This window comes from Chryseobacterium sediminis, assembly GCF_008386505.1.
GTDB lineage: Bacteria > Bacteroidota > Bacteroidia > Flavobacteriales > Weeksellaceae > Chryseobacterium > Chryseobacterium sediminis.
The window spans coordinates 1-719,055 of the sequence record NZ_VUNZ01000002.1 but is presented as its reverse complement, the minus strand read 5'-3'; the positions used below and the strand labels follow the sequence as shown (position 1 = coordinate 719,055).

Annotated in this window: 655 protein-coding genes, 12 tRNA genes, 2 pseudogenes and 3 riboswitches; of the genes and pseudogenes, 348 read left to right on the top strand and 321 right to left on the bottom strand. The window is 36.1% G+C overall.

Going from position 1 to position 719,055, the window contains the following annotated elements; genetic code table 11:
• Window positions 1–898 precede the first annotated feature (898 nt).
• The gene (locus tag FW780_RS15390; protein WP_149834363.1) at window positions 899–1,945 is read right to left on the bottom strand and encodes a PA0069 family radical SAM protein; all 1,047 of its coding nucleotides are present in this window, start codon (window positions 1,943–1,945) and stop codon (window positions 899–901) included.
• Window positions 1,946–2,066: 121 nt separating this feature from the next.
• Entirely contained in the window at window positions 2,067–2,261 is a 195-nt protein-coding gene (locus tag FW780_RS15385) for a hypothetical protein (protein WP_047379954.1), read from the bottom strand.
• A 175-nt stretch (window positions 2,262–2,436) separates the two neighbouring features.
• Between FW780_RS15385 and FW780_RS15380 the strand changes: the two genes are divergently transcribed.
• Window positions 2,437–2,787, top strand: a complete 351-nt coding sequence (locus FW780_RS15380; RefSeq protein WP_149834362.1) for a hypothetical protein — start codon at window positions 2,437–2,439, stop codon at window positions 2,785–2,787.
• 93 nt (window positions 2,788–2,880) lie between these two features.
• Here FW780_RS15380 and FW780_RS15375 read toward each other — a convergent pair whose 3' ends face one another.
• Window positions 2,881–5,532 (bottom strand): AsmA family protein, encoded by a 2,652-nt coding sequence (locus FW780_RS15375; RefSeq protein WP_149834361.1) that lies wholly within the window; start codon window positions 5,530–5,532, stop codon window positions 2,881–2,883.
• A gap of 30 nt (window positions 5,533–5,562) precedes the next feature.
• Window positions 5,563–6,360 (bottom strand): DUF2797 domain-containing protein, encoded by a 798-nt coding sequence (locus FW780_RS15370; protein ID WP_149834360.1) that lies wholly within the window; start codon window positions 6,358–6,360, stop codon window positions 5,563–5,565.
• Window positions 6,361–6,449: 89 nt separating this feature from the next.
• On the opposite strand from FW780_RS15370, the gene FW780_RS15365 reads away from it, so the two are divergent.
• The 10 genes from FW780_RS15365 (at window position 6,450) to msrA (ending at window position 22,530) form a co-directional block, all read left to right on the top strand.
• On the top strand, window positions 6,450–7,478 hold the full coding sequence (locus tag FW780_RS15365; protein ID WP_149834359.1) for a GDP-mannose 4,6-dehydratase: 1,029 nt from the start codon (window positions 6,450–6,452) through the stop codon (window positions 7,476–7,478).
• A 136-nt stretch (window positions 7,479–7,614) separates the two neighbouring features.
• Complete coding sequence (locus tag FW780_RS15360; RefSeq protein ID WP_002662059.1) at window positions 7,615–7,836, top strand: DUF2795 domain-containing protein; 222 nt, start codon at window positions 7,615–7,617, stop codon at window positions 7,834–7,836.
• Window positions 7,837–7,962: 126 nt separating this feature from the next.
• Window positions 7,963–11,037, top strand: a complete 3,075-nt coding sequence (gene secA / locus FW780_RS15355; RefSeq protein WP_149834358.1) for a preprotein translocase subunit SecA — start codon at window positions 7,963–7,965, stop codon at window positions 11,035–11,037.
• A 151-nt stretch (window positions 11,038–11,188) separates the two neighbouring features.
• Window positions 11,189–13,396: a TonB-dependent siderophore receptor gene (locus FW780_RS15350; RefSeq protein ID WP_149834357.1), complete on the top strand. Its 2,208-nt coding sequence runs from the start codon at window positions 11,189–11,191 to the stop codon at window positions 13,394–13,396.
• A 35-nt stretch (window positions 13,397–13,431) separates the two neighbouring features.
• Window positions 13,432–15,591 (top strand): TonB-dependent siderophore receptor, encoded by a 2,160-nt coding sequence (locus FW780_RS15345; RefSeq protein ID WP_149834356.1) that lies wholly within the window; start codon window positions 13,432–13,434, stop codon window positions 15,589–15,591.
• Between the two features lie 40 nt (window positions 15,592–15,631).
• Window positions 15,632–16,831, top strand: a complete 1,200-nt coding sequence (locus FW780_RS15340; protein WP_149834355.1) for a PepSY-associated TM helix domain-containing protein — start codon at window positions 15,632–15,634, stop codon at window positions 16,829–16,831.
• The gene (locus FW780_RS15335) at window positions 16,831–18,945 is read left to right on the top strand and encodes a TonB-dependent receptor (RefSeq protein ID WP_149834354.1); all 2,115 of its coding nucleotides are present in this window, start codon (window positions 16,831–16,833) and stop codon (window positions 18,943–18,945) included. Before FW780_RS15340 ends, FW780_RS15335 begins: the two co-directional genes overlap by 1 nt.
• A gap of 50 nt (window positions 18,946–18,995) precedes the next feature.
• Entirely contained in the window at window positions 18,996–20,207 is a 1,212-nt protein-coding gene (locus FW780_RS15330; protein WP_149834353.1) for a PepSY-associated TM helix domain-containing protein, read from the top strand.
• Between the two features lie 79 nt (window positions 20,208–20,286).
• Window positions 20,287–21,255 (top strand): ROK family protein, encoded by a 969-nt coding sequence (locus FW780_RS15325; RefSeq protein WP_149834352.1) that lies wholly within the window; start codon window positions 20,287–20,289, stop codon window positions 21,253–21,255.
• Window positions 21,256–21,975: 720 nt separating this feature from the next.
• Window positions 21,976–22,530, top strand: coding sequence for a peptide-methionine (S)-S-oxide reductase MsrA (gene msrA / locus FW780_RS15320; RefSeq protein ID WP_149834351.1), 555 nt, complete (start codon window positions 21,976–21,978; stop codon window positions 22,528–22,530).
• A 105-nt stretch (window positions 22,531–22,635) separates the two neighbouring features.
• Here msrA and FW780_RS15315 read toward each other — a convergent pair whose 3' ends face one another.
• Both FW780_RS15315 and FW780_RS15310 read right to left on the bottom strand, forming a co-directional pair.
• A complete protein-coding gene (locus FW780_RS15315; protein ID WP_149834350.1) occupies window positions 22,636–24,396 on the bottom strand; it encodes a RagB/SusD family nutrient uptake outer membrane protein in 1,761 nt (586 codons plus the stop codon).
• A gap of 18 nt (window positions 24,397–24,414) precedes the next feature.
• On the bottom strand, window positions 24,415–27,459 hold the full coding sequence (locus tag FW780_RS15310) for a SusC/RagA family TonB-linked outer membrane protein (protein WP_149834349.1): 3,045 nt from the start codon (window positions 27,457–27,459) through the stop codon (window positions 24,415–24,417).
• A 330-nt stretch (window positions 27,460–27,789) separates the two neighbouring features.
• Here FW780_RS15310 and FW780_RS15305 point away from each other — a divergent pair, with 330 nt between their 5' ends.
• Window positions 27,790–28,866 (top strand): phosphatidylinositol-specific phospholipase C1-like protein, encoded by a 1,077-nt coding sequence (locus tag FW780_RS15305; protein WP_149834348.1) that lies wholly within the window; start codon window positions 27,790–27,792, stop codon window positions 28,864–28,866.
• 147 nt (window positions 28,867–29,013) lie between these two features.
• Here the strand turns inward: FW780_RS15305 and FW780_RS15300 are convergent, their stop codons facing one another.
• Window positions 29,014–30,801, bottom strand: a complete 1,788-nt coding sequence (locus FW780_RS15300; RefSeq protein ID WP_149834347.1) for a metallophosphoesterase family protein — start codon at window positions 30,799–30,801, stop codon at window positions 29,014–29,016.
• 75 nt (window positions 30,802–30,876) lie between these two features.
• Window positions 30,877–31,710 (bottom strand): hypothetical protein, encoded by an 834-nt coding sequence (locus FW780_RS15295; RefSeq protein ID WP_149834346.1) that lies wholly within the window; start codon window positions 31,708–31,710, stop codon window positions 30,877–30,879.
• Window positions 31,711–32,071: 361 nt separating this feature from the next.
• Here FW780_RS15295 and FW780_RS22445 point away from each other — a divergent pair, with 361 nt between their 5' ends.
• From FW780_RS22445 to FW780_RS15285, 3 genes are read left to right on the top strand one after another with little or no spacing between them, the layout of a single operon-like run.
• Window positions 32,072–32,239, top strand: a complete 168-nt coding sequence (locus tag FW780_RS22445; RefSeq protein ID WP_167510725.1) for a hypothetical protein — start codon at window positions 32,072–32,074, stop codon at window positions 32,237–32,239.
• Window positions 32,240–32,285: 46 nt separating this feature from the next.
• Window positions 32,286–33,989, top strand: coding sequence for a tetratricopeptide repeat-containing sensor histidine kinase (locus FW780_RS15290; protein WP_149834345.1), 1,704 nt, complete (start codon window positions 32,286–32,288; stop codon window positions 33,987–33,989).
• A 12-nt stretch (window positions 33,990–34,001) separates the two neighbouring features.
• A complete protein-coding gene (locus tag FW780_RS15285; protein ID WP_149834344.1) occupies window positions 34,002–34,667 on the top strand; it encodes a response regulator in 666 nt (221 codons plus the stop codon).
• 135 nt (window positions 34,668–34,802) lie between these two features.
• Here FW780_RS15285 and FW780_RS15280 read toward each other — a convergent pair whose 3' ends face one another.
• The 3 genes from FW780_RS15280 to FW780_RS15270 form a co-directional block, all read right to left on the bottom strand.
• Window positions 34,803–35,252: a GNAT family N-acetyltransferase gene (locus FW780_RS15280; RefSeq protein ID WP_149834343.1), complete on the bottom strand. Its 450-nt coding sequence runs from the start codon at window positions 35,250–35,252 to the stop codon at window positions 34,803–34,805.
• Window positions 35,245–35,868 (bottom strand): ribosome biogenesis GTP-binding protein YihA/YsxC, encoded by a 624-nt coding sequence (gene yihA / locus FW780_RS15275; RefSeq protein WP_149834342.1) that lies wholly within the window; start codon window positions 35,866–35,868, stop codon window positions 35,245–35,247. Before yihA ends, FW780_RS15280 begins: the two co-directional genes overlap by 8 nt.
• Window positions 35,869–35,936: 68 nt before the next feature.
• Window positions 35,937–36,698, bottom strand: a complete 762-nt coding sequence (locus FW780_RS15270) for an alpha/beta fold hydrolase (protein ID WP_047379978.1) — start codon at window positions 36,696–36,698, stop codon at window positions 35,937–35,939.
• 272 nt (window positions 36,699–36,970) lie between these two features.
• Between FW780_RS15270 and mraZ the strand changes: the two genes are divergently transcribed.
• The 17 genes from mraZ to FW780_RS15185 all read left to right on the top strand — a co-directional run bounded on the left by mraZ (window position 36,971) and on the right by FW780_RS15185 (window position 56,911).
• Window positions 36,971–37,429, top strand: coding sequence for a division/cell wall cluster transcriptional repressor MraZ (mraZ, locus tag FW780_RS15265; protein WP_149834341.1), 459 nt, complete (start codon window positions 36,971–36,973; stop codon window positions 37,427–37,429).
• Window positions 37,430–37,477: 48 nt separating this feature from the next.
• Window positions 37,478–38,371: a 16S rRNA (cytosine(1402)-N(4))-methyltransferase RsmH gene (gene rsmH / locus FW780_RS15260; RefSeq protein WP_047378000.1), complete on the top strand. Its 894-nt coding sequence runs from the start codon at window positions 37,478–37,480 to the stop codon at window positions 38,369–38,371.
• A 66-nt stretch (window positions 38,372–38,437) separates the two neighbouring features.
• Window positions 38,438–38,803, top strand: coding sequence for an FtsL-like putative cell division protein (locus FW780_RS15255; protein ID WP_002981890.1), 366 nt, complete (start codon window positions 38,438–38,440; stop codon window positions 38,801–38,803).
• Window positions 38,787–40,778: a penicillin-binding transpeptidase domain-containing protein gene (locus FW780_RS15250; RefSeq protein WP_149834340.1), complete on the top strand. Its 1,992-nt coding sequence runs from the start codon at window positions 38,787–38,789 to the stop codon at window positions 40,776–40,778. The genes FW780_RS15255 and FW780_RS15250 overlap by 17 nt, the downstream gene beginning before the upstream one ends.
• Before the next feature lie 43 nt (window positions 40,779–40,821).
• A complete protein-coding gene (locus FW780_RS15245) occupies window positions 40,822–42,282 on the top strand; it encodes a UDP-N-acetylmuramoyl-L-alanyl-D-glutamate--2,6-diaminopimelate ligase (RefSeq protein ID WP_149834339.1) in 1,461 nt (486 codons plus the stop codon).
• An 89-nt stretch (window positions 42,283–42,371) separates the two neighbouring features.
• The gene (mraY, locus tag FW780_RS15240) at window positions 42,372–43,613 is read left to right on the top strand and encodes a phospho-N-acetylmuramoyl-pentapeptide-transferase (RefSeq protein WP_089693495.1); all 1,242 of its coding nucleotides are present in this window, start codon (window positions 42,372–42,374) and stop codon (window positions 43,611–43,613) included.
• A gap of 60 nt (window positions 43,614–43,673) precedes the next feature.
• Complete coding sequence (gene murD / locus FW780_RS15235) at window positions 43,674–44,999, top strand: UDP-N-acetylmuramoyl-L-alanine--D-glutamate ligase (protein ID WP_149834338.1); 1,326 nt, start codon at window positions 43,674–43,676, stop codon at window positions 44,997–44,999.
• A 42-nt stretch (window positions 45,000–45,041) separates the two neighbouring features.
• A complete protein-coding gene (locus FW780_RS15230) occupies window positions 45,042–46,280 on the top strand; it encodes an FtsW/RodA/SpoVE family cell cycle protein (protein WP_149834337.1) in 1,239 nt (412 codons plus the stop codon).
• 1 nt (window position 46,281) lies between these two features.
• On the top strand, window positions 46,282–47,379 hold the full coding sequence (gene murG, locus FW780_RS15225) for an undecaprenyldiphospho-muramoylpentapeptide beta-N-acetylglucosaminyltransferase (protein ID WP_149834336.1): 1,098 nt from the start codon (window positions 46,282–46,284) through the stop codon (window positions 47,377–47,379).
• An 81-nt stretch (window positions 47,380–47,460) separates the two neighbouring features.
• Window positions 47,461–48,819 carry a UDP-N-acetylmuramate--L-alanine ligase gene (gene murC / locus FW780_RS15220; protein WP_149834388.1) on the top strand — a complete coding sequence of 453 codons (1,359 nt, stop codon included), beginning with the start codon at window positions 47,461–47,463 and terminating at the stop codon, window positions 48,817–48,819.
• Between the two features lie 199 nt (window positions 48,820–49,018).
• Window positions 49,019–49,396: a GxxExxY protein gene (locus FW780_RS15215; protein ID WP_149834335.1), complete on the top strand. Its 378-nt coding sequence runs from the start codon at window positions 49,019–49,021 to the stop codon at window positions 49,394–49,396.
• Between the two features lie 43 nt (window positions 49,397–49,439).
• The gene (locus FW780_RS15210; protein WP_174774464.1) at window positions 49,440–50,411 is read left to right on the top strand and encodes a cell division protein FtsQ/DivIB; all 972 of its coding nucleotides are present in this window, start codon (window positions 49,440–49,442) and stop codon (window positions 50,409–50,411) included.
• Window positions 50,412–50,498: 87 nt separating this feature from the next.
• Window positions 50,499–51,884, top strand: coding sequence for a cell division protein FtsA (gene ftsA, locus FW780_RS15205; RefSeq protein ID WP_149834334.1), 1,386 nt, complete (start codon window positions 50,499–50,501; stop codon window positions 51,882–51,884).
• 91 nt (window positions 51,885–51,975) lie between these two features.
• Entirely contained in the window at window positions 51,976–53,886 is a 1,911-nt protein-coding gene (gene ftsZ / locus FW780_RS15200; RefSeq protein ID WP_149834333.1) for a cell division protein FtsZ, read from the top strand.
• A 90-nt stretch (window positions 53,887–53,976) separates the two neighbouring features.
• On the top strand, window positions 53,977–54,423 hold the full coding sequence (locus FW780_RS15195) for a GatB/YqeY domain-containing protein (protein ID WP_047379989.1): 447 nt from the start codon (window positions 53,977–53,979) through the stop codon (window positions 54,421–54,423).
• Between the two features lie 456 nt (window positions 54,424–54,879).
• Complete coding sequence (locus FW780_RS15190) at window positions 54,880–55,290, top strand: BrxA/BrxB family bacilliredoxin (RefSeq protein WP_079243608.1); 411 nt, start codon at window positions 54,880–54,882, stop codon at window positions 55,288–55,290.
• 106 nt (window positions 55,291–55,396) lie between these two features.
• Window positions 55,397–56,911: a GH3 auxin-responsive promoter family protein gene (locus FW780_RS15185; RefSeq protein WP_149834332.1), complete on the top strand. Its 1,515-nt coding sequence runs from the start codon at window positions 55,397–55,399 to the stop codon at window positions 56,909–56,911.
• A 65-nt stretch (window positions 56,912–56,976) separates the two neighbouring features.
• Here the strand turns inward: FW780_RS15185 and FW780_RS15180 are convergent, their stop codons facing one another.
• The 10 genes from FW780_RS15180 to FW780_RS15135 all read right to left on the bottom strand — a co-directional run bounded on the left by FW780_RS15180 (window position 56,977) and on the right by FW780_RS15135 (window position 66,387).
• Entirely contained in the window at window positions 56,977–57,387 is a 411-nt protein-coding gene (locus tag FW780_RS15180; protein ID WP_149834331.1) for a hypothetical protein, read from the bottom strand.
• A gap of 28 nt (window positions 57,388–57,415) precedes the next feature.
• The gene (locus FW780_RS15175; protein WP_149834330.1) at window positions 57,416–57,778 is read right to left on the bottom strand and encodes a hypothetical protein; all 363 of its coding nucleotides are present in this window, start codon (window positions 57,776–57,778) and stop codon (window positions 57,416–57,418) included.
• 4 nt (window positions 57,779–57,782) lie between these two features.
• The gene (locus FW780_RS15170; RefSeq protein ID WP_167510724.1) at window positions 57,783–58,754 is read right to left on the bottom strand and encodes an endonuclease/exonuclease/phosphatase family protein; all 972 of its coding nucleotides are present in this window, start codon (window positions 58,752–58,754) and stop codon (window positions 57,783–57,785) included.
• A 73-nt stretch (window positions 58,755–58,827) separates the two neighbouring features.
• On the bottom strand, window positions 58,828–59,817 hold the full coding sequence (locus FW780_RS15165; protein WP_167510723.1) for an endonuclease/exonuclease/phosphatase family protein: 990 nt from the start codon (window positions 59,815–59,817) through the stop codon (window positions 58,828–58,830).
• Window positions 59,818–59,826: 9 nt separating this feature from the next.
• A complete protein-coding gene (locus tag FW780_RS15160) occupies window positions 59,827–60,555 on the bottom strand; it encodes a rhomboid family intramembrane serine protease (protein ID WP_149834328.1) in 729 nt (242 codons plus the stop codon).
• A 6-nt stretch (window positions 60,556–60,561) separates the two neighbouring features.
• A complete protein-coding gene (mutL, locus tag FW780_RS15155) occupies window positions 60,562–62,352 on the bottom strand; it encodes a DNA mismatch repair endonuclease MutL (RefSeq protein ID WP_149834327.1) in 1,791 nt (596 codons plus the stop codon).
• 316 nt (window positions 62,353–62,668) lie between these two features.
• Window positions 62,669–63,496 (bottom strand): YoaK family protein, encoded by an 828-nt coding sequence (locus FW780_RS15150; RefSeq protein ID WP_149834326.1) that lies wholly within the window; start codon window positions 63,494–63,496, stop codon window positions 62,669–62,671.
• Window positions 63,497–63,522: 26 nt separating this feature from the next.
• Entirely contained in the window at window positions 63,523–64,017 is a 495-nt protein-coding gene (locus FW780_RS15145; protein ID WP_149834325.1) for a hypothetical protein, read from the bottom strand.
• A gap of 246 nt (window positions 64,018–64,263) precedes the next feature.
• Window positions 64,264–65,676: a sensor histidine kinase gene (locus FW780_RS15140; RefSeq protein ID WP_149834324.1), complete on the bottom strand. Its 1,413-nt coding sequence runs from the start codon at window positions 65,674–65,676 to the stop codon at window positions 64,264–64,266.
• A gap of 3 nt (window positions 65,677–65,679) precedes the next feature.
• On the bottom strand, window positions 65,680–66,387 hold the full coding sequence (locus tag FW780_RS15135) for a response regulator transcription factor (protein ID WP_149834323.1): 708 nt from the start codon (window positions 66,385–66,387) through the stop codon (window positions 65,680–65,682).
• A gap of 422 nt (window positions 66,388–66,809) precedes the next feature.
• Between FW780_RS15135 and FW780_RS15130 the strand changes: the two genes are divergently transcribed.
• From FW780_RS15130 to FW780_RS15105, 6 genes are all read left to right on the top strand, one after another.
• A complete protein-coding gene (locus FW780_RS15130) occupies window positions 66,810–67,379 on the top strand; it encodes a helix-turn-helix domain-containing protein (RefSeq protein WP_047426317.1) in 570 nt (189 codons plus the stop codon).
• Between the two features lie 535 nt (window positions 67,380–67,914).
• Window positions 67,915–70,740, top strand: coding sequence for a TonB-dependent receptor (locus FW780_RS15125; RefSeq protein ID WP_149834322.1), 2,826 nt, complete (start codon window positions 67,915–67,917; stop codon window positions 70,738–70,740).
• Between the two features lie 9 nt (window positions 70,741–70,749).
• Window positions 70,750–72,054 (top strand): DUF5690 family protein, encoded by a 1,305-nt coding sequence (locus FW780_RS15120; RefSeq protein ID WP_149834321.1) that lies wholly within the window; start codon window positions 70,750–70,752, stop codon window positions 72,052–72,054.
• An 11-nt stretch (window positions 72,055–72,065) separates the two neighbouring features.
• Window positions 72,066–73,220 carry a TIGR03364 family FAD-dependent oxidoreductase gene (locus tag FW780_RS15115; RefSeq protein WP_149834320.1) on the top strand — a complete coding sequence of 385 codons (1,155 nt, stop codon included), beginning with the start codon at window positions 72,066–72,068 and terminating at the stop codon, window positions 73,218–73,220.
• 7 nt (window positions 73,221–73,227) lie between these two features.
• The gene (locus FW780_RS15110) at window positions 73,228–73,896 is read left to right on the top strand and encodes an HAD-IA family hydrolase (protein WP_149834319.1); all 669 of its coding nucleotides are present in this window, start codon (window positions 73,228–73,230) and stop codon (window positions 73,894–73,896) included.
• Window positions 73,897–74,402: 506 nt separating this feature from the next.
• The gene (locus FW780_RS15105) at window positions 74,403–76,256 is read left to right on the top strand and encodes a LamG-like jellyroll fold domain-containing protein (protein ID WP_149834318.1); all 1,854 of its coding nucleotides are present in this window, start codon (window positions 74,403–74,405) and stop codon (window positions 76,254–76,256) included.
• A gap of 76 nt (window positions 76,257–76,332) precedes the next feature.
• Here the strand turns inward: FW780_RS15105 and FW780_RS15100 are convergent, their stop codons facing one another.
• Genes FW780_RS15100 through FW780_RS15090 form a run of 3 tightly spaced genes read right to left on the bottom strand, consistent with a single transcriptional unit; the run spans window position 76,333 to window position 78,658 of the window.
• Window positions 76,333–76,818, bottom strand: coding sequence for a GNAT family N-acetyltransferase (locus tag FW780_RS15100; protein WP_149834317.1), 486 nt, complete (start codon window positions 76,816–76,818; stop codon window positions 76,333–76,335).
• A gap of 14 nt (window positions 76,819–76,832) precedes the next feature.
• Entirely contained in the window at window positions 76,833–78,248 is a 1,416-nt protein-coding gene (locus FW780_RS15095; protein ID WP_149834316.1) for an aminotransferase-like domain-containing protein, read from the bottom strand.
• A 41-nt stretch (window positions 78,249–78,289) separates the two neighbouring features.
• Window positions 78,290–78,658 carry a hypothetical protein gene (locus tag FW780_RS15090; RefSeq protein ID WP_149834315.1) on the bottom strand — a complete coding sequence of 123 codons (369 nt, stop codon included), beginning with the start codon at window positions 78,656–78,658 and terminating at the stop codon, window positions 78,290–78,292.
• Between the two features lie 157 nt (window positions 78,659–78,815).
• On the opposite strand from FW780_RS15090, the gene FW780_RS15085 reads away from it, so the two are divergent.
• Both FW780_RS15085 and FW780_RS15080 read left to right on the top strand, forming a co-directional pair.
• Entirely contained in the window at window positions 78,816–79,442 is a 627-nt protein-coding gene (locus FW780_RS15085) for a helix-turn-helix domain-containing protein (protein ID WP_149834385.1), read from the top strand.
• Window positions 79,443–79,647: 205 nt separating this feature from the next.
• The gene (locus tag FW780_RS15080; protein ID WP_149834314.1) at window positions 79,648–80,394 is read left to right on the top strand and encodes a ThiF family adenylyltransferase; all 747 of its coding nucleotides are present in this window, start codon (window positions 79,648–79,650) and stop codon (window positions 80,392–80,394) included.
• Between the two features lie 12 nt (window positions 80,395–80,406).
• Here the strand turns inward: FW780_RS15080 and FW780_RS15075 are convergent, their stop codons facing one another.
• Window positions 80,407–81,165 carry a response regulator transcription factor gene (locus FW780_RS15075; RefSeq protein WP_149834313.1) on the bottom strand — a complete coding sequence of 253 codons (759 nt, stop codon included), beginning with the start codon at window positions 81,163–81,165 and terminating at the stop codon, window positions 80,407–80,409.
• A gap of 125 nt (window positions 81,166–81,290) precedes the next feature.
• Here FW780_RS15075 and FW780_RS15070 point away from each other — a divergent pair, with 125 nt between their 5' ends.
• The 11 genes from FW780_RS15070 to FW780_RS15020 all read left to right on the top strand — a co-directional run bounded on the left by FW780_RS15070 (window position 81,291) and on the right by FW780_RS15020 (window position 93,997).
• Window positions 81,291–81,935 carry a hypothetical protein gene (locus FW780_RS15070; RefSeq protein ID WP_149834312.1) on the top strand — a complete coding sequence of 215 codons (645 nt, stop codon included), beginning with the start codon at window positions 81,291–81,293 and terminating at the stop codon, window positions 81,933–81,935.
• Between the two features lie 66 nt (window positions 81,936–82,001).
• Complete coding sequence (locus tag FW780_RS15065; protein ID WP_149834311.1) at window positions 82,002–84,398, top strand: outer membrane beta-barrel family protein; 2,397 nt, start codon at window positions 82,002–82,004, stop codon at window positions 84,396–84,398.
• A gap of 87 nt (window positions 84,399–84,485) precedes the next feature.
• Entirely contained in the window at window positions 84,486–84,665 is a 180-nt protein-coding gene (locus FW780_RS15060) for a class I lanthipeptide (protein WP_076595229.1), read from the top strand.
• Window positions 84,666–84,717: 52 nt separating this feature from the next.
• On the top strand, window positions 84,718–84,897 hold the full coding sequence (locus FW780_RS15055; protein ID WP_149834310.1) for a class I lanthipeptide: 180 nt from the start codon (window positions 84,718–84,720) through the stop codon (window positions 84,895–84,897).
• 48 nt (window positions 84,898–84,945) lie between these two features.
• A complete protein-coding gene (locus tag FW780_RS15050; RefSeq protein ID WP_149834309.1) occupies window positions 84,946–85,125 on the top strand; it encodes a class I lanthipeptide in 180 nt (59 codons plus the stop codon).
• Between the two features lie 58 nt (window positions 85,126–85,183).
• Window positions 85,184–85,354 carry a class I lanthipeptide gene (locus tag FW780_RS15045; protein WP_174774463.1) on the top strand — a complete coding sequence of 57 codons (171 nt, stop codon included), beginning with the start codon at window positions 85,184–85,186 and terminating at the stop codon, window positions 85,352–85,354.
• An 81-nt stretch (window positions 85,355–85,435) separates the two neighbouring features.
• A complete protein-coding gene (locus FW780_RS15040) occupies window positions 85,436–86,608 on the top strand; it encodes a lanthionine synthetase LanC family protein (protein ID WP_149834308.1) in 1,173 nt (390 codons plus the stop codon).
• Window positions 86,608–87,765, top strand: coding sequence for a lanthionine synthetase LanC family protein (locus tag FW780_RS15035; RefSeq protein WP_149834307.1), 1,158 nt, complete (start codon window positions 86,608–86,610; stop codon window positions 87,763–87,765). The genes FW780_RS15040 and FW780_RS15035 overlap by 1 nt, the downstream gene beginning before the upstream one ends.
• A 1-nt stretch (window position 87,766) precedes the next feature.
• Window positions 87,767–88,714 (top strand): LLM class flavin-dependent oxidoreductase, encoded by a 948-nt coding sequence (locus tag FW780_RS15030; RefSeq protein WP_149834306.1) that lies wholly within the window; start codon window positions 87,767–87,769, stop codon window positions 88,712–88,714.
• A complete protein-coding gene (locus FW780_RS15025; protein WP_149834305.1) occupies window positions 88,695–91,796 on the top strand; it encodes a lantibiotic dehydratase in 3,102 nt (1,033 codons plus the stop codon). The genes FW780_RS15030 and FW780_RS15025 overlap by 20 nt, the downstream gene beginning before the upstream one ends.
• Complete coding sequence (locus FW780_RS15020) at window positions 91,793–93,997, top strand: peptidase domain-containing ABC transporter (protein ID WP_149834304.1); 2,205 nt, start codon at window positions 91,793–91,795, stop codon at window positions 93,995–93,997. The genes FW780_RS15025 and FW780_RS15020 overlap by 4 nt, the downstream gene beginning before the upstream one ends.
• Before the next feature lie 124 nt (window positions 93,998–94,121).
• Here the strand turns inward: FW780_RS15020 and FW780_RS15015 are convergent, their stop codons facing one another.
• From FW780_RS15015 to FW780_RS14990, 6 genes are all read right to left on the bottom strand, one after another.
• Window positions 94,122–94,826 carry a hypothetical protein gene (locus tag FW780_RS15015; protein ID WP_149834303.1) on the bottom strand — a complete coding sequence of 235 codons (705 nt, stop codon included), beginning with the start codon at window positions 94,824–94,826 and terminating at the stop codon, window positions 94,122–94,124.
• A 172-nt stretch (window positions 94,827–94,998) separates the two neighbouring features.
• Window positions 94,999–95,082, bottom strand: a tRNA-Leu gene (locus FW780_RS15010).
• Between the two features lie 86 nt (window positions 95,083–95,168).
• A tRNA-Leu gene (locus FW780_RS15005) sits at window positions 95,169–95,250 on the bottom strand.
• A gap of 124 nt (window positions 95,251–95,374) precedes the next feature.
• Window positions 95,375–95,458: transfer RNA gene (locus FW780_RS15000), tRNA-Leu, on the bottom strand.
• 6 nt (window positions 95,459–95,464) lie between these two features.
• Window positions 95,465–95,540: transfer RNA gene (locus tag FW780_RS14995), tRNA-Gly, on the bottom strand.
• A gap of 4 nt (window positions 95,541–95,544) precedes the next feature.
• Window positions 95,545–95,626, bottom strand: a tRNA-Leu gene (locus tag FW780_RS14990).
• 178 nt (window positions 95,627–95,804) lie between these two features.
• Here FW780_RS14990 and FW780_RS14985 point away from each other — a divergent pair.
• Genes FW780_RS14985 through FW780_RS14970 form a run of 4 tightly spaced genes read left to right on the top strand, consistent with a single transcriptional unit; the run spans window position 95,805 to window position 98,678 of the window.
• Window positions 95,805–96,182 carry a DUF3127 domain-containing protein gene (locus FW780_RS14985; protein WP_149834302.1) on the top strand — a complete coding sequence of 126 codons (378 nt, stop codon included), beginning with the start codon at window positions 95,805–95,807 and terminating at the stop codon, window positions 96,180–96,182.
• Window positions 96,183–96,242: 60 nt separating this feature from the next.
• Window positions 96,243–96,896 carry a leucyl/phenylalanyl-tRNA--protein transferase gene (gene aat, locus FW780_RS14980; protein WP_149834301.1) on the top strand — a complete coding sequence of 218 codons (654 nt, stop codon included), beginning with the start codon at window positions 96,243–96,245 and terminating at the stop codon, window positions 96,894–96,896.
• On the top strand, window positions 96,883–97,761 hold the full coding sequence (locus tag FW780_RS14975; protein WP_149834300.1) for a DMT family transporter: 879 nt from the start codon (window positions 96,883–96,885) through the stop codon (window positions 97,759–97,761). Before aat ends, FW780_RS14975 begins: the two co-directional genes overlap by 14 nt.
• A 47-nt stretch (window positions 97,762–97,808) precedes the next feature.
• On the top strand, window positions 97,809–98,678 hold the full coding sequence (locus FW780_RS14970; protein ID WP_149834299.1) for a hypothetical protein: 870 nt from the start codon (window positions 97,809–97,811) through the stop codon (window positions 98,676–98,678).
• A gap of 48 nt (window positions 98,679–98,726) precedes the next feature.
• Here FW780_RS14970 and FW780_RS14965 read toward each other — a convergent pair whose 3' ends face one another.
• From FW780_RS14965 to FW780_RS14930, 8 genes are all read right to left on the bottom strand, one after another.
• Entirely contained in the window at window positions 98,727–100,109 is a 1,383-nt protein-coding gene (locus tag FW780_RS14965) for a tetratricopeptide repeat protein (RefSeq protein ID WP_149834298.1), read from the bottom strand.
• A gap of 207 nt (window positions 100,110–100,316) precedes the next feature.
• A complete protein-coding gene (locus FW780_RS14960) occupies window positions 100,317–101,288 on the bottom strand; it encodes a quinone oxidoreductase family protein (RefSeq protein WP_149834297.1) in 972 nt (323 codons plus the stop codon).
• Between the two features lie 328 nt (window positions 101,289–101,616).
• Window positions 101,617–102,198, bottom strand: coding sequence for a Crp/Fnr family transcriptional regulator (locus FW780_RS14955; protein ID WP_149834296.1), 582 nt, complete (start codon window positions 102,196–102,198; stop codon window positions 101,617–101,619).
• Between the two features lie 48 nt (window positions 102,199–102,246).
• Window positions 102,247–103,629, bottom strand: coding sequence for a phosphoglucosamine mutase (glmM, locus tag FW780_RS14950; RefSeq protein WP_149834295.1), 1,383 nt, complete (start codon window positions 103,627–103,629; stop codon window positions 102,247–102,249).
• Between the two features lie 68 nt (window positions 103,630–103,697).
• Window positions 103,698–104,714 (bottom strand): DUF4421 family protein, encoded by a 1,017-nt coding sequence (locus tag FW780_RS14945; RefSeq protein ID WP_149834294.1) that lies wholly within the window; start codon window positions 104,712–104,714, stop codon window positions 103,698–103,700.
• A 217-nt stretch (window positions 104,715–104,931) separates the two neighbouring features.
• Window positions 104,932–106,965 (bottom strand): ferrous iron transport protein B, encoded by a 2,034-nt coding sequence (feoB, locus tag FW780_RS14940; protein WP_149834293.1) that lies wholly within the window; start codon window positions 106,963–106,965, stop codon window positions 104,932–104,934.
• A complete protein-coding gene (locus FW780_RS14935; RefSeq protein WP_047421995.1) occupies window positions 106,965–107,219 on the bottom strand; it encodes a FeoA family protein in 255 nt (84 codons plus the stop codon). Before FW780_RS14935 ends, feoB begins: the two co-directional genes overlap by 1 nt.
• Window positions 107,220–107,352: 133 nt before the next feature.
• Entirely contained in the window at window positions 107,353–108,252 is a 900-nt protein-coding gene (locus FW780_RS14930) for a GLPGLI family protein (RefSeq protein ID WP_149834292.1), read from the bottom strand.
• Window positions 108,253–108,435: 183 nt separating this feature from the next.
• Between FW780_RS14930 and FW780_RS14925 the strand changes: the two genes are divergently transcribed.
• Window positions 108,436–108,933: a DinB family protein gene (locus tag FW780_RS14925; protein WP_149834291.1), complete on the top strand. Its 498-nt coding sequence runs from the start codon at window positions 108,436–108,438 to the stop codon at window positions 108,931–108,933.
• A 52-nt stretch (window positions 108,934–108,985) separates the two neighbouring features.
• On the opposite strand, the gene FW780_RS14920 is transcribed toward FW780_RS14925, so the two are convergent.
• Window positions 108,986–111,688 (bottom strand): Plug and carboxypeptidase regulatory-like domain-containing protein, encoded by a 2,703-nt coding sequence (locus FW780_RS14920; RefSeq protein ID WP_149834290.1) that lies wholly within the window; start codon window positions 111,686–111,688, stop codon window positions 108,986–108,988.
• A gap of 562 nt (window positions 111,689–112,250) precedes the next feature.
• On the opposite strand from FW780_RS14920, the gene FW780_RS14915 reads away from it, so the two are divergent.
• Window positions 112,251–113,132, top strand: a complete 882-nt coding sequence (locus FW780_RS14915) for a cupin-like domain-containing protein (RefSeq protein ID WP_149834289.1) — start codon at window positions 112,251–112,253, stop codon at window positions 113,130–113,132.
• 59 nt (window positions 113,133–113,191) lie between these two features.
• Here the strand turns inward: FW780_RS14915 and FW780_RS14910 are convergent, their stop codons facing one another.
• From FW780_RS14910 to FW780_RS14850, 12 genes are all read right to left on the bottom strand, one after another.
• Complete coding sequence (locus tag FW780_RS14910) at window positions 113,192–113,980, bottom strand: T9SS-dependent choice-of-anchor J family protein (RefSeq protein ID WP_149834288.1); 789 nt, start codon at window positions 113,978–113,980, stop codon at window positions 113,192–113,194.
• Between the two features lie 99 nt (window positions 113,981–114,079).
• The gene (locus FW780_RS14905) at window positions 114,080–115,804 is read right to left on the bottom strand and encodes a M14 family metallopeptidase (RefSeq protein WP_149834287.1); all 1,725 of its coding nucleotides are present in this window, start codon (window positions 115,802–115,804) and stop codon (window positions 114,080–114,082) included.
• A 162-nt stretch (window positions 115,805–115,966) separates the two neighbouring features.
• A complete protein-coding gene (locus tag FW780_RS14900; RefSeq protein ID WP_149834286.1) occupies window positions 115,967–116,695 on the bottom strand; it encodes a metallophosphoesterase in 729 nt (242 codons plus the stop codon).
• 1 nt (window position 116,696) lies between these two features.
• Window positions 116,697–117,239, bottom strand: coding sequence for an RNA 2'-phosphotransferase (locus tag FW780_RS14895; RefSeq protein WP_149834285.1), 543 nt, complete (start codon window positions 117,237–117,239; stop codon window positions 116,697–116,699).
• A 10-nt stretch (window positions 117,240–117,249) separates the two neighbouring features.
• Entirely contained in the window at window positions 117,250–118,191 is a 942-nt protein-coding gene (locus FW780_RS14890) for an ADP-ribosylglycohydrolase family protein (RefSeq protein ID WP_149834284.1), read from the bottom strand.
• Window positions 118,191–118,877, bottom strand: coding sequence for an SIR2 family NAD-dependent protein deacylase (locus tag FW780_RS14885; protein ID WP_149834283.1), 687 nt, complete (start codon window positions 118,875–118,877; stop codon window positions 118,191–118,193). The genes FW780_RS14890 and FW780_RS14885 overlap by 1 nt, the downstream gene beginning before the upstream one ends.
• Before the next feature lie 4 nt (window positions 118,878–118,881).
• Window positions 118,882–119,388 carry an O-acetyl-ADP-ribose deacetylase gene (locus FW780_RS14880; protein ID WP_149834282.1) on the bottom strand — a complete coding sequence of 169 codons (507 nt, stop codon included), beginning with the start codon at window positions 119,386–119,388 and terminating at the stop codon, window positions 118,882–118,884.
• The gene (locus FW780_RS14875) at window positions 119,388–120,620 is read right to left on the bottom strand and encodes a TIGR02452 family protein (RefSeq protein WP_241676918.1); all 1,233 of its coding nucleotides are present in this window, start codon (window positions 120,618–120,620) and stop codon (window positions 119,388–119,390) included. The genes FW780_RS14880 and FW780_RS14875 overlap by 1 nt, the downstream gene beginning before the upstream one ends.
• 79 nt (window positions 120,621–120,699) lie before the next feature.
• Window positions 120,700–121,023: a hypothetical protein gene (locus tag FW780_RS22585; protein WP_174774455.1), complete on the bottom strand. Its 324-nt coding sequence runs from the start codon at window positions 121,021–121,023 to the stop codon at window positions 120,700–120,702.
• Between the two features lie 74 nt (window positions 121,024–121,097).
• A complete protein-coding gene (locus FW780_RS14860) occupies window positions 121,098–121,646 on the bottom strand; it encodes a 2OG-Fe(II) oxygenase (protein WP_149834281.1) in 549 nt (182 codons plus the stop codon).
• 28 nt (window positions 121,647–121,674) lie between these two features.
• Window positions 121,675–122,217, bottom strand: a complete 543-nt coding sequence (locus tag FW780_RS14855; RefSeq protein WP_149834280.1) for an NADAR family protein — start codon at window positions 122,215–122,217, stop codon at window positions 121,675–121,677.
• 428 nt (window positions 122,218–122,645) lie between these two features.
• On the bottom strand, window positions 122,646–123,341 hold the full coding sequence (locus FW780_RS14850) for an NUDIX hydrolase (protein WP_149834279.1): 696 nt from the start codon (window positions 123,339–123,341) through the stop codon (window positions 122,646–122,648).
• Between the two features lie 123 nt (window positions 123,342–123,464).
• Here FW780_RS14850 and FW780_RS14845 point away from each other — a divergent pair, with 123 nt between their 5' ends.
• The gene (locus tag FW780_RS14845) at window positions 123,465–124,109 is read left to right on the top strand and encodes a DUF1579 domain-containing protein (protein ID WP_149834278.1); all 645 of its coding nucleotides are present in this window, start codon (window positions 123,465–123,467) and stop codon (window positions 124,107–124,109) included.
• 47 nt (window positions 124,110–124,156) lie between these two features.
• Here the strand turns inward: FW780_RS14845 and lepA are convergent, their stop codons facing one another.
• The 5 genes from lepA to FW780_RS14820 all read right to left on the bottom strand — a co-directional run bounded on the left by lepA (window position 124,157) and on the right by FW780_RS14820 (window position 128,823).
• Entirely contained in the window at window positions 124,157–125,953 is a 1,797-nt protein-coding gene (lepA, locus tag FW780_RS14840) for a translation elongation factor 4 (protein WP_047422022.1), read from the bottom strand.
• A gap of 124 nt (window positions 125,954–126,077) precedes the next feature.
• Complete coding sequence (locus FW780_RS14835; protein ID WP_149834277.1) at window positions 126,078–127,097, bottom strand: hypothetical protein; 1,020 nt, start codon at window positions 127,095–127,097, stop codon at window positions 126,078–126,080.
• A gap of 96 nt (window positions 127,098–127,193) precedes the next feature.
• Window positions 127,194–127,703 carry a hypothetical protein gene (locus FW780_RS14830; protein ID WP_149834276.1) on the bottom strand — a complete coding sequence of 170 codons (510 nt, stop codon included), beginning with the start codon at window positions 127,701–127,703 and terminating at the stop codon, window positions 127,194–127,196.
• 6 nt (window positions 127,704–127,709) lie between these two features.
• A complete protein-coding gene (locus FW780_RS14825) occupies window positions 127,710–128,252 on the bottom strand; it encodes a hypothetical protein (RefSeq protein WP_149834275.1) in 543 nt (180 codons plus the stop codon).
• 19 nt (window positions 128,253–128,271) lie between these two features.
• Entirely contained in the window at window positions 128,272–128,823 is a 552-nt protein-coding gene (locus FW780_RS14820; protein WP_047377935.1) for an RNA polymerase sigma factor, read from the bottom strand.
• 181 nt (window positions 128,824–129,004) lie between these two features.
• Here FW780_RS14820 and FW780_RS14815 point away from each other — a divergent pair, with 181 nt between their 5' ends.
• The 4 genes from FW780_RS14815 (at window position 129,005) to porW (ending at window position 133,559) form a co-directional block, all read left to right on the top strand.
• Window positions 129,005–129,754 carry a Rossmann-like and DUF2520 domain-containing protein gene (locus FW780_RS14815; protein WP_149834274.1) on the top strand — a complete coding sequence of 250 codons (750 nt, stop codon included), beginning with the start codon at window positions 129,005–129,007 and terminating at the stop codon, window positions 129,752–129,754.
• Window positions 129,744–130,262 (top strand): KdsC family phosphatase, encoded by a 519-nt coding sequence (locus tag FW780_RS14810; protein WP_047380044.1) that lies wholly within the window; start codon window positions 129,744–129,746, stop codon window positions 130,260–130,262. The genes FW780_RS14815 and FW780_RS14810 overlap by 11 nt, the downstream gene beginning before the upstream one ends.
• A gap of 8 nt (window positions 130,263–130,270) precedes the next feature.
• Window positions 130,271–130,834, top strand: a complete 564-nt coding sequence (locus FW780_RS14805) for a Maf family protein (RefSeq protein WP_149834273.1) — start codon at window positions 130,271–130,273, stop codon at window positions 130,832–130,834.
• A gap of 148 nt (window positions 130,835–130,982) precedes the next feature.
• On the top strand, window positions 130,983–133,559 hold the full coding sequence (gene porW / locus FW780_RS14800) for a type IX secretion system periplasmic lipoprotein PorW/SprE (protein WP_149834272.1): 2,577 nt from the start codon (window positions 130,983–130,985) through the stop codon (window positions 133,557–133,559).
• A 69-nt stretch (window positions 133,560–133,628) separates the two neighbouring features.
• On the opposite strand, the gene tsaB is transcribed toward porW, so the two are convergent.
• The 8 genes from tsaB to rpiB all read right to left on the bottom strand — a co-directional run bounded on the left by tsaB (window position 133,629) and on the right by rpiB (window position 140,928).
• On the bottom strand, window positions 133,629–134,303 hold the full coding sequence (tsaB, locus tag FW780_RS14795; protein ID WP_149834271.1) for a tRNA (adenosine(37)-N6)-threonylcarbamoyltransferase complex dimerization subunit type 1 TsaB: 675 nt from the start codon (window positions 134,301–134,303) through the stop codon (window positions 133,629–133,631).
• A gap of 66 nt (window positions 134,304–134,369) precedes the next feature.
• Window positions 134,370–135,119 carry an SDR family NAD(P)-dependent oxidoreductase gene (locus FW780_RS14790; RefSeq protein WP_149834270.1) on the bottom strand — a complete coding sequence of 250 codons (750 nt, stop codon included), beginning with the start codon at window positions 135,117–135,119 and terminating at the stop codon, window positions 134,370–134,372.
• Window positions 135,120–135,198: 79 nt separating this feature from the next.
• The gene (locus FW780_RS14785; RefSeq protein ID WP_149834269.1) at window positions 135,199–135,570 is read right to left on the bottom strand and encodes a YraN family protein; all 372 of its coding nucleotides are present in this window, start codon (window positions 135,568–135,570) and stop codon (window positions 135,199–135,201) included.
• Window positions 135,571–135,610: 40 nt separating this feature from the next.
• Window positions 135,611–136,540, bottom strand: coding sequence for a S66 peptidase family protein (locus FW780_RS14780; RefSeq protein ID WP_149834268.1), 930 nt, complete (start codon window positions 136,538–136,540; stop codon window positions 135,611–135,613).
• Window positions 136,537–137,223 carry a LysE family translocator gene (locus tag FW780_RS14775; protein ID WP_149834267.1) on the bottom strand — a complete coding sequence of 229 codons (687 nt, stop codon included), beginning with the start codon at window positions 137,221–137,223 and terminating at the stop codon, window positions 136,537–136,539. Before FW780_RS14775 ends, FW780_RS14780 begins: the two co-directional genes overlap by 4 nt.
• 268 nt (window positions 137,224–137,491) lie before the next feature.
• Window positions 137,492–137,722, bottom strand: a complete 231-nt coding sequence (locus FW780_RS14770; RefSeq protein WP_167510722.1) for a hypothetical protein — start codon at window positions 137,720–137,722, stop codon at window positions 137,492–137,494.
• 281 nt (window positions 137,723–138,003) lie between these two features.
• Window positions 138,004–140,157 (bottom strand): ribonuclease R, encoded by a 2,154-nt coding sequence (gene rnr / locus FW780_RS14765; protein WP_149834265.1) that lies wholly within the window; start codon window positions 140,155–140,157, stop codon window positions 138,004–138,006.
• A gap of 336 nt (window positions 140,158–140,493) precedes the next feature.
• Complete coding sequence (gene rpiB, locus FW780_RS14760) at window positions 140,494–140,928, bottom strand: ribose 5-phosphate isomerase B (RefSeq protein WP_047380053.1); 435 nt, start codon at window positions 140,926–140,928, stop codon at window positions 140,494–140,496.
• 643 nt (window positions 140,929–141,571) lie between these two features.
• On the opposite strand from rpiB, the gene FW780_RS14755 reads away from it, so the two are divergent.
• Entirely contained in the window at window positions 141,572–142,762 is a 1,191-nt protein-coding gene (locus FW780_RS14755; protein ID WP_142717580.1) for a phosphoglycerate kinase, read from the top strand.
• Window positions 142,763–144,254: 1,492 nt separating this feature from the next.
• Here the strand turns inward: FW780_RS14755 and FW780_RS14750 are convergent.
• The 6 genes from FW780_RS14750 to FW780_RS14725 all read right to left on the bottom strand — a co-directional run bounded on the left by FW780_RS14750 (window position 144,255) and on the right by FW780_RS14725 (window position 152,966).
• Window positions 144,255–145,076, bottom strand: coding sequence for a class I SAM-dependent methyltransferase (locus tag FW780_RS14750; RefSeq protein WP_149834264.1), 822 nt, complete (start codon window positions 145,074–145,076; stop codon window positions 144,255–144,257).
• Window positions 145,077–145,194: 118 nt separating this feature from the next.
• Window positions 145,195–147,057: a tRNA uridine-5-carboxymethylaminomethyl(34) synthesis enzyme MnmG gene (gene mnmG, locus FW780_RS14745; RefSeq protein ID WP_149834263.1), complete on the bottom strand. Its 1,863-nt coding sequence runs from the start codon at window positions 147,055–147,057 to the stop codon at window positions 145,195–145,197.
• Between the two features lie 147 nt (window positions 147,058–147,204).
• Entirely contained in the window at window positions 147,205–147,624 is a 420-nt protein-coding gene (gene ybeY, locus FW780_RS14740) for an rRNA maturation RNase YbeY (protein ID WP_149834262.1), read from the bottom strand.
• Between the two features lie 6 nt (window positions 147,625–147,630).
• Window positions 147,631–149,790 (bottom strand): patatin-like phospholipase family protein, encoded by a 2,160-nt coding sequence (locus FW780_RS14735; protein ID WP_149834261.1) that lies wholly within the window; start codon window positions 149,788–149,790, stop codon window positions 147,631–147,633.
• A 2-nt stretch (window positions 149,791–149,792) separates the two neighbouring features.
• The gene (locus tag FW780_RS14730; RefSeq protein WP_149834260.1) at window positions 149,793–152,240 is read right to left on the bottom strand and encodes a bifunctional UDP-N-acetylmuramoyl-tripeptide:D-alanyl-D-alanine ligase/alanine racemase; all 2,448 of its coding nucleotides are present in this window, start codon (window positions 152,238–152,240) and stop codon (window positions 149,793–149,795) included.
• Between the two features lie 138 nt (window positions 152,241–152,378).
• Window positions 152,379–152,966, bottom strand: a complete 588-nt coding sequence (locus FW780_RS14725; RefSeq protein ID WP_047380060.1) for a thymidine kinase — start codon at window positions 152,964–152,966, stop codon at window positions 152,379–152,381.
• A gap of 61 nt (window positions 152,967–153,027) precedes the next feature.
• On the opposite strand from FW780_RS14725, the gene FW780_RS14720 reads away from it, so the two are divergent.
• The 5 genes from FW780_RS14720 (at window position 153,028) to FW780_RS14700 (ending at window position 158,948) form a co-directional block, all read left to right on the top strand.
• Window positions 153,028–154,515, top strand: a complete 1,488-nt coding sequence (locus FW780_RS14720) for a hypothetical protein (protein WP_149834259.1) — start codon at window positions 153,028–153,030, stop codon at window positions 154,513–154,515.
• Window positions 154,516–154,517: 2 nt separating this feature from the next.
• Window positions 154,518–155,192, top strand: coding sequence for a 16S rRNA (cytidine(1402)-2'-O)-methyltransferase (gene rsmI / locus FW780_RS14715; RefSeq protein ID WP_047422043.1), 675 nt, complete (start codon window positions 154,518–154,520; stop codon window positions 155,190–155,192).
• A gap of 6 nt (window positions 155,193–155,198) precedes the next feature.
• A complete protein-coding gene (locus FW780_RS14710; RefSeq protein WP_149834258.1) occupies window positions 155,199–156,710 on the top strand; it encodes a WG repeat-containing protein in 1,512 nt (503 codons plus the stop codon).
• Between the two features lie 171 nt (window positions 156,711–156,881).
• The gene (fabG, locus tag FW780_RS14705) at window positions 156,882–157,625 is read left to right on the top strand and encodes a 3-oxoacyl-[acyl-carrier-protein] reductase (protein ID WP_047377912.1); all 744 of its coding nucleotides are present in this window, start codon (window positions 156,882–156,884) and stop codon (window positions 157,623–157,625) included.
• 3 nt (window positions 157,626–157,628) lie between these two features.
• A complete protein-coding gene (locus tag FW780_RS14700) occupies window positions 157,629–158,948 on the top strand; it encodes a DUF6056 family protein (protein ID WP_149834257.1) in 1,320 nt (439 codons plus the stop codon).
• Between the two features lie 49 nt (window positions 158,949–158,997).
• Here FW780_RS14700 and FW780_RS14695 read toward each other — a convergent pair whose 3' ends face one another.
• Window positions 158,998–160,038: a GMP reductase gene (locus FW780_RS14695; protein ID WP_047422046.1), complete on the bottom strand. Its 1,041-nt coding sequence runs from the start codon at window positions 160,036–160,038 to the stop codon at window positions 158,998–159,000.
• Window positions 160,039–160,099: 61 nt separating this feature from the next.
• Between FW780_RS14695 and FW780_RS14690 the strand changes: the two genes are divergently transcribed.
• The 3 genes from FW780_RS14690 to FW780_RS14680 are packed head-to-tail and all read left to right on the top strand — an operon-like array spanning window position 160,100 to window position 162,499.
• Complete coding sequence (locus FW780_RS14690) at window positions 160,100–160,855, top strand: prolipoprotein diacylglyceryl transferase (RefSeq protein WP_174774462.1); 756 nt, start codon at window positions 160,100–160,102, stop codon at window positions 160,853–160,855.
• Window positions 160,852–161,085, top strand: coding sequence for a hypothetical protein (locus FW780_RS14685; RefSeq protein WP_149834255.1), 234 nt, complete (start codon window positions 160,852–160,854; stop codon window positions 161,083–161,085). Before FW780_RS14690 ends, FW780_RS14685 begins: the two co-directional genes overlap by 4 nt.
• 10 nt (window positions 161,086–161,095) lie before the next feature.
• Window positions 161,096–162,499: a radical SAM protein gene (locus FW780_RS14680; RefSeq protein WP_149834254.1), complete on the top strand. Its 1,404-nt coding sequence runs from the start codon at window positions 161,096–161,098 to the stop codon at window positions 162,497–162,499.
• A 60-nt stretch (window positions 162,500–162,559) separates the two neighbouring features.
• Here FW780_RS14680 and surE read toward each other — a convergent pair whose 3' ends face one another.
• A complete protein-coding gene (gene surE / locus FW780_RS14675; RefSeq protein WP_149834253.1) occupies window positions 162,560–163,348 on the bottom strand; it encodes a 5'/3'-nucleotidase SurE in 789 nt (262 codons plus the stop codon).
• A 403-nt stretch (window positions 163,349–163,751) separates the two neighbouring features.
• Window positions 163,752–163,922 carry a lmo0937 family membrane protein gene (locus FW780_RS14670; protein ID WP_047380070.1) on the bottom strand — a complete coding sequence of 57 codons (171 nt, stop codon included), beginning with the start codon at window positions 163,920–163,922 and terminating at the stop codon, window positions 163,752–163,754.
• Window positions 163,923–164,267: 345 nt separating this feature from the next.
• On the opposite strand from FW780_RS14670, the gene FW780_RS14665 reads away from it, so the two are divergent.
• The gene (locus tag FW780_RS14665) at window positions 164,268–166,397 is read left to right on the top strand and encodes a carboxy terminal-processing peptidase (RefSeq protein ID WP_149834252.1); all 2,130 of its coding nucleotides are present in this window, start codon (window positions 164,268–164,270) and stop codon (window positions 166,395–166,397) included.
• A gap of 52 nt (window positions 166,398–166,449) precedes the next feature.
• Here FW780_RS14665 and FW780_RS14660 read toward each other — a convergent pair whose 3' ends face one another.
• Window positions 166,450–166,953 carry a superoxide dismutase family protein gene (locus FW780_RS14660; protein WP_047422049.1) on the bottom strand — a complete coding sequence of 168 codons (504 nt, stop codon included), beginning with the start codon at window positions 166,951–166,953 and terminating at the stop codon, window positions 166,450–166,452.
• Window positions 166,954–167,194: 241 nt separating this feature from the next.
• Between FW780_RS14660 and FW780_RS14655 the strand changes: the two genes are divergently transcribed.
• From FW780_RS14655 to FW780_RS14610, 10 genes are all read left to right on the top strand, one after another.
• A complete protein-coding gene (locus FW780_RS14655; protein WP_149834251.1) occupies window positions 167,195–167,845 on the top strand; it encodes a 4'-phosphopantetheinyl transferase family protein in 651 nt (216 codons plus the stop codon).
• 85 nt (window positions 167,846–167,930) lie between these two features.
• Entirely contained in the window at window positions 167,931–168,833 is a 903-nt protein-coding gene (locus FW780_RS14650) for an AraC family transcriptional regulator (RefSeq protein ID WP_149834250.1), read from the top strand.
• A gap of 93 nt (window positions 168,834–168,926) precedes the next feature.
• Window positions 168,927–171,155: a TonB-dependent receptor gene (locus tag FW780_RS14645; protein ID WP_149834249.1), complete on the top strand. Its 2,229-nt coding sequence runs from the start codon at window positions 168,927–168,929 to the stop codon at window positions 171,153–171,155.
• Between the two features lie 50 nt (window positions 171,156–171,205).
• Entirely contained in the window at window positions 171,206–171,865 is a 660-nt protein-coding gene (locus FW780_RS14640; RefSeq protein WP_149834248.1) for a hypothetical protein, read from the top strand.
• A 140-nt stretch (window positions 171,866–172,005) separates the two neighbouring features.
• Window positions 172,006–173,319 carry a 2TM domain-containing protein gene (locus FW780_RS14635; RefSeq protein WP_149834247.1) on the top strand — a complete coding sequence of 438 codons (1,314 nt, stop codon included), beginning with the start codon at window positions 172,006–172,008 and terminating at the stop codon, window positions 173,317–173,319.
• A gap of 4 nt (window positions 173,320–173,323) precedes the next feature.
• Entirely contained in the window at window positions 173,324–173,629 is a 306-nt protein-coding gene (locus tag FW780_RS14630; protein ID WP_149834246.1) for a 2TM domain-containing protein, read from the top strand.
• A 49-nt stretch (window positions 173,630–173,678) separates the two neighbouring features.
• On the top strand, window positions 173,679–174,248 hold the full coding sequence (locus tag FW780_RS14625) for a methyltransferase family protein (protein ID WP_149834245.1): 570 nt from the start codon (window positions 173,679–173,681) through the stop codon (window positions 174,246–174,248).
• A 126-nt stretch (window positions 174,249–174,374) separates the two neighbouring features.
• Window positions 174,375–174,671: a 2TM domain-containing protein gene (locus FW780_RS14620; protein WP_079243709.1), complete on the top strand. Its 297-nt coding sequence runs from the start codon at window positions 174,375–174,377 to the stop codon at window positions 174,669–174,671.
• A 30-nt stretch (window positions 174,672–174,701) separates the two neighbouring features.
• A complete protein-coding gene (locus FW780_RS14615) occupies window positions 174,702–174,977 on the top strand; it encodes a 2TM domain-containing protein (RefSeq protein ID WP_149834244.1) in 276 nt (91 codons plus the stop codon).
• A 61-nt stretch (window positions 174,978–175,038) separates the two neighbouring features.
• Window positions 175,039–175,782 carry a LytR/AlgR family response regulator transcription factor gene (locus tag FW780_RS14610; RefSeq protein WP_149834243.1) on the top strand — a complete coding sequence of 248 codons (744 nt, stop codon included), beginning with the start codon at window positions 175,039–175,041 and terminating at the stop codon, window positions 175,780–175,782.
• 113 nt (window positions 175,783–175,895) lie between these two features.
• On the opposite strand, the gene FW780_RS14605 is transcribed toward FW780_RS14610, so the two are convergent.
• From FW780_RS14605 to FW780_RS14595, 3 genes are all read right to left on the bottom strand, one after another.
• A complete protein-coding gene (locus tag FW780_RS14605; RefSeq protein ID WP_149834242.1) occupies window positions 175,896–177,122 on the bottom strand; it encodes a DUF6051 family protein in 1,227 nt (408 codons plus the stop codon).
• 161 nt (window positions 177,123–177,283) lie between these two features.
• Complete coding sequence (locus FW780_RS14600) at window positions 177,284–177,481, bottom strand: hypothetical protein (RefSeq protein ID WP_149834241.1); 198 nt, start codon at window positions 177,479–177,481, stop codon at window positions 177,284–177,286.
• Between the two features lie 91 nt (window positions 177,482–177,572).
• Entirely contained in the window at window positions 177,573–178,469 is an 897-nt protein-coding gene (locus FW780_RS14595; RefSeq protein ID WP_149834240.1) for a hypothetical protein, read from the bottom strand.
• A 139-nt stretch (window positions 178,470–178,608) separates the two neighbouring features.
• Here FW780_RS14595 and FW780_RS14590 point away from each other — a divergent pair, with 139 nt between their 5' ends.
• Complete coding sequence (locus tag FW780_RS14590; protein ID WP_149834239.1) at window positions 178,609–179,355, top strand: glycine-rich domain-containing protein; 747 nt, start codon at window positions 178,609–178,611, stop codon at window positions 179,353–179,355.
• A 12-nt stretch (window positions 179,356–179,367) separates the two neighbouring features.
• Window positions 179,368–179,718 (top strand): hypothetical protein, encoded by a 351-nt coding sequence (locus FW780_RS14585; protein ID WP_149834238.1) that lies wholly within the window; start codon window positions 179,368–179,370, stop codon window positions 179,716–179,718.
• 71 nt (window positions 179,719–179,789) lie between these two features.
• Here the strand turns inward: FW780_RS14585 and FW780_RS14580 are convergent, their stop codons facing one another.
• Window positions 179,790–179,990 (bottom strand): hypothetical protein, encoded by a 201-nt coding sequence (locus tag FW780_RS14580; RefSeq protein WP_149834237.1) that lies wholly within the window; start codon window positions 179,988–179,990, stop codon window positions 179,790–179,792.
• A 118-nt stretch (window positions 179,991–180,108) separates the two neighbouring features.
• Window positions 180,109–181,296: a tRNA 2-thiouridine(34) synthase MnmA gene (gene mnmA, locus FW780_RS14575; RefSeq protein WP_149834236.1), complete on the bottom strand. Its 1,188-nt coding sequence runs from the start codon at window positions 181,294–181,296 to the stop codon at window positions 180,109–180,111.
• Window positions 181,297–181,485: 189 nt separating this feature from the next.
• Here mnmA and FW780_RS14570 point away from each other — a divergent pair, with 189 nt between their 5' ends.
• Window positions 181,486–182,013: a hypothetical protein gene (locus FW780_RS14570; RefSeq protein WP_149834235.1), complete on the top strand. Its 528-nt coding sequence runs from the start codon at window positions 181,486–181,488 to the stop codon at window positions 182,011–182,013.
• Between the two features lie 105 nt (window positions 182,014–182,118).
• On the opposite strand, the gene FW780_RS14565 is transcribed toward FW780_RS14570, so the two are convergent.
• Window positions 182,119–184,656 carry an ATP-dependent Clp protease ATP-binding subunit gene (locus FW780_RS14565; protein WP_149834234.1) on the bottom strand — a complete coding sequence of 846 codons (2,538 nt, stop codon included), beginning with the start codon at window positions 184,654–184,656 and terminating at the stop codon, window positions 182,119–182,121.
• 151 nt (window positions 184,657–184,807) lie between these two features.
• Here FW780_RS14565 and FW780_RS14560 point away from each other — a divergent pair, with 151 nt between their 5' ends.
• From FW780_RS14560 to FW780_RS14545, 4 genes are read left to right on the top strand one after another with little or no spacing between them, the layout of a single operon-like run.
• Window positions 184,808–185,032, top strand: coding sequence for a uroporphyrinogen decarboxylase (locus FW780_RS14560; protein ID WP_142717441.1), 225 nt, complete (start codon window positions 184,808–184,810; stop codon window positions 185,030–185,032).
• A complete protein-coding gene (locus FW780_RS14555) occupies window positions 185,032–186,129 on the top strand; it encodes a glycosyltransferase (protein ID WP_149834233.1) in 1,098 nt (365 codons plus the stop codon). Before FW780_RS14560 ends, FW780_RS14555 begins: the two co-directional genes overlap by 1 nt.
• 45 nt (window positions 186,130–186,174) lie before the next feature.
• Window positions 186,175–186,594, top strand: coding sequence for a SufE family protein (locus tag FW780_RS14550; protein ID WP_047375924.1), 420 nt, complete (start codon window positions 186,175–186,177; stop codon window positions 186,592–186,594).
• 50 nt (window positions 186,595–186,644) lie between these two features.
• Complete coding sequence (locus FW780_RS14545; RefSeq protein ID WP_149834383.1) at window positions 186,645–187,568, top strand: glycosyltransferase family 9 protein; 924 nt, start codon at window positions 186,645–186,647, stop codon at window positions 187,566–187,568.
• On the opposite strand, the gene FW780_RS14540 is transcribed toward FW780_RS14545, so the two are convergent.
• From FW780_RS14540 to FW780_RS14520, 5 genes are all read right to left on the bottom strand, one after another.
• Window positions 187,558–188,679 carry a glycosyltransferase family protein gene (locus tag FW780_RS14540; protein WP_149834232.1) on the bottom strand — a complete coding sequence of 374 codons (1,122 nt, stop codon included), beginning with the start codon at window positions 188,677–188,679 and terminating at the stop codon, window positions 187,558–187,560. The genes FW780_RS14545 and FW780_RS14540 overlap by 11 nt on opposite strands.
• Window positions 188,680–188,795: 116 nt before the next feature.
• Window positions 188,796–188,870: transfer RNA gene (locus FW780_RS14535), tRNA-Val, on the bottom strand.
• 33 nt (window positions 188,871–188,903) lie between these two features.
• Window positions 188,904–188,978, bottom strand: a tRNA-Val gene (locus FW780_RS14530).
• 33 nt (window positions 188,979–189,011) lie between these two features.
• A tRNA-Val gene (locus tag FW780_RS14525) sits at window positions 189,012–189,086 on the bottom strand.
• 42 nt (window positions 189,087–189,128) lie between these two features.
• A complete protein-coding gene (locus FW780_RS14520) occupies window positions 189,129–190,373 on the bottom strand; it encodes a bifunctional folylpolyglutamate synthase/dihydrofolate synthase (protein WP_149834231.1) in 1,245 nt (414 codons plus the stop codon).
• 185 nt (window positions 190,374–190,558) lie between these two features.
• Between FW780_RS14520 and FW780_RS14515 the strand changes: the two genes are divergently transcribed.
• The 5 genes from FW780_RS14515 to FW780_RS14495 are packed head-to-tail and all read left to right on the top strand — an operon-like array spanning window position 190,559 to window position 194,758.
• A complete protein-coding gene (locus FW780_RS14515; protein ID WP_149834230.1) occupies window positions 190,559–191,881 on the top strand; it encodes a TolC family protein in 1,323 nt (440 codons plus the stop codon).
• A 1-nt stretch (window position 191,882) separates the two neighbouring features.
• Window positions 191,883–192,476: a SprT-like domain-containing protein gene (locus FW780_RS14510; protein ID WP_149834229.1), complete on the top strand. Its 594-nt coding sequence runs from the start codon at window positions 191,883–191,885 to the stop codon at window positions 192,474–192,476.
• A gap of 2 nt (window positions 192,477–192,478) precedes the next feature.
• A complete protein-coding gene (locus tag FW780_RS14505) occupies window positions 192,479–193,561 on the top strand; it encodes a mannose-1-phosphate guanylyltransferase (RefSeq protein ID WP_228408576.1) in 1,083 nt (360 codons plus the stop codon).
• 32 nt (window positions 193,562–193,593) lie between these two features.
• Window positions 193,594–194,256 (top strand): hypothetical protein, encoded by a 663-nt coding sequence (locus FW780_RS14500; protein ID WP_149834228.1) that lies wholly within the window; start codon window positions 193,594–193,596, stop codon window positions 194,254–194,256.
• Window positions 194,225–194,758 carry a GNAT family N-acetyltransferase gene (locus FW780_RS14495; protein ID WP_149834227.1) on the top strand — a complete coding sequence of 178 codons (534 nt, stop codon included), beginning with the start codon at window positions 194,225–194,227 and terminating at the stop codon, window positions 194,756–194,758. The genes FW780_RS14500 and FW780_RS14495 overlap by 32 nt, the downstream gene beginning before the upstream one ends.
• A 63-nt stretch (window positions 194,759–194,821) precedes the next feature.
• Here FW780_RS14495 and bcp read toward each other — a convergent pair whose 3' ends face one another.
• Window positions 194,822–195,271, bottom strand: coding sequence for a thioredoxin-dependent thiol peroxidase (bcp, locus tag FW780_RS14490; RefSeq protein WP_149834226.1), 450 nt, complete (start codon window positions 195,269–195,271; stop codon window positions 194,822–194,824).
• A gap of 33 nt (window positions 195,272–195,304) precedes the next feature.
• Here bcp and nth point away from each other — a divergent pair, with 33 nt between their 5' ends.
• The 6 genes from nth (at window position 195,305) to FW780_RS22440 (ending at window position 200,008) form a co-directional block, all read left to right on the top strand.
• Window positions 195,305–195,925, top strand: coding sequence for an endonuclease III (gene nth / locus FW780_RS14485; protein WP_149834225.1), 621 nt, complete (start codon window positions 195,305–195,307; stop codon window positions 195,923–195,925).
• A gap of 306 nt (window positions 195,926–196,231) precedes the next feature.
• Window positions 196,232–197,011, top strand: a complete 780-nt coding sequence (locus FW780_RS14480; protein WP_149834224.1) for a GLPGLI family protein — start codon at window positions 196,232–196,234, stop codon at window positions 197,009–197,011.
• A 23-nt stretch (window positions 197,012–197,034) separates the two neighbouring features.
• Complete coding sequence (locus tag FW780_RS14475; protein WP_149834223.1) at window positions 197,035–198,651, top strand: vitamin K epoxide reductase family protein; 1,617 nt, start codon at window positions 197,035–197,037, stop codon at window positions 198,649–198,651.
• Window positions 198,652–198,726: 75 nt separating this feature from the next.
• Entirely contained in the window at window positions 198,727–198,909 is a 183-nt protein-coding gene (locus FW780_RS14470; RefSeq protein ID WP_077413271.1) for a TIGR04149 family rSAM-modified RiPP, read from the top strand.
• A gap of 64 nt (window positions 198,910–198,973) precedes the next feature.
• On the top strand, window positions 198,974–199,804 hold the full coding sequence (locus FW780_RS14465; protein ID WP_149834222.1) for a DUF6625 family protein: 831 nt from the start codon (window positions 198,974–198,976) through the stop codon (window positions 199,802–199,804).
• 27 nt (window positions 199,805–199,831) lie between these two features.
• The gene (locus FW780_RS22440) at window positions 199,832–200,008 is read left to right on the top strand and encodes a hypothetical protein (protein WP_167510721.1); all 177 of its coding nucleotides are present in this window, start codon (window positions 199,832–199,834) and stop codon (window positions 200,006–200,008) included.
• 34 nt (window positions 200,009–200,042) lie between these two features.
• On the opposite strand, the gene FW780_RS14460 is transcribed toward FW780_RS22440, so the two are convergent.
• From FW780_RS14460 to FW780_RS14440, 5 genes are read right to left on the bottom strand one after another with little or no spacing between them, the layout of a single operon-like run.
• Window positions 200,043–200,678, bottom strand: coding sequence for a glycosyl transferase (locus FW780_RS14460; RefSeq protein ID WP_206669034.1), 636 nt, complete (start codon window positions 200,676–200,678; stop codon window positions 200,043–200,045).
• A 40-nt stretch (window positions 200,679–200,718) separates the two neighbouring features.
• The gene (locus tag FW780_RS14455; protein WP_149834220.1) at window positions 200,719–201,321 is read right to left on the bottom strand and encodes a hypothetical protein; all 603 of its coding nucleotides are present in this window, start codon (window positions 201,319–201,321) and stop codon (window positions 200,719–200,721) included.
• 52 nt (window positions 201,322–201,373) lie between these two features.
• Window positions 201,374–201,820 (bottom strand): DinB family protein, encoded by a 447-nt coding sequence (locus FW780_RS14450; RefSeq protein WP_149834219.1) that lies wholly within the window; start codon window positions 201,818–201,820, stop codon window positions 201,374–201,376.
• 1 nt (window position 201,821) lies between these two features.
• Window positions 201,822–202,385: a hypothetical protein gene (locus FW780_RS14445; RefSeq protein ID WP_149834218.1), complete on the bottom strand. Its 564-nt coding sequence runs from the start codon at window positions 202,383–202,385 to the stop codon at window positions 201,822–201,824.
• 6 nt (window positions 202,386–202,391) lie between these two features.
• Complete coding sequence (locus FW780_RS14440; RefSeq protein ID WP_149834217.1) at window positions 202,392–204,188, bottom strand: DUF885 domain-containing protein; 1,797 nt, start codon at window positions 204,186–204,188, stop codon at window positions 202,392–202,394.
• 169 nt (window positions 204,189–204,357) lie between these two features.
• On the opposite strand from FW780_RS14440, the gene FW780_RS14435 reads away from it, so the two are divergent.
• From FW780_RS14435 to FW780_RS14420, 4 genes are all read left to right on the top strand, one after another.
• On the top strand, window positions 204,358–204,819 hold the full coding sequence (locus tag FW780_RS14435) for a hypothetical protein (RefSeq protein WP_149834216.1): 462 nt from the start codon (window positions 204,358–204,360) through the stop codon (window positions 204,817–204,819).
• Window positions 204,820–204,989: 170 nt separating this feature from the next.
• The gene (locus FW780_RS14430; RefSeq protein WP_047422081.1) at window positions 204,990–205,694 is read left to right on the top strand and encodes a MotA/TolQ/ExbB proton channel family protein; all 705 of its coding nucleotides are present in this window, start codon (window positions 204,990–204,992) and stop codon (window positions 205,692–205,694) included.
• A gap of 9 nt (window positions 205,695–205,703) precedes the next feature.
• Window positions 205,704–206,102, top strand: a complete 399-nt coding sequence (locus tag FW780_RS14425) for an ExbD/TolR family protein (protein WP_149834215.1) — start codon at window positions 205,704–205,706, stop codon at window positions 206,100–206,102.
• Window positions 206,103–206,137: 35 nt separating this feature from the next.
• Entirely contained in the window at window positions 206,138–207,022 is an 885-nt protein-coding gene (locus tag FW780_RS14420) for an energy transducer TonB (protein WP_149834214.1), read from the top strand.
• Between the two features lie 14 nt (window positions 207,023–207,036).
• On the opposite strand, the gene FW780_RS14415 is transcribed toward FW780_RS14420, so the two are convergent.
• The 10 genes from FW780_RS14415 to FW780_RS14370 form a co-directional block, all read right to left on the bottom strand.
• Entirely contained in the window at window positions 207,037–207,429 is a 393-nt protein-coding gene (locus tag FW780_RS14415) for a hypothetical protein (protein ID WP_106917843.1), read from the bottom strand.
• Between the two features lie 69 nt (window positions 207,430–207,498).
• On the bottom strand, window positions 207,499–207,864 hold the full coding sequence (locus tag FW780_RS14410) for a four helix bundle protein (protein ID WP_149834213.1): 366 nt from the start codon (window positions 207,862–207,864) through the stop codon (window positions 207,499–207,501).
• Between the two features lie 54 nt (window positions 207,865–207,918).
• Window positions 207,919–209,322 (bottom strand): nucleoside recognition domain-containing protein, encoded by a 1,404-nt coding sequence (locus FW780_RS14405; RefSeq protein ID WP_149834212.1) that lies wholly within the window; start codon window positions 209,320–209,322, stop codon window positions 207,919–207,921.
• Between the two features lie 297 nt (window positions 209,323–209,619).
• Entirely contained in the window at window positions 209,620–210,129 is a 510-nt protein-coding gene (locus FW780_RS14400) for a DUF6973 domain-containing protein (protein ID WP_149834211.1), read from the bottom strand.
• A 54-nt stretch (window positions 210,130–210,183) separates the two neighbouring features.
• Entirely contained in the window at window positions 210,184–211,038 is an 855-nt protein-coding gene (accD, locus tag FW780_RS14395) for an acetyl-CoA carboxylase, carboxyltransferase subunit beta (RefSeq protein WP_047095043.1), read from the bottom strand.
• A gap of 90 nt (window positions 211,039–211,128) precedes the next feature.
• A complete protein-coding gene (gene fbaA / locus FW780_RS14390; protein WP_149834210.1) occupies window positions 211,129–212,199 on the bottom strand; it encodes a class II fructose-bisphosphate aldolase in 1,071 nt (356 codons plus the stop codon).
• 70 nt (window positions 212,200–212,269) lie between these two features.
• A complete protein-coding gene (locus tag FW780_RS14385; RefSeq protein ID WP_149387440.1) occupies window positions 212,270–213,136 on the bottom strand; it encodes an NAD kinase in 867 nt (288 codons plus the stop codon).
• Between the two features lies 1 nt (window position 213,137).
• The gene (locus FW780_RS14380; protein WP_149834209.1) at window positions 213,138–213,791 is read right to left on the bottom strand and encodes a CBS domain-containing protein; all 654 of its coding nucleotides are present in this window, start codon (window positions 213,789–213,791) and stop codon (window positions 213,138–213,140) included.
• Window positions 213,792–213,978: 187 nt separating this feature from the next.
• A complete protein-coding gene (locus tag FW780_RS14375) occupies window positions 213,979–214,509 on the bottom strand; it encodes an RNA methyltransferase (protein ID WP_079243737.1) in 531 nt (176 codons plus the stop codon).
• Between the two features lie 5 nt (window positions 214,510–214,514).
• Window positions 214,515–215,126: a toxin-antitoxin system YwqK family antitoxin gene (locus FW780_RS14370; RefSeq protein WP_241676916.1), complete on the bottom strand. Its 612-nt coding sequence runs from the start codon at window positions 215,124–215,126 to the stop codon at window positions 214,515–214,517.
• A gap of 64 nt (window positions 215,127–215,190) precedes the next feature.
• Here FW780_RS14370 and FW780_RS14365 point away from each other — a divergent pair, with 64 nt between their 5' ends.
• The gene (locus FW780_RS14365) at window positions 215,191–215,790 is read left to right on the top strand and encodes a hypothetical protein (protein WP_167510720.1); all 600 of its coding nucleotides are present in this window, start codon (window positions 215,191–215,193) and stop codon (window positions 215,788–215,790) included.
• 12 nt (window positions 215,791–215,802) lie between these two features.
• On the opposite strand, the gene FW780_RS14360 is transcribed toward FW780_RS14365, so the two are convergent.
• Window positions 215,803–216,681 (bottom strand): bestrophin family protein, encoded by an 879-nt coding sequence (locus FW780_RS14360; RefSeq protein ID WP_149834381.1) that lies wholly within the window; start codon window positions 216,679–216,681, stop codon window positions 215,803–215,805.
• A gap of 147 nt (window positions 216,682–216,828) precedes the next feature.
• On the opposite strand from FW780_RS14360, the gene FW780_RS14355 reads away from it, so the two are divergent.
• A complete protein-coding gene (locus tag FW780_RS14355) occupies window positions 216,829–217,704 on the top strand; it encodes a cupin-like domain-containing protein (protein WP_149834207.1) in 876 nt (291 codons plus the stop codon).
• 189 nt (window positions 217,705–217,893) lie between these two features.
• Here FW780_RS14355 and FW780_RS14350 read toward each other — a convergent pair whose 3' ends face one another.
• On the bottom strand, window positions 217,894–218,424 hold the full coding sequence (locus FW780_RS14350) for a GNAT family N-acetyltransferase (RefSeq protein ID WP_149834206.1): 531 nt from the start codon (window positions 218,422–218,424) through the stop codon (window positions 217,894–217,896).
• Window positions 218,425–218,548: 124 nt separating this feature from the next.
• Here FW780_RS14350 and mutS point away from each other — a divergent pair, with 124 nt between their 5' ends.
• Complete coding sequence (gene mutS / locus FW780_RS14345; protein ID WP_149834205.1) at window positions 218,549–221,143, top strand: DNA mismatch repair protein MutS; 2,595 nt, start codon at window positions 218,549–218,551, stop codon at window positions 221,141–221,143.
• A gap of 33 nt (window positions 221,144–221,176) precedes the next feature.
• On the opposite strand, the gene FW780_RS22435 is transcribed toward mutS, so the two are convergent.
• The 3 genes from FW780_RS22435 to FW780_RS14335 form a co-directional block, all read right to left on the bottom strand.
• Window positions 221,177–221,314 (bottom strand): hypothetical protein, encoded by a 138-nt coding sequence (locus FW780_RS22435; protein ID WP_167510719.1) that lies wholly within the window; start codon window positions 221,312–221,314, stop codon window positions 221,177–221,179.
• A 28-nt stretch (window positions 221,315–221,342) separates the two neighbouring features.
• A complete protein-coding gene (locus tag FW780_RS14340) occupies window positions 221,343–221,510 on the bottom strand; it encodes a bacteriocin (RefSeq protein ID WP_149834204.1) in 168 nt (55 codons plus the stop codon).
• Between the two features lie 181 nt (window positions 221,511–221,691).
• The gene (locus FW780_RS14335) at window positions 221,692–222,522 is read right to left on the bottom strand and encodes a hypothetical protein (protein WP_149834203.1); all 831 of its coding nucleotides are present in this window, start codon (window positions 222,520–222,522) and stop codon (window positions 221,692–221,694) included.
• A gap of 143 nt (window positions 222,523–222,665) precedes the next feature.
• On the opposite strand from FW780_RS14335, the gene FW780_RS14330 reads away from it, so the two are divergent.
• The 3 genes from FW780_RS14330 to FW780_RS14320 all read left to right on the top strand — a co-directional run bounded on the left by FW780_RS14330 (window position 222,666) and on the right by FW780_RS14320 (window position 224,292).
• On the top strand, window positions 222,666–223,154 hold the full coding sequence (locus tag FW780_RS14330; protein ID WP_149834202.1) for a TlpA family protein disulfide reductase: 489 nt from the start codon (window positions 222,666–222,668) through the stop codon (window positions 223,152–223,154).
• Between the two features lie 10 nt (window positions 223,155–223,164).
• Window positions 223,165–223,818 (top strand): thioredoxin family protein, encoded by a 654-nt coding sequence (locus FW780_RS14325; protein ID WP_149834201.1) that lies wholly within the window; start codon window positions 223,165–223,167, stop codon window positions 223,816–223,818.
• Between the two features lie 72 nt (window positions 223,819–223,890).
• Entirely contained in the window at window positions 223,891–224,292 is a 402-nt protein-coding gene (locus tag FW780_RS14320) for a ribosomal maturation YjgA family protein (RefSeq protein WP_149834200.1), read from the top strand.
• A gap of 24 nt (window positions 224,293–224,316) precedes the next feature.
• Here FW780_RS14320 and FW780_RS14315 read toward each other — a convergent pair whose 3' ends face one another.
• Genes FW780_RS14315 through FW780_RS14290 form a run of 6 tightly spaced genes read right to left on the bottom strand, consistent with a single transcriptional unit; the run spans window position 224,317 to window position 229,279 of the window.
• Window positions 224,317–225,237, bottom strand: a complete 921-nt coding sequence (locus FW780_RS14315; protein ID WP_149834199.1) for a YARHG domain-containing protein — start codon at window positions 225,235–225,237, stop codon at window positions 224,317–224,319.
• Window positions 225,234–225,872 carry a DUF2306 domain-containing protein gene (locus FW780_RS14310; RefSeq protein WP_149834198.1) on the bottom strand — a complete coding sequence of 213 codons (639 nt, stop codon included), beginning with the start codon at window positions 225,870–225,872 and terminating at the stop codon, window positions 225,234–225,236. Before FW780_RS14310 ends, FW780_RS14315 begins: the two co-directional genes overlap by 4 nt.
• Window positions 225,873–225,877: 5 nt before the next feature.
• The gene (locus tag FW780_RS14305) at window positions 225,878–226,285 is read right to left on the bottom strand and encodes a hypothetical protein (protein ID WP_149834197.1); all 408 of its coding nucleotides are present in this window, start codon (window positions 226,283–226,285) and stop codon (window positions 225,878–225,880) included.
• A gap of 31 nt (window positions 226,286–226,316) precedes the next feature.
• Entirely contained in the window at window positions 226,317–226,724 is a 408-nt protein-coding gene (locus FW780_RS14300; protein WP_149834196.1) for an energy transducer TonB, read from the bottom strand.
• An 18-nt stretch (window positions 226,725–226,742) separates the two neighbouring features.
• Window positions 226,743–228,044: an alpha/beta fold hydrolase gene (locus FW780_RS14295; protein ID WP_149834195.1), complete on the bottom strand. Its 1,302-nt coding sequence runs from the start codon at window positions 228,042–228,044 to the stop codon at window positions 226,743–226,745.
• Between the two features lie 32 nt (window positions 228,045–228,076).
• Window positions 228,077–229,279 (bottom strand): BaiN/RdsA family NAD(P)/FAD-dependent oxidoreductase, encoded by a 1,203-nt coding sequence (locus FW780_RS14290; protein ID WP_149834194.1) that lies wholly within the window; start codon window positions 229,277–229,279, stop codon window positions 228,077–228,079.
• 103 nt (window positions 229,280–229,382) lie between these two features.
• Here FW780_RS14290 and FW780_RS14285 point away from each other — a divergent pair, with 103 nt between their 5' ends.
• From FW780_RS14285 to FW780_RS14265, 5 genes are all read left to right on the top strand, one after another.
• Window positions 229,383–229,877, top strand: coding sequence for an acyl-CoA thioesterase (locus FW780_RS14285; RefSeq protein ID WP_149834193.1), 495 nt, complete (start codon window positions 229,383–229,385; stop codon window positions 229,875–229,877).
• A gap of 58 nt (window positions 229,878–229,935) precedes the next feature.
• Window positions 229,936–230,988, top strand: a complete 1,053-nt coding sequence (gene thiL / locus FW780_RS14280; protein ID WP_149834192.1) for a thiamine-phosphate kinase — start codon at window positions 229,936–229,938, stop codon at window positions 230,986–230,988.
• Window positions 230,989–231,092: 104 nt separating this feature from the next.
• A complete protein-coding gene (locus FW780_RS14275; RefSeq protein WP_167510718.1) occupies window positions 231,093–231,908 on the top strand; it encodes an AraC family transcriptional regulator in 816 nt (271 codons plus the stop codon).
• Window positions 231,909–232,073: 165 nt separating this feature from the next.
• Complete coding sequence (locus FW780_RS14270; RefSeq protein ID WP_167510717.1) at window positions 232,074–233,270, top strand: multidrug effflux MFS transporter; 1,197 nt, start codon at window positions 232,074–232,076, stop codon at window positions 233,268–233,270.
• 139 nt (window positions 233,271–233,409) lie between these two features.
• Complete coding sequence (locus FW780_RS14265; RefSeq protein ID WP_149834189.1) at window positions 233,410–234,318, top strand: DUF6268 family outer membrane beta-barrel protein; 909 nt, start codon at window positions 233,410–233,412, stop codon at window positions 234,316–234,318.
• A 56-nt stretch (window positions 234,319–234,374) separates the two neighbouring features.
• Here FW780_RS14265 and FW780_RS14260 read toward each other — a convergent pair whose 3' ends face one another.
• The 7 genes from FW780_RS14260 to pepT form a co-directional block, all read right to left on the bottom strand.
• Window positions 234,375–235,109, bottom strand: coding sequence for a LytR/AlgR family response regulator transcription factor (locus tag FW780_RS14260; RefSeq protein ID WP_149834188.1), 735 nt, complete (start codon window positions 235,107–235,109; stop codon window positions 234,375–234,377).
• The gene (locus FW780_RS14255; RefSeq protein WP_149834187.1) at window positions 235,102–236,160 is read right to left on the bottom strand and encodes a sensor histidine kinase; all 1,059 of its coding nucleotides are present in this window, start codon (window positions 236,158–236,160) and stop codon (window positions 235,102–235,104) included. The genes FW780_RS14260 and FW780_RS14255 overlap by 8 nt, the downstream gene beginning before the upstream one ends.
• Before the next feature lie 78 nt (window positions 236,161–236,238).
• A complete protein-coding gene (locus FW780_RS14250) occupies window positions 236,239–236,835 on the bottom strand; it encodes a porin family protein (protein ID WP_149834186.1) in 597 nt (198 codons plus the stop codon).
• Between the two features lie 149 nt (window positions 236,836–236,984).
• Window positions 236,985–237,227, bottom strand: coding sequence for a hypothetical protein (locus FW780_RS14245; RefSeq protein ID WP_167510716.1), 243 nt, complete (start codon window positions 237,225–237,227; stop codon window positions 236,985–236,987).
• Between the two features lie 158 nt (window positions 237,228–237,385).
• Entirely contained in the window at window positions 237,386–238,693 is a 1,308-nt protein-coding gene (locus FW780_RS14240) for a hypothetical protein (protein ID WP_149834184.1), read from the bottom strand.
• A 155-nt stretch (window positions 238,694–238,848) separates the two neighbouring features.
• Entirely contained in the window at window positions 238,849–239,415 is a 567-nt protein-coding gene (locus FW780_RS14235) for an energy transducer TonB (protein WP_149834183.1), read from the bottom strand.
• Window positions 239,416–239,421: 6 nt separating this feature from the next.
• Window positions 239,422–240,669 carry a peptidase T gene (pepT, locus tag FW780_RS14230; RefSeq protein ID WP_149834182.1) on the bottom strand — a complete coding sequence of 416 codons (1,248 nt, stop codon included), beginning with the start codon at window positions 240,667–240,669 and terminating at the stop codon, window positions 239,422–239,424.
• A 187-nt stretch (window positions 240,670–240,856) separates the two neighbouring features.
• Here pepT and FW780_RS14225 point away from each other — a divergent pair, with 187 nt between their 5' ends.
• Both FW780_RS14225 and FW780_RS14220 read left to right on the top strand, forming a co-directional pair.
• Window positions 240,857–241,705: a hydroxymethylglutaryl-CoA lyase gene (locus FW780_RS14225; protein WP_149834181.1), complete on the top strand. Its 849-nt coding sequence runs from the start codon at window positions 240,857–240,859 to the stop codon at window positions 241,703–241,705.
• A gap of 204 nt (window positions 241,706–241,909) precedes the next feature.
• The gene (locus FW780_RS14220) at window positions 241,910–242,746 is read left to right on the top strand and encodes a sulfurtransferase (protein ID WP_149834180.1); all 837 of its coding nucleotides are present in this window, start codon (window positions 241,910–241,912) and stop codon (window positions 242,744–242,746) included.
• Window positions 242,747–242,799: 53 nt separating this feature from the next.
• Here the strand turns inward: FW780_RS14220 and FW780_RS14215 are convergent, their stop codons facing one another.
• From FW780_RS14215 to FW780_RS14165, 11 genes are all read right to left on the bottom strand, one after another.
• Window positions 242,800–243,126, bottom strand: coding sequence for an SUF system Fe-S cluster assembly protein (locus tag FW780_RS14215; RefSeq protein WP_034691980.1), 327 nt, complete (start codon window positions 243,124–243,126; stop codon window positions 242,800–242,802).
• A 3-nt stretch (window positions 243,127–243,129) separates the two neighbouring features.
• Window positions 243,130–243,831, bottom strand: coding sequence for a 3'-5' exonuclease (locus FW780_RS14210; protein WP_149834179.1), 702 nt, complete (start codon window positions 243,829–243,831; stop codon window positions 243,130–243,132).
• Between the two features lie 17 nt (window positions 243,832–243,848).
• The gene (locus tag FW780_RS14205; protein ID WP_149834178.1) at window positions 243,849–244,196 is read right to left on the bottom strand and encodes a tRNA-binding protein; all 348 of its coding nucleotides are present in this window, start codon (window positions 244,194–244,196) and stop codon (window positions 243,849–243,851) included.
• Entirely contained in the window at window positions 244,193–244,702 is a 510-nt protein-coding gene (locus FW780_RS14200) for a hypothetical protein (RefSeq protein ID WP_149834177.1), read from the bottom strand. Before FW780_RS14200 ends, FW780_RS14205 begins: the two co-directional genes overlap by 4 nt.
• Before the next feature lie 192 nt (window positions 244,703–244,894).
• A complete protein-coding gene (locus FW780_RS14195; protein ID WP_149834176.1) occupies window positions 244,895–245,905 on the bottom strand; it encodes a trypsin-like serine peptidase in 1,011 nt (336 codons plus the stop codon).
• 72 nt (window positions 245,906–245,977) lie between these two features.
• A complete protein-coding gene (locus tag FW780_RS14190; protein ID WP_149834175.1) occupies window positions 245,978–246,823 on the bottom strand; it encodes a caspase family protein in 846 nt (281 codons plus the stop codon).
• 270 nt (window positions 246,824–247,093) lie between these two features.
• A complete protein-coding gene (locus tag FW780_RS14185; RefSeq protein WP_129038916.1) occupies window positions 247,094–247,738 on the bottom strand; it encodes a response regulator transcription factor in 645 nt (214 codons plus the stop codon).
• Window positions 247,735–248,505, bottom strand: a complete 771-nt coding sequence (locus FW780_RS14180) for a sensor histidine kinase (RefSeq protein WP_149834174.1) — start codon at window positions 248,503–248,505, stop codon at window positions 247,735–247,737. Before FW780_RS14180 ends, FW780_RS14185 begins: the two co-directional genes overlap by 4 nt.
• A gap of 13 nt (window positions 248,506–248,518) precedes the next feature.
• The gene (locus FW780_RS14175) at window positions 248,519–249,163 is read right to left on the bottom strand and encodes a hypothetical protein (protein ID WP_149834173.1); all 645 of its coding nucleotides are present in this window, start codon (window positions 249,161–249,163) and stop codon (window positions 248,519–248,521) included.
• Between the two features lie 11 nt (window positions 249,164–249,174).
• On the bottom strand, window positions 249,175–249,729 hold the full coding sequence (locus FW780_RS14170) for a hypothetical protein (RefSeq protein ID WP_149834172.1): 555 nt from the start codon (window positions 249,727–249,729) through the stop codon (window positions 249,175–249,177).
• A 316-nt stretch (window positions 249,730–250,045) separates the two neighbouring features.
• Entirely contained in the window at window positions 250,046–250,870 is an 825-nt protein-coding gene (locus FW780_RS14165) for a universal stress protein (RefSeq protein WP_149834171.1), read from the bottom strand.
• On the opposite strand from FW780_RS14165, the gene FW780_RS14160 reads away from it, so the two are divergent.
• From FW780_RS14160 to FW780_RS14115, 10 genes and pseudogenes are all read left to right on the top strand, one after another.
• A complete protein-coding gene (locus FW780_RS14160; protein ID WP_241676914.1) occupies window positions 250,848–252,218 on the top strand; it encodes a sensor histidine kinase in 1,371 nt (456 codons plus the stop codon). The genes FW780_RS14165 and FW780_RS14160 overlap by 23 nt on opposite strands.
• Window positions 252,215–252,979, top strand: coding sequence for a LytR/AlgR family response regulator transcription factor (locus tag FW780_RS14155; protein ID WP_149834170.1), 765 nt, complete (start codon window positions 252,215–252,217; stop codon window positions 252,977–252,979). The genes FW780_RS14160 and FW780_RS14155 overlap by 4 nt, the downstream gene beginning before the upstream one ends.
• 269 nt (window positions 252,980–253,248) lie before the next feature.
• Complete coding sequence (locus tag FW780_RS14150; RefSeq protein WP_149834169.1) at window positions 253,249–254,370, top strand: efflux RND transporter periplasmic adaptor subunit; 1,122 nt, start codon at window positions 253,249–253,251, stop codon at window positions 254,368–254,370.
• A gap of 29 nt (window positions 254,371–254,399) precedes the next feature.
• Window positions 254,400–257,561: an efflux RND transporter permease subunit gene (locus FW780_RS14145; RefSeq protein WP_149834168.1), complete on the top strand. Its 3,162-nt coding sequence runs from the start codon at window positions 254,400–254,402 to the stop codon at window positions 257,559–257,561.
• Window positions 257,548–258,963: an efflux transporter outer membrane subunit gene (locus FW780_RS14140; RefSeq protein ID WP_149834167.1), complete on the top strand. Its 1,416-nt coding sequence runs from the start codon at window positions 257,548–257,550 to the stop codon at window positions 258,961–258,963. Before FW780_RS14145 ends, FW780_RS14140 begins: the two co-directional genes overlap by 14 nt.
• A 249-nt stretch (window positions 258,964–259,212) precedes the next feature.
• Entirely contained in the window at window positions 259,213–259,794 is a 582-nt protein-coding gene (locus tag FW780_RS14135) for a DUF4840 domain-containing protein (RefSeq protein ID WP_149834166.1), read from the top strand.
• Window positions 259,795–259,897: 103 nt separating this feature from the next.
• Complete coding sequence (locus FW780_RS14130) at window positions 259,898–260,464, top strand: RNA polymerase sigma factor (protein WP_149834165.1); 567 nt, start codon at window positions 259,898–259,900, stop codon at window positions 260,462–260,464.
• Window positions 260,457–261,854: a porin family protein gene (locus FW780_RS14125; RefSeq protein WP_149834164.1), complete on the top strand. Its 1,398-nt coding sequence runs from the start codon at window positions 260,457–260,459 to the stop codon at window positions 261,852–261,854. The genes FW780_RS14130 and FW780_RS14125 overlap by 8 nt, the downstream gene beginning before the upstream one ends.
• A gap of 42 nt (window positions 261,855–261,896) precedes the next feature.
• Window positions 261,897–262,859 carry a T9SS type A sorting domain-containing protein gene (locus FW780_RS14120; protein WP_149834163.1) on the top strand — a complete coding sequence of 321 codons (963 nt, stop codon included), beginning with the start codon at window positions 261,897–261,899 and terminating at the stop codon, window positions 262,857–262,859.
• A 458-nt stretch (window positions 262,860–263,317) separates the two neighbouring features.
• A pseudogene (locus FW780_RS14115) lies at window positions 263,318–264,061 on the top strand (magnesium chelatase domain-containing protein); the annotation flags it as partial.
• A 135-nt stretch (window positions 264,062–264,196) separates the two neighbouring features.
• On the opposite strand, the gene FW780_RS14110 reads toward FW780_RS14115, so the two are convergent.
• The 5 genes from FW780_RS14110 to FW780_RS14095 all read right to left on the bottom strand — a co-directional run bounded on the left by FW780_RS14110 (window position 264,197) and on the right by FW780_RS14095 (window position 267,977).
• Window positions 264,197–265,438 (bottom strand): hypothetical protein, encoded by a 1,242-nt coding sequence (locus FW780_RS14110; RefSeq protein ID WP_149834162.1) that lies wholly within the window; start codon window positions 265,436–265,438, stop codon window positions 264,197–264,199.
• A gap of 8 nt (window positions 265,439–265,446) precedes the next feature.
• Window positions 265,447–265,620 (bottom strand): hypothetical protein, encoded by a 174-nt coding sequence (locus FW780_RS22430; protein ID WP_167510715.1) that lies wholly within the window; start codon window positions 265,618–265,620, stop codon window positions 265,447–265,449.
• Between the two features lie 184 nt (window positions 265,621–265,804).
• Complete coding sequence (locus tag FW780_RS14105; RefSeq protein ID WP_138401808.1) at window positions 265,805–266,233, bottom strand: hypothetical protein; 429 nt, start codon at window positions 266,231–266,233, stop codon at window positions 265,805–265,807.
• Window positions 266,230–267,297: a helix-turn-helix domain-containing protein gene (locus FW780_RS14100; protein ID WP_138401809.1), complete on the bottom strand. Its 1,068-nt coding sequence runs from the start codon at window positions 267,295–267,297 to the stop codon at window positions 266,230–266,232. Before FW780_RS14100 ends, FW780_RS14105 begins: the two co-directional genes overlap by 4 nt.
• 113 nt (window positions 267,298–267,410) lie before the next feature.
• Window positions 267,411–267,977, bottom strand: a complete 567-nt coding sequence (locus FW780_RS14095) for a recombinase family protein (RefSeq protein ID WP_138401810.1) — start codon at window positions 267,975–267,977, stop codon at window positions 267,411–267,413.
• Between the two features lie 194 nt (window positions 267,978–268,171).
• On the opposite strand from FW780_RS14095, the gene FW780_RS14090 reads away from it, so the two are divergent.
• Entirely contained in the window at window positions 268,172–269,020 is an 849-nt protein-coding gene (locus FW780_RS14090) for a nucleotidyl transferase AbiEii/AbiGii toxin family protein (RefSeq protein WP_138401811.1), read from the top strand.
• Here FW780_RS14090 and FW780_RS14085 read toward each other — a convergent pair.
• Entirely contained in the window at window positions 269,001–269,855 is an 855-nt protein-coding gene (locus tag FW780_RS14085) for a type IV toxin-antitoxin system AbiEi family antitoxin domain-containing protein (RefSeq protein WP_138401812.1), read from the bottom strand. The two genes, FW780_RS14090 and FW780_RS14085, sit on opposite strands and share 20 nt — an antisense overlap.
• Before the next feature lie 491 nt (window positions 269,856–270,346).
• Here FW780_RS14085 and FW780_RS14080 point away from each other — a divergent pair, with 491 nt between their 5' ends.
• The gene (locus tag FW780_RS14080; protein WP_138401813.1) at window positions 270,347–272,071 is read left to right on the top strand and encodes a hypothetical protein; all 1,725 of its coding nucleotides are present in this window, start codon (window positions 270,347–270,349) and stop codon (window positions 272,069–272,071) included.
• On the opposite strand, the gene FW780_RS14075 is transcribed toward FW780_RS14080, so the two are convergent.
• From FW780_RS14075 to FW780_RS14060, 4 genes are read right to left on the bottom strand one after another with little or no spacing between them, the layout of a single operon-like run.
• Window positions 272,049–273,032: a TniQ family protein gene (locus FW780_RS14075; protein WP_138401814.1), complete on the bottom strand. Its 984-nt coding sequence runs from the start codon at window positions 273,030–273,032 to the stop codon at window positions 272,049–272,051. The genes FW780_RS14080 and FW780_RS14075 overlap by 23 nt on opposite strands.
• On the bottom strand, window positions 273,032–273,916 hold the full coding sequence (locus tag FW780_RS14070) for a TniB family NTP-binding protein (RefSeq protein ID WP_138401815.1): 885 nt from the start codon (window positions 273,914–273,916) through the stop codon (window positions 273,032–273,034). Before FW780_RS14070 ends, FW780_RS14075 begins: the two co-directional genes overlap by 1 nt.
• Window positions 273,891–275,720 (bottom strand): Mu transposase C-terminal domain-containing protein, encoded by a 1,830-nt coding sequence (locus FW780_RS14065; protein WP_149834161.1) that lies wholly within the window; start codon window positions 275,718–275,720, stop codon window positions 273,891–273,893. The genes FW780_RS14070 and FW780_RS14065 overlap by 26 nt, the downstream gene beginning before the upstream one ends.
• Window positions 275,713–276,438 (bottom strand): hypothetical protein, encoded by a 726-nt coding sequence (locus FW780_RS14060; protein WP_149834160.1) that lies wholly within the window; start codon window positions 276,436–276,438, stop codon window positions 275,713–275,715. Before FW780_RS14060 ends, FW780_RS14065 begins: the two co-directional genes overlap by 8 nt.
• Window positions 276,439–276,466: 28 nt before the next feature.
• Between FW780_RS14060 and FW780_RS14055 the strand changes: the two are divergent.
• Together FW780_RS14055 and FW780_RS14050 are read left to right on the top strand one after the other, a co-directional pair.
• Window positions 276,467–277,144 (top strand): annotated as a pseudogene (locus FW780_RS14055) (ATP-binding protein); the annotation flags it as partial.
• Window positions 277,145–277,600: 456 nt separating this feature from the next.
• Complete coding sequence (locus FW780_RS14050) at window positions 277,601–280,708, top strand: non-ribosomal peptide synthetase family protein (RefSeq protein WP_149834158.1); 3,108 nt, start codon at window positions 277,601–277,603, stop codon at window positions 280,706–280,708.
• A gap of 116 nt (window positions 280,709–280,824) precedes the next feature.
• On the opposite strand, the gene FW780_RS14045 is transcribed toward FW780_RS14050, so the two are convergent.
• Window positions 280,825–282,051: a spondin domain-containing protein gene (locus FW780_RS14045; protein WP_149834157.1), complete on the bottom strand. Its 1,227-nt coding sequence runs from the start codon at window positions 282,049–282,051 to the stop codon at window positions 280,825–280,827.
• Window positions 282,052–282,341: 290 nt separating this feature from the next.
• On the opposite strand from FW780_RS14045, the gene FW780_RS14040 reads away from it, so the two are divergent.
• Window positions 282,342–283,073: an AAA family ATPase gene (locus tag FW780_RS14040; RefSeq protein ID WP_149834156.1), complete on the top strand. Its 732-nt coding sequence runs from the start codon at window positions 282,342–282,344 to the stop codon at window positions 283,071–283,073.
• Window positions 283,074–283,117: 44 nt separating this feature from the next.
• Here the strand turns inward: FW780_RS14040 and FW780_RS14035 are convergent, their stop codons facing one another.
• A complete protein-coding gene (locus tag FW780_RS14035) occupies window positions 283,118–283,594 on the bottom strand; it encodes a YdeI/OmpD-associated family protein (RefSeq protein WP_149834155.1) in 477 nt (158 codons plus the stop codon).
• Between the two features lie 80 nt (window positions 283,595–283,674).
• Entirely contained in the window at window positions 283,675–285,879 is a 2,205-nt protein-coding gene (locus FW780_RS14030) for a S46 family peptidase (protein ID WP_149834154.1), read from the bottom strand.
• Window positions 285,880–285,965: 86 nt separating this feature from the next.
• Here FW780_RS14030 and FW780_RS14025 point away from each other — a divergent pair, with 86 nt between their 5' ends.
• Complete coding sequence (locus FW780_RS14025) at window positions 285,966–286,400, top strand: META domain-containing protein (RefSeq protein WP_241676913.1); 435 nt, start codon at window positions 285,966–285,968, stop codon at window positions 286,398–286,400.
• A gap of 104 nt (window positions 286,401–286,504) precedes the next feature.
• Here the strand turns inward: FW780_RS14025 and FW780_RS14020 are convergent, their stop codons facing one another.
• From FW780_RS14020 to FW780_RS14005, 4 genes are all read right to left on the bottom strand, one after another.
• Window positions 286,505–286,921 carry a hypothetical protein gene (locus FW780_RS14020; protein WP_149834153.1) on the bottom strand — a complete coding sequence of 139 codons (417 nt, stop codon included), beginning with the start codon at window positions 286,919–286,921 and terminating at the stop codon, window positions 286,505–286,507.
• Window positions 286,922–286,927: 6 nt separating this feature from the next.
• Entirely contained in the window at window positions 286,928–289,450 is a 2,523-nt protein-coding gene (locus FW780_RS14015; RefSeq protein WP_149834152.1) for a beta strand repeat-containing protein, read from the bottom strand.
• Window positions 289,451–289,456: 6 nt separating this feature from the next.
• Window positions 289,457–289,930, bottom strand: a complete 474-nt coding sequence (locus tag FW780_RS14010; protein ID WP_149834151.1) for a T9SS type A sorting domain-containing protein — start codon at window positions 289,928–289,930, stop codon at window positions 289,457–289,459.
• Between the two features lie 163 nt (window positions 289,931–290,093).
• Window positions 290,094–290,801: a LytR/AlgR family response regulator transcription factor gene (locus tag FW780_RS14005; RefSeq protein ID WP_241676912.1), complete on the bottom strand. Its 708-nt coding sequence runs from the start codon at window positions 290,799–290,801 to the stop codon at window positions 290,094–290,096.
• A 193-nt stretch (window positions 290,802–290,994) separates the two neighbouring features.
• Between FW780_RS14005 and hflX the strand changes: the two genes are divergently transcribed.
• The 9 genes from hflX to FW780_RS13960 all read left to right on the top strand — a co-directional run bounded on the left by hflX (window position 290,995) and on the right by FW780_RS13960 (window position 300,479).
• Entirely contained in the window at window positions 290,995–292,221 is a 1,227-nt protein-coding gene (gene hflX / locus FW780_RS14000) for a GTPase HflX (RefSeq protein WP_149834150.1), read from the top strand.
• Window positions 292,221–292,856: a DUF4919 domain-containing protein gene (locus FW780_RS13995; protein WP_149834149.1), complete on the top strand. Its 636-nt coding sequence runs from the start codon at window positions 292,221–292,223 to the stop codon at window positions 292,854–292,856. The genes hflX and FW780_RS13995 overlap by 1 nt, the downstream gene beginning before the upstream one ends.
• Before the next feature lie 21 nt (window positions 292,857–292,877).
• The gene (locus FW780_RS13990; RefSeq protein ID WP_149834148.1) at window positions 292,878–294,164 is read left to right on the top strand and encodes a cation:proton antiporter; all 1,287 of its coding nucleotides are present in this window, start codon (window positions 292,878–292,880) and stop codon (window positions 294,162–294,164) included.
• 25 nt (window positions 294,165–294,189) lie between these two features.
• Window positions 294,190–294,906 (top strand): DNA alkylation repair protein, encoded by a 717-nt coding sequence (locus tag FW780_RS13985; protein WP_149834147.1) that lies wholly within the window; start codon window positions 294,190–294,192, stop codon window positions 294,904–294,906.
• A gap of 133 nt (window positions 294,907–295,039) precedes the next feature.
• On the top strand, window positions 295,040–295,708 hold the full coding sequence (locus FW780_RS13980) for a hypothetical protein (protein ID WP_149834146.1): 669 nt from the start codon (window positions 295,040–295,042) through the stop codon (window positions 295,706–295,708).
• Window positions 295,709–295,725: 17 nt separating this feature from the next.
• Window positions 295,726–297,735 (top strand): hypothetical protein, encoded by a 2,010-nt coding sequence (locus tag FW780_RS13975; RefSeq protein WP_149834145.1) that lies wholly within the window; start codon window positions 295,726–295,728, stop codon window positions 297,733–297,735.
• On the top strand, window positions 297,736–298,974 hold the full coding sequence (locus FW780_RS13970) for a hypothetical protein (RefSeq protein WP_149834144.1): 1,239 nt from the start codon (window positions 297,736–297,738) through the stop codon (window positions 298,972–298,974). It begins immediately after the preceding gene.
• 29 nt (window positions 298,975–299,003) lie between these two features.
• The gene (locus tag FW780_RS13965; RefSeq protein WP_047376129.1) at window positions 299,004–299,342 is read left to right on the top strand and encodes a DUF6122 family protein; all 339 of its coding nucleotides are present in this window, start codon (window positions 299,004–299,006) and stop codon (window positions 299,340–299,342) included.
• A 66-nt stretch (window positions 299,343–299,408) separates the two neighbouring features.
• Window positions 299,409–300,479: a calcium:proton antiporter gene (locus FW780_RS13960; RefSeq protein WP_149834143.1), complete on the top strand. Its 1,071-nt coding sequence runs from the start codon at window positions 299,409–299,411 to the stop codon at window positions 300,477–300,479.
• Between the two features lie 78 nt (window positions 300,480–300,557).
• Here FW780_RS13960 and FW780_RS13955 read toward each other — a convergent pair whose 3' ends face one another.
• Window positions 300,558–300,938: a group III truncated hemoglobin gene (locus FW780_RS13955; protein WP_149834142.1), complete on the bottom strand. Its 381-nt coding sequence runs from the start codon at window positions 300,936–300,938 to the stop codon at window positions 300,558–300,560.
• A gap of 145 nt (window positions 300,939–301,083) precedes the next feature.
• Here FW780_RS13955 and FW780_RS13950 point away from each other — a divergent pair, with 145 nt between their 5' ends.
• The 3 genes from FW780_RS13950 to FW780_RS13940 all read left to right on the top strand — a co-directional run bounded on the left by FW780_RS13950 (window position 301,084) and on the right by FW780_RS13940 (window position 303,076).
• Complete coding sequence (locus FW780_RS13950; protein ID WP_149834141.1) at window positions 301,084–302,055, top strand: ion channel; 972 nt, start codon at window positions 301,084–301,086, stop codon at window positions 302,053–302,055.
• Window positions 302,056–302,544 (top strand): YkgJ family cysteine cluster protein, encoded by a 489-nt coding sequence (locus FW780_RS13945; RefSeq protein WP_149834140.1) that lies wholly within the window; start codon window positions 302,056–302,058, stop codon window positions 302,542–302,544.
• 235 nt (window positions 302,545–302,779) lie between these two features.
• Window positions 302,780–303,076 (top strand): hypothetical protein, encoded by a 297-nt coding sequence (locus FW780_RS13940; protein ID WP_149834139.1) that lies wholly within the window; start codon window positions 302,780–302,782, stop codon window positions 303,074–303,076.
• A gap of 44 nt (window positions 303,077–303,120) precedes the next feature.
• Here the strand turns inward: FW780_RS13940 and FW780_RS13935 are convergent, their stop codons facing one another.
• The 4 genes from FW780_RS13935 to FW780_RS13920 form a co-directional block, all read right to left on the bottom strand.
• A complete protein-coding gene (locus tag FW780_RS13935; RefSeq protein WP_149834138.1) occupies window positions 303,121–303,489 on the bottom strand; it encodes an iron chaperone in 369 nt (122 codons plus the stop codon).
• Between the two features lie 130 nt (window positions 303,490–303,619).
• Window positions 303,620–304,978 (bottom strand): NADP-specific glutamate dehydrogenase, encoded by a 1,359-nt coding sequence (gene gdhA / locus FW780_RS13930; protein ID WP_149834137.1) that lies wholly within the window; start codon window positions 304,976–304,978, stop codon window positions 303,620–303,622.
• A gap of 190 nt (window positions 304,979–305,168) precedes the next feature.
• On the bottom strand, window positions 305,169–306,278 hold the full coding sequence (dprA, locus tag FW780_RS13925) for a DNA-processing protein DprA (RefSeq protein WP_149834136.1): 1,110 nt from the start codon (window positions 306,276–306,278) through the stop codon (window positions 305,169–305,171).
• Between the two features lie 33 nt (window positions 306,279–306,311).
• Entirely contained in the window at window positions 306,312–307,079 is a 768-nt protein-coding gene (locus FW780_RS13920) for a rhomboid family intramembrane serine protease (protein ID WP_149834135.1), read from the bottom strand.
• A gap of 248 nt (window positions 307,080–307,327) precedes the next feature.
• Between FW780_RS13920 and FW780_RS13915 the strand changes: the two genes are divergently transcribed.
• Together FW780_RS13915 and FW780_RS13910 are read left to right on the top strand one after the other, a co-directional pair.
• Entirely contained in the window at window positions 307,328–308,254 is a 927-nt protein-coding gene (locus FW780_RS13915; protein ID WP_149834134.1) for a DUF3078 domain-containing protein, read from the top strand.
• A gap of 227 nt (window positions 308,255–308,481) precedes the next feature.
• Window positions 308,482–309,405: a DUF3078 domain-containing protein gene (locus FW780_RS13910; RefSeq protein ID WP_149834133.1), complete on the top strand. Its 924-nt coding sequence runs from the start codon at window positions 308,482–308,484 to the stop codon at window positions 309,403–309,405.
• Window positions 309,406–309,480: 75 nt separating this feature from the next.
• Here FW780_RS13910 and sufD read toward each other — a convergent pair whose 3' ends face one another.
• The 5 genes from sufD to FW780_RS13885 all read right to left on the bottom strand — a co-directional run bounded on the left by sufD (window position 309,481) and on the right by FW780_RS13885 (window position 314,162).
• Window positions 309,481–310,788, bottom strand: coding sequence for a Fe-S cluster assembly protein SufD (gene sufD / locus FW780_RS13905; protein ID WP_149834377.1), 1,308 nt, complete (start codon window positions 310,786–310,788; stop codon window positions 309,481–309,483).
• Window positions 310,789–310,953: 165 nt separating this feature from the next.
• Window positions 310,954–311,697, bottom strand: a complete 744-nt coding sequence (gene sufC, locus FW780_RS13900) for a Fe-S cluster assembly ATPase SufC (protein ID WP_149834132.1) — start codon at window positions 311,695–311,697, stop codon at window positions 310,954–310,956.
• Window positions 311,698–311,931: 234 nt separating this feature from the next.
• Window positions 311,932–313,380: a Fe-S cluster assembly protein SufB gene (gene sufB, locus FW780_RS13895; protein ID WP_149834131.1), complete on the bottom strand. Its 1,449-nt coding sequence runs from the start codon at window positions 313,378–313,380 to the stop codon at window positions 311,932–311,934.
• Window positions 313,381–313,414: 34 nt separating this feature from the next.
• Window positions 313,415–313,789 carry a four helix bundle protein gene (locus FW780_RS13890; RefSeq protein WP_149834130.1) on the bottom strand — a complete coding sequence of 125 codons (375 nt, stop codon included), beginning with the start codon at window positions 313,787–313,789 and terminating at the stop codon, window positions 313,415–313,417.
• 43 nt (window positions 313,790–313,832) lie between these two features.
• A complete protein-coding gene (locus FW780_RS13885; RefSeq protein ID WP_027372006.1) occupies window positions 313,833–314,162 on the bottom strand; it encodes a HesB/IscA family protein in 330 nt (109 codons plus the stop codon).
• 213 nt (window positions 314,163–314,375) lie between these two features.
• Here FW780_RS13885 and FW780_RS22580 point away from each other — a divergent pair, with 213 nt between their 5' ends.
• Window positions 314,376–315,314 carry a GLPGLI family protein gene (locus tag FW780_RS22580; RefSeq protein WP_149834129.1) on the top strand — a complete coding sequence of 313 codons (939 nt, stop codon included), beginning with the start codon at window positions 314,376–314,378 and terminating at the stop codon, window positions 315,312–315,314.
• A gap of 11 nt (window positions 315,315–315,325) precedes the next feature.
• Window positions 315,326–316,177 (top strand): GLPGLI family protein, encoded by an 852-nt coding sequence (locus FW780_RS13875; protein WP_149834128.1) that lies wholly within the window; start codon window positions 315,326–315,328, stop codon window positions 316,175–316,177.
• Between the two features lie 58 nt (window positions 316,178–316,235).
• Here the strand turns inward: FW780_RS13875 and ypfJ are convergent, their stop codons facing one another.
• The 13 genes from ypfJ to FW780_RS13810 all read right to left on the bottom strand — a co-directional run bounded on the left by ypfJ (window position 316,236) and on the right by FW780_RS13810 (window position 332,329).
• Window positions 316,236–317,099, bottom strand: coding sequence for a KPN_02809 family neutral zinc metallopeptidase (gene ypfJ, locus FW780_RS13870; protein ID WP_149834127.1), 864 nt, complete (start codon window positions 317,097–317,099; stop codon window positions 316,236–316,238).
• Window positions 317,100–317,165: 66 nt separating this feature from the next.
• Window positions 317,166–319,244 carry an alkaline phosphatase family protein gene (locus FW780_RS13865; RefSeq protein ID WP_149834376.1) on the bottom strand — a complete coding sequence of 693 codons (2,079 nt, stop codon included), beginning with the start codon at window positions 319,242–319,244 and terminating at the stop codon, window positions 317,166–317,168.
• Window positions 319,245–319,408: 164 nt separating this feature from the next.
• Window positions 319,409–319,927 carry a 6,7-dimethyl-8-ribityllumazine synthase gene (gene ribH, locus FW780_RS13860; RefSeq protein ID WP_034734563.1) on the bottom strand — a complete coding sequence of 173 codons (519 nt, stop codon included), beginning with the start codon at window positions 319,925–319,927 and terminating at the stop codon, window positions 319,409–319,411.
• Between the two features lie 3 nt (window positions 319,928–319,930).
• A complete protein-coding gene (locus tag FW780_RS13855; RefSeq protein WP_149834126.1) occupies window positions 319,931–320,638 on the bottom strand; it encodes a tetratricopeptide repeat protein in 708 nt (235 codons plus the stop codon).
• A 193-nt stretch (window positions 320,639–320,831) separates the two neighbouring features.
• On the bottom strand, window positions 320,832–321,368 hold the full coding sequence (locus tag FW780_RS13850; RefSeq protein ID WP_149834125.1) for an adenine phosphoribosyltransferase: 537 nt from the start codon (window positions 321,366–321,368) through the stop codon (window positions 320,832–320,834).
• Window positions 321,369–321,371: 3 nt separating this feature from the next.
• A complete protein-coding gene (locus FW780_RS13845) occupies window positions 321,372–322,571 on the bottom strand; it encodes a hypothetical protein (RefSeq protein ID WP_149834124.1) in 1,200 nt (399 codons plus the stop codon).
• Window positions 322,572–322,746: 175 nt separating this feature from the next.
• On the bottom strand, window positions 322,747–323,763 hold the full coding sequence (locus FW780_RS13840; RefSeq protein ID WP_149834123.1) for a hypothetical protein: 1,017 nt from the start codon (window positions 323,761–323,763) through the stop codon (window positions 322,747–322,749).
• A 162-nt stretch (window positions 323,764–323,925) separates the two neighbouring features.
• Window positions 323,926–325,257: a hypothetical protein gene (locus FW780_RS13835; protein WP_047422176.1), complete on the bottom strand. Its 1,332-nt coding sequence runs from the start codon at window positions 325,255–325,257 to the stop codon at window positions 323,926–323,928.
• 8 nt (window positions 325,258–325,265) lie between these two features.
• A complete protein-coding gene (locus tag FW780_RS13830) occupies window positions 325,266–325,955 on the bottom strand; it encodes a c-type cytochrome (protein WP_149834122.1) in 690 nt (229 codons plus the stop codon).
• Between the two features lies 1 nt (window position 325,956).
• Window positions 325,957–326,478 carry a DUF3341 domain-containing protein gene (locus tag FW780_RS13825; RefSeq protein ID WP_047376185.1) on the bottom strand — a complete coding sequence of 174 codons (522 nt, stop codon included), beginning with the start codon at window positions 326,476–326,478 and terminating at the stop codon, window positions 325,957–325,959.
• Window positions 326,465–327,862, bottom strand: coding sequence for an NrfD/PsrC family molybdoenzyme membrane anchor subunit (gene nrfD / locus FW780_RS13820; RefSeq protein ID WP_149387537.1), 1,398 nt, complete (start codon window positions 327,860–327,862; stop codon window positions 326,465–326,467). Before nrfD ends, FW780_RS13825 begins: the two co-directional genes overlap by 14 nt.
• Window positions 327,863–327,887: 25 nt before the next feature.
• A complete protein-coding gene (locus tag FW780_RS13815) occupies window positions 327,888–330,947 on the bottom strand; it encodes a TAT-variant-translocated molybdopterin oxidoreductase (RefSeq protein WP_149834121.1) in 3,060 nt (1,019 codons plus the stop codon).
• Between the two features lie 23 nt (window positions 330,948–330,970).
• A complete protein-coding gene (locus FW780_RS13810) occupies window positions 330,971–332,329 on the bottom strand; it encodes a c-type cytochrome (protein WP_149834120.1) in 1,359 nt (452 codons plus the stop codon).
• A gap of 184 nt (window positions 332,330–332,513) precedes the next feature.
• Between FW780_RS13810 and FW780_RS13805 the strand changes: the two genes are divergently transcribed.
• A complete protein-coding gene (locus FW780_RS13805; RefSeq protein WP_149834119.1) occupies window positions 332,514–333,071 on the top strand; it encodes an SPOR domain-containing protein in 558 nt (185 codons plus the stop codon).
• A gap of 54 nt (window positions 333,072–333,125) precedes the next feature.
• Here the strand turns inward: FW780_RS13805 and FW780_RS13800 are convergent, their stop codons facing one another.
• The 6 genes from FW780_RS13800 to FW780_RS13775 all read right to left on the bottom strand — a co-directional run bounded on the left by FW780_RS13800 (window position 333,126) and on the right by FW780_RS13775 (window position 341,283).
• Window positions 333,126–334,403: a DUF6080 domain-containing protein gene (locus FW780_RS13800; protein WP_241676911.1), complete on the bottom strand. Its 1,278-nt coding sequence runs from the start codon at window positions 334,401–334,403 to the stop codon at window positions 333,126–333,128.
• 74 nt (window positions 334,404–334,477) lie between these two features.
• Entirely contained in the window at window positions 334,478–335,341 is an 864-nt protein-coding gene (locus FW780_RS13795; protein ID WP_167510713.1) for a T9SS type A sorting domain-containing protein, read from the bottom strand.
• A gap of 82 nt (window positions 335,342–335,423) precedes the next feature.
• A complete protein-coding gene (locus tag FW780_RS13790; RefSeq protein WP_149834117.1) occupies window positions 335,424–336,965 on the bottom strand; it encodes a protein adenylyltransferase SelO in 1,542 nt (513 codons plus the stop codon).
• A gap of 75 nt (window positions 336,966–337,040) precedes the next feature.
• On the bottom strand, window positions 337,041–339,419 hold the full coding sequence (locus FW780_RS13785) for a transglycosylase domain-containing protein (protein ID WP_149834116.1): 2,379 nt from the start codon (window positions 339,417–339,419) through the stop codon (window positions 337,041–337,043).
• 6 nt (window positions 339,420–339,425) lie between these two features.
• The gene (locus FW780_RS13780) at window positions 339,426–339,890 is read right to left on the bottom strand and encodes a gliding motility lipoprotein GldH (protein ID WP_149834115.1); all 465 of its coding nucleotides are present in this window, start codon (window positions 339,888–339,890) and stop codon (window positions 339,426–339,428) included.
• Entirely contained in the window at window positions 339,883–341,283 is a 1,401-nt protein-coding gene (locus FW780_RS13775) for a PSP1 domain-containing protein (protein ID WP_149834114.1), read from the bottom strand. Before FW780_RS13775 ends, FW780_RS13780 begins: the two co-directional genes overlap by 8 nt.
• 437 nt (window positions 341,284–341,720) lie before the next feature.
• Here FW780_RS13775 and FW780_RS13770 point away from each other — a divergent pair, with 437 nt between their 5' ends.
• From FW780_RS13770 to FW780_RS13750, 5 genes are all read left to right on the top strand, one after another.
• Entirely contained in the window at window positions 341,721–342,959 is a 1,239-nt protein-coding gene (locus FW780_RS13770) for an OmpP1/FadL family transporter (RefSeq protein WP_149834113.1), read from the top strand.
• Window positions 342,960–342,971: 12 nt separating this feature from the next.
• The gene (locus FW780_RS13765) at window positions 342,972–344,534 is read left to right on the top strand and encodes an SGNH/GDSL hydrolase family protein (protein ID WP_149834112.1); all 1,563 of its coding nucleotides are present in this window, start codon (window positions 342,972–342,974) and stop codon (window positions 344,532–344,534) included.
• Window positions 344,535–344,619: 85 nt separating this feature from the next.
• Window positions 344,620–345,558, top strand: a complete 939-nt coding sequence (locus FW780_RS13760; RefSeq protein WP_047376208.1) for a ribose-phosphate pyrophosphokinase — start codon at window positions 344,620–344,622, stop codon at window positions 345,556–345,558.
• 56 nt (window positions 345,559–345,614) lie between these two features.
• A complete protein-coding gene (locus tag FW780_RS13755) occupies window positions 345,615–346,256 on the top strand; it encodes a 50S ribosomal protein L25/general stress protein Ctc (RefSeq protein WP_142717310.1) in 642 nt (213 codons plus the stop codon).
• A 248-nt stretch (window positions 346,257–346,504) separates the two neighbouring features.
• Window positions 346,505–347,725 carry an aminotransferase class V-fold PLP-dependent enzyme gene (locus FW780_RS13750; RefSeq protein WP_149834111.1) on the top strand — a complete coding sequence of 407 codons (1,221 nt, stop codon included), beginning with the start codon at window positions 346,505–346,507 and terminating at the stop codon, window positions 347,723–347,725.
• Between the two features lie 51 nt (window positions 347,726–347,776).
• On the opposite strand, the gene FW780_RS13745 is transcribed toward FW780_RS13750, so the two are convergent.
• A complete protein-coding gene (locus FW780_RS13745) occupies window positions 347,777–347,902 on the bottom strand; it encodes a GNAT family acetyltransferase (RefSeq protein ID WP_149834110.1) in 126 nt (41 codons plus the stop codon).
• A gap of 150 nt (window positions 347,903–348,052) precedes the next feature.
• On the opposite strand from FW780_RS13745, the gene FW780_RS13740 reads away from it, so the two are divergent.
• Complete coding sequence (locus FW780_RS13740; RefSeq protein WP_149834109.1) at window positions 348,053–348,874, top strand: T9SS-dependent choice-of-anchor J family protein; 822 nt, start codon at window positions 348,053–348,055, stop codon at window positions 348,872–348,874.
• Between the two features lie 74 nt (window positions 348,875–348,948).
• On the opposite strand, the gene hemE is transcribed toward FW780_RS13740, so the two are convergent.
• From hemE to hemA, 4 genes are read right to left on the bottom strand one after another with little or no spacing between them, the layout of a single operon-like run.
• A complete protein-coding gene (gene hemE / locus FW780_RS13735) occupies window positions 348,949–349,980 on the bottom strand; it encodes a uroporphyrinogen decarboxylase (protein ID WP_047376227.1) in 1,032 nt (343 codons plus the stop codon).
• A gap of 47 nt (window positions 349,981–350,027) precedes the next feature.
• Window positions 350,028–350,711: a uroporphyrinogen-III synthase gene (locus FW780_RS13730; RefSeq protein WP_149834108.1), complete on the bottom strand. Its 684-nt coding sequence runs from the start codon at window positions 350,709–350,711 to the stop codon at window positions 350,028–350,030.
• Between the two features lie 51 nt (window positions 350,712–350,762).
• A complete protein-coding gene (gene hemC, locus FW780_RS13725; RefSeq protein ID WP_149834107.1) occupies window positions 350,763–351,671 on the bottom strand; it encodes a hydroxymethylbilane synthase in 909 nt (302 codons plus the stop codon).
• Window positions 351,658–352,932 carry a glutamyl-tRNA reductase gene (hemA, locus tag FW780_RS13720; protein ID WP_149834106.1) on the bottom strand — a complete coding sequence of 425 codons (1,275 nt, stop codon included), beginning with the start codon at window positions 352,930–352,932 and terminating at the stop codon, window positions 351,658–351,660. Before hemA ends, hemC begins: the two co-directional genes overlap by 14 nt.
• Window positions 352,933–353,374: 442 nt before the next feature.
• On the opposite strand from hemA, the gene FW780_RS13715 reads away from it, so the two are divergent.
• The 6 genes from FW780_RS13715 (at window position 353,375) to FW780_RS13690 (ending at window position 359,730) form a co-directional block, all read left to right on the top strand.
• Window positions 353,375–354,400 carry a rod shape-determining protein gene (locus FW780_RS13715; protein WP_002982450.1) on the top strand — a complete coding sequence of 342 codons (1,026 nt, stop codon included), beginning with the start codon at window positions 353,375–353,377 and terminating at the stop codon, window positions 354,398–354,400.
• Window positions 354,401–354,428: 28 nt separating this feature from the next.
• Window positions 354,429–355,283, top strand: a complete 855-nt coding sequence (mreC, locus tag FW780_RS13710) for a rod shape-determining protein MreC (RefSeq protein ID WP_047376236.1) — start codon at window positions 354,429–354,431, stop codon at window positions 355,281–355,283.
• A complete protein-coding gene (locus tag FW780_RS13705) occupies window positions 355,276–355,782 on the top strand; it encodes a hypothetical protein (protein WP_002982456.1) in 507 nt (168 codons plus the stop codon). Before mreC ends, FW780_RS13705 begins: the two co-directional genes overlap by 8 nt.
• On the top strand, window positions 355,779–357,824 hold the full coding sequence (locus FW780_RS13700; RefSeq protein ID WP_149834105.1) for a peptidoglycan D,D-transpeptidase FtsI family protein: 2,046 nt from the start codon (window positions 355,779–355,781) through the stop codon (window positions 357,822–357,824). Before FW780_RS13705 ends, FW780_RS13700 begins: the two co-directional genes overlap by 4 nt.
• Entirely contained in the window at window positions 357,821–359,050 is a 1,230-nt protein-coding gene (gene rodA, locus FW780_RS13695; RefSeq protein WP_149834104.1) for a rod shape-determining protein RodA, read from the top strand. Before FW780_RS13700 ends, rodA begins: the two co-directional genes overlap by 4 nt.
• 104 nt (window positions 359,051–359,154) lie before the next feature.
• Complete coding sequence (locus FW780_RS13690; protein ID WP_149834103.1) at window positions 359,155–359,730, top strand: pentapeptide repeat-containing protein; 576 nt, start codon at window positions 359,155–359,157, stop codon at window positions 359,728–359,730.
• Between the two features lie 177 nt (window positions 359,731–359,907).
• Here the strand turns inward: FW780_RS13690 and FW780_RS13685 are convergent, their stop codons facing one another.
• Together FW780_RS13685 and FW780_RS13680 are read right to left on the bottom strand one after the other, a co-directional pair.
• Entirely contained in the window at window positions 359,908–360,618 is a 711-nt protein-coding gene (locus tag FW780_RS13685) for a C40 family peptidase (RefSeq protein WP_149834102.1), read from the bottom strand.
• A 339-nt stretch (window positions 360,619–360,957) separates the two neighbouring features.
• Window positions 360,958–363,153, bottom strand: a complete 2,196-nt coding sequence (locus FW780_RS13680) for a glutamine synthetase III family protein (protein WP_149834101.1) — start codon at window positions 363,151–363,153, stop codon at window positions 360,958–360,960.
• A 304-nt stretch (window positions 363,154–363,457) separates the two neighbouring features.
• On the opposite strand from FW780_RS13680, the gene FW780_RS13675 reads away from it, so the two are divergent.
• From FW780_RS13675 to FW780_RS13655, 5 genes are all read left to right on the top strand, one after another.
• A complete protein-coding gene (locus FW780_RS13675) occupies window positions 363,458–365,149 on the top strand; it encodes a DUF6909 family protein (protein ID WP_149834100.1) in 1,692 nt (563 codons plus the stop codon).
• 193 nt (window positions 365,150–365,342) lie between these two features.
• Entirely contained in the window at window positions 365,343–365,813 is a 471-nt protein-coding gene (locus FW780_RS13670) for a DinB family protein (protein WP_149834099.1), read from the top strand.
• Between the two features lie 188 nt (window positions 365,814–366,001).
• Window positions 366,002–367,840, top strand: a complete 1,839-nt coding sequence (locus FW780_RS13665; RefSeq protein ID WP_149834098.1) for a M1 family metallopeptidase — start codon at window positions 366,002–366,004, stop codon at window positions 367,838–367,840.
• Window positions 367,841–368,101: 261 nt separating this feature from the next.
• The gene (locus FW780_RS13660) at window positions 368,102–368,860 is read left to right on the top strand and encodes a type III pantothenate kinase (protein ID WP_149834097.1); all 759 of its coding nucleotides are present in this window, start codon (window positions 368,102–368,104) and stop codon (window positions 368,858–368,860) included.
• 64 nt (window positions 368,861–368,924) lie between these two features.
• On the top strand, window positions 368,925–369,452 hold the full coding sequence (locus FW780_RS13655; protein ID WP_149834096.1) for a GNAT family N-acetyltransferase: 528 nt from the start codon (window positions 368,925–368,927) through the stop codon (window positions 369,450–369,452).
• Between the two features lie 57 nt (window positions 369,453–369,509).
• On the opposite strand, the gene FW780_RS13650 is transcribed toward FW780_RS13655, so the two are convergent.
• From FW780_RS13650 to FW780_RS13620, 7 genes are all read right to left on the bottom strand, one after another.
• Window positions 369,510–369,941: a nucleoside deaminase gene (locus tag FW780_RS13650; protein ID WP_149834095.1), complete on the bottom strand. Its 432-nt coding sequence runs from the start codon at window positions 369,939–369,941 to the stop codon at window positions 369,510–369,512.
• A gap of 5 nt (window positions 369,942–369,946) precedes the next feature.
• Window positions 369,947–370,546 (bottom strand): energy transducer TonB, encoded by a 600-nt coding sequence (locus tag FW780_RS13645; protein ID WP_149834094.1) that lies wholly within the window; start codon window positions 370,544–370,546, stop codon window positions 369,947–369,949.
• Window positions 370,546–371,163: a hypothetical protein gene (locus FW780_RS13640; RefSeq protein WP_241676910.1), complete on the bottom strand. Its 618-nt coding sequence runs from the start codon at window positions 371,161–371,163 to the stop codon at window positions 370,546–370,548. The genes FW780_RS13645 and FW780_RS13640 overlap by 1 nt, the downstream gene beginning before the upstream one ends.
• Before the next feature lie 53 nt (window positions 371,164–371,216).
• The gene (locus FW780_RS13635; protein WP_149834093.1) at window positions 371,217–372,137 is read right to left on the bottom strand and encodes a helix-turn-helix transcriptional regulator; all 921 of its coding nucleotides are present in this window, start codon (window positions 372,135–372,137) and stop codon (window positions 371,217–371,219) included.
• 102 nt (window positions 372,138–372,239) lie between these two features.
• Window positions 372,240–372,470, bottom strand: a complete 231-nt coding sequence (locus tag FW780_RS13630; RefSeq protein WP_149834092.1) for a hypothetical protein — start codon at window positions 372,468–372,470, stop codon at window positions 372,240–372,242.
• A gap of 155 nt (window positions 372,471–372,625) precedes the next feature.
• On the bottom strand, window positions 372,626–373,663 hold the full coding sequence (locus FW780_RS13625) for a patatin-like phospholipase family protein (protein ID WP_149834091.1): 1,038 nt from the start codon (window positions 373,661–373,663) through the stop codon (window positions 372,626–372,628).
• A gap of 254 nt (window positions 373,664–373,917) precedes the next feature.
• Window positions 373,918–374,418 carry a M15 family metallopeptidase gene (locus FW780_RS13620; protein WP_149834090.1) on the bottom strand — a complete coding sequence of 167 codons (501 nt, stop codon included), beginning with the start codon at window positions 374,416–374,418 and terminating at the stop codon, window positions 373,918–373,920.
• 276 nt (window positions 374,419–374,694) lie between these two features.
• Here FW780_RS13620 and FW780_RS13615 point away from each other — a divergent pair, with 276 nt between their 5' ends.
• The gene (locus FW780_RS13615) at window positions 374,695–375,966 is read left to right on the top strand and encodes a Y-family DNA polymerase (protein ID WP_149834089.1); all 1,272 of its coding nucleotides are present in this window, start codon (window positions 374,695–374,697) and stop codon (window positions 375,964–375,966) included.
• A 48-nt stretch (window positions 375,967–376,014) separates the two neighbouring features.
• The gene (locus FW780_RS13610) at window positions 376,015–376,287 is read left to right on the top strand and encodes a hypothetical protein (protein ID WP_149834088.1); all 273 of its coding nucleotides are present in this window, start codon (window positions 376,015–376,017) and stop codon (window positions 376,285–376,287) included.
• A gap of 22 nt (window positions 376,288–376,309) precedes the next feature.
• Here the strand turns inward: FW780_RS13610 and FW780_RS13605 are convergent, their stop codons facing one another.
• Both FW780_RS13605 and FW780_RS13600 read right to left on the bottom strand, forming a co-directional pair.
• On the bottom strand, window positions 376,310–376,921 hold the full coding sequence (locus FW780_RS13605) for a YdeI/OmpD-associated family protein (protein WP_149834087.1): 612 nt from the start codon (window positions 376,919–376,921) through the stop codon (window positions 376,310–376,312).
• A gap of 5 nt (window positions 376,922–376,926) precedes the next feature.
• Window positions 376,927–378,060: a serine hydrolase domain-containing protein gene (locus FW780_RS13600; protein ID WP_149834086.1), complete on the bottom strand. Its 1,134-nt coding sequence runs from the start codon at window positions 378,058–378,060 to the stop codon at window positions 376,927–376,929.
• 99 nt (window positions 378,061–378,159) lie between these two features.
• Here FW780_RS13600 and FW780_RS13595 point away from each other — a divergent pair, with 99 nt between their 5' ends.
• Window positions 378,160–379,488, top strand: a complete 1,329-nt coding sequence (locus tag FW780_RS13595) for a M48 family metalloprotease (protein ID WP_241676909.1) — start codon at window positions 378,160–378,162, stop codon at window positions 379,486–379,488.
• Between the two features lie 57 nt (window positions 379,489–379,545).
• On the opposite strand, the gene FW780_RS13590 is transcribed toward FW780_RS13595, so the two are convergent.
• The 3 genes from FW780_RS13590 to FW780_RS13580 all read right to left on the bottom strand — a co-directional run bounded on the left by FW780_RS13590 (window position 379,546) and on the right by FW780_RS13580 (window position 382,950).
• Window positions 379,546–381,075, bottom strand: coding sequence for a hypothetical protein (locus FW780_RS13590; RefSeq protein ID WP_149834084.1), 1,530 nt, complete (start codon window positions 381,073–381,075; stop codon window positions 379,546–379,548).
• A gap of 82 nt (window positions 381,076–381,157) precedes the next feature.
• Window positions 381,158–382,699 (bottom strand): glycine--tRNA ligase, encoded by a 1,542-nt coding sequence (locus FW780_RS13585; RefSeq protein ID WP_142717279.1) that lies wholly within the window; start codon window positions 382,697–382,699, stop codon window positions 381,158–381,160.
• A gap of 50 nt (window positions 382,700–382,749) precedes the next feature.
• On the bottom strand, window positions 382,750–382,950 hold the full coding sequence (locus tag FW780_RS13580) for a hypothetical protein (RefSeq protein ID WP_149834083.1): 201 nt from the start codon (window positions 382,948–382,950) through the stop codon (window positions 382,750–382,752).
• Window positions 382,951–383,109: 159 nt separating this feature from the next.
• On the opposite strand from FW780_RS13580, the gene FW780_RS13575 reads away from it, so the two are divergent.
• Entirely contained in the window at window positions 383,110–383,805 is a 696-nt protein-coding gene (locus tag FW780_RS13575; protein ID WP_149834082.1) for a pseudouridine synthase, read from the top strand.
• A gap of 313 nt (window positions 383,806–384,118) precedes the next feature.
• On the top strand, window positions 384,119–385,156 hold the full coding sequence (locus FW780_RS13570; protein ID WP_149834081.1) for a quinone-dependent dihydroorotate dehydrogenase: 1,038 nt from the start codon (window positions 384,119–384,121) through the stop codon (window positions 385,154–385,156).
• 31 nt (window positions 385,157–385,187) lie between these two features.
• Here FW780_RS13570 and FW780_RS13565 read toward each other — a convergent pair whose 3' ends face one another.
• Both FW780_RS13565 and FW780_RS13560 read right to left on the bottom strand, forming a co-directional pair.
• Window positions 385,188–386,078, bottom strand: coding sequence for a hypothetical protein (locus FW780_RS13565; RefSeq protein WP_149834080.1), 891 nt, complete (start codon window positions 386,076–386,078; stop codon window positions 385,188–385,190).
• A gap of 18 nt (window positions 386,079–386,096) precedes the next feature.
• Window positions 386,097–387,341 carry a DUF445 domain-containing protein gene (locus FW780_RS13560; protein WP_149834079.1) on the bottom strand — a complete coding sequence of 415 codons (1,245 nt, stop codon included), beginning with the start codon at window positions 387,339–387,341 and terminating at the stop codon, window positions 386,097–386,099.
• Between the two features lie 95 nt (window positions 387,342–387,436).
• On the opposite strand from FW780_RS13560, the gene msrB reads away from it, so the two are divergent.
• Complete coding sequence (gene msrB, locus FW780_RS13555) at window positions 387,437–387,964, top strand: peptide-methionine (R)-S-oxide reductase MsrB (RefSeq protein WP_149834078.1); 528 nt, start codon at window positions 387,437–387,439, stop codon at window positions 387,962–387,964.
• Between the two features lie 127 nt (window positions 387,965–388,091).
• The gene (locus FW780_RS13550; RefSeq protein ID WP_149834077.1) at window positions 388,092–388,847 is read left to right on the top strand and encodes a murein L,D-transpeptidase catalytic domain family protein; all 756 of its coding nucleotides are present in this window, start codon (window positions 388,092–388,094) and stop codon (window positions 388,845–388,847) included.
• Between the two features lie 114 nt (window positions 388,848–388,961).
• On the opposite strand, the gene fabF is transcribed toward FW780_RS13550, so the two are convergent.
• The 6 genes from fabF to FW780_RS13520 all read right to left on the bottom strand — a co-directional run bounded on the left by fabF (window position 388,962) and on the right by FW780_RS13520 (window position 394,075).
• Window positions 388,962–390,203 (bottom strand): beta-ketoacyl-ACP synthase II, encoded by a 1,242-nt coding sequence (fabF, locus tag FW780_RS13545; RefSeq protein ID WP_149834076.1) that lies wholly within the window; start codon window positions 390,201–390,203, stop codon window positions 388,962–388,964.
• Between the two features lie 2 nt (window positions 390,204–390,205).
• Window positions 390,206–390,631, bottom strand: coding sequence for a PaaI family thioesterase (locus FW780_RS13540; protein WP_149834075.1), 426 nt, complete (start codon window positions 390,629–390,631; stop codon window positions 390,206–390,208).
• A gap of 11 nt (window positions 390,632–390,642) precedes the next feature.
• The gene (locus FW780_RS13535; RefSeq protein ID WP_149834074.1) at window positions 390,643–391,911 is read right to left on the bottom strand and encodes an acetyl-CoA C-acetyltransferase; all 1,269 of its coding nucleotides are present in this window, start codon (window positions 391,909–391,911) and stop codon (window positions 390,643–390,645) included.
• A gap of 10 nt (window positions 391,912–391,921) precedes the next feature.
• A complete protein-coding gene (locus FW780_RS13530; protein WP_149834073.1) occupies window positions 391,922–392,527 on the bottom strand; it encodes a TetR/AcrR family transcriptional regulator in 606 nt (201 codons plus the stop codon).
• Window positions 392,528–392,701: 174 nt separating this feature from the next.
• A complete protein-coding gene (locus FW780_RS13525) occupies window positions 392,702–393,121 on the bottom strand; it encodes an OsmC family protein (protein WP_002982623.1) in 420 nt (139 codons plus the stop codon).
• A gap of 87 nt (window positions 393,122–393,208) precedes the next feature.
• Window positions 393,209–394,075 carry a helix-turn-helix domain-containing protein gene (locus tag FW780_RS13520; RefSeq protein ID WP_149834072.1) on the bottom strand — a complete coding sequence of 289 codons (867 nt, stop codon included), beginning with the start codon at window positions 394,073–394,075 and terminating at the stop codon, window positions 393,209–393,211.
• Window positions 394,076–394,277: 202 nt separating this feature from the next.
• Here FW780_RS13520 and FW780_RS13515 point away from each other — a divergent pair, with 202 nt between their 5' ends.
• The 12 genes from FW780_RS13515 to FW780_RS13460 all read left to right on the top strand — a co-directional run bounded on the left by FW780_RS13515 (window position 394,278) and on the right by FW780_RS13460 (window position 414,994).
• A complete protein-coding gene (locus tag FW780_RS13515; RefSeq protein WP_149834071.1) occupies window positions 394,278–395,156 on the top strand; it encodes an AraC family transcriptional regulator in 879 nt (292 codons plus the stop codon).
• A 387-nt stretch (window positions 395,157–395,543) separates the two neighbouring features.
• Window positions 395,544–398,504 (top strand): SusC/RagA family TonB-linked outer membrane protein, encoded by a 2,961-nt coding sequence (locus FW780_RS13510; RefSeq protein WP_149834070.1) that lies wholly within the window; start codon window positions 395,544–395,546, stop codon window positions 398,502–398,504.
• A gap of 18 nt (window positions 398,505–398,522) precedes the next feature.
• Window positions 398,523–400,148: a SusD/RagB family nutrient-binding outer membrane lipoprotein gene (locus FW780_RS13505; RefSeq protein ID WP_149834069.1), complete on the top strand. Its 1,626-nt coding sequence runs from the start codon at window positions 398,523–398,525 to the stop codon at window positions 400,146–400,148.
• Window positions 400,149–400,321: 173 nt separating this feature from the next.
• The gene (locus FW780_RS13500; protein WP_149834068.1) at window positions 400,322–401,620 is read left to right on the top strand and encodes an MFS transporter; all 1,299 of its coding nucleotides are present in this window, start codon (window positions 400,322–400,324) and stop codon (window positions 401,618–401,620) included.
• Window positions 401,621–401,653: 33 nt separating this feature from the next.
• A complete protein-coding gene (locus FW780_RS13495) occupies window positions 401,654–402,625 on the top strand; it encodes a glycoside hydrolase family 130 protein (RefSeq protein WP_149834067.1) in 972 nt (323 codons plus the stop codon).
• Between the two features lie 127 nt (window positions 402,626–402,752).
• Window positions 402,753–404,984 carry a GH92 family glycosyl hydrolase gene (locus tag FW780_RS13490; protein WP_167510712.1) on the top strand — a complete coding sequence of 744 codons (2,232 nt, stop codon included), beginning with the start codon at window positions 402,753–402,755 and terminating at the stop codon, window positions 404,982–404,984.
• 32 nt (window positions 404,985–405,016) lie between these two features.
• On the top strand, window positions 405,017–406,444 hold the full coding sequence (locus FW780_RS13485) for a glycoside hydrolase family 125 protein (protein WP_149834065.1): 1,428 nt from the start codon (window positions 405,017–405,019) through the stop codon (window positions 406,442–406,444).
• A 108-nt stretch (window positions 406,445–406,552) separates the two neighbouring features.
• Complete coding sequence (locus FW780_RS13480; protein ID WP_149834064.1) at window positions 406,553–408,706, top strand: endo-beta-N-acetylglucosaminidase H; 2,154 nt, start codon at window positions 406,553–406,555, stop codon at window positions 408,704–408,706.
• A 58-nt stretch (window positions 408,707–408,764) separates the two neighbouring features.
• On the top strand, window positions 408,765–411,173 hold the full coding sequence (locus FW780_RS13475; protein ID WP_149834063.1) for an endo-beta-N-acetylglucosaminidase H: 2,409 nt from the start codon (window positions 408,765–408,767) through the stop codon (window positions 411,171–411,173).
• Between the two features lie 131 nt (window positions 411,174–411,304).
• Entirely contained in the window at window positions 411,305–412,171 is an 867-nt protein-coding gene (locus FW780_RS13470; protein WP_149834062.1) for an ROK family protein, read from the top strand.
• Window positions 412,172–412,187: 16 nt separating this feature from the next.
• Entirely contained in the window at window positions 412,188–414,470 is a 2,283-nt protein-coding gene (locus FW780_RS13465; RefSeq protein ID WP_149834061.1) for a GH92 family glycosyl hydrolase, read from the top strand.
• Window positions 414,471–414,496: 26 nt separating this feature from the next.
• Window positions 414,497–414,994: a cupin domain-containing protein gene (locus FW780_RS13460; protein WP_149834060.1), complete on the top strand. Its 498-nt coding sequence runs from the start codon at window positions 414,497–414,499 to the stop codon at window positions 414,992–414,994.
• A gap of 149 nt (window positions 414,995–415,143) precedes the next feature.
• Here FW780_RS13460 and FW780_RS13455 read toward each other — a convergent pair whose 3' ends face one another.
• The 5 genes from FW780_RS13455 to FW780_RS13435 form a co-directional block, all read right to left on the bottom strand.
• Window positions 415,144–417,849 (bottom strand): TonB-dependent receptor domain-containing protein, encoded by a 2,706-nt coding sequence (locus FW780_RS13455; RefSeq protein ID WP_149834059.1) that lies wholly within the window; start codon window positions 417,847–417,849, stop codon window positions 415,144–415,146.
• A gap of 69 nt (window positions 417,850–417,918) precedes the next feature.
• Window positions 417,919–418,281, bottom strand: a complete 363-nt coding sequence (locus FW780_RS13450) for a hypothetical protein (protein WP_194304350.1) — start codon at window positions 418,279–418,281, stop codon at window positions 417,919–417,921.
• Window positions 418,282–418,300: 19 nt separating this feature from the next.
• On the bottom strand, window positions 418,301–418,945 hold the full coding sequence (locus tag FW780_RS13445; RefSeq protein WP_149834057.1) for a hypothetical protein: 645 nt from the start codon (window positions 418,943–418,945) through the stop codon (window positions 418,301–418,303).
• 72 nt (window positions 418,946–419,017) lie between these two features.
• Window positions 419,018–419,704, bottom strand: coding sequence for a response regulator transcription factor (locus FW780_RS13440; protein WP_002982671.1), 687 nt, complete (start codon window positions 419,702–419,704; stop codon window positions 419,018–419,020).
• 164 nt (window positions 419,705–419,868) lie between these two features.
• The gene (locus FW780_RS13435) at window positions 419,869–421,413 is read right to left on the bottom strand and encodes a sensor histidine kinase (RefSeq protein ID WP_149834056.1); all 1,545 of its coding nucleotides are present in this window, start codon (window positions 421,411–421,413) and stop codon (window positions 419,869–419,871) included.
• 201 nt (window positions 421,414–421,614) lie between these two features.
• Here FW780_RS13435 and FW780_RS13430 point away from each other — a divergent pair, with 201 nt between their 5' ends.
• Complete coding sequence (locus tag FW780_RS13430; protein WP_149834055.1) at window positions 421,615–422,106, top strand: SRPBCC family protein; 492 nt, start codon at window positions 421,615–421,617, stop codon at window positions 422,104–422,106.
• A gap of 118 nt (window positions 422,107–422,224) precedes the next feature.
• Here FW780_RS13430 and FW780_RS13425 read toward each other — a convergent pair whose 3' ends face one another.
• The 5 genes from FW780_RS13425 to FW780_RS13410 form a co-directional block, all read right to left on the bottom strand.
• Complete coding sequence (locus FW780_RS13425; protein ID WP_149834054.1) at window positions 422,225–422,563, bottom strand: hypothetical protein; 339 nt, start codon at window positions 422,561–422,563, stop codon at window positions 422,225–422,227.
• Between the two features lie 36 nt (window positions 422,564–422,599).
• Window positions 422,600–422,776 (bottom strand): hypothetical protein, encoded by a 177-nt coding sequence (locus FW780_RS22420; protein WP_167510711.1) that lies wholly within the window; start codon window positions 422,774–422,776, stop codon window positions 422,600–422,602.
• A 39-nt stretch (window positions 422,777–422,815) separates the two neighbouring features.
• The gene (locus FW780_RS13420; RefSeq protein WP_149834053.1) at window positions 422,816–424,858 is read right to left on the bottom strand and encodes a S9 family peptidase; all 2,043 of its coding nucleotides are present in this window, start codon (window positions 424,856–424,858) and stop codon (window positions 422,816–422,818) included.
• Window positions 424,859–425,029: 171 nt separating this feature from the next.
• Window positions 425,030–425,770: a uroporphyrinogen-III synthase gene (locus FW780_RS13415; protein ID WP_149834373.1), complete on the bottom strand. Its 741-nt coding sequence runs from the start codon at window positions 425,768–425,770 to the stop codon at window positions 425,030–425,032.
• 12 nt (window positions 425,771–425,782) lie between these two features.
• Entirely contained in the window at window positions 425,783–426,451 is a 669-nt protein-coding gene (locus FW780_RS13410; protein WP_149834052.1) for a DUF4271 domain-containing protein, read from the bottom strand.
• Between the two features lie 242 nt (window positions 426,452–426,693).
• On the opposite strand from FW780_RS13410, the gene FW780_RS13405 reads away from it, so the two are divergent.
• From FW780_RS13405 to FW780_RS13390, 4 genes are all read left to right on the top strand, one after another.
• A complete protein-coding gene (locus FW780_RS13405) occupies window positions 426,694–427,410 on the top strand; it encodes a polyprenol monophosphomannose synthase (protein WP_047422245.1) in 717 nt (238 codons plus the stop codon).
• Window positions 427,383–427,784 carry a DUF4296 domain-containing protein gene (locus FW780_RS13400; RefSeq protein WP_149834051.1) on the top strand — a complete coding sequence of 134 codons (402 nt, stop codon included), beginning with the start codon at window positions 427,383–427,385 and terminating at the stop codon, window positions 427,782–427,784. Before FW780_RS13405 ends, FW780_RS13400 begins: the two co-directional genes overlap by 28 nt.
• 66 nt (window positions 427,785–427,850) lie before the next feature.
• The gene (gene tgt, locus FW780_RS13395; protein ID WP_047380269.1) at window positions 427,851–428,981 is read left to right on the top strand and encodes a tRNA guanosine(34) transglycosylase Tgt; all 1,131 of its coding nucleotides are present in this window, start codon (window positions 427,851–427,853) and stop codon (window positions 428,979–428,981) included.
• A 6-nt stretch (window positions 428,982–428,987) separates the two neighbouring features.
• On the top strand, window positions 428,988–430,100 hold the full coding sequence (locus tag FW780_RS13390) for an LptF/LptG family permease (protein ID WP_149834050.1): 1,113 nt from the start codon (window positions 428,988–428,990) through the stop codon (window positions 430,098–430,100).
• Here the strand turns inward: FW780_RS13390 and FW780_RS13385 are convergent.
• The gene (locus tag FW780_RS13385; RefSeq protein WP_149834049.1) at window positions 430,094–430,807 is read right to left on the bottom strand and encodes a biotin--[acetyl-CoA-carboxylase] ligase; all 714 of its coding nucleotides are present in this window, start codon (window positions 430,805–430,807) and stop codon (window positions 430,094–430,096) included. The two genes, FW780_RS13390 and FW780_RS13385, sit on opposite strands and share 7 nt — an antisense overlap.
• A gap of 87 nt (window positions 430,808–430,894) precedes the next feature.
• Between FW780_RS13385 and rsfS the strand changes: the two genes are divergently transcribed.
• The 9 genes from rsfS (at window position 430,895) to FW780_RS13340 (ending at window position 439,947) form a co-directional block, all read left to right on the top strand.
• Window positions 430,895–431,260 (top strand): ribosome silencing factor, encoded by a 366-nt coding sequence (gene rsfS, locus FW780_RS13380; protein ID WP_047376360.1) that lies wholly within the window; start codon window positions 430,895–430,897, stop codon window positions 431,258–431,260.
• Between the two features lie 21 nt (window positions 431,261–431,281).
• Window positions 431,282–433,303 carry an ATP-dependent zinc metalloprotease FtsH gene (ftsH, locus tag FW780_RS13375; RefSeq protein ID WP_149834048.1) on the top strand — a complete coding sequence of 674 codons (2,022 nt, stop codon included), beginning with the start codon at window positions 431,282–431,284 and terminating at the stop codon, window positions 433,301–433,303.
• A 136-nt stretch (window positions 433,304–433,439) separates the two neighbouring features.
• Complete coding sequence (locus FW780_RS13370; RefSeq protein ID WP_047422252.1) at window positions 433,440–434,021, top strand: LUD domain-containing protein; 582 nt, start codon at window positions 433,440–433,442, stop codon at window positions 434,019–434,021.
• 24 nt (window positions 434,022–434,045) lie between these two features.
• Window positions 434,046–434,918 carry a phosphatidate cytidylyltransferase gene (locus FW780_RS13365; protein ID WP_149834047.1) on the top strand — a complete coding sequence of 291 codons (873 nt, stop codon included), beginning with the start codon at window positions 434,046–434,048 and terminating at the stop codon, window positions 434,916–434,918.
• Between the two features lie 4 nt (window positions 434,919–434,922).
• Window positions 434,923–435,579, top strand: a complete 657-nt coding sequence (locus FW780_RS13360) for a phosphatidylserine decarboxylase family protein (RefSeq protein WP_149834046.1) — start codon at window positions 434,923–434,925, stop codon at window positions 435,577–435,579.
• A gap of 428 nt (window positions 435,580–436,007) precedes the next feature.
• The gene (locus FW780_RS13355) at window positions 436,008–437,000 is read left to right on the top strand and encodes a helix-turn-helix transcriptional regulator (protein WP_149834045.1); all 993 of its coding nucleotides are present in this window, start codon (window positions 436,008–436,010) and stop codon (window positions 436,998–437,000) included.
• Window positions 437,001–437,097: 97 nt separating this feature from the next.
• On the top strand, window positions 437,098–437,511 hold the full coding sequence (locus FW780_RS13350) for a transposase (RefSeq protein WP_149834044.1): 414 nt from the start codon (window positions 437,098–437,100) through the stop codon (window positions 437,509–437,511).
• Between the two features lies 1 nt (window position 437,512).
• The gene (locus FW780_RS13345; RefSeq protein ID WP_149834043.1) at window positions 437,513–437,833 is read left to right on the top strand and encodes a helix-turn-helix domain-containing protein; all 321 of its coding nucleotides are present in this window, start codon (window positions 437,513–437,515) and stop codon (window positions 437,831–437,833) included.
• Window positions 437,834–438,135: 302 nt separating this feature from the next.
• Window positions 438,136–439,947 carry an autotransporter outer membrane beta-barrel domain-containing protein gene (locus FW780_RS13340; RefSeq protein ID WP_149834042.1) on the top strand — a complete coding sequence of 604 codons (1,812 nt, stop codon included), beginning with the start codon at window positions 438,136–438,138 and terminating at the stop codon, window positions 439,945–439,947.
• Between the two features lie 49 nt (window positions 439,948–439,996).
• Here the strand turns inward: FW780_RS13340 and FW780_RS13335 are convergent, their stop codons facing one another.
• From FW780_RS13335 to FW780_RS13320, 4 genes are all read right to left on the bottom strand, one after another.
• Window positions 439,997–440,344, bottom strand: a complete 348-nt coding sequence (locus FW780_RS13335; protein WP_149834041.1) for a DUF1801 domain-containing protein — start codon at window positions 440,342–440,344, stop codon at window positions 439,997–439,999.
• 18 nt (window positions 440,345–440,362) lie between these two features.
• The gene (locus tag FW780_RS13330) at window positions 440,363–442,201 is read right to left on the bottom strand and encodes an ABC transporter ATP-binding protein (RefSeq protein WP_149834040.1); all 1,839 of its coding nucleotides are present in this window, start codon (window positions 442,199–442,201) and stop codon (window positions 440,363–440,365) included.
• A 222-nt stretch (window positions 442,202–442,423) separates the two neighbouring features.
• Window positions 442,424–443,344 (bottom strand): M28 family peptidase, encoded by a 921-nt coding sequence (locus tag FW780_RS13325; protein WP_149834039.1) that lies wholly within the window; start codon window positions 443,342–443,344, stop codon window positions 442,424–442,426.
• A gap of 162 nt (window positions 443,345–443,506) precedes the next feature.
• On the bottom strand, window positions 443,507–443,896 hold the full coding sequence (locus FW780_RS13320) for a DUF4293 domain-containing protein (RefSeq protein ID WP_149834038.1): 390 nt from the start codon (window positions 443,894–443,896) through the stop codon (window positions 443,507–443,509).
• 143 nt (window positions 443,897–444,039) lie between these two features.
• Here FW780_RS13320 and rho point away from each other — a divergent pair, with 143 nt between their 5' ends.
• Entirely contained in the window at window positions 444,040–445,872 is a 1,833-nt protein-coding gene (gene rho, locus FW780_RS13315; protein ID WP_149834037.1) for a transcription termination factor Rho, read from the top strand.
• A 197-nt stretch (window positions 445,873–446,069) separates the two neighbouring features.
• The gene (locus tag FW780_RS13310; protein ID WP_149834036.1) at window positions 446,070–446,666 is read left to right on the top strand and encodes a superoxide dismutase; all 597 of its coding nucleotides are present in this window, start codon (window positions 446,070–446,072) and stop codon (window positions 446,664–446,666) included.
• Between the two features lie 70 nt (window positions 446,667–446,736).
• On the opposite strand, the gene FW780_RS13305 is transcribed toward FW780_RS13310, so the two are convergent.
• Window positions 446,737–447,156, bottom strand: coding sequence for a DUF6146 family protein (locus FW780_RS13305; protein ID WP_149834035.1), 420 nt, complete (start codon window positions 447,154–447,156; stop codon window positions 446,737–446,739).
• A gap of 50 nt (window positions 447,157–447,206) precedes the next feature.
• Window positions 447,207–448,397, bottom strand: coding sequence for an endonuclease/exonuclease/phosphatase family protein (locus tag FW780_RS13300; protein ID WP_149834034.1), 1,191 nt, complete (start codon window positions 448,395–448,397; stop codon window positions 447,207–447,209).
• Window positions 448,398–448,646: 249 nt separating this feature from the next.
• Between FW780_RS13300 and FW780_RS13295 the strand changes: the two genes are divergently transcribed.
• On the top strand, window positions 448,647–451,523 hold the full coding sequence (locus FW780_RS13295; protein ID WP_149834033.1) for a carboxypeptidase-like regulatory domain-containing protein: 2,877 nt from the start codon (window positions 448,647–448,649) through the stop codon (window positions 451,521–451,523).
• Window positions 451,524–451,549: 26 nt separating this feature from the next.
• Window positions 451,550–452,974 (top strand): DUF5689 domain-containing protein, encoded by a 1,425-nt coding sequence (locus FW780_RS13290; RefSeq protein WP_149834032.1) that lies wholly within the window; start codon window positions 451,550–451,552, stop codon window positions 452,972–452,974.
• A gap of 94 nt (window positions 452,975–453,068) precedes the next feature.
• Here FW780_RS13290 and FW780_RS13285 read toward each other — a convergent pair whose 3' ends face one another.
• The 6 genes from FW780_RS13285 to FW780_RS13260 all read right to left on the bottom strand — a co-directional run bounded on the left by FW780_RS13285 (window position 453,069) and on the right by FW780_RS13260 (window position 457,487).
• The gene (locus FW780_RS13285; RefSeq protein WP_149834031.1) at window positions 453,069–453,620 is read right to left on the bottom strand and encodes an inclusion body family protein; all 552 of its coding nucleotides are present in this window, start codon (window positions 453,618–453,620) and stop codon (window positions 453,069–453,071) included.
• A gap of 277 nt (window positions 453,621–453,897) precedes the next feature.
• Window positions 453,898–454,368 (bottom strand): DUF6702 family protein, encoded by a 471-nt coding sequence (locus FW780_RS13280; RefSeq protein ID WP_228408605.1) that lies wholly within the window; start codon window positions 454,366–454,368, stop codon window positions 453,898–453,900.
• Between the two features lie 58 nt (window positions 454,369–454,426).
• A complete protein-coding gene (locus FW780_RS13275; RefSeq protein WP_052186347.1) occupies window positions 454,427–455,179 on the bottom strand; it encodes an LOG family protein in 753 nt (250 codons plus the stop codon).
• A gap of 8 nt (window positions 455,180–455,187) precedes the next feature.
• The gene (locus tag FW780_RS13270) at window positions 455,188–455,901 is read right to left on the bottom strand and encodes a nucleotidyltransferase family protein (protein WP_149834030.1); all 714 of its coding nucleotides are present in this window, start codon (window positions 455,899–455,901) and stop codon (window positions 455,188–455,190) included.
• A gap of 108 nt (window positions 455,902–456,009) precedes the next feature.
• On the bottom strand, window positions 456,010–456,417 hold the full coding sequence (locus tag FW780_RS13265) for a RapZ C-terminal domain-containing protein (protein WP_149834029.1): 408 nt from the start codon (window positions 456,415–456,417) through the stop codon (window positions 456,010–456,012).
• A 44-nt stretch (window positions 456,418–456,461) separates the two neighbouring features.
• Complete coding sequence (locus FW780_RS13260) at window positions 456,462–457,487, bottom strand: aminoglycoside phosphotransferase family protein (RefSeq protein ID WP_149834028.1); 1,026 nt, start codon at window positions 457,485–457,487, stop codon at window positions 456,462–456,464.
• Between the two features lie 241 nt (window positions 457,488–457,728).
• Between FW780_RS13260 and xrtF the strand changes: the two genes are divergently transcribed.
• Together xrtF and FW780_RS13250 are read left to right on the top strand one after the other, a co-directional pair.
• Window positions 457,729–458,259 (top strand): exosortase family protein XrtF, encoded by a 531-nt coding sequence (xrtF, locus tag FW780_RS13255; protein ID WP_149834027.1) that lies wholly within the window; start codon window positions 457,729–457,731, stop codon window positions 458,257–458,259.
• On the top strand, window positions 458,246–458,686 hold the full coding sequence (locus tag FW780_RS13250) for an exosortase F system-associated membrane protein (RefSeq protein WP_149834026.1): 441 nt from the start codon (window positions 458,246–458,248) through the stop codon (window positions 458,684–458,686). The genes xrtF and FW780_RS13250 overlap by 14 nt, the downstream gene beginning before the upstream one ends.
• Before the next feature lie 13 nt (window positions 458,687–458,699).
• Here FW780_RS13250 and FW780_RS13245 read toward each other — a convergent pair whose 3' ends face one another.
• The 19 genes from FW780_RS13245 to FW780_RS13155 all read right to left on the bottom strand — a co-directional run bounded on the left by FW780_RS13245 (window position 458,700) and on the right by FW780_RS13155 (window position 484,144).
• Window positions 458,700–459,695, bottom strand: coding sequence for a cation diffusion facilitator family transporter (locus FW780_RS13245; RefSeq protein WP_149834025.1), 996 nt, complete (start codon window positions 459,693–459,695; stop codon window positions 458,700–458,702).
• 58 nt (window positions 459,696–459,753) lie between these two features.
• Window positions 459,754–460,746, bottom strand: a complete 993-nt coding sequence (locus FW780_RS13240) for an aspartate-semialdehyde dehydrogenase (RefSeq protein WP_149834024.1) — start codon at window positions 460,744–460,746, stop codon at window positions 459,754–459,756.
• Between the two features lie 67 nt (window positions 460,747–460,813).
• Complete coding sequence (locus FW780_RS13235) at window positions 460,814–461,245, bottom strand: hypothetical protein (RefSeq protein WP_089692819.1); 432 nt, start codon at window positions 461,243–461,245, stop codon at window positions 460,814–460,816.
• Window positions 461,246–461,331: 86 nt separating this feature from the next.
• Window positions 461,332–463,914 carry a TonB-dependent receptor gene (locus FW780_RS13230; RefSeq protein ID WP_149834023.1) on the bottom strand — a complete coding sequence of 861 codons (2,583 nt, stop codon included), beginning with the start codon at window positions 463,912–463,914 and terminating at the stop codon, window positions 461,332–461,334.
• A gap of 218 nt (window positions 463,915–464,132) precedes the next feature.
• Window positions 464,133–464,993, bottom strand: a complete 861-nt coding sequence (gene nadC, locus FW780_RS13225; protein WP_149834022.1) for a carboxylating nicotinate-nucleotide diphosphorylase — start codon at window positions 464,991–464,993, stop codon at window positions 464,133–464,135.
• Between the two features lie 12 nt (window positions 464,994–465,005).
• Entirely contained in the window at window positions 465,006–466,577 is a 1,572-nt protein-coding gene (gene nadB / locus FW780_RS13220; protein ID WP_149387643.1) for an L-aspartate oxidase, read from the bottom strand.
• A gap of 32 nt (window positions 466,578–466,609) precedes the next feature.
• On the bottom strand, window positions 466,610–467,236 hold the full coding sequence (locus FW780_RS13215) for an NAD(P)H-dependent oxidoreductase (RefSeq protein WP_149834021.1): 627 nt from the start codon (window positions 467,234–467,236) through the stop codon (window positions 466,610–466,612).
• A gap of 121 nt (window positions 467,237–467,357) precedes the next feature.
• Window positions 467,358–469,616, bottom strand: a complete 2,259-nt coding sequence (locus FW780_RS13210) for a T9SS type B sorting domain-containing protein (protein ID WP_149834020.1) — start codon at window positions 469,614–469,616, stop codon at window positions 467,358–467,360.
• A gap of 157 nt (window positions 469,617–469,773) precedes the next feature.
• On the bottom strand, window positions 469,774–472,032 hold the full coding sequence (locus FW780_RS13205; protein WP_149834019.1) for a T9SS type B sorting domain-containing protein: 2,259 nt from the start codon (window positions 472,030–472,032) through the stop codon (window positions 469,774–469,776).
• 164 nt (window positions 472,033–472,196) lie between these two features.
• Entirely contained in the window at window positions 472,197–472,673 is a 477-nt protein-coding gene (rnhA, locus tag FW780_RS13200) for a ribonuclease HI (RefSeq protein WP_149834018.1), read from the bottom strand.
• Between the two features lie 65 nt (window positions 472,674–472,738).
• Window positions 472,739–474,325 (bottom strand): replicative DNA helicase, encoded by a 1,587-nt coding sequence (gene dnaB, locus FW780_RS13195; protein WP_047376434.1) that lies wholly within the window; start codon window positions 474,323–474,325, stop codon window positions 472,739–472,741.
• Window positions 474,326–474,481: 156 nt separating this feature from the next.
• Window positions 474,482–476,629, bottom strand: a complete 2,148-nt coding sequence (locus tag FW780_RS13190; RefSeq protein WP_149834017.1) for a T9SS type B sorting domain-containing protein — start codon at window positions 476,627–476,629, stop codon at window positions 474,482–474,484.
• Window positions 476,630–476,730: 101 nt separating this feature from the next.
• A complete protein-coding gene (locus FW780_RS13185) occupies window positions 476,731–478,803 on the bottom strand; it encodes a T9SS type B sorting domain-containing protein (RefSeq protein ID WP_149834016.1) in 2,073 nt (690 codons plus the stop codon).
• A gap of 165 nt (window positions 478,804–478,968) precedes the next feature.
• Window positions 478,969–479,574 carry a tetratricopeptide repeat protein gene (locus tag FW780_RS13180; RefSeq protein ID WP_149834015.1) on the bottom strand — a complete coding sequence of 202 codons (606 nt, stop codon included), beginning with the start codon at window positions 479,572–479,574 and terminating at the stop codon, window positions 478,969–478,971.
• Window positions 479,575–479,877: 303 nt separating this feature from the next.
• On the bottom strand, window positions 479,878–481,113 hold the full coding sequence (locus FW780_RS13175) for an MFS transporter (RefSeq protein WP_149834014.1): 1,236 nt from the start codon (window positions 481,111–481,113) through the stop codon (window positions 479,878–479,880).
• Between the two features lie 92 nt (window positions 481,114–481,205).
• On the bottom strand, window positions 481,206–481,568 hold the full coding sequence (locus FW780_RS13170) for a hypothetical protein (protein ID WP_149834013.1): 363 nt from the start codon (window positions 481,566–481,568) through the stop codon (window positions 481,206–481,208).
• A gap of 69 nt (window positions 481,569–481,637) precedes the next feature.
• A complete protein-coding gene (locus FW780_RS13165) occupies window positions 481,638–483,137 on the bottom strand; it encodes a GH3 auxin-responsive promoter family protein (protein ID WP_149834012.1) in 1,500 nt (499 codons plus the stop codon).
• A 136-nt stretch (window positions 483,138–483,273) separates the two neighbouring features.
• Complete coding sequence (locus FW780_RS13160; RefSeq protein WP_149834011.1) at window positions 483,274–483,567, bottom strand: hypothetical protein; 294 nt, start codon at window positions 483,565–483,567, stop codon at window positions 483,274–483,276.
• A gap of 181 nt (window positions 483,568–483,748) precedes the next feature.
• The gene (locus tag FW780_RS13155; protein WP_149834010.1) at window positions 483,749–484,144 is read right to left on the bottom strand and encodes a hypothetical protein; all 396 of its coding nucleotides are present in this window, start codon (window positions 484,142–484,144) and stop codon (window positions 483,749–483,751) included.
• Between the two features lie 244 nt (window positions 484,145–484,388).
• On the opposite strand from FW780_RS13155, the gene mfd reads away from it, so the two are divergent.
• The 7 genes from mfd to pth all read left to right on the top strand — a co-directional run bounded on the left by mfd (window position 484,389) and on the right by pth (window position 493,225).
• Window positions 484,389–487,757, top strand: a complete 3,369-nt coding sequence (gene mfd / locus FW780_RS13150; protein WP_149834009.1) for a transcription-repair coupling factor — start codon at window positions 484,389–484,391, stop codon at window positions 487,755–487,757.
• Between the two features lie 371 nt (window positions 487,758–488,128).
• Window positions 488,129–488,950, top strand: a complete 822-nt coding sequence (locus FW780_RS13145; RefSeq protein WP_149834008.1) for a hypothetical protein — start codon at window positions 488,129–488,131, stop codon at window positions 488,948–488,950.
• Window positions 488,950–489,771 carry a hypothetical protein gene (locus tag FW780_RS13140; RefSeq protein WP_149834007.1) on the top strand — a complete coding sequence of 274 codons (822 nt, stop codon included), beginning with the start codon at window positions 488,950–488,952 and terminating at the stop codon, window positions 489,769–489,771. Before FW780_RS13145 ends, FW780_RS13140 begins: the two co-directional genes overlap by 1 nt.
• Window positions 489,772–489,780: 9 nt before the next feature.
• Window positions 489,781–490,518, top strand: coding sequence for a hypothetical protein (locus tag FW780_RS13135; protein ID WP_149834006.1), 738 nt, complete (start codon window positions 489,781–489,783; stop codon window positions 490,516–490,518).
• Window positions 490,519–490,670: 152 nt separating this feature from the next.
• A complete protein-coding gene (locus FW780_RS13130; RefSeq protein ID WP_149834005.1) occupies window positions 490,671–491,543 on the top strand; it encodes a hypothetical protein in 873 nt (290 codons plus the stop codon).
• Between the two features lie 99 nt (window positions 491,544–491,642).
• Window positions 491,643–492,575, top strand: a complete 933-nt coding sequence (locus tag FW780_RS13125) for a hypothetical protein (RefSeq protein ID WP_149834004.1) — start codon at window positions 491,643–491,645, stop codon at window positions 492,573–492,575.
• 86 nt (window positions 492,576–492,661) lie between these two features.
• Window positions 492,662–493,225 (top strand): aminoacyl-tRNA hydrolase, encoded by a 564-nt coding sequence (gene pth, locus FW780_RS13120; RefSeq protein ID WP_149834003.1) that lies wholly within the window; start codon window positions 492,662–492,664, stop codon window positions 493,223–493,225.
• 156 nt (window positions 493,226–493,381) lie between these two features.
• Here the strand turns inward: pth and FW780_RS13115 are convergent, their stop codons facing one another.
• The 4 genes from FW780_RS13115 to FW780_RS13100 form a co-directional block, all read right to left on the bottom strand.
• The gene (locus tag FW780_RS13115; RefSeq protein ID WP_105683229.1) at window positions 493,382–494,017 is read right to left on the bottom strand and encodes a carbonic anhydrase; all 636 of its coding nucleotides are present in this window, start codon (window positions 494,015–494,017) and stop codon (window positions 493,382–493,384) included.
• A 51-nt stretch (window positions 494,018–494,068) separates the two neighbouring features.
• Window positions 494,069–495,661, bottom strand: a complete 1,593-nt coding sequence (locus FW780_RS13110; protein WP_149834002.1) for a SulP family inorganic anion transporter — start codon at window positions 495,659–495,661, stop codon at window positions 494,069–494,071.
• Window positions 495,662–495,808: 147 nt separating this feature from the next.
• The gene (locus tag FW780_RS13105; RefSeq protein ID WP_047380370.1) at window positions 495,809–496,108 is read right to left on the bottom strand and encodes a hypothetical protein; all 300 of its coding nucleotides are present in this window, start codon (window positions 496,106–496,108) and stop codon (window positions 495,809–495,811) included.
• A 21-nt stretch (window positions 496,109–496,129) separates the two neighbouring features.
• Complete coding sequence (locus FW780_RS13100; protein WP_149834001.1) at window positions 496,130–496,798, bottom strand: carbonic anhydrase; 669 nt, start codon at window positions 496,796–496,798, stop codon at window positions 496,130–496,132.
• A 383-nt stretch (window positions 496,799–497,181) separates the two neighbouring features.
• On the opposite strand from FW780_RS13100, the gene FW780_RS13095 reads away from it, so the two are divergent.
• Window positions 497,182–498,321: a helix-turn-helix domain-containing protein gene (locus tag FW780_RS13095; RefSeq protein WP_149834000.1), complete on the top strand. Its 1,140-nt coding sequence runs from the start codon at window positions 497,182–497,184 to the stop codon at window positions 498,319–498,321.
• Window positions 498,322–498,450: 129 nt separating this feature from the next.
• Window positions 498,451–499,056 carry a DUF2306 domain-containing protein gene (locus FW780_RS13090; protein ID WP_149833999.1) on the top strand — a complete coding sequence of 202 codons (606 nt, stop codon included), beginning with the start codon at window positions 498,451–498,453 and terminating at the stop codon, window positions 499,054–499,056.
• 25 nt (window positions 499,057–499,081) lie between these two features.
• On the opposite strand, the gene FW780_RS13085 is transcribed toward FW780_RS13090, so the two are convergent.
• From FW780_RS13085 to FW780_RS13070, 4 genes are all read right to left on the bottom strand, one after another.
• Window positions 499,082–500,575: a phosphoethanolamine transferase gene (locus FW780_RS13085; RefSeq protein ID WP_149833998.1), complete on the bottom strand. Its 1,494-nt coding sequence runs from the start codon at window positions 500,573–500,575 to the stop codon at window positions 499,082–499,084.
• A 504-nt stretch (window positions 500,576–501,079) separates the two neighbouring features.
• Complete coding sequence (locus FW780_RS13080) at window positions 501,080–501,634, bottom strand: serine O-acetyltransferase (RefSeq protein WP_149833997.1); 555 nt, start codon at window positions 501,632–501,634, stop codon at window positions 501,080–501,082.
• Between the two features lie 11 nt (window positions 501,635–501,645).
• Window positions 501,646–502,794 (bottom strand): glycosyltransferase, encoded by a 1,149-nt coding sequence (locus FW780_RS13075; RefSeq protein WP_149833996.1) that lies wholly within the window; start codon window positions 502,792–502,794, stop codon window positions 501,646–501,648.
• Between the two features lie 32 nt (window positions 502,795–502,826).
• Complete coding sequence (locus tag FW780_RS13070; protein WP_227941083.1) at window positions 502,827–503,303, bottom strand: acyltransferase; 477 nt, start codon at window positions 503,301–503,303, stop codon at window positions 502,827–502,829.
• Between the two features lie 146 nt (window positions 503,304–503,449).
• Between FW780_RS13070 and FW780_RS13065 the strand changes: the two genes are divergently transcribed.
• Genes FW780_RS13065 through FW780_RS13055 form a run of 3 tightly spaced genes read left to right on the top strand, consistent with a single transcriptional unit; the run spans window position 503,450 to window position 505,440 of the window.
• Window positions 503,450–504,421, top strand: coding sequence for a 3-oxoacyl-ACP synthase III family protein (locus FW780_RS13065; RefSeq protein ID WP_149833994.1), 972 nt, complete (start codon window positions 503,450–503,452; stop codon window positions 504,419–504,421).
• Window positions 504,422–504,448: 27 nt separating this feature from the next.
• Window positions 504,449–504,682 (top strand): acyl carrier protein, encoded by a 234-nt coding sequence (locus FW780_RS13060; RefSeq protein ID WP_149833993.1) that lies wholly within the window; start codon window positions 504,449–504,451, stop codon window positions 504,680–504,682.
• Window positions 504,682–505,440 carry an SDR family NAD(P)-dependent oxidoreductase gene (locus FW780_RS13055; protein WP_149833992.1) on the top strand — a complete coding sequence of 253 codons (759 nt, stop codon included), beginning with the start codon at window positions 504,682–504,684 and terminating at the stop codon, window positions 505,438–505,440. The genes FW780_RS13060 and FW780_RS13055 overlap by 1 nt, the downstream gene beginning before the upstream one ends.
• A gap of 1 nt (window position 505,441) precedes the next feature.
• On the opposite strand, the gene FW780_RS13050 is transcribed toward FW780_RS13055, so the two are convergent.
• The 3 genes from FW780_RS13050 to FW780_RS13040 are packed head-to-tail and all read right to left on the bottom strand — an operon-like array spanning window position 505,442 to window position 507,977.
• Window positions 505,442–506,596, bottom strand: a complete 1,155-nt coding sequence (locus FW780_RS13050; RefSeq protein ID WP_149833991.1) for a glycosyltransferase — start codon at window positions 506,594–506,596, stop codon at window positions 505,442–505,444.
• On the bottom strand, window positions 506,596–507,435 hold the full coding sequence (locus FW780_RS13045) for a glycosyltransferase family 2 protein (protein ID WP_149833990.1): 840 nt from the start codon (window positions 507,433–507,435) through the stop codon (window positions 506,596–506,598). Before FW780_RS13045 ends, FW780_RS13050 begins: the two co-directional genes overlap by 1 nt.
• The gene (locus tag FW780_RS13040) at window positions 507,432–507,977 is read right to left on the bottom strand and encodes an acyltransferase (protein ID WP_149833989.1); all 546 of its coding nucleotides are present in this window, start codon (window positions 507,975–507,977) and stop codon (window positions 507,432–507,434) included. The genes FW780_RS13045 and FW780_RS13040 overlap by 4 nt, the downstream gene beginning before the upstream one ends.
• Window positions 507,978–508,144: 167 nt before the next feature.
• Between FW780_RS13040 and FW780_RS13035 the strand changes: the two genes are divergently transcribed.
• Window positions 508,145–509,179 (top strand): acyltransferase family protein, encoded by a 1,035-nt coding sequence (locus tag FW780_RS13035; protein WP_149833988.1) that lies wholly within the window; start codon window positions 508,145–508,147, stop codon window positions 509,177–509,179.
• A 47-nt stretch (window positions 509,180–509,226) separates the two neighbouring features.
• On the opposite strand, the gene FW780_RS13030 is transcribed toward FW780_RS13035, so the two are convergent.
• The 17 genes from FW780_RS13030 to FW780_RS12950 all read right to left on the bottom strand — a co-directional run bounded on the left by FW780_RS13030 (window position 509,227) and on the right by FW780_RS12950 (window position 526,369).
• Window positions 509,227–510,165, bottom strand: a complete 939-nt coding sequence (locus tag FW780_RS13030; RefSeq protein WP_149833987.1) for a glycosyltransferase family 2 protein — start codon at window positions 510,163–510,165, stop codon at window positions 509,227–509,229.
• A 10-nt stretch (window positions 510,166–510,175) separates the two neighbouring features.
• Window positions 510,176–511,174, bottom strand: coding sequence for an acyltransferase family protein (locus tag FW780_RS13025; protein WP_149833986.1), 999 nt, complete (start codon window positions 511,172–511,174; stop codon window positions 510,176–510,178).
• Window positions 511,175–511,187: 13 nt separating this feature from the next.
• A complete protein-coding gene (locus FW780_RS13020; RefSeq protein WP_149833985.1) occupies window positions 511,188–512,015 on the bottom strand; it encodes a glycosyltransferase in 828 nt (275 codons plus the stop codon).
• Between the two features lie 128 nt (window positions 512,016–512,143).
• Entirely contained in the window at window positions 512,144–513,010 is an 867-nt protein-coding gene (locus FW780_RS13015; protein WP_167510709.1) for a glycosyltransferase family 2 protein, read from the bottom strand.
• A 176-nt stretch (window positions 513,011–513,186) separates the two neighbouring features.
• Complete coding sequence (locus FW780_RS13010) at window positions 513,187–513,855, bottom strand: NAD-dependent epimerase/dehydratase family protein (RefSeq protein ID WP_149833983.1); 669 nt, start codon at window positions 513,853–513,855, stop codon at window positions 513,187–513,189.
• A gap of 58 nt (window positions 513,856–513,913) precedes the next feature.
• Entirely contained in the window at window positions 513,914–514,759 is an 846-nt protein-coding gene (locus FW780_RS13005) for a glycosyltransferase family 2 protein (RefSeq protein WP_149833982.1), read from the bottom strand.
• The gene (locus FW780_RS13000) at window positions 514,752–515,876 is read right to left on the bottom strand and encodes a glycosyltransferase WbsX family protein (RefSeq protein WP_149833981.1); all 1,125 of its coding nucleotides are present in this window, start codon (window positions 515,874–515,876) and stop codon (window positions 514,752–514,754) included. The genes FW780_RS13005 and FW780_RS13000 overlap by 8 nt, the downstream gene beginning before the upstream one ends.
• Window positions 515,877–515,878: 2 nt before the next feature.
• Window positions 515,879–516,493 (bottom strand): DapH/DapD/GlmU-related protein, encoded by a 615-nt coding sequence (locus FW780_RS12995; RefSeq protein ID WP_149833980.1) that lies wholly within the window; start codon window positions 516,491–516,493, stop codon window positions 515,879–515,881.
• 31 nt (window positions 516,494–516,524) lie between these two features.
• Window positions 516,525–517,667: a dTDP-4-amino-4,6-dideoxygalactose transaminase gene (gene rffA / locus FW780_RS12990; RefSeq protein WP_149833979.1), complete on the bottom strand. Its 1,143-nt coding sequence runs from the start codon at window positions 517,665–517,667 to the stop codon at window positions 516,525–516,527.
• 2 nt (window positions 517,668–517,669) lie between these two features.
• Window positions 517,670–518,302, bottom strand: coding sequence for a NeuD/PglB/VioB family sugar acetyltransferase (locus tag FW780_RS12985; protein WP_149833978.1), 633 nt, complete (start codon window positions 518,300–518,302; stop codon window positions 517,670–517,672).
• Entirely contained in the window at window positions 518,299–519,423 is a 1,125-nt protein-coding gene (locus tag FW780_RS12980; protein ID WP_241676907.1) for an ATP-grasp domain-containing protein, read from the bottom strand. The genes FW780_RS12985 and FW780_RS12980 overlap by 4 nt, the downstream gene beginning before the upstream one ends.
• Window positions 519,420–520,727: a glycosyltransferase gene (locus FW780_RS12975; RefSeq protein WP_149833976.1), complete on the bottom strand. Its 1,308-nt coding sequence runs from the start codon at window positions 520,725–520,727 to the stop codon at window positions 519,420–519,422. Before FW780_RS12975 ends, FW780_RS12980 begins: the two co-directional genes overlap by 4 nt.
• Before the next feature lie 3 nt (window positions 520,728–520,730).
• Window positions 520,731–521,966, bottom strand: coding sequence for an ABC transporter ATP-binding protein (locus tag FW780_RS12970; protein ID WP_149833975.1), 1,236 nt, complete (start codon window positions 521,964–521,966; stop codon window positions 520,731–520,733).
• A gap of 32 nt (window positions 521,967–521,998) precedes the next feature.
• Entirely contained in the window at window positions 521,999–522,847 is an 849-nt protein-coding gene (locus tag FW780_RS12965) for an ABC transporter permease (protein WP_149833974.1), read from the bottom strand.
• A 172-nt stretch (window positions 522,848–523,019) separates the two neighbouring features.
• The gene (gene rfbA / locus FW780_RS12960; protein ID WP_149833973.1) at window positions 523,020–523,883 is read right to left on the bottom strand and encodes a glucose-1-phosphate thymidylyltransferase RfbA; all 864 of its coding nucleotides are present in this window, start codon (window positions 523,881–523,883) and stop codon (window positions 523,020–523,022) included.
• 88 nt (window positions 523,884–523,971) lie between these two features.
• The gene (rfbB, locus tag FW780_RS12955) at window positions 523,972–525,051 is read right to left on the bottom strand and encodes a dTDP-glucose 4,6-dehydratase (protein ID WP_149833972.1); all 1,080 of its coding nucleotides are present in this window, start codon (window positions 525,049–525,051) and stop codon (window positions 523,972–523,974) included.
• 4 nt (window positions 525,052–525,055) lie between these two features.
• Window positions 525,056–526,369: a UDP-glucose dehydrogenase family protein gene (locus FW780_RS12950; protein WP_149833971.1), complete on the bottom strand. Its 1,314-nt coding sequence runs from the start codon at window positions 526,367–526,369 to the stop codon at window positions 525,056–525,058.
• A gap of 214 nt (window positions 526,370–526,583) precedes the next feature.
• On the opposite strand from FW780_RS12950, the gene rimP reads away from it, so the two are divergent.
• From rimP to infB, 3 genes are all read left to right on the top strand, one after another.
• The gene (rimP, locus tag FW780_RS12945) at window positions 526,584–527,051 is read left to right on the top strand and encodes a ribosome assembly cofactor RimP (protein WP_142717170.1); all 468 of its coding nucleotides are present in this window, start codon (window positions 526,584–526,586) and stop codon (window positions 527,049–527,051) included.
• Window positions 527,052–527,067: 16 nt separating this feature from the next.
• On the top strand, window positions 527,068–528,303 hold the full coding sequence (nusA, locus tag FW780_RS12940; protein ID WP_047097519.1) for a transcription termination factor NusA: 1,236 nt from the start codon (window positions 527,068–527,070) through the stop codon (window positions 528,301–528,303).
• A gap of 76 nt (window positions 528,304–528,379) precedes the next feature.
• Complete coding sequence (gene infB / locus FW780_RS12935) at window positions 528,380–531,361, top strand: translation initiation factor IF-2 (RefSeq protein WP_149833970.1); 2,982 nt, start codon at window positions 528,380–528,382, stop codon at window positions 531,359–531,361.
• A gap of 195 nt (window positions 531,362–531,556) precedes the next feature.
• Here infB and FW780_RS12930 read toward each other — a convergent pair whose 3' ends face one another.
• Window positions 531,557–532,225 (bottom strand): hypothetical protein, encoded by a 669-nt coding sequence (locus FW780_RS12930; RefSeq protein ID WP_149833969.1) that lies wholly within the window; start codon window positions 532,223–532,225, stop codon window positions 531,557–531,559.
• 923 nt (window positions 532,226–533,148) lie between these two features.
• Between FW780_RS12930 and FW780_RS12925 the strand changes: the two genes are divergently transcribed.
• The 9 genes from FW780_RS12925 (at window position 533,149) to pckA (ending at window position 547,581) form a co-directional block, all read left to right on the top strand.
• Window positions 533,149–536,022, top strand: a complete 2,874-nt coding sequence (locus FW780_RS12925) for a SusC/RagA family TonB-linked outer membrane protein (RefSeq protein ID WP_149833968.1) — start codon at window positions 533,149–533,151, stop codon at window positions 536,020–536,022.
• A 12-nt stretch (window positions 536,023–536,034) separates the two neighbouring features.
• Complete coding sequence (locus FW780_RS12920) at window positions 536,035–537,519, top strand: RagB/SusD family nutrient uptake outer membrane protein (protein WP_149833967.1); 1,485 nt, start codon at window positions 536,035–536,037, stop codon at window positions 537,517–537,519.
• Window positions 537,520–537,544: 25 nt separating this feature from the next.
• The gene (locus FW780_RS12915; RefSeq protein ID WP_149833966.1) at window positions 537,545–538,348 is read left to right on the top strand and encodes a DUF4843 domain-containing protein; all 804 of its coding nucleotides are present in this window, start codon (window positions 537,545–537,547) and stop codon (window positions 538,346–538,348) included.
• Between the two features lie 93 nt (window positions 538,349–538,441).
• The gene (locus FW780_RS12910; RefSeq protein WP_149833965.1) at window positions 538,442–540,379 is read left to right on the top strand and encodes a putative porin; all 1,938 of its coding nucleotides are present in this window, start codon (window positions 538,442–538,444) and stop codon (window positions 540,377–540,379) included.
• A gap of 12 nt (window positions 540,380–540,391) precedes the next feature.
• A complete protein-coding gene (gene bshC, locus FW780_RS12905; RefSeq protein WP_149833964.1) occupies window positions 540,392–541,978 on the top strand; it encodes a bacillithiol biosynthesis cysteine-adding enzyme BshC in 1,587 nt (528 codons plus the stop codon).
• A 38-nt stretch (window positions 541,979–542,016) separates the two neighbouring features.
• Entirely contained in the window at window positions 542,017–543,975 is a 1,959-nt protein-coding gene (locus FW780_RS12900) for a LysM peptidoglycan-binding domain-containing protein (protein ID WP_174774460.1), read from the top strand.
• 70 nt (window positions 543,976–544,045) lie between these two features.
• Window positions 544,046–544,921, top strand: coding sequence for an ACP S-malonyltransferase (fabD, locus tag FW780_RS12895; protein ID WP_149833963.1), 876 nt, complete (start codon window positions 544,046–544,048; stop codon window positions 544,919–544,921).
• A gap of 10 nt (window positions 544,922–544,931) precedes the next feature.
• Window positions 544,932–545,837: a GYDIA family GHMP kinase gene (locus FW780_RS12890; RefSeq protein ID WP_149833962.1), complete on the top strand. Its 906-nt coding sequence runs from the start codon at window positions 544,932–544,934 to the stop codon at window positions 545,835–545,837.
• A gap of 127 nt (window positions 545,838–545,964) precedes the next feature.
• Window positions 545,965–547,581, top strand: a complete 1,617-nt coding sequence (pckA, locus tag FW780_RS12885; RefSeq protein WP_149833961.1) for a phosphoenolpyruvate carboxykinase (ATP) — start codon at window positions 545,965–545,967, stop codon at window positions 547,579–547,581.
• 50 nt (window positions 547,582–547,631) lie between these two features.
• On the opposite strand, the gene FW780_RS12880 is transcribed toward pckA, so the two are convergent.
• Both FW780_RS12880 and aroQ read right to left on the bottom strand, forming a co-directional pair.
• Window positions 547,632–548,069: a hypothetical protein gene (locus FW780_RS12880; protein WP_149833960.1), complete on the bottom strand. Its 438-nt coding sequence runs from the start codon at window positions 548,067–548,069 to the stop codon at window positions 547,632–547,634.
• Between the two features lie 61 nt (window positions 548,070–548,130).
• Window positions 548,131–548,538 (bottom strand): type II 3-dehydroquinate dehydratase, encoded by a 408-nt coding sequence (gene aroQ / locus FW780_RS12875; RefSeq protein ID WP_149833959.1) that lies wholly within the window; start codon window positions 548,536–548,538, stop codon window positions 548,131–548,133.
• 244 nt (window positions 548,539–548,782) lie between these two features.
• Window positions 548,783–548,881, top strand: a riboswitch (SAM riboswitch).
• A gap of 83 nt (window positions 548,882–548,964) precedes the next feature.
• Between aroQ and FW780_RS12870 the strand changes: the two genes are divergently transcribed.
• Both FW780_RS12870 and FW780_RS12865 read left to right on the top strand, forming a co-directional pair.
• Window positions 548,965–551,898, top strand: coding sequence for a SusC/RagA family TonB-linked outer membrane protein (locus FW780_RS12870; protein WP_149833958.1), 2,934 nt, complete (start codon window positions 548,965–548,967; stop codon window positions 551,896–551,898).
• A 17-nt stretch (window positions 551,899–551,915) separates the two neighbouring features.
• Complete coding sequence (locus FW780_RS12865; protein ID WP_149833957.1) at window positions 551,916–553,409, top strand: RagB/SusD family nutrient uptake outer membrane protein; 1,494 nt, start codon at window positions 551,916–551,918, stop codon at window positions 553,407–553,409.
• Between the two features lie 194 nt (window positions 553,410–553,603).
• Here FW780_RS12865 and FW780_RS12860 read toward each other — a convergent pair whose 3' ends face one another.
• Genes FW780_RS12860 through FW780_RS22650 form a run of 4 tightly spaced genes read right to left on the bottom strand, consistent with a single transcriptional unit; the run spans window position 553,604 to window position 562,158 of the window.
• Window positions 553,604–554,020, bottom strand: a complete 417-nt coding sequence (locus FW780_RS12860) for a hypothetical protein (RefSeq protein WP_149833956.1) — start codon at window positions 554,018–554,020, stop codon at window positions 553,604–553,606.
• Window positions 554,021–560,809 (bottom strand): RHS repeat-associated core domain-containing protein, encoded by a 6,789-nt coding sequence (locus tag FW780_RS12855; protein WP_241676906.1) that lies wholly within the window; start codon window positions 560,807–560,809, stop codon window positions 554,021–554,023.
• A gap of 5 nt (window positions 560,810–560,814) precedes the next feature.
• A complete protein-coding gene (locus tag FW780_RS12845; RefSeq protein WP_167510708.1) occupies window positions 560,815–561,282 on the bottom strand; it encodes a hypothetical protein in 468 nt (155 codons plus the stop codon).
• A gap of 6 nt (window positions 561,283–561,288) precedes the next feature.
• Window positions 561,289–562,158, bottom strand: a complete 870-nt coding sequence (locus FW780_RS22650) for a cell wall anchor protein (RefSeq protein ID WP_241676905.1) — start codon at window positions 562,156–562,158, stop codon at window positions 561,289–561,291.
• A 363-nt stretch (window positions 562,159–562,521) separates the two neighbouring features.
• On the opposite strand from FW780_RS22650, the gene FW780_RS12835 reads away from it, so the two are divergent.
• From FW780_RS12835 to FW780_RS12740, 20 genes are all read left to right on the top strand, one after another.
• A complete protein-coding gene (locus tag FW780_RS12835; protein WP_149833955.1) occupies window positions 562,522–562,845 on the top strand; it encodes a DUF6660 family protein in 324 nt (107 codons plus the stop codon).
• 147 nt (window positions 562,846–562,992) lie between these two features.
• Window positions 562,993–567,354, top strand: a complete 4,362-nt coding sequence (locus FW780_RS12830; RefSeq protein WP_149833954.1) for a CusA/CzcA family heavy metal efflux RND transporter — start codon at window positions 562,993–562,995, stop codon at window positions 567,352–567,354.
• Between the two features lie 46 nt (window positions 567,355–567,400).
• Window positions 567,401–568,630 (top strand): efflux RND transporter periplasmic adaptor subunit, encoded by a 1,230-nt coding sequence (locus FW780_RS12825; RefSeq protein ID WP_149833953.1) that lies wholly within the window; start codon window positions 567,401–567,403, stop codon window positions 568,628–568,630.
• Between the two features lie 22 nt (window positions 568,631–568,652).
• Window positions 568,653–569,390, top strand: coding sequence for a methyltransferase family protein (locus FW780_RS12820; protein WP_149833952.1), 738 nt, complete (start codon window positions 568,653–568,655; stop codon window positions 569,388–569,390).
• Window positions 569,391–569,411: 21 nt separating this feature from the next.
• Window positions 569,412–570,293, top strand: a complete 882-nt coding sequence (locus tag FW780_RS12815; RefSeq protein WP_149833951.1) for a bestrophin family protein — start codon at window positions 569,412–569,414, stop codon at window positions 570,291–570,293.
• A gap of 16 nt (window positions 570,294–570,309) precedes the next feature.
• A complete protein-coding gene (locus FW780_RS12810) occupies window positions 570,310–571,206 on the top strand; it encodes a cation diffusion facilitator family transporter (RefSeq protein ID WP_149833950.1) in 897 nt (298 codons plus the stop codon).
• Window positions 571,207–571,223: 17 nt separating this feature from the next.
• The gene (locus tag FW780_RS12805; protein ID WP_149833949.1) at window positions 571,224–571,643 is read left to right on the top strand and encodes a Fur family transcriptional regulator; all 420 of its coding nucleotides are present in this window, start codon (window positions 571,224–571,226) and stop codon (window positions 571,641–571,643) included.
• Window positions 571,644–571,688: 45 nt separating this feature from the next.
• Window positions 571,689–573,671, top strand: coding sequence for a heavy metal translocating P-type ATPase (locus FW780_RS12800; RefSeq protein ID WP_149833948.1), 1,983 nt, complete (start codon window positions 571,689–571,691; stop codon window positions 573,669–573,671).
• Between the two features lie 613 nt (window positions 573,672–574,284).
• Entirely contained in the window at window positions 574,285–574,647 is a 363-nt protein-coding gene (locus FW780_RS12795; RefSeq protein ID WP_149833947.1) for a hypothetical protein, read from the top strand.
• 225 nt (window positions 574,648–574,872) lie between these two features.
• The gene (locus FW780_RS22575) at window positions 574,873–575,148 is read left to right on the top strand and encodes a YHS domain-containing protein (RefSeq protein WP_174774459.1); all 276 of its coding nucleotides are present in this window, start codon (window positions 574,873–574,875) and stop codon (window positions 575,146–575,148) included.
• Entirely contained in the window at window positions 575,135–575,812 is a 678-nt protein-coding gene (locus FW780_RS12785) for an SCO family protein (RefSeq protein ID WP_174774458.1), read from the top strand. Before FW780_RS22575 ends, FW780_RS12785 begins: the two co-directional genes overlap by 14 nt.
• Before the next feature lie 180 nt (window positions 575,813–575,992).
• A complete protein-coding gene (locus tag FW780_RS12780) occupies window positions 575,993–576,667 on the top strand; it encodes a superoxide dismutase (protein WP_149833946.1) in 675 nt (224 codons plus the stop codon).
• A 4-nt stretch (window positions 576,668–576,671) separates the two neighbouring features.
• Window positions 576,672–577,040 (top strand): hypothetical protein, encoded by a 369-nt coding sequence (locus FW780_RS12775; RefSeq protein ID WP_241676904.1) that lies wholly within the window; start codon window positions 576,672–576,674, stop codon window positions 577,038–577,040.
• A gap of 186 nt (window positions 577,041–577,226) precedes the next feature.
• Window positions 577,227–578,057: an MbnP family protein gene (locus FW780_RS12770; RefSeq protein ID WP_149833945.1), complete on the top strand. Its 831-nt coding sequence runs from the start codon at window positions 577,227–577,229 to the stop codon at window positions 578,055–578,057.
• Complete coding sequence (locus FW780_RS12765; RefSeq protein ID WP_167510707.1) at window positions 578,050–579,099, top strand: cytochrome-c peroxidase; 1,050 nt, start codon at window positions 578,050–578,052, stop codon at window positions 579,097–579,099. The genes FW780_RS12770 and FW780_RS12765 overlap by 8 nt, the downstream gene beginning before the upstream one ends.
• A 12-nt stretch (window positions 579,100–579,111) precedes the next feature.
• Entirely contained in the window at window positions 579,112–580,059 is a 948-nt protein-coding gene (locus FW780_RS12760) for a transporter (RefSeq protein ID WP_149833943.1), read from the top strand.
• 92 nt (window positions 580,060–580,151) lie between these two features.
• Window positions 580,152–580,336, top strand: a riboswitch (cobalamin riboswitch).
• Between the two features lie 109 nt (window positions 580,337–580,445).
• Window positions 580,446–582,479 (top strand): TonB-dependent receptor plug domain-containing protein, encoded by a 2,034-nt coding sequence (locus FW780_RS12755; RefSeq protein ID WP_149833942.1) that lies wholly within the window; start codon window positions 580,446–580,448, stop codon window positions 582,477–582,479.
• Entirely contained in the window at window positions 582,476–583,609 is a 1,134-nt protein-coding gene (locus FW780_RS12750; protein WP_149833941.1) for a YncE family protein, read from the top strand. The genes FW780_RS12755 and FW780_RS12750 overlap by 4 nt, the downstream gene beginning before the upstream one ends.
• Window positions 583,610–583,623: 14 nt before the next feature.
• Window positions 583,624–584,817, top strand: coding sequence for a cell surface protein (locus FW780_RS12745; protein WP_149833940.1), 1,194 nt, complete (start codon window positions 583,624–583,626; stop codon window positions 584,815–584,817).
• A gap of 27 nt (window positions 584,818–584,844) precedes the next feature.
• Window positions 584,845–587,103 (top strand): DUF5074 domain-containing protein, encoded by a 2,259-nt coding sequence (locus tag FW780_RS12740; protein ID WP_149833939.1) that lies wholly within the window; start codon window positions 584,845–584,847, stop codon window positions 587,101–587,103.
• Window positions 587,104–587,268: 165 nt separating this feature from the next.
• Here the strand turns inward: FW780_RS12740 and FW780_RS12735 are convergent, their stop codons facing one another.
• The 9 genes from FW780_RS12735 to FW780_RS12695 all read right to left on the bottom strand — a co-directional run bounded on the left by FW780_RS12735 (window position 587,269) and on the right by FW780_RS12695 (window position 592,207).
• The gene (locus tag FW780_RS12735; protein WP_149833938.1) at window positions 587,269–588,057 is read right to left on the bottom strand and encodes a T9SS type A sorting domain-containing protein; all 789 of its coding nucleotides are present in this window, start codon (window positions 588,055–588,057) and stop codon (window positions 587,269–587,271) included.
• A gap of 222 nt (window positions 588,058–588,279) precedes the next feature.
• Window positions 588,280–589,053, bottom strand: a complete 774-nt coding sequence (locus FW780_RS12730) for a T9SS type A sorting domain-containing protein (protein ID WP_149833937.1) — start codon at window positions 589,051–589,053, stop codon at window positions 588,280–588,282.
• 347 nt (window positions 589,054–589,400) lie between these two features.
• A tRNA-Glu gene (locus tag FW780_RS12725) sits at window positions 589,401–589,472 on the bottom strand.
• A 66-nt stretch (window positions 589,473–589,538) separates the two neighbouring features.
• Window positions 589,539–589,610 (bottom strand) — tRNA-Glu (locus FW780_RS12720).
• An 83-nt stretch (window positions 589,611–589,693) separates the two neighbouring features.
• Window positions 589,694–589,765, bottom strand: a tRNA-Glu gene (locus FW780_RS12715).
• A gap of 10 nt (window positions 589,766–589,775) precedes the next feature.
• Complete coding sequence (gene rpsT / locus FW780_RS12710; RefSeq protein WP_002983073.1) at window positions 589,776–590,030, bottom strand: 30S ribosomal protein S20; 255 nt, start codon at window positions 590,028–590,030, stop codon at window positions 589,776–589,778.
• A gap of 66 nt (window positions 590,031–590,096) precedes the next feature.
• The gene (locus FW780_RS12705; protein WP_149833936.1) at window positions 590,097–590,417 is read right to left on the bottom strand and encodes a hypothetical protein; all 321 of its coding nucleotides are present in this window, start codon (window positions 590,415–590,417) and stop codon (window positions 590,097–590,099) included.
• A 372-nt stretch (window positions 590,418–590,789) separates the two neighbouring features.
• A tRNA-Glu gene (locus FW780_RS12700) sits at window positions 590,790–590,861 on the bottom strand.
• Between the two features lie 59 nt (window positions 590,862–590,920).
• Complete coding sequence (locus FW780_RS12695) at window positions 590,921–592,207, bottom strand: N-acetylmuramoyl-L-alanine amidase family protein (protein ID WP_174774457.1); 1,287 nt, start codon at window positions 592,205–592,207, stop codon at window positions 590,921–590,923.
• A 53-nt stretch (window positions 592,208–592,260) separates the two neighbouring features.
• Here FW780_RS12695 and FW780_RS12690 point away from each other — a divergent pair, with 53 nt between their 5' ends.
• The 3 genes from FW780_RS12690 (at window position 592,261) to FW780_RS12680 (ending at window position 595,815) form a co-directional block, all read left to right on the top strand.
• A complete protein-coding gene (locus tag FW780_RS12690) occupies window positions 592,261–594,846 on the top strand; it encodes a putative LPS assembly protein LptD (RefSeq protein ID WP_149833935.1) in 2,586 nt (861 codons plus the stop codon).
• A 133-nt stretch (window positions 594,847–594,979) separates the two neighbouring features.
• Window positions 594,980–595,360 carry a RidA family protein gene (locus tag FW780_RS12685; protein WP_034694591.1) on the top strand — a complete coding sequence of 127 codons (381 nt, stop codon included), beginning with the start codon at window positions 594,980–594,982 and terminating at the stop codon, window positions 595,358–595,360.
• On the top strand, window positions 595,360–595,815 hold the full coding sequence (locus tag FW780_RS12680; RefSeq protein WP_149387729.1) for a hypothetical protein: 456 nt from the start codon (window positions 595,360–595,362) through the stop codon (window positions 595,813–595,815). Before FW780_RS12685 ends, FW780_RS12680 begins: the two co-directional genes overlap by 1 nt.
• 75 nt (window positions 595,816–595,890) lie before the next feature.
• Here the strand turns inward: FW780_RS12680 and FW780_RS12675 are convergent, their stop codons facing one another.
• Window positions 595,891–597,426 carry a trypsin-like peptidase domain-containing protein gene (locus FW780_RS12675; protein WP_149833934.1) on the bottom strand — a complete coding sequence of 512 codons (1,536 nt, stop codon included), beginning with the start codon at window positions 597,424–597,426 and terminating at the stop codon, window positions 595,891–595,893.
• A gap of 363 nt (window positions 597,427–597,789) precedes the next feature.
• Here FW780_RS12675 and trhO point away from each other — a divergent pair, with 363 nt between their 5' ends.
• Window positions 597,790–599,151, top strand: a complete 1,362-nt coding sequence (gene trhO / locus FW780_RS12670) for an oxygen-dependent tRNA uridine(34) hydroxylase TrhO (RefSeq protein ID WP_149833933.1) — start codon at window positions 597,790–597,792, stop codon at window positions 599,149–599,151.
• Window positions 599,152–599,222: 71 nt separating this feature from the next.
• Window positions 599,223–599,798 carry a 5-formyltetrahydrofolate cyclo-ligase gene (locus FW780_RS12665; RefSeq protein WP_149833932.1) on the top strand — a complete coding sequence of 192 codons (576 nt, stop codon included), beginning with the start codon at window positions 599,223–599,225 and terminating at the stop codon, window positions 599,796–599,798.
• Here the strand turns inward: FW780_RS12665 and FW780_RS12660 are convergent.
• Both FW780_RS12660 and FW780_RS12655 read right to left on the bottom strand, forming a co-directional pair.
• The gene (locus FW780_RS12660; protein WP_149833931.1) at window positions 599,747–600,328 is read right to left on the bottom strand and encodes a hypothetical protein; all 582 of its coding nucleotides are present in this window, start codon (window positions 600,326–600,328) and stop codon (window positions 599,747–599,749) included. The genes FW780_RS12665 and FW780_RS12660 overlap by 52 nt on opposite strands.
• Complete coding sequence (locus FW780_RS12655) at window positions 600,312–601,493, bottom strand: hypothetical protein (RefSeq protein WP_149833930.1); 1,182 nt, start codon at window positions 601,491–601,493, stop codon at window positions 600,312–600,314. Before FW780_RS12655 ends, FW780_RS12660 begins: the two co-directional genes overlap by 17 nt.
• A gap of 183 nt (window positions 601,494–601,676) precedes the next feature.
• Between FW780_RS12655 and FW780_RS12650 the strand changes: the two genes are divergently transcribed.
• The gene (locus tag FW780_RS12650) at window positions 601,677–602,018 is read left to right on the top strand and encodes a hypothetical protein (RefSeq protein WP_047380511.1); all 342 of its coding nucleotides are present in this window, start codon (window positions 601,677–601,679) and stop codon (window positions 602,016–602,018) included.
• Window positions 602,019–602,140: 122 nt separating this feature from the next.
• Here the strand turns inward: FW780_RS12650 and FW780_RS12645 are convergent, their stop codons facing one another.
• Window positions 602,141–602,908, bottom strand: a complete 768-nt coding sequence (locus tag FW780_RS12645) for a TrmH family RNA methyltransferase (RefSeq protein ID WP_149833929.1) — start codon at window positions 602,906–602,908, stop codon at window positions 602,141–602,143.
• A gap of 158 nt (window positions 602,909–603,066) precedes the next feature.
• The gene (rmuC, locus tag FW780_RS12640) at window positions 603,067–604,572 is read right to left on the bottom strand and encodes a DNA recombination protein RmuC (protein ID WP_149833928.1); all 1,506 of its coding nucleotides are present in this window, start codon (window positions 604,570–604,572) and stop codon (window positions 603,067–603,069) included.
• A 124-nt stretch (window positions 604,573–604,696) separates the two neighbouring features.
• Between rmuC and FW780_RS12635 the strand changes: the two genes are divergently transcribed.
• The 5 genes from FW780_RS12635 to FW780_RS12615 all read left to right on the top strand — a co-directional run bounded on the left by FW780_RS12635 (window position 604,697) and on the right by FW780_RS12615 (window position 612,491).
• Window positions 604,697–605,371, top strand: coding sequence for a response regulator transcription factor (locus FW780_RS12635; RefSeq protein ID WP_149833927.1), 675 nt, complete (start codon window positions 604,697–604,699; stop codon window positions 605,369–605,371).
• A gap of 2 nt (window positions 605,372–605,373) precedes the next feature.
• Complete coding sequence (locus FW780_RS12630; protein WP_149833926.1) at window positions 605,374–606,735, top strand: sensor histidine kinase; 1,362 nt, start codon at window positions 605,374–605,376, stop codon at window positions 606,733–606,735.
• A 264-nt stretch (window positions 606,736–606,999) separates the two neighbouring features.
• A complete protein-coding gene (locus tag FW780_RS12625; RefSeq protein ID WP_149833925.1) occupies window positions 607,000–608,274 on the top strand; it encodes a TolC family protein in 1,275 nt (424 codons plus the stop codon).
• A gap of 3 nt (window positions 608,275–608,277) precedes the next feature.
• Window positions 608,278–609,393: an efflux RND transporter periplasmic adaptor subunit gene (locus FW780_RS12620; protein ID WP_149833924.1), complete on the top strand. Its 1,116-nt coding sequence runs from the start codon at window positions 608,278–608,280 to the stop codon at window positions 609,391–609,393.
• On the top strand, window positions 609,393–612,491 hold the full coding sequence (locus FW780_RS12615; RefSeq protein WP_149833923.1) for an efflux RND transporter permease subunit: 3,099 nt from the start codon (window positions 609,393–609,395) through the stop codon (window positions 612,489–612,491). The genes FW780_RS12620 and FW780_RS12615 overlap by 1 nt, the downstream gene beginning before the upstream one ends.
• 59 nt (window positions 612,492–612,550) lie before the next feature.
• Here FW780_RS12615 and FW780_RS12610 read toward each other — a convergent pair whose 3' ends face one another.
• The 6 genes from FW780_RS12610 to FW780_RS12585 form a co-directional block, all read right to left on the bottom strand.
• Complete coding sequence (locus FW780_RS12610; RefSeq protein WP_149833922.1) at window positions 612,551–613,306, bottom strand: DUF5995 family protein; 756 nt, start codon at window positions 613,304–613,306, stop codon at window positions 612,551–612,553.
• 71 nt (window positions 613,307–613,377) lie between these two features.
• A complete protein-coding gene (locus FW780_RS12605) occupies window positions 613,378–613,611 on the bottom strand; it encodes a hypothetical protein (RefSeq protein ID WP_149833921.1) in 234 nt (77 codons plus the stop codon).
• Window positions 613,612–613,773: 162 nt separating this feature from the next.
• Window positions 613,774–614,748 (bottom strand): DUF6624 domain-containing protein, encoded by a 975-nt coding sequence (locus tag FW780_RS12600; protein ID WP_174774456.1) that lies wholly within the window; start codon window positions 614,746–614,748, stop codon window positions 613,774–613,776.
• Between the two features lie 85 nt (window positions 614,749–614,833).
• A complete protein-coding gene (locus FW780_RS12595; RefSeq protein WP_149833920.1) occupies window positions 614,834–615,304 on the bottom strand; it encodes a YciI family protein in 471 nt (156 codons plus the stop codon).
• 123 nt (window positions 615,305–615,427) lie between these two features.
• A complete protein-coding gene (gene pncB, locus FW780_RS12590) occupies window positions 615,428–616,606 on the bottom strand; it encodes a nicotinate phosphoribosyltransferase (RefSeq protein WP_149833919.1) in 1,179 nt (392 codons plus the stop codon).
• Between the two features lie 95 nt (window positions 616,607–616,701).
• Entirely contained in the window at window positions 616,702–617,178 is a 477-nt protein-coding gene (locus FW780_RS12585) for a Dps family protein (protein ID WP_079240229.1), read from the bottom strand.
• A gap of 227 nt (window positions 617,179–617,405) precedes the next feature.
• Between FW780_RS12585 and FW780_RS12580 the strand changes: the two genes are divergently transcribed.
• The 9 genes from FW780_RS12580 to FW780_RS12540 all read left to right on the top strand — a co-directional run bounded on the left by FW780_RS12580 (window position 617,406) and on the right by FW780_RS12540 (window position 627,393).
• Window positions 617,406–618,542: a hypothetical protein gene (locus FW780_RS12580; RefSeq protein ID WP_149833918.1), complete on the top strand. Its 1,137-nt coding sequence runs from the start codon at window positions 617,406–617,408 to the stop codon at window positions 618,540–618,542.
• A 229-nt stretch (window positions 618,543–618,771) separates the two neighbouring features.
• On the top strand, window positions 618,772–619,185 hold the full coding sequence (gene rpsL / locus FW780_RS12575; RefSeq protein ID WP_002983146.1) for a 30S ribosomal protein S12: 414 nt from the start codon (window positions 618,772–618,774) through the stop codon (window positions 619,183–619,185).
• Between the two features lie 23 nt (window positions 619,186–619,208).
• Window positions 619,209–619,685: a 30S ribosomal protein S7 gene (rpsG, locus tag FW780_RS12570; RefSeq protein ID WP_034694654.1), complete on the top strand. Its 477-nt coding sequence runs from the start codon at window positions 619,209–619,211 to the stop codon at window positions 619,683–619,685.
• A gap of 6 nt (window positions 619,686–619,691) precedes the next feature.
• Complete coding sequence (gene fusA, locus FW780_RS12565) at window positions 619,692–621,809, top strand: elongation factor G (protein WP_149387749.1); 2,118 nt, start codon at window positions 619,692–619,694, stop codon at window positions 621,807–621,809.
• Between the two features lie 16 nt (window positions 621,810–621,825).
• A complete protein-coding gene (gene rpsJ / locus FW780_RS12560) occupies window positions 621,826–622,131 on the top strand; it encodes a 30S ribosomal protein S10 (RefSeq protein WP_002661363.1) in 306 nt (101 codons plus the stop codon).
• Between the two features lie 315 nt (window positions 622,132–622,446).
• The gene (locus tag FW780_RS12555) at window positions 622,447–624,702 is read left to right on the top strand and encodes a TonB-dependent siderophore receptor (protein WP_149833917.1); all 2,256 of its coding nucleotides are present in this window, start codon (window positions 622,447–622,449) and stop codon (window positions 624,700–624,702) included.
• A gap of 18 nt (window positions 624,703–624,720) precedes the next feature.
• Window positions 624,721–625,338, top strand: a complete 618-nt coding sequence (locus tag FW780_RS12550; RefSeq protein ID WP_149833916.1) for a hypothetical protein — start codon at window positions 624,721–624,723, stop codon at window positions 625,336–625,338.
• 274 nt (window positions 625,339–625,612) lie between these two features.
• Window positions 625,613–626,809, top strand: a complete 1,197-nt coding sequence (locus FW780_RS12545; RefSeq protein WP_149833915.1) for a PepSY-associated TM helix domain-containing protein — start codon at window positions 625,613–625,615, stop codon at window positions 626,807–626,809.
• A 92-nt stretch (window positions 626,810–626,901) separates the two neighbouring features.
• Entirely contained in the window at window positions 626,902–627,393 is a 492-nt protein-coding gene (locus tag FW780_RS12540; RefSeq protein ID WP_149833914.1) for a low affinity iron permease family protein, read from the top strand.
• A gap of 105 nt (window positions 627,394–627,498) precedes the next feature.
• Here the strand turns inward: FW780_RS12540 and FW780_RS12535 are convergent, their stop codons facing one another.
• The 7 genes from FW780_RS12535 to FW780_RS12505 form a co-directional block, all read right to left on the bottom strand.
• Window positions 627,499–630,225, bottom strand: coding sequence for a hypothetical protein (locus tag FW780_RS12535; protein ID WP_149833913.1), 2,727 nt, complete (start codon window positions 630,223–630,225; stop codon window positions 627,499–627,501).
• A gap of 77 nt (window positions 630,226–630,302) precedes the next feature.
• The gene (locus FW780_RS12530) at window positions 630,303–631,280 is read right to left on the bottom strand and encodes a hypothetical protein (protein WP_149833912.1); all 978 of its coding nucleotides are present in this window, start codon (window positions 631,278–631,280) and stop codon (window positions 630,303–630,305) included.
• A gap of 137 nt (window positions 631,281–631,417) precedes the next feature.
• A complete protein-coding gene (locus FW780_RS12525) occupies window positions 631,418–631,840 on the bottom strand; it encodes a hypothetical protein (RefSeq protein WP_149833911.1) in 423 nt (140 codons plus the stop codon).
• 179 nt (window positions 631,841–632,019) lie between these two features.
• Window positions 632,020–632,832 (bottom strand): hypothetical protein, encoded by an 813-nt coding sequence (locus FW780_RS12520; RefSeq protein ID WP_407643678.1) that lies wholly within the window; start codon window positions 632,830–632,832, stop codon window positions 632,020–632,022.
• 5 nt (window positions 632,833–632,837) lie between these two features.
• Window positions 632,838–633,593, bottom strand: coding sequence for an MIP/aquaporin family protein (locus FW780_RS12515; RefSeq protein WP_317131562.1), 756 nt, complete (start codon window positions 633,591–633,593; stop codon window positions 632,838–632,840).
• Window positions 633,593–635,089, bottom strand: a complete 1,497-nt coding sequence (glpK, locus tag FW780_RS12510) for a glycerol kinase GlpK (protein ID WP_149833909.1) — start codon at window positions 635,087–635,089, stop codon at window positions 633,593–633,595. Before glpK ends, FW780_RS12515 begins: the two co-directional genes overlap by 1 nt.
• A gap of 10 nt (window positions 635,090–635,099) precedes the next feature.
• On the bottom strand, window positions 635,100–636,698 hold the full coding sequence (locus tag FW780_RS12505; RefSeq protein WP_149833908.1) for a glycerol-3-phosphate dehydrogenase/oxidase: 1,599 nt from the start codon (window positions 636,696–636,698) through the stop codon (window positions 635,100–635,102).
• Between the two features lie 116 nt (window positions 636,699–636,814).
• On the opposite strand from FW780_RS12505, the gene FW780_RS12500 reads away from it, so the two are divergent.
• The 29 genes from FW780_RS12500 (at window position 636,815) to rplQ (ending at window position 651,633) form a co-directional block, all read left to right on the top strand.
• Window positions 636,815–637,579, top strand: coding sequence for a DeoR/GlpR family DNA-binding transcription regulator (locus FW780_RS12500; protein ID WP_167510706.1), 765 nt, complete (start codon window positions 636,815–636,817; stop codon window positions 637,577–637,579).
• 249 nt (window positions 637,580–637,828) lie between these two features.
• Complete coding sequence (gene rplC, locus FW780_RS12495) at window positions 637,829–638,452, top strand: 50S ribosomal protein L3 (RefSeq protein WP_047422405.1); 624 nt, start codon at window positions 637,829–637,831, stop codon at window positions 638,450–638,452.
• Complete coding sequence (gene rplD / locus FW780_RS12490; protein WP_047422406.1) at window positions 638,443–639,072, top strand: 50S ribosomal protein L4; 630 nt, start codon at window positions 638,443–638,445, stop codon at window positions 639,070–639,072. Before rplC ends, rplD begins: the two co-directional genes overlap by 10 nt.
• A 3-nt stretch (window positions 639,073–639,075) precedes the next feature.
• Window positions 639,076–639,366 (top strand): 50S ribosomal protein L23, encoded by a 291-nt coding sequence (gene rplW / locus FW780_RS12485; protein WP_047376571.1) that lies wholly within the window; start codon window positions 639,076–639,078, stop codon window positions 639,364–639,366.
• 22 nt (window positions 639,367–639,388) lie between these two features.
• Window positions 639,389–640,210, top strand: coding sequence for a 50S ribosomal protein L2 (gene rplB / locus FW780_RS12480; protein ID WP_027381305.1), 822 nt, complete (start codon window positions 639,389–639,391; stop codon window positions 640,208–640,210).
• Between the two features lie 2 nt (window positions 640,211–640,212).
• Window positions 640,213–640,491 (top strand): 30S ribosomal protein S19, encoded by a 279-nt coding sequence (rpsS, locus tag FW780_RS12475; RefSeq protein ID WP_034678015.1) that lies wholly within the window; start codon window positions 640,213–640,215, stop codon window positions 640,489–640,491.
• A 2-nt stretch (window positions 640,492–640,493) separates the two neighbouring features.
• Window positions 640,494–640,892: a 50S ribosomal protein L22 gene (rplV, locus tag FW780_RS12470; protein ID WP_047096818.1), complete on the top strand. Its 399-nt coding sequence runs from the start codon at window positions 640,494–640,496 to the stop codon at window positions 640,890–640,892.
• Window positions 640,893–640,899: 7 nt separating this feature from the next.
• Window positions 640,900–641,649: a 30S ribosomal protein S3 gene (gene rpsC / locus FW780_RS12465; RefSeq protein WP_034694675.1), complete on the top strand. Its 750-nt coding sequence runs from the start codon at window positions 640,900–640,902 to the stop codon at window positions 641,647–641,649.
• Between the two features lie 98 nt (window positions 641,650–641,747).
• Window positions 641,748–642,173 (top strand): 50S ribosomal protein L16, encoded by a 426-nt coding sequence (gene rplP, locus FW780_RS12460; RefSeq protein ID WP_002983219.1) that lies wholly within the window; start codon window positions 641,748–641,750, stop codon window positions 642,171–642,173.
• Window positions 642,174–642,185: 12 nt separating this feature from the next.
• Window positions 642,186–642,371 (top strand): 50S ribosomal protein L29, encoded by a 186-nt coding sequence (rpmC, locus tag FW780_RS12455; RefSeq protein ID WP_034694678.1) that lies wholly within the window; start codon window positions 642,186–642,188, stop codon window positions 642,369–642,371.
• Between the two features lie 12 nt (window positions 642,372–642,383).
• The gene (gene rpsQ, locus FW780_RS12450; RefSeq protein WP_027371715.1) at window positions 642,384–642,638 is read left to right on the top strand and encodes a 30S ribosomal protein S17; all 255 of its coding nucleotides are present in this window, start codon (window positions 642,384–642,386) and stop codon (window positions 642,636–642,638) included.
• A gap of 2 nt (window positions 642,639–642,640) precedes the next feature.
• Window positions 642,641–643,009: a 50S ribosomal protein L14 gene (gene rplN, locus FW780_RS12445; protein ID WP_002983226.1), complete on the top strand. Its 369-nt coding sequence runs from the start codon at window positions 642,641–642,643 to the stop codon at window positions 643,007–643,009.
• A 21-nt stretch (window positions 643,010–643,030) separates the two neighbouring features.
• On the top strand, window positions 643,031–643,357 hold the full coding sequence (rplX, locus tag FW780_RS12440; protein ID WP_047376572.1) for a 50S ribosomal protein L24: 327 nt from the start codon (window positions 643,031–643,033) through the stop codon (window positions 643,355–643,357).
• An 11-nt stretch (window positions 643,358–643,368) separates the two neighbouring features.
• Window positions 643,369–643,920 carry a 50S ribosomal protein L5 gene (gene rplE, locus FW780_RS12435; protein WP_047422408.1) on the top strand — a complete coding sequence of 184 codons (552 nt, stop codon included), beginning with the start codon at window positions 643,369–643,371 and terminating at the stop codon, window positions 643,918–643,920.
• A 3-nt stretch (window positions 643,921–643,923) separates the two neighbouring features.
• Window positions 643,924–644,193, top strand: coding sequence for a 30S ribosomal protein S14 (gene rpsN, locus FW780_RS12430; RefSeq protein WP_002983233.1), 270 nt, complete (start codon window positions 643,924–643,926; stop codon window positions 644,191–644,193).
• 147 nt (window positions 644,194–644,340) lie between these two features.
• Complete coding sequence (gene rpsH / locus FW780_RS12425) at window positions 644,341–644,739, top strand: 30S ribosomal protein S8 (RefSeq protein WP_047376575.1); 399 nt, start codon at window positions 644,341–644,343, stop codon at window positions 644,737–644,739.
• A gap of 17 nt (window positions 644,740–644,756) precedes the next feature.
• Window positions 644,757–645,302, top strand: coding sequence for a 50S ribosomal protein L6 (rplF, locus tag FW780_RS12420; protein ID WP_129038319.1), 546 nt, complete (start codon window positions 644,757–644,759; stop codon window positions 645,300–645,302).
• A gap of 15 nt (window positions 645,303–645,317) precedes the next feature.
• On the top strand, window positions 645,318–645,671 hold the full coding sequence (rplR, locus tag FW780_RS12415; RefSeq protein WP_034694689.1) for a 50S ribosomal protein L18: 354 nt from the start codon (window positions 645,318–645,320) through the stop codon (window positions 645,669–645,671).
• A gap of 19 nt (window positions 645,672–645,690) precedes the next feature.
• Window positions 645,691–646,212: a 30S ribosomal protein S5 gene (gene rpsE / locus FW780_RS12410; RefSeq protein ID WP_045491132.1), complete on the top strand. Its 522-nt coding sequence runs from the start codon at window positions 645,691–645,693 to the stop codon at window positions 646,210–646,212.
• 11 nt (window positions 646,213–646,223) lie between these two features.
• Complete coding sequence (rpmD, locus tag FW780_RS12405; protein ID WP_027371710.1) at window positions 646,224–646,400, top strand: 50S ribosomal protein L30; 177 nt, start codon at window positions 646,224–646,226, stop codon at window positions 646,398–646,400.
• Between the two features lie 21 nt (window positions 646,401–646,421).
• Window positions 646,422–646,871 (top strand): 50S ribosomal protein L15, encoded by a 450-nt coding sequence (gene rplO, locus FW780_RS12400; protein ID WP_089692683.1) that lies wholly within the window; start codon window positions 646,422–646,424, stop codon window positions 646,869–646,871.
• Window positions 646,872–646,880: 9 nt separating this feature from the next.
• Window positions 646,881–648,260 carry a preprotein translocase subunit SecY gene (secY, locus tag FW780_RS12395; RefSeq protein WP_047376580.1) on the top strand — a complete coding sequence of 460 codons (1,380 nt, stop codon included), beginning with the start codon at window positions 646,881–646,883 and terminating at the stop codon, window positions 648,258–648,260.
• A 3-nt stretch (window positions 648,261–648,263) separates the two neighbouring features.
• Window positions 648,264–648,479, top strand: coding sequence for a translation initiation factor IF-1 (gene infA, locus FW780_RS12390; RefSeq protein ID WP_034684855.1), 216 nt, complete (start codon window positions 648,264–648,266; stop codon window positions 648,477–648,479).
• A gap of 63 nt (window positions 648,480–648,542) precedes the next feature.
• Window positions 648,543–648,659, top strand: a complete 117-nt coding sequence (gene rpmJ / locus FW780_RS12385; protein WP_007839480.1) for a 50S ribosomal protein L36 — start codon at window positions 648,543–648,545, stop codon at window positions 648,657–648,659.
• A gap of 9 nt (window positions 648,660–648,668) precedes the next feature.
• On the top strand, window positions 648,669–649,046 hold the full coding sequence (gene rpsM / locus FW780_RS12380) for a 30S ribosomal protein S13 (protein WP_002983260.1): 378 nt from the start codon (window positions 648,669–648,671) through the stop codon (window positions 649,044–649,046).
• 12 nt (window positions 649,047–649,058) lie between these two features.
• A complete protein-coding gene (gene rpsK, locus FW780_RS12375) occupies window positions 649,059–649,448 on the top strand; it encodes a 30S ribosomal protein S11 (RefSeq protein WP_047376581.1) in 390 nt (129 codons plus the stop codon).
• Between the two features lie 19 nt (window positions 649,449–649,467).
• Window positions 649,468–650,076 carry a 30S ribosomal protein S4 gene (gene rpsD / locus FW780_RS12370; protein ID WP_047096812.1) on the top strand — a complete coding sequence of 203 codons (609 nt, stop codon included), beginning with the start codon at window positions 649,468–649,470 and terminating at the stop codon, window positions 650,074–650,076.
• A gap of 33 nt (window positions 650,077–650,109) precedes the next feature.
• Window positions 650,110–651,105 carry a DNA-directed RNA polymerase subunit alpha gene (locus FW780_RS12365; RefSeq protein WP_047376582.1) on the top strand — a complete coding sequence of 332 codons (996 nt, stop codon included), beginning with the start codon at window positions 650,110–650,112 and terminating at the stop codon, window positions 651,103–651,105.
• Window positions 651,106–651,111: 6 nt separating this feature from the next.
• Window positions 651,112–651,633, top strand: coding sequence for a 50S ribosomal protein L17 (gene rplQ / locus FW780_RS12360; protein WP_027371704.1), 522 nt, complete (start codon window positions 651,112–651,114; stop codon window positions 651,631–651,633).
• Window positions 651,634–651,759: 126 nt separating this feature from the next.
• Here the strand turns inward: rplQ and FW780_RS12355 are convergent, their stop codons facing one another.
• On the bottom strand, window positions 651,760–652,194 hold the full coding sequence (locus tag FW780_RS12355) for a hypothetical protein (RefSeq protein ID WP_149833907.1): 435 nt from the start codon (window positions 652,192–652,194) through the stop codon (window positions 651,760–651,762).
• Window positions 652,195–652,640: 446 nt separating this feature from the next.
• Here FW780_RS12355 and FW780_RS12350 point away from each other — a divergent pair, with 446 nt between their 5' ends.
• From FW780_RS12350 to FW780_RS12305, 10 genes are all read left to right on the top strand, one after another.
• Entirely contained in the window at window positions 652,641–653,273 is a 633-nt protein-coding gene (locus tag FW780_RS12350; RefSeq protein ID WP_149833906.1) for a response regulator, read from the top strand.
• Between the two features lie 6 nt (window positions 653,274–653,279).
• Window positions 653,280–654,113, top strand: coding sequence for a hypothetical protein (locus FW780_RS12345; protein ID WP_149833905.1), 834 nt, complete (start codon window positions 653,280–653,282; stop codon window positions 654,111–654,113).
• A gap of 624 nt (window positions 654,114–654,737) precedes the next feature.
• Window positions 654,738–655,526 carry a sensor histidine kinase gene (locus tag FW780_RS12340; protein ID WP_149833904.1) on the top strand — a complete coding sequence of 263 codons (789 nt, stop codon included), beginning with the start codon at window positions 654,738–654,740 and terminating at the stop codon, window positions 655,524–655,526.
• Window positions 655,527–655,596: 70 nt separating this feature from the next.
• Window positions 655,597–655,926 carry a hypothetical protein gene (locus FW780_RS12335; protein WP_149833903.1) on the top strand — a complete coding sequence of 110 codons (330 nt, stop codon included), beginning with the start codon at window positions 655,597–655,599 and terminating at the stop codon, window positions 655,924–655,926.
• A gap of 21 nt (window positions 655,927–655,947) precedes the next feature.
• A complete protein-coding gene (locus FW780_RS12330; protein ID WP_149833902.1) occupies window positions 655,948–656,337 on the top strand; it encodes a hypothetical protein in 390 nt (129 codons plus the stop codon).
• Window positions 656,334–657,557, top strand: a complete 1,224-nt coding sequence (locus FW780_RS12325) for a hypothetical protein (RefSeq protein WP_149833901.1) — start codon at window positions 656,334–656,336, stop codon at window positions 657,555–657,557. The genes FW780_RS12330 and FW780_RS12325 overlap by 4 nt, the downstream gene beginning before the upstream one ends.
• 191 nt (window positions 657,558–657,748) lie before the next feature.
• Window positions 657,749–659,041 (top strand): phosphopyruvate hydratase, encoded by a 1,293-nt coding sequence (gene eno, locus FW780_RS12320; RefSeq protein ID WP_047422421.1) that lies wholly within the window; start codon window positions 657,749–657,751, stop codon window positions 659,039–659,041.
• An 88-nt stretch (window positions 659,042–659,129) separates the two neighbouring features.
• Window positions 659,130–660,416, top strand: coding sequence for a citrate synthase (locus tag FW780_RS12315; protein ID WP_047427632.1), 1,287 nt, complete (start codon window positions 659,130–659,132; stop codon window positions 660,414–660,416).
• A gap of 116 nt (window positions 660,417–660,532) precedes the next feature.
• Entirely contained in the window at window positions 660,533–661,594 is a 1,062-nt protein-coding gene (locus FW780_RS12310) for a helix-turn-helix domain-containing protein (protein WP_149833900.1), read from the top strand.
• 80 nt (window positions 661,595–661,674) lie between these two features.
• On the top strand, window positions 661,675–663,849 hold the full coding sequence (locus FW780_RS12305; RefSeq protein WP_149833899.1) for a TonB-dependent receptor domain-containing protein: 2,175 nt from the start codon (window positions 661,675–661,677) through the stop codon (window positions 663,847–663,849).
• A gap of 35 nt (window positions 663,850–663,884) precedes the next feature.
• Here the strand turns inward: FW780_RS12305 and FW780_RS22415 are convergent, their stop codons facing one another.
• Window positions 663,885–664,049 (bottom strand): hypothetical protein, encoded by a 165-nt coding sequence (locus tag FW780_RS22415; RefSeq protein WP_167510705.1) that lies wholly within the window; start codon window positions 664,047–664,049, stop codon window positions 663,885–663,887.
• A 290-nt stretch (window positions 664,050–664,339) separates the two neighbouring features.
• Between FW780_RS22415 and FW780_RS12300 the strand changes: the two genes are divergently transcribed.
• From FW780_RS12300 to FW780_RS12250, 11 genes are all read left to right on the top strand, one after another.
• Window positions 664,340–665,254 carry a dimethylarginine dimethylaminohydrolase family protein gene (locus FW780_RS12300; protein ID WP_034694718.1) on the top strand — a complete coding sequence of 305 codons (915 nt, stop codon included), beginning with the start codon at window positions 664,340–664,342 and terminating at the stop codon, window positions 665,252–665,254.
• A 64-nt stretch (window positions 665,255–665,318) separates the two neighbouring features.
• A complete protein-coding gene (locus tag FW780_RS12295) occupies window positions 665,319–665,726 on the top strand; it encodes a four helix bundle protein (RefSeq protein WP_149833898.1) in 408 nt (135 codons plus the stop codon).
• Window positions 665,727–665,778: 52 nt separating this feature from the next.
• Window positions 665,779–666,702, top strand: a complete 924-nt coding sequence (gene ctlX / locus FW780_RS12290; protein WP_149833897.1) for a citrulline utilization hydrolase CtlX — start codon at window positions 665,779–665,781, stop codon at window positions 666,700–666,702.
• A gap of 20 nt (window positions 666,703–666,722) precedes the next feature.
• On the top strand, window positions 666,723–667,082 hold the full coding sequence (locus tag FW780_RS12285; RefSeq protein ID WP_121486271.1) for an S-adenosylmethionine decarboxylase family protein: 360 nt from the start codon (window positions 666,723–666,725) through the stop codon (window positions 667,080–667,082).
• Between the two features lie 2 nt (window positions 667,083–667,084).
• Window positions 667,085–668,542, top strand: coding sequence for a DUF4178 domain-containing protein (locus FW780_RS12280; RefSeq protein WP_149833896.1), 1,458 nt, complete (start codon window positions 667,085–667,087; stop codon window positions 668,540–668,542).
• Window positions 668,503–668,733 (top strand): hypothetical protein, encoded by a 231-nt coding sequence (locus tag FW780_RS12275; RefSeq protein WP_241676903.1) that lies wholly within the window; start codon window positions 668,503–668,505, stop codon window positions 668,731–668,733. The genes FW780_RS12280 and FW780_RS12275 overlap by 40 nt, the downstream gene beginning before the upstream one ends.
• A gap of 12 nt (window positions 668,734–668,745) precedes the next feature.
• Window positions 668,746–668,961 carry a DUF350 domain-containing protein gene (locus FW780_RS12270; protein WP_045491052.1) on the top strand — a complete coding sequence of 72 codons (216 nt, stop codon included), beginning with the start codon at window positions 668,746–668,748 and terminating at the stop codon, window positions 668,959–668,961.
• Window positions 668,954–670,468 (top strand): polyamine aminopropyltransferase, encoded by a 1,515-nt coding sequence (locus FW780_RS12265; RefSeq protein WP_149833895.1) that lies wholly within the window; start codon window positions 668,954–668,956, stop codon window positions 670,466–670,468. Before FW780_RS12270 ends, FW780_RS12265 begins: the two co-directional genes overlap by 8 nt.
• Window positions 670,443–672,032 (top strand): NAD(P)-binding protein, encoded by a 1,590-nt coding sequence (locus tag FW780_RS12260; protein ID WP_149833894.1) that lies wholly within the window; start codon window positions 670,443–670,445, stop codon window positions 672,030–672,032. The genes FW780_RS12265 and FW780_RS12260 overlap by 26 nt, the downstream gene beginning before the upstream one ends.
• 9 nt (window positions 672,033–672,041) lie before the next feature.
• Window positions 672,042–673,067: a hypothetical protein gene (locus FW780_RS12255; RefSeq protein WP_149833893.1), complete on the top strand. Its 1,026-nt coding sequence runs from the start codon at window positions 672,042–672,044 to the stop codon at window positions 673,065–673,067.
• A 27-nt stretch (window positions 673,068–673,094) separates the two neighbouring features.
• A complete protein-coding gene (locus FW780_RS12250) occupies window positions 673,095–674,849 on the top strand; it encodes a discoidin domain-containing protein (RefSeq protein WP_149833892.1) in 1,755 nt (584 codons plus the stop codon).
• A gap of 48 nt (window positions 674,850–674,897) precedes the next feature.
• On the opposite strand, the gene FW780_RS12245 is transcribed toward FW780_RS12250, so the two are convergent.
• From FW780_RS12245 to FW780_RS12235, 3 genes are all read right to left on the bottom strand, one after another.
• On the bottom strand, window positions 674,898–675,737 hold the full coding sequence (locus FW780_RS12245) for an alpha/beta hydrolase (RefSeq protein WP_241676902.1): 840 nt from the start codon (window positions 675,735–675,737) through the stop codon (window positions 674,898–674,900).
• 102 nt (window positions 675,738–675,839) lie between these two features.
• Window positions 675,840–678,092, bottom strand: coding sequence for a TonB-dependent receptor domain-containing protein (locus FW780_RS12240; RefSeq protein ID WP_149833890.1), 2,253 nt, complete (start codon window positions 678,090–678,092; stop codon window positions 675,840–675,842).
• 44 nt (window positions 678,093–678,136) lie between these two features.
• On the bottom strand, window positions 678,137–680,398 hold the full coding sequence (locus FW780_RS12235; protein ID WP_149833889.1) for an outer membrane beta-barrel family protein: 2,262 nt from the start codon (window positions 680,396–680,398) through the stop codon (window positions 678,137–678,139).
• 322 nt (window positions 680,399–680,720) lie between these two features.
• Between FW780_RS12235 and FW780_RS12230 the strand changes: the two genes are divergently transcribed.
• The gene (locus FW780_RS12230) at window positions 680,721–682,505 is read left to right on the top strand and encodes a carboxypeptidase-like regulatory domain-containing protein (protein WP_149833888.1); all 1,785 of its coding nucleotides are present in this window, start codon (window positions 680,721–680,723) and stop codon (window positions 682,503–682,505) included.
• Window positions 682,506–682,566: 61 nt separating this feature from the next.
• Here FW780_RS12230 and FW780_RS12225 read toward each other — a convergent pair whose 3' ends face one another.
• From FW780_RS12225 to recJ, 3 genes are all read right to left on the bottom strand, one after another.
• Entirely contained in the window at window positions 682,567–682,905 is a 339-nt protein-coding gene (locus FW780_RS12225; RefSeq protein ID WP_149833887.1) for a DUF3817 domain-containing protein, read from the bottom strand.
• Between the two features lie 71 nt (window positions 682,906–682,976).
• Complete coding sequence (gene nadD / locus FW780_RS12220; protein ID WP_149833886.1) at window positions 682,977–683,561, bottom strand: nicotinate (nicotinamide) nucleotide adenylyltransferase; 585 nt, start codon at window positions 683,559–683,561, stop codon at window positions 682,977–682,979.
• A 30-nt stretch (window positions 683,562–683,591) separates the two neighbouring features.
• A complete protein-coding gene (gene recJ / locus FW780_RS12215) occupies window positions 683,592–685,304 on the bottom strand; it encodes a single-stranded-DNA-specific exonuclease RecJ (protein ID WP_149833885.1) in 1,713 nt (570 codons plus the stop codon).
• 109 nt (window positions 685,305–685,413) lie between these two features.
• Here recJ and FW780_RS12210 point away from each other — a divergent pair, with 109 nt between their 5' ends.
• Window positions 685,414–686,226, top strand: coding sequence for a M48 family metalloprotease (locus FW780_RS12210; RefSeq protein WP_149833884.1), 813 nt, complete (start codon window positions 685,414–685,416; stop codon window positions 686,224–686,226).
• Window positions 686,227–686,304: 78 nt separating this feature from the next.
• Here FW780_RS12210 and FW780_RS12205 read toward each other — a convergent pair whose 3' ends face one another.
• The gene (locus tag FW780_RS12205) at window positions 686,305–687,927 is read right to left on the bottom strand and encodes an ABC-F family ATP-binding cassette domain-containing protein (protein ID WP_149833883.1); all 1,623 of its coding nucleotides are present in this window, start codon (window positions 687,925–687,927) and stop codon (window positions 686,305–686,307) included.
• Between the two features lie 121 nt (window positions 687,928–688,048).
• On the opposite strand from FW780_RS12205, the gene smpB reads away from it, so the two are divergent.
• The 5 genes from smpB (at window position 688,049) to FW780_RS12180 (ending at window position 692,786) form a co-directional block, all read left to right on the top strand.
• Entirely contained in the window at window positions 688,049–688,507 is a 459-nt protein-coding gene (gene smpB / locus FW780_RS12200) for an SsrA-binding protein SmpB (protein WP_045501613.1), read from the top strand.
• 77 nt (window positions 688,508–688,584) lie between these two features.
• Window positions 688,585–690,096 carry an OmpA family protein gene (locus tag FW780_RS12195; RefSeq protein WP_149833882.1) on the top strand — a complete coding sequence of 504 codons (1,512 nt, stop codon included), beginning with the start codon at window positions 688,585–688,587 and terminating at the stop codon, window positions 690,094–690,096.
• A 95-nt stretch (window positions 690,097–690,191) separates the two neighbouring features.
• Entirely contained in the window at window positions 690,192–690,932 is a 741-nt protein-coding gene (locus FW780_RS12190) for a YebC/PmpR family DNA-binding transcriptional regulator (RefSeq protein ID WP_149833881.1), read from the top strand.
• Window positions 690,933–690,989: 57 nt separating this feature from the next.
• Complete coding sequence (locus tag FW780_RS12185) at window positions 690,990–691,814, top strand: UDP-2,3-diacylglucosamine diphosphatase (RefSeq protein ID WP_149833880.1); 825 nt, start codon at window positions 690,990–690,992, stop codon at window positions 691,812–691,814.
• Entirely contained in the window at window positions 691,815–692,786 is a 972-nt protein-coding gene (locus FW780_RS12180; RefSeq protein ID WP_149833879.1) for a glycosyltransferase family protein, read from the top strand.
• Here the strand turns inward: FW780_RS12180 and FW780_RS12175 are convergent.
• Window positions 692,775–693,065 carry a GNAT family N-acetyltransferase gene (locus FW780_RS12175; RefSeq protein ID WP_149833878.1) on the bottom strand — a complete coding sequence of 97 codons (291 nt, stop codon included), beginning with the start codon at window positions 693,063–693,065 and terminating at the stop codon, window positions 692,775–692,777. The genes FW780_RS12180 and FW780_RS12175 overlap by 12 nt on opposite strands.
• A 128-nt stretch (window positions 693,066–693,193) precedes the next feature.
• Window positions 693,194–693,943: an RDD family protein gene (locus tag FW780_RS12170; RefSeq protein ID WP_149833877.1), complete on the bottom strand. Its 750-nt coding sequence runs from the start codon at window positions 693,941–693,943 to the stop codon at window positions 693,194–693,196.
• A gap of 28 nt (window positions 693,944–693,971) precedes the next feature.
• Between FW780_RS12170 and FW780_RS12165 the strand changes: the two genes are divergently transcribed.
• The 8 genes from FW780_RS12165 to FW780_RS12130 all read left to right on the top strand — a co-directional run bounded on the left by FW780_RS12165 (window position 693,972) and on the right by FW780_RS12130 (window position 701,280).
• Window positions 693,972–694,955, top strand: coding sequence for a stage II sporulation protein M (locus FW780_RS12165; protein WP_149833876.1), 984 nt, complete (start codon window positions 693,972–693,974; stop codon window positions 694,953–694,955).
• Window positions 694,939–695,901, top strand: a complete 963-nt coding sequence (locus FW780_RS12160; protein ID WP_149833875.1) for a DUF4013 domain-containing protein — start codon at window positions 694,939–694,941, stop codon at window positions 695,899–695,901. Before FW780_RS12165 ends, FW780_RS12160 begins: the two co-directional genes overlap by 17 nt.
• A complete protein-coding gene (locus tag FW780_RS12155) occupies window positions 695,894–696,685 on the top strand; it encodes a DUF4129 domain-containing protein (protein WP_149833874.1) in 792 nt (263 codons plus the stop codon). Before FW780_RS12160 ends, FW780_RS12155 begins: the two co-directional genes overlap by 8 nt.
• An 11-nt stretch (window positions 696,686–696,696) precedes the next feature.
• Window positions 696,697–697,854: a hypothetical protein gene (locus FW780_RS12150; RefSeq protein WP_149833873.1), complete on the top strand. Its 1,158-nt coding sequence runs from the start codon at window positions 696,697–696,699 to the stop codon at window positions 697,852–697,854.
• A 110-nt stretch (window positions 697,855–697,964) separates the two neighbouring features.
• Window positions 697,965–698,996 (top strand): AAA family ATPase, encoded by a 1,032-nt coding sequence (locus FW780_RS12145; RefSeq protein WP_149833872.1) that lies wholly within the window; start codon window positions 697,965–697,967, stop codon window positions 698,994–698,996.
• Window positions 698,997–699,088: 92 nt separating this feature from the next.
• Complete coding sequence (locus tag FW780_RS12140) at window positions 699,089–699,442, top strand: four helix bundle protein (protein WP_149833871.1); 354 nt, start codon at window positions 699,089–699,091, stop codon at window positions 699,440–699,442.
• 68 nt (window positions 699,443–699,510) lie between these two features.
• A complete protein-coding gene (locus tag FW780_RS12135) occupies window positions 699,511–700,833 on the top strand; it encodes a DUF58 domain-containing protein (RefSeq protein ID WP_149833870.1) in 1,323 nt (440 codons plus the stop codon).
• A gap of 27 nt (window positions 700,834–700,860) precedes the next feature.
• Window positions 700,861–701,280 (top strand): OsmC family protein, encoded by a 420-nt coding sequence (locus FW780_RS12130; RefSeq protein WP_149833869.1) that lies wholly within the window; start codon window positions 700,861–700,863, stop codon window positions 701,278–701,280.
• Window positions 701,281–701,337: 57 nt separating this feature from the next.
• Here the strand turns inward: FW780_RS12130 and FW780_RS12125 are convergent, their stop codons facing one another.
• Window positions 701,338–703,953, bottom strand: a complete 2,616-nt coding sequence (locus FW780_RS12125; protein ID WP_149833868.1) for an MGH1-like glycoside hydrolase domain-containing protein — start codon at window positions 703,951–703,953, stop codon at window positions 701,338–701,340.
• Between the two features lie 188 nt (window positions 703,954–704,141).
• Window positions 704,142–704,248: riboswitch (SAM riboswitch) on the top strand.
• 66 nt (window positions 704,249–704,314) lie between these two features.
• Here FW780_RS12125 and FW780_RS12120 point away from each other — a divergent pair.
• The 7 genes from FW780_RS12120 to metF all read left to right on the top strand — a co-directional run bounded on the left by FW780_RS12120 (window position 704,315) and on the right by metF (window position 713,929).
• Complete coding sequence (locus tag FW780_RS12120) at window positions 704,315–705,259, top strand: alpha/beta fold hydrolase (RefSeq protein WP_149833867.1); 945 nt, start codon at window positions 704,315–704,317, stop codon at window positions 705,257–705,259.
• Complete coding sequence (locus tag FW780_RS12115; protein WP_149833866.1) at window positions 705,259–706,797, top strand: ACT domain-containing protein; 1,539 nt, start codon at window positions 705,259–705,261, stop codon at window positions 706,795–706,797. The genes FW780_RS12120 and FW780_RS12115 overlap by 1 nt, the downstream gene beginning before the upstream one ends.
• A 120-nt stretch (window positions 706,798–706,917) precedes the next feature.
• Window positions 706,918–708,078, top strand: coding sequence for an O-succinylhomoserine sulfhydrylase (locus FW780_RS12110; protein ID WP_149833865.1), 1,161 nt, complete (start codon window positions 706,918–706,920; stop codon window positions 708,076–708,078).
• Window positions 708,079–708,114: 36 nt separating this feature from the next.
• Window positions 708,115–709,125, top strand: a complete 1,011-nt coding sequence (locus FW780_RS12105; protein ID WP_105683385.1) for a homocysteine S-methyltransferase family protein — start codon at window positions 708,115–708,117, stop codon at window positions 709,123–709,125.
• Between the two features lie 83 nt (window positions 709,126–709,208).
• Window positions 709,209–710,300, top strand: coding sequence for a fatty acid desaturase family protein (locus tag FW780_RS12100; RefSeq protein ID WP_149833864.1), 1,092 nt, complete (start codon window positions 709,209–709,211; stop codon window positions 710,298–710,300).
• Window position 710,301: 1 nt separating this feature from the next.
• Window positions 710,302–712,962, top strand: coding sequence for a methionine synthase (gene metH, locus FW780_RS12095; protein ID WP_149833863.1), 2,661 nt, complete (start codon window positions 710,302–710,304; stop codon window positions 712,960–712,962).
• A gap of 7 nt (window positions 712,963–712,969) precedes the next feature.
• Window positions 712,970–713,929, top strand: coding sequence for a methylenetetrahydrofolate reductase [NAD(P)H] (metF, locus tag FW780_RS12090; RefSeq protein ID WP_123320601.1), 960 nt, complete (start codon window positions 712,970–712,972; stop codon window positions 713,927–713,929).
• Window positions 713,930–714,166: 237 nt separating this feature from the next.
• Here metF and FW780_RS12085 read toward each other — a convergent pair whose 3' ends face one another.
• Window positions 714,167–715,318 (bottom strand): hypothetical protein, encoded by a 1,152-nt coding sequence (locus FW780_RS12085; RefSeq protein WP_149833862.1) that lies wholly within the window; start codon window positions 715,316–715,318, stop codon window positions 714,167–714,169.
• A 101-nt stretch (window positions 715,319–715,419) separates the two neighbouring features.
• Here FW780_RS12085 and folE point away from each other — a divergent pair, with 101 nt between their 5' ends.
• The 3 genes from folE (at window position 715,420) to cysS (ending at window position 718,114) form a co-directional block, all read left to right on the top strand.
• Entirely contained in the window at window positions 715,420–716,085 is a 666-nt protein-coding gene (gene folE, locus FW780_RS12080) for a GTP cyclohydrolase I FolE (protein ID WP_034694807.1), read from the top strand.
• A 6-nt stretch (window positions 716,086–716,091) separates the two neighbouring features.
• Window positions 716,092–716,523 (top strand): DinB family protein, encoded by a 432-nt coding sequence (locus FW780_RS12075; RefSeq protein ID WP_149833861.1) that lies wholly within the window; start codon window positions 716,092–716,094, stop codon window positions 716,521–716,523.
• A gap of 124 nt (window positions 716,524–716,647) precedes the next feature.
• Window positions 716,648–718,114 carry a cysteine--tRNA ligase gene (gene cysS, locus FW780_RS12070; RefSeq protein ID WP_149833860.1) on the top strand — a complete coding sequence of 489 codons (1,467 nt, stop codon included), beginning with the start codon at window positions 716,648–716,650 and terminating at the stop codon, window positions 718,112–718,114.
• The last annotated feature ends 941 nt before the right edge of the window (window positions 718,115–719,055 follow it).

The following is a 719,055-nucleotide window of genomic DNA, read 5'->3' as shown; positions in this document are numbered from 1 at the left end:
AAGTAAAACTTTATTTCTTAATGACCAAATGTTTTTGAAGAAAATTTTAAAGTTTTTTAAGTAACCTTAACCCCTTCCCTTAACCTTAATCACTCTACTCCTGCGCTCCCTTTATTTGGGACTGCAAAGATACAAACTCTTTTTTAACCCGCAACTTTTTTTTGAAAAATTTTAAAGTTTTTTTCGTCTGCTTCTTTTTGAAGTATCTTAATGTTTTTGCCTATTCAAAGGCCCTTCTGCGCTACTGATATACTCTCGTTTTCAGTGGGGCAAAGATAACAACTTATATCAACGCAAAACAAATTTATTTAACATAAATTTTACCGTTTCGTAATATTAAGCCCTAATCCACTGGAAAGCAGAGTGAAAAATTTTAAACAATTGTTTGGAAGTTCTGTGAGAGGGGTGTTGAGTCGGAGGGTTTGAGGGCTAGAGAGGGTTGGAAAGAGAATAAGTAATGAGTAATGAAAGATACATTATAATATATATAGTACAAGGATAAGTTTTGACTAAAGCCCGTTCCTATGGAATGAGTATTTGTTTAACCACAGATGGCGCAGATTTACACAGATGATCATGTATATATAGACTGACAGGGTATTTCATTTGTGAAAACTCATAATTTATAATTCATAATTAACCTCCTCTAGCCCTGATAGGAATGGGTACCCCGCAGTAAGCGATTGGAGACCCTTCGGCTTCGCTCAGGGTGACAGCAAAGGCGCGAGGAGTAAAAATGGATAGCAGGAAATTGCTCCTGAAAAAAAACTACACTATATATTATATAATATGATAAGCTCTAGGAACAAACAACAGTAAAAAGTTTATTAATGTCAATAATGTTGAAAATAGTTTTTTATACTATAATATAAATAGATGAGATATCCGGATGTCTTAATCAATCAAATAGTCTCAATTGCTGATCACGGGTTCCTGTAAAATTAGCGGTTGAGAGTTTTGGAAATTCTTTACCGTCAAAAAACTTCCTTCTACCAATCTTAAAAGTGGTGTGAATCATTTCAGCGATGTTACCTTCCCCCCGCTGTCTTTCAAAGTATCTTTTATCTCCAAGCTTCCCGCCCCGCATAGAACGGATAAGATTTAAGACTTTCTGCGCTCTGTCCGGAAAATGGTTTTCTATCCAATTAACAAAAACAGGTTCAACGGTATCATTTAATCTCACCAGAGTATATCCGAAGCCTAAAGCTCCTGCATCTGAAATAGCTTTCAATATATTCAGCGGTTCATCACTGTTGAGCCCGGGAATGATGGGAGCAACCATCACATGTACGGGAATGTTGTTTTCGGAAAGAATTTCTACAGCTTTTAATTTATTTTTTGCAGAGCTTGTCCTAGGCTCCATCTTTCGTCTCAATTCTTCATTAATAGTGGGAATACTTAAAGAAACGGATACAAGGTTTTGCTCCGCCATGGGCTTTAAGAAATCAAGGTCTCTTAATACCATTGCATTTTTTGTCAGAATATTGACAGGATGTCTGTAATCAAGACACACCTGCAGTAGTTTTCGGGTAATTTCAAATTGTCTTTCGGCGGGTTGGTAGCAGTCTGTATTTCCGGATAGCAGAATCGGGGCTGCTTTGTAACCTCTTTTCTGAAAGAATTTCTCCAATAATTCAGGAGCATTTTTCTTTACCATAATCTTTCTTTCAAAATCAATACCGGCACTGTATCCCCAATACTCATGGGTAGGTCTTGCAAAACAATAAGAGCACCCATGTTCACATCCCTGATAAGGATTCATGGAATATTCCATCGGAAGGTCTTCGCTTTTCACCTGATTGACAATTGTTTTGGGAAAAACTTCAGTGAAGGAGGTTTTTATTGTTTCGAAATCTTCATCTTCAGGTTCATAGGTATATCTGTCGAAACGATTAATAACGTTTCGCTGAGCGCCCTGACCTTTTATGAATTTTTCGTTTTGCATTCTGTTGTAAAATTAGAATGGAATCTGCATAAAATAATGAGTTTTAACATTAAAGTTTTCCACAAAAAAATCCAACACTTTCAAAAGCGTTGGATTTAACATAATTAAATATATTTTTTTACTACTTCAGTGCGTAAAATTCCACTCCATGAGTTTCATCTTCTTGATTTTTTTCATCAAAGTGTCTGTGATAGTCCGAATAGGAATCACTATATTTTTTATCTTTTTTAGTCAATATTTTTTTTATGCTGATTAAACTTAATACTGCCAAAAGACCAACTCCTCCTGCCAGTAAAACTCCAACTTCTTTTTTCATATTTTCATTGATTTAATATTGTTACCATTGCAAAAAGCATACCTATTTTATTTTTTTAAATTATAAATTTTGTTAACATTAAACTTTATTTTTAGGAAAATTACAATCTACTATTTTTCTTATATTTAGAAATTGTAATGGTTTAATTATTGTACTTAACAAGAAAAATATTATTATGGAAAATTCAGGGAATTTTGATGCAATGACGACCTTAAGTGAAGTCATGAAAACGCTTTCTGAAAGAGGGATACAAAGAGAATTCAGAATGAATGACAAATGTGAAATGAAGTTTGAAAATTCTGATAAAGTTTATCAGCCTGCAGAATTGGTGATTTTAAAAACATATCGTTTTGAAGGAGACAGCAATCCTGATGACAACGCAGTACTTTATGTAGTAAAAGATGGTGCCGGAAACCGTGGAATGATCATAGATTCTTACGGGGCAGACAGCAATTATCCAGGTGAGGAGTTTGACAAGTTTCTAAGAGATATTCCTATTTTGGAAAGTGACGAATTCAATTTTTAAACTGAATTTATCTTATATTAATTTTTTAAACCATTAAGGTTGTTTGAATTAAAAAGATATTCACTTATATGATCATCTTAATGGTTTAAAAAATTATTCTTCTGCATTTTCTTTTTTCTTGAATATATTGTTCAGAAAACCTTTCTTTTCCTTTTTTTCTGCTTCCGGTTTGGGAGCTTCTTTTTTATTTTTGATTTCCTGCTTTATTTCTTTTACGGACTGTTTCATATCTTTGACAGAGGAAACGGCTTCTTTTACTTTCTTTTCTGTTTTTTCTACGTTTTTACCAATGAGTGTTTTCTTTAATCCCTGTTCAATTCCTTTCCAGAAGAGGTTAAAGAAAGATTTTGTAGGATCCCGCTCTACATTTTCTACAGTAACAGCCTCCGGGAAACTACCAGAATCTGATTTTAGAAAAACATTGGCAACGGCTGTCAGAAAACCTTTTTTCTCATGATTATTCTTATTGAGTACAGCAATTTTCAAATCTTTATGTTTAAGATTAAAGGTTCCGTGTAATCCGGCGGGATTTCCTTTAAAGTTAAAGAGCATTTCCTGAATAGTTCCTGCAGTAGCCGTTACATGAAGGTAAGGTCTGATAAACGGATTGATTCCACTGGCAGGAAGACCGGTAGTTTTTCCTGCAATCGTAAAATTATCATTTTTATCCGCAACATCGAAATTCCAGTTTACAGAAAGCGGCGATAAATTCATGAATGAACAATTGATTTTGATGTCTACTTTTGTAGGTTTCCCTTTTATTTTAGCAGAGTTCAGGTTTCTTACATTCATATTAAAGTTACTGAAGATCAATTTTCCGGGTCCCATACTTTCCGGAGTATCTTCTTCATAGACTAATACTGAGTTTTTCAGATCAAGATTACTGATCGTCATCGGAATTTTAACAGAACGCAGCATTTTGGAATATAAAGCTTTTACTTTTGGATCGTCTTTCGGAATTTTACTTCTGAAAATATTGGCATCTGCCGACTGGATTGTGACATGGGAAGCATTCACCATTTTATGCGGAGAAAACACATCCCAATTTCCTTCTGCTATTATTTGTCCGGCTTTTATATCATACAGATCTCTTTCAACAGGTATCATTTTGATAAACTGTGCCCTCGAAACGAGAGGTTTCATTGCAAAATTATTGATCTGAACTTTATTTTTATTAAGCTTCAAAAGCCCTAAACTCATATTATAGAACTGTGTTTTGTAAGCAAAGTTCCGGGTGGTGAGAAAATAATCTTTAACCTTAAAAGATAATCCTGGCTGATTGATTTTAGATGCTAATTCAATATTATTTACTGTGGCGTTCAAATCATGAAAAACCAAAGGTTCCTTTCCGTTATCATAGGTAATATTTGAATTTTTCAAAGACATTTTTCTTACGATAACAGACTGTATGATCCCTGGTTCAGGAGTTTTATTCTGCTGCTTCTCTCCTTTTTTGATCGTTCCATTCACGTTGTCAATGAGAATATCTTTGAGATCAAGGTTCACTTTTTTATTAAGAAATTCTAATTTATTAATATTAAAAGCAATATGATTTGTCTTTAGATCTGCAACCGTTTTTTCTGCTGAGGGAACTCCTGGTGCCAGCAGAACATCCATGATTTCTCCACTTTTAGAACTTAATGCAAGACTTCGTATGGAGATATTTTGATGATTGGAATACTGTATATCTTTTCCGGCAAGCAAAAAATCTTTGTATCCAATAGGAATTATCTGTTGTGAACTTTCTTTATTAAACATCAGCTGACTGATATCCAGATTAAGGTTTCCGACAGACAAGAGTTTATTTCCATCCGGTTTATTGATCTGAACTACGGCATTACTGAGTTTTATATTTTTTAAATCAACTTCAAAACCGGAATTTTCATTGCTTTTTTTCGCTTTTACTCCCGCATTATATACTGTAAAAACAGGATTTTGAAAGTCAGCATTATTAAGTGACACCTTATTTTTAGTCAAAACCACATCTTTGAATTCCATTTTTGGAACACTAAATTCAAATAATTGGGGCTTTTTAGGGTAAAACTTTTTAAACTGAGCAAAAGAAAGAAGCGGAGTCAGTCTGAAATTTTCAACTGACATCTGTCCGTCACTTGTATTGATGCTATTAATGGTAATGGCATACGTTTCATCGGGACGGAAAAAGAATTTCTCCCCTTTAACGCTGTACCTGTCAAAAACTATCGGAAGTTTATTTTCAACTGATTCTTCTGTCATCTGTAAATTTTCAACAAACAGATCCAGTTGCTGTACAGATAAAATTTTTTGTTTGGTATGTTTAAAAATGGCAATCTTTCCTTTATTGATCCTGATATTTTCAAACAAAAACGGACTTCTTTTCTTTCCGGTTTTACGATCGACCGGTTTTGCAAGAATGACATTTAAATTGGGGTTTGCCAGCAACAGGTCCGAAGAGCTGATTCTTTTATTAAAAACAGCATCATAAATTCCAAAACGGCTTATTTTAAGGGTATCAATCGTTCCCTGCAATCCAATAACCTCTGTATTTTGTGGATCTTTACTATTGACAGAAATTCCTGTTGCAAAGATATTTCCGGTTCCTAAATCCACATCAAGGGTTTTGTAGGAAACTTTATAGTCAGTGTTCTTTTTTATATAATTTGGAAGCTGGGTTTTAAGCCATATATTCAGTCCGAAGTTCGCGGCAAGAAGAATTCCTGCCAGGATTCCGAAACTTATCAATAGTCTTTTACCCCATTTTCTCATATTTTGTGATTTGGTTTTATTTTACATCGATCAATTTCTTATTTCAAGATCAATCACATATCCTTCATGTCCTCTTACATTGATGAAATTTCCTCCTTCAAATCCCAGATACTGTCCTTTGATACCGGTAAGTCTTCCGGTAAATTCAGGTTTTTTATCTAATGTAAACGAAGTAACCTTTTCCGGTTTTTCAAAAGGGTAATCGAACATCCATAATTCTTCTCCTTCTCTATAGAATTTCTGAAAATCTTCAGGAAAATATTCTTTAATCTTTTGTCTGAAATCCGCAAGGTCTATTTCTCCTTCAAAATCATCCTGCAACATTTTTCTCCAATTGGTTTTATCGGCTAAATGCTCTTTCAGGGCCACTTCTATCATTCCTGCTTCATAGCGGTTTTCGGTTCTTGCTATAGGTAATGCAAAAGTCGCACCCTGATCAATCCATCGTGTTGGAATCTGTGTATTTCTTGTAACTCCCACTTTTACATCTCCGGTATAAGCCAGATACACGGTGTGTGGCTGAAGCTGAATTTGTTTTTCAACCTCCAGATCTCGTTCTGCAACTCCTAAATGTGCTGTAGAAAGCTCCGGACGGATAATGGTATCACTTGCATAAGGACTTTCAAAAAAACAGTTTTTGCAGAATCCCATTCTGTAAATAGGTTTATTCTCCCCACAATTTACACATTGGAAGCCGGTATGTCTGATGCTTAACTCCTTCCCCATCAATTCATTCAAGTGAATCAGATCTCCTGAAAGATTGAGGTAGTATTGGATTGGCTTTGCATCATAGCTTGTCATCTTTAAAATTTGCCCTTGAAACTGCATATTATATTTATATTACTTTTTTAAGTAAATTTAATGATTATATTTTTCAAAAAGTAAAATTTATATTTTTGTACTAATAAAAAATACAAATGGTTTATCTTGTAACAGGCGGTAGTGGGTTCATCGGATCTCATTTAATTGAACGATTATTAAGAAATGGACATTCTGTCATAAACATTGACAATTTTGATGATTTCTATAACTATCAGGTAAAAATTAAAAATACTTTAGAGTCAATTGGTAAAATTTCGGATTTTGAATACTCAGACAAAGAGACTGATATCAACCGTTTAATTTCATTGACTCATTCTGACCAATATTCCCTCTATTGGCAGGACATCAGAGATCAGAAAGGTCTTGAAAACATCTTTAAAAATCATCCTATCGACATGGTGATTCATCTGGCTGCACTCGCTGGTGTACGCCCTTCCATTGAGCGTCCTTTAGAATATGAAGAAGTGAATGTAAGAGGAACAATGAATCTTTGGGAGCTGTGTAAGAATTTTAATATTAAAAAATTTATTTGTGCTTCCTCATCAAGTGTTTATGGAAACAATGAAAAAGTTCCTTTTGCAGAAACAGACAATGTAGACAATCCTATATCTCCCTATGCTGCCACTAAAAAAAGTGGAGAAATCATAGGACATGTTTACCACAATCTATACCATATAGATATGATACAGCTTAGGTTCTTCACGGTATATGGGCCAAGACAAAGACCAGACCTCGCCATACACAAGTTTGTAAAGCTTATTTCGGAAGATCAGGAAATTCCTTTTTATGGCGATGGAAATACAGCCAGAGACTATACTTATATAGATGATATTATTGACGGAATTACCAAGTCTATCCTTTATCTGGAAAACAATTCCGGAGTTTATGAGATTCTTAATCTCGGAGAAAACCAGGTAGTCACTTTATCAGAAATGGTTGCCACTATAGAAATGGCACTGGGAAAATCTGCCACTAAAAAAATTCTGCCAATGCAGCCGGGAGATGTCACAAAAACTAATGCTGACATTACAAAAGCAATGGATTTAATAGGGTATAAACCGGCCACAGACTTCCAAAATGGCATAAAAAAATTTGTGGAATGGTTTTTGAGAAAACGACATTAAGTAAATTGCTGACATAGCTGCCATTCAGTTTGTGACAGCCATTTATAAGAAAAAATTATAAAAAGAATTGAAAATCAAGTATAAAAAAGTTTATTATACAACCTATTTTTATACTTTTGCAAAAAATTAGAAAATTATGTACTGGACATTAGAATTAGCTTCATATTTAAGTGACGCACCTTGGCCAATGACAAAAGCAGAGCTTATTGACTACGCAATCAGAACTGGTGCACCTATGGAGGTAGTAGAAAACCTTCAGGCAATCGAAGACGAAGGAGAAATTTATGAATCTATCGAAGAAGTATGGAGTGACTATCCTACTGACGAGGATTTCCTTTGGAACGAGGACGAATATTAATAAAGCGATAAGCTTTAGGCTGCGTGCTTAGAGCTTTTTTGCCCTTTTTTATATATTAATTCACACGATAAGCGTGTCATTTAAAACGCTTAAAGCATCTTGCATTAAGCATAAAGCAAAAAATTTATGAGTTTTTTAAACAAAGTTCTTAAAGGGTTTTTGGGAGACAAAAAAGCGCAGGACCTAAAAGAAGTAAAAAAAGTTGTAACAAAAATCAAGGCTGTAGAACCTAACATCCAACAATTAACGGATGATGGTCTGAGACAAAAAACGGCTGAGTTTAAAGAGAATATAAAATCTGCAACCAGCAAGATCACAGCTCAAATAGAACAGATAAAAGAGCAGATAAAAAATTCAACCAATGTTGACGAAAAAGAAGCTCTTTTTTCAAAAATTGAGTCTCTAAAGAAAGAGTCATACGAAATTGAAGAGAAAGTTCTTGTACAGGTTCTTCCTGAAGCTTTTGCATTGATAAAAGAAACAGCAAGAAGATGGGCACAGAATGGAGAGATCCGTGTAACAGCAAGTGACTGGGATAGAGAACTGGCTGATGCAGGAAAAGATTTCGTTAGCATTCAGGGAGACACAGCTGTTTGGAAAAACTCATGGGATGCTGCCGGAACTCCAGTAGTTTGGGATATGGTCCACTATGATGTTCAGTTTATCGGAGGAGTTATTCTTCACAGTGGTAAAATTGCCGAGATGGCAACCGGTGAAGGTAAAACTTTGGTAGGAACATTACCTATTTACTTAAATTCACTTCCGGAAAGAGGAGTACACGTTGTAACCGTGAACGACTATCTTGCAAAAAGAGACTCCGCATGGATGGGTCCTCTTTACCAGTTCCACGGAATGTCTATCGATTGTATCGATAACCACCAGCCGAACTCGGACGGAAGAAGAAAAGCATATAACTCAGATATTACTTACGGAACTAACAATGAATTCGGTTTCGATTACCTGAGAGACAACATGGTGACTTCACCTTCAGAATTGGTACAAAGAGAATTGAACTTTGCTATCGTGGATGAAGTAGACTCTGTATTGGTAGATGATGCAAGAACGCCATTGATCATTTCCGGTCCGGTTCCTCAGGGGGACAGACAGGAGTTTGATGTTCTTAAACCTTCTATCGACAGAATTGTTGAAGTACAAAAGAAAACCGTTTCTGCTATTTTCAACGAAGCGAAAAAATTAATCGCTGCAGGAAATACAAAAGAAGGCGGATTTAAATTACTTCAGGCTTACAGAGGTCTTCCGAAAAACAGACAACTCATCAAATTCTTATCGGAAAGCGGAAACAGAGCATTGCTTCAGAAAGTTGAAGCACAATATATGCAGGACAACAACCGTGACATGCCGATCGTAGATAAAGATCTTTACTTCGTTATTGAAGAAAAAAACAATCAGGTAGACCTTACAGACAAAGGTGTTGAATACATGTCTCAAGGAAACTCTGATGCCAACTTCTTCGTTCTTCCTGATATTGGGACTGAAATTGCTGAAGTAGAAGCTAAAAATCTTTCTAAAGAAGAGGAATTTGAAGCTAAAGAAAGACTTTTCGCTGATTTTGCTGAAAAATCTGAGCGTGTTCACACCATGAGCCAATTATTGAAAGCCTATACATTATTTGAAAAAGATGATGAATATGTAGTAATTGATGGTGAAGTAAAAATCGTTGATGAGCAGACAGGTCGTATCATGGAGGGTCGTCGTTATTCAGACGGTCTTCACCAGGCAATTGAAGCGAAAGAAAGTGTAAAGATTGAGGCAGCTACTCAAACTTTTGCTACAATTACGCTTCAGAACTATTTCCGTATGTACAACAAACTTGCGGGGATGACTGGTACAGCTGAAACTGAGGCAGGTGAACTTTGGGAAATCTACAAACTGGATGTAGTGGTTATCCCAACAAACCGCCCAATTTTAAGAAATGACAAACAGGATTTAGTTTTCAAAACTAACAGAGAAAAATATAACGCTGTAATTGAAGAGGTAGAAAAATTAACCGAAGCAAAAAGGCCTGTACTTGTAGGTACTACTTCTGTTGAAATTTCCCAATTGCTTTCAAAAGCACTTCAGTTAAGAAAAATTCCTCACCAGGTACTGAATGCGAAGCTTCACAAGAAAGAAGCAGAGATCGTAGCAGGAGCAGGACAACCGGGAGTTGTAACCATTGCAACCAACATGGCAGGTCGTGGTACGGATATTAAGCTTTCTAAAGAAGTAAAAGATGCAGGAGGTTTAGCTATTATCGGTACTGAAAGACATGATTCAAGACGTGTTGACAGACAGCTTAGAGGTAGAGCGGGACGTCAGGGAGATCCTGGAAGTTCTCAGTTCTATGTGTCTCTTGAAGATAACCTGATGCGTTTATTCGGTTCTGAGAGAATTGCTAAAATGATGGACAGAATGGGTCATAAAGAAGGAGAAGTAATTCAGCATTCTATGATCAGCAAGTCTATTGAAAGAGCGCAGAAAAAAGTAGAAGAAAATAACTTTGGAACAAGAAAGAGACTTCTTGAATATGATGACGTAATGAATAAACAGCGTGACGTAATCTACAAGAGAAGAAAGAATGCTCTATTCGGAGATCACCTGAAGTATGATATCACCAATATGATTTTCGATGTTGCTAATTCTATCGTTGCGAAAGGCAAGGCTACCGGAAATTATAAAGATTTTGAATACGAAATCATTAAAACATTTACTATGGAATCTCCGGTTTCTCAGAGTGATTTTAATAATAAAAATGTTCAGGATCTGACGAATATCTTATTCAATGCAGCTCAGGAAGATTACAGAATGAAACTGAACCTATTGAAAGAAAAATCATTCCCAATCATTGAGAATGTTTATCAAAACCAGGGTTCAATGTTCAAAATGATCCAGGTTCCTTTCACAGACGGACACAAAACAATGACGATTGTAGCTGATCTTAAAGAAGCTTACGATACACAGTGTGAAAGTTTAGTAAACGATTTTGAAAAGAATATCACTTTATCGATCATCGATGAAAACTGGAAGCTTCACCTTCGTGAAATGGATGACTTAAGAAGATCTTCTCAGGGAGCTGTTTACGAGCAAAAAGATCCATTGGTAATCTATAAACAGGAATCTTTCCACTTATTCAGTGAAATGATCGACAAATTAAACAAAGAAATTATTTCTTTCTTATATAAAGGAGAAATTCCAGCTTAAGAAAAATTTAATAATATCATCTAAAAACCGCTCTGGCACTGGCCATAGCGGTTTTTTGTTATTCAGTATATAATAATTTCATGATAAATATCAACTTCATTATTTATTTAGAACAGTTAAAAATAATATATTTGCAGAAAATTTGACTTTCATGAAAAATGTACTGATCTGTGCTTCCGCGCTGGGAACAATGCTGGTTTCTGCCCAAAAAAAAGATTCATTAACCACTAAAAGCATTGATGAAGTAATTATCAATACATACGTCAAGAAAGACAGCGAATACTCCAATAAGATGCCATTGAAGGCAATTGAGGATCCACAGGTATATTCTTCCATTGACAAAGGGGTACTTGAAAATCAATTGTTATTCACCGTAGATGATGCTTTCAGAAATGTTGCAGGTGCCCAGAAAATGTGGAGCGCAACAAACAGAGCTGGCGATGGAGGTATCTATCTTAATTTAAGAGGTTTTGTAGCCGGAAACTCTATCAGAAATGGTATGGTTGCTCCTATTACAACTTCTATGGACGCTATTAATGTGGAGAGAATTGAAGTTTTAAAAGGACCTTCAGCCACATTATTTGGTAGTAACGTGACCTCTTACGGAGGTGTTATCAACAGAGTTACCAAAAAACCTTTTGAAACTTTTGCAGGTGCCGTTTCTCTGGCAGGAGGAAGCTATAACTACTACAGAGTACAGGCAGATGTAAATGCTCCTCTTACAAAAGATAAAAAATTATTATTCAGATTAAATACAGCTTATACCAATCAGGGAACTTTCCAGAGAACCAATGCAAAGAACTCTTTCTATGCATTCACCCCGTCCATTACTTATCGCCCTACGGATAATTTAGAGATCAATGCTGAACTGGAAATGTTTGAAACCAATTCATATCCTGAAACAGCTTTCTTCTTTTATGTTCCAAGTGCACAGCTTGGTGCAGACAGCATGGATAAACTGGAAAAGCTAGGCTATAACTATAAACAATCTTACACAGGAGAAGGTCTTAAAACTGTTGGTAAAGCAAGAAACTTTTTTGGACAGGTTAACTATAAGATTAATGAGCATATCAAGTCATCTACAAATGTAAGTACTTCATATTCTTACTCAGATGGATTTAATCCCTATTTCTACTTTGCTCCGAAAGGAATGGTAACAGGAGTTCCTACAGATACCGAATTAGGAGTTGTAAGAGCTGACCAGTCCACTAAAGACAGCAAAAGAACTTATTTCCAGGTTCAGCAGAACTTCAATTTTGATTTTAATATCGGAAGCGTACGAAACAGAACGGTAGCCGGCTTCGATTATATGAGATTGAATGACAATCAATACTTTATGTTTACCAACTTTGACTGGGTTTCTTTCACCGGTACAGATTATTCTAATATGAATGGGCAAACATTGGGAGCATTGTACGATAATCTGAGAAGCCAACCTGATTTTGAGAAAAATTATACCTATATAAGCGCTGGTAAAAAAGATACTTACAGTGGTTATATTTCCAATGTAATTACTCCTGTAACCGGTCTTAATATTCTTACTTCGGTACGATATGAAACAAATAACTACAGAGGTGGTCAGGTAGGACAAAATAAAACAGCCGAATACAAGCAGGGAGCATGGTCTCCAAAATTTGGAGTTGTTTACCAAATTCTTCCTGAAAAATTATCTGTATTCGGGAATTATCAGAACAGCTTTACTGTAAATGGATATTATACTTCAGACAAGGCTGGAAATGTAACACTTTCAACTCCTGAAAGAGCCAATCAGTTTGAAGGTGGTTTCAAAACAAATCTTATCAAAGGAAGAATTACAACAACCTTGAGCTACTATAATATTCAGGTGAAAAATACTCTTCTTAATACGGGTGAAATGACAGGAACAGGACAGGCTGTACAAAACCAGGCTGGTTTACTGAGAAGCCAGGGAGTAGAGTTAGAAGCAAATGCGTATCTGATCAAAGGGTTCTCTGTAATCGCAGGAGTAAGCTACAACGATATGAAATATACGGAAGCAGACGAAAGCGTAATCGGAAGAAGACCTGCTACTGCTTCATCTCCATGGTTGGTTAACTTCAATGCAAGTTATCAGTTCTTAGATGGAAAATTAAAAGGACTTGGATTCGGAGTTGGAGGAAACTATGCGAGCGACAACAAGATTGTGAACTCTGCAACCATGGGAACCTTCATCCTTCCAAAATATCTGGTACTGAATGCGAACGCATTTTATGATACAAAAAAATTCAGAATCGGGGTAAAAGTAGACAACTTTACCAACGAACATTACTGGAGCGGATATACAACTGCCAATGCTCAGGCACTAGCTAACGTATTAGGAAGCTTTACTTATAAATTTTAAACTGTTAGAGTAAATTATACTCCCCCTTATAAACAATGAAAAGAATAACAATAGGAGCTGCATTATTAACATCCATGTTAAGTTTTGCACAGGAAAAAAAAGACACCATCAAATCCAACGATATTGAAGAAGTAGTTGTTAGCGGAAGGTATTATCAGAAGTACAAGCTGAATGAGGTTTCGGGTTCACTGAGAATCCAGACACCCATCCTTGAACTTCCACAGAACGTACAGTCTGTGAGTTCTCAGGTTCTGGCTGACCAGATTACATTGAACATGTCTGAAGGAATTGTTCGTAATGTAAGTGGAGCAAGAAAAGTAGAACACTGGGATAATGTCTATTCCAATGTATTCATGAGAGGTGCCAGTATTGCCACTTTTATGAACGGAATGAACGTTTCCTCTACCTGGGGGCCGATTAACCCTGATGCATCTATCATTGACAGAATAGAGTTTGTAAAAGGTCCTGCCGGATTTATGGGTTCTATGGGAGATCCTGCCGGATTTTATAATGTGGTAACTAAAAAACCAACGGGAAAATTTGCCAATAGTGTTCGCTTCACAACAGGAAGTTATAACCTTTTCAGAGGAGAAGCAGATCTTGACGGTGTTCTTGTGAAAGACGGCGTTTTAGATTACCGTCTTAACTTAATGGGAAGCTCCAATAATTCATGGGTGGAAAATGATAAAACAAGCAAAATCATTGTTGCTCCTTCCATTACTTTCAGACCTACAAAGACGACTACGTTTACAGCACAGTATAATTACCAGTACTTAAAATTCAATCAACCCGGAGCTTATCTGATGTCTAATGACGGATATGCTTCATTAAATGTCCATACCAACTTTAATGACCCTAACTTCAAAAAAACGGAAGTAAAGGATCAGAGTTTATTCTTAAGCTTAGATCAGAAACTTTTCAAAGACTGGGTTTGGAGTACACAATATGCCTATATGGACCTGAACTATGACGGAGGTTCTTGGTGGGGAACTTTTGACCCAGCCAATAAAAATGTTTTAAACAGAACATTAAGCAACTGGCAGGCAAAAGGAAAAAATCACATTTTCCAGACGTATGTAAGAGGAAAGCTTAATACAGGAAATATTGTTCATAAAATTATTGCAGGGTTCGATTACGGAGATAGAAAGTATAATGCAGACTTTTCATCTTTTGCAGGTGGCCCATTCCCTATTGACATTTATAATGTTCAGTATGGAGTAGATCCTACAAAACTTCCTTCTTCTGACTTTTATACTTTAAACACATCTGCCCCATTCTATAATGATCAGGGAGTAAAATATACTTCTTATTATGCTCAGGATCAGATTGAAATGTTTGATAACAAATTGAGATTAACATTAGCAGGAAGATATACAAGTGGAAAAACCTATGCTGCTTATCCTAATCTTAGTCCAGGTACTCCTATTGTACCTGATACAGCTGGTGAGTTTACACCAAGAGTAGGAATAAGCTATTCCATTAATGAAAACTTCTCTGCTTATGGTATTTATGATAAAACCTTCGTACCACAATCCGGAACAGGAATTCATCAAACATTAATTACAGATCCTTTCAGAGGTCAGAATATTGAATTCGGATTGAAGAAAGACTGGTTCGGAGGAAGATGGAACTCTACTTTTGCCGTATACGAAATCAGAAGACAAAATATTCTTGTTGCCGGAAATTCAAATGAAAACGGTGGAGTTGCTTTTCAGGTTCCTACCGGAGAGCAAAGAGCAAGAGGTTTTGAAACTGATATCAAAGGAGAGATCATCAAAGGGTTGAACATTATCATCAACTATGCTTATACTGATGCAAAAACCGTTAAAGATACAGACCCTACAAGAATTGGAGTTCAGTCTCCCGGAAATGCAAAAAATGTACAAAATACCTGGGTAAACTATAGGTTTGAAAATGGCCTTATGAAAGGTTTTGGTATTTCTGCTGGGTATCAATATCAGGGAGGAAGACAATCTTGGTATGGAGTAAGTGCTACAAAAGATCAGAGCCTTCCGGATTATTTTGACACCAATTTCGGAGTTTCCTATACTGCTAAAAAATTCGATGTAAATCTAATGTTGAACAATGTTCTTAACAAAAAGCTTTACAGTGGTTACAGAGGTGATGCCGGCGAATATGCATGGATCTACAACGCTCCACGTAACTGGAGATTATCAATAGGATATAAATTTTAAAAATTCAAAGGTTAGCCCCTCACGGGGTTAACTTTTTGCTATGAAAAAGCATCATCATAAAAAGAAGGTTTCTCCAACAAAAAAATGGTCTGCCAAACTCCATCTGTGGTTGGGTTTGTCTGTTGGTATCATTGTATTTATAGTCTCTCTTACGGGGACTTTATATATTTTTAAGGATGAAGTACAAAACAGTCTTCGCAAGGAAGCTATTTATATAAAAAAAGAAGATACCGGAAAGAAGGCATTATCACTTAATCTGCTTCGCGAGAAAGTATCCCTGGAACTTAACGAAAAATACCCGTTAAGCTCTGTAGAAATCCCTTTAGACAAAAGCAAATCCTACCGTTTTCTTTACTATGAAAAAAGTAAAAAAGGCTGGAATTATTTTCAACAGGTTCTCATCAACAAGCAGGCATATGTAAATCAGTACACCGGAGAAATCATTGCAGTGTATGATGAAAAATATGATGTATTTAATATCCTGAAATATATCCATTGGGGACTTCTGCTCAATTCAGAATGGGGACCTTACACCGTGGGAATCCCTACCGTTCTTTTTATTATAATGCTGATTACAGGGATCATCTTATGGTGGCCTAAAAATAAAAATGCAAGAAAAGGACGCTTCTGGTTCAATTGGAAAAATATAAAAAACTGGAAACGTAAAAACTATGATCTTCACAATATATTAGGATTCTATGCATCATTCATTGCCTTAATAATGAGTGTTACAGGAATCTATTTTGCCTATCCGTATGTGAAAAATACTTTTAACCTTGCGATATCAGGTTATTGGGAAGCGCCAAAAGAAAAAGAAATTAAATCTCCGGATTCATTGATGGTAAAAAATGAAGCTGTTTTTGATCTAGCCGCAGCACAGACTGAAAAATTGTATGCAGGCTCATCCAGTTTCAGAATCAATTTAAACGGAAAGAATAAAAAAGGAAAAGAACTGAAGAACCTTCCTGTTACCATCTACGGAAAGGATGGAAGATTCAGCGAAAGAAACCTGCTGACATTCGATAAATACTCAGGAAAGCTGTTGGCCAATAAACCCCATCAAAAACTGAGCAATGCAGAGAAGTATGCCAATGCCAATTATGATGTTCACACAGGATCTTACTTCGGTCTGTTTGGAAAAATTATCTGGTTTATTGCCGGCCTCACGTGTACATCACTCCCTGTAACCGGATTTTTGGTTTGGTGGGGAAAAAGAAAGAAAAAAGGAAAGAAAATATAATGAAAAAAGCGCTTTTATCAGCTGCCTGCTTAGGAACTACTACCGTTTTTGCTCAGGTAAAAGATACTCTACAAACTAAAAATGTAGACGAGGTTGTAATGACTGCCTCCAGAAAAAAGGAAAACATAAAAGAAGTTCCAAGCTCTATCACTGTTGTAGGAGAGAAACAGATTCAGTCTCAGCTTACAGTAAATTCTGATATTACGAGTATTTTACAATATACAGTTCCCAGTTTAGGAACCAACTCCGGACAGACTTCCAATTCGGGACAGACTTTAAGAGGGCGCCAGGTTTTAGTTTTGATTGATGGAATTCCACAGTCTACTCCACTTCGTAACGGAGCAAGAGATCTAAGGACTATAGACCCTTCAGCCATCGAAAGAATCGAGGTAATCAAAGGAGCTTCGTCCATCTATGGAAACGGAGCAGACGGAGGGATCATCAATTATATTACGAAAAGAAGCAAAACAGATAAAAAAATCTCCGGAGTTTCACAGATTGGTTTTACAGGACAGCCTTACGGAGGTACTTTAGGATTAAGAGCCAGCCAGCTTTTAACAGGAAAGATCAACAAATTTGATTATACCCTTTCATTAGCCTACGAAAGAACAGGATATACCAAAGACGGAGACGGTATTCTAATAAGCCCGACTTACAGCATTGCCAAAATGGACAACTACAACGGATTGTTGAAAATAGGCTATGACATCAATGAAAATCAAAGAATTGAAGCTTCTTATATTGGCTATTCTTCAAGATCAGACCTGAATGTAGGATTAAAAACAGGAAAATACGGAATCACTCCTACCATTGGTGAAGGAATAGGAAAAGGATTGGAAACAACACCTCAGGGAACTCCGAAAAACCATAACATCAGAGTAAGTTATGACAACAAGAACCTGTTTGCAGGAACTTCTTTAAATATTAATCTTTATTATCAGGATTTTAAAACCGTTTACGGATACAGCGATACTTTCTTCAACGGCGGACAGTCTAATGTTATTTCCCAGAAAAAAGGAGCAAGAATCAATCTGGATACCCAACTATGGAATTCCCCGAACTCACAGGGAGAAATCATCTATGGAGCTGATATCCTGAATGATCAAACCGTACAAAAACTGGAAGACGGACGTTTCTGGACTCCCAATATGAGTATGACTAATATTGCCCCTTTCGTATTGGCAAAAATTGATCTTTTCAAAAAATTTACCATCAAGGGAGGTCTTCGCTATGAAAATATCAAAGTGAATGTAGATGACTTCAATACGCTTTCTACGCTTAAAAGTGACGGAACATTTACTAAGAGTATTCCTGTAGCTGGCGGAAAATTAAGCTATAATGCATTGGTAGGAAATATTGGTGTACGTTATAATATTGAACCTTATATCAACCTTTTTGGAAGCTTTTCCCAAGCCTACTCTATCAATGAATTAGGAAGAATTTTAAGAACCTCAACTTCTGAAACGATTAAAAACCTGGAAACGAAACCTATCATTGTCAACAATTATGAATTGGGAGCAACAGGACAGCTTTCCAGCTGGCTGAATTATGAACTGACATCTTATGTGAGTACCTCAAAACTAGGGGCATCATTTGTACAGAGCCCAGACAGAGCGCTGATGATCCAGAGATCACCGGAAATTGTATACGGTGTTGAAGGATTTTTACACTTCACCCCTGAAAAGTGGATCCAATTTGGAGGAAGCTACAGTTGGATGGAGGGAATTACCTCAGTAAAAGATGATGGTGATTATTCAGCAAAAATCAATAACAGCAGAATTTCTGCTCCTAAAGTATTGGCTTATGTACAGGCAAAACCTATCCCGGCATTATCAGTTGGTTTAGATATGCTCCACTCTTTCCAACAAAACAGGTTCGAGCCTAATGCTAAAACAGGATTATATGCTTACGGCGAAGGATATGTTCCTGAATATACCGTTTTTAACTTCAAATCAAGTTATGAGGTTAGCAACAACTGGAGGCTTTCATTAGGTATTGAAAACCTATTCAATAAAGTGTATCAGCCTGCTATTTCATGGTGGACTGCAAGAGACAGTGATTTCACCAATGCTCTTGGGCTGAGGGGGACTTTTATGATTGAATATAAATTTTAATTAAACTAAATAAAAAGTAAAACATATCTTTGTTTCACTTTTAACTGCATATGAAGAAAAATCATCATCATAAAAAGAAACCGGGATTCTTTAAAAAATGGTCTGCCAAGCTCCACCTTTGGTTCGGACTGGGAATAGGTTTTCTGATCTTTATTATCTCTATCACCGGAGCATTGTACGTTTTTAAGGATGAGGTTGAAAACATCACCAGAAAAGATGTGATGTACCACCACGAGCAAAATATTGAACAGAAACAGGTACTTCCTATCAGAGTAATGGAAAAGGCTGTAGCAGAACAGGTCAAAGAAAAATATCCTATTCACTGGGTAAATGTTCCTATTGACAAAAAGATGTCCTATATGTTCTTCTGGTATGAACATAATACAAATGCCTGGAATTATTTTGATGAATTTCCCATTTATAAACAAGCATATGTAAACCCATACACGGGAAAAGTACTAAGAGTTTATGATGAAAAGAATGGTTTCTTCAATATCGTAAAGATGATCCACTGGAGCTACCTCCTGAAACAGGATTGGGGAACGTATGTAGTAGGAATTCCGGTAATTATTTTTATCATTATGCTGATCTCCGGGATCATTCTGTGGTGGCCTAAGAACAAAGCAGCAAGAAAACAGCGTTTTGCCTTCAAATGGAAAAATATCAAAAGCTGGAAAAGGAAGAACTATGACCTTCATAATGTACTAGGTTTTTATGCTTCTATTTTCGCTTTAATTTTCTCTATTACAGGACTTTTCTATGCATTTTTTGTCGTTCAGGCGATGATCTATGTCATCTTTTCGGGAGGAGAAACAAAATATCCTGATTTTTCCCACATCAAGACAAAAGCTCCTATTGAGCTGAGAACCGAAGGAACACTGGATAAAATCATCAATACAGTACAGACAAAATATCCTGATTCCTATGGTTTTGCTATAGATTTAGGACATCCCCACATGGATGATCATGAACATCCCAACTTTGAAGTGTATGTGAAACACCTTTCTTATTCTTATCATAAAAGCAGTAGTCTGATCTTTGACGAAAACTCGGGAGAATTGCTGCACACTCATGATCCAAAGGACAAAAACTTTGGAGAAAAGGTAGTGAGTGCTAATTATGATATCCATGTAGGAGCTATTTTAGGTCTTCCTACAAAGATCATTGCCTTTATTGTAAGTTTGATCTGTGCCTCTCTTCCGGTTACCGGATTTATGATCTGGTGGGGCAGAAAAAAGAAAAAACCGTTAAAAACAGCTTAACATATTAAATAAAACCCAGTTAATAATCCATTAATACAATCTTTTTTATAATTTTAGCCCCTAGAATTTAATAATAGAAATGTCATTAATAGATTTATCAAAACAAGTTGCCCTTGGAGTGGACATCGGCGGAACCAATACTAAGTTCGGAATCGTAAACCACCGTGGAGAAGTTCTGGATAAAGGAAACCTGAGAACCGATGCTTATGACAAAGTTGAGGATTTCATAGACGCTTTATATGAACATGTTCGTCCAATGATGGAAAAATATGGTACGGAAGCACATTTTGACGGAATCGGAGTAGGAGCTCCTAATGCAAATTACTATAAAGGAACCATAGAATTAGCTCCCAACCTTCCATGGAAAGGGGTCATTCCTTTTGCTGAGCTTATGACAGCAAAATTTGGACTTCCTTGTACAGTAACCAATGATGCGAATGCAGCAGCGCTGGGAGAAATGCTTTTCGGAGCTGCCAGAGGAATGAAGGATTTTATCATGATTACACTGGGAACAGGAGTAGGAAGCGGAATCATTGCCAACGGAAGTTTAATCTACGGACATGACGGGTTTGCCGGAGAACTGGGACATACGATTGTAAAGCCAGGCGGAAGAAAACACTGGAGTACTGGTTCTGAAGGAAGTCTGGAGGCTTATGCTTCTGCTACAGGTATTACTATTACAGCAAAGAAAATGAGAGCTGAGTTCCCGGAATCTATGCTGAACCAGTATCCTGAAGATGAGGTTAATTCTAAAACAGTATACGAGTGTGCAATGAAAGAAGATCCAATTGCTATTGAAGTCTTCAGATATACAGGTCAGAAACTGGGTGAAGCACTGGCAAATTTTGTGATGTTCTCTTCCCCCGAAGCAATTCTTCTATTTGGAGGAGTGATCAAGGCAGGAGATTTTATTTTAAAGCCGGCTAAACTGCATATGGAAAGGAACCTTCTTCCCATCTTTAGAAATAAGGTAAAACTGGTATTCAGTGAGCTTGACGAAGCAGATGCTGCCATCCTTGGAGCAAGTGCTTTGGTTTGGGAAAAATAACTGAACACCTTTTATTAAATAATATAGAGCATCCTTTTTAGGGTGCTTTTTTTTCCGCAGATTGCACAGATTTTCACAGATGATTGCGCTTTATTTTCCTTGTGTTTATTTGTGAAAGCATTTTGGTGCTATTCGTGTTTAAAATACGAGAATATAGATGCTTCGACTAAGCTCAGCATGACATTGCTAATACTAACCTCTTTAAAATAATTTGCAGAGATAAATGCAAGAAATTACATGCTATTTTCCTTGTGTTATTTGTGAAAAGCATTGGTACTATTCGTGTTTAAAATACGAGAATATAGATGCTTCGATTAAGCTCAGCATGACATTGCTAATACTAACCTCTTTAAAATAATTTGCAGAGATAAATGCAAGAAATTACATGCTATTTTCCTTGTGTTATTTGTGAAAAGCATTGGTACTATTCGTGTTTAAAATACGAGAATATAGATGCTTCGATTAAGCTCAGCATGACATTGCTAATACTAACCTCTTTAAAATAATTTGCAGAGATAAATGCAAGAAATTACATGCTATTTTCTTTGTGTTATTTGTGAAAAGCATTGGTGTTATTCGTGTTTAAAATCATTTGTAACATCTATCATTGTAATTTAAGTTTAAGAGGCTAAAATCATGTTCAAATGGAAAAGTTTTTCCTATTTTTGATCAGTCTTTTCCGAGTCAGGAAAGGATCATAAAACAATATAATTACCAAAAATGGATAACAATAATTTAGAACAGATTACTTTCGGTGGTGGATGTTTCTGGTGTGTGGAAAGTTGTTTCAATATGCTGAAAGGAGTAAAATCTGCTATTTCAGGATATTCCGGAGGGCATAAAGATAACCCTACCTATCAGGAAGTTTGCACCGGTGAAACAGGACATGCAGAAGTAGTACAGATCACTTATGATCCGGCAGTTATTACTTACGAACAATTGATGGATGTATTTTTCTTTCTTCATGATCCAACTCAATTAAACAGACAGGGAAATGATATCGGAACTCAATACCGTTCTGTAATTTATTATAAAGATGCTGCTGAAAAGGCAAAGGCTGAAGAAGCAATCAAAGTATCTCAGGAATCAGGAAGATGGACTGGTATTTACGTAACAGAAGTTACTCAATTCGAGAAATTCTGGCCTGCGGAACAATATCATCAGGGATATTACAATGAGAACCCAACACAGCCTTATTGCAGTGCTGTAGTAGGTCCAAAAATCCAGAAATTCAAAAAGCATTACGGAGAATTGGGAATGTTAAATGAACAATAGCCTTGAGTACAATTTACAAGGAATAAAACCCGATAAAAAATAACAGAAGCGAAGAGGAGTCTCTTCGCTTCGTGTTTACGCAAAAATAATTGTTATATGAAAAAACTAATATCCTGGGTTTTGAGTGAAATCTTTTGAGGCATCAAGAGTAGCCTGAGGAATCGGGAAGATTCTTCTGTAAGGCTGGGTAGCTGCTTTGGCAGTTCCCGGCAAATCAAATTTACCAAACCTGATCATTGCTTTTCTTCTGTACATTTCCCAATACAATTCATATCCTGATTCTTTGAAAAGAGTGTCAGCATCCAGCGAAGTAAGAGCAACTCCCGGAGCATTATTCTTTAAAGCATCATTCGTTCTTGTTGTTCTTAATCTATTAACATCAGCCAACGCACCTGATACATTTCCGTTTCTGAAGAAAGCTTCCGCTCTCATCATATAAATAGTTCCCAATCTGTATAAAGGCACATCCATTCCGCTTGTTCCGTTGTTTCCGTAGCCAGGATCAAATTCAAACTTGAAGTTTCTTACCCCTCTGTTGATCTGTGCCTGTGTAAATACAGCTTCTGAAGGATTGTCAAAATTCAATTCCGGAGTAAAGTCTGCAGCAAGAGTTGTATTTTTCTCGGTGAACAATTTATAGACTTTGATTCTTCCGTCCGAGGTCAGGTCAAAATTACCGTTGGCAAGAATTTTAGGCCCATATTGCTGACCAACCTGTAATCCTCTGTTGAAATGAAACCAAGGTTTCCCTGTACCTTCCACTTTACTTGTTGAGGGTACACTTACATCCGTTCCGTCATTTCTGAACCAAGTTCCGTCTTCATATTGGTAGGTTCTCTGGAAACGCGGATCATCATGATTTCCGTTCCATGAATAATAAAACTCCGGAGTGACACAAGAGGCATTCGTACCTCTGTTATCAGGTGACGGCTTCTGAATTCTTTCCATAGACATATAGGCAAGATCATTGTCTGCATTTCTATTAGAATTCTTTTTCTGAACAATAGTAAAGATCAATTCCTTACTTGTATCATTATTGATATCAAAATTGTGGAAGTAATTGGATTCTAGGCTAAAAAAGCCACCGTTAATTAACATATCAGAGTACTTGATAACCATTTCCATATCATTCCCTCCTCCGCTTAAAGCCTGTTCCTTAAAGTTAAAAGTACCTGCCGTCTTATTCTTTAGAACAGCTCTGTTAAGATACATATCAGCCAATAATGCGTACGCAGCCTGTTTTGTAAACCTTCCTGCATGGGTATTCTGGGTTTTAATATCTGCCAGGTTTGGGATAAGACCTTCCACTTCAGTAATCAATGCATCAATGGTAGATTCTGCCTTTCTGATCTGAATAGGAGCATTTAAATTATCCGGATCTCTGTACGGAGCCTGTCCATACAAATCAATGGTTGTATACGTGTAAAATGCCAGTAATCCTTTTGCTTCTGCCAGAAATAAGGCTTTATTATTGATGTTGCTTTTGTTGATACTTCCTATAGCAAATATAGATTTCGTAATTCCTGAATTCAGCTGATTCCAGGTAGTTTTTACTACGTCATTATTTGCATCCCAGGTAAACTCGTGCATAGCTCTCCATTTTCCTCCATCTCCCCAGTCGCTTCCTCTTGTTGGCAAAATGGCTTCGTCGGTAGAATATTCCTGTAAAGCAAACACACTCCCATGGTCTACAAAAGTTCCGTCACCAAGCTGTCCGTAAGCAGCAGCAAGAGAGGCTTCAGGGTCTGCATTTTCAGTTCCCATTACCTCATCAATCACTTTTTCATCCAGATTGGTACATCCTACTAAAGACATCACAGCAATGGACAAAACGATTTTATTTAGATTTAAAAATTTAGATTTCATGATTTCTTTTAACTTAAATTAAAACTTAATAGTAGCTCCCAGAATGAAAGTTTTTGCAGACGGATAAGTCGTATAATCAATTCCTAAAGACTGATTTCCCTGCACTTGCTTGTTGGTATCAACAAGTGGATCATACCCTGAATAGCTGGTAATGGTAAATAGATTCTGTGCACTTACATACAGATTGATACTTTTCAAAAATTTCAATTGATTCATGTCAAAAGTGTATCCTAATCTTACGTTGCTTAAACGAATAAAGTCTGATTTTTCAAGATATAAAGAAGATAATTGCGGCTGATTGGCAAAGCTCGCTCCTGAATCATAATATTTTTTCAAAACGTTTCTGTCTGAAGCTAAGTTATTGATATTTAAATCCAAAGCAGTATTGTTTACCAGATATCCACCCGTTTGTCCAATAAAGGAAAATGCAAAATCAAACTTCTTGTATTTCATATAAGAATTGATCCCGAAAGTAAAATTAGGAATAGCTCCTTCAAAAATCTTTCTGTCATTCGGATCAATCTTTCCGTCTCCGTTCAGATCTTCATAAATATATTTTCCGTTGGCATCAATTCCTAAGTAATTGTACATATAGAAAGATCCTGCTTCATACCCGTTTCTGTAAATATTGGCAGTAACCCCTGAAAGCCCGGGCCCTGAAACTTCACCGGAATTAATTCCTGAAACCGGAAGATCTTTCACCACATTATTTACCGTAGCTCCGTTGATATCAAGATTCCATGTGAAATTTTCGTTTTTAATAATTTCTGATCCTAAAGAGAATTCAAAACCTTTATTAACGATTTTTCCATCAGCATTCAGCCAGACAAAATCTGTAGGACTTAACGGAGTGGAAGGAATAAATAATATTGGGTTTTTAGTCGTTTTGTTGTAATATTCCAATGAACCGTACAATTTGTTTCTGAACAAGCTGAAATCCAACCCAACATTGGTTTGTGCTACAACCTCCCATTTCAGATTGGGATTGGGTGTTCTTACCACCTGAACTCCATTGATCAGGTTTAAATTATCGTATAAATAATACCCTGCACTTTGTGATAACAGATAACTTGCTTTTGTAATTTTATTGAGAACTTCCTGATTTCCTGTTTCTCCCCAGCTCCCTCTTAGCTTCAATTCATTGATAAATGAAACATCTTTCAGGAAATTTTCCTTTGAAATAGTCCAGCCTGCCGCAACTGACGGGAAATATCCATATTTATTGTTGTCTCCGAAACGTGTGGAGCCATCCGCTCTTAATGAAGCTGTTAAGAAATATTTTTTATCAAAATTATAATTTACTCTCCCGAAGTAAGACTGCAATTCATTTTCCTGAGAAGTTCCCGGCTGTGGAATAAATACATCTCCGGAATATCCAGGATTTATTTCCGGCGAAATCCCGGCTCCCTGATTGACAAAGTTTCTTACACCAAGATAAGTAGCTGTAGCTTTAAACTTCTGATAAGAAAAACCTCCTAATATGCTAAAATTATGTCTGTTTAAACTAAAATCATACGTTAAATAATGCTCCAAAAGGATATTATAAGAATCAAGGTTGGCCTGTGAATAGATTCCTTTCGGGCTTCTGTCTGTAATGTTCGGGAACATTGTTGTGTTTCTTTCGGATAAGCTTCTGTCAACACCTAAATTAAATTTATAATTCAATCCCGGTAAAATTCTTAACGTTGCTTCAGTATTTCCTAATACTCTGAAAGTATTCGTCTTATCCTCATAAACGCTCAATAAATAAAGAGGATTGTAGTGAGCATTCATGTTGAAATTGGTATAATTTCCATTTTGATCGTATACGGAACGTGTAGGATTCGCCATTAAAGCATGGATGATAAGCTGCCCGTCAGATCCTGCATTTCCACCGTTTGGAATTCCCGTTTCTCTGATATCACTGGCGGTAAGGTTTAGCTTCACCTTTAATCTCTTGTTATCAAAGAAAGATTCTTCAGCATTTAAACGAGCTGTAGTTCTTTTAAAGCTGCTGTTCAGTACAATACCGTCCTGATCCATATGAGAAAGGGACGCAAAATAATTCCCTGTTTCTGTAGCTTTTGAGAATGATACAGAATGATTGGATGAAACTGCATTTCTGTAGATTTCGTCCTGCCAGTCTGTATTTCCTCCGTGGTCATAAGATTTATCAATGCCTGCCGCTCTGTACTCATCGGCTGTCATTAAATCTAATTTTTTAATCACCGAAGAAAAACCTAAATACGTATCATACGTAAACATCGGTTCTCCCTTCTTCCCTCTTTTTGTTGTTACCAAAACAACACCATTGGAACCTCTTGCACCATAGATTGCCGCAGCAGAAGCATCTTTTAAAACTGTAATGGATTCAATGTCACTTGTATTCAAAAAGTTAAGCGGATTCTTTGCGGTTGTATTTCCCAGTCCTACATTCGGGCTTTGGGCACTCACCGGATCGTTATTCAAAGGGATACCGTCTACAACGAATAAAGGTGTACTTCCACTTCGGATGGACCCTATTCCTCTGATGGAAACATTCACTCCTGCTCCGGGTTCTCCACTCGACTGAACGATACGGACACCCGCGATTTTTCCCTGCATCAGGTTATCCACAGAAATGTTCATTCCTTCTTTGAAATTTTCTGCTTTTAGCTGGCTTACAGCTCCTGTTAAATCAGATTTTTTCTGGGAACCATACCCTACCAGAGTTACCTCTTCAATAGAAGTTGACCCTTTTTTGGATTCCAGTTTTACAGACACTGAAGTACTGGAGATTTTCACCATCTGTTCCCCATATCCTTCATAAGAAATGGATAAGGTCTGCCCGATGCTGGCCGAAATTGAGAAGTTTCCTGATGCATCAGTAGAAACAGTGTCTCCCGTTTCTACAACAGTCACTTTTGCCCCTTCTATTGCAGAACCATTCTGATCTTTTACAGTTCCGGAAATGGTTTCGTTTGCCTGCGAAAACACAGGATAGTTTGAAGTTAAGCCTTTAGCATCAGCCTGGTGAGCCACCAGAAAAATTAATGCAATCGGGATTAGCTTTTTAAACTTAAAAAAATTAATTTTGTGGTACATATCAATAAGTAAAGTAATTGCAAGACGTTACATTGCTTATCAAAAAGCCGCTGTTGTTCCCGCAACAGTGGTTTTCTTTTCAGGCAACGGTTAGTTTTTATTTCGGCATACAAAGTAAAAGGATCTACCACAAATCTATTTTAACATAATATTATCTTAAAGTCAACAAAATATAAATATCTCAAATTGAGAGAATACAAACAACCTAAATATCAAATATTTATACTCTTCTATTTTTCCAATATTCACAGAATTTTAAAAATTACTTAACATAATATATAAATTATTACAAGTAAAGAGTGACTAATTTCGCATGTAAAATGTATCGAAATGAAAAAGGCTGTTTTTCTTGGCATCTGTTTATTTTCCTTCAACCTGTTTTGGTCACAATCTCAGCAACTCGATGAGCTAAAGATCAATGAAATTCAGGTAATAGGCTCTCACAATTCTTATAAGAAAGCCATTCTTCCTGAGGTTTACAGTTATTTATCCCAAAAAGACACTCAGAATTCTTTACCGAAGATTCAATATGAACACATTCCTATTCCTGAACAGCTGGATCTTGGGCTTAGAAATCTGGAAATTGACGTCTATGCAGACAGCAAAGGAGGAAAATATGCCCATCCGAAAATATTGGATCTGGTAAAGACGACCGAACCTTTTGATCCGGAAGGAAAAATGAAAAAACCGGGTTATAAGATGATTCATATTACAGATATTGATTATCAAACCTGGTATTATACGCTGGAAGACTGCCTGAAGGATTTAAAAAAATGGTCTGACAGACATCCTGATCACGATCCTGTTTTTATAACGCTTGAACCCAAAGATGGAAAAGCGAATCAGTTCGGAACAGAGCCGGAGCATTATACAAGTCAGCTTTTTGATGATCTGGATCACGAACTGAAAAAGTACCTGGGAAAAGAGAAAATTATTACACCTGATGATATCAGAGGTTCTTATAAAACACTGAACGAAGCTGTTTTAAGTAAAAACTGGCCAAAAGTGAAAGATGCAAAGGGAAAATTTCTGTTTGTCTTAGATAATAATGGAGAAAACAGGGACCTGTATGCAAAAGATCATCCTTCTTTGAAAGGAAGAATAATATTCACAAATTCTATCCCGGGAACTCCTGAATCCGCTGTTCTATTTATGAATGAACCGAAGAAAGACGATGTGATGATCAAAGAACTGGTGAAAAAAGGATATATTATCCGTACCAGAGCTGATGCTGATACAATGGAAGCACGCAGTGAAGATTATTCAAGGTTTGAAAAGGCAAAAGAAAGCGGAGCGCAGATCATTACAACAGATTATTACTATCCCAGCAAATTATTCAAGTCCAATTATAAGATAAGTTTTGACAACAATACTTATGAGAGAAGAAATCCTTTAACAGGCAAGTAGTCCTGTTTTGCTGTTAGATTTATAATTGAGGAGGCTGCCTGAATGGGCAGCCTTTCTTTTGTTTAAACACAAATAGTACTAATTCTTTTCACAAATGCCACAACTATCCCATTGAATACAAATGGAGGGTTTATGAAGTATTATAATTTACAGTTTTATTATTTTCTTTTTTTTCAGATCTATTTCAAAATGATCTGCCGGATCTCCGTGAGAAAGCAATGAAAGGATTTTAAAAACTGATTTTATTTGGATTATAAATAAATCGTTTGACTGGTTTTCCTGATATAACTTCTCCAATATCTGATACTGTTTCAGTCTCTCTTCAGGAATGTCTTTTTTTGCCAGCTCATCTGCTGATTGAAATTTATACAGATCCAGCAGCAAGTCATCAAAAGACCACTTTTTAAAGCTTTCAGATCTGATTCCCTGGTCTTTTAACCGGTCTTTATTTTGAATGAACAAGAGGAGGTCTCCTCCATTTAAACTTTTAGTTTTATCAATAAATTCTTTTGGCCAGTCATCAGGAATCATTCTTAAACGTACCAATTCTTTTAAATGGAAAAGCATAAAATCATGATATGATTTGGTATTTAATATATCTTTATTCCAGAGAGTTTTGGTTTTATCGTGTTGTAATGCACTATATTCCTTTTCATATAAGGGAAATAGCTCATCAAAATGCGGAACATCATTTATAACTTCGGTTTTCACTTCCATCCTATTAGGTGATTGGATGGTCAGAATTTTATACGCCGGCAGATAGGCTGCCAGTGAAGGAACCTGAACATTTACCAAAACATTCTCACCAAATTTTCTGATTCCTGTATCATTAATATGCATATGACCTGCAAAATGAATCTGTAATCCTGCTTCAGCAAACAATTTTGCCACTTCTTCCTGCGGAACACGCTCCATCTGCCATTTTTTATCTCCCAACAGATTTTTAATTTCACTGGTTGCTCCATCATTGAAATCTATCATCGGATAATGGGTAAATGCAATCAAAGTTTTATTGCTTTTCCTGGCTTCTTCAGCAAGTTTTTTTACCCATGGTATCAAATGCTGTTTATTGGTCAGTACATTATTATAGCCAATGCTTGCTCCTTTATAATTGGATGTATTTTGAGGACTTTCCTTCAGGTTTTTCGGAATATAAGTATTTCCGTCTATGGCAATCATCCACACATCTTTCACTGGTTCAACAACATAACTTAAATCCGGAACAGAAAAGCTTTTGGCCACTTCATACATTCTTTTGGAATAATCGGCAGACTGCAATCCATTTTTGTAAGAATAATTTTTAAATGAATGATGATCAAAAGGTGTACTCCAGAACAAATCTTCTTTTTTAGGATAGAAACCAAAATCTTTTAATTCATTCAAAATCTCGAGGTATCCAGATTCTGCGATATCTTTTGTGATTACTTTATCTGTTGATTTCCCAATATTTTCTTTACTATAAATCCCCAGCGGGTTTCCATTCTGTCCAAGGAAATCGTCCTTTCCTCCTTCATTGTGAAATGGCCCTACGGGATCGTGATTTCCTGTTGTCAAATAAAAATTAATACCATACTTTTCATGGTATTCTTGTAAAATTCTATGAAGCCCGCGAAGGTTATAAGCCTGCCCGTCATCCGAAAAATCACCGGGCATTGCTACTATTTTAATTCCTTTAGCAACAATATCATCCAAGGCTTTAAGAAAAGCAAAATAGTTCTCATTGAAGATTCTTGTGGAATGCAGTTGAGAATCCATGGTCCTCAGGATCGTGGGTTTTCCTGTTTTAGGATTTATAATTCCTTTAAAATTATGATCTGAGAAACTTCCATACAAATCCTGAAAATGAACATCAGAAAGAAAAGCAATCTGTACGGGTTTCTGTGCTGAAAAAAAAGTACTTATAAAAAGTAAAACGGAAAATATCTGTCTATTCATCTTAAAAATAAGACGAAATTACTGGAATGGATGAGGAATTGTTTTAACTGTATTTTAAATAATTATGAAGGAAATTTATTCTGCAGGCATAATACCAGATTTCTTTCCTGAATATTTTCTAATGATATATTCAGTTGATCTTTTTAGCTCTTTTTTATTCTCCGGATCAATTCCATCCATTGTAAAAAACTCAACTTTACCGTCAACCTTGGAATACCAGGTTTTCCCCAAAGCATTTTCTACCGTAAGAGTATCTTTTCTGGTAATACGTTTAAAATATTTAATCTGTATCATATCCTTCGGGACGATAGTCAGTAAAGGATTTCCGTCCTTACAATCAGTTGGTTTATATTCGTTTTTGTCCCAATACATGCAATTTTTTCCAATGCTAGCTACATTGAAAAAACTTAACGGTGTATTTCTGTTTGAGGATGAGCAATAGTAATTTCCAATCAGAAAACTCCCCAGGATAAACATACCAACAAGACCAAAACTATTTTGTCTGACAAATTCCGGCATTTTAAAATGCTGCTCATTGATGATATTAATATTTATTTTGGACAGCCTTTCAGATATAATTTCTTCATCCTGATCTACACTGATTTTTACCGTAGTCAGATTTTTTTTTTCATCATTTCTGATAAAGGTCCTGGAAAAGTCTGTAAAATCCTTATAGCCAATATACTGACTCATTTTATTCAGTCTTTCCTGCTCAATATTCCTCCTGCTGTTGCCTTCAACAAAGTCTTCATAATATCGTATAAATGTTTTTTCTGAAATTTCATAGAATTTCAGATGATCAATAAAACAAAGATGCAGATAAGAGGCTAAACCACTTTTTGTGGTTTTTTCTGATTCTCTTCTTGCCTGCTCAAATACTTCATTAATTAGTAGTTTTTTCTTGGACATAAACAACGTTTTCGGGCATTACAAAGTAGATGATTTTCAATCATACCGCATTACGGATTTCCGTAATAACTCCACAGTTGTTTATTGTCTATTGATGTCTATGCTTTGTCTAACAGATCTCTCATTTTTTGCTGCAAATTTGCTTTAGAAATCAACAAAAACATTAAAAAACTGATTTCAAAAAAACCAGAGAAAACAGAGATTAAACTCCGGATTGGGAAGCAGATGTTTTGCCTCCGTTTTTAAAGGTTCACTTCCCTAAAAAATTAAGAAGCGCTTCGAGATTTTAACAGTGTACAGCTCATGATAAATACTTCTTGAGAGGAAGAAATACGGTTTCAACTTCGAAAATTTTAAAGGAATGATCCAAATTATATTGATGCTATTAGGTTTAGCATTTTCAGATAATAATGCCAATACACCAACAACAGATCAAAACAGTTATCAACCTGCTACAATGAACCTTTCTCCAGAAAGCGGCAGTGATACAAGTGGTGAAACAGGGCAGATTTTACCTCCAAAAAAATAATTAAATAAAAGGGCAATGAAAATTGTCCTTTTTTTAATACCTTTAGTTGCTATCAATTATAATCATGTATGCCGGTTTTAAATTTTTAGGAATCTTTCTTTTACTCATTAGCTGTAATTTTTCCGAAAACAGGAATCCTCCGGTAAAAGCCCCGTCAGCCGAAGCGGACAAAATGTATAATGAGGCTACAGCTCTATACAATAATGATAATGAAAAGGCATTTACACTTCTTTCAAAAGCCGAAAGCATCTATAAGCTAAAGAATGATTCAGCAAGCATAGCATCCTGCTTAATAACCAAGGCCATTATACTGAATGATATCGGAGATTATCTGAGTAGTAATGAAAGAGCTATTGATGCATTGTCCTTTTTAAAACTTCCTGAAGACTCTGCTTACCTGCCCTCCATTTACAATAACCTTGCAATATCTGAAAAAAACCTCAAGCATTATGCAGAAGCGCTCACCTGGTATCATAAGGCATTGCAGGCAAGTTCAGATAATTATCAGAAAATCAGAATTAACAATAATATTGCAGATACCTATGGAAAACTGAAAAGTTATTCGCAGGGAATCCGGATCTATCAATCTCTTCTAAAGGATAAAGAGTTACTACAGCATGATATAGATTATGCAAGAATTTTAGATAATTACAATTATATCAGCTGGCTTGAAAACAATAATTATAAGGCAGAAGAAGGTTTATTATCGGCTTTCTTTCTGAGACAAAAAATCAATGACAAATCCGGGCTTATATCCAGTCATTCTCATCTTGCTGAATATTATCTAACCTTTGATAAGACTAAAGCTTTGCATCATATCAATGAAAAATATCGTTTAGCAAAAGTAATCAAAAACCCTAATGACAGATTAGAGGCGCTGGAATTTCTGGTAAAAAATGATAAAGGAATTCATTTAAAGAATTATTTCACAGAATATCAGTATCTAAATGACAGCATCCAGTTATCCAGAGATAAAGCAAAAAACAGATTTGCACTGATAGAGTTTGATGTAGAAAAAAAGAATGCAGAAAATCAACAGCTTAAAGTTATTACCGTCCAGAAGCAAAACAGAATTTTAAAGCAGAATGTTATTTTAGGAATTCTCTCCTTAAGCCTTGTCGGGGCCTCAATATTATACAAGAGAAGAAAAAAAAGGCTGAAACAGGAAAACGAATTAAGAATAAAAGAAAATCAGCTTCATCTTTCCAAAAAAGTACATGATGTGGTAGCCAATGGTATTTATCAGGTGATGACAAAGATCGAAAATCAGGAAGATTTTGATAAAGAAAAAGTACTTGATGACCTGGAGTTTGTCTACGAAAAGTCCAGAGATATTTCTTATGAGAAAACAGCCTCTGAAAATAAGCAGGAATTTAGTAAAAGGGTATCAACTCTTATTGCTTCTTTTAATAATGAAAATGTAAAAACTTACCTGGCCGGAAATGATGAAAGTATTTGGAAAACGCTGAAAGAATTTACCCGGGAAGAAATTTATCAGGTCATGCGGGAACTTTTGATAAATATGAAAAAACACAGCCATGCCACCCATGTTGCTTTCAAATTTGAAAGAAAAAATAACAGGATACAAATTCAGTATACAGACAATGGCATCGGTATTTCAGAGGGAATTACTTACAAAAATGGTTTGACAAATACGGATTCCCGTATTGAAGCTATCCATGGAGAAATTATTTTTGACACTGAAACCGAAAAAGGGTTGAAAATTTATATTTCATTTCCTGCTTCTTAAAAAAGAAAAAGAATGTTCAAAAAAATTTTAATAGCTGAAGATCACGAAAGCAGCAGTATTTCTGTACAGAAAACATTAGAAGACCTTACTATTTCCACCACAGATTATGTTTATTATTGTGATGATGCATTAGCTAAAATTCAAAAATCCATTCGTGAAAATGATCTTTATGATTTGTTAATTACAGATCTTTCTTTTGAAGAAGACCACAACATACAAAATATTAAAGACGGAAAAGAGCTGATAAAAACCATTAAAGAGCTACAGCCATCTTTGAAAATAATTGTTTTTTCAGCAGAGCATAGATCCGGAGTTATCGATAGCCTTTTCAACGAATATGGAATCAATGGTTTTGTTCGTAAAGCCCGAAATGATTCTAAAGAACTTAAAAAAGCAATTGCTTCAACCTATGTGAATGAAAATTATCTTTCTCTTGACCTTAAACAGGAAGTAAAGAAACTCAACAATTATGAGTTTTCTACCTATGACATTACTTTGGTATCTCTCTTATCTCAGGGAGTTTTACAGAAAAACATTCCTGTTTATCTTCAAAACAACGATATTAAGCCCAACAGCTTAAGCAGTGTAGAGAAAAAACTGAACAGCATGAAGGAAGATCTTCAGATCACAAGCAATGAACAACTTGTCGCTTTTTGTAAAGATTTGGGGATTATTTAACCTATTACGGTTTTCCGTAAGGATATTTTTCTTAATTAAATTACTTTTGAAGTAAGAAATGATGAAAAAAACTAATAACTCCCAATATAATTTTATACAGTTCGAAAAAAGGTATCTCGTTTGAGATACCTTTTTTTATTTTCTTATCATTTCCGTATGCGGAATATCATCTTCCAGATACTTTTTGCCCGTATCTTCAAATCCGAATCCACTGTAAAATCTTAACAGATAATCCTGTGCAGATATTTTGATTTTAGAAGTATGAAAACGGTTTTCTATTGTTTCTACGGCATATTGTATCAACTGTTTTCCCAAACTTTTCCCTCTTGCCTGCTCTGTTGTCAGAACTCTTCCGAAGGACGTTTCATCATATTTTATTCCTTTATCAAATACACGGCAGTATGCCAGCACCTGTCCATCTTCTTCTGCCCAGATATGAACTGCTTTCTGATCATAATTATCAAGATCAGGATAAGGGCAGTTCTGTTCAATAACAAAAACGTCTATACGTGCTTTCAGTACCGAATACAATTCAGGAACGGTGAACTCATCAAACGTTTTTATTTTCCAAACAATATTACTCATCGAAACTTATATTATTATTCGTTAAAAATTCATTAGTTTTCTGGATAAAATTAAGAATGTTGTCACCACCCTCTTTCTTTTCTGCTGAGGTAACGTAAAGTTCAGGAAGATCCTCCCAGGTCTTATGAAGCTCAGCTTTATAATCTTCAACGTTTTTAATAGCAACATTGGGTTTTAATTTATCAGCCTTGGTAAATACAATTGAAAAAGGGATCCCACTCTCTCCACACCATTGGATAAATTCTAAATCAATTTTCTGTGGAGTATGTCTTATATCCACTAAAACAAAAAGATTGACAAGATTTCTTCTGTTCAGAATATAATTCGTGATTAGCTTTTCAAAATCCTTTCGCTGAACCTTTGAAACCTTTGCATAGCCATAGCCCGGTAAATCGGTAAGGTACCAGTTTTCATTCACTAAAAAATGATTGATCAGCTGGGTTTTTCCTGGAGTCTGTGATGTCTTAGCCAGGTCTTTATGATTCATCATTGCGTTGATCAATGATGACTTTCCTACGTTTGATCTTCCGATAAAAGCATATTCAGGAATATTGGGTTCAGGGCATTCCTGCCATTTTCCGCTGCTCTTTACAAACTCTGCTGTCTTGATAATCATTGTTGAATGTATTTTAGAAAAATAAACCATTAAGAAAAGCTCTTAATGGTCATTTTATGATGTATTTATTAAACTTTATCTTTTATCCAGTTATACAGGATTTCATTGAACTCATCCGGTTTTTCCATCATGGCTGCATGGCCGCAATGGTCTATCCAAAATAAATCCGAATTAGGAATAAATTTGTGCATGTCTTCTGCCACTTCCGGAGGAGTTACATTATCCTGTTTTCCCCAGATAAGACACGTAGGTGTCACAATCTTCGGAAGGTCATTCAGCATATTGTGTTTGATGGCACTTCTTGCCAGCATTACTGTTTTTATTCCTTTCATTCTGTCATTCACCACCGCGAAAACTTCATCTACAAGATCCTCTGTCGCAATCTTTGGATCATAGAAAACTTCTTCCGTTTTCTTTCTGATATAAGATCGGTCATTTTTCCTTGGAAAACTGTCCCCGAAAGTTCTTTCATATAATCCGGAACTTCCCGTAAGCACAAGATTTTTTACCAAATCTGGTCTTGCTAAAGTTAAGATAAGCCCTACATGCCCTCCCATTGAGTTTCCCATAATGGTTACCGGACCTGAAATATGACTTTCTATAAACTTGATAATATATTTTGCGATAGTGGTAAGATTCGTATTGAGTACCGGCAGATCATAGATCGGCAGCTGAGGAACATATACTTTGAAGCCTCTTTCCGAAAAAAAATCTACCATTTTATCGAAATTACTCAAACCACCCATTAACCCGTGCAACAGCACTAATGGATGTCCTTCTCCCGCTTCTACATAGGAATATTTCTTTTCTTTTTTTGTACTAAATATCATAAAACGCCTTAATAAAGCCCTGCAAAAATACAAATTAAACCTCAAAAAAATTTTGATTATCCTAATTTAAGATAAAAATAATATAATATTCTCCTTTTTAACTTTTTTTTTCAAACACGCTTTATTATGGCCTAAATAACACTATTTACAACTGGCTTCATATCAGTATTTTACATTATCGAAATTCAATCTCTAATAAAACTTATTAACATTGAGTCAAAAAGTGGGAAAAAGTGGGAAATTTTGGAAATTATTATATAAATTTGTCCCAAATGAAAAATTTCATTGGGACATATGAGTGCAAAATTGACGACAAAGGCCGCTTAAAAGTTCCTTCATCTTTAATTAAACAGATGGAAAACTTCGAAGACAAGGCATTTGTAGTCAAAAGATCTGTGTTCCAACCCTGTCTGGAAGTCTATCCTATGAATGCATGGGACAAACTGATGGGCAAAATTAATAAACTGAACAGATTCATAAAAAAGAATGCTGATTTCATACGAATGTTTACGGCAGGAGTAAAGACAGTAGAATTGGATAATGCGGGAAGATTACAGATCTCTAAAGACCTGACGAATTTCGCAAATCTTCAAAAAGATATTGTGATTACCAGCGCGGGAGAGCTATTTGAAATTTGGGATAAAGAAGCCTATGAAAAGGTAATTGCCACCAATGAAACTGATTTTGCAAGTCTTGCAGAAGATGTGATGGGCTCTTTCGATGAAGAATAACTGTAGGTTATTAATTGATTATATATTAAATAAAAAACACAATTAAGCATGTATCATAACCCCGTTTTGTTGAAGCAGAGTGTTGATGATTTGGTGACGAATCCTGACGGAATATATGTGGACTGCACCTTTGGAGGCGGAGGCCACTCCAGGGAGATTTTGAGCAGACTTTCTGATAAAGGAAGATTGTTCAGTTTTGACCAGGATCTGGATGCACTTAAAAATACAATTGATGATCCTAGATTTACATTAGTTAATCAGAATTTCAGATTTCTGGAAAACTCATTACTGATGTACGGAGTTCCTCAGGTAGATGGTGTTTTGGCTGACCTGGGTGTTTCTTCACACCAGTTTGATGAAGCAGACAGAGGTTTCTCTACAAGAAGCAATGCTCCTTTGGACATGAGGATGAATGTAATGCAGAACCTTGATGCCAAAAGAGTGATCAATGAATATGAAGAAAGTGAACTTGCAGATCTTTTCTATCACTATGGAGAATTAAGAGAAGCAAGAAAACTGGCAAGAGAAATTGTTCACCACAGAAAAACAAAAAGCATAGATACTACTGAGGATTTGAAAAAGCTTTTCAGCTACATTCCGCCTCATAAGGTAAATAAATTCTATGCCCAGCTTTTTCAGGCAATAAGAATTGAAGTTAACCAGGAACTTGAAGTATTAAAGGAAATGCTAGTTCAGGCTTATAATGTGTTGAAACCGGAAGGAAGGCTGGTCGTTATTTCTTACCACTCTTTAGAAGACCGTTTGGTAAAAAGATTCCTGAAAAATGGAATGTTTGAAGGAGAACCGGCAAGAGATATCTACGGAAATTATAAAAAGGCATTTGAATTGATAAAGAGTAAAGCAATCATTCCTGATGATCAGGAGATCGAAGAAAACTCAAGAGCAAGAAGTGCCAAAATGAGAACAGGAATAAAAGTATAAATGATAAATCATAAGTGATAAGCGATATCAATTATCCTTTATCATTAATCAATTATAAACAAAGCTTTGGCAAAAAGAACAACAAATCGCCCCCAGAAAAGACTCACTTTTATAGATATTATAAAAGGAAACTTTCTGAATCGTGATGAGATCAAAATACATTATAAGTATTTCCTCCTGTTGTTTGTTCTGATGATGGCCATGATTTATACCAACCATCTCGTCAATAAAAAAATAAAAATTGTAAACGCCTTAAAAGAGGAAACAGAAGAATACAAATCAAGAAACGCTTACGCCCAGAGTAAGCTGATCAAAGTAAAAATGGAATCAGAGCTGGGGAAAGAGGTTGCCCGGGATTCATTAATGACCCTGGAAAACCACCCTCACAAATTGCTAATAAAACTGGACAGTACAGATGCAAAAGCAAAATGAATACGACAATAAACGTAAGAAAACGTTACGATGGGGCTACCTCTTTGCAGTGGTAGCTTTGTGCGTGTTTGTCATGTTTTTGGCAAGAATTGTTATTCTTCAGAATACCAATGTTCAGGAAATTAAAGACGATTACATTAATAAAAACTATCGTGAAGCTACTTTAAAGGCAGCCCGCGGTAACCTTTTTGCGTCTGACGGTTCTATTCTCGCAACTACTGTAATGCGATATGACATCTATCTTGACTTCAAGACGATGAAAGATACCGTATACTCCAATAATATCGGAGCGCTGACGGATTCATTGAGTAAAATGTTCGGAAAATCCAGAGGAGAATTCAGACAGAAATTTGACGAGCAGAAGAAAAAGAAAAACCAATACTACACTTTAGTGAAAGGGCTAGATTTTGATCAGTATGACAGAATCAGAAAGTTCCCGATCTTCAAAAGAGGTAAAAACAAGGGAGGTTTTATCGTTGACAGAAACTATAAAAGAGAACTTGCCACTTCAGAAATCGGAGCCGGAACTATTGGTATGGATAACGGAGAACTTAGATCAGGATTGGAAGGAGCTTTTTCAAAATATCTGACAGGAACGGACGGAAAAAGACTTGAGCAAAGAATCAATTCTTCACAATGGAAACCCATTGACTTCTGGAAAGTGCAGGAACCGGTAGACGGAGAAGATGTATATACAACCTTAGACCTTAGAATTCAAGACATTGCACACTCCGCACTTGAGAAACAGCTGATTAATTTTGAAGCCAAACATGGTACCGTAATTGTCATGGAAGTTGAAACCGGAAAAGTACGCGCCCTTGTCAACTTAAGAAGAACAGATTCAGGAGATTACGAAGATTCTTACAATTATGCCCTGAAAGACAATATCGAACCGGGATCTACTTTTAAAACCATTTCGCTTTTAGCAGCAATGGATGATGGATTTATTGATGAAAACACAACAGTAAATGTAGGAAACGGAGTTTGGGTATATGCAAAACAGAGAATCTCTGATGGCCACGGAGGTGGAACTTATGATATCAGTGACGTATTGGCAAAATCCAGTAACGTAGGAACGTCAAAACTGATCACAAAGTATTATGCAGAAAAGCCTCAGATCTTCCTTGACCACCTGAAACGTTGGAAATTATTCGACAAAATGGATATCGAGCTTCCGGGAATCACAAAACCAAAGATCGTAACTCCACAGAATAAAAGATGGAATGCAGCAACACTGGCTTCTATTTCTTACGGATACTCTTCCAATATCAACCTTCTGCAACTGACGACCTTTTACAACGGGGTTGCCAATGGAGGAAAAATGCTTAAGCCATTATTCATCGATAAAATAATGAAAGATGGAAAAGTGATGTACAACGCGAAGCCTGAAGTAATGGTCAACAAAATGGCATCTGAAAAAGCTATTAAAATGATGACCAGTGCTTTAACCAAAGCTGTAGAAAAAGGAACAGGACGAAGTATCTTTACTCCCAACCTGAAAATGGCAGGAAAAACAGGAACCGCAAGATTTGAATACTGGCTGCCTGGTCCAATGAAATACCGCGCATCATTTGCAGGATTTTATCCGGCTGACGCCCCAAAATATACCTGTTATGTAATGATTAGTGAACCTAATACTGCAAAAGGATTTTATGGAGGTTCCGTTTCAGCACCGGTATTTAAAGAAATTGCAGGAAAAACATTCCTGAAAACACCTCAAAACATTGAAAAAGAAATGCTTGTAGACAAAAAGGTAAACCTGAGCAAAATGGTTGAACCTAATGTTAAAGTAGCAGTAAATGATAAGCAAATGCCTAATGTGGTAGGATTAATTGGTAAAAATGTAATCCCGCAATTGGAAAACTTAGGATATCGTGTCGACTATAAAGGAGTGGGAAGAATTAAAGAACAGTTCCCTCTTGAAGGCACAACGATCAGTAAAAACCAGAGAATTTATTTGTCTCTGCAGAATTAAATAAGGATTTAAAACAAAATAGGGCAAAGCCTTATTGATAAAAATGATTATAACAGAATTAGTAAACAGAATACCAGTACTGGAAATTCACGGTGATAACAACCGTGAGGTTACTGAATTGGTAATCGACAGCAGAAAAGTTACAAAAGGCTCTCTTTACATTGCAATGAGAGGAACGGTAGTGGATGGTCACTCATTCATTGCATCTGCTATTGAAAAAGGTGCAGCAGCAATTGTTTGCGAAGAATTTCCAGAAATATTGGTTGAAAACGTAACCTATGTTCAGGTAAAAGATTCATCTAAAGCCTTAGGTCACCTTGCTTCTAATTTCTACGGAAACCCTTCTCAGAAACTAAAACTGATAGGAGTTACGGGAACTAATGGAAAAACATCTGTTTCTACCCTTCTTTTTGATGTTTTCAAAAACCTGGGCTATGAATCCGCATTGCTTTCCACTGTTGAGATCAGAATTGGCGAAGAAATTATTCCGGCTACTCATACCACTCCGGATGTGATTACAATCAACAGAATTTTATCGGAAGCAGTAGAAAAAGGATGTGAATTCGCTTTCATGGAAGTAAGCTCACATGGAATCGCTCAAAACAGAATTGAAGGATTACACTTCAAAATAGCAGGGTTCACCAATCTTACTCACGATCATTTAGATTATCATAAAACCTTTGAAGAATATTTAAAAACTAAGAAAAGATTCTTTGATCAATTAGAAGATACAGCCATTGCCATCACCAACGCGGATGACAAAAATGGAAATGTCATGCTTCAGAACACTAAGGCTAAAAAGAAGTCTTATGCATTGAAAACCATGGCAGACTATCACGGAAAGCTTTTAGAAGTAGATTTCAACGGAATGCTGTTGAACTTCAACGGAAAAGAATTCTGGACGACATTGACCGGGAAATTCAATGTATATAATTTACTGCTTGTATTCGGAATTGCTGCTGAACTAGGTTTTGGGCAGGATGAAATTCTTCAGGCTGTAAGCAAATTAAAAAGAGTTTCCGGTAGATTTGAAACTTTCAAATCCGATGGTGGAATTTTCTTTATCGTAGATTATGCACACACTCCGGATGCATTGGAAAACATTCTGGACAGCATTAACGATATCAGAACCAAAAATGAAAGATTAATCACCGTATTCGGTTGCGGAGGAGACAGAGATCACTCCAAAAGACCTGAAATGGGAAATATTGCCACAAAAAAATCTACATTGGCAATTATCACTTCAGATAATCCGAGAACAGAAGATCCTGCACAGATTATCAAAGAAATTGAAGCAGGTGTTGAACCACAAAATTTCAGCAAGTACACTTCAATTCCGGATAGAAGAGAAGCCATAAAGATGGCTATAAAATTTGCAGAACCTAAAGATATTGTTTTAGTTGCCGGAAAAGGCCACGAAAACTATCAGGAGATAAATGGTGTGAAACATCATTTTGATGACAAAGAAGTAATTAATGAGCTTTGGAAATTAATGAGTAAATAAATTTTAAATTAAAAGATTTAGAAATTCTGGAATTAAGACAATAAGAATTTCTAAATACCTTAATTTCTTAATCTTTAAATGAAATAAACATGCTATACTATCTATACGAATATCTAACCAACCATGGAATTCACGTTCCCGGATTAGGATTGTTGAAATACATTTCCTTCCGTGCCGGAATGGCTGTATTATTCTCTTTGATTATTGCTCTTGTCTACGGAAAAAGAGTAATCAATTACCTGAGAACAAAACAAATGGGAGAATTGGTACGTGACTTAGGATTAGATGGCCAGAAACAAAAAGAAGGAACTCCTACCATGGGAGGTCTCATCATCATTTTGGCAACCATCATCCCGGTATTGCTGTTTACAAGGATTACCAATGTGTATATTGTTCTGCTGCTGGTTTCCATGTTTTGGATGGGGGCAATTGGTTTCCTTGATGATTATTTAAAGAAAATCAAAAAAAACAAAGACGGATTAAGCGGTAAATTTAAAATTGTAGGACAAGTTGGTCTAGGGCTAATTGTCGGAATTACAATGTATTTCCACCCGGATATTACTGTTAAAAGAAAATATGCAGATGCTAAAGTAGTCAACAGAAACAATGTAGAACAAAACTTTATGCCTACAGAAAAAATTACTGTTTCTACCGTACCTTTTGCAAAAAATAATGAGTTCGATTATAGCGGAATTTTATTTTGGATGAATGATAAAGATGCCCATGAGTGGGCATGGATTGTCTTTATTCCCATTGTGATCTTCATTGTAACAGCTGTTTCAAACGGAGCCAATATCACGGATGGAATTGATGGTCTCGCAGCCGGAACCAGTGCCATTATACTGCTCACACTGGCGCTCTTCGCTTATCTTTCAGGAAACATCATCTTTGCAGATTACCTTAATATTATGTTCCTTCCGAATATGGGAGAAACCACCATTTTTGCCGTGGCAATGGTAGGAGCAGTGATCGGATTCTTCTGGTACAACACCTATCCGGCACAGGTTTTCATGGGAGATACCGGAAGTTTGATGCTGGGAGGAGTAATTGCTGTTTTAGCCATTATTTTAAGAAAAGAATTGCTGATTCCTGTATTATGCGGAATCTTCTTAATTGAAAACGTATCTGTAATGCTTCAGGTAGTTGTTTTCAAATACAGAAAAAGAAAATACGGGTTGGAATATGCCCAAAACAATAGACTATTCAAAATGTCACCATTACACCATCATTATCAGAAAGAAGGTTTCCACGAAAGTAAAATCGTGAACAGAATGATCATCATCGGGGTAATATTGGCGATTGTATGTCTGATCACACTAAAAATGAGATAAAATTAAAAGCTGTAGCAATAAGCTTAAAGCTTAAAGCCTATAGCATAAAGCTTTTATAATATGAAAATAGTTGTTTTAGGAGGTGGAGAAAGCGGATGCGGTGCTGCTTATTTGGCAAAAAAGAAAGGTCTGGAAGTATTTCTTTCAGATAAAGGAGCTATTAAGGATAACTATAAGCAGTTTCTTACCGATAATGAAATTGAATTTGAAGAAGGTAACCACGATGAAGAAAGGATTTTAAATGCTGACTGGATCGTAAAAAGCCCGGGAATTCCGAAAAAAGCGGAGATCATTCATAAAATTCATGAAAAAGGAATCAGACTTTCCTCTGAAATTGAATTTGCTTCTGAATTTACAGACGCAAAGATCATTGCCATTACCGGAAGCAACGGAAAAACAACAACAACTTCCCTGATCTACTACATCCTGAAAAACGACGGATTGAATGTAGGTTTAGGAGGAAATATCGGCTACAGCTTTGCCAAGCAGGTGGCAGATGAAAACCATGAATATTATGTATTGGAAGTAAGCTCTTTCCAGCTGGATGATATTCAGAATTTCAGACCTTATATTTCTTTACTGTTGAATCTGTCCCAGGATCATCTGGATCAGTACAACTACAACTATGAAGAATATGCTTTGGCAAAATTCAGAATCACTGAAAATCAGGAAAATGATAATTTCTTCATCTACAACAAAGATGATGAAATGAGCAAAAATCTTCTTGAAAAGCTTGAAATAAAAGCTAAAATGGTTCCTTTCTCAACAAAAGAGAAATTATCTGAAGGAGGTTTTGTGAATGAAGATGAAATTGTGGTAAAAATGAAAGATGAATTCTCAATGAAAGTTGACGAATTGTCTCTGTTGGGAAATCACAATGTAGCCAACAGCTTAGCGGCATCTATTGCAGGTAAGATATTAAAAATCAACAATGAAAGCATCAGACATTCACTGATGACATTCCAGGCTGTAGAACACAGACTGGAATTGGTGACTGAGATTGATCATGTAAAATACATCAATGACAGTAAAGCAACCAATGTGAATGCTACTTATTATGCTTTGGAAAGTATGAAAACACCAACCGTATGGATTGTTGGTGGATTAGATAAAGGAAATGACTATACCGAAATTGAAGATTTAGTCAAAAGAAAAGTGAAGGCCATTGTATGCCTTGGAATTGATAATAAGAAGATTATAGATTTCTTTAAAGACAAAAAAGAAGTTATTTATGATACTTCAAGCATGGAGGAAGCCGTGAGAATTTCAAAATCACTGGCTAAAAAAGGAGATACCGTTTTACTATCTCCATGTTGTGCAAGCTTTGACTTGTTCAAAAGCTATGAAGACAGAGGGCGCCAGTTTAAGGAGCAGGTATTAAAGTAAAATGTTTTTTGTACAAAGTACATTATACATCAATACAAAATTATGGACGAACAGAACACAGAAAACAGATTTGAATTTCTAAAGGGCGATAAAGTACTTTGGATGGTCATCCTTGTGATCTCCATCTTCTCTATTTTCCCTGTATACTCTGCAAGTTCAAATCTTGAATACATTGTCAATAACGGAACTACAACTGGTCACGTTATCAAGCACATGTTCTTTGTAGTCTTGGGCTTAGCAATTATGAGACTGGTAGGAACTATAAAATATGAATATATCGGAAAGCTCAGCAGTATCCTGCTCGGCCTTATGATTGTTCTGTTGATTGTCACCATGTTTACCGGGCAGACCATTGACGGAGCCAGTGCTTCCAGATGGTTGAAAATCCCGGGAACACCAATTTCATTCCAGCCTTCATCATTTGCCTTTTTAATGCTAATCATCTATCTGTGTAGATATTTAACCAAAAAGATCACAAGAGAGAGGCTCCCGATAGAGAATATCATGTATATTTTCGGACCTATTCTTCTTGTTTTCGTGTTGGTAGCAAAGGATAATGGTTCCACGGCATTAATGATTCTAATGGTTTCCGTAGTGGTTCTTGTCATAGGCCAGCTTCACTGGAAATACATTGCAGGATTTATTTCTGCCTCATTTGTAGCCATTGTTTTATTTTTATTAATAGCTCTGAATACTAATATGATTGGCGGAAACCGTGTTCACACATGGATGAGCCGTGTAGAAACATTTACCTCAAGCAAAGCAAAATCTGCCGATGTAGATGACGAGAGTGTAAAAGCAAAAAACTATCAGGTAATGCAGGCCAAAGCAGCCATCGTACATGGTGGTATTACCGGAATGGGACCAGGAAAAAGTGCATTGAAGCAAATGCTTCCACAGTCTGCCTCCGACTTTATCTTCGCGGTGATTGTAGAAGAATATGGAGTGATTGGAGCAGCTTTTCTGATCAGTTTATACCTGATTATGATGATAAGGATTGTGATGATTGCCAGTAAGATGCCGGCATTTTTCGGATCGCTGCTTGTACTCAGCCTCGGGGTAATGATTTTCATTCAGCTTTCGGTAAATATAGCCGTTGCGGTGAATCTGATCCCTGTAACAGGACAGCCACTGCCTTTGATAAGTTACGGAGGAACCTCAATGCTGGTAACCTACTTACAGTTAGGTATTATTTTAAATATAAGCTCAAGGATTCAGATTTATGACGAAGAAGGAATGGGCAAAAAACAAAGTATAGCAGAAATAAACGATATCGCTTAAAATGGACAAAAAATTAAAAATAGTATTATCTGGCGGAGGAACAGGAGGACATATCTTCCCGGCTATTGCCATTGCTGATGAGATCAGAAAGAGATTTCCTGATGCAGAATTTTTGTTCATTGGTGCCAACGGAAAAATGGAAATGGAAAAAGTTCCACAGGCCGGCTATAAAATTGAGGGAATTGATATTGCAGGAATCGACAGAGGAAATCTGTTATCCAACCTAGGATTGCCTTTCAAAATTCTGAAAAGCTTATCAAAATCTAAAAGGATTATCAAAAACTTCGCTCCTGATTTTGCAGTAGGAACTGGAGGATTTGCCAGCGGACCCGCTCTTTATGAAGCAAGCAAAATGGGAATTCCTATTTTCATACAAGAACAGAATGCACATGCGGGAGTAACCAACAAAATTTTAAGCAAGAAAGCTAAAGCCGTTTTTACAGCCTATCCAAAAGTAGAAGGCTTTCCGGCAGAGAAAATAACATTCCTGGGAAATCCTATTCGTGAAAACATCGTTTCAGGAATGCAGGACACCGCTCAGGCAAAAGAAAAAATGGGATTGAATAAAGACAAGCTTACAATTCTTTCGGTAGGAGGTTCTTTAGGCTCCAGAACTCTGAACAATGCATGGAGATCTCATTTAAAACAAATTGCAGATAAAGATTATCAGCTGATCTGGCAGACAGGAAAGCTTGATTATAAAGATATTGTCAACGAAACAAAAGATACGGACACACGTAATATTCAGATCCTTGAATTTATCAAAGATATGGAACTGGCCTATTCTGCAGCTGATATCATCGTTTCTAGAGCCGGAGCTATTGCCATTTCAGAGCTGGCTGTAGCACAAAAACCGGTGCTTTTGGTGCCTTTCCCTTTTGCAGCGGAAGACCACCAAACTAAAAATGCCATGAATCTGGTTGAAAAAAATGCAGCCAGAATGGTAAAAGACTCTGAAATGCAGGAAAAGTTCTGGAATACATTGTCAGAAATCTGCGAAAATGAAAGTGTAAGACAAGAAATGTCTGCCAATCTGAAATATTTTGCCAAGCCAAACGCCGCAAAAGAGATTGTAGACGAAATATTTAATAAACTGTAAAAAGTACCATTGTAAAATGTATTAATGATAACAAAACTCATGAATACATGATACATGAATACAACAATACAAAACAAAGGAATGAACATTTTACAAACATATCAGACTTTTTACTTCGTTGGAATCGGAGGTATCGGAATGAGTGCATTAGCGCGCTATTTCAATGCATCCGGAAAAAAAGTATTGGGCTATGACAAAACCAATACAAAACTGACTCAGAATCTGATGAATGAAGGAATTGATATTGTTTTTGAAGACGTTATTGATGAAAGGGTAACCTCTCTTCAGAAAGAGGATACATTGGTCATTTATACTCCTGCCATCAAAACACTTGGAATCTTAGATTATTTCAACCAAAATCAGTTTGAAGTTTTAAAAAGAGCCAAAGTTTTAGGATTAATTACTGAAAATACAGACTGTATTGCTATAGCAGGAACTCATGGAAAGACAACTACGTCTACCCTTGTGGCCCATTTATGCAAAGAAGCAGACCTGCCTTTCTCATGCTTTTTAGGAGGAATCTCTGAAAACTTTAAATCCAACTTTCTATACAACGGATCTACTTATTCTGTGGTAGAGGCAGATGAATATGACAGAAGCTTCCTGAACCTTTCTCCGGATTGGGCTGTGGTAACATCAACAGATGCAGACCACCTGGATATTTATGGAGATAAGAGCCATATTGAAGAAGGATTCAGACAGTTTGCAGCTTTAGTACCTCAAGATAAACAGCTCTTTGTAAGAAAAGGAGTTGAAATTGGCAGAGAACATCAAACATATGCTGTCAATGAGCCTGCTGATTACTATTCTGACAACCTGCGTATGGATCATGATAAAATTTATTTTGACTTCCATACTCCTACTGAAACAATAAAGGATTTTGTGTGGGAAATTCCGGGAATCCATAATGTGGAGAATGCTACTGCAGCACTGGCTATTCTGCATAATTTAGGCGCAGATTTTGATACGCTGAAAAAAGCTATTGCCAATTTTAAAGGAATTAAAAGAAGATACACCAAACATATTTATCAAAACGGTAAGATTTATATTGATGATTACGCCCACCACCCTACAGAGATCAATGCTGTAATGGGTTCAATCAGAACATTTTACCCCGATAAAAAAATAACAGTGGTATTCCAGCCCCACCTTTTCAGCAGAACAAGAGATTTCGCGGACGGGTTTGCAGAAAGTTTAAGCAAAGCAGATGAGCTTATTCTGCTTGATATTTACCCTGCAAGAGAACTTCAGGAGAACTTTGAAGGAATTACTTCAAGCTGGCTGCTGGACAAAGTAACATTAGATAAAAAAGAAGTATCAACATTATCCGATGCTTTTGAAAAAATAAAAGAAAAAGATTTTGATATCCTTCTTACCGTAGGCGCAGGAAATATAGATACCCTGTATGATCCTATCTGTGAATGGATAGAGAAAATTTGAATATATTAAGTATAAACGCAGTGTACGCAAAGGTAGAATAAGAATTTGTTCGCAAAGGCGTTTCACTTAGCAATAATGATAAAATAACAAATTTGATAAAAAAGGATATTATAGCCGTAGCTAAGTGAAACGCCTTCGCGAACGGATAAATAATAAGATTACTTTGCGATCATAGCGTTAAAAATAAAACACAAAATGTATGATAGAAAATGAAATTTCAGAGATTGTTTTCAATACTGGAATGAAAATACATCGTACGCTTGGAATTGGACTTTATGAAAATGTATATGAAGAATGTTTAGTGTATGAACTAAAAAACAGAGGATTAAATGTAGAAAGTCAAAAAAATATTGACATTGAATATGAAGAGTTAAAAATTTCTAAAGCGTTCAGAGTAGATTTATTAATTGAAAACAAAGTAATAATCGAAATAAAGGCAGTTCAGGAAATTAATGATTATCATTTTTTCCAGATTTTAAATTATTTAAGAATAACAGATATAAAACTTGGAATGATTTTAAACTTCCATTCAATGTTATTTAAAAATGGAGTAAAACGAGTTGTAAATAAATTATAAAGAAAATAAAACTGCTTTACGTCCTTTGGGACTAAAGAAAAATATGAAAAATAAATACAGAATATTAAAAATTGCTGTCACTGTAATCATCCTTGGATTGTTACTGAGTTTCTCGTTGAGGAGATTCAGCCACCAACAGATTACAGACAATAAGATTTCTGTAAAAATGAGTGAAAAAACTCCGGTTTATTTTGTTGATGAAAAAGACATCAGAGAGATTGTAAAAAAAGAAAACCCTTCTGGAAAAGTGGGTGATCTTAATATTCCCTCTTTAGAAAAAAGAATCAATTCTCTTCCGGCAGTCGACAGTGCCAATGTCTATCTGAACCTGAACGGAAAACTGAATCTGGATATCAAACAGAGAGTTCCTGTTTTCAGGCTTAACAAAGATGGAAAAGATTTTTATGTAGATGAAAAAGGAGTTGAATTTCCGATTTCAAGAACATATTCGCATCCATGCATGCTGGTAACCGGAAACGTACAGCCGGATGAATATGAAAAACTGGCAGAACTGGTAGGAAAGATAGATAAAGATGATTTCAGTAAAAAATATTTTATTGGGATTTCAAAAAGTAAAGAAAACTACAATCTTCTGACAAGCGAAGGAAATTATCGGGTAGAGATTGGAGACCTGGATAATATTGATTTTAAAGTAAAAGGATTTAAAACCTTCGTGGAAAAATATCTTGTATATCAGGATCCACAGAAGTACAGCATGGTTTCAGTAAAATACCAGAATCAGATTGTTACTACTTTAAACCCATATTTTAAAGAGAACGACAGTATTTTAAAAGCCGGAAAATTAGAACTGGCAAAGGGGCCTTCCCCAATGGCTGCAGCAAAAAAGACAGAAACCAAACCAAAGACAACCGAAGCCAAAAAAACAAGCTCCATCCCGGCAAAACCGAAAGAGAGTACGAAACCAAAAACACATACAAAAGAGGCGAAAAAAACAGAGAAAAAATCAACTGCTAAGGCCTTGTCCAAGCCCAAGGCAAAAGTAAAAATAGAATAAGTCCTTTCAAGGGCACTCAACACACAAATAGGAGATTATCCTTAGAGAAAAAAAGGAAAAAGTAGAAAAAATCAAATCGATATAAAAATGGAAAATCAAGAGTATTCAGTAGGTCTGGACATCGGGACAACAAAGATAGTCGCGATTGTCGGAAGAAGGAATGCACACGGGAAAATAGAAGTTCTCGGTGTAGGAAAAGCTAAAAGTCTTGGTGTTCATAAAGGTATTGTGAATAATATTTCACAGACTATTAATTCAATCAAGGCTGCAGTATCCGAAGCACAATCCAGTGCCGGTGTTCCTATCCGCAAAGTTACGGTAGGTATTGCAGGAAAACACATCCGTTCTCTGCAGCACTCCGATTATATTATGCGTGAACATCCTGATAAATTTATTACAGACGATGACATTGAAGCGTTAAAAGATCAGGTGAAAAAACTGGTTATGCTTCCTGGAGAAGAAATTATCCACGTACTTCCTCAAGAATATAAAGTGGATTCCGAAGGTGAAATTCAGGAACCCGTCGGAATGCATGGAAAGCGTTTAGAAGCCAACTTCCACGTTGTAGTAGGCCAAATGGGCAGCATCAGAAATATTGCCAGATGCGTTCGTGAAGCCGGATTAGAAATGGAAGCCCTTACTTTAGAGCCATTGGCATCTTCAGAAGCTGTTCTTACAAAAGAAGAAAAAGAAGCCGGTGTTGCGATTGTTGACATTGGTGGTGGTACAACAGATATTGCGATATTTAAAGATAATATCATCCGTCATACCTGTGTGATTCCATACGGAGGCGGAATTATTACCGAAGATATCAAAGAAGGCTGTTCCATTATAGAGAAACATGCAGAACAACTGAAAGTAAAATTCGGTTCGGCTGTTCCCGAATTAGAAAAAGACAGTACTTTTGTAACCATTCCGGGGCTTCACGGCAGACCGGACAAAGAAATTTCTTTAAAAACTTTAGCACAGATCATCAATGCAAGAGTAGAAGAAGTTTTAGAAATGGTTAATACAGAACTGAAAGCTTATGGAGCTTTTGAACAAAAGAAAAAGCTTATTGCCGGAATCGTTCTTACAGGTGGTGGTTCAAACTTAAAACATCTTCGTCAGCTGGCCAATTATACCACAGGTTTTGACAGCAGAATCGGTTTTGCGAATGAATATATCGCCAACGATAAAAATCAGTACCTGAAAGGCCCTGAATTTGCTACGTCTATCGGGTTACTGATGGAAAGTTTAAAGATCAGAGACAAAAAGCAGAATGCTGATGAAATCATAGAAGTTGTTGCAGAACAGCCAAAGCCGGAAACCGCTTCAGTACAGACAGAAACTGTTCAGCCGGTTCAGCAGGCAGCACCTGTTCAGGAGCAGCAGTCTTTTGAAAATGAAAGACAGGAGAACAGAAAGGCGAAATTGACCTTCGGGCAGTCGCTTATGGAAAAAGTAAAAAAATTCTTTGAAGAAGTAGAGTAAATTATAAATGATGAATGATAAGCGATAAACGATCTTTTCCTTATCAATTATCATCAATCAATTATCAATTATAATTATTAAAAGTATAGTTATGGAAAATATAGGTACACAAGGATTTTCATTTGATTTGCCAAAAGGAAATTCATCCATCATAAAAGTAATCGGTGTAGGGGGCGGTGGAAACAACGCTCTGAAGCACATGTACGAGAAAGGAATTCACGGGGTAGATTTCGTGATTTGTAATACAGATGCTCAGACTCTTGATAATAACCCGGTTGCTAATAAAGTTCAGTTAGGAACCACGATCACAGAAGGTCTTGGAGCGGGTGCAGACCCTGAGGTTGGAGAAAAATCTGCAATCGAAAGTATTGAAGATATTAAAGCTGCTATGGGACAAAACACCAAAATGGTGTTTATCACTGCCGGAATGGGTGGTGGTACCGGTACCGGAGCCGCTCCTGTCATTGCTAAAGTAGCAAAAGACATGGGAATTCTTACCGTAGGTATTGTTACCGTTCCTTTCAGTTTTGAGGGTAAAAGAAGACTTGATCAGGCTGAAAACGGTCTTGATAAACTAAAAAATAATGTTGATTCATTAATTGTGATCAACAATGATAAACTAAGACAGCAGTTTGGAAACCTTGGATTTAAGCAAGGATTCTCAAAAGCCGATGAAGTTTTAGCCAATGCAGCCAAAGGTATGGCAGAAGTTATTACAGGTTACTTTGATGTAAACATTGACTTTAGAGATGCTAAATCTGTACTTCAGAATTCAGGTACCGCTTTGATGTCTACAGGAACTGCTTCAGGTGAAAATAAAGCCGAAGAAGCCGTAAGAAAAGCTCTGGATTCCCCATTATTGAATGATAATAAGATTACAGGGGCTAAAAACGTTCTGTTATTGATCAGAAGTGGTGCTGAAGAAGTGACTATGGATGAGATTGGTATCATCATGGACCACATTCAGAAAGAAGCTGGAAACACAGCAGATATTATCTTCGGAGTAGGTGCTGATGAAGAACTAGGAGATGCTGTAAGCGTTCTTGTTATCGCAACAGGATTCTCTAATGAAAACAAGAAATTTGCTGGACCTACAGAGAAAATCAGAATCAGTCTTAACGACAGTTTTGATGCTCCGAAAAACTCCCCTTTCAAAACAAGAGAGGAAAGAGAATCTACACCTGATGCAGCAGATTCCGGCAGAGCCAATCATTTCAGATTAGATGATGAAGACCACAGCACACAGTTCAAGGTTACATCTATTGAAAAAAAAATGATTCTTGAAGAAGAACAGGTGAAATCTGAAATAAAATTCTCTGACAAAGAGGAAGATATAGTAAATACTCCTGAAAACAGCTGGAGAAACGAAGAGGAAGGAGAGCAGGAATACAGCTTATTTACTATTGATGAAGAGAATGAAGATCCAAATGACCTGGAAATTCAGTCTTTCTCATTTGATTTTGAAAATAAAAAAGATGAGCCACAGTCTGGAACTCCATTCGGCAGCTCTTTTACAGAAGAAAAACCTGTTGAATTCAGTTTCTTTGTAAACGAACCAGTCAGAAATGAGCCTAATACTGATTTTGGGCAGCCAAAAGCAGAGTTTAACAATCCGAGCAATGCTGCTGTAGCTGAGCCGGCTCAGAAAATTGAAACCTTCTACCAGAAACAGGAAGAACCAAAAGCTGAAACAAGAACAGCTTTTGAAAACAAAACAGAAATTGAAACTCCGAAAACAGAAGAATCAGAATTCACTTTTGTGAATAAGACGATTGACCAGGACAGAGTGATTGAAAGAAGAAATAAATTGAAAGAATTCAACTCGCGCTACCAAAGCTTTGACAGCACCAGTGAATTTGAATCAATTCCTGCTTTCAAAAGAAAAAATATTTCGATTGACGGAACCAATGCTTCAGATCAGAACATCAATACATATCTGTCTGACAACAATGGTTCTATGCAGATCAGAGAAAACAGATTTTTAAATAAAGACGTAGATTAAACGCTATAAGCAGTACGCAGTAAGCTATAAGGCAATTCCAGCCGAATCAAAAGGCTTACTGCTTATTGCCTAAAGCCTAAAGCCCAAACCATGAGTTTAGAAAATATAATAAGCGAAGCTATAAAAACAGCTATGAGAGAAAAAGACAGAGTAGCTCTGGACTCTCTTCGTGCTGTAAAATCTCAGATTCTTCTTTTACAAACAGAAGCAAGAGGCGCTGAAGTTTCCGCAGAGCAGGAAATTGCTATTCTTCAGAGAATGATCAAGCAGCGTAAAGATTCTTTTGAGCAGTTTTCTGCCCAGGGGAGACAGGATCTTGCAGAAGTAGAAGAAGCTCAAATGAAAGTAATTGAGAAGTTTTTACCTAAACAGCTTTCAGCTGAAGAGCTTGAAACAGAAATTAAAAATATTATTTCTGAAACCGGAGCTGAATCTATCAAAGATTTAGGGAAGGTAATGGGAGCTGCATCGAAAGCATTAGCTGGAAAATCAGACGGAAAAAGTATTTCCGAGATGGCTAAAAAGCTTTTGTCTTAGTTGAAAACTAACCGTTGACGGGAGATTCATTCCCCTTCAACTTATTTTCTATCAACTATTTATATTAGGATATACAACCTTTGCATATCGATTTGATTAAAGAAGCCCGGAACTCTTCAGTTCCGGGCTTCACTTTCTTTGGATATTAAAGTTTGTTAATCAGTTTTGATTCTAAACTGTAAAAAGAATTAAGATACTACCATATTTCATAGAGTATTTAAGTGATTGATTGCTTGAGGGAAAGCCTTAAATGTTTTTTTCATGGTCGTTTGTTTTTCAGAATCATTTCAAAATTAATAATAATTTTCCATTATTCCTAGTCTTAATTCACATTTTTTTGAATATTATTACAATATTAATATTTGATTAATTTTTTATGACTAATCAATTGATAGTTTTTATATATTGAACAAACGCAAAGAAATGCTTAACTTTGTACAGATAAAAACAAAATATATGTATCCAACAGATTTAGTAATGCCAATGAAGGCAGAGCTTACAGATAAAGGTTTCCAGGATTTAACAACGCCAACTCAGGTAGAAGATGCGTTGAAGCAGTCCGGAACTACATTATTAGTAATTAATTCCGTATGTGGTTGTGCTGCAGGAGCGGCAAGACCAGGAGTTGTTTACTCATTAACCGGAGATAAGAAACCTGATCATTTAACAACTGTATTCGCAGGATTTGATACTGAGGCAGTAGTAGAGGCAAGAAAACACCTTGCTCCATTCCCTCCAAGTTCTCCATGTGTAGCTCTTTTCAAAGATGGTGAATTGGTTCACATGCTGGAAAGACACCACATCGAAGGAAACCCTGCAGGTGCTATCGCAGCAAACCTTCAGGCTGCATATGACGAATATTGCTAAGAAAACAATAATCTAAATATCAAACCGTTACATATTTTGTAGCGGTTTTTTTATTTAATCCTGCAAAAAATTTTCAGAAAATTCAAATATCATTATATTTGTTGGAATGGCAACCAAAGCACTTTTCAATACCGTAGTTAACTGGTTTATCCGTCAAAGGATTGATCAGATACAGAATTTCATGGACCATCCCATTGAGACCCAGAAAGGTATACTTTTTTCTCAGCTGTTTCATGCAGAGGATACGGAATATGGTAAACTATACGGATTCAACTCTATATCAAGTTATCAGGATTTTAAAAACAAGGTTCCGATTGTTACCTACGAAGAAATGGAGCCTTATATTGAAAAAGCAAGACAGGGATACAAGGATGTAAGCTGGCCCGGGCTCATTAAACATTTTGCCAAATCATCGGGAACCACCAATGCCAAGAGCAAATTCATCCCTATTTCTGCTGAAAGCCTTGAATACTGCCACATGAAGGCAGGAAAGGACATGGTATCCATTTATGCCAATAACCATCCCGAAAATCAGCTTTTTAATTATAAAAATTTACGTTTAGGCGGAAGTTCTGAACTTTATGCTGATTTTAACACAAAATTTGGCGATTTATCTGCTATTTTAATTGATAATCTTCCGTTTTGGGTAGAAATTACGACTACTCCAAGCAAAAAAGTTTCCCTGATGGGAGAATGGGAAAGTAAGCTGAAGGCAATTACCTCTGAAGTAAAAAATGAAGATGTGGGAAGTATCCTTGGGGTACCAAGCTGGATGATGGTTCTTCTTCAAAAAGTTCTGAAGGAAACCAATATCGGAAGTATTTCAGAGCTATGGCCGAATTTGGAGGTGTTTTTTCACGGTGGAATCAGTTTTAAGCCCTACAGGGAGCAATTCAGACAGATCATCGGAAAAAACATCAATTACTACGAAATTTACAATGCTTCTGAAGGCTTCTTCGGGATACAGGACAGATCAGACAGTGATGAGATGCTGCTGATGCTGGATTATGGTATATTCTACGAATTCATTCCTATGGATCAGTTCCATTTTTCAAACCCGAAAGTGGTAAGCCTGGAAGATGTGGAAGTGGGAAAAAATTATGCAATGGTTATTACAACCAACGGCGGTCTGTGGAGATACCTTATTGGAGACACCGTTATCTTTACATCAACGAATCCGTTCAGAATTAAAATAACAGGAAGAACCAAACATTATATCAATGCTTTTGGGGAAGAACTGATGATTACCAATGTGGAATCTGCTCTTTCAAAAGCCTGTGAAGTTACGGGAGCCCAAATCACAGATTTCACAGGAGCCCCTGTTTTTATGAAAGGAAACGAAGGAGGTGCCCATGAATGGATTTTTGAATTCAGTCAGCATCCGGATGACCTGGACAGCTTTATTGATGCTTTTGATAAGCACTTAAAAACCATCAACTCTGATTATGAAGCAAAGAGATACAACAATATAACCCTTAAAAGACCTATTGTACACATCGCTAAAACCAATCTTTTCTATCATTGGCTGGAAGCTAAAGGAAAACTTGGCGGCCAGAATAAAGTACCAAGGTTGAGCAACGACAGAGAATATATTGAACCTTTGCTGGAAATGAATAAATAAAAAATACTCTCTTTACAACTAAAAAATAAATGCCGTAATTCTGTTTGAATTACGGCAATTTTATTTTATTTACTTAAATCTTCTTTTACTTTTTTCGCAGCTTCCTCTACTTTTGAAGCTCCTTTTTTCGCGGCTTCTTTGGCATCCTGTCCTACTTTATTTGCTTCAGTTTTGATATCCTGACCAGCCTTGTGAAGATCCTGTTTCGTTTTATCGGCTGTTGCATCAATTTTATCTTTAGCTTTCTGAGCAGCATCGTCGATCTTGTTTCCAGCGGCATCTACTTTTGCTTTCACATCTTCTTTTGCATCGTTGATCTTTGCAGTATCAACAGTGTTTGGGGTTTCTGTAACGGTAGTAGTGGTTGTCGTAACTGATCCGTCAGCATTTTCTACCTGTTCTGTTTTCGTTGTTGATTTTGTACATGCTACAGTGAATACTGAAATCACTGCTGCTGTAAGGATTTGTTTTTTCATATTATATATTTTTTAAATGATTTTGACTTTATTGTGTCTTAGCGTCTGGTGTTGAAGGTGTTTCTACAGGTTTCTGCTTCTTTTCTGCCTCTGCCTTTTTCTTCTCCTCTTCTTGTTTTGCTTTATTTTCTTTTTCAAGTTCTGCTTTTAGCTTATTCTCTTCTTCCTGAAGTTTTTTAGCCTGTTTTACAGAATCAAGATATTGAGGGGAAGACATTCTTATCTTGCGTGCAATATCTACTGAAACTGCCCCCGTGGAAAAAGAATCAACAGCAACAGTATCATAATTCATCTTAACTTCCTGCTCAGCAGCGAATCCCGGAGTTTCTTTCTTGGAACATGCGGTGAAGAGGATAGTGATAATAAAAATCGCAGGCAGTAAATTTTTCATGGAACTAATTTAGCAGAAATTCTGCAATTACAGGATAGTGATCCGATAATTTCACAGACTGGTCTACTTTATAGCTTAGAGGAATAATGGATTTTGAACTGAAGATATAATCAATTCTCAAAGGAACTTTATAGTCATGAAAACTGCTTGCACTCCCCTTTCCTGCCACTAAAAAGGCATCCTGAAGGTCTTTCCCCAGATTATAATATTCATAAGAATTGGGAACAGAATTGAAATCTCCAGCTAAAATAACCGGATAAGGAGATAAATCTACCATTTTTCTGATTCTTTTCACTTGGTCTTCATGAGCCTGAAATGTAGGTGTCATATGCGAAAGGAGTTGGGAAACATTTCCAAAACCTAAACCGTCAAGCTTTGTAAACATAGATTTATGAAGTCTGAAAGGCTCAAGATACACATTCACTATTCTGATTACTTTTCCATTGATATCAATATCAGCATAGAATGAATTTCCTCTTGCCTTCTCATCAATCAGTTCTGCCTGTCTTACAATTTTGTGTTTTGTTTTCAGAATGACAGAAGGATATTTTATAAGATCTCGTTTTATAGCGCGGTTGGTATCTTTTTCCTGTACAAGAATAATGTCCGCATCCTGTTCTTTAATATAATTTTTTACTTTATCCCAACCGTATTCCCCATATTTTACGTTAAATGTCAATACTTTAATATCCCGTATTGTTTTTACATTCTCTGTTTTCGGGGAAAAGTTGATCCATCGTCTGATCGGATTATAGAAAATAAGAGTACCTAATGCAAAAGCGATAGCTATTTTTTGTTTTTTAAAGATCCAAATCAGTGTAAGAATTATATGTGCCAGTATAAGATAAGGGAAACCAAGCGAGAGAAGATTCAGATTACCCAAAAGGTTAGGCGGAATCCATGCATTTCCTAAAGTGCATAACAACAAAACAGCAATAACGATATGTATAAATAGTAATATCTGATTCGACTTCATGAAAAAACGGTCTTGGTACGGTTTTCTTTCAACAAAAATCCTACCAAGCAGACAATTTTAACTCTTTTTATGATTATTTGCTCTCTGCGGAAAATTTCACGATGACAGGATAATGATCTGAAATACTTACAGAACGGTCAACTTCATAAGATATTGCCTTTAATGACTTTGAAGAAAAAACATAGTCGATTCTAATTGGAAATTTATAATCATGAAAACTGGTTGCACTGCCTTTTCCGGCCGTTAAAAATGTATCTTCAAGACCGTCTGATAAATGGTAATATTCGTAAGAATTAGGGACAGAATTGAAGTCTCCGGCAAGAACAACAGGATAAGGAGAATTTTCAATGACTTGTCTGATCAAAACTGTCTGCTCCTGATGTTTCTTAAAAGTAGGGATAAGCTTTTTTACAACATCTTTTGCTTTTTGTTCGTTGGTATCAGTGTCTCCATTAAGCCTTACCATATCTTTATCAAAGCGGAATGGATTAAGGTATACATCAATAAACCGGTATACCCTTCCATTAATCTCTATATCTGCCTGTAAACCAGGAATTCTTATATTTTCATCTTGCGGATCTATGATCTGCTGTTTAATGATTTTATGCTTGGTCAAAATCGTTAAACCTCCTCCTGGATTTACTTTTTTATATCCTTCAAATTGGTAATCATTACCAGCATCTTCCTGTAAAAGAATAACATCCGCATCCTGAGACCTTAGATAAGGTCTAATCTCTTTGTTTCCTCTACCGCCCGCTCTGGTATTGAAAGAAACTACTTTTATCTCAGCATTTCCTTTTCTATCAGAGTAGTTAACCCATCGTTTTACCGGATTAATAAATGCCAGCCCGGCTAACATAAATACAAACGCTCTTTTTTTCCAGCTGAAAACCCAGAATATCGTCAGAAGGATATAAAGGATCATAAGCACTGGGAAACCTAAGGAAAGTAAGTTAAACCATGGAAAAACCTTCGGTGGAACATATGCATTCAATAGTGTGCCCAACAGCAGAAATAAAATTCCCAGATGCAGGATGAATAGTATAAGTCGGAAAACCTTCACAATAGTATTTTAATTGAAACGGTACAAATGTTTTTTCCAAATTCTTGCCAGCAGCCACCCTACCAAAGCTCCACCTACGTGAGCAAGGTGAGCAATGCCACCTCCATTTCCGGAAACACCAAGGTATACGGAAACAACAACGATAATAGGCAGCAGGTATTTTACTTTTATAGGAACAGGAATAAACATAATTCCAATTTTAGAATCAGGATATAATGTTGCAAATGCAGCTACAACACCGAAAATAGCTCCGGAAGCACCCACCATGGGCGTGGCTACAATACCTTTGAAACTTTCCAATAATTCTTTTTGTTTAAGAATAGAATCCGCATTCCCAGCAAACTCAACACTGGCCCCAGATAGATAGGCATTTACATTAAATCCAAGCTGTTCCAACTCATGGGAAAGCTGCTGAACTTCTACAAAGTTCCATGCATTAAACAGAAAAAACGCACCAAGGCCACTAGCAAAATATAAAATCAGATATTTTTTATCGCCCAATGTCTGCTCTAAAATAGGTCCAAAGCTGAATAATGTCATCATATTAAACAAAATATGCATGATACTTCCGTGCATGAACATATGTGTAATAATCTGCCATGAATGGAAAAAAGGTGAGAACGGATAAAAACCCGCGAGATAACCAATCATTTGGTTTCCCATAAAATAAGTAACAATAAATACTATAACATTAATGATAATAATATTCCTTGTAATGGGCGGTATATTGTTAAACATAATTTTTTAAAATTTGTTTTTAAAGTCATTAAACGGAACTTCATAATAGCATCTTTTTCCATCCGGTAAAAATTCCGGGAAGCCTAGTGCTGTAAAGTCTTTGATCAACTGTTCCGCATCTTTTTTATAAATAAAGTCAAATCTTGACTTGGATTGCATTTTGTTCCATTGGTTATGGTAATACTGCAAAAATTCTTCTTCTGTCTTGTATTCCAGGATTTCAAAAAGGTTTTCCAGGAATTGCATTGCCTGTGTTTCTTTTAATCCTTCAGGAAGAGAATCTATTCGGAGTACACTTTCATGAGCAATTTTCATGTCAAACCCTAATTCCGGAAGATATTTTTTGATCGAATTGTATTTTGCCTTCTCAATTTCATTCATATGATATTCCAGGGAAAAAAGAAGAGCATGGCTGTTTGTGCTTGATTTTCTGGTGGATTTATTCCCTTCAGAAACCAATAATCTGTGCATTCTTCCGAGATCCAGCATCAATGTTACATCACCTTTATTGAAAAGCCAGTAGCCGTTCGGAAGTCTCATCAAATCTTCGTCAAAATCTTCATCTTCAAACAAATTGATCTTTGAAGGTTCAGCAGTAATATTCTGATGATACATTTCCGTAAGGTTTTGAATTTCTTCCGGATGTACTACATTTTTTTCTTCCAGAAACGGATTATAATCCTTGTCTACAATGATTTCCGGCATTTTTACAAAACCACTTCCGCCACCATTTCCTTTACTTGGAATGGGTTTATTCATCATTTCATCCAATTCAGGATCTCTGTCAAAATCAAGGCTTGGAGAGACATTATAAATCCCCAAAGATCTTTTAATGGTTGAGCGCAGCAAAGCAAAAATAAGATGTTCATCTTCAAATTTCACTTCGGTTTTCTGTGGATGAATATTAACGTCTATTTTCTCTGGATCAAGTTCCAGGAAAAGGAAAAACGAAGGAACATATCCTGGCTGCAGAAGTCCTTCAAAGGCTTCCTGTACTGCTTTATTAAAATATGGGCTTCTGAAATACCTTCCGTTCACAAAAAGAAACTGCTCTCCTCTTGCTTTCTTAGCGCCTTCAGGTTTGGCAACAAATCCATGAAGTTTACACCAGATAATATCTTCTTTGATAGGAATCAAAAGCGGCTGAAGTTTTCTTCCGAAAACATCTACAATACGCTGCATCTGACTTCCTTTTCTCAATCTGAAAACAGCTTCATCATCGTGGAAAAGGGAAAATTCCAGATTCTCATGAGCTAAGGCAACACGCTGAAACTCATCGATTACGTGTCTGAATTCAATATTATTATTTTTTAAAAACTTCCTTCTTGCAGGAACGTTATAAAAAAGATTTTTTACTAAAAAATTTGATCCGTCTGCTGTCTGAACCGGGTCCTGAAACTGGAAAACTCCACCTTCAATATAAATATTAGTCCCGATAGAGGTGTCTTTCTGTTTCGTTCTGAGTTCTACCTGTGAAACTGCTGCAATAGAAGCAAGAGCCTCACCACGAAAGCCTTTTGTGGCAATTTTAAAGATATCTTCTGTTCCCTTGATTTTGGAGGTAGCGTGTCTTTCAAATGCCATACGGGCATCTGTTTCGGACATTCCTTTTCCGTCGTCTACCACCTGAATAAGATTTTTACCGGCATCTCTGATGATCAATTCAATCTTCGTTGCATCTGCATCTATAGCATTCTCCAAAAGTTCTTTCACGATGGATGCAGGCCGTTGCACCACCTCTCCCGCTGCAATTTGGTTGGCTACATGATCCGGTAAAAGCTGAATAATATCTGACATAAAAACGTAAATCAACTTACAAAAATAGTCAATGGAAACGGGAATTAAAATACTAAAATCGTGATTTAATATTTAATTATCAACATTTTTGCCTATTTATCCCCAACTGATTTTTTTAATGTTTGTAATGAAGGGCGTTAGCGTGTTTATTAATCTAATTGGGAAATTTTCATTTTAACGCCATTGAAAAACAGGATAAAAAACAACAGGTTTATAGATTTTCAAAATATTTTTAAAGAAAAACACCCCTATTTCATAATAAAATAAGGGCATTTACAGCTAGTTTATACAAAAAATTAATAGTGTGTTTTATATTTTAATCCTCAAAGACAAGCTTTCTTTTCTTCTCTCTTTTAGGAATTCCATGGATTTTATCATATAGAAAAGCAAAGAGATTAGGTTTTTTATAAATCCTGCTATATCTATACTTTGTATTAAAGTGTCGGACATGAATTTTATAGGCATCATATCCGATGACAATCAGAAGACATATACTGATTACATAGAAAACTCTGAATTCCAGATAGTAATATGTCAACCCTGAGAATACAGCTCCCATTACATAGGCAAGCATAATACTCATCAGAAGTTTTGCTCTGCCAATGAGTTCTCCGTTTCTTCTGTATTTTTTCTGTGTAAACATAGATACCAGAATTCCTAAGTCGGTGGTTGTTCCGGTAAGGTGGGTTGTTTTCACAGAGAAGTTGGAAATACTTGCAGTAAGACCGTTTTGCAGTCCGGTAGCAAAAAGCATCAATGCTACTAAATATTCTGTTTCTTCTAATGTTTTCTGATAGTAAAACTGCCCGTATATTCCTACAAAAAGAAGACATATAATTTCCAGCGCAATGGGCATGGAATGAGCAAAATATTTACTTTTCTTATTAAAATTGATAACAATAAAGTTGGATAGAAAGCTTCCGAAGAAGAACAAAAAGATCCATCCGCCTACAACTCCTACCTGCGTCCAGTTTCCTTTGCTTATTTCTGCTGCTAAAATAGCGTAGTGTCCTGTTACATTCGATGTAAAAGAGAGAAATATCAATAGGGAAGCGATATTTATAGTACCCGCCGTAAAGGCAGTCAGCGTCCCCAACCTGATATTATCTCCCAGTGTCCTGCTGTTACTATAATTTCTTAACATTTTTTTATTTTTTAGTTGTGTTTCATTTAGACCTCTACAAAGATCTCTGCCAGTCTTCCTCTTTCCGGAAGTCTTTCTCTTACTTCAACGGTAATTTCATGAGATTGCAGTTCTTTGCATTTTTTGATGTAAGGAATCAGATCAAACTTGCCTTTTCCTTTACTTTTGATAGATGGAGAATAATAAGCCTCTTCAATATTTTCTGCCTTTACATACTGATTGAATGTTCTCTGGAAACTTCCTGTAAAAACATCACAAATGATTTTATTAACCAGGTGGGGATATTTATTACTGATAATTCCATAGGCATCACAGAATTCTGTAGGTCTGATTTTATTAAAAACCGATGTCTTGGTTGTAAATAAAAGGTCTCTGATAGAATCTCCGGAATCATATCCGGAAGTCAAAAGGATATTATATTGGTTCTGATCTTCTGATGTATCTTTCTCTTTAAGTACTTTTTTCAATATATTCAATGACTCAAGAGAGTAATCTGTCGCAATTAAAATTGTTTTAGCCATGTTCTTTATTATTTTGTATTGTGTTTATCTTTTTTGATGATACAAAACTAGAACGACCAAATTAGAAGATCTTTGGAACGGAATTAAAATGTGATTAAAGAGATTAAAATGAGATTAGAAAATTGTTAACGGGAGTTCATATAGTGTAAAATAAAAATCAAAAAGGAGTAAAACAAACAATACAAAGCACTGATTTTCAATATAAAAAAAAACCAACACCAAGTAAAAAATTTAGAATAGGGGTTTTTATTTATTTATTTCTTCTCCTTTCAGTGTGCTATAGAAATTCGGGAAGCGCATCTGTACTGTAGTTCCCTGGTTCTCGTGCGAACTTACGATCAGTTCACCATGATGCATTCTTACGATGTTTCTTGCCAATGGAAGTCCGATTCCATAACCTTCATAGTTGTTCGTATTAGAAGCCCTGAAAAATGGGTCATAGATTTTGTTCATTTCCACTTCCGGAATTCCGATACCGTTATCTTTTACAATGATGTAAACGTCTGTATTTGTGGCTCCCAGAGAGACTTTAACCTGTTGAAAATTAGAATATTTACAACCGTTACTGATAATATTGGCTACTGCAAGATGTAGCAGCTGCTCGTTCCCCTGAACCTTTAATTTTTTAGGATTATCGGGAAGCATACTGATATCGAGATAGATATTATTTCTGGAATCAATTCTTCTTAGTGTTTCAATAACATCCCAAAGCAGCTGATCTATCCGCACCTTGTCCATTTTCTGGATTTTACCGTCGAATCCGGTTTGGGCAATCATTAGCAGAGCTTTAATCTTTTTGTCCAATTTTTCGGCCTCATCCAGAATAATCCCAAGGGTTTCTTTGTATTCATCGGCTGTTCTGCTAATGGAAAGGGCAACATCTGCTTCTCCCATAATGGAGGTAAGAGGAGTTCTCAATTCATGGGAAACATTTCCAATCAGGTGATTTTGGGTTTCAAATGAGGTTTCAATACGGTTGAGCATATCGTTAAACGTATCTACAAGCTCATTCAGTTCCTTATTATCAGGATGTGATTCCAATCTTAAGTGAAGGTTTTCAGAACTTATTTCTTTTACTTTTCCTGTAATTTTTAAGATCGGTCTAAATAAGGTTTTGGACAGATAAAAGGAAAAGATCATACTAAAGAACAGAGATAACACAATACAGGTAAGCAGTGTTCTTTTTAAAAAGCCCAGATAATAAACCACATAATGATTTTTGGCAGAGGCAATAGCTATATAATCTTTATTATCATATCTGAAACTCTGACCAATGTAATAGAATTCCTGGTCATTATAATTGGACTCTCCTTCTTTGATAATATTTTTAAAGAAATAATCGGGAATATGAACTTCCTGAGATATTTTTTTGAAATTGGAATCGGTAGGAACAGCAAAAACATAATCTCTCTCCATCGGAAGCTCTTCATCATTTAAACTGTTGAGAATATAATTTTCCGGAAGGTCAAGATGATCTTTGCTTTTTTCAATCTGAACGATGGTGGCCGTCCTGATTTTCAGAAGCTCATAAAACCTCTGATGTGAAAAATTAACAATAGAAAAGTATACCAAACCACTGAACAATAAAATGATGGCTGTAAAAACCAACATTAAAAGTACCATCGTTTTGGTCTGATTTGTAATTACTTTATTAAACATTCATTATGTTTTTTTCAACACATAACCCATTCCTATTACGGTATGAATCAGTTTATTATCATCCTGACTATCCAGTTTTTTCCTTAAATAATTGACATATACGTCTACAACATTGGTTCCCAATTCATAGTTTACTCCCCACACAGCATCCAGAATTTCTGCTCTTGAAATTACTTTTTCCGGATTATTCAGGAAATACAGCAGAAGTTTATATTCTGTGGAAGTAAGTGAAATATCTTCACCTGCACGGGTTACTTTCTTGGTATAATCATTCACCATCAGATCCGAAAACTGAAAAACATGTTCATTATCAGGCTCCGGCTCAGTGATTTCTTGTGGTCCGTTATTGTTACTCCTTCTTAGCAAAGACTTCACACGCGCCACCAGTTCAATAAATTTAAAAGGTTTTACCAGATAATCATCGCCTCCACTTTCCAGTCCGAGAACAATATTTTCAGAAGTTCCCAGAGCGGTTAGAAATAAAATCGGAACACTCTGATTGGTCTTTCTTATTTCTTTACACACATCCAGACCGTTCATTTCCGGAAGCATAATGTCTAAAATTACCAGATCAAAATCGTTAGCCTGTACCAGCTGCACTCCTGTACGCCCGTCAAAAGCTACAGAAATTTCATATCCGTTTTCCTGAAGTCCTTTTTTAATAAAGGATACAACGCTGGTTTCGTCTTCGATAAGAATAATTTTTTTCATAAAAGAAATAAGGAGTTTCACAAAAATAGGGAAATTTTCTTGGGATGGGCAAACCTGGAACAGAGAAAGGATAAGGGAAGCAGGAAGATAGGAGTCTATTACAAACGATTTATGCTCCCGTTCAAGTGGATTAGATCTAACGCTAAACCAGCAAGGAAGATTCAACATAAAATTATAAAGTGGTCGCAAAGGCGTTTCACTATGCAACAATCGCATTCTTAGCTGAATGAAGTGCCCTTGCAATCGAAAATAAGATAGTATAATTAGTAAACTTGCTGGCTTTGCGTTTTTATTTTTTCCAATTTTGTCTCCCTTTACCTTTTTGTGAATTCCTCTTTTTACCATACAACCTATATAGAATAATATTACCTTTGCTTTTAATAGAAAGATGAAAAAATAATTCAGGTTAAATTGTACAGCGTATGAACGACTTTTTAATAGGTATCGGCAAGAGATTAAAGGATATTAGAAAAAAGAATAATTTAACCATCAATGATCTGGCTTTCAAAGCGAATGTGAGTAACGGTCTTGTTTCCAGAATTGAAAATGGCAGAACAATTCCTTCCCTTCCCGTTTTATTAGATCTGATTCAGTCTCTTGAGATTGATGCCAGCTATTTTTTTGAAGGGGTTGAGAAAAAATCCAACGCCAAATTCATCTATGTTCCGAAAGAAAGTCAGCAGGTTATAGAAAAAGAGGTAGAAGCTGAAGGATTCAAGTATATGCATATCTTCAGCAAAAGTCTTCATTCTTTAGGTTTTGAAGCGGTATTGTTAACTCTGGAACCCAATTCTAAAAGGGAAAAAGTAATTACTGACGCCTGGGAATTCAAGTATATTTTGAAAGGAGAAGTGAAATATGTGATTGATAATGAAGAAGTCATTTTAAAAGAAGGAGATTCTTTGTATTTCAACGGAAAATTTCCTCACGTTCCGGTAAGCATCAGTGATGAAAGTTGTGTGATGCTTGTTCTTTATTTTTATACTGCTTAACTACATTCTTTTTTAACACAAAATTCTTTATTTGACTTTTGTCATTCTGACGAAGGAAGAATCTTATCTCAGTAATAACACGAGATTCTTCACTACATTTCTTTTCGTTCAGAATGACACTTCTGAAACAGGTTTTTACAAACACCTGTACAACGGTAAGCACATTTCTAACATCTTTTCTTTAATTAAGATAACTTCTTTCACTATTTTTTAATTTCCAAACCATTACAAAAGTTTACAAATATGCAACTTTTGATTTTCTGCTTTTCTGCAAAATGAACGAAATATTAACCAAAATACGGATATTTTTCAGGGAATTCTCTTTTTATTTTATTTAATAATTAATTACTCAAAACGCTGACACAGCGATATTAACCTTCATTTTATATCATTTTCAAAGCTGGATTTCAATGGGAATTAAAGTAAGATAGACGTAACAATCACCTCAGATTTGTTAATCAATACTTAATACAAAATATTTATATATATTAAAATTATTGGCGTGATTTGCATAAAAAATTTAATATATGTAAAAATGAAAACAAAATTAGAGAAATTACTTACCCTTGTTTTTGTCTGTTTCATAGTCTTTGTTTCAGCGCAGAAACAGTTAATTATAGGAACTGTTCTTGACGACAGCCAGCCTCTCCCCGGGGCCACAGTCAAAATAAAAGGATTATCTAAAAATATAACCACAGATGTTGAAGGAAAATTCACCATCAATGATATTAAAGAAGGCCAATACACTTTACAAATCAGCTATATAGGCTATGAGTCTGCAGATATTAATGTAGATATCAAACCAGAGCAGACTGTTGATCTGGGAATCATCAAACTTTCCCAGCCCCGTAAAAATATTGATGAAGTAGTGGTTACCGGAACGCTGAAAAATACAGAAGCAAGAGCATTGAACCTGCAGAAAAATGCAATCAATATTACCAATGTCATTGCCTCAGACGGGATCGGAAAGTTACCAGACAGAAATGCAGCAGAAACCGTACAGCGTGTACAGGGTGTTTCTATTGAAAGAGATCAGGGCGAGGGAAGATTTGTTTCTCTGAGAGGACTTCCTCCATTCTGGGCTTCCACAACCATCAACGGGAACAGACTTCCCACCGCTGAAGAGGAAACGACTTCCAGAGCGACAGCATTTGACTTCTTTCCTACGGAATTAATCTCGTATGTACATGTAAACAAGTCTTTTACCCCAGATATGGAAGCTGACGGAATTGGTGGTGGTGTCAATTTTATCACCAAAACTCCACCAATGAAAACAGAATTCAAAGCAACTATTGGGAGTGGATATAATGCCAAAGCGGATAAAGGTGTTTACAACCTTGGATTTTTATATGGCGGAAGAACAAAAGATAAAAAATTCGGGTATTTATTCAATTTTGCTCATTTCATCAGAAACTGGTCTACAGATAACTTTGAAGCAAGAAGAAGTGGTGATGAAGGAGTTTTCAGACTTGAACTTCGTGATTATAACGGAGTCAGAAAAACAACGGGAATCAATACTGCTTTTGAATATGTATTATCTCCAAAAACTACTTTCTATTTAAAAGGAATGTATGGTACATTATCGGATGACGAAACTCATTACAAACACAGAATCCGATTTGATAAATTCAGCAGTGCCAACAATACAGCAAGAGTTGAGCTTCAAAACATCCACAATTTACTGATTACAGAGCTTACTTCTGTCTCTTTGGGAGCAGTTCATCATTTAAATAAAGGAAAAATAGACTGGGATTTATCTTATTATGATAACAAATTCAAGTATGGAAATATCCCTGATAAACAGAACAATTCTTACTATGTCATCAAGTATACTCAATCTGGTGTAGGCATCAATTCTGATTATATTTCAGATCATGGAAATGGTCCGAGAGCTTACTGGAAAGCAGATGGCGGAAAATTAGATTATAAAAATCCGGATGCTTTGTTTGGCTTTTACAGTGATCCGAACTTTAAAATGGATGCTTCCCAGATGAGATTTACAGATCTTGAATTTTATAAGGTTTTTGTGGAGGAAAAGGATAAAATTGTTGCGGCATTCAACCATGAGATTAATGCTTCTGATCAACTGACTCTAAAGTATGGTTTTAAATACAGGGATAAAGAGCGTAATGCAAAATTCTCAGATATTTTCTACAACTGGAGCAACGGAACAGCCCCGCTTCTGTCTGAATTTTCACAATATATCACGACACAGCCCAACGGACCGAAATATTTAAGTGAAATGAATGCCCACATCGGGAATACTTTTGGGCCGGTACTTTCTACCAATGGAATGGATCAGTTCTGGAACCAGAATCAGGGAAAATTAAAGATCAATACTGCTGATTCGGAAGCATTGGAATATAATAAAGCATTAGGAAGAAATTTTGACGTCTTTGAAAAACATGCGGATGCTTACGGAATGGCAACCTATAAACTGAATGATAAGATCATCATTTTAGGAGGAATCAGATTATCAAATACCAATACGAAAGTAAGAGGCTACAGTGTAAACAATGATATACTGACTCCTGTAGAAAATACCAAAAACTATCTAGCCGTTCTTCCAATGATTCATTTGAAATATACTCTAAACGATAAAGCCAACCTTCGTTTTGCAGCAACAAGAACTTTCTCAAGACCCAATTTTGGAGATCTTACGCCAGGGGGAACTTATATTGAAGCTGACAACGAATTCAAAGGAGGAAATCCAAATCTTAATCCTACTTATTCCTTAAATTTTGATCTGATGGGAGAGTATTATTTCTCCAACGTAGGGATTTTAAGTGGAGGCGTTTTCTATAAATCCATTACAGATCCTATTTTTCAGGATTCTTTTATCGGAAGCTATAATGGAATGAACGGGGTGCAGTTTACTGCTCCTAACAACGGAAAAGCAGCATGGTTAGGAGGGATTGAGCTGGGATTAAATAAAAGATTTGATTTCCTTCCAGGGTTTTTACAATACTTCGGGGTACAGCTGAATGCTACATTCATGACTTCTGAAATGGAAAAGCCAAGCGGAAGAACGGTAGCACTGCCTTATCAGGCAAAGGAACTGTACAATGCACAGCTTTTCTTTGAGAAAAAAGGGTTCAATGCAAGGCTGGCCTACAACTATAAAGGAAAATATGCTGTAGAGTATGCTGAGGAAGATATCAATGATTCTTATTATGGTAAATACAGCAATCTCGATTTCGGAGGGTCTTATCAGTTTACCAAATACCTGACTTTATACGCAGATGTTAACAATATTCTGAACAAACCTTTGATCTATCACTTCGGTAAAAATGAAGACCGTCCTGAACAGGTAGAATATTACGGAGTACGATTCAATCTTGGAGTAAAACTGAACTTCTAAACCATTATCATGGCAAGAACCATCAATAAAAAAATAGTAGTAACACTGAAGGCCGCTTTTGCTGCTTTTGGTGTTTACTTCTGCATGTACGGTTTCAGAAAACCTTTTACCGTAGCTTCTTTCGAGGGACTCTCCTATTTCGGAGTAGATTATAAGATTCTGATTATTATTGCGCAGGCTGTGGGTTATTTTATTTCAAAATTCATCGGAATCAAATTTATTTCTGAACTGAAACCACAAAAAAGACTTACTTATCTGTTTGTTTTTATTGCCATTGCAGAGCTTGCCCTGTTAGGATTTGCAGCCGTTCCTGCTCCTTACAACATTCTATTTATGTTCATCAATGGGATTCCGCTGGGAATGATCTGGGGAATAGTTTTCTCTTACATCGAAGGGCGCAAAACCACAGAAATCATTGGACTTTTTTTATGTTCAAGCTTTGTGGTCTCTTCAGGATTTACAAAATCTGTAGGGAAATTTTTAATGGATACTTTCTCGATTCCAGAATTCTGGATGCCGTTTTCTGCCGGACTTATTTTTATTATTCCTCTGATCCTTTTCGGGTTGCTTCTTGAAAGGATTCCCCAGCCTACAGAGGAAGATATTTTGCTTAAAAACAAAAGAGAACCGTTGAATGGCAGAGAAAGAAAAGCACTGATTCAGCAGTTTTTTGTTCCCATTGTTTGTATTATTTTTCTATACATCAGTTTAACGGTTTTAAGGGATTTCAGAGATAATTTCAACCGTGAAATCTGGGACGGACTGCATTTTAGTTTCGACAGCTCTATTTTCACCTTAACGGAAATTCCTATTGCAGTGATGGTACTTCTGGTCTTAAGTTTTATGGTCAAAGTAAAAAACAATAAAAAAGCCTTTTCTTACTATCACTATATTCTTTTTGCGGGAATTCTTACGGTAGGACTTTCTACTTATCTGTTTCAGCAGGGTTCATTATCTCCGTTTTTATGGATGACAATTTCCGGCTTTGGAATGTACATCTGCTATATTCCTTTCAATGGAATCTATTTTGACCGGATGATTGCCGCTTTTGAGATCAAAGGAAATGTAGGTTTCCTAATCTATATTGTGGATTCATTCGGGTATCTGGGAAGCGTTCTGGTTCTATTGTACAAAAACTTCGGATCAGCTCAGACCTCGTGGCTTACTTTTTATATCAATTTAAATTACATTATAACAATAACGGTTTTAGTTCTTTCGGTGATTGCTTTTCTGGCTTTCAGGAATAAATCAAAGCCGAAATCAAACTCAAACTCTAATCAATTCATCAATTTCGATACGTCGAAAATTTTATAAATTATAGTACAATGACAACAAAATTTGATTTACTCGTTGTAGGAGGTGGAATTTTAGGAACATTCCATGCTTATCATGCGCTGAAGAAAAACCTTAAGGTAGCCATACTGGAAAGAAATTCTGTTCCTCAAGGCGCCACTGTAAGGAACTTCGGACAGGTAGTACCCTCCGGAATGGATCTTAAATGGCAGAACTTCGGAAGGGAAAGTCTTTCTATATACAATGAACTTCATACCCAGGCAGACCTTACCATCAGACAAAACGGATCTGTATATATTGCTTCCAATGATGAGGAACTTCAGCTGATTGAAGAACTTTATGAAATCAACAGAAACAATGATTATGAATCTGTTTTATTATCAAAAAGCGACTGCATTAAGAAATATGATGGCCTCCGTTCGGATTATTGCAAAGGAGGTCTGTTTTTCCCTCAGGAACTTTCTGTAGATTCTGCAGATATGATTGTAAAGCTTCATAAGCTGCTGCAGGAAAAAATGGGATTGCAGATTTTCTACAATACAACCGTTTTAGAAACCAGAGAAGATGATCAGAAATGCACGGCTGTAGCCGCAGACGGGACAGAATTCAATGCTTCTAAAATCATCATCTGTGGCGGACATGAGTTTAAAACTTTATACCCTAAAGTGTTCAATGACAGCGACCTGGAAGTGAGTAAACTTCAGATGCTTCAGACCAAACCGCAGGGAATCTATTCGCTTCAGGGAAATATTCTTACCGGACTTTCTGTGAGAAGATATGAATCATTCAGTGAATGTCCTTCTTTCCAGAAAATCAAATCTTTAGAAGACCCGAACTCTTTTGAAAAGAAATACGGAGTTCATATTTTATTCAAACAGGCTCTTGACGGCTCTGTTATCATCGGAGATTCTCATGAGTATGCTGATGCTAAAAATACAGATGATCTTGGGTATGATCTTAATATGGAAATTGATGAATTCATGATTCTTGAAGCAAAGAAAATCATTGATCTTCCTACATATGAAATCCAGAGAAGATGGTTCGGAATCTATTCTCAGTGCAAAACCAAAGATATTTTTGAACACAGCCCGTCTGCCAATATTCATATTGTAACGGGTATCGGAGGAAAAGGAATGACGGGAAGCGGTGGTTTCTCCAAATTTAATATTGAAAAAATTTACGCATAAAATTTAAATGAAAAATATAGAATTATTAGTTCTGGATATGGCCGGAACAACCATTGATGAGGATAATGTAGTCTACAAAACGCTTACTAACGCTGTGAATGATTACGGCTACACCGTAAGCCTGGAAAAAGTATTATCCAGCTGTGCCGGAATGGAAAAACTGGAAGCCATTACAAGTCTTTTAAAGGAAATTAACGGGAATGAAAAAGATGCTCCCGCCATTTTTGAGAACTTCTCTGATCAGCTTAAAGAATCTTACAAAAATCTTGAGGTAAAACCCATTAACGGGACAGAAGACTTTCTGCTCAGCATGAAGTCCCAAAACAAAAAAATCGTTTTAAATACAGGGTATACTTCTGAAATCGCTCATCAGCTTCTGAATAAACTCAACTGGAAAGAAAGTATTCATTTTGATGCTTTAATTACTGCCGATGATGTTTCGGAAAGCCGCCCAAGCCCTGAGATGATCCATCTCGCAATGAAGAAATTCAATATTACTGAAGCTCATAAAGTTTTAAAGGCAGGTGATTCTGTTATTGATATTGAAGAGGGTAAAAATGCCGGTTGCGGACTAACGGTAGCTGTTCTTTCAGGGGCTCAAAGTAAATCAGAGCTTGAAAAAGCATCTCCTGATTATATTCTGAATACCATTTCTGAGGCTGAAGGTATTCTTTAACAACTTCTTTTTTAAATATTTTTTATACTTCTTAACACAAATATTTTCATGGTAACTCATTGGAAATGTTTGTGTTTTTAACCACCCCGCCAAATCTCCAATTTGGAGGTATTCACAAAAGCCAAATAATTTGGCTTTTGTCATTCTGAACGAAATGAAATGTAGTGAAGAATCCAATATTCTGGAGATCAATAAGATTCTTCCTTCGTCAGAATGACACTTTTGAAACAGATTCAAGTATCTCTGATTCAATATTCATAAAAAACGGAAATTTTCGGAATCTTTTGTGAATTTTATATTCTCAAAGCGTGTGACTTAAAATAAGCAGTGTTAATCACTTTTGTGACTTTTGTGGTTAAGCATTTCATCCTTTATTTTCAGAACTTTTTAATTATCAATTAATTAATTTACAGTTCACACATGTTTACAAATAGTAAATTAATTTTACAATAGTTAAAAATAAATTACTATTTGTAAACTTTTCATTTTCAAAAACTCTTTTTCCTATGAAAACAAAACTCTTCTCAATGGCTGTTGTAATGAGCTGCTTCCTTGGCGCTCAAACCAAAAAAGTCCTTTTTATCGGAATTGACGGATGTCGTGCAGATGTCATGATGTCTACTCCTACTCCCAACATCCAAAACCTCATCAGCCAATCAATTTATTCTATTGACGGGCTTTGCGCTGCCACCACCTGGAGCGGAAACGGATGGAGTACTATGCTTACCGGAGTATGGCACACCAAACACAATGTTCAGGACAATAACTTTACAAGCCCGAACTATGTGAATTACCCTGACTTTCTAACAAGAGCAGAAACTTACAATCCCAATCTGAGAACTATTTCTCTGGCTCACTGGGCACCCATTAACGATAAAATTATACAGAATGCTGATATAAAGACTAATCTGGCAACAGATCTTGCCGTGAAAAATGCTGCTGTAACGGCTTTGCAGAATGATAACCCTGATATTCTCTTTGTAGATTTTGACGATGTAGATCATGCCGGACATTCTTACGGATTCTCATCAAGTGTTTCCCAGTATGTTTCTTCTATTAAAACTACAGATACTTATATCGGGGAAATTGTCGCTGCCATGAAAAACAGACCTTCTTATAACAACGAAGACTGGCTGGTAGTACTGACAACAGATCATGGAGCAATAGAAAGTTCTCATGGGGGCGGAAATCTTTCTGAAAGAAATATTTTTACAGTGTATTCCAATCCGGGATTTACTCCACAGCAGATCAGCAAAACGGTGCTGGAATCCAATAAAACATTTAATCAGTTGAATTTCCCGGCGGGAACTTATGCAAAACCGGCGAACCAGAATCCTTTCAATTTTGGAGCGAATCAGGATTTTACGATTGAATTCTGGGTAAAACCTAATGCCTCTTATTCCAGTGATCCGGTAATGATCAGTAATAAAAACTGGGCCAATGGGAAAAATAAAGGATTCGTTTTCTCCGGATATTCCGGGCAGACTTTTAAAATGAATATTGGTGATGGAACCAACAGGATAGATCTTGTTGGCGGAAAAGTAGAAACCAACAAATGGAAACATATTGCTGCCAGCTTTGACAGAGACGGTCTTATAACACTTTATGAAGACGGTGTTCCGGTAACTTTTGCTAAAATGAATACTATTGGAAATATTGATTCCGGACTTCCTTTAACCCTAAACCAGGATGGAACAAATGCTTACGGAATCAATCTGGCTGCTTCGTATAAAGATGTAAGGATCTGGAAATCTGCACTTCCAAACAATGTTATTGTAAATTGGGCTAATCAGGATATTACACCTTCGCATCCTTATTATGCTCAGCTTGTGGCCAATTGGAAATGTAATGGAACTTCTGGAAATACTCTTACAGATTCAAGTCCAAATGCCAATAACATGACAATTACTGGTTCTCCAGGCTATAATGCCAATACTGTGAATAATTTTAAAGTTTATGACTATACCTCTACAACAAGAGAAACCGATCATTTCCCTACTGTATTGAACTGGCTTTGCATTCCGGTGCAGTCTTCATGGGGAATTGACGGAATCAACAGAATTCCGGTATGTTCCAAAGAAATATTAACTGCAAAAGAGACGAAGACAGCCACTGATGATTTTAAATTATACCCAAATCCAGCATCTACGTTTGTTGGGATTCAGTATTCATCTGAGGATAAAGAAATTAAAATAGAAATCATTGATAGCAAAGGATCAGTTGTTTCAGCAGTACAGTTAAAGTCTTCAAGAGGATATTATGATGAAAAAATCAATATCGGAAATCTTCCGACAGGAATGTATTTTATTAAAATCAATGGAAGTAAAAAATCACTGACCAAGACCTTCATCAAGAAATAAAAAAGTAAAGCAATTAGATTTAAATTTTGATATTAGAACAAGGATATTTCTATCCGAGTTCTAATATTTTTTTTGCTTATTTATTGAAAACCAAATCCATTCTAACATCTGCACGGTCGTACTCAGCATGACCAATAGGTGTATGTACAAACCCAAGCTTTTCATAGAGCTTAATGGCCGGAACCAATATAGAATTGGTAACCAAAAAAACTTTTTCTGCCTTTAATTCTCTCGCTTTTTCCACTAAGGTATTTCCAAGGAGATAACCTAATTTTTTGCCCTGAGCTTTAGGACTTACCGCCATCTTTGACAATTCAAAAATAAGAGGACTGTCCTCAGTTTTTACTAATGCACAAGTTCCTACGGCTTCTCCATCCAGCAAAGCAAAGGCAATATGTCCGCCTTTATTTAAAATTTCTTCTTCCGGATGATCCAGCAGCTTATAATCACCGGCTTCCATCACAAAAAAAGTTTTGATCCACTCTTCATTCAAAGCTTTGAAAGCTTCTTTATACTGAGGTTCATAGGTTACAATTTTTACTTCATTATTAGTATCATTCATCGCTATAGAGTTTATTAAATTCTGTTTTTTATCATTTGTCCCAGTTTTGCCAGGTCACTTTCCACTCTGTCTGTCCATTCCAGTGCATAATTCAGACGCATACAGTTTTGGTACTGATTATATTGTGAAAACATTCTTCCGGGGGCAAAATTTACTTTCTGGCTAACCGCTGCATCATAAAGGTCCTCTGTACAAATTCTCTTATCCAGTTCCAGCCACAACATAAATCCGCCTTTGGGTTCTGAAATCTTTGTGTTATCCGGAAAATATTCAATCACGGATTTTTGAATCTGAAGGTAATTTGCATACAGCTTTTTCCTGAACATCCTGAGATGGTGATCATAACGTCCGTGTGCCAGAAAATCTGCAATTACATCAGAGAATAAGGAAGGTCCGCTTACCGTCTGAACTATTTTCTGACGGATAATTTTCTCTTTAAATTTTCCGGGTGCCACCCATCCTACTCTAAAACCGGGTGCCAGTGTTTTGGAAACCGAGCCTACCCACATCACAATTCCTGCTTCATCATAAAACTTGCATGGCTTCGGTCTTCCTGCTCCGAAATAGATATTTCCGTAAACATCATCTTCCACCAAAGGCACATTGTACTCAGTAAGCATTCTTACCAATTCCTTTTTGTTTTCATCAGGCATCTGAAACCCTAATGGATTATTATAATTCACTACAAAACAACATGCTGAAAGCTTCGGAAGTACTTTTTTTAACTCATCCAAATCTACTCCGGTAATGGGATGCGTAGGAATTTCTACAGCCTTTAGTCCTAATAACTGAATTGCCTGAAGAATTCCAAAATACACAGGACTTTCTACCGCCACCGAATCTCCCGGCTGGGTAACCGCCATCAGACAGTTATAAACGGCATTCATCGCTCCGGAAGTAATCACCAGATCATCTTCTGTGATTTTTCCTTCCATCACCATTGACCATTTGGCAATTTCACGGCGAAGCACCTCACTTCCCTGTACAGGTTCATAATTTGTTCCGCTGTCACTCTTCCTTTTGACCACATCAATCATGCATTTCTTCATCTTGGCTACCGGAAGAAGACTTTTCCCCGGAATTCCCAACCCAAACTGTGTTATTTCTGTTCCACCCATCACTCCAAATACTTTATCGATAAGGTCCTGTGGGGTATTCTTTCCTTCCGAAACCTTCATTTGAGCAACGGAAGGCAGTGCCAGCTTTCGCTGAGAAGTCTGGCTGACATAATATCCGTACTTCGGACGTGATTCTACCAGAGAACGGCTTTCGAGTTCCATATAAGCCTGTTTTATTGTATTTAGGCTTACGTTGTATAACTTCTGAGCGCTTCTCAATGAAGGCAGTCTGTCTCCAAACTGCAGGGTTTCACTTTTGATCTGCTCTGTGACAGAGTTGGCTATTTTAAGGTACAGAACATCTTTCGGCATTGCATTACGGTTTTAAGTAAATGTACAATTTTATCACGGCTTTATTCAGGGTTCAGCCAACTGACCATTGAACTCACACTGCTCTTTAACTGTTTCGGATCCTTAAAATTTGGGGTATTATTATTTTTAAAATATCTTTCAGCACTGGAGAAGAATTTTCTCCTTTCAGCTTCTGTCATTGTATTTTTATCATAAATTCTGAAAGAAACTTCCTCCTTTTCGTTCACAATAAGGCTGGCAAAAGCAACTGTTTCGTTATCATTTTTAGCCAAAAGAAAAGGAATCCCGAAATTCTGATCTGCTCTCTTCAGATTCTGTGTTTCAAGAAAGATATTTTTCAGCACCAACATGTCTGATATATAAGCTTCAGCATATTGAAACTGTTTCTGATGTTGAGTGATTGTTTCCATATTTTCTTCTTTAGCTAAACAAAATTATGGAGTATTTAATTTTGGATACAGATACAGAACTATACAATATTATGGGTACAGATAAATATTGAATTGCAAATATTTTTATCACTTATTTATCCCACAATCTCTATATTTGCAAAAAATTTTAGACAACATGAGCTTCTTTGGAAGTAATATTAAGACAATAAGACAGGTTAAAGGACTAAGCCAAAAGGCTTTTGCAGACTTGTTTGATTTAAACAGAGGTGTAATAAGCTCTTATGAAGAAGGACGTGCAGAACCAAAAATCGAAACAATACTGAAAGTTGCCAATCACTTTAACCTTAATCTTGATAAATTTCTGACAGAAACCTTACAGGCAAGTCAATTGGGAAGTGTTTCAAACACTGATCAGCTTATGCTTTTCCCGGAACTGGCAATTCCGAATGATAAGGAGACACATGTAATAACGAAAGGCAATAGTCTCAACGCATCAATATTGCAAAAAATATTAGCATCCGTTGATTTAATCTATGAATTTACTACAGAAAAGCCTTTATTACCACAATATCAATACGGCGATATTCTATTTCTAAATAAAACAGACCTGAACGTAGATCCTGTAAATAAATTACTGGTTTACACCAATAAAAACCTACATGATATAACTGAAAGTCAAGCAACAAAAGAAACAAATCAGGAATACTATAAGATTGTGGGATATGTTTCCACAACAGATAAGAATATATTCACGGGTATTTTTGAAAGACTGGAAAACCTTGAAAATAAGTTCAAAAATTGATAGATTTTACAGTAAATGATTTATTTTAGTTTTTCCATGTAATTTTAATCACCAAGTGTTGAATAATAAAATGCAGAGATTAGCATAAATCCTATATTTTATCTATGTTTCGCATGCTTTTATTTTGATTTTCAGACTTAAAACTAAACTATTGTGTAGTCAAAATTAGGAGGCATACACCTATTTTTGTATTAAAATAGAAGCAATGGAAACAAAATATTCTCGAAACAGGTTATACGTACAGGAAGAAGAGCAGAAAGCCATTAAAAATTTCTCTATTCTCCTTGCAGGAAGTGGTATAGGCAGCAATATTGCTGAATGTGCCTTACGCTTCGGTTTTGAAAACATCACCATTGTGGATGGTGATACCATTGAGCAGTCAAATCTGAACCGGCAAAATTATACTCATCAGGATATTTCTTCCTATAAAGCAGAAACATTATACCATCGCCTGAAAAGCATTAATCCAAAGGCCAATATCCGCTACCGAAGCGAATTTATCACTCAGGATAATGTGCATGAAATCATCGGTGATCATGATATCGCTATCAATGCTCTGGATTTTTCAAGCAATATTCCCGTAGTATTTGACAGAATATGCCAGGAAAAAGGGATGCATGTTTTACATCCTTATAATCTTGGTTGGGGAGGTTTGGTTGCTGTGATAGAACCTAACGGGCTTCCACTTGACGTCCTCACTGATGATAATTTCAATGAACTTAAAATGGTAGAGTACATCGCCGGCTATCTGCGCTTTTGGAGAACTCCGAATGAGTGGCTTGAAAATATTATAGACGACTATAAGAAGGAAAAAGAAAATCTTCCTCCTCCTCAATTGGCCATAGCTTCCTGGATTGTTGCGGGAATGTGTACGCATGTGATGTTCAAAATAGCCACAGGAAAGCCTCATAAAACCTTCCCACAGTTTTACATGAATGCTATTTCCGAATAGCTACCTGTACAATTAAATCAGCTTGTAATTGGTAGCATAGGATAATGCTTCTGTAATATTACTTACTCCCATTTTATCAAACAGCTTTCTTCTGTGAAACTTCACCGTATCACCTGTAACGTAGATTTTATCAGCAATTTCATTGATGGTAAGTCCCTGAGCGTATAATCTTAATATCTCAGCTTCTCTTTCTGAGAGCTTTACTTTTTCTTCTTTTATCCACCTGTTGTCTTTCAGGTCATAATTCCAGATTTCATCCGTTCCCTGCTTTACAATAGAAATATTTCCGGATGAGTGATTATGGGACAGCGATACAATACACATAGCTTTCCACATTTTACCCTCAGAAGATAAGAAAAGAGGAGTGAGCTTATGGTTGATAAGGATGGTATTTTTACTTTCATTGACTAAATGAAAATCATAGGAAATCGTGTAGAGCTTTCTTTCGTGTACCGGCAGATTCTCATAGAATTCAAACCCTACTTCATTGATTTTAAACAACAGATCCAGGTCTTCTTTTTTCACATGTCTGAAATAGAAGGCATAGCCCATTGTTTCTACCTCTTTGGGCGTATGATCACAAAGAAATAAGGGATTATCTGATACATACTCAAAGTTCTGCTTCTGATAGTCGATGACATACAGACTCATATAAGTAATCCTGGCAAATGCTTTAATCACTTCAAGATAATCAGAGGTCTGGTTATTCTCTGACTCTGAGATCGTATCAATACTGTTTTTATTTGAAAAGAATTTTCCAATCTCTTCCATAGTTAAGTTTTTAAGGTACAGTTTTTAGGTTACTACACTTTAGTGTAGACTTTAAGGAATCTACACTAAAGTGTAGCATATCCCACTATTCAGTGTAATAATTTTACTATAAAGATAAAAAAAATATGGAACATCTTAACTTTTATTCTTTAAGTAATAAAAACTTATACGAATTAGCAGAATTTGTTGTTACCGAAAATTTTAATCATCATGAAAGTTATTCTGATACGGATCAGTTTAAGGCTGAAGTAGAAGATATATATCATGAGGAAAAGAACTTTAAAAAGTCTAAGATTTTCGTTTCCAGAGATCACGAAGATAAGATCAATGGTTCTATAAGAGTTTTTAAATGGAATCATAAGGATGTTCTTCCCCTGGAAAAACTTTTCCATATCAATCCGTCTTCTTTTATTAAAAATAAAACCACCCACATTTGGCATATCGGAAGATTTGCGATTAAGAAAGGAATTGATAAGACTGGCTTTGGAATTTTCAAAACACTAATGGCTTATGCGATCAACGAGGTTTGTCAGAATAAAAATTCTGTTGCCATTGCTGAATGTGATGCCAAGCTTCTGAAAGTCCTTAAGCTTATGGGAATAGAAGCTGTTACATTGGCTGAGCCAATACATTATCTGGGTTCTGAAACAATCCCTGTAATGCTTACTTATAACGGGCTGAAAAAATTCCTTGATAAGAACTATCATTTGATGTCAACACCGGAGGTAAGCGCCCTACACCAAAGTGTAGTATTACAACAAACCGCCTAAAACTACACTTCCGTGTAGCAGCATTCAAAACACAACATTCTACATTTGAAACATAAAATAACAATCATGACAAAGAAATACTTAATACCGTTATTATCCTTTTTAGGAATGAGCATTCACCTTAATGCTCAGAGTATATCGGGTAAAGTATCTGATGAAAAGGCAGCCAATATTTCTTATGTGGAAGTAATCTTGCTGGCAGGAAATGATAAATTCTCAACGATCACTGATGAAAATGGGCTTTTTTCTATAAAACTTCCAAAAGCCGATTCTTATAAAATGGAATTTTTCCTGAATGGAAATAAAGTATATGAAGGAAATGAAAAAATAGAAGGAGAGGTTACAAGAAATTATACTATAAAAGAAAATCAGCCGGAAAGTAAAGAAATCCAGGCAATCAGCCTGACAAAAAAGAAGAAACTGGTTGAAAGAAAAATAGACCGTCTTGTTTTCAATGTAGAAAATTCGGTTGCAGCAACGGGAGGAACGGCAATAGATGCTTTAAAAACAACTCCATTGGTTCGCATTCAGGACGAAAAGGTTTCTATCGTTGGAAAAGGGGAAGTTCTGGTCATGATAGACGACCGTATTCAGAGAATGTCTCCGGATGATTTATCAAGCTTATTAAAATCTATTCCTTCAGATAATATTCAGTCTATTGAAGTCATCACTACTCCACCGGCTAAGTATGATGCGGAAGGAGACAGCGGGCTGATCAATATTAAATTAAAAAGAGGAAAACCAAATTCATGGAATGCCAATATCGGAGGCAGTTATACTCAAAAAACATATGCAGGAGGAGGTCTTCAGGGAGCATTTAATTATAACCGCAACAGGCTGTCGTTACAGCTAACCGCCAATACTAATTCTCAGAGACTCCGCACGACATCTGACAGTAAAATTTACTATCCGGATGAGCTATGGATCCTGAATGTAAAAAATAAATCTGAAGAGAATAATCTCGGGTTAGGACTTGGGGTTGATTACAAAATATCTGATAAATGGACAACGGGAGCGAAGTATCTGGGCAGTTTTACCAGAAATACCTCATCAAACAGTCCTTTCACCTCAAGGTTTAATCCTTCAGGAGCAGTGAATTCCTACATTACATCTGATGTGGATGCCAACAATAAACCTAATATGAATTCTCTTAACTGGTACAACACCTTTAAAGTAGATTCTGCCGGCACCAAAATCACTACTGATTTTGATTATTTCCACTATAGAAAAAGTGATTACAACTTTTATGCAGGAAATGAACTAGATCCTCAGAGAAATATTCTTCCCGGAAGTTTTTTCTCTGCCACGAATACCAATGTAAACCGTATTGAAAACTATTCCGGAAAAGTGGATGTGGAAATGCCGTTGAAATGGGCTTCTTTAAGCTTCGGAGGGAAATATACCTATACGAATACGAACAATGACCTAGTTGTTCTGGATCATAAGACCGGTACTCCCGTTTTAAATACCGATCAGTCGAACATCTTTAATTATAAGGAGCATAACGAAGCATTATATGTCTCTGCAAGCAAAAAGCTGGGTGAGAAATGGGAAACTCAGGCTGGCTTGAGAATGGAAGCTACACAGACAACCGGATATTCACATAATCTGAATCAAACCAACAAAAATGATTATGTCAAATTATTCCCAACTGCGTATGTGACCTACAATCCTGATGACAAGAATTCTTTCTCGCTGAACTACAGCAGAAGAATCCGCAGACCGAATTTCGAGTATCTGAATCCGTTTATGGTCCGTACAAGCCCTTATTATTATTCCGAAGGAAATCCATTTTTAAAACCTTCAATCATTGATAATCTGGAGTTTTCGTATGTAAGAAATCAGAAGTGGGTATCCTCAGTGTATTATTCTCAGGTGTCAGACTTCAGCCAGGATCTTGCTATTCTGGATCGAAATACCAATATCACAAGAAGCACGCCTTTGAATTATGCCAACACATATCAGATCGGGGTTTCTACCTATTACAATTTTAATAAATGGTCCTGGTGGAACAGCTTTACAGGATTTAATGTGAATTACCAGAATGTAAAGTCCAAAACAGATTTCATCAGTTCAATAGACGGATACAATGCGTATTTCTATTCAAACAATGATTTCACACTGAACAAGTCTAAAACCATATTCTTCAGTGCCAACTATGGGCTTCAGCTTCCGGGACGTTATCAGATATTTCATATCTCAACCATGAATATTCTGGATGTTTCTATGAAATTCCTGCTTCTGGATAAGAAACTGACCCTTACTGTTACAGGTATGGATCTTTTAAACGGCCAGCGTCCTTTGATCACTTATGAGTCTAATGGTATAAAAACAGACTTCAGCAGCTATGGCGACACAAGAGGAGTAAGAGTGTCTTTAAGCTATAAGTTCGGAAATAAAAATCTGAAATCTGAACAACAGAGAAACTTCGGAAACGAGGACGAAAGAAACAGAATTAATTAATCAAATATATACTTGCAAGTAGGGTCCAATAAAGGTTTTATGACTTGAAAAGATAACCAGAACTAACTACACAAAAATTTTAAAATCATGCACAAAATTAAATTAACAAAAGGATTACAGATCAACAAAGAGCAAATCAGCAAATTACAGGAAGAGCAAATGAACAGCCTTAAAGGAGGAGTTAACAGCCTTCAGGCAGCAGCTCAGTCTTGCGGACAGTGTTCTTGCGGTGGAAACACAGTTGTAAAAACAAGAGCGGCTCAATAATCAGCGCACCCAATCACATTAAAATAAACAATAACAATTAAAATCAAACATCATGAACAAAATGAAATTATCTAAAGGATTACAGATCAACAAAGAACAAATCAGCAAACTTCAGGAAGAGCAAATGAATGGTCTTAAAGGAGGGGTGAACAGCCTTCAGGCGGCAGCCCAGTCTTGCGGACAGTGTTCTTGCGGTGGAAATACTATAGTACAAACAAGAATCGCTAAGTAATTCTCAAAATAAGTCGAAAATATTTATAACAATTTAAAAATCAACATCATGCACAAAATTAAATTAACAAAAGGTCTACAAATCAACAAAGAACAAATCAGCAAGCTTCAGGAGGAGCAAATGAACAGCCTTAAAGGAGGAGTTAACAGCCTTCAGGCAGCAGCTCAGTCTTGCGGACAGTGTTCATGCGGTGGAAACACAGTTGTAAAAACAAGAGTAGCATCTTAATCAACCCACACATTAAAAAATAAACAATAACAATTTAAAATCAAATATCATGAACAAAATGAAATTAACTAAGGGTCTTCAAATCAACAAAGAGCAAATCAGCAAATTACAGGAAGAGCAAATGAACAGCCTTAAAGGAGGGGTGAACAGTCTTCAGGCAGCAGCGCAGTCTTGCGGACAGTGTTCTTGTGGTGGAAACACCGTGGTACAAACAAGAATAGCGAAGTAATCTTCTCCTATAAAAGAGGGAGACTGATGAACTTCTCTCCCTCTTTTAAAAAAAATTATATAATCTCACAGCTCTCACATCATGCAAAAAGAAAAACTAATCATCTCAGAAATAGAAGAATGTATCCGTAAAAAAGAGACTTCCCTTACCGGAATAGGCCTTAATAACGGAATTCTAAGCGCTTCAATGTTCTATTATTATCATTATCTAATGACTCAGGAATCAGAATCTTTAGAATTGGTAACCCATTACATTGAAAAGTCTCTGGCTGTTTTAACAGAGGATTATAAAAGTCTTCATTTTAATGACGAAATAAGAGAGCTGGGATTATATCTTATGTTCCTGAAACAGGAAGAAGTTTTAGACAGTGAAATAGATTCTTTATTGGAAAATATAGATGAAATACTGGAAGAAATACTCATCCAGAAAACAGAGAAAGGAGATCTTGATTTAACAAGCGGCTTTCCAAGTTTTGCCAAGTATTTTGTACTGAGAAATCTTGAAGACAAAAAGCATCTGATAGATAAAACCCTGGATAAGATCATTGAGCTTACTCAAACTCACGACAGCGGAAGCTACTGGAAATTTGATCTTCGGGATAAAGAAAATCCATATGTAGAACTGGGTTTAGGACATGGAACAACAGGAGTGATCAACTATTTGTTATTCCTTTATAAAAACAAAATCTACAGTCAGGAATCTTTAGAACTTATTCACAAAGGATTATCATTCATCTGGAACTGTAAAGAAAGCGGTACAGACAATATTACCCTTTTCCCGTTCAATGCTTTTGAAGAAGTCTATATAGATTATCACAATCTGGCTTACGGTGAAATAGGAATAGGTTATACTTTTTACAACGCAGGAATTCTTTTAAAAAATAAAGAGTATTGCGACAAAGGGCTGAACATCTTACTTCATACTACAAAGTTTAAAGATACTGACCAGTCCTCCATCCTTGAACCGGGATTAATTTATGGTTCTGCCGGATTATCCGCACTGTATAAAAATCTTTATCACCTTACTGAACAGGAGGTTTTTCTGGAAGCCAAAGACTACTGGCACCAACACCTTCTTCAGTCAAAAAATAACGAAAATGAAAAATGGGCAGGTTTTAAGGCCTATTACAATGCAGAATTTGACAATATCAATATGGCCCTGGGCCAAGGCATAGCAGGAATCGGGATTACCCTGATGAACAATGTCATTAAAACCAATCACAATTACGTTTCATTCTATAATTACGATCTATAATGGAAACTCTACAATCTCAAAATATCACGACCATTCTTCATGAATACGATCAAAAACTTCTTGATTTTGATTATGGGAATTTACCTGACGGATTGCTTTATGGAAAACTGGGACTATTGCTCTATTTCTTAACACAATATCACATCTCGGGAAATGATAGCTATGTAAACAAAGTAGGCGCTATCCTTGAAGAAGTTTTTGAGAATGGCAATATGCAGAAAGAAAGCAATGTATATACACTCCCGAATCTATCCAAAGGAATGACCGGACTAGGCATTATCCTGGATTTATTAAAAAAAGACGGATTAATACAAGACGATTTTGATGATCAGATTACTGACATCGGAGAACTCATCTTCCAGCAATCCGTTACCATGCTGAAGGAAGACAATTATACTTTTTTTGATGGCCCGATAGGAAATCTCCATTACTTCAACACCATCAGAAATGAACAGTACAGCAGCGAAATTGTAGACATCCTTTATGATGAATGCATTTCCCATCCCACTCCATTTGAAAACAAACTGAATGACAGTTATGCAGATGGTATTAACTTAGGATTCAACTATGGCTATCTTTCTATTGTTAATAATCTTTTGGGCCTTCCGGTAATGACGGAAAAAGCAAGGCATATTATTAACACCTGTCTGGATTTCATTATTTCCAATTTTGATGTCCACGAAGTAGAAAACGCCAGAATATATAAACCATACAATTACAAAATAGCAGAAAACCGGCTGAAACCTTTCCACAACAACAGGCTTTGCTGGTGCAACAGTGATCTCTCCTTCTCATATCTTCTTTATAAAACAGGGGAAACACTGCAGGAAACAAGATACACAGATATGGCTCATGAACTGGGTTTAGAAACGACAAAAAGGAAGGTAATGGCCAATACAGGTGTAGAATTTATCCAGTATTGCCACGGAACTTCAGGACTTGTACAGCTGTATCACGAGATTAATGAAAAAGACTCCCATCCTGATTATAAACAAGCCAAAAGCTTCTGGATGAAAAGATCACTTGAAATTCTGGAAAACGAACTGGACCAGCCGTTCACAGAACAAGACAGCAATTTACTCTTTGGAAAAACCGGAGCATTGATTGCGCTCAATGATAAAATCGACAAAACTAAATACCTAAAATTTTTACTGTAACATGAAAACAAAAAGCATAGGATTACTAGAACTAGGATACAGAAGCGGCAAAGATTCAATCACAGCTCTTAACGATGTAGTTGATTATGCCCTTCATGCAGAGAGATTAGGATACAGCAGATTCTGGCTGGCAGAGCATCACTACTCCCACCTCAAGAATCTTGCATTTTCAAATCCGGATATTGTGATTGCCATGATCGCCGGAATGACAGAAAAAATAAGAGTAGGGTCAGCGGGAACTTCAGTTCCAAGTTATTCTCCTTATGCTGTCGCTACCAATTATAAACTGATCAATAATATATTCAACGGAAGAATAGATCTTGGCCTTTCAAAAGGGATTCCTGAAAGCGAGTACACCAAAAACCTTTTGAATCCGGACATCCTTGAAAGAGGTACAGGAGTGGTTTTCAAAGAAAATGCCAACGAGATCCACGAACTGTTTTATTCTGAAGCCGAAAAGAACGAAAAAGAAGGAATATTAATACCTCCCTACGGCGGCCTGATCCCTGATCTCTGGTATCTTTCTTCTTCTTTGAACAATCTGGACGAAGCCATCAGTTTACACGCAAATTATTGTGTTTCAGCCTTTCACGGAAGCGGAAAATTCCTTGAAAATCTTGATGATAAAAAAGAAGAGATCAACAGATACAAAGATTCTTTTGCACAGAAAAACGGATTTGTTCCTAAAACATCACTGGCACTGGCAATCAACCTTTCAGAAGTCAACGAAATAAAATCCGATGCAGATGAATCTGAATCTTTCAAAATCCTCAACCTCAACTTTGAAGAGCTTTTTGAACTGATTGAAAAACTGGACGAAAAACTTTCTGTTGATGAATTCATTTTATATGATACAGAACCGGACAGCGACAAGAAAACTGAAAACGCTGAAGTGATAAGCAACCATTACAACCTACAATCTATTCAACATGAAAACGCAGTTAGATAACATCAATATTGGTTTTATGAGGAACTCTTTGTACTCATTCAAACAATATAATAATATACCCAAAAATACAGCAGATCTTGATCATTTTATCCTTGAATTGTGGAATGATGAGGTCTTCAGAGAATCTATCTTTTTAGCATCTTATGAGCTGTATAATGAATGGGCAAGATTGTGCCAGGATGATCCTTCTTTATCTTTGGTAAAGAGAAACAGAATCAACAATTCTATTCTGAAATATTACATCAGAATAACTACCAGATCTACTCCTTTCGGAACATTTGCCTCCCATTCTGCTTTTGAACTCAGCTCAGAAAATAAAAATATTGAAGCAGGAAATATGAATGCTATCCACCGTTATACTACGCTGGATCTTTCTTTCCTTTTTCAGGTTATAGTATTAATCAACAGAGACTTTCCAGAGGTTCACGAATATGCGCTTAATGACTCTATCTATAAGTTAGGTGATTATTACCGATATATCGAAACCGCAATACAAAACGAAAAAAGAGTCTATACTTTAAGCTCATTGGAAAAAGATGAACTTCTGGATTTTCTGGTTGAAACGATGACTGCCCAATCTTACTCTTTTGACAATCTGGTTGCTCTGGTTGCAGAAAATGTGGAAGGAGTTTCCGAAGAAGATGCAAAATACTACATTTTCAGCCTTATTGATGCTCAATTCTTTAAAAGCAATTTTGATATATGCCTGAATGAGCATTCTCCCCTGTCTCAGATCATTGAATATTTAAGTTCAAAAAAAGGAATTTATCCTGAATTGGACCGCTATCTGGACATCCTGATCAAAATGGAAAGTTATATGGAATTGCTGAACTCCGGAGTAGGACAGTCTCAGGAATATTACAACGAGATATTTGCACTTGCCAACCAGTTCTCCATTTTATATGACAGAAAATATCTGATTAATTCATCTTTAAAAAGAAATCTTGACTTTTCACCCGTTACCAGAGAAGATCTTTCTAAAATCAAAAAGGGAATCAATACCTTATCTTGTTTTTGGGACAAAGGAAGTGAAACAGTAAATGAAAATTTAGAAAAATTCAAGTCTGCATTTTACGCAAGATATGAAGAAAGCCTGGTGCCATTGGTTGAAGTACTGGACAACGAAAGCGGTATCGGATACATTCAGGAGCAAAACAGTGAAAACGATTTTTCTTCCCTGCTTGATACCCTGAGCTGGCCCAATTCCAGTAATGATTCCTTTTCTATCACTTACAATAAAAAGATTCATGAGTTCTGGAGAAGAATCATCAACAAAGCCAATATCAATGGAGATACCGCTATAGACCTTAGCCAACATGACATCAACAGCCTTCAGAGTGGGGACGAGGTAAGCCTTGCAAGATCAATGGCCGTCATGATTGAAAAAGTATCTGATAAAATAGCAATCTCTTCCGTAGGCGGAACAAGCAGTGCCAATCTTATTGCCAGATTTTCTAATGAAGATGAAGAAATCCTGGCTCCGATGAACAGAATCATCAAAGAAGAACAGAATGACAATCATTTTATCTATGCAGAACTGCTTCATTTGCCAGACAACAGAGTAGGAAATATCTTACTGAGACAGGTAAAAAGAGGAAATCAGCTTTCTTATCTTACCAAGCCTTCTGCTTCGGAAAATACCATTACGCTGACGGATCTTTACATTAAAATGATTGATAAAAGAATCGTATTATTTCATAAAGAGCTGAATAAAGAAGTTAAAATTTTCCATTCTACTGCCCACAATTTTGATTATAATTCTCTTCCAGTGTATCAGTTTCTGTGTGATCTTCAGCATCAGGATGTTTCCACAGCACTGGTTTTAAATATTGGTGACACCAACTATCTGATGTATGACTATATTCCACGAATTACGCATGGTGACGATATCATCTTCACTCCGGCATTATGGAGACTATACCAAAATGAAGTATCAGGAATAAAGACCAAAAACAATACTGAAAGCATCAAAACAGTAAAAGAATATCTTTCAGACAAAAAGGTCAACCGGTATTTCTTTATTTCTCAGGGAGATAACAAATTATTGATCGATACGGAAAATGACAACCTCTTATTATTCCTGATTGATGAACTAAGATCCAAGGAAACCGTAACCCTTACCGAATGTCTTTACGATCTTGAGACTGATGAGTTCAACAATGAGATTATCATTCCAATGATCAACAGAAATTATACAGCCTTTAAAACAGAGCTGGATCAGCATCTTTTCAATGTCAATATTTCTGATAACAAGTTCATTCCGGGGAATAAATGGCTGTACTATAAAATTTATTGCGGTAACAAATTTTCAGACAAAATATTACAGGATGTATTCCCTGATCTTTTACCTCATCTCGCCGAAGAAGATCTGATCAAAAAATGGTTTTACATCCGATACAGTGACCCTGATAATCACATCAGACTGAGACTGGAAATTAACGATAATAAGCTCACTAACACCGCTCAGATCATGACCACTTTCAATGATTATTTTGATAAATATATCAGCGAAGGAATCATAAATAAAGTGGAAATGGGGACCTATGACAGAGAGTACGAAAGATATGAAGGTGAATTTATTGACACCGCAGAACATATCTTCCACTACGACAGTAAGTTGACTGTTAATCTGCTTAAAAATATTCCAAATAATGATGACCTCTGGTTGTACTCCATCAAAAGTATTGATACCTATTTCGATGTCTTCCAGCTGGATCTGGATAAGCGGTATGAGGTGATCAACAAAATTTACAATCAGTTTCAACGGGAGTTTAATGTAGACAGCAACCTTAAAAAGCAGCTGGATCTGAAATACAGAACGAACCTTAACCTCATTAGCGAGATTGTAGAATCAGATGACAATCAGTATTTCTCAGAGTTTGTTACTGCTATGACAGAAAACTGCAGAGAAATAGAAAATCTGAAGACCATTCAAAAAGAAAGATTAGTCAGCAGTTTTATTCATATGCATATCAACAGACTGATCAGATCCAGACACAGAATGCACGAACTGATTATCTACGGCATTGTAGAAAAGTATTATAAAATGAAAATCGGCAAAAGAAAATATCTAGTATCATGAAGCTAAAATTTATCCCTCAACACGACCAAATGGACTGCGGTCCTGCATGTATCGCAATGGTGGCTTCCTACTTTGGTAAGCAGATTCCGTTACACTTTTTAAAAGAAAATGCTAATCTATCCAGAGAAGGAGTTAGCTTACTCAGTATCAGTGAACTGTGTGAAGATATTGGATTTGAAACCTATCCAGCCAAACTCACATTACAGACCCTGGATGAAAATGGCAGCCTGCCTTGCATTCTTCACTGGAATAAAAACCATTTCGTAGTGCTTCTTGATGTAAAGAAAAGCCTTATTTCAGGAAAAAAACGCTATAAAATAGCTGATCCAAGCCATGGAATGATCTGGCTAAGCGAAAAAGACTTTCTTAAAAGCTGGTTGTCAGACGGAGAAACCGGGATCGCTCTTTTCGTAAGCCCTACCAACAGTTTTTATCAGCAGACTTTCCCGGAAGAAGACAAATTGAGTATTTCTTTTGCCATGAAATATTTCAAAGAACATAAAAACAAATTCCTCTTTTTGTCTGGTATGCTTCTTATCGGAAGCTGCCTGAGCCTTGTCTTCCCATTCCTTACACAAACCCTTATAGATAAAGGAGTTAACACAAAAGATGTAGATTTGATTACGATCATTCTTGTCTCTCAGGTTGTTTTATACTTAGGAAGTATTACCATAGAAATTCTCAGAAACTGGCTGATGCTTTATATCGGGACCAGAATTAGTATTTCCATTATTTCAGACTTCCTGAAGAAGATGCTTCTCCTTCCAATGGGCTTTTTTGATACCAAAATGAAGGGAGACTTTACCCAGAGAATTCAGGATAACGAAAGAATAGAAGATTTTCTTACTTCTCAGAGCCTTATGACTTTCTTCTCTATGGTTACTTTTCTTGTATTTTTTGGAGTGCTTTGGTATTATAATGTTACAATCGTGCTTATTTACTCATCTCTTACTGCATTATCACTTGTTTGGGCTCAGTATTGGCTTAAGAAAAGAGAAATCCTGGACTATTACAGATTCAGAGAAAAAGGACAGAGCCAGGAAAGTGTTTATGAAATCCTGAACGGGGTTTCTGAAATGAAGTTAAACCAATTTGAAGACTATAAAAGACAGGAGTGGGAAGGTATTCAAAATAAACTTTTCAAAACCACTTTTCGTATCTTAAAAGTAGATCAGTATCAGTTTTCAGGCTTTGAATTTCTTAATCAGTTAAAAAACATTTTTGTTACTTTCTTTGCCGCATTACAGGTTGTAAAAGGAAATATGACCATCGGAGAGCTATTGGCAATATCTTACATCATCGGACAGCTGAACTCTCCTGTGAATCAAATGATTTCCTTCTTCCGTTCTTTACAGGATGCAAAGCTGAGTCTTTCAAGATTAAATGAAGTTCAGAACCATGAAGAAGAGGAAAAAGAAGGTATGAAAGCCCTTGAACTCAGTAATACACATTCAGAAGAAGAAAGAGGAATAACTTTAAATAATGTCTCTTTCCAATATGAAGGACCAAAATCTCAGTTTGTTTTAAAAGATGTCAATCTGTTCATCCCTGAAGGTAAAGTCACCGCTATTGTAGGAGCCAGCGGAAGCGGAAAAACTACTTTAATGAAGCTGTTACTTAAGTTCTACAATCCTACACAGGGTACCATTCATTATAACGAAGACGATATTCTTACCCTATCCCCGAAAAGCATCAGAGAAAACTATGGAGTGGTAATGCAGGACGGATTTATTTTCTCAGACACCATTGAAAGAAATATTGCCACCAGCGAAGTAGAGATCAACACCAGAAAAATGGAAAATGCAGTAAGAGTAGCCAACATTTCTTCTTTCATTGATAATCTTCCATTGGGATACAGTACAAAAATAGGCGCTGCCGGCAACGGAATTTCCGGAGGACAAAAACAAAGAGTTCTTATTGCAAGAGCAGTGTATAAAAACCCTCATTTTATCCTGTTTGATGAAGCAACTTCTGCTCTGGATGCTGAAAATGAAAAGATCATTCATGATAACCTTCAGGAATTCTTCAAAGGAAAAACCGTAATCATCGTAGCACACCGTCTAAGCACCGTAAAAAATGCAGATCAGATTATTGTCCTGAAAAACGGAGCTGTAGTTGAAAAAGGAAACCATCAGGAGCTTGTCAGCAGAAAAGCAGATTATTATAGTCTTGTAAAAAATCAGCTTGAATTAGGCAACTAATCACCTCTCAATATATTTTTGACCGTTTCACAAGTTGTGGAACGGTTTTTTATTTTACTAATACGAAACCCTTTGTAGTGCATTTACAAAGGATTTCGTATTAGTCTGAATGATTGTAAATCAATTATTTAAAATCTTTATCCTCAATATTTTTATTATAGTACAAATCTACAAGGGTTGCTTCCTGATTTCCATCTTCAGAAACAAAAGTAGATTTGGTAGCATACCAAAGATCCCCGAATTTTTTATAATCACTTTGCAAAACCGTAGAGAACGTATTCTTTTCACCATTTTCCACCGTTTCTTCTTTGCTTAGAAAGAATGACTTTACATCGTAATACAGATAAGTCACTTTTCCCGTTACATAGGTTGCTTTTATTTTATAATAGATCTTATCCGGGTTTTCTTCAATAAGTTCAATCTTATACAATTTGGGATCTATATAGGCAAGTTCATTAATAATGTACTTTCTGTCTGCTTTATCTTTAAACTCAGCGGGATCAGCCAATTTTCTCTCTCCGTTGACCAGCTCATAACCAGTTTTGCCATCAAACCATGATTTGTAAACAATTCTTCCCTGATATTCAATTTCAAAACTTCCTTTATTAGGAACCATTTCTTTGGTAATCCAATACACATTTCGTCCGTCCATTACCGTTTCAGATTTGGAATAAAGCGTTTTTATACTGCTCAGAAGTTTTTTTCCTCCTTCTGCCTGGATGGCTTTTTCTATAATTTCTTTGGCTTTGCTTTCGCTGGATGTCTGTGAGAACAAGCGATGAGAAGCAGTTATCATTGTAACAGCTAAAATGGTATTTAATAATTTCATGGTTGTTTTATTTTTCTGAAGCAAATGTACCAAAAGACACCTCAAGTCTTTCTTTTTTGAGAGATTATTTTAGAAATGTTAAATAGGAGATTATACTTGAAAAAGGGAGGCCGAATTTTCAGAGCTATTCTAAAACAAAAATCCCTCCGTAATCAGATTACAGAGGGACTTGTACCCCAGACGGGACTTGAACCCGTACGTCCTTGCGGACACAGGATTTTAAGTCCTGCGTGTCTACCAGTTCCACCACCAGGGCATGGTGTGGAGCGAAAAACGGGATTCGAACCCGCGACCCCAACCTTGGCAAGGTTGTGCTCTACCAGCTGAGCTATTTTAGAATAGTGCGGATGAAGGGACTCGAACCCCCACGCCTCACGGCACCAGATCCTAAGTCTGGCGTGGCTACCAATTACACCACATCCGCTGGTTTGCTGATCTGAATTCACAGATTCAGGCTATATTTCTTACAAATATAAGATTTTTTTTTATTTAAAGAACACTCTCTATTAAAACAAAAAACCCTCCGTAAGATATTACAGAGGGTCTTGTACCCCAGACGGGACTTGAACCCGTACGTCCTTGCGGACACAGGATTTTAAGTCCTGCGTGTCTACCAGTTCCACCACCAGGGCATGGTGTGGAGCGAAAAACGGGATTCGAACCCGCGACCCCAACCTTGGCAAGGTTGTGCTCTACCAGCTGAGCTATTTTCGCATAGTGCGGATGAAGGGACTCGAACCCCCACGCCTCACGGCACCAGATCCTAAGTCTGGCGTGGCTACCAATTACACCACATCCGCTGGTTTTTTATATTGTAAATTTTAAAGAGCTTGCTTCGTTTTTGTGAGTGCAAATATAGGGCAATTTCCTTTACTACCAAACTTTTCAGGAAAAAAAATTAAAATTTCTACATTTTTTTTTCACGGCACCTTTTATTACATTTCATTTTCTTACTTTTACATCGTTAATATTTACGATATGGAATTACAAGGAACGGTAAAGAAACTTTTTGATGCTCAAACATTTGCGAGCGGGTTTCAAAAAAGAGAAATGGTTATTTTAACTCAAGAACAGTATCCACAGCCGATAAACATAGAATTTTTATCTGATAAAATCAGTTTATTAGATAACCTTAGAGAAGGAGAAAACGTAAAGGTAGGAATCAATATCAGAGGTAGAGAATGGGTTTCTCCTCAAGGTGAAACTAAATACTTCAACTCTATTACAGGGTGGAGAGTAGAGAAAGTTTCTGAAAATGCTTCAGAACCTACTCAGGCAATGTCTCAGCAGTCTGCAACTCCAGTTTCAAACGAAAATCCGTTTGCCGGAGATGATGATGATGATTTACCTTTTTAATTAAAGAATATAAGATCAAATATAAATCCTGCTTTTTGAAGTGGGATTTTTTTTCTAAGCATGGTTCGATTAGACGAAAAAGAGATTTCATTTCCTGACCCTGAGCTGTATGACGGTCATGAAGGAGTAATTGCTTTTGGAGGCGACTTGTCTGTAGAGCGCATTTGGTTTGCGTATCAGCTGGGGATCTTCCCCTGGTACAATCCCGGAGAAGAAATTCTATGGTGGTGTCCTGACCCAAGATTTGTTCTTGTTCCGGAAGAGTTAAAAGTCTCAAAATCAATGAGAAAGATTTTAAACAGAAATGTTTTTACTTTTTCAGAGAATAAGAACTTTAGGGAAGTGATCAGGAACTGTCAAAAGGCAACCAGAAAAGGCCAGTCCGGAACATGGCTGTCTGATGAGCTGATGAACACTTTTATCCAGCTTCATGAATACGGCCTTGCCAAAAGTATTGAAGTGTGGCAGGATGAAGAGCTTGTAGGTGGTTTTTACGGATTGCAGATTGGAAATGTTTTTTGTGGAGAAAGTATGTTTGCTACAGTGAGCAATGCTTCCAAAGCAGGTTTTATACATTTTGTAGAGAGCAACAAAAATAACATCGAATTAATTGATTGTCAATCTCATACAGAGCACCTCGAAAGCCTGGGTGCTAAAATGATTCCTAAAAAAGAGTTTTTAAAAATTTTACACGAAAATAATGAACGCGGATAAAGAAAAATGGGTTCTTCTGATTATTCTGAGTATTATCTGGGGATCATCCTTTATTTTGATCAAAAAATCTCTGGAGCATTTTAATCCTTTCCAGGTAGGATCTTTAAGAGTTCTTATTGCCGGAATTATTTTACTTCCGGTTGCTATTTCCAATTATAAGCTTTTTCCTAAAAAACATCTGAAATGGTTAATTCTGGCTGCTTTTACCGGAAATTTTATTCCGATGTTCCTCTTTCCCATTGCAGAAACCGAAGTGAGCAGCAGCATTGCGGGAATCATCAACTCTATGATGCCTATTTTTGTGATTATTGTAGGAGCATTGGTATGGAAGTTTGAAACAACCAAAAAACAGATTATTGGGACATTTATAAGCTTCACCGGAGTTTGTATTCTTGCATTCGGAGGGGGTGACAGCGGAGAATTAAAAATGATTCCGATTTTACTGTTATTATTGGCTACTTTATGCTATGCTCTGAGTACAACAACCGTCAAATCAAAGCTTATGGAAGTTTCTTCCACGGTTTTATCTGCTTTTGTTTTCTCATTTGTTCTATTATTTCCATCCATTATTGCATTGACAAGCACCGGATTCTTTTCGGAATTCAGTTTTTCTAAAGACAATCTGCTCGGTCTTATGTTTGTGAGCCTTTTATCTATTTTCGGAACCGGACTGGCGATGATGATGAATTATCGTTTGCTGAAAGTTTCCACTCCTCTTTTTGCATCAACGGTTACTTTAGTAATGCCTATTGTTGCTATTATATGGGGAATTTTAGATGGTGAAAAACTGACTTATTTACAGTTTATAGGAGCTGGAATTATTATTGCCGGACTTCTATTCTTAAGAACAAATCCAAAAAAATAAAATCATATTATAAATTAAATTATATTTGACCGATTTAACTTATAACTATGAAAAAAATTCTACTTTGTGGCTCAATAGCCTTATTAACACTTTCGTGTTCTTCTTCGCATGATGATGATGCTCCTTTTGACAACAGCGACCCTTCCAATCAAAATGTAATTCTTCCTACAAAGATGATTATGGATGGTATTGTAATGAAAATCAACTACAACGGAACCAAAATTATCAGCATGATTAACAACATTAATCATGGGCAAAGAATTGAGTTCACTTATACCGATGAATACGTTACCGGAATTAAAAATTACGAAAACAATGTTCTTGAAAGCACAGTTGAATACGGATATTCCAACGGTCGTATGGCCTCTGCCATTACTAAGGAATATTCTCTTACCGGTACAGTACAAAACACGGTTACTTTTACTTATACTTACACAAGTACTACAGAGATCAGTGTAAAGAAACAAACGAATTCCGGGGCTGCGGGATCTTCCACAATCAACAGTGTATTCACCTACAGCAACGGAAATATGGTAAGCAATGTAGGCTCAGGAACCGGAGTTGTAAATGGAAACACTGTTAATTACACAGAAGCTGAGACCTACACTTACACGGATAAAAACTATCCTTTCAAGAATGTAAAAGGCTTTGATAAAATCATATTCAATGGAAATGAAAGCGACGGGGTAAGCATGTTGTTTTCAAATATAAAGAATAGCTTAAGCTCCTATAAGGGACAGTTTACCAATACCCCAGCCGGCGGAGGAACAGCAACCGGAACAACTTCTCATAAATATACCACTACATTTAATACTGCAGGTTATCCTTCTGTAGAAGACAGACAATCTCTTGATATCAATGGAAACCCCACTACAAGTGCTCCTGATAAATTCATCTACGAGTACAATTATCAATAAAAAAAAACCTGCATTTCTGCAGGTTTTTCTATTATTTTTTAGATTAATCTAGTTCTTTTTCTTCACTTTAGTAGCCTTAACCTTTTTCACTTCATCTTTAATGAAAGGATATTTTTTCTGCATATCCTTAACTAAAGACGGATCAAGGTCTAATGCTTTCTGAAGTGATTCTGTTCCTTTATCCTGATCTTTCAGATTGAAAAAACAATTGCTCAACTGATAAAACAGTTCTGCTCTGTGATGCTTTTTTATGGCACTATTCAAAACAGTTACCGCATCTTCGTACTCTCCTACCAACATTAAAACTTCTGAGTAGGCATACCAGTTGTAGAACCTTGTAGGCTCAGCATCCACCAGCTTTTTAAGACAAGAAAGGCTTTCTTCAAACTTCCCTGAATCGATGAAAAGAAACGCTAATCTTTTTTGGTAATCAAGATTGTTTTCATTCAGCTGGGTAGCTTCTTTAGCATAATGCAAGGCTTCAGACATTCCTCCCATTTCTTCGTAAAGGTAGGACTGTTCCATCATGGCAAGATAAAACTGAGGGTCTTCTCTCAATGATTTCTGGAATGCATTTAAAGCTAAAATAGGCTGTTTCAATGCCTTATTGCATAATCCGATCTTATAAAAAGTAAATGCTTTCGTATATTCCAGTTCCAGCATCTCTTCATATGTATCAATCGCTTTCTGATATTGTCCCATCGCTTCATAACAGGCCGATTTATTAGCGTATACTCCTACAGAGTTTGAATTGATTGCCAATAAATAATCGTAGCCTCTTATGGCTTCATCATAATTTTTTCTGTTGAAATAGAATTGTCCGTATTCAAACCAAGCGGTTTCAGAATAAGGGAATTCGTCTAAATATTCATTAAGAAAGGCAATAGCCTCCTCGCTCTTATTCAGGTCACTGAAGCACACCATACAGTTTTCCAGCGAATATTCGTCCGTTGGATCTTCTTTTAGTGCTTTTCTGTAATGTTTAAGGGCGTTAAAAGGATCTCCAAGATTCACATATTCATCCGCAATAAAGTTGTGGAGAAAGTTTTCTTCTTCCTCTAATGTCAAAGCTTTTTTACAAATTTCAATGGATTTTCTGGGATTTCCTAAGCTCGAATAATATTTGGCGTAACAAACCAAAAAGTCTGTGTTCTCCATAGAAGCACCTTTCAGCTCGTTGATGAGTTCCTTCGCCATATTATAGTCTTCCCACTCCAAAAGGATTTCAAGTCTTTTGATCTTGATATCCAATGAATTGGGATGAAGCTTTAGTCCATAATTAACCGCCATATCAGCGTAATTAAAATCACCAAGCTCCAAATAATAAACAATAATGTCTTCCAACTCTTCTGTATCAAAGTAGAATTCGTCATTGTTTTCCATCATTTCCTCGAACTTTTTTACAAGTTCATTTCCAAAATACTCTTCCAATAGTGTCCTCTTTGTCGGCCTGATGTCTGAATTTGCTTACAAACCTCGGCAAACGTTTAGTTAATAATACATCTGAAACTGATATTCAAATATTTATGCAAAGTTGCAACTTTTTTTTGAATTTTCCAGTTCATAAATTTCTATTATAAAAATAGTAAAAAAAGAAAACCGATAAAAGGATTGTGGATAAAAAAATGGAAATTGGGGTTAAATTCTTATGACCAGACGTTTTCCGCTTTGTATCTCAGCATTCCATACGGCTTCGATATTTTTAATATCAACCTCTTCTGTTTCCATTTTAATTTTTCCTTCTACGGCCGCCTGATACATTTCCGGAATAATTTCTGAAAACAGGAGTGCAGATTCTTCCTTGGTCCAGCTCCCTAATCCGGATCCTGAAATATGAATATCAGTTCCTCTGAGAATCTGTGAAGACAGCTGAATGGTATCTCCGCTCATTCCTCCTATTGTTACCAGTTTTGTTTTATGGGAAAAAGATCCGTCTCCTTTGAATGCTGACAATATCATTTCTACAGAATGTCCCCAGATATAATCCAAAACAACATCTATAGGCGTTTGCTGATGAATTTCTTTTATTTTTTGTTTAAAGTCATCATCTGTGGATTGAAGGGAAATTACCTCATCGGCTCCCAGCTCACGCAAAGATTGTAATGATTCTTCATTTCTTCCGGTAACAATGATCTTTCGGGCTCCATATAATTTAGCTATCTGAACAGCTATTCTTCCTGTAATTCCTGTCGCTCCATTGATGAGTACTGTATTTCCAGGCTGCAACCCTGCTTTGAATTTTAAAGCCATTGCTGATCCCATGACCGCATTAGGTAGTGCTGCTGCTATAGAAAAATCAAGTTCTTCGGGAATCGGGACGGTCATTTTTTTATCGGCCACAGCTTTCTCAGCTACAGTCCCTTTCTTGCTGAAAAAATAGACTTTATTTCCGTTTTCAAGGTATCCTACTCCGTCAGAACCGATAATTTTAGGCTGATGAATTTCATTTTCTGTAGAATAATGGCTTCCGCCTGCCCGCGCTCTGTCAAGGTTTTTAATAGATGCTGCTTTTACAGATACTAAAATTTCATTTTCCTGTAGTGTTTCCGGTTCGGGAAAATCTGCGTATTGAGGGATACTTCCTTTTTCAAATACTACTGCTGCTTTCATTCTTTTAATTTTTATACAAAATTATCGAGGATGAGTGCTGTTGAGCGATAACATTTGTTATCAATTGGGAAAGGAAGCCGGAGGAAGGGAGGCTGGAAGTTTATAAAACTCGAAATAGAATTGAAACGCAGAGAGCGCTAGGTGATATACTATTATGCATTATTTGGGCGCAAGGGCACTTCGTTTAGCAAAGAACAGTTATAATCGCTAAGTGAAACGCCTTTGCGAACATTTTCAACAATACATATTATTCTTTGCGAACATTGCGTTTAAGATGAGTCAGAATTTATGCCGTTTCTTTTTAAACTTCTTGCTTCCATCTTTCAGCCTATTCCAGCCTCTCCTTTAATATTTTGCTTTTGATTCTACTGAGATGTACCGTTGTAACACCCAGATAAGAAGCAATATAATGCTGGGGAACTCTTTTAATAATCTCCGGTTTGGTTTTTGCAAGATTGATGTACCGTTGCTGGGGTGTATCTTTAATGAAGGAAAAGAAATGTTTCATATAATCAAATACCCTTTCAAAAAGAGCATCCATAAAGAGATTTCTAAGTTCGGGATTTTCGTAAACTTCTTCCAGGAAAGCCTCTACATCCGGTTTATTAATTTTATATAAAACACATGGTTCTATGGTCTCAAATGACACCATACTTGGCAAGCCTTTTTTGAAACTTTCAAGAGAAGAAAACATTGTATTTTCAAGAAAAAACTGGAATGTTACGTCTTTTCCGTCATTATTATACCAAGCTCTCACCATGCCTTTTTCAATATAATAAGCATTGTAGGAAACCTCATCTTCTTTTAAAAGCAAAGTTTTGGCAGGAACTTCCATACGCTCAAAGCTGCCTAAAAATTTTCTCCATTTTTCTTTAGGGAATGGAAATTTGTTTTTGATATGTTCAAACATGCCTGATATAAAAAAAGAACGGACTCATGGTCCGTTCTTAGTCTATTTTTAGATTAAACTTTTAATTTTAGCAATGATATCATCACCTAACTGATCAGCCTCTTCTTGAGAATGAGCTTCTGTATAAATTCTGATAATCGGCTCTGTGTTAGATTTTCTAAGGTGAACCCAATTATTTTCAAAGTCTATTTTAACGCCGTCTACGGTAGAAACATCTTCATTCTTATATTCCTGCTCCATTTTGCTTAAGATAGCATCTACATCAATCTCCGGAGTAAGTTCTATTTTCTTTTTACCCATGAAGTAACTTGGATATCCTGCTCTTAGTTCAGAAACCGTTTTGTTTTCTTTGGCCAAATGCGTTAAGAATAAGGCTACTCCTACTAAAGAGTCTCTTCCGTAGTGTAAATCAGGATAGATAATTCCTCCGTTTCCTTCCCCTCCAATCACTGCATTTTTCTCCTTCATCAAAGTAACAACGTTTACTTCTCCTACAGCACTGGCAAAGTATTCTGAGTCATGCGAACGGGCTACATCTCTCAAAGCACGGCTGGAAGAAAGGTTAGAAATAGCAGCTCCTTTTTTATGCTTCAATAAGTAATCAGCAACAGCAACCAATGTATATTCTTCGCCAAACATTTCACCTTTTTCATCAATAAGCGCTAATCTGTCTACATCCGGATCTACTACAACTCCTACGTCTGCATTTTCTTTTTTCATCAATTCGCAGATGTCTCCCAAATGTTCTTTTAACGGTTCAGGATTGTGTGGGAAATGTCCTGTGGGTTCGCAGTATAATTTGATGGTTTCACAACCTAATTTGTCCAAAAGCATAGGAATAGCAATACCTCCTGTAGAATTTACCGCATCCAGCGCTACTTTAAAGTTTTTAGCTTTGATTGCTTCTACATCTACCATTGGTAAATCAAGGATCTGCTGAATATGGATATCAAAAGCATCATCTCTTGTTTCATATTTTCCAAGGTCATCCACTTCCGCATAGTTGAAGTCTTCATTCTCTGCTAAAGCCAGTACTTCAGCTCCGTTTTCTCCAGTAATGAATTCTCCTTTTTCGTTCAATAATTTAAGTGCATTCCACTGTTTTGGATTGTGGGAAGCGGTAAGGATGATTCCTCCGTCTGCATTCAGTTCAGGAACCATTATTTCAACTGTTGGCGTTGTAGAAAGACCAAGGTCTATTACATTAATTCCCAATCCCTGCAATGTAGCTGTTACCAAAGAAGAAACCATCTGACCAGAAATTCTGGCATCTCTTCCGATGACAAGGGTAAGATCTTTTTTATTTTTATTATTCTGAAGCCAGGTTCCGAATGCGGAAGCGAACTTTACTACATCCAGCGGTGTTAAGTTATCATTTACTTTACCGCCAATGGTTCCGCGAATTCCGGAAATAGATTTTATTAATGACATGATGTTTTTACTTTTATTTTGTTCTTTCTAAATTTTCCAACGCAAAGATACTTAAAAGACCTTTCAACTTATAGAATGGGAATCTTTTTTTGGATTTTATCATAGGTCTTTTTTACAACTTTCGGTGGTGCAAAACGATACCCTATGTATAACAAGCCATACAGGTTATTATTTTCTATGGTCTGATTGTTTTTCTGATCGTAGCCATAGGTATTAAAATTCATTTTACCTCCAAATAAAAACCGGTCTGTATTATACCCGATATGAAGCCCTCCCTGCATTCTGATAGTTGCATATTGGGCAGTTTCTTTTACACCACCATAATCAGGATCTCTGTAACTGGAGAATTTCCCTCCGATACCCACAGCCAGATAAGGTGAGATATTGACATTCTTACCAATGACCCAATTATAGAAATATCCGATATTCCCCCCGATATTATATTGTGTATCTTTGCTTTTTATACCATCAATTTTATTTCTGAAAATAGTAAGGTCATAGTCAAGAAATGGCACCCAGCTTCCGCTGCTTTTATACTGCCATTCTCCCTGCGTGTAGATACTTCTTGCTGAAAAGTTTTTATTGAGAATATAGGATGTAGATCCGCCAAAGGTCTGTACCCTTAAATCAGGAAACCGAATATAAGGATCTCTTCCTTCCTGCCATCCGGGGGATAAGTCTTTCATATTTTCAACATAAAATCCGCTTACATTTTTATAATAAACATTCTGGATAAATCTTCCGGGAAAAAGCCTGAAACTAAAATCGGTATAAGAACTCTCCCCTTTCATTTCATCATCATTATTTCCTGCTAAAAATCTGGGTGCAAATGATATTGTTGCACTTATAATTCTATAATCGACTGAAAAGGATGTTTTGATTTTATTATTGATTGACAGGTCCATCTCGAACGCATCTTTACCTTCTCCTGATGAAAAAACATAGTTCTCGATATTGGTATCAAGATTCACACGGATCATTACCTGGTCTGCATAGGACTTGGTATTTGCGGTATCGGATTGTGCTTTCCCCTTAACGGCAAACAAAGAAAATAGTAAGAGTAATCCTGTTTTTAAGAAATTCAAATTAATAATTTACATTAGAAAAATGAATTTACTACATTTTTTTCAATTATCTCATGAACCTAATATTAAGAACAGCCACAGTCTTTATCACAGTTCGTTCTTTTGGAGCTGAATTTTTTAGGGGCAAAATTCTTTTTAAGTACTTTAAATAAAGAGTAGCAGGCAAATCCTACAATTAATAGGATAAGTACGTATTGAAAAATTAATGATGAGTCCATTACTTTAAAATCTGATATACTATCATCGACACAAAATATGCCAAACCTGTCATCATGACCACCTGAAAGCCGGTCCATTTCCAGCTTTTGGTTTCTCTGTAGACTACTGCAAGTGTAGAAACACACTGCATTGCAAATGCATAGAAAAGAAGAACCGAGATACCGGTTGCAAAGCTGAAGACTTTTTCTCCGTTTGGTTTTACATCTCTTCTCATTTTATCAATTACTTTCACTTCCGGAGCATCATCCTCCAAACTGTAAAGTGTAGACATTGTTCCTACAAACACTTCTCTTGCTACGAAACTGGTAAGAATTCCAACTCCCATTTTCCAGTCGTAACCCAAAGGAGCAATTACAGGTTCTATTCCTTTACCCATTTTGGCAAGGTAAGAATGGTCAAGATGAACGTCTGTAGCTACCAGTTCATTTGTTTTCTGACTTGGTCCGAAATAGCTCAGAAACCAGATGATAACACTTACAATGAAAATAATTTTTCCGGCTCCTGTAATGAAGTCCCATACTTTCCCTAAAACCATTTTAAAGTCATAACCGAAAAGTGGTTTTTTATAGGCAGGAAGGTCCATTACCAGATATGTTTTTCCTTTACTTTTTATAAATCTTTTAAGAATTGCTGCTGAGAATAAAGCAACTAAGAAACCAAGAAGATACATCCCCATCAGAACCAGCGCTTTATATTTTATTCCTAAAAATGTTCCTTCTGAGATGATCAGACCGATAATAATACTGTACACCGGAAGTCTTGCAGAGCATGTCATAAATGGTGTTACCAATATCGTCAGCAATCTTTCTTTCACATTCTCAATGTTTCTGGTGGAAATTACTGCAGGAATAGCACAGGCCGTTCCTGATACAAGTGGAACAATACTTTTTCCGTTAAGCCCGAAAGGACGAAGTAATCTGTCCATCAGAAATACAACTCTTGCCATATATCCTGAGTCTTCCAGCAGATAAAGGAAATACAGCAGGATTCCGATCTGTGGCGCAAAAACGACAATTCCTCCAATTCCCGGAACGATTCCGTTTGAAATAAGTGAATTAACAGGTCCTTCGGGAAGGTGTTCGTTTGTAAATGCAGCCAGCCATGAGAAAGTTTCTTCGATCCAGTTCATTGGATATTCCGCAAGGAAGAAAACACTTTGGAAAATAATCAGTAAGATCAGTAAAAAGACTACATAACCCCAAAATTTATGTACTAAAACTTTATCCAGTTTTTCAGTTAATAATTCTTTGAATTGAGTTTTTTTAGAAATTACATCTTCCAATATTTTGTCTACATTCTGATATCTTCTTACAGTTTCCTGAACCTGTAATCTTTTTGGAACCAGGCTTTTCGTATCTGTCTCATTCAGCTGTTCCATTACAGAACTTATTCTGCCGAGATCTGTTCCCAGTGAAAGGCTCATCCAGGCTTTATATTCATTATCGAAACCTTTGTGTGCTGCCAGTTTCTGAATAAAATCTCTATGTTCGTTCGGTGTTTCAAAAGAAACCTTATCTGTTTTTACAAATTCATTGTTGTAAACGGCTTCTCTTATTTCCTCAATCCCGATTTGCTCCTTAGCATTGGTCTGAATAATTTTAATGCCTAATGCTTCGGAAAATTTTTGAATATCAATGGTAATTCCTCTTCTTTCTGCCTGATCAATCTGATTAACAATCAAAATCATTGGAATTCCAAGGTCCTGAATCTGTTGAAACAGAAGCAACCCTCTTTTTAAACTTAATGCTTCAAGAATATAAACAACACCTGCATAGTTTTTCTGCTCGTCGATAAGATATTTGGAAAAAATAGCTTCATCTTCTGAACTCGGGTATACGCTGTAAGAACCTGGAAGATCAATAACCTCAACATCCTGGTTTTTATAGGTATAGTTCCCCGAATGGCTAGCAACGGTAACGCCGGCATAGTTCCCGGTCTTCTGCTTTTTGTTGCAAAGCGTATTAAAAACCGTTGACTTTCCTACATTAGGATTTCCGACTAAAAGTATCTGTTTTTTCTTGTTTTCCTGCATTAATTCAATTCTTCAACAATGATGTAATCTCCTTCTTCCTCACGAAGAGCAATCCGGCTTTTTTCTGCTCCAAATTCTACATACATGGGCCCATTGAACGGAGCCTGATACAAAATCCTGAAAGCGGTCTCCGGAAGAAGCCCCATTTCAATGATTTTATTGGGCATTTTAAGATGGTCATTATCATACCCCAATATCTTCCCCATTTTGTTTTTAGGGAATCCACTTAATTTATGTAATCCTTTCTCTTTCAAAGCCTAATTTTTAGTCCTGCAAATATACGCTATTTAAATTTAATCTAAATAACGTTTGGGGATAAAAGAAATCAACCCAAACACATTGCTGTATCCGGGTTGATTCAAAATATAATTTAGTTGATATGAATGCTTATTTTTTCTTCTTGTCAGAAGCTTGTTCTTTTTCTATTGGATTGTCATTGGATCCAAAGAAATCTTTCACCTGCTTTTCCAGTCTCTTCATAAAGTCTCCTACCGTTCCGTCTGTTCCAGGCATTGGTCTGCTCATATTCTCTGCAGTCATGTATGGACGGGATTCAGCGAAAGGATCTGCTTTGTAACCTTCATAAGATTTAAGAAATTTCTCTTTACTGGTAGGCGTTACCGTATTACTCATCATTCCCATCTTAGCATTGATCTTATCAGCATAAGACAACTCGTCGTAGTTTTCTATTTTTTTATTTCCGCTTAGCTGCCATGAGTAATTTTTATCGGCATCTTCAATTTTTACAATAAGACCAGGAAGTCCTTTAAATTTATATGGCCCGTCCTGAAAAGGAATATCTGAGCTGAACCACGCAGTCCATTTTCTTCCTCCAAATTCTGTGGTAGCCTTCTGAGCGTTATATTCTCCCACTTTTTGTTTTTCAGGTAAAATATTCCATTGTAATTTCGGATCATCTTCGTATGAGAACAGATTTCTGCTGATTCTATCTACATACTGCACTTTCATATCCGGATAGTTTTTGATGATTTTATAGGAAAATTTCGGCCATTTAATCAGCTTGGTCATGTCCTTAAAAGATTTAGTTTTCTCCATTTCTTCTATCTGTATTTTAATGATAGAATCCTGAGCCGGCATTGTATAATCCTGATAGATTGATTTCTTAGGTGTAATATCAAGAATGGTTATTATTTTATCCATTCTGGCCGAATCTTTCTTCGGTTTAAAAGTCAGTTCATAAAAGAACCGGTTTGCGGTTTCCTTTGATTCCTGCGCTCCTGCAAAAGCAAAAAGAGCAAAAAGAAATATGGAGAATAACTTTTTCATTGTAGCAAGTTTTATATAATTAGTACTGATCGTTGTGATTTTGTTACAGTTTTTTTCAAATTTTATTTTTCGGTAAAAAATAGTCATCCGTTTCAAATCTTTGCTAATTAAAAAATTATGATTCTCTTAAAACAGTTTCATTTTTAAAACACTTACCTTTAAGTTTCTAAAAAACAAAATATTATGGATACCTTATCTCAATTAAAATCCGAACTGGAGGGAGAATTCCAAACGACAAAAAAGTTTATTGAATTGTTTCCCGAAGGAAAAAATGATTTCGCTCCCCATGAAAAAAGTATGAAAATGATGCCTCTTGCCACCCATCTTGTAGAAGTTTTTGAATGGCCAAACACGATTTTAAATACTTCTGAGTTGGATTTTGGAAAAGGAGACTACAAACCTACCGTTCTTTCTACAAGAGAAGACCTTATGAAAAAGCTGGAAGAAGATTATCAGGCCGGTAAGAATGCATTAGAAAACAGTACAGAAGAAGATCTGAATCCCAGCTGGACGATTAAAAATGACGGCCATGAACTGGCAAGCTGGAGCAAATACGGAGCAATCCGACATGCATTAAACCAGATCACGCATCACAGGGCTCAACTGGGTGTATATTACAGACTGAACAACATTCCTTTGCCGGGAAGCTATGGGCCTTCGGCAGACCAGCAAAGCTTTTAATACATTATAATATCTCAATAAAAAACCAATCCTCTCGGATTGGTTTTTCTTATTATTTAAAGTTGAATTTTACTGTTAACATAACCTGGCTTGGGCGGAGCTGATATCTTGTATATGTAATATTCGTAGTATTAATATCATACGTTTCAAAAACTTTTTTGTTCGCAATATTCATCCATTTCAATTCAAAATCAATTTTCTTTTTAGTCCAGGTAAACTGATATGATACATCGTAAAATCCATTATGATATTTTTGACCTGCTGCATTTGTATTTACCTGATCCCAATTGAATCCAACAGTATGACTTTCCATAGGATAGAAGAAAACTCCTAAATTATGGGTAAACCCTGTTCTGGTAGCATTAGAATTTAGTTCCCCTACACTTGTTTGTTTTGTTCTGGTAAGACTTGCATTATAATCAACGCTCATCCAACTGAAATAGGTATTATTGAATTTAAGACCAAATGACTGCCCATTATTTTTATTTGTATAGGATTTATCATTCAAAAATGCATCAGATTCTGTCGTATTGTTACTATAGCTAAGGGATGCATTAGTTTTAAACTTTGGAAAATATTTTCCAACTTCTACGCTATATCCATTATTTAACACATGATTGTCCTGTTCTTTATATTTCATTATGGTATATCCAGCTCCATTGATTTCAGGATTTGAAATTAAGTTTCTCTTTGCATCAGAATATCTGTAATTAACATTGAAAAACAGATTGTTCAATGGATTTCTATATTCTATTCTTGTTCCAGCAGATTTATTGTTATTCTGAGGAATTGGATTGTTAACATCCATTGCTCTAATTCCCTCAGGAGACGTCATTAAGAACCCTGAATATGCTGTGTTTATTTCACCAAAATTATTATTAATATTAGCATTTACTGACGCTTTCCAGAATGAGGCAAATGAATATTGTGCAAAAATATTAGGCTCAAATGTTACTTTATTTACCGATTTTGAAACTAGCCTTAATGGATCTTCAGCTTTAATATTATTTGAATTCACTGGAAAATTGGCATATATCATCCATGATTCATTTTTATAATTTACTCCTAGGCTTCCGTATGGCGTGGCTGTGGTATATGTTAAATCATTACTATATGCCTCTGGTTTAGGATCAGGAGTATTAGGATTGGTAGATGGAATTGCTTTAACATTTGACAAGTCTGACATCATCCCTGTACTTTTAAAATTAAATCCAACTTCAGGAGTAAACGTCCATCCTTTAGCAGAAAAACCAATATTGGCAGAATGATTAGCTTCAAAAGTTTTAAGTCTTAAACTCTGTGTAGCAAATTCTGTATTAGCTACCGGTTCAAATCCAGGAATATCCAGATAAGATGACGGAGAAACCTCCAGAGTCTGCCTGTCTGTTTGGTAGCTTACATAAGATAAAAGATTTACCATTTTTTCTTTCCAAGGAATAATTGTACTTAGTGAGTTCTGGAATGATGTTGTTGGAGATTCAACTCCTTCATTCGCATTTCTCTGTATTCCACTTTTCAGATCTGTTCTGTCAACAATTCCTCTGTCTGCATTCCAATATTGGGAGAAACTTGTAGTGTTTTTAAAGAATCCTTTTTTTGCATTCTTTGTAAATATCAATTCTCCTTTTGCTTTATCTGTATAAAAATTATTCAGAATTTTTATACTATTTGAAGACCCTCCAAAATAATCCTTTTGACTATAGGATTCTCTTTCTACAGCATTATTGGTATAGTTTGCATTGGCTTTAAGCTCCCATTCTTTCTTCTTATCAATATTGGTAAGATAGTTCGCTGATAAATAATGAACATTATTCATCAGGTATCTTTTCACAGGAAGATTAGGGGTATCTGCATTTTCCACGTTCAGCCAGTCATTTTGTGAAGCATTGATTCTTTTTCCTTCAAATCTATTTCCAAATGCCAGAATATTCCCTTCATTTTCCACCTGCTCACCCATGTTATTGGTTTTATAATTGACTACCCACTGGCTTTTTTGTCCAAAGAACATTGGGGTCAGTTTTACGTTCCAAAGCCACGGATCTCCGAAACCGGTTCCTACCTCTCCTCTACCTGTCATGGTTACGGAGTTTTTAAGCTTGATATTAATGGCTGCCTGGTCTGAAGGGACTTTATCCTGCAGAATTTTTACCGGCTGGTGATTTTCTAATACTTCTACTTTCTGCACTGCATCTTTTGGAAGGGAATTGTTAATTGTTCCATAGCCTCCTTCCATCAGATCTTTCCCGTTGACATAGAATTTATTAATGGCATTTCCCTGATATAGAATTGTTCCGTCATTGTTTACTTCAATTCCCGGAATTTTTTTCATAACATCAGCTAGCGTTCTATCGTTTTTGTTATTGAAAGCTTTAAGATCATAAGAAATGGTATCGCCTCTGGCTGTAATCATTTTTGTTTTCAGCTGAACTTCTTTAATTTCTGTAGCTTCAGACTGCATTTTGAAATTCAAAGTCTGGTCACTGTTACTGATTTGCTTTGTGAGGGGTTTCTGATTGAATGCTTTTACCTTTAGATCTACATTGGATTCACCGGAAGTGAAGGTTACTTTGTACTCCCCTTTAGAATTGGTAATTCCATAAGCCAAAATAGCATCTTTACCTGGTTCCTCTACGGTAACACTGGCACTTGGTATTGCTACGCCGTCATCATCGGTAATCTTTCCTGACACTGTCTTCTGCGCAAAAGTAAGCACAGTAAAGAAAAGCATCAGAAATAAAGAAATATTTTTTTTCATACCTATTATTTGATCAATTAGTTAATCATTGTAGTTTTTTGTTACACTTTTATAAAGATGGCTTTTATTATTAAAAGTTAAATTCTTTATCACTACAAACATAGTTATAATTTTGTTTTTTACAAGTCTTAAAAAACTAATTATAATTTCTTTCAAATTATTAACTATAATTAACAAATTAACTCATAATTTTTCCGTGTTTTAACAGAAACATTATAGATGAAATAGATCAAAATTTATTTTTATTTACCGAATAATCTCTTTTTTAAAATCGCCAATTTTACGATTTGCTAAAAAAATCAAGATATTAAATAAATATTTCATATTAATCAATGCTAAAACCGTCCTTCAAACTTTGGTGCATTTTAGATCTTTTACGTAATATAAAGTCATTTTGGTTCTATTTTTACAACAAAAACGGAGATTTAATCAAATACTTAAAAAAATAATATTTTTAACTATTCCAAATAGTAAAATCTGATTTGAATCATAGATTAAAAAAAAATTAAAGAGGAGGATCGTTAACATTTATTTAATAATTTTGTCATATAAATTTACTAAAATGGGAATTATTTTAAAGCCTATAGATATTGTAGATGACATTTCCAAGGAGGAATTCTACGAAAAATATCTGAAGCCAAGAAGGCCCGTTGTCATCAAAAATATGGCAAAAAAGTGGCCTGCTTACCAAAAATGGACGATGGAATACATGAAGGAGGTTGTAGGAGATGTAGAGGTTCCTTTATATGACAGCTCAAAGGCAGATCCTTCTGCTCCCATCAATTCTTCTGCTGCAAAAATGAAATTTGGAGATTATATAGATCTCATTCAGCGAGAACCTACCGATCTCAGAATATTCCTTTTTGACCCTATAAAATATGCCCCCAATCTTTTGGAAGACTATATTTCGCCCAAAGAACTCATGGGAGGGTTTCTTGATAAATATCCTAATATGTTTTTCGGTGGAAAAGGATCTGAAACGTTTCTTCATTTTGATATTGATATGGCGCATATTTTCCATACTCACTTCAATGGAAGAAAACATATTCTTCTTTTCGATTATAAATGGAGAGAAAGACTTTATCAGATCCCATATGCAACCTATGCATTAGAGGATTATGATATCGAAAATCCAGACTTCACAAAGTTCCCGGCACTGGATGGTGTAGAAGGGATTGAATGTTATCTGGAACATGGTGATACTTTATTCATGCCTACAGGATGGTGGCACTGGATGAAATATCTGGACGGAAGTTTCTCTATTTCTTTAAGAGCATGGGACAAATCATGGGCAGTAAAGGCACATTCGTTATGGAATCTTACTGTACAGCGTAAATTTGACGATGTTATGAAAGCTCAGTTTAAAAATAAATACATGGACTGGAAGGAAAAGCTTGCCATTGAACGGGCAGAAATTGCTTTAAAAAGAGGTTTACCAAGATAAATAAAAAGACAAAAAGACGTTTCAATTGAAACGTCTTTTTTAATTATGTTATTGGAATACTATTTCTTAATAATTTTATAGCCTTTTTCAGTCTCTTTATCTTTGACCTTTACTATATAATTTCCTGCAGCCAATTCGCTTACATTTACTGTTCCGCTTTCTGAGTTCATCATTTCTTTTTTCACCAGCTTTCCATTAAAATCATAGATATTGATTTCAGATATCTTCGTTTTATTTTTGATGTATAAGTTGTCTTTTACCGGATTTGGATACATGGATGCCCGGTTATTCTCCGCTTTTACATCAGAAACCGATAGATTGTTTGCTGAAATCTGGAAATCATCTATCCCAATAAACCAGATATCATCGGTCGTGGAATGGAAGGCAATATAGATGGTTTGCCCTACATAAGGGGTCAGATTATAAGTATACTGATTCCATGAAGTAGGTGGTTTTACTGCAGCCGCGAGCGTATTGGTAAGTCCTGCGACGGTGGGAGTTGTTGTTGATATTTTTATATCCACCGTCTCAGCAAGCCCGGCCCCTCTGTTTCTCGCCCAGAAAGTAAGCTTATCTGATACTCCTGCAGTCACCACTATAGCTGGACTAATGACATAATCATCATGAGCAGTACTTCCGTATTCCAATCCCAAGAAATGCGTTCCTGAATGAGGAGCATTGAATGAAGAATCATAGGAATCCCATGTTTCCCAGGTTCCCGGATCTCCTCCATTAATTACCGTCCAATCGGCAGGCATTGTTGCCGAATCAAAACTTTGAGAATATTGTGCCTGCAAACCTATTGGTATAAAGCACAGCAATGTTACGAATTGATAAATTTGTTTCATAGTGTTTGTTTTTCATACTAATTTAATAAAAAATAAACAAATTGATTAACAAATCACCATAAAAAAAACAAAAACAATCCAAATTTTTATGAAAAATATCTACAACACCCTATAAACAGGATATTGTCTGAAAGTCTTTTCTTCAAAGTAAGGGGAATGTCTGTAAATCCAATCCAATTGTGCTTCTCCACTTTCGGAAAGTTTTTTGTCAGATAATTTTGCTTTTTCAAAGGCTTCTTTCAGCTTTTTATCTTTTTTCAGCAGTTCAGCAGCAGTATCTTCAAAAATATAGGCGGAATAGTATTCTTTCTGGGCTAAAATCCCATCGAAGAAATTCCAGTTAAAAAAAGAGTCTAATGCTTCAGGCTCAAGGGTTTCTATGATATATTTTACACCAGACTGATTGGTAGAAACCACATAATCTCCGGCCGAAAACGTCATATTCTTACGGGAAGAATCTACAGTAGTTTCAAAATGCAGATAATGCCCTTCATATGGGTTTTTAACCGTTTTAAAATCTTTAATTTTATAGGACTCAATGGCAAAAGTACTGTCTTTCTTAATTGGTCCCATCTCAATATTATTCCTTCTCAGTTCTTCAATAACACGGTATTGCGATTGTGGAATCACATAATATTTCGGAATGGTAATATATCCTGTTGGAACAGCAGTAGTAAAGAGCTTTATATTTTTTGTAAAAGGCTTGTTTCTGTCATAATACAATCTTGGCTTTCCTGAAACTTCACTGGGTTTGTATTTTCCTTCGTAGCCTTTAAAATCCATGGTAGAAAATTTCGTAGAATCTATTTTCCAACGGATACCGTATTGTTTTCCGGCCTGATATTGTTTTAAATTTTCAATGCGGAGCTTCTTTATAGTATGATAATCTTTATCCAAATTCTGCAGATTGACCAACATATATTTGTATGTAGCATCTACTCTTTTGTCATAAGGTTTCAGCATATGGGTTTCAGGAACAGTTCCTAAAGAATTGAATAATGAAGTATATCCTGTAGAGTACCTCGGGGAATCTTCAAATGAAGCAAATCCTACTTCGGGAACATCTCCGTGGATATTCACGTAAGGGGTACTTTCATAGCCCAGTTTTTTCATATCCTCAAGATTTTTAGCCTGATAATCGTCATAGAAATAAGTTCCCAAAGTATTTCCAAGGCGTTCTTTAAAAGTAGAAATATAGGTAAAAGTATATTGATAATCCGCTCCGTTACTGACATGGTTATCAATAAAAACATCCGGTTTTAACCATTGGTAGATTTCCTGAAAACTTCTTGCGTTTTTGGAATCTGCTTTAATAAAGTCTCTGTTCAGGTCATAATTTCTTGCATTTCCTCTGAAACCGTATTGCTCCGGACCATTCTGATTGGCTCTGGAATAGGAACCTCTATTCAGCATTCCACTGATATTATAGGCAGAAATAGCAGCAATGATAAAATTCTGTGGAGTTTTGATCTTTTTGGTTGCAAGATCTCTCATCAGCATCATAGTAGCATCTATTCCATCCGGCTCTCCCGGGTGAATCCCATTGTTGACGAAGAGAATGGCCTTATCTTTTCTTAATTTTTCAAGGTCCTTTTCCGGAAAAGGATTGTAAACGACAACATAAATTGGTTTTCCGTTATCATCTTCACCTTTTTTAAGATACTGAATGGTATTGAAATTTTTAGCCAGATCCTGATAGTAGCCATTCATTTCATCATAGGTAACGGTTTGGTTGCCATTTCCTTTTTCAAAGGGAGTCTGAAATGATTTTTGAGAAAAAAATAAGGTAGAACTCAGGGTGAATAAAAGATATTTCAGTTTCATTGAAGTCATATTTTCAGACTTTAAAATTACTCATCTTTTATGAAAGAGAAAATAATGGAAACCGTGAAAAGCAAAATTGTTTTTAAAAGAGAAACCTCACTGTTTTTTTAAAACTATGAGGTTTATTTTGCTTATCAATCATCTAACTTTGTATATACTTCATCAATTTCTCCCTTTTTCATTCGGGTATAAAGAGGGAAGCGGGTCACTTTGCCAGAATTCTTTGGAATCAATATCCATGATTGACAAAGCTCCGGTATAAGCTGCACCGGTATCCATATTCCAGACATTAGCTTTGTTGGCAGGTATTGTAATCCCAATATCAAGTGTGGGAGTATGCCCGATGAATATTTCTTTATACAGAAGCAATCTCTTAGGATACAACTCTGAATTCTTTTCCAATTTTTTATCCATTGCTACAGCAGTTTCCCAGAGAGTTCTGTCCCAACGATAATTGCTGGAATAAACTTCTTTTTCCGGGCCATGCATGGAAGCATATCCTGCATGAATAAACAGTCGGTTCTGAACATCAATATGATAGTTTTTCATCCTTTGAAAGAATTCCAGGTGAATATCCAGATTTTCTTGACGATAATTTACATAGCTTTCTACGGTACTTTTTCCACCATTGAAAAGCCATACGTCAGGACTTTGTCCTAAAGCCAGCCAATCTTCACACCAGGCATCATGATTTCCTTTGATGAATATACATTCCTGCTTTTCTGAAAGATCCAGTAAAAACTGTATAATTTGTGAAGATTCACTCCACCCATCCACATAATCTCCGAGGAAGATTAATTGATCCTCTGATGTGACTTCAGCCCGTTCAAGAACTTGTTGTAAAGCTTTAAATCCTCCGTGAATATCTCCTATTACTAATGTTCTTTTCATTTTACTTAGAAATGTATTTCGCATCTACAAAATCGGTGAGCCAAACCCCGTTTGCCGATTGATAGAAAGATAATCCATCCTGATGCATTGTTCCGGTTCTGATGGTAAGAATCACAGGTTTGCCGTGTCTCATTCCAACCTTTGTAGCGGTCTCTTTATCAGCACTTAAGTGTACATGCTGGCGGGTTCTTTTTTCTATTCCTTTTTCTAAAATAGAGGTAATATTGGCTTCTGCAGTTCCGTGATAAAGAAATTCCGGAGGCTGTTTTGTTTCCAAAGCCAGATCTATATCAATAGAATGTCCCTGACTTGCCCGGATCATGGTTTTATCTTCGTTAAAGGCAAAGCGCTTTTTGTTATTGGTTTCTACTACCTCATCCAGTTCTTCGGGAGTGAAATATATTCTTTTTTTGACTGATTTTCCTCTCAACTCTTCTATATCTGCCCAACCATTCTCATCCAGCGAAAGTCCAATGCTTTCTGGCTGATGACGTAGAATCAGGCTTAAAAATTTACTTATTTTTTTCTTTTCTATTTCGTTCATGGTTTGTGTTTTAATTCATTAATTTTTGGTGTAATTTCTCACATAATGCCTCAATATCATCCTTTCTCACCAGCTCTGCGATCCATTCTTCAGGAATATTTCCGTATCCATAATAGATTCCTGCAATTCCTCCGGTAATGGCTCCTGTAGTATCTGTGTCTTCTCCGAGGTTGACGGCTTTCAAAACTGCTTCTGAGTAGCTGTCTGTGTTTAAAAAGCACCATAAAGACGCCTCAAGGCTGTGAAGGACATATCCACCACTTTTGATTTCATCTTCGGGATATCCGGAAATATTATTTTTTAAAATCCTATTAAAAAGCTCAATTTCTTTTGGGTTAAAACCTTGTTCATCAGCATATTTCAACGCCGATATTTGTGTATAGGTATATGCTTCTGTTTTGTCCTTACCTTTTAATAATTCAATCGCAAAAAGCACATAGATGAAACATGCAAAAACAGAACGGAAATGACCATGAGTTATTGCTGAAACTTCTTTTACTGTAAGATAAAGCTTCTGAATATCATTTTCATTTTCAAGATAAAAAGCAAGGGGAAGAATCCTCATCAAAGAACCATTCCCGTTGTCTTCTTCAAAAATATTTCCTGAAAACCTCGCACTTTCCCCTTTTATTAATCTTGCCAAGGCATGTCTTGTGGTTCCTCCGATATCGAAAAGCCTTCCATGAGCAGTCCAATGCCCATATTTGTTCCATTTTACAAAGCTTTGCCCAATCTTTTCCAGATCATATCCCTTGGTAAGTTCATCAGCAAGACAAAGCGTAAGAGAGCTGTCATCACTCCAGGTTCCTTTGGGCTGATTCCAGGACATATATTCCAGCATTTTTGTTACCGGAAAACGTTTTAAGTCTTCTCTCTTTTTAAACTCTACAGGAACACCAAGAGCATCTCCTATGCAGACGCCCATGATTCCTGCTTTTACTTTGTTTTCCATCAGGCAAGATTGACCAGTTTATCAAACAAAAGTTTCATTCCCTGAGTTGCAGTTTCTTTCATTACGACTGCTCTCTGTCCGTATCCAAATCCCGTTTCATTAGGATTGATAACGATTAAAAGACAATCATCTTTGATATCATGAATCAGTCCTGCTGCCGGATATACCTGCAAAGAAGTCCCAATTACCAGTAAAATATCTGATTCTTTTACGATTTCTCTTGCCGTTTGATACAAGGGAACATCTTCTCCGAACCAAACGATAAAAGGTCTTAATTGCGCTCCATCTTCAGCTTTGTCACCGATATTAATATCTTCTTTTTGGTCATAAATCAGGTTTTTATTGTTGCATGAGCATGATTTGAACAATTCTCCGTGAATATGAAGAATATTGGTAGATCCTGCTCTTTCGTGAAGATCATCAATATTCTGGGTAATGATCTGAACATCGAAATGTTTCTCCAGTTCGGCCAATAAGTGATGTGCTTCGTTGGGTTCTACTTCATGCAGCTGACGTCTTCTCTGGTTGTAAAATTCCAGCACCAAAGCTCTGTCTTTTCTCCATCCTTCCGGACTTGCCACATCCGTTACATTATGATTTTCCCAAAGACCGTCTCCGTCTCTGAAGGTTTTTATTCCGCTTTCGGCACTAATTCCTGCGCCGCTTAATATGGTTAGTTTTTTCATTGGTTTAATCTAATAGTTTTTTGTAAATCATTTCATTTTCATCATCAAAGCAAACAAAAATAACTTTCTCAATGATATCTGACTTAAATTTTCTGACCTCATCCACAGCTATTTTCCCTGCCAGTTCTTTTGGAAATCTGTATACTCCTGTACTGATATTGGGAAAAGCAATCGTCTTTACCCCAAGGCTTTCTGCTAATTTCAACGAATTATGATAACAGTCTGCCAGAAGTTTTGATTCTTTTTCTGCATGACCATTCCAAACCGGACCAACCGTATGAATAACATACTTTGCAGAAAGATTTCCCGCAGTCGTTACAACAGCTTCTCCGGTATTACATTTACCTTGTCTGTTTCTGATTGCTCTACATTCTTCTAATATTTCCGGACCTCCTGCCCTGTGAATGGCTCCGTCTACCCCGCTTCCACCAAGTAAGGAAGAATTGGCTGCATTGACAATTACATCAGCGTGGATTTTTGTGATATCTCCTTTTATTACTTCAATTTTCATTATTGGATTTCTTCAAATGGCTTCAACATTTCTTCTTTCTTGGAAAGCACTGCAAAAACCACTCTTTTAAATTTATTCTTATATTTTCCCTGAAGATGTTTTTTAAACAATCCTGCAATTTTTTTAGGCTCGTTTCTGAACACTCCACAACCCCATGCGCCTAAAATTAAAACTTCATTTCCTTCGTGTAAAGCCAGCGAAAGCATTTTATCCATTCTGACATCCATGGCAGGGAGAATTTCACTTTCTCTTTCCGGTTCCTGATGTTTTACGACCCCTGCATTAACCGCCGGAGAAGTGATGAAATTACACAGAACGGGTTTAGGCAATAATTCTCCTTTATCCTTCCTAAAAACCGGAACTTTTGGGCTATAAATCATAGTATCTGTGTAAAAACAGGACTCCATCGCTCGGTGAACTGTGTAATAATCCCATGCCTGAAGCAGACTTTCATACAATCCGGAAGTTCTTGCCAGACTTTCTTCCTGTGCTTCCGCTCCATTGATAAATCCACCTCCGGGATTTTTTGCTGATGCAAAATTCAGACACATCAGTTTTTCCTGATTTTCTTCTTTGGCTAATTGTAAAATTGCTTTTAAAGAACTGCATTTCCATGTTTCAAATTGAGTTTCAAAACCTGTGTCTAGCATTGGGGATTCTTTCATTTCAGAAAGTTGTTCCGGAGTGAAAAGAACGGTTTCTTTTTTACTGATTTCCAGCTCGTTTTCAATATTTATTTTTTCGTTGTGTTCGTTAATATAATATTTTTTGGCAAGGATATCTAAGGTATCTTTTGCCATTCCTTTATTTGTCATAGTTAGTTTTTTAATGTTTAACATCAGGTCTTCCAATCCAGTATTTTCGGCTTTCTTAAAATCATATCCTATAAATACTTTAGTTACCTTGATATCACCTACAATTGCCTTATTAAAGCTGTTCAGTTCTTCGGAAGGAACCCATAATTCATTGTGATTCCTGGCTCCAACATTCTGTGCAGGATATTGATTTGCTACTTTTTCTGATACATCAAACTGAGTTACAAAACCAAGATAATTTCCGGCTTCGTCTCTTGTATTCCATTTTTCAGCAATTTCAGAAGCATATTCTTCATTAAGAACAGGATAAAAAATAGGTTGCCATTCCAATCTTGGAGGAAATTTTTTAAATCCGCTTTCTATAATTAATATCATTTCTTTTTCTCCTACTGGTCTGTATAATGTTATTGTTTTCATGGTCATTATTTTTCAATCATTAAATCATTCTTCTATTCTGTCATTAACTATAAAATTAATGCTTTTATCCTTCTGTTTCTTACCTCTTTAGAAATTTAAAAATCTGCTTAAATTCTTTTGAATATGGAGAGTAAGATCCATAAACCGCATCAAATTCCACATCAAGATTTTCTACTTTAAATTTCTCATCAAGCTGATCCAAACTGGTAATAACAAGATTCTTTTTAGTTGGAAATACATATGCTGCATCCAGTTTCAAGGCATAATTCAACAGGTTATCTTCCACTCTGTGTCTGTAAATCAATTCGGAATATGCTCCGACGATCTTGGCGCGGTCTTCTCTGATCTGATCATTATTTCTTTGCAATGATTCGATAAATCTTAGTTTTAATTCATCTTCCATGATCAATGTTTTATTTGTGTTAATATTACACTAATTAAGCAAGACATAGCAATGCTTCTCTTTTTTAAGAATGATTATTCCCTAGAATACATAATATCAGTTCTTAAAACAAACTTTTGCCCACTAGTCAATGTCTTTCCTTCATGTCTCAGAGGGTGATAAAAAATCAATGCTGTTCCTTTTTTCGGAGCTACAGTAAACAGGTTTTCAAATTCTGTTTCTCCTCCTTCAAAATCATCATTCAGATAGATCATAAAGGTGTAAAAACTTTTCTCTCTTTCATTTCTGATATAACTTCCGTCTCTGTGCATTTTAAATTGCTGTCCAGGTGAATATTTATAAACTCTGAACATTTCATTAAAGTTAAGAAGCTGATATCCATCTTGTTCCTGAGGTAAAAATTCGGATGCTTTTTTAAACAAATCTTCAGCCATTGTTTCATCAAAGATCATCAGTCGGTCATTATTCCTGATTCCTTTATTCATCTGCTGACGTCCAAATACATTGATCTTTGCCTCTTCAAAAACTTTTTCCTGTGAAAGACTGATATAATGATCACATTCTGTTTCGGTCAGAAAATCTTCAATCAGAAATATCTGTGGGTGTAATTCTATTTTTTCCATAGTTCCTATTTTGTGTTGGTGTAGTGTTTTAGTTTCTTAATTGATCCCTGACTTCCATTAAAGCAAACCCTAAAAGGTTTTCTCCGTTCCAAAGCAAAGGATTTTCTGCTCTGCTATCAGTTTCCAGCATTCCGATACCCCATATTCTGTCATAAGGACTTGCTTCTACAAGAACTTTATCTCCGGTTGACAAAAGAAAATCTTTAAATTTCTGATTTTGAGAGAATTTCAATAGATTTCCCTGGGTTACAATTTGATATTTATGTTCATCCCAGATTTTCGGATCAAAGTTTTTTACTTTTCGGCCTAAAGCTTTTGCCTGGTTAGGAGTAGCTGCCTTTAAAATTTCCTCTTCCGTTTCAGGATCATTAAATAATCTTGCTTTCCCAGCCATCATATAGTGTTCTGCCGTTTTATAAATAACCTCTTTTTCTTCAAATCTTCCAGGAAACCATTGGCTGAAACATGACTTGGTTGTCATATCCTTTGCCGTGTGTCCCCAGAAAAAGAGAAACTTTATCTTTTCTTTCTTCTGAAACCGTTCTGTAATATTTTGTATAGTGTATTTCATGATTGTGTTATTTATACGCAAATTTAAAAGAATTTCAGTCTTTGCACCAAATTTATTTGTGTTAATTTTACGCTAATAAACATAATTGATTGATTTTCAATTACAAAAATTCATTTCACAAAACACGAATAACACAAATTTTTATCACAAAGGACACTAATCTTTAAGATGTTTAAGCTAAAGCTAATAGAATTTGAACATAAAAAAGTTATAACACAATGTCATTCTGAACAAAACATAATGTAGTCAAGAATCTATAGAGGATAATAAAATGGATATTCTTCCTTCATCAGAATGACAAAAGACAAATCACATGACTTAGAGACAGGTGTTTTTTATTGAATCTATTTTGAGTGATTTGCTTTTTTCCGCTCTTATTTATTTGTGAGCATTAATGAATCATTTGTGAGATTGGTATTTAGATATAACTATTTAATTTCAAAATAGAAACCCTGCTCTTCAAGCTCTTTATATTTTTCTTTATTGAAAGTAAAAAGTTTTCCGGGTCTGCCACTGCCTTCTTTTTTAACATTATTGGTTTCGTTCAGCAGTCCGTAGCTCATAATTTTCTTGCGGAAATTTCTTCTGTCGATTTCCTGTCCCACAATTGTTTTATAAAGATTTTCAAGATCCGAAAAAGGAAATTCTTCATTGAGGAGATTGAAGCCAATCGGTTGGTACTGAATTTTTGTACGAAGTCTTTTTAACGCTGCCTCAATGATTGTTTTATGGTCAAATGCTACGGAAGGAAGTTTATTGATGCTGAACCATTGTGCATCTTCAGCATCAGAGTCTGCAAACAGTTCATGATAAGATGGATTCACTAGGCCCAGATAAGCCACAGAAACCACTCTGTTTCTCGGATCCCGACCCAGATTACCAAATGTATAAAGTTGTTCCAAAAAATCAGGCTTTATACCAGCTTCTTCATAGAGTTCTCTTTTTACTGCATCATCTACACTTTCTTCATCTAGAACAAGTCCTCCCGGGAGTGCCCACCCTCCTTTAAAAGGTTCAATATTTCTTTTAATCAGAAGGATCTGAAGATCTTTTTTATCAAAATATCCGAAAATAACGGCATCTACAGCCACTTTTATATCCTGTAATTTTTTTGGAGACTCCATAAATTAATTTGCGTTACGAATACACAAAATTACAATTTATCCTCAAATTAAAAAATAATTTCGGTTATAATAAAAGTTCCTATCTTTAAGTTATTATTATAACCATCTTAAAACTAAATTATTATGAAAAATGTATTAACAATTCTTTCTATTGCTTTTTTATTAACAGCATGTGAGAAAGGAAAAACCACAGCCGTCAATAACTCTGACAAAACAGATTCTACTGCGGCAAACTCAGAATGGAAACCTGTAGACTCAGCAACGTCAATGAAAAACTGGATGGCATACTCAACTCCCGGAGAAATGCAAAAGATGCTGGCAAAATCTGATGGAACATGGACAGGAGAAACCACAATGTGGATGGAAAATGGAGCAAAACCCATGGTGAGTAAATCTGAGGCTACGAACAAAATGATGTACGGCGGACGTTATCAGATTACGAATCACAAAGGCGACTTTATGGGAATGCCTTTTGAAGGAATGAGCATTGTAGGATATGATAATTCAAAGAAGAAGTTTGTCAGCACATGGATTGACAACATGGGAACCGGAATAACGCATTCAGAAGGAGATTGGAATGCATCCACAAAATCGGTAGAATTTAAAGGAAAAATGACTGATCCTTCAAGACCTGGAAAGGATTGTGATTTCAGAGAAGTTTTCACATTTGTAGATGATAATACTCAAAAACTGGAAATGTACGGCCCTGATTCCAAAACTGGAAAAGAGTACAAAACAATGGAAATAAAATATACCCGTAAAAAATAAGTCAATAAAAAACCGCTTCGATGAAGCGGTTTTTATTTTATAATGAATTAATCATTCAGTTTTAATACAGCCATGAACGCTGATTGCGGTACTTCTACTCTACCAATCTGTTTCATTTTCTTCTTACCTTCTTTCTGCTTTTCCAATAGTTTACGCTTTCTGGAAATATCTCCACCATAACATTTTGCAGTAACGTCTTTTCTCAGGGCTTTAATGGTTTCTCTGGCGATTACTTTCGTTCCTAATGCAGCCTGAACAGCGATATCAAACTGTTGTCTCGGGATCAGCTCACGAAGCTTTTCACACATTCTTTTACCAATATAATATGCATTAGAATCGTGAATCAATGAAGACAATGCATCTACCATATCACCATTGATCAGGATATCCATTTTTACAAGCTTGGAAGCTCTGAATCCGATCGGATGATAATCGAATGAAGCATAGCCCTTAGAGATTGATTTTAACCTGTCATAGAAGTCAAATACAACTTCCGCAAGAGGCATGTTGAAAATCAATTCAACTCTTTCTGATGTTAAATAACTTTGGTTAACAATTTCTCCTCTCTTTTCGATACATAAAGTCATTACTGCTCCTACGAAATCAGATTTTGTAATGATTGAAGCCTTGATGAAAGGTTCTTCTACTCTATCCATCGTTGAAGGATCCATCATTTCAGACGGGTTATTGATCAGAATCGGAACTTCTGGTTCTTTTTTAGTATATCCAAAATATGAAACGTTCGGTACTGTTGTAATTACGTTCATATTAAACTCTCTATCAAGACGTTCCTGAACAATTTCCATGTGAAGCATTCCTAAGAATCCGCAACGGAAACCAAAACCAAGAGCTGCAGAACTTTCCGGTTCAAAAACCAAAGAAGCATCATTCAGTCTTAATTTTTCAAGGGAGAATCTAAGCTCTTCAAAATCCTCAGAATCAATTGGATAAATACCAGCAAATACCATTGGTTTTACTTCCTCAAATCCGTCGATTGGGCCATCAGCCGGTTTTTCAAAAGAAGTGATGGTATCACCTACTTTTACTTCACGGGCATCTTTAATTCCTGAAACCAGATATCCTACGTCTCCACACTGAATTGTTTTCTTTGGAACCTGCTTCAGTTTCAATGTTCCTACTTCATCAGCTCCATACTCTTTGCCGGTTGCGAAGAACTTAATCTTTTCATTTTTAGAAATACTTCCGTTCACGACTTTGAAATAGGCTTCAATACCTCTGAACGGGTTGTATACCGAGTCAAAAATCAGGGCTTGAAGTGGTCCGTCAGGATTTCCTACCGGAGCAGGAATTCTTTCTACGATCTGCTCCAAAAGATGATGAACACCTTCTCCTGTTTTACCTGAAACTCTCAATACATCTTCATATTCACATCCAATAAGGTTCATGATCTCATCTGTTACTTCTTCAGGATTTGCAGACGGAAGGTCAATTTTATTTAGAATCGGAATGATTGTTAAATCATTTTCCAATGCGAGATACAGGTTACTGATGGTTTGTGCCTGAATACTCTGTGCAGCATCTACGATAAGAAGAGCCCCTTCACAGGCAGCAATAGAACGGGATACTTCATAAGAAAAGTCAACGTGTCCCGGTGTATCAATAAGGTTTAAAATATATTTTTCTCCTTTATACTCATAATCCATCTGGATGGCGTGCGATTTAATTGTAATCCCACGTTCTTTCTCCAAATCCATATCATCAAGCGTCTGAGACTGTAATTCTCTTTGGGTAACCGTATTCGTGTACTCCAATAGACGGTCTGCCAGGGTACTTTTACCGTGGTCGATATGAGCGATTATGCAAAAATTTCGTATGTTTTTCATTTAAGAATCTTGTAATTTGCAAAGATAAGAAAATGCAAGAGAATTTTTCATTCTTAATTCTTTCTTTTAACTGAAACACAGATAACAATAAGAAGAGAAGCTAAAATTTTCCCTTTTTTCAATATTATTTTGTTTTACCAAAGTCTTCCGGTAACACATAATTTCCTGTAAAAGGATCAAGATAAACTTTAGGTCCTACCGTATTCTTTCTTTTGCCTGATAAACTGACATCTACCACTGCACCAATAACGCCACCAATCAGACCACCTGCAGCAGCACCGATTGTCACCCCGGTTGTTACCGTTTCAGGAAATAATTCTGCTTTAGTCACTTCAATAAAAACACCATTCTCATCTTTGAAGATCTCAGTATAACCAACAGGAATATTTTTGTATGCTATCCCATTATGCACAAAAGCATAAAAATGTCTTATTCCTGTTTTCTCCTCTCCTTTTACTGCTTTTGTAACAACTCCTTTATCATTAGCCTGCAAAGTAAATCCGGGTTCAGGATTATGTGTAAAAAAGCTGTAATAGTCTTTGTAAACTCCTTCTTTCAATTCGTTTGCGTTCAGGATACTAAGTTTTTCTTTTAATAGAGAGGCATAGTTAGGAAGATCATTTTCTGAAATACTAAATTCCCATGGTTCTCCTTTATAAGATTCTTTAAACAGATCAGTAAAAATTAAAGTTGCTTTTCTTGCTAAACTTTGTCCTAAATAGGGTGTTGTACGTGATGAAACTGTTGCTATTGTATCTTTTCGGTCAATAAAATGATATCCATCTTCTTTCTTAATAAATGTACTCGCTCTTAATTCAAGCTTTCCGATAGAGTATTTTTCTTTTTTGTCTTCTGAAATATTCAACTTTTCCAGTAAAAAAAACATGTCATTATTCCCTCTTACCGGATTATACTTATAAAACCAATCTTGTATGTCTTTGCTGGCATTATTTTCAAAAATAATCTTCACTTCGTCTTTATGATACATGACCATTCCAACTTCCTGATTGGCTCTCTGATCTATCACCGTAAGGCTTTTAATAGAGTTTTTACTGTCTTTAATAGATTTTGAAAGATCAATCGTTTCTATTTTCTGTCCAAATAATATTATCGAAAATAATAAAAAGAAAAGTGTTTTTTTCATAAGTAAACTTTATGGTAAAAATAGGAATTTAGAGTAAATCAAACGGCTCTCACAGAAAAATCTGTAAGAGCCGTCCAACATTAAAAAAATAAACTATTATGGGTTTTGTCTAGGTCCTGAAGCATTATTGTTTCCGTGAGGTTTTCTTTCATCCATTTTATCCTTCATCATTTTCTCAGATTGAAACAGCTTCAGAACTTTTTGGCAGGGAATAACCTGCTGCATTTTTTCTGCATATTTTTTCCTGTTATCCAACAGTTTTTGTCCTACTTCAAAGCTTTGCTGCAATTTAGCTTTTGCTTCTTCATCCGTTAGAGTCTCAGGATCAAAGCTAGAATTAAACTGGCTTTTTATTTGCTTCTGGCTGTCCAGATATTCGTTATACAATTGTGTAAATTCGGCTTTATCACCCGGATCGACATTCAGATTATCCATAATCATATTGTTCCTGAATTTCTTCAGGAGTTCTTTTCTCTCTTCCGGAGAAAGATTATTGATGACTTCTTTCCTTTGCTTAGGGTCCATCTTTTTCCAGTCGTAATCAGTTCTTTGGGCATTTAATCCAAAGCCATAAATAATCAAAAACGTCAATAATATCTTTTTCATTTTCTTTTAATTATAAATATCCAAATAAACGTCCTGAGTCGAATTACTTGCTAGCTCTGCAATTTCAGAGTTAGAAAACGAGTCCAGATATTCATTCATTTGTGTTTCTACTTTTTTATTCACGGTTTTCACCGGTTTTGGTGTCTCGATTGTTTTTTCAGTTTCGTTTACACTTTTAGAAGCATAAGCATTATTACTCTTTTGATTTTCAACTGTTTGATTATTATTTTCAACAGAAGTTAAATCAGATTTTAAAGTTTCATAAGCAAGCTCACCTTCTGTTTTTGATTCTTTGGTATTGGCAGCATATGCTGTTTCAGAATTCAATCCTTTTTGAGTAGAATCATTATCCGAATTGAAAACATAAGTTGCTCCAAAAATCAAAGCCAGTGATGCCGCTGCAGCATACATCCAGTTCAGCTTAAAGACAGGTGCTTTTTTACTTGTCTTTATATCATTCAAAACGTTCTCCTGAATATTTTCAAACAAATTATCAGGAACTGTGTAAATGTTTTTACGCTCTAATTTTTCTATGTCGAACTCTTTCATCTTTGTAGGGATCAAAAAATTATCTTTCGTAATTTTCTTTAATATAATCTTCTATTTTTTGTTTGGCATAATGATAATTCGTTTTCAAAGTTCCTACTGACATATCTACAATTTTTGATATCTCTTCGTAGGGTAAATCATCATAATACCGCATCATAAATACCAGTTTCTGCTTTTCGGGCAGACTTTGTATAGCGCTCTGCAGCAAAATCTGTATTTCTTCGGCATCTCCTTCTGTATTGTCAGCTACAAGATTCTGCATGTGATACTCCGGATCTTCATCAGTTTTCTGCATCTTTTTCATTTTATTCACCTGCTGTAATGCTTCGTTAGTTGCAATTCTGTACAACCAGGTATACAACTGGCTATCATTTTTGAACTGATGAAAATTTTGATAAGCTTTAATAAAAGTTTCCTGCAAAGTATCCTGTGCAAGATCTCCGTCCACAATAATTCTTCTTATGTGCCAGTACAATCTGCTTTGATAGGCATCCATCAAGGCACGGACTCCTTTATCCTGGGTCCGTGGATTCTGCATCAACGAAATAATTTCCGCGTCCTTAATCTTCATAAGATGCCTTACATTGTTTTGGATTACAAAAATAACTGAAAGTTAAATTAATTCTTCAATTTTCAATTAAATATTTAAAATAATATGAGACACTTACACAATAAACGTGCCTATATTGAAGCACAGGATTTCTTGGCCCATCTTCCTTTCCCGAATCAGCTTAAAATCTTATATTTGTTATATGCAAATTGTAATCATCGGTTCCGGAAATGTTGCCTATCATATGGCAAAAGCTTTCACTTTGAAAAGCATTCCCCTGGCCCAGATTTTTGGCAGGAACGAAAAAGAATTAAGTAAGATTTCAGAAGAATTACACATTCCTTATTCCACAGGTCATCTGGAGGAGGCAGATCTTTATATCATCTGTGTAAGTGATCATTCTGTAGAAGAAGTTTCAAAGATCATTACCCAAAAGAACTGTTTGGTTGCCCATACCTCAGGATCGCTTCCAAAAGAAGCTTTGTCTGGTGAGTACCGGAAAGCCAGCTTCTACCCTTTACAGACTTTTTCAAAATCAAAAGAACTGGAGTATGAAAAAATTCCGTTTTTTGTAGAAGCAGAAAATGAAGAAGACCTGAAAACATTGCTTGAGCTTGCTTCACGGATTTCAGAGAAGGTAATGGAAAGCAGCCATGAAAAAAGAAAATATATTCATTTAACAGCTGTTTTCGCCTGTAATTTTGTGAATCATCTTTTTTCAAGGGCTAAAGAAATTTCGGATTCTCAGGAAATTCCGTTTGATTATTTCTTACCACTGATTGATGAAACGGTTCAGAAAATTTATGAAATTGAACCTAAGCAAGCACAGACCGGACCGGCGGTGAGAAATGATGTAAGAATTTTACAGCTGCATGAACAGTTATTAAAAGACGAAAGTCTTGAAATTTATAAAACAATGAATCATTCTATTCAGAAAATGTATGAGTTATAAAGAGAAATTAAAAGATATTAAGGCATTTGTATTTGATGTTGACGGAGTTTTCACAGACGGAAGCGTTTATCTGCTTCCCGGAGGAAATATGTGCAGGGTAATGAATGTTCTGGACGGATATGCGGTAGTGAAAGCATTAAAAAATAATTATCTGATTGGAGTGATTACCGGGGGAAATGATGAAATGGTAAAACACAGAATCAATTATCTGGGTATCCAGGATTACTATCCGAAATCTCACAACAAAATTGATGATTTTGAAGATTTTAAGAAAAAACACAATCTTAAAAATGAAGAAATCCTGACAATGGGTGATGATCTTCCGGATATTCATATCATGGAAAGTTCAGCGATTGCAGCATGCCCTGAAAATGCGGTTCCTGAAGTAAAAGGAATCTCCGATTATATTTCCCCTAAAAAAGGAGGAACCGGTGCAGTACGCGATGTGATTGAACAGGTGATGAAAGTTCAGGGAAACTGGCATGATGATAATACTCAATCTGTATAACTACCAACATGAAATTACTTTTAGCCTCTCAATCACCAAGAAGAAAAGAACTTCTTTCAAGCCTTGGTTTTGAATTTGAAGTCGTAAAAATAGACTGTGAAGAAATCCTTCCGGAACCTATAAAAATAGAAAACGCTGCTGCTTATCTGTCTGATTTAAAAGCTGATGCTTTCAGACGTCTGGAGGCAGATGAAGTCCTTCTTACCGCTGATACTGTTGTAGCTATTGATAATCAGATTCTTGGAAAGCCTAAAGATGAAGCAGATGCTTATAAAATGCTTCAGAGCCTTTCCGGAAAGACCCATCAGGTTTATACGGGAATCACCATCAAAACTGCTGATAGATCGATTACAGAAACGGATGTTGCTGATGTTACTCTTGATGAACTTTCTGATGAAGAGATCAACTATTACATTCAAAACTATAAGCCTTTCGATAAAGCGGGCAGTTATGGTATTCAGGAATGGCTGGGAATGGCTAAGATTACAAGCCTTACAGGAAGTTTTTATACGATTATGGGACTTCCTACCCATCTTGTCTACAAAATATTAAAAGAAACCTCTCTGATTTAAAAATGATAAAGGTTCCCAATATCGATTAAAGAAGAAATAAAATGTTTCCGCAAGAAATATAAATATTATTCATTATAAAATTTTATTATTTTTACAAAATCATCAAACTGCTGATAATAAAAAGCAGATTAGCGAGTTATATTGAATAATGAAAAAGAATATATTGTTCCTTTTAGTGATATGCCTTGTTGCTTCCTGTGCTACCAAAACAAAAAAGCCGGAGCAGCGATCAAAACTATTGAAAGGATTTTCCACATATTACAACACTCTTTTTAATGCGAAAGATGCGTTAAACAGTGAGTTTACCACCAGAGATAAAGGACATAAAGACAATTTTTATGCCCCTTACATTCCCATTCTTACCTACGAAGAACAGCCTTTGGGAAGTGATCTTGGCCAGTCAGAAGCTTTTGCCGAAAACTCTATGAAAATGGCTGAAGTGGCCAACAGACCTTCAGGAAGAGGCAATTCCGGAGTTCCCAATATACCGGGAGGACCTCAGGGAAATGCGCCTGAAAGACCTGATGGAGAACAAGGTAAAGGAGCTACTACCCTCGAAATTGCAGAGGCAAAAGCTTTAAAAGCGATTAACAAATATTCTGTCACCAGAAACGGTGAAGAAAAAAACAAACAGATTTTTGATGCTTATATGATTCTTGCCCAAGCGAGAATTTATAGAGGAAAATCCCTTGAAGCGCTGGATGCTCTTAATTATGTGTTCACCCACATGAAAGATGATAAAAGGATTGCCTTGGCAAGAATTTATCAGGGTCTTGCCTATAATCAAATCAAAGATTATCACAGAGCCCACGAAACTTTTGCTAAACTGAAAGGAGAAGACATTAATAAAAGCTACGCAAAACTGCTGAGCATCTATTACTCTGAATCTCTGCTTGATGCAGGTAAAAAGGAAGAGGCTGCTAAAGAGCTTGATGAAGCTTTTGAACTGAACGGCAACAGAAAACTCAAGAGTAGAATTGCTTATCTGAGAGGCCAGGTTTTGGAAAATCTGAACCAGAATGATAAAGCAAGAGAAAGCTATACCGCAGCATATAAATATGCCAATGATTTTGAATTTGAAGTAAAATCTCAGATTGCCATTGCTAAAACTTTTAATGGTAAAGGTGATTATGCAGGAGCCAAAAATTATCTGGAAGGAATCAGTAAAAAAGGGACATATGGTTCCAGAAAAAATGAATTTTATTATGCTTTAGGTTTAATGGCCAACAAAGCAGGCAAAAAAGATGAAGCTCAGCAATTCTTCAGAAAGTCACTGTTTGAAAAGGTTTCTGACCCTCAGATTCGTGGATTGGCTTATTACGAAATAGGAAAAAGCTATCTGGAGAAAAATGATTATATAGGAGCCGGAAGCTATTACGATTCTGCGCTTGCTGTGATGACTTATGAACCATCAAAGGTTTTATTAAAAGATCAGTCTGAATACATTAAAAAGATTTCCAAAAACTATTATCTAATCAAAAAGAATGACAGTATTCTTTCTCTGGCAAAAATGGATGAAGGCCAGAAAACAGACTATTTCACAAAATATATAGCAAAACTAAAGATTAAAGAGGAAAAAGAAGAGCAGGAAAGAAAACGCGCAGAAAGAAGCAAAGGATTTGATACCGGAGACTACAGCGCTAATTCTATTTTTGCCAATAGCTCTAATGCTTTTGAAGATTTCGGAGTGACTACCAAAGGATTTTATTTCGGAAATACCGGAACTGTAAGCAAAGGAACATCTACATTTAAACAAGTCTGGGGAGATCGTGCCCTTGCCGATAACTGGCGTTTTTCCAAGAAAATGGCTTCCATTGAAGATATGAAGAATGAGGCATTGGGAGTTACTTCAGCACCTAATCCAAGACGTTTTGAACCTTCTTACTATATTGAACAGATCCCAACAGATCAGGGTAAATTATCCCAGTTGAAAAAGGACAGAGATACTGCTTCATTAGGCTTGGGAATCATGTATCAGAACTATTTTACCAACACTCCCCTAGCGACAAAAACGCTGTATGATCTTGTAGATGTAAAACCGGAAGAAAAAGTAATGCTACAGGCATTATATGAAATTTTTGCCATGAATTATGAGAAGAATCCACAGGCATCCGAAAAAGCAAAACAAATTCTATTGACGGATTATCCTTACACTTCTTATGCTGAATTTGCCAGAAATCCTAAAAACAAATCGTTTGTAAAGTCAACGGAAGAGGTTGAAAATGAATATAAAAAAGCATATGCTTTATTTGAATCTGAAAAATTTGCAGAGAGTAAAGAAGTGATAGATCAGACTCTTCAAAAATTCCCTAAGGATGCGCTTGTTCCAAAATTGTACCTTCTCAATGCATTCAATGCAGGGAAATCCAGTGGAAAGGAAGTAATGATTCTGCAGCTTGAACAGATTGCCCTGAATTATTCTAAAACTCCTGAAGGGGTAAGAGCCAAAGAAATGCTGGTTTATCTGAAAAGCGATCTCAGCTTCCAGGCAACTGACAATAAAGGAAATGCTGTTCCACAACAACCAGGAGGCGCTCCTGTACAGCCTAATGCTCAAAATACCGGCGCTCCGCAAATGAACAATGGAAAAATACAAAAGCAGGAAAATATCAGTACACAAACCCTTAAGATGGATCCTGCTCCACAACAGGTAAATCCAGCCCAGCAAAATAAGAAATCAACAGAAACGAAACCAGGATCTAAGGCACCGCCAAGACCTCAATAAAATAAAAAAGCGAAGATTTTACTCTTCGCTTTTTTTATGCTTTTATTTATTTTTTGATCTTATACAATCTTACGAATTCTTTTTCTTTACCCCGTGAAAATCTTTCAGATAAAAAGGCTCAAAATAGGCCATATCTTCAAATTCTTTATTCCCTATTTTTCCCAATGTCTTCTGGATAAGATATTGTGCAGAAGGATAAACATTCTCATTAAAAATAGCATCAGGAAGATTCAGAATCTCTTTTGCCTTCTTAGCACCATCTCCTACAAACAATACTTTTTTATCTCTGAATTCTTCAAAAGAAGTTTCATCCAAAATCTTGGCTTCAGTCTCAGATAATTCTTTTCCCGTATTGCCGTCATAAACGGCCGTATACACCTCCATTCTCCTCGCATCAATCAAAGGTACTATAAAGTCATAGTTATCACCTAAAAAAGGCTCTATCATGCTTTCCATGGAATTCACAGCGATCAGAGGAACTTTTAGACCATAGCAGAATCCTTTTGCAGAAGCTGCTCCAATCCTTAACCCTGTATAAGATCCCGGGCCTTTTCCCAAAGAAACGGCTTCGATATCTTTAAGAGCAATTCCTGCTCCTTCCAACGCCCATTCTACGTAAGTATGAAGGCTTTCAGATTGTTTATAGTTTTCAGAAACTTCTTCACACACGCACAGTAGTTTTTCATTGTCTGATACCGCTACCGAACAGTTTTTTGATGATGTTTCCAGATATAGAATTTTCATTTTTTTGTTTTAAGCTAAACAGCAAAATTGCTTTTAATATTCTGCAAATTTAGTCCATTATTTTGACTATTTTCTATAAATCGTTCTCGGTTCTGCCTGCGCACTTGGGTAGATCGTCATATCTGAAATGGTAACGTGCTTTGGAGCATTCACACAGTAAGCAATGGCATCTGCAATATCTTCTGCTTTCAGCGCTTCATAACCTGCATATACCGTTGAAGCCTTCTCACTGTCCCCCTTGAATCTTACCAAAGAGAAATCTGTTTCTACAGCTCCCGGCTGAATATTGGTTACTTTGATACCAAATTCGGTAAGTTCAAGTCTCATTCCTTCTGAAATAACGTCTACTGCTTTCTTCGTTGCACAGTACACTACTCCATTTGCATAGGTCTGTCTTGCCGCTACAGAACTGATGTTTACAATATGACCTAAATTTTTAGTTTTCATATTCGGAATGATCATTTTAGAAACATAGAGTAATCCCTTCACATTCCCGTCAATCATAGAATCCCAGTCATCAGTCTTACCAGCTGAAAGAGGGTCCAGCCCATGAGCATTACCTGCGTTATTGATCAGAACATCAATATCTTTCCAATTTTCAGGAAGCGAATTAATGGCTATTTCCACTTCTTCAAGATTCCTCACATCAAACAACAAACTAAATATTTCGGTATACTGAGAAAGCTCTGTTTTTACAGTTTCCAATACTTCACTTCTTCTTCCGCAGATAATAATTCTGTTTCCTTGTTTGGCAAGAAGCTCTGCAGTGGCTTTACCTATACCGGAAGTAGCTCCGGTGATTAATACTGTCTTCATAAAATTGTTTATTAACGATATGAACGGAATTCTTTACCAAGAGTATGATATTGTTCCTTCATACATTGTCATTGATTTATTAATTTGCATCCAATGCTTCAAAAGCATCAGCTATATGATCAATCATTAAATTTCTGTTGCTATCAGGAAGAACGGAGATAATATCAAATCTTACTTCGTTCTCTTTATTAAATTCTTCCAGATAATGGTTCGCAGCAGAAACAATTGATTTAATTTTTGTTTTGGTTACAGCTTCATGGGGAAGCATAAAAGTATCCGTAGATCTTGCTTTCACTTCCACGATGATAATCAGATTATCTTTTTCCGCGACTATATCTATTTCATTTTTCTTAAAACGAAAGTTTCTGACAAGAATCCTGTAGCCGTTTTTTATTAAATGTTCAACTGCTAAATCTTCCGCTATTTTTCCAAAATCGTTATGATCAGCCATATTTTGTATTTAAGAGTCTGGAGATAGGAGAGTAGTAATCTTAAAATTCGACCTTAACTTTAGTTCCCACCTTCATTTTAATCTGACCACCGATTAGAAGCGGTCGGTTATCTTTAATATGCCCATTCGGGAAACCAAATACCACAGGGAATTTATATTTTGAAATTCTCTCTGCGATCAGTTTATAGGCAAATTCATCAAAGCTTTCTTCATAGCTTTTATTTTCCTTCTCATCACCCATATTGGTCATACCACCAATGATAAGCCCTTTGATCTTATTGAAGACTCCTGCCAGCTCCAGACTCATCATCATACGGTCCAATGCATAGAAGTTTTCTCCGATATCTTCAATAAACAAGATTTTGTCTTTAAAGTCAAAAGAATATTTTGTTCCTAAAAGGGCATAAACCAAGGCTAAATTCCCTCCGATTAATTCTCCTTCAATATTCCCTTCTTTATTGAATTGATGTGATTCAAGGTTGTATTTTGGAGTTCTTCCTTTGAGGATATCAAAGATCAGATCATAGCTTTCATCAGTAACGCCAAAACTTGATGTTTTAATGGTTTGTCCATGAATAGATGCAAAGCCTTTTTTCAACAGGTAACTTTGTATAACTGTGTTATCAGAATATCCAATATACCATTTCGGATTTTCTGTAAAGCCATTCATTTTCAGGTGCTGAATAAGGTGCTGGCATCCATAGCCTCCTCTGGAAGCCCATACAGCTCTGATTTCTGGATCATTTAAAGCCCAGTTGATATCTTTTATTCTTTCCTGTTCTGTTCCGGCATAATTATATCCGTTTGAAAATCTGGTGTAGAGATGCTCCCCGAGAACGGGTTCAAAACCTCTGTTTTTAATCATTTCTATTCCCTTTTCCATTTGAGAGGCATCTACTGCTCCTGCAGGGGAAATAACAGCTATTTTGTCGCCTTTTTTAAGGGACTTTGGAAAGATTATTTTTTTCATTTTGTTTTTTGATATTTTACTTCTTTCTTTTCTGCTTCCTCCAGTTGTCTTTCAAACTGATTGAACTTTTTGAAACTCTGCAGAAAGATAAAGAAACTGAAGATAATAAGAATACAGCCAACAACTCTTCTGATTTGGTTGGCCAGCTTTTGTGTTAATTTATCATGGAATTGCTTGGCTAGAAATATCTTGGCAAGATCTATTGAAAGGTAAGTGGCCAGTACAATCCCTATATATAAAATAAAACTGCTGGTGTCCGGATATTGATTTCTTACGGAAATTACTGTTACCAGCCAGAAAAGGATGACTCCAACATTCAAAAGATTAAAGAAAAAACCGTTGAAAAATGTTTTAATATAATTTTGGCCAATGATCCTTTCTTCGCCGGGCATATGCATTTTGGTCTTGGTAACCAGCATCACAATCCCATAAATAAAAATAAGAATTGAAGTAATCCTGTAGAAGCCAGGATGTTTGTCTATTAAAGCTACAATATCTGTACTGGCATAATACGCCGCCACAATACATAATAAATCTGCAGTGATAACTCCAAGATCCAATGATAAGGCATGTTTTGGGCCTCTGGAAAAGCTGGTTTCAATTAACAGGAAAAATATAGGTCCTATAAAAACCAAGCTCAGCATGAATCCTAATATGATTGCCGATAGTACAAGTTCTAGCATTTAATGTGTTTTAAAATGAAAAATTCATTTCGTTTTATACAAAGTTATACTTTATGATTTAATTATTCAATAAAGTTGTGATATATCAAGTGGATTTTAAGGAGAGTTTAATGTAAAGTTTTAAGAAAATAGGAGAGGAGCGGAAAAGGGAAGCACTGAACATTATCAGATCGCTAGACTTATCCTAATAATTTTTAAAAGTCAAAAAAAGGCCGTTTCTTTTTGAAACAACCTTTTCTTCTTTTTTTACTTAACGATTTCAATAATTTTATTTTTCCAGACAATTCTCATTAAAAGTAAATTGGACGTCTTTTTTAATTTTAAAACCAAAAATTCCTCGTTCAAAGGTATAAGTAATTTGATTTTTAAACATCATTCTTTTATAATCAATGAAAAGGCTTCTTGTCATATAAGAGTATTCATAGGCGTTCCCACTCAAATAGACGTAGGTGGTCTTTCCTTTCTGATGACTGCGTACACTTCCTACCTCTGAAATCATACTTTTGAAACAATAAGTTTCTCTAACAGGGTTCATTCCTGTAAGATAATTTATCAAAAAGAATCCATTGATTAACTGTGGAAATGTGACTCCAAAAAAGTATTTTTTCCCCTGTTTTTCAATATTAATAATATTCCTTTTGATTAAAATATTACATATGACTACAAGTACAATCATAGCAAGTACAAACAGATAAAAATTGATAACAGTATTAAAAATTACTGTTACCAACAATATTGCGTTTAAAATACTAAATACAATATATTTATCTACCCTTGTCATTACTTCACAATCTGGAAGTCAAGCTGCTTCTGAATCAGATTGGCTTTTACCACTTTGATCTGTACTTCATCTCCCAACTGGTATTTGTTTCCGTGTCTTATTCCGTATACTGCATGGGTTTTCGCATCAAACATATATGAATCATCTACAAGGTCTCTTAGTTTGATCAGACCTTCCGCTCCGTTTTCAGGAATTTCAACCCAGAAACCAAATTCTGCAACTCCGGAAATGACTCCTCTGAAAGTTTCTCCCAAGTGTTTTTCCATGAATTTCACCTGCATAAACTTGATAGAATCTCTTTCCGCATCTGCCGCCAGCCTTTCCATGGCACTGCAGTGTTTTGCTTTGTCTTCAAGATCTCCTCTGTTTGGAGATTTTCCTCCGTCCAGATAATGCTGAAGAAGACGATGTGCAAGCAAATCCGGGTAACGGCGGATAGGAGAGGTAAAGTGGCTATAATACTCAAAACCTAAGCCATAGTGACCAATAGGTTCAGTAGAGTATACCGCTTTGCTCATACTTCTCATCGCAAGCGTTTCAATCATATTTTCTTCTCCTTTTCCTTTTACATCATGAAGGAGTTTATTCAAAGATGCAGCTACCTTTTTGGTATTAGCCAGATCCATTTTATATCCGAAAGTAGCAACGAAATCCCTCAACGATTCCAGTTTTGCCGGATCCGGATCATCGTGAACCCTGTAAATAAATGTATTGTTGGTGATTTCACCTTTTCTGCTCAGAGACACATATTCAGATACTTTTTTATTGGCTAAAAGCATGAATTCTTCGATCAAGTGGTTGGAATCTTTACTTATTTTAAAGTAAACTCCGATGGGTTCATTATTTTCATCCAGATTGAACCTTACTTCACTTCTATCAAAGGTAATAGCTCCTTTTCTAATACGCTCATGACGCATAATCTTAGCCAGCTTATCAAGAGTATTGATTTCTTCTGCCAGATCTCCCTGTCCACTTTCAATTCTTTCCTGAGCTTCTTCATAGGTAAATCTTCTGTCTGAATGGATAACCGTGCGTCCAAACCATTGTTTCTGAATTTCAGCATTATCATTAAGCTCAAAAACTGCTGAAAAAGTATATTTATCTTCGTGTGGACGAAGAGAACAAACATCGTTACTCAAAACTTCCGGCAGCATCGGAACAACTCGGTCAACAAGATAGACGGAAGTTGCTCTCTTATACGCTTCATCATCCAGTATAGTTCCCGGAACTACATAATGAGATACATCCGCAATGTGAACACCGATTTCCCAGTTTCCGTTTTCCAGCTTTCTTATGGATAAGGCATCATCAAAATCCTTCGCATCTTTAGGGTCAATTGTAAATGTGCAGATATTACGCATATCCCAACGTTTTGCAACTTCTGTATCCGTAATACTTCTGTCTATTTTATCGGCATCAGCTTCTACTTCGGATGGAAATTCATAAGGCAGACCATATTCTGCAAGAATAGAGTGGATCTCTGTCTCATGTTCTCCCGGAGCCCCCAATACCTGAATAATTTCTCCTTCAGGGTTTTTATCTCCCGGTTTCCATTCTGTCATTTTTACAATTACCTTATCTCCGTCTTCAGCATTATTGAACTTTGATTTTGAAATAAAGATATCTGTATTAATTGATTTTTTATCACAAACAACAAAGCCGAAATCTTTATGAGCCACCTTCTGAAATGTTCCCACAAATTCTGTTCTGGTTCTTTCTAAAACCTCCAGAACGGAGCCTTCCAGTTTCTTTCCTTTATAATGATAAGTTATAATAAGAACCTTATCTCCCTGCAAAGCATCCTTCACATTTTTGGCATGAACAAAGACATCGTCTTCCAAACCTTCTACACTTACGTAAGCATTTCCGCTTTGGTTGAAATCAATAATTCCGGTAAGCGTTCCAGCAATTTTCAGGTTTACGATATATTTTCCTTTTTCTACTTCTTTGATTTTTTCAGATCCCTGAAGTTTATGCAGTGCCTGAATTACAAGTTCTCTTTGTCTTGGATTTTTGTAATCTATTCCGTCAGCGATCTGCTTATAATTATAAATTTTGGATGAATTTGCATTCATAAAACGGAGGATCAGTCTTCCGATCTCCATCATTTTTAAATCATTTTTATGACTTATATATTTTCTTTTTTTTGGCATTTTAAATTTGTTTTAATTTGTTTTGGTCCTACTTCACATAAAACCTTTTTCTAAATTTTTCCCATTCATTCCTTAGTAAAGGTTATTCAATTTCATCATTAGATTCTTTCCCTACATTATCAGAAATTATCTTTCAGTTTACTTAGAACGGGAGCTTTAGTTTTGTATAAATTTAATACAATTCTCGAGAAGAAAAGAGAAAAACCTTCTATTAAATATGTTTCAAATATAAGAAAGGCTTTGGAGAATAATAGAGTGTAATTTCTATTGGACACTGCAAATGTACGAATAAAAAATAAATAAGGCTTGTAATACGATTTACAAGCCTTAGTATATTTAGCAAACTGCAATTTTATCAACTCTGTTCTGGTGTCTTCCACCTTCAAAGTCTGTTGAAAGAAATTTATCTACAATCTCAATCGCCAGTTCCTTTGATATAAATCTCGCAGGCATTGAAATCATGTTGGCATCATTATGCTGTCTTGCCAGTGTTGCAATCTCCGGCATCCAGCAAAGAGCGCATCTTATTTTCTGATGTTTGTTCGCAGTGATCTGAACTCCGTTTCCGCTTCCACAGATCAGAATTCCAAGCTCATTTTCTCCGTTTTCCACAGAGGTTGCAGCAGGGTGTACAAAGTCCGGATAATCCACACTGTTTGTGGAAAACGTTCCAAAATCCTGAACTTCAAATTGTTCTGAAAGATAGTTCTTAACAATCTCCTTATATTCATAGCCTGCATGGTCCGCTGCGATAGCAATTTTTCTTTTCATAATACTCTTATTAAGCTTTATTAGATTCTATTTCCTTACAAAGGTAAGAATAATAACAATTCGTGTTAGTAAACCCTGAGTTAATTGTTAAAAGGTATGTTAATAACTGTGGAAAACTTTTATCAACTTTCTATTTTTAAAGATCAATTTATTTCGTAATAGAAAACTTTTCCGCAATTTTTTACCACAACTTTCCAGATGTTTTCTTCAGCTATCCCCAGATTTTTCCATAATAAAATAACTAATAATCGGTTTATATCAAAGTTACCAACATTTGTTAATAAGTATGTGAAATAGCGGGTTTACAAGCATTTATATTGTGAGTTAAATATGAATTGAATAAAAGTTGAGTGTTACCAACTTTTAACCTAAAACTTATCCCCGAAACTAACAACACTCAACAACAACTACATTATTCTTTTTTTTAAAAGAGAAAAAATTGTTGATTAATGGGTGATTGGGTTCGGGGAAAGTTTTTGAAAACTTTTATTTTAATCAATCTGTTGAAAAAGTTTAAAACCTTACATTTGTGAAACAAAAATTCAATGAAATTTATGAAATTGTCTTTGCAGGATTTACGGAAAAGCAAACCGGGGTCTAGGCACTGGAGTTTCATTTGACTCAGAAAAAAATAAATCTATTTATGAAAACAATCAATGATTTCAATTTTAAAGATAAGAAGGCTCTGGTAAGAGTGGACTTCAATGTTCCTCAGGACGATCAGCTGAAGGTGACTGACAATACGAGAATTGTTGCTGTGAAACCAACAGTGGAGAAGATCCTTAATGATGGTGGTTCTGTCATCTTAATAACACACCTTGGAAGACCTAAGGGAGAGGTTAAAGATGAATTTTCTCTTAAACATATTCTAGGCGAAGTTTCTGCTGTTCTTGGACAGGAGGTAAAGTTTGTTGATGAATGTATCGGGGAAAAAGCTGAACAGGCTGCTGCTGAACTTAAACCTGGGGAGATCTTATTGCTTGAAAATGTACGTTTTCATAATGAAGAAGAAAAAGGGGATGCAGGTTTTGCTGAGAAACTTTCTAAACTAGGAGATGCTTATGTAAATGATGCATTCGGAACTGCACATAGAGCGCATGCTTCTACAGCTGTAATTGCTCAGTATTTTCCATCAACTAAATATTTCGGTTTATTAATGGCTAATGAGCTTCAGGCTATTGATAAAGTATTAAAGAGTGGTGAAAGACCCGTTACAGCTATCCTGGGAGGTTCTAAAGTTTCAACTAAAATTACCATTATAGAAAATATTCTTCCTGCTGTGGACAATCTGATCATTGGAGGAGGAATGGCATTTACATTTATTAAGGCTCTTGGAGGAAAAATAGGTAATTCTTTAGTAGAAGAAGACAAGCTTCCTTTAGCTTTAGAGATTTTAGGGAAAGCAAAAGAACATAAAGTGAAAGTATATCTTCCTTCTGATGCTATCATCGCTGAAAGTTTTAGTAATGATGTTGAAAGAAAAGAAGCTGATATCTATGCAATCCCTGAGGGATGGATGGGACTTGATGCAGGTCATAAATCAAGAGATCAGTTTAATGATGTATTATTAAATTCAAGAACTATTCTTTGGAATGGGCCAATCGGAGTTTTTGAAATGTCAAATTTTGCTGGTGGAACAGTAGCATTAGGTGAGAGCATTGCTGAGGCAACAAGATTAGGAGCTTTCTCTTTAGTAGGAGGTGGAGACAGTGTTGCTTTCGTTAAGCAATTCGGATATGCTGATCAGGTAAGTTATGTTTCTACCGGTGGTGGCGCAATGCTTGAAAGTCTTGAAGGACTTGAGTTACCAGGTGTAGCAGCGATCAACAATTAATAAAAATTAAAAATATTTTAAAGCCTGCTAATTATATTAGCAGGCTTTTTTCTTTCTGAAATTATAAAAATTTCCTTTATTGATCGGAGTTTTCAAAGTATTTTAGATATAACCTATGGTTATATTGATTGAGGCTGAATTCGCTTTCAGTTACTTAAGTATTTAATGGATAGCAGACTCAGTTTTTCTTTTCAAAATTGGGTAAGTAGGAAATAATTTATTCTTGTTTTCATAACTAGGTTTTGGTGATAAATCAACTATGAGTTTTGATATTATTTATACTTCTTGAGAGATTATTATATCTCTTTTTTCATTAATTATCATGTTTTTTTTAACAAACATTCGACTGATAAAATGACGTAACATGGATTTAAAATTTCTGAAAGCTAAGAGTATTTTCTGATAAGAATTTCTTGATGAAGCATTAATTTTTTTAATTAGATCCGGGAGCTTAACTGAACCTATGAATTCTTTAGAAAGATGTATTTTTTGAGTTTTAAGATAAGTTTTATATAATTAAGCTTTATTTTTATTTAAATTTTTATGATTTATTTATTTCATATTTCAGTGATAGTATTGTAATTTATTGTATATCAATATTTAAACTATATTTTATAGTTGAATTATATGTTTTTTTGCTTTAAAATGTGTTTGAATATTAAAAATGATTCATTCAATACTATAAATGAAGGATACACTCAATTTTCAAAGGAATAATTTCAAATTTTTTTTAAATGGATTCACTTTATTTTTCTGGAACCAATAATTTGTTTCAATACTTCTATCAATTTCTAATGGTTGCCAATTTTTCGAAAAGTATTTTCTAAACTATAGAGTTTTTAAATTTTTTTTTTGATCAGAATTTTCAATAACATTATTTTTTTGAACTGTCAATTAGTCTACAGAAATTTATCTGAAAATTATTTTTAATTTTTATAGAGAAAATAAGATAGAGTAGGGGAGTCGTATGTTCAGTGTTTTAAATTTCCTTTTCGATATTGATCACATAGATTTTAATTTGATCAAAAAGAAAATGCTAAGAATTTTTATTTTTCTATAAAATCCGTGAAAATCGACCTCTGTAATTGCTTATAAAATCTAAAAACTAAATTTTTACGAGTATTTATATCTTAGCTTATTTTTAGTTGAAATTTGCGCCTATTTTGTAAGAATTTATTTTCTGATGGGTTATTTTTCTGATTTTTGTAGCAATCTCTGCTTGAATGCATGAAAATAAATCGGAGTTCAGGAAAAATTTTAAATACGCGAGTTAGAAAAGCACTTGATTATTTTTTACTCTATTTTTAGAACGGAGTAGGTAGGTTTTCATGGAAAATAAAAAATGTTCTTAAATTTTCAAATTTTGTTTTTGGGAATTCTAAAAATAATTTTACAAAAAAAGAAAACTCAGGAGAAAAAATCCTGAGTTTTTTGTTTTTGAAGCTTAAAATGCCGAAAATCGACCTTCAGAAATGGGTTAAAAATCCATTTTCTATCTTTTTTCGATAATATATATCAAACTTGAAAATTCGTTTGAAAAAAGGGCTTTTACGTTTGAAATCGTTCCGTAGATCATTGCTTTTATCCAAAATAAGGGTGATTTCTTGTATTTTTCGCTTAACATTGAGATATAATAGGAGTCAAGTACCAAAGGTTTGATTTTTCTCATTTTCCAATCTGACTTTTTTGAAATCAGATTTTCCATTCCATTTTTTGAAAAATGATAGATGTGTCTTGGTACATCATAAGCTGCCCAAAATTCTTTATAATGTTTTGCATCATAAGAAGTAGGGTTAGGAACAGCAATAATGAGAATTCCTTTTTCTTTTAATTTCCCGTGAAAAGTATTAAGCATTTCATTCTGATTCTCGATATGTTCAAATACGTGCCATAATGTAATAGCATCTAAACTGTTTTCTTCAATAGTATTGATATTATCCAGTATAGAAGCTTTGGTTATTTTTCCTTGTGCTGCTTTTCTTGCATCGGCATCAGGTTCAAATCCGAAAGTTTCAAAATCATTTTCTATATATTTTACAAACTCTCCGGCACCACAACCATAATCAAGAACTCTTGATCCATTTTTGATTCTGTCTACCAATACATTTTTTTTGTACTGCAAATTGAAAGACTGAAGAAATTTATAAAGCTTTTCTTTCAGACTCCCGGAATCCTGGTGATGAGAAATGTAATCTTCGCTTTCATAATATCTGGAAATATTGGATGGGATAGGGGAGGTCTTGAAAACACCTTTTGTTTCTGTCTCTTTTATTTCAAAAATTTCCTGTGAAAGAAAATGATCTTTTATTTTCATTGAAATCGTTATCTTTTATATAGTAAAAAAATTAAGATATTCAGAGCTTGGTAGAGACTCGTAAATACCTTAATTTCCGATTTATTTTTTTTAATGTTTCACGTGAAACATATCTTTTTTAACGTCCTAAATAGACAAGTAAAACGTTTATATCGGCTGGAGAAACTCCGCTTATTCTTCCTGCTTGTGCAATAGTCTTCGGGCGCACGTTAGACATTTTCTGTTTTGCCTCTGCAGAAAGGCTGGAAAGCTTTGTATAATCAAAATCTTCAGGAATTTTAATATTTTCCAGACGGTTCAGCTTGGCTACGTTCTCTTTTTCTTTCTCAATATATCCTTTATATTTTATATTGATCTCAGCCTGTTCTCTTACTTCGTCACTGTATTGGCTTGAAACTTCCTTAATGAAATCAATTTCATCCAGTTTTCCCAGTGTCATATGAGGTCTGGTAAGAATTTGTGCTGCTCTGTATGCCTGATCTACAGGATTACTCTCAATGGATTCAAGTACAGGATTAATAATACCTGGTTTTAAAGAAGTTTCACGAAGGAACTCTTCAAGTGATTGGCTTTCAGATACTTTAGCTTCCATTTTTCTTAACCTGTCTTCTTTTGCCAGTCCTAATTGATAAGCTTTTTCAGTCAGCCTGATATCAGCATTATCTTGTCTCAAAAGAAGTCTGTATTCTGCACGTGAAGTAAACATTCTGTATGGTTCTTCAGTTCCTTTGGTGATAAGATCATCTATTAAGACTCCGATATAAGCTTCGTCTCTGTTTAGAATGAAATCACCCTTTTCATGAACTTTATTGTGAGCGTTGATACCGGCGATTAATCCTTGTCCTGCCGCTTCTTCATATCCTGTGGTTCCGTTGATTTGTCCTGCGAAATATAAATTATCAACTAATTTTGTTTCCAGGGTGTGTTTTAATTGGGTAGGAGGGAAGTAGTCGTATTCAATGGCGTAACCGGGACGGAATACTTTTACGTTTTCAAATCCAGGAATTTGTTTCATTGCTTTGATCTGAACATCTTCAGGTAGAGAAGAACTGAATCCGTTTACATAGATCTCTACAGTTTTCCATCCTTCCGGTTCTACGAATAACTGGTGTCTGTTTCTTTCTGCAAAACGGTTGATTTTATCTTCAATACTCGGGCAGTATCTAGGACCTAAACTTTGAATTGTACCATTGAACATTGGGCTTCTGTCAAAACCTTCTCTCAAAATATCGTGTACAGTTTCGTTAGTATATACGATATGACAGCTTAATTGTTTTGTTAATTTTGGAGTATCAAGGTAACTGAATTTTTGAGGATTTTCGTCTCCTTTTTGTTCTTCCATTTTTGAATAATCCAAACTTCTTCCGTCTACTCTTGGTGGAGTACCCGTTTTCATTCTTCCTGCTTCAAATCCTAAAGTGACCAATTGTTCTGTAATTCCAAATGCTCTTGGTTCACCCATTCTTCCTCCTCCTAATTGTTTGTCACCAACGTGAATTAAACCATTAAGAAAAGTTCCGTTAGTAAGAACTACGGATTTTGCTTTGATCTCAATTCCTAAAGAAGTAATCACTCCGGTTACTTTATTATTTTCAACAATCAGTTGTTTTACCATATCCTGAAAGAAATCAAGATTGGGAGTATTCTCTAATGCTAAGCGCCATTCTTCGGCAAAAAGCATTCTGTCATTTTGGGTTCTCGGAGACCACATCGCAGGACCCTTTGAAAGATTCAGCATTTTGAATTGGATAGCAGATTTGTCTGCTACAATTCCGGAATATCCTCCCATTGCATCAATCTCTCTTACGATCTGTCCTTTTGCGATTCCGCCCATTGCCGGGTTGCAACTCATCTGTCCGATGGTCTGCATATTCATTGTAACAAGTAGAGTTTTTGAACCTAGGTTGGCTGCTGCCGCTGCGGCTTCACAACCTGCGTGTCCGGCACCTACTACTATTACATCATATATTTCTGAAATCATTTTTATCTCGCTTGTTTTAAGCTTTAAACCTTTTCTTTATAACCAATGTTTCACGTGAAACATTTTTGAAGAATGCACTCTAGGTAAAGTTATATTATTACTAGAATTGAGTACTTTAGGTATAGGACTTTAAGTGATTGTTTAATTTTAAAACTTTAAATCCCTGTATTTGGCTAAGTACAAATCTTCCATTCTTCGCATCTCTTTTTCTTCCTCTTCCGTCTTGTCTTTATAGCCTGCAAGGTGTAAAATACCATGGGCTAAAACCCTTCTTAATTCTTCTTCATAATCTCGGGAAAGGGTAGAGGCGTTATCAGAAATGCGCTGCAAAGATACGAAAATCTCAGCGCTTATTGTCTTACCTTTTACATAATCAAAAGTGATGATATCTGTATAATAATCATGCTGCAAATAATCCTGATTGATCTTAAGAAGATATTCGTCATCACAGAAAATGTAATTGATTTCTCCTAGCTTTTTTCCTTCTGAAAGAATAAGATCTTCCAGCCATTTTTTGTAATCTGTACTTACCGACTCTGGTAAGCTTTCGTAAAAGAACTGTATCATTTTTTTTTAAAACCAGTGTCCTAAAATAACACTGAATATACCTTTTTGGTTATTTTTAAGTGAGTGGCTGAAGTTGACTTTTATCTGCCCGAAAGGAGATTTGTAACCCGCCGTAATTCCCAGGGAGCTATAATTTACTTTAACTGCATCTTCAAACTTGATATCGTTTGATAAGTTAGCAAAGCTGAAGTTTCCACTGATAAAATAGTTTTTGTTAAATTTAAACTGGATATCGTTTGACGCTAATATCACATTGTTAGTATAAAGCTGGGCGAAATAAAATCCTCCAAAGCTTTTAAAATTCATAAGATTCTGCTCGAAAATTCCACCTAATCTAAATTGGTAATAGGCAGGAAGATTTTCGCCAATAGTAACCCCTCCAAACACATTCAGACGGTAAGTGAATTGTTTACCCAGAGGAATATTGATTTTAAGATCTGCTTTGATCTGAATAATTCTTTTTTCAACCTCAGATTTTAAAAGATCTACGACCTTTCCTTCTGCTGCGAAATAAATTCCTTTGGTAGGAAACTCCTTATCATCCTGTGTATCGGTTTTTATGAAGATGTAGGGGTTCAGAAAACGGCTGTAACGCCTGTTATCTCCATTGCTGTTTTCCGCTTTGAAGTAATCATGGCTGATACCGCCTCCAATAGCGAATTTATCTTTCCATATAGACTGTATATAAGCTTCATTTCTTAACCATTCCCATCGGTCTACAACATAATTGTCTACATTTTTTATATCGAAGCTCATTCCTGATGAATAAAGACCAAATCCAGGGATATATCCGTTATCTATAAAATAGTTCAGATAATATCTCACGCGGTCACCGACGACAACATCCAGGGAAAGGTTTGAATTTTTAAATAAAAGCCTCTTTGCTGAGTAATTCAAAAGAAGTCCTGTTTTGAAAACTTCATCATAATGCAACCCGAATTTTATAAAATGGCGGGTATCATCTTCAGTGACATACAGCTTTAAATAATTGGCATCATTCTCCTGAACGATATCGTAATTGATAAAACGGTAGTTATTTGTCGCCACCAATTTATCAACCATTTTATTGATGCTTCCATAAGTCTGTAAAGAGGGTAGGCGAAGCCCCATTTTCCCTAAAGTGTAGTTTTTACCATATATTTTGCTTCCTTCGATAGAAATGCTGTCTATCTTGTATACGTTGGAATATATAGGGTTTATACGCTGTCTGAGACGGTCAAAAGGACGTTTGGGCAATTGATCCAGTACCTGAGAATATTTAAGACCTTCTACATATCCGCTGTCCAGAATTTTCTTTTTATCATCGTAGCTTGTGGCAGACATTCCTTTCAGGTTGGGTTTGATATTGATGTCTGTATATTTATACTGTTTTCTTGTATCTTTTTTTATTCCGAAATCAATTACCTGATTCAGGATGGATATAATATTGTTTAAATCCTCTCTTTTTGAAAGATCCTGGTTAAGATCCACACCAATCACGATATCAATTCCTTTGTCCTTTAAAGGCTTTGAAGGGTAATTCACCGTCATAGCTCCATCGATATAAATACTGTCGCCAATTTTAACAGGATCCATTAAAGAAGGGAATGCGGAACTGGCCATAATAGATTGTACAAGGTCTCCTTTTTCAAAGATCTGCATATTGCCGCTTTCAAGATTGGTAGCAACACACATAAACGGAATTGGCATTTTGGAAAAGTCTTCAATATTGGAAACGTTTTTAAAAAGTTCTTTCAGAAGATAAACATTTCTCTGACCGGTACTGATAGAAGAGGGAAGTGTGATTTTTCCGTTTTTTAGCGGAATGGATAAAAGATATTTGTCTACGGATTTGTTGAAAAAAGTGGTTTCCTGCCTCGACTTCGGATCCATGATTAAAGAATAAAAATCCGTATCCATGACTATTTTTTCTATTTCTTTTCCGGAGTAGCCTGCGGCATATAAACCGCCTACAATGGCTCCCATACTTGTTCCGGAGACATAGTCTACCTTCACTCCCAATGAATCCAGTACTTTAAGAACTCCTACATGTGAAAACCCCTTGGCTCCACCACCCGCCAGTGATAGTCCTATCCTTGGGTTTTTAGGAATTTTTAAATCTTTTTTTACCTGAGAATGGATCAATAACAATTGGAATATGGAAAGCAGAATCAGGAGTTTTCTCATAGTTAATCTTTTATATAAATCCGTTTCACCCGAGGCGAAATGGAGGTTAATACTTCATAGGTTATCGTTTTGCAGTAGCCTGCGAATTCTTTTAAACTTGGTTTAGCATTGAAAACAGTTACAGTATCGCCTTCTTTAACGTTGGGGATATTATCTACATTAATCATCATCATATCCATACAGATATTTCCTACGATGGGTGCCAGAGTTTTGTTAACGCCTACATTTCCTACCTGATTTCCAATTAACCTAGGTATTCCATCCGCATATCCTACCGGAATGGTTGCAATTCTTGTAGGATGATCTGCTTTATATCTTCTGCTGTACCCTACAGATTCACCGTTTTCTACCATTGATATCTGTGAAATTACGGTTTTAAAACTTACCACAGACTGCAGCTGCTTCTGAATTTCATTATCAGGCGACTCTCCCAGCATCCCAATACCAATTCTTACCATATCAAACTGATAATTGGTATAGCTTGTTATTCCTGATGAATTCAGAATATGACGAAGAGGGGTGTATTCTAATTTTTCTATCAGGTAACTGGAATTCTTTTCAAAAACCTCCAGTTGTTTCAAAGTAAATTCTTTTTCCTCAGGCATATCAGAAGATGATAAATGACTGAACATGCTCTGAACTTTCAGATTTTTCTGGCTTAAAGTTTCGCTTAGCTGATCCAGTTCAAAATCTTTAAAACCAAGACGGTGCATTCCGGTTTCCAGTTTAATATGGATCGGATATTTTTTGTCATAACCTGATTTCTGAACGGCTTCATAGAATAATTCCAGTACTCTGAAGCTATAAATTTCCGGTTCCAGATTATACTCTATGATAGTCTGATAGCTGTGCTGCTCAGGATTCATAACAATGATAGGAGTTGTGATTCCTTTTTTACGAAGTTCAACTCCTTCATCAACATAGGCTACCCCCAGGTAATCTATATGATGATGCTGAAGAAATTCTGATACTTCATAACTTCCCAGCCCGTAAGCATTGGCTTTTACCATGGCCATCATTTTGGTTTCCGGATTCAGCAGGGATTTATGATAGTTGATATTATGAAGAATGGCATTGAGATTTACTTCCAGTACCGTATCATGTTTTCTGAGTTCAAGAATATCTTTAAGTCTTTCGATCTCAAATTTTCTAGCTCCTTTTAACAGGATTATCTGATTTTCTATTTCGGTAAGGTATTTACTTTCAATTAACTCTTTAGTATCAATGAAAGTATAAGTTTTAGCTTTAAATAATTCACTAAATTTTGATATTTCATCACCGATTAAGAAAACAGAATCAAAATGCTGTTCATTAACCAGTTCAGAAACTTCTTCGTATAATTCTTTTGCATTGGAATTTACTCCTACAATATCTGTTAAGACCAGTGATTTTTTAGATTTATTATATTCATTCAAAAACTGAAGGGCAGTCTTCAAAGAATCGAGGTCAAGATTAAAAGAATCATTGATGACAATATTGCCCTTAATTCCTTCGATCGCTTCAAGCCTCATTTCAACGGCTTTTAAAAGGTTGATTTTTTCGACGATCTTTTTATTTTCGATATTCAGTTCCTTGAGGACTGTGATAAGCGCCATAGCATTGGTTAATGTAGCTTCGTCTCTCTGATGGGCAGGAAAACTGATTTCTTCACCAAAATATTCAACAATAATGTTGTCATCTTTGGAAATATTGTTTTTGATGAAAACCTGGTTGTCTTTTTTAAAACCGTATGAAATTAATTTTTTATCAGAATAGGATTTTTTAATTTTTTGTTCAACCAAAGAATTGTCACCATTATAAATGATCACCTCAGAATTTTTAAAAAGACAGATCTTTTCATCAATGAGTTGCTCTTCGGAAGAAAAGTTGGCAGCATGAGCTGTCCCGATGTGGGTAAGAAGTCCGATCTGAGGATGGAACATATCTTCAAGCTTTTCCATCTCATGCGGTTTTGAAATTCCCACTTCAAAGATTCCCAACTGATGAGAGCTGTTGATCTGAAGAAGAGAGAGTGGAAGACCAATCTGAGAATTAAAACTCTTAGGACTTTTTACAGTAGGAAATTCATTCCAGAGACATTGATATAACCATTCTTTTAAAATAGTTTTACCATTACTTCCTGTAATTCCGATTGATTGTAAGTGAGAATTCTCAAAATGATATTTTGCTAATTTTTGAAGAAACTCAACGGAATTTTCAACAATGAGCCAGGTTATATTTTCAAACTCCTGATAATGATGTTCGGAAATAATAACATTGATCCCCCTGTCTATTGCAGACTCTATGAATTTTTCCCCGGAATTTTTAGGGGTATTGATCGCGATAAAGGCTGTATTTTTAGTAGAATAAATAATCCTGCTGTCATACGCTATATTTTTGATCATTAAATTTCCGTCTCCAATGATCTGTGCATTGGTGATCTCTGCAATGTGTTGTACTGTATAGTTCATTGGTGCCCTTTCTGCTTTATTTTCGGGCGAAACAGCAAAAAGTAATAAACTGATTCTTTCCAGATTTTACCGTAATGCTTTTCCGCTTTTTATTTTTTACTGAGTGAATCTATTTTTATGGCGGGTATATTTAATTCCTTATTTTCTTTTTAAAAGTACTTCGTCAATAAATACACGGCGGCTTACTGCTTCATAGCTTTCAGTTTCTCCCAATTCTACAAGGTTATCTCCCTGGGAAGTTCTCATAGAATAGTTGGCAAGATTACCAGTTCTCTTACAAATAGCATGCACTTTTGTAACGTACTCGGCAGTCGCCATTAAATTGGGCATTGGCCCGAACGGACGGCCCAAAAAGTCCATATCCAATCCTGCAATTACTACTCTGATCCCGCTATTGGCAAGCTGGTTGGCAACATCAACAATACTTTCATCAAAAAACTGAGCTTCATCAATAGCCACTACATCACAATTGGAAGCCAACAGAAGAATTTCATTAGGATTTTCTACTGCCGTACTGCGGATTTTATTCTGATTATGAGATACTACATCCTCTTCAGAATACCGTATATCCATTTTTGGTTTAAAAATTTCCACATTCTGTCCTGCCATTTCCGCTCTTCGCAATCTGCGGATCAGTTCCTCGGTTTTACCCGAAAACATAGAGCCACAAATCACTTCCATCCAACCACTTTGTTTGGAATGATTAATTGTATTTTCTAAAAACATTTGTTAAATTAGCCGTATATTTTTAACATCAAAAGTAAGCAATTTTAATAAGAATCTTATTATGCAGAATATCCAAGATTTAAAGGAAAAGATTTTTTTTGAATCCATGAATATCATTGATAATCTGGACAAAATAAGCAACGTAGACGAATTACTTTCCAAGCAAGATCTTGTAGATGAGCTTGCTAACAGGATTTCTTTTTTGAAACTGCTGGAAAAGAATATTGAATATTTTGTGACAGATCATCCGGCGCAGTCTCCGGAGAATCAGCACCTCTCTTTTGTATCAGGAGAAACGGAACATTATGACAAAGGAAATGAGGTAACGGAAGAGGAAGCTATTTTCAATAATGAGCTTAACGAAATTGATGAGAATGAAATTTTCTCAACCGGTTCTGAAGAAGAGGAAGCTGTTTTCAATAACCAACTGAATGAAATTGTTGAAAATGAATTCCATGAAAATATAGTAAACTTTGTGGAAGAAGTTGATGAAGAAAAAATATCTGAAATCAGTCAGGAGCAGACGTCAGATCATGAAACTCTGGAAGAAGAAGCGGTTTTCAATAATGAGCTTAACGAAATTGATGAAAATGAAATTTCAGAAGAACAGAGAGCTGTTCTGAGCTTTGTAGATGAAGAAAAAATTCTTGCGGATTCTACACCGGATTCTGATGAAGATCTCAACGAAGATCTGTTTCATCATGAAGTGACAGAGGAAGAAGCCATTTTCAACAACCAGCTGAATGAAATGGATGATCAGGAAGAGGAAGCCATTGAGACGGAATCAAAAAAAGAAACTGATTTTGCTGAAGTAAATGATGCTAAAGCTCCTGTAACAGAAATTATTCCAAGCATTTTTGATACAGAAACTCTGGAAGATGAAATACTGATTGAAGAAAACGAAGAGCAGTTTGTGGCTTCAAATGTTTCTATTGAACAGGGAGAAATGGCCACAGAAACTTCCAATGTGGAAAATATTCTGAGTGAGATAAAAAATGATCATTCAGTAGAAGAAACCAAGGAAGAAAGCATTCTTGCTGAAGTCTATGACAGAAGGAAAATCGTTGAGATTGATAAACCTGCTGCCGGAGAAACAGAAAAACATCCTTCTGATGAAAGTTTTGAAAACTTAGAAGAATATCATCAGGAGAAAAAAATAAAATTATCCAATATCAAAGGATTAAAAGCCGTTCAGTCACTTTTTGATGACGACCCTCTGGAAAGAGAATTTCATAATGAAAAGCAACCTGTGGTAGAAAAAGAAGACAACGGAAGCATTCTGAAGTCTAATATTCCTACCAATTTTATGGAAGCAGACAAACAGAAACCGGAATTTAAGCTGGATCTGAATGACAGAATTGCTTTCTCAAAAATGCTCTTTGAAGGAAGTCAGACAGATCTTAATGATACGGTATTTCAGCTAAACCAGTTCAAAACACTGGAAGAAGCCAAAGAATATCTGAGTGATCTGTATTACGAAAGAAAATGGAATAAAGTGGACGAATACGCTCAGAGACTTTGGATATTGGTAGAAAATAAATTCTTATAATTTTGAGCGGAATCTTATATTTTGTTCCCACACCGGTTGGGAATCTGGAAGATATGACTTTCAGGGCGGTTAATGTCCTTAAAGAAGTTGATTATATTTTATGCGAAGACACCAGAACTTCCGGAATACTTTTAAAACATTTTGAAATCTCAAAGCCTTTAAAATCTTATCATTTACACAATGAACATCAGGCAACGGAGAAAGTAATTACAGACCTTAAAAACGGTCAGAATATCGCTATTATTACCGATGCCGGAACACCCGGTATTTCGGATCCGGGGTATTTGCTGGCGAAAGCAGGAGCAGATAATAATATTGATATGATTTGTTTACCCGGAGCAACAGCTCTCATTCCTGCACTTGTGGTTTCAGGACTTCCCAATAACGAATTTTTATTCGCAGGTTTTTTACCACAGAAAAAAGGACGTCAAACAAAACTGAAGCAGCTTGCCGAGGAAAAAAAGACCATCGTTCTTTACGAAAGTCCTCACAAAATCAATACAACACTGGAGCAGGTAAAAGAATTCTTCGGAGAAGAAACCAAAGTAAGCCTAAGCCGTGAGATCTCTAAAAAATTTGAAGAAACAAAACGAGGAACAATCAATGAATTAATTGAATTTTCCAAGAGTAAAACTTTAAAGGGAGAGATCGTTCTTATTGTCAACAATTCTATTTAATTTTTCTTGAAAAAATTAGTCTTTGTTTTGTGTTCTGTAGTCTGTACAGCACAGACCAATCAATATATGAAAGTCATCCTGTCAAAAAAGACAGGGAAGGAGGTAAATTCCTATTCGGAAGGATATGGAACCGTGTACGATTCTGGTTCTAAAAAGCAGGGAATAGTAGATTCCTTAGGAACCATTACCTTTGAATCTCCTTACAGAGGAGGAATTTTACATATTTTTAAAAACAGATTTATTCTTTATTCTGAAGACGGAAATAATAGAAAATCAGCCATTATTGACGAAAAAGGGAAGGAATTCATTGCTTTGGATGATCAGGAGTTTAATACACCCTGGTGGAGTGAGGATTGTATCATTCTATCAAAAAAAGATGCAGAAGCCGTATATGATTATAACGGAAAGGAAATTATTCCTTATGCTGAAAAGATCCGTTTTTCAGGCAAGAACAGGTTTTTTGTTTTAAAAGATAAAAAATGGTTTCTGTATGATCTTAACGGAAAACAGCTCAGCACCCGTGAATTTAAAGAAGATTACAACTTTGAAGACGGTAAAGCATTGATTATTAATGATGACAATGAAAGTGAAATCATCGGAAATAATGGTCAGACTCTGCATAAATTCTCGAAACAGATAGTAGATATCAATGCATATCCTTTTCTGATTACTAAAAATAAAAGTACAGGAAAATATGGCTTAATAGATACAGAAGAAAATACAATTGCCGAGGAAATCTTTAACGATATTACTCCGGAATACTTTGGCAGAAAGGAATATATCTACCTTATAAAAAACGGGAAAGCAACGATATTCAGCAAGAAAGACAAGAAGCTGTATTCCCAGAGCTTTAAATATGTAAATCCTTTATTGAGTAATTTTTTCAGTGTTTATAATGATAAAGTAAAAAAATCCGGAATTATTGATCTGGAAGGGAATATCATTCTTCCACAGGAATATGATTTTATCAAAGCTTTTACCATTTCAGGGAAAGAATTTATTTACCTTAAAAAAGGAAATGAAGAACAATTCCTGAATAAAGAACTTAAGAATATTGTTGGGGAAGGCGTACAGATTCTAGGCTTTTATCCGGACAATCTTATTATTGGAAAACAGGATCGTTATTATAGGTTTTCTGTAAAGGATGGCTCAACAGCAGAATTAAAGAATATCAGTCAGATAAGAAATGAAGACGTAGAATATTTTAATCCGCTTAATCAATATTCAAAACCTTTGGTATGCAAAAATACAGGCAATTTGTATGGCATTCTGGATGGAAAAGGAACAGAAATTGTTCCCTTTATTTACGAAGATATCATAACATTTGGGAATGCCGAGAATGAAATTGTGGTAAAAAAAGAAGGAAAATTCGGAGTTTCAAACTTTCAGAATGAGCCTTTGAAGGAGATTGTTTACGATAAATATTTCTGGCAGAAAGAAGTGCTGAAGCTGGATAGAAGTAAAAAAACGGACTTTATTTATTTCACGAGATTTAAAAATAATTCTGCTCAGCTTTAATAAAAATCCAGATAATTATCAAAATAATCCAGTATTTTAACAATTTCAATGGGTTGAATAACAATTTATAATATCTTTGCAAACCGTTTAATTCCGGATAGGAATTGTAGAAATTATAAGAGTCAGCCGTCACAAGCTGAATGAGTTAAAAGAAAATAATTGTCAATAGATATGAAAATATTAGAAGGAAAAGTAGCACTAATTACCGGAGCTACAAGAGGAATCGGTAAAGGTATCGCTGAAATGTTTGCTCAGCAAGGGGCAAAAGTAGCATTTACCTACGCCGGCTCTGTAGACAAAGCAAAAGAATTAGAAGCAGCTTTAAGTTCTGTAACCCAAATTAAGGGATATCAGTCTGACGCATCAGATTATGATGCAGCTCAGAAATTGGTGGAAGATGTGATGGCAGAGTTCGGACAGATTGATATTTTAATTAACAATGCAGGAATTACAAAAGATAACCTGCTATTGAGAATGTCCAAAGAAGATTGGGATAAAGTAATCAAAGTAAACTTAGATTCAGTTTTTAACCTTACGAAAGCGGTAATCAAGCCGATGATGAAGGCAAGATCCGGATCTATCATCAATATGACTTCTGTAGTAGGAGTGAAAGGAAATGCCGGACAAGCCAACTATGCAGCTTCTAAAGCAGGTGTAATAGGATTTACAAAATCTGTAGCACTTGAATTAGGATCAAGAAATATCAGATGTAATGCTATTGCTCCAGGATTCATTGAAACGGAAATGACAGCTGTTCTGGATGAAAAAACAGTTCAGGGATGGAGAGAAGAAATTCCGATGAAGAGAGGAGGACAGCCTGCAGACATTGCGAATGCATGTGTATTCCTTGGAAGCGAAATGTCAGCTTACATTACCGGACAAACATTAAACGTTGACGGAGGAATGTTAACTTAGAAAATGAAAAAAGTACAGAATATAGTATTATTCTTGTCGATATTACTAATCATCGGTCTGGCATACATTAGTTTTTTTAATGTATATCAGACCGATGATTATTTTTGTTCTTATGCTACCAGAAAACTTGGACTGGTACAATGTTTTATAGATACCTATACACAATGGGGAGGAAGATATTTCGGATATTCCCTTAATATGTTTAATCCTGTTTTTTATGACAGCAAAACGATTCTTCCCAAAATATATCCCGTCTTTTTGATGCTGTCCTTTATTGGAGTTTCAGCATTAAACTTTAAAGAATATTTCAACTATTCTCTGAAAGAATCCCTCAAAAAAGGATTTCTTCTGTTTTTCTTTTACACAGTACTTCTGGTAAGCTTACCAGAGCATTACTTCTGGGTTACAGGGTCCAATATCTATTTCGTTCCTGTTATTTTGTCAGGTATTTTACTCTGGTTTTTCAGAAAATATGAGGATACAAAGAGGAAAATATGGTTTTATCTTTCAGCATTGCTTATTGTAATTCTGATGGGTTCCAATGAGATTCTGGCATTAATTCTTGAGGGTCTCCTGTTAGTATCTTATTATCAGAAACGTAATAAAGAAAACTTGTTTTTGGTACTTTTAGGAACCGTTTTTCTTCTTGTATGTTTTCTTGCACCAGGAAACTTCAACAGAATGGGAGAGATAGAAAGAGGAATTGTAAAATGGCTGAAAAGAATGGCTCTTTTCGGTGCTGATACAGCCTATGTAGGATTAAAAGTTATTGCAGTACTTCCATTATTTATTAAAGTTTTTGAAGAAGAGCTTAAAAAGATTACTGCTCAGATCACATTGAAAAATGCCCTTTTATTTTGGTCTGTTTCACTGCTTCCTTTGTTATTTACGAGCTATATTCTCACCTCTATTGCAAGACAGTTTGAAAGTATACTCTTTTATTTCCTTCTTACTTTTTCACTGTTAGTCTATTTTAAATTTGAAAAAATTAAAAAATTCTGGTGGGTTTCTCTTCTCATTGTTTTTCTTCCTGAACTTAAAATTTTCCCGGAAAAATATTCTTATTTTAATATTGATTTTAATGGTGAAAATATAGTCATGGAACTTCTGGAAACTGATTTGAAAGAATATGAAAGAGAGATGAATGAAAGAATAAATATTATCAAAAATTCCCCTCAAGATTCAGTTGTAGTAGATAAAATAAAAGTGGTTCCCAGAATTTTATATATTGATGAAATGGCTTCTGTAAAAGAACAGGAAACCTATGTAAATGATCAGCTGCAAAAATATTTTAATAAAAAATATATCAGAACAAAAGAATAAATAAAAGGCTTTAGAATTATTATCTAAAGCCTTTATTGTGTTTTGATTTCTAGTCTTTAAAAACCTGATTTTCCTGTTCCTGAACCCTGATAAAAGTGGTTCTCTTGGAAAGCTCTTTAAGCTTTGAAGCTCCTACATAAGTACAGGTAGATCTTACACCTCCCAGAATATCTTTTACGGTGTCTGCCACAGGACCTTTATACGCTGCCTTTACTGTTTTTCCTTCAGAAGCACGATATTCTGCCACTCCTCCCGAATGCTTATCCATTGCAGTTTTGGAACTCATTCCGTAGAAAAGACGGTATTTTTTGCCATTTTCTTCAATGATTTCTCCGCCGCTTTCATCATGACCGGCAAACATTCCGCCCAACATTACGAAATCAGCACCACCACCGAAAGCTTTAGCAACATCTCCGGGAACTTTACATCCACCATCAGCAATGATATGTCCGCCCAAACCGTGGGCAGCATCAGCACATTCAATAATAGCAGAAAGCTGAGGATATCCTACCCCTGTTTTCACTCTGGTAGTACAAACAGATCCGGGACCAATACCTACCTTTATGATATCGGCACCTACAAGAAGAAGCTCTTCTACCATTTCTCCTGTAACAACATTTCCGGCGATAATGATTTTATCCGGAAAATTAGCCCTTGCTTTCTTCACAAATCCAACGAAATGCTCAGAATAACCATTGGCTACATCTATGCAGAGAAACTCAATTTTTGGATGCTTTTCAAGGATCAGTCTTATTTTTTCTTCATCCGCTTTTCCTGTTCCTGTGCTTAAAGCAATATATTGATGAATACTTTCAGGCTGGCTCTGCAGAAACTGATCCCATTGTTCAGGAGTGTAATGTTTGTGAATAGCTGTAATAATTTTTTCTTTTGCCAGCTCTACAGCCATTTCAAAAGTTCCTACGGTATCCATATTGGCGGCAATTACCGGAACACCTGTCCATTTTTTCTGAGTATGTTTAAAGGTAAATTCTCTTTGTAAATCAACTTCTGATCTGGATTTTAAAGTAGAACGTTTAGGGCGGAACATTACATCCTTGAACCCCAGTTTTATGTCATATTCTATACGCATTTTGTAATTATTTGTCAGAATAAAGGTAGTGAATAATCTGAAATAGTGTATTTTTGAAATAATGGATTTTCCTGTAACATTTCATATTTTCAGCAAAACTATCCTTGCACATCCACTTTTTGAGGCTGGCGGAATGTTTTTGGGTATGAGATATTATTTTTATTTGAAACGTAAGTCCAAAGAAAAACTTTCTTTCAATACTTCTGCTGCGGTTTTAATAGGGGCAACTGCCGGCGCCTTGATAGGTTCCAAACTGATTGGTAATCTTGAAAACCCTTATACATTATTTGAGAATTTTACGATCAAAAAATTCTGGTCAAACAATACCATCGTCGGAGGACTGGCCTTTGGCTTATTGGGTGTGGAGCTGGCAAAGAAGATAGTACACCATAAAGAAAGCACAGGAGATCTTATTGTTTTTCCGTTGATATTTGCCATTATTATAGGCAGAATAGGGTGTTTTCTTACTGGTATTTATGAAGAAACGTATGGTATACCTACTGATTCTGTTTTTGGAATGCATTTGGGAGATCAATACCTCAGGCATCCCGTTGCTTTGTATGAAATAGTTTTTTTAATTCTTCTGTGGATAGGGCTAAAATTTATTCAAAATCATAAGAAATACCCTTCTGGTTTTATTTTTCAGCTGTTTATGATCAGTTATTTTACGTTCAGGTTTTTTTTAGATTTTATAAAACCAAGGGTAGAGATCATGGGAAATATGGGCACAATTCAAATTGTATGTATCTGCGTAATTATTTACTACATTTATAAAATCAAAAATACCAGGCCTTTATATTTAAACCATTCAAGATGAGAACTTTAACTATTTTAGAAGTCGGCAATCTGGCAGGGGTAGTCGTAATTATCGTTGGTGTGATTATTTTAGTTGCACTGGTTCTTTCCCTTATTGTTACTGTTGTGACAAAAGTTATCTACGAATGGAAAGGAGACCGGAAATTCACAAAAAAACAATTTATCCAAACAATGCTTATATCTCTTCTGGTCTGTGGATTGATCAGCGGTTATATTTGCGGAGGACTTTAAACATTTTGCTATGCCAGTAAGAAATTATACCTATTACGATTATACAATAAGCCTTTGTCCGGAATGTCTTAAAAGGGTGGGTGCCAAGATCATTATTGAGGATGAAGCTGTTTTTATGACCAAAAGATGTCCCGATCATGGTTTTTTTAAAACAAAAATAGCTTCCGATGTACATTATTATAAAAACATAAGAAACTATAATAAAGCCTCTGAAATGCCTCTGCATTTCGGAACTGATGTAGAATATGGCTGCCCTTATGATTGTGGACTATGCGTAGATCATGAACAGCATAGCTGCCTTTCTATTGTAGAAGTTACAGATCGTTGTAATCTGACTTGTCCCACATGTTATGCGATGTCCTCTCCACATTATGGAAGTCATAGAAGTCTGGAAGAAATTGAGGCTATGTTTGATGTTATCGTAAAAAATGAAGGAGAACCTGATGTAGTGCAAATAAGTGGAGGAGAGCCTACAATTCATCCGGAGTTTTTCAAAATTATGGATATTGCCAAGTCAAAACCAATCAAACATCTGATGTTGAATACCAACGGAATCAGAATTGCTAACGATCCGGGATTTGCTGAAAGATTGGCGACTTATGCTCCTGAGTTTGAAGTATACCTTCAGTTTGATTCATTTAAACCTGAAGTATTGCAGGATTTTAGAGGAAAGGACCTTACTGCAGTCAGAATGAAAGCACTGGAAAAACTTAATGAACTTAATCTTTCTACTACATTGGTTATTGTCCTTCAAAAAGGCAAAAATATTGATGAAATAGGAAAAATTATAGAATTTGCCCTGAAACAGAAATGTGTTAGAGGAATTACCTTCCAACCCGTTGAAATTGCTGGAAGAAACCGGGAAGATTCTGCTCATGAAAAGATTACTCTAACTGAGGTAAGACAGGAAATTATCAATCAGTTTTCGCTATTAAATTCTGATGATATTATTCCGGTTCCATGTAACCCGGATGCCCTGGCTATGGGATATATTTTAAAACTTCAGGAAGAGACGATTCCTTTAACGAGGTATATCAATCCTGCAGATCTTCTGAATAATGAATCGAGAAATACTATTGTTTACGAACAGGATAAGGGATTACATATGCAGCTGCTGGATATATTCAGTACCGGGATTTCTGTAGATAAAGTTCAGCCCAAGGTAAATCAGTTACTATGCTGTCTACCGGAAGTTTGTGCGCCGGATCTTGACTATGATAACCTGTTTAGAATAATCATTATGAATTTTATGGATGCACATGATTTTGATGTAAGAGCAGTGAAAAAATCGTGCGTACATATTGTCAATAAAGACCTGAAATTAATACCCTTTGAAACAATGAATCTTTTCTATAGAGATGAAAAAAAAGCTTATCTGGAAGAACTCAGGAAAGAAGATAAAGTATTATTTTGAACAGTATAAAAATAAAGCGTGAAATTAATTTCACGCTTTTATTATCTTAAATTTCCGGGTTTATTTTATCTCTTTTACATTTTCAAAAGTCATCACCTCTTCCAATGTTTTCATGTATTCATATGCCGTAAGGTCAAACTTTACCGGAACAATGGAGATATATCCGTTAGCCAATGCGGTTTCATCAGCATCTTCGGAATCATCCATATTGTTAAAATAACCAGTTAGCCAGTAATATTTTTTACCATGTGGGTTTACTCTTTCATCAAAGCTTTCTTCCCATTTCGCGTGAGCCTGTTTACACACTTTTACGCCTTTTATTTCTTCAGCCGGAAGTTTAGGGATGTTCACATTCAGTACAATACCTTTTGGCATTGGGTTTTCCAGAGTTCTTCTTACGATATTCTGAATAAATTCTTTAGCCTGGGTAAAATCAGCTTCCCAGCTGAAATCCAGTAATGAAAATCCAATCGCCGGAATTCCTTCTACACCCGCTTCTACAGCAGCTGACATCGTCCCCGAATAGATTACATTAATAGAAGAATTTGCTCCATGATTGATTCCTGAAACTACAATATCTGGTCTTCTTTTCAGAATTTTATCAAGAGCCATCTTTACACAGTCTACAGGAGTTCCGCTGCATGAAAAGTCAGTCTGCGGACCATCCAGGGTAACTTCTTCGTAGCTTAGCGTAGAATTAATGGTAATAGCGTGGCCTTTTCCACTTTGAGGAGAGTTGGGTGCTACAACAACTACTTCTCCGATTTCATTCATAAAACTGATAAGATTTCTGATACCAGGAGCTGTAATTCCATCATCATTAGTAACCAGAATAAGCGGTCTTTCCATAAATTATCTTTAATATTTTTTTATTCAAATAGAGTGAATTTGTTCATTTCAGAATTGAACAAATAGATTTTCAACACATCAAATGTAGGCAAAAATAAGACGTGATAAAACAGCTGTTTTATTATTAATTGTTGCGAAATCAGAATAGTGATTGCTGTGTTTTAATGACAAAATGAGGCTATGAACAGAGAAAAAGAAGAATTTAAACTTTAGAAAATAAATTAGAAATGAAAGAAAATTAATACTTTGATTTAATTCCAGATTCTCAAAATATTAATTCCAGTTTAATCAATGACCTCAGTACTTACAGATGCTTTTCAAACAGAATCTGATACCGTTCAGCTGAAAAGCACCTGCTAAGCCTGATGGTTGTTCAATTTAAGTAGTTGTACAAAATAATAAACTAATCTAGAGGTTTTCTGCCTGTAATAATGTTATAAAGAATAACAATAATGGCAATGACCAAGAGAATGTGAATCAAATAGCCGGTACTGATGCCCGGAACTATTCCTAACATTCCCAAAAGCCAAACAACGATGCAGATAACTGCAATTAACCATAATAAACTTCTCATGACTTTACATTTTAAAGTTATATGGTTAAATATCAGCATATTTTATGCCTTTATGGGTGAAAATTGATTTTTGTGGTATCTGTTTTTAGTTTTCAATGAAAAAATAAATAGAGGGTCTCTTTCCTGAAAATAGAAAGATAATTATGTCATATGGGAGGTAAACTGCCTGATAATCGGAAATGGCTAACACTGTTAATATTATTTGCACATCTATTTAATAAAAATGGTTAAAACTATCTGATAATTGCAAATAAGGTATTAAATTTGATCATTTGTAACAGTACCAAACTTACTGCTACTAATTATTATACTTATTTTAAAAAAATTAATAAATAAAGACAGTTTATGTGGAAAAATTTCAAACTGAATAAATTTTTACTCCTTATTCCATTAACCAGTCTAATGTTTTGTTTCAACTCGCCAAAGAATGACGATGAAAAGATGCAGACGATTATGGTGAGCGTAAAAAATACACTTTCTTATCTGCATTATAGCCCAAAATCTATCAATGATGCCTATTCGAAGGACGTTTATAAGCATTATTTTGAATTGGTAGATCCCGCGAAAAGATATTTCCTGCAATCTGATATGGATGAATTCAACAAGCATGAGACAAAGCTTGATGATTATATCAACCAGGGCGATCTTACATTCTATAAGCTTACGATTGACAGACTATACCAGAGAGTGGATGAGATCGATAAAATAACACAGGATATTTTCAGTAAGCCCATCAATCTTCAGGAAGATGAAACGCTTACCCTTGAGCCGAAACTTAAAAAAGTACCTGCCAACAAGCAGGAACAATATAATGAGTGGAAAAAATTCATTAAGTACAATATCCTTCAGGAAGTTGAGTCGATGAACAGCAAAGAAGAAGCTCAGAAAGAAAAGAAAGACTCTGTTCAGAAGTACAAGCTGAAAGATACGATCAAGTTTAAGCCTCTTACTCAGGATGAAAAGATCAAAAAAGCAACTGATGAAGTAAAAGATCTTGTAAAAGATACCTTTACCCGATTCAAAAAGAGAAAGAAAATGGATTGGTTTACCGTGTATATGAACGCCTATACAGAAGTATTCGATCCACATACCAACTATTACTCTCCAAAAGATAAAGAAGATTTTGATACTCAGTTTACAGGAAAAGTAATTGGTATCGGAGCATTAATCCAGGAGAAAAAAGGAAACCTTTATCTTGGGGCTCTTACTATTGGTGCGCCGGCCTGGAAGTCTAAACAGCTTTCAGAGGGTGATAAAATCCTGAAAGTAAGATCCAAACCGAAAGAAGATGCGGTAAATGTAGTAGGAATGCTTTCTGATGAAGCTGTACGATTAATCAGAGGTGAAAAAGGTACTCCTGTAACACTAACGGTTCAGAAAAAAGACGGAACGATCAAAGATGTAACGATGATCCGTGAAGAAGTAGCTATTGAAGATACTTTCGCAAGAAGTATTGTAGTGAATACTCCAAATGGAAAGAAATATGGTTTCATCAATCTTCCAAGTTTTAATGCTGATTTTGAAAATGCAAAAGGAAGAAATGCTTCTGATGATATTAAAAATGAGATCATTAAACTGAAAGAACAGAATATTCAGGGAATCATTCTTGACCTTAGAAATAATGGAGGAGGTTCTTTAACTGAAGTAGGGGATATTATGGGGCTTTTCATGGAAGCTGGACCTTACGTTCAGGTGAAAGACGGAAACGGAAAAATACAGACCCTTAAGAATAAAAATGAAACTCCAATCTGGACAGGTCCATTGGTGATTATGCAAAACGAGCTTTCTGCTTCGGCTTCAGAAATCCTTGCAGGAGTAATGCAGGATAACGGAAGAGCTATGATTATCGGGTCTCCGCAGTCTTTCGGAAAAGGAACCGTGCAGACTTTTGTTGACCTGAACAGATTCCTGAATACAGAAGATGATTTCGGATCTTTAAAACTGACTATCCAGAAATTCTACAGAATTACCGGAGAATCTACGCAGAGAAAAGGGATCGTTTCTGATATTCAGATGAAAGATTTCTTTACTTATGCTGAAGTAGGAGAGCGATATGATGATTATGCATTGGCTTGGGATAAAATTCCACCTACAAAATTCCAGAAACTGAACTATTTCAACATTCAGGCATTGGAAAAAGCAAGTGCAGACAGAATGGCTAAAAACAGCAATTATCAGTTGTTATTAGAATCTGCACAATGGAGAGAAAAACTTGATAAAGAAGAAAATATCACTTTGAATATCGCTAAGTTCAATGAACTGATGAAGAACAGAAAGTCTCAGATTGAAAAGTTCAAAGCTTTGACTAAATTTGAGAACGGACTTCAGTTCATTATGTATCCAAGTGAAGTTGAAAGAGAGAAAAAAGATGAAGCTTTCAAGAAAAAATCTGAAATGTGGATCAAGAATCTGAAGAAAGATCTTTACCTGCAGGAAGCAATGAATATTGTATCAGATATGGGAGCTAAATCCTAAACATAAAAAAACCGCTAATGAAAATTAGCGGTTTTTTTATTGAATAATGAGATTACTTAATTTCTACACATCCCACTCTTCCTCCGGCATTTCCGGTAGGCTGAGTATGGAAATCATCTGCTGCTGCATGTACAATAAGACCTTTTCCAATAATGTTTTTAGACTCATCTGTACAACCCAGACACCATTTGTCTGTCTTGAAAGTTAATGTTGCAGTTCCGTTCTGATCAGCAACCAGGTTTCCTATATCTCCCATATGGAAGTGTTCAGCACCCCATTTACCATGATCATTCTTAGAAGGATTCCAGTGGCCTCCCGTAGAAGTTCCGTCTGCTGCAGAGCAGTCTCCTTTTTCATGAATGTGTACCGCATGGATTCCAGGAGTAAGATTGGTGATATCCAGCTTCATGGTTACCTCATTTCCGTTCTGGGTAAATTTCGCTGTTCCTCCTGTTTGTGTTCCGCTTTTGGCATTTACAGAATACATTTTTGTTGTTCCGCATGAAGCTGCTAAAAATGCAAATCCTGCCAATAATGCTAATGTTTGTACTTTCATTTTTTAAATGATTTATAGTGATTTTACCCCTAAAATTATAAAAGATTTTCCAAAGCGCTTTATGATTCCAGTCTTTTTTTCAAAAGACATTACGCAGTACAGCCGAAATCCAACACCTTTCAGCCTCAGATTCTGCAACTTTGTCCAAAAGATTGATTGTTTTAAAAAGCAAACAGAAAAAGCTTATTTTTAACGGCAAAAGTAACTCGTCTCTAATATCAAAATAAGGAAGAAATAGAAAATGATTATTCTCTATACATTCATCAGCGAAGAAAAACACCAGTCTCTCCTTGACCGGTATCTGCCTCTTTTTTCTGAAGATAGTAAACAGGATATTCTGAGATACAGAAAATGGCAGGACACACAGCTTTCTTTATTGGGAAAGGTCCTTTTACAATACGGATTAAGAACTTATTATAACATTTCGGATGTTGAAACAGGTGTTCTTCCCAACAAAAAGCCCTATTTGAAAGGACATAATCTTCATTTTAATATCTCGCATTCTAAAGAGCTTGTTGCCTGTGCCATTGCAGAATATCCTTTGGGGCTAGATGTAGAATTTAATGATCCGAAGGTCAGTTATCATGATTTTACATTTCAGATGACAGATAAAGAGCTTCAGGAAATTCAGGATGCGGAAGATAAAATGAAAAAATTCTTCTCCTATTGGACGAGAAAAGAAGCGGTTATAAAAGCCCACGGAGTCGGAATGATGCTTCCCTTGGATTCTTTTGAAATAATAAATAATGAATGTAGTATTGAGGGTGAAAAGTTCTTTACCAAAGAGATTCTCATTCATGAAGGCTATTATAGCCATATTGCCTCTTCAGATCAGAAAATTAAAGATGTAATGCCGCTTATTAAATGCATTGAAGAGGATATTTTACTATAAAAAATGAAACAGATTTCTGAAATAGCAATAAAAGACAACTCAATTCCGCAATGGAAAAATATCTTTGTGAACTAATAACTTTGAAGTGGAAGAGTATAAAATACGGATTATAAAAACAATTCAATATATCGACAGCCATATTGATGCAGATCTGTCTTTGGAAAAAATTTCAGAACGAGGAGCGTATTCACCGTTTCATTTTCACAGAATATTTAAGCTGGTTACAGGAGAAACCCTTCAGAGCTACATTATCAGGAAGAAAATAGAAAAAAGCGCCCTTCATCTGGCGGTTCATAAAAATATGGAAATCAAAGATATCTATTGGGATCTTGGTTTCTCTAACCATTCAGTTTTTTGTAAGACATTTAAAAAATATTATGGTCTTGCTCCAACAAAATTCCGCAAATCAGCTCCTGAGAATTTTTGTAAGATTATCCAAAAACAAAGCAAGAACGGACAAGTTGATACGGTTTTCAGCCAATACATTTGCAACATTGAAAACCTGTTAAACTGGACAACTATGAATTTAAAAATCGAAGTAAAAGAAATGCCGGAAATGAATCTGGCATCCGTAATGAGCTTTGGAATAGGTAATGTAGAACCTTCTTTCAACCACTTAATAGACTGGGCAATAAAGAAACACCTTTTTCCGCGGGAGAATGTGAAAATGATTTCTGTATATCATGACAGTTGTAAGATTACCCCTCTTGATAAAGTGAGAATCCATGCCTGCATGCTTTTGGATGAAAGACTTACACAACAGGAGGGAGAAGTATTTCCCGAAACTATACAGGGCGGAAAATACATTGTAGGAAGTGGTGAAGTTACTTTGGATGACTTCGAGCAATGCTGGGTTTCCTTGTTTTTATGGATGAATGAAAACAATTTTACTACCAGAAGAACCTTTCCTTATGAAATCTACCACTCTAATTTTAAAGAACATCCGGAAGGAAAAATGATCGTTGATTTTTGCATTCCGATTCACTAATTTCCCATTCGGTAGCAAAAGAATGCCTTTCGGTAAAATTTTTTTTACAGAAAGGCATTTCTCATCCTATTTTTGACACAGAAAACAATAAAAATGAAAACTCAAGGACAAAACATACTGTTTCTTATTTTCCTGATGGCTTCCATAATGGGATATTCACAGGTGAAGATCACAGGAAAAGTTTCCTTTAAAAACAAAGGAGTAAGTGAAGTAAACGTCACTCTGAAGGATACCTATGATGGGACAACCACTGATGCCCAGGGTAATTTTTCTTTTGAAACATCAGAAAAAGGGACACATATAATAACCTTTATCCACCCGAAATATGAGAATGTGGAAAGAACAATATCTATTGAAAATCAGGATGTTTCTTTGAATGTTGACCTTAAAGAACAGATCAGCGAGATTGATGCAGTAGTAGTTTCTGCGGGGTCTATTGAAGCAAGTGATAAGAAAAGAGCAACAGCGCTGCTTTCCCCAATAGATATTTATACCACAGCAGGAGCAGACGGGCAGATTTCTTCAGCATTAACTTACCTTCCGGGAGTACAGAAAGTAGGAGGAACTGAAGGCCTTTTTATCAGAGGGGGTACAGGGACGGAATCTAAAATTTTTATGGACGGTAGTCTTATCAACAATTATTTTTCTAATTCTGTTCCGGGAATTGCAGGAAGGGATCAGTTTAATACCTCCCTTTTCAAAGGGAATATCTTTTCAAGTGGCGGATATTCTGCGTTGTATGGACAGGCTCTTTCAGGAGCTTTGATGCTGGAAAGTGTTGATCTTCCGGATCAGAGTTCTTACAGTTTAGGGATTTCACCTATTTTCCTGAGTGCCGGATTTCAGAAGCTGGGAGATAATAAAAACTATTCCTATGGAGCTACAGCTGGATATTCTATTTTAAGCCTGATGCAGAAAGTCTTTAATTTTAATACAGATTTTGTTGAAGCACCACAGGGTCTTAACGGAGATCTGAATTTTAGAATTAAAACAAAATCAGGAGGCTTTTTCAAATATTACGGGATGTTTAATTCCAATAAAATGGGAGTAAGGTCAGAAAGTCTTGAACCAGGATATGATTTCAGTCTGGTAAAGCTCAACGGTAAAAACACATTTCATAACCTGTCTTTTAAACAAAAATTTGGAAAATATCTTTTGAATGTAGGGGGTTCTTACTCTTACAACAGATCTGATCTTCATTTTTCTACAGAAACCAATGATATAGAATCAAACAGGAACCAACTTCTTACAGACGGAAATTATTTGAACTTTAAAGCAGTTGTTGAAAGAAAAATCAACAGAATCAGTGCCCTGAGAGGAGGATTTGAGTTGAATAACACGGATGAAAACCTGAATTTTGAAGCAGTACAGAAAAATTATAAAGATTTGATCTCTTCGGCTTTTCTTGAAACAGATCTGGGATTCAGTAATGCATTGTCAGCAAAAATAGGAGTAAGAGCAGAGCATTCTTCTTTTCTAGGAAAGAATAATATAGCCCCTCGTTTTGCGATTGCTTACCGTTTGGCAAAAGACTGGACAACTTCCTTAGCTTATGGTCTTTTTTATCAGAATCCGGAAAGTAAATACATCAATGGCCCTGCAAATCTTGGTTTTCAGAAGTCTCAGCATTATATTTTTCAGGTTCAGAGAGCTTCAGAAGGAAGAACATTACGTTTTGAAGCATTTTATAAAAAATATGACCAGCTGATTAAAACATTTAATGTTAATGAGCAGACTCAAACCGCATTAAACAACAATGGATATGGATATGCTAAAGGAGTGGAATTTTTCTGGAGAGACAATAAAAAAACATTTGAAAATATTGATTATTGGATCAGCTACTCTTACCTGGATTCCAAAAGAGATTTTCTTAATTATCCGGTAAGCCTGCAGCCAAGTTTTGCGGCTGAACACACCCTTTCTGCAGTGGCAAAAAGATTTATTCCGGAATGGAAGCTTGGGGTAAACTTATCGTATACCTATGCAAAAGGACGACCTTTTTATGATATAGCCTCTACGGTTGAAAATGGGGAAGCAATTAATTATACAAGAAATGAAGGAAGATTAAAAGATTATAATGCTTTGAATTTCAGCATTAATTATCTGCCCAATATCGGTAAAAAAGATGCGAAAGCTTTTCCGGTGTTCGTATTGAGTGTCAGCAATATTTTAGGATCAAAGAATGTATACGGCTATAATTTCTCTGCGGACGGATCCAGAAGTTCTGCAATCGTTCCGCCAGTCAATACTTTTGTGTTCATTGGAGCATTTATAAGCTTCGGAGTAGATAAAACAGATGATGCCATCAATAATAATTTATAAAAAACATACCTTAGGACAAACAAATAAACTAACTTTTAAAATTTGATATTATGAAAAAATACCTTTTAAGCTTTGCTTTAGCTTTTGTGAGCTTAACGGCTTTTGCTCAGGCAGATTACGACAAAATAATGACAGAAAAAATCGGAAGAATAGAAGTCTGTAAAACATCGGAAGATTTCCAGACTCTGGCTAATGATTTTCAAAGAATAGGAAGTAAGGAAAGCACAAAATGGCTTCCGGCATACTATGCAGCATTTTCTTATATCCAGAAAGGAAGAACATTGATGAGAGACGGAAAAATGCAGGAGCTGGATGCTATCGCAGATCAGGCTGAGAAACAGCTGTCTATGGCACAGAACCTTGCCGGAGCTGATAATGCAGAAATTCACCTGTTGAGAAAAATGTCCTATTCTTTGAGAATGATGGTAAATCCGGCACAACGTTACATGACAGACGGTGCCAGAGCTGCTGAAGAGCTTAACATTGCAGAAAAATTAGAGCCGGCAAATCCAAGAATTGCCCTTATCAAAGCAGAAGACGTTTACTTTACTCCTGAGCAGTACGGAGGAAGCAAAACCAAAGGACTGGAAATGTTCAAAGATGCACAGGCAAAATTTAAGACCTACAAACCTAAAACAGGTTTAGACCCTAACTGGGGAAGAGGAGAAGCCGATTATTTTCTAAGTCTTCCGACAGAAAAAGCGAAATAGTACATTTCTGTTTTACCTATAAATGAACCTTCATTCGTGAAGGTTTTTTTATACCGTTCAGAGAAGAAAATCAGCCCTTCGGTAAGAATTAATTTTTGATACCTTTAATAAAAACTAATTTTGAGTTAAGAAAACAGATCATGAAGCGTAAATACTTTAAAATATTACTTTGGACGTCATTAGGAACCACTTTGTTTTTCTTTTTGTTTTTCAATGATGAAAAGACATTGAGTACTTTTCTGATCACGCTGCTTCTTTCAACCATGTATTCTTTTGTATTGGGATTTGGAAACGGATTTATCAATGAATTTCTCAACAGAAAATTTCCCTGGTCGGAAGCAACCCGAACGAGAGCTGTTCTAAGTATTATTTCTATCATTATCGGGAACTTTATTCTGGTCTATTTCTGCAATTACATGAACTATGTGGTGATTCAGAAAACGGCGACTATACAAGAGTTTTTCTCTTCAAAGTATGGGGTAACCAATTGGTTCATGATCAATATTGCTCTTCTGATCTCTGCTTTTCTTCATGCTAAGAGCTTTATGGAAGAGCTTAAAAAGAATTCCAGAAAAGAAGTCGTAGAGCAGAAGCTTATTGCCAAATCAGCAAATGCTCAGTTTGAAAGTTTAAAAAATCAGCTGGATCCTCACTTTCTATTCAATTCTCTGAATGTTTTAAGCTCACTGATCGATGAAAATCCGCGCCAGGCTCAGAAGTTTACTGCTTCAATGTCAAAGATTTACCGTTATGTACTTGAACAGAAAGATAAAGAGCTTGTAACGGTGGAAGATGAGATAGAATTTGCCAGAACATATTGTGACCTTCTGAAAACAAGATTTGAAGACAGTGTAGATTTTACGTTTGATGTTGCCAAAGAAGATTACCAGAAATATGTGGTTCCGTTGGCTTTGCAGCTGTTGTTGGAAAATTGTATCAAACATAATTTTGCGACATCATCAAAGCCTTTGATCATCAGAATTTTTTCGGACGGAAATACGCTTTGCATTGAAAATAATCTGCAGGTAAGAGAACAGATCAAAGAAAGTTCAGGAATTGGTCTTGCGAATATCGTACAGCGTTATTCTCTGCTTACGGAGAGAAATGTATTCATAGAAAAATCTGAGGATCATTTTAAAGTAAAGCTACCGATGCTTTTAGCTAAACCGCATGTTTCCAGCATTAAATCCGAAGATGAAACTCAAGCTTACAAAAGAGCAGAAAAGAGAGTAAAAGAGATTAAAGGGTTTTATAAAAACCTGATTTCTTACTGTACAGTATGCTCCTTTTTAATATTTATCAATCTTTTTACAAGCAGCAGAAATCAGTGGTTTTGGTTTCCGGTACTGGGATGGGGAATTGGGGTTGCTTCCCATGCCTTTCAGGTGTTTGGAGTAGGAGAGTCCTGGCAGGAAAAGAAGATTCGTGAAATTATGAATAAACAAAAAAAATAAAGCGATGGAAAGATTCGACGAAAATGATATAGAATATCAACGTGCCAGAAGACAGGTAGAAAGGTTACGTGGATTTTACGGGCATGTATTCGCTTATATCGCAGTGAATGCTATGATTGTTGTGTATAACTGTATGAACTTGAAACCCGGTGAAAGTTATTTTCAGTTTAAAAACTTTTTTACAGCTACTTTCTGGGGAATAGGACTTGCAGCACACGCTGTTACGGTTTTTTTGCCCCGGATTAATTTTATCAGAAAATGGGAAGATAATAAGATTAAAGAACTGATGGATAAGCAGAAAGATCATTAAAGAAATTACTTTTTTTGCAAAAACTTTTAACTTTAAAAACTCATTAAGAATGAACACTTTATCAACTCTGTTCTACATTTCAATGGCCGCCTGGTTTCTTACCGAATTTCTTTACAAAAACAAGTTGAAATCCGGTAAAGAAGATCAAAAGAACAAAGATAAATCAACCTTGAATATTCTGTGGCTGGCCATTCCTTTTTCTATAATGAGTTCGATTTTCATATCGTATAATACTCATTTTAAGATTGTTGACGGAAGCTGGATTCTTTATCTGGGGGAACTCTTCATTCTTATCGGGATTATTTTCAGATATATGATCATCAGATCTCTTGGGAAATATTTTACAGTAGATGTTACCATTAGACAGGATCATAAAATCAAAAAAGAAGGGTTTTATAGATATCTGAGGCATCCTTCTTACGCCTTTTCTCTGCTGACCTCTCTTGGGCTAGGTTTGTATTTGAATAACTGGTTGTCATTACTCTTTGCTTTTGTACCTCCGTTTCTGGCTTTTGCCTACAGAATTAAGATCGAAGAGCAGGCTTTGGTAGAACAGTTCGGTGATGAGTATCTTGAATACAGAAAAAGCACAAAGAAACTGATCCCGTTTATCTATTAATTCCCCGTTTTTACGATTCGGATAGCATAATCTACCATTCGGTAATATAAAATTGATTTGAGCCCTTTTTCTGACCTACCTTTGATTCAAGAAAAAAACAAATTAACCTTTTAAAAACAAAACATTATGGAAATTTTACCAAATAAAGAGACGATTGCTTACAGAAAAGCATCCAGAAGAGTAAAAGAATTAAAAGAGTTTTACGGAAATCTTACTTCTTATTGTATTGTGATTCCATTTCTGGCAATACTGAACCTTATGACTGCTCCCGGATATTTATGGTTTTTATGGCCGGCGCTGGGCTGGGGAATAGGCATTGCGTTTCATGCAATAAGTGTATTTGGAATTGGAAAAAGTTGGGAAGAAAGAAAAATAAAAGAACTGATGGAGAAAGAGGAAAAAGAAAAAATAAAAAAATTCTAACAATAATCATAACTCAAAACTTATACAATCATGGATTACGAAACCGCTAGTACAAAAACGAACAACATCAGAAAATTCTATAAAAGCATTTTTATATTTGCCATCTTCGCTCTTCTTCTCATTCCTGATGATATTTTTGGCGAAAAGATTATTAATTTTCGATTATTTGACAGATATACCATCCTTGGTATCTGGGGATTTATTATTCTTATTAAAGCCGCAAAACTGTTCCTTTTTGATTCCGAATGGGAAAGAAATATGATTGAAAAAGAACTTGAGAAAGAGAAAAAGCCAATAAAATATTAATATATGCCCGCTTTTATCTAACTTTATTTCCTAATAATCTAAAAACCAAAATTAAAGCTCAATGATCAAAACTGTCATTATAGAAGATGAAAAACCTGCTTCAAGGAAATTAGAGCGTATGCTAAATAACTTTCCTGAAATTGAGATCGTTGCGAAAATAGAATCAGTAGAAGAAGGAGTGGCCTGGTTTTCTGAAAATGAACATCCACAATTGATCTTTTCTGATATTGTTTTAGGTGACGGACTGTCCTTCGATATCTTTGAAAAAATTCCAACCAAAGGATTCATCATCTATACCACGGCTTTTGATCAGTATACCCTGAAAGCATTTAAGCTGAACAGTATTGATTATCTTTTAAAACCCATTCTTGATGAAGACCTGGAAGGTGCAGTGGAGAAGTTTAAATCCTTTATTCCTGCCAACGATACGAATGGTTCTCAGGATATCAAACAGCTGATCAGAAAGGAAAAATCTACGTTATCCAGAGTTCTGGTAAAAATAGGATATAATCTTAAAATTATCCAGACTCATGAAATAAGCTGTTTTTTCAGTGAGAATAAGATTGTTTATCTTCAGACGGAAGACCGTACTTATCCATCAGATTTTACGCTTGATGAGTTGGAAGACGTTCTGGATGAGAAAAAGTTTTTCCGGGTAAACAGACAGTTTATTGTCAGTTCAGATTATATTAAAAATATTCATACTTCACCTTACTATAAAGTGGATATGGAGTTTCAGCCTGAAGAAGAAATTACGGTAAGCAGAGACCGTGTTAAAGATTTCAAAGATTGGCTGGTCAGTTGATAAAAAAGGAAGAATTTTAACTTCCTCATCATATAAAAACAAACACCATGGATCTTATATTATTGATTTTTAAACTATTCCTTTCCCTCTTTTATACCTGAAAACAGGAATAATCAGGAGTTATAAAAGTTACTGGCAGATTGTACAAACTGGTGAAAAGCTTCTGTAACTTCTTTCTTATGTTTGTGAGCAAGAGGAAACGGAACCATATGGGAATATTCATACGGGAAATCTTTGATTTCTACCTCTACATTGATGTTCCTGTAGCCTCCGCGTAAAGTATTCAATGCTTCCATTGGAGGGGCTACGCTGTCTTTTTCCAGTACATACGCCTTTATCTGGGACTGAATTTCATGAATTCTTTCTTCCCTTTCTTTTTGAAAATAATTGTAGCGGAGCATTTTTTTGAACCAGCTTTCCTGCGGATGGAGATCTTCATTCTGATAGTGTTTCAAACGGGGATCTGATTTAAAATCAGAACTCAGCAACTCTGTGAAAACGGACTGCATTTTAATAGTCGCTTGGGTATCCATGATGTATTTAGATATCGGAAACATGCGGTCGATCGTCATTCCTCCACAAAAACAGAAAACTTTAGACCGGGTAAAATAATTGTTAGGATCTGCCATTTTAATGATCATTGAAAGAAAAGATCCAATAGAATATCCAAATAAATCCAGATCAGCTTCCGGAGAAATACCTTTTATTTTACTGTTTTTAATATCTTTCACTACCTCAGTAATATCAGAGTATGTCTGTAGTCCTGACCAGAATATCCTTTGAGGATGGGCTTCCAGTCTAGAGCTTATGGCAGCATTTACATAGGAGAAATTCATGTTTTCGGGATATTTTTTCTTTCTGAAACGAACCACTTCCATCATGTGATGTCGGTCACTCCAGATAGGTTCTGCACGATCCATATGAAAGGCAATAGGAAACAGAATAATGGCTTTCCGTGTTCTTTTGGCCAATTCATATGCCCACGGCAGATATTTGTCCCATTTCTTTTCATTCAGGCCATGAAAGAAAAAGATACATCCTTTGGCGGTTTCTGTATCTGCGCTCTTCAGGATATAATAGGTAAACCTTTTATTGCATTCAATATCAAAATCTTTGAGGTCTACAGCAGGCTGACCGTAAAACAGATAGCCTTTTTCGTTGATTTCCAGTGATTGCTGATGTTTGTTGCAGTGTTGATGTTCCGAGCCATACAGCAGGTCAGAAACCTTTGATTCAAAGGGAATAGCTTCAATGGTTACATTCAATTCCTTGATTTCAACCCTGTCTTTTCCGGAATCAAAGTGATTTTTCAAAACTTCATACAATTCATAATATTCCATAGCCAGACAATTGAAGGGTTCATATTTAGGAACTATCAATTTAGAGAAATATTGCAGTAATCTGTTGATTTTTAAGGTTTAAATGTATTCTAAGCATAGGAGAAAAACAAACCCGGAATAAGATTGTTCCGGGTTTTAGATATATAAATTGATAAGGATGTTTATTGTTTTGTTTCGGTTTTTTTTCCGTATTTCTGTATGGTGAAGGCAGTAAGGACTATCATGATAACACACAAGATAAGGTCTGCTTTTTCAGGGTGAAATATTTCCTGATAGATATTATATCCTACAAGCATTGATACAAAAAAGATAAGAGCATTGTTAGCGGATGAATATTGATTTTTAATCGTTGTTTTCATAATGATGTTTTTTATTGTTATTTATCCAGTAAGTATGACAATTCAAAATACGTTACAACAATTTTCAAAATAATAATCAATAATTACATAACTATCTGTAATCAATTCTGTTAGATTCAGTGTCTTCAAGCTGTTTAATGATAGATTCTGGAATTTCATCACTGTCAATAGGGAAGCTGATGGAGTCGGAAATGAAGTTCTTTCTGTCTGCTTTTCTAAAGATTTCAAACAAGGCAATCGGCTCCTGATTGAAACTGATGCAGGTACTTATGAAGTGGATTTCGTGGAGTTTATAGTCCGGATTCTTAAGCTTTTCTTTAATGTCTTTAATTCTTGAAATAAAATGCCTTTGGCGAATAAAAGTATTGCTGTTCATGATGATAAAAACATAGTCGGAGTATGCCGTTACTTTACCAAAGTATTTATGCTGGTCGCCACCGCTTCTTTCAATAAAATATTCTCCGGTGGTTTCCGATTTATAAATTTCCATTGCAGAGCGCCATATACGGTCTTCTTTTGCCATTAAAGGATTGTCAGGAAGATTTCTGTTATAAGAATACCAAAAGCCTACTAAACGGTCTAAAAGAGTTGTATTCAGATTTACATTATTCATCTCAATTCTGAGGTCATTAAAATTGAATGATTCCGTAGTGGAATTGATGAAATCTATATAATTGGAGTAGCCCAGAACTTTGACAATGAGGCTCAGTTTTGCTAAGTTAGGCCTGCTAAGAACAGCATTTTCATTCTGTCTGAATTTTTTCAGCTTATTGATAATCAGGTGTTCATACAGGTAATTGGTTCCTAGAAGATCCGGCTCTTTTTTAATTTCTTTCTCTGTATGATCACTGATAATGAGTTCATTCAGTTCTGCACTAATGTAAGACCATTCGGTTTTAGTGACATCTTCCCAATGGTTTTTCTTTAAAAAGTGGCGGCTTAAGAAATTCATCAGCTTTTCAAGATGCAGTATATCTTCCTTTTTCATCTGTTTATTTTTTATGGTCAGATTAATTTTAGTTTTATAAGACTAATTTAAGATTTTTATCAAACCAAAAAAGACTTTTGAAGGACTTTTATATTTTAAAATCCATTGACATTTGAATAGAAAAACAAAATTTAAAACAATGGAAACAAGAATGTTATTAAAAGATGAATCCCTTTGGAACAGAATACAGGGATTTTCTCTGGATGCTCCCGGCGTTGATTTCCCTTTTTCAAAAAAACTGGCAAAAGAAGAAAGCTGGAGCCTTGATTTTGCAAAAAAAGCGATTGAAGAATATAAAAAGTTTGTCTATCTCTGTTGTATTCTCCCCAATGGGGCTTCTCCCAGCGAAATAGTGGATAAAGTATGGCATATGCACCTGATCTATACCCAAAATTATTGGGAGGAATTTTGCCCGAACATTTTAAAGAGACCACTTCATCATCATCCTTCTAAAGGAGGAAATACGGAAAGAGTGAAGCATAAGAACTGGTTTGAAGATACAATTTCAGGTTACAGGAACATATTTCAGCAGGAAGCACCCGAGGAAATATGGGGAGGGAAAAAGAAAGCATCTAAAGTAAGACGCTGGATGAGAAAGATGGCCTTTTTTGCTCCAATCTTTATTTTACTGCTGCTGTTCTCTTGTTCAGAAGGAGGTGGTTTCACCGGATTGTTGGTCACGGCAGTGGTTTTTACCATTATTTTTATTTTGGGAACAATAACCTCAATCATAGGAGATAGTGAAATCTCCGATCCTAACAGAAAGGATAAGCAAAACAGTGATGGAGGAGGTGGCGGAAGCTGTGGAGGATCAAGCTGTAGCGGAGGCGGCGGTTGTGGTGGAGGTTGTGGCGGCTGCGGAGGTTGTGGAGGTTGTGGAGGATAAAAAATAAGCAATATGAAAAAACTAATCATTCACTCAGTTCCAGCTGTAGTAAGCTTTATGTGGCTTATAACAGCATGCCAGACATTGAATCCCATTATTATTAAAGGGCCAGATTTTCTGAAATTTTATCTGATTTTGGTTCTCGGATTCTATGCTTCAGTTTTTATTTTAAATTCTTTGAGAGAATCGATTTCAAAAACTACATTCTACTTTATAGGTTTCATTTTTTTACTGGGAATTATAAAACTGATAAGAGGAATCATGCTGGGAAAACCTGTTGGATTTCTTGTTATGATTTTAATCCTGGAATGTGTTGTGGCTGTGTTTCTTACCATGAGCCATATCAACAAGAAAACGAAGTAATTGTTTCATAAAAAACAAACCCGAAACAAAACTGTTCCGGGCTTTATCATAAGGTATTGAGATTAAATCTCTTACTTTTTTTCTTTTATAGGCTTGTAGCCATATTTCCGAACCATAACGGAAGTGATCACTACTAAAATAAGGCTGACAGCGATATTCGAGTTTTCCGGATGTACAATTGACTGATAGAAATTATAGCCAAAAACAGCAGATACAATAGCGATCAGGATATTGTTTACATAAGAATACTGGTTTCTTGTCGTTGTTTTCATAGTAATTTATTGTTATTTACTCAGTAAGTAAGACAACTTAGAAAACGTTACAGAAAAATTTCAAAAAAATTCCCGAACCTTCAAATCTATAATCCCACAATCCCGAAACTCGGATTCCTTACGCAATCACACCGCTTCCGATAAGCTCATCATCAATATACCATGAAGCAAACTGTCCTTCTGCAATCGCAGACTGAAGTTCATCAAACTCAATATACAATGCATTTTCAAACTGATACAGAGTTGCCTTCTGCAAAGACTGTCTGTATCGGAATCTGGCCATTACTTCCATAGATTCTCCATTCTGAAGCTTCATATCTTCACGTACCCAGTGCAGTTCAGAATTATCTATTTTCAGTGCTTTTTTGTGGAGGCCGGGGAAGTGGCTTCCTTCTCCCACGAAAATGATATTGTTTTCCATCTCTCTGGAGATGATAAAACAGCTTTCTTTGTGTCCGCCTATTCCAAGGCCACGGCTTTGTCCGATGGTGAAAAACTGGGCTCCCTGATGTTTCCCGATTACTTTTCCGTCAGATTTTTTATAATTGATTTTTCTTGATAAAAACTCAAGTTCTTCTTCTTTAGACAAGAATTCAGGTTTTTCTTCCGAAAAAAGAGGTGAATCTTTGAAAATTTCTACGATTTCTCCTTCATTAGGTTTTAATTGCTGCTGTAAAAATTGTGGAAGGCTCACTTTCCCAATAAAGCATAATCCCTGAGAATCCTTTTTATCTGCAGTTACCAATCCGATTTCTTTTGCGATTTCTCTTACCTGAGGTTTTGTAAGTTCTCCGATAGGGAATAATGCTTTTGAAAGTTGATCCTGGCTTAGCTGGCAAAGGAAATACGACTGGTCTTTATTGTTGTCTTTTCCGGCAAGAAGGTGGAAAATTTCTTTTCCGTTTTCGTCAAAAGTAGAGTTTACTCTTGCATAATGTCCTGTTGCCACCTTATCTGCACCCAATGACATTGCGGTCTTCATAAAAACATCGAATTTTACTTCTCTGTTACACAATACATCCGGGTTGGGAGTTCTTCCTTTTTCGTATTCGGCAAACATATAATCAACAATACGTTCCTTATAAAGTTCACTCATGTCTATAACCTGAAAAGGAATTCCAAGCTTTTGTGCCACCATAAGGGCATCATTACTGTCCTCAATCCAGGGACATTCGTCTTCCAGTGTTACGGAAGCATCGTTCCAGTTTCTCATGAATAAAGCCACTACTTCATGGCCTTGCTGCTGCAGCAAATACGCTGTAACACTAGAATCTACACCTCCGGAGAGGCCTACTACTATTTTCATTGTATTTCAATTTTACGAAACTCTTAACGGGAGTTCTTAGTTTGATGTGGCAAAAATACAACTAAATAAATTCGTAAAAAAACCATAATTTTAAACATTGATAAAAACGATGTTAATCGTATTTGCATTATACCGTACTATAACAAGTGAAGGTGTATGCCATATCATCAAAACAAAATATATCTACATATGAAAAAAATTATTATTTCTATAATGCTGATCATCTCAGGCTCAGCGTTTTCCCAGGTTTCAGTGGGTGCCCAGCCACAGGAAAGCAGCAAGTGGACCTTTGGAGGAGGAATCGGATTAGGATTTGGCAGTAACAGTGCTTTTAATCTGTCTGCTTCACCAAGAGTGGGTTACAGGCTTACGGATGATCTTGAAGCAGGAGTTGTAGGAAGTGTATCGTGGCAGACTTCCGACTATTATAAATCTACCATGTTTGGAGTAGGCCCATTTGTCAATTACTATTTTGCAAGATCATTTTATGTTGGTGCCAACTATCAGCATTATTTTGTTGATTACAAGGACAAATACTACGATTATAAATACAACACAGAAGAAAATGCTTTGTATCTTGGAGGAGGGTATATGCAAAGAATAGGAAATAATTCTTTTATGCAGATTGGATTAATGTATAATGTTCTTTGGAAGGAGAACTCCAGTGTGTTTTCAAGCGGACTGATCCCGAATATAGGATTTGTGGTAGGACTTTAATCTTGTGATTTCATTAATAGAAAAGACTTTATCCAAAAAATATAAAACAAAACGGCCCGGGAAATTTCCCGGGCCGTTTCTATTAAAATTAAATTATTTATTCAATTAAGATTGAGAAGATTTCTCAGCAGCTGATTTTTTCGCTTTCTGCGTTTTTCCAATCAGTCCGTCTTTAGCCTCATTAAGGTCAAGAACTACGGTTTCTCCTTCATTCAATTGCTTGTTTACCAGCATTTCTGCCAATAAGTCTTCAATATATTTCTGGATTGCTCGTTTCAATGGTCTTGCACCGAAATCTTTATCCCATCCTTTTTCAGAAATGAAGTTTTTAGCATCTTCAGTTAAGTCAACTTTATATCCTAATTTTTCAAGTCTGCCATACAATTTGTTCAATTCAATATCAATAATTTTCTTGATATCATCCTGAACAAGAGAGTTGAAGATCACAATATCATCAATTCTGTTTAGGAATTCAGGAGCAAATGCTTTCTTAAGGGCACTTTCAATGGTGCTTCTCGCTCTTGTATCTGAGCTTGTCTTTTTAGCTGATGTTCCGAATCCTACACCATCTCCAAAGTCTTTAAGATCTCTGGTTCCGATATTGGAAGTAAGAATGATAATTGTATTTCTGAAGTCTATTTTTCTGCCTAAGCTGTCTGTAACGTGACCTTCATCTAGGATCTGTAACAGAATATTGAATACATCCGGGTGAGCTTTTTCAATCTCATCCAAAAGAACCACAGCATAAGGTTTTCTTCTTACCGCTTCAGTCAGCTGACCTCCTTCTTCATATCCTACATATCCCGGAGGCGCTCCTACCAATCTTGAAACTGCGAATTTTTCCATGTATTCACTCATGTCAATTCTGATCAAAGATTCGTCGGACTCAAAGAGTTCTCTCGCCATTACTTTAGCCAGCTCGGTTTTACCAACCCCGGTTGTTCCAAGGAAAATAAAGGTACCGATAGGACGGTTCGGATCTTTAAGACCAGCTCTGTTTCTTTGAATTGCTTTCACAACTTTTTTCACAGCATCTTCCTGACCGATTACTTTTCCATTAAGTTTTTCATCCATCTGGGCAAGTTTATCAAGCTCGTTCTTGCCAACTTTCGTTACAGGAACTCCACTCATCATAGAAACCACTTCTGCTACATTTTCTTCCGTTACGGTTTCTTTTTTCTCTTTTACATCCTTATCCCATTTTTCCTGAGCTGCATTCAGTTCCATCTGAAGACGTTCCTCCTCATCTTTAAGCTTTCTAGCCTCAAGATAATCCTGAGCTTTTACGGCTTTCTGCTTCAGTTCTTTGATATCTTCAATTTTCTTTTCAAAATCAATGATTTCGGTAGGAACTTTCATGTTTTTGATGTAAACACGAGATCCGGCCTCGTCCATTGCATCAATAGCTTTGTCTGGTAAGAAGCGGTCTGTAATATATCTCGAGGTCAAATTAACACAAGCCAAAATAGCTTCAGGAGTATATATTACATTATGATGCTCTTCATATTTATCTTTGATTTGATTCAAAATCTGAACTGTTTCATCAATAGAAGTAGGTTCCACCATTACTTTCTGGAATCTTCTTTCTAAAGCACCGTCTTTTTCAATATACTGACGGTATTCATCCAGAGTGGTTGCCCCGATGCATTGAATTTCTCCTCTTGCCAAAGCAGGTTTGAACATATTGGAAGCATCTAAACTTCCTGTAGAACTTCCTGCTCCTACAATGGTATGAAGCTCATCAATAAATAAAATGACATCTCTGTTCTTTTCCAGTTCCGTCATAATGGCCTTCATTCTTTCTTCAAACTGGCCACGGTACTTAGTTCCGGCAACTAAACTTGCCAGATCTAAAGTGATTACACGTTTTCCGTAAAGAACTCTGGACACTTTTTTCTGTTGAATTCTTAATGCTAAACCTTCAGCAATGGCAGATTTACCAACTCCCGGCTCTCCGATAAGAAGAGGGTTGTTTTTCTTTCTACGCGATAAGATCTGAGAAACTCTCTCAATTTCTTTTTCACGGCCGATTACCGGATCTAGTTTTCCATCTCTTGCCAAAGAAGTAAGGTCTCTACCAAAGTTATCCAAAGTAGGCGTTTTACTTTTCGCAGAACCTAAATTTCCTGTAGGCTTTCTCATTTGCTCAAATTCTTCTCTCTCATCATCATCGTCATAAGCACTCATCTGTGGAGACTGGCCTGAATTTTTAAGCATAGTCTGGTATTCTCTTGAAACTCCTTCATAGTCGATGTCATAAGCTCCCAGAATATTTGAAGTAGGGTCCTCATATTTATAAAGAATACCTAAAAGCAGGTGAACGGTATTAATTTCATTGCTTTTATATTGTCGGCATTCTAACTCTGCACGTTTAATGGCGTGGTCTGCCATCTTAGTGAAAGAAATATTGGTAACCTCCTCAGAAATAGGATTTAGACTTGCTGTATTTAAAGTTTCAATTTTTCTTCTGATTTGTGTTAAATCCGCATTAAGGTTTTGAAGGATTTCTTTTGCAGAGTTTTCCGTTTTTATAATACCTAAAAGTAGATGTTCTGTATTAAGAAATTCACTTTTCAGCCTTTTAGCTTCGCTTTTGCTTTGTTTGAACACTTGGCTCAAACCTTGTGAAAACTTATAATCCATAATATATCTCATTAGAACAAAGGCAACATTACCTTTTATTCATTATCTAAATTACAAATATTTTACCAAAAATCAATTAATGACTTTATGGCAGAAAAAATTTTATTATCTTATTGAAAATGATTAAGTTTGTTATCCTTAAATTTTCCCCATGAATACTGAAATTACCACCTACGTCGGCTATTCTGCATCTCTTTTTATTGTATTGAGTTTCATACTGAAAGATGTAAGAAAAATTAGAGTAGTCAACATGATCGGCTGTATTTGTTTTGTCATTTATGGTATCTTCAATGGAATGCTTTGGCCGGTTATCATTCCAAACGGGCTCATTTGTTTCATTCAGATCTATTATTTAATATTAGACAAGAAAAATTAATGAAGAAAAAAATACTAGTATCTGCCTTTAGCAGTTTGTATACCGATCAGCGAATAGAAAAGGTGTGCAAAACCCTTTTTGACAACGGATATCCCATTGAACTGATCGGAAACGACTGGGAAGGAAATGAGAAAATGGAACGCCCTTATCCTTTTTCAAGAATAAAACTGACGTCAAAAAGTTTAAAGACAGCTTATTTTGAGTTCAACTGGAAATTATACCATGAACTTAAGAAAAAAGCGGACAAAGATACTATCCTCCATGCCAATGATATTGATGCACTTCTGCCAAATTATCTCATTGCCAAGAAATTTAACATTCCATTAGTCTTTGACAGTCATGAAATTTTCACGGAAATGCCGTCGGTACAAAACCGTTTCTCACAGAAATTCTGGAGGGTGCTGGAAAGAAAGCTGGTTCCTCGTGTGAAATTTATGATGACAGAAAGTGAAAGCTATGCCGAATGGTTTCACGAAAAATATAATGTCAATCCGGTAGTTGTCAGAAATATTCCGAGAAAAATTCTTTCAGCCCCTGAAATTCCTGAAAATCATCCTAAAATTATTCTGTATCAGGGAGCGATCAACCAATCCAGAGGAATTGAAAAAATGATTGTTGCTATGCATCATATTAAAGATGCGGTTCTGAAAATCGCAGGTGACGGACCGAAGAAAAAAATATATGAAGAACTCGTCATTCAGGAAAAACTGCAGGACAAAGTTTTTTTCCTTGGTAAACTGAAACCGGAAAATCTCAGAGAAATAACAAAAACAGCAGATGTAGGATTCAGCCTCGAAGAGAATAATGGAGTAAGTTATTATTATTCACTTCCCAATAAAGTTTGTGATTATATCCAGTCCAGAGTACCACTTGTAATGATTAATTTCCCGGAAATGCAGCGTATAAAAAATCAGTTCAATGTAGGGGAGATCATTACAGATCATCAGCCTGAAACGATTGAAAAAGCAATTAATCTGGTTCTTGAAAGAGGAAGACTCTATTATCAGAGTGAACTTAACAAAGCTGCAGATGTATTTTGCTGGGAGAACGAAGAAACAAAAATTCTTCAGCTTTTTGAAAAAGCATCCCGGCTATAAAATTTTACAAAATTGGTTATCTTTGCAAAAGAAATTTGATTAAAAATGACCATTAAAGAAAAACAGCAGGAAATAATAGATGAATTCGCTTTTCTTGACGATTGGGAACAAAAGTACGAGTACATCATTGATCTTGGGAAAGAATTGAAAGGCTTGCCGGAAGAAAGAAAAACAGAAGAAAATCTGATTAAAGGCTGCCAGAGTAAAGTTTGGATTGATGCTGAATTTAAAGATGGTAAACTTTTCTTTAATGCAGATTCTGACGGTATTTTACCCAAAGGAATCGTTTCTCTTTTAGTAAGTATTTATAGTGGACATTCCACTCAGGAAATTTTAGATTCTGATTTCGATTTTATTGCAGAAATAGGACTACAGGAATTTCTTTCACCTTCAAGAGCCAACGGATTGATGGCCATGACGAAGCAGATCAAGTTTTATGCAGTTGCCTATCAACTGAAATCATAGCCGTGACAAAAATTTTAGCATATCGTTTTTCCGCATTCGGAGATGTTGCGATGACTGTTCCTGTTTTCAGAGAATTTCTGGAGCAGAACCCCGGTGTGGAAATTATTATGGTGTCCAGAAAGAATTTTGAAGCGCTGTTTGCGGGAGTTCCCAATGTGACTTTTAAAGGGATTGATCTTGATGATTATAAAGGACTCTTTGGCTTAAGGAAACTGAGCAATGAGCTGATCCGGGAATTTAATCCGGACTGTATTGCCAATCTTCACGACGTAATCCGGACCAAGGTTTTAGACAGAATATATAGAAGAAAAGGACTTAAAGTTTTCAAAATAGATAAGGGTAAAGAGGAGAAAGAACATCTTACAGATGTATGGAACCTTGAGAAAGTGCAGCTGAAGAAAACAGTAGAACGTTATGCCGATGTATTCCGTAAAATGGGATTCAGAATTGAGCTTTCACATCAGCTAAGGCCAACTTCGGAGCATCAGTCTGGGATTGGTTTTGCCCCTTTTGCTCAACATAAAGGCAAGATGCTTCCTCTGGAAAAATCCTATGAACTGGTCAGAATTCTGGCTCAGAAACATACGGTGTATTTCTTTGGTGGAGGTAAAAAAGAAACGGAAACCCTTGAAAGATGGGAGAGTGAGATTCCTAATACAAAAAATCTTGCCGGAAAATTAAACCTTACAGAAGAACTCAACCAAATTGCCGGGCTGGAACTGATGATTTCTATGGATTCTGCAAATATGCACCTGGCAAGTCTTGTAGGAACAAGATGTATTTCTATCTGGGGAGCTACTCATCCTTATGCCGGATTTTTAGGATTCGGGCAGAGTGAAGAAGATGTTGTTCAGGTAAAAGATCTTACCTGCAGACCGTGTTCTGTTTTTGGAGATAAAGAATGCTACAGAGGAGACTGGGCTTGTCTTGAGGAATTCAATATTCAGAAGGTCGTAGACAGAGTTAATTTTTAAAAATAATCTTTACCATCTCTTCGGCTTTGGCATGATCCGAATGTGTTTTTTCTAATATTTCCTTTCTCTTTTCAGAATCATTATAGTCTTTTTCTGCTGAGGTGATAATCTGTTGGCGAATTTCGGCCATATCAGCCCCATACAGGCATAAACTCTTCAAAACCGGATCGTCTGTAATATTTCCGTTAATAATAACAAAACGACTATTATAAAGAGTGTTGAAAAGCTTCACTTTGGTTCCTGAATTCTGGTAAGAAAGCAGAATGTTGGCATGGGCATCTTCCAGAAGATTGTGGAGTTTTTCTGTTGTTTGAATAGGAGTGAGGGTAATATTTTGAATCGCTGAAATTCTTCTTTTAATGTCTTCACTGGCACGGTCGGAGGCAACAACAAGCTTATACTGTGGAAGCGTTTTAAATAAATCAATAGTCTCAATCAGAGCTTTTTTGTTGTCAGCTGTGGTAAGGTCTCCATGAAAAAGAAAATAATTCCCTTTTTTATCCAGTTGCTTTACCAATTGATTGCCATGGAAAATAGGGATTAACCGTGCGTTTTTTGAATAAATTTCTACTTCATTGTATTCTTTTCCAGACAGGCAGAATACAGCATCAAACCTTTTTAAAAGTTTTTTCTCGTATCCTTTATGTTTTAAGGATTCAATTCTGTAAACAATTTTTTTAAAGATATTTTTTTCTGATAACGAAAGACCTTTATAATACTCTGTTTCGTTATTGTGATGACGAAGGTAGAGTTGATGCCCTTTACCCTTTAAAAGTTTTGAAATATATGTTGTCTGTAAGCCCTCAAATAATATAGGAGCTTTGATCTTTTCCAGGTTTTTAAGAAGGGTTTCAGAGTCCCTTATGGCTGCTGCAAAAGGTATTCCTGAGAAATAGAGGAGTGGGTTCTTTTTCTTTTCATAAAAAAAGATATTTTCTGTGCTTTCCTCAACTTCCGGATCAACCGTTGCAGGAATTTTGTCTACAAAACAATGAAGATGAATCTTTATTCCCAAATCAGATAAAGCCCTGATCTTATAATACACATCAATGATCCCGCCATAAGAAGGAGGATAAGGATAGTTGAATGATATGATATGGAGTTCCTTCACGTCAGGCAGATTCAAGTGCAGGCAAAGGTAAATAAATATTAAGAAAAAGAGGAGGTAAGCTTTATATTGCTTAGGGATAAAATAAAAAAATCTCCCAATTTCTTGAGAGATTTCTGTGGGTCCTGAGGGATTCGAACCCCCGACCCTCTGGGTGTAAACCAGATGCTCTGAACCAACTGAGCTAAGAACCCGAATTTTTTTGAAAGGTTTCGTTTCCTTTTCTGTGGGTCCTGAGGGATTCGAACCCCCGACCCTCTGGGTGTAAACCAGATGCTCTGAACCAACTGAGCTAAGAACCCGAATTTTTTTGAAAGGTTTCGTTTCCTTTTCTGTGGGTCCTGAGGGATTCGAACCCCCGACCCTCTGGGTGTAAACCAGATGCTCTGAACCAACTGAGCTAAGAACCCTCTAGACTTGTTCTCTTGTTTAGAGTGGTGCAAATATACGACTTATTCTTTAATCTCCAAATTTTTTTCTAAAAAATCTCCCACTACAAAGTTGCTTCCGCCAATAAAAATCATTTCTTCATTTGTACATCGTTCTTTTGCAGCGAGATACGCTTCCTGTACAGAATCAAAAATTTTATAAAAAATTTTCGCCTCCTCAAGCAGATTTTCATAATCTTCCGGATGTCTTCCCCTGTTGATGGATGGTTTTGAAAAATAGAACTCAGAATTTTCAGGAAGTAATTTCATCACATCATCTATTTTTTTGTCATTGACAAACCCCAAAATGACATGCTTGTGCCTGTCAATTGAATTTAATTGCGAAAAAACATACTCCAAACCTGCCTGGTTGTGTCCTGTATCACAAATTGTAAGTGGATTTTTTGAAAATTCAAACCAACGGCCAATGAATCCTGTGTTGTGATGAACATGGAGCAGTCCGTTTCTCAAGGCTTCGTCAGAAATATTTATTTCCAGTTTTCTTAGCTCTTCTATCGCAGCCAATACCACTCTGATGTTTTTTTTCTGATAATTTCCCTTCAAATCAGATTCAAGATTTGTATTAATAAGAGTGGCATCTATAAACGGTGCATTTTCTTTAATGGCTTTCTCTCGGATGATATTTTTAACTGCTTCACTCTCGTCGCCGGAAATAACAGGAATGTTGTGTTTAATAATTCCCGCTTTCTCAGTGGCTATTTCTTCAATAGTATCTCCTAATATATTCTGGTGATCCAATTGAACATTCGTAATAGCGGAGATCAGGGGTTTAATAATATTTGTAGAATCCAGTCTTCCTCCCAATCCCACTTCAATAATGGCAAAATCTACCTGTTGCTGATAAAAATATTCAAAAGCCATGATAGTGGTAAATTCAAAGAAAGAGGGACGGATATCTTCCGGAAGTGTTCTTAATTTTTGAATAAACTCAAAGACAAATTCCTTATTACAGTTTTTCCCGTTAACCTTGATACGTTCGGTAAAGTCTATCAGGTGTGGAGAATTGTACAATCCGGTTTTATAACCAGCTTCCTGGAGAACAGATGCCAGCATATTGCTTGAAGAACCTTTTCCATTGGTCCCGCCAATATGGATACATTTGATTTTATCTTGAGGATTTCCAAAGAAAGCACAAAGCTTTGTAATATTATCAAGCCCGGGTTTATAAGCCTTCTGTCCATCTATCTGATAATTGGGCATCTGTACGAAAAGCCAGTCGATAGCTTCCTGATATTGTTCATTTGTCATGGTGCAAAATTCCCAAAAGTTTTCTTAAAAAAAAATATAATTTTTCAATCTGTAACTTTTTTATATTTAATTCGTCTAATATTGAAAAATCTTAATATGAAGTCGCTGTGATTTACAAGTTACAATACTGATGAAGATGACACGATTCCATATGACCATTAAAAACAAATAAACATCTACATAATATGAAAAAAGTTTGGATCATCGTTTTTGGATTAGGTTATCTGGGTTTAAGCGCTCAGAAGAAATGGTCCTTAAAAGAATGTGTAAGCTATGCAGTGGAGCATAATCTTCAGGTTATCCAAAATCAGTATAACAAACAAAACCAGGAATACAATCTTAAAGCAGCTCAAAAAGAATATTTGCCTTCAGTAACAGGGAGTATGACGACTGGGGTGAGTTTCGGGCAAGGATCATTAGGAGCCGGAAGCTTTAGAAATGATAGATTCAATAACAGTGTTGGTCTGGGAGCCGATATCTTGCTTTATAATAATGGAAGATTAGAGAAGAATGTACGAAAAGCTCAGTTTGATGTAGAAGCAAGTCAATACGACATTGAAACCATTAAAAATGATATTTCTCTTCAGATTGCTCAACAATATCTAACCACTTTGTTGAATAAAGAGATTGTTAAAATCTCTCAGAGTGCTGTGGGAAATGCTCAGAAACAGTTTGACAGAGCTAAAATTACAACTCAGGTTGGAACCACTGCACAGACGGTTTTAGCTGAGGCTGAAGCGGCACTAGCAAGAGAGAAACAAAACCTTAAAACCGCAGAAGTAAATGTTGGACGTGCTTTGTTTGCCATCGCTCAGCTTTTACAACTGTCAGATTATAAAGGTTTTGATGTGGAAGATGTAAATATTTCAGAAAATCTTGATTTACAGCTTGCTAATGTAGATGAAGTGCTTGCAACGGCTTATGAGATACAACCTCAGATAAAAGCAGCGGAAAGCCGTATAAGATCTGCCGAAGCACAAACTGAGGTAAGCAAAACAGCATTCTGGCCTACATTAACGGCGAGTGCTGGTCTTAACACTTTCTATAACAGGCAGTTTGATCCTATACCGGGTACTGTGCAGGGAACTTTTTTTGAACAATATAAAGATCAGTTTGGGCAAAATGTAGGATTGTCCCTTAATATCCCTATCTTCAATAAAGGAAAAACAAAATTACAGGTAGAGCAGTCCAAGGTTAACGAAAGTCTTGCTAAAAATACACTGGAGCAGCAGAAACAGACCGTAAGACAGAATGTACAGAAAGCTCAGTTTGATGCAGACGCCAATTATGAAAATTACCTGGCAGCTGTAGAGGCCGAGAAAAGTTCCAAGCTGGCTCTTGATTTTGCGGACAAAAGTTATGCTGCAGGAAGAACAACCATTTATGATGTCAATGTCGCAAGAAATAATTATGCAAATGCACAGGGATCAGTAGCGCAGGCGAAATATAATTATCTTTTTAGTCTTAAACTATTGAACTTCTATGCAGGAATTCCACTAAGTTTGTAAAATGCCAATTCAATCATTAGAAAAATATTTACCTAAAAACAATACTCTTAAATATTTAAGAATCTGGTTTTCAGATTACTATATACATATAAAGGTTACTAGAAACAGAAATTCAAAGCTGGGAGATTACAGAAAGCTTCCGGATAATTCCCATGAAATTACGGTAAACTCTACACTTACCCCACAGCTTTTTTTCTTTGTACTGACCCATGAACTTGCACACCTGATTGCGTTTGAAAAATATGGACGAAAAATCTCTCCTCATGGCAGTGAATGGAAAGAAACCTTCAGAAATATGCTCCTTGAAAGCCTTGAAATTTATGATGAAGAGCTAAAGCCAATCATTATAAAATTTTCAAAATCTCCCAAAGCAAACTTCATGGCCAGCCCTGATCTGGTAAGGTATTTTCATACTGAGAAACAAGATGATACTCTTCATTTTATCGAAGAACTTCAGAAGGGTGAGTTTTTTATATACCGCAACGAAAAGTATTTATTAGAAGGTCTAGTTAAAAAAAACTATCTTTGTAAGAACCTGGCTACTGGAAGGAAGTATTCTTTCAAGCCATTAGCTAGGGTAGAAAAATGTAGCTAAGAATGTTAAAATCAGATAGATACTGTGTTATAATGGCGGGAGGAATCGGGAGCCGGTTCTGGCCAATGAGTACGCAGAAATTTCCAAAACAGTTTCAGGATATTTTAGGTACCGGGCGTACTATGATTCAGCAGACCTATGACAGAATCAGCAAGGTAATTCCTAAAGAGCAAATATTCGTGATCACGAATAAAGAGTATGTGGCTCTTTCCCATCAGCAGCTTCCGGAGATTCCTGAAGAAAATATTGTGGGTGAACCACTTATGAAGAATACGGCTGCATGTAACCTGTATATGGCCAACAAGATTGCTGAGATTAATCCGGATGCAACAATGATTGTGCTTCCGGCAGATCACCTGATCCTTAAAGAGGACGTGTTTTTGGAAAAAGTGGAGCTGGCATTTGAGGTGGCTTCAAAACATGATTATCTGGTAACATTAGGGATTACTCCAACAAGACCTGATACGGGCTATGGTTACATTCAATTTGTAGAAAAGAAGGGTTCTGACTATTTTAAGGTTAAAACATTCACAGAAAAACCTATCCTTGAAATTGCCCAAAGTTTCTTAGAAAGTGGTGATTTCCTTTGGAATGCAGGTATTTTTATATGGAACGTAAAAAGTATTCACCATGCTTTTGATCTTTATCTTCCTGAGATGATGCAGCATTTTATGGCTTGCGAATACAACTCAGAAAAGGAAAACAGCTGTATTGAAACCATTTATCCAAAAGTTCAGAAAATCTCTATCGATAATGGGATTTTAGAAAAAGCAAAGAATGTATATGTTATTCCATCAGATTTAGGATGGAGTGATTTGGGAACATGGACCTCTGTATACGAAAATACAGAAAAGGATAAAGATGGAAATGCTGTGAAATTAAAGCATTTACTTTCCTATAATTCAAAAGGAAACATTATCCGTTTAAGAAATAATAACAAGGCAGTAATTATTGACGGTCTTGAAAACTACATTGTTGTAGATACCGATAAAGCACTTCTTATCTGTCCGAGGGATAACGATCAGCTTATAAAAGACTATGTCCTAGACTTAAAGAACTTTAAGAAAGGGGATAAGTTTATGTAATATTTGGTATATTTTCTGCTGATTTTTAAATTATGATTAAAGCTGCAACCCGAATTACAATTCTTATATTTTTACTTTTGGGAGTCTTAGGATTTTCTCAGGAGAAGAAAAAATTTTCAAGCATTCCGAATATTTTACAACAGTTGAACCCAAGTAATAGGGTAGACTCATGGATATTGGTATACAACAGCTACGGAAAAGGTCAGGAAATAAAGATTTCGGGTAAGGTGGATTATGTCCCTCAGTTCTCTGGATTCAATCTTTTTCCTAACGAAGACAGCTTTTATTATATTGCTTATTCAGAAGGAGGTAAAGTAAATTACGTTACTGATGTTGAAGGCCTTAAAAAATTTGTAGATCGGATTGATAATGCCCAGGAAGCGGCTGTAGTGCTGGCTGCTGAAGGCTACATGGTAGATGAAGAGTTCAAGGATCTTGCAGGCAACTATCATGAAGACAAATCGAATTATTATCTTGATCTTGGAAAATTGACCTCAAAGGAGTGTCCTTACCAAAAAACACATTATACGGTAACTGTAAATAAATCTACAGGAGCTGTAAGCAACGTGAAGGACAATGGAACCTATATTGAGCTTTACAATAAAAAGTGTACTAATAACCCGAGACTTTTAAAAATCGAAAAAAAAGAAGAACCAAAGAAAGATGAGCCCAAAAAAACACCCAAGCGCAGATAATACTTATGAGACAGAGCGGTTAATACTTCGCCCAATGTCCCGTGAAGACAGAGACTTCGTTTTTGAACTTTATAACAGACCAAAATTTATTCAACATATCGGCAACCGTAATGTTAATAGTATTGAGGATGCTGAAAACTATATCCTGAACAGATTTGCTCCACAGATTGAAAGACTTGGATTTGGGAACTATCTTTTAGTAACTAAAGAAGGAAATGAAAAAGTAGGAGCAGTGGGAATCTTTGAAAGAGAAGGGCTTGATATTGTAGATATCGGATATTCTCTACTGGAAGAGTTTGAAGGCAAAGGATACGCTTTTGAAGCAGCTCAGAAGGTCAAATCTATTGGGATGGATGAGTTTGGACTATCAAAAATATCAGCCATTATTTCAAAAGATAATGTTTCTTCTCAGAAGCTGATCGAAAAATTGGGGCTAAGGTTTAAAAAATATGTAACTCTTCCCGGAGAAACTGAAGAATTGAACTATTACGAAACTGAATAAATAATATAAAAAGCTTTCACAAATCGCTGTGAAAGCTTTTTTAATATTGTTGTTCAAAAAAAATTATCCTTCCAGAATCTGCTCCGCTGCAGTCTTTGAAGTCACTTTTTCAATCACTCTTGTACAAATGCCATTTTCATCAAAAATAAAAGTGGTTCTTACAATTCCCATATAGGTTTTCCCAAACGTTTTTTTCTCCTGCCATACCCCGAATTTTTCAATGATATTACGGTTTTCATCCGCAATAAGATCATAAGGAAAAGCAAATTTACTGTGAAAATTCTTCTGCTTTTTTACAGAATCACCGCTTATTCCCAATAATTGGAATCCCGCCTTTTTAAGCTTAGTATGGTTATCACTCAGATTACAGGCTTCTACGGTGCAGGTTGGTGTATTTGCCTGCGGATAGAAGAAAACCACTAGTTTTTTTCCGATTAATTTTGATGAGGTTATTGTTTCTCCATCTTGGTTGAGTTCTTCAAATTCAGGTAATTTATCTCCAACTTTCAGCATAATGATTTAATTTTGTTCAAATTTAAGGGTTACATGACAAAAAAACAAAGAGCTGAGCTGGTTCAGACAGAACTGGAAAAATTATATCCTACAACACCTATTCCGTTAGACCACACGGATCCCTATACATTGATGGTTGCCGTAGCACTTTCTGCACAAACCACAGATAAAAAGGTAAATCAGGTTACACCCGACCTTTTTGCAGTAGCGGGAACGCCACAAAGAATGGCTAAGCTAGAAGAATTTGAAATCAAAGAGCTAATCAAAGAAATAGGATTATCTAATACGAAAGCCAAAAACCTGAAAAAAATGGCTGAACTTCTATTGGAAAGGCATAACGGTATTGTACCACAGACTTATGAAGAATTGGAAGCCCTTCCGGGAGTAGGACACAAAACGGCGTCAGTAGTAATGAGTCAAGGTTTTGGATTTCCCGCTTTTCCTGTGGATACACACATTCATCGTCTGATGACACAATGGAAACTTACCTCAGGAAAAAATGTTGTAGAAACAGAACGTGACGCCAAAAACTTATTTCCTGAAGAAGTATGGAATAAACTTCATCTTCAGATCATTTTTTATGGAAGAGAATATTCTCCGGCAAGAGGAAAAGGGGAGAAAGATTTTATTACGAAAATGATGTTTGAAAAATAACTTTTAACATTATTTAAGATTTTTGCAACTGTTTTTAGTTGACAATCGGGTCATATAAACACCATTTAGTGGTGTTTTTTTTTATTCCATAATTTAGTTTTTGCTGTTTTTTTTCACCGATAAAGGATATTTGTAAATTTCTTTAAAAAATACCTTTTTTTGCAGAAAAAAGGTTATCTATTTGATTTATAATATCATTTAGAGACAATAATGTTGTTTTCAAAATTTTCTTTGCTGTAAATAACTTCAGAAGCATTGTATTTCCACAAAAAGAGATATATTTGGCTCAGTACCATGAAGACCTAAATGAAAAAAGTTAATCTTTTCGTTTTTTTTATAGTTTTATTTTCCTGTGCCTGTACTGGGCAGGTTCATCGTTTTTATTATGAACTTACTTATAAACCTTCTACAAAAAATAAAACCCTTAAGAAAGATCTTTTCTATCTGGATAGTCTTGAGAGAGGATCCGTCTTCATGCGAAAGGAAAAATGCGAGTCGGACTCTCTATTGGCCGCACAGGTTTATTTGCCCATTTTATCATTGGAAACCATGAACTTTAAAGTGGTGAAAGATCTTAAAAATCCATCGGTTACTGTAAAAGATGATTTGTTCATAGGGACTATTTCTTATAAAGAGTCGGCTGACATTCAATGGAAACTTTCATCAGAGAACAGAATCATAGGAACACTTCAGACACAAAAGGCAGAGACAGACTATGGAGGAAGACATTGGATAGCCTGGTTTACTCAGGAGATTCCCGTCTTTGATGGTCCTTATATTTTTATGGGACTTCCAGGGCTTATTGTAGAACTAAGCGACACGAATAATGAATATCACTGGAAATTCATAGGAAGTAAAAAAAATGTACGGGACAAATTGTTCACCGAATCAATAATGGATGAGGCTGTGATGTCAAAAGAAGCCTACATTAAAAATAAAACCAGCTTTATCAAAGATCCACTGCCTGTTCTGATGCAAAGTATGTCTGATGTCTCTAAAAATGAGGAGATTATGAGTAAAATGAATCGTCAGGCAGAATCAATAAAAAAATATTACAGGGATAATGATAATACTATAGAGAAATAGTATAAATAACTCAAACTATAACCATGGAACTAAGAAAAGAAATTAATGCAGTTTTTTTATATCTGAAATCAATTGATATAAAGATTGATAAGAATGATTATATCTATCAGGTAGAATCTCATCCGGAAACGCCAAGTCTATTGGCTTTCAGTGATGCTCTTGGCTTTTTTGGTATTCCAAATGGGGCTTTTACAATTGGTTTTGAAGATTTTGATCATTTACCAGAAACTTTTCTTACCATATTAGATGTAGGAAACAGGCATTTGATTTTATCCTATATTGAAAAAAAGGGACAAAGTATTTTATATACTGATCAGGAAGGAATCCAAAAAAATATTCTCCTTTCTGAAATACAAAGTTTATGGACAGGAGCAGTACTGGCTGCTGAAAACAATGGGGAGGTTACAAAATCAACAAATTCTTTTTATAACAAACTGTTACCAGCATTTATTTTTTGTGCAGTATTGATGATATTGTATTTTATCGGGGGGTGGTTTTTAAGTGGTTTTGGGGCTATTATCCTGGTGGGTTTACTCTTATCTTTTGAAGCTATAAAGACAGAGTTAGGGCTGGAGTCAGGTTTTTCTGCACAATTTTGTGATGGTAGTGAGAAATCAAGTTGCAGCCAGATCATCAATTCTGAAAAAGGGAAGATTGCAGGGTTCAAATTAAGTGATCTAAGTGTTTTTCTTTTTGGAACCCAACTTTTTTCACTGCTTGTTTTCAATCAGGAGCTTATCAACAACTATTATTTTCTGATTGCCGTTTCTTTGCTGGCATGTATTCCGTTTACATTGTATTCTGTTTATTTTCAAATGAAAGTAGAAAAGAAGTGGTGCCCAATATGTTTAAGTATTATTGGGGTAATCTATACGCAGCTTGTTTATCTGGCATTTAATACGACAGGAATTCTAAATAACATGCATCTTGATCTTTCAATAGTTTTGATTTTGACTGCGGTAGTAATTGCATTTGCAGGAACGTATTTTTTAATTAAAAAAGCCTTAATAAACTACGGGAAATTAAAGAAAGACGCAGAATTTGACTCAAGATACATAAGACATTATCCTTATTTCAAAAATATTCTGACAAGTACAGAACCTCTTGTTTTAAAAGCTGAGCCTATCTTACTGGGGAATCCAAATGCTCCTGTATCCATTACTTTTATTACAAGTCCTTTATGTGGATACTGTAGAGAAGCGCATGATTTTTTGCAGAGAGTTTACCATCAATATAAAAATAAAGTCAATATAAAAATCAGGTTTAATATGACAGGAGTTGTAACAGCAGAAGTAGAAGAAATGCTGATTCAATTACTGAACATATATCAAACAAAAGGAGAACAGAAATTTATTGAGGCTCTTCATGATTGGTATAGCCACCGAGATGCAGGCAAATGGCTGAAAAAATATAGTGCTACCCTGGAAAACAGAACATTTTTATTGAATAAACTGGTTTCTGTCTCTTATGAGAATTTACAAAACAATCTGTTTTTTACGCCACATTATTTTATTAATGATTATGAGTATCCCGTAAGGCTGAATAAAAAATACATGGAAGTATTTATGCCGGATCTTATTGAAGATGAATGGAATGAGCAGTTTGATTCTGTGGAAGAAATGGAAATTCAATATAACTAAAAGAAATTATTATAATAATTATAAAAGAGGAAGCTGAAAATCTAAAGAGTAGGCAAACAATTAAAACAAATTTCTATGAAAAAATTACAAAAGTTGAGCTTAAATGCTATGAAAAACGAAATGAGCAGAAACGAAATGAGAGTAATCAAAGCAGGTTCAGGAGGTGAGCCAGGAACTTGTAACTGTAACTCACAGTACTGCTATATGAATAGTATGAGAGCTGTATGTGGTGGAGGATGGCCGGCAAAATGCTGCTAGTCAAACTAAATAACTTTTATTTTTCTGTAATTGCAATTCTGCAATTACAGAATTTTTTTAACCTATGAAGACATCAAGTTTAGTTTTAATTACCTGTTGGTATGGTAAATACCCATGGTATATGCCCTATTATCTGCATTCTTGTGCTTTTAATCCAAGTGTAGATTTTATCATTATTACGGATAATACCGAACCGGTAAAAAATGTTCCTGACAATGTTAAAATAATTTATAAAAGCCTGGATGATATCATTGATGAAACCTCAAATAAGCTCGGGTTTACAATTAATATTGATTATCCTTATAAATTGTGCGATTTTAAGCCGGCTTATGGCTTCATGTTCCCTGAATTGATAGAAGGCTATGACTTCTGGGGACACTGCGATCTTGATCTTATTTATGGAGATATAAGAGCTTTTTTTTCCAATGAATTTCTTGACAACTACGATTATATCAGTGTAAGAGATGATTATACTACCGGCTGTTTTGGACTGTACAGAAATAACGAGCTATTGAATACATTTTTCAAAAGAAGTAAAGATTATAAAAAAGTGTTTTCTATGCCGGATCATTTCTGTTTTGATGAATGCAACTTTGTCTGGGATGATCTTGCAGAAGGAATACCTATTTTTGAGATTGAAACTGAGATTGAAAGCTTTACCCATATCATGAAAAATGCCGAAAGAGACGGAATTATCAGAACCCATTTTGATTTTATTCTGATGGAAGGCTACACAGGAAGAGTAAAATTTGATAACGGAAAAATTATTTATAAAAATAAATATGAAGCCATTATGTTTCACATGTTCTGGCTTAAAAAAGTATACAACCCCGAAAAAGTACCTTCAAAAATCCCGAATATTTACAATGTAAGCCCAACCAGAATATATTGGTAATTAAATAATATAATAAAAAATAACACCATGAAAAAATTACAAAAAATGAGCATGAATGTTATGAAAAATAACATGAGCAGAAACGAAATGAGAGTTATTAAGGCTGGTTCTGGCCCAACTTCATGTAACTGCAATGCAGTGATGTGTCTAAGCAACGGAAGTATGACAGCTTATTGCGGACCTTCAGGAGTAATCTGTTGCTAAACATTTTATGCAAGGATATAAAAAAGAGAGAACCCTATATAGTTCTCTCTTTTTTATTAGCTAAAACAAATTGTTTGTATTTTTTCTGATAGAGCTGAAGGGTAATATCTGCAGTTTTAAAATAATGCTCAATATTTCCACTGATATTATTTTCTGCTGTAATGTCAGAATACCCAAAATCTTTCTGAACAGAAACAAAAGGATATAAAACCATTTTATGAGCTGTAAGCTGTGATAAAAAGTTATCTGCAGTATCTTCCGGGCCAAAATCAGCATTGAGAATTTGATCAAAAAAACGGCTGTATATCACCATGAATTGGGTACACCAGAAATGATTGATCCAAAATCTGTTTTCCGTAATAGGGACAACAAATCTAAAACCCCCTCCAATTCCTCCGGATAAGATATCGGCTCCCTGCTCATTAGATTCTATGATGTTTTCTATAAATGAATCCCTGTTATAATGTTCTGTAAAAACATGATCATCTTCTACAATGATAATGACATCATCCTCATTTTGAATAGCAATGTTTACTGTTTTTTTAATGCTTTCCCATAATCCTATATTTCCTTTCTCATGTACGCAGGCTTCTACTATGTGGCAATCAAATTCAGGTCTTCCACTAAATTCTTTTACAACGCTTTCCCTTCGATCCTCCCTGTGTTTCATATTAATAATATAAGTTGGGATCATTATATCTGAAAATTGATTATGACTCATAACTATAGTATTTTTTTATTTGAGAAAGCTCCTCCAGGAGATCTTCTGGATTTTCATTAAGGTTTTGAAAATCAATAGTATTTTCAAAGGAGTTTGTGTCTCCATCATTTTTATATAGAGAAATGAATGGATGCATAAGAAAAACATCTTCAAGATTTGATGATAGAAATACATCAAGAGGAATTTCATCATTACAATCATTTTGTAAGAAAAGAGGAAACGTTTTATTGAAAATAATAAAAAATTGGGCTCCTTTAAACCCATCAATCCAAAAAATATGATCTGTAACCTCAATAACTTTTTCAAAGCCTAAAACACCTCCAAGCAGTACATTGCCATCCAGTTTTTTTACTTTATTGATACAATTCTGAATATACTCATCCGTGTAATCTGGGCTGAAATGGTGCAGAGCAGTAGAAATGATAACAAAGTCTTCTTCATGATTTCTTTTAATCACATTTTGCAACGCAATTAAGAAGCTTTGCTGCTTATCGAGCAAAATAAATTCACTTTCAAAATGCCTTTCTTCATATTGTTTAAAATCGATGGGTGGTTTTTCTGGATGAGAAGAGAAAACAAAAATTTTCTTCATGATATAATTGGGTTTCGGGAGTTAATTAGTTTTGTAAAAATAAGGAATGACATTAAATGTCCAATAACCTTCTGTGATAATTGATCTGCCCCAAATGATAATCAAGATGAGCTATCAGATGAATCAGAAAGTAATCTGTAGTCATTGTACTTTCAAAAACAACCAACGGATATTCTTTTTTCAGGTCATCATCAGATAATTGAGAAAGAACAGTATCAATCATTGTTGCAGTGGCTTCTACTTTTTCGATAAGTTCGGTTCTTGGGATGTCTTTTAAGGAAAACTCCAGGTCGCGGTGTCTTACATATCCTGTGTTTCCAAGATGTGTTCCAATAAAATGGTTGAGGTTTCCAACCAAATGAAGGACAAGGTTACCTGCAGAATTGGCAATGTTTTTATCAATTTTCCAAAGATTTTCTTCATTTTGATAGGCTTCTATCTCTGATTTTAGTTTGTTTAAATCTCTGTTGTAAAGAGATTTCAGGCTTTCTGTGATCATATCAATTTTGTTGTATTGTCGTTTTAAAATATCCTCTGAAGTGTTTATAAACCAAGCTATCAATCTTGCATTTATAATCTATGAAGCCATAAATGCTGTCATTTTTGTTAAATCTGTTGGTGTTTAGAATGAGTTTCTGTTCTGAAACTTTTGATTTTATGTATTTTTTTTCACCTTTTAAAGTTTTAGGATCAATATCTTTTATATAAAATTGATTGTTGAAAACTTTTACCAAAACACCATTTCCAAAATATCCATTATTATTGTTTAGCAGAATATTTAAAGTATCATTCTGATATTGGGCCTTACATTTATAGTCATCAAACAGAAATGATCCTTTAAGAAGTCCATCATAATAAAATGCTTTCTGAATAATAAAAGCTGTTCTTGTTTTACTTTCAACAATTTCACTTTTATACAATTTCAGTTCAGGATACTTTGACAAAAGCTGAATGGTATCATGAGCAGGTAAGCTTTTATCAACAATGAAATTCTCAAAATGTGGCTCCTTTTGACAGCTAAAAGCAACCAATAAAATACCGATAAAAAATAAAAATAGTTTCATAAGAAACTATTTTTGTTTTTGAGCCCAAAGCTCCATTTTTCTGTTCAGAACATCCAAAGGAAGGCATCCCTGGCTTAATACTTCATCATGGAAGCTTGCCAGATTGAATTTGTTTCCAAGTTCTTTCTGATACTTTTCTCTCAGTTCACGGATTCTTAAAGATCCTATTTTGTAGCCTAAGGCTTGTCCCGGCATAGCCATGTATCTTTCTACTTCTGCAGTGGCAGATCCTTCATCATAAGAAATATTGCTTAAGAAATATTTAATGGCTTCTTCTCTTGACATTTTTCCGGTGTGAAGTCCTGTATCCACTACAAGTCGTACAGCTCTCAGCATCTGGTCACTCAGATACCCCATTTTCTGATAAGGATCAGTATATAAACCGAATTCAGGACCTAGTGTTTCACAATAATGTGCCCATCCTTCACCATACGCTCCGAACCATCCGAATCTCATAAATTTAGGAAGTTTTGTATTTTCCTGCTGAAGAGAGACCTGATAATGGTGTCCTGGAATAGCTTCATGAAGGAAAAGAGATTCCATTCCTGAAGTAACATTGAATTTCGTAGGGTCAGGCAGAGGAACATAAAATATACCCGCTCTTTTCCCGTCAGGTGTTCCCGGGATATATTCTGCACTGGCACTTGCCTCTCTGAATTTTTCCGTCTGTCTGATTTCAAACTTTGTTTTCGGGGTTACGTTAAACATCGTTTTCAGTTTCGGAGTAATCTTCGTCAGAATACCGTTGAAGGCATTTAAAACTTCTTTAGAGGTTTTATAAGGCATTGCCTTTGGATCTGTTTTCACAAAGGTGATAAACTCCTCCAGACTTCCGGTAAAACCTACCTGTTGCTTTACTTTTTCCATTTCGGCACGAAGCATAGCTACCTGCTGTTGGCCAATTTTATTGATCTCTTCAGGAGATTTCTTAGTAGTTGTCCAGCTTTTTACATAATAGCTGTAAATTTCATTACCATTGGGAAGGCTGTTGTATCCGTCTGTATCTCTCGCTTTTGGAAGGTAATCTTTTTCTAAAAACACTCCCATTTTAGTATAAGCCGGAATGATTTTTTTAGTGATAGCCTCTTTATAAAGTGCTGAAAATTTATCTTTCTGATCCTGAGTGAAGCTTTTCGGGAAATTTCTGATCGGTCCGTAGAAAATATTCTTTTCCATATCAGAAGTTGTGATTTCCTCAGCTTTCATCTGGGGAATCATTTTGGCAACCAGTTTTTTAGGAAGTACTACCTTATTGTTGATCCCCTCACGGAAGTTATCTGCTGCGGCATCCATCCATTCCGGGAATTTTTCCATTCTTTTCAGCCAGTCGCTGTAATCCTTTTCAGTTTTGAAAGGCTGGCTGCCCTGTCCGCTCCCATACAGCGGAAAAGTAAGCGGAAGACCACCGAATTGAGTGAAAGGAATATATTCCGGATGATAGGCATAGGCCTCAATTTTATCTTTTAAAGTATAATCCAGCACATCATACACTACCTTATCTTCATCAGAAAGGTTTTTGTAATCTACATGCTCCAGCTGTTTCTGTACAGAATTATAGAAAGCGATTTCTCCTGAGATAAAATCTTTATCAATATTGATAGGAAGCTGGTCATTATATCTTGTATCTCCCTGAGATGTTGCATCTAAAGGGTATAGCTTGAGATATTGCTCATAATAGTTGGAAGCAATAGAATCCAGGTTGCTGGGTGTCACTTTGGTAAGGGGAGAGTCCGATTTTTTGCATGAAGCAAGCCCAATCATCAATCCTAATCCAAGAATACCTTTTGATAAAATGTTTTTCATTTTCAGAATCTTTATGAAAACAAAAGTAAGTATTATTGGGATATTCAGACTTATGGTGTGCATTGATTTTAAAAAATTATTTTCAAAATCCTTTCAACATTGAATCAATTTTTTATCTTTGTCTAAAACGTTTAACAATCATATTATTACAGTTCTTTTTTAAGAAAAAATGAAAGGGATTTTAAAAATTTACCATCCGGAGGAGACGCTAAAATACAATATCAGAAATACTTATTGTAAGGCAGTTTACAGCAACCAACAACATTTTTTAGAGGTTGAAGTTATTACGGATGACAGTTTGGATCACGTAGATGATGATTCATTACAATACAACTTTCCGCAGCTTTCACTTGAAGTTTTTGATTTTCCTATAGAATCGGCGGAAATAGAAGGAAAAACTATCACAATCAATGACTCTGATGAAGAAACCTACACAGAGGTAGATCTTTTCGATGACGAAGAGGCCTATATCTATGACAATGAGCTTCTTTTCGAAAAAAATGAGGAAGGAGAGCTTCAGGTGATTTGGAAGGGTACCATTGATGATTTCTATACCGGATCAGATACACCGATTCCTTTTAGATTAAAATGCGAATTCAGTCAAGATGATATTGAGGTAGACGAGGATTAACGATCGTCTTCATCTTTTAATACCGAATTTCTTTTCAAAATTATTTTTGGAAAGAAATTGCTATTGGTAAATCATAACAAATTTTAAGTTGTTTTTAAGCAATTTTTAAGAGTTCAATTCATAATATTCTACTACATTTGTCGTTGAAAATTTAATAAAATTCACATTTAATGCTGTTAACGGAACTTTCTCAGATTTTATTTGCACAAATCGCTACCCCTGCAGTTGCTGCAGACAACTTAGAGTTCTCATTCTGGAAAATTATGTTCCATGGAGGAGCGTTCGCTAAAATAGTGATGGTCACGGTATTGCTGTTGGGAATATTTTCTCTGTATCTTTTTTTTGAAAGATTTTTCTTTATCAAAAGGCTTACTTCAAAAACGGATTCCAACTTCATGAACAATATTGAAGACTTTATTAAAGCTGGAAAAATAGAGGCTGCAACAGATTATTGCAAAACACAGAATTCTCCGGAAGGAAGAATTTTAGAAAAAGGAATTTCAAGATTAGGACGTCCTGTTTCTGATATCGTAAGTGCTATGGAAGCGCAGGCGCAGGTAGAGGTTGCCAATATGGAGAAAAACCTGAATCTTTTGGCTGTAGTGCCGAGTATTGCACCGATGTTAGGGCTTTTGGGTACGGTAATCGGGATGATTATTGCTTTCTTTAATTTATCCCATGCCACAGGATCTTTCTCTCCGAAAACACTTTCAGAAGGTATTTATACCGCTTTGGGACAGACCGCCGTAGGTTTGGCAGTAGCAATTCCTGCAAACTTCTGCTATAATATCCTTTTAACAAGGATTGATAAATTTGTACTGAAGGCTCAGAATATGTCAGGAGAATTTTTAGACCTTATCAACAAACCTTTATAAATTCTTAAGATGAAAATTCAGAGAAGAAATAAAGCAAACCCGGAATTCAGTTTAGCAGCGATGACAGACGTTATCCTGTTAATGCTGATTTTCTTTATGATCACATCTTCTGCTGCCAATCAGAGTGCTATTGATGTGAATCTGCCGAAAGCCGGAGCTGTTGATGATAATATACCCAACCCTGTGACAGTGAGCATCAAGCCGGACGGGTCATTCTTTGTAGATGATAATCCTGTCAATAAAGGGGAGCTGGAGAAGATTATTGTAGATAAATTATCCGGTCAGACGAATAAATCATTCACAATCAGAGCTGATGAAAACACACTGCATAAAGATGTTGTTTTTGTGATGGAAATTGCTGAAAAATATAAGTTTAACATTGCAATTGCAACAGTTAAAGATAAATAACAAATCCGGATTTCCGGAAAGAATTACCTGTTAAGATGAGAAGCTATACAGCAAACAGAAACGAAGAAAATAAAGATAGGATAAAGAGCGCCCTGCTTTCTATTCTTATCTGGGCTGCTATTTTGCTTTTTGTTTTTTTGTATAAACTAAAACCTGAACTGGACAAAGATCCTGAAGTGGTTACTACTATGTTGGTGAACTTCGGAGATAATAGAAACGGAAATGGTATTGAAGAACCAGCTGAACAACCTGGAAGTCTTGCTGCAGCTACAGAAGAAGTGACGCCTGAACCCGCAGAAACACCTGTTCCGGAAACAAAAACCATTGTAAAACCCGAACCGGCACCTGAACCAAAGAAGGTTGAGGCCAAGGAGAAAGTGATCACAGGAAACAATTCAAAAGCAACTGTTCCTAAGAAAGAGGAATCAAAAAAAGCGGTAAAAAAAGAAGCAACGAGTACCAGCGCTTCTAAAAATACTAAGAAATCCGGAGCTGCAACAGCCAATTCAAAAACAGGAAATGGTGACGGAAAAGGAAATGCTGCTATTGGAAATCTGATCAAAGGAAGAGGAACAAAAGCAGGAAGCCAGGGAACAGGTGAGGGAATAGGGAATGCAGGCGATCCTTTAGGAGGAGACGGAAACGGAGACAGTAAAGTAGGAATCGACAGAAAGCTGGTGGGATATATTCCCGGAACAATGGGAAGAGGAGGCGCACAGCCATCTCACAGCTGTACAGCAAGCGGCTCAATTACCATTGCCTATACTGTAGATAAGGCAGGAAATGTAGTATCTGCAAGAAGATCAGGAGGTGTTTCAGATCCTTGTGTATCATCCACATCAGTAGCCTGGGTAAAGAAATATGTAAAAGCAGAGAAAGCCAATACTTCTTCTACCGGAACTTATAAAATTACATTCTAAAATACAAAAGCACTTTATTCAAGTGCTTTTTTTAATTCATTTATTCTGTTGATTATGGGAAGGGCAAAAATGCCGCTGGTCTGAAGATACAGTTCATAGAACGTCTTTGCTTTATCCTGAAAATCTTTGTTGTGATCATGTCTGCTGTTAAAGTAGAATAGATTTCCCAGCATCTCATAATAATCTTTGTGATCTCTTTCCTGCCTTTCATTGACAATGGCAATTATTTCTTCCTTGGTTTTAGAAGAAACTTCAGTGAAGCTCATCTTGAAAATATCCCTCATCAAAGTATCAAAATCCAGTTCTTTCTGCATTAAACTTTCTTCGGGTTTATCAAGAATAAGTTTTTCCAGTGCTTGGGTTAATTGGCGGATGAGTCTTAGGGTAAATTCTTTATCGGTAATCATAATAGGTAATTTTGTTGCTAGTTGCTAGTTGCTAGTTGCTAGTTGCTAGTTGCTAGTTGCTAGTTTGGGTTATGTGCGCCAGTTTAATTGGACGTATTTTATAAAGTTATTGATTTTTCCTCCTAGGAGCTTGTATTGTTCTGATTTTTCTTTAAAGTCTGAGCTTAAATCCGGATAGAGACGGTTGATTTTTGACAAGTGACAAACTGTTTCGTCACAACTTGCCTGAGAGTAGGTAAGGAATCTAATAAAGTCACCTTTGTAATTGTTTCTTCCATAACCTTCTGCAATATTGGTAACAACAGAATCGGCAGATCGCCTCAATTGACTGCCCAATTCATATAATTCATAATTGGGTAGTTTGAGTGAGAGTTTATGTGTTTCAATAAACAACTCAAAAGCAATATTATAAATGTCAAGTTTTTCGTAACTCATTAATATCTTTTTAGCGATTAAAGAAACTAGCAACTGCCAACCAGCAACTTTTCATTAAGCAAAGAACAGATAGGCCAGTGCAATTGCAGTAATAACCCCCACCAAATCGGCCAAAAGCATAGCAATTACCGTATATCTTGTATTCTTGACGGCTACAGCACCAAAATAGACTGCGATCACGTAAAACGTCGTATCTGAGCTTCCCTGAAGTACAGCAGCGAGTTTCCCCTGAAAGCTGTCAGCTCCGAATGTACTCATCGTGTCCACCATCATTCCTCTGGCTCCGGAACCGGATAAAGGCTTGATTAAGGCTGTCGGAAGTCCGTCTACAAATCTTGGATCCATATTAGCCACGTTAGCCACCCATTTCATTCCGTCAATGATAACATCAAAAACACCGGAAGTTCTTAATAATGAAATCGCAATCAGCATTCCAACCAGGTAAGGGATAATCTTAACACAGGTAGTAAATCCTTCTTTTGCTCCTTCAATAAAGGCATCAAAAACGTTGATTTTCTTGTAAACGGCTCCAAGCACAATAGCAAGGAATATGAAAAGAATTAAACCATTACTTAAGACTTTACTGAAGTCATCCAGTTCATCCTTACTCAACTGTACAAGGTATACAACTAATAAAGCAATAATGGCTGAAATTCCACCCACATAAGCGATTACTACCGGACGGAGAAGATTGATTTTCTGATATAAAGAAACGATAATCATTGCTGCTAAAGTTGCTGCAAAAGTTGCAATCATACATGGCAGGAAAATATCTGTAGGCGTTTTGGATCCCATTGATGCTCTGATGGCAATAATGGATACAGGAATCAAAGTCATACCTCCGGCATGGAGACACAGAAACATAATCTGTGAATTACTGGCGGTATCTTTATTAGGATTTAAAGTCTGAAGGCTTTCCATGGCTTTGAGTCCAAAAGGAGTCGCTGCGTTATCCAGCCCCAGAAGATTGGCACTGAAATTCATCAGCATATGCCCGAATGCGGGATGGTTTTTCGGAATCTCAGGGAAAAGTTTTGAGAAAAATGGCTGAATCAGACGGCTTAGAAGGTTGATACCTCCCGCTTTTTCTGCAATACTCATGAAACCCATAAATAAAGTCATGATCCCGATAAGACCAAGGCAGATCTTCACTGCAGTTTCTGAAGTTCCAATCACTCCGTCAGCTTCCTGAACACGATAAATGTTTACATTTTGTTTTAAAGAATCTGTTTTATAGTGAATTCTGCTGTCAGCAAAATCATTATTTTTCATCAGACTATCTCTTACCATAGGAGAGAGGCTGTTCATAGGCTGTGATGCAATCTTCACTGTATCGCCTCCTTTTCCTACTACCATATCATTGAAAATGGTTTTGTAATGATCTGACGAAATGTATTTTATACTGGCAATGGCAATGGCAATAATAATGAAAGCCGACCAAATTCTGCTGAGAACCATCTGATTGATTTAATTGTTTAAACTTATCAAAAATACTTTAAACCACAAAAATAACTAAAGTCTTTTGTTATTCCGGTATGAGGGCTAATGATGGTTTGCCAGCTTTATCCAATTTTAACGCAGTGTTTGCAAAGTTTCTAAATAATGGGAAAATGAGTTTTCTCGTTCGCAAAGGCGTTAGTACTTAGCAAAGAATTTCAATTAGTGAACATTGCTGAATGAAATGCCCTTGCGAACAAAAATATACATTAAGTTTTTAGATTTTCCTTGCGATCCCTTGCGATTAAAATAAAAGGATTACTCTTCCAGATAAACAAGATATCCTTCAAAATCATCATCAAGATTTTTAAGAACCTTAGCATCATTCATTTTTTTGACCAATGCGTCTACAAAAAAGCTTTTTTCAAAAAACTGGCGGTGAATGCCCGGTAAAATTTCCATGAAATAATCCATTCCGATTTTGTTATTATGGAGATCCATTTTGGTTTCCAAAGGCTCATTCGGGAATAGTTCTTCATGCATATCCGTTATTCTTTTGCAAAAATCAAGTGCCTTTTTAGGAGAAGAGATCTTACAGCAGTACATCATAATGAAACAGCACCACAGAGCGTGTCTGAAAGCATTTCCAATCCCATTATTGGAGGCTGTTTCAGGGAACTTTTTCTGTGCGATGGTAAAAGCTTTTACAGTGGCATGAAAGCTCAGCAAGGCAAAAAGAGGATGTGGAAGGATAAGTGATAAAAGACGTATAATCTTTTTAAAACTCATACTTCTGATGGTATTGAAAAATATCTTAAAAGTCCTCATAAATAAAAATCTCTCCCTAATTAGAGAGAGATTGTATTGTTTTTGTTACAGATACTATGCTTTTACAGCTAATAAATTAACTGTTTTTGCAACAGTATCCTGAATTTCAGTTCTTTTTACGATGAAATCTACAAATCCTTTTTCCTGTAAGAATTCTGATGTCTGGAATCCTTCCGGTAAATCTCTACCGATCGTCTCACGGATTACTCTTGGTCCTGCGAAACCGATCAATGCTCCCGGCTCTGCCATGATGATATCAGCGGTCATTGCGAAAGAAGCTGTGATTCCCCCGAATGTAGGGTCACAAAGATAAGCGATGTATAAAAGTCCTGCTTCAGAAAGCTGAGCCAGCTTAGCCTGAACTTTTGCCAACTGCATCAAAGAGTAAGTGGCTTCCTGCATTCTTGCTCCTCCGGACTGACAGATAATCATATACGGAAGTTTGTGCTTGATGCAGTAATCTACTGCTCTTCTGATCTTTTCTCCCATTACAGAACCCAAAGATCCACCGATGAAAGCAAAATCCATACAAGAAACTACCATTTCAGTTCCTTTTACAGTTCCTACAGCATTTCTGATAGAATCAGTAAGCTTGGTCTTTGCTTTTACTTCTTTCAGACGGTCTTTGTAAGGTTTTGTATCTTTGAAGTTTAAGATATCAATACTTTCAACATTGGCATCCAGTTCGGTAAATTTACCACCGTCAAAAAGGATGTCAAAAAATTCCGCACTTCCTATTCTTACATGAAATCCGTCTTCAGGAGAAACATAGTTATTTCTCTTTAGTTCATCATGTTCCACAACTTTTCCGGATGGAGTCTGATGCCACAGGCCTTTGGGAACGTCCTTTTTTTCATCAGTAGAAGTGGTAATGTTTTTTGCTTTTCTTTTAAACCAGTCGAATGCCATTTTTGCTTGTATTAATGTATAAATGTAAAATGTACCAATGTAAATGTATTTCTTATGAATACTTTTTACATCGGTACAAATGTACAGTTCTTATTTTAAAGTATTTACGTTATTTAAATCTTCAAATGCTTGTGCCAATCTTGTAGAGAATGTTTCCTCACCTTTTCTTACCCAAACTCTTGGGTCATAGAATTTCTTGTTAGGTTTTTCTTCTCCTTCAGGGTTTCCGATTTGAGTTCTTAAATACTCGATATTGTTTACCATATAATCTCTAACGCCTTCTGTATATGCAAACTGAAGGTCAGTATCGATATTCATTTTGATCACTCCGTAGTCGATAGCTTCTCTGATTTCCTCTAAAGTAGATCCTGAACCACCGTGGAATACAAAGTTAATAGGTTTAGCAGCAGTTCCGAATTTCTCCTGAACATATTTCTGAGAATTGTCAAGGATTTTCGGTGTAAGAACTACGTTTCCTGGCTTGTAAACTCCGTGTACGTTGCCGAAAGCAGCAGCAATGGTAAAGTTGTCAGAAATAGCTTTTAGCTTTTCATAAGTGTAAGCTATATCTTCAGGTTGAGTATATAGTTTAGAGTTATCAACGTCTGAGTTGTCAACACCATCTTCTTCACCTCCTGTAACCCCTATTTCTACTTCAAGAGTCATCTGAAGTTTAGCCATTCTTTCAAAATACTGAGCCGAAATCTCAAGGTTTTCTTCTAAAGATTCTTCAGAAAGGTCCAGCATGTGAGAAGAATAAAGAGATTTTCCTGTCTGCTTGAAGAATTCTTCGTTAGCATCCATCAATCCGTCAATCCAAGGAAGTAATTTTTTTGCACAGTGGTCTGTGTGTAGAATTACTGTTGCTCCGTAAGCTTCCGCAAGAGTGTGAATATGTTTTGCTCCAGCGATAGATCCTAAGATTGCAGCCTTTTGTCCGTCGTTGTTTAATCCTTTTCCTGCGTTAAAAGCAGCTCCACCATTTGAAAACTGAATAATTACAGGAGAGTTCAATTTCGCTGCAGTTTCCATCACAGCGTTTACATTGCTTGATCCAATTACGTTTACTGCAGGTAATGCAAACTTGTTTTCTTTAGCATACTGAAAGATATCAGTAACTAACTGACCTGTGGCAACTCCTGCCGGAAAAATTCTGCTCATGTTTTACTTTTTATTATAAATTTATTAGGTGTTTTAATTTCGTGTAAAGGTAATCATTTTTAAGAAATTACTAATTTCTTTTATCTCTTCCCCAAAGTAGCTTCTGACGGATCGTCTCATAGAAACTTAAACTGTTGGGCTGTACCAGAAGAAGCTGGAATGCTGCCTTTTTGATGATAATTTCCTTATCGGTTTCTATATGGATCAGTCGGGAGTCCAGAGAAAGGGAATATTGAGGTACACGGCTTTCCACCCTGAATTTTATTTCTACTTTGTCATTCACCACTAAAGGTCTCACATTCAGATTGTGAGGCGCGATAGGAGTGATGACGAAATTTTCGTTGTTTGGAGAAATGATAGGTCCGCCACAGCTCAAAGAGTAAGCGGTAGAACCGGTTGGGGTTGAAATGATAACACCATCACCCCAGAATACATTCAAAAATTCATCATTAATATAAGAATCTACGGTAATCATGGATGTAGTTTCTTTTCTGGAAACCGTAACATCGTTCAGGGCATATGGGAAAAATCCTTCCAGATTGGGAGAAACCACTTCGATTACAGAACGGCGGCTCGTCTTTACATCTCCTTTTAAAATAGAATCAAGCTCTTTAAAGGCTTCTTCTTTAGTGAAAAAAGCCAAAAACCCAAGTCTTCCGGTATTTACTCCTACAACAGGAATTTCAAGATCTTCAATGAACGTTAAAGAATTTACAATTGTTCCGTCTCCACCGAAAGTGAAAAACAGATCAACTTCCTTATCGAGAAGATCCTGTTTACAGTTGAAAGTTTCAAAAATTTTTGAGAATTGAAGTGCTTCAGCCATTTCATCGTACAGAACAGATTTTACATCTCTGGCTTCAAGTTCAGAGATAAACTTGCTTAAATATAAAAAAGTATCAAGATCTTTTTTCTGAGAATATATGGCTGCCTTCATGTTATATTTCTATGAATTTTTGTAAAAAACCAAATCGGTCTTTAAACAGATCGGATTTCTCATCAGAATAGTATTTTTCAACAATTCTGTAGTCATACCGATCAAAAGTTGAGTCTATCGAGGCCAGATTTTCATTGCTGATCTTTATTGTAATTTGAACCACTTCTTCAGACATAAAGCTTATAAACCCTCCATAAAACTTGGAGTTGTTGCTTTCTACGATATTGGTAATTTCCGTCATAGAATATTTTCTGGCGGGAGTTTCTACAGTAAGAATGGCTCCTGTTTCTGAAAATAAAGGATAACGGGAAAGGTCCTGAAAAACATCTTCACAGGTAATATATCCCAGATATTTTTCATTTTTATTAATCACCGGAATTATATTGCTGCTGAAGGTATAAAACAGACGGATACTGTCCATAATATTGCTGTCCTCCAAGATCGCAAACCGTTCAATCTGGTGTTCAAGATCCTTCAAAGTTCCACCATCTTCTTCATATAAAAAGTCCATTGCAATAGCTCCGTAGAAATGGTGGGATTTTTTGATAAAAACATGGGAATATCCAAAATCCTCCAACATATTTCTGGCCGACTCTATGGAGTCAGACAGGCTAAAACATGGAAAGTCTTTTGAGATATAGTCCTTGATAAACATTGTGCTAATTTATAAAAAATTAAATGAAACTTTTTCTGAAAACGCTATTTTTTTTAATGTGAATCAAAAAAAATGACGTCAAAATTTGTTTGTAATGAAAAAAAAAGTACCTTTGTCGCCTTTCATTTTTACTTTTTATTAGATTTATTTCAAACTGCACTGTCTACTAAGGACATATGCAGTTTTTTTATTTTAACGCTTTTGCAAATTCCCACATCACAATTCCGGCGCATACACTTACATTCAGAGAATGCTTTGTTCCAAGCTGTGGAATTTCTAAAAATACATCAATATTAGGGAGAACTTCATCACTGATTCCTTCCACTTCGTTTCCTAAAATCAAGGCATATTTTTTCGATCTGTCAATCGTAAAATCAGTAATAAGCTGGCTGCCGGTAGTCTGCTCAATTCCGATGATTTCGTACCCTTTGCTCTTCAGATCAGCAATCGCTGTATTGGTTTCTGCCTCATGAGACCAGTCTACACTTTCCGTTGCTCCCAGCGCTGCTTTATGAATCTCACGGTGAGGCGGCTGCGGTGTAATTCCGCAAAGAATGATTTTTTCAATTAAAAAGGCATCTGCCGTTCTGAAAGCTGCACCTACATTGTGCATACTTCTGATATTATCTAAAATGATGACCAACGGAATTTTTTCAACCTTCTTAAATGTTTCTACATCTATTCTGTTAAGTTCTTCCAGTTTTAGTTTCTGTACCAATTGTATTATTTTGTTGAGATTAATTTTCCGTCTTGATAGACCTCTGTCTTTTCTATGCTTCCGTCTTCACGGTAATGAACCCTGTTGCCGTTTCTCTTATCGTTGGCAAGCTCAGTTTCACGCTGTAATTTTCCTGATGGATAAAACACTTTCCATTTTCCGGTGGCAAGACCATTGTCATACTGGCCGATGTCCTTTACTGATTTTCCGTCTTCATGGAAGGTTTTGCTTTCACCCTGTAATTTATTGAATTTATAATTTGAAATTTCAGTTATTTTGCCGGCTGGAGAATAAAAAGTGGCTGTAAGGCTGTTATCATAAACATTCTTTTCTCCGTTTCTGAAAGCCTCCTTGGAAGTAAGTACTCCGTTCTTATCAAAATAGGACCATTCCTTTACTTTGAATCCTTTTTTGTATTCTCCTTTAGACTGTATTTTTCCGTTATCATAATAAAAAACAGCATCTCCGTCCAGCTTCCCTTTTTCCCATTCTACTGTATTTTTTACCTGCCCGTTGTCATAGAATTCTTTACAGGAACCCTCCTGTAATCCGTTTTTATATCCACAAGGTTTCTGTGCCATCGTCATGACGGAAGTGGAAAAAAACAATAGAAACATGTACTTCATAGCCATTTTTATTTCAAAAATAGTAAAATACTTATATTTGACTCAAAAATATACTATGAAAAAATTATTCACCTTATTCATATTAATATGGGGATTTATCTATCTGGAGGCACAAAATACGTATTATCCTCAAGCTTTTTTTGATAAAAAACTGGCCAGAGATATGCTGGGATTCGGAAATTCTACAATTGAAGGCGTTGCTTCTACAAAACAAAAAAACAATTGGGGAATCAAGCCATTACTTGGAGAGAAACATTACGCACCCAAAGGAACGGTTATTATGCTTTTTCCTGTAACTCCTTATTTTGAGGAATTTTATGATATGAGAAGGAAGTATGAAAACAAAAAGACAACAGTGTATATGTCTGAAGAAGCTTTTAAATACAGAGTGGAAGCTTTAACAGATGATCACGGCAGATTTAAATTTGAAAAACTGAAACCGGGTAAATATTATCTTGAAACCATTGTCAATTTTACTGCAACAGCAAGTTATCAACAGCAGACGGGAACTTCAGATGCTTATAACGGCTATGGAGCTTATCTGTATTCTACTCCTATATACAGTACATTTTTCTACGGATATTCTGCTGCCAACAGGGAAAGCAAGTTTGTAGAAATAAAACAGGACGGCGAACTCAAAGAAATCAAGCTTTAAAAGCTTGATTTTTTATTTCCTGATCATAATCTGATGCACATTTTTTTCAATGTTCTGCGCTAATGTTTCCATAGGAATATCATTTTCGTCATTATTGAAAGGGTCTTCAATTTCTTCCGCAATAAGCTCCAGACTCATTAAAACATAATATACGAAAACGGTAAGCGGAATCATGAAAAGGCCTATGGTAATCACATAAGCAATAGGCAGTGCAAAAACGTATAGAATAATAAATTTCTTGATGAAAGAAGAGTAAGAATAGGGAATTGGAGTATTTTTGATTCTCTCACAGCCTCCGCATACATCCAAAAATCCAGAAAGCTGAGTGTCTAAATACAGCATTTCAATTTCTGAAATTTTACCTTCCTTTTTTAATACGTTCAATTTATGGGTTAGCAGGATAATCATTTCGCTGGGGCCATGATTTTTTAAAGAATTTTCAATCTCAGAATAGTCTTCATCCAAAGCGAGTCTTGTAGATTCCTTAGAAAGATGTTTGGCTAAAAAGTGAGGGAAATATTTTAAATATCTTGCAATCTGTTCAGCATCCTGACGGTTATCACTAAGGATAGTATTGATTTTTATAGCGAAATTCCTGGTGTCATTTACCAATTTTCCCCAAAGCTTTCGGCCTTCCCACCATCTGTCATACGCAGTGTTGGTCCTGAAAACCAATAAAAGCGAAAGAACGAAACCCAACAGAGAGTGAATCATGCCCACATTACTGATTCCTGATTTTGAGGTAAGGTGAAGATATTCCACTTCCAGATACTGAATTCCCCAGGAATACAATCCTATAAGAACCATACTTGGAAAAAGGATTTTCAGTGTATCACTTTTGTGTAAACTGAAAAGAATTTTAAGGAAATGTTTGGTATTGTAGACTCTCATAAATTCACTTGTTACCACAAATATAATTTTTTTCGTTTAGTTCTCGGGGATGAATACCTTTGAAGTCTAATTTTGAAAGGGCTCTTTTTTTAATTTTTGCAGGGAGCAAAAAAACACTATTTTTATTTCGCATTAAATACAAAATACATGATCCTCGAAAACGTAGATATTGTAAATGATATCAGTAAAGAAGATTTTCAGAAAAATTATTTTAAAAAGCAAAAACCTCTTTTAATCAAGAATTTTGCCAGTCGGTGGGATGCTTTCGATAAATGGAATCTGGCTTACATCCGGGAAAAAGCGGGTGATCAGGAAGTTCCGTTGTATGACAATAAACCTGCAGATGCTGCCAAAAGCTCTGATGCTCCGGTAGCTCAAATGAAAATGAAGGAGTATATTGATACCATAAAGAGTAAGCCTTCAGATCTGCGTATCTTTTTCTATATCATTACAGACAGACTTCCTGAGCTACTGAAAAACTTTACGTATCCGGATTTGGGAATGAAGTTTTTTAAAAGACTTCCAACCTTATTTTTCGGGGGTAGTGAAGCTCATGTTTTAATGCATTATGATGTGGATCTGGGTGATTTTATGCATATCCACTTTGAAGGAAAGAAAAGAATTCTTTTGTTTGATCAGAAGCAGTCTCCATTTTTATATAAAGTTCCTTTATCTGTTCATACTATTTATGATGTGGATTATGAGAATCCGGATTATGAAAAGTTTCCGGCCTTACAATATGCCAAAGGCTACGAGATTTTTATGGAACATGGTGATGCTCTCTTTATTCCAGGGGCTTTCTGGCACTTTAACAGATATCTGGAACCAGGTTTTTCACTTTCCTTAAGAGCGCTTCCCAATAAACCGAATGTCTTTGCCAATATGCTGTATCATGTTTTCATTATGAGATATACGGATAAGCTCATGAGAAAATTATTCAAAGCCAAATGGGTAAACTATAAGCAAAAATGGGCCTATAAGAAAAGTTCTGAGGCACTGGAAAAACACCTTTCTGAAAGATAAAGTATTATGGTTTAGGTAATTTTAACGCATTGAACGCAAGTTTAAAGCTTATCTGTGGGTAAGGGTTCACAAAGACGTTTCACTCAGCGAAACAAGCTTTCAATTGCTTAATGAAACGCCTTTGCGAACGAAAATAAGACGAATCAATATCAATTGTCTTTGCCTCTTAGCGTTAGATCTTGGATCAATTTATTTATTAATAAGCCCGAAGATCGTTGCATCTACGAATTTTCCTTTTTCAAAAAAGTAATCTTTCAAAGTTCCTTCTTTGCTGAAATTTAATGAAGACAGCAGCTTTTCAGAAGAAATATTGGATGGGTCAATGAACGCATCTACACGATGAAGTCTCATCGTTTCAAATCCATAGGTCAGGATAGGGAGAATTGCCTCTTTCATATAAGACTGCTTCCAGAATTTTGGATTGAGCTCATAGCCGATCTCAGCTCTGAAATGTTCCCTGTACCAGTTGTGGTAGCCACAGGTACCTATTACTTTGTTTTCAGATTTCAGTTCCAGTGCCCACCGGAAGCCTTTTCCTTTTTCAAACTCACGGTTAAAGTGCTGAATAATGCGCTGGGAGTCTTCTTCTGTTTTGAAGGTTTCCAGATCATAATATTCCATGACTTCATCCAGAGAAAAATACTCGAACAGGTCTTGGGTATCATTGAATGTGAGCTGACGTAAAATAAGTCTTTCAGTCTCTAAGACAGGAAATTCCATGAATAATGTGATTTGATGGTGAAAATACGATTAATTACTGATAAAGAAAAGTATAGAAGATTAACCCCTAAACAATTCTCTTACCCTGAATTTATTTTTTTAAATTTGGGGCTCATTTTTTACTATGGCAAAAGCAGCAAAGAAAGAAACCCCGTTAATGACGCAGTACAACACCATCAAGGGTAAATATCCTGATGCGCTTTTACTTTTCAGAGTAGGGGACTTTTATGAAACTTTTGGGCAGGATGCCGTGAAAACATCTCAGATTCTGGGAATTGTCCTTACCAAAAGAAATAATGGAGAAGGCAGTGTAGAACTTGCCGGATTTCCGCATCACTCAATAGATTCTTATCTTCCGAAACTGGTAAGAGCAGGGATGAGAGTGGCAATCTGTGATCAGCTGGAAGATCCTAAAATGGTGAAAGGAATTGTAAAAAGAGGTGTTACCGAATTGGTTACACCAGGAGTTACTTTCAATGATCAGGTTTTAAATTCCAAAAAAAATAATTTCCTGCTTTCTTTACACAAAGACAAAGAGAAATATGGAATTGCTTTGGTGGATATCTCTACCGGAGAATTTCTGGTAAGTGAAGGAAACCTGGAAAAGCTGCTTCATATTGTCAATACTTTTGATCCCAGTGAGATTATTTACCAGAGAAGTGTACAGATTCCGGAGCAGATTAAAAATAAAAGTGCCTTTAAACTGGAAGACTGGGCTTTTCAATATAATTTTGCCTACGAAAAACTAACGAATCACTTTAAAACCAATTCTTTAAAAGGATTTGGTGTAGAGAACCTTCCACTGGCTATTACGGCAGCAGGAGCTATTTTTGCCTATCTGGTAGAAGATACCCACCATAATCTGCTGGCCCATATTACAAAACTTCAGATCATTCCACAGGAAGATTATCTGATGATGGATAATTTTACTCTGAGAAACCTTGAAATTGTTTATCCAAGCAATCCACAAGGAAAATCTCTGCTGGATATCATAGATAAAACCTCTACTCCAATGGGAGGAAGGCTTTTGAGAAGAAGAATTATTCTTCCTTTGAAATCAGTAGATGAGATTATGAGAAGACTTTCTCTGATTGATTTCTTAAACGAAAATGATCCTCTGAAATACGAAATCTGCCAGCTTTTGAAGTCAATTTCTGATCTTGACCGATTAATGGGGAAACTGGCTGCAGAGAAAATTTCACCAAAAGAGCTGGGATATCTTCGTCAAAGTTTAATTAATATTCATAAAATCAAAGCGTTATTGCATCCTCATGCAGATGTACTGGCGTGGTTAGAACCTTTATTTGATCTTGAAGAATTGATTAAGTTTCTGCAGAATCATCTTAATGAAGAACTTCCGGTAAGTATTGCCAAAGGAAATATCATTAAAGAAGGTGTTTCTGAAGAACTGGACAGATTGAGAAACCTGCAGAATAAAGGACGCGGATTTCTGGACGAAATGTGCCAGAGAGAAATTGAAAGAACAGGAATTACAAGCCTTAAAATTGATTTTAATAACGTTTTCGGATACTATATTGAAGTTCGGAATACTCATAAAGATAAAGTTCCGGACGATTGGGTAAGGAAGCAGACTTTAGTGAATGCTGAAAGATATATTACCGAAGAATTAAAGGAATACGAAAGCCAGATTCTGGGTGCCGAAGAAAAAATAGGGGTTCTTGAAACTTCGCTGTACAGAAACTTATGTGCAGAAACGATGGTTTATATTGACCAGATCCAAGGGAATTCTAATATTATTGCTCAGCTTGATGTGGCTTCCGGACTATCTGAGCTGGCTGTTTCTGAGAGTTATACCAAGCCTGTTCTGAATGATGGCTATGCTATTGATTTAAAAGAAGCCAGACACCCAATCATTGAGAATGCTCTTCCTTTAGGAGAAAAATATATCCCGAATGATATCTTCCTGGATAAAGATTCCCAGCAGATCATTATGGTGACAGGACCGAACATGGCCGGTAAATCTGCAATTCTTCGTCAGACGGCTATTGTATGTCTTTTGGCTCAGATCGGAAGTTTTGTGCCTGCAAAATATGCTGAAATCGGAATGCTGGATAAGATCTTTACAAGGGTAGGAGCTACAGATAATATCTCTGCCGGTGAATCTACTTTCATGGTAGAAATGAACGAGGCTGCCAATATTTTGAACAATATTTCAGAGCGAAGTCTCATTTTGCTGGATGAAATCGGTCGTGGAACGTCCACGTATGACGGGGTTTCTATTGCATGGGCGATTGCAGAATATCTTCATCAGCATCCAACGCAATCTAAGACTTTGTTTGCCACGCACTATCATGAGCTGAATGAAATGACAATCAATTTTGAAAGGGTGAAAAACTTTCACGTTTCTATTCAGGAAAACAAAGGAAACATCATTTTCCTGAGAAAACTTATTCCGGGTGGAAGCGAACACAGTTTCGGTATTCATGTGGCAAAACTGGCGGGAATGCCTGCCAAAGTGGTCAACAGAGCCAATGAAATTCTTAAAACACTTGAAGCGAGCAGAACTCAGGGAAGTGGAGGTACTTCTGAGAGCATCAAAAGAGTGACTGAGGAAAATATGCAGCTCTCCTTCTTCCAGCTGGATGATCCTGTTCTGGAAAATATTCGTGAGGAGCTTACGAAAATAGATATTAATACATTGACACCTATTGAAGCTTTAATGAAGCTGAATGCGATAAAAAAAATGATTGGAGGTTAATCCAATCATTTTTTAATTATGTTAATTTTTTAATTAGCAGCAATAGCCGTCTTTACCTCTCGGTCCGATAATAAGGAAATGGCTTACTCCTCTTAGTTTGCATAAACCTTCAGCGCAGGCTGTTGCGCCTCCGTTGATTTCTTTTAGCTCGGCTTTTGTGAACCTTTTCATATTCACCTTGTTTAAGTTATCAACTTGGTTAACAGCAAAATCCATCCTGCATGCCCGGAACTCCATATCGATCTTCTCCGGTGTGCGGATCTGTGCAGCTTATTACTCTAGGGCAGATTGGTCTGTTAGCACCCCCACTGATTTCTTTAAGCTCATTTTTACTAAGCTTTCTTTTTTGATTTTTTGAATTTTTCATAATAATTTGAATTTGGTAAAAGCTAATTTACACTTTATTTTCATTGATTCAAAATATTGTTATTCAAATTGTTAAGTTATTTTTTGTAATGGCCTTATCAGCCCTGAGGGAGCATAGTTTCATAAAAAAAGATTGAGGGGGCTGCCTCAATCCTTTTAATGTATCTGATAAGTTCCGTGTCTTATAAATGATTGTATTCATAAGTATTAACATCAGTGGAACCTGTAGGAGTATTCCCTGTTTTCTCATAATAGCTTCGCACTTCTTTTATAGGGTAGCCACTAGCATTGTATTCAAAATTAGATTTGAAGATTGTCCATTCAGTTCCGGTTCCGTTATTGTAACTGATGATGTGATTGTAGTTTAGTGTATTGTGAGCAGATCCGCTTTCATCTTCGTTGTCAATGATTTTTAGGTATCCGGTGATATTTTTCAAAGGAGCATTTTTTGTATCATATACCACTGTTTTTAAGGTAGACGTTGCTGTCTCAGTAGTATTATTTTGAGTTCTTGAAAGAGTACCTGTCCAACTGCTCATTGAGCCATCGGCATTCAGGACAGCATTTCTTGTTTCAGTTCTTGTTGATGCTGAAGAAGAGGCAGTATATACTATTTTTACATTATTGTTTGCTTGATAAGTGTAGTTGGATTCTGAATTCCATGCTCCACCGAAATCAGTTCCGCTAATTGTTTTTTTTGATAATCTGCCGCTTCCGTCGTAGGTAAATTTCGTAGTAAGAGAGGTATTTGAACCATTTACTACAGACTGGGAAATAAGATCACCAGCATAAGTAAATGTCGTTACGCTTCCTTCAGTAAGATTTTTGATCTGAGAAATTTTTGAACCGTTATATGTAAACGTTAAAATATCTCCGTCCATCGTCATTTTCGTTACCAAAACCGGACTGTTATCGTTGTTGTTCCCGTTGTTGTTAGAAGAATCATTATCATCGTTGCTGCTGGAGCATGCTGCCAAAAAGAATATTGGCAGAAGCAAATAAGTTTTTTTCATGGTTTTAATTTTTTAAGGCTGTAAAAGTATTAAAAAATGTATCCATGATAAAAATAAATTGTTCATTTGTAAAGGATTTATGAAATAGGAAAATTTATATTTTTGTATATTGTTGAATTATAATATTTTATAGTTTTTTGAGTATGAAGAATTTAATAAAGATATTAGCTGTATTTATATTTTGTACGGTTTTTAAAGCCCAGCAGACTGAAGTTTCTGTGATAAAATATGAAGATCTAGAAAAGCGGATTCAGCAGGAAAAAGATAAGTTGTTGGTTGTCAATTTCTGGTCAACTACCTGTGGGCCATGTGTAAAAGAGCTTCCTCATTTTATGGAAGTGAATGCTGGATTCGCTGATAATCAGAAATTTAAAATGATTTTGGTTTCACTGGACAGGCTGGCAGATAAAGAAAGAGTATTGAAATTCATTAAAAATAAAAACCTTACCGCTGAGGTTCTCCTGCTGGATGATATCAAAAGAATGAATACCTGGATTCCAAAGTTTGAAAAAGACTGGGATGGAAATATTCCTGTAACGCTGTTCTATAAAAACGGAGTGAAAGTTCATTTCAATGATGGTGAAATGAGCAAAGCAGATCTTGAAAAAACAATTAAAGAAAATCTACAATAAATAATCGATTATGAAAAACCTGAAAATTTTAATGACCGCATTCATCGTTGGGCTTGGATTACTGAGCTTTACAACGACAGATCATGATAAAAACAAGACTCAGAAAGAGAATGTTTCTGCAAAAGGCTATGAAGTAGGAGATGAAGCTGCTGATTTTAAGCTTAAAAATATTGATGGTAAAATGGTTTCTTTAAGCGATTTTAAGAGTGCAAAAGGATTCATTGTTGTATTTACATGTAACCACTGCCCATACGCGAAGAAATATGAAGACAGGATTATTGAGCTGGATAAAAAATATAAAGCTCAGGGCTATCCGGTAATTGCCATTAACCCTAATGATCCTAATGTACAGCCTGAAGACGGCTACCAGCAGATGATTGAAAGAGCAAAGCAGAAAGGGTTTACTTTTCCGTATCTGGTAGATGAAGGGCAGAAAATTTATCCGCAGTACGGAGCTACAAAGACTCCTCATGTTTTTGTACTGAAGAAAGAAAACGGAAAGAATATTGTGAAATATATCGGTGCCATCGACAATAATTACGATAACCCGAATGATGTATCCGAATATTATGCTCAGGATGCCGTAAATGCTCTGATAAAAGGAGAACCGGTGAAAATGACAAAAACGGTGGCAATTGGGTGTACAATTAAAGTAAAGAAATAATATATTTGCTCATATAAAAATACAATCGGTGTTCATTGAATACCGATTTTTTATGCCTAATCCCCCTTTGAAATGAAATTACAATTCAGCCTGAAATATCTTCTTCTGACCGTTTTTATTTTTCTTGTAGAAGTTTTGATTGCCACCAAACTGAGCCATATTTTCTTCGTAAGAGCTTATCTCGGGGATATTATTGTAGTGATGCTTCTTTACACTTTCGTAAAGAGTTTTGTAAAAATAAACAATGAGAAACTGATTCTGGGGATTCTTGTTTTTTCCTTTTTGATAGAATTTGCACAGTATTTCCATATTGCGGAAAAATTAGGCTTCCGTCCTGGAAGCCTGATGTATATTGTGATCGGAAATTCTTTTTCATGGATTGATAACCTGTGCTATGCTGTAGGCTGTTTTATTCTCTATCTTATCGTAAGAATGACAAAAAGTGAAAACTTAACATCAACTCCTAATCCCTAACGCCTGCAACCTACTACCTGTTACCTATCTCCCAAAACTATCGTACTTATCTTCTGCATACTTGGTAAAGCGGTTCAGTAAAGCAACATTTTCCTTTTCCATAGGAGAAAGGTCATTGTCTACATTACTGGAAACCGGGATGTACCAGTCTGTTTGTTCAAAGAAATTTCTGTAGGTTTCTTTTTTGAAAGAGTAGCCGTGTCTTGCAAATACAGAATTTTTGATGATCTCAAGATCAAGTTTTCTTAAGTTTTTAAGGTCTTTCTCTGTCAGTTTCTGTTTAGATGCATTCAGCTTGAATATTGCTTCTGAAGCTATGCGGTTTTTAGACGTTTTATAGCTTTCTGTTTTGCCGGTCTCTTCATCCTTGTACTTTTCTGTAAATTCTTTAGGATTGGACCAGTCTACCAGATCAGAATCCTTATCCAGCATAAAATTGGGGTTGTAAACAAACTCTTTTTTAGTCAGTTTCAAGGTTTTTGAAGGAGCTTTAACGGCTGTTTTATCAAAGGCATTCCACTTTCCGGTTAAGCTGTCTCCTTTCAGTTTTACCTCAAACCTGCCGTCTGTTTTGTCATTTCCGGGTTCATCCAGTACAAAAGATGCTGCTGCCTCATTAAAAACCCCTCGGAAAGGGCGCTGATTGCCATTCACAATACTTTGCCCGTAAACGCTGTCTTTGGTGATTCTGTTAATTTTTAAAGAAATTCTTTTATAGTTGTCGACATCATATTCCGAACCATCTGTCTCGTCAACCACCTTTTCCATTCCTGCAAATTCTCCGGTATAAATTCCGTAGTATTCTTTGTGAACCTCAGGAATAATAACAGAATCTTTCTTTGCAGTCAGGGAATCTTTCCCCGATTCATTGGTCTTTCCCTCTTTTTTGCAGCTTGCCAAAGCAACTGCCAGTAAAGAAATAAGCGTGTAATTTACAATTTTCATATATGTTTTTTTGTGATTAAATATTCAATAATAAGGATATTGGGAATCCAGCCCAGCCATGCAATGATCTGATACACATCCATAGGATTGGGATGAAATAAATATACAATAATAACTTTCCACATTCTCAGAGTAATCGCAGATAATGTAAAAGCAAAACTGCGCCACATCCACTGCTTGTGTTCTTTAAACTTTTTCTGTCTTGCCAGCTGATATGCTTTATAGGTTGAAAACCACCATAAAAAGCCTAAAATAACAAATGAAATCTTTGATAAAAAACCGCCATTGGCAAAGACTCCCATATAAATTCCTGAAGGCGCTGCGAAAATCAGAATGAGAAAAATATATACTTTTCCCATATTCCGGTGGAGGTTTTTTAATCCAAAATTCTGTCTGAGAATAGCCAGGAACCCTGACAGAAGGACAAAAATACTTGTGTAAACGTGAGCATAGAAAAAGGTAAGATATTCAGGTCTGTCCACAACTTCTGTCTGCTTAATCATCAGAAAACTGACTTCAGGGTTAAAAGGAATATACTCTAAGGTAATTTTCAGCATCAGCCAAAAGAAATACCCAAACCCAACGATGAGAAAGGTTTTCAAAAAAAGAGAAATATTTCTTTTAGCAGAAAGCATTTCGATTATTCAAAATTGACAACAAAAGGAAGGTTAAACCAAATCATCACAGAATTCCCTTTGTATTCTCCGGGAGTCCATTTAGTTGTCATAGATTTCATGACTCTTTCTACTTCATGATTAAGAGATTCATTTTCTCCGGTTACAATGATAGTTTCTATATCTCCTTTAGCGTTCACCGAGAATTTTGCATTAGAGCGGGCTTTACCTTTTGATCCTTTTATTCGGTTAGAATTAATTTTTTGTGTTACCTCCCGCATAAATGCAGAAATTCCACCAGGATATTCTGCCTGCTTACTCTGTTCAGGAATATATTTATCTCTGGAATGGTCTTTGGCAGGGTGTGTTGCCGTTTCCTGTGCTAAGATGAACCCAAATCCAAAGCATAAAATAAATGCGAATATTTTTTTCATGTGTTTAGTTTATAAGGTTAGGATTAGTATTTTAGCGATTTAATGTCATTGGAATACGATATGTTGATGTAATAGGCTGTCCATTTTTGGTGGCAGGTTTCCATTTTGTCTTTAAGGTTTTTATGACGCGATCCATTTCTTTGTTTAAAGCGGGGTTATTTCCTGTTGTTGAAATAGAACTTATACTCCCGTCAGGATTGATGTCAAACTTTGTAACTGATTTGGATATACCAGATGATCCTTCGAACTTTGAAGCATCAAAAATTTGACTAATATCTTGTCTGAGAGCAATCATTCCGCCTGGGTATTCAACAGGAGTTTCTATATTGTTATTTTCAGCAGAAGTTGTAGGTTGACTTTTGGATTCTTCTTTTTGTGTTGTTTGGGAAAAGGCAAACTGAGCTCCTAAAAGTAAAATCAGTATTGATATTTTTTTCATGATTATAAAATATTCAGGTTATTTATTTTCAAAAAAATCAATGACTATTTCATTGAACAGTTCCGGTTTTTCTTCAGGAACATAATGGCTTGTATTCGGAATAATAGCCAACTGTCCATGCGGGATTGATTCTGCGATTTTTACCGTATGTTCTGTTTTTATCAAATCTTTATCACCAGCAATGATCAATGACGGACACTGAATTTTACTTAGGTCTTCATATTTCCATTGAGGATACTTCAAATCCAGATTCAGAAGATCAATAAAGATATCATTTTTGTGGTCTTTATTCTCTTTAGTAAGGCTCACGAGCATCTCTTTCATGGACTTTAAATCATCATCTTTAACTCCTTCCGGAAATATATTGGCTCCTGAGCATGCTATTTTGTCTACCATCTCCGGATATTTCATTGCCATAGACAGTGCGAGAATTCCGCCGTCACTCCAGCCCAGAATCTTTGTTTTTTTAATGTTCAGTTTCTCCAAAAACTGCTTAATATCCTCTGTCTGAATATCAAAAGTAAGTTCTTTCGTTTTGTCATAAGTAGATCTTCCTCGTTCGCGACAATCTATAATGATCACTTTATATTTTTTAGCAAACGTATCTTTTTGATTCATAAAAGCACTGATAGATTGGCCATTGCCATGAAGCATAAGTACGGGTTCACCTTCTCCATACACTTCATAATATAATTTGATACCATTGACATCCATAAATTTTCCATCAGGCATTGTGCCGATAATATCATGACCTTTGATCAACAAAGACTTGTTGCCGCTGAATGGGTTGTAATCCGATGTTCCGATTGTAAAATGCTTTACATGCGTTGCTTTCTGAGAACGGATTCCTTCAAACCAACCATTTGAAGATGTGATATCTTTTTCAAAACCTGAGTTTTCCAATGGAACTTCAATCCATTTTTTTGACTTTCCATCATTGACTTCCAACTTAAAATCGTCAAAATAAAAATCCCCGTTGTTTTGTGCAAAAGCTCCGATGTTCATGGTTTGCGCAGAAGTGTTGATGGTTCCTTTTATTTCATACGTTTTCCATTCATTGGTTACTTTAATTCCGTAATATTGATTTTCAAAAAAACCAACAGACTGATCTTTATTGTCTATTCTGCACCATAGCCCGCAATTGGATCCATTACCCTGATCTTCTTTCCTGATTTTTGCAGTCACACGGAAGTTCCAATTTTGTTTATTTTCTACATTGACAGCCTGTGTAAGGGAAGTCCAGTCAGAGATAATTGTTCTTGCCTGGTTGTATCCTAAAAAGAAGCAGAATAAAAGAAAGAAGCCGAATATTTTTTTCATGTTTTTTAGTTTTTAGTAAAAATAATACTTTTTTATAATGCATTGAGGTCCTGTGCAATCAGCCAGCCTTCACTCCAGCATGCCTGAAAATTGAAACCTCCTGTCACAGCATCTATATTTAATACTTCTCCCGCAATATAGAAATTAGGGAGTAATTTTGAAGACATGTTTTTAAAGTTAATTTCCTTTAAATCAACACCTCCGGCCGTTACAAACTCATCTTTGAAAGTTGATTTTCCGGTCACCTGAAACTTCTTCTTGCAAAGATTTTCAAGGATTTTCTGCATTTCCTTTCCGGAAATATTAGCCACCTGTTTGTTGAGGTCAACTTTTGAAATCTCTAAAATCTTTTGCCAGAATCTGTTGGTAATATCAAAGATTTTAGACTGTCCAATGGTCTTTTTAGGATTGCTTTGCTTAAAATTATGGAAGGTTTCTTCTGCTTCATCCATTTCTATCGAAATAAAATTAACTTCAATTTCAAAGTTATATTTAAGTTTTGCCAGACTTATGGCTTCCCATGCGGAAATTTTCAGAACGGCAGGTCCGGAAAGTCCCCAGTGAGTAATAAGGAGCGGTCCGCTCTCCTCGGTTTTTAGCTTCGGAATGGAAATTCCTGCATTTTCAAAGCTTGTTCCCGGAAGATCTTTCAGCAATTCATCTTTAATATTGAATGTAAAAAGGGAAGGGACAAGATCTACAATTTTATGGCCAAGATTTTCAACCATTTTTAAAGATTTTGGAGAACTTCCGGTTGTATATACGATATAATCTGCCTCAAAATCCCCCGAATTGGTCTTTACAATATATTTTTCATCCTGCTTTTCAATCTCTTTTACTGTACATTTTGTTTTTACAGAGACATTTTTCTTTTGCGCTTCATTCAGAAAAGTATTGATGATAGTCTGAGAAGAGTTGCTTTCAGGGAAAGTTCTGTTATCGTTCTCAATTTTCAACGGAACATTACGCTGGTCAAACCATTCCATGGTGTCGCCAGGCTGAAATTTACTGAAAACACTCAACAGTTCCTTGTTTCCACGGGGATAAAACTGAACAAGCTCTCTGGGATCAAAACAGGCGTGGGTTACATTACAGCGCCCGCCTCCGGAAATTTTAACCTTCTGAAGGACATCAGAGTTCTGTTCTAAAATCGTAATTGTATATTTCTTTTCGTCTAGATTGGATGCACAGAAAAAGCCTGCAGCACCGCCTCCGATAATAATGATCTGTTTCATGTATATGTAATCCTATGCGGAAGATTATTTTTTCAAAAGTACAATTTTTATAAACCATCTTATTTGAGTATTTTTGAAGATTATAATTTTAACGAGACCAAAAATGATTTTCTACCATAAATTTGAAGTGCGATGGAGCGATCTTGATGCTAATAAGCACTTAGCCAATTCATCGTATGTACAATATTGTGCGCAAGCCAGAATGGCTTTTATGACTAAAGAGAAAATGGGAGTTACCCAGCTAAGCAGATGGGGAATTGGTCCTGTTATCCTGCATGAAAGATATTCTTTCTTTAAAGAAATTTATGCAGATCAGATTGTTATTGTAAGTGTGGAAATAGACGGTTGTGCAGAAGATTCTTCTATCTACCGTTTTGTACACAAATTCTATACATCTGATGGAATGCACTGTGCCACTGCAGAAGCTACAGGAGTATGGATTGATATGATGCTTAGAAAAATGACCACTCCACCAGATGATGTAGTGGAAGCAATGAATAAGTATAAAAGCCCGGAGACGGTTGTGCTATCGAAAGAAGACTTCAAAAAATTCCCTTTCCATCCACACAATATTGACCCGGCAGAAATTAATATATAAATGATGAATGATGGTTGATCAATTATCATTTATCAATGATCACTTATAAGCAAAAATTATGTTTGAAGATAAATCACAGGAGCTGACTCCCATTTCAAAATTAGGAGAATTCGGTCTTATAAAACATTTGACTGAGCATTTTCCGCTATCCAATGAATCTTCGGAGCTTGGGGTAGGAGATGATGCGGCAGTTATTAACCCTGATAACAAAAAAGTAGTTCTTACAACAGACGTATTGGCGGAAGGAGTACATTTCAACTTAGGATATGTTCCTTTGAAGCATTTAGGATATAAAGCTGTAGTAGTAAACCTTAGTGATATTGCAGCAATGAATGCAACTCCTACACAGATATTGGTTTCCCTTGCAGTGTCAAACCGTTTTCCTGTAGAAGCTTTAGAAGAAATCTATTCCGGAATTCAGGCTGCTTGTGGAAGATACAAAGTTGATCTTATAGGAGGAGATACTACAAGTTCCAATTCTGGATTGGTAATGAGCATTACCGCTGTAGGAATTGAGAATGAAGAAAATATCGTAAAAAGAAGCGGAGCAAAACCAAATGATCTTCTTGTAGTAACCGGAGATTTAGGAGGTGCTTACATGGGCTTACAGATTCTTGAAAGAGAACATGCGGTATATCTTGCAGATCCTAATATGCAGCCGGAAATGGAAGGCTACGATTATATCCTGGAAAGACAGCTGAAACCTGAAGCAAGAACAGACGTTAAAACGATTCTGGAGGAACTGGGTATAAAACCAACTTCTATGATTGATATTTCAGATGGTCTGGCTTCCGAAATTCTACACCTTTCAGATCAGTCAAAAGTAGGATTCAGATTGTATGAAGAAAAAGTTCCTTTGGACAACCTTACGATCTCTACTGCAGATGAAATGAATTTGAATCCGGTAATGACTGCTTTAAGCGGTGGTGAAGATTATGAGCTTTTGTTCACAATTTCACCAGATGATTTTGATAAAATTAAAAATCATCCGGATTTTACTATTATAGGACATGCCGTAGAAAAAGAAGAAGGAAACTTTATGGTAGCAAGAGGATCAAACCAGCTGGTAGCACTTACGGCCCAGGGTTGGGATGCTTTTTTAAACCAATAAAACCGAAAAATTATATTTAATTTTAAATATTGTAAGAGAACCGCAGCACTTTTTTTGCTGTGGTTTTTGTTTATAGTTAATTGCTTTACAATACACTGATGATTATGTCCGAAAAAGAAATCCCGGTTCACCATCTGACTTCCGAAGAATTTCAGATGAGTACGCTGAGTGCAGCAGGCCCTGAGAATTTTCATGATGTTCACCGGCATAATTTTTTTGAAATTATCTGGTTCAGGGAGGTGTATGAAAACAGCCGTTTGGAACTGGATTTTGAAAGTTATAAACTTGAGAACAATCAAATCTGTATCATTGCACCAGGGCAGGCATTCAATATGAAACTGGAAGGAGAGGAGGGATATGCCATGGCAATAAGCAGGGAAATTTTCAACGAGGCCTGTGATATAGAATCGGTACTCACAGGAGGAGAGCTTCCCTTTTTTTTAAACCCCAAAAATGAAAAAACCTGCAGTACAATTCTATCACTGATAGAACATGAATATAAAACGTCATCAAGAACAGAACTCTTAAAAGCATATCTGAAAGCATTTTGTATCATCATCGGAGAGCAAATTCACCCTCAGGAACCTTTATTGAATGACCGTCAGCGCATTCAGGAACTGGTGGGGCTTATTGAGAAGCATTATATAGTCCAAAAAGAAACAGGTTTCTACGCTGATCAATTAAAGATAAGTACTCATCATCTTAATGATATTGTACGCCTTTTGAGAGGAACAACAGTAAAAAAAATGATTTCCCAGCGCCTTATCCTGGAAGCTAAGAGAGAACTTAGCTTTGGGGCTCTCACGGTGAAAGAAATTGCTTTTAAACTAGGTTTTAACGATGCTTCATATTTTTCAAGGTTTTTCAAGAAACATACTCATCAAAATCCTGACAATTTTAAGAATAATGAAAAAAGATAATCTTCAATATTTACTATAATAATGAGGTTAAAATAACTTTTTTTATTTGTTGTTGTATATAAATCTTCAGTTTGTCCTATAATTCCTTCAGTTCTTTTATTGAAATATAATGCTTTTTACAGCAACTTTGCAGCTGAAAACCGCCTGTGAAGGCTTATGTTATTTATGAAGAAGAATTTGAATATTGTGGTGTTTATTTTAGCACTGCTCAACACATTGGAGTCACTAAGTATAGATCTTTACCTTCCCGCCTTCCCAAGTATGGCGAAGATTTTTAATACCGATATCGGGCATATTCAGGTATCCATTTCTGTGTTTTTTGCCGGGTTTGCTTTCGGACAGTTGCTATGGGGGCCTTTATCTGATAAAAAAGGCCGAAAACCTATGTTATACTGCGGACTTTTGCTTTTTATTATAGGAGCAACAGCCATTTATTTTACATCCGATATTTATGTGCTATGGGCCATGCGTTTTCTGCAGGCATTCGGAGGAAGTGCAGGAATTGTTATTGGCAGAGCGATCATTATTGATCTTTATGATAAACAAAAATCGGTTACTATCTTTTCCCAGCAGTCTCAGATCAGTGGTATTGCTCCCATTGTGGCTCCGCTATTAGGAAGTGTATTCCTTAAGTTCTGGGGCTGGAACAGTTCGTTCGCCTTTTTATGTATCATGGGTCTGATCACATTCTTCATGGTGTATAAATATGTACCGGAAACCAATACCAGAATTAATCTTTCCGATGATGAACGTGTGGATGAAAAAGGATTAAAAGAACAGTTGAAAATGATCATTTCAAATAGAGATTTTATCAACAGTACCATGGTAGGAAGTATTGCGTTTGCATCCTTGATTATTTACATTTCAAATGCACCATTCTTATTCATGGAGATCCATGGATTTTCGAGCAGTACATTTAGTTTTATATTTGCTTTTAATTCATTGGCATTGATCACTGCAGCCTATATTACGCCTAAGCTGATTAAAAGAATAAGCAACTCAGTACTGTTATTTTCTGCTACCATTGTATTACTGGTTGTATGTTCCCTTCATATTCTCATTGCGGCAGAAAACCTTTCCGTAGCCCTGGAAATTGCAATGCTTTATCTTTCATTACTGGCTATTGGTATTTTGTTTCCTATCACGTCTGCCCATGCATTGTCTCCGTTTAAAGAAGGGAGAGGAACAGCGGCTGCATTATTGGGATTTATGCAGCTGATGGTTACATTCTTAATATCAGGACTGATTGGTCTTTTAGAAGCAGATTCTATCATTCCGATGGTGGTAACACGTTCCGCAATGGCATTAATAGCAGTTTGGTTCGGATACCGCATTTTTAACTCTCAAAAAGCAACAGTTTAGATACCTACAGTCATATAACAGAATAATATATTGAAAATTAATCCTCTTATTTGATCCTGTTGTCATACAATCCGGACACTTAATCAAGTAATTTTTGTGAAAAATAGCGAAAGGGTTCTCTTTGCATAAAATTTAAAATATGAAAAGAACCTTTTCGACGGCTTTATGTTGTTTATTGCCGTTAGGATATTGGGTAAATGCACAATCTGGACTCTCTGCGGAGCTGAAAACAGAATATATTCCGGGCTCCAGCTATATCCGCCCCGAAGACAGTACAAAGACGAATTCTAAAAGCGATTTTAAAAGAATAGATCTTAACCTGAGTATTCCGTTATCCGTAAAAAAGGATACTGATGGGAAAGTAAGATCCTGGTCTATGCTTCTGAGCGGATCTTATGCAAAGATGTCCCACAAAAATTACGAAACTCAGTTATTTCCGGATGAGATGTTGAATGCACAAATCGGAATACAGCACATGAGACCTTTAGGCAAAAAGTGGAGTATGATGATGACTGCATCCGTGGGAGTGTATACAGACCTTGAAAGAGTCAGTTTTGATGATGTGCTGGGGCAGGGAGGAATTTTGTTTATCAGACATTTTAACCCTAATCTTTCATTGGGAGGAGGGCCGGTGCTTACCACTGCTTTTGGAGTTCCTATGATTTTACCATGGATCTATTTTGATTGGAAGACTAACGGAAAAATTAAATTCAACATCAATTTCCCGCAAGGTATGGAAGCCGGTTATCTGTTTTCAGACAAATTTGCTTTAAAAGCTGTTGTAGATCTCAACGGGATGACGGCAGAGAGAAATGTAGGCGGAAAATCTATGCTTCTGGGTTATCAGCAGATTACTGCAGGACTCAGACCAGAATTGAAAATCAATGATAAACTTACGCTACGTCTCACAGGAGGAACCGCGATACTGAGAAGTTTCAGCGAAAATGATAGGAAAATCAGCAGTATTTTCAGAGACAAAAAAATTGCGGATCCAAGATTTGCAAGTACATTCTATGCTGCAGTATCACTGCGCTGGAATCTGCCATAAGAAATGCCGGAGGCGGGGAATCTGATAACCCTCAACTTCCGGCTTCTCTCTTTCTGCTATTTACTTATTAATTTCTTATATACCACCTGATTAAGTAATTCTTCTTTTCGGGTACGGGAAATGGGAAGTTCAATTTTATTAATGAAAAGCCGCCCTCCGGAGATCATATCAATATGGGTAATATTGATGAGGTAAGATTTGTGAATCCTGAAAAAATGATCTGAAGGAAGAGATTCCTCAATGGCTTTCATCGTCTGATGAATAGTAAGTGACTTATCTTTAAAATGAAGCTTGGTGTAATTCTGCATACTTTCAATGTACAGAATATCTACCCAGGAAACCTTAATAAAAGTATCAGACTGCCTCACATAGAGAAAAGGATCATCCAGAGATGTATTCTTTTTCAATTTTTCACTGATGATAAACTGTTGCTGCGCTTTATTTACCGCCTGATAAAAACGGTTAAAGGCAATGGGTTTTAAAAGATAATCCACTACCTGTAAACGGAACCCCTCCAAAGCATATTCAGAATAGGCTGTGGTAAGGATACATAACGGTGGATTTTCAAGCTGTTCCAGAAATTCCAGACCGGTAAGATAAGGCATATTGATATCAAGGAAAAGAAGATCTATTTCGTTTTCCTTTACTTTGGTGTCTGCTTCCAGTGCGGTGGCGCATGTATCTTCAACCGATAAAAAATCTATTTGACCGGCGAGTTCTTTAAGGTGGAATCTCGCCAGAGGTTCATCATCTATAATCAGGCATTTCATTTTGGGAATCGTATTACTCATGGCGGTCAGAAAGTTGTAAGGTTAAAGATATTTTGAAAACATGATGATCTGATTCAATTTTTAAATCATGAGCATCAGGATATTGCAATTTCAGGCGTTTTTTTACATTTTCAAGACCTATTCCTCCCACACCATCCTTCTTTTTATGGCTTATCATCTCTGAGTAGGAGTTTTCAATATAAAAAGAAAGCGTATTGTCTTTTTCCCTGCATGAAATCATAATGTATCCTTTGTGGCCGGGAAGCCTGCAGACATATTTAAAAGCATTTTCAATAAAAGGAACCAGAAGAAGAGGTGCTATAAACAAGTTTTTATGACTTAATTCCCAAGAAGTATTGACATCCAGTTCGTTGCCCCATCTTAATTTTTCCACTTCTACAAGGTTCTGAACATGTTCAATATCTTTATCCAGAGAGACCAGATTCTGATTACAGTGATACAGCTGATAACGCAAAATATCAGAAAATTTAAGAAGCAGATAATCTGCAAGTTTGATATCATTTCTCATCAGAATATGAATATGATTCAGAATATTAAAGACTACATGTGGATTAATCTGATCCTGGAGCAATTTGAGCTGGTTTTCCAGATGCGCCTGCTGAAGAAGAATATGATCACGTTCTATTTTCCCATGTTCCTGATAAAATTTGACCCCACAGGCAGCACCGTTAATCAGAAAAGAAGCAGGCAGCGCGAGATAAAAACCTTTCCATAGAAGAGGAGCGTGGTCTGAGAAATTGGGAGGGAGAACAGTTCTATTACTTCCTTCAATATAAGTGAATATAAGAGAATAGATAAAACTTAGAGCAAAAATAATAACCGTTGCCTGAATCAGAAATACTCCCATCTTTTTAGAACGCAGCGCTTTTGGAAGGAGCTTTGTCGTTAGGAAATGAGTGAAAAAAAATGAAGTTATGCTTAATACAAGTGTCTGAAAAACAGCGGTAATATTGTCAGATGTCGCCTGGAAATTAATCCAGATGGCAACAGCAAAGACGAGCCAGAATAGGATAACGAAAATATGCTTTCTGAAAACAACGAAATTTATCATGGTGAAGATCAGGTAAATAAATGCAAAATTAGAAACTGCAGGGAAAACAGTTTCTAACGGTAAAGATAATTTAAGTTTTTAGAACAGGAAATAACCTATTCCCAGGGAAAAACTGTGGGGTTTGGACTTAAACTCTTTACTGATGCTTGAAAGACCTGTTTCATACCTGAGATCTACCGTGAAGTTTTTATAATCTACCCCGATACCTCCTGTAATTCCGATATTAGATTTGTCAAACTTTTTAAAACCTTCCTGCAAAGCCCTGGAAGAAGATAAATTATTATTAAAGGCATAGCTGTAAACACCTCCTGCAAACGCTCTTACATTAAATTCATCAGTTTTAATAAATTTATATCCTGCCACTACAGGAATATCAATAGCGTTCCAGGAAAGTTTTGAAGAGCTTCCGTCTTGGGAGGTGTATGATGTCTTCCTTTTGTTGAATAGAGCTTCTCCTTGTATATACAGCTTTCCGAAATCCATTCTTGTCATTACTCCTGCCTGATAGCCGAATCCGTATTTCCCTTCCAGAGACGAAGATTCCGGTGATATTTTTGTAAAGTTTGCCCCTCCCTTTACCCCAATGTGAAAAGCCGGAGCCTGCTGTGCTTTAGTTTCTACAGTGCAAGAGATGCATAATAACAGTGAACTCAGAGCTAAAAATTGCTGCTTCATAATTAATTGTGTTAAAAATCTGATGCAAAACAACAATGATGAAACGCAGTATGAAATTTTATTTGATGAATGGCAGAAATGTTTTGACCAAGACCCGTTTCCGGATGAAAATAAAAACCGGAAGTATCACTACTTCCGGTTTGCTATTACTAATAAGGTTGTTCTTCACAGATAGAAGGGGGATTGCACCCTCCGCCGCCTGGGTTTCCGCCTCCGCCTACAGCGATACATTGTCCGGGATTTCCATCTTCATACATTTCACAGGCATATCCCCATGCACATTGGCAGTCGTCCTGACAATTATAAGAGTTGCCTCCCATATGACAGCCGTCTATTCCGTTGCCTAAAATTGTAGATAAGTCCTTTCTCAAAAGTTTTTTCATTGTTTTCATGATTAAGTTGGTATTAAATGTTATTGTTTAAAATTGTACATTCTTGTAAATATAATAAAATTGTCTTAATGAATTGTAAATGAATTATGTGCACGTATTTTATGAGAAGAAAAGCCACTGCAAGAGTGGCTTCCTTATGATAGATAGAATGTTGTGCATTAAAAACTGAATTCCTTCTGATACAGCATACGTTCTTTGGTAAAAAGAGGAATAGTTCCTTCATATCTTAAAGGAGCGATTCCAAAACCATAGAACATATCAGCCTGGATTTTACCTTTTACAGAAATCACTCCTTTTCTTTGAGGAACAATTGTTAAGCCTAAAGATGAAAGGGCAGAAGCTCTTCCTTTTAAACCTGAGTTGGCAATAGGAATGGTAAGAAACATCAGCCCTACAGCTCCTTTTGCTTCTAAACCACCTTCAGCAGATAAATTTCCCTCTGCAACAGTGATGGTAGGTTCTGATTTCTTTTGAAGATTAATGTTAATCTCTGGATTCTTGCTTACTAAAAAGTTAGCATTTCCCTCAAGATCCAAAAGCTGAGCCTGTACTTTTCCTGTAGCCTGTACTCCCAGAAAAGGTCCGGCAGAAAGGGTTGGGCTTAAGATCAGTCCTGTAGGTCCCAGGACGATAGGAACGATAGGGATATTCAGATAGTCTGTTGTGCTTGCGGTGTAGGCCAGGCTTCCTACAATACTGGCAGAACTCTGAAGTTTGATGTCATCCATGATGAGGTTAACATAGAAGTTGGACAAATGCCCCCATGAGAATGTGATATTATAATCAATCTTTGGCGTAAATCCTCCTTTTACATTCACACTGGATGTTCCCGCTGAAGATAAAGGAAATGAAAAGGTTTTATTGAAATTATAACGGTTGAAGGTAATTAATTTCTGGTTTTGAAGGTTTTTCGCTTCGATAGAATGTATTCTTTGGTTGATTTGCTCAGAAACCATACCTTCTACAGGAATGTAGTTAACCATTTTTCCATCGATATTAACGGGAGCTTTTCCTGATGGATCATACACACCGCTTAATGTTCCGCTGTAGATAAACTCTTCAAGTTTCGCGCTTGAAGTCTGTACTTTGAATTGGTTATTCAATTTTGAAACAGAACTTACTTTTGAAAGAATGGTGTTCACCTGATCACCTTCTATCTTAGTCCCTACAATAACAGTTCCTATAGAAATACTGTCAGTTTGCGGAGTCATACGGCTAAACGTAATTTCTCCGTCATTATGAGCAGAAATTGCATTTACTGACTCATCATTAAGAATAATAACATTCTTCTGTAAAGTCAGGTTTCCCAAAGTCTTCATAGAAGCAGACTCTATAGGTTTTTCAGTAGGAAGATCCGCCGGATCATCCTGAGAACAAGACGTTAAAATAAGCAGACAGAAAATAGATAAAAGAAAAGAAAAGTAAAGATTTCTGTTGATTTTAAAGTGGTTGGATTTCATTTTCATATAAAGTGATTTTAAGGTTTAATCAAAATTAGGTGAATTATTTAAAACTTACAAAAGAATTGTGTTAAATTAACATCAACAGCATAATGATCTTTAATTATGTTTTTATTATATGAAAAATAAAACCCGCTATCAGAATAGCGGGTTTTTGTATATTATTTTTTAAAATTCAATGCTAATGGAATAGAAACACTTGAGGAGACGGGTTTTCCCTTATCTTCTGCCGGTTTCCACTTGCCTTTATCTTTTATGCGGTAAAAAGCCGCCTCAATAAATGCATTTACATCTTCATTATTTCCTTTTACGTTAGGATCAAGAGCATTTCCTTTAGAATCAACAACAAAAGTGATTGTTGCTTTGTAGGTTTCTGAAGAAAAGTTTAAAAAGTCAAGATCAACAGCTTCATATAATAATTTTTGAAAGGCAGCTCTGCCTTTATCATATTCAGCGTCTTTAGTAACTTTTGCTTTTGCGGGAGGATCTGCAGCAATCATTTTCTTATCTTCAAGAGAGGCCTTATCTAAAGCATCTTTGTAAGCCGCTATTTTATCTTCTGTCAAAAGCCATTCTTTCTTCGTTCTTAAATCATTAGGCTTAGGATATTTGTTATACAGAGCCGTTTTCTTTCTTTCATAGCGTGAATCTGCCCTTTGAAACTCAGAAATCTGGGCATTGCTGAAAATAAAAGTGAAAATGAATGCTGATGCTAAGACCTTTTTCATGATTTATTAAGCTTTTACAATATTAATAATTACTTCAGTTGCTTTTTCCATACTTTCCAAAGCTACGTACTCATATGGTCCATGGAAGTTAATTCCTCCTGCGAAAATATTCGGGCAAGGAAGTCCCATATAAGAAAGCTGAGCGCCATCTGTACCACCTCTAATGGCTTTGATTTTAGGCTCAATACCTGCTTCGGTCATTGCTTTTGCCGCAAGATCTACAATGTGCATTTTACCTTCAAACTGCTGCTTCATATTTCTGTATTGCTCTTTGATCTCCACTTCAGCAGTTCCTTCACCATGTTTTTGGTTGAATTCTGCTACTTTTTCCTCCATGAATTTCTTTCTGGCTTCAAATTTATCTGCGTCATGATCACGGATGATGTATTGAAGTTTTGCTTCAGAAATATCAGCAGTGATATCCATTAAATGATAGAATCCGTCAAACCCTTTTGTGGTGGATGGAGTTTCATTAGCCGGAAGCATTTGAGCAAATTCAGCCGCTAAAAGAGCTGCATTAATCATTTTTCCGTAAGCATAACCCGGGTGAACGCTCAATCCGTGGATCTTTACCACAGCTCCTGCAGCATTAAAGTTTTCATATTCCAGTTCTCCAACTTCTCCGCCGTCCATTGTATACGCCCATTCTGCACCAAATTTAGCTACATCAAATTTATGTGCTCCTCTTCCAATTTCTTCGTCCGGAGTAAATCCTATAGCAATTCTTCCGTGTTTGATCTCCGGATGAGCGATAAGATATTCGGCAGCCGTTACAATCTCCGCACAACCTGCTTTATCATCAGCTCCAAGAAGAGTATTTCCGTCAGTAGTAATTAATGTCTGGCTAATATATTTTTTTAAACTTTCAAATCTTGCAGGAGATAATGTGAATCCCGTAGTCTGGTTCAAAAGAAGATCATTTCCATCATAATTTTCCCAAACCTGAGGCTTTACATTTTCTCCACTGAAGTCTGGTGAAGTATCATAGTGTGAAATAAATCCGATGGTAGGTCTGTCATCATTTTCAAGGTTAGAAGGAACATATCCCATAATATAACCATGCTCATCAATTGAAACATTTTCCAGACCGATAGTTTTCAGTTCTTCAGTGATGTAATTGGCAATATCCCACTGGCGGGGAGTAGAAGGTGTAGTTTCACTCTCTGCATCGCTGGTTGAATATATTTTTACATAACTAAGAAAACGGTTCAGTAATTTTTCTTTCCACAATGGGTTGAATTCTATTGTACTCATCAGATATCATAAATTTTAACAAAGTTAGCAAATTTGATGCTGAGAATACCTTATTTGCGATTTAATATCAGTTATTGAAATTATAAATCAGATATAAATATTTGAAAATCAAAATAGTGTTAGCTTTGTATGTACAGTATACTAAGTAGTTTAGTTTTATTATATTTGAGAAAATCAAAAAGTAACAATGTTTCTTACCGAATGTCCTAGAGATGCTATGCAGGGATGGGGAGAGTTTATCCCTACCGATAAAAAAATAGATTATATCAACTCCTTGATGGATGTTGGCTTTGATGTATTGGATTGTCTGAGTTTTGTTTCACCAAAAGCAATTCCACAGATGGCTGACTCTGATGAGGTGGCTGAAAATATAGACAAATCACGTTCAAAGACAAAAGTTTCCGCGATTATCGGTAACTATAGAGGAGCCGAAAAAGCATTGAAACACCAATCTGTTGATATTCTTGGTTTTCCGTTCTCGATTTCCGAAACTTTTCAGCACAGAAATACCAATAAAAGCCAGGAAGAAGCTTTTGATGAAATTATTAAGATGCTTGAACTGGTAAAAAGTGAAGGAAAGCAGCTGAATATCTATTTCTCCATGGCTTTTGGAAATCCATACGGAGAAATGTGGAAATGGGAAGATGTTGACCATTGGGCACAAAGATTTTCAGATATCGGATTAAAAGATATCTTATTGTCTGATACAACAGGAGTGGCAACTCCGGAAACAATTGCTCTTTTGTTTGAAAAAATACCTTCAAAATATCCTGAAATCAATTTCGGAGGACATTTTCATAACCGTTATGAAGATTCTTATTCAAAATTAAAAGCGGCTTATGATCAAGGCTGCAGAAGATTTGACAGTGCTATTAAAGGAATCGGAGGGTGTCCTATGGCAAAAGATGATCTTGTAGGAAATATGCCCACTGAGCAGGTAATCAATTTTATGAGTGTTGAAAAAGCAGAGCATAAACTGAATCTCCTGAACTTTGAAAGTTCTTACAATAAAGCGAAAGATATTTTTCATTTTTAAAAAGAAAACATCATAAGTTTCACAGATCTAGCAACTTAAATAGATCTTAAGATGGTGCAACGTTCAATTTGTCATTCCGTAGGAATCCAGATTATCTTTTTCAATAACGAAATTAAGATTCCTACGGAATGACAAAAATACAACTGAACTATTTGTCTTAATGTGTCCATAGTCATATCTAGTATTAATTCCAAAATCAACAAAATGTCTCCAATAATCTCACCATCCGAATTCAAAAATCTTCCAACAGAAAATCTTGTCATTCTTGATGCAAGAACAGGAAAGGATGTAAAGCAAAGCTACCTTGAAAAACATATTAAAGGAGCCAGATTCATTGATCTGGATAAAGATCTGGCAGAGATAGGAGAAAATGCTGCTTTTGGGGGAAGACACCCGCTTCCTTCCGTAGAAAAGTTTGCTGAAACCCTTTCGGATCTTGGGATTTCAGAAGAGGCCCATATTGTTGTCTATGACGATAAAAATGCTTCAAATGCAGCAGCAAGAGCCTGGTGGATGTTAAGATCTTTTGGTTTTGAAAAAGTGCAGGTTCTTGATGGCGGAATACAAGCGGCAGAGAAAAACGGGCTGGAGTTCTCTTCAGGAGAAGAAGTATTTGATAAAGCCTCTTTAATCAAAAAAGATCATTGGGGTCTTCCTGTTTCAAGTCTGGAAGGTGTTGAAAATGAGATTGAAAACAATTCTTCTGCTGTTATTGACGTAAGAGATGCCTATCGTTATAAAGGTGAATCTGAACCTATTGATCTGGTTGCAGGGCATATTCCCGGAGCGATTAATATTCCTTTTTCAGAAAATCTTGATGAAAACGGAAACTTTCTGAGCCCGGAAGTTTTGAAAGAAAAATATGAGAAGTTATTAAAGAATAAGCCTGAGCATCTGATCATTCACTGTGGATCTGGAGTTACTGCGTGTCATACTATTTTAGCCCTGGATTATGCAGGCTTTCCAATTCCTGATTTGTATGTAGGTTCATGGAGTGAATGGAGCAGAAGAGAAGGAAAGGAAATAGCAAAAGATATTTAAAAGCAAAAACCCCGAAAAATAATTCTTTCGGGGTTTTATATTGTTAAGAGTAATTAAAGCATTCCCAGTTCAAACTTCGCCTCTTCACTCATCATATCCTTGTTCCAGCTCGGTTCAAAAGTCAACTCTAAATCTACACTTTTTACGTTCTCTACTTCAGCCACTTTATCTTTTACTTCCTGAGGAAGTGTTTCTGCAACAGGACAGTTGGGAGTAGTAAGGGTCATTATAATTTTTACGTCAGCATCATCGGAGATCTGAACATCGTAAATGAGTCCTAATTCGTAAATATCTACCGGAATTTCGGGGTCATATACGGTTTTCAGTACACCAATGATTTCCTCACCAATGTCAGCAATTTGATCGTCTGTAAATTTCATTTTTTAATCTAGATTGATATTCCTTTTCAACAAATCTTCCTGACGCATCCGCCGGAAAATATTTGCCAAAGTTAAGACATCTTTTTCACAATAGTCTACAATTCTCTGCAAGTCTTTTTCTATGTAGTAAATTGATGAAACCATTGAGCCGTCAATATCATCTTTCGGAGTAGGAATTCCAAAGACATGAGCCAGTAATTCCAGTGATACAAAACTTTTATAATCCCCAAACTTCCACAGTTCCATAGTATCTATGTGAGGAACCTCCCAGGGTTTCTTTCCAAACATCTGAAACGGAGCAGGAGGGAGCATTCCGTTGATAAGGTATCGTCTGGCAATCCATGGGAAATCAAATTCTTTTCCATTGTGAGCGCAGAGAATCACATTGTGAAGTCTTGGGCTGTTGAAGATTTCACCAAATTCCTGAAGCATTTTCTTTTCATCATGTCCGGAAAAGCTTTTTATTTTTAGAGTCTCATTCTTTTCAAGCATTCCGATGGAGATACAGATGATTTTTCCAAACTCGGCCATAATACCGGCTCTGTCATAAAACTCTTCTGCTGAGACCTCTTCTTTTCTCTGAAATTTTGTCTTTTTGTCCCATAAATATTGCTCTGTTTCGGATAAATCATCCCAGGATCCGGCCTGAGGAACGGTCTCAATATCAAGGAATAAAACTCTTTCTAAAGGTATGTTCTGTATCATATTGTGTTTTGTTGAATTTATCCTACCTGCATCCCGTTTTTTGTAGGAAGTGAAGGGGTTAAAAGAGTGACATCACTTTTGTCTTCACCATATAATCCCAGCACAAGACATTCACTGAAGAAATTGGCAATCTGTTTTTTAGGGAAATTAACTACCGCTAAGATTTGTTTTCCAACAAGTTCCTCTTTTTCGTAAAGAGAGGTAATCTGAGCAGAAGATTTTCTGATTCCTAAATCTCCAAAGTCTATTTCCAGCTGGTAAGATGGGTTTCTTGCTTTTTCAAAATCATTTACTGAAAGAATGGTTCCGCATCTGATGTCTATTTTTTCAAAATCAGCCCAGGTGATATCTGGTTTTACTGTCATGGTAATTCGTTGATTAAATGTTCTACTTCTGTTTTCTGTTCTGCATATTTTTGCTGTAAGACTGAGCCTTCACCCATTCTTTTGTAATACTCCAGAGCTTTTCCCCCGAAGAATTTTTTATGAAAATCTGAAACCTCAGGAATTTGTGGAAAAACCTTGTGAAAAAGCATTTCATAATAGGCCTGAAATTCTCTTTCATTTTTGTCTTCAATTACCTGTCCGGGAGCTTTCTGCCTTACATGAAGCATTTCATGAGCCACCATGTTCAGAACAAGGTTCAGGTCAAAATCAAATAAATTTCTCGGGATCATCACCGTTTGCGGTCCTCCCAGATCACCTTCTGCTGTAAGAAGCATTGAAGTAGGAGAAAGCTCATCCCTGAATCCGAACCCTGCGAAATTTTCATGTTCCAGGTCAAAAGAATGGATCAGATATTTTGCTGCATCCAGAATCTGGTTGTGTTCTTTGTAGGCTTCAAGGTGTAAATTGATCTGCTCGAAATTCATCTGAGATATGTTTTAAACAAATGTATTAAAATATTGAGAATACTAAGACGGATTAGTTAAAAATGCTTCAAAATCAGAAGAGCTTTAGGATAAAAATAATGAGTAGAATTAATCATATTCTTTTAAAAATTACATAACCCTAAATAAAAAAGCCTACCCCGAAAGGCAGGCTTTGATTGAAACTAAAAAAAATTAAGGATGTTCATTTCTTGCTCTGATGACCAGATTTACTAAATCTGAGCCGCCACTTGCAAAATTATCGCTTGGGTTGTGGGCACTTTGTGTAGCCACAGCATACGGAGAGCCATCCCAATATCCCCAGAAAGGGCCTCCGCTTTGTCCAGGCCATATATCTGCCTTATGGCTCATGCTTTCGTTGTCATCAGCACTCCAGAAATCTCCATCCAGAGCGATTCCTGTTTGGTATGTTGGTCTTTGAGTTCCTGTAAGGTCTCCCGGATATCCAGCGTGAGTCCAGTAAGCACCTCCATCCCATGAGTCAGAGTAGGATTTTGAGCCTAGCCATCCTGTGCTGTTTCCGATAGGTCTGTCTAATACAATCACCACATAATCGTATTGTATTTCTGTTGAATCAATAGAAGGGCCTGCTACTTTGTACTTATAATAAGTTAATGTACCCCAGGCAGTTCCGTAAGGAGCGCTTCCGTTGTAATACATTGGAGTGAACTTCAGCCATCCGGTTGTGTTATTAGGCTGCCAGTCAACAATATGAGAACATGTAAGAAGGTGTCTTGGTCCAATCATTACACCACTTCCTGAGCCTAAAGAACTTTCAACTCTACCTACACATCTCCATGGATAGGCTGTAGAATTATATACTTTTCTTTGATCAGCTCCGAAAATTGTTCTTGCATTTTCCGGAGTCAGAAAAGAATCTCTGTCAATGAATTTTGGTTTACGGTCTCTTTTCGGTTCTAGTTTTGGATTGTATTCAAAATCAGCATGAGTAGGGTAGAAATGATCGGTTTCCAGTGATCGGATCTCAGCTGTTTTTTCATCCATAGGCATTCCTATTGTTTTCATCCCTTTCGGAAAAGTTCTACCGTTGATGGTTTCCATGGCAGGAGCCTGGCTGAATAATTTTTCAATTGCTGACGGTTTTTCAGTTGATTTTGCTTTAACAGTTCTAAGTCTTAACACTTCTTCTACTGTCATTGGGTTGTTGTTTTCAATTTTAGACATGATTATTATTTTTAATCTAGTGTATTCCTACTCTTTTATGGCTTTTCGGATTCCGCCTGTAAAGGTTATTGGTTAAGTGAATATTTTTTGTGAAAATTCTGCGGTAATGCTTTCTGTCTGGTTGATTTGGGCTGCTCCCATTGCTGCCAATGCAATAGCAACCTGTTTATCAAGTGTTTTCCTAACAATACTACCATTGGTGGCACGTAAAATCTTACAGAAATGATAGGTGAAATATCCTCTTATCTGTCCGCTGATATTACCTTCCATAGATACCTGATTGTCTTTCGCTGCAGCCCATAAAGTATGATTCATTCCGGCAACAGGGACTAATGCTTTAGTAAGTACGGTTGATTTTTTTGAACTTTTAGACACTTCCAATTCACTGGCATAGGTAAGATAGAACTCATCCTCAAGCATTGGAGGAATATAACGGGCGGTTTCGTTGAGAAGATCTGCTTCCAGTCCCAGATCCAATTTTCTGGTTCCTGTTCCGGAATAACAGCAGTCGAAGATCACTTCCATATTCACTCCGGCTTTTAGCTTGCTGAGAACGGTTTTGAAATCATCATCACGAATGACACCATTATTGGCATAATCGTGCGGGCAAATGGCTTCATCCAAACCATCCAGTTCCAGATCCGATCCGATATTGGCTACCCTGGTTCCGTGTCCCGAATAATAAAAAACAAGTGAATCTCCTTTTACGCTCGTGCTGATCATGGATTTCAGGTAGTTTAATATATTCGCTCGTGTTGCATTTTGATTGGTCAGAATTTTAATCTTTGCCGGACTAAAACCACAAATAACCAATGTATTTGCCATATCTCTTGCATCATTTACACAGCCGTTAAGATCTGGTCCTCCATATCCGATGGGTGCATAATCATTAATACCTACGATAAGTGCTTTTTTCATTGTATTAGTTTTAAAAATATTCCCTACTCTTTTTCGGCTTTTCGGGTTCTGCCTTTCTGTGTATTTTTCTATGACAAAATTCCATTATTCTGCAGGACGAAAACAGAGGAGAAAGCCGTATTTTGAAAAAGGGAAAACACCTTTTCATTTGTATATGAGTGTGTTATGAATTGAAAATCCGGCAGCTTGAAAAGCTGCCGGATACGTAAAAAGAATGTAAAGATGTTTGTTTTATAGTATTGAAATAAGATTAAAAATTAGAATATTCAATCAACACAGATCGTGTTTCAACGCAAAAAGAACAAGACCTGCTCTGTTTTTTATATCCAGTTTTACAAAAACCGAATCTCTGTAGCCGTCAATTGTTTTCGGGCTCAGACACATTTTATCGGCAATCTCCTTGTAAGTAAGTTCACTGCACGCCCATTTTATAAACTCTTTCTCTCTGTCTTTCAGCTCAGAAAGCAGGGAAGCATTTTTCATTTCCTCTGTTTTTACTTTCAATAATTTCTGGGCCACAAAATCAGTATAAAAACTGCCTTTTTCAAATACGGTGTCTATAGCCTGGAAGAGGATAGAAGGCTGCATGTCTTTCAGTAAATACCCCTTAGCTCCTGCCTTCAGCATTCTGATGAGTACTTTTTCATCATCATCCATCGTCAGGGCAATGACTTTGATGTCAGGATAATGTTCAGTAAGCCATTCTGTAGTTTCAATGCCGTTTTTATAAGGCATATTAACATCCATCAGTACTACGGCGGGTAATTCAGAAGCTTTTTCCACACCTGCAATAAATTCTTCTCCGTTGGGATGATTCATAATTACCCGATATTGAGTGTTTTCTGTGATCATATTTTCCAACGCTTTGGAAATTAAGGTATGATCATCAACGATCGCTATGGGAATAGTTTTCATAATAAATTTTTATGATAGGTTATCAAAGTTTGTGTTCCTTTATTCAGTTCTGAGTGTATAGACAGTTCGGCATGAATCAGTTTTGCTCTCAGTTCCATGTTTTTTAATCCTGAGCCATCCTGAATCATGCTTGTATCAAAGCCTCTTCCGTTATCGGAAATGCTGATGTGTAATTTTTCACAGTCATCGTCCATTTGTATGGAAACATTTTTGGCTTTGGAATGTTTCAGGATATTGTTGATACTTTCCTGGATAATTCTGAAAAGAATCAGACCATGTTTGGGAGAAATGTCAATATCCTGTTTTTGGGTAATAAATTCTATTTTTAATAATTTTAGTTTTTTGATTCTATTAACCTCTCTTTCAATGGATTCTGCCAGTCCGAAATGAATAATCTGTTCAGTAATTAATGTTTTAGACAGATTTCTTATGTCCTGTATACATTCTCCCAACAGTTCATTGAGTTCAATAAGGTCTTCTTTTTCGTTGTTTTTTAATTTGGTAATCAGCTGGTTTTGTCGCAGCCGGACTACGGAAAGTTTTTGCCCCAGATCATCGTGCAGTTCCTGTCCAATATAATTAAGGGTCTGTTCTTTCATTTCTACCTGTGAAGTGGCCAGCTCTTTTTCAAACCGAAGATCTTTCTCTTTTTGAGCGATCAGAAGGCTTGTTTTTTTCTTGATAAAAACCGCATAAATGAAGATCATTGTCAAAACAACGATGAATAAAGTAATCGTAAAGATGATGACCAAATTATTCTCTTCCATATCTGAAAAGGATTTATCTGATTTTTTCTTGTTTGTTCCCAATTAAACCCAATATGAGTATACCGTTACTGATCAGATTCAGCATAAATAAAATGAAGAAATAAATACTTTCCGAAACAGTGTTTCTGAAAAACAGGATCGGGATACTTCCGATAAAAAAGATCAGTAAAGCCACTGATATCCAGAACGGAAGGTAATTATTGATCCCTAATATTTTATCTGAATTAAAAGTTTGGTACAGGAACAAAATAATTGAAAATAACAACAGAAGAATATCTACATACAGCATATTAAAAGAAAAATGATGAAGCAGATCATCTTCTGTGTAAAACATTACAGCAATATTGAGGACAAAAAGAACCAGGATGATAGTCTGTATCTTTTTGAGCAGCGGAACATATAATAATTGGTAATAATAAAATAAGTACAAAAAGAATACAATCATTAAAAACCCAATTACATAAAATATGTCCGTAGGCAGTTTTGTCAGGTCGTAGTAGAAATAACAGAAAATATCAATCAGGGAAAACAACAGATATCCAATGATAAAAAATAAATTTTCCTTTCCGGTTTTTCTATATTTTATGACCATTAAAAGCATCACTATAATGGATAGGATCATCGATATCTGTTTCCCTGTTTCAATATTCCAGTTCATAATTTGTGTTTTTAAGGCATTGTTCCTGACAGAGTTTTTGGAGGGGGTGCCAGATTGGTCATGTTCATAGATTCTATAGAAGGAACATCTGTATTTTCCTCGGTAGAGGCTGTTCTGGCCATTGCATTGTCATTTTTTCTTTTTTGGGAGGTAGGAACTAAAAATATGGTTTGATAACCTGCATATTCCGGTTTTGCCATTCTGTTTTTAGGATGATTCATAGGGTATTTTCCCATATAGATCCTGATTCCCGGATTTTTTAATTTTTGTTTTTTTGCATTTTCTTTTACATACTTAATATATCCTTCCATGTCTTCCAGTGAAAACCAGTACCATCGGGAATCCGGTTCACCGTTTCTGGATTTCATGAGAACTTCATGATTGGTTCTGGTATATTCATCAAAAAGAACCCGGCCTTCACGGTAGCTGATCAGTTTTTTCTTATAACTGTTACTAACAGGTTCTTTAGGAGGTTCGGAGCAGCGGGTGCAGCTTAACAAACAGAGTGTTAGAATAAATGCTGCACATAGCAAACTTAAAGTCTTAGTAAAAAAGGAAGTTTTCATTTTTATGGTTTTTAATTTTATGGAACAAAATTAGCTAACGGCACAACTATAAAAAAGGGGGAAAACACTGTTTTTATCCTTTACTAAATTTACGACTTTTTGATATTCAGTTCAGTATGAATTATTGATTTGTTTTTTATTTTCAAAAAATATATTAATTATGTTTGTTAAAATAATAATATCTGTTTGAGCCTGAAACTAAGTATAAAAACAGGACCGGAAATCGCTTCCCGGTCCTGTCAAACAAGATTAAGTGTAAAATTTAGCCTTTACAGGCAAAAAGGATAATTCAAATGTGTTCAGATTTTTATTGGTCTTAATCTATGTTTAGGGGAATTGATAGTAATGGTATTTTATTTTTATAAGCCATAATAGCTGTTTTACTTCGGTGGAAAAGAGATTCAACAAGGTTGTATTTGTATGGAACCATGGTCAGAAGATCAGGTCCTGTCAATCTGATTTCTTCTTCAATAGCTTTGATAACTTCGATAGATTGAATCATTTTAAAACTGTATTTAATATCATCCAGATAATATCCGGAATTCAGATCTATATCGTGAATGACTTCAGTAAAATCCTCTAAGCTTTCACTTACATTGAATACCTCAATTTCAGCATTAAATTCATTAATGAAATAATAAATATCGTTCATTGCCGTCCAGGTCATACTTTTATGAGTATCATAGGCAAAAAGAATTTTCCTGATTCCTGTATATTCTATGTGGGCAGGCACAATTAATATCGGTTTTTTGAGTCGGTGAATAGCCCTTGTTACACTATTGCCCAAAAGCTTCTGTTCAAGAGTTTTCTCAGCCATTCCCATAACAATAAAATCACATTCATGAAGCAGCATACACTTTTCAAGTTCTTCAATAAAGTTGCCGGAAGCCAGATGATGTCCGGTTTCTATAGCATACAGAGATTGAAGTTCAGCTGCTTTATCTTCCAGCTTTTTCTGATTCTTAAGCGTTTGAGTGTAGAAGAAATCAGCCGAAGCCTGTGCATTCAAAGCATGAATGGAAACGGTTTGCAGATTAAAAAGTATAATCCTGTATTTGTTTTCTTTAGCCAAAGATGCTGCATAATGAGTGGCATTTTCAGCTTCGTGAGAAAAATCTGTGCAGACAATTATTGTTTTCATTGTTCCGGATTTAATACTGCAAAACTATAATAGACTACAATTGCCTTATCATAAAAATATTGTGACGTTGCATAAAATGATGATGAAATGTCTTTTTCAGGTGATGAACCGTCACATCCATTTGAACTCTGCTATTTTACGTTTCAGGGACGGTTTTGGCGGTCTCGTCCAAAATAGAGGATATTCGTCTAAAATCTATTTCTATATTTACATTCATAAAATCCCGGATATGAATAGGATTTCTACCATCAGGAAAAATATAGTACGGAATAAGAAGATTCTTTCTACCATGAAAAGAAGACTCGTAATCTGGGCAGTAGCAGTAGTTACTTTCTGTGTTTTTTCCTACCTTATTGACCCGTTTGACCCCGTTTGGAAAGAATATCTGTATGCTCCGCTGAGGATGATTCTGGAAGATGCCTCATGGATTGTCTTTTTTTCTATCATTATCTCAGAGGTAAGTATTTTTATAGACAGAACACTCAATAAGCTGCTTCCCTGGAGTAACAGAACCGTAAAACGTTTGCTCATTCAGTGTTTGATTCAGATCGTGGGAAGTGTAATGATTGTCATTATTATTAATGCCATTGTAGACTGTACTTCAGTAACATTACCCGAGATAGATTCCCGAAAAGAATATACACTGCTGGGACAGTGGATCGCAACTAATATTGTAATATCATTGATTATCAGTGCGTTTAATACCGTGGATTATCTATTGGAAAACTGGAAAAAAACAGCAGTAGAAGCCGCTCAGCATAAAATAAGAGCTTCCAAGCACAAACAGGCTGCTATGGCGGCAGAACTTCAGGCACTTAAGCTTCAGATAGATCCTCATTTTATTTTCAACAACTTAAGTGTACTGTCAGAACTTATTCTGGAAGATCAGCAGTTAGGTTATGAATATTCAGAGAAGTTTGCAAGAGTATACAGATACCTGCTAGTCAATTCCAAAAAAGATATCATTGCAGTAGAAGAAGAGCTGAAATTTTTAGAATCCTATATCTTTCTGATTGAAAAAAGAATTGGTGAAGGCGTTGTATTTAAAATAGATATTAAGGAAGAATACAGATCAAGGTTTACCCTTCCGCTATCTTTACAATTGTTGGTTGAAAATGCCATTAAACATAATCAGACCTCGAAGGTAACCCCCCTGGAAATTCACGTTTATACAAGTTCTGAAGGAGAATTGGTGGTTTCCAATACATTTCTGCCTCTGATCAACAAGCCGGATTCCTCCGGAGTAGGGCTCACCAATATTATAGCACGGTATGAAATCTTAGGATATCCTAAACCCGTGATTGAAAAAACTGAAGATAAATTTATTGTAAAACTTCCATTGATATGAAGATTAATAAAATTTTAATAGTTGAGGACGAAAGGCCCAATGCAGACCGATTAAAAAGACTGTTGCTGAAATTAAGACCCCATATCGAAATCCTGTCTGTAGAAGACTCGATTACCTCAACCGTACACTGGCTGGAAAATAATGTCGTTCCGGATGTCATTATGATGGATGTTCGTCTTGCGGACGGGCTCAGCTTTGAAATATTCAACAAGCATGAAGTTAAAAGTGCCGTTATATTCACCACAGCGTACGATGAATATGCAGTACAGGCATTTAAATACAACAGTGTAGACTACCTTCTGAAACCCATTGAAGAAGAAGAGCTGGATGCTGCGTTAAAACGTTATGAAACCTTTATGGAAGCAGTTCCGGTAGTGGGAACAGCTATTGAAGGGTTGTTGAATTATATCCAGCCGAAAGATTACAGAAAACGCTTTCTCATAGCCCATAGAGATGGATATAAAACCGTTCTGGCGGAAGATATCCTATACATTTATACCGAATTGGGAATCAGCAAAGCCATGTTGAATACTGGAGTGGTAGAGAATGTTCCGCAGACGCTGGAAGAGCTTGAGAAACAGTTAGATCCCAAATTCTTTTTCCGGGCCAACAGACAATTTATCATTCACATCAATTCCGTAAAACAGATTTTTAATCATTTTAATGGAAAATTAAAGCTTGAACTGAGAAAACAACCTGATATGGAAGTGATTGTCAGCCGTGAAAAAGCTTCCATTTTCAAATCCTGGATGGATTATTAATTCTATAAAAATACCAAAAAGATTGCTTTTTATAAAGCAATCTTTTTTTTCGTTTGATTAAAGACCTATTTATTTGTTTTTAGTGATTTCACTCTTATTTTATCCGGAAAAGCTTTTTTTTATCAGATTTATAATAGAAAACAACCGTTTCCCTTCATTTTTCCTATCATACGTTTCACCTGCGATTAATGACACTTCACTCAACTTCTGAATGAATATCCTTATTATATGAAGTTATTTTGCTCCTGTAAAATTTAAAAACTCATGTTATGAATTACAGAAAAGGATATCTGGCACTCTCACTTACAGCTGCAGCAATATTGTACTCGTGCGGTTCTGGAAGTGGTCAGGAAAATGCCCAGCAGATGCAGCAGGCATTGCCTACAGATTTTATCCAGGTGAAGTCAGGAGATGCAGATGTGTCTACAGGATACCCGGGAAGCATAGAAGGACAGGATAATGTAGATATTAAAGCACAGGTGACAGGCTATCTGGAAGCTGTATATATCAAAGAAGGACAGTATGTAAGTAAAGGACAGACCCTTTTCAGAATAAATCCGTCAGTATACAACGAGCAGGTAAATACCAATGAAGCAGCACTGAAATCAGCTCTGGCAGCACAGGAAACAGCAAGACTTGAAGTAGAAAAACTAAAACCTCTTGTAGAAGGAAAAGTAGTTTCTGATATGCAGTTGAAAACAGCTCAGGCAAGCTATAAAGCAGCTTCAGCACAAGTGGCACAGGCACAGTCTTCTTTAGGATCATCAAAGATCAATGCCAATTTTACCTACATCAAAGCTCCCGTGAGCGGATACATAGGCAGAATTCCGAATAGAGTAGGAAACCTCATCAGCCCATCAGATGCATCTCCACTAACAACGCTTTCAAGTATCAACAGTGTGAATGTGTACTTCTCAATGAATGAAGCTGATTTTATTGCCCACAGTAAAGCTTCTATATCAGGAAATACCGCAGAAAATGTAGAACTTATCCTTGCAGATGGCTCTACTTATTCTCTTAAAGGAAAATTGGAAAATGCCAGCGGAAATTTCGACAGAAATACAGGAAGTATTCAAATGAAAGCTGTTTTCCAGAATCCTGATAAATTATTAAGAGCCGGAGGAACTGCTAGAGTAATGATTCACAATGCCCTGAATGGTGTAGTCAAACTTCCGAAAACATCTGTGAAGGATATTCAGGACAGATTTTTTGTCTATAAACTGAATGGTAAGGATAAAGTGAAAATGACTCAGATTACCGTTTCGGGAAGTACATCTCAGGATTACTTTATCAAAGAAGGAGTAAATGCAGGAGATAAGATTGCCATCAACAGAATTGATGCCCTTACAGACGGCGCACAGGTTGTTGCGACAACAGTTCCTTTGAAATAGTTGTATAACCACTCTTAGAAAATTCAAAAATGTTAAAAAAGATAATAGACCGTCCGGTATTGGCGACGGTAATATCCCTTATCATTGTCATTTTAGGGATCATAGGATTAAACCAGCTGGCGGTGACCAGATTCCCGGATATTTCTCCACCTACCATTACGGTTTCAGGATCTTATCCGGGAGGAAACAGTGAGACAGTGATCCGTTCCGTGGTAACTCCGCTGGAAGAGCAGATCAATGGTGTGGAAGATATGGAGTATATGAAATCTAGTGCAAGTAATGACGGTACATTTTCAATCTCCATCATATTCAAACAAGGAGTGAATGCAGATCAGGCTGCCGTAAATGTACAAAACAGAGTACAGCAGGCCACTCCGATACTTCCGCAGGAGGTAGTAAGAATGGGACTTACCACATCCAAACAACAGAACAGTATGGTATTGATTTTCAATATTTATACGGAAGATAATAAACAGTATGATGAAACTTTCCTGCAGAACTATGCAAATATTAACCTTATTCCACAGGTCAAAAGGGTAAAAGGAGTAGGACAGGCCATGGTATTCGGGTTGAAGGATTATTCCATGAGAATATGGCTAAACCCTCAGAAAATGTCGTCTTACGGGCTTGAGCCGGCAGATGTTTCCAGAGCGATTGCTGACCATAGTTTGGAATCTGCTCCGGGTAAACTGGGAGAAGAATCTGATGCTGCCTTAGAATATGTAATCCGATATAAAGGGAAGAAAAACAAACCGGAGCAATATGAGAACATCATTGTTAAAAATACCGGAAGTCAGGTCATCAGACTTAAAGATGTGGCCCGTGTAGAATTCGGTGCCATTTCAAATACGGGAGATAACCTTTCCAATGGGAAAAATGCGGTTACAGTAGCTATTATGCAGACTACAGGATCCAATGCCAACCAGATTGAAATAGGCGTAAACAAGGCTCTTGATCAATTGTCAAAATCATTCCCTCCCGGTATCAAATATACAAAGGTAATGAGTACCAAAGAAAGGTTGGACGAAGCCACAGGACAGGTAAAATCTACTCTGATAGAAGCATTTATACTGGTTTTTATCGTTGTATTTATCTTCTTACAGGATTTCAGATCTACTATCATTCCGGCAGTGGCGGTTCCGGTGGCGATTATTGGCACCTTCTTCTTCCTTCTGGTTTTAGGATTTACCATCAATGTACTGACGCTTTTTGCCCTTGTACTGGCCATCGGTATTGTCGTCGATGATGCAATTGTAGTGGTGGAAGCCGTTCACAGTAATATGGAAGGAACCAATCTTTCAGGAAGAGAGGCTACCCACAAGGCAATGAGTGAGATTACAGGAGCAGTTATTTCCATTACGTTGGTAATGTCTGCAGTATTTATCCCAATCGGATTTATGTCAGGTTCAGCTGGATTATTCTATAAGCAGTTTGCCTATACATTGGCCATAGCTATTATTATCTCAGCGGTTAACGCGTTGACTTTAACTCCGGCTTTATGTGCTGTATTTTTAAAGAATAATCATGCAGGAGAAGGAGGAGAGAAACCAAAAGGATTCGGGCAGAGGTTTGCTGTGGCATTCAATGCAGGATTTAATAATATGACCAACCGTTATGCAAAAGGGGTTCGATTCTTAATTGGACGAAAATGGATTGCGGGAGGATTAATAGTAGCCGTTATTGGTGTTGCAGGATGGCTGATGTCTAGTACGCCTAAGAGTTTTGTACCAATGGAAGATGACGGATTCTTTATGTACACCTTAAGTATGCCTCCGGGAACAGCATTGACAAAAACTACGGAAGTTTCCAACAAGATCAATGAAATTTTAAAAGGAGTAGATGCTGTTCAGGAAAACACGTCCATTACAGGATACAACCTGCTTAGCAACAGTGCAGGACCAGCTTACGCCATGGGATTTGTTAAACTGAAACCTAAAAAAGAAAGAGGTGAAGTTCAGGATATTCAGGAGGTTGTAGATATGGCTAATGCAAAACTGGGAGTAATAAAAGAAGGAAGTGTGATGACTTTCAGAATGCCTCCGGTAGAAGGATATGGAATGACGAATGATGCAGAGATCGTACTTCAGGATCGTATGGGAAGAGATCCTCAGGTTCTTAAAGCCAAAGCGGATGAATTGATCGGTCAGCTGATGAAGGTGCCGGAAGTAGCATTTGCCTACACGATGTTCAGGGCAGATTATCCTCAGATGGAACTTGAAGTAAATGAAGACAAAGCAAAACAGCTGGGAGTAAGCATTTCAAACCTGTTAGGAACCGTTCAGACCTATTTCTCGGGAGATCAGTCTCAGAATTTTTCAAGATTCGGAAAATTTTACAGAGTAAATATTAAGGCTGATGGCGTTTTCAGAATGGATGAGCAGGCGTTCAATGATATTTTCGTGAAGAATGAAAAAGGAGATATGGTGCCGGTGAATACCCTGATTACTTTGAAAAAAGTATACGGTCCGGAATCCGTTCAGCGCTATAATCTTTACAACTCATTAAATATCAACGTGTCTCCAAAACCAGGAGTAAGTAACGGAGAACTGATGGGTAAACTGGAGCAAACATTAAGCAAGTTACCATCTGACTACAGCTACGAATGGACAGGGTTGAGTCTGGAAGAGAAATCTGCAGGAAATCAGACAATTGCCATCTTCGGTTTATGCTTACTTTTTGTATACCTGCTACTGGCAGCTCAGTATGAAAGTTATATCCTTCCTCTGGCAGTAATGCTTTCCATCCCAACGGGAATTGTAGGAGCATTCTTAGGAATAAAAGCAATAGGGCTGGATAACAATATTTATGTACAGGTAGGATTGATTATGCTTATTGGGTTATTAGCCAAAAACGCCATCCTTATTGTTGAATTTGCCATTCAAAGGAGAAAATCAGGACTTTCTATTCTGGATTCTGCACTAGAAGGAGCGAAGGCGAGATTACGTCCGATTATTATGACTTCATTGGCTTTTATTGTAGGAATGATTCCGTTGATGATTTCTTCAGGAGGAATGGCTTCAGGAAACAAATCAATCAGTACAAGTGCAGCGATGGGGATGCTGAGTGGAGTAGTTTTGGGAGTTTTTGTAATTCCTGTACTCTATATGTTTTTCCAGTATCTGGATGAGAAATTCTCTGCCAAAAAGAAGTACAATACGACAGAAAATCAATTGACAAATGAGAATATTTAATATAAAAAATTTCCTTATTTCAGGCGCAATGGCATCACTTCTGATGTCTTGTGCCGTAGGGAAAAAATATACAAGAACAGACCTTCAGGTTCCGGAAACGTACAAAGAATCTGTACAGGTAACAGGAGATACAGTAGTGCTTCCATGGAAAACCTTCTTCAAAGATCCTAAATTGATAGGCCTGATAGATAAGGCCCTTTCAAGAAATAACGAAGTGAATGTAGCCCTGAAGAATATTGAACAGCTTGATCTGATCTATAAACAGGCTAAGTTGGGACTGATGCCAACCTTAGATCTCAGTGCAGGAGCTAACAGAAGCTGGGCATCCAAAAATACCCTTAACGGTTCCCTTAATGAACAGTTTGTAGGGACAAAATACATGGATGATTTCAGTGCAGCACTAAGGCTTTCCTGGGAAATAGACATCTGGGGAAAAGCTAAAATGCAGAAAGAATCCGCTGCAGCAGAGTATTTTGGACAGAAAGAAAACCTGAATGCAATAAAAAGCAGAATTGTAGTTCAGGTGGCACAGGCTTATTATAACCTTATAAGCCTTGATGAACAGCTGAAAATAGCCGAACAGAATATTGAGCTAAGTGAGAATACTCTTAAAATGATGAATCTTCAGTTTACAGCAGGACAGATTAACTCATTAGCCGTCCAGCAGTCGGAAGCTCAGAAGAAAACAGCAGAACTGTTGATTCCTTTGGCAAAACAGAATATTTCTGTTCAGGAAAATGCATTGAGCATTCTTTGTGGAGAATATCCGGCGAAAATAGAAAGAGAAGGAAACCTTAAAGCAATGATTCCGGAAAATAAACTGTCAGAAGGATTACCCGCACAGCTGTTGAGTCGCAGACCGGATCTGAAAATGGCAGAATTTAACGTAATCAGCCTTAATTCAAAAACCGGATTGGCAAAAGCCGCAATGTATCCAAGTATCAGTTTAAGCCCGCAGATAGGAGTAAATTCCAATAAATTCAGCTCATGGTTTGATATTCCCGGATCTATTACCAAAACAATTGCAGCAAATCTTGCAGCTCCCATTTTTCAGAAAAAAGAACTGAAAACAGCTTACGAGACCGCATTGATTGAACAGGAAAAAGCAGCCATCAATTTTAAACAGTCTGTAATGACGGCCGTGGGAGAAGTTTCCGATGCTATGGCCAAGTCTAAAGGCTCTTCAGAAAGACTACAGCTTTTAGAACAGAGAACAGCCATTTTGGACAAAGGAATCAATGATGCCCTGAAGCTGTATAAAAGTGGGATGGCAACCTATCTTGAAGTCATTACAGCTCAGAATAATAAGCTTCAGAATGACCTGGAAGCCATTAATGTAACCCTTGAAAGGTTAAATGCAGAAGTAGACCTGTACAGATCGCTTGGTGGAGGAGTACAATAAAATGTAAATAGTAAAAGGAAGCTGTATTGTATAGCTTCCTTTTTTGTTATTTCTAAAGGTAAATACAATGTAATTTTAATATAAGGCCCGGTATTTGCAGAGAAGTGATGAAAATTTATATCCATAAAATCAATTGGTTATGAAAAATTTCATTCTTTTTTTTATAAAAACATGCAAGATTTTCGGAAAGCTGGATTTATATAAATGAGTACTCGAAAATAATTAATGTTTAACGAAAAAAGTAATGCAATGAAAAGATTGACAGTACCCCGATTTTTTATAACAGTTTTAATGGTTTTAGCAGGATTTTTTGCCTTATCCTCATGTAATGATAACGATGGACCGGATATTCCTCCTGTAAAAATGGAAGATTTAAAAGGAAACTATAAAGGTAAGCTGGTTATTGTACAGGGAAATAGTAAAAGAGAAGGAGTAAAGGAGTTCAAGGTGAAAAAAGATACCATCTCATTTGCCGAATTTCCAATTACAGAAATTGTAAAAACAGTGGTGAAAGACCCGGCAAAAGCAGAAGCAGCGATGAAGACAATTGGAAAAGTAAAGTATGACCTTAAGTATGCAGCAGTAATCAACACAGCCAATAATGTAATAGAATTGACCTTCGCTCCTAAGACTATGGAACTCCAGATTCCTGTAGATGGTGTTAATAAAAAGACCATCGTAGAATTTGTAGCAAAACAAAAAGGATATTATGTAGGATTGGACCAGACGCTGAGATATGCTATAACAGCAGAAAAAATTACAGTAGATGGTACATTGGTTACCCCTTATGAGGTGATTGATTATAATTTCCCATTCTGTATAAAGAATTAATTAATAGATAGTATCATAAATGGATTGCTCTTTGAAAAGATGCAATCTATTTTTGCCTGACAGTTTTATAATATCCCATCGGATATGGCAGCAGTAGCAGTATATGGAAGAAAGTAAAGAACAGATTTTGGTAAAGCACCTTCTGAAGAAGGAGGAAGCTGCCTGGAAAGAGCTTTTTGGAGCTTATTCCGGAAATCTGAGCTATGTGTGTTCCCGCTACCTCGCAGAAAAAGAAGATGTTCATGATGTGCTTCAAAACAGTTTTATCAAAATGTTCCGTTCGATAGAATCTTTTGAGTACAGAGGAGTTGGTTCTTTAAAAGCCTGGATGACCCGTATTACTGTCAATGAATCTTTGAAGCATATCAAACAGAAAGGAGATTTTAAATCTGCGGTGGAAGTAGATGATCTTCCGGATATTCCTAATGAAGAAGAACCGGATTTTGAAGAGATTCCGCGTGATGATATTATGATGATGATAAAATCTCTTCCGGAAGGGTACAGAACTGTTTTTAACCTGTTTGTATTTGAGAAAAAAAGCCATAAGGAGATTGCCGGACTGCTGGGAATTGCAGAAAATTCTTCTGCATCTCAGTTTCACCGCGCAAAAGGACTGCTTGTTCAGAAAATAAAAGAATTTAAAATGTCAAAAAAAGCACAATATGAATAATGAATGGCTAAATAACCTGCGAAGCAGAATGGATGACCATGAAGAGGACGTTCCGGAAGGATTGTGGGATGACATCAAAGGTGAGCTGTTCTCCGAAGACGAGAACAACAGCATTCCCGGGTTTATTCCCGAAATTCATGAAGGTGGAGCAGGCAAGAAAGAAAAAGGAAATTATACAGGACAAAAATCTTTATTCTATCGCCTTGGAGGTATTGCGGCTGCCATTGTATTGCTCTTTTTATTGACGAAACTCCTGCCGCAGAATGATACAGACAAAACCTTGTCTCAGAAACCGGCAGATGTGAAAAAAGGAAAGGAAAAGAATTCTTTGAAACCTCTGGAAACTGAAAAAGTCTCAGGCAGTGAAGTGAAATCCGATATCACATCTCTTTTAGCTGAAAATATATTGAATACACTCACTCCTGAGAAAACAGAGGCAAAGAAATATTTGAATACTGAAGAAAAAAACAGAGAAGAAAAGAATCAGAATATTCAGGACATCATCAAACTTCCGGCTGTTGCGGAATCTTCTCATCAGGAAAGCAAGATTGTTCAAAAAGTATCTCCTGCTGATGATATCGTAAAAGAACCTGCCATAGAGAAGGCCTCTGATGAGGTTTTCAAACAGGAAGAATTAAAAGAAGTATATGCTGAGAATACAAAACATACTACCAAAAAAATCCGTGACAAAAAATCCTGGATGCTGAGTATGCTTACAGGAAATGTTGCCTCCAACTCTGCAGAACAGCAATTTCCGGGATATGCCTCCATCACCGGAAAAGCAATGAATGTTGAGCAGGTGTTTACTACATCAGAACATCATGATGACCCCCTGACGGCAATATTACTTGCGAATCAGAGTCAGCAGGTAGAAGCAAGAATCAGGCATAAAGTACCAGTTACGTTCGGATTGTCTCTTTACTACAATTTAGGGAAAAGATGGGGGATTGGAACGGGACTGAATTATACGAAACTCTCTTCTGAACTGCATTCAGGGAGTGATAACAACTATATTAAAGGAGATCAGACCGTCCATTATATAGGAATTCCGGTGCAGGTCAATTATAATGTTATTCAGAAGGGGAGATTTACAGGATATGTTACAGGCGGAGCGCTTGTTGAAAAACCCATAGCAGGGAATATTACAACAACTTATGTGGTAAATGATGAAATAAAGGAATCCTCAAAAGAGCGTGTGGAACCAAAACCTTTTCAGTTTTCCGTCAACACTGCAGTAGGATTTCAGTTGAAGGTCATAGATAAAGTTGGAATTTATGCCGAGCCGGGAATAGGATATCATTTCAAGGAAGAAAATGCTCCTAATACCATTTATAAAGAGAAACCATTTCATTTTAATATGAAATTCGGGATCAGAGTGCTGTTGGATTGATGTAGAGGATTTTTAAACCAAATCACACTTAATAATCTATATATGAAAACAAAACTAATTTTTTTAGTGTTTTTATTATTCAGTATTTTGGATATAAAAGCACAGTGTACTCCAACAATTACCAGTCCAAGACTCGGACAGAAATATCCGGGAACAATCTTGTTCTGTAACGTGGAAGATGAAATAATTTCTACCACACAGGCTTATGGAAGTTATCAATGGTACAAACAGGAATGGACCTGGCAGACACCCAATAACAACCCTTGGGTAGCTATTTCGGGAGCTACATCGCAGCAGTTAACCATTAGCGGTAATGACCAGCTGAATTATTTTAAAGTTAAAGTTACAGACGGTGACTGTATTGCTGAAAGTCCTGCAGTATTTGCTGATGGATTTGTATACGGTCTTCCGGCTATGATGACAACGTATACTCCGGGAACCTATCAGGAAAATATGGGAATCGTGAACGTATGTAATGGAGCATCTGTACAGTTTGACAATATATTTCCTGTTGTATATGGCAAACATACCTGGTTCAGATGTGTGCCAAGCAGTAATCCTGCGTTGCCGGGAGATCCTTGCATCATCCCTGGAGTAGTAGGAGATACTTATGTGGCGACAAGTTCCGGAAAGTATGGGTTTTATGCCTGTACAGAATATTGCCCTGATCAATGTGAGATGCTGGATCCGTTTGCTTTTGTGGAAGTGAATTTCGGAAACTGGGAATTCTGCAGCAACCTGGGAACGGGAGAGACGAAGAGTAAAGATAATGATCTGAAAATCTATCCCAATCCTACAGCACAGCATCTTTATATCGGAAAAGAATCAGATAAAATCTATAAGGAAGTTACTATTATAGACATGTCCGGAAAGCTTGTTCTGAAGAAAAATGATCATCAATATAATCAGGCGATTGATGTAAGCCAGCTTGTACCAGGAAACTATATCATTGTTTCTAAAAGTGCAGATGGAAAAGAATATAAAAATAGATTTATAAAAAAATAGGATTACATAGTCTGAATGTGTTAAAATATTGATTGTGGGAAGGAAGATTGGATGTCAGAGGAGAGACGTTTCTTGTATTGAAGAAGAACTAGAGTAATTTATTTTAATACTTTACGCTCAATAGATAAAATTTCATCCTTGTTAATCTAATTACGTCATAATTACCCCCAAAAGGAATTCTCTCTTTGCGGCATCCGGCTTCCTGACTCACACTTGGTATTCTATCCGGAATTCAGATGAAATAATCTCTTTCGTTAGTTTTTAATAATGGTTGGATCGGTACAAATCTTTTTGTACCGATTTTTTTTTATTCGTATTATTTGCTTCTGTAGGCATAGAATTTCAGTGTCTGTTTTCGTAATATCTTTTTTATTATAGCTAGTCAACTAGAATATCATTCATATAAATATCAGATTTTCAAAATAGTATATTAATTATTTTTACTTCAAAAACACACCATGTTGATTAAAATTTATGGAAGTGCCATTCATGGAGTAGCTGCACAGACAATAACAATTGAAGTGAATGTAGATACCGGCGGGGTAGGATACCATCTGGTAGGCCTTCCCGATAATGCAATTAAAGAAAGCAGCTATAGAATCTCTGCCGCACTGAAAAATGTAGGATATAAAATTCCCGGAAAGAAAATTACCATCAATATGGCTCCCGCAGATCTCAGAAAAGAAGGTTCTGCCTATGATCTGAGTATTGCAATTGGTATTTTAACCGCTTCAGATCAGATATTAGCTGAGGAAATTAGTAATTATATTATTATGGGTGAGCTTTCTCTGGATGGAAGCCTGCAGCCGATAAAAGGAGTTCTTCCCATTGCAATTCAGGCCAGGGAAGAAGGTTTTAAAGGAATTATTCTTCCTATACAGAATGCCAGAGAAGCAGCCATTGTCAATGATCTTGAAGTGTATGGAGTCGAAAATATAAGAGAAGTAATTGATTTTTTTAATGAAGGAAAACCTCTTAAAAAGATTACTTTGGATACCCGAAAAGAATTTCATGAGAAGATCGATAATTTTCCTTTCGATTTCTCTGAAGTTAAAGGTCAGGAAACGGCTAAAAGAGCTATGGAAGTGGCAGCTGCAGGCGGACATAATATCATCCTTATTGGCCCTCCCGGAAGCGGAAAAACCATGCTGGCTAAAAGAGTTCCCAGTATTTTACCTCCATTGACTTTGAAAGAAGCTGTCAATTACAAAAGAAGATGATAAATTCTAATTCAAGATGATAAAATAACAAGAAAAAAACTGAGGTTTGTTTTTTAATTAAAGAAGATTCATTCTAAGAAAAACCCGATGTAAATTAACTATTACATCGGGTTTCTTTTAGCTTCCATACAGCATTATGTCAGAGATAATATAACGCAGTTTATCTTTTAAATCATAATCGATCTCTAGCTCTTCTGCTTTCTCACACATTTCGATTAATTTTGCAAAACTTGAAATTTCGTTATCAATTTTACGATTAAAAATATCTGAAAGTTTAGTAATGCCTTTAAGAGAGCTTCGGGGACTACTTATCTTAGATAAAATTTTTACTCTTAACTCGTCAGGATTCTTTATAGCCTTTATTTCAGTTAATTCCCTTATAAACTCGTCACTTGTATTTAATACACCTCCCATATTATTAAATATGGGAAAGACATTTTCTGGCTTTGTTGTATGAGGAACTATCTCTTTATTTGATTCTACCTCGGATTTTCTTCGATAGATGAAAAATCCTTTTTCAAGTCGACCCACACTTATTATGTTTGAAAAACTAAGTGAGCCTTGTCCTAAATCATTTGTCGAAATATTAACTGCAGTAGATATACTTCCAAATGCTCCGGCATCTTTCAAAAATTTTTCAGAAACAATTAAGTCTAATTTAGACTCATTTAAAGCTGCACTTCTTATAATATATTCGATTCCAGGATTAGCTTTCATATTTTGATGCAAAATTAGCATACTTACTACAAAAGTAAAGTCAACACCATATTCGAAATACTTATTAATTGAAGTAATACCTCTTAAATAAATCTTATTGTTGTGTTCTACAAGCCTATAACTCTTATGCTTATTTACTTTAGAATTTGTTTTAGCTTTTTCTTTGAAGAATTGTATATTATATCTGGCAAGATCTGCTTCTTTAATCTTGAAAAGATTGTTAGCATATTTTGTCATTTCATAGCTATCTAAAAAAGTATTTTTTGCATCATAAATAGCAATTGTATTTAAGTGGTTTTTTACTTCGTCAATTTCGACGTATTCCTCAAAATTGAAAATAATATCCGTGTGTACTTCGCCATCAATGGTTTCTTCAGTCTCATAAACATCAATATCCTTTACTTGTGCATAAATAGAATATCGATTATAATTTTCATTATAGTACTGAATTTTTTTAAATACAAGATCAATGTAATCAATACAAATGATTTCATCTTGTATTTTATCAATATTAAATGATTTGTATATTTCATCCCGATATGGATGTGAATCAATTAGCTCACATAGTGTACTAACTTTAAGCTTACCCGTACTTTGTTCAGGGTCAAGCACTACTGTTTTTTGAAAAAAATCTGGTTTCATAAAAATAATTACTTTTCTTTTCTTATCCCTTTAAATGGTTGAGGACTTGATGTTTTTACATCCATAAACTGACCTGTTTCAGTATTACGTTTAACCCATAATCCAGTTTTGGGATTTTGAACTTGGGAACGATCTCGTACCGCTCCTTTGCGACTTCCGTCTTTCGGTGCATTAGTTGCCATAATATTAAGTTTTAAATATTTATAATTCAGCAACTTAAAAATGAAAACGCACTGATTTTTATGAAAAATCTTGTAGAAAAGTATAATTATTTTTACCTTTGAGGTCTCAAATCAAGAAGATAAGATAATTATCCTTCAATACAAGCCTAATCATTATGATTCAGGCTTTTCTTTTATAGTTACTCTAATTTGTCATTATACTAGTCATTATATATTCTAATATATTTATTTGTTCCTTGTTTGCATTTATTGCTTTTAGAGCTTCAATAGGTTCACAAATGTTAACATCACATTGTGATGCAAATTTCCCAACATGTTTACATCTTGAAACTAATGTCAATTTGTATTTTTGAGCATAATAAACAGATGAAATATCTGTCACTGCTATATTGGGATTTAACGCATGATTCTTATTGTAGAAACTAAAAAAATCGTTTGATAGATCAAAAATTGTTAGATCTCCATTTTTTTCTAGCTCTTTTATTGCAATTACTTCAGTTGCTTCAAAATAATTCTCACTAAAATACAGTTGAGAAATTCCAAATAAGCCATCTTTTAATAATCCTACTGACCGTAATGGCATGATAAGCTCGACATCATTTAATACTATCATTTTAACGTAAATTCAGTGGTAAACGATTCTCTACTTAATGCACTAATTGTCATCCCGGACAATTGGCTTGCCATACTTTTACTAAACAGTTTTTCATTTAGTCCTTTAGCTAACAGGTAGTTAAATCGACTAACTCTTTCCGTGTCTTCGTAAGCTATATCTTTATCTTTCCAAGAATAATATAGTTCCTTCCATTCTTGATATTTCTCCCATTCAATGAACTCTAGGCTTACCATTCTTATTAAAATTGCAAATATTGAAATGCCATATCTGCTTTTAATTCTTTTTAATTCTTCTAGAGTAATACTTGATTTATCACCTATATATTCTACCAAAGCTTCATATGGTAAAAGCATTGCTCCTGCAAAATGATCGCAAAAACGCTCTATTTTTTCATATTCCTCACCTTTTCTAAACTTTAATAATAAATGGGCAAGTTCGTGAAGAAGCGTAAAACGTCTTCTTGGAATATCCGTATTTTTAATATTAATTACAATTATGGGACTATTTTTTTCCCAACAAGAGAAGCCAGCAAAACTTTCGTCTTCGGTTACTTCAAAAATTTTAACACCTAAATCTTCTAGAAAAATTACTAAATCATATATAGGTGTAGTTTCAAATTTCCATTTTTTTCTTAAAATTTTTGCTGCTTCTTCAACGTGTTTTTTTGAAGTGATTTCTTCAAAATTTTTAAGCGGGTTCTGGAATATTATTATTGAATCCGCCAATTTTTCAAGTTTACAGTAGGAGTTATATTTTTCATGTAGTTCTCCTAAAATTTTTCGCTCAAAAAATTTTTGATCAAAATTAATTTTAAAACCTTCTCTAAATTCAATATTTCTTAGGGTAAATTCTTCTGATCCATAATCTGTTCCATTTAAAATATCAACAATACTAGTACCTAGTCCCCTTGACAATTGTACTAATTGTGATGAGCGAATTTCTCTTTGCCCTTCTTCAAATTTCTGAATATATGATTTTGAAAAGTCAGAGCGAATTGCAAGGTCTTCTTGTGAAAACCCTTTTTTTATCCTTAATTCTCTTATTCTATCTCCAATGTTCATATTGAAATTTTTTACAAATATACAAAAAACACACAAAATTCAAAATAAAATATAAAAAAATAAATTTTTGTGTGTTTTTGGCTGATGACTATTTCTAAGAGTATTACAGAATACTACTTTTTATTATTGTCTATACGATAAAAAGTTGCCTTGCTTATTCCTGCTTGTTTACATGATTTGTCAATAGAAATGTTTTTGTTATCATAGAGATGTTTAGCAAATTGATACTTTTCAATACTTGTTTGGCTTGATCCTTTAGGTCTACCTAAAAGTTTTTTTCTTTTTCGCGCACCTTCCAAACCAGATTTTGTTCTTTCACTAATTAAGTTTCTTTCAAACTCAGCTACAGCTCCAAAAATTTGAATGATAAATTTCCCATTTGCAGAGGTCGTGTCAAATGCAGGTTCAGTGATGCTCTTGAAAAGAACACCTTTCTCATTAAACTTTTCAATTAGTTCAATCATATTTTTTAGTGATCGAAAAATTCGGTCCGTTTTATATACTATTATTACATCGTCTTTTCGTAGATATGAGAGCATTTCATTTAATCCAGACCTATCTTCACGAACACCACTTGCAATATCAGTAAAAATTTTTTCACATCCATTTTCTTTTAAAAGCTCAACTTGTGTAGAGATGTTTTGCTCTGAAGTTGATACTCTAGCATATCCAACTGTCATAATTAAGTTTCAAAAAAGGTTTATTTACAAAACTATTAAATTAAACGGTAAAAGAGACTATATTTAATTCAAATTTTGGAAGTATAAGGTAGTCTCATTAAAGGAACGTTTTTCGTTATAGTAGTCAATATTAATTTTAATTAATATCTTTAGTTTTTTATCATTATTTTTCAATGAAATATTCTTAAATAACCATGGATATAAACAAAATTAAAATGTTGACATTAAGAGCCTTAATGTCAGAAGAGTTTCTTATGCATTCCTTAGTTCTAAAAGGAGGGAATGCTTTACAACTGGCATATGAAATAACAAACAGAGGATCTATAGATATTGATTTTTCAGTAGAAAGAGAATTTACAGAAGAAGAAATAAAGAAAATGCCTATAGTATTAGATATGATACTTGATAGAGTATTCCGTAAAGAAAATTTAAAAGCGTTCGATATTAAATTTGAATTAAAGCCAAAGAACAATGTTATTCCGGAATGGAAAGGTTATATCATATTATTTAAGCTTATTGAGCTGGATAAATTTATTGAATTTGGGGATGATATCGATAGCATTAGGAGAAATGCTATTTCTGTTCATGATAATAGTTCCACACAATATTCAGTCGATATTAGTGCTTATGAATATGTAGAAACAGCAACAACAAAAGAGGTTGAAGGTATTCTTTTAAGAGTTTATACTTTGGAAATGATTCTCCTGGAAAAGATTAGAGCATTGTGTCAAACTATGCCTGAATATAAAGAAATTGTACCTAGTGCCAAAGAAAAACAAAGAGCTAGAGATGTATATGATATATATACTATATATAGTCAAGCAGAATTAAATTTAGAAGAAGATATTTTGAGGGAAATTTTCAAAGCGAAGCAAGTACCTTTATCATTAATTAATAAATTGGAAAGTTTAAGAGAACATAACAGGGATGACTGGAATAGAGTTATACAGACTGTTTCTGCGGATGAAGAATTAAAAGAGTATGATTTTTATTTTGACGAGCTATTAAAAATAGCCAGTCAATTTAAAGACCTTTCGGAATAAATAGCTTCCACTTGCTATTATAATCTTTGTGCAGGATATTATATGTTAAATAAAAGTCAATGTCTGAATCCATATTAAGAAATGGTTCATAGTCTTTTTCATTATATCCTGCTTTTTCCAAATAAAAGCCGATGACTTTATGATATGGATAAGTAAAATCCATTTCTACATAATAATCAAATAATTTCTGTGTATTTAATTTATCTTTAGCTTCTTCAAAAGATTGGAGAACTTGAGTAATCCCACCAGCATAGAAAGGTCTTACAGAAACATCGATTAATGTTCTTTCGATATTTGATACTAAATATTTGTTTCTAAAAGGTTCTATTCCTAAGAGATTATGGTTTTGACCATTAATGAAATTAATTGTAAACCCTTTATATTTTCTTTTATCCTGAGTTATTCTGGGAGTCTTACTAAAGGCGATGTCAACATTTTCTTGAATTAAGAATGTGTCATTTTGATGACGTAACCCTTTTCTCTCCCAAGTTAGATATACCTGCTTAGGAAGTTGTATTGTTAAGTTATGTATCGCTAATGCAGAGTAGTGGCTAAAAAAAGCAGATCTAGATCGAGTTGATGCAATATCATATTGATCAATTTTACTATCTTTTAGATAATAGAATTCAGAATTTGATTGACCTTGAAGTCTATTTTGAACTATATAATGTTCAAGAAGAAATTCTTTAATTTTTTTTCTTGAAGCACTTTTAATTCCTTTAATTTGTTTAATTGATGAAACTAATCTTTCAAATTCTTCTGTTGTAAGCACTTTATAATCATTTTCTTCTAAAGCATCTTCAATTTCAACAGTATATTTTTCGAATTTAGCCATATATTTTATTATATACTAATTGCATATATGCAATTAGTATGAGGCAAAGTTAGTTATTTTTTTTGACAAAGTCAAATTTATTTCCGTTTAAGTAATTAATTGCATATATGCAATTAATTACTTACTGCGAAGGTACGAATTTTTATTTAAAAAGTCAATAATGATATGAATAGCACTTAGGAAAAAAGAGAAAATTAGTTTTTGTAATAATAAGAATTGCATATATGCAATTCTTATGAAGCAAAGTTACATTTTTTTTTCGACAAAGTCAATGATTATGAGTGAAGAACAAAAAAAAGACATTATTTAACTCTTAAAAATTAATTTTCTCTATTATACTAATTGCATATATGCAATTAGTATGATGCAAAGTTAAAGTTTTTTTTTGACAAAGTCAATAGTATTATATGATAATATTTTTATTAAAGACAATTTTTTTGAATGGCTCAATATTTTTGATATTTTTATCATTACCTATTGTAATTCACAAGATGTTACCAAAAATTGCACAAAGACTTCCTAAAAAGCTCAGGCTTCCTGATTGGGTATATGAAGAAGCCGATAAAGTAGACTTTAAAAATAAATTTTGGTTTATTTCATGGCTTGGCAGAAGTTATTATATTAATGATGTTATTTATAGAGAGGTTTATATTACGTTATGTAATAATACTTATTTTAAGTTTCAAAAAAATTTGAAAACATTCTGTATTCCTTTTAGAGAAGAATATACAATTAGGCATAGACAAGGTAATTATTATGAATACTTAGGAGATTTTCTACAATCAGCTCATAATCATGAAAAAATTAATATTGTAAAAGATATTCTTATTAATCGAATACATAATGGAACAATACTAAATATTGAGAATACACTAGGAAACGGAAAAACATTTTATCCTTTGCTTAATTCCCGGCTTTACGGAGATGTACCATGTTATCAGGTTGATATAGAGAATTTGAAATTTATAATACCGTTTAACGTAATACAGGCTTATTTTTACTCGTTATCCTCTTTAACTCTTTATTATTTAATATATGGAGTTTTTATTCCGGGTATAGTAAAACCATATGAATTTGATGATTATGCAGTTGTTGCTTATAGGTCATCACTCATCAATAAACCAGAGGCAAGAATATTAGGCAAATTTTACTTCTTGAACAAAGGTGATATTAAAAGGTTGTATAATATAAGACGAAGCTTTTTAAAGGAATTGTTTGATAAACAGAGAAATAATAAGGATTTAAAGTCTTACATACTTTACTCATTGCCCTTTGAAAAAGATGCTATAATAAAAATGGATCTTCATTATCATCCCGTTGATAAGGATGGTGTAATTAATATGGTTTATGCTATTGACAATGTATCATTACCTTCCGGTGAAGCATTGTTTGAGGTTGAGAATTTTATCTTAGATGATCAAGATGCAGCTTTAAAAATTGAAGATGAGAATGCAAATGAAATAATTCAGGGAACAAGCGTGGGATATAATCATAATAATAATGGAGAAATTGTAGCAGATACACTTTATACAAATAATGAAGCTATTCTCGATGTTATTGTTAATGATGAAGGACCTAAATTTTTGGAATCTCCAAATATTACAGACGCTATACCAACAGTTATTAAAAATAATACAAGCTTTGAAAATAGTTTTATTAAACATATCAGAGATTATGATGAACTAACATCTAATCATAGTAATGATAGTGACACAGGTCTTGTAAATTTGATTTCTGGTATTTCTGAGAATTCTGATTACATGCGTATTATCTTATCAGCTTTTGATCTTTTAGAAAAAGATAAAGATTTTGCTTGTGATTATATTTATTTGAAAAGACAAGGTAATAGCGTTTTTTCTTATGATCCATTAAATTTTACAAAAAATGGTTCCATTGTCTTTTTTAGAATTGAATATCAATATCAACAATATTGTATTATAGCAAGTAATAACGAATCAAAGAGGATAGGAATTATAAAATATATTGGAGAAGGAGGTTTTGACTCAGAGCATGATGAAGGGTTAAAAAATGGAATAATAAAAGTAAGAAGAGACCATAAATCTAATTGGTCATTACTAAAAACATCAAAATTAAAACTCTACAATTTTATGGTTGTAGATTCGCTTAATAAAATTAAAAGAGAAACTTTCGAAGATAGTGTGGAAAGTCTTTATAATCGAATAGCTAAAGGGATTAAAGATCTAACAGGGAAATAAGCCAATAGTCTATATCTTTATTGTAAATATTAAGATATGATTTAGTCAAGTTAAGATCCTTTGGTAAATTTTTAGCTATAGTAAAATCTTTTATGAATTTATAAATAATAGGAAGAGTTTCCTTCCTTTCTTGTAAGGTCCAAAAGCCAGTTTCCTCTTTTATCGGGAGGGAATTAAAATTATATGTATTTGCTAAAAGAATATTTAATTTCTGATTAAACTTATTTTTTCTGGTACCTCTAGCTGTTCTACATAATAATATAAGCCCATTAATGAATGAAAATGAATAGTTTGTATAATAATTAAACCCCTTATCCAAAGTCGAATTTATAAAACTTTGATATTCCATTTCTAAAGGTGTAGCCTTTTGAGGGGCAAAATTAGATAAATCCATTTTACAATACCAACATAATGAAAATATAAAGGAAAGGTCCGGAATAGATTGATTTCCGCTACTATAAATAAGATGGTAAGAGATTGGCTTTTGACAATTAGGACATCTGTCAATTAATGATGATTGACATTTGGTACAAACGATGGTGGAAAATAATCGCCATTCTTTTTTATAATAAGGATTTGTAGATAAACATTTGGGGCAACACATAGTACCAAATCTTTTTCGCTTTCTATTGTTTAATCCTAAACTCAAAATATGGCTTTTTCTATTTGAATAATTATTAAAATAAACATCATTATATGAAGTGAGAAATAATCTATCAATTTCTTTGCTAGATAGTGGAGTATGATTTAATAAAAAATTGACAACGTAGTCCGGTTTAAGGTAGTCGATATCTCTTCCAAAAATTGGTGCATTATGACCAAAATTATGCTTTATAAAGGTTAATGGTTTTACGCAATGATTAATGGCTAATCGACAATACCATGAGCTAAATAGTTCGTCAGTTTCAGGATTAATATATGCAGGAAATATATTCTTTTTGAATTTTTTAATGTAAACCATCAAACAAAATATCTTTTTTTTCTGTCTTGAGGTGAAATATAATCAATATTCAGTATTATCTCTTTAGTTATTTTTTCTTCTCCACTTTTAATAGCTTCAATACTACAAAGTTCAAGTATTCTTGCAACTTCTCCAATCAGACCATCACTCATTACAAGAAGTTTCATTGTCATCGAATTTTCTGTGAGCATTGATTCCTTTTTTAATGGAATTAGAGCTTCAAAACTTGCTAAGAGACGCTTAAATTCCATATCATTAGACCACTTGGGTAAAACTCTTGGTTCAAAGCGATTTGCTAATTGATGATCACTTTGTATGACATTGAAAGCAAGCATTGTTCCTGCACATATAATGGGTATCTGTAAGTCATTTGATAAATGCTTAATAACATTTAAAAATTTTCTTTGTTTTGTTGGTGTACCTGCTAATACATGATGAATCTCATCTATTATCAATGCCTTTGTTTGCAATTCTGTTAGCATCTTTTTCACACGTAAATATCTTAAATCCAGTTTTTCAGATGTCTTATATGGTGCAAATATATGTTCTAAAATTGCATTGTAAAATCTTCTTTCATCAGGTTCTGGTGGTGCTTGAACCATGATTACTGGGTTTATTACGTTCCCAGTTTTTTCATCATAAGATGCCTCATATCTTTGGTTAAATTTATTAAGAATGGCAGTTTTTCCGTTATTAGATTCTCCTACAAGCAAAATGTTGGTCATTCTAGTGCTTTTAGGATAAATCAATAGTTCATCCATTCTATTAATAATTTTAGTTGCTTGGCTGTATCCAATCCATTTTGGAAATCTACAAGACGAGATCCTTTCGTGTTCGGTTGCCCGTTCAACAAATTCTCTAGTATTTTTTGTTAAATGCTTCATCGTCTAAATCTTCAAAGGGTTTAATTATCTCATTATCTTCAGGTATAAAACTATTCAAGTCAATTTTTGAGGTATTGCTTTCATTTCTATAGTCAAAGGATTTAGGCTCTCTTCTTTGCCTTTTTGTTTTCAAAACGGACTTATTTTCAATATTTGTCAATTCTTTGAATGCTTCAAAAATATTTTCTTCAGTAATTTCCTTATTTCTTTCTTTAACTTTTTTAAGAGAATCTCTATACTCCCATAAAGAAATAGCAGGATAAGTAGCATTTCTGAATGGAATATCAAAATATTCTTCTGTTATTGGATCTAGAAAATAAATTAAACTTATATCTCTAGGATCTCTCTTAAAAATATAACCTTTATTGTTATCTTTTTTATGGATGTATGGTCTTAAAACATCAGCATAATAATATAGATGATCAATAACTACTCCGTATTCCTGAATAGAGCGAACAACATAAGGCATAAAATCTAATCTTGTTCTTCTAATATCATTTATTCTAGGAAGGATACCCCGACCGGGTATATTTTCATTACCCATTATCCCATCTTCATATTTTTTTAATGGAGAAATTCCAAGTGATGAGTGAGTTCTTGTATGATAGATTTTTGTAATATAGGTTATTAGCCAACGTTCAAGCTCTGATAAAGTTAGAGATGAATTTTCTTCACTTTTATAATTTTTCCTTTCTTGTTCATTTGAAAATGTAGTTCCGGGAAGGTTATGTATTTCTGAAGCAAATGTACCAAGCAACCGTTCTATATGTCCTCCATAATGTGGTGTTGCAATTGGTCTGTATTTTAAAGATATTCCATAGTTATCACATGCATCCCTTAACATTTTGCCATGGAACTCTTTAGCGTTATCTAAATGTAGAGAATCCATTACTCCCCAACACGGCCAATTTGCAGAAACTCCGATTCTCTCTAGCCATAGTTCTTTAGGAAGAATTGAATTCGAAATACACATTCCAGTACCAATTGCTCCTGGTGGATCATAAGATAGATAGAGGCCAATAACCATTCTGCTATATATATCTATAGCAACTGTAATCCAAGGTCTTTTATAGGCTTTCCTCTCTAATTCATCAACTAATATTATATCTAATAGAGTATGGTCTATTTGTACGATTGATAGAGGAAAGGTTGCTTCCTCATAATTTGATTTTATAGGTTCATATTTATAACGTGCCTCCTTTATCCCTAATCTTTTTTTTATTTTTTCTTCATCTGATATTCCCTTAATCCTACTTCTAATAGTATTGTCATGAGGAGAAGGAATTCCTAAATCATGACATGCTATTTTTACTTCTCTAATGACTTTCGTTATTGATCTCCTATTCTGATTTAAATAAACTGAATTTATTTTGTCAGAAATAATTTCCTCCTGTTTATTAGTAAGCCTACTTTTGCCTTGACCTCCAGTTTTTCTCTTTCCAGCAAGAGAAGCTACAGTTTGGCCATTGTCATAAAATTTTAACCACCTGTATATTGTAGGAACACTAACATTATTTTCAAAAGCAATACGATTTATCAATGAAAGATCACCTCGATTGGAAAGTATGGGCTTTATAATATTAAAGCGGGCTTTAGCCTTTTCCCAATCTTTATCAGTAAGTATTTCCATGGGAATACAGCTTGAATCTGCGAATGGAGTTATGTCTTTTAAAGATACAGTATGGATTATATTAGAATGAATTTCAGAAATAGAAACTTTAGATGTACTTATTATTTTCGTAATAATACATTCTTTGTTATCATAAATGACCTTTTCACCCTTTGAAATATATGTTCTATTCATGTTTATCCCAAATTATAGTTTTGAGCGATAGCTTTTCCTCTTTATTAAAATTAAGTAAATTACTGTTAATTAAGTACCAAGTAACATAGAGAATTTCTGCTTTTCTTTCAAAAGTTTTTCCAACTTCTTCTAATAATTGACTGACAGTCAGTTTTTTGAATTTATCGACTATTGTAAATATTGTCTGAATATCCATATCATTAATAAACCTTCCTTTGTGGTAGTAATTACTTAAAAATTTATAATTAAAAAGAAGATTTGAGTCTATGTCTTTATAATGTAGCATGCTAAATTTGATCGTATTTTTTCGAAGTGTTTTTTCAATTTCTAAAAGCTCTGAAGCTTCTTTAGTTCCAACATTTAATATGATTAATTCTTCTTTATCATTTTTATATTTTACATAATAATCAGGAACAAATTCTTTAATTATATTTTTAAAGAAATAGTTAACCTTGAACGGCTGTTCACAATAACTTATTACATTATTATCTTTTTCTAAGATATGCATGTAATCCCTTACTAATTCATAAGTTATTTTCTTTTCAGGATTTTTCTGAATAACTAGCGACTCTGTATTTCTGAGATATTTTGTAAGATCAATCTCATGAACCTTTTTTGAACTTATTATCACCATAAATTGTAATTTTATTGGTGTAGATTCATTTTTTAAGATCTGAATTATCACTTTCTTTTGTAAAAAAGCATGATTTTTATTCAAATTTTATCATCTACTTTACAAATTTACAGGGGGAAGCTACCCGCAGCCCGGCGAGATCTCCCTTGCACATAACGGCGTTTTGTTTCTTGATGAGATGCCTGAATTTAAAAGAACGGTGCTGGAAGTGATGAGACAGCCTCTGGAAGATAGGGAAGTGACCATTTCAAGAGCCAGATTTACCGTAAATTATCCTGCGAGTTTTATGTTGGTAGCTTCTATGAACCCCAGTCCAAGCGGATTTTTTCCCGATGATCCTAACAATACCTCATCTGTGTATGAAATGCAGCGGTATATGAATAAACTTTCAGGACCGCTGTTGGACAGGATTGATATTCATATTGAAGTACAGAAAGTAGAGTTTGAACAGCTTTCTGAAAAAAGAAAAGGAGAAAAAAGCAAAGACATCAGAAGTCGCGTACTGAAAGCCAGAGATATTCAGAATAAAAGATACCAAAGCTTAAATATCAGCAGTAATGCCCAAATAGGACCTAAAGAAATTGAAGCTTTTTGTGAATTGGATGAAACATCTTTCGGACTCATCAAATTAGCGATGGAAAAACTTAATCTTTCAGCAAGAGCTTACGACAGAATTCTGAAAGTAGCCAGAACAATTGCTGACCTCGAAGAATCTGAGAGTATTCTGTCTCATCATATTTCCGAAGCCATACAATACAGAAGTCTGGACCGGGAATTTTGGAATGGTTAATTTTTATTATTTGATTGATTTTAAAATAAATACAGATGATTTTTTCATAAGTTTAATTCTATTCTCTGGAATAAACATAGGAATTATGTAACACATAGGTTAAAATATTATGTTAAGTTTGATTGCCAAATCATTAAAAATATTACATTATGAAAATAAAATTTTCAAACACAGAATAGTAATCATCTTTAACCTCAGAAGAATAGGTCAGACATATTCTTTCATCTTTTCGATTGCAATAAATAACGTTTAATCGTTGTTTACGTTCCGCTCATTGAGCAGATCGCTTCAAGTCCTGTATCATTCAGTTTTTGAAAACTATTATAAATCACATTTAGTAAATAAACTGTGGCTATCCCTTATGTCCGGTTATTGCTGCTTTTTTAGTTTAAAATCAACTTTATGGAAGGCAGAGGCTGTTGATTACAAAATTTTTAACCAAATTACATTATTACTATGTCAAACGCAATTCCCTCATTAGAAACCTTATCAAAAGGTACAACTGTATTACTGTCATCTGAAGACAGAGAAAAATTGTTAAACGGATTCAATAAAACCGGCTGGGACTATCATCATGAAGAAACATTAGAGTCCCTTTTCCGAAAACAGGCACTTCTTCATCCCGATAAAAAAGCCGTTGTTTTTCAGGATCAGGAGATCACGTACGGTGATTTGGATCAGAGAAGCAACCAGATTGCCAATTTGTTATTAAGTAAAGGAATCAAAGAAGGTAAATATGTTCCTATCTGGCTGGACCGTTCTTTAGAATGGATTGTTGCCGTTCTTGGCGTGATCAAAACAGGTGCAGCATATGTTCCTATAGACCCCGCTTATCCCGTTAAAAGAGTAGAATTTATTCTTTCAGACACCAATGCCGATATGATCATTACCAATAAAAATCTTGAAAAGCATCTATCCGAAACGGTAAGAACAAAAGTACTTGATCTGAGCAGTATGGAGAATCTTGATGACTTACCTTCTGAATATCCGGAAATAAAAATTCACCAAAACAACCTGGCATATACAATTTATACTTCAGGATCTACAGGAAAACCGAAAGGGGTAATGGTAAGTCATCAGGCTATTCAGCATCTGGTAACCTGGCATAATCATCATTTTCACGTGGATCAGAGTTCAAAACTGACTCTTGTAGCAGGATTGGCGTTTGATATATCTGTATGGGAAACCTGGTCTGCTCTTACTTCAGGTGCAACTCTTTTTATTGCAGATAATGAGGAGAGAACAGACCCTCATGCACTGGTTGATTACTACAGGAAAAATCAGATTACCCACGGTTTTGTGCCTACTGTTCTGGCTCCTCCGGTAGTTAATTGTACCCGGAATTATAATGACCTTAAATTGAAATATCTCTTTACAGGTGGTGAAAAGCTGAAACCTGTGCTTACTACAGAATTAAGCTACGAACTGATAGATTATTACGGACCTACGGAATGTACTGTATTTGCAACATTTAAAAAAGTAAAAGATATCAATGGAAAATATGTCTCTTCAATAGGGAAACCCATTGCCAACGCAAAAGCCTATATTTTAGGTGAGAATAGGGAATTGCTGCCAGTAGGAGCAGTAGGAGAATTATGCATCGGAGGAAATATTTTAGCAGATGGATATCTTAATAATAAAGAACTTACAGATTCTAAATTTATTGATAATCCATTCCGGGAAACAGAAAAATTATATCGTACAGGAGATCTGGCCAAATGGAAACCGGACGGTGATATTGAATTTCTGGGAAGAATAGATAATCAGGTGAAAATTCGTGGATTTAGGGTGGAATTGGGGGAAATAGAACGCACTCTAGTTCAACAGAAAGATATTAAAGAGGCTTTTGTTATTAGCAAGGAAACAGAGGGGAGTACTCAGTATCTGATTGCTTTTGTTGTATTAAAACCTGAAGCTGAGAAAGATGTTTCATCCGTTAGAAACGCATTGAAAGAAGAACTTCCGGGTTATATGATTCCTGCCCAAATTGTTTTTATAGATAAAATTCCGTTGACTGCAAATGGTAAAACAGATACTCAATCTTTAAAAGAACTGGCAGATAAAGAGGCAAAAGAACTCATTTCATTTGAATCGCCAACCAATGAGACAGAAAGGATTGTTGTTGATGTCTGGTCTTCAGCTCTGGAACGTTCTGTTATTAATATTACAGATAATTTCTTTGATATCGGCGGGAACTCCTTGTTGGTGGCAGCAGTTGCCGTAGCATTGCAAAGAAAGCTGGATGTAAAAGTCTATCTGCGGGATATTTATCAGTTTCCGGTATTACAGGAGCTTTCAGAAGTTCTTATTGCCAGATCCAGAGAAACAAGAGAAGCTGTTCCAGTGGAAGATGTAGAGCCTTATGTTGCCTTGCAGAAAGATGTTTACCTTGCTCCCGGAACTGTTTTTGCAGGTGGATTTGATCCTAAACAAGTAGAAAACCCTAACACGATTTTTTTAACAGGCGTAACCGGATTTGTGGGAATTCACCTTCTGCAGGAGCTTCTGGATACTACAAACGCTGAAATTTACTGTCTGGTAAGAGCGCAGGATCAATTTCACGCGATGGAAAAAATTGAGAGGTGCTTTAAACAATATCACATTCCTCAAAAAGAAGAACAGAAATCGAGAATTATTCCGGTAGTCGGAGATCTGGCGTTGCCGGCATTGGGACTGTCAGAAGAAATATTCACAAAACTGGCAAAACAAACCGATCTGATTTATCATTCCGGAAGTTCTGTAAACTTCATTGAACCTTACTCTTACATGAAAGCCCCGAATGTAGAAGGATTAAGAGAAATCATCAAATTGGCGGGGGCAGAAAGGACCAAATGCCTTGCTTTGTTATCCACCATTTCGGTGTACAGCTGGGGACATGTGTTTACAGGAAAAACAGTGATGCTGGAGTCTGATGATATTGAACAGAATTTAATGTCTGTAAGTAAAGATATTGGCTACGTAAGAAGCAAATGGGTAATGGAGGCCGTAGCAGATCTGGCCGCAAAAGAAGGTCTGCCATTGATTACTTATCGTCTTGGATATGCAATGTGTCACAGTGAAACAGGAGCAAGCGCCTCCTATCAGTGGTGGTCCGGATTGGTGAAAAACTGTATAGAATTCAAATCCTATCCTGCATTGACTGAGCTTAGAGAAGGCCTTATCACAGTAGATTATATGACAAAATCTATGGCCCATATCACAAAAAATAAAGAGGCAATAGGTAAAAAATTCAACTTGATTGCCCGCCCGGAAACCAATCTTACATTGGAAGGGTTCTTCGGACTCATGAAAAAGTATTATCCTTTTCCATTGAAAGACCTTCCTTATAAAGAATGGAGAAAACAATGGGAAGATGACAGTAAAAACCGTTTGTATCCGCTGACAAGTCTTTTCAGGGACAATATGCATGAAGGGTTATCTACGGTAGAACTTTATCAGAATACCTATATATGGGATTGTTCCAATGTTATTCAGTTTCTGGAAGGATCGGATATTCAGGAACCGGTATTTGATAAAAAAGTACTGGATTCCTATTTGAAATACCTTGGAATTCCGGTTGAATAGTATTTGATAATTGAAACAAAGCCCAAACAGATTCTGCTTGGGCTTTTATAATGTTTATTCTTGTTTTTCGGGGCATTTTACCACAACTTAAAAGGTCAGGCCTTTTACCTTGAAGATTAATTCACTGTTACTTTAATCACATTCTGGACAGCAGGAACAGGATATTGGGTTCCTACTTTGGAAATAACCATATTTTCACTTTGCGGAGTTCCTCCAAATAATGCCTGATGATTTCCGGCTCCCGGATATTGATCAATGCCCGTTCCGGAATCAAAAAGTGTGGTTTTTGAAGTAATATCTCCCTTAGTATTGGCATCAATACTTTGTTCATTAGCATAGAACCAGTCATTGGAAAAACCAAACATGGTTGCATAAGCAATTTTATCACCCGGCTCAGCATTAAAGCTTGTGGTTACTTTACTTCCCGGAGCTACAGGAGCATTCCCTGCAATATATACCCCTTTTACATTGGATAATGATTTTAAACTGTTTTGGAGCTTGGTTACATTTCCAAACTGTGCAATGTCTTTCAGCCCCATTCCGCTATCTGCTTTACCCAATTCATAAATTGGATTTTTATCACCACGATAAACAATAATTAATGTAGGAGAAAGCCCTGTCATAATTCCCGTATTGGCATTCAACTTGGTCATCATTTTGCTGATATTTCCCATTTGAGCAATATCTGTGATCTCAGGATTTGATAAAGCGTTAGGAGTGAAAAACGGAGCATTGTTCAACAGTTGAGAACCGTTGTAGTTGGAAACTGCCCATACACCGGGAGAAAAAGGAGTTTCGTTAGCCGTTCCACCAGATGTATTGGTAACTGTAAGAGTAAATTCTGAAGTTACATCATTGTAAGCAAGATTGAGCTTCATAAGCTGAGATGCATTTACATTAGGAACCTGCATGATAGGTTTACTTTCAGCCTGGCCTGTCATATTATCTTTAGTTCCGTTGTCCCATAATAGTACGCTTGAAGAAACATCTCCGGTAATCGCATTTCCGTTGGAATCAAATAGCTTAATGCCTGGCTGCTGAGAAGCAAAAAACCAGTCTTTTGAAGCTCCGTACATGGTTGCAAACATCAGAGCCTGTGTTTTTCCTGCATTGAATTTAAAAGAAACCGATTGTCCGGGCATAATGACGGGAGGAGTTCCTGTTCCCTGGAAACTTCCGCTTTGTACAAAATCTTTAGGGGTTGCAACATTTTCAACAGTGATGGTTCTCTGAAAAGACATATCCGTCATCATGTCGTCATTTGAATCACTGCATGAAGAAAGGGTAAACGCAGCGGAAATAACTGCTGCTAAAACTGTAGTTCTGAAAAAAAGTTTGTTCATAAAAGTAAATTTTTTATAGTTATAAATGATATCTATAACTATAGTCGGCTACTTTTTGACATCCTGACAAAAAATATTTGATTTTTTTAAAGGTCAGAATTTATAACGGTCGATAATGGAATAGGAAGCCAATATTTTGTATGGTGGATTAAAAATAGAAAAACTTGATCCTTCTTCTCCTTTTTAGGCGATTAAGTATATACTTATCTTGTTATATTTGTTTTTCAAAACTAATATAAACTATTGAAAGTAAGAGCGAATAGCTTTTAAAGAAAATTAAATATCCACCTATGAATGCAAGTTCCCAGCCTTTAGATAGAGATGATTTTCCTGTTAAGCAGATTTTTACAAATTTAGAGTGGGATGATCTTATTTTGGATCCTGCTGTAAATGAAAAGGTCATACAAACAAGGATTGATATCAAAAGCAGGCTGATTGATAGGGCAACATTATATGGACCTTTAGGTACAGGGAAAACGACTACTGCAGCTTTGCTAGGCAAAATTTTCCTTCAAAATGTTTATAGAATTGATGCTCCAAAACTGACACAGTATAAGGTTGGTGAAATGAAAATTTATTTAGACCAATTTTTTACTCAAGCACAAGAGAATGTCTGGATTCTTGTTCTTCATGAGCCCTACAGTTTGTTTCGGAACTCTGATGCTGAAATTTCAGAATTTCTTATTGAAAAGGTTAAAAATTATAAAGGGATAATGTTATTCATTATTAATGGAGAAAGTCAGGAAGAAAATACATTTTACAATAAAGATTACAAAACCATAGTTTTTACCAAACCCAATGTACAGGAAAGGATAATGCTTTGGAAGGAATATCTTGCTTTCGATGAAGCTCTACTGGATCCTGAATTTTTAAAAGAGATTTCCGAACGTTTTGCTGTAACAGGGGGACAGATTGTAAATGCGGTACGTAGAGCTAATTTAGCAGCTCTTAAAAGAAGTAATCCTTCTGTAATTCAGAGAAAAGATTTGATAGAAGCCATTATAAATGAACTTAAGAAATGACCATGATTTATTTTAATTGAAAAACCTTAGGACAAGGATTGAATTTAAATTCCCTTTTTCCCATCCAGAATCATCTGAATCATTTTTATCTTCCTGTTTTCTCTTGTTTCTGGCTTTTTGGCCTCTTCAATCCAGCGGATATATTCCTTTTTATGAGTGTAGCTCATGTTGTCAAACAGACCTTTTGCATCTGGGTTTTCATTAAAAACAGAAGTGATGTCATCAGCAATTTCAACCACTCTTTCTTCTTTGTCTTCAGTAAGAGAAACAGAAACCTCATCTCCGAAAGTTTTACCAAGCTGTTTTCTCACTTCCTGGGTAAGCCCTAAAATATGACAGTCTGATTTCATTTTGGCAAGGCTTCCACGATATTCAACCTTACCATCAAATAGGGTTTTAATTTTTACCTGTCCTTTTTTGTTAAACAGCTCTTCTGTGGAAAAAGGAAATTCTACAAACGCAGCATTTATCTCTCCGTTTTGCTTAATAATAGCCGTGAATTCAATATGTTGAGGATTCATGATGAAAGATTTTAATAGTCAAAAATAAAAAAACCGTGAAAGTAAATTTCACGGTTTCAAAAATAAATCAAATAAGATTATTATTTTTTTACTTTTTTAGGCATTGTTGTAGTACCTGAATTTTTAGTTTTTGTATCAGCTGGAGTGTTTTCTCCTCTTACAAGCTTCAATTCGTCAACTAATCTTCTTGCACCCGCAAACTTGTCAATTGTCCAAAGAACAAAACGAACGTCTACGTTGATTGTTTTCTGCCATTCCTTTTCAAATACGATATCACCGCTTAATGCTTCACTGTTACCATCGAAAGCAATACCGATAAGGTTTCCGTCTGCATCGATTACCGGAGAACCAGAGTTACCTCCTGTAATATCATTGTTAGAAAGGAAGTTTACAGGCATATAACCTGCTGCATCAGCATACTGTCCGAAATCTTTAAGGTTGTAAAGGTCAATCACTCTTTGAGGAAGATCAAACTCTTCATCACCTTTCTTGTATTTTCCAACAAGACCAGCCATATCTGTATAATAGTTATCAGTAATACCGAAATAGTTTCTGTCATTTCTGATAGGTAATTTATCTACAGTACCGTAAGTTAATCTCATAGTAGAGTTAGCATCCGGGTAGAATTTTTTCTCAGGCATAGCCTTCATTAGACCTGCTAAGAACAGACGGTTGTTTTTCGCAAAATTATCATCTATTTTAACAAATCTTTCAGCGCTTATCTTTTGATCTGCCATAATTCCGTTACCTGCTTTCCAAAGTGGATCAGCATCAAGTTTCAATGCATCAGGGTTCAGTAAGAAGTTCGTTGCAGAAGTCTTATTAGCGAAGATTGAAGAATAAGCTAAGTTAGAAACAGTCTTAGCATCCAATCCTAAAATAGTAGCAGAAGCAACATCAGGATTTTTAACTCTTGCCTGGTAAAGACTTGTCATTGCTGCAAGCATTTCTCCTTCCAAAGATGGGTTGAAGTTTTCATAAGCAGCTTTGATAGCAGCTTCAGTTTTAGCTTTCATTGCCAATCTTCCCTGCATATCCTGAGCAGCATAAGCTTTAAGAGCAGATCCTACCTGTAATGCAAGGGTAATATATTTTGCGTTTCTTGAAAACTGTGAAGCATAGTTTCTTTCAACATTTCTTTCAGAAACTTGCTTGTAATAGATTCCAATATCTTCCAACACACCATTGTACTGATCGTTTCCTGGCATTGCAGCCCATCTGTTGTAAGTTTCTTCGATCTTTTGTTTGTCAGAAATAGTTCCGTTTTTCTCTACTGCATCAATAGTTCCCTGTCTATTTTTCCAGTAGTTAGCTACTGAAGCATATTGAGAAGCATAGTTAAGCTGAGTTGCCTTATCCTTATCCATGTACTTTTTCATTACATCCATAGCAAGTTTAGAAGCCTCAACCCAAGCCGGGTAATCTTTAGTTACCATTTGCTGAATTCCGTAAGAAGTCAGGTAACGGTTTGTTCTTCCAGGGTAACCTAGAATCATTGAGAAATCACCAGGCTTAATTCCTTTAAGAGAAACCGGAAGGAAATGTTTAGGCTTCAATGGAGTGTTGCTTGGAGAATATTCAGCAGGGTTTCCTGCAGCATCAGCATATACTCTGAAAACAGTGAAGTCAGCAGTATGTCTTGGCCATTCCCAGTTATCAGTATCTCCTCCGAATTTTCCTAATGATGAAGGTGGGGCACCTACCAATCTGATGTCTTTATAATCCTGATATACAAAATAGTAGAATTCATTTCCGTTGAAGAAATCTCTTACCACTACAGTATATTTTCCGTTCTCAGAGTTTTCTGTCTGGATTGCCTTTGTTTCAGCATCAATAACAGCTTTTCTCTCTGCTCCGGTCATATTGTTGTTTAGTTTAGAAGTGATTCTCTGCGTAGCATCATCCATTCTCACTAAAAATCTTACATAAAGATCCTTTGCATTGAATTCGTCTTTCTGTTTCATTGCCCAGAAACCGTTCTTCAAATAATCTTTTTCTGGTGTAGAAGCCGCAGCAACAGCACCGTAACCACAGTGGTGGTTAGTAAATATAAGTCCTTTATCAGAAACAATCTCACCAGTACAGAAACCACCGAAACTTACGATAGCATCCTTTAAGCTTGAATTGTTTACTGAATAAATTTCTTCAGGCGTAAGGTGTAGACCCTCTTTTTGCATATCAACACCGTTAAGTCTTTTGATGAGCATTAGCAGCCACATCCCCTCATCCGCCCTCATCTGAGCAAAGCCCAGTAAGAAAGTGAATAGTAGAAATAGTCTTTTCATTTTATAAAATAATTTTTGTGTCGCTAATTTACTAATTTTTACGAGATTCTGTCCCGGATTGGTATGAAAATGGGATGATAATCCACATGAAAAAGATACTCTTATCAATTTTTACGGCTTTACTTTTAGGACTTGTTTTGAATTGTTCAGCAGTGCCGGATAAAAATCCTTCTCTACAAAGGCAGTGGATGCTGGTTTCCCTCGATGGTTTTTCAAAAGAACAGCTCATTGCGAATAAAGCAGAAATCAATCTGACAGCCAGTATGGTGGGCGGTAAAATTCAGGGGAATGCCTATATGGGATGTAACCAGATGTCTTTTGTATCCGAATTTAAAAAAGGAGGGAAAGTGAAAATTTCAAACGGTGTAAGTACGACGAAAGCCTGCCAGGATATGAATCTTGAAACCTCTTTTCAGAAGAAATTTGAAACCATGACAAAATATTCGGTAGAAGGACATTTTCTGACCTTAACCGATGATAATGGAAATTCAATGAAGTTTGTAGCCGCCGATTGGGATTAATTATCCATCCACACAATATAAAAGTCCGCTTTTCAGCGGACTTCTTTGTTTGAAAAATCTAGTTTGGTTATCAGCTTTTTGCGGTTATTAGCTTTTGAGGGTCATTAGTTTTTGGGAATTGTTTTTTTTATTTCTTCCAGGGTTGCTGTGTTAGGCAGCCCGGTAACTGTCGGTTTTGTGTTCCTAGAATTTATAGTATTGTGATATGCCTGTCTGTTTGGGATTGTTTTTTTTATATCTTCAAGACTTGCTGTGTTAGGGAGAAGCTTTCCTGAATTGTCTGCAGCTGCCTTGGGCTTAGTCTCCTGTTTTTTAACTTCAAGTCCATGATCGGAAGGTAGTCCGGTATTTGCCGTTTTCTTTTCGTCTCTTTCCTTGGCTTCCTGCATTTGTATTGCCTGTTGTTCTTTTGCTTGTTTTACAACCAGTGCCTGATCTTCCACCGGAACAGCCTGTTTATTTTCTTGAGCATAAATAATAGTGCTTAAAAATAATAACGGGATAATATATGCTATTTTCATGACGGTTTATTTTATGTTGACTAATACTTGAATTTTTCCGATCTCTTTTTGGTCATAATCCTGAAGTGCTTTTCCGATGACCTGTCCTATTTTCACCTTTTTAATATCCGCTTTCATGGCAACACCTGCTTTAGATGAAGTTACCAAAAGGTCTCCTCTTTTTATCTTTCCGTTCTCAAGGCAAACTTTGGTAGGAATTACCCCAATGACACCCATTGGTGCTTTATTGGAAATATCAGTATCAATATGTTCTTCCGTAAGAAGTACACCGGGTTTGGTAGCATATACTCCTGCCACAAGAGTAGAATAGGGCGTTGAAGACTTTTCAACAGTTCTGTCTGCTTTTGTGGAGATGACCAGAATATCGCCAGGTTCATACTGAGAAATGCTTCCGTTTACATCAAATACTTCTGCAACGTCAGCACCACTGTTTTGAGTTCCTCCGTTAAAAAATCCACGTCCGGCAGAATTGATTCGGGCCACATTCACTGTACCTGGATTTCCAGATTTAAATAAAGCGATAGAGCCGTTGCTGTGGGTTTCTACTGTAAGGGGCGGGTTGGTGTTGGCTGTGTTGTAATTCACAAATCTTGCTGCCCGGCCATTACCGAAATTAGGAACCCATGCATAGATAGCGTTTCCGGTTCCGTCTGCAGTAGTTTCTACACCATCTCCTGTGTTGGAGGCATTAGCGGTTATACCATTTCCGTTTCCATCTGCAATGGCAATTAAGGCTGGTCCGTTTCCGGAAGGATTACTGGCATGAAATAAACCTGCATATCCTCCTGTACCAGAAGAAACCCCATAAATCCCTGCTGTACCGAAGTTTGCAAATTGTGAATTTACTTCTCCTCTTACTGCCGCTGATGTTCCGGTAGTTCTATCTACTTTAAAATTTCCTGCAATACCGTTTCCAATTGTGGTTACTGTTACAACATCGCTGGTATTATTCTCATTAAAGATTTCAAATCGTCCGGCTCGTCCGGTAGAAAAAGAAGGAACCCATGCATAGAGAGCGTTTCCTGCCCCATCAATGTTGGTTTCAACTCCGTTCCCGTCTTTGCCTGCATTGGCAGTAATGGCATTTCCGTTCCCATCCGTCAGGGCAATCAATGAAGCTCCGTTACCTGCAGGGTTTGAGGCATAGAATAAGCCGGCACGTCCTCCGGTTCCTGAAGAAATTCCAAAAATACCTGCCGCACCAAAGTTTCCGAAAATAGTGTTTACTTCCCCTCTTACTGCTGCACCAACGCTATTGGTATTGTCAACCAGAAAAGAAGCCGCATTTCCCTGAGTGTTATCTGGAATGTTTCCGTTTCCATTCGTTTCTACCTCAAAAGTATTTCCTGTAGTATTTGTTTGGTTAAAATTTTCAAATCGTCCGGCACGGCCAGTACTGCTGTTTAGACCTACCTGTCCATAAACACCTATACCTGTTCCGGATGTATTAGTAGCAACAAATCCTCTTACCCCATATCCACCACCGTCATTACGCCCTACTACAGCTCCGGCGATATCACTGGTCGTTCTACCCACCACTGCTTCACCAGCTGCGGTGTTATCACCAACAATACCTGCAGAAGATTGAGAGGAGGTGGCACCATGTACCCCAAATCCTGCTCCGGTAGAACTTCTTACTCCGGCTCCGTTTCCGGTGGTAGTAACATTTACAACCGTACCATTTCCTACACTTGATGCACTAAGAGCAACATTATTATTCGCGTTATTGAGGATTGAAATACTCGCAGGGATTCCGTTATTACTGGTAGCATTAAGACCTGTTCCTGTATTACTGTTTGCGTATACCCCAAAACCATTTCCAGTGGCATTTCCATAAACTCCTAAGCCATTAGGGGTTGTACCATAAACACCCCATCCGCTTCCGGCCTGGCTTCCGTATACGCCTACTCCCAGTCCGCCGGTTCCGTTATTAATACCACGAACCGCTGAAGAAAATCCTCCGGGGGCTACATTGGTAACAACCCCTCTTACTGCTGCAATATTGGAGGTTGTTGTATTGTTATTACCTTCTAAAGAGGTTCCGTCTCCATCATTGGTTAATGAAAATAAAGTAGAAGCATTATTCACTGTATTCGTATAGGGAATTGCAAAACTTCCGCCTCCGCCGCCGGCAGATTTTGCATACATGGCATAAGGAACACTAAGCAGCTGGCTGGTTCCTACTATCGTATAGCTGGTTCCTCCGGCAGGGTCAGTTTCTGTTTTTAAGTAATAGCTTCCTGTAGGCCAGTCGATGGTGGCAAATGTTCCTGTAAGTACAGTGCCTGTTCCTATCTCAAGGCTTATAAGTCCGTAGGCATTGGTATTTCCGGTGAGTCTTTCTGAATAGACTGCGGCACCGGCAGGAGACCCCTGCAATATACTCACTTTTACGGCTATCCCTTGATTGACTAAGAGTTGTCCGGAACCGTTTCTCATGACAGCTTGGTAGCTCATTTTTTCCGGAGCCTGAGAAAGTCCCATAAAGAAACCCGTCAGAATCCAAAACAGTAATAATATTTTTTTCATGGCATTTTATTTTTTGATGATTTTGAATGTTTTAATATTTTCTCCGTTTTGATTGATTCTGATGATATACATCGCAGAAGGAAGTGAGGAGAAATTAAGCTCAGATTTTGATTGTGAGATCTTATCTTTTTTTACCAGCTTACCTTGGGCGTCAAATAACTGATACTCTGATCCTTTAAAATTATTTGAGGTAAAATCTAAATACAAATAATCTCTGAAAGGATTAGGGTAAAGTAAAATACCTGTGAGTTCAGAAGAAGTTTCAAGGGAAGTAAGAGTGATAATTTCGTAAGGCTGTTGAACGCCTTCGAGAACTTGTCCTGTTCCTTTTTCGAGGTAGGTCGTCTGGCCTACACTGTAAGAAACAAAACCATTAGCTGCTGAAGCATCCAGTCCGGCTGCCAAAACTGCAGACTGTGCGTGCAGTATGGGGACGGAAAAGACAGACAGAATAATACAATAAATAGATATTCTTTCCATGGATAACAGTTTTGATGATTAATAGATGTGTTTTTTTCTGGGGGAATTTGGGAAGACTAAATTACCACCTATCTCAATGAAGTGACAGGAAAATAGACCAACGGCAGAAATAATCGACCAATGGCATTTTGTGAATTATGGTAGAAGGTTTGTCTGGATATTTTTAAGGATTGAAAAAAGAAAGATTATCCTTGTAGGTGCGCCCGATAGGAAGTTTGATATGATGGGCGAGTTCTATTTCATGACAGCTTTTTCCGCGGATGAGATGACGTGGTACGGCATAGCTTCTGTGTATTCTGACAAAAGAATCAAAGAAGTTTTTTTGCAGAAGATTTCCCAGAGAATTTAAAATACAGTGATTTTTTTCAAGGGTAATGATTCTTGTATAATCTTTCAGGGCTTCCAGATACAGAATGTCTTTCATTTTAATTTGAAAAATATTTCCGCCCTCTTTTATCTTAATGCAGTTTTCTCCCACCATGGCATCATAGCATTTGCATTTCTCCTTTACTTCAAAAAAATCAAAAAGCCTTTCCATAGAATAATGAAAACGCTCTGCAGTAAGTGGTTTGGTAATAAAATCTAAAGTATTGGTCTCAAATACTCCGGCCGCCAGTTCCGGATGTGAGCTTACAAAAATACAGGCAGGTATCTTATGGGCCAGCTTCCGGAATTCAAGCCCGCACATTCCCCGTAAATTGGTTTCAGTGATGAGGAGGTCTGTAGGGAGATCAAGATAGGGAATTGCCTTTTCTGCAGAATCAAAAGAGGCCACAATCTCAATGTTTTGGTATTGTTTGATATAATGCTGAAGAACCAGTCTGTCCAGTTCATCATCATCAATAATCATACATCTAATATGGGTAATCATGATATTCCGGAGATTAGTTTTTAGTTTAAATATTTAACAATCAGAATTTTATTACATAAAGTTATTGATTTTTTATAAAACCTTCACCAGTAAACTTAAATTTATATTAAAATATGTTATTAAATAAAAATTGATTTTGTTTTTTTTCTGAAAAATATTAACTTGTAAAAATCATAAACATAGATAGAACTTAATGTTAGAAAAGAAAGAACATAACTATGAGAAAGCGGTCTTGGTAGGCGTTATTACCCAGAATCAGGACGAAGAAAAACTGACAGAGTATTTAGATGAACTTGAGTTTTTAGCTTTCACAGCCGGAGCAACCGTACAAAAGCGTTTTACCCAAAAACTGACTCAGCCGGATTCCAAAACATTTATCGGAAGCGGAAAAGCAATAGAGATAAAAGAATATGTAAAAGAAAACGAGATCGGAACCGTAATTTTCGATGATGAACTTTCTCCTTCACAGCTTAAAAATCTGGAAAGAGAGATGGAGGTTAAAATTTTGGACCGTACCAATCTTATTCTGGATATTTTTGCCCAAAGAGCCCAGACTTCTTATGCTAGAACGCAGGTAGAACTGGCACAATACCAATATCTTTTGCCACGATTAACGAGAATGTGGACCCACCTTGAGCGTCAGAAAGGGGGAATTGGAATGAGAGGTCCCGGAGAAACGGAAATTGAAACTGACCGTCGTATTATCCGTGACAGAATTACATTGCTGAAAGAAAAACTGAAGACCATTGACAAGCAGATGGCCACTCAGCGTAATAACCGTGGAAAAGTAGTTCGTGCAGCTTTGGTAGGATATACCAACGTTGGAAAATCTACTTTGATGAATTCTATTTCAAAATCTGAAGTTTTTGCAGAAAATAAACTATTTGCCACTCTGGATACCACAGTAAGAAAAGTGGTGATCGGAAATTTACCATTTCTGCTTACAGATACAGTAGGATTTATCAGAAAATTACCTACCCAGCTGGTAGAATCATTCAAATCTACTTTGGATGAGGTTCGTGAAGCTGATCTTTTGATTCATGTAGTGGATATTTCGCACGAGAGTTTTGAAGATCACATAGAATCTGTAAATCATATTTTGATGGAAATCAATGCTCATCAGAAGCCAATGATTATGATTTTCAATAAAATTGATGATTTCAGTTATGAAAAAAAGGATGAAGATGATCTTACCCCTTCAACCCGTAAAAACATCTCTTTGGAAGAGTGGAAGAAAACATGGATGGCGAAATCAAAATACCCAACTGTATTCATCTCTGCTTTAACGAAGGAAAATTTCCCGGAAATGAAGAAAATGATTTACGATGAGGTGATGAAGATTCATATTTCCAGATTTCCGTACAACGATTTCCTTTTCGAATATTTCGATAACGACGAGGAAGAAGAAAGCAACAATTAATGAAATATCACTTTTTCCTTTTATTCATCATGTTTTCGGTTTTTGGTTTCAGCCAGAAATCAAAACTTGATTTAAAAGCTGTTGAGAAAAGTCTCAAAAATTCTGATTCTCCTTATAATTACGAGAAACTTATTTTTAAATATAAAGGATATCCAAAGTCTCTGGACAGTATAGAGTCACAATATCTTTACTATGGAAGAAATTTCAGGAAAGATAAAGTAAGCACGTCAGACGACAGCTTTAAAAGCCTTGCTGAAGCCTTTAAGCAGAATAATTTTGCAGACTGTATCAAGCAGGGAAAAGCCTTGTATGATAAAGATCCTACGAATCTGGATATTTTGCTGATCCTTCTCAGAGCCTATGATTCTGTGAAGGATGGCAGCAATTTTATGCATCACCTGAATCAGTTTCGTTCGCTTACGGAAGGAATAAAAGTCTCAGGAGACGGGAAATCTGAAAAAACAGCCTATATCGTCAATTCTGTAGGAGATGAATACATTCTGCTGAATATTCTGAATATAGGACAGGATTATACAAGAAGCTCGAAACCTGCTAAGGATGGCATGTTTGATGTTTGGGAAAAAGAGGGGCAGCAGCTCTATATTAAAATACTCTATTTGGAACTCACCAATTAATCATAAAATAAGAAACACTTAGTGGAATTATATTATTCATTTTCAGCGTTAATCGTATTAGCATCAATATTCGCATATCTCAATTACAGATTTTTAAAACTTCCAAGTACCATCGGAATTATGGTGATCGCCATTGTGGTGTCTATTTTTCTGGTAATGTTTGGAGAAACAGTACTTCCGAGAACTTTCGGACATCTTCATAACCTGATGAACGGTATCGACTTTACGGAGGTTTTGATGGGAGCTATGCTTAATTTTCTACTCTTTGCAGGGGGAATCCATATTAATATTAATGACCTGAAGGAGCAGTTCAGACCTGTAGTGATATTTTCCACGGTGGGAGTTGTGATCTCTACTTTTGTAGTGGGTTTTGGGATGTTTTATTTACTGCCTTACGTTGGCGTTAAACTTCCTTTCATCTATTGTCTTGTCTTTGGAGCATTGATTTCTCCTACCGATCCGGTGGCGGTTTTGAGTGTTCTGAAACAGGCTAACGTATCCAAATCACTGGAAACAAAAGTCGCCGGAGAATCTCTTTTCAATGATGGTATGGCGGTAGTGGTCTTTACAGTAATCTTACAGCTTGCCGTTGGAAAAGAAGTGGATCTGAGTGTTGAAACCATCGGATTGCTTTTACTTAAAGAAGCAGGAGGCGGTCTTTTATTAGGGGTTCTGTTAGGATGGGTTACTTCAAGACTGATGCGTGAAGTGGATGATTATATTATCTCTGTTTTGGTAACACTTTCTGTAGTGATGGGAGGTTACCTTATTGCAAGACAAATGCATATTTCAGGGCCACTGACTATGGTTGCAGCAGGATTATTTATGGGGAACTTCAACAGAAGTTTCAAAATGAAATCGGTTACTCAGGATTATCTTATCAAATTCTGGGAACTGATTGATGAAATCCTGAATGCCGTCTTATTCCTGTTCATCGGATTTGAACTTTTGATGATTAAAGACCTTAGACACTTCATGATTCCAGGCTTAGCAGCTATTGTGGTCGTGCTGTTTGCAAGATTTATTTCCATCTGGGGGCCTACGAAGTTTACCTCTTTAAGAAAAAGTTTCAGCCCGCAGACGGTAAAAGTTCTGGTTTGGGGAGGAATCAGAGGAGGAGTTTCCATTGCACTGGCAATGTCTATTCCTAAAAGTGAATACAGTGAGATTATTTTGAGTATTACATACTGCGTTGTAGTCTTCTCGATCATTGTTCAGGGGCTTACCATTGCCAAAGTGGCCAACCCTAATAAGATTGCAAAAGAAGAGGAAGAACAGGAGAATATTGCCTTAGAAGAGAAAGCTTAAATTGCAAATAACAGTCATTCCGGATATGAGTATAATTAAAGAAATACAGGAAGCACTAACTGTTTTATCCATTCCTGAGAAAGCAGAATTCTTTCCAAGGTTTTTCAAAACCGGAAAAGGAGAATATGGTGAAGGTGATTTGTTTCTGGGTGTTAAAGTCCCGGATCAGCGTTCTGTTGCCAAAGAATATTATCCGAAAATAAATTTGGAAGAACTCAGTACATTAATCTCTTCCAAATACCATGAACATAGGTTGACAGCTCTTTTTATGCTGATTTCAAAGTTTGAAAAAACAAAAGATAAAGCGGTAAAAGAAGAAATAGTAGCATTTTATCTTAAACATCTTTCTTATGTCAACAATTGGGATCTGGTAGACTCAAGCTGTTATAAGATTTTGGGCAGGTATTCTTTTGAAAATCAGAAAGAAAATCTTCTTAGAGAACTTTCCGAATCTGAGGAAATGTGGCACAAAAGAGTAGCCGTTGTCGGGACGATGCATTATATAAAAAAAGGATCATTTGATCTTACTAAAGAATTTGTCACCAGAAACCTGAAGCATCCTCACGATCTGATGTATAAAGCAAATGGATGGCTGTTACGCGAAATGGGGAATAAGAATGAAGGAGAACTGATCAGCTATCTGAATGTGTATTACAAAGAAATGCCGAGAACCTGTCTTCGGTATGCTATTGAAAAACTGGACGAAGATCTTCGCCAGGATTATCTGAAAGGACGTGTTTAAAAAATAATATACGGAAATAGTACCGTATTTTCCCCTAAAAAAGTACCGGGAAACAGCTATTTATGCCCAAAAAACCAAAGATTATAAGGATTTAAGGCTAAAATTGAGTAATTTTGTGCTTTTAAACCCAATCATGAAAAATTTTCTCAAATTATTTCTTTTATGTATTCCTTTGCTATTCCTCACAAGCTGTTTCGATATCCTTGATAAAGTGAATGTAAAAGTCGATGGGACAGGAGAATACACCATTATTCTGAACGCTAGCAAAAGCAAAACAAGACTGGCTTCAATCTCCAAAATGGAAACGATAAACGGGAAAAAAGTTCCCAAAAAGGCTGAAATTGAAAATAAAATCAATGAAGCGGCAAAAATTTTTAAAGGAACTTCCGGAATCAGCAACGTGAAAACATCCGTGGATTTTGATAATTATATCATCAAACTGAGCTGTAATTTCAAAAAAATTGAAAACATCAATGCCGGACTGGAAAAACTGAAAGCTCAGAAAATATTGGGCAAAATGGTCCCCACACAGGTATACAGCCAAAACCTTCAAAAAAAGACATTGACTAGAAATAAAGTCAATACCTTCAAAGAAGATTATGATAAGCTGAGCAAGGCAGATAAAGAGGTTTTTAATGATGCACAATATACTTCCATTATGCAATTTGAAAACGCAGTGAAATCACAAACGAATAGCAACTATGTGCTTTCACCCAATAAAAAAGCACTCAAACTGGAGGCTGATATCCTGGACCTGATTCTTCAGAAAAAACAAATACAAAACACAATTCTTTTTCAATAAATTTCTAAACTATAGTCATGAAATCTATCTTATTAAAAACACAAAAAATTATTTTTGTACTCTTTGGTTTTACATTGGTTTTTGCCCAAAATAGTATGAAAATTCCTGCTGATGCCGTATTTTATATGGAAGTCAACGGAAAACAGCTTAATAACAAAATCAACTGGAATAAACTGAATCCTTTGTTGCATGAATTGAGCAAAAAAAACAAAGAAAATCTTTCATGGACAGATTATTCCAAGACCGGAATCAAATATGATGCTGTTCAATACCATTATGCAAGCTTCAACGACTCCATTAAGGCGTACAATACCCATTTTATCATTGATAATAAGGAGAAGTTTCAGGAATTCATTAATTCTGTCAAGAAAAAAGGACAGGAAGTTTCTAATAAAAAGAACTATTCTTATGTAGATATCAATGACGATATTTTTGTTGCCTGGAACGGAAATCGTGCGGTTCTTAGGATGATAAGCTACACCAAACCTTACAAAGATCTTTGGTCGACAGAAGCGGTTGCAGACAGTACTGCCGTTGCAGTTGTGGACTCCGCTTATGCTGATGCCGGAGATAGTGCTTATACTGATGAGCCGGAAAAACCTTTTGATTACAAAGAGGAAATCAAAAGCCTCAAAGAAGATATTAAATATTTAAAGGAAAGCATCAAAGACAACAACAACGAGATCGCAAGAATCCAGAAGGATATCAAATACCTGCAGAAACATCATCAATATCCTGAAGAGAAAGAAAGTGCTGAAAATGAAGAGGAAATGCCTGCTGATGCTTACGATGAAGAAGAGGAGGCAGCTTACAAAAAAGAACAGGACTCTATCCGCAGAGAAAACTTTAAGATCGTTAAAAAAAATGCTGAAGATCATTTTGACCAATACTTCAGTTCAAATCTGGAAATTGAAGTTCCTAAAGAAATGCTGTCATTCAGAGATGCCAATTCCGATGTTTTCGTTTATACAGATTACGGAAGAATTGTGAACGAAGGGATCTATGGCAAGATGACGAAGTTGTACAGCTATGGACAGTTCTTTAAGAATATGTACAATTCTAACTACTCTTACAATCTCTATTTTGATAAAGATAAAGTAAGACTCGTTAATAATTATCAGCACAAAAACGCTGACATTCAAAAGAATATCTCAGCAATTTATAAAGGGAAGAAAAATAAAAAGCTGCTGGAACTGATCAATGAAAAAAGCGTTGGTTACTATGCAATGAATGTGAATGGAGCCAAATGTTTTGATATGATGTACAGTCTGCTTCAGGATTCCGGAGAAAACGAGTACAAAAAGGAAATGGAGCTGATCATGGAAACGGTAAAAATTGTTTTGGATGAAGAGGCTATTACCAAAATAGCACCAGGAAACGGAATCTTTGTTTTGAATGAACTGAAATCTAAAAAAGTAGAGTACACCGATTATGAATACGATGCTGATTTCAACGAAAAAGAAGTTAAGAAAACCAAAGAGATTGCTGTCCCTAACTTCACCTTTGCTTTTGCAACAGAGAATGAAGGCTACTGGAACCGTATTTTTGATGTAATGGCTACCAATAAAAAATTGGCTAAGAGATTCTCTAAAAAAGGAAATCTTTATACTTTTAAAGAAGAAAAGGACGGAGGATATATAGATCAGTTATTCTTCACAGTAAAAGATGGTGTTGTTTATCTGATGAGTTCAGCAGATAATATTTTACCTGTAAACCAATCTGATATTTCCAGAAAATGGGCAAAAGATTCAGCTAAATATCCATTATCGGGAAGATTGGATATCCAGAAGCTTTTAACAGGTTTAGATAAAGAATTCACAAGTCCTAAAGAGAGGAGGGCACTGGATGCCATCAGAAAAAATGTAGGAGAATTGTATTATAAAACAGAGGTGAAAGGAGAAAGCATTCAGACTGAAATGAATTATAATATTAAAGATTCTTCAGAAAACAGCTTAATGTATTTCTTTGATGTATTCGATCAGGTTTTTAAAACAAAAGAAAAAGAAGAGAAGCCACAAATCTTATAGATGAATAAAAAGAAGATTATTGTCCCGTTAGTTTTATTGCTTGCTGTTGCAGTATATTTTGTGGTTTTTCATAAAAATAAAAGCCTCAGATATATTCCTGAAAATGCAGATGCAGTGGTTTTAATTGATATTAAAAAAGTAACGGGACAGTATCTCTTCAGTCTGGTAACAAATCCCTCACATTGGTCCGCAAGTCAATCAAAGGGCAAAAGTTCAGGCTCACTGAAAGATTCGGGAATCAGAATTCCGGATTTTCTACAAATCTTCCATATTAAAGACACAAAATTTTCCGAGTGGTACAGTATTTTGGAGCTGAAAGACCCACAGAAATTCATTGCTTTTTTAAAGAAACAGAATTTTGTAGATAAAGGAAACAACCGCTTTCAGAAAGATCAGCTTTTCATTATGATCAATGGAGACCATTGTGTTGCAGGAACTTCAAATCTGGCTTTTGAAAGTATTCAGAAAAAACTTCTTAAGGCTTCTTCAAATTCTGTTCGGGATGCCGATCTGTTTATTCATAATACTACAGGAAGTATTTCTTTCATTTCAGGACAGAAAATTCAAAACTTTTCTATTGAATTACATGATAACGAAATTGAAATCAAAAACAATTCAAATTCTGAAATTTCTAATGCCATCGCGTCCAAACTTCAGAACGAAAACCACTTTCTGGAGGTAGAATTAGATAAAGAAAACATCAGGAATTTTAGCCGTTTCTTCAATAAAAATATTGCAGACTCTACACAGATAGAATACTTTAAGGCAACTGCAGATCTTGAACAGATCAACGACACGATTATCAGTTATGAATATGATGATAATTTCAATGAAGTTGAAAAAAAGACCTTTCAAAAAATTACCCAGCCCAATTATATCCTTACTATTAAAAGTAATGATCCTGGAAAAACCTGGGAATATTTCCAGTCTAAAAAGTGGATCAACAGTGAAAATCAATTTACTGCAATTCCTTTCCAGCCTAATCAAGTCAGCCGAAATAATGACGATGTTGTTATAAAATCAACCCGAACACCAGTTTCATTTTCCCCTCCGATAAAAGAAAATTATATTTTAATAAAAAATAATGCGCTGCTTTATTCTTCTTTGAAAATGCTGAGTAATACTGAAAAAAGAATCATTTCAGATATAGATTATGTGTTGTATGGAAATAAGTCAAGGGATTATTGGGTAAAAATAAAAGCAAAAAACGGAGAATTACCCTTAATTTTACGATGGTAACTATAGAAACCGAATAAAATTATCTATTAATGGCTCCATCAGATATCGCATTACTCAAAACTTTTACTCATTATTTTCTGCATCTTGTTTTTCCGGTCTTTATTGCATTGATCTTTTATCGTAAAAACTGGAAGAAGGCCTATTTTATTCTCCTTGCTACTATGCTGGTAGATCTGGACCATCTTTTCGCCAATCCTATATTTGATCCGTCAAGAGGAAGTATAGGTTTTCACTTCTTACATTCTTATTATGCCATTGCGGTGTATTTTTTGCTGCTGTTCTTTAAAGGAAATATCAGAATTATAGGAATTGGGCTTCTGTTTCATATGTTTACAGATTATCAGGACTTTAACTTCTGGCCTCATTAAAATATCATTAATATTTTCTTTTGATATTGAAATTTCTATAGATTTTTTGTATTTTGTAGTCACTTTATGAGACCTAAAGAATTTTTACATTATACCTATATTTTCCCTCTTCTTGCTGTAGGGTACTACTTTTTTGGATTAATGGGAACTGGTGTTATTTATGATATCATTGCAGGTGTTTTATTGATTGGAAGTGTTTTATCGGCAGTACACCATGCAGAAGTGGTTGCTCATAAAGTAGGGGAGCCTTTCGGTACCATTATTCTGGCCCTTTGTATCACCATTATTGAAGTTGCGCTGATCATCTCGCTGATGGTGGCCGGCGGAGATCAGGCGATCACGCTGGCCAGAGATACGGTTTTTGCCGCTGTAATGCTTATTCTGAACGGAATTCTGGGAATATGTATCCTTGTAGGTGGCGTTAAATACCATGAGCAGTTCTTCGCAAGAACCTCAGCCACTACTTATCTGGTGAGTATTGTTTCAATCTTGGTACTTACCCTGGTCCTTCCCAACTTTACTTCAAGTGTTAACGGACCTTTCTACAACGAAGCACAGCTTATTTTTATATCCATTGCCTGTCTTGTCATTTACGGTGTTTTCCTGATGGTACAGACCGTTCGTCACAGAAGCTATTTTATAGTTCCGGATGAACATCCGGAAGAACATTATATTCCGTCATTAACAAAAACGCTTATCAGTTTTGGTTTCTTGGTGGTTTGCCTTGTTATTGTAGTGCTTATGGCAAAAGGATTATCTGATACAATAGAAGGAATGGTACAAAGCCTTGGAGCCCCAAAATCTTTGGTAGGGGTTATTATTGCCGCCGTTGTTCTTCTTCCTGAAGGGGTAGCCGCCATCCGTGCCGCTAGAGCGAATCAAATACAATCAAGCTTAAATCTGGCATTAGGTTCTGCACTGGCAAGTATTGGATTAACGATTCCTGCGGTGTCAGTAGTCTGCATCATGTATGATATTCCGCTGGTGCTTGGTTTGGATAAAAAAGATGTTATCCTGCTTTCTTTATCCGTATTTATAGTAATGCTTTCATTAAGCCGTGGTAAAACAAATGTTTTGTACGGAACCGTTTTATTAGTCAATCTGGCAGCATATATCTTTACGGTAATTGTGCCTTAGATGATAAGTAAAGCTAATGTAAAATAAATTCCTCGGAATTTCGCATCCCGAACCTCGTACCCCGAATCGCGTAACTCACTAAAGTCTTCTCGCCAATTCCATCTTGAAAGCCATTAGCTTTGCGATATTTTCAGACTTATAGATGGCCATATCAGCATTTTCACCTACAAAGTTTTCTTCAATAGTAGTACGCCAAAGCTCTAGCCATCGGTCAAAATGTTTCTGTTCCATAGCCTGTATCTCATTAATCGGGAAATGAACGCCCATTGGATTTCCTTTATAAGACATCTGCCCGAAAAGGATAGATTCCCAGAAAGAATACATTTTAGGAAGATGTTTATCCCAGTCAACCTTAGCAATATCATTAAAGAAGAAACTAATGGTTTCATCCTTTACTACTTTGGCATAAAATGAATTAACCAAATGTTCAATATCCTCTCTTGATTCAAGCTTTTTCATATCCCAAATTTACTGTAAAATCAAATTGAATAAGTAATGATTTGATTGATAAAATTCATGAAAACAATATTTTATCTTTGTATCTGGAAATAAGGAGAAGTTCAATGTTTGGTAATTAAACGATTCAAAAACAAATGTTATAAAAATGACAGGAGGATTCAGAAAAAAGATCCGTCAGAAAAATGCGGAAAACAGTGGTTTCGGAACTAATGCATCCGGAAGATTTATCAATAAAGACGGCCTTCCGAATGTTCAGAGAAGAGGAGTGAATGTTTTCAACAGATTGAGCTGGTATCATACCATGCTGAATCTTTCTTCATTTCGCTTTATCTCTTATTTAGTGATAGCATATATTCTAATCAACCTCCTTTTTGCAATGATTTACTATCTGATTGGTGTAGAGCATCTTACCGGAATTGATAAAAGCGATCCGTTGAATGAATTTATCGACGTTTTTTTCTTCAGTTCCCAGACGTTTACCACAGTTGGATATGGAAGAATAGCACCGGTAGGCTTTTTGGCAAGTCTTGTGGCTACTTTTGAGGCTTTTCTGGGATTGCTTACCTTTGCCATTGCAACCGGACTTTTTTACGGAAGATTTTCAAGGCCGCGGGCATATTTAAGATTTTCCGATATAGCCGTTATTGCTCCTTTTCAGGAATCTTCGGCGCTGATGTTCAGGCTGGCTCCTTATAAAAACAACGCGCTGACAGATGCGGATGTAATTGTATCTGTAGCCATTGAGGTGATAGAAAACGGGATTGCAAAAAGCAATTTTTACAGGCTTAATACCCAGATGAGTAAAATCAATACATTAGCTCTAAACTGGACTGTGGTTCATAAAATTGATGAAAACTCTCCGTTTTATGGTTTTTCTGAAGAAGATTTTAAAAATACAGATATTGAGCTTATTGTGCAGGTGAGGGCATTTGACGAAGTATTTTCAAACACAGTAGTTCAAAGGTCTTCTTATACTACAAGAGAAATTGTTTATGGGGCCAAATTTGTTCCAATGTATTATCCAAGCAAAGAAAATCTTACAACAGTGCTGGATCTGGATAAAATAAATGAATATAAAAAAGAAGATCTTCCGGATTCAACTGGAAATAAAGAATAAATGAATTTAGATTTTTATAAAAAACAAGCGATTCAAAAGCAGAAGGAGCACAAGAAATTTCTGGACGGATTAAAGAAAAAACCGCCCAAAAACCTCGATTATATTGTACAAGAAATCCATGATGAAGTTTTTGATGAAATAGACTGTTTACAATGCGCCAATTGCTGCAAAACAACCGGTCCTTTGTACACGGAAAAGGATATTGAGCGTATTGCCAAACACCTCAGAATGAAGTCTGCCGATTTTGAAGCCAAATTTCTAAGAGTAGACGAAGACAATGATAAAGTATTGCAGAATCTTCCCTGCTTTTTCCTGAACAGTGATAATACCTGTTCTATTTATGAAGTACGGCCAAAAGCCTGTCGGGAATATCCTCATACAGACCGTAAGAAGATTTACCAGATTAATAATCTAATGTTGAAAAATACAGTGATCTGTCCGGCTGCTTTTGAGTTCGTGGAAAAAATGATGAAGAATATAACGAAGTAGATTTCAAGGATGGAAGAAGGAAGAAGGGAGCGGGAAGTATTGATAATAAAACGTTTAGCTAATATTTCACTGAAATAAACATCCAGCTTCCAGCATCACTCTTCCAGCCCAACCAATCAAACTCATTTTTGCAAAATCCTCTTAAATAATTATAAAGTACGTTAAATAAGCTTATTACACATAATTTTATAAATGATGCTTCGTTTAAGTTAAACAATCATTTAAATATTACATTATGAAAAAGTTATTTTTAACGGCAGCGTTTACATTAGTCGGAGTAATCGCAGTATCAGCACAATCAACACCACAAAAGCCGGCCGATACTTCTACTAATAACCCAACGACAACTCAAACCCAACCGAATACACAGACTACAAGTCCTTCGGATCCAAAAACTCAACAGGAAAAAACACCTGCTACAATGGAAACTGCCCCTGCAACTGACCCAACTGTAAGTACAACACCTACAGATGCAACTAAACCTGCAGATGCTCCTAAGGAGGAAAAGAAAGACAAAAAGAAGAAAAAGTAAAAGTACTTTAGCAAACACTAGTCGGAATCCTGAAATCTTGTATTTCAGGATTTTTTTTGTTCAATTTCCTCTACTTTGAATTGGATAATCTTATTAACCAAATCCAACGGGAGATCACCAGAAATAGGAAACTGTACAGCTCCTTTGGAATATGTATATTTTCTTTCTTTAAAATCCGTTTCAAAATTACTGATCCCTTCAGCTCCGGGATAAAAACCAATGTGTTTTTTATATCCGGCAAAATAAACCAAAGGTTTTCCTTTATACCTGAAAGCAGGCATCTGATATCCAATATATTCTTCCAGATCAGAAACCTGTGACTGGATGGCTTGTCTCAGTTCAAGCAGTTTTTCCTGTACTTCTATCGGGAACAGAAGAATATATTCATCAATATTTTTAAAAGTGTTTTCCATGATATAAAAATAAAAAAAGCGCTGCTAAATGCAGCGCTTTCTCCTTTCACTTTTTACTTTTTTCCCATTATCCCGGGAACAGGCTATATCAAAAAAGGTCGGGAATTTTTCCCAACCTTTGTTTTTTCTGTTACACAACTCCTTGAGCCAACATTGCTTCTGCTACTTTTACGAAGCCGGCAATATTTGCACCTTTTACGTAGTTTACATAACCGTCTTCGTCTTTTCCGTAGTCTCTACAAGCTTTGTGGATACCAATCATGATTTCCTTTAATCTTGCATCAACTTCTTCAGAAGTCCAGTTAAGACGGATAGAGTTCTGAGTCATTTCTAATCCTGATGTAGCAACACCTCCAGCATTGGAAGCTTTACCAGGAGAGAATAATACTTTATTGTCTAAGAAATAGTTGATTGCATCTAGTGTAGAAGGCATGTTAGCGGCTTCAGTTACACAAATACATCCGTTTTCAACTAGTTTTCTTGCATCATCTAAATCTAATTCGTTTTGAGTTGCAGAAGGGAAAGCAACATCACACTTCACATCCCAAGGACGTTTCCCAGCATGGAATTCAGCAGATGGATATTTTTTAGCATAATCTTCAGCTCTGTTATTTCCTGAAGATCTAAGTTCTAATAAATAATCGATCTTTTCTCCGCTTATACCGTCTTTGTCATAGATATATCCATCTGGACCAGAGATTGTTACTACTTTAGCGCCTAGTTCAGTTGCTTTTTTGATAACTCCCCAAGCTACGTTTCCGAAACCTGAAACCGTTACTGTTTTACCTTGGAAATCCTGTCCGATAGTTTTAAGCATCTGCTCAGCGAAATATACTACACCGTATCCTGTAGCTTCAGGACGGATCAGTGAACCTCCGTAAGCAAGACCTTTTCCTGTAAGAACTCCGGTAAACTCGTTTCTGATTTTCTTGTACTGCCCGAATAAATATCCGATTTCTCTTGCTCCAACACCGATATCTCCTGCAGGTACGTCTGTTTCAGGACCAATGTGCTTGCACAATTCTGTCATGAAAGCCTGGCAGAAACGCATTACTTCCATATCAGATTTACCTTGTGGATCGAAATCTGAACCTCCTTTACCACCTCCCATTGGAAGAGTTGTTAAAGAGTTTTTGAATACTTGTTCAAAAGCTAAGAACTTAAGAACTGATAAGTTTACAGTAGGGTGGAAACGAATTCCTCCTTTGTATGGCCCAATAGCAGAGTTCATTTGGATTCTGAAACCTCTGTTAACCTGAATTTCTCCTTTATCATCAACCCATGGAACTCTGAAAATAATAATTCTTTCAGCTTCAGCCATTCTTTCAAGCAGCTTCATTCCGGTATATTCTTTTTTAGTAGCAATGAATGGAATTACGGTTACGGCAACTTCTTTTACAGCCTGTAAGAACTCCGGTTCGTTAGGATTTTTTGCTTCAATTTTTGCAATAAACTCTTGGATTTTCTGGTCAATATTATATTGTTCCATATATTAAGGTTGAATATTATTGTCAACAAATTTAATTTTTTTTTCAAGATTCACAACACTCTATTTCAACATTGCTAAAAATTAAATAATAATGTTCCGTAATATTATTAAATTGATAATTTATGTTTAAATTTTATTAAAAATGAAATGTTATGTATGAAATAATGCAATATTAAGAAATCATTAAATCTTAAATTGCGATGAATTGCCTCCCGGAAAACGATTTTACTTTCCCTAAAAGTTCCAATTCCAAAATTATTGGTAAGATTTTGTGAGTCGGAAGCTGAATTTTCTGCGACAAATCATCCAAAGAAATCTGAGGTTGGTTCTTAATAGATTGATGTATTAAATGTTGATTATCAGATAATTGTATTACTGTCTCGCTATAAGGAAATAACTCTTCAATTTTTTCTTTAGGACTATTAAATCCCAGCATGCTGATAAGATCTTTTATGGTAGAAATGGCTGTTGCTTTGTTATGGAAAATCAACTGATTACATCCCTGGCTGCAGATATCTGTAATTTTCCCGGGAAGGGCAAAGACATCACGATTGTAATCATTGGCAAAAGTGGCGGTGCTTACAGATCCTCCTCCAAAACCGGTTTCTACTACAATGGTTGCGGGAGACATTCCTGCTACAATTCTGTTTCTTTGTATGAAGTTTTCACGATCTGGTTTTTTGGAAGAACTGAACTCTGTGATTAACGCTCCTCCTTCCTGAATGATTTTCTCAGAAAGTTTCCTGTTTTTTGCCGGATATAAATATTGAAAGCCGTGTGCAAGAACTCCTACTGTAGGTTTGTGATAACGAATAGACTGCTCATGAACCTCTTTGTCAACTCCCAGAGCAAGTCCGCTTACTGATGTATATGTTGAAGATTGAGAGGATTCAAAAAAGTCTTCAATGAACTGCCGGCCATATGATGTCATATTTCTGGTTCCTACAATGCTTACCTTTGAAATGGAATCATCTATGTTCCCTTTTTGATAAAGAATAACAGGAGCATCATTACATTCATTAAGAAGGAAAGGTGTTTCACTAAGATGTTTCAGCCTGATCTGAATATTATTCTTTTCGCAAAAATTTAATTCTTCTTCTGCGAATTTCAAATGATTGCTATTCCCAATGTCTGAAACTGTTTTTTGTCCTATCCCTTCTATTTTTTTATATTCTTTTTTTGCTCTTTTCCATGCTTCCTGTGCGTTTCCAAAAGTACGGACGAGTTTATGAAAATGAATATTGCCAATGTGGCTGCATTCACGCAGAGCGATTGAATAAAAGTATTCTTCGGAAATCATGTGTGTTTTTTTTCAAATGTAGTGAATTAAGCGTTACTTCTTCCTTAATTCATCCAAATGATCCCAGATATCATCTCTTTTTTTATACGGAAGTTCCATAAAATCTTCCGGATGGTTTTCCTTGTATTCCTGCCACAGTTTATCATCCTTTTCACTGTAATAATTAGGAAATTCCCAAATGAACTTTTTCTTCTTTTCCCCTACATTTTTGAAGGCAAACGCAATCATACTTCCCACTATTGCTCCGGAAAGATGGGCTTGCCATGAAATTTTACTCGGTTCCTGCATATTATAAAACAGTTCTTCCGGCAGCATTCCCCATACCAAGCTTCCATAATACAATACAACAAGCATTGAAATGGTAAGAAGTTTTGTATTCCATTTAAATACCCCGCTGAAAAAAAGAAAGAAGGCAAGTACATAGACCACACCACTGGCTCCTATTGTACATGTATACATATATTCGCCAGAGAAAATGTCAATAGGAGGAAGAAGCCATACTAAAAGCCCTGTTGCCAGCCAGCCGATAATAAAAACTTTATTGGCAACTAAAGGGTAAAACTGATAGAGCAAAAACATAAGAGCAGCTATCGGAATTGAATTCCCAATAATATGATCAATATTTCCATGCAAAAGAGGAGAGGTAACAATACCTAGCAATCCTTCAGGCAAAAGTGGAATGATCGCACCAAAGCAGCTTTGAAAAAAGCCCTGCATTTGTAAGAAATACCCGAACCACATCGCGGAAAGCATCAGCAAAGGGTATATAATCGCTCTTTTGGAAATTGCATTTTTAAACATGAGGATTTTACGTCAAATCAAAAGCCAATGATAAATTTCGGAAAATTTGTCGATGAATCAATTTCTACCTGCCTGATTTTAAGACAAAAGGTTTCAAATTTATTTTTTAAACTTATTATTTTGGCATTGATTTTATAGAGATATCTTATTGTTAGGTAATTAAACTTTATGAATTGGCATTCTTTAAAGCTGAATTTACCTTTAAAAAAAATTATATTAATACTTTTGCATTGAAAATTATTTGAGTAATGAAGAAGTTTTTATTGATTCTTTCCTTTTTTATGGGGATTTATGCAAGTGCACAAGAAGAATTGAAGAAAGATTCTGTTGTGGTAGACACAGTAAAATACTGGTCAGTGATAGGAAAAAATACATTAATGATCAACCAGGCTGCCTTTTCAAACTGGGTAGGAGGTGGAGCCAACAACGTAGGATGGCTTGCCGGCATCAATTACAACCTGACGTATGAAAAAAATAACGACCTCTGGGAGAATATCATTATCCTGGGGTATGGACAGAATGATACGAAAGGATTGGGAATAAGAAAAACGCAGGATGTTATCAATGTTTCTACCAATTATGGGCGAAAATTCTCAAAAAGCTGGTATTTCTCTCTGGGAGCGGGATTACAATCACAATTTGCTGCAGGATATGAAGATGGAAACAATCCTGAGGCAAAAAAGATCTCGAATTTCATGGCTCCAGGTTACCTGAATGTTGGTATGGGTATCACTTACAGACCGAATGATGATCTTACGGTAACTTTACGCCCTACCAACGCCAGATGGACATTTGTATTAGATAAAGACCTTCAGACAGCAGGAAGCTATGGTTTGAAAAACGATGGAGATTCTTCTTTATTGCAGTTCGGTTTCCTTGGAACAGCAATTTATAAGCTGAAAATAATGGAAGATATTTACCTGACGAATACAGCCTCGGTCTTCTCGAATTATCTTGACCGTCCCGACAGATTGGTTCTTGCTTATGGTGCCCTTTTGAACCTGAAAGTAAACAAATATATTTCATCCAATGTAACCGTAGATTTGCTGTATGATCACAACCAAATCGAAAAGACACAGCTGAAACAAACCCTTGGAATAGGATTCGCTTATACGCTTGATAATGGTGTGAAACGTTCTGACCGTAAGGACAGCCAATGGTGGATTAAAAAATAGTATTGAATAATCAATTTTAATAGAAAAACACTTCAGAAATGAGGTGTTTTTTGTTTTTAAAATACTGTTGTTTTAAGTTGATTTAAGTTTGGAGTACAATGTGTGGTTGTTTAAACGGTTTGTATTCATTGTGTTATAAGCGAAAAATCAATGGTGTTAAATTCATTTTAAAGTGAATTTTATTTAGGCGTAGATTATTATTTATACATTTGTAATAAATCGACATTATGAAAAAACTTTTATTGATCAGTTCCATTTCTTTTGGAGCGATAGCTTTGGCGCAAGAAACAAAAACAGATGCTCCGGCAGCAGATACCGTTAAAGCCTGGTCTATTCAGGGACAAAATACATTAATGCTTAATCAGGCTGCCTTTTCAAACTGGGTAGGAGGAGGAGCCAACAACGTAGGATGGCTTGCCGGTGTCAATTACAACCTGACATATGAGAAAGGGAAAGATCTTTGGGAAAATATCATTATTCTCGGTTACGGACAGAATAATACCCAGGGAACAGGGGTGAGAAAAACGCAGGATATTATTAACCTTTCTACAAACTATGGTAGAAAATTTGCGGAAAGCTGGTATTTCTCAGCAGGAGCAGGCCTTCAGACTCAGTTTGCTCCGGGATATGAAGATGGAAACAATCCTGATGCTAAAAAGATTTCCAATTTCATGGCTCCGGGATATCTGAATGTGGGTGCAGGGGTTACCTACCGTCCTAATGATAATTTGACCGTAACTTTACGTCCTGCCAATGCGAGGTGGACTTTTGTTTTAGATAAGGATCTTCAAACTGCGGGAACATATGGGCTTAAAAATGATGGGGATTCATCACTTTTCCAGTTCGGTTTCCTTGGAACAGCGATCTATAAGATCAAAATCATGGAGAATATTAATCTGACTAATACAGCGTCTGTATTTTCAAATTATCTGGATCATCCGGATAGATTGGTATTGGCTTATGGAGCAGTCTTAAATATGAAAATCAATAAATATATTTCATCCAATATTACCCTGGATCTGCTGTATGACCATAATCAGATCTGGAAAACACAGCTGAAGCAGACATTGGGCGTAGGTTTGGCGTACAATTTTGATAATGGTAAGAAACGTTCAGATAATAAGGATAACCAAGGCTGGTTAAAGAAATAAACGAAACAAGATACACGTAAGAAATAAAAAAGCACTTCAAAAAGAAGTGCTTTTTCGTATCAATATATATAAGTCTTAGAATTCTATATCTACTTCTAGTTTCTCTGCCAACAGCTTTGAAATTTTCTCTTTTAGAGGTTCAATATCAATGTTCTGCATGGCATCATTTGCGAAAGCATATAAAAGTAATGCCTGAGCTTCTTTTTTAGAGATTCCTCTTGCTCTCAGATAGAATAAAGCATCTTCATTCAGCTGGCCTACCGTACACCCGTGAGAACATTTTACATCATCTGCAAAGATCTCCAACTGAGGTTTTGTATCGATGCTTGCCCCTTCACTTAGTAACACGTTATTGTTTTGCTGATAAGCGTTTGTTTTCTGAGCAATTTTATCTACAAAAACTTTACCGTTGAAAACTCCGTGAGCATTGCCATCAAAGATTCCTTTATAGTTCTGATAACTTTCACAGTTCGGGAAGTTATGGTGAACTGCCGTATGGTGGTCTACCAGCTGATCTTTCCCGATGATTGTGATTCCGTTCATGAATGAATTGATATTTGATCCATTATGAATAAAATCAAGGTTGTTTCTTACCAGTTTACCTCCGAAAGAGAAAGTATTTACAGTCGTTAAACTGTCTTTCTCCTGTCTTGCAAACGTATTGTCGATAAGATATGTAGTGTTGTTATCATTCTGAAGCTTATGCCAGTCAGCTTTTGCATTAGGATATGTAAAGATCTCCGTTACAGAGTTTGTCAATACATACGTGCTGTCAAAATTATGGTGGCTTTCAATCACTTCTACTTTTGCTCCTTCTTCTACGATCAAAAGGTTTCTTGTATTGTAGAATGTATTTTCTTCCTGGTTCTGAGAGATGTAAAAAACGTGGATTGGTTTTTCAATCACTACATTTTTAGGAACCTTCAAAAAGAAACCGTATTTGCAGTAAGCAAGGTTTAAGTTGGTAAAAGCCTGTTCTTTGGAAGCGATGCTGTTGAAGTACTTTTCAAAAACTTCTTTATGCTTCTCATCATTCAGTGCATAGTTGAATGAAAGGAACTCTACATTTTCGATAGAAACTTTTGAAAGCTCCTTATGAAGTTTACCATTTACAAAAACAATCCAATCAAAGTTTTCTTCGCCAAGGTGCAGTTCATCAAACTGCTCTTTAGTGATGTTGTGGCTCTCTTTCGGGAAGAAGTTGTAGCTTTTTTCCGTGATTTCCTTTAGATTGGTATATTTATATTCTTCGTCTTTTTTTGTCGGAAAACCAACACTTTGAAACCTTTGAAGAGCTGCTTTTCTGCTGTCATCCAGAAACCTGTGACGAAGACTCTCCAAAAATTCATTATGGTTCTCTATGATCTGTTCTTTTAATGCCATTACTGGTATATCTGTGGTTTGCACCATTTTTTCTTTTTTTTTGAACTAAAATATTGCTATTCCGAGGAACAGGGAATCCAGTTTTTAATGTTAGAGATTCTTTATTTTACTACGTTTCACGAATGACTGCGAAAATTATAATCTCTGAAATAATACATTTTCTTCTTAGTTAAGAAGCCAGTCGTAACCTTTTTCTTCAAGTTCTAACGCTAAAGATTTATCACCTGTTTTGATGATTTTTCCATCTGCTAAAACGTGAACGAAATCAGGTTGAATATAGTTAAGCAATCTCTGATAGTGTGTAATCAAAAGAACTGCATTTCCTTCATTTTTAAAGTGATTTACCCCATCTGCTACGATTCTTAAAGCGTCGATATCCAATCCGGAATCGGTCTCATCAAGAATAGCCAATTTAGGATTAAGCATCATCATTTGGAAGATCTCGTTTCTTTTCTTTTCACCTCCGGAGAATCCCTCGTTTAATGATCTTGAAAGGAAATCTTTCTTGATGCCTAGTTTTTCAGATTTTTCACGGATTAACGCAAGCATTTCTTTTGCCGGCATTTCTTCCAATCCATTTGCTTTTCTTGTTTCGTTTAAAGCAGCTTTGATAAAGTTCGTTACAGAAACTCCCGGAATTTCCACTGGATACTGGAAAGAAAGGAAAATTCCCTTGTGGGCTCTATCTTCAGGAGCATCTTCAACGATATCTTCTCCTTGGAAAAGAATCTCTCCACCAGTCACTTCGTAATCTTCTTTTCCAGCGATTACAGAAGAAAGGGTAGATTTCCCAGCTCCGTTTGGCCCCATGATAGCGTGAACTTCGCCTGGCTTTATTTCAAGATTAATACCTTTTAATATTTCTGCGCCATCTTCAATTTTGGCGTGAAGGTCTTTAATTTGTAACATTCTTGCTAACTTTTTCTTTTTATAATTGTGTGAGCTTCCCCGCTGTATATATAATAATACCATTATCTACAGTATTCTCAACAGAGGAAGAGAAGCTTTTATATATTTTATGTTTGTAATAATCTTTTGTGAAGATTACAACTTATATTTCCGTATAAACGGTTTTAATCTGATAAAAACACTGAAAACCTTGCCATTAAACAGTTCGTTTTTATCTGAAATTCTCATTGAAATTTATCCCACTGAACCTTCCAGTGAAATTTCCAATAATTTCTGTGCTTCAATAGCAAATTCCATTGGAAGCTTATTTAAAACTTCTTTACTGAAACCATTCACAATCAGGGCAATTGCTCTTTCTGTGTCAATACCTCTCTGGTTACAGTAGAAAATCTGATCTTCCCCGATTTTTGAAGTCGTTGCCTCATGCTCTAACTGCGCAGTAGGGTCTTTGATTTCAATATAAGGGAAAGTATGGGCCCCACATTCATTACCCATCAGTAGAGAGTCACATTGGGAGAAGTTTCTTGCCCCTTTTGCTGAAGGCATTACCTTCACCTGTCCTCTGTATGAGTTTTGAGATTTTCCTGCAGAAATACCTTTTGAAATAATCGTTGATTTGGTATTCTTTCCAATGTGGATCATTTTCGTTCCTGTATCCGCATACTGGTGGTTGTTGGTTACCGCAATAGAGTAGAACTCTCCGATAGATCCGTCACCTTTCAGAATACAAGAAGGATATTTCCATGTTACTGCCGAACCTGTTTCTACCTGTGTCCATGAGATTTTTGCATTTCTTTCGCAAAGTCCTCTTTTCGTTACAAAGTTGAATACCCCTCCTTTACCTTCTTCATTACCTGGATACCAGTTCTGAACAGTTGAATATTTAATCTCAGCTCCGTCTAAAGCAATTAGTTCCACTACCGCAGCGTGAAGTTGGTTTTCATCTCTTGATGGTGCTGTACACCCTTCAAGGTAAGAAACATAACTTCCCTCATCAGCTACAAGAAGTGTTCTTTCAAACTGTCCTGTTCCTGCCTGGTTGATACGGAAATAAGTAGAAAGCTCCATTGGGCATTTTACCCCTTTAGGAATATAACAGAAACTTCCGTCAGAGAATACTGCGGAATTCAATGCTGCATAGAAATTATCTCCTCTCGGAACTACTTTTCCAAGATATTTTCTTACTAAATCAGGATGGTTTTTAATGGCCTCAGAGATTGAACAGAAAATAATTCCTTTCTCTGCCAATGTATCCTGGAAAGTAGTTTTCACAGAAATTGAGTCCATTACAATATCTACGGCAACTCCTGAAAGTCTTTTTTGCTCTTCGATATTGATTCCTAATTTTGCAAATGTTTTTAACAATTCAGGATCTACTTCGTCAAGACTTGCCAGTTCTGGCTTTACTTTAGGAGCAGCATAGTAACGGATTGCTTGAAAATCTGGTTTTTCATATTTGATATTTGCCCAGTTAGGCTCTACCATTTTTTGCCAGATTTTGAAAGATTCCAATCGCCATTCGGTCATCCATTCCGGCTCTTCTTTTTTAGCAGAGATCGCACGGATGATATCCTCGTTTAAACCGATCGGGAAATCTTCATAATCAATCTTCGTTTCCCAACCGAATTCATATTTTTTATTTTCTAAATCGACTCTTAGATCGTCTTCTGTATACTTCATAATTATTAAGAGATTAAGGTATTAAGAAATTTAGATATTACTTGTTACCTGAATTGCTCCTTTCCAAATATTTAATAAAATGATAGATTTCCTTTGCTATATCCAAACATTCGGTGTTCAGTGCATTGAAAGTCTCATCATTGATTTTTTCTAAGCTATATAAAACAAACAGCATATTTCTTACCTCTGCACAACTTCCTTTTGATATCCAGAGAAATCTGATAAATTGTTTGTTACTTCCATATTCAGAGCCTTCAGCAATATTATTTGTTATTGATAAAACTGCTCTTTTTATTTGGTCTTTAAGTGAAAATTCTTTTTGTAAATTTTCGTTATCAAGAAGTTTAAAAATAGCGACTGTAAAAGAAATTGATTTTTTATAAATCGGAAAACTTTCAAAGGATACAGTCATAAATGCTTTCTAAATTTCTTAATCTTTTAATTTTAAAATTCTTTTAAAGACTAAATGATTCTCCACATCCACATGTTCTGGATGCATTCGGGTTGTTAAAAACGAACCCTTTTCCGTTCAATCCTCCTGAATACTCAAGAGTTGTTCCTGCCAAATAAAGGATGGATTTTTTATCTATAATAATTTTGATGTTATTATCTTCAAAAATCTGATCTGTGTCTGTTTTTTGGTTATCAAACTTTAAAACATACTCTAAACCAGAGCATCCGCCGCTTTTCACCCCTACTCTTATATAATCTTCAGCAGGGTTAAAACCATCTTCAGTCATCAACTGGATAGCTTTCTCCTTTGCATAGTCTGATACTTTTATCATTGTATTTATTTAGAATGATTTAATGATGCAAAAATACGAACTAATTTCCGCAATCTCAAATCGAAGATATCTATTTTAATGATTCTTATATTAATAGCGATTTTAGAAAGCATGATTTATGTTAAAATTAGATAAATTTCTTATCCTGATGTGAAGATTTTACTTATGATTTTAACCTTGAACGGCATTTTCTATCTATAAAGAAAATTGGTAATGAGACAAAGTACAGTAATTTTTTTTGTGTTGTTTTTCACTGCATTGTCTTATGGGCAGACCACAAGATATGTCTATGAAACGCTGGTAAACCCGGATTCTATCAATCTGGTAAGTATGAAAAGTGAAAGAACTTTTCTGGATGTTAAAGGTGACCGGTCCTTATTTATCAGTGAAAGTAAATTGACAAGAGACTCTCTTTTTACTGCTCTAAGATCAGAAATGAAGGAAAATAAAAAAGAGGAAAAAGATTTTTCAAAACAGGAAGGAAGAAAACATTTTGAACCTACTTTCTTTGAATATTTTATTACGAAGAGTATTCCGGATCAGAAAGTGTATTACTATGAAAAGGAAGCAGGAAAACAAATTTACTATCAGGAAGACCGACCTGTAAAATGGGAAATAACCGATGTTGTTGAGAAACAAAACGGATATTCCTCCCAAAAAGCAGTTACAGAATTTGGAGGAAGAATCTGGACAGCATGGTTCACAAAAGAAATTCCTGTGTCTGACGGACCTTATAAATTCTCTGGATTACCGGGACTGATTGTGAAACTGGAAGATGATAAAGGAGATTATAAATTTGATCTTGTTAAAAAAATTACCGTTAAAAATGCATTTGAAGAACAAATAAATTCTGATGCTAAACAAAGTACCAGAATTAATTTTCATGGTGATAAAGCAGCGCTGGAGCTGGAATTTGGTAAAAACAGAAAAACTATGGCTGGAAATATCGGAGCTGGAAATATGAATGCCGGAGGTGGAAGGCACGGCGGTGGAATGAATGGAGGAGGAATGAGAGGTGGCGGACACGGTGGTGGTGGGATGCATAGAGGTGGAATGGGTGGTGAGAGCCAAAGTTCTCCTATGCCACAAGGCTCACCGGCTGATGTTCCTTCCTTTACGAACACAGCCCAGAACCCAATTGAATTAAAATAAAGAAAATATAAATGAAAAAATTAGGTATTATCGCATTGGCACTCTTCATACAGAATGTTTCTGCACAGACTAACAGGTTTGTGTATCAGGTGACTATGAAGCCGGATGCAGAAAATAAAACAGACATCAAGACAGAAAATGCTTATCTGGATATTTCTCCGGAAAAATCTGTATTTTATTCTGAAAACAGGATCAAAAGAGACTCTGTTATGCAAAAGGCATTTCAAGGCGGAGGCGGAAGAGGAAGTATCAACAGAGATCAGATGGAAAGTCTGAGAACGAATATCAATTATTCTGTAGAAAAAGATAAGAAGAATCAAAAGATGTTTTTTAAAGACAGAATTGGCAGAGATATTTATTCATATGAAGAAGACCGACCTATGAACTGGAAAATTGCTTCAGAAACAAGAAAAATAGGAGAGTATAAAGTTCAAAAGGCTGAAACTGATTTTGGGGGAAGAAAATGGACTGCCTGGTTTACAACTGATCTTCCTTATCAGGATGGACCTTACAAGTTTGGAGGCCTTCCGGGGCTGATCGTAAAAGTAGAAGATGATAAAGGTGAATATTCCTTTGATTTAATGAAGAATTACAAAATCGCTGAATTTCCTACTTTGAACCAGTTTGGAAATACTTTAAAAGTGAAAAGAACAGATTATTTAAAACAACAGCAAAAATTTAAGACTGATCCTATGTCATTCATGAATCAAAGTGCCGGAGGTATTTCTGCTCCAATGAGAGTCGGCGGCGGTGGAAGAGGTCCTGGTGGTGGAAACCAAAATCCAGCAGACATGAGAAAAAGAATGGAAGAAAGGGTAAAAGAAGAAGCTAAGAAAAATTCTAATCCAATCGAATTGCAATAAATAAAAAATGCGGTCTCAATTTGAGACCGCATTTTTATTATATAATCTGGATGATTAACTATTTTAATAATTGGTTGAAAGTATCACCCTGTCTGATATCTCCGGTGTTGTAGCCTTTCATAAACCATTCTTTACGCTGTGCAGATGATCCGTGAGTAAAGCTTTCCTGATTGACATATCCCTGCGCTCTTTTCTGAATATTATCGTCTCCAACGGCTTCTGCAGCATCTATGGCAGATTCAATGTCTCCGGGTTCCAGGATATGTTTGCTGTCATTGGTTCTTTTTGCCCAAACTCCGGCATAAAAATCTGCCTGTAATTCTGTAGCCACAGATACTCTGTTCATTTGTTCTTCAGAATATCTTCCGCTTCTTCTTAATGCATCAACTTTTTGAGTAGTTCCTAAAAGAGTCTGTACATGGTGTCCTACTTCATGAGCAAGAACATAAGCTACTGTAAATTCAGTTACTTTCGCCCCGAATTTTTGCTGAAGCTCACCGAAAAAACTCATATCCATATAGACTTTCTGATCAGCTGGGCAATAGAATGGCCCCATGGCAGATTGAGCTGTACCACATGCTGAAGAAGTTGTATTTTCAAAAAGAACAATGCCAGGATCAGTATAGGTCATTCCATTTTCTGTGAAAATCTGATTCCAGGTTTGGCTATTCCATGCATCCATCATTTTTACCATTTCTCCGATCTGTTTTTCACCGGTGGTAAGCTCTCTTTGTTCTCCGGAATTTCCAGAAGACTGGATACTGCCGGAATTCAAAATACCGGATGGATCACCTCCCAAAAAGAATACAATGGCTGCTATAATTAAAGTTCCAAGACCTCCGCCTACGATCATACCACCACTTCCACCTCCGGAACCACGGCGGTCATCAACGTTTCCGCCTCTGTCGTCTGTCCATTTCATAGTAATAAATTTATTCGTTAATTTAAATATTTTATGCCAAACTTTAGGTTAAAAATATTTAGATATTTATCTGTTAAGTTGTTTTGTTTTTAGCCAGTAAGAAGTAGACTGATATGCTGATACGGCATCATCTACCAGTTTTTGGTCTGGATTTTTTAATAATTTCTCGTCGTAATACAGCTTAAATGCTGGAGTCAGATCACTTTTTTCCAGTTCCAAAGAATATTGTTTTACCTTTTTAACTGGGGAAATAATGGTAAGATGTCCATCTTTTATAAATCCAAGATCCTGGTATGTTGCAACATAAGCTTTAGGCTGGAACTCTTGTTTGAAGACATCCTGTCCTAAAAATTTAGATTGATAACTGAAATTTAATAATCCAAAAAGAGTAGGCATCACATCTATCTGAGACATCAGTGCATCAAACTTCTGAGGCTGAATAAATCCTTCTGAAAATACCATTGCAGGTATTCTGTATTTATCCATCGGAAGTTCCGTTTTTCCGGCACTAGAAGCACAGTGGTCCGCAATGATAACAAAAACAGTGTTTTTATACCAGTCCTGTTTTTTAGCCATATCAAAAAACAGTTTAAGAGAGTAGTCTGTATATTTTACACCGCCTTCACGGGATTTTGCTGTTCCCGGAATATCTATTCTTCCGTCAGGATAAGTAAAAGGTCTGTGGTTGGAAACGGTCATCCAGTGATTGAAAAACGGTTTCCCTGATTTTGCTTCAGCATTCATCACCTGAATCGCTTTTTTAGCCATATCTTCATCAGCAACTCCCCAAACGTTGGCAAAAGTGATTTCTTCCGGTTTAAAGTTGTTTCTGTCTACAATTCCGTAGCCATTTCCTCCAAAGAAGTCCTGCATATTATCAAAATAGCTGTATCCGCCATATAAAAATTTGACATCGTACCCTTTGGATTTGAATACATTCCCGGTGGTAAATTTATTTTTATTATCATCTCTTTTGATGATACTTTCCCCTGCAGTTGGAGGAATACACAGTGTTAAAGCTTCCAGCCCGCGTACCGTTCTGTTTCCGGTAGCATAAAGATTGGTAAACATTAGTGATTTTTCTGCAAGACTGTCAAGGAAAGGAGTAATTTTTTGTGTATTTCCATAATGTTCCATGAAGTCGGCAGAAAGACTTTCGATAGAGATCAAGACCACATTTTTCTTCATTTCAGGCTGCTCGGCAACAATATTTCTTGATAATGTCTGCTGTGGATACTGGCTCAGGAAATTCTTTTCAGCCTGCTGTTGATTGATCTGTGAATAAAACTGGAAGTAATCCAGTTCATTATGAGTAAATGCCCAGTAGAACTTTGGAAGTCCGTTGGCTTCAATTTCATCCGCAAATACATTGTCTGATCTAATTTGCATCAGAGAAGGAATAGCCAGCGCACTAAGGGCGCAAAGTACCATGAAGCTACCCAGAAGAACCATTTTTTGTTTAAAATCAGGAAGTTCCAGCAGTTCATCTTTTGTTTTCTTATAAATGAACCATGTGATGGTAAGGGTAACGATCATTATCCCGGAAAACAAAGGAACGACAGGATAACTTTCCATGATGTTTCCAATGACTTCATTAGTATAAATCAGATAATCCACCGCAATAAAGTTATAACGAACTCCGAATTCATTGTAAAAGAAGTATTCACTTACTCCATTGAAAATAATCAGAAGAACATATAATAATAATGTGATGAAGTATAAGATGTTACGAATCTTTATTCTCTGAGTAGGAAGGAAGAGCATCAATCCGAAGAAAAGGGTCTTTACTCCAACAAAGACAAGGGCTATTTCCATTATAGAACCTCCATATTGCTTGAAAATATTGTTAGGAACAAGCCATATATAAAGGAAGAATAGAACCAGCGCTCCCAAAATAATGTAGCCGTAAGGTTTTTTATATTTTGAATTGGAAAGAAAGAGAAAGTAAAGTGCGAGAATAGAACTGGCAAGAACGAATACAAAAATATCATTCACCAGGCCTATTAACAGAACTTTTATAACTTCAAAAAACCCAAAACTAGCGGTAGTAATAGGATGAAAAAAGAATACTGTTCTTATTATTAATGAAATAATAAGATAGAAAACTCCTAGATATAGGAACGGTTTTATTTTTCTTAAAAACATGTATTTACTGTCTTTATTAGTTTTCACAAAGATAGTTTTTGTATAGAACTTTTGATAGAAAAAAACAAAAACATCCCGTTTATTAGTAAGATTTATGATTTAAAATGCCAATAAAAAAGGACTATTAAAAAATAGTCCCAATATATTCTTAAGGTAATCTGCGGTTAAGAGTGTCCGAAACCGATATTTCCTTTTTTATCAGATAATTTCTTTTTGAAATCAATCATTCTTAAAGCGGTAACGGCTGCTTCTACTCCTTTATTCCCAAGATCACCACCACTTCTTGCGATAGATTGTTCTTTTGTATCATCTGTCAATACACAGAAAATAGTAGGGGTGTCCGTCATAATGTTGCAGTCTTTGATTCCCTGTGCTACTGCAGAACATACATAATCAAAATGAGGCGTTTCTCCACGGATCACACATCCGATAGAAATTACTGCATCATATTTTCTCTCTTTGCAAAGCTGCATGCTTGCATAATTAAGTTCAAAAGCTCCGGGAACCGGGAAAAGCTTAATGTTTTCAGGTTTTACCCCTTCTTTTTCAAGGATTTCCAAAGCTGCATCACGAAGATTGTACGTTACAAAATCATTCCACTCAGAAAAAACAATGCCGATAGAAAAATCTTCGGCATTAGTTATATGAAGTGGCTTGTAATCGGAAAGATTAACTGTTGCCATTTTTTAGTAATATTTAGTCATTTCAATATAAGAATCAGACATTCCGTTGTCGTAGTCCTGATATTTCTCATCAATTGCAGAGAAGTATTTTTTAGCTTCTGCATTTTTCTTTAATCCTAAAGCCACAATACCAGCTTTTCTTGTAAAATAGTATGCTGTATACGGATCATCAGAAGCTGTTGCTGCTTTGTCTAATAAAGCTAAAGCTTCATCATTTTTGTTAAGACCTGATTTTGCATCTGCCATAGCTCCGAATTTCATTGCTACTAATGTTTTGTTGTCAGATGAAAATTGGTCTAAAAGATCATAAGCTTCCTGGAATTTTCCTTCTTTGAACTTTAATAAACCTGCGTTATAAGATGAAAGTTTACCAATCTTAGTAGAAGAATATTCGTTATATGTACCTACAAAACCTGGGTTAGCTGCAGATTTTCCACCCAAAGCATCTTTGTCTTTACCTTCGGTAAGACTTTTTTGAGCAGAAAGGAAACTTTTCACAGCTTCAGCGTTCTTTGGAGCAATTACAAATTGCTTGTAAGCGAAGAATCCTAAAACTGCTAAAATTAATGCTCCAAATACAAAACCTAGAGGCTTTGAATATTTTTCAACAAATCTTTCAGTGTTTAAAGCTTCTCTGTCAAGGTCTTTAAAGAACTCAACCGTTTCTTTACCTTCTTGCTCGTTCTGAGCACTCTTTCCCAATTTTGCCATAAGTTTTTAAAAATTGAAATGCAAATTTAATTGTTTCTGAGAGATTTACAAAATACTTTATTGGTATTATTATGTAAATGTTGTGAATTTGTTGTTATTTCCCTTAAAAAAGGTTCGACTCCGCTCGGTATGACAAGCATTTTATAATGATTGACACACTAAGCGGAGTCGTAATTGATATATAATTTGAATCTTAATATCCTAAAATATGATACACTTCTGCACCAAATTTTTTAAGCTTTTCATCACCGTTTAAATCTTTTAGGCCGATAAGGAAACTAAACTGAGAAACTGTAGCTCCTTGCTTTTCAACTAGTTTTGCAGCAGCTTCTGTTGTGCCTCCGGTTGCTAAAAGATCGTCATGAATCAAAACCCTTTGTCCCGGTTTTATCTGTCCCTCGCGAGTTTCGATAATGGCACTTCCGTATTCCAGGTCATATTTTTCTGAAATAACAGGAGGAGGAAGTTTTCCTGCTTTTCTGATTAAAATGAAAGGAACTTCCAATGCAACAGCAATAGCAATCCCAAACAAATAACCACGGCTTTCAATTCCACAGACTGCATCTACTTTCCCTTTACTGAAGGCTGCAAGGTCTGCAATCACATCTTCATAAAGTTTAGGATCTAAAAAGATGGGTGAAATATCCTTAAACTGTATTCCCGGAATCGGAAAATCAGGAATATTTTCAATTGTTTCTTCTAATTTTTTGATCAGTTCTGCTGAAGCCATTTATTAATTGATTTTATAGCTGGAAATTTTCCAGTCTCCGTTTACATTTTTAAGTCCGAAAGTTACTTTTAATGAAGTTGTCTTTCCGCTTTTATCCGTTACATCATAGGTAGCATTTACGCTTGCACTGTTGGCTGTAGCACCACTTGTCGTAATATTCTTTACGCTTACATTTTTCACAGATCCGAAACCTGAAGTAGGATTTGAGAAAGACTCATAGCTTCCCCAGCTTGGATTGCTGGCTGTTTCGTAAGCGGCTTTTAAGTTCTGTGAACTTACGCTGTTCAAAAATTTACTTACTGTATTTTTAGGATCGGCAGTGGGCTGTTTTGGAGCAGCTGGTGCTGATGGAGTAGCCGTCGCAGGATCTGTAGTTGTTCCAGTGGTTGCAGTTGGATTGTTTGGATCAATAACCGCACTTGGTTGTTCCGGTACAGCTGTTGTATCAGTTTTAGGAATTGCAGGAACCTTCAGAGCTGCTGCATTCACATCAAGACCGATTTTTGACATTTTGAAAGTTTTCGCAGTTGTTTTTACAGAAACCGTGATATCGATTTTGTTATCTACCACTTTTGCTGCCGGAATAGAGGAGAACTTCAGGTTGAATCCTTTGAAGTTATTGTCCTGCATCAGGTTTTTAGCGGTAGCAAGTCTTACTCCGTTACTGAATACTTCAAGTGTGGCTTCCAGACCTGCTCCTGTAAAAGATACCGGGTTTCCTGCCGCATCTACAAGTCTCGGTACAATCTGAATGGCAGTAGGAGCGCCTGTTCCGTCATCTCCTGTAGGGTTTGTTATAAGGCTTAATGACCCTGCTTTTACATCATTAGGATCACTTTCTTTAGCTTTATCATCGCCGAAGATATTCATTTCTCCAAGTGATGGAGGGGCAGTACTGGCCCATTCTATTCCGTTTTTCTGCGCAACTTCATCTGCCAGAGACATGATCTCAGGTACTTTTTTTCCATTGATCAGCTTTCCAAGGGCTTTTAGCTCGTTTACATCACCATCAGCTTCTACGCCAAATGTTTTAAGGATATAAAGAGCCTCATTAAACTTAATCTGTTTAATGGTTGGTAAACTGGAAGTCATATCATTGATACTTGACTGCAGTGTTTTAGTATTCGTAGCATCTACATGATCTTTCTTACATGCTGTAAAAAGCAACAGACTGAAAACAAGTAGAAAAGAAAACTTTTTCATTTTTATTTGGTTTGTTGCAAATTTAATAAAACCTTTATTAATACTGGATTTTATTTTTTACTTTATGTTTTTTGCCTAATTATTATTTTTTTCTAGAAATGGATGCTGTTCTTTTAATTTTAGAATTCAATTGGAATATTTACAACATGGAAAGTAGTGCTGAACAGAGTTTCCATTATTTTTTATTGGTTTGTTCTTTTAGATCACCTTTGAAAAAACTGCTGAAAATTGTCTGCATATTGGGAAATGAAGAATCCTGCCAGTAAGATGTTTTGTAATTGCTGTTGTCTTTATCAAATTTCACTTTCTCAATATCATTGTCATTGCTGAAATTAAGTTCTGTTGGATAAAAATTGGTATAAAGAGTTATCTGATTGTAATTGGGTTCACTTTTATGTTTCAGTTTTATAAAAACAAGTTCATTGTATTCCAGGAAATCTTTAAGGGTCTTTTCTGATCCTTTTTCAAAAGACATGTTTAAAATTGTTTTTATATCGTAAAATCTGTATCCAAAGAATGAAAATTCTTTATCCTGAAGGGCAGCACCAGTCACCTCTATTTGATCTTTATGTTCGCCTTTCAACTCTTTAATGGTATTTCTTTTTGTTTTATATTCTTCCGGGTTTCCAACATTTTTAAGCTTGGGCAGCTCCAGAGAATTGCTATAGTCCCATTTTGAAGTTTCTTTTTTTTCATTTTTAGATTCTGCCAGTCTGAATACTCTGTACTGTTCTACATTGGTGCTTTTCAGCTTTTTTGATTTATTATCAAAAATGTAGGTTACAATTCCGTCTGTATAGCTATTCAGCTTATTGTTTACGGTTACATAAGCATTAAAATTTCCCCTGATGAAAATGTATTTGGCCGGCTTATTATTTTTAATGACAACTGTTTCAATTTCTTTCACCTGGTCATTGATTTTGATAATTGGCTGATCAAAATCGGAATAGGATAGAGTAGCAACCGGAAAATTATTATAGATGAGCTGAAACTTTTCCTGATCAGGTGAAAGCGATTGTTTGTCAATCTTGCCATCAATATCAGAGTAGGCTAGTATACTTCCGTCTTTGCCAAATACCGAAACTCTGGGTAAAGGATTATTATTTTTTTCAGAAACAAAAGTAATGACCTGTGCATTAGTGAATACGGAGATCAGACTGAATAAAAGGTAAACAAGGTGAATTTTTTTCATTGCAGTATTTTGTTTTTGGTGTTAATAGTAAAAACAGACTTTTTATATAGAGACGAGAAAAAAAGAAAATGGTTGCCTGAAAATTCTTATTTACATCATTGCATAAAAAAAGACTGATCGTTAAACAATCAGTCTTTTATAATTTTATTTTGTTACAAGTCCTTAGAAAGGATACTCATAAATTTCAGATTCGTGTAAGAATGGGTTTCCTGTAGGGATCAACTTCAGTTTTGATAAAGCTGAAAGTACAGTAAACATAAATAGTCCCGCTACGAATAGAACTGCTCCAAGGATTAACAAGAATACTTCAGGAGTGTTCCAGTATGGTCCTACCGTTCCCGGCATTACCATGTTGAAGTAATCTAAAAGGTGTCCTAAGATAACTACTACAGCCATTGTGGTAACTACTTTATAGTTTCTTTTGATGCTGCTACTTACTAATACCAATAGAGGTAATAAGAAGTTAACAATCAGCATTGGTAAGAATGTAGTACCATAGTGCTGGAATCTACCGAAGAAGTAGTTAACCTCTTCCGGAACGTTTGCATACCAGTAAAGCATGAACTGAGCGAACCATGTATATGTCCAAAGCATACTTGTAGCGAAAAGGAAAACTCCTAAATCGTGTAAGTGGTTGTCATTGAACTGTGGTAAGAAACCATTTTTCTTAAGATAAACACTTAATAAAATGATTACAGCAATACCACTTGAAAGGCAGCTAACCATTGAATACCAGATATACATTGTTGAATACCAGTGAGGGTCAATAGACATCAACCAGTCCCAAGCCCAAGCTGCAGAAGCAAATCCGAAGAATACGATATAACCTACTGCCCATCTGTAAAGAAACTGATATTCTACTTTAGATTTAGTTTCATCTACTTTTTTAGACTGAGCTTTCAGTTTCCAAGCAAAGAAAGAAGCACCAATCACATAGATTAAAGTTCTTATTGCATAGAAAGGAATATTTAAGAATCTTTTCTTTTCAAATAGGATCACGTCAAAATGAGCAGACTCTGGATTTGTCAATTCAGGGTCCATCCAGTGGAATAAATGACCATTGTGAGTGATGTTTAAGATCATCAGGATAACAAGGATTGCACCACCATAAGGAATATAAGAAGCAATAGCCTCCATTACTCTTGTGATGATAATAGGCCATCCTGCGTGAGCTGCGTGCTGAATACAGTAGAAGAACAGTACAGCGCAACTTACTCCAAAGAAAAAGACAGCTACAAAGTGCAGCGATGCTAATGGCTGGTTGTGAACCTGAAGTTCAGCATGCTCTAAATGAGCTGCGTGATCCTGTGGTCCAACCATTTCACTTGAGTGTGTAGGAGCATCATGACCAGAAGCATGAACAGCTTCCATCATGTGTTCTATTTTCTCAGTAGAAATTCCTTTGTTCATAAAGAAACCAATACCGAAAAGAACTAAACCTACAACAAGAAGTATTATAGAAGTTGATTTTAATTTTGGTGAAAAACTATACATTTCTTTTCTTATTTTTTAGTTTCGGTAGTCGTTTCAGTTGTTGCTGGTGCCGCCGCTGTAGCTGCTGCCGGTGCTGCTGCTCCTTTTTTGAAAGCACTCATCACATACAATGCTACTCTCCATCTGTCTCCTGCGTTTAGTTGTCCCGCATAAGACCCCATGGCATTTCTACCGTTTGTTAATACATAATGAACAGATCCTACAGTAATTTCTCTGTCAGCATAGTTTGGTACTCCAGAGAAAGCTCCACTTTGAACGATCGGTCCTTGTCCATCACCTCCTGTTCCGTGACATGCAGCACAAGTGTGATCAAACAATATTTTACCTCTTTCAAGATCTTTAGCTGCGTTGGCAGGATTCAAAGGAGATACTGTAAGTTTTTTAGATGCTTCATACCCTGCGTTGTACTCGTCAACATTCTTAGGTAATAAGCTTTCTTCAAAAACTCCATCTTTATTTTGAGGAACTGATCCTTCTACTGGAGAAAGACCTGTTGCACCGTTATTTTTAACAAAAGCAGGAATTTCATTTTCATGATCTGAATAAGCGTCCTGAGCTTTCATCAATGGATCATAAGCTACCGGAAAGTACATGTCCGGGAAATATACCAACGGAGTGTTCTCCTTTGGTCCGCAAGAGTTAAGTAAAACTGTTGTTAAACCTAAAACTGCTGTAATCTTTAATACATTCTTTTTCATTTTAAGCGTCTTTAACAGTTATTTCTTCAACTCCAGTTTCAATAAGCAACTGTTTTACAGATTCTACATCTTCAGTTACAAATTCCATCATGAATTTATCATCAGTAGTTCTCGGGTCTGGATTCTGAGCCGGAGCGCCCGGATACATTTTGTTTCTAACCAGGAAAGTTAAAGACATCATGTGAGCAGCACAGAATACCATTAATTCAAACATTGGAACTACGAATGCCGGCATGTTGTGTGCCCAGTCAAAAGCTGGTTTACCACCGATATTCTGTGGCCAGTCATGATTCATCACATACCAAGTTACAGTAGCACCGATAGTAACACCGTAAAGAGCATATAAGAATGCGGCATCAGAAATTCTAGTTTTCTTTAACCCTAAAGCCTTGTCTAGTCCGTGAACCGGAAACGGAGTATATACTTCGTTTATAGCGATTCCTTTATCGTTGAATGCCTTAACGCCGTTCATTAAATCGTCGTCGTCAGCATAAAGTCCGTATACAATTTTAGTGGTGCTCATCTCCTTCTTTTGCTTTATAAGTTTCACCTGAGATTTTCAAAATCGATTTTAATTCAGCCTGTGCAATTACAGGGAATGTTCTTGCGTATAATAAGAATAATACAGAGAAGAATCCGATAGTTCCCAAATATACACCCACATCAATGATCGTTGGCTTAAACATAGTCCATGATCCTGGTAAGTAGTCTCTTGAAAGGTTGATAACGATGATATCAAAACGCTCAAACCACATACCGATGTTGATAATCAATGCAACAATGAATGTCCAGATAATGTTCGTTCTCGCTCTTTTGAACCAGAAAGAAGCAGGAATCACAAGGTTACAGATGATCAATGACCAGAATGCCCACCAGTAAGGTCCTACAGCAGCACCTGGAGAAAGATATGTGAAATCTTCAAATCTAGATCCTGAGTACCATCCGATGAAATATTCAGTAGCATAAGCTACAGTTACCATACCACCTGTAAGAACGATTACGATGTTCATAATTTCGATATGATACATTGTAATATACTCTTCTAAGTGACAAACTTTTCTTGCAATTAGCAATAGTGTCTGTACCATTGCAAATCCTGAGAAGATCGCACCAGCTACGAAGTAAGGAGGGTAGATTGTTGAGTGCCATCCTTTAATAACTGAAGTTGCGAAGTCAAAAGATACGGTAGTGTGTACTGAGAATACAAGTGGAGTTGCCAAACCTGCAAGAACCAAAGAAAGTTCTTCAAATCTTTGCCAGTGTTTTGCCTTACCACCCCAACCGAATGCAAGGAATGTATAAATTTTCTTAGTCCAAGGGGTTTTAGCTCTATCTCTGATCATTGCAAAGTCAGGGATTAGTCCCATGAACCAGAATACAGTTGATACCGAGAAATAAGTTGAGATCGCAAATACGTCCCAAAGTAGAGGAGAGTTGAAGTTTCCCCAAAGAGAACCGAATTGGTTTGGTAAAGGGAATACCCAGTATCCAACCCAAACTCTACCCATGTGGATTACAGGGAAGATTGCTGCCTGTACAACCGCAAAGATCGTCATCGCCTCTGCAGATCTGTTTACAGACATTCTCCATCTCTGTCTAAATAATAATAATACTGCTGAGATTAGGGTTCCGGCGTGACCGATACCTACCCACCATACGAAGTTGGTAATATCCCAACCCCAGTTAATAGTTCTGTTAAGCCCCCATGCTCCAATACCTGTCCCGATAGTGTAAGCGATACAGCCGAATCCATAGAGGAATAGAACTAGTGCAGCATATAATGAGATCCACCATAATTTACCTGCTCTTTCTTCGATAGGTCGTGCGATATCTTCTGTAATATCGTGATAAGTTTTGTGACCAATAATTAGAGGTTCCCTTATCGGAGCTTCGTAATGTCCTGACATTTTTTACCTATTTATTATTTAAACTTTATTTTTCTACTCTGTTTCTTACTTTAGTGTGATAGAACACGTTTGGTTTTGTTCCGATCTCCTCTAGTAAATAATATCTTCTGTTAGAAGCATATTGCTCTCTAATTGCAGAATCTTTATCATTCATGTCTCCAAATGTCATTGCTCCCGTAGAACAAGCTTTAGAACAAGCAGTCTGGAATTCTCCATCCTTCACTCTTCTTCCCTCCTTCTTAGCCTCAAGAATAGTATTCTGAGTCATTTGGATACACATTGAACATTTCTCCATTACCCCTCTAGTTCTTACAACTACATCAGGGTTAAGTACCATTCTTCCTAAATCGTTGTTCATGTTGAAATCGAACTTGTCATTTAGGTTATAAGTAAACCAGTTGAAACGTCTTACTTTGTACGGACAGTTGTTTGCACAATATCTAGTACCGATACATCTGTTGTAAGCCATATGGTTTTGACCTTGCTTACCGTGTGAAGTAGCCGCTACCGGACATACAGTTTCACATGGAGCGTGGTTACAGTGCTGACACATTACAGGTTGGAAGATTACATCCGGGTTATCTGCAGGGTGGTTTAATGCACCTCCGTCTCCGAATGCAGTACCATATAATTCAGGTACAGCCATTCCTTCTTTCAATCCTTCGTATACTTCTACTTTTTGTCTTGAAGAATAGTAACGGTCAATTCTTAACCAATACATATCTCTTGACATTCTTACCTCTTCTTTACCTACTACAGGAACGTTGTTCTCTGCCTGACAAGCAATGATACATGCTCCACAACCGGTACAAGAGTTCAAGTCGATAGATAAGTTGAAGTGAGGACCATCTGTATCATCAAAAGCATCCCAAAGGTCGATTTTTCTCGCTGGAAGGGCTCCGCTGATTGTGTGGTATTCCAAAGGCTTATTCCATCCTTTGTGTTCATCATCAAAAGCAACGTTAATGAATTCAGCTAAAGGAACTTCCTTCGCGATCTCATAACGACCCATTAATGTATTTTGAAGCTGGATACCTGCAAATTCGTGATCTTCTCCTGTCTTCTCGATTTTTACACCTGAAAGAACAAGGTTAGAACCATCAAATAAAGGATAAGCATTTACACCTGTATCTGCAGTTGCTCCTGAGTTTTTCTTACCATAACCAAGTGCAAGACCTACGGATCCTTCAGCTTGTCCTGGCTGTACAAATACAGGAACATTTTCTATTTTTACTCCGTTTACAGTAAGGTTTACAATAGAACCATCTAACTGCATTCTTGCATTAAGATCGTTGTCAATTGCAAATTTCTCTGCATCTTTAGGAGAAATTGTAAGGTAGTTATCCCAAGACATTCTTGTAATTGGGTCAGGTAACTCTTGCAACCAAGGGTTGTTTGACTGAGTACCATCTCCCATAGAAGTCTTAGTATATAATACTAATTCTAATTCAGAAGCTTTGAAGTTTCCTAATTCAGCAACAGCCTGTGCAGCGTTTCCACCTGCGTAAGATAAAGTTGCAGCGTTTGTAGAAGCGTTGATACCGTTGTACAATGCTTTGTTGAAAGAAGTACCACCTAAAAGTGAAGCTGAACTTGCTTTTAAATAATCGTAGTAGTTGTTTGCTGCATTGTTTTTACCATTCTTCCAAACCAATAGAGATTCTTCAATCTGTCTTGATTTGTAAATTTTCTGGATCGTAGGCTGCATCAATGAATATACTCCTGTCTGTGGTTCGATATCTCCCCAAGACTCTAGCCAGTTAGCTACAGGAATTACAGCTTTCGCTGCTTTGTACATTTCATTTTTCTTATCTGCTACAGCAACTACGTAAGGAACTTTTGATAAAGATTTTTTGAAATCTTCTCCTTTTGGATGAGAGTAGATAGGGTCTACGTTGTTTGTAACTAATACACCAACTTGTCCACCGTTTACCCATCCTAAGAATTCCTGGTATCTAGCACCGTTAAATTCTTTAAGGAAGTTTGCTTTACCTGTGAAAGCTACTGAACCTAATTTTTGGTTGATTAAGTGTGCTAAAACCTGCGCTCCTTTAGAACCGTCAGCAAAAACAACAGCTTTGCTTCCTTTTGCTTTCAATTCGTTAGCAATTTCAGCAGCAGTCTTATCAGAAGTACCACCACCTACAATTGCATTGTAAACTTCAACTAAAGTTTTGTTTACTGCACTTGGTTTTAATCTGTATCTTGAGTCAGCGTTAGCACCAGTTAATGACATGTTAGATTCCACTTGAATGTGTCTCAACATGCTTGCTCCCGGTTTTCTAGCTGCTGCATAAGAAGTTTCTAAGCTTGAAGCGTTATAGTCTCCTAAGAAATCAGCCTGGAAAGCAACTACCAATTCAGAACCTTTAAGGTCATAAACAGGTAATGCTCTTTGTCCGAATACTTCCTGAGCTGCATCTAATGCTGCAGAGTAAGGGAAAGCATCATAAGTTACTAATTCAGCTGTAGGATATTTAGCTTTGAATTCAGCGAATAACTTTTTGAAAGTTGGTGAAGCAAAAGAGTGTGATAAAACCACAATCTTTTTGCCTGACGCTTTAGCTTCTTCCAAACCTTTAATAACGAAACTGTCTACTTTATCGAAAGTTTCATCTTTACCGTCTAGTTTAGGCTGCTTTACTTTATCGTTATCGTAGAGAGAAAGTACACTTGCCTGAGCTCTTGCATTAGTTTTACCTAAATCGCCACCAGCCGGGTTTGGTTCAATTTTGATTGGTCTACCTTCACGGGTTTTTACTAAAACACTAGCAAAGTCGAAACCGTCAAAATATGTTGAAGCGTAATAATTAGGGACTCCCGGAATAATATCATGCGGCTTTACCACATAAGGAATCGTTTTGATTACCGGAGCTTCGCAGGCAGCTAAAGTAACTGCTGCTGTAGAGAATCCTAATAATTTAAGGAAATCTCTTCTTGAAGTACTTGATCCGTTTTTCTCAGCATCTCCAAGGAAATCTTCTACCGGAATTTCTTCCTGAAACTCTTTAAGAGCCAGCTTACCATTTAAAGCTGGGTCTTTAAGTTCATGAATACTTCTGAATTGTATTTTGTTTGAAGCCATTTATACTTCTAATTTTTTAGTTATTAATAATGACATTTACCACACTCAAGACCTCCAATTGCATCTACAGTGATCTTACCTCCATCTTGTGGATATTGTTTTTTCAACTTGTCATGTAGATTTTTGAAGTACTCTTTATTATAACCGTTGTTCATATCAACTTCAGTCGTTCTGTGGCACTCGATACACCATCCCATAGTAAAGTCGTTAGCCATTTGAACAACATTCATTGTATCAATTTTACCGTGACAAGCTTTACATACAACATCAATTTTGTTGTTAGGATTCTTTTTGTTGAAAGAATTGATGATTGCTTGTTCTCCAGCAATTACGTGCTGAGAGTGGTTGAAGTAAACGAAGTCTGGCATGTTGTGGATTCTTGTCCATTCAACCGGTTGTGTTTTTCCTGTGTACTGTTGTTTTGCAGGATCCCAACCTGTTGCAGCGTAGATCTTCTGGATTTCTCCGTCATAGAATGCCTTATCTTTTCCTGGCTCCATGTAGTGATCTGCGTTGTATTCAGAAATTGTTCTGTGACAGTTCATACAAACGTTCATAGAAGGAATTTCAGATACTTTTCCGTATTTAGCACTAGAGTGACATAATTGACAGTCAATTTTTTGTTCTCCAGCGTGAATTTTGTGAGAGAAGTAGATAGGCTGCTCAGGTTTGTACCCTTTGTAAACCCCAATCCACATCAGCCAGTTCCATACTCCGTAAGCTGCTAAAATAGCAAGGATTGCTAATAAGCCTTTACCAATGTAGTGGAACTTCTCATACATTTCACTGAAAGAACGAACTCTTGTTTCGTTAAGTCCAGCTAAATCTTCAGATTGACCCAGTTTTACCAATTGTCTTAGTTTTGCTAAGATCCAAACCAATAAACCTGCGATCGCTAAAAGTGAAATGATTACAACGTTTGTAGTAGTTTTGTCTGCAGGAGCTGCCGCCGTAGCGTCAGTTGCAGGAGTTGCTTCCGGCTTTTTCTCTTCCGGAGCAGGAGGATTAGTCGTGAAAGCTAAAATGTCGTCAATATCCTTATCTGTAAGATTTGGAAAGACCTGCATTTCAGTCTTATTAAACTTTTCAAAAATCTCATTGGCGTATTTATCCCCAGAAGCTCTTAGAGCTTTGTTGTCTTTGATCCACTTGTGAAGCCAATCTTTGTCTACACCACCTTCTGTCTTTACTCGTTCTACAACCCCCTTTAATGGTGGTCCAACAACTTGTTTGTCCAGCGCGTGACATGCAGTACAATTCGCTTTGAAAAGTTTCTCTCCGTTTTTAGGATCGCCGTCTTGCCCGTAAAATGAAGCACTGGTTGATAGCAATAAGCCTATCGCGATCAACGTTTTTTTATAATGCTTTCTCCAACTAATCATTTAAATTATCTTATGTTAGTAAATTATTGAACATTCAATCAATTCCGCAAAAATAATATTTTTAACAGGAATTTAACGGTATATCGAAAAGGGAAAATATCATTTACGTTTAATTTGTATTGATTCTAAATAACTAGTTTGGTACAGTTTTTTAATTTGTATAAATTTGCGAAAACAAGTTTAAATGAAAAATTTGATTAAAATATTTTCGATATTATCACTATTTGGTTTTTATAGTATTGAAGCCCAGCAAGTTGTTAAAAAAGACACCCTTTCGGGTACAGAACTTGTTATGACAATGGATTCCAAAATAAATGCAGCTTTGGAAGGAATTGAAGGAAAATGTGCTAAGGTTACTCCGGCAAATTCTCCAAAAGATTCCGGGTTTAGTGATGGTGGAATTTCTACAGGGATCACTACAAAACCTCCCAAAATTTTTGTGCCAAGCAGAGAGCTTACCAATGCTGAAATTTGTAAGAAAAATCCTAGAATTTTAGGGTTTAAAATTCAGATTACCACTGTGAAAAGTAACGAAGAAGCCAATGAAGTAAAGTCTTATTTCAGAAAAAGATTCCCTAACCTTAAAGTAGAAACCGATGCTTCTTTAAGACCTAACTATAAAATTTTAGCGGGAAGTTATTTCACAAAACAAAGTGCAGCAAGCGATCTTTCGAGAATCAGAGAGTATTTCAAATCTGCAATGGCAGTACAGTACAGAATTTTTTGTGCAGAAGCAAAATAGAATTGATTCAATTCAACATAGAAACAAAAAGCTGAGAAAAATTCTCAGCTTTTTTTATTGGTAATAAGTTTCCATAAACCAGAAAAACTCTGCCATTCGGAATAAATTGTTCGCAAGTAGATAAACAAATAGTAAAATCACAGTTAATGTTAAAACCGACATTATTTTCGGAGACGATCTGTAAGCATAAAAAAGCCATCCCAACAGAAGCGGATACACAAAAACAAAATGTCCGCCATAGATAGATGAAGTATGAAGTCCGAACCTCATCACACAATGGATCACAATGTCAACGAAAAATGAAATGGCAATAATCTGAACCCATTTATTCTTGAAGTTTTTAAAATAACTCCAAATGATCAGGGATAATAATATGGTAACAAAAATGTAGGGAAAAGTAGATGAATAAAGGTCCATATAAAGCCCTTTAAAGTCGAATCCCTTCATATTATGTTTGTCTGAAATAATAAACCCCGGGAAAAGAATGTTACCTCCGAAAAAGAAGGAAAGAATCATATCCCAGGTCGGCATTGATTCTACATTAGAGAATTTTTCGTACTGCTGGTTGGTTTTGGAAAAGATATTCTGATACTTAAAATCAATTCTGTTCAGATAAAGCAGTACAAAGCAGATAGCAGCAACGGTTATCCTCAACACTGCATTTCCGAATTTTCTCCAATCCCTGAAAAGATTTTTTTCAAAAAGAAGGGGAATGAAAACTTTTACAAAATTGGTAATCGTAAGTCCGCCAATGGTAATTCCGGCAAGTGAAAGAGCAATGGCAGGTGTTTTTTCTTCCTTTCTGAGTTTTATTGCTGCATAATAATTATATAATGAGAGTAAAAACAGCGTATAAGTGAAGTTTTCCGGAGTAAAAGACAATATGATATTGGTTGAAAAAGCTCCAAAAAATAAAATGATTAAGACACTTAGCCAAAGTGGGAGACAGACAATGTTCTTTAGATATTTGAAAACCTGAACAATGTTTAAGGTAATAATAATATTGCTGAGCCAGGCCAGTGTAAGCCTGAAGTTGGCATCCATTTTTCCACCTGAAATAAATAATGAAAATTCTCTTACCCAGTTGAAAAAATAATAGGACAGAGGGTGTCTTTCAAAACTTCCTCCCGTCATAAGAATAGATTTATTATCAAAACTGAAATAAGCATCCCATGGAATTCTGTTGTCAAAAATGATCCTGTAATGAAGAGCGATGTAAGACCCTAAAATTCCATAGCAGATCATAAAAAAGAGAAAAACTGCCAGCTCGGTGTAAGTGGAAGGAAAAATAAGTTTAAAGAAATTGATGATTTTTGTTTTGATAAAAGACACGTGTCAAATTTTTTGCAAAAGTAAAATAAAAAAACCACCAAAGCTGGTGGTTATAAAAGTTTGTATAAACGTTATTATTGTTTGATTACTTTTTCAGTTTTTGAAGTTCCGTCAGAGAAGTCTACTTTTAATAAATAGATTCCTTTTGGAAGTGAAGAGATCTCTGTAGTTCCGGAATTGTTTGTACTCAAAGTTTTACCTGATGCATCAATCACTGACATGTTTTTTATTTTTTTATCAGTTTTAATGTTGATTTCACCTTTGGTAGGATTTGGATAAACAGAAATGTTATCAGCTTTTGCTTTTGAAACATCAGATGTACCAAGAGTTCCATTAGCAACAACCTGTACATCATCTACTGAAACAGCATCAGCATCAGTTGCCATATACTGGAATCTTATTTTTACATTCGCCTGTCCTATGTATGTACTAAGGCTTTTCTGTACAGTAACTGTGTTATAAAAATCAGTATCTATATTACCATCACCGTCATCAGTAAAGCCGGGTTCACTATCTTCATTCCAAAGAGTAACCCAGTTAGTTCCTCCATCTATTGATATCTGTGCCAGAAGATTTCCTTTGTTCAGGCTGATCATATAACCCCAGCCAACTTTTACTTTGAAGCTTAGGGTTGGACTTGTCGCTCCAGCTAAACTGAATGAAGGGCTTGTAAGGTATGCTGTGTTAGAGCCGGCAATCCAGTCAATAGTAGCAGAATTATTTCCGGCAATGGTAAATCTTGTTTTGAGTTCAATAGAAGATGCTGAAGTTCCGGAAAAAACAGAGCTGGTTAAATCCCATGCTCTTGATGCGTTTGTATTAGTTTTAGTCCATCCTGTTGGTGGAAATGTCGCTCCTTCGAAATTTTCCGAAAGTAGGGTCTGGGCATTGCTGTAAAAGCATGATGCCAATGCTAAAGAAAGTACAATTTTTTTCATATTAAAGATTTTTCTAAATGTAGTGAAAATATTTAATATGGTGAAAACATGATGATTATATGTGATATTTACTGTTGGAACCTTATGAACTGCATGAAAGTGTTGAGCATCCAGCGGTATCGTCATAGCCAGAAGGTCTTTTGACAGAGAACTCAGGATATATTTCCTGATAAGGGGATTCTAAAGCTTTGATGAGTTTTTCCAGCATGTCTTTTTTGCCATTGTTGATCTCTTCAATACACTCATAAAGAAGATAATTTCTCAGGATGAATTTTGGGTTTGTTTTTCTCATCATGGCCAAAGAAGCGTCTTTTGATATAGAGTTTAATTCTAATCTTGCTTCATAAGTCTTAATGAAGTTACTAAGTTTTGCCAGCATTTGGTCATTCAAAAGGATGTAAGAAACTTCTTTAAAATGTTCTTTTATGTCAGTATCCGGAGTTGTTGTTTCCAGTTGATTGAAAAACAGGGTGTAGTCTAGCTGAAGTTCCTGCATTAATCCCTGCCAATTGGTAAAGAACTCCTCATCTTCTTTTTGAAGCTGATCAAACCCGAATTTTTTGCAAAGCATCTGATCATGAGCTTCCCAGAAATACGTTCCGAAATTATTTAAGGTATCTTCTAAAAACTTTTCATCTTTAATTAAAGGGTGGAGTGCATTAGCAAGCTGCCAAAGGTTCCATTGGGCAATCTGCCCCTGTTTTCCGAATGCATATCTTCTTCCCGGAAGGTCTGTGGTATTAGGAGTGAAATTCAAATCATATTCATCCATCATAGAGTAAGGTCCATAATCGATAGTTAGTCCGAGAACAGACATGTTATCTGTATTCATAACTCCATGTACAAATCCTACTCTGAACCATTCTACCATTAAGTCTGCGGTACGGGTACAGATATTCTGAAAAAAATCTTTGTATCTCTGATCGTCTGATGGTGTGATTTCCGGAAAATAGTTTTCAATGGTAAAATCAGCAAGTTCCTGCAGGGTATTGTATTCTCTTTGAGCAGACATCAGTTCAAAATGTCCGAAACGCAGAAAGCTTTCGGCAGTTCTGATGACCACTGCGCCTTTTTCAAGTTGAGGATTTCCACTGTACATAATATCGCGCATTACATCTTCGCCCGTAAAAGCCAGACTGAGTGCCCTTGTTGTAGGAACTCCTAAATGATACATCGCTTCACTCATCAGGTATTCGCGGACAGAAGATCTCAATACGGCTCTTCCGTCAGCATGTCTGGAATAGGGGGTTGCTCCGGCGCCTTTCCATTGAATTTCTGTCTTTTTTCCTGTCTCATTTGTTACCTCGCCTGCAAGGATTGCTCTTCCGTCTCCGAGCTGTCCCGCCCAGTTTCCAAACTGATGTCCTGCATACGCGGTAGCATAAGTTTTAACATTTTCGGGAAGGTTATTTCCAACCAGAAAGTCCAGATCTTTATCTTCAAATTTTCCTAATCCTATTTCTTTGGAAAGGACTTCATTAAAAGCAATCAATTCAGGGTGATCAAAACCAGCAGGTTTGATGGTAGCAAATAATACTTTTGGGGTGTTTCTCTGCATAAGGTTGTTTGAAAAATCACCTGGGAAATTCTCGATGAAAGGCTGTCTGATACGTTCGATATTCATGCTTCAAAGGTATTAATTATAAAAGAAAAGACCTTCCAAATTATTGAAAGGTCTTGTGTATTTCTAAAAGAGAATTTATTTATTGAAATCTACTTCATCATTGGAATGAAGGTTTTCATTGATGTTGTCCTCTTTCTTTTCTGTTGGTTTTTTAGGCGTAGGATCTGCCGGTCTTGGATTTTTGATCTCATCAATCGTCTGAAGACTTCCGTCATCTCCATATCCCCCGCTTAATCCTTTAAGGTTTGAACAGCCGTCTTTCCAATCGGAAGGCTTAACAAATTTGTCATCAGGAGTAACTCCTAAACTTTTATCTGCCCATACTTTCTTCATGAAAATAGCCCAGATTGGTAATGCCATTTTTGCCCCCTGACCTTCACCGGTTCCAAAGAAGTGAGTTGCTCTGTCTTCCCATCCAACCCATGCTCCGGTTGCTAATTTTGGCGTGATTCCCATAAACCATCCGTCAGAGTTGTTCTGAGTTGTTCCTGTTTTAGCAGCAATTTCTACTGCTTTTGAAATTCCTCTTCTTCCCAGCTCTCCGGAAGCGGTTCCGTACTGTGCTACACCTTTCATCAGTTCAATCATGGTGTAAGCATACATTGGGTTCATTACCTCTTTTGGTTCTACATTTACTTCCTTGATTACTCTACCGTTGGCATCTTCAATTCTCCAGATCATTTCAGGTTTATTGTAGTTTCCATAGTTGGCAAAAGTACTGTAAGCACCAAGCATTTCATAAATCGTAATGTCTGATGAACCTAAAGCGATTGTATTGTTTCTCGGGATATCCTCTGTTACTCCCAGGTCTCTTGCGGTCTGGATAACAGCATCTACTCCTGTCATTTCAATAAGTCTTGCAGCAACAGGGTTTTGAGAGTGGGCCAATGCATCTTTTAAAGTAAGCATTCCTCCTCTTCCCGGTACATGCCATCCGTTATGATCATAAGTTCCGTTGGAAACAGCTGAACAAGGAGTCATTCCCAGTTTCATGATAGCGGTTGCATACACGAAAGGCTTGAAGGTAGATCCTACCTGTCTCTTCCCTTGCTTGATGTGATCATATTGGAAGTGCTGCCAGTCAATACCTCCTACCCATGCTTTAATCTCTCCCGTTCCTGGTACCATAGACATCAGACCTGCCTGTGCAATTTGTTTATGGTATCTGATAGAATCCCAAGGAGACATTTCAACTTCTTCTTCTCCGTTCCATGTGAACCTTGAAGTTTTGATAGGTTTCTTGAATTCCATCATAATGGAGTCTTCCGGCATTCCGTCAGCTTTTAACAGCTTGTAACGGCCGGTTCTTTTCATCGCCTGAAGCATCACATCTTTGATCTGTTTGTCATTAAGATAGTAGAAAGGTCTGTTCTTTCTGCCTCTTTGTTCAGCATCAAATCTTTTCTGAAGATCCGTTAAATGTTCTTTGATTGCTTCTTCTGCATACTTCTGCATTTTAGAATCAAGGGTAACATATATTTTTAAACCGTCTTTGTAAAGGTTAAGTTTTTTACCGGTTTCTTTTTCATGAGTTTCAAGATACTTATCAATCTCTTTTCTCAAATAGAATTTGTAATACGCCGAATATCCGTCAGTAATACTTTTAATAGGGTGGAAGTCTACTTCAATAGGAGTGTTGGCTGCTTTTTCATAGGTGGCAGCATCAATATATCCGGTTTTCTGCATCTGATCCAATACAACATTCCTTCTTTCTTTAGCCTTTTCAGGATATCTGTAAGGATTGTTTTTTCTTGGGTTTTCAAGCATTGCTACAAAGGTTGCAGCCTCAGGTAATGTAAGCTCAGAAGTCTTTTTGTTAAAATAAACTCTGGAAGCCATTTCAATACCGTTAGCATTGAACAGGAAATCAAATTTATTGAAGTAAAGAGTAACGATCTCTTCTTTGGTATATCTTTTCTCAAGGCTTACTGCAACAACCCATTCTTTTAATTTCTGGAACGCTCTTTCCACTTTATTTTGGGAAGCATTTCCTGTAAAAAGAAGTTTTGCCAGCTGTTGGGTGATGGTAGAACCTCCACCACGTCCACCACCATATGCTACGGCTCTGGCAATAGAATATAAGTCAATTCCTGAATGTTCTTTGAAACGCTCATCTTCTTTAGCCTGGAGGGCATAGATAAGGTAAGGAGGAAGATCCTTATAGACAATAGGTTGTGTTTTTTCCTTTTCAAATTTACCCAGCATAACTCCGTCTGAAGAAATGATTTCTGAAGCGACAAAGATATCAGGGTTTTCAAGTTCTTTTACATCAGGCATTTCCCCAAGGAATCCTTGAGAAACCGCAAAGAAAAGTCCCGAAATTCCCAGAACTACCGCAACGAGCCCAATCCAAATAAATGAGACCCATTTTTTCCAGGAGGTATCTTTCTTTTTTTTAGGAGGCAGGGGAAATGTTTTCCCCTTATTTCCTGCATTTTTTTTGTTTTCTTCCATTTATGGTTACGGTTTAGCCGTTTCTATTTTTACCCCAATATCCTCAATTCCCGAAAGGTTGTCATTTCTCATCGCCTGGATCAGACCGATTTCATATTTTCCTTTTCCGGGAAACTGATAATTCAATTTATACTGAAACAAAGTTTCCTTTGTATCACCAAAGCCTGTACCAAGCCATTCTCCATTTGGTTTTGCCAGCACATAATTCAACGTGTCAGTTTCCTTTTTTTTGTTTTGGAGATTGGTGAAATTCACAATAAACCTTATATTGCTGTAAGGATAACTATTGTTGTTTCTTACGACAAATATAATATTTTTAGGATTCTGCGGATCTGAAATTTCAAGATTAAATTTTTGCTCATTTTTCTTATTCCATTTGTTATCAACGGAATTCATGATGACATCTCCTCCTGAGGAAGAGTTACAGCTAAAGAAAAGGATAAGGGAAAATAATCCTAAAATTTTACGCATTATTATCTTTTTTTGGAGGATATTTCTTTTTAAATTTCTTCTTGTTCGGGTTGTTTTGTGGCTTCTTATCATCACCAGAATTACCCTCTACTTTTTCCGCAGGTGCTTTTTGCTGTGGATGTTGTTTCTGAGGTCTGGGCTGATTTCCAGATTGAGCATTAGGGTTTTCGGGTTTTTCAGATCTTTCAGGTCTGTCTTGTCTCTCCGGTCTGTTTCTTTTTTGACCTTGTGGCTGTCCTTGCTGTCCCTGTTGATGGTTGTTTGGCTTGTTCTGGTTGTTTCTGTTCCTGTTGTTACTTCTGTTTTTCTTTTCAAAACGATCCACACTGTTTTCCTGGATCAAATCAATATTTTGAGCAGAAGCTTCTGGTTGTTTCAAGTCTTCAAGAGGAAGTGTTTTTTCTCCTCTTTTATTTTTTGAAATCAGTTTTTTAACAAGATCAATATCGAAATCATACCATGCAATGGAGCTGTCTACATAAGCAAACCACATTTTCTTTTTGAAAACATCAATTTTGATACAGAACGCTTTTCCTTTCTCAGTGTCCAAAGTGGTTGAAGAAGAAGGGAAATTGCTTAATGCATCCAAATAGCTGTCAAGCTCATAGTTAAGACAACATTTAAGCTTACCACATTGCCCGGCTAATTTTTGAGGATTAATACTCAGTTGCTGATATCTTGCCACGTTGGTGTTTACAGATCTGAAATCCGTAAGCCATGTAGAACAGCAAAGTTCACGTCCGCAAGATCCAATTCCACCTACTTTTGCAGCTTCCTGTCTGAAACCGATCTGTTTCATATCGATCTTAGTACGGAATGCTCCGGCATAATCTTTAATTAACTGTCTGAAATCCACTCGGTTTTCAGCGGTGTAATAAAAGGTGATTTTTGAAGAGTCACCCTGATATTCCACATCAGTAACTTTCATTTCAAGGCCTATTCTCTGAGCAATTTTTCTTGCTTCAAGTTTTACGGCATCTTCTTTTTTTCTTGCTTCCTGCCATACCTCAAGGTCTTTTTGGTTGGCTTGTCTGTATATTTTGAGTGCCAATTCTTCAGAAAACTTTTTCTTTTTCATCTGAATCTTTACTAATTCTCCCGTAAGGCTTACAACGCCTACATCGTGTCCCGGACTTGATTCTACTGTAATTACACTACCAATATGTAAAGGAATATTATTTACATTCTTATAAAACGATTTTCTGTCATTTTTAAATCTAACTTCTACAAAATCACACCTGTTAGGTGCCGGATTGTTGATGTCAGAAAGCCAGTCAAAAACACTTAATTTATAACTATTCCCGCAGGTATTTACATTTTCACAGCCATTTGCGGTTTTTTTAGGGCCGCAAGAATGTGCAGAATCGCCGGATGTTTTACATCCACAACTCATATTACTATTATTTATAATCTGCAAATTTATGTATTTTTATCTTTATGCAATTCTAAAATACTTAAATAACCTGAATTCGGAGCAAAACATTGAAGTATTTTAAGTAAGAATGAAAGCCGTAGACCGAAAGAAGCCTGTTATAAAGGAAATAGTGGGGAAGGAGATTTTTTAACTTTAACATTTATTATCAGTTGATTCCCTGTTCTGTTTTTAGGACTAAGATATTTTTAAAGTTAAACATTTGTTTAAAGTTAAACAATGAAATGGAGATTGTTTTAAAATATTTTTAAATACTTAATAATGAAAATTTTGGCTTTTGTTTATTTAAAGGTATTATTTTAAACATAGTTTTCTTTTAGGATATTGTTTAAAATATTAGCAAATATTAACAGACGTATTCAAAATAATTTTATATTTGGCTTATATAATAATAGTCTATGAAAAAAATATTAGTATCAACTGCTTTATTGGCGGGAGTTCTATCTTACGCAGGAGGCTTCAGAGTTTCCCTGCAAGGGGTAAAACAATTGGCAATGGCGCATACTAGTGCTCATGCCGAAGACGCGAGTGTGACATTCTTTAACCCTGCGGGTATGTCATTTATCCCTTCCAAACTGAGTGTAGTGGCAGGAGGGTTTGGTGCAAGTAATAAAGTTACTTTTCAAAACTTCAATACTTTACAAAGTGCAGAAACGGATAACCCTATAGGGACTCCTTTCTATGCGGCAATTACTTATAGACCAATAGAAAAACTTACCGTAGGTCTTAGTGTTACAACGCCTTTTGGAAGTACGATAAAATGGCCAGAAAACTGGGAAGGTAAAGAATTGGTTCAGAAAATGGAGCTGAAAAGTTTCTATTTCCAGCCAATGGTCTCTGTAAAACTGGCTCCTTGGGTATCTTTTGGTGCCAGCTACATTTACGCAAGAGGAAAAGTAGATTGGGACAAAGCGGTAACTCAATTTGACGGGAAAGTTAATATTAATGATGAGAATGCAACCGGACACGGATACGGATTTGGTTTCTATTTCAGACCTGACCCAAAATTGGACGTGAGTATTGCTTACCGTTCAGCAATAGATATGAAAGCTAAAAGCGGAACAGCTACATTCCAGTTCCCATCACAATCTGTTTATAACCAGCTAAAACTAAATGCTGCAGGACAGGATGGTTTCTCAGCAACGCTGCCATTAGTTGAAGAATATACTATTGGTTTAACCTATAAAGTGACACCGAAATGGCAGGTTTCTGCAGACTTTAACTATCATGGATGGGAAAGATACAGCAAACTTACTTTAGATTTCGAGAATGCTCCTATTGGAAACAATCCATCGGATCCTACGATTCTTACCAATCCTAAAAACTTCAGAAATTCCAAAACATTCAGATTGGGAACTCAATATGCGTTCACTGATATGATCTATGGACGTTTGGGAGCGTATTATGATGAAGCACCTTATACCACTGATAACTTTATCCCGGAAACTCCTTCATATGATACTTATGTAGTAACAGGTGGGGTAGGCTTTAAGCTGAAACATTTCGGAATTGATGTTGCCGGAGGGTATGCAATGCCTCAGTACAGAAAGGTAAACAATGTTAATATAGGGCTTAACGGACAGTCAAAAGCAACTGCTTTCTACTTTGGTCTAGGTTTCTCTTATAATCCATTTTAATTTTAGAAGACTATGAAAAAAATTATAATATCGACAATTGCAGTTTCTGCACTTCTTTTTACAGTAACAAGCTGTAATACGGATTTCGATACGGATGTGAAAGATATCCAGGTGACAAAAGGAGATGCTGACTTTTCAAAATATATTTCTTTAGGAAACTCTCTTACTTCAGGATATCGTGATGGGGCGCTGTACAGCAGTGGCCAAAATGAATCTTATCCAAGCATGATTGCTGCACAGATGAAACTTGCAGGTGGAGGTGACTTTAAACAACCTTTGATGCCTAATGATATAGGAGGTTTCAATAACCTTCCTGGTTTCCCTGGAAAATTGACTCTTCAGGTTGTTAACGGATCTTTATCTCCTGTGCCAAGCGGAGCTGCTGCTCCACTAGATGTATTATCAGGTGGTGGTTCTTATAATAATATGGGAGTACCAGGTGCTAAGTCATTCCATTTAGTAGCTCCCGGATATGGTAGTCAGGCTGGGCTTCCAACAGGAACGGCTAACCCTTATTTTGTAAGGTTTGCTTCTTCTGCTACAACAAGTGTGCTGGCAGATGCTATGGCTCAGAAAGCTACGTTCTTCTCTCTTTGGATAGGAAATAATGATGTATTGTCATATGCTACCAACGGAGGAACAAATTCTCAGACTGTAGGAGGAGTTACAACATATTCAATTGCTACAGTTCAGACAGGAAATACAAATCCTACAACTTATAAATCAAATGATATCTCCGATCCAGCCCTTCTTGCCGGATCTATCAAGGCGGTTTTAGATGGTCTTAAAAGTGTAGGAACAACAAAAGGAGTTATTGCTAATATTCCTTCTGTTACTTCAGTTCCTTTCTTTACTACGGTGCCTTATAACCCTTTGACACCTGCTCTTTTAGGTTCAAATCTGACAACTCTTAATACAAGTCTATATGGTCCTTTGAAGCAGGCGCTTACTGCTTTTGGAGCTGGGGATAGAATTAATTTACTTTCCGCAACAGGTCCAAATCCTGTTTTAATTAAAGATGTGGCGCTGACGGATCTTTCAGCTCAGCTTACAGCGGCGCTTACTCCTTCTTTAGGATTGCCTACAGCTACAGCTTTTGGACAAATCTTTGGCCAGGCAAGACAAGCTACAGCGGATGATTATATTTTGCTTACTACAAGTTCTGTGATTGGAAGTACTGCTGCAGGAGTTCCTTCACCGGTAAATATTTATGGAATTTCTTATCCATTACAAAACCAACATGTATTAACAAAAACAGAAGCTGGCTATGTAAAAACAGCAACGACTGCATACAATGCTTCTATAAAAGGGCTTGCTGATTCTTATGGGCTTGCATTTGTAGATGCTAATGCAAAAATGCTTGAACTGAATTCACAGTCAGGAATCGTATTTGACGGAGTAAAATATACTGCGACATTTGTTAGAGGAGGAGCGTTCTCACTAGATGGAGTTCACCTTACAGGTCGCGGATATGGTGTCGTTGCTAACGAATTTATTAAGTCTATCAATGCGAAATATAAATCTACACTTCCACAGGTAGATCCGAACAAATATTCAGGAGTTAAATTCCCTTAATAATTGATAAAATAAAAACTTAGAAACCACAGGAGTAAATCTTGTGGTTTTTTTTTAAATTTGCAAAATCTTTTAAAAAGTAAAAATGGCCGATCAGTTAAGTTATCTATTTTGTACAAGAACCAGCAGGGACTTGGCAGAGAAAATTGCCCAGAATTATGGGAAAGAATTAGGGAAAATCAACTTTCAGGAGTTCAGCGACGGGGAATTTGAACCTGTTTTGGATGAATCTGTAAGAGGAGGAAGAGTTTTTCTAATTGGATCTACATTCCCTCCTGCAGACAATCTTTTGGAACTTCTTCTAATGATTGATGCAGCGAAAAGAGCTTCTGCAAAGAGCATTACCGTTGTAATTCCTTACTTCGGACTTGCCAGACAGGACAGAAAAGACAAACCAAGAGCGCCGATCGGTGCTAAATTAGTTGCAAACCTTCTTACAGCAGCAGGAGCAACAAGAGTAATGACAATGGATCTTCACGCGGATCAGATTCAAGGGTTCTTTGAAATTCCGGTAGATCATTTGTATGCTTCCAGTATTTTCGTAGACTATATCAGATCTTTAAATCTTGATAGTCTTACCATTGCTTCTCCGGATATGGGAGGTGCGAAAAGAGCAAAGAACTATGCAGGTCACTTAGGTGCTGAAGTAGTAATTGCTTATAAAGAAAGAAAAAAGGCAAATGTTGTAGAAGAAATGTTCCTTATTGGTGATGTTACCGGTAAAAACGTAATCCTTATCGATGATATGATTGATACTGCGGGGACACTTTGTAAAGCAGCAGATATCTTAATTGAAAAGGGAGCGAAAACAGTAAGAGCTATGGCAACTCACGGAGTGCTTTCAGGAAAGGCTTACGAGAATATTGAGAACTCAAAATTACTGGAAGTTATTGTAACTGACTCAATTCCTGTTAAAAATAATTTGTCATCTAAAATAAAAGTGCTATCTTGCGCCCCGTTATTTGCAGATGTTATGACCATGGTTCATGAGCATAAATCAATTAGTAGTAAGTTTGTTATTTAATTGATTTTGAGAAAATTGCAAATTCAAATAAGAATAATTTTTTAAATTTATTATAAATGAAATCTATTACAATTCAAGGTACAAAAAGAGAAAACGTGGGCAAAAAGTCTACAAAAGCTTTACGTGATGCTGAATTAGTTCCTTGTGTTGTTTATGGAGGTGAAGCTCCTTTAAACTTCTCTGCTGAAGAGAAAGCTTTTAAAGGATTAGTATACACTCCTGAAGCACACACGGTATCTATTGAGGTTGACGGAAAAACAATTCCAGCTGTTCTTCAGGACATTCAGTTTCACCCAATCACTGACAAAATTCTTCACATTGACTTCTACCAACTATCTGACGATAAGCCAGTAGTTATGGAGGTTCCTGTAAGAATTACTGGACGTTCAAAAGGTGTTGTAGCTGGTGGTGTTTTACGTCAGTCTTTCAGAAAACTAAAAGTAAAAGCTATCCCTGCTAACCTACCTGACGAAATCGTTGTAGATGTTACTCCATTAAGAATTGGTAACAAACTTTACATCGGTGGTATCAAAACAGAAGGATATTCTTTCATGCACCCAGACAATGCAGTAGTAGTTGCTGTTAAGATGTCTAGAAATGCAATGAAAGGAGGTGCAGCAGCAATGGATGATGAAGATGAAGAAGAAGTTGCAACTGAAGAAGGAGCAGCTCCAGCAGAAGAAACTGCAGCAGAATAAGAATTGCTTATTTAAACAATATAAAACCCGTCATTTTTTGACGGGTTTTTTTGTGCAGTGTCAAAAGAATAAGAGAATTTACAAATATGACTTTTACTTTATCGGTTATTGACTTGTTTCGCTATATGCCATCGAATATTTCTATCAACTGACAACTATCAGCTCTTAGCCTCGTGCTTTCTTTCGGAAAAAAAGCCGTAAATTTGAAGTGTTCTAAATAAGGACGTCTTAATTTAAAAAATAAATAAATGTTTGACATTCAGGAAATAAGAAGCCAGTTTTCTATATTGGACAGAGAAGTGAATGGTAAACCATTGGTTTACCTGGATAATGCAGCTACATCTCAAAAGCCAAATTCGGTTTTAGAAGTCTGTCACGCATATTATACAGAACTTAATGCCAACGTTCACAGAGGAATTCATACCCTAAGCCAGCTGGCAACGGAAGAAATGGAGCTTTCAAGAAGAAAGATTCAGAAATTCATCAATGCTGAGCATGATTTTGAAGTTATTTTTACAAAAGGAACAACAGAAGGGTTGAATCTTATTGCTTATATTTTAACACAGAAACTGCAGAAAGATGACGAAATTATTATTTCCTATCTGGAGCATCATTCTAATATTGTTCCATGGCAGATGCTTTGTGAAAGGACCGGAGCAAAACTTCGTGTAATTCCTATCGATGAAAACGGAATTCTTCAGATGGATCATTTTGACCAGTTTTTAAGCGAAAAGACAAAGGTTGTTTCTGTAAATCAGGTTTCCAATGCTTTGGGAATTGTGAATCCTATTGAAGAAATTATTGCAAAAACAAGAAAGAATACAAACGCTTATATTGTGATTGATGGCGCTCAGTCTGCTCCGCATTTTAATATTGATGTACAGAAACTGGATTGTGATTTCTTTGTATTCTCAGGCCATAAAATGTATGCTCCGATGGGAACAGGTATCCTGTACGGGAAACGTGAAATATTAGAAGCTTTGCCACCATTTCATGGCGGAGGAGAGATGATTGCAACATGTTCTTTTGAAGGAACTACTTATGCGGGACTTCCATTTAAATATGAAGCAGGAACGCCGAATGTAGGTGGGAATATCGCTTTAGGAGCAGCTGTTGATTTTATGAATAAGATAGGCCATGCTAATATTCAGAATCATGAAAATGCTTTGTTGGAATATGCCCAGAAACAGCTTTTGGAAATAGAAGGAATTAAAATCTATGGTGAAAAAGCAAAAAGAACTGGTGTTGTTTCCTTTAATCTTGAAGGGGTGGGGATTGCCTCTGATGTAGGGATGATCCTGGATAAAATGGGAATTGCTGTAAGAACAGGGCATCACTGTACACAGCCGATCATGAACTTCTTTAATATTGCAGGGACAGTAAGAGCCAGTTTTGCTGTTTATAATACTTTCGAGGAAATTGATATTCTGGTAGAAGGAGTGAAGAAAGCACAACGAATGTTGAGCTAATTTATTCTTTATCATATAAACTAAAAAGCAGCTGTAGAGCTGCTTTTTTTATTATTCCCATGGAATGCAATAACAACGGCCGTCAATAATAACCTGATAATATCCGATGGCACATTCAAGGCAGATTTCTCCTCCTGCCATAATGCTTTTCAATTTTTCTTTGTTTAGTTTTTTCATATGATGTGATTTAAAGTTTAAACATAAAGGTATAAATTATAGATAAAATTCTCATCCTTTTTAAAATAGATGTAGTGTATTTATTTTGTATGTAATTGTGTTTTGTGAAATATAATTCATTAATTTTATATAAACATCAAATATTTTATTATGAAAAAACTATTTATACTATTTTTATCCATTTGTGGTCTGTGTAATGCGCAGATTTTTTCTGAAAACTTCAACGGTAATACTTTGCCGACCGCGTGGACGGTTGAGAATCCGGATAACTCTTTTAACTGGAATGTGGGTTCACAGAATGGTTTCGCAAGTTTTCCCGATGGGGCGGCTTTTTTTGATGATGATGATGCAGGGCCAACCGGAATTAACACGAATGCCAGACTGATTTCTCCTGTAATTAACCTTACCGGAGTAGTAAACCCAAAGCTGTCGTTTAATTATGCCAATATGATTGATAATCTGGATTCTACTTTAAAAGTTGAAGTTTTCAATGGAACTTCGTGGATTCAGGTTTTTACTTTTTCAGGTGACGCAGGAGTGTGGGATCTTGATTTTAACACCTTTACATTTGTAGTAACAAGTTATGATACTGCGGCAAATATAGATCTGACACCCTATGCTAACGCGGCTTTTAAACTCAGATTTGTTTATGATGATGCCGGAGACTATTCTTACGGTGTTGTCGTAGATAATGTGATGATTACAAGTGGAGTTTTGGCAACTTCAGAGGTTTCATATGCTGATCATATAGAGGTATATCCAAATCCGGTTAAGGGAAATCTTTATATTAAACAAAACTCTCAAAATAAATTTGAAAAGATTTCTGTGGTTGATCAGTCAGGGAAGCTAGTGAAGGTATTTAGTAAAGGATCAGATTCTTATGATATATCAGATCTGCCGAAAGGAGTCTATATTATAATAATCATCAATCATGATGGGAAAATTGTTAAGAAGAAAATAATGAAGGAATAATCATTGAAAAAAGGAACAAAAAACCCTTGTAGAACATTCTATAAGGGTTTTTATATTTTCAAAAGAAATAATTTTTATAAATTCGGTTTCCAGTCAACCACTGCTCTGATGAATGCTTCGGCATTTTCTACAGGAACATTTGGTAAAATTCCGTGACCTAGATTTGCAATATATCTGTCTTTTCCAAAACGGTTGATCATTTCGTTCACCATCTTCTTGATTGTCTCAGGAGTAGAGTGAAGTCTTGCAGGATCAAAGTTACCTTGTAAAGTCATCGTGTGATTGGTTAATGTTCTTGCGAATTCCGGCTTAATAGTCCAGTCTACACCAAGAGCAGAAGCTTTAGACATAGTCATATCTTCCAGAGCAAACCAGCATCCTTTTCCAAATACAACTACATGGGTAAGCGGGCTTAAAGCTTCAACAATCTGATTGATGTACTGCCATGAGAATTCCTGATAATCCGTAGGAGAAAGCATTCCTCCCCAAGAATCAAAAACCTGTACAGCAGAAACTCCTTTTTCTACTTTTCTCTTTAAATAAGCAATTGTAGTATCAGTGATTTTTTGCAATAATAAATGAGCAGCCTCAGGCTGTTGGAAGCAGAAAGACTTTGCAATGTCAAATGCTTTACTTCCTTTTCCTTCTACACAGTAACAAAGGATTGTCCATGGAGAACCTGCAAAACCAATCAACGGAATATCATTATCCAGTTTCTGCAGCGTAAGCTCAATAGCATCAAAAACGTATCCTAAAGTGTCATTCACATCCGGAGTTTCAATATTCTGAACCTGTTCCATTGTTCTGATAGGAGTATCTAACCATGGTCCAACGGATTCTTTCATCTTGAAATCAATTCCCATAGCCTGTGGAACTACCAGGATATCAGAAAACAGAATCGCTGCATCCAGAGGAAATCTGCGAATAGGCTGTAATGTAATCTCAGCCGCAAGTTCAGGAGTCTGACATCTCGTAAAGAAATCATACTGATCTCTCAAAGCAATGAATTCCGGCAGATATCTTCCAGCCTGCCTCATCATCCAGACAGGAGGTCTTTCAACGGTTTCTCCGCGAAGTGCTTTTAAATATAGGTCGTTTTTTATCATAATCTATTGTAAACTAATATTACCGGCTATATTCGGTAACAAATATTCTAAATTCTACTTCTGATTTCTCTTCTTATCAGCTCAAAGATCGAAGTCAGTGTATTTTCTTCAGAAGTGAAAATTTCTTCCTGCGTATAATTTCTCAACTCACCGGAAGTGGTTTCGCCAATCGAAAAAAGCTTCATGCCTTCCAGAGAATTTCGCCTTGCAAAACTACGAACTCCGCTCGGACTAAAAAATACTGCAGCATGATATTTTTCATTTATTAAAGGATGAGTTTCCTCAGTATTGTATATCGTAACTTTTTTGTACTTAATGTTTTGTAAAGGAAGTTCTTTATCCAGAACATTGATGGCAAGATTGCCGCAGAAATGAAGAAACTGCTCGTGCTGGCATTTTCCGATAATAAATTTGGAAAGCGTATCAGCATTTTTCAAAACCTTAAATGTTCCGAAACCATGTTTCCTTAATTCCCTCTTCGTTTTTTCACCAACACAGTAGATCTTATTGTAATTCTTGGCTGTAAAATCCTCATTAGGCTTAAACTTGTTTTTAAAAAATGAAATGACTCCATTAACACTTGTAAAAATCAATGAGTAATTCTTCAGATCAAAAGGACTGATCATAATAGGCTTGGTCTTAATTACCTCAACACAGTCAGCCAAAGTATCCTCTCCTAATTCTTTGGATATCGTTGTCTGGTCTATATTTTTGGTAAATAAGATTTTCATGTCTGTACAGTTAAGAAGATGAAAAGAGCAGTAAAAAAACTGAATCTGAAATTAGATCTGGCTTTTGATTTCAGCCATTAATTCCTTTCCTCCGTTTTCAAGAACGACTTTTGCAAACTTTTCTCCAAAATTTTCTGTTGGAGTATAAACAAAGTTTTCATCCACAGCAATGCAGTTTTTCCCATCCAAAGAGCAAAGTGCTGCCTTGAAACGGATCTGATCACCAATGATTTCAGCAAAAGCTCCGATAGGGGCAGTACAGCCGCCTTCCAAAGTGCTTAAGAAGTTTCTTTCAATCTCTACGCAGATCTGGGTTGGATTGTGGTTGATCTTACGTACAATCTCGTTGATCTCTGGTTTGTCAGTATGTCCTGCTACAGAAATTACCCCTTGCGATGGAGCGCAAATCATTAATGGAAGCATCTCGTAATCGATCTCCATTTTCATTCTTTTGATACCAGCCAAAGAAAGAATCGTTGCATCGAAATCTCCGTCTTCCAGTTTTTGAAGTCTGGTTTGAATATTTCCGCGGATATCCGAAAAATCAGTAGTCGGATAATTTCTCAGCCAGAAAGCTCTTCTTCTCAAACTGCTGGTCGCCAGTTTAAGCTCATGGAATTCTTTATTCCTTGCAGATTCTTTTCTGATCAGAATGTCCTGTGGAAAATCTCTTTCCAGGTAAGCAATCATCTCAATATTTTGAGGCAATTGAGTAGGAACGTCTTTTAAAGAATGTACGGCAATATCAATTTCGTCATTCAATAAGGCAATATCAAGGTCTCTTGTGAAGACCCCGGTGATTCCTAAGGAATATAAAGGTTGATTGAGATTCTTATCGCCAGAAGAAACGATAGGAACAATCTCCGTTAAATAATTGTTGTTCTGAAGGTGCCTTGCAACCTCTCTAGCCTGCCAAAGTGCAAGTGCGGAATTTCTCGTTCCGATTCTAATGCTTTTCATTGAATTCGTTGTTTGGTTGTTCAACTAATATTTCGTGCATTAATTTACTAATTTCTTCGGCTTTCAAAGGATTATCAATGATGTATTTTGCAAAACGGTTGGTGATTTTCTGGATCATTTTGTCAGAAAGTTCCATGTCCGTGATGTTTATGTATTTATTCTTTTTATAAAAATTATGCATTTCATTGCGTTCCATGTTCTTTAAAACGGCTTTGAAATGATGGATATTCGGTGCTAGCTTTCTCTTTTTCTCCCATTCAATAAAGTCTTTCATCAGTTCCTTGATGATTTTTTCAGCTTTCGGGATTTCTCTTTCACGCTGCTGAATCGTTTCCTGAATCTGTTTTGAAAGCTCATCCACATCAATCAATGTTACGTTTTCATTTTCGGTAACATTTTTTTCAACGTTATGAGGAATAGAAAGATCAATGACCAGTGTTTCTTTTCCGTTCGGGAAGTGAGACTGGTTGACAATAGGATGTTTAGCTCCTGTTGCCACAATAAGAATATCAGTATTTTTTAATTCCTTGTCAAAATCAGAATAATCAACATGAGGAATATTATATTTCTGGGAAATCTTTTCAGCTTTCTCCTGAGTTCTGTTCGCGATTTTAATTTTCGGCTGAAAGACATGCTTCACCAGATTTTCAACAGTGTTCTGTCCAATCTCACCTACTCCCAATAGAAGAATGTTTTTTTCAGCAATTCTTTTCTGGTTGTTTAAAATATAATGGACTGCGGCATAAGAAACAGAAGCGGCGCCATTGGAAATTCCGGTTTCGTTTTTTATTCTTTTCGAAATCTGAATCGCTGCGTTGATAGCTCTTTCAAGATAAGGATTAGAATTTTGTCTCTCTTTTTTGAAACGGCTGTATGCTTTTTTGATCTGTCCGATAATTTCAAAATCTCCAATAATCTGACTTTCAAGACCTGCAGCAACTCTGAAAAGATGGATCAGGGCTTCCTCTTTGGTGAGAATATTGGCAAACTGAAGAAAATCCGTAAGATGAACTCCAATGGTTTTGCAATACTCTTCAGCAACTAAAAGATAATTGGGAGAAGTGGTATAAATTTCGGTCCTGTTACAGGTGGAAACCACAAATGCATCTCCAAGATCTTCCTGGTGGACCCTGGAAACAAAGTTTTTGATGTTTTCATCAAAGAATGCAAACTTTCCTCTCGTTTCTACGTCGGCTTTTTCGTAGCTTATAGAAAGCACGGCAAAATTTGACGTTCGATGAATGTTGGAATACTGTAACATAAGCAGTGCAAATTTACGCTTTTTTTAATTAATCACTCTCAGATAGTGTATATGATAATTATCGTAAAAAACTATAAGGTGGTAAAGAAGAAAAAGCAGAGTGGAAAAAAAAGAATTGCTTTCTATGAGGGAGTTTTCTTTAATTTTTACTTTGATTTATTAATTTTTTTAAGAAGCGTATAGAATTTAAATGGAATGCCGAGGTACTTGGAAAACCTGTTTGTCTGTTGTGTACATATCTTTTCACCGTTCGGCGATATGGCTTTTTTATCCTTTAAACAACCCATTAATTTTAGTTTAACTCAAAGTCTGTAAACATCTAAATTGAAAGTTAATAAAGAATTATAAATTTTAATAAAATTTTAACCAAATTAAGTTGGTGGGAAATTTCTTTAGTAGTGTTAAATTTATATCTTTGTAAACTTAAAATCAGAAGAAAAATATGAGTTTATTTGATATGTTTACGCAAGAAATTGCGATAGACCTTGGAACTGCTAATACCCTAATCATCCATAATAATAAAATTGTTATAGATCAACCTTCAATTGTTGCGATTGAACGTTCATCGGGTAAGCCGATTGCCGTCGGGGAGCAGGCCAAGCATATGCAGGGTAAAACTCACGAGGATATCAAGACAATCCGTCCTTTGAAAGATGGGGTAATTGCTGATTTCCATGCTTCTGAACATATGATCAAGGAATTTATCAAAAAAATTCCTGGAATTAAAGGTAAATTCATACAACCGGCATTACGAATTGTAATCTGTATTCCTTCTGGTATTACTGAAGTTGAAAAAAGAGCGGTAAGAGATTCTGCTCAAAAAGTAAATGCAAAAGAAGTAAGACTAATCTATGAGCCAATGGCAGCAGCAATTGGGGTTGGAATAGACGTACAGAAGCCTGAAGGAAACATGATCATCGATATAGGTGGAGGTACTACGGAAATTGCGGTAGTAGCTTTAGGAGGTATCGTATGTGATAAATCTGTGAAAATTGCAGGAGATGTATTTACCAATGATATTGCTTATTACTTAAGAACTCACCATAACCTTTATATCGGGGAGAGAACTGCTGAAAGAATCAAAATTGAAGTAGGTTCTGCAGTAGAAGATCTTGATGTAGACATCGAGGATATCCCGGTACAGGGTAGAGACCTTATTACAGGGAAACCTAAAGAAATTATGGTTGGATACAAAGAGATTGCACGTGCATTAGACAAGTCGATCATCAGAATCGAAGATGCTGTAATGGAAACACTTTCTCTTACACCACCGGAATTGGCTGCTGATATTTACAAGACTGGTATTTATCTTGCCGGAGGAGGAGCGTTATTAAGAGGTCTTGCGGACAGAATTCACAAAAAAACAGGTCTTCCAGTATTTGTTGCTGAAGATCCGTTGAGAGCTGTAGTTCGCGGAACAGGTATTGCCCTTAAGAATATGGATAAGTTCAATTTCTTAATTAAATAATTTTAACTTTTTACGACTTTATATCTGAATGGGATTTTTGCTGAGATTATTTTCGAAGAATACTCTTTTCGTCTTCTTTATATTCCTGCAAATTATTGCTCTGGTTTTGATATTCTCAAGAAATGCCATGCAGAAATCCTGGATTGCCGGGCAGACAGCTGCTTTCAATTCATGGGTTTCCGGATATATTGATGAAGGAGTTTCTTATCTGAAACTAAAACAGATCAATGAAGATCTTGTAGTTCAGAATAAAGCCCTTATGACTGAACTTTATGGAAAAGACGGATCAAAAAATCCTGTTTTCAAAAGAGTTCATGATACCATTGGAGGTGGGCAAATCTATACTTTTGTTGATGGAGAAATTGTTTTCAACAGTATCAACAGAAGAAACAACTATTTTACAATCAACCGTGGCCGTAGAGACGGAGTCTTCCCTCAGATGGGGGTAATGGCGCCAAGAGGTATTGCGGGAATTGTAATTAACTCTACAGACAGTTATGCATTAGTTCAGTCGGTCTTAAGTGTCAATAAGATCAGAATTAATGCAGCACTCAAAAACTCAGGATATTTCGGTACTTTAACGTGGAATGGTGATAACTCCAGAGTGATGCATCTTGCAGATATTCCAAAATATGTTGCATTGAAAGTAGGGGATACTGTGGTTACAGACGGTAAATCTGCAATCTTCCCTAAAGGAGTTACCATTGGTACTATTGCAGGATATTCTGTAGATAATAAAACCGGCTTTTGGGATATTTCCGTTGAGCTGAGTGAAAAAATGGGAGCGTTGAACAAAGTGTATGTAGTGAAGAATCTTAAAAAAGCAGAAGTGCAGAAGATTCAGGACACTATGCAGGCTGTAATAAAAAAAGAAAATGATTAGCAGGACTTTATTTACTGATATATTGATCATGATTTTTCTTGTGGCATTACAGATATTTGTATTGAACAGGATTACGCTTTTCGGGAAATATACTCCGGTATTGTATCCCGTATTTGTCATGTTCTATCCTTTTTTCAGGAATAAATTTCAGTTCCTGGCATTGAGCTTTTTAATAGGATTATCTATTGATGGTTTTCTTTATTCATGGGGCATCAATGCATTTGCAACAACGCTGATTGCGTATTTCAGAACGTTGATCTTCAGGACTTCTACCGATACATCTACGGACTTTTTCTCTTTTCAGTCCCTTCAATGGGCGCAGTTTTTGCTGTTTTTATTTTCCAGTATTTTCCTGCACCAGCTTTTAGTGCAGTATATAGAATTTTTTAAGTTTAGCAGATTTTTCGAAATATTGTTTAATGTGTTGGTGACTAGTGTAATTTCATTTATATTTATAGTCATTTACGCATTAATATTTAAAATCAAACAAAAAGTTTGAACACACGTTATTTTAAAATTTTTTCCATCCTTGTTGTCATCGCCCTTATTTTTGTGGCGAGGCTTGCCTATTTACAACTCTTTACAGACCGTTATGCATTAAATGCAGCGAATACCTCCATCAAAACCGAATATGTTATTCCACAGCGTGGAGTCATTTTTGACAGGAATGGTAAAATCATGGTAGGAAACCAGCCCGCTTATGAAGTCTCTTTTACACAGGCTTTAATGCGGCCGGATTTTGATACTCTCGGATTCTGTAGTCTTATGAAGATCTCCAAAGCAGATTTTATCAAAAGAATTGCTGTTATTAAAAAGGAAAAATACTATTCCAAACTGACTCCGATGACTTTTCTGAAGGACCTGAGCAGAGAAGATATAGCAAGAGTTCAGGAAATTATTTTTAAATATCCGGCTTTTAATATTGTACAAAGACCTCAGCGTCAATATGAAGTTTCCACTTCGGGGAACCTTCTGGGATACACCAGTGAAGTAAATGAGCGTGAAATAAAAAAAGATTCTGCGTACTACTTACCTGGAGATTTTATCGGAAAAACAGGAGTTGAAAAATCCTACGAAAAAGAACTTCGTGGAGTAAAAGGGGTTAAATATATCCAAAAAGATATCAGACTCCGAAACATTGGTCCTTATAAAAACGGATCTTTGGATAAAGATGTGATTACAGGTAAAGATATTACTTTAACCATTGACTATGATCTTCAGAGAACCGCTGAAGAAATGCTTGTAAATAAACACGGTGCCATTGTTGCTTTAGACCCTAATAATGGGGAAGTACTGGTTGCCGCTACAGGACCGGATATTGACCCGAATCTTTTCACAGGTCCTTATAAATCAAAAAATCTATATGCTCTGTCAAAAGATACGCTTTACGAAAATAAGCCCACTTTTGACCGTTCCTTACAGGCAGGATATCCTCCGGGATCAACATTTAAATTATTAACTGCTTTGGCAGCTATGCAGATGGGTGTAATGGATGAAAAGACTATTTTCCCTTGTGGAGGCGGATTTTTCTATAAAGGAAAAAGAATTAAAGGCCATGGTGGAGCAGATCCGCTTATTCCTTCAATTCAGGTTTCCAGTAACTGTTTTTTTACTTACGCATTTATTGCAATCATCAAAAAATATCCGGGAAATCCTTCAAAAGGTGTTGATGAATGGAAAAAGATCATGAGCAGCTTTGGAGTGGGAGAATTTTTGAATAATGATTTTGCTGTGGGTGCAAGAGGAAGAATACCTTCAGGAGATTTTTATGAAAAAAGGTTTAAAGCCATCATGAAAGCAAGCGGTTCTCAGAGAACTGATTTTAAAAACTGGGATGAGATGTCAACCGGAGCTATCTATAATGGAATGGGACAGGGAGATGTTTTGGTAACTCCTATTCAGCTTGCCAATTATGTTGGGGCGATTGCTAACAAAGGATGGTATTATACGCCACATATCGTTAAAGCAATTGACGGAAAGCCTAATCCTGATCCAAGATTTAAAGTTAAACACAAAACGTTAGTTGATCCAAAGCATTTTGAACCTGTTTTGAAAGGTATGGAAGCGGTGGTTCTGAGAGGAACGGCAAGAGGATTGAAATCCAATGACTTTACACAATTAGCCAAAACGGGAACAGCACAGGTTCCGCAAGGAAAAGATAATTCTATCTTTGTATTGATTGCCCCTGCCGAAAAACCAAAAATTGTGGTGGTTGCAGTAATGGAACATGCCGGATTCGGAGCAACGTGGGCAGGACCAGCTTGTACGGTAATTGCTGAAAAATATATTACAGGTGATCTGAAAAGAGAAAATCTTTATAAAAAAATGATCACCTCGAGTTTCATGCCGGAGTATAAAAGGCAGTGGATTGCAGATTTGAAACGTAAGGGCTTATACGTTGATCCTAAGCCGGACTCAATTAAACAAAAAAGAATAAAGGATAGTCTGGAGCTGGTAAAACAGCAAAAAGCCAAGCTGCAAAAGAAAATAGAAGAAGAAGCTAAAAAGAATAACACTGCTAAAAAAACTGTCAAGCAATGAAATGGACTGAAGGAATAGATAAACTGGGCCTTGGGCTGTATTTCCTGCTTTGTGTTTTTGCCATTGCAAATATTTACAGCGTTGACCAGAAGTTAGGGGAAAAGCAATTGATCTTTTTCTGTATTTCGCTGTTCGTGGGACTTATTATATTTTTCAGCAGAAGTAAGTTCTTTGAAAATATGGCAGGGATTATTTACATTGGCGGAGTCTTGTTGCTGATAGGATTATTTCCCTTTGGAAAAGAAATTCTGGGACAGAAGAACTGGTATAAATTTGGAAGTTTTACCATGCAACCTGTAGAATTTGCGAAGATAGGAACGGCGCTGATGCTTGCCAACTATGTTTCCGGACCTGATTTTAATCTTAAAAATAGGAAGTCTTTATTGACTACTTTAGCCATTATTGGTGTTCCTGCGGTTGTTGTTCTTGCTATTCCGGATGTAGGTTCCATGCTTGTATTTATTGCATTTTTCATTGCTTTATACAGAGAAGGACTGAGTGGCCTTTTGTTTGGAATAGGATTTCTTTTTGCCGGAGTTTTTCTGATTTCATTAGCTATACCTCCTATCTATGTTGCAGTGACAGTTCTGATAATTGCCGGTATTCTGATAGCTATGAATTATCATAGAATGTCCTGGGATGTTATTTCTATTTCAGGGATTTCAGGATCTATTCTTTTATTGTGCGGACTGGCTTTTGCATCTCCTACTATTTTAGAAAAACTGCCTAAGCACCAGAGAGAAAGAATTGATGTTCTTTATAAAGGCGAAAAGGCGTTTAGAGATACTTCAGGATACAATTTATTATATTCCAAAACAGCAATCGGATCTGGCGGGCTTTGGGGGAAAGGATACCGTGAAGGGTCAGTTACCCAGGGGAAATTTGTACCTGAACAGGAAACGGATTATATCTTTTGTACAGTGGGAGAAGAATGGGGCTTTTTAGGAAGTGCAATTCTTATTTTATGCTACATGGTTTATATCGGAAGAATATATTATCTCGCAGAAAGGCAGAAATCTACTTTTAACCGTGTCTTTGGATATTGTTTTGCCTCAATTCTTCTGATGCACTTTTCGATCAATTTAGGGATGGTTATGGGGCTTTTCCCTACGGTTGGTATTCCTCTTCCGTATTTCAGTTATGGAGGAAGTTCTCTGTTGGCGTTCTCTATGATGACTTTTATTTTCTTTAAACTTAATTATTCGGATAAAAACAGCTTGGTGTAAAGGTCTTTAAGATCAAAAAATCAACGGCTAAAAGCTGAAATTTTTATTCTTATTTAAAATCTGCCAAAGGGTGGAGTATCCTGTCATTGATAAATCATAAAAATATGAAAGAAGCTTATTTCCTGGATCAGGATTTTGAAAACACAGATTTTTCTCAACTGGAAAAAGGAGAGTATGAAAACTGTACTTTCCGAAACTGTAATTTTGAATATGCAAACTTTTCCGGATTCAGCTTTACAGACTGTGAATTTACAGAGTGTAACCTCAGCATGGTAAAGCTAGTGAAGACGGCTTTTCATGATGTGATTTTTAAAGAATGTAAAATGTTTGGGCTTCAGTTTAATGATTGTAATGCATTCGGGCTATCTTTTAGATTTGATGGATGCGCTTTAAATAATTCCGTTTTCTATCAGACCTCTATTAAGAAAACTGTTTTCAAAAATTCCAGATTAATTGAGGTCGATTTCACAGAATGTGATGCCTCAAATGCTGTCTTTAGTAATTGTGATCTCTCGGGTGCTGTTTTTGACACTTCAAAACTTGAAAAAGCTGATTTCAGAACATCGGTTAATTATTCAATAGATCCGGCCTTAAACAGGCTTAAAAAGGCCAGATTTTCACTTTCTGAAATATATGGACTATTGTATAAACTGGACATTGAAATTGATAAGAATAGCTGATATCTTAATTGTGTAATAATAAATCATACATACTAATTGAATAAAAGCGGGTTTTAGCCTGCTTTTCTCTTTGGTACATTCTATCCAATGACTTTAGGCAAAACGTATTGTAAATAGCAAATAAAAAAGCCATCAGAACTCTGATGGCTTCATTATTTAAATCAATTATTTATAAAATTAAAAATTTGCTGGTGTAGTGGGAGTCGTTGAAGCTAAGTTATTGTAAGCTTCTCCTTCTTCGTTGATTACTCTTTTAGCGAATCTGAACTTAGGTCCCCAATAAGAATCATTCAGTGAAGAAATCATTACTCCTTTTGATGTTGCTGCGTGGATAAACTTAATCTCCCCCTCTTCAGTAACACTTTCTACAATACCTACGTGAGAAATTCTTCTTCCGTGAGAAAAGAAAATCAAATCTCCTTTCTGTAGTTCTCCTTTTTCAATTCTTTCTCCTTCCTGAGCCTGAGATGCTGCTACTCTAGGTAAGCTAAGACCTGCAGCTGCCCCGAATACAGAAAGAACGAAAGCTGAACAATCTATACCGTTTCTTGTAGTACCTCCGTATCTGTAAGGAGTTCCAAGGTATGTTTCAGCTTCTTCAAGGATACCGTCAATGGTTTTATTATGTTTGATTGCTTTTGCAATCTCAGAATTCTTAACTGCTTTTTTAGCACTAGCGATAGATGCAGCCTTTTCAGCTAAGAAAGAGTCGATAAGTTTCTGCTTATCCTGCTCCATTCTTTTGTTATCTATAGAAGCTAGTTTGGCATCTGTTTTGTATTCTTTTGTGTAAGTTGCTGGTTTTGAAACCACATAATTTGTAGCACACGATTGCAATGAAACTGTAGTAACTAAAGCAACTAAATAAAACAAAACTCTTTTCTTCATATATATTTGATTATCCGTGTTAAAAAGGAATATTTATTTTCAAAAGCAATACAAAAGTAGAGATTCCGAGTAAAAGACCCCTGATATGATAATTGTCAGGATCTTATTTTAACACATTTTAACATATTGTTTACATATGTTAAAGAAAAATAAACCGCAACGGCCTATTTTTGGTAAGTATGCGGTTTTTTTTATTAAGATTCTTTAACAAACGATGTCGATTTTCTTCTATATATAAGGTTTCTTAATTTAAAGTCCTCATTTTCAAGTCTGTTAATAAAACAAAAAAATTCCCCGGTTTTCCGGGGAATTTAAACTAATATGGAACTTTACAGGACGTTATTTTGTAAACAACATTTCTCTGTATTTTGTCATCGGCCAAAGCTCATCGTCTACCATCATTTCCAATGCATCAGAAGCTTCTCTGATTGGGTCAAATAATGGCTTTACTTTATTACAATAGCTTTCTGCCTGTTTTTGGCTGTCTGATATGCTTTTTGCTGTATCTCTGGCTTTCAGAAGATCTTCAACACCAAGCTTAATTTTAGAAACATTTTCAGAAATGCTTGTAATTAAACTCATTTGTTCTTTTGCCAAAGTTTTGAACTCTTTGTCACCAAAGATTTCTTTAAGACCTTTTACGTTCTCGATTAATCTGTTCTGATAATTTAATGCAGAAGGAATAATGTGGTTTCTTGCGATATCACCTAAAACTCTTGATTCAATATCAATAACCGTAGAGTATTTCTCTAATTTAATTTCGTTTCTTGCTTCAACTTCTCTGTGGTTAAAGATTCCCATCTCTTCATATAGATCTAAGAATTTCTTATCCATTTCCTGTTTTAAAGCTTCAGGAGTTGTTTTAAGGTTGTTCAATCCTCTTTTCTTAGCTTCTTTTGCCCAGTCATCAGAATATCCGTCACCTTCAAACATAATGTTTTTACACTGTTTGATGTATTCTCTCAATACATTGAAGATTGCTTCATCCTTTTTAAGGCCTGTCTCAATTAAAGCATCAACTTCTTTCTTGAAATCATTTAATTGTTTTGCCGCAATTGTGTTCATTACTGTCATAGATTCTGCACAGTTCGCAGAAGAACCTACCGCTCTGATTTCAAATTTATTTCCTGTAAATGCAAATGGAGAAGTTCTGTTTCTATCTGTGTTATCTAATAAGATTTCAGGAATCTTTCCAACTACATTTAATTTTAATTCTGTTTTCTCTTCCGGAGATAGTTTTCCATTGGTTACTTTTTCAAGTTCTTCTAGAACACTGAAAAGCTGGCTTCCGATGAATACGGAAATAATTGCCGGTGGAGCTTCGTTGGCACCAAGTCTGTGGTCATTGCTTGCAGAAGCAATACTTGCTCTTAAAAGATCTGCATATTCATGAACCGCTTTGATCGTGTTAACAAAGAATGTTAAGAACTGAAGGTTTTTCTTCGGATTTCTTCCCGGGCTTAGAAGGTTTTCTCCTGTATCAGTTGCCAAAGACCAGTTATTGTGCTTTCCGCTTCCGTTTACTCCTGCGAATGGTTTTTCGTGGAAAAGAATGTGGAAGTGGTGTTTATGAGCTACTCTTGCCATGATATCCATCAATAAAGAGTTGTGGTCTACAGCAACGTTTACTTCCTCAAACATTGGAGCAAGCTCAAACTGGTTAGGTGCAACCTCGTTGTGTCTTGTTGTTGCAGGGATACCCAATTTCATACACTCGATTTCCAACTCTTTCATGAAGTTCATTACTCTTGTAGGAATAGAACCGAAATAGTGGTCATCTAACTGCTGTCCTTTTGCTGGAGAATGTCCAAGTAATGTCTTACCTGTTAATACAAGGTCCGGACGAGATTGGTATAATGCTGAATCTACAAGGAAATATTCCTGTTCCCAGCCTAAAGTAGGAGTTACCTTTGTTACGTTTTTGTCAAAATACTGCATTACATTAGTTGCAGCTTCGTCTACAGCATTCAACGCTCTTAAAAGTGGAGCCTTATAATCTAAAGTCTCTCCTGTATAAGAGATAAAGATGGAAGGAATACATAATGTAGTTCCCATAATGAATGCCGGAGATGTAGGATCCCAAGCTGTATACCCTCTTGCCTCAAAAGTGTTTCTGATACCTCCGTTAGGGAAAGACGATGCGTCTGGCTCCTGTTGAATAAGCATGTTTCCGCTGAATCTTTCAATAGCTCTGCCTCCTTCAATTGGAGTGAAGAAAGAATCGTGCTTTTCTGCAGTAGTACCTGTTAAAGGCTGAAACCAGTGAGTATAGTGTGTTACCCCTTTGCTCATTGCCCAGTCTTTCATTGCTACCGCTACCTGATCTGCAATATGTCTTTGGATCTTAGTTCCTTTTTTAATTGCGTCCATGATAGAACCGAATGCTTCTTTCGTTAAATATTCTCTCATGGTTTCTTCTGAGAAAACATTTTTACAGAATAGCTCTGATAATTTCGCAGGGATCTCAACAGAGTTGTCTTTTCTGAAATCCTTAAATGGAAGGGTTTCTAATGCTTTGAATCTTAAGGTTGACATAATTGGGTTGATTTTTTACAGGGCAAATTTACAAAAAAAATGAATCGAAAACATTTTGACCCTAAAATTTTTAGGGGTGTTGTGAAAATTTATGTAATTTAAACAATTGTTTGGTGTTTTTTAACAGGGTGTTTTGTGATTTACTATTTAAATCATGGTGTTCTGGGCCTGTTTTATAGGGTATGAACGTAAATATACTATATATTTTACAAATTACAACTATATGATGGGATTAAGCTACTTATTAAAAGACAGTTAAAATAAGTTGAGCGGAGATTTTGTATATTTGTGTGAAATTTATTTTATGACAAATTCTAGAGCAAGAGAAACAACGGAGGCTATTGAAAGACTATACATCTCTATGAGACACTTATTTTATAGAGGGTTTTTCAAGCCGGGAGGAGTTTCAGGAGAGAGTATCAGAAGTTTGTTAAAGACCATCAATCCGGAAATTTATGGAACCATGAATATTCCAAGTAAATTGGAGCTTGACGGGTTGATGTATGTTTTAGACAGGCTTCCGGAAGGAATTGAAGAATGTGCTTTTATTCATCTTACATCAGATGAAGGTTTTGATAAAGGAAGTTTCGAGCCTATTGTTCCAAAGAAAAGAAGAAGAAACTGTTATAGAATAGACGAACACCAGATGAATATTGAGGTTCTTTTGGGCCGTTCCGAAATTTATGACATTCTTACCCACCTTACATTCCTATTTATAGAAGCTGATAAAATCCGTAACCTGGCATTTATTCAGGATGAAAACTGGAAGCCGACACGTGCCTTTAAGATTATTGAAGAGGTTGTGAAAGGGGAAAAGAAATTCAGCAGAAAAGAAAAAGAGGTGGCACTTATTCATCTTTCTTCTTTAATAGGAAGATCTTTTGATGAAACATTAAGAGCTTACAATACTTTCGGTGATGATCATAATCCTGACCGTTTATTCAAAATCATCTACAACTTAGGAAAAGTAAGTCTTGAAGACGCTAAAAGCACCAGAGAAAGAGAAATTCATTTCAGTTCTATATTAAAGGAAAGAGTAGGGCACCATTATTTTGGGGAGAAATGGGCAAATAAAGTGAAAGAGGTTTTATTTGAAAATGATCTTCATATGAGACCTTTGCACATTATTTCTGCCAATATGCACTCTGTGAAAAATATGCTGTATGCCAATAACGCTCTTAAAAAGAAACAGCATCACGAGATCGACTATAAACTATACGAAGATATCTCCAACAAAAAAGAACTTCGCGACAAAGTATTAAAATATGCTTTGGACGAAGGAATGATTCATATCGCTGATAAAAGCGGAAGTAATATAGATGTTCAGATTATAGACCTGAGCAAAACAGATCTGAAGAATACACCATTTGCAGATTGCAAATTCGGAGGAGATGATGTTGTAATGGTCTTCGATTATGCTTTCGGAGAGCAGGCTTTTGAGGTGATGGATGAGCTTTTAAGGCCTTTTGAACATAAAGGGGAAATCTATATGATGAAAGTGAAATCCGTTTCTATCATGGGGAAAGCTGGCATTCTTACAGGAGAAAAAGGAGATATTATGATTCCTACTTCTCATATTTTTGAAGGAACTGCGGACAACTATCCATTTGAGAATACACTGAAGCTGGAAGATTTCAAAGATGATGAATTAAAAGCCTTTGAAGGTCCAATGATTACTGTTTTGGGAACTTCACTGCAAAACAGAGATATCTTATCCTATTTTATGAACACTTCATGGAAGGCGATTGGTCTTGAAATGGAAGGAGCGCATTATCAGAAAGCAATTCAGGTAGCATCCAAGATCAGACATCACATTTCACCGGATCTGTTTGTAATGTATGCTTATTACGCTTCTGATAATCCGTTGGAAACAGGAAGTACATTATCTTCAGGAGGGCTGGGTCTTACAGGAGTAAAACCAACTTATCTGATCACTTTGAGAATCCTTGAAAAGATTCTAAGAAGCGGAAAGAAAGAAGTTTCTGCTAAAAAATAATTGTAATTTAATATTATTATATCAACCTCAGATGTATTTTGCATTTGAGGTTTTTTTGTAATTAGTTAAACACGAATATCACAAATTTATTTGCACAAATTGCACTATTTTATTGTGTTTAAAATAGTGGTTTTCATTGGTGAAATTTGTGTTTAAATAAAAACCTATCTTTAGGAAACATAAATAAATATCCATGAGCTCAGTTTCACAACTTGCGAAAAGATTCAGAGAAGTTCTACTTGATGGTCTGTGGATCGCCAATACCAATTTTAAAGACCAGCTTTCAGACGTTACCTGGGAACAGGCAGTGAAGAAGATTGATTCTTTAAATACCATTGCCATGCTCACTTTTCACATTGATTATTATATTGCTGGGATTGTTAATGTTTTTGAAGGGGGTGATCTCGAGATCAAAGATAAATTCAGTTTTGATCTTCCTCCTATAGAGTCTCAGGAACAATGGGAAGAATTGCTAAATAAACTATGGATGGACTCCGAAAAATTCGCAGTATTCCTGGAACAGATGCCTGAATCTAAACTTGATGAGGTATTTGTTGACGAAAAATACGGCACTTACCGAAGAAATATCGATGGTATGATTGAGCATAGCTATTATCATCTGGGACAGATTACTTTAATGAAGAAACTTTTGAAAAACGAATAAGCTATTTGCAGAGATATTCCCAAAGGACTCCACCTTGACAAGGATCATAGCAAATAAAGCTCAAAGAAAATTTAACAAACCAGATGAAAACTTATCTAAAACCATATTAAACAAAATAAAATCTCAAAATAACTCCTATTTGAGGGTCTTGTTTAAATTACCTACCTTTAAAAAAAATAAAATTTTAAATGAGAAAATCGGCTGCAATCATTTTTGCGTTTATCATTTCACAATTTCAGGCTCAGCAAGGAGCTTATTATCAGCAGGCTGCGAAGTACAAGATGGATATTGATGTGAATGCTGAAAAATTTACCTATCAGGGAAAACAGACTTTAGAATACACCAACAATTCGCCGGATGAGCTGAATGTAGTGTATTTCCATCTATATTGGAACGCTTTCAAGCCTAATTCTATGATGGACCAAAGAGTGGCTTCCCAAGGCAAGAATGGTGACGGAAGGTTGCAGAAAGACGGTATTTCAAGACTGGCTTCCATTCCAAAAGATCAGGAAGGGGCTCAGAATATCCACTGGATTAAACAAAATGGAAAAGACCTGAAATTTGAAGTTCAGGAAACCATTATGAAAGTATATCTGGCAGAACCTATCAAACCGAATTCTACAACTACTTTTACAATGGACTGGGACTCTGTGATTCCTCAGCAGATCAGAAGAAGCGGAAGAAACAACAGAGAAGGGGTAGATATGACGATGACTCAGTGGTATCCGAAAATTGCAGAGTACGATTATGACGGTTGGGCAACTTTCGATTATTTGGGAAGAGAATTTCATGCTCCATTTTCAGACTTTGATGTTACAATTAAAATCAATAAAGATTATGTAGTAGGAGCAGGAGGTATCCTTGAAAACCCTAAAGGCGTGAAAGGATATGAAACTAAAAGTCTACTTGTAGTAGATAAAGATAATAAAGTTACATGGAAATGGACCGCAAAAAATATTCTTGATTTTGCATGGAGTGCAGACAGAGATTATTCTGTAGAAAGCTTCAATGTTCCGGAAGGGCCAAAAGTTTATCTGGTATATCAGAAAAATGATAAAACAAAAGCATGGGGTGAATCCCAGCCTTATATCACCAAATATTTCCAGATCATGAATGATCACTTTGGAAAATATGTATATCCTACATATGCGTTCATTCAGGGAGGTGACGGTGGAATGGAATACGGAATGTGTACCATGATTTTAGGGGAAGCTAAAAGCGTTAAAGATTTAATGGGCTTAATGGCTCACGAAGGATCTCACTCATGGTATCAGCAAATGCTTGCTACCAATGAATCTGTACGTCCATGGATGGATGAAGGCTTTACAAGCTATGCAGAAGGATATACCATGTATCAGCTATTCCCTGAAGATATGCCGAACCCATTTGCTAAAACAATAGATGCTTACAGAAATTTTATTAAGAAAGGAATTGAAGAGCCGGCAGTCTGGCTTGGTGATCACCATGATAATGGTACAGCTTACACGTATGCATCCTATGTAAAAGGGGAGTTATATCTTGTACAGCTTGGATATATTATGGGAGAGCAGAATCTTGCAGAAACCTTGAAGCAATATTATGATCAGTGGAGTATGAAGCATCCTTCAGACAGAGATTTCCTTCACATTGCACAGAAAGTTTCCGGGATGGATCTGAAATGGTTCCATAACTATTGGATCAATACTACAAAGACGATTGATTACGGAATAAAGGATGTAAAATATGATGCAAAATCTACAACCATTACTTTAATCAACAATGGTCAGGTTCCAATGCCGATAGATTTTGGAGTGATGACAGCGGATAAAAAAGTAGTGACTTATCAGATTCCGTTGAATATGACTCATACATGGAAAGAGAAAGATATCTACGGAGAGTTTAAAACAATGCCTTACTGGCCTTGGACTCAGAAAGAGTATACTCTTACTATTCCTTACACAAAATCTCAGTTATCTGTTTTGGGAATTGATTTCAGTCAGAGAATTGCAGACGTGAATGTGGAGAATAATTTTGTAGAGGTGAAATAATTCATAGAAAATAATGATATAAACGGCGCGGGAATAAAATTTCCGCGCCGTTTAATGTAAAGAACAGAGACTTAATAAATGTCGGTTTGTTTAAACAGACTTGTTTTGCATTTAAAAGCTTTTTAGAGAAGTATTTTTAAGATAACCTTAATTTATAAGAGATTTGAGATCGGGTTTTTATAAAAATGATTAAATTTAATCCCTCAAAATCAAGCGGGAATTTCAATTATAAATCTTGAATTTCTTCTGAAAAATATGTCAATGAATTCAATCGTAATCAACGTAGGGAACAGCAATATCAGATTTGGTCTTTTCAATGGTGATAATTGTGATATTTCGTGGGTAATCAATACAAAACCTTACAGAACTGCAGATGAACTTTATGTACAGATGCTGATGCTTTATCAAACCTATAAAATTGAGCCAACAGAAATTGATAAAGTAATTATCGGGTCAGTAGTACCTCAGCTTACCAAAGTAATGAGTTCCGGGATCAAAAAAATTCATGGGGTTTCTCCCGTGATTGTTGACCGTACAACTCCTTCAGAGGTTCAGGCAAAGTCAAAGCAGATGGGAACAGATATCTATGCAAATCTTGTGGCAGCACACAATCTGTATCCCAACAGGAAAAAAATTGTTATAGATTTCGGAACCGCTCTTACAGCCAGTTGTGTGGCAGAAACAGGAGAAACTCTGGGAGTGATTATTGCTCCGGGAATTGTTACTTCCTTAAATTCGCTGATCAACCAGACGGCACAGCTTCCGGACATTGAACTGAAAAAGCCAAAATCTGTTTTGGGCCTGGATACGGTAACATGCATGCAAAGCGGAATGGTATATGGCTTCCTTGGAATGGTAGAAGGTTTTGTGAATCGCATCAATGAAGAGGTAAATGATGAGTGTTTTGTGGTAGCAACAGGTGGTGTTTCCCACGTTTATAAGCCCCTTACGGATAAGATTCATGTGATGGACAGGCTCCATACATTGAAAGGTCTTTATTTCCTGGGGAAAGATTTATAATGAAAAATTAAGACTGACTTCAGGTCATACCCTTAGTTTTATTCTCAACTTTAACCTTAATAGCATGGAAAAATTTCCCATCATAGAAACCGAAAGACTTATTCTCTCCCAACTGGAAGAAAAGGATATTCCTTTCATCGTTGAATATCTTCAGCATAGGATTTTTTCTGATCTTACCTCTAATATTCCTTATCCATATGTGGAAAATGATGCCAGAGGCTGGCTGAAAATGTCGAAAGAAGCTTTTGATAATCAAACAGGATATACTTTTGCTATCAGAAATAAAGAAGGGCATATAATAGGTGCTATTGGGCTGCATGACAGGGATGATGATAAAGCAGAGCTGGGATACTGGATAGGAATGTCTTATTGGAATAAAGGATATGTAACAGAAGCCGCAAGAGCAATCGTAGATTTTGGTTTTAATGGTCTTGGTTTCCATAAAATATTTGCTACCCATTTTTTTCATAATCCGGCATCTGGAAGAATAATGGAGAAAATAGGAATGGAGCAGGAGGCTGTTTTAAAGCAGGAAATAAAGAAAGACGGAGAATATTTTGATATTGTGAGATATTCTATTTTTAAAAACTGATTCTAGCTTCTATAAAAATAAAAGCCAGAGAATATTAAAAATGTTCTCTGGCTTTTTTTATCTTTTACTTTTAAAAAAATCTTTAACAATAGAAGAGCATTCGGCTTCCATGATCCCTGTAATAATTTCTGTTTTCGGGTGGAGAGAAAGGTGTTTATTGATAAACCCTCTTTGTTCATCCCGCGCACCAATCACTACTTTTGAGATCTGAGACCAGGAAAGTGCCCCTGAACACATCACACATGGTTCCATGGTTACATACAATGTACAGTCTTTTAAATACTTTCCTCCAAGGAAATTTGCAGCTGAGGTGATGGCCTGCATTTCTGCATGAGCAGTAACATCATTCAGTGTCTCAGTGAGATTGTGGGCCCTTGCAATAATTCTGTTGTTGGAAACTACTACACATCCAATAGGGACTTCATCTTTTTCTAAGGCCGTTTCTGCTTCCTGCAGAGCCATTTTCATGTAATATTCGTCTGTAAACATTTTGTTTAATCAAATTTTAATGTGAAAGGAACTCTCAAACGGGCTCTTTGAGGAATTCCGTCTTTTGTAGCAGGCTGCCATTTCTTTTGGGTAAGTAAAACAGCAATTTCCGCCTCTCTGTTAAACGTTGGATTTTCCCCAAAACCTTTTGCTGTAATAATGCTGCCGTCTTTTTCTATAATGAATATTACAATACTCTGAAGAGTCCCTTTACCTTGAATACCCTGTGATTCTGCATTGAAATTATTGGCAATTTCTTTTTTGAAAGCATCCATGCCATCTGGATATTCAGGCAGGATATATCTTTCATCTTTGGGTGCTGTTAAATTACTATCGGAAATAGGATAAGCAGACTGCATATTTTGCAGTTCTTTTTCGTATTCCTGATCTCTTTTAAGCTTCAGAGAACTTATTTCATTATCTTTTTTTAAGGCTATTTTGGCACGTTTTCTTAAAGAAGCTTTTGTAAGGGCATCTTTGTAGCTGCTTTCCATATTCTGAATTTCAGCATCATATTTTTCTTTGATAATTTTAAGCCTTTCTACTTGCTGCGAGAAATAAAAATTGAAGATGAAAAGCAGGATTGCACTGCAAACTTTTTTCATTATTCAGTTATCGTTAAAGTTAAAGGAAGTTTAAAACGGTAGGTTGTAGGATCACCTTTTATCATTGCGGGAGAAAACTTTTCTGCCAGGGAATATAATGCAATTTCTGCCTGCCTGTTGAAGGTGAAATTATCGCCCTGTGCATGAACATTACTTACTGTACCATCCTTTTCCACAATAAAATCAACATCTGTTTTTATCATTTTTTCTAAGGAATAGACTCCATCAACATATAGCAGATTGGCTACCTCCTGTCTCAAAGAATTAAGTCCTCCGGGGTAATCTGCAATTTTTTCTGCGTCTGAAAATTTTTCAGATGGGATTAATTTTGGATTTTTGATGGTTTGGAGGTCTTCCAGATTTCTGACTTTCAATAAAGCTCCAATCAAAGCGTTGTTTTCAATGCTGTCCATTTTTTTCATGAAAAAGAGAAAGTCTCCTTTTATGGCTACCTTTTTATCAGCATTGGATTCAGCGTCAAACTTTTTTTTGAACTCTTTATTCAGCATATTTCTGTGCTGGTTGTAATAGCTCTTTACAAGCCGGAATTCTTCTTTCTGCTGCGCAAGAAAAAAGGTGGTGATAAAGCAGCTGATGCCAACAAATAAAGTTTTCAATAACGGTATATTTATGTAAATATAACAAAAAATATGAAATATATTTTTTATGATCAGTTTTCTAGATAACGGTTCAAAGATTCCTGCAAGTGATTGCGGATGTCATCAACTAAACCTTTAGGTTCCAGAACAGTAACTTCTTTTCCATAAGAAAGAATTTCCTGCATAAAGTCATAAGTAGGATGGAGGAAGAACTCAAAATACATTTCTTCCGGAGTTTCTTTGGTCTCTTTCTGGGATTGATGCAGAGGGAAGCTTTTGATATATTCTCCCTGATGGCGGCTGCATTTCAATACAATATTCTGTGGTTTCTGTTCCGTAAGATTCATAACTCCGAATGCATTTTTAAAATGCTCTCTGAAATTATATTTGTACTTCTCTCTAAACTGATTGTCTGCTACATCAAGATAGTTGATTCTATCAAGCCCGAAAGATTTTAAGGCTTTATCTTTTGTATCAATAGCAATAAGATACCACCGGTCTTTGGATTCTTTTAAGGCTAAAGGATGTACTTTTCTGGAGGTCATCAGTTTATTTTTGTAATTGTAATGTTCAAAACTTACAACCCTTTTATTTCGGATGGCGAAGAACAGATCATAAAAATGTTCTACGCCGGTTGGTTTACGGCTTTCAAAAAAGATAAAATCTGAAAAATCCGGATGCAGATTCAGAGCATTGCTTACCTGGAAAGATTCAAGCAGTTTTTGATTGTATTCATCCACTTCCATAATTGGACGACTCTCAATATAATATCGGTTGTCACCCTTTTTCTTGTTGTGAATAGAAAGGTTAAAAAGATCGGAAATCTCCCGGATATCTCTCTGTAGGGTACGGATAGAATAGCTCTTGATCTCGGCATCCTGAAATTCAAAAGAGTTCAAAAGATAGTCCTCCAGCTGAGAATAAGTAGCTGGAGAACTTTCTAATCTTTTAATAATTAAGGCATATCTTGTCAGATAAAAATCTTTCTTCATTTCTTTTTTTTATGCTGCAGCAGAACTGCGTTTCAGGGTAAAGTTTTATAAGACAAATATATGCGGTTAATACGACAAAACGTGTCGTGTTTTATTTTTTATCTAAAAAGCATCTTCTTCAAAATCTTCTCTGAAGAAGTTTTCAATATCATTGAGATAGTCTTCATAATCCATCTCAGCATTTTCAATATCGCTCCATTCTATGGTATAGCGGCTTTTATCAAAGAGTACTTCTATTTTATGATCTGGTGTTTCCATGTTGGGCATTCTCATGTTTTGGTTAGATTTTGAACATATTTCAGTCTGTTCAGCATAAGTGAATGTTGAATTCAAAGGCTTTTAAAAGTTTTTATGGAGGGTTATTTTGTCTCTTCTCATGCCCCAAAGGTAATAGGGCAAAACGACAGAACTTGACGTGTTAAAAAATTATTTTCTGATTTAAAATATAATCTTTAAAGCTTATATTGGATAGTTATAAGGTGCAAAGCTTATATTTTATTTTTGATGAGTTTCTGAACAATTTGGTTCAGCATTTCTCTGTTGTCATCAATATAGCTCAGTCCGGCCTGTATCAGATTTTCAATATTGGATCTTTTTACGTTATCCATTGCAGGCGAAGCGTTTTTCAGTGAAGGATTGAGACGGTAATAGTTTTTTTGATTTCTCAAACCCAGGGTCTGAAACATCTGTTCAAGCTGATAATCTACTGTTTCTGCATTGGCAGACATTAAAATATCAATAATCGGGCTTACCCAGCCAATTTTTCCTGCTTTTTCAAGTTTTTTAAAAGGATAAGGTCTGGCTTCAATTCCTGTTCCAATAGAAACAATAATCATATCATTTACACTCGGGTGGTTGGCTTTCTGATGGTTTTTTAAAACTTCTGCAAAAGGAATCTTTCTTGCTTCTGCATAGGCACAAAGAGCAGGATTATTGGCAAACATTCCTCCATCAATAAGGCTGAAAATCTGTCCATACATCGATTTGATCTGTACCGGACTAAAATAGGTTGGAGCCGCCGAAGTCGCCCTGCAAATATCTTTTACATAGAAATTATCTGTGCTGAGATTGGCTTTCCATGAGTTGAAAAGTTTTGCTCTTCTGTTCTCAATATCATAACTTGTTATTAAACATGGTTTTATTAATTCTTTTAATTCTAAATTTCCAAAAAAGTCATTTAAATTCCTTTGAAGTGATTCCTGTGGAATTTTTTCATTCAATAATCCGAATGGATTAACCAGTTTTTCCCAAAAGGAAACCTGGAAGATGTCGCCGCCCTTTTCCGCATATAATTCTAATCCTTTCTGAATAGAATATTTTGCTTTTCGGGCTTCGTCGGGACATAGAATAATACAGGCAATCAGACCTCCGGTGCTGCTGCCTGCTACCAGATCAAAATAATCTCCAAGCTTTGCTGTGGGTTTATCATAATACTGGAGCTGTTCTTCTATGTAGCGTAGAATAATGCAGGTGATGATTCCTCTTATTCCGCCTCCGTCCAAAGAAAGAATGGTTGTCTTTTTCATGTTATTTTTTTTTGTTTTTTAAAGAAACATTAGCAACTTTAGACAAGTAAAACCAATAGATTTCCGAAAAATGTCTATTGGTTTCAGCTTATTATAAGGATTGCTTTTGGTGTTTTCTTATAAAGCAAAGATAGATGGAGGAAGCGACAGAACGTGTCGTATTATAAATGGTTTTAATTTTTTTTATTAAAAAATAGAATTGTATATCAGTAAGTTAGGTTATTTGTGTTTTTAAAATTTTAAATACGTGAGAACTAAAAAATAACATAATTCTGCTGATCTCTGGGCATCTTCAAGAGTGTTCTCCAGCTGGTTTTTACAGGACCTTTTTTAGAGGGAATATTCTTTTTTTCAAAGTGAGGAAGATCTTTGAAGGTTTTCCAGTTTCCACCCCAGTCCCAGCCATGGCGGGCAAAGATTTTTACACACTCGTACCAATCCGCAACTTTGTCATTATCCCAGTCTTTTGCTGTATCCCAGCTTACCGTTTTTCTGTCAATTATCAGGCAGATGTCTACAGCGAGACCATAATTGTGAATGCTTTGTCCCGCCTTTGCATTGGTCACCTTTTTTCCCGAAGTAATTCTTCCGATCGCATATAGCTTTTCCTGCTCTTCAAAAGATCTTAACCCCTGAGTAATCCGTATCTTGGCTCTTCCGGTAAGTGCTTCATTACACTCTTGTACAATTTGCTTTGCTTCATCTCTTACCATTGGGTGAAGCTTCTGAATTCGTTCTAAGGTTACTTTATCCATATTTCTTATTTTGTTATAACACAAAAGTATAGAACGGAAGCGACGGAACTTGACGTGTTTTATTTAATTTTTATGGGAAAATTTGCATTGCTTAACCTGAGTGTTTGAAAGTTTTTGTGAGCAAAATTATAATGCTAATGCGACAAAACATGTCGTATTTAAAAATTTTATCCATTTGTTTTTCAGGTTGTTAAATATGGTGTTAATTATAGTCTAAAAGGTGATTTTATTCTTTAAAAGTTCTAATTTTGTATAGATTTTTACCATGCAATTGTCATGTATGCACTCGTAGATTGTAATAACTTTTTTGTTTCCTGTGAAAGGACTTTAGATCCTGATCTTGAAGGCAGACCCGTTGTGGTTCTTTCCAACAACGATGGGTGTGTTGTATCCAGAAGTAAAGAAGCAAAAGATCTTGGAATTCCTATGGCAGCCCCGGCATTCAAGTACAAAGAGCTTTTTCAAAAACATAATGTGAAAAGTTTTTCTGCAAAATTTGAATTGTATAATTATAAGAGCCAACAGGTTATTAACATCGCCAAATCCTATGTTCTTGATCATGAAGTCTACAGTATCGATGAACTTTTTCTTGATTTAACAGGATTTAAGTATATTGATATTTATGAATACTGTTCTAAAATCAAAAAAGAGATTGACGAGAAAGAAAATATTCCTGTAAGTATCGGAATTGCTGCTACCAAGACTTTATGCAAAGTTGCGAACAGAATTGTAAAAGAGTTTCCGGATAATTTTAACGGAGTTTATATTCTGGATACTCCTGAAAAAATTGAAAAAGCACTGAAATGGCTTAATATCGGAGACGTTTGGGGAATCGGAAGAAGGCTGGCTGTCAAAATGAATGACAGTGGTGTCTATAAGGCCTGGGATCTTCTTCAGAAACCTGAAATATGGGTTCGGAAGATTATGGGAATTCATGGAGTAAGGATGATCAATGAGCTGAAGGGCATTCGACAGCTGGAACTGGATGCTCCCTCGCCTAAAAAATCCATAGCGGTTACCCGAAGCTTTATGCAGATGCTTACGAAAAAAGAAGAAGTAAGAGAACGGGTAGAAACTTTTGGAATGTACTGCTCAGAAAGATTAAGAAAGCAGAATACCTGTTGTAAAATGATTACTGTTTTTGTACAGACTAACCGTTTTAGGAAAGATCTTCCCGAATACAGAAATGCAATGACCCGGATTTTATCCAATCCTACCAATTCATCAATCTTAATAGGAAGAGTGGTTAATGAACTTTTTGAAGCTATTTACAGAGAGGGGTTTCATTATAAAAGAGCAGGTGTGATGGTGAATGATTTTGTACCCGAAGATCAGAGACAAATTGGCCTTTTTGAAGAAGATACACAAAACCAGCATCTTCCTGTGATGAAAGCTATGGATGCTATGAACCGGAAATATGGGAAGGATAAGGTACGTCTTGGAAGCATGAGTGGTGAAAATACCTTTGGACGGGCAAAGCTGTCTCCGGAATATGAGGCTTTCCTGAAAAAAAATACATTGCCGGAAGCTAACTTCAGGTTTCATTAACACTATTCCTCCTTCAAAAATTCTGCGTATTTTCGTCTTTCTTTTTGAATGAAAAATAAAACGACTGAAATCAATAATTTAGTAAAGCAGTTGTCTCGGGAAAATTTTTTCGGATATGAGATGGTTGATTATTGGGATGGTGATACTGCAGCCCTAGGATTGCAGAAAGAAAATATTGTTGTTTATATTTCAACATTTTACAATCCTAAAAGCAATCATTATGACATCATTGTTGAAGAACTTGAGACAGGTAAAATATTGAAATCAGGAGAAAATAAATCCTACAGTGAACTTATTCATGACCTTCAATCTTTTTTCTAATAATCTTTTTCTTCATTGTGTTTTATTTTTTTTGGTATTTCCAGTTACGGCTTTTCCCTTCCGCTATCCACTCCAAAGATTGCTCCAGTCTTTTATTTCGGGTTGCTTCGGTTTTAGCTTCTATTATCCAGGAAATATATTCCTTTCTGAATGATGGTGAAGCCTTTTCAAAAATATCTGAAGCCTTTGAATGAGCCTTTAAAGCAGCCTTAAAATAATCCGGAACTTCCATTTCTGTTTTAGAAGGTGCCGCTTTCTTCATAGTAACTCCCATATCCGTAAGTTCCATTGCTTCCTTAATTGCTTTTTTCAGCTGAGGTTTGGAGGGAAGATCTCCTACCTGCATAATTTTTCCTAAACTGAACATCGAGTTTTTCTCAATATCCTGAGTGATCTCCTGCATGGTTTTCATTTCCTTTTCCAGCCAGAATCCAAAAGTGCAGTGCTGTTTGAAAGAAGCCATAGCACAAAGATTTTTCCCTTTATAAATAAAATGGGGAAAACTCCACTTCATAGTTTCTTCAGCATCAGGACAGAATTCATGAACGGTTTCACGGATGTAATGTAGGATGGGTTTTGCAAAATCCTGTGATTTTTCAATATATGCATCAATTTTTGGACTGTGTTTTTCCATAGTGTTTATTGGAATAATTGTACAATTTCGTTCACAAAGAATTTTACCTGATCAGGTCTTCCTCTGTCATTTTTAGGGTTGTTGGAGTAGCTTCCGGTTTTTACAATGACGATATTGTGTTCAGGAACCATAATAATATACTGTCCCTGTAATCCCAGAAAATAATAATGTTTGATGGGATTGTCATGGTTGATCCAAAGCCCCATTCCATAAATATTTTCAGACTTTTCTGTGGGAGTTCTCATCTGTTCAATGAAATCAGCGTTAAGAATCTGCTGATCCCCAACCTTACCATCATTCAGGAAGAGCTGTCCTAGTTTAGCAAAATCTCTTGCATTGGAATGAATGCAGCAATACGTTTTCTCCATACCATAATCGTCTGTACTCCATTTTGCATTCTGTTCCATTCCCAGAGGAATCCAGAATTTTTCTGATAAATAGCTTGCCAAAGGTTGATTCAGAGCTTTCCGAAGGGCAAAACCAAGAAGCTGTGTAGAACCGCTTTGATACTCGAATCTTGTTCCCGGTTCTTCTTTAAATTTTCTTGAGAATACAGCTTTTACAAGGCTTTTTCCATAATAAGCTTTGGCGTTGGGAAGAAACGGATTATTGTAATTTTCATCCCAGTCCAGCCCGGATTCCATTTGAGCAAGGTTTTTCAGGGTTACCTGATTTCCGAATGCTTTATTTTTAAACTCAGGATAAAAATCAGAAAACTTTTCATCAATAGCAGAGATCATTCCTTCTTCCAATGCTTTTCCCAATAACATGACAGTCACTGCTTTTGCCATCGAAAAAGAGTTGGTCTGTGAAAGCTGATTATAACCTTTCCAATATTGTTCATGAAGAATTTTTCCATTCCGTATCACCACAAAAGCTGCTGTTCTGGAATGTTTTAAGTTTTCAACTAAATGTTTAGGTAAGTCTTTTTTATTGTAATCCGGATCTTCTTCCCAGAGTTCAGGTTCTTCTGTGGCAATAGGATTGCTTGGGAAAAGATTTCCGTCATCAATATGCGCACTTGATTTTCCTTTAAGATAGGTTTTGGAAATACCATTAAATAAATAATCGTATCCCAGAAAATAAGCCGTTGCAGCACCGGCTGCCGCTCCGCCTATCATATACTTTAGTATTCTCATTTTTTCATAAATGGGTCTTTAACAAATTTAGAATAATTTGGCTATAAATATTAAAATGAATCATCAAATACGTTATTTTTGTTCTTATTGATGAAAACTATGACCAGAAAACTTATTGTATTGGGGTACTTCCTATTTTCAATCATGGGAATAGCCCAGATTTATAAACCGATAGACACTGCAGATTACATACAGCGAAAAGCATTTTTAAAGAATTTTGAAGGGAATAATGAAGCAACCGTAAAGAAGTTAAAGTCTCAATATTCCGGGAAAACGGGCTCTGAATTGTCCAAAATCTATAAAGAATTCGGAACAGACTTTCAAAAGCAGGTGAAAAATAAGGATTTTATCTTTACATCTGAATTTGAAACCAGTATACAGTCTATTATTCAACGTCTTAAAAAGAATAATCCTAAAATTCCTCAGGACCTGAAGATTCTGATCGCAAAAGACAATACGCCCAATGCTTACTGCCTTGCGGACGGAACTTTTGTCATCAATATGGGGCTTTACAGCTGGCTCAATAATGAGGAACAGATTGCTGCTGTAATTTCTCATGAGCTGGGTCATAAAATAGAAGAACATTCCCTGAAAACTTTTTTAAAAATTATCGAACAGGATAAACTGGATAAGATACTGGTGGAGAATATAAAATCAACTACCACAAGCCGAAGCCAGGGACAGAACCAGAAAGCTTTTGATATCTTTAAAAATACAGTGTATAAAAAAGGGGTGGAAAAAAGACAAAGCGAAATGCAGGCAGATTCTTTGGGGTATGTTATTTTTAAAAACAGTGATTTTAAGAAAGCTGAATTTGTAAATGCGCTTCAAAGACTGCAAGATTTTGATACTATTTCGCCAAGAGCGCTGAAGATGGAGACATATAAAAAGCTTTTTAATCTTCCAAAGCAGGCTTTTAATGAAAAATGGATGAAGAAGGAAGATTTTTCCCTGTACAATTATAATTTCTACAAAGAAAAGCTGAACAAAGATTCTCTCGCATCACATCCTGAAATCTCCATAAGAATTGAGATGCTTAAAAAAACATTTGCTGAGCTTAAAAGTCCCATTGCTCCGGAAAAACCTTCGGAGCTGTTTGTAACATTAAGGAAAACAGCAAGAATGGAAATATTACCCAATTATTTTCACTCAGAAGATTATGGGCAGGGGATTTATGCGGCCATGCAGTTTCTGCAGGATGAAGAGGAAGAAAAATATTATAAAAGCTGGTTGGGAAGATGCTTTTCCAAAATATATGAAGCTCGAAAAAACTATAATCTGAACCGGTATCTGGACCGGATAGAACCTAAAAATCAAAGCGAAAGTTATCAGCAGTTCCTGAACTTTATGTGGAACTTAAGTCTGGATGAAATAAAAAATATTGCAGACTATTATCAGACGAATGAACCGATAGCGAAAGTAAACTGATTTAAACAAGATTTTAAACAAAGAACCCTGATGACTCATCAGGGTTCTTTGTTTATACTAGTAATTTAATTTTTCCAAACGGATTTTATTGAATTTTTCTTTTTCATTATATTCACGAAGCAGAATATAGCCTTCTTTTCCCACATACGGAGTTACTGCATAATTGTCTTTTTCAGAAATTGGAATAATTTCCTGTTTGAATTTTCCGTCAATAATGGTATTGATAAATAGGTTCCATCTTTTCTGTTTTGTCACTTCATCTTTCTGATAGTCGCGGTAGAAAAATACCACGTCTTTTCCACCGTTGAGGTATTGAGAGAACAGATAATCACTGTTTACCCATTTTGATTTTTCTTTTTCAAAGACCTGTACATTTTTCACTTTGAAGTCTTTATCTGTGTAGATGTAAACAAGGTCTGTAGTTTTTGGGGCATTATATTGTCCTGCAGGTTTGTATTTTTCAGACAAGATTCCCACACTTCCATCATTCATAAAATACATGTCCTTGGTCTGAAGCATATATCCGCTTTCCACCATGCCATTCTTATTCAATTTTGGAAGGAATGCAGAGATATTCGGCTCATAATTGATTATTTTAGTATCTGCAGTAAAGTTTTTTTTGTCTACCAGCATTCTTGCAAATCCTATCGCCTCATAATCATCATAGTTTCTTCCCAGCAGAACTACTTTGTCATCAAAATTTTTGTCATTATCAAGCTTTCTGTAATTCGAGTAGAAGGATTCAATATTATCAATGGTCTCATCAGATAATCCGGTTACCGGCTTGTTGGACGCTTCTTTTCCGGTTTTCATATCAAGAACCAGAAGACTGAATGTTTTCTGCTTTTCATTCACTTTCTTCATGATGCAGTACATGTAATTCTCATCTCTTTCCAGAACAGATAAAGTAGAATAAATTTTCTTGCTTCCGTCAGTATTGTATTTATATCTCCAGACCTCCTTTTTATTTTCATCAAATCTCATAAGGCTGTTGTTATTTTCATACTTCCCGTAGTCTTTATATTCCACAGCAAAGTAACCGCCTTCTTTCAGCTCGCCTACAGCAGAAACGTAGTTGTACCCTTTATCTTTTTTCTCATCACGGTTTTCCTTGCGCTGTTCTTTCCAGCTCTTAGGTTCGTTGATCTCTTTGAAAGTGCCGTTTTCCAGATAGTCATAATATATTTTTCTGGTAATAGAGTTTGTTTTAGGGTCAATCACCATAGAAACCGGTGTAAATACTTCTCTGCTTTTTACCAGAGAATAATCCATCATTGATGGTTTTAAGATAATCTGCCCTTTAAAATCAACATATCCTAAATAAGAGGCAGCAGTGATATCTCCCTCAAACTCTTTATTGGCAACAGGGTTGAGGTTTTTGTCTAAGATTACATATTCAAATTTTTTGGTCTTATCACCAGATTTTCCGTAAGAATATAGAGAAACGTAGCCGTAAAGATTGTCTTTATCATCGAATAAAGCATTCATTCCCACGTGGTCCCCGGCGGCAAGTGTTGTAAGATCCTGGGTTTGGGAAAATGCAAATGTCTGGATCAGCCCAAACATTATGAGTGTTATTTTTTTCATGGTTAAAATTTGAGGGATAAAAATAATAAATTAACCCATATGTTGATAAAAATAAAAAAGCCCTGAAAACAGGGCTTTTAAATTATAATTGAGAAAGTAAATTTCTGAAGTTCGTTTTTTCATCAATGATTCGTCTCAACTCTGAAACAGGAACTCTTTCCTGCTGCATTGTATCTCTGTCTCTGATGGTCACAGTATGATCAGTAAGAGAGTCGTGGTCAATTGTAATACAGTATGGAGTACCGATGGCATCCTGTCTTCTGTAACGTTTTCCAATAGCATCCTTCTCTTCGTAGAACAGATTGAAGTCATACTTCAGATCATTGAAGATCTTTTCAGCATATTCTGCTAAACCATCTTTCTTCATCAAAGGAAGGATAGCCGCTTTAATTGGAGCAATAGCCGGAGGTAAAGATAAAACTGTTCTTTCTGAACCGTCTTCCAGTACTTCATCTTTTAAGCAGTGAGAGAATATAGAAAGGAATAATCTGTCTAAACCTACTGAAGTTTCCACTACATAAGGAACGTAGTTTTCGTTTCTTTCAGGATCAAAGAACTGAAGTTTTCTTCCTGAGAATTCTTCATGCGCCTTTAAATCGAAATCTGTTCTTGAGTGAATACCTTCCAGTTCTTTAAACCCGAATGGGAAGTTAAACTCAATATCAGCAGCAGCATTCGCATAGTGAGCCAATTTCTCATGATCATGGAATCTGTAATTATCATTTCCAAGACCTAAAGCTAAGTGCCAGTTCAGACGTTTCTGTTTCCACTTCTCGTAGAATTCAAGTTCTGTTCCCGGAGCAACGAAGAACTGCATTTCCATCTGTTCAAATTCACGCATTCTGAAAATAAACTGTCTTGCAACAATCTCATTTCGGAATGCCTTACCAATCTGAGCAATACCGAAAGGAAGTTTATGACGTGAAGTTTTCTGTACATTTAAGAAGTTAACGAAAATACCCTGAGCCGTTTCCGGTCTAAGGTAAAGATCCATTGCACTGTCTGCTGAAGCTCCCAGCTTCGTTCCGAACATCAGGTTGAACTGTCTTACTTCCGTCCAGTTTTTAGAACCTGTATCAGGATCTGCAATTTCAAGTTCTTCAATCAAAGCTTTTACATCAGCAAGATCTTCGTTCTCAAGAGATTTTGCCAGTCTCGAAAGAATAGCCTCTCTTTTTGCTCTGTATTCCAGAATTTTTGGATTTGTTGCAACAAACTGATCTTTATCGAAAGCCTCACCGAATCTTTTCGCTGCTTTTTCGATTTCTTTATTCTCTTTATCTTCAATTTTAGCGCAGTAGTCTTCCACCAAAACGTCTGCTCTGAAACGTTTTTTAGAATCTTTATTATCAATCAATGGATCGTTGAAAGCGTCTACGTGGCCTGATGCCTTCCATGTTGTTGGGTGCATCAAAATTGCCGAATCAATACCCACAATATTTTCGTTAAGCTGTACCATAGCTTTCCACCAGTATTGTTTGATATTATTTTTAAGTTCGGCCCCGTTCTGTCCATAATCATAAACAGCGGATAAACCATCATAGATTTCACTCGATGGGAAAATAAAACCATATTCTTTAGCGTGAGAAATCACTTTCTTGAAAACATCTTCTTGCTTTGCCATAATTTTTTAACGTCTGATATGCAAAAATAATGTTTTTTATTGGGAAAATATTAATACCTGTAAGAACCTACATTAGAGATTGTCATTAAGATGCATCCTCCTGCACCAATGACAAATAAAATACCGGCAATAACAAACAGTAATATCTTTGCTATTCTGTATTTTTTTATGGGTACAAAAATTATCGCAGCAATCGTTATAATAACAGCGATTACGATCAATTTTACAAAAAAGCCAAAATAATCCGTCATTTTTTTAAAAAATTAAAGCAATATCTTATACTAATATAAACATTTTATTTAAAGGCTAATAAAGGAGCCGGGAACCTGCTTTTCACTATATCTTTTGCTTTGCAAAAGGATGCCGTTACAATCAGGGCTAGATCAATCGAAAATTTCTACTTTTGCACCATGTTAGAAATTCTTTATCGTGACGAGCATATTATTGCCATCAATAAACCCAGTGGCCTATTAGTTCATAAATCTTTCTATGCAGGAGAAGCAGATACTTATGCTATTCAGGAGCTGAAGAAACAGATTGGACAAAAAGTGTTTCCTGTACATCGTTTGGATCGGAAAACCTCAGGGGTTCTGTTGTTTACTTTAGATAAAGATACCCTTAGAATCATGAGCGAACAGTTTTCCTCACGCGAAGTGGAAAAGAAATATCTGGCAATTCTTCGTGGTTGGGCAAAAGAAGAAGAAACGATTGATTATGATTTAATAAATGAAAACGAAGTCAAGCAAAATGCTGTTACCTACTATCGCCGTTTGCAGACTTCAGAAATAGATTTACCTTTTTTAAAACATCAGACTTCAAGGTATTGTTTGGTAGAAGCAATTCCTGAAACAGGAAGATTTCATCAGTTAAGAAAACATTTTAAACATATTCTGCATCCTATTTTAGGTTGCAGAAAACACGGCTGCAATAAACAAAATAAGCTGTGGCTTCAGACATTTGAGATTAACAAAATGACGCTTCATGCTCATCAATTGATTTTTAATCATCCTATTTCTAACGAAAGAATTACAGTAAATGCTACTATAGATGAGGAGTTCAAAAGGGTAGGGGATATTCTGAACTTTGATTTGAGTTCCTATTCTTAATGTTATTTGTGAATGTTTTTTAACGCTACGTTCACTAAGAATGTATTAAATGGAGACTTTTCGGCCGCTAAGGCACTTCGTTCAGCAAAAACTAATAGCGCACACTTCGCTTAGTGAAACACCCTTGCGAACAAAAATGTTTTCAGGATGGTTGAAGTATTTTGCGATCATAGCGTTGAAATATCTTACTCATTGGAGAGTGGACAGATTGTTTTCTATCTTATAGATACTATTTATCAGATGTTTCGATAAAATATCATACATCAATCGAGCATTAATTTTAAAATGAGTAATTTTGTAAAACTTTTTTTCAATGTACAAATCGCTCATTCGTCCGATTCTTTTTAAATTTGATCCTGAAGATGTTCATCACTTTACATTTTCAATGCTTAAGAATTTTGGATTTCTCACTAAATTATTTTTCCCAAAACCTATTGAAGACAAACGTCTGGAAAGAGAAGTTTTCGGATTAAAATTTAAAAATCCTGTGGGACTGGCTGCCGGTTTTGATAAAAATGCAGTGTTGTTCAACGAATTGGGAGACTTAGGTTTCGGATTTGTAGAAATTGGAACCGTAACACCAAGAGCCCAGGCAGGAAATCCCAGAAAAAGATTGTTTCGTCTGATAGAAGACGGCGGAATTATCAACAGAATGGGATTCAATAATGAAGGTCTTGAAGCGGCTATTGAAAAACTGAAATCCAACAAAGGAAAAATAATCATCGGTGGGAACATCGGAAAAAATACAGATACAAGCCCGGAAAACTATACCCAGGACTATCTGGACTGTTTTGAAGGTCTTCATCCTCATGTAGATTACTTTGTACTCAATGTAAGCTGCCCGAATGTAGGAAGCCACGCCAAACTTGAAGATGTAGAATATCTGAGAGAACTCATCACAGAAGTGAAGAAGATCAACCAGTCAAAATCTGTACAGAAACCTATACTACTGAAAATTGCTCCGGATCTTAATAACAATCAATTAGATGAAATCATTGAACTGATTGCTGAAACAAAGATTGATGGTATAGTAGTTTCCAATACTTCAGTGAACAGAGAAGGGTTGAAAACCTCTCCGGAAGTTTTAGAACAAATCGGAAATGGAGGATTAAGTGGAAAACCTATCCGTGAAAGAAGTACAAAAATGATCAAATATCTTTCCGATAAAAGCAACAGAGCATTCCCAATCATTGGAGTAGGAGGAATACATTCTGCAAAAGATGCGATGGAAAAATTAGATGCAGGAGCTACATTGGTTCAGCTGTACACCGGATTTATTTATGAAGGTCCGGAACTGATCAACGAAATCAATCAGGAAATTCTGAAAAGAGCGAGCAGATTACCAAGATAAAATATAAAGAGAGTTTACACAACTCTCTTTTTTATTTTGATTTTATAATGGATGCATTTTTTATATCTACAGTAAATGTATAGGCGGGAGAAGAGTAAGATTTGCTTACTTTATATTGTATAGTTCCCTTGTCCTTTGATTTTGTTTTCGTAGTATCATAAATGTTTTCCCAGCAGCTTTCAGTAAGGAATTCTTCGTAGTTTTTATAATTCCAGTCTTTTGTAAAATAAAGCACTCTGTAGCCTTTTTCACCATCACTTGCTCCACATTGTCCACAGGCATTAAAATTAGAAGGTTGCTCAAAATACAGGAGAACCCTGTTGCCGTTTTCTCCCGAAGAGTATGAAACCAGTTCATTTCCTCCGGCTTTATTAATGAAGTCAAATGTATTGATCCTTTTATTATTAGGCAGAAACAGATAATTGTTAAGGCGGTAGATCATTGCGTTACCCGTAAATAATTGTATGGGCTGAGTTTTTTTACCCAGAGAAAAAAGACCGGGAATCGGGTTGTTCTTCATGCTGACCTTTTCCAATATAATAGATTCCTGAGGGGTTAGCTTCTGTGCTATTTCATTTGTTTTTTCTACTTTTTGCAAGGATGTGATCTGATCTTTTAAAATCTTTGAATTTTGTTTCTGCTTAGGCCCAAAATTATATAAAGACAGATCACCATAATAATCATATATTCCGGTGAGGGGGATTTTCTTTTTGTATTTATCGTAATAATACCATCCGTCAACGTAATGCTGATACTGATCACAATCTACCACGCCTGTGTAGTTAAGCTGCATCGTAATCGGTATCCCTCCAATTTCACCAGTGAAAGTCTGTGAAGAATCGATTACTTTTTTTAATTCAACTTTTTGACCGAGGAAAAATGTGAGACTTAAAGAAACTAATAAAGTAAAAATTTTTTTCATGGTTGGCTGTTATAGTTTTTAGAGGAAGAAATGGGCGATGGTGTAGATAATCAGCCCGACCAGGCCGCCGACCAGTGTTCCGTTGACCCGGATAAACTGTAGGTCTTTTCCTACCTCCAGTTCCAGTTTCTCACTAAGTTCTTTTCCCTGCCAGTTTCCAACCGTTGTACTGATGAGATTCCCGAATTGATGAGTGTTTTTCAGAATATATTTATAAGCTGTCACCTGAACCCAATGATCAATTTTATTCTGAAGGTTTTCATCTGTCTTTAAGTTTTGTGCAAACTCATTCAGGTTTTTAGACAGATAGTTTTTCAATGCGGAATGTTCTTCCTGAAGTTCCTTCATCAGTGTTTTTTTGATAGAAACCCAGATGTCATTGGAATATTCATCCAGTTTATCATTTTTCAGAAGCCCGTTTTTGATAGTTTTAAATTCCTCATCCCATTTCGGATCTTCTTTCAGATCTACGGAAAACTCATGGATTTTCTGAGTGATCAACCCTCTTACTTCGTGCTGTGGATCTTCTTCTATCTCCTTAAAAAAGTCTGAAAGCCCGTCTGCAATTTTGTCTGCAATTTTATTATCTACAAAAGATGGAATGAATGAATAACTGCCTTTTTTTACACGTTCCTGGATCATTTCATCATTTTCAATGATATATTCTTTGATCTGTTTAGAAAGATTGGTAATGATTCTCTGATGGTCATTTTTTTCCAGAATATAACCTATTCCGTTTCCAACTACTTTATTAAGTTTGATATCATCTGTCATTTCAGACACCTTTTTGCTGATAAACTGACTTACCGTAGAATCATCTAGTTTATTAAGAATGTCAAGAACAATATCTGAAAGGTTTTTAATCAGAATTTCCTGGCTTTTTTCCTTTACCAGCCATTCTCCGACAAAATTGGAAACTTTAAGCTTTTGGATGTAAGGACGTATATTTTGAGGAGAAAGAAAGTTACCTACTACAAAATTCCCAAGATTGTCTCCCAGTCTCTGTTTACTGTTTTCAATCAGGTTGGTATGAGGAATCGGAAGCCCGAGAGGATGACGGAATAGTGCGGTTACAGCAAACCAGTCAGCCAAGGCACCCACCATGGCAGCTTCGGCAAAAGCTCGTACATAGCCGATCCAATGAGAGGTGTTAGACTTCTGTAAAATAGTGGTAACGATGAAAATAACAGCCATCAGAACAAATAAGCCCGTGGCAAATGCTTTATATTTTCTCAGTTGTTTTCTTTTTGCTTCGTCATTCATATTCTCAAATTTACTAAATTTGGTTATGAAACCGTTTAATCTTAATAAAAGCTTTTAAACCTCAAAACTTTTGCGGTTAAAGAATGAAATTTACGATGAAATTTTTAGTTTCAATCACCCTATTATTTTTTCTGCAGGCTTGTACTCAGAAATACGAACCTATTAAAACCTCCTCTATGGAAAATACAGAAGCAAAAAACAATCCATACTATTCCAGAACTGATACTACAAAACTTAATGTTTCCAACGATGAGTGGAAAAAACTCCTTGCTCCAGACTTGTATGCAATTGCCAGAGAAGCAGCAACAGAAAGAGCTTTTACCGGAAAATATAATGAATTTGATGAGATAGGAGAATATTACTGTGCGGTGTGCGGAAATCACCTGTTCCGTTCTACCTCCAAATTTTCCAGCAGCTGTGGCTGGCCAAGTTTCTTTGAAGCAGATAAGGAAGGTGTTTATTATGTAAGAGATCAGTCTTATGGAATGGATAGGGTTGAGGTGCTTTGCAAAAGATGTGACTCCCATCTTGGGCACGTTTTTGATGATGGTCCGAAGCCTACAGGACTGAGATACTGCATGAATTCTATAAGCCTGGAATTTGTTGCTGATGCTCAAAAATAAGGCTTTTAATTCACAGAATCAGGACGTTAAAGTTTCTTAAATAGCGTTAAACTTTTTAGAGTTATTACCCCTTGGTAATTATGTTTTTATAATTTTGCCCCACTAATTTGGATTTATACAGTATTGAATGAAAGGATTTTATAGCGTATTAGGCCTTGTTTACATGGTGACGACTTCATTCTACATTTCCCCAAGAGTAGCGGCGAAAAGTGAGAATGTAAAAACAACGAAAACTGAAAAAGTAGCTGAAACGAAATCTGAGAAGAGTACAACAGCTGTATCTTCATCAGAAGCACTATACCAATCAATTGCATTTGACCCTGAACACGAATTGAATTATGAAGTGTTCTCAAAAGCATTAACTGGTTATGAAAATTTAAAAAAAGCAGGATTGCTTACTCAAGACTCGCACTTATTAACTATCTGCGATTTTTCTATGTCTTCTAACACAAAAAGACTTTGGATCATTGACCTGGAAGGCAAAAAAGTTCTGTTCAACTCATTAGTAGCACACGGAAAAAATACCGGCGAAGAATTTGCGACGAATTTTTCTAACAGGGAAAGTTCGCTGCAGAGCAGTCTGGGATTTTATATTACGGATGCAACCTATCAGGGTGACAACGGATATTCTCTGAAGTTACTGGGAATGGATAAAGGGTTTAATGATGCAGCTTACAGAAGAGCTATTGTATTGCACGGTGCCGATTATGTAAGTGATGCATTTGCTGCCATGCACAAAAGAATCGGAAGAAGCTGGGGATGCCCGGCGGTGCCAAGAGAACTGACACAGTCTATTATCAATACAATTAAAGGTAAAAACTGTCTGTTCATCTATTATCCTGATCAGAACTATCTTTCTTCCTCTGAATGGTTGAAAGCATAAAGATAAAAAGAGCAGTCAGATTTGGCTGCTCTTTTATTTCATGAATGAATAGAAAACAATAAAAAATCCCTGTATGGCTTTTCATACAGGGATTCTCAATTATTTTAATTCAAATTAGCTGAATTTCTTAAAAATTAAAGTAGCATTATGTCCTCCGAATCCAAAAGCATTGCTTAAAGCATAGGTAATATCTTTTTCCTTTGCTTCTCCAAATACAATATTGATATCCTGCGGAATGTTTTCATCAATACTGTGAAGATTGATTGTTGGCGGAATAATTCCGTTTTGAATAGCTTTAATAGAAAGAATGGCTTCAACAGCTCCCGCAGCTCCCAACAGATGGCCTGTCATGGATTTCGTTGCACTGATATCAAGGTTTTTACTTCCTTTAAATAATTTATTAATTCCATTTAGCTCAACGAGATCTCCAAGCGGAGTAGAAGTGGCATGAGGATTAATATAATCAATATCATCTACATTGATTTCTGCTTCGTTAAGAGCCAGCTGCATCGCTTTGATAGCTCCCACTCCGTCCGGATGAGGTGCCGTCATGTGATAAGCATCCGCCGTCATGGCTGCTCCTACTAATTCTGCATAGATTTTTGCTCCTCTGGCTTTAGCATGTTCATATTCTTCAAGAATCAATGTTCCCGAACCTTCACCCATTACAAAACCGTCTCTGTCTGCATCATACGGACGACTGGCGGTTGCAAAATCATCATTTCTTGTAGACATTGCCTTCATAATGGAAAATCCACCGATAGAAGCAGGAGAAATTGCTGCCTCAGAACCACCGCTTACAATTACTTTTGCTTTTCCCAAACGGATATAGTTGAAGGCATCCATCAACGCTGTATTTCCGGTTGCGCATGCAGAAACTGTTGTATAATTAATTCCCTGCAAACCATATTTCATGGAAATCATTCCCGATGCCATATTGGCAATGAATTTTGGTACAAAAAACGGATTAAACCTTGGCGTTCCGTCACCGGCCGCAAAGTTCATGACTTCACTCTCGAAAGTCCACATCCCACCTTGTCCGGTTCCCCAGATGACACCCACATCAAATGGATCCATATTTTCCAGTTCAAGTCCGGAATCTTTGAGTGCTTCTGCGGTAGAATACATTGCATATTGTGAAAATAAATCACTTCTTTTGATTTCGTTGTGTGTTAAATGAACTTTTGGATCAAAATTTTTAACCTCACAAGCGAAATGAACTTTAAATTTTTCTGTATCAAAAAGGGTGATTTTATTAGCTCCACTCACTCCGTTGATACTGTTTTGCCAAAATTCTTCGACATTATTTCCCAAAGGCGTCACTGCGCCAAGACCTGTAATGACAACTCTCTTCATACTTAGTTATTGATTTTGAATAAATTAGAGGTTCCTCTTGCGATTAATCGCGTTTTGTCTGCATTCCATATTTCGCATTGGGCATTTACGAATTGCCTACCTCTTTTAATGATTTTAGTTTCAGCTACAATATTATCATTTTCTTTTGCAGTTGAAAAATAATCTATGATATTATTTATAGTGGTAATGAAAGAATTTTCATTTAAAGAAAACATGGTGGCGCCAATGATATCATCTACAATCGCTGCTGTAACTCCGCCGTGAAGATTTCCAATAGGATTCAGCCATTCCGGTCTTACCGTATACTGAAATTCCAGTTCGCCTTCTTCTACGGAAAGGACAATAGGGTTGAGCCATTTCATAAAAGGAGATGGCGACTGATCAAATTCTTTTCCGATGAATTGTTTTAATTGTGCTAATCTATCCATACTTTCTGTTTTTATTTCTCTAAAATCATGGTTACTCCTTGTCCACGGGCTGCGCAGATAGAGATAAATCCTTTTCCGCTGCCTTTTTCGTGAAGTAATTTTGCCAGCGTTGCGATTATTCTTCCTCCTGTTGCTGCAAAAGGGTGGGCTGCGGCTAAGCTTCCTCCTTTTACATTCAGTTTGCTTCGGTCAATCTTACCTAATGCTTTCTCCAGTCCGAATTTTTTAGCAAGCTCTTCATTTTCCCAGATTTTTATGGTCGCTAAAACCTGTGCTGCAAAGGCTTCGTGAATTTCATAATAATCAAAGTCCGAGAGATTCATGCCTGCTTTTTTTAGCATTCTCTCTGCTGCAAAAACAGGTGCAAGAAGTAAATCCTGTTTATTTTCAACATATTCTATCCCTGCCAGCTCGGAAAAACTGATATAAGCTAAAATAGGGAGGTTGTTGGCTTTTGCCCATTCTTCGCTTGCAAGTAAAACCGAAGAAGCTCCATCGGTAAAAGGTGTTGAGTTTCCGGCTGTTAAAGTTCCGTTTTGCTTATCAAAGGCAGGTTTTAGCTGTGATAGTTTTTCAATACTGCTGTCACGGCGCATATTATTATCTTTATCTAAACCAAATGCAGGAGTTATCATGTCATCAAAAAACCCTTCATCATAAGCTTTAGCCATATTCTGATGACTTTTTAAAGCCAGTTGATCCTGTTCTTCTCTTGAGATATTATAATATTTTGCTGTGATTTCTGTGTGTTCACCCATTACCATACCTGTTTTAGGTTCCTGTCCTTTGTAAGGAATAGGCATCCAGTCTTTCAATTTCGGACTTAGCAGTTGTTTTAATTTTCCGAAGGCTGATTTTTCTTTATTGGCTTTTAGTAAGGCTTTTCTTAATCTGGGTGAAGATTCAAACGGGATATTGCTCATAGCTTCTACGCCGCATGCAATGCCGCAGTCTATCTGGCCTAAAGCAATTTTATTTCCGATGTAAATGGCAGCTTCAATTCCTGTATCGCATGCCTGTTGAAGATCACAAGCAGGAGTAGCGGGATCAAGAGTTGTATTCATCACAGTTTCTCTGATGAGGTTGCTTTCAGAAATATGCTTGATAACAGCACCTCCGGCAACTTCTCCAAGTCTTTTTCCCTTAAGGTGATAACGATCTATCAATCCGTTCAGAGAAGCGAGCAGCAGATCCTGATTTCCCTGTTCTGAATAAGCGGTATTCATTCTGGCGAAAGGAATTCTGTTGTATCCTACAATTGCCACTTTTTTTGTTTCCATATCGTATAATTTATGATGGAAGAATATTGAGTTCATGATCAATCATATAGGTAATTTTGTCTAAAGCGTGGTTTAGAAAGCTTTGATCACCCATGGTTTTTGAAAGCAGGATTCCGCCTTCAATAAGCATAATGAATAGAGAAGCGAATTGCTCTGCATTTACTTTTGTATTAATTTCTCCTTTCTTTTGTCCTTCCAGAATAGCTGTTGATATTTTGGTCATCCATTGCTCAAAAGACTTTTTAACCTGATTTTTTAAAGCAGGGAAAGAATCATCTGCTTCCGTGGCAGCATTCATTATAGGACAACCTCCGTTTGAAAAAACAAACTTCCAGTTTTTTCGGTAAAAATCTACAAAAGCATGAAGTTTATCCAGAGAAGTAGGGAACTCATCACCAAAAGATCGGCTAAGAGTTTTACCCAATAATCCGGCATTGTATTTATAAACCTCGATAGCAACTTCATCTTTGTTTTCAAAATTTCCATAGATACTGCCTTTTGTAAGCCCGGTTGTCTGAGTTATGTCGGATAATGATGTGGAAATATAACCCTTGGTGTTAAAAAGAGTAGCTGTTTTCTCGATGATGTGTTGTTTTGTTTTTTCTGCCTTCGACATTTAAATGCTTATTATATGCAAATATACAAAAATATACCAATTGGTATATTTTATTTAAAAACTTACCCTGATAAAGATATTGGACTTCTTAAGTTTTAGCTAAAGCCAATAGAATTACTTTTAAAATAAAAAACGGGCTTTAGCCCGTTCCTATTGATGTTGAAATTAAGATTTTTAATTTTCTAAAGTAGCATTCAAGGTAATCTCAAAATTGAATGCTGCACTTACCGGACATCCTTCTTCAGCGATTTTAGCAAATTTCTGGAATTCTTCTTCAGAGATTCCCGGAACCTTAGCTGTTAATGTCAGTTCAGATTTTGTAATCTTTCCAATGTTTGGGTCTAAAGTGATAACAGAAGTTGTTTTTAACTCCTCAGGATTGTATCCTGCCTGTGACAACTCAGCATCCAGTTTCATGGTGAAACATCCTGCGTGGGCTGCTGCCAGTAATTCTTCAGGATTCGTACCTACACCATCTGCAAAACGGCTGTTGAAAGAATATTGAGTTTGGTTTAAAGTAGTACTCTGAGTAGTTAAATGTCCTTTTCCTTCTTTGATGGTACCGTTCCAAACGGCTGTTGCGTTACGTCTCATAATGTTTGTTTTTTGTATTTAATGTTGTTTGATTTTGATGATACAAAGGTATGTCTGCAAAACAGCAGATTCAATAGATAAAAAGACCTAAATATTGTACTTTTTTCCCGACGAGTAATTTTTTTTAAAATTTGCCGGTGTGCTTCCTGTTTTATTGGTAAAAAGCCGGTTGAAATAGGCAGGGTCTTCATATCCGAGATCGTAGGCGATTTCTTTAACAGGTTTATCGGTGTAGAATAATAATCTTTTTGCTTCTAACAAGATTCTGTTGATGATAAACTGGTTGGGAGAATCCAGATTTAAATTTTTAAACTTATGCGTTAAAGTTTTTGGTGCCATATGAAGCAGGTCTGCATACTCTGCTACATTATGTTTTTCTCTGAAATGAATTTCCAGATGTCTGCTGAAGTCTCTGAAAACATCTAGTTCAGTGCCTGGAATTCTTATCGTACTATTGTCTAAATTCTGTTGTTTCCATTTTCTTGTTGCCCGGATGATGATCTGTTTTACATACGTTCTGATCATTTCTTCAGCAGACGAATCTTTCCATTCAAGCTCATCCAGAATATTTTGAAACAGTCCTTTTATAAGAATCGTTTCGGTAGGGTCAAGTTCCACAAAAGGGATTTCAAATACATTATGAAACAGAAGACCATCGCAGGCTACTTCTTTATCATGAATCTGAATGCAATAAAAATCACGGTTGTAGAAAAGAAGTATAGACTCGTCTTTTCCTTTTTGAAGGCTCAGGTGTTGGTTGGTGAGAAAAAACAGCGAAGGTTTCTTTGTTTTGTAATGGTTAAAGTCTACTGTAAGTTCGTATCCCGATGGAATGAAGAATACTTTGATATCAGTTTTGAAATGATTCCCGTTAAAATTCTCCAGATTGTCTTCTGAGAATATTTCCAGTCCGAGTCTTTTATAGTGATCTTCAAAAATAAGCTGTTGCGGCATACTTTAACTTTAGTTTAAAGATACAAAAAAGCATGGGTTTGAGCTGCAATAAATTATTGAAACCCCAAATTCTGATGTCTTACATAAAGAATTAGGATAAAATAAATTGGAAATATATTTTTACATTGATATTATTTTATCATTTTTACAAAGATTTGTACTAAGCCCCATTATTAATTAACCCTTTTTCAAAACTGCCTGCATGAGCGAATTAGAAAATATTCTAAGAGAAATAACTCCACTATCTCCTGAGGACAGTTTTCTTGTGTTTGACAGGATCAAAGCCTCTTTTGACTTTCCCTATCACTATCATCCGGAAATTGAAATCAACTTTATCTACAAAGGGAAGGGATACCGCAGAATGGTTGGAGATCACACGGGAGAAATAGGCAATATAGAACTGGTATTGGTAGGCCCCAATCTACCGCATTGCTGGGCGAATTACAGATGCAAAAACAGAAAAACCCACGAAATTACAATACAGTTTAACCAGGATTTCTTTCAACAGTCCCTGATGGAAAAAAATATTCTGAAACCCATTAACAATCTGATGAAAGACTCTATCAGAGGGATTCTTTTTTCTTCTGAAACGGCTGAAAAACTAAAAGATTCGTTTCTCAATCTGTCAAAGATGAACAGTTTTGAATCATTCATAGAAATCATGAAAATTCTGAATGAACTGGCTGTTGCTGAAAATAAAATACTTCTTTCATCTTATAGTATTGAACTTGAGACTTTTGCTGATAATGATAAAATGAAGATTATTCACGATTTTGTTCATAAAAATTTTGAAAATAAGATCACACTGGATAAAGTAGCTTCCATGGTGAATATGAGCAATGTAACATTCAACAGGTTCATTAAAAAAAGAACAGGAAAGACTTTCATTAATTATCTGAATGAAATAAGAATCAGCTATGCAGCACGCTGGCTGATGGAAAAAAATCTTACGGTCTTTGAAATTGCTTTTGAAGCAGGTTTTAATAATATTGCGAACTTCAATAAGGTATTTAAGTCCATAAAAAAGACAACTCCTACTGAATTTAAAGAACAATTTAAAGGAGTCAAAAAAATTGAATAATCTACTCTTAAAATTCACTTTTCTGCCTGCTCAGTCACCAATAAAATAAAAATCCGGATATCTGTATCTGGGTTTATTTTTACTTAAAAATAATGATAAATCCTCTTTTTTTGATTGATTTAAAGGTAGTGTATTTTGTTGATATGTAGTGCTTTAATGGCTTTTAAATAAAATTGCTGAAAAAATAATATCGTTTTATGATAAAATAGTATTATATCAGACTGGCTACAAAATTTAGATTTGTGAATGTGAATTAAATCTTAACAAAACTTTAAATAATTTAATACATAAACGGCAAAATTTTGCTGAAAAAACAATAATTTTTTTTGTATTGAAAAATAAAGCAATGTAATTGATTCTCAATTAAATCTAACGAATCTAAACCTTATGAGAAAAGCAGTTATACCTGTTCTGTTCGTTTTTTCACTTACCGCGAATGCACAGGAGAAAAAATCGGCCGACACTACGAAGACAAACAGTATTGAGGAGGTCGTAGTCACCTCTTTGGGGATAAAAAGGCAGGCCCGCTCTTTGACGTATTCCAGTCAGCAGATTGGTGGAGATGAGCTTACAGAAGTGAAAACTCCCAATCTATTAAATTCGATCAATGGAAAGGTATCCAACGTACAGATCAACAGAACCAATGGTGTAGGAAGCTCCGTAAGGGTGATTATGAGAGGGAATAAGTCTGTAAACAATACACAGCCCCTGTATGTAATAGATGGAATTCCCATTATCAACGGAACAGGGAAATCTGCGGATATCGGACAGTATTCCAATATGCCGGATCCGGGAGATGTACTGAGTTCTATTAACCCTGATGATATTGAAAGCATCAATTTCCTGAAAGGAGCATCTGCTTCAGCATTATATGGTTCTGCAGGAGGAAACGGAGCCATTTTGATTACCACTAAAAAAGGACGTGCAGGAAAAAGTACAATTACTTACAGTTCCAGCCTTACTGTAGACAGGGCTTATAGTCTTCCAAAGCTGCAACACAGTTATTTGTCTTATGACCCATCTGTATCCGGATCACAGCCTGGACAATCTGTGGACAGTTGGGGTGCAAAGGGAGAATCTAAGGATTATCTTAAGGATTTCCTACAGACAGGAACTACATGGGTAAACAGTCTCTCTTTCCAGTCAGGAAATGAAAGATCAACCAGCTATTTCTCCATTGGTAATACAACCAATAAAGGAGTGGTTCCGATGTCTTATTTTGATCAGTATAATGTCTCTTTCAGGAATTCAAGTAAGTTTCTTGATGACAAACTGACATTAGATGCTAATTTTATTGGCTCATTACAGGAAAGTAAAAACAGACAGACTCCGGGAGCATCTTTTTCTCCTTTGACGAGTTTATATTGGTTACCTAGAGGAGTAGATTTTGATCAATACGGACCTGATAATTATTCTTATATAGATAAAACAAGATTCTTGCCGGCTCAGAACTGGTGGGAAGTAAACCCGGACGGAAGCTTCAAAGGAAATCCGGTAACACAGAATCCTTACTGGATTTTAAACCGAAATCCGGTTACAGTAAGCAATAAAAATACATATGGAGCGCTTTCCCTATCATACCAGATCAATCCTTGGTTAACAGCAAGAGTAAGAGGGAATTATAGCTGGAATATTTCAGACAGTCAGCGTGATATTGCAGCTTTTTCAGCACCAAGCTTACTGGCTAATGGTACTAATGGCAGAATGCTTAAAAATACCTACGAAAATACATCTACTTATGGCGATGTTTTATTAATTGGTAGTCCCAAAATAAGTGAAAACATCTCTTTAGATTTTACTGTAGGAGGAAGTATCAATACAACAAGAAATAAAATAGGGCAGATTGATAACGCTTATTTGGCGAATCCAAACCTTTTTACAGCGAATAATCTTCAGTGGAATATCAACAGATCGCCGGGAGATGGATATCACAATACCTATACAAATATGAAAAAGCAGGTACAATCTGTATTTGCAAGTGCTTCCGTAGGGTACAAAAATATGTTCTATGTAGATATGACCTTCAGAAATGACTGGGATTCTACTTTAGCATTAACTGGAAGAACAGGATTCGACTATGAATCTGTAGGAGCTAATGCTATATTGTCTTCTATCTTTAAACTTCCGGAAGTGATTAATTTCTGGAAAGTAAGAGGTTCTTATGCAACTGTAGGATTGGGATTACCTACCAATATTTCCAACGCAATGCTTGAATACAACAAAGGATATACGTATGGAGTAGATGCGGGAACAATTGTATATCCTAAGAGTTCTTTTGCAACAGGTGCTGGTTTTGAAGCATTGCTTCCAAGACCGGAGCTGAATAAAACATTTGAAGCAGGAACAGAGCTAAGGTTATTAAACAACAGATTAAACTTCGATATTACCTATTATAATTCTAATACAAGTAACCAGTTGCTTGAAACAACAGTCTTTTCAAACTTAGGAGGACTGGCACCGGGATCATATTATCTGAATGCAGGGAAAATCCGAAATACAGGTTTTGAATCATCTCTTTCTTATAAAATCTTTGGTTCAGAGAAATTCGGATGGACAGCTACTGTGAATGCTTCTGCAAACAAAAATAAAATTGTTGAATTGTTTCCGCCAAGTCTGAGTATTCCTGAAAATCAGCTTTTCTCATTGACAGGTGGGGGAGATTATACAAGACTTAAGCTGGGAGGTTCTTTTGGAGATCTTTACGGAATTAAATTCAAAAGAGATGATCAGGGACGTATTTTGGTGAATGAAAAAGGAGTTCCTTTAGCAGAAACTACCCCTTCTTATTTGGGTAATCCGAACCCTAAATTTATTCTTGGATTCAATAACGCATTCAATATTGGTAAATTGGGAATCTCTTTCCTTATCGATGGTAAATTTGGAGGAAAGGTACTTTCCTTAACAGAAAAAGCAAATGATATTTATGGGGTAAGCCAGTCCACAGCTGATGCAAGAGATGCAGGAGGAGTATCTATACCCAATGCAGTATATGCACCCGGAACTCCAAACGCAGGACAGGCTTATACTGGTTTGACCAATGCAAAAGATTATTATAAAGCAGTAGGAACTACAGAAGGATTTGGAAAAGGAGTTGATGAAGCTTATCTGTACAGTGCTACAACTGTACGTCTACGTCAGGCATCTGTTTCATATACATTTGATGTCAATTCAAAATATCTCAAAAATGCAACGGTAAGCTTAGTAGGAACCAATTTATTTTTCTTCTATAAAAAAGCACCGTTTGATCCTGAGCAGGTATCAGGGAATACACCTGGTGGAGTGGGAGTAGACTCATTCGGTCTGCCGGTTACCAGATCTATCGGATTATCATTAAAAGCTAACTTCTAACTTTTACAATTACGAAAAATGAAAATCAATACTATTAAAACATTGGTATTCGGAGCAGCAGTGCTGTTTTCCGCATCAGGATGTACCAATGACTTTGATCAATATAATCAGGAAAAGCTGGGAGGCCCTGAAAATTTTTATGCAGATTTTATCGCTGTTGTTAATCCTATGAAATCTATTCAAAGAGGGCTGCAGGCAGATTATCAGCTGTACCCAAACCTGAGTGCAGATATGTACAGCGGGATGTTCAGTACAGCAACACCATTTAATGGAGGGGTAAATAACCTTACTTATTCTATGATGGATGGATGGAACAACAGGATTATTGCCAGACAGCAGGATATTTTTAATTATTCTATCATTATTGATAATGCTGCTAAAAATAATTATCAAGGGGTAGATTTTACAGGAACATTTGCCGTGAAGAAAATTCTTAAAGTAATTACGGCGGCAAGAGTTTCAGACAACCATGGGCCTGTAGTCTACAGTAAATATGAAACACCGAATTCTAACGGAGTTACAGATTTTGATTCTCAGCAAGATGCCTACAATTATTTTATTGCTGACCTTAGTGCAGCTATTACAGATTTGCAGAAGGTAATTGCCATGCCGGCAACAAAGAATGTAGAAGATAAAGCTTCTCTGAAAAATGCTGACTTGGTGTATGGCGGAAATATGGCTCAGTGGGCAAAACTTGCTAATTCATTGAAGCTGAGGTTAGCGATGAGAATAAGCTATGCAGACCCTGCAAAATCTAAACAATATGCAGAAGAGGCATTAGCTTCACCTGCAGGATTGATTACTGACAATGCAGATAACGCTTTGATCAGTGTAGGACAGTCAGAATTAAGCTTCATCATTTATTCATGGGGAGACTGTCTGATCGGCGCACCTTTGATGGCTTATATGAACGGATATAATGACCCAAGACTTCCTGCATACGCTATTCCGGCATCAGATGCTAGTCTACAGGGAAAATACATAGGAATACGTCAGGGAATTGATCTGTTAAATGGTAAATCAACATACGGAGGATTCTCACAACCACAGGCAAAATCAGCCAATGGAGATTATTTTTCCGGTACTGATGGGAAAATGAAATTATTCACTGCGGCAGAAACATGGTTCCTGAAAGCTGAAGCTGCTTTGAGAGGATATGCAGGGGCAGGAGATATTCAAACGAATTATACTACCGGAGTTCAGCAGTCTTTCGGAGAATGGGGAAAAAGTGCTAATGTTGCTGCTTATCTTGCTGATACAACTTCTACAGAAGCACCTTATCTTGATCCCAAAAATGCAGACAATAACGTACTTGCTGGAAACCCACAATTAAGTACCATTACTATTGCATGGAATAACGGGGATACCAACGAAAGAAAATTAGAAAGAATTATTACCCAAAAATGGCTTTCTCTTTATCCAAACGGACCGGAAGCATGGGCAGAGCAGAGAAGAACAGGATATCCGATTCTTTTCAAGGTAAGAAAAAATGACAGCGGTGGAGCGATCAGTACGGAAGCAATGATCAGAAGAATTCCTTTCACTATTGATACCAAAACTTCATTATATAACTACCAGCAGGCTGCACAAATGCTGAATGGACCTGATACCGGAGGCACTAAGCTATGGTGGGATAAGAAATAAAAAATATTCAGAATCACTCATTAATAAAGAGACATCTCAAAATCAGATTTTTATTTGATACATTCATTGAGGCAGGAGAATAGAGTAGAATCTCCAAAAAATTTATAGTTTCGTTTTTTTAGCCTGAATGAACTTTTGAGATGTTCTCTTTTATTTAGAATTTATTTTCAAATATGGGAAAAAACAACTCCGGAACCCGTCGGATTCAGCCAATTCTCTGGATTTCCACATTATACTTTGCAATGGGTGTTCCCTTTGTAACCATTAATGCGGTTTCAGGAATCATGTATAAAGATATGGGAGTTTCGGATTCGCAGATCACATTCTGGACTGCCCTTATCTTATTCTCCTGGACGTTAAAGCCACTTTGGAGTCCGTTTCTGGAGATCTATAAAACAAAAAAATTCTTTGTTGTTTTTACCCAGTTTGCAATAGGAATTCTGTTTGCTTTGGTGGCCTTAAGTCTGCCAGTGCATGATTTTTTCAAATACAGTATTGCACTTTTTGCAGTAATAGCATTTTGTGGAGCTACCCATGATGTAGTAGCGGACGGAACGTATATTGGTTTTCTTACCAATAAAGAGCAGGCAAAATATATTGGCTGGCAGGGCGCTTTTTACAATCTGGCTAAGATTATCAGCAGTGGGGCACTCGTCTATTTTGCAGGTGTTTTAGAAAAGACAAAAGGAGTTACTCATGCCTGGATGATCATTATGGTGATCTATGCACTCCTGTTTTTTGTATTGGCTATTTACCACTATTTTATTCTTCCAAAAGAAAATAAAGAAGAACCAAAAGATGAGAAAACGGCCGGAAACGTTCGTAAAGAACTGTTGGAAGTAATTACCTCTTTCTTCACCAAAAAGAAGATCCTGTGGTGTATACTCTTCATTATTCTGTACCGTTTTGCAGAAGGATTTGCGATCAAAATAGCTCCTTTATTCTTTAAAGCTCCAAGAACTTCAGGAGGACTGGGATTATCCACTTCTGATATAGGACTTGTATATGGAACTTATGGTTCTGCAGCATTCATTTTAGGATCTGTACTGGCAGGATATTTTATCTCAGCCCGTGGATTGAAAAGATCTTTGATATGGCTGTGCAGTGCATTCAATATTCCATTTGTGGTGTATGCATTACTGGCTTATTATCAGCCGGCAGATCTTTTACCCGTAGGAATTGCCGTGGTAGTGGAATATTTCGGATACGGATTTGGTTTTGTAGGATTAATGCTCTACATGATGCAGCAGATTGCTCCCGGAAAACACAAAACGGCCCATTACGCTTTTGCAACAGGGATTATGAACCTTGGGGTAATGATTCCCGGAATGTTCAGTGGAATGATCAGTGACTGGATCGGGTATAAAATGTTCTTTATCTGGGTCTTGATTGCTACCATTCCTGCATTTTTAGCCACTTTATTCGTTCCTTTCCCTTATCCGGAAAATCAGAAAGAACAACAAATCAACTAATAATAATTAAAAATAAAAAGTAAAAAATACTTTATGACAGCTCAATCAGTAATGATCCCTTGGCAGGATCGCCCGGAAGATTGCAATGATATCATGTGGAGGTTTTCCGAAAACCCGATCATTAACAGATATGCGATACCAACATCCAACAGTATATTCAATAGTGCGGTGATTCCTTTTGAGGATGGATTTGCCGGTGTGTTCCGTTGCGATAATAAGGCAGTACAGATGAATATTTTTGCTGGTTTCAGTAAAGACGGAATCAATTGGGACATCAATCATGATCCTATTGAAATGCAGGCAGGAAATACGGATATGATTGAATCCGATTACAAATATGATCCTCGTGTAACCTTTATAGAAGACCGCTACTGGATCACATGGTGCAACGGATACAATGGTCCTACCATCGGTATTGGATATACTTTTGATTTTAAAGAATTTTTTCAGTGTGAAAATGCATTTCTTCCCTTCAACAGAAACGGAGTTTTGTTCCCTGAAAAAATCAATGGTAAATATGCCATGCTGAGCCGTCCTAGTGATAACGGACATACGCCTTTCGGTGACATTTATATCAGCTATAGTCCTGATATGAAATACTGGGGTGAACACCGTTGCGTGATGAAAGTAACTCCTTTTGAAGACAGTGCTTGGCAGTGTACAAAAATAGGAGGAGGGCCGGTTCCTATTAAAACAGAAGAAGGATGGCTGCTTTTCTATCATGGAGTGATCAATACCTGCAGAGGGTTCAGATATTCAATGGGAGCTGCTTTGCTGGACCTTGAAGATCCTACAAAAGTATTGTACAGAACGAAGCCTTATCTGTTGGCTCCGGCTGAAGTGTATGAACTGACAGGAGATGTACCGAATGTGGTTTTCCCTTGTGCAGCATTGACCGAGGGAGACAAAGTAACAGTATATTATGGTGCAGCTGATACCGTAGTTGCTATTGCCTTTGGATATATCTCAGAAATCATTGATTTTATGAAAAAGAATTCAATTTAATACAGTAATATAAAGTTTAGGAAAATAGGTTAATCATCTTAATTTTCCCTTTTTCTGGGAATTTTATAATGGTTTTCCTATTTTTAAACCAACTTTAAATAAAAAAATCTTCGATACCTCTCTTATCATGAAAAAAGAACTGCTTATCTGCTTTTTTACAACCCTGATTTCTGTAGCCAGTGCCCAGCAAAATAAAAATGATGTTTTATCCTGGGTAGATCCTTTCATAGGGACAGGAGGACATGGGCATACATTTCCGGGAGCAACTACACCATTCGGGATGATACAGTTGAGTCCGGATCAGAATACGAAAAGTGGTGACTGGGACTGGTGTTCCGGATATCACTACAGCAGTAAGACGATCATGGGATTCAGTCATAATCATCTTAGCGGAACAGGTTGGGCAGACCTTGGAGATATTCTGGTAATGCCTACCGTGGGACAGGTAAAAATGGTTCCAGGAACGGAAGAGAATCCTGAAACAGGCTACCGTTCAAAATTTACGCATGATAAAGAAATAGCGTCCCCGGGATATTATTCCGTAATGCTGGACAGCTATGGAATTAAAGCAGAACTTACTGCTTCTCCAAGAGTAGGATTTCATAAATATACTTTCCCGAAAAGTGATGAATCTAATATCATTATTGATCCTACCAATAAAATTTTCGGAAATATCTACCATACATTAGTGAGTGTAGAAGGCAATAATAAAATCAAAGGATACTGTTACAGCAACGGCTGGGGAGGTAAACGATTTGCTTACTTCGTGATGGAGTTTTCCAAACCGTTTAAGTCTTACGGCGTTTATGCTGACGGAAAAATCAAAAATGATGAAAAAATTGCCCTTGCCAAGGATGCGAAAGCTTTTGTAAGGTTTTCAACCGAAGACCAGGAAAGTATTGAAGTAAAAGTATCTTTATCTCCGGTGAGTACAGAAAATGCACAGGAAAATTTCGATACCGAAGCTAAAAATATTGACTTTGCTAAAGCGAAAGAAACAGCTCAAAAGACATGGAGAGATCTGATCGGAAGATTCCAGGTGACAGGCGGTACAGACAGCCAGAGAAAAATTTTCTATACCGGAGTTTACCATACATTCATTGCACCCAACCTTTACATGGATGTAAATGGAGACTATGTTGCCGCTCAGGAAAACATGAATACCAAATGGTTCACCAACTACAGTACCTATTCTTACTGGGACGGATTCAGAGCAACACACCCGCTGTTGACCATCATGGATCAGAAACATACAAAAGAATTTGCCAACTCTTTGATCAGCAGATATACAGACCGTAAAGATCACATGCCAATCTGGGAGCTTTGTGGATATGATAATTTCTGTATGCTAGGATATCACAGTGCTTCGGTAATCTGGGATGCTATCTCAAAAGGAGTTCCTGGTATTGATGCTGAAAAAGCGTTTGCTGCTATGAAAGATGCCTCTTTAACAGATAAAATGAGCAGCAGCGATGGTGGCGGAGGTCTTAATGATTATATCAAACTAGGATATACCCCATCAGAAAACGGAGCTTCTGTTTCTGCAACACTGGAATATTCATATGATGACTGGTGCATTCAACAGCTTGCTGAAAAACTAGGGAAGAAAGATGAATCAGAAGTGTATAAAAAGCGTTCTATGAACTTCCTGAATACTTTCAATAAAGAAAATAATCATTTCTGGCCAAGACAAAAAGACGGGAAGTTCTTAGCAGATTTCACCCTTAACGACTGGAAAAAACTTCAGCCACATTGGGTTTCCGGAAACATCTGGGCATATGATTTCTTTGTACCCCATCAGATTGATGAAATGATGAATCTGTACGGAGGGAAAAAAGGATTTGAAGAAAAACTGGATAAAACCTTTACAGAAGCGCTGCATATGGAAGGAGAACAGCATGTGGATATCTCAGGATTCATCGGGTCTTTAGGATTCGGGGATGAGCCGGGACATCATGTTCCATACCTGTACAATTATGCAGGAAGCCCTTATAAGACTCAGAAAATGGTAAAATATATCCGTGATAATATGTATGCGGCTAAACCGGATGGAATTGTGAATAACGAGGATTGCGGACAAATGTCAGCATGGTATATTTTCTCATCACTGGGATTCTATCCTGTGACACCAGGAAAACCTGTTTATGCCATTGGAGCCCCACAATTCCCAAAAGCTTCTTTAAAGCTGGAAAACGGAAAGACATTCACCGTGATTGCAGACAAAATATCTGACAAGAATATCTATGTACAGAAAATGTTCCTGAACGGAAAGGAATACAAAAGCTGGGAACTAAACCACAGCGATATCATGAACGGTGGAGAGCTGAGGTTTGTAATGGGAAGTAAGCCAGTAAAATAAGACTAATAAAAATAAACGAAACAAAAGTATCAATGGAAAGGAGAAATTTTATTAAAACAAGTGCATTGGCAGGAGCTGGATTGCTGTTTACTCAAAATGTTTTTGCTAAAAACTTAGTACTGGATGATTTTCCTGTTGTCCGTGTTCCTAAAGAAAAAAGACATTTTACCAGCGAATCCGTAGAAAATGCGATCGCTACTTTTAAAAAGAAGGTTAAAAACAAAGAACTCGGCTGGCTCTTTGAAAACAGTTTCCCCAATACATTAGATACTACTGTTTACTATACAGAAACCAGCGGAACACCGGATACATATGTGATCACTGGGGATATTGATGCTATGTGGCTTCGTGACAGTTCCGCACAGGTTTTTCCCTATCTGCAGTTCTCCCAAAAAGACGAAAAACTGCACAAACTTATTTCAGGAGTTATTCATAAGCAGACTACTTTCATCCTGAAAGACCCTTATGCAAACGCTTTTTATAACGATGATCAGAAGATCAGTAAATGGAAAGAATATGACCATACTGACATGAAACCGGGAACCCATGAAAGAAAATGGGAAATTGACTCGCTTTGTTATCCTATCCGCCTTGCGTACCACTTCTGGAAAACAACAGGAGATACAAAACCATTTGATGCCAATTGGTTAAAAGGAATACAACTTACTCTGCAGACTTTCAAAGAGCAGCAGAGAAAAAATGATCTTGGACCTTACAAATTTGAGCGTACAACAGCTTGGGCAACCGATGGAGTTCCTATGGGAGGATATGGTTATCCGACAAAACCGGTTGGTCTTATCAGCTCTATGTTCCGTCCAAGTGATGATGCTACTATCTATGGATTCCTGATCCCGTCTAACTTATTTGCAGTGGTAAGCCTACGTCAGGCCGCGGAAATGGTTTCTCAGATTAAAAATGAAAAAGCATTGGCTCAACAACTGAATAGTCTTGCTGATGAGGTAGATGCAGCCATCAAAAAATACGGAATTTATAACCATCCTGAATTTGGAAAAATCTATGCTTTTGAAGTAAACGGTTTCGGAAGCTACAACCTGATGGATGATGCGAACTGTCCAAGCTTGTTGGGATTGCCTTATCTGGATGCGGTGAAAGCTGATGACCCTGTTTATTTGAATACAAGAAAATTCGTGTGGTCAGAAAATAACCCGTTCTTCTTCAAAGGTAAACTGGCAGAAGGGATAGGAGGTCCACATATCGGACTTGACATGATCTGGCCAATGAGTATTATTATGAAAGCGCTCACTACAAAAGACAAAAGTGAGATCAAATGGTGTATCAATACTCTACAGAAAACGCACGGTGGGACAGGCTTTATGCATGAATCCTTCCATAAAGACAATGACAAAAAATTCACCAGAGAATGGTTTGCATGGGCAAATACGTTATTCGGTGAATTGTTATGGAAAACCTTTAACGAAAACCCTGAGCTACTGACATAGCCCTCCCTTTTATATAGTTTTATTCATCTGAGATACTTTCCGGAAAGAAGGTATCAGGGGAACGCTATATAAAATTCAGACACCAAAACACCTTAAAAAAATTATACAATGAAAAAAAAATCCATCCTTACCGCACTGATGGCAGTGATGCTTCAGTCAGGTTCTCTGATTAACGCACAACAGCTTAATCCTACAGGAATTTGCTATGTGGAAGTGAACAACAACAACATCCTGAATGCAGGATCGTACAAACTGCAGACATCGAACAGTTATCTGTTCAATGTGGTGAATATTTTTGCGGCTAATATTAATTATGATACCAGCCGTGGCAGAGCGTATCTGTACTCCAATAATAATGTCACGAAAGTGCTTACCAATGCAGATACCTACATCAAGCCACTCCAGCAAAAAGGGATGAAAGTAGTTCTGACTATTTTGGGAAACCACCAGGGAGCAGGGATCTGTAATTTTCCTACTCGTGAAGCGGCAAAAGATTTTGCATTACAGCTTGCCAATACAGTGAATACCTATGGTCTTGATGGAATTGATTTTGATGATGAATACTCAGAATACGGAAATAACGGAACTGGGCAGCCTAATGACAGCTCTTTTGTAATGCTTGTTCAGGAACTCAGAGCATTATTACCGAATAAGATTATTTCATTCTATTATTATGGCCCTGCAGCTTCAAGGCTTTCATGGAACGGAGCCAGAGTGGGAGACAATGTCAACTACAGCTGGAACGCTATGTACGGAACATTCTCCGCTCCCAATGTACCTCCTCTTACCAAAGCACAGATTTCTCCTGCTGCCGTATGGATGGGAAATACTTCCAATTCTACCACCACCAGTCTAGCTACCCAAACTAAAAATGGTGGATACGGAGTATTTATGTGGTATGATTTACATGGAACTAACGAAGCGACACAACTTTCAGCAGGAACTCAGACATTATACGGAGAACAAACTGTTTTAAGCACTCCTTTACAATCGTGGACACAAGGTGCAAATTGTGATGCTCCTATCGGATTGTATACAAGCAATCTTACAGGAACTTCTGCAAAACTGAACTGGTCTGCAGTAGGAACCAATACGTATGATATTGATTATAAACCAGCTTCCTCAACAACATGGACGAATGCTGTATCTGCAACCAGCTCTACTTCCGTAACGGTTTCAGGTTTAACAGCAAATACTGAATATGACTGGAGAATCAGAACAAACTGCAGTGTAAAAAGTGCTTACATGTTTGCCCCAAGATTTACAAGCACTTCAGGAACAACGCCTACAGGTTCTTATGCTCTGTCTCTGGATGGAAGCACTGAATCAGGAGCTGCCGGAAGTATGAATCTGAGCGGTTCTGCATTATCTTTTGAAGGCTGGATCAAACCTTCATCATTCAAATCAGCTTCCCCATACATTTCTTCTATCATGGGAACTGAAGCAGGTGACAGCAATTCCGCATTCTTGCGATTGGGAGATGCCAGCCTTGCCAATAATAAGCTTCAGTTTGTAGTAAGCATTAATAATGTACAGCAAAAACTTGCTTCTGTAACAGCTTTGAATGCCAATACCTGGTATCATGTGGCAGCTACTTATGATGGAGCCAATATGAAAATTTACATCAATGGAGTTCTGGATGCAACTAAAGCACAGACAGGAAGTGTGAATTCAAACGGAGCGTTCAACGTAGGATATTTGTATAACACTTCCAGAAACTTCAATGGAAAGATAGATGAGGTAAGAGTTTGGAAACGTGCATTGAGCCAGACAGAAATCAGTCAGAATATGTGTAATGTGTCCGTTCCGGCTACTTCACTGGCTGCCTATTGGAAGTTTAATGAAGGCAGCGGTTCTACGGTTCAGGATACCTCAGGAAATGGAGTGACCTTAACATTGACAGGTGTTGATGCTTCCAATTGGGGAACCGATCTGCCGTGTACTACAGGAAGTTCACTATTGGCAAGGACTGCGGGAAGCCAGAAAGCTATAAGCGCAGGGCAGGTAAACATTAAAAATCAAATAAAATTATATCCGAATCCGGTAAGCAAATCTTCATCACTTACAGTTTCTGTTCCGGATGAATACAGCAAAGGAAAATTAACGGTATATGATCTTAATGGAAGAATTGTAGACACAAAATCACTGAATTCCGGAGATAATCAATATGAATTGACCAGGCTTTCAGCAGGGAACTATATCGTTCAGTTTGAATCTCATGATGGAAGCTTAAAACAATCCGAAAAACTAATTGTAAAATAATAACCTCAGTCATTGGGCTTCGGCCCAATGATTTTTCTACTACAAAATTGATATAACTATGAGAAAAAAATCCTTTTTTATTCCCTTGATGGCCCTGATGCTTCAGTCAGCTCCGTTGCTCAAAGCACAGCAGCTTGATCCTTTAGGAGTATGCTATGTGGAAGTGAACAACAATAATATGCTGAACGCAGGTTCATATACTTTGCAAAATACCAACAGACAGCTTTTTGATGTTGCCATTATTTTTGCAGCGAATATCAACTATGATGTTTCCAAAAACCGTGCTTATATCTCAAATAATAACAACGTTACCAAAGTTCTGAATGATGTTAATACTTATGTGAAACCTTTACAGCAAAAAGGAATAAAAGTATTACTGGATCTTTTAGGAAACCACCAGGGAGCAGGAATTTCTAATTTTCCTAACCGTGAGGCGGCAAAAGATTTTGCTTTACAGGTAGCTCATACTGTTTATACTTATGGCTTAGACGGAGTAGACCTTGATGATGAATATGCAGGGTACGGAAATAACGGAACCGGACAGCCAAATAACAGTTCTTTCGTAATGCTTTTGCAGGAATTGAAAGCAGCAATGCCGGATAAGCTGATTACATTCTACTATTATGGACCAGCAACAACAAGACAAACCTATAATGGAGATCTGGCTGGAAATTATATTGATTACACCTGGAATGCGATGTACAGCACATACAATGCGCCTGTAGTTCCTCCCCTTAATAAATCTAAAATATCAGCAGCTGCTACATGGATTCAAAACTCGAATCCCAGCTCAACTTCCGCAACTACATTGGCAAGCCTAGCGACCAACACAAAAAATGATCAATATGGCGTTTTCATGTGGTACGACCTGGCAGGGACAAATGTGGCCAGCTATCTGAGTACAGGTTCCAATATTCTTTACAACGAAAATACGCTCTTAAGCGGTCAGCTATACTCATGGTCTCAGGGACAAACCTGTGATCCGCCATTGGGACTTGATGTTTCCAATGTGACAGGAACTTCAGCCAAACTGAACTGGACTTCCAACGCTTCCCAGTCTTATAATATAGATTACAAACCAGCCAATTCAACGGTATGGACAAACGTTGCCAATAATTATTCAGGAAATAATATTGTCATCAATAACCTTACGCTGAATACAGACTACGACTGGAGAATACAGTCCAACTGCTCACCGACATTAACAAGTACTTATATTTTTGCACCAAGGTTTAACTCCGGAAGTGGCTGCACTACGCCATCAGGATTAACTTCCGGAAGTTTCCTTGGTAATACTGCTCAGCTATCATGGGATGCAGGAAATGCAACTTCATATACCCTGCAGTATAAAACAGCTGCAGCCACAACATGGTCTGAAATTCCAAATATTACAACCAACTCTTATGCACTTCAAAATCTTACCCCAAATACAAACTATGTATGGAAGGTACAGGCTGGATGTGCCGGAGGAACTACAAGTACTTATTCAGGAGAAGGATCATTCAATAGTGGTTTCGCGCCTGTTACAAGTCCGGGGGCAAGATCTCTTTCTTTTAACGGAAGTACCCATTATCTGAATGCAGGCCAATTTAACCTGAGTGGAAATGCGATGACATTTGAAGGTTGGGTAAAAGTAAATGCTTTCAAAACAGGATTCCCTTATATTTCATCAGTGATGGGTGTTGAAGTAGGAGATAATAACTCGGCAATGCTAAGATTCGGGGACGGAAACCTGGCGAATAACAAACTTCAGTTTATCCTGAGCTTCGGTTCATCACAGGTGAAACTTAACACGAATACAGCATTCAATACCAATACATGGTATCATGTAGCCGCTACTTATGATGGGGCAACAATGAAGATTTATGTCAACGGAAACCTTGATGCAACCTTTGCAGTAACCGGAAACTTTACAGCAAACGGAATCCTTTATCTGGGAAGAAACTATGACAATTCCCGTACAATCAACGGTTTTCTGGATGAATTTAGAGTTTGGAAAAGAGCTTTAACACCTCAGGAAATAGTAAGTAACAGCTGTAATGTTCCTGCCAACTCTACAGATCTTGAAGCGAACTGGAAAATGGATGAAGGAAGTGGAATGGGAGCTTTAGATGCTACAGCCAATACCCATTTTGCAACGCTGATCAATATGACAGATGCCAACTGGAAAACAGATGTTGCCTGTGCTTCTAATCTTGCAGTGAAAGATGTTGAATCTGTGAAGGAGAACAGCGCAGTCTATCCGAACCCTGTGAAACGAGGAAATGACATTCATTTTGCCATTAGTGACAATTCGGCAACTGAAGTGGCATTGTACGATGCCTCCGGAAAATTATTCAAAAAACAGAATATTAATCAAAATAATAACGCAGTCAATACGCAGGATTTAATCAGTGGTACTTATATTTACAAAATCACATCCGCAAATAATAAAGTACTATCAACAGGTAAAGTAATTGTAAAGTAAGGTTCAGATAATAAGATAGTTATCGGAATTGATAATATAAAGTCTGAAATACAAAGCAGACAGACAGGTTGTGTACTCCTGTTTGTCTGTTTTTTCAGTCAGAGGGATGTTTGAATTTAAAATTAAAAATAATGCAGAATATAGTAGGAATCGATATTGGAGGGTCACACATCACATTGGCTCAGGTAGATCCGGAAAAACGTGAAATCATTTCTTCAACTTATGTAAGAGAACATGTAGATGCTTTTGAGAATAAGGAAGTTATTTTCTCTGCATGGGTTTCGGCCATTCATAAAGTGGCACATGATCTGGTAAAAGAAGACCTTTTGGTTGGTATCGCAATGCCCGGACCTTTCGATTATGAGAATGGAATATCGCTGATGCAGCAAGGGAAATTTATCGATATCTATCAGGTCAATATCAAAGAAGAGCTGGCAAAAAGACTATCTGTTTCTCAGGAGCAGATTCATTTTGTAAATGATGCCGCAGCTTTTATGGAAGGAGAAGTATTCGGAGGATGTGCCCAGGGATTCAGCAGAATTTTTGGTGTGACACTCGGTACAGGATTGGGAACTACCTTCTTCAATGGAGAATTTGCAACGGATGAAGACTTATGGGATTCTCCTTTCAGAGACTCTATCAGTGAAGATTATCTGGCAACACGATGGTTTGTAAACCGTTATAAAGAATTGACCGGAGAAGAAATTTCAGGGACCAAAGATTTGTTGGACAAACCAGCGGAAATACAAACCAGAATATTTGATGAATATGCAGATTCTTTTTCAGAATTTATTATCAAATATGTAGATTATTATAAACCGGAAGTTTTAGTTATAGGCGGAAATATTGCCAAAGCTTATCCTTATTTTGAACAAAGATTTATTCAGAATTTAACAAGGAATAATATTAACTTGCAGGTTAAAATTTCTGCTATATTTGAAGATGCCGCCATTCTTGGAGCTGCCAGCTATGCATTAAAAAAAGCGTATATAAATTAACAAACGAAAAGATACAATGAAGTTTATATTTTCTACCTGCTTCCTGTTATTACAGGCCTGGGCCTTTGGTCAGAATGGATCTCCCGTAGATTATGTGAATCCTTTAATGGGAACACAGTCCAAGCCTTCATTATCCAACGGAAATACCTATCCGGCAGTCGGACTTCCGTGGGGAATGAATATCTGGACACCGCAGACCGGTAAAATGGGCGACGGATGGGCATATACCTACGATGCAGATAAAATAAAAGGATTCAAACAAACCCACCAGCCATCTCCCTGGATGAACGATTATGGCGCATTTGCCATCATGCCGGGAGTAGGAAAAGTAAAATTTAAAGAAGACGAAAGAGCAAGCTGGTTCAGCCACAAAGCTGAGGTTACTACTCCTTATTTCTATAGTGTTTATCTTGCTGACATCAATGTTACGACAGAATTTACCCCTACGGAAAGAGCCTCTTATTTTAAATTTGATTTTCCCAAAACAGACAGCGCCTATGTTGTTGTGGATGCTTTGAACAAAGGATCTTACATCAAAATCCTGCCGAAAGAAAGAAAAATTCTCGGATACACCACAAGATATTCTACCGGGAAATATGAAAATTTTAAAAACTACTTTGTCATTCAGTTTGATAAAGATTTTGAACTCACAAAAACCTGGAAAGATGATAAATTGGTGAATGATCAGTTAGAAATTACCAGTGATCATACAGGAGCGGTAGTAGGTTTTAAGCTTAAAAATAAAGAAACGGTTTATGCAAAAGTCGCCTCTTCATTCATCAGCTTTGAACAGGCAGAACTGAACCTGAGAAGAGAAATCGGGACCAAAAATTTTGAACAGGTAAAAACCGATGCTAAAAATATCTGGAACAAGACCTTAGGGAAAATAGATGTAAAAGGAGGTACAGATCAGGAGATGAGAACCTTTTATTCCTCTTTATACAGAACCTTATTCTTTCCACAGAAATTATATGAAATTGATGCTCAGAATAAAATAAAACACTGGAGTCCTTACAACGGTAAAATTGCAGACGGAAGAATGTTTGCAGGAACCGGATTTTGGGATACCTTCCGTGCTTTATACCCTTTCCTGAATCTTGTGTATCCAAGTATCAATGTAGAAATGCAGGAAGGATTAGCAAATGCTTACAAAGAAGGAGGATTTTTACCAGAATGGAGCAGCCCAGGATATTCCGATATTATGATCGGAAATAATTCTGCATCCGTAGTGGCAGATGCTTACATTAAAGGACTTCGTGGATATGATACAGAAGCGCTTTGGCAGGCAGTAAAACACGGTGCCAATAATGAAGGTCCTATAGAAGCTGTAGGCCGTGCAGGAGTAAAATATTACAATACGTTAGGATATGTGCCTTACGATGTAAAGATCAATGAAAATGCAGCAAGAACATTGGAGTATGCTTATGACGACTTTTCAATTTATCAACTAGGAAAGGCATTAGGAAAACCTGCTTCAGAAATTGATATTTATAAGAAAAGAGCTTATAATTATAAAAATGTCTTTGACAAGGAAACAGGTTTAATGCGTGGTAAAAATAAAGACGGGAACTTCCAGAAACCTTTCAATCCTTTCAAATGGGGTGATGCATTTACTGAAGGAAACAGCTGGCATTACACATGGTCTGTTTTCCAGGATATTGACGGTCTTTCAGAATTAATGGGCGGAAAACAGAAATTTGAAGCCAAATTAGATGAGGTATTCTCATTACCGCCGGTTTTTGATGACAGCTATTATGGAGGAGTGATTCATGAGATCAGAGAAATGCAGATTATGAATATGGGACAATATGCCCACGGAAACCAGCCTATCCAGCATATGATCTATCTGTACAACTATGCGGGAGCGCCTTACAAAACACAATATTGGGCAAGACAGGTGATGAATAAACTGTACCATGCTACCCCAGACGGATATTGTGGAGATGAGGATAACGGACAAACTTCCGCATGGTATATTTTCTCAGCACTTGGGTTTTATCCGGTAACACCGGCAACAGACCAATATGTACTGGGAGCGCCATTGTTTAAAGAAGCTACAATTTATCTGGAAAATGGTAAGAAAATTGAAATAAAAGCTCCGGAAAACAATTCCGACAATTTATATGTAAAATCTTTGAATGTAAACCAACAGCCTTATTCTAAAAACTGGTTGAGCCATAAAGAATTAATGAAAGGAGCTGTTTTAGACTTTAAAATGGATAATAAGCCTAATAAAGAAAGAGGTTCACAGGAAAAAGATTTTCCGTATTCAATGCCAAAAGAAGAATCAAATAAATAATTTTTAATTTAGAAATACAAAACTGTATGAGTACAGAAAAAAAAGAAATATTCGATAGAGTAGAAAACATGCTGCAGACACAAGGTTTTACTATTGCAGCTAAAGATGATACAAGACCTTGGGGAGGTTTCTTTGTAATTGATGAAACACAGGCGCAGGATTTTGCGAACCAGTATTTTGATGGGATTGATGTAGACAACCTTAGAATAGGAGGGAAGCTAAGCCCGAAAATTCTTATCGTGGCTCCCGAAGCAAGATTAAGCTGGCAGTATCACCACAGAAGAGCAGAAATCTGGCAGGTAGTAGAAGGAACGGTAGGAATCAAAAGAAGCAATACCGATGAAGAAGGAGAATTGGGAGAATATGGTCCGAAAGATCAGGTAAAGCTTCAGCAGGGAGAAAGGCACAGATTAATCGGTCTTGCAGGTTGGGGAATCGTTGCCGAGATCTGGCAGCACACCGATGCATCCAATCCTTCAGACGAAGACGATATCGTAAGAGTACAGGATGACTTTGGAAGATAAATAAAAAAACCGCTTCATTGAAGCGGTTTTTTATTGGTAAGGAAGCTTGAGGCTGAAAGAAATAAATTATTGAAAGTGATCAGAACCTCTAAATATCTGTTATTTAAGACAAATAGAACTTCCAGCTTCATTCCTCCAGCTTCCCGCTTTTAAAATGTCACATCCAATCCCACATAAAAGTTAGCTTTCATAATAGGAGCATACACCATTCCTCCGTCAAAATAATTTCCGAAAGGATTTTTAAAATCAACAATCGCATTTTTCTGATAATAAGAAGTCAGGTTTTCACCTCCTAAGTAAGCTCTAATCTTTTTATTGAAGTTTCTTGAGATCTGAGCATTAAGAACTGCATAAGATTCCGAATAAGTTGGTAACTGGAATTCTGCCGGATTACTTGAAGTATCAGGAAGTCTCTGTTTGCCAACCCAGTTTAAAGTGGTGTCAAAGCTCCAGAATCCTCCATTATTATTTTTATTGGTTGAATATGCCAGATTCACAAACCCTCTGTGCTTAGCCATAAAAGGAACTTCTCTTCTTCCTCCGATATAATCAGCCTGCACATCATAATACTTATAAGCAAGCCTTACATCAAAGTTTTTGAAAGGTGTAAAATCCCACTGCGTCTGGAATGAATTTGCAAAAGATTTTCCTTCCAGATTATAGAATGTCAGCTGCTGTGGAGATTTGTCAAGATCCACCAACACCTGATCTTGGAAATCTGTTCTGAAGAAATCGGCAATGATACTGGATTTTCTTCCGAATAATTTGAATTCCTGTTGTAAGCTTGCACCATAATTCCATGCAATTTCAGGTTTTAAACCATAAATATTTCCTCCATTGGATAAAATATTAATCGCTCTGTTTGATGCAAAATACTGCTGGCTTTCCGCAAATACATTTGCAGTTCTGAATCCTCTTCCCGCAGAAAGTCTTAAAATAGTCTGAGGCGTAAAATCATACTTGAAATTTAATCTTGGTGTAAACTGAGTTCCTGCCAGATTATGGAAATCTACTCTGGTTCCTGCTACTAATGTATATTTTAAACCTGTTAAAGTATATTCAGCAAAGATTCCCGGTACAATTTCATTTCTTTTCAGGTCATTCAATAAATACGTTTCCTTATAACCGTCATACAAGAAACTTGCTCCGGCTTTATACTTATGATTGGTATTCCCGATAATACTTTCAAAGATTAAATTGGAATAATAAGTGTGCTGCTGTCCCGCATAATTTCTCAATCCAAAGAAACTATCCTGCTGGTGATACACATATTGGTTCATCCATCCGATGCTTTGATAAGGTTTTCCTTTAAAAACATAACCTGTTTTATTCCAAACCTGAAATCTTGAAATATCAATTCCTACCCCATAAAAAGGTTGTTTGTCCTGAGCTAATTTTTTATCAAAACCAACCTGTCCTGCTGTTCTTTCATCTCTGATAAAATTAATTCCGAAGTGAGACCCGAACCCTGACTTTTCCAGATCATTATAATTCAGCAAATAGGCCGCATTGATCTGAGTTCCTTTCGGTCTGTCCAGAAAACCGTCATCATTCATATCCGTATTCCCGAAAGTTCCGTTTCCGTGAAGAAGGAAAGTCTGTGACCATTTATCGTTAATCGGAGAAACATTGGTAATATTTACTTCAGCTCTTCCATTGAAATCGGAGAAAAGATTTAGTGAAGTTTCCGGAGTTTTTGCATTCTTTAAAAGTTCAGTATTAATCTGCCCTGTGATGCTTTCATAACCATTCGTTACAGTACTTCCTCCCTTAGTAAGCTGGATACTTTCAATCCACCTTCCCGGAATAAAATTTAAACCATAGGCAGAAGCCAGACCTCTGATTTCAGGTAACTGTTCTTTCGTTAAGCTGGTATATTTCTGATCCAGACCAAGCATTTTCAGTTGCTTTGTTCCGGTAACGGCATTGCTGAAAGAAACATCCACAGTTGCATTGGTTTCAAAACTTTCAGACAGATTACAACAAGCTGCCTTTAACAGTTCTTTTTTATCAATATTAAAAACAAGTCCTGCTTCTTTCTTGCTTAAAGCAGTCGCTGCCTTGGAACCTGTTACTACAACTCCGTCAATGCTTTTTTCATGCTGAGAGTGATCTTCTTTCGTTGATGAAGCCTCATTGTCTTTATGATCTTCATGTTTTGCTCCTTCTTCATAATGTACCTTTGGATTGGGTTCACCAAAAGTAAACTCCCTGTCATATAAACAACATCCCGGAAGCCCGTTATAAACAGCATCTGAAGCTTTGTATTTTTCATTATCATGACCTGCATCGGCAATTGCTTTTAAGATCTTATCTGCCGAGGTTTTTGACGGGTCAAAATTTAAAATAACAGTTTGCTTTTCTGCATTCCATTCTGCGGTATCAGCACCTGCACTTTTTGAAGCCTTTTCAATTCTTGCCTTACAGGAAGCACAGTTTCCCCTTACATAGAATTCGTTTTCTTTTTTATCAGAAACACTAGCATTTGTATGGTGTTCGTGATGGGCTTCCGCTTGTGATGGCTGTAGATCTCTGCTATACAGACAACATCCTGGAAGGCTATTATAAACAGTATCGGGAGCTTTGAATTTCTCATTGTCATGGCCTGCTTCAGCCACTTTTTGCAAAATATCATCTGTAGATACCTTATCTGTCTCTACAGTTAAGGTTTGAAGATCAACAGAGTAAACTGCTGTTTTTGCACCTGCTTTTTTGGCAGCACTTTCAATTCTTGTTTTGCACATCTCACAGTTCCCTTTTACTTTGAACTGATTTTTTGAAAGCGTTTGAGCAGATATAAATTGTGTAAATAGGAATAATGCACCAAGTATAAACCTGGAAATAGGTGATTTCATTTTGTTTAAAAGTTTAAATTAATTAAAAAACAGTCCATTACATAGTATAATGAACCCGTGGTATTTTAATTAACCTATCTTAGGCGGTTGCCAGATTTCCTTTAAACGGTCTGAAAGATAAGGATCTGAATATCGAAACTGAGCATTCTTATTCGCTTTGTAATAAGACAGTTCCAAACGTAGATTTTTTGAGAAAGGGGTTTCAATAAAAGTGTAGCAGGCAACACATGATGAACAGCAGTCATCATTACATGATTTTGTTTTGTCATGTTTGCTGTCTTTCTTTGAAGAATGGTTTTTACAGCAGTCCATTTTCTTGGAAGATTCTGCTTTACAGCATGTTTCCTGCATTGCCTGCGCATAGAAATTGTCCTTGGGAATTAAAAAAACTCCCAGGCAAAATACAATTGCAAGTAGGTGAAACAGCTTCATATCTGCAAAAATAAGAAATTTATGGCAAAGGATCACCAACTTTTAGAGAACAGCTGTGCCAAGGTTCTCCGTGTGCAGGGTTTAGCTTTGGTTTTTCTCCCATCGCAAGATTCTGTGCAGCTGGTGCAGGAGCCGGAGTAGTCTGAACTACATTTTGTGTTGGTTGAGGAGCTGCTGCAGGTTTACTGTTTAAAGGCTGTCCTACCGGAATATCACATCGGTGTCCGGGCTGTCCGTGTGGAGGATTCATCCCCGGAGCTGTTTTTGTCTGTTTTCCGTTGTTATCAAGGGTGATTTTTCCTGGTGATACTGCATTAGGATCAATCTGGACAATATTGCTTCCGTTCGTATTTATATTTTGTGAAGCTGTAGTTGCTGCTGCAGGTGCGCTATTCAGAGGTTGTCCAACAGGGATATCACATCGGTGGCCAGGTTGTCCGTGTGGAGGATTCATGCCTGGAGCTGTAGCCATTGGAGCAGGGCTAGAGGTAGACTGAATACCTGCCTGTTCCATCAGTGATGTCTTTGAGGCTGTATTAAGGGCTACGCTGGGTTGTCCGGCATTAGCTTCTTCTTTTAAATAAGTAGCTTTTTCATCCTTTTTACAAGATGCAGCTAATAGTGATACTGCGATCAAACCTATAAATGTATTCTTCATATCCATGGGTATGAAACAAAATTAGCAAAACATTTTCAATTGTTTTGCTAATTTTATACTTATAATTTGATTTTTGGATTAATTTTTTACCAAAAGTCTAAATCCTTCTCCGTGAACGTTGATAATTTCCAATCCTTCATCGTCTTTTAATAGCTTACGAAGTTTTGCAATATATACGTCCATACTTCTTGCGGTAAAGTAATTTTCTTTTTTCCAGATCTTTCTTAGAGCAAGATCTCTAGGCATGAAATCATTTCTGTGAATACAAAGAAGCTTCAATAGTTCATTTTCTTTAGGAGAAAGTTTGTATTCTTTATCACCTACTTTCAACTGTCTCAGCATAGAGTCAAAGAAAATATTGCTGATTTTGAACTGTTCCTGCTCCTCATTTTCCAATGTAGAACTTCTCTGTAAAATAGCCTTGATTTTGTATAAAAGAAGCTCAGTATCAAAAGGTTTTGTGATATAATCATCAGCTCCCAACTGGTATCCCTTCAAAATATCTTCTCTCATATTTCTTGCTGTAAGGAATATGATGGGTGTATTTTTATCAATCTTTTTTACATCTTCAGCTAATGAAAACCCATCTTTTTTAGGCATCATTACGTCAAATATGCAGATGTCGAATTCATTTTCTGTAAATTCTTTAAGTCCCTGCTCCCCATCAGTGGCAAGTGTTACTTCAAAATTATTGATTGTCAAGTAATCTTTAAGCACCGCCCCGAAACTCTGATCGTCCTCTACTAATAATATTCTGTTGCTCATAACTTTTAATAATTAATAATTAACATTAAGAATGAACTTCCTCACTCTATCTTCTATATTTTGATATTTGGTTTAATTTTTATAATTGATGAATGATCAATGATAGTTGATCTGAAAGAAATTATTTTATCATTTATCGCTTATCATCTATCATTTATATATTTCTATCCCATCGGCAGTTTTATCGTGAACGTACTTCCTTTTCCTTTATGAGAGTCTACGATAATCTGTCCTTTGTGCAGTTCTACAATTTTCTTCACGTAAGAAAGACCTAATCCCTGTCCTTTTACGTTATGGATATTTCCGGTTTCTTCCCTGAAGAATTTTTCGAAAATTTTGGTTTTATTCTGGGTGTCCATTCCCATTCCCTTATCAGAAATTTCAATGATATACCAGTGTCCTTCATTTCTTGTTTCCACATGTATTTCCGGTGCTTCAGGAGAATATTTATTGGCATTATCCAGTAAGTTGACCAGCATATTTGAGATATGGAATTCGTCTATTTTAAAATTATAATGGGTGGCATTGAACTTCTGCGTGAGTGTTCCATTTCTTTGCTGTACAATCAGATTGAAAGATTCTGTAGTTCTTTTGATCAGTTCCCTTACGTTGGTTTCTTTTAAAAACAATTCTACTTCATTTCTTTCAAGTTTGGACATATTAAGAACATTTTCCACCTGTTTTTTCATCCTTAAGTTCTCCTGCTTGATCAGTTCTGAATAATATTTTACCTTATCCGGATTGGTCGCAATTTTATCATTCGCCAAAGAATCTGTTGCTACGGAAATCGTTGCCAATGGTGTTTTGAACTCGTGAGACATGTTATTGATGAAGTCTGTTTTTACTTCAGCAAGCTTTTTCTGTCTCATCATATAATTGATGGAAATAATATAAATTCCAAGAATAGTAAGGAGGGAAAGAAATGTTCCTAAAAGCATTGGCCAGTTGTTCATTGCCAGAGAGTATTCTTTTTTAGGGAAAACCAATGCAAGGCTGTACAGTGTATTTTTTTTGTCTGCAAAAAGAGGAAAACTGTAGATGTTGCTGTCTTTTTTCTCCTGATAAGCTTTATTCACAATGCTGGTAAGCTTGTTGTTCCGGTCCAGAACTCCATACCCGAACTTAGCAGATATTCCTCTTATTTTAAGTTCTTTGGCAATCACGGAATCAAGCGTTTTCGGATCCACTCTTTTTGTGATAGGAAGATTGTTACCATATACTTTCACAAATTCTTTCATGGAGTAATCTCCGGTTTCAATCTCCTGATTAATGTCCGAGGTAAGAAGTTCACGATTGGTGGTATCTCTTTTTATTTTATAGGCTGCTTCATCAGTGTATAAGGTGGTCAGTTTGATAGAATCTCCTTTTTGAGAAATCGGCAGCTGAGTTTTTTCAATAATATTTTTAGAGTAGATAATCTGTCTCTGAGTGCCGGAGTCTTCTACCTGCTGAATAGTAGTTAAGGACGGCTGTTTGCTGTTCGCAAGAATATTTTTTCTGAAATCTTTATAATCCTGATTCAGATATTTATCGGCTTCAATCTCTTCAATACTTTTTGAAGTACTTTCCAAAACTGCATACACTTTGTTTGAAAAATCCTGTTCCAGTACGCCGTAATAGCCTTTCAACCAATAAAATTGGAGTGTCACAAAGACAATCAGTGAGATTGTCATAAACACTGAAATTATTGGGATGAATTTGTTATTCATTATTTAATTATATATGTTTTGGAAAAATGAATGTTAAAATTAATTGTTTTAAGACTACATAAACAAAAAACGAGCCAAATAATTGTTTTTTTTTTCTTAAAAGAGTGTTTTTTAACAATTATTTATGAATTATCATTTACTTGTCATAGGAAAAGTCCCTTTCAATAAATAAAGTGCTAACTTTATTAAAAATAAAAATATATGGAATCTAATATCATTTTCAACAAAGATTTTGATGCAGCCAGTATTTATGTCATGAAAATTTATAAGGCTGATGTTTCAACAGTATGGGATTACTTTACCCAATCCGAATTATTAGATCAATGGTGGGGACCTAAACCCTGGAGGTGTGAAACGGTAAGCCAGGACTTTAGAGAAGGAGGAATCTGGATGTACGCTATGGTAGGGCCAAATGGTGAAAAAGTGCCTATGTTTTCTCAGTCTCAATATGGAGAAATTACAGAACACAGAAGTCTTGACTGGATGAGTGCTTTCTGTGATGAAAAAGGAAATATCATGGAAGATTTTCCAAGGTCAAAATGGCTGATCGGCTTTACCGGAGTGGAAGAAGGAACCAAAGTGACTATCAATATCCACTACCATTCTCAGGAAGTTATGAAAAAAATATTGGAGATGGGATTTGAAGAAGGGTTTAAAATGGGACTCAGCCAACTTGAAGAACTCATTGGATAAATTTGAAAATGTATAAAATACAGTTATTTATAAAAAAAGAGGGTTTTCCATGGAAAAACCCTCTTTTTATTTATCGACATTTATTAATTTCCTGCTTCTTTCTTCCTGCTTCCTGCTTTTATAAAAGCTCTTCTTCCTGGAAATAATGAATGATTGCCTTTTTCATAAGCAGAGTCTGTTCATTGGGTTTTAATTCCGGAAGGTCTTCCAGTTTGTCAAACTGTGGCCATCCGTCTTCATAGTGTGTGAATTTATAGTAGCCAAAAGGCTCAAGCAGTCTGCACACAGCAATATGAATCAGATTAACCTTATCCTCTTTAGTATATTTTTGCTGGCCGCTTCCCAGCTCCTGTAGCCCTATCAAAAATAAAAGGGTTTCAATGGGCGGGTTCTTTTCAGTCTGGAAATTGTCTTCAAAGAACTGTTCTATTTTTTTCCAATATTCGGATTCGTTCATATGATTATAACTGTCATCTTATCATGACAATATCTTTTATAAATTGTTATTTTCTTTATTTTTAATGTCTTCTTCTCTTGCTTTTTTCAGAAGATCCTGTATTTTTTCTTCTTGTTTGGCTTTAAAGTCTTCTCTCTTTTCCATTCGGGTAATTTTCTGCTTTTGAATCAGGTAATAAATGATGGCAATTGAAATGAAAACTAATAATAACATATACGTTATATTTGAAAATTAATGAAGAAAAGAATACAACTATTTTTTATCAATTTTTAAAAGAAATGCATATTCTAAAGCATCTTCTTTCAGAGATTCAAATCTGCCGCTTGCTCCTCCATGTCCGGAACTCATGTCTGTTTTAAAGACTAAAATATTATCGTCTGTTTTTAATTCTCTAAGTTTTGCTGTCCATTTTGCAGGTTCCCAATATTGGACCTGAGAATCGTGGAATCCTGTGGTGATCAGCATATGTGGATAATCTTTGGCTTCTACATTATCATATGGAGAATAGTCTTTCATATAATGGTAGTATTCTTCATCAGTTGGATTTCCCCACTCATCATATTCTCCGGTAGTTAAAGGAATTGTGTCATCCAGCATGGTGGAAACAACATCTACGAAAGGAACCTGTGCTACAATGCCGTTGAATAACTGAGGCTCATAATTAACCACAGCACCTACCAACAGACCTCCGGCACTTCCTCCCATCGCGTACATGTGTCTCGATGAAGTATAATTCTCTTTGATTAAATACTTGCCTGCATCAATAAAATCAAAGAATGTATTTTTCTTGAATAACATTTTTCCGTCTTCATACCATTCTCTTCCCAGGTATTCACCACCACGGATGTGAGCAATAGCATAAATAAAGCCCCTGTCCAGAATAGACAACCTTACATTTGAAAAGCTGGCATCAACGGTATGGCCGTAACTTCCATATCCATACAGAAGAAGTGGAGTGTCAGCTGATTTTTTGGTGTCTTTATGGTATACTAAAGAAATGGGAACTTTTGTTTTTCCATCTCTGGAGTCTGCCCATATTCTTTCTGAAATATAATTTTCATGGAAAAATTTACCACCCAATACTTCCTGTTGCTTCAGAAGCTTAGTGGTTTTGTCTTTCATATTATATTCGTAAGTGGAACTTGGCTGTGTAAGAGACGTGTAACCATAACGAAGAATTTCAGTGTCAAATTCAAGGTTAATTCCAATATAGGCAGTATAGGTTGGATCGGAAAAAGGTAGATAATAAGATTCCTGCGTCTTCTCATCAATAATTTTGATCTGAAGCAAACCTCTCTCTCTTTCCTCAAGGACCAGATAATCTTTGAAAATTTCAAAGCCTTCCAGCAGAACTTCTGCACGGTGTGGAATAACATCTACCCAGTTTTCCATACTGCAGTTGTCAATCTTTGCTTTTACAATTTTGAAGTTGATGGCATCATCAGCATTGGTAATGATGTAAAATTCATCTTCATAATGCTCTACCGAATATTCAAGATCATCTATTCTGGGCTGGATTACTGTCCATTCTGCAAATACATTGTCAGAAGGGATAAAACGATGTTCGTCAGAAATAGTACTGGAACTTGCAATGAAAATATATTGTAAAGATTTTGTTTTAAATACGTTGACATCAAAAGTATCATCCTTTTCATGGAAAATCAGAACATCTTCTGCAGAATCAGTTCCTAATTGATGTCTGTATACCTGAAAAGCACGGAGACTCTTATCTTTTCTAATGTAAAAAACATGTTGGTTGTCATTTGCCCAAACTGCTTTTCCTGTTGTATTTGGAATAGTGTCCGGCAGAATTTCTCCGGTTTTTAAATTTTTAAAATTAAGTGTATAAATTCTTCTTCCTACATCATCAGAAGAAAAAGAAGCCAGCTCATTACCAGGGCTTACCGCTACACTTCCTACTTCAAAAAATTCTTTGCCTTCGGCCAGAATATTTACGTCAAGTACAATTTCCTCCTCGTTGTCAAGACTTTTGTGCTTTCTGCAGAAAATAGGATATTCCTTACCTTCTTCATACCGTACAATATACCAGTATTCATTAAAGAAATAGGGCAGAGATTCATCATCCTTTTTATAACGGGCTTTCATCTCTTCAAAAAGCTCTTCCTGAAGAGCTTCTGTATCTTTCATGATGAATTCTTCGTAGGCATTTTCTTCTTCAATGTATTTGATGACTTCAGGGTTTTCCCTTTCGTTCAGCCAAAAGTAATTATCGATCCTTTTATCGCCGTGGGTTTCTAATATTTTTTCTATTTTTTTTGCCTGTGGAGCTTTCATCCGTATATTTTAATTTTTTATTGAGTGGAGTTCATCTTTATACTTTTCATCTGAAAATAAGCAATTTATGCAGATGTTCCATTCAATGTTAATTTTCGTTCAAATTTAGGTAAAAAAAAACCATCTTTCCTTTATTGAAAAGATGGTTGATGGTATTTTTATAATTAAAGACTATTTATGAAGTGCTTTAATATACTTTTCAAGGGCCATTGTCATGGAAGGAGTTTCCTTCGTAGGGGCCATTAAATCTACTTTTAATCCAGCTTCTTCTGCAGCAGCCAACGTCGTGTTTCCGAAAACTCCGATCTTGGTTTCATCCTGCTTGAAATCAGGGAAATTTTGTTGTAGCGATTTGATTCCTTGCGGACTAAAGAAGATCAACATATCATAATCTTTAATGTTGATATCTGTAAGGTCGCTGCATACGGTACGGTACATGATTGCTCTTGTCCAGTCTGCATTAGATGCATCCATGGTTTTCACAATATCCGGACTCAAAACATCTGAAGAAGGCAACAGATATTTTTCAGTTGGGAATTTTTTGAAAAGAGGAAGCAGGTCTGAGAAATTTTTCTCCCCAAAGCTGATTTTTCTTTTTCTGTACACAATATGCTTTTGAAGGTAGTTGGCAATTGCTTCCGACTGGCAGATATATCTCATTGTATCCGGAACGGCAAAACGAAGTTCTTCCGCAAGTCTGAAGTAATGGTCAATCGCATTTTTACTGGTAAAAATAATACCGGTATACTGCGTCAGATCTATTTTCTGTGTTCTGAGCTCTTTATTGTCAACCCCTTCGACGTGGATAAATGGACGGAAATCAATCTTTATTTTTTCCTTCTTCGCTATATCCAAATATGGAGAAGACTCACTAGGCGCTGGTTGAGAAACCAATATAGACTTTATTCTCATCATTGACATTTATTAAAAAAATAACAACTTCCAAAGCAATAATAATGGTGCGATTTGGAGGGTGCAAATATACAAAAATTTATAATACCATTTTTCGGGAAGAATCTTGTTCTTGTGAAATAAATAGAAAAAAACTTTGAAAATGAATACAAAAGAAAAGAAACACAAATAATACAAAAACATTTTATTTCTGTCTATAGGGAAGTAATAATGGGCTACACAAAGAATTATTAACAAAAATGTAAGGATGAAATAAAATTTTGTGGAGGTAAAATAAAAAATAGTCCATTTTTTTCCGTCCCCTATACTTTGATAAAATAAAAAACCTAGTGTTGATTTTATTAAATAAAAAAACAATACAGCCAGCAAAGTATACCCGAATTTATTAAGCTGATACCCGAAAAGCTGAAGATCGGCAATATATTTTGGTACAATAGGAATATACTGTGAGATCAAAACAGATAAGGTGAGCGTTGTCACACACGAAGTGATAATCCAGCTGGGAAGGTTGTTGCTTGCATCAAAATACTTTTGAAGCAGAAAATCTTTGAGACTGGCATCCCTTTCTATGACGTTCATCATAAAAACATATAAAAATATACAGCCCACGAGGATAAAAATTACCCAGTCATTATTCTCAGGTATTCTTACGTGATTGATGAAGTGTTGTGATGATGGCAAAATTTAAGTTTTTATTATTTATTATTTAACTTCTAATAGCAAAATCCGGCACAGATTTTCCTGTCACCTGCTTTATGCATCCGTAGTTAAAATATTTGCTCTCATCGATTTTACGTATTGTTCAGATCTGTTGAATAAAAGTTTCTGTTTCATCCGCTTAATCCCTGAGAAATATTTTTGCAAAATTATAGATTATTTTGTATAAAATAAAAAGGTTAAATAAACTATCTTTGCAAACTGAAATGAAAAAACTCGTCATTATCCCCACATACAACGAAAAGGAAAATATTGAAAATATTATTTCCGCGGTTTTTGCATTGGAGGACGACTTTCATATCTTAGTAGTGGATGATACTTCTCCGGATGGAACAGCAGAGGTTGTAAAAGAACTACAGAAGAAGCATCCACATTATCTACATCTGTCAATAAGACATGTGAAAGACGGTTTAGGAAAGGCATATATTCATGGATTTAAATGGGCCATTGAAAATAAATATGATTATATTTTTGAAATGGATGCCGATTTTTCCCATAATCCTAATGATCTTCCAAAACTGTTTGAAGCATGTATGAATGCTGATATGGCTATCGGTTCCCGTTACTCAAAAGGAGTGAATGTGGTCAACTGGCCCATGGGAAGAGTGTTGCTTTCTTATTTTGCATCAAAATACGTAAGATTTGTATTGGGTCTTCCAATTCATGATACTACAGCCGGATTTGTCTGTTTTTCAAGAAAAGTATTGGAAGAAATAGGATTGGATAATGTAAGACTGAAAGGGTATGGGTTTCAGATAGAAATGAAATTCAGAGCATTTAAGAAAGGTTTCAGAATTGTAGAAGTTCCTATTATATTTACCAACAGAATTTTAGGAGAAAGCAAAATGAACGGCGGAATTATTCATGAAGCTGTTTTTGGAGTATTAAACTTAAAGTGGAAATCAATCATCAACAGATTATGAAACTGATGAAAAAGCTGATCTTTATTTTCGTTTTGCTGGGCATGTTTTCGTGCAGCGACTATATTGATAAGCCTAAAAACCTGATCGATAAAGACGTCATGGCGGAAATTATCGCAGATCTTGCGATCAATGATCAGGCGATATTTGTATATCCTGATAAAAATATGGAAGCCGGCACAAGAGCCGTTCTGAAGTCACATAAAGTGAAATCTGATGACTTTGTAGAAAGTTTCAAATATTATGTAATCAAAGAAGAAATGGATGGGATTGCCAATGATGCGCAGCAAATACTGCTGAAAAAAGATCCCAAAGCAGATAAATACATAAAGGATAAACTGAAACAGAACGGAGTTGTAGTGCCTTTGGTAAGGTAAAATTGCGGCCGGAGTTTCTAACCTAAAGAAATCACTGACAAGAAGGTGAATTAAAAAAGTAGAGAGATGAAATTTTTTAATATAGAAAAAACCTCTGAAGGAAAAGCAAGAGCAGGGGAAATTACCACAGATCACGGGAAGATTCAAACTCCCATTTTTATGCCTGTGGGAACTGTAGCAAGTGTGAAAACAGTTCATCAGAGAGAATTAAAAGAAGACATTAAAGCACAGATTATTCTGGGAAATACTTACCACCTTTACCTTCGTCCGGGAATGGAGACGATGCAGGATGCAGGTGGTTTACATAAATTCATGAACTGGGATCTTCCTATTCTTACCGATTCAGGAGGCTTTCAGGTATTTTCACTGGCGAGTAACAGAAAAATGACGGAAGAAGGAGCGAGATTCAAATCTCATATCGACGGAAGTTATCATATGTTCTCTCCGGAAAGATCAATGGAGATTCAAAGACAGATCGGAGCTGATATTTTTATGGCTTTTGACGAGTGTACTCCTTACCCTTGTGACTACAACCAGGCAAAATCATCTATGGAGCTTACCCACCGTTGGCTGAAAAGATGTATTGAATGGACTAATGATAATCCTGAATTATACGGATACAAGCAAAGACTTTTCCCAATTGTTCAGGGATCTACATATTCTGACCTTAGAAAAATTTCTGCAGAAGTAATTTCTGAAGCAGGAGCCGAAGGAAATGCTATCGGAGGACTTTCCGTTGGAGAGCCTGAAGAAGAAATGTACAGAATTACGGATGAAGTGACAGACATCCTTCCGAAAGAAAAACCAAGATATCTGATGGGAGTAGGTACTCCGTGGAATATCCTTGAATCTATCGGGCTGGGAATTGACATGATGGATTGTGTAATGCCAACAAGAAATGCAAGAAATGCAATGCTTTTCACATGGCAGGGGGTGATGAACCTTAAAAATGAAAAATGGAAGCGTGACTTTTCGCCTTTGGATGAATTTGGAACCAGTTTTGTAGATCGTGAATATTCAAAAGCGTATCTTCGCCACTTGTTTGTATCTAAAGAATATCTGGCAAAACAGATTGCTTCGATTCATAATCTTGCATTCTACCTTGATTTAGTAAAAGTAGCCAGAGAACATATTATTGCAGGAGATTTCTATGAATGGAAAAACTCCGTAGTGCCGGTTCTTAGACAAAGACTATAAGAGATTATGCTTAAAATTGTAGACAAATATATCATTAAAAAATACCTCGGAACATTCAGTTTCATGTTGGTGTTATTGTCTATAGTCGTACTTGTAATTGATGTTCAGCAAAAGATTCCAAGGATAGAAAATGCTAAAGCTATTGATCCGAAATTGGATCTGATGTATTTCCTGGTACATTTTTATCCCTTCTGGATTATTAATCTTGTAGTGACCTTTCTTTCTATTCTGGTATTTATTTCGGTGATTTATTTTACCTCCAGAATGGCGAATAATACTGAAATTGTAGCCATTATCAGTAGTGGAGCAAGTTTTTACCGATTTTCAAAACCTTACCTGGTTACCTCCATATTTATTGGTTTAATTGCTCTTGTGGTCTATCATATGGTTCTTCCATGGGCCAATATCAAGAAAAATGAACTGGAAGCTTATACTTATAACGCGGCCAATAAAGAAAAGATCTTAGGAACAGCTCCGGCTTCTTCACAGCTGAGTAAAACAGAATATATCTTCGTAGATTCTTGGAACAAAAGAGAAAAACGAGGGTCAAGCTTTGTCTATCAGAAATATGATAAAGACAGAAAAATGATCTATGAGCTGAAGGCAAGTGAAGTATATTGGGATAAAACAAAAAAACAGTTTGTTTTAAATAACTATCTTGAAAAAACAATCAATAAAGACAATACCGAAAAGCTTGGTAACGGGATAGAACTAAGGAAAAATTACGGACATTCACCGGAAGAACTTTTCCCTAATGAGCTTTTGGGACAAAATAAAACCACCCCCGAACTCTTAAAATTTATTGAAAGAGAAAAGGCAAGAGGAAACAGTAACCTGAACTCTTATCTGAATGAACTTCATCAAAGAACATCAATGCCTGTTTCTATCATTATTCTGACATTCCTGGCGCTTTCACTGTCATCACAAAAGAAAAGGGGAGGATTGGGAATCAACCTGGCAATAGGGATCTCATTGGCCTTTATTTTTGTGTTTTCATTTGAAGCCCTGAAAGTGGTTTCAGAAAATAAAAGTTTGTCTCCCGCTGTAGCAATGTGGCTGCCCAATATGGTGTTTCTGCCGCTTACCCTTTATCTTTACATTAAAAGAGCCAATCAGTAAAGTAATTTTACTTCCTTGTGATAAAAGGAATGCATTCCGTCTTCCAGCTCGACCCAAAGTTCACCCTTTTCGTCAGCATTTCGGATGATGCCATTTTGTCGCTCTTTTTCAATTTCAAAGACAGAAATCTGATCTTTTCTGAAAAGGTTTGCATTAAACCCATCCAGAATTTCCTGATCAGAAGGGATATTTTTCAGCTTCTCGCACAAATATTCATGAAGGTTTAAAGAAACTTCTTCCAGATCAAATGGGATGGCTGTTTGTGTCAGGAGTGATCCAGCATTAGATATTTCATCAAATTTATCCTGAAGAATGTTGATTCCGGCTCCTATGATGAAATAATTATTTTGATTAATTTTTTTCTTTTCTATTAAAATTCCAACGATTTTTTTACCTTTAAGGATGATATCATTCGGCCATTTGATTTTCACCTCTGATTCAGACAATTTGGCAAGGAAATCACGGATAACCATTGCGGTATAATAATTGAATATAAAGTCAGAACACAAGATGTTCTGAGTGTTCACTGCCAGCGTGTAAGCCAGGTTTTTTCCGGCAGTTTGAGTCCAGACATTTCCATACTGACCACGGCCTTTAGTTTGATTAAAAGTATGCAGTCCGATAAAATCTGAATTTTCATAAAGTAAAAACTTTGATATTTCGTCATTAGTAGAAGAACATTCTTTCAGATAGAAGAGTTGGCTCATTTAAGAAAACTTTAAGACATTAAGAGGGTAAAAGTAAGGTTAAAGTAAAGAAAAAACAATAAATTTGCAGATTATAGTATTTTTTTAATGAATAAAACAGCAGAAAAACAAGCGTTAATAGATAAAATCGTTGAAGCTATCCAGGATGTAAAAGGAGAAGACATTATGATCTTCGATCTTTCCAACATTGAAAACTCCGTGGCAGAAACGTTCGTGATATGTAGTGGAAACTCAAATACACAAGTAGCTGCATTGGCAGGAAGTGTTGAGAAAAAAGTAAGAAACGAACTGCAGGACAGACCTTGGCATGTAGAAGGTACTGAAAATGCAATGTGGGTGCTGGTAGATTACGTTTCAGTGGTGGTTCACATATTTCAGAAACAGGTACGTGAGTACTATGATATAGAAGAGCTTTGGGGTGACGCAGTCATTACCAAAATTGAAAATGAATAATAAAAATTTTAAAAAGTCTAAATGAATAATAAAGGATTCAACTGGTTCTTTCCAATTGCAATCATAGCTCTTTTGCTCTTCTTTGGCTCCAATTTCCTTGGAGGTGATAGCGCAAAATCTATTGATGAAGATGGTTTCTTTAGAGAAATGCAGGCGGGGAAAGTCCAGAATATAATTATATACAAAGACATAGAGAAAGCTGATGTTTTCCTAACAAAAGAAGCAAAATCGGCAATGGTTTCCAAAGCCGGAAAAGAAAATAACCCTCTTTCTGCCTTCGAGATGGCTCCTAAAGCAGATTTTTCTGTAAAATATGGAGACCTTCAACTTTTCCTTCAGAAATTTGAACAGGTGAAAGCCAGCAATCCGGTTATTAAAACAACAAAAGATTACGGAACGGGCAAAAGCGCATTAATGGATATTTTAATTCCTGCGCTGGTTTGGATTTCGATTCTTGGATTATTCTACTTCCTTCTTTTCAGAAAGATGGGCGGTGGCGGAGGTCCTGGCGGACAAATCTTCTCTATCGGTAAATCTAAAGCGAAGCTTTTTGACGAAAAAGAAAGAATTCAGGTAACATTTAAAGATGTTGCAGGATTGGAAGGAGCTAAAGAAGAAGTTCAGGAAGTTGTGGATTTCTTGAAAAACTCAGAAAAATATACAAAACTGGGAGGTAAAATTCCTAAGGGTGTCCTTTTAGTAGGGCCTCCGGGAACTGGTAAAACGTTATTGGCAAAAGCCGTTGCAGGTGAAGCTAAAGTTCCGTTCTTCTCACTTTCAGGTTCTGACTTCGTTGAAATGTTTGTGGGGGTAGGTGCTTCCAGAGTAAGAGACCTTTTTGCTCAGGCTAAAGCAAAATCTCCGGCGATTATCTTTATTGACGAGATTGATGCTATCGGACGTGCAAGAGGAAAAAATAATTTCTCTGGCGGAAATGACGAAAGAGAAAATACATTGAACCAGCTTCTTACCGAAATGGACGGTTTCGGGACAGATGTCAATGTAATTGTAATGGCGGCTACCAACAGAGCGGATATTCTTGATAAAGCATTAATGAGAGCAGGTCGTTTTGACCGTTCAATTTATGTGGATCTTCCGGAACTTCATGAAAGAAGACAGATTTTTGACGTTCACTTGAAAAAAATCAAGCTTGATGATAATGTAGACAGAGATTTCTTAGCAAAACAAACTCCTGGATTCAGTGGGGCAGATATAGCTAATGTTTGTAATGAGGCAGCATTGATCGCGGCAAGATATAACCATACATCTGTTACAAAACAGGACTTCCTGGATGCAGTAGACAGAATCATCGGTGGACTTGAAAAGAAAAATATGGCAATCAAACCATCTGAAAAGAGAAGAGTTGCTTATCATGAGGCAGGTCACGCTACAATCTCCTGGTTGGTAGAACATGCATCACCACTTCTAAAAGTTACGATTGTTCCAAGAGGACGTTCTTTAGGGGCAGCATGGTATCTTCCGGAAGAAAGACAGCTTACCACTACAGAACAGATGCTGGACGAAATGTGTGCAACATTAGGAGGTAGAGCTGCAGAGCAGGTGATTTTCAACAATATCTCCACAGGTGCGCTTTCTGATCTTGAAACAGTAACGAAGAGAGCCCAGGCAATGGTGACAATCTACGGATTAAGCCCGAACATTGGTAATATTTCTTACTATGACAGCTCAGGACAGTCTGAATATTCTTTCGGAAAACCTTACTCTGAAGAAACCGCTACTAAAATTGATGCAGAAATAAAACTGATTATCGAAAATCAGTACGAAAGAGCAGTAAGAATTCTTGAAGAAAATAAAGATAAGCTGGATGCTCTTGCAAATAAATTGTTAGAAAAAGAAGTGATCTTCCGTGAAGACTTAGAAGAAATATTCGGAAAAAGAGCATGGGATCCTGAATTGACAGAGAAACCTGTTACCAATACTATTCCTGAAAAAGATCAGCCGGTAGTAGTGGAAACACCTCAGATCAAAGAAAAAGAAGAAGAAAGCGAAATACAGGCTCCAGAAAGCCCGACACAGCTTTAAGACTCTTAAAAAATATACCTTACAAAAACCTGACAACTCCAAAATTGTCAGGTTTTTTCATATTTAAGGAGATATTTTGAACTCTATTGTAATTTATTTTCTATTTTTGTATAAAGTTGACTAAAAATAGATTAAGTTGAATTTATTCAAGAGGATTGTAAGCAAACTTACCAACCAGCCTGAAGAAGAGGACAAACAGAGCCTGGAGAAGCTTGGGGATTCGCTGAAAAATGCGGATCTTGACTATAAGTTTGCGCAATTATTTACGCATTCGGGGGGATTTTTTAATTATTGTGCAGATGAAGCGGAGGCTCTACAAACTTTAAATCAAATTATCAAAATAGAAGGTATCCACAACCTTTTCTGTTGGGATAAAGAACTTCATAACTTTTTGAACGTTGTGAAAACTTCTTACACATCAGAACTGCAGCCGTCTAATGATGCCGCATTCATCACTTGTGAATACCTGATCGCCTATGATGGCAGAATCATGCTTTCGCATAATAATATTCTTCATTATCATTCTTCAAGACTTCCCGATAGAATTATCATCATTGCTAATGTTTCTCAGATTGTAAACAACCTGAATGATGCCATGGGAAAAATAAAAAGAAACGGAAATATCAAGAACCTTACTTCCATCAGTGGAAGCCAGTCAAAAATGGACAGTTCTTCCAATTCCAATACGAAACTGTTTTTATTGCTGCTTGAAGATTAAGCAACCACTTCTAAATTTTAAATTTTGGATAAAAATCTCATTCAAAGAACCGTATCAGGTATAGTTTATGTAGCCGTCATTATTCTTTGTTCGACTCCGCTGGGAGCGCAACTGTTGAACAGTATTGCCCCAGGCCTTATCAAACAACAGTATCTTTTTTATGGCTTAATGAGTCTGTTACTGATTGTGGGAACCTGGGAATGTGTTAAAATCATGAAGTTTGGTAATGGCTATGAAAAATGGGTGGTATATCCGTTGGTCATTTTTATATTTTATATTTTTTCCAAAAGATATTTCAACCACGATTTCTTTTTTGATTTCAGGCTCAGTGAAATATTAGCACTGGCCCTTATTGGTATTGCTGTAGTTACTTTATTCAAATATCCCAACGAATTATACTTCGACAGCGGAAAACTTATTTTTACAGTTATTTACGTAGCACTCCCATTCAGTTTTGCATTGGGACTGCCAAAGTTTTCCAGCTATAGTGATACTTTCTCATTGGAGGTTCTGTTCTTGTTTATCCTCATATGGAGTAGCGATACCTTCGCTTATCTTGTTGGAAAGTTTTTTGGTAAACATAAAATGGCTCCTAAAATTTCTCCTAAAAAAACATGGGAAGGATATGCTGGAGGTGTAGTATTAACATTGGTGTTATCCTATTTTGTTGAACATTACCAGCCTGAATTGAGAGGAAACTGGATGGTTGTAGGATTTTTGGTTGCAGCCTTTGCTCCGTTAGGGGATTTGGTAGAAAGCCAATTGAAAAGAAATTTCGGTGTGAAAGACAGTGGAAACATCATTCCGGGGCACGGAGGAGTTTTAGACAGACTGGATAGTTTTATTATCTGCGTTCCTGTCGTATATTTGTACTTTATTTTAGAAAAATTTATTTAGTCTCATGAAATTACATAGAGAATCAAAAGGAACAATTACCGTTGCGACCATACTTTTTATCATTTTGGGCGCTTTAGCAATTTATTTCCTTAAAATATGGTCCCTGTTGATCATTATGCCTTTGTTGGTTATTTACAGTTTAGTTTTCTGGTTTTTCAGAGTTCCGGATCGTAATATCCTTGATCACAAAGAAAACGTGATAGCTCCCGTGGACGGAAAAGTGGTAATGATCAAAGAAGTGGATGAAGATGAATTTATAAAAGGGAAAGCTATCCAGGTTTCTATTTTTATGTCTCCGCTGAATGTTCACATCTGTAGATATCCGGTTTCGGGTGAAGTGATTTACAAAAAGTACCACCCGGGAAAATATCTGGTAGCATGGCATGAAAAGTCTTCTACAGAGAACGAAAGAACCACTGTAGCCGTACAAACTATGACCAATCATAAAGTCGTTTTCAGACAGATTGCCGGATATGTGGCCAGAAGGATTGTTTTCTACTGTAATGAAGGCGATAAAGCAAAAGCCGGGCATGAGTTCGGATTTATTAAATTCGGTTCAAGAATGGATGTGTTCCTGCCTTTGGACACCGAAATTATCTGTAAGATCGGAGATATTACAAAAGGAGGTTTGGATGTTATTGCCAAGCTGAAAGAAAATTAAAAATTTTTATCGCATATAAACTGAAAAGAGAGCCTTCATAGCTCTCTTTTTTATTTGATGATTAGAAGAGTAATGTGCTTATTTGAGTTTATCTACGCATGAGTAATATTGCGTATCAGGGAAAGAATACTTTTTTATTTGTATTAATATTTTTGCTTGTTAAAAAACACAAGCTATATATACTTTTAAATGAAGAGGAACAAATAGACATTAATTTTTATAAAATGCTTTTTTATTTGATAATTTTAATGTTGGATTTTGTAAATTGTAACTGAAAAACACAAATCATATTCTTTTATCACTAAAAATTACAGACCTATATTTTTGTTTTGTGAGTTTTTATTTAAAAGCTGTTAATATTGGGAAATTTATGCTGTCAGTAGTACAAATACCAACTTGAGCTTGTGGAAACATAAAAAAACAACAAGATGATTTATAAGTTTTTCTTTAAGATGATCAATGATGAAACGGAGAAAATGGATGATGATTTTGAAAGTAACTATCTGAATCTTATTAACCGTTATCTGCTTTTACTGTTCTTTATATTCCTGTTTTATTCCGTTTTTATTATTACATTTTTCGGGGATATGCTGATATCAACATTTCTTACTGTTATTACCTTTTTCTGGCTGTTTTTAATGGCAATAAAAGGGAAAACAAAGCGATTCAGGAATGTGCTGAAAACTTCCATCATCTTTACATTTGTATTACTCACTTTTATAGTGAATTTTTTTAATATTTATACTTTCAAAAATGCGGGAGTAGAGTATTTTTATTTTTGCCTTTTATTTGCCGTTCCATTCTTTCTGAATTATAAAAAAGATGCTTTTGCTATCTTTTTCATTACGCTCATGATCAGCATTAATTTTATTGTATGTCTGTATTTTGATTTTGATTTTTTGCCCAAAAGCAGATTTATAGAAGCAGAGGATTTTAAAACAATAAAGCTGCTGAATATTTTATTTTCTATCGCCTCTTTTCTGATGGATATCGTTTTTATTACTCAGAAAGATGCCTTGATTCATGGGTTAATTTCTGATAAAAAAGAAAAAGACTCTACCATTAAAGATCTGGTAAAAACAAATACGGAACTGATGAAACATCAGATGCTTATCAATCATCTTTCAGAAGAAAATATTGAGGAGATTTTAAGTCTGGCAGAAAGTAATTCACCAATGTTTTTTGAAAAATTCCAGGTATTTTTCCCTCATTTTGTGCCGGATGTTTTAAAAATAAATCCTAACCTTATTCATTCAGAACTGTATTTCTGTGCATTGATGAAGCTTGATTTTGATACGAAGAAAATAGCTCAGTGTACTAATAACAGTATTCGGGCTGTGGAAAGTAAAAAATACAGGATCCGGAAAAAACTGAATATATCTTCTGAGATCAATATCAACAGCTTTTTGATTAAAATTTAAACAAAATTCCGATTTTTATTACTTATACGTAGTGTTGAGTACCGGTTGATGGTATTTTTTGTTTTTCTTGTCAATATTTTTACTTAAAAATATTGTGATGAATATTAAGAACATTCATATTGGAATCCTGATCAGATCCAAGGTAGAGGAACATCAGATTTCAATAGAAAGAATCTCCAGATTTTTAGACAGAGCAGAAAGTGATATCGAAATGATGTATCAGGCAAAAAGCATTGATACGGATATTCTGTTGAAATGGTGTAAGCTTTTAAAATTTGATTTCTTTAGATTTTATACAGGTCATCTGGTTTTGTATGCTCCCCAGTCAAGAATTGATAATGTGTTTAGAGAAAAGGAAAGCGCCATCGTTTTTAGAAAAAGTATCTATACTCAGGAGGTAAAGGATTTTATACTTGAAAAAATAGAGATGGGAACAATGACGGCTAATGATGCTGTTGAAAGATATAAGATTCCCAAAACAACCTTATACAAATGGATGAAAAAACGATAATATGATACCTGACTATAAACAGATTTATACCGATATTCTTAAAGAAAAGTTTCCCGAAAAGCTGATAGATACCACCATCAGGTTTAAGCTGGAAAGATTACATTCAGCGATTGATATTCTAAAGTTTAATCAATTGATTTTTGGTGAACCGGAATATGCGGTTGGATTCAATAACCAAAGACTCCGCTCTTATGATGAAGAATCTATTTTGGAAATTCTCAGATACCAGAAAAAAAACAGACTTACCAATTTTCAGCTCGGATGTCATTTTAAAATAAGCAGAAATACGATTGCCAAATGGAAAACTGTTTTTAAAATATGAAATGATATACTATTGCGTTTCATGTGGCTTAATTGAATTATTATTTTTAATAAATAACTGATAGTGGTTTGTATGTTTGATTGGCTATAATTTTTTGAATTTATTATTGAATTAAATTAAATAACTCACCTTTTTGTTTGTATTGATATATGATTGTAATCTGTTGTGATTTTGTGAGTTTTACTACGCGTGAGTAGTATTGCGTAGAGAGAATTAATTTGTAATTGTCTGTGAGTGATAATTTTGTGACGGTTAAATGACTTAGTTAAAAATTTTAATCATTAAACAATTATAACTTTAAAATGATGGAAACAAAATTTACAATTCCCCCAATCAAAGTCTTGCTGATAGCACTGCTCTTTACCTTTGGAAAATTTTATTCACAAGCCAATAATGGAGCTGTTGGAATTAACACTACAACCCCTAATGCCAATTCTGTTTTGGATGTCATCTCAGGAAACAATAACAAAGGAATATTGATTCCACGGCTTACAGAAGCACAACGAAATGCAATTGTAATCGATCAATCCAAAGATGATGGACTGACGATTTACAATACTACAGAAGATTGTTTTAATTACTGGAGCCTTGCAGATAATGAATGGAAAAGTGTTTGCGGACAGATGGGTAAATCTGTTTTTACAATAGATTGCTCCGCTTCCAAAGCAATGGGAAGCTATGTAAAAGGAAAAGAGCTTACCAATTCAAATTACCTGAGTATTGCTGTCAATGTTACAAAAGTAGGTAACTATACTATTTCCGGAACTACAACAAACGGATATAACTTTTACGGAACAGGAGTGTTTTTAAATACAGGAACGCAAACGATCCAGATTCCGGGACAGGGAATTCCTCTGAATATCCAGACAGACAATGTCTCCCTTGAGGCGAATGGAACTGCTGTTACCTGTACTCCGGCAATCTCTATTGCGGTATTGAGTCCTGCAGGAACATATACCATGAGCTGTGGAAGTGCAACAGTAAATGGAGTATATAAAGTAGGGACTGCCCTTACGGCATCAAATACAATTACTTTACCTGTGAATGTTTCAACATTGGGAAGTTACACCATTACAACCAACACTGTTGACGGAATTTCTTTCAGTGGGTCAGGAACATTTACTGCAACAGGAAATCAGAATATAACATTAGGCGGAACAGGAACGCCGTCTTCTACATCAGTAAAGACAATGACAATTACTTCTGACAGCCAGGGAGGGGTATCCACCACATGTACTGTAAATGTGATTGTAGTTGTTCCGAAGAAAAAACTTTTAACCATTGGAACGGCTCCAAATGGTTGTGGATATAATGTGTCAGGAACTTCTCCATCCGGAATGGTAACTAAAGCTGCCGCTAATTTTGGAACTCTGGCCAACAGCATCGTAAAATATGAAGGATGGGACCAGATTATAGACGGTACAGACAGTCCAAGCGCTGCACAGCTTACAACCTGGACAACCGGTGCTAATCCTGTAGATATTATTGTCATAGGATATGCATGGGGTATGAATGCTGCAGAAGCACAGGTATTAAAGAATTATCTGGCAAAAGGAGGGGTAATTGTTGCTTATTCTGAAAGTAACAGCGGAATGCAGAACCTTTTCAGAAATGTTTTTGACGGATCAGTAAACACTGGAAGTGTAAACAGTGCTGGGGCTATCTATAAACTGCCCATGACAAACGATGAAGTATTGAACGGTCCTTTTGGAGATATCAGAGGATTGCAATGGGGAGAAGATGCTTCTTCTACAACGTATGCAACAGGGCTTCCTACCAGTGAAATTACGGTATATTCAGGAGATACAAACATCTCTACAGCTTCACCATCAGGAACCGTAGGTCGTGTAACTGCATTTAAACACAATACGTTAAACTTCATCTGGGTAGGAGATGGTGGATTCAACTCTCAATGTGGATCAGTTACTTCCCCAAATACCTCAGATACGATATGCCCGTTCTATGCAGATGCTAATTATAAGCCAATTGCCAAACCAAATTATGGCAATGGAGCAGCTGCTTATGAAATGAATGTATATAACTCAATATTCTATGCAAACGCTCTTGCCTGGGCAATTAAAAAGGCAGAATTCAGTGGAATAAACACAAAATGATAAAGTTTTTTAAAGATGACTCCGGCACGATTATTCGTGCCGGAGTTTTTTATTTTATATACTTTTTAATCTCTTCTGTAAGGCTTAATATGAATTCTACAGGAAGATCTTCTTCAGGATCAATTAAGAAGATTTTAAACTTCTTTCTGCCATCCAGAATCAGCTCCGGATAATCCAGTTTGTCACCGTGGTAAAAGCTGATATAATGTTTCCTGTATTTTTTGCTGTAATAAAAATAACACAGCATTTTCTTTTTGTACTTGATAAATGGAAGCCCAAAACTGAATGTTTCTGTAATATTTTCGGGATCTGAAGCTAAGATACGATCACGTAAAAATAAAAGAGTACTTCTTTCAGGCTCTTCGATTCTGTAGAAATACTCTTGTATAGGGTTCATTTTACTTGAATTAAAATATTAGTCAAAGTTTTGAAGTTCAACCAGTTTATTATACATTCCTTTTTTAGCAATCAGGTCATGATGTGTTCCTTGTTCTACAATATCACCTTTCTCCATCACTACAATCCAGTCTGCTTTCTGAATGGTTGAAAGACGGTGGGCGATTACCAGAGAAGTTCTGTTTTCCATCATTTTCTCCAGTGCATCCTGTACAAATCTTTCAGATTCCGTATCCAGTGCAGAGGTTGCTTCATCCAGAATCATAATTGGCGGGTTTTTCAATACTGCTCTCGCAATAGAAACTCTCTGCTTTTGACCTCCGGAAAGTTTACCACCGTCATCTCCGATATTGGAATCATATCCTTCAGGAAGCCTTGTGATAAATGCGTCTGCATTGGCAATTTTTGCGGCAGCAATCACTTCTTCTCTTGTTGCATCAGGTTTACCCATCAGGATATTATTGTAAACGGAATCATTGAATAATACAGACTCCTGAGTTACCATACCCAAAAGCTTGCGGTATTCGTCTAATTTTAAATGTTTAATATTAGTTCCGTCAATCATGATGTCTCCTTCAGAAACATCATAGAATCGTGCTAAAAGATTGGCAATTGTTGTTTTACCACTTCCACTTTGCCCGACAAGAGCAACTGTTTTTCCTTTTGGAATAGAAAGTGAGAAGTTTTTAAGAATTGTATGGTCTTTATCGTAGTAAAAACCAATATTATTAAATTCGATAGAATGATTTAATGTTGAGATGGAAACAGGATTTGCTATTTCGTCAATTTTTACATCAGCATCTAGAATTGCTAAAACTCTTTCAAGAGAAGCTTCTCCCTTCTGTACATTTGAAATTGACTGAGACAAACTTTTTACAGGAGGTAAAATCTGGAAGAAAATTCCCAGAAAAACCAAGAAATCAGCCGGTGAAATACTTTGTTCAACAATAATTTGCTTTCCTCCGTACCAAGCGATAATTAAGAAAGTAACGGAACCTAAAAATTCGCTCATCGGAGATGCCAGTTCCTTTTTTCTTCCTAATCTTATGGAGCTGTTGATCCATTTCTGCATTGACTGCATAAAACGGTTGTCCATTATTTTTTCTGCACTGAAAATCTTAATCACCTTTGTAGACTTTAATGTTTCGTCTACGATTGAGAAGATAGTTCCCATTTCATTCTGAGCTTCGTGAGAGTCTTTTTTCAGGCTTTTTCCTATTAAAGCAATCATCGTTCCCATTACAGGTAATACCAGAAGTGAGAAAAGAGTCATCTCTGTACTTAAAAAGAAAAGTGTCACCAATGTGCTGATCAACATAAATGGTGCATTGATTAATTCAACCAAACTTCCCAAAATATTACCTTCAACTTCGCCCACGTCATTTGACATACGAGACATCAGATCCCCTTTTCTGCTTTCTGTAAAAAAGGAAACAGGTAAAGAAAGAATCTTTCTGTACATCGCTCCACGAAGGTCTTGCGTAACACCTACACGATAATTGATCAGTAAAAACGAACCTAAATATCTGAAAAGGTTTCTCAGTAAAAACATAAAAGCGGTTATCACGCAAAGCCAGGCCAAAACGTTAAGCGCTCCATGCTCAGTTACTAAACTCTGAACATAATAATTGGCGTACTCTTTTGCATAAGAGAAAAAATCTAAAATCTCTCCCGAATAAACAGGCGGATGACTGTATTTTTTAGCCTCAATGGTTCCGAAAAGCATTCCCAAAACCGGTAGAATAGTCCCTAAGGAAGCAATCTGAAATACAGAGTACATAAGGTTGAAAAACAAACTTCCGTAGATGTATTTTTGGTGAGGTCTTGCGAACTTCAGTATTTTAATATATTGGTTCATTCAATGAAAAAATTGGATAGCAAAATTACGTAAAATTAAAAGATAAGACGTTCTTAATCCTGTTTTACTTTAATGGATATGTTCCAAAAAATGTCTTTTTGTTACAACTCAGGGGTAATGTACTTTATTTTTTAATAAATAATTTATGTATTAAAAGATAAAAGGTTGTGGCTGTTTAATAAAAAAACCGCTTAAACAGCGGTTCTTTATATGATGTTTTAATTACAATTTCACCTGGTCATTATACTTCGGAGTAAAATTTTTAGGATTAAGTTTATCCAGAGTTTTTCCAAAGTTATTGATGATCTGTGTCATGTTATCAAAATCTACGATGTTGATATCATCATTTTCGTGGTGGTAATGAGAGGCTTTCGTCATGTCAACGGTAGAGAATGAATGGGCAATAATTTTCTTTTTTACAAAGCTGACATTGTCTGAACGATAGAAAAGTTGCTGTTTCGCATATGGATCTGGATTGAGTTTTAATCCGTTCACTGCATTTTTATTGAAAAGTTCATCAAGATCTGAAAATCCGTCTCCCGTCATATACAATGTATTTTTTCCCCATTGAGATTCTGTAGCTACCATTTCAAAATTGAAAAGAGCAGTCATCTTATTATAAATGTGATCCAGATTTTTATCCGTTGAAATCGCTCTCGAACCAAGCATTCCTTTCTCCTCTCCATTGAATGCCATGAAAACCATTGAGAATTCTGGCTTTTTATTTTTAAAATAATCGGCAATACCTACCAGAGTCGTGATTCCGCTGGCATCATCATCTGCTCCGTTATAAATGTTGTCACCACTTTTATCACTGGTTCCAATATGATCAAAATGCCCTGAAAAGCCAAGATACTGATCTGTTTTTCCTTTTTTTATACCGCAGACATTGTATACCGTTTTCCCATTATAATCAAATGGTACCAGATAAGATTTTCCTGTGCAGTATTCTAGATTATTTTCTTTGAAGAGTTTGGCAATGTAGTTGGCTGCATTTTCATTTTCCTGAGTTCCGATTTCACGGCCCTTCATTTCATCTGAGGCGAGAGTGGAAAGAACTGTTTTTACTCTTTCTTTGGAAACTTCCTGTGCAAAAGTAAATATAGAGAATAGTGATAAAGTAAGGTATGTTAGCTTTTTCATTTAACGTCTTTTATTAAGTTATATGATCTGTCGCAGTTCTGATCAAAAAGTTGCAATGAATTTACATAAATTAATTGATGTGATGATACAGACTATATAAATAGACAAATAAAAAACAGCTCCATAAAAGAAGCTGTTCTCACTCAAAAAATCGTTGTAAGGCTATCGAAGTCTGTCTACAGATTTTACGAGCCTCTCATCTTTGCGGATGTAAACGTTTGCAATAAGCAGACATATTACCGCAATTAATGGGAAAATCGGCTCAATACCCTTCTCAGGAAACTGAATTCCTCCGGATAAGTTTAGTAACCAGTACGCCAATACACCAATCAACAAAACGTTTATAATGATGCTGATGGTATTCAGCAAAATTTGTCTTTTTCTGTTTTTGAAACTAAAAATACTTAATGCTCCAATGATTACAAGTACTATACTGCCAATATTAAGTAAAGGAATACTGTCGGAAATGACAACATCCTGTCCTGTTATAAAAAGGAAAACAGCAGCTAAAACTGCCAATAACGTCCATATAGTTTGTATTCTCTGTAGCATTGAATATTAAATTCTTGGCAAAAATAACATAAATTTTGCACAATTCAAAAATAAGTGTAGATTTGCATTATACAATGTACTTGAAAACAAAAGTCACCGGACTTACTTTTCTTACTCACAATTAATTACATTTTTACATAAATATGTTTAACATAGAAACGTTAAGGTCAAAATCCGTAACGGAACTGACTAAAATCTTAAAAGATTTGGGCGTTAAAGTTGCAAGAACCAGCAATGAAAATGACAAGATCTTTGCTATTCTTGACTTTCAGGCTTCTAACCCTAAAGTTGCAAAAGATTATTTCAACGCCACAGAAACTACCAGTATAACTACTGAAGAGGCCCCAGCAGATAAACCTGCCAAAGCCCCGGTAAGAAAAGCTGCTCCGAAAAAAACGGCAGCAAAACCAAAAGCAAATACGAAAGCTCCGGAAGAACCTAAGATAGAGGAAAAAGTAGAAGAAAAGGCACCGGCTCCTGAAGAAATAAAACAGGAAGAACCTAAAGCAGAAGTATCAGTAGCGGCCACCACAGAAGATGTATCAGCCGCAGCTCAAGCTAAAAAGAAAAGAAAAAGAGTTTCTACCAATACTGGTAACGCAGAAGTATCTCAGGAAAAAACAGAAGCTCCAAAAAACACAGAATCTCAAGAGCCTGCTCAGGCTGAAGAAAAGCCGAATAACCCTCCTCAACAACAGGCTAACAGACCTCAAAAAGGACACAATCATCCACAGAACAGTGGAAACCAACATAAAAACCAAAATCAAAACCAAAACCAACACCAGCAGCATCAAAACCAAAATCAGAACAGACATTCTGAAAAGGCAGAGGAGCAGCATGACCATAAAAAAGAATTTAATTTCGATGGATTGGTAAGTATTGAAGGTGTTTTGGAAATTTTACCGGATAACTACGGATTTTTACGTTCGTCAGATTTCAGTTATATCTCTTCTCCAGATGATGTGTATGTATCTACAGCACAGATTAGGAATTATGGTTTAAAAACCGGAGATACTGTAAAAGGAATTGTAAGACTTCCAAAAGAAGGGGAGAAATATTTTTCACTATTAAAGCCTACAGAAGTTAACGGACGTGACCTTGCATTTATCAAAGACCGTGTTGCTTTTGAATACCTTACTCCGCTTTTCCCTGAAGAAAAATTTAATTTAGCAGGAAGCAACTCCACGATTTCGACAAGAATTGTAGATTTATTTGCTCCTATCGGAAAAGGTCAGAGAGCAATGATCGTTGCACAACCTAAAACAGGTAAGACGATGTTGCTTAAAGATATTGCTAATTCTATTGCAGCTAACCACCCGGAAGTATACATGATGGTTCTTCTGATTGACGAACGTCCGGAAGAGGTTACTGATATGGAAAGAAGTGTAAATGCAGAAGTTATTGCTTCTACATTTGACGAGGCAGCTGAAAAACATGTGAAAGTAGCTAACCTTGTTCTTGCGAAAGCACAGAGAATGGTTGAGTGCGGACATGATGTTGTCATCTTACTGGATTCAATTACGAGATTAGCAAGAGCATACAACACCGTTACTCCTGCGTCAGGTAAAGTTCTTTCCGGTGGGGTAGATGCCAATGCTCTTCACAAGCCAAAAAGATTCTTTGGAGCAGCAAGAAAAATTGAAGGGGGAGGATCTCTGACAATTATTGCAACTGCACTTATTGATACAGGTTCTAAAATGGATGAAGTAATCTTTGAAGAATTTAAAGGTACTGGTAACATGGAGCTTCAGCTAGACAGAAAAATTGCTAACAGAAGAATTTATCCTGCGATCGACTTAATTTCTTCAAGCACACGTAGAGATGATCTGCTTCTTGATGAAGTAACTTCTCAGAGAATGTGGATCTTCAGAAAATACCTTTCTGAAATGAACCCTGTAGAAGCTATGGAATTTGTAAATAAGAACATCAAAGGAACTCTGAATAATGAAGAATTCCTGATGTCTATGAATAAATAAATTTAATTTAATATTGTTAAATGGAAAGCACGGACCACTTGGTTCGTGCTTTTTGTTGGTTGTAAATAAAAAAAATTAAAACTTAATTCATTCTAAATCAATGTATCAATGTTAAAGATTTATTAAAGTAATCTTCAATCCTTGATAATCCCTTAAATATTGGCTAATTTTGGAATATAACATTAAAAATAAAGATTATGTCATTTGAATTACCACAATTAGGATATGCATATGATGCATTAGAGCCAACTATTGATGCAAGAACTATGGAAATCCACCATACAAAACACCACCAGGCATACATTGACAATTTAAATAAAGCAATTGAAGGAACTGATCTAGCAGGAAAAACTATCGAAGAAATCTGCCAGACAGGAACTGATAAACCAGCAGTAAGAAACAATGGAGGAGGTCACTTCAACCACTCTTTATTCTGGGTAATTTTAACTCCAGGAGGAAGCAAAGAACCTGTAGGAAATGTAAAAGCTGCTATCGAAAACTATGGAGGTCTTGAGAAATTCAAAGCTGACTTTTCTGATGCTGCTAAAACAAGATTCGGTTCAGGATGGGCTTGGTTGGTAAAAAATGCTGACGGTTCTGTATCTGTTTCTTCTACACCAAACCAGGACAACCCATTAATGCCTGTAGCAGACGTTAAAGGAACTCCGGTTTTAGGATTGGATGTTTGGGAGCATGCTTACTATTTAAACTACCAAAACAGAAGACCTGACTATGTTTCTGCATTCTTCGATGTTGTAAACTGGGATAAAGTAGAGGAATTATTCAATAAATAATTTTCAGGCTATTATAAAAATGAAAAGGTTCAGAATTTCTGAACCTTTTTTTATTGAGTGTAGTTGTAAACTACCTTATGGCATCGCTTCCGGATAAACCGTTCAGTCTTAATTTGTATTTCCAGTTTACATACACAAAAACCTGATATAATTTATACTCAAACTTGATCCCGTAATTTTCCTGAGGATCATAATCTATCCCGGATTCTATGATATTTCTATACCTGCCGGAATTATAGTAACTGTTCCATTCGTTGACCAAAAATGTGTTTTTTGTTTTCAGATAAGATTCTGTATACTGGCTGATAGGTTTGGCAACAGCATTCAAAAAATAATCGAATTGTGTATCAATGACTGTCAGCTCCCATTCTCCGTCTTCATTTTTAGAAGGCTTCATTTCATGTTGTTCTTTATCTTTCTTTGCTTTTTCCTGAGAAAAGCAGCTGAAAGGAATCAATGCAATCATTACTAATAAAACAATATTTTTCATGATATAGGTATTTACATAAAAAAAGCACTCCAATAAGAGTGCCTAACTTTTTATGGTTCTTTCTGAAGAACTACAAATGCGGGGAAGTGGTCGCTGTAGCCTCCTGTAAACTGGTCTCCATTCCAGGATCTGAAAGGGTAACCTTTATAATTTCCTTCTTTATTGACTAAATAAGCCGGTGCGAAAATTTCTGTTTTGTATACAGAATATTCTTTAGTTACCTGATCTGAAATTACATTTTTAGAAACAATAATCTGATCAAAAAGATTTGGTGCATCCTGATAGGCAAGAGATGCCACGCCTTTCTTGTATAAAGGATACATCAGATTCAGGTATGGTGTTTCTTCACTTAGATCTTTAGGTGCAGCCTGAGCTTTCAGGTGGTTTTTTAGACTTGGGCTTACAGGGTCATCATTAAAGTCACCCATTGCAAAAAGCTTCGTAGTTGGGTCTGCAGCTCTTATGCTGTCCATCTGTTGTTTCAATAAAGCGGCGGCAGCATTTCTCTTAGGTAAGGAAATTGCTTCGCCTCCTCTTCTTGATGGCCAGTGGTTCATAAAAAATGCCACCTTTTCATTATCTAGAAACCCTGTTACAACAAGGATATCTCTCGTATATTCTCTTCTTCCGTTGTCACCGTATATTTTCAGCTCTTTTTTTAATGAATTAGTAGGGGTAAATCTTCTTTTCTGATAGATCAATGCAACGTCAATTCCTCTGTAGTCATAAGAGTTGTAATGAATGATTCCATAATCATATTTCTTTAAAGCAGGTTCGTTGATCAGATCCTGAATGACCTGTCTGTTTTCAACCTCAATTAAACCCACTACTGCAGGAGCCGTTTTTGTATACTGTGCCCCCATTTCAGAAATTACTTTGGCTTCGTTGGCCAATTTAGCTTTATAAATCTTTGTGCCGTAGTTCTTTGCGCTTTTTGGGGTAAATTCCTCAGAACCACCTTGTTCTCTTACTACTTTTTTACCAATTAAAGCACCATCGCTCCATGGTCCGTCATATTTTTCAGCTTCTAGAAGTTTGATAGAATCTATAGGAATACTTCTGTGAAAAGCGGGATTTTTAATGTCTTTGGTTCCATCAATATAATCCGCTGAACGGATAGTGTCCCAAAGGTTTTCTACGTTTAAAAAACCTACGGTAGCTACTTTTCTCAGTTTTCCTTGTTGCTGTGAAAATGCCATGATCGAAATAATGATGGCAAACAGACTCGAAAATCTCTTCATCTTCTTTGAGTTATTATTAATACTATTTAATTTACAAATTTACTTTTTTTAATTCACTACGTTTTAAATATTTGTAAATTTAAAAGCAATTATCTCAGTATCATTTACATAATGATTCTTAAAAGCTTGCAGTGTTAAGGAAAAATATTGTTAAAAAAGTTTTGAATTATAAAATTTGATTAAATTTGTGCCCCCAACTTTTAAACTGTTGAAAATTAACAAGAAAAGTATTAAAAAATAAATATACTCATGATTAAAAAACTATCATTAATCTCTTTATTTACTTTGCTGCCTGCTTCATATTATTATGCGCAGACAACAGTGTTTGCGTATCTTAAGGATGCGGAAGGAAAGCCTGTTGAGCAAGCAAATGTAGATTTAAAAGGAGCAGGAAATGATGCAACGGCAGACAAAATCGGTTATTTCCAATTTACTGACTTGATGCCAGGGCATTATCAAATTATGGTTACAAAGCCGAATTTTGAAACTAAAATTTTTGAATTTGACGTAACTACTAATGAGAAGAGAAAAGATCTTGGAGTAATTACTCTTTATTCTGCATTGAATGGTGCAGATCAGGGTTTAGCTATTGTGGAGGATTCCGGAGAAAGTGATGGTGGCGGCGCACAGCAAACGGCAACAGTAGGCTTACTGCAGTCTTCTCAGGATGTATTCAACAGAATTGCAAGTTTCGATTTAGGACCATACTGGTTCCGCCCAAGAGGAATTGATAGCAGAACAGGTGAGAATATGATCAACGGGATTTCTATGGCTGCTGCAGATAACGGAGATGTAGATTTCAGTACCTGGGGAGGATTGAACGAAATCACCCGTTATCCGGAAATTGCGGCTAATCATGCACCTTCAGAATATGCTTTCGGAGGTACTACCGGAGTATTTTATAAGAATACTAAAGCCAGCGAGTACAGAAAAGGAAGTCAGCTGACATACTCCCTGACCAATAGAAACTATACTAACAGACTATCTTACAGATTCTCTTCCGGAATGAACAAGAACGGATGGGCATTTACAGGAATGATTGCAAGAAGATGGGCACAGGAAGGGATTCAGGATGGTACTGCTTATGATGCATACAGTGGGTATCTTGGTATTGAGAAGAAATTCAGTGACAGCCATACGATGACTTTAAATGCCATCGGTTCTAAATATGAGAGAAGTTCTTCAAGTCCAAGTACTCAGGAAGTCTATGATTTCAGAGGAGTTCATTACAATTCATATTGGGGATGGCAAAACGGAGATAAAAGAAATGAGAGGGTAAAAAGAGGTTTCCAGCCGATGATTCAATTGCAGGACTTCTGGAAAATCAATAAAAACTCTCAGCTATGGACCTCTGTTTCTTACCAGTTTGGTAAAGAATACAGTTCAAGACTGGATTGGTACAGAGCTAATAACCCGTCTCCAACCTATTACCGTAATTTACCAAGCTATTGGTTAAACTATACAAATCCGTCTCCGGAACAAGCTGCTAATATCGGAATTACAAGAGACTGGTGGACCAATGATGATCAGTCGCATACTCAGATCAACTGGGATAATCTTTATAATGCCAACAGAAACGTAGAGTACAATGCTATGCTTGGGGGCAGAAGAGCTGCGTATTTTCTTGTAGATGACGTAAAAGATGATAAAGTATGGAATGTGGCTACCCACTATACTTATAATTTTAGTGATACATCCCGTTTTATTTTAAACTTATCTTATCAAAACTACAGATCTGAACAGTACAGAGAAGTAAACGATCTTTTAGGTGCTGATTTTGCCCTGAATATGGACCCGTTTGCATCCAATACTACTGCAGGAAGCGTTTGGGGTAAATTCAATACTAGAGAAAGTGATACTGATGTTGCCAAAAGAGAAGGTGACAAAATTGGGTACAGCTATATTTTCAGAAGACAGGAATTTAAAGTAAATCCTGCTTTCAAATTTTCAACAGGGAAATTTGATGTTTTTATTTCAGGATTATTCGGATATACTACGAACAGCAGAGAAGGTTTATTCCAACACTACCTATATGAATCTTCATACGGAAAAGGAGCAGACCAAAACTTCTGGAATGCAGGTGTTAAAGGTCAGGTTACCTATAAAATCAACGGTAGAAACTTCCTGGTTTATAACGGAGCTTACTTTTCACAGTCTCCATTCTTAAATGATATTTATTTTAATACAAGAGTAAGCGGTGTTACAACTCCGGGAATCAAGAACGTTGTTGTTGATGCCAACGATTTAAGTTATGTAATTTCTACTCCGATTGTTAAACTTAGATTGACAGGTTACCTTGTTAATACTCAAAATGAAACAAGTGTACAGAGATATTTCGCACAGGGAGTTAAACTAACAACTCTTACGGAAAGCGGTGATCAGACCCCTGTTCAGGATGGTGCTTTCATTACACAGGTATTGGCAGGTGCTAACAAAAGAAATATGGGTATTGAGCTTGGAGCGCAGGTGAAAGTTACTCCTACTTTGACAGCCAGCGGATTATTAAGTGTAGGACAATATACTTATACCAATAACCCTACCGTTTATTTTGCATCTGATGCTGTAGGAACGTTCAGAGAACTTGACGGAAACGGAAATATCGTATCAAGATCTTATACCAACATGGGAGAGGCTACTCTTAAAAACTACAGACAAGGAGGAACACCTCAGGAGGCATACACGTTAGGTCTTCGTTACAGCAGTCCCAAATACTGGTGGGTAGGAGCTACATGGAATTATTTCGGACATTCGTTCCTTGATCCGTCTCCGGTAACCAGAACAGAAAGATTCTATACAAACCCTAATACACCGGGAGTCCCTTATGATGACGTAACTTCGGAAGAGCTTGCAAGAATTCTGGCTCCAACAAAATTACCTTCAGCGTTCTTCTTCAATGTGAATGCAGGTAAATCCTGGATGATCGGTAAATATTATGTATTGGTGTCTGCATCTGTAAATAACATCCTTAATAACAGAAACTTTATTACAGGTGGATTTGAGCAGACGAGAAACGTTAATTATACTGACTATGCTAATGACTATGACAGCGGAAACATGGTATTCGCTCCTAAATATTGGTATAATCAGGGTAGATCTTATTTTGTTAACCTTCAATTCAGATTCTAAAAAACTAAAATTAAAAATCGAAAACAATGAAAAATATATATTTTAAAGCAGCGATCTTTACGGCCATTTCAATGCTGGCATTCTCGTCTTGTGTAAAAACCGATGATTATGAGGTGCCGGAAATCAAGTGTACTAACAAATTTGCGGCAGCTAATCACCAGTTATCTGAGATTACAACCATTGCAAAAGCAAAACCGGGTGAAGCTGATATCATTAAAGAAGATTTCATCGTAGAAGCTTACGTTTCTTCAAGTGATGAATCCGGAAATCTTTACAAAATGATGTTCCTTCAGGATAAGCCTGAAAACCCAACACAAGGTATTGAAATTGATATCGACGGAGGGAACCAGTATCTTGATTACCCAGTAGGAGCTTTAGTAAGAATCAATCTAAAAGGATTGATCGTTCAAGGTGTTAACGGAAACATTAAAGTAGGTTCTTATGATCCTAACTATCCTATCGGTAGAATCAACCCAAATAAAGTTTCTAATTACATGGCAAGAGTTTGCGACGGACAGAAGCCTGTAGTAGCTGTAATGAAACCATTAGAGTTCAACTTTATCTCTGATGCTCTTAAAAATGGTGCGCACATTAACCAGCTTGTAAAAATCAAAAACGTTCAGTTTGAAGAACCTGAATTGACAAAGAATTTTGCTGATGAATCAGCTACAGGTGACCGTTATATTACAGATAAAAAAGCAGGAAGGTTAGATCTTCGTTTCAGTAACTATTCAACTTTTGGGAAATCTCCGATCGCTCCTAAATATGAAAAAAGTGGTGATATCGTTCTTGTTTTGAGCCGTTTTACAAGTTCAAGTAATACAACGGTTTTTACAGATCAGGCTTATATAAGAGATCTTAATGATATTAACTTCCCGAACGCCAGATTTACCCCAGGTGAGCCGGAACTTCCATCTGCCAATGCAGTAAATCTTTTCCCGAGCTCTGATTTTGAAAACTGGCCATCTTTCCTGTCAAGTTTAAATAGCTTTGGACTTATGCCTTATGCATCTCAAGGCACTGGTTTGGGGTATAACGGTACAAATTCCCTTCAGATTAAAGGTACACCTGCCAATAATGACTATGTATTTACAGCGAATGCTGCATCAGGAGTACCAGCCACTCCGAAGAGAATTACAATGTATATCAAAGGGACTGCATCAGGAAAATCACTTTCTTTCAATGTATATAGAGCAACACCACTAGCTCCTAATACGTCTGCCTTCTATACATTCAATTTAGGAACATTCTCTACAGGTGCCACTTTAAGTCCGGAAAGTACGAATTCATATACAGGATCTATCAATACAAACGGACAATGGAGGCTGATTGAGCTTACCCTTACAGGTCTTAACGATCTTAACACTACTTCTGGAAAAACTATGTTTGCCCTGAAAACAGGAAAAGACGGAATATACGATCTTCAGATTGACAATATCAAAATTGAATAATACATCGGAATAGAATATATTTCTGATAAACTTAAACAACTCGGGCGGCTCATATGAGCCGCCCGAGTTGTTTTATACGAGGTTTTATTTTCGTTTACTTAACCGTAATTGTTGGATCCCAGTAAAAGTAACCGTACAAAATCTGTTTGTTACTGTCATTCGGGTCTAAAATGTAAAGTCCAAACTGTACATAGAAGTTCTCTTTTCCAGTAGATCTTACTTTTGAGTCAATACTGGCAAAGCTGATATCTGCAGAGGTGGCAGGAAGGCCGTTTAAAGAATTTACATCTGGTACAGCAGCTTGCTTTCTTCTGACAGAATTGTATACGAAATTATTAAAAACCTGATCTCCTGACCAGTATTTAATATTATAAATAATAACTGCGTCATCCGAATTCTGATAGATTGAAGTTCCTCTGAATGAAACTGTATCTCCGGCTCTTGCGCTGAAGTTTAAGTCAGCAGAACCTTGTCCGGAAATAGCGTTAGCATTGGAAACAATCATATGCTGGCTGTTATGGTCAATTCCTACAGGCTTATTTGGATCCGTACTGGGGTTTTTATAATTTGCTCGTACATAATCCGTGTCAATTACAATCAGGACATCTATTGCCTGACTCGATGATTTAAGTGTTACGTCGTCCATGATATTTGGTTTTAGTTTGGTGTTTCTTACTCATTTGGCTTTTCAGATTCTGCCCCGTTATTAAAGTGATTACGGCTTCACGTTGTGGTTGTAATTACAATACAAATGTACATTGCTGAAATTGAATTTGTTACGGTGTAAATGCTGAAATTGATGATTAAGTATTTGTACGTAATTAATCTCTTTTGCGTGATTTGTTTTTGATTTAGAAAAAAAATACCCTGAAAAGTTTTACTTTCCAGGGTACCCATTTTATAATGGTTAAATCTAATTCACGTTAAAAAGAAACCTCATTCACTTCTTTTCCTCTTTGAAAGTTCATTGTTTTCTGGCTGCCTTTGTAGGCAATGTTCACCAGATTGATCTGCTTAGGAAAAGCGCTTAAAAGGATCGTATTTTTAATCTTTAAGGTATTGATATCTGAAACGCCTCCGGTTTCAAAATATACCCATACAGTTTCTCCACTGACCTGACTTCCCGTGAAGGTTATCGTTTTAGGAGCCCCATTGACAAATACATCAAAATTATTGTTCACATATTTTTTTACCTCTGCTTCAAATCCAGCCGTGTTGGGGTTGATCTTGATTGCATCAGAGATGTGGCTTGTATTCATTTTTGTGGTAAACTTCAATGTCTTGCTTCCATCAACATAATCCACTTTGGTCATTGAAGAGAAAAAGTCTACATACATAAAACTCATTAACACAAAAAATGTTAAAATTCCTGATATATATAAAAGTTTTTTCATCTTAATTAATAGATTTACAATCATACTTGTTAGTTATAAGTCACAAATAATATGCCAATTAAAAATTTACATTCACAGAATATTTATCATAAAAGGCTTTAATATGTGCTACAGCCTCGTCAGCGGTATCTACCACACGATAAAGATCCAAATCATCTTCAGCAATCATTCCTTCTTTCAACAAAGTTGCCTTGAACCAGTCTAACAATCCTCCCCAGAATTCACTTCCAACCAGAACAATTGGAAATTTTCCTATTTTATTGGTTTGAATAAGAGTCATCGCTTCAGTAAGCTCATCCAATGTCCCAAAACCGCCCGGCATTACTACAAACCCCTGAGAATATTTTACAAACATTACTTTTCTCACGAAAAAGTAATCAAAATTCATAGAGTAGGATTTATTGATATACGGATTAAAATGCTGTTCAAAAGGAAGATCAATATTGAGTCCGATAGATTTTCCTTTAGCATTGAAGGCTCCTTTGTTTCCGGCTTCCATGACACCTGGGCCACCACCGGTAATAATTCCGAAGCCTATTTTGGTGATCTTTTCCGCAATATCTACGGCCATTTCATAATATTTGTTCTCCGGCTTCAGTCGGGCAGAACCAAATATAGAAACACATGGACCAATCTTGGCCAGTTTTTCATAACCATCCACAAATTCAGCCATGACCTTGAAGACCATCCAGCTGTCTTTGGCGATTGTTTCGTCCCAGGTTTTCTGTCTGAAACTGTTATGTAGTTTTGTTTCGTTAATGTCAAGTTCCGGATTTACTAAACTTTCATCCCTAGTTCCATCAATTTCCATTGCAAAATTTATTTAAAATGTTTTTCGGCTTCTGTTACAGATGAAGGTCTTCCGACGTCGATAAGAATACTGTTGTGTACAAAACCGTGTATATGCTCGGTCTGCATAAGGTCCAGATATTCTTCCATAACAGAAAATTTGCCTGTTCTTTTTATTTTTCCGAAGATCGTAGGATTAATACAATGAATTCCGCTAAAAGCAAGAGCTTTAAAGCCTTTGTTGAACTCTGCCAGCCTTTGTTCTCCAGTCTGTACATTCAGCCAGCCTCTCAAAACCATTTCATCATTGAAAAGGAGTTTTCTCGAGCTTTCTCTGTCGGAAACTGCTAAAGTAGCAAAATCTTTTATCTTTTTGTGGTATTCCACCAATGCATTGATGTCCAGGTCGGTGAGGATATCCGCATTCATGATTAAAAAATCTTCTCCATGATCTAGAAATTTTCTCGCAAAAATCAAGCCACCTCCTGTTTCAAGAAGTTCGTTGGTTTCATCAGAGATTTCAATCCTGCATCCGAAATTATCGTTTTTATGTAAGAAATCAACAATCTGATCTCCAAAATGATGAATGTTAATCACAAAATCCTTTATTCCGAAACTTTTCAGGTAAGTGATGTTTCTTTCCAGAAGCGGAATCTCGTTTACTTTTGCTAATGCTTTCGGATGGTGATCTGTAAACGGTTTAAGTCTGGTGCCTTTTCCTGCTGCGAAAATTAGAGCTTTCATTTTTTATAATTGATAAATGATAGTTGATGAATGATAAACTTTTACAATTAATAAATGATATTAAAATTACAGTGGTAAATTAATCATTTATCAATCATCGCTTATCATTTATGAGTTGAGTTGTGGTTGTTCATCGTGATGAAGGGTGATCTGGGTTCCTTCAGGATATTTTTCCTGGATAAATTCAGCGATTTTTATAGCGGAGTATACTGATCTGTGCTGTCCGCCTGTACATCCGAAGTTGATCTGCAGATGCTCAAATCCTCTTTCAAGGTAGTTATCGATATTGATAGAAACCAGGGATTTTACCAATTCTAAAAACTTTGGCATTTCCGTTTTTGTTTCCAGGTATTCCTGAACTCCAATGTCATTTCCGGTCTGAATTTTATATTCTTCAATTCTTCCGGGATTTAAAATTCCACGGCAGTCAAAAGCGAAGCCTCCGCCATTTCCGGAATTGTCTTTAGGAATTCCTCCTTTCTTGTATGAAAAACTGTGTATCTCGATGTGTAGCATATTCTTTTTAATTTTTTTAAACCGTTAAGGCTTATTTAGTTTTCTTAATGGTTTAAATTTATAAATTCCTCAATTTTTTGCTTTGCTCTGTCTGATGTCAGCTGCTGAATTACCTTTTTCAGTTCAGGGTAATCATTCATTTGTTCCCATGAGTCGGCAAATTGCGTAATATTTTGAATTCCTTTTTTCAAACTGGCCATAAAATGCTGTTTTCTCTGAATCAGCCCCCGGAATCCGTAGGCTCCCAAAACCTGAAGAAATCTCATCATCTGAATAGGCTTCACCGCATCTTTTAGTTGAATCCTTGTTTCAGGATTTTCAAACTGCTGAATATAAAATTCCAGCATTTCCTGTTTGAAGTCTTCAGTGAAGTTGGCTTTAGCCTGAAAAAGAAAAGAAATGACGTCGTACATTAGCGGACCTTTCATTGCAGACTGGTAATCGATGAAAGAAACTTCATTCTTTTCATTTACCATAATATTTCTTGCCTGAAAATCACGGATCATAATTCCTTTAGGCTCAATGTTTTCAATGAGTAAAGCAATCTTTTTGAATTCCTTTAAAAGGGTTGATTTGTTGTATTCAAGCTCCAGAAAATCAGCCACAAAGTTTTTAAAATAATAAAGATCATGAATCACAGGAAGTTCATCATAACTTTCATATTCAAAGGTTTTTGAAAAATCAATTTTTTCCTGTGTCTGCATCTGTAATTGGAAAAGCCTCTCCAATGTCTGCTGTACCAAAGATCTTACAGTAGCAGATTGCTGTTCTTTTGTAATGACCTCCGAAAGGGTGTATCGTCCCAAAAATTCCTGGATGTACATTTTTCTGTCATCAGAAACAGCAAGAATAGAGGGTGTATTGAGTTTTAAATTTGAAAATACCTCAGAATAGTATAGGAAACTTTCATTTTCAGGAATATTTTCATTGTACGTGATGATGTATTTTTCAGAGCCGGCAGTGGCCAGAAAATTTACCCTCGCAGAACCGCTTTGAGCTAATGTGACGAATTCGGAAGATTTTTTACCTAAATGGTTTTCAAAAAATCGTTTTGCGTTTTCAGAAGTCATAATATGGAAACAAATATACTAAATTAACATGAGTTGGGGATTATAGTTTAAAGAAGTGAAAATGTGAAGGGAAGAGGATATTATGATGAAGGTATGAAAGAAGTGTTGAATATTTATTTTACTGAGTGTTTTAAAGAAAATCTTTAAGCATTATGTCCCATAATCGAAAGATGTGGTGGGTGTTTTTTAAGTTTCTTTATTCAAATTCAGGATATTACAGGCTAATTTTTATCTTTGCAGAATGCTGAAAGACTTTAAACCTGTTTTAGGTATCTTATTGCGTTTCATTATTATTTATCTGGTACTGCTTTTTGCGTATCAGTACTACCTGAATAGTGGTAAGGACTCCGGGCTGGATTCTTTTTCAAGAATAATTGCCAATCAGGTGGCTGCTTTGCAGAACAGTATAGGTTATCCTACGGAACTTTATGATGATGTGAAGAATGAGCAGGTTTGGTTTTATGTAAAACAACGGTATGAGACGAGAATGGTGGAAGGCTGCAATGCTGTTTCTGTTATCATTCTGTTTGTCTCTTTCGTTTTTGCTTTTTATAAAGGAATGAAAACCTTTGTCTTTGTTGGGGCAGGTTTGATTATACTGTATATCATGAATCTTCTGAGAATCGTAGGATTGAATATTGTCATGACAGATCATAAGGAGTACGGTAAAATGTTCCATGATTTTATTTTTCCTGCCATTATTTATGGAACTGTCGTTGTACTTTGGCTGGTCTGGATTAAATTTTTTGCGTTAAAACATGAAAATTCTTAACTGGCTTCTGGTGATTGCAGGAATCTGCGGATTGATAGGGGTAAGGGTTCTGGAGGATACTCTTTTTTATGATCCTTTCCTTGGTTACTTCCATGAAGCGAATAAAAACATTGCATTCCCAGAATTTGAATGGGGAAAACTGATCGGCGGACATCTGTTTAGATTTGTTTTAAATCTTTTGTTTTCCTGTCTGATTATTTATGGTTTTTTTAAAAACAAACAATGGACATTACAAGGGCTTGTAATGATGGTTATCGTGTTTATGATCTCTCTGCCGATTTACCTGTATTGTATTCATGATAAATTTGAAGTAGGCTATCTTTTTTCTTTTTATATGAGGAGGTTTGTGATACAGCCTTTGATTATTCTACTGATTGTCCCGATGTTTTATTATAGAAAACAGATGATGGATAAAGAGGGCAGATAAGTGAATTTCTCTATTATACGGTATGTTTATCTACACTGGTTACATTTTCCGGAGTCCATTCTACTCGTTTGATAAAATCTTTTTCGCGGACAGGGCAGTCTTTAATCTGACAAACCGGACAAGAGATAGGTTTACAGTCATCCATATGAAAATTGAACTCAATACTGCGTTTCATGTTTTTAGCAAGGAGTTTAATTACCTTTTCCATCTCATTATGGGCATCACGAAGATCATAGTACCACGGAAGGGTAATGTGGGCATCAATATGTAAGGAAGAACCGAATTGCTGTATTTTCATATTATGTACATCAATCCATTCTATTTGTCTGTTTCCTTCAAGGATTCTAATAACCTGATTTAATATTTCAGGATCCTGCTCATCCATAATACCACTTAAAGATTTACGGACGATTTTATAGCCTACGAAGATGATATAAAGCCCAAATGATAACGCTACTGCTGAATCCAGCCAATAAATTTTAGTAAAATAAACAATCACTAAACTGACAACTACTCCTAATGTGGTAATGGTATCAGACTGAAGATGTTTACCGGATGAAATAAGAACCAGAGAATTCTCTCTTTCTCCTTTTTTTATTGAAATGTATCCTAACAAATAATTGATAATTGCAGTGGCAGCAATAATCCATATCCCAAGATCTATTTTACTCAGGGTTTTTCCTACAATAAGGCTATGAATCCCTTCATAAATAATCATAATACCGGCAATAGCGATAAGAGCCCCTTCAATACCGGAAGTCACAAATTCTACTTTTCCGTGGCCGTATGGATGGTCTTCATCTTTAGGCTTAGCGGCAAGATGGAGTGAATAAAGCCCCATGAATGCACTAATAACATTGACGATACTTTCCATGGCATCAGAAAATACAGCATCAGAATTGGTGAGTTTCCAGGCAATAATCTTTCCGATAAAAAGGATAATTCCAAACATTGCGATAAGCTTTTGGAATCCTATTTTCTCTTTGTGGGCATTTTTCTGGGTATTCATATTTGAGTTTGATAAAAAAAAGAATCTCAATTTTGAGACTCTTTTTTATTTTGTTAGTTTATACTAAGTTGTTTGCTACAAGGTATTCTGCAATTTGTACAGCGTTTGTTGCTGCTCCTTTCCTCAGGTTGTCTGCAACAATCCAGAGGTTGAGCGTTTTAGGCTGTGACAGATCTCTTCTGATCCTTCCTACGAAGACTTCATCTTTTCCTTCCGAATATAAAGGCATCGGGTAGTGGTTGTTTTTCACATCATCCATTACGATTACGCCAGGAGTTTCAGATAAGATTTTTCTTACTTCATCCAGTTCAAATTCATTTTCAAATTCAATATTTACACTTTCAGAATGTCCTCCCTGAATCGGAACTCTTACTGCTGTTGCTGTCAGGTTGAAGGTATCGTCTCCTAAAATTTTCTTAGGCTCCTTCATCAGTTTGATTTCTTCTTTGGTATAATCATCATCAGCAAATACATCACAGTGTGGCAATGCATTTTTGAAAATCTGATAAGGATATACTTTCGCGACAGAATCATCGCCGCTGATTTCACCATTTAATTGGTCTACAGCAGCTTTCCCTGTTCCTGTTACAGACTGGTAAGTAGAAACAATTACTCTTTTTAAATCATATTTTTTGTTCAAAGGTCCCAGAACCATTACCAATTGAATGGTAGAACAGTTCGGATTTGCAATGATTTTATCTTCTTTTGTCAAAACATCAGCATTGATTTCAGGAACTACTAATTTTTTATCAGGGTCCATTCTCCATGCTGAAGAATTATCAATTACTGTGATTCCTGCTTCTGCAAACAAAGGAGCAAATTCAAGAGAAGTAGAACCACCTGCAGAGAAGATTGCAATATCCGGTTTGGCAGCTATAGCGTCCTTCATGCTTACGATGGTAAATTCCTTCTGTTTATACTTCACCTTCTTGCCTACAGATCTTTCGGATGCTACCGGGATTAATTCTGTTACAGGGAAGTTTCTCTCCTCCAAAACTTTAAGCATAACTTGTCCAACCATTCCTGTTGAACCTACTACAGCTACTTTCATTGATTTAATTAAAAATTTAAGATTAAACTATTTATAAATTATAACACATATAATTTCTTTATCTTTTTTAAGCTCCAAAGACTCTTGTCCAAGGGAACGCGAATGCAAATAAACCTACTGCAATCAATCCCATAATTACTACTCCAAGAGAAATAGTATCATTAGATTTTACTTTTTTGTTAACGATTGTCATCAAAACTGCTGCAATAAGCATAGAGAATGGATGTTCAACATATTGGAATCTCAATGCTGCATTTTTCATTACTTCTCCCATGTTTAATCCTTTGCTGAAAGTGGTGATCAACATAATGATTCCTAATAAAAACTGAACGTGGAAGAAAATCATCGTGAAAAGAGTAGTCTTCTTCAAAAATTTGTTCACTTTTCCACTGAAACCAAACATGGTTGCTAAAAGTGCAATGATGAATAATGTTACCAAAAGAATTTCAAGATACCCGAAACCTTTGTGGGCATTAAGTAAAATGTTGTAAAAATCCATAATCCTATTTTTTTGTACACAAAGATAACAAAAATCCCGGCTCAAAGCCGGGATTGATATTTATAAAATCTAATATTGTGATATTATTAGAAGTTGAATGACAAGTTAGCTGCCCATGTTCTTCCGAATCCGAAAAGAACTCTGTTAGATGGGTCAATTCCTTTGTATAATGTAGACTGATAAGCCTCATATTGAGCTGCTGTAGCAAACTGATCACTTGTTTTTGTGAATACGTTTGTTGAAGCATCAGAAATATAAGTAGTATCAAATAAGTTATAAACGTTAGCACCAATAGTGAAATATTGAGCGCTGTCTCTTAGTCTGATTTTGTAAGAGAATCCTACATCAAACAGGTTGAAATCTGGTAACTTCATTACTCCTTTATCTTGTGCAGCCTGATTAGAGAATGTTGCAATATCAATTGAAGAATAAAGTTTACCTACATATCTCCAAGTTCCGAAGATGCTAAGATCTTTTACTGGTTTTACAGTAGCACCTAATGATGCAGTCATCTGAGGAATACTGTTGTTGCTTGTTCCTCCTACTTTTACTTTATCTAAGTAAAGAGTTGTTGATGTAGAAGTTCCGGCTAATGTAAGTGGGTTGTTGTTATCATCAAAAGCAGCACCTGTAGCATTTCCTTTATAATAATAATCTCCCCATGAGAACATACCTTGGAATTCTAAGAAATTTGTTGGTCTGTAAACAGCATCAAATTCAACTCCCTGGTGAATTTCAGTAATACCACTGATTTCTGCGTATCCTGTAGTTGTTGTATTGTCAGGTAGAGTAAATGTCTGGTTTGTTCTTCTTAACCATCTGTCTCCCCACTGAGTTCTGTATACGTTAACATTTGCACTGAATTTTGGAGATCTGAAACCGTATCCAACTTCTGCAGAGAAGATTTTTTCGTTAGTTAAAGTTGGGTTAACTACCTGGAAGTTACTTGGGTATACAGAGTTGAAGAATGGTTGTTTGCTATAATATCCAACATTTGCGAAAACATTGTGATTTGCATTGATGTTATAGTTAGCACCCCCTTTAATGTTATATCCAAAAAGGTTTTTGAATCCAGTTTTTGTATTAACAACCTGTCCTTGTTGTTTCGTTACACCATCTTGAATAAAGTTATCAATTCTTTGGTATCCTTGGTTAGAAACTGATCCCTGTAAGAATGCAGAGAAGTCGTTTTTAGTAAATTCAACCTGACCAAAACCACTGTACCAGATAACCTCACCGTCATTGCTATAACCAATCTGATCCTGGATAGGAGCTGTTTTTCCTCCGAAAGGATTCCAAGCTAGCTGTTGATAGTCATAAGTTTTGTTAACAATATTAGGTGCAATATTTTTGTTGTTGCTATCCTTATATCCTGAAGCTCCATATAAGTCAGAAGCTACTTGATAGTGGTATCCATAGTAATATCTGTCATCTGTACCTACTGAGAAGTTCCAGTTGTCATTAATTTTATGTTGGAAATTTGCCAAGATACCATACCAGTTGTGAGAGTTGATACTTGATCTACGGATCAAAGTACTACCTGCACCTGCAGTATTTACGTTAACAGCTTTGTTTGCAGCAAAAATAGCATCGTAGTTGAAGTGACCTTCTGTATCAAGGAAAGAAGCATCAGTGATTCCTTTTCCGCCAACTCTACCTAGTTCACCGGTTCCACCACCTCTACCGTTAGACATATATAAAACTGTACTTAACTTAGATTTCTCACTCATTGTCCAGTCCCAGTTTAACATCATAACAGGCTTAGAGTAATAGTTTGCTCTGTTAGCCAATGATACTTTATTTCCATTTGCATCAGTGTAGTAACCATAGTCAGAGTTATACTGTCTGTATGGTGTTCCATCATGATCAGGATTGTACTTGATATAATTTTGGATTGTTGGAGAGAATGTTCTCTGATTATGCCATTGAGGTGCAGAAGTTAGGGTAAACTGGAAGTTGTGTTTTTTATTTGGCTCCCATCCTAATGCAAAATAATAAGCATAAGATTCATATTGTGTATTTTCTATATAAGTGCTACCAGCCTGTCTGCTCATTAAGATGGAAGATGACCATCCATTTTCAGATTTTCCTGTGTTGTAAGCAAAAGAGGTTTTAAGATAGTCATTGTTACCAACTCCAAATCTAAGAATCCCACCTCTTTTCATATCTGCTGATTTTGTTAAGAAGTTCATAGTACCTCCTACAGAAGCAATTGCTAATTTAGAAGAGCCAAGCCCTCTTTGTACCTGCATAGTACTAGTCACGTCAGATAGTCCAGTCCAGTTTGAGAAATAAACAGTACCACCCTCCATGTCATTTACAGGCATACCGTTTACCATTACTGCGATGTTTCTGGATTCAAAACCACGCATAGTGATCTGAGAATCTCCAAATCCACCACCACCTTTTGTAGCATATACAGATGGTGTTGTGTTTAGCAATTCTACCAACTCCTGGTTTCCTTGTCTTTCAAGGATTTGAGCTGCTTTGATTGTAGATACTGCAACTGGTGTCTTTCTATCTTTAGCGATATCCGTAACACCTCTTAAGATTACCTCGTCAATATCTTTGGACTTTTGAACCGTGTCCTGAACTTGTTGAGCGTAATAAACACTAGCTGTAGATAATGTAATAACCGCAGTTAGTATCGATTTGTTGATTAATTTCATAATCGTTAGTAATAATTAGTAATAATTAGATTTAATTTTCTGCAAAATTCGCAAAATAAAATTTAACTATTATTAACTCAATGTTAATTTTTAATCAGTCTTAATAATGTTAAAGTGTTAAAAACCAGTATTATGACTAAAAATTGAATTTTTTTATGAAAAAAGTCATGTTATTAAATTTTTAACAAAGTGGGGGTGTTTTTGTTAAAAATTCAACGCTATTTCACTGCTTTGAGACTCAAATCTATATTCTCAGCAGAGTGTGTAAGGGCTCCTACGGAGATGAATGTTACTCCTGTTGAAGCAATTTCTTTAAGCATATCACGGGTAATTCCACCGGAAGCTTCAGACTCACATGAACCGTTGATCATTTTTACAGCCTGTTTCATGGTTTTTACATCCATATTATCAAGCATGATTCTGTCTACCTTTGCATTGATGGCTTCCTGAACTTCTTCAAGGTTTCTTGTTTCAACCTCTATTTTTAACTTCTTCTTGTTCTTTTTAACATAATCCTTTGCCATTGCCACTGCATTGGTGATGCTTCCATTGTAGTCGATGTGATTATCTTTCAGCATAATCATGTCATAAAGACCATATCTGTGATTGGTTCCTCCCCCTATGGCCACTGCCCATTTTTCACACATTCTGAAGTTGGGAGTTGTTTTTCTTGTATCTAAAAGTTTAGTTTTTGTACCTACTAATCTTGAGTCCCAGTCGTGGGTAAGGGTGGCAATACCACTCATTCTCTGCATACAGTTAAGAACAAACCTTTCTGTGGAAAGGATAGATCTTGCACTTCCTGTTACAATAAGTGCTATATCTCCGAATTTACAAGGAGTTCCATCTTTAATAAAGACTTCTACTTTCAGGTTTTTGTCAAAAGTCTTGAAAATGATTTCTGCCAGTTCAACACCTGCAAGAATACAGTCCTGTTTTACTAAAAGCTTAGCACTTTGTACAAGATCCTGTGGAATGGTAGATAGAGTAGAGTGGTCTCCATCCTGGATATCTTCTTCAAGAGCATTTTTTATGAATGTCTTTAATGCTTTATCTGTTACGTAGCTTGGTCTTTTCATTTTGTGATGCTTTTAGGCTAAATCTTTATTATAAAATGCTCCCTTGTTTTCGGTCATTTCCATGGATTGGGTAATGATGAGGTGGGCAACGGTTGTTAAGTTTCTTAATTCTGATAATTGTGGTGAAAGAATAGAGTAGTGGTAAATTTCATCTACAGCAGCAGCAATCTCCTGATGTTTCTGAAGTGCCATATTCAGACGTCTGTTACTTCTTACAATACCTACCAGATCGCTCATCATTTCCTGAAGCTGTTTTCTGAGATAGCTGACAATTACCATTTCGTCCATGATTTTCATTCCTTCTTCATTCCATTCCGGAACGGCTTTCAGATCATCAAAGTTGAAACTGTTTTCATTCAGAAGAGCTACTGTTTTCATGGCTGCATTGTGTCCGAAAACCAAACCTTCAAGCAATGAATTGGAAGCAAGTCTATTGGCTCCGTGAAGCCCTGAGTTGGTACATTCACCCACCGCAAAAAGATTTCTGATGGAGGACTGCCCATCTCTGTCTACTTCAATACCTCCCATTAAATAGTGGCAAGCCGGTACAACAGGGATTAATTGAGTGAAGGGATCAATTCCTTCGTCTCTGCATTTTTTATAAATATTGGGGAAATGTTCTAAGAATTTTTCATGGTTCATTTCCTTGCAGTCTAAGCCCACAAATTCGTCTCCGGTAATTTTCATTTCGGCATCGATGGCTCTTGCAACAATATCTCTTGAGGCTAATTCTTCACGTTCATCATACTTATGCATGAATTTTTCGCCTCTTTTGGTTCTTAATTTTGCTCCGTCACCACGAACGGCTTCCGAGATTAAAAACAGCATTCCGTCCATTTTGCTGTACAAAGCTGTCGGATGAAACTGGTAATACTGCATATTGGACACGTTTCCTTTTGCTCTGGCTACGAAAGCAATTCCGTCTCCTGTAGCAATTGTGGGATTGGTTGTGTTTTTATAAACATGTCCTGCGCCTCCTGTGGCTACCAATGTTATTTTAGAAGTGATTTTTTTGATGGTTTTGGATTTTTCATCCAGAATATAAGCGCCATAGCAATGAATATCCCCTTCGTTGAGTTCTTTTCCGGGAACATGGTGCTGTGTAATAATATCAATTACATAATGATGGTCGAGAATTTCAATATTCGGGCTGTTGTTAGCTGTTTCCAGCAAAGCTCGTTCGATTTCAAAACCTGTAATATCTTTATGGTGTACGATTCTGTTTTCAGTATGACCTCCTTCTCTTCCTAGAGCAAATTCACCGTTTTTCATATCGAAATTTGCACCCCATTCTACAATTTCTTTAAATCTTTTTGGAGCTTCCGTAACGACCATTTCTACGACATCGCGTTTGTTTTCACCGTCTCCGGCGCGCATAGTGTCTTCAATATGTTTGCTGAAATTATCATTTTTAGAATCTGTAACTACTGCAAGACCGCCTTGTGCATATTTGGTGTTGCTTTCATCTTCATCAGATTTTGTTACAATAATGATTTTGGCATCAGGGAGCTGTTCAGAAACTTTAATGGCATAGGAAAGTCCGGAAATGCCGGAACCGATTACTAATACATCCGCTTTTATCATATGCTTGCTTTAGGTACAATCGTTTAAAACGATTAAATAAATTTAAACAATTTTTCGTTTGGTTTCCTTACTTTTTTCATGTGCTGAAAATGGTCTTCTTCAGAACGGTAGCCTAAAGCGAGGGTAACAGTTACTTTTTCTGTTTCGGGATTGATATTCAGAATTTCTTCTATAAGATCCTGGCGGAAGCCTTCCATAGGACAGGAATCTATACTTTCAATAGCAGCGGCATACATCAGATTGGCCAATACTATGTAGGATTGTTTTTCTGCCCAGTTGAAGATTTCATCCTGTGTTTTCTGGGTGATATGCTGATTAATACTGTTTCTGAAAGGATCCAGTGTTTCAACAGGAGTATCTCTTACTTGAGAAATATGATTAAAATATCCCCGGATATAATTCTCTTCAATAATTTTCTTTGAAATGATAACGATAAGATGAGAACAGGTGGAAATCTGAGAAGGATTATAGAAAGCCGGGATTAATTTCTGCTTCATTTCCTCGCTCTCAACAATAACTATTTTATAGGGTTGAAGTCCCAGAGAGCTGGCAGACAGCTTTCCTGACTCAAGAATATTGTGAAGAGTTTCCTGAGGAATAATCTGATGATTGAATTTTTTTACAGAATATCTTCTGCTTAAAGCTTCCAAATAATTCATAGGACAAATTTAAGAATTGAATATGAATAAAGAGTCTTTAAAATGAAATATCTCCGTCCTCTTAATACAAAAAATCACCCCGGCTGGCGGGGTGATTCTTTTGATGTGATGGAAAGTGTAATTATTCTCTGTTTTTTACAACAATCCAACCTGAGAATTTTATCGGAGTACTGTTTTTATTATTTTCATTCCATGAAACAGAATACCAGTAATTTCCTGTAGGAACTTTTTTACTTCCATTAGTGGTACCTGCCCATTTGTAGCCATTGGTTTTATCGGCCTGGAACATTTTGTAACCATATCTGTCGAAAATGCCTATTTCCAGATTCTGTTTATTGGCCAGTGCAGAATAATCAACAAAATCATTAATACCGTCATCATTAGGAGTAATCACGTTGATCAGATTAGGTACCGTAATATTAACTTCAACAGGAACACAATTGTAACCGTCTCTTACATATACTTTGGCTTCACCTCTGGTAATATTGGTAAAGATGTTGGAGTCCTGCCAGTTGATATTATCCATAGAATACTGGTAAGGAGGTGTTCCGCCATTGGCATACACTGTTACAGTACTTCCTGAAATATCAACAGTGGTTACCACTGGATTGTCAGATGGATATACTGTTACTTTTTGTGTTGCAATACAGTCTCCGGTTTTAAGTTTTACCCAGTAAGTACCTACTCCTACATTCTTGATGGATTGAGTGGTAGCACCTGTACTCCATTCATAGCTTTTGAACCCTGCTCCTGCATCTAATGTTGTCGTGTTTTCAATACAAATAGTCTGGTCAAGTAAAGTTCTTGAATAAACAGCAGGTATTACTGTTAATGTAACTTTAGCAATAGAATAACATCCGTTTGCACTGAATACTTTAATATAAACAACTCCATTAGGGGCAATATACGTTGCCGGAGTGGAGATTGCATTAGTTCCGCTGATAGCATCGGCCAACGAAGGATAGTATTCTTTATTAAGTCCACCCTGAGAAACTACAGCTCCTGTAAGATTAAAGGATGCCATAGACGGGCTGGTTTCAATAAAGCAGGATTTGATTTCAACGTCATTCACCACTACTACAGGGTAAATATTCAGCGTGATTTTAGATGTGCTTACGCAACCTTGAGGAGTAGTTACTTTTACATATATTGTTGCTGCTGCAGATGCATAGGCAGAAGGATTTGTAATCTGATTCGTGCCATTGTTCAGGTCGTATAGGGTAGGATAGAATTCTTTGGTAACTCCGGCAACAGTTGTTACAGCTGCAGAATTAAGATCAAAGGTCGCTGTCCCTGCATTGTTGTTATTACATCCCGTAAGACTTGCATCGGTTGCGGCAAATGGAGTAGGATTAAGCTGAATGACCCCGTCACCATTATCACAAAGAGTGGAAGTAGGGTCTTTTACAACAACCTTGATGGTGGTGTTTCCTGAATATTGGAAACTGGCAGGATTGGCAATAGGCGTAGAACTTCCCAAAACATAATAAGTAAAGATATAGTTTCCAGGATTATTAACAAATTGAGAATTAAAAGAGGTAAGATCCACTACACCATTTCCGGTTGCGGGATTGGTACATACGAAAGGAGTTAATGTATTGCTTAAAATAGGAACTTTATCTACGAAAACTTTAACATCTTTAATAGAATGTCTTGCGCTGGCACCTCCGGTTGCTGCAGAGAAACCGAAATATCCTTGTGACATTCCTACTGCACCTCCGGAAGGAGCAAAAGACTGATCTACAATAAGTACACCGTTGATTCTTACTTTGATAATCCAGTTTGTTGGATTGGTAAGGTCTGTTTCTCCGTTTACTTCAACATGTCTGTAGGTGTCTCCTACAAATGGCTGAGTAGCAATAAGGTCTGGAGAATGGTATGTGCTTCCCGGAGTGGTATTGAATTCTATATTGTTACCAGCTGTGTTATTGGTGCCATAAAGAATATGAACTTTACTCATTTGGCCCTCGGTAGTGTTATTGAAGATATCAAAACCAACCATTAGTCCGGAAGCATTTGCCGGGATACCAAGTCCTCCTCCTGAAACAAATCCTGTAGGCGGATTGGCAAGATACCAAAAGGTAAAGCCGTCTCCTTTTCCAAACTGAGTGGTTCCATTTCCGTCAATTCTGAAATCGAATTCCACTTTCCATTTATCACAATAGCTCAGGGTAATAGGAGTGGATAGTTTTACAGCCCCGTATCTGCTGGTCTGATCGGTTGTGAGTCTTACAAAGTCTCCGCTTACTATAGCATCAGAGACAAGATCCCAGCCCGTTGTATTGACGGGGTTTCCGGTAAGTTGATATGTTTGTGAAAATACACTTCCCGGCAAGCATAATAAGAGAGTGAGTAAAAAAATGAGTATATTTTTTTTCATAGTGGATGGATTATGATGTTATTTGTTTTTTGATATAAAATTGTTTTTGTTACATTTTTAATTTGATCATAAAAGCAATATTTAGTTTCCAATTCCGGAGGTAAAGATTCTTTTAATACCGAAACTACCCCATATGAGGTAGTTTCTGATACTAAATTTATTCTCTGTTTTTAACCAATACCCAGCCGGAATATTTGGTTTCTGTATTGTCTTTATTGTTCTCGTTCCATGAGATCGTGTACCAGTAAGTTCCTGTAAGAACTTTTTTACCGGAAGCCGTTCCGTCCCATGTGAAATTTCTCATTTTTCCAGCCTCATATAATTTATTCCCATATCTGTCGTAGACAATGAATACTAGGTTTTTCTTGTAAGCAAGGGCTGAGTAGTCAATGAAGTCGTTTACGTTATCGCCGTTTGGAGTGATAGCATTAATCAGGTTAGGTACGGTAATCTGAACTTCAATAGGAGTACAATTGTAGAAGTCTTTTACATATACTCTTACTTCTCCTCTTGCCAATCCGGTGAATACATTGCTTGTTTGCCAGTTGACTCCATCCAGGGAGAATTGGTACTGAGGTTTTCCTCCAGCAACATTTACTGTTATCGTATTGTTGTCAATATCAATGCTGGAAATCACAGGATTTGCAGAAGCATTTATTTTTACAATTTGTGTAGTGATACAGTTACCTGTTTTAAGCTTCACCCAATAAACACCTACTCCTAGGTCTTTAACAGATGATGTGGTTGCTCCGGTACTCCATTCATAACCATCAAATCCAGGACCTGCATCCAAATCAGTTTTTTCACCAATACAAATGGTTTTATCTTTCAGAACGGAAGATGGTACCGGTGGTAGTACAATAAGGTTGATTTTGGCAATATTGAAACATCCGTTGGCATCTGTTACTTTTGCGTACACAGCAGTACTTGTAGATAAATACTGAAGAGAGTTCATGATCTCATTGGTTCCGTCTAAAGCATTAGCAATGGAGGTATAATATTTTTTTGTCACTCCACTAGTTAATGGGGTAACATCCGCAGTGTTCAGATTAAAAATAGCGCTGGTGATATTGTTTTCAATAAAACATGATCTTAATGTAGCTTCTTTCACAGGTGTTTCAGGATAAAATGCCAGTGTAATTTTTGCTGTACCTGTACATCCCTGAGGAGTTGTTACTTTTACATACACATCTCCCGGAGCAGACAGATAATTGCCGGGATTTAGAATTTCATTCGTATCTGCGTTGAGGTCTGCTAACGTTTTATAATATTTTTTGACAGCTCCCGGAACTCCTGTAACATTTGCTGTATTCAGATTGAAAGTGGCGGTTCCCGCTTTGTTGTTATTACATGCCGTAATGGTTTTATCCTCAGCTTTAAAGGGAGCGAGAACCAGTAAGATCTTACCATCCGGATTGTCACAGAGCAATCCTGCATTATCTTTGATAACGACAGTAACTGTTGTATTGGCATTGAATTGATAATTGGCAGGGTTAGCAATAGGAGTAGAACTTCCCAGTGGATAATACGTAAATGTATAATTTGAAGTATTATTGACGAATTGCGAATTGAAAGATGTCAGGTTTACAGACCCGAATCCGGTAGTAGGATTAGGGCAGAAAGACTGAGTAGCTGAGTTTTGTAAAATAGGAACTTTATCAGTATAAATTTTTACGTTTTTAATAGAATGTCTTGATCTTGCACCTCCAGTGGAAGCTGAAAATCCAAAATATCCTACAGTCATAGCCGCAGCCGTTCCGGAAGGGGCAAAAGACTGATTACAAATTACATTACCGTCTATTGTTATTTTTATGATCCAGTTCGTAGGTGCGGCTGGATCTACCTGTGCAGTTACTTCAACATGTTTAAAAGTTGTTCCCTGAAAAGGCTGGGTTGTATTCAGATCTGGGGAGTGGAAAGAGCTTCCTGCCACATTGAAGAACTCAACATTATTGGTGTCACTTGTGTTTTGAACTTGTCCGTAAGCAACGTGAACCTTGCTCATTGTAGCAGTAGTGGTATTGTTGTAAGTGTCAAATCCTACGACAAGGCCAACCGCATTTTGAGATACTCCAAGACCTGATCCTAATACACTGGCAACCGGCGGATTGGCAAGATACCAGAATGCAATTCCATCTCCATTGGAGGTTTGGTTAGAATCCATTCTGAAATCAAATTCCACTCTCCATTTGTCACAATATTTTAAATTGATAGGGTCATTCAGCCTGATAGAACCGGATTGGTTGTTGGTATCCGGGGTGAGCTGAATAAAATCTGTGTTTACCTGAGTAGGGGAAACCATCGTCCATCCAGTTGTCGTCACTGGGTTTCCAATAAGCTGATAAGTCTGGGCAAAGGACTTCCCGGCTATACAGAGTAAAAAAACAGATAAATACAATAATAGATTTTTATTCATGTAGATGGGACTTTTATTAAAGTGTAAAGATATTAAATCCCGCTCAAACAATATGTATTTAATGTTAATTTTGTTAAAAAATTTAATTATTTTTTAATAAAACTTGTTTCTTATGATGAAATGGTAAATATTAGGCAGGGGCTTTAGAATTGTTTTAATTAAGATTAAAATAGAGAATTACTATCAAGATTCTCGAAGTAAGTGTCAATTTCGAGATCCGAAGAATTGGCTGCTGCAACCGCTAATTTGTCGCAAAGTTCGTTTTCAAAGTGCCCTGCGTGGCCTTTTACCCAATGCATTTTAGGGGTGTGTTTATTGTACAGCTCAACGAATTTTTTCCAGAGATCAGGGTTCTTTACATTCTTCCAGCCTCGTTTGATCCATCCGGCAATCCAGTTTTGGTTGATTGCATCTGATACATACTTGCTGTCTGTGTAGACATGGATATCATTTTCTGTAGATTTCAGTTTTTCCAGTGCAGTGATGACTGCCAGGAGTTCCATTCTGTTGTTGGTGGTTTTTCTAAACCCTTTGGAAAATGTTTTCTGATAATTTTTTTCAGGAACGCGCATGAGAATTCCATATCCGCCTTTTCCCGGATTTCCGCTGCAAGCCCCGTCGGTATAAATTTCGATTCTCAAATCTGCTTTTTAAAAAATTGAATTATGGGTTGTGGGTTTAAACTGAATTTGGTTTAAACTTCAGCTTAAAACGGAAAATCGTCATCATCATCAAAGTCATTCATTGATGAGCCGGAAAGTTTTGAACTGTCCGGAAGGTCAAATGCTGCCCCTGGCTGAATAGTCGTTTTAATCTTGTCAAAGCCACTAGGTTCTCCGAAGTTAGAAGGGTATCCTCCTCCAGCTCCATCCATTGCTGCTTCAATATCACCAAATTTTGCAAAATGTTTTAAGAAAGATAGTCGGACATCTGCCGTAGCACCATTTCTGTGTTTTGCAATAATCAGTTCGGCCTGGTTTTCAGTAGAAGTCTCCTGTCCTTCCTCATCATTATCCCAAACGGTAATTTTATAATATTCCGGTCTGAAAATGAAAGATACAATATCGGCATCCTGCTCAATTGCTCCGGATTCCCTCAGGTCAGAAAGCTGAGGTCTTTTCCCCGGACGGGCTTCCACACTTCTCGAAAGCTGTGAAAGAGCAATCACCGGCACGTTAAGTTCTTTTGCAATGGCTTTTAATGAACGTGAAATCATGGAGATCTCTTGTTCACGGTTTCCAACTCCTTTTCCGCCGCTGCTTCCTGCAGTCATTAGCTGAAGATAGTCGACCATGATAATTCTTACACCATGCTGCATTACAAGTCTTCTGCATTTTGCACGGAAGTCAAATATGGAAAGGGAAGGGGTTTCGTCAATATATAAAGGAGCATTTTCCAACTCAGATACATTGGAGAATAGTCTCTGCCATTCTTCGTCATCCAAAGTTCCTTTTCTTAATTTCTCAGAAGAGATCCTTGTTTCAGAAGCAATCATTCTGGTGATCAGCTGTACAGATGCCATCTCGAGAGAGAAAAGAGCCATAGGAACTTTGTGTCCTACTGCAATATTTCTTGCCATAGAAAGAAGGAATGCTGTTTTACCCATCGCGGGACGTGCAGCAATGATGATAAGGTCAGAATTCTGCCATCCACCGGTTTCTTTATCTACATCTCTAAATCCTGAAGGAACCCCTGAAAGTCCCTCTTTGTCTTTTAAAGATTTAATTGTATCAATTGCCTGCTTTACCAATGAATTGGCAGTATCGAATCCCTTCTTAATCGTTCCGTTGGTGATTTCAAAGAAGGATTGTTCTGCTTTGTCCAAAAGTTCAAAAACATCGGTAGATTCTTTATAGGAAGAATCTATTACATTGGCAGAAACATTGATAAGGCTTCTTAAAATATATTTTTCAAGAATTACACGTACATGGTATTCAATATGGGCAGATGAGCTTACTCCCATCGTAAGATCAATGATGTAGTGATCACCGCCTGCCTGGCTTAGTTTATCCTCTTTTTTTAAATTCTGGATAATGGTCATTAAATCTACCGGTTGATTTCCTTCATAAAGCTTTAGGATGGTAGAAAAGATGACCTGATGTCTCGGATCATAAAATACTTCTGGGGTAAGAAGGTCAATGGAATGGTCAAGACCTTTTTTGTCAATCAAAAAAGTTCCGATAACAAGTCTCTCAAAATCCACTGCATTGGGAGGCATTTTTCCATCCGCAATAGACAATTCTTTTGCAAAGTTTCCGTGTGTCAGGGATGATAATGTTTCTTTCTGCGCCATGATGCAAAGATAGTTTATTTAAAAAATAATAAAAAAATAGTATTCAACAATTTATTGGCAGTCTTTCGGAAAATGCTGTAAACAGGAGATTGATCCTGTTGATAAAAAAAATCACCTCGTTTTGAGGTGATTTTTTTTGAAAAGATTGAGTATAACTTATTCTTTATTTTTTACCAATACCCATCCTGAATATTTGGTTTCTGTATTGTCTTTATTGTTTTCGTTCCATGAGATCGTGTACCAGTAAGTTCCTGTTAGAATTTTCTTACCGAAAGCAGTTCCGTCCCAAGTGAAATTTCTCATTTTATTGGCTTCATGAAGTTTGTTTCCATATCTGTCATACACAATGAAGACAAGGTTTTTCTTGTATGCCAGTGCAGAATAGTCGATAACATCATTTACGTTGTCTCCGTTTGGAGTGATAGCGTTAATAAGGTTAGGAACAGTAACTGTCACCTGAATAGGAGTACAATTGTAAGTGTCCTTTACATAAACTGTATTCTCACCTCTTGGAAGTCCTGAGAAGGTATTGGAATCCTGCCAGTTGATACCGTCTACAGAAAATTTATAAGGAGGAACTCCACCTGTAGCCGTAACAGTAATGTTATTATTTGAGATCTCTATCCCTGAAATTACCGGCTGAAGGCTTGCGTGTACGCGCACTTCCTGAAGAGTGAAACATTTTCCAGTCTGAAGTTTTACAAAATAATCTCCTACCCCTACGTTATTGATAGATTGTGTAGTTTCACCTGTACTCCATTCATAGCTGTCAAATCCAGGTCCTGCATCCAAAGTAGTTTTGGCTTCCGCACAAATCGTTTTATCTTTTAATACTGCTGATTTTACAGGAGGTAATACTACCAGTTCTATTTTAGCAATTGAATAACATTGTTTATCATTGTCTACTCTTACATATACCGTTTTACTTTCTGAAAGATAATTGAATGGCATTGTAATAGGATTGGTTTGAGCTTTGGCATCCGCTACCGATGTGTAATATTTAATGATCGTTCCTGCAGGTGTTGGTACAGGTACTCCGATATCCGCTTTAGAAAGATCAAAAGTTGAACGGGTAACATCGTTATCAATATAACAATTTTGAATTACAGCATCTTTTAATACTACTGTTGGGTAGAATAATAGCCTGATGGTAGTTGTTGCTTTACATCCGAAAGTGGAAATTACTTTTGCATATATAGTCGCTTCCGGAGAAACATAGTTGGCAGGGTCAGTAATTTCGTTGATTTCTGCATTCATATCATCAACCGTAGTATAATACTTAATGGTTGCTCCGCCTCCGCCGAATATATTGGCTGTCGTTAAATTATATTTGGCAGTACCGGCTCCATTGTTATTACAAGAATATAAAGTAGCGGTATTGGCTGAGATGCCCACATTCACAAACTTAAATTTCCCGGTTATAAAACATCCGTTGACAGGATTGGTCGGATTGGTTGGATCTTGATATACAATTCTGTAATAGTATGTTGTTACCCCATCTACAGTTGCTATTGTAAGAGGGTTTGCTCCTGTAAGAGCATCATTGGTTGTTTTGTGGTAAGTAACCTTGAAGTTGGTACTGTTGCCATTAATGATAGCTGCAGTAAGAGTTGTGAAATCAAACTGGCTAGGTAATGCGCAAACCATCACCTGGCTTGGATCATTAGGAGCTGCTCCCGGAATTCCAGGAGGAATAAATGGGTTAGGAGAAAGAGCAGGATCGTTAAATGCTGAACTTAAGCTCGCAGTACCTGACCATTCCATAGAAAAACCATTAACCGATCTACTGAAGTTATCAATAACCAAATAATAGGTTTGACCCGCTAATACATCCATGTAAGGACTCCATTTACCATTGTTCATACTGGCTGTAGTACCAGGAGGATTGGTAGGGAATACAGCAGGTGGAGCAAGAGTAAGATCAAGACCTGTGTCTCCCGGAGTACCGCTGTAGTTACATCTTATAGGCTGTATGAAAACGTGATCTGCATTCTGTAAAGAAGCACAGCCGTTTGCTGTAGGACCATAAACTGCAAAATCATAATCATCACCCTGGTCGTTAGGTTTTATTTTAAAAGCAAGTGTACCTGGTGTAGATACAGTGAAAGTGTACCAAACGGTATATCTTTCATTGGTGCTGAGACATCCTCCGTTTGCGTTAAGAATTTCTATAATATTCCCGGGGCCGGAAGGAGTATAAGAGATGTCAGAGTTACCACAGATAGGAATTGCTGAGATACAATCTGACTGTGAATATACTATTTGTGTTATTAATAAAATAAAAAGAAGTAGTATTTTTTTCATGGTTGAAACGATTTTTGTTAAACAAAATTGGGATCAATTAATTTATCATGATTTGTTAAAAGAAAAAGCCGCCAAAGCGGCTTTCTCGTATTAAATAAGTATTATTCTCTGTTTTTTACAACAATCCATCCTGAAAACTTGAACGGAGTATTTTTCTTATCATTCTCATTCCAAGTTATAGAATACCAGTACGTACCCGTCGGAATCTTCTTCCCTGCAATTGTTCCGTCCCATTTATATCCGTTGGATTTATCTCCCTGGTGTATTTTTGTTCCATATCTGTCAAAGATACTCAATACTAGATTTTGTTTGTCTGCAATTGCAGAATAATCTACAACATCGTTCACACCATCTCCGTTTGGAGTAATCATATTGATTAGGTTAGGAACCACTATTGTAACTTCAATAGGTTCGCAGTCATAAGCATCTTTTACATATACTTTATATGTTCCTCTTGCTACATTAGAGAATGTATTGGAGGTCTGCCATATGATTTTATCCATAGAATACTGGTAATCCGGTGTTCCTCCTATAACATTGATCGTTAACGTAGTGTTAGAAACATCAATGTTCGTTACCACTGGCTGATCAGCAGGATATACTGTTACCTTTTGAGTAGCAATACATTCTCCTGTTTTTAATTTTACCCAGTAGATTCCAACTCCAACATCTTTGATGGACTGAGTTGTAGCTCCCGTACTCCACTCATAACTTTTGAATCCAGGACCGGCATCTAAAGTTGTAGTGTCTTCTATACAGATGATTTTGTCTTTCAGAACACTGGAAGTTACCGGAGCGATAACTGTTAAACCAATTTTTACAACTACAAAACATCCTCTGGTGTCAGATACTCTTACGTATACCAAGCCACTAGGTGCAACATAATTTGCATTTAAAATTTCATTAGTTCCATCTATTGCATCTGTTAATGAAGGGAAATATTTCTTCGTAATACCTGCCTGCGGTGTGATTACAGCAGCATTATCAAGGTTGAATAAAGCTGTAGAAGGATTTGCTTCAATAAAACATGATCTTAATTCTGCATCTTTTGCAATAATTGCCGGATAGAACTTAAGGGTAATCTCTGCAATATCAGTACATCCGAATACAGAGGTAACTTTTACATATATTTTACCTTCTGCAGAAACAAACTGATAGATATTAGTGATCTCATTGATTGAGTTGTTCAGATCATATAAAGTATAATAATATTTTTTAGTTGCAGTAGGGTCTGCAAAAACGGCTGCCGTAGTAAGGTCATACATTGCTGTACCTGCATTGTTGTTATTACAGCTTGTTAAAGTAACGCTTGTTGCCTTGATCGTACCATCTTTAAATTTAAATTTACCAGTCTGTCTACATTTGTTAATAGGACTGTTTGGATTAGTAGGATCAGTATAGTTAATGCTATAGAAATAAACACCTACCGGGGTAACTGTTTGAGGGCCAATAAGAGGGTTGTTCCCTGTTAATGCATCATTTTGGCTTGTATGGTAACTAATGCTGAAGTTCGGGTTACCATTAAGAATTCCTGCTGATAATGAAGAGAAATCAAAAGTTGCAGGGTTTGCACACACTACTACTTCTCTTGGATCTGCAGGGTTTGCACCTGGAATTCCCGGTGGAACGAATGGGTGAGGCTGTATATTCGGATCTGTGAAAGGTGAAGATAAAGTAGCTGTCCCTCCCCATGATAATTTGAATCCGTTAGCAGTCTCTCTGTGGTTATTTACAATTAAATAATAAGTCTGACCAGGTAATACGTCAAGGTATTTCACCCATTTGTCTCCTGTAGCATCCTCACTAAGATCTGTTGCTGTCATGTTAAGACCTGTATTCCCACTTTGTCCCGAGTATGAACAACGGATTGGGGTTCCAAGGCTACCACATGATTTATTAGGACCATATACACCGAAGTCATAATCATCGGTCTGATCGTTAGGAATAATTTCAAAAGTTAAAGTTCCGGCAGTAGCTACCGTAAATGAGTACCAAACAGAATACTTTTCATCGGAAGATAAACATCCGCCAAGATCTTCTGCGATATCTCCATGCCCACCTGGAGTATATGAAATATCCGAGTTTCCGCAGACTGCCATTGCAGTAGGGCAATCTGATTGGGCAAATAAAAGATGAGAAAATATAATTGAGAAAACAAGTAATGCTTTTTTCATAAGAGTTGATTTTAAAAACAAATAGTAAAATTGTTTAATTACTAAAAAATGTAGTGTCTCATCTGATACAAAAATGGTTCTGTGAATATTTATTATTAAAGTCTTTTTGTATCAAAATAAAAACTGACCGCCCGATTTACTCAGGAGATCATACATCTTTTACTGTTAATTTGTTCCGATCAGCTGTCTTCCCCAGTTAGGTGAGTTGGACGAGGCGTTTGATGTTTCAAATTCTTTGACGGCTTTTTGGTAAAACTTAATAGCTTCCGCCTTGTTACCTTGCTTTTCAGCCATTTCAGCTTTTAAGAAAGAAAGTCTTGGATTATTCTTTACAGTGGTTTCAGCTTTTGTCATGAAACCTGTAGCTGTCTTTAATTCCTTTTGAGGATCTGCAGCTGTTTTTATCCTGATTTTCTGAAAGTGGATAAGGCCAAGAAGAACATTTATTTCTCCGTTGCTCTTCTCAGAAGCAAGGGCCTGCATAGCCAGCTTTCTGGCAGATTCATTAGACTCTCCAAGAGGGCTGTTCGGGCTGTTCTTTAAAAGGAAATTTGTTTTAAGATACAATGTTGCAGCTGCATAATAATCAGCCTGCCATTTTTCTGAAGTTTTAGCCTCTGAAAACCTAGAAAAAAGAGTATCATAGTCATTTTCTGTTTTTGCATTATTCAGCTGTAAAACAGATTGCTGTAAGGTTTGATCTGAAAAAAATTGGGCATTCATCAGCGAACCTGTGACGAAAAAACTCAAAATTAGTAAAAGTTTATACATAGGGGGATATTTTATCAAGCAAATATAAAAAATTATTAACGTTAAATTAAAGATTTTAAGATATATTTAATGAAAGTAATATATTGATTTATAATATTGTATTTTGCTATTTAAGTTAAATTATACAGACGTCGTAAAGATATTAATGATTTTACTGAATATTTGGGATTTAATCCTTTGAATAATTTTGAAAAAACACCTATAAAAGTAAAATCAGAATAGAAAACGTTCTATTCTGATTTTAAGTATTTCGGATTCTGCTTTTTTTGTATCAGATATTTAAATACACTGATAAACAATAAATTAATATTGCATCTTTCTTAATTTAGGATTGGTGCTTCCTACAAGTAAAGCAACGAGAACAGTCATGCACCCTCCAAATACTACAGAGCGTACAACACCCAGTAATTTAGCCATAACACCACTTTCAAACTGTCCCATTTCATTGCTGGACATAATGAAGATTGAATTTACACTGAGAACACGTCCTCTTATATGATCAGGAGTCTTTAGTTGTACAATGGTACCACGGATGACCACAGAAATTCCATCAAGCATTCCACTCATCACAAGGAACATGAAAGACAGCCAGTACAATTTGGATAAACCAAATCCAATAATACAAAGCCCGAATCCGGTAACAACAGCAAGAAGTATTTTTCCCTGATTCTTTCTAAGAGGAACAATGGATAAAATAGTAATGATACACATTGATCCAATATCAGATGCTGCGTTCAGCAATCCGAAACCTTCAGCCCCTGAATTTAAAATATCAGTAGCAAATACCGGGATCATAGCCACTGCACCCCCAAAAAGTACGGCAAACATATCAAGACACAAGGCTCCTAAAATCTCTTTGGTTTTAAAAATATAAGCAATCCCTTCACGCATGCTTTCCACAACATTTACTGTTTCTTTCTTATATTCTGAATGTTGTTTATGAAGCTGCCAGAAAAATAATGAAGCCACAAATATTAATGCTAAAATAGCGACTAAAGTCCACTTTACACCAATAAATCCAATAAGAATACCACCTACCGCATGTCCGCAGACAGAAGATATCAGGAAAGTAGCCTGGTTCAGCGTGACTGCATTCGGAAGATTTTCTTTCTTTACAATTTTCGGAATCATGGAAGGAACAATAGGACCTATGAACGCTCTTGCTATTCCGGTAAAAAAGATAACTCCATAAATATAATAGGTAATCTGATGACCGGTGAAGTGCATCTCCACATCAAAAAAGGCAGGAATCAACAGCAGTCCGATCAGGAAAATGTAAGCATAATTACAGATGAGAAGCAGTCTCTTTTTCTCGTTCATATCAATAACATGTCCGGCATACAGCGCGCAGCTTACAGCAGGAATTACCTCCGATAGCCCAATAAGGCCTATTGAAAATGGATCTTTTGTTAATTGATACACCCACCATCCTAATAAAGTGGCCAGCATTCTGAAAGCTAAAACAATAAAAAATCTCCCGGTGAGAAGATTTCTGAACTCAACATTTTGTAATGTTTGTAACGGGGTAAAGGAAATCATGAACAAAAATAGCCCTAAAAATTTATTTAGGACTATCCATATGACAATTTTTGAAAGATATATTAAATATATCTCAAAAGATAAAATCTATTTTAGTCAGCTCTTGAAGAACTGATTACGATTGCAGCAACACCTGCAGCCCCGATAATAGTAGCGCCGGCAGCAATTCTTGCCATTCTTCTGTCTTTTACAGCCGCTACATTTGATTTTGGAATAACTACTTCCGTACTGTCTTTCTTACCTGCTGTACCTACAAGATTATCACCAACAACGTTTCTGAATAATATGGTCTGTTTCGGAGAACCATCTCTCATAGTTACTTTGTAGATCTTTCCGGCTTCAAGATTAGAGTAGTTGTTTTTTGAAATATCTTCGCTGTATTTTGTAGTAGCACAAGATGTAATAACAAATAAAGATGTTAGTAAAGACGATTTCAACAGTACAGATGCTTTCATTATTTTCTTTTAGTTTTTCAAATTTATAATTTTTTTCTAATATACGTTTTTGGAATTGAAAAAATATGATTATTTTTTGTAAATTTCTAAGATATCTGCAATGTTTCGGTCATTAGCTAATCTCGGAGTCTTATTTTGACCTCCCAATTTCCCCTGAGATTTGGCATATTCATGAAAAGCATTCTTTTGAAGTCTGGTGATATGAAGCTTCTGTAAAATGTTCCCGGAAATAAGATCATCATAATAGGTGTTTCTTGCTCTCAATTGTAAATCCAGCTCATCTCTGAATGCGTCTAAATGCTCCGGCTCCTTTTCAAATTCGATCAGCCACTCGTGATACGGAAGTCCTTCACCTGGGTTTACCTGCGGGGCAAGATGGAATTCTGTGATCTGTGCCGGATGTTTTTCAAGAGTAGCTTTCATGGCTTCTTCCACCTCAAAAGCAATCACATGTTCCCCGAATGCCGAAGTGAAATGTTTAGTCCTCCCGCTTACCAGAACCCTGTAAGGATCTTTGCTGATAAATCTTACAACATCTCCGATAGAATAAGCCCAAAGTCCGGAATTGGTGGTAAGAATCAGGGCATAATCTTTATGAAGTTCAATCTCTTTTAACGTTAACCTTCTGGCTTCAGGCTTGCCATATTCTTCCAACGGAATAAATTCATAGAAAATTCCATGATTGGTCAATAGCAGAAGACCTTCTTTTGTATAATCATCCTGAAAAGCAAAAAAGCCTTCAGAAGCAGGAAACGTCTGGATAATATCTACTTTTCCTCCCAGCAGATCTTCCATTTTATCACGGTATGGTTCGTAATTGACACCTCCAGTCACAATAAGCTGAAGATTCGGGAAAAGCTGTTTGATTTTTTTGCCGTGTTTTTCTGTTAACTTCTCAAAATACATGATCAGCCATGGCGGAATTCCTGAGATCAGGGTCATGTTTTCACGTTCCGTTTCTTCAACGATTTTATCTACCTTGGCTTCCCAGTCTTCCATAATATTGGTTTCCCAGCTTGGAAGGCGGTTTTTCTGCAGATAATTCGGGATGTGATGTGCTACAATACCGGATAATCTTCCCGTTTTTATTCCAAAAACTTCTTCCAGTTCAGGACTTCCCTGCAGAAAGATCATTTTTCCGTTCACAAAGTCAGCATTATTCTTTTTACTGATATAATGGAATAATGCACTTTGGGCACCGGCCACCTGAAGCGGCATTCCTTCTTTAGAAATAGGAATATATTTAGATCCCGAAGTTGTTCCCGAAGTTTTGGCAAAATATTCAGGAGTTTCTGTCCATAGAATATTGGCCTGTCCTTTTTTTACCCGTTCTATATAAGGTTTAAGATCTTCATAATCTGCTACGGGAACTCTGTCCTGAAAATCTTTCACAGAACGGATGTTTTCAAAATCATGTTCCCGGCCAAAAAGTGTTTTTTGAGCCGTATTGACTAGAGAAAGTAATAAATCCTCCTGGTTTTTCTCCGCATTTTTTTTGAATTCCTCCGCTTTTTGAACATGTTTCTTTGCCCAGATCAGCGCTGCATTTTTCTTGAAGAAGTTTAACATGGGTCAAATTTATAAATAAGTAGAGAATATGGAATCATTTTTTACAAAGCTTCACATAAAAAAAACCGATGGAACAAGTTCCACCGGCTTTTCGAAATTTGATTATGAAAATAACAACTATATGTTAATGTTATGCTTATTTGTTCACCTTATACCTTTTATCAGGAGTGCCATCTTTTTTCAGGTGCTTGTTTTCTTTATATCTCTTATCGGGAGTACCGTCTTTTTTCATTTTGGCAGCTGGTTGTGCAGGCTTCGCAGCTTTTGCATCCATTGCTGGTTTTGCAGCTTTTACTTCTGCGGGTTTTGCGGCTTTCACTGTAGTTTTTACAGGTGGATGAGCCTGAGTGCTTGTAGCGGGAGCAGTCTGCTGAGCAGTTGCAAGTCCTAACCCAAGGATCAATGACATTGCAGATAATAATTTTTTCATAAGAATTACTGTTTGTTTTTGTTGAATAAAGATATACAAAAAGCAGGCTAGAAAATTGGGATTTTCAAACTTAACTAAAGTTTATTACTGCTTAAAAAAAAATTAAAACACCTCATTTACAATAAAAAAGCCTGTCTTCAGATGAAAACAGGCTTGCAATAATATATAAATAGACAGGAGGCTAGCGTGTACAGTTGGCTGTCCACGTTTTACCGTCCTTTGCGTATAGGATTTTCAACGTATTGTTGTCAATTCTGATATAAGAGGTTGCTGTAGAACCAATCATAACAAGAGTATGATCTCCTTCCTGGTTAAACTCTATTCCGTTAAGATCCGGAATGCTGTTTGAGAAAGCGAAGTTATACTTGGTGCCACTTGCAATCTTTGTTACAAAAACGCTTCCATTGTCTGTGCTGATATTGGTAGAGCTGCCATCCTTATAAGAAACACTGCCTTTGTATGTTCCTGCAAAAAACTCATTGTTTACCGGATCGTCATCCTTACTGCACGACGAAAAAGATAATGCTGTAAATACTACCAGCATCATAACTCCTAAGATTTTAATTGCTTTTTTCATAATACTTAATGTTTGGTTAGGCTTAAAATCCCAAACACTATGCCATGAGGGAATAATTGTGGTTTTTTAACGGGTTCTTAAAGGAATTTGTAAAAAATTAAGATTTTTTATGCTAAGTCATTCATTTTAAATCCGAAAGTCAGTGGTTTTTCAATGGAAGAAAAAAATATCCGTACCTTTGTATATCATAAAACGGTTTCGGAAAACTCCCGAAATCGCTTTTGTCGTTTATACCATACTATTTATGCAGTTAAAACCCATCAACGAAAAGTTTCTTCCAGATCTGATGCAGAAAGAGTTCGGGAAAGAAATTTTCACCCAGTTAGAAAACAGCCAGCATATTGCCGTAAAGGGAAGTGCAGGATCTTCGGTTTCTATTTTTGTGGCCGAGCTTTTTTTAGTTCAAAAGAAAAATATTCTTTATCTGGTAGATGATAAAGAGGATGCATTGTATGCCAATACCGAGATGGAAGATCTTTTGGGTAAAGATAAAGTGTTGTATTTTCCAGCCACTCATCTTGAGCCTTATCAGGTAGAAAAAACACAAAATGCCAATCTGGTTTTAAGAACTGAAGTTTTAAATAAAATCAATTCCGGGAGATCTCCGAAAGTTATTGTAGCCTATGCCGGAGCTTTGTCTGAAAAGGTATTGAAAAAAGAAGATTTTAAAGCCATCTCTCATCATATAAAGGTAGGAGACCAGCTGGACTTTGATTTTGTAGATGAGCTGCTCACTCATTATCATTTTCAGCAGGCTGATTTTGTTTCAGAACCGGGAGAATTTTCTGTAAGAGGGGGAATTGTAGATGTGTTTTCTTACTCATACGAAAAGCCCTATAGAATTACATTCTTTGGTAATGAAGTGGAAAGTATTAAAACTTTTGATATCGAAACCCAGCTTTCTGTAGATAAAGTAAAGGATTTTCAATTGGTTTCCAATATGAACTTTTCTGTTACAGGAAGCAGAGTGTCATTGCTGCAGTTATTACCAAATGAAAGTTTTGTAGTTTCTAAAAATGGGATGATAGGAATGCAGAAGATCAGAACTTTCTATGAAAAATCTCTGGAAAAATATGATGCTTTAAGTAAGGATATTGCCCACAGAACTCCTCAGGAGCTTTTTATTTCTGATCAGGAGTTTTTATTCGATTATAAAAAATTCAAAACAGTTGATTTTGGAGGGACAGTTATTGAAGGATTGAAGGAAATTACTGAGATTAAAATGGAACAGCTTCCGCAGCCGTCTTTCCATAAAAACTTTGAACTGCTGATTGAAGACATCGAAGAAAAACAGAATAGTGGATTTGATACCTGGATTTCCTTTTCAACAGAAAAGCAAAAAGAAAGACTGGAGTCTATTTTTGAAGAACTTGAACATGAGCTTCCTTTTAAAAGTTTTAAGTCTGAATTGCATGAAGGATTTGTAGACAATGGACACAAGCTTCTTGTTTATACAGATCACCAAATCTTTGACCGCTACCAGAGATATAAAGCCAAAAATACTTTTGCAAAATCGGAACAGCTTACTCTGAAGGACCTGATGTCTTTAAAAATAGGAGATTATATTGCTCATATTGATCATGGAATCGGTAAATTTATGGGGCTGGTAAAAGTAAATAATGATGGTAAAATTCAGGAATGCTTTAAACTGACTTATAAAAACGGAGACTTATTATATGTAAGTATTCATTCCCTGCATAAGATTTCAAAATACAACGGGCCGGACGGAAGAGAGGTTGTTTTGAGCAAACTTGGTTCTCCGACCTGGAAATCCTTGAAACAGAAAACAAAAGCTAAGGTAAAACAAATTGCTTTTGACCTTATTCAATTATATGCCCAGCGAAAAACAGCAAAGGGTTTTGCTTATACACCAGATTCTTATCTTCAGAATGAACTGGAGGCCAGCTTTATCTATGAGGATACTCCGGATCAGGAAAAAGCAACTGTAGATGTAAAGAAAGACATGGAAGCTGATACGGTGATGGACAGACTTGTATGTGGCGATGTAGGTTTCGGTAAAACGGAAGTTGCAATTCGTGCAGCATTTAAGGCCGCAACAGACGGTAAACAGGTTGCCATATTGGTTCCTACCACCATACTTGCCTTTCAGCACTATAGAAGTTTTAAAGAAAGACTTAAAGATTTTCCTGTAAATGTAGACTATGTCAACCGTTTCAGAACGGCGAAACAAAAATCAGAAACCTTAGATGCTTTAAAGAATGGAAAAGTTGATATTATCATTGGGACACACCAGTTGGTAAGCAGTTCTGTGAAGTTTAAAGATCTGGGCTTACTGATTATTGATGAAGAGCATAAGTTTGGAGTTTCAGTAAAGGATAAGTTGAAAACACTTAAAAATAATGTTGATACGCTTACCCTTACAGCTACGCCTATTCCAAGGACTTTACAGTTTTCATTAATGGCAGCAAGGGATTTATCCGTCATCAAAACACCACCGCCAAACAGACAGCCGGTAGATACACAATTGATCGGATTCAATGAAGAGATTCTTCGTGATGCCGTTTCTTATGAACTTCAGAGGGATGGGCAGGTTTATTTCATTAATAACAGGATTGAAAACCTGAAAGATATTGCCGGGCTTATTCAGAGACTGGTTCCGGATGCAAGAGTGATCACAGGACATGGACAGATGGAAGGAAAGCAGCTTGAGAAGAATGTTTTGGATTTTATGGAAGGAAAATATGATGTTCTTGTTTCCACGACCATTGTAGAAAGCGGAGTAGATGTCCCGAATGCCAATACTATTTTCATCAACGATGCCCAGCGTTTTGGAATGGCAGATCTGCATCAGATGAGAGGAAGGGTAGGACGTAGTAACAGAAAGGCATTTTGCTATCTGATCACACCTCCTTATGATATGATGACTTCCGATGCCAGAAAACGTCTGGAAGCCATTGAGCAGTTTTCCGATTTGGGAAGTGGTTTCCAGATTGCAATGAAAGACCTTGAGATCCGTGGTGCCGGTGACCTTTTGGGTGCTGAACAAAGTGGATTCATCAACGAAATGGGCTTTGAGACCTATCAGAAACTAATGCAAGAAGCGCTGGAAGAACTGAAAGATGATGCTGATTTTGAAAGTCTGTTTGAAAACGAGGAAGACAGACAAAAGCTTTTCAAATCTGTGAAAGATGTCAATATAGATACTGACCTGGAATTGATGCTGCCTGATTTCTATATTTCCAATACTGAAGAAAGATTGATGCTGTACCAGAAAATTGCAGAAATAAACAATGAAGCAGATCTTCACCAGTTTGAGCTTGAGCTGATTGACCGTTTTGGAGCGTTGCCGAAAGAAGCTGTTAATCTATTAAAAAGCGTTTCTCTGAAATGGCTTGCTGCTGATATAGGTTTTGAAAAGATTGTTATGAAAAATGGAGTGTTCTTAGGATACTTCCCGGGGAATCCTCAGGATAAATTCTACCAGACGGATAGATTCAGACATATTATTAATTATCTTACCCGAAATCCTGCGGAAGCCCAGCTTAAGGAAAAGTCGGGAAAAGAAGGTAATCAGTTGATGATGAGGAAGGAGCGTGTGAAAAATGTAGATGAGGTTAATATGTTGCTAAAAGCGATTATTGAACATAATTAAATTATAAGTTTTGTTTTTTGTAGACAAATTTGTAAAAAATGTGAAAAGCGTATAAAAATCTTAATTTTTATACGCTTTTTTGTGATTGTTATCATGTTTTTGCCGGGCAATATTCCTCGATAGGGGAATTAAGGCCTTTTTAAGGGGGTTAAAATCACTTTTTAATGATTAAAAATATCCTGTAAATCCACGTACAGTAAGGGTTTGAGACATTGATGTATTTTTTTTAAACGTAAAAAGTGGAGTTATGTAGTAATAATTCTACTTTTGTGTGTGATTAATTCTATGGTGTAATATGTTTATTTCTATAGGTTTATGGATATATAACTGGAATTTTTAGGACTTCATTGTGTACCTTTGCAGTCCTTATTATGAAAAAAATTATATATTGCTGCGCGGCTGGACTTATTTCATTCTGCGCTAACGCACAGGTGGGAATAGGTACTGCAAAACCTAAATCTGTTCTTGATGTGAATGGAAAAACCACCTTAAGAAAAGAGCTTAGAGTAGGCGGAACTTCAACTCAGGCTGGAGATGCCGGGTTAAACGGCCAGGTTTTGGTTTCTCAGGGTGAGGGTTTGCCTCCCGTGTGGAAGTCTTTGAACATTTCCTTTATGGAAGAGGGACAGTATAAGTTGATCAACTCTTATCTGTCGTCAGACCAAGCAGGTATTATATCACTTACTGATGGTACTGCTGGTGATGGTATTTACAAAAACAGTGTTGGAGATAATATTACTGATGCTACTAAAGGAATCTGGAAAAAGATTGATGGGCTAAATAATACCTTTACCATCAAAAATGGTAAAAACAGACTTACTTATCAGTTCCAGACAGGGATTGAGATAAAAGCACCTACTTCTACGACGATAGAAAGTGTAAGATTTGCCTGCGGTGTTTTCAGAAACGGAACCTTGGTAGCTGTACGTCCGGATAGAATTGCTTCCAATAATAACAGTGGGAAAAATGGCCTTCAGGACTATATTTTCACCCTTAATTATACCGAACAGAACGTTCCTGTTGGCGCTCATACAATCGAGATTGCATGCAGAAAGATTGATACTTCAAATTCTAACTCACAATTTGCCATCGGACGTAATGTACAGGCTTCCAATGGAGCTTCCAGTGCGTTTACTTTGGAATCTACAATGAAAATGGACGTTATTGAATACGTGAGCTATAAAACCAACTAATGATGAAAAAACTATTATCAACGCTGTCTTTGACCTTAGGACTTTTGGTGTCAGCTCAGGTAGGAATAAAAACAGATACTCCAAAAGCAAACCTGGATGTAAACGGAGATGTAAATTTCAGAAATAAAATTGCGGTTCTTAACACTACCGATAATTCAATTTCTCAGGGAAATAATGACCAGTTGCTGGTTTCTCAGGGAGAAGGCTTTGCCCCGATCTGGAAATCACTTCGTATTCCTGAATATGAACCCAATAAATTTTATCTGATCTACAACAACTCTTTTTCAGATAAAGTAGGGGTTTCATTTACCTCTTCGGATGATTCTTCGGTGGGTCTTGCTTCAAGAGGGGGAACTTTTACCAAAGGAAAAGATATCGGCAGTCTTACTAATTTTAAAAAAATAAATAACCTTTCACAGGTGATCAGTGTATTCAGTACCCAGAGCAAAGCTTACTTCCAGTTTGAAACGGTTGTACAGGCGGATTTTGGAGGAGCGGGTTCTACAGATACTTCAATAGATTATGCCTGCGGGATTTTTGTAGACAACAAACTGGTGAATCTGAGACAAAGAAACTTAAAAGCGATCACTACTTCATATCCTTTCCTTACCCATACTCAGATTGGTATTGTGGATAATCTTGCGAAAGGAAATCATACCGTAGATGTTGCTTGTACAAGATTGGGTTCTTATGGAGCGGCCAGCAATACCCTTACGATAGGAACTAATGTATATACTAATATTAACGGTTTTATTTCACAGTCATCTCTTAAAGTAGATGTATATGAAGTTCCAGAAGTGTTTAACACCATTATAAACTAAAAGCGGATTATGAAAAAAATATTATTTGTAACATCACTTCTGTTAACTGTTGTTGTTGCTGCTCAAGTGGGTATTAATACTCCTAATCCGACTAATATGCTGGATGTAAACGGAGATCTGAATGTTGGAAAAGAATTAAGAACAGCGGGTACAGATGTATTGAGAGGATCTGCCGGAACAACAGGTGATATCTTTCACAATAATGCAGACCTGGCTACAAATGACTGGAAGTCGATAAAAATTGCAGATGGACAAGGAAGTATGTCTGTTTTTTCAATCAATACGGTTGCTGATAAAACAGGAGTCTCTTTTGTTGCGCCAAACGGAGCGACTACTCCTTATAGCGATGGAGATGCTTTAGCGGGAAACTGGACAGTACTTCCGGGGGCAGTGGATACATTCTCTGTAACCAATATGGTGAATAAAGCTACATTTTCCTTTCAGACTACTGTTCAAAAAACAGGAACAAGCTCAGCGAGTTTTGCCTGCGGTATTTTTATAGATGATAAACTTAGAGCGGTAAGAACAGATGTTTTATTAGGAGATAGTGGTGCATACAAGATTTTTAACCTTAATGCTACTCTTGCGAATCTTACTCCCAAAAACCAATATAGTGTGAAAGTGGCTTGTATCAAAAGAGCAATCTCAGGAACAACTCTGGGAATAGGAAGAGCTGTTGATACCACTTACCTTAATAGTGATATGTCACAATCTGTTTTGACAACATCTATATTGCAGCCTTATTAATTTTTATGATAATACAATAATTTGAAATCTAAAAACGTTATGTTTTTAGATTTTTTTTGTTTATTAACTCTATTTTTTGTGAATTTGTCCATATAAATTGAAGTGTATTATCGAAAATTGAATTATATTTGGGCAAGCTAAAAAAATTCTATATGGTAAAAAACTATTTTTTAAAAATGTTTGCCGGTATTGCTTTTCTTGGGCTGCTGACAGCATGTAATACTACCTCAGATCCCACGGAATCTATCCCGAATCCGGATGATGGTCCGCCACCTAAAAAGGTTTTAGCAAAGGTTAGTGCGAATAATATTTCTCAGGAAGAATATGTTACAGCAGCAGTAACGGGAGATTTACAGACTGCGGTTTCTAAAGATGAATCTGCTTCCGGTGCTTTTTATACAGGTACAATAACGTATACGAACAAGAATATTACAAAAATTAAATATGTAAGTTCAGCAGCATCCAGTCTCGTTTATGAATTTAATATTGTTCCTGATCCTACAGGGAAAAAGATTTATAACGCCACTTCTACTACAACGGGTGCTACGCCTTCAGTGTCTGTTATAAGTGACTATACTTTTACTTATAATGCAACGACCAATAAACTTACTAAGATTCTTGAGAAGAGAAAAGAAGGCGGTATCAGTGCTTATAACAAATTTATAGACTATAGCTTTGTGTATAGCGGAGAAAATGTTATTCAGGTAGTTTGTTCCAAAGGAATATTAGATATCAATGGAAACCCGAATATGGGTACTGCAGTAGTAAGCAAGTACAGCTTTCAGAACTATGATGCTCAAAAAAGCCCTTACTCTACACTTTCAACAGTTTATTTCATCACACGAAGTCTGATAAACCCGGCTCAATTCTATAAAATCTCTCCGAATAACCCTACTTCAATGTTTATAGAATTACCTTCGCCAGCTACTCCGGTGAATACAGCTCAGAGTTATTCTTATGATAATCAAGGGTATGTAGTTGTGGAGAAAAACCAGAATGTTGCTTTTACCTATAAAAATTTATAGGAGAGAGATAATCATTAATCTTACCAGAATATAAAATAATCATATAATTTTTAGGTAAAAAAAATTATATTTGTCAAAAAAATAATCAATTACAAGGAAATGAAGCAAATTTTCTATTTTATTTTACTAATCGCAGGATTCTCCTCAATACATTCCTGCAAGGACATGCTGGATGAGGATGGAAATCCATTGCTGGATCTTAACAATACAGGAGGATTAAGCGGTCCCAGAGCATTATACAGAGAAATTACAGATAAAGATACTATCGCCGAATATCAGTACAGCGGGCTTCTTGTGACCAAAGTACTTACAGACAGTGCTTCAGTTACTAATATTATGTACAGTGGAGATAAAATCAGCCAGATTAATTTCAACGGCTTTTTGGATCTTGACGGAAACGGAAAACTTGATAAGGACAGTGTATCCTACACTCAATTATTCACTTACGCCAATAACAGTAAGCTGCAGACTATTTCTGAAAACCGTTCTATCTTCAGAAGACCTCCACCTGTAATACCGGGAGATCCTCCAGGGCCACAGACATTACTGAAAAAAGAGAAGAGCCTTTACAATATCAAATATAGCACAGCTACAGGGAAATTGGACTCTATCATTATGAAGAATGGTCCGGATGTAGCAGGAGTGCCGCTTGCTTTCACAGATTACTCTAAAACGGCTTATACATATGTAGGAGATAACGTATCTAAAGTGACAAGAAACTATGGTACAATGACAGGGGGTGCGTTCGGTGCTGTTACAGGAAAGTATAGCTATGAATATTATGCATATGATGATCAGGTAAGCCCGTTCACATTATTGCCACATGTATATAAGATTTCAAGACTATTATCTACAGTAATCAATGATAAAGAAAGTCTTATTTTATCTCCAAACAACCCTAAGAGATGGTCGGTGACAGATCTTTCGCCACCAATTCCAACTCCGATTGTAAAGAGTACCAATTACGTTTATGATCCTCAGACTTACATGACAAAAGGATATGGCGTTAATTATATCTACAAACCACAATAGAAGACTTTTTTAACAATATTAAAACTCAATCTTTCATAAGATTGAGTTTTTTATTTTTTATCCCTTAATTTTGCAAAAAATTTCTGATGAAATATTTAATCGTTGGGCTTGGTAACAAAGGCTCAGAATATGAAAATACACGACATAATATAGGGTTTAAAGTAGCGGAAAAAATAGCTGAAACTCTTGAAGTATCATTCAATACTTCCAACTTTGGCTGGCTGGCAGAAGGAAAACATAAAGGCAGAAAAGTTTTTATCCTTAAGCCTGATACCTACATGAATCTTTCCGGAAATGCAGTGAAATACTGGATGCAGAAAGAAAATATCGCTTTGGAGAATGTGTTGATTGTGACAGATGATCTTGCTCTTCCTTTCGGAACATTAAGATTGAAAGGGAAAGGTTCTGATGCAGGCCACAACGGCCTCAAAAATATTAATGAAGTATTACAGACCCAGAATTATGCAAGGCTTCGTTTCGGGATCTCTGCTGATTTCTCTGCCGGACGACAGGTAGATTATGTATTAGGAACCTGGAATGAAGAAGAAGCAGTAAAGCTTACCGAGAGAATTGAAACCTTTTCAAAAGCGAGCCTTTCTTTCGTTTTTGCTGGATTGAATAATACGATGTCTGCTTTTAACGGGAAATAATACAAAGACAGCAAGTAAGAGATTATAGAAAAGGGTAATAAGGATGAGATATTTTATTGACCTTGCTACTGTACAATTGCATGCCAAAAATAAATGCCACCGGATTCCGATGGCATTTTCTGTAAATTATAATTGAAATTTAATGAGTTTTATCTTTTATAACCAAGTTACTGCACCTGTTTCAACATCATAATTGGCACCAACAATTTTAATTTTACCTTCTGCTTCAAGGTTTTTAAGGGTTGAGCTTTGTTTACGGATGTCTTCAATAGCGCTTTTTACGTTTTGGTGGTTTAGTCTCTCCAGAAGAGAACTGTTTTTGGATGAACGCTCTTCATTTTCTTCAATAATATCATTGATGATAGGGTTGAAATGATTGATCAGGTGGTTAAGGTTATCCATTCCCAATCCTTCAATCTGTGCAGCGTCCAGACCTCCTTTCAAAGCACCGCATTTCGTATGACCTAAAACTACGATAAGCTTAGAACCTGCAACGTTACAGCCAAATTCCATAGATCCAAGAATGTCCTGATTAACAAAATTACCGGCAATTCTGATACTGAAAACGTCTCCTAATCCCTGATCAAAGATAAGCTCCGCAGAAGTACGGCTGTCTATACAGCTCAAAACTACAGCAAAAGGCCATTGTCCTTCACGGGTAGCATTCACTTGCTCAAGAAGATCTCTGTTTGCCTTAAGGTTGTTTACAAATCTTTGGTTTCCTTCTTTTAAGAATTCTAATGCTTTCTCTGGAGTGATAGTAGATTGGGTTTCGTATGTATGTGCTTTCATATTTTTATTGTTTTCAAATTTAAAGTTAAAAAAATTAATTAATTATTGGGATTACATGGCTCTTTTGTGAGTAACCAGAATATGGGAATCCTCACTTCTTTCGTAATCTCTGTATGAAGTTTTAAAGCCTAGAAGTTCTACATTGATGTCCTGTTCCTTTGCGCGGATATTGGCAAAATCCTGAATCATTTCCAGTACATCTGTTGCGATGTATGAAGTGCTTCTGGCATCAATGATAACCGTTGAGCTTGGTTTTATATTTTTAAGTGTTTTTTTGATCGCTGCCTTATTTAAAAATGAAACTTCTTCAGCTAGCTTTATGTTAATTCCATCTGCATCATCCAGCCTTTCTCTGCTCAAATAATAAGCTCTTTTCATATTCCCCTGAAGGATATAGAAAATAGAAATAGTAAGACCAATTCCGACTCCCTTTAATAAGTCTGTTGCTACAACAGCTACCACCGTTGCTACAAACGGAATAAACTGGAATTTTCCTAAATGCCAGAAATGTTTGAATGTAGCCGGCTTTGCCAATTTATATCCCACTAAAATTAATACCGCAGCCAAAGTAGCTAATGGAATTAAATTTAAAATAACAGGAATAGAAAGTACACAGATTAATAAGAATATCCCGTGAATAATAGCTGAGATTTTAGAAGTTGCTCCAGCATTAGCGTTGGCGGAACTTCTTACTACAACAGACGTCATTGGAAGACCACCGATAAATGAGCTGATAAGATTCCCGATTCCCTGAGCCTTAAGCTCAAGATTAGTATCTGTAATTCTTCTCTGTCTGTCTAATCGGTCTGATGCTTCAATACAAAGTAACGTTTCAATAGAGGCTACAATAGCAATTGTTGCACCTACGATCCATACTTTAGGATTTGTGAAACCATTAAAATCCGGAGTGGTAATCAGGTTCTTGAAATCATCAAAAGATTGCGGAACAGGTAAAGAAACCAAATGCTGGGTTTCGATAGCCAGAGAACTTCCGGACATCTTAAAGAGTTGATTTAAAAGAATACTTACAATTACCGCAACCAAAGCTCCCGGAAGCATTTTCAGCCTTTTCAGAACGTGGATTTTATCCCATGCGATAAGAATTGCTACTGAAACTAAAGTAATAACAATGACTCCAGGATGTATAGCGCCAAATAATTCTGTAAAATATCCGAAGTTTAAGCCATTATCAAAAATAGATTCATGACCTTCATAATCTTTATCAAACCCTAAAGCATGCGGAATCTGTTTTAAAATAATAATGATTCCTATGGCTGCAAGCATTCCTTCAATTACGTTGTTGGGAAAGTAATTGGAAATACTTCCGGCTCTTACAAACCCTAAAACCAATTGAATAAGTCCTGCAATAATCCCTGCACAAAGGAAAAGCTCAAATGCGCCAAGATCTGTTATAGCTGTTAAAACAATTGCCGTTAAACCCGCTGCAGGCCCGGAAACTGAGATATTAGAATTACTGATTGTTCCTACTACCAGACCACCTACGATACCGGCAATAATACCGGATAATGGGGGAGCGCCTGATGCTAAAGCAATTCCTAAACACAACGGAAGTGCTACTAAAAATACCACGAGTCCTGAAGGAAAATTCTCCTTGATTCCTCCTATTAATGATGTCTTTTTCATAATGTGAAGCTGTAAAGTATAATCGGCTTATTTGTTTGTAAATAAGTCAATTATAAAAAGTTGAGAAAAAATAATTTTTAAAGTACGTGTGTATCCGATATCAAAAAATGATATGGAAATAGTATCAAAAAAATCTAACTATAGGAGTTACGCTTCCGGAGGGGGAGAAAATATAGTAAGTAAAGGTGAAAGATGAAAAGAATCATCTATCAGTACAAAAGAAACGCCCTGAAAATCAGGTTCGGAAAACTTCAGATAGTCGAAAACGTCCAAAGGTTTCGGAATAGTCTTTTCGTAAACAATGAATGAAGACGGATGAGAATGTGGTTCTTCTTCGTTGATTATTATATTCGTTCTTGCAATATCCCAGCCCGCTACCGCAGCAATGCCTGGCAGCGCTGTAAAATTCAGAAAAAACGTTAATACAATAATACTCCAGAATTTCATTTTACATTCTTTTTAGAAAAACTACTTAGTTTTTCTGCTCATTACCCAATCTGAACCTGTAAGGTTGTAGATCTTTTGGATGTCTTTTAAGGTTTTCTCAAAATCAATCTCCAGATCAATGATCTTACCTGTTCTAAGGTCAAATACCCAGCCGTGTACAATAGGTTGTTCTTCTAAAATATACCTTTCCTGTACGCAGGCCATTTTGATTACGTTGATGCACTGCTCCTGAACATTAAGTTCTACAAGTCTGTCATAACGCTTGTCTTCGTCTTCAATAGAATCCAGCTCTACCTGATGCAATCTGTAAACATCACGGATGTTTCTCAGCCAAGGATTCAATAATCCCAGATCCTGAGGAGTCATCGCTGCTTTTACACCACCACAATTGTAATGTCCGCATACAATAATGTGTTTCACTTTCAGGTGTTCTACAGCATATTGAATAACCGCTGTGGAACTCATATCTAAAGTATTGACAACATTGGCAATGTTTCTGTGAACAAATACTTCGCCCGGCTTTGCTCCCATCAATTCTTCTGCAGTAGCTCTGCTGTCTGAACATCCGATGTAAAGGAATTCAGGATGCTGAGTTTTTGCAAGTTCCTTAAAGAAATTCGGGTCTTCAGCAACTTTGGATTCTACCCATCTTTTGTTGTTTTCGAAAATAACCTCGTACGATTGTGACATAATTTTAAATTTTTAAAAGTTTATAATTATTTATTTCGTTTAAATTATTTCCAAAATCAATAGACTAAATCAATAATTGTACAAAAATATACTTTTTGTTAAAAATTCAATCACTTTTAACAAAGTTTAATATTAAAATATGCTTAAAATCATATCTAATATTCCAATATACTTTGCTTTACAGCCATTAGGCTCTATATGGTAATCCAAACGTTTAAAAACCACGATAAAATTACGAAGTATAAATTAAAAATTGAGATTTGTGAATTAAAATATTCTTAATTTATTTGTATGATCATGTGTTGCTTCAGGAGAGTTCATTAAAAAGCTGTGATATATGTCAAAAAATGAATAATTTAACACCTTGATTAATCTATCCTTTGATGTCTGATCTCGATCTGCAATCTTTATCACCACTATTTTACTGGGCAGGAATTTTTATTGCCTTTTTTTCATCTTTTCTAATATTGGGAAAATCAAAGAAAGTGACCGCAGATTATGTGCTGGCAATATGGTTTATGATCATAGGGATACATCTTATTTTCTTTGTTTTGTTTCGTGCGGAAGGTTATTTGCGTTTTCCTGCTCTCATTGGGTTTGAAATTCCCTTTCCTTTCATGCATGGACCGATGCTGTATTTGTACGTTTTGTGTATTACTAATCAACATTTAAACAAAAAGGTCTGGCTGCTGCACTGGATTCCGGTTCTGATGATCTATATCTCTTTGTTCCAGTTTTTGCTGCTTCCTCCTCAGGAGAGAGTAGAGGTGTATGAGAATAAAGGAAAAGGATATGAAACATTGAGCCAGGTGATCAAAATTCTTATGATTTTCTCGGGAATTCTGTATGTAGGATTAAGCCTTCTTGCAGTAAGAAAATATAAGAAAGAAATTTCCAGTCAATATTCAAATACTGAGAAAATCAATCTGAATTGGGTGTATTATCTGATTGTCGGGATAGCACTGATTTGGATTGCCGTTATGATCAGGAATAATATTCTTATTTTTTCCATGGTTGTTTTGTTTATCATGGTTGCTGCTTATTTTGGAATTAGCAAAGTGGGTATTTTGGAGTATTCAGCGGTAAAAACAGAGGACACTCCGGAAAATATTACAGTTGAGAATAGTTCTGAAGCTCCAAAATATGAGAAAACCTTCGCCGGAGAAGAAGCTATACAGAATATTTATAATAAACTGACAATTCAGATGGAGAAGGAAAAATTGTATACAGATCCAGAATTGAATCTTAATTATGTTGCTAAGCTTTTGGATGTTCATCCGAATCTACTTTCCCAAACCATCAATTTTGTTGAGAACAGAAACTTTTACGATTATATCAACCGTCAGCGGATTGAAGAATTTAAGAGAATAGCCTTATTACCTGAGAGTGGAAAGCTTACGATTCTTTCATTGGCATTTGAGAGTGGATTTAATTCAAAAACCTCATTTAACCGGAATTTTAAGAAATACATGAACTGCTCACCAAGAGAGTTTCTAAAAAGCCAGAGTATTGCTATGGAATAACTTTCTTGTTGATTTTTTTAATGTAAGTTATTTTCTTTTAGTAGTTTATAAATTTGTTCCACCTTTCATTTTGGAACAGATGAAGCGTTTGAAATCCTCATTTTTACAAAAAATTTGAATCAGACCTCTATGAAAAAATTATTATTTGTAATCATGTGTGTATTAGCATTGCTTATTGGTGCTTATCCTCTTCTTTATGCTTTTGTGGAGCAGAAACATACCTTTTTAGGTTCCAAATCTCCTGAGGTACTTCATAATATCATTTGGAAAACAGCATTCTTTGCCCATATTATTTTTGGAGGCATTGCGCTTTTTATTGGCTGGCGTCAGTTTGGTGCCTCATTCAGAAATAAATATATCAAAATCCATAGAAAGCTTGGAAGTGTTTACGTAATTGCAGTAATCATAAGTTCTGTTTCAGCTATTTATATGGGCTTTTATGCCAATGGCGGAATTATTTCTGCAATAGGATTTATCAGTTTAGGATGTATCTGGCTAATGACAACTCTTATGGCAATCGGGCAGATAAGAAAAAGAAATATTGTGATGCATCAGCAATTCATGATTTACAGTTACGCATGTACTTTTGCAGCGGTAACCCTGAGATTGTGGTATCCTTTGCTAGCTAATATTACCGGTGATCCAGAGAGTTCTTATATTGCCGTTGCCTGGTTGTGCTGGGTTCCTAATCTGTTGATTGCATATTTTATCAATAAAAGAATAGCTGTGATATAGTTTTTCAGCCATCAGAGATCATATTCTATTCCGGTAGCTCTTTATACTCCAAACTTTTCATCTCTAAATTTAAATATTTATTTCCTTCATTTTTATAATGCTGGGGAGCTTCAAGACCCATGTATTTCATAATAAGAGGGTAGATGTAAGTAGTTTGGGTCTGCTTGGTTTCATGTCCTGTAATTCTATACACTGGAGGAACCTTATCACCATACCATACAAAAAACGGAACCTGGGTAGATTCTTTAGAGTCTATGTGAAGTAATTTGTCACCCTGTATTTTAAGTCCATGATCTGAAGCATAAATTACCACAGAATTGGTGTTTTTCAACGTACGGAAAATATTATTGAAGACATAATCTGTATATTTTATAGAGCTGTCATAGCAGTTTAAGTTTTCCGAATTCCAGTTGGGAGGAAGTCTGTTACATGGATTTGGATGGCTTCCCATGATGTGAAGAACCACAAATTTATCCTCTTTTTTCTGAATGGCCTTCTCCAATTCCGGGACAATTACCTCATCGTAGCCGTTTACCCATTTTTTATTTTTAGACATCGAAGCGATGGCTGTTATTCCTCTTGCGCTCGCCTGTGTGCTAAGCCAGAAAGAATTGTATCCGGCTTGGTTGGCCAAATTGATGATATTGTAGGATAGCTTGTCATAACGGTACCTGAATTCATCGGGATGAATGCTGGACAACATTAAAGGAACGCTCAGGTTGGTAATTCCTGCAGGAGAAACGGCGTTGTCAAAAATCATCATGTTTCCCGCCTGCTGATCCGTATAAGGAGTTGTTTTTTGGTGATAGCCATACAGGGACATATTTTGTTTTCTTTCAGACTCACCGATGATCAGAATTACATTTTCTATTCCGGGCTGCATTTTTTTGATGTTGAAAACAGGAACATTCTTTTTTATTTCGTTGATATCTCTCTGGATATTCAATGCGGTATTGAAATCTGATAAATGGTAATATACATTCTTTATCATTTTTCCTCCACCTTTATTGCTTACATATTTGTGTTTAAGATGATATCCAAACGGAAGAATAAGCCACAGTAATGCAATGATGATAAATTTAGCATCAAAACGGACAATATTTTTTTTAAGATAGTCCACAGAGTATAATAACATTCCCAGGAAAATAAAAAACAGAATACCCGGAAGGATAAACATGTAAGACATACTCATTGCCTCATCCGGATTAGATTCAAGAATACTGATGGCCATTCCTACATTAAATCCGGAATGATAGATAAGGAAGCACGATGCTGATATTAGAAAATTAATGCTTAATAATAAACACAGAATAACAGCAATGACAGAAGTGTATTTGTTTTTAAAAAGAAGCGCATTGAATACAAGGAAAGAGCAAAACATAATTCCATATTCAAAAATACTTCGGATGCTTTCCAGCTTCTCTGCCCCGAATAAATTATCAAAAATATAGGGGAAAGAAAGAAGAAAACCTGTGAGATAGATTAAAATAAGAAAAATCGGAATTATTTTTTTGAGCATGGTTGTATATATGTTTTCGGGGCTGTTAAGATTATTTTATATAATCTTTCTTAGAGTCTTCCGGATGAGGGTCTGCTGAATATCAGAATCATGTATTGCATGAAAAGAATTAATATCAGATAATAATTCTTAGGAGTTACAGATCAAAAAAGAAACTTTTGAAAGATAAATTGCTACAGTTGTACAGTGGAAAGTTCTTTCTGTACGTTTAGATTTTCAATGATTGTAGAAAACGTAACTATAGAGCTGATATTGCAGATAAAGAATGAGGGTATGTTTCTTTCATCAAAAATTATTTTTGTTAAATTAATAATAAGCCTGGGTTGTGTTTTTAATATTAGCGATTTTTTTCAGAACAAGTAACATTGAAGAATTGATAACAATCCGGATTATAAAACCGGAATATTGTATCGTTATTTCATAACTAAACAATGCCTTTTTTACAAATGTACTCGAAATTACCGATAAATGCAAGTAGAATTTTTACTATAAGTGCTAGAATTACTACACTTTACGGTTGATATAATCCATAGTAGCATTAGGGGTAGGGATGATTTTTGCCGGGTTTCCTATGACCACAGAATTGGATGGAACATCAAAGTTGACATAAGAATTAGGAACAATCAATACATTATTTCCAATGGTGATTGACCCTACAATAACGGCATTGGTACCTATCCAGACTTCATCACCGATAATTGGAGAACCTTCATTTTTCCCACGGTTTTGCTGGCCGATGGTTACTCCCTGTGCGATATTACAGTTCTTTCCAATAATTGTTTTCGGATTGATGACAAGACTTCCCCAGTGTCCCAGATAAAAACCTTCTCCGATCTGTGTTTCAGGATAAATCTGAAATCCATACTTGATTTGATAATGTCTCAAAACAATTCTCCAGAAAGTATTCAGAAGAGGATTTTTCTGATACTTCTGTGCCTTTCTCAAAATGTAAACAAAATGAAGATTGGGATTAATACATTTTTTCCAGATTTCAAATGTTGAAAGCCATTTTCCGCTTTCCCGGTAAAAGTCTTTCTGAATGATAGAATAATCAGCCATTGTCAATGTTTTTATACTTCATCAATTATTTTCTGAAGATGTTCTACAGATTTTTCCAGTACAAACGGCAGTTCTGTTGCTGAGATCTGTTTTTTGTATTCTTCAGTTATATTTTTATCGGTAAGAAACTTTTTCATTCCTTCATAAATTCCCTCTTCGGAATTTGCGGTAATATTCCCCAGTTTTCCGTCCTGCAGAAGATCTCTGATGCCGGAAATATCCGTTGCAGAAATAGGTTTGTTGAGAATAAGTGCTTCCGCTATGATGGTAGGGAATCCTTCATGCCTTGAGGACATAATATAGAAATCCGCCTTTTTCATATACGGGTATGGATTACTGCTAAATCCGAGCATTTTTGCCGTATCCTGAAGCCCAAGTGTGTTGAGCTGATCCTGAGTTTTGTCAAAATCATAGCCGTCACCTATGATCAAAAGCTGATGCTTCAATCCTTCATCAATCAGTTTTTTATGAACATTCAGTAATCTGTCATACCCTTTCTGAGGATATACGGTTCCTACCGTTACAAAAGTAGGAAGATCACTGTTGAAAGGGTAATCATTGATCTCAATATCTGCCTTTCTTAGCGTATCATTCTTATCAATGGGATTAAAAATCTTGATCACAGAAGCTTTTTCCGCCTCATTTTTGGCCAAATTATGCATTCCTTCCTGCAGTTTGTTGGAGATCACAAGGATTTTGTCGAATTTGAAAAACTGTCTGATGACTTCCGGAGTGTATTCTTTCAAATTGAAAATATCATTCTGTACCCAGATGATCTTTTTGGAATCTTTTTGAGGGCTGGACAGTATTTCCTGATGCATTGCATGGATGGCAGCAATCTCTACATCATATTTTTTATTTTTTAAAACAAACTTATAAAGAAGAGAAGGGAACCAAAGAAACATTTTCTGATAAAGAACCCTGTAAGCTTTCACAGGAATATCCTGCGGCCTGTTGGTCGTTATCATTTCTCCTTTTGTTAAATAGTATAAAGTCACCCATGACGGAACCTCTTTAATGTATAATCCTGAATAGAGGTTGACCAGAAGATCTACTTCATATTTATCGGAAGGAAGGTTTTTTAAAAAGTTGATTAATACTTTTTCTGCACCGCCATGACGTAATGAACCTATACGAATGAGGAGTTTTTTCTTTTTCAATTTGTTTCTTTTATGATTTTACAAGATTAAAATTATTTAATTTTTCTTGCTTTTTTATACTTGTGAGGAAGATTTTCTTTGATATAAGCGTCCAGTTTTTTTCTGTCTTTCTCCAATTCACGGGGATATTCCGGATTGTTTTTAAGGACAATATCACCATAATCTTCAATAGTACACAGAAATTGCGCTGGGTTTCCGATAAAAACAGTATTGTCAGGCATAGATTGTGACAGCACAGAGTTAGCCCCCAGAATACAGTTGTTTCCAATCTGTACATCCTGCATGATTACAGCATTGAGACCAATTGTACAATTGTTTCCTATTTTTATTCTTCCAAGAATTCTGGCATCTTCATATCCGGGAAGTTTTCTCAGCAGCGTAGTGGTTCCGCCGTGATTCACAAATCTTACGTCTCCGGCAATATTTACATTGTCGCCAATTTCTATAAGGTAAGGTTCGGTTCCAAAATACACTTTATCAGGCATGTTGAAGTTTTTTCCTACCTTCATGCCCCTATGTTTAGCCGCTTCAAGACTGGCTCTATTCAAAAAAGAATGATAGAGAGAGTCTATTTTTAATAGGATTCTGAATATAAAAATCATCACAAGTGTAAATTTGTTTTCGTTACTTTTGCAAAGAAAGAGAATTTATTAATATGATAAAAATTTCAAAAATAGAATATTATCTGCCTAAGCAGGTGTTAACTAACGAGGATCTTGAAAAACTCTTCCCCGAATGGAGTTCCGAACGCATCAAGGAAAAAGTAGGTATTTCTCAACGTCATATTTCTTCAGACAGCGAAACAGTGCTGGATATGGCTGTACAATCTTCAGAAAAAATTTTCGAAAACTATGATCGGGACAAAGTAGATTTTATTTTGTTCTGCACCCAAAGTCCGGAGTATTTTCTACCTACAACGGCCTGTATTTTGCAGGACAGACTGGGGCTTAGAAAAAATATTGGAGCTATAGACTTTAATCTTGGCTGTTCAGGGTTTGTGTATGGGTTAGCTTTTGCAAAAGGATTGATTTCTGCAGGCATTGCAAAGAGTATTCTTTTGGTTACTTCAGAAACATATACCAAACATATCCATGCTGATGATAAAGGAAACCGAAGTATATTCGGGGATGCTTCAGCTTCAACAATTGTTGAAAAAGGAGAGGGTAATGACTACCAGTTCTGTCTGGGAACAGACGGGAGCGGTGCTGAAAACCTTATCGTGAAGAAAGGGGCTTTCAAAAAGGACTTTGAATTGAATCCCGAGCATGAATTCAGCCCTGAAAATATTTATATGAATGGTCCTGAGATTTTTAATTTTACCATTGAAAATATCCCGGGATTGGTAAAAGAAACCCTTGAAGTAAACGGAATGACGATGGATGATATTGATCATTTTGTTTTTCACCAGGCCAACTCTTTTATGTTGAATTATTTAAGAAAGAAAACAAAAATACCGGCAGAAAAGTTCTATATTGACATGGAAAATACAGGAAACACTGTTTCTGCAACCATTCCTATTGCCCTTAAAAACATGATGGATAAAGGAATGCTGAAGGAAGGAGACAAAGTTTTAATGGCGGGCTTTGGAGTAGGATATTCATGGGGAGCCACTATTATGGAAATTTAAGAGAACAAACATTTAAAATTTTAGAATATGAAAACATCCGTTTTTTTAGAAAAACTACAGGAAGAATTGGAGGAAGATGAAACATTGACCACTGAAATGAATTTAAAATCTTTGGAAAGCTATGACTCTATCAGTTTACTTTCTGTTATTGCGTTTGTAGACGAAAATTTCAGTAAGAAAATTGATGCAAAGCACTTTAAAGACATCGAAACAGTTTCAGATCTGATGAATGTTATAGGAAAAGAAAATTTTGAAGATTAATGGATGCTTTCTCATTAAAAAATAAAATTATTCTCATTACAGGCGCTTCTTCCGGAATTGGGAGAAGCTGTTCTGTAGAATGCAGCAAAAGCGGTGCGGATCTGATTCTTGTGGGAAGAAACCAGGAAGAACTGATGAAAACCGTTTCTCTGCTGAATCCTGAAACAAAAGTTGAGATTATTGCCGAAGATATTACCCAATCTGACATCCTTGAAGGAATCATTGCAGATAAAGTTTCAGTTTTAGGCAAAATTTCAGGATTTATACACTGTGCCGGTATCGAAAAAACATTACCGCTAAAAAAGCACAATCCTCAGCTGTATCAGGATATATTCGCTGTGAATGTTATTGCCGGTCTTGAAATTGCCAAAATACTGTCTTTAAAGAAATATAAAGACGAGACTTCCAGTTTTGTATTTATTTCTTCCGTTGCAGGAATGGTGGGAGAACCGGGGAAAGCGGCTTATTCTGCAAGTAAGGGAGCTGTGATTTCCGGAGCCCGTTCGTTGGCAATGGAACTTTCCAGAAGTAATATCCGTGTCAATAGCATCAGCCCTGCTATGGTAAATACCCCGATTCTGGAAAAAATGTTTGAAGATATTGGTGAAGAAGCTTCATCAGAAATTATAAAAAAGCATCCGCTGGGAATAGGTGATCCTAAAGATGTAGCGAATGCTTGTATTTTTCTATTGTCCGATGCTTCAAGATGGGTCACAGGGACCAATCTTGTCATTGACGGAGGATATTCCGCACAGTAGCTTATTTTTTGTACAGCGTTTCTATAATATTTTCTACGCTGTCAAATATTTTCTTATTGTCAAACTGACTTTCAATATTTTTAAGATTTTCTCTGATATGGAGAACAAGGCTGGGATCGGTAAAAAATGTCTTCATTGCCGAATACATTTCGTCAACCTCATAACTGATGAGGTATCCCGTTTCCCGGTCTTTGATCATAAGTCCTACGTCACCCACATTCGTTGCAATAATGGGTTTCTGTAGGATTAATGCTTCAGCAATTACCAAAGGCCATGCTTCAGATTCGGAAGGAAGGATGAAATAATCTGCCTTTTTAATATACGGATAAGGATTCATCTGATTTCCGGCTAAAATAAATGTCTTTTCAACATTGTTTTTTGCGACCTGAGCTTTAAGGTTCTTCATTTCGTCACCATCACCAATCACAATGATGCTGTGATGAAATCCTTCGTTGATAAGCCTTGTATGCGCTTCAATAAGTTTATGGTATCCTTTTCTTGAATGAAGTCTTCCAATAGACGCAAAAACAGGTCCTTCAGGGAAGTTATCAAGCTTTTCTTCGGCTTTACGTTTTATTTCTTCGATAGGAATAGGATTGATAATAACGCTCTCAGCAGGATAATTAAGATCCGGATAATACTGATGCATCATATCTTTTATTTTGTGGGAACAATACACCATGTGATCAAACTGAGGGAAACTCTTTAAAATATCCGGAACCAAAGGCTGAAATTTAGGAACATTGATTTCAGAGTGAAACCATCCGATTTTTTTTGAATTCTTATGGGTGGAACTCAGAATAGCATCATAATCCCTGTAATCCATCCCGATTTCTATATCAAAAGTATCATTGATAAGCCTGTCTGCAATAGCGGGATTATTTTTCAGTTTACGAAGCTTTATTCTTCTCTTGACAAGCTGAAGTTTCTGTAAGAGAGAATTGTCGGAAAAGTCTTCTTTTCCATCGGTAAGATATATTTTTCTGATGTGTTTCGGAAGTTCATCACGCAACTTGCCCTGGTTGAGGGTAAGGCATACCGTCATTTCAAATTTGTCAGGATTGAGGTTGTTGAGAAGTCCCAACAGTACTTTTTCTACGCCTCCCATTTCCATGGAACGGTGTCTGAACAAAATTTTTATTTTTTTTTCTATCATTATCCGAAGATTGATTGTAAAGTAATTTTTATTTTTTTCTTGATACGGAAAGGAAGCTTGTGCTGATATTGCAGCAGACCAAATATTTCTTCCGCACCTGTATAATGATCCGGAATTTTTTGGCCGTTGATGGTGGTAAGTCCTCTGCGTTTCATCGTATTGAAAATCACCTGAGCAAAATACTCGTGGGATTTCTTTTTATTGTCATTCTGGGAAATACCACCCTGATGGGTTCTGTAAAGATAATTCGTGTCATTAATGAACTGAACTTTTCCCTTTTCATACATTTTGAGATACAAATCCTGATCTTCCCCGATTTTTAAATCCGGATTCATTTTTTCAGTCTGTTCATACACAGCCTTTCTGAAAGTTACAAAATGAGCAATCTGAATCGGGAAATTAAAAAAATAAGGATCACCATTCGGTACCTGCATTGCAGATCTGAACGGAGAAATAGGCTTCAGATTCTGATCACACGTCATAAACCTTGAATAGGTAAGGACTGTGTTTTTTTTAGCCTGAAAGATCTCCATACATTTTTGAATGGCTGTGGGGTTTATAGCGTCATCAGGATCTAAAAATCCACAGATTTCCCCTTCTGCCAGCTCAATCAGTTTACTTTTCGTAACGCCTACACCGGAATTTTTTTCATTTTCAAAAAATCTAAACCTTTTGTCACCTGAAATCATTTCCTGTATCATTTTTTTTTCGCTTTCAGAGGAGGCGTCATCCAGAATGATGGCTTCCCAGTCTGTATACGTCTGCTGAAGTATGCTTTCAAGACAGTCTTTGAAAAAGTGAGCATTATTGTAATGGGCTATAAGGATAGAAAACTTCATGAATGTTCCTTAAAAATTAATTCTTGACGATTGATAACGGTTGTATTGGGAGGGACATCTTTGTAAATGATACATCCTGCTCCAATAATACAGTTATCTCCTATAGTAACTCCTTTTAAGACGGTAACATTACTTCCGAGCCAGCAATTGCTTCCGATTCTGATGGGAGCTGTGGTAAACTCCGCATGTGACAGCTTAAAATCCGGATGGGTCTGATACGCATGGTTGTGATCATACAGTTTTACATTTTCTCCGAATAATGTATTATCACCTATTGAAATACTGTCCAGACAGTTGATGGAACAGAAATTATTCATGAAAAAGTTGTTTCCGATTTCTAAAGTGGCGTTCTGCTGCACAAGAACATGTACATAATTCCTGAAGCTGACCCCATTACCAATGGTCACTTTCTTTACATTTTCATGCAGAATAAAGTGATCACTGATCCCAAGCTTTATCCCCTTGAAAGAAACATGAGGGTGTTTTTTGAGGAGAGAAATCTGGCTTTTCCGTTGAAGTTTTGCTAAAATTTCATAAAGCATACCTAAATTTATTTTCACATTTGTAGCCTACAAATATAATTTGTTTTACATAATTATAATAATAAATCTTATTTTTGTGCCTTAAAATTAATACTTTATAGCAAATAAAAACAGTTCTCAGTATTGAGATGGCTGTGTTTTGATAAAGTAAAGCATTTTGCGATTCTGTGAAGATAAGTCAGATTACATTTACCAGGTTTGTTGCCGCTATGGCAATTGTTATTTCCCATTTCAATAAAGATCTGTTTTTATATAAGATAGATTACATTTCCAATCTTTTTTTGAGAGCAAATGTAGGGGTAAGTTATTTCTTTATTCTTTCAGGGTTTATCATGATCATTGCTTACCATAAAAAAGATAAGATTGATTATCTGGAGTTTTATAAAAACAGATTTGCCAGGATCTATCCGCTTTATATGTTGGGGCTTCTACTGTATTTCATGACGAGATATGAAATGTTTGATTGGTATAAGCTGGTTTTATACGGGTTGGGCATTCAGAGCTGGATACCGGGGGAAGCCATGATTCTGAATTTTCCGGGATGGTCTATCTCTGTAGAGTTTTTCTTTTACCTGCTTTTTCCGTTTTTATATAATTATTTTTACGCGAAGAAAAATAAAATGATCTGGGTATTTGCCATTGGACTTTGGCTGATTACACAGGTGTTTTCAAACCTTTATCCGGTATACGGAGCATATGAAGGTCCTCATACAAAAAGTCATGAGTTTCTTTATTATTTCCCTTTCTGGCATCTTAATGAATTTCTGATCGGAAATCTGGCGGGAATATTTTTCGTGAGAAATTATAAACAAAAAAATTACGATCGTCAGGTGATCGCAGTTTTTTTACTGATCATGGTATCTCTGATGTTTGTTCCGCTTTTTTACCACAACGGATTGATGGCGTTACTTTTTATACCTGCAATTCTTCTGATCTCAGCTAATAACGGAAGAGTAACTAAGCTCTTTTCATTAAAGCCTCTGGAATATCTTGGAGAAATAAGCTATGGTATATACATTACTCATATTCCTGTTCTTTATCTGGTAAGAGAATTTTTAAAATGGCAGGAATACAAGTTCAGTATTGATATTGTATTTGTAATTTATATTATTGTTATGTTGTTCAGTTCTGCAGTTTTTTATCAGTTTATTGAAAAACCAATGCGTGATCTTTTAAGGAAGATTCATTTCTCCAAACAATAAAAATTAAAAATATAATTTAAAACTAAGTATTTAGTTTAATGCTGTTATTAGAACAAGTCGTTTCTAAAATTAATATTATACAGCCCTGAACGTATACTTTTAAAATCCGTAAGCAGATACTTCGTTATCATTCCCCATTTTTTCAGAAGGGGAGCATTGGCAATCTGGAAACTTCTGTATACTCTTTTGATGTGAAGCTTAATATCATCAGGAATGGTATTTTCATTTTCTGCCCAATGATTGACCTCCTTCCACAATACAACTCTTGTTGAGGCTGGTTTCACTTCTCCGGAATCTACTTTAGTAATTCTGTTATTCTCATGAACTCCTCTTACGGCTACTGCCTGATCCAGAATTCCCGGATATAAATTCAGATAGTAGGAGAGTCTGAAAAGAAATTCGGTGTCCTGGTGAAGCTTTAAATGTGTTTTAAAGAAATACTCCATGTTTTTTAAAGAACTTTTACGGACAGTCAGTGCATCTATGCTGAAAAGTCCGAAAGTTCCTATCATATTAAGCTGACCCGGAAATACATCTTTTGGGGAATGTTTTTTGTAAACCGTAGTCAGTCGGTCACCAAAGACTTTATAATATTGTTCTTTTGCTTTCTCCGAGTAATAGTGAACCCCGATGGCACCATATACTCCATCTACATCTTTATTGGGGAAAAGTTCTTTTTCTGCATCAAAACGGTTGGGAAGGTAATAATCATCAGCATCCAGGAAAGCGATAAAATCTCCTTCCGCTTTTTCCAGTCCTAAATTTCTGGTAGCACCCGCTCCGTGATTACCTTTGTCAGGATGTTGATAGAGCTTTACCCTATCATGTTTTTCAGCGAGTTCCTTACAGACCTGTAATGCATTGTCCGGAGATTTGTCTTCTACTAATACCACTTCATATACCTCGTTAAACTGAAGCGCAGAATCTACAGCCTGTGAAACATATTTTTCGGCATTGTAAACGGGAATAATTACTGAAATTTTCATTTTTATCGAATTATGCTTTTAATTTAATTTTTAAATAATTGGTTACTCTTTTCTCAACAAAATAATACAGAAGTGATGCTACTATAATGACCATTATAATCTTAAAAAGAAAAAATGGATAGCTGAGATAGCCTTCAACTTTAAATCTTTTTAAAGCAATTTCTACAAAAGGATGTGACAGGTACAGCGAATAGGAAATATCTCCCAGAAAAATTAACGCTTTGTTTCCTTGAAAATGGAATACATAATCGAACGTTAAGAAAGAAAATACAAACAGGGAGATAATGGCCAGCTTGATCATATCATTATCTGTAGGGATAATACTAAGCAGTACCAAGATAAATAATACGATTCCTATAACAGAAGATAATGCTGCCCAATTCTTTGGAATTGTAAATCTGTTCAGCAAAAGTGAAAAAAGAATTCCCACAACAAAATAAAGATTTAGGGAATGACATACCATCCGCAGGTAAGGACTTTCAAAATGAATAAAATATCCTAAGATTGACGTAAGAATGAAAAAACCTGCAATGAAGTAATATCTTTTTTCTTTAAAAAATAATGAGAGTCCAAATATGAGATAAAAGAACATTTCAAAATTTAAGGACCAGCCTAAGAAAAGAACTGGAAATTCTTTCTTTGTAGGAAGGAATAATAATGAATGGATAAGCTCATAAAGCCCTGCGTCATGAAAATAGAGGAAAAAACTGCCTCCGGGTATCATCGCAGCGAAAGTCAGAAGATAATACAAGGGGACAATTCTGATCACTCTTCTTTTGTAAAATAAAGTAATCTGTTGAAAAGAATCTTTACTGAAATTTATTTTTTGAGTGGTGAAAGCCATGATAAAACCACTGATAATAAAAAATACAGGGACCCCGATACTTCCTTTTTTAAAGAGAATATCGCCAAGATTCAGCCCAGGCAGATTTATTGTTTCACGGAAATGAAAGCAACATACCAATAAGGCTGAAATCCCTCTTAATATCTGGAGGTTGTTAAGCTTCATGACTGGATGAGTCTTACTTTTTTAATACTTTTTTCAAAATAAGACCCATTACAAACGGTACTCTGGCAATATTATGCTGAAGTGTCTTGAACCCGTCTATGGTGAATTTGGTGTCTTCTGTCATTCCGTATTCTGAAAAATCTACTTCAGGAACCGCTTTATGTTTAAAGGTAATATTCATTAAGTTGTACTGATGGATAATCTGGATGTACATCTCTTTGCTGTCTTCCACAGAAAAATTAGGATAATGACGATAGCTGTTGTGAGCCCTTTCTTTTAGCATTGTTTTGAAGTTGTCTACACTTTCTGCTAAACTTACAAAAGGATTTACGGCCTCGTTATAGACATTCACTACTGCTTTACGGTCCGGAAACATGGTAAGTTGGTATCCTCTTCTTAAATCTATTACCAGGTCATGAATTGGTTTGAAATGCTCTTGTACCGTTTTTATATAATCCTGATGAAGCATGTCATCATTATCCAGTTCGCTGGTGATCACAAATTTTGTATCAGGAGTGAAGTACTGCGGAATTACTTCTACAGCTTTCGTTTTCATAACATCAAAATCTTCTACAAATACCGCTTTGAAAGTTGGGTATTCTGCTTCAATTTCTTTAATGATTTTTCTAAACTTATCAGATGTATTGGTGTCGAAAAAAGTAAGCCAGACGTAGTTTTGATTAGTCTGATTTTTATAGGAAGGAAGCACGTAAGTTCTGAATAATCTGAACCGGTCATCCAGCCATTCTTCAGTAAGCGGTTTATATCCTGAACGTGTTTCGTTCCAGCCTTTTGTAGGAACATTGAATCTTGTCATTATTACGTGTACAAATTGACTCATCTAAATAAATTTATTTAAAGTTATATAATTTTAAAAGGGTTCTGCTTTAGAAATGTTTGTCAGTACCCAACTCATTTGTGTAGTTTTTATGGAAATATAGTTGCTCAAAGTTCATTAAACTTCAAAATTTAGCCATCTACTTTTTTTCTGAAAAGCTTGTAATAAAACCTTTTGAAAGAAAGATATTTTGCTACTACTGCCAGGGGAATCATTTTTTGAAATTCACGTCTTTGCTGTATCAGCTGGGTGGTACGAACGTCTATGATATGATAAGCCAGTTTATCGTGTACCTCTTCACCGTAAAGTTTTTTTAGGGTAGGTAAGATTTTAAGGCGCTGTTTCATTATTTTGATCGGATCAGCAGACATATTATCGTTGACGTCTTTTCGGTAATGGGCAAGAGGCTCATTAATCAAAAGGGCATCAGGATGATCCTTGGTGATATAAATCCACATTACCCAGTCTTCACAGCTGGTAAGGGTAGTGTCAAAAAGAAAACCTTCCAGCAGTTTTTTGCCTATCAAAGCACAGTGTATCGGGATGGAAAATTTAAGATCCCAGTCGTAGACAATTCCGTCAAAGGTCACGAAATTTTGCTCAATATTTTTATAGCCCGGAAGATGGGTTTGGTTTCTGTAGATAGTGTACTGGCTTACAATTAATGGATATTCTTTGTTCCCGGAAAGGCTTTTTGAAAACTTTTCACGGTGTATCAGATCATCAGAATCCAAAAACTGGATATAATCTCCGGTCACGATTTCCAGGGCAGCATTCCTTGCTGAAGATAAACCTCCGTTTTCTTTATAAAGATATTTAAAACGACTGTCTTTTTTTACCCATTTATCAGCTACTTCGTCAGTATTATCAGGGGATCCGTCATTGACAATGATACATTCCCAATTTTCATAGGTCTGATCCAGTATAGACTGCAGACATTCATCTAAAAACTGAGCCTGGTTATAGCAGGGGACAATTACGGATATTTTGGGATTCATTTTCATTTTTTATTCAATAGGTTTAATGTGTTTTTAAATCTTCAGTGGTACAAAGTCACTGCTTTTTTATTGCTTATTCCTGGCTTTTATGATATCTGAAGTTTTCTGGTCGAAGGTACAAAATTATTTTTTCCGGCACAGAATGGTGTTTTTCAGAAGCCATCATATATTTTCTTTTATAAGTAAGATGAATAGAGTTTTTTTAAATATTCATCAGGAGAAAAACCCGAGAAAAAATCTTCTGTAAGGCTGTTGAATTCTATATTATAAAAGGAACCTTCATTCACCGTTTCATAATCTGCTTTTTTTGCAAGATGATTTTCCAGCTGAGACAAAATCTCCGGTAAGGAATATTGGTAAGGGTAGGCCAGATTGACAATCTCGTTGTTGAGGTTTGGTATATACTTCCCTACAAATGCCGCAATATCATCTGTACCAATCAGGATTCTTCTTGCATTGCTGTGAATAGTGAGTTTATTTTCTGATAGAATTGAGTTTTTAAGAAAGTTGATCAGTGTATTGGGATTTCCTCCACGGCCTACAGCATTTCCTACCCTGAAAATAATGAAACTTGAACACTGCTCAGCAATTATTTTTTCAATAGCAAGTTTATGTATCACATAAGGGCTGTCGGTTTTACTGGAGTCATAAATGCTGCATGTGGAAAAATAGATCAGTTTTTTGTCCGGATGCTGGCTAATAACCAATTTTAGCAGGGATATTTCTCTTTCAAATTCAGCAGGATTCTTTTCCAACGAATTGGAAACTCCTGATGCAAAAAAAACAACATCCTCTTTATCATAAAGTTTTACGGCATTTGCCAGAATTCCACTACCAATAATCATATGCTTCTTTTCTCATTAAGATGTTAATTTTAAACCTTTTTAAGCGCATCAAATAGATTTAAATTTTTTTAAAGATTTTAAAAAGTCCAAGTGTATTCCCTAATTTTGCCCATCTTGAATTTTTTACATGATTCAATTGGTTGAGTGCCTGATCATATTTCTTTTTTGGAACATAGCTCTGAAGAAAAAGATCTTCAACACTTATGTTTCTTCTTTCTGCCATTTTAATCAGTGCTACCCAGTGCCAGAACAATGCTTTTTCTGCATTTTTGGTCGTAGAGATACCACTGTCATGGATTCTGTATAAATATAAATCTTCATCAATATATTTAACAGGGGCTGTTTCGCACATTTTCATGTACCAGTCTTTATCTTCAGCAATTTTTAAAAATGGATCAATGCCTGAAGTTTTTTCGTAAATCTTCTTTTTGAAAGTAACGAAATGTGAAATCTCTGCATTAAAATTAAAGTAAGACTGATTCAGTTCTGTGATTTGTTTTGCTTTATGAACAGACAGAGGATTAAGATTTTCATCACAACGGACAAAGTTTGAATACACCAAACCTGCTTCCGGATATTCGGAATGTGTTTTTAAAACAATTTCCAGAGCATGAGGAGCCAAAGCATCATCAGGGTCTAAAAAACCGCATATTTCAGATTCAGCAAGATCTATTAATCTCCTTTTTGTAAATCCGATCCCTCTGTTTTGGTCATTCTGATATATTTTAAACCGTGAATCATTACCTATGATTTTTTTGATAACTTCAAGCGAGTCATCAATAGAGCCGTCATCCAAAATCACCGCTTCCCAATCTGTTTCAGTCTGTGCAACTAAGCTTTGGCAGCATTTTTCAAAAAAATGACCATTGTTATAATTGGCAATAAGTACACTGAATTTACTCATTTTGACTGTGTTTATTCAAGATTTTTTTTAATGCATTCAGATATCCGAAACCATATTTTCTATCCGGTTCCAGGATATTTCCTTCTGCCCATTCGTTCCAGGATTTAACAATTAGAAACTGTTCAGGATAGTCGTTTTTATCTTCAAGATATTTTGCCGCTTTTTCAACCTGCTGTTCAAATATTTCCGGAGAATTATTAGCAAGTATGATGCCTCTGTAACCGCTTCTTGGAGTATTATCCCAATTAGGAAGGATACATGGATAGGTAGTAACGTTGCTTTCTTCAAACTTTAAGTCATTGACTACCGCCTGTGCATCCTGAATTCTGACTTTAGGCTGCTCTTTTTTCTTAATTCCGATTAATCCTTTTATTCTGTTTTTATAATATTGAGAATGGGAGATGTATTCTTTTTTGTCAATATGAGGAATCCATGCTTTCTGAAAAGCATTAGAAATCTTACTGTCATATCCCATAGACTTGAAATCGAGATCATCACGAAGTTTATTGGATGCCATAACATATAAGCCATCAAATCCGTTTTCTTTAGCAAGCTCTCTGAATTTAGAAATATAGTGTGGATCTCCATCATTCAAATGGTTGGGATCATAGATAATGAAAAGAGGTTTGTTATCCACTTTTATATACCTTTCATCTTTGAAGAAAGGTAGAAGATATTCAAAATGAGCAATTAAGTCCTGTTCATCCGGATAAGTTTGCTTGGCCAGGATCTTTTCTGATAATCCGTGCCATATTCCAGACCATGTTTCATTAGCCCAGCAGAAGCAAAAAGGGAAATCAGGTTTTCCGGATTTAAGTACATCGTTTGCAACACGTTCCAACAATTGTTTACCACTGCCAAACCAGTAATGATAATAAATAAATCCATGTACTCCATAGTCTTTTGCCATCTGAGCCTGCTGTTCTCTTACTTCCGGAACGCGAAGATCATAATATCCCAAATCTCCCGGATATATAGGTTGTTCGTGTCCTTCAAATAAAGGTTGGGCTTTTCCTACATTCGTCCATTCTGTAAAACCTTTTCCCCACCATTCGTCATTTTCGGGGACGGGATGGTATTGAGGGAGATAGAATGCAAGGGGTTTTATTTTTTTCATAATCAGTTGTCTAATGTTTTTATTAATCTGGCGGGAATTCCAGCAATAACTGAGTTTTTTGGAAAACTCTTATTCACTACAGAGTTGGCTCCTATGATACAATTCTCACCAATTGTTATTCCAGGAAGAATACATACTCCTTCACCAATCCATACATTGTCTTCAATAATTACCGGACCTTTAGAATATAACGGTCTCATTCCGGGGACATCTTTCAAATCATCAATACTTATATTTCCGTGGGAATGATCAGAAATGTATATTCTGCTGGCCATGAGTACATTATTTCCAATAATAATTTTATTTATGGCACCGATATGTACATCGGAATTGCAGATAACATCATCACCAATTACTATTTCCGGTGTAAAGTTTTCTCCCTGAAAATAGTCCCAAGCTTCTAGTCGTAAATGAAATAAAGAACTGAAGTTTTTACCTATTGAAATATATTTAGGGTTTTTTATCAAGTGTTCTTCCGGCAATGCAGAATTCGGTCCAAAGCTTTTAAAACTTTTCTTAGCCCACGTATTGATTTTATTCTGAGTGTGGGTTTTATAAGCATTTGAATTCAGTACATCGAACAAAAAATTTACAATATGCTTTTTTAAAAAATTCATATTTTTAGTATTGGAGTGATGCTGTTCTTATTTATTTTATAAAAAAACTGTTGATAAGCTCTATGATGCTGTCCTGTTCTTTTGGGGAGAGTTCATAGTAAAATGGAAGTCTAAGCAGGCAATCAGTAAAATGATCCGAGTTCGGGATATCTATTTTAGGATTATTGGCCAAGAAGAAATCACTTTTATTCAAACTTAAATAATGAAAAACAGGGTGGATATCCTGAGCTTTTAAATGTTGGATCAAACTGCTTCTTTCTTCATAGCTGTTGCAGACAATGTAAAACATATGAGCATTGTTTGTTGCAAAAGCAGGCATGTCTGGTAATGTAATAAATCCTTGTTCCTGTAATGAAACCAGCCCGGTTTGATATTTATTCCATATCTCTAATCTTTTTTTCTGAATGATATCAAGGTTTTCCAGCTGAGCATATAAGAAAGCAGAGATGATCTCGGAAGGCAGAAAGGACGACCCCAGATCTACCCAACCATATTTATTGACTTCTCCTCGGAAGAAAGCACTTCTGTTTGTTCCTTTTTCCCGTATTACTTCAGCACGGTCAAAATACCGGGGATCATTAATGGCAAGCATTCCTCCTTCACCCGCAATGATATTTTTGGTTTCATGAAAAGAAAATGCTGCAAAGTGTCCTATAGACCCAAGTGCTTTTCGGGTTCCGTCTGAGAAAGTATAATAACTATCAATTGCCTGGGCTGCATCTTCAACTACAAATAGATTGTGCTTATGTGCAAGATTCATAATCTCTTCCATGTCACAGGCTACTCCTGCATAATGTACAGGAACAATAACTTTTGTTTTTTCTGTAATATGCTTTTCGATTTCTGCAGGATCAATATTAGGATTATTTGAGTAGGAATCCACAAAAACTATTTTGGCGCCGCGAAGTGCAAAGGCATTGGCTGAGGACACAAAAGTATAACTCGGAACGATTACCTCATCACCAGGTTTTACATCACACAGAATAGCGGCCATCTCCAATGCATCGGTACATGAAGTGGTCATTAGCACTTTAGGAAAATGATATTTCTGTTCAAAAAATTGCTGGCATTTCTTTGTAAACATTCCATCACCTGAAATTTTACCGCTTTTTACCGCTTCTTCGATATATGTCAGCTCGTTACCTATAATAAATGGTTTATTGAATGGGATCATATTTATTTTATAAATCTTGCAGGATTACCAACATACAATCCTGATGTATCTAAATTTTTAATCACTACTGTTCCTCCTCCCAGGTGTACTTTTTCTGAAATATTTATATTGTCGATAACAGTACTGTTTATTCCAAGGATACATAATTCCGAAATATTTACAAAACCAGCCAATGATACTGAAGGAGACAAAAAACTATGATTGCCTATTACTGTATCATGAGCAATGGAACACGAAATATTTATCAGTACATTTTCTCCAATCTCAACATTTTGATCAACCATACAGTTTGGATATACAATTGTTCCTTGCCCTATTTTTGCAGAAGCATCAATAATACTTGTAGAATGGATAAAGGTATAAAAAGGAATTTTGTTTTTAAAGTTTTCAAACACCTGCTTTTTGAACTCTAGGTGTTTATATCCTATGGCAATTATCATTTCATCAAACAAGCCTTGTTCAAATAAGCTTAGAATATCATTTCTATTGCCTAAAACCGGAAGGTTCTGAATTGTATTTTCTTTTTCCTGAAAGTCATCAAAAAAGCCGACAACTTTATCTTCTGTATCCGTATGAATATGATGTAGAATTTGTTGTCCCAAATGACTTGATCCTATGATTGCAATACGTTTCATAACAAATCAATTTTTTTATCAGACTGGTAAATTAAATATCCTGAGCGATCATTACTGGAGTGCGCCTGTTGTAATGAAGAGTTTGTAATTTCTTTTTTAATAATATATTCTTCCTCGTTATTTTCAGCAAAGAGAGGAAGTAGATTTTTTGTGTTTTCCGACAGAAAATAAACGCCGGAATATTTTTTTTGTGATATTTCAACAGGGAAATTAAACTGTCCCAATGCAATATCTAAAACGGCCTGTACGTAATCGAATCCTGTAGATAGCTGAACAAGATCCGAACCTATAAAATCTCCGCCCATCCGGCTGCCAATTTCTATAGGAAATACTTTACCCTCTTCTGTGATCATAAGTTCTACATGAGATGCTCCGTTTGTTACTTTTGTGGCTTCCAACATTGCATACGTGATATCATGTATTTTATTTTGAATATCCTGTGAAAATGAAGTGGGCTGATGGTGTGCCAGCTCTACAAAGTAAGGTTCTTTTGTAATGATTTTATCCGTAATTGTAATAATCTTGTGCTGACCATTCAGACTTATTGTTTCAACACTTACTTCTTTACCATTGATATATTCTTCTACTACACAGGTTTTAGAGAAAGAATAATTTACAGCATTTTCTATTGCTTCCCTGCATTCGTCCAGAGAGTCTGCTTTTATTACTCCTAAACTTCCGGATCTGTCAGAAGGTTTTATAATCAAAGGATAACTGAATGATTTAAAATCATCAGGATTAAATTCCGAAACTGCAATAGAGCGAGGAGACAGAATGTTATTTTCTTCAAAACATTTTCTCATCAAAGACTTGTTAGTTGTCAGTAATGAACATTCAATACTATTACCAGGAAGAGATAATGTGTGGGCAACATATGCTATGACAGGAATACAGATATCAGTAGCAATAGTAAGGATTCCATCAATATTGATCTCTTTACATTTTGCAAGAATGATTTCTTTTTCCAAAACAGAAACATCATAGAAATAATCTGCATATTCTTTGCAAATTGCTTTGCCATCATCCCAGGCAAAACAATGTACTTCATGATTGTTTTCTTTTGCTTTTTTTACTAGTGGCAGCTGAAGGTAGCTTGCTCCTAAAATGGCAATTTTTTTCATGATTCAAGAATTTTTTTGAAAATTTCTTCAGCATATTCATAGGACGAAAATTCTTCCACCTGTTTCACTGCATTTTTAGAAAAGGTATTGTAAGAATCTTTACTTAATTCAAAGATTTTTCTGATCCCTTCAGCTAATTTTTGGCTGTCCTTTAATGGAGCTTTATAACCATTGTAATCATTTATTACCATATTCATGACAACTCCCGTATCAAATCCCACAACAGGTGTGCCACAGGCAAGAGCTTCAGAAACCATCATAGGACCTGAATCTTCTATAGATGAGTTGATGAAGAGATCAGCTGCCTGATATAATAATGATAATAATCTGTAATCTTTTATATAGTCTATTTTCTTTTTTTTGAAGGTAACTCTGTCGAACTCTTCATTTACACTATTGGAAACAACCAGAAGAACTATTTTTTCTTTTTGTTCTGCAGGTAATTCCCGATCTAATATTTCCAATGCTTCCAGAAGATAAGAGAATCCTTTTCTGGGATCTTCCATATTTTGAGCTCCTGTCAAAATATAAAAGCAGTCATCAGATAATGAGAAAATGTTTTTTGCAATGGATTTATTTTTGTCATTAAGCAGCTTGGTGTCAATAAGACTGTTAATGTTATAAATTGTTTCCTGATCTTTATAAATCTTAGAGTTTTGAGCCTGTATTAACGTTAATCCTGAGCCTGCAATGATTTTGAATCCTGCTTTTTGAGCATTTTTGTATTTTCTTTCAAAATTATTTTTTGCAGTTACTTTTTCATCCTCCTTTGTAATGGCAGGACAATTCTCATCACACCCTCTGATATAGCCTTCACATCCCCACGAGAAATGACAACCTCCGGTGAAGTGATTCATGTCCACTGTAATATTGTATATTTTTGCTTTGGTAGCATTATATATATTGAGAAGATCTGTACTGTTGAGAAAATCAATAGTCATCCCAGTGAAAATAAATTCAGGGGTGAAGCCTACAGTTTTCAGCATACTTTCAACATGAATGTTTTCTGTTAATTCATCTTTACTGAAAAAAGAATATTTTCTGTCTGTACTGAGTGGTTTGAGAGGTTGTACAGGATTTAATTTATTTTTGACTTTATTGATGATTCTGGCCAGTAAACTTGGCTGTACTATTGAGGAGGAAAGATGTTTGTACGTTTTAATAAAATCTTCATTCTTTGTTTTGTGTTTTACACACATGACGACTTCATGACCCATATTTTTCATAATATGAGCTACTTTGTACATGGCTTCGTATGCACCATTTACATCACCTGTAGATAGAATCAATACTTTTTTACTCATTGTTTACATCCATATTACAGGTGGAGTGATAATTCCGTTATCGGTGTCTCCGGCAAGGAAATTTTCATGTCCTGTTTCAATGATATTAAGTTGTACTCCTCCCTTTATAATATCATATAATTCTACCGAGGGAGTATCTATAGCGACTGAAAGTACATAAGTATTAGGGATCAATTTACCACCTTCAATCTTTATTGTAAAATTATTTTCATTTTTTCCGTCAAATACTTTTCTGGTAATGAAAATTACATTTTCAAATTTATCTAAAACAGCAATGTTAACCCTGATACCTGTATTTACACTTCTATTGATGAAGCTTATATCAAGGTTAATGTCTTCATTATGTCCGAACTCTGTAGTTTCTACGGATTTATTATTGTAGGCCCTTACTTTTTGAATCTGGGCTTTTTTACTTATGTCTTCTATATATCTGAATTCAATATTAGGAGAAAGTTCATTGATAATATAGTTTTCCAATACGTCATTAATATCTCCCTGATGAGCCAATTTCCCATTTTTCATTAAGATACCAGACGTACAAAGTTGTTTTACAGCTGCCATATTATGACTTACAAAAAGGATTGTTCTACCTTCACCTTTTGTTACATCATTCATTTTTCCCAGGCATTTTTTTTGAAATTCAGCATCTCCAACTGCCAGAACTTCATCTACAATAAGAATTTCAGATTCCAGATGAGCTGCCACAGCAAAAGCCAAACGGACATACATTCCTGAAGAGTACCTTTTAACGGGAGTGTCAATATATCTCTCAACTCCGGAAAATGCCACAATCTCATCAAATTTACGTTTGATTTCTTTGCGGGTCATCCCTAAAATAGCCCCATTTAAAAATACGTTTTCCCTTCCTGTCATTTCCGGATGGAAACCTGTACCAACCTCCAATAAGGAAGCAATTCTACCATTTGTATATATTTTTCCTGTAGTGGGTTTTGTGACTTTACTCAATAGTTTAAGTAACGTAGATTTTCCGGCACCATTTCTTCCTATGATTCCTACAGCATCTCCTTTTTCGATTTCAAAATTGATGTCACGAAGAGACCATACATATTCAGAATCTCCTTTTGTTGTTCTATCGTTTGTTTCTCCAATTTTAAGATAAGGATCTTCTTTTCCTCTTACTTTATGCCAGAATCTGTTAAGATCATGAGAAAGAGTTCCTGTACCGACTTGTCCCAGACGATATTGTTTAGATATATTTTCTGCTTTTAAGGCCAGCATGTTTTTTAAATTTAAATTTTTTAAAAAAATAATTACACTGTATCCATAAAAGTTTTTTCAACTTTATTGAATACAACAATTCCTATCATCAAAAGGATAAGAATAATAAGAGTACTAATTCCCAACATAGCAGGCGAAAAGTCTCCAACACCAATCCATGCGTATTTAAAACATTCAAAAATACCGGTTAAAGGATTGTAATATGCCAATTTTTTAAAGAATCCCGGTAATGAGGAGACAGGATATATTACTGGAGTTGCATACATATATAAGCTTACTCCAAAGCCTAGCAGCATTGCTAAATCTTTATATTTTGTAGTAAGAGCAGAGAAAATCATTCCTAGTCCCAAAGAAAAAAGGGCCATCAAAAATATAAGAAACGGAGTTGCAAGAATCCAGATATTAGGGTGAGCTTCTCCTTTACTATAATAATATAACCATGCAAGTACAAATAAAAGGAATTGTACCCCAAACCGCATAAGATTAGAAATAACAATTGAAAGTGGGGTAACCAGTCTTGGGAAATACACTTTTCCGAAGATTCCGGCATTTCCTGTAAAAGTGGAAGATGTTGCCAGTAAAGAAGAAGAAAAATAATTCCAGAGAGTAACACCCGCCAGATAAAAAAGAAGAGGTGGAGCCCCGTCTGTTGGAAGCTTAGCAATTCTTCCAAAAATAACCAGATAAACAATGGTTGTTAGAATGGGATTGATAAAAAACCAGATGGGTCCTAAAATAGTTTGCTTAAAACTGGATACAAAATCTCTTTTTACAAACATATAAACAAGATCTTTGTACCTCCAGACTTCTTTTAGCTTCAAGTCAAATAGCGAATGATCTGCATCAATCGTCTCTGTCCACGTCTGTTGTGGGTCATTCATTTGTGTAAGTTTTTGCAAATTTATAATAATTATTTTTTACCCTATCGCTTAATCTGAAATTTTTCATTGTAAAAAATTAAAAATTAACAACTAATATATTGATATTTGGCGGCATGACAAAAACTATTGACTGTGAAGCCAATAGTTTAAGAGTTTTTATAAAATAAATTTATTATTTGCCAATAAGTTGTTTCAGGTATTCACCATAGCCGCTTTTGCCATATTTTGCGGCTGTTTCAAGCAGTTTCTCTTCATTAATGAATTTATTTCTGAATGCAATTTCTTCAATACATCCGATTTTAAATCCCTGTCTTTTTTCTATAACACTTACAAATTCTGAAGCATCATGAAGAGAATCAAAAGTTCCGGTATCCAGCCATGCAGTACCTCTGTCAAGAACAGCAACCTCAAGCTTTTCATTTTTTAAATAGACATTATTGATATCTGTGATTTCCAGTTCGCCTCTTGCTGAAGGTTTGATATTTTTAGCAATTTCTACTACATCATTATCATAAAAGTAAAGACCAGGTACCGCATAATTTGACTTAGGGTTTAGAGGTTTTTCTTCAATAGAAACGGCTTTTAAATCTTTATCAAATTCTACAACACCATATCTTTCTGGGTCAGCAACGTGATAGGCGAAAACAACTCCTCCATTTGGATTGGTTTTATTTTTCAGTAAAGTTCCCATTTCGGAGCCGTAGAAAATATTATCACCTAGTACCAATGCAGCAGAATCATCACCAATAAACTGATCTCCCAGAATAAATGCCTGCGCCAGACCATCGGGACTTGGCTGTACAATGTATTCTATATTACAGCCGATCTGAGAGCCATCTCCCAAAAGTTTAATGAAACCTGCCTGATCGTGTGGTGTGGTAATAATTAGAATATCCTTGATTCCAGCTAAAAGAAGGGTGGAAAGCGGATAATAGATCATTGGTTTGTCGTAAACAGGCATTAGCTGCTTACTTACTGCAATGGTTAGAGGGTAAAGTCTTGTTCCGGATCCTCCGGCTAATATTATTCCTTTCATTTGTTGGTGCGTATTACGCTTATTTCTTTTGTGTTATGAATTGTTTTATTTTGCTATTTCCGGATTATTCCTTCAATAGCGAAGACCTTTAGCTGTATTGTTTGCTGTAGTAATCCTGATAATTTCCGGAAGTTACGTTCTCCAGCCATTCTTTGTTTTCCAGGTACCAGTCAATTGTTTTTCCTAAACCTTCTTCAAAAGTTACTGATGGTTTCCATCCTAAATCTTTATTTAATTTTGTAGCATCAATAGCATAACGTTTGTCATGTCCTGGTCTGTCTTTTACAAACGTAATCAACTTCTCAGAATAGCCTTCCGGTTTTTCCAGTTTAGCATCCATTTGCCTGATCAGTTCTTTTACAAGATCAATATTCTGCCACTCGTTGAATCCTCCGATATTATAGGTCTCACCGGTTTTTGCTTCCTTAAAGATCTGATGAATTGCTTTAGCATGATCAATTACAAATAACCAGTCTCTTGTATATTTTCCGTCACCATAAATAGGAAGTGGTCTTTCGTTGATAATATTTGAGATACAAAGAGGGATAAGCTTTTCCGGGAAATGATTCGGGCCATAATTGTTTGAACAGTTGGAAACGATGAACGGCATTCCATATGTATTTCCATAAGCTCTCACCAAGTGGTCAGAAGCTGCTTTTGAGGCAGAGTACGGAGATTGAGGGTCATATGATGTCGTTTCTAAAAAGAATCCTGTTTCCCCTAAACTTCCATACACTTCATCTGTAGAAATATGGTAGAAAAGGTTAGTTCTTTTTTCATTTGGGAATCTACCATGAGTGTGGTCAGGGTTTAATGTCCAGAACTCCTTGCAAAGATTCAGAAGATTAGCTGTTCCGTTTACATTGGTGTTGATAAACGCCATTGGATCGGTAATACTTCTGTCTACGTGACTTTCTGCAGCTAAATGTACTACAGCATCGGGATTGTATTTTTCAAAAACTCTTCTAAGTTCTTCAGGTTGGGTAATGTCTGCTTTCTCGAAAACATAATTAGGCTCATTTTCTATGTCCTTTAGGTTTTCCAGATTTCCGGCGTAGGTAAGAGCATCAAGGTTGATGATTGTAGTATCCGGATTATTTTTTACAAATTCTCTTACAACATGAGAGCCAATAAATCCGGCGCCTCCTGTAATGATAATGTTTTTCATTTGTTTATTTTGTGATGGTCTTTCTTCCTATACTTTTATAATGAAATCCGTTTTGCTCAGGGATTTCCAATGGATACATATTTCTACCGTCAAAAATGACTTTGTTTTTCATTTTTTTAGCCATAAGCTCAAAATTTGGATTTTTAAACTCAGGCCATTCTGTGGCAATAAATAACGCATCAACGTCTTCCAGTGCATCATACATTCCTTTGGCATATTGTATTTTGCTGCCAAGGAGTTTCTGGACATTGCTTTCTGCAACAGCGTCATAAGCTACAATTTCTGCGCCTTTTTTAAGTAAAAGATCAATATTGTCCAGAGAAGAGGCCTCTCTGATGTCATCCGTATTGGCTTTGAAAGCAAGCCCCCACATGGCAATTTTCTTTCCTTCAATATTCCCGCCGAAATATTTCTCAATTTCAGACACTAAAATTACTTTTTGAGAGGTATTTACATTTTCAGTAGCTTCAAGAATCTGAAAATTAAAATCTTCCTGTTTTCCGGATTTTATAAGAGCCTTTACATCTTTAGGAAAACAACTTCCTCCATATCCGATTCCCGGGAATAAGAATCTATGCCCGATTCTGTCATCACTACCCATTCCCAGTCTTACCTTATCTACATCTGCACCTACTTTTTCGCAGTAGTTTGCAATTTCGTTCATAAAAGTAATCTTTACAGCTAAAAATGAATTCGCAGCATATTTGGTAAGCTCTGATGATTTCTCATCCATAAAGATAATCGGGATTCCCGTATTGGTAAAAGGCTGGTAAATTTTAGACATGATGTCTTTTGCCCTTTCTGAGCTGGCACCTACAACTACTCTTGAGGGATTCATAGAGTCTTCAACAGCAAAACCTTCTCTTAAAAATTCTGGATTTGAAACTACGTCAAAAGGGAGACTTGTTTTGGAAGAAATTGTTTCTCTTACCCTGTCTGCAGTGCCTACGGGAACAGTACTTTTATTGACAACGACTTTGTATTCCGTCATCATCTCACCAATGTTGTTGGCTACCTGAAGTACATAAGATAAATCTGCAGAACCGTCTTCTCCTGGGGGAGTTGGTAATGCCAGATAGATGACTTCACTTTTGTCTAAGGCTTCTTTAAGATCGGTAGTGAAAAATAATCTTTCAGACTGTATGTTTCTTAAAAACATTTCTTCAAGGTTCGGCTCATAGATGGGAACAATGCCGTTTTTCAAACCTTCTACTTTTTTTTCATCAATATCAACACAGTATACTGAATTGCCAAGTTCTGCCAGAGTAGTTCCTGTAACTAGTCCTACATAACCTGTTCCTACAATCGTTATATTCAAAATGTTTGTTTTTAAATTCTAAGACAAAAGTAATAAAAATCCTGTGACATATTCTTTTAATTTATTGTAAATGAATCTGGCGCTATTTGCTTGATACTTAAGATAATTTTGTGTTTTTGGAAAAAATGCTTATATTTGCAATGGATTTACGGGAAAAAATGGGAAGGCTTCGGAAGAAAGCCTTTTTTCGTACTGTAAATCAAGATAAAATTATATGGAGTTTAGAAAAAGAATTGATGAATTATTAAATGAATTCCTTGAAACCAGAAAAGATCTGTTTCTTATTGATCTTAAAATTTCTGCAGGGGATGATATTACAGTGATTTTAGACGGTGATAACGGAGTTTCACTGCAGGACTGCCTTGATGCAAGCCGCGCAATAGAATTCAATATGGATCGTGAAGAGCATGACTTCAGCCTTCAGGTGATGTCTGCCGGATTGAGCGAGCCATTATCCACACCAAGACAGTTCGGTAAAAACATTGGAAGAGAGATTGAGGTGATGCTGGAAGATTCTTCTAAAATAGAAGGAGAATTGTCAAAAGTAGATGATGAAAAGATCACACTTACTTTGCGTTACCGTAAGCCGAAAGATATCGGAAAAGGAAAAGTAGATGTAGAAGAGGAGAAAGAGATTTCTTACTCCGACATCAAGAAAGCATTAGTAGTAATTAAATTTTAAAAAGAAAAAAGAATAGATGGATAATATAGCGTTGATTGAATCCTTTGGTGATTTTAAAGACGAAAAGGGGATCAGTAAAATTGATCTTATGGCAATTATTGAAGATTCACTGAAGACTCTTTTGAGAAAAAGATTTGACTCAGATGATCATTTTGATGTGATTGTAAACCCGGATAAAGGAGATTTTCAGATATTTTTAAATAAAACAATTGTAGAGGACGAAATGTCTGAAGATGATGATTTGGAAATTGAAATTTCTGAAGCAAAGAAGATTGATCCTACCTTTGAAGTAGGTGAGGACTTTACAATGGAAATTCCTGTTGCACAGTTGGGAAGAAGAAATATTCTTACCCTTAAGCAGATCCTGGCTACAAAACTTCAGGAACACAATAATGCAATGCTGTACGAGCAGTTTAGAGATAAAATTGGAGAAATAGTTGTAGGAGAAATCCACCATATCCGTCACAAGCATGTGATTTTGCTGGATGATGAAGGAAATGAATTTATTTTACCAAAAGAAAACCAGATCCCATCCGATTTCTTTAAAAAGGGTGAGAATATCAGAGCTATTGTAGAAACAGTAGACTTTAAAGGTTCTAAACCACAGATTATTATTTCCAGAACTGCCCCTAAATTCCTTGAGAAATTATTAGAGCTGGAAATTCCTGAGATCCAGGACGGAACAATTATGCTGAAAAAAGTAGTAAGAATTCCTGGTGAAAAGGCGAAGATTGCAGTAGATGCTTATGATGACAGAATTGATCCGGTAGGTGCCTGTGTAGGTGTTAAAGGATCCAGAATTCATGGGGTTGTAAGAGAGTTGAGAAATGAAAACATCGATGTTATTCAGTGGTCTAAAAACCCTGAGATTTTGGTGAAGAGAGCTTTAGGAAATGTTACTGTCAATAAAATTGACATCAATGAGGATCAAAACTATGCACTAGTATACACTCCTGTTGAAGAGATTTCTAAAGTAATTGGAAAACAAGGACAGAATATTAGACTGGCTTCTTGGTTGTCAGGATATGAAATTGATGTATACAGAGAGTCCAGCGAGGATGACGATGTTGAATTGAGAGAATTTAATGACGACATCGAGCAGTGGATTTTGGATGAGTTTAAGAAAGTAGGACTTACAACTGCAAAATCAGTATTAGATAAAGAAACTGAAAGTCTTTTAAATATGGTAGACCTTGAAGAAGAAACAATTGAAGAGGTAAAACGTATTTTGAGAGAAGAATTTGAAGATTAAGATTTAAATAAATTTTAATAAACAGTAAAAAGGAAATACTTTAATTTTAAAAATTAAAAAACAGTAAATAATATAGATGCCAAAAATTAGATTAAATAAAGCGGTTAAGGAATTCAATATTTCGATGTCCAGATTAGTAGAGTTTTTACAATCAAAGGGTATCGAAGTTGAAAGCAATCCTAACGCTCAATTGGAAGAATCGGCATATTCTGCATTGGAGGCTGAGTTTGCTAAAGACGGCGAACAAAGAAAAGCTTCCCATGAGGTGGTGATCACTAAAGTTCCGGAAGAAAAACTGGAAATTGAAGAGAAGAAAACCCCTGAAGTGATAAGAGCTAAAGCAAATAAACCAGAAACTAGAATTTTAGGTAAAATAGATCTAGAACCTAAGAAGCCTGAAGTTGAGGAAGCTCCTGCAGCTCCTGTGGCTCCTGTTGCAACACCGGTTGAAGAAAAGAAAGAAGAAATCGTGAAAGAAGAACAGCCGGAAGTTAAAGCAGCTCCTGAAAAACAGGAATTCAAAGTTTTGGATAAAATTGATTTGTCTCAAATAGAATCTAGAAACAGACCTGTGAAAAAAGACAAACCAAAAATGGAGGAGAAAAAAGAAGAAGTTAAACCAGTGGAACCAGTAAAAGAAACTCCAAAACCTGCTGTTGTAGAGGAGAAAAAAGTGGAAACTCCAAAAACTGAATCTGAGCCTGAATCTCAGGAGCCTCAGAAAATTGAGACAGTATATCAGAAACTTGACGGTCCTAAAATCGTTGGAGAAAAGATTGACCTGACTCAGTTTGCACCAAAACCAGGTTCTGGAGCAAAAAAGAAAAGAAAGAGAATTGAAAAACCTGGTGGCCAGAATAACCAACAAGGTCAGGGGAACAATCAAAACTCAGGAAATAATAATAACCAAGGTGGACAAGGTCAAGGCCAAGGAAACCGTCCGCATAATAATGGTGGACAAGGTGGAAACCGTCAAGGTCAGGGAGGACAAGGAAACCGTCCTCAAGGGCAAGGCGGCCAGGGTCAGGGCGGAAACCGTTTTGGAAATAACCAAGGTGGTGGAAACCGTCAGGGACAAGGTGGAGGTGGCTTCAAAAAAGGCGGCCAAAACAATAGACCTGGACAAAGAGTTATGCCAGTTGAACTAACTGACGAGCAAGTTAAAAACCAGATCAAAGAAACATTAGAAAAACTTACTAATAAAGGAGGTAAATCTAAATCTGCAAAACACAGAAAAGACAAAAGAACTTTCCGTAGAGAGCAAGATGAGCGTCAGCAGGAGCTTGAAGCACAAGACAGAACTCTTAAAGTAACAGAATTCATCACTGTAGGTGAATTGGCAAGTTTGATGAACGTTTCTCCAACAGAAGTAATCTCTGCTTGTTTCTCACTAGGGGTAATGGTTACCATGAACCAAAGACTTGAAGCTGATACTTTATTATTGGTAGCAGATGAATTTGGTTATAAAATTGAATTCTCGGATGCTGACCTTGAAGAAGGCGATAGCGAAGATGAAATCGACAGCGAAGAAAGTTTAGTATCAAGAGCGCCGGTAGTTACTGTAATGGGACACGTTGACCACGGTAAAACTTCATTATTGGATTATGTTAGAAAAACTAACGTAATTGCAGGTGAATCCGGAGGTATTACGCAGCACATTGGTGCTTATAACGTGAAACTGGAAAATGGTCAGAGAATTACATTCTTAGATACTCCTGGTCACGAAGCCTTTACGGCAATGAGAGCGAGAGGTGCTCAGATCACGGATATTGCAATTATTGTAATTGCTGCCGATGATGATGTAATGCCACAAACGAAAGAAGCAATTGCTCACGCACAGGCTGCACAGGTGCCAATGATTATTGCAATCAATAAAGTTGATAAACCAAATGCAAACCCTGATAACATTCGTCAGCAGCTTTCAGGCTTAAACCCTCCGGTTTTAGTTGAAGAATGGGGAGGAAATGTTCAGGCACAGGAGATTTCAGCGAAGTTCGGTAATAATGTAGATGTATTATTGGAGAAAGTTTTATTACAAGCCGAAATGCTTGAATTAAAAGCGAATCCTGAACGTACTGCAAGCGGTGTTGTTATTGAAGCATCTCTAGATAAAGGAAGAGGATATGTTGCTACAATGTTGGTACAAACCGGAACATTAAAAGTAGGAGACTATGTAGTGGCTGGTAAAAATCATGGTAAAGTAAAAGCTTTACTTGATGAAAGAGGGAAAAACCTTGCAGAAGCAGGTCCTTCAATTCCGGCAACAATCTTAGGTTTAGATGGAGCGCCAACAGCTGGTGATAAATTCCGTGTATATGCTGACGAAAGTGAAGGTAAGGCTATTGCTAATAAGAGAGAACAGCTTCAGAGAGAACTTTCTATCAGAACGAAAAAACATACAACACTTGAAGAATTAGGTAGACGTATTGCTTTAGGAGAATTCAAAGAATTGAATATTATTCTTAAAGGTGACGTGGATGGTTCTGTAGAAGCACTTTCTGATCAGTTACAAAGATTATCAACAGAGGAAATCAGCGTGAAGATTCTTCACTCAGGTGTAGGACAGATCACGGAATCTGATATCAATTTAGCAGCAGCGTCTGATGCAATTATTATTGGATTCAACGTAAGAGCAGGTGCTAATGCAAAAGAACTTGCAGACCGTGAAGAAATTGAAATCAGAACATACTCTGTAATCTATAAAGCAATAGATGAGGTAAAAGAAGCAATGGAAGGAATGCTTTCTCCGGAAATTCAGGAGCAGGTAATTGGTAATGTTGAAATCCGTGAGGTGTTCAAGATTTCTAAAGTTGGTTCAATTGCCGGATGTATGGTTCTTACCGGAAAAGTTACAAGACAATCGAAAGTACGTCTGTTAAGAGATGGTATTGTTAAATTTGATGGCGAACTTGAAAGCTTGAAGCGTTTCAAAGACGATGTAAAAGAAGTTACAAAAGGCTACGAATGTGGTCTGAACTTGAAAGGTTATAATGACATCGAAATCGGAGATATTCTTGAAGTATACGAAGAAGTTGCTGTTAAGAAGAAATTGAAATAATATTCAGTATTAGTCCTGAGAAATTATGATCAGTACTATGAACTATAAAAAAAACCACCTCACAAATGAGGTGGTTTTTTTGTTTATTGTTTTTGTATTGATGAAATATAAAAAAATAGAATCTCTATATATAAAATCCGTATATAAATATTTATATACGGATTTTTATGATGTTTCTAAATAATTAAAATCTAATTATTGATTGATAAAAGTCATTAGTTTAACTATATCAGCATCATTAAACTTTAAATTATTAGATTTAATGTACGCATTGTACTCTTTCTCTTTTTCAGGGAAAATATCTGTTATTTTTTTTAATGATGATACTTTACTGATACTTCCTGAAGCTGTTTTTACATAATAAACAGGATCTTGTTTTACAAACATAGCCGGTTTACCAGTTTGATAGGTATTAGGAGCAGGAGCCGCATCCTTAAAAATAACCTTTTCCTTTTTATACACCGAATTTTTGCCCTTTGCTACTTCAGTAACATAACCTTTTGGGTCTGAACTGTTTTTTAAATAGATAAAAACTTGTTTAGACGGTAGTACTTCAATTCTGGAGAAATCGTCTTGTTTAGGTAAAACTTCAGTTTTTCCATTGTTCAAAAACTCTATGTCATCAGTGTAAGCGTTATACCTTACGTCAATATTTCCATATTTTTCTCCAACAGAAGCTTTTTGAAAAATAGGTGACTGATATGGTGACCCCTGTATATCTTCATACTTTACAGGACCTCCGGTTCCTGAAGCTACACTTTCAAAGACGGACTGAGTCCCTGTTACATTATTTATATTTAAAGACTGCTGAGCTTCTACAATTACAAATGGTAAAAATAAAGCGATGGTTAATATTTTTTTCATTTTTAAGTTATTTCTAATTATTTGAGATGATTATTAGTTATTCCTCGTAAAGTTAGTAAAAAAATGATGAATACTATAAGTTGCTGTTTAGATTTGTTAATTTATTTTTTACACTACATATAAATCTCATTAAAGCTAACATTTTGAAAGCTACCGATGAATTGATAATTCCATTTGTAATGCATTATCGTTTCATTTGCTATAAAATGGCCTAATCATGAATGTTAAATAAAAAAAGGCTTTTAGCTAAATTTAACTTTTTTATACAAGTTTAATACTTGAATTTTCTTTTTGAATTTGGCATTAATTATTATGATATTCATATAGAACGTTAAATTGAATGCAATTAAAGCAATACTTAAAATCTCTAAGCTGTACCAATTGCTGGATGTATGCTTTTTCAGGGATAGTAGCCGGATCTCTAAAATAAGAGAGTTGAGAAATGTTTTTGTTAAATTTTTATGGAGAACTTCAAAACCTAAAATATTTTTAAGGTATTGTTAAATATTTCACTCAATACTGATAAAAAGGTTTAAATCTGGGAGGTTGTGATAACATCGAAATTGGAGATATTATTAAAGATTATTAAGGAGAAGCTCCCAGGAAAAAACAAAATAATTATATCATAAATAGGTGAAAACCACTTTTTTATAAAGGAAACTTTTTATTTTTTACAACCATATAATTTATAATAGTTCTAAATAATAATTTTTGGATTATTAATAATTTGTTAAAATGAATTGAAAGTGTGAAAAAAATAATTTTCACATAATAAAAACTGTCTATTATTATGGAATCTTATTTTATTTGTGTAAATTTTAAATGAAATATTTAAAAAAAGCGTAGTTTAAACTGGGGTTTAATTTGTAGGTGTTAATATTTATTAACATATTTGTCCATTAAATATATTAAAATTTGTTAATATGAATGTTAAATTACGTGTACTGACAGCCGGTGTGTTATTTTTCACAGGGCAGGTAGTATTTGCTCAAAAAGACACAACTGGTTCTAAAAAGGACAAAGAACAAAAAATTGAAGAAATTGTTGTGTTAGGTTATAGCAAGACATCTACTAAAGCTAAATCTAGTGCTTCTTCAGTAACCATTGGTTCTGAAACGTTAGAAAACAGACCAAATATTTCTGTTCTTAACTCTATACAAGGTACAGCACCAGGTATTGTAGCGAACTCAGCATCTGGATCTCCGGGTTCTGGTAAGTTCAATATTATCATCAGAGGACTTAGTTCCCTAAATGGTTCTACGGATCCTTTATATGTTATAGACGGGATCATTACATCAGGGTCACAGTTTAGAAACTTAAACCCGAATGATATTGATACGTTTAGTATTCTAAAAGATGCTCAGGCAACTGCAATTTATGGAAACAGAGCAGCGAACGGGGTTGTAGTAATTACTACTAAAGGTGGTAAATTTAACTCAAAGCTTAGAATTTCATATGATGCATTAACTTCTTTCTCTGTGTTGCCAAAAACGGATTACAATATGTCTTCCGGACAACAGCTATTACAAGTTCAGAAGAATGCTGGAGGAGGAAAAGGGGCTACCATGTCTCAAAATGATATCAATAACTTCACCACTAATACAGACTGGAGAGATCTGTTCTCAAGAGTTGGTATGAGCCAGCAGCATACATTGTCTGTTAGTGCAGGTGGAGAAAACATAAGCAACTTTGTTTCCTTAGGTTATGTTGATAGCGAAGGTAACATTCGTGGAACAGATTTCAAAAGATTTACTTTAAGAAATAACCTTAATGGAAAAAGCAACGATGGGAAATTAACCTTTGGTGCAATCATTGGATTAGGATTTTCAAAAAGAAATCAGTTGGATGACGAAACCAACACTGCTATTAATGCAAACACTGTACAGAACCCACTATTCGGAACTGTACTTTCTGCACCTTACTTAGCAGCACCTACATTTAGCAATGGATTGGGATTATTCAACCAAATTGGAACGGCTAGTGGTAACGGAAATGGAGCATACATTCTTTATGATAATATCATGGGGGGTATCAGAAACCAGTTTACGGAAACCAGCTTAACGGCTAACGTAAGTGGTAACTACAAACTTACGTCAGATTTGAGTATTGGAAACAGAACAGGTGTTGATTATAAGAATTATCAAAGACAATTTGCAAGAGCAGCTAACGGTTATTTATCTTTAGTAGTAGCTGCAGGACAAGGAGCAAAATACGGTGGATTTGAACAATTTAACACTGTAAATGATTTAACTTTTAACACTACAACAAATATTACGTATAACCATTCATTTGGTGATCACACTATTACTGCTGCTGCTTATTTAGATTATATTAAAGTAAACTGGCAAAGTTATACTCAACAGCAGAACGGTCTTGATCCTCTGGTTTGGGAATTCGGTGCAGGAACCGGTTATGTTCCTTTTAACCCGGCTACACCAAACATCTACCGTCCTTCTGCAAGTGCATTGAAAGTTACTGCAGGAACGTTAGCATACTTTGGAACTTTAGACTATGACTACCAAGGAAAGTATGGAGTGTCTGGGGTTATAAGAAGAGATGGATCATACAGATTCCCTAAAGATAACAGATGGGAAACTTTCTGGTCAGTAGCAGGAAGATGGAATGTTGATAAAGAAAACTTTATGGAAGGATCTGGGTTCAATTTATTGAAAATTAGAGCTTCCCTAGGAACAACAGGTAACCAAAACTTATTTACTGTTGCTAATAATACCAACGTATTAACAGTAGGTCCTTCTTCATATTTAGATTATAATGGACCGAACCCTACTACAGCTCCGGCTTACCAAAGTTTACCTGGATATTATCTGGCAAACCTTGGAAACCAGAATCTAAAATGGGAAGAGGTAAAACAACTTGACTTAGGAGTAGATTTCAACTACAAAGGGTTAGTAGAAGGTACGTTTGACTATTATCAAAAAAGAACATCAAGATTATTTAACTCTATTCCGGTAACTTATGTTACAGGTCAAGGTTCTTTAAGAGGTAATAATGGTGTTATGGATAATAAAGGGGTTGAAGGATCTTTAAGAATTCATATCCTAAGAAAAGCGAATACAAAACTATCTGTATTTGGAAACGTGGGATATAACTCTAACAAGATTATCAGCATGGAAGCTCCTGATCTTACTGGTGATTTTGTTGATGGTATTGGAGGTCCTGCAGATCAATGGCAGCTTTATCCTTATTTAGGTGTTAACCCAAGTAACGGAGAGCAGTTGTTCTTAGATATCAACGGAAATGTAACTCAAACACCTACTGCAGGTGACAGAAGACTTACAGGAAAAAGCCCTATGCCTAAGTATACCGGTGGATTTGGATTTAACTTCCAACATGACGGGTTCTTCGTAGATGCATTATTTTCTTATCAGAAAGGAGGATATATCTATGATAACTTATATTCTTGGGTAATGAATCCTTCTTATGCTGCTTCTGGACTTAACGTTTCAGCTGACTTGTTGAACGCTTGGACTCCAAATAATACGAATGCTACAGTACCAAGTTTATCAGCTGTGAACTCAACATTAGAGGGTTCTTCTGATAGATTCCTTTTCAAGTCTGATTTTGTTAGATTGAAGAATGTAAGCGTTGGATATACTTTCAGCAAAAAGACATTAGGTAATTTACCAATTAATTCTATTAAGGTTTTTGCACAGGCTGAAAACATTTATACTTTCACAGGATGGAAAGGTTTTGATGTAGAGCCGATTACAACGTATTCACTTAACGTATATCCAAACCCTAAAACTTATTCTGTAGGGGTTAATGTAGATTTTTAAAAAAAAGAAAAAATGAATAAAATATATAAAAAAGCATTAGTGATAGCAGTATGTCTATCGTCAGTTGGTTTTACTTTAAACAGTTGTAAGGATGCTATTGATATAGAGCAGCCTGGATTACTGGATGATGCGACATTATTTACAAGTGTATCAAATCTGAATGATTATTTAGTAGGATCTGTGTATGCTAACATGGATACTAATAATGATATTTATTTCTCTGCAGTATTTACTGACGAGGTAAAACCTGGAGCAGGTAGTGGAGGTCAGGAATATGAAATACACCGTTATTTTATTGATCCTACAACGGGCTTGACTACTGGAATTTGGGCTCAGCATTATTTGGTAATTAACCGTGTAAATAGATTAATTGCAGGTGCTGCAAAAGTTACTCCAGCTGCTAGTGAAGTAGCTCAGTATAATTCAATAATTGCTCAGGCGAGAGCAATCAGAGCTTTCTGCTACCTTCAATTGGAAACTTTCTTTGCACAAGATATGAAAGATCCTAATGGATTAGGAGTTCTATTGCTAAAAGATGTTCCTGTAATTGATGTAAAGCTTCCAAGAAGCAAAAACCAGGATGTTTATGATTTTATTAATGCAGATTTAGACTATGCGAGAGGAATATTAGCTTATAATGCTCCAGCAGGTAGATTTTATGTAGATAAAGGATTTGTAAACGCGGTTACTGCAAGATTTAACCTTTACAGAGGGAATACAACTTTAGCTAAGCAATATGCTCAGGATGTAATATCTAATGCTGGATTAACATTAACTGCTGCTTCAGCATATCCAACAATGTGGAATGATACTGCAAGAGGAGAAATTATTTTTGCATTAAACAGATTAGCTACAGGAAACGGAAGCTCTATCGGAACAAGATGGAACACTAACAGCTCTAGTATTACAGGGAACCCAATGTGGGCTTTAGGTAGAAACCTATTTAATATCATTAATACAACTCCGGGTGATGTTAGAAGAACAGTATACGTTGATCCTTCATCTATAATTGATCCTAATTATTTAACAAGTACTTCTCCTAGAGATACGGATCAACTGGTAGTAGATAAATATCCAGGTAAAACAAGTGCTGCTACAAGAAATGATTTAAAGGTATTTAGATTATCGGAAATGTATTTCATCTTAGCAGAATGTGAAACAGCAGCTAGCAACTTTACTGGTGCAGCAGCATTAATTCAGCAGGTAAGAGCGAAAAGATATAACAGTGGAACAGCTCCACTTCCTGTATACGCTTCATCAACAGCTGCTTATGCTGATATCTTGAAAGAGAGAAGAGTAGATCTTGCATTAGAAGGACACAGATATATCGATTTGAAAAGATTGGCTACTGCTGCAGGTGTTACTATGGATAGAAACCAGACAGATGATGTGGTTACAGTTACAAACCTTCCTAACAATAGCTATAAGTATACATTACCTATTCCTGTTCAGGAGATTAACTTAAACCCTCAAGTGCAACAAAACCCTGGTTATTAATATTAATTAAAAGCGAATTTTAGCTATGAAAATTTTAAAATATTTAAGTATTCCGATTTTTGCATTATTGTTCTCTGCTTGTTCAGAAAGAGATGATGCAGTATATGACGGTGATAATTATGTGAGTTTTGGTGCTACAAGCTCAGAGGCAACAGTAGTAAAAGGTTCAACATCTAAGGAAGTTGCAATTGTATATACCACTCTAAGTGAAGCAAAGCAAAATACAGAAGTAAAAATTGCTGTTGATGCTGCTAATTCTACAGCAGTAGAAGGAGTAGATTTTAAGATTCTAAATAAAACAGATAACCTTGCTGAAGGGCAAAAGGTTGGAAGTTTTAAAGTACAATTATTAGAAAGTGGTGCTAAGGAAACACAAAAAGTGATTACTTTTAAACTTTCTTCTTCTGTGCCTAATGCTACCTTCAATCAAACTCATACATTGAAATATTCATTAGAGTGTCCATTTAACATGTCAGGTTTCACTGGAACATACAAGGTGGTAACTGACACTTGGGAAGATTATTCACCTGGAGACTTGATTACTGTACAGCCTGGTCCTGCTGCTAACCAATTTAAGATATTGTCAACGAACAATCCTTATATTAGCAACCCGACTACATCTTATATGCTTGTAACAGTTCAAAATAATGGTAGTATTACAGTAGCTTCTAATCAACCCTTCCTTTATGACGCGCCGACAGGTAGTATGTCACTATCGGGTACAGGAACAGTTAACTTTTGTACTGGAGGTATAAATATTTCTGCTCTTACTTTCTCAGGTCCTGCCGGGACTGCTAGTGGTCAAAAATTTGTCTTAGAGAAAAACTAAAATTTTTCTAACAAAAATATCTCAAAACCCCACATTTATTGTGGGGTTTTTTATGTCCTTTTATTTCTTATTTTTGCTGTACAATAATGAATAATGAAGTACATCCTTTTCATACTCTTCTCTTTAAGTTTTGTAGCCAAGGCTCAGGTTGTCAATAAAGCTGATACAAAGCCTCAACCTAAAAAAGAAGATACCCTTGTAATAGATTCCGGGAAGAAAGATTCCCTGAAAATTTTCAAACCTACTATTAATGATTACCAGTATCAGACTCAGTTTTCTGAAAAGAAAGTTTTTGATACGGTAATGACTTTTGATAAAACCTATATCTTTTCGCAGCAAAATAATAAAGATAACTTCGGAAGAGTGCAGACTGCCAATATAGGATCCGGCTTTAACCCTCTTGTATTTGAGGTAAATGATGAGCAGAATCTTTCCTTACTGCCTTCCAATAAATCTTATATGATTATTGGAGCAAATGATGTGAAATACTATGACGTAAAAACACCTACCGCTACATTTGTTTATCATAACGCAATGCGAAACGGGGCGGCTTTAACATCTACTTACACCCAGAATATTGGAAAAAGATTCAATTTTGCTCTGGAATATATGGGGCTCCGCTCTCAGGGTCTTTACAGGAACTCATTAGCAGCAAATAACAATACTTTATTCTCAGGTCACTATATTTCAAAAAGCGGAAACTATGAAATCTTCGCTCACTATCTTCACCAGAATGTAAACAATCAGGAAAGTGGAGGTATTACTGAGGATAATCTGTTTATGAATGGTGACAGTAATTATAGCAACAGACAAAATGCTCAGGTAAATCTGGCATCCAGCAGCTCACAGTTTTCTTACAGAAGATACTATCTGAGTCATCAGTTTACACCATTCAACTCCGGGAAATTTCCTTTTAGCATAAGACATATTATTTCTCATCAGGGGAATAAATATTATTATAACCAGACAGCTTTGGAGCCTTATTGGTATGATGCTCCTACTGAATTGGTTGATGGTTTCCCATTGACTACAAAAAAATATTCTGAAAATTTCAGCAATACGGTTAGCTTGATTTTTAATAATGAAAAATTCAAATTAGATGCTGGTGTACGTTATCAGATGATCAAATTTGGAATAAGAGATGTTGTTGCCCTTAATAATGTTCCTTTTCCTGGTGAGCTTAAAGAAAACAGAATCGGAGCTGTAGGAAATTTACAGGTAAAACTTTGGGATAAGATCCAGCTGAACTCATTCCTTGAATTTTCAAACGGAAGCCAGTTTAAAAGCTATCTTAAAACAACCAATAACCTAAAGTTTGAGCCTATTAAAGACTATTTTGTTAATGCTAAAGTAAACTTCCAAAGTGCTTATCCTTCATTTAATTACTTATTGAACACTTCGGTTTACAACAACTTCAATTATTATCTTGAAAATGCAAAGAACCAGTCTGTAATGGAAGTGGGAGGAAGCATCAATTTGAAATGGTTTAAAACAGAAATTTTTGCCAACTATTTCAGAATAGATAACTATACTTATTTTGACAGCAACGGAAATCCGAAGCAAAGTGATAATTCTGTGAATATCTCCCAAATCGGAGGTGATGCTACATTCAGCTTCAACAAATTCCATCTGAATACCAGAGTGCATTTCCAAAATACCTTAACGAATAAAGAATTGCTGCCTATGCCAAGTTTTGTTGGTAGAGCTAATTTCTTCTATCAGACACAGGCATTCAAAAAAGCTGCAGAAATTCAGGCGGGTATTAAAGTTTATTACTTCTCTAAATTTGCCTCAAGAGATTATTTTCCTGTTCTTAACGAATATATCCTTCCCAGAGCAGATTCATTTTCAATTGGAGGGCAGCCTATCGCCGATGTTTATATTAACATGAAAGTGAAAAAAATGTTCTTTTTCATAGAAGGCCAACAGATAGGAACTGTTATTTCCAATAACAAAGCATACGCATTTCCACATTATCCGGTTTATGATTTCAGATTGAACATCGGAATCGTGTGGTATTTGTTCAACTAAAAACTGTACAGGTTGAAAACAATAAATAAAATATCATTCAACGATATAGAAAGCATTCCTCAATTGGTAAAAGATTTTTTGAATCAGAAGATTGAGGGTTTTGAAAATAATACATTTTCTTTAGATCATTTTAAACAACAGATTCACTTGAAAAATGACTCTTTTTCATCAAGGAAGAGAGAAATTTTATCTCAGGTTCTGGAAGGCCAGCTCTCAAGTTTATCTCTTTCTTCAAAACAAAAAGATAATCTTGAAAATCTTAAACAATCTAATACATTTACCATTACAACAGGACATCAGCTGAACCTGTTTTCTGGACCTGTTTTCTTCGTTTATAAAATTCTTCAGACCATCAAGACATGTACCTATCTGAAAGAAAATTTCCCGGATTTTAATTTTGTTCCGGTATATTGGATGGCTTCAGAAGATCATGATTTTGCCGAAATCAATCATTTTAAAACAGAAAATAATTATTATGAGACCAATGAGAAATCAGGAGGTCCGGTAGGAAGGATTGAAATCAGCGATACCTATTTTATTTCTGAATTTGAGAAAGAATTCAAAGACTCTATTTTTGGAACTGAACTGATCTTAATGATGAAGGAAGCCTATAAATCGGGGAATACTTTGACGGAGGCTATTAAGATTCTTGTGAACCGTCTTTTTTCAGAATTCGGACTTTTGATTTTGGATGGAGACTCTAAAGAACTTAAAAACCAGATGAAGGAGATTTTTAAAGATGAACTTCTTCACTTTGGTTTACAGAAAATATCTAAGGATAAAGTAGATTTTCTGACGGAAAAATACGGGAAAGTTCAGGTAAATCCTCGTGAAATTAACCTTTTCTATCTTTCCGAAACCAGAGACAGGATAGAATTTAACGGACAGAAATATATTATCGTAGATAAAACGATTCAGTTTACAGAAGAAGAAATACTTGCTGAATTGGAAAATCATCCGGAAAAATTCAGTCCCAATGCTTTAATGCGTCCCGTATATCAGGAAAATGTACTTCCGAATCTGGCTTATATTGGAGGAAATGCTGAAATCATGTACTGGCTGGAACTTAAAGATTATTTTTCAAAAATTAATATTCCGTTTCCTATTTTGATTCCAAGAAACTCGATGTTATTCCTGAAAGAGAAAACACTAGGAAAAATTGAGAAACTGGATCTTAAAATAGAAGACTTTTTCCAGAATTTTACAGTACTTACCAATCATAAAATTTTAAAAGATAATCCGATTTTACAATTACTCGACGAGAAAGAGGAATTGTTGATTAGTAATTTTTCAGCGTTGAGAACTTCGGCAGAAACCACTGAGAAATCTTTCGGAAATATGGTGAAGGCAGAAGAAGTACGACAATTAAAATCATTCAAAAGAATGAAAAAACGTTTGCTTCATGCTGAGAAAATAAAACAGAATGAATTGCTGGAAAGACTTGAAAACCTGTTTTTAGATGTTCACCCAGCCAAAACATGGCAGGAGAGAGTTTATAATTTTAGTGTATTCTTTTCAGATTATGGATATTCGTGGCTTGAAAATTGTTTGGAAGAAATGGTGGTTCAAGATTCCAAATTAATAATTGTTGCCATTTAATTTTAAAGAAGTATTTTTGTAAATTATAATTATCGAATATGATAAAGAGGTTTTTTATTCTATCCAGTTTATGTATGGTTTTGGGAGTTTCAGCCCAGAAATCACATACGGTTGCGCAAGGTGATAATCCTTACAACATAGCCAAAAAGTATGGAATGACTGTAGATGAATTGCTGAAGCTAAACCCAAAACACAAAGATGGCAAATTGGCTATCGGAGATGTTTTAACTATAAAATCAGACAAACCGGCCACTCCGGTTGTTACAAAAACAGCTCATGCAGAGAAAGTAGCTTCAGCCACAAGTGCTTCTTCTCTAGGTAAAATTATTTTACAGCCAAAGCAAACAATCTATGGTATTACAAAACAATACAGAATTTCTGAAACCGATTTGAGAAAACTGAATCCTGACCTGGATTCTCACATGAAAATTGGAGACGAAATCACTTTACCTGCTGCCAGCATTAAAAAATATGGTGGTTCTCAACAACAGGCTGTAACGACTGAAAAACCTACTGAGAAACCTGTAGAAAAAGCAGTGACAACTGCAACACAGACAGCTGTAGAAGGAGAATCCTATGTGATTCAGTCTAAAGATAATTATTACAGAATTACAAAACAGTTTGGCATCAGCCAGCAGGATCTTTTTGCTTTAAATCCCGGATTAGAAGAAAAAGGACTTAAACCTGGTGAAACCATTAAAATAAAAACATCCAATAATAATACAAACACGGATACCGTTGCTGAGCCTGCAAATCCAAAAGCAAAAATGGATTCAGGTAACGAAAAATCAACTTCCTCTTCCAGTGTTGCTGCAGGAGACGATTATGTAACCTATACCGTTCAGCAGGGAGATACTGTATTCTCCATTGTGAATAAATTTGGTGTTTCTATCGATGAACTTATTGCTCTTAACCCGGATCTTTCTCATGGGTTGAAAACTGGAATGGTTTTAAAGATCAAAAAGCAGGATGCAGCTTATATTAAGAAAAATGGTGATGCTCTTAGTGTAATTCTAATGCTCCCATTCGGGTATAGTACAAACGAAACCCAGTACAGAACAATGGCCCTTGACTTTTTAACAGGAGCAAAACTTGCTATTGAAAGAAATGCCAGAGGAGGCCAGAAACTGGATGTCAAAATTGTAGATTCAGGAAATGAGGCATCATTCAAAAACTCTTTGACACAGATCAATCCTGACAATACAGACCTTATTATTGGGCCTTTCTTTAAATCTAATGTAATTGATGTTCTTGATTTTACTAAAAATCAGAAAATCCCGATTGTAGCACCATTTGCCAACACTCCGGAATTATATAACTACAGTAATCTTATTATCGTTGAAACAAACAATCAGACGTATGCTGATAAGATTGTAGAAGAAGTAAAAGGAATTTATTCTGACCAGAAAATATATGTAGTGGCAGATGCTAAAAAAGAAAATGCCAATTACATCAAAGCAGGGCTTGAAAAAGCGGTGAAAAACCCTAATGTTATTATTGTCAACTCTCCGGCAGATATCCAGCCTGATCAGAATATGATGACAGGGCAGTCTGCACCGGTTATTGCTATACTGGCTAATGATGATAATGCAGCAGGAGATGCTTTTGCTAACAGAATCATTGCTATTTCTAAGGAAGTGCAGGGTGTGAAGGCGTTCAGTATGTTCTATTCTCCAACTTTTGAGAAAAAAGTTGACGAACTGAGCCAAGCAAGTCTGGTATATCTGATGGACAGAAAGATCAATACAGACGGTAGTTTTGAAAAAGAAATTCTGGCTGCTTATAAAAATAAATACTGTAAAACTCCTCCAAAATACGCTATCGTAGGGTTTGATGTAGTAAACGACATGTTAACCAGAGAAAATAAAAAAGGAGAGATCTTTAAACAGATGAATAAAGTTCAGACTCAGCTAGCTACAAAATTTGAGTTTGTAAAATCAAAAGCTAACGGTGCTTATGTAAATACCGGTTATAGAGTAATCAGGTTAGTACCTTAAATGATTTATAGCTGTTTAAAAGAATATTGTTAACATTATAGTTATATTTGCATAATATTTAATTCAATACATGAAAGCACTTGTATTTCCAGGGCAGGGTTCTCAGTTCGTAGGAATGGGAAAAGAATTGTATGATTCTAGAAAAGATATTAAAGATCTGATGGAATCTGCCAATGAAATTTTAGGTTTCGACATTCTTTCCATTATGTTTAACGGGACGGATGCGGATCTTAAGAAAACAGAGGTTACCCAGCCTTCAATATTTATACATTCAGTAGCAGCATTAAAAGCCGTAAATGGTCTTGGTGCTGAAATGGTTGCAGGACACTCTTTAGGAGAGTTTTCAGCTTTGGTTGCCAACGGAGTTTTATCCTTTGATGACGGTTTGAAATTAGTTTCTGAAAGAGCGAAGGCTATGCAGGAAGCTTGTGATGCCAATCCAAGTTCTATGGCAGCTATCTTAGGATTAGACGATGCTAAGGTTGAAGAAATCTGCGCACAGATCAGCGGAATTGTTGTTCCGGCAAACTACAACTGCCCGGGACAATTAGTAATTTCAGGAGAAACGCCTGCTGTAGAAGAAGCTTGTGCAAAGCTGAAAGAAGCAGGAGCTAAAAGAGCATTGTTATTACCGGTAAACGGAGCTTTCCATTCACCATTAATGCAGCCTGCACAGGAAAGACTGGCAGCAGCTATTGAAAAAACTAAATTCAGAAAAGCAACAATTCCTGTATATCAGAATATCACTACAACAGCAGTAACAAATCCTGATGAGATCAAACAAAATCTGATCGCTCAGCTTACAGGTCCGGTAAAATGGACACAGTCTGTTCAGAATATGATTAAAGATGGTGCTTCCAATTTTGTAGAAGTAGGACCAGGAAAAACCCTTCAGGGATTAATCAAGAAAATTGACGGATCAGTAGATGCTGCTTCGGCAATCTAATTAAAAATATATGAACGCGATATTTTCACCGGGCAAGCTCATGCTTACTTCAGAATATTTCGCAATCGATGGAGCTCTTGTCTTAGCGGTACCTACCAAGCTGGGACAAGAGTTTTTCTTTGAAGAAAAAGAAGATAACAAGTCACTTATTTTCTGGGAGGCTTATCATCAAAATACACTATGGTTAAAAGCTGTCATTGATTATAAAAACTGGCAGATCTTAGAAACCAATATTGCATCAAGCGCTGAATTTATTGTCAAAACATTAAAGAATGTTCAGCAACTTTCTGATACTAAATTTAAATCTAATCTTACTTACCATTTAAAGACCAACCTTCAGTTTCCTGCAGACTACGGTCTTGGAAGCAGTTCTACTCTGATGAACAATCTTGCAGAATGGGCGGAGATTGATCCTTTTCATCTTAATTCAATTAGTCTGGGTGGGAGCGGATATGATATCGCGGTTGCAAAAGAAAAATCCGCAGTTCTTTTCCAAAGCAAACCCGAGATTAAATATGAGAAGGTAGATTTCAATCCTTCATTTAAAAATGAACTGATTTTTATTCATTTAAATCAGAAGCAGGATAGCAGAGAAGGAATCAATTTTTATAAATCAAAAAAGAAGTCTCCGGAATTGGTTAATGAATTTTCAGATATCACAAAAAAAATAATGTTATGCAATGAATTGGAAAAATTTTCCGAATTAATGATGATTCATGAGCGTAAAATTGCTGATTTCCTTGAAATATCCACAGTTAAAGAAAAGTTCTTCTCAGATTGCCCTTGTTTTGTCAAAAGTTTAGGTGCATGGGGGGGAGATTTTGTAATGAGTGCCAAATTTGGGGACTACAAGAACTATTTTTGGGAGAAAGGTTTTACAACTGTTTTTGAGTGGGAAAGTATAATTAACTTATAATCAAATCTTTACGATCCTGTTTTTTTATTTGTCATTCTGACTTATATCAGTATATTTAAACCACCTTTAACAAATAATTAATATTATTTTTGTTGAAGTCAATAAAGAAATAGAAAATATAAGTAAAATGAAAAACACTAAAATCATCCAGGATTTAGAGAAATTAGGGATTAAAGGAAACTATGAAGTAGTGTACAATCCTTCTTATGAAGAATTATACCAGGCTGAAGTTTCTTCTGAAAATCAGGGATTTGAGAAAGCTGAACTTACAGAATCTGGCGCGGTGTCAGTAAAAACAGGAATTTTCACAGGTCGTTCACCTAAAGACAGATATATTGTTCAGGATGATGTTACAAGAGATACAATTTTCTGGGACGGTAAAGTAAATTTACCTACAACAGCAGAAATTTTCGGGTCTTGTAAAGAACTAGTGCTGAACCAGCTTGCTGAATCTAAAAAGATTTATGTAGTAGATACATTCTGCGGAACAAATGCCGATACGAGACTTAAAGTAAGATTTATCGTTGAAGTTGCATGGCAGGCACATTTTGTTACTAATATGTTCATTCGTCCTTCTCACTATGAGCTTGAAAACTTTGGAGAGCCTGATTTCACAGTAATCAACGGTTCTAAAACAATAAACCCTAACTGGGAAGCTCAAGGATTGAATTCTGAAAACTTCATCATGTTCAACCTTACTGAAAAACTACAGATCATTGGAGGTACTTGGTATGGAGGTGAAATGAAGAAAGGAATGTTTGCAATGATGAACTATTACCTTCCATTAAAAGGTATGGCTTCAATGCACTGTTCTGCAAACGTTGGTGAGCAAGGTGATGTAGCTTTATTCTTTGGTCTTTCAGGAACAGGAAAAACTACTTTATCTGCAGATCCGAAAAGATACCTTATCGGTGATGACGAGCATGGTTGGGATAACAACGGAGTATTCAACTATGAAGGAGGATGCTACGCTAAAGTTATCGACTTATCAGAAGAAAAAGAACCGGATATCTTCGCTGCCATCAAAAGAGATGCTCTTCTTGAAAATGTTGTTGTAAACGATGGAGTAGCTGATTATACAGACGGATCAATTACAGAAAATACAAGGGTTTCTTATCCTATTTACCATATCAACAAGATTGTATTGCCTTCTAAAGCAGGACATGCTAAGAAGATCGTTTATCTTTCTGCAGATGCATTCGGAGTACTTCCTCCGGTTTCCATCTTGAATGAAGATCAGGCTCAATACCACTTCCTTTGCGGTTATACATCAAAACTGGCAGGAACAGAAAGAGGAATTACAGAACCTCAGCCATCTTTCTCTCCGGCATTTGGTGAAGCATTCCTTACATTACACCCAACAATGTATTCTAAAACATTGATCGGTAAAATGAAAGAACACGGTGCTAAAGCTTATTTGGTAAACACAGGTTGGAATGGTACTGGAAAGAGAATTTCTCTGAAAGATACAAGAGCAATCATTGATGCAATCATTGATGGTTCTATTGATAATGCTCCTAAAACTCAGGTTCCTATTATGAACCTTGAGATTCCTACTGAATTGCCAAATGTTTCTACAGGTATTTTAGATCCTAGAGATACTTATGAAAATGCTTCGGACTGGGAAGAAAAAGCAAAAGATCTTGCTTCAAGATATATCAAAAACTTTGAGCAATATTGTGATACTGAAGAAGGTAAGAAATTAGTTGCTTCAGGTCCTCAATTACAGGAACAAACTATCTAATAGTTACCTATAACATACAGAAAAGCCTCATCATTGATGAGGCTTTTTTATTAATATTTTTGACAGTTTTCAATCAATTCATCCTGTTCATCAAGTTTTAAGACTGTTGATTTGATTGATTCTTCAGTTAAATGTTTTATGATCATAAAATGTTTTGAAGAAAAGTAAGATTCTTCGTCCAATATCTTATCTAAATGCTTTGGAGTTGTGAAAGTCATCCAGTATTTTGCTTTGTTGGAAAAAGTAATAGTTACTTCTATGGCATCAGATTCAATATTTTCTATTGGATCATCTATGTTAATAGAAATTATTTCAGGTTCATTGTTTGCACTAAAATAAAATTGTGAATACCATTTCAGTTTTCCTTCATCATTCTGAACCTTTATATCTTCAGTACTTATTTCTTCAATAATATAAGATTTTCTTTTTGTTAATTGCCCGGAATATACCCCAATGCAAGTGCAGTAAATCTTGTCCTTTATCTTCATAAATTATTTTCTAATTATCCACATACATCTGTGAAAATCTGTGCAATCTGTGGTTTAAAACTTATTTTAAACTCAATAAAGCCAATCTATACCCATCCATTCCAAAGCCGGATAAAACGGCATCAGTATTAGCTGCTGTTACGGATTTTTGTCTGAACTCTTCTCTTTTGTAGATATTACTGATATGAACTTCTACTTTGGGTTTTTGAATATTTTTTAAACAATCAGCAATAGCATAGGAATAATGGGTGTAAGCTCCCGGATTAATCACTACTGCATCAAAATCATCTTCCTGAAGCCTGTCGATAAGTTCTCCTTCAATATTTGACTGATAATATTTTAATTCATGAGACTGAAACTCGGATTTTAAAGTTTCCAAATAGTTTTCCATAGAGACATTTCCATAGATTTCCGGCTCTCTGGTACCCAACAGATTGAGGTTAGGCCCGTTTATAATCAAAACTTTCATACTATAAAATTAAAAACTTTTTTTAATTAATGATCAAAAATTTCCGCACAGATTAGCTTTTGTTCAATTGGATTATTGATAATGATATTTATCATGTTTAATAAAATGATAATGTTTACAACTCCTTATAGTAATGGGTTTTATTAAAATCTTATGTTAATTTTTGAAAATTTATCATGAAAAAACAATAAGTCTACTTGTTTTGTAGACTAAAAGTTTTTAGCTTTGCAACCATATTTCGATCGGCTTATAAAGAAAGATGGAGGGAACTGACCCTGTGAAGTCTTGACAACCTACCCACAGGGCAAGGTGTTACATTCAGCCTTTTAAGGAAAAATAAGCATTTGGTTTATCGTATTTATCGATACCCTTTGCTGACTTTTCTGCAAAGGGTAAAATTTTAAAATATGATAAATGAAATTGATTATGATTAGCAAAAATTTATTCATTTCTAAAGCTTGGATTCCTCCGGTTGCTGCATTCTTTCTGGGAGTAACCAGTGTACATGCACAAAATTCAAAGCCGAAAAAGGATAGTCTTCATGAAAAAGAGATTGACGAAGTTGTAGTGGTGGCCTATGGAAAAGCTAAAAGAAACAGCTATACCGGTTCTGTAGCAACAATTTCCAGTGATAAAATCAATAACAGACCTGTAACCAATATTACCAAAGCATTGGAAGGGCAGGTTGCAGGTATTCAGACAACAAGTTCATCAGGACAGCCTGGAGCGGTTTCCACCATCAGAATCAGAGGGATTGGTTCTATAAGTGCTTCCAGTGACCCACTATATGTAGTAGATGGAATTCCTTTTGACGGAAATATTAACTCTATAAGCCCCAGTGATATTGAATCCATCAGTGTTTTGAAAGATGCTACAGCGAGTGCGTTGTATGGATCAAGAGGAGCAAACGGGATAATCATTATTACCACAAAATCAGGTAAAAAAGGAGAAGCAAAAGTTAATTTTAATATCAGTCAGGGATTCTCCGGAAGAGCTGTGAAAGATTACGAACAGGTAAGTACAGACCAATACTTTCAATTATATTGGGAAGCTTTGAGAAACGGATATCAGTCCGGAAAAGTGTCTTCTCAACAGGCTGCGCAGATGGCAACAGACAATCTTGTTTCTACACTTGGAATCAATCCGTATGGAACAGCATATCCAAAACCTGTAGGAACTGATGGAAAATTATTATCCGGTGCATCTCCTCTTTGGAATGACGACTGGAGAGATATTTTGCAGAGAGTTGCTTCAAGAAATCAGGTAGATCTTGATATCAGTGGCGGAAGTGAAAAAAGTAATTATTTCTTTTCACTGGGTTATCTGGATGATAAAGGAATGGCGATTGAGTCAGGATTTAAAAGGTATAATACCAGATTAAAGATCAATTCTGAAGTGAAAAAATGGCTGAATGTTGGAGTAAACTTAAGTTATACAAACAGCATTCAACAAGCGCCCACTTCTTCAGACTCCAAGGCTAGTAATATCATTAATGCCGCAAGATTTATTCCTTCATTCTATCCTTATTATGAGAGAAATGCAGACGGAACTTATATTTTAGATGCAGATGGAAACCCGATTTATGATTTTGGAAAATACAGACCTACTAATGCGCTTCAGAACCAGAATGCAGCTGCAACTTTGCCATTAGATAAAAACGAAAATAAAGAAGATAACTTTTCAGGAAAGGGTTTCATGGAGTTTACTTTCTTGCCGGAGTTGAAATTTAAAACAAGTTTCTCTGTTGATCTGGTGAATTACAACGGACATTATTATTCAAATCCATTGTTGGGACAAGGTGCTGAGATTGGAGGTTCGGTAACAAAAACAAATACCAGAACACTTTCATATACAACCAGCAATATTCTGACATACGATAAGAAATTTGGAAAACATCATGTAAATGCTTTAGCGGGACATGAATTCTATAAATACGATTATCAGACTATTTCCGGAACAAGAAGTCAGTTTTCTCTGCCTTATTATTATGAGCCTGATGCTGCTTCTTTATTGGGGAGCTTCAGTGGAAACAGTAATAAATTGAGCTTATTGAGTTTCCTTGGAAAAGTAGAATATGACTACAATAATACCTATTTCTTATCTGCATCAGGAAGAGCAGACAGTTCTTCGAGATTTGCTAAGGATAACAGATGGGGAAGGTTCTGGTCAGTAGGAGGTTCATGGAAAATTTCAAACGAAGAATTTGTCAAAAGTCTGAATGTCTTCAATCAATTGACATTGCGTGCCAGCTATGGAGGACAAGGAAATGATAAACTACTTAGACCTAATGGGCAGCCACTTTATTATGCTTATCAGGAGTTGTACAGATTTATCAGTCTTGGTGGTGAACCGGGAACAACATTGGAAAAAACAGCTACCAATAATGTAAAGTGGGAGACCAACCTTAATTTAAATGTAGGATTGGAATTCGCTGTTCTGAATAACAGAGTTAAAGGAAATATTGAATATTTCAAAAGAAAAAGTCAGGATCTTCTGTTTAACATGCCAGTGGCACCATCTCTGGGAATTAGTGATTATCCCGCCAATATTGGAACTATCCAAAATACAGGATTTGAATTTTCATTATTCACTACACCCATTAAGAATGATAATTTCCAGTGGAATGTAGATGTAAACCTAAGCACCTTAAACAATAAAGTGACCAAGTTACCTGGCGGTTCCCTTGTGGTAGGAAGTAAGTTATTAACGGTAGGAGGCTCTGTGTATGATTTCTTTATCCCAGAATGGGTCGGGGTAGATCCAAGCAATGGAAAACCATTGTGGAAAACGGTTTCTACAGATGCCAACGGAAATTCAATAGAAGGAACTACTTCAGAGTATTCAAAAGCAACAAAACTTTTACAAGGTTCTGCTTTGCCTAAACTGACAGGAGGAATCAGCACAAGCATCACTTATAAGAATTTTGATTTTTCAGGATTACTGACATTCAAAATCGGTGGGAAAATACTGGATACCGATTATACTTCTATCATGCATAACGGAAGTGCTGGCGGACGTGCATGGAGCGCTGAAATGCTGAACAGATGGACACCTGAAAATCCTAATACAGATGTTCCAGGGTTGAGTACGACAACGAATAACTGGACTTCTACGTCTTCAAGATTCCTATATTCCGGAACGTATGCAAGACTTAAAAATGTGAGTTTAGGTTATACGCTTCCTGAAGATTATTTTGAGAAAATAGGACTTAAAAAATTCAGAATTTATATTCAGGCAGAAAACCTTTTAACCTTCTATAAACATAAAGGAATGGATCCTGAACAGGCTTTGGATGGAACAACCTATTACAGGTATCCTGCAATGAGAACGATCACTTTTGGTCTTCAGGCAACCCTTTAATCTTTAAAATTGAAACAATGAAAAAATTAAAATATATATCGTTTGTGCTTATCGGGTTTTTGTCGTTGACAAGCTGTGAAAATGATTTGGATACAGCGCCAACTGATCAGGCCAACAGCGTTGAGGTTTTCAAAACAGCCGAAAGCGCTGAAACGGTAGTGAATGGTACTTGGGCAAAATTTAATAACGATGGGACTACCTATGCTAATATCGGATATTCTACAGTTTTAAGAGTTAGTGATGCGATGGGAAGTGATGTAGCGGTATTGACTAATAAATATGGCTTCGCTTCTACGTATGCTTTTACAGAAATGGTGAACAGTACGGCAAGCAGACCTTTATTTATCTGGACGATGTTGTATTCTACGATCAATAATATGAACAATGTTATTACAAGAATTGACGGAACGGAAGGTAGTCAGGAGAAAAAGAATCAGGTGAAAGGGCAGGCAAAAGCATTACGTGCTTTCTGTTATCTGAATCTTGCCAGCTTTTATCAGTTCAGTTATCTTAAAGACAAGTCAGCGTTGACAGCTCCAATTTATACTGAACCATCCACCACAACTACAGTAGGGAAGAAGAGGGCAAGTCTTGAAGAGATTTATACTTTGATTAAAAGTGATCTTACTGATGCCGATAATCTGTTGAAAACTTATACAAGGAACAATAAGGATAAGATCAATCGTGCCGTAGTAAATGGACTTTTGGCCAGAACTTATCTGAATACCGGTGAATGGAGTAAAGCTTCAGCATCTGCGAAGATTGCAAGAGAAGGATTCCCTCTGATGGCTCCGGAAAAATATAAAGATGGCTTTAATGATATCAACAATGCAGAATGGATTTGGGGACACGGGCAAACGCAGGAACAGTCTGATGCAAGTTATGCCTTCCATTATCTGGATGTGTCTTCATCAGGAAGTTATTATTACAGTTTTATGGCGGATCCTTATTTTAAAGATCTTTTTGATGCCAATGATATCAGATCTCAGTTATTTTCATGGGACGGACAAAAAGGAAGAGAAGGATTGCTGAGGTATGCTAAGTTTAAATTTAAGCCAACCCTTATTGCAGACATTGTTTACATGAGAGCTGCCGAAATGTACCTGATTGAAGCTGAAGCTGAAGCCAGAACTGGAAATACTTCTCAGGCAGTAGCGGTACTGAACCAGTTGAAATCTGCCAGAAATGCCAATATTTATAATGGTTCATTATCACAGAATGCGGTAGTAGATGCAGTTCTTATTGAAAGAAGGAAAGAATTATTCGGAGAAGGGTTCTCACTTTCAGATATTATCAGAACGCAGGGAACAGTAGTAAGAAAACCATTTGTAGATGCTGATGGTAAACCGATAAAAGTTCAGATAACTACACCGGAAGGAACCGTGAAAACAGTAGACGGTAAAGGACATTCTGTTCTCGACTTTCCGGATAAATCTGCTTTCACTCCAAATAGCAATTATTATTTATTCAGTATTCCACAAAGAGAATCTGAAAACAACCCGAACTTATAAGAGGACATACTTATAATTAGATTTGATTTTTAGCCACTGCGATTGCGGTGGTTTTTTTGATTTTAAAATAAAAGATAGTTTAAGTATAAATAAACATAAACCACCCTTATTAAAGAGTGGTTTATGTTTTTTAACAGAATGGAGATTTTATATTTAAAAGTTAAGTTTATCTATCTGTTATTAAGGGGTGTTGTTTATTTTTTTAATAACCATTGGTTGGTAATAGTTGGTTTCCATCCTTTAATTTTTCCTATCTTAACAGAGTCTTCTTTTGAAAAAACATAACAATCAAAATACATAATGCTGTCACCTTTTATAATATAGCATTGATTACTATTTGAGAGTTTTCGGAAATAAAATTGCTTTTTAATACTATTCAAAACAAAATCCGAATTTCTAATACTGATTCCATCATCTTTGGAATCAGTATGTATATTTAAATATAAGGATCCTCCTTTTATTCGAGAAATATCATATATCTTTCCTTTCATTTCCATAGGAAAATAATCGGATTTCATTTCATCAGTGAACGAATTGGAATTTAAATTATTATAAATTATAACAATAATAAATAATAATACGACAACTAAGTATTTAATATTCTTTTTCATTTATTTATAAAAATTAGTATGTGTACGTGTCCATTGAAATCCGCCTCCTAAGCCTACAGAAACATTAACACCTGACCAAGATCTTTTAGATAAATCAAACATTGATTTAAAACCCGATTTATCAGCTTCATAATTTTTTGGTGACCAAAAAGTGCTTGCTCCAACATTTTTTACATTTTTTACATCAGCCGAAACTGAAAATGAGTATCCAGTATAGTCACTAGATTTTAAGTTAGCATCGTCAAAATAATCTCCCAAAATACCATAAACACTATATTGCCCCGAAATTCCAACATTTCCTCTTTCTGCGGTAAAAGTACTCCAGCTGCCTGCGTTTACACCATCAAGGAAAAATACGAACTCAATTGATTTTCCTCCTCCCATTGCGAAAGTAAAGTCTCCTCCAATACCAATTCCTACTATGTCTATGTCTGGTAGAGCTTTATACATTTCGTTCAAATTTAACGCCCTTCCAATGGATTTATATGGAACTTTGATTGTTGCATTATATTTTTTTGTTGCATATTTAGCGATGACATTATCATCATCATCAACAAACTTAATTCCATGAAAGAAGGTCTTGTGTGCTAGAAAATTAAAAGCAGTAACCATTAATCCCTGTCCTGCGCCTACCCAAAAGTTTCCTCCTCCAAGTACAGAACCAACGCCACCACTCACAGCTCCGTTGAATAGAGCAAAACCATCACTTCTGAGTATATTATTTTCTCCTACTTTTTTTACACCCAGATCTAACAAATCATTAGATGCGCTTGCAAAGGCTCCGCTTAAAGCTCCACTCCAGAAGTTTCCGCCCTGCATATAGGAAAGCGTTCCTTGGGTTATAGCGTGGGCTCCGGCTTTTGCAATGATTAGACTTGTTTGGCTTAATGAATTTGCTATCTGTCCTCCTGCTCTAAAAAGTTCACCGACACCAAATGTTAAATAAGAGGTCATAGCAGCAAGAGTTACCGATTGATATAAACTCCCTATGTTAACTGGCCTGTTCATAATATAATCACCGGTAATGGAAGTGACAATTGCGGCGGCAAATGCAACAAGCATAGCGGCAGGAAGTGCATACTCACCATTAGGATCATTAAACATTAATGGGTTATTCATTACATATCCATATTTGTTATAACTCTGTGTATTGTAAGCGTCCTGAATATTTTCATCTGCATTTAAGAATCTCCTTAATAACGGATCATATAGTCTTCCATTCATATGAATGATTCCAACTTCCATAAAATGTTCATGAGAAGTATAACCTCTTTCGAGTAATAACCCTCCGGTGTTTACAATTTCCTGTATTTTATTTACATCAGTTATTATCTGCCCGTTGCCAATCTGAAGATGAGTTAGGTTGCCCCAAGCATCAAAGTGCCTTTGTTCCAGTTTGTTTCCGGCTTCATCACTAATGGCTAAGATACTGCCTAAATAATCCTTATGCAAGAATTTGTAGGAAGCGGATGTTTCATTATAATTCTTAACATAAATAATAGAGCTTTCGTAAGGAGATCCACCAATATAAAGAATATGTTTTTCCTTACCTGTGATATTGTCTTTTGTTACTTCGAAGCTTCCGTCTTCACTATAGAATTTAGTGAATTTTCCATTTCCGTCAGCATTAAAATTGCCTCCGTAAGTAACCCTTTGTCTCATTGCAGTTAATCCATATTGGAAGGCAACATCACCCTTCATTCCATCAATGAATACGGGATCATTATTTTCATTATAAGCGATAGTTTGAATTAAATCATTATTATAATTTTGTTCTCCTGCAGTATTTAAGGTCATTCCTGTTGGCTGGTAGATCTTAGTTGAATTTTCAAATTTGATTTTTCCTACCTGATTATTTTCTAAGATTCTTCCTTTTGCATCATAAGTATTCAGGATTGCATTTTGTGTTTTAGTTCCTGTTACAGGGTTGCTCCAATTGATAAGCCTGTTGTTGTTGTCATAGTCAAATGATTCCGGGATATAAAAATCTCCTTCTGTACTTCTAGATTCCAGCTCATTTTTAATAGGATTAAAAGTGTATGAAAGTCTTAAAATATGTGGTTTAGCTGCTGATCCATGATTTACCTGGCTTAAAGTTCCATCAGGTTCATATGTTTGATTAATCTCAGCCGCTCCCAATTGAGCCTTGAGAACATGTCCTTTTGCATCTAAATTTTTAAGTTCCCATAAAACTTTCCCTGAGTTTTTATCCTTGATCTGATATAAATCTCCATTCCAGGCACTATAAACATTTTCTATCTGGACTTTAGTTAATACTCCTGCAGAGAATAGTTGCTTTTCATAAGACGTAACCCTTAGTTTATCATCATAAGTAATTCCTTTTTGAATAAAATATCTTTCATTACTGCTTTCAGAGGATGATAAGATTCTGCCTTGTGGATCGTAAGTAATAGTCGAACTATATGTTTTTCCATTGGATGTTCCTGATTTTGAAGTTAACCTTCCTTTGTCATCATATACAAACGATATTGTTTTATTGGTAGCTTGCCCACCATCTACTGTAGAGATCTCTTTTTGGGAGATTAATTGCCCCAGATTATCATAGATGTACTCTTTTGTTCCTTTAGGGCTGGTAACCTTTTTAGGTTGTCCAAATCCATCATATTCGTATTTGTAAATACCGTTGGATGGGTCATTAAACTCTGACTTTCTTCCCCAGGTATCATATTTTGTTGTAACAATATTTTCAGCATATTGAGCTTTGATCTGTTCACTTGCTGCATTGTAGGAGAAAACTATGGATCCGCCTGGATCTGTTGTGGATGTGGTATTTCCCAAAGCATCCGTGGTTTTGTATGTAACCCTATTGTATCCATTAAGTTCGGTGGAGGTAGTTATAGTTCCTGAAACAAATGTTTCCATCTGTTTTCCAGAAAAAGAAGAAATTCCACCCCAGTTATTGAGTGTTGCCAATGCTGTGGTTTTAACTTTAGCAGGATAAAAAGAATCATTATATTCTATAACATTCCATTGCCATGGGCTCAATCCTTCGCCATAAGGTTCGCTTTCAGCTTTTTTTCTTCCCAAGACATCATATTGAGTATCCATAGAAATATAATAGCCTTGTTCAAATGCTTTTGTACTTGTTCTGTATTCCTGCCCCCATTTATTGGTGTATTTTTTTGAAATATTTCCGTCAGGGTCATACTGAATTACTATGGAATTATATTGTTGATCTTTTTTATATTCATTTGTAGTCGTTCCTCCTAAATTAGTTTTGGACTTTAAAACTTTTCCCCAACCATCATATTCATTTATTAAAGTATTTCCAAGAGGATCAGTTTGTTTTGTAACAAGTCCCCAATCATTGTAGATGATGTTGGTTTGTAGACCTAGATTATCTGTTTTCTTAGTAACAAACCTTCCTTTTTCATCATATTTATTACTGCTGGTTTGAGTTTGAGAATCCAGACTGTTGCTTGCTATTGTTTCTGTAATATTTCCAAACCCATCATAGTTATATGAATCTAACAGATATCCTGTATTATCTCTATTCCAGACTTTAAGAGTTTTTAGAAGGTTGTTTTCATAAGTATATTCTTCTTTGGTAGATTTAGTGTCTCCATAAGCTTGATTTGTATCTGTTTTGCTTTTAGGTTTACCAATACTATAATTGCTTCCCGGAGTTGTATTAGCTGGATAATATTCTAACTGTGTTGTTAAAATAGCATAGCCATCGTTAATCGTTTTTACAGATTTTTTTGGAAAATATAAATTGTCATATTCTTCTACCTTATTAACGGTTTTAATATCTCTCAGAAAATCTTTTGAAACTGTAATATATGGATTAATTGCAGTGACAATTTTAGGTTTATTGACAGGGGTTATTGTATTTGTAACGACAGTCCCGTTTAAAAGTTTGTCAATCTTATAATCGCATTGTTTGAAAGATAATAATTGATAATTATTCAGTGAAATGTCATCGGGAAATATCTTGCTCTCGTCAGTAGTTCTGATAGACCAGTCTTTATATGGAAGCCCTTCATTTAGCGGATTAATTTCAGAACCATTCCATATTTTAGTATTTACAAACAGGTCAGTGAAAAAAGTAGATCTTGCTGTTTGTCTAAAGCCTATGATTCCTCTTCCATTAAGATTTCCAATAAGATCCCTGTACCTGAATTCTTGTTTTCTTTCTCCCTGAGTAACTGCAGAAACTACATAGTAGTTGAAGTTTTGAATTATGTTTGCATATGGATAGAAAATAGGTGATGTAGTGTAATAAGATTTATATACATTACCATTGACTAAATTTGAATAATCAATTTGAGTTTTAATTCCACTTTGGCTGATTGACTTTATTCTTGAAATAACATCCGTTTTTGCCTCTAAATTCCAGGTGATTAATTTTGTCTTATGTAAAATAATAAATTCAGTGTTTAATTTCGATAACCTGAAAGATCCAAACATAGGAGTATAATGTTCTCCATATTTTGAATAGTTAATGTCTTCGTCTTCAATATTTCCTGCATCTGTTGCTTCTTTAGGATTGAGATTATAATTAAATGTAAAAGTTGGCTTACCTGTAGAATCTACACCAGTATTTCTAAAATAATTAAATCCATAGCTTGAATCAGGATTATTTACGCATGTTAGACAATCTCTAAACCATTTCTGTGATTCAAATACTAAAAAATCACTTTTCCCATCTTTATTTAAATCCGGAGCCCAATAAGACCTTAAAGTATTTCTGAATTTTCTTCCGGCACCAGTATCTTCCGGCTTATATAAAAAAAGATTTGAATAGTATTGTTGAACAAATCCTTTCCCCGAGGAAATATACATATTCCAATCAGAAGAATCTATTGCTACAGGAACTAAAATATCTGTTTTTCCATCACCGTTATAATCTCCTATGATTGGTGGAAGACTGCCATTATATCCGCTATTTCCAGCTTGGATATCAGGATATATTTTCTCAAATTTAGAATTTTGTATGTCGAAGGTTAGAAATGTTAATATTCCAGGTAGTCTATGTAGAAGTTCGATTTTCCCATCTCCATCAAGATCTATATTTATGGTATTTTTATAATCAACATAAAAATTAGCATCGTTAATGGGAGAGAATATATTATTTTTAAAATCAACATAAAAATTCATATCTACGCCTGTAGTTTCCGGCCATGTATAGCTGGAATTGTAATCCTGACAGGTCCACATATGTTCATTTTTGATCATGAGAATTAACTCAGATATACCATCACCATTGAAATCTACTTCTTTTGCATCTATTCTATTGGTGCTGCCGTCAAAATGGCATCTAAGCTCATCTGGGTCCGCAGCTTCAAAAAGCTGTGGATAAGCAGTTAAATCAATATCTTTAGTTGCTATATTAATAAAAGTATTGTTAGCATACTTGTAAAAGTAAATAGTACTTTTCTTTAAATTTCTATTTATAGCCCCTGTTATTAGTACCTGGTCGCTAAAAGGTGTGTTAGTATCAGCATATGTTCCTATGGATAATGCCGTTCCGGTGTAATTAACATTTACAAAATTACCAGTTCCGTCTAATCTTCCCAGCATTAAAGTTTTTCCATTAAGGAAATCCAGTTTACCATCTCCATTAAAGTCTCCAGAAAGAACGTTATCCCCACGAATATTATCAAATCTGTCATCTTGTCTGAATAGGTTGCTGTCAATGCCGGCTGGGTCAGGCTCGTTTTCAAAAATTATAGGATTTGCTGGTTCGTTATTCGAATTGTATTCAGTTATCTTATTAGCAAATAGATAGTTTGTGTTATTATTGGTATATTCTACTTTATATCTCTTGAACTGGCTTCCGTTTGAAGTTACTTTAATTTCTTTTAATAAGTTGTTTTGTATAAGGCTTACTCCATTTATATAAGATTGTTCTCTTACAGATCTATTGATATATGTGAATTCGATTGTATTGAAATGGGGTTTATTTAAATTCTCATTTCCTCCCCATGATATATTATGTATTGTAGTGACCCCATTTCCTTGTATATAATTATAAGAAATATAGTTCCCTTGGCTATCCTTCCACATATTAATGTTGTACTCAATAGAAGTTCTGGCATCTGCATTCAGTCCATATAAAGCTTGAGAGCCATCTTCAAAAGTTACGTCAAAATAAAGAGGTCCGGTTTGTCCAGAATTTTGCCCGATTGATTTTATCTTAATATTAGAATATTTTTCTGTTACATATTCTGCTCCATCTTTACCATATTCTCCAGATTTTAGAATCAATCTTTGTCCATTAAAACTATAATAATCTGAATAATTTAATTGGATTCCTTTGGATTCTCCATCCTGTTCAATATTTTTTCCAATTCTTGAGATGGTTGTAATTCCTGAAATATTCCATCCATATCCTGCAATCCCATTTCCTGAACCGCTGGTATACATCAGGTTTACCTGTGGTGCTACATTTTTAATGCCTGGTGGAAGAGCTATAGGTAATGTAAATTGGAGTTGTCCGGCTTGATTGACTTCTATATTTCCTTTGGTATCATGAAATTTAATGCTGTCGGCAACAATTGTTCCAGAAGGATTATTAGCCCCCGCATTTGAATCCGTAGGACCTCCTCCCGGATTCTCTGTTGCAGGCCCGATCTTGGCTACAAAAGGATTGGAAATAGAAGCTTTAGCCTGAAACCCTGGAGCAAGTACCACTGTTTGTGGATCCTGAACTGTACGGGATGTAGTTTCTGCCTGATACAGTATGGTCTGTGAAAAGCCCAAAACTGAACATAATGACAGAATGAATGATGAAAATAATTGTATTTTCTTATCGTAAAGTTTCATGCTTCTTATCGTTTGGTGATGTTTTTACTGAAAATTCTGCCGTCTTTTAGGGTAAAGCGAACAACATACACCCCCCAGTCATAACCTGTCATATTAATTTTGACCTGGCGGTTTAAGTCCGGGATGTTCTGCTGTTGGAATTTCCAGTGAACGGTACTGTGTTGATACAATGAAATAGATTCTATTAATCTATCTACTTCTTCTGTCCAGTCTATGGTAAGGTAATCATTAACAGGAACGGGATACAGACGTATTTGTTTCAGGAATGTTTTTTCATCAATAACAGGAATTTGTCTGGCAACGGCTGCTACTTTTGACTCTTTTGAGACGATTTCTTCGGCCTTTTTGCCAGCAGCATCAATTCCTCTGTATCTCTGATTTCCAGCTTCATCATATTTGAAATAAACTTCGGTTTGGGAAAAACCAAAAAAGCCTATCATCAGGGATGATAGTGAGAGTAATTTTCTTTTCATTGGTGTTTATTTTTGTGTGGATAAGAGTTGTTGAATCTGTTGCTCTAATTTTTCAATTTTTGCAGATTGAGCTTTCAAAATCTCATTTTCGTTCTGAAGCTGTTTAAGCTGTTCTGACTGTTGTTTTATTTGTTTATTCTGATCAATTGAGTACAACGTAAGTTCTTCTATTTTTTGTAATAGTTTAATCTGGAATTCACCTACATTCACGCCCTCTTTTTCCATTACTTTTGCAGCTGCAATTTCTGGAAGATGCTTTTTCTCTTTGATATGTTTTTCAACTTCTTCTAATTTTGGAAGATCGTATTTTTCATCAAATACAAAATCAGCGGTAGGTGTTAAGGTTACTTTTAATTCTTTGGCTTCAAACTTACCTTGTAACGAAGCATTTCCATTGGGCATAATAGCCATCTGTACTTTCTTGTTTGTAATAAAATTAATCGCTCCAAAATCTGGGGCTGTTATCTCATTTTCAATATTAAAATCACCATAAGTTCCATATCTGAAGCCATTGCCTGCGTAGGTAGAATTTACTTCCAGATTAGCAGTAGTACTATTATATGTTAAACTAACTAGAGCGGTACCCCCGGTTGGTCCGAAAGATGAAAATTTTCCTAAAACCAGATTTTGGTTGTTTATATTGTCTTGAGCTACGTGTAATTTAGCATCAGGATTTGCAGTTCCTATTCCTACATTCCCATTAGATCTAATTCTAACACCTTCAATATTATTAGATTTCAAAACCAATGGCTGATTATCTGTGGTCCCTATAAAATTGTTTGATGAATTGGTTCCTGAATTTCCTGTAAGATTCCAACTTTGTGCAAATGTAAATGATGAAACTAGCAGTGCAATCGAAAATAATTGTGTTTTCATAATTATTAATTAAATTTTTTTGTAAAACTATAATCGCGTAGCGACAAATTACGTCGTATTGAATAATAGTTTTATTATTTCTAAAATAGTTATTTTGTATTTGCAAATTTACAAAAAATCCAATGTTGTTTTGGTGATGTTTTTAAATATTAATATTTTTTAATAAAAAGTATTTAATTTTATGTTTTGTTTAGTGGTTATTTTGTTTTGTTGTTTTTTTATTATGGTAATTGCTCATATGGTGAATACTTTTAGCTTAGATTCTTTATAAAAAATGAATTTGTATGTAAAAACTATGCTTTTCGGATCAAGTTATATTAGAGATAGATCTCGACTTCAGAAAAAATCTCTACCTTTGTAACAATGAACCTCTTAAGATGGATACTGGCAATTTACTTCATGGCGTTATCATTGATGCCATGTGAAGATACGTCCCATCCACTGAATTCAGGAGATAATAAGATCTCATTAAGCATTCATGGTGTTCATTCTACGGAAAAAGGTGATATCTGTTCTCCGTTGTGTGCTTGCAGCTGCTGTCAGATAACGGTTTCAGCATTTAAAATGGATCCTTTATTGGAGATTCCTGAGCAGATTCCTGCTTACTTTTCAAAAAAGATTCTATTCCACAAAAACGACTTTGCTTACCAGATTTACGACCCTATCTGGCAGCCTCCTAAAATTTAATTTTTATTGACTTTTAGAAAGTTATGCTTTCTAATGATAAACCGTGCTTGAAACTTTGCAATACCATTGCAGAGGTTTTCAGGATATTTTTGCTGCAGTATTTTATGCTGTGTGCATTCATTTTTCAATAAAAATTAAATATAAATCGTGTTAGACAAAATCATAAAATTCAGTATCAAGAATAAAGTGATCATTGGCTTGATGACTTTGGTGCTGATTATCTGGGGAACATGGAGTGCCACCAGATTGCCAATAGATGCTGTGCCGGATATTACCAACAATCAGGTGCAGATCATTACCGTATGTCCTACATTGGCAGGACAGGAAGTTGAACAGCTGGTTACCTTTCCCATTGAACAGAGCATTGCCAATGTTCCCGATATTCAGGAAACAAGAAGTATCTCGAGATTTGGACTCTCTGTGATTACAGTCGTGTTCAAAGAAAATGTAGATGTATACTTTGCAAGACAGCTCATTAATGAACAGCTGAAAAACGCCGTGGAAGAAATTCCAAAAGGAGTAGGAACTCCCGAACTTGCTCCTGTAAGTACAGGTCTTGGAGAAGTATACCAGTATATTCTTCACCCTAAAAAAGGAAGTGAAAAAAAATACAATGCCAAAGAACTCCGCACCATGCAGGATTGGATAGTTCGTAGACAGCTGAACGGAACTCCGGGAGTGGCAGAGATCAACAGTTTTGGCGGAGAATTAAAACAATATGAAGTTGCTATTGATCCCAACCGATTAAAAGCCATGGGAACAAGTATTACTGAAATATTTACAGCGCTTGAGAAAAACAATCAGAATACGGGAGGTGCTTATATTGATAAAAAACCGAACGCCTATTTCATCCGCGGAATAGGATTGGTAACCTCTCTTGAAGATATTAAAAATATTGCTGTTAAAAATGAAACAGGAAGCGTTCCGATCTTTATAAAAGATGTTGCTGATGTTCGTTTGGGAAGTGCCGTTCGCTATGGAGCATTAACGTATGATGGTAAAGTAGATGCTGTAGGTGGAGTAGTGATGATGCTAAAAGGAGCGAATAGCAATGAAGTAGTCAGCAATATCAAAGCAAAAATTCCTACCATTCAGAAATCCCTACCGGATGATGTTGTGATAGAACCATTTCTGGATAGAACAGACCTTGTAGACAGAGCCATCAATACTGTACAGAAAAACCTCATCGAAGGGGCTTTGATTGTTATTTTCGTGCTTGTAGTTTTCCTGGGAAATTTAAGAGCCGGACTTATTGTGGCTTCAGCTATCCCGCTTTCCTTGTTATTTGCATTAGGAATGATGAATGTTTTCGGAGTAAGTGCCAATCTGATGAGTCTTGGAGCTATAGACTTCGGGTTGATTGTGGATGGTGCCGTGATTATTGTAGAAGCAACATTACACCATTTGGGAGTAAGGAAATCAGTGCGTGCATTAACGCAGTCTGAAATGGATGAAGAAGTATTCCTTTCTGCATCAAAGATCAGAAGCAGTGCCGCCTTCGGAGAAATTATCATCCTTATCGTATACATTCCGATTCTTACGCTGGCTGGAGTAGAAGGTAAAATGTTTACTCCAATGGCAAAAACAGTAGGATTTGCCATTCTGGGAGCATTGATTTTATCTCTGACATATATTCCAATGATGAGTGCCTTATTTTTATCTAAGAAAATATCCCACAAAGAGACTTTCTCTGATAAAATGATGAACCGTCTGCAAAAGGTATATCAACCACTATTACAGAAAGCTATAAAAGTAAAATATGTAATTGTTTCAGCAACAGCTGTAGTCTTTCTTATCTCTGCTTTTATTTTTAAAAATATGGGTGGTGAATTTATCCCACAGTTGCAGGAAGGAGATTTTGCATTTCACTGCATTTTACCACAGGGAAGTTCACTCAGCCAGAGTATAGAAACATCCATGCAGGCATCAAGGATCATCAAACAGTTTGATGAGGTGAAAATGGTGGTCGGGAAAACAGGTTCTGCGGAGGTTCCTACAGATCCAATGCCGCCTGAGGCTACCGATATGATTGTTGTGTTAAAACCGCAAAGTGAATGGAAAACCAAGAAATCCTACAACGAACTGGCAGATGAGATTAGTGAAAAACTGGAAACAATTCCCGGAGTATTCTTTGAGAAAAATCAACCGATCCAGATGCGTTTCAATGAATTGATGACAGGGATAAGACAAGATGTTGCTGTGAAAATATTCGGAGAAAACCTTGATTCTCTTGCCGTGTATGCAGATAAGGTGGGGAAAATCATTCAGACGGTAGATGGAGCTACGGCCCCACAGATTGAGAGAGTAAGCGGTCTTCCTCAGATTAATGTTCAATATGACAGAACAAGAATTGCCAATTATGGATTGAATATTGAAGATGTCAATAATGCCGTAAGTACAGCGTTTGCAGGAAAAGCTGCCGGACAGGTTTTTGAAAACGAAAGACGTTTTGATCTGGTAGTTCGTCTGGATAGTCTTCACAGAACGGATATTTCAGATGTAAATAACCTGATGATTACCTCCAGTACGGGAGCGCAGATTCCATTATCACAGGTGGCTAATATAAGTTATAAACTTGGACCTGCACAAATCAGCCGTGAGCAGGGAAAACGTAGAATTGTAATTGGATTCAATGTAAAAGACCGTGATGTGGAAAGCGTAGTGAAAGATATTCAGGCAAAGCTGAATAAAGTGAAACTTCCCTCAGGATACTACTTTACTTACGGAGGTCAGTTTGAAAACCTGCAGGAAGCAAGTAAACGTCTGATGATTGCTGTTCCGGTATCATTACTTCTGATTTTTATGCTGTTGTATTTTACTTTCCGTTCATTCAAACAGGCTGCATTAATTTTTACAGCAATTCCTATGAGTGCTATCGGTGGGGTATTTGCCCTTTTAATAAGAGATATGCCATTCAGTATCAGTGCCGGAATTGGATTTATTGCACTTTTTGGAGTGGCAGTGCTGAACGGAATTGTTTTGATCGGAACATTCAATCAATTAGAAAAAGAGGGTGAAACAGATATTCTGAAAAGAGTATTTGAAGGAACAAAAACAAGACTGAGACCGGTATTAATGACGGCTACAGTAGCTTCATTAGGATTTTTACCGATGGCTATTTCTACGGGAGCGGGTGCCGAAGTTCAAAAACCTTTGGCAACAGTGGTGATTGGTGGTCTGGTAACAGCTACTTTCCTTACGCTATTCGTTTTGCCGATGCTGTATATCATTTTTAACACAAAAATTTTGAAAAGAAAAAATAATAATACAGGAATGTTTACGGCGGTTCTTGTTGTAGGATTTATGATGCTGGGACAGACTTTTAAAGCACAGTCCAGACCTGTTTCTGTAGAACAGGCGGTAGAGCAGGCAGTCAGTAATAATTTAACCTTACAGGCAAAAGACTTAAGTGTTAAGTCTGCAGAAGCATTAAGAGGAACAGCAAAAGAGCTTCCTAAATTAAGCTTTGAAGCCCAACTCGGACAATACAACAGTCCAAAGTTTGACCAGTCATTTGCAATTTCACAGAGCATTCCTTTTCCAACACTTTTTAAGGCAAGAAAAGATTTGATCAATGAGAATATTAAAAGCAAGCAGATCGATAAAGAAATAACAGCCAATGAACTGATAAAACAAGTTCGTACCTATTATTATCAAATTGAATATCTCCAGTATAATAAAGCCCAGCTAACCAGTCTGGACAAATATTATGAGGAATTCATCAGAATTGCAACCGTAAGATTCAAAGCGGGGGATATCAAAAAAATTGAAATCAGTACAGCAGAAACCCAGAAAGGAGAAATTGATCTGCTGCTCAGACAAAATGAAGTCTTTCTGAATAATGCCTATAAGAATTTAAAGACTTTGATGAACACATCGGAAGATCTCGAAGTTCCGTTTAATAAAGATTATACCCCTTTAAAAGCAGAAAATGTACTTGATAGTGCAGTGGTGGCAAATAATCCGTCTGTGAGAGCTTTTTACCAGGAAATGGAAATTGCAGAAAAAAATAAGAAAGTTGAAAAGTCCCTTGGGCTGCCAGATTTTAGCCTAGGATACACCAATCAGTCCTTGATAGGTCTTCATACCATCAACGGACAGGAAAATTTTTATAACTCGGGAAAACGTTTTCAGTCGGCAACCGTAGGAGTAGCAATTCCTTTGACCTTTGGAGCAACAAAAGCAAGAATCCAGGCTCTGGAATATGACAGACAGGTGGCTGAAACTAATGCGAAAATGCAGCAGAAACAACTTTCCGCACAGTTAGACAATGCTTTCAGCCAATACCAGCAGGATGTTCAGCAATATGATTATTACACAAGTCAGGCACTGCCTAATGCTGAGAAAATTGTAAAAGCCGCCCAGTTAGGATATAAAACAGGAGAGATTTCCTATGTGGAATATCTTTTTGCCTTGCAGACGGCTACCAATATTCAGTTGAAGTATCTGGAATCTATCCAGCAGGTGAACCAATCTGTAGTGACCATTAATTCAATCATTAATAAATAATATGAAAGTGCTGAAATACAACATCAGACAAAATACATTTTTAGATATGAAACTCAAATATAATATCATACCCCTTATCCTGATTTCACTTTTACTGACAAGTTGTGGAAAAAAAGAAGCTGCAGAAGAAAAGGCTCCTGAAAAGACAGAACAGAAAGAGGCAGCACACGAAGAAGCTCCACAAACCATTGCTTCACTCACAGGAGATCAGATGAAGTCTGTAGGAATTGCGTTAGGGACAGTAGAGATGAAAGAACTAACCTCTACCATAAAAGCCAATGGTCTGCTGAGTGTTCCCAACAGTAATAAAGCAACCATTACTTCACTGTATGGAGGAATCATCAAAACTATCAATATTCAGGTAGGAAGTATCGTCAAAAAAGGGCAGGTTATTGCAACCATTGTCAATCCCGAATACATCCAGCTTCAGGAAGATTATCTGACAACCAATAGCAGGATAACCTATGCAGAGCAGGAATACAGAAGACAAAGAGAACTTTTTGATAATGATGCGGGAGCCAAGAAAAACCTTCAAAGTGCTGATGCTGAACTTAAAACATTAAGAACAAAAAGAGCTTCCCTGTTGCAACAGCTTCAGATGATGGGAATAAGCCCGGGGAAAGTAAATAATGGAAATATGCGATCAGGATTAGTTATCACAGCACCTATCAGTGGAACAATTAGCAGTATTACAGCGCAAATTGGAAGCTATGTGGATATTTCTTCTCCTGTTGCAACAGTAATTGATAACGGTTCTATTCATCTCGATCTTCAGGTGTTTGAAAAAGATCTTCCTAAGATGAGAGTAGGGCAGATTGTTCATTTTAAACTGACCAATAATCCGGAAACAGAATATGATGCCAGAATTTACAGCATAGGATCTTCTTTTGAGAACGAAAGTAAAACCATTTCTATGCATTGTGAAGTAATTGGAAATAAATCCGGACTGATTGATGGAATGAATATCACCGGAATTGTAAGCCTTGATAAAAGTACAACTCCCGCTGTTCCTAATGAAGCCATTGTAGAAGCAGACGGTAAATACTTTGTATTTGTTCAGACTGATAAAAAAATAGAAGAAGAACATGACGAAAAAGGAAAACCTCATCCGAAAACCTTAAACTTTGAAAAGATAGAAGTGGTAAAAGGAACATCCGATATGGGATATACCGCGATAACCCCTGTAGGAAATATTCCTGACAATGCAAAGATCGTGGTGAAAGGAGCCTTTTTTGTAAATGCTAAACTGGTAAATTCAGGAGAACACGAACATTAATGAATATTAAAGTTAAAGAAATATGGCTTTAAAACAAGAACTTGAAAAACAGGGGAATTGGTTATTTAAATACCGAAGTATCCTGCCAATAGGTATTTTATTCATAGGATTAATTGTTTTTATTAAAACCAATTTACAGGAAAAAGCATTGGACCGTATGATCTATTATGAATTTTTCTATCTACTCTTGAGTCTTTTAGGTTTAGGAATCATAATATATACAGTAGGACATACTCCTCAAAAGACTTCAGTGAGAAATGCAGCTGATGGTAAGTTTGCAGATACCCTCAATACTACTGGAATATATAGTATCGTAAGAAAACCTCTGTATCTTGGAAATTTTTTTATGTGGCTGGGGCCTGCGCTAATGACAGAAAATATATGGTTTATTATATCCTTTATTCTTTTCTATTGGATCTATTATGAAAGGATCATATTGGCTGAAGAACAGTTCCTTGAAAGAAAATTTGGAAATAATTATAGAACATGGGCAGAGAAAGTGCCGGTTTTTATTCCTAAATTAGAGATGTTTACTAGCAATAGTTTATCATTCAGTATAAAAAAGGTAATTAAGAAAGAGAAAAATGGACTTTTTGCGATTTTTTTAATTTTTATGGTTTTTGATTTAATTGGAGAATGGGTTAAAGACTACCGCCACTATAATATGATTTCTATTATTGGTTGTATTGTCACCATGCTCATTTATATTGTTCTTAAAATAATTAAAACAAGAACATCTTATCTGGAAAATAACAGGTGAAATCAATCAAAAAATTGAATTATGTTACTCAACAAAAAAATATCAGTCTGGTATTTCATCCGTGAAATAAAAAACCAAATTCTGTTGATCGGAATCTTTGCCATAGCCATTGGTCTTTTGGACGAGCTGCCGTGGTTTCGCAAGATCTCACTGCCCCTGAATATTCCGGCATTGCTGGGAACAGCAGTATCATTGCTGCTGGCATTCCGAACCTCCCAGTCCTACGAAAGATGGTGGGAAGCTAGAACTGTTTGGGGAGCAGTTGTAAACGATTCCAGAACTTTTGTGAGACTGATCATTCAGTTTATACCTGCCGGAAATGATAAAACAGTAAAAGATTTCGCCGAAAGACAGATCATTTGGAACTATGCCCTTGGGGAATCCCTGAGAAGACTTCCTTTTTCTGGAAAAGTTCAGCAATATCTAGATAAACACCAGATCAAAGGAGCCAATATTCCTAATGCTATTCTAGATGAACACTCCAGACAGCTGAAAGAAATTGCGGCTTCCAAAGGACTGTCCGATTTTCAGCAGATGCAGCTTAATAATATCATTACAAGGCTCTGTGACAGTATGGGAAAATGTGAGAGGCTGAAGAATACGGTATTCCCCCGTTCTTACAGTGTTTTAGTTCATATTCTGATCTATGTTTTTGCAGCGATACTTCCGTTTGGACTTGATGATTCACAGCTGGCAGTTGAAATTGCGATTACTTTTCTGGTTCCGGTAACATTCATTGCTATTGAAAAAACATCAATCATCATGCAGGATCCCTTTGAAAATGGGCCTGTAGATACTCCAATGACTTCTCTGGCACAGACCATAGAAATCAATCTCAGACAAATGATTGGGGAACAGAATGTTCCCCCTAAAAAAGAAAATACATCCTATTATGAAATGTAATTAAACCATACACCATATGGAAAGTACACCAACACAAACAGTTTCTGCAGGAAGCAGACATAAAAAGAACCTCCTTATCGTACTCTGCCTTAGCGGAACCTATCTCATTGCTGAGGTGATAGGAGGAATTGTTACCAACAGTCTTGCGTTATTGGCAGATGCAGCTCATATGCTGACAGATGTGGTAGGATTGTTGCTGGCATTTATAGCCATCAAAATAGGAGAAAGAAAAGCAGATCCTTCCAGAACATACGGATATTACCGTACCGAAATACTGGCAGCAGTAGTGAATGCAGTGGTTTTACTGGGAATTTCAATTTATGTTTTGTTTGAAGCCTATCAGCGGTTTCAAAATCCGCCGGAAGTACAAAGTAAATCCATGCTGATTGTAGCAGGAATTGGATTGATCGTCAATATTATCGGAATGATGATTCTGAGAAAAGACTCAGAAGGCAGCTTAAATATGAAAGGTGCTTATTTTGAAGTCCTTTCAGATATGCTTACTTCGGTAGGAGTGATGATTACCGGAGTAATTATGCTGACAACAGGCTGGTACTATGCCGATCCGCTGATCTCAGCTGCAATTGGATTGCTGATCTTCCCAAGAACATGGAGGCTGTTAAAAGAAGCCATTAATGTTTTGCTCGAAGGAACTCCTAAAGATGTGGATATTCATGAACTACGTAAATCATTAGAACAAATTCCTGGTGTGAAAAATATTCATGATCTGCATGTATGGTCCTTGACATCAAGCGTAAATGCTGTGAGTGCCCATGTAGTAAAAGAAGCTGGATATTCTCAAAATCAATTATTAAAAGCATTGACAGACACTACTGTTAATAATTTTAAAATCAGTCATACAACTTTTCAGATAGAAGAGGAAGGCTATGAAGAAAATGAAGTACATCTGTAAAACTTTAAAAGCGTATAATGAAAAAAGATATAGAACATAAACTCATTGATAAAAATACCAAACCCACAAGTATGAGGATTTTGGTGTATGATTTCTTAAGCTCTCAGGAAGCAGCCTTATCTCTTTCTGAAATAGAAAATCATTTTGAAAATGCTGATAGAATTACCATCTACAGAACATTGAAGACCTTTGAAGAAAAAGGAATTGTTCACAGCATTCAGGAAAATACAACAACAAAATACAAGTTATGTGAAGACGACTGTGACGAAAAAACACATAAAGACTGGCACCTTCATTTTTACTGTAAAATATGCAAGCAGACAACCTGCAAAGAAGATATTTCCTTCCCTGAAAACATACAGACCAACTTCAGGATGGATGAAATAAGATTGTTTGCCAAAGGAATTTGCGAAAATTGTCTTGAAAGTTTGCAATAGCATTGCATCAGTCTCACCTTTACATTTGTATAAAAATATTCAGTTATGGAAAAATGCTGTAGTACAACCCCGGAAAAACCAGATACAAAAGGACACAAACATAATCATGCAGAAGGAGACGGTCATGACCATGACGGTCATGATCATTCTCACGATTCCGGAGATCAGACGGTCTTTCAGATGTTTCTTCCGGCTATTATTTCCTTTGTAGTCTTATTATTGGGAATTGCTTTTGACAACTATATAAAACCTACATGGTTTACTGGCTGGGTACGTTTGGTATGGTTCCTGGCAGCCTATATTCCTGTAGGATTCCCGGTATTGAAAGATGCTTATAAAAGTATCATTAAAGGAGATGTTTTTTCAGAATTCTTTTTGATGAGCATCGCGACTATCGGGGCTTTTGCTATCGGAGAATATCCTGAAGGCGTAGCGGTGATGCTCTTTTATGCTGTAGGAGAAGTTTTCCAGTCTATGGCGGTTACCAGAGCCAAAGGAAATATAAAAGCTTTATTGGATCAGCGTCCTGATGAGGTAACGGTTATGGAAAATAATCAACCCAAGACAATGAAAGCCAAAGAAGCTAAAATTGGTGACATCATTCAGCTTAAACCCGGTGAAAAACTGGCGCTGGATGGGGAGCTGCTTTCTGATTCAGCTTCATTCAATACGGCGGCTTTAACAGGAGAAAGTAAACCCGATACTAAAAATAAAGGTGAAGTTGTTCTTGCAGGGATGATCAATATGAACAGTATTGCTTTAGTAAAAGTAAATACGGCCTATGAAGACAGTAAACTGAGTAAAATTCTGGAACTGGTTCAGAATGCCACAGCACAGAAAGCGCCTACAGAACTATTCATCAGAAAATTTGCTAAAGTATATACGCCTATCGTAGTATTTCTTGCCATAGGAATCTGTTTACTGCCCTATTTCTTTGTGAGTGATTATCAGTTCAGAGACTGGTTGTACAGAGCATTGATATTCCTTGTGATTTCTTGTCCTTGTGCCTTGGTGATTTCTATTCCGTTAGGATATTTCGGAGGAATCGGAGCAGCAAGCCGAAACGGGATTTTATTCAAAGGAAGTAATTTCTTAGACAGCATTGCAGAGATTCAGAATGTAGTGATGGATAAAACAGGAACAATGACAGAAGGGGTATTCAAAGTTCAGGAAGTAAGTATGACTTCTGAATTTAACAAAGAGGAAATCCTTCAGATGGTCAATGTTCTCGAAAGTAAAAGTACACATCCTGTTGCAACAGCTATTCACAATTATGTAGGAGAAATTAATCATTCCATTCCTTTAGAAAATGTAGAAGAAATTGCTGGCCACGGACTAAAAGCAACGATTAACGGGAAAGAGCTTCTGGTAGGGAACTTTAAGCTGATGGATAAATTCAACATCAGTTATGATCTCAACCATGCTAATATTGTGTACACAGTAATTGCAGTAGCTTATGACAAAAAATTTGCAGGATACATAACGATTGCAGACAGCATAAAAGAAGATGCCAAAGAAACCGTAGACAATCTGCATAAAATGAATGTAAAAGCTACAATGCTGAGCGGTGATAAAAGTACCGTAGTGAAATATGTAGCAGATCAGTTGGGCATAGACAATGCATTCGGAGACCTGCTACCTGAAGATAAAGTAAACAAGGTTAAAGAAATTAAAGCCAGAAAACAAACCGTAGCTTTCGTAGGAGACGGAGTAAATGACGCTCCTGTAGTGGCTTTAAGTGATGTAGGAATTGCGATGGGAGGGTTAGGAAGTGATGCCACCATTGAAACAGCTGATGTGGTAATTCAGGATGATAAACCAAGTAAAATTCCAATGGCAATCAATATCGGAAAACAAACGAAAAAGATCGTTTGGCAGAATATTGTTCTTGCCTTCGCCGTAAAAGCCGTGGTTTTAATTCTGGGAGCCGGAGGGCTGGCAACGATGTGGGAGGCCGTTTTTGCGGATGTAGGAGTAGCATTGTTAGCTATTTTAAATGCGGTGAGAATTCAGAGAATGAAATTTTAAGAAGCAAATAATAAGCACTACTAAATTATATTCAATAAAAGCTCTGCTGAATTTCAGTGGAGCTTTTGTTTTTTTAATTATACATTATGCCAACTATTCCATTGAAATCTTATGCTATTGAGACTCCTGCGGAGTGACAAAGAGAGTGTCTTTACTTTCGTATGAACGATGACTGCCAATTACAACTGGTATAAAGATGATACACACGGTTTGTCATTCCGTAGGAATCTCTGCAAAAACAAATATTGAGAGAGATAAATAAAACCAGCTTACAATTTTATCGGAGATAAAATCTTTGCGCCTTAAAACAATAAGCATTAAAAAAACTTGCGTCTTTGCGTTTATCCAACAAAACAAGAAGACATTTAACAAAACAAAAAGCTCTGCCAAAAACATCAGCAGAGCTTTTATCAACAAGATTAAATTGTATATAAAGAACTAAATTTTTCACTTAGATCTAAAATGTTACTCAAAGTTCGGGATAAAATTATACTGGTGACAGGCACAGTTTTGTAATTTTTGTAGGTAACAGTATACAATCACAATGACATTCATCATAAATCTATTATAAAACAATTTTGAAGTAGTATATTTGTAACAGAGAACTAAAACGTTGAGGTTATTCATTTCCATATTCATCATTTTTACCGTTGCAATACGTCCCGTTTTGCCATTGGTAAATTATGCTGTGAACTATGGTTATATTGTGAAAAACCTTTGTGAGAAAAGAAATGTACCACAGTCTACCTGTAAAGGAAAATGCTATGTGGAAAAAGAACTTGCAAAAACAGAAAAACAGTCCAATAGCTCTCAAACAGTAAAGATTGCGGGATTAGATGTTTTTATTTCTCATGATATCTTTTCTTTTTCATCTCAGCAGAATTCTGAATTATTGACTAAAGTTCCGGATTCAAGTTATTTTAATTCTCATTCTTCGGAATACTTTTCCAGGATATTCCATCCTCCTTTAGCTTAATTTTATTTTCAACTATATTTTTAGTTTATGAAATGAAAGTGTTAGCATTTTCATTAAAAAGCGGTTAAAATGCTGGACAATTAAAATCAATAATTGTAAGTTGTAAAAAATACATGATTTCTCTTTCGGACGTCCTGTGTTTTTAAGGTTTACTGTTCATGAATTTTAGATTGGTACTTTGCATCACAACCTTATTTAACCTTATTAATTTCAATTAACATCAAAATGAAATCTCTCATTATTTTGACTGCTGTGCTGTCAATATCATTGTTGTCATGTACCAAGGAAGCCCCTCAGGTAAAGCATGCAAGCCACATGGATTCTTCCGGAAAGAAAATAGAAAATGTACTGGTTGTAAATGAAGAAGATCCTATCTGCCACATGAAAACTGCCGGATCTCTTAAAGATACAGCGGTATATAAAAATAAAACGTATGGTTTTTGCAGTGTTTACTGTAAAGATGAATTCAAAAAAAGCCCTGAGAAATATGCCCAAAAATAAAAAAACCAATAATAAAAGTAAGGTAATTATACCAATCGCGTTATTTGCATTGCTTTTTCTGGGAATCGGGGTAGGAATGGGATATTTTAAAAAGAACCTTTATACCGTGATGAAAGTTCCCGATTTTGAACTGACGGATCAAAACAATAAAAAAATCACCAATAGAGACATGTTGGGAAAGGTATATCTGGTAGAGTTTTTCTTCAGCAAATGTCCCACCATATGTCCTGTAATGAATACCAATATGAAGGCTATTCAGAATCAGATCAACGATCCCGCTTTCGGAATTATCTCCATCAGTATTGATCCGGAAAACGATACACCTGCAGCGTTGAAAGAACATGCCCAAAGAATAGGAGCAAAATCTCCGAACTGGCATTTCCTGACCGGAGACCGTACTTACATTGGTGATCTTGCTGATAAATTTAATATCTACGTTGGCGATAAAGAAGATGAAGGAGAAAGTCTGAACCACAGCGGGATGATTGCGCTGGTAGATCAGGATGGAAATATCCGATGCAGATACAACAAAGAAAATATACCGATCCTTTATTATTCAGGTTTGAATTACGGAGACCCTGAAGGTAAAACGCCTATGCTGACAGGAAAATATCATCCCGACAGAGAAATTCTGATTGAGGATATTAAAAAATTATTGAAATAGGGAGGCTGGGAGAGTGAAGTTGGAAGCTGGAAGTTATTCCAGACGATGAAGATTTGGCAATTTTTGATATAACTGTAAAAGTAAATAAAAGTTGAAGGAGTTATGTTATAACATTCATTACTTCCATCCTCCATCTCCCTACTTAATAGAAAACATTGTTCAACCATAAACAAAAACGTTATGAAGATTTTGAAAATAGCTGCTTTAAGTGCAGTTTTCGCGGCTCAGTTTGCATTGGCTCAGTTTAAACAAACTCCTTTGCCATATGCTTATAATGCTCTCGAAGGGAATATTGATGCCCAAACGATGGAAATTCATTATTCAAAACACGCTGCAGCATACGTGGCAAACCTGAATAAAGCTATTGCAGGAACTCCACAGGAAAAAGAAACGTTGTTTCAGATTCTTTCCAATGCTTCAAAACTGCCTGCTGCAGTAAGAAATAATGCCGGAGGACATTACAATCACGAATTATTCTGGACGGTTCTTACTCCTCAGAAAAATACACAACCTTCTGCAAAATTGGTAAAAGCCATCACTGAAACTTTCGGAAGCATGGACGCTTTTAAAGAAAAAATGGCTAAAGCAGGAGCAGACCGTTTTGGATCAGGATGGGCATGGCTTTCCGTGGATAAAAATGGAAAATTGTTCGTTTCTTCTACTCCAAACCAGGACAATCCTTTGATGGATGTTGTAGAAGAAAAAGGAACTCCCATCTTCGGAATTGATGTCTGGGAACACGCTTATTATTTAAAATATCAGAATAAAAGAGCAGATTATCTTACCGCTATCTGGAATGTTACCAACTGGAAAGAGATCAGCAGAAGATATGATGAAGCTTTAAGCAAAAAATAATCATATGAAATTATTTTACAGCATACTTTTTACTTTTTATATGGTGCTAAGACCTTTGGTGCCATTGGTAGAGTATGCTGTAAATTATGATTATATAGCCAAAGTTCTTTGTATTAATAAAACAAGACCTGAGGTACACTGTAATGGAAAATGTTATCTGAGTAAAGAACTGGCCAAAACCAATGATTCAGAATCTACACCTTTTCAGAAAATTAAAAATTCAGGACAGAAAATCCTTGATACCTATATTCTGCCTGAAACAGCAGAGATCATGACTACTGAAAAACGTCCGTTTTTCAATTTCAACTTTATTTACGAAACAGGCTATTCTTTTCTGTTTCTGACTCATATTTTCAAACCGCCGGTTTTTTAAGTTAAACGATCACTATTCAACCACAAAAGTCACAAAAGCATAGATAAATAAAAAAGCGTAAGTGTTCTTATTGTGCATAAAACTTACCACTTGATATACCTTAAGTGTAAGAACTTTTGTGCCTTTTGTGGTAAAAAAAGAATGTTTTCACATTCAACAATTATCATTCAACTTAAAAAATCAACAATGAAAATTTATAAATTTTTATCACTATTCTTTATTGCCTTTACTTTATTCTCTTTTGTATCCTGCGAAAGCAGCAGGGATGACGATAATCCACAGGATACCACACCCGGAAAACTTCAGATCAAATTTGAAAACGGATTTAATAATGTAGGAGATATTGTTTTAAATCAGACACTTCAGACTTCTTCTCAAGGACAAAAACATAATTTTTCAGCTTTAAAATATGTCATCAGTAATATCTCACTGGTAGACGAGAATGGAAATGAATTTAAATACAATGAAAACAATCCTGATAAAGGCGCTTTCATTGTAGATCAGGCGGATGCTGTAGCCGGAATTATATACCTTAATCTGGATGGTATTCCGAAAAACAATTATAAGAAAATAAAATTCGGATTGGGAATCAGCCAGAAAGCTTACTTACTGGGACAGGACGGACAGGCTGAATTCTGGACAAAAGCCAAGCAGAAAGGATTGACGTGGTCATGGGCTGCCGGTTATATTTTTGTAAAACTGGAAGGAAAATACGGAACAGATTCTCCATCTAAGGAATTTATGAATCACACAGGAAATATGGGAAATACTACAGAAAATAATACCCCTGATCTTTATCGTGAAATCACATTGAATCTTCCGACAACAGCAAGAGTGACGGGACAGATTCGTCCTTCTGTTCATATTCTTGCGGATCTGAATCAGTTTTTGAGTGGAGATAAGGCGCTTACCCTTACTACATCTAATGATATGCTGATGGGCTCAAACCAGCATCTGGTAGACGTTACCAATAACCTTACAAAAATGTTTAAAGTAGACCATGTTCATAATGATTAATTTTCTTATTAAAAGGATCTTGGTTCTGCTTGTATTGATTATGAGCTGTATTTCCTGCTCTGATGAGGTGATTCAGCCACTGGAAAAAGATGAAGCATATAATCTGCAGTTTCCTTCTTATTTTCCGGAAATGACTTTCGATAAATCAGTCAATCCGGTAACCAAAAACGGAGTAGAGTTAGGGAGAAAATTATTCTATGAAGGAAGACTTTCCCGAAATAATACCATTTCATGCGGCTTCTGTCATATTCAGGAAAATGCTTTCACCCATCACGGGCACACTGTAAGCCATGGCGTGGATGACAGAATAGGAATCAGAAATGCGCCGCCCATTCAGAATATGGCTTTTTTGAAAAGATATATGTGGGACGGAGTCATTCATAACCTCAATGAACAACCGATAAGCCCTATTACAGATGTTAATGAAATGGACAGTTCTATACCGGAAGCCATTTCAAAAATAAAAGACGATCAGAAATATAAAAAACTTTTCAGGGAAGCTTACGGAGATGAAACCATTACCGGAGAAAGAATTTTAAAAGCGCTGTCCCAGTTTATGGCTTCTTTAATTTCGTCAGATTCAAAATATGACAGGTTCAGGCAGGGAAAAGAGCAGTTTACTTCAACAGAATCTCAGGGAATGGCTTTGTTCGGACAGAAATGTGCCTCTTGCCATAGCGGAGAATTATTTACCGATGAAAGTTTCCGTAATACAGGAATGTATTATAACACAGAGTTCAAAGATGCCGGACGTTACAGAGTTACACTTAATCAGGTAGATTGGATGAAATTCCGTGTTCCGAGTTTGAGAAACGTAGAATATACAGCACCTTATATGCATGACGGAAGGTTTTACACCTTAGACGCTGTACTCAATTTCTATTCAGATCAGGTGGAAGATAATGCGAATCTTGATCCTCAGTTAAAACAGAATGGTCATACAGGAATTGCTATGAACAGTCAGGAAAAACAGTCAATCATTGCTTTCCTGAAAACATTATCAGACAAAAGTTTTATATCCAACCCAAAATTTGCAGAATAATTTATAGAAAACATGAAGAAGATTATCGTAATATTAAGTTTGATTCTGTTTGGGCAGTATCAGGCGAAGACTATTAAAGACAGTATTTATATTGCTCCGGACAGCTTCAGTAGATTTGATTTTGATGATGATTGTGATGCCTGTGGCTGTGCTGCCGGTAACGGATCTTCAGGCTTTGAATCTTTATTGAATCCACAGTTTATCGGAATCAAATACTTTGCCCAGCATTACAAAGCAAAAGAAAACTTATTTGTAAAAGACCTTACGCAGGATCAGTATTTTAATACCCTACAGCTTTGGGGGAAAATTCCATTGACTGAAAAACTGAGTGTATATGCAAGTCTGCCATTTCATTTTCATGAAAAGAAAACCATGCAGGGAGATATCAAAATCAATGGAATAGGAGATCTGAACCTGATGGGAATTTACCAGCTGATGAGTTCCAGGGATAATTTTCATCATTTGAGTGGAGGTTTGGGAGTGAAAATTCCTTTGGGAAAGTTTGATGAAAAAGGAGTGTCCGGTGTCAATCCAAGTTTTCAGTTGGGAACGGGAAGCTGGGATTATCAGGCAGCTTTGAATTATAAGTTTCAGAAAAATAAAGTGGCTGTATTGGTCAATACAGACTATACCATCAAAACAGAGAATAAGAAAAATTACCATTTTGGAAACCAGTGGAACTATGCTGCTACTGGGTTTTATCAGGTTGCAGGAACTGAAAAATCTATATTTTCCGTAAAAACCGGAGTTCAGGGAGAAGTGTATGCTCAGAATAAACAATTTGATGAAGCGCTGCCGAATACTGCCGGAAGCGCATTGTATGGGAAGCTTGGGTTTGAAGCTTCTTATAAAAAACTGAGTCTGGGAAGTGAACTCATGCTTCCTATGTATACTCATTTGGCGGGGGGCGATATCGAAGCAAAATCCAGGTTCAGTATTTTCCTGAATATTGGAATTTAAAATAGAAACCCCTTTGTAATCATATTAAAGCTCCCTCGGGAGCTTTAATTATTTATGAATCATGATTTTAATTGGGGGTTAAGAATAATTTTTTATCTTTGCCGAAATTTGGTGAGCCATAAAAAGCTCTTAAAAGGGAATCCGGTGGAAATCCGGAACAGACCCGCTGCTGTAAGCTCCGCACCAAAGTTTTTGAAAAATATATCCACTGTTTTTTAATGGGAAGGATTTCAAAAATGGAGTAAGTCAGAAGACCTGCCAGACAATAATCGTTTGACGCTTTCGTGGAATAAAGCTTAGGACATCAATGATTCTGTGCAGTTACAGCTGTGCTTTGTCGTTGTTTTCTTATATCCATTAGCGTCTTCATTATCCTAAATGAGCTAATGGCGGCAAAACTAATTACTTCTGCATTTCATAAAGCTGTTTTCACAATTTTGGTGATCACATCTCAACTTTTATATTCTCAAAAGAAGAAAAACGACACCCTAAAGGAAGAATCCATTAAGGCAATCAGTTTGTACAAAAAGAATTTTAAAGAAATTCTTCCGGCACAAACCTTACAGGGCGAGCAGCTGGAGAGACTGAACAGCCATTCTGTAGCAGATGCTTTACGATATTTTTCCGGAGTTCAGATCAAAGACTATGGCGGTATAGGTGGACTGAAAACTATTAATGTCCGAAGTCTCGGAAGCCAGCATGTAGGTGTTTTCTATGATGGAATTCAATTAGGAAATGCACAGAACGGACTGGTAGATCTGGGAAGATATTCTTTGGATGATCTTGAAGAGATATCATTATACAATGGTCAGAAAAGTGAAATTTTTCAGCCTGCAAAAGATTTTGGTTCTTCGGGATCTATCTATTTACAGCCTAAAACACCTGTATTTAAAGGAACAAGAAAAACCAATCTTGTGATAAGAGCAAAAAGTGCTTCCATTGACCTTTTTAATCCGTCATTCCGATTGGAACAGAAAATATCAGACAGGGTTGCTGCAAGTTTCAGCGCAGAATTTATGCAAAGTGACGGAATTTACAGATTTCGGTATGCCAAAAAATATCCAGATGGACAGCAGGCTTATGATACGATTGCAAAAAGACAGGATTCAGATATTAAAGCAAAACGTTTTGAAACTTCGTTAAATGGAACTTTAAATAACGGAAGCTGGAATATCAGAGGGTATGGTTATATTTCAGACCGCGGAATGCCGGCACCTATTGTGAACGGACGTTTTGGTGGAAGAGGAGCAAGACTTTCAGATGAAAATTATTTTATACAGGCCAATCTGCGAAAAAAACTCTTCCCGAAGTTTGAAACACAGCTGAAAGCAAAATTTGCTTATGATTACACCCATTTTATGGATACAGTTCGTTCGCAATCTATTATGTATACGGATAATGTCTATATCCAAAGAGAAGTTTATCTTTCTTCATCCAATATATATTCTATCACGCCCAATTGGGATGTCAGTCTGAGCGGAGATTTTCAGTATAATAATCTGGATGCTAATTTGGATAACTTTTCTTATCCTACCCGCTATACTACATTAGTCGCTTTAGCAACAACTTACCAGTGGAACAGGTTCAAGATTCTGGGAAGCCTTTTAGGAACTTTTACTTTTGAAGAAGTTAGAAAAAATAAAAGACCGGGAGACAGCAGAGAATGGACACCAGCAGTATTCATGAGCTACCAGCCTGAAATCATTCCTGAGCTTACCCTCAGAGCTTTCTATAAGAGGATTTTCAGACTGCCTACTTTTAATGATCTGTATTATACCAATATCGGAAATACTTACCTGAAACCGGAATTTACCAATCAGTATGATGTAGGATTTACATACCAGAAAAATTATAATAATCACTTCTTTAAATCCTTTTATGCTAAAGTAGACGGTTATTACAACAAAGTGCAGGATAAAATCGTCGCAGCTCCTAACGGAAGTATGTTCCGTTGGCTGATGATGAACCTTGGATTGGTTGAAATCATAGGTGCTGATGTGAATGTTCAGGCAGAAATGCAGTTGGGAAAAGTAAAATTAAGACCATTGCTTTCCTATACCTATCAAAGTGCAAGGGATATGACAGATCCGGAAGATACATTTTACAAAAATCAGATTCCTTACACACCATGGCATAGCGGATCATTTGCATTAATGGCCGATTATAAAGACTGGAGTTTCAATTACAGCGCGATGTATGTGGGAAAACGTTACGATGTGAATCAGGATAACATTCAATACAATTATGTACAGCCGTGGTATACCCATGATCTGTCTGTTCAGAAAAAATTTAATTGGGCGAATCACCAATTTAAAGTAAGCCTTGAGATGAATAATATTTTCAACCAATATTATGATGTAGTGATCAACTATCCGATGCCGGGAAGAAACTTTAAACTTATTCTAAACTTCACCTTATGAGAAAACTAAATTTTTATTTTCTATTTCTTGTCTTAGGTTTTCTTACCTCGTGCCGTACCGATGAAATAATCGTCCGTCAGGAAGTAGTGGAAGGACTTCCTTCAGAAAATACAGCAATAAAAGGTTTCTACATGCTGAATGAAGGAAATATGGGAAGCAACAAATGTACACTGGATTTTTTTGATTATACCAAAGGAACCTATTACAGGAACATCTATGCAGAAATTAACCCAAATGTGGTAAAAGAACTGGGAGATGTAGGAAATGATATCAAAGTCTACGGGAGTAAACTGTATATTGTAGTCAATGTTTCCAATAAAATTGAGGTATTGGATGCCAAAACGGCTAAACGTATTACTTCTATTCCGTTACAGAACTGTCGTTATTTAACCTTTAAAGATGGAAAAGCTTACGCCAGCAGCTATGCAGGACCGGTAGCGATTAATCCAAAAGCACCCAAAGGAAAAGTAGTGGAGATTGATACCACTTCTCTTTCTATCCAGCGTGAAGTGGTAGTAGGATATCAGCCGGAAGAAATGGAAATTGTAGGAAATAAACTATTTGTTGCCAATTCCGGAGGATACAAAGCTCCCGATTATGATAATACAGTCTCTGTTATCGATCTGAATACTTTTACTGAAATTCAAAAGCTAAATGTTGCAATCAATCTTCACCACATTAAAAAAGACAATTATGGTGATCTGTACGTAAGCTCAAGAGGAGATTATTACAACATTCCTTCCAGCTTATATCTTATAGATGCAGCAACGGGGATCGTTAAAAAAGATTTCCATCTCGCAGTGAGCGAAATGACAATCGTTAATGATAAGCTTTATTTCTACGGAAACGAATTCAATTATAATACCCATAGCTATAAAAAGAGCTTTGGAATCATTGATGTAAAAACAGAGCAGATCATTGCCAACAGAATTTTTGACAAAGAATATGAAACTGCAATTAAAACCCCTTACGGAATTGCTGTAAACCCCATTACAGAAGATATCTATATGACAGATGCCAGAAATTATGTTTCCCTGGGATTTGTGTATTGTTTTGATAAAAACGGACATTTTAAATGGAAAACAGAGGGTGGAAATATCCCTGCCCACTTCACTTTTTTATACAAATAATCAAACTTTAAGAAATGAACAGAAAGACCTTTACTTATTTAAAAATCGGAGTTTTATCATGTTTCCTGATAGGTGTAATAGCCTGTAAGCATGATGATGAAGATGAATTTACGTTTAACGGGCTTGATGATTCTTATTCCATTGAACGTTTTAAGGTTTTGAGTATTCCTACCAATGCTTCAGGATCTGTCACATGGAGTATCAATGATTCCATCATCTCACAAAATTCGGAACTTGAATTTATAAGCCCAACGGCAGATGCTTATCCGCTGACCTTAAAGATTAATAATAAAGGAAACGAACAGGTTTATCATTCTAAAATCATCGTTACCAAAGAAAAAACACCTTACAGTAAATATATCGCTAAAGTATTGGAATTCCGTCCCGCTGTAGGACAATTTATGAATGAAATCCCCGAGTATTTACCTGGAAATACTGCTGCAAATATGCTTCAGAAAGCAAATGAGTCATTAGTGGGAGGGAATTCTACTATGATTAGTCTTGGAGGATATGGCGGATATGTTACTTTCGGTTTTGATCACACTATTCCCAATCTGAATGGTAGAGATTTTAAAATATTAGGAAATGCATTCTTTGGAAATGATGCCAGTGATCAGCGTTCCGGCTCTTGTGAACCGGGAATCATTATGGTAGCCTACGATAGAAACAAAAACGGTAAACCTGATAATGATGAATGGTACGAAATTGCAGGCAGCGAATACTTCAAAAATGCAACCGTAAAAGATTACAGCATAACATATCATAAGCCTGATGAAAATAAAACACCTGTAGCCGGAACTGAATTCTGGCAGACCGATGTAGAATATATCAAATGGAATGACAATCTGGGGAATCAGGGTTTTAAAACAAAAAATACTTTCCACGCTCAAAGCTATTATCCTTTATGGTTTACCGATAGTTCTTACGGCTTTTCAGGAACAAGACTGGCAAACAATTTTTATGATCAGAACGGGGACGGATCATATTGGGTAGGAAAATCATATGATTTCGGATATGCGGATAATGCTCCGAATAATGATGAAGCTTCTAATATTGATATTTCGTGGGCTGTAGACAGAAACGGAAAATATGTAAAACTTCCTGGGGTAGATTTTATGAAAATATACACAGGAGTCAATCAGGAAGCTGGCTGGCTGGGTGAAGTTTCTACAGAAGTGGCAGGAGCTTACGATTTACATTTCAAATAATAATTCAATCTATTTAAATTAATAAAAATGAAAAAGTTTTATCTTTTTATGATGCTTTTTCTGTTTGCATGCTTATCAAATGCACAGATAAAAGTTCAGGGCGTACCCAGAAATGATATTTCAGGGGTCAGCAATCTTAATACCACTACAATCAGTTTTTCTGATATTCAGTATTGGGTAGGATCGGGAGCCAATCAGGCTGCTTTTGTAGTACAGTGGAACGACAGCAAAAACCCTGATGCAATGGTTTGGGGTTTTAAGTGGGACGGAAATGCTACAGGAGAAGACATGCTGAAAGCTATTGCTAAAGCAGACCACAGGCTTTACACATTGCTGTATCAAGGAACACAATTTGGTTCAGCGGTTGGAGGAATAGGCTTTGACCTAAACGGTCAAGGTACCAATGCACTGATCAAAAGTGGAAATACCACGTATCCATTATATCCGGTGAATGGTTTTGTTAACACTACAGCTTATGATTTTGACAGTTATACCATCGTAGATGCGGCTAACGATCACTGGCAGTCTGGCTGGACAGTTAACGGATATTGGTCTTATTGGGTAAAGAATCCTGCAGATGCTGATTTCGGATATTCTAGCGTTGGAGCTTCTTCACGTGTATTGGAAAACGGTTCTTGGGATGTATGGAATTTTAATGTAGGCTTCAATCAAACACCTGTCTCCTCTACTGTCACTCCCGTTTCTCCTTATGTGGCTTCCAACAACTTTACCAACGGATATTTCATGGTAAATGAAGAATGGTTCGGTCACACCAATGGTTCTGTAAATTTTATTGACAATAACGGTCAGATCAATTACCGTGTATACAGTAACGCAAACAACAACCAGGCTTTCGGTGCAACTACACAATATGGAACCATCTATGGAGATAAATTTTATTTCGTATCAAAACAGGCAGCTGATGGGGGAGATACTCAGTATACTCCTGGTGGAAGACTTGTGGTTGCCAATGCGCAGACCATGCAGAAAATTGCCGGCTTTAATACTATCGGTGGCGGCGATGGAAGGTCATTTGTAGGAGTAAACGAGCATAAAGGGTATATTGGAACTTCTACCGGAATTGTTCTTTTCAACATAGATAACTTGCAGGTTGGTTCTTTGATTACCGGAACAGGTGGTAACGGCCAGATTGGAAACATGATCCGTACTTCACAATATGTGTTTGCAGTGAAGCAAGGTGTAGGGATCTTAGTCATTAATCCTAATACAGATACCGTGATTAGTACGATTGCCGGAGGTTTCTACTCAGTGGTACAGGCTAAAGACGGAAGTGTATGGGGAATTCAGGATCAGAAGCTGATCAACATCAATCCTACTACTTTTGCAACACAGGTATATAATATTCCGACTACTAAATATATTGGTGACTGGGGAGCATGGAATGCAGGAAGATTTACAGCAAGTAATAAAGAAAATGCTTTATACTGGATCAATTCAATCAGCAGCTGGAGTTCAGGAACGCAGATTGTAAGATTTGATGTTACAGCAAAAACATTTAACGAAAACTTTGCTGCAATTCCGGGACAGACAGGACAGTTTAAGCAAATTCCTTATGGTGCAGCTCTTCGTGTAAATCCTATTACCGGTGAACTTGTTCTGAATACAACAGAAAGCGGATATGGGGCACACTACCAGAAAAACTGGATTCATACTTATAATATGAGCGGAACTCTTATCAATACAAAAACCTTAAATGATTACTATTGGTTTCCTTCATTGACGGTATTTACCAATAATTCTGTTCCTGTCGTAAGCAATACTTTACCTTCACAGCTTACAGCCGCAGGTACTACCACAATTGATCTGAAAACAATAGTTTCTGATGCAGACAATATGGCTGTTTCGGTTGTGAAATCTATCAAATTAAACAGTAATCCTACAGCAGTTTCTGCAGTAATTAATGACAATGATGAATTGATTTTGACTCCGCTTGTTTCAGGAACGTCTGATATTGTAATCAGTTTTAATTCAAATGGTAAACTGGTTGAAAAAACGGTGAGCGTAAACAGTTTAGGGGCTACTTTAGCAACCGCTGAGGTGAAGAAACTTGAATTCGGTATTTACCCGAATCCGGTTACCGACATCCTTACCCTTAAAACTCAGGAGAAAATCCAGAATGTTTCTATGTATGATGCCTCAGGAAGAATGGTTAATGTACAGCTGAACAACGGGCAAATCAATGTAAGTACACTTCCAAAAGGTATTTATATTCTGAAAGCAGTTACAGATAAAGCGGTATATCAGCAAAAAGTAATTAAAAACTAAGACTATTTTAGATAGCAAATCTTGTTAATATAACCCTGGCCGTTTTTGGTTAGGGTTTTTTAATGAAATGAAAGATATATTTTAGTATAAACAGGACTACATTACTCCTAAAAAAACCCGGCAAGCTTGAAAAGCTTGCCGGGTTTGATTTGTTATGAATCTTTCTTATTTGATGATCACCTTTTTAGAATAAGTTTTACCTTCTTTTGTAGTAAGGTTCATGATATATACTCCTTGTGGCTGCTTTGTTTCAAATGTATTTGATGTCAGCTTGGAACGGAATACTTCTTTTCCTGAAGTATTGGTAAGAGTAACCTCCGAACCTTGTGCAGAAATATTTTTGTCAAGAGTAAACTGCCCATTCTCACTGTGAGCCATGAAATTGATGAACGGATCTTTGTACTGATAACCATAGTATACTCTAAGTTCTCCGCCAAGACTCAGTAGCCCTGAATTCACATTGATCTTGACACGGTCAAAAGGAATATTCATGGTAAGTTCAATTTCACCTTTGCTGGGATCTCCGGCTCCAAGGTTGATGATATTATTGTTAAGACTTTGAGAGTCATTGTTAGACACATCACCATTAAATGTTTCAATCGATACACTTCCCAATACCTGAGCGGATAGTGGAGTACCGTTTGAACCAATTCCAATAACAAGCTTATTGGTGTTGTTGGCGATATTGGTCGTTGAGAAAATCAAAGTCTGTTCCGTTCTTGCCAAAAGACCTACTGAGACCTGGATCGTAGAGTAGTCAGTTTCGTTACTTCCTACTGCATTTTGAGGATTCAATACTCCGCAACCTAAGCATACTCCCAATACCTGATTGGTTTGGCTGCTTGCATAGGTTTTCACAATCTGTGCAAAAGACATTGTGCCTGTTAAAAATAGGAATGATGCCAAAACTGCAGCTTTCATTGTGCGTTGGCCAAGTAATAAATAAGTTTTCATATGTAGAAAAATTTTGGATTTTAGTTTTTTGTAAATTTATAAATAAAATGATTATGTTGCTTATTTTATTTCATATTTATGTGATTTGTTAATGATTTGTTGATATTTATGATTATGGATTTGTTTTTATTTAATGAATTGTTTTTCGTACTTCTCTGAAAATGAATGTAAAAAAATGCGGCAGCTAAAATTTCTGCCACATTTATTCTATCGCTTATTTAATTATTTTATTAAAATTTTTCTTGAATATGTTTTTCCTTCTTTAGTTTGTACATTCATAATATAAATACCTTCAGACTGTCTTGGTTCAAAAGTGTTTGATTTTAAAGTTGAACGGAATACTTCTTTTCCGGAAGTATTGTATAAGGTGACTTCTGAGCCTTCTACAGGAACATTTCCTTCAAGAGTAACCTGACCGTTTTGACTGTGAGCCATTATGTTGATCAGTGGGTCCTGGTAAGCATAATAAATTCTGAATCCTCCGCCCAGACTTAATACACCTCCAGTTAATCCTATTCTTATCCCGTCATAAGGTTTTGCCGGCTTGAATTCTACTGTACCTCTGTTGGGTATTGCTCCCAGTTTAAGAAGGCTTACATCTATCGTTCTGCGGTCGTCATTAGAAGTACCCCCATTCATAGTTTCAAGAGTTACTCCGCTTAATAATTGCACAGATAATGGAATGTTGTCTGTCCCAATTCCTACCACCAGCCTTGTGTCTGATCTAAGGTCTGGGAAGATCAGTGTTTGCTGAATTCCTCCTAACAAAGCTGTTCCTAATACCATTGTTGAATAGTCATCTTCGTTATACCCAACCGCATTTAAAGGATTATCAATACGGCATTCCAGGCATGCTACTCCAAATACACCAGAGCTTTGAGCATGCGCATAAATTCTGTTTTGAGCAAAAGAGAATGTGCTGGCTGAAAATAGAAATAAGGCCATTAACCCAGCCTTAAAAGAGAATCGGTTTCCCAATAGTAAATTAATTTTCATGTTATTTATTTTAGTGTAATAGTTTTAGCCAAATTTAAGGATTAAAAGAGCAAGTAAAAAATAATATTTCTATAATTGGTGATATTTTTAATGAAATTTAATATACCTCTGTTATGGGGGGAACACAGGATATGGATTGTTTGGATTTTATAAGAGTTACATGTAATAATTGAAGAACAGCTCTTATTGAAATTGTCAGGTGTAATTCAATGAAGGATTCCCAAAATGAGAGGGTAGTGCAGTGATTCAGAAGTTCCGATGATAAAAAGAATAAGATATTGTCGGATAAAGATTGTCTGAATAGTAAGTATAAAAAACGAAAAAGGACTTCCGAAAAAGTCCTTTTGTAGCCCGTAGGGGAATCGAACCCCTCTTACCAGAATGAAAATCTGAGGTCCTAACCGATAGACGAACGGGCCCTCTATCTTCCATTACCGAAATAATGTGTTAGCTTTTGTTTTTATAAGTATCAACTCTTAATCTTGTAGCCCGTAGGGGAATCGAACCCCTCTTACCAGAATGAAAATCTGAGGTCCTAACCGATAGACGAACGGGCCGGTTAGATTTATTTTAATATAGCTTTTTTCTACTGTGATCTTTATAAAACCACCGTTGTTACAGTGGTCTTATAAGATGTAAGTAGCCCGTAGGGGAATCGAACCCCTCTTACCAGAATGAAAATCTGAGGTCCTAACCGATAGACGAACGGGCCAGCTATATTTTTACGCTAATTTATTAACGTGCTTTGTCAATTTGCTTTTCAAGTTAGCAGCTTTGTTCTTGTGGATAATATTTTTCTTAGCTAATTTATCCAATAAAGCGATAACTTTTGGCAGTTGTTCTGTAGCAGCAGCTTTGTTCTCTTCATTTCTTAAAGCTTTTAAAGCTGTTCTAGCAGTCTTGTGGTAATATCTGTTACGAAGTCTTCTAGTTTCGTTTTGTCTGATTCTCTTTAGTGCTGATTTATGATTTGCCATATCGTTTAAATGTGAGTGCAAAACTATAAACTTTTTTTAAAACTACCAAATTTATTTTCAAAAATTTTAATTTTCTTCTGAAAGGTACTTTCTAAGCTTATCTATTGCTTGTTCTATTTTTAAATTTTCTTGTTCTTTTTCTAATTTTTTGATCGTATTTCCCAGCATGATCAATGCATTGTTCCATTCTCCAGTGGTATTGGTGAAAGTGAGTCCGTCAATTGTTACCTCAAAAGCAACCCTTTCTCCAGTCCTGTAAAGTCTGAAACTGATTTTATCATCTTTGCCTGTAATCCCGTCTTCATTGATTTGTAAATCATAACTTTTTGGGTTAGAGTGGATTTTCTTAAAAAGCAATTTCGCTTCTTGTATTTTTAAATCCGGCATGATATAAAATTTGATAGCCTGTAGAAAACTACAAACAATGATTTATCAATAATATTTTTCATCAGTGTTACCATATTTGTGTGAACAATTATGGTTAAAAATTTTTGCAAATATAATGCTTTTGTAGGATATAACGTAAATAGAATGAATATTTGCGCTAAAAGTAAACACTCTATATTATAAGAATAGTCGTTTTCAGGTTGTTAGAATGTTATAATTCCTGATAATTTCTTCAAACCATTATAAAAAACCGGAGAATATTAATCTTAAAAGTATTCTCAAAAATAACCAAGCTGATTTTAAAAGTAAAATACAGCAGAACATAAACCATAAAAAAACCTTTAACGGATTCGTTAAAGGTTTATGAGTTTGTAGCCTATAGGGGAATCGAACCCCTGTTGCAAGAATGAAAATCTTGAGTCCTGACCACTAGACGAATAGGCCAAATTTTGAGGTTGCAAAAGTAATCATTAACTTTTTAACTTCAAAATTATTTTTTTTAATTATTTATACACTTTTTGTATCACCGTGTTTTTGATACCTTTAGCTTCAAGTTCCTTTTGAAGCTTAGCCGCATCTTCTAACGTGTATACTTTTCCATAGGTATAATAAAAAACGCCATTGTCTTTCTCTCTTTCCACATCTTTCAGGTTCTGAAGGATGTAAGAATTACCGTTCAGTTTATCTCCAGAGTATAGCTCTATTGTATAATAGCCCATGTTAATCCTTTGATTAGGCATAAATCCTACAGCAAAAGCATTTCTAAAGCCAGCATCCTTAGCTGTCTTAAGATTAATATCTTTTACAGAGGCCATATTGGTCACAGCATAATAATACTTGTATTGTCCGTTCTCCTTAAGAGTAAGGATGTAATTCAGTCCCTTAAGAGCCGGATCATTTTCATTGTATTTCGTAGGTGAACTCATCAATAAGATTCTGAAATCATTCTTCAAAGGAACTTCTGCTGGTTTTTCCGGTTCTGGTTTTTTTACAGAGAAAGAACCTCCCGATTTTCTGTCAACTGCTTTTTTATAATCAATAATAGCGTTGTAAATACTTTCTGCAATTTCAGTCTGTCCTTTGTCTGAAGCAATATAATGGCTTTCCTCAGGATGATTGATGAAACCGGTTTCTATCAGTACAGATGGCATGGCATTCATACGGAGAACGTGAAGGTTCTTTTGGAAAACACCTCTTGAAGAACGCTTGTCTTTATTTACAAAGTTATCTTCTACCAACCCTCCCAAAAGAAGACTGGACTCCAGATATTTGCTCTGTTGAAGTTTTAAGGCAATTAATGACTCCGGAGAATCAGGATTGTAAGATCCGAAGGTCTGCTTATCTTTTTCATCCAGAAAGATCACGTCATTTTCCCTTTTGGCTACCTCAAGATTTTCGTTATTCTGGTTAGGTCCCTGTACATATGTTTCTGTACCATAAGCTGTAGGTCTTTGGGAAGAATTACAGTGAATGGATACAAAAAGATCTGCTTTGCTCCTGTTGGCCAGATTGGTCCTGTCAGATAGAGAAGGGTACTCGTCAATCTTACGGGTATATATTACTTTGAAGTCTCTGTTTTTTTCTAACATTGCGCCTACTTTTAAAGTAATGGCAAGTGTAATGTCTTTTTCCGCTACTCTTCCAATATCGGAATAGGTCCTGTTGGCCCCATGATCACTTCCTCCGTGTCCCGCATCCAGAACGATAGTAAACTTCTTCTGAGAGAAAATAAAGTTGCTGGTAAGGATAAGGAGAAATGATAAAATTATTTTAAAATTTTGTTTGTGCATCTTACAGTTATAAAAATTATATTAATTTTGGGCCTTAATTATATATAATAAAATTGGCCAAAACCGTCCTCAAAAATATATTACAAATTTTAATTATCCTAATTTTTAACAATTTTTTAGCACAGAAAACTCCTGAAAAATTGCCTAAAAATGCGGTTAATGATACTATTTCCAAAAAGGATACCATAGTTGTAAAAAAAGAAACTTTGGATGATGTTCTTCGCACAAAAGCTGATGATCAGAGAAGAGATATCCCCAAAAAGATGACTTTTCTGAACAAAAACGCTCAGGTGAAGTATCAGGATATGCAGATTGATGCAGACTATATTTCCATAGATGATAATAAAAATCTGATCTATGCCAGAGGAAAACAAGACTCTTTAGGGAAAATCATTGAACCGGTAATTACCACACAGGCCGGGAAAAAATACGAAACCAACGAATTCAGCTATAACACAAAAACCAAACAAGCCATCGCTTTCAATGCAAGAACAGAAGAAAGTGAAGGGGTAATTATAGCGCAGAAGACAAAAAAATATAACGACTCCGTATTCGCGATGAGAAAAGCGGATTATACAACAGATGATTATTTCATTAAGAAAAAAGATACCGCTGCGGATTATTTTATGAGAGCTTACAATATTAAGCTGATTAAAACCAAAGCCAAATCCCAAATCGTTACAGGACCTATTCAGATGTTTATCGAGCAGGTTCCTACACCTCTTTATCTTCCGTTTGCTATTTTACCGTTTTCAGATAAAAGAGCTGCCGGTATCCTGATTCCAAGTTTCGGGGAAAGGGAAGATGTAGGGTTTTTCCTAAACGGGATAGGGTATTACCAGCCAATTGGAGAACATTTTGATCTTAAAGTTTTGGCCGATATTTATACCAAAGGAAGCTGGAATTTACGTCCTCAGGTAAATTATCAGAAGAAGTACCGTTACTCCGGAAACTTTACAGCGGATATCGGAACTATGGTAAGAGGAATTAAAGGTCTGGATGATTATACTAAAAACAGTACCTATAGAATCAACTGGACACACTCTCAGGATTCTAAAGCCAATCCTTTCCTTACATTCAGTGCTTCTGTGGATATTGTGAGTACAAAGTTTTACAACAACCCGCTTAACAATAACTATATTTTCAACCAGAATGTCTTGAATACCCAGCAGAACTCTACGGTAACCCTTACCAAAAGATTTCTGAAACTTCCGGCTACCATTACAGGAACGGCTTCTTATTCACAAAACTTTGCAACGGGATTGGCAGACCTTCGTCTTCCACAAATGAACGTAGCAATTAATCAATTTTATCTGTTTAAATCAAGAACAGGAATAAGACAGGGGCTTCTTGAAAATATTACTGTGAATACAGGTTTCAACCTTACCAATTTCGTTAATACTCAGGAGAACGAACTGTTTAAAAAAGAGATGTGGGACAAGATGCAGACAGGTCTTAAAAACAACATTGCATTAGCTACCAATACTACAGTGGCAAAATATTTCACTTTCAGTTTAAGTGCCAATATCGACAATGCTTTGACAACAAAAACACTGAACAGATATTATGATCCGGTAAAAAATGTAACGGTTGATGAGATTAATAAAAACTTTACAGGATATTCTACTTTCTCCACTTCTGCCAGTCTTCAGACCACACTTTTCGGAATGATGAAATTTAAAAAAGGGTCTGCGGTAGAAGCGGTAAGACATATGATGACTCCAAGTGTCAGCTTCACTTATTCTCCGGATTTTTCAAGTCCTAATTTCGGATATTACAAAAATTATTACAATGCAACCGGAGCGTTGACTCCTTACTCTATTTTTGAAAAAGGAATCATCGGAAGTCCGTCAAGTGGAATGCAGGGCGCTTTAGGTTTTAATATCGGTAACAATATCGAGATGAAAGTAAAATCTAAGAGTGATTCTACAGGAGTGAAAAAAATCAAGATATTTGAATCTTTAAACCTTTCAGGAAGCTACAACTTTGCAGCTAATGATCACCCTTGGTCTGTATTTTCAATCAACGGACAGTCTTCATTCTTTAATAATAAACTTACGGTAAATACCAGTCTTGCGCTGGAACCTTATAAAATAGATTTCTCTTCCGGTCAGGATACTGGGGTAAGAACAGAACAGTTCGGCCACTTCAGTGTACAGGGATTCAATGTTCAGTTATCTTATCCTTTAAGCAGCGAAATTTTTGGAGAGAAAACAGATTATGCTAAAAAATATTCCTCGAAAGGAGAGGTCCGAAATGAAAATTATTATTTTGATGATGATCATTACGCTCACTTTGATCAGGCATGGACTTTAAACATCAGTGCCAATTATGCCTACTCAAAAGGACTGAGCAGATTTGCCAACAAAATTGCATCCATAGGATTAGACGGAAGCCTTAAGCTGACTCCTTTCTGGAATATCACAGGAAGTACGCATTATGATATGGTGACTAAAGAACTGGCATATACAAGAATTGGTTTTTCAAGGGATCAGAGAAGTTTTACAATCAATTTCAACTGGGTTCCTTTCGGACAGTATAAAGTATATGACTTCTTTATCGGGATAAAAGCCAATATCTTAAGTGACGCATTGAAGTACAAAGACAGAAGCTTTACTCAGCCTAATGCACCTTTCTAATATCAGATTGGCATTTGAGAATATAAATTTTATATTTGCAACCAAAATAAATTCTAATGAAATCACTGCTGACGAAATTTCATACCGGCAAAAGTGATGACATATGACCTTAGAAAAAAAATAAATATCCGCTATGAAACAAATCATCAACACAGTTAATGCACCTGCAGCTATCGGTCCTTATTCACAAGCTAATATGGCAAACGGAGTTTTGTATATCTCCGGACAGATTCCTGTAGATCCTGCAACTGGTAAATTGGTAGAAGGAATTGAAAAAGAAACGCATCAGGTAATGAAAAACCTTGAGGCAATTCTTACTGAAGCCGGAATGACTTTCAAAAACGTTGTAAAAGCAACCATCTTCCTTAAGAGTATGGATGATTTTGCTGTAATGAATGATATCTATGCTTCTTACTTAGATTCAGAAAGCTATCCTGCTCGTGAAACAGTACAGGTTTCTTGCTTGCCTAAAAATGTGGATATCGAAATTTCTATGATCGCACATCAGGATTAATGAATTTTATAAGAAATACAATTGCGGTTCTGGTAGGTCTTGGTATTGCAGGACTTATTATTACTCTTGGTATAAGAGCTTTTCCGCAATGGGTTACTTTTGAGGCTTTTGCTCCGTTTGAGCATTGGCAAAGGTTTCTTTTCAGCATGAAAGATGATCAGGCGTTTTTTGGCTTTCTGTTGTTTATTTCCGGATTGGGAACTACTATTGGAGGTGTTGCAACGGCTATCATCGTTAAATATGCTAAAGTAGCTTATGCTATTCTGATCGGTTTTATTATGCTTTTTATTGCGATGCTGGATGTGATTATATTTCCTTATCATCCTACATTTTATAAGATTTCTATTTTCCTTACGTTCTTTCCGTTTTCCTGGATTGGGGGTAAGATTGTAGAAGTTATTTATGAGCGGAACAAGCAGAAAAGGATTGCTGAAAAAATGAATAAGCCTAAATAAAATAAATAATAAAAAAAACGCTGCAGATCTCTGCAGCGTTTTTTGTTGATATGAAAAACTAATTTTGTTTTCTGATTAAGGCATTTTAAATCCTTTTGTATAAATTCTTCCGTAGTCATCTACAAATTTCACCTGTACATTTCCTTGGTATTTATCCAGTATCTTTTCTACATCTTTCTGAGAATTCACAGGCTTACCGTTTACTTCAATGATGATATAGTTGTCTACGATTCCGATTTTAGCCATTTCGCTGCCTTCAGATACGCTTTTGGCAACAACACCGCTATTTAGTCCGTACTCTGTTTTGAAACGCTCTGTAAGAGGCTCAAATTCAGCTCCGATTTTTTCAGTTACGCTCAGATCAGCTTTCGTTCTCGTAGAAGTACCTCCTTTCTGATCTCTAAGTGTTACAGTGGTAGTACCGTCTTTACCATTTCTGGAATACGTTACCTGAACTTTATCACCAGGACGTTTACTTCCGATTGACATTGAAAGATCAGCAAAGTCTGTGATATCGTAGTTGTCTACTTTAGTAATAATATCTCCTTTTTTCAATCCTGCATCTTCAGCACCGCTGTTTTCACCGAATCCTGTAATGTAAATTCCTGAACCTACTTTCAGACTTGTCTTGAATTGTTTGTTGTACGAAGTTACCAGTTGGTCATTTGAAAGGTCCAGAGACTGAACACCTAAGAATCCTCTCTGTACAATTCCGAATTTCTTGATATCCTCAACAATTTTTCTGGCTAAGTTTGAAGGAACAGCAAATCCGTATCCCTGATAATATCCTGTAGTAGACTGGATTGCAGAGTTGATCCCGATAAGCTCACCATTTGTATTCACCAAAGCTCCTCCTGAGTTACCCGGATTGATCGCAGCATCTGTCTGGATGAAGCTTTCAATAGGATTGGTCGCTTTTCCTTGGCCTCCCAAGATTCCGATACCTCTTCCTTTAGCAGAAACAATACCTGCTGTTACCGTAGAGTTTAATCCAAGTGGATTTCCTACCGCAAGTACCCATTGTCCTACATCAATATTGTCAGAATTTGCAAAATTTAAGTAAGGAAGACCTTTTTCTTCAATCTTTAATAGGGAGATATCTGTATTTGGGTCAGTTCCTACCAAAGTAGCGATATATGATTTTTTGTTGCTCAATACAACCTCCAGCTTATTGGCACCTGCCACTACGTGGTTATTGGAAATAATGTAACCGTCCGGAGAGATGATGACCCCTGAACCCATTCCCGATGGCATATTGTCTGGAGCCTGTTGCTGCTTTTGTCTCTGCTGGCCCTGGCCTCTTCCCCCGAAAGGATCTCCGAAGAAAAAGTCGAACAAATCCTGTTCTGAAGCTCTGCTTGCTGTTCTACTTTGATAATTTTTGATGGTAACTACAGCCGGAACAGTTGTTTTGGCTGCTTTCACAAAATCGTCGCCTACCGCTCCCGTATTCATTCCTGCGAATGAAGTATTAGGTGCTGACGTTGTGAAGTAAGATTGATCTCCATTGTTGGAGTTGTGTCCTAAATATTGTATGGCTCCAACGGTAGTAGCTCCGGAAATTACTCCTACTACTGCAAATGGTAATAGTTTTTTTAAAGTACTCTTCATTGTATATCTTTCTTGTTTATTAATTAATTTCTTTTTTATGTTTTTGAGTAAACAAATTTAATGTTAAATAAGTAAGCAATTAGTATGCTATGTTTCAATTTTAACTAAAATTTAACGGCTATTATGTCATTTTATGCCTTATGTCATAATTGTTAATATCAAGGTTAACAAAAATTAAAAAAATATTAAAGAAAATATGTCAGATTATTGAGTGTAAAATATATTCTCTTTTCCATTATTTATTGCTACTTATTCAACGTTGGCTGCTTATTATTCATGACCTGTGATTTGTGTCATAAAGATACTTAATTCAAAAATGATTATCTTTGCAAAAATTTTATTCTCACTTAAAACGTTTATAGCATGCAACTGTATAACACCTTAAGCGCAGAAGAAAGAGCCCAACTTATTGATGAAGCCGGTAAAGACCGTCTTACTTTGTCTTTCTATGCGTATGCCAAAATTGAAGATCCCAAAAAATTTCGCGACGAATTATTTATAGCCTGGAATGCACTGGATGCACTTGGCCGTATTTATGTAGCAAAAGAAGGAATTAATGCTCAGATGAGTGTTCCTGCAGATCAGTTTGAAGCTTTCCGAAATACGCTGGAAGTTTATGATTTTATGAAGGGTATCCGTTTGAATGTCGCTGTTGATCAGGATAACTATTCTTTTTTAAAATTGACAATAAAGGTCAGAAATAAAATTGTTGCTGATGGTTTGAACGACGAAACTTTTGATGTTACCAATAAAGGAATTCACTTAAAGGCACAGGAGTTCAATAATTTACTTGAAGATCCGAATACGATTGTGGTAGACTTCAGAAATCACTATGAAAGTGAAGTAGGTCACTTTGAAGGAGCAATTACTCCGGATGTGGAAAACTTCAGAGAAAGTTTACCGATTATCAATGAGCAATTGCAGGATTTTAAAGAAGATAAAAACCTTTTGATGTACTGTACCGGAGGAATCCGTTGCGAGAAAGCCAGTGCTTACTTCAAACATCAGGGCTTTAAAAATGTTTACCAATTGGAAGGGGGAATCATTGAGTATACCCGCCAGATCAAAGAAGAAGGAATAGAAAGTAAGTTCATTGGTAAAAACTTCGTATTTGACCACCGTTTAGGGGAAAGAATTACAGACGATATTATTTCACAGTGCCACCAGTGCGGAAAACCATGTGATAACCATACCAACTGTGCTAATGATGCATGTCACCTGTTATTTATCCAATGTGATGAATGTAAAGCAGCCATGGAAAACTGCTGTTCTACAGAATGTCTGGATACCATACATCTGCCTTGGGATGAACAGGTAAAACTAAGAAAAGGTCTGCAGGTTGGAAATAAAGTATTCAGAAAAGGAAAATCGGATGCTTTGAAATTTAAAAATTCAGGAGAGTTATCTGATAAACCTTTAGCAAAAGCTGAAACAAAGAATATCCGTCAAAAGATTGCTGTTAAAAAGGAATTGATTGGAAAGGCAGAACATTATTTCTCAAAATCAAAAATTGCACAGTTCTTAATTGAACATAAAGACTTGTCAGTTGGAGATAAAGTATTAATTTCCGGTCCTACAACAGGAGAACAGGAAGTAACCATTACTGAAATCTATGCCAATGGCGGTCCTTGTGAAACTGCAAATATTGGGGATCAGATTACTTTCGAACTTCCATTCAGAGTTCGTCTATCTGATAAACTGTACAGAATTGTGCAAAACGCATAATCAAAAATAAGCGATAAAGCTTCAAGAGCTTGTCCGGTAAAAATTATTTCAGTTCTAAAAACTTAATAATTATGCTAAAAGCTGAGCTTAGAAAAAAATATACCCAAAAAAGAAAAGCCTTGTCTACTGATGAGGCTTTCTTGTTATCGGAGAAGATTTTTGAAAGTTTCATTAATCATTTCAATCCTCAGAAAGGGGAAAAGGTGCATATTTTTATCCCGATTCCGGCAAGAAAGGAAATTGATACCCAAATCTTCATTCATTATTTTTTAGCGGAAAATATCCGTGTTTATGTTCCTAAAATTGTAGGTGATAGGCTTATTAATATTGAAATTTTTGAAGATACTGTTTTTGAAACCAATAGTTGGGGGATTTCGGAGCCTGTTTCCAATGAAGATTCAGGTGAAAATAATTTTCAGTATGTGATTACGCCATTACTGTATTGTGATAGAAAGGGAAACAGAGTAGGATATGGAAAAGGTTTTTATGATGGATTATTCCGGGATATATCGACAAGGACCAAAAAAATCGGAGTCAATTACTTTGACCCCGATGAATATGTGGATGATGTCTGGGAAAATGATATTCCCGTTGACTATTTAGTTACTCCTACAGAAGTACTGTCTTTCTTAAGCGGTTGGGAGTAGAAATCTAAAAAATAGAATTTAAATTCCTTTTTGAGCTTGGAAGTAGACAGCAGTATATATTGTGCGTTCTTTTCAAAGCTTCCCAGAGATTTGTTTTTACTATCGAAATATTCCACATTAAACTTGGCATAGTCTAATGTATCTTTTTTATAGAACTCTTTATAAACATTCAGATTGCTCACCTTTGCTGTTTTTACTTTCATGCTATCCAGTTCCTTCAGTAATCTTTTAAACGTCAGAGAATCCGGTTTATGGAAGTAGCTTTCCATTTGTGAGTAAATAACGGTATCTATTTCTGTATTTCTGTTTCCGGAGAGGTAAAGAGTAGACAGGTCAAAAAGTTCCTGAACTTTCTGTTTGGTAATTGAATTGATCGCCTGCATGCTGTCCATCTGTACTGCAGGATAACTCTTTTCATTGGTGCTGTTTCTTAGCTTATCGAGGTCGCTTACCTCTGAGGTTTTATTATTACAGGCAATAAATAACGTCAGAAGCACGGTGAAAATTAAAAAATTACTTATTCTTTTCATCTGTGGTAGCAATTTTAAATTTGATGGATACAATCTTACCTTTGTTATCCTTTTTCATTTCTATTACATTCAGGTTTTTCAATGAGGTGGTAGGAGTGGTTACCAAAGTGATATATTTCTGCTTATTCAGGCTTTCTATACCATAAGTATCATTGTCATAAACCTGATAGATTACAGCATTATTACTGATCAGGTTTTCCAGCTGATTTCTTTTCTGCTTAATAAGGGCAACCTGCTCATCAGGATTTCCTCCTTTGATGTCTTTTATTGAGAAATAGTACACAGCCATTTTGTAATCATCCGGCTTTAGCTCTATTTTTTCCTCTTCAGGTGCATTTTCAAGGTTTCTGTTGACTTCCAGAGGCTCATAGAAAGGTGCGCTGATGCGCATTTTTAAGTTTTTATCTTTAGTAGAGTAATAAAAACACTCACCAGGTTTTATTTTATACATCAATGGAGATTCATTTTCTTTCACCACCATTATTTCTAAAGTGTTGATTACGGAAACACCTCTGTCTTTATCGATAAAACAATATTTATAAGTTTTCGAAAAAAGGACGTCTTTAAATCCCAAAAGGCCAGTGATGGTAATTAAAACGGAAGTAACCAATGCCCATGCGTTCTTTTTGAAGAAATTTTTCTTAGGCGGAACGGATGAAATTTCAATTTCCTGAGTAGCTTTTTTGTTTTGGTTAACTTGTTGATTTTCAGTATTTGATTTTTGTAAATCAATGTTTTCCGGGGCCTTGTTTTCGATTTTTTTAGGCTGAAATTCAGTTTTTGGAATTTCAGGAGCTGTAGTAACTGTTTTTTCAAGTTCATCAATTTCTTCTTCCTCAAGATTTTCATTTTCCTGCAGCAATTCACCTGCAAAAAGATGCAGTTTCTTGAATTCATACCAAGAGTCGTAACCTGCATAAATACTCAATAAATTGAGCATATCTATTCTTGGTAATTTAGTAACTGGCGAACTTTTGAAATAGGTATAAAATGACTTTTCACTGATGTTACCTTTTGCTTTTTTGCGAAGGTCTTCCTGAAAATATATAATATCAATACCCTTCCACTTGGATATATCATCCTGCGAAGGGGTATGTTCTTTTAAGTATTGACCCTGAACATCCTTTTTTAGCTGCTCAAAGTGTAATAGATCTAAATCTGTCAATTTTTCAAAAAATAATTAAATTGTTGATTATCAGCTATGTTTTTTTGTAAAACTATTTTACAAAGGTATTACAATTATTTTTCATAAACAAATTTTCTAACTGCTATACCTTTGTCTTGTTCAAATAACAGAACAGAAGAAAATTTTATAAAACAATATTAACAAAATTAAATTTAATTTATTATGAAAAAGTCATTATTCGTAGCTGCTATCGCTGCAATCTCTCTAGTTGCTTGTAAAAAAACTGAAGCTACTTCTACTGAAGGAACAACTGATTCTGCTGCTGCTACTGTAGCTGATTCTGCTGCTGTAGTTTCTGACTCTGCTGCTAAAGTTGTTGATTCTGCTGCAACTACTGCTGTAGAAGCTACTAAAGATGCTGCTGCTGCTACAACTGCTGCTGGTGCTGAAGTTGCTAAAGATGCTGCTAAAGGAGCTGGAGAAGCTGCTAAAGGAGCTGCTGATGCTGCTAAAGGTGCTGCTGACGCTGCTAAAGATGCTGCAAAAGACGCTGCTAAGAAATAATTCTAGCATACGCTTAACAATAAAAGAACCGTTTCACTCAGTGAGACGGTTTTTTTATGCTTAGTCATTGCGAGCCGAAACATTTTCATTGAAAATAATATCCGGCTTTATTGATCTGTATTTTATCCTTTCTTTTGTTTTAAAGATTCATAGCAGGTAATAGCCACTGCATTACTCAGATTTAAAGAATCTATACTTCCTGCCATCGGAATCAAAGTATTTTTTCCCTTTCCGATCCAGAAATCACTCAATCCAGAATGTTCAGTACCGAATAATACAGCTGAACGCTGTCTGAAATCTCTTTTATAAAGATCTTCTGCAGTTTCAGCCATAAGTGTTGTGTAGATATTGAAATTGTTCTTTTGAAGAAATTCCAATGTTTCTTCATTTTCAGCCTGATATACTTCCATTCCGAAAAGACATCCTACACTGGATCTGATCACATTAGGATTGTAGAAGTCGGTTTTTCCGTCAGCAACAATCAATGCATCAACTCCAAATGCCTCACAACTTCTTAAAATAGCGCCAAGGTTTCCTGGTTTTTCTACGCCTTCAACAATAATTACTGTAGAATTTTCTTTAGGAACAAATGATGAAAGAGGAGTTTCTTTTGCCTGGTAGATCCCAATAATGCCTTCAGAGCTTCCTCTGTAAGCTATTTTTTCATATACTTTTTCACTCACATAATGGATTTTTCCATTGGGAAGGATTCCTTTAAAGATGTTTTCGCAGATAAAGAATTCCAGTGGTTCAAAATCATACTGTAGGGCTCTTTCATTTTCCTGTTGGCCCTCTACTACAAAAACTTTTGATTTTTTACGAAATCTGTTGTCAGTAAGGAGCTTAGTGACATTTTTTATTTTTTCGTTTTGAAAACTTTCTATCAACATTCCGCAAAATTATGCAAAATTTATCATTGAGCTTCTCTACTTTTAGCAAAAAGGTTCTCTCCGTGATTTCAAATGTTATTTATTTTCTTTTTAAATAAGACTTTCTATCACAATCTATTCACAAAATCTGAGTCCTGCGGGAAATGACTTTTTATGGCTTAGCTTTCTGATGGCTCAATAAGATTACTATTGTCAATAAGACTTTGAGGTAAGTCTTTTTTATTTTTGATTCCTAATGATTTCAGCTTCTGAGTTTGAATCACAAGGTTATCGTTTCCGGTGTGAAGCTGTTTATAGGCATCATTATATACATTTTTAGCCTGATCGAGATTTCGTCCTACTTTTTCCAGATTTTCTACGAAACCTACAAACTTATCATAAAGTCGGGCTCCGCGGTCAGCAATTTCTATGGAATTTCGGTTTTGATATTCACGTTTCCAAAGATCGGCTATCAGTTTAAGGGAAGTAATCAGATTACTTGGATTAAGCAGAAGTATTCTTTTTTCATAAGCATAGTTCCAAAGGTTATGATCAGCTTGCATAGCCGCAATATAAGCGGGTTCACTAGGAATAAACATCATGACAAAATCCATTGACTTGTCATAATCGTCATAAGCTTTTTGACTTAGCTGTGAAATGTGATTCTTAATAGAACCAAGGTGTTGGCTTAGCTTTATGGCATACACATCCGGATCTGTTTCGTCTACTAAATCTGTAAAAGCAGTCAGAGATACTTTTGAGTCAATGATGACATTTCTTTCATCCGGGTATTTTATAACGGCATCGGGACGCATTTTTTTTCCAGAAAATTCTGAAAATAGAGCATTGTTATCTTCATCACGTAGTTCATGTTCCAGGAAATACTCTCTTCCTTTTACCAAACCTGATTTTTCAAGGATGCTTTCGAGAATCATCTCACCCCAGTTTCCCTGTGTTTTGCTTTCTCCTTTCAGAGCGCGGGTCAATTTTTTGGCATCATCAGAAATCTGTTGGTTCAATTCTGCAAGTTCTTTTACTTTCTCGGCAAGGGAGAAACGTTCTTTATTTTCCTTTTCGTAGGCTTCGTTGACTTTATTTTTTAAATCGGCAATTTTCTCCTGAAAAGGGTCAAGGATATTTTTTAAGTTATTTTGATTTAAAGCAGTAAACTTTTCTGTTTTTTCTTCTAAAATTTTATTGGCAAGATTTTCAAACTGAAGTTTGGATTCCTCCTGTATTTTTATAATTTCCTCTTTTTGAGTATCCAGAGATTTTTGCAATCCTTCATTCTTAGCAGAAAGCTCGGAGTTTTTAGCGAAAATATCCTGTTTTTCAATAATATGAGCTTCTATTTGAGATACCTGTCTCTGATTGGTTTGTTTTAATTCCTGAAACTGAATGTTTAAAGAAGAATATTCGGCGGAGATTTTAGAAAATTCATTTTTCAGGTCATCCAAAAGATCCTGCTGCAGTATATTGGCTTCTTTTTCTTTACTGATATTTTGATTAAGCTCCTGAATTTTCAGGTTTGAATTTTCAAGATCAGATTGAGTTTTAATAGATAAGGTGTTCAGCGAATCATAAGAACTTCTTGAAACCATTGAGGATTTCAGTGCAAAATATAATATAACAGCGCCCAGTATACCACCGGCAATCAATCCAATAATTAAATATATCATCTCCATCTTCCAAAATTATGAAAAAAGGGTGGAAGCTGGAAGAAAGACACCTGAAGTTACTTCCATCTTTATTCATCCAGCTTCCTTTCTGAGCAAGAATACCTATATTTATAGGAAATTTCAGAGATTTATGAATATTTTATTGGTAGAAGATGATCAAAGAATCAGTAATTTTTTGATAAAAGGCCTTTCTGAGGCTGGCTACAATCTGACTCTTGCGGATTCCGGGGAAAAGGCTCGTGAACTTCTTCATACCTATGATTTTGATCTTATTTTAATGGATATTATGCTTCCCGGATTGGATGGAATGCAGCTTACTCAAATTATAAGATTTAAAGGAAATTATACCCCGATTTTAGTTTTAAGCGCACTGAACAGCCCAGATGATAAGATCAAAATGTTGGATATGGGTGCCGATGATTATTTATCAAAACCTTTCCATTTTGAAGAGCTGATTTCAAGAATTAAAGCTTTAACGAGAAGAAATAAATTAAGCTATCAGAAGGAAGATCAGTATTTATCCTGCGGAAATATCGTTATTAATACAGACCTTCATAAGGTAACGCAGAACGATAAGGAAATAGAATTTTCCCCTACGGAATACAAGCTTTTCACTTTCCTGATGGAAAATAAAAATAAAGTGCTGAGCAGAACCCAGATCTTACATAAGGTTTGGGGAATTGATTTTGATAATACAACGAATGTAGTGGATGTTTATATTTCTTACGTGCGTAATAAGATTGATGAAACAGAACAAAAAATTATTCATACGGTAAAAGGAACCGGATATTTGATTAAAGACTGAAAATGACTCTCAGAAACCGATTTACCCTTATTTCAAGCCTTTCGTTCGGCATTGTTTCTATCATCACATCTGCGGTGATATTCTTTGCTTATTATGACAGTACCAAGATTTTTTATTTTGAAAAGCTTAGAAATACAGCTCTCATTTCTGCTATTTATTACCTTGAAAAAGATGAGCTTCCAAAAGACCGTCATGCTCAGATTAAAAAAGAATATAATCACCTGATTCAGAATAACAGGGTGGCGGTTTACAATCAGAATAACGAGGTTACCTTTGGACATAATGTAAATGATAAGAATATAAAACTTTCCCATTTACAGGCTGTCCGAAATAATAAAGGGATACAGTTTATGTCTGATAATCAATTTTACTATGGGATTTTTTATCCGGACAATCAAGGGGATTTTGTGGTTTTTGTAAAATCATCAAACGATTCTTTTCAATCACAGATATTGAGGCTTGCCATTATTATGCTTTCGGTATTGGTGATTGGTTTGCTTGCGATCTATTTTCTGAGTCGATACCTTTCAAAAGTGGTCTATAAGCCTATTTCCAATGTTGTGGAGCGTATTAACAAAGTAGATTACAATAATATTTCTACGGCTATTACTTCTACGAATACCAATGATGAGATTGAAGATCTTATTAAATCTTACAATAAACTGCTGGGTAGAATTTCTGAAAATGTTCTCTTACAGCAGAATTTTATCAATTACGTTTCTCATGAATTTAAAACTCCTTTGGCTGCAATTTCCGGAAATCTGGAAGTTTTTGCTCAAAAAGACCGTACACCGGAAGAATATAGGGAAGTGGCAAAAGAATCATTGGATAATGTATACGAGATTGAAAATATTCTGAATAATCTTTTGCTGATGTCCGGAATGACAAAGCTTGAATCTTCCCATAAGCCAATGAGAGTAGATGAGCTGATCTGGAAGATATATGAGAAATTAGAGCCTAAAGCAAAAGTAAACAACTCATCCATTAAAATACAGCTTCAGGTAACACAACCTTCTTTGCTTGAATTTCCCGGAAACGAAACCCTGCTATATCTGGCATTATACAATATTGTTGAAAACGCCATTAAATATTCTTATGGTAAACCTGTAGTGCTTACTTTGTCCGAGAAAGAAAATCAATTGTATATCGAAGTCAGAGATGAAGGAAGAGGAATCCCTTCAGAAGATCTTGATAAAATATCTGAAACTTTCTACAGAGGAAAAAATGTAGACACTGTGAAAGGCAGCGGAATAGGTTTGTCACTATCGAAAAGTATTTTTGATCATCATCATATTGTGATGAAAATTGATTCTATTTTGAATGTAGGTACAAGCGTTCTCTTAGAATTTCCTGTTAATTCTTGATTTTTCTCCCACAGATTTCCCAGATCTCGCAGACTGATGATTTTAGATTCATTTTAAATCTTAAAAAAATCTGTGTCATCCATGAAATCTGTGAGAGATTAAAATATTCAATAGGAGGAGGCAAAACATCTTAATTCAAAAACAATTCCCAGGAATAAAAAAAGTTCTAATCAAACTCTAATGTTGGACTAACCGAATTTTAATTTTGTTTAAAATTCCCTCTAATATTAGACAAATAGCTTTGTGGTCTTAAAATAAAAGATCTTGAAGAAGCTATTTTTAACCCTATTTTATATTCCCTGTTTCAGTTTCTTTTCAGCGCAGATTTCAGATACCATGAAAATCAGCAGAAAGGAAGCTGAAACTATTTTTCTGGCTAAAAACCTTGACCTTATTGCCCAGAAGCTTGAGATTTCACAAGCGGAGGCGAGAGCTGTTCAGGCTAAATACTGGCCCAATCCAACATTAAGCATCAGCGAAGTAAATCTATGGAGAACTTATGACATAGAAGAACAACCGGCACTCATCGGAAACTGGGGAAAGAATACGCAAATTTCGGCTGAGATAGAACAGGTGATTCAGACTGCGGGAAAGAGAAGGAAAAATATTGAGCTTCAGAAAATTGAAGTGGAAGGGGAGAAGTATGAATTGCAGGAAGTTTTGCGTGAACTTAAGAAAACACTGAGAAATACAATCACTGAAATTCTTTACAATCAGGAACAGCAGAAAATCTATCAGGGGCAGATTGCTTCTATTGAAAAATTAACCAAATCCTATAACAACCAATTAAACCTTGGGAACATCAGTAAGGCTGAATATGTCCGTTTGAAAGCACAGGAAATTGAATTCAAGAAAAAACTGATTTCTTTAAAACAGGAAATTGAAGATCAGCAGGTAGAACTGAAGGCTTTATTGATGCTGCCTTCTCAAACCTATCTTGTGATTTCAGATTCGTTTGTTATACCGGAGAAGCAACTTTCAGAACTGGAAGTCACCCAGTGGATGGAAAAGGCAAAAGAAAACCGTCCGGATATCATGATCGCAAAAAATAAAGAGAAACACGCTACCAAAAACCTGGAGATTCAAAATGCTATGAAAACACCGGACGTAGCTGTTTCTATTGGATACGACCGTGGAGGAAATATCATGAAAGACTTTATAGGCCTGGGGGTTTCTATGGATCTTCCCATTTTCGACCGAAATAAAGGAAATATTCAGGAAGCTAAGCTTGAAATTGAGAAAAGCAAACTTGAGACCCGCAAAAACATGCTGAAGTCTGAGAACGAAATTGTCTCTGTTTTCAGAAACTATATAAGAACACAGCAGGTTTCAGAAGAGATCGATGAAAGCTATGAATCCACTTTGGATGGCCTGTTGGTAAGCCATGAGAAAAATTTCAGACTGAGAAATATCAGTATGCTGGAGTACATGGATTTTCTGGATACCTACATCGGAAATAAAATGATCATACTGGATACTAAAAAAGAACTTAATCAATACTACGAAAACCTACAGTATGTTGTAGGACAAGACTTATAAGATATGAACAAAATTACTACTAAATACATTGCCGCCATTTCCCTGTCTGCCTTCGTGATTTTTACAGGCTGTACCGGAGAAAAAGAAAATAAGGAAGCTGAAAAAAGTTATTGCATCAGTAAAGAACTTAAAAAAGATATTAAACTCGTTAAGGCAGAAATGCTTCCCATAGAAGAAAGCATTACGCTTACCGGAGAAGTGGAAAGCAATTCGGATAAAACCGTTCCTTTTGTAAGTCTCGTAGACGGCGTTGTGATGGATACCTATTTCTCCCTTGGAGATTATGTGAAAAAAGGACAAACCCTGGCAAGTATAAAAAGTACCGCTGTTAACGAAATGCAGGATGATACTCAAACCTTACAGGCTCAGCTGGCAGTAGCGAAAAGAAAGTTGTCTTCAGTGGAAGCTATGTATAAAGATGATATTGCTTCTCAGAAAGATTTACAGGAAGCAAAATCGGAAGTGGCTATTTTGCAGTCTAACATTTCCAAGACACAGAAAAATATGCAGCTTTATTCTGCGGGAGGAAGTACCATTCAGATAAAAGCGCCTGCGGACGGATATGTTATTTCAAAAAATATCTCCAAAGGAATGCCTGTAACTGCAGGAGGAGATCAGCTTTTTACAATTTCCAATCTTGATAAAGTATGGGTAATGGCGAATGTATATGCAACCAATATGAGACATGTCTATGTAGATCAGCCTGTAGTGGTAAAAACACTTGCCTATCCGGATGACAGTTTCTCCGGGAAAATTGATAATATTTCCCAGGTTTTTAATGAAAATGAAAGAGTCCTCAAGGCGAAAATCATTATGGATAATAATGGAATGAAGCTAAGACCAGGAATGTCTGCTGATGTTGTATTACCTGTTAATTCACAAAACAAAAGTGCATTGGCCATCCCAGCTAAAGCTTTAATTTTTGATAATAACCAAAGTTATGTAGTAGTATACAAAAAAGACTGTGAACTTGAGATAAGACCTGTGACGGAGATCGCTTCCAACAGCCAGTATATCTACGTAGAAGGTAATTTAAAACCAGGTGAAAATGTCATCGCTTCCAATGGGCTGCTGATCTATGAAAACCTGAAAAACCAATTAAATAACGCCAAGAAGTAATGCGAAAATTTGTACAGAATATAGTTTCCTTCTCTTTAAAAAACTCATTGATCGTTCTTTTGGGAACTTTTCTATTGCTTGCCGGAGGAATCTATTCTTATATGCATACCCCTATTGAAGCATTTCCGGATGTTACCAATACAAGAGTAAGAGTCATTACCCAATGGCCGGGAAGAAGTGCAGAAGAAATTGAAAAATTTGTCACCTTACCTATTTCCAAAGAAATGAATGCCATCCCGAATAAAACATCGGTGCGTTCTATTTCCCTATTTGGATTATCGGTAGTAACTGTAATTTTTGATGATCATGTCAATGATTTTTATGCACAGCAGTATGCTTCCAATAAACTCGGAAATGTAGAACTTCCTGCCGGAGCAGAGTATAGTATCGAACCGCCTTCCGGAGCTACCGGTGAAATTTACCGGTACATTATCAAAAGTAAGCTTCCGATCAAAGAAGTGACTGCTATTCAGGATTGGGTAGTAGAAAGAGAATTGCTTGCAGTTCCTGGTGTTGCTGATGTGGTGAGTTTTGGTGGAGAAGAAAAAACATATGAAATAAAAATTAATCCTACGGAATTACACAATTATGACCTTTCCCCTCTGGATGTGTATGAAGCAGTTTCAAAAAGTAATATCAATGTAGGAGGAGATGTGGTGGCAAAAGGCGATCAGGCTTATGTAGTGAGGGGAATTGGTCTTTTGGAGAAAAAAGAAGATATTGAGAATATCCAGATTGAAGTAAAAGGTTCTACTCCAATTCTGGTAAAACACGTTGCTGAAGTAAAAGTTTCTGCAAAACCAAGATTAGGACAGGTAGGATATAACAAGGAAAATGATGTTGTAGAAGGAATTGTGATCATGCTTAGAGGTGAAAATCCAAGCGAAGTGATTGCAAGATTAAAAGATAGAATAGAGCAGCTGAATGGAGGAGAGCTACCGGGTGATGTTCAGATTGTTCCGATCATTGACCGTACAGAACTTGTGAATACAACTGTTCATACCGTTTCCAAAAACCTTATTGAAGGGGTGATTTTAGTTTCTATCATCGTATTTATTTTCCTGTATAACTGGAGAACTACTTTCATTGTAGCTTCAGTAATTCCTTTGGCTTTCCTGTTCGCTATAATTATGCTTAAAATTCAGGGATTGCCTGCCAACCTGATTTCTATGGGAGCGCTGGACTTTGGACTGCTTCTGGAAGGAACGCTCGTCATTGTTGAACATGTCTTTGTCGCCCTCGAACTTAAAGCGAAAAAGATAGGACTGAAGAGATTCAATAAAATTTCAAAACTTGGAATCATCAAGAAAAGTGCAGGCAGTGTGGCAAGTTATATTTTCTTTGCCTTATTGATTCTTATTGTTGCCCTGATGCCGATTTTCTCTTTCCAGAAAGTAGAAGGGAAAATGTTCTCGCCATTAGCATTTACGTTGGGATATGCATTATTAGGGTCATTGATATTAAGTTTAACCTATGTTCCGGCAATGTGTAAACTTTTACTGACTAAAAATATTGAAGAGAAAGAAAACTTTATCTCAAGATTCTTCAGAGTGAATATCTATAGAATTTACGAATTCAGCGATCGACATAAAAAAGGATTTATCATTGGCTTCATTGCTTTGCTTGCTATTTGTGGATGGAGGTTTTCAAATTATGGATCCGAATTTTTACCCAAACTGAACGAAGGAGCAATCTACGTGAGAGCCACTCTTCCCAACAGTGTTAATCTGGATGAATCTGTACGTTTAACAAAGGAAATGAAGGAGATTCTCATGAAATATGATGAAGTAAAATTTGTTATGACCCAAACAGGCCGGCCGAATGATGGTACTGATCCTACCGGATTCTTTAATATCGAATTTAATATTCAGCTGAAACCTGAAAATGAATGGAAGAAAAAAATATCAAAAGATGAGCTTCTTGAAGAAATGAGAATTTCTCTTGAAAAATATCCCGGAATCAACTTCGGATTCAGCCAGCCAATACAGGATAATGTGGAAGAATATGTAGCAGGAGTAAAAGCTCCGTTAGTGATTAAAATTTTTGGTAATGATCTTTTTGAACTTGAAAATTATGCCAATAAAGTAGCTAATTCTATCAGAACGGTTCCTGGAATTTCAGACGTGAATGTTTTCAAAAATATAGGACTTCCGGAATTGAGAATACAGCTTCATGATTCTAAAATGGCCAAATATGGTGTCTCAACAGCAGATGCACAGGCTGTAATCGAAATGACGATTGGAGGGCAGGCAGCCACTAAGTTTTACGAAGAAGAAAGAATGTTTGATGTAATGCTTAGGTTTGAAAAAGATTACAGAGATACTCCTGAAAAAATGGGAAATATTCTTATCCCAACTCAGGATAATAAGAAAGTGCCATTGAAAGAAATTGCAACGATTGATTATCATACCGGTCCATCATTTATTTACCGTGAAGGAAACAGCAGATATATCGGGGTTGGATTTAATATCGAAGGGCGTGACTTAGGAAGTACCATCAAAGAAGCAAAAGCAAAAGTAGATAAAGACGTTAAACTTCCAAAAAATCATAAAATGACTTGGGCGGGAGAGTTTGAAAGTAAAGAAAGAGCTGCAAAACAGCTTGCAATGGTAGTACCGATCTCTTTAGTTTTAATTCTGATGCTGTTGTATTTCAACTTCGGAAATGTAAAAGATACGTTGATTTCTTCCATCACTCTGGCATTTGCATTTATCGGAGGGTTTTTATCCCTTTGGTTTACGGGAACCATCTTCGGAATTTCCGCGGGAATTGGTTTCATTATCCTTTTCGGAGTTGCAACTATTGATGGTATCGTTCTGATAGGAGTCATGAAAGAAAATCTGCAAAACAGGTTATCTCTCAAAGAATCTATTGCACAGGGAGTGAAAAGCAGAATTCGTCCTGTAGTGATGATTGCCCTGATGGGTTCTATGGGACTTCTTCCCGCAGCAATGTCAAACGGAATGGGCTCAGAAATTCAGAAACCTTTAGCCATTATGATTGTAGGAGGATTAATTATCTGTATGCTGCTGTCATTTACAGTACTGCCAATTATTTTCCATTATGCCTATCGTAAAAAGCATAAGGAAGCAATATAGTTTCTTTTATTTTGTTCATTATGAGCCGGGGTCCGTGAGGAAGATCCCGGCTTTTTTTGTTATGAATTTTTTGTAGATTCTAAAATTTCAATATTCTTCACCATATCACTGCTTTCACAATTTTTGAGTTCTTTTAAAAGGGCAGGAGTGAGTATCTTCGGATTCAGAATCTGGGTAGCGACCTTTGCAGCTGCATAATCTACAATGCCGATGACAGATTCTCTCAGAAAATTCGGAGTGTTGGATGCAATAACTGCCGTTGCCCAGGAAGTGTCTCTTGCTTTGGAAATGGCAAAATCAAGCACAGCATTATCCTTTCCATTAGAGAGTTTGTCAATAAGATCTACAGGATAACAGATTTTGTTCAGAGAATCCTGAACATTCTGATTGATGGAAGCAATGACATTATTAATATTTTCAAAATCTTTTTTTAACGGATTTATTTTTCGGTAAGGCATGATAGAAGCTGCGGAAATACCAAGATCCAGATTGATGTGTGCATTCATGCCCAGAAATATATGCTGTAGAATCAACAGGTTTTTATTTTTGCAGGCTTCAAAGGCAATATACCATGAGTTGGTACATTTTTCTCCTTTGCTGTAGCTTTCCCACGCCAGAATATATCTCTGTGCAAAAGCTAGATCAAGCAATGTCATTCTTGGATTATCTTCAAATTTTTTCTGTTGAATTCCTTTCAGAACCTGTGCCGTCATAATTCTATAGGTACACGCAAAATATCCTGCCGGACTTTGATTTTCTTTACACCAAATGATAATTTCATCCAGTTTTTTAAGAACTTCTTCAATGGTTTTCATGATAGTTTCTGTTTACTTAAAGATACTAAAAAAGTGAGCCGGAAAGCTCACTTTATGTATTGTTCGTTAGATTATGGGGTGATTATAATCGGGTCTGGAAAAGGTTCAAGAACCAACGGTTTACACATTGCTGCTGGTTGGCAGGTTCCTCCCATACATATAAAATTCGTCATTGTGGTAGTGCCATCAGGACATCTGATCATGCCTTCACCGTGGCATCCTCCGGGACATTCTGCCGGGTACAAAGTTCCTCCAAATACATCTTTCAAATTTGTTCTTGAAAGTTTTGTTAAGTTCTTTTTCATGGTTTAATTTTTTTGTTTAGTAAATAAATTTATTCTAATACTCTTATAATTAAATAAGTAGGTTTGAAAATATTAAACTAAAATAGTAAATTATTCCATGATACTTGAATTAATTTATGATAAATATTAAAATGATGATTAGTATTGTGATATGATTTCTGTTTATTTGTGCTTTGTTTTTGCTTCCAGTGTTGGCAAGTCTTTTTTATATTGTTCAACATCCCATTTAAGTTGCCAATTCTTTAGATACTCTGCCAATGGAGGAAGTCCAACATCTGCGCGTCTTTTATCTACATTTTCAGGATCTTCTAATGGAGATACATAATATACTTGTGTTTCTGGATCACGTCCAATCTGGCTACCGTAAATTTGTCTTTTACCTTGTCTCAGGGCTACCCTGTCTTCGAGAAGTGCCAGACTGCCGCTTTGTGCTTTACCATTCTTTACGGCATCTCTCATCATGGGTAAATATTTTTCCTGTGTTGCCTGATCTGCATGTTGGATAACAAGAAATAAGGTAACACTTCCTTGTCCACCCACAACATCAGGACCTACCCAGCCATATTTGTCAAGAATAGCTTTTACCTCAATAAGATTTAATGAATCTTTTTTATTGATAAGCTGCCAGTGTTCGTTCATTTCTTTTGAGTTTCCACCGTATTTTTTTTCAATACCCTCGATTTGCTGTCTGTACTTTTGGTCTTCAATATAAATGTCACCTAGCTTTGCAACCAGGGGTTTATTCAAATTTGCTTCTGCTTTCTCCTGATTCTGTTTGATTTTTTCGATTATAGGCTTCCATCGTTTATCGCTATGTAAAGAGGTAAGGTCTGTATCTTTTGTTATATGGTTATAATTAGTGAATTTTGCTGCAATTCTGTCAAGTTGGGAAAATGCACTGTCTGTCCCTGATGCCATTGCCCAAGAACACGCTGCGTTATACCTGTCATTTAGAGATGCTTTCCAGCCGTTAGATTTAAATGCTTCTGAATAGTTGCTGGCAGAGTTTTTGAAATCCTTGGTACGGTAAAGTGATTCAGCCGCTTTTACTTTATCTGTGTATTCTTTGGGAACAGTTTGTCCAAAGAGCAGTTTTGTTGATGCTAAAAACAGCAAAACAAATAGTCTTATTTTCATGGTTATTATTTTTTGAGTTTGATGTCTGGTTCTGTTGGAAGAAGTATTATTCTTGAAGATTATCAATATGTTTTTTAAGTTAATATTACGGGTTTTCCTTTGTAATCTCTTCGTGATGCTTTAAATACAATGGTAAAGCAGCAGATCCATACCAAGGGAAAATTTCATAGCTGAAAACACCAGCCTTCACTGCAGGATCTGTTTTTACCCATTGTTCAGCTTCTTCCTTAGATTTAGTGTTGAAAATAAACATTCCGCGGTAGTTTTCTTTATTTTTTTCAAGAAAAGGACCAGCTACTACAATTTTACCTTCATCTGCTAGTTTCCCGATATTGGCCATGTGGCCTTTCATGAGTTCACCCATTTTGGCTTTATCTTCAATCTTAGCAGTACCTGTTGTCAGCATAACAATCGTATAAGGTTTCATTCCATATTTATCAGCCCCTAAAGATGTAGCCAATTCCTGATTGTATTTAGGTTTATCTGCTTTCTTTTCCTGAGCAAAAGATAATGCTGATATGAGGAGACCTGCGATTAGTAAAGTTCTTGATTTCATCTTGTTTTATTTTGATAAATATAATAAAATCTTAAAGATTTCTGAATTGAATTTCAAATGATGATATAATACAATAAAACCTCGATGGATACGAGGTTTATCTAGTTGTTTGGATGGGTTATTTTAATCTTTTATTCTTAAAAATTCTTTGGCCAGTTCAATCATCTTCGGATCTCCGGTATATTTACCATGTTCATCGGAAAGTTTTACAGTAGGAATCCACTCTTTATTTGGCGCCTGTACCCCAATAAGCTTCATTACAATGTTCATTGGTTTTAATCCGACATCATTCGTAAGGTTGGTCCCAATTCCGAATGAAATACCAATTTTTCCTCTGCAGTAATTGGTAATTTCTTCTACTTTTTCAAGATTTAAAGCATCCGAAAAAATAATATATTTAAACATTGGATTGATCCCGTTCCTTTGATAATGTGCAATTGTTTTGTCTGCAAATTCTAATGCATCTCCACTGTCGTGACGTACCCCGTCAAAAAGTTTTGCGAATTTTTTGTCAAACTGCTGGAAGAAAACATCCGTAGTATACGTATCTGAAAGAGCCACTCCAAGGTCTCCTCTGTATACATCTACCCAATGTTCCAAAGCCATTTCATTGGCCATTTTGAATCCATATTCAGCAGCATGGAACATAAACCATTCATGCGCATGAGTTCCGATAGGTTTTACTCCATATTTCATAGCGAAATGTACATTAGAGCTTCCGATAAAAGTCGATTCTCTTTTTTGAGTCAAGGCTTCCATTACCAGATTCTGTACCTTATAAGAATGTCTTCTTCTCGTTCCAAATTCTGCAAAAGTTACTCCAAGCCTGCCTAATGAGTCTGCTTTTTCTATCGTTTTGCTCATTACCACTTCATTGGAATCTCTTTCCATATGGTTCATTTCATAGTGAAGTTCACTGATCAGAGCCAGTAAAGGGACTTCCCATAGAATTGTTCTGTACCAAAGCCCTTCTACAACAACGGAAAGGTCACCTCCTTCCTGGTGTATTTTTACTTCAGACGGGTCAAAATGATATCCCTCCAAAAAATCCAGATATGGAAGATCAATATAAGGACATGTTCTTGCCATGAATTTTTTCTCGTCCTTCGTAAGTTTAAGTTCAGCCATTTTATTAACAGCTTCTCTTAAAGCAACGTCAAATCCTTCCGGAAAATGGTGTTTCCCCCTGTTGATAAATTCGTATTTTACAATAGAGCTGGGAAAAAGCTTTACCACTGCATTCTGCATGGTTATTTTATAAAAATCATTATCTAGGATAGAGTTCAGTCTTACGTCGTTCATAATATGTGTAATTTTAACGCAAATATAAAAATAAATAATAAAATCGCCTAAATGTAAGGCGATTTTTTTGAAATATTTCAATGCATTTTATGGAGTTATTTTCCAAGATAAGAATTGTACATCCAAACTTCTTTCTCCTGTTCGGTAATATAATCGCTCATTTGGGAATTAGTACCCTCATCTCCTGCTTCATCTGTGATATCTAAAAGTTCTCTCTGCAGATCAATGACTACTTTAAAAGAACTTAAAATCTGCTCAACACTTTTGGTGCCATCAGTTACTTCTTTGCTTTCTTTAATAGTAGCTACCTTTAAATAATCTGAGTAATTGTGCGCAGGAGTAGCTCCCAATGTGAGGATTCTTTCTGCAATTTCATCAATCTTTAAAACAAGACTGTTGTACAACTCCTCAAATTTTGGATGAAGGGTAAAGAACTGCTCTCCTTTGATGTTCCAGTGAGAACCTCTTGTATTCTGATAAAATACAGAATAATTAGCTAACAGTACATTTAATTTTTCTGAGATTTTTTTACAATCGGCTTCTTTAAGGCCAATAATACTTGCATTTTTCATATGTATATATTTATTTTTTTAGAATCATACAATCACCACTTCCAAGAAATATAACGAAGTTTTACTATTGTGATTGATAGTTTATCATTTTGTATATCCCAAATTTACGAAATATCGTGCCGAACTCCCTGGATTATTAATAGATGATAACTATAAGAAAATTTTTTAAAATAGTTTGGAAGTATTAATATTGCGGTAATAGAATAGACAGCAGAAATTTTACACATATGTTTTTTGACAACTTTATCAATATACCTGAAAATAAGAGAACATCATTGGTTAAATATTTCAGTATTGGAATCGTATTGATTTATATTGGTGTTTTTATGGCTTTATATCTGAAAGCGAAAGAGCCATTTTCAGCCTGGACTATTTCTGACTGGCTGATAAATTACACGGATGGTGGTTTCAAAAGAAGAGGTCTTTTGGGGGATGCGTTTTTTTATATACAGGATATAACGGGTGTTAAGTTACAATTTCAAATCCTGATTTTTCAGATCATTGGTCTTTCAGGAATTCTGTATGGGACGTTTCTATACTTAAAGAAATATAAGGTTGATCTTTTTTATATGTGTATCATGGCTTCACCTTATATTCTATTATTTCCTGCATTAACTGTCAGAAATGCCGGTAGAAGAGAGATCATATTGATTCTTATAATGCTTTGGTATTCTTTTGCAAAAAAATCGAAGCTTAATGATACAGTATTATGGCTTTTTTATATCATTTTTCTCTTCATTCATGAGGCCGGATTTTTTTTCTTACCCTTTTTAATATGGATTAATTATTCCAAGTGGCAGAAAATTAATATTAAATATGTCCTTTCTATAACAATCGCTGCTTTTGTCAGTATTGGTATTATATATTTTTTTGGTGGAAATGTTAACGAAGGAGAAAGTTTATCTATTTTGAAAGGAAGGGGAGTGGTTTTTCAGAAAGAGAATATTTTTGATCTGGAATATTATTTTGATTTTAATTATGTTCTTCAGTATAAATTATCGTTTCTGGTTCATGCTGTAGAACTTATTATCATGATATTTCAAATGGGGTTTTATGTTTATCTGTTTAAAAGAGAATCATTTTATACCTATCTTTTCTGTAATATGATCTGCCTTCTTTGGGTTACCCCTTTATATTATCTCGGAATTGATTGGATGAGATGGAATTATATTTACTCTACATTATTATTTATTGTTTTCACATCCTACTTACAAAGGAATGATTCTGAAATGATATCATTCAATAATAATCCAATAAAATCTTCATATCTTATCTTTTCCGGTATCTTTTATTTACTGGTTCTTTTACATCTTCAGCATGACATCATGATTGAATGGATTCAAAACTATCTTACACGGAATTAAAATTGAAAATTGTCAGAAGTATAAATTTCATAATTATTTAATACTCATTTTTTCAGGTGAGAAATTTCTGTTTTTCTGTTCCTTTTCCTCTTGTTTATTATGCTTCTTTGATTGTCATGGAGAAACCTGTTCGATTTGGGATGTAAGTATTTGATTTTAATTTTTATATAAGTGTTTGCAGATTAAAAAAATATTACTATTTTTGCACCCTAAAATAAAAAGCAATTAAATGCCTACTATTCAACAATTAGTAAGAAAAGGAAGAGCCACGCTTGCCAAGAAGAGCAAATCGGCTGCCCTTGATTCTTGTCCACAAAGACGTGGTGTATGTACGAGAGTATATACAACTACACCTAAGAAACCTAACTCTGCACTTAGAAAAGTTGCAAGGGTAAGACTTTCTAACGGTAAAGAAGTGAATGCCTATATCCCGGGCGAAGGACACAATCTACAGGAGCACTCGATAGTATTGGTTAGAGGCGGAAGGGTGAAAGACCTACCGGGAGTACGTTACCACATCGTAAGAGGTGCATTAGACACCGCTGGTGTAAATGGAAGAACTCAGAGAAGATCTAAGTACGGAGCTAAGAGACCTAAACCAGGACAAGCAGCTGCTGCTCCTGCAAAAGGAAAGAAAAAATAATCATTAAATAAGGTACAAAAGCAATGAGAAAGACAAAAGCGAAAAAAAGACCGTTGTTACCAGATCCGAAATTTAATGATCAATTGGTAACGAGATTCGTAAACAACTTAATGCTTGACGGTAAGAAGTCAATCGCATTCAAAATTTTCTATGATGCATTAGAGATCGTAGAAACTAAAAAAGGAGATAACGAAAAAACTGCACTTGAAATCTGGAAAGATGCACTTACAAATGTAATGCCTCACGTAGAAGTACGTTCTAGAAGAGTAGGTGGAGCTAACTTCCAAATCCCTATGCCAATCAGAGCTGATAGAAAAATTTCTATGGCAATGAAATGGTTAATCAAATATTCTAAAGCTAGAAATGATAAGTCTATGGCTTTGAAATTAGCTAACGAAGTTGTAGCTGCTTCAAGAGAAGAAGGTGCTGCTTTCAAAAAGAAATCTGATACTCACAAAATGGCGGAAGCTAACAAGGCTTTCTCACACTTCAAATTCTAATCTGAAATGGGAAGAGATCTTAAATTTACAAGAAATATTGGTATCGCTGCTCACATTGATGCAGGTAAGACTACCACTACAGAAAGGATTCTATTCTATACAGGGGTAAACCACAAAATTGGAGAAGTTCACGATGGTGCTTCTACAATGGACTGGATGGAGCAGGAAGCAGAAAGAGGTATTACTATTACTTCTGCAGCTACCACTTGTTCTTGGAACTTTCCAACAGATCAAGGAAAAGCTTTACCTGAAACTAAGCCTTACCACTTCAACATCATTGATACACCGGGACACGTTGACTTCACTGTAGAAGTAAACAGATCTTTAAGAGTATTGGATGGATTGGTATTCTTATTCTCTGCAGTAGATGGAGTAGAGCCTCAGTCTGAAACAAACTGGAGACTTGCTGACAACTACAAAGTTGCTAGAATGGGATTTGTAAACAAAATGGACAGACAAGGTGCTGACTTCCTTAACGTGGTAAACCAGGTTAAAGAAATGTTAGGATCTAACGCAGTTCCAATCGTTTTACCAATCGGTGCTGAAGAAGATTTCAAAGGTGTTGTTGACTTAATTAAAAACAGAGCGATCATCTGGGATGAAGCAGGACAAGGAGCTACTTTTGAAGTAGTGCCAATTCCTGAAGATATGAAAGATGAAGTTCTTGAATATAGAGAGAAACTAGTAGAAGCTGTTTCTGAATATGACGAAACTTTGATGGAGAAATTCTTCGAAGATCCGGATTCAATTACAGAAGAAGAAATCAATGCTGCATTGAGAGCTGCTACTATCGATTTATCTATTATCCCAATGACTTGTGGTTCTTCATTCAAGAATAAAGGAGTACAGTTTATGTTGGATGCAGTATGTAAATACTTGCCTTCTCCATTGGATAAAGATGATATCAAAGGTACTGATCCAAGAACTGACGCTGAAATCACAAGAAAACCATCTGTAGATGAGCCTTTCTCTGCATTAGCATTTAAGATTGCTACTGACCCGTTCGTGGGAAGATTAGCATTCTTCAGAGCTTACTCAGGAAGACTAGATGCAGGTTCTTATATCTTGAACACTCGTTCAGGAGATAAAGAAAGAATCTCTAGAATCTATCAGATGCACGCTAACAAGCAAAACCCAGTAGAATATATTGAAGCTGGTGATATTGGTGCAGCGGTAGGATTCAAGTCTATCAAAACTGGTGATACAATGTGTGACGAGAAAAACCCAATCGTTCTTGAATCGATGGTTTTCCCTGATCCGGTAATTGGTATCGCTGTTGAGCCTAAAACTAAAGCTGACCAGGATAAAATGGGTAACGCTTTAGCTAAATTGGCTGAAGAAGATCCTACGTTTACGGTTAGAACTGACGAAGCTTCTGGACAAACGATTATCTCTGGTATGGGTGAGCTTCACTTAGATATCATTGTAGATCGTATGAAGAGAGAATTCAAAGTTGAAGTTAACCAAGGACAACCTCAGGTAGAATACAAAGAAAACTTAACAAAAGTTGCCAGCCACAGAGAAGTTTACAAAAAGCAATCTGGAGGTAAAGGTAAATTTGCTGATATCGTATTCGAACTAGGACCTGCAGACGAAGGAAAAGTTGGTTTAGAATTCATCAATGAGATCAAAGGTGGTAACGTTCCTAGAGAATTTGTTCCTGCAATTGAAAAAGGCTTTAAAGCTGCAATGAAGAACGGTCCTTTGGCTGGTTTCGAAGTTGAAGGTATTAAAGTTACTCTTAAAGATGGATCTTTCCACGCAGTGGATTCTGATGCTCTTTCATTTGAAATGGCTGCTAAATTAGGATTTAAAGAAGCGGGACGTGCTGCTAAGCCAGTAATTATGGAGCCTATTATGAAACTGGAAGTTGTAACTCCGGAAGAATATATGGGTAACATCATTGGTGACCTTAACAAAAGAAGAGGTACTATCAGTGGTCAGGAAGAGAAAAACGGTGCTGTTGTAATCAAAGGTTCTGTTCCACTTTCTGAAATGTTTGGATATGTAACAACTCTAAGAACACTTTCATCAGGAAGAGCTACTTCTTCTATGGAATTAGAGAAGTACCAAGCTACTCCACAAAACGTTGCTGAAGAAATCATAGCTAAAGCAAAAGGTTAATTTTTAAATTAAAGAAATGTCACAAAGAATCAGAATAAAACTAAAATCTTACGATTACAACTTGGTAGACAAGTCTGCTGAGAAAATCGTAAAAACGGTAAAGGCTACTGGTGCTGTTGTAAACGGTCCAATTCCATTGCCAACGAATAAGAGAATCTTCACAGTGTTGAGATCTCCGCACGTAAACAAGAAAGCAAGAGAGCAGTTCCAATTATCAGCTCACAAGAGACTAATGGATATCTACTCTTCTTCTTCTAAAACTGTTGATGCTCTAATGAAATTAGAACTTCCTTCAGGTGTAGACGTTGAAATTAAAGTGTGATAACTGCATACTTTGCAATGATTATACAATCCGTTCCTTTTTAGGGACGGATTTTTTTTGATATAATCTAAAAAACTAAGTAAAGCATATTTGATCAACCATCAGATATGCTTTTTTTTGATTGTACTTTCCATAACCATAAAAACCCTTAAAGGAATTACCCTTAACGATAGTATAGATCTGTTTGGGGATTGTAAAGAGTCTCTGGCAGAGATTAATGATCTGACATTAATACTTCTTTTTCAGGTGACATATGTCACTCTTGTTTATTTATTTAGAATTAATAAAAATAATAATTTTGTCAAAAATTATCAGATGAATAAAGTAGTATCCTTTTCTCTGCTGTTATTGGGTGGAGTTCTGGCCAATGCACAGAAAGTAAATGATTCAGTTAAGCACAAGAAAATTGAAGAAGTAGAACTGTTTGGTGAAAAAAAGAAACAGCCACAAGGGTTGGATGCAATTACCAGATTGCCATTGAAAACCAGAGATCAGATTCAAAGTATTTCCGTGATTTCCCATAAAGCAATTGAAGAATTAGGAGCGCTTACAGTCACTGATGTTGCCAAAAATGTTCCCGGGGTAACCTTATTTTCAAGCTATGGAGGAGGAAACGAAAGTATGTCCATCAGAGGATATCGTGGAGTTCCTGTACTGAAAAACGGGGTTCAGCTGGATTCAGATTTCCGTACTGCAGGGATGATTACTGATATGCAGGGAGTAGAAAGCATTCAGGTTATCAAAGGATCTGCTGCTATTGGTCAGGGAATAGGAAATGGCTTGGGATCTGCAGGAGGTGTAATTAATGTTGTAACAAAAAGACCTCAGTTTATTGATCAGACTAATGTAGGATTCCGTTATGGAAGCTGGGATTTTTACAGACCTACAGTAGATTTCCAGAGAGTACTGGATTCTCAGGGAAAAGTAGCAGTGAGATTCAACGGAGCATACCAAAATAATAACTCATTCAGAAGCCATGTACAGGGAGAAAGGATTTATGTAAACCCATCCATTGCTTTCCGTCCGGATGATAAGACATTAATCAATGTGGAAATGGATTATCTTCATGATAAAAGAACACCGGACAGAGGAACAATAAACCTTGCGCCAGGAACTGTTGAAGCATTATATCATATGCCAAAAGGAAAGTTTTTAGGCTATGCATCTGATTATTCAAAAACTGAGACCTTCAACTTTGCAACTACAATTGTACGTAACCTTACAGATAAATTAAAAGTGAGAGCGGCTTTCGTTAATTCTGTAAGCAATACAGATTCTGAAGCTTCATCCGTATCATTGCCGGCTGGTGAAACCAACTATAATATCAGACAGCGTACCATAGGAAAATCACAGGGAGAAGATATCAACAAAGTATTACAATTAGACTTCATCGGAGAGCAGATAAAGACAGGATTTATTAATCATACATTCCAGGTTGGTTTTGACTGGAGAGAAACAGAAACCTCTTCTACAACCTTTGAAGCATACAAAAATTCAATTGCACCAGGGAATTTAATTACTGCACGTGCCACAAAAATCGGAAACACAACCTATGCGGCTAATCCGCTTGATATTGTAGATGTAGTGAACGGAAATATTCCCAATCAGCTTCCGGTGAATGTCATCTATAAAAACCTGGGAAGATCAAATGCGGTATTAACACCAAGTATCGGAGCAATGGCTCAGGATGTGATGACGATCGGAAAATATGTAAAAGCTCATTTGGGACTTCGTTATAGCCGACTTAATGGTTCTGCCAATGAATCTGTAGATACATGGAATCCTAATTTCGGATTGATCGTTTCTCCGCTTCCAAATGTTAATGTATTTGGATCATATACCACAACAACATCTTTAAGATCTTCTAATAACTTCCTTTTAGATGGTGGAAGAGTAGGTCCGTCAATGACAAAACAATGGGAAGCTGGGATTAAATCAGACTGGTTTAATGAGCGTTTAAGATTTAATGTAACGGTATTTGACATTAAAACAGATCACCTTTCTTTCACTATTCTTGACGAAAATTATAACCCTGTTGTGATCGACAAACAAACGATGTACGGTCTTGCCGGAAACCTTAGAAGAAAAGGAGTGGAAGTAGAATTGATAGGAAGAATTCTTCCGAACCTTCAGGTAATGTCCGGATGGGCGTATCTTGATGCTCAGTATCAGGACAGCCCGGCGTACATGAACGGATCTGCACCAATGAATGCTCCTAAACATACTGCAAACGGATGGTTAAATTATAAATTCAATAAAGGTACTTTATCAGGACTTGATGTAGGGGCAGGAATTTATTATGTAGGAAAAAGACCGGTTGATGAATGGACTCAGAAAACATTTACCGCAGGTCACCTGAACAGTGTGAAGCCTGGAGACAAACCTTTCGATATGCCGGAATATACCACAGTAGATGCACAGGCAGGATATACACTGAAAAATGGAATGGGAATAAGAGTATTCTTTAATAACATCTTTGATACTGTAGGATACAGCTCTTATTTTAGAGGAGGATATATCGATCAGATTCAGCCTAGAAACTTTGCTGTACAGGTAAACTATAAATTCTAATCAACAAAATCATTTATTATGAAAAGTATCAAAACAGTATTCTTAGCATTGGCTCTTGGTGCTGCGGCTGTGTCATGTTCCGGAGACAAAAAGAAAGGAATAGATTACAACCAGTTTAAAACAGAAGTGAAACTTACTGCTGAACAGGAAAAAAACTTTAATGAAATCACTGCAAAATATCAGCAGCTTCAGGAACAGAACTTTCAGGCAGCAAAAGCTCAGGGAGGTAATATGGATCGGGTTGCTTTAGGAATAAAAAATGAAGAACTGAGAGCGCAGCAGTCTATTGAAATGGCTACCGTTTTAGATGGTTCGCAGATGGAAAAGTTCAATAAGTTTGTAGATGAAAATTCAAGAAAAAGACCAAGATATGACAATGCTTTACTAGAAAGAATCAAAACGGAAGCACAGCTTTCCGAAGATGAATTCAAAGTAGTAAATGCAGCTAACGATGCTTTTGAAAAGGCCTTCAATGATGCTCACGATGTATATCACGGGAATAACGATTTGGCTAAAGAATACTGGGAGAAATTTGATACCCAGAGAAAGGATGCTATTAAGAAAGCCCTAAGTCCTGAACATTATACGAAGTTTGAAACAATCGTAAAAGAAGTTCAGTTCAAAGGAAGAAAATAAACGATATTAATACCAGTAAGGGCTGGAAGCATGGAGAAGGGAGATGGATATGATTTTGAGCTAAAAGTTCTTGCTACTTTTAAGAAAACGTATTCAATTTGGTGAATGTAGATTAAAGTTAAACCAGTAATCTTTTAGACTAAAATAACTTCCGTCAAAAGCTTCATGCTTTCTTACCCCGAATTTGTATTAACTTTTTTTAATTTATTCATATCAATTTTAATTTAAAACATTAAGACGGTGTTACTGTCTTAATGTTTTTTGCTGTTAAACAATGAGAATTTTACTTAAAAGCCTTTACAGGAAAAAAAGAAAAAACGAATCGGTTACAAAATACCTGATGTGGATCACTCATCTCTGGCTGGGACTTTTATCAAGTAGTATTGTTTTTATAATGTGTCTTACCGGCTGTCTTTATGCATTCAAAAATCAGATTATTGATTTTAGCAACAGGGATAAAGTATACATAAGCCCGGGTTCAGGAAAAGCAATGAACCCTGATCTGATTCAGGCAGAATTATTAAAACATAATAAAGAACTTACTTCTCTGATGATTCCCGATGACAATGGGAAAAGCTATGTGATCGGTTACCGTGAAGATAATCTGGACAAAAGTACTTACTATAACCAATATACAGGAGAGATACTGGGACAGCCCAATGTTGGTTCGGGACGGTTCTTTGAAACAGTTCTGGATCTTCATAGAAATCTGATGATGGGAAATGCCGGAAGACAGATTGTTGGAGCTTCAGTTCTTATGTTTTGTATTCTGTTGATTTCAGGATTTATTCTCTGGCTTCCAAAGAAACTGAAGTTTTTGAAACAAGGGCTCACTGTTATGTTCAAAGCAAAATTTCAAAGGGTCAATTATGATCTGCACAATACTTTGGGATTTTATACTTTTCTGATGCTCTTCTTTATTGCCGTTACAGGATTGTATGTGACCTACCCGTGGGTGAAAAATACGCTTATCATAAGTCTGGGAGGATCGTCAATAGACAATATTTCAAAAGAAAAAGACAGTGGAGATGATGCGTTCGGAGGACTTCTGGAAGATATGCTTCAGAAACAGGACGAAAAGAAAAATCTGAAAGACGTTACTTCCGCTTCCGTAGATAAGATTGTAAAGCTGGCAGACCGCCATCTTCCTTACAAGGCCGTTACAAGTATAGAACTTCCCAATAAAGAAAATCCACGATATGTTGTTATCAAAACCAACAGACAAAACTTCTTTGGAATGATGTTTCCGGATGAAGTGACATTTGATAAAACCGGAGTTTTCAAAACAAAAGAACTGTTTTCGGACAAACCTTTGAACAAACAGTTTACATCTTTAGCCAAACCCTTACATACAGGAGAGATCATGGGACTGCCAAGTATCATTCTCTACTTTATAGTTTCTCTTATCGGTTGTTCATTACCGGTGACTGGATTTCTGATCTGGTGGCATAGATTCAGAAAAATGAAATAAAATAGCCTGAAATATTTAGATACCTCATATTCTTAACTTTTCCATAATTTCTGATTAATTTTTATAAATTTATTATATTAAAAACAGAAGTTATGAGTCATAAAGGACATCATTTTTTTGAACAGTTTTCAAACTGGGCTGTAAAATTTACAGGAAGTCCAATTGCTTTTATAGGAGCTTTCCTGATCGTGGTAATATGGGCGGTCACAGGTCCTTTTTTTGGCTACTCTGAAACCTGGCAGCTGGTAATCAATACCGGAACTACAATCATTACTTTTCTCATGGTGTTTCTCATTCAAAAGGCTCAGAATAAAGATTCAAAAGCGATACAAATCAAACTGAATGAAATTATAGCCGCTCACGAAAAAGCGAGCAACAGAATTGTAGATATTGAAGACCTTACGGAAGCAGAATTGGACCAGCTTCATATTTATTATGAAAAATTGGCTCAGCTTGCTAAAAAAGATGCAGATATTCATACTTCCCATTCCATTGATGCTGCGCAGAGAAATCAGGATTACAAGTACGAATTCTTTAAAAGAAAACATGAAGAATGGATTCAGAAGCAGGAACACAAAAAATAAATGTGCATTTGCCTTAAAACTCTAAAATATAATTATTGAATATTTTTCAATACAAGATAAAAATAAAAAACCTCTGATAATTCAGAGGTTTTTTTATGAATGATGTTATCTCATAAAATAGCTGAAATAACTACAGCTTCCCATTAAGTTTTTCGTTGTTTCAGTATCGGAATACTGTGCTTTCAACTGAGCAAAATAGGTTCTGTATTTTTGATTTTTAAGATTGTCCATTTCCTTTTGGCGGGCGTCTTCTTTTTCAGACCATTTCGGATCAGAATAATCAAAATCTTTTGGAGCTTTCGCTTCGTACTGATAATATTTACCCTGTTCAGCACTTGCCATCTGGAATAAAATTCTTGCTTTTTCTTCTTTATTGTTTGAAAGCTTAAGTGCCTTCTGATAATAGTTGATTGACAGATCAAAATTGTCAGGTTCAATATAAGAAGTGTCCAGGAAGTTCTTATAATAATACTTGTAAGGATTCTTTCTGTCAGTATTCCAGAAATCATATTTGCCGCCATTGCTGTTGTCAATATCCATTACAAATAATTGACGGTAATATCCTAAAATAGAGGTATTGTATAATAAGTTTCCAATAAGCTGGTTGGCTTTTGCAGCTTTTTCACCAGTTCCGTTTCCTATCTTTTTAAGCTGAATCAGTACATTTGCCAACTCAAGTTTGTCCATGCTGGTTGTAATGAAAGGGAAATCAGTATAATTCTCAGCTTTCATACTTTCCGTATCCGGACTTCCGAAACTTTCCCAAACATTATGCCCGAATACAAGATTTGATATATTTTTAAACCCATTATATTCGGCAGAAGTATATTGTTTTGGAGTGATGGTCTGGCCGTTCTTTTCGGTCCATTCATAATTCTGTCTTGGAATACCGGCAAAGTTTTTAGCTTTTTCATAATAAGATTTCGCTTTTTCAAAATCGGCAAGTCTCATGGCTCTGTCCCCATATATGTTATTGAAGAAAGCATCAATATTGCCTACGCTATCCATATTTTTAGCAATAATCTGTTGCTCAAACTGGGTTTTATCAGGTTTTCTGTAAAACTCTTCCACACTCTTTACAAGGGTAGAATTCGGATTGTACTGAAGATCCGAAAGTTTATTGTTCATCAGGAATGATTTTCCGTCTTCTCCCTGAAGGAAATAACGGTTTGCCAAAACATCCTTGAGGAAGTCTGCAGTAGAAGGCACTTCACCATAATAATCGAAATTGTCTGTAGTGGCTGTGTCTTTCTCTACTTTTTTCTCTACGAAATATTCTGCATAATCTTTCATCAGATGATCTTCATAGGCAGCGTCAATCCTTGGCTGGGAAACAATGTCATTCAAAACCTTCATTCGTTTGATTTCTTCCAGATATTCAGGATTCGTTGTTTTAATATCTTCCAGGATTTCTGTACTTCCTTTATAATCTTTTTTCAGGAATTTAAGATAAGCATCTGCGATCTGCCAATATTCATCCTTGGACTTTTCTTTTGTTTTGTCAGTGAATTTTTGAAGGTCATCAAGGTAGTCTTTCATTTTATCATCATATCCATAGCCGGAAGTAGTATAGAACGGAATCCTGTTTGGATTGTCCAGCAATTCATCATCGCTTTGATCTGTTTTCTTCCCATCAGCAGATTCTTTAGATTTTGAACCTCCGAACAGGTTTTTAAAGAACCTTACAATTTTTTGCCAGAAAGATAGCTTTTCCTCCTTTACTTCAGTGGTGGTAGTGGCTATAGCATCTTTTGTAGAAGTATTGTTATCGGCTTTTCCTCTTTGTATATATGGACTATTGGCAGCGTCTGAAGTATAGTAATAGGTAGGCAGATAACTTCTTTCCAGTTCATTGATGCTTCTTGCCGCCATTACCTTTAGGATTTCAGAATCAGGATTGATTTCATACATCTTTTCCATAGTAGGAATTGGATTGTTGAAGTCCTCATACCCTAAAAGGAAATAAGCCATATTCTTTTCTTCATTCGTATTGGCTCTTTTCATGATGTTGCTGAAAGAGGCTGTATCAGAAAGTTTCATAGAAACAAATGCAGATTCCTTGCGGTCTTTGCTGTTCATGAATACCTGAAAGAAATTCCAGTTGGCATCGCTGTTCATTTCCAGCCCTCTTTGTGCCCCGGCCAATTGATCCAGAGACATAAAGTAAACGGTTCCTTTCAATTTGATAGGAGCAACATAGGTTTTGAAAGCCTGCATTGCAGAATCATAATTTCTGGTATAATGATTAAGACGTACCAGCTGGTATCCGTAACGTTGTTTGATTTCAAGGTTTCTTGCCGCATTGTATAAAGACGTTAAGGCAGCAATCGTTTTATTGTAGTCAAGAGCGGTGGCATTTTTCCTGTTGGCATCTCTATCATAATAAAATGAATTCTCATTTTCAACATAATTGATGCTCATATAAGGCTCCAGATACTTGGCTTCAATCAAATAATCAAGACCTTCCTTATATTTTTGGTAGAATCCTGCTCCTAGCTTTTGTAGAAGAGGATTGGTTGGACTTCCATTTTTTAAGGCATTCAGGTCGTTCATACTCATCTTATACACCAGATTCTGAGTCTCGGTATAGGTAAGTTGATTATTAAAGAACTTTTTCCATGTTTCAATATTATCATCAGGAATCAATGCCGGATTGTATCCTCCATAGAACCTGCTGGAATAATTGTGCAGAAAAGGAAGATAGGCCTTGTCTTTGATGATGGTTTGCGTGAAAAGGTTGAAGTAATCATAATCAGGATCTGACCACGCACAGGCGTCAGATTGTGTATAGAAAAGTGATACAACCGCAAGTGAAAGAATATACTTTTTCATAGGGTGCGTAGTGTTTTTTTAATTTTTGTAATAGTTTATGGTTTGGTCTTGACAGTATGTCTTTATCTCTGAGAGATTTAAAATTTTCGATCTAACACAAATTTACTATCTAATTGATAATAAATAATATTAAAATGTGGGATTTTTTTCTGTAAAAAAATGATAGCCTCTTTAAGCTGTTCTTCTGAGATTTCTTCTGTTTTTATTTTGAAACCTTTGTTTAAATAACTTCCAAAGTAAAATCCGTCTTTCAAAACCTGAATTTCATGATCGGATATCTTTTTGAAATTTGGGTTTTCAAGATCTCTTTTAGATAAAGCATTGATCAGTTTATGTTTTCCCAAATGATTGGTGACAATTCCCCAGGAATAAATAGGAAGCGCTACTTCAACTTTTTTGATAGGGTAGTCTTCCATTTTTGAAAGATAGCTTTTTAGAATATTGATGTCCAGAATAGAGTTCTTGTCAGATTTTTCCAGTGGTGATGAAGTAGAGTAGCACATCAGGTATACTTTTTCTACAGGAGGAATTCCGGTCTGTTTTTTATCTTTCACCTGATGAAGACGAAGTGTGCAGGTAACTTCCTTTCCTGAGATCTTTTTGAGTTCTTTCAGAAATTTAAAATAATCATTCCGTGTTCCGGCCGTCCAGTCACAGTCGATCTGAATTTCATTATTGGTTTTCAGATGATACTCATCCGCTTTCTTTTGAATTAAAAGATGGATGCTTTCCGCAAGAAACCTGATCTCTTCCGCAGAAATACCCAATAAAGTCTGATTGGTAATAAAAACCGTGGGAACTATCTGTTTATCTGTTTTGAAGCTTTTGTCTTTGGTGATAACAGCTACCGGCTGAAATTTTCCGTTCACTTTATCAACATCAAAAAATCTGGTGTATACGTAAGGGACAGTTGCCTGATCTAGTATTTTCTTTTCTTCAGAATCCAGTTTCAGGTTGGTCTTCCAGTAATAGAATGTATAAGGATGATTTTCTTTCCTGCTGCATGACACAATAAGAAAAAAGAGAAGTAATAATAGGATTTTAAAATTTTTCATGAGTTTTAATCATCCTTCAAAAATAAAGATATTTAGGGAGAATATAAACCGTGAAATCCCGGTGATTAATTTTACGGATCGCTTTTCACAACAAGAAAGCCGCCCCAATGGAGCGACTCTCTCTATATATTATTTTACTACTTGTAAAGTTCACTTTCGCACTTACAGGTTTCCTTATCGATGCTTTCTCTGGAAGAACAGCATCCATCAAGATGTAGAATATTTCCCCTTTCATCAGTAAGATAAATTTTGTCTTTGTCGAATTTTACCAGAAATGTCTCGTCATATTCTTTGAAAACTACTTTCATTACTTTATTAGGGGCATATTTTCCGGCATTGATTTCCTCTGTTGTTTCTTTTCCGTCTGCCTGATTCACCTGAACATATCCAAAATGAACATCACCGTCCGCTTTTATATCCAGATAATAGTGAGGAGTGCCGGTGCCGCTGTATCCTTTCATGATATCAAAGCTTCTGTGTCCGGTAAAAGGAACCTTTACCTGCTGGGCTAAAGTAAAAATACTAATACACAGGATCATTAAACTGAAAATCTTTTTCATTAATCTTTTTTTCAAAAGTATAGATATTTAAGCAAAATATTCTCCGTAAAAACCCGGTTATTGATGGGGTTTTTACCATATTTTAGAATCGTATAATTATTCTCCTTTTTAAGGAAGAGTGATGTAGTAAAAAACCACTCCAAAAAGAGTGGCTTTTCTATAATTTAGTTTAATTCAGATTAAAAAACAGTTGCCGCAAGCTGAATTCTTGCATATTTGTTAGACGGATTCCACATGGCCATCATGGATACAGGAAGGCTGTAATGATCTGTGATCTTAACCACTTTTCCTGCTTTTACTCCTACATTTACAATGTCGAAGCTGTTTTTGCCATTACCATATAAAAAAGTTTTGTCGTTGAGAGCAAATCCGGCTCCTACAAAAGCATCAAGGTTTACTTTCTGACCACTAATGACAGGATAACTCACCTGTACATAAGTAGAGTATCTGTTTTTCTTATAACTTCCGTCAGCTTCCAGGATTACTTCTCCTGCATTGGCTCCTCCATACAGCATAATGTCAGCTTCAATATTGATCGGGAATGAAGGTCCGAAAGTATAATTTGTTCTTAAATCAATAATATGGGCAGTTCTTCTCTGTGAATAGCTGAAGATGTCATCAGCAGCTACTGCAGTATTGATATTTCTTGAATTATAAAGATCCCATAATCCAATATAAAAACGTCCGTCAGAATACTGAACGTAATAATTGATTTCCTTATAATGAGTATTATCCTTATCATCCGCTAGTGCAGAAGCTCCCCAAATTCCCACTTTCCATTTCTTCTCCGCATCTAAAGCGTAGGAAAGATTTCCCATCACAACAGGTTTATCAGTAATAATAAGCCCTCTCCATAAGTGATTGTTCTGAATGTTGGCTGTAAAATCAAGTCTTCCTTCTTTGGTTTCCTTGGTTTCACCATTTTCCTGTGAAAATAATCTTCCTGTGCCTATAGCAAGAAGAAAGATTCCCTTTAAGATTTTTTTCATCATTTGTTTTATTTTAAAAATCCGTATATAACTGCAGCAATAATAGCACCTGTAATAGGTCCTACAACAGGAATCCAGGCGTACCCCCAGTCACTACTTCCTTTTACAGGTAAGATAGCGTGCATGATTCTTGGAGCAAGATCTCTTGCGGGGTTGATGGCATATCCAGTAGTTCCTCCAAGGGATAAACCTATTACCCATACAAGAAAGGTAACGGGAATAGCGCCTACAGTACCTAACCCAACTTTGGCATTTGGATCAGTCTGTAAAGAAATACTCGGGTCAGAAAAATGGAAAATAACAAATACAAGTACAAATGTTCCGATAATCTCACTGATAAGATTAGAAGATGTTTTTCTGATAGCCGGACCAGTACTGAAACAGGCCAGTTTGGCTCCTTCATCTTCCGTGATCGCAAAATGATCTTTGTGGAAAAGCCATACTAAAAATGCACCCAGCATTCCTCCAATCATTTGAGCTGCAATATAAGACGGAACAAGATCCCACGAAAATTTTCCTGCAGTGGCCAGTCCAATGGTTACAGCTGGATTCAGATGGGCACCACTTATTGGCCCTGCAACAGTTACTCCCACAAAAACGGCCAATGCCCAAGCGGTAGTAATAACAATCCATCCGGAATTATTTCCTTTCGTATCTTTTAAGACAACATTGGCTACAACACCGTTGCCTAGCAATATAAGAAGCATCGTCCCGATAACTTCTGCGATAAATGGGGTCATATAAGTTTTTTTTGATAAGTGAATTAATCTTCTATCCAGCTTTGAGAACGTGATACAGCTTTTCTCCAAGAGTGTACCATTTTATCAACATGTTCTTTTTCCAATTGAGGATGGAAATCTTTATCAACAATCCATTGAGACTGAATTTCAGCGATATCTTTCCAGTATCCTACAGCAAGGCCGGCAAGATAGGCTGCTCCTAAAGCTGTTGTTTCAAGAGTTTTAGGTCTTGTGATTTTAAAGCCGAAAAGATCAGACTGTATCTGCATCAGAAGATCACTTGCAGAAGCACCTCCGTCTACTCTTAATTCAAGACTTGCTCTTCCGGAATCTGCTTCCATTGCTTTTACGATATCGTAAACCTGAAATGCAATTCCTTCCAATGTTGCTCTTGCGATATGGGCATCGGTAGTACCACGGGTGATTCCCACAATAGTTCCACGGGCATACTGATCCCAATAAGGCGCACCAAGCCCCGTTAATGCAGGAACGAAATATACACCGCCATTATCTTCTACAGAAGCCGCCAGTTCATTCACCTGGTCCGAAGAATGAATCAATTTAAGACCATCTCTTAACCATTGAATGGCTGCGCCTCCTACAAATACACTTCCTTCTAATGCATAGTTTACTTCTCCATTGATTTTCCAGGCTACAGTTGTCAAAAGATTGTTTTTAGAAGAAACAGCTTCTGTTCCTGTATTCATTAATAAGAAACATCCTGTTCCATAGGTATTTTTTACCATTCCCGGAGTGATGCACATCTGGCCAAATAATGCAGCCTGCTGATCACCCGCAATTCCTGCAATCGGAATTTTGGTAGAGAACAGAGTAGTGGCCGTTTCACCATACACCTCACTGCTTTGTTTTACTGCAGGCAGAATGGCTTTTGGAATGTTGAATAATTCTAATAAATCATTATCCCATTCTAAAGTATGAATATTCAGAAGCATTGTTCTGCTGGCATTGGAAACATCTGTGATAAACATTTTTCCGCGGGTAAGTTTCCAGACAAGCCATGTGTCAACCGTTCCGAAACACAATTTCCCTTCTTCTGCCTTTTGTCTTGCTCCTTCTACACTATCGAGAATCCATTTTAGCTTCGTCGCTGAAAAGTAAGCGTCCAGAACAAGTCCTGTTTTTTCTTTGATGATTTCTGCGTGTCCTTGTTCTTTCAGTTCATCGCAGTATTTTGACGTTCTGCGGTCCTGCCATACAATAGCATTGTAGATAGGTTCACCGGTTTCTTTATCCCAGACAATGGTTGTTTCACGTTGGTTCGTAATACCGATTGCGGCAACTTCCAGACCGGAGATTCCGGCTTTTGCGATAACTTCTGCTGCTACAGAGATCTGTGAAGACCATATTTCATTTGGATCGTGTTCTACCCAGCCTGGGGTAGGGAATATCTGACTGAAGTCTTTCTGAGATACATATTTTATTTCTCCACTGTGATTGAAGAGAATCGCTCTGGAGGAAGTTGTTCCCTGGTCTAGAGCGAGAATCAGTTTTTCATTCATGTATATAATGCTAATTTAGGTTGATAACTTTAGGTGAATAAGGAGTTAATAAATACCCTTTTGCTAATTCAATGAATTCATTTTCCTGCTGCTGAGCCCATTCTTCAGAATATCCTTTTTCCTCAGCAATGATTCTTGCCACGTTATGAGCGCTGTCTATAGCGGCTCTTGCATCAAGAAATAGTAAACGTACCCTTCTTGCAAGAATATCTTCAATTGTTTCTGCCATCTCCGTTTTTACGGCCCATACTATTTCGGCTACTGTAAAAGGATGATCCGGATGGATCTTTTGAGCATAACGAGGATTGCTTTCCTGCAACGCTTTTATAGAAGGAATATCAGATCCGTAAACATACAGGTGATTCGTTCTGTCTACCTGTTCCGGTTTTACGTTTCCATGAATGGACAGATGTTCTGTTTTAGATGGGTTATTTCCCAACCTGTGAATTTTCATGGCTTCGTTTATAGTATCTTCTGCCATTTTACGGTAAGTAGTCCATTTTCCTCCTATAATAGAAACCAGTCCTGTTTCTGAAGTAATCACTTTATGGCTTCGGGAAACTTCTTTTGTGCTTTTGCTTCCGTCTTTAGGAGCGGCAAGAGGACGCAGTCCGGCGAAAACTGATTTTACATCTTCACGGGTTGGTTTTTTGGCTAAATATTGTCTTGCCGTATTTAAAACAAAGTTAATCTCTTCTTCTAAGGCACGAGGCTCGAAACTTTCATCCTTTAAAAGAGTATCTGTAGTTCCTACCAAAGCTCTGTCATGCCATGGAACAACAAATAAAACCCTGCCGTCTGAAGTTTTTGGAATCATGATGGCATCATCACTTTTCAGGAAAGATTTATCTAATACAAGGTGAATTCCCTGGCTTGGAACAACGAGTTTACCATGCTTAGGGTTGTTCATATTAAGAATGTCATTTGTAAAGACACCGGTTGCGTTGATGACTACTTTACCATGAATCTGATACTGTTGTTTAGAAAACTGATCTTCTGCAACCACGCCAATTACTTTATCGGAAGCATCTTTTAGAAGGTTGATGACTTTTACATAATTAACTGCACTTCCGCCTTTTTCAATGATTGTTTGGGTAAGGTTAATCGCAAGTCTGGCATCGTCAAATTGTCCGTCCTGGTAAACAACGCCACTCATCAAGTGATTTTGTTCAATAGTTGGAAGCTTTTCAACGGTTTTTGATTTGCTGATGTATTTCGTTTTACCCAGACTTAGTTTTCCTGCAAGGAAATCATAAATGGAAAGTCCTATTTTATAGTAAATACCTCCCCACCATGTATAGTTTGGGATAATGAAAGACTGATTTTTTACGATATGCGCTGCATTTTTTGCAAGAAGTCCTCTTTCTTTCAATGCTTCTTTTACCAATCCGACATCTCCCTGGGCAAGATATCTTACTCCGCCGTGTACCAGTTTGGTACTTCTGCTGGATGTTGCTTTTGCAAAATCATGAGATTCAATCAATAAAGTTTTGAATCCTCTGCTTACTGCGTCTAATGCTGAACCTAAACCACTGGCTCCTCCTCCTATGACAATAAAGTCCCATTCTTTTACATTGGTTAACTTACTGAGTTCTTCGTTTCGTTTCATAAATGTTTCGTTTATGTTTCGTTTTCAAATATATAAATTAAAAATGAAAGCAAAAAGAAAATAAATGAAATTTTAAGAAGTGAAAAAAAAAAGGTAATTTTGATGAAACGAATAAAATGGAAAAGCTGATACCAAGACAGGATGAAATATTGAAAGAGCTTGATGAAAAAGGACATGTCCTTGTTCAGGATCTGTGTGAAAAACTCAATGTTTCTTCAGTTACGATCCGAAAGGATTTGAACTATCTTGAAAGTCTGGGGCTTCTTTTCAGAAATCATGGAGGAGCGAGTAAGCAGGTGAGATATGCTTATGAAAAAAATGTAGTAGAGAAAGAAAGTATCAATGTGGAGGCGAAGCAGGCTATTGCAAGGGCTGCTTTGTCATTGATTCAGGAAAACGACTGTATTATTTTAGCATCCGGAACAACGATGCATTATCTTGCCAGGATGCTGATGAATTTTGGTCCGCTTACAGTATTGACGTCTTCTTTACGGGTGGCGATTGAACTTTGCAATAATCCTAATATTAATATTATACAGCTGGGAGGTGAAGTGCGGAAAAGTTCTACCTCTATAGTAGGTTCTATTTCCGAAGGTATTCTTAAGCAGTTTTCATGCAATAAACTTTTTCTGGGAGTTGATGGTATTGATCCGGAATTCGGAATCAGTACTTCCAATGCTGCAGAAGCCCACCTGAATCAGATTATGATGGAATGTGCAGATCAAACAGTGATTCTCGCAGATTCCTCAAAGCTGAATAAGAAAGGATTTGGAAAAATAGCAGCTTTGGATCAGGTGGATTATCTGATTACGGATAGTTGTATTTCTACGGAAGACAGGGCTGGACTGGAAGAAGTTGGAGTTACTGTTCTTGCTCAATAAGGTCTTCATCTTAATTTCTTTTTAAAAATCAAAATAAATCTTTGGGAAAGTTGTTCTGAATTTTTTCAAAATCATCTAATTGATTAAAAATCAAAATATTTTACTCAAAATATTTGTCAGTTATAAAATAATTCATAAATTTGCACACTCATTTTAGGAGCGTAGTATGCCTATATCAAAAGTAGAAATTACTTCAGACTTCCGAAAAATAGTGATAAATAAAGGATAAATTTTATTATAATATAAACAATGTCAGGTATTATTGGTAAAAAAATCGGTATGACATCTTTGTTTAACGAAGAAGGGAAAAACATTCCTTGTACAGTTATTCAAGCTGGTCCATGCTCGATTTTACAGGTCAGAACCTTAGAAAAAGACGGTTATACAGCTGTTCAATTAGGTTTCGATGACAAGAGTGAGAAGAACGTTGGTAAAGCGTTAGCTGGTCATTTTAAAAAGGCTGGTTCTGCTCCTAAAGCTAAATTAGTAGAATTCCACGATGGATTTACTGAAGCAAAAGTAGGAGAGGTGGTAAGTGTTGATCTATTCATCGAAGGTGAGTATGTAGATGTAACAGGAACTTCAAAAGGTAAAGGCTTCCAGGGTGTTGTTAAAAGACACGGATTTGGAGGTGTAATGCAGGCAACTCATGGTCAGCACAACAGACTTAGAGCTCCAGGTTCTATCGGTGCTGGTTCAGACCCTTCAAGAGTATTCAAAGGGATGAGAATGGCTGGAAGAATGGGAGGTGAGCAGGTAACTGTTCAAAACCTTCAAGTGTTAAAAGTTGATCAAGAACAAAATCTTTTAGTAGTAAAAGGTGCTGTTCCGGGAGCTAAAAATTCTTATGTAATTATCAGAAAATGGAACTAGTAGTATTAAATACATCAGGAAAAGAGACCGGAAGAAAAGTAACTCTAGACGAAACAGTATTCGGAATTGAGCCAAATCAGCACGCGGTTTACTTAGAAGTTAAACAGTATCTTGCTGCACAAAGACAGGGTACTCATAAAGCAAAAGAAAGAAGCGAAATTACTGCTTCTACTAAAAAGCTTAAGAAGCAAAAAGGATCTGGATCTGCTAGATACGGGGATATCAAATCTCCAACTTTCAGAGGTGGAGGTAGAGTATTCGGACCAAAACCAAGAGACTACAGATTCAAATTGAACAAAGCTCTTAAGAGATTAGCTAAAAAATCTGTTTTATCTCAAAAAATGAGAGACAACAGCATTAAAGTTTTAGAAGATGTGAGCTTTGCTGCTCCTAAGACTAAAGATTTCATCAATGTATTAAATGCATTGGAACTTAACGGTAAAAAATCTTTATTCGTTCTTCCTGAAGCTAACAAGAATGTGTATTTATCTTCAAGAAACTTGCCTAAAACTAAAGTAATGAACTTCAACGAAATCAGTTCTTACGATTTAGTAAATGCAGGTGAGATTATTTTCTTCGAAGGTGCAGTTGAAAAATTCCAGGAAAATTTAAAGAAATAAGTCATGTCTATTATTATTAAACCAGTTATTTCAGAAAAGGCTAATTACCTTACAGATTTAAGAGGTTCTTATTCTTTCTTAGTTGATCCTAAGGCGAATAAAATCCAGATTAAAAAAGCTGTTGAAGCAGCTTACGGTGTAAAAGTAGCAGACGTTAACACAATGATTTATGCTCCGAAGGTTTCTTCAAAGTACACTAAAAAAGGTCTTCAAGTAGGAAAGACAAACAAATTGAAAAAAGCGGTAATCAAACTTGCTGAAGGTGAGGTTATCGATATTTTTGCTGTAAATTAATTATTAATTATAAATAATAGTAATGTCTGTTAGAAAATTAAAACCTATCACCCCGGGACAGAGATTCAGAATTGTAAACAATTTTGAGGAAATTACTACCAACAAACCAGAGAAGTCTCTAACAGTTGGTATTAAAAAGTCAGGTGGACGTAACCAAACAGGTAAAATGACCATGCGTTACACCGGAGGTGGACACAAAAAGAAATACAGAATTATTGACTTCAAAAGAAACAAAGCAAACGTTGAAGCAACTGTAAAATCTGTAGAATACGATCCAAACAGAACTGCATTTATCGCTTTATTAGAGTACGCAGACGGAGAGAAGAGATATATCATCGCTCCAAACGGTATCAAAGTTGATCAGAAAGTAGTTTCAGGAGAAAGCGTTGAACCAAACGTAGGTAACGCAATGAAATTGAAAAATATTCCATTGGGTACTGTAATCTCTTGTGTTGAAATGAAGCCTGGTCAAGGTGCTATTTTAGCAAGAAGTGCTGGTTCTTCAGCTCAATTAACTTCTAGAGACGGAAAATATGCAATCATCAAGTTGCCTTCAGGAGAATCAAGAATGATCCTTACTGAATGTATGGCTATGATTGGTTCAGTTTCCAACTCAGATCACCAATTAACTGTATCAGGTAAGGCTGGTAGAAGCAGATGGTTAGGTAGAAGACCAAGAACAAGAGCGGTAGTAATGAACCCTGTAGATCACCCAATGGGTGGTGGTGAAGGACGTTCTTCTGGAGGTCACCCAAGATCTAGAAACGGTAAACCAGCTAAAGGTTACAAAACTAGAAAGAAAAACAAAGTGTCTAACCGTTACATCGTATCTAAAAGAAAATAATTATGGCAAGATCACTTAAGAAAGGACCGTTCATTCATCATACTTTAGATAAGAAGGTTCAGGCAAATATAGAAGCTAACAAGAAAACTGTTATCAAAACTTGGTCTAGAGCATCGATGATCTCTCCGGACTTCGTAGGACAAACTATTGCTGTACACAACGGGAAATCTTTTATCCCGGTTTACGTTACAGAAAACATGGTTGGTCACAAGTTAGGCGAATTTTCTCCAACAAGATCTTTCAGAGGTCATGGTGGTAACAAAAATAAAGGAAGCAGATAATCATGGGATCAAGAAAACAAGATAGTTCAATCGCAAGAAAAGAAGCTAACAAAGACGTTGTAAAAGCTTCATTAAATAATTGCCCGTCTTCTCCAAGAAAAATGAGATTAGTTGCTGATATCATTAGAGGAGAGCAGGTAGATAAAGCACTTTATATCCTAAAATATTCTAAGAAGGATGCTTCTAACAAGTTAGAAAAATTACTTCTTTCTGCTATGGCAAACTGGCAGACTAAAAACGAAGGTGCTGATATTGAAGAAGCAAACCTTATCGTTAAAGAAATCTTCGTGGATAGTGCAAGACAATTGAAGAGACTAAGACCAGCTCCACAAGGTAGAGGGTATAGAATCAGAAAAAGATCTAACCACGTTACATTAATCTTAGGTAACAAAGAAAATTAATCAAGGTATGGGACAGAAGACAAATCCAATTGGTAATAGATTAGGTATCATCAGAGGATGGGATTCTAACTGGTTTGGTGGAAACGATTATGGAGACAGAATCGCTGAAGACTACAAAATCAGAAGATACCTTGAGGCTAGATTATCTAAAGGTGGTATTTCAAAAATCTATATTGAAAGAACACTAAAATTAGTAACAGTTACAATTACTACTGCTAGACCGGGACTTATCATCGGTAAAGGAGGTCAGGAAGTTGATAAATTGAAAGAAGAATTGAAGAAACTTACAGGTAAGGATATTCAAATCAACATCTTCGAAATCAAAAGACCTGAACTAGACGCTGTATTAGTTGCTGATAGTATTTCTAAGCAAATTGAAAACAGAATTTCTTACAGAAGAGCTGTTAAAATGGCAATGGCAAGTACTATGAGAATGGGTGCTGAAGGGATCAAAGTTCAAATCTCTGGTAGATTGAACGGTGCTGAAATGGCAAGATCAGAATCTTTCAAAGAAGGAAGAATTCCATTGTCAACTTTCAGAGCTGATATTGATTACCACTGGGCAGAAGCTCACACTACTTACGGTAGACTAGGAGTAAAAGTTTGGATCATGAAAGGTGAAGTTTACGGTAAAAGAGAACTTTCTCCACTAGTGGGACAACAGAAAAAAGGAGGTCAGTCAGACAGAGGAAACAGAGGAGGAGACAGAGACAACAGAAGACCTAGAAAAAACAACAACAATAACAATAATAATTAAAATTTTAGATTAGAAATTTTGAATTTTAAATTACCGTTACTTTTTTAAAATTAAAAAAAATCTAAAATCTAAAATCTAAAATCTAAAATTTAGAAATTATGTTACAACCAAAAAGAACCAAATTCCGTAGAGTTCACAAGATGAAGATGAAGGGGAATGCCCAAAGAGGTAGTCAACTTGCTTACGGAACTTTTGGGATCAAAGCAACGGAAGGAGCTTGGATCACTGCAAGACAGATTGAAGCAGCTCGTATCGCTGCGACAAGATATATGAAGAGAGAAGGTCAACTATGGATCAAAATCTTCCCAGATAAGCCAATTACTAAAAAACCTGCGGAAGTACGTATGGGTAAAGGTAAAGGTGCTGTTGAATATTGGGTAGCTGTAGTAAAACCAGGTAAAATTATGTTTGAAGTTGGAGGAGTTCCTTACGAAGTAGCGAAAGAAGCTCTTAGACTTGCAGCACAAAAATTACCAGTAGTTACTAAATTCATCGTTGCTAACGATTTTGTTAAACCTCTATAATCTTTGAATACAATGAAAAATGCTGATATTAAAAATTTAAGCGCGGGTGATATTCAAGCTCAATTAACTGAAGCAAAAGCTCAATATTCTAAATTGAAATTAGCTCATGCAATCAGCCCAATTGAAAACCCGATTCAAATCAGAGATTTGAGAAAAACAATCGCAAGACTAAACACTGAGTTAACTAACAAACAATAATTTCATTTTACAATGGATAGAAATTTAAGAAAAGAAAGAATCGGAGTGGTTTCCAGCAATAAAATGGAAAAAACTATTGTTGTTAGTGAAACTACAAGAGTAAAGCACCCGATGTACGGTAAATTCGTTTTGAAAACGAAAAAATATACTGCACACGACGAGAACAACGAATGCACAGAAGGTGATACAGTTCTTATCCAAGAAACTAGACCTTTGAGCAAGAGCAAGAGATGGAGATTAGTAAGAATCATTGAAAAAGCTAAGTAATAATGTTACAAACAGAATCAAGATTAAAAGTTGCTGATAACACAGGTGCTAAAGAAGTACTAGTTATTAGAGTTCTGGGAGGAACCAGAAGAAGATATGCTTCAGTTGGTGATAAAATCGTTGTTACTATCAAGGATTCTACACCATCAGGAAACGCTAAAAAAGGTCAGGTATCTAAAGCTGTAGTAGTAAGAACTAAAAAAGCAGTAAGAAGAAAAGATGGTTCATACATCAAATTCGACGACAATGCTTGTGTATTACTAAACGCAGCGGGAGAAATGAGAGGAACGCGTGTTTTCGGACCAGTTGCTCGTGAGTTGAGAGACAAAGAATATATGAAAATCATTTCATTAGCTCCTGAAGTACTTTAATTTTTAAAATTTTTAAAAGAAATGTCAAAGTTAAAAATAAAAAGAGGAGATAACGTAATCATTACTACTGGTAAGAAAGATATCAAAGGTAAGACTGGTGAAGTTATTGAAGTGATTAAGAAAGAAGGAAAAGACCCTAGAGTAATCGTTGCAGGACTTAACATCGTTAAAAAACACGTTAAGCCTTCAGCTTCAAATCCTCAAGGAGGAATTACTGAAAAGGAAGCTTCTATTCATATCTCAAACGTAGCTTTAGTTGGTAAAGACGGAAAAGCTATCAAAATCGGTTACAAAATCGAAGGAGATAAGAAAGTGAGAGTTAACAAAAAAACGGGTGAAACTTTATAATTTGAATTAACATGGAATTTATAGCAAGACCCAAAAAAATATACAAAGAGCAAATTGTTCCTGCAATGATGGAAGAATTTGGGTACAAGTCTATCATGCAAGTACCTAGATTAGAGAAAATTGTTGTATCACAAGGTTTAGGAGATGCTACTGCAGATAAGAAAATCATTGATTATGCTGTAGAAGAATTAACAAACATTACAGGTCAGAAAGCAGTAGGTACAATCTCTAAGAAAGATGAAGCTGCATTCAAACTAAGAAAAGGAATGCCTGTAGGAGCAAAAGTAACATTGAGAGCTCAGAGAATGTATGAGTTCTTAGACAGACTTACTTCTTCTGCTTTACCACGTATCAGAGATTTCTCTGGTATCAAAGCAGATGGTTTCGATGGTAGAGGTAACTACAACTTAGGTATTACTGAGCAAATTATCTTCCCTGAAATCGTAATTGACAAAGTGAAAAAAATCCAAGGGATGGACATCACTTTCGTAACTACTGCGAAAACAGATAAAGAAGCTAAAGCATTATTAACTCACTTCGGTTTACCATTTAAAAAGAACTAAGAAATGGCTAAAGAATCAATGAAAGCGCGTGAGCGCAAAAGAGAAGCACTAGTTGCTAAATACGCTGCTAAAAGACAAGCTCTTAAAGAAGCTGGTGATTACGAAGGACTTCAAAAATTGCCTAAAAATGCTTCTCCTGTAAGATTACACAACAGATGTAAACTAACAGGTAGACCAAGAGGATATATGAGAACGTTTGGTATTTCCAGAGTAACTTTCAGAGAAATGGCTAACAACGGTCTTATCCCAGGTGTAAGAAAAGCTAGTTGGTAATAATTACTAATTAAAAATCGGGACAATTAAGTTGTCAGGATACTAAAGAACAATAATATCAGACTGAGGTTTTCTGAAGTCTGATATTTTTCTCTTCAAGTCTTTTCAATACTGATTGTTCTTTAACCAATAATTTATAAAAGAAAAATGGTAACAGATCCAATTTCAGATTTCCTAACAAGAGTAAGGAACGCACAAAGCGCAGGCCACAAAGTGGTGGAAATTCCTGCATCGAAAATCAAAAAGGAGATTACTAAGATCCTATTTGATCAAGGGTATATCTTAAACTTCAAGTTTGAAGATAACGCTGTTCAAGGAGTGATCAAAATCGCTTTAAAGTACGATAAGCAAACTAACAAACCTGCTATTAAGTCTATTCAAAGAGCTTCTAGACCAGGTTTGAGACAGTACAAAGGTTCTACTGAACTTCCAAGAGTACTAAACGGTTTGGGTATTTCTATCATCTCTACTTCTAAAGGAGTAATGACTGACAAGAAAGCTAGAGAAGAGAAAGTAGGCGGTGAAGTAATCTGCTATGTTTATTAATTTTTAATCAGAGGAAAATGTCAAGAATTGGTAAAGCAATTATAACAATTCCAGCTGGAGTTACAATCACTGAAAATAACGGTGTAGTAACTGTAAAAGGAGCGAAAGGAGAACTTTCTCAGGAGCTTACAGCAGGAATTACTTTAGAACAAAAAGATGGTGAGCTTAATGTAAACAGACCATCTGATTCTAAACAACACAAAGCGCTTCACGGTTTATACAGAGCGTTGATCGCCAACATGATCGTAGGTGTATCAGAAGGTTTCGAAAAGAAACTAGAACTAGTAGGGGTAGGATACAGAGCTTCTCACGCAGGTCAAAAACTTGAGTTAGCTTTAGGATTCTCTCACGGTATCGTATTAGAACTTCCAAGTGAAGTAAAAGTTGATACATTGACTGAAAAAGGTAAAAACCCAATTATTACTTTAACGTCTCACGACAAGCAACTTCTAGGAATGGTTACTGCAAAGATCCGTTCTTTCAGAAAGCCTGAGCCATACAAAGGAAAAGGTGTGAAATTCGTAGGAGAAATTGTTAGACGTAAAGCTGGTAAATCTGCTTAATAAATTATAAGTATTATGGCATTAAGTAAATTAGAAAAAAGAATAAGAATCAAAAGAAGAGTAAGAGGGAAAATCTCTGGATCTTCTGAATTGCCAAGATTATCTGTATACAAAAGTAATAAGGAAATTTACGCTCAGTTAATCGACGATAAAAATGGTAAAACTTTAGCATCAGCTTCTTCTAGAGAAAAAGGTGTAGACGCTAAAGGTACTAAGACTGAAGTTTCTGCTGCTGTTGGTAAAGCTATCGCTGCTAAAGCTATTGCTGCAGGAATTGAAAGTATTGTATTTGACAGAAACGGTTTCGTATATCACGGTAGAGTAAAAGCTCTAGCTGATGGTGCGAGAGAAGGAGGACTTAAATTCTAATCATTAAATTTCGGAAAATATGTTAGGACTAGATAATATAGAAAGAGTAAAACCGGGAGGATTAGAATTAAAAGATCGTCTCGTAGCTGTTAACAGAGTAACAAAAGTAACTAAAGGAGGTAGAGCTTTCGGATTTTCTGCTATTGTTGTAGTAGGTAATGAAGAAGGTATTATCGGTTTTGGTTTAGGAAAATCTAAAGAGGTTGCTTCTGCAATTGCTAAAGCAGTTGAAGACGCTAAGAAAAACCTTGTGAAAGTTCCTGTAATGAACCATACTATTCCTCACCAAACTACTGCTAGATACGGTGGTGCAGATATCTTCTTAAGACCTGCTTCTCACGGTACAGGACTTATCGCCGGTGGTGCGGTAAGAGCGGTATTGGAATCTGCTGGTATTCACGATATCCTTTCAAAATCTAAAGGATCTTCTAACCCTCACAACGTGGTGAAAGCTACTTTCAAAGCGTTATTGGATATCAGAAGACCTGAAGAGATCGCTAGAATGAGAGGAGTTTCTCTAAGTAAAGTGTTTAACGGTTAATAATTAAAACAATGGCAACAATTAAAGTAAAGCAAGTAAGAAGCGCTATTGGTAGAACAAAAACCCAAAAGAGAACGCTTGAAGCATTAGGATTAAAAAAACTTCACCAAGTTGTAGAACACGAAGCTACTCCTTCTATTTTAGGAATGATAGCTGCTGTAGGTCACTTACTAGAAGTTCAAAAATAATTTTATAAAAGAGAAATTAAAATGAATTTAAACAATATACAACCTGCTGCAGGATCTACTTTCAACTCAAAAAGAATTGGTAGAGGTCAAGGTAGTGGAAAAGGAGGTACTTCAACAAAAGGACACAAAGGTCAGAAAGCTAGAGCTGGTTATTCTCAGAAAATCGGTTTTGAAGGTGGACAGATGCCTTTACAAAGAAGATTACCTAAATTCGGATTCAAAAACGTAAACAGAAAAGAGTTTAGAGGAGTTAACCTTGATACTATTCAGACTTTAATCGAGAACAAATCCATCACTGGAGATATCACGAAAGAAGTTTTAGTAGAAAACGGGATAGTTTCTAAAAACGAATTAGTGAAAATTATGGGTAGAGGAGAATTGAAATCTGCGGTTTCAATCTCTGCTGACAAATTCACTAAATCTGCTGAAGAGCTTATTGCTAAAGCAGGTGGAAAAGCAATTACCTTATAATACTTACTAATGAAAGAATTTATACAAACACTTAAAAATATATGGAGCCTAAAGGAGTTAAGAGATAAAATTCTCTTTACGTTAGGTATTATCCTTGTGTATAGATTCGCATCTTATATCTCACTTCCTGCAATTAACCTTGCAGAGGTGGGAGATCTCTTAGAGCATTATAAAAATCAAGGCGGTAACAAGCAAGGAGCAGGTCTCCTTGGCTTGCTTTCGTCGTTTACGGGGGGAGCTTTCAGCCACGCTTCCGTAATGGCGTTGGGAATTATGCCTTATATTTCTGCTTCTATTATTGTTCAGTTGATGGGAATGGCTATTCCTTATCTTCAGAAGCTTCAGAAAGATGGAGAGTCAGGTAGAAATACATTGAACCAAATTACAAGATGGTTAACAATTGGAGTTTGTCTGGTACAGGCACCTTCTTATTTAACTTCTATTACTCAATTATTCTTACCGTATGCTCAGTTCCAATCTGCATATTTTGTAGAGCCAAATTCTATCATGTTCTGGTTACCAAGTATTGTTATCCTGGTTGCTGGTTCAGTATTCGCAATGTGGTTAGGTGAGAAAATCACCGACAAAGGTATCGGAAATGGTATCTCTATCCTTATTATGGTGGGGATTCTTTCAAGATTACCTGAAGCATTCGTACAGGAAATGGCCGTGCAGAACGGAAAAGGAGGAATGGGATCTATCATGATCCTTATTGAAGTATTATTCTGGATGGTAGTTGTTCTTCTAGCCGTGATTTTATCTGTGGCTGTTAGAAAAATTCCAATTCAGTATGTAAGCAGAGCTCAAGCAAGAGGAGGTGTAAACAAGAATCTTATGCAGGGCGCAAGACAGTGGATTCCATTGAAAGTAAATGCTGCTGGTGTAATGCCGATTATCTTTGCTCAGGCATTGATGTTCGTACCAGGATTATTAACAAAATTCGATGAGTCTAACACTTTTCTTGCAGGTTTCAAGAATGTTTTTAGCTGGCAGTACAATGTATTGTTTGCGCTATTAATTATTATCTTCTCGTTTTTCTATACTGCAATTACAATTCCGGTAAACCAGATGGCTGATGATTTGAAGAGAAATGGAGGTTTAGTACCGAAAGTAAGACCAGGGAAAGAGACAGCAGATTACTTAGATGATATTTTATCAAAAATTACCTTGCCAGGTGCAATTTTTTTATCTATCTTTGCAGTCCTTCCAGCAATTGTGCATGGAAGCTTTGTTCAGACAGATGCGTTTGCCCTATTTTTCGGGGGAACGTCACTATTAATTATGGTGGGTGTAATTTTAGATACTGTTCAACAGATTAATACATATCTGCTGAATCATCATTATGATGGCTTAATGCAGTCTAAACTGTCTAGAACGACTGGATATTAATTTATGGCAAAACAAAAACATATTGAACAAGACGGCGTTATAACGGAAGCACTTTCGAACGCTCAGTTCCGTGTAGAACTTGAAAATGGGCATATTCTTATCGCTCATATTTCCGGTAAAATGCGAATGCACTATATTAAACTTTTACCTGGTGATAAGGTAAAACTAGAAATGTCTCCCTATGATTTAACAAAAGGGAGGATCACATTTAGATATTAAAACAATTAGCCAAATGGAATTCTCATTCCATTTGGCAATTTGTAAAAAATAAATACTATCAAAATGAAAGTAAGAGCATCAATTAAAAAAAGAAGCGCTGATTGCAAAATCGTACGCAGAAAAGGTGTACTGTTCGTAATCAACAAGAAGAACCCAAAATTTAAACAAAGACAAGGCTAACATTAAATTATGGCGAGAATTGCAGGTATTGATTTACCAAAAAACAAAAGAGGTGTTATCGGTTTAACTTACATCTATGGAGTAGGAAGAAGTACTTCTTCTGAAATCCTTAAAGCTGCCGGTATCAGCGAAGACAAGAAAGTCAACGAATGGAATGACGATGAATTGGCTGCAATCAGAACATATATCTCTGAAAACGTTAAAGTAGAAGGAGAGTTAAGATCTGAAGTGCAATTGAACATCAAGAGATTGATGGACATAGGATGCCAACGAGGAATACGTCACAGACTAGGATTACCTTTAAGAGGCCAGAGAACGAAAAACAACTCTAGAACCCGTAAAGGAAAGAGAAAAACAGTTGCTAACAAGAAAAAGGCAAGTAAATAATCGTTAGGAATTATGGCAAAACAAAGTAAAGTAGTTAAAAAAAGAAAAGTAAAAGTTGAAGCTATTGGTGAAGCACATATTCAAGCTTCTTTCAATAACATCATCATTTCTTTAACAAATAAAAGTGGAGAGGTTATCTCTTGGGCATCTGCCGGTAAAATGGGATTCAGAGGTTCTAAAAAGAACACTCCTTTTGCTGCTCAAATGGCAGCTGAAAATTGCTCTGCTGTAGCTCATGAAGCTGGATTAAGAAGAGTAAAGGTGTTTGTGAAAGGTCCAGGTGCAGGTAGAGAATCTGCAATCAGATCTATTCACAATTCAGGAATTGAAGTTAGCGAAATCATTGATGTGACTCCAATGCCGCACAATGGATGTAGACCACCAAAAAGAAGAAGAGTTTAATTTTTAGAATTTACCCATTATGGCAAGATATATTGGACCTAAAACTAAGATTGCTAGAAAGTTTGGTGCTGCAATCTACGGAGATGATAAAAACTTCGAAAAAAGAAAGAACCAACCGCCAGGACAACACGGTCCTAACAAAAGAAGAGGTGCTAAAAAATCAGAATATGCAGTTCAGTTAGCTGAAAAACAAAAAGCTAAATATACTTACGGTATTTTAGAAAGACAGTTTGCTAACTTATTTGAAAAAGCACACAGAAGCAAAGGAGTAACAGGTGAAGTTCTATTACAACTTTGTGAATCAAGATTGGATAACGTAGTGTACAGATTAGGTTTTGCTAAAACTAGATCAGGTGCAAGACAATTGGTTTCTCACAGACACATCACTGTGAACGGAGAAATTCTTAATATCCCTTCTTACTTGGTAAAAGCTGGTGATGTAATCACTGTAAGAGAAAAGTCTAAGTCTCTTGAAGTTGTTACCAATGCATTGGCTTCTAAGTCAAACTATGAGTGGTTACAATTCAACGATGAGAAGAAAGAAGGTACTTTCATTTCTGCTCCTGAAAGAATCCAGATTCCGGAGGACATTAAGGAGAACCTTATCGTGGAACTTTACTCTAAATAATTTTTTAATCAAATTTTTGCTCAACCCAATAATATGGCAATTTTACAATTCATAAAACCCGATAAAGTAATTTTACTTAACTCTGATGAATTTAAAGGTCAATTCGAATTCAGACCTTTAGAACCAGGTTTCGGGCTTACAATCGGTAATGCTTTGAGAAGAGTGTTGCTTTCTTCTCTGGAAGGATACGCTATTTCATCTATCAAAATAGAAGGTGTAGAGCACGAATTTTCAACTATTCCAGGAGTAATCGAAGACGTTACCGAAATTATTCTTAACCTTAAGCAGGTAAGATTAAAAGCTGCAGCAGAAGGCCAGGCTAACGAGCAGGTTGTTGCTAAAGTTTCAGGTCAGACGGTTATTACTGCTGGTGATTTAGGAAAGTCTATCAATGGATTTGAGGTTTTAAACCCGGATTTAGTGATTTGCAACCTAAACAGTGATGTAACTTTCGAAATTACTTTCAATATTGAAAAAGGTAGAGGGTATGTGCCTTCTGAACAGAATAAGTCAAACAATGCTCCTGTAGGAACTATTGCTATCGACTCTATTTTTACGCCGATCAAGAAAGTACAATATAGCATTGAAAATTATCGTGTAGAGCAAAAAACAGACTACGAAAAACTTGTATTAGATATAGAAACTGATGGGTCTATCAGCCCTCAGAATGCTTTAACTGAAGCTTCTAAGATATTAATTTATCACTTCATGCTATTCTCTGATGAGAGAATCACGCTTGAAACTGAAGCTGTAAAAGCATCTATCCAGTACGATGAAGAAACTCTTCACACAAGACAACTTCTTAAGTCTAAATTAGCAGATATGGATCTTTCTGTAAGAGCCCTTAACTGTCTAAAAGCAGCTGAAGTAGAAACTCTTGGAGAATTGGTTTCTTACAGTAAGTCTGATTTGATGAAATTCAGAAATTTTGGTAAAAAATCTTTGACAGAACTAGAAGAATTAGTGCATTCAAAAGGTCTTAACTTCGGTTTCGACGTTGCAAAATATAAGTTAGACGCTGATAAATAATTAATAATGAGACACGGTAAAAAATTCAATCACTTAGGAAGAACAGCTTCTCACAGAAGTGCTTTACTTTCTAATATGGCTTGTTCTCTAATTGAGCATAAAAGAATCAACACTACTGTAGCTAAAGCTAAAGCTTTAAGAGTATATGTTGAGCCTCTATTAACAAAAGCAAAAGAAGATACTACACACAACAGAAGAGTAGTATTCTCTTACCTTCAAAATAAATTTGCGGTTGCTGAATTATTCAGAACTGTAGCTCCTAAAATCGCTGAAAGAAACGGTGGTTATACAAGAATCATCAAGACAGGATTCAGACCAGGTGATGCTGCTGATACTGCTCTTATCGAATTAGTAGATTTCAACGAGCTTTACAACCCTAATGCTGAAGAGAAAAAAGCTACAAGAAGAAGCAGAAGATCAACTGCTGCACCTAAAAAAGCTGAAGCTGTAGTAGCTGAAGCACCTGCAGTAGAAGAGAAAGTAGAAGAAGCTAAAGCTGATACTACTGAAGAAAAAACTGAAGAATAATATTCATTCAGATATATAAAAAAAGCCATCCGGATTCCGGATGGCTTTTTTATTTTTTAAATAATTCAGAATAATCTGAGCAGTCATCAACTAAAATGTCCCTCAATATAGAGAGACATTGCTATTTTAGATCTTTGTTCTTTTCAATTCAATAATATTATTACCCTGCTCTAGGTGAAGGCTGTCTCCTTTTACCCTTGCTGTCATATCATCTTTCTTGTAAATTGTTTCATCACCTTTGGTTTCCGTCTTAGGTAATGTAAAAGTTTTCTTATTGCTGGTAATGGCTACTGTACTTTCTTTCGGATCGTTTTTGAATACGACTTTTACTAACGTTCCATCTGTAGCTTTATAAACAAAATCTGTTTTTACAATTTTCTGCCCGTTTACATCTACTGTTGAAGAACCTTGTGTTATCGAATCTATTTTTCCGTTGTTGTCTGTAACCAGAGTTTCTGAGGAATCTGTTTTGATAACACTTTTGTTTCCGCTCTCATTTTTTTTACAGCTGATAACTGTTAATGCAAGTACAGCACCTAGTGCTAAAAGACTTTTTTTCATGATTATATTATTTGTTAGTTACGATGATTTTTATTTTTTAAATTTTACAAAAATCATGCCTGACAATATGAGAAATTTCTGTTGATTTTGAAATATATTTTTCTTCTTTTTCTCTTTAAAATAAAGTGATTTCCCAGAAGGTAACGCCAAAAATGAAATGAATATTATCTGATAAATAAAAATTCATTCAGTACCTGTTCCAAAGAAATGAATTTTTCTTGTATTAATATCTGATTTTCAAATATTAAATTATCATATGTTTATCATTTGTTTTATTATGTTGATATTAATTTAAATTAATATTGGTTTTTAAATGAAAAATTGATTAAATTTAGTAAAACTAAAAAGACTAAACCACCATTGTCAACTCAAGTGTCAATATCACCCAAAGGTGTAATTGATTTCAATTTATTTTCTGTTGAAATTTGCTACAAACAAAGAAAGTCATGAGTATTTCCATCGCCATAGTAGAAGACGAAAAAAACTACAACAATGCGTTGAAGAAAGTAATCAATTACCAACAGGATATGAAGGTAATTGCTCAGTTCTTTGATGGAAATGATGCCATGCAAAACCTTCCTGCTATTTCCCCCGATGTCGTGATGATGGATATCCAGTTGCAGGACATGCTCGGGATTGAAATCATAGAAAAGCTGCGAAAAGAAATGCCCAATACACAGTTCATTATGTGTACCAGCTTTGATGACGATGAAAAGATCTTTAATTCTTTAAAAGCCGGTGCGATGGGCTATCTTGTAAAAGGAGAAAGTATGGACAAAATCCTCTCTTCTATCCGGGATGTATACCAGGGTGGAGCGCCTATGAGTTTTTCCATTGCCCGAAAAGTTCTCAAACATTTTGAAAGAAAACTCCCGGAAATTAAAGGTTTCGATGAACTTACAGAGCGCGAAAAGGAAATTCTTGAACTTCTTTCAGAGGGACTTCTTTACAAAGAAATTGCGGACAAGAAATGCATCAGTATTGATACGGTGAAAAAGCATGTCGGAAATATCTACAGAAAACTTCACGTAAACAATAAAGTGGAGGCTATTAATAAATTTAACAATTTTAAAAACTAAGAAATCATGGACACAAAAGAAACAGAAAGAATGGCATCATCTCAAATGTCTTTATCTAAGGCGAGAAATTTTGGTACAGAAATGATAAAAATACCAAGATTAATAGCTGATAGAATGAAAGAAAAATTTAAACTAAGTATTGCTCCCGTCTTTATAGGTAAAAGTGTTGGCTTTAAAGAAATTTACACTTTAAGTTTAGACAATTTGGAAGATATGCTGTGGGTTGTAGAGAATGACAAAGATACTTACAATCACATTAGGATACATTTTACTCATTATAAGGATGAGTTTAGTGGTAGTTATTCTCAGTTGAGTGGATTTGAAAATTCTTTGTGCCTAATGTATTCAAGAGCATTAGATAGAACTGAATTAAATGAGTATAATGCAATATATTCATCATATAATCAAGTTCATGTAAGAAAAGGAGACCTTGATGTGGTAAAGGAAAAATTTAAAGCTTTATTTCAGTCACTAGTTGGGGGTACAATAACTACAGGGGAGGGATATACAAGTTTTGTAATGATCCCCAGAATAGAGTTATTAGCGTATTATTCTAAGATTCTACTTTATAATAAATACCATAATGATAATAAAATTGTTACAATCAATGTTTGTCTAGCAAGTACTTTGGAGGCAGCTGAAATAAGAGAGCTTGAAACTTATGGTATTGAAAATGGTGAAATTGAGGTGTCTTCATTAGAAGTCAAAAAGTTAATTGATAGAGCTTATTCACCTAATCAGTTAACAGTAGTTTTTGATTCTATTGATGAAAGTAATAAGGTTGTGGATAATGTTTCAGATTATGATATGAATTCTCTCTGTCCAAATCAGTGTCCATGATTCTGAATTTAGTTTACGAAATTGTTGTTTTGATAAGTTTTGTTTATTCATTATATATTGGATTAATTAAAGATAAGTCCAAACAACAATTTTATTTTTTTTTATATCTATTGATGGTCATATTGATAGATATTATTCCTGTAAATATGTATACTTTGATAAAATTTAATAGGAATATACTGTTTACAATTTATATTATTTTGTCAATACTTTATTTTGGTTGTATATATCAAATGAGTATAAAGAATAAAGTTTTTAGAGTTTTGAATTTTCTACTTTCAATAACTTTAATTTCCTTTATTTTTTACAAATCACAAATCCAGAATGTTGAGAAATTAGAATTTATTTCCATTATAAGTCTTCCTGTCTTTTTTATTTTTATTTCAATATCATGGTATATTTTTAAACTGAAAAATGTAAATGAAAAGACTATTGTAAGTGATTTTTTATTTTGGATAAGTTCTGCAATTTTAATTTGGTCTGTAGTTTTTATTTTCAGAGCTATTCCAATGTATTTTCTTCAAAAAAATGATTCTGGCTTACTGAATTTCTTAATATCAGTTTTTTCTTTAATTAATATAGTAACGTATCTTTTATTTCTAGTAGGACTAATATTTGTTAATAATGAACCAACTTCCAGAAGAATTTAAGTTTACTTACATACTTGCTTCTATCATAATGTTGTTCTTTGTAGGCTTCATTATTTTCGTAGTATTAATGTATAATAGAAAGCAGCTTCTGTATCTGAAAGAACAGCAGCTCAAAGAAGCTGAACATCAAAACCAGCTCTTACAGAAAGAACTCGAAAAACAAAAAGTTCTCGAACAGGAACGCGAACGTATCTCCCACGATATGCATGATGATCTGGGAGCAGGAATTTCTGCATTGAAACTTCAGGCAGAATTTTTAAAACAGAGAGCAGAAGGTGAGGAGTTGCAGAGTGATATTGATGAACTTCTGAAAACGTCTGAAGAAATGAATATTTCTATGCGTGAAATGCTTTGGAGTCTGAATTCAGGAAATGATACATTAGGCAGTTTCATTGATTATGCCATGTCATATACCGGGAATTTTCTAAAGAAAACAAAAATAGTATTGCTTTCACAATGTGAAGATATCGTGGCAGAAACTTCTATTTCTACTGAAATGAGGCGTAATCTTTTTCTCTGTTTAAAAGAAGCCGTGAATAATGTTTATAAACATAGCCATGCAGATACCTTGAAACTTTCATTTTCACAGGAGAAAAATAACTTTTCCATGAAAATATCTGATAACGGAATCGGTATTCCGGATGGCCAAAAAGAAGGGAATGGTCTCAGAAATATGAAAAGAAGAATGAATGAGCTATCAGGTGAATGTAATATTTCATCCAAAAACCCTGGAACCTGCCTGATTTTTAAAATAATAGTATAGAAATTACCCTTTTGTGTAATTGACTGGTGTGTTTTTAAGAGGGAAATTTGATATATAAAAACCAAAAGCCATGAAAACTCTTATTAATGACAGTATTGGAGATTTAGAAGCTGCTTTAAAAAATAACACTGATCTTCAGGAAAAATTTAAAATCAATCCTGTAGAAGCTATGAAAGATGTGCAAATAAGAAATCCCAAAGACACAGATTATTGGATCTACAGAATTATAGTGATTATGCTTGGGCTGGCAGTAATTACCATTATAGCAGGACTTATTCTTATTGCTTACTGGAATGATGGTGCAGCTAAAGATAATCAGCTGGTCACCATTTTTGCTACCATTTCATCAGGAGCTATAGGAGCTTTAGCGGGGCTTTTATCTCCTACACCTAGAAAATAAAATAACTTAAAAAACCATGTCATGAAAGCTTTAAAATCATCAAAAACTTTAAAATTTGATCTGGAAGATAATCAGGATGTATTTTTAGAAATCACGGTATCAACAACAGCTACCTGTAATACTCTCGTTACCATTCCTGATGTAAAAGAATTTGAATATGAGAAAAGGGAAAAGATAGGAACCTTTAAAGATCTCAAAGGAAAAACCATTGAAATTAATCATGAATTTTCGTTTGAAGGTATTCCTAAGAAAAATTTGGATAATGCAATTCAACAAACGCAGATTACTTACTCTGTTCTTAATGTAATTGGACCTTTACAGCCTTTTAAAAAAAGAACTAGTAAGGATTTGGATAGTGATGATAGGATTAGTTCGGTGAAATTTATAACTATAGAACACATTACCTTATGAAAAACTATATTCTCATACTGATTCTCTTTCCTGTGATCTTTTATGCACAGCAAAAAAAAGATATTGATATCGAATTGAAAGAGTTAGAAATTACAACGGCACCATCAGTTGTACTTTTAGGAGTTTCTCCATCAGAACTTGAAATTGTTAAATCAAAAAAAGCACTTGTATTAAGTTTGGTGAATTCATTTAAAAAAAGTGAGGGAATTCCGGATAGCTATGCCTTTGAAGTTACTCCATTCTGGTTATTGCCATCAAGTAATATGAATTCCTCTAAATATGCCGGATATAGTACTGTGAAGGTAGGTGAAAATGAAGTAAAGCATAAATGGAATGCTTTCAGTGAAGTTAAAAAAGCATCTTTTTCATTAGGATTCGTAAGAGATTTGTCATTAGGCAAAGACGATGAAATGAAAAACCCGTCCTTTGCTTTCAGTGTAAGAAGTACTTTGATAAGAGTTCGGACAAAGAAAAACAAGGATTCAATTCTCGCTCATGATGCCAGACTCAGAAATGTATTAAGTAATATTAATAAGGATTGGGTACATTCAAAAGAACACAAAGATTTAACTGATTCATGTAATAGAGTAGATATTAGAGGTGATGCACGAGCTGAAATTTTTGAAAAAGGTAAAGCACGTTTTAAAAAGAAATTTTCTGAAAAATATAAAAGCTCTAAAGAAGCAGATTATTATAGAAATCTCCTGGAAGCTCCTCCTCTCATTTCTGCAGACTTTGCAGGTGGTTACAGTACCTTTTTTTCTGATAATAAATTTTCAAACAATCACTTCGGAAAATTAGGGTTTTGGTTAACACTTAACACAGGATTTGACTTTACTAAAAATGATGAGCCTAATGTAGAAAAAAGACTTAATTTTTATGGAATAGTCAGATATCTTGATGATGGAACGAATCTGGATGCTAATCAGGCATTTCTTAGATCTAAAAATTATGATTTCGGTGGGAAGGCAGAATTTACTTATAAAAGATTTTCTATTTCTTATGAATACATCTATCGTATTAATGATATCGAAAATACATTCCGTTCCAGTGGTCTGATTGCCTATAAGGTTTCTGATAAAGTATATATTAATGCAGCCTTCGGAAAAAATTACGGAGAAAAAGATAATCTTATTTCATTTTTGGGTCTTAACTGGGGACTGGATTCTGAAAAGAAGAGTGTTTTTGTAGATCCTCCTGACGAAAAAAAAGTTCAATAATTACATCATAACTTAGAATAAAAACCTTTTTGAAGTGAATTTTCAAAAAGGTTTTTTATTTCTTTTCAAAAGAGAATTATCATAATATAAATTAACTAAAATTTAACTTGGATTTATTTCAAAAAAATCCCTCGAAATACCCCTGAAAGTTAAATTTTGATTAAATTTGTCTAAACTAAAAAAAATAAAAAATGAGTGCAATTTCTTATATAGAAGCAAGACAGATTTTAGATTCCAGAGGTAACCCTACCATCGAAGTAGATGTATTTACAGAAAGCGGGGCAATGGGCCGTGCTGCTGTACCTTCAGGAGCATCTACAGGAGAACACGAAGCGGTAGAATTACGTGACGGTGGGTCAGAATATCAGGGAAAAGGAGTTCTGAAAGCTGTTGAAAATGTAAAAGAAGTAATTGCAGAGAATTTAGTGGGACAGCCGGTTTTTGAACAAAACTATATTGATCAGATTATGATTGATCTGGATGGAACGGCTAACAAAGGAAATCTAGGTGCTAATGCTATTCTTGGTGTTTCTTTGGCCGTAGCAAGAGCTGCAGCTGCAGAATTGGGAATGCCACTTTATAAATATGTAGGAGGAGTGAATGCAAACACACTTCCTGTTCCAATGATGAATGTAATTAATGGGGGATCTCACTCAGATGCTCCTATCGCATTTCAGGAATTTATGATCATGCCGGTAAAAGCAGATTCTTTCTCTCATGCATTGAGAAAAGGAACTGAAATTTTCCACAATCTTAAATCTATTCTTCATTCAAGAGGTTTATCTACTGCGGTAGGTGACGAAGGTGGTTTTGCTCCTACTTTCAAAGGAACTGAAGATGCTTTGGATACTTTGCTTCAGGCAATTGAAAAAGCAGGATACAAACCTGGTGATGACATCATGTTAGCGCTAGACTGTGCGGCTTCAGAATTCTATAAAGACGGAATTTATGATTACAGAAAATTCCAGACTCCGGATGCAGCTCAGTTTTCAAGCAGCGAGCAGGTTTCTTACTTAGCAGAACTGGCTGCAAAATACCCAATCATTTCCATTGAAGACGGTATGCAGGAAAATGACTGGGAAGGTTGGAAAATGTTAACGGATAAAATCGGTGACAGAGTACAGTTGGTAGGAGATGATTTATTTGTGACCAACGTAGAAAGACTATCCAGAGGAGTAAAAGAAAATATTGCTAACTCTATCCTTGTAAAAGTAAACCAAATTGGTTCTCTTTCTGAAACAATGGCAGCCGTACAAATGGCTCAGAACAACAAATTCACTTCAGTAATGTCTCACAGATCAGGAGAAACTGAAGATTCTACAATCGCTGATTTAGCAGTAGCAATGAACTGTGGACAGATCAAAACAGGTTCAGCTTCAAGATCAGACAGAATGGCTAAATACAATCAATTATTGAGAATTGAAGAAGCTTTAGGCGAAACTGCAATTTTCCCAGGATTGGAAGCTTTTAAAATCAAAAGATAATTAATCGAATTTATAAATAACGGCAAGCGAAATTTTTAGTTTGCCGTATTTTATGGAAAGTGGTATATTTAAAAAAAATAAATAAATAATGTCAGACAACAAAGTAATATTGAATTACGACGGTAATTCATATGAATATCCAATCGTGGATAGTACTATCGGAGACAGAGGGATTGATATTTCAAAATTAAGAGACCAGACAGGTTTGATCACTCTGGATTTAGGTTACAAAAATACAGGAGCTACTATTAGCGACATCACTTACTTAGACGGAGATAAAGGAGAATTATTCTACAGAGGTTATCCAATTGAGCAGATTGCTGAAAAATCTAACTTCACGGAAGTAATGTATCTTTTATTACATGGAGAATTGCCTACTCAGGATCAGTTTACTTCATTCGACAACAATATTAAAAAATATAACTTCATCGCAGACGAAATGAAAAAAATCATTGATGTTTTTCCTCGTTCTGCTCACCCTATGGGAGTTTTATCTTCTTTAACTTCTGCTTTAACAGCCTTCAACCCGAAAGCAGTTAACGTAAACTCTAAAGAAGAAATGGATCACGCAGCTGAGCTGATGATCGCTAAGTTCTCTCACCTTTGTGCTTGGACTTACAGAAAAACTCAAGGTTTACCATTAAACCACGGAGATAACAACCTAAACTACGTAGAGAACTTCTACAAAATGGCATTCAGATTACCAAACGCTGATTTTGAAATCGATCCGGTAGTTGTAAATGCTTTAGATAAATTATTAATCCTTCACGCAGATCACGAACAAAACTGTTCTACTTCTACAGTAAGAATGGTAGGTTCTGCTCATACAGGTCTTTTCGCTTCAATCTCTGCTGGGGTATCTGCACTTTGGGGACCTCTTCACGGTGGTGCTAACCAGGCAGTAATCGAAATGCTTGAATTGATCGAAAAAGATGGTGGTGATGTATCTAAATATGTTGCTAAAGCTAAAGATAAAGCTGATAACTTCCGTCTAATGGGATTCGGACACAGAGTTTACAAAAACTTCGACCCAAGAGCGAAAATCATCAAGAAAGCTGCTGACGATATCCTTACAGCATTAGGTATCCAGGATAAAGCTCTTGACATTGCAATGCAGTTAGAAAGAGTAGCTCTTGAAGACGAGTACTTCGTAGAAAGAAAACTATATCCAAACGTAGACTTCTATTCTGGTATCATCTACAGAGCGTTAGGAATTCCTACAGAAATGTTTACAGTAATGTTTGCATTAGGAAGACTTCCGGGATGGATTTCTCAATGGAAAGAAATGAGACTGAAAGGAGACCCAATCGGAAGACCAAGACAGGTTTACCAAGGGGCTCAGGAAAGAAACTACATCGATATTGCAAGCAGATAATATTTGCTTTCATCATAAAAAAAATCCCAAAGTTAGCTTTGGGATTTTTTTATGATATTTTACAAAATCGGATATAATAATTTTATTAAATTTACTACTGTAAAAATTAATATCCAATGACTTTCGGAGAACATATGCTATTTTTTTTCAGCGCATTGGGTGCTTTCAATGGGCTTTTGCTTGGCATTTATCTGCTGTTTGTCAAAAGGCTGAAAAATTTGCAGGATTTCTTTCTGGGAGTTTTGCTTTTAATGTTAAGCATAAGAGTTGGGATAGCAGTTTGCATGTACTTTTATCCGGAATTACCTAGGATTATTCCGCATTTGGGGATGGCTGCATTGTTTTTTGCAGGTCCTGCTTTATACTATTATATTAAATCTTCCTTTTATCAGGAACAGTTTGATCTGAATTCATCCAGGAAGACCTTTGGATTTTTAACCCTTCTTTTGGGAACTGTTGGATTGTTATATTTAGTCTTTCCGGTGACATGGGATCATTATTTTGGAACTTTTATATACACCGTTTGGTCGGTATTTATTTGTCTTACGGTTTATCAGTATTATATTTTTTCGAAGCAGAATATTGTAAAGACTAACAAATTTGTCCTTCCGGTTCTGATAAGCAATGTGATTATCTTTTTGACTTATCAGCTGATTTCAACGGGTTGGGTGCAGATCTATTGTGCAGGTGGAAGTTTAGTCTTTTCCTTCGTTCTGTATGCTAACTTTTTAATTTTATTCAATAAAAAAGATCAGCAGATTCCGGTGAAAGAAACAGAGAGATATTCCAATAAAAAAATTTCCGAAGAACAGGCTGACAGTTTTGTATCAAAGTTAGAAAGATTGATGAGTACTGAAGAGCTGTATAAAAATCCAAACCTTAAATTGAGCGACCTATCTGTAAAAATGAATATGTCTACGCATCAGCTTTCCCAGCTGCTAAATGATAATTTAGGGAAAAGTTTTTCTACATGCATCAATGAATACAGAATCAATGAAGCCTGTGAGAAAATAGAAAACGGGTCTTATTTAAAGATTGAAGAGATAGGCTATGAGGTAGGATTTAATTCCAAATCCACTTTCTTTTCGACTTTCAAGAAAATTAAAAATACAACCCCTCTTTTATACAAACAATCACAAACCCTTACTGAGCCTAGGTTTCAGAGTTCAAATTTATAATTCAGTACTGCGGAATTTCAATTTCAAAACCGCTTTTTTACAACAAGCCTATACTTTTGGTATCATAAAATTTAAAATTTATGATAATCAAATTGTGGCTATTGTTATTCCTGTTATTTCTCTCCATTTTTGGGAAAGCACAGGAAATTGTAAAAAGGAATGTTTCGGATTCTCTGAACCAAACAAAATCTGCCACCACAACTATTTCAGAAATTATTCTTCAGTCAGTTCCTAGAAAGATGAAGTTGAATGATGGAAACCTGGTTGTATCTGTTGCAGGAAACAAAGATTTTAAAACCTCTATTCACCTTCTTGACGTTTTAAGAAAAACACCCGGTGTTACGGTAGATCAGGAAGACGGAATTTTTATTGGTGGAAGAATTACTCCCGCAATTTTTATTGATGGCAAGCCTGTTGTGATGAGTAATCAGGAAATACAGGCGTATTTACGGTCTTTATCACCTGAAATGGTAGAATCTATAGAAGTAAATACCAATCCGTCTTCAAAATATGATGCCGAATTTAAAGGAATTATTGATATTAAATTAAAGAAAAATACCAGTCTCGGTTGGAAAGCAAGTTATAATAGCAATGTGTATATTAATAAATTCAACTACAGGGAGAATGCATTTAATACATCTTATCATACAGGAAAAGTGACATACAGCCTTCAGGCGGGCTATAATGAAGGTATTTCAAGCTATCGTTATCAGGCTCTACAGCGGCTGGCAAATACCAATATTATGCGTACCCATACGTATCAGGAAGATTTCGGGAAGGTGTACAATATTCAGATGGGAGCTGATTTCAGACTGAATGATAAAAACAGACTGGGGATCAGTCTGAGAGGGAATTTCAGGAATAATGATCGTATACGAAACGGATCACTTTTTACTACCGATAAAAATGAAACCCAAACAATATTGAATACTGCCAGTGAAAATCCCACCCGTTATTTACAAAATAATTATGGAATTACCACCGATTATTCTTTTCAAAACAAAGGATTTAAATTCAGTTTTTTAGGAAACTATCTTTCAGTTAAAAATAAACAGGATGATGATTTTATTAATAGAGATCAAGCTACAGCGAATCTCTTATCTTATTGGAAATCTGACCTACTTAACAAAATTAATATCTATACTGCTCAGATAGATGCTTCTCAAAAAATTAACAATGCAGATATTGAGGCAGGAGTTAAATACAGTAATTCAAATACTCAAAATAATATCAGGTATGATACATTGTCTGTCGGAAACCAGTTTGTTTTTGATCCTGCGAGAAGCAATGTGTTTTCATATAAAGAAAAAATTTGGGCAGGCTATCTGTCATACAAACAGAAAATAGGTAACTTACAGATCAATGCAGGGTTAAGATTTGAAAATACAAACAGTATTTCTAATGCAATTACCGTGGATTCCGTTGTTGCAAGAAACTATCTGAAATGGCTGCCTTCATTAAGTGCAAATTATACTTTTAATAAGTCCAGTGAACTTTCACTTTCTTACAGCAGGAAAATAACAAGACCGGTTTTCTCTCAGCTTAATCCGTTCCGGTTTTATTTCAGTCCGTTAAATTACTGGATAGGAAATCCTTATCTTCTTCCTTCCTTTACGAGTCAGATCAAAGCAACCTACCGCTATAAAAACTGGATTACAAGCCTTACACTCGGAAAAGAAAAAGATGTGATGACACGTTATCCCCTGTACAATCCGGAAACGAATGTCTTAGAATATCTGGGAACGAATCTTCCGTACCGGAACTTTGCTGTCCTGGAAACAAGTTTTCCAATCAGAATTACAAAATGGTGGAATCTCACGAGCCAGATTGCAGGATATTACAACTATGAGTTCAGACCTTATCTGGATGAGGTTTTTGCATTGAATATCTATAATTATGAAGTAAGATTGAATCAGGTATTTTCGCTTCCAAAAGGATTTACCGTAAATCTATTTGCCAATTATGAGTCTAAAACGGGGAACAGTCTTTACATTATCAAGCCAAGATATACTATAGATGTATCAGTACAAAAGTCATGGTTTGATAATAAACTGAACACAAAAATAGGTTTTAATAATCTTCTGGATTCCTACGAACAACGACTGGAATTCCGGCACAAGCAGATTATGGATAATCGTTTTACCCATTGGTGGGATAGCAGCAGGTTGGTTTTCTCGCTTAATTATTCCCTGGGTAGCTCAAAATATCAGGTTAAAGAAACGCAGAAGACAGAAGAAGAAAACAGAGCGAGATAAGAAAGCCTGCTTGAAAAAGCAGGCTTTCATTTTTATTAAGGACATTGGCATCTGTCGCATGTCCAGATATAGCAGTTTCCTGCGTCATCCCATTCACAGCATCTTCTGCCTGTTGAGATTGGCGCACCTCCCATTACAGATTTTTGTTGATCTCTTCCTAATTTTTGTGCGTTTTTCAGCACTGAATTGTTCTTGTTCATAACTTTGATTTTTGGTGTTAATAGTTAAGTTTTATGAGATATAATTTCGCGAAAATTATATCACTAATATAGGAAATTAAATAATAGAATTATCTGTTTTTTTGTTCTTATGTAGATGGAAAATAGCAAGTTGTAGATGTTTTTGGAACTATTCACTACAGTTAGCTGCGTAAACAAGGAAATTTTGTTGAAGAGTGGTGGTTTTGGAGATCAAATTTAATACATAAAATAATCCAAAAGTTTTACAGGTAGAGACCTTTACTTATATTTGTAGTATTGCATAAATCTTTATGAGACTAAACATTAAAAACGAAACGGGTAGGCTGAAGTCAGTGGTTCTAGGCCAGCCTAATTCACTGGGAGCAGTTCCCACACTAGAGGAAAGTTATGACGCAAAGTCATATTACTCAATCGAACACAACATTTATCCTAAAGAAGAGGATATCATTAATGAAATGAACGCTTTTGAAGCGGTTCTAAAAAAGTATGACGTTGAAGTACTGCGTCCAAGTATCATCAAAGATTACAACCAGGTTTTTTCCAGAGATGTTGCCTTTGTGATTGATGACAAGATGATCATTTCCAATGTGATCGCAGACAGAGCAGACGAGCAGGAAGCATACAAAAGCGTTTTTGAGAAAGTAGCATGGAGAAAGATCATCAACCTTCCGGAAACTGCACATATTGAAGGAGGAGACGTTATCGTATGGAATGATTTTATTTTTATCGGAACCTGCTTCAGCGAAGATTACAGAAACTATAAGACGGCAAGAACAAATGAATATGCCATTGAAATCTTAAAAGAATATTTTCCAAAGAAAAGAATTATTGACCTGGAACTGAAGAAAAACGATAAAGTTCCTTTTGAAGGCATTTTGCACCTGGATTGTACATTTAATCCGGTAGGAGAAGACAAATGTATTATTTATAAAAACGGATTCGTAGATGAAAGCGACTATCGTTTGATCATCGATATTTTCGGAGAAGAAAACTGCTTCCACATCAATGATGAAGAGATGTTTGAAATGTTCCCAAATATCTTCTCTATTTCTCCTGATGTAGTAGTTTCAGACAAAGCATTCACCAGAATGAATGACCATTTGAGAAACGAGTGGGGAATGACCGTTGAAGAAATTCCTTACAGAGAAATCTCTAAAATGGGTGGTTTGTTGAGATGCTCTACAATGCCGCTTGTGAGAGAATAATTGAGTGGGAGAGTTTGAGTGTTTGAGAGTCGGAGTGTTTTTAATTGTAAATAAGTATTAGTGTATGTCAACAGTTAGATTTCATCAGGACTTAAAAGTTTATCAAAAATCATTTGAAAACGCACAACTGATTTATGAACTCTCAAAATCTTTTCCAAAAGAAGAACTTTACTCTCTTACAGACCAGATAAGAAGATCATCACGATCTGTAACGGCTAATATCAGCGAAGCTTGGGGGAAAAGAAAATATGAAAAATCCTTCATCGCTAAACTTACAGACTCGGAGGGAGAAGCAAGAGAAACACAAACATGGCTTCAATTTGCTTTTGCCTGCAATTATATGAATGAAGCGCAATATAATAATTTGCACAACCAGTATAACCAAATAATAGGAATGTTAATTAGTATGATAGGGCAGTCAGAAAAATGGTGTTCATTTTCTCCGATGAATAGAGAAGAAAAGAACTTATAAACCGTTGCAAAGACTCTCAAACTCTCATACACTAATACCCTCAAACTTAAAAATGCAAACAACAGATACCGTATTAATGATAGAACCGATTGCATTCGGTTACAACGCTGAGACAGCAAAAAACAATTACTTTCAGGTAGAACAGACGGGTTCTGATATCCAGTCAAAAGCTTTGGCAGAGTTCAATACCTTTGTTGGAAAGCTGAGAGGAAAAGGAATTAATGTGATCACTATAAAAGACACATTAGATCCTCATACTCCGGATTCTATTTTCCCGAATAACTGGGTGAGTTTCCATAAAGACGGAAAGGTAGTTTTATATCCAATGTTCGCTTCCAACAGAAGAGTGGAAAGAAGAGAAGATATCATTGAAAGCATCAAAGATCAGGGCTTTGAAGTTACTGACATTGATGACTGGTCTTTTCCTGAAACTCAGGGACATTTCCTGGAAGGAACAGGAAGTATGATTTTCGACCACGATAATAAAATTGCTTACGGATCTGTTTCTTTGAGACTGGATGAAAAACTGTTCAGAGAATTCTGTGCAAAATTCGGGTTCACTCCGGTTGTTTTCCATTCATTTCAGACGGTAGGAACAGAAAGGCTTCCTATCTATCACACCAACGTAATGATGTGCGTGGCAGATAAATTTGTAGTAATCTGTCTTGATTGTATTGATGATGAGCTGGAAAGAGAAAAGGTAGTGGAAACTATTAAAGGTTCCGGAAAAGAAATCATCGAAATTTCAGAAGAGCAAATGCAGCAGTTTGCAGGAAACATGCTTCAGGTTCAGAACAAAGACGGTGAAAAATTTTTGGTGATGAGCCAGACAGCTTATCAGTCTTTAACTACAGAGCAGGTAGCGGCTATTGAAAAATACTGCGAAATTATCTATTCAGACCTGAATACTATTGAAGTAAACGGAGGAGGAAGTGCAAGATGTATGCTTGCTGAGGTTTTTCTTCCAAAAAAATAATATATTTACGAAAAAATTAATTGAACCCATTATCAAGTAAAGGTTTACATATTCTTCTGACTTTGGAAACAGAGTCAGAAGATTTGTTATTAGACAGCAAAGGTTTTCTGACGTTTACAGAAGAGATTCTGAAAACCAAAGAAGTGGAAATTGTAGGAGTTACCAATCATATTTTTGAGAATGATAGCTTTACTTCCGCAGTGATCCTTAAAGAATCTCACCTTTGTATCCACACGTGGCCGGAATTTAAACAGCTTACTTTCGATGTTTTCCTTTGCAATTATACACAGGACAATACCACAAAAGTAGAGCAGATTGCAGATGAAGTGGTTCAGTATTTTAAAGCTAATACCATTCAAAAACACAAAATTTACAGATAAAAATGCACTATGTCTGCCCAGCATGCGAATCAGAAAATAAAATAGATCTCACCTTTCCTGTTGAAGAATATGTTTGTAAAACCTGTTCTCATCTCATTGATGCAGCCGGGAACAAGCAAACCAAACATTTGAAAGTCCCGACAGAAAATGTTGTATTGGACGTCGGGCAAAAAGGAAAAATTGAAGATGTAGAATATACAGTAGTTGCTATAATTGTCAAAAGATATGGCACCAATATTTTCTGGCGTGAATACTATTTAAAAGACAGCAAAGGAAATGATGCTTTCCTGAGTGAAAGTGATGGCCATTGGGTTTTCCTGATTTCTATTCAGCCTAACGATTTTAACAGTAAAAGTTCAAAACTGGCAAGTTATGCGGAAAGAACTTATCGATGGTACGAAACCTCTCCATGCAGTATCTATGCAGCTGCCGGATTTTTTGATGAGCATCTGGATTTCAATCTTGCCACTTACAAAGAATATGTCAACGGAACCCGTATGATCTCAAAGGAAACAGTGGGTAAAAAAAATCAATATTTCTACGGAGTTCACATTTCAAAATACGATGTTAAAAGAGCTTTTAAAATAGCTCATATGCCTTATTACACAGGAGTAGGCATCGTACAGCCATATTATTTTGATATTAAGCAGGCTATAAACATTTTTTGTATAGCAGCATTACTGATATGTTTGTGTCAGTTGTATGTTTATACATCAAGAACTAATGAAACCGTTTTTGCACAGACCATCAATTTTACAGATGTACAGGACAAAGAAATGGTGAGCAACAGTTTTACCCTTTCAGGAGGCTCAGCACCATTAAAAGTGAATGCATTTTCAGGGGTTGATAATTCCTGGGCAAACATCCAGCTGAGTCTAGTGAATGAAAAGACCAATGAAATTATCTATACCTCCAAAGATATAGAACAATATCATGGTTACGAAGATGGGGAAAGCTGGTCAGAAGGAAGCCAGTCAGAAGATTTTAATCTTTGTGGAGTAAGTTCCGGGAAGTATCACTTTCTTATTTCTGCAGAGAAGGATGGTGCTTTACCTACCTTTTCCGGTCTTATGTCTCCGGATTCAAAGGTTACGGTATCACGGGATAGATCAGGAATTATAGGGATTACTAACCTTCTTAGTGGGCAAACCACAACTTTTACAGATGGAAAGATACTGGAAAAAGATACTTCGGAAGTAGCCAGACTTACTAAAAAGTCTTTCGGTACTCAAAAGCTGGATTCCCTGATTAATGCTGAAGCACTTAGACTCACTTCAGATCCCATTTCAAGCAATACCTATGTACAGCTCAAAGCAACCTGGCTTCCCGTTTCATTCTGGAACTTCGGATTTATTATCTTCATCATGGTCGCCCTGTTTGTAGCGATGTGGATAGGAAAGTATTTCTTTAATGTGAATAAATGGAAGAACAGTTCAAACTCACCTTATGCCACATCATGATGACTAATATTTTAAATTACATAAGACAAAACTGGATACTCTGCCTGGCAGGAGGATTTTTCCTGACATGGTTTGTATATCTTACTTACCAGGGAAATCAGGTATGCGATTGTGCCAAAACAGAAAAATACCGTGACGGAACCACAAGAAGTCATTCCAGAGCAGGATTCTACAGATACTATCACAAATAAAAATATAAAACTATGGACAACATCAATTTCTTACCAATACTAAACTCGGTTCTTTACTCATTTTTAGGAATCGCAATTCTGCTTGTATGCTATTTCATTATTGAAAAACTTACTCCGGAAAAAACATGGCATGAGATCGCTCAGAACAAAAATATAGCACTGGCTATTGTCTTCGGGGCATTTATCATCGGAATTTCAATGATTATAAGCGCCGCAATTCATGGATAAGAAGAGGATTCCTCTTGAGCTGCTTTTATTGTTTTCAGTATTCGTCATTGCTACATGTGGATTGATTTATGAATTGGTGGCCGGAGCCCTGGCGAGCTATCTTTTAGGAGACTCTGTAAAGCAGTTTTCCTTCATTATTGGGGTGTATTTATTTTCAATGGGAGTAGGTTCCTATTTTGCGAAATTCATCAAAGGAAATCTGATAGATAAATTCATTGAGATTGAGATCCTGGTAGGAATCGTAGGTGGAATCAGTTCTGTTGTACTCTTTACTTTGTTTAATACACTGGCACATTTTGAAAGTGTTCTCTACTTATTTGTCTTTTTTACTGGGTGCCTCGTTGGAGTAGAAATTCCGCTTTTGATGAATATTCTGAAAGATAGAGTACAGTTTAAAGATTTAGTTTCAAATGTCTTTGCATTTGATTACATCGGGGCTTTGCTGGCATCTATTCTTTTTCCACTGGTATTGATTCCGCAGCTGGGAATTGTAAAAACACCTTTGTTTTTCGGGCTCATCAATATTTCTATTGCTATATTCCTGTGCTATTACCTTAAAAGAGAATTGTCAAAACCACTTTCATTAAAAGTAAAATCAATTTCAGCATTTGTTGTATTAGTGGGACTTTTCATTTTTTCTGATACTATTTTGTCTTATTCTGAAGAAAAATTATATGGTGAAAATGTAGTGTATACCAAAAGTTCCCCTTACCAAAGGATTGTTCTCACTAGAAATACCCACGAATTCCGTTTATATTTAAATAATAACTTACAGTTTTCTTCCACCGACGAATACCGTTATCATGAAGCTTTAGTACATCCGGCGATGTCTATGGCGAAAAACATTGACAACGTTCTGATTTTGGGAGGAGGTGATGGTTTTGCAGCAAGAGAAGTATTAAAATACAAAGACGTTAAAAAAATAACACTTGTAGACCTTGACGGGGAAATGACGCAATTTTTTAAGACCAATGAAACCATGCGCAGGTTGAATCAGGGCTCCTTCTCCAATCCTAAAGTAGAAGTGATCAATAAAGACGCTTACATTTGGGTAAAAGAGAACAAAAAGAAGTTTGATGTTATTATCATAGATTTTCCGGATCCGTCTAATTACAGTTTAGGAAAGCTCTATTCACTTCAGTTTTATAAAGAACTGGAGAGATTAACAACTCTTGATACCAAAATTGTGGTTCAGACCACCTCTCCGTATTTCGCTCCGAAATCTTTTTGGTGTATAGAAAAAACGATCAATCAGATTTTTCCCTTCACAGCCGCGTATCATACCTATGTTCCGTCTTTTGGAGAATGGGGATTTTCTATGGCTTCGTTTGAGCCCATCAACAACAGGATCTACAGAAAACTTCCTGGGTTAAAATATTATGATTACAACTTTTCTCAGATGTCTTATTTTAACAAAGATATGAAAGTGAAAGACGTAGAAGTTAACCGTCTGGACAACCAGATATTAGTTCGTTATTTTGATGAAGAGTGGGGAAAAGTACAGTAGAAAAGATTTTCTTAAAACTATATTTTTAGGTAGTCTTATGCTTCCCTTTTTGCAGTACTGCGGAAAGAAAATAAAATCATTGCTGCTGAAGATTACCGGTACTAATCATGTTCTGGGTCATAAATTGTGGGCAAAAGATTTTCCACAATTTTCAGAAGTTATCCACACCCAATATCTTATTGTGGGGGGAGGGATTTCCGGACTTGCAGCATGCAGGTTTTTTAATCTGAATAATGAAAATGATTATCTTCTTCTGGAAATGGAAAATCATCTTGGTGGTAATTCTTCCAATGGACAAAACTCATTTTCAAAATTTCCTTTAGGCGCTCACTATTTGCCATTACCCAATAAAGAGAATACAGAAATCATCGAGTTTTTGAAAGAATGTGGAATCTGCTTAGGAACTGAAGATAATGGAGAACCTATTCTTGATGAATACCAAATGACTTTTCCACAACAGGAAAGACTGTTTTATAAAAATTCCTGGCAGAACGATATTGTTCCCCAAAGAGGAATTTCAACAGAAACCCAGCAAGAGCTTACCCGTTTTTTTAAGTTGATGGATGAATTTCGTTTAAAGAAAGACTCACAGGGAAAATATTGGTTTGCTATTCCGGTACATGATTCCAGCAGAGAAGATGAGGTGTTACAATTTGAAAAAATCATTTTTAAAGACTGGCTGAAAGAAAATAACTACCATTCTGAAGAACTCCTTTGGCTTCTGGATTATTCATGCAGAGATGATTTCGGATTAGGAATAGACTATGTTTCCGCATGGGCAGGCATTCATTATTTTGCGGGAAGAAAAAATAACTGGAGTACAAGATATAAAGATCAGGTATTAACATGGCCGGAAGGAAATGCCAGATTAGCAAAACATTTTTCAAAATATACTGATGGAAAATATAGGTCCGGAAATCTGGTTTTTGATGTAAAAGTTAATGATAAAGTCGAAGTCTTAAGTTTTGACAACACCCAAAAGAAAACGAAAAAGATCATTGCTGATAAAGTACTGTTTGCATCACCGCAGTTTGTAAATGAAAGAATCTTTAATCATAAAAAAGCATCTTCATTCCATTATGTTCCCTGGCTTTTAACAACTATTACATTGAAAAATGAATTCGGGGGAGATGAAGAGCTTGCTTGGGATAATGTGATTTATGGATCTTCCGGCTTGGGCTATATCTTTGACCAGCATCAGAATCTTAACCAGATTATGGGAGAAAAAGTGATTACCCATTACAAGAGTTTTTCAACCGGAGACTGTAGAAAAGCAAGAAAAAAGCTGTATGCTATGAATGAATCTGAACTGAAAAGTTTAGTTTTGGATGATCTGAAGAAAGCACATCCTTTGATAGAAGACTTTATTCTTGAAATGCAGTTTCACAAAATAGGACATGCCATGATTGCGCCTGTTCCCAATCAGATTTTTGGAGAAGAAACTGAAAGAGCAAAAGAACCTATTGAAGATAAAATTTTCTTTGCCCATTCTGATCTTTCAGGAATATCTATTTTTGAAGAAGCCTTCTATCAGGGAATCCGGACTGCAGAAAAAATGATATAAAATGACAATATGAGACAACCCTGGATACATAATGCAAAAACAGACTGGTGGTTTATTTTATCACCACCTTTTCTGGTATTGCTGATTATTTTTCTCTTTAAGAAACAGATTCAGGGACTTGAAAATCATTATTCTTTTTACACATGGCTTTTCCTGATTGTTTTTGTAGATGTGGCTCACGTGTATTCCACGCTCTTCAAAACCTATTTTGTTAAAGGTGAAATCCGAAAAAATAAACTGCTGTATCTTGGTATTCCTGCCATAAGCTGGATATTGGGAATTGTCCTGTTCCAATTCGGAAGTCTGACATTCTGGTCGGTACTGGCATTGGTTGCTGTTTTTCATTTTATAAGGCAGCAATACGGATTTATGAGGATTTATGCCCGTTTTGAACCGAATAACTGGAGTAAGAAAATAGATGAGGTTGCTGTTTACACGGCTACTATTTATCCCATTCTGTATTGGTTTAAAACACCCCGTGCTTTTACCTGGTTTGTTGATAATGAATTTGTCTGGCTTCAAAATCTTCCGGATTATCTTCCTCTGATTACCACCGTATATTTTGCAATTTTGATCATTTGGTTGATTAAAACTGCTTTTGAAGCTTTTAAAACAAGAAAGATTAATATTCCTAAAACAGCATTAATCACCGGAACTTTCCTTTCATGGTATTTTGGAATCATATACTTTAATAATGATCTTCTTTTTACCTTTTTGAATGTGGTCTCTCATGGAATTCCCTATATCGCATTGATTTATATCCGGGAGATTAAGCAAAAAGAAAAACATCAGCTGAATTGGATGCAGATTTTTAAATCTTTTTCAGGAATTTTTTTATTTGTTGGAATTATTTTAGGTTTCGCTTTTTTAGAAGAGTTTTTGTGGGAAACTTTAGTTTGGAATGAACATTTTTCCCTAAATGTAATTGTTTCGGAAAAAATATTTCAGTTCCTTGTTCCGTTATTGGTGGTTCCGCAGCTCACACATTACCTTCTGGATGGCTTTATTTGGAGAAAACCAAAAAAAGTTAGCTAACTTTGCTGTAATCTTTAAAATCTAAAAATGAGACAATACTTTCTGGCATTAGCAATTTTTCTTGGAATTATTGTAGGAGCCCAGCAGAAAACGTTCTGTAATCCTATCAATATTGATTATGGTTATACACCTTTTGAAGTTTTTTCAAAACAGGGAAAACACCGTGCTACGGCAGATCCGGTGATTGTTAATTTTAAGAATAAGCTGTTTCTTTTTTCTACAAACCAGGAAGGATATTGGTACAGTGATGATATGCTGGACTGGAAGTTTGTAAAAAGGAAATTTTTAAGAGATAATAAATATACCCACGATCTTAATGCTCCGGCTGTTTGGGCCATGAAAGACACTTTGTATGTCTATGGTTCTACCTGGGAACAGGATTTTCCGATCTGGAAAAGTACAAATCCTACCAAAGACGACTGGAAAATTGCTGTGGATACTTTAAAAGTAGGAGCTTGGGACCCTGCATTCCACTATGATGAAGATAAAAATAAACTGTATCTGTACTGGGGTTCAAGTAATGAATGGCCACTACTGGGAACTGAAGTAAAAGTTAAGAATCTTCAGTCTGAAGGTTTCGTAAAGCCGATTATTAAACTAAAACCTGAGGATCATGGGTGGGAACGTTTCGGGGAATACAATGATAATGTTTTCCTTCAGCCTTTTGTAGAGGGAGCGTGGATGACAAAACATAACGGAAAATACTATATGCAGTATGGCGCTCCGGCAACAGAATTCAGTGGATATTCTGATGGAGTATATGTTAGTAAAAATCCTTTGGAAGGGTTTGAATATCAGCAGCACAATCCATTTTCCTATAAGCCGGGAGGTTTTGCCAGAGGAGCTGGCCACGGAGCAACTTTTGAAGACAATTACAAAAACTGGTGGCACATTTCAACCATCTTTATTTCCACTAAAAATAATTTTGAGAGAAGGCTTGGAATCTGGCCGGCAGGTTTCGATAAAGATGATGTGATGTATTGTAATACGGCTTATGGTGATTATCCCACATACCTTCCACAGTATGCACAAGGAAAAGATTTTACTAAAGGTCTTTTTGCCGGATGGATGTTGCTGAATTATAATAAACCGGTTCAGGTTTCATCTACTTTAGGTGGATATCAGCCTAATTATGCCGTAGATGAGGATATCAAAACATATTGGAGTGCTAAAACAGGAAATTCCGGAGAATGGTTTCAGACAGATCTTGGTGAGGTTTCTACCATCAATGCCATTCAGATCAATTATGCGGATCAGGATGCGGAGTTTATGGGAAAAACTTTTGGGAAAATGCATCAATACAAAATCTATGGATCTAATGACGGAAAAAAATGGAATGTGATTGTGGATAAAAGCAAGAACACAAAAGATGTTCCTCACGATTATGTAGAACTTGAACAGCCTGCAAAAGCCCGTTTCCTTAAAATGGAGAATCTGAAAATGCCTACAGGGAAATTTGCATTGAGTGGTTTCAGGGTATTTGGAAAAGGAGCTGGGAAACAGCCTTCAAAAGTAGAAGGTTTTGTCCCTTTGAGAGCTGACCCAAAGAAATATGGGGAAAGAAGAAGTATTTGGATGAAATGGCAGCAGAATCCTGATGCAGACGGCTATGTAATCTATTTTGGAAAATCTCCTGATAAATTGTACGGAAGCATTATGGTATATGGAAAGAATGAATATTTCTTTACAGGAGCAGACAGAACAGATGCTTACTATTTCCAGATTGAAGCTTTCAATGCTAACGGAGTTTCAGAAAGAACAGCCGTTGCAAAATCTGAATAAATTAAAATAAAGATAAAAAAATAACACGTTTTGAATGATCAGAACGTGTTATTTTTTGTCTGCGTTAAGAAAAGCTTCAATTTTATCTATAAGAAACTTATCATTGGGCTGTTTATCCCAATCCAGATGTCCACCATTGAATTGATAAGACTCATGGATAACATTGTTTTTAGTTAAAACTGAATCTAAAATTTTTTCTTGGGTAGAAGGTATGACACGATCTGAGTTTCCATAATAAGATAAGGTAGGAGGGGAGTTTCTTCTTATCCATTTTACAGGACTGGCAAAATCTATTAATGATGTTTTCGGTTTCGGTACACGGGGATCAACAAGCCTTTTTTCCACAAAAGAATATTCCTGATAATTTTTGAAACCCGGATCCGAGAGATCTGCCGGACCAACAATATTAATCACAGCTTTTACTTTTTTATCAACATCGAATTGATACGCATATAACATAGACAAATGTCCGCCGGCACTGTTTCCTAATAAAATCAGACCGGGACTGTAACCCAGTTTATTTTTTAATAGCTCAGTCACTTTTTTTATATCATCAGTTTGATTCGGAAGCCCAAACTGAGTTGCTGAAGTGAGTCTGTAGTTCATATTGACGAAGATATGATCAGGAAATTTCTGCATCATAGAAAGCGTGAAGAAAGTCAATTGTGATTTATTTCCACTGCGCCAGCCTCCACCATGAATAATAATAAAGACGTCTTTTTCTCCATTTGTTTTTTTGTTTGGAATATAAAGGTCCATGACTTGTTCCGGGCTATTTCCGTAATGTATATTTTCTTCTTTATCAAAGCTGATATCTTTGCCTAATCTTATCTTTTTTTCTGTACAGCTTGTCCATAGAAAAAGAAGACTAAGGCAAATTAAAATCATTTTCACCTCTTTTTTCATAGTGATTAAATATAAAAAATCCGCTGAAAAGAATCAGCGGATACTGTAAGAATAATTAATTGAATATGAAGAAAGATAATGTTTTTATCTTGTTCTGCTTTTGATAGCATCTGATGCGCCTTCAATGTCTCGTACTTTTTTCACTTTCTGGTTTCCGAAATTATAAGTAAGACTTACCATTACGTTTCTGTTGTAACGATTTTGGTGGATGTAATTATAATTCCCGTTGTCCTGGAAGTCTTCAATTTTAACGATATTGGTATTAAGAATATCATTAGCATTGACAGCGAAGGTCCACTCGTTCCATACTTTCTTGATGCTGAGGTCTAAGCTCATTAAACTTTTCAGTAATCCAAGCTCAATCTGCTGCTTGTCTACGAAGAAATAATTAACCCCAAAGAACCATGTTTTCTTTTTATCAAGACGGATCGTATTGTTGGTCTGAATCAAGAGACTGGTAGAATTGGTTTTGTTGGTGTATACAATATCTTCACCCTTCTTATTCCTAAATCGATCTCCTGTAGTAGGATCTGTATCAAGACTTCCATTGTTGATGTTATGCTGAACACCAATATTGAAATTGGTTGTCCAGTATTGTTTGAAGAATGACTTCTGAATACCTACCATTGCAGACATCTCCTGCTTGTTTCCAAAATTGGTTCTGATATATCTAAGAACAGGATTTTTTCCTACTGTACCATCCGGAGATACCGGATATCCCTGCAGCGGAACCTGAGTAATAGCATCCTGAATGTAAGAATGATTTAAAATCAGGAAGTATGAATTTTTGTACATATAAGTTAATTCCTGATTGTAAGTAGATGAAGCCTTTACAAATGGATTATTCTGCGTGTAATTATCATCTGTAAGGATGTTTCTTACCGGATTGATTTCCCAGAAGCTTGGTCTTCTCATTCTGCTTGAAAAGGAATACGAAATATTATTCTTATCATTGATTGCATAATTGAAGCTTAGATAAGGAAGGATGTTTTTGTAATTTCTTTCAATCCTTTTAAGTTCGTCTGTAGGAGCATTGTCAGAAGTTCCAAGACTGTTTGTAATTTCATATCTTGCTCCAATTTTTCCGGAAATTTTATCCGAGATCTTCTTCTCCACGGTTACATACATACCGTAGATGTTTTCATCATAGATAAAATGGTTGGGTCTTGAATCCGGAGCTTCTGCGGGATTAAAAGAATAAGTTATGTTTTTAGAATCGTTGTCTGTTTTGGTTTTGTTATAATTTCCTCCTATTGAAACGGTCAGGTCATTTTTAAATTTCTGATTATAATCTACCATTCCGGAAAAATTATTAATAATCTGTGGAAGATCCTGAAATACCTGTGTAGTCATTTTTCCGAGTCCCATATTCACGTCAGACATATGCGTTCTGTTGTCTGTAAACTGGAATCTTTTATAATTAAGATAAGCCGCATTTACATTAAGCTTACTGCCTAAGGAATCAGTTTTTAATTCATAATTTAAATTCACGGAATTGTTGTAAGATCTTGCATCTTCTTTATTCTTGGACCACGTATACTTTGTTCCGCCCTCTGTCTTGATGGTATTGAAAAGATTTACGGTAGAATTATAGCTTTTATTGGCCCAGGTATTCCATGATAAAGCCAGATTGCTTTTATCATTCAGCTGATAATCAATATTCAGATAACCTCCGATATTTTTGTTTGGATCGTCAATATCTCCGGTAGATTCATTGGAAGTAGTTGCAGTTCCGTTTCTTAAAGTGTAAGTTTGTGCCTCTATATTTTCACCACCGCTTAGATTGGCGCTTACTCCCAGTTTTCCTTTTCGGTAGTTGGCAGAAAAGCTGGCCTGGCTTCCATTGTATTTACTGGTTGTATTAGACATTCTCATATTTCCGTTGAGACCGTCACTCATTTTTTTCTTTAAAACGATATTGATAATCCCATCCGATGATTCTACCTGAAATTCACTTCCCGGAACGGTAATCACTTCAATTTTCTGGATGTTTTCTGCCGGAGTATTTTTCAGGAACTGAGCCAGGGACTCAGCATCCATATTGCTTTTTCTTCCGTTGATATAAATAAGGGCATTATTTTTTCCTGCGATTTTTAATGTTTTATCATCTGTTGATGATAATAGGGGAGTCTGCTTCAGAAGGTCAAAAGTGGTATTTCCTTTGGCAACAGGAGAAGCTGCCACATCATATACAAAACGGTCACTTTGTTTTTTGAAAACCTGTTTTGTAATAGTAATACCTTCTATATTTTTTGTTTTTGCCGTATCGGTTTTCTTTTCCTGAGCAAATGCACAAGTACCAAATACAATAGCCATTGACAAAATTATACGTTTCATGTTTTTTTATTTAAGAGTGGATTTAGTGATGTATGTTGTATAGATTAGGTTCTTGATTTTACAGCATCGTTAGCTGATTTCATTTCCCTTGCTTTTTTCAGTTTCTGATTTCCGAAATTATAAGTAACTCCTATGCTCATTAGCCTTGGATAATTGAAGTTGGTGATATTATTATATTTCCCGTTTGGCTGTACTCCTTTAATACTGTAAAAGCTTTGATTAAATAAGTCACTTACCTCCGCTACAATAGTCCAGTCACCAACGATTTTTTTCAGACTGAAATCAAAGCTTTGTCTTGCTCCTATCATACCTCCTTCCATTGCAGTCTGGCTTGCAAAGAAGTAATTAACTCCTAAAAACCAGTCTTTTTTGGAAGAAAGTCTGATGACATTATTGAACGTTACAGACATATTGTAGTTTTTAACATCAATGATATAAGGATCTACAACTTCTGTTTCTCCCGGAGCCGGCATAGAAGTAGGATCTTCCCATACACCGCCTGAATAAGTGACATACCCTAAGTTCACAGAATAATTGGTTGTCCATATGTCTTTGAACCATGATTTGTTCATCCCCAGAGTAAGAGCAATCTCTCTGTTTTTCCCGTAATTGGTTCTGATATATCGCAGAAATCTTGTTGTTTCCATGATTTTGTTACCCTTGATATCGTAGATGATATCTCCTTTAGAATCCTTTTTTGGAGCCGTTACAGTTCCCTGCAATGGAAGAAGGTCTGAAGCAGCGGCATCTTCTACCATATTAAAGCTAAGGTTGGCATAGAATGCATTTTTGTACATATAATTGAGTTCCTGATTGTAATATTTGGAAGCCAATATAAATGGATTGTTCTGCGTATAATTGGTTGGAGTAAAATACGTTCTCGAAGGATTCAGCTCCCAGAATCTCGGTCTTCTGATTCTGCTGGAAAATGTATAACTCAAATTATGATCAGAATTGATGGCATAATTTAAATTCAGATAAGGCAGCAGGTTGTTGTAATTTCTTTCAAATCCTGTTTTGTCTACAATATCTCCGGTACTTCTTGTCATTTCATATCGGGCTCCTATTTTTCCAGAAATTTTCTCAGTAAGCTTACGTTCATAGTTCAGATAAATTCCCAGAATATTTTCTTTATAGATAAAGTGGTTGGTTTGGTTGGGATCTATTATAAACTCTCCGTTTTTCAGTTTATCCTGCTGAGTATCATTATCTGTGTTCGTATGATTGTAGCTGATCCCCATTAACCATGTTGCGCCCTTAGCTGTTTTTTTCAGATAGTCGATATTGGCTGCATAATTGTTAATAATTTGAGGTACTGATTGATGAAGTGCTGAATACTTGTTGATGGTATCATTAGTTAAAGGAAAACTTTCATTGAAACTTACTTTATCTCTGTTGAACCACAGGTAAGATACGTTTGAGGTAAGCTTGCTTCCCAGAGAATCGGTTTTCATTTCATAATTTAAATTGAAAGAATGATTTCTGGTTTGCGCATCTTCATTATTGACTGTTCTGTTGTTTAAAACTCCATTTTGCCAGTTGGTAATATCCAGTACAGAATTAAAACTCTTATTATATCTCATGTTGTAGGAGAAACCAAGACTATGCTTTTTATTGATCTCATAATCAATGTTGAAACCTCCACCAAAATTTTTATTAGGATCATCATTAAACCCGAATGATTCATTTTTGAAAGTAGGATCTCCGTTTGAGAGCGTATATCTTTGTCTGTCTGTCCAGCTTCCTGTTCTGAAGTTTGAATTACCGGACCACTTTCCTTGTCTGAAGTTAAATGAAGCTCCCGCATTAGGGTTGTTGTAATAAGCTTGCTCATTCTGCATTTTCAACGTTCCGTTGTAACCGTTGTTTTTGCTTTTTTTCATTACAATATTAATCACCCCTTCTTTGGACTCTACCTGGAATTCACTTCCCGGAACTGTAATCACTTCAATTTTCTGGATATCCTCTGATGGAGTAGATTTCAGCATTTCAATTAATGCCTCAGAATCCATATTTGTTTTCTTATTGTTGATGTAGATCACCGCATCATTTTTTCCTAAAATCTTCAGTGTTTTTCCATCAATGCTGGAAATCATAGGTGTTTGTTTCAAAAGATTAAAGGTGTTGGTTCCTTTAGCAATAGATGAAGAAGCTACATCATAAACTAAACGGTCCCCTTGTTTTTTGAAAACCTGCTTCTTGATATTCACTGCATCAATAGCATTTACTTTCAAACTGTCTTTTTTCTGCTGGGCAGTTACAAGTCCACCGAAGAATAGTGCTGCAATAAGAATTTGAGTTTTCATGATATTATTTTTTAATTAATAGCTTGTATGGTTTGTTATTTTACATTGCAAAGATATATAATAAATTTAGTATCATGCAATGCAAAGTACTTAAAATGTTTTTGATTAATATTTAAATAACTGATTATCAGTTACTAAAATTTTACATCAATTTTAGGTTTCAAATGACTTTGTTACTTAATTAGACAATTTAAAGTTTATTTTTGTTACATGACGGAATGAAATTGATGAAAATTTTAAAAAATATTTGATGAGAAATCAGAAAAGATAATAATGATTGTGTTTTATTATTAATTTAGTGAAAACTAAAAATTAATACCATATGAGAAAATTTTACCTCTTATTATTATTGTTTGTGTTGATGTTTTCATGTAAAAATGAAACTTTATCAGAAATAGATGACAACACAACAAATCCTCCTTCCAGTTATAATTTTGGGAATACTGCGCAAAAAAACTTCCAGGGTGTAGTTCTTGATACAAACGGGCTTCCGGTATCAGGAGCAACCGTTACCATCGGAACAAGTATGGCTACAACCAATCTTAAAGGTTCCTTCACATTTAAAAATGTTTCTGTAAAAGAAAATTTTGCCCATATAAAAGTGACAAAATCCGGCTATGTAAATGCATCACGGGTTTTGGTACCTACCAACGGAATAAATAGGGTGAACATCATGATGATTCCTGCAACAATGACTTCTACAATCACATCAGGTTCTACATCTACCGTTTCATTACCCAACGGAACTAAAGTGAAATTTGACGGTAGTTTTAAAGATGCGAACGGAAATGCCTATTCAGGAAGTGTGAGTGTTGGAGTTTTTCATTTAGCACCATCCAATCAATATCTTAATGAACTGATGCCAGGATCTTTTTTGGCAACCAATTCAAATGGTAATGCCAGAGTGATGGAAACTTTTGGAATGCTACATGTACAGTTGACGGGAAGTGCGGGACAAAATCTTCAGATTGCAAACGGCCATAACGCAGAAATCACTATCCCTGTGGATGCCGCACAAACTTCCAGTTCACCTGCCACAATTCCATTATGGTCCTATAATGAAGATACAGGAATGTGGAAAGAAGAAGGTTCGGCAACAAAGATTGGAAATGCCTATGTAGGAACAGTAAGTCATTTTTCCTGGTGGAATTGTGATGCACAATTTGAGCAGGCAACAATGAAAGTAACCGTAAAAAATTCTGCAGGGCAGATTTTGCCTAATATTAAAGTAGCTTTAAAAAGAAGCTCTCAAGCATATGAGCCTTACGGGATGACGGATAATACAGGGATGGTTTCCGGAATTGTTCCGGCAGGTGAAGTTCTTAGCTTAAAGGTTTATGATGTTTGTAATAATGTAATATATGCAAATAATGTGGGACCTTTTCCAGCTGGAGTGACAACAACTATAACAGATATTACAGTAAATCCGCCTGCGTCTACCAGTTATATGATTAAGGGAATCCTGAAAACATGTTCTAATGCCAATGTAAGTGATGGTTATGTAGTACTGAGGCCGCCAGGGATTACAAACTATTTCCAGTATCTCTCAGTTCCGGTAGATAGCAATGGAAATTTTACATTTAACACTTATTTATGTACTACAGTAAACCCTCAACTTATTTATGAAGGATTTGATAACACTACTCTTCAGACCACCAATGAAGTTACCTTCACAGCAACATCTAATAATGTAGATCTGGGGAATATTATGGCTTGCAATTCTGTGAATGAATTTATAAGCTATAAGATAGACAATCAGCCTGTTGTTAATGTATTGGGAACATTTAACGCACAATGGGGTGGGCTTACGACCACATCACCTGTTATTTCGGCAAAGCAATTGAGAATAAACTCAATGAATCCTGCAGGACCTTCTTTCTATATGAATCAAATCAATGTGCTGGGTGTTGTGGCAAGTTTTACTACTGGGCACATGGTTGAATTTTCAGGAGGTTCTATTACATCAAATAACGGAAATCTGGTTGTAGATATAACTGCTTTTGGAGCTTTGGGGGATTATATTGATTTTACAATTAATGGAACTTTTACAGATAATTCCGGTAATCATACCTTCACGGCAACAGGACATGTAAAACGGGATATGTAATGACACTAAAAATAAAAAGGACCACCTCAAGGGTCCTTTTTTTATGCAGTATATTTATTATTTATTCTCTGTCGAATCGGGCTAGTTTTTTGTCTACCCAAACCGTTGCAAAAGGGAAGAATGCAGACAATAAGGCAAAAACAAAATCTTCATCATCCCAATTATAAATTTTTCTTGCAGGAAGGCAGAGTAAAAGGTAAAGCGTAAAAAAGAATCCGTGTAAACTGCCAATAACACTGATGAAGATAATAGAATATAAATTTTCATCATATCGAATCCAGATCATCGCAACACAATACAGTAAAAGACATGAAACAGCTTCAGCAACACAAATCTGTTTAAACCATTTGATGATTTTTTCCTGAGAATATTTTGAGAAAAATTTATCGATGAAATCCATTTCTTTAGTTATGAGTTGAGAGTTAATAGCAAAGAGTCTTTCTCTAACCTCTCATTTTTTGATCTACAAAATTACTTATAAAAACTGCTACCATCCAAATATTCAAAAACTTCAGGAGGTAACATAGGTCTTACATTTTTACCATCCTTCACCATATTACGGATTTCCGTTGCAGAAAGTTCTATTATCGGAGCTTTGATCAGAGAGATATTTTCATGCTGCAAATAATCAGAATCTGCTTTTTCTCCTTCAAATACTCTCGGATAAACAATGATATGATGATTTTTGATCAGGATATCAGAATTTTTCCATTTATGAAGACTTTTCAGATTATCTTCTCCCATGATCAGGCTAAAAGAATAATCAGGGTATTTTTCATGAAGATAAGTTAGAGTGTCAATAGTATAGCTTGGTTTCGGAAGAGAAAATTCTACATTAGAAGCTCTCATATTCGGATAATGCTTTACTGCAAGCTGTACCATGTCGAGTCTGTTATGGTCATTCAGTAAAGATTTTTTGTCTTTAAACGGGTTTTGCGGGCTAACGACGAACCAAAGTTCATCCATATCAGAATTTTCCAGAATATAATTCGCCAGAATAAGATGTCCGATATGAATAGGATTGAATGACCCGAAAAATAAACCGATTTTTTTCATGTGTAGGTAGCAGATGATAGGCAGTAGTAATTACTCCCTGAATTTTACATCCTTAATATTTAGATAATGAGTGACATTGCCCTTCCAGTGATTTTCTTCAAGAGTAAAAGCAAGGTCAAAATTTTTATTTTTAAAATCTTCAACAAATGGCCCTAGCTTGAATCCTACACACTCAATATTTCGCCCTGTAGATTCCTGCTTGATATAAAATTTAAGGTGATTATTATCTTTCCCCATAGTTTTTACATAACCTGACAATTTCTGATTGGTCAATGTAAAAATAGGTTTCATATTGTGAGGCCCGAATGGAGCTAGTTTTCTGTGGAAATTGATAAACTCTCTGTTGATTTCATCAATTTTAATTTCAGTATCAATAGCAATGGAAGGTTCTTTTTGATGGTCTTGAATTTTTTCAGAAACAATTTTTTCAAACCTTTCCTTGAAAGCATCAAACTTGTCTTTTTCCATAGAAAGTCCGGCTGCAGCGTGATGGCCGCCAAACTTAAGGAAGTATTCAGAACACATATCAAGAGCTTCATGCACATCGAAATCAGAAACAGATCTCGCAGAAGCTACCATTTCCCCGTTATTACCATCAGTAAATACCAGAGTGGGTTTATAATACGTTTCAATAAGTCTGGAAGCTACAATACCAATCACTCCTTTATTCCATTCAGGATGATAAACAATGGTTGTATGCTTGGTTTCTTGCTGAGACTCTATAATTTGATTCAATGCTGAAAGAGTAGAATTCATATCCAGTTCTCTTCTTTCATCGTTGAGGTTCATGATGTCACTCACAATCTGGTTGGCGTGTTTCAGATTGTCGGAAACCATAAGCTCTACAGCTGCTTTACCATGAGAGATTCTTCCGGCTGCATTAATTTTAGGAGCTATTTCAAAAACAATATTTGAAATTTCAAAATGAGAAAGTTTATCCTCAGGAATCAGCAACCTTAATCCTAGATTTCTGGTCTTTCTAAGAGTTTTTAATCCCATTTTAGCCAATACTCTGTTTTCACCTGTCATGGAAACAATATCGGCGGCAATAGAAATAGCCAAAAGATCAGTTAGTTCAAATAATTCTGCTTCTGGTAATTTATAAATTGTATTTAATCCCTGGCAGAGCTTAAAGCCAACACCGCATCCCGAAAGTTCTTTGAAAGGATATCGGCAGTCATTTCTTTTAGGATCAAGTACAGCCGCAGCATCCGGAATTTCTTCACCCGGAAGGTGATGGTCACAGATAATAAAATCAATGTCCAGATTCCTGGCGTAATTGATCATATCAAGTGCCTTTATTCCACAGTCCAAAGCGATGATTAATGAGAAACCATTTTCTTTGGCAAAATCAATTCCTTCAGTAGAAATTCCATACCCTTCAGAATTTCTGTCAGGAATATAATAGTCTAAATATTTTTTCTCAACAATTTTGCTGAGGTAAAGGTACATTAAGGCAACCGCTGTAGTTCCGTCTACATCATAGTCACCATATACCAATATTTTTTCACCATTTTCAATTGCTGTTGCAATACGCTCTACAGCCTTTTGCATATCTGCCATTAAAAACGGATTATGTATATCGTTAAGGTTCGGTTTGAAGAATTCTCTGGCCTTTTGATAGTTGTCAATCCCTCTTAAAACGAGGATTTTAGATTCAAAAGTACCAAAACCAAGTGACGAACTTAGTCTGTCCACAACTTCCTCATCGGGTTCAGGCTTGTAAATCCATTTTTGACTCATTTCACAAAAATAAGGAAAAAAAATAGCATTCTAGAAAGAACTGGAACGAAGTTTCGACTTAATAATTGTTAAAAAAAGGCTATCTTCGGACTCCAAATTTTAAATGACTATGAAAAAAATTACTCTATGCCTTATGTTATCTGGGGCTATGTATTCGATCAATGCACAAAAAATTAACCTTGGGAAAGCTGCCGGAATGGTTTCAAATAGTGCAAAAGCCTTAACATTTACGAACGAAGATGCGATTAAATTATCCAAAGAATCAGTAGATTGGATGGATAAAAATAATGCCGTAGCAGGACCTAAAGATCCGTATACCGTGAGACTGAACAAGTTGTTTGGAAAACACAAATCTCAGGACGGTCTAAATTTGAATTATAAAGTTTATAAAGTAAAAGATATCAATGCTTTTGCCTGTGCAGACGGAAGTGTACGTGTGTTTTCTTCTCTGATGGATATCATGACAGACAATGAGCTGCTTGCCGTTATCGGACATGAAATAGGGCACGTGAAAAATCAGGATACAAAAGATGCAATGAAATCTGCTTATCTGAAAGCGGCGGCATTAGATGCAGCATCATCAGCTTCTTCTGCGGTAGCTACACTTAATGAGAGCCAGGTAGGGAAGATGGCTAATGCATTTTTGGATGCTTCACACAGCAAAAAACAGGAGTCAGAAGCGGATACTTACTCATACGACTTTATGAAAGCTAACAAATATGATGTTGTGGGAGCTTATACAGCTTTCAAAAAGCTGGCATTACTTTCAGAAGGAAGTACACAAAGTAATTTTGAGAAGATGTTCAATTCTCACCCTGACAGTAATAAAAGGGCAGAGTCTATTAAAAAAAGAGCAGAGAAAGACGGGATGTGGAAAGATCCGGGAACAGTATCTTTGCCTACAGCAAAACTAACGAAATAATTATTTTATTTATTTTCCAACAAAAAACCTCAAAGCAGCGCTTTGAGGTTTTTTATATAAATTTTAATGTTATTCTGATTAAGAATACATTTTTTCTCTTAATTCTTTTACCTTTTTATCAGCAAGGTATTCGTCATAAGTCATTTCTCTGTCGATAATTCCGGTAGGAGTCAGTTCAATGATTCTGTTACAGACTGTTGAAAGCATTTCGTGGTCATGAGATGCCAATAAAAGATTTCCTTTGAAATTAGATAAAGAGTTGTTCAAAGTAGTGATACTTTCAAGGTCTAAGTGGTTGGTAGGCTCATCTAATAAAAGAACGTTTGCTTTCTGAAGCATCATTCTGCTGAACATACATCTCATTTTTTCACCTCCTGAAAGTACTTTACAAGATTTTAAAGCTTCATCACCTGAGAAAAGCATTCTTCCAAGGAATCCTCTTACAAATTCTTCGTGACGCTCTTCGTCATTTTTTGTAAACTGTCTCAACCAGTCAACCAGACTTAGATCTTCCTGGAAGAAGTTGGTGTTATCCAAAGGCATGTGAGATTGGTTAGTTGTAACTCCCCAGGCAACAGTTCCTTTATCAGCTTCTACATTTCCTGCTAAAATTTCAAAGAATTCTGTAATCGCTAAAGAGTTTTTGGAAAGTACAGCTACTTTATCCCCTTTCTTAAGATTCAAATCAACATTAGAGAATAATAACTCTCCATCTTTTGTTTTCTCAAGACCTTTTACATCTAAAATCTGATCACCAGCCTCTCTTTCCATTTCGAAAATAATAGCCGGGTATCTTCTTGAAGATGGTTTAATATCGTCAATATTTAATTTGTCGATCATTTTCTTTCTTGCTGTAGCCTGTTTTGCTTTAGCAACGTTCGAGCTGAATCTTGCAATGAAGTCCTGAAGTTCTTTTTTCTTCTCTTCAGCTTTCTTATTAGCCTGGGCTCTTTGTCTTGTTGCCAATTGAGAAGCCTGATACCAGAAAGAGTAGTTACCTGTGTAAAGGTTAAGTTTAGCATAATCCAAGTCACCGATGTGTGTACAAACCGTATCTAAGAAGTGACGGTCGTGAGATACAACGATTACTGTGTTTTCATAATCTGCAAGGAAGTCCTCCAACCATGAAATGGTATCAATGTCAAGGTCGTTGGTAGGTTCATCCAGAATCAAAACATCAGGATTTCCGAAAAGAGCCTGAGCCAAAAGAACCTTTACTTTGTCTTTGTTCTCAAGTTCGCTCATCATCTGCCAGTGCATATCATCTTTGATTCCAACGTTTGAAAGCATTGTCTGTGCATCAGATTCTGCAGTCCAACCTCCCATTTCATCATAGATTACACCAAGTTCACCTGCTTTTATTCCGTCTTCGTCAGAGAAATCTTCTTTTGCGTATAACGCATCCATTTCCTCTTTTATCTCAAATAATTTCTTGTTACCTCTCAAAACAGCTTCAAGAACAGTATACTGATCATATGCAAAGTGATCCTGTTCCAAAACTGACATTCTCTTCCCTGGTTCCAGAGATACATGCCCTGTTGTAGGATCCTGCTTTCCTGTTAATATTTTAAGGAATGTAGACTTTCCCGCACCGTTTGCTCCGATAATTCCGTAGCAGTTTCCTTTGGTAAACATAATATTTACCTCGTCAAAAAGAACTCTTTTCCCGAATTGTAAAGATAAGTTAGATACTGTTAACATATAGTTTTGTAAATTTGGCGCAAAAATACGAAAAGAATTTGGGTATTTTGTAATAATATAATAGTCAAGTTTTTAATTGTTTGGTATTTTTTATATATTTCATTAACGAAATTTTAAAATGATGAAGATTGAGAAAACAGTTAGCATATTAAACAGAAGAGCCCGTTTTGAATATGAAATTCTTGAAGAATATGAAGCAGGAATGGTTTTGACGGGTACCGAAATAAAATCTTTACGTTCATCCAAAGCGTCTATCACAGAATCGTTCTGTCAGTTTATTGATGGGGAATTGTACATCATCAACATGATGATTGATGAGTATAAATTAGGTACTTTTTACAATCACAAAACAAAAAGGGAACGGAAATTGCTCTTGCACAAAAAAGAATTACAAAAACTTGAAAAAAAGTTAAAGGATGCTGGGAACACCATAATACCTTTAAAATTATATATCACTGACAGGGGGAAAGCAAAGGTGCTGATAGCGCTGGGAAGAGGGAAAAAACTTTTCGATAAAAGAGAGGCGATAAAAGATAGAGAAAATAAACGGAACCTGGACAGAATATTAAAGAAAAGTTAAAAATCATTTGAAAAACTTTGTATATAAAGAAAAATTATATTTATTTTGCATTATCAATTATTTAATCATTTAATTCTATGAAAAATCTAAAATTAGGAATTTCAGCATTGGCGCTTACTGTTGCCTCTACTGTTTTCGCACAGACTACCAACAATCCGTGGTTAATCGGAGTTGGTGCTCATGCTGAAAACCACGTAGCAGCAAGAGGTAACTTCAGTAATACGTTCTCTGCTAACAATTTGACGAAGAGTATGTTCAATGTGAACAACTTCTCTATTACTCCTCCATTATCTAAGTTAACAGTTGCTAGAAATGTTGGTAAAGGTTTAGTAATTGACTGGCAGACTTCTGTTGGGAACGTTGAAAACAAAAGATTCAACATGGGGAAAGAATTTTTCCTAATGACAGGTCTTGGTTTCCAGGCTCACGCTGCAGGTCTTTTATGGAACGAAGAATCTTGGTTTGATCCATATTTAAGAGTTGGTGCTAACTACTTAAGACATGACTATACAGCTCTTACTTTCCCTAGAACTTCTGTTGACGCTAACGGTAATCCAATCGAAGCTGTTGTTAATGGTAAGGATGGTAACGAAAACGGTAAAGCTAACCACTTTACTGTAGCTACAGGTGCTGGTGCTAACTTCTGGGTAACTAAGAACTTCGGTCTTGGTGTTCAAGGAGATTATGTATCAACTCCAGGTGACAACTCTACAGTTGCTAACTTCTGGCAAGCTTCTGCTTCTATCTTATTCAGATTCGGAAACAGAGATAGAGATAAGGATGGTATCCTAGATAAAGATGACCTTTGTCCAGATACTCCAGGTTTACCAGAATTCCAAGGATGTCCTGATACTGACGGTGACGGAGTTCCAGATAAAGACGATCAATGTCCAGAAGTGGCTGGTCCAGTTGAAAACAACGGATGCCCTTGGCCAGATACTGACGGTGATGGTGTAATCGACAAAGATGACGCTTGTCCTACAGTAGCAGGTCCTGCTGAAAACAACGGTTGTCCTTGGCCAGATACAGACGGTGACGGTATCTTAGATAAAGATGATGCTTGTCCTACTGTTCCAGGTCTTCCAGAATACAACGGATGTCCTAAGCCAAAAGAAGTAACAGCTACTGATGTTGAAAAGAACCTTAAGAGTGTATACTTTGATTTCAACAAAGCTACAATCAAGCCTGAATCTAAAGGAGCTTTAGATACTGCTTCTGAAATCATTAAGAAAGATGGAGGTAGATTCTTATTAGTTGGAGAAACTGATAAAAAAGGTAGCGATGCTTACAACTTGAAATTATCTAAAGAAAGAGCTGCTTCTGTAGTTGCTGCTTTAGATGCAAGAGGTGTAGATGTTAACGCATTGAAATCAGTTGGTATCGGAGAGCAAAACGCTAAAGTTGCAGAATCTGCATCTGATGCTGAAAGACAAGCTGATAGAAAAGTAACTGTTAGATACATTGGTGATGACAGTGAATGGAACAAATATCAAAAATCTGATGTTGTTGCTCCAGCGAAAAAAGCTACTAAAAAAGCTACTAAAAAAGCTCCAGCTAAGAAAAAAGCTGCTGCTAAAAAGAAAAAATAATTAATTTTTCTAAATAATGAATACCTCCAATTTTATTGGAGGTATTTTTTTTTTGTTGACTTTTAAGTAATTTTGTTGGAAATTTAAAAATTAAAATGGGAAGAGCATTTGAATATAGAAAAGCTTCTAAAATGGCCAGATGGGACAAAATGGCCAAAACATTCTCCAAAATAGGAAAAGACATTGCATTGGCTGTAAAAGCTGGTGGAACAGATCCGGAATCTAATCCGGCACTGAGAAGATGTATCCAGAATGCGAAAGGGGCAAACATGCCTAAGGACAACGTAGAGCGTGCGATTAAGAAAGCGAGCGGTGCTGATGCAGAAAACTATGAAGAAATTACATATGAAGGTTACGGACAAGGTGGTGTTGCTTTTTTTGTAGAATGTACTACAAACAATACTACAAGAACTGTAGCGAACGTAAGAGCTGTTTTTAACAAGTTTGATGGTAACCTTGGGAAAAATGGTGAATTGGCATTTATCTTTGATAGAAAAGGAATTTTCACACTTGATTTAGCTCAGATCAAAATGGATTGGGATGATTTTGAAATGGAAATGATTGATGGAGGAGCAGAAGATGTGGAAAAAGATGAAGAAGAAGTAATGATTACAACTGCTTTTGAAGATTTCGGTTCTTTATCTCACAAATTAGATGAACTTGGAATTGAAGCAAAGAGTGCAGAACTTCAAAGAATTCCAAACAATACAAAAGAAGTAAATGCAGAACAGTTCAAAGCTAATATGAAAATGCTTGAGCGTTTTGAAGAGGACGATGATGTGCAAAACGTTTACCACAACATGGAAATCACAGAAGAGCTGATGGACTCTTTATAAAAAATAACATAGCATTCATATACAGTTAACTTTCAATTAGTTTCTTTGTACAAAACTATGAAAAGAAACGTTGAATTAGTTGTTATATCGGATGTTCATTTGGGAACTTATGGATGTAAGGCTAAAGAATTGTTGAGATATCTCAATTCTATCCAGCCTAAAACTTTAGTTTTGAACGGTGATATTATTGATATCTGGCAGTTTAAAAAGTCTTACTTCCCTAAACCTCATTTGAAAGTAATCAGAAAGATTCTTTCATTGGCAACCAAGAACACAGACGTCTATTACATCACGGGCAATCATGATGAAATGTTCCGAAAGTTCACAGATTTTGAACTGGGTAAACTTAAAGTCTGTAATAAGATCTGCCTCAATATTGATCAGAAAAAAACCTGGATATTTCACGGGGATGTTTTCGATGCATCCGTCCAGCACTCAAAATGGATTGCCAAACTTGGCGGAAAAGGCTACGATCTCCTGATTATTATCAATAATGTTGTAAATTGGTTCTTAGAAAAAATGGGTAAAGAGAAATATTCATTTTCAAAAAAGATCAAAAACAATGTGAAAAAAGCGGTAAAGTATATCGGAGATTTTGAACTTACAGCTTCTGAGCTGGCTATTGACAATAATTATGATTATGTCGTTTGCGGACATATACACCAGCCACAAATCCGTGAGGTTGTTAATAAAAAAGGATCCTGTACCTACTTGAATTCAGGGGACTGGATTGAAAATCTCTCTGCTTTAGAATATAATAATAAAGAATGGACCATTTTTTATTATGATGAGCATAAGCATTTGCTGAAAGATGATGAAGTAGAAGAAATTCAGGAAATGGATAATTCTGCTCTTTTAAAAATCGTAACCAACTTTTCCTAGATGAAGATTTTGTACGCATTCCAGGGTACTGGAAACGGCCACGTTGCCAGAGCGCAGGAAATTATTCCTCTTCTCAAAAAATATGCTTCCGTTGATACATTGATCAGCGGGCATCAATCTCAATTAAAGGCTGATTTTGACATCAATTTCCAATACAGAGGTATTTCCCTTCTTTATAACAAAACAGGCGGTTTGTCCTACCGAAAAACGTTTACCGAAAATAAATTCCTTGAAGCAGCCAGAACAATAAAAGAATTGGAACTCTCAAAGTATGATTTGATCATTAATGATTATGAGCCTCTGACAGGCTGGGCTTCAAAACTGAAAAAGCTTCCCATGATAGAATTGAGCCATCAGGCTTCTATGAGCTTTCCGGAAACACCAAAACCAAAGAAAAAAGACTTTTTGGGAGAAATGATTTTAAAATACTATGTTCCCAGTGAAAGAAAAATAGGATTTCACTTTGAAAATTATCATCCCCAGATCAAAAAACCTGTGATCAGAAGAAAAATAAGAAATCTTAATCCTTATAAACAGGGATATTATCTTGTCTATCTTCCGAGTTTTGCTGATGAAAATATCATCAAGGTTTTAAGAAAAATTCCTGTTGAATGGAAGGTGTTTTCAAAATACAGCAAAGTACAGGTTAAAGTAAAAAATGTGGAAGTATTTCCCATAGATGAAAGCCAGTACCTTAAATACTTTGAAGGCTGCGAAGGAATTTTATGCAATGCAGGTTTTGAATCCCCCGCAGAAGCATTGTTTATGAACAAAAAACTGTTCGTAATTCCTATCCACAATCAATATGAACAGGAATGTAATGCATGCGCTCTTGACAAAATGGGAATACCCAATTCTAAAGTTTTAAATCTCCAGGAAATCATGGAATGGGTTGCTTCTGATCATCATCTTAAAGTAGATTATCCAGATGATATTGAAGATATTTTATTGAATGAGGTTTTAATTCTTTAAAAAAATATCATCTACATCACTCATTCTCATCATCACAGATCTTGCGTAAGAACAGTGCGGATATACTTTCCATTTATTTTCTCTGGCAAATTTGATGGCTTCTTCCACTAAGAATTTTCCCATTCCTCTGCCTTCAAACTCAGGATGTACAAGAACAAATGAAATGATAAGTTTGTTATCTTCAGGGAAAATAGTGTAGGTAAGTCTGCCTACTTCTTTTATTTCATTGTTTAGAGTAAGAACTCCGCCGTTCCCAGATTTATTGTTTTCAAATTTCATGATTCTGAACTTTACAATTAAAGATACAAAAATTGCACCGACCTTACATAAGCAATAAGCTTAACTTTTAATTTAGATGCTTTTAAATTGACCATTCAATTGCGAAGCAAAATTGACGATAGACACTATTAACTGTCTTTTCCTGTATAATAATTGTAATCTTTAATAATCACATTAATAAACTGTCTTTCTGTCATTTTAGTGGCATCTATCTCAAGTTTCAGAATACTTTTGATTTTTTCAGACAACTTACTGATGATCTGGCGGTCGTCTACTTTCAGGGCTTTGGTATAATTATCTTTGATGATTCTCATATCATTATCACTTAGAGCAATGACCTGAGGAAAAGAAGGAATGTAATCTTCGTGAATATTCTCCAGAATTGTATGGGAGATGTTGATGTTGTTTTTTAGAGAAATGACGGCGGTTCCGGAAGCGATATCACCCAAGCGCTGGTTGTTTTTAGAAACAATCATAGAGATAAGTCCAATAACTCCGGCAAATGATACATCAACAATTCTGAAAACCCAGCGGATCATATAATCTGCGAAACTTGCCTGATAACCATCAATCTTTACCACTTTTATTTTCATCAGTTTTTTGCCGGGTGTCTGGCCTTCCATTAAGCTTTCCAACACGAGTGGATAAATGTAAATAGGAAAAGTAAGGATAAGATATACAGCTCTTATAGACCATTCATCAAGGCCGTCTAGCAAATACCCCAGGTCAAAAATATTGAAGAACAAATACAGGGTGATTACCACATAAGCTATCCTGATCAGAAGATCAATAATAAAGGCAAGCATCCTTTCTCCTACGCCTGCAATATTAAAATTAATATTTACATTTTGTGAGGTATTTATCGCAATTTGAGACATATTTTTTATTATTTTAGCCTTAACAATTATGAGAGAAGTTTATTTCATTAAACAAAATAAAGAAAAATGGTTGGGAATAGAACAGGTTATTCAAGGGAAAATTAAAAAAAATCCTGATGACCTGTCTTCATTGTATATTAACCTGATTAATGATCTTTCTTTTGCGCAGACTTATTATCCGAAAAGCAATACCACTGTTTACCTGAATCATTTATCTGCCCAGATATTTCAGAAGATTTATAAAACAAAAAGAGTAGAAGAGAACAGGCTTGTTTATTTTTTCAAGACTGAAGTTCCGTTGCTGATCTATCAGTACAGGCGGTATCTGATGTATGCTTTTCTCTTTTTCATTTTGTTTACCTCAATAGGAGTGTTATCTGCCATTTATGATAAAGACTTTGTTAATATTATTTTGGGAGAAGGCTACGTAAATGAAACCATTGAAAATATTAAACATAATAATGCGGTAGGGGTTTATCAGAGTGGAAGTACATGGGGAAGTACCATCGGGATTATTTTTAATAATATTCAGGTAGGAGCGAAACTGTATATTTACGGAATTGCAGGAGGAGTGGGAACACTATTCGCATTGCTTTCTAATAGTGTGATGCTAGGCGCTTTCCAGTATTTTTTCTATGATTACGGAGCATTAAAAGATAGTGCAAGAGGGATATGGCTTCACGGAGTTTTTGAGATCTTTGCTATGGTAGTGGAAGCGATGTGCGGATTGATTTTGGGGGCATCTATTTTATTTCCGAGAACGTTTTCAAGGTTTAATTCTTTTAAAAAAGGATTTAAAGATTCATTTAAAATATTTTTAAGTACTATTCCTTTCACCATTTGTGCAGGGATCATAGAAGGTTATGTTACAAGACATGCTTTGAAGATGCCTTTGTTTCTTAATCTGATCATTATTTTCGGTTCATTGGCAATTATAGGATTCTATTATTTTATATATCCGTCTGTTGTCTATAAAAAAACTAATAAGCACATCAATGATACAATTTTATAAAAAGAGAGATTTTGGAAACTTTATCAGCGATAGTTTTAATTTCTTCAAATTATACGGGAAGAATTATTTTAAGAACTATATTCTGATCAATGGTCTGCTTTTGATCTTAATGGTAACCGTAATGATTTTCGGGTATAAAGAACTCTTTTCTCAGATATTCGGATCTAATCTTGGAGGTGAAACGTATTATTTTGAACAGTATTTTTCGGATAATGCCGGCATGCTGATTACAGTGGGATTACTTACTTTCCTGCTTTTTATGGTTCTGATGATTGTCAATTACCTGTATCCTGTTTTTTATTTAAAAAGAATTGCAGAAGGTGCAGATAAGATAAAAGCGGATGAAATTCTGCATGATTTTAAAAGCAATGCAGGGAGAATCGCTAAGCTGTGTCTGGGTATGATCTTTATTGTTACTCCGGCGGTTTTGTTTGTCGTAGGGTTTTCTTATATCCTCGTTCTAATTGTTATCGGATTTTTTCTGATTCTGATTCTTTACCCAACGATATTTAATTTTACTACATTTCTGATGTATGATTATTTCAATTCGGACAGAGGTTTCTGGGGAAGTCTGAGTTACGCTTTACGATCGCAGTTTTCTTATCCTAACGGGAGTGAGAAATCTCCGTACTGGAAATATTGGGGATCAGCATTTGTGATGTTTATTATTATTTACATGATAACCTCTATATTCACGTTTATTCCGATGATATTCTTTTACGGATCGCTTCTTACGTCTACACCAGATGGTAATTTTGAGCAGAATCCTTTTACCGGAACTGCGGGAATTTTGTTTTTTGTATTCTATGGAGTTTCAATGTTGATTTCATTTTTTCTTTCAAACCTGATGTATGTGAATGCAGGATTGATGTATTATGACAGCAGAACAGATCTTCATCAGAAAGTAGAACTTGCAGAAATAGATACGATTGGAATCAATGAATAGAATTTTCTTTTTCATACTGCTTTTTTTCTCCCTTGGGCTGGTTCAGGCTCAGGATGATAATTCTGCTGATGAGTATCTTGGAGATTCACTATATACAACCGGACATTACAGAAATATGCTGCGTGCAGATTCTGTACTGATGAAAAATCCGATATCAGAGAATACAGTCTATCCGAAAACATTCAAAGAAAATATTCCGTCAAGATATAAAGGAAATGAATTTGACTATTCCGTATCAAAGCCAAGAGAGTCTTTCTTTCAAAAGCTGATGCGGAAGCTCAATCAGATTATACAGGGAATTTTTGGGGAAACAGCATTGACAAAGTCGGGGGAATTTACTGCAGTCCTTATCCGTCTGTTTGCGATCATCCTGGTAGGTTTTCTGTTGTATTTCATCATTAAATATATCATGGGAAAAGATGGGAACTTTATTTTTGGTAAAAAGAATAAAAAATTGGATCTCAATGTGCAGGAACTCCATGAAAATATCCATGAAATCAATTTCCCTGAAAGTATTGCGAAATTTGAACTGGCAGGAGATTATCGTTCTGCAGTTCGTTACCAGTTCCTGTTTGCTCTTAAAAAGCTGAGCGATAAAAAACTGATCAACTGGAATCCGGAGAAAACAAATAAGGATTATGCAACAGAGTTAAAAGCTCCTCATCTGAAAAACGACTTTTCTAATTTGTCTTATATCTTTGATTATGTCTGGTATGGAGAATTCAGTATTGAAGAACAGAGCTACCAGAAATTTAAAAATCAATATCAGGCATTTAAACCTTAACAATAATAACCATGAATAAAACTTTCAAAACATATGCTGCAATTTTCATCATTGTGATGGTTATTTTGGCATTGCTTGAAGTTAACAAAAAAGAAACGACAGACTGGCGCAAGAATTTTGACATCAATGAAAAGTCTCCGTTCGGACTGTTTATTTTTAATAAAGAATCTCAATATCTTTTTAAAAATAATCTGAAGAAAATTGAGCAGATTCCTTACGAATATTACAACCAGCACAAAAAAGGGGTTCATAATATCGTTGTTATTGAAAACAACATTGACGGAGAATCATGGAAAAAAATCCTCAATCAAGTTTCTGAGGGATCGGATGCTTTTTTGATGGTAACCCGTATGCCGAAAGAAATTTCAGACAGTATTGGATATTATGATTCCGAAATCTCTTTTGAAGAGGAAAACGTACTTAAACTTACCGACACAAAATATCAGAATGATTTTATTACATTAGATAAATTTCCGTCTGGAAGAGGATTTTCATTCATTAAACCTAAAGTTGAAGTCCTGGGGAAAACGGTGGAGAAGAAGAATACAGATCAGGCCAACTTTATTAAAGTGAAATTTGGGAAAGGATATATCTACGCCCATACTGAACCTCTTTTTCTTACGAATTATTATCTTCTGAAACCTGGAAATGTAAAATATGCTCAGGATGTATTTTCATATCTTCCGGATAGGGAAACCCTTTGGTTTGTATCCAATAAAAGTTCAACATCACGTTTCTTCATGAGATTTGTATTATCAAATCCGGCTTTAAAATATGCGTGGTGGGTATTTTTAGGAGGGTTCGTTCTTTTCATTTTCTTTAATGCAAAAAGAAAACAGAGAATAGTGCCGGTAACAGAGCCATTGAGAAATACCTCTTTAGATTTTGTGAAAAGTATTGGAAATCTGTATCTTCAGGAAGGTGATTTCCATGATATGATGGCGAAGAAAGCTCAGTATTTTTTGAACAAAGTGAGAATGGATCTGTTGATAGATACCCAGCACTTGGATGAAGAGTTTGCAAAAAAACTACAACTGAAAACCGGGAAAAGCATGGAGATGATCAATGAAGCTATAATGCTTATTAAAAAAGGGCAGGATCCTTACGCCAGTGTAATAAAAGAAGATCTTACAAGGATCAATAAAATCCTTGATGAAATACTTAAATAATATAACAATATAATAACCTAACGATGTAACAGTTTTTCAATGCTGATAACGACAATTCACATGAAGGAATACCGTTGTTCATTGTCAGACTGATCCAAATAAAATTTATTATGGAAAATTTTGATAACGCCAATATAGAAAACCAAAGCTCTATCAATCTTAATAAACAGGAAGAGCAGTTTCAGTCGAGAATTGATATGATTGAACTTCGCGCAAGCTTAGAGAAAGTAAAATCTGAGATCGGAAAAGTAATCGTAGGGCAGGAGAAAATGATTGAACATCTTTTGGCCGCATTACTTTCAAACGGACACGTTTTGATTGAAGGTGTTCCCGGAGTAGCCAAAACCATCACAGCGAAATTACTGGCTAAAACCATTGATGTAGGTTTCAGCAGAATTCAGTTCACGCCGGATCTAATGCCTTCTGATATTTTGGGAACATCTGTATTCAACGTAAAAAACTCAGAATTTGAATTTAAGAAAGGACCTATCTTCTCCAACTTCATTCTGATTGATGAGATCAACAGATCGCCCGCAAAAACACAGTCTGCATTATTTGAAGTAATGGAAGAAAGACAAATCACGATGGACGGGACACGTTATATCCTGGAAGAGCCTTTCCTTGTTATCGCTACACAAAACCCTATAGAGCATGAAGGGACATACAGACTTCCGGAAGCTCAGCTTGACCGTTTCTTATTCAAAATCAATGTAGGATATCCTACTCTTGAGCAGGAAATCGCGATCATTAAAAATCAGCACGAAAGTAAAAAAGAAGATAAAACTGAAGGGGTAAACCGTGTAATTACCGCTGAGCAATTGAAAAACTACCAGCATCTGGTAAAAGAAATCATTGTGGAAAGTCAGCTGATGGAATATATTGCTAAGATTATCATCAATACAAGAGAAAACCAGTTCTTGTATTTGGGAGCTTCACCGCGAGCTTCATTGGCACTTCTTACCGCATCAAAAGCATTTGCAGCGCTGAGAGGAAGAGATTTTGTGACTCCTGAAGATATTAAAGAAGCAAGCTACGCAGTTTTAAGACACAGGGTAATTGTATCTCCGGAAAGAGAAATGGAAGGTTTAACCGCAGATGAGATTATCCGCCAGATTTTAGAAGGAATAGAGATTCCTAGGTAGGTAGTTGATAATAGGTAGTTGATAATAGGTGGCAGGTAGCAGGTAGCTGGGAATGGATAGCCAAAAACTAATTAAAGGACAAAATATTCAATATGGCAAATTTTAAAGAGCTTTTAGTTTGGCAGAAATCTATAGATCTTGTTACTGAAATTTATAAAACTACAGAGGTTTTTCCTAAAGATGAGATCTACGGATTGATATCACAAATCAGAAGGGCTTCTGTCTCTATACCATCTAATATTGCCGAAGGAAACTCAAGAAGAAGTAAACCTGATTATCTACAATTTTTAAAAATATCTCGAGGAAGTTGTGCAGAAGTAGAAACACAATTAATTATCTCAAAAAATCTCAAATTTTTAAATGAAGACGATTATTTAAAACTAAATGAAAAGATTATAGAAATATCTAAAATGCTGAACGGATTAATAAACTCACTCCAACAATAAAAATGAAAGAGATAGAGCTAATAAACGTCCTCCTAAAAACCTATAATCTGCAACCTGCAAACTAAATAATGAAAAACTTATACATCAATACACGTTTCTTTTTTACACTCATCGGAGTGGGGATTCTGTATGTCCTGACATTTTTCTTTCCTGTGCTGATGTGGGTAGCCCATATCGCACTCCTGATCTGTTTTTTGGCTGCAATGGTAGATTTTCTGTTGCTTTTTAACCAAAAGAATGCGCTACAGGTTCAAAGAATATTACCGGAAAAACTGTCTAACGGAGATGAGAATTTTGTAAAAATTGATATCAAAAATAATTACAGTTTTACCATAGCCACCAAGATTATTGATGAAATTCCGTTCCAGTTTCAGAAAAGAGACTTTTTGATTGAAAAGCAGATTGCTTCGGGAGCAAATACATTCTTTCAATACTCTTTAGAGCCCAAAGAAAGAGGAGAGTATCATTTCGGAGGTTTGAATATTTATGCATCTTCACCATTAGGTTTGATTTCAAAAAGATTTGTTTTTCAGAAAGAAGCTATGCTTCCTTCTTATCCGTCCTTTATTCATCTCAGAAAATATGAATTGATGGCTATTCAAAGTGAATTTTTATTGGGAGGAATTAAAAAGGTCAGAAAACTGGGACACACGATGGAATTTGAGCAGATCAAAGAATATGTGCCCGGAGATGATATCAGAACGATCAACTGGAAAGCGACGTCGAAGACAAACCGTTTGATGGTTAACCAGTTTCAGGATGAAAAATCACAGCGTATTTTTATGCTGATAGATAAAGGACGTACAATGAAAATGCCTTTCAACGGACTAAGTTTACTGGATTATTCCATTAATGCAACCATGGCATTGTCTCATATTATTTTGAGAAAAGGAGACAGAGCCGGAATGATGACATTTTCTAAAAAAGCTGAAAATAAAATTGCTGCTGATAATAAATCCGGTCAGCTGAAAAAAATTTCCGAAGCACTTTACAATATTAAAACGGATTTTTTTGAAAGCGACTTCAACCGTTTGTATCAGGATGTGAAATACTCAATCAATCAAAGAAGTTTAATTCTGCTTTTTACAAACTTTGAAACACTGGATGGACTGAACCGACAGTTGAAATATCTGCGTGGAATTGCGAAAAACCATTTACTGGTAGTTGTATTTTTCAAAAATTCCGAACTGCAGACACTTACCAACAAAAACCCTGAAAATATGCAGGAAATATATGATGAGATTATTGCTGAGAAATTTGAATTTGAAAAGAAGCTCATTATTCAGGAACTCCGCAAATATGGAATCTATACCGTATATACACTTCCGGAAAATTTGAATATTGATGTTATCAATAAATATCTGGAGATAAAAGCGAGAGGAATTTTATAACTTTGTAGAAGCAATAAGCAATAAATAATGAAAATTACACTTAACAGAATAAACGACGATTTTTTATTTGAATGTACAAATGCTCAGGGGAATTCTATTCTTTTGGATAACACTTCCCAGCCGGGAGCAAAAGGAGTTTCTCCCATGGAAAGTGTACTGATGGCCGTAGCAGGCTGCAGCGGAATTGATGTGGTTTCTATTTTAAAGAAGCAGCGTCAGGATATCAAGAGTTTCCAGGCAGAGGTAGAAGGAGAGAGAGTGCAGGTAGATGATGCAAAACCTTTTAAAGCTATTAATGTTAAGTTTCTTTTAGAAGGAGAAATTGATCCTAAAAAAGCATTAAAAGCAGCAGAACTTTCTTTTGAAAAATACTGTTCCGTATCAAAGACTTTAGAACCGAATGTAGAAATCGGATACGAAGTATACGTGAACGGAGAGAAAATTTAATCTCTTATCTAAAAATATAAAAAGCCGGATAATTTATCCGGCTTTTTTATTACTCATCTAGAAGGTAAGTCTTGGTTTTATCAGTTTTGCTACAGTGGCCGTCCATCCTGTCTGGTGGGAAGCTCCTACACCTCGGCCGTTATCTCCATGGAAATATTCAAAGAATGTAATATAATCTCTGAAATGTTCATCATAGTTGAACTTCGGATTACCTCCATTGAAAGCCCTTTGCCCATGTTCATCTTTTAAAAATAAAGAACAAAGTCTTTTGCTGATATTTTGAGCGACTTCATCAAGGTTTCTTTTATCACCACTTCCTGTTGGAAGTTCTACTTTCAGACTGTTTCCATAATAATAATGGAAGCGTTGTAAACTTTCAACAATCAGAAAATTGATAGGAAACCATATCGGTCCGCGCCAGTTGCTGTTTCCTCCAAACATTCGGCTGTCACTTTCTGCAGGCGTATAATAGACCATGTTTTCCGTTCCATGCACAGAGAATACAAAAGGATTTTCTTCATATACTTTAGACATTGCCCGGATTCCGTAAGAGCTTAGAAACTCATTCTCATCAAGCATTCTGGTCAAAACTTTTGTTAATCTGTTTTTGCGGAGGATACTCATCAGGTGTTTTCGTCCATGTCCTTCCTCGTCCCAGTGAGAGACAAGCTTTGTAAGTTCCGGTTTATTTTTTAAGATCCATTCCATTCTGCTTCTGAAATTCGGCATCTTTTCCAATAAACGGTGATCTACAATTTCAACAGCAAACATCGGAATCAAACCTACAATACTTCTTAATCTTAAAGAAACACTGTCTCCGTTTCCAAGCTGTAATACATCATAGAAGAAGCCGTCTTCCTCATTCCAAAGCCCTTTCGTTCCTTCACCCAGGTTTTCCATAGCCTCGGCGATATAAAGATAATGTTCAAAAAACTTGATCGCCATATCTTCATACACCTGATAATATTGGGCAAGTTCCATGGCAATACGCATCATATTCAATGCATACATGGCCATCCAGCTTGTTCCGTCCGCCTGTTCAAGATGCTGGCCGTCCTTTAAAACCATATTTCTGTCAAAAGCACCAATATTATCAAGGCCAAGGAAACCGCCTCCGAAAATATTTTTACCGTTTTTATCCTTTCTGTTCACCCACCACGTAAAATTCAGCAGCAACTTCTGGAATACTTTTTCTAAAAATAATAAATCCGGTTTTCCATTATTTTTTTCATCAATTTTAAAAACACGGAAGCACGACCAGGCATGTACAGGCGGGTTTACATCACTCATATTCCATTCGTAAGCAGGAAGCTGTCCGTTGGGATGCATATACCATTCTTTAGTAAGCAATAAAAGCTGTCCCTTGGCAAACTCTGCATCTATGATAGAAAAAGGTACACAGTGGAATGCCAGATCCCAGGTAGCATACCATGGATACTCCCATTTATCGGGCATGGAAATAATATCCTTATTGTGAAGATGATTCCATTCAGTATTTCTTACATATTCATTGAAGTTTCTTGGCGCTTCAAAATTAGGATCACCTTTCAGCCATTTTCCGATATTGTAGTGATAAAACTGTTTATTCCAAAGAAGTCCGGCAAAAGCCTGTCGCTGAACATTTCTTTCATCTTCATTTACGGTATCATTCTGGATATCATTATAAAACTCCTCTGCTTCAGCCTGTCGGGTATTGAAAATAGTATCAAAATTTTCAAAAGGTTGATCCGTCTCATCAGGACATAATCTGAATTCAAAAATTTTAGATTCTCCTGCTCCCACAACTTCATCAATCAGAAAAGAAGCTTTTGTCCCTTTTTTTTCAGGGTTTACAGTGTCTCCCTGATGAATAATAAAATGGTTAATACCGTCTTTGAAATACATATTCTCCGTTTTAGGAGTTCCGTAAAGTCTGGACGTATTGGTTTCATTGTCACAAAATACACTTTGTGCATTTGAATTTCGGGAATAGAGTTTTTTAATAGAAATACTGTCATGTCCAATATTGATACTTCCGTCATGAGAAGCATTCATTTCTGCTTTATAGGCATTGTAACCCCATTTCCAGTTGTTTCTGAACCAGGCAGTAGGTGCTACTACGATGGGAGCATCATGTTGGCTTCGGTTGCAGACGGTTACTCTTGCCAGAATATCGTTGTGATCAGCTTTACAGTATTCTATGAAAATATCGAAATACTCGTCATTGTCAAAAATTCCGGTATCGAAAATCTCATATTCGGGTTCCTTTTTGCTGCGTTTTCCGTTTTCCGCAAGAAGTTCATCATACGGAAACTCATTGATGGGGTATTTATACACCATTTTCATATAGCTGTGAGTAGGTGTATTATCCAGGTAATAAAAAATTTCTTTGATGTCTTCACCATGATTTCCCTGAGGGTTGCTCAATCCGAAGAACCGTTCTTTTACCATTTTATCTTTTCTGTTCCAAAATGAAAAAGCAAAACAGAACAGCTGTTTTACATCAGAAATTCCAGCGATGCCTTCCTCTCCCCAGCGGTAAGCATAGCTTTCGGCGTTATTATGATTGGTAAAATCCCAGGCATTCCCGTTTGAGCTGTAATCCTCACGTACATTTCCCCATTGACGATTGCTTACATAAGGTCCCCAGTTTTTCCATTTAGTATCTTGTAATCTTTCTTTTTCGGCGGTCATATCTCATCATTTTTCCATACGAAGTTAGTTTTTTTGAAAAATAATTCCAATTTTTTTCATCTGAACAATTATTAATATGGCCTTGAAATACTTGTATTTAAAGGCTTTTTTAAATATTAAAATAATTTTTTTTTGAAATTAAAAGAAAAGAACTACCTTTGCACCATTCGTTCATTCAAATATTGAAAATGTTATCAAGAAAGGTTGAGGGATTAGACCCTATGAAACCTTAGCAACCCTTTGCGCAAGCAAAGAAGGTGCTACGTTCTACCAAAGTATTTTGGACAGATAACTTACTGAAGTTCTTTTCAGCCATTTCCTGTGGCATTTTCAATTGTATTTGTATTAAAATATAATAGAATTGAAAACAGAACTAAACTATATAAATCTTTCGTATCAAACCAATTCCCAAAAGGAATATCATATCCCGTTAAGCTATCAGCTTTTTGGGAAAGATCTGTTTACAGCACCCATCATTTTAATCAATCATGCCCTTACCGGAAATTCAGAGGTATCCGGAGAAAAAGGATGGTGGAAACAGTTGGTGGGAAAAAATCAGATTATTGATACGGATCAATACACAGTTCTGTGTTTCAATATACCCGGAAACGGTTATGACGATTTTTTAATTGAAGACTATGAAGATTTTACCCCTTCAGATATCGCTGCGATATTTCTGAAAGGACTTGAATTTTTACATATCAAAAACATATATGCCATTATTGGAGGCTCTCTGGGAGGAGGAATTGCCTGGGAGATGCTTACAAAGCAGCCGGATCTGGCAGAAATATTTATTCCTATTGCCTGTGATTACAGAACACACGACTGGCTTCATGCCCAATGTCTGGTTCAGGAATTTTTATTGAATGATAAAGATGAGCCACTGCAGAAAGCAAGAATTCATGCCATGCTGTGTTACAGAACTCCACAGTCACTCAATGACAGATTTCAAAACCAATATAATCAGGAAAAACAACGCCTGAAGTCAGAAGACTGGTTGGTTTATCATGGTAATGCACTAAACGAAAGATTTAGTTTAAAGGCGTACAAACTGATGAACCATCTCTTAATGAATATCAATGCTGATGAATCGGCACTGGAGAAAATAGAAGCACGAATGCACATGATCTCCGTAGATACAGACTTATTCTTCCCGGCTTCTGAAATCCGAATGTGTTTTGAAAACCTAAAAGAGAAAAATAAGAATGTTTCTTATCACGAGATCCAATCTATACACGGGCATGATGCCTTCCTAATGGAATATCAACAATTAAATAATATCATTAAAAACATTTTACAGAAGTAATGAAAAATGCTAACGAAATAAAATTTTTGAAGAACAGATCAATCGTCAAATTTGAAGGAGAAGATTTCCTGGGAGAAATCGGGATTGACGGACGAATTTTTAAAGCGCTTACTTTGGCGCGTATCAGTGTGGGAGTAATCTCTCAACAGGCAATAGAAAACGGAATCTCTATCTTGGTTCAGGAAAATGATGCTGAAAAAGCAGTTGCCTGTCTTATTGATGAATTTGAAGCAGAAAGAAAATCTGGAAAAGTTTCTCAGATTTACAGTATCAATAATGTTTCTGTGATCGGTTTTGTAGCAGAAGATTTCAATAAAGTCTTTGCTGAACTGGCCAGAAACAATGTATTCCCATTATTGCTGAATCAGGTGGCAGGGGAAAACAGAGTTAACATCGTAGTGACATCTTCACAGGATGAAAAAACAAAAAATATTATAGAATCTGAAATTTTCAAAAAGCCAAAGACCGTTCATCTGGCAATCATTGGTCACGGAAACGTAGGAAAGACCTTGATAGAACAGGTACTGGAATCTTCAGAAGAGATTAAAAGACGTAAAAAAATAGACCTTAAAGTAGTGGCAGTAGCCAATTCAAAGAAAATAGCCTTCAATAAAAAAGGATTTGATGCGAATTGGAGTGATGAGGTTTTGACAGCAGAACATCCTTCCAGTATTCAGGAACTTATTAATTTTTCCAACGAAAACCAGCTGGAAAACCTTATCGTTGTGGATAACACAGCAAGTAAGGATTTTGTGAAGAATTATCATGCTTTGGCAGAAAACGGATTCGATCTGGTTTCTTCAAACAAGATTTTTAACACCCTTCCGATTGAAGAGTACAGAAAACTAAGATATACGTTGAATAAAAACAACAGACGTTATCTGTATGAAACCAATGTGGGTGCAGGTTTGCCATTAATTGACACGATCAAATTATTACACCTTTCAGGAGAAAATATCACGAGAATCAAAGGAGTGTTCTCAGGAACATTGAGCTATGTTTTCAATAATTTTTCTTTAAGAGACGATAAATTTTCAACAATTATCAATGAGGCGTTGGAAAAAGGATACACAGAACCGGATCCAAGAGAAGACCTGTCAGGAAACGACGTAGCAAGAAAATTATTGATTCTGGCAAGAGAATTAGACCTTATCAACGAATTCGGAGATATCAATATTCAAAATCTGGTTCCGGAAAGTCTGCTTGAAGTTTCAAAATCAGAATTCCTTTCAAGACTTGATGAACTGGACGAAGAGTATCAGAAAATCAAAGAAAATCAGGAACCTGGGCATGTATTGAGATATGTAGGTGATCTGCATGGCGATCTGCAGAAAGATAAAGGCGAATTGGATGTGAAACTGATTTCTGTTCCGGCAACTTCAGCCTTAGGTCAATTAAAAGGTTCAGATTCAATTTTTGAGATTTATACAGAAAGCTATGGTGAAAACCCAATTGTAATTATGGGAGCCGGGGCTGGTGCGCAGGTAACAGCCAGAGGAGTTTTCGGGGATATTTTAAGAGTAAGTGAAACTAAATAATTTGTACAAAATAAAATGTACAATGTATTAATGATGATGAAAGCAATGCCGAAAGACGTATTTAACCAAGTTTAAATGGGTCGCCACAGATACATTGTACATTATTTAAATTAAAACTATATGGAAAATTTTGAAACATCAGCAATAAGAACCCAGACTGAAAGAAGTCAGTTTGATGAACATTCTACACCCTTATACCTTACCTCCAGTTTCATATTTCAGGATGCAGAGGATATGAGAGCAAGCTTTGCAGAAGAAAAACCTAAAAATTTATACAGCCGTTTCTCTAATCCCAATGTAACGGAGTTTACAGATAAGATCGCTAAAATGGAAGGAGCAGAAGCAGGATATGCCTTTGCAACAGGGATGGCTGCCATCTATTCTACATTTGCTGCTTTGTTGAATGCTGGAGATCATATCGTAAGCTGTCAGTCCGTTTTCGGATCTACCCATACATTATTTACTAAATACTTCCCGAAATGGAATATCGAAACTACTTATTTCAAAGCGGAAGATGCAGAAAATGTTGAACAATACATTAAGCCTAATACAAAGATCTTATATCTTGAAACTCCTACCAATCCGGCTATTGAAATTTTGGATCTGGAGTTTTTCGGGCAGATTGCAAAAAAACATAATCTGATATTTATTGTAGATAACTGTTTTGCAACACCTTATCTTCAACAGCCAATCAAATATGGTGCAGATATTGTTGTACACTCAGCAACGAAACTGATTGACGGACAGGGAAGAGTTTTAGGAGGAATAGCCGTAGGAAAAGAAGACCTGATCAGAGAAATTTATCTTTTCGCAAGAAATACAGGTCCTGCATTATCTCCATTTAATGCCTGGGTATTATCAAAAAGCCTTGAAACATTGGCTATTCGTGTAGAAAAGCACTGTGAGAATGCATTGAAGGTAGCCGAGTTTTTAGAAAATCATCCAAACGTAGACTTAGTAAAATATCCATTCCTTAAATCCCACCCGAGTTATGAAGTCGCCAAAAAGCAGATGAAGCTTGGAGGAAATATTGTAGCATTTGAAATAAAGGGCGGAATAGAAGGAGGAAGAGCCTTTTTAGATAAGATACAAATGTGTTCGCTTTCTGCTAATTTAGGTGATACAAGAACAATCGTTACCCATCCGGCATCAACTACCCATTCCAAACTGTCAGACGAAGAAAGAAATGAAGTAGGAATTACAGCAGGGTTGGTTCGTTGTTCAGTAGGATTGGAAAATGTGGAGGATATCATAGCAGATCTTAAACAGGCTCTTGATTAATTTAATAGGAATATGCTTTAGCCAAAACATTTAAAAATGAAGAATTCAGAACAATTATATAAAGCTTTATCCGAAAGAATTTTAATTCTTGACGGTGCTATGGGAACTATGCTTCAGAGATACAAGTTTGAAGAAGAAGACTATCGTGGCGAGCGTTTCAAAGACTGGGAACATCCGGTAAAAGGAAATAATGATCTTCTTTCTCTGACACAGCCTCAGGCTATTGAAGAAGTTCACAAGAAATATCTTGAAGCCGGAGCAGATATCATTGAAACCAATACATTTTCAGGAACTACCATTGCTATGGCAGATTATCATATGGAAGAATTGGTTTATGACCTGAACTATGAATCTGCGAAGATTGCAAGAAAAGCCTGTGACGAGTACACTGCGAAAAATCCGGACAAACCGAGATTTGTAGCAGGATCTATCGGGCCAACGAACAGAACAGCGAGTTTAAGCCCTGATGTTAATGATCCAGGATACAGAGCTATCACTTTTGAAGAACTGAGAGTAGCTTATAAGCAGCAATGTGAAGCTTTGCTGGATGGTGGTTCAGATATTCTTTTGGTAGAAACCATCTTTGATACCTTGAACGCAAAAGCAGCCTTGTTTGCCATTGACGAACTACAGGATGAAAGAGGAATAAAAATTCCGATCATGGTTTCAGGAACCATTACTGATGCTTCAGGAAGAACTTTGAGCGGACAGACCGCAGAAGCTTTTCTGATCTCAGTTTCCCACCTGAATTTATTAAGCGTAGGTTTCAACTGTGCATTGGGAGCAGATCAGCTGACTCCTTATCTTGAAACACTGGCCCATAATTCAGAATTCTACGTTTCAGCGTATCCGAATGCAGGTTTACCCAATGCTTTTGGAAAATATGACGAAACTCCGGAAGACATGGCAAGACAGATCAAAGAATATGTGGAAAAAGGATTGATCAATATTATCGGGGGATGCTGCGGAACAACTCCTGAGCATATAAAGGCGATTGCTGACCTGGTAGAGCAATATCCCCCAAGGAAATTGAAGGAATTTGTGTGATTTGATAGATTTTTTTAATTAAAATCAAGAATGAAGGCTGGATTATAAATGTTAACTTTAAGTAAACCACAAAGTTAAATATAATGGAAAAGCCAATTTATTTAAAAGATTCGGAAGATGTCAGACTATTTAATGAGTTGAGAAAGAAAGTAAACCAACGGGTAGAAGCTATTCCTGAAAACAGGGATCTCTACATTCAGATCAAAGCGGTTATTCTGCCGCTAATCTATATTGGCTTATATATTCTGGCTCTTTTGAATGCTGAAAAGCACTGGATGTATATTCTGAGTTTTGTTTTAATGGGAATTTCCCTGGTTTTGATTTATTTAAATCTAATCCACGAAGCGGCCCATAACAACATTTATAAAAGTAAAAGGCTGAATAACTTAGTCCTTCACATTTTTGATTTTATAGGAGCCAATTCCTACATCTGGAAAAAAAGACACATCGCCAGCCATCATGCTTATCCTAATGTGGATGGATGGGATACAGATATCGAACAGAGTGGATTGCTTTTAATCGTTCCCTGGATCAAAGCGAAAGGAGTACAGAAATATCAGGATAAGTTTTTCTTTTTAGTATATCCGTTGTATTTGTTCAACTGGATGTTTATAAGAGACTTCAGAGACTTCTTTGATAAGGAAAGGGTGATTTTAAAAACACAGGGACAAATACCTGTTAGAGAAAAAATAAAAATGATCAGTTATAAACTGTTCTATTTCTTTTATCAGATTGTAATTCCTGTATTGTTCTTTAAAGTATCAATAGGATTGGCTTTAGGAGCGTGGTTTTTACAGGTGATTTCAGCAAGTATTTTTGCATTGTTTGTTTTACTGCCTTTGCATCCGCTTCCTGATAATGCCTTTCCGAAATTAAATAAAGAGAATGGTCTTCCGTTCAGCTGGCTTCGTCACCAGTTTGAAGTGACCAATGATTTAAAAGAAAATAACTGGATAGTAAGGAATATGTTGGGAAATTTTAATTTTCATGTGGCCCATCACCTGTTTCCAAATTACAGTTATATGTATTACAATGAGATCACAGAGGAGATTGAAGAATTTGCCAGAGAACATGGTTTAGCATACAAGAGATTTCCACTGATTACAGCTTTAAGCAAGCATAGGGATTTATTGAAGCAGAATGCCAATAATGCCTACTATATTTTAGAAGAATAAAATGAAATATTTAAGATTATCAGGCCTCGAGCCTCTTATCATAACTCCGGAAAGTAATTTCATCAATGTTGGTGAAAGGACCAATGTTGCCGGATCCAAAAAATTTTTAAGACTGATCAAAGAGGAGAAATTCTCTGAAGCATTAGATATTGCCCGCCATCAGGTAGAAGGAGGTGCCCAGATCCTGGACGTTAACTTTGATGATGGATTGATTGATGGAAAAGCCTCCATGATCAAATTCCTGAATTTAATTGCCTCTGAACCGGATATTGCAAGAATCCCGATCATGGTAGATTCTTCCAAATGGGAAATTCTGGAAGCCGGCCTTCAGGTGGCTCAGGGAAAATGTGTGGTAAATTCTATCAGTCTGAAAGAAGGTGAGGAAGAATTTATCAAACATGCTAAAGCTATTAAAAGATACGGAGCTGCCGTCATTGTAATGGCATTTGATGAGGTAGGGCAGGCTGATAATTTTGACCGAAGAATTGAAATTTCAAAACGTTCTTATGATATTTTAGTCAATCAGCTTGGCTTTCCGGCAGAAGATATCATTTTCGATCTGAATATCTTTCCGGTAGCAACGGGAATGGATGAACACAGAAGAAATGCCATCGACTTTATTGAGGCTACACGCTGGGTAAGACAAAATCTTCCGTATGCATCCGTAAGTGGGGGAGTGAGTAATGTTTCCTTCTCCTTCCGTGGAAATGATACCGTGAGAGAAGCAATGCACTCTGTTTTTCTTTACCACGCCATTCAGGCAGGAATGAACATTGGTATTGTAAACCCGGCGATGCTGGAAGTTTATGATGAAATCAATAAAGAATTACTTGAGCTTGTAGAAGACGTAATCCTGGATAAAAGAGAAGATGCTACAGAAAGACTTCTTGATTATTCAGAAAAACATAAATCTGTCAAAAAAGAAAAAACCGAAGACCTAGAATGGAGAAATAATCCACTACAGGAAAGAATTACCTATGCACTGGTAAAAGGTATCGACCGTTTTATTGAAGAAGATGTAGAAGAAGCAAGACAACTGGCCGAAAGACCACTTCATGTTATCGAAATTAATCTGATGACAGGGATGGGAGTTGTAGGAGATTTATTCGGAAGCGGGAAAATGTTTCTGCCTCAGGTAGTAAAGTCTGCAAGGGTAATGAAAAAGGCAGTAGCTTATTTACAACCTTTCATTGAAGCTGAAAAAGACGGGGCAAAACCAGCCAACGGAAAGATTTTGATGGCCACTGTAAAAGGTGACGTTCATGATATCGGTAAAAATATTGTGAGTGTCGTTTTAGGTTGTAACAACTATGAAATTGTTGACCTAGGAGTAATGGTTCCGGCTGAAAAGATCATTCAGACGGCTATTGCAGAAAAAGTAGATGTTATAGGATTAAGCGGACTGATCACACCAAGCTTAGATGAAATGGTGTATATCGCATCAGAATTAGAAAGACAAAATTTAGATTTTCCTTTATTAATCGGTGGTGCTACAACTTCAAAGGCACATACCGCAGTGAAAATTGATTTAAAATATAAAAATGCAGTCGTTCACGTGAATGATGCATCAAGAGCCGTAAACGTAGTCAGTTCATTATTGGGTGACAGAAATAAAGAATATGTTTCGGATTTAAAGAATGACTATTCCGATTTCAGAGAAAAGTTCCTGAACAGACAGGTGGATAAAGATTATGTTTCTATTGAAGAAGCAAGAGAAAATCATTTTAAAATTGATTGGGAAAACGAAGAAATTTTCACTCCGAACACGATAGGAATAAAAGTGATCGAAAATCAGGACCTGAGAGAACTTCTTCCTTTTATCGACTGGTCGCCGTTTTTCAGAAGCTGGGATCTCCACGGAAAATACCCGAATATTCTGGAAGATGAGGTGGTAGGCGTTCAAGCAAAAGAACTATTCAAAGATGCTCAGGTGATTCTGAAGAGAATTCTTGATGAAAAGCTTTTAACCGCAAAAGCCATCTTTGGAATTTTTAAAGCCAATTCCAACGAATCTGATGATATCCTGATTTTTGATGAAAATAACAATGAGCAGGCGAAGTTTTTAACATTAAGACAGCAGGCTCAAAGATCAAAAGGTAAAGACTATCTGGCTCTAAGTGATTTCATTGCTCCTCAAAGTTCAGGGAAAACCGATTATGTGGGAGCATTCTGTGTAACCACCGGATTTGGAACTGATGAACTGTCTGCAGAATATGAAAAAGCCAACGATGATTACAATTCCATCATGGTGAAAGCATTGGCCGACCGTTTCGCAGAAGCTTATGCAGAATTCTTACACAAAAAAGTAAGAACAGAATACTGGGGATATGCCAATCAGGAAAACCTAAGCAACGAAGAGCTTATTGCTGAAAAATATAAAGGAATCCGTCCGGCACCGGGATATCCGGCATGCCCAGACCATCTGGAAAAGAAAACCATCTGGGATCTTTTAAAAGTAGAAGAAAATACAGGCGTTTTCCTTACAGAAAGCCTTGCCATGTTCCCAACAGCATCTGTTTCCGGGTATTATTTCGGAAGCCCGCATGCCAAATATTTCGGATTAGGAAAAATTACAGAAGACCAGCTTAAAGATTATGCAGCAAGAAGAGGTTGTAGCATCCAGGAAGCGAGAAAATGGTTGTCGCCAAATTTAGCAGATTAACATTGACATGAAGATAACAGAACACATTAAAAATGCAAATGGAAAAACTTTATTCTCCTTAGAAGTTGTTCCGCCACAGAAAGGAATCGGGATTGAAGACCTGTATACAAATATAGATCCGTTGATGGAGTTCAAACCTCCTTTCATTGACGTTACCACATCCAGAGAAGAATATATTTATCTGGACAAAGGAAATGGCCTTATGGAACGCCGTATTACAAGAATGCGCCCGGGAACTCTGGGAATTTGTGCCGCTATTCAACATAAATATAATGTAGATACAGTTCCCCATCTTCTTTGCGGAGGTTTTACAAAGGAGGAAACAGAATATTTGTTGGTGGACTGTATGTACCTCGGGATAGACAATGTAATGGCTTTAAGGGGAGATGCAATGAAAGGACATCAGTATTTTGAGCCTACACAGGGAGGACATGCGAGTGCTATGGATCTTGTGGACCAGATCAATAACCTTGGAAGAGGAAAATACCTTCATAATGAAGAGCAGGTTTGTGATGAATTGAATAAATTCTGCATCGGTGTTGCCGGATATCCGGAAAAACATATGGAAGCTCCTTCCATGAATTACGACCTGAAGTGGCTGAAACAAAAAGTAGATGCCGGAGCAGATTATATCGTTACTCAAATGTTTTTCGACAATAAAAAGTACATTGAATTCGTTCAGAAAGCAAGAGAAATGGGGATTACAGTTCCTATTATTCCCGGGATTAAGCCAATTGCTACGAAGAAACATTTGAAAATCCTGCCGCAGGTATTCAAAATAGATCTTCCTGAAGAACTGATCAATGAAGTAGAAAATGCAAAAAATAATGAAGCCGTGAAGCAGATCGGAGTAGAATGGGCGATTGCCCAATGCAAAGAATTGCTGGATTTCGGAGTTCCAGTACTGCACTTTTACTCAATGGGGAAGAGTGATAACATCAAAAAAGTAGCCGGTGAGCTATTCTAATAAAAGTACCAAAAATGAAGGAACCCTGCTGTAAAAGGCAGGGTTTTTATTTTTTAATCTGATACAGAATTTCACTTAAAGATAACATGAGTAAGCCTTAGGCTACACATCCGCTTAGAAAAAATCAACAGAGTTAATTCCAGCTTTGCTCCCTATAAAATATAACAGAATCAAATAAAACTTTGCGTCAAATAAACTAAAGCATCCAGGAGAAATTAAACTTCCATAATCTTTACTCTAAAGACCAGTATGTCTTTCAAACTCCTTACTCCTGTCAAATAAATATCTATAAGTAGCCAACTTCCGGGTAACCGTAGTTTCAAGAGCTTCTGCAATCTTGATCATTTTTGGATTAAAATCACCAATCCACTGTAGTTCTGTAATCTTAAAATCCGTATGTTTTCTCAAATGCGGAGTTCCTTCCCAGATCATATATCCGTCAATACCTTTCTTCTGCCACTCTGGAACTACTCCAAAAACAAGCCCCACCATTTTCTCATTCTTCTTAAATCGTTTTAAAAACAAGAACTTGAGTTTTTCAAAAGGTCCGAATTTTCCATTCAAATATTTAAACCATTGGTTGAGGTCCGGAATATTGATCCACATGGCAATCGGTGTCTCATTTTCATATACAAACCAGGAAATATGCTCATTGATAATAGGTTTCATAGTATTGAACATTTTCAAAACCTTGGCTTCTTCCAGATGCTTTCCTTCCCCGTGGCAAGCCCATGCTTTATTATATACTTCAGTAAAATCCTTTGCAAACTTAGCCAGATTATTCTTTTTCATAGGCTGGGCTGAAATAGCAGGATTTCTTCTGTTCTTTTCATGAGCAATCGTAAAAATTCTTGAAACTTCGGCAAAAACAGGCCTGGTAAAACAAAGCTGCTCAAAATAAATCTGAAACCCATAATTTTCAAAAAGGTCTTTATAATAAGGCAGATTGTAATTCATTCCAAACAAAGGTTCAATAAAGCCTTCAATTAAAAGTCCCCAGAATTTATCCCGTTCTCCAAAATTGATTGGGCCGTCCATCGCTTCCATTCCTTTTTCCTGAAGCCAGTTTTTACAATGGTCAAAAATAAAATTGGCAGTCTCCTGATCATTAATACAATCGAAAAAACCAAACCCTCCTGTAGGTTGCTTCTGTTCATAACAGCCATTGATAAAAACGGCTACTTTGCCTACCGTTTTGTTATTCTTTTTAAACAAAAACCTTTTACACTCTCCATTTTTAAAGAATTTATTTTTTTCAGGATCAAAAATCTCCTCAATATGCTTATCCAAAGGCCGGATATAATTTTTGTCGTGTTGATAAAGGCGGGCCGGGAATTCCAGAAATTCCCTTTTATGGAGTTGATGTTGTACTTCTTCGACAATAATCATAGGCTTTTTAATCAGAAATGGCTATAAAAGATAATGTTTTTCATCTTATTTGAAATAGAGAAATAGATATTATCCGTATTTTTGCTGCAAATTAAATAAAAATGGTTGATTTTACTGATAACGACGATGATATTTTCACTGGAAAAGAACATACGCCTATAAGGGAAGATGCTTTTGATAAATCGCCACAGGAAAAAATAGAAAAAATTACTGAGCTTTTTGGCGAGATTATGGAAACACTGGGAATGGACATGACAGATGATTCTCTGAAAGATTCTCCAAGACGTGTTGCCAAAATGTATGTGAATGAGATTTTCGGAGGACTTCTTCCTGAAAACAAACCGGGAATTTCCACTTTCTCTAATAAATACAAATACCGCCAGATGTTGGTGGAAAAGGATATTACTGTATATTCTTTCTGTGAACACCACTTTTTACCCATCATAGGAAGAGCCCATGTAGCTTATATTTCCAATGGAGAGGTAATAGGGCTTTCAAAAATCAACAGGATTGTAGATTATTATGCGAAAAGACCACAGGTTCAGGAAAGACTTACAATGCAGATTGTAGATGCTTTAAAAGAAGCATTGGGAACAAAAGATGTAGCATGTATCATTGACGCAAAACACCTTTGTGTAAACTGCAGAGGAATAAAAGATACCGCAAGTTCTACCATTACTGCAGAACTAAGTGGTATTTTCAGAACAAACCCTATTACAAGACAGGAATTCCTGCATTACGTAGGAAGCCATGCAAAACTGGATTAATAAACAATGAACTACCAGATTCTTAAAAATATTATTGATGCAGAGCTTCAGAGATTTCAAAATATCCCTGAAGAAGAATGGTCATACAGAAGCGCTCCGGAAAAATGGTCCAAAAAAGAAATTATTGGACATCTTTGTGACAGCGCTTTTACAAATATTCGTAGATTTGTTGTCACTCAATATAAAGAGAACGAAAATATTGTATATGATCAGAATATCTGGGTAAAAGCTCAGAACTATCAGAATGTTCCTACTTCGGATCTTATTGATCTTTGGAAGTCTTTGAACTATCAGATTGTTCATGTTGTAGAAAATATCCCTGATGAAGCATTACAGAGAACCTGCGATACAACCAAAACAGAACCACAGGTTTTTACATTGGAGTTTATTATTAATGATTATGTAGACCATTTACAGCATCATTTAAAAGCGATTTAATTATGATAAAATTTAAAAAAGTTTCAGATAAAATTTTTATCACGACAATTATTTGTTGTGACAGAATTATTTTTTAACTAATTTTTGAATCTTTAAAACTATTAAATCTTTTAACTTAAAATAAATGCAATTAAAAATATATAACTCCCTTACAGCGGAAAAAGAAATATTCAAACCTATTTTAGACGGAAATGTCGGAATGTATGTCTGCGGACCTACAGTGTATAGTAATGTGCATCTGGGAAATGTAAGAACCTTCCTTTCTTTCGATTTTATCTACCGTACCTTAACGCATTTGGGGTACAAAGTAAGATATGTAAGAAATATTACCGATGCAGGCCACCTTACAGACGATGGAAATGTTGATAACGACAGATTCGTAAAACAGACCAGACTTGAAAAACTGGAGCCTATGGAAATTGTACAGAAGTACACCGTAGATTTCCATAAAGTATTGGATATGTTTAACTTACTTCCTCCAAACATTGAACCTACCGCTACAGGACATATTGTAGAGCAGATCGAATTGACTCAAAAACTAATTGAAAGAGGTTTTGCTTACGAAAGCAACGGTTCAGTATACTTCGATGTATTAGAATACAACAAAAGAGGATTGAACTATGGCGAACTTTCAAAACGTAATATAGAAGAACTTTTTGCCAATACAAGAGATCTTGACGGGCAGGGAGAAAAGAAAAACCCACAGGATTTTGCATTGTGGAAAAAAGCATCGCCGGCTCACATCATGAGATGGAACTCTCCTTGGGGAGAAGGATTCCCGGGATGGCATCTTGAATGTACTGCAATGAGTACTAAATATTTAGGTGAAACCTTCGATATCCATGGAGGAGGGATGGATCTTAAATTCCCTCACCACGAATGTGAAATTGCACAAGGAAAAGCTTGCAATGATGCAGCACCCGTAAACTACTGGATGCATGCCAATATGTTGACAATGAATTCTCAGCGTATGAGCAAGTCTACAGGAAATTATATCCTTCCGATGCAGCTGGTTACCGGTGATAATGACTTCTTTGAAAAACCTTTCCACCCCTCAATTGTACGTTTCTGCTTCCTGCAGGCACACTACAGAAGTGTTCTGGATATTTCAAACGATGCAATGATAGCCAGTGAAAAAGGATTCATCAGATTGATGGAAGCCGTAAAAGTATTGAACTCAATCACTCCCGATGATACCAAACAATCCGGTTTCAGCCTGAAAGAATGGAAAGATAAAGCATATGAAGCTTTAACAGATGATTTCAACTCTCCAATCCTGATTGCTCACCTGTTTGAAGCTGTGAAATACATCTTTGCTCTGAATGATGCTAAAGAAACTATCTCAACTACAGATCTCGAAGACTTAAAAACAACTCTGAATGCTTTTATCTTTGATGTTCTGGGATTACAGACGGTTGAAGAAAATAACAATGAAAAGCTTGATCAGACCCTAAAAGTGTTGATCGAATTGAGAAATCAGGCAAGAAAATCCAAAAATTTCGATCTTTCAGATCAGATTAGAGACAAACTGCTTGCAGAAGGAATCGAATTAAAAGACGGAAGAGACGGAACATCATACGTCCTGAACTAAAAATATAACTTCGTTTTATACCCATTCCGTAGGAGTCCCACACGTAGGATTCTTACGGAATGTTTTTTTGCCCTATTCGTCGTTTTTCCCTCTACAACACTCAAACTCCGATTTTCCAACTCTCAAACTCTCACACTTAATCAGGAGCAATATCCTGCTATCCATTCTTACTCCTCGCGCCTGGGCTCTCCCACGCTCAAACCCACCCGCTCTCCACCCTTACTGCGGGGTAGCTATTTCTATCAGGGCTAGGGGAGGGGGTAATTATGAATTATAAATTATGAGTTATGAATTATAAGTGTGAATGATAAATGATGAGTTATGACAAATGAAAATACCCTGTCACTCTATATATACATGATCATCTGTGTAAATCTGGGTCATCTGTGGTTAAACAAATGCCCATTTCATAAGAACGGGCTTTAGCCCAAACCTATCCTTATATCATATATAGTATAATGTATCTTTCATTACTCATTACTCATTACTCATCCTCTCTCCAACACCCTCTAACCCTCAAACCCTCCAACTCACCAGCCCTCTCACCCAACTTTCAAACGTGTGTTTGAAAGTTTTCCTCCTGCGTTCCAGGGGCTTAGGACTTAATATTACGAAACGGTAAAATTTATGTTAAATAAATTTGTTTTGCGTTGGTATAAGTTGTTATCTTTGCCCCACTGAAAACGAGAGTATATCAGTAGCGCAGAAGAGCCTTTAGATAGGCAGAAACATTAAGATACTTCAAAAAGAAGCAGACGAAAAAAACTTCAAAATTTTTCAAAAAAAGTTGCGGGTTAAAAAAGAGTTTGTATCTTTGCAGTCCCAAATAAAGGGAGCGCAGGAGTAGAGTGATTGAGGTTAAGAGAAGGGGTTAAGGTTACTTAAAAAACTTTAAAATTTTCTTCAAAAACATTTGGTCATTAAGAAATAAAGTTTTACTT

Coding starts and splice junctions, on each gene's coding strand:
- FW780_RS12920 (WP_149833967.1), top strand. CDS start 536,035: ATGAATAAAATATATAAAAAAGCATTAGTGATAGCAGTATGTCTATCG.
- FW780_RS14680 (WP_149834254.1), top strand. CDS start 161,096: ATGCCAGTAAGAAATTATACCTATTACGATTATACAATAAGCCTTTGT.
- FW780_RS13240 (WP_149834024.1), bottom strand. CDS start 460,746: ATGAAAGTAGCTGTAGTAGGTTCAACAGGAATGGTTGGACAAGTTATG.
- FW780_RS12245 (WP_241676902.1), bottom strand. CDS start 675,737: ATGATTTTAATTTGCCTTAGTCTTCTTTTTCTATGGACAAGCTGTACA.
- FW780_RS15360 (WP_002662059.1), top strand. CDS start 7,615: ATGTACTGGACATTAGAATTAGCTTCATATTTAAGTGACGCACCTTGG.
- FW780_RS15325 (WP_149834352.1), top strand. CDS start 20,287: ATGTCATTAATAGATTTATCAAAACAAGTTGCCCTTGGAGTGGACATC.
- FW780_RS12765 (WP_167510707.1), top strand. CDS start 578,050: ATGATTAATTTTCTTATTAAAAGGATCTTGGTTCTGCTTGTATTGATT.
- FW780_RS14985 (WP_149834302.1), top strand. CDS start 95,805: ATGGAATTACAAGGAACGGTAAAGAAACTTTTTGATGCTCAAACATTT.
- FW780_RS12240 (WP_149833890.1), bottom strand. CDS start 678,092: ATGAAACGTATAATTTTGTCAATGGCTATTGTATTTGGTACTTGTGCA.
- FW780_RS14910 (WP_149834288.1), bottom strand. CDS start 113,980: ATGAAACAAATTTATCAATTCGTAACATTGCTGTGCTTTATACCAATA.
- FW780_RS13170 (WP_149834013.1), bottom strand. CDS start 481,568: ATGAAAGCATCTGTACTGTTGAAATCGTCTTTACTAACATCTTTATTT.
- FW780_RS15105 (WP_149834318.1), top strand. CDS start 74,403: ATGAAAACAAAACTCTTCTCAATGGCTGTTGTAATGAGCTGCTTCCTT.
- FW780_RS13995 (WP_149834149.1), top strand. CDS start 292,221: ATGAAATATCACTTTTTCCTTTTATTCATCATGTTTTCGGTTTTTGGT.
- FW780_RS22430 (WP_167510715.1), bottom strand. CDS start 265,620: ATGGCAACTAATGCACCGAAAGACGGAAGTCGCAAAGGAGCGGTACGA.
- nadD (WP_149833886.1), bottom strand. CDS start 683,561: ATGAAAAAAATCGGTTTATTTTTCGGGTCATTCAATCCTATTCATATC.
- FW780_RS12775 (WP_241676904.1), top strand. CDS start 576,672: ATGAAATTATTTTACAGCATACTTTTTACTTTTTATATGGTGCTAAGA.
- FW780_RS15030 (WP_149834306.1), top strand. CDS start 87,767: ATGAAAACAAAAAGCATAGGATTACTAGAACTAGGATACAGAAGCGGC.
- FW780_RS13850 (WP_149834125.1), bottom strand. CDS start 321,368: ATGGCTTCAGCAGAACTGATCAAAAAATTAGAAGAAACAATTGAAAAT.
- FW780_RS14555 (WP_149834233.1), top strand. CDS start 185,032: ATGAAGAAAAAAATACTAGTATCTGCCTTTAGCAGTTTGTATACCGAT.
- rpiB (WP_047380053.1), bottom strand. CDS start 140,928: ATGAAAAGAAAAATTGCTATCGCAGCGGACCATGCAGGCTATGAATAT.
- metF (WP_123320601.1), top strand. CDS start 712,970: ATGAAGATAACAGAACACATTAAAAATGCAAATGGAAAAACTTTATTC.
- rpsJ (WP_002661363.1), top strand. CDS start 621,826: ATGTCACAAAGAATCAGAATAAAACTAAAATCTTACGATTACAACTTG.
- FW780_RS14120 (WP_149834163.1), top strand. CDS start 261,897: ATGAAAACAAAACTAATTTTTTTAGTGTTTTTATTATTCAGTATTTTG.
- FW780_RS13095 (WP_149834000.1), top strand. CDS start 497,182: ATGTCTGATCTCGATCTGCAATCTTTATCACCACTATTTTACTGGGCA.
- FW780_RS14250 (WP_149834186.1), bottom strand. CDS start 236,835: ATGAAGCAGCAATTTTTAGCTCTGAGTTCACTGTTATTATGCATCTCT.
- murD (WP_149834338.1), top strand. CDS start 43,674: ATGAAAATAGTTGTTTTAGGAGGTGGAGAAAGCGGATGCGGTGCTGCT.
- FW780_RS12845 (WP_167510708.1), bottom strand. CDS start 561,282: ATGAAAAGAAAATTACTCTCACTATCATCCCTGATGATAGGCTTTTTT.
- FW780_RS14880 (WP_149834282.1), bottom strand. CDS start 119,388: ATGAAAATTGAAGTAATAAAAGGAGATATCACAAAAATCCACGCTGAT.
- FW780_RS12280 (WP_149833896.1), top strand. CDS start 667,085: ATGCACTATGTCTGCCCAGCATGCGAATCAGAAAATAAAATAGATCTC.
- FW780_RS13685 (WP_149834102.1), bottom strand. CDS start 360,618: ATGAAGAAAAGAGTTTTGTTTTATTTAGTTGCTTTAGTTACTACAGTT.
- FW780_RS12270 (WP_045491052.1), top strand. CDS start 668,746: ATGGACAACATCAATTTCTTACCAATACTAAACTCGGTTCTTTACTCA.
- FW780_RS12605 (WP_149833921.1), bottom strand. CDS start 613,611: ATGAAAAAGAACTTAACAAAACTTTCAAGAACAAATTTGAAAGATGTA.
- FW780_RS14695 (WP_047422046.1), bottom strand. CDS start 160,038: ATGCGTATAGAATATGACATAAAACTGGGGTTCAAGGATGTAATGTTC.
- FW780_RS14125 (WP_149834164.1), top strand. CDS start 260,457: ATGAATAATGAATGGCTAAATAACCTGCGAAGCAGAATGGATGACCAT.
- FW780_RS13245 (WP_149834025.1), bottom strand. CDS start 459,695: ATGAATACCCAGAAAAATGCCCACAAAGAGAAAATAGGATTCCAAAAG.
- FW780_RS14235 (WP_149834183.1), bottom strand. CDS start 239,415: ATGAAAAAGGTCTTAGCATCAGCATTCATTTTCACTTTTATTTTCAGC.
- FW780_RS13030 (WP_149833987.1), bottom strand. CDS start 510,165: ATGAAAATTTCAGTAATTATTCCCGTTTACAATGCCGAAAAATATGTT.
- pth (WP_149834003.1), top strand. CDS start 492,662: ATGAAATATTTAATCGTTGGGCTTGGTAACAAAGGCTCAGAATATGAA.
- FW780_RS13655 (WP_149834096.1), top strand. CDS start 368,925: ATGGAAAAATTTCCCATCATAGAAACCGAAAGACTTATTCTCTCCCAA.
- FW780_RS13600 (WP_149834086.1), bottom strand. CDS start 378,060: ATGAGAATACTAAAGTATATGATAGGCGGAGCGGCAGCCGGTGCTGCA.
- FW780_RS13765 (WP_149834112.1), top strand. CDS start 342,972: ATGAAAAAAATTATAATATCGACAATTGCAGTTTCTGCACTTCTTTTT.
- FW780_RS15080 (WP_149834314.1), top strand. CDS start 79,648: ATGGAAACAAAATATTCTCGAAACAGGTTATACGTACAGGAAGAAGAG.
- FW780_RS13495 (WP_149834067.1), top strand. CDS start 401,654: ATGACAGCTCAATCAGTAATGATCCCTTGGCAGGATCGCCCGGAAGAT.
- FW780_RS12530 (WP_149833912.1), bottom strand. CDS start 631,280: ATGAAAAATTTTAAAATCCTATTATTACTTCTCTTTTTTCTTATTGTG.
- FW780_RS12975 (WP_149833976.1), bottom strand. CDS start 520,727: ATGAGTAAAAAAGTATTGATTCTATCTACAGGTGATGTAAATGGTGCA.
- bcp (WP_149834226.1), bottom strand. CDS start 195,271: ATGCTGAAAGTTGGAGATAAATTACCTGAATTTGAAGAACTCAACCAA.
- FW780_RS13470 (WP_149834062.1), top strand. CDS start 411,305: ATGCAGAATATAGTAGGAATCGATATTGGAGGGTCACACATCACATTG.
- rpmC (WP_034694678.1), top strand. CDS start 642,186: ATGAAAAATGCTGATATTAAAAATTTAAGCGCGGGTGATATTCAAGCT.
- FW780_RS13455 (WP_149834059.1), bottom strand. CDS start 417,849: ATGAAATCACCTATTTCCAGGTTTATACTTGGTGCATTATTCCTATTT.
- FW780_RS13440 (WP_002982671.1), bottom strand. CDS start 419,704: ATGAGCAACAGAATATTATTAGTAGAGGACGATCAGAGTTTCGGGGCG.
- FW780_RS13390 (WP_149834050.1), top strand. CDS start 428,988: ATGCTTAAAATTGTAGACAAATATATCATTAAAAAATACCTCGGAACA.
- FW780_RS14730 (WP_149834260.1), bottom strand. CDS start 152,240: ATGAACTATACAGTACAACACATTGCAGAGATCACCAATGCACAGATC.
- FW780_RS13625 (WP_149834091.1), bottom strand. CDS start 373,663: ATGAAAAAGACAACCATTCTTTCTTTGGACGGAGGCGGAATAAGAGGA.
- FW780_RS12365 (WP_047376582.1), top strand. CDS start 650,110: ATGGCAATTTTACAATTCATAAAACCCGATAAAGTAATTTTACTTAAC.
- FW780_RS13745 (WP_149834110.1), bottom strand. CDS start 347,902: ATGAAAAAACTAAACAAAGAAAAATTGAAAAGCATTATGGCAGGAGGA.
- FW780_RS13690 (WP_149834103.1), top strand. CDS start 359,155: ATGAAAGAAGCTTATTTCCTGGATCAGGATTTTGAAAACACAGATTTT.
- FW780_RS13780 (WP_149834115.1), bottom strand. CDS start 339,890: ATGCGTAAAATTTTAGGATTATTTTCCCTTATCCTTTTCTTTAGCTGT.
- FW780_RS13060 (WP_149833993.1), top strand. CDS start 504,449: ATGAAAACATCCGTTTTTTTAGAAAAACTACAGGAAGAATTGGAGGAA.
- FW780_RS13705 (WP_002982456.1), top strand. CDS start 355,276: ATGATTAGCAGGACTTTATTTACTGATATATTGATCATGATTTTTCTT.
- FW780_RS13040 (WP_149833989.1), bottom strand. CDS start 507,977: ATGCTTTATGAAATTTTAGCAAAACTTCAACGGAAAAGCCAGATTTCT.
- FW780_RS15215 (WP_149834335.1), top strand. CDS start 49,019: ATGATAGAAAATGAAATTTCAGAGATTGTTTTCAATACTGGAATGAAA.
- FW780_RS13330 (WP_149834040.1), bottom strand. CDS start 442,201: ATGAACCAATATATTAAAATACTGAAGTTCGCAAGACCTCACCAAAAA.
- FW780_RS12310 (WP_149833900.1), top strand. CDS start 660,533: ATGACTTTCGGAGAACATATGCTATTTTTTTTCAGCGCATTGGGTGCT.
- FW780_RS13430 (WP_149834055.1), top strand. CDS start 421,615: ATGGAATCTAATATCATTTTCAACAAAGATTTTGATGCAGCCAGTATT.
- FW780_RS12335 (WP_149833903.1), top strand. CDS start 655,597: ATGAAAACTCTTATTAATGACAGTATTGGAGATTTAGAAGCTGCTTTA.
- fusA (WP_149387749.1), top strand. CDS start 619,692: ATGGGAAGAGATCTTAAATTTACAAGAAATATTGGTATCGCTGCTCAC.
- FW780_RS13420 (WP_149834053.1), bottom strand. CDS start 424,858: ATGAAAGCTCCACAGGCAAAAAAAATAGAAAAAATATTAGAAACCCAC.
- FW780_RS14335 (WP_149834203.1), bottom strand. CDS start 222,522: ATGAAAAAAACTTATTTGCTTCTGCCAATATTCTTTTTGGCAGCATGC.
- FW780_RS12580 (WP_149833918.1), top strand. CDS start 617,406: ATGTTTTTTGACAACTTTATCAATATACCTGAAAATAAGAGAACATCA.
- FW780_RS14295 (WP_149834195.1), bottom strand. CDS start 228,044: ATGAAAAAAATATTCGGCTTCTTTCTTTTATTCTGCTTCTTTTTAGGA.
- FW780_RS14255 (WP_149834187.1), bottom strand. CDS start 236,160: ATGATAAATTTCGTTGTTTTCAGAAAGCATATTTTCGTTATCCTATTC.
- FW780_RS13910 (WP_149834133.1), top strand. CDS start 308,482: ATGAAAAAACTTTTATTGATCAGTTCCATTTCTTTTGGAGCGATAGCT.
- FW780_RS13755 (WP_142717310.1), top strand. CDS start 345,615: ATGAAATCTATTACAATTCAAGGTACAAAAAGAGAAAACGTGGGCAAA.
- FW780_RS13155 (WP_149834010.1), bottom strand. CDS start 484,144: ATGAAAAAAGCAATTAAAATCTTAGGAGTTATGATGCTGGTAGTATTT.
- FW780_RS13935 (WP_149834138.1), bottom strand. CDS start 303,489: ATGGAAAACACTTTTAAAAATATTGATGAATATATTCTTCTGTTCCCG.
- FW780_RS12805 (WP_149833949.1), top strand. CDS start 571,224: ATGAAAAAAGATATAGAACATAAACTCATTGATAAAAATACCAAACCC.
- FW780_RS14460 (WP_206669034.1), bottom strand. CDS start 200,678: ATGAAACACAGGGAGGATCGAAGGGAAAGCGTTGTAAAAGAATTTAGT.
- nusA (WP_047097519.1), top strand. CDS start 527,068: ATGGATAATATAGCGTTGATTGAATCCTTTGGTGATTTTAAAGACGAA.
- FW780_RS14110 (WP_149834162.1), bottom strand. CDS start 265,438: ATGAAACCAGATTTTTTTCAAAAAACAGTAGTGCTTGACCCTGAACAA.
- FW780_RS15130 (WP_047426317.1), top strand. CDS start 66,810: ATGAACGACTTTTTAATAGGTATCGGCAAGAGATTAAAGGATATTAGA.
- FW780_RS12980 (WP_241676907.1), bottom strand. CDS start 519,423: ATGAAAAAAATTGCCATTTTAGGAGCAAGCTACCTTCAGCTGCCACTA.
- FW780_RS14355 (WP_149834207.1), top strand. CDS start 216,829: ATGATCCTCGAAAACGTAGATATTGTAAATGATATCAGTAAAGAAGAT.
- FW780_RS13665 (WP_149834098.1), top strand. CDS start 366,002: ATGAGAAAATCGGCTGCAATCATTTTTGCGTTTATCATTTCACAATTT.
- FW780_RS14495 (WP_149834227.1), top strand. CDS start 194,225: ATGAGCCCAAAAAAACACCCAAGCGCAGATAATACTTATGAGACAGAG.
- rplV (WP_047096818.1), top strand. CDS start 640,494: ATGGGATCAAGAAAACAAGATAGTTCAATCGCAAGAAAAGAAGCTAAC.
- FW780_RS15315 (WP_149834350.1), bottom strand. CDS start 24,396: ATGAAATCTAAATTTTTAAATCTAAATAAAATCGTTTTGTCCATTGCT.
- FW780_RS14095 (WP_138401810.1), bottom strand. CDS start 267,977: ATGACAGTTGGATATGCTAGAGTATCAACTTCAGAGCAAAACATCTCT.
- FW780_RS14340 (WP_149834204.1), bottom strand. CDS start 221,510: ATGAAAAATTCAAAAAATCAAAAAAGAAAGCTTAGTAAAAATGAGCTT.
- FW780_RS13500 (WP_149834068.1), top strand. CDS start 400,322: ATGGGAAAAAACAACTCCGGAACCCGTCGGATTCAGCCAATTCTCTGG.
- FW780_RS22415 (WP_167510705.1), bottom strand. CDS start 664,049: ATGAACAAGAACAATTCAGTGCTGAAAAACGCACAAAAATTAGGAAGA.
- FW780_RS14150 (WP_149834169.1), top strand. CDS start 253,249: ATGAATTACAGAAAAGGATATCTGGCACTCTCACTTACAGCTGCAGCA.
- FW780_RS12965 (WP_149833974.1), bottom strand. CDS start 522,847: ATGAATGACCCACAACAGACGTGGACAGAGACGATTGATGCAGATCAT.
- glmM (WP_149834295.1), bottom strand. CDS start 103,629: ATGTCATTAATAAAATCTATTTCCGGAATTCGCGGAACCATTGGCGGT.
- FW780_RS15140 (WP_149834324.1), bottom strand. CDS start 65,676: ATGTTTAATAAAGTAATTACAAATCAGACCAAAACGATGGTACTTTTA.
- FW780_RS13670 (WP_149834099.1), top strand. CDS start 365,343: ATGAGCTCAGTTTCACAACTTGCGAAAAGATTCAGAGAAGTTCTACTT.
- FW780_RS14805 (WP_149834273.1), top strand. CDS start 130,271: ATGAAATTACTTTTAGCCTCTCAATCACCAAGAAGAAAAGAACTTCTT.
- FW780_RS12800 (WP_149833948.1), top strand. CDS start 571,689: ATGGAAAAATGCTGTAGTACAACCCCGGAAAAACCAGATACAAAAGGA.
- FW780_RS12600 (WP_174774456.1), bottom strand. CDS start 614,748: ATGAAAATAAGACTATTTGTTTTGCTGTTTTTAGCATCAACAAAACTG.
- FW780_RS12305 (WP_149833899.1), top strand. CDS start 661,675: ATGATAATCAAATTGTGGCTATTGTTATTCCTGTTATTTCTCTCCATT.
- FW780_RS14210 (WP_149834179.1), bottom strand. CDS start 243,831: ATGATACAGAACATACCTTTAGAAAGAGTTTTATTCCTTGATATTGAG.
- FW780_RS13790 (WP_149834117.1), bottom strand. CDS start 336,965: ATGAATATCGAACGTATCAGACAGCCTTTCATCGAGAATTTCCCAGGT.
- FW780_RS14630 (WP_149834246.1), top strand. CDS start 173,324: ATGGAAAGATTCGACGAAAATGATATAGAATATCAACGTGCCAGAAGA.
- FW780_RS14085 (WP_138401812.1), bottom strand. CDS start 269,855: ATGGCTAAATTCGAAAAATATACTGTTGAAATTGAAGATGCTTTAGAA.
- nadC (WP_149834022.1), bottom strand. CDS start 464,993: ATGAAAAGACCAAGCTACGTAACAGATAAAGCATTAAAGACATTCATA.
- FW780_RS12630 (WP_149833926.1), top strand. CDS start 605,374: ATGACTCTCAGAAACCGATTTACCCTTATTTCAAGCCTTTCGTTCGGC.
- FW780_RS12900 (WP_174774460.1), top strand. CDS start 542,017: ATGATAAAGAGGTTTTTTATTCTATCCAGTTTATGTATGGTTTTGGGA.
- rnr (WP_149834265.1), bottom strand. CDS start 140,157: ATGCCAAAAAAAAGAAAATATATAAGTCATAAAAATGATTTAAAAATG.
- hflX (WP_149834150.1), top strand. CDS start 290,995: ATGTTAGAAAAGAAAGAACATAACTATGAGAAAGCGGTCTTGGTAGGC.
- FW780_RS14655 (WP_149834251.1), top strand. CDS start 167,195: ATGATTATTCTCTATACATTCATCAGCGAAGAAAAACACCAGTCTCTC.
- rplC (WP_047422405.1), top strand. CDS start 637,829: ATGTCAGGTATTATTGGTAAAAAAATCGGTATGACATCTTTGTTTAAC.
- FW780_RS14600 (WP_149834241.1), bottom strand. CDS start 177,481: ATGAAAACAACGATTAAAAATCAATATTCATCCGCTAACAATGCTCTT.
- FW780_RS13080 (WP_149833997.1), bottom strand. CDS start 501,634: ATGGCTGATTATTCTATCATTCAGAAAGACTTTTACCGGGAAAGCGGA.
- FW780_RS14080 (WP_138401813.1), top strand. CDS start 270,347: ATGTTACCAAAAATTGCACAAAGACTTCCTAAAAAGCTCAGGCTTCCT.
- smpB (WP_045501613.1), top strand. CDS start 688,049: ATGAAGATTGAGAAAACAGTTAGCATATTAAACAGAAGAGCCCGTTTT.
- FW780_RS14825 (WP_149834275.1), bottom strand. CDS start 128,252: ATGAAAGAGTTCGACATAGAAAAATTAGAGCGTAAAAACATTTACACA.
- FW780_RS12740 (WP_149833939.1), top strand. CDS start 584,845: ATGAAAAAGTTTTATCTTTTTATGATGCTTTTTCTGTTTGCATGCTTA.
- FW780_RS12815 (WP_149833951.1), top strand. CDS start 569,412: ATGTTACTCAACAAAAAAATATCAGTCTGGTATTTCATCCGTGAAATA.
- FW780_RS13715 (WP_002982450.1), top strand. CDS start 353,375: ATGAGTTTATTTGATATGTTTACGCAAGAAATTGCGATAGACCTTGGA.
- FW780_RS14835 (WP_149834277.1), bottom strand. CDS start 127,097: ATGAAAAAAACACTTTTCTTTTTATTATTTTCGATAATATTATTTGGA.
- feoB (WP_149834293.1), bottom strand. CDS start 106,965: ATGCAGGAAAACAAGAAAAAACAGATACTTTTAGTCGGAAATCCTAAT.
- fabF (WP_149834076.1), bottom strand. CDS start 390,203: ATGAAGAGAGTTGTCATTACAGGTCTTGGCGCAGTGACGCCTTTGGGA.
- FW780_RS14755 (WP_142717580.1), top strand. CDS start 141,572: ATGAAAACAATCAATGATTTCAATTTTAAAGATAAGAAGGCTCTGGTA.
- rpsH (WP_047376575.1), top strand. CDS start 644,341: ATGGTAACAGATCCAATTTCAGATTTCCTAACAAGAGTAAGGAACGCA.
- pncB (WP_149833919.1), bottom strand. CDS start 616,606: ATGAACGACGTAAGACTGAACTCTATCCTAGATAATGATTTTTATAAA.
- FW780_RS13135 (WP_149834006.1), top strand. CDS start 489,781: ATGAAAAAAATATTATTTGTAACATCACTTCTGTTAACTGTTGTTGTT.
- FW780_RS14820 (WP_047377935.1), bottom strand. CDS start 128,823: ATGAAGATTAAGGACGCGGAAATTATTTCGTTGATGCAGAATCCACGG.
- FW780_RS13070 (WP_227941083.1), bottom strand. CDS start 503,303: ATGAAGGTAGGAAAAAACTTCAACATGCCTGATAAAGTGTATTTTGGA.
- FW780_RS12930 (WP_149833969.1), bottom strand. CDS start 532,225: ATGAAAAAAATATTAACCATCGCTTTATTTTTACCATTTGTAATTGTA.
- ftsH (WP_149834048.1), top strand. CDS start 431,282: ATGAATAATAAAGGATTCAACTGGTTCTTTCCAATTGCAATCATAGCT.
- xrtF (WP_149834027.1), top strand. CDS start 457,729: ATGCTGAAAGACTTTAAACCTGTTTTAGGTATCTTATTGCGTTTCATT.
- FW780_RS12155 (WP_149833874.1), top strand. CDS start 695,894: ATGAATAGAATTTTCTTTTTCATACTGCTTTTTTTCTCCCTTGGGCTG.
- FW780_RS14595 (WP_149834240.1), bottom strand. CDS start 178,469: ATGAAAAAGGAAGATATACTGCATCTTGAAAAGCTGATGAATTTCTTA.
- FW780_RS14810 (WP_047380044.1), top strand. CDS start 129,744: ATGAGTTATAAAGAGAAATTAAAAGATATTAAGGCATTTGTATTTGAT.
- FW780_RS22650 (WP_241676905.1), bottom strand. CDS start 562,158: ATGAAAACACAATTATTTTCGATTGCACTGCTAGTTTCATCATTTACA.
- metH (WP_149833863.1), top strand. CDS start 710,302: ATGAAATATTTAAGATTATCAGGCCTCGAGCCTCTTATCATAACTCCG.
- FW780_RS13560 (WP_149834079.1), bottom strand. CDS start 387,341: ATGAATGACGAAGCAAAAAGAAAACAACTGAGAAAATATAAAGCATTT.
- FW780_RS14285 (WP_149834193.1), top strand. CDS start 229,383: ATGATTTTCTACCATAAATTTGAAGTGCGATGGAGCGATCTTGATGCT.
- FW780_RS14090 (WP_138401811.1), top strand. CDS start 268,172: ATGGATATAAACAAAATTAAAATGTTGACATTAAGAGCCTTAATGTCA.
- FW780_RS13645 (WP_149834094.1), bottom strand. CDS start 370,546: ATGAAAAAAGTTTGCAGTGCAATCCTGCTTTTCATCTTCAATTTTTAT.
- FW780_RS15330 (WP_149834353.1), top strand. CDS start 18,996: ATGAAGAAAAATCATCATCATAAAAAGAAACCGGGATTCTTTAAAAAA.
- FW780_RS14350 (WP_149834206.1), bottom strand. CDS start 218,424: ATGGAATTTCCTGTCTTAGAGACTGAAAGACTTATTTTACGTCAGCTC.
- mfd (WP_149834009.1), top strand. CDS start 484,389: ATGCAGTTAAAACCCATCAACGAAAAGTTTCTTCCAGATCTGATGCAG.
- FW780_RS14010 (WP_149834151.1), bottom strand. CDS start 289,930: ATGGAAAGAATATCTATTTATTGTATTATTCTGTCTGTCTTTTCCGTC.
- FW780_RS13010 (WP_149833983.1), bottom strand. CDS start 513,855: ATGATTATTGGTAGTGGAATTCTGGCAAATGCCGTAAAACTTTATGAT.
- accD (WP_047095043.1), bottom strand. CDS start 211,038: ATGGCATTCGACTGGTTTAAAAGAAAAGCAAAAAACATTACCACTTCT.
- FW780_RS14070 (WP_138401815.1), bottom strand. CDS start 273,916: ATGAAGCATTTAACAAAAAATACTAGAGAATTTGTTGAACGGGCAACC.
- FW780_RS13190 (WP_149834017.1), bottom strand. CDS start 476,629: ATGAAAAAAATACTACTTCTTTTTATTTTATTAATAACACAAATAGTA.
- trhO (WP_149833933.1), top strand. CDS start 597,790: ATGCAACTGTATAACACCTTAAGCGCAGAAGAAAGAGCCCAACTTATT.
- aat (WP_149834301.1), top strand. CDS start 96,243: ATGGTTCGATTAGACGAAAAAGAGATTTCATTTCCTGACCCTGAGCTG.
- FW780_RS14195 (WP_149834176.1), bottom strand. CDS start 245,905: ATGTCTAAAATTGAAAACAACAACCCAATGACAGTAGAAGAAGTGTTA.
- FW780_RS15150 (WP_149834326.1), bottom strand. CDS start 63,496: ATGTTAAGAAATTATAGTAACAGCAGGACACTGGGAGATAATATCAGG.
- FW780_RS13805 (WP_149834119.1), top strand. CDS start 332,514: ATGAAAAATTTGATTAAAATATTTTCGATATTATCACTATTTGGTTTT.
- nth (WP_149834225.1), top strand. CDS start 195,305: ATGACAAAAAAACAAAGAGCTGAGCTGGTTCAGACAGAACTGGAAAAA.
- FW780_RS14360 (WP_149834381.1), bottom strand. CDS start 216,681: ATGAGAGTCTACAATACCAAACATTTCCTTAAAATTCTTTTCAGTTTA.
- ybeY (WP_149834262.1), bottom strand. CDS start 147,624: ATGATACAGTTCTTTTACGAAAGCTTACCAGAGTCGGTAAGTACAGAT.
- mnmG (WP_149834263.1), bottom strand. CDS start 147,057: ATGATTTCAGAAATATATGATGTAATAGTAGTAGGTGCCGGACACGCA.
- FW780_RS14175 (WP_149834173.1), bottom strand. CDS start 249,163: ATGAACTGGAATATTGAAACAGGGAAACAGATATCGATGATCCTATCC.
- FW780_RS14970 (WP_149834299.1), top strand. CDS start 97,809: ATGAAAAAAATTCTACTTTGTGGCTCAATAGCCTTATTAACACTTTCG.
- ctlX (WP_149833897.1), top strand. CDS start 665,779: ATGCAAACAACAGATACCGTATTAATGATAGAACCGATTGCATTCGGT.
- rpsG (WP_034694654.1), top strand. CDS start 619,209: ATGAGAAAGACAAAAGCGAAAAAAAGACCGTTGTTACCAGATCCGAAA.
- FW780_RS14750 (WP_149834264.1), bottom strand. CDS start 145,076: ATGAAAATAAAAGATCATTTTCTTTCACAGGAAATTTTTGAAATAAAA.
- rodA (WP_149834104.1), top strand. CDS start 357,821: ATGAAATGGACTGAAGGAATAGATAAACTGGGCCTTGGGCTGTATTTC.
- FW780_RS15350 (WP_149834357.1), top strand. CDS start 11,189: ATGAAAAATGTACTGATCTGTGCTTCCGCGCTGGGAACAATGCTGGTT.
- FW780_RS14225 (WP_149834181.1), top strand. CDS start 240,857: ATGTTTCTTACCGAATGTCCTAGAGATGCTATGCAGGGATGGGGAGAG.
- FW780_RS14520 (WP_149834231.1), bottom strand. CDS start 190,373: ATGACAAATGAACAATATCAGGAAGCTATCGACTGGCTTTTCGTACAG.
- nadB (WP_149387643.1), bottom strand. CDS start 466,577: ATGATAAAAGCGGATGTATTAGTAATCGGTTCCGGCATTTCCGGACTT.
- FW780_RS15340 (WP_149834355.1), top strand. CDS start 15,632: ATGAAAAAGCATCATCATAAAAAGAAGGTTTCTCCAACAAAAAAATGG.
- FW780_RS14780 (WP_149834268.1), bottom strand. CDS start 136,540: ATGAAAAAAATAATCTTTCCAAAGTCCCTTAAAAAAGGCGACAAAATA.
- FW780_RS13615 (WP_149834089.1), top strand. CDS start 374,695: ATGTATGCACTCGTAGATTGTAATAACTTTTTTGTTTCCTGTGAAAGG.
- FW780_RS15285 (WP_149834344.1), top strand. CDS start 34,002: ATGTTCAAAAAAATTTTAATAGCTGAAGATCACGAAAGCAGCAGTATT.
- nrfD (WP_149387537.1), bottom strand. CDS start 327,862: ATGTCAGGACATTACGAAGCTCCGATAAGGGAACCTCTAATTATTGGT.
- FW780_RS15170 (WP_167510724.1), bottom strand. CDS start 58,754: ATGAAGTCGAATCAGATATTACTATTTATACATATCGTTATTGCTGTT.
- rfbA (WP_149833973.1), bottom strand. CDS start 523,883: ATGAAAGGAATAATATTAGCCGGAGGATCCGGAACAAGACTTTACCCT.
- FW780_RS14585 (WP_149834238.1), top strand. CDS start 179,368: ATGAAAAAACTAATCATTCACTCAGTTCCAGCTGTAGTAAGCTTTATG.
- FW780_RS13280 (WP_228408605.1), bottom strand. CDS start 454,368: ATGAAAAAACTTTTATATATATCAGGAATTTTAACATTTTTTGTGTTA.
- FW780_RS12730 (WP_149833937.1), bottom strand. CDS start 589,053: ATGAAAATTAATTTACTATTGGGAAACCGATTCTCTTTTAAGGCTGGG.
- FW780_RS14735 (WP_149834261.1), bottom strand. CDS start 149,790: ATGAGAAAACTCCTGATTCTGCTTTCCATATTCCAATTGTTATTGATC.
- FW780_RS13825 (WP_047376185.1), bottom strand. CDS start 326,478: ATGAGCACCACTAAAATTGTATACGGACTTTATGCTGACGACGACGAT.
- FW780_RS12160 (WP_149833875.1), top strand. CDS start 694,939: ATGATACAATTTTATAAAAAGAGAGATTTTGGAAACTTTATCAGCGAT.
- FW780_RS13970 (WP_149834144.1), top strand. CDS start 297,736: ATGAATAAAAAGAAGATTATTGTCCCGTTAGTTTTATTGCTTGCTGTT.
- FW780_RS12865 (WP_149833957.1), top strand. CDS start 551,916: ATGAAAAAATTAAAATATATATCGTTTGTGCTTATCGGGTTTTTGTCG.
- fabD (WP_149833963.1), top strand. CDS start 544,046: ATGAAAGCACTTGTATTTCCAGGGCAGGGTTCTCAGTTCGTAGGAATG.
- FW780_RS13620 (WP_149834090.1), bottom strand. CDS start 374,418: ATGGATAAAGTAACCTTAGAACGAATTCAGAAGCTTCACCCAATGGTA.
- FW780_RS12340 (WP_149833904.1), top strand. CDS start 654,738: ATGAACCAACTTCCAGAAGAATTTAAGTTTACTTACATACTTGCTTCT.
- FW780_RS15075 (WP_149834313.1), bottom strand. CDS start 81,165: ATGGAAGAGATTGGAAAATTCTTTTCAAATAAAAACAGTATTGATACG.
- FW780_RS14050 (WP_149834158.1), top strand. CDS start 277,601: ATGTCAAACGCAATTCCCTCATTAGAAACCTTATCAAAAGGTACAACT.
- FW780_RS15385 (WP_047379954.1), bottom strand. CDS start 2,261: ATGAAAAAAGAAGTTGGAGTTTTACTGGCAGGAGGAGTTGGTCTTTTG.
- FW780_RS14605 (WP_149834242.1), bottom strand. CDS start 177,122: ATGGAATATTATGAATTGTATGAAGTTTTGAAAAATCACTTTGATTCC.
- FW780_RS12750 (WP_149833941.1), top strand. CDS start 582,476: ATGAGAAAACTAAATTTTTATTTTCTATTTCTTGTCTTAGGTTTTCTT.
- FW780_RS14410 (WP_149834213.1), bottom strand. CDS start 207,864: ATGAGTTACGAAAAACTTGACATTTATAATATTGCTTTTGAGTTGTTT.
- FW780_RS13540 (WP_149834075.1), bottom strand. CDS start 390,631: ATGGATAGATTAGCACAATTAAAACAATTCATCGGAAAAGAATTTGAT.
- FW780_RS13770 (WP_149834113.1), top strand. CDS start 341,721: ATGAAAAAAATATTAGTATCAACTGCTTTATTGGCGGGAGTTCTATCT.
- FW780_RS13985 (WP_149834147.1), top strand. CDS start 294,190: ATGAGTATAATTAAAGAAATACAGGAAGCACTAACTGTTTTATCCATT.
- FW780_RS14905 (WP_149834287.1), bottom strand. CDS start 115,804: ATGAAACTGAAATATCTTTTATTCACCCTGAGTTCTACCTTATTTTTT.
- FW780_RS12675 (WP_149833934.1), bottom strand. CDS start 597,426: ATGAAGAGTACTTTAAAAAAACTATTACCATTTGCAGTAGTAGGAGTA.
- FW780_RS13680 (WP_149834101.1), bottom strand. CDS start 363,153: ATGTCAACCTTAAGATTCAAAGCATTAGAAACCCTTCCATTTAAGGAT.
- FW780_RS15195 (WP_047379989.1), top strand. CDS start 53,977: ATGAGTTTAGAAAATATAATAAGCGAAGCTATAAAAACAGCTATGAGA.
- FW780_RS12300 (WP_034694718.1), top strand. CDS start 664,340: ATGAGACTAAACATTAAAAACGAAACGGGTAGGCTGAAGTCAGTGGTT.
- FW780_RS14025 (WP_241676913.1), top strand. CDS start 285,966: ATGAAAAAGATACTCTTATCAATTTTTACGGCTTTACTTTTAGGACTT.
- FW780_RS14075 (WP_138401814.1), bottom strand. CDS start 273,032: ATGGTTTACATTAAAAAATTCAAAAAGAATATATTTCCTGCATATATT.
- FW780_RS13055 (WP_149833992.1), top strand. CDS start 504,682: ATGGATGCTTTCTCATTAAAAAATAAAATTATTCTCATTACAGGCGCT.
- mnmA (WP_149834236.1), bottom strand. CDS start 181,296: ATGAAAATAGTAGTAGGCCTCTCCGGAGGTGTAGATTCTAGTGTTACA.
- FW780_RS13425 (WP_149834054.1), bottom strand. CDS start 422,563: ATGAACGAATCCGAATATTGGAAAAAAATAGAACAGTTCTTTGAAGAC.
- FW780_RS12985 (WP_149833978.1), bottom strand. CDS start 518,302: ATGAAACGTATTGCAATCATAGGATCAAGTCATTTGGGACAACAAATT.
- dnaB (WP_047376434.1), bottom strand. CDS start 474,325: ATGGCGCAGAAAGAAACATTATCATCCCTGACACACGGAAACTTTGCA.
- rpsT (WP_002983073.1), bottom strand. CDS start 590,030: ATGGCAAATCATAAATCAGCACTAAAGAGAATCAGACAAAACGAAACT.
- FW780_RS13610 (WP_149834088.1), top strand. CDS start 376,015: ATGAAAAATAAAACGACTGAAATCAATAATTTAGTAAAGCAGTTGTCT.
- ftsA (WP_149834334.1), top strand. CDS start 50,499: ATGGAAAATCAAGAGTATTCAGTAGGTCTGGACATCGGGACAACAAAG.
- FW780_RS13485 (WP_149834065.1), top strand. CDS start 405,017: ATGGAAAGGAGAAATTTTATTAAAACAAGTGCATTGGCAGGAGCTGGA.
- FW780_RS14100 (WP_138401809.1), bottom strand. CDS start 267,297: ATGAACATTGGAGATAGAATAAGAGAATTAAGGATAAAAAAAGGGTTT.
- FW780_RS14005 (WP_241676912.1), bottom strand. CDS start 290,801: ATGATTACCCATATTAGATGTATGATTATTGATGATGATGAACTGGAC.
- FW780_RS12115 (WP_149833866.1), top strand. CDS start 705,259: ATGAAAAATGCTAACGAAATAAAATTTTTGAAGAACAGATCAATCGTC.
- FW780_RS12105 (WP_105683385.1), top strand. CDS start 708,115: ATGAAGAATTCAGAACAATTATATAAAGCTTTATCCGAAAGAATTTTA.
- FW780_RS12650 (WP_047380511.1), top strand. CDS start 601,677: ATGAAAAAGTCATTATTCGTAGCTGCTATCGCTGCAATCTCTCTAGTT.
- FW780_RS15280 (WP_149834343.1), bottom strand. CDS start 35,252: ATGAGTAATATTGTTTGGAAAATAAAAACGTTTGATGAGTTCACCGTT.
- FW780_RS13260 (WP_149834028.1), bottom strand. CDS start 457,487: ATGACTTCTGAAAACGCAAAACGATTTTTTGAAAACCATTTAGGTAAA.
- FW780_RS15090 (WP_149834315.1), bottom strand. CDS start 78,658: ATGGAAACAATCACTCAACATCAGAAACAGTTTCAATATGCTGAAGCT.
- FW780_RS14505 (WP_228408576.1), top strand. CDS start 192,479: ATGTTAAAATCAGATAGATACTGTGTTATAATGGCGGGAGGAATCGGG.
- FW780_RS14330 (WP_149834202.1), top strand. CDS start 222,666: ATGAAGAATTTAATAAAGATATTAGCTGTATTTATATTTTGTACGGTT.
- FW780_RS14420 (WP_149834214.1), top strand. CDS start 206,138: ATGAGAAGCTATACAGCAAACAGAAACGAAGAAAATAAAGATAGGATA.
- FW780_RS14515 (WP_149834230.1), top strand. CDS start 190,559: ATGAAAAAAGTTTGGATCATCGTTTTTGGATTAGGTTATCTGGGTTTA.
- FW780_RS13450 (WP_194304350.1), bottom strand. CDS start 418,281: ATGAAGCTGTTTCACCTACTTGCAATTGTATTTTGCCTGGGAGTTTTT.
- FW780_RS14310 (WP_149834198.1), bottom strand. CDS start 225,872: ATGCTTTCTGCTAAAAGAAATATTTCTCTTTTTTTGAAAACCTTTCTC.
- FW780_RS14145 (WP_149834168.1), top strand. CDS start 254,400: ATGTTAAAAAAGATAATAGACCGTCCGGTATTGGCGACGGTAATATCC.
- FW780_RS13145 (WP_149834008.1), top strand. CDS start 488,129: ATGAAAAAAATTATATATTGCTGCGCGGCTGGACTTATTTCATTCTGC.
- FW780_RS14815 (WP_149834274.1), top strand. CDS start 129,005: ATGCAAATTGTAATCATCGGTTCCGGAAATGTTGCCTATCATATGGCA.
- FW780_RS14035 (WP_149834155.1), bottom strand. CDS start 283,594: ATGAATCCTCAACATATTGAATTCACGGCTATTATTAAGCAAAACGGA.
- pepT (WP_149834182.1), bottom strand. CDS start 240,669: ATGAGTACAATAGAATTCAACCCATTGTGGAAAGAAAAATTACTGAAC.
- FW780_RS13210 (WP_149834020.1), bottom strand. CDS start 469,616: ATGAAAAAAAATATACTCATTTTTTTACTCACTCTCTTATTATGCTTG.
- FW780_RS22575 (WP_174774459.1), top strand. CDS start 574,873: ATGAAATCTCTCATTATTTTGACTGCTGTGCTGTCAATATCATTGTTG.
- FW780_RS12855 (WP_241676906.1), bottom strand. CDS start 560,809: ATGAAACTTTACGATAAGAAAATACAATTATTTTCATCATTCATTCTG.
- FW780_RS14275 (WP_167510718.1), top strand. CDS start 231,093: ATGTCCGAAAAAGAAATCCCGGTTCACCATCTGACTTCCGAAGAATTT.
- FW780_RS14890 (WP_149834284.1), bottom strand. CDS start 118,191: ATGGAAAACAAAGTAAAAGCAGGAATCATGGGCGTCTGCATAGGAGAT.
- FW780_RS14665 (WP_149834252.1), top strand. CDS start 164,268: ATGTGGAAAAATTTCAAACTGAATAAATTTTTACTCCTTATTCCATTA.
- FW780_RS12170 (WP_149833877.1), bottom strand. CDS start 693,943: ATGTCTCAAATTGCGATAAATACCTCACAAAATGTAAATATTAATTTT.
- FW780_RS12130 (WP_149833869.1), top strand. CDS start 700,861: ATGAAAATTACACTTAACAGAATAAACGACGATTTTTTATTTGAATGT.
- FW780_RS14725 (WP_047380060.1), bottom strand. CDS start 152,966: ATGTTTTTAGAAAATACAATTAATCATTCCAAACAAAGTGGTTGGATG.
- FW780_RS15295 (WP_149834346.1), bottom strand. CDS start 31,710: ATGTCCAAGAAAAAACTACTAATTAATGAAGTATTTGAGCAGGCAAGA.
- FW780_RS14455 (WP_149834220.1), bottom strand. CDS start 201,321: ATGAAGAAAATTTTTGTTTTCTCTTCTCATCCAGAAAAACCACCCATC.
- FW780_RS13005 (WP_149833982.1), bottom strand. CDS start 514,759: ATGAGTAAATTCAGTGTACTTATTGCCAATTATAACAATGGTCATTTT.
- FW780_RS12970 (WP_149833975.1), bottom strand. CDS start 521,966: ATGCTGGCCTTAAAAGCAGAAAATATATCTAAACAATATCGTCTGGGA.
- FW780_RS12500 (WP_167510706.1), top strand. CDS start 636,815: ATGGAAAAGCTGATACCAAGACAGGATGAAATATTGAAAGAGCTTGAT.
- FW780_RS13975 (WP_149834145.1), top strand. CDS start 295,726: ATGAAATCTATCTTATTAAAAACACAAAAAATTATTTTTGTACTCTTT.
- FW780_RS13360 (WP_149834046.1), top strand. CDS start 434,923: ATGAAATTACATAGAGAATCAAAAGGAACAATTACCGTTGCGACCATA.
- FW780_RS14190 (WP_149834175.1), bottom strand. CDS start 246,823: ATGAAAAAAGCACTTATCGTAGGTATTAATGATTATGCACCCATCGGA.
- FW780_RS13760 (WP_047376208.1), top strand. CDS start 344,620: ATGGCCGATCAGTTAAGTTATCTATTTTGTACAAGAACCAGCAGGGAC.
- FW780_RS15050 (WP_149834309.1), top strand. CDS start 84,946: ATGCACAAAATTAAATTAACAAAAGGTCTACAAATCAACAAAGAACAA.
- FW780_RS13605 (WP_149834087.1), bottom strand. CDS start 376,921: ATGGAAAAACACAGTCCAAAAATTGATGCATATATTGAAAAATCACAG.
- FW780_RS13595 (WP_241676909.1), top strand. CDS start 378,160: ATGACCAGAAAACTTATTGTATTGGGGTACTTCCTATTTTCAATCATG.
- FW780_RS13405 (WP_047422245.1), top strand. CDS start 426,694: ATGAAAAAACTCGTCATTATCCCCACATACAACGAAAAGGAAAATATT.
- FW780_RS15310 (WP_149834349.1), bottom strand. CDS start 27,459: ATGTACCACAAAATTAATTTTTTTAAGTTTAAAAAGCTAATCCCGATT.
- folE (WP_034694807.1), top strand. CDS start 715,420: ATGGTTGATTTTACTGATAACGACGATGATATTTTCACTGGAAAAGAA.
- rsmH (WP_047378000.1), top strand. CDS start 37,478: ATGTATCATAACCCCGTTTTGTTGAAGCAGAGTGTTGATGATTTGGTG.
- FW780_RS15135 (WP_149834323.1), bottom strand. CDS start 66,387: ATGAAAAAAATTATTCTTATCGAAGACGAAACCAGCGTTGTATCCTTT.
- FW780_RS13435 (WP_149834056.1), bottom strand. CDS start 421,413: ATGAATAACAAATTCATCCCAATAATTTCAGTGTTTATGACAATCTCA.
- FW780_RS15115 (WP_149834320.1), top strand. CDS start 72,066: ATGACAACAAAATTTGATTTACTCGTTGTAGGAGGTGGAATTTTAGGA.
- FW780_RS14580 (WP_149834237.1), bottom strand. CDS start 179,990: ATGAAAACAACGACAAGAAACCAGTATTCTTATGTAAACAATATCCTG.
- FW780_RS14445 (WP_149834218.1), bottom strand. CDS start 202,385: ATGAAACTATTTTTATTTTTTATCGGTATTTTATTGGTTGCTTTTAGC.
- FW780_RS14975 (WP_149834300.1), top strand. CDS start 96,883: ATGAACGCGGATAAAGAAAAATGGGTTCTTCTGATTATTCTGAGTATT.
- rplO (WP_089692683.1), top strand. CDS start 646,422: ATGAATTTAAACAATATACAACCTGCTGCAGGATCTACTTTCAACTCA.
- FW780_RS13855 (WP_149834126.1), bottom strand. CDS start 320,638: ATGGCAAAATTGGGAAAGAGTGCTCAGAACGAGCAAGAAGGTAAAGAA.
- FW780_RS13585 (WP_142717279.1), bottom strand. CDS start 382,699: ATGGCAAAGCAAGAAGATGTTTTCAAGAAAGTGATTTCTCACGCTAAA.
- FW780_RS13815 (WP_149834121.1), bottom strand. CDS start 330,947: ATGGCTTCAAACAAAATACAATTCAGAAGTATTCATGAACTTAAAGAC.
- FW780_RS14660 (WP_047422049.1), bottom strand. CDS start 166,953: ATGAAAGTACAAACATTAGCATTATTGGCAGGATTTGCATTTTTAGCA.
- FW780_RS13270 (WP_149834030.1), bottom strand. CDS start 455,901: ATGAAAGCTCTAATTTTCGCAGCAGGAAAAGGCACCAGACTTAAACCG.
- FW780_RS13580 (WP_149834083.1), bottom strand. CDS start 382,950: ATGACGGATTATTTTGGCTTTTTTGTAAAATTGATCGTAATCGCTGTT.
- FW780_RS13185 (WP_149834016.1), bottom strand. CDS start 478,803: ATGAAAAAAGCATTACTTGTTTTCTCAATTATATTTTCTCATCTTTTA.
- FW780_RS15185 (WP_149834332.1), top strand. CDS start 55,397: ATGGCAACCAAAGCACTTTTCAATACCGTAGTTAACTGGTTTATCCGT.
- FW780_RS12825 (WP_149833953.1), top strand. CDS start 567,401: ATGAAACTCAAATATAATATCATACCCCTTATCCTGATTTCACTTTTA.
- pckA (WP_149833961.1), top strand. CDS start 545,965: ATGAAAAACACTAAAATCATCCAGGATTTAGAGAAATTAGGGATTAAA.
- FW780_RS14915 (WP_149834289.1), top strand. CDS start 112,251: ATGGGAATTATTTTAAAGCCTATAGATATTGTAGATGACATTTCCAAG.
- FW780_RS12235 (WP_149833889.1), bottom strand. CDS start 680,398: ATGAAAACTCAAATTCTTATTGCAGCACTATTCTTCGGTGGACTTGTA.
- FW780_RS13940 (WP_149834139.1), top strand. CDS start 302,780: ATGAAAAAGTTATTTTTAACGGCAGCGTTTACATTAGTCGGAGTAATC.
- FW780_RS15020 (WP_149834304.1), top strand. CDS start 91,793: ATGAAGCTAAAATTTATCCCTCAACACGACCAAATGGACTGCGGTCCT.
- hemA (WP_149834106.1), bottom strand. CDS start 352,932: ATGTTACAGTATTCCAACATTCATCGAACGTCAAATTTTGCCGTGCTT.
- FW780_RS13295 (WP_149834033.1), top strand. CDS start 448,647: ATGATTAAAAAACTATCATTAATCTCTTTATTTACTTTGCTGCCTGCT.
- FW780_RS14875 (WP_241676918.1), bottom strand. CDS start 120,620: ATGAAAACAATAACATTATACAGACCAGTAGGAGAAAAAGAAATGATA.
- FW780_RS14260 (WP_149834188.1), bottom strand. CDS start 235,109: ATGAGTAATACGATTCCCAAAATGAAATGCCTGATTATAGATGATGAA.
- hemE (WP_047376227.1), bottom strand. CDS start 349,980: ATGATAAAAAACGACCTATATTTAAAAGCACTTCGCGGAGAAACCGTT.
- FW780_RS12125 (WP_149833868.1), bottom strand. CDS start 703,953: ATGACCGCCGAAAAAGAAAGATTACAAGATACTAAATGGAAAAACTGG.
- FW780_RS14065 (WP_149834161.1), bottom strand. CDS start 275,720: ATGAATAGAACATATATTTCAAAGGGTGAAAAGGTCATTTATGATAAC.
- FW780_RS15335 (WP_149834354.1), top strand. CDS start 16,831: ATGAAAAAAGCGCTTTTATCAGCTGCCTGCTTAGGAACTACTACCGTT.
- mraZ (WP_149834341.1), top strand. CDS start 36,971: ATGAAAAATTTCATTGGGACATATGAGTGCAAAATTGACGACAAAGGC.
- FW780_RS12255 (WP_149833893.1), top strand. CDS start 672,042: ATGAGACAACCCTGGATACATAATGCAAAAACAGACTGGTGGTTTATT.
- FW780_RS12100 (WP_149833864.1), top strand. CDS start 709,209: ATGGAAAAGCCAATTTATTTAAAAGATTCGGAAGATGTCAGACTATTT.
- FW780_RS14510 (WP_149834229.1), top strand. CDS start 191,883: ATGCCAATTCAATCATTAGAAAAATATTTACCTAAAAACAATACTCTT.
- FW780_RS14215 (WP_034691980.1), bottom strand. CDS start 243,126: ATGAAATTTACAGACGATCAAATTGCTGACATTGGTGAGGAAATCATT.
- FW780_RS12915 (WP_149833966.1), top strand. CDS start 537,545: ATGAAAATTTTAAAATATTTAAGTATTCCGATTTTTGCATTATTGTTC.
- FW780_RS12260 (WP_149833894.1), top strand. CDS start 670,443: ATGAAGAGTGGGGAAAAGTACAGTAGAAAAGATTTTCTTAAAACTATA.
- rpsE (WP_045491132.1), top strand. CDS start 645,691: ATGTTAGGACTAGATAATATAGAAAGAGTAAAACCGGGAGGATTAGAA.
- FW780_RS13460 (WP_149834060.1), top strand. CDS start 414,497: ATGAGTACAGAAAAAAAAGAAATATTCGATAGAGTAGAAAACATGCTG.
- FW780_RS15055 (WP_149834310.1), top strand. CDS start 84,718: ATGAACAAAATGAAATTATCTAAAGGATTACAGATCAACAAAGAACAA.
- FW780_RS15210 (WP_174774464.1), top strand. CDS start 49,440: ATGAAAAATAAATACAGAATATTAAAAATTGCTGTCACTGTAATCATC.
- rpmD (WP_027371710.1), top strand. CDS start 646,224: ATGGCAACAATTAAAGTAAAGCAAGTAAGAAGCGCTATTGGTAGAACA.
- mutL (WP_149834327.1), bottom strand. CDS start 62,352: ATGTCAGATATTATTCAGCTTTTACCGGATCATGTAGCCAACCAAATT.
- FW780_RS14645 (WP_149834249.1), top strand. CDS start 168,927: ATGAAAACTCAAGGACAAAACATACTGTTTCTTATTTTCCTGATGGCT.
- FW780_RS12880 (WP_149833960.1), bottom strand. CDS start 548,069: ATGAAGATAAAGGACAAGATTTACTGCACTTGCATTGGGGTATATTCC.
- FW780_RS14370 (WP_241676916.1), bottom strand. CDS start 215,126: ATGTTTCTATTGTTTTTTTCCACTTCCGTCATGACGATGGCACAGAAA.
- rplE (WP_047422408.1), top strand. CDS start 643,369: ATGGAATTTATAGCAAGACCCAAAAAAATATACAAAGAGCAAATTGTT.
- FW780_RS13385 (WP_149834049.1), bottom strand. CDS start 430,807: ATGAGCCAACTCTTCTATCTGAAAGAATGTTCTTCTACTAATGACGAA.
- FW780_RS14895 (WP_149834285.1), bottom strand. CDS start 117,239: ATGAACGAAATAGAAAAGAAAAAAATAAGTAAATTTTTAAGCCTGATT.
- FW780_RS14220 (WP_149834180.1), top strand. CDS start 241,910: ATGTCTCCAATAATCTCACCATCCGAATTCAAAAATCTTCCAACAGAA.
- FW780_RS13635 (WP_149834093.1), bottom strand. CDS start 372,137: ATGAAGAAAGATTTTTATCTGACAAGATATGCCTTAATTATTAAAAGA.
- rimP (WP_142717170.1), top strand. CDS start 526,584: ATGGAGTTTAGAAAAAGAATTGATGAATTATTAAATGAATTCCTTGAA.
- FW780_RS13045 (WP_149833990.1), bottom strand. CDS start 507,435: ATGAAGTTTTCTATCCTTATAGCCCATTACAATAATGCTCACTTTTTC.
- FW780_RS14775 (WP_149834267.1), bottom strand. CDS start 137,223: ATGCTAGAACTTGTACTATCGGCAATCATATTAGGATTCATGCTGAGC.
- FW780_RS15180 (WP_149834331.1), bottom strand. CDS start 57,387: ATGAAAAAACAAATCCTTACAGCAGCAGTGATTTCAGTATTCACTGTA.
- lepA (WP_047422022.1), bottom strand. CDS start 125,953: ATGAAAAACATACGAAATTTTTGCATAATCGCTCATATCGACCACGGT.
- FW780_RS12315 (WP_047427632.1), top strand. CDS start 659,130: ATGTCAGACAACAAAGTAATATTGAATTACGACGGTAATTCATATGAA.
- ribH (WP_034734563.1), bottom strand. CDS start 319,927: ATGGCAACAGTTAATCTTTCCGATTACAAGCCACTTCATATAACTAAT.
- FW780_RS12550 (WP_149833916.1), top strand. CDS start 624,721: ATGAAAAGTATCAAAACAGTATTCTTAGCATTGGCTCTTGGTGCTGCG.
- FW780_RS15045 (WP_174774463.1), top strand. CDS start 85,184: ATGAAATTAACTAAGGGTCTTCAAATCAACAAAGAGCAAATCAGCAAA.
- FW780_RS12735 (WP_149833938.1), bottom strand. CDS start 588,057: ATGAAAACTTATTTATTACTTGGCCAACGCACAATGAAAGCTGCAGTT.
- FW780_RS13165 (WP_149834012.1), bottom strand. CDS start 483,137: ATGTTAAACTTCTTCAAGAAAAATGCAGCGCTGATCTGGGCAAAGAAA.
- FW780_RS13205 (WP_149834019.1), bottom strand. CDS start 472,032: ATGAATAAAAATCTATTATTGTATTTATCTGTTTTTTTACTCTGTATA.
- FW780_RS13530 (WP_149834073.1), bottom strand. CDS start 392,527: ATGTCGAAGGCAGAAAAAACAAAACAACACATCATCGAGAAAACAGCT.
- secA (WP_149834358.1), top strand. CDS start 7,963: ATGAGTTTTTTAAACAAAGTTCTTAAAGGGTTTTTGGGAGACAAAAAA.
- FW780_RS15250 (WP_149834340.1), top strand. CDS start 38,787: ATGCAAAAGCAAAATGAATACGACAATAAACGTAAGAAAACGTTACGA.
- FW780_RS13865 (WP_149834376.1), bottom strand. CDS start 319,244: ATGTTTTTAAGAAAAATAAAACCGTTCCTATATCTAGGAGTTTTCTAT.
- FW780_RS13215 (WP_149834021.1), bottom strand. CDS start 467,236: ATGAATTATTTGGAAGCTTTAAGCAGAAGATATTCTGTAAAAAAATTC.
- FW780_RS12685 (WP_034694591.1), top strand. CDS start 594,980: ATGAAACAAATCATCAACACAGTTAATGCACCTGCAGCTATCGGTCCT.
- FW780_RS13350 (WP_149834044.1), top strand. CDS start 437,098: ATGAATATTAAGAACATTCATATTGGAATCCTGATCAGATCCAAGGTA.
- rfbB (WP_149833972.1), bottom strand. CDS start 525,051: ATGAAAAACATTATCATTACAGGAGGCGCCGGATTTATTGGCTCTCAT.
- FW780_RS14590 (WP_149834239.1), top strand. CDS start 178,609: ATGGAAACAAGAATGTTATTAAAAGATGAATCCCTTTGGAACAGAATA.
- FW780_RS14565 (WP_149834234.1), bottom strand. CDS start 184,656: ATGGATTATAAGTTTTCACAAGGTTTGAGCCAAGTGTTCAAACAAAGC.
- FW780_RS14270 (WP_167510717.1), top strand. CDS start 232,074: ATGAAGAAGAATTTGAATATTGTGGTGTTTATTTTAGCACTGCTCAAC.
- FW780_RS14830 (WP_149834276.1), bottom strand. CDS start 127,703: ATGAAAAAGATATTATTGACGTTTTTGATTATTTATGGCTTTGGATTA.
- FW780_RS12175 (WP_149833878.1), bottom strand. CDS start 693,065: ATGAAATTTGAAAACAATAAATCTGGGAACGGCGGAGTTCTTACTCTA.
- yihA (WP_149834342.1), bottom strand. CDS start 35,868: ATGATTATCAAGACAGCAGAGTTTGTAAAGAGCAGCGGAAAATGGCAG.
- FW780_RS13660 (WP_149834097.1), top strand. CDS start 368,102: ATGAATTCAATCGTAATCAACGTAGGGAACAGCAATATCAGATTTGGT.
- FW780_RS15345 (WP_149834356.1), top strand. CDS start 13,432: ATGAAAAGAATAACAATAGGAGCTGCATTATTAACATCCATGTTAAGT.
- FW780_RS14430 (WP_047422081.1), top strand. CDS start 204,990: ATGCTGTTAACGGAACTTTCTCAGATTTTATTTGCACAAATCGCTACC.
- FW780_RS13290 (WP_149834032.1), top strand. CDS start 451,550: ATGAAAAATATATATTTTAAAGCAGCGATCTTTACGGCCATTTCAATG.
- fbaA (WP_149834210.1), bottom strand. CDS start 212,199: ATGAGCAGAATTTTTCCGGCAGGAGTTGCCACAGGTCAGTTAGTTACT.
- FW780_RS13250 (WP_149834026.1), top strand. CDS start 458,246: ATGAAAATTCTTAACTGGCTTCTGGTGATTGCAGGAATCTGCGGATTG.
- murC (WP_149834388.1), top strand. CDS start 47,461: ATGAACATTTTACAAACATATCAGACTTTTTACTTCGTTGGAATCGGA.
- FW780_RS13570 (WP_149834081.1), top strand. CDS start 384,119: ATGTACAAATCGCTCATTCGTCCGATTCTTTTTAAATTTGATCCTGAA.
- FW780_RS14900 (WP_149834286.1), bottom strand. CDS start 116,695: ATGAAAAGAACATTAGTAATAGGAGATATTCACGGAGGATTTAAAGCT.
- FW780_RS12185 (WP_149833880.1), top strand. CDS start 690,990: ATGAAAAGAAACGTTGAATTAGTTGTTATATCGGATGTTCATTTGGGA.
- surE (WP_149834253.1), bottom strand. CDS start 163,348: ATGGAAAGACCGCTTATTCTGGTTACTAATGATGATGGAATTACAGCT.
- FW780_RS12755 (WP_149833942.1), top strand. CDS start 580,446: ATGGCGGCAAAACTAATTACTTCTGCATTTCATAAAGCTGTTTTCACA.
- FW780_RS12190 (WP_149833881.1), top strand. CDS start 690,192: ATGGGAAGAGCATTTGAATATAGAAAAGCTTCTAAAATGGCCAGATGG.
- FW780_RS12890 (WP_149833962.1), top strand. CDS start 544,932: ATGAACGCGATATTTTCACCGGGCAAGCTCATGCTTACTTCAGAATAT.
- FW780_RS14315 (WP_149834199.1), bottom strand. CDS start 225,237: ATGAAAATTGTAAATTACACGCTTATTTCTTTACTGGCAGTTGCTTTG.
- FW780_RS12210 (WP_149833884.1), top strand. CDS start 685,414: ATGAAAAAAATTACTCTATGCCTTATGTTATCTGGGGCTATGTATTCG.
- FW780_RS13960 (WP_149834143.1), top strand. CDS start 299,409: ATGAGACCTAAAGAATTTTTACATTATACCTATATTTTCCCTCTTCTT.
- FW780_RS13015 (WP_167510709.1), bottom strand. CDS start 513,010: ATGAATCCCAAAATATCCGTAATTGTCCCCTGCTATAACCAGGCTCAG.
- FW780_RS12555 (WP_149833917.1), top strand. CDS start 622,447: ATGAATAAAGTAGTATCCTTTTCTCTGCTGTTATTGGGTGGAGTTCTG.
- FW780_RS14165 (WP_149834171.1), bottom strand. CDS start 250,870: ATGAAAACAATAATTGTCTGCACAGATTTTTCTCACGAAGCTGAAAAT.
- FW780_RS22585 (WP_174774455.1), bottom strand. CDS start 121,023: ATGGAAGATGAATTAAAACTAAGATTTATCGAATCATTGCAAAGAAAT.
- FW780_RS13235 (WP_089692819.1), bottom strand. CDS start 461,245: ATGGATTTTTACAACATTTTACTTAATGCCCACAAAGGTTTCGGGTAT.
- FW780_RS13980 (WP_149834146.1), top strand. CDS start 295,040: ATGAAAAATTTTCTCAAATTATTTCTTTTATGTATTCCTTTGCTATTC.
- rmuC (WP_149833928.1), bottom strand. CDS start 604,572: ATGGAGATGATATATTTAATTATTGGATTGATTGCCGGTGGTATACTG.
- FW780_RS12545 (WP_149833915.1), top strand. CDS start 625,613: ATGAGAATTTTACTTAAAAGCCTTTACAGGAAAAAAAGAAAAAACGAA.
- FW780_RS13515 (WP_149834071.1), top strand. CDS start 394,278: ATGAGCGAATTAGAAAATATTCTAAGAGAAATAACTCCACTATCTCCT.
- infB (WP_149833970.1), top strand. CDS start 528,380: ATGCCAAAAATTAGATTAAATAAAGCGGTTAAGGAATTCAATATTTCG.
- rplX (WP_047376572.1), top strand. CDS start 643,031: ATGTCAAAGTTAAAAATAAAAAGAGGAGATAACGTAATCATTACTACT.
- FW780_RS12075 (WP_149833861.1), top strand. CDS start 716,092: ATGAACTACCAGATTCTTAAAAATATTATTGATGCAGAGCTTCAGAGA.
- FW780_RS15125 (WP_149834322.1), top strand. CDS start 67,915: ATGAAAACAAAATTAGAGAAATTACTTACCCTTGTTTTTGTCTGTTTC.
- FW780_RS12520 (WP_407643678.1), bottom strand. CDS start 632,832: ATGATGAAAAAAATCTTAAAGGGAATCTTTCTTCTTGCTATAGGCACA.
- FW780_RS22435 (WP_167510719.1), bottom strand. CDS start 221,314: ATGAAAAGGTTCACAAAAGCCGAGCTAAAAGAAATCAACGGAGGCGCA.
- FW780_RS14450 (WP_149834219.1), bottom strand. CDS start 201,820: ATGATCACAGAAAGCCTGAAATCTCTTTACAACAGAGATTTAAACAAA.
- glpK (WP_149833909.1), bottom strand. CDS start 635,089: ATGAATGAAAAACTGATTCTCGCTCTAGACCAGGGAACAACTTCCTCC.
- FW780_RS13265 (WP_149834029.1), bottom strand. CDS start 456,417: ATGCTACACATCGAGATACACAGTTTTTCATACAAGAAAGGAGGAATT.
- FW780_RS14170 (WP_149834172.1), bottom strand. CDS start 249,729: ATGAAAACTTCCTTTTTTACTAAGACTTTAAGTTTGCTATGTGCAGCA.
- FW780_RS13130 (WP_149834005.1), top strand. CDS start 490,671: ATGGTAAAAAACTATTTTTTAAAAATGTTTGCCGGTATTGCTTTTCTT.
- FW780_RS12785 (WP_174774458.1), top strand. CDS start 575,135: ATGCCCAAAAATAAAAAAACCAATAATAAAAGTAAGGTAATTATACCA.
- FW780_RS15120 (WP_149834321.1), top strand. CDS start 70,750: ATGGCAAGAACCATCAATAAAAAAATAGTAGTAACACTGAAGGCCGCT.
- FW780_RS14465 (WP_149834222.1), top strand. CDS start 198,974: ATGAAGACATCAAGTTTAGTTTTAATTACCTGTTGGTATGGTAAATAC.
- FW780_RS15060 (WP_076595229.1), top strand. CDS start 84,486: ATGCACAAAATTAAATTAACAAAAGGATTACAGATCAACAAAGAGCAA.
- FW780_RS15380 (WP_149834362.1), top strand. CDS start 2,437: ATGGAAAATTCAGGGAATTTTGATGCAATGACGACCTTAAGTGAAGTC.
- FW780_RS12135 (WP_149833870.1), top strand. CDS start 699,511: ATGAAAAACTTATACATCAATACACGTTTCTTTTTTACACTCATCGGA.
- FW780_RS14105 (WP_138401808.1), bottom strand. CDS start 266,233: ATGATAGTATTAAATGATGTCGAGCTTATCATGCCATTACGGTCAGTA.
- rpsC (WP_034694675.1), top strand. CDS start 640,900: ATGGGACAGAAGACAAATCCAATTGGTAATAGATTAGGTATCATCAGA.
- FW780_RS12680 (WP_149387729.1), top strand. CDS start 595,360: ATGAATTTTATAAGAAATACAATTGCGGTTCTGGTAGGTCTTGGTATT.
- FW780_RS14045 (WP_149834157.1), bottom strand. CDS start 282,051: ATGAACAAACTTTTTTTCAGAACTACAGTTTTAGCAGCAGTTATTTCC.
- FW780_RS12820 (WP_149833952.1), top strand. CDS start 568,653: ATGGCTTTAAAACAAGAACTTGAAAAACAGGGGAATTGGTTATTTAAA.
- FW780_RS14130 (WP_149834165.1), top strand. CDS start 259,898: ATGGAAGAAAGTAAAGAACAGATTTTGGTAAAGCACCTTCTGAAGAAG.
- FW780_RS13355 (WP_149834045.1), top strand. CDS start 436,008: ATGATTTATAAGTTTTTCTTTAAGATGATCAATGATGAAACGGAGAAA.
- fabG (WP_047377912.1), top strand. CDS start 156,882: ATGAAAATATTAGAAGGAAAAGTAGCACTAATTACCGGAGCTACAAGA.
- FW780_RS12110 (WP_149833865.1), top strand. CDS start 706,918: ATGGAAAATTTTGAAACATCAGCAATAAGAACCCAGACTGAAAGAAGT.
- FW780_RS14400 (WP_149834211.1), bottom strand. CDS start 210,129: ATGAGGACTTTTAAGATATTTTTCAATACCATCAGAAGTATGAGTTTT.
- FW780_RS15110 (WP_149834319.1), top strand. CDS start 73,228: ATGAAAAATATAGAATTATTAGTTCTGGATATGGCCGGAACAACCATT.
- FW780_RS12355 (WP_149833907.1), bottom strand. CDS start 652,194: ATGAAAAAAAGTCTTTTAGCACTAGGTGCTGTACTTGCATTAACAGTT.
- FW780_RS12535 (WP_149833913.1), bottom strand. CDS start 630,225: ATGAAAAAGTATATTCTTTCACTTGCGGTTGTATCACTTTTCTATACA.
- FW780_RS14700 (WP_149834257.1), top strand. CDS start 157,629: ATGAAAAAAGTACAGAATATAGTATTATTCTTGTCGATATTACTAATC.
- FW780_RS12145 (WP_149833872.1), top strand. CDS start 697,965: ATGGAAAATTTTGATAACGCCAATATAGAAAACCAAAGCTCTATCAAT.
- FW780_RS14435 (WP_149834216.1), top strand. CDS start 204,358: ATGAAAGGGATTTTAAAAATTTACCATCCGGAGGAGACGCTAAAATAC.
- rpsM (WP_002983260.1), top strand. CDS start 648,669: ATGGCGAGAATTGCAGGTATTGATTTACCAAAAAACAAAAGAGGTGTT.
- FW780_RS15175 (WP_149834330.1), bottom strand. CDS start 57,778: ATGAAAAATTTACTGCCTGCGATTTTTATTATCACTATCCTCTTCACC.
- FW780_RS14290 (WP_149834194.1), bottom strand. CDS start 229,279: ATGAAACAGATCATTATTATCGGAGGCGGTGCTGCAGGCTTTTTCTGT.
- FW780_RS12610 (WP_149833922.1), bottom strand. CDS start 613,306: ATGAAAACCATTGAAGAAGTTCTTAAAAAACTGGATGAAATTATCATT.
- sufD (WP_149834377.1), bottom strand. CDS start 310,788: ATGGCATTAAAAGAACAGATCATAGAGAACCATAATGAATTTTTGGAG.
- FW780_RS13740 (WP_149834109.1), top strand. CDS start 348,053: ATGAAAAAACTATTTATACTATTTTTATCCATTTGTGGTCTGTGTAAT.
- FW780_RS15035 (WP_149834307.1), top strand. CDS start 86,608: ATGGAAACTCTACAATCTCAAAATATCACGACCATTCTTCATGAATAC.
- FW780_RS14185 (WP_129038916.1), bottom strand. CDS start 247,738: ATGAAAACTATTCCCATAGCGATCGTTGATGATCATACCTTAATTTCC.
- FW780_RS15375 (WP_149834361.1), bottom strand. CDS start 5,532: ATGAGAAAATGGGGTAAAAGACTATTGATAAGTTTCGGAATCCTGGCA.
- FW780_RS14470 (WP_077413271.1), top strand. CDS start 198,727: ATGAAAAAATTACAAAAGTTGAGCTTAAATGCTATGAAAAACGAAATG.
- FW780_RS13110 (WP_149834002.1), bottom strand. CDS start 495,661: ATGAAAAAGACATCATTAATAGGAGGAATCAAGGAGAATTTTCCTTCA.
- FW780_RS13320 (WP_149834038.1), bottom strand. CDS start 443,896: ATGCTACAGAGAATACAAACTATATGGACGTTATTGGCAGTTTTAGCT.
- FW780_RS13830 (WP_149834122.1), bottom strand. CDS start 325,955: ATGAAAAAGAATGTATTAAAGATTACAGCAGTTTTAGGTTTAACAACA.
- aroQ (WP_149833959.1), bottom strand. CDS start 548,538: ATGAAAGTTTTGATTATAAACGGGCCTAACCTCAATCTGTTGGGTACC.
- FW780_RS13125 (WP_149834004.1), top strand. CDS start 491,643: ATGAAGCAAATTTTCTATTTTATTTTACTAATCGCAGGATTCTCCTCA.
- FW780_RS15145 (WP_149834325.1), bottom strand. CDS start 64,017: ATGGCTAAAACAATTTTAATTGCGACAGATTACTCTCTTGAGTCATTG.
- rpsN (WP_002983233.1), top strand. CDS start 643,924: ATGGCTAAAGAATCAATGAAAGCGCGTGAGCGCAAAAGAGAAGCACTA.
- FW780_RS12230 (WP_149833888.1), top strand. CDS start 680,721: ATGAGAAAATTTTACCTCTTATTATTATTGTTTGTGTTGATGTTTTCA.
- FW780_RS13310 (WP_149834036.1), top strand. CDS start 446,070: ATGTCATTTGAATTACCACAATTAGGATATGCATATGATGCATTAGAG.
- FW780_RS14320 (WP_149834200.1), top strand. CDS start 223,891: ATGAAATTACAATTCAGCCTGAAATATCTTCTTCTGACCGTTTTTATT.
- FW780_RS15015 (WP_149834303.1), bottom strand. CDS start 94,826: ATGAAATTATTAAATACCATTTTAGCTGTTACAATGATAACTGCTTCT.
- FW780_RS22445 (WP_167510725.1), top strand. CDS start 32,072: ATGATCCAAATTATATTGATGCTATTAGGTTTAGCATTTTCAGATAAT.
- FW780_RS15245 (WP_149834339.1), top strand. CDS start 40,822: ATGATTATAACAGAATTAGTAAACAGAATACCAGTACTGGAAATTCAC.
- FW780_RS12540 (WP_149833914.1), top strand. CDS start 626,902: ATGAGTCATAAAGGACATCATTTTTTTGAACAGTTTTCAAACTGGGCT.
- FW780_RS13140 (WP_149834007.1), top strand. CDS start 488,950: ATGATGAAAAAACTATTATCAACGCTGTCTTTGACCTTAGGACTTTTG.
- FW780_RS12275 (WP_241676903.1), top strand. CDS start 668,503: ATGGAAGAACAGTTCAAACTCACCTTATGCCACATCATGATGACTAAT.
- FW780_RS13840 (WP_149834123.1), bottom strand. CDS start 323,763: ATGAAAAAAATTCACCTTGTTTACCTTTTATTCAGTCTGATCTCCGTA.
- FW780_RS13510 (WP_149834070.1), top strand. CDS start 395,544: ATGAGAAAAGCAGTTATACCTGTTCTGTTCGTTTTTTCACTTACCGCG.
- dprA (WP_149834136.1), bottom strand. CDS start 306,278: ATGATTTCCGAAGAATACTTTTATTCAATCGCTCTGCGTGAATGCAGC.
- FW780_RS13775 (WP_149834114.1), bottom strand. CDS start 341,283: ATGAGTTGTGGATGTAAAACATCCGGCGATTCTGCACATTCTTGCGGC.
- FW780_RS13955 (WP_149834142.1), bottom strand. CDS start 300,938: ATGAAAAAGCTTGAATCAAGAGAGGATATTGAACATTTGGTTAATTCA.
- FW780_RS13325 (WP_149834039.1), bottom strand. CDS start 443,344: ATGAAAAAGCTAACATACCTTACTTTATCACTATTCTCTATATTTACT.
- FW780_RS13915 (WP_149834134.1), top strand. CDS start 307,328: ATGAAGAAGTTTTTATTGATTCTTTCCTTTTTTATGGGGATTTATGCA.
- FW780_RS14615 (WP_149834244.1), top strand. CDS start 174,702: ATGGATTACGAAACCGCTAGTACAAAAACGAACAACATCAGAAAATTC.
- FW780_RS13175 (WP_149834014.1), bottom strand. CDS start 481,113: ATGATTTCCTTTACCCCGTTACAAACATTACAAAATGTTGAGTTCAGA.
- mreC (WP_047376236.1), top strand. CDS start 354,429: ATGGGATTTTTGCTGAGATTATTTTCGAAGAATACTCTTTTCGTCTTC.
- FW780_RS12995 (WP_149833980.1), bottom strand. CDS start 516,493: ATGAATTTTTTAAAAAAGCATATTGTAAATTTTTTGTTCGATGTACTG.
- FW780_RS14860 (WP_149834281.1), bottom strand. CDS start 121,646: ATGGAAAAAATAGAATTACACCCACAGATATTTCTGATTGAAGATTTT.
- FW780_RS15100 (WP_149834317.1), bottom strand. CDS start 76,818: ATGAATGATACTAATAATGAAGTAAAAATTGTAACCTATGAACCTCAG.
- rpsK (WP_047376581.1), top strand. CDS start 649,059: ATGGCAAAACAAAGTAAAGTAGTTAAAAAAAGAAAAGTAAAAGTTGAA.
- FW780_RS13525 (WP_002982623.1), bottom strand. CDS start 393,121: ATGAGACGTAACGCAACAGCCGTTTGGAACGGTACCATCAAAGAAGGA.
- FW780_RS12585 (WP_079240229.1), bottom strand. CDS start 617,178: ATGAAAAATGCAAGTATTATTGGCCTTAAAGAAGCCGATTGTAAAAAA.
- FW780_RS13285 (WP_149834031.1), bottom strand. CDS start 453,620: ATGGACGACGTAACACTTAAATCATCGAGTCAGGCAATAGATGTCCTG.
- FW780_RS14040 (WP_149834156.1), top strand. CDS start 282,342: ATGAATGCAAGTTCCCAGCCTTTAGATAGAGATGATTTTCCTGTTAAG.
- porW (WP_149834272.1), top strand. CDS start 130,983: ATGAAAAAGAATATATTGTTCCTTTTAGTGATATGCCTTGTTGCTTCC.
- FW780_RS14380 (WP_149834209.1), bottom strand. CDS start 213,791: ATGTTTATCAAGGACTATATCTCAAAAGACTTTCCATGTTTTAGCCTG.
- FW780_RS14205 (WP_149834178.1), bottom strand. CDS start 244,196: ATGACAGTAAAACCAGATATCACCTGGGCTGATTTTGAAAAAATAGAC.
- FW780_RS13465 (WP_149834061.1), top strand. CDS start 412,188: ATGAAGTTTATATTTTCTACCTGCTTCCTGTTATTACAGGCCTGGGCC.
- mutS (WP_149834205.1), top strand. CDS start 218,549: ATGGCAAAAGCAGCAAAGAAAGAAACCCCGTTAATGACGCAGTACAAC.
- rho (WP_149834037.1), top strand. CDS start 444,040: ATGTTTAACATAGAAACGTTAAGGTCAAAATCCGTAACGGAACTGACT.
- FW780_RS14625 (WP_149834245.1), top strand. CDS start 173,679: ATGAACACTTTATCAACTCTGTTCTACATTTCAATGGCCGCCTGGTTT.
- FW780_RS13275 (WP_052186347.1), bottom strand. CDS start 455,179: ATGGAAATTGATGGAACTAGGGATGAAAGTTTAGTAAATCCGGAACTT.
- hemC (WP_149834107.1), bottom strand. CDS start 351,671: ATGAAAAGCATTAGAATCGGAACGAGAAATTCCGCACTTGCACTTTGG.
- secY (WP_047376580.1), top strand. CDS start 646,881: ATGAAAGAATTTATACAAACACTTAAAAATATATGGAGCCTAAAGGAG.
- FW780_RS14570 (WP_149834235.1), top strand. CDS start 181,486: ATGAAAAAAATTATTATTTCTATAATGCTGATCATCTCAGGCTCAGCG.
- FW780_RS14300 (WP_149834196.1), bottom strand. CDS start 226,724: ATGAAAAAAATATCAATACTGATTTTACTTTTAGGAGCTCAGTTTGCC.
- FW780_RS14480 (WP_149834224.1), top strand. CDS start 196,232: ATGAAAAAAGTTAATCTTTTCGTTTTTTTTATAGTTTTATTTTCCTGT.
- FW780_RS14135 (WP_149834166.1), top strand. CDS start 259,213: ATGAAAAGATTGACAGTACCCCGATTTTTTATAACAGTTTTAATGGTT.
- FW780_RS13550 (WP_149834077.1), top strand. CDS start 388,092: ATGAAAGGATTTTATAGCGTATTAGGCCTTGTTTACATGGTGACGACT.
- FW780_RS14305 (WP_149834197.1), bottom strand. CDS start 226,285: ATGAAAAAAATATTCGCATTTATTTTATGCTTTGGATTTGGGTTCATC.
- FW780_RS13480 (WP_149834064.1), top strand. CDS start 406,553: ATGAAAAAAAAATCCATCCTTACCGCACTGATGGCAGTGATGCTTCAG.
- FW780_RS12910 (WP_149833965.1), top strand. CDS start 538,442: ATGAAGTACATCCTTTTCATACTCTTCTCTTTAAGTTTTGTAGCCAAG.
- FW780_RS13020 (WP_149833985.1), bottom strand. CDS start 512,015: ATGAGTCAATTTGTACACGTAATAATGACAAGATTCAATGTTCCTACA.
- FW780_RS13025 (WP_149833986.1), bottom strand. CDS start 511,174: ATGAAGCTTAACAACCTCCAGATATTAAGAGGGATTTCAGCCTTATTG.
- FW780_RS14240 (WP_149834184.1), bottom strand. CDS start 238,693: ATGAAAATGAAATCCAACCACTTTAAAATCAACAGAAATCTTTACTTT.
- FW780_RS12330 (WP_149833902.1), top strand. CDS start 655,948: ATGAAAGCTTTAAAATCATCAAAAACTTTAAAATTTGATCTGGAAGAT.
- FW780_RS14385 (WP_149387440.1), bottom strand. CDS start 213,136: ATGAAGGCAGCCATATATTCTCAGAAAAAAGATCTTGATACTTTTTTA.
- FW780_RS13090 (WP_149833999.1), top strand. CDS start 498,451: ATGAAAAAATTATTATTTGTAATCATGTGTGTATTAGCATTGCTTATT.
- murG (WP_149834336.1), top strand. CDS start 46,282: ATGGACAAAAAATTAAAAATAGTATTATCTGGCGGAGGAACAGGAGGA.
- FW780_RS13105 (WP_047380370.1), bottom strand. CDS start 496,108: ATGAAATTCTGGAGTATTATTGTATTAACGTTTTTTCTGAATTTTACA.
- FW780_RS13795 (WP_167510713.1), bottom strand. CDS start 335,341: ATGAAAAAAATTGTACTTTCTTTAGCATTGGCATCATGCTTTTACAGC.
- FW780_RS13100 (WP_149834001.1), bottom strand. CDS start 496,798: ATGTCACAATCGTACGAGGTTATTTTCGAAAACAACAAAAGATGGGTA.
- FW780_RS15190 (WP_079243608.1), top strand. CDS start 54,880: ATGTATCCAACAGATTTAGTAATGCCAATGAAGGCAGAGCTTACAGAT.
- FW780_RS13160 (WP_149834011.1), bottom strand. CDS start 483,567: ATGAAAAAATTATTATCTGCAATGTCATTGATCCTTGGGTTAGGACTT.
- thiL (WP_149834192.1), top strand. CDS start 229,936: ATGTTTGAAGATAAATCACAGGAGCTGACTCCCATTTCAAAATTAGGA.
- FW780_RS14155 (WP_149834170.1), top strand. CDS start 252,215: ATGAAGATTAATAAAATTTTAATAGTTGAGGACGAAAGGCCCAATGCA.
- FW780_RS13300 (WP_149834034.1), bottom strand. CDS start 448,397: ATGAAGAGATTTTCGAGTCTGTTTGCCATCATTATTTCGATCATGGCA.
- FW780_RS12615 (WP_149833923.1), top strand. CDS start 609,393: ATGCGAAAATTTGTACAGAATATAGTTTCCTTCTCTTTAAAAAACTCA.
- FW780_RS13340 (WP_149834042.1), top strand. CDS start 438,136: ATGATGGAAACAAAATTTACAATTCCCCCAATCAAAGTCTTGCTGATA.
- FW780_RS12505 (WP_149833908.1), bottom strand. CDS start 636,698: ATGAAACGAAACGAAGAACTCAGTAAGTTAACCAATGTAAAAGAATGG.
- recJ (WP_149833885.1), bottom strand. CDS start 685,304: ATGAGTCAAAAATGGATTTACAAGCCTGAACCCGATGAGGAAGTTGTG.
- infA (WP_034684855.1), top strand. CDS start 648,264: ATGGCAAAACAAAAACATATTGAACAAGACGGCGTTATAACGGAAGCA.
- rplD (WP_047422406.1), top strand. CDS start 638,443: ATGGAACTAGTAGTATTAAATACATCAGGAAAAGAGACCGGAAGAAAA.
- FW780_RS12295 (WP_149833898.1), top strand. CDS start 665,319: ATGTCAACAGTTAGATTTCATCAGGACTTAAAAGTTTATCAAAAATCA.
- FW780_RS14560 (WP_142717441.1), top strand. CDS start 184,808: ATGAATACTGAAATTACCACCTACGTCGGCTATTCTGCATCTCTTTTT.
- FW780_RS14365 (WP_167510720.1), top strand. CDS start 215,191: ATGAAAAAATTATTCACCTTATTCATATTAATATGGGGATTTATCTAT.
- FW780_RS12705 (WP_149833936.1), bottom strand. CDS start 590,417: ATGCCGGATTTAAAAATACAAGAAGCGAAATTGCTTTTTAAGAAAATC.
- FW780_RS12140 (WP_149833871.1), top strand. CDS start 699,089: ATGGCAAATTTTAAAGAGCTTTTAGTTTGGCAGAAATCTATAGATCTT.
- FW780_RS14785 (WP_149834269.1), bottom strand. CDS start 135,570: ATGGCTGATCATAACGATTTTGGAAAAATAGCGGAAGATTTAGCAGTT.
- FW780_RS15370 (WP_149834360.1), bottom strand. CDS start 6,360: ATGCAGTTTCAAGGGCAAATTTTAAAGATGACAAGCTATGATGCAAAG.
- rpsQ (WP_027371715.1), top strand. CDS start 642,384: ATGGATAGAAATTTAAGAAAAGAAAGAATCGGAGTGGTTTCCAGCAAT.
- FW780_RS14955 (WP_149834296.1), bottom strand. CDS start 102,198: ATGTTTGAACATATCAAAAACAAATTTCCATTCCCTAAAGAAAAATGG.
- FW780_RS13845 (WP_149834124.1), bottom strand. CDS start 322,571: ATGAAAAAGTTTTCTTTTCTACTTGTTTTCAGTCTGTTGCTTTTTACA.
- FW780_RS12525 (WP_149833911.1), bottom strand. CDS start 631,840: ATGAAAAAGATTTTCAGTTTAATGATCCTGTGTATTAGTATTTTTACT.
- FW780_RS14770 (WP_167510722.1), bottom strand. CDS start 137,722: ATGATTTCAGAGGTAGGAAGTGTACGCAGTCATCAGAAAGGAAAGACC.
- FW780_RS12620 (WP_149833924.1), top strand. CDS start 608,278: ATGAACAAAATTACTACTAAATACATTGCCGCCATTTCCCTGTCTGCC.
- FW780_RS12770 (WP_149833945.1), top strand. CDS start 577,227: ATGAAAATTTATAAATTTTTATCACTATTCTTTATTGCCTTTACTTTA.
- FW780_RS13875 (WP_149834128.1), top strand. CDS start 315,326: ATGAAAAAATTAGGTATTATCGCATTGGCACTCTTCATACAGAATGTT.
- FW780_RS15390 (WP_149834363.1), bottom strand. CDS start 1,945: ATGCAAAACGAAAAATTCATAAAAGGTCAGGGCGCTCAGCGAAACGTT.
- FW780_RS14200 (WP_149834177.1), bottom strand. CDS start 244,702: ATGAATTTCGAGCAGATCAATTTACACCTTGAAGCCTACAAAGAACAC.
- FW780_RS15025 (WP_149834305.1), top strand. CDS start 88,695: ATGAAAACGCAGTTAGATAACATCAATATTGGTTTTATGAGGAACTCT.
- FW780_RS13535 (WP_149834074.1), bottom strand. CDS start 391,911: ATGGAAACAAAAAAAGTGGCAATTGTAGGATACAACAGAATTCCTTTC.
- FW780_RS14415 (WP_106917843.1), bottom strand. CDS start 207,429: ATGATTACCGATAAAGAATTTACCCTAAGACTCATCCGCCAATTAACC.
- FW780_RS14325 (WP_149834201.1), top strand. CDS start 223,165: ATGAAAAACCTGAAAATTTTAATGACCGCATTCATCGTTGGGCTTGGA.
- FW780_RS14545 (WP_149834383.1), top strand. CDS start 186,645: ATGACTGTTCCTGTTTTCAGAGAATTTCTGGAGCAGAACCCCGGTGTG.
- msrA (WP_149834351.1), top strand. CDS start 21,976: ATGGATAACAATAATTTAGAACAGATTACTTTCGGTGGTGGATGTTTC.
- FW780_RS12645 (WP_149833929.1), bottom strand. CDS start 602,908: ATGTTGATAGAAAGTTTTCAAAACGAAAAAATAAAAAATGTCACTAAG.
- FW780_RS13810 (WP_149834120.1), bottom strand. CDS start 332,329: ATGATTAGTTGGAGAAAGCATTATAAAAAAACGTTGATCGCGATAGGC.
- FW780_RS22580 (WP_149834129.1), top strand. CDS start 314,376: ATGAGACAAAGTACAGTAATTTTTTTTGTGTTGTTTTTCACTGCATTG.
- FW780_RS15160 (WP_149834328.1), bottom strand. CDS start 60,555: ATGTTTAACAATATACCGCCCATTACAAGGAATATTATTATCATTAAT.
- FW780_RS12180 (WP_149833879.1), top strand. CDS start 691,815: ATGAAGATTTTGTACGCATTCCAGGGTACTGGAAACGGCCACGTTGCC.
- FW780_RS13050 (WP_149833991.1), bottom strand. CDS start 506,596: ATGATAGAAAAAAAAATAAAAATTTTGTTCAGACACCGTTCCATGGAA.
- rffA (WP_149833979.1), bottom strand. CDS start 517,667: ATGATCCCATTCAATAAACCATTTATTATAGGTAACGAGCTGACATAT.
- FW780_RS14885 (WP_149834283.1), bottom strand. CDS start 118,877: ATGAAAAAACTAACCATATTAAGCGGCGCAGGAATTAGTGCCGAAAGC.
- FW780_RS13000 (WP_149833981.1), bottom strand. CDS start 515,876: ATGAAAAAAATAAAACCCCTTGCATTCTATCTCCCTCAATACCATCCC.
- FW780_RS14265 (WP_149834189.1), top strand. CDS start 233,410: ATGAAAAGAACCTTTTCGACGGCTTTATGTTGTTTATTGCCGTTAGGA.
- FW780_RS13575 (WP_149834082.1), top strand. CDS start 383,110: ATGTTAGAAATTCTTTATCGTGACGAGCATATTATTGCCATCAATAAA.
- FW780_RS12165 (WP_149833876.1), top strand. CDS start 693,972: ATGAGAGAAGTTTATTTCATTAAACAAAATAAAGAAAAATGGTTGGGA.
- FW780_RS13750 (WP_149834111.1), top strand. CDS start 346,505: ATGTTTGACATTCAGGAAATAAGAAGCCAGTTTTCTATATTGGACAGA.
- FW780_RS12195 (WP_149833882.1), top strand. CDS start 688,585: ATGAAAAATCTAAAATTAGGAATTTCAGCATTGGCGCTTACTGTTGCC.
- FW780_RS13675 (WP_149834100.1), top strand. CDS start 363,458: ATGACAAATTCTAGAGCAAGAGAAACAACGGAGGCTATTGAAAGACTA.
- rplP (WP_002983219.1), top strand. CDS start 641,748: ATGTTACAACCAAAAAGAACCAAATTCCGTAGAGTTCACAAGATGAAG.
- FW780_RS14640 (WP_149834248.1), top strand. CDS start 171,206: ATGAAAAAATACCTTTTAAGCTTTGCTTTAGCTTTTGTGAGCTTAACG.
- FW780_RS15300 (WP_149834347.1), bottom strand. CDS start 30,801: ATGAATAGACAGATATTTTCCGTTTTACTTTTTATAAGTACTTTTTTT.
- FW780_RS15270 (WP_047379978.1), bottom strand. CDS start 36,698: ATGATATTTAGTACAAAAAAAGAAAAGAAATATTCCTATGTAGAAGCG.
- mraY (WP_089693495.1), top strand. CDS start 42,372: ATGCTATACTATCTATACGAATATCTAACCAACCATGGAATTCACGTT.
- tgt (WP_047380269.1), top strand. CDS start 427,851: ATGAAATTTTTTAATATAGAAAAAACCTCTGAAGGAAAAGCAAGAGCA.
- rpsL (WP_002983146.1), top strand. CDS start 618,772: ATGCCTACTATTCAACAATTAGTAAGAAAAGGAAGAGCCACGCTTGCC.
- FW780_RS15230 (WP_149834337.1), top strand. CDS start 45,042: ATGGACGAACAGAACACAGAAAACAGATTTGAATTTCTAAAGGGCGAT.
- eno (WP_047422421.1), top strand. CDS start 657,749: ATGAGTGCAATTTCTTATATAGAAGCAAGACAGATTTTAGATTCCAGA.
- FW780_RS14670 (WP_047380070.1), bottom strand. CDS start 163,922: ATGAGAAGTTTATTATGGTTAATTGCAGTTATCTGCATCGTTGTTTGG.
- FW780_RS12695 (WP_174774457.1), bottom strand. CDS start 592,207: ATGCACAAACAAAATTTTAAAATAATTTTATCATTTCTCCTTATCCTT.
- FW780_RS14030 (WP_149834154.1), bottom strand. CDS start 285,879: ATGAAAAGACTATTTCTACTATTCACTTTCTTACTGGGCTTTGCTCAG.
- FW780_RS14500 (WP_149834228.1), top strand. CDS start 193,594: ATGATTAAAGCTGCAACCCGAATTACAATTCTTATATTTTTACTTTTG.
- rplN (WP_002983226.1), top strand. CDS start 642,641: ATGTTACAAACAGAATCAAGATTAAAAGTTGCTGATAACACAGGTGCT.
- rplQ (WP_027371704.1), top strand. CDS start 651,112: ATGAGACACGGTAAAAAATTCAATCACTTAGGAAGAACAGCTTCTCAC.
- FW780_RS12760 (WP_149833943.1), top strand. CDS start 579,112: ATGAAGAAGATTATCGTAATATTAAGTTTGATTCTGTTTGGGCAGTAT.
- FW780_RS12350 (WP_149833906.1), top strand. CDS start 652,641: ATGAGTATTTCCATCGCCATAGTAGAAGACGAAAAAAACTACAACAAT.
- FW780_RS12265 (WP_149833895.1), top strand. CDS start 668,954: ATGGATAAGAAGAGGATTCCTCTTGAGCTGCTTTTATTGTTTTCAGTA.
- FW780_RS12635 (WP_149833927.1), top strand. CDS start 604,697: ATGAATATTTTATTGGTAGAAGATGATCAAAGAATCAGTAATTTTTTG.
- tsaB (WP_149834271.1), bottom strand. CDS start 134,303: ATGAAAATTCTATATCTGGAAACATCATCAAAAAACTGTTCGGTAGCG.
- rplF (WP_129038319.1), top strand. CDS start 644,757: ATGTCAAGAATTGGTAAAGCAATTATAACAATTCCAGCTGGAGTTACA.
- FW780_RS14855 (WP_149834280.1), bottom strand. CDS start 122,217: ATGAAATACACTATACAAAATATTACAGAACGGTTTCAGAAGAAAGAA.
- FW780_RS13590 (WP_149834084.1), bottom strand. CDS start 381,075: ATGAAAAAAATAACACTCATAATGTTTGGGCTGATCCAGACATTTGCA.
- msrB (WP_149834078.1), top strand. CDS start 387,437: ATGAAATTTTTAGTTTCAATCACCCTATTATTTTTTCTGCAGGCTTGT.
- FW780_RS15065 (WP_149834311.1), top strand. CDS start 82,002: ATGACAAAGAAATACTTAATACCGTTATTATCCTTTTTAGGAATGAGC.
- FW780_RS13950 (WP_149834141.1), top strand. CDS start 301,084: ATGACAGGAGGATTCAGAAAAAAGATCCGTCAGAAAAATGCGGAAAAC.
- FW780_RS14790 (WP_149834270.1), bottom strand. CDS start 135,119: ATGAAGACAGTATTAATCACCGGAGCTACTTCCGGTATAGGTAAAGCC.
- FW780_RS14245 (WP_167510716.1), bottom strand. CDS start 237,227: ATGAAAACAATGAAAAAACTTTTGAGAAAGGACTTATCTACAATTTTA.
- FW780_RS13730 (WP_149834108.1), bottom strand. CDS start 350,711: ATGAAAATCTTATTTACCAAAAATATAGACCAGACAACGATATCCAAA.
- FW780_RS14550 (WP_047375924.1), top strand. CDS start 186,175: ATGACCATTAAAGAAAAACAGCAGGAAATAATAGATGAATTCGCTTTT.
- FW780_RS14685 (WP_149834255.1), top strand. CDS start 160,852: ATGAGAACTTTAACTATTTTAGAAGTCGGCAATCTGGCAGGGGTAGTC.
- FW780_RS14015 (WP_149834152.1), bottom strand. CDS start 289,450: ATGAAAAAAATATTATTACTGTTTTGGATTCTGACGGGTTTCTTTATG.
- FW780_RS13345 (WP_149834043.1), top strand. CDS start 437,513: ATGATACCTGACTATAAACAGATTTATACCGATATTCTTAAAGAAAAG.
- FW780_RS12205 (WP_149833883.1), bottom strand. CDS start 687,927: ATGTTAACAGTATCTAACTTATCTTTACAATTCGGGAAAAGAGTTCTT.
- FW780_RS12225 (WP_149833887.1), bottom strand. CDS start 682,905: ATGGATTTCATCGATAAATTTTTCTCAAAATATTCTCAGGAAAAAATC.
- FW780_RS13965 (WP_047376129.1), top strand. CDS start 299,004: ATGGCTCCATCAGATATCGCATTACTCAAAACTTTTACTCATTATTTT.
- FW780_RS12250 (WP_149833892.1), top strand. CDS start 673,095: ATGAGACAATACTTTCTGGCATTAGCAATTTTTCTTGGAATTATTGTA.
- FW780_RS14475 (WP_149834223.1), top strand. CDS start 197,035: ATGGAACTAAGAAAAGAAATTAATGCAGTTTTTTTATATCTGAAATCA.
- FW780_RS14440 (WP_149834217.1), bottom strand. CDS start 204,188: ATGAAAAACATTTTATCAAAAGGTATTCTTGGATTAGGATTGATGATT.
- FW780_RS13180 (WP_149834015.1), bottom strand. CDS start 479,574: ATGTATAAACTTTTACTAATTTTGAGTTTTTTCGTCACAGGTTCGCTG.
- FW780_RS13445 (WP_149834057.1), bottom strand. CDS start 418,945: ATGGATATGAAGAATACATTTATAGGTTTGATCGCAGTATCACTATTA.
- FW780_RS14020 (WP_149834153.1), bottom strand. CDS start 286,921: ATGAAAATAGCATATATTATCCCGTTATTATTTTTAAGCACTATTATT.
- FW780_RS12745 (WP_149833940.1), top strand. CDS start 583,624: ATGAACAGAAAGACCTTTACTTATTTAAAAATCGGAGTTTTATCATGT.
- FW780_RS13890 (WP_149834130.1), bottom strand. CDS start 313,789: ATGACTGTATCCTTTGAAAGTTTTCCGATTTATAAAAAATCAATTTCT.
- FW780_RS14620 (WP_079243709.1), top strand. CDS start 174,375: ATGGAAATTTTACCAAATAAAGAGACGATTGCTTACAGAAAAGCATCC.
- gdhA (WP_149834137.1), bottom strand. CDS start 304,978: ATGGAACAATATAATATTGACCAGAAAATCCAAGAGTTTATTGCAAAA.
- FW780_RS13565 (WP_149834080.1), bottom strand. CDS start 386,078: ATGAAAAAAATTTTTACTTTATTAGTTTCTTTAAGTCTCACATTTTTC.
- FW780_RS15365 (WP_149834359.1), top strand. CDS start 6,450: ATGGTTTATCTTGTAACAGGCGGTAGTGGGTTCATCGGATCTCATTTA.
- FW780_RS12870 (WP_149833958.1), top strand. CDS start 548,965: ATGATTAGCAAAAATTTATTCATTTCTAAAGCTTGGATTCCTCCGGTT.
- FW780_RS14180 (WP_149834174.1), bottom strand. CDS start 248,505: ATGGAAGAGAATAATTTGGTCATCATCTTTACGATTACTTTATTCATC.
- FW780_RS12595 (WP_149833920.1), bottom strand. CDS start 615,304: ATGAAATCAAGAACTTTACTAATCGCAGGTCTCCTCATATCAGCATTA.
- rplB (WP_027381305.1), top strand. CDS start 639,389: ATGTCTGTTAGAAAATTAAAACCTATCACCCCGGGACAGAGATTCAGA.
- FW780_RS13505 (WP_149834069.1), top strand. CDS start 398,523: ATGAAAATCAATACTATTAAAACATTGGTATTCGGAGCAGCAGTGCTG.
- rpmJ (WP_007839480.1), top strand. CDS start 648,543: ATGAAAGTAAGAGCATCAATTAAAAAAAGAAGCGCTGATTGCAAAATC.
- ypfJ (WP_149834127.1), bottom strand. CDS start 317,099: ATGAAATGGACAGACGACAGAGGCGGAAACGTTGATGACCGCCGTGGT.
- FW780_RS13115 (WP_105683229.1), bottom strand. CDS start 494,017: ATGAAAGCACATACATACGAAACCCAATCTACTATCACTCCAGAGAAA.
- FW780_RS14635 (WP_149834247.1), top strand. CDS start 172,006: ATGAAGCGTAAATACTTTAAAATATTACTTTGGACGTCATTAGGAACC.
- FW780_RS13920 (WP_149834135.1), bottom strand. CDS start 307,079: ATGTTTAAAAATGCAATTTCCAAAAGAGCGATTATATACCCTTTGCTG.
- FW780_RS12835 (WP_149833955.1), top strand. CDS start 562,522: ATGAACCTCTTAAGATGGATACTGGCAATTTACTTCATGGCGTTATCA.
- cysS (WP_149833860.1), top strand. CDS start 716,648: ATGCAATTAAAAATATATAACTCCCTTACAGCGGAAAAAGAAATATTC.
- FW780_RS14140 (WP_149834167.1), top strand. CDS start 257,548: ATGAGAATATTTAATATAAAAAATTTCCTTATTTCAGGCGCAATGGCA.
- FW780_RS14925 (WP_149834291.1), top strand. CDS start 108,436: ATGGATACCTTATCTCAATTAAAATCCGAACTGGAGGGAGAATTCCAA.
- FW780_RS14690 (WP_174774462.1), top strand. CDS start 160,100: ATGGATTTTCCTGTAACATTTCATATTTTCAGCAAAACTATCCTTGCA.
- FW780_RS14845 (WP_149834278.1), top strand. CDS start 123,465: ATGAAAAATGTATTAACAATTCTTTCTATTGCTTTTTTATTAACAGCA.
- FW780_RS12925 (WP_149833968.1), top strand. CDS start 533,149: ATGAATGTTAAATTACGTGTACTGACAGCCGGTGTGTTATTTTTCACA.
- FW780_RS13520 (WP_149834072.1), bottom strand. CDS start 394,075: ATGCCGCAACAGCTTATTTTTGAAGATCACTATAAAAGACTCGGACTG.
- FW780_RS15070 (WP_149834312.1), top strand. CDS start 81,291: ATGGAACATCTTAACTTTTATTCTTTAAGTAATAAAAACTTATACGAA.
- FW780_RS12860 (WP_149833956.1), bottom strand. CDS start 554,020: ATGAAAAAGAATATTAAATACTTAGTTGTCGTATTATTATTTATTATT.
- FW780_RS13785 (WP_149834116.1), bottom strand. CDS start 339,419: ATGGAAGAAAACAAAAAAAATGCAGGAAATAAGGGGAAAACATTTCCC.
- rsfS (WP_047376360.1), top strand. CDS start 430,895: ATGAATAAAACAGCAGAAAAACAAGCGTTAATAGATAAAATCGTTGAA.
- FW780_RS12660 (WP_149833931.1), bottom strand. CDS start 600,328: ATGAAAAGAATAAGTAATTTTTTAATTTTCACCGTGCTTCTGACGTTA.
- FW780_RS13650 (WP_149834095.1), bottom strand. CDS start 369,941: ATGTTTACAGACGAATATTACATGAAAATGGCTCTGCAGGAAGCAGAA.
- rplR (WP_034694689.1), top strand. CDS start 645,318: ATGGCATTAAGTAAATTAGAAAAAAGAATAAGAATCAAAAGAAGAGTA.
- FW780_RS14720 (WP_149834259.1), top strand. CDS start 153,028: ATGCAGAATATCCAAGATTTAAAGGAAAAGATTTTTTTTGAATCCATG.
- FW780_RS15095 (WP_149834316.1), bottom strand. CDS start 78,248: ATGCCGAAAGATGTTCTGTACCTTAAAATAGCCAACTCTGTCACAGAG.
- FW780_RS14405 (WP_149834212.1), bottom strand. CDS start 209,322: ATGGTTCTCAGCAGAATTTGGTCGGCTTTCATTATTATTGCCATTGCC.
- FW780_RS14850 (WP_149834279.1), bottom strand. CDS start 123,341: ATGGAGTCTCCAAAAAAATTACAGGATATAAAAGTGGCTGTAGATGCC.
- ftsZ (WP_149834333.1), top strand. CDS start 51,976: ATGGAAAATATAGGTACACAAGGATTTTCATTTGATTTGCCAAAAGGA.
- FW780_RS22420 (WP_167510711.1), bottom strand. CDS start 422,776: ATGTTATTATTAGTTTTCATTTCAATTGCCATCATTTATTACCTGATT.
- FW780_RS13835 (WP_047422176.1), bottom strand. CDS start 325,257: ATGTATAGTTTTTCACCAAAATTAAAATCAACTTCTATAATACTTCTT.
- FW780_RS14960 (WP_149834297.1), bottom strand. CDS start 101,288: ATGAAAGCAGCAGTAGTATTTGAAAAAGGAAGTATCCCTCAATACGCA.
- sufC (WP_149834132.1), bottom strand. CDS start 311,697: ATGTTACAAATTAAAGACCTTCACGCCAAAATTGAAGATGGCGCAGAA.
- FW780_RS15305 (WP_149834348.1), top strand. CDS start 27,790: ATGAAAAAGGCTGTTTTTCTTGGCATCTGTTTATTTTCCTTCAACCTG.
- FW780_RS12665 (WP_149833932.1), top strand. CDS start 599,223: ATGCTAAAAGCTGAGCTTAGAAAAAAATATACCCAAAAAAGAAAAGCC.
- FW780_RS12780 (WP_149833946.1), top strand. CDS start 575,993: ATGAAGATTTTGAAAATAGCTGCTTTAAGTGCAGTTTTCGCGGCTCAG.
- FW780_RS12325 (WP_149833901.1), top strand. CDS start 656,334: ATGAAAAACTATATTCTCATACTGATTCTCTTTCCTGTGATCTTTTAT.
- FW780_RS13415 (WP_149834373.1), bottom strand. CDS start 425,770: ATGAGAATAAAGTCTATATTGGTTTCTCAACCAGCGCCTAGTGAGTCT.
- rplW (WP_047376571.1), top strand. CDS start 639,076: ATGTCTATTATTATTAAACCAGTTATTTCAGAAAAGGCTAATTACCTT.
- FW780_RS12345 (WP_149833905.1), top strand. CDS start 653,280: ATGGACACAAAAGAAACAGAAAGAATGGCATCATCTCAAATGTCTTTA.
- FW780_RS12085 (WP_149833862.1), bottom strand. CDS start 715,318: ATGATTATTGTCGAAGAAGTACAACATCAACTCCATAAAAGGGAATTT.
- rpsD (WP_047096812.1), top strand. CDS start 649,468: ATGGCAAGATATATTGGACCTAAAACTAAGATTGCTAGAAAGTTTGGT.
- FW780_RS12150 (WP_149833873.1), top strand. CDS start 696,697: ATGAATAAAACTTTCAAAACATATGCTGCAATTTTCATCATTGTGATG.
- FW780_RS14610 (WP_149834243.1), top strand. CDS start 175,039: ATGATCAAAACTGTCATTATAGAAGATGAAAAACCTGCTTCAAGGAAA.
- FW780_RS22440 (WP_167510721.1), top strand. CDS start 199,832: ATGAAAAAATTACAAAAAATGAGCATGAATGTTATGAAAAATAACATG.
- FW780_RS13490 (WP_167510712.1), top strand. CDS start 402,753: ATGAAAAAAGAACTGCTTATCTGCTTTTTTACAACCCTGATTTCTGTA.
- FW780_RS13085 (WP_149833998.1), bottom strand. CDS start 500,575: ATGCTCAAAAAAATAATTCCGATTTTTCTTATTTTAATCTATCTCACA.
- FW780_RS13335 (WP_149834041.1), bottom strand. CDS start 440,344: ATGAACCCTATACAAGAGTATTTCTACAGAATCGAAGAGCCTGAAAGA.
- FW780_RS15085 (WP_149834385.1), top strand. CDS start 78,816: ATGAGCTTCTTTGGAAGTAATATTAAGACAATAAGACAGGTTAAAGGA.
- FW780_RS15040 (WP_149834308.1), top strand. CDS start 85,436: ATGCAAAAAGAAAAACTAATCATCTCAGAAATAGAAGAATGTATCCGT.
- FW780_RS13475 (WP_149834063.1), top strand. CDS start 408,765: ATGAGAAAAAAATCCTTTTTTATTCCCTTGATGGCCCTGATGCTTCAG.
- FW780_RS14425 (WP_149834215.1), top strand. CDS start 205,704: ATGAAAATTCAGAGAAGAAATAAAGCAAACCCGGAATTCAGTTTAGCA.
- FW780_RS13885 (WP_027372006.1), bottom strand. CDS start 314,162: ATGATAAAAGTATCAGACTATGCAAAGGAGAAAGCTATCCAGTTGATG.
- FW780_RS13230 (WP_149834023.1), bottom strand. CDS start 463,914: ATGAAATTAATCAACAAATCGATACTAACTGCGGTTATTACATTATCT.
- FW780_RS13945 (WP_149834140.1), top strand. CDS start 302,056: ATGAATTTAGATTTTTATAAAAAACAAGCGATTCAAAAGCAGAAGGAG.
- rpsS (WP_034678015.1), top strand. CDS start 640,213: ATGGCAAGATCACTTAAGAAAGGACCGTTCATTCATCATACTTTAGAT.
- FW780_RS12810 (WP_149833950.1), top strand. CDS start 570,310: ATGGAAAGTACACCAACACAAACAGTTTCTGCAGGAAGCAGACATAAA.
- FW780_RS13305 (WP_149834035.1), bottom strand. CDS start 447,156: ATGAAAAATATTGTTTTATTAGTAATGATTGCATTGATTCCTTTCAGC.
- FW780_RS13065 (WP_149833994.1), top strand. CDS start 503,450: ATGATAAAAATTTCAAAAATAGAATATTATCTGCCTAAGCAGGTGTTA.
- FW780_RS14920 (WP_149834290.1), bottom strand. CDS start 111,688: ATGAAAAAAAATATTTCTTTATTTCTGATGCTTTTCTTTACTGTGCTT.
- FW780_RS14930 (WP_149834292.1), bottom strand. CDS start 108,252: ATGAAAAAGTTATTCTCCATATTTCTTTTTGCTCTTTTTGCTTTTGCA.